Source organism: Arthrobacter sp. Soc17.1.1.1 (assembly GCF_036867195.1).
In the GTDB taxonomy this organism is placed as follows: Bacteria; Actinomycetota; Actinomycetes; order Actinomycetales; family Micrococcaceae; genus Arthrobacter_D.
The window spans coordinates 2,216,409-3,130,922 of sequence record NZ_JBAJII010000001.1; the positions used below are offsets into that span (position 1 = coordinate 2,216,409).

Sequence of the window (914,514 nt, forward strand, 5' to 3'; positions counted from 1 at the left end):
CATGACACTGACCGGTACTCGACGGAGGCGCCGTCTGTTCGCCGTTCCCGCACTCGCGGCCGTCGCCGCCCTCGTTCTCGCCGGGTGCGGCGCCCGCGCCGGTGACACGCCTGCGCCGTCCGCATCCGGCGCCGTGGCGACGGAGAGCTGCGTCGACACATCGGGTGACACGATCAAGCTCGGCTTCCTCAACTCCCTGACCGGCGGCATGGCGATCTCGGAGCAGACCGTCTCCAACGTCCTGCACATGGCCGCCGATGAAATCAATGCCGATGGCGGCATCCTCGGCAAGCAGATCGAGTACGTCCAGGAGGACGGCGCCACCGACTGGCCGACCTTCGCTGAGAAGACCGAGAAGATGCTCACCCAGGACTGCGTCGGCGCGATCTTCGGCGGTTGGACCTCATCCTCCCGCAAAGCCGTCAAACCGGTCGTCGAGGAGCACAACGGACTCTTCTTCTATCCGGTGCAGTACGAGGGCCTCGAGTCGTCTCCGAACATCTACTACACCGGCGCGACGACCAACCAGCAGATCATCCCGGCGTTGGACTTCCTTGCTGCAGAAGGCGTCGAGACACTCTTTCTGGCGGGGTCCGACTACGTCTTCCCGCGAACCGCGAACGCGATCATCAAGCTCTACGCCGCCGAGCTCGGCATCGAGATCGTCGGCGAAGAGTACGTCCCCCTCGAGAAGGACGACTGGACCACCCAGGTGGCGAAGATCGCCGAAGCGAAGCCGGACTACGTCTTCAACACGATCAACGGTTCGTCGAACGTCGGCTTCGTCAAGGCCTACTACGACGCCGGCCTCACCCCGGAGACAACCCCGATCATCTCGGTCTCCATCGCCGAGGAAGAGGCGCCGGCCATGGGCCACGAGGTCACCGGCAACTACGCGTCGTGGAACTACTTCCAGTCGATGGACACACCCAACAATCCGGACTTCATCGAGCGCTGGCAGGCATACCCCGGTAACAGCGGGGTGACGAGTGACCCGATGGAGGCGGCATACATCTCGCTGTACCTCTACAAGGCGCTGGTCGAGGCAGCCGGCTCGTTCGATGTCGACGCGATCAATGCAGCGGCTCTCGAGCAGGAGATCACCGTCGATGCGCCTGAGGGTGTCGTCACGCTGAACGGGGAGAACCACCACATCTCCAAGCCGGGCAACATCGGCCGGATCAACGCCGACAACCAGTTCGACATCGTCTGGTCGTCGGACAGCGTGATCGAGCCCGACCCCTACCTCGAAGGGTACGACTGGTTCCCACCCGACGTCCGCGACGCACTCGTCGCCTCCGCGGGCTGACGGCCCGGTCTGGGTGGGGGCCTCGTACCCGCCGGGCCACGGTGCCCCCACCCGAGCGTCTCTTCCATTCCTTCCCCTCCCACAGAGAGCAACAGCACGTGGACGTACTGATACCACCGCTTCTCAACGGCACGGCGCAGGGTGCCCTGCTGCTACTCGCGGCGCTCGGGCTCACCCTCACCTTCGGCCAGATGGGGGTGATCAACATGGCACACGGCGAGTTCATCATGGCCGGAGCATTCATCGCCTACCTGACCCAGCTCGTCGTCACCTCCACCAACATCTCGATCCTCGTGGCTCTGCCACTGGCATTCGTGGGCGCGGGCATCCTCGGCCTCCTCCTCGAGATCGGAATCATCCGATGGATGTACCGACGGCCCCTCGATACTCTCCTCGTGACAGTCGGTGTGAGTCTGATCCTCCAGCAGGTAGCCCTGCAGATCTTTCCCGCTCAGGGCGTCCCGGTGGAGAAGCCGGCCTGGCTCGATGGTCAGATCGACGTCCTCGGCTATGGCTGGCCGGCCCGTCAGGTGTTCACGATCGTGCTCGCCGTCCTGTGCCTCAGCGCCCTGACTGCGTCACTCAAGTACTCCTCCTTCGGGCGTCGGATCCGGGCGACCGTCCAGAACCGGGACCTCGCCGAGACCAGCGGCATCCAGACCCGGAACGTCGACCGCATCACCTTCTTCGTGGGCTCGGGTCTCGCCGGAGTCGCCGGGGTCGCCGCATCCCTGATCGGTGGCACGAACTCCCAGATGGGTACGCAGTACATCATCCCGGCATTCCTCGTCGTCGTCGCAGGCGGCGTCGGACAGATCAAGGGCGCCGTCATCGCGGCCTGGGTCGTGGGCGTCGCTCTGGCCCTCTTCGCCGACTGGACCACCGGAAGCATGGCGCAGGTTCTCGCTTTCGTGCTCGTGGTCGTCTTCCTCCAGTTCCGCCCACAGGGCCTGTTCACCGTCCGTACCAGAGGATTGACATGACGAAAACCAGACCATGGATCCCGCTCATCGGCATCGGGGTGCTCGCCGTCCTCCTTCTGGCCGTCGCCCCCGCCGTGCTCTCGTTGCACTGGATCAACAACCTCGGCAAATACGTCTGCTGGGCGATCGCGGCGGTCGGGATCGGCCTGGCCTGGGGCCGCGGCGGAATGCTCGTCCTGGGCCAGGGCGTGTTCTTCGGACTCGGCGCCTACGCCATGGCAATGCATCTGACCCTGGAAACCGCAGGGCCGGACAGCCTTCCCGTCTTCATGATCCTGTACGACCCCCAGGCGCCGCTGCCCGCGTTCTGGGAACCGTTCCGAAGCGGCATCTTCACCGTGGCAGCCATCATCGTGCTGCCGGTGTTCGTGGCGTCGATCCTCGGCTACGCGCTGTTCAAGCGCCGGGTGAAAGGCGCGTACTTCGCAATCCTGACCCAGGCTCTCGCCGTGGCTCTGGCGGTACTCGTCAGCTCCACGATCCGGGAGACCGGAGGGGATACAGGGCTCAGCGACTTCCAGTACTTCTTCGGATTCGTCCTGAACGATGAGGCGAACAAGATCATGGTCTTTCTCATCGCGGCGGCGCTTCTCATCATGTGCCTTCTGGCGGTGTGGCAGCTGAACCGCAGCCGCTACGGCGAACTGCTCATCGCCACGCGGGATGCCGAGGAACGCGTCCGGTTCCTCGGGTACGATCCGGCCAACATCAAGCTGGTCGCGTTCGTGGTCGCGGCCGTGATGGCCAGCATCGCGGGAGCGATGTTCGTCCCGATCGTCGGCATCATCACTCCTGCGGAGATAGGAGCTTCCGCCTCGATCCTGATGATCGCCGGCGTGGCTCTCGGCGGACGCGCCTCGCTCTTCGGACCGGCCCTCGGGGCGATGGCCATCGGATGGGGGCAGTCGAGCCTCGGCTCCAGCTGGCCCGACGGGTGGGTCTACATCCTCGGACTGGTTTTCATCCTCGTGACGCTCTTCCTTCCCATGGGCCTGTCCTCTCTCCTTGGTAAGGCGACGGGCGCCCTCCGCCACTCCCGCGCGACCCCGGCCACGGGGGCGAACGCCCCGGTACTCGAGCTCGATGAGGTGAAGAGATGACCACCGCGAACAGTTCACTGATCGTCACCGACCTGCGCGTCGAATTCGACGGTTTCGTCGCCGTTGGAGGGGTCTCGTTCGACGCCCATCCCGGCGAGGTGCGATTCCTCATCGGCCCGAACGGCGCGGGCAAGACGACCTGCATCGATGCCATCACCGGTCTGTCCAAAGGCACCGGATCGGTGAAGCTCGGCGATCAGGAGCTCCTGGGGACGCCCGTCAACAAGATCGTCCGGTTGGGCGTCGGCCGCACCTTCCAGACGGCGAGCGTGTTCGAGCAGCTCTCGGTGCTGCAGAACCTCGATATCGCGGCGGGATTGTACCGCTCGGCGTTTTCCCTCCTCCGCGCCCGGCGCGGTGTCGATCCACGGATCGAGGAGGCGTTGGAGGAGATCGGGCTCGCCGGCGAGCGGGAGACTCCCGCGGGCATCCTGTCCCACGGCCAGAAGCAGTGGCTGGAGATCGGGATGATGCTCGTGCAGGACCCTCGAGCCCTTCTGCTCGACGAACCCGTGGCGGGCATGAGTCAGGACGAGCGGACTGCGACGGGCGAGCTCCTGCAGCGTATCGCCGCGCGCCGCACCGTCCTCGTCGTCGAGCACGACATGGACTTCATGCGCCGCTACGCGTCGCGTGTCACGGTCCTGCACCAGGGCACAGTGCTCTCTGAGGGCACCGTGGCGGACGTTCAGGCGGATTCTCGGGTCCAGGAGGTCTACCTCGGCACGGCGGCCGCGCCGACGATCACCGGGATGATGGCCGTCCCCGAGGGGTCCCCCGCGCTGGCCGATCGTGTTTCGTCCTCCGCGACTCAGACGAAGGGTGCCTGACATGCTCGAGATGAACGACATCGAGGCCGGCTACGACCGAACACTCGTGCTGCACGGCGTGACACTGCCCAGCGCCGACGTGGTCGCCGTGCTCGGCCACAACGGCGCCGGGAAATCCACCCTGCTGCGGGTCGCGATCGGACTCATCAGGCCGCGTAGCGGCCGGGTGATCTTCGACGGAGACGACATCACGTCCCTCGCCCCCAACAAGCGGGTCGCCCGCGGCATGGCCTACGTGCCTCAGGGCCAACAGTGCTTCACGCAGCTGACAACCATGGAGAACCTTCAGCTCGTCGCCGATGGGCGCAAGAACGGGAAGGCACTCATCGAGCAGCAGCTTTCGCGCTTCCCAGCCCTGGAGAAATTCGCCACCCGGAAGGCGGGCCTGCTCTCGGGTGGGCAGCGTCAGCAGCTCGCGATCGCCCGGGCGCTCATCACCGAACCCAAACTGCTCATCCTCGACGAACCGACAGAAGGGATCCAGCCGACGATCGTGGCCGAGATCGAGCACTCGGTGATGCAGCTCGCGAGCCAGGGCCTCTCCGTACTGCTCGTCGAGCAGCACATCGGGTTCGCCCTCGAAGCTGCCGACAAGTATCTCGTACTCGCGAGCGGATTCACCTCGAGCACTGGCGAGGGTGGACTCTCCTCCGCCGAGGGCGTGCGCGCAGCCATGGCGATCTGATCTCGGAGCGACGGCCGGATCCGCCACCTCACGACCGCGCCGACGCTCGGCGCAATGCGGACGAAACATGCGATCCGTAACAATGGGGCATGCGCGAGGCCCTGAAGGTAGCGACGGTGGCGAGGGCTGACGACGCGCGGGCAGCCGCTGAGGACAGCCTGGAGGATTACGCCTTCCGCTACGTCCCGCGCTCCTTCCGCCGGTGGAGCGCCGGCTCGATCGGCATCACGGCTCTCGGGTCGATTGCCTTCCTCGCAGATTTCTCGATCGGTGCCAGCATCGGTATCGAGCACGGCACCAACAACGCCGTGCTCGGCATCCTGCTCGCCTCCGTCACGATCTTCCTCGTCGGTCTGCCGATCGCCTACTACGCCGCGCGATACAACCTCGATCTCGACCTCATCGCCCGGGGGTCGGGGTTCGGGTACTACGGATCGTCCATCACCACTGTCATCTTCGCGATCTTCACGTGCATCTTCTTCGCCCTGGAGGGCGCGATCATGGCGCAGGGTATCGAGGCGGCCACAGGTCTGCCCCTGCCCGTGGGTTACCTGATCTCGACGATCGTCGTCATCCCGATCGTGATCTACGGCATCCGGGCGCTCGAGCGGTTGCAGTACTGGACCACGCCGCTCTGGCTCGCCCTCGCCCTCCTGCCCCTGGTATGGGTCGTCGTGTCGGACCCCGAGGCCGTTCGTGCGTTCGCCTCCTTCACGGGCAACTCCGACGGCGGGATCGACCTGGGCGCGATCGTCGCCAGTGCCGCCGTATGCTTCGCGCTGACCCCGCAGCTCGCAGAGCAGATCGACGTCATCCGTGCGATGCCGCCGCGCACGCGCAGCAACGTCCGGGCCTGGTGGACGTCGCTGCTGTTCGCCGGCCCCGGATGGGTGCTCTTCAGCGGGGTCAAGCAGATCATCGGCGTGTTCCTCGCCGTCTACCTCCTCACCCGCACTGCTCCCGATCTCGGCATCCGCGCCGCCGAACCCGTTCGGCAGTTCGTGGGTCTCTACTCAGCGCTCATGCCCGAATGGCTGGCGATCGGACTGGCGCTGATCCTCGTCGTCACCGCCCAGGTGAAGATCAACGTCACGAACGCCTACTCGGGCTCCCTCGCCTGGTCGAACGTGTACACGCGCATCACCAAGACGTACCCGGGCCGCTCCGTCTTCATGTATTTCAACCTCGTGATCGCGCTGGGGTTGATGTGGATGGACGTCTTCAGCCTCATCTCGTTCGTGCTCAGCCTGTACGCGAACGTCGTCATGGCCTGGCTCGTGACGATCGCCGCGGACATCGCTATCAACAAGCACATCCTCCGGCTCTCTCCACTCTTCCCCGAGTTCCGGCGCGGGATGCTGTTCGACTGGAATCCTGTGGGTCTCGTATCGGTAGGGCTCGCTTCCGGGTTGTCCCTCGCGGCATTCGGTGGCCTCTTCGGTGCTGCGGTCCGCCCGTTCTCGGTGCTCATCGCGATCGGTGTGGCCCTCGTGATGACACCCGTGATGGCGATCGTCACGTGCGGCCGCTATTACCGTCGTCGCCAGACCGACGGTATCGCCTCTCCCCTCCTCGACGCCGAGGGCAATCCGTCCGGCGAGAGATTGCGGTGCCATGTCACCGGCTACACCTTCGAGCGTCCGGATATGCTGGCATCGGCGGAACGCGGTCCTCGCGGGGAGACGCAGTACGTCTCGTCGCTGGCCCTGACACTCGACAAATCCAACCGGTATGTCCTTCCGGCGGAACCGGCACCGGTGCGCCGGAGGATGTTCCGCCGGAAAGACGACACTGCAGCGAAGCGCTTTGACGGAGGAGGATCGTGATGGCGGAGACCGTCCACACACCAACCGCGATCCTCGACTGCGCAACGGCCTCCCTGCGAGAGCACCCGTTCGACGACATCTCGTATCGTGCTCTCGGCGACGCCGTCGGCGTCTCCGAGCGCACGGTCTATCGGCATTTCCCGACACGGTCTCATCTGCTGGAGGCGCTCGGGCAGCGGCTCGAGGAAACCGAGTTCCCGCTCGGCGCCTTCGTCACCATCCCCGAATTCATCGACGCGGCGAAGGCTCGGTTCCGCGCCTTCGATGAGGCGCCGGCGTTCGCCTTCGTCTGCGCACGCGCGGCGTCCCTCTCGCCGACCGGTCAGCCGGAGCCCACATTCTTCACGCGTACCATCCTCGCGATGCTCGAGACCGCACATCCGTCGTTGAACACCCGCGACCTGCATCGCGTAGCGGCTGCACTGCGCTACTTCGCCGCGGCGCAATTCTGGGCGCGGATGCGCAGCGGATTCGACATGGACGCGCTGGAGATCTCGGAGGTCTTCGAGCGCACCGTCATGCAGGCCCTCGACGACCTGCCCACCGGGACGCACGACGTGAAGGCCCGGCGCCGCTGATGTCCGATCCGCCTGCGGAGGACGATGCCCCGGGTGCCGATCCCAATCGCACCCAGGTGGCAATTCTTGCCGCATATGCTGAGCTGATCGATGAGCTCGGCACCGACGACGTGCCGTTCCGGCTGATCGCACGTCGTGCCGGGGTGGGTGAGCGGACAATCTTCCGCAACTACGCGACCCGCATCGACCTGCTGGTGGCGACGGCGGCATGGATCGAGCAGACCATTTTCGTCCGCGAAGATTCACCGTCCGTCTTCGACATGCCCCTCGCCATCCGGGAGGCCATGGAGACCTATGACCAGAAGCCCGAGCTCGCCCACGTCGTCGCCGAAACGACGATGCGCGGCGTGAGAGGCGCGGCACCCTCGCCCCGACGGGAGTACCTCGACGAGATGCTGCGCCGCGAGGTTCCCACCCTCGACGACGTCGACCGGAGAGCCATTGTCGCGGCGCTCTCGCACATCGACTCGGCCGCCACCTGGGTCGTTCTGCATCGAGAGTTCGGCATGAACCGCCGGGACATCGCGGATGCGGCGGCCTGGGCCGCGGAGGCCGTGCTCGACCCGATCCGCGAACGCGTGGGCTGACCGCGACCGGCGATCGTCCGCAGCACGTCGTCACGAGAAGCAGCGCACTCGTCGATCAGACCGAGGACGATGGGCGTTCGACCAGCCTGCCCGGAGATTCTTCTCCACTGTCGCCGGGACCTTGCGTCGGGGCCTTCCTGGTCGCATGGCTCGGAGCAGTGGCGGAGTGGAAGCTCGCACGGTACGAGGAGCGTCCTACCGTCCTCACCGGCCGCTGACCTCTCTGTCGAAACACAGCAGAAACGTTGTATCCCTACGATGCCTGTATGCGCCTTACAGACCGCGAGCAGGAAAAACTCATGATCGTGGTGGCCGCCGATCTGGCGCGGCGCCGGCAATCTCGCGGTCTGAAGCTCAACTACCCCGAGGCCGTCGCCATCCTGAGCTATGAGCTGCTCGAGGGAGCACGCGACGGTCGCTCGGTCGCTGATCTGATGTCCTACGGGATCACCATCCTCACCCTCGACGACGTCATGGAAGGGGTTCCGGAAATGATCCACGACGTGCAGATCGAGGCGACCTTCCCCGACGGCACCAAGCTCGTCACCGTCCACAACCCCATCAGGATCGATTCATGATCCCCGGTGAGTACCGGTTACGGGATGGCATGGTGTCCATCAATGCCGGGCGCACCCCCCTCGAACTCGATGTCGTCAACACCGGTGACCGCCCGGTCCAGGTGGGCTCGCACTTCCACTTCGCCGAGGCCAACGCGGCGTTGAGCTTCGACCGGGACGCCGCACACGGGTACCGCCTGGACATACCGTCCGGAACTGCCGCCCGCTTCGAGCCCGGAGACCGGCGCCAGGTCCGGCTGATCCCGATCGGTGGGCACCGGCAGGTACACGGACTGCGGAATCTCGTGAACGGCCCGCTGGATCCGGACTCGGATGCAGCGAAGGATGCAGGAAGGGACACGGCATGAGCTTCGAGATCTCCCGGCAGCAGTACGCGGACCTCTACGGACCGACCACCGGCGACAGAATCCGGCTGGCCGATACTTCCCTGTTCCTCGAGATCGAGCAGGACCTCACCACGTACGGTGAGGAAGCCGTGTTCGGCGGCGGCAAGACCATCCGGGACGGCATGGGACACAACGGGCACTCCGTGCGAAGCGACGGTATCCCGGACACGGTCATCACCAATGTCGTCATCATCGACCACGGCGGCATCGTGAAGGGCGACGTGGCACTGCGCGACGGCCACATCCTGGCGATCGGCAAGGCCGGGAACCCGGACGTGCAGGACGGCGTGGATATCACGATCGGCGTGAACACGGAGATCATCGCCGGCGAGCGGAAGATCCTCACCGCCGGCGGCATCGATACGCATATCCACTTCATTTCACCCGCGCAGGTTCCCACTGCCCTGGCCAGCGGGATCACCACCATGATCGGCGGCGGTACCGGCCCCGCCGAGGGCACCAAGGCCACCACTGTCACTCCCGGTGCGTGGCACATCAGCCGCATGCTGCAGGCGGCGGAGGGCCTGCCGGTGAACATCGGCCTCCTCGGGAAAGGTCACGCGAGCGCAGAAGAACCACTCGCCGAGCAGATCAGGGCGGGAGCCATAGGACTGAAGATCCACGAGGACTGGGGTGCTACCCACGCTGCCATCGACACCTCGCTGCGCGTCGCGGATGCCTTCGATGTCCAGGTGGCCATCCACACCGACACCCTCAACGAGTGCGGCTTCCTGGAGGACACCATTGCCGCAATTGACGGCCGCGTCATCCACACCTTCCACACCGAGGGAGCCGGAGGCGGACACGCCCCGGACATCATCGCGATCGCCGGCCTGGACAATGTACTTCCGGCCTCGACCAATCCGACCATCCCGTTCACCCGCAACACGGCCGAGGAACACCTCGATATGTTGATGGTCTGCCATCACCTCAACCCCGACATCCCCGAGGACGTCGCTTTCGCGGATTCCCGGATCCGCCCTGAAACCATCGCCGCTGAGGACGTCCTGCATGACCTCGGCGTCTTCTCGATCATGTCCTCCGACTCCCAGGCGATGGGAAGGGTCGGCGAGGTGATCACCCGTACCTGGCAGCTGGCCTCTGTCATGAAGGACCGCCGCGGACCGATCGGCCAGGAGGGCCCGGACGCAGAGGCGAACGACAACTTCCGGATCCGACGCTACGTGGCGAAGTACACGATCAACCCGGCTCTGGCCCAGGGCATCGCGGACAGTGTCGGGTCAGTGGAACCGGGTAAGTTCGCCGACCTGGTGCTCTGGGATCCGGCGTTCTTCGGGGTGAAGCCCGACCTGGTGATCAAGGGCGGTCAGATCATCAATTCCGTCATGGGTGATCCCAACGCGTCGATTCCGACGCCTCAGCCACAGACCCTGCGGCCGGCCTTCGCCGCCTACGGCACCGCGTTGGCCGACGCCTGTATCACCTTCCTGCCACAGGCGGCGATCGACGCCGGCGTACCGACGTCATTGGGCCTGCGTCGGCGCATCAGGGCGGTTTCCGGTTGCCGGGACGTGCGGAAGCAGGACTTGGTCCTGAACGCGGAAACGCCAGACATCCGTGTCGATCCCCAGACCTACCGGGTCGAGGTCGACGGAGTCGAAGCCACGTGCGAGCCCGTGACCGAGCTGCCGATGGCCCAGCGCTACTTTCTCTTCTAGGAGCCAGACCATGATCGTGGAATCCGTACTGTTCAACCTGCATGACCTCGACCCGGAAACCGCTGAGGAGCTGAAGAACCTGCACCGCGAGAAGGTGGTGCTGCCGGGCGCGGAGCTCACCAAGCGGATCCAGCGGTTCTCCACCGACCACGGTCGGGAGCTCGGGCTGCGTTTGCCCGCCGGCAGCAGCGACCTGCGCGACGGAGATGTCCTCCTCCGTGAGGAGACCAACTTGGTGATGGTCTCGGTCCTGCCCACCGACGTCCTGATCATCAAACCCGCCGACATCGGGCAGGCACTCTTCACGGCGCACTCGCTGGGCAACCGGCACCTGCAGGCCCAGTTCCTCGAAGCAGACGGCGACGAGGGTTCCGCCGTCATGGTGGTGCAGTACGACCACACGGTCGAAAGCTTCCTCGATGCCCACGGCGTCACCTACGAACGGAAAGAACGGGTCATGCCGGTACCCTTCCGCCATGCCGAGCACACCCATTAGGACGACGGCGGAATCCGCCCCAGCCACGGCCACAGGCGAGGGCGCAGATTCAGCCGCGCACCTCAACCTGCTGCTGCAACTCGGGGACTCGGCCCTCCCCACGGGTGCGTTCAGCCACTCCTACGGACTGGAGAGCTACCTCGCCGACGGCACGATCGGCGGCGAGGAGGAGCTCCGCCAGTGGCTCCTCGCTTATCTGCACACCCAGCTGACCTGCACGGACGCCCTCGCAATGCGCTGGGTCTATGAGGGCCGCAGCGCATCGGGCGAGCTGGATGTCCTGCTCGATGCCGCCGTCGTCCCGGTGCAGGTGCGCGCCGCCAGCCACAAGATGGGTAGGCAACTCGCGCGGATCGTACCCGAGCTCCTGCCCTCGGCCGCCGCACCCCGGGGCGGTTGGCCGCGGCACTACTGCCTGGTCTTCGCCCTCGCCGGACAGGCCGCAGGCATCGCTCTGCTGCCGCTCCTGCAGACCTACTTGATGGGCTCGGTGACGTCCCTGGTGCAGAACGCGGTGCGCGGCGTACCGCTCGGACAGTTGGCGGGCCAGCGGGTCCTTGCCGGCTTGCGCGCACCTGTCAGTGTGGCCGCACGTCGGGCCCTCGAGCTGGGCGACGACGATTTCGGCACCACCGCGCCGGGACTGGAGATCGCGCAGATGCGCCACGAGCACCTGCGCGCACGCATGTTCATGAGCTGAGACAAGAAGAAGAGGAAGCCCCACTATGAGCACCCCCATCATCATCGGCATCGGCGGACCGGTCGGCGCCGGAAAGACACAACTGGTCGAGCGGATCACCAGGGCGATGAGCGCCGAGGTATCCATGGCCGCGATAACCAATGACATCTACACCATCGAGGATGCGCGGATCCTCGCCGCCAATTCGGTTCTGCCCGAGGACCGCATCATCGGCGTCGAGACCGGCGGCTGTCCGCACACCGCGATCCGCGAGGACACCTCCATGAACGAAGCGGCGATCGATGAACTCAAGGAACGCCACCCGGACCTGCAGATCATCTTCGTGGAATCCGGCGGAGACAACCTCTCGGCAACCTTCAGCCCGGAGTTGGCCGACTTCTCCATCTACATCATCGACGTCGCCCAGGGAGAGAAGATCCCACGCAAGGCCGGCCAGGGCATGATCAAGTCGGACCTCTTCGTCATCAACAAGACGGACCTCGCACCGCACGTCGGGGCCGACCTCGGCGTGATGGAAGCCGATTCGAGGGTCTTTCGCGGGTCCCGTCCGTTCTGTTTCACCAACCTCCGGACGGACGAGGGCCTCGACAGCGTGCTCGACTGGATCCGCACGGACGTCCTCCTGCTCGACCTCGCGTGACGTCCCCGTCCGCGTCCGCCACTGCGCAGATCACACAGGAGGCAGAGCCGTCCTTGACGGGCAGACTGCAGTTGCGCACGGCCAGGCGGGCCGACGGCCGGACGGTCGCCGCGGAGCAGTTCTCCTCGGGGGCGCTGCGTGTCCTTCGCCCGCACTACCAGGATGCGTCGGGGCAAGCCCTCATCACGGTCGTCAATCCCGGCGGCGGATTCCTCGGTGCCGATCGTTACGTGGTCGAGTACGACGGCGGACCGGGCTCGTCCGCACTGCTCACCACGCAGTCGGCGACGAAGATCTACCGGACGCCACAGGGCCCGGCCCGTCAGCACACCAAAGTCAGGCTGGCCGCTGGGGCCCTGCTGGAAAGCGTGCCGGATCAGCTCATTGCCTACCGCGACGCACAGTTCGTCCAGCGGACCGACGTCGACCTGCACCCGGAAGCCTGCTACTTCGCAGCGGAAGTGATAACCCCTGGCTGGTCGCCGGACGCAGAGCCCTTCACGTACCAGGAAGTCCGGCTGCAAACCATCATCCGGTGCGGCGGGACCCCGCTGCTCTGGGACAACCTCGTGCTGCGTCCAGGCACAACGGATCCGCGGGATCTGGGCTGGCTCGAGGGCCGCAGCCACTGTGCGTCCGTGGTCGTCGCCGGCCCCGGCGTAGACCGGCGCTGCCTCGACCTCATCCGCGAACTCGTGGACGGCTTCGCTGGAGTCCACGTCGGCGCCTCGCTGCTCAGCCGTCCGGGCCTGGTGCTCCGCGCCCTGGGACAGGACACCGGGACGCTCACCGAACTGATCCGGCAGGTCGGGAGCGTCATCCGTGCCGAAGCATGGCCCGGCAACGCGCCGAGCTCGTGGGACCTGCGAAAGTACTGAGTCGCCCCACAAGGGGCGAAAGACGAAGATAACAGCCTGCGACTGCACCGGAAGGAAAGCTCGATCAGGGCTAGCCGGACGATACGAGCTCGGGAGGTCTGAACTCACTGCGGGTCACAGGAGGATCGACGATCGAGCGCAGGCCCAAAAGGGCCAGTCGACCTCCGTGCCGGTGATCGGTGGCCATACGCTCCTCAGCGCAGGGTCAAAGCCGATCGTGTAGTCCTCGGGGTGGCTCCGACAGGTCTGGACGGCCGCAGGAGGCCAGTTGACGAAAGGTCAATTTTTGGCGCTTCAGCGAGATCTAGAATCGGAGTGGTCGAATGCTACTTGGTGGTTGTGTGTAGGTGGTGCAGTGAACCCACACCTATTCGTAGCGAATTGGCGTCCAGTCCTCATCTTTGCAGGCCTGGAAGCTGGTGCCTCGAAGGCCAGCAGCCCGGACCGCAGCAACGAGGTCCTGACGCATGAAGGTGAGCCTGAAAGCCATGCCCCCCGAGCCATACCAGGCCTCACTGTGTGCCAAGGGCCCCTCGGGTCGCACCGCGGGCAGAGGCGAGTAGCCAGCCTGTGCAGCGTGCAGCTTGAAGTGGCCGCATATGTCGCAGAACTCGCCGGCGGTGCGGTACTCGTTGACGGGCACGATCTCGTCGACGACGAGCTGCACCACGTTGGTTAGTGGCTCACCGCCTTTGCGGAGCACCACCCGGCTTGCGACTCCGAACCGCTTGAAGACCGATTCGTAGACCTCGGGTTTCACGAACCAGGCGTCGTAAACCCAGAACATCTGCAAAACCGATCGTCGGCCCCATCGCGGCTCGTTCCTCATCCGATAAGGAGCGTTTTGAAGGAAACCTCTGCTGCAAACCGAACAAGCGCCCGAAAGGTCGTAGGTGAGCTTACGGTAGTTGAAGTCGTGCTCGGGTTGCGGGTATCCGTGATTCCACTCAGTGATCCACTCGCACCATTCAGCTCCAGCGATCTCGGCATTCGTGAAGGAAGGCGTCAGTGTCGGTTCTTTCCCTAGGACCCGCAGGAAGTCGAGGAAAGAGGTCCAGTGCTCGGAATCGCTGTCCTGCTCGAAGATCCAGTACGACTCATTGAGTTCCTCGCCTCGCGCCAACGTGTTCATGTGGCTCAAGATGCTCGTGCGCGCCGGGACGCTCGCCGGTGCAGTCAGTTTCATGGATACATCCTTCCGTACCGGGCCGATGTTGTCCGCGATGACGCGATGGAATCGGAAGGACAGGCCAGGGGGCTGCGTGGTCCGGTCGTCGTTGTACCAGGCGGCGTTGTCGTCGTCCTCGAGCCAAGCGGCCAGCTCGTTGTCCGTGAACGACTGGTCGGTGCGGCGGAACACGTCGTCGTTGGTGTACCGCATCGCTTCGTCGCCTGCTCGGTTCCAGGCGGGCGGGTCCTGCCATGCCGCGAGCTGTTCCTGCTCCCGGTTGCTCAGCGGCACCGACTGCGTGAGCAGCGGCATTTCGGAGCGTGTCCTTGAACACCGCGGCGATGTTCGCACGGTTGACCGCCGCATGACCGTCGCGCCAGTGAGCGGGGCTGAACCCGCAGTGACGGTCCTTCGACCCGAGGATCAAGCCGCGATGAACGCGACCAGGGCGATGCCGACGACCACCCAGGCCCGGAAGGCCGTGGTGGCGATGAACGCCCAGACTGCTCCATCGCCGAGAACAACGGTCGAAGTCTTCGAGAACCCTCTCAGTCCGTACCGTTCTCCACAATGACGCCGCCCTGCCGGGCGGACGCCTGAGCCGTGCCCACCGATCATCCCCACTCTCCTCTGCACACGGGAGTGGAGAGTGGGGATGCGGCGCCAGGACGCCCGGCCTGCCGATTCGGGTCAGGCGGCGGGGCTGGGGAAGATCCGGTCCAGTTCCGCGAGATCCTCGTCCGACGGCGACCAGGCGGCAGCCGCCGCGTTCTGGCGCACCTGCTCGGGCGAGGTGGCGCCCGCGATGACGGATCCGACCGATGGCTGGGCCGCGAGCCACGAGAACGCCACCTGCACCTCGGTCAGGTCCCGTTCGCGGGCGAACGCCGAGAACGCCTCGAGCTGGTCCCAGTCCGCGGTCTCCAGCACGTTCTTGCGGGAGTGCGTGAGCCTGCTGCCGGCCGGCACCTCGTTGCGGCGGTACTTGCCGGTCAGGAGGCCGTTGGCGAGGGGGAAGTACGGCAGGATGCCGAGACCGTAGGCCTCCGCGGCAGGCACGACCTCGCGTTCCAGCCGCCGGTCCAGCAGGCTGTAGGGGTTCTGCGCCGAGATGAAGGGCGTGTAGCCGCCGCTGCGCGCTGTGAACTCCGCCTCGGCGAGCTGCCAGCCCGCGAAGTTGGAGTGCCCCAGGTAGCGGACCTTCCCGCTCGTGACGAGGTCGTCGAGGGCCGCGAGGGTCTCCTCGACGGGCGTGAGGGTGTCCGGAGCGTGGTACTGGTACAAGTCGATCCAGTCGGTCCCGAGGCGCCGGAGGGACGCCTCTGCCGCCCGGACGATGTAGCGGCGCGAGCCGCGTGCACCCCAGTCGGGTCCGTTCGCGCCGGCCATGTCCAGGCCGAACTTCGTGGCGAGCACGACGTCGTCGCGCCGGCTGCCCAGCGCCTTGCCCAGCTGGACCTCGCTGACGCCGGGCTCCTTGCCGTACATGTCGGCGACGTCGAAGAGCGTGATGCCGGCGTCGATCGCCGCATGCACCACGGCGTCGGTGCCCTCCTGCGACTCGGAGGTGGTGCCGGCCCTGCCCAGGTTGTTGCAGCCGAGCCCGACGGTGGAAACGCTGAGCCCGGAGGTGCCCAGTCTTTGATAGGTCATCATGGCCCTAACCTACCAAGACGGTTGCCCCGGGCACACGACCCGGGGCAACCATTGATCCGCTGGAATTCTCAGGCGAACCAGATGCCGATCTCGCGGTCGGCGGACTCCGCGGAGTCGGACCCGTGCACGAGGTTCTGCTGCACCTTCACGCCCCAGTCGCGGCCGAAGTCGCCCCGGATGGTGCCGGGCGCCGCCGTCGTGGGCTCCGTGGCGCCGGCGAGGGAGCGGAAACCCTCGATGACGCGCTGGCCCTCGAAGATCGCGGCGACGACGGGTCCGCTGAGCATGAACTCCACGAGCGGCTCGAAGAACGGCTTGCCGACGTGCTCGGCGTAGTGCTCCTCGAGCAGCTCGCGGGTGGCGTGGACCTGCTTGAGTTCGGCGATGGTGTAGCCCTTCGCCTCGATGCGGGACAGGATGGTGCCGGTCAGGCCGCGGGCTACGCCGTCGGGCTTGACGAGGACAAGGGTTCGCTCAACGCTCATGGGATCTCCTTCAGGGGGCGCCGTGCTGGACGGCGCAGCGGATCAGTATCGGGTCCGACTCTACTAAAGCCGCCGCTACTCCGGATTCGCCTTCTCCCACTCGGCCTGCAGGCGGTCCCGCTCGGCGTTCTCGCGGTCCACCCGCCGGCCCTGGCGCAGGCCGTAGAGCCAGGTGAGCGCGAACGCGAGCCCGACGACGAACATGGTGGGCTCCAGGAAGCCGCCCGCGATGATCACGAGCTGCAGCACCCAGCCCACCGCGATCCCCCACCGTTTCGTCAGGACGGCGCAGGTCAGGACCAGCAGCACGCTGAGGATCAGCCCGGAGGTCAGGATGAGGGCGGGCGAGATCTCGTCGCGGCGCAGACCGAAGACCGCGAGCGTCGCGAAGAACACCACGAACGCCTCGAGCAGCAGCACGGTCGAGGCGAACATGATCTTCGTGGACCTGCGCTTCTTCGGCATCCCGGGCCGCCACTCCCGCTGCGCCTTCGTCATGCGTCGAGCCATGCTCTGCCTACTTCCCTAGGAGCGTGCGGGCTTCCCCGACCACCGTGATGGACCCGGTCACGAGGACACCGCCGGCGAGGTCGTTGCCCTCCTCGGCCTTCATCACGGCCCACTCGAGGGCGTCGTCGAGGCTGGGCGCGATGTTGATGTTCTCCTCGGCGAAGCCCGCCGACAGGGCGGCCTGCAGGAGGTCAGCGGCGGGCACCGAGCGGGGCGAGGTGGACTGCGTCAGGCAGACGTCCTCCAGGATCCCGCCCAGCTCCTCGTGGAGTTCGGCGAGGATGCCCTCGGCGTCCTTGTCCTCGAGGACCCCGATGACGAGCACGAGCCGGGAGAAGTCGAACGCCTCGTTGACGCCCTTGGCCGCCGCACGCGCACCGGCGGGGTTGTGGGCGGCGTCCACGATGATGCTCGGTGCGGTGCGCACCACCTCGAGGCGGCCCGGGGAGGTGACGGCGCGCAGGCCGTTCCGTACCAGGTCCGTCTGCAGCTCCCGCTCCCCGGCGCCGAGGAACGCCTCGACGGCGGCGACGGCCACAGCCGCGTTCTCGGCCTGGTGCTCGCCGTGCAGGGGGACGAGCAGTTCGCCGTAACGGCCGGCCAGCCCGGTGAGGGAGACCACCTGCCCGCCCACGGCGACGGTGCGGGACTCGACACCGAACTCCACACCCTCGAAACGGAACTCGGCGCCCACCTCGCGGGCCCGGTCGAGGAGCACCTGGGCCGCGTCGCGGGGCTGGATGGCGCTGACGAGGAAGGAGCCGGGCTTGATGATGCCGGCCTTCTCGAGGGCGATGTCCTCCTCGGTGTCGCCGAGGAGTTCGGTGTGGTCCAGGGAGATGGGCGTGATGACCGCCACCTGCCCGTCGCCGACGTTCGTGGCGTCGGTGACGCCTCCGAGACCCACCTCGATCACCCCGACGTCGATCGGCTCGTCGGCGAAGATCGCGAACGCGAGGATCGTGATGCACTCGAAGTACGTGAGCCGGGGCTCCCCGGCGACGAGGAGCTCGCCGTCGACGATGTCCAGGTAGGGCTTGATCTCGTCCCACACGCGCACGAAGGTCTCGTCCGCGACGGGCTCGCCGTCGATGCTGATGCGTTCCGTGACGCGTGACAGGTGCGGGCTCGTGAACCGGCCGGTCCGCAGGTCGTGCGCCAGCAGGATGCTCTCGATCATGCGCGCCGTCGAGGTCTTGCCGTTGGTGCCGGTGATGTGGATGATCGGGAACGCCCTGTTCGGCTCCCCGAGGATCTCCATGGCCCGGAACAGCGGGGCCATGCGCGGCTCCATCCGATCCTCCGGCGCGCGGCCCAGGAGTTCGGCATACACGCTCTCGACCGAGAAGGCGTCGAGCCCTGCACCGCTACCGTTCGTCTCATCCATGCTGCTGCTCCTGCTTCGCGACGGTGATGGTGAAGTCGTTCCCCGAGCCCTCGACGGCCTCCACGCGGAGGTCCACCGTGAGCGTCTCGCTCCGGATCAGGCCCTCGTTGGCCTCGAGGGCGGCGACCTGCCCGGCGGCGACGCCGATGGTGGTGCTGATGCGGTCACTGATATCGAGGTCGGCGTCACGGCGGGCCTGCTGGATGGCACGGATGGCGTCCCGTGCCGTCCCCTCGGCGGCGAGCTCCGCGGTCACCTCGGTGTCGAGGACGAGGAATCCTCCGCCCGGCAGGACGGTGACGGCCTTCGACGCGGCGTCGTTGCCCTCCACGACGGTGTCGAGCGTGTACTCGTGCGGCTCGAGCGCGAGGCCGCCGGCGGTGACGCCGCCGGCGTCGTCCACGGACCAGTCCCCGGACTTCGACGCCTTGATGACCGTCTGCACGTTCTTGCCGAGGCGCGGGCCTGCTGCCCGCGCGTTCACGACGAGGCGCTGCGTGATGCCGAACTCGGCCGGCTCGGCGTCCGCGGAATCCACCAGGCGGACGCCCTTGAGGTTCAGCTCGTCCGCGATGATCGAGGCGTACTGCCCGGAGAGGCCCTCGGCGCCGGGCGCGACGACCGTCAGTTCCCGCAGCGGCAGGCGCACCCGGAGGTTGGCCGCCTTGCGGAGGCTCGACCCGACGGAGCAGACCTGGCGGGTGCGGTCCATCTGCTCCACGAGGTCGGGAGCGGCGGGGAACGACGACGCCTCGGGCCAGTCGGTGAGGTGCACGGACCGGCCGCCGGTGAGGCCGCGCCAGATCTCCTCCGTGACGAGCGGCAGCAGCGGTGCCGCCACGCGGCAGACGGCTTCGAGGCACGTGTAGAGCACGTCGAAGGCGTCCGTGTCCTCCTCGAAGAACCGCTGGCGGCTCCGGCGGACGTACCAGTTGGTCAGCGTGTCCAGGTAGCGGCGCAGGGACTCGCAGGCGTCGCTGATGGTGAACGCGTCGAGCGCCTCCGTGAGGTCCCGCACGAGGTTCCCCGTGTTCGCGAGGATGTACCGGTCGATTGGCTCCGCCAGCCGGGCGGCCGCCTCCGGGGTGACGGTCCTGGCCTCGTAGCCCTCGCCGCCGTTCGCGGCATTGGTGTACAGGCTGAAGAAGTGCCAGACGTTCCACAGCGGCAGGATCACCTGGCGGACGCCGTCGCGGATGCCCTGCTCGGTGACCACGAGGTTGCCGCCGCGGAGGATCGGGGAGGCCATGAGGAACCAGCGCATGGCGTCGGATCCGTCGCGGTCGAACACCTCGGAGACGTCGGGATAGTTGCGCAGGCTCTTGGACATCTTCTGGCCGTCGGAGCCGAGCACGATCCCATGGCTGATGACGTTGCGGAACGCGGGACGGTCGAACAGCGCGGTGGACAGGATGTGCAGCATGTAGAACCAGCCGCGGGTCTGCCCGATGTACTCGACGATGAAGTCCGCCGGGTTGTGCGTGTCGAACCACTGCTCGTTCTCGAACGGGTAGTGCACCTGCCCGTAGGGCATGGAGCCGGAGTCGAACCAGACGTCGAGGACGTCCTCCACGCGCCGCATGGTGGAGCCGCCGGTCGGGTCGTCCGGGTTCGGGCGCGTGAGCTCGTCGATGAAGGGGCGGTGGAGGTCCACCTCGCCCTGCTTGTTGACCGGCAGGCGGCCGAAATCGGCCTGCAGCTCGGCGAGCGAGCCGTACACGTCGGTGCGCGGGTACTCGGGGTTGTCCGACTGCCACACGGGGATGGGGCTGCCCCAGAAGCGGTTGCGGCTGATGGACCAGTCACGCGCGTTGGAGAGCCACTTGCCGAACTGGCCGTCCTTGACGTTGCCGGGGATCCAGGTGATGTCCTGGTTCAGCTCGACCATGCGGTCGCGGATCTTGGTGACCTCCACGTACCAGGAGGACACGGCGCGGTAGATGAGGGGGTTGCGGCACCGCCAGCAGTGCGGGTAGCTGTGGACGTAGCTGGACTGGCGCACGAGCCGTCCCTCGGACTTCAGCACGCGCGTGATGTGCCGGTTGGCCTCGAAGACCTGCAGGCCCACGATCTCCGCGAGCGGTCCCGTGCCGAACAGGGGGAGGAACTTCGCGCCCTCGTCGACGGAGAGGATCACCTGGATGCCGGCATCCTCGCAGACCTTCTGGTCCTCCTCGCCGTAGGCGGGTGCCTGGTGGACGAGCCCGGTGCCGTCCGTCGTCGTGACGTAGTCCGCCACGAGGATGCGGAACGCATTGCGGTACCCGCCCTCCTCGGGGTCGGCGAGGTAGTCCCACAGCGGCTCGTAGGTGAGGCCCTCGAGCTCGGTGCCGCGGTGCCGGGAGGTGACGGCCTCGCGTGCGGCGTCGGCGTCGGCGAACCCGAGGTCCTTGGCGTAGTTGCCGAGCAGGTCCTCGGCAAGGAGGTAGCGGCCCGCCCGGCCGTCGCGCTCGCCGTCGACGACGACGTAGGTGATGTCGGGCCCGACGGCGAGCGCCGCGTTGGTGGGCAGGGTCCAGGGCGTGGTGGTCCAGGCGAGGGCCTGGACGCCGGCGAGGTCCCGCGAGAGCTCGGTGGTGCCGGCGAGGAGCGGGAAGGTCACGGTGACGGTCTGGTCCTGACGGTCCTGGTAGACGTCCTCGTCCATGCGGAGCTCGTGGTTGGACAGCGGCGTCTCGTCGTTCCAGCAGTACGGGAGCACGCGGTACCCGTTGTAGGTCAGGCCCTTCTCGTGCAGCGTCTTGAACGCCCAGAGCACGGACTCCATGTACTCGGGGTTGAGTGTCTTGTAGTCGTTGTCGAAGTCGACCCAGCGGGCCTGGCGGGTCACGTAGTCGCGCCACTCCCCCGCGTACTTCATGACGGAGGCGCGCGCGGCCTCGTTGAAGTTGTCGATGCCCATGGCGAGGATCTGCTGCTTGTCGGTCATGCCGAGCTGCTTCATGGCCTCGAGCTCGGCCGGCAGGCCGTGGGTATCCCAGCCGAAGCGCCGCTCCACGCGGTGCCCGCGCTGCGTCTGGTAGCGGCCCACGAGGTCCTTGGCGTAGCCGGTGAGGAGATGGCCGTAGTGGGGCAGGCCGTTGGCGAACGGCGGGCCGTCGTAGAAGACGAACTCGTTGGAGCCGTCCGTCCCGGCGTCGCGGTTGTCGATGGACGCCTGGAACGTGCCGTCCTTCTCCCAGTAGCCGAGCACGCGCTGCTCGAGCTCCGGGAAGCGCGGGGACGCGCTGGTCCCGGAGGTGGGCGTACCCGCGTCGTCGGGCGACACTGCTTTGGGGTAGATCTGCGGCATGGTTCTCATCCTGTGTACGGCGGCGTGGGGTGGGCAGTCCTGCCGTGAGGACGGGAGCCTGTTCGGTCCGCCGCCGGTTGCCTGACCGGCCGCAGGGAACTGGACCCGCGGTACCACCTCACTTGCCGCCGTCGTCCGCCGTGCCGCTCGTCGCGGGCACTGCGGGCGGGGCCGCCGCTCGTTGCCAGGCTGTGACGGGCCGCCCCGTCCGGTTCTACGGGCCGCCGCGCGGGCTGGCCTTTCTTCCGGAAGCTCACCGGTGATCGCCGGGTCGATGCTGATGCAGCAAGTCTAGCGCCGGGGCGAATTCCTTGTCGAAAGGGCGCCCGCACAGCCGGCGGAGGCGTGGGTGCCCGGAAAGACGTTGTGGCGGCGGTCCATGCTTGGGAGGCTGGGAGGGTACCCGACGCAACAGGATGGATGCCGCATGCCGACCACCTCCCCCACCGCGACCACGACCCCGACGGCGACCGGTCTCCCGACCGCGACCGCACTGGACACCGCACGGCTGCTGCTGGGGGTCCTCCTGCCCACCGTCGTCAAGGGGCCCATCATCCGCAGGCCGTGGGCGGTAGGGCTGACGGCCCGCCTGGAGCTCGACACGAGGGCCGTGGGGATCGTCCGGAAGATCCATGCGAGATACCCGGAGGGCCCGCTGATGCTGAAGCTGCCGGTCCGGAAGCAGGCGATCGTCCTGGCGCCGGGCGACGTGAACACCGTCCTGGCCCACTCCCCCGAGCCGTTCTCCCCCGCGAGCAGCGAGAAGAAGGCGGCGCTCTCGCACTTCCAGCCCGCCAACGTCCTGATCTCCCGCGGGTCCGTCCGCACCGTGCGCCGCGCGCTGCAGGAGCAGGTCCTGGACACGGACCACCCGGTGCACCACCTCGCGGACACGTTCGTCCCCGTGGTGGAGCAGGAGATGCAGGGCCTGCTCGCGGACGCGCTGAGGACCGGATCGCTGCCGTGGGCCGACTTCCTCGACGCCTGGTACCGCGTGGTGCGGCGCGTGGTCTTCGGCGACCACGCGCGGGACGACAAGGAGCTCACCGCGATGATCATCCGCCTCCGGAAGGACGGCAACTGGGCGTTCCTCAGGCCCGTGCGGAAGGACACGCGCCGCCGCTTCCTGCAGCGGATCAGCGACGAGCTGGCGAACGCCGAACCCGGCAGCCTGGCCGCCGTGATGGCGGCTGCCCCGAAGGGCGAGGGCGCCGACCCCGCCCAGCAGGTGCCCCAGTGGCTGTTCGCCTTCGACCCGGCGGGGATGGCGGTCTTCCGCACCCTGACCGTGCTCGCCACCCACCCGGAGGCGATGGCGACGGCCCGCCGCGAGATCGACGGCGACACCTCGGGCCGCCGTGTGCTCCCCTACCTGCGCGCGAGCGTCCTCGAGACCCTGCGCCTCTGGCCCACCACGCCGATGATCCTCCGCCAGACCACGCGGCCCGTGGAGTGGCCGGAAGGGACCATGCCGGCGGACTGCGGCGTGCTCGTCTACTCGCCGTACCTCCACCGCGACGAGCGCTCGCTGCGCAGCGCCCACAACTTCTCGCCCGAGCGCTGGCTGACCGACGAGGACGACGGCTGGCCGCTCGTGCCGTTCAGCGACGGCCCGGTGGTGTGTCCCGGGAAACAGCTGGTGCTGCTCCTGACGAGCGCGGCCCTCGCCTCGCTGGTGAGCGGGCACGACGTCCGCGTGGAGGAGGGCCAGGATCTCGACCCGGGGCGACCCCTGCCCGGGACCATGGACAACTACTCGGTGCGTCTGGGCGTCTCGCCCCGGGCCTGACCGCTCAGAAGTCCCCCGCGATCTCGCGCAGCGCCGCCAGGTGGCTGCGCCATGCCGTCCCGCCCTCCTTCGTCGGCTTCAGCCAGGTCCGCGGACGCTTGCCGATGAAGCCCTTGCGGACCCTGACGTAGCCGACCGCCTCGAGGGCGGTGACCTGCTTGCTGAGGACCGAGTCGGAGACCTGCAGGTGGTCGCGCAGCGTGGCGAAGTCGATCTCATCGGTCTGCGCGAGGGCAGCCATCAGGGAGAACCTCACCGGATGGCCCAGTGTGTCGTCGAGCTGGTGGCGGGGGTGGGCCGGGGTGTCCTGGGCGCTCATCGCCGTGCCTCGTACCAGGCGCCCGCCGTCGTCGTCACCGTGAGCAGCGCCGCCATGAGGCCGGCAAACCAGAGTTCGCCCTGGAAGTAGGTCCCGCCGACGAGCATCGCAACGGTCCAGAGCACGGCCCACGCGCCGATGTACACACCCCAGCGCGCTCCGAAGCCCCGCTTGCTGGTGCGGCCGAACACCAGGCCCATCGTGGTGAAGATGATGATCCACGCCATCATCACGACGATCGGCAGGACCATCGGCGTGCCGGGTACCCGCGCGGCGAGGGTCAGGGCGATGACGCCGACGGAGGAGACGGCACCGAGCCCGAGCAGCGTCGCGATCTGCGGCCAGCCCGCGCCGGACCGCACACTGGCGGTGATCCGGTCCGCCTGCTCGAGGAGGTCCTGCGCCTGCCTGGCGTCGAGGCCCGGGGTGTTCGTGGTGTCGCTCATGGTCCTGCCCTTCGTGGTGGTTGCTGCTGGAACTACTCTTGCAACAACTTTCCACTTTGGCAAGTAGTTTCTGCTATGACTCCGCGCGCAGCACCTTGTGGTTGGCGGCCTGGGCCAGCGGGCGCAGGACGAGCTGGTCGATGTTCATGTGGTGCGGGGCGTTGAGGGTGAACGCGACCGCCGAGGCGACGTCGTCGGCCGTCAGCGGGAAGTCGACGCCTTCGTAGACCCTGTCCGCCGCCCCCTGGTCGCCGCCGAGACGGTTCAGGGAGAATTCCTCGGTGTGCACCATGCCGGGTGACACCTCGATCACGCGGATGTTGTGCTCGGCCTCCTCGAGCCGGAGGGAACGCGCCATGGACTCCTGGGCCGCCTTGACGCCGCAGTACCCGGCCCCGCCCTCGTAGGCGGCGAGCGCGGCGGTCGAGGTCAGGAAGAGGACACTGCCCTGGCCGCCGTCGCGCAGGGCCGGCAGCAGTGCGCGGGTCATGCGCATCGACCCGAGGACGTTCACGTTGTACATCCACTCCCAGTCCGCCGTCACGGCGTCCGCGACCCGGTCCGCGCCGAACGCTCCGCCCGCGTTGTTGACGAGCGCGTGCACCGGTCCGGCGGCCGTGACCTCCGCGGCGAAGGCATCGACCGAGGCCTGGTCGGTGACGTCGAGGGTCATCGGCGTGGCCCCCGTCTCCTCCGCGAGCGCCGTGAGGCGGTCCAGGCGCCGGGCCGCCGCGACGACGTCCCAGCCGTCGCGGCGGAGGGCGCGCACGGTGGCCGCGCCGATCCCGGAACTGGCTCCGGTGACGATCACGCGCAGGGCGGAAGGGGCGGGATCTGCAGGGGCACCGAGGGGCGCGGGCGATGACTGGCTCATGGGGCCACTGTAGCGATCGCCCTCCGGGACGAGGAGCCTGCAGGCCCGGCCGGGCCGAGCCGGGCCCAGCCGGGCCCAGCCGGGTTCAGCCCGCCGCCGGCTCGATCGGGATCCACAGCCGGCCGCGGCCCGTGGTACCGCCCGGATCCGGATCGACGGTGAGGAGCTGCGGGCCCGGCGCCCAGCGGTACGGATTCGCCGGGAACCATTCCGCCGCGGCATCGGCCCACAGGCGCTGCAGGACCTCGGGGAAGGCACCCTCGGTCTCGAACACCACCCAGTGCCCGGCTGCCACCTCGAGGCGGTCGAGCCCCTCCGGCGCGGGCCGGGTCGTCGCTGCGGCCCGCCAGTAGTCCACCCGGCTCCCCTCCTCCCCCGGCTGCTCGATCGTGTCGGTGGCGGACAGCAGCCCGAGCGGCTCCGTGTCCGACAGCGACTCGAGCAGTGGCCGCACGGCCGGGTCCAGGCTGCGCTCGAACTGCTCGATGTCCGGGTTGGGCCCCTCGTGGACGATGCGTACCCGCGCCTTCCGCCCGACCAGGCGGAAGGCGTCCTTGCTGACGATGCGGTGCTTCATGTCGGTGGTCCCTTCGATGCGCAGGTGGAACCGCAGTTGCGGCTGGGAGTGGAGCACGGCCCCCGGGAGCCGTGCCTGGGAGGGGGTGATGCCGTGCAGGGCCCGGAACGCACGGGTGAAGGCCTCGCCCGAGCCGTAGCCGTGACGGATCGCCACCTCGAGCACCGGACGCCCTGCGACGATCTCCCCGGTCGCGGCCGTCAGCCGGCGCCTCCGGATGTACTCCGACAGGGGCATGCCGGCCAGGGAGGCGAACATCCGCCGGAAGTGGTACTCCGAGGTGAGCGCCACCCTCGCCAGCCGGGCGACGTCGATCGGCTCCGGCAGATCGGCTTCGATGAGCTCGATGGCCCGGTTCCACTCCTGCATCAGGACCTCCTCCCGCTTTCCTGTCATCACGGTACAAAGGTTCCGCCCTCCGCCGCCTGATGATCCGTGCCGGAAGACGTCAGGATGGCCCCGGGACGATCCGGAGAACGGGTGCCCCGGGGTAGGGAACAATGGAGGGATGGCCGACACCACCCAGGGCACAGACACGCCCTCCCCCCAGCCCGTTTCCGTACCCGACAAACCAGCCCTCGAGGGCCTCGAGGAGAGGCTGTCCCGCCAGTGGCGCGAGGACGGCACCTACACCTTCCGGCGCGACACCACGCGCGAGCAGGTGTACTCGATCGACACTCCCCCGCCCACGGCGTCGGGCTCCCTCCATGTCGGGCACATGTTCTCCTACACGCAGACCGACGTGATGGCCCGCTTCAAGCGCATGAACGGCGCCAACGTGTTCTACCCGATGGGCTGGGACGACAACGGCCTGCCCACCGAGCGCCGCGTCCAGAACTACTACGGCGTGCGCTGCGACCCCTCGGTGGCCTACGACGCCGACTACCGGCCGCCCGCCGAGCCGGCGAAGAACCAGCGCGACTTCGACGCCGTCTCGCGCCGGAACTTCATCGAGCTCTGCGAGGAACTGGCCGTCGAGGACGAGAAGGTCTTCGAGAACCTCTTCAGCACCCTGGGCCTCTCGGTCGACTGGGACCTGACGTACCGGACCATCGACGACACCTCCCGTGCCGTGTCGCAGCGCGCCTTCCTCGAGAACCTGAAGGCCGGGGACGCGTACCTCGCCGAGGCCCCGACCCTGTGGGACGTCACCTTCCGCACCGCCGTGGCCCAGGCGGAGCTGGAGGACCGTGAGCAGCCCGGTGCGTACCACCGGATCGCCTTCCACCTGCCGGACGGCGGGCAGGTCCACATCGAGACCACCCGGCCCGAGCTCCTCCCGGCGTGCGTGGCGCTCGTGGCCCACCCGGACGACGAGCGGTACAAGCCGCTGTTCGGCACCACGGTGACCTCGCCCCTGTTCGACGTCGAGGTGGAGATCAAGGCGCACCCGCTCGCGAAGCCCGACAAGGGCAGCGGCATCGCGATGATCTGCACCTTCGGCGACCTCACCGACGTCACCTGGTGGCGTGAGTTGCAGCTGCCCACGCGCGCCGTCGTCGGCAGGGACGGACGCCTCCGCTCGGAGACGCCGGAGTGGATCGCCACCGACGGCGCGCGTGAGAGCTACGGGCAGCTGGCCGGCAAGACGATCTTCAGCGCCAAGGAGGCCGTCGTCGCGATGCTCCGCGAGAGCGGGGACCTCGAGGGCGAGCCGACGAAGATCATGCACCCGGTCAACTTCTACGAGAAGGGCGACAAGCCGCTCGAGGTGGTGACGAGCCGCCAGTGGTACATCCGGAACGGAGGGCGTGACGCCGCCAAGCGCGAGGCGCTGATCGCGCGCGGTCGCGAGATTGACTTCCACCCGGCCTTCATGCGCTCGCGCTACGAGAACTGGATCGAAGGCCTGAACGGCGACTGGCTCGTCTCCCGCCAGCGGTTCTTCGGCGTGCCCGTCCCCGTCTGGTACCGCCTCGACGCCGACGGCGAGCCCGAGTACGAGGACCCCATCCTCCCCGCGCTCGAGGCCCTGCCCGTGGACCCGGCCGCCGACCCGGCGCCGGGCTTCGAGGAGTCCGCCCGGAACCGGCCCGGCGGCTTCATCGGCGACAGCGACGTCCTGGACACCTGGGCGACGTCGTCCCTCACCCCGCAGATCGTGGGCGGCTGGGCGCGCGACGAGGACCTCTTCAGCACGGTGTTCCCGTTCGACCTGCGCCCGCAGGGGCACGACATCATCAGGACCTGGCTGTTCTCCACCGCCGTCCGCGCCGACGCCCTGCAGGACTCGGTGCCGTGGAAGCACGCGGCGCTCTCGGGCTGGATCCTCGACCCCGACCGCAAGAAGATGTCGAAGTCCAAGGGCAACGTGGTGGTCCCCACCGACGTCCTGGAGCAGTTCGGCGCCGACGCGGTCCGCTACTGGGCCGCCTCGGCGAAGCTCGGTGCGGACACCGCGTACGAGGTCAACCAGATGAAGATCGGGCGCCGCCTCGCCATCAAGCTCCTCAATGCGTCGAAGTTCGTGCTGAACCTCGGGGTCACGGATGCGTCCGTCGGCGAGGGGTCGCTCGGGCGGGTCACGGAGGCACTGGACCTGGCGCTGCTCGCGCAGCTGCGCACCGTCACGGAGCAGGCCACGGCCGCGTTCGAGAAGTACGACTACGCGCGGGCCCTCCAGCTCACGGAGTCCTTCTTCTGGACCTTCACGGACGACTACGTGGAGCTGGTCAAGGACCGCGCCTACGGCGATGCGGGCGACGCGGGGACGCAGTCGGTCCAGACCGCCCTGGCCACCACGCTCGACGCCCTGCTGCGGCTCTTCGCGCCGTTCCTGCCGTTCGCCACCGAGGAGGTGTGGAGCTGGTGGCGCCAGGGATCCGTGCACCGCGCGGCCTGGCCGAGCGCCGGGTCCCTCGCCGGGCTGCCCGGCACCGCCGATGCCGGCGTCCTCACGACCGTCGCCCTGGCCCTCGGAGGCATCCGCAAGGCGAAGTCCGAGGCGAAGGTCAAGCAGCGCACCGAGGTGGAGACCGCCGTCGTGACCGCGCCCGCCGCCCAGGTGGACCAGCTGCGGGCGGGTGTCGCGGACCTGCTGGCGGCCGGCAACGCGAAGGACCTCCGGTTCGCGGAGGGCGACGGCCCGCTGGCCGTCTCCGAGGTGGAGCTCGTCCCGCAGCCCGAGCAGTAGCCGGCCGGCAGCCGGTGGAATGCAGAAGGGACCCGCTCGGACGAGCGGGTCCCTTCTGCATCCCTGGGGTGCCTAGTCGAACGCGGGGCTCTCCGTGCGGGAGCGCTTGAGCTCGAAGAACCCGGGGAACTCCGACATCAGCACGGCGCCGTCGAAGATCCGGCCGGCCTGCTCGCCGCGCGGGATCCTAGTGAGCACCGGGCCGAAGAACGCGGTGCCGTTGAAGGCGACGACCGGCGTCCCGACCTCGTCGCCGACACGGTCGATGCCGTCCTTGTGGGAGGCGCGGAGCTGCGCGTCGTACTCGTCCGTGGTCGCGTAGCGCACGAGCTCGGCCGGCAGGCCGACCTCGTCGAGCGATTCACGGATGACGACGTCGAAGTCCCTGTTCTGGTCGATGTGGATGCGGGTGCCCATGGCGTCGTAGAGCTTCTTGACGTACTCGCCGCCGTGCAGCTCCGCCGCGGCGATGATGACGCGGACGGGGCCCCAGCCCCGATCCATCAGGGACCGGTACTCCTCCGGCAGGTCGCGTCCCTCGTTCAGCACGGACAGGCTCATGACGTGCCAGTCCACCGAGATGTTCCGGACCTGCTCGACCTCGCCCATCCAGCGCGACGTGATCCAGGCGAAGGGGCACAGGGGGTCGAACCAGAAATCGGCCTTCTCGACGGTGGTGGACTCGCTCATGCAGTACTCCTTGGGGTCGTGGACAGGCCTCTGGCCTTTCCCGGTGCAACCCCCGCCGCGCGCGCCGTATTCCGGGCGTCATGCCAGTGCTGCGGGTGCACCCGAATTGGTGCGGAGCCGTACGAGGCGGTCTAATGGGAGGACACGACCAGTCGACGGTGCCTGGCGCTATCCCTGCGTCGCCATCCGGCTGGAGGAGTCCGCACCGGCCCTCCCGGTGCCCGAAGGGATGAACTCTTGCAGCACGACCGGACCGACAAGCACACCGAGAACCACGCCGAGAACCACAGCGAGAACCACGCCGAGACCCATGACATGTGGCTCGAGCGGGAGGAACTCGCCGAGGCCATGATCCCGCTGATCGGGCGCCTGTACCGCACCAACAACGTGGTGACGAGCATCCACGGGCGCAGCCTGATCAACAAGTCCACGATGAGCATCCTCAAGGCGCACCGCTTCGCACGGCGCATCACCACCGAGGCCCTCCGCCTCGAGGACACCGCCCCCCTGCTGCGGATTCTCACCGACCTCGACCTCGGGGCAGCGGCCATCGACATCGGGCGCCTGCGCAACGCCTACGACCGCGCGGTCGGCGCCGGGGACGGGCGCACGCTCGAGGAGTTCGTCCGCGCGGAACTGGCCGACATCGTGGGAAAGGGCGGAGCGGACGAGCGCACCAGCACCGACGTCGTCCTCTACGGATTCGGCCGGATCGGCCGGCTCGTGGCCCGGCTGCTCATCGAGAAGGCCGGCGGCGGCCACGGGCTCAGGCTCCGCGCCGTCGTGGTGCGCCGCGGCTCCGACAACGACCTCGTCAAGCGGGCCAGCCTGCTCCGCCGCGACTCCGTCCACGGGCCCTTCGAGGGGACCATCCAGGTCGACGAGGCGACGAACACCATCACCGCCAACGGCATCCGGATCCAGGTGATCTACTCCGACGACCCGGCGTCCATCGACTACACCGCCTACGGCATCCGCGACGCCCTCGTGGTCGACAACACCGGCCGCTGGCGCGACGAGGCGGGCCTCTCCCAGCACCTGCGCAGCACGGGCGTTGCCAGGGTCCTGCTCACGGCCCCCGGCAAGGGGTCGCTGAAGAACATCGTGCACGGCATCAACCACGGGGCCATCGAGGACGGCGACCGGATCATCACGGCCGCGTCCTGCACCACGAACGCGATCACGCCCGTCCTGAAGGCCATCAACGACCGCTTCGGCGTGGTGCACGGTCACGTGGAGACCGTGCACTCCTTCACGAACGACCAGAACCTGATCGACAACTTCCACCGCGGCGACCGCCGGGGCCGGTCCGCGGCCCTGAACATGGTCCTCACCGAGACGGGGGCCGCGACGGCCGTGGCCAAGGCCCTCCCGGAGCTGGCCGGCAAGCTCACGGGCAGCTCCATCCGCGTCCCCACCCCGGATGTCTCCATCGCCATCCTGAACCTCGCCCTCGAACAGCCCACCACCAGGGACGAGGTCAACGAATACCTGCGCGAGATGTCCCTGCACTCGACCATCCGCAAGCAGATCGACTACATCGCCAGCCCCGAGGTCGTCTCCACCGACTTCGTCGGCTCACGCCGCGCGGGCATCGTCGACGGACTCGCGACCATCGCTGACGGACACCACGCGGTGCTCTACGTCTGGTACGACAACGAGTTCGGCTACAGCTGCCAGGTGGTGCGCGTCATGGAGGAGATGGCCGCCGTCCACCCGCCCAGCTACCCCGCCGTGGACACCGGGGGGGAGGTCTCCGCCGGCCGGTAGCCCTCCTCCAGAGGAGGCCCGACGCAGGAAGGGCCCGGCCGCACGGCCGGGCCCTTCCTGTGCTGCGGGACTGTCAGGCGGACTTGTTGCGCCGCTTGGCGACCACCTCGTGCGAGATCAGCGTGGGCTCCGCGCGACGCCCGACGACATCGTCCGTGATGACCACGGTGGCGATGTCCTCGCGGCTCGGGAGGTCGAACATGACCGGGAGGAGGACCTCCTCCATGATGGCGCGGAGACCGCGCGCGCCCGTGCCACGGTCGAGGGCGAGATCGGCGATCGCCTCGAGCGCCTTCGGTTCGAAGACGAGCTCGACGCCGTCGAGCAGGAACATCTTCTGGTACTGCTTCATGAGGGCGTTCTTGGGCTCGGTGAGGATCTGCATGAGCGCAGGACGGTCGAGGTGCGTCACCGTGGTGATGACGGGCAGGCGGCCGATGAACTCGGGGATCAGCCCGAACTTCAGCAGGTCCTCCGGCATGACGTCGCCGTAGCTGACCTCTTCGTTCTTCAGCGAGCTCAGCGGCGCGCCGAAGCCGATGCCCTTGCGGCCGGCCCGTGACCCGATGATCTCCTCGAGCCCCGCGAAGGCACCGGCGACGATGAACAGCACGTTGGTGGTGTCGATCTGGATGAACTCCTGGTGCGGGTGCTTCCGCCCGCCCTGCGGCGGCACCGAAGCGACCGTGCCCTCGAGGATCTTCAGCAGCGCCTGCTGGACGCCCTCGCCGGAGACGTCGCGCGTGATCGACGGGTTCTCGCTCTTGCGCGAGATCTTGTCGATCTCGTCGATGTAGATGATGCCCTGCTCGGCCTTCTTGACGTCGTAGTCCGCGGCCTGGATGAGCTTCAGGAGGATGTTCTCGACGTCCTCGCCGACATAGCCCGCCTCGGTGAGGGCTGTCGCGTCGGCGACGGCGAACGGGACGTTCAGCCGGCGGGCGAGCGTCTGGGCGAGGTAGGTCTTGCCGCAGCCCGTGGGGCCGATGAGGAGGATGTTCGACTTCGCGATCTCGACGTCCTCGGTCTCGGCCGCGTCGGCGAGGGTCCCGGCGGCGCGGGGGCCGTTGCCGGACTGGATGCGCTTGTAGTGGTTGTACACGGCGACCGCGAGGGACCGCTTCGCCGGCTCCTGGCCGACGACGTACTCCTGCAGGAAGTCGAAGATCTCGCGGGGCTTGGGCAGCTCGAACGTGCCGAGATCCGCCACCTCGGAGAGCTCCTCCTCGATGATCTCGTTGCACAGGTCGATGCACTCGTCGCAGATGTACACGCCGGGACCGGCAATCAGCTTCCGTACCTGCTTCTGGCTCTTCCCGCAGAAAGAGCACTTGAGCAAATCGGTGCTCTCACCAATGCGAGCCATGGTTCAATCCCCTTAGATATTACACGATTGCTATGACCACTCTAGGCCACATGGCCTCGGGGGCCAGTATCAAAATGCCCGTGGTGCCTTGAGGCGCCACGGGCGGTGATGCGGCCGGAGGACGCGGCCGGCGGTCGCATGGACCGCCGGCCGCGCCGTCCCGACTACGGGGTGTTGATCTTCGGCGGGGTGATCTTGCGCGAGTTCAGGACCTCGTCCACCAGGCCGTACGCGACGGCATCGGCGGCGGTGAGGATCTTGTCGCGCTCGATGTCGAGGTTGACCTGCTCGGGCGTGCGGCCCGAGTGGAGGGCCAGGGTGTCCTCGAGCCAGGTGCGCATGCGCATGACCTCGTTGGCCTGGATCTCCAGGTCGGAGGCCTGGCCGCCCTGTCCTCCGGAGAGGGCGGGCTGGTGGATCAGCACGCGTGCGTTCGGCAGGGCGAGGCGCTTGCCCGGCGCGCCGGCGGCGAGCAGGACGGCGGCGGCACTCGCTGCCTGGCCGAGGCAGACGGTCTGGACCTCGGGCCGGATGAACTGCATGGTGTCGTAGATCGCCGTCATGGCGGTGAAGGAGCCACCGGGCGAGTTGATGTACAGCGTGATGTCGCGCTCGGGGTCCGTGGACTCGAGCACGAGCAGCTGGGCCATGACGTCGTCCGCGGACGCGTCGTCGACCTGCGTGCCGAGGAAGATGATGCGGTCCTCGAACAGCTTCGTGTACGGGTCCTGGCGCTTGAAGCCGTAGGGCGTGCGCTCTTCGAACTGGGGCAGGATGTAGCGGCTCGTGGGGAGGTTGCGTGCGCTGGATCCCGCGGCTGCCTGGAAATCGTGGTTCATGGTGTCTCCTGTAGGACGACTGGTAGGAGTGGGGCTGCTGCGCGGACTACGCGGTCTGATCCGTCTGGTCGGTGCCGCCGCCGCCCGCGACGGACCCGGAGTGCGCCGAGATGTGGTCGAAGAACCCGTAGTCGAGGGCTTCCTGGGCCGTGAACCACTTGTCGCGGTCGTTGTCCTTGAGGATCGTCTCGACGGTCTGGCCCGTCTGCTCGGCGGTCAGCTCGGCCATGACCCGCTTCATGTGGAGGATGAGCTCCGCCTGGATGCGGATGTCGGTCGCCGTGCCGCCGATGCCGCCGGAGGGCTGGTGCATCAGGATGCGTGCGTGGGGGGTCGCGTAGCGCTTGCCCTTCGTGCCCGAGGACAGCAGGAACTGGCCCATGGACGCTGCGAGGCCGGTGGCCACGGTGACGACGTCGTTGGGGATGAACTGCATGGTGTCGTAGATGGCCATGCCGGCCGTCACGGACCCGCCGGGAGAGTTGATGTAGAGGTAGATGTCGCGCTCCGGGTCCTCGGCGGACAGCAGCAGCAGCTGGGAGCAGATGGCGTTCGCGTTGTCGTCGCGGACCTCGGAACCGAGCCAGATGATGCGCTCCTTGAGGAGCCGGTTGTAGATGTACTCGTCACGACCGCCCGCTTCGGGGCCTGCCATGCTCGGGGTGCGTGGTTCGGTTGTCATGGGACGTTGACCTCTCACTCTGGCGGGTGGTGCCTCGTCGGCCTACCCGTCCTTTTGTCTCTTCTTGGACACTAACCCGCTGCCCGGCCGATTTGCTCCCACGCGGGGAACTGTTCGCTGACGGCGCACGGTGGCCACGACCGTCACCGCGTGCTCCGCGCGGGCACGCCGCGCCGCCGTTCCGGGGCTTAACGCGGCAGCGGTGCCGCGCCCGAAGGCTGCGGCACCGCTGTCGGTGTGGCTGGTCCTACTCGGCGGCCGGCTTCTTCCGCGGGGCGCGCTTCTTCTTGGGCGCCCCGGCGGCCTCCGGCTCCTCGGCCGATCCTGCGGGCTCTGCCGCGGCATCGGTCGACTCGGCCGTCTCGGGCTCCGCGGTGGGTGCCTCGGCGGTGGCCGACTCGGCGGTCTCTGCCTCGGTGGTGCCGGCGTCCGTCGCCTCGATGTCGCCGGCGGCGTCCTGCCCGGTCTCGACGTCGTCGACCTGGAAGGTCTCGGCCTCGTCGCCCGCGGGGCGCACGAACTCGCTGAGGTCGACGGTCGCACCGTTGGTGTCGGTGACCGTGGCGTACTCGAGGACCTTGGCGAGGGCCTTGCGGCGGCGGACCTCTCCCACGATCATCGGGACCTGCCCGCTCGAGTCGAGCATCTGCGCGAACTGGTTCGGTTCCATGCCGTACTGGCCGGCGGTCGAGACGATGTAGTCGATCAGCTCGCTCTGGCTGACGCCGACCTCTTCCTTCTCGGCGACCGCGTCGAGGATGACCTCGTTCTGGAAGGCGCGCTCGGTGTTGGTGCGGACCTCGGCGCGGTGCTCCTCGGTGTCGTGGTCCTCGCCGGCACTGTGGGCGTTCTCGCCATTGAAGTGCTGCTCCAGCTGCTCCTCGATGACGCTCTCGGGCACCGGCACGGCGACGAGCTCGACGAGCTTGTCCAGCACCTTGTCCCGCGCCTCGACGCCCTGGTCCATGAGCTTGGACTCGGAAGCCTGCTTCGTCAGGTCGGCGCGCAGTTCCTCGGCGGTGTCGAACTCGCTGGCGAGCTGGGCGAACTCGTCGTCGACCTCGGGCAGCTCGCGCTCCTTGACGGCCTTCACGGCGACGGTGACCTGTGCGTCGGCACCGGCGTGCTCACCGCCGGCCAGCTTGGTCTCGAAGGTGGCGCTCTCGTCCGTGGACAGTCCGGTGACGGCCTCGTCCATGCCCTCGAGCATGGTGCCGGAACCGATCTGGTAGGACAGGTCCTGTGCCGAGTCGACCTCGACGCCGTCGACCGACGCGGTGAGGTCGATGGTGAGGAAGTCGCCGTCCTGCGAGGGGCGGTCGACCGTGGTGAGGGTGCCGAAGCGGCCGCGCAGCTCGTCCATGGCCTTCTGGATGTCCTCGTCGGACGCCTCGACGGGCTCGACGGTGACGTCGATGCCCTTGTAGTCGGGCAGCTCGATCTCGGGGCGGATGTCCAGCTCGACCGTGAAGGTCAGCTGGCCGTCCTTCTTCGCGGGGTCGGGGACCTCGGTGATCTCGACCTCGGGGCGGCTGAGCGGGCGGATGCCCGTCTCCTGCACGGCGCTCTGGTAGAAGCCGTTCAGGCCGTCGTTGATCGCGGTCTCGATCACGTAGCCGCGGCCGACCCGCTGATCGATGAGCTGCTGGGGGACCTTGCCCTTGCGGAAGCCTGGAACCTGGACCTGGGTGGCGATGGTCTTGTAGGCCTCGTCGATGCTGGGCTTCAGTTCCTCGAAGGGGACCTCGACGTTCAGCTTCACCCGGGTGGGGGAAAGGGTTTCAACAGCGCTCTTCACAGCGTAGGACTCCTGGGATGATTGGGATTGGTTCTGCAGCGGAGGCACTTTCCTCATCACACGACAGAGTCGGGGTGACAGGAGTTGAACCTGCGACTTCCTGCTCCCAAAGCAGGCGCTCTACCAAGCTGAGCTACACCCCGTAAGTGCGAGTGTCAGTCTACGCACCTTTACGAGAACCACGCACATTTGGCGAACGCGCGGCGGCTGTGGTGTAGTTGTAGGCGTTCCACGAGGGTCCACGAGGCCCCGCTTCGGGGATGTAGCTTAATGGTAAAGCCTCAGTCTTCCAAACTGATTACGCGGGTTCGATTCCCGTCATCCCCTCTGTCCCCGGCACCCGCCGGACCTCCACCCGAACCCCCGAGTCCGGGTGTTCCGCTTTAATGCGCAGGTGGTCCTCAGTCGGCCTGGCACTGCGGGCACCAGTACACGGTCCGCGCCGCCATGTCGGCGGTCAGGATCGGCGTCGCGCAGCGGCGGCACGGGAGGCCCGTCCTCTTGTACACGTAGTTCGGCGCCGACCTCTTGGGCCTGCCGTTCCGGGCCTCCGCCGTCGTCGTGATGATGCGGCCCTCCCGCACGCCGTCCTTCATCAGGCGCACCGTGTCCGCCCAGAGACCGGCGGCCTCGTCGTCGCGGAGCTGCTTCCCGGGGCGCCACGGGTTGATGCCCTGCAGGAACAGCACCTCGGCCCGGTAGATGTTGCCGATCCCCGCGATGACCGCCTGGTTCATGAGCTGGATGCCGACCGGGGTGATGCTCGCCATGACCTTGCGGGCGAACACGGTGCCGTCCGAGGCCGGCTGCAGCGGATCCGGGCCGAGCCGGGCACGCGCGGCCTCCTCCTCCGCGCCGGTGATGACCTCGCACGCCGTCGGTCCGCGCAGATCCGCCCAGCCGTGGGCCGACACGAGCCGGACGCGTACTGCTCCGACGGGGTCGGGCGGGCCGCCGTAGGCTGCGGGGTCTCCACCCTCGGCGGAGGGCTGCTCCGACTCCCCCACCCGGCGGGGTGCGCCGATGCTCGACGCCCCGCGGAAGGTCTCGTCGCCGCCGAAGCTCCACGCGCCGTACAGCCCGAGGTGGACCCTCAATACCCGGTCACCGTCGAACCGCAGGAACATCTGCTTGCCGTGCGCGAGGGCGCTCAGCAGCGTGCCGCCGTCGAGCAGTGCCGCGCCGGCGGCGAAGCGTCCCTGCGGGCTGGACACGGCGAGCTGCTCGCCGACGAAGACCGAGGTGAACTGCTTCGCCAGCCGGTGGACCGAGTGGCCCTCAGGCAAGAGTCCCCGTCTCCTCGAACCGGGCGATCTGCGCGATCCGGCGGCTGTGCCGCTCGGCGCCGCTGAACGGCTCGGCGAGGAACGCCTCGATGATGGCCGTCGCCTCCTCCACGGAGTGCTGGCGGCCGCCGACGGCCACGACGTTCGCGTCGTTGTGCTGGCGGGCGAGGCGTGCGGTGTCGAGGTTCCAGGCGAGGGCCGCCCGTGCGCCCTGCACCTTGTTCGCGGCGATCTGCTCGCCGTTGCCGGAGCCGCCGAGGACGATCCCCAGGGCCTCGGTACCGGCGGCCCGCTCCGCGACGACGGCCTGCGCGGCGTGGATGCAGAAGGAGGGGTAGTCGTCCTCGGGGTCGTACGACGCCGGGCCGTGGTCGACGACGTCGTACCCGGCCGCCGTGAGGTGCGCGAGCAGGTGGGCGCTCAGCTCCATGCCGGCGTGGTCAGTGGCGAGGTGGACGCGCATGGACATCTGTTCCTTCGGGACGGCGCCGGGGGCCGGCGGTTGGTGGGGGGTCGCGTGCCCGGCAGGGCAGGACGCGTCCCAGCCTAGTCCGCCCGGATGGCGCCCGGATGACCGCCGGTGCGAGCGGCGGCACCTGGCGGAATGAGAGAATCTAAGCGCCGCGTAGTCCACATCACATGTGCGGCCCCCGATTCCCACCCTGGAGGCGATCCTTGCCCGGTCTGAACCTGACGCGCGACGAAGCACGTGCGCGCGCCGATCTGCTCACCGTCCACTCCTACGAGGTCACCCTCGACCTGACGCGCGGCGAGCGCGTCTTCCGGTCGACGACGGTCGTCTCCTTCGACGCCGAGCCGGGAACGGCGACGTTCATCGACGCCGTGACGGACACCGTGCACCGCGTCGAACTGAACGGTGTGCCGCTGGACGCCGCAGCGGTGTCCGACGGCGTCAGGATCCAGCTGCCGTCGCTGGCCGCGAGCAACCGGCTCGTGGTCGAGGCGGACATGCCGTACATGAACACCGGCGAGGGCCTGCACCGCTTCACCGACCCCGTGGACGGGGAGGTGTACCTGTACACCCAGTTCGAGGTGCCCGACTCCCGCCGCGTCTTCGCCGTCTTCGAGCAGCCCGATCTCAAGTCGACGTTCCGCTTCACCGTCACGGCGCCGTCGCACTGGGACGTCATCTCCAACAGCGCGACGCCGGAACCCGTGCAGGCCGGAGCGGACGGCACCGCCGGCGCCGCGGCCTCCACCTGGGCCTTCGAGCCGACGCCCGTCATGTCCTCGTACGTGACCGCGCTGATCGCCGGGCCCTACCAGTCCGTGCGCAGCGAGCTCACGAGCTCGGACGGGCGGACCATCCCGCTCGGCGTCTTCGCCCGGAAGTCGCTCATGCAGTACATGGACGCCGAGAACATCTTCGCGCTCACCCGCCAGGGCTTCGCGTTCTACGAGGAGCAGTTCGGCGCGCCCTACCCGTTCGAGAAGTACGACCAGCTGTTCGTGCCCGAGTTCAACGCCGGTGCGATGGAGAACGCGGGGGCCGTCACCTTCGTCGAGACCTACGTCTTCCGGGGCCGGGTGCCCGATGCCACCGTCGAACGGCGCGCGATCACCATCCTGCACGAGCTGGCCCACATGTGGTTCGGCGACCTCGTCACCATGCGCTGGTGGAACGACCTCTGGCTCAACGAGTCCTTCGCCGAGTTCATGTCCACCCTCGCCGCCGCCGAGGCCACGGAGTTCGAGCAGGCGTGGACCACCTTCGCGATCCTGGAGAAGGGCTGGGCCTACCGCCAGGACCAGCTGCCCTCCACCCACCCCATCGTGGCGCAGATCGACGACCTCGAGGACGTGCAGGTCAACTTCGACGGCATCACCTACGCGAAGGGCGCCTCGGTGCTCAAGCAGCTCGTGGCCTGGGTGGGCCAGGAGGAGTTCATGGCGGGCGTCCGCCAGTACTTCGCCAAGCACTCCTGGAAGAACACCGAGCTCGTGGACCTCCTGTCCGAGCTCGAGGCCTCCAGCGGCCGCGACCTGAAGGCGTGGTCGGCGCTGTGGCTCGAGACCGCCGGCGTCAACACCCTCCGCCCCGAGATCACCACGGACGACGACGGCACCATCACCGCCTTCACCATCGTGCAGACGGCCGTCGAGGAGTTCCCCACCCTGCGGCCGCACCGCCTCGCAGTCGGCTTCTACGATCACGACGACAGCGGCGCGCTGGTCCGCGTGCACCGCCTCGAGCTCGACGTCGACGGCGAGCGCACCGACGTCCCCGATCTCGTGGGACGCACCCGGCCGCTCCTGGTCCTGCTGAACGACGACGACCTCGCCTACGCGAAGATCCGGCTCGACCCGGCGTCGCTGCGGGCCTCGGTACGCCACGTCAGGGACTTCGAGGACTCCCTCCCCCGCACGCTCGTCCTCGCCTCGGCCTGGGACGCTGCGCGCGACGGCGAGACGCCCGCCCGCGACTACGTGGAGCTCGTGCTGCAGAACGTGGGTGCCGAGTCGGACTCCTCCGTGGTGCTCGTGCTGCTCCGGCAGCTCGCCTCGACCCTCGCGTTCTACGTCGACCCCGCGGACCGCGAGGCCATGGGCGATGCCGCGGCGGACAGCCTGCTCGAGCTCGCCCTCGCCGCCGAGACGGGGTCCGATGACCAGCTGCAGTTCACGAAGGCGTTCTCCGCGCACGCCCGCACGGCACCCCAGCTCGACACCGTCCACGCGATGCTCACCGGCGCGGACGTGCCCGAGGGCCTGGCCGTCGACCAGGACCTGCGGTGGGAGCTGCTGACCAGCCTTGTGGCCGGCGGCCGCGCGGGGGCCGCCGACGTCGAGGCCGAACTGGCCCGGGATTCGACCGCGACCGGCGAGCTCGCGGCGGCGGGTGCCCTCGCGGCCCTGCCGACGGCGGAGGGCAAGGAGGCTGCGTGGACGGCGCTCGTCGACGCCGCCGACCTGCCCAACGCCACGCAGCGCGCCATGATCGTCGGCTTCACCCGCGTGCACGACCGGGAGCTGCTCGCACCGTACGTGGAGCGGTACTTCGCGTCGCTGCGGCAGGTGTGGGAGACCCGCACGCACGAGATCGCCCAGCAGATCGTCGTCGGCCTGTACCCCTCGCTGCAGACCTCGCAGGAGACCCTGGACCGGACGGACGCCTTCCTCGCCGAGCTCGGCACCGAGGCGCCCTCGCTGCGCCGCCTGGTGCTCGAGAGCCGCGACGGCATCGTACGCGCCCTCAAGGCGCAGGCCGCCGACCGGTAGGGGAACCCGGGGAGGGCCGCTGCGGTCCTCCCCGGGTGCGCGCGTACTAGGGTCGAGGCATGAATCTGCAGGAACACTCCTACGCGGCGCGGATCCGCTGGACGGGCAACCTGGGCACCGGCACGGCGGGCTACCGCGCCTACAGCCGGGACCACGAGGTGGACGTGGAGGGCCCGGGGCGCCTCCTCGGCACCGCCGACCCCACGTTCCACGGGTCGAAGGACCGGTGGAATCCCGAGCAGCTGCTCCTGACCGCCGTCGCGCAGTGCCACATGCTGTCCTACCTGCACGTCGCCGTGAAGGCGGGCGTGGTGGTCACCGGGTACAGCGACGAGGCGACCGGGACGCTGCATCTCAACCCGGACGGCAGCGGCGAGTTCACCGGCATCGTGCTGCGCCCCCGCGTCGAACTGCAGGACCCGGGGCAGTCGGACCTCGCGGACTCCCTGCACGCCGAGGCGAACCGGCTGTGCTTCATCGCCCGGTCGCTGGCCTTCCCCGTCCACCACGAACCCACGTCGGGGGCACCGCTGTAGCCTGTTAAGGCATCCCCGCGCCACTGTGCCCTCGTGGCGGACGTCCCGGATGCCTGCCTGAAAGTGACCCCTCATGACATTCCTCACCCCCCTCGGCTTCGGCGGCCAGGTGATCATGGCACTGATCATCCTGGTCGGCGCCCTCCTGCTGTGGCTCGTGGTCCGCTACCTGATCGCACGGTCCGTCGCACGCGTCCAGAACGGCTACAGCGTGTTCAAGAAGCCCCACTTCAAGTGGGCCCAGCCCGCGCTCCGCCCGTTCGACAGTGCCCGGCGGGTGCAGCGCGCCGAGACCATCGGCGGCCTGCTCTCGAGCGTCGCCGCCGTGACGATCGCCGTCATCGCGATCCTCATGGCCATCGAGACCCTCGGCTTCAACATCGGGCCGATCCTCGCGAGCGTCGGGATCGTCGGTATCGCCATCGGCTTCGGCGCCCGTGAGGTCATCCGCGACGCCTTCCTCGGCTTCTTCATCACCATCGAGGACCAGTACGGCATCGGCGACACCATCGAGGTCGGCGACACCGTGGGCGTGGTGCAGTCGCTGGGCCTGCGCATCACGCGCATGGTCGACGAGCACGGCGCCATCTGGTACGTGCGCAACGGCGACATCACCAAGGTGGGCAACCGCTCGCAGGGCGACTACGTCGCTCCCCCGGCCGTACCCGCCGCCACCGCGGAGGACCGGGCATGACCGGCGAGCAGCCGCCCGGCGGCGCCACGCCCGACCGCGCGACCCCCGACCCCACCACGCCGGACACGACCTCGCCCGACCCGGCAGCGATCCTCCCGTCGCCGGCGTCGCCCCCTCCCTCGGCCTCTCCCTCGGCCCCGGCGTCCCCGGCCGGAGCGCGGACGGCCCTGCCCGTCGAGCGGCTCGTCGCAGCGGGGCAGGGCTTCAGCCAGCCCCAGTACACGGACAACTTCTACGAGACGGTGGGCGGGCACGCGACGTTCGTGAAGCTCGTCGACGCCTTCTACGACGGCGTCGCCGACGACGAGGTGCTGCGCCCCATGTACCCGGAGCAGGACCTCGGACCGGCGAAGGAACGGCTCCTGCTGTTCCTCGAGCAGTACTGGGGCGGACCGAAGACCTACGGTGAGCAGCGCGGCCACCCGCGGCTGCGCATGCGGCACATGCCGTTCCGGGTGGGGCCCCAGGCGCGGGACCACTGGCTGCAGCACATGCGCGCGGCCGTGGACTCCCTGGGACTCGCTCCCCTGCACGAGGCGACCCTGTGGGACTACCTCGACCGGGCCGCGCACTCGATGGTCAACTCCGCCGACTAGCCCGGCGGCGCCCGCCGGGCGCCCGTATGCCGGCGTCCCCTCCGTCTCGATCGGACGACGGCCGCGGCCGTCCTCGTCAGAGGACGGCCGCGGCGCGGACGAGGATGTGCCCCCGGGCGGTACTCACGCGGGACCAGCGGCCGTTGACGTGGATCGTCGCAGCGGCATCGGGGGCGAGGAAGCCCAGGCTGAACGCGCCGAACGCGGCTCCCGCAGGCACCGGGCCGGCCGCGCCGCCGAGGGGCCGGCCCCAGACGGCGGCCCGCGCACTGCTCACGAGCGGTGCGCCGGCGCGATCAGGCAGGCTTCGGGCCACCTCGGCGATGCCGTCCCTCGCCGCCCGGTCGAGGTCGGCGCACGGCACCTCGCCGGCGGGCGTCCAGCCGGAGCGGGGCGGAAGGATCCCTGCCCAGGTCCCGGTGACCGGGACCGTCGGGACCGGGAACACGACGTCGTCGACGGACATGCGGGCGAGCCTGTCGAGGACCGACCCCAGCGAGACGGTCACGTCCACGTCCGCCTCCTCCCTGAGCGCCATCGTGCGGAGCCCGAGCACGGTGGGCAGCGGCTCCCCCAGCACCGTGGGACCGAGGGTCCGCACGTAGGCCGCCGCCACGCGGCCCACGCCCACCAGCCGCATGCCGCCGTCGTCGCTCGCCCGGGCTCGCGCGGTGAAGGTGCGGAAATCCGCCACCGACTGCGCATCGGCGAACCGAAGCTCCGAGGACCCCACGCCCATCCCTACTTCCCGCGGGCGCGGCGGAACGGGACGGCCGGCCCCTGCCAGGACAGCAGCACATCCTTCTGGGCGTCGGAGAGACGCACGGGCCGCCCGGTGGACCTGCTGACCAGCACCATGGTGGTCGCGGCGAGTGCACTCGTGGTGCTGCCCTCGGCGTCCACGCGGTCCCGGACGGCGTAGCCGAGCTCGAAGCTCGACCCGCCCACGGACGTGACCCAGAGGTCCACCGCAGCGGGGCAGGTGCTGAAGTTCAACGGCGCACGGTACTCGATCTCCTGGCGCCCCACGAGCGTGTAGTGGTCCGGGTCGATCAGGTCCATGAACGAACCACCGGGCCGGGACCCGCTCATCAGGTGCACGCGCGCGTCCTCGAGGAACTGCAGGAACCGGACGTTGTTCACGTGGCCGTACGAGTCCTCGTCGCCGAAACGCAGGTGAAGGGGGAAGGTGTTCACGGGGGGCATGATGCAATCCTCTCAGGGAATCGCCGGGGCTCCGGCCTGCGGTCGCTCCTGCGGTCGGGCTGCGCGTGGTTTTGAGCAGGGCGGATGCGTCCGTCTAGTGTCGGACGTAGCCGTTCCCGCTTCCGTCGACACCGCAAGGACCACGATGACCGATCAGCCGCACGAGGCCGCCGCCGCGGCGCCCCCGACCGATCCGACGCAGGCGCTCCTCGGCCTGCTGGACCTCAGCAGTGCCGAGGGGGCGCAGACCGACGAGGAGATCTTCGTCGGCTCCTCCGCCCGCCAGCCGGGACGCCGTGTCTTCGGCGGCCAGGTGCTCGCCCAGTCCCTGATCGCGGCGATGCGGACCGTCGACGCGTCGCGCGACGTCCACTCCATGCACGCCTACTTCCTGCGCGCGGGGGACTCGGACCAGCCGATCACGTTCGGGGTGCAGCGGCTGCGGGACGGCAGGTCCTTCTCGGCGCGCCGCACGCACGCCTACCAGAACGGCGTCCCGATCCTGTCGATGATCGCGTCCTTCCAGACCCCCGACGAGGGGATCGTGCACCAGGACACCATGCCCACCGGCATGCCCGATCCGGAGAGCCTGCCGACCACCGCCGATCTCCTCGGCCGGCTCGACCATCCCGTCGCCCGGGCATGGGCCTTCGAGCGTCCCTTCGACATCCGGCACGTCGACGCCCCGCTGTACCTGACCAACGAGGGCTCCCGGGAGCCCCGGAACGCCGTGTGGATGCGGAGCCTGGGACCGCTGCCCGACGATCCGGACCTCCACCGCGCGGCCCTCGCCTACGCGAGCGACTACACCCTGCTCGAACCGATCCTCCGGCCCCACGGGCTCAGCTGGATCCAGCCGGGCATGAGCGTCGCCAGCCTCGACCACGCCATGTGGTGGCACCGCCCCGTGCGCGTCGACGAGTGGCTCCTGTACGTCCAGAGCTCGCCGAGTGCATCCGGTGCGCGCGGCCTGGCCGCGGGACGCATCTACAACCGGGAGGGCGAGCTGGTGGCGAGCGTGGCGCAGGAGGGCATGATCCGCATCCCGCCGGCCTGACCGGGCCGCGTCCGGGCGGATCCCGGACCATGGAAGAGGGACACGGCATGCGCCGTGTCCCTCTTCCTGCATCAGGTCCTGTGCATCACAACCTGCGCAGCACGACCTGTGCCGCGCCGCTAGTCGCGGGTGAGGCGGCGGTGCGTGACGCGGTGCGGCTTGGCGGCGTCGGGTCCGAGGCGCTCCACCTTGTTCTGCTCGTAGGCGTCGAAGTTGCCCTCGAACCAGTACCAGGCGTCCGGGTCATCCTCGGTGCCCTCGTAGGAGAGGATGTGCGTGGCCACCCGGTCGAGGAACCACCGGTCGTGCGAGACGACGACGGCGCAGCCGGGGAACTCGAGCAGCGCGTTCTCGAGGCTCGAGAGCGTCTCCACGTCCAGGTCGTTGGTCGGCTCGTCGAGGAGCAGCAGGTTGCCACCCTGCTTCAGCGTCATCGCGAGGTTCAGGCGGTTGCGCTCACCGCCGGAGAGCACCCCGGCCTTCTTCTGCTGGTCCGGTCCCTTGAAGCCGAACGCCGACACGTAGGCGCGCGACGGCATCTCGACCTGACCCACCTGGATGAAGTCGAGGCCGTCCGAGACGACCTCCCAGAGGCTCTTGTTGGGATCGATCCCGGCGCGGGACTGGTCGACGTAGGAGATCTTCACGGACTCGCCGATGCGCAGCTCGCCGCCGTCGAGGGGTTCGAGACCCACGATGGTCTTGAACAGCGTGGTCTTGCCGACGCCGTTGGGACCGATGACGCCCACGATGCCGTTGCGGGGCAGCGAGAAGGACAGCCCGTCGATGAGGATCCGGTCGTCGTAGCCCTTGCGCAGGTCGCGGGCCTCGATGACCTGGCTGCCGAGCCTGGGGCCCGGCGGGATCTGGATCTCCTCGAAGTCGAGCTTCCGGGTGCGCTCAGCCTCCGCAGCCATCTCCTCGTAGCGGTTCAGGCGCGCCTTGGACTTCGTCTGGCGGCCCTTGGCGTTGGACCGGACCCACTCCAGTTCCTCGGTGAGGCGCTTGGAGAGCTTCTGGTCCTTCTTGCCCTGGACCTCCAGGCGTGCGCGCTTCTTCTCCAGGTAGGTGGAGTAGTTGCCCTCGTAGGGGTACAGGTTGCCGCGGTCCACCTCGGCGATCCACTCAGCCACGTGGTCGAGGAAGTAGCGGTCGTGGGTCACGGCCAGGACGGCACCGGCGTAGGACGAGAGGTGCTGCTCGAGCCAGAGCACACTCTCGGCGTCCAGGTGGTTGGTGGGCTCGTCGAGGAGCAGCAGGTCCGGCTTCTGCAGCAGCAGCTTGCAGAGCGCCACCCGGCGTCGCTCACCACCGGAGAGGACGGTGACGTCGGCGTCCGGCGGCGGGCAGCGCAGGGCGTCCATGGCCTGCTCGAGCTGGGAGTCGAGATCCCAGGCGTCGGCGGCATCGATCGCTTCCTGCAGCTTGCCCATCTCGTCGAGCAGCTTGTCGAAGTCCGCGTCCGGGCTCGCCATCTCCTCGGAGATCTCGTTGAAGCGCTGGATCTTTCCGTAGATCTCGCCCACGCCCTCCTGGACGTTGCCGAGCACGGTCTTCTCCTCGTTCAGGGGCGGTTCCTGCAGGAGGATGCCGACGCTGTAGCCGGCGCTCAGGCGGGCCTCACCGTTCGAGGGAGTATCCAGGCCGGCCATGATCTTCAGGATGGTGGACTTGCCGGAGCCGTTCGGGCCGACGACGCCGATCTTCGCGCCCGGGAAGAACGACATGCTGACATCGTTGAGGATGACTTTGTCACCGACGGCCTTGCGGGCCTTGGTCATTGTGTAGATAAATTCCGCCATGTCCCAAGGCTAGTGGGTGCTCAGGGTGTTCTCACACTCTGACCGCTGGTCACCGCTGGTCGCCGACGAAGCACCGGCCCGACGCCAGCGCCGGCAGCACCACGACCGACACGACGCCCTCGCGCACCTCCCCGAACACGCAGCGCCCCTCGAGGAGGCCGGCGCCCTGGATCGCGTCGACGTCCAGACCGGTCGGGGTCCTGTCGACCGTCACCTCGACCGTCTCCGCCGCGGCGCCCGACGCCGCGAACCCCTGCTCGATCGCGCCTCGGACCTGATCACTGGTGACCGCGTCCTGACCCGCCGCGAGCGCCCGCAGCGCGGAATCGACCGCGCCGGACACTCCGGAGAGGTCGTCCTCCGGCGGCGCCGTACCGGCCTGCGGGTCCTGGCCCTCCGGTGGAGGCGCCGTGGTGGCGGGATCACCCGGTTCGTCCGCCGGTGCCGCGGAGACAGCCGGAGTCTCCATGACGGGCGAGGCCGCGCAGGAGCTCAGTGCGAGGAGGACCGCGGCCAGCGCCGCTGCGCCCGCGGTGCGCCGTCGGCCGGTGGTCGGGCGGTCGGGCTGGGCGGGGACGGCGGTGATCACGTGTTCATCCTGCCATGCAGCCGCGGCCCGCCCCGCTGTTTCCGACGCGCGGCGCTTCCGCCCTGCACCGTGTCCGAGGGCAGCCCCTGGTGATCCGCGGGCAGCCGACCGGCCCCGCCCGCGGGCTGTCAGAAAGGAACGCCCGCCCTCTCCGCGGCCTCCTCCTTGCTCGGCCGGTCCGTATGGTCGGCAGGACCGGGCCCTGCCGGATCTGCCGGGTCGCCGACCTCCTCGAAGTCCGCGGCCGGGTCGTACAGCTCGCCGGTCGTGATGTCCATGCCCTCGGGCAGGCCGCCGTCCCCAGCGCCGCCCGGCTGGTCCTCCTGTCCCGTCACGGCCCGCTCGTCCGTGCGGTCCGCCGTCGTCCTCCGGAAGTTCGCCGTCCCCCACATCAGGTCGTGGCCCGCGGTGTCGGCGTCGATCTCCACCGACGTGCCCGTCCGGCCGTCCGCGGTGCTCCACGGCCGTACCCTCAACCGGCCCGTGACGATCACGCGGTCCCCCTTCTTGATGCTGGCCCCGGCGTGCGTGGCCAGCTGCCGGAACATCGACACGGAGTACCAGTTGGTGTGGCCGTCCACCCACGCGTTCGTCTCCCGGTCGAAGCGGCGTTCGGTGGAGCACATGCGGAAACCGGCAATCGCCAGCCCGCTCTGGGCAGAGGTGAGGCGCACATCCGTGGCGACGTAGCCGCGCACGGTGATGGTGTCGGTCATGGGTCTGTCCTTCCGTAGATCGGAGGAGCGGCGAGGTGCGCCCCGGTCAAGCGTGGGCCGGGCAGGTCTCCCCCGCGGGACTAGGGACCTCCTATGTGGACAACCCCGCTCCCCGGGCGCCCCTAGAGCACAGGAGGGCGCGAGCGGAAGTACCGGTGGCGTGCGGATCGATTCTTGGGGCGCATGGTGTCCGGTTCCTAGCATGGAGAGATGGACACGGCAGCACCTACCCGCACGGGGTCGGCACCCGGCACCGACATCCGACCGGACACAGAACCAGCAACAGAACCAGACACAGACCCGGACACCGCAGCACCTACAGAGCCCGATACCGGCGAGCGCGTCATCGCCACCCTCGACGAACTCTGCGAACTCGTGCGCGGGCCCTGGACGGTGTACCTCCGCTACTCCTCCGGCTTCGAGGCCGACAGCGGCGGGACGAGCAGGGACGGCGAGAGCGGACTGGACCTGCCGGGCCTGTCCGTCAACCCGCTGACGCCCGAGCAGTGGTGGACGCGGCCGCTCACGGACTGGCTCGCCCGGCAGGTCTGCCAGTACCGGCATCTGGCGGAGGAGGAGGAAGAGCGCTTCCCGTGGGTGCTGAGGGGCCGGTGCGTGGGCCGCGGCCCCGACTCGGAACCACTCCTCACCGATGTGGTGCCGCTCGGGAGGCTGCACGACGATCTGCTCCAGGAGGCGGGGCGGGTGTACGACGAGAGATTCGACACCGGCAACCGCCCCTAGCCCGGGCGGACGAACAGACAGCGGAGGGCCGGACGCACGGCGTCCGGCCCTCGTACTGTGCCCCCGGCAGGATTCGAACCTGCGACCAGAGGATTAGAAGGCCCCTGCTCTATCCCCTGAGCTACGGAGGCAGTGCGCCCAGTTTACTATGGGCGGTTCCGGCCGCCGGGCCGGTCCGGACTCATTCGTCCCCGGGGAAGCTCACCCTCAGCTCGAGGCGGTGCTGTCCGTCCGGGTCCTGCGAGTAGATCGCCTTGCCGGAGATGCCGCGCAGCCCCTCCGTACCGGAGCCGGGCACGATGTGACCGGAACTGGCCGCCTCGGCGCCCTCCGCGACGCCCCAGTGCTGCACCGTCATCGCCCCGGTGCGCTCGCCCACCGTCCCCACGAACTGCTCGGACGCCACGTACCCGGCGCCGACGTCGTTGCCGGCCATGAGCAGCTCGGCCGTGCTGGTTCCGCTGATCTCGCCTTCGAACACCTTCGCGGCGCGCACCCTCGACAGCTCACCGGTGCTGCCGGGTTCGGTGTAGGGCTCGGCGTCCCACCCGGTGATCTCGAACTCGCCGGTGTACGTCGTCGTTCCTGTTTCAATCATCTGCTCAGTATCGCCGCTCCGCGCCCGTCCCGCATGCCCAGTGTCCTGCACGGCCCGCGGACGGGACCGGCGGAGCACGGGTCAGTGCAGCTGCCCGGGTTCCAGCGGACGGTAGCACTTGCGGAACAGGACCTTCGTGCTGCGGTCCACGAAGACGAGGTACAGCGCGAACGCGAGGGCGACGACGGCGGCCACCTGGCGCGCCATCATCAGGCTGAGGTCGAAGTAGGGGAAGATGTCCAGCTGGTCCGTGATGGCGTAGACCATGAAGAAGGCCACCGTGAAGTAGAGGAACTTCACCTGCCAGTCGTCACGGATGCCGGTGACGGCGAACAGCGGGATCAGCCACACCACGTACCAGGACTGGATCATGGGCGAGAGCAGCACGATCGCGGCGAAGGCGAACGCGAGCCGGCGCACGAGCCGGCTGTGGTCGCCGCGGAAGATCTGCAGCGCGATGATCACCAGGGAGGCCACGCGGGCCAGGGTGTTGAAGGCGTTGGTGATGTCCCAGCCGTTGAGTCCGACGGCGTCGCCGAGGGTCGCGATGACGAGGCCCATGAAGCCGATGGGTGCGTACCAGATCCACACGCTGCCCGGGGTGCTGAGCGCGCCCACCCAGCCGAAGCCGAAGGTGTTGACCATCCCCATGATCCAGAGCATGCCGAGGGACAGCCCGGCCGTGAGGAACCAGTAGAGGAAGCGCCGCGGCCAGGACGCGCCCCTGCCCGCCCACATCAGCCCGACGAAGGGCAGGAAGATCAGCGTGATCGGCTTGATGCCGACGGAGAGCGTGATGAGCAGGATGCCGAGGAGCGGCCGCCGCGTCGCCGCGAAGTAGAGCCCGGCGAGCGCGAGGCCGATCATCAGGGAGTCGTTGTGGATCGCGGCCACGAAGTTGATGAGGAACAGCGGGTTGGCGACGGTCAGCCAGAGGGCGCGGTTCGCGTTGATGGAGTGCAGTTCCGCCAGCTTGGGCACGAAGTAGACGCACAGGGCGACGCCGATGAGCGCGACGACCCGGAACAGGATGATCGAGGTGTCGGGGTGCCCGCCGGTGATCCTGACGATGCCCTCCTCGATCCACAGGAACACCGGGCCGTACGGGGTGGGGCTCTGGGCCCAGAGGTCGTCGGCGCCGATCTGCAGGTAGTTGGAGATCTGCGAGTAGCCGTCCACGTACGGGTTGAGCTTGGCCACCATGACCTGGCCCTGCGCGATGTAGGCGAACACGTCGCGGCTGAACAGCGGCAACGCGGCGGCGAGCGGGATGGTCCACGCGACGATGGCTTTCAGCACGTAGGGGCGGGTCTCGTCCGACCAGCCGTTCAGCCGCTGGCCCAGCCGCAGCCAGGCCCGGATCAGGAGCATGCCGCCGAGCGCGAGCAGCAGCACGGACAGGACAGCGCCCGCGGGTTCGAAGCGCAGCCAGATGATGACGGGGTTCCGCCTCAACTCCGCGGAGGCCAGCGACAGCCAGCCGACGCCGAGGGATCCCATCCACATCAGCAGCGAACCGACGAAGCCCTGCACGACGGCGACGTCGGGGCGGTTCGGGCCCGGCTGCGTCTCGACCTTCGTGAGGGGGACCTGGGCGGGCATCTGGGGATTCCAATCGTCGGCAGGCAGGAGGTCGGCGTCGCATGCCCACGTTCTCGGGCCGCCGACGGGTCGTGATCGGACGGCGGGCACCGCGGTGCCCTGTGCCGGAAGCGGCGGGGGCACCCAGGTCTCCCCGCAGCCCCGAGCGGACTGTTTGAATATTAGCACCGGGCCCCTGCGCGGGCCCCTGCGCGGGTCCCTCCGGTACGGCCCCAGGGCGGCTGGTCACGTGCCCTCGCCCGGCGGGCCGGGGCGTCGGTCCCGGACGGTACATTGGTCGAATGCCGATATCGAGTGAACACATCGTCTGGATCGACTGCGAGATGACGGGGCTTGACCTGGCCCACGACGGGCTGATCGAGGTGGCCGTCCTCGTCACCGACTCGGAACTCAACATCCTCGGCGAGGGCGTGGACGTCGTGATCAAGCCCACCGCCGAGGCCCTCGCGCACATGGGGGACTTCGTCCGGCAGATGCATACGACGTCGGGCCTGCTGGAGGAGCTCGACGGCGGGATCACCATGGGCGAGGCCGAGCAGCTGGTGCTCGACTACATCCGCACATGGGTGCCGGAGCCGCGCAAGGCGCAGCTGGCCGGCAACTCGGTCGGCACGGACCGGAACTTCCTCGCCCGGGACATGCCGCTCGTCATCGACCACCTGCACTACCGCGTCATCGACGTCTCGACCATCAAGGAACTCGCGCGCCGCTGGTACACCCGCGCCTACTTCCAGGCGCCGCCCAAGACGGGCGGGCACCGCGCCCTCGGCGACATCGAGGATTCGATTCGGGAGCTGCGCTACTACCGCGCTGCGGTCTTCGTGCCCTCGCCGGGCCCGGACTCTGCCACGAGCAAAGCCATCGCCGCTAGCGTCGCTCCCTGAGGCGCGCCGGAGGACACCCGGCCCGGGTGTCGGGAGCACGCCGAAATGTGTGTAAACTTGTATCCGCTGCCTGTCGCTGACAGTCCGGACGGGGTTCCCACGGGCTGGCCGACGACGACACATGGTGGGTATAGCTCAGTTGGCAGAGCGCCTGGTTGTGGTCCAGGAGGTCGCGGGTTCAACCCCCGTTACTCACCCTCAGGTGCCAGGGAAGGTCCTGGCCGTGTATGCCGCCCCGGAGATGATCCGGGGCGGCATACGCATTTGCGGCCCACCCAGCCCAGCCCCGGACGGTAGCCCTCGGGCGATGCCCGCGGCTGCCAGCACCGAAGGACCAGGAACCATGGAACGCACAGTGTTCGACGAGGATCACGAGCTCTTCCGCGACGTCGCCCGCGAATTCAACGAACGGGCCGTCGCCCCCCACTACGCGGGGTGGGATCAGCAGCACATGATGGACCGGTCCGTCTGGACCGCCGCCGGCGAGCAGGGCCTGCTCGGGCTCGCGGTCCCCGAGGAGTTCGGCGGTGCGGGCATGTCCGACTACCGCTTCCGCACGGTCCTCGACGAGGAGTTCGCCCGCAGCAACCACCTCGCCGTCGGACTCGCCTTCCACCTGCACGACGACCTCGTCCTCCCGCACCTGCTCGCGCACGCCTCCGACGACCTCAAGGAGCGGTGGCTCCCCGGGATGGTCTCCGGCGAGATCGTGACCTCCTGTGCGTGGACCGAACCCGGGGCGGGCAGCGACCTGCGGGGAATCCGCACACGGGCCGTCCGCGACGGCGACGACTGGCTCATCACCGGCCAGAAGGTGTTCATCGGCAACGGCATCAGCGGAGATGCCTCCCTCGTGCTCGCCCGCACCGACGGCAGCACGGGCCGCGGATCCAGCGACTCCTTCTCCCTGTTCATGGTGCGCCGGGGCGAGGGGTACACGCCCGGGCGTCAGCTGGACAAGATGGGGCTCCGCGCCTCGGATACGGCAGAGCTGTTCTTCGACAACGTGCGCGTCCCCGGTGCGGACCTCGTGGGCGAGGTGGGCCAGGGCCTGCGCTACAGCCTCGAGCAGATCCCCCAGGGCCGCCTGGGCATCGCCGTCGCCGCTGCCGCCCTCGCCCGGGCGACCTACGAGCAGACCCTCCGGTACGTGACCGACCGCAGTGCCTTCGGGGAGCGCGTGCTCGACTTCCAGACCACCCGCCACGTGCTCGCGGACATTCTGACGGAGATCGAGGTGACGGAGGCCTTCGTCGACCAGGCGGTCCTCGCCTTCAACGCCGGCACCCTGACCCCGACGTCCGCCGCCCAGGCCAAGCTGTGGGCCAGCGAGCGCGCCAAGTCGATCACCGACCGGTGCCTGCAGCTGCACGGCGGCTACGGGTACATCCTCGAGTACCCCGTGTCGCAGGCCTTCCTTGCCGCACGGCTGCTGACGATCTTCGGTGGCACCAGCGAGATCATGCGTGAATCCATCGGACGGTCCATCGCGGACCGTCCCGCCCAGAACAGGTAGGTCCTATGAGCGTCCATCCCATCGTCATCACGGGTGAGCCCGTCCTGCATCGGCGCGCGCAGCCGGTGGAGGCCTTCGACGACGGACTGCGCACGCTCATCGCCGACCTGTTCGAGACCATGGACACCGCGAACGGGGTCGGCCTCGCCGCACCGCAGATCGGCGTGGGTCTCCGCGTGTTCGTGTACGGGATGGAGAACGACGACGACGTGCCGGCGCGCGGGGTCCTCGTCAACCCGACCCTCGTGACCTCGAAGGTGCCCGGATCCGACCCGGATCCCGACGACGAGGCCGAGGGCTGCCTGTCCGTGCCCGGGGAGGCGTTCCCGCTCAAGCGCGCCGAGTGGGCCCGGATCTCGGGCTTCGACGGTGACGGTGCGCCCGTCGAGTTCGAGGCGACGGGGTGGTTCGCACGGTGCATGCAGCACGAGTTCGACCACCTGGACGGGAAGCTGTACGTCGACCGCCTCGACGCCCGGCAGACGAGGAAGGCCAGGAAGGCCATGAAGGGCAACGGGTGGGGCGTGCCCGGACTGACCTGGATGCCCGGCGTCGATCCCGACCCGTTCGGTCACTGACGCCGGCGGGCGGTCCCGCCGGACACGGGCGCTTCCCTGCGTCGGATCAGGCGGTCGTCGCCGCGCCCGAGCGTGCGTCGGGTGCCGGCGCCTCGACGAGGTCCTCCAGTCGCCGGACGCCCCGCAGCGGTCCGAGAAGGGCCACCAGCGGTGCCAGGCACGCGATCACGACGCCGACCACCACGGCCTCGCGCACCCCGATGGTCTCGGCCAGGATGCCGGCCAGCAGACTCGCGACCGCGAGCATGCCCCAGGACACCGTGCGGGACGCCGCGCCGAGGCGACCCATCATGCCGGGCGGGCAGACGCGCTGGCGGAAGCTCGAGCCCACCACGATGTTCCAGGCGACGCTTGCACCCATGACGAACATGCCGGCCACGCCCCACAGCATGCCCCAGCCGGGTGTGAGCACCAGGAGCGAGGCGTAACCGAGCACACCCGGCACCATGGACCAGCGCCAGAGCGGTCCGGAGCCGAAGCGCTCCCCCAGCGCGTTCGCCGTCGTGCCACCCACCGCACCGCCCACGGACGCGGCGGCCAGCAGCAGCCCGAGCCACACCTCCGACTCCCCCAGGGTCCGCAGGACCAGGACGACGAGGAGGGACGCGGCGATGTTGCCGCCGAGGTTCCAGAGCGCCGCGTTGAGGAGGATGGCCCGCAGCGGTGCGGTGCTGAAGGTGTAGCGCAGCCCTTCGGACATCTCCCGCAGGATGCGCCGGTCGCTCTGCGGCTGCACGATCTCCTGCACGTCGAGGCGCAGCAGGGCGAGGAGCGACACCACCGAGGTGGCCAGCTGCACGATCAGCGCATTGGACGCTCCCACCGCGCCGGCCAGCCACCCCGCCATCGACCGTCCCGCCGCGTCCGCGGCGGCGCCGGACCCGGTGATCAGGCCGTTGCCCTCCATCAGCTCATCGGGCGTCACCGCCTGCTGCACCAGGGCTGAGTCCGCCAGCTGGAAGAACACGGACGCCACCCCTGCCACGAAGGCGGCGGCGAAGAGCAGCGGCGTGCTGAGGAAGCCCAGCCAGTACCCGAGCGGGAGGAGCGCGAGGACCAGCACGCGCACCGCCAGTGCCGCCAGCATCACGGGCCGGCGGGGCAGGCGGTCCACCCACGCGCCGATGAGGAGACCGAACAGGAGCCAGGGCAGGAACGTCATGCCGGCCAGGGCGGCGACCGCGAAGTCGCTGGCCCGCAGTTCCACCGCGGCGATGACGGGCAGCGCCACGGCGGCCACCGCGTTGCCGAACACCCCGAACGTGCTCGAGACCATGAGGGCCCGGAAGTTCCGGTTGCGCGCCAGAAGCCATCGGCTTCCCCTACCCCCTGCGCTCATCCGATCACCCTAGCCCAGGCACCGCGACGCCCCGGGACGCGACGGGGATCCCGGTCCGGGCGACTTGGCAGGGTCTTGACGGAGCGTGCATCACATCCGATAATCCGTTGCCTACGGCATCTTCCGTAGGAGTTCCCACGTTCTCCCATGGCTTAGAGGGGCCCTCCTCGATTGCCGCACCACCGACGGAAGCGGAGAATGAACAGTGGGAGTCGGTCCCGCGGTCGTTCCCCCAGCAGTACCGCGGTCGATCGACTCCTGAGGCGGCTATAGACGCCGGGCGGTCCCCCTACCTCTTGAGACCAGGTACGGGGGGCCGCTTACTTCTGCTCCGGGAAGCGCCGGCGGTCGGTTCTCGGTCGTTTTCTCAGGAAAGTGAACGGGTCAGCCCCTTAGCCCCAGCGGTAGGCCGACCCGTTCGTACCGTCGTGCTCATCGAGGAGACCCACGGCGGTGTTCACAGGTTATGCGGGCGCGCGGCCTTCACGGACGCGCGACGCGCCGGGAATCCTGCGGCAGCCCGCCGGTCGTGGGCTGGAGGCGGGCGAGGGATGGGTCGACCGATACGCCGGGTTCTGTCATCGCGCGTCGTCGCCGACGTGCGAGTGGCGGCCATCCATCTACGGACGCCGTTGCCGACGCCCTCCAGCGGCCTACCCGTGCCCTCGGGCGGGCAGCCCTCGAGCGGACACTGTCTGGCCTTGCTCCGGGTGGGGTTTACCGAGCCACGCCGGTCACCCGGCGTGCTGGTGGTCTCTTACACCGCCTTTTCACCCTTACTGCCTGCGCCGGCCGGAGCCTGCAGCACGCAGCGGTCTCTTTTCTGTGGCACTGGCCTGCGGGTTACCCCGAGTGGGCGTTACCCACCACCCTGCCCTGCGGAGCCCGGACGTTCCTCGGTGGATCGGGCGCGAGCGCACCGTCCAACGCGGCCGCCTGGTCGACCCATCCGTGGTCCATTCTAGACGGCTCTACGGGCCGGCTCGACGGCGACCGGAGGGCCGCCGGCGTCCGATAGGGTTGATCGGTGCTGATCCTGCTCCCCCCGTCCGAAGGCAAGTCCGCCGCCCGTACGGGCAGCCCCGTGCGGCTCGAGGACCTCCACTTCCCCGAGCTCAATGACGCCCGCCGCTCCGTGCTCGCGGCCCTGAAGACCGCCAGTGCCGACCATGACGCGCACGCCGTCCTCGGTGTCGGGGCGTCCCTCGTCGAGGACGTGCAGCGGAACCTGGTGCTCGACGTCGCCCCGGCGGCGCCCGCCCACGACGTCTACGCGGGGGTCCTGTACGAGGCCCTCGGATACTCCCGGATGACGCCGGTGCAGAAACGCAGGGCGCGGGAGCAGTGCGTCGTCGTATCCGCTCTCTGGGGCGCCCTCGGCTTCGGTGACAGGATCCCCGCCTACCGCCTGTCCATGGCGGTGGACCTGCCCGGCACGGGCCGCCTGGCGTCCTTCTGGAAGAAGCAGCTGGCCCTGCCGCTCGCCGAGCACGCGGGCACGGGCCTGATCGTCGACTGCCGGTCGAGCACCTACGCCGCGGCGTGGAGCCCGCCGCCGTCGCAGAGCGCCGCCGTGAACGTCTTCCAGCTGCGCGACGGCCGGCGGACCGTGGTGTCCCACTTCGCCAAGCACACGCGCGGCGAGTTCGCCCGGCACCTGCTCACGCGACGCGGCGCGGCCCCCGCGACGCCGTCGGCGCTCCTCGCCGCGGCCCGTGAGCAGTGGACAGCGGACCTCGAGCCGGCGACGGCGCGGAAGCCCGCGCAGCTGAACATCGTGCTCGACTGACGTCCGTCAGTCGGCGACCAGCTCCACCTCGAACCCCTCGGCGTTCTCGAGGTACGCGGCGTAGTGGTCCGGCCCGCCGGCGAAGGGGTGGCGGTCGGGGAAGAGCAGCGACCAGCCGTGGCTCGCGGCACGGCGTGCCAGCAAGTCGACGGCGGCGTGTGTGCCGGCGCGGAAGGCGAGGTGGTTCACCCCGGGGCGACGGCGCTCGTGGCCGCCGGATGTCACGTCCGGCCCGCTCTCGAGCACGATGTAGAAGTCGTCGGACCCGAAGCTGACCCCGTGCTCCCAGGACTCCCTGCGCGGGAACCCGAGGCGCTCCAGCAGCCAGCCCAGGCTCGCCTCCGCGGCGGTCAGGTCCCCGGTCCACACCTCGACGTGGTGCAGCCGGCCCGCGGGCCGCGGAGCCTCCTCCGCGGGCGGGGCTGCCGCCGGCGTGGGGTCCGGCGCGGCGGCGCGAGGCTTCCACGGCACACCGGCCATGCCGGCATCCATGGCCTCGTTGGAGAGCCGGTCGGCGTCCTTGTTCCGCTCGCGCGGGATCCACTCGTACGTCACGCGGCGCGGGTCGAGAACCTTGCGCGCCTTCGCCGCGAGCACCTTCATGTCGGCGTGCTTGATCTGCCACCGCCCGGACATCTGCTCCACCACGAGCTTCGAGTCCATCTTCACGTGGACCGCGGCCCGCGGGTTGATCTCCTGGGCGAGTTCGAGCCCCGAGACGAGGCCTGAGTACTCGGCGACGTTGTTGGAGGCCTTGCCGATGTACGCGGCCTTCTCCACGAGGATCCGCCCCGTGTCCGGATCGCGCACGAGGGCGCCGTAGCCGGCGTGCCCCGGGTTGCCGCGGGAGCCCCCGTCGGCCTCGACGACGAGGCGGGCGGGTCCGTCCGCGGCCGCCGGGGAGTCGGAGTCGTCGCGCTCGTAGGGGTCGAAGAGTTGCTGGTGCGTCACGGCTTCTGGGGTCCCCAGTCGCTCGAGCGGACGAGGATGCAGCCGGAGTCGGGGCACAGCACCACGTCGTCGGGCGCCGCGTCGGCGATGTCGCGGAGGTCGCCGGGGCTGAGCTGCATGCCCGATCCCTCGGACTTGCCGTGGAACAGCCGGGCGGCACCGACACCGCGCTTGACGAGGATCCGCTCGTAGACGGCGAGGAGTGCGGTGTCGAAGGTCGAGGCGAGGTCGTTGCGGCGCGCCTGCACGTCGACGCGCTGGACGTCGATGTCCGCGAGCTCCAGGTCGCGCGCCTCCTCGAGGCCACGGAGTTCGGCGCGGACGGCGTTGGTGCGCTCCTGGACCTCGGCGCGGGCGGCGCGGGCCGCCTCCACCCGTTCCATGACGTCGAGTTCGACGTCCTCGAGGTCGGAGCGCCGCTTCGTCAGGGAGGCCACCTCGTGCTGCAGTGCGGTGAGGTCCTTCGACGTCCCGGTGCCGCTGTTCAGGCGCTTCTCGTCCCGCTCGAGGCGGTTCACCACGGACTGCACCTCGTCCTCGGCGCGCGTCAGTTCACGCTCGAGATCGCCCAGTTCCGTGGTGGCCCGCACCAGTTCGGCGTCCACCTCGGCCACGCGGGCGGCGACGGCGCCGAGAGCGGGGTTGCCGCGCGCCGCGACGGCCTGGCGGGAGAGCTTGTTGAGGGTCGAATCGAGGGCCTGCAGGTCGAGCAGGCGGAGTTGTTCCTCAGGTGCAGCCTTGGCCACGGGTAACCTCCAGGGTCGGACGGATGGGGCTCGACGGGCGGGTCGGACGCGTCGTCCCAGCCTAGGCCACCCGGGCCGCGCGGAGGGTCAGGGCCTGTCAGTGGCCGGGCGTCAGCACGAAGTCCCAGGGGTCGGTGTTGACCCCGCTGACGCGTATGTCGGTGGTGAAGCCCTGGTCCGAGAGGACGTTGCCGAGGGCGTCCGCCGCCGGGGTGAGCCAGAGCCACTCGCTGCCGAAGTGCGAGACGTCGATCAGGTACGGCGGGCCGTCGGCGGCGGCCTCCCTGACCTCCGACGCCGGGTGGTGGCGGAGGTCCGCCGTCACGTACACGTCGGCGTGGCTCGAGCGGACGCGGTCGAACAGGGAGTCGCCCGCCCCTCCGCACACGGCGATCCTGCGCACGTGCGCGTCCTTGTCGCCGGCGACGCGCACGCCGCCGGCCACGGCGGGCAGGATCGAGAACACGGTCTCGGCGAACTCCCCGAGGGGCACGGGCTCCGCGAGGTCGCCCACGCGTCCGATCCCCTCCTCCGGCAGTCCGTCCGCAGCCCGTGCGAGGGGTTCGACGTCCTGCAGCCCGAGGGCGTCGGCGAGCACGTCGGACACCCCGCCCACGGCGCTGTCGCCGTTGGTGTGCACCGTGACGAGGGCGCAGCCCGCCTCGATCAGCCGGTGGATGGCCTCACCCTTGAACCCGGATGCCGCCACGGTGGAAACCGGCTTTAGCAGCAGGGGGTGATGGGACACGATCATCGTCGCTCCCCAGTCGAGCGCCTCGTCGAGGACGGCGGCCGTCGGGTCCACCGTGAAGAGGATCTTCGCGGCCCTGTTCCCGGTCCGGCCCGCCACCAGCCCGACGGCGTCCCACCCCTCGGCGAGGCTCTCCGGCCACAGCTCCTCGATGGCCACGAGGACCTCGCCGACGGTCGGCACGCGGACGTCCGGTGCGGGCACTGCCCGCGCGGAGACGGCGGGCGAACCCTCGCTCCCCGCGGCTCCTGCCCGGCCGACGCCGTCGTGCGCTGTCTGTTCCATGACACCAGTAATACCCGCCGCCGTGCCGCCCCTCCAACCCTTCCGGGTTCACCCACGGCAGATGACGGGCGGGAATCATCGGGGCGCCCCGTGCATTGACACAGTCATGAAGACTTTCGTGCTCGGTGGGGGCTGTTTCTGGTGCCTCGATGCCCTCTACCAGAAGACCCGCGGCGTGACCGAGGTGGTGTCCGGCTACACGGGCGGCCACACGCGGCACCCCGACTACGACTCCGTCTGCTCCGGCATGACGGGCCACGCCGAGGTGGTGGCGGTGACGTTCGACGAGACCGTCATCCCCGAGGACGTCATCCTGGACATGTTCTTCGTGTCCCACGACCCCACCACGCTGAACCGGCAGGGCTACGACGTCGGCACGCAGTACCGCAGCGTCATGTACTACCAGGACGCCGAGCAGAAGACGCTGTTCGAGGACGCGATCCGACGCAACCAGGAGAACTGGAAGAACCCGATCGTCACCGAGGTCAGCCGGCTTCCGCAGTTCCATGTGGCCGAGGAGTGGCACCAGAACTACTACGCCAAGCACCCGGAGCAGGGCTACTGCCAGGTGATCATCAACCCCAAGCTGTCGAAGGCCCGCAAATATTACGCCCAGTGGCTTGCCGCCTAGGTGCTGCGACGGTCACCCGTTAAGCTGACCGCCGTCGCTCGGGGGCAGGCGTCCCACCCGCCACGACCGACGTCGCCCCTCCCCTTTCCAGAACAGGCAGGCTCCCCATGGCAAAGATCTACGACGACGTCACCCAGCTCGTGGGACGGACGCCCCTCGTCCGCCTGAACCGCCTCGCCGAGGGCCTGGACGCCCAGGTCGCGGTGAAGCTCGAGTTCTACAACCCGGCCAACAGCGTCAAGGACCGCATCGGCGTGGCCATCATCGACGCAGCCGAGAAGGCCGGCGCGCTCCGGCCCGGCGGCACGATCGTCGAGGGTACCTCCGGCAACACCGGGATCGCCCTGGCGATGGTCGGTGCCGCACGCGGGTACCGGGTGCTCCTGACCATGCCGGAGACCATGTCCACGGAACGACGGGTGATGCTGCGGGCCTACGGGGCCGAGATCGTCCTGACGCCGGGGTCCGAGGGCATGCGGGGCGCCGTCGAGCGCGCGAAGGAGATCGTCGCGACGACCGAGAACGCCATCTGGGCGCAGCAGTTCGCCAATGCGGCGAACCCTGCCATCCACCGCACCACCACGGCCGAGGAGGTCTGGGAGGACACCGACGGCGAGGTGGACATCTTCGTGGCAGGCGTCGGTACCGGCGGCACCATCACCGGTGTCGGCCAGGTCCTGAAGGAGCGCAAGCCCGGCGTGCAGATCGTCGCCGTCGAGCCCGCGGACTCCCCCATCCTCAACGGCGGTGCCCCCGGCCCGCACAAGATCCAGGGCCTCGGGGCGAACTTCGTCCCCGAGAACCTCGACCGCGCGGCCTACGACGAGGTGCTGGACGCCACGGTGGAGGACTCCGTCCGCGTGGCACGGGCCCTCGGCACCCAGGAGGGGATCCTCGGCGGTATCTCCTCGGGAGCCATCGTCTGGGCGGCCCTCGAGCTCGCGAAGCGTCCCGAGAACGCCGGTAAGCTCATCGTGGCGATCGTCTGCGATTTCGGCGAGCGCTACATCTCCACGGTGCTGTTCGACGACATCCGCGGCTGACGCCGTCCGACTCGACACCCCGTTCGTATCGATCCACTCCAGAAGGTAACCGGTGAGCTTCCTAGAACGACTGCGCGAGGACCTCGACACCGCGCGCACGCATGATCCGGCTGCCCGCGGGTCCCTCGAGAACACCGTCGTGTACTCCGGGCTGCACGCCATCTGGGTGCACCGCCTGACCCACCGCATGTGGCGGGACGAGCGCCTGCGCTTCCCGGCGCGGGTCCTGTCGCAGCTCGCGCGGGCCCTGACGGGGATCGAGATCCACCCGGCGGCGACCATCGGGCGCAGGTTCTTCATCGACCACGGCATGGGGATCGTGATCGGCAGCACCGCTGAGATCGGCGACGACGTCATGCTGTACCAGGGGGTCACGCTCGGGGGACGTTCACTCGAGAAGGTGAAGCGCCACCCCACCATCGGCGACCGGGTGACCGTCGGCGCGGGCGCCAAGGTGCTGGGACCCATCACCATCGGCGCAGGCAGCGCTGTCGGCGCGAACGCCGTCGTGGTCAAGGACACGCCCCCCGACTCGATCGTCACCGGCATCCCGGCGACGTTCAGGCACCGGGACTCGCGCCGCGAGACACAGCCCGCGGTCGATCCGGCGGAGTACGTGGATCCGGCCCTCTACATCTAGGCGGGTCACCTCGGTACCCCACCCTTCAGGCCCCGTACGACGGAAGCCCCGGACCGTGGTCCGGGGCTTCCGTCGTCTGCGCTTGCTGTCGAGAAGCGTCAGTGCGTGTCGACGGCGCTGATCTCGGACTTGTCCTCGCCCCAAAGGGTGTGGAACGTGCCCTCGGTGTCCACGCGGTTGTACGTGTGGGCACCGAACAGATCGCGGAGACCCTGGGTCAGGGCGGCCGGCAGGCGCTTGCGGCGCAGGCCGTCGTAGTAGGTCAGCGACGCCGAGAACACCGGCACCGGGATGCCCAGCTGGACGGCGGTCGCCACCACGCGGCGCCAGGCCGGGACCGCGCCGGCGATCGCCTCGGCGAACGCGCGGGCGAGCAGCAGGTTCGCGGGACGCTCGTCGGCCACGGCGTACGCCTTCATGATGTCGTCGAGCAGCTCGGCACGGATGATGCAGCCGGCACGCCACAGCGACGCGATCTCGTCCAGCTTCAGTTCCCAGCCGTATTCCTTCGCCGCCGCGGTGAGCATGTCGATGCCCTGCGCGTAGCTGACCAGCTTCGAGGCGTAGAGCGCGAGCCGCACGTCCTCCACGAAGGTGTCCGGGAGCTCGACGGTCCCCTCGTGTCCCTGCAGGACGTCCTGGGCCTGGAGCCGCTGCTCGAGCTGCGAGGACAGGGCGCGCGCGAACACGGATTCGGCGATGCCCGACGTCGGGCTGCCCAGTTCCAGCGCGGATACGACGGTCCAGCGGCCGGTCCCCTTCTGGCCCGCCGCGTCGACGACGACGTCGACGAAGGGCTTGCCCGTGCGTGCGTCGGTGTGCCCGAGGACCTCGGCGGTGATCTCGATCAGGAAGGAGGACAGCGTGCCGCTGTTCCAGTCCGTGAAGATCTTCGCCTGGTCCGCCGGTTCGATCCCGGCGCCCGAGCGGAGGAGGTCGAACGCCTCACCGATGACCTGCATGTCCGCGTACTCGATGCCGTTGTGCACCATCTTCACGAAGTGCCCTGCGCCGTCCGTGCCGATCCAGCGGCAGCACGGCTCGCCGTTGTACTTCGCCGAGATCTTCTCGAGCATCGGGCCGAGGGAGTCGTAGGACTCCCTCGATCCGCCGGGCATGATCGACGGGCCGAGGAGCGCGCCCTCCTCGCCGCCCGACACACCGACGCCGACGAAATGCAGGTCGTGCTGCGACAGGGCCGCCTCCCGGCGGCGCGTGTCCTCGTAGTGGGAGTTGCCGCCGTCGATCACGATGTCGCCGGGCTCGAGGAGCGGGGTGAGCTGGTCGATCACCGAGTCCACCGGCTTGCCGGCCTTGACCATGATGAGCACGCGGCGGGGCTTCTCCAGGGAGTCGACGAGCTCCTGCAGTGTCTCGGTGCGGACGAAATCGCCGTCCTCGCCGTGCTTCTGCAGCAGCGCGTCGGTCTTCTCCACGGACCTGTTGTGCAGGGCCACGGTGTAGCCGTTGCGCGCGAGGTTCCGTGCGAGATTCGCTCCCATGACTGCCAGGCCCGTGACGCCGATCTGTGCGCTCAATGTCTTCTCCGTCGTTAGTCAGCTGGATGCAGGACGCTGCATCGGCCGGTGCGTCAGCCGGCGTCCGGGGCGTTCCCCCGCCGGCCGCCCGGTCACTTTCACACTATTACCGTGCCGGCACCGCCGCCAGACGCGCCGCGTCCGCCGCGTCATATGTCAGCGTCATAGGTCAGTGCCACAGGTCCGTGCCACAGGTCGGCGTCAGGCGTCGGCGCGAGGCCTGCGATACACCTCGGAGACACCTCGGCGACACAGGTCGGCGGGCTGCTGCGGGCGGCGTGTCCGACGCGACAGGTTCCCGGCTGGGACGCTGGCGCCATCCGTGAAAGAATGATAAGGATGTCCGACGTTACGGTAACCCCCGCCCTTGCCCCCACCGCTTCCGCGCGCCCCCAGGTGCGGCCCGAAGTGGAGGGTGCGCAGCCCATCGTCTCGAGCGACGGCCGGCCCCTGCTGCAGTTCAAGTCCCCGAGGGTCAGCCAGCCGCCCGTGCACCTGGCGGACCTCACGCTCGCCGAACGCCAGGACCGCCTCAAGGAGCTGGGTCACCAGGGCTTCCGCGCGAAGCAGCTGTCCACCCACTACTTCACGCACTACACCACGGACCCTGCAATGATGAGCGACCTCCCGAAGGCGGGACGCGAGGAGCTGGTCTCGGCGATGTTCCCGCCGCTGCTCACCGAGGTGAAGCGCCTGACCACGGACAACGGCGACACCATCAAGTTCCTGTGGCGCCTGTTCGACGGCGCCCTCGTGGAGTCCGTCCTGATGCGCTACCCCGGGCGTGTGACCCTCTGCGTGTCCTCCCAGGCAGGCTGCGGCATGAACTGCCCGTTCTGTGCCACGGGCCAGGCCGGGCTGACCCGCAACATGTCGACGGCGGAGATCGTCGACCAGGTGGTCGCCGCGAACCGCGCCCTGGCGGAGGGTGCCCTCGGCGACCTGCGCACCGACGGAGGGCACGACGCCGACCGCGTCACGAACATCGTCTTCATGGGCATGGGTGAGCCGCTGGCCAACTACAAGCGCGTCATGGCCGCCCTCCACCGCTTCGTCGACGACTCCCCGGAGGGGCTCGGCATGTCGGCCCGCAACATCACGGTCTCCACCGTGGGCCTCGTACCGGCCATCAACAAGCTCGCGGCCGAATCGCTGCCGGTCACCTTCGCGCTGTCGCTCCATGCCCCCGACGACGAGCTCCGCGACGAGCTCATCCCCGTCAACACCCGCTGGAAGGTGGACGAGGCCCTCGACGCCGCGTACAACTACTACCGCACCACGGGCCGGCGTGTGAGCATCGAGTACGCGCTGATCAAGGACATGAACGACCACGCCTGGCGTGCCGACCTCCTGGCGAAGAAGCTGAACCAGCGCGGCCGCGGCTGGGTGCACGTCAACCCGATTCCGCTGAACCCCACGCCGGGCTCCATCTGGACCGCGTCCGAGAAGAGCGTGTCGACCGAGTTCATCAACCGCCTCCGTGCCGCCGGCATCCCGACCACGCTGCGGGACACCCGCGGCAAGGAGATCGACGGCGCATGCGGTCAGCTCGCCGCCGGCGAGTAGCGGCCGCCCCGATTGGCGGAACACCGCGGCCGGCCGGTATAGTCGTCCCTCGTGATGCAGCCGTCCGGCAGTCGCTGGCACGGCGCATCGCGGCGTATGGGTCTTTAGCTCAGCTGGTAGAGCGCCACGTTTACACCGTGGATGTCATCGGTTCGATCCCGGTAGGACCCACCACGAGAAACCCCGTCATTCCCAGGCCAACGGTCCGGGAGGACGGGGTTTCGTGCTGTCCGGGCACTTCCCGGCAGGACGTCTAGCCCTGCATCTCCACGACGCCGACGGGCTTGCCGTCCGCGAAGGTCACCACATAGTCCTGGCCCATGATCGTGACGGTGCATCGGAGCGCCCCGGTGGTGCGGCAGTCGTCCCCCGGAGCCGGCGCCGTGCCCGGCTCCTCGAAGATCGGTTCCAGCAGCCCGGGGTCGATCCCGGGTGGCGTGGGCTCGTGGAAGGGCCGCGATCCGGGCGGGATGCAGGTGTAGGGGTCGCCCGGGTCCGTCCACCAGGCGCCGGCCTCGGTGATCGGGCACTGCGGGTAGGGCGGTGTAGGAAGATCCCCCGGCGGCAGGTCGCCTCCCATCCCGCTGCCGGACGGAGGGGGCGCCGGGGACGGCGGCGCATCCGCGGACGCAGCGGGCGCGCCCGGCCGGGAGGCACCGGAGCCGTCCTGCACGCCGTCCTGCACGCCGTCCCGCACGGTGACCGGCTCCGCGGCCGGTACCGGCGCCTCCGCCGCAGCGACCACGGGGACATCCTGCGCCGCCCGGCTTCCCGGATCCATGAGCAGGGGTTGGACGACGATCACCGCTGCCGTGCCGAGAGCGATGAGAAGAGACCTGGTTGAAGAACGCATTTTCCACCCCGATGTATGAGACCTATGGGATGAACCTATGACGGCCAGCCGGGCACGGAAACAGTAGTACTTACGCGGCTTTTCCTCGAACTACTCGCATCGGTAGCGGATAATCCCCTGGGCGCGCGGCAGGTCGGGCAGCTCCCGGGCGAGGTAGCTGAGGGCCTCGGAGACGCCGGCCTCGATCTTCAGCGAGGCGAACTCGTCCCCCCGCGTGTGCCCGCGATTGATGATGACCACGGGCTTGCCTGCCTTGAAGGCGTGGCGCACGAACCGCAGCCCGCTCATGACGGTCAGGGAGGACCCGGCCACCAGGAGGGCGCCGGCGTCGTCGACCATCGCGTAGGCGTCCGCGACGCGCGCCTTGGGCACGTTCTCGCCGAAGTAGACGAAGTCGGGTTTGAGCATGCCGCCGCAGACCGGACAGGGCGCCATGACGAAGTCGCCCGTGTCGTCGACGTCGGCGTCCGCATCCGGTGCGACGTCCCCGGCATCCGACTCGCGTTCGAGGTACCCCGGGTTGAGCTCCTCGAGGATCTCGGCGATCCGCGACCGCGGGAAGGTGGACGCGCACTGCAGGCACACCACGCGGTCGAAGGTGCCGTGCAGGTCGATGACGTTCACGCTGCCGGCCGAGGAGTGCAGTTTGTCCACGTTCTGGGTGATGAGGCCGGAGAGCAGGTTGCGCTGCTCCAGCAGGGCCACGGCCGCATGGCCCGCATTTGGGTCCGCCCGCCGGAGATGCCGCCACCCAACGTGGTTGCGGGCCCAGTAGCGGCGTCGGAGTGCCTCGTCGCCGACGAACTGCTGGTACGTCATGGGGCTGCGCGGCACCGATCCGGGTCCGCGGTAGTCGGGGATCCCGGAGTCCGTGCTGAGGCCGGCGCCGGTCAGCACGGCGAGCCGGTGGCCGGCCAGCAGCGCCACGGCCCGGTCGAGCAGCCGACGCTCCTCCGGGTCGAGCTCGGCGAGGCCGTCCGCGGGAGGGGTGCTCACGAACCCCGTCAGACCGAGCCTCGGGTTGTCGGCGGGTCCGGGCGGATCCTCCGGCCCCTGGCCCGGCCGCTCGGTCACAGCGCGGCTTCGACCGAGCTCAGCGCGCGGGCGTAGTCGGCGATGGGCCGCCCCTGCCCGTGGGGGGAGGACACGAGGGCGCGGACCGTCCCCGAGCCGTCCAGGACGTAGCTGACGCGCTCGGCGTAGCCGCGGTCGTCGTCGAACGCGCCGTACGCGCGGGTGACGGCGCCGTGCGGCCAGAAGTCGGCCAGCAGGTCGAAGGAGATGTCGTTCGCGTCGGCGAAGGCGCGCAGCGTGTACTTGTGGTCCACCGAGACCGCCACCAGCGTCACACCGGCGGCGTCGAAGAGGTCGAGGTTGTCGCGGAGCTGGCCGAGCTCATCGGTGCAGACGCGGGAGAACGCGAAGGGGAAGAAGACGACGACGGCCCCTCCGACCAGGGAGCTGCTCTCGACGGTCTCGCCGAACTGGTTCGCCAGCGAGAAGTCCGGGGCAACCGCCCCTACGTCCAGCGCCAAGGCCTACTGCTTCCGGCGGCTGACGAGCCGCGTCGCGGACCATTCACGGGAGACACCGGCCGATGACGTGGAGTGCAGCCCGGCGGTGGGAGCGGCTTCCTGCACGTCGGCGGGAGAGACGTAGCCCGGCCGGCCGGACTTCGGGGTGAGCAGCCAGACGACGCCGGCGGCACCGAGGGAGGTCAGGGCATCCACGAGGGCGTCGACGAGGTCACCGTCACCGTTCCGCCACCACAGGATGACGCCGTCCACGACATCCTGGTCGTCCTCCGTGAGGAGTTCGGACCCGATGCCCTCCTCGAGCTGCTCGCGGAAGTCGAAGTCGACGTCGTCGTCGTAGCCGAGTTCCTGGACAAGGTCGCCGTCTTTGAAACCCAACTTGCCTGCCACGTTGACCGCAGTGGCGGCTTCAGCCTCGCTCACTTAGCTCCTCCTGAAAAGACGGGACTGTCGGGTGAACGGCCCTCGTATGGATGTACATGGCTACCAGCCAACACCTTTATACGCCAAGCATCAAGCCAGCCCGCGGATTTGGGCTGCCCGCGGCCGGTTGCCCGCGCGGCGGGACCGAGTGTGTGCAAGCCCTCGGCGTAATCTGCACCGAGACCCTGATCCCGCTACGCACGGACCGCATGGCGGCGATAGAGTGAGGCGGTATATGGCCGCGGCGCTAGCGCCGGGCCTGCATCTCTGCGTGGGCCGAACGAGCCGTGCGCAGGCATTAAGCGACACGGACACGATCCGTGGAAGTGGAGAGATATCGCGTGGCTGCAGAACAAGGTACGGCGGATATTCTGAGCGGTCTGACCGTCGGCAAGCCCGACGGCGATCCCGAGGAGACCGCGGAGTGGATCGAATCCCTCGACCAGCTTATTCGCACCCAGGGCACCGAGCGCGCGCAGTACATCATGCGTTCGCTCCTCCAGCGTGCCGGTGCGCAGTCCGTGGGCGTGCCCATGGTCACGACGACGGACTACGTCAACACCATCCCCGCCGACCAGGAACCCGAGTTCCCCGGCGACGAGGAAATCGAACGCAAGTACCGCGCATGGCTGCGCTGGAACGCCGCCGTCATGGTGCACCGCGCCCAGCGGCCCGAGATCGGCGTCGGCGGACACATCTCGACCTACGCCGGTGCCGCCACCCTGTACGAGGTGGGCTTCAACCACTTCTTCAAGGGTAAGGACCACCCGAGCGGCGGTGACCAGGTGTTCTTCCAGGGTCACGCCTCCCCCGGCATGTACGCACGGGCGTACCTCGAGGGCCGCCTCACCGAAGAGGACCTGGACGGATTCCGGCAGGAGAAGTCGAAGGAGGGACACGCGCTGTCCTCCTATCCGCACCCCCGCCTGATGCCCGACTTCTGGGAGTTCCCCACGGTCTCCATGGGCATCGGCCCCATGAACGCCATCTACCAGGCGCAGTCCAACCGCTACCTGCACAACCGCGGTTTCAAGGACACCTCCGACCAGCAGGTCTGGGCCTTCCTCGGCGACGGCGAGATGGACGAGCCCGAGTCGCGCGGCCTGCTCCAGCTGGCCGCGAACGAGAAGCTCGACAACCTCAACTTCGTGATCAACTGCAACCTGCAGCGGCTCGACGGACCCGTCCGCGGCAACGGCAAGATCATGCAGGAGCTCGAGGCGTTCTTCCGTGGCGCCGGCTGGAACGTCATCAAGGTGGTCTGGGGGCGCGAGTGGGACTCGCTGCTCGCGAAGGACACCGACGGCGCACTGGTCGACATCATGAACCAGACGCCCGACGGCGACTACCAGACGTACAAGGCCGAGTCCGGTGGATTCGTCCGCGACCACTTCTTCGGGAAGTCGCCGGAGACCAAGGCGATGGTCGAGGACCTCTCCGACGACGAGATCTGGAAGCTCAAGCGCGGCGGCCACGACTACCGCAAGGTCTACGCGGCCTACAAGGCGGCCACGGAGTTCAAGGGCAAGCCGACCGTCATCCTCGCGAAGACCGTCAAGGGCTACGGCCTCGGCCCGCACTTCGAGGGGCGCAACGCGACCCACCAGATGAAGAAGCTGACCAACGCCGACCTGAAGGCGTTCCGCGACCACCTGCGCATCCCCGTCACCGACGAGCAGATCGACGACGACCTCTACAACGCCCCGTACTACCACCCGGGCGCCGACGCACCCGAGATCAAGTACCTCATGGAGCGTCGCCGCGAACTCGGTGGTTTCGTGCCGGAGCGTCGCACCAAGCACGCCGACGTCGTCCTGCCGGGCGACAAGGCGTACGAGATGGCCAAGCGCGGGTCCGGGAAGCAGATGGCCGCCACCACCATGGCGTTCGTCCGCATCCTGAAGGACATCATGCGTGACAAGGAGTTCGGCCGGCGAATCGCGCCGATCATCCCGGACGAGGCGCGCACGTTCGGCATGGACTCGTTCTTCCCCACGGCGAAGATCTACAACCCGAACGGCCAGAACTACCTGTCCGTGGACCGCGACCTGGTCCTGGCGTACAAGGAGTCCATCGAGGGCCAGATCCTGCACGCCGGCATCAACGAGGCCGGATCCATGGCGGCCTTCACCGCCGCGGGCACGGCCTACGCCACGCAGGGCGAGCCGCTGATCCCGATCTACGTGTTCTACTCGATGTTCGGTTTCCAGCGCACGGGTGACTCCATCTGGGCCGCGGCGGATCAGATGGCCCGCGGGTTCATCATCGGCGCGACCGCCGGCCGCACCACGCTGACGGGTGAGGGCCTGCAGCACGCGGACGGGCACTCGCCGATCCTCGCATCGACGAACCCCGCCGTGATCACCTACGACCCGGCCTTCGGGTACGAGATCGGGCACATCATGCGCGACGGTCTCAACCGGATGTACGGCGACATCGGTGACAAGCCGGAGTCCTTCCGCAATGTCATGTACTACATCACGGTGTACAACGAGCCGTTCGTGCAGCCCGCGGAGCCGGAGGAACTCGACGTAGAAGGGCTGCTGAAGGGGATCTACCTGCTCAAGCCGGCCAAGGTCGACGGTCCCCGCACCCAGCTGCTCGCCTCCGGCGTGGCGGTCCCCTGGGCCCTCGAGGCGCAGAAGATCCTCGCGAAGGACTGGGGTGTCTCGGCCGACGTGTGGTCCGTGACGTCCTGGAACGAACTGCGCCGCGACGGCCTCGCCGCCGAGGAGGAGGCCTTCCTCAACCCCGGCGCGGACGCGCGCAAGCCGTTCGTCACGCAGCAGCTCGAGGGTGCGACGGGCCCGATCGTCGCGGTCTCGGACTTCATGAAGGCCGTGCCCGACCAGATCCGCCAGTTTCTGCCGAACGAGTTCGCGACGCTCGGGGCCGACGGCTTCGGCTTCTCGGACACGCGGGCGGCAGCACGCCGGTTCTTCAAGATCGACAGCCACTCCGTCGTCGTCCGCGCGCTGGAGATGCTCGCCCGCCGCGGGGAGGTCGACGCGAACGCTCCGAAGGAAGCGATCGAGAAGTACCGCCTGCTCGACGTGAATGCCGGCACCACCGGCAACGCCGGCGGCGACGCCTAGCGTTCACGCCTCGTCGGAGGGCGACGGCGGGAGCAGCCCTGTGCTGCTCCCGCCGTCGCCCTTTTTGTAGCTCCTCCACAAATGGGAGCCGGGGACGCGGAGACCGTATGCTCGGAGGATGCCGCAGCCCGAAGATGTCCCCGGGAGCACCCGGAACGCCCCGGGCGCCATGAACGCCGGGACCGCCCCCGCGGACCCCGCCACCGTCGAGAAGCTCCGCGCCACGATCGGGTCCCTCTCCACGGCGACCCTGAAGCAGCTCGACACGGACCTGCCGTGGTACCGCGGACTGCGGGCCGACGAGCGGTCCGCCCTCGGCATGGTGGCCCAGAAGGGCATCGCGTCCTTCGTCAACTGGTACCAGAAGCCCGTCTCCCCCGCCTGGGTGCTCAGCGACGTGTTCGGCACCGCCCCCACCGAGCTCACCCGCTCCATCAGCCTGCAGAAGGCCCTGCAGCTCATCCGCGTGGTGGTGCAGGTCGTCGAGGACCACGTGCCGTTCCTCGCCCCCGCCGCCGATCAGGGGCCCCTCCGCGAGGCCGTGCTGCGATACTCCCGCGAGGTGGCCTTCGCCGCCGCCGACGTGTACGCGCGGGCCGCCGAGACCCGCGGATCGTGGGACACCCGCCTCGAGGCCCTCGTCGTCGACGCGATCCTGCGCGGCGAGAGCTCGGACGCGCTCCGCTCGCGCATCGCCGCGGTCGGCTGGACCTCACAGGCGCGCATCACGGTCATGGTGGGCAGCGCCCCGCAGGAACCGGACGCCGGCTTCCTCAACGAACTCCGGCGCGTCACGGGCCGCCTCGCCGAGGACGTGCTGGTCGGCATCCAGGGCGAGCGGCTCATCCTCGTGCTGGGCGGCGTGAAGGATCCGGCCAAGGCCTACCCGCGCGTCACCGAGCTGTTCGGCGCCGGCGCCGTCGTCCTCGGCCCGGAGTCGGACTCGCTCGTCGAGGCGAGCACCTCGGCGCAGGCCGCCTTCGCGGGGCTCACCGTCGCCCGCGCCTGGCCCGGGGCGCCCCGGCCGGTGTCCTCGGAGGACCTGTGGCCGGAGCGCGTGATGTCCGGCGACGACACCGCGCGGCGCGCCCTGGTCCGGACCATCTACCGGCCGCTGCTCGCGGCGTCCAACGGCCTGGAGCAGACATTGTCCGCGTACCTCTCCCTCGGGCACTCCCTGGAGGCGACGTCGCGGGCCCTCTTCGTCCACGCCAACACCGTCCGCTACCGGCTCCGCCGCGTCTGCGACGTGACCGGCTGGGACCCGCTGATCGCCCGCGAGGCCTTCGTGCTGCAGACCGCGCTGGTGGTCGGGCGCCTCGCGGCCCCGCCGCCCGATGACTTGTAGACTTCCTACAACACGGCACAGCCAGCTTGGTTCAGCCGAACACCCGATATTGCCCCACCGATTTGGAAAGCTGGAACAGTGCTTGCAATCGCCTGCCCCGGACAGGGCTCACAGACCCCGGGCTTCCTGAGCCCCTGGCTCGAGCTCCCCGGGGTGCGGGAGCACCTCGACGAGCTCAGCGACCGCGCCGGGACCGACCTCGTGCGGCACGGCACCGTCTCCGACGAGGAGACCATCAAGGACACCGCCGTCGCCCAGCCGCTCATCGTGGCCGCCGGACTCGTGACGGCCCGGGTGCTCCTCGACGGCTCCGCGCTCACCGCGGCCACCGTCGTCGCCGGCCACTCGGTCGGCGAGCTCACGGCATCCGCGGTGGCCGGGGCGCTCACCGAGGACGACGCCGTCGCCTTCGTCCGCGTGCGCGCCACGGCCATGGCGGAGGCTGCCGCCGCCCGACCCACCGGCATGAGCGCCGTCCTCGGCGGTGACGCCACCGAGGTGCTGGAGCGGCTCGCCGAGCTGGGCCTCACCGCGGCGAACGCGAACGGCGGCGGCCAGGTGGTGGCCGCGGGAACGCTCGGACAGCTGGCCGGGCTCGCCGCGCACCCTCCGGCCAAGGCACGCGTCATCGCCCTGAAGGTGGCCGGGGCCTTCCACACGGCCCACATGTCGCCGGCCGTCACCGCACTCGAGGCGCTCCGGCCGTCGCTCACGCCCGCGGACCCGGTAGCCACCCTCATGTCCAACTTCGACGGCCGCCCCGTCGCCACCGGCGAAGGCAACCTGGACAGCCTGATCGCCCAGGTCTCCCGCCCGGTCCGCTGGGACCTCTGCATGGAATCGATGCAGGCCATGGGCGTCACGGGCATGATCGAGCTGTCCCCCGCCGGGACCCTGACCGGGCTGGCGAAGCGCGGAATGCGCGGCACGGCGACCCTCGCCGTAAAATCGCCGGAGGACCTCGATGCGGCCCGCAGCTTCATCGAGGAGCACTCGCGGACCACGGACCTCGATCCGACCCTTACCTCCGAAGGACCCCAGTGAGCATCACCGCCATCAAGCAAGCCCCCCTCCGCGAGCACACGCGCATCCTCGGCGTCGGCGCATACCGGCCCGAGGTGATCGTCACCAACGACGACGTCTGCCAGTGGATCGACTCCTCCGACGAGTGGATCCGTCAGCGCACCGGCATCGTGACACGGCACCGTGCACCCCGTGACGTGAGCGTCATCGACATGGCGGAGGCGGCCTCCCGGGAGGCGCTCGCCGCCTCGGGCATCGACGCGTCGCAGCTCGGCGCCGTCCTCGTCTCGACCGTGACCCACCCCTACGCCACCCCCTCGGCCGCCGCGCAGCTGGCCGATCGGCTGGGGGCCACCCCGGCGCCCGCCTACGACATCTCCGCCGCCTGTGCCGGGTACTGCTACGGCATCGCCCAGGGCGACGCCCTGGTGCACGCCGGCACCGCCGAGTACGTGCTCGTGGTCGGCGTGGAGAAGCTCTCGGACTTCATCGACAACTCCGACCGCACCATCTCCTTCCTCCTCGGCGACGGCGCCGGCGCCGTGGTCATCGGTCCCGGCGACACCGCGGGCATCGGCCCGTCCGTCTGGGGCTCCGACGGCAGCAAGCACGAGGCGATCCGCATGACCCGGTCCCTGCTGGACGTCCGCGACTACGCGGCCGGCGTGGTGGCCACGGACGCCGAAGCCGCGGAGGACGGTGCCGAGGCCGAGAGCCTGTGGCCGACCATGCGCCAGGACGGTCCCTCGGTCTTCCGCTGGGCCGTGTGGGAGATGGCGAAGGTCGCCCAGCGGGCGCTCGACGCCGCCGGCGTCACCGCCGACGACCTGGCGGTGTTCCTCCCCCATCAGGCCAACATCCGTATCATCGACGAGATGGTGAAGCAGCTGAACCTGCCCGAGCACGTCCACGTCGCACGGGACATCGTGGACGCCGGCAACACCTCCGCCGCCTCGATCCCCCTGGCCATGCACCGGACCCTGAAGGAACAGCCGGAGCTCAGCGGCAAGCTGGCCCTGCAGATCGGCTTCGGTGCGGGCCTCGTATTCGGCGCGCAGGTCGTCGTCCTCCCCTAGTTTCCAAGCCCAGGCCGTGACAGCACGGTCTGACCAACCCCGCCGGTGCTCCGGCGACAAGAGAAAAGGAGCCATCATGGCTAGCAACGAAGAAATCCTGGCCGGCCTCGCCGAGATCGTCAACGAGGAGACGGGTCTGGCCCCCGAGTCCGTCGAGATGGACAAGTCCTTCACCGACGACCTCGACATCGACTCCATCTCGATGATGACGATCGTCGTCAACGCCGAAGAGAAGTTCGGGGTACGCATCCCCGACGAAGAGGTCAAGAACCTGAAGACCGTCGGCGACGCCGTCACCTTCATCTCGGGCGCGCAGGCCTAGTCCCTGCCCTTCCCGGGGTTGCGGCCGCTCCCGGCGTTCCCGCCGTGGGCGGCCGCACCCATCCCTCCGCTCCGGTGCCGCCGGCGCAGGCCCTAGCTTCGAAAGAGTGACCATGCCACGCAAAGTCGTCATCACCGGACTCGGTGCAACCACCCCGATCGGCGGGGATGTGCCCACCATGTGGGCCAACTCCCTCAAAGGGGTCTCCGGCGCACGGACCATCGAGGCGGACTGGGTGGCCCAGTACGAGTTGCCGGTGACCTTCGCAGCCCAGATCGCCACCCCCGCGTCGGAGGTCCTCTCCCGCGTCGAGGCGAAGCGCATGGATCCCTCCACGCAGTTCGCCGTCGTCGCGGCCCGTGAGGCCTGGCGCGACTCGGGCATCGAGGAGGTCGACAAGGACCGCCTCGCCGTGGCCTTCGCCACCGGCATCGGCGGCGTGTGGACCCTGCTCGACGCCTGGGACACCCTGCGCGAGAAGGGCCCCCGCCGGGTGCTGCCCATGACCGTGCCGATGCTGATGCCCAACGGACCCGCGGCCGCCGTGAGCCTCGACCTCGGAGCCCGCGCGGGAGCGCACACGCCGGTGTCCGCCTGCGCGTCCGGCACAGAGGCCCTGCACCAGGGACTCGAGCTGATCCGCTCAGGCAAGGCGGACGTGGTGATGTGCGGCGGCGCCGAAGCGGCGATCCACCCGATGCCCATCGCGGCCTTCGCGTCCATGCAGGCCCTGTCGCGGCGGAACGACGAACCGGAACTCGCCTCGCGCCCCTATGACACCGGCCGCGACGGATTCGTCATGGGCGAGGGCGCCGGAGCGCTCGTCATCGAGGCCGAGGAGCACGCCCTGGCCCGCGGCGCACGCATCTACGCCGAACTCGGCGGCACGTCGGTCACCGCCGACGCTTACCACATCACCGCCCCCGACCCGCAGGGTCTCGGCGCCACACGGGCTCTGAAGGCGGCCCTGTTCGACGCGCGGGCGCAGGCGGAGGACGTGGTGCACGTCAACGCCCACGCCACCTCCACCCCGGTCGGCGACAAGCCCGAGTACACCGCGCTGAAGGCGGCACTCGGCGCCCACATCGACCAGGTGGCCGTGTCGGCGACGAAGTCGCAGACGGGGCACCTCCTCGGCGCCTCGGGCGCTGTCGAGGCCGTCATGACGGTGCTGGCGATCCACGAGCGGAAGGCGCCGGTGACGATCAACCTCGACAACCAGGATCCCGAGATCCCGCTCGACGTCGTCACCGCGCCGCGCGACCTGCCGTCGGGCGACATCGTGGCGCTGAGCAACTCGTTCGGTTTCGGCGGCCACAACGCGGTCATCGTGCTGCGCAGCGTCTGACCGCCGTCCTCGGCATGCACGAAGGGCGCCACCACCGGTGGCGCCCTTCGTGCGTGCCCTGTCCTGCTACGTGCTCTGTCCTGCGTGCTCTGTCTTGCGTGCTCTGCGCGTCGCCGCGTCAGCCGACCTGGTGGAGCCAGCGCACGGGAGCCCCTTCCGCGGCGTACCGGAAGGGCTCGAGCTCCTCGTCCCAGGACTCGCCCAGCGCAAGGGACAGCTCGTGGTAGACGGCCGCCGGATCACCGGCTCCCGCCTCGTAGGCGTAGCGGATGCGGTCCTCGGTCACCATGATGTTGCCGTGGACGTCCGTGGTGGCGTGGAAGATGCCGAGCTCGGGCGTGTGCGACCAGCGGCCGCCGTCGGCACCGGCACTCTGTTCCTCGGTGACCTCGTAGCGGAGGTGGGCCCAGCCCCGGAGGGCGGAGGCGAGCTGCGCTCCGGTGCCCTGCGGACCGACCCAGGAGAGCTCGGCACGGAGCATTCCGGGCGCGGCAGGTTGCGGCGTCCACTCCATGTCGAGTCGCTTGTCCAGCACGGAGCCGACAGCCCACTCGACATGAGGGCACAACGCAGTAGGGGCTGAGTGCACGTACAAGACACCGCGCGCCATCACAACAGACATTCCATCCTCCATAGCTGTAGGTACGTCTTCCCCAACGACCTTCAACGGATGATGCAACGCGCAATGACCGGCAACTTCACGAGACCCACCCGCACACGGAGTGCGGGCTCGACCGAACTACTGCTTATTGTGCCGGACGGACGTGAATTTCGCCACTAGGTGCGTCGGCCCTCCTGCAGGTGTCCGCGGCGTCGGAGCGCGTCCTGCAGCCCGGGCCTCAGGCGCGCGGGTGGGCCTGCTCGTAGCTGCGCCGGAGCCGGTCCACGGACACGTGCGTGTAGAGCTGCGTCGTGGCGAGACTCGAGTGCCCCAGCAGCTCCTGCACCGCCCTCAGGTCGGCGCCGCCGTCGAGCAGGTGCGTCGCGGCGGTGTGCCGGAGGGCGTGCGGGCCGCGGGCCGCGGTGTCCCCGAGGGCGTCCAGCGCCTCCTTGACCTGGGCGCGGACGGCGCGCTGGTCGATGCGCCCGCCGCGGCGGCCCAGGAACAGCGCCGGCCCGCTCTTCTCGGTGAGCCATCGGGGGCGTCCGCGTCGGAGCCAGTCGTCGAGGGCGTGGGCGGCCGGCACCCCGTAGGGGACGGTGCGCTCCTTCGAGCCCTTGCCCAGTACGAGGAGCGTGCGCCGCTCCGTGTCGACGTCGTCGAGGTCGAGGCCCACCAGCTCCCCGACGCGTACACCCGTGGCATAGAGCACCTCCACCATGGCCCGCCGCTGGAGTTCGTGGGGATCGCCCTCGACGGACCGGTCCTCGAGGTCCTCGAAGAGGGACCCGGTCTGCGGCCCGCTGAGAACCGCGGGAAGGGACCTGCTGCGCTTGGGTGAGCGCAGGCGCAGGGCGGGGTTCGCCGGGATGAGCTCCTCGCGGACGGCCCAGTCCATGAAGGACCGGACCGACGCTGCCCGGCGTGCGATGGTGGCGCGGGACATACCGGCAGCGTCCAGCGCTCCCAGCCACGCCCGGAAATGGCTGAGCTCGAGCTCGCCCAGCGCCGCCACCCCGGACTGCGCCGCATGGGCGAAGAAGAGTTCCAGGTCCGTGCGGTAGGCCCGGACGGTGTGCGCCGAGCGGTTCCGCTCCCGCGTCAGGTACAGCTCGAAGCCCTGGGCGGCCGCCGCCAGCGCCTGCCCTCGTCCTGTGTTCTCGTGTGTCATCGTCCCTCCGGTACCAGTATCGCCGCCCGCGCACGGCACGGGGCGTCGACAGGCCCGGGGCGTGGGCAGTCCCGCCTCAGCGGGGGTCCCGGGAATGCGATGCCCCCGGGCCCGCCTCGAGGTCGAGCAGCGCCGTCTTCGTGCCGGCGCCCGCCGCATACCCGATGACGGCACCGGTGCTGCTCAGGACACGGTGCCCGGGGACGATGATGGAGACGGGATTGGCCCGCACGGCCGCCCCGATCGCCCGCCCCATGCGGGGGTTCCCCAGGTCGCGGGCGATGTCGCGGTAGCTGCGGTGCTGCCCGTACGGTATGCCCTGAACGGAGGCCCAGACGGATCGCTGGAAATCGGTACCGTGCAGGTCGACGGGCACCGCGAACCGGTGGCGGCGGCCGGCGAAGTACGCCCCCAGTTCCACCTCCGCCTGCTGCAGGAGAGCCAGCGTCGGTGCGGGCGCCGGAGGACCCGACGCGCGGTCGGCAGCATCGAGGTCGACAGCATCGACAGCGTCATCGGCACTATCGGCACCGGTCGCGGCACACGGGCGGCCAGGGTCGCGGCGGCTCGGGGCACACTCGGAGCCGCCGGGTACGTGCCGCCCGAGGAGGCGTGGTGGAGGTTCGGGTGAATGGTCGGCGTGGTAGAGACCGACGATCGCGGTGGGGCCGGCGACGATGCGCAGCACCCCGACGGGTGTCGGTATCTCGACGTGCCATCGCTCGTCCTCGACGGCAGGGTTGCTACGGTTCACGACGTCCTCCTGGTGGATTCACTGATCCGTTCACTGGTGGTGATCATTGGTGGGGGCCATGGGTGGCTTCACGAGTGCGTCGGACCTCGGCACCCGGTGGTCACAGGGTTCGGTCGCTCTGCGGATCCGAGCACTCCGATGCCTGTCAGTCCTTCCGGCGCCAGCCGCCCGCCGCCCTGGCAGCGAGACCGGCCAGTTCGAGGCGGGCCAGTCCGGCGAGGACGTCGCGTGGAGCAAGGCCGGCGACGGCCGCCAGTTTGTCGACGGTCGTCGAGGCGTGCAGGGGCAGGCCGTCCAGCAGCAGCAGGTCGGGGATCGACAGTCCGTCCTGCGCGCGTCGATGGACGGCGCCCTCCCTGCGCCGGTCCCCCGACGGACAGCTCCCGAACGGTCCGGCGAGTTCCGCGACGTCCGCGGCGTCCGTGACGCACACCGCGCTGCCGTCCCTGAGCAGCCGGTGACATCCGGCCGAGTTCGCCGAGTGCACGGAACCGGGTACGGCACCGACCGCGCGCCCCAGCCCGGCCGCGTGGTGGGCGGTGTTCAGGGCACCGGAGCGCCAGCGGGCCTCGACCACCACCGTCACGGCGCCCAGGGCGGCGATCAGCCGGTTCCGCTGGAGGAACCGGTAGCGGGTGGGCGAACTGCCGGGCGGCACCTCCGAGATCAGCAGTCCCCTGTCCGCGACGGTCCTCAGGAGCTCCTCGTTGCCGGCGGGGTAGTACCGGTCCACGCCGCAGGCCAGCAGGGCGATGGTCGGAGGGACGTCGCTCTCCTGGGACGAGGCGATCGCTGCCCGATGGGCCTGGGCGTCGATGCCGTAGGCCCCTCCCGAGACCACCGAGTAGCCGCGCAGGGCGAGACCGGCCGCGAGCTCCGTCGTCACCGACGCCCCGTAGGCGGTGCTGTCCCTCGACCCGACGATCGCGGCGAGGCGTGCCTGCGTGGGGATGCGCGCCCGGCCCCTCACCCACAGGCACAGGGGTCGCGCGAGCTGCAGGTCGTCCAGCGCCTCCGGCCATTCCTCTGTCTCGGGCGTGACGAGCCTGCCACCGAGTCTCTCCAGTGTGGCGAGGTCCCGCTCGGGCGCGAGGTCCTGCAGGCGCGGCCCCCAGCGGGCCAGACCGTCCTTCAGCGGATCCCCGGAACCGTCGGACAGGTCGAGGGCGTCCCTCAGGGAGCGCCGGCCGGCAGGACCCGCATCGACCTCACCGCGGATGATGCGCAGGGCATCCTCCGGGCCCACGACCGCCACCAGTGCCATGCCGACCGTGTCCGACGGTTCGAAGAGCCGCGAGAGGGCCGCCCGGGCGAGTGTGTCCCCCGCCGCCCGGCTCACGCCGCACGCTCCTGGATGCGGAAGGCCAGGGCCGTGACGACGTCGTCCGCCTCCGGCCGCGCTCGGCCGGCGAGATCGGCGATCGTCCAAGCGACGCGGAGCACCCTGTCCCAGCCCCTCGCGCTGACGAGATTCCTGTCCAGCGCAAGGTCGAGGGACGCCGTCACGGTCCGCGGGAGGGCGAGCTCACCCCGCAGGACACGCCCCGGGACCTCCGCGTTCGAGGCGTAGTCCCAGCGCCGCAGCCTGTCCCGCTGCGCGGCGCGTGCGCCGGCAACCCGGACGGCGACGGCGGCGGAGGTCTCCGCTCCCCGGGTATCCGCGTAGTCCGCGAGGCTCACCCTCTGCACGGCCAGCTGCAGGTCGACGCGGTCCAGCAGGGGTCCTGACAGGCGGTTGAAGTACCGCCGGCGCTGCTGGGCCGTGCACAGGCAGTCGATCCCCTTGCCGCTGGCCAGGCCGCAGGGACAGGGGTTGAGCGCCAGGACGAGCTGGAACCGTGCAGGGTAGGACGCCGTGCCCGACGCGCGGTGGAGCACCAGGCGACCGCTTTCGAGCGGCTCCCGCAGCGCCTCGAGGACGCGACGCTCGTACTCCGGGGCCTCGTCGAGGAACAGGATGCCCCGATGGGCTCTCGACGCCGCTCCCGGCCTCGGTATACCGCTGCCCCCGCCGATGATCGACGCGGGCGTCGCCGTGTGGTGAGGGCTCTCGAACGGGGGCTTCCGGACGAGTTCCGTGCAGTACCGGTCACCGCTGAGACTGTGGATCGCCGTCACCTCCATGGCCTGCTCGTCCTCGAGGTCGGGCAGGATGCCGGGCAGGCGTTCCGCGAGCATCGTCTTGCCCGCGCCGGGCGGTCCGACCATGAGCAGGTGATGGGAACCCGCCGCGGCGATCTCGAGGGCGAAGCGGGCCTCCTGTTGCCCCGCGATGTCCGAGAGGTCCTTCAGGGACTCGGACGGCGCCGCTGCGGGGCCGGGACCGCTGCTGCCCACCGGGTCCGGCAGGCGCACCAGCGCAGCGTCCGCGCCGAAGGCGAGGGCCACCTCGGCCAGTGTCCGGAAGGAACGGACCTCGGCCGCCGGGACGAGCGCGGCCTCGGCAGCGTTCTCCACGGCCACCACGATGCCCCGGTGCCCGGCGTCCACGGCCGCCATCACCGCCGGCAGTACGCCGCGCACGGGTCGGAGTTGCCCGTCCAGACCCAGCTCCGCGAGGAAGACCGTGGTCCCGCAGCCGCGGACGTCCCCCGCTGCAGACAGCGCCGACATGACGATGGCGAGGTCGAAGGCCGATCCGCGCTTGGGCAGGGACGCCGGGATGAGGTTCACCGTGATCTTGCGCCGGCTCAGCGGGACGCCCGCGTTGCGAGCCGCCGCCCGGATGCGGTCCTTGGCCTCGTTGAGCGACGCATCGGGCAGGCCGAGCAGCACGAAGGCCGGCAGGGTCTGCCCGATGTCCGCCTCGACCTCGATGACGTGCCCGTTCATGCCGACGAGGGACACGGCGTACGTCCGTCCGAGCGCCATCAGATCATGGCCCGGACGTGCTCGATCCGCGGGGTCCCCGAGCCGTCGTCGAGCACCCCGACGGCGTCGATGCGGAACCCGCTGAACCTCAGGCTGTGCGCCCGCGCCCATCTGGACGCCAGCAGGTACAGCCGCTCGAGCTTGGCCGCGGTGATGGATTCCAGCGGCTGCCCGAAATCGTCCGAGCTCCGGGTCTTCACCTCGACGATCACGAGTGTGGACCCGTCGACCGCCACGAGGTCGATCTCCCCCGCCGGGCACCGCCAGTTGCGGTCCACGATCCTCAGTCCCGCCTGTTGCAGATAGGCGGCGGCCGTCGCTTCCCCGCGACGTCCCAGTTGATCCTTGGCCAGCATGGGCCTCACCTCCTCCACCAGACTCGGGGAACCGGAGCGGACGCGGGTCGCGGGGAACGGCTATGTGGACAACCCCGGGCCCGGGTGACGCGAGAGGAGCGCGACCGCAGAATCCTGTGGCATCCGACGGGCCCGACCTCGTACCGTGGTGGGGCGACGCCGTGGTGGCGCCGGTACGAGCCGAAGGAGGACACGGTGGCCGCAGAGGATCTCACAGCCGGCGGGAGCGAGGCCGATCGGCAGGAGCAGGGTGTCCCGGACCAGGCGGCCGATACGGCGCCCGGCGGGACGATCACGGGCGCAGGGACAGGCGAGGGGACGGGAGGGTCCGAGGCCGATCTGCAGGAGCAGGCCGCGGCGGTCCAGGACGAGAGCGGGTCCGGCGGAGGGATCGCCGGCGAGGGGACGGGCGGCTCCGAGGCCGACCGGCTCGAGCAGGCGGCGGACGTGCCGATCGACGGCGACGACGCCTTCCCGTACGGCGGGACGGACGACAGCCCGACCGCCTGACGGCGGCCGGGAGGCCGGCATCAGTTGCCCAGCGTGCCGTCCTTCGGCAGGGCGATGTCGTCGGACTTCGACAGCTCCTCCACGTTGACGTCCTTGAAGGTGATCACGCGGACGTTCTTCACGAACCGCGCCGAACGGTAGACGTCCCAGACCCAGGCGTCCTGCAGCGTCAGGTCGAAGTAGACCTCGCCGTCAGCCGAACGGGCCTGCAGATCCACCGTGTTCGCCAGGTAGAACCGGCGTTCGGTCTCGACGACGTAGCTGAAGAGCCCTACGACGTCCCGGTACTCGCGGTAGAGCTGGAGCTCCATGTCGGTTTCGTAGTTCTCAAGATCTTCGGCACTCATCCGTTCATCATCCTCCACTTTCCACGCGTGCTGCGCCGGGGCCGTCCGCACGGCCCAGGCGCCAGGTCTTCCGGTGATACTCGCTCGGCCCGGCGGCGTCGATCGCCGCGCGGTGCGCCTCGGTGGCGTAGCCCTTGTTCCCGTCCCAGCCGAACGCGGGGTGGCCGGCGGCGAGCGACACCATCCGGGCGTCGCGCTCCACCTTCGCCAGCACGCTCGCGGCCGCGACGCTCTGGCACGTCAGGTCCGCCTTGATCCGCGTGTGCACCGGGGCGGTGCAGCGGGCGGGCTCGACGGGCGCCGCCCCGCCGCCGGTCTCGAAGAGCAGTCCCTGGGGTCGCGCCGAGAGCCAGTCGTGGTTGCCGTCAAGGATGACGGCGTCCGGGGTGACGGTGTCGAGGACCGACGCCCAGGCCCGGGCACCGGCGGTCCGCAGGGCGGCCATGAGCCCGTGCTCGTCGATCTCGGCGGCGGAGGCGTGCCCCACGGCGCAGGCGACGGACCAGCGGCGGATGCGCGGGACCAGCGCCTCGCGGTGCGCCGGCAGGAGCAGCTTGCTGTCCCGCACGCCGGGCAGGCTCCTCGCGGCGTCCAGGTCGACGACGACGATCCCGACGGAGACCGGCCCGGCCAGCGCTCCCCGGCCCACCTCGTCGCACCCGGCGATGAACCGGTGCCCCGCGGCGGCGAAGGACCGTTCGACGCTCAGCGTGGGTGCCGCGATGCGCTTCGTCCGGGGTGGAGTCATGATCCTGCGGGCGCGGGCTCGGGGACGCCGTCGAACACGTCCGGGTGGTTCCCGAGGAACCCAATCCGGTTCAGGGGCCAGGCGATGACGGCGGCCTTGCCCTCGATGTCGTCGATGGTGACGAAGCCCTTGCCGGGCTTGTCGCCGTTGGCGCGTGAGTCCGCCGAGGCGTTCCGGTGATCGCCCATGACCCAGACCTTGCCGTCGGGGACCACCACGTCGAACGGGATGTCGGACGGCGTGGCGCCGGGGAAGAGGTAGGGCTCCTCGAGCGGTTCCCCGTTGACGGTGATCCGGCCGTCGGCGTCGCAGCAGATGACGTGGTCGCCCGGGAGGCCGATGATGCGCTTGACGAGGTGCTGCTGGGACTCGTCCGGGGCGAGGCCGATGAAGATCAGCGCCTCCTTCAGCACGCTGACCGGCGCCTCCTCCTGGGGCGGCAGCCACCCTTCCGTGTCGCGGAAGACGACGATGTCGCCGCGCTGGAGATCGAAGGGCTGCGGGACGAGCTGGTTGACGAAGATGCGGTCGTCGATCTCGAGGGTCTCCTCCATGGAGCCCGACGGGATGAAGAACGCCCGGAACAGGAAGGTCTTGATGAGGAAGGACAGCACCAGCGCGATCACGACGATCGTGGCGATCTCCTTCAGCCACGCACCGAAGCCGCGGTCGGCATCCTTCCTGCCACGCGAGGAGTCCCTGGAGGCGCCGTCCGCGGCCCCGGTGCCCGGCTCGAACGCGTGTGCTGCGGGTGCCTCGGCTCCCGTGGGCGACTTCCTGCGGAAGCTGCGTGCCATGTGAAAGGTTTCCTCTGTGGTCGTGACACCCGGCGCAACCCCGGGTGCGGTCCTGCTGGTACGGCGTCCGTGCCGCTACGACGTCGCCGCGGGCCGCTCGACCGGGGCGAACCGGTCAAGTGGCCAGACTAGCTGAAAGGCCCGACCGATGATCCGATCCTCGGCGATGAGCCCTCCGCCCGGCGCGCCCAGCAGCGAGCGGGAGTCCATGGACGCCGAGCGGTGGTCGCCGAGGAGCCACAGCCGCCCCTCCGGGACGACGACGTCGAACGCGTCCTCGCTCGGCGCGTCGCCCGGGTACACGTACGGTTCGTCGATCGCCGTCCCGTTGACGGTCAAGCGTCCGTCGTCGCCGCAGCACGCCACGCGGTCCCCGCCGACGCCGATCACGCGCTTGACGTAGACGGTGTCGCTGCCGGTGAGCCCCAGCCACTGGCCTGCAGCGGCGACGACGCGCTCGGGCAGGCTGCGCGGATCGGTGATGGGGTCGAACGAGCCGCGGCCGTCGAACACGACGACGTCGCCCCGCCGGACCTCCCCGGGCGTGTCCTCCAGCTTCGTGACGAGCACGCGGTCGCCCTCGGACAGCACGGGTTCCATGGATGCGGAGGGGATGAAGTAGACGTCGACGAGGAAGCCGCGCACGAGTCCGGTGACGAGGACCGCGACGACGACGGCGGAGAACACGAAACGCCAGCCCACGGGATGGGACCGGCGTTTCGGGTGCTCTCCGGCCGGTGACCGGGAAGCGGGGGTGGACTGCACCAGAGGGTTACTTGACCGTCTTGGGGTCGCGCTTCTCCTTGATCTTGGCAGCCTTGCCGCGCAGTTCGCGCATGTAGTACAGCTTCGCGCGGCGCACGTCGCCCTTGGAGACGACCTCGATCCTGTCGAGGACCGGGCTGTGGACGGGGAACGTACGCTCCACGCCGACACCGAAGCTCACCTTGCGGACCGTGAAGGTCTCGCGGATGCCGTCGCCCTGGCGGCCGACGACGAAGCCCTTGAAGATCTGAACACGGGTGTTCTTGCCTTCGATGATGTTGACGTGGACGTTGACGGTGTCGCCGGCACGGAAGTCGGGGACGTTGTCGCGGAAGGATCCGGCGTCTACGGAGTCGAGGATATGCATGCTGATTCTCCTGGTGAACGCCACAGGTCATTCACGTTGGTCACGGCGGACAAGGACAGGACCAGGGGCCCTGGCAATGCCGCCGAAGCAGGTTTCCCGGCCGATCCGGAGAGTCGGCGGCCGGTGCGCGCTAACTGTTGGCCGGACACCCCCTGTGGCAGGGTCCGGCCCAGTGGGCACAATCTCCGATTATTCCACAGCAGCGGCGTCAACCGCTAATGCGCGGTCCGCGTGAGCCGGCCGTCGACGACGTCGAACCCCGCCTCGCGGAGCGCCGTGAGGTCCGCCCTGGACAGTGCGGCCGTGTCGACGGCGGCGAGCAGGTCGGGCCGCCGGTCGGCCGTCCGGTGGAACTGCTCCAGGCGCCGCCACTGGGCGATCCTCGCGTGGTTGCCGCTGAGCAGCACCTCGGGGATGTCCCGTCCGCGCCAGGAGGACGGCTTGGTGTACACCGGGTACTCGAGGAGCCCGTCGGCGTGGGACTCCTCGACGAGCGACTCGGGGTTGCCGACGACGCCGGGGATGAGCCGGCCCACGGCCTCGACCATGGCGAGCACGGCCACTTCCCCGCCGTTGAGGACGTAGTCGCCGAGGGAGACCGGCCGGACGTCGAACTCCGCGCGCGCCCAGTCGATGGCGCGTTCGTCGATCCCCTCGTACCTCCCGCACGCGAAGACGAGGTGGTCGAGGTCCGCGAACTCGTGGGCCATGGCCTGGTCGAACACCGCCCCGGCGGGCGAGGGGACCACGAGCGTGGGACGCCGCGGGGCCGCGGGTGCCTCGGCCAGGACGGCCTCGAGGGCCAGGGCCCACGGCTCGGCCTTCATCACCATGCCGGCGCCGCCGCCGTAGGGGGTGTCGTCCACCGTCCGGTGCCGGTCCGTCGTGAAGGCACGGAGGTCGTGGACGCGCACGTCGAGCACACCGTCCTGCCGCGCCTTGCCGATCAGGGACAGGTCGAGGGCGGCGAGGTACTCCGGGAAGATGGAGACGACGTCGATGCGCACTAGTCGCGGGCCTCACCGGACGCGACGTCGTCGCCGTCGTCCGGCGCCTGGTTGGACCCGGGGGTGTTGAGGTCGAACAGTCCCGCGGGCGGCACGACGGTCACGAAGCCCGCCTCCGGGTCGACCTCCGGGACGATCTCGCCCACGAACGGCACGAGGGCCTCGTGCCCGTCGGCGAGCTCGACCACCAGGAGGTCCTGCACGGCCATGGTCCGCAGCCCGGCCACCCTGCCCACGGACCGTCCGTCCACGCGCACGTCGAGGCCCACGAGCTCGTGCTCGTACCAGGCGTCGTCCTCGTCGTCGGACTCGGTGGTGTCGATGAACAGCTGGGCTCCGCGCAGCGTCTCGGCCTGGTTGCGGTCGGCGACCTGCTCGAAGCCGACGATCAGGATGTCCTTGTTCCAGCGCGCGCGGACCACGGTGAGCTCCGTGACGACGGCGCCCTCCACGCGGAAGGTCTCGCCGGCGTCGAACCGGTCCTCGGGTGCGTCGGTGAACAGCTGGACGGTCACCTCGCCCCGGATGCCGTGCGGCTTGCCGATCCTCGCTACGAGTACGTCCATGGTGGTGCTCCTGCTGTCGCGTCGGGGGGTGGACCGGGGTGGACCGGGGTGGTTCGGGTGTTCCATGAGATCGGCCCCATCACCATGTCCTGGTGATGGGGCCGATTCGGTTCGTGCCTGGCTCTGGGAGGGTCAGCCCCGGCGGCGGTCGGTGTCGACGACGTCGACGCGCACCGGCTCACCGTTCGCGAGGGCGGCGACCACCGTGCGCAGTGCGCGGGCGGTGCGCCCCTGGCGGCCGATCACGCGGCCGAGGTCCTCCTGGTGCACGCGCACCTCGAGCGTCTCGCCGCGACGGTTGTTCTTCGCGGAGACCCGGACGTCGTCCGGGTTGTCGACGATGCCGCGGACGAGGTGCTCCAGAGCTTCGGCGAGCAACCTACTCCGCCTCGGTTGCTTCCGTGGCGGCGTCGTCGTTCTTCTTCGCCTTCGGCGTGATCGCCTCGGGGACGATGACGGAACCCTTCTCGGGGGCGACGAACGACTCCTTGGCCGCCTTGGTCCTCAGGGTGCCTTCCTGGCCCTTGAGTCCCTTGAACTTCTGCCAGTCGCCCGTGATCTTGAGCAGGACGGAGACCTGCTCGGTCGGCTGGGCGCCGACTCCCAGCCAGTACTGGGCACGCTCGGAGTTGATCTCGATGAACGAGGGCTCCTCGGTCGGGTTGTACTTGCCGATCTCTTCGAGGGCACGGCCGTCACGCTTGGAGCGTGCATCCATGACGACGACACGGTAGAACGGTGCGCGGATCTTGCCCATGCGCTTGAGGCGAATCTTTACGGCCACTTGTGTGGTCACTCCTTGTAAATGAAAAGGGGCGAACCCGTCGTCCTGCTCCCGTGGGGCGGGCCATTCAGAGGGGTTCAAAGGACACAATTCACGCACAGAGAGAGGGGCTGCACGGATCGAGTACGAGTCCATTGTGCCAGACAGGCGTAAATTAGGCGATTCAGGCACACTGTGCGCGGCCTCCCGACGGGGAGCACCGCGAGCGCCTGGATCCGGGCGCATCCGACGCCACCCATCCCCCATGAGCAGGAGAACAGGAAACACCATGACCGACGTGACACGGACGCTCGAGGGTATCGAGATCCCCATCCCGGAGGGCGCGGACGAGGAAGTCGCCGCCGCGGTCACCGGCATCTACACGGAGGGCATCATCGCGAAGAAGCAGGCCTTCTCCCGCGCATGGGCCGAACAGCTGCGCGAGGACATCGACGTGGCGTTCGAGGAGGCCCTGTCGCGGCCGAACGGCGCCGTGGGACGGGGCCCGAAGCGCTACTACGTCGAGATCCACCCCGAGCAGCTGAGGGGCTGGCTCGAACTGGTGGACCACCCCTGGGTCCGCATGGTCTGCGAGTCGGTGCTCGGTCCGGACTACCAGATCGTGGAACTGGGCTTCGACGTGCCGGGTGTCGGTGCCGTGAACCAGCCGTGGCACAGGGACTTCCCGATGCCCGACGAGACCCGCACGAACCGCCGCCTGACGTCGCTGGCGTTCAACGTGACCGCCGTCGACACCGAGCAGGACATGGGCCCCTTCGAGGTCGCGCCGACCACCCAGTGGGACCTCCCCGAGGGCTTCGACCACGAGATGTTCCCGCCGAAGGGCGCGTACCCGCGCTACGAGTCGCTGGCGCAGCGGAAGTTCCCGCAGATGGGTGACATCTCGGCACGCTCGGCCCTCACGATCCACCGGGGAACCCGCAACGAGTCGCAGAAGTCCCGGCCCGTCCTCGTGCTCGGCGTCGACGCCCCGGGGGCGGGCAACGCCGAGCACCACGACATGGCGGTCACCCGCGGGTTCTACGAGTCGCTGCCCCAGCGCGTGCGGGACCACCTCGGCTGCCCGGTGGTCGAGACGCTGACCCCGATCACCCAGAAGCACTCGATCGAGGGCCTGATGATGGGCGAGGCCTAGGCGCGGTCCGCGACCTCCACCCTCAGGCGGTTGCGCCACGGGTCCTCGAAGCGCAGTTCGGCCCCCGTGTGGTGGCTTCCGATCCCGGCGGAGGCGAGGCGGTCGGCGAGGGCTGCCACCTCGTCGGCCGCCGGGACGCGGATGAGGACCTCGCCGAGGCCGAGGGTGTCCTTCCGCGGTCCGGCGTCCCTGCTGTTCCAGACGTTCATGGCCATGTGGTGGTGGTACCCGCCGGCCGAGACGAACAGGGCCTGGTCGTGCCAGCCCGCCGTGCGCTCGAAGCCGAGGACGTCGACGTAGAAGCGGCGGGCGGTGTCGACGTCGCCCACCTGGAGGTGCACGTGCCCCACCGTCGCACTGCCGGACTCCGGCGAGGACGCAGCGGCCTCGGTGAGGTGCGTGCTGATGTACTCCCGCGGCGGCAGGGGCAGGCTCCCCATCGTCACCTCGCGGTTGCCGCGCCCGTCCTCCGTCCACCCCCACGTACCGCGCGGCCGGTCGACGTAGAGTTCGATGCCGTTGCCCTCGGGATCGCTGAAGTAGAACGCCTCACTGACGAGGTGGTCCGCGCTGCCCACGTAGGCGCTCTGCGGGTGCCGGGCGGCGGAGGCGACGGCGGCCGCGAGGTCCGCGCGATCGGCGAAGAGCAGGGCGGTGTGGAACAGGCCCGCCTCACCGCGGCCCGGGAGCCGCAGGTGGCGTGCCTCCTCGAGGCGGAGCACGGCGCTCCCCCGGCGGCCGAGGACGACGGCGTCGGAGCCGTCGACGAGCACCTCGAGGCCGAGGGCGGTGGCGTAGTAGCCGGACATGGAGGCCAGGTCGCCGACCTTCAGCGTCAGCGGACCCATGGCGGTGGCGGCGGGCAGGAGATCCTGGGGGGACATGCGACTCCTCGGGGTGCGGTCGGTGGTACCCGGCACAACTCGTTGAAGCTTCAAGTTATTCCCGGGCCGCCGCGGTCCGGCCGGGCAGGCAGCGCGGCGGTGGTCCGCCATGCGGCGAGGTTCAGGCTGCCGCGTCCAGCCGCGCCGAGGCCAGGAACGCGCGGATCAGCGCGGCGCCCTCCGCGGAGTCGTGCGGACGGTGGCCGCCCGGCGCGATGCGGTGGACGGCGCCGGTGCCCGCGAGGTACTCGGCCACCTCCTCGTACAGCGGCTCCCACCCGCCCGTGAGCACGAGCGTCGGCACGCCGGGGACGATCGACAGGGGCGCCTCCCACGGGGGGCTCTGGAGCCGCAGCCGGGCGGCATCGAGCCGCGCCTCGGGCGTGACGGGCATGCGTGCGTCAGCGTCGAAAACGCGGCGGACGAACGCCCGCAGGAAGTCGTCGTCCGACATGGCGGCCCGGTCGGCGAACAGGGGTGCCATCCGTGCGATGTGCGCCGCGGTCGCCGGGAGGTCCGCCGTCAGCGACAGGCAGGCGGGCTCGACGAGGGTGAGCGTGCGCACGAGATCCGGGCGCTCGACGGCGAGCATCATGGCCGGGACGGCACCCTGCGAATGCGCGACGAGGTGGCCTCCGCCGCCAAGGGCCTCGGCGATGATGGCCTGGTCGCGGCCGTGGTCGGTGGCGAGCGGTTCCTCCACCGCCGAGAAGCCGTGCCTCCGGACGTACAGGCAGTCGTGGTCGAGGGACAGCCCGTGCTGGCGCGGCCAGGCAGCGGCACCGAAGGAACCGCTGCCGTGGACGAACACCACGCGCTCGGGCGACATCACCGTGCCCCGACCTCCGTCAGGGGACCACCGTCCGTCATGAGAGGGCTACTTGCCGAGGAACTTGTCGAAGCCCTTGGGGAGGTTCATGGCCGACGGGTCGAAATCCTGCTGACCGCCGAAGGCGGCCCCGGTGGGCGCGGCGGTGCGGGCCGCCGCACGTCGTGCCTCGGCTTCCTGCAGCTCCTGCGCGGCCTTCGCGGGATTGCCCGAGCGGGGCTTCTTCTTGCCCTTCGCAGCGGCCGCCTTCTTGCGCGGACCCCCGAAGCCACCGGGTCCGGCCATGCCGGGCATCCCCGGGATGCCACCGCCCGAGGCCATCTTCCGCATCATCTTCTGCGCTTGGCCGAACCGTTCCAGCAGCCCGTTCACCTCGGACACGTGCACGCCGGAACCGCGGGCGATCCTCGCACGGCGCGAGCCGTTGATGATCTTCGGCGCGAGGCGTTCGTGCGGGGTCATCGAGCGGACGATCGCCTCCACGCGGTCGATCTCCCGCTCGTCGAAGTTCTCCAGCTGCTCCCGCATGTTGGCCGCGCCCGGCATCATCATGAGCATCTTCTTCATGGAGCCCATGTTGCGGATCTGCTGCATCTGGGCGAGGAAGTCGTCGAGGGTGAAGTCCTCCTGGTCGGCGAACTTCTTCGCCATCCGGGCAGCTTCGTCCTTGTCCCAGGACTGTTCGGCCTGCTCGATCAGGGTCAGGATGTCGCCCATGTCGAGGATGCGCGAGGCCATCCTGTCGGGGTGGAACAGCTCGAAGTCGTTCAGTCCCTCACCCGTGGAGGCGAACATGACCGGCTTACCCGTGACGGAGGCGACCGAGAGGGCGGCACCGCCGCGGGCGTCGCCGTCGAGCTTGGTCAGCACGACGCCCGTGAAGTCCACGCCCTCGTTGAAGGCGAGCGCGGTGTTGACGGCGTCCTGGCCGATCATCGCGTCGATGACGAACAGCACCTCGTCGGGGCTGATCGCGGCGCGGATATCCGCGGCCTGCTGCATGAGCTCGGCGTCGACGCCGAGGCGACCGGCGGTGTCGACGATGACGACGTCGTGGAGGCGGGCGCGGGCCTCGGCGACACCCTGGCGGGCGACGGCGACGGGGTCGCCGGTGGCCGCCTCGAACTCTGAGCTGACGCCGGGGTGCGGGGCGTACACGGGGACGCCGGCTCGCTCACCGTTGACCTGGAGCTGCCGGACGGCGTTGGGGCGCTGGAGGTCGCACGCGACGAGCAGCGGGCTGTGGCCCTGGCCCTTGAGCCACTTGGACAGCTTCCCGGCGAGGGTGGTCTTTCCCGCACCCTGCAGGCCGGCGAGCATGATGACCGTCGGCGGGTTCTTCGCGAGCCGGAGGCGGCGCGTCTCCCCGCCGAGGATCCCCACGAGTTCCTCGTTGACGATCTTGACGACCTGCTGGCCCGGATTCAGTGCCTGGGAGACCTCGAGGCCGAGGGCGCGCTCCTTGACCGCGGCCGTGAAGGCGCGGACCACGGGCACCGCGACGTCGGCGTCGAGCAGGGCGCGCCTGATCTCGCGGACCGTCGCGTCGATGTCCGCCTCGGTGAGGCGGCCCTTGCCGCGCAGGTTCTTGAAGGTCGCAGTCAGCCGGTCGGAGAGTGAATTGAACACGTGCCGTGCACTTCTTTCATCGGGAAGGATGGAGACTCAACTCCCTAGGGTATCAACTGGGGGTGCCGGGAGGACGACCCCGCGGAGCCGCCGTCGGCCGCCCGGCGCAACTGCGCCCGCATCGTCGGAGAGCAGGACACCCGCGGGGATAAGTGGCAAGGTGAAGAGGTGGACACTGAACTGCTCGCCGAACACGACACCATCCCCGCCGACGCCGAGACGCGCGTGAGGACGCTGCTGATCCTGGGTGCCTCCGGTGACCTGACGGGCCGGCTCCTCCTCCCGGGTCTCGCACGGCTCATCCGCCTCGGCCGCGCCGACGGGCTGCGGCTCGTGGGCGCCGGGTCCGACGACTGGACGGACGAGCAGTGGCGTGAGCGCCTCGACGGCGCCTTCGCCGCCGCCATGGAGAAGGCGGACGAGCGCGGGCGCGCCTCGCTGCAGCAGGTACGGGACGACAGCTCCTACCGCTTCATCGACGTCACGCAGGACGGCCTGGCCGCGCTCGTCAGCACCCTCGAGGGCCCGGTGGCGATCTATTTCGCACTGCCGCCCGCCGTCAGCCAGATGGCCTGCAGCGCCCTGGGCCCGGATTCCCTGCCGAAGAGCACGCGCCTGGTGATGGAGAAGCCGTTCGGCACGGACCAGGCCAGCGCGCACCGCCTCAACAGCAAGCTCTCGAAGCTCGTCCCCGAGCAGAACATCCACCGGGTGGACCATTTCCTCGGCAAGGCGACGGTGTTCAACATCCTCGGCCTCCGGTTCGCCAACCGCATCCTGGAGCCGGTGTGGAACAACCTGCACATCGAGAAGGTCGAGGTGATCTTCGACGAGGACCTCGCCCTCGAGAACCGCGCCCGCTACTACGACGGCGCAGGCGCCCTCCGCGACATGATCCAGAGCCACCTCCTCCACGTGATGGCGCTGCTGGCGCTCAACGCGCCGTCGACCCTGCACGAGCGGGACCTGCGCGACCACATCGGGTCGATCCTCCGGGCGAGCTCCGTGGACCTCGACGCCCCGGGCAGCAGCCGCCGCGCACGGTACACGGCGGGCACGATCGGAGACCGGACGATCGTCGACTACGCCGACGAGCCCGGCGTGGACCCCGCCAGGGGCACCGAGACGCTCGCGGAAGTCACGGTCTCCATCAACAACGAGCGGTGGTCGGGCGTCCCGTTCGTCCTGCGCTCCGGCAAGGCGCTCGGCGTCAAGCGCAAGGAGGCGGTCATCACGTTCCGGCCGGTCAGCCACCTGCCGCTGGGCTTCACGGGCCAGGACGCGCCGACGAAGCTGCGCATCGGGTTCGGGCCCGACACCCTGCAGCTGGAGCTCGACGTGAACGGGCCCGGCGACATCTTCTCGCTGGACCGGGCCACCCTCAGCGCCGACCTCAACGAATCGGACCTGCTCCCCTACGGCGAGGTGCTCGACGGCGTCCTGGCGGGCGACCCGACCCTCTCCGTCCGGGGCGACACCGCCGAGGACTGCTGGCGGATCGTGGAACCCGTCCTCACGGCGTGGGCGCAGGACCGGGTGCCCCTCGAGGAGTACACCGCAGGATCCGCGGGCCCCGACACCTGGCCGTCGTCGCACGGTAGGGCCTGACCGCACACCGTTCCCGGCCGCGGTGCGGTGCCTCCGACCCCTCCCGGGTTCCTTGTATTCGCCGCTTGTATTCGCCGCCGTCGAGCGTAGAATCCGATGTCATTCGTTGGTGTACAGCGAATGACTCGCGCCAATGCGCACGGCCCGGTCCGTCCTGGGCGTGTCGGTCCCCGGACCGACGCCCCCGGGTGCCGGCTTCCCGCCGGCGCACTGTCGAGCGACGGTGTGGCGGAGGACGCCATGCCGCTCACTCGGGCTGCGGACCCCCCTCCCCGGGGTTCTCCTCGGCCTCACGGGCACCAGCCCACCACGTCTGACCTTCGAGCCGCCGCCGCGTCGCGCGCAGGCGAAGTGAGCGCGGTCCGTCACGAGATCCCCGCCGCTCGAGCGCAGGGAAGGGCCGCGGACACCCGTGCGAGGCCGGCTGCGGCCGTGAAGGCTACGGAGTGTCCGCGTTACTCGTCGAACCACGCGTCAGAAGGACCGAACCGATGTCCACCGCATTCGACCGCACGGCCCCGACACTGCTCACCACAGCGCCTCAGCCGATCCGCTGGAATCGACCCCTGCTCGCACTCGCCGCCATCATGGCTCTGCTCACCGTCTTCGCGCTCATCGCACGCTTCGTGAGTCCTGTGGAGATCACGGGCCTCAACCAGTGGGACAAGCCACTGAAGTTCTCCCTCTCCGTCATCATCTATGCCGTGACCTGGTCGTGGTTGCTCGGGCAGTTGCAGCGCGCTCAGCGCATCGCATGGATCGCGGGGACGGTGATCGCCGTAACGCTCATCGTCGAGATGGTGGTGATCGTCTGGGCCGCCGCCTCCGGACAAACCAGCCACTTCAACGTCTCGACGCCGCTCAACACGACCATGTGGGCGGTGATGGCCGTATCAATCAGCATCCTCTGGGGTGCCACATTCGTCGGCGCTGCACTCCTGTTTTTCAGCCGGCTCGGCGATCCCGCGCGCGCCGTCGCCATCCGCTCGGGCGCAGTGATCTGCCTGCTCGGGCTCGCACTCGGTTACCTCATGACCGACCCCACCGAAGCGCAGCTGAAGGACTTCCAGGGCATCGCCGGAGCACACGCCGTCGGCGTCGCCGACGGCGGACCGGGTCTGCCGATCCTCGGATGGAGCACCGTCGGCGGTGATCTGCGCGTACCGCACTTCGTCGGGATGCATGCGCTGCAGGCTGTCCCGCTCGTGCTCATCGCTCTCGAACTGCTGTCCCGCCGGCTGACCCTGCTGCGTGACGTGCGCCTACGCGTGCGGCTCGTCTGGATCTCTGCGGTCTCGTACCTGGGGCTCGTCGTGATCGTCACCTGGCAGGCGCTCCGCGGCCAGTCCATCGTGAACCCGGACGGCCCCACCCTGGCTGCAGGCGCGTCACTCGCCGTTGCCGCGACGGTCGCGGTACTCGTCGTCATCGCTCGTGGAGCCCGTCGCGGCACTGCCGTGCCAGCCGAAAGGGAGACCCACTGACCGGCCGAGGCTGACAACACCCTCAGGGGCGTGGAAACCGAGCACGGAACCGCTTCAGCGGACGCGCCGTGTGCTGCATCGTCGTGCCGAAGGCGGGAGGCCGGACGCAGAACGCCCGGCCGGTGGACCCGGCCGGGCGTCCTGCAGTGTTTCTCGGGCACGCCCCCGGCCTAGAGGGCTGCTTCCCCCCGCTCGCCGGTGCGGACGCGGACGGCCTCCTCGACCGGGATGACCCATACCTTGCCGTCGCCTGCACGGCCCGTGTTGGCGGTGGAGACGAGGACGTCGACGATGTCGGTGACCCAGGCGTCCGCGACGAGGACCTCGACGCGCGCCTTCTGCAGGAGATCCACGGTGTACTCGGCGCCCCGGTAGACCTCGGTGTGGCCGCGCTGGCGGCCGTAGCCGCTGGCCTGGCTGACCGTGAGGCCCTGGACGCCGTAGTTCTCGAGGGCTCCCCGGACGCCGTCGAGCTTGTCGGGACGGACGATCGCTGTGACCAGTTTCATGAATGTACGCCCTCCGTGACGTTGTGCTGGGTGGTCTGAGGCTCTGCTGACTTCCGCTGCCCGAACATCTGCTCGGCGAAGGGGTGGAAGGACCCACCCACCCCGAGCCCGCCGAACTCGTAGGCGGTCTCGGCGTGCTCCGAGAGGTCGACGCCGGACACCTCGCTGTCGGAGCTGATGCGGAAGCCGATGGTCTTGTGGATGGCCAGGCCGATGATCGCGGTCATGACCGCGGACAGGGCGATGGCGATCGCCGCCGCCACGACCTGGGCGACGAGCTGGCCCGGGCCGGCGCCGTAGAACAGTCCACCGGCCCCGTCCACGGGGATCATGATGAACCCGAGGGACAGCGTGCCGATGATCCCGGCGACGAGGTGGACGGCGACGACGTCGAGCGAGTCGTCGAAGCCCAGGCGGTACTTGATGCCGACGGCGAGGGCGCACAGTGCACCCGAGACGATGCCGAGGCCGACAGCGCCCACCGGGCTGACGTTGGCGCAGGCGGGGGTGATGGCCACGAGGCCGGCGACGATGCCGGAGGCTGCGCCGAGGGAGGTCGGCCTGCCGTCGCGGATGCGTTCCGTCACGAGCCAGCCCACCATCGCGGCGGCGGGAGCGGCCATGGTGTTGACCCAGATGAGGCCGGCCTCCTCGGCGGAGCCCGCCGCGCCGCCGTTGAAGCCGAACCAGCCGAACCACAGCAGGGCCGCGCCGAGCATCACGAACGGGATGTTGTGGGGGCGCTGCGCGGGGTCCTTGCCGAAGCCCTGGCGCTTGCCGAGGATCAGGGCGAGGACGAGCGCCGCCACACCGGCGCTGATGTGCACCACGGTGCCGCCCGCGAAGTCCACGGCCTCGCCGACGGCCCCACCCACGGCGCCGTCGGCGCTGAGGAGCCCGCCGCCCCACACCATGAAGGCGAGGGGGCAGTACACGGCCGTGACCCAGAGGGGCACGAAGAGCGTCCAGGCGCCGAACTTGGCGCGGTCGGCGATCGCGCCGCTGATGAGCGCCACCGTGATGATGGCGAAGGTGGCACCGTACCCGGCGCCGATGAGGTCCTCGGTGCCGATGAGGTTCGTCAGGCCGAAGGAGGTGAACGGGTTGCCGAAGAGCTGCGCGACGCCGTCCCCGCCCGTCATGGAGTAGCCCCAGAGGACCCAGACGATCCCCACGAGTCCGACGGCGATGAAGCTCATCATCATCATGTTGAGGGCGGCCTTGGCGCGGGTCATGCCGCCGTAGAAGAAGGCGAGGCCGGGGGTCATGAGTAGTACGAGGGCGGCTGAGATCATCACCCAGACGTGGCCTGCTGTCAGATCCATCGAACGCTGTCCTTCCGAAGAGAGCGGGGACTTCCCGCCCTTCCAGAATGCGTTGTACGTGTTTCCGGCTGCTGGGTGTCGTGTTGCGCGCAGGTTACGGGGATCGGGTCCGCGTAAAAGACACGTGACACGGATGTTTCGGTCAGGTTTCGCGGCGGCCGGCGGGGCCGTCCACGGCCGCTGCGGCGCTCGACAGACCCTGCGGACCCCTAGGCGAGCAGGGCGTCGACGAAGCCCTCGGCGTCGAACGGGGCGAGGTCGTCCGCGCCCTCGCCGAGGCCGATCAGCTTGACCGGGACGCCGAGGCTGCGCTGGATGGCGACCACGATGCCGCCCTTCGCCGTCCCGTCGAGCTTGGTCAGGACGATGCCGGTGATGTTCACGACCTCGGCGAACACGCGGGCCTGGTTCAGGCCGTTCTGCCCGGTCGTCGCGTCGAGGACCAGGAGGACCTCGTCGACGGTGCCCTGCTTCTCGATGACGCGCTTGACCTTGCCGAGCTCGTCCATGAGGCCCACCTTGTTCTGCAGGCGCCCGGCGGTGTCGATCAGGACGACGTCGACCTCCTGTTCGATGCCCGCCTTCACGGCCTCGAACGCGACCGACGCGGGGTCGGCGCCGTCGACGTCGGACTTGACCGTCGGCACGCCGACGCGCGCCCCCCACGTGGCCAGCTGCTCGGCGGCGGCGGCGCGGAAGGTGTCCGCTGCCCCGAGGATGACGTCCTTGTCGTCGGCGACGAGCACCCGCGCCAGCTTCCCGACGGTGGTGGTCTTGCCGACGCCGTTGACGCCGACGACCATCACGATGGCGGGCCGGTCGGCGTGGCGCAGCGTCGCGAGCGAGCGGTCCATCGACGGGTCGACCAGTTTGACGAGCTCCTCCCGGAGCATGTTCCTGACCTCCACGGCATCACGGCTGCCGGCCACCTTGACGCGCTCGCGCAGGGCGTCGACGAGCTCCATGGTCGGCTCCGTGCCGAGGTCCGCCAGGAGGAGGGTCTCCTCGACCTCGTCCCAGACGTCCTCGTCGATCCGGTCGCGGGACAGCAGGGCGAGGAGCCCCTTGCCGAGGGCGTTGTTGGACCGCACGAGGCGGGCGCGCAGGCGGGCCAGCCGGCCCTGCACGGGGTCGACCGTGTCGAACTGCGGCAGGGCGGGCGCCTCGTCGAGACCGCTGAGGTCGTCGGGGACCAGCACATCGGTGGTCACGCCGTCCGGGCGGTCGAGGACGTCGGTGGACGTCGCGCCGTGGGCGCCGCCGGACTCCAGGTCATCGGGATCGCGCGGCGACGGGTAGAGCCCCGGGGGCGTGCGGCGGCCGCGGACGAGGAGGGTCGCGACCGACCCGATCACGACGATCGCGAGGATGACGAAGATGACAGGCAGGAGGAGTTCGTTCACCGATCCACCTTCTCATACGGGCCGATTGAGCATCCCGGCGCGCGGGTGACAGAATTCAGGGACCATGGCCGGATTCCCTCGCGCGCGCACCCCTTCCCCGCAACGACCCGGGCAGGCGGACCGCGAGCGGATCCCCCGCGAGATCAGGGTGCTCATCGCGGCGGCATTCGTCATCGCCATCGGCTTCGGCCTGGTGGCCCCGATCCTCCCCCAGTTCGCCCGGAGCTTCGACGTGGGGGTCACGGCGGCCTCGGTGATCGTCAGCGCGTTCGCCTTCACCCGGCTGGTGTTCGCGCCGGCGGGCGGGTGGCTCGTGGAGCGGCTCGGCGAGCGTCCCGTGTACATCGTCGGCCTGCTCATCGTCGCCCTGTCCACCGCGGCCTGCGCGTTCGCCGGCGACTACTGGCAGCTCCTCGTCTTCCGCGGCCTCGGCGGCATCGGGTCGACGATGTTCACGGTGTCGGCGATGGGCCTGATCGTCCGGCTCGCGCCGCCGTCCATCCGGGGGCGTGTCTCGGGAGCCTACGCGACCGCCTTCCTGCTCGGGAGCATCGGCGGCCCCATCCTCGGCGGGCTGCTCGCCGGGTTCGGGCTGCGCGTGCCGTTCCTCGTCTACGCGGGGGCACTCCTCGTCGCGTCGGCCGTGGTCTTCTTCCAGCTCAAGGGCACCTCGCTCGCGGACCGCCAGGCGGCCCGGGACATCGCCCCCCTGACCGTCCGCGACGCCGTCAGGGACTCCGCCTACCGCGCGGCCCTCGTGTCCAGCTTCGCCAACGGGTGGTCCTCGTTCGGCATCCGCATGGCCCTCGTGCCGCTGTTCGCCGCCGCGGTGCTGGGCGCCGGGCCGCAGATCGCCGGCATCTCCCTCGCGTTCTTCGCCGCGGGCACGGCGCTCGCCCTGACCGTCTCCGGACGCCTGGCCGACACCGTCGGCCGGAAGCCCCTCGTGATCACCGGGCTGCTGGTCAACGGCGCCGCGATGGCGGCACTCGGGTACTCGGGGGACGTGGTGGTGTTCCTCGCCGTGTGCGTGGTGGGCGGCGTGGGGACGGGCCTGCTGAATCCGGCGCAGCAGGCCGCCGTCGCGGACGTCATCGGCAACGGCCGCAGCGGCGGGAAGGTGCTCGCCGGCTTCCAGATGAGCTCCGACCTGGGGGCGATCTTCGGCCCCGTCGTGGCGGGCATCATCATCGACCGGCTCTTCGTCGGCTCCTACGACCTCGCCTTCGTGGTGACCGGCGGCCTCGCCGTCGTCGCCGCGGGAGTGTGGCTCGCCGCGCGGGAGACACTTCCCGCGGCGGCACGCCCGGCACCGGACGGCCCGGCTAGCTGAAGGTCGGTTCCATCGCCGCGTCCAGGCGCTGGCTGATCACGGTGGACACGCCGTCGCCGCGCATCGTGACGCCGTAGAGCGCGTCCGCCACCTCCATGGTGCGCTTCTGGTGCGTGATGATGATCAGCTGGCTGGACTCCCGCAGTTCCCGGAAGATCGTGAGGAGGCGGCCCAGGTTGGTGTCGTCGAGGGCGGCCTCCACCTCGTCCATGACGTAGAACGGTGAGGGCCGCGCCTTGAAGATCGCGACGAGGAGTGCCACCGCCGTCAGGGAACGCTCGCCGCCCGAGAGCAGGGACAGCCGCTTGATCTTCTTGCCCGCCGGCCGTGCCTCGACCTCGATCCCCGTGGTGAGCATGTCCGAGGGGTCCGTGAGGACCAGCCGGCCCTCACCGCCCGGGAACAGCGTCGCGAAGACGCGCTCGAACTGCTCGGCCGTGTCGCGGTAGGCCGCGGTGAAGACCTGCTCCACCCGTTCGTCGACATCCCGGATGATGTCCAGGAGGTCCTTGCGGGTGGCCTTGAGGTCGGCCAGCTGCTCGCTGAGGAACTGGTGCCGCTCCTCGAGCGCGGCGAACTCCTCGAGCGCCAGCGGATTCACCTTGCCGAGGGCCGCCAGGTCCCGTTCGGCGCGCCGGAGCCGCTTCTCCTGCTGCTCGCGCACGAACGGCACGCCCACCGGCACGGGGTTGCCGTCGTCGTCGACGGGTGCCCGCAGCGCGGCCCACTTGTCCTCCGGCACCGCGTCGGCGGGTACGGGCAGGTGCGGGCCGAACTCGTCGACGAGGTGGTCCGGGGTCAGTCCGAGCTCCTCGATGGCGCGGTTCTCGAGGGCCTCGATCCTGAGCCGCTGCTGCGTGCGGGCGATCTCGTCGCGGTGCACGGAATCGGTCAGCCGCGCGAGCTCGACGGCGAGGTCCGCGGTGACCCTGCGCACCTGGCGGAGTTCGGCGTCCTGCTGGTCGCGCAGGCGCTCGGCGGCGTCACGGTGCTCGGCGGCCGCGGCCGCGGAGGAGGCTGCAGCGTGCTCGGCCCGGCGTGCGGCCGTGGCGACGGCAGCGGCCGTGCGGGCCTGCGCCGCGCGGATCCTCGCCTTCTCGGCGGCTTGCTCCCGGGCGCGGCGCTCGGACCGGGCGGCGCGCTCGAGCGATGCGGCGCGGTTGGTGAGCGCCGCGAGCTGCTCCTCCCGGCCGCGGAGTGCCAGGCGGGCCTCGAGTTCGGCCTGCCGGGCGTCGACGGCGGCGCGCTGCAGGGCATCGCGCTGCTCGGTGGAGGGCTCGGCCTCGACCGGCTGCTCCTGCAGGTCCTGCAGGCGCCGGGCGGCCTCCTCGAGTCTCGCCTCCTCCTGGACGAGGTTCGCCTCGGCGGCGCGCACCAGGGCCGCGAGGCGCTCCGCCTCGCCGGCGGCCGAGCGGAGGGTCGCGTTCAGCTGGCCGAGCTTCTCGGCGCCCGCCGCCATGCGGGCGTCGGATTCGTGGAGGCGCTCCAGGGCCGCGTCCACGCGCTGTTGGGCGCCCTCCCGGCGTGCGGACACCGCGGACAGCCGGAACCGCAGGCGCTCGGCCGCGGCGGCGGCCTCCGCGAGGTCCGCCTCCGTCCGATCGGCCGCTGCCCGCAGTTCGAGATAGCCGGCGGCCCCCGGCGTCCCACCGCGCGCGGTGTGGTCGGACAGCAGGTCACCGTCACGCGTGACGGCCACGGACGCCGTCCCGTCCTCCACGAGGCGGGCGGCCAGGGCAAGGTCCTCGACGACGATGACACCGGCCAGGAGCTCGTCGACGGCTGGGCGCGCAGCGGCCGGAACGGCCACGACGGCGAGGGCAGGTACCGGTGCGTCCCTGGTCGTGGGTGCCGGAGCTGCCGGGGCTGCAGGGGCTGTCGCGGGTCCGGGCCGGGAGGAGCGCTCGTGCCCCGGGACGCCGGGTGCGACGACGAGCGACACCTGCCCGGCGTCGTCGTGCTTGAGGAACTCCAGGGCGCGGACGGCAGCCGGGACGCTGTCGACGGTGACGGCGTCCGCGGCGTGGGCGAGTGCCGCGGCGACGGCCTTCTCGAAGCCCGGCGCCACGTGGAGGAGCTGCGCGAGCGGCGGGCCCACACCCTCGAGCGCCGCGGCGAGGAGTGCCGCCGAGCCGTCCCGCTGCTGCAGGCCCTCCCGCTGCGCCTCGAGCCTGGCCGCGAGGGCGCCGCGCGCACGGTCGGCCGCACGCTCCTCCCCGACGAGCGCCTCCCGCTCCTCGGTGGCGGCCGCCAGGACGGCGGCGGCGTCCTCGTACTCGGCGTCGAGCCCCTCCTCCCCCAGTTCGGCGCCGGCCACCTGGGTCTCGAGGGCCGCGAAGTCCCGTTCGGCGGTCCGGCGCCGTTCCTCGGCGGCGGTGATCGACGCGCGGAGGCGGCCGAGCTCGGCGACGGCGGACTCGACGCGGGAGCGCGCCGCTCCCACGGTCCCCGCGAGCCGTGCATCGCCCTCGCGCCGGTCCGCCGCAGCCCGGAGCAGGCGCGCGAGCCGCGCGTCCTCGGCGGAGGCGGCCTCCTCGGCCGCCCGGCGGGCAGCGAGGGTGTGCTCGAGGGCACGGCCGAGCGACGCGACCTCCCCCTGCAGGACCCCCACCTCGGTACGGACACGCTCGGCCTGCCGGTCCAGGTGGTCGGGATCGCGGCCCTGGTCCGGTTCGGCGCCGCCCTGCCCGAGGAGGTGGCCCCGGTCCTCCGCCCGCGCGGCGAGTGCCGCGAGCTTCTCCCGGACGCTCGAGAGCGCGTACCACGTCTCCCGGGCACGGTTGAGCGCCGGGACGGACGCGGCGGCGGCCTGCTCGAGGTGCGCCTGGCGTTCCTGGGCGGCCCCGAGCTCCGCCTCGACCTCCTCGCGGCGCGCCTGCAGCGCCGCCTCGGCCGCGGTGTCGCGGGCGAGGCCCGCCCGCAGGGTGACGAGGTCGTCGGCGAGCAGGCGCGAGCGCGCGTCCCGCACGGCGAACTGCACCTGCTGGGCCCTGCGCGCCACCTCGGCCTGCTTCCCGAGGGGTGTCAGCTGCCGACGCAGCTCCGCGGTGAGATCGGAGAGCCGCGCGAGGTTCGCCTGCATGGCATCGAGCTTCCGGACGGTCTTCTCGCGGCGGCGGCGGTGCTTCAGGATCCCGGCGGCCTCCTCGACGAAGCCGCGCCGGTCCTCGGGTGTGGCGTGCAGCACCCTGTCGAGCTGGCCCTGCCCGACGATGACGTGCATCTCCCGGCCCAGCCCGGAGTCGGAGAGCAGTTCCTGGATGTCGAGCAGCCGGCAGCTCCTGCCGTTGATCGCGTACTCCGAGCCGCCCGCCCTGAAGAGCGTGCGGCTGATGGTGACCTCGGTGTACTCGATGGGGAGGGCGCCGTCGCTGTTGTCGATGGTGAGCGACACCTGCGCCCTGCCCAGGGGGGCCCGGCCGGCCGCGCCGGACGTGCCTGCGAAGATGACGTCCTCCATCTTGCCGCCGCGCAGTGTCTTGGCGCCCTGCTCGCCCATCACCCAGGCGAGTGCGTCCACGACGTTCGACTTGCCGGAGCCGTTGGGCCCCACGACGGCGGTGACGCCGGGTTCGAAGTCGAACGTGGTCGCCGAGGCGAAGGACTTGAACCCTCGCACGGTTAGACTCTTCAGATGCACGGTGTCAGGATCTCCAGGTGGTGTAGGACCTCCCTAATCTACTGGAACCCACCGACGGTGCCGGGCACCGGGCACGGAGCGGGGACCGCTCGGAGCCGGTGGGAGGCGACGTATCGGAGGTCCCGGCCGCACGCCCGGCCGAATTCGACGTGACCCGCCACCGCAGTGCGAAGTAGGCTTACAAAAGTTTCAGCAGTATTCAGAGCGTCCAGGCCGATCCATCCGTGGGTCCTTCACGGCCACGCACCGGCGCTGACAAGACGAGGCAGGAAATTTGACCGGTAACGCGACGTTCCGACATGACAACACGGCCTTGCTCGCCGTCACGAGTGTGGAGGCGCCGGTAGTCGTCAGTTCCGCAGAGTTCGACGAGCGGCTCGCCCCCAGCCTCAAGAGGCTCCGCCTCTCCAAGCGGCTCCTCGAGCGCGTGGCGGGCGTCACGGAGCGGCGATGGTGGTCCCCGGGGTCCGACTTCGACGATGCCGCCATCGAGGCCGGCGCGAAGGCGATGGCGGAGGCCGGTATCGAACCGGGCGACGTGGGCCTGCTCATCAACACCTCGGTGACCCGGCGGAACCTCGAACCGTCCGTCGCCGTGAAGATCCACCACTCGCTGGGGCTCCCGTCCTCGGCCATGAACTTCGACCTCGCCAACGCGTGCCTCGGCTTCGTCAACGGCATGACCCTCGCGGCCAACATGATCGATTCGGGGCAGATCAAGTACGCCCTGATCGTCGCGGGCGAGGACGCCCAGCGCACGCAGGAGGCGACCTTCCGCCGCCTCAACCGCGAGGATTCGACGCGCGCCGACTTCCTGGCCGAGTTCGCGACCCTCACCCTCGGGTCCGGCGCCGCGGCCGCCGTCATCGGCCCGGCCGACCTGCATCCGGGTTCGCACCGCATCCTGGGCGGCGTGTCCCGTGCCGGGACGCAGCATCACGAGCTCTGCGTGGGCGGGATCGACGGCATGTACACCGACACCAAGGGCCTGCTCGACGGCGGCCTGGAGCTCGTGGTCACCGCGTGGCACGAGGCGCAGGCGGACGGCTGGGCCTGGGATTCCATGGACCGCTACGTCACCCACCAGGTCTCCAACTCGTACACCAACGCCATCATCAAGGCCGTGGACCTCGAGCGCGAGCGCGTGCCCATCACCTTCCCGCACTGGGGCAACGTGGGGCCGGCATCGCTGCCGATGACCCTCGCCCAGGAGTCGCAGTCGCTGGCCCCCGGGGACCGCGTGCTGTGCCTAGGCGTCGGCTCGGGCCTGAACACCTCGATGATGGAGCTTGCGTGGTAGCACTCCCCGGCGTCGATCCCTCGTGGTCGGCACGCATCGACGTGCCCTCGACCAGCGACGCCGACGCCCCGGGCACCACGCACCGGTGGCACTACCTCGACAACGGCGCCGAGCTCGCGGGCCCCGTGAAGGGCACGCTGCTGTGCGTGCACGGCAACCCCACCTGGTCCTACCTGTGGCGCAGCTACCTGGCCGCAGGACGCGACGCCGGCTGGCGCGTGATCGCCGTCGACCAGCTGGACATGGGCTACTCGGACCGGACCGGGGTGTTCCGCAGGCTCGCCCACCGCATCACGGATCTCGAGGACTTCGTCGCCGCCGTCGGCCTCACCGGGCCCGTGGTCACGGTCGGCCACGACTGGGGCGGCGTCGTCAGTCTCGGCTATGCCGACCGCAACCGGGACTCCCTGGCCGGCGTCGTGCTCACCAACACGGCGGTCCACCAGGACGGGGACCGCCCGATCCCCGCGCCGCTCCGCCTCGCCCTGGCACCCGGCGTCCACCGGCTCGGGACGCGGACCAGCACCGCCTTCCTCGACGTCACGCTCGGCCTCGCCCGGCCCGCGCTCGACCGCGACGTCCGCCGCGCCTTCCGCGCCCCCTACCGGTCCGCGACGGACCGCCAGGGCATCGCGGACTTCGTCTCGGACATCCCCGCCGACCCCTCGCACCCGAGCTACCCGGCACTCACCGCGACGGCGGAGGGCATCCGCAGCCTCGACGTCCCCGTCCTGATGATGTGGGGCCCGCACGATCCGATCTTCTCGGACACCTACCTCGAGGATCTCGCCCGGCGGCTGCCGCACGCGGACATCCACCGCTTCGAACACGCGGGCCACCTCGTGCAGGAGGACGCCGATACGGCGTCGACCGCGATGGAGTGGCTCGCCGCGCGTTCCGTCGGCACCGGCACCGTCACCGACGCGGCCGCAGAGGCGGCCGGCTCCGACGCCGTCCCGTACGCGCCCCTCGGCCGTCGCCTCACCGACCTGGCGCGCAGCCCCGAGGGCTCGACGACGGCGGTCGCCGAGATGACGTCCACCGGCGCCCCGCGCATGCTGTCCTGGCGGCAGCTCGACGACGACGTCGCAGCCGTCGCCGCCGGACTCACCGCGCTCGGGTACGGCCCAGGCACCCGGGTCAGTCTCCTGGTACCGCCCGGCGTGGACCTCACCGTCCTGATCTACGCGTGCCTGCGGATCGGCGCGGTGATCGTCGTCGCCGACGCCGGACTCGGGGCCCGCGGCCTCAGCCGGGCGGTCAGGGGCTCCGCGCCCGACGTCGTGATCGGCATCGAACGTGCCCTCCTCGCGGCCCGCGCCTTCGGCTGGCCCGGCCGCCGCATCGGCGTGGGTGCCCTCCCGGCGGCGAAGCGGAGGGCCCTCCACGTGGAGGCCTCCCTCGGCGATCTCCGCGCCGCCCATCCCGCCCCGGACCTCCCGGCGCCCGATCCCGACGCCGATGCGGCGATCCTGTTCACCTCGGGTTCCACCGGTCCCGCCAAGGGTGTGGTCTACACGCACCGGCAGCTCTCCGCGATGCGCGACGCCGTCGAGCGCACCCTGGGCTTGGGACCGGGGACCGCGCTCGTGGCCGGGTTCGCGCCCTTCGCCCTCCTCGGTCCCGCACTCGGCGCGACGTCGGTGACCCCCGCCATGGACGTCACGGCCCCGCGGACGCTGACGGCCCGGGCGCTGGCTGCGGCCGCCGGCGCCGTCGACGCGACCGTCGTGTTCGCCTCGCCCGCAGCCCTGCGGAACGTCCTGGCGACGTCGTCCGACCTCGACGCCGACGGCCGGCGCGCCCTCGGCCGGATCTCCCTCCTGCTGTCGGCCGGCGCGCCGATCCCCGTCCCGCTCCTCGACGCCGTGCAGGCCCTCGTACCCGCGGCCGCCCTCCACACGCCCTACGGGATGACGGAATCCCTCCTCGTCGCGGACATCGACCTGGCCGGCATCCGGGCCGCCGCGGCGTCGCCCGCCGAGGGCGCAGGGAACGGCGTGTGCGTGGGCGTGCCCGTCCACGGGGCCCGCGTGGCCGTCAGCCCGCTCGACGGCGCCGGCGCCGCGACCGGCGCACCCGCCGTGACGCCGGGTGTCACCGGTGAGATCCTGGTCGACGCCCCGCACGTCAAGGACCGGTACTTCCGGCTGTGGCGGACGCAGCAGGACGCGGCGAGGACCGGGCCCTGGCACCGCACGGGTGACGTGGGCCACTTCGACGCCGAGGGTCGCCTGTGGGTCGAGGGCCGGCTGGGCCACGTCATCACCTCCGCCGCGGGCGTCCTGACGCCCGTCGGGCTCGAGCAGGTGCTGGAGACCCTCGACGGCGTCCGCCTGGCCGCCGTCGTCGGCGTCGGACCCGCCGGCACGCAGGCCGTCGTCGCGGTCCTCGAGACCGACACGGCAGGTGCCCGTCCGCGGCTGGCGGACGCCGCGCTGGCCGCCGCGGCCCGCACGGCAGCGAGCGGGCGCGGCGTGGACCTCGCGGCCGTCATCGCGGTGCCGGCGCTGCCCGTGGACGTCCGCCACAACGCGAAGATCGACCGCGCCCGGATCGCCGCGTGGAGCGGCCGCTTCCTGTCCGGCGGGCGGGCGGGCTCCCTGTGACGGTCCTCGTGACCGGCGCGAGCGGCATGCTCGGGCGCGCCGTCGCGCAGCACCTGATCACCGACGGGCACGACGTGCGGTGCTTCCAGCGCCGCCCCTCCGGCGTCCCGGGCGCGCAGGACTCCCTCGGGTCCATCGAGGATCCGGACGCCGTCACGGCCGCGGTGCGCGGCTGCACGGCGGTGATCCACCTGGCGGCGAAGGTCTCCTTCACGGGCGCCGCGGCGGACTTCGACCGCGTCAACGTCGAGGGCACGAGGCGCCTGCTCGACGCGGCGCAGGACGCCGGCGTGACAGACGTCGTGCAGGTCTCCTCCCCCTCCGTCGCGCATTCCGGCTCGTCCCTCGTCGGCGCTCCCGCCGGCCCCGCCGATCCTGCCTCGGCGCGCGGCGACTACGCGCGCACGAAGGCAGCCGCGGAGCTGTTGGCCCTCGGCCGCTCCGGGCCGGGGTTCCGCGTCGCCGCGGTGCGCCCGCACATCGTGTGGGGTCCGGGCGACACGCAGCTCGTCGAGCGCGTCATCGACCGTGCGCGCCGCCGGCGCCTGCCCCTGCTCGACGGCGGCACCGCCCTCATCGACACGACCTACGTGGACAACGCGGCCTCGGCGATCGTCGCCTGCCTGCGGCGCATCGAGGCCGCCCGGGGGCAGGCGTTCGTGGTCACGAACGGCGAGCCGCGGCCCATCGCGGAGCTCCTGGCCGGGATCTGCCGAGCAGGCGGGGTGGCGCCCCCGGCATGGTCCGTTCCGGGAGCGCTCGCCCGCGGCGCGGGGGCCGTGATCGAGCGCGCCTGGCTCGCCGCGGGCCGCACCGAGGAGCCTCCCATGACCCGTTTCCTCGCCGAACAGCTCTCCACCGCGCATTGGTTCGACCAGCGGCGCACGCGCGAGGTCCTCGGGTGGGAGCCGGACATCGGCATCGACGAGGGCTTCGAGCGGCTGGCCCGCCACTACGCGCGCTAGGGGCTGCGGAGCGACGCGGTCAGGCGCCGCGTGCGGCCAAGACCTCGAGATAGTGCGGATTGTGCATGAGGCCGAGCACGTTGCCGAACGGGTCCACCACGGACGCCGTCGTGAACCCGCCGGTCCCCCGTTCCGTCACCGCCTCGTACTCGGTGGCGCCCAGCCGGAGCAGCCTGTCCAGCGTCCCGGTCAGGTCGTCGACGTGCCAGAACATGACGGCGCCACCCGGGCCGAGGGACGCGCCCGGCGGGCCGTACCTCCGGTCGATGAACCCGAGCTCGTCCTCGTCGTCGCCCACCCGGAACTCGAGGTAGGCGGGAGGGTCGGGCGGCGGCGGGAACGCGTAGTACGGCTCCATCCCCAGCACGTCCGTGTACCAGTTCCGGGCGGCGGCGAGATCGTCGGCGTAGAAGGTGACGGTGGCGAATCCTCGAAACATGGGTGCTCCTCCGGGTAGGGGTGACCCGCCGGAATGTACACCCGAACCCGGGTACGGCAAAGGGCGGGGTGCTCGGCACCCCGCCCTTCCTGCGTCGCTACCGGCCTTCGCCGCCGGTCTGCACCGCCCGTCCGCCTTAGCGGGTGTAGTAGCCGTCCACGGCCATGACGCCGACCGGGTGCACCTGCGTGCCCTGCGACGGGTTCAGCGCGCTGACCATCTGGCCGTTGCCGAGGTAGATGCCCACGTGGCTGCCACCGTTCTGGCTCACCAGGTCACCCGGCTGGGGGTTGCTGGTGGGCCGCAGGGCGGCGAACTGAGCCCACGTGGTGCGGGGCAGGCTGATGCCCTGCTGGGCGTAGACCCACTGGACGAAGCCGGAGCAGTCCCAGGCGCCGTAGGAGGTGCCGCCGTAGACGTAGCCCGAGCCGACGCCCTGCATCGCCGTGCCGGCGATGCCGGAGAGCGAGGCCGCCCTCGGCGCGATGGAGGCGGCTGACTGCGTGCTGAGTCCCGTGGAGTTGCCCGGGGCCGCCGTGGTGCTCGCGGGGACGGCCTGGACCGACACCGACTGGGCGGAGTACTGCTGCGGAGCGGACTGCTGCGGGGCGATGGAGCCGCCCAGCGAGATGGCCTGGCCGGGGTAGATGACCGAGCTGTAGCCGAGGCCGTTGGCCGCGAACAGCGTCTCGAGGCTGACGCCGTGCGAGGAGGCGATGCTGCCGAGCGTGTCGCCGGCCTGCACGGTGTAGGTGCCTGCCGCGGTGGTGCTCGCTGCGGACTGCTGGGTGTCGATGCTGATCTCGCCGGCTGCGCTGGCGGGCAGTGCCGCACCGAACAGGAGGCCGGACGCGGTGACGACGACCGCGGCGGGCTTGCCGGCGACGGACGCGGTCGCGGTGACGGCGCGGGAGGCGGTGACGAGGGGGTTGGTGCGCGTGGGGACTGCCCGGTGGCGCGCGGTATGGCTCTTGGACATGCTGTTGCCTTTCCCAATGCCTGCGAAGTTAGCTGTCGGGTTCGGATGGGACATCCGGACACGCACCTGCCGACCATTGCCCCCAAGCTGGTCGACGCGTGTCTTTACCCCTAGGACTCGTCGAAGAGTCCGCTACTGGTTCCCCCGCCCCTGTCGAATGGTTTGTGCGAACGGTCCATCCTCATCGACAGGGTTCGGCAGAAAGAGGATGGGCGCCCCGCCGTGGTGGCGCGGGCACGGCTTCCACGGTACGCGAGGGGTCCCGGATTGTCACGTTTGGATCACGAGGGAAAGATCACGTCCCGCATCACGTCCTGCACTCCCCGGGAGGGCTACATCCTCGCGTTGCGCGGTCTCGGCTGGCAGTGCGGGCAGAGGTAGGAGGACCGGTTCATGAAGGACTCCCGGCGGATCAGCGTGTGCCGACCCTCGGCCGCGCACCGGCGGCAGGGCTGCCCGGCACGGCCGTAGGCCTCGAGGTCCCGCGCGAAGTAGCCCGAGGCGCCGTTGACATTCACGTAGAGCGCGTCGAAGCTCGTGCCCCCGGCCGCCAGGGCGCGGGTCATGACGTCGGTGGCCGCCTCGACGATGCGCTGGGTGTCCGGGCGCCGCAGCGTATCGGTGGGCCGGGCGTAGTGGAACCGGGCCGCCCACAGGGCCTCGTCGGCGTAGATGTTGCCGATGCCGGAGACGAGTCCCTGATCGAGCAGCGCGCGTTTGAGTCCGGTCCTGCGCGTGCGGAGGCGTCGGTGGAAGGCCTCGGGGTCGAATGCGGGGTCGAGGAGGTCGCGTGCGATGTGCGCGGCCTGATGCGGCACGAGGGGCAGGCCGCCCTCGCCCAGCCCTCCCGGGTGGCCGTCCCCGGTGGGCTGCAGGTCGGCGACGAACATGCCGCCGAAGATGCGCTGGTCCACGAAGCGCAGCTCGGCGGGCAGCGGTACGCCCTCCTCGTCGAGCGCGGCGGAGAGGGTCAGGCGTACCTTGAGGTGCTTCTCGCGCGGCGCGGCGGGCTCCTCGATGAGGAGCTGCCCGCTCATGCCGAGGTGCGCCATCAGGGCGACATGCGGCGGGGCGTCCGCGCCGGCGGGGTCCGCCAGGACGAGCCAGAGGAACTTCCCGCGGCGCACCACATCGGTGACGCGCGCCCCGGTGACGTTGCCGACGAAGTCCTCGACGCCGTCGACGTGCCGCCGGAGCGACCGGGGGTCGACCACCTCCACGTCCTCGATGGTGCGTCCGGTCACCCAGCGGGCGAGGCCGCGGCGGACCACCTCGACCTCGGGCAGTTCAGGCACTCAGGAGCCGTCGAGCGCGTCGGTGGGGTCTCCGGTCCCGTGCACGGACCCGGCCCCTTCGGTGAGCAGCTTCCAGGACGCCGCCGCCGCGGCCTGCTCGGCTTCCTTCTTCGACGGTCCGTGCCCGGAACCGTAGCCGACGCCGCCGATCAGCAGGCGCGCCGTGAAGGTGCGGGCATGGTCGGGGCCGGTGCCCTCCACCTGGTAGTCGATGAGCCCGAGCCGCCGGCCGGCCGCCGTCTCCTGGATGCGGGTCTTCCAGTCCGTACCCTCGCCGAGGACCGCGGAGTCGCGGAGCAGGGGCCCGATGAGCCGCATGACCATGGCACGGGCGGTCTCGATGCCGTGGCTGAGGTACGCGGCGCCGATCACGGCCTCCATCGTGTCCGCGAGGATCGACGCCTTGTCCCGCCCGTTCGTCAGCTTCTCGCCCTGCCCGAGCAGCACGTAGCTGCCGAGGTCGAGGGTGCGTGCGACGCCCGCCAGGGCCTTGGTACTGACGACGGCGGACCGCCGCTTGGCGAGCTCGCCCTCGGACAGGCCCGGGTTGTCCCGGTACAGGGCATCGGTGACCGAGAGCCCGAGCACCGAGTCGCCGAGGAACTCGAGGCGCTCGTTGGTCGGGATCCCGCCCTTCTCGTAGGCGTAGGACCGGTGGGTCAGGGCAAGACGAAGCGTCTCGGTGTCGATATCGACACCGAGACGCTTCGTGAGTTCTTCTGTATTCTTCACAACCGCATCAGCCGGCGCATCGGTCGGGGTACCCGCCGGCGCTCGCACGCGGCGGGACGGATCCGATGTCAGACGTCGGCGACCTTGCGTCCCTTGTACTCCAGGAACAGCGGCGTGCCGGCCGAGTCGGTGACAACCTTGGCCTGGTGGGCGAGGCTGTAGGTGACGCGACCGTTCTCGAGGGTCTTGACCAGCTTGGGGGCGGTTGCCTTCCACTGGGACCGGCGTGCACGGGTATTCGCGCGGGACATCTTCCGCTTCGGGACAGCCACGGCTAACTCTCTTCTCTCTCGTCTGACTCTGACTTTGGTGCCGCGTCGTTCTCTGCGGCGGTGCCGGTCAGCCCGGCGAGGGCCGACCAGCGAGGGTCCAATACTTCATGGTGGTGGTCCGGATCGTCATTGAGCCGGGCTCCGCATTCGGAGCACAGACCTTTGCAATCCTCCCGGCACACCGGCTGGAATGGCAGCGACGTGACCACTGCATCCCTCAGCACGGGTTCCAGATCGACCGAATCGTTCTCCACCCTGTGCTGTTCCTCGTCCTCCTCCACCGACAGCGACTCGGAGTCGCTGTAGAAGAAGAGTTCCTGGACATCCACGTCGTGCTCGTACCGCAGTGGCTCCAGGCAACGGCCGCACTCGCCGGTTACTTCGACGTTCGCCGTTCCCGACACCAGGATCCCCTCGTGCACCGATTCGAAGCGCAGATCGAGCTCCATGTCGGAGCCCTCCTGCACGCCGATCAGGGCGACACCGAAATCCTTGGGTGCCGGCACATGTTCTTCGACTGTCCGCATGCTGCCCGGACTGCGTCCGAGATCCTTGACGCTGAACGTCAGGGGCGAACTGAGATCGCTTTTGATGGTGACTCCTGTAGAACATATGACCGACGTACTATCTTACCCTGACGATCCGGGCTGACCCAAAACGCCGACGCCCTCCGCGCTCAGGCCTCGGGCCTCAGCCGGGCGAGGACTGCCTCCGGGACGAGGGCGCCGATATCGCCGCCGAGCCCCGCGACCTCCTTCAGCAGCGTCGAGGAGACGTGCGCGAAGTCCGTGCCGGTGGGCAGGAACACCGTCTCGATGTCCGCCAGGTGCCGGTTCATCGTGGCCATGGGGCGTTCGTAATCGAAGTCGAGGCTCGACCGCAGCCCCTTCACGAGCGCTACGGCGCCGTGGTCCCGGCAGAACTCGGCGACGAGGCCCTCCCCCATCGCCCGCACGCTCACCCCCGGCAGGTGCGCGAGGCTCTCGGTGCAGAACGCCATGCGCTCCTCGATCCCGAACCGGTACTTCTTGGCGTAGTTCGTCGAGACCGCGACGATCACCTCGTCGAAGAGGCGGGCGGCTCGGCTGATGACATCGATGTGCCCGTTGTGGAGGGGGTCGAAGGACCCGGGGCAGACGGCGCGGCTCATACCCCCACGGTACCCACCCGGGAGCGGCAATACTGGTGGTATGACGACACACGCGCAGCCCGCAGCCAGGAACGGCACCCCGCCGTGGAGACGGGCGGCACTCGGGGCGAATCTGCTCGGCAGCGACGGCCGGCTCGGCATCACCATCTTCGAGGAGGTGACGGCCCTCGCGCGGAAGCACGCGGCGATCAACCTCGGCCAGGGGTTCCCGGACGAGGACGGGCCGCGGGAGATCCTGGACGCCGCCCGGTCCGCCATCGCGGACGGCGCCAACCAGTACGCGCCCGGGCAGGGGCTGGCCGTCCTGCGGCACGCGATCGCGGCCCACCAGGAGCGCTTCTACGGTCTGGCGGTCGATCCGCAGACCGAGGTGATCGTCAGCACGGGGGCCACCGAGGCGATCGCCGCCGCGATCCTGGCGTTCGCCGGGCCCGGCGACGAGGTGCTGACGTTCGAACCCTTCTACGACTCCTACGGCGCGGTGATCGGCCTGTCCGGCGCCACCCACACCACGGCGCCGCTCCGCGCACCCGACTTCCAGCCGGATGCCGCGGCCCTGGAGGCGGCCTTCAGCGACCGCACGAGGATCGTCGTGGTCAACAATCCCCACAACCCCACCGGCAGCGTGTTCAGCCGCTCCTCCCTCGAGCTCATCGTCCGGCTGGCGGAGCGCCACGGCGCGGTCATCGTCACGGACGAGGTGTACGAGCACCTCACCTTCGGTGTGCAGCATCTCCCCGTCGCCACGCTGCCGGGTGCCGCGGAGCGGACCCTCACGATCTCCTCCGCCGGCAAGACCTTCTCCGTGACGGGGTGGAAGGTCGGCTGGCTGAGCGGACCCGCCGACCTGGTGTCCCAGGTGCGCACCGTCAAGACCTTCCTGACCTACACCTCCGGAACGCCCTTCCAGGGCGCCGTCGCCCTGGGCCTCGGACTGCCGGACGCGTTCTTCTCCTCCGCCGCGGCGACCCTCCGGAAGAAGCGGGACCTCCTGGGAGAAGGCCTCCGCGCGGCCGGTTTCGAGGTCTTCGAACCCGAGGGGACGTTCTTCACCATGGTCGACGCCGCCCCCCTCGGGATCGACGACGCGACCGACCTAGCGCGGCGCCTGCCGGAGCTGATCGGCGTCGCCGCGATCCCCGTGGCGATGTTCTGCCACGAGGACGGCGCCGAACGCACCCGCTCGATGCTGCGCTTCGCGTTCTGCAAGAGGTTCGACGTCATCGAGGAGGGCGCACGACGCCTCGGCACGCTACGGGCGCGCGTATGACCGGGACGCCGGACCCGCGGCCCGACGGTCGGCTGCACAACGGGCCCGACGGTGGGTCCGCCGGGACGGCAGACGGGTTCGCCGACAGGCTCGACGAGGAATTCGAGGTCCCGACGCGGTGGCTGCCGGACACGGGCGCCCATGCGGAGATCGACGAGGACGCCCACATCGAGGGCGCCCTGATCCTCAGCGTCGGGGGCGCCCAGCAGTCCCACGTGGACCTGCTCCACCCCGAACGGATCTTCTACGAGTACCTGCAGCGCATCGGCCACGTGGTCGACCTCGTGGGTACCCCCGGCGAGCCCCTGCGGGTCCTGCACCTCGGTGCCGGCGCGCTCACCCTCGTGCGCTACCTCCAGGCCACGCGCCCCGGGTCCGAGCAGACCGCGGTCGACCTGGACGGTACGCTGATGGACTTCGTGCTCGACGCCATGCCGCTGCCGGAGGGCACCGTGTGCGACGTCGTCATCGGTGACGCGGCGGACGCCGTCCTCGAGCAGCCGGACGGCGCCTTCGACGTGGTCGTGCTCGACATCTTCGCCGGAGCCGACGCCCCCGCCCACCTGACCTCCCCGGACTTCGCCGCGCACCTCCTGCGGGTCTGCGCCCGCGAGGGAGTGGTGCTGGTCAACGTGGGCGACGATCCCCCGCTCGCCTTCGCGCGTGCGCAGAGCCGGCAGCTCGCAGCCCTGGCGCCCGCGACGGCCGTGCTCACCGAGGCGGGGATGGTGGACGGCTCGCGGGCCGGCAACGTCGTCGTCGCCGCACGCAACGGCCCCTGGCCGGACGCCTGGACGCGCGCACTCCTCGCGGCGGGTCCCCACCCTGCCGCTGTCCTCGTGGGGCCGGCCCGGGCGGCGTTCGAGCAGATCCCGCCCCGGTAGCGGCCCGGCGCCGGGCCGGCATCATCCTTCCGGCCCCGCGTGGTTGCGCTTGTCAAGCGGCATTCCGACCTCCGTCGTCGCCGCGCTTTTCCTAGCCTTGAAAGTGCCTGAGCAGCCGGGCACCGACGATCCTCGTGCTGGGAAGACCCCGATCATGACCGTGAACCACAAGTTGCGGGTGGCCATCCGCCTCGACCTCGACCTGCGGTGGGCGCGCGTGGAGATCCGTGGCTGCCTCACGGAGGAGAACTGCCCGGCCCTCGTGGTCGTCGTCGAACGCAGCCGCCGCATCCTGCGGGTGCCGACGATCGTGATCGACGCGGGCAGGGCCCAGCACGTCGAACGCGAAGGGCTGGACGCCCTGACCATCTCCGGGATCCTCGCGCCGGCCGCACCCGGTTCCCACGGGCAGACCGGCGCGTCGTCCTCCTGCTCGCTGGTCGTGCCGGATGTCCTGCCGGACTGCCCCGCCCACGCCCCGCGCCCGCACGGCAGCCACCGGGTCCTCCTATGACCCGCTATGACCCGCGCCATCCCCGCGTCGGCCCCCGCCACCCCGACCCCGACCCCGCCCGGAGCGCACCGTGACCGCTGAATACGCAGATTCGACCCTGGCGGCGAAGCCCGCCGCCAGTCCCGCCACCCGGTCGAGGGGGCGGATCGTGGTGGAGTGGATCACCACCACGGACCACAAGACCATCGGCTACCTGTACATCATCACGTCGTTCGTGTGGTTCTGCCTGAGCGGGGTCGAGGCCCTGCTCATCCGCGCGGAACTCTTCGAGCCCGGCATGCAGATCCTGCAGACCAAGGAGCAGTACAACCAGCTCTTCACGATGCACGGCACGATCATGCTGCTCCTCTTCGCGACCCCCCTGTTCGCGGGCTTCGCGAACGTCATCATGCCCCTGCAGATCGGCGCACCCGACGTCGCCTTCCCCCGGCTGAACGCCCTCGCCTACTGGTTCTACCTCTTCGGCGGCATGATCGTGGGCCTTGGCATCTTCACCCCGCAGGGCAGCGCAGGGTTCGGCTGGACCGCCTACCCGCCCCTGTCGAACGTGAGCTTCTCCCCCAGCATCGGCGGAGACCTGTGGGTGTTCGGGCTCACCCTCACCGGGTTCGGCACCATCCTCGGCGCCGTCAACTTCATCACCACGATCATCTGCATGCGCGCCCCCGGCATGACCATGTGGCGCATGCCGATCTTCACCTGGAACACCCTCGCGACGTCCGTGCTCGTCCTCATGGCCTTCCCCGTCCTCGCCGCCGCCCTCTTCGCCCTCGGCGCCGACCGCCGCTTCGGCGCCCACATCTTCGACCCCGAGAACGGCGGGCCCATCCTGTGGCAGCACCTCTTCTGGTTCTTCGGCCACCCCGAGGTCTACATCATCGCGCTGCCGTTCTTCGGCATCGTCTCGGAGATCTTCCCGGTCTTCAGCCGCAAGCCGATCTTCGGCTACAAGGGGCTCGTCTACGCCACCTGGGCGATCGTCGCCTACTCCGTGACGGTGTGGGCGCACCACATGTACGTCACCGGCGCGGTGCTCCTGCCGTTCTTCGCCCTCATGACCATGCTCATCGCGGTACCCACGGGCGTGAAGTTCTTCAACTGGATCGGCACCATGTGGCGCGGCTCGCTCACGTTCGAGACGCCCATGCTGTGGAGCCTGGGCTTCCTCGTGACGTTCCTCTTCGGCGGCCTCACCGGCGTCATCCTGGCCTCGCCGCCACTGGACTTCCACGTCTCGGACACCTACTTCGTGGTGGCGCACTTCCACTACGTGGTCTTCGGGACCGTGGTCTTCGCGATGTTCGCCGGCTTCTACTTCTGGTGGCCGAAGTTCACCGGCACCATGCTCAACGAGCGGTGGGGCAAGATCCATTTCTGGATGCTGTTCCTCGGCTTCCACGCCACGTTCCTCATCCAGCACTGGCTGGGCGTCAACGGGATGCCGCGCCGGTACGCGGACTACCTGCCCGAGGACGGGTTCACCGGCATGCACCAGTTCTCCACCATCGGGTCCTTCCTCCTGGGCGCCTCCGTCATCCCGTTCTTCTGGAACGTCTACATCACCTGGCGGAAGGGCAAGAAGGTCGACGTCGATGACCCGTGGGGCTTCGGCGCCTCGCTCGAGTGGGCGACATCCTGCCCGCCACCGCGCCACAACTTCATCTCCATCCCCCGCATCCGCTCCGAGCGGCCCGCGCTGGACCTGCACCACCCCGAGCTCATGGCCCGCTTCAACGAGACCAGCCACTCCCCCGCGAGCGCGGCCCTCGGTGCCGCGGACATGGGCGAGCGGGATCCACGCCAGCCGGATCCCAAGAACTAGGCCGGCCGCGCAGCCGGGCGGTGGCCCATCCGGGAGCGCGTCGCACGCGAAGTACGTGGACGGCGCAGGCCCGGGCCGCGACGGTACCCTGTGAGGGGAGCATCTCGTCGGCCCGGCGAGGCTGCCGCGAGCGCGGGACACGACACGGAGGAGGCATCGGATGGCTGCAGCGCTGCCCTATGTCCGGTCCGTCGGCCTCGTGGCGCTGATCCTCTCCGTCTCCTCCGCCTCCCACGTCCTCGCGGCAGGGCACCTCCCCGCGCCGGGCGTGCTGCTGCTGATCGGCGTGCTGCTGCTCGTCCCGATGGTGCAGCTCACCCGGGGTCCGGTCTCGTTCCGCTCCGGGCTCCTGACGATGGGTGCCGGGCAGGTCCTGCTGCACACCGTGTTCGGGATGACGGCGGTCCCCGCCGTCTGCCGGAGCTCGTCGGCGATGCCCGGACACCATGCCGCGTTCGAGCTCGCCTGCTCGCCGGCCGTCCAGGAGCAGATGGGGGCTGCGTCCGCCGGCCCCGTCATGGTCCTGCTGCACGCCCTGGCCACCGTGGTCCTCGCCGTCGCGGTCTCCCGCAGCGAGCAGGCCCTGGCCCTCCTCCGTGCCTGGCTCCTGCCCCTGCTCGTGCGCCCCGTGCCCGCTCCCCTCGCCCCCGTGCGGCGCGGGCCCGTGCTGGACGGTCCGCCGCCCGTCGCACCGCTGTCCGTCCATGCCGCCGTACCGAGCCTGCGGGGGCCGCCGGTGATCGCGCTGCCCGCCTGACCGGATCCGCGAGGAACCGGGCCGGGCCGGCTTTCCCGATGACCCCGATTCCCCGCTGCTCCGCCACCTGCCGCCACTGCGGCCCGGAGCGCACTTCCCGAAAGGCACTTCCATGACGTCCTCTTCCAGGCGCACCCTCACCGGCGCCGTCGCCCTGACCACCGCCGGCTTCATGGCGCTCGGCCTCGGCGCCGCCAGCGCCCACGTCACCGTCTCCCCCGCCTCCACCACGGAGAACGGGTACTCGCAGCTCACGTTCAGCGTCCCCAACGAATCCGAGAGCGCGGCCACGAACAAGCTCGAGGTGCAGCTCCCCACCGAGCAGCCGTTCACCTCCGTCCGGGTCAAGCCGGTCGAGGGCTGGACGGCCGAGGTGGTCACCGGCGCCCTGCCGGCGCCCGTCACCACGGACGACGGCGCGACGCTCACGGAGGCGCCACTGTCCGTCGTGTGGACGGCCGAGGCCGGCGCGGAGATCTCGCAGCAGGAGTACCAGACGTTCTCGATCTCGGTCGGGCGCCTGCCCGAGGCCGGGTCCACCGTGCTGCTGCCGGCCACGCAGTCCTACACCGACGGCGACGTCGTGGAGTGGAACCAGGAGGCCGAGGAGGGGGCGGAGGAGCCGGACAAGCCCGCGCCGTCGTTCGTGACCACCGTCGCGGCCGAGGGTGACGCCCACGGCGGCTCGCACACGGCCGCGGAGGGCGCGGAGACGCCCGAGGCGATCGACGCCGAGCAGACCGCGTCCAGCACGGACACGGCCTCCACCTCCCCGGTGGCGTGGATCGGCCTCGTCGCCGGCCTCCTCGGGCTCGCCGCGGGTGCGGTGGCGCTCGTCCGGACGCGCCGCACGGCGTAGTCCCCCTCCAGGGCGCGGTGCCGGCAGCGCGCCGGCACCGCGCCCTGCGCGTCGGCGGCGGGTACGCCTGGCCGCCGGCGCGCAGGACGTGCCGGGGGCAGGGTCAGTCGACGGCCGGCTCCAGGAACCAGAGGCGCGTCTCCCCGTACTTCTTGTCGGAGAACCGCTCCAGCCACGCGGGCCATGCCGGTTCCGGTGAGCGGGCGGAGCGCTCGACGACGACGACGGCCCCCTCGGTGAGCCTCGTCTCGAGGGCCGCCAGGACGGAGAGGACACCGTCCTCCCGCACCGTGTACGGCGGGTCCATGAGCACCAGGTCCCACCTGACGTCGGGGGCGACGCGTTCGAGGTAGGTCTCCACCCTGGTCCGGTGCACGCGCACCGCCGTCCAGCCGAGCACGCGGTTCACGAGGTCGGCGTTGCGCTGGGCGACGGCGGCCGCCCGGTCGACCGATTCGACGAGGTCCACCGACGCGGCGCCCCGGCTCGCACTCTCGACGCCGAGCGAACCGGAGCCGGCGTAGAGGTCCAGCACGTGCGCGCCGTGCACCACGTTGTAGGACTCGAGACTGGAGAACAGGGCTTCCTTCACGCGGTCGGTCGTGGGACGCGTGCCGTTCCCATCGACGCTGGTGAGGGTGGAGCCGCCCGCGGCCCCGGAGATGATGCGCGTCATGCTGTCGACTCTAGCGTCCGCTCTGGGTCGCGCCGACCGCCCGCCTAGAGCGCGTAGATGCTTGCGTCCTCGTGCCGGAAGCCGACGAACAGCGGCACGCCCGGCATGATGCCGAGGGCCACGACGTCCGCCGGCGGGATGTCCGCCGCCAGGCCCGCGGCGTGCACGCGCACCAGGTCGCCGCGGTGCTCGACGTCGTCGACCTCCGCTCGGATACGGCTCGTACCCGGCGGAGCGTCCGGGCTCCGCGACACCGTCACGCTGCCCGGACGCACCGTCAGTGCGAGCCGGCGGTCCGCCGGGAGCGGCGCGACCGACGGCACCTCGAGTCCGTTGTCCGCCGTGAACCCCCGCGTCGTGGCGTGCCCGTGCACGAGGTTCAGGCCCGCCAGGCGCGCACCGAACGCCGTGACGGGCCGCGTGAGGACCTCCGCGGTGGCACCGGACTCGACGATCCTGCCGCCGTCGAGGATGAGGACGCGGTCCGCGAGGAGGAAGGCGTCGAGCGGGTCGTGCGTGACGATCACGGCCGAGCGGTCCCGGAGCACCTCGCGGAGCAGGGTGCGGACGGCGGGCGCGACGGCGACGTCGAGGGCCGCGAGCGGTTCGTCGAGCAGCAACAGCGCCGGATCGGCGGCGAGTGCGCGCGCGATCGCGACGCGCTGGGCCTGGCCTCCCGACAGCTCGGCGGGCCTGCGTCGGGCGAGGTCCTCCGCGCCGACGCGTCCGAGCCAGTCTCCGGCCCCGGCCCGGGCCGCGGCCCGGTGCTCGCCGCGGCTCCGCGGGCCGAACGCGACGTTCTCGAGGGCCGTGAGGTGCGGGAACAGGAGCGCCTCCTGCGCCAGCAGCGCCACCCCGCGGTGCCGGGGCTCCGTGACCAGGCGGCGCCCGGCGCCGACGTCGAAGAGGACGGCGCCGTCCAGGGTGGCCCGACCGGACGTCGGGGCGAGCAGGCCCGCGAGCAGGTTCAGCAGCGTCGACTTCCCGGCGCCGTTGGGCCCGAGGACGGCGAGGGTCTCCCCCGGCGCGAGCTCGAACGAGACGTCGAAGCCCCGCGCGGCGAGGCTCGCCGCGAACGTGAGGCCCATCAGCGGACGCCCTGCACGGGGCGGGATGATGCGGGGGTACCGCTCCCGAGCGGCCGCACGCGGTGTGCGACGCCGACGACGGCGACGGCCACCACGACGAGGATGAGCGAGAGGGCGACGGCGGCGTCCGGGTCGGTCTCGCGCTGCAGGTAGACCTCGAGCGGGAGGGTCCTCGTGGTGCCCTGGAGGCTGCCGGCGAAGGTCAGCGTGGCCCCGAACTCACCGAGGGCCCGCGCGAAGGAGAGGACGGCGCCGGAGACGAGCGCCGGCAGCACCAGGGGCAGGGTGATGCGGCGCAGGACCGTCCAGCGCCCGGCGCCGAGGGTCGCGCCGACGGCCTCGTAGCGCGTGCCGACAGACCGCAGGGCGCCCTCGAGGCTGAGCACGAGGAACGGCAGGGCGACGAAGGCCTGCGCCATCACCACGGCCGCGGTCGAGAACGCGATGTCGACACCCGCCGCGCTGAGGCTGCTACCGAGCAGGCCGCGCCGCCCGAAGGTGTAGAGCAGGGCGATCCCGCCGACCACCGGCGGCAGGACCAGCGGCAGGAGGACCAGCGAGCGCACGAGCCGCTGGCCTCGGAACGCCGTGCGGGCGAGGACGAGGGCCATGGGGACACCGACGAGGACGCACAGCCCCGTCGCGGCGAGCGAGGTCCGCAGGCTGAGCAGCAGCGCCGCCTGCGCGCTGTCCGAGGTGACGAGGGGGACGAAGCGCGGCCAGTCGACGCGCAGCGCCAGGGCGACGACGGGCAGCACCACGAACAGGCCGCCGACCGCCGCGAGCGCCACCACCCACCGCGGGAGCAGCCCGGCGTTCACGGCGGGAGCGGCGTCAGGGCGCACCGAAACCCGCCGCCCCGAGCACGGCCCGTCCGGAGGGGCCGGAGGCGAACGCCACGAACTCCCGCGCCGTCGCGGCCTCGGCGCTGTCGGTCAGCGCCGCGATGGGGTAGGTGTTCCGGATGCCGGCCGCCTCCGGCACGTCGATGCCGCGGACCGCGTCTCCTGCCGCCCGCACGTCCGTGACGTAGACGAGGCCTGCGTCCGCCTCGCCCGAGGTGACCTTGCCCAGGACGTCGGTCACCGACGATTCCTCGCTGACGGGCGCCAGGTCCACGCCGGCGGCCCGCTCGAGGTCCGCCGCGGCCGCACCGCAGGGGACCTGCGCCGCGCACAGGACGGTCTTCACGCCGGGCTTCGCGGCATCCGCGAGCGAGGTGATGCCGGCGGGGTTGTCCGGCGGGACCGCCAGCTGGAGCGTGTTGGTGGCGATGTCCACCGGCTCCCCCGCGACCAGGCCCGCGTCCACCACCCTGGCCATGTTCCTGGCGTCCGCGCTCGCGAACACGTCCGCCGGCGCCCCCTCGGTGATCTGCGTGACGAGGTCGGACGAGCCCGCGACGTTCAGGACGACCTCCGTGCCGGGGTACGCCTGTTCGAACGCGCCGGCGAGCTCCGTGAAAGCGTCCTTCAGCGAGGCGGCGGCGAAGACCGTGATGCTGCCGTCGACCGCGCCGCCGGCCGCGGGTGCGGCGGGATCGGGCGTGGTCCCGCAGGCGGTCACGGCGGCCAGCAGGACGACGGCTGCGGCGAGGCCGGACCGGTGGTTCGAGGGCATGGTCAGGCCTTCCCGGCGGGCGTCTCGATGATGACGGTGGTGGCCTTGACGACGGCGATCGCGACGGATCCCGGCTCCAGGCCGAGATCGCGCACCGCCTCGCTGCTCATGAGGGACACCACGCGGTGGGGTCCGCACTGGAGCTCCACCTGCGCCATGACCGTGTCCTGGACGATGTCGGTGACGATGCCGACGAACCGGTTGCGGGCGGACCGGCCGATGTCCGACGGGTCGCCGGGCAGGACGGCGTTGCGCTGCGCGAGCCGGGCGAGTTCGAGCGCATCGACGACGGCCCTGCCGGCCGCGTCCCTGCTGCTGCCGAGGACACCCGCGTCGATCCACCGGCGCACGGTGTCATCGCTGACCGCGAGGAAGCGCGCGGCCTCCCCTATCCGTAGTTGCGTCATGAAGGAGATGCTATCTCCTCATCCGCGGAGGAAGACGCTAACCCTTCTCGAGGAAGGCTTCCTTCTCGGGGTTGAGATACAGCTCGATGGCGAGCGCGAGCCCCGGGTAGTCGTGCAGGTCCGGGTCCGCCGCGACGATGTCCTGGGCGTCGGCGCGGGCCTTCTCGATGACCTTGCCGTGCTGGGTGATCTTCAGGAAGCGCAGGGCCGAACGGCCACCCGACTGCGAGGCGCCGAGGATGTTCCCCTCGCGGCGGAGTTCCAGGTCCTTCTGGGACAGCTCGAACCCGTCGGTGGTGGCGGCGACGGCGGACAGGCGCTCCCGGCTCGGGTGCTCGGGATCGAGCTTCGTCACGAGGAGGCACGTGCCGGCGTGCCCGCCACGGCCGATGCGGCCGCGCAGCTGGTGCAGCTGGGAGATGCCGAAGCGGTCCGCGTCCATGATGACCATGAGCGTGGCGTTGGGGACGTCGACGCCCACCTCGATGACGGTCGTCGCGATGAGCAGCTGCACACTGCCGTCGGCGAAGCGCGCCATGACGTCGGCCTTGTCCTGAGGGTCCATGCGGCCGTGCAGCATGCCACTCGTCACACCCTCGAGCTGCGGGACGGCGGCGAGGGACTCGAAGAGCCCGACCACGCTCGTCAGCTCCTGCTGCCCGCCGGTCTTCCGGTCGGCCGGCGGCTCGCCGTAGAGCACCTCCGGCGCGTCCTCGTCGGACCGGCCGTCGTCGCCGATCTTCGGGCACACCACGTAGACCTGCCGGCCGGCGGCGATCTCCTCGCGCGCCCGGGACCAGATGCGGTCGATCCACGCCGGATGCTCGCTGAGGCCCACCTCGTGGGTGGCGATCGGCGAGCGTCCGGCGGGCAGCTCGGAGAGCGTCGAGGTCTCGAGGTCGCCGAACACCGTCATGGCCACGGTGCGCGGGATCGGCGTGGCCGTCATGACGAGCACGTGCGGGGACGTCCTGGCCTTGGTGCGCAGGGAGTCGCGCTGCTCCACGCCGAAGCGGTGCTGCTCGTCCACCACGATCAGGCCGAGGTCGAAGAACTCCACGTTGTCCGACAGGAGAGCATGGGTACCGATGACGATCCCCGCGTCGCCCGATGCGGCGTCGAGCAGCGACTTCTTCCGCTGCGCGGTCGACATGGAGCCGGTGAGCAGCACCACGCGCGTGCCGTCCAGCGCGCCACCGAGCATGCCGCCCTCGGCCAGCGGTCCGAGGGTCCGGGTGATCGACTGCAGGTGCTGCGCCGCCAGCACCTCGGTGGGCGCGAGCAGCGCGGCCTGGCCCCCGGCGTCGATGACCTGCAGCATGGCGCGCAGGGCCACCAGGGTCTTGCCGGAACCGACCTCGCCCTGGAGCAGGCGGTTCATGGGGTGGTCCCGTGCGAGGTCCTCCGCGAGGGTCCGGCCGACGTCGAGCTGCCCCTGCGTGAGGCTGAAGGGCAGCCGCGCGTCGAACTGGTCGAGGAGCCCGCCCTCGCTGGGCGGCCTCGCGGTCGCCTCCTCCCGGGCGGCGAGGGCGCGACGGCGGGCGAGGGCGGCCTGCAGCACGAAGGCCTCCTGGTACCGCAGGCGGTGCTGCGCCCGGTAGGTGTCCTCGATCTGCAGGGGACGGTGCACGAGTTCGTAGGCGGTGGCCAGGCCCATGAGCTTGTCGCGCCGGGCGATGGACGCCGGCACCGGGTCGTCGAGGTCCGAGAGCTGCAGCGTGTCGAGGACGGTGGCGACGGCCTTGGCGATCTTGTCGCTGTCGAGCTTCTCGACCGCCGGGTAGACCGGGATGGGCCGGTTGACGTCCTCGGGGTCGTCGCCCTCGTCCAGCAGGGCGTAGCGCGGGTTGGTGAGCGACAGCCTGCCGCGGTAGACCGTCACCTTCCCCGAGAACATCGCCCGGACGCCGGGCCGAAGGTCGCGTGCCGCCCCGAACCCGTTGAAGTAGGTCAGGCTCATGCCGCCGAGTCCGCCGTCGGCATCGGCGTCGTCGGTGATGGTGACCTCGAGCAGCATCCCCTTGCGGGTGTGCATCCTGCGTGAGTTGGCGGACTGCACGCGGGCGATCAGCGTGACCTCCTCGTCCACCGGGACCTCGGCGATGGGCGTCAGTTCACCCCGCTTGAGATAGGTGCGCGGGAAGTGGTTGAGCAGCTCGCCGACGGTGGTGATGCCGAAGTGCTTCGCGAGGAGCTTGGACACCGGCCCGAGGCGCTTCTCGAGCGGGGCGTCGAGCTCCGAGGCGGTGGCGCGCGCCGTGTCGGGCGTCACCGGCTCGCGTCTCCGACCGGCGGGGTGGCGAGCTGCGTCACCGTGATGTTCACGGGCGTGCCCGCCTCGTGGATGAGGGCCAGGGCCGGTGCCGGATCGGGCACGTGCACGTGGACGCGCCAGCGGTAGCCCTCCTCGACCTCCGTGACGGCGCTCATGATCACCGAGTCGCCGATCTCGTCGAGGTGGAGCCGGAGGGTGGCGGCGTCGAGCGGGCTGAGATTGATGGTGCACATGACCTCGACACCGTCCGCGTCACCGCCGTTGTGGAGGTGCGGCGCCTGGATGTCGTACCCGTGGAGTCCGTCGATCAGCTCGTCCTGCAGTTCCTCGCCGAGCGCGGCGGCGCGGAGCGCGTCGAGGATCAGCAGGAAGCCCACGCCGCCGGCGTCGACGATCTTCGCGTCCGTGAGCGGGCCGAGCTGGCTCTCGGTGCGCACCACGGCCTGCAGGGCCCGCTGCACCGAGGCCCGGAGCGTGAGCGCGAGGGCGGAGTTGCTGTCGTCGCCCGCATGGTCGGCGGCGGCCTCCGCGGCCCCGCGGGCGCTGGCCTCGAGGACGGAGAGCATGGTGCCCGGCACGGGATCGCTGAGGGCGGACCAGCTGCGGATCTGCGCGCGGTGCAGCGCCGATGCCAGCAGGGTGCAGGTGAGCCGCGTGGCCCCGTGCAGCGGCTCGGCGAACGCCGCGAGGAAGACGGCGAAGAGGGTCCCGGAGTTGCCGCGGGCGTCCTCCATCGCGGCCCGGCCCGCGACGCTGAGCAGCTCCCCGAGGTCGGACGTCCCGGCGTCGTGTGCGGCCCGCGCGGCGGAGCGGGCCGTCTGGTACAGGTTGGTGCCGGTGTCGCCGTCGGCGACGGGGAAGATGTTGATGGCGTTGAGGCGGTCGCTGTGGTTGCCGAGGGATTCTTCGGCCCTGCTCAGCCAGCGCTTCATCGCAACAGCGTTGGCGGTGATCTTAGTGTGCAAAGTGATCCCATCCCCTGAGGACTGTCGCCCGTGACGCCAGTGTCACCTGCGGCGTGCCCGGCTCCACCGAGCCTACCGCAGTGAAACCGGGTGGGAGCAGGACGTCCCGGGGGAAACTCGCGAGCAGCCCGTGATCCTCGCCGCCGCCGAACACCCAGTCGAGGGGGTCGACGCCGAGCCGTGCCGCGGCCTCCTGCAGCGGGTCCGCGTACCGCTGGAGGGCGGCGGGATCGAGGTCGAGGCGGACGCCGCTCGCCGTCGCGATCCGGCCGGCATCGCGCACCAGGCCGTCGGAGATGTCGAGCATCGCGCCCGCTCCGGCGCGGGCGGCCGCGGGTCCGGCGGCGAGCGGCGGGAGCGGGCGCAGCTGCGCGGCCACGAGGTCCCCGCCCAGGGTCCCGAAGTCCTCGGGCGGGCGGCCGTCCTCGAGGATGGCAAGACCCGCGGCCGCACGGCCGAGGGTCCCGGCGACGGCCAGGACGTGCCCGGGGACCGCACCGGAGCGCAGCACGGGCGCCCTCCCCTGCAGGGTCCCGGTGACGGCGGCCGTGACGACGATCTGCGCCCCGGCACCGAGGTCGCCGCCCACCACCGGGCAGCCGGTGGCGCCGAGCCCGCGGATCGCGGCGGCCAGGCCCCGCGCGCAGTCCTCCACCCACCCGACGGCCGTCTGCGGAGGGAGCGTCAGGCTCACGACGAGCGAGGTGGCGATGCCGCCCATCGCGTTGATGTCGCTGAGGTTCTGGGCGGCGGACTTCCAACCCACGTCGTAGCCGGTGGTGCGGTGGCCGCCCGGGCGGACGAGCCGGAAGTCGTGGTCCTCGACGAGGGTGTCCACGGAGATCACGACGGAGCCGTCCGCCGGGGAGAGGACGGCGGCGTCGTCACCCGGCCCGACGAGCGCGCCCTCGGCATCGCCGAGCAGCGGGAGGATCCGGGCGAGGAGCGCCCCCTCCGTCAGCCCGCCGACGGTCGGCACGGCCGGCGCGGGGCGCGCGGTGTGTTCACTCATGGGCCTACCGTAGGGCGCGCCACCGACACGCCGCGGCCCGGCTCATGCCGTCAGCGCCGCGACATAGGCCGCGAGCCGTTCCGCCGCCGGGGCGGGGGCGAAGCCGGTGGCCCTGAGCTTCGCCAGGTCGAGGACGCTCTGCAGCGGGCGCGGGGCGGCCTCCTTGCCCGCGAAGTACTCGGCGGTGCTGACACCCGTGACGTCCGCGCGGTCCCTGCCGCACAGCGTGAAGACGTCGGCCGCGATGTCCGCCCAGCTCTGCGGGTCGCCGTCGTTGCTCACGTTGTACGTGCCGTAGGGCGCGCCGGTCCCGAGCAGGTGCACGATGGCGCCCGCGATGTCCTCGGTGAAGGTCAGCCGGCCCACCTGGTCGTCCACGACGCTCGGTGAGATCCCGCGGCCCGCGAGGTTCGCCATGGTCCGGACGAAGTTGCCGCCCTCACCGATCACCCAGCTGGTGCGCAGGATGTAGTGGCGCGGCACGGTGGCCACGATGGCGTCACCCGCGGCCTTCGTCTGCCCGTAGACGCCGAGCGGCGTGAACGGCTCGTCCTCGGCGTGCACCTCGCGGGAGCCGTCGAAGACGTAGTCGCTGGAGATGTGCACGAGGGTCAGGCGGTGCGCGTTCGCCACCCGGGACAGGGCGGCCACGCCGGCGACGTTGACGGACCAGGCGGATGCGCGGCCCTCGGCCGTCTCCGCGGCGTCGACGGCGGTGTAGGCCGCGGCGTTGATGATGGTGCCGTACGCGGACCACGGCCGGGCGCCGTCGAGGTCCCCGCCGAGGAGGTCGAGCTCGGCGCGGGACGCGAACTCGACGGAGGGATGATCGGCGAGGGCGGTGCGGAGGGCCCGGCCGAGCTGACCGTCGGCGCCCACCACGAGTGTGCGGCGGGGTGCCAGGGGGGTGACGTCGGCGAGGCGCGGGTGGTTGCGGTCCTTCTCGGACAGTTCGGCGTCGGCGAGCGGGATGGGCCAGGCGATCGCGGCCGCCTCGTCGGCGAGGTTGAGGAAGACGTACTGGTCCTGCGCGTCGGCGGACCAGTGGTCGTTGACGAGGTAGGTGTACACCGTCCCGTCCTCGAGGGTCTGGAAGGCGTTGCCGACGCCCCGCGGGATGAAGATGGCCGTCGACGGATCGAGCTCGGCGGTGAACACCGCGCCGAAGGACGGCCCCTCGCGCAGGTCCACCCAGGCACCGAAGACACGTCCCGTGGCCACCGAGATGAACTTGTCCCACGGCTCGGCGTGGATGCCGCGGGTCGTCCCCGCGGCGCCGTTGAAGGAGATGTTGTTCTGCACGGGACCGAAGTCCTCCAGCCCCGCAGCGGTCATCTTCGCGCGCTGCCAGTTCTCCTTGAACCAGCCGCGGTTGTCGCCGTGGACCGGGAGGTCGAACACGATCACGCCGGGGATGGGCGCCTCGCGGGCGGCGAGGGGCTTCGAGAAGGCGAGGCTCACTCTCCTACTGCCCCAGCTCGGTGTACTTCGACTCGGTGACGGCCTTCTGCGGGCGCCACCACGCCTCGTTGGCGCGGTACCACGCGATGGTGTCGCGCAGTCCCTGCTCGAAGTGGTCGAACTCGGGCGTCCAGCCGAGCTCGCTGCGCAGCTTGGTCGAGTCGATGGCGTACCGGAGGTCGTGACCGGCGCGGTCGACCACGTGGTCGTAGGCGTCGGCCGGCTGGCCCATCTCGCTGAGGATGAGCTCCACCACGTCCTTGTTGTTGCGCTCGCCGTCGGCCCCGACCAGGTAGGTCTGCCCGATCTCGCCCTTGTTCAGGATGGCCCAGATCGCCGAGGAGTGGTCGTTGGCGTGGATCCAGTCCCGCACGTTCAGGCCCTCGCCGTAGAGCTTGGGGCGCACGCCGTCGATCACGTTGGTGATCTGGCGGGGGATGAACTTCTCGACGTGCTGGTAGGGCCCGTAGTTGTTGGAGCAGTTGCTGATGGTCGCCTGCACGCCGAAGGAGCGCACCCAGGCGCGTACGAGGAGATCCGATCCCGCCTTGGTGGACGAGTAGGGGCTCGAGGGGTTGTAGGGCGTGTTCTCGGTGAAGCGCTCCGGGTCGTCGAGCTCGAGATCGCCGTACACCTCGTCGGTGCTGATGTGGTGGAACCGCGTGCCATGGCGCCGCGCCGCCTCGAGCAGCGTGTAGGTGCCGATGATGTTGGTGTCGAGGAAGGGCCGCGGATCGTGCAGCGAGTTGTCGTTGTGCGACTCGGCGGCGAAGTGCACCACGGCGTCCGCCCGCCTGGTCAGCGGATCGACGACGGCGGCGTCTGCGATGTCCCCGACCACGAGCTCGACGCGGCCGGCCGGCAGACCCTCGAGGGACGCGTGGTTGCCGGCGTACGTCATCTTGTCGAGCACCGTGACCGAGACATCGGTGTGCTGGATCAGGTAGTGGACGAAATTGGATCCGATAAAGCCGGCGCCGCCGGTGACCAGGAGATTCTTCACGTCCTGCACTTTACCGGCAGGACGCGGGATCACCCGACTCCGCGCCCGGAGCGGCTTGTCGCCCTGCGCCCGGGCGCTGCCGTGCGCCATCAGGACTGGTGGCTGCCCCGTCGTCGTGCGGCCAGGACGGCGAGGGCGACGAGCGCCGCCGCCACGATCCCGCCGGCGATCCAGGCGACCGGGGCGAGCGAGGACGTGCGCTCCTCCTCGGCGGCGACGGGGCTGCTCGTGGCCGACGGGGTCGCGGAGCGGCTCGGACGCGATGTGGAGGTGGCGCTCGGGGAGGCCGACGGCACGACCGGTGCGGCGACGGGCACCTCCCCTGGAACCGTGGCACCGGGCTGCGGCGCGGGAGCGGTCGCAGGAGCCGTCGCCGGTGCGGTCGGTGCCGCGGTGGCCGACGGCGTCGGGGTGGGCGCCGGGTCTCCGGCGCCGGGGGCGGGTGCCTCCCCGGCGATCTCGACGACCCCGCCGGACACCGCGTCGTAGCGCAGGTTGGTGTAGATGAGGGTGTCCGCGAACAGGAGGTACCCGGTGCCCGGCTCGATGAGGTGCCCCGTGCCGGGGTGCACCAGGAAGCGGGTCCGCGCGTTGATCGCGAAACCCGTCGCCGGGTCGGTGCCGTCGGTCGCGGTGGGATCGGTGACGCCCGGGGCGGGCTCGACGAAGGTGGCTCCGGGCTGCGGCTGGACCGGCACCTGCCCGCCGACCGCGGCCGGGGCGGGGACCGACTCCGCACCGATCCCCTCGACGGCGAGCGCGGGCAGCGGCGCGGCGAGGACCGCTCCCGCAAGGAGGGTGGCGGCTGCCCGGGAGAGGATCCTGGTGCTGGTGCTGGTGCTGGTGCTGGTGCTGGTGGTCGGGGTGCGGCGGTGTGGCGCGGTCATTCGTCCTCGGCTCGGGCTCTCGCACCGGGCGGCAGGCCTGAGGCATCGCCGGGTGCGCGTGGGGCAACCTGCAGCGCGGGATGCGACTGCGGCTCCTGCAGTGTACGGTCGGCCCGCCACCGGGCCCGGCTCATCCCGGGTGGCGGCCGCCCCGTGTCGCACCACCGCTGCCCCCGCCTACTAGGGTGGGACCATGCCTGCCCTCCCCCGGTCCGCGACCCCCCTGGTGCTCCTCGGGCTCCTGATCGGACTCGCCGGCTGCGGGTCCGTCGTCGACGTCGATCCCGCGCAGGACGCGGCCAACGCGCGCTGCGCCGACGTGATGATCGCCCTGCCGCCGTCGGTCGCCGAGAACGAGCAGCGCGACACCAACAGCCAGGCCACCTCCGCCTGGGGTGATCCCTCGAAGGTGGTGCTGCGCTGCGGCGTGGACGTCCCCGGGCCCACCACCGACCCGTGCGTGACCGTCAACGACGTGGACTGGGTGGTCCGCGAGGGCGACCCAGCGTGGACCGCCACCACCTACGGCCGCGATCCCGCCGTCGAGATCCTCTTCGACCCGGAGGAGGTCGCCTCGAGCACCGTCCTGGTGGAGCTCGGCGACGCCGTCTCGCGCGTGGAGCAGAGCCGCGCCTGCGTGGGGCTCTCCGAAGCCACCCCCGCACCTGCGGGCGGGTGACGCAACCCGTGCGCGGTCACGCCGCGCCCGAGCACCGGCGATGGCACCGGGCACGCCCCGTGCTCCACGCTGGGACGTGGACCACGACACCGACCGGACCCCGACCCGACCCCGACCCGACCCCGACTGCCAGGAGGCACCGTGAAAGCCGAGCAAATCTCCGACGTCTGCACCTTCCATGGCGAGGGCCCCTACTGGGACCCGCGCCGCGGTGAGCTCCTGCTGGTCGACATGATGGAGGGTGACGTGCTGGTGCGCCACGACGACGGCACCTTCGACCGGCACGACGTCCACCCGCGGCTCGCCGGCGTGATCCGGGGGCGCGCCTCCGGCGGATACGTGGTCGGCGTGGAGCGCGGCTTCGTGTTCGCCGACGACTCCTTCTCGACCCTCGAGCAGGGCCCGGAGGCCTTCAGCGACGGCAGCGTGCGCATGAACGACGGCGGCTGCGACACCGCCGGGCGGTTCCTGTGCGGATCGATGGGCTGGGAGGGAGGCTTCGGGGCCGGGACCCTGTACGCCCTGGGCGAGGACCACGGCGTCTCGGCCCTGCTGACCGGCATCACCGTCTCGAACGGCCTGCACTTCTCCCCCGCGGGCGATACGGCGTTCTTCGCGGACACGCCCACGGGCCGCATCGACGCCCTGGGCTACGACATCGCCGCGGGCCGGTTCACGGACCGCCGCACGTTCGCCGTCGTCGAGCAGGCCCTCGGCATGCCCGACGGCCTGGCCATCGACACGGAGGGCGGCATCTGGGCGGCCCTGTACGGAGGCGGCGCCGTGGCACGCTTCGACGCGTCCGGAAGGCTCTCGGAGCACATCCCGCTCCCGGTGACGAACGTGACGGCGTGCGCGTTCGGCGGTCCGGACCTCACCACGCTGTTCATCACGACCACGCAGGAGAACGTCCCGGCGGGCTCGGAGCCGCAGGCCGGCGCGCTCTTCGCCGTCGAACCCGGGATCGCCGGCGCCCCCCTGCCGATGTTCGCGGGGTAGTCCGCGAACATCGGCAGGGGCGTCCCGGGCCGGGCCGTCAGAGGATCGGCTGACCGCCGGTGACGGCGATGCGGGCACCCGAGACGTAGCTCGCCTCGTCGGAGGCGAGCAGCACGTACACCGGGGCGAGTTCGGCGGGCTGGCCGGCGCGCTGCATCGGCACCTGCTGGCCGAAGGACTCGACCTGCTCCTCCGGCATCGTGGCGGGGATGAGGGGCGTCCAGATGGGCCCGGGCGCCACGGAGTTGACGCGGATCCCGCGCTCGGCGAGGAGCTGGGCCATGGACGCCGCCATGTTGGCGATCCCGGCCTTCGTCGCCGAATAGGGCATCAGGGTGGGCACGGGGTTGTCCGAGTTGACGGAGCTCGACCCGATGATCGACCCGCCCGGGCCCATGTGGGGCAGGACCGCCTTCGTGAGGTGGAAGAAGGCACTGAGGTTGGTGGCGAGGGTGTGGTCCCACTCGTCGTCCGGGATCTCCTCGATGGTCTCGTGGGTCATCTGGAAGGCGGCGTTGCTGACGAGGATGTCCACCCTGCCGAACTCCTGCACGGCCCTGTCGATGACCGCCCGGCACGTGGCGGGGTCGGCGAGGTCGCCCGGGAACAGGACGGCCTGCCGTCCCGCCTCCTCCACCCAGCGCGCCGTCTCCCGCGCGTCGTCGTCCTCGTTCAGGTAGCTGATGAGCACGTCCGCCCCCTCGCGGGCGTAGGCGATCGCGACGGCCCGGCCGATGCCGCTGTCACCGCCGGTGATGACCGCCTTCTTGCCCGTCAGCCGGCCGTTCCCACGATAGGACTGCTCGCCGTGGTCGGGGGTCGGGTCCATGGCGTCGGTGGTGCCGGGCGTGTCCTGCTGCTGCGCTGGCTGGCTCACTGTTCCTCCTGATGTCTACGGACAGTCGGGTCCGTGGTTTCCTTGCCCCCTCACGGTAAGCACCCTTAGTAATTGAAGGGAAGCCGGGAGCCGGTCCGGAAACCCTTTGCACGAGGAGGATTCGCCGTCCATGCGCCACTGTGCCGAATACGTCCTGCCGCTGAAGCGGACCGAGGCGGGCTCGGTCCAGGAGCTCGCCGGCTATCTGCGGGACCTCGCGCAATGGATCGACGTCACCGTGGTGGACGGCTCCGACGACGCCGCCTTCGCGCACCACGCCCGCGTGTTCCCTCCGGGTGTCCGCCACGTCCGGCCCGACCCCCGGCTCGTGCGCCGCGGCGGCAATGGCAAGGTACACGGCGTCCTGACCGGCCTGGCCACGGCCCGGCACGAGCGCGTGGTGATCGCCGACGACGACGTCCGGTACGGGCGCGCCGACCTCGGCAGCGTGCTGGAGCTCCTCGAGGACGCGGACCTGGTGCGCCCCCAGAACTACTTCGCGCACGCGCCGTGGCACGCCCGCTGGGACACCGGCCGGACCCTGCTCAACCGGGCCTTCGGCTCCGACTACCCGGGAACCCTGGGCCTCCGCCGGAGCACGCTCCTCGCGGCGGGCGGCTACTGCGCCGACGCCCTGTTCGAGAACCTCGAACTCATCCGTACCGTGCGCGCCGTCGGCGGCCTGGAGGTCCGCGCCGACGACCTGTTCGTGGCCCGCCTCCCCTGCTCGTCGCGGCACTTCCTCCGGCAGCGCGTGCGGCAGGCCTACGACAGCCTCGCCCAGCCGGGGCGGCTCGCCCTCGAGCTGGGCCTGCTCCCCGCGATCCTCCTCGCCCGGCGGTCGGCCGGGCGGCTCGCGGTCGGCTGGCTCGCAGTCGTCGCCCTCGCCGAGACCGGCCGACGGCGACGGGGCGGGCGGCTCGCCTTCGGACCCACCGCGGCGCTGTGGGCCCCGGCGTGGGTCCTCGAACGGTCGGTGTGCAGCTGGCTCGCCGTCGCCCACCGCGCGCGGGGCGGCGTGCGCTACGCGGGCGGGAGGCTGCTCCTCGCGGCGCACTCCGAGCGGTACCTGCGCGTGCGGTGCACCTCCGCCCGCGGGGCTGTCAGTGACGGTAAGTACACTGATGACTTCAGCTGGTCACGACGAAGGGGAACACACATGGCAGACACACTGGGAAGCCCGAACTCCGAGCCCGAGGGCGGTTTCGAGCGGGATCCCTCGGACTGGGTCACCGGCGACGAGCCCATGACCGCCGCCCAGCGCAGCTACCTCGACACCCTCGCACGCGAGGCCGGCGAGGAGATCCCGGCGGACATCAACAAGGCCGAGGCGTCGGAGCACATCGACCGGCTGCAGGGCAAGAGCAAGAGGCTCACCGAGGACTCCTGACCCCTCGTCCAGGGCGATCACCCATGCCGGCGGCGTCAGAGGGGAGGCACCCCGCTGACGCCGCCGGTGGTCATACCCCGCGGGGCTCCTCCTCCGGGCGGTGATGCCGCGGCCGATAGGTCCGGCCGAAGCTCCGCTCCGCACCGTCGTGGATCTCGACGAGCTCCCAGTCGTACCGCCGCCCGCCCGGGACGTCGAAGATCCGCGTGCCGTCGCCGAGGAACACCGGCGCGACGAAGACCTGCAGTTCGTCGACGAGTCCGTGCTCGAGTGCCTGGCGGGCGATATCGGCGCTGATGATCTGGATGTCCCTGTCCCCGGCGATCTCCCGCGCGCGACGTACTGCCTCCTGGATCCCGCAGTCCAGCGCGACGATCGACGGGTCGTCCGCGATCTCGTCGGGGCGGTGGGTCAGGATGAACTCGGTCCCCGACCAGGCGCCGCCGTACGCCTCGGATGTCATCTCGTCCCGCACGTCCCGCTGGGCTCTCGCGGCGTCGTAGCCGTCCCGGCCCGAGATGATCACTCCGACCTTCTCCGCCATCCGCTCGATGATCCCCTGTGCCAGAGGTTCCGCGGCCGACAGCCAGCCCATGTCGTGGCCGGGGCCGGCGATGAAGCCGTCGATCGAACAGGTGAATCCCCAGGCGACCTTGCCCATGTCCATCCTCCGGATACGGTTGCAGCGATTCAGCAGGGCGTGGGACGAACTATCCCACGGCGGCGGCTGCAGGGGAACCGGTCCGGCGCCTGCCTACCTCACTGCTGCGAAGTTGAACTCCGTGCAGATGTCCTGGCCGAACACGAAGCGCCGCACGGGCGCGGTCCGCGCCTCGGCGAGGACGTCGGAGCCCGAGAAGCGGATCCCGGGGACGCCGTCGCCCACGAGCACCGGCGCCGTCGTGAGGTAGAGCCGGTCGAGCGCCCCTGCTTCGAGGAAACGCGAGACGGTGTTGCCGCCCCCCTCGACGAGCACCCTGCCCATCCCCCGCGCGTGCAGGACAGCCAGGACGCGGCGCGGCTCGAAGTCCTCCGCGGGCAGCCGGACCACCTCGACGGACGCGGGCAGCCCGCCGGGCACCATGGCGTCGCGGGAGACGATCCAGAGCGTCGGTACGCCGTCGTCGGCGAGGACGCGGGCGTCCGCGCCGACCTTCGCGGCCGAGTCCAGCACCACGCGCACGGGACTGGTGCCGGGCACGTCCTCGACGGCGAGGGAGCAGTCCTCGGCCAGGACGGTGGACGCCCCCACCACGACGGCGTCCACGAGGGCGCGCAGCCGCTGGAGATGCCCGTGGTCGCCGCGGTCCTCGTGGAGGCCGGCATCGCCGGAGCGTGACGCGATGAAGCCGTCCAGGCTCTGGCGCAGCTGCCCGATCACCTGGCCGCCCGGCTGCGTGAGGTAGCCGTACCGATGGGTCAGTTCCTCCGCCTCACCCGGGGCTGGTGCTGCCGGCACCACGCCGTCGAGCAGCGATTCCCACGCATCCGCGGCCGGGGCGTCGTGCCGCATGCGGGCGCGCTTGGTCGCGAGGTAGCCGGCGTTCTCCGCGCGGTCGGGGACGGGCAGGTTGCGGCGCTCGACGACGGCGATGCCGAGTTCCTCGAGCGCCTCCTCCTTCGCCGGATTGCCGGAGAGCAAGCGGACGGCGCTGATCCCGAGGTCCTGCAGGATCTCGGCTGCCTGGTCGTACCGCCGGTCGTCGACGGGCAGGCCGAGGGCGGTGTTCGCGTCCACCGTGTCGACGCCCCCGTCCTGCAGCGCATAGGCCTTGAGCTTCGCGAGCAGGCCGATGCCGCGTCCCTCATGCCCCCGGACGTAGACCACGACGCCGCGTCCCTCGGCGGAGATGGCGGCGAGCGCGGCGTCGAGCTGCTCCCCGCAGTCGCAGCGCCAGGACCCGAAGGCGTCACCGGTGAGGCACTCGCTGTGGACGCGGACGAGCGGGGCGGTGCCGGGGGACACGGGCGCGTCCTCGATCCCCAGCGCGAGTGCGACGTGCTCGGTGCCCGCACCGTCGCGGTAGCCGACGAGGCGGAAGGTCCCGTGCCGCGTGGGCAGGATGGTCTCGGTGACCCGCTCGATCGTGGCCGGTACGGCTGCGGCGTCGGCCCGCGGGGACTGGATGGACATGGTTCAACCTTAGGAGTGGGGCAGGACGACGCGAAAAGCCGCGTCATGGGATCAACCGGGTACGGCACCCGTTTATTGCGCGTCACGCGCCTCGGGGCGGCCCGTCACGGGGACGGCGGACGCCGGACGTCGGCGGCGGCACGCCCGAGGACGTCGCGGACGGCCAGCACGGCGGGCCGCCGGGCACCGGCGCGGCGCGCCGAGGTGAAGATGGAGCGGCGCGGGCTCTCCCCGAGGTCCAGGAGCCGCACGGGGACACTCCGGCCGGTCCACACGAGATCGGGCATGAGGGCGACGGCGTTGCCCGATTCGATGAGCCGGATCTGCGCCTGGAGGTCGGCCGTCTCGTAGCGGACGTCGGGTTCGAACCCCGCGCGCCGGCATGCCTGCTCCGCCCAGTGGCGGGAGGCCGCCCCCCTGGGTTCCATGACCCAGGCGGTGGCCGCCGCCTCGCCGACCGTCGTGATGCCGGCATACGGGCCCGCGAGGGGGACGGCGAGGCGGATCGCGTCCTCCGTCAGGGGCAGGTGGTCCAGTTCCGCGTGGCGTGGGGCGGCGTGGCCCGGGTACTGCTCGGCGATCACGAGGTCGAAGTCGCGGGCGAATGTCTCGTACAGGGCCGTCTCCGGCTCGCGCTGCACCATCTCCACGCGCACGTCGGGATAGTCGCGGGTCATGGCCGTGAGGGCGCCGGGCATGAGCGCCAGCGCGGCCGACTGGAAGACCGCCACCCTGACCGTCCCGGACACCGTGGTCAGCGACGCCGCGAGGTCCGACTCGGCGCGCTCGAGGGTCTCGAGCAGTTCGGCGGTGTGCGCGACGAGCACCTCGGCCTGCGCCGTGAGGACCACGCGGCGGCCCGCCTTGCGGAGCAGTTCCACGCCCACCTCCTTCTCGAGCAGGGCGAGCTGCTGGGAGACCGAGGACGGACTGTAGCTGAGGGCCTCCGCGACGTCGGCGAGGGTGCCGCGGATCTTCAGTTCGCGGAGCAGCCGCAGCCTGCGCAGGTCGAGCACGGTGCCTCCGGCGTCGATGTCGATTCGGTTCTACTGACGAGTACCGTTCGGTAATCATCGCTTCTCCTAATCGTACGGCGGCCCGATACTGAGGAGGAAATAGCTGCGCCGGCGGAAGCCGTCCGATCGAAAGCCTGTGCCATGACAACCCAGATCCCGCGCCTCGACGGCGTCGCCGCTCCGGCACCCCGGAACGCGACGCCCGCCCGCACGCCGGAGCCCGACGTGACCCGTCGGTTCTCCGCCGCTCCCGGCAGCACCACCGACATCCCGGCCGGCCTCGCCGACGAAGCGGTCGCCCTCGTGCGCCGCTGGCTCACCGAGGCGGCGAAGGTGCCGGTCGACGCGTCGGCGAAACAGCTCGCCGGAGTCCTCAAGGACCCGGACGGGCTCGCCTTCACGGTCGGCTTCGTCGACGGCGTCATCCGCCCCGAGGACCTCTCCGTGGCCGCCCGCAACCTCGCCGCGATCGCGCCGAAGGTGCCGAAGTTCCTCCCCTGGTACATGCGCTCCGCCGTCACGGTGGGCGCCGCCGTCGCGCCCGTCCTGCCGCAGGTCGTCATCCCCGTGGCCCGCCGCATACTGCGCGAGATGGTGGGGCACCTCATCATCGACGCCTCGGACGCCCGCCTCGGCCGCTCCATAGGCCGGATCAGGCGCGAGGGGATCCGCCTCAACGTGAACCTCCTCGGCGAGGCGGTCCTCGGGGACCACGAGGCCGAACGCCGCCTGCAGGGCACCGTCCGCCTGCTCGAGCGCCCCGATGTCGACTACGTGTCCATCAAGGTGTCCTCCACCGTGGCCCCGCATCCCGCCTGGGCCTTCGAGGAGGCCGTGCAGCACGTCGCGGAGAAGCTCGCTCCCCTGTACGCGCTGGCGGCCGGCGCGGAGCAGCCGAAGTTCATCAACCTCGACATGGAGGAGTACAAGGACCTCGATCTCACGATCGCGGTCTTCATGGAGATCCTCGACCGGCCCGAGTTCAGGCACCTCGAGGCGGGCATCGTCCTCCAGGCGTACCTGCCCGACTCCCTCGCCGCCATGATCCGCCTGCAGGAGTGGGCCGCGGCCCGCCGCGCCGTCGGGGGCGCCGGCATCAAGGTCCGCGTGGTCAAGGGCGCCAACCTGCCGATGGAGCAGGTCGAGGCATCCCTCCACGACTGGCCGCTGGCCACCTGGGGGTCCAAGCAGGACTCCGACACCCACTACAAGCGCGTGCTCAACTACGCGCTGCAGCCCGGCCGTGTCGACAACGTGCGCGTCGGCGTCGCCGGCCACAACCTGTTCGACCTCGCCTTCGCATGGCTGCTCGCCGGCGAGCGCGGCGTCCGTGACGGCATCGAGTTCGAGATGCTCCTCGGCATGGCGCAGGGCCAGGCGGAAGCGGTCCGCCGCGACGTCGGTTCCCTCCTCCTCTACACGCCCGTGGTGCACCCGAGCGAGTTCGACGTCGCCATCGCCTACCTCATCCGACGCCTCGAGGAGGGGGCGAGCCAGGACAACTTCATGTCCGCCGTGTTCGAGCTCTCCGAGAACGAGGCGCTTTTCGACCGTGAGAAGGGCCGCTTCCTCGCCTCGCTCGCCGAGCTGGACACGTCGGTCCCCGGACCGAACCGCCGGCAGGACCGCACCGCCCCCGCCGAGCCGCACCCGGGCACCGGCTTCACGAACACCCCGGACACCGACCCCTCCCTGCCCGCCAACCGCACCTGGGGGCGGGCGATCCTCGACCGCGCCGCCACGTCGGAGCTGGGGAACGATCTCGTGGCCGACACCACGCTCACCCGCGCCGAGGAGCTCGAGGACACGATCGCCGGTGCCGTCCGTGCCTCCGCCGCCTGGGGCTCCCTCGGCGGTGCGGAACGCGCCGCGATCCTGCACCGCGCGGGCGACGCCCTCGAGGCCCGGCGCGCCGAGCTCATGGAGGTCATGGCCGCCGAGACCGGCAAGACCCTCGACCAGGCCGATCCCGAGATCTCCGAGGCCGTCGACTTCGCCCACTACTACGCCGAGCGCGCCCGCGAGCTCGACGACGTCGACGGCGCCGCGTTCTCCCCCGTCCGGCTCACCGTGGTGACGCCCCCGTGGAACTTCCCGGTCGCCATCCCGGCCGGCTCCACGCTGGCCGCGCTCGCCGCCGGATCCGCCGTCGTCATCAAGCCCGCGTCCCAGGCGCGCCGCTCCGGGTCCGTCATGATCGACGCGCTGTGGGCCGCGGGTGTGCCGCGCGAGGTGCTGCGCCTGGTGCAGGTCGAGGAGGGGGACCTCGGGCGCCAGCTCATCGCGGATCCCCGCGTGGACCGGGTCATCCTGACCGGCGGCTACGAGACGGCCGAGCTGTTCCGCTCCTTCCGCACCGATCTGCCCCTGCTCGCCGAGACCTCCGGCAAGAACGCCATCATCGTCACCCCGAGCGCGGATCTCGACCTCGCGGCGCGGGACGTAGCGCAGTCGGCCTTCGGCCATGCGGGCCAGAAATGCTCGGCAGCCTCCCTCGTGATCCTCGTGGGCAGTGCGGCCACGTCGCAGCGCTTCCGCAACCAGCTGCTCGACGCCGTGGCCTCGCTGTCCGTCGGGTACCCGACGGACCCGGCCACGCAGATGGGCCCGGTGATCGAGCCCGCCGCCGGGAAGCTCCTGGACGGCCTGACGACGCTCGGCGAGGGCGAGTCCTGGCTCCTGGAACCCCGCCGCCTCGACGACTCGGGGCGCCTGTGGAGCCCGGGCATCCGGGTCGGCGTGAAGCGCGGATCCACGTACCACCTCACCGAGTACTTCGGACCGATCCTCGGCGTGATGACCGCCGCGACCCTCGAGGAGGCCATCGCACTGCAGAACGACATCGACTACGGCCTGACCTCCGGCATCCACTCGCTGGACAGCCGCGAGATCGCCGCCTGGATCGACGGGGTGCAGGCGGGCAACCTCTACATCAACCGCGGCATCACCGGCGCGATCGTGCAGCGCCAGCCCTTCGGCGGCTGGAAGAAGTCGGCGGTCGGCGCCGGCACCAAGGCCGGTGGGCCCAACTACCTCGTGGGCCTCGGCACTTGGTCGTCGCGGGAGGCCCGGGTCCAGGGCGACGCCCTGCCCGTCGTCGCACCCCTGCTGGCGGCCGCCCGGTCCGCCGGGCTGCCTGACGGCGACGTGGCCGGCCTCGCCCGCGCCGCCGCCTCGGACGCCGCAGCGTGGACCAGCGAGTTCGGCGAGGTGCGGGACGTCTCGGCGCTCGCCGCCGAGCGGAACCTCTTCCGCTACCTCCCCCACGCGGTGACGGTGCGCCTGGCGGAAGGCGCTCCCGTGATCGACCTCGTCCGCGTGCTGCTCGCCGCGGGAGCCACCGGCGCACCGGTGGCCGTCTCCTCCGCCGTCGACCTCCCGGCCGGGCTGCGTGCAGCCCTCACGGAGAACGTCGTGGGCGTCACCGTCGAGGACGACGCCGCCTGGCTGGCCCGCGCGGCGACGCTGCCCCTGCGCCGCGTGCGGCTCATCGGTGGCGGGGCCTCTGCCCTCGCCGCCGTGACGGGCGGACGGCCCGATCTCGCGGTGTACGCGCAGCCGGTCACGGAGTCGGGGCGGATCGAACTGCTGCCGTTCCTGCAGGAGCAGGCCATCAGCATCACCGCCCACCGCTTCGGGACCCCCAACGGCCTGACCGACGCCGTGATCTAGCGGCACGGGCGCGCACGGCACGCGCCGTGCGCACCCGTGCCCGACGCCGTACGGCCTCCCTGGGTGGCCCGCCGGATCCTGCGCCGAGTCCGAGGGCACCGCACCCTCCCCCGTGGAAGAATGGCGGGGAGCAACGACCCCCTTCCCCCGACCCGGAAGCAGCCCCGCCATGCCGTCCTCCGCCCGCCCGTCGCTGCGTCGTGCACGGGTCGCGTCGCTGGTGCCGGGGCTGGCGGTGGTCGCCGCGGGTGTCGCTGTCGCCGTCTGGCTGGGATCGGTGCAGTCAGTCCTCGGGTCCCTCGTGATCGCCCTGCTGCTGGGGGTCCTGCTCGGTAATTCCGGCCGGTACACCCCCGCGCTCCGGCCGGGCGTGACGGCGGGCACCAAGAAGCTCCTGCGCGCCGGCGTCGTGCTGCTCGGCCTCCAGCTCGCGCTGCCCGACATCGTGGCGCTCGGCCTCCCGGTCCTCGGCCTGATCATCGCGTGCGTGGCGCTGAGCTACATCGCCACGCTGCAGCTCGGCCTGCGGCTGGGCCTCACGCGTGCCGGTGCCACGCTCATGGCCGCCGGTTTCTCCATCTGCGGTGCGTCAGCCATCGCCGGCCTCCAGGGCGTCGTGGACGCCGACGACGACGAGACCGCCGGCGCCGTCGCGATGGTCACGCTCTACGGCTCGCTCATGATCGTCGTGCTGCCCGTGCTCGGCGGTCTGCTCGGGCTGCGCGAGGACCGCTTCGGGCTGTGGGCGGGCCTGGCCGTCCACGAGGTCGCGCAGGTGGTCGCCGTCGCCGGTACGGCCGGGGCGACGGCGCTGGCCGTCGCCACCGTGGTCAAGCTCGGCCGGGTGCTGATGCTCGCGCCGGTCGCCGCTGTTGCGTCCCTCGGCGAACGACGTCGCGCTGCCGCCCCGGCCGGCGTTCACCGTCCCGTCGCAGCGCGGGACGCCGACCCGGAGGATTTACGGGGGCCGGCCCGCCCGAAGGTCTCCAGCCCGCCCGTGGTGCCGCTCTTCGTGCTGGGGTTCCTGGCCATGGTGGCCGTCCGCTCGCTCGGGATCCTCCCCGATCCGGCCCTCGAGGGCAGCCGCACGCTCACCACGATCCTGCTGGCGGCGGGCATGTTCGGCCTCGGGGCCGGGATCGACCTCCGCCGCCTCGCGCGCACCGGACGGCGCTTCGCCGTCGTGGGTGCGCTCTCGACGGTCCTGCTCGCGGGAGGCTCGCTGCTCGGGGTGCTGCTGCTGGCGTGACCTGCGGGTCAGCGCAGCCCGGTGGTGCGGTTGAGCGCGAGGCCGATCAGCTCGTCGATCAGCTCGGTGTAGCCGAGGCCGGATTTGGCCCACATCTGCGGGTACATGCTGATGGGCGTGAAACCGGGCATGGTGTTGATCTCGTTGATGACCAGGCGGCCGTCGGGGGTGTAGAAGAAGTCGACCCGTGAGAGCCCCTCGCCGCCGATCGCCTCGAACGCCTCCCCGGCGAGCAGCTGGACGCGCTCGAGGACGTCGGGGGGCAGGTCGGCGGGGCAGGAGAGCTCGGCCGCGGCGCCGTCGACGTACTTGGCCTCGAAGTCGTACCAGGCATGGTCGCCGGGCTGGATGGCGATCTCGCCCGGCAGCGACGTGCGCGGCGCCTCGAGGCCGCGCCCCTGCAGGACGGCCACCTCGATCTCGCGGCCCTCGATCCCCGCCTCGACAACCACCTTGGGGTCGAGGACCCGGGCGGCCTCGACGGCGGCCCGGAGACCTGCCGCATCGTCGACCCGGCTGATGCCCATGGAGGACCCGGCGCGGGACGGCTTGACGAACACCGGGAAGCCGAGGCCCTCGGCGCGCGCGAGGCAGGCGGCGGGATCCACGCGCCACTGGCGGTCGGTGATCACCTCGTAGGGTCCCACCTCGAGCCCGGCGGCCGCGAAGAGCACCTTCATGTAGTGCTTGTCCATGCCGACGGCGGACGCCAGCACCCCGGCCCCGACGTACCGCATGTCGGCCATCTCCAGCATGCCCTGGAGCGTGCCGTCCTCGCCGAAGGGCCCGTGCAGCAGCGGCAGCACCACGTCGACGCCGCCCAGGCTCTCGGGGACGGATCCCGGGGCCGCGAGGAGCAGCTCCTGGCCGGAACCGCCGCCGGTCGCCGACCCCATCACCACGGCCTGCTCGGTCGCGGTGACCTCGGGCAGCACGTCGGCGCGAAGCGACCACGCGGAGGGGTCCGCCGAGACGAGCGACCACTGGCCGGACTTCGTGATGCCCACGGGCACGACGTCGTAGCGGGACCGGTCGATCGCCTCGAGGACACCGGCGGCGGTGACGCAGCTGACGGCGTGCTCGCTCGAACGGCCCCCGAAGAGCACGAGGACGCGGGGCTTGCGGGTGGGGGCGGACGTCTCGGTGGTCACGTGGCGGGGTTGCCTTCCGGCTTGAGGTTGCGGGACAGCAGGCGCGGTCCGAGGTCGTTGACGGACAGGCGCCCCTGGAGGACGGCCACCACGCTCTCGGTGATGGGCATGTCCACGCCGAGCTTGGTGGCGGAGTCGAGGACGGCGTGCGCCGACTTGATGCCCTCCGCGGTCTGGTTCATGCGCACCGTGACCTGCTCGAGCGTGAGGCCCTGGCCGAGCAGGTGGCCTGCGGTGTGGTTGCGTGACAGGGCCGAGGAGCAGGTCGCGATCAGGTCGCCCATCCCTGCGAGGCCGGCCATCGTCTCGGCCTTGCCGCCGAGTGCCACTGCGAGGCGCGTGGTCTCCGCGAGGCCGCGGGTGATGACGGAGGCCTTCGTGTTGTCGCCCATGCGCCGGCCCTCGCAGATGCCGACGGCGAGGGCGATCACGTTCTTGACGATCCCGCCGATCTCCACGCCGATCACGTCGGTGGAGGTGTAGGGGCGGAAGTAGGAGGCGGTGCACGCCGCGGCGATCCACGTGGCCGTGTCGTGGTCCGGGCATGCCACCACGGACGCCGTCGGCTCCTCGCGGGCGATCTCCATGGCGAGGTTGGGCCCGGACAGCACGGCGATGCGCTCCGCCGGCAGCCCGAGCTCCTCGGCGATGACCTCGCTCATGCGCGCGTCGGTGCCGACCTCGAGGCCCTTCATGAGGGAGACCACGACGGCGGTGGCCGGGATGAGCGGACGCCAGGCCGGGAGCTGCGCCCTGAGGGTCTGGGCCGGTACGGCGATGACCACGAGGCTGCTCCCCGCCAGCACCGCGTCCACGTCCGTGGACGCGGACACGTTCGACGGGAGCCGCGTGTCACCGAGGTACCGGGAGTTGCGGTGCTCGGCGGTGATCTCGTCGGCCACCTCGGCCCGGCGCGACCAGAGCATGACCGGCGTCCCGGCCGCGGCGTCGGCGAGGACCTTCGCGAAGGTCGTCCCCCAGCTGCCGGAGCCGAGCACGGCGATCTTCGCGGGCGGAGCCGTCCTGGGGCTCCCGGTCATGACCGTCCTCCGTGCCGCGATGCATCCGGGTCGTCGTCCGGGTTCCCGACCCGGCGGCCGAGATCCTTCGGCTGTTTCTGCGCCGGATCCCAGCGCTCCGCGGGCGGCTGCTCGCCCCGCAGTTCGGCGAGCAGGACGGTGATCGCGTCGAGGATGCGCTCGGTCGCGGCGTCGAGCGTGGTCCTGGTGAGCGGGGCGCCCTCGAAGTCCGAGAGATCCACGGGTTCGCCGACGAGCACGCGCGAGCGCTTGCGGGGGAAGAGGTAGAAGCGCTTGGCGTAGCGGGGGAACACCTCGTGGGCGCCCCAGTGCGCGAGGGGCACCACGGGGGCGCCCGTCTGGAGCGCCAGGCGGGCGGCGCCCGTGCGGCCCTTCATGGGCCACATGTCCGGGTCGCGGGTCAGGGTGCCCTCGGGGTAGATGATGATGCCCCCGCCGTCGGCCAGTGCCTCGCGGGCCGCCTCGAGGGAGCGGTTGGCGCCCGCCGAGCTGCGCTCCACCGGTACCTGCTTGATGGTGCGCAGGATGCCACCGATGACGGGCACCTTGAACAGCGACGCCTTCGCGAGGAAGTGCGGCATGACGCCCTGGTTGTACAGGAAGTGGCCCACCACCACGGGATCGATCTCCGTGACGTGGTTGGGGCAGACGATCATGCCCGTCCCGCGGGGCAGGTGTTCCTGCCCGTTCCACTCCTTCGCCATCAGCGCGTTCATCAGCGGCCTCACCCAGGAGGCGAGGAACGTGAACATGACCCGTGAGCCCCGGGACTCCCCCATCGGTCCGGGCCGCCTAGGAGAAGACCACGGCGGGAACCGGGGCGTCCTCCGTGACGTCGAAGTCAGCACCCAGGCCCTCGAGCTTGTCCTGGAAGCGCTCGTAGCCGCGGTTGATGAGCTCGATCCCGGTGACGCGCGAGACGCCGTCGGCCGCGAGGGCCGCGATGAGGTGGCTGAAGCCGCCGCGCAGGTCCGGGATGTCGATGTCCGCGCCGCGCAGCTGCGTGGGCCCGGAGATGACGGCGGAGTGGAGGAAGTTGCGCTGCCCGAAACGGCACGGGACGCTGCCCAGGCACTCGCGGTGCAGCTGGATGTTGGCGCCCATGCGGATCAGCGCCTCCGTGAAGCCGAAGCGCTGCTCGTAGACCGTCTCGTGGACGATCGACACGCCGGCGGCCTGCGTGAGGGCGACGACGAGGGGCTGCTGCCAGTCGGTCATGAAGCCGGGGTGCACGTCGGTCTCCAGCACCAGCGGCTTCAGCGGCCCTCCCGGGTGGTAGAAGCGGATGCCCTCGTCGTCCACGTCGAAGGCACCGCCGATCTTCCGGTAGGTGTTGAGGAACGCGGTGAGGTCGAGCTGCCGTGCGCCCTCCACGTAGATGTCGCCCTTGGTGACCAGCGCCGCGGAGGCCCAGGAGGCCGTCTCGTTGCGGTCGGAGATGGCCTTGTGGTTGTACCCGGTGAGCTCCGCGACGCCCTCGATCCGGATGACCCGGTCGGTCTGCACGGTGATGATGGCGCCCATCTTCTGCAGTACGGCGATGAGGTCCATGATCTCGGGCTCGACGGCGGCACCGGAGAGCTCGGTGATCCCCTCCGCGCGGATGGCCGTGAGGAGCACCTGCTCCGTCGCGCCGACGCTCGGGTACGGGAGGGTGAGCTTCGCCCCGTGGAGGCCCTTGGGTGCGGAGATGGAGATCCCGCCGGGGCGCTTGTCGACGACGGCGCCGAAGTTGCGGAGGACCTCGAGGTGGTAGTCGATCGGGCGGTCGCCGATCTTGCAGCCGCCGAGGTCGGGGATGAAGGCCTCGCCGATGCTGTGCATGAGGGGCCCGCAGAAGAGGATGGGGATGCGCGAGTCGCCGGCGTGGGCGTCGATGTCCTTGGACATCGCCATCTTCGCGTTGACCGGGTCCATGGTGAGATCGCCCGTCACCGGGTCCTTGGTCACCGTCACGCCGTGCAGCTGCAGGAGGCTCGTGACGACGTCGACGTCCTTGATCTCGGGGACGTTCCGCAGGATGGACGGCGTGTTGCCCAGCAGGGAGGCGACCATCGCCTTCGGCACCAGGTTCTTCGCACCGCGGACGGAGACTTTGCCGGTCAGCGGGATGCCGCCGCGGATGGTCAGAACGCTACCCATGAATACCTATTTTCCTCATACGTTGAACCCCCGCGGACACGAAAATGCTCGTACCAAGCATAGGAGCACCGCGCGGCAGACAGAAATACAAGGGTACGACGTGCACTCCCTGTTCACTGGGGAAGAACAGGCGCGGGTGCGTCGTCATTCCTTCCAGCGGCGGAACGGGACGTGACACGCGCTACACCGGGCCGCGACCGGGCGGGCGATCCGGGCCCGCACCCGGGGCGCGCGGACCCGCGCAGGGTCAGGTGCGCACGGGCAGCGTGGTGGGCTTCCAGGACGGCCTGCCGGCCTCGAACGCCGTGATGTGCTCCTCCTGGCGGAGGGTCAGTCCGATGTCGTCGAGGCCCTCCAGCAGGCGCCACCGCGTGTAGTCGTCGATCTGGAAGGGCGCGCTCACCGATCCGCACTGCACGCTGCGGGACACGAGGTCCACCGTCACCGTGGCGCCCGGCTCGTTCTCGAGGATCTTCCAGATGAGCTCGATGTCGTCCTGCGCCACCTGCGCCGCCACGAGTCCCTGCTTGCCCGAGTTGCCGCGGAAGATGTCCGCGAACCGCGAGGACAGCACGGCCCGGAAGCCGTAGTCGTTCAGCGCCCACACGGCGTGCTCGCGGGAGGAACCGGTGCCGAAATCCGGGCCGGCGACGAGCACGGTGCCGCGGGAGTAGGGCTCGCGGTTGAGGATGAAGTCCTCCTCCTTGCGCCAGCCGGCGAACAGCGCGTCCTCGAACCCGGTCCGGGTGATGCGCTTCAGGTACACGGCGGGGATGATCTGGTCGGTGTCGATGTTGCTCTGGCGCAGCGGGACACCGATGCCGGTGTGCGTGGTGATCTTCTCCATGGCGGGCTCCTAGGCGGCGGGGACGGTCGAGGCGGGAGCGGCGTGCGCGCCCGTGCCGGGCTGCGGGGCGAGATCGGACGGCGAGCTCAGGGTGCCGCGCACGGCGGTGGCGGCCGCGACGACGGGCGAGACGAGGTGCGTGCGCCCGCCCTTGCCCTGGCGTCCCTCGAAGTTCCGGTTCGACGTCGACGCGCACCGCTCCCCCGGGGCGAGCTGGTCGGGGTTCATGCCGAGGCACATGGAGCAGCCGGCGAACCGCCACTCGGCACCGAAGTCCTTGAACACGCGGTCCAGTCCCTCGGCCTCGGCCTGCAGGCGGACGCGCGCCGACCCCGGGACCACCATCATCCGCACGGCGGGATCCTTCTGCCGCCCCCGGATGATGTCCGCGGCGATGCGGAGGTCCTCGATACGGCTGTTGGTGCAGGAGCCGAGGAAGACGGTGTCCACCCGGATGTCCTTCATTGGCGTGCCCGGTTCGAGGGCCATGTAGTCCAGCGCCCGGTTGCAGGCCGCCTTGTCGTTCTCGTCGGCGAAGTCGTCGGGAGAGGGCACGGCCTGGGACAGCGAGACCCCCTGGCCGGGGTTCGTGCCCCACGTGACGAACGGCTCGAGCTCGTCCGCGTCGAGGAACACCTCGGCGTCGAAGACGGCGTCGTCGTCGGTGCGCAGTTCCCGCCAGTCCGCGACGGCGGCATCCCAGTCCGCGCCCTCGGGAGCGTGGGGGCGGCCCCTGAGGTACTCGAAGGTGGTCTCGTCCGGGGCCACCATGCCCGCGCGCGCCCCGGCCTCGATGGACATGTTGCAGATGGTCATGCGCGCTTCCATGGACAGGGCGCGGATGGCCGAGCCCCGGTACTCGAGGACGTAGCCCTGGCCGCCTCCGGTGCCGATCTTGGCGATGACCGCGAGGATGATGTCCTTGGACGTGACGCCGGGCTTCAGTGTCCCCTCGACGGTGATGCCCATGGTCCGGAACGGCTTCAGCGAGAGCGTCTGGGTGGCCATGACGTGCTCCACCTCGGAGGTCCCAATCCCCATCGCGAGCGCGCCGAAGGCACCGTGCGTGGAGGTGTGGGAGTCGCCGCAGACGACGGTCAGGCCGGGCTGCGTGAGCCCGAGCTGGGGTCCGACCACGTGGACGATGCCCTGCTCGGCGTCGCCCAGCGAGTGCAGGCGGACGCCGAACTCGCGGCAGTTGGCGCGGAGGGTCTCGATCTGCGTACGGCTGGTGAGGTCGGCGATCGGCTTGTCGATGTCCAGCGTGGGCGTGTTGTGGTCCTCGGTGGCGATCGTGAGGTCGGGCCGGCGGAGCGGCCGCCCGGCGAGGCGGAGACCCTCGAACGCCTGCGGCGAGGTCACCTCGTGGATCAGGTGCAGGTCGATGTAGAGGAGGTCGGGCTGCGCCTCCGCGCCGACGACGTCACCCTTGCGGACCACGTGCGCGTCCCAGACCTTCTCTGCCAGTGTCTTGCCCATGGCGACCGTCCTTCTCTGTTCCGGCGGGCCGGGCCCGGTGGGGCTCGGCAGGACCAATGGCTGCTACTCAACCAGCGCCCGGCGACGAGGGCCAGTCCGACGGGTTGCGTCTCAGATACTGAGACGGCAGTATCAACCTATGGACAATTCTAGCGGTGTCGGCGTGATCGACAAGGCCGCGCTCGTGCTCGACGCCCTCGAGGCCGGCCCCACCACACTGGCCCAGCTCGTCGCCTCGACCGGCCTGGCCCGGCCCACGGTCCACCGCCTCGCCCTGGCCCTGGCGCACCACCGCCTCGTGGGCCGGGACATCCAGGGCCGCTTCGTCCTCGGCAGCAGGCTCGTCGAGCTCGCGTCCGCGGCCGGCGAGGACCGCCTGATCGCCGCCGCGGGTCCGGTGCTCCTCGGCCTGCGGGACGCGACGGGCGAGAGCGCCCAGCTGTTCCGCCGGCAGGGCGACTGGCGCGTGTGCGTGGCCTCCGCCGAGCGCCCCGTGGGGCTGCGCGACACCATCCCCGTCGGCACCCAGCTGTCCATGAAGGCCGGTTCGGCCGCCCAGTGCCTGCTCGCCTGGGAGGACCACGACCGCCTGCTCATGGGTCTGCAGAACGCGCGGTTCACCCCGACCGTCCTGGCCGGGGTGCGACGGCGCGGCTGGGCGCAGAGCCTCGGCGAGCGCGAGGCCGGCGTGGCGTCGGTCTCCGCGCCGGTGCGGGGCCCGTCCGGGCGGGTGATCGCGGCCGTGTCGATCTCCGGCCCGATGGAGCGCCTCACCCGGCAGCCGGGCCGCATCCACGCGGAGGTCGTCTCCGACGCGGCACGCCAGCTGACACTCGCCGTCGGATCGGCGGCCGACTGACGTGCCGGCGGACCTCGTCCCCGACGCGCCATCCCGCCGGTACGCCGTCTTCCTGCGCGGGGTCAATGTCGGCGGTGTGACGGTCCGGATGGCGGAGCTGCGCGAGTTGCTCGCGGAACTTCCCGTGAGCGACGTCGCGACGGTGCTCGCCAGCGGCAACGTCACGTGCTCCTCCGCCCTGGAACCCGCCGCCCTGAAGGGCAGCGTCGAGCGGGCCCTGGGCGCCCGCTTCGGCTACACCGCCTGGGTGATCGTCGTCGGCGCCGCCGAGCTCGGTGCGATCACCGCCTCCGTCCCGCCACCGCCACCGCCACCGCCCGGCGGTACCGGTGTCCAGGGCGTCCAGGGCGTCCACACCTATGTCACCCTGTTCACCGGGACCGCGGAGCTCGCTGCATTCCTCGAGGACGCACGGAGCGCGGACCTGCACCCCGCCGTGCTCACAGGCGGCACCGCCATCGGCTGGTTCTCCCCCAGGGGGCAGTCCACCGAGGTGCCCCTCGCCCGGCTCCTCGCCCGCACCCGGTACGCGGCGACGTCCACCACCCGGAACATCAACACCCTGGGCAGGGTCCTGCGCCTGCTCGCCTGAACCGCGGCCGGCCGGAGGCGGCTTCCGGGTTGGTAGTGTTCGGGCACCACCCAGAACCAGTCGAAGGACCCGGAGACCCCATGCGCCTCATCGGTCAGGATTGCTACCAGCTCGACCGGCAGAAGGGCTCGCACGGTTTCGTGGTGGCCGCGGCAGGCCGGGCGGCGGTCGTCGATCCCGGCATGTCCTCCGGGTTCGACGGCGTGGTCGCCGAGCTCCGTGCCGCCGAGGCGACGACCGGTCCGGTCACCGACATCGTCCTCACGCACTACGACGTCGACCACGCGCAGGCGGCGCAGCGGCTCCGGGAGACCCTCGGGGCGACGGTGTGGATCGGCGCCGCCGACGCCGACATCCTCCGCGGCCGCACCAGGCCGCGGACCCTGTTCCGCAGGGCGCTGCAGCGCATCGTCCCCGTGGCGCTCCCCGACGGCGCGCAGGAACTCACCGGTTCCGGTGAGATCTTCCCGGGCCTCGCGTACTTCCCCACACCCGGGCACACGCCCGGGCACTACGCCTACCAGTGGCGCGGCGTGCTCTTCACCGGGGATGCCGCCCGGGTCGCCCCGGACGGCGCCCTCGGCGACTTCGCGGCGATCCTCATCGACGACCGGCCGACGGCGGCGGGCAGCGTCCGGCTGCTCGCCGAGCGCATCGGCGCGGGCTCCGTGGACTGGGTCTGCTCGGGGCACAGCGACGTCGCCAGGGTCGCCCGGCGCGACGCCTGACACCGGCTCCCGCGCCGCCGGGCGGCCACCGCCTGACACCGGCTCCCGCGCCGCAGCGGGCCCCTGCCGGAACCGCGCTCAGCGGATGCGACGCGCGTCGAGGACGGCGGCACGGAACCGGTTGCACCGGTCCACCTCGTCCTCCACGGGGACGACGGCGATGTCCTCGGCGGCCTGCGCGCACGCGGCCAGGAGCCGCCGTCGTACCCGCGCCGCGCGCCGCGCAGCACCCCACCGGGCGAGCAGCGCCGCGAGGACGCCGAGCAGGACGCCCGACCCCGCGCCGCCGAGAATGAGCAGGGTGGGCACGGGGAAGCCCTCCACGCGCGGGACGTCGATCGCGGGCAGCTGGAGGAAACCGAGCACGGCCAGGACGCCGAGCCAGACGAGCCCCGCGACGAGTGCGGCGAAGGCGATCCACTGGAGCACACCGAAGATCCGCCACCACGCGCGCCGTCCGGTCTCGAGGTCAGCCGTCGTGACGGCGGCATCGAGCGCGTCCGTGAGGTCATCGGCGGTGCCGCGGGATGCGTCGCGGATGGAGGTGTGCCAGGGCTCGACGACGCCGTGCGCCACCTCGTCGCCGAAGACGCGCAGCGTCTGATCCACCCGCGCGCGCTGGGCCGGCTGGCTGAGCGGGAGCGACGAACGCCGCACCTCGGGCACCACGTCCTGCCGTCGCAGGTTCAGCCGCCGCAGCGGGTCGGCCCGGAATCTCCCCAGCCAGCGCGTGACGGGCCAGCCCGTGGCCGCGTGCGCATCGCGGCGGTACGCCGATCGCACGGCGTCGACCACGACGGGGACGCCGGCTGCCGTCCCGAGCCCCTGCGCGAGCGTGGTCCTCGCCTCATCCGACGGTGCGGCGACGGGCTGCTCCGCGACGAAGGGCAGGAGTTCGTCCGCGGCGCGCGCGGCGTCGGCGGCGATGCGCCGGGTGGCTGCGGCACGGCCTTCCGCGAGGTCCCTGACCGCCGAGGCGAGCTCATCCACGCCTCGGCCGGTCAGCGCGGACACCGGGAATACGGTGACACCCCGCAGGCCTTCGCCCTCGAGGATGCCGGCGAGCGACGCCGTGACGTCTCCGAGGTCCTGCTCCCCGAGCCGGTCCGCCTGGTTCAGTGCCACGAGCGTCACCGCGTCGTGGTTCGCGAGGCCGCGCAGGAACCCGTGGTGGAGGGCGGCGTCGGCGTACTTCTGCGGATCGACGACCCAGAGCAGCACGTCCACCTGCCCCGCGAGCCGCTCCACGATCTCGCGGTGTGCGCGGGCTGTCGAGTCGAAGTCCGGGAGGTCGAGGAGGATCAGTCCGGCCCCCGTGCCGGTCGCGACGGCAGGTGGCTCGGGGGCCGCCCCGGTCCCCGAGGACACGGCCCGGCGTCGCCGCCGCCAGCCCAGAAATCCCCGCCGGCCCGGCGCCGCGGCGCCGGGTGTCGGGGAGTCCGGGTCCACCTCGGGCGCTGCCTGGGCCCGAGGGCTCGGCACGTCGCCGATCGGCTGTCCGTCGGGGTCCGCAGTCGCGGACGGTTCGTGGCCCGTCCCGGCCGACCCGCCCACGAGCGGGGCGCCCTCGGGCAGCTCGACCCGCTGACGGACCCCGAGCCAGTCGAGCAGCTCGTCGCTGCCCTGGCGTCCCCAGACCAGGGCGAGCGGCTCGGACGTCGTGGGGCGCCGCGCCGCCACCCGCGCGGCTCCGGTACCGCTGAGGGCGTTCACGAGGGAGGACTTGCCGCTGCCCGTGGGGCCGAAGATCCCCACGACGGTATGGTCCGCCGACAGCGAGCGGCGCGTCCCTGCGCGTTCCAGGGTCGCGTCCAGGCGCGCCGCGGCATCGTCGGGGAGGCGGTCGCGTCCCAGCTCGCAGGCCGTCTGCAGCCGGTCGAGCGCACCCGTGAGGGCCTCGGCGATCGGCGTCTCCGCCGTCGCTCCGCGGTGTCCGCTCATGCGTCGTCCCCGGTCGCGGTGCGCTGCCCGGCAGGCAGGGCCGTGCGGAGCTGGCGGGCGAGGACCCGCAGCGTCTCGGCCGGCGTCTGGCGGCTCACGGGCTCGAGGCGGAGGTCGAAGGGTTCCCGTTCCCGCCGGAAGAGGCCCTCCGCCCGGGTGGACAGGTTGTCGCGTGCCGTGGCGGTGAGGCGTCGGACGGCGTCGTCGCCGAAAACCGCCTCGAGGAGTTTCTGCCCCGCGATCGCCGAGGCACCCGCGATGCCCACCTCACCGCCGGTGAGCCCGCCCGTGGAGGCGAAGACCACGACCATCAGCGCCACGGCGATGGCGTTGACCCCGAAGGACAGCATGCGCGCGGTGAAGCGCTTGTCGGCGCCCTCGGCCTGGACGAGCTGCAGGAGGTCCTCCTGCCAGGCGCGGATCTCGCGTGCCACCTCGGCCGACACCTCCTCGGCACGCCACGGTGCCAGGTCCCCCAGCAGCACCCGGCCCGCCGTGTCGGCTCTCCAGCGGCGGCGCGTGGCCTCGTCGGCCCGTGCCGCCTGCTCGACGACGACGGTCTGCAGTCCGCTGCCGATGGCGTCGGCCACGGTCGCCGCAGGGGCCGGCCGGCCGGTGAAGAACGCGCTGACCCGGTCGCGCGCCCTCCCGATCCTGGACTCGAGCCCGCGCATGAACTCGCCCGTGCCGACGAAGTCCTGCCAGCGGGCGAGCACCTCGCCGCGCAGCAGCCTGCCGTCCTCGGTGGCGGCGAGCACGTTCTGCAGGGCATCACGGTAGGCGCCGTCGACGGCCGCGCGGAGCTCGTCACCGGCGGCCTGCTCCTGGCCGGCGGCCTCGGCGATCGCGTCGACCCGGTCCGCCAGCGCGCGCATCGCCCCCTGGACGGTGCGCCGCGCGATGTCGCGGCGCCCGTCCGCGTCGGCGGCCAGTGCCTGCAGCCAGCGGGTGATCGGCTCGACGGCGGCGGCCGGCAGCATGCGTCCGGATCCGAGCGGGAGTTCCGGGATCACGAAGATGGGAGCGTGCCCGAGGTTCTCGGCGGTCAGGAGGGTCAGCAGGTCGCTCCTGATCTCCTCCTCCACCCCGGGTGGCACGCGGTCGAGGACGATCGCGACCAGGACGTCGCGCCGCCCGGCCTCGGCCAGCAGCTTCCACGGCACCGCGTCGGCGTACCTGTTCGCCGTCGTCACGAAGAGCCACAGGTCCGCCGCCGCGAGGAGCTGGCCGGCGAGCCGACGGTTCTCGTCGGCGATGGAGTCCACGTCGGGTGCGTCCAGGAGTGCGAGTCCGGAGGGCAGCGTGGCCGTGGGGCGCAACAGCAGCGTGTCCGCGCCCGGTGCGGTCGCCGGGTGCGGACTGCCCGCGGTCGCGGAGGGCGCCCCGTCTGCTGCCCGCTCGGGCTCATCGCCTGCGAGACGGACACGGCCGAGGGAGGGCAGCACCCGGGTGTCGTCGAACCACGCGGCGTCGTCGGGGTGGTGGAGCAGCAGGGGCCGGCGCGTGGTGGGCCGGACGGCGCCCGTCGCGGACACCGGTCGGCCCACGAGGGCGTTGACCAGGGTCGACTTCCCCGCTCCGGTCGAGCCGCCGACGACGGCCACGAGGGGCGCGTCGAGACTGGCCAGCCTCGGCAGGATGTAGTCGTCGAGCTGGGCGCGGGCGGCGTGGGTCGCAGCGCGCGCGTCCGCCGAGGCGGGCAGCGCGAGGGGGAACGCGAGGTTCTCGAGGGCGTGGTTCACGTCCCGCAGCAGCGACGGCAGCGCGCGGGCTTCGCCGGCCGGGGAGGGTGCGCTCATGGCTCCATCATGCCAGCCGTCCCCGCCGCCCAGAACCGCAGTGCCGGGCTGCCCGTCATCGGACCTTTAAAGTCATCGGACCGTTAAAGCAGAACGTCCCGGCCATCGCGATGATGTCCGGGACGTTCCCGTCGTGACCCCAGCGGGATTCGAACCCGCGTTACCGCCGTGAGAGGGCAGCGTACTAGGCCGCTATACGATGGGGCCAGTACTTTCCATCTTACTACTTCTTTTGTACTGCTCGTGCCATCCCGTCCGTGAGGACGGAACCGCGCTGGGGTACCAGGACTCGAACCTAGAATGTTGGTACCAGAAACCAGTGTGTTGCCAATTACACCATACCCCAATGGCACTTCCCGAAGGCCCGATCCAGCTGGGCTCCGGCCGCGTAACCGCTCCGCGCCGAGAAATAACTTTACCGGACGGAGGGCAGGAACTGCAAAACGTCCGCCAGGCCGCCGATGCGGGGCACCTCCGGGGCGGCCGTCGGAGCACCCTCGCGGGCGGACTCCCCCGCATCCCCGACCGCGCCTACCGGCACCGCGGTCGCGGATCCTGAGTCCGTGCCGTGCTGCCGTCCGGTTCCCGCGCGATCGAGCCACACCCCGATCAGGCCGGCGTCGCGGGCGCCCACGGCGTCGATCAGCCGGTTGTCCCCCACGTACAGCGTGCGCGACGGCGTGGCGCCGATGAGGCGGGCGCCCTCGCGGTAGATCCCCGGGTCCGGCTTGGCGACCCCCACCGTGTCGATGCCGACGAGCACCCGGATGCGCCGGAGACCGGCCCGGTCGAGCTTCGCCCGCTGGTAGTCGTGCACGTTGTTGCTCACCGCACCGTAGGGGATCCCCCGCGCGTCGAGCGCATCCAGCAGCGGGACGACGTCGTCGTAGGCGCGGACGTGCTGCGGCAGCAGCTGCTCGTAGGCCCGCACCCACGCCTCCGCGACGCGCCCGAGGAACGGCTCGGGGGTGAAGCCGGCCCGTGCATGGCGGATGCGGTGCACCCGCTGTTCCTCGAAGGTCAGCTCTCCGGCGAGGAAGCGGTCGTAGTGCCTCTGCGGGTCGGTCGTGTACAGCGCCTTATAGCGCACCCAGTCGTCATCCCCGAGATGGCTGAGGGCCGGGTCGGGGATGGCCTGCAGGGTGTGCCCCATCGCCTGTTCGAGGTCCACGAGGGTGTCGTCGATGTCGAACAGCACACCCTCGACGGCATCGCCCCGCAGGGCCGGCGGCTGCGCGTCCGGGGCGGGCACGGTTCAGCCCGCCGTCGCGCGCAGGGCACGCAGGCGCGCCATCGAGGATTCGCGCCCGAGGATCACCATGGACTCGAAGAGCGGGGGCGAGATCCTGCGCCCGGAGATGGCCGTCCGTGCGGGCCCGAACGCGAGTCTCGGCTTCAGGCCGAGGGTGTCGACCAGCGCCGCCCGGAGTGCGGCCTGCAGCGATTCGGCGTCCCAGCTGTCCACCCCCTCCAGGGCCTCCAGCGTGGCGTCGAGCACCTCCCCGAGGTTCTCCGGCAGGCCCTTCCGGGCGTCGTCGGCGATATCGACGGCGTCGTCGGCCTTGAACAGGAACCCGAGCATCTCCGGGGCCTCGCCGAGCAGGGTGATGCGTTCCTGGATGAGCGGCGCGGCCTCGGCCACGATGCGCAGCTCGTCCTCGGTGGGGGCGTCGCCGATCACGCCGGCGGCGGCGAGGTACGGCAGCAGGCGGCTGCGGAACTCCGCGGGGTCGAGGAGCCGTACGTGCGTGCCGTTGATCGCCTCCGCCTTCTTCAGGTCGAACCGGGCGGGATTGGCGAGGACGTCGCGCACGTCGAACTTCTCGACGAGCTGCTCCACGGAGAAGATGTCCTCGTCCGACGAGAGGCTCCACCCGAGCAGGGAGAGGTAGTTGAGCAGGCCCTCCCGGATGAAGCCGCGCTCCCGGTGGAGGAACAGGTTGGATTCAGGGTCGCGCTTGGACAGCTTCTTGTTGCCCTGGCCCATCACGTAGGGCAGGTGACCGAAGAGCGGCATGTACTGCGCCACGCCGATGTCGATCAGCGCGCGGTACAGGGCCACCTGGCGCGGCGTCGAGGACAGCAGGTCCTCCCCACGCAGCACGTGCGTGATGCCCATGAGGGCGTCGTCGACGGGGTTCACGAGCGTGTAGAGCGGCGCCCCGTTGGCACGCACGACGGCGAAGTCGGGCACGCTGCCGGCGCGGAAGGTGATGTCCCCGCGCACGAGGTCGGTGAAGGTGATGTCCTCGTCGGGCATCCGCAGGCGGAGCACGGCGGGGCGGCCGGCGGACCGGAAGGCGTCCTTCTGCTCCTCGGTCAGGGAGCGGTCGTGGTTGTCGTACCCGAGCTTGGGATCACGGCCCGCCGCGCGGTGCCGCTCCTCGACCTCCTCGGGCGTGGAGAACGACTCGTAGAGGTGCCCGGCGGCGACGAGCCGCTCGATGACGTCACGGTAGAGCTCGCCGCGCTGGGACTGGCGGTAGGGCGCGTGCGGCCCGCCCACCTCGACGCCCTCGTCCCAGTCGATGCCCAGCCAGGTCATCGCCTCGAGGAGCTGCTGGTAGCTCTCCTCGCTGTCACGGGCGGCGTCGGTGTCCTCGATGCGGAAGACGAGCTTCCCGCCCGTGTGGCGCGCGTACGCCCAGTTGAACAGTGCGGTCCTGATGAGCCCTACGTGGGGCGTGCCGGTCGGGGACGGGCAGAAGCGGACCCGGACGGGCGTGGCATCGGTGACGGTGGGGAGATCTGCGGCTGTAGTCATGATGCTCCCAGTCTAGGTGGGAGCATGCCGGTCGGACGCGCGCCGTCGTGCCCGGTGCGGAGGGCACGACGGCGGGCTGCACGACGGCGGGTGGCTCAGCGGCGCGCAGGGTTGGACAGGCGCCCGATGCCCTCGATGTCGACGTCGAAGCGCTGGCCGTCGGTGATCATGCCGACCCCGGCGGGCGTCCCGGTGAGGATGATGTCCCCGGGCAGGAGGGTGAACGCCTGCGACACGTAGGCCACGAGCTCGCGTGCGCCCCAGATCATGTCGCTCGTGGAGCCGTCCTGGCGGAGGTCGCCGTCGAGCGTCCCGCGGATGGCGAGGTTCTCGGGGTCGAGGTCGGTCTCGATCCACGGACCGATCGGGCAGGACGTGTCGAAGCCCTTGGCGCGTGCCCACTGGTCGTCCGTCTTCTGCACGTCGCGCGCCGTCAGGTCGTTGGCGCAGGTGTAGCCGAACACCACGTCGTCGACGCGCTCCAGCGGGACGTCCTTGCAGATGCGGCCGATCACCACGGCCAGCTCGGCCTCGTAGGAGATCTGGTCCGAGAAGGACGGCAGCATGATCGGATCACCGGGACCGATCACGGACGTGTTGGGCTTCAGGAACATCAGGGGGGCTGCCGGCGTGTCACTGCCCATCTCCTGGATGTGGTCGGCGTAGTTCCGTCCCACACCCACCACCTTGCTGCGCGGGATGACGGGGGCCAGGAGCCGGACGTCCTCGAGCGCGTGGCGGACGCCGGTCAGCTGGACGCCTCCGTAGAACGGGTCGCCGTGGATGACGGCCACCTCCTCGCTCCCGGGTGGGCCTTCCACGACGCCGAACTGTGGGTCATCATTTACGACAAAGCGTGCAATTCGCATGTCGCCCAGCCTAGCGCGAGCTGTTCCCGGACCGCGGGCCATGCAGGCAGTGCCGCTTAACGACCTACCGCGGGCACCCTCCCCAGAGGATGCCCGCGGTGTCAGCCCTGCTTCTCCTGCTGAGACCTCACGGCGATCCCTAACGGATCACCGTGACCTGCCGAGTGTGCTTAACCGGGCCAGTTGTTGACGCGGTCGAGCGTGGAGACCGGTGCTACGACGCCGGCCTTCGCAGGGGCGGCGGTGGCTGCGGCAGCCCCGCCGGTGACCAGCAGGGTGGCGAGAAGGAATGCGGAGGTAAAACGCTTCATGGTGTTTGTCCTTTGGCTCAGTCGACAGTCTAGTGGAGTCCCGCCTCTACCACGAGCGGTTCGATATTTATCGTAAGCCACACCAGTCACTTTGGTAACACTTTTCCCGATTAATTTCAGACATTTTTTCAGGGGCATGGTCGCGGCTTGACGGAGGCCGAATAATGGGGGGCGTAGTCCGACCCCGTGGAAAGCCGAAGGTGCGCATGTCAGACGAGGAAGCCGCCGGCCAGCGGCTGATGCTCGAACTCCGGGCGCGCGATGCCTGGAACCAGCGCGACTACGAGGGCGCGCAGCGCCTTGCGGAGGAGCTGGCAGCTGCCGCCCTCCAGGCTCATGACGAGCTCGGCTGGTGGCACGCCACCTTCCTCGTCTCCGAGTGCCTGCGCAAGCAGGGCAAGATGCAGGAGTCGTTGGTGACGGCCGAGATGCTCGGCAAGCATCCCCTGACCGAGGGATCGAAGGCTCTGCGCGCGAAAGTCTCCACCCTTGCCTCGCTCGCCCTGCAGGGTACCGGGAACCTCGCCCTCGCTGTCGCCGCCGCCCGACAGGGGGTCGAGGACGCGATGGGCAGCAACGAGGACGTCAATCTCGAGATCGACGCCCGCCATGCACTGGTGGCGGCGCTCGCCGACAGCGACCAGCTGGAGGCCGCCTGGCAGGAGTGCCTCGTCCTCGTCGACCTGCTCCCCCTCCAGCCCGCCAGCAAGTACGTGGGTCAGTCCTACTGGACCATCGGCAACGTGGCCTTCCTGCTCGGACGGGTCGCCGAGGGCGTGGAGTACCACCAGCTGGCGGCCGAGAACCTCTCGCCCACCAACGACCTCGACCTGTGGGCGCGTTTCAACCGTGCCTCGGCGTCGCTGCGGCTTGCCGCGGGCGCCGTGGGACCCGAGACCCTCGAGTGCATCGAACGGGCCGAGCTCGCGAGTTCGATCGTGGGCGGGACGCAGCGGGATCGCATGGAACTCAAGCTGACACGTGCCGAATGGCTGGTCCTCACGGGACAGTTCGACGCGGCCGTCGACCAACTCACAGACATCATCCAGAGGAAGCACCTGCTCGCATCGCACATGGCCGCTCAGGCCCACCTCCTGCTCGGGCAGGCACTCTCCGCGCGCGGCAGCAGGACCGAGGCTCTCGGCAACTTCAGGGTGAGCGAGGGACTGTTCCTCCAGTCCGGTGCGAAGGACAGGGCATCGGCCGCGCACGCGCTGATCCGCGGCATCCAGGAAGTACCGAGCTGAGGCGATCCGGCGTCGCGATGTCAAGTGAATTCCCCGACCGGCGCGGACGGGCGACGCACCTCCGACCTCGCGTAGGTTGATCAACAGGTCCCGATCGGGCTGGGCGTTTTCCCCCATTACTCCCACCCCGGTCGGGACTTCCTGCTGACCGGGGTGCCCGCCGCAGCGCCACCACGGCACGGCCCACCGTCCCGGCGTCGGCAGCGAGCGGTGCTAATCTTTTCCCGTCACGCGGACCGTGGGCTGCGCACTCCGCGTCCGCCCGCCGCGCGACGGGCTCGCCGGCCCGGCCGGTACGCCCTCACCACGTTCTTCGACAGCGGCAGCCTGGGGGCAGCGCATGACGACGGTTCTCGTCCGTACAGCGGTTCTCGTCCGCACGGCGGATCTCATCCCGCACCAGTCCGCCCGCCCCGCACCGGCCGGCCCGGCGCATCCGGGCCGCGGCGCCAGGAATGTACGCTGGATCCGATGAGCTCCGACGACAAGGATCCCCGGCTCGCGATGCTCGTCGAGAGCATCGTGCGCCTCTCGCGCGGGGAACTCAGCAGCCGGATCGAGCCCTCGAGTGCCCGGGACGAGGTCGACGCCGTCATCACCGGCGTGAACCTGCTCGCCGAGGAGCTCGAACAGGTCTACGAGCAGTTCGAGAAGCGCGTGGAGAGCCGCACCGCCATGCTCCGCCAGGCACACCTGGACATGATGAAGATGGCGATGTCCGACGCCCTGACGGGCCTCGCCAACCGCGTCGCCCTGATGGACGCCATCGAGGAGGCCCTCAACCAGGCGGCCCGGGGGACCCAGCCGCCCGCGCTGCTGCTCCTGGACCTGGACAGCTTCAAGAACGTCAACGACCGCTTCGGCCACGACGCCGGTGACCGGGTGCTGCAGGAGGTGGCCTCGCGCCTCAACAGCGTGGTGAGGGAGAGCGACGTCGTGGCCCGGCTCGGTGGCGACGAGTTCGCGATCCTCCTGCCCGGCGCCACCATGGACACGGCGATGCACGTCGCGCGCAGGGCCCTCGAGGTCCTCGGGGAGCACATCCGCCTCGACTCCCTGTACGTCCACGCGCGCGCGAGCATCGGTGTCCGTCTCGGGACCGCCGACCAGACGGCGGAGGAGCTCCTGCTCGACGCCGACACGGCCATGTACGCGGCCAAGCGCGAGGGGCGCAGCATCATCAAGCTCTTCGAACCGGTGATGCTCTACTCCCGGCAGCTCCGGAGCCAGATGGCCACGGAACTCCGCGGCGCCATCAGCTCCGACGAGCTCGTGCTGCACTACCAGCCGGTGGTGGAGCTGGCCACCAACCGGATCCTCGGCGTCGAGGTCCTGGTGCGCTGGCAGCACCCCCTGCGGGGTCTGATCCCTCCGGACACGTTCATCCCGCTCGCCGAGGAGATCGGGGTCATCCACGACCTGGACCGCTGGGTGATGTCGACCTCCCTGCGTCAGCTCGCGCAGTGGCGTCAGGACTTCCCCCTCGACGACGACTTCCAGCTGAGGGTCAACCTGTCCGCCGTCGAGCTCAAGCAGCTGGACCTCGTCGACTCCATCCGTGCGCTCCTCCGCGAGCTCGATCTGCCCGCGCGCAACCTGGTGGTCGAGATCACCGAGACGGCGATCGTCACGCGCGGGGAGGTGGAGATGTACTCGCTGCTGAGCCTGCAGCAGCTGGGTGTCGGGATCGAGATCGACGACTTCGGGACGGGGTACTCGTCCATCAGCTACCTCCGCGAGCTGCCCGTCAGCATGGTGAAGGTGGACCGCTCACTGCTCGTGGAGCTCAACACGCGGCCCGGCCAACTGGATTTCGTCGCCGCCATCCTGCAGCTCATCCGCGCCGCCGGCCTCGAGGCCGTGTTCGAGGGCATCGAGACGCGTGAGCAGGCCGCCCAGCTGCGGGAGATGGGCTGTGCGAGCGGTCAGGGCTACTACTTCAGCCGGCCCCTGCCGGCGGAGGAGGCGGGGGCACTCCTCGCCACGACACGGCACCTGCGGGTCGGCGAGGGCATCGGCGAGGGCGTCGACGGCCCCGAGCGGGCTGCGTCCCGCTGACCCTCCCGGAGACGGGGACGGCGCCCGCCCGCCCGGGAGGGGCGGATGGGCGCCGTCGGCCGTGCTCGGACCGGGCGCGTGCTCAGACCGGGCGCGTGCTCAGACCAGGCGCGTCAGCCAGCCGTGCGTGTCCTCCACGGCGCCGGTCTGGATGCCCAGCAGCTCGCCCCGGATGGACATGGTGACCTCTCCCGCCGTTGAATCGGCGGCCCCGATGTACTCGTCGCCGTCGCGCAGCCGGCCGATCGGCGTGATGACCGCGGCCGTGCCGCACGCGAACACCTCGGTGATGTCACCGGAAGCGACGCCGTCGCGCCACTCGTCGAGGGTGATCTTGCGCTCGACGACGTCCAGCCCGCGGTCGCGGCCGAGCTGGATGACCGAGGACCGGGTGACGCCCTCGAGGATGGTGCCCGAGAGGGCCGGCGTCACGAGGGACCCGTCGCGGAAGACGAAGAACACGTTCATGCCGCCGAGTTCCTCCACGGCGTTGTCGTTGAACTGGTCCAGGAACAGCACCTGCTTGCAGCCGTGCGCCTCGGCCTCCAGCTGGGCGGCGAGGGACGAGGCGTAGTTGCCGCCGGCCTTCGCGGCACCGGTCCCGCCGCGCCCTGCACGGGCGTAGTTCCGGGACACCCAGATGTCGACCGGCCTGACCTCGCCGCCGAAGTAGTTGCCGGCCGGCGACGCGATGACGCGGTAGGACACCTCGCGCGCGGGCCGCACGCCGAGGAACGCCTCCGTGGCGATCATGAACGGGCGGAGATACAGGCTCTCGCCGTCCCCCGAGGGGATCCAGTCCTGGTCGGCGGCGACGAGCTGGCGCAGGGATTCCAGGAACAGCTCCTCGGGCAGCTGCGGAAGCGCGAGGCGCACTGCGGACCGGTTGAGCCGGGCTGCGTTGGCGTCGGCACGGAACGTCCACACGGAGCCGTCGGCGTGGCGGTAGGCCTTCATGCCCTCGAAGATCTCCTGCCCGTAGTGCAGGACGGCGGCTGCGGGGTCCAGGGCGATGGGACCGTAGGGCTCGAGCCGGGCGCTGTGCCAGCCGCCGACACCGGACTCGTCGACGCGGAAGTCGACGATCGCGGTGTGGTCGGTGAAGAAGTTGCCGAAGCCCGGGTTCGCGAGCACCGCCTCCCGTTCCTCGACCGGTGTGCGGCGGGTCGACAGGTGCTGGGCGAACGGGGTTTCGGTGGCAGTCATGGTTCCTCCGCGCTGGAACGGACGGCACGGCGCGGCCGCCGTCGTCCGTCGGTGGTCAGTGCTGCGGCACTGGGTTAACGATGTGTAACCACCTTAGGACACGGCAGCGGCGATGGCATCGCCGACGGCGGTCGTGCTGCGCGCGCCCGACCGGGAGGCGATGTCGGTCTCGACGGCCTGCTCGATCCGGGCGGCGTGCACGTCGAGGCCCAGATGCCGGAGGAGCAGGGCCGCCGAGAGGATCGCGGCCGTCGGGTCGGCGATCTGCTGTCCGGCGATGTCGGGCGCGGACCCGTGGACGGGTTCGAACATGGAGGGAGCGGTGCGGTCCATGTTGAGGTTCGCTGATGCCGCGAGCCCGATCCCCCCCGAGATCGCCGCCGCCAGGTCGGTCACGATGTCGCCGAAGAGGTTGTCGGTGACGATCACGTCGAAGCGGGAGGGGTCGGTGACGAGGAAGATCATCGCGGCGTCGACGTGCAGGTAGTCGTGCTCCACCTCGGGGAACTCGAGCGCCACGGAATCGACGATGCGCTTCCACAGGTGGCCCGCGTGGATGAGGACGTTGTGCTTGTGGACGAGGGTCAGCTTCCGGCGGCGGCCCGCGGCCCGCTGGAAGGCGTCGCGCACCACGCGCTCCACGCCGTGCGCCGTGTTGAGCGACACCTCGGTGGCCACCTCGTGCACCGTGCCGCCCCGCAGGGTCCCGCCGTTGCCGGTGTAGGGGCCCTCCGTGCCCTCGCGGACGACGACGAAGTCGACGTCGCCGGGGTGGGCGAGAGGACTGGGGACCCCGGGGTAGAGCCGGGTGGGCCGCAGGTTCACGTAGTGGTCGAGCGAGAACCGGAGCTTCAGCAGGAACTCGCGCTCGATGAGCCCCGACGGTACGAGGGTGTCCCCGGGTGCCGCCCCCACGGCCCCGAACAGGATGGCGTCGTGCGTGCGCAGCCGGTCGAGCGTCGCGTCGGACAGGGTCTCCCCCGTGGCGAGCCAGTGCTCGGCGCCGAGCTCGTACTCGGTGAGCGCGACGTCCACGTCCGTGCCGACGGCGGCGAGCAGCACCTTGACGGCCTCGGTGGTCACCTCGGGGCCGATCCCGTCTCCGGGGATGACGGCGAGGTCGATACGGCGGGGGGCGTCGGTCGGTGCGTCGGTCATCGTCCCAGCCTAGGAAGGCGTCCGGGTGGGGTGACAATCCGTCCGCAGGGTGAGACGGGTCCACCCAGGGTCGGATGTGCGACGGCGCCACCCGCCCTAGAGTTGGTTGCCATGGACATCCACCTGCGGCTCGCACACTGGGTGCGCACCCACCCCGGGACGCTGGACGTCTGCCTCGCCCTGGCGATCCTCGTCTTCCTGGTCCTGCCGTTCGCGGCCGGCGGCGTGCAGGGGTACGCCGGCATCGTCGCGGTGTCCCTCGCCGTGGTGGTCCCGCTGGTGTGGCGCCGGTCCCGGGTGATGCTCTCCGCCGGGATCGTCGCCGGTGTCTCGGTGCTGCAGCTCCTCCTCGGGATCGAGCCGGTCCCCGCGCAGTTCGTCATCCTGATCACCCTCTACACCCTGGCCGCCTACGGCCCGCGCTGGGCGAGCCTCGGCGGTCTCGCGCTCGCCCTCGTCGGCGTGGCCGTGGGTCTCCTGCGGTTCGGCGACCTGATCGGCCTCGGCGCCGGCGCGTCGGCGCTCACCTCGGTGCCGCTGTACCTGATCGTGCTCGTCCTCGTCGAGGCCCTCGTCCTCCTGGCCTGGACGATGGGTGACCTCGCGCGCGCCCGCCGCCGGACCTACCAGGCGCTCGAGGACAGGACGCGGCGGCTCGAGGTGGAGAGGCAGCAGGAGCGCGACCTCGCCGCGGCGGACGAACGCAGCCACATCGCGCGGGAGATGCACGACATCGTGGCGCATTCCCTGTCGGTGATCATCACGCAGGCCGACGGCGCCCGGTATGCGAGCGCGCAGGCGCCGGAACTGGCCGTGCAGACGCTCGGCACCATCGCCGACACGGGCCGGGGCTCCCTGCGCGAGATGCGGCGGCTGCTCGGGGTGCTGCGCGGCGACGAGACCGCGTCCACCCGGCCGCTGCCCACCCTCGACGACGTCGACTCCCTCATCCAGTCGGTACGGCACTCGGGCGTGCGCGTCGCGTGCCGCCGTATCGGCACACCGCGCGGTCAGCTCCCCCTCGGGGCCGAGCTGACCGCCTACCGCGTGGTGCAGGAGTCCCTCACCAACGTGCTCAAGCACGCGGGGTCCCGTACGACCACCGAGGTGACCCTCGAGTACGGGGCGCGAGGGCTCGCCGTCACGGTCGACGACGACGGGCGCGGCGCGGCACCCGACCCCGCGACGGCCGGCGCGGGCCAGGGGATCATCGGGATGACCGAGCGCGTCCGGCTCTACGACGGAACCGTGTCGGCGGCCCCGCGCACGGGCGGCGGTTACCGTGTGGAGGCCTTCATCCCCTACACCCAGGCCTAGGCCGAGCCGGGCAGCCAGGCACACCGCGCGACGAGCCGCGGGCGACACGATCCGACAGCAGGACGAGACCAGGAGCAGGACCACCGTGGACAGCACCACCACCGACGACAGCACCACCACCGATACCACCGCCGACACCACCACTACCGACACCACCGCCGACAGCGCATCCATCCGGATCGCGATCGTCGACGACCAGCACCTGGTGCGGAGCGGTTTCGCGATGCTCATCAATTCGCAGCCCGACCTCCAGGTGGTCAGTGAGGCGGCCAACGGCGAGGAGGCCGTCAGGGCCCTCGCCGCCACGCGCGTCGACGTCGTCCTGATGGACGTGCGCATGCCCGGCATGGACGGCATCGAGGCGACGCGCCGCATCCTCGCCGGTGCGTCCGCCGCGGGGCACGGGAAGGGCGGACCGCGGATCGTGGTGCTGACGACGTTCGACCTCGACGAGTACGCGCTGTCGGCGATCAACGCCGGCGCGAGCGGTTTCCTGCTGAAGGACGCCCCTCCCGAGGAGCTGCTGGAGGCGATCCGGACGGTGCACCGCGGCGACGCCGTCATCGCGCCCTCGACCACCCGCCGCCTGCTCGACCACGTGGCGCCGCTGCTGCGCAGGCCCTCCCCCGTGCAGGACGCCCAGGCCGAGGCCGTGGCCCGCCTGACGCCGCGGGAGCGTGAGGTGTTCGAGCTCATCGCGCAGGGACTGTCCAACCCGGAGATCGCCGCGCAGCTGTTGCTGTCCGAGGCGACCGTGAAGACGCACGTGGGCCACATCCTCGCGAAGCTCGAGGCGCGGGACCGCGTCCAGGCCGTGGTGCTGGCCTACGCGACGGGTGTCGTCCGGCCCTGACCGTCGGGCGGACCCTTCACCGGGTGCTCCCGGTCGTACGCCGGGAGGCCCCGGCTCATCCCCCGGTATGAGGGCAACGGGCCCGAATCCCGGCCCGTGCGCCGATCCCGGGAAGGACCGCGATCCGTAGCGTGGGAGCATGACAACCTCCACGAACACTCCCGCCGTGCCGCCGGGAGCCCTCGCCGTGTCCTCCTCCCCCGCTGACGGTGCCGTCGCCGCCCGCGGCGTGTCCAAGAGCTACGGCCGCGGCGAGACCGCCGTGCACGCCCTCCGCGACGTCTCCCTCGACTTCGCCCGGGAGCGCTTCACCGCGATCATGGGACCCTCGGGATCCGGCAAGTCCACCCTCATGCACTGCCTCGCCGGGCTCGACAGCGTCGACACCGGGCGTCTGTGGATCGGCGGCACCGACATCACCGGGCTCCCCGACGCCGACCTCACGCGACTGCGCCGCGAACGCGTCGGCTTCGTCTTCCAGGCGTTCAACCTGGTACCGACACTCACCGCCGAGCAGAACATCACGCTACCCGTCGCACTGGCCGGCGGAACGGTGGACGGCGGCTGGCTGCAGCAGATCACCTCCACCCTGGGCCTCGCCGACCGGCTGTCCCACCGCCCTCACGAGCTCTCCGGCGGCCAGCAGCAGCGGGTCGCCGTCGCCCGCGCCCTCCTCACCCGGCCCGACGTCATCTTCGGGGACGAGCCCACCGGCAACCTCGACTCGGCGACGGGCGCCGAGGTGCTCTCCCTGCTGCGGCGCAGCTGCCGGGAGATGGGCCAGAGCATCATCATGGTCACGCACGACCCGGTCGCGGCCTCCTACGCCGACCGCATCGTGCTCATGAAGGACGGCGCCCTCGTCGGCGAACTCGAGCAGTCCGCGCCGGACGCCATCTCCAGCGCCCTCGCAACCCTGGGGGCCTGACGTGCTGCAGATAGCGCTCGCGCAGGTGCGGGTCCACGCCCGCCGCTTCCTCGCCGTCGGCCTCGCCGTGATGCTCGGCGTCGCCTTCCTCTCCGCCACCCTCATGGTCGGCGCGACCACCACCGCGAGCCTCGGCCGGAGCATCGGTGCCGCCTACGCCACGGCCGACCTCGTGGTCACGGGGCAGGACGGCGCCGATGTCCCCGCCGACGTCGTCGACCGGCTCGCAGCCCTCCCGGACGTGGCCACCGCCTACGGCCTCGAGCGCGCCTACGGCCAGCTCGCCTCGGGCTCGCAGACCTCCCTCGCCGCCTTCACCACCAGCGCTCCGGCGGACCTGCGGAACGCGGAGGTGACGAGCGGCTCCTATCCGGGCGCCCCGAACGAGGTGGCGCTGGACGAGACGTCCGCCGCTCGCCTCGCTGTCTCGCCCGGGGACACCGTGGCCCTCGGTGACGGGGCCGATCCAGCTCCTGCCGCCCTGGGTGGAGCCCTGACGGTCACGGGCCTCACCGCGCCCAGCACCGACCCCGGCCTCTCGGGTGCGGTGCAGGTCATCGCGTCCGTCCCGGTGATCCGCGAACTGACCGGCGGGGAGCCCGCCGTCCGCAACGTGCAGCTCGCCCTGGCACCCGAGGCCGACACCGCGGCGGTGCAGGCCGCCGTCACGGCGGCCCTGGACGAGCCCGGGCTCACCGTCCGTACGGCGTCCGAGCAGACGCTCGCCGACGTCGCCCAGCTCTCGAACGGCAACGACACGCTCACCGGGATCCTGCTCGCCTTCGCCGCCGTGGCCGTCCTCGTCGCCGGGCTCGTCATCGCGAACACCTTCTCCGTCCTGGTCGCCCAGCGGACCCGGGAGCTCGCCCTGCTGCGCTGCATCGGCGCCGAGCGACGCCAGATCCGGAGCTCGGTCCTCGTCGAGGCCGCGATCGTCGGGCTGACGGGCGCCGTCCTCGGCGTCCTGCTCGCCGTCGGCGTCATGGCCGCGCTCGTCGGCCTCGCCCGCGGGACCGACTTCGGCTCCTTCGCCGTCCTGGCCGTCCCCCCGTCGTCGATCCTCATCGGCGTCGCCGTGGGCGTGCTGATGACCCTCCTCGCCGCCCTCGTCCCGGCGCGTGCCGCCACCCGTGTGGCTCCGCTGGCCGCTCTCCGTCCCGCCGAGCCCGTGCACACCGCCGGCAGGGGCGGGAGGATCCGGCTCGCGGCAGGCCTCGCGGCCCTCGTCCTCGGCGGCGCACTCCTCGTCCTCGGCGCCGTCACCGCGGCGATCGGCCCGGCCGTCCTGGGCGGAGCGGTCTCCTTCCTCGGCGTCGTGCTCCTCGCACCGCTGTTCATCCCGGCGAGCGTCGCGGCGGTCGGGCGGCTCGCCCGTCCCCTCGGCGTACCGGGCAGGCTCGCGGCGGTCAACGCCGTCCGCAACCCCGCCCGGACCACGGCGTCCTCGGCGGCCCTGCTGGTCGGCGTGACCCTCGTGACCATGATGATGGTGGGCGCGCAGACCGCGCGCACGTCCTTCGACCGCGAGCTCGACGAGAACTACGCCGTCGACCTCGAGGTGAGGGTTGCCGGTACCGCCGGCGCCGCAGGCGGCCCGGCATCGTCCCGCGTGGACGTGCCCACGCTGCTGGCGGTCGACGGCGTGCGCACCGCCGTCGAGCTCACCCCCGTGCTCCTCACCGGCGCGGACGACGGCACCCAGCTCGTGTACACGGCGGACGCGGACGGGATCGCCGGGGTGCTGCGCTCCGAGAGGGCGCAGTTGCGGGACGGCATGGTCCTCGCGCCACAGACCTGGGAGCAGTCCGAGGTGACCCTCGACGGCGGGAACGGACCCGCCACCCTCCCCGTCACCGCGACGGACGCCGTGTTCTTCCAGCCCCTGATCACCCGGGCGACGGCGGAGCGGCTCGGCGGCACGCCCCCGGAGGCACTGCAGACCTACCTGGGCAAACCGGCCGGTACGGATCCGTCGGTCCCTGCTGCGGACACGGACGCCTTCGCCGCCGCGGTGGGTTCCACCTTCTGGCTCAAGCTCGCCGACGGGCTGGACGCAGAGGGCGTCGCCGAGGTGCAGTCCCGGATCGTGGCCGCCACGGGCATCTCCGAGTACAACGTCACCGGGCCCGCGCTCGAGCGGGTGGCCTACAACGAGATCATCGATGTGATGCTGCTGATCGTGACGGCCCTGCTCGCGGTGGCCGTGCTCATCGCGCTCATCGGGGTGGCCAACACGCTGTCGCTCTCCGTGCTGGAACGGCGCCGCGAGAACTCGCTGCTCCGCGCGCTCGGCCTCACCCGGGCACAGCTGCGCGGGATGCTCGCCGTCGAGGCCGTGCTCGTCGCCGGCGTGGCGGCCCTGCTCGGGTCGGCGCTGGGCATCCTCTACGGCTGGCTGGGCGCACAGTCCGCCCTGGGCGGCATCACCCCCGTCGTCCCTGCGGTGCCCGTGGGGCAGATCGGCGCCGTCCTCCTGGTGGCCGTCGCCGCGGGGCTCCTGGCCTCCGTGCTCCCGGCCCGCCGGGCGGCGCGGCTCTCCCCCGTGGCCGGACTCGCGGCCGACTGAGGGGAGCAGGACACCGCGGACTAGCAGATCGGGCGGGCGGCGGGCAGCTGCGAGATGCCCGCCGTGCCGCTACCGCTGCCGCACCGCGCTGCCGTAGGGTGATGTGCTGGACAATTCGACGGAAGGACAGGTCATGACGCGCGTCACGGACGGCATCCCCCTGAGCCGGCTGGACCTGGACACCCTGCTGCCCTACCTCGACCTGCATCTGGTGGGTGCCACGAACGGGGTCCGGCTGTTCAAGGCGGCTCGCGTCTCCTGGGCCGGGACCCCGTACGAGGAGGAGTTCGAGCGCCTGCGGCAGGAGATCGGCCAGGAGCGCGCCTTCCTCAAGCGGCTGATCAGGTCGCTGGGCCACCGGCCGGGGGTCGTGAAGATGGCGGCCGCGCGCGCCCTGTCCGTGGTGGCCGAGTTCGATCCCCTGAACCCCCGGCGCCGCAAGGCGACCGCGGGAGCACAGCTGGAGCTCGAGGCCCTGCAGTCCCTGCTCAAGGGCAAGGAGGCACTGTGGTCGACGCTCCTCGCCCTCGGGCCCGAGGCGCCGGCCGCCACGGGCGACGCCGTCCTCGACCGGTCGGCGCTCGTGCAGCTGCTGGACGCGTCCAGGCGTCAGCAGGACACCGTGGCGCGGATCATGCGCCAGACCGCCCCGGCGCGCTTCCTGCGCTCCTGACGCGGTCCGGCGGAGCCGGGCCCGCCTAGCCGGCGGCCGGCTCCTCGTACTTCGGGAACACCGGCGACGGCGCGGGCAGCGCCGTGCCGGGCTCGATCCGTCCGTCCAGCGCGCTGAACAGGCGGCGCTCGTCGTCGTCCGCCGTGCCCTGGCCGAGCGCCGTGAGGATCTGCCCGGCGCCGGTCGGCATGACGGGCTGGGCGAGCACCGCCACCACCCGCAGCACCTCGAGCGTCACGTAGAGGACGGTGTTCATGCGCTCGGTGTCCGTCTTCCGGAGGACCCACGGCTGCTGGTCGGCGAAGTAGGCGTTCGTGTCACCGAGCACCGCCCAGACGGCCTCCAGCGCGCGCGAGAACTCCTGCCGGTCGAAGGCCGCGCGGGTCAGCTCCAGCAGGGCGTGGGCCTGGTCGAGGATCCGGTGGTCCGCCGGGGCGAACTCCCCCGGCTGCGGCACGGCGCCGCCGCAGTTCTTGGCGACCATCGACAGCGAGCGCTGGGCGAGGTTGCCGAAGTTGTTGGCGAGGTCGGCATTCATGCGTCCCACGACCGCCTCGTGGCTGTAGGAGCCGTCGGCGCCGAAGGGGACCTCCCGCAGGAGGAAGAAGCGCACCTGGTCCAGGCCGTACTGTTCCACCCAGTCCGCCGGGGCCACGGTGTTGCCGAGCGACTTGGACATCTTTATGCCCCTGTTGTGCAGGAACCCGTGGATCATGACGCGCCGGGGCACCTCGAGTCCCGCGGACAGCAGGAAGGCGGGCCAGTAGATGGCGTGGAAGCGGGAGATGTCCTTGCCGATCACGTGCACGTCCGCGGGCCAGAACCTGCGGAACCGTTCGGACCCGGTGTCGGGGAAGCCGACGCCCGTGAGGTAGTTGGTGAGCGCGTCCACCCACACGTACATCACGTGCTTCGGGTCACCCGGCACGGGGACGCCCCAGTCGAACGTCGTGCGGCTGATGGAGAGGTCCTCGAGCCCGCGCCGCACGAACGAGATGACCTCGTTGAACCGGGGCTGCGGCGCGCCGAACTCGGGCTGCGCCTCGTAGAGGTCCAGCAGCCTCTGCTGGTAGGCGGAGAGCCGGAAGAAGTAGCTCTCCTCCTCGGTCCAGGTGACCTCGGTGTCGGTCTCCTTCGCGTAGCGCACGCCGTCCTCACGGACCTCGGTCTCGTCCTCGCCCCAGAACGCCTCGTCGCGCACGGAGTACCAGCCGGCGTACTTGTCGAGGTAGATGTCGCCGTTCGCCTCCATGCGCTTCCAGATCTCGGTGGCGGCGGCGTAGTGGTCCTCGTCGGTGGTCCGGATGAAGCGGTCGTAGGAGGTGCCCACGACGTCGTTCATCTCCCGGAAGGCCAGGGCGTTCCGGGTGGCGAGCTCGCGGACCGGGATGCCCTCCCTGTCCGCTGCCTGCTGCATCTTCAGGCCGTGCTCGTCCGTGCCGGTGAGGTACATAACGTCGAAACCGTCGAGGCGCTTGAAGCGCGCCATGGCGTCGACGGCGATCGTCTCGTAGGCGTGCCCGATGTGCGGCTCGCCGTTCGGGTAGGAGATGGCTGTGGTGATGTAGAACGAGGGCTTTGCGTCTGCGGAGGTCACCCTATGAAATTACCCCGGTCCACGCGGATTCGCCCAAGTGCGAAGACGCGGAGGCGCTCAGGACCGTCCGACGGCGTCCAGCCCCAGCACGGCGTGCACGCCCCAGGTCCGGTTCGCGATCTGCGTGACCCGCAGGTCGACGACGGACCCGGCGAGGGCCAGCGCGGCCGTCCGCTCCAGCCCGTGCAGCTGCTGCATCCAGGTGAGCATGGCCCCGAGGGCGTCCGCCGTGGCCCGGTTCAGGTCGGCGTCGAAACCGAAGGTGATCCGCGCGGTCGGGGTGAGCGCGTGGATGGTGTCCAGCGGTGCGTCCCGGAGGAGGTCGACGGTGATCGTCGTCGTCATGCCGCACTCGATCGCCGTGCCACCCACCTCGCCGTCGCCCTGCGCCGCGTGGCCGTCGCCGAGATGGAGCAGCGCGCCGGGCACGGTGACCGGCAGGAAGAGCGTGGAACCGGCCGTGAGTTCGCGGCAGTCGATGTTGCCGCCGCCGGCCGGGCGCGGGGGCGTCGTCGAATGCTCGCCCGGTTCCGCGGGAGGCAGGCCGACCACGCCGAGGAACGGCGCGAGCCGCACCACGTGCCCGTACTGGTTCGTGCCCGTCCGCGCCCCGGCGTCCAGGTCCCACAGCAGCCAGGCGGGGTCGGAGCCCTCGAGGCCGAGCCGGCGGGCGAACGCGTCGTCGGGCCGCGCGGCCGCGGTCCAGCCCCAGTCGGCGGGCTCGAGGGACTCGAAGCGGACCGCGAGCACGTCGCCGGGCTGGGCCCCGGCCACCTCGATCGGACCGGTGAGCGCATGGCCCTGCCGGTCCGGGAACCGGTAGGGCGTCACCGCTCCCGGCGTCGGCTGGCGTTCGAGGTGCCCGCGCGCGTCGAGGGACTCGACGATCACGCGGTCCCCGGGAGCCACGCGCAGCACGGGCGCGGTGTCCCGGGAGAGGACCTGGGTGGCCGTCGCCCGGACGGCGGGCAACCGGTGGGTGGTGGGCTGGGTGGTGGGCTGGGTGGGGTGCGTGGCCATCAGGGCTCCGTGTCCGGTACCGGCCGTCAGTCCTGCAGATCCACTTCGCGGGCCACGGTGGCGCCGATCTCGGCGCGGATCGCGTCGAGGACGTCCTGCGGGACGGAGCTGTCCACGGTGAGCAGGGACAGCGCCTGGCCGCCCTCCGTGTTCCGCGACACCTGCATGCCCGCGATGTTGATGTCCCGTTCGCCGAGCAGCCGGCCGAGCGCGCCGATCACGCCGGGGCGGTCGGTGTAGAGCAGCACCAGGAGGTGGTCGCTGATGGGGATCTCCAGTTCGTAGCCGTTGACGCCCACGAGCTTCTCCACCTGCTTCGGTCCCGTGAGGGTCCCGGCGACGGAGATCTGCGAGCCGTCCGACAGCGCGCCGCGGAGCCGGAGCACGTTGCGGTACTCCTCGGACTCGGGGGTGGTGATCAGCCGCGAGGTGATGCCGCGCTGCTGGGCGAGCACGGGGGCGTTGACGTAGGAGACCTGCTCCGAGACGACGTCCGTGAAGACGCCCTTCAGCGCGGCGAGCTCGAGCGCCTTGACGTCGAGGGCGGCGATCTCCCCCGCCACCTCGATGTCGATCTGGGTGAGCGATGCGTGGGTGAGCGCGGTGAAGATGCGGCCCAGCTTCTCCATCAGCGGGATGCCCGGGCGGACGGCCGGATCGATGACGCCGCCGGCCACGTTGACGGCGTCGGGCACGAGCTCGCCGGCCAGGGCGAGCCGGACCGACTTCGCCACGGAGATGCCGGCCTTCTCCTGGGCCTCGGCCGTGGACGCCCCGAGGTGCGGGGTCACCACCACGCTGTCGTGCGCGAAGAACGGCAGGTCGGTGCTCGGCTCCGCCACGAAGACGTCCACGCCGGCTCCGGCGATCCGTCCCTGCTCGAGGGCGGCCTGCAGGGCCTCCTCGTCCACGAGGCCGCCGCGCGCCACGTTGACCACGTACGCGGTGTCCTTCATGAGGGCGAAGGCCTCGGCGCCGAGCATGCCCACGGTCTCGGGGGTCTTCGGCATGTGGATGGTCACGAAGTCCGACTCGCGCAGGAGTTCCTCGAGGGACACGAGCCGCACGTTGAGCTGGGCGGCCCGCGCGGAGGTGACGTACGGGTCGTAGGCGAGGATCTGCGTGCCGAAGCCCTGCAGCCGCGCGGCGACGAGCGCTCCGATGCGGCCGAGGCCGATGATGCCGATGTTCTTCTCGTAGAGCTCCGTGCCCGCGTACTTCGAGCGCTTCCACTCCCCCGCCTTCAGGGCCGCGCTGGCCTGCGGGATGTTGCGCGCCAGGCTCAGGATGTGGCCGACGGTGAGCTCGGCGGCGGAGATGATGTTCGACGTCGGAGCATTCACAACCATCACGCCGGCCTGGGTGGCGGCCTTGATGTCGACGTTGTCGAGCCCCACGCCGGCGCGCGCGATGACCTTCAGCCTCGGGGCGGCGCGGATGGCCTCCTCGTCCATGCGGGTGGCCGAGCGGACGAGGACGGCATCGACGTCGGCGAGGGCTCCGAGGAGCTGCTCGCGGTCGGCGCCGTCGGTGCTGCGGATCTCGAAGTCGGGTCCGAGGGCCTCGACGGTGGCGGGTGAGAGTTCCTCGGCGAGGAGCACGACGGGCTTGGTGGTCACGGGGATTCCTTCGGGGCGGGAGGGGCGGGATCGGAGCACGGTCCTGGTCCGGGCGGACCGGCACCGGACACACGTCCGGCAGGGCACCCGCTCGTCGTCGAGCGTCGGGCGGGTACCCTGCCGGGAGGGACGCTAGCGGGCGACGGAGCCCTCGGTGTAGTCGTCGCTCGTCTTGATCCACGAGAAGAGCTTGCGGAGCTCGCGGCCCGTGCTCTCGATCGGGTGGTCCTCGCCCTTCTTGCGCAGGGCGGCGAACTCGGGTGCTCCGGCGTCCTGGTCGTCGATGAAGCGCTGGGCGAAGGCACCGCTCTGGATGTCCGCGAGGACGGCCTTCATGTTCTCCTTCACCTCGGGGGTGATGACGCGGGGGCCGGAGACGTAGTCGCCGTACTCGGCGGTGTCGGAGACGCTCCAGCGCTGCTTGGCGATGCCGCCCTCGACCATGAGGTCGACGATGAGCTTGAGTTCGTGCAGCACCTCGAAGTACGCGACCTCGGGCTTGTAGCCCGCCTCGGTCAGCGTCTCGAAGCCGTACTGGACGAGCTGCGACGCGCCGCCGCACAGCACGGCCTGCTCGCCGAACAGGTCGGTCTCGGTCTCCTCGGTGAAGGTCGTCTCGATGACGCCCGCGCGGGTGCCGCCGATGGCCTTCGCGTAGGACAGCGCGAGGTCGCGGGCCTTGCCGGAGGCGTCCTGCTCGACGGCGATGAGGTCGGGGACGCCGCGGCCCGCCTCGAACTCGCGGCGCACGATGTGCCCGGGGCCCTTCGGCGCCACGAGGGCGACGTCGACGTCGGACGGCGGCTGGATGTAGCCGAAGCGGATGTTGAAGCCGTGCCCGAAGAACAGGGCGTCGCCGGCCTGCAGGTTCGGTGCGATGTCGTCCTTGTACACGTGGCGCTGCACCTGGTCGGGGGTGAGCACCATGATGAGGTCGGCCTCGGCGGTGGCGTCGGCGACGGACAGGACCCGGAGCCCCTCGGCCTCGGCCTTGGCGCGCGACGCCGATCCTTCCTTCAGGCCGACGCGCACGTCGACGCCGGAGTCCCGCAGGCTGAGGGCGTGGGCGTGGCCCTGGCTGCCGTAGCCGATCACGGCCACGGTGCGGCCCTGGATGATGGACAGATCGGCGTCGTCGTCGTAGAACATCTCGGTCACGGGTGTTTCTCCTTGTGTGGGCGGTGCTGGAATGGGGGTTCGGGGTGCGCTCAGGCGCTGCGCAGGGCCTGGCTCGAGCCGCTCATCGACTTCGCGCCGCGGCCGATCGCGAGCGTGCCGGACTGCACGATCTCGCGGATGCCGAACGGCTCGAGGACGGACAGGAGCGCCGAGAGCTTCTCGGGGGTGCCCGTGGCCTCGATGATCAGCGAGTCGATCGCCACGTCGACCACGGATGCGCGGAACAGGTCGGCCGCCTGGGTCACCTGGAGGCGCGTGGCGGCGTCGGCCCGTACCTTGATGAGCATGTGGTCGCGCTGCACCGACTGCTCCGTGGTCAGTTCGACGATCTTGAGCACGTTGATGAGCTTGTTGAGCTGCTTGGTCACCTGCTCGAGCAGGTCGCCCTCGGCCTCGACGACGACCGTGATGCGGGACATGCCCGGGACCTCGGTGGGGCCGACGGCGAGGGAGTTGATGTTGAACGCGCGCCGGGCGAAGAGGCTGGCCACGCGGGTCAGGACGCCGGGTACGTCCTCGACGAGCACGGAGAGTGTGTGTCGTGCCATGGTCAGTCCTCCTGCTCCCACGTCGGGGTCATGTTCCGGGCGATCTGGATGAGGTCGTTGCTGACGCCCGAGGGCACCATCGGCCACACCATGGAGTCCCGGCTCACCACGAAGTCGATGACCACGGGGCGGTCGTTGATGGCCAGTGCCTGCTCGATGGTCGCGTCGATGTCCTCGTCGCGCTCGCAGCGCAGGCCCACGCAGCCGTACGCGTCGGCGAGCTTCACGAAGTCCGGCACGCGGACGGTGTCGTGCCCCGTGTTGAGGTCGGTGTTGGAGTAGCGGCCCTCGTAGAACAGGGTCTGCCACTGCCGCACCATGCCGAGCGAGGAGTTGTTGATGACCGCGACCTTGATGGGGATGTTGTTGATCACGCAGGTCGCGAGTTCCTGGTTGGTCATCTGGAAGCAGCCGTCGCCGTCGATCGCCCAGACCACGCGGTCGGGGTCGCCCACCTTGGCGCCCATCGCGGCGGGCACCGAGTAGCCCATGGTGCCGAGGCCGCCGGAGTTCAGCCACGCGTGCGGGCGCTCGTACTGGATGAACTGCGCGGCCCACATCTGGTGCTGGCCCACACCGGAGACGAAGACGCCCTCCGGCCCGGTCAGTTCGCCGATCCGCTTGATGACCTGCTGGGGTGCCGAGAGGCCGTCCTCGGGCTGGGTGAAGCCCACCGGGTAGGTCTCGCGCAGGTGGTCGATGGTCTTCCACCAGGCGGAGATGTCGGGGCGTTCCTGTACCTCGAACGCGTCGCGCACCGCGGCGGTCAGCTCCGGGAGGATCTCCTTCACCGATCCGACGATGGGCACGTCCGCGGTGCGGTTCTTGGAGATCTCCGCCGGGTCGATGTCGGCGTGGATGACCTTCGCGTTCGGCGCGAAGCTGGACAGCACACCGGTGACGCGGTCGTCGAAGCGGGCGCCGAGCGTGATGAGGAGGTCCGCCTGCTGCAGCGCCGTCACGGCGGAGACGGAGCCGTGCATGCCGGGCATGCCCACGTGCTGCCGGTGCGAGTCGGGGAAGACGCCGCGGGCCATGAGCGTGGTCACCACGGGGGCGCCGACGAGCTCGGCGAGCTCCTTCAGCTCCGCCGAGGCGTGGCCCTTCACGACGCCGCCGCCCACGTAGAAGACGGGGCGCTGCGAGCCGCTGATGAGCCGGGCGGCCTCGCGGACCTGCTTCGCGTGGCCGCGGAGCACGGGCCGGTAGCCGGGGATGTCGACCTTCGGCGGCCAGGAGAACGTCATGGAGGACTGCTGGGCGTCCTTCGCCACGTCGACCAGCACGGGGCCGGGACGGCCCGTGGTGGCGATGTGGAACGCCTCGGCGAGCACGCGCGGGATGTCCTGGGCGTCGGTGACGAGGTAGGAGTGCTTGGTGATCGGCATGGTGATCCCGACGATGTCCGCCTCCTGGAAGGCGTCCGAACCGATGAAGGCACTGGACACCTGGCCCGTGATGGCGACCATGGGCACCGAGTCCATGTGCGCGTCCGCGATGGCGGTCACGAGGTTGGTGGCACCGGGGCCGGACGTCACGATGCACACACCGGGCCGGCCCGTCACCATCGCGTACCCCTGGGCGGCGTGGCCGGCGCCCTGCTCGTGCCGCACGAGGATGTGGCGGAGCCGGGTCGAGGCGAGGAGCGGATCGTACGTGGGCAGGATCGCCCCGCCGGGGAGCCCGAAGACGTCGTCGACGCCGAGCTCCTCGAGGGAGCGCACGATCGCCGCGGAACCGAGCATCCGGACGGGGGCGACGACGTTGTTGGGTCCGCGGACGGCGCTCGCCGGGGTGTCCCGGGCGGGTACGACCTCACGGGCGGGTGCTGCAGGAGGTGCTGGCCTTGCTGCCAACAGCGCCGGGCTGATGGGCGATCCCTTGGACATCGATGAACTTCCTTTGGAACGTACGCTGCACTGCTGCAGGCTGAACTGCGGATTTCCGTTGCGCTGCTTCCCTGCCGACAGGTCATGTCAACAAAAAAACCCCTCGGCCTGGTCGGGCTCTGCGAGGGGTTGCGCGTGACTGCAGTCGTCGACGGACGGGCTTCAGGCCACGCGCTGTATAAGGACGACGACTACGGGTTCGAGCTGCATACCTGTAGTTTCCACGCCCCCGCGAAAGAGTGTCAACCGACCCCCGTCCCATCTCACATCGTGGACACCCCGTCCAGTGAGTGGACATTAACCCGATTGCTCCGCGCCGGGACGGGAGTGTTCCCGTCCCGGCGCGAAAGGGCCCCTAGCCCGTGTACGCGCCCTGGGATGCGGAGTGCACGAGCTTCGCGTATTTCGCCAGGACGCCCTTGGTGTAGCGGGCGGGCAGCGGCTCCCAGCCGATCTTCCGCTGCTCGAGCTCGGCCTCGTCGACGAGGAGGTCGAAGCTCTTCGCCGCGATGTCGACGCGGATCCGGTCGCCGTCGCGCACGAAGGCGATGGGACCGCCGTCGACCGCTTCCGGCGCCACGTGGCCGATGCACAGGCCCGTGGTGCCGCCGGAGAAGCGGCCGTCGGTGAGCAGGAGCACGTCCTTGCCGAGACCCGCACCCTTGATGGCGCCGGTGATGGCTAGCATCTCGCGCATGCCGGGGCCGCCCTTGGGCCCCTCGTAGCGGATGACGACGACGTCGCCGGCGTGGATCGCTCCCGCGTCGAGGGCGTCGAGCGCCCCCTGCTCGCGCTCGAACACGCGGGCGGTGCCCTCGAAGATGTCGGCGTCGAAGCCGGCGCTCTTCACCACGGCACCCTCGGGGGCGAGGGAGCCGTGCAGGATGGTGATGCCGCCGGTCCTGTGCATGGGGTTGTCGAGCGCGCGGAGGATCTTGCCGTCGAGGTCCGGCGGGTCGATCTCCGCGAGGTTCTCCGCGAGGGTCTTGCCGGTCACCGTCAGGCAGTCGCCGTGCAGCAGGCCGGCGTCGAGCAGCGCCTTCATGATGACCGGCACGCCGCCCACCTTGTCGACGTCGAACATGACGTAGCGGCCGAAGGGCTTCAGGTCGCCGAGGTGCGGGATGCGGTCGCCGATGCGCGTGAAGTCGTCGAGCGTGAGCTCCACCTCCGCCTCACGGGCGATCGCCAGCAGGTGGAGGACGGCGTTGGTCGAGCCGCCGAAGGCCATGGTGACCGCGATGGCGTTCTCGAACGCCTTCTTCGTCATGATGTCGCGGGCCGTGATGCCGAGGCGCAGCAGGTTGACGACGGCCTCGCCGGACTTCTGGGCGTACAGGTCGCGGCGGCGGTCGGCCGACGGCGGGGCCGCGGAGCCGGGGAGCGACATGCCGAGGGCCTCCCCGATGCAGGCCATGGTGTTCGCCGTGTACATGCCGCCGCAGGCACCCTCACCGGGGCAGACGGCGCGTTCGATGCTGTCGAGGTCCTTCAGGCTCATCTTCCCGGCGGCACAGGCGCCCACGGCCTCGAAGGCGTCGATGAGCGTGACCTCCTTCTCGGTGCCGTCCTCGAGCTTCGCGAAGCCCGGCATGATCGTCCCCGCGTACAGGAACACGGAGGCGAGATCGAGCCGGGCGGCTGCCATGAGCATGCCCGGCAGGGACTTGTCGCAGCCGGCGAGGAGCACGGAGCCGTCGATGCGTTCCGCCTGCATCACGGTCTCCACCGAATCAGCGATCACCTCACGGGAGACGAGCGAGAAGTGCATGCCCTCGTGGCCCATCGAGATGCCGTCCGACACGGAGATCGTGCCGAACTGCATGGGGAACCCTCCCGCCTCGCGCACGCCCTCCTTGGCCCCCTCCGCCAGGCGGTTCAGGGACAGGTTGCAGGGGGTGATCTCGTTCCAGGAACTGGCCACGCCGACCTGCGGCTTGGCGAAGTCGTCGTCACCCATACCCACGGCACGCAGCATCCCGCGGGACGGCGCCGCATGGATGCCGTCCGTGACGACGCGGCTTCTCGGCTTGATGTCCGGCGTTGTTCCCGACGTTTTTCCAGGCGTTGTTTCCACGGTCATGCCTGAAGTCTAGGCCCGGGTAACAGGACGGTTTCGCCATATGACCGCCCTGTTACAGGCCCGCGCAAGCCCGCTGTCCCCCGATGGACCGGGCCGGCGGTCTCCTCGTGCGGAGGTGGACGCTCCGGTACAGTGTGGGTCTCACGGGCCGATCTCCCGTCCCGCCGCCCGTCCGCACCGCGGGCGGAGCGGACCTCAGGGCACCCGGACCGACCGTTTCCTGCCTCCCTCCTACGTCTCCTACCTCTCCTACCTCTCCTACCGCAACGGCGTGATATGACTCCCGATGAGCCGCACGACTCCAGCAGGCCGCTCGACGGCGGACAGGGACTGAAGAACGCCCTGCGCCGTGTCTTCGACGGGCAGATCCCGAACTACGGCGACTACAACCTCGTGTTCGCCGACGGTCACGCCAGGGACGCCAGGGACGCCAGGGACGCCAGGGAGTCCGGAGGAGCCCGCGATGCGCGCCGTATCCCCACGGCCTACGTGGTCGGCTATCGCTGGAAACCGGCCGAACTCATGATCGCGCCGGTGGATCTGGCGGCGATCACGGGCACCGGGGTCCCCGTGGAGGTCAACATGACCAATCTCGCCCACGCCCTCCAGTGGGACGACGACGGCAGCTACGAGGTGGGCACGAGCACCGGGCGGGTCTTCCGCTTCGCCGTGGCCCCGGCCCCCGTCCTCGACATCGGGCCGGGCACGCCGCTGCGGCTCGCCCAGGAGGCGGACGCCGTGGACTTCACGTCCTTCATGGACGCCTTCATCGCGATGTCCTGACCGGCACGCGGTCCTCCCCGCCGCCGGCTACGCCCAGGGGCCGCGCCGCACGAGGTTGTCGGGCTCCTCGCCGTCGCCGAGCCGCTCGAGCTGCCGCCGGAGCAGGGCGAGGATGCGCGGCGGGAACGCCTCCGTGTTGCCTCCCACGTGGGGTGTGATGATGGCGCCGGGGGCCCGCCACAGCGGGTGGTCCGCGGGGAGCGGCTCGGGGTCCACGACGTCGAGCGCCGCCTTCAGCCGGCCGGCGGTGACCTCCCGCGTGAGTGCGTCGGTGTCGACGACGGCGCCCCGGGCGACGTTCACCACCAGGGCGCCGTCGGGCAGCGCGGCGAGCACCTCGCTGCCGATGAGCCCGCGGGTGGCGTCGGTGAGCGGGGTGATCACGACGACGACGTCGTGGTGCGGGGCGAGGTCGACGAGCTCGTCGCTACCATGGACGTGCCCGAGTCCGTCGTCGCGCGCGGAGCTGCCCACGCGGGTCACGTCCGCCTCGAAGGTGGCAAGGCGCCGGCGGATCTCCTCCCCGATGCCGCCCACGCCGACGAGCAGCACCCGCCGGTCCGCGAGGCCCGGGTAGCGGGCGCTGTGCCAGCGGCCCTCCGCCTGCTGCCGCACGGCGTCGTCGATGCCCCGCAGCGAGGCCAGGGCGAGCCCGACGGCGAGTTCGGCCGTGGCGGCAGCGTGGACGCCCGCGGCCGTGGCGATGGCGACGTCGGGTCCCACGAGGTCCGCGACGCCGTCGTAGCCCGTGGACTGCGTCTGCACGAGCCGGAGGTTGGGGGCGGCGTCGAGCGCGCCGTCGAGGTGGGCGCGGCCCGTGTAGGGAAGGACGGCGGCGTCGAGCGTGGCCGGGTCCACGCCCTCGGGCGGGGCGGTGAAGTCCCAGAGCACGACGTCGACGGCCGGGGACGCGTCCGCGAGCGCCTCCCGCAGGTCGGCGGTGGGGACGCTCACGGTCCGGACGATCGGGGCGGCGGCAGGGTTCGTCATGGCGCCAGCCTAGAGGGAACCGCGCGGCGCCGCTCTCCCCGCGGCCCTCGGGGGCCGGAGGGGTGGACACCTCCCGCGCCCGGTCCTAGGGTCGGACCATGGCAGCCGCCCGACGGCGACCCGCCCGCCTCCTCGCCCGGGCCCTCGCCCCGGCAGCCGCGATCCTGATCGCCGTTCCCGGGTGCTCCCCGGCGGTGCCCGAACCGGACCCGCTGTACGCCGGGGCGTCCGCGACCCCTGGCTCGCGGACCACCGTGTCCGCCGCCGCCTCCACCTCCCCTGACGGCGCGGCCTCTCCTGACGGCGCGGCTTCCCCTGGCGGCGCAGCCGAGCTCCCGGACCTCGTGCACCGCGGGGACGCGGCGACCGGGCTCGGCCTGCCGTGGTCGGTGGTGGTCCTGGACGACGGCTCCCTCCTCGTGTCCGATCGGGAGACGGGCGAGATCGAGCGCATCGGCGACGGGACCACGGGCGTCGTGGGCAGGATCCCCGACGCCGCGTCCGCATCGGGAGAGGGCGGCCTGCTCGGGCTGGCCGTGAGCCGGACGGGACCGGGGGCCGGCGGGACCGACGCCGTGTACGCCTACTACACCTCGGCCGAGGACAACCGGGTGGTGCGCCTGCCATGGGCCGACGGGCAGCTCGGGATGCCGGAGCCGGTGCTGACCGGCATCCCGAAGGCGGAGATCCACAACGGCGGGCGGATCGCCGTCGGACCGGACGGTCACCTGTACGTCGGCACCGGGGACGCCGGGGTCCGGGACCGTGCGCAGGACCCGGCGGATCTCGGCGGGAAGATCCTGCGGATCACGGCGGACGGCGGGATCCCCGGGGACAACCCGACACCCGGGTCGCCGGTCTACAGCCTGGGCCACCGCAACGTGCAGGGCCTCGCGTGGGACTCCGCCGGCCGGCTGTGGGCCTCCGAGTTCGGCCCGGAGGTCGACGACGAACTGAACCTCGTGGTGCCCGGCGGGAACTACGGGTGGCCGGATGTCACGGGTGCACCCGGCGATCCCCGGTACACCGACGCCCAGGTGGTGTGGCCGTCCACTGCGGCGTCCTCCCCCAGCGGCATGGCGATCGTCGACGACGTCGCCTACATCGGCGGCCTGCGGGGCCGGCGGCTCTGGCAGGTCCCGCTCGCCGGCGGCACGGCCGGTGAACCCGCCGGGCACTTCGACGGGCATTTCGGCCGGCTGCGCGACGTGGCGGCCGGCCCGGGCGGGGTGCTGCTCGTGGCGACGAACGAGTCGGGTGGCGCGAGGATCCTGCGGATCGCCAGGGACTCCGGCTGATGACGGACGGGCGTCGACAGGGCGTCGACAGGGCGTGGACAGGGCGTCGACAAGGTTTGGACCGGGCGGGAACCGGGCGGGAACCGGGCGTGGAGCACGGCGCGGGAGAGGGGCCGAGCCGCCGGTTTCATGTTTCGGCCGAACTGCTGGTAGAGTTTCATGCTGTTGCGGATGACCGGAGCGAGTGAAATCGTGAAGGAAAACGCCAGGCACCTCTAGCTCAATTGGCAGAGCAATTGACTCTTAATCAATGGGTTCCGGGTTCAAGTCCCGGGGGGTGCACCTCGAATCCCCGTTCTCCAGGTCTCGCCGCCTGCAGGACGGGGATTCGTTCATGTCCGGGCCTACGATGGACGCGTGAACGAAATCCTGTCCTTCGCCGGCAGCTACTGGTGGCTCGTCTTCCCCCTCTCCGGCGTGTTCGCGATCTGGGGCAGGTCCTGGTCCGAGGCGACCGAGCGACGCCACCGCCGCAAGGTCGAGCTCTACCGCCTGAAGCATCCCGGCGCCCTGCACGGCGCGCACGCCCAGCCGGAACCGCCGCAGGCCCTCGGGCGCGAGCGGGACGTCCAGCACGTCGCACGCATGCATGACGAGGTGGACCGCAAGTGGCTGTCCTACGAGCTCGATGCGGCGAAGCTGATCGACTACCCCACCATGACGGATGTGCGGGAACCGCTGACGGTCGCCTTCCTGCGTGCCAAGCGCGTCGCCGACTCCCTCCGGCCCGAGGACCCCGCCGGTGTGTCCGCCGAGGACCTCGCGGAGTACCGGTCGGCCGTCACCTCCTACGACGTCGCGTTCCAGGTCGCCGAGACGGAGGCCCGGCGTGTGCGGGCAAGCGGCTTCACCCCGCAGGAGCGCCAGCGGCTGGAGACGGCCCGGAAGCTCGTCACGGTGGCGATCGACGACGCCGCGACCGCCGCCGAGCGCCAGACGGCGTATCGGCGGGCGCGCCGTGAACTCGACGGGCTGATCGTCCTGCCGGATGCCACGATCACCGACCTCGAGGAGAGGATCGCGGGCGCCATCGACCAGCGCCGGCCCTGACCTTCCCAGCACGCCCTGCCTGGACGATAATCGCTCCTGTCATCGACAGGCGTGGCCCAGGCCACCGGGCAGGAAGCGGACATCATGGCAGCGACGATCAACACCTACCTCACCTTCAAGGACAATGCGGCGCAGGCGATGGAGTTCTACCGCTCCGTGTTCGGCGGGGAGCTGCAGAGCAGCACGTTCGGGGAGTTCCAGATGAGCGAGGACCCGGCCGAGCAGGACAAGATCATGCACTCGATGCTTACCACGCCGTCCGGTCAGGTGATCATGGCGGCCGACACGCCCAACAGCATGGAGTACACGCCGCCGGCCGGGCACTCCATCTCGATCAGCGGTGACGACGAGACCGAGCTCCGCGGGTACTGGGACGCCCTCGCCGGCAGCGGCAGCGCGATCCTCCCCCTGTCGGAGTCGCCCTGGGGCGACAGCTTCGGCATGTGCGTGGACCGCTTCGGCGTCAGCTGGATGGTGAACATCGCGGGGACGGGCGCCCGCGGGCAGGAGGCCGAGGAGGGCGCGTCGAGCATCGCCTGAGATCAGTCCCGGGACCGGGCTCCGAGGTCCAGCGTCGGCTCGTCGGGCGTGGAGAGCGTGAGGACGGCCTCCTCGATGCGCTCGTGGTCCTCGATGTCGCGCTCGACGGCGCGCAGGGCCACGGCGACGTCGTGCTCCGGCCGGTCTCCCACCAGGTCGACCGCGGCCACGAGGTACAGGCGCTCCGGTCCGACGTACTCGAGGTGCAGGTAGGTCACGCGGTCGATGCTCCCGTGCGCCGCCAGGCGCTGGGCGACCGATGCGAGCAGCGCGGGTGACACCGCCTGCCCCACGAGGAACCGCCGGTTGCGGTCGATGAGGATCACGGCGATCACCCCGAGGAGCACGCCCACGAGGATGGACCCGATGGCGTCCGGTGCGGGCGAGCCCGTGAGCTGGTGCAGCAGGATGCCGAGGAAGGCGATGAGCAGGCCGAGCAGGGCGGCCGCGTCCTCCGCGAAGACCGCGCGGAGGGTGGGGTTCGAGGTCGTCGACACGCTCCGCAGCGTGCTGGTGCCCCGCTCCTGCCCGGCCTTCCGCGCCTGCCGGAAGGCCTGTGTGAACGAGATGCCCTCGAGGACGAAGGCGATGGCGAGGACGGCGTAGGCGATGCCGTAGTCGCCTGCGGGCTCGGGCTCGAGCAGTTGCTGTATCCCGTGCGTGATGGAGACCACCGCGCCCGCGGTGAAGAGCCCGAAGGCGGCGAACATCGACCAGACGTACGCCTCACGCCCGTACCCCATGGGGTGCGAACGGTCGCGGTGGCGCCGCGACTTGCGTTCGGCGACGAGCAGGAAGATCTGGTTGCCGGTGTCCGCCCACGAGTGGGCGGCCTCGGCCGTCATCGAGGCGGAGCCGGTGATCAGCGCCGCGACCGTCTTGGCGCCGGCGACGAGGAGGTTCGCGATGAACGCGATGATCACGGTCACGGGTTTCTCGCCGCCCGATGACTCCTGCCGCTCATCCGCCCCCGGGCGGGTACCGTCCCCCGCCTGCAGTGCCGTGTTCTTCATCGCCGTCCCTCGTGCCGTCCCTCGTGCCGTGCCTCGTGCCGTCCTTCCGGGAGGTCGGGCGACGGGGGATGCGCGGTCGGGCGCATCCCCCGTCGCCCCGTACTCCTTCGACCTGCTCCGGACTGCTCCGACCTACTTCGACGCTTCCTTGTTCACGTCGGTCGGCGAGTCGAACTCCCGGTCGGGGAGGTTCTCGAGCGTCTCGAGGACGGCGCCGTCGGCGCCCTTGTCCTTCGCGTGCTGCACGAGGTCCTCCCTGGAGGCCGGGTACTCCATGCCGCCCAGTGCCTTCTGGATGTCGATCGGACTCGGATCTGCCATGTGGTGCTCCTTCGTGTCGGTTCGTCCTCCTGAAGTGCTCCCGCGTCGGGAGCACCGTCACTGGCCCAGGATCACCCGGGCAGCGTCTATGTCACGGTCCGTAACCGTGGTGGGTGCCTCGAGGTGCACGGCGCCGGACGGGATGATGCCCGCCCCGCCGTACCGCTCCATCACGCGCCACTGGGCCGCGACGTCCTCGCCGGCGTGCCCGGGCGGCAGGCGGTCCCAGAAGTCGAAGCCCCCGCACTCCACGAGGGCCTCCCGGTCGAACAGGACGCAGCCGCCCACCCAGGCGACGTGGTAGAGCTGCCAGCTGCCGGGCTGGATGGCGAGATCGGCGGCGGCGTGCGCCAGGTTGGCGGCGTTGTGCAGCGGCCAGCGCGCGAAGCCCTCGGTGTCCGGGCGGATCCGTTCCGGGACCACCTCGTTCCCGGGCCACAGCGCCAGTCCGGTCCGTTCGTGGGGTCTGCGGTCGCCGAGGTACGACAGCCCCTGGACGGCCGAGCCGACGAACCCGCACCGCGCCTCCCGCAGCGCCCGGCACAGGCGGTCCAGCGAGCCGGGCTCCAGCCAGACATCGTTGTCCAGGAACAGGACGAACGGCGCCCGCGCCAGCCCCAGCAGGTAGTGCCGATGCTCGGCGAGGCCACGCCGCGGCAGGTGCCGCTCGAGCTGCACCTGCCGGCCCTGGGCCTCGAGGACCCGCACCATCGCACGGACGGCGGGCTGCACCCACGACGCCGTGTCGCCGTCCGTCTGGTCGCTCACGATGACGCGGAAGGCCACGCCCTCCTGCGCCGCGAGGCCCGCGAGCGTCACGGCGAGCTCCGCGGGACGCCCGAAGGACGGGATGAGCACGTCGACGGCGGGCTCGTCCGCCGGCGCGTCGAGCGCCCACTCGCCGGACCAGCGCGGGGTCACGGAGCGCCCTCCCCTCCGGAGGCGGACCGGATCCTGCGGACGACCGCCGCGGTGGAGCGCTCCGGCACGTAGTCGAGGATGCTGACGCGCCCGCCGCAGGCCTCCACGGCCGGTGCCTCCTCGAGCATCTGCGCGGTGTAGTCGCCGCCCTTGGCGTACACGTCGGGCCTCAGCAGCTCGATGAGCGGCACGAGGGTGTCCGTGGTGAACACGGTCACGTAGTCCACACAGCTCAGGGACGCGATGATGCCCGCCCGGTCCGCGATCGGGTTGATGGGCCGGTCGGGGCCCTTGAGCCTGCGCACCCCGGCGTCGTCGTTGAGCGCGACCACCAGCACGTCGCCGAGCTGCTTGGCCTGGTTCAGGGAGCGGGTGTGCCCGCGGTGCAGCACGTCGAAGCACCCGTTGGTCAGGACGATGCGCTTGCCGGCGGCACGGTCCTCTTCGACCCGCCGCAGGAGCTCCTGCGTGGTCAGCGCGGTGTCGGCGACCTGCTGCAGGTGGCCCGTGAGGTCCGCCGTCGTGCACACGGAGGTGCCCGGGCGGTGCACCACCACGTCCGCGGCGGCCTGCGCGAGGTCGAGGCTCGTGGTGAGCGGCAGGCCCGCGGCGCGCGCGGCGGTCAGGGTCGCGACGAAGGTGTCCCCCGCCCCGGAGGCCTGCCGCTCGGTCGCAGGCCGCGCCCAGGTGCGGTGTTCCTCGCCGTCCTGCCCGAGCAGCACGGTGCCGTCCCGGTCGAGGGTCACCACGACGGCGGCGGCGTTCGTGGCCGCGAGGAGGTCGTCCCTGCGGTCGGCGACGGTCGCGGCCCGGTCGGAGCGCGGGTCGAGGCGGACGTCGAGGACCTGCGCGGCCTCCTGCGCGTTGGGCGTGACGATGTCCGGGGCGAGCTCCGACCAGGCGGCGGTGTCGTGGGCGTCGACGACGACGAGCGGTCCCGGTTCCGCACCGAGCGCCCGGCCGAGCGCCGCGCGGACCTCGTCGCCGAGCGCCCCGGATCCGTAGTCGCACACGACGACGGCGTCGGCGCCGGCGACGGACCCCTGGACCGTGGCGGCCAGCGCGGTGAGCGCCGACGCCGGGAGCCCGTCCTGCGTGTCGTCGAGGCGGAGCATGACCTGGTCGCCGCCGAGGATGCGGTACTTCGTGGTCGTGCCGACCCGGGGGTCCTGCAGGAGGTGGGTGGTGTCCACGCCTGCGTCCTCGAGGATGCCGCGCAGCCGCCGCCCGGCGTCGTCGGTGCCGATGAGGCCGCACATGCGCACGTGCGCGCCGAGCGCCGCGAGGTTCATCGCCGTGTTCGCCGCGCCGCCGGCGGCGTAGTCGCGCCGCGTGATGTCCACCACCGGTGCCGGCGCCTCCCGGCAGAAGCGCTCGATGGTGCCGCTCCACCAGCCGTCCAGCATGGCGTCGCCGATCACGGTGACGGCCGGCGCGCGGTCGGCGACGGCCGCGGGGACCCAGGCGGCGAGCCCCCGGACCTCCGCGAGATCATCGGCGGCGTGGTCGGCCCGGGGCACGGTGCCTCCCGTCCGGCCGGGGTGGTCCTGCAGCGCGTCGTCCATCACAGGCCCTGCTGCGGAGGGGAGCTGATGTGGACCACCTTCACGAGGGCGAACTCGTCGAGCAGCTCCGGACCGTAGCCGAAGCCCGCTCCGCTGATGCCGCGGGGCTGTGCCGATCCGCCGGGCGCGCCGCCGAAGACGGCGTTGACCTTGACCGTGCCGACCGGCAGTCCGGCGATGGCCTGCTGCGCATGGGCGATGCCCCCGGTCAGCACGGAGGCCGCGAGGCCGTACGGCCCGGCGGCGGCGAGGCGCAGGCCCGCCTCGAAGCTGTCGACGACGGTCACGGGCGCGACCGGGCCGAAGGTCTCCTCGGTCATGACGGTCATGGCGTCGGTGCAGCCGGTGAGCACGGTGGCCGGGTAGTGGGCGCCCGGGCCGTCGGGCACGTGCCCGCCCTCGAGGCACTGCGCGCCGAGGCCGAGCGCCTCCGACACCTGCCCGTCCACGAGATCCCGCATGCGGCGGTCCACGAGCGGGGCGAAGTCGCCGCTCGTGTTGCGGTTCCGTGCCTCCTCGGTGAGGGCGGCGAGGAAGGGCTCGGCGATGGCCCGGTGCACGTAGATGCGTTCCACGGACGTACAGATCTGCCCGCTGTTCGCGAAGGCGCCGAGTGCCGCCTGGCCCGCGGCCCACACCGGGTCGACGTCGGCGTCGACGATGAGGGGGTCGTTGCCGCCGTTCTCCCGGATGACGTGCGCCCCGGTGAGCGAGGCCGCCCGGGCGATGCGCTCCCCGGTGGCGCTCGAGCCGACGTGCGCGAAGACGTCCACGCCCGTCTCCATGGTGATCATCTGGCCCACGCCCGCACCGCCGGTCAGGGTGGTGAGGACGCCGTCGGGGAAGGCCGGCTGCAGCAGGCGGCCGAGCAGCTCACCCACGTGGGGGCACCGTTCGCTGGGCTTGTGAAGGACGGCGTTGCCCGTGACGAGGGCGGCGCCGATGAGCCCGGCGGCCACGGCCACGGGATCGTTCCACGGCGTCAGGAGGGCGGCGACCCCGCGCGGCTCGGCGACGGTGTAGTCGGTGGCGGTGACGGCTCCGCGCAGGCTGAGCCCGCGATGCACGGGGCCGAGCTCCGCGTACTGCTCGAGCGTGGCGATCCCTGCCTCGACGCCGCCGAGCGCGTCGCCGAACGGCTTCCCGGTCTCCCGCGTGTTGAGTTCCGCGAGCTCGCGGGCACCGGCGCGCAGTGCCGCGGCAGCGCTCCTGAGGGCCGCGCCGCGGTCGGCGGGGCTCGTGGCCGCCCATTCGGGCTGCACGGTCCGCGCCAGGGAGACGGCGAGCGCCACCTGGTCCCGGTTCGCGGAGGGCAGCGTGCCCACCTCGCTCCCGTCACGCGGGTCGAGGATGGTGAGGGAGCCTTCGTCCTGCACGTCGAGCAGGGGATGTGCCTCGGAGTTGATGGACATTGCGCTCCTTGGTGTCGTGTCGTGTACCGCCGCGGCGTTCTCCCGCGGCACGCCTACTGGTCCCGTACCCGCCTCCCGTGCTTTCACACACGGCCCCCGCCGTTTTCTGCTCCACCTCCGTGCGGTCCTCAGCACGCTTAGCATATGGTGGCACGAGGAGGAGCAGCGGGTCTCCTGCTCCCGGTGGCGGCATTGACAGCGCGGATCACGCCTGCCGGTGGTGTGCCGCGGGAGCGCCCGCGCAGGGACCGCGATCAGCGACAGGAACGGGGAGCACGTGACGGGGCGAGGGAACACGACGGCGGATTTCGGCGGACGGCAGGACGCGGCGAGGTCGGTGGGTCCGGTGCTGATGCCGTTCGAGGGCGTCCGGAGCATCGCCGTCCTGCGCGGCGGCGGCCTCGGCGATCTCATGTTCGCCCTGCCCGCCGTCGCGGCGTTGAAGAACCGCTACCCGGAGGCCGCGATCACCCTCCTCGGCATGCCCGGGCACGCCGCGCTGCTCGAGGGCAGGCCCGGCCCGGTGTCGGCGGTCCTGGAGCTGCCCGTCTCCCCCGGCGTCCGTCCCGGCGACGAGGATCCGCAGGCCGTCGAGGCGTTCTTCGCCGCCGTCCACGGGACGTTCGACCTCGCCGTGCAGCTGCACGGCGGCGGCCGCAACTCCAACCCGTTCCTCCTGCGGCTCGGTGCCCGGCACACCATCGGCACGCGCACGCCCGACGCCGCGGCGCTGGAGCGGACCATCCCCTACGTGTACTACCAGCACGAGGTGTTCCGGGCCCTGGAGGTGGTCGGCCTGGCCGGTGCGGTACCGGTGGACCTCGAACCGCGGGTGGAGGTCACCGGCGCGGAGATCGCCCGGGCCGCCGAGCTCACGGGCGGGGGCGCCGTCGTCGCCCTGCATCCGGGGGCCACGGATCCGCGCAGGAGGTGGCCGTCGTCGTCGTTCGCGGAGGTCGCGGTGCGCGCCGCGGCGGACGGCTGCGAGGTGGTGGTCGTCGGGGACCCGACGGACGTCCCGGCGGCCGAGGAGATCGTGCGCCTGGCGCTCGAGGCCGATCCGACGGCGGACGTCCGCTCGCTCGCCGGCCAGCTGAGCCTCGGCGAGCTGGCGGGAGTCCTGGCCCGCAGCGCCGTGATGGTCGGCAACGACAGCGGCCCCCGGCACCTGGCGCAGGCCGTCGGGACCCCCACCGTCGGCGTCTACTGGATCGGCAACGTGATCAACGCGGGCGCCATGGGGCGGACCCTGCATCGCGTGCACTTCTCCTGGGTGACGCAGTGCCCCGTGTGCGGGGTGGACGTCACGCAGGTGGGCTGGACGGCCGAACGCTGCGAGCACGACGACTCGTTCGTTGCGACCGTCCAGCCCGACGCCGTCTACGCGGACGTGGCCGAACTCAGGGCCACGAGCCTTCTTCTGCGTGGGCGATGACCATCTCGCGGATCTCGCAGCTCTTGGGCTGCGAGAGCGCGAACAGGATCGCCTCGGCGACCCGCTCCGGGTCGTTCAGGCGTGAGTCGTCCTGCGGCTTGTACTGCTCGTCGCGGTCGTCGAAGAACCGGGTCTTCATGCCGCCGGGGATGATCGTGGTGACGCCGATCTGTCCCGCGGTCTCGGCGGCCAGTGCCTGCGAGAAGCCCATGACACCGAACTTCGAGGCGCAGTAGGCGGTCGCGTCGCCGACGGCCTTGATGCCGAGCGTGGACGCGATCGTGACCACGCGCCCGTGCGTCTGCTTGAGGTACGGAAGGGCCGCGCGGGCGGTCGACGCGGTGCCCATCAGGTTCACGCCGATGACCTTCTCCCACTGGTCCGCGGGGACGGTGTCGAGCGCCCCGCAGCGGTCGATGCCGGCGGCGGTGACGACGGCGTCGAGGCCGTCCATCGTCTCCGCGGCCTCCCGGACGGCCGCCTCGACGGCCTCGCGGTCGGCCACGTCGACCTCGAACGCCTTGACGCCGGTCACGCGGCTGATGTCGCGGTCGAGCACCACGGGGGTGCCGCCGGCGGCGAGGACGCCCTGCACGATGGCCGCGCCGAGGCCCGAGCCCCCGCCGGTCACCAGGACGCGTCCCGGGTTGAAGCCGTTGCCTGCCGGGCTTGCTGTCGTGTTCTCGGTCATGCTGTTCCTTTCGTAGCGTTGCTCCCGGCCGGCTGGATCGGGCCGAGGGCGTCTGTGCAGCGCGTCAGCCGACTCGGGCGAGCGCGGCTGCAAGTTTCGTGGTGGAGCGGGCCGGGATGTAGGGGACGGTGACCGTCCTGCCGCCCCAGCTGCTCACGAGGGCGGCCTCGGGCAGGTCCTCGGCCGCGTAGTCGCCGCCCTTGACCCAGATGTCGGGCTGGAGACGGGAGATCGCGTTCTCCGGCGTCGATTCGCCGAAGACGAGCACGGCGTCCACGCACTCGAGGGCGGAAAGCAGTTCGGCCCGGTCCTCCTGCTTGATGATGGGCCGGTTCTCGCCCTTCAGCCCCCGGACGGACTCGTCCGAGTTGAGGAGGACGATCAGGCAGTCACCGAGCTGCCGGGCGGCCGCGAGCGTGCGGGCGTGCCCCGCGTGGAGGAGGTCGAAGCATCCGCCCGTCGCGACGACCGTGCCGCCGGCCTCCCGTGTACGCCGTGCGACGTCGAGGGCGTCGATCCCGTCGACGGGCAGCTGCTGCGGCGCTTCCTGCCGACGGCCCATCGCGCTCACGCCCCCCGAGCCGAGGAACCGCGCGGCGGCCTCGGTGGCCTGCTGGGCCGCCACGTCGATGGGCTCGCCCGCGGCGAGGCCGACGGCGAGCGCGGAGGCGAACCGGTCGCCCGCGCCGCAGGGGTCCGTTGCGTCGACCCTCGGAGCGGGGACCACCTGCGGCAGGAGGCCCGCCGCGGCGACGAGCGCCCCGTGCTCCCCCATGGTGACGAGCACGGCACGGCTGCGCCACGCGCCGAGGAGGACGTCGGCGGCGGCCGCGGCGGCACGCGTGTCCGACCCCTGCAGGTCCGCGAACCGGAGGGCCTCGCCGATGTTGGGTGTCACCGCGGCGACACCGGGGACGGGCTGCGCGCCCGCCGGGTGCGGGTCCCAGACCACCGGGGTGGTCCCGGCGAGTGCTTCGAGCCGTGTCCGCAGTGCCTCGTCGGCGAGGAGCCCGCGCCCGTAGTCCGCGGCGACGATGGCGTCGGCGCCCTCGAGCGCCGCCAGCATGTCCTCCGTGCAGGCCGGGGCAGGGGGCGTCGCGCAGCCCTCGTCGAAGCGCACGACCGGCTGGCCGGACGCCCGCACGCGGGTCTTGACGGGGGTCGGGGCGCCGGAGGGGCCCGCGACCACGGTGATGCCGTCGAGTTCGGCGCGCAGCAGCGCCGCGGCGTCGTCCTCGCCGAGCACCGTGACGAGGACCGCCTCGTGGCCGTCGGCCTCGAGCATGCGCGCCACGAGCCCCGCACCGCCGGCGCGGCGCCGTACGGCGTCGACGTCGACGACCGGCACGGGCGCGTCCGGTGACAGGCGGCCTGCATCGCCCGAGAGGTCCGTGTCGAGCAGGACGTCCCCGACCACCACGATCCTCATCGCTGCTCCTCCTGGCGGCGGCGGCGCACCTCGGCGTCGAAGGCCCGGCAGATCGCGTGGAGGGCGATCAGGTGGCCCTCCTGCGCATTGGCGGACTGCGCGTCGATGGCCACGAAGTCGTCCACCCGCTCGGTCAGCGGGTTCGGCCCTGCAGCGGTGAGCGCCCACGTGGTGACGCCGGCCGCACGGGCGGCGTCGACCGCGTGGAGCAGGTTGGGGCTCTTGCCGCTCGTGCTCAGCAGCAGCAGGATGTCGCCCGGGCGCCCGTGCGCGGTCACCTGGCGGGCGAACATGTGGTCGAACCCGTAGTCGTTGGCGATCGCCGTGACGGCGGAGGTCTCCGCGTGGAGGGCGATCGCGGAGAACGGCTCGCGTTCGCCGTCGAACCGGCCCACGAGCTCGGCGGTGAGGTGCTGGGCCTCGGCGGCGGATCCGCCGTTGCCGGCGGCCAGGAGCCGCCGGCCCGCCATCAGCCGGTCCGCCATCTCGACGCCCCAGCCGGCGAGGGTGCCGACGTTCTGCAGGAGGGACTCGATGGCGGGCGCGACGGACCGCAGGTGGTCGGTCACGATGCGGCGGGACTCCGCGTCGGGGTGCGCAGGGCTCCCCTGCGCGCCTGCGGTGTGCGGGGTGCGGACGGGCGCCGCGGGATCCGCGGCCCTGCCGGTCGTGGCGTCGGTGCTGACGGTACTGACGGTGCTGACGTCGGTGAGATGAGTGGTCACAGTGCCCTGCCTCCCGTGCTTTCGAGTCGACGCGCGGCGCTCCGCCGCGCTGTGGCCGGTTGTGCGGGCGCTGCCGCGCCCAGGGCCGTCTGGTATGCCTTCTCCGTGTCGGCGGCGATCCGGCTCCACGAGTAGCGGGCCTTCACGCGGCGGTAGCCGTTGGCGCCGAGCTCTCCGGCCCAGCCGGGGTCGGACACCACGTCGTCGACGGCCGCCGCGATGGCAGCCGGGTCCTGCGGCGGGACGTGGAGGCCGGTCTTGCCGTGCACCACGGTGTCGACGAGGCCGCCCACGGCGGCGGCGATCACGGGGACGCCGCAGGCCATCGCCTCGAGCGGCACGATCCCGAACGGTTCGTACCATGGCGCGCAGACCACGGCGTCGGCGCTCCGCAGGACCGCCGGCATCTCCGCCCGCGAGACCTGGCCCCGCAGCACCACGCGGTCGCCGACGCCCAGGGCGTCCGCGAGCGCGGTGAGCCGCTGCGCCTCGGGATCCTCCTCGAGGCTCGCCGAATTGCCGGAGCCGCCCACGATGACGAGCTCGACGTCGTCGCGTCCGCGGGCCGAGAGGTCGGCCATCGCACGGATGACGAGGTCCATGCCCTTGCGCGGCACGAGTCGTCCCACACTGACGATCCGGTGGGCGCGGCCGCGCTCCTCGACTGGACCCTGCGGGCTGAACAGCTCGAGGTCCACGCCGCACGGGGCGATCGACACGCGGCTGCCGGGCACACCCATCGCCTTCAGCTCGAAGACCTCGTCGGAGCAGGTCGCGACGATCCGGTCGGCGCTGCGGCCCACCATCGCCTCGAGCATGAGCCGCTCGGACGGGCTGGTGTCGTCCCCGCCCTGGTGGCGGCGCTTGACCGTGCCGAGCGCGTGGAACGTCTGGACCACCTGCACGGGGCGGCCGGCGCTGCGGGACTGGCGGGCGGCGTCGAGCGCAGCGATACCCGACATCCAGAAATGCCCGTGGACGATGTCCGGTGCGTCCTCACCCCAGTCCTCGACGATGCCCTCGGCCAGTTCGCTCATGTAGGGCAGCAGCATGTCCTTGGGGACGCTCCGGGCCGGGCCGGCCGTGACGTGCACGACCTCCAGCCGCGGGTGCGTCCGCACCCGGTCGGGCAGGGCGGCGTCGTCCCGGCGTGTGTACACCGTGACGTCGTGGCCGCGCCGCGCCAGCGCGAGGGACAGCTCGGCCACGTGGACGTTCTGCCCGCCTGCATCGACGCCGCCCAGCGCCGCGAGCGGGCTGGCGTGTTCCGACACCATCGAGATCCTCACAGCGCTTTCCTTTCTGTTGCGGCCAGGACCCGGTACCGCTGGGGCACCTGCCCCAGGACGTCGTCCCAGTCCGCGAGGAACCGGGCGAGTCCGTACCGTGCGAGTGCCGCTTCCCGTGCGACGAGTCCCCGGGTCCGTGCCTCGTCCGGGTCCTCGATGAGGCGTGCGGCCATCCGGACGAGGTCGTCGATGCTCGTCGAGACCGCACCGGCCTCGGGTGGCACGGCGCGGGCGGCCTCCGTCGTCGCGAGCGCCAGCACGGGCAGTCCCACGTGCATCGCCTCGAGGAGGGAGAGTCCGAGGGAGGTCCACCGGAGCGGGTGCACGTAGGCCCGTGAGCGCCCGAGCCGCGCGTGCAGGCGTGCCATCGGGAGGTCGCCGCCGATCCGCAGCTCCCCCGGGCCGAGGTCCAGGGCGTCGGCGAGCCGGTCCGTCCCCATGCCGAAGACCTCGAGCGGGGCGACTCCCGCGAAGCGCGGGAGCAGGTCCGTGCCGGTGATCCGGCCGCGCCGGACCGGCTCGTTGATGATGGCCGCGAGCTGCTCGAGTTCCCCCGTGTAAAGGTAGCCGGGGTCGACGATGCCGTGCTCGATCACCGTGGTCCTCGCGACGCCGTTGTCCCAGAAGAGCTCGTTGAAGTGCGTCACGTGCACCACCGGGATGTCCGTACGTTCCGCCAGGGGGTGCACCGTGCCGACGATGTCGCGGCGGGGCGTGTTGTGCTCGAGGAAGACCGCCGGGAGGTCCCGTCCCGGAGAGCGGCCGAGGAGGCGCTCACACTCCGCGATCTCCTCGACGCGCTGCAGCACGACCACGTCGATGCCGGCGTCGGCGAGGTCGTGGGGTGCCACCTCGATGACGGATGCGGGCCAGTCGCGGCCCGCCCGGCCCAGTCCCCAGGGCCCGCCGTCGGGCGTGGTGGGCAGCACGTAGGTGTGCTCTCCCCTGACGAAGGCGTCGGTCCACCCTCCGTGGACGTGCCATAACAGGATCCTCATCGGTTTCCCCTCGTTGTTCTGCGGCCGTCGGTGCGGCCGATGCTGCGGCGTGAGCCGAGTGACGAAACTCCGGAGCTGAGCCGGAGCACGGCGTCGACCACGTCCTCGGGCGAGACGGTGGACAGGCAGGGGTGCCCCTGGACGGGGCAGATCCGCGCCCGGCTGAGCGCGCACGCGGCGTCCTGGTCGCCGAGCAGTTCGACGGGGACGCGGTACGGCGCCCACCGGATCGCCGGCACCACCGGCGAGAACAGGCAGACCACCGGGGTCCCCACCGCCGCGGCGAGGTGTGCCGGGCCGGTGTTCCCCGTGATCACCACCGAGGCTCCCGCGAGCACGGAGCCGAGGGCCGCGAGGTCGGTCCGGCCGCCCAGGTCGAGGGCCTCCGGCCCCGCGACGGTGGAGGTCAGGTCGGTCTCCCCCGGGCCGCCCGTGACGACGACGCGGAACCCGGCCGCGGTGAGGAGTTCGACGGCGGCGGCGTGGTGGAGCGGCGGCCAGGCGCGTGCGGGCACGGACGCACCGGGGTGGACGACGACGTACGGCCCCTTGCCCACGAGTCCGGACGCGTCGGTGAGGCCGGTGACCTGGAGCCGGCCGTCGTCGTCGGGCGGGAGGGCGTAGCCCGCGGCCTCCGCGATGCCGAGCGCGCGCTCCGCCTCGGGCTGGTCCTCGGGGAAGTCCTCGCCGGGCTTGAGCCGGACGTCCAGGAGCGAGCCGGCGTAGTCCACGGAGGCGCCCGCGATCCGGCGGACACCCGCGAGCCGGAGCAGCAGGGCGAGAGGCAGGGGTGACTGGTGGAACGAGGTCAGCAGGACCGCCTCGTCGACGCCGAGAGCCACCACGGCGTCGTGCAGCTCGCGCACGAGTTCCGGGGTGGGCTCCGGCGCGGGGTCGATGATCCAGGGCGCCGACCACGTGAGCACCTCGACGACGCCCGGCAGCAGGCGGGCCGCGGCGGCACCCTGCGGGCCGCACAGCATGACGACGTCGTTCGGGGAGTCGCCGTGGTCACCGGCGGCGACGGCGCGGACGGCCGGCCCGGCCAGCAGGACGTCGCCGGCGCTGTCGAGGCGGGCCACGAGGACGCGCCGCCTCACGGGGTGCCCGCCCAGAGGGTGTCGACGGCCTCCGCGAGGTCCCGGGCGACGGCGGGGGCGTCCCGGATCTCCTCCTCGAGCGTGATGTCCGTCGGCACCAGCACGCCGCGGGCACCGGCGGCCGCAGCGGCGCCCATGTCCGCCCCGATGTCGCCGATCACCGCGACCTCCGAGGGGTCGAGGCCCAGCCGCGCACTGGCGGAGAGCACCATGCCCGGGCCGGGCTTGCGGCACGCGCAGCCGTCGTCGGCCCCGTGCGGGCACACCTCCCACACCGCGAAGGGACCGAGCAGGTCCTCGACGCGGGCGTTGACGGCGTCGACCTGTTCCCGCGTGACGTAGCCACGGGCGATGCCCGACTGGTTGGTGACCACGCCCAGCGGGATCCCGCGGGAACGGAGGCCGTCCAGGACCTCGCGGGCGCCCGGCATCGGTTGCACGAGGGAGGGGTCGCCGTTGTACGGGACGTCCACGACGATGGTCCCGTCGCGGTCGAACAGGACCGCCTGGGGGGCTGTCCGCGGGAGTCCGGCCGAAGTATGCATACAGGCTTAGTGCCCGAGAAGGAGCAGTACTAAACACTTCATGCCGAACTTCTTCTCCTCGGCGCCTGCGAGGCCTGCCGCGGGGCGACGCCCGAACCTCTGGCAGGATGATCCGCATGACTTCCGAGGGCACCACCGCCACGGGCACCCGGCCCGCCGCATCCATCCTTGTCCCCGCCTCGACGCCGGCACCCGACGGACGTCCCGAGATCCTGGCCCTCCGCGCCCTGAAGCTCGGCGACCTCCTCGTCGCGGTGCCCGCGCTCAAGGGATTGCGCCGCGCGTTCCCGGAGCACCGCATCCTCTACGCCGCGCAGGAGTGGCTCCGGCCCGTCGTCGGCCTGACCGACGCCATCGACGACCTGCTGCCCACGCACGGGCTCGACGATCCCCTGCCCATCGAGCACGGGCGGATCGACCTCGCCGTCAACCTGCACGGCAGCGGGGGCGAGAGCCGGGGACGCCTCGAGGAGATCGGCGCCAGACGGCGGATGGGCCACCGCTCCCCCGGCTGGGACGGACCCGAGTGGCGGGACGGCATCCTCGAACGCGAACGCTGGGCCTCGCTCGTCTCCTGGCACGGCATCCCCGCGGACCCGCTCGACTGCCGCCTCCGCGTGCCCGACGGCGGGAGCCCGGCACCCGACGCCGTGGTCATCCATGTGGGGGCCGCCTACGGGAGCCGGCTCTGGCCCGTGGAGCGCTTCGCCGAGGTGGCGCGCACGCTGGCCGCGGCCGGGCACCAGGTACTGTTCACGGGCAGCGCGAAGGAGCGTCCGCGGGCGCTCGCCGTCGCCGACGCCGCCGGCCTGCCCGAGGAGTCCGTCGCGGCGGGACACCTGGCGCTGGACCGGTTCGCGGGCCTGATCTCCGGCGCGTCCCTGGTCATCTCCGCCGACACGGGCGCCGCCCATCTCGCCTCGGCCTACGCGCGGCCGTCCGTGGTGCTGTTCGGGCCGGCCCCCGCGTCCGAGTGGGGTCCGCCCCCCGGTCCGCACACCGTGCTCACGGACGAATCGCTCCGGGTCGGCGAGACGTTCTCACCCACCCCGGATCCTGCCCTGATGGCCGTGACGGTGGAGCAGGTGCTGGCGGCAGCCGCCGACCACGGCATCTCCTGACCGGCGGCACCTGTACCTCGTGGCCTCAGGCGATGCCGGCCCGCGCAGTGCGCCGGTCCGGTGCGGCGGGCGCTCCGAGGAGCCGCTTCTGCAGTTTGACCAGGATGCGCGCGAGGGTCCGCGAGACCTGCATCTGCGACATCCCGAGCTCGTCGCCGATGCCCTGCTGGGTCTGCTCCATGAAGTAGCGGCGGTAGAGGAGCTCCTTCTCGCCGGCGTCGAGCTCGTTGACCGCGCCGCGCAGGGAGATCATGTCGTCGCTGCGGTCCATGCCGTTCGAATCGGTGGCGAGCGTGTCGGCCCAGCTACGACCCTCGAAAGGTGCGTCGAGCGAGTCCGGCCGCAGGCTCGAGGAGGAGGCCTGCGCCTCGAGGATCTTGCTCTCCGGCCAGCCGAGCTCCAGTCCCAGCTCGCGGGCGGTCGCGTCGCGTCCGAGGCGCTGCGCCATGGCGGGAGCGGCGCGGGCGATCTCGGTGCGGAGGTCCTGGATGTCGCGGGGAGGTCGGACCACCCAGCAGGAGTCCCTGAGGTAGCGCTTGATCTCGCCGGTGATCGTCGGCACGGCGAAGGACGCGAACGGCACGCCCCGTCCGGGGTTGAAGCGCTGCACCGCCTTGATGAGCCCGAGGTACGCCACCTGGCGGATGTCCGAGGCCTCCGGCCCCGAGAACGCGAAGGAGCGCGCCACCGATTCGGCGATGTCCATGTGCCGCAGGGCGATGTCGTCCTGCAGGGCCGCCTTGAGCGGGCGCCCGGGGTACGCAGGGCCCGGCTCGTCGCCGTCGGTCGCGGACTGCGGGGCGGCGGTGATGGACATGCTGTTCTCCGTCAGGCGTTGGACACTCACGCTTCTCAACAAAACATCAGTCTGCTTAGTACGCAAGCCCTTTCTTCCGGGCAGTCGCTTTCGCGGGGAGTCTTCCCTTCTCGGGGCGGGGCGGGTACAAGAACTCCTCGGCGCCGGTCGCGGTCGGGAACGCAAAAAAGCCCCTTGCCGGACGGCAAGGGGCGCGGAGATCAGCTCCGGCTCGGAAGGGGTCAGGTCAGCAGGGTCGCTGCCGGGCCCCCGGCACCCGGACCCTCGAGTGCCACGCCCTCCTGCGCGCCGGCACCTCCCGCCGTCCAGTTCCAGCGGGGTGCGCCGAGTTCCCGGATGACGCGCTGCAGGTGGTTGCGCAACTCCTCCGACACGAGCCCGCCGCCGGCCACGAGGGTGCGTTCGATGTCCGCCGCCGCGTCGAGGACCTGGCGCCCCTCCGCGGAGATGGACACGGTGTGCGAGCGCCGGTCGAGGTCGTTCCGCACGCGCGTCACGTGCCCGCGTGCCTCGAGGCGTGAGAGGGTCTTGCCCATCGTCTGCGCCTGCACCCTGACGATCTGGGCGAGACCCGCCTGGGTCATGGCTCCCTGGTCCGCGAGGACCCCGAGGGCGATGACGCCTGCGTGGGTCACGCCGATACCGACCAGCCGCTCGTTCCAGGCATGCTCGACGAGACGCGCCGCCGTGGTCAGCAGGCGGCCCGTGGGCCATTGCTCCAGATCGGGCATAGACCGTGCACTTCCTCTCGCTCGCAGATCCGGTGCCATCTCCGGCGCCGGATCTCACCCTATGATAGCTAGGCCGGCCGGCCGCATGGTGCCGACCGGCGCCGACGGTCCCCGCAGGAGGCCGGCCCGCTCTTCGGACGTCCGTCGGCACGCCCCCGCCGAACCCCAGGAGTATGCATGACGCAACGACTCGCCGCCGGTGATCGTGCCCCCGACTTCACGCTTTCGGATGCCGAAGGCAACCAGGTGTCGCTCTCCTCACTCAGGGGCGGGGACATCGTCGTGTACTTCTATCCGGCGGCCGCCACACCCGGATGCACCACCGAGGCGTGCGACTTCCGGGACAACCTGGCCTCGCTCGGTGCGGCCGGGTACCGCGTGCTCGGTATCTCCCCGGATCCGGTGGGCAAGCTGGCCGCGTTCTCGGAGCAGGAGTCGCTGACGTTCCCCCTGCTGTCGGACGAGGACCACGCCGTCGCGGAGGCGTACGGCGCCTGGGGCGAGAAGAAGAACTACGGCCGGACCTACGAGGGCCTCATCCGGTCGACGGTCGTGGTCGACGCCGAGGGCAGGGTCGCACTCGCGCAGTACAACGTCCGGGCCACCGGTCATGTCGCGAAGCTGCGGCGGGATCTCGGCATCGACCGCTAGGCGCCCGTAACCGCCGATGGAGGGCAGCGATCGAGCCCTCCATCGGCGATACAGTGGAGGAGACGACACGGCCCTCGGGCCGCCGCGCGCGAGTGGCGGAATTGGCAGACGCGCTGGATTTAGGTTCCAGTGTCTTCGGACGTAGGGGTTCAAGTCCCCTCTTGCGCACCGGTAGTAGCAGCACCCCAGAGCCCCGCCGGGCACCCGTCCCGGCGGGGCTCCTGCGTGCCCGGACCGGCCTCCCTCCAAGATCGCACCCATCCGTCCCTGCGGGGCATCCGAAGTACCTCCGAGACATCGACACGATGTGTTTCACCGAAAACCACAGACCACCGGCGCCCTTCCAGGGCGCCCCGTACGGAGGACATCTCATGGAAATCACCAAGCGCAGGAACCTCTCGATCCTCGGCATCGCGGCCATCTCGATGATGAGCCTGGCGGCCTGCGGCGGCGGCGACGAGGCAGCGTCCGAGTCCCCGGCGAGCAGCTCCGCCAGTGAGAGCAGCATGGCGAGCGAGAGCAGCATGGCCAGCGAGTCGGCGACGCCGGAGGCCAGCATGAGCCCGTCGGCCTCCGCCTCGGCCGACGCGGCCATGGACCCCGCCGCGAACCTCGTCGGTCCCGGCTGCGCCGGCTACGCCGAGCAGGTCCCCTCCGGCGCCGGTTCGGTCGAGGGCATGGCCCTCGACCCGGTGACCACGGCTGCCTCGAACAACCCCATCCTCACGCAGCTGACCGCTGCCGTGACGGGCGGACTGAACCCCGACGTCAACCTGGTGGACACCCTCAACAGCGGTGACTTCACGGTCTTCGCGCCGGTCGACGACGCCTTCAAGGCCCTTGACCCCGCAACGGTCGAGACCCTGAAGACCGACTCGGCGATGCTCTCGAGCATCCTCACCTACCACGTCGTGCCCGGCAAGATCCAGCCGGCCGAGCTCGAGGGCACCACCCAGACCACCGCTCAGGGCGCCACCCTCGAGGTCACCGGCTCCGGCGATGCGCTCAAGGTCAACGACGCCAACGTCGTCTGCGGCGGCGTCCAGACCGCCAACGCCGTGGTCTACCTGGTCGACGGTGTCCTCACGCCCCCCGCAGGCTAAGGACCCAACGCGTCCCTGACGCACACCTCTGACGTGCTCAGGGCAACGGACGGACCCCCTCACCTCGTGAGGGGGTCCGTTCGCGTCTCCGGCCCGCGCCGGTTCCCGGGCAGGGCGGGCAGCGCCATCGCCTAGACTTGAGGCTCAGAAACCCGGACCGTGTGGGACCGGGATCCACCGCCCTTCGGAGACCCTGACTGTGAAGACCCCTGCCGCGCGCCGCATCCGCCCCGGACGCGTCCGCCGCGGCGTACTGCCCCTGGCGGCCGGCCTCGCAGCGGCGGTCGCCCTGGCCTCCTGCACGGCGGGCGAGGTCTCCCCTCCCCAGCCCTCCGCTGCCGCGACGACGGCCCCGGCCGCGGACGCGACGACGTTCACCTTCGGCACGGCGGCCGATCCCCGCACCCTCGACCCGGCACTGGCCAACGACACGGAGTCCTACCGTGTGTCGCAGCAGATCCTCGAGGGCCTCGTGGGCGTCGATCCCCTGACGTCCGAACCGACGCCGCTGCTGGCCGAGGCGTGGGAGGAACAGGACGACGGCCGGACGTACGAGTTCACGCTCCGGGAGGATGTCGTCTTCCACGACGGCCGGCCCTTCGACGCCGCGGCAGTATGCGCGAACTTCGACCGCTGGTACACCCTGCCGGCCACGACCCGCGCCGGCACCTCCCGCCTGCCGTTCGAGAACGTGTTCAAGGCGTTCTCGGACCGGCCGGACGTCAGCCTCTACGAGGGCTGCACCCCGACGTCCCGGTACACCGTGGACCTGCGGCTGCAGGGGAGGATCACCGGCCTCATCCCGGCCCTCGCCGCCCCGGCATTCGCGATGTCCTCCCCCGCGGCGCTCCAGGCGGGGGCGGCGGACGAGCTCGGCGAGAGCCGGGACGGGACGCCCATCTCCCGGTACGGCCTGGCCCCGGTGGGCACGGGGCCCTTCCGCCTGGTCTCCTGGCTGCCCGGCGCCGTCGACCTCGACGCCTTCGGCGGGTACTGGGGGGAACGCGGCGAGGTCCGGAAGGTGGCGTTCACCACCATCCCCAACCCCGACTCCCGGGCGCGGGCCCTCACATCGGGGCGGATCGACGGCTACGACTTCGTCAGTGTGGACAGCGCCGTCGACCTGGCCCGCAACGGGCTCCAGTTCCTCCAGCGCGACCCGTACTCCGTGCTGTACCTCGGCATGAACGAGGCGTTCCCGGGGGTCGACGACGCCCTCTTCCGCCAGGCGGTGGCGCACGCCGTGGACAAGGACGCCCTCATCGAGGGCCGTTTCCTCAACGGCACCAAACCGGCGCGACAGTTCATCCCGGAGAAGCTCGGCGTGAGCAACGACTCCGTGCAGAACTACGGGCACGACCTGGACCGCGCCAAGGAGCTGCTGGAGGAGTCCGGGTACGACGGGCGTGAACTCCCCTTCTACTACCCCCGGAACGTCTCGCGGGCCTACCTGCCCTCCCCCGAGAAGGCGTACGCCGAACTCAGCCGCCAGCTGACGGAGGCGGGCTTCAACATCAGGCCCGTGCCCGTCGAGTGGAGCGACGGCTACGTGGAGACCGTGCAGGCGTCCGGCGACCGGGCCTTCCACCTCCTCGGCTGGAGCGGGAGCTACGAGGACCCCGACAACTTCGTCGGCGCCCTCTTCGGCAACCGCACCGACGAATTCGGCTACGACGACCCGCAGCTGTTCAGCAAGATCAACCGGGCCCGCGGACTGCCGGACGGCGAGGACCGCTCGGAGGCCTACGCGAGCATCAGCTCCCAGATCGCGGGCCGGATCCCGGCCGTACCCCTGGCCTTCCCCATCTCCGCGCTGGCCATGAGCGCCCGCGTGGCCTCCTACCCCGTCAGCCCGGTCATGCGGGAGGTCTTCAACCGGATCGATCTAGCGGACGCCGAGCCCCTGCCCGAACCCTCGGAGTGAGCCGAGGCACGGCGCCTCCCGCTCCCGCGGACCCCTGCGGATTTAGGGAGTGTCGCCGCCAGCGGCTAGGATTTCCCTGCTACGACCTCGCGACTGGAGACCACGTTGACCACTAGTAATCTGGGCACCCCTGCCAGGACCACCGACGTCGTGCTGATCGGCGGTGGGATCATGAGCGCAACGCTCGGAGCGTTCCTCCGGCAGCTCCAGCCCGAGTGGGACATCTCCCTCTTCGAGCGGCTCGACGTCGCCGGACTCGAGAGCTCCGACCCCTGGAACAACGCCGGCACCGGCCACTCCGCCCTGTGCGAACTGAACTACTCCCCCGCAGGCAAGGACGGCTCCGTCGACCCGGCCAAGGCCGTCGCGATCAACGAGCAGTTCCAGGTCTCGCGGCAGTTCTGGTCCCACATGGTGTCCGAGGGCCACATCGGCGATCCCCGCACCTTCATCAACCCCGTGCCCCACATGAGCTTCGTGTGGGGGCAGGCGAACGCCGGGTACCTGCGCCGGCGCTACGAGGCGCTCAGCGCGCAGCCGCTGTTCCAGACCATGGAGCACAGCGAGGACCACGACACGATCGCCGGCTGGACCCCGCTCGTCATGAAGGGCCGCAACCCCTCGCAGCCCGTCGCCGCGTCCAGGGTCGAGGGCGGCACCGACGTCGACTTCGGCGCCCTGACGCGCCAGCTCACCGAGTACCTGGAGGGCACGGGAGTCGACCTCCACTACGGCTTCGACGTGCTCGACGTCGCCCGCGCCACCGACGGACGCTGGGACGTCAAGGTCAAAAACAGGGCGACCGGCCAGACCAGCACCATCACCACGAAGTTCGTGTTCATCGGCGCCGGCGGCGGCGCCCTGCACCTGCTGCAGCGCAGCGGCATCCCGGAGGGCAAGGGCTTCGCCGGTTTCCCCGTCTCCGGCCAGTTCCTCCGCTGCACCGATCCCGACCTCGTCGGCCAGCACAACGCCAAGGTCTACGGCCAGGCGTCGGTGGGAGCACCGCCCATGTCCGTGCCGCACCTCGACACGCGCTTCGTCAAGGGCGAGCGCTCGTTGCTCTTCGGCCCCTACGCCGGGTTCTCCACCAAGTTCCTCAAGCGCGGCTCCTACCTGGACCTCCCCACCTCCATCCGCACCTCCAACCTCGTGCCGATGCTGGCGGTCGCCAAGGACAACATGTCCCTGACCAAGTACCTCGTCACCGAGGTGCTGAAGAACCGCGACGCCAAGAACGAGGCGCTCACCGAGTTCCTCCCCTCCGCCGACGGCGGCAGCTGGGAACTGATCTCGGCGGGCCAGCGTGTACAGGTCATCAAGAAGGCCCCCAAGAAGGGTGGCGTGCTGCAGTTCGGCACCGAGGTCATCACCTCGGCGGACGGTACCGTCGGCGCCCTGCTCGGGGCCTCCCCCGGAGCGTCCACGGCCGCCCCGATCATGGTGGAACTGCTCAAGCGGTGCTTCCCCGACCGCATGACCGGCTGGGAGCCGAAGCTCAAGGAGATGCTGCCCGGGTACGGGGTCCGTCTCAACGAGACGCCCGCCCTGGCCGGCGAGGTGCAGGCCCTCACCGATCGGGTGCTCAAGCTCAAATAACGACGGCGGTGCCGGACGACCGGACGCCCGCCAGCATCGAAGGCAGGTTCCTTGTTCCGTCTGGCCCATCTCTCCCTCGGTAACCGTGCGCTCATCGCGCTGATCACCATCCTCGCGTCGGTGTTCGGGGTCATCACCCTCGGCTCCCTCAAGCAGGAGCTCATCCCGTCCCTCGAGTTCCCCCAGATCACGGTGCTCTCCACCGTGCCCGGGGCGTCCCCGGAGTACCTGGACCAGCAGGTGAGCGAACCCCTCGAGTCCGCGCTCAGCGGCGTCGAGGGCCTCGAGTCGTCGTCCTCCACGTCGCGCTCCGGCGTCTCGACCGTGAGCCTCGTGTTCGTGTACGGGACCGATCTCGACCGCGCGAGGGCCCAGGTGGACCGGGCCATCTCCACCGTGCGTCCCACCCTCCCGGAGGACGTGGAGCCGCAGGCCCTCGCGGGGAGCATCAGCGACCTGCCCATCGTCTTCATGGCGGTGTCCTCGGACCAGTCCCTCAGCGAACTCAACGGCGACCTCACGCGCCTCACCGTCCCGAGGCTGCAGAAGATCGACGGCGTGCGGACCGCGGACGTCTCCGGTGGGACCACGCAGCACGTCGCGATCCTGCCGCGGGCCGGCGCCCTGGAAGCCGCAGGGCTGACCGTCGCCGATCTCACCAGCACGCTCGAGGACAACGGCGCGCTGTTCCCGGTCGGGACCCTCGAGGAGGACCCGCGGTCGCTCACCATCCAGGCGGGCAGCCAGATCGGGTCGCTGGAGGACATCGAGGCCCTCCCGGTCCTCCCGTCGTCCTCGTCTCCGTCCGCGTCGCCCGCGTCGCCCGCGTCGCCCGCGTCGCCCGCGTCGCCCGCTCCGCGCGAAATCGTCACCATCGGCGGTGTCGCCGATGTCAGCCTGGCCGACGACGAGGCCACCTCCATCACGCGCACCAACGGGGTGGAGACCCTCGCCCTCGCCGTGACCAAGGTCCCCGACGGCGACACCGTCGAGATCTCCCAGCAGATCGTGGCCCTGGTGCCCGAGCTCGAGGCCGAGCTCGGCAACGCCGCCGACATCACCGTCGTGTTCGACCAGGCACCCTTCATCGAGAGCAGCATCGACGACCTCACCACCGAGGGCATCCTGGGTCTCGGCTTCGCCGTACTCATCATCCTCGTCTTCCTGCTCTCGGTCCGCTCCACCCTCGTCACGGCGATCTCCATCCCGCTGTCACTGCTCATCACGTTCATCGGGCTCTACGCCGCGGGCTACTCGCTGAACCTGCTGACCCTCGGTGCGCTGACGATCGCCATCGGACGGGTGGTGGACGACTCGATCGTCGTGATCGAGAACATCAAGCGGCACCTCGGCTACGGGGAGGAGAAGCGCGAGGCCATCCTGACGGCCGTCCGCGAGGTCGCCGGCGCCATCACGGCCTCGACCCTGACCACGGTCGCCGTCTTCGCGCCGATCGGGTTCGTCGGCGGCCTGGCGGGCGAGCTGTTCCGTCCCTTCGCCGTCACGACGGGCATCGCGCTCCTGGCCTCGCTCGCCGTGTCGCTGACCATCATCCCGGTGCTGGCCTACTGGTTCCTCCCCGCGACCACGCCCTCGCGCCGCGCGGCACGCCACACGGCCGCGGTCTCGTCCGGCACCGAGGACGCTCCGACACCCGAGCGGCCGTCCCTGCTGCAGCGCGGCTACCTGCCGATCCTGACCGGGACGCAGCGGCACCCCGTGGTCACCCTCGTCGGCGGGCTGATCGTACTCGGCGCGACGGCGGCCATGGTGCCGTTCCTGCCGACCAACCTCCTCGGCGGTTCGGGCCAGAACAGCTTCTCGCTGACGCAGACGCTGGCGCCGGGGTCCAGTCTCGCGACGACGGCGGAGGCCGCCGGCCGCACCGAGGACCTCCTCGCCGAGAACCCGGAGATCCGGGACGTGCAGCTCACCGTGGGCAATGCGGAGGGCGGATTCGCCGCGCAGTTCTCCGGTGGCGCGTCGGTGGCGACCTTCACCGTCATCACCGACGAGGAGGCGGACCAGGAGGCGCTCCAGGAGTCGGTCCGCCAGGACCTCGAGGGCCTGCAGGACGCAGGAACCTTCTCGCTGTCGAGCCAGCAGGGTGGCTTCGGGACGTCGAGCACCATCGACATCGACATCACCGCCCCCGTCCCCGAGGACCTCGAGGCCGCCGACGCCGCGGTCCTCGACGGCATGCGGGGCCTCGAGGGCGCAGGGGAGGTCACGAGCAACCTGTCGGCCGCGCAGCCCCAGGTGCAGATCGACGTGGACCGTGCGGCCGCCGTCAGGGCCGGGCTCAGCGAGGGGCAGATCGCAGGCCTCCTCGGCGGCAGCATCAGCCCCGTGCCGGCCGGGTCCGTGCGCTTCGACGCGGACGACTTCCCGGTCCTGATCGGAGAGGGCACCCCGATCACGAGCCTCGATCAGCTCCGCGGCCTCAGGATCCCGACGGCCCGGGGGCCTATCCCCCTCACCGACGTGGCGTCGGTCGAGGAGGTGCAGGTACCGCTCACGGTCACGAGCTCCAACGGCGAACGGACGGCGCGCGTGTCCATCACGCCCTCCGGGGACGACCTCGGAAGCCTGACAACCGCCGTGAACGAGCGGCTGGCCGGTATCGGCCTGCCCGCGGGTGCGACCGCGACCGTCGGCGGTGCGTCGAGCCAGCAGGCGGAGTCGTTCGACCAGCTGTTCCTGGCGCTCTGGGCGGCCGTCGCCATCGTGTACGTGATCATGGTCGCCACGTTCAAGAGCCTCGTGCAGCCGCTGATCCTGCTCGTCTCCATCCCCTTCGCGGCCACGGGCGCCATCGCACTGCTCCTGATCACGGGGATCCCGCTCGGGCTGCCCTCGCTCATCGGCATGCTGATGCTCGTGGGCATCGTCGTCACCAATGCGATCGTGCTGATCGACCTCATCAACCAGTACCGGCTCCCGCGGAACGGGGTGCCGGGCCTGCCCGTGGCGGACGCCATCCGCGAGGGTGCCCGGCAGCGCCTGCGCCCGATCCTCATGACGGCGCTGGCCACGATCTTCGCGCTCACGCCGATGGCCCTCGGCCTCACGGGCGAAGGAGGGTTCATCTCGCAGCCGCTGGCCGTGGTCGTGATCGGCGGGCTCGTCTCGTCGACGGCGCTGACGCTCGTCCTCGTGCCGGTCCTGTACCGGCTCGTCGAGGGGCGCCGTGAGGAGCGCGCCCGGCGCCGGGCCACGTCCGCGACCACGGCGAGCGCCGAGACCGCCGAGACCGCCGAGACCGCCGACCGTTCCCCGGCGTCGCTGCAGTCGGCCGCCGTCACCGACTGACGCCACCCGGTACCGGCGGACAGTGCCTGTCCAGTGCCTCGCCCGTGCCTGTCTCGTACCTGTCCAGTGCCTCGCCCGTACCTGTCCCGTACCTCGCCCGCGCCGGTGACGTCGGCCGTCGGTGATCCGGCGCGCGTATGATGGATGCATACGTATCCAATCGCCGGTGCACCCGGCGGGAAGCCGGGAAGCAGTCATGGGCCAGTCGAGCACAGCCGCCGGGCACTCGGAGCCGGTTGGCGAGAACGGCGAGAGTACTGCCGGAGCCTCGGTCCGCCAGGCGTCCGAGACCTGGGAGTCACTCTTCCGCGCACAGGTGGGTGTCATGCGCAGGATCCGCCAGGACCCCGTGTTCCGCGAACTGCCGATCGGCGAGTACGACGTCCTCTTCAACCTGAGCCGCTGCCCCGGCGGCTGGACGCGGCTGAACGAACTCAACCACCACCTCCTGATCAGCCAGCCCAGCCTCAGCCGCATGGTCGACCGTCTGGAGGCGAGGAACCTCGTGCGCAGGCGGCCCGCCGAGGCCGACCAGCGAGGCGTCGAACTCGCGCTGACGGACGAGGGAAGGGCTCTTCAGCGACGGATCGGATCGGCCCACGTGCACCGCATCCAGGATGTCCTCGCACCCGTGCTGGATGCGACCGAGATGGAGCAGCTCAAGGCCCTGACGGACAAGATCAACGCGGGCCTCGGTCAGTAGGGGCGCGCCGCCCGACGGCACACCCCGCTCCCCCGTGCCCCGTGCTCCCGGCTCGGCGCCGGATCAGCGCAGGGACAGCGGTTCGTGCGGCCGGTCGACGGGCAGGGCGTCGACCGTCGCGGTCACCACCAGGCGGGTCAGCTGCAGCGCGCCCCCCACCGTCGAGACGAACGCCGTGTCCGTGGCGTCCCTGCCCGTCGCGATGCGCAGCATGGCCGCCCGGGGCGCGAGGCCCGTGGCGTCCAGCAGGTGCCAGGCACCGTCGACCCACGCCTCCACGACGGCGTGGAAGTCCATCGGGCTGAGCCCCGGCGCGTACACGGAGGCCAGGCGCGCGGGGATATCCCGCGCGCGCAGGAGTGCGATCAGGAGGTGGGCGTAGTCACGGCACACGCCCCTGCGGGCGAGGAGCGTGTCCACCGCACCGTCGGTGAAGCGGGAGGAGCCCGGGACGTAGGACAGCTCCGCCTCCACCCAGTCCCGCAGGCCCTGCACGAGGTCCATGCCCCGGCGATCGGGCATCCGGCTGTACGCGGTCGGCAGGATCCGGTCGGACTCACAATAGCGGCTCGGGCGCACGTACCGCACGAGGTCGACGTCGTCCCGCGGCGCGGGATCCGCCTGCCCGGTGACGGTGGCCCTGTAGTGCACCTCGACCGTGGCGGCCCGCGGCGTGGTGAGGAGATGCAGGCGGCTGCCGTCCCTGTCCTGCCGCATGCGGACCTCGGACGGCTCCCCGTCCACCAGCACGGTCAGCTGCTCGTCGACCGATGCGTAGGCCTCCGGTGCTGCTACCGCCACGGACAGGACCACCTCCGTCCCGGCGATCGTGGTGGCACCGAGGTCGGCGGAGACAGTACGCTGCATGGTTCGTTGCTCCCGGTAGGCGATGCGTTCGCCCCCAACTCTATGCTGGGGCGGGAGCGGCACCTCGACGCCGGACGGGCATCCCCGGGCCGGGCAGGCACCCACGCAGGAGAGGCACCATCATGAGCGACTTCACAGCGGACTCGATCGGCGACCTGACGGGCAGGCGCGCGGTCATCACCGGCGCCAACAGCGGGCTGGGGCTGCAGACCGCCGTCGCGCTCGCACGGAAGGGCGCCGACGTCGTCCTCGCATGCCGCGACGAGCAGCGCGGACGGGCGGCCGAAGGACGCGTCCGCTCCCTCACCGGCAGCGAGGGCGTCGAGATGCGCGTGCTGGACCTCGCGAGCCTCGCCTCCGTGCGCGCGTTCGCGGCCGGCCTCGACGGCCCCGTGCACCTCCTCGTGAACAACGCCGGCGTCATGGCGACGCCGAAGGCCACGACGGCGGACGGCTTCGAACTGCAGTTCGGCACCAACCACCTCGGACACTTCGCCCTCACCGGCCTGCTGCTGCCGAACCTCCAGCAGGCGGCCTCCCCCCGCGTCGTCACCCTCTCGAGCCTCGCCCACAAGCGGGGCCGCATCGACTTCGCGGACCTGCAGTCGGAGCGCCGCTACCGCCGCTGGAGCGCCTACGGCCAGAGCAAGATCGCGAACCTCTACTTCATGGTGGAACTCGATCGGCGGGCACGCGCCGCGGGCTGGGACCTCACCTCCGTCGCTGCCCACCCCGGGCTGGCCAACACCAACCTGACCGCGGGCATGCAGGCCCCCGTGCTCGACGCCTTCGGCGGCTTCCTCCGGCTCATGGGCCAGTCCGACGCCGCCGGTGCGTTGCCCACGCTGTACGCGGCGACCGCTCCGGAGGTGCGCGGCGGCGACTACTACGGCCCGTCCGGTCCCGGCGAGACCCGCGGCGCACCCCGCCTCGTCGCCCCCGTGCCCCGCGTGCTCGACCGGGACATCGCGGTGCGGCTCTGGAACCGCAGCGTCGAACTGACCGGCGTCGACTACGCCGCCCTCCAGCCCACAGTGTGATGCGGTCCCGCGCCTAGCTCGCCGGACCGGCGCCGAACCGCACGGAGAGGACCATCTCGCGGATGGTGGCGAACTCCGGGGTGGCGTAATAGGCCTCGGCCTCACCGATGGTGCCGAACGAGACCGTCGACGGCCCGGTCTCCGCCGGTACCTTCGGCACGAGCACCTCGAGATCGCCGAAGCTGAACCGGCCGAGGGCCTCGCTCCCCTGGACCGTGTTGGGCAGCGAGCACGCGAGACCGTCCGCTCCACCGACCTGGTCGGTGATGCCGTAGGAGCCGAAGAAGCGGAAACCCGTGATGAGCCGGACCACGAAGCGCGGCTCGAGGTCGGCCGCCGGGGCCCCTCCCGTCAGGTCCAGCGGCTCGCTGCCGATGACGTGGTAGGGCGTGCGCTCCGCCTCCGGGCAGGGGGTCTCGGGCGTCAGGATGCCGGTGTGCAGCTCCGCGGTCGTGACGCCCTCCGGCGTGCGGACCGCGTAGTGCAGCGAACCCGGTGCGTACGTGCCCACCGCCGGTTCGAGCGGCTGCACCACCCACGCCTCGGGCAGCTCGAAGCTCACGAGCCGCCCGGGGTCCGTGAACACCTTCCACCCCTCCCGGGCCTCCCGCAGGGGCGCCGCCGTCGGCTGGGCCGCGCCGGAGGCCGACACCGAGGGCGACGGCGAGGCAGAGTCGGCCCCGCCCTGCAGCGCGGAGCAGGACGTGAGCAGGAGCCCGGCGAGCACCGCGGCGAGCGCCGCTCGGCGCGCCCGTCGAGTCGGTCGGGCATCCCGCCCGATGGTCACGGTGTGCATCATGACGTCTCCCCCTCCGGTGTCGCCCCGGTGCTGCTCCAGTGCTGCTCCGTTGCTGCTCCGGTATCGCTCGTGCAGTGCCCTGTGTGCTTCCGTATCGCCGGTCGTCCGGTGTCGTCCGGTGTCGTCCAATGTCGTCCGGTGCCGTCAGTCTAGGCTTCGGCGGGCGCGGTGTCGGCGTGTGCCGCGCCGAGCGACCGGACGGCGAGCACGGACGCGACGACGGCGCGGGCGGCGGCCTCGAGGTCACCGGACGGCGTGCCCTGCGTCCAGGAGAGCCGTACCGCCGTGGAAGCGGTCTCCTCGTCGAGGCCGAGTGCCAGCAGCACGGCCGAGGGCTCGGTGGACCCTGCCGCGCAGGCCGACCCGCTGGAGCAGACGACGCCGCGGCGTTCGAGCTCGAGGAGGACCGTCTCGCCGTTCACGCCCGGGAAGCAGAACGAGGCGAGACCCGGCAGCCGCTGCTGCCCGTCACCGGTCAGGATCGCCCCGGGTACTCCCTCGAGGACGGAGGAGATGAAGGTGCCCCGCGCCCTCGCGGCCGTCACCGCCGCCGCCGGCAGCGAGCCCTGCGCGAGTTCGAGGGCCCGCGCGAGGCCCACGGCGCCGGCCACGTTCTCCGTCCCAGACCTGCGTCCGCGCTCCTGCCCGCCGCCGTGCAGGACCGGCTCGCAGGGCGTCCCCGCACGCAGGTACATCAGTCCGATGCCCTTCGGGGTGCCGAGCTTGTGTCCCGACAGGGTGAGGGCTGTCACGCCCAGACGGCCGACGTCCAGGGGGAGCCAGCCCGCCGCCTGCACGGCGTCGGTGTGGAACGGGACGCCGGCGCGGCGGCACACGCCGGCGAGCCCTTCGACGTCCTGCACGGTGCCCACCTCGTTGTTCGCATACATCACGGTGCAGAGCGTCGTCGCGTCGTCGACCACCGAGGCGAGCGCGTCCGGCGAGACGAGGCCCGTCGGCGAGACGGGCAGGGTCGTGATGCGGAAGCCGTGGAAGCGGCGGAGGTAGCCGAGCACCTCGAGCACGGCCGGGTGCTCGATCGCGCTCGTCACGATGTGGCGTCCCCGCGGCGCCGCGAGGGCCATCCCCTTGAGCGCGAGGTTGTTCGCCTCGGTACCGCCCGAGGTGAACACGATCTCCGCCGGACGGCAGCCGAGCAGCGCCGCGATCCGCGCACGGGCCCGCGAGAACCCGGCCGCGGCCGCCTCTCCGTAGGTGTGGTGGCTCGAGGGGTTGCCGAAGGTCGTGGTCAGGAAGGGCCACATCTCCTCGAGGACCTCACGCCGTGCGGGCGCGGTCGCGGCGGCGTCAAGATAGATCATGGCGTCCACCGGGCCTGCCGCCCCGCGCCTCCGGATGCACCGCGGGTCCCGGGCCGAAGTCGAGCCCGAGATCCAGGGATCGGACGCTGTGGGTCAGGGCCCCCGCGGAGATGATGTCCACGCCGGTCGCGGCGATCCCGGCCACCGTGTCGAGGCGGACGTTGCCGCTCGCCTCGACGAGCGCGCGTCCGCCGATCAGGCGCACCCCCGCGGCGAGGTCGGCGAGGTCGAAGTTGTCGAGCATGATGGTGTCCACGCCCGCGGCGAGGACCGGGTCGAGCTGGTCCAACCGGTCCACCTCCACCTCGACGTGCACGGTGTGCGGCACCCTGGACCGCACGGTGCGCAGCGCGTCGGTGAGGGCCTCGGGGCCATCGACCGCGAGCAGCGCCAGGTGGTTGTCCTTGACCATGACGGCGTCGGACAGGCCGGACCGGTGGTTGGAGCCCCCGCCGCAGCGGACCGCCCACCGCTCCAGCACGCGGAGGCCCGGCGTCGTCTTCCGGGTGTCGGTGATGCGGGCCCGGGTGCCGGCCGCAGCGTCCACGAACGCCCGCGTCAGCGTGGCGATCCCGCTCAGCCGCTGCACGATGTTCAGCGCGGTCCGCTCCGCCGTGAGGATGCCTGCCGCCGGACCAGTGAGCTCGGCGAGGACGGTGCCGGCGTCGAACCGCGCCCCGTCCGGCTGCGGGAAGTCGACGCGGATGCGCGCGTCGGTGAGGCGCATCGCCGCCTCGATGGCGGCCGTCCCGCAGAGGATGCCGGGCTCACGCCCCGTGATGGACGCCGTCGCGTGCAGATCGGGGTGGATCAGCGCCTGGCAGGTGATGTCGCCCCAGGGTGCGTCCTCGGCGAGGGCGGCGGCGACGACGGCGTCGATGAGATGCTGCGGCGGCGGGGCGGTCGACGCGGAGGACGAGGCGGCGGTCGGGGCTGCGGTCGGGGTTCCTGCAGGACGGGCGGCTGTCTGCGTCATGGCGTTGTTCCTTCGGTGGCTCGTAGGGCCCGGACGTAGGACCGGCTCGGGGCCGTACGCCCGGGCGGGGTGTCGGGCGGGGTGTCGGGCTGGTCGGTGCGGAAGTGGGCCCCGCACGAGTGGGCCCTGGAGGCGGCAGCGTGGACGAGCAGCCGCGCGCACAGCAGGAGGTTGGCGTCCTCGGGTGCGGTACCGGCGCGGTAGGAGGCCAGGTGCTTCCGGGCGAGATCGAGTCCGTCCTGCGTGCGCAGGAGGCCTGCGTGGTCGGACATCAGCGCCTGCAGGTCCCGCCGCGTGAAGGAGTGCGTGTCCGGCCCGTCGGCCTCGAGGTCCAGCGGCTCGGCGTCGAATCGCGGCACGTCTCCCCCTCCCGCGGAGATCGCGGCCGCGCAGCGCGCTCCGAACACCACCCCTTCGAGCAGGCTGTTCGAGGCGAGCCTGTTGGCACCGTGCACACCGGTGCACGCCACCTCCCCGACGGCGAACAGGCCCGGCACCGTGGTCCGCCCGTCGGTGTCCGTCCGGACGCCGCCCATCCAGTAGTGCGCGGCGGGGACGACGGGCACCGGCTCCGCCGCCCAGTCGAAACCATGCCGCGCGGTGAGCGCGGTGAGGGACGGGAACCGGCGCGCGAGGAACGCCGCGCCGAGCGCTGTGGCATCGAGCCGGACCCCCGACCGCCGGCCGGCCGGGTGAGGCTGCCGGCCGGCCGGGTGGGGCCGCTGCCCGGCGGCGTCCGGGGCGGGGCGCCGGGCGATCTGCGCTGCGATACCCCGGGCGACGACATCGCGCGGCGCGAGGTCGCCGTCGGGGTGGACGTCGGTCATGAAGGCGCGCCCGTCTACGTCGACGAGTCGGGCCCCCTCCCCGCGCACGGCCTCCGAGATGAGCGGATTCCCGGGGACGTCGAGCGACGTGGGATGGAACTGGAAGAACTCGAGATCTGCGACCACGGCGCCGGCGCGCCACGCCAGCGCCACTCCGTCGCCCGTGCTGATGTCCGGGTTGGTGGTGTGCTCGAAGAGCTGGCCGGCGCCTCCGGTCGCCAGGACGACGGCGTCGGCCCGGACCTGCTGCGGGCCCCGCTCCGTGAGCATCTCGACACCCCCGGCCCGCCGGGCATCGCTGGGTGCACTGTCGAGCAGCACCCGCGTGACGAAGGCGTTCTCGAGGACGCGGATGCCGCTGTCGGCCCGGACTGCGGCGGTCAGCGCCTCCACGAGCCCGGCGCCGGTCGCGTCTCCGCCGATGTGCAGGATCCGCGCGGCGGAATGGGCGGCTTCGCGGCCGCGGGCCAGCGACGGCGCGGTGCCGGTGTCCGCCGTGTCTGCGGTGCCTGCGGTGCCCGCCGCGCCTGCGGTGCCCGCCGTGTCTGCGGTGCCTGCGGTGCCTGCCGTGTCTGCCGTGTCGGCCGTGTCTGCCGTGTCGAAGACGACCCCTGCCCGCTCGAGCGCCCCGATGCCGGCCGCTGCGCCGCCACAGAGGACGGCGACGGCGTCCGGGTCGGCCAGGCCGGCGCCCGCAGCGAGCGTGTCGGCGATGTGCGCCGCCACAGAATCGGCGGGATCGGCGGCGCCCGCCGTCGGGGTGGCTGCCCGCTCGCCCGCGCGGGCAGCCACGACGGCGGCGATCCCACCCTGCGCGTACCGGGTGTTGCTCTCGGCGAGCGCTCCCTTGGCGAGCAGGACGACCTCGCGGTGCGGATCAAGGCGGCGCAGCACGAGCGCGGTCTGCAGGCCCGCGACACCCGCGCCGACGACGACCGCTCGGGCGCGCCCGCAGGCCGACGGCGCGGTACCCGCGGGCGGCGTCATGGCTGGACCGCGAGCATGCGGTTCAGGGCCACCCGAGCCGGGACGGCGACCGTGTGGGGCACCGTGATCCGGTTGACCACCCGCCCCTGAACGAGCCCTTCGAGCACCCAGGCCAGGTACCCCGGGTGGATGCGGTACATCGTGGAGCAGGGGCAGATCACGGGGTCGAGGCAGAAGATGGTGTGCTCGGGGTACTCCGCGGCGAGCCGGTTCACCATGTTGATCTCCGTGCCGATCGCGAAGGTGCTGCCGGGCGCAGCCGCTGCGACGGCCTTACGGATGTAGTCGGTGGAGCCCGACTCGTCCGCGGCGTCCACCACGGGCATGGGGCACTCCGGATGCACGATCACCCGGACACCGGGGTGTTCCGCGCGCGCCTTCTCGATCTGCGCGACGGTGAAGCGCCGGTGCACGGAGCAGAAACCGTGCCAGAGGATCACGCGGGCGTCGCGCAACGTCTGCTCGTCGGTGCCGCCCCAGGGCCTGCGCGGGTTCCACATCGGCATCTGCTCGAGGGGCACGCCCATGGCCTTGGCGGTGTTGCGGCCGAGGTGCTGGTCGGGGAAGAACAGGACGCGCCGGCCGCGGTCGAAGGCCCACTGGAGCACGGCCGCGGCGTTCGACGACGTGCAGACGATCCCCCCGTTCTCGCCGCAGAAGCCCTTCAGCGCGGCCGAGGAGTTCATGTACGTCACGGGGATGACGGGCTGGCGCCCATCGGCGTCCCGCTCGCTCCCGAAGAGCGCTGTCAGCTGCTCCCAGCATTCGGTGACCGAGTCGATGTCCGCCATGTCGGCCATGGAGCAGCCCGCCGCGAGGTTGGGCAGGATGACGGACTGCTCGGGCGTCGACAGCATGTCCGCCGTCTCCGCCATGAAGTGCACGCCGCAGAAGATGATGGACCGCGCGGCGGACCGTTCCGTGGCGGCACGGGCGAGCTGGTAGCTGTCACCCACGAAATCTGCGTACCGGACCACCTCGTCGCGCTGGTAGAAGTGGCCAAGGATGACCACCGATTCCCCGAGCGTGTCCTTCGCGGCGAGGATGCGGCCGTCGAGCTCCTCGGGAGATGCGGTCCGGTACTCCTCGGGGAGTTCACCCTGCCGGGGCGTGGCCGGTGGGGCCTGGTCGTGCACGGAGGCGCCGGGCCCGTAGCTCGGCATGGGGAGGGCGTCGAACGCCCAGGGATCGCGCGCCAACTCGGGCGAGCAGGTCCCGGCTCCTGCGGCGGCCGCTGCCTCTCCTCGGCTGACGAGCTGGATGGCGGTGGTGACGGACATGGGCTTCTCCCTGCGGTGGGGCCGGCCGGCGACGGGCGGCGGGATCGGGACGGTTTCGGGACGGTTTCGGGACGGTTTCGGGACCGATCGGGACGGTTTTCGGACAGACCGGGACAGTCAGGGCCGGACGGCGGACTGCCCCGACCGGTCAGGGCTCGGGAGCGGGCTGTCCCGTGTAGCGGTAGAGCCTGGGCGGGCGGTTGCGCACGCCCTGCAGCACCTCATCGGTGGCGGCGATGTCCTTGGCCGACCGGAACTGGCGCCGGAAGTTGGCCGGGTCGAGCTGCCGGCCGAGGACGGCCTCGTAGACCCCGCGCAGCTGCGCGAGGGTGAACCGGTCGCCGAGGAGGTGATGAGCGACGGAGCCGTACTCGATCTTGCCGCGCAGCCGTTCGAGGGCGTAGGCGACGATCTCGTCGTGGTCGAAGGCGAGGCCGGCCGCCTCCGATGCGCGGAACCAGCGCACGTTCTCCGACTCCCGTGCGAGCTCGGCCTGGTCCGGTCGGACGAGGGCCCAGTACACGATGGACACCATGCGCTGCGCGGCTGCCCGGTCGAGCCCTCCGAAGGCGTACAGCTGCTCGAGGTACGTCGGCTCGAGATCGGTCGTCTCCCGCAGGTTCCTGGCCGCGGCGTCCTGCAGGGATTCGCTCCCGCCGAGCGGCCCGCCGGGAAGCGCCCAGCGGCCGAGATGCGGTTGCCGGATCCTGCGGACGAGAGGAAGCCAGATCTCCGACCGGCCGGTCACGGGATCCGACCGCAGCGCGAAGATCACCGTCGAGATGGCGAGCGCCGGCGCCTGGGCCTGGCGCTCCGAGACGTTGGCCGAGCTGTACATACCCGGTCCTTCCGTCCGATGAGGTGCGACCCGACTTAGGGTCAAAATGACTATAACTCATCGAAGCGGGTCAGGGAAGGCTCCGCCGTGCCGGCCGGACGGACGCCTCCCGGCACGGGGTTGAACCCCCGGCGGGAAGTGTCTAAAGTCTCACGCGTCGGCCTCCGGGCCGCGCGGCGGGGATGTGTTCGACGGAGCACACGTCCCTGCCTCCCTTACGATGGTGTGCATGGACCACCACGCCGTACACGACGTCGAGGGCATCGACCCCCACCTGTCCATCACGCGCAGCGATGCGGCAGACCCGCTCCCGCTGCCGCCGATCCTCCTGCTGCACGGCTTCGGCTCCTCGTCCCGGAGGAACTGGACGGACACGGGCTGGGTCCGCTTCCTCAACGACGCCGGCCGCACCGTCATTATGGTGGATCTCCCTGCGCACGGGGACAGCGCGGCGCCGGACGACGGCGGCGCCTACACCCCGAGCCGGATGCGCGCGGACATCCTGCAGGCCCTGTTCGACGAGCGCGTGGTACCGCTCCGCGACGGGGACCCCACCTCCGGCGTCGATATCATCGGCTACTCCTTGGGATCCCGCCTCGCGTGGGAGTTCGGCGCCACACAGCCGGAGATCGTCCGGCGCATGGTGCTGGGTGGGCCGGGGACGGCCGACCCGCTCGCCTCCTTCGACCTCGAGGGCGCGGAACGCTTCCTCGCCGGGGGCGCGCCCTCGCAGGACCCGACCACGGCCGACCTCCTGCGCATGGCCCAGGCGGGCGATCACGCGGACGTCCCCGCACTCCTGGCGATGGTCGCGGCCATCAAGACCGAGCCGTTCGACCCGGAGGGCGCCGTGCCCCGCATGCCGCTGCTCCTGGTCACCGGTGACCAGGACGATTACGCCGGCGGCATCGAGGACCTCAGGGCGTGGGCGCCGGACGCCGCCGTGGCGATCCTTCCAGGACGGAACCACTCGAACGCCATCACCTCGCGGCTCTTCAAGGACACGGCCCTCGGGTTCCTCGACGCAGGACAGTGATCAAGATTCGATAACGCCCCATCGGGCGCGCAGGGGCGGGATCCCCCGGACGTTATACTGACAATTGATCAGCACCCTTAGGGCCGTGCCGGATCGATCATCACGAACTGTCGCGGGAGGACACGCATGCGGGTCCTCGCCGATCGGTACGAGACCACGGGACTGCTCGGCGTCGGAGGAGCCGCCTCGGTGTACCGTGCGGTCGACCGCACCCTCGGCCGGGCCGTCGCGATCAAGATCTTCAATCCCACGACGTCGGACGACGACGACTACCGCCGCCAGCACACCGAGACGATCCTGCTCTCCACGCTCAACCATCCCGGGCTCGTGACCCTGCATGACGCCGGGGTGCAGGTGGACGAGGACGGCCGGAGCACCGGCTTCCTGGTCATGGAACTCGTGCACGGTGAGGACCTGCGCCGCCGCCTCCGGCGGGGCGCGCTCGGCGCGGAGGACGTGGCCCAGCTCGGCGCGGATCTGGCGGATACACTGGCCTACGTCCACTCCGAGGGCGTGGTCCACCGCGACGTGAAGCCCGCCAACATCCTGCTCTTCCACAGCGCGGACAACAGCACGCGCCTGTATGCCAAGCTCACGGACTTCGGGATAGCCCGCCTGGTCGACGCCACGCTGGCCACGGCCGTCGGTGCGACGATCGGCACGGCGAACTACCTCAGCCCGGAGCAGGCCAAGGGCGATCCCGTCGACGGTCGGAGCGACGTCTACTCGCTGGGCCTCGTCCTCCTCGAATGCCTGACCGGCGAGAAGGCGTTCCCGGGGCCGGTGGTCGAGGCGGCCCTGGCGCGGCTCCTCCGCGACCCCGAGGTGCCTGATGCGCTCGGACCGGAGTGGGCGGACCTGCTGCGCCGCATGACGTCGAGGGATCCGGCCCGCCGACCCCACGCGCACGACGTCGCCCTCCAGCTCCGCAGCCGGACCGGCGACGCCCTCCGGGTCCCGGCTCCCGCGGCGCCGGCTCCCGCAGTGCCGGCTCCCGCAGTGCCGGCACAGCGGGAGCCGGGCGCTCGTGCCCCGGACGACGCCGGCCCCACCGGCGGCGTGATCACGGGTGGGTCCTTCACGGGCGGGTTCGTCACCGGCGGATCCGTCACGGGCGGTGTCCTCGGCGGCACTGTCCGCCTGCCGGATCCGCCCCGGCGTGCTCCCAGCATCGCCTGAGCCTCCCGGTATCACCTGAGGACAGCATCCGGCGTCCGACCCGGACGCCTCGCGGCTCCTCCTGGTTCTACCCCTGCTCCTGGCGCCGGCTTCCTGCCCGACGACCGGCGCATCGACACGGAAGGGCCCGGGTCACCGGCACTGCCGATGACCCGGGCCCTTCCGTGTCTGTTCCGGGTCAGGACCCGTCGCCGTCGTCCTCTTCCGGCTCGAAGTTGCTCGGCTCGTCGGTCGATCCCGCCGCCACGCCGTCCTCGCTCGCGGGGATGGTGCCCTCGGGGCCGGCGCCCTGGGCGTCGTCGCCTTCGTGCCCGGTACCTTCGTGTTCGGTGCCTTCGGTACTCATATCGGTCCTCCTGCAGCTCGGATGTCTTCCGATCCTATGCGCCGCGCAGGGGAAGCGACAGCGCGCCGGCCGGTCACGACCAGCATGCTATGGGACGCGTCGTCCGGCACTCGGGGACGTGCCCCGTCCACTCCCCGCGCGCCGCAGGGCGACGGCGGAGAGCACACCGAGGAGCAGCAGGACGGCTGCCGACGACGCCGGGACCGCCGCAGCGCCTGCGGCTCCGGCCGATTCCGCGAGCGTCCCGGCGAGCGCCGAGCCGATCGCCGTTCCTGCGACGATACCGCTGGCGAGCAGCGTCATGACCGTGCCGAGCCTGTTCGCCGGAGCGACCTCCGAGCCGATGGAGAAGATGGTCACCATGGTGGGTCCCACGAAGAGGCCGAGGACGAGCAGCACCGCGACCATGGCGCCGATCGAGTCGGGAAGGGCCAGCGCCACTGCGGCGGCCGCCATCGCCGCAGCCGATGCGATCCAGCGGGCGGTGTGGCCGAAGCGCCGGGGCCAGTAGGCCACGGACAGGGCGGCGATCGCGGAACTGAGCCCCATCACGGCATACAGCAGCCCCGAGGACTCCGGGGAGCCGAAGTGCCCGGTGAAGGCCGTGAGGAACGTCTGCGTGGACCCGAAGAACGTCCCCATGGCGATCATGCCCGCCACGGGGAGCAGGACGAGCCACGCCCGGTAACCAAGCGCCTCCGCGCCGGTGGCGCCGCCGTCGCCCGCGGGCGCGGGGGGCGCATCGCTGAACGCCACGGTCCGGTGCACGGCGAAGGCGCTGACGAGGGTGAGGGTGAGGGCGGCGGCCAGGGCCAGCGGGAGCCAGGGCGCGATCAGTCCGGCCAGCAGGCCCACGAGGGCAGGGCCGAGCACGAAGGTCAGTTCGTCGGCCGTCCCCTCGTAGGACAGCGCGGTGTCGAGATCCGCGCCGCAGCCGCGGGTCATCGCCATCCAGCGGACCCTGGCGAGCGGACCGATCTGCGGGCACGTGAAGCCCATCGCGAAGGCCGCGACGAGCACGAGGGCGAGGGCTCCTCCCGTGAAGCGTTCGCTCGTGAGGGTCACGACCAGCAGGGCGGCGATGGCCAGGGTGTTGAGGACCGCCGAGACGAGCAGCACGATCCGCTGGCCGCGCCGGTCCGCGAGGACGCCGAGCAGGGGGGCGCCCAGGGCCGAGCCGATACCCACGGCGCCGGCCGCGAATCCGCCGGCGGCGTACGAGTCGCTGGCAGTGGTCACGAGCGTCAAGGCGCCGACGGTGAGCATCGCGAGGGGAAGCCGGGCGAAGAGGCCGAGGACGAGGAAGGAGGTACCCGCGAGTCGCGGCAGCACGCCGAACCTGCCGAGGCGGGAGCGCTCAGGGCTGTCGGGGTGGGGTGCGGGGGACGGTGTCGGGGACGGGAGGGAGTCCGCCGAGGCGGGCGTCGGGTTCTTGTACATGCGCTTTCCGGGTGCGTCGAACGCGCATCGTCCCCCCTCCCGATGCGCCCGACCCGTAGCCGCTACCAAGTTTACACGCCGGCGGACTGCTCCACGAGGCGCAGGATCGAGCCCTGCCGCCCTTTGACGACCTGCAGCTGCGCACTCACCCGCTGCTTGAGCTCGGGCACGTGGCTCACCAGCCCCACCACGCGCCCTCCGCTCCTCAGGCCCTCGAGTGCGTCCATGACCTGCTCGAGGGCCTGGTCGTCGAGGGAGCCGAACCCCTCGTCCACGAACAGGGTCTCGATGTCGAGTCCGCCGGCCTCCTGCTGCACCACGTCCGCCAGGCCGAGGGCCAGCGCCAGCGACGCCATGAAGGACTCGCCACCCGAGAGGGTCGAGGTGTCGCGTCGGTTGCCGGTCCAGCCATCGATCACGTTCAGGCCCAGTCCCGACCGCTTGTTGCCGGCGGTGGCGTCGCTGTGCACGAGTTGGTAGCGGCCGTCGGACATCTGGAGCAGTCGCTCGGTGGCAGCGGCGGCCACCTGCTCGAGCCGTGACGCCAGGACGTAGGTCGCCAGGGACATCTTGTAGGTGTTCTCCCCTCCCCCGCGGGCCGTGTCGGCGACGGCTGCCACCAGGCGGGCGCGCTCCCGCAGCGGTGCGACGTCCCGCTCGAGGTCCTCGAGCTGCCGCGCGTACGTCTCCAGCTGGGCCACGGACTGGCCGAGCACCTCCGCCCGGATCCCTGCCCGGTGCGCCCGGACCCTGAGGTCCTCGGCGGTGGCGCCTGCGCGCCGCTCGTCCTCCTCGGAGGGCGGCTCGATGCCGTCCCGCTCCTCACGGAGGGTCTCCTGGACCACCGGGTCGTCCCACGCCGCGTCCAGGCGGTGGCCACGGACCTCGTGGTCCCGCACCTCCCGCGTCACCTGCGCGTAGCGGTCCTCGGTCATGAGCGCGGCGCGCGCATCCTCGGCCGAGGCGAACGACGTGGCGCGCAGGGCCTCGTCGAGGCGCTTCCGGTTGTCCGCCTGGCGCGCGACGGCGCGCACCACGTCGTCGAACGTGTCACGGACGGCTTCGAGGCGGTCCTGGGCACGCTGCACCCCGTCGATACGCTCCGCCAGCGACGGCGCCCCTGCCTGGAGACCGGCGAGCCGCTGCACGAGGAGGTCCTCCTGGTCCAGCAGCGAGGCCCTCCGTGATTCCGCGGCGGCCCGTTCCTCCCGGAGCGCGTCCCGCAGCCTGGCGGCCCGGTCCTCCTCCTCGACGGACGCCCGGATCCGTTCCTCGACGGCCGAGCATTCCCTCTGCGCCGCGTCGGCGGCATCGAGCGTCGCGCGTGCCGCGAGGGTCGCGGCAGCAGCGTCCTCGGCCGGGGTGTCGCCGCCCCTGGCCGCGAGGTCGGCCACCTCGAGCCGCACCCGGTCCCGCACCTCCCGGGCGTCGTCCTGGGCGGACTCGGCCTCGGACTGCAGGCGGCGCGCGGCCTGCTCCTCCTCGAGGGTGATCCGGTGCCCGCCGGGCGACGTGACGGGCGCCGGGTGCTCCGGGCTGCCGCAGACCGGGCACGGCTGCCCGTCCTCCAGCCGCGCGGCGAGTTCCTCGGCGGACTGCTCGAGCCGGAGCTCGAGCGTGCGGAGCCACTCCTCCTTCAGCTGGAGGAAGCGCCCGGCCGCCGCGGCGTATGCCGTGTCCGCCGCGGTGCGGCGCTCGACGGCCGCGCGGTACTGCCGTACGACGTCCTCGGCGGCGACGGCCGCGGCGAGATCGGCCCGGAGGTGCTCCAGTCCGTCGGCCGCGAGGCGGAGCGGCACGAGGCGTTCGGTGTCCTCCGTGCGCGTGCGCTGGAGCCGGGCCACGGTCCCGACCGCCTCCTCGATGCGCCGGACGAGGTCGCCGACCGTCGACGTCCCCGACTGCAGCGCGGTACGGATGTCCAGCAGCCGCCGCTCGTCGGGCAGGGCGGCTCGCAGGACGCCCAGGGCGGACGAGGACGCCGCGCAGGCGTCCGCCAGTGCGTCGCGGGGCACGGCGTCGTCGGAGAGGAGCCCGAGATCGAAGTACTCGGCGGCGACGGCGTCCTCCCGCACGCGGTCGAGGGCCTCCCGGTGCAGGGAGCGGGCCCGCTCGACCGCGGCGACTCCGTCGTCGTCCAGACCGAGGAGGCCCGCCAGTGCCTGCGCCTGGTCGTGCTGCCGCAGGACGCCGGCCAGGTCGGCGATCCTCCGGGCGCCGCCCTCGTGCTCCTCCCGCTGTGCCCGGAGCTGCGCGAGGGCCGCGAAGCTGCCGCGCCGTCGCCGGATGTCCGCGAGCGCTCCGTCGGCGAGGGCGCTCTGTTCCGTGAGGTCGAGGCTCTCGAGCGCTGCCGTGTCCCGCTGCGTCGCGAGGGCGTCGGTCATGGCCTGCATCGACGCCGACCCGTCCGCTGCCTCGAGGGCATCCCCGGTACCGCCGACGTCGTGGCGCTGGGCCTCGTCGATGGCACGGAGCAGGAGATGCCGCTGCTGGTCCTCCTGCCCGGCGAGCTCGCGCCCGACCCGCTGGCTCTCCTCGCCGAACAGTCTCTCGAGATCCTCGAAGCGCGTGGTCGAGAAGAGCCTCTGGAGCAGTTCCCGCCGCGGCTTGGCGTCCGCGCGGAGGAAGGCCGCGAACTCGCCCTGGGGCAGCATCACCACCTTGGTGAACTGCTCCTTGTCCATGCCGAGCAGCGCCTGCAGCTCGAGCCCGGCCTCGTCGTTGCGGGCCGATTTCTGCACCCACTCGGCGCCGACGCGTTCGCTGAGGAGGGTGCGGGCCTGTTCGGTCGTCGTGCCGCCGCCCCGCCGTGCGGGCCGCTCCCAGGCCGGTGACCGCACCACGCGGAAGCGGCGGTCGGCGACGGAGAACTCGAGGGAGACCTCGGGCGCCACGGACTCGGCCGCGTGGTCGCTGCGCAGCCGTTTGGCGGCCTGGCGCGCACCCGGGACCGAGCCGTAGAGCACGAAGCACACGGCGTCGAGCACGCTCGACTTGCCCGCCCCGGTGGGTCCGTTGAGGAGGAACAGACCCTGCGCGGACAGGGCGTCGAAGTCGACGCTCTGGCGGTCGGCGAAGGGCCCGAACGCCTGGATCTCGAGGTGGTGCAGTCTCACGGGTGCTTCCTACCGTTCGTGGGCGAGGCTCAGGGCGGTGTCGACGGTCCGCCGGACCAGCGCCTGCTCCTCCGGCGAGGCCTTCCGGCCGCGGACGTGCTCGAGGAAGCCGCAGCAGATGTCGGCGTCGTCCCTGGCCCCCGCGATGCGTTCGCTGTAGGTCCGGGTGTCCGCGCCGGCTCCGCCCTCGGGGGCGAAGGCGAGCACCAGGGTGTCGGGGAAGCGTGTCCGGAGGCGCTCCATGGCGCGTGCCGGGCGCTCGGGATCGGTGAGGGTGACCTGGCAGTAGGCGGTCTCCGCCCAGTCGAGGTCGGCCCGGCCGAGCAGGTCGTCGAGCCGGCCCTCGAGCACGGCGAGGTCCCGGGGTGCGGGCCAGTCGACGGCGCGGATGTCCGTCACGCCGGTGTGGTCCACGTCCAGGAGCCAGGCTCCCTTGGTGTGGTCGACCTCGGAGAAGGAGTAGGCGAGAGGCGAGCCCGAGTACCGCACGGTCCCGGAGAGCTTCTGCCGGCCGTGCAGATGGCCGAGCGCGCTGTAGTCGAAGCCGTCGAAGAGGGAGAGCGGCACAGCGCCGAGTCCGCCGATGGCAAGGTCGCGTTCGCTGTCGGTGGGTGCGCCGCCGGCGGCGAAGGTGTGGGCCATGACGATCGACACCACGCGCCGGCCCTCCGCCCTCCGGCCGAGGTCCTCGCGGATGCGGTCGAGGGCCGCACCGGTGACGGCCGTGTGGGTCCCGGCGTCCGCTGCCAGCGCGTCCGCGACGACGCGCGGTTCCAGATAGGGGATGCCGTAGACGGCGAGCTCGGCGTCCTGCCCGAGCGGCCACGTGACCGGGACGGCGATGTCCTCGAGGCGCGTACGGAGGTGGACTCCCCCGCGGGAGAGGAGCCGACCGCCGAATCCGAGCCTGGTGGCGGAATCGTGGTTCCCGCTGCTGATGACCACCTGTGCACCGGCGACGGTCAGCCGGTCCAGTGCCTCGTCGAGGAGGGCCACGACGTCGACGGCGGGCAGGGCGCGGTCGTAGACATCCCCGGCGACGAGGACGACGTCGACGCCTTCCTCGCGCACGGTCTTCTCGAGGCTGTCGAGGAAGATCCGCTGGGCGTCGAGGGTCCCGGTGCCGTGGAAGGAACGGCCCAGGTGCCAGTCGGATGTGTGGAGGATCCTCATGATTTTCACGCTACCGCCACACGCCGACATTGTCCGGGTCGGTGTCCGGGTCGGCGTGCGGCTCGCTGCGGCATGGTGCTAGCGACCGGGTCCGGAGGTCCCGGGCGTCCCGTCGCGGGGAACCTGCGGCCCGTCGGACGCGGTCGCGTCGAAGAAGGACGCCGCATCGCCGGACGGATGGCGCCCGCCCATGTCGGCGTCCTCGCCGTCGGGGCTGCCGCCCGCGGGACCGGCGTCGCCGGCCTGGTGCTGGTGTCCGGGCGCGCCCGCCGTGGCAGGGGCCTCGCCCTCCGGCGCGTCCCTGCGGCCGGGCACGGAGGAATCGATGCTGCGGAAGACGAGTCCTGCGATCAGGCCGCCCATGATCGGCGCTGCCCAGAACAGCCACAGCTGCTGGAGGGCCCAGGGCTCCGCGAAGACGGCCGATGCGGCGGAGCGGACGGGGTTGATGCCGCCGTTCGTCACGGGCAGGAGGAACGAGAGCAGTCCCGCGTAGGTCAGGCCGACGGCGAACGGGGCGAGGTCGCGCCGGGCGCGTCGCGAGCCTGCTCCGAGGAAGACCGCCACGAGGAGCGCGGTGGCGACCACCTCGAGCAGGAAGGCGCTGGTCAGGGGGAACCGAGCCGCGGAGTGCTCGTCGAAACCGTTCGAGGCCGAGCTGAAGAAGCCCTGGATGTTGGTGAGCTGCGCGTTGGCACCGAGGACGAGCCAGATCAGCCCGGACGCGGCGACGGCGCCCACCGCCTGCGCCACGACGTACGGTGCCACGGACCTCCAGCCGGTCCTTCCGGCCACGGCGGAACCGATGGTGACGGCCGGGTTGAAGTGTCCCCCGGACACGTACCCGAACGCGATCATCGCGGCCACGACGGCGAAGCCGAACACGAGGACGGGTTGCAGTGCGGTCTCCGTGGCGAGCATCGTCGCGCCGAGGCCGGCGAGGACGACGAGGAAGGATCCGACCGCCTCGGCGACGGAACGGGCCACGAGGCCGGGAGCCCGCACCGCGTCGTCGGTCGCGGGGCCGGCGGATGACGCAGGGCCGGCGGACGACGCGGGGCCGGCGGACGACGCGCCTGCCGTCGCTCCGGCCGGTGTCGCTGCGGCCGGTGTCGTGGGAGAGGTCATGGAAGCGGATTCCTTCGGTCGTGCCTGCGGGGGGACGGTCCGGTGCTGCACCGGACCGCGGACGAGCCTTCCATCCTAGTCTGCGTGGCGGCTGGGAGCCCTGCCGGGCGGCCGGGAGCGGGCGCGCGTCCCGGGCCGGGCGGCCTCCCTAGACTGGACGGGTGACGACCGACAGCACCGCGGACCGCAGGACCGCCAGCCCGACCACCCCGACCACCCCGACCACCCCCGACGGCGGAGCGCCCGGCTACCGGGACCGTGTGCTCGGCTGCCTCCTCGGGACGATGGCGGGCGACGCGTACGGCGTCCTCTCCCTCGCAGGGGACGATCCGACCGCCGCCCTCGAGGACCCCGCGGCGGTGACGGTCTCGGAGGCGACGCAACTGACCCTGTACACCGTGGACGGCCTGGTCGACGCCCTGGAATGGGCCAACGACGGCGTCGCCGCGGACGAGACGGCCTGCCTGTGGCTCGCCTACCTCCGCTGGCTCCGCCGGCAGGGCGAACACCTCCCGGCCGGCGCGCCGGAGCCGCCCGCACGGTGGCTCGACCGCCAGGACGACCTCCTGCCCGTCCACGACGCCGACACCGACACCGTCCGCGCACTGCTCAGCGGGGAGATGGGCACGCGGGCCCGGCCGCTCAATCCGCTGGCCGAGGGCCCCGGCGCGCTGATGCGCTCCGCGCCCTTCGGACTGGTGCCCCGCATCCCCGCGAGCATGGTGGAACGGCTGACGGTCGACGGCGCGGCGCTCACGCATGGCTCGGCCGCCGCGAGGGGCACCGCGGCCCTCTTCAGCACCATCGTGCGGTCCCTGGCCATCGAGGGCCTCGGTCTTCCGGAGGCGGTCCGTGCGATCCGCGACGAGGAGCGCAGGCTCGCCCCCGATGCCGCGCAGCCCGAGGGGACCGCGGAGCGCGATGCCGCAGGTTCCGGCGCTCCGGCCGACGGGCCGACGGCGGCAGGCACCTTCGAGGCCGCACTGCAGGCGGGCCTCGAGGGTGCATCGGCACCGGGCTCGCCGCGGGATCAGCTGGCGGCCGCGCTGGCCCACGCGGCGGCCGCCGGCAGGCCCGATGCCTCCCCCGGAGTCGCCGCGTCCGTGGCGGGGGCGATCCTCGGCGCCCTCCACGGGACGAGCGCCCTGCCTCCCGCCTACCTCGACGCCCCCGGTATGCCCGCCGTCGTCCGGACGATGGCGGGCACCCTGCTCGCCGCGACCACGGGATCCTGACCGGATGGACCCGCTGGATGGCGCAGGGGACGGCACACGGGACAGCGCATCGGGTGGCGCGTCGGACGGCGCATCGGGCGGCACGTCGGACGGCACATCGGGCGGCACGTCGGGCGGCACATCGGGCGGGACGGACTGGGACCCTGCGGCCCTTCCGTCCCTGACGGGCCGGCGGGTCCTCGTCACCGGCGGCAACGCGGGCCTCGGGTACTTCGCGTGCGAGCAGCTCGCGGGCGCCGGTGCGAGCGTGGTCCTCGCGTCGCGCAGCAGGGACAGGGCCGGCCGGGCCATCAGCGCCATCCGCGGCCTGCATCCCGACGCCGACATCTCCTTCCAGCCCCTGGACCTGGCCGATCTGTCCTCGGTGCGGACTGCAGCGGCGGCCATCGCGGCGGGTCCTCCGCTGGCCGGTCTGCTCGCGAACGCGGGCATGGTCGGTTCACCGGAGCGGCGCACCACGGCGGACGGTTTCGAGGTGCAGTTCGGCACCAACCACCTCGGGCACTACGCCCTGATCGCCTCGCTGCTGCCGGCACTCTCCGCCGCCGGCACCCGGATCGTGCACCTCGGCAGCATCAGCCACCGCTGGGCGCGGCTCACTCCGTCGTCCCTGCAGCCGTCGTCGTACCGCAACGCGAGCGCGTATGCGACGTCGAAGCTGGCCGTCATGGCGTTCGGCTTCGAGCTGGCGCGTCGCCTCGAGCTGACCGGCAGTGCTGCCACGAGCGTCGTGGCCCACCCGGGCCTGGCCCTCGGCATGCTCTCCCCGGCCCGTCCCGGCATCGGGGTCCACGAGCCTGCGGCCGCCTGGCGGAAGCGCGTCATGGCCCCGGTCGCGCAGGGCAAGGACGACGGCGCGTGGCCGCTCGTGCGGGCCACGGTCGACGCCGGTATCCCGAACGGCGCCTACTGCGGGCCCGGCGGCTGGTTCCAGCTCAAGGGCCGGCCGGTCCTCGTGCCCGCGAAGCCGCGGGCACGCGAGAGCAATGCGGCGTCGAGGCTCATCGACCTCTCCGCCGCCCTCACAGGGATCGGCCTGCACGTCTGACCGGTCCCCGCGCCTGCTCACTAGCTCACCGGCTCACCGGCTCATCGACCTCTCCGCCGGCCACTAGCTCACCGGCTCACTGGCTCACTGGCTCTCCGCCGGCCACCGGCTCACCGGCTCACTAGCTCACTGGCTCTCCGCCGGCCACCGTCCACCGGTCATCTGCAGGAACTCGGCCTCCGACAGCACTTCGATGGCCTGGCCCCGCTCGTGCAGTTCGAGCACACGCCGCGCCTTGCCGGTCACGCGCCCGTTGCGCAGGTCCGACGCGACGAACCCGTCGCCGACCACCAGCACGGTGGTCCTGCGGGTGACGGAACTGGCCGGCTGCGCCCCGAGGCGGGCCGCACGCTCCTTCGCCTGCGGGCGCGGGATGCCGAGGTTCCCCGTGAACACGACGGTCTGCCCGTAGAGCGGGTGCCGCGGATCGGCCTGCGCGTTGGCGTGCGGGTTCTCCCCCTCCTCCGGCCAGCCCGCCCATCCGGTGGGCGACGTACCGCGCTCGAGGGCGGTGCGGGTGGCCTTCGACAGCTCGTCCACGCCCGGCGCGTACGGCTCGGCACGGGACAGCGGGAGGTTGTGGTGGCCGAGCACCTCCTCGACCGTCGACGCGCCGAACCGGCGGGCGATGTCGATCATGATGCCGGCGCACGCCCGCGCGTCCTCGACGGCGTCGTGGTGGTTGACCAGCGGCACGCCGGCGGCCTCCGCGACGAAGGGCAGCGAGTAGGAGGGCAGCGAGTAGCTCTTCCGCGAGAGGACGACGGTGCAGGTGTAGTCCCAGGCCGGCCCCGGCAGGGCGGACACCTCGAGGGCGGAGCGGATCACGCCGAGGTCGAAGGCCGCGTTGTGCGCCACGAGGACGTCGGAGCCGATGAAGCCGCCGATCTCCGGGAACAGGTCGCCGAACCGCGGGGCGTCGGCGACCATGGCCGAGGTGATGCCGTGGATCGCGATGTTCCGGGAATCGAAGGAGTCGTGCCCGACGGGCGGGCGCATCAGCCAGGACGCCTCCTCGACGATGCGGCCGTCCCTGACCTTGGTCAGCCCGACGGCGCAGGGGGACCCGCGGAAGCCATTCGCCGTCTCGAAGTCGATGGCCGTGAATGCGATTCCCACGGGACGAGTTTACCGCCGTCACCGGCCGTAGGTTCACGTAACGTTCACCGCCGGTCCGACGCGCCGGCGGGGTTGCGGCCCTACGCTGAACCATGGCCCGCATCGACACGCCCCGCAGGTGGTACCTCATCGACTACGGAAACGTGATCTCCACCGCCCCCACACCGCAGGACTGGGAGCTGCTCGCCGAGGCGACCGGCACCCGGGACCTGCAGGACTCCACCTCGGCGTACTGGCGGCACCGGTACGCCTACGACGCCGGCGCCCTCACCTCGGAGGAGTACTGGTCACTGGTCTGCGGCGAGCGCGTGGAGCACGTCAGGTCCGCATGGCTCGACGTCCTGGACGGCAACCAGTGGTCGCACCCGAACCTCGACACCCTCGACGTCCTCGAGGACCTGGACGCCCGCGGTGAGCAGCTCGCCCTGCTCTCGAACATGCCGGCCACCATGGTGTCGCACCTCTCCCACGCACCGTGGACCCGGCTGTTCCGGCACCTGTTCTTCAGTTCGTCGCTCGGGCTCGTGAAGCCCTCCCCCGCGATCTTCGAGCATGTGCTCGCCGAGCTCGCCGTCGATGCGGGCCAGGTCACGTTCGTCGACGACGCCCCCGCCAACATCGTGGCCGCCCGGGCGCTCGGGATCGACGCGAGGCTGTTCGACCCGTCGGCGGACCTGTCGCGGGTGCTCGCGGGCCCGGGAACGGGAGGCGCGCGGACGCCGGCCGCGGCGGACGTCAGCCTGCTGGGGCGGGAGCCGGTCCGGGACTGAGGAAGTCCAGTGCCGGCTGCAGCCCGCGGACCTCGGCCGTCCACTCCGGCCGGATGAAGTCCTCCCTGGCGAGCAGCAGGTTCTGCTGCGTCTGCACCTCGTCCCGGCGGGCCTCGACGAGTGCGGTGCCGTTCGGGACGTAGCCGAGGCGCCGGGACACGCCGAGCGACGCGCGGTTCCAGTCGGCCGCCTCCGACACGGCCGACGCCGCACCGAGGTGGTCGAACGCGAACTGCAGCACGCCGGACCTCATCTCGGTGCCGAGCCCCTGCCCCTGCGCCGATCGCGTCAGCCAGGACCCGGAGCCCACCTGCCGCAGCAACGGGAACCGCCGTGCCCTGAGGTCCTGCACGCCGATGACGCGGTCGCCGTGCAGCACGGCGAAGTTCAGGGTCCAGTCGTCCGGCGTGACGCCGGCACGCGTGGCCCACTGGTGCCGTGCCGTCTCGGTGACGAGCACGTCCCGCGGTGCGTCGGTCCACGGCACACTGAAGGGCATCTCGGCGGGGTCGTGGATGCCCGCGAGGACGGCGTCCACGAGGTCGGGCAGGTGCTCGTCCCGCACCGGTGTCAGGACCAGGCGGGGCGTCGCGATGACGAGCCCGAACAGCGGCCACACGCGCACCAGCGGGTCCGCGCCGTCGTGCGTCGGCCCGTGGGTCACTGCGCCCGCTTGGCCGCCCGGTGCTTGCGCACCTTCGAGACGACGAAGTACACGGCGAACAGCACGACGGCGACGATCACGATCTTCTGGAACGTGTTCGCGTACTCCTCGACGATGTGCCAGTTCTCGCCCAGGTAGAACCCGGCCATGACGAAGATCGTGTTCCAGATCAGGCTGCCCGCGGTGGTGAGGAGCAGGAACTTGCCCAGGGGCATGCGCTCGATCCCGGCCGGGATCGAGACGAGGCTGCGGAAGAGCGGGATCATCCTGCCGAAGAACACGGCCCGGTACCCGTGGCGCTCGAACCATGCCTCGACCCGATCCACGTCCTCGAGGTCGATGAGCGGGACCTTCGCCACGAGCCGCCGCATGCGGTCGCGTCCCAGCCAGGCCCCGAGCGCGTAGAGCGCGTAGGCGCCGATCACCGAGCCGAGGGTGGTCCAGAGGATGGCCTCGAAGAGCGAGAAGTTGCCCCGGCTCGCGGTGAAGCCCGCCAGCGGCAGGATCACCTCGCTCGGCAGGGGCGGGAAGAGGTTCTCCAGGGCGATGGCCAGCCCGGCGCCGGGGGCGCCGATGGTCTCCATGAGGTTCACGGCCCAGTCGGTGACGGCGCCGAGCGCCGATCCGTCCGACGACGTGGTCGCCGTCGCGACCTGGAGTGCCTGGGCTGTCTGGGTGATGCTCACGGTGGTGTCCGTCCCTTGTCTGGTGCAACTGGTCCGACCGGTCCGTCCTCGAGGACGGGGCGCATGGGATGCCGGCGGAAGGTGGTTGTGATGGCCTGCGGTGGTCCGCCCCTGCTCAGCGCAGCGCGTCGATCAGGTGCGGCAGCAGCGCCCGGAAGGCGATACCGCGGTGGCTGATGGCGTTCTTCTCCTCCGGGGCGAGCTCGGCGCAGCTGCGGTCCAGCCCCGCGGGCACGAGCACGGGATCGTAGCCGAAGCCACCCGTCCCGCGGGGCGCGGTCAGCAGCGACCCCCGCAGTTCCCCGCGCTCGGTGTGGCTCCCGGCGGAGGCGCCGGGGTGCGCGAGCGCCGCGGCGCAGACGAAGGCGGCCCCGCGGCGCTCGTGCGGGATGTCGGCGAGCTGCGCCAGGAGGAGCTCGAGGTTCGCGGCGTCGTCCCCGTGCCGGCCGGCCCACCGCGCCGAGAAGATCCCGGGGGCTCCACCGAGCACGTCGACGGCGAGGCCCGAGTCGTCGGCGACCGCGAGCAGCCCGGTGGCCTCGGCCACCTGCTCCGCCTTGAGCAGCGCGTTCTCCTCGAACGTCACCCCGCTCTCGACGACGTCCGGGGCACCGGCGGTCGCGGCGTCGACCACCTGCGTGTCGACGTCGAGACCGGGCACCTGGCCGCGCAGCAGCTCCCGCAGCTCGCGGAGTTTGCCGGGGTTGCGGGTGGCGAGGACGAGCCGGGGCGCCTCAGCCACCGTGCGAGTCCCGGAGCGTGTCGATCTGGATCTGCGCGAGCTGCGCGGTGCCCAGGAGGGCGAGGTCCAGCAGGGCGTCGAGTTCGGCGCGGTCGAAGGGCGCGCCCTCGGCCGTGCCCTGCACCTCGACGAACTTCCCGGAGCCGGTGACGACGACGTTCATGTCCGTCTCGGCGCGGACGTCCTCCACGTAGGGCAGGTCGAGCATGGGGACGCCATCGATGATGCCCACGCTGATGGCGGCGACGGTGTCGGTGAGCGGGGACGCCGAGGCGGGGATGAGCTTCTTGTCCTTGGCGTACCGTATGGCGTCGGCGAGGGCCACGTACGCTCCGGTGATCGCGGCGGTCCGCGTGCCGCCGTCGGCCTGGAGGACGTCGCAGTCGAGCACGATCGTGTTCTCCCCAAGGGCCTTCGTGTCGATGATCGACCGCAGGGACCGGCCGATGAGGCGCGAGATCTCGTGCGTCCTGCCGCCGATCCGACCCTTGACGGACTCGCGGTCGGAGCGGGTGTTCGTGGCCCGCGGGAGCATGGCGTACTCGGCGGTCACCCAGCCCCTGCCCTCGCCCTTGAGCCAGCGAGGCACCCCGCTCGTCAGGGACGCCGTGCAGAGGACGCGCGTGTTCCCGAACTCGATGAGGGCCGAGCCCTCGGCCTGCTTCGACCAGCCGCGCGTGATGCTGATGTTGCGCAGCTGGTCCGGCGTCCTGCCGTCCGCGCGCAGCACGGGAGGCTGGGCACTGTCGGCGGGCGGCACGGGCGTGGATTTCGCGGAGGTCATGATTTCCAGTCTAGACGGGGCCGGGAGGCCGGACATCAGGCGGGCGCCGGTGACCGGCGGGCCCCGCCCGGCATCACACCGTGTACGAGACCCCGGCGACGGCGACCGCGAGATGCCCCTCGTAGCTCTCCCGGGCCTCGCTGACGGCCACGTTCGCGTCGTTCCAGACCGGGAGGTGGGTCAGCAGCAGCCGCTTGGCGGACGCGCGCGTGGCGACGTCGCCCGCCCGCTTGCCCGTGAGGTGCACGCCGGTGATGGCGTCGTCGCGTCCCTCGTGGAAGGCGGCCTCGCACAGGAAGACGTCGGCGTCCTTGGCCGCGTCCACCAGTCCGTCGCACGCGTCGGTGTCCCCCGAGTACGTGAGGACGTGGGGGCGGGATCCCCCCTGCCCGTCCGCCTCGGTCACCTCGACGCGCAGCGCGTACGCCTCCTCGATGGGGTGCAGCACGCGATACGGGGTGATGGTGAACGGTCCCACCGACACCCCGGAGCGGTCCTCCCACGACCGGAAGTCGAAGTCCTCGTGCATCCCGGGATCGAGCTCGAGTCCGTAGGCGCTGGCCATCCGGTCCGCGGTCGCCGCGGGACCCCAGACGGGGATGCGGGGCAGGCCCCACCCCGAGGGGTCCCAGTGGACGGCGACGTGGAGCCCGCACAGGTCCATGCAGTGGTCGGGGTGCAGGTGGGACAGGAACACGGCGTCGATCTCGCGCAGGTCCATGTAGCGCTGCAGCGCCCCGAGGGAGCCGTTGCCGAGATCGAGGAGGATCCGCCAGGTGCGCCCCTCCCACTCGGCGCTCAGCAGGTAGCAGGACGCCGGGGACTGCGGGCCGGGGAAGGACCCGCTGCAGCCCACGATGGTGAGCTTCATGCGGGCGGGAATCCGGCGGCGATCATCTCGGGCGTGATCCGCGCGAGGCTGCCGGTCGGGTACTGGGCGGCGACATGGTCGACGTGCTGGACACTGAGGACCTCGGGACCGAGGAAACGCCGGGCGAGCACCTCGAAGCCGGCGGCGTCCCCCGTGGCGATGAAGCGGTGCGAGCCGGGCGCCGTGGTGTCCCGCTCCAGGCCGTGCGAGACGAGCGCCCGGTACACGTCCTTGGCGGTCTCCTCCGCGCTGGACACGAGCGTCACGCCGTCGCCCATGACGTAGGAGATGACACCGGTGAGCAGCGGGTAGTGGGTGCACCCGAGCACGAGCGTGTCCACGTCCGCGTCCTTCAGCGGTGCGAGGTACTCCTCCGCCGTCCTCAGGAGCGCCGGACCGCCGGTGATGCCGGCCTCCACGAACTCGACGAACGCCGGGCAGGCCACGGAGGTGAGCTCGAGGTGGGGGGCGGCGGCGAAGGTGTCGTCGTAGGCGCGGGAGCCCACCGTGGCGCTCGTGCCGATGACGCCGATCCGGCCCGAGCGGGTGGCTGCCACAGCCCGGCGCACGGCCGGCTGGATGACCTCGATCACCGGGATGCCGTAGCGGGCCGTGTAGCGCTCGCGGGCGTCGCGGAGGACGGCGGCGGACGCCGAGTTGCAGGCGATGACGAGGAGCTTCACGCCGGAGTCGACCAGTTCGTCCATCACGCCGAGCGCGTGGGCGCGAACGCGGGCGATGGGGAGCGGCCCGTACGGACCGTTCGCCGTGTCGCCGACGTACATGATCGACTCGTGCGGGAGCTGGTCGATGACGGCTCGGGCGACTGTGAGTCCCCCGACTCCGGAGTCGAAGATGCCGATGGGCGCTTCGCTGCGGTCGGGGTTCGCTGGCTCTGGGCTCATGATCCTCCGAGAATATGACCTGACGCCTGCGAAAACTATTCGCCGATCCGTGGGTTTTGTCACAGCCCCGCGCCCGCGGGTCGCACGCGGGCGCCGTCGTGCCTCAGCGCTGCAGCCGGGCGGCCTTCAGCATGGCCTGCACGAGTGACTCCTGGAGCCACGTGATGAAGTTGTACACGAGCGCGAGGTAGGACTCGACGTCGTCCACGTCCTTGGAGTCCGCGACGTCGTGCAGACGTTCGGCGTCCTCCTCCGTCTCGATGGCAAGGCGGTCGGCGAGGACCAGCCGCACGTCGTTGAGCGCCTGGGCGAGGAGGCGTGCCTGCTCGTCGCCCAGGGTGATGGGGTTCGACTCGATCGCCAGGGCGCTGCTGCGCAGGGCGCCGATCTTCTGCTCCCGCAGGGACCGTTCCGTGAGGCGCCGGAAGGCGAGCGCCTCGTCGTCGTCCCCGCGCACGGCGTCGGGCAGGAGGCGCCGGACGGCCGAGTCGTCGGGAGCCGTCGCCTCCGCGTCCGCACCGGACATGCCGACGATCGCGGCCAGGGGGTCATCGCTCGGGCCCGTCTCGGGTTCGAGCATCGAGATGACGTCGTCGAGCAGGGCGCCGAGGAGGCGCGCCTCACCCGGCTCCAGCGCGCCGGTGATGCCGCGGCGCGTCGATTTGAACGGTTTCGCCATCGGGCCTACTCGCTTCCGCTCTTCTCGAAGGTGGCCCACAGTCCGTAGGAGTGCAGTGCGACGGTGTCCTGCTCCACCTTCTCGCGGCTGCCGGAGACGACGGCGGAACGGCCCTGCTCGTGGACCTCGAGCATCAGCGTGCGCGCCTTCGCCTCGCTGTACCCGAAGTACGTCTGGAAGACGTAGCTCACGTAGCTCATGAGATTCACGGGGTCGTTCCAGACCACCACGACCCAGGGCTGGTCCAGGTCGGTCTTCTCGGCCGTCCGCACCTCTTCCAGGGTGTCGGTGCCGGTTGCAAAGCCTACGGTCATCCCCTCATTCTAGGTGGCATCCACCGGGCCTGCTGGCCGGGTACTCACACCCCGGGCGTCCCGCTATCGTTTCAAGGGTGACCAACGCCCCCACCACCGACCCGCCCGCCGCCGGTGCGGCGCCTGCCGCCGCGAACACGCCGAACAGCGCGCTCTTCACCGACCAGTACGAGCTCACCATGCTGCAGGCCTCGCTGCACTCGGGCGCAGCCCATCGCCGCTCGGTCTTCGAGGCCTTCGCCCGCCGCCTCCCGGCCGGCCGGCGCTACGGCGTCGTCGCCGGGACTGGACGGCTCCTGGAGGCGCTGTCCACGTTCCGGTTCGACGACGCGCAGCTCGCATTCCTCAGCGACCACCACATCGTGGACGACACCACGCTCTCCTGGCTCGCGGGATTCCGTTTCACCGGCTCCATCTCGGGCTACGCGGAGGGTGAGGCGTACTTCCCCAACTCGCCCATCCTGACGGTCGAGTCCACCTTCGCGGAGGCATGCATCCTCGAGACGCTCATCCTCTCGATCCTCAACCACGACAGCGCCATCGCCTCCGCGGCGTCACGCATGACCGGTGCTGCCGCCGGGCGGCCCTGCATCGAGATGGGTTCGCGCCGCACCCACGAGGAGGCCGCCGTCGCCGCGGCCCGGTCCGCCATCATCGGCGGTTTCGCGAGCACGTCGAACCTGGAGGCGGGCCGGAGGTACGGCCTCCCGACGGTCGGCACGGCCGCGCACTCCTTCACGCTCCTGCACGATTCCGAGCGGGCGGCGTTCGAGGCGCAGGTCGCCGCGCTCGGCCGGGGCACCTCGCTCCTCGTGGACACGTACGACGTCGAGCAGGGCGTCCGCACGGCCGTGGAGGTGGCCGGCCCCGAGCTGGGAGCCGTGCGCCTGGACTCCGGCGACCTCGTGGCGCAGGCCCGCTGGGTGCGGCAGCTCCTGGACGACCTCGGGAACCACACCACCAAGATCGTGGTGACCTCCGACCTGGACGAGTTCGCCATCGGGCTGCTCGCCTCGGCCCCGGTGGACTCCTACGGGGTCGGCACGTCCCTCGTCACCGGGTCCGGCGCCCCGACCGCGGGCATGGTCTACAAGCTCGTGAGCCGGCAGGACGACGACGGTACCTTCATCTCCGTGGCGAAGGCGGCGAAGAACAAGGCGTCCGTCGGCGGGCTGAAGCAGGCGATGCGGCGGCTCGACGAACACGGCGTCGCCCGGGCCGAGGTCGTCGGCATCGGCATCAGCCCGGTCAACGACGGCGACGACCGTCCGCTCGTGCAGCAGTTCATGAAGGACGGCGTCGTCCTCGACGGCTGGACCGGCCCGGAGGCCGTGCTCCGCGCCGCGAAGCACCACACCCGTTCCATCGCCGAGCTCCCGGGGGCCGTCCGGCGCCTGCAGCGCGGCGAACCCGTCATCCCCACCGAGTACGAGGAGGCAGCATCATGACGCGCGCATTGATCATCGTGGACGTGCAGAACGACTTCTGCGAGGGCGGGTCCCTCGCCGTGCGGGGCGGCGCGCAGGTCGCGGCCGACATCAGCGACCACATCGACGGGCAGGCGGCGTCCTACGACTACATCGTCGCCACGCAGGACTGGCACATCGACCCCGGCGCCCACTTCTCCGAGGAGCCCGACTTCAAGGACTCGTGGCCGGTGCACTGCGTCGCGGACACGAAGGGTTCGGAGTTCCACCGCGACCTCGACACGGAGAGCATCGACGCCGTGTTCCGGAAGGGCCAGTTCGAGGCCGCGTACTCGGGCTTCGAGGGCGTCAAGGCGCCCGACGACGAGGTCCCCACGGGCGACCAGAAGCTCGGCGGCGGCGCTGCAGAGGTCGACGAGGACCCGATGACGCTCGACGACTGGCTGCAGGACCACGAGGTGGACGACGTCGTGATCGCGGGCCTCACCACCGACTACTGCGTGCGGGCGACCGCGCTGGACGCGATCCAGGCCGGCTACGGCGTCACGGTGCTGGTGGATCTCGTCCGGGGCGTGCACGACGACAAAGCCGAGCAGGCGCTCGAGGAACTGGAGGCCGCCGGCGTCGAGCTGGCGGGTTAGTCACCGGACGTAGAGAGGCCGGGCTGGTCGAACCAGCCCGGCCTCCGCCGTATCGGTACCGTCCGTACCGTTCCTACTTCTTGCCGATGAACCAGTCCTGCAGCTTCTGCAGGCGGCGCTGGAGCTGGTCCTCGTTGGCCTGGGCGACGGCGGGTCCGCCGCACTGCTTCCGCAGCTCGGTGTGCACCTGGCCGTGCGGCATGCCGGTGCGGGCGGCCCAGGCCGAGACGTTCTTCGCGAGCTGGCCGCGCAGCTCGGTGAGCTGCCGGTGGTCCACCACGAGCGGTTCGGCGGGCGCCGCCGCGGGCCTCGCCTTGCGGCGCGTCTGCTGCTCCTGCTGGCGCTGGCGCAGCAGCTGGCCCACCTGGTCGGCGTCGAGCAGCCCGGGGATGCCGAGGAAGTCGAGCTCCTCCTCGCTGCCCATCTCGCCGCCGGTGCCGAACTCGCCGCCGTCGAACAGGACGCGGTCGAAGGACGCCTGCGATTCCAGCGCCTCGAACTTCTGCTTGGTCAGGGAGTCCGACGCCTTGTCCTCGCGGTTCGCGGCCTCCATGAGCCCGTCCTCGAGGCCGAAGCCCTCGTCGTCCTTCTCGGGCCGGTCGAGGGCGTGGTCGCGTTCGAGCTCGAGCTGGTTGGCCAGTGCCATGAGGTTCGGTACGGAGGGCAGGAAGATCGACGCCGTCTCGCCGCGCCGACGGGCCCGCACGTAGCGTCCGACGGCCTGGGCGAAGAACAGCGGGGTCGCGGTGGAGGTGGCGTAGACGCCGACGGCGAGGCGCGGGACGTCGACGCCCTCGGACACCATGCGCACGGCGACCATCCACCGCTTCTCGCCCGCGGAGAACTCCTCGATCTTCGAGGACGCCTTCGCGTCGTCGGACAGGATCACGGTCGGGGACTCCCCCGTGATCCGCTTGAGCTGCCCGGCATAGGCTCGCGCGTCGTCGTGGTCCGTCGCGATGACGAGCCCGCCGGCGTCGTGCACCGTCCGCCGCACCTCGGTGAGCCGCTTGTCGGCGGCGGCGAGGACGGCCGGGATCCATTCGCCGGCCGGGTTGAGCGCCGTCCGCCAGGCCTGCGCGGTGATGTCCTTGGTCACGGCGGCCTCGCCGAGCGACGCGGCCATCTCCTCGCCCCCGCTGGTGCGCCAGCGCATCTGGCCGGAGTACGCCATGAACATGACCGGACGCACCACGTGGTCACGGAGGGCCTGGCCGTAGCCGTAGGTGTAGTCGGCGCGGGACCGGCGGATGCCGTCGCGGTCCTCCGCGTACTCGACGAACGGGATCGCCGCGGTGTCCGACCGGAAGGGCGTGCCGGTGAGGGCGAGGCGCCGCGCGGCCGGTTCGAAGGCCTCCCGGATGCCGTCGCCCCAGGACAGTGCGTCGCCGCCGTGGTGGATCTCGTCGAGGATCACGAGGGTACGGGCGGCCTCCGTCTTCGCGCGGTGCAGCATGGGCTTGCTGGCCACCTGCGCGTACGTCACGGCGACGCCGATGAAGGCTCCGCCGTGGCGGCCGTCCGCGTTCTTGAAGTTGGGGTCGATCGCGAGGCCGACCTTCGCGGCGGCGTCGGCCCACTGCCGCTTGAGGTGGTCCGTGGGGGCGACGATCGTCACCCGGTTGACCACGCCGCGGTCGACGAGCTCGGTCGCCACGCGGAGGGCGAAGGTCGTCTTGCCTGCTCCGGGGGTGGCTACCGCGAGGAAATCGCTCGGGGACTCCTGGAAATACTTCTCCAGCGCTTCGCTCTGCCACTGGCGCAGCTTGGGGGCGGTCCCCCAGGCTGCGCGCTCCGGATATGCGGGGGGCAGGGCTGCGCCGGCACCGAACAGGGTGTCACTACTCACGCCGGGACAGTACCTTCCATTGACTTGCTGGGGAGACCGGGGCCGTCATCGGATGACCTGGCCCCTCTCAGACCCGAAACTATACCCGCTGCCGTGAACACCCACAGAGCCAGCCAGATCGCAACAAACGTCGGTACGTGGCCGGGATCCGCGGGGTCGTGCAGGAGGGCGAACAGGGCTCCCGCACCGGCCGTCCCGGCCACGCCGCCGAGCTGGTCGGAGATCTGCAGGGCAGCCGAATTGCGTCCCTGCTCGGTGGGCGCGGAGAGTTTCAGCACCAGCACCGATGTACTCGAGAGCGTCATCCCCATGGCGAATCCGGACACTCCCCACACCACGGCGAGCACCCACAGCGGGGCTTCCGTCGCGGTCGCGAGGGCGAATCCGCCGAGAGAGAGGGAGAGGATCGACGACCCGGCGACCAGCAGCCACTTCCGGTTGAAGGTGACGCGCGCCTGCACGAAGGACCCCGCGCTCCAGCCGAGCGCCCCGGCGCTCAGCGTGAGGCCCGCGGTGCCCGGGTCGATGTCCCTGGAGCTCACGAGCATCAGGGGGATGAAGGCCTCGGTGCCGAAGAAGGCCACATTCACGATGCCGCGGGTGGCGATGATGCTCGGCAGCCCGCGGGCGAGGACCAGGGCGCCCTTGGGCAGCAGCGGAGGCAGGACGAGGAGGGCGACGACGACGCCCACGACGGCGAGGGACACGAGGACCGCCACCGTCGCGGCGTCGGGGTCCTGCGTGTCGGCGAGCCGGACCACGGCCCACTGCGCGGCGAAGACACCGCCGGCCAGGGCGACCCCGCGGAGGACGCGTCCCTTCGCCGGGCCGGCCTCGGCGGCTGCCATGGGACCGAGTCCCCGCGTCTTCGGCCACACGATGAGGACGGCTGCGATCACCACGGGCACGACTCCGAGGAACACCCAGCGCCAGCCGACGTGCTGCGTCACGAAGCCGGCGACCACGGGTCCGATCAACGCCGGCAGCACCCACGCGGCGGCGAGCCAGCCGAACACGACCGGCTGGGCCGCGAGCGGGAAGGACCGCCCGATCACCACGTACACCGCCACGATCATGGAACCGCCGCCCAGGCCGGAGACGGCGCGGCCGACCGTGACGAGCCAGAAATCCGGGGCCGCCCCCGCCAGGAGGAGTCCGAGGATCATGAGGGCCAGCCCGACGGCGAGGGCCGGGCGGGGTCCCTTGCGGTCGCACCAGGAACCGGCGACGACGGTCCCGAGCAGCGATGCCGTCAGGTACATGGAGAACGCCAGACCATAGCTCGACTCGCCGGAGAGTTCCTTCGCCACCGAGGGCATGGCGGTGATGACGGCCATCGCCTCGAAGGCCGCGCAGGTGATGATGGCGAGGATGCCGATCGTGAGTGGGCGCAGCTCGGGCGACATCGCGCCGGCTGTCGCGGTCCCTGCCCTGTCGGAGGTCTTGCTCATGTCACCTGTGTTCTGCTGGGTATCGGGCGTGGTTCTGGTGCGTCTCGCGCGCGTTTCTGCTGTGTCTCGCGCGTGGTACTGGTGCGTCTCGCGCGTGATTCTGGTGCGTCTCGCGCAGTCCTGCTCTGTATCGCGTGATTCTGGTGCGTCTCGCGTGTGGTTCTGGTGCGTCTCGCGCGTGGCGGCGCACGGTGTTCCGGACTGCTTGATCAGCCGGTGTTCATGGGATCCGGCACGGGCGTGGCAGAAGCCGGCATGCGACAACACGCGTACACCCGTGTCGGCAGTCGTCGAACCCGAGCGATGTGCACGGAGTGGACGGGCGCGTGTTCCTCCGCTTCGCACGTGCTGTCGATCCGGCGTCGGCCCGGCTCGGCGTACGCCGGGCTGAAGGCATCCCCGTATCCCGGTATCCCGGTGAAGCCGGCGCCCGTCGGTCGGACATATGCCTACAGGGCCTGCCGTCGGTCGGATCTACCGTCGGATCTACCGTCGGCCGAACGTGCCGTCAGCGGGCCTGCCGTCAGTCCTTGGGCTTGTCGTTGCCCGGGCGGAGACCGTTGTAGATCTCCTTGCACTCGGGGCAGACGGGGAACTTCTCGGGGTCCCGGCCGGGAGTCCACACCTTGCCGCAGAGTGCGATCACGGGTTCGCCGGTGAAGGCCGACTCCATGATCTTCTCCTTGCGGACGTAGTGGGCGAAGCGCTCGGCGTCACCGGGCTCCACCTCCTGGCGGAGTTCCTCACGCTCGATGGTCGCCGTGGAGCCCCCGGTGCCGGCATCGAGGGGATCGTTTGCGAAGGGATCTGCGGGCATAGTCATGGCTCCAGTCTATCGCCCGGGCGTCTGCGTCACAGGGGGTGGGCGAATGATCTCGCTGCTGAGTTCACCGGATCAAGAGGGCCACCGTTTACCGACCAATTGTTCATCTCTTTGTCCCTCGATTCGCTGCTCGGCAGGTTATCCACATAGTCGAACGACGTTATGGAGAGCCCTGATCCTGTCAGTGGCAGGCGGGAGAATAATGGGTATGAGGACGAACGCGGAATACCGGGAAGAATGCGAGCGGATCGACGCTCGTATCCTGTCCCTCGCCGCGCAGAAAGCCCGTATCGACGCCGAGATGGCGGTGGCCACCGAGGAGCTGCGGAAACTCCTCGAGGACGAATTCTTCGACTACCAGAATGGCCGAACCCCCGGCGTCCGGCCCGGCTCACTCTCCGGCAACGAGGCGGGCGTGCGGCGGCGGACGAATCTCGCCGACACGGCCGCCGCCGCCGAGGTCGCGTGCCTGCTGCGGATCCCCCAACGCACCGCCCATCGCCTCGTCCAGCACGCCGCGGTCCTGGTCAAACACCAGCCCAGAACCCTCGCGGCACTGCACGCCGGGACCATCTCCTGGACCCACGCAACGACCCTGGTCCACGAATGCTCCGACCTGCCCCCGCAGGCCGCTGCCCAGCTCGAAGAACACCTCCTACCCATCGCCGCGGACACCACCGCCGCCCGGACCGCGGTCAAAGCCCGTACCCTGCGCGCCCGCCTGCACCCCGAGCCCCTCCACGCCCGCGCCACCACCGCCGCCGCGCGACGCCGGGTGGACCTCGAACCCGATCACGACGCCATGGCCTGGCTGCACATCTACCTGCCAGCCACCGACGCCACCGCCATCGACACCCGGCTGACCACCACCGCCCGCGCCCTGCAGAGCCCTACCGAGACCCGCACCCTGCCCCACCTACGCACCGACATCCTCACCGATCTCCTCCTGACCCCCGCCTGCCCCGCGCGCCTCTGTCCGGGTGCGGAGAACCCGACAGCCGCACCTCGTAGTGCCGGCACCAGCCACAGCACACCCGTCAGCGCTGGTGTCGGGCCGTACGCCGCAGAGCCCTCCGGTGCTCGCCGGAGCAAGGATGCATGCGGCGGTTGCCGCTGCGGGTTCGGGCTTCTGTCCGGTACGCAGCCGGGTGCCGGCGGTGTCGGCGGTGCCGGCGGTGCCGGCGGTGCCGGCGGTGCCGGCGGTGTCGGCGGTGTCGGCGGTGCCGGTGGGATGGTGGAGCCGAGGATCCGGGCTCACGTCAACGTCACCGTGCCCGTATTGACCCTCCTCGGTCTTGACGACACCCCCGCCGACCTCGAAGGCTATGGGCCCATCCCAGCCGACACCGCCCGCCGCCTCGCCGCCCACGCCCCCTCTTTCACCCGACTCCTCACGCACCCTGAAACGGGGGCCGTGCTCAGTGTCGGCCGCACCACCTACACGGTCCCGGCCGACCTCAAACAATGGCTGCGCGTGCGCGACCAGACCTGCCGCCACCCCGGCTGCACCACCCCTGCCTCCCGCTGCGACCTCGACCACACTGTGCCCTGGTCCCACCACGGGCCCACCGACCACGACAACCTCGCCCACCTCTGCCGCACCCACCACATGCTCAAAACCCAGGGCATCTGGCACTACACACAACACGCCCCCGGCGATCCCGTCGGCACCCTCACTGCGATCTCCCCCACCGGCCGCACCTACACCACCACTCCCGACCCACCACCCTTCTGACCGCTCGCCCTCCGGAGCGCGGAAGGGAGGGGCTTGGTCGCACGGCAGGGCTCGTAGAGGGGTGGCACTCGGCTGATCATCGACGGGCTGCACTCGGCCAGCGGCTGCGATCAATGCATGAGGGCAGTCAGCGCGTGGGTGGCTGGCAGCCGATGCCGGTCGGGTTCTCCAGGCAGTCCTGACTCACTTGGTGGGACTGCGTTCGCCAGATACTCATGAGATGCGGCGCGGAGACGACCGCAGCTTCTCCGGCGACCGGCTGGAACGGTCCGCCGTCCACTGAATAGTCCCCGGCGAAGAACGTGGTCACGGTGACCTGGAAGTCCCCGGTCTGAGCGTACTGATGGCTCGTCGTCGTGGGAGTGTTGAAAGCGTTCTCGATGACAGGGCCGCCGGGCGTGGTGGTCGTCATGCTGGAGCCGTCACCGTAGGCCCATCGGTAGGACACCGGCCGGGCTTTGAGCACGATCGAGGCGTCCTGGAAGTCGAACGTGAATTCCTGCTCCTGAGCCTGCGCATAGATATTCGAGTGGGCGTTCCGTAGCCCGAAGTTCGAGGGCTGTGACAGGATCGTCGCGGCCAGCACCGGCTGCTTCTGGAACTCTTCAAGGCTGATGACGATGGGCGCTTGCTCCGGCACTGCCGCGCCCTCCACCGGTGGTTGGGGCGGCTCGCCTGGGTACATACACGAGGTCCGGCCTGTCGGCGTCCGCGTTGCCGGCTGCGTGTTGTTGTTCACCTCGATCCAGTTCACCAAGATGCCACCCTCCTGGGCAGCGCACTGGGCGTTCATCCTCGGGCAGGTCGCTGGGTCGAGTGCCTCACCGACTCCGGCTGTGCAGGCACGGACGTAGGTGTACTCGATGCCATCGTTCACGGGCAACATTGCCGGCACCTCTTTTGCCCCACTGCCTCGTTGAGCGTCGGGTCTGCCTCCTAGTGCATTCTTGCCGAAGGAACTGGTATCTCGAACCTTTGCAGTCGCTGTGTCGCCGTCGAATCGGATGTCGTTGCCATCACCCAACGCCGTCGCTAAAGGAGTGCAGAATAAGAAAATGGGAATGATTAGAATGATGCGGACCAATAGGGACTTCATTACCCTGTCCCCTCAGGCGCACCGAAATCAAGCATCACCCAACGGCCTTCTAAGTGAGCTGAGAAGATAGCATTGAAATTGGGATCCCCTTCTGGCGCATCGGCTTCGACCTCGCCAGAGGACGAGTAGGTTTTTGAGGCCCCTTGAACAACTTCTACATAAGAACCAATTGATCCCTCTGTGTTCGTCAGGAAATCGGTGGTGAACGTTGTGACGTCCGAATTGGCTCCAGAAACCCATCCGCCATTCGCGTAGACGCCTTTGACCGCGCTGACTGCATTGGAACATGTCTCACATCGAGGGTCCGTTACTGCCTCGAACGGCGCCCAGTCGTTGGTCTCGTAGCCGTAGGAGAACAGCTCGAACCAGTACTTAGTGAACGCTTCGAGCCCCTTGGCCGAGTTCTCGTCCGCCAGTGCAGGCTTCACCGGCACCGGGATGTTCGCCGCCGGACCGGCCGACGACGCAGGCGACGGCTCGGGGCCGGCGGAAGCCGACACGGATGGAGCGGCAGAACCCGAAGGCGCCGTCGAGGAGGACGACGAAGGGTCGGAACTCGGCTGGACGGACGGATCCGGATCGCCCTGGCATCCGCTCAGGAGCAGCACCGCGACCGCCGCACCGGCCAGGAGGGGCGGTACCCCTCGACGGCGGCGGCCATGAGCATCTGCACGCACCAGGAACATGCAACTCCCCCATCACAAGCGTCCGGGGACCGGAATGGCCCTCAGCATAGCCCGATGAGCCCCGCGCGCTACAGGTTATGCACAGGCGAATTCGGCCATACGACCCGAAATCCGGCAGGAGCCCCCGGCGCCCACCCTCGGCCTGGCTTCCGGACGGTCACGGAGCGCAGCGCAGGTATGCGCCGATGAACGATCTCCAATGGCCCACCAGGGCCGGCTCGAACCCGACCTCCAGGGGTCAGCGGTTGGCGGAGACCGCCAGGAGAAGCTCGGGAGCCCTGCGGTCGTACCACCGGCCACCCGTCCTGATACCGACCACGAACAGCACACTGCCGAGCACCAGCCCGACCACGACGGTCAGCCAGCCGAACAGGGCGTCACCGGTCACGAAGTAGAGGATCGTGAGGACGATCTCGGGCAGCGCCAGCAACAGCATCACGAACCATCCGATGAACTGGACGGCGAACATGGTGAAGTTCGTCCCCGGCGGCGTCTTGAAGGCGCTCTCGCCGGGCAGCGGGACGTTGTAGGTGTAGCGCGCCGATACGACGCTCGACAGGCCCGCGCCGGTCAGCAGCAGGCCGAGCGACAGACCCAGCATCACGGGCAGATCCTCGGTCCGGCCCGTGACGAGCAACGGCACCACCGTGAAGACGAGGGTGACCGGTAGGGAGAAGACCATCAGGGCGACGGCCCGGCCGAGACGGTCGTCGTAGCCTCTGACACCGGTGGAGACGTGCAGGCTGAAGGCGGTGTTGTCGTAGGAGATGTCGGCCGAGATGGACCACGCGAGTAGAAATGCGGTGAGTGGACCGAGGAAGGCGAACGCCGTGCCCGATCCTCCACCCGAGAAGTAGAGCAGCACCGCGAGGAACGGGATCACCACGAGGGACGCGGAATACCGCGGGTCGCGGAGCCAGTAGGTCAGCGCCCTCGCCGCGATGGCGCCCGTGGGGGTCGCCGGGAACCGGGAGAACCAGCCGAGGTTCCCGCCCGCCCTCTTCGTGACGGCGTTGTAGGGAGGCGTGACCAGGGCGTGCGTGAGGCTGCGGCTCCAGAGCACGAGGAACAGCACCAGCGTGGCCGTCCCGATCAGGAACTTCAGGATCGCCGGACCGAAGTATCCCGCCGCGACGTCCGCCGGTGCCGCCCACAGCGCACCGAGCGGAGTCCAGGCGAGGACGTCGGCGAGGGTCACTGCGAAGCCCGGCGAGCTCTGGAACCCTGCCGTGACTCCCCCGATGATCGGGCCGAGGAAGATCAGGGGGATGAAGGCGACGATGCCGTTGACGTCCTTGAAGCGTCGCGAGCCCGTCATCGAGGACACCGCCGTCGTCACGAGCCGCGAGGCCACGACGCACAGCAGGACGGCGACCAGACCGCAGACGAGGGCCGTCAGGGCGGCCGCCGGGTAGCGGATCCACGTGATCACCTGCGTCAGCGTGGCGATCAGGGTGACCACCCCCGGGATGCCCACGAGACCGCCGAGCACGAGACCGGCGAGCAGCTGGCGCATCGGGATCGCGAAGGTCACGAACCGCGCGGGGTCGAGGGTCATGTCGATGCCGGTCGCCGCGATGGGGATGATGATCCAGCCGAGCACGGCCGCCGAACCGCCGATCACGAGGACGGTCCTGATGACCTCGAGCTCAGCGGTGCCGAGCAGCACCAGGCCGATCATGAGCAGGACCAGCAGTCCCAGCCCGTACAGACCGCCGAGGATCACGCCGATGAGCTGCCCGGTGCTGCGCTTGAGCGAGTTCCGCAGCAGGAGGAGCTTGAGTCTCAGGAGGTCCGCAACCACGACAGCCCTTCCGATGTGCTGCGGCCGCCGACGAGCTCGACGAAGCGGTCCTCGAGGGTCGCGTCGCCCCGGACCTCGTCGACGGTCCCCGCGGCGAGGACGGTGCCCGCCGCGATGACGGCGACGTGGTCGCACATGCGCTGCACGAGGTCCATCACGTGGCTGGACACGATGACCGAGCCGCCGGAGCGCACATAGCCCGTCAAGATGTCACGGATGTTCGCGGCCGAGACCGGGTCGACGGACTCGAACGGTTCGTCGAGGACGAGGAGCTTCGGTGCGTGGATCAGGGCCGAGGCGAGCGCGATCTTCTTCGTCATGCCCGCCGAGTAGTCGACCACGAGCGTCCCGGCGTCGTTCGCGAGGTCGAGGGCGCGCAGCAGGTCGCCGGTGCGCTCCAGCACGGTCTCGCGGTCCATGCCGCGCAGCAGTCCCGCATAGGTGACGAGCTGCTCGCCGGTGAGCCGGTCGAACAGCCTGACGCCGTCGGGCAGGATGCCCATGAGCTTCTTCGCCTCGAGCGGCTGCGCCCAGACATCGACGCCGTGCACGAGCGCCTGGCCGTAGTCGGGGCGGAGCAGGCCCGTGGCCATGGAGAGCGTGGTGGTCTTGCCGGCGCCGTTCGGTCCCACGAGACCGTAGAAGGAGCCCGGCGGGACCTCGAGCGTCACGCCGTTCACGGCGATCTTCTCCCCGAAACGCTTGGCGAGACCGCGGATGCTCAGCGCGGCCGTACCGGCCCTGGCCTGCGGATTGTTCTCATCGGTCGGCGGTGGCACGAGGGAACTCATGCTGTCACGCTAGCAACGCGCGCTCGAGCTCCTCGTCATCCCAAAGGAGGAGAAGATGCAGGTCAGAAGCCGCCTGCCCGCTCGTACTGGGGTGCGGGGACGAGGTCGTGGCCGAGCTCGCCCGCGGCGCGCATCCACCAGTGCGGGTCGCGCAGGGCGGCCCGGGCGATGAGGACGACGTCGGCCCGCTCCTCGCGGATGACGTCGTCGGCCTGGCGCGGGTCGCTGATGAGGCCGACGGCGCCGGTCGGCACGCCGGAGGTCCGCACCTCCTCGGCGAGGGCCACCTGATAGCCGGGGCCGACAGGGATGGACGCCCTGGGGACGGCTCCGCCGGACGACACGTCCACGAAGTCGACACCCTCCTCCGCGGCACGCTTGGCGAGCCGTGCCGACACGGCGCCGTCGATCCCGCCCTCGGTCCAGTCGGACGCGGAGATGCGCAGCAGCAGCGGCATGGTGTCGGGGATGACGCGCCGGACCTCGCGGATCACCTCGAGCGTCAGCCGGAAGCGGGCCTCCTCGGAGCCGCCCCAGCCGTCCGTGCGGGTGTTGACCAGCGGGGAGAGGAACTGGTGCAGCAGGTACCCGTGGGCGGCGTGGATCTCCATGGTGTCGAAGCCGGCGTCGACGGCGAGGGCTGCGGCAGCACCGAAGTCGCGGATGACCTTCCGGATGTCCTCCTCGGTCATGGCCCGGGGCGCAGCGTACCGGCCGAAGGCCTCGTCGGTGGGGCCGACGGTCTGCCAGCCGCCCTCGGACTCCGGGACGGAATCCTGCTTCCCGCTGAAGGGCCAGTACGTGGAGGCCTTCCGCCCGGCGTGCGCCAGCTGCACCGCGGTCTTCGTCCCGACCGCACTGTGCTCGTGGACGAAGTCGTTGATGCGGCGCCAGGCGTCCGCCTGCTCCTGCGTGTAGATACCGGCGTCGCGGGGGCTGATCATGCCCTCCGGACTCACCGCGGCGGCCTCCGTGATGATGAGCGCGGCGCCCCCGGTGGCGAACTGCCCGAGGTGCACGAGGTGCCAGTCCGTGGGCACGCCGGGAGCCGTGGCCGGATCGCACGAGTACTGGCACATCGCCGCGACCCAGCCCCGGTGGGGCAGGTCCAGGGAACGGAGCGCGATCGGGTCGAACAGGCCGGGCGTACCGGCGGGAGCTGCGGGAGTCATGCCATCCTCTGGGAGTCGTACGGGGTGCGTGGGGGGAGGAACACCGTGACCGGCGGCGGGTGCCCTGCCGGAAGCGGTGCGGGCCTGCTAGAAGAGGGCGCGCGCGAGCGCGCTGCGGGCCTTCGCGACGCGCGGATCGGCGACGCCGACGACGTCGAACAGCTCCAGCAGGCGCTTGCGCGCCGCTTCCCTGTCCTCGCCCGAGGTCCGTCCGATGAAGGCGACGACGCGGTTGAAGGCGTCCTCCACGTGGCCGCCCGTGAGATCGAGGTCGGCGACGGCGAGCTGCGCGTCGACGGTGTCCGGCTCGTCGGCGCCGCGCTGCCGGACGGCGGCGGCATCCGCGTCCTGCACCCGCTGCATGAGCTCGACCTGCGCGAGCCCGGCCTTGGCGTCCGCGTCGGCGGGCTGCTCCGCCAGCGCGCGGCGGTAGGCGGCGGCCGCGGCCGGGTAGTCCCCGGCCTCGATGGCGTCGAACGCCTCCTGGTGCAGGGGCGGCAGCGGCGGCTCCTCGGGCGCGGCCGGGCCGGGTCCGGCGCCGTCGTTGAGCGTGCCCGTCACACCGTTGGCCTCCGCGACCTTCAGGAGTTCGTCGAGGTACGCGCGGATCTGGGGATCGGGCACGGCGCCCTCGAACAGCGGGACCGGCTGGCCCTTGACCACGGCGACGACGGTCGGCGCGCCCTGGGCCTGGAACGCCAGGGCGATCTGCGGCTGGGCCTCCAGATCGACGTTGGCGAGCAGGATGCGTCCGTCGAACTCCACCGCCGCCGCCTCGAGGACAGCGGTCACCTGGTTCGACTGCTCGCTCCAGGTGGCGCGGAGGTTCACGACCACGGGCACCTGGGTGGAGAGCTGCACCAGCTGCGGGAACGTCTGCTCGGTCACCTCGACGACGTACGGGCTCGGCCCTGCCGAGGGCTGGCGCGTCGCGGCGGGGCGGGCGGCGGCGTCGGCCCGCGCCTTGAGCGCGGACAGGTCCACCGCTCCCCGCAGGTTCATGGCGGACGGCGGCATGCCGCCCCGCTGTGGTGGTGTGGACAATGCTCTGCCTTTCTCTGGCTGCCTGGGAGGGATGCTCGTGTGTTCCGGGTCAGCGGAGCTTCGCCGACAGCAGCTGCTGCGCTGCGCCGGTCACCCGGATCCTATCGTCGCTGCCGGCCGGGGGGACGTACAGCATCACGGCTTCGCCGTAGTTGACGTCGATTCCCTTGTCGCTGGCGTCACTGCCGGTCAGCGACTGGTACACCGTGCCCTTGAGGTCGATGGTGTCCCCGGCACCCTTCGGGACGCTCGAGTAGGTGTGGGTGATGTACCCGAACACCATCGCGCCGCCGTCGCCCGTCGGCAGGGCCTGCGTGCGGTCGCCCTGGGCCTGGTGGGTGAAGGTGATGGTGGCCGCCTTGTTGCCCGGGTCGGCGACGACGCCGGCCTGGAACTCGGTGATGGCCTCGGAGAAGGAGTTCTCCTCGAAGGTCGCGGCGTTGGTGCCGGCCGGCGTGGTGAGGAAGTCGGCGATCGACGCGACGGCGTCCTGGGGTGCCTTCGCGAGCGTCCCGGCGTCGTCGAGCGGGACGGGAGCCGATGCGCCGGGCGCCGGCGGGGAGGGGAAGGTGCTGCCGGGCAGCATCTGGACCGCGGAGGTCAGCTTGTAGTTCTCGCGCGGGGTCTCCTGCACCAGCAGGAGGGCCTGCGGCACCGGGTTGTCGTCGCTCTGCGTGAGGGCCACGACCGTCCGGGGCCATTCGGCGTCGGTGGGGATCATGTCCAGCAGCACGGGCTCCGCCGCGACCGGCACGGGGGCGGCGGCCTGTGCGTCCTTCGCGCGGACGGCGTAGGACCCGGTCCGCAGGTCGAGCGCGGCGCCGTCGACGCGCGGGGCCAGGCGCCGGGCGTCGGAGGCGGCGTCGGCGTCGGCGACGGTCGAGGCGACGGACGCGAGGATCCGCTCGAGCTGGCCGGCGAGGACCACGGGCGGGCCGCTGGCCTCGCTGCCCGCGGACGGCGCACCGGGAGCGGCGGACGACGACGCGTCCGGCGTCGCGGTGGCCGCGGAGGACGGCGTCGCGGTGGCCGCGGAGGACGGCGTCGCGGTGGCCGCAGGGGACGGCGTCGCGGTGGCCGCGGAGGACGGCGTCGCGGTGGCCGCAGGGGACGGCGTCGTCGTCGCCATCCCGGGGGCGATCCCCAGCAGGGACCCGCCCGCCACGAGGCCCGTGAGGACGAGGACGGGCGCGGGAGCGGCGATCGACGGGACCGCCGACCCGCCGGCCCGGGCGTGCCGGCGGGCATGCGCCCGGGTGCCCTCGGCCGCGTCGGCCTGTGAGCCCCGACGGTCGCGCGGCGGGACGAAGAGGAGCGCGATGCCGAGCACGACGACGAGCGCTCCGCCGATGATGAGCGGCAGGGCGAACGGTGTGGACTGGTCGTTGGGGCGCGTGACGGAGACCTGGGTGGGAGCGGGCGCCGTCCCGTCGGCGGCGAGCAGGATGGACCAGTCGCCCTCCACGGGCTCGCTCCACCGGTAGGTCAGCGATCCGTCGCCGGGCTCCTCGCTGATCCAGAGGTCGCTGCCGCTCGGATCGGGGACGGAGTCCTCGCCGTCGGTGAACTCGGAGGACAGCGTCTCGTCGGCCACGCCCTTGACGGCGAGGTGCGCGGCATCGCCCACCCACGCCTCGACGTCGGACGCGCGACCGATCGCGAGGGTGAAGGGACCGTCCGCCTCGACGGTGACCTCGACCGACCCGTCGGCGTCGCCGCGGGCTCCGGGCTCGATCACGGTGACCGGCGCCGTCCCGGCACCCTGGGCGACGCTCGCGGTGACCGTCTCCGCGGGCGCCCAGAGGGTCCGCTGGCCGATGCCGAGAAGCATCAGCAGGAGCCCTGCCACGATGATCGGTACTGCTGTCTTTCCGCGCACTGGTTGCCTATCGTCGTCCGTTGCGGCGGACCTCCCGGCCCCTTCCGCTCCGATGGCCCGGCGCACGCGGCGCCGGGCCATCAGGAATAGTCACCCAATGGTAACGAAGTTCCTCCGCAGCCCCGTCCCGGGGGCGGCCCGTCAAGACCGTCCTCGGCGGTGCCCGGCTGTTAGGGTTTCGCTAGTCGACCCACCCGCCGGACACGCACCGCACCTTTCGAAAGCTGAGCTCCTCGTTGACAGACCACCAGGAAGTCCCGCTCGACCAGCCGCTCCCGCGGCCCGAGCCGCCCGGGACCGTCGAGGACACGCAGCCCGCAGCTGCACCGGGCGACGGCACGCCTCCGCCGTCGACCATGCGCTCCCTCTTCTCGCTCGCCCGGAAGTCCCTCCCGGCGGCGCAGCCGCGGCCCCGCTTCGAGTTCCCGCCGGAACGCGAACCCGTGGGCGTCGCCGTCGACCCCGACGTGTCGCTCGCCGACGAGCGCCTGAAGTTCAGCGGCCCCGACCGCCGCAGCATGAGGACGCACCCCATCCACTTCGGCTTCATGATGAGCGTCGGCGTGGGGCTCGCACTGCTGGCGTTCTTCATCATCACCAACGTGGGCCAGCTCCTGGTGTGGATCGGGGCGGCCCTCTTCATCGCCCTCGGGCTCGATCCGATCGTCCGGTGGCTCGAGACGAAGGGCGTGCCGCGCCCGGCGGGCATCGCGGTGGCCCTGTCCGTGCTCGTGGGCATCGTGGCCGGGTTCTTCGCCCTGCTCATCCCGACGATCGTGAGCCAGACCTCCCAGATCGTGGAGCGCGCCCCGGGGTACGCCGACGACTTCCTGAACTCGGAGTTCTTCACGACGCTCGACCAGCAGTTCCAGGTCCGCGACCGCGTGGTCTCGGAGATCGACAAGTTCTTCGCCAACAGCGAGGCCGTGGGCGGGATCTTCGGCGGGGTCCTCGGCGTCGGCACGGTGATCATCAACGGCCTGTTCGGCTCCCTGGTGATCCTGGTCCTCGCGCTCTACTTCCTCGCGTCCCTGCCGTCCATCAAGAAGTGGGCGTACCGGCTCGCGCCCCGCTCGCGCAGGCCCCGCGTGGAGGTCCTCTCCGAGGAGATCACCCGCAGCGTCGGCATGTACGTGATCGGCCAGGCCTGCGTGGCCCTCCTGAATGGCACGTTCGCGTTCATCGTGATGTCGATCGCCGATGTCCCGTTCTCCGTGCTGCTGGCGTTCGTCGTCGCGCTGCTGGCGTTCATCCCGCTGGTGGGCGGCACCATCGCCGCGGTGATCGTCAGCCTCATCGCCCTGACGGTCGGCTGGCACACAGCGCTCCTGTTCGCCATCCCCTACGTGGCGTACCTCCAGTTCGAGGCGTACTTCATCTCGCCGCGCATCATGCAGCGCGCCGTCGCGGTCCCCGGCGCGGTCGCGGTGATCGCCGTCATCGCCGGCGGCAGCCTCCTCGGCGTCCTCGGCGCGCTGATCGCCATCCCGACGGCGGCGGCCGTGATGCTGCTCCTCAAGGAAGTGTTCATCGCCCGGCAGGACAGCCAGTAGCCGTCAGCCGCCCGCCGGTGCCGAGGGCGCGACGGCGGACGGTCCCGTCCACCGGGCGGGCAGGGGGAGCTCGAGGTCCGGGCGCACGACGCCGACGATCTCGTTGAGCGCGCGTGCCGCGTACTTCTCCCCCACCCACAGGTGCTTCGCGCCGTCCACGCCGGTCACGTCCGCCTGGGGCACGCGGGCGAACCGGCGCTCCGCGTCCTCGGGGACCAGGTAGTCGTCGAACTCGGGGACGAGCACCTTCAGGGGCAGCCCGCTGGCCCCCCACGCGTCGAGGTCGGCGTCGACGGCGCGGTGCAGCGGCGGTGACAGCAGGATGGCGCCCTCGATCAGCTCCGCCACCGGGTCCTGGGCGCCGTACTTGAGGCACAGCTCGGTCCCGAAGGACCAGCCCACGAGCCAGATGTGCTCGAGCCCCTGCGCCACGGCCCACTCGACGGCGGCCTGGAGGTCCAGCCGCTCGCCGTCGCCGCCGTCGAACGCGCCCTCGCTGCAGCCGCGCGGCGAGCAGGTCCCGCGCGTGTTGAACCGCAGGACGGCGATGTCGGCCAGGGCGGGCAGCCGGAAGGACGCCTTCCGGTACACGTGCGAGTCCATGAAACCGCCGTGCGTGGGCAGGGGGTGGAGGGTCACGAGCGTGGCCCTCGGCGCACGGCCGCCGGCGGGGGCGGCGAACTCGCCCACGAGCGTCAGGCCGTCGGCGGTGTGCAGCTCGATGTCGCGCCGGTCGGCGGGGAGCACCGTCGCCGCGCGGATCTCGATCGCCTCGTCGCTGGGCATGAAGGTGTACGGGTCGCTGGGCATCCTCCCAGTCTAGGACGGGCGGCCGGCCGTCGCCGTCCCGGCGGGACGGGCGTCAGTAGCGGGTGTCAGTAGCGGAAGCTCCGCGTCTGCCAGCACCGCACGTGCCAGTGCCTGCGGTCCGCGAGGGCCGTCTCGGCACCGAACAGCGAGTCCTCCCGCCACACCACCAGGTGCGCGATCCCGGGCAGGATGAAGGAGTTGCACCCCGGGCAGGTGTAGGTCTTGGCCGCGTTCCGCTCGGTGATGCGGCGCACCGACCACTCGCCGTCGGGCGCCGACTCCCGCAGCGGCAGCCCCAGCCGCGTCCGCTCGAGATCCGGCTCGGGCGGTGCGGACGCCTTGGACCGCGAGGACCCGCGGGGGCGGTTGGGACGATTGGAACGGGGCACCCCATCAGTGTGCCCGATGCCGGTGCGCGGACGCGCACCGGGCAGCCGGCGGCCACGCGCCCGGTAGAATCTTCCCCGTGCGTCTCGTCATAGCCCGCTGCTCCGTCGATTACATCGGCCGCCTCAGGGCACATCTCCCGCTGGCCACCCGTCTGCTCATGGTGAAGGCGGACGGCTCCGTCCTGGTGCACTCCGACGGCGGCTCCTACAAGCCGCTGAACTGGATGAGCCCTCCCGCCACCCTGCGGGTGAGCGAGCCCGACGACGCCGACCGTGCCGAGGGCATCACCGAGGTGTGGACGGTGCAGCACGCCAAGACCGACGACCGGCTGGTCATCAACATCCGCGAGCACCTCCACGAGTCCGCCCACGACCTCGGCGTCGATCCGGGCCTCGTGAAGGACGGCGTGGAGGCCGATCTGCAGCGGCTGCTCGCCGAGCAGATCGAGCTCCTCGGAGCCGGGTACACACTCATCCGCCGCGAGTACATGACGGCGATCGGCCCCGTGGACATCCTCGCGCGCGACGCCCAGGGGCGCACGGTGGCCATCGAGCTGAAGCGGCGCGGCGACATCGACGGCGTCGAGCAGCTCACGCGCTACCTCGAACTGCTCAACCGCGACCCGATCATGGCGCCGGTCCGCGGCGTGTTCGCCGCGCAGCAGATCAAGCCGCAGGCCCGCGTCCTCGCCACCGACCGGGGCATCGACTGCCTGACGCTGGACTACGACGCGATGCGCGGCGTGGACGACAGCGCCTCCCGCCTCTTCTAGCCAGCCCTCCGGTCCGCCGGGGCCCGCGGAGGGCGACGGCCTAGAATCGGAGCATGGCCCACTCCAGCGGAACGCCCACTGCCCTCTCCGGACGCCTGGTGACCGAAGGCGGGATCATCGACGACGGCGTGCTCCGCTGGGACGGCTCACGGATCGTCTCGGCGGGCGGGGCCGATCCCTCCGTGGAGCGGCTGCCCGAGGGCTTCCTCATCCTGCCCGGACTGATCGACCTCCACTGCCACGGGGCGGGCGGAGGGGACTTCACCTCCGGGTCCGACGCCGACATCGAGGCCGCGGCGGCGCACCTCCACCGCGGCGGGACGACGACACTGCTCGCCAGTACCTGCTCGGCACCGCTCGACGACCTCGAGGCCGCCTTCGGCCGCCTCGCCGCGGCGGCGGAGGCGGGGCTGGTGGCCGGCATCCACGCGGAGGGTCCGTTCCTGTCCAGGGAGCGCAACGGCGCCCACGACCCGGCCTTCCTGCTCCTGCCGACGCAGGAGGACGTGGCGCGCCTCGTCACGGCGGGCCGGGGGCACCTCACGTCCATGACGTACGCCCCGGAGCTGCCGGGCAGCGACGTCCTGGTCTACGAACTCGTGATGCACGGCGTCATCCCCTCGATCGGGCACACGGACAGCTCCACCGAGCAGACCACGGCGGCGCTCGACCTCATCAACGAGGAGCTGGCCTCCACGGGCTTCGAGGGCTTCAGCGGCAGGCCGACCGCCACGCACCTGTTCAACGCGATGCCCGCGATCCACCACCGCTCCCCCGGCCCCGTGCCCCTGCTCCTGCAGCGCGCGCGCGCCGGCGAGATCGCCGTCGAGCTCATCGCCGACAACGTGCACCTGCACCCCGAGACGGTCCGGATGGCGTTCACCATCGCGGGCGCGGAGAACATCTGCCTCGTCAGCGACTCGACCGCCGCGGCGGGCCGCACGTCGGGGACGTACGCGCTGGGACACGGCGAGGTGACCGTCGTGGGTGACGCCGCGGTGCTGACCTCGACGGGTGGGCTGGCCGGCGGCGCCGGGAGCCTGCTCGACGTCGTGCGCTGCGCGGTGGGCGCGGGGGTCGGCGTGGAGGACGCGGTACGGTCCGCCACGAGCGTCCCGGCGGGCGTGCTGGGCCTGGCCGACGAGGTGGGGAGCCTGCGCGGCGGACTGCGCGCCGATGCCGTCGTGGTGTCGCCCGACCTCGCGCTGAGAGGCGTGCTCCGCGCGGGACGCTGGGTCCTGCCGCTCGATCGCGGCTGAGCGCCGGCAGGGTCAGCGGCGCGCGGCAGGCGGGGGTCGGTCGGGCAGGATCAGCGCCAGGTGCCGATGCCGATGACCGGCCCGGCCTCGATCCAGGAGGACAGACCGGCGTAGACGTCGTACCTCATGGCGATGTCGAAGGCCTCGCCCTCGTGCGTCAGGTGGACGATGATCGCACCCGGCTGGATGCTGGCCCGCTCCGCCTCGGTGGCCGCACGCCACCCCGCCACCTCGAGGGAGCTGCGGAGGAAGCGGAACTTCGGGATGGGGCTGAGCGAGATGAGGCTGAGCCACTCGAGGTTCTTGTCCGTGTAACGACAAACCCCCACCCGCCAGCCCCGGGGAGGGAGGCGGATGGAGGCGTCGAAGGTGCCGAGCGCTCGGCCCAGCTGGTAGCGGCGGAGGAGGAAGGCGGCGATCACGAGCACGAGCAGGCCGAACACGACCGCAAGGCAGATGAACGTCACACCGAGAGCCTCCACGCCGGGAACCCTAGACGGATTCCGGAGTCACCGAACCGCCGACCCTGGCGTTGTCCGCCACGATCACCACGCGGTTGGAGTCGACCGAGAAGAAGCCGCCGTCCACACCGACCACCAGGCGCTCACCGTTGACGGGTTCCACCGAGAGCTCACCTGCTTCGAGGATCGCCAGGATGGGCGCATGGCCGGGAAGGATCCCGATCTGCCCGTTGCTGGTGCGTGCGTTGACGGTACGCGCCGCGCCCGACCACACGAAGTGGTCGGCCGCGACGATTTCGACCTCGAGTTCGCCGTTCGATGCCATCGGCGTTACTTACCGGTCTGCTCTTGGATCTTGGCCCACTGGCGCTCGACGTCGTCGAGGCCGCCGACGTTGAAGAACGCCTGCTCCGCGATGTGGTCGAGGTCGCCGTTGCAGATCGCCGCGAAGCCCTCGATGGTGTCCCGGATGGAGACGGTCGAGCCCTCGACGCCGGTGAACTGCTTGGCGGTGTAGGTGTTCTGCGAGAGGAACTGCTGGATGCGGCGCGCGCGGGCGACCACGACCTTGTCCTCCTCGCTGAGCTCGTCGATACCGAGGATCGCGATGATGTCCTGCAGTTCCTTGTTCTTCTGGAGGATCTGCTTGACGCGCACGGCCGTGTTGTAGTGGTCGTGACCGATGTACTGCGGGTCCAGGATGCGCGAGGTCGACGCGAGCGGGTCCACGGCCGGGTAGAGGCCACGGGACGCGATCTCGCGGGAGAGCTCGGTGGTCGCATCGAGGTGCGCGAACGTGGTCGCCGGTGCCGGGTCGGTGTAGTCGTCGGCGGGGACGTAGATGGCCTGCATCGAGGTGATCGAGTGGCCCTTCGTCGAGGTGATGCGCTCCTGCAGGAGACCCATCTCGTCGGCCAGGTTCGGCTGGTAGCCCACGGCGGACGGCATGCGGCCCAGGAGGGTCGACACCTCCGAGCCGGCCTGGGTGAACCGGAAGATGTTGTCGATGAACAGCAGCACGTCCTGGTTCTGCACATCACGGAAGTACTCCGCCATGGTCAGTGCCGACAGCGCCACGCGCAGGCGCGTTCCCGGCGGCTCGTCCATCTGGCCGAACACGAGGGCGGTGTCCTTCAGGACGCCCGCCTCCTCCATCTCGACCCAGAGGTCGTTGCCCTCGCGGGTACGCTCCCCCACGCCGGCGAACACCGAGGTGCCGCCGAAGTTGCGGGCCACACGCGTGATCATCTCCTGGATGAGGACGGTCTTGCCGACGCCGGCGCCGCCGAACAGGCCGATCTTGCCACCCTTGATGTACGGGGTGAGCAGGTCGATGACCTTGATACCGGTCTCGAGCATCTCCGTCGATCCCTCGAGGGACGCGAAGCTCGGGGCCGAGCGGTGGATCGGCCAGCGCTCGGAGATCTGGAGTTCCGACTCCTCGACGTCGAGGGGCTTGCCGAGGACGTTGAAGATGTGGCCCTTCACGCCGTCGCCGACGGGCACGGAGATGGGGGCTCCCGTGTCCTGGACCACGGTACCGCGGACGAGTCCGTCGGTGGCCTGCAGGGAGATCGCGCGGACGAGGTTGTCGCCGAGGTGCTGCGAGGTCTCGAAGGTGATCAGGCGGGTGACACCGTTGAGAGTGATCTCGGTGGTGAGGGCGTTGTACATTGCGGGGATTGCGTCGGCCGGGAACTCGACGTCGACAACCGGGCCGATGACACGTGCAATACGGCCGGTGGCGCCGGGGGCAACTGAGTCCGTACCGTGCTCAACAGTCTGGGCAGTCATCTCTCTCACTTCATTTACGTAGATGGCGTGGAACTAAGTCTAGCTGCCCGGTGTCCGCGTGGATCCGGGCTGGTGGGGCGTCAGGACGCGTTCAGCGCGTCCGCGCCGGCCACGATCTCCGAGAGCTCCTGGGTGATCTCCGCCTGGCGGGCGGTGTTGCGCAGGCGCGTGTACTTCTTGATGAGCTCCGTGGCGTTGTCACCGGCGGACTTCATGGCCCGCTGGCGCGCTGCGAGCTCGCTCGCGGACGCCTGCAGCATCGCCGCGAAGATCCGCGACTCGATGTACCGCGGGAGCAGGGCGTCGAGGACCTGCTCGGGCTCCGGCTCGTACTCGTAGAGCGGCAGCAGCTCGCCGTCCTGCGGGACCTGCTCGTCGACGACCTCCAGCGGGAGGAGGCGCATGACGGACGGTTCCTGCACCACCATGGAGCGGAACTTCGTGTAGACCACGTGGATCTCGTCCACGCCGCCCTCGTCGTAACCCTTGAGGAAGGTCGCCAGGAGAGCCTCGCCGACCTCGCGGGCGGTCTCGAACTCGGGGGCGTCGGTGCCGCCCGTCCAGACCCTCTCGTAGTCGCGCTGGCGGAAGTCGAAGTACGACTGCGCCTTGCGGCCGATCAGGTAGGCCTGGATCTCCTTGCCCTCGGAGCGCAGCACCTCGAACAGGCCCTCGGCCTGCTTGAGGGCGCTGGCCGAGTACGACCCGGCGAGGCCGCGGTCGGAGGTCAACACCAGGACGGCGGCGCGGCGCACCTCACCGTGCTCGGTGGTGAGCGGGTGGTCGATCTCCGTCTGCGACGACACGGCCGAGACGGCCCGGGTGATCGCGTTGGCATACGGCAGGGCCGCAGCGACACGCGTGCGTGCCTTGCCGATGCGAGACGTCGCGATCAGCTCCATCGCCTTGAAGATCTTCCGCGTCGACGTGGTCGAGGCGATCTTCTGGCGGTAGACCCGGATCTGGGCTCCCATGCTTGTCCTTTCCTCCGCCCCCGCGTCGGGGAGCGATCAGGCCAGGGTCCTGCCGCCGGGAGGGGCATGGCCCCTCCCGGCGAACAGATCCTCTAGCGCTTCTGTCGAACGATCTTTTCCTGCTCGACCGAGTCGGCGTCGATGGCCTGGTACTCCTCGTGGCCCGCACCGAAACCGTCGGCACCGACCCCGAAGAAGCCCTGCTTGAAGTCCGTGATCTGGGTCTTCAGCTCCTCCGCCGTCGAGTCCTCGAGCTTGCCCGTCTGGGCGAGCGTGTTGAGGATCTGCGACTTGTGGCCGAGGTGCTCCAGGAACTCCGTCTCGAAGCGGCGGATGTCCTCCACCGGCACGTCGTCCAGGTAGCCGTTCGTCCCGGCCCAGATGGACACGACCTGCTGCTCCACCGGCATCGGGGAGTACTGGCCCTGCTTGAGCAGTTCCATCAGGCGTGCGCCGCGGGTCAGCTGCTGGCGTGACGCCGCATCCAGGTCCGAGGCGAACATCGCGAAAGCCTGCATGTCGCGGTACTGGGCGAGATCGAGCTTCAGGGTGCCGGAGACCTTCTTCATCGACTTCACCTGGGCGGCGCCGCCCACGCGGGACACCGACACACCGACGTCCACGGCGGGACGCTGGTTGGCGTTGAAGAGGTCCGACTGCAGGAAGATCTGGCCGTCGGTGATCGAGATGACGTTGGTCGGGATGTACGCCGAGACGTCGTTCGCCTTCGTCTCGATGAGGGGCAGGCCCGTCATCGAACCGGCACCGAGGTCGTCCGAGAGCTTCGCGCAGCGCTCGAGCAGACGGGAGTGCAGGTAGAACACGTCGCCCGGGTAGGCCTCGCGTCCCGGCGGGCGGCGGAGCAGCAGCGACACCGCACGGTAGGCCTCGGCCTGCTTGGACAGGTCGTCGAACACGATGAGGACGTGCTTGCCGCCGTACATCCAGTGCTGGCCGATGGCCGATCCGGCGTAGGGGGCGAGGTACTTGAACCCGGCGGGGTCGGACGCGGGGGACGCGACGATCGTCGTGTACTCCAGTGCACCCTTGTCCTCGAGGGTCTGGCGCACGGCGGCGATGGTCGACGCCTTCTGGCCGATCGCCACGTAGATGCAGCGGACCTGCTTGTTCACGTCACCCGAGGCCCAGTTGTCCCTCTGGTTGATGATCGTGTCCACGGCGATGGCGGTCTTGCCGGTCTGGCGGTCGCCGATGATCAGCTGACGCTGGCCACGGCCGATCGGGATCATGGCGTCGATGGCCTTGAGTCCGGTCTGCATGGGCTCGTGCACCGACTTGCGCTGCGTGACGCCGGGGGCCTGGGTCTCGAGCGCACGGCGGCCCTCGGCGACGATCTCGCCCAGGTCGTCGATGGGCTGGCCCAGGGGGTCGACCACGCGGCCGAGGAACGCGTCGCCGACGGGGACCGAGAGGATCTCGCCCGTGCGGTGCACTTCCTGGCCTTCTTCGATGCCGTTGTAGTCACCGAGGACGACGACACCGATCTCGCGCGTGTCGAGGTTCTGGGCGAGTCCGAGCGTGCCGTCCTCGAACCGCAGCAGCTCGTTCGCCATGACGGAGGGAAGGCCCTCCACACGGGCGATGCCGTCGCTGGCGGTGGAGACGCGGCCGACTTCGACGCGCTCCGCATTCCCGGGCTCGTAGGACGCCGCAAAGTCGTTCAACGCACTGCGTACGTCTTCGGCGTTGATGGTCAATTCGGCCATCTCAGTCCCTGCTCTCCTGTGTTGTTGGTCTCCATGGGGTGCGTGGCGACCGGGGTGTGATTCAGTGGGTGGAACTCCGGTGGGACAGGCGCTGACGCCTATCCCGCCAACGTGCGGCGGAGTTCGGACAGACGCGTGATGACGGTCGAGTCGACCATCTCGTCTCCAACGCTGACACGGACTCCGCCGATGAGTGAAGGGTCGACTTTCACGTTGACCTTGAGCTCACGGCCATACATGGCGTTGAGGCCGGACTCCAGGCGGGCGAGCTGGCTCGCCGTCAGCGGACGGGTGACGCTGACGTTGGCGATCCAGCGCTGCTGGCGTGCGGCGACGAGTTCGAGGAAGCGCTGCACGAGGGCTGCGGGCTTGAGTCCGCGCGGGGCGCGGACGGCCTGCGCGATGAGGAGCCTGCCGGCCGCACCCGCCTGGGGTACGAGCTTCAGGCCGAGGGCGACCTTCGACTCCGGGCTGGCCTGCGCCTCCGACAGCGCCCTCTGCAGGGCGTGGTTCGAGGCGACCACCTGGATGAAGGAGAACAGCTCGTTCTCGAGCTGGTCCAGGCCCTCCGCTCCCCGGCCCTGCTCGGCCACGGCGATGACGACGGTCGCGGCGAGCGTCTCCAGGGCGTCACCGATGTCGCGGGCGTTGGCCCAGCGTTCGTTGACGAGGTCCTTGACCACGCTCGCGGCCTCCGGCGACACCCGGCCTGCGATGAGCTGGTCCACCAGCACGGCCTTGTCCCGGCCGGTACGTGACGGATCGGTCAGCGCGCGCCGGAGACCGGCGTTGCTGTCCAGGATCGCCAGGACGCCGAACAGGTCCTCCGCGAGGGCCAGGGTGGTACCCGGCAGCCGGGCCTCCAGCCCTTCACGGACGGTGGCCAGGGAGACGCTCGATACACCTGCCATTACTTGGCCGCACCTGCCCGGTCCGAAGCGGCACCGTGCGAGGAGGTCTCGAGGTCCGCGAGGAAGCGGTCGACGACGCGCGACGAGCGGGCGTCATCGGCGAGGGACTCCCCGACGATACGGCTGGCGAGATCCGTGGCGAGCGTCCCGACCTCGGCGCGGAGCGAGACCACTGCGGCCTGGCGCTCTGCCTCGATCTGGACGTGCGCCTGCTCGGAGATGCGCGCCGACTCGGCGGCGGCCTTCTCCTTGAGGTCCGCGAGGATCTGCGCGCCTTCGGCACGTGCTTCCTCACGGATGCGGTTCGCCTCGGTGCGTGCATCGACAAGCTGCTGCTTGTACTCGTTCAGTGCCGCGTTCGCTTCCGCCTGGGCGGCCTCCGCCTTGGCGATGCCGCCTTCGATCGCGGCGGTGCGCTCGGCGAAGGTCTTCTCGAACGCCGGCATGACGAACTTGATGACGATGAACATCAGCACGGCGAAGCCGACCAGCGTTACGAGGAACTCCCACCAGTTCGGCGCGAGGGGGCTGGAGCCCTCCTCCGCCGCCATGATTGCTGCGTTAAGCATTTTTCACCCGTCTTTCTTCAACTGGTCTTCGGTCGGTCAGGGCGGCTGTGTCAGGCGCCGATGACGAAGGCGAAGACGAGGCCCAGGATCGCGAGGGCTTCGGTCAGTGCCAGACCGAGGAAGGCGATGGGCTGGAGGACACGCTGTGCCTCAGGCTGGCGAGCGACGCCGTTGATGTAGGCCGCGAAGACGAGACCCACACCGATACCACCGCCGATTGCGGAGAGACCGTATCCAACGAGGTTGAGGCTACCCTGTACTTCCATTGTGTTCCTTTCAAGATGCCGCTCGGATGCGACAGGTTGTTTGGGATCATCCCCGACGGGGAAGACGTGTGTGAATCAGTGGGCGTCGGCGTGCAGCGCGCCTTCGATGTAGATCGCGGCGAGCAGCGTGAAGACGTAGGCCTGGAGGACCATGATCAGCGCCTCGAGCATGTACATCGCCACGGCGCCGACGAGGACCAGCACGCTGGTGCCCTGCAGGAGGATGTTGCCGGTGGAGACCATGTACTCGATGGCGGAGCCGGCGAGGGTCACGATGAGGTGGCCGGCGAGCATCGTCGCGAAGAGTCGCAGCGAGTGGGTGACCGGACGGACGATGAAGTTCGAGATGATCTCGATCGGCACCACGATCGGCAGGATGTACCAGGGCACGCCCGACGGGACGACGGCCAGCTTGAAGTAGCGCAGGCCGTGCTTCTTGAGGCCGATGCCCACCCAGAGGAGGTAGAAGATCGCCGCGATGGCGTAGGCGCTGCCCGGGTGCGAGAAGCTCGGCAGCTGCAGGAACGGGATCGCACCGAAGATGTTGTTCACCAGCACGAAGAAGAAGGCGGTGAAGAGCCAGGGCACGTACTTCAGGAAGTCGCGCCCACCGATGATGTCCTTGCCGATGGAGTTGCGCACGAAGCCGTACGCCGACTCGCCGAGGAACTGCATCTTGCCGGGGACCAGCTGGCCGCGCCGCGAGGCGACGAGGAAGAAGGCGGCGATGAGGACCACGGACAGGATGACCATGAGCATCTGCTTGCCGAAGCCGGGGTCGAACCAGACTCCGTAGGCGTCACCCCAGGGCAGGATGTCCCGGTAGTGGGTGTCCTCGATAGTCGGGGCTACGAATCCCTCTTCGGTAGTTGCGGCCGGGAGCGCAAGCGCGATCAACGCGTTTCCTCTCTGCAGTGTCCATCGTTGGGCAAGATCTGTTCGGTCGCAGCGTTACTGGTCCGACTCGTTGAGTTGTGGGGAGTCACTCGGGTCCGTCCTCGGCACCGGGCGTCGCCCGGGATCCGCGCTGCGGACTCGGGGTGTGGTTCCGGGTGAGGTTGTGCATGTGGGAGAGGTAGAAACCCCCTGCTGCACCTAAGAACGCTCCCGCCAGCACCAACCAGCGCGTGTCGAGGAGATTATCCAGCCCCCAGCCTATCAAACTCCACACCGCGATCCCGCCAATCATGTAGCTGAGGACTGCTATGCCGGCGTTGTAGCCGCCGTTCGCGAGACGGGCCTGCTCGTTCTGCGCCGACGGGTCGCCGCCTGCTCCCGGCCCGGCCGCCGGACGGTCCGCCATGTCAGCGTCCGCCCGTCGGATCGGCGGGCGAACCCTTGCCGGGACCGGCCGGCGGGGCGGCCGGAGGCGCTACCGTTCCCGCGGCCGTGCGGCCCCGTGCGACGTCGTGCTCGACGTCGTGCTCGACGTCGTAGAGGGGCGTACGGAGCCGCGAGAAGGCGAACACCTCGGCGGCCTGCCAGGCGAGGACGGTCGCGAGGGCCCCGGAGAAGAACCAGGTGCGGTCCAGCCAGCCGGGCGTGCCGAGGAGGAACAGGACCGCGGCGAATCCGACGACCTTGATGGCGTACGTGACGATGAACAGTCCGAGCGCGCCGGAGGGGTTGCTCCGCCCCGCGAAGTGTCCGATCAGGAGGCTGATCCCGAAGAAGGCGATGACGAGGGCGGCGCCGAACAGCACGCTCAGTCCTGCCGCGGGCGAGGTGGCGAGAAGGGCCGCGACGGCGAGGACGAGCGCCACACCGGCGGATGCCGCGGCGCTCCTGGCGAGGATGCCCAGCCAGGGGGACGCGGTGGCGCCCGCTGCAGGGACGAGGTCCGTGGGGGCTCCGGTGGCCGGATGCTCCGGTCGTGGCACGCGCTGTCCGCTCTGTCGACTGCGCCGTCCGGCGCACTGCTGGTCCTCTGCCGACGGCGTCGTGAGGCCTGGAACCGGGGCGGCACGACGGAGGCGTCGGTGTGCCCGGCGCCTGAAATTCTACCGCATGACGACGACGGCCACCGGGGCCCTCACGCCTCCGCCGGGACGCGGCGGCGCGCCAGCGCGCGGAAGATCCGCGGCGAGTACAGGTACAGGGCGACGACCGCGGCGGCGAACAGCGAGGCCGACACGGCGAGCGGCGCCGGGGCGGTGGCGGCCACGAAACCCGCGGCACCGGTGAGCGCCGACAGGACGCTGACGAACAGCGACACCTGGACGTGGCCGAGCCCGGTGTCCGTGAGGCGCTGGTACACATGCTGCCGGTGAGCGGTGTACACGGGCTCCCCGCGCCGGGCGCGCCGCACGAACGTGGTGAAGGTGTCGGCGAGGTAGATCAGCACGGGCGAGAGCAGGTATTCGAGGTAGACCCCGGCCAGCAGGCCGGTGACGGCGATCGCCGCGATGGAGGCCCCCAGCAGGTAACTGCCCACGTCGCCGAGGAACACGAAGCCGCGGCCCAGGTTCCACGGCAGGAAGCCCGCGAACGCCGCGGCGACCACCAGGCCCGCGACCGTCAGCCAGAGCTGGTCGCTGAGGACTCCCGCGCCGGAGTAGAACAGGCCCACCACCACCCCGTGCATGCCCGAGATGCCGTTGATGCCGTCCATGAAGTTGGCGGCGTTGATGTAGGTGGCGACCGCGACCGCGCCGACGGGCACCCACCAGTAGCTGCTGTCGTCGATGGTGGTCGCGAGCGCGACGGTCCCGAGGGCTCCGACCAGGAGCTGCGCGGACGCGCGGACGCGGATCGACAGGCCCCGGAAGTCCTCGGTCCAGCCGAGCGCAGCCGCGGCCGCGATCATGACCAGGATGATCAGGATCAGCGACCGGTCCACCGCGACGAGGCCCGTGGCGAGGGAGAGCGCCAGGGCGGCGAGGATGGCCGCCGCGACGGCCACGCCCATCCCGCGGATCACGGTGGTGGTGTGGGAGGACCGGTCGTTGGGGATGTCGATGACACCGAGGCGCTTCAGCAGGGGCTTCACGACGACGGGCAGCGCGAGCGACAGCCCGAGGGACACGAGCGCGACGAGGGCGAGGAGCGGGTTCACGCGGACCGTCCGACGTGCGACCGGGCCACCGGGACGGTCGCCGTCGGCGGGTCCACCGTGCCCGCGGTGACCTCGCCGGCCGTCCCTGCGCCGGCGCCGATGCCGGGCCTGCCCTGCCCGAAGCCGCCCTCGGACTTCCACGCCTGGAGGCTCAGCTGCTGGGGGTCGAGGGGCGCCACGGTGGTGTGCGAGATCTTGGGGTGCAGGGGCCGGGAGTCGTTCTCGCCCTCGCCCATGAGGTCCTCGTGCATCTTCTCGCCCGGCCGGAGACCGGTGAAGACGATGTCGATGTCCTTGCCGGACATGGCGATCATGCGCTGGGCGACGTCGAGGATGCGCACCGGCTCGCCCATGTCGAGGATGAGCACCTCCCCTCCCCTGCCGATGGCACCGGCCTGCACCACGAGCTGGCAGGCCTCGGGGATGGTCATGAAGAAGCGGGTGACCTCGGGATCGGTCACCGTGATGGGGCCGCCGTTGCGGATCTGCTCGGTGAACAGCGGCAGCATGGAGCCGCGGCTGCCGATCACGTTGCCGAACCGCACCGAGACGTACTTCTGCCCCGTACGCTCCGCGTGCCAGGAGGTGAGCTTCTCCGCGACCCGCTTGGAGTGGCCGAGGACGCTCGTGGGATCCGCCGCCTTGTCCGTCGAGATGTTGACGAAGTTGGTGACGCCGACCGCGCCGGACGCCCGCAGGACGTTGAGGGACCCCTGGACGTTGGTCTTCCACGCCTCCTCGGGGTACTGCTCGAGCAGCGAGACGTGCTTGAGTGCCGCCGCGTGGAACACGACCTGCGGCCTGCGGTCCTCGAAGATGTCGAGCAGGGCGTCCGCGTCGCGGATGTCGGCGAGGACGGTGTCGCGGCCGGTGAGCAGCCCGCGCCCGGTGAGGGAGATCTGCGTGGACTGCAGCCCGGTCTCGTCCCGGTCCAGCATGATGAGTTCCGCCGGCGCGAAGGTCGCGAGCTGCCGGCAGAGCTCCGAGCCGATCGACCCGCCCGCGCCGGTCACGAGGACGCGCTTGCCGGTGACGTAGCCGGCCACCTCGTCGGGGTGGATGTCCACGGGGCGCCGGCCGATGAGGTCCTCGACCGCGACCTCGCGGAAGTCGGCGATGGCGGCTCCCGCGGCGCCGAGCATGTCGCGCAGCGGGGGGAGGACGAGCACCTTGATGCCGAGGCCCGCCACGAGGTCGGAGACGCGGCGCACCTGCGCGGCCTCGACCTCGGCGAACGCGATGACGAGGACCTGCGCCTGCGTCCTGGCGGCGATGTCCCGGAGGTCGTCGATCCGCCCGAGCACGGGCACGGCGGACAGCCGGAGGTGCTTCTTGGCGGGATCGTCGTCGACGAGGCCCACCGGGAAGTAGGGGGACTCGGGGTCCTGCATCATGCGCTTCACGAGCGAGTTGCCGAGGAAGCCGGCGCCGTAGATGAGGGTCCGCTGGGCGTCCTCCCCGGGCTTGGCCTTGCTCTCCACGTACATGCGCTTCAGGTAGCGGGTCGCGGCGAGGAACATGCACGCGAAGGGGAACGCGATGATCCCGATGCTGCGCGGCACCTCGATGACGCTGAAGAAGGCCACGCCGGTGAGCACGAGGATGACGGCGACGAGCACGGCGACGATGACCAGCAGCTTGGCCTCGTGGAAGCTGCCGAAGCTGTACCTGCCGCGGTACAGGGCGAAGCTGAGTCCCACCACCAGCTGGGCGATGACGGCCACGGCGCAGAACGCGGCGATGCCCGGGACGTTGACCTCCTTCACGAGGAGCTCGTAGCGCAGGATCAGCGCGAGGAGGATGGCGACGATCCAGGCGACGGCGTCGAGCAGGTACTGCGACCACAGCCAGATCGCAGGCTTGTCGCCTGATGGAGCCGCGGCGGTGGAGCCCGGCGGGCGGCCTTCGTTGAGTCCCATGATTCCTAACGGTGTCAGGCAGCCACCGTGTCCGGCACCGGATCCGCCTGCCGCTGCCGGGGTGCTCCGGTACCGGCGCGGCCGGTGCCCGGTCCGGCGGGGCTGGTCCGGCGGGTGCTGGAACACGGTGTAATAGACTGCTGTTACCCGAGAATACTAGCCGCCCCGCCCGTGACAGGCCCGTTGCGCACCGCGCTGGCGCGGCCCGGAAGGACCACGTTGCACGCCACCGACGCCGGCAGTCCGCGCGTGTTCATCGTCATCACCACCTTCAACCGGGCCGACCACCTGCGGGACCTCCTCGCGTCGATCGACGCCATGGACCCGGCACCGTCGGGCGTGATCGTCGTCGACAACGCGAGCACCGACGGCACCCCTGAGCTCCTGGCGGCCCTCGCGCCGCGCGTGCCGGTCCTCGTGCACCGCCTCCCGGTTAACGTCGGCGGGTCCGGCGGCTTCGCGGCCGGCGTGTCGCGCGGCCTCGAGGAGGGCGCCGAGTGGCTGTGGCTGATGGACGACGACGTCGTGGTGCTGCCCGACGCCCTCGCGTCCTTCCGTCCCTGGCTGGACCGCTACTCCTGCATCCACGGGCGCCGGTACGACCACGCCGGTGAACCGTTCTTCTGGCAGCACATCCTCAACGAGTCCCTCGGCGTGCACCTGCCGGTGCGCGGGGACGTCTTCGCGCGGTCCCGGGTCTTCCACACCAACGTGGGCTGCTTCGAGGGCATGCTCGTGGCCGCGGACGTGGTCCGGGAGATCGGGCTGCCCGACGCCCGGTTCTTCCTCAACGGCGACGACCTCACCTACGGCTGGCTGATCTCCCGGCGGTACCCCGTGGCGTACGTCGACGCCTTCGTGCTCCGGAAGACGCGTGCCCAGCGGCAGGTGGACCTCGGCGTGCGGCACCTCAACGACTCCAGCGACCTCTCGCGCTTCTGCGGCATGCGCAACCGGGGGCACCTCGCCCGCTACCTGCGCCTGCACGGCCGCTTCAGTCCGGTGGGGTTCGGCCTCGGGACGCTCCTCTCGGCCGGGAAGGAGCTCGTGCGCCTCGTCGCCGTCGAGCGGTCCCTTTCCGGCGCGGGCGCCCTCTGGCGGGGCTGGCGCGCCGCGCGAGCCATCCTGCGCGATCCCCTCTGGCAGCCCGAGCCGCCACTGGCGGAGCGTGCGCATACCGGGGGAACGCGGTGACCTGGCTCGTGGTCGGCGGTTCCGGGTTCGTCGGCTCCTCGGTGCTGCGCGCCCTGGGCGCCGCGGGGATCGATGCCCGGGGGCTGCCCGCCCCGCGTCTGGCGGCCTCCGCGCAGACCCCGGCCGCGCTCCTGGAGGCGGCAGCCGCCACGGACGTCCCCGGCCTGGTGGCTGCGCTGCAGGGGCACGACGTCGTCGTCAACGCCGCCGGGCTCGCCACCCCTTCCGCGCCCGAGGGGGCGGATCTGCTCGGCGCCAACGCCCTGCTCCCCGCCGTCCTGGCCCGCGCCGCGGTGAGAGCCGGGACGGGTCGCCTCGTCCACCTCAGCAGCGCGGCGGTGCAGGGCCGGACGGACAGGCTCGACGAGTCGCGGACCGTCCGCCCGTTCTCCGCCTACTCGCGCAGCAAGGCGCTCGGCGAGCAGGCGCTGGCACTCGCGGCGGACGCGGCGCCCGGACTGTCCGTGGTGACGGTCCGCGCCACCTCGGTGCAGGGCCCGGCCCGCCTGACGACCGCGGCGCTCGTGCGGCTCGCGCACTCGCCGCTCGCCTCGGTGGCCTCCCCCGGCACGGCGCGGTCGCCGGTCACCTCCGTGGACGCCCTGGCGGGCCTCGTCCTCGCCGTCGGACGCCACCGCGGCGCAGTGCCGGGCATCGTCCTCCAGCCGTGGGAGGGCCTCACCGTCCGCACCGTCCTCGAGGCGGCCGGCGGACGGCCGCGCGTCCTGCCGGCCGCGCTCTGCCGCGCCGCCGTCGTCGGCGGCTATGCGGTGTCCTCGGTCCTCCGCGGGCGCCTCGACGGCCACGTGCGCCGCGTGGAACTGATGTGGTTCGGCCAGGACCAGGTGCCCGGCTGGGCCGTGGAGCAGGAGCTCGCACCCGCGCCCCGCGTGCGGGAGGTCCTGGCGCAGGCGGACGGACACCGGTCCGCTCCTGCCTGAGGGCGGTCAGGCCAAGCGGTCAGGCCAAGCGATCAGGCGGAGGGCGGGGCCAAGCGGTCAGGCGGAGGGCGCCCCGGCGTCGTGATCGGCCGGTGCGCCGTCAGATCCCTCTGCGCCGCCTGCGCCGTCAGATCCGTCGACTCCGTCCGCGCCGCCTGCGCCGTCCACCCCGACGACGCCCGGGACCACCTCGCGCAGCCGCTCAAGCGGGAGGGTGCCCTGGCGGACGACCCTGAGGGTCTCCCCCGTCGCATCGACGATGGTGGAGCCGGTCCCGTCGGCCGCGGTCCGCGGGCCCGCGTCGAGATACACCGCCACCGATTCGGCGAGCTGACCGGCGGCGTCGGCCGCGGTGGTCGCTGCGGGCCGGCCCGTCCGGTTGGCCGACGACACCGCGAGCGGTCCCGTCAGGGTGAGCAGCTCGAGCGCGACGTCGTCGTCGGGCATGCGCAGTGCGACGGTCCCCAGGGTGTCGCCGAGGTCCCAGGTCAGGGACGGCTGCGCATGGCAGATGAGCGTGAGGCCGCCGGGCCAGAAGGCCTCGGCGAGGACCCGCGCGTCCGGGTGCACGTCGGTGGCGAGCCCGTCGAGCGTCTGGATCCGCGGGATCAGCACGGGCGGCGGCATGTTCCGGCCGCGGCCCTTGGAGGCGAGCAGCGTCGCGACGGCCTGGGGCGAGAAGGCGTCGGCGCCGATCCCGTAGACGGTGTCCGTCGGCAGGACGACGCACTGCTTGAGCGAGACGGCGCGCTGGGCGGCGGCCAGGCCCTCGCGGCGCTGGGCGGGGTCGGAGCAGTCGTAGCTGGTGGTCACCGGATCATCCTTCCACTGCCGGGCGCGCCCGCGCACATCGGCGTGGGACGGCACACCCGATCAGGGGCGCCGGGATCACGACGGCGGGGGCCCGAAGCCGGTGCCCCGCAGCCCGGCGGAGTAGGCAGCGAACCAGGCGCGCAGCCCCCGGAGGTCGCGCCGGGTGAGGAAGTAGTAGGGGAAGCCGATGACATCGGCCCCGAACCAGCGCAGGTTGCGGTACTTGCGCGCGTTGTACGCGCGGTTGCGGAAGTAGGAGAACCGCTTGAACTCGCCCTCGGGGATGACCGGCGTGATGAACCCGCCGAAGATCGGCTTCATCTCCGACCAGGTGGCCGGGTGCCGGACGGCGACGCTTGCCACGGTGCCGTACCTGAGGCCGGCCTTGCGCACGCGCGCCAGGAAGTCCACCTCGTCGCCGCGGATGAAGTACTTCATGTCCGGCAGCCCGATCTTCGAGAACACCTCCGCGCGGATGAGGGCACCGTTGAAGAAATGCACCATGCCGGGCAGGTAGCCGAGCGGTTCGAGGGTCGCGCGGTCGTTGGTGAGCAGCCCGTTGATGCGGAAGTTGAAGGACAGGCGTGTGGGATCCTCCGTCGCGGCGACGAGCGGGCTCACCACGTCGAGGTCGTGCTCGTGGGCCGCACGGAGCAGTTCGGCCAGGCAGTGCTCGTCCTCGGGATGGCCGTCGTCGTCCATGAGCCAGATCCAGCGGGCACCGCTCGCGAGGGCCGCGAGGATGGCGAAGGCGAAGCCGCCCGCCCCGCCGAGATTGGCCTCCGAGCGCAGGTAGTGAATGGCACCTCCCGCCGCGGCGGCCGCGTCCACGACGCCGGTGGCGGGCTTCGTCCCCGAGTCCACGAGGGCCACGCGCGTGATCGGCGCGGTCTGGGCCGCGAGGGAACGCAGGAGCTGCGCGAGCTCCTCGTGCCGGTCGTACGTCACGGCGGCGACGGCGACGGTGTCCTTCGCCGTTTCCGTGCCCGGATCCGTTGCCGCTTCCGTGGCCCGCTCCGTTGCCGCAGCGGGTCCGGTCTGCGTGCTGTGCTCCGTCATCGTGCCTCTTCCGTCGTCGTCGGTCCCCCGGCCGCACGCACCGCGCTCGTCGCGCGGTCCCGGCCGCCGAGGTCCTGGTGGGTCGTCACCGCGCTCCAGCCGCCCGTCTGCCCGAGGAACGCGGCGATCCAGGGCGCCTGCACCTCCGCGTGCTCCATCACGAAGTAGCCGCCGGGTCGGAGCAGGCGCGCGGCCGAGCGGGCGGCGGCACGCGGCAGGTCCATGCCGTCCGATCCCCCGCCGTACAGGGCCATGCGCGGATCGTGCTCGGCCACCTCGGGGTCCAGCGGTACGGCGTCCGCCGGGATGTAGGGCGGGTTGGACACGACGACGTCGAACGAGCCGTCGTGCTCGGGCAGCGCGGTCGCGAGGTCGCCCTGGACGAGGTGGACGCCGAAGGGCTCGAGGTTGGGTCCGGCCCACGCGAGGGCCAGGTCGCTGAGTTCGACGGCGAACACGACCGCTCCCGGTACCTCGTCCGCGACGGCCGCGGCGATCGCCCCGCTGCCGGTGCCGAGGTCCACGATCCTCGGCTCGTCGAGGCCCGTGGCGCGGTCGATCACGAGCTGTGCCACCGTCTCCGTCTCGGGCCGCGGGACGAAGACCCCGGGCCCGACGGACAGCTCGATGCGGCGGAAGGACGCCCTGCCGGTGAGGTGCTGCAGGGGGACGCGCCGGGCACGCTCGTCCACGAGGGCCGTGTACCCCTCGGGGACGGGTGCACCGGTGAGGGCCAGTGCGCGCAGCCGGCCGCGCGAGACGCCCAGCAGGTGCGCGGCCAGCAGTTCGGCGTCGACGCGGGGGCTGGGCACGCCGGCGTCCCGGAGCTGCCGTTCGGCGGCCCGCAGGGCTTCCTCCACGGCTACTCGTCCGCGCCGATGGCGTCCAGGCGTGCCTGCTCGTCCATCTCGATGGCGGACTGCACCACGGGTTCCAGGTCGCCGTTCATCACGGCGTCGAGGTTGTACGCCTTATAGCCCGTGCGGTGGTCCGCGATCCGGTTCTCCGGGTAGTTGTAGGTCCGGATGCGCTCGGAGCGGTCCATCGTGCGGATCTGCGACTTCCGGATGTCGGAGTTCGCGGCGTCGATCTTCTCCTGCTCGTGGGCGAGGATGCGCGAGCGGAGCACGCGCATGGCCGCCTCGCGGTTCTGCAGCTGCGACTTCTCGTTCTGCATCGCCACCACGATGCCGGTGGGCAGGTGCGTGATGCGGACGGCGGAGTCGGTGGTGTTGACCGACTGCCCGCCGGGCCCGGAGGACCGGTACACGTCGATCTTGAGGTCGTTCTGACTGATCTCGACCTCCTCCGGCTCGTCGACCTCGGGCAGCACGAGGACGCCCGCGGCGGAGGTGTGGATGCGGCCCTGCGACTCGGTGACGGGGACGCGCTGCACGCGGTGCACACCGCCCTCGAACTTGAGCCGGGCGTAGACACCCTCGGCGGGATCGTTCGAGGACCCCTTGATGGCCATCTGCACGTCCTTGTACCCGCCGAGGTCGGACTCGTTGGCCGAGATGAGCTCGGTCTTCCAGCCCCGGGACTCGGCGTAGCGCGCGTACATCCGCAGCAGGTCGCCCGCGAACAGGGCGGCCTCGTCGCCGCCCTCGCCGCCCTTGACCTCGATGATCACGTTGCGGCTGTCGTTGGGGTCACGCGGGATCAGCAGCCGGCGGAGCCGCTCCTGCGCCGTGGCGAGCTGCTCCTCCAGGACGGGCACCTCGGCCGCGAACTCGGGGTCCTCGGAGGCCATCTCGCGGGCCGCCTGGAGGTCGTCGTCGAGCGCGCTCCAGCGGTTGTGCGCATCGACGATGCGCCCGAGCTCCGCGTATCGGCGGCCGAGCCTGCGCGCCAGGGCCTGGTCGGCGTGGACCGCGGGATCGGCGAGCTGGTCCTGCAGCTCGGAGTGTTCGTCGAGCAGTCCCTGGATGGACTCAAACATCGGGTGTACCTCTTTCGGCTTGTGCAGCCAGTCTACGAAGGTCGGGAGGGCAGGGACGACCGCCCCGGTTAACGGACGAAGCCGCCCGGGAGGGGCCGGCCAGATGGCCGGCCCGTCCCGAACGGCTGCCGTTGCTAGTCGGAGTCCTTGGAGCCCAGCGTGGTCTTCTGGACCTGCATGAGGAACTCGACGTTGGACTGCGTCTCCCGGATCTTGTTGGTGAGCAGCTCGAGTGCCTGCTGGGTCTCCAGACCCGACAGCACGCGGCGCAGCTTCCACATGATCTTGACCTCGTCGGGCGAGAGCAGGTTCTCCTCGCGCCGCGTACCGGACGCGTTGACGTCCACGGCGGGGAAGATGCGCTTGTCGGCGAGGCTGCGCGAGAGGCGGAGCTCCATGTTGCCGGTGCCCTTGAACTCCTCGAAGATGACCTCGTCCATCTTGGACCCGGTTTCCACGAGTGCCGTGGCGAGGATGGTGAGCGAGCCACCGTTCTCGATGTTGCGTGCGGCACCGAAGAAGCGCTTCGGCGGGTACAACGCCGCCGAGTCGACGCCACCGGAGAGGATGCGGCCCGACGCCGGCGCTGCCAGGTTGTAGGCACGGCCCAGTCGCGTCATGGAGTCGAGGAGCACGACGACGTCCATGCCCATCTCCACGAGGCGCTTGGCACGCTCGATGGAGAGTTCGGCGACCGTGGTGTGGTCGTCGGCGGGACGGTCGAAGGTCGAGGCGATGACCTCGCCCTTGACGGTCCGCTGCATGTCGGTGACTTCTTCGGGACGCTCGTCGACCAGGACCATCATGAGGTGGACCTCAGGGTTGTTGATCGTGATGGCGTTCGCGATCGCCTGGAGGATGAGCGTCTTGCCGGCCTTCGGCGGCGAGACGATCAGGCCGCGCTGGCCCTTGCCGATCGGGGCCACCAGGTCGATGACACGGGGGCCGATCTTCTTCGGGTCCGTCTCGAGGCGCAGGCGGTCCGAGGGGTAGAGCGGCACGAGCTTCGCGAACTCCACGCGGTCCTTGAAGTCCTCGGCGGGCTTGCCGTTGACCGAGGTGACGCGCACCAGGGCGTTGAACTTCTGGCGTGCGCTGGCCTGGGTCTCGCCCTCGCGGGGAGCGCGGATGGCACCGACGACGGCGTCGCCCTTGCGCAGGTTGTGCTTCTTCACCTGGGCGAGCGAGACGTACACGTCGTTCGGGCCCGGCAGGTAGCCGGAGGTGCGCACGAACGCGTAGTTCTCGAGGACGTCCAGGATGCCGGCGACAGGCAGCAGGACGTCGTCCTCGGTGACCTCGACGTCGTCGACGTCGGGCTGGTTGCGTCCGCGGCGGCGCTCGTTGCGGTCGTTCCGGTCGTTGCGGTCGCGGAAGCGGCTGCTGCGGTCCTCGGGACCGTTGCCCCCGGGGCCGCCGTTGCGGTTCGCGCGGTTGCGGCGGTTGCGTCCGCGGCCGTCGTCGTCGTTGGCACCGTTGTTGCCGTTGCCGCGGTTGTCGCTGCGCTCGCTGCCGTTGCGGCCGTTGTCGAACTGGGTGTCGCTGCCCGAGCCGTTCCCGTTAGAGCCGTTCGAGCCGTTCGAGCGATCGTCGTCGCGTCCGTTGCGGGACCGGGTGCGGCGCTCGTTGCGGTCGCTGCGTCCCTCGCCCTGCTGGCCGGACTGCGCGTCGGCCTGGGACTCGCCCTGGCCGCCGTTCTGCGCCTCGCCCTGCGAGCCGTTCACGTCGGCCTGCACCGGCTGCGCGTCCGAGCGGTCCTCGCCGCGGCGGTTGCGGCGGTTGCGCTGGCCGCGTCCGCCGTTGTCGCGGTCGCCGCGGTCCTGCTGCTCGTCGGAGGAGGTGTCGTCGGAGGCGTCGCGGGACGGTGCCTCGGCCTGCTCGCCCTGGACGACGGCGTCCTGGCCGGGGGCGGAGACGACGCCGTCGCTGCCTGCGCGGCGGTTGCGGTTGCGGGTCCGCGGCTGGCGCTCCGCCGGGGCGGACTGGTCGTCCTGCGGCCGGTCGTCGGACGCGGCGGGGGTGCCGGCGACGGCGGGGCGCTCGGCGTCCGCGCTGCGCTCGCTGCGGACGCTCGGCGCCTTCTGGCGGTCGGCGACGGCGGAACCGCGCTGGTGGTCCGAGATCGCGGACACGAGGTCGCTCTTGCGCATCCTCGAGCCGCCGGTGATACCGAGCTGGCCGGCAAGGGCCTGGAGCTGGGCGAGCTTCAGGCCTGCGAGGCCGCTGCTCTTGGAAGTTGTTGCGCCGGTTGCTTCAGCGTCTTGGGTGGCCACACCTGGTAACAGGTCAGTGGTTTCAGTCACGAAGGATCCTTCCCCCTCGTCGGGCGGCCACCTGATCGGTGGTCCGCGGTGGTTTGCCCCGTGCCGCATGGGAAGCAGGCGGGGTTCAGTCGGGTCGGATGCGATCCGGCACAGACTGGGTGTGCTGGAAGCCTGAGGATGTCGTTGTGCGGGAGGTGGGTCCGCACGCACAAAGATAAGATCGGAGGCTACACCGGAGGTTGTTCTACTGCTGTGGACCTGCAGATTCGCGGCGGTCCAGAGAGACGGCCAGTTCACCAGCACGCACTGCCTGCTGGAACACACTGGTTCCGATGGGCGCATGATACGCCCGGCGGTTCCTACCCTTGGTGCACTCCCACTTTAGCACCTTCCCGCTGCACGGCGAGCCTGACGATCCGCCACATCCCCGGCGTGTCGCCCCGTCCGAGCAGGTCGCGGAGCGCTTCCTCAGCCGCCAGGGCCCCGGTCTCCCCGACGGCGAGGGTCAGGACGCTGGGACCCGCCCCCGAGATGGTGCTCGCGAAGCCGGCGGACCGGAGCGAGCGCAGCAGCGTGGCACTCGGCAGCATGGCCTGTGCACGGTAGTCCTGGTGCAGCGCGTCCTGCGTGGCGGCGAACAGCAGGGACGGGTCGGACCCGAGAGCATGCACGAGGAGCGCGGCGCGGCCCGCGTTCGCGGCGGCGCTGCGGTGGGACACCGAGGCCGGCAGGAGCGCGCGGGCGCTGTCCGTGGAGAGGGCGAGGTCCGGGACGGCGAGGACGGGGACGATGTCCGGGCTCACCTCCACGCGCGTGCTGTGGAAGGCGTGGCCGCTCTCCCAGGAGATCGCGAGCGAGCCCTGGAGCGCCGGTGCCACATTGTCGGGGTGGCCCTCGATGGATGCCGCCCACTGCAGCAGGTGCGCCGCGTCGAACTGCTCCGCGGCGGGCAGCAGCGCGTTGGCGGCGAGGACACCGGCCACGATCGCGGCGGCGGAGGAACCCATGCCGCGGCCGTGCGGGATGACGTTCACGGTGTCGAGCTCGAGCCCGGGTGCCCGCCGTCCGGCGTGGTGGAGCGTGCTGATCAGCGACTTCGCGACGAGGTGCCGCTCGTCGGTCGGCAGACCCTCCACCCCCTCCCCGGTGGCCCGCACCACGGTGGTGCCCGACGTCGTCGTGCGCACGCGCACGGTGTCCTGCAGCGTCAGGGCGAGTCCGAGCGAGTCGAAGCCGGGGCCGAGGTTCGCACTCGTGGCGGGGACCCGCAGCTGGACGTCCTGTCCGGCGTCGACGGCCGGGAGGTCGAGCGCCTCCGCGGGCAGCGGTGCGGCGTGCAGACCGGCCACGTCAGTCCTCGAGCCCGAGCGCGGCGGCCACGCTGACGACGTCGAAGTCGACCTTGGTGGGCTCGACGTCCGAGCCGTCCGCCATGCGCAGTGCCCACTGCGGGTCCTTCAGGCCGTGACCCGTGACCGTGATGACGATCGTCTTGCCGGCGGGCACGAGGCCCTCCGCGTGCTTCTTGATGAGCCCCGCGACACCGGCCGCGGAGGCGGGCTCCACGAAGACGCCCTCCCGGGAGGACAGCCAGCGGTGGGCGTCGAGGATCTCCTCGTCCGTCACGGCCTCGATGAGCCCGCCGGACTCGTCGCGCGCGGCGACGGCGAAGTCCCAGGACGCGGGGTTGCCGATGCGGATGGCGGTCGCGATGGTGTCCGGTTCCGTGACGGGGTGGCCCTTGACGAGCGGGGATGCGCCCTCGGCCTGGAAGCCCCACATGATGGGCGTGCGCGTGGCGACGGCGGGGAGCTCGCCGGCGTGCATCGAGGCGTAGGGTGCCGCGTACTCCTTATAGCCCTTCCAGTACGCGCTGATGTTGCCGGCGTTGCCCACCGGCATGAGGTGGTAGTCCGGGGCGTCGCCGAGGGTGTCGACCACCTCGAACGCCGCGGTCTTCTGGCCCTCGAGCCGGGCGGGGTTGACCGAGTTCACGAGGAAGACGGGGTACGCCTCGGCGAGCTTCCGTGCCACGTCGAGGCAGTTGTCGAAGTTCCCGTTGACCTGGAGGAGCTGCGCACCGTGGGCGATGGCCTGGCTGAGCTTGCCCATGGAGATCTTGCCGTCCGGCACCAGCACGGCGCAGGTGATACCCGCCTGGGTGGCGTAGGCGGCGGCGGACGCGGAGGTGTTGCCCGTCGACGCGCAGACCACGGCCTTCGCACCGGCGGCGACCGCGGCGGTCATCGCCATCGTCATGCCCCGGTCCTTGAAGGAGCCGGTGGGGTTCATGCCCTCGACCTTGAGGTAGACGGCGGATCCCGTCAGCTCGGACAGGTGCCTGGCATGCACGAGGGGTGTTCCCCCCTCACCGAGGGTGATGACCTCGGTGGCGTCGGTGACGGGCAGGCGGTCGGCGTATTCGCGGATGACTCCGCGCCACTGGTGGGCCATTCAGATTCCCTCTACTCGGAGCACGGACGAGACGGCGGTGATGACCTCGAGCGCGGCGACCTGCTCGACGGTCGCAGCGAGGGAGCCCTCCGGCGCCCGGTGGGTGACGATCCGCAGTTCGGCGGTGGTCCCGCCGTCGTGCCCGCCCTGGTGGATGCGCTGGCGCATGGTCTCGATGGAGACGCCGTTCTCGGCGAAGATCTGCGCGATCCGCGCGAGGACGCCGGGCTGGTCGGCCACCTCGAGGCGGATGCAGTAACTCGTGCGGACGGTGTCGATGCTCAGCGCGGGCACGTGGCCCGTGGTGGTCTCGGTGCGGCCCGGACCTCCGAGCACCATGCGCCGGGCGGCGCTGATCACGTCGCCGAGCACGGCGGACGCCGTCGGCGTCCCGCCTGCGCCCTGGCCGTAGAACATCAGCTCGCCGGCGTTCTCCGCCTCGATGAACACGGCGTTGAACGCACCGCGGACCGCGGCCAGCGGGTGGGAGCGCGGCAGCAGCGTGGGGTGCACGCGGACACCGACGCCCGCCTCGCCGGCCTCGTCGGTGAGCATCTCCGCGATGGCCAGCAGCTTGATGACGTAGCCGTCCTCGGCCGCGGCCGCGATGTCGTCGGCCGTGACGGTCGTGATGCCCTCGCAGTAGACGGAGTCGAGGGCGAACCGCGTGTGGAAGGACAGGGAGGCGAGGATGGCGGCCTTCGCGGCGGCATCGTGGCCCTCGACGTCGGCCGTCGGGTCCGCCTCCGCGTAGCCGAGGTCCTGCGCAGCCTTCAGTGCGTCCGCGAAGGATGCGCCCGTGGAGTCCATCTGGTCGAGGATGTAGTTGGTGGTGCCGTTGACGATCCCGAGCACGCGCGTGATCCGGTCGCCGGAGAGGCTGTCGCGGATGGGCCGGAGGATCGGGATGGCCCCCGCCACCGCGGCCTCGTAGGAGAGCTGCACGCCTGCGGCGTCGGCCTGCTCGTAGAGCTCGGGGCCGTCCAGCGCGAAGAGCGCCTTGTTGCCGCTGACCACGGTGGCGCCGTGACCGATCGCGCGGAGGATGAGGGACTTCGCCGGCTCGATCCCTCCCATGAGCTCGATCACGATGTCGGCGTCCTCGACGAGCGTCTCGGCGTCCGTGGTGAGGAGCCCCGCCGGCAGGTCGACGTCGCGCCGTGCGTCGAGGCTGCGGACGGCGACGCCGGTGAGCTGGAGCGGCGCGCCGGCACGGCGGCCGAGGTTCTCCGCGTCCTCGAGCAGGATGCGGGCCACCTGGGACCCGACGTTGCCGCAGCCGAGCAGGGCTACGCGCAGGGGTCGCGCGGAGGGTTCTGGTGAGTTCATGCTGTGCGGGCTCCTGGATCCGTGGCGGGCGCTGCGTTGCCTGGCGAGGCGGGCTCGCGCTGGACGTCCCTGCGGAACAGGTCCTCCTCGGTCTCGCCGCGCACGATCAGGCGCGCGACGCCGTCGACGACCGCCACGACGGGCGGACGCGTCAGGTAGTTGTAGTTGCTCGAGAGCACCCAGCAGTAGGCCCCGGTGCCCGGGACGGCGAGGAGGTCACCGGCCCCGGTGTCCTCGGGGAGGTAGACGTCCCGCACCACGATGTCACCGCTCTCGCAGTGTTTGCCAACCACGCGGGAGAGCACGGGTGCCGCCTCGGGGGTCCGGGACGCCAGGACGGCCGAGTAATCCGCGCCGTAGAGCACCGGGCGGGGGTTGTCGCTCATGCCGCCGTCCACCGACACATAGCGCCGCGGATGCGTAACGGAGGTGTCCTGCACCACCTCGGAGCCGTTGGCCGCGGCGTCCACGCGCACGGTCTTGGTGGTCCCGGCGGTGTAGAGGGTGAAGGTGCTCGGACCCACGATGGCCCGGCCCGGCTCGATCGAGATGCGGGGCACGGACAGTCCCAGCTCCCGGCAGGTCGTCCCGACGACGGCGGCCATGGCCTGCGCGATCTCCGTTGCGGGGCGCGGCTCGTCCGCCTCCGTGTACGCGATCCCGTAGCCGCCGCCGAGATCGAGCTCCGGCAGTTCGACGCCGTGCCGGTCGCGGACGCCGGCGAGGAAGCCCAGCAGGCGCTGCGCCGCGAGCTCGAAGCCCTCCGGCTCGAAGATCTGCGACCCGATGTGGCAGTGCACGCCGAGGAGGTTGATGCCGGGGTGCGCGAGGGCGTCCGCGACGGCGCGGGCTGCCGGCGAGGCGCCACCGTCCTGGCCGCCGTCCTGGCCCGGGCCCTGGTCGGTGGTCAGGGAGAGGCCGAACTTCTGGTCCTCGTGCGCCGTGGCGATGAACTCGTGCGTGTGCGCGTGGACGCCCGGGGTGAGGCGGAGCATGACGTTGGCGGTGCGTCCGCGCTGTACGGCCAGGTCGCCGACGAGCGCCACCTCCTGGATGCTGTCGACGACGATCCGGCCGAGGTCGGCGTCGATGGCCCGCGTGATCTCGGCGGCGGACTTGTTGTTGCCGTGCAGTCCGAGCTTCGCACCGGGCAGCCCGGCGCGCAGGGCGACGGCGAGTTCCCCGCCGGAGCAGGTGTCGAGGCCGAGGCCCTCCTCCCGGACCCAGTGGGCCACCTCGGTGCAGAGGAAGGACTTGCCCGCGTAGAACACGTCCACTCCCCCGCACAGGTCGGCGAAGGCCTCGTCGAACGCATCGCGGAACGTCGCTGCGCGCGTGCGGAAGTCCTGCTCCGACACGACGAACAGCGGGGTGCCGTACTGCTCGGCGAGGTCGGTCACGGACACGCCGTCGATGCGCAGGACACCGTCGGTGCCCCGTTCGACGTCCTCGGCCCACAGTTTCGCGTCGAGCCGGGCAGACTCGGCGGGCACGGACAGCCACTCGGGCGCGAGCGGCGATGCTGGGGCGGATCCCGTCACCGTCACCGCTACATCCTCTCCGGCGCCGAGACGCCGAGGAGGTCGAGTCCGTTGGCGAGGACCTGCTGCGTGGCGTTGTTCAGCCAGAGGCGCGAACGGTGGACGTCCTCGACCGGCGCGTCGCCGAGCGGCGCGACACGGCAGGCGTCGTACCACCGGTGGTAGGTGCCGGCGACGACCTCGAGGTGGCGGGCCACGCGGTGCGGTTCGCGGAAGGTCGCGGACTGCGCGACGACGCCGGGGAACTGCCCGAGGGCGGCCAGGAGCTCACCCTCGGTGGGGTGCGAGAGCGAGGTCGCGTCGAAGGTGCTGGTGTCCACCCCGGCCGAGACGGCGTTGCGGCCGACGGCGTGGGTCCTGGCGTGGGCGTACTGGACATAGAACACGGGGTTCTCGTTGGTGTTCTTCCGCAGCAGCTCGGGGTCGATGGACATGGCCGAATCGGCTGGCGAGCGTCCCAGCGAGTAGCGCAGCGCGTCCTTGCCGAGCCAGTCCAGCAGGTCGCGCAGTTCGATGATGTTCCCCGCGCGCTTGGACAGGCGGGCACCGTTCACGGACACCATCTGGCCGATGAGGACCTGGATGTTCTGCTCCATGTCGTCGCCGGCGCAGGCTGCGATGGCCTTCAGTCGGCCGATGTAGCCGTGATGGTCCGCACCGAGCAGGTAGATCTTCTCGGGGAAGCCGCGGTCCTTCTTGGAGAGGTAGTAGGCGGCGTCGGAGGCGAAGTAGGTGGGCTCCCCGTTGGCCCGGATGAGGACGCGGTCCTTGTCGTCGCCGAAGTCGGTGGTGCGCAGCCAGACGGCGCCGTCCTCGTCGAAGACGTGGCCCTGCTCGCGCAGGCGGTCGACCGCCTGCGCGACCGCACCGCCGTCGTGCAGGGCGGACTCGGAGAAGAACACGTCGAAGTGGACGCCGAAGTCCGCCAGCGTCTCCTCGATGTCGGCCATCTGTGCCTCGTAGGCGAGGGCGCGCACGATCGGGAGGGCTGCGGCGTCCTCGAGGTCCGCCACGTCCGGGCGGGCGGTGAGCACCGCGCGGCCGAGCTCGGCGATGTACTCGCCGGGGTAGCCGCCCTCGGGCGTCGGGCGTCCCTTGATGGTCGCGAGGACGGACGCCGCGAAGTTGTTCATCTGCGTACCGGCGTCGTTGATGTAGTACTCGGTGGTCACCTGCGCGCCGCTGGCACGCAGGACGCGGGCGATGGAATCGCCGAGGGCCGCCCAGCGCGTGTGCGCCAGGTGCAGCGGGCCCGTCGGATTGGCGGAGACGAACTCCATGTTGATGGTGTGGCCGGCGAGCGCCTCGTTGGTGCCGTAGGCCCGGCCCGCGTCGACGATGGTGCGGGCCAGCTCCCCCGCAGCCCAGGCGTCGAGCGTGATGTTGAGGAAGCCGGGACCGGCGATGTCCACGCTCTTGACGCCGTCGATGCCCGCGAGGCGCTCACTGAGGAGCTGGGCGAAGTCGCGCGGGTTCATGCCGGCCTTCTTGCCGAGCTGCAGGGCGATGTTCGTCGCCCAGTCGCCGTGGTCCCGGTTCTTCGGTCGCTCGACGCGCACCTCCGAGGGGAGGTCGAGGCGGAGGTCACCGTCCTCGACGGCGGCCCTCAGGCAGGCGGAAATAGCGGCAGAGAGTTCTTCGGGAGTCACCTAACCAGCATAGCGGCGCGTACCTCGGCGCCCCGATTCCCGTGACGCAGCCGACGCGACGTCGGGCACTGCTGCAGCCACGGGCCGCTTGTGCTCCACGGAACAGTCCGATGTGCTGGGGGAAACGAATCACGCAGTGGAACGTTGGACGGAACAGGCACGTTAGTTCGAGCTTCAACCTTCGCATCGGTATCGGGCCGTCCCGCCCGGTCCCGTCCCGCCGACCCCAGGAGCACCCAATGACCGTCCGCCTCCCCGATGCCCTCCCGGCATCGACCTCCGCTTCCCCCTCCTCTCCCTCTGCTTCCGCTCCGGCTTCTCCCTCTTCCTCCGCCCGGACGAACGCTCCGACGACCGGCAGGGCAGCGTCCCCGCTCCCCCGGCGGGTCCTGACGGCCCTCGCGGCGGTCTCGATCCTGGGGGCAGCGGGCTGCGCCGGGGCCGAGGCCGAGCCTCCCGCCCCGGAGTCCCAGGCCGCGGCCCCGGCGGAGTCCCCGGCAGGGACCGGCGAGGCACCGGCGACGACGGAGGCCGGCGACGCCGCGGGTCCGGCCGCCGCAGACCAGGTGTACGAGGACGGCACCTACACGGAGACCGGCTCCTACCAGTCCCCGGCCGGCCCGGAGGAGGTGGGCGTGACCATGACGCTCGAGGCCGACGTCGTGACCGCCGTCGAGGTGGAGCCCATGCCCGACAACCCGACCACCACCATGTACCAGGAACGTTTCGCGGGAGGCATCACGGACGCCATCGTGGGCAGGAAGCTCGACGACCTCACGGTCGACAAGGTGGCCGGGTCCTCCCTGACCAGCGGTGGCTTCAACGAGGCGGCCGACAAGATCAAGAGCGAAGCCCAGCTCTAGGTCCCCGTGGCGGACTCCTTCAGCTTCGGGGCGATCGGCACCCGCTGGCGTGTCGACAGCGCCGCGGCGCTCCTGTCCGGGCACCGCGCTGACCTCCTGCGCCTCGCCGAGGAGTACGACGCCCTCTACTCGCGCTTCCGCGAGGACTCCGGTGTCACGGCGCTCGCGTCGACGGGAGGATTCCTGCCGCTGCCGGACCACGGCGCCGGGCTCGGCCGGCTGCTGCGTTCCCTCCACGACGCCACAGGCGGCGGGGTCTCGCCGCTGGTCGGCGAGCGCCTGGCCGCCCTGGGGTACGACGCCGGGTACTCGTTCGTGCCCACCGCGGCACCGGAGCCCTCCCGCGCCTGGCAGGGCCTGCTCGACTGGACGGAGGACGGCGTCGCCCTGAGCGCACCCGCACTCCTCGACGTCGGCGCCGCGGGCAAGGGGCAGCTCGTCGACCTGATGCTGGAGTACCTCGTGTCCGAGGGGCACGACGACGTGCTCGTGGATGCGAGCGGTGACATGCGACGGACCGGCACCGGTACGATCACGGTCGCCCTGGAGCACCCCTATGATCCGACGTCGGCCATCGGGACGGTGCGGCTCGGGTCGGGGGCCCTGTGCGCGTCCGCCTCCAACCGCCGCGTATGGGGCGACGGACTGCACCACGTCCTCGACGCCCGGACGGGGCGGTGCATCGACACCGTCGTCGCCACCTGGGTCCTCGCCCCCGACGCGATGACCGCCGACGGCCTGTGCACGGCCCTGTTCGTCGCCGACCCCGCCGATCTCACCCCGGACTTCGACTTCGACTACGTCATCGTGTACTCGGACGGTCGCGCCCGCTCGTCCGCCGCACTCCAAGGAGCCCTGTTCTCATGACCGCAGTACTCGACGGCCTGCTCGGCCGCATGACCATGTACCGGCTGACGCTGACCCTGCTCCTGGTCCTCACCGCCGAGGCGTTCGTCCTGTCGGTGGCGGGGCTCCTCGCCTACACGCCGGCCGAGCTCGGCGGGACACTCGTGGCCGCGGTGGGCGGGACGATCGTCGGCACCCGGCTAATGGCCCTGATCCTGCGGCTCCGACCGCACAGCGAGTCCTCCCTCATCACGGGGCTGATCGTGTTCCTCATCATGTTCCCGTCGAGCACCGCCGCCGGCCTCGGGGGGATCCTCGTGGCCGGGGTGGCAGCCGGCGCGTCGAAGTTCCTCCTGGCCTTCCGCGGGCGCCACGTCTTCAACCCTGCCGCGGCCGGCGCCGTCGTCGCCACGCTCCTCGGGGTCGGTGCGGCCGCCTGGTGGGTCGCCAACGCGTACATGCTGCCCGTCGTCGCGGTGGGAGCCGCCCTGCTCCTCTACCGCACGCGGAAGCTGTCCATGGGGGTGGTCTTCCTCGTCGTGGCGCTCGGACTCCTCCTGGTGGGCCTCGTGCAGGGCGGCATGGCGCCCGGCGCCGGCCTCCAGCTGGTCCTGACCTCCTACCCCGTCCTGTTCCTGCTCGGCTTCATGATGACCGAACCGCTCACGCTGCCCCCGCTGCGCCGGCAGCAATGGCTCTTCGCGGCCGTCGTGGCCGTCGTGTTCGCGCTCCAGCCCTCCCTCGGCCCGGTGTTCCTCGGTCCCGAGTTCGCGCTCGTCATCGGCAACGCCGTCGCGTTCCTCATGGGGCAGCGGCGGGGCGTCCGGCTGTCCTTCGCGGGCTCGCGGCGGCTCACGCCGACCAGCACCGAACTGGTCTTCGCGCCGGCGAAGCCCGTACGGTTCCGCGCGGGCCAGTACATGGAGCTGAGCCTGCCGCACCGCGGCGCGGACGGCCGCGGCAGCCGGAGGGTCTTCAGCATCACCTCCGCACCCCAGCAGGACGACGTCACCTTCGGGCTGCGCACCACGGAGTCCGGCAGCTCGTTCAAGAAGGCGCTGCTCGACCTGCCGCGGGACGCACGGATCACCGGCACCCTCGTGGGCGGTGACTTCTGCCTGCCGCGCGACCCGTCCGTCCCGCTGCTGCTCGCCGCGGGCGGCATCGGCGTGACCCCGTTCATCAGCCAGCTCAGGGACCTCGCCGCGCGGGGCGAGGTCCGCGACGTCGTCCTGGTCTACGTGGTGCGCGACGCACGGGAGATCGCGTACCGCGACGAGCTGGCCGAGCTCGGCACCCGGGTGGTGCTCTTCCTGCCCGCCGGGAGCGACGTCCCCCCGCTGCCCGGGGCATGGACGCTCGCGGGGGCGGAGCCTTCGGCGGAGAATCTCCTGGCCGCCGTACCGGACCTCGGCGGCCGCACCGTGCTCGTCTCGGGCTCACCGGCGTTCATCGGCGGCTTCCGCGCGGCGGTGCGTTCAGCGGGCGTGTCGCGGGTGAGGACGGACGCCTTCCTGGGCTACTGACGCGGCCCTCGAGGGTCCCCGCGTTTTCCCCGACCGGGCTCACCTGCTAAGCTCGACACGTCTCCAATCAGCACGGAAAGTCCCGTGTCTGCCTTCGTAGCTCAGGGGATAGAGCGTCTGCCTCCGGAGCAGAAGGTCGTAGGTTCGAATCCTATCGAGGGCACACCGACTCACGCAGAGTCCACCGCCGTCGGCCATCAGGCCGGCGGCGGTTCTGCTTTTGGTAGGCTCTCCAGCACGCGGTCCCGGGGGCCGTACCGGCACCGAGACGGCACCGAGACGGCATCGAGACGGCATCGAACTGGCACCTACCGGCAGGGGACGCGTGGCGACGAAGCTCAGGCCGCGACGCGCGTCCGGTACACCCGTCGGCGCCGCCCTGACGGTGATCATGCTGGTCCTCGCCGTCCTCGCCGCGGGCTTCGTCGGCGACTTCTCGGCGGATCCCGTCGTGGAGGCACCGGCCGCCGTACGGGAACAGCCGAGCGCTCCCCCGCCGACCGCCACCGGCACCCCTGAACCCCAGCCCGACGGCGAGCGCGTCGAGATCGCCGGTGACTGGGCCGTCGCGGCACTGCTGGTCCTGGCGATGGCGGGGCTCGCCCTGCTGGTGCGCTTCCTCCTGCGGTTCCGCGCGCAGCGGGAGGCGGAGGACGGCGTGTCCGAGCAGACCGACCCGCAGCAGCACGATCCGCGCTCCCTTGCCGCCGACGCCCTGCCTGCCTGGACGGACGCCGCACAGGCGCTCCTGGCCTCGGATGCGGACACCTCCGACGTCGTCATCCGGTGCTGGCTCGGCTTCGAGCGCCTGTGCGCCGCGGCGGGCGTGGCGAGGACCCGGGCCCAGACGACGTCGGACTTCGCGACCGTCGCAGCCAAGGCCCTCGACCTGCCCCGTGATCCCCTGGCCGTCCTGACACGCCTCTACCAGCGCGCCCGCTTCGGCCGGGGAGAGCCCGCCTCGCCGCTGGGCCGGGACGACCGGGAACGGGCGCTCACCGCGGTCCGGGAACTCTCGGCCGCCCTGCCCTCCCGCCGCACGGAGGCCCCGTGAAGCGCTCGGCGTGGGTCATCACCGCCGCCCTGGTCGTCCTGGCCGTCGCGGCGGGATGGTTCTTCGGCCTCGATGCGCGCCATGCCGTCGTGCTCGTCGGGGTGGCGGTCGCGGCCGGCGTCGCGAACGGGCTCCTCGAGGCGGTCGACGTCCCGCGCGCCGTCCTGCCACCGCTCCCCGAACCGGCGCACGGTCTCGCCGACGTCCACGCGCTCGAGTTCTCGCTGGCGTCGGCGGAGCCCGGGGCACGCGCCGTCCTCGAGGTGCATGCGCTCGCGGTCCTGGTGGCCGCGGCCCGGCCGGACGCTCCACGCAGCGACGCCCTCCGCGCGTTCACCGCGCAGCCCCATCCCCTCGCGCCGACGGCCCGTGAGCTCCGCGCCGTCGTCGACGAACTCGAGACGCTCGTCCTCACCCCCGGCCCATCGCCGGCACCACCTGCCCCGCATCCCCAGGAGACCGCATGAGCACCATCGATCCCGACGCTCCCGCCCCGGAGGCCAGCCCGGACACTGCGCCTGACACTGCGCCTGACACTGCGCCTGACACGGCGTGGGGCACCGCCGGGGTGTCCGGTCCCGAGGCCGCCGCCCGGCTGGGCCGGGAGGTGCTGCACCGCACGGGCACCGTCGTCGTCGGTGCCGAGGGCGCGCTCCGCCTCGCGCTCGCAGCGGTCCTCGCCGGCGGCCATGTGCTCTTCGAGGACCTCCCCGGACTCGGGAAGACGCTCGCGGCCAAGACCCTCGCCCAGGCGCTCGGGCTCGACTTCCGGCGCCTGCAGTTCACGCCCGATCTGCTGCCCTCGGACGTCACCGGGTCCTCCATCTTCAATCCGGCCACGCGCGAGTTCGAGTTCAAGCCGGGTCCGATCTTCACGGGGCTGTTCCTCGCCGACGAGATCAACAGGACCTCCCCCAAGACGCAGTCCGCGCTGCTGGAGGCCATGGCGGAGGCGCAGGTGTCGGTGGAAGGCACCACCCTGCGGCTGCAGCGGCCGTTCCACGTCTTCGCGACGTCGAACCCGATCGAGTTCGAGGGCACCTACCCGCTGCCCGAGGCGCAATTGGACCGCTTCCTCGTGCGCCTGCGGTTCGGGTATCCCGGCCCCGGCGGTGAGCAGGACATCATCGCCCGGCGCCTCGCCCGGCGGCAGGACGGGACACGGGTGGCGAACGTGACCACGGCTGACGGACTGGTGCGCCTCCAGGCCGCCGTGGAGGCGGTGGGCGTGGACGACGACGTCATCGACTACGCGGTGCGCCTCACCGCGGCGACGCGCCGCCACCCCGATGTGGAGGTGGGTGCCTCGCCGCGCGGATCCCAGGCACTCGTGCTCCTCGGCCGCGCCCTCGCCGTCCTCGACGGGCGCACCTACGTCCTGCCCGAGGACATCAAGGAGGGTGCCGTGGCGGTCCTCGCGCACCGGCTCACCCTCACGCCGTCGTCCTGGGCGCAGGGGGTGGCTGCCGAGCGCGTGGTGCGCGACGTGCTGGCCGAGGTGCCCACGCCGTCGACGGTGCCCCATGGGTAGGGGCAGGGCCGGGAGCAGGGCCGGCGGACCCACCCGGTCCCCAGGCGCGGCCCTGGCGGTCATCGTGGCGCTGGTGTGCGTGGTGGCGGGGTTCGTCGCCGGCCGGCCGGACGCCGTCGCGCTCGCAGCGCCGTTCGCCCTCCTGGCCCTCGCCGGGCGCCCCGCACTGCCCGCCGGGGAGGAGACACCCGTCGGCATAGCTGCCGACAGGCGGGCCGATCCGCGGGCGGAGGGACAGGGCTCCCGGCTGCGACTGCTCCTCACCACAGGGCCGGCCGGCGGGACGTCCGACGATCTCGTCGCGACCGTCCTGGCCGCACCCGGGTGCCCGCCGGACGCGCTCGTGCTGGGAGCCGGGGAGGAGTGCCCGCTGCTGGTCCGGGCACCGTACTCGGGCGAGCGCGACGTGCTGTCCTACGGTGCGGCCGGCCTCACCGCCGACGTCGTCCGGTCCTCGCCCTTCCTGGCCCGTCCGCCGGTCCGCGTGAGCGTCCTCCCACCGATCGGCGCCCTCCTCGCGCGGCCTGCCTCCCGCCGCCTCGTCGGACTCGCCGGCACCCACGCGTCGAGGCGGCCGGGCGAGGGCGGGGAGCTGCGGTCCGTCGCACCGCTGCAGGCGGGCGATGCGCTGCGGCGGATCGACTGGCGCGCCACTGCCCGCCGCTCCACCGACCAGGACCGGCTCATGGTGCGGCGTTCCTACGCCGACGCCGAGGCCTCCATCGTCCTGGTGGTCGACCAGGCGCACGACCTGCCGGCGTCGACCGCCGACTGGTTCGCCGCTGGGCCGCGACGCCCGGGTCCGGGGTCCCTCCACGTGGCGCGCGGAGCGGCGGCCACGGTGGCGGCGTCGTTCCTGGCCGGCGGGGACCGGGTGGGACTGCACGACCTGTCCGGTACCCGGCGCCCCCTGCGCTCCGCGGGCGGGGCGCGGCACCTCGAGCAGATCCGGACCCGGCTGGCGGGGATGGCGGTGGTCCCGCGGAAGCGGCGCAGCCGTGATCCGGTACCGCCGCCCGGCACCGTCGTCGTCGTGTTCTCGGCCTTCCTCGACGCGGAGCCCGCACGCCTGCTGCGCCTGTGGCATGCGCAGGGCCACCTCGTGGCCGCCGTGGACTGCGTGCCCCCGCTGCGGCCGGGAGGGACGACGACGGCCCAGGCGGAGGCGGTGCGGCTGACGCTCCTGCGGCGCCGCCTGCTGCTCGAAGCCCTGCAGGACGACGGCATCCCGGTGTTCGTCGGCACCCCGGCGGACGCGCTGCCCGGGCCGGGACCGCGCGGCCGGGACATGCCGGCCTCCTCCACCGCGGGTACGGACCTCTACGCCACGACCGGTTCCGACCTCGCGTCCGGCCTCCGGCTGCTGGCCCGGCAGGCCGCACGGCGGGGCGGGAGCCGTGGGGGCAGCCGTGGTGGGGCCACCCCCGACTCCGGCACCCCTGTCGCCCCGGCCGGGAGCGGGATCCCATGAGGCTCCCCCTGCCGGCCCGCCCGGCCGGCGGTTCTGGGGGGCGGTTTGGTGCGGGGGTGCCTGGTGCGGGGCGGCCTGGTGCGGCGGACCGCGCCGTCCCCGACCGGGGCGGGCTCGTCCCGCTGGCCGTGGTGCGGGGCGCGACGGCGCTGCTGGCCGTCCTGCTCGGGGCCGTGGTGTGGGACGGCTCCGCCTGGATCGCGGTGCCCGTCCTGGTGGCGGTCGGCGCGGCGGTGCTCCCGTCGATCGGTTTCGCGTTCGTGTCCCTGATGCTGCTCGTGGTGGCGTATGCGGTGAATCTGCCCGCCGGCTCACCCTGGCTCCCGGTCTTCGTCGCCGGGCTCCACGCGGTGTTCGTGCTCTACCTCCTGCTCGCCCACCTCCCCCTCCGCGGGTGGATCAGTGTGGGTGCGTTGCGTGGGCTCGCGCGCGCCTTCCTCCGCATCCAGCTCGTCGCGCAGCCCGTGGCCCTGCTCGCACTGCTGCTGGGCGATGCCGGCTCGAGCCTCCCGGTGGTGGTCGGAGGAGTAGCGGGGTTCTGCTGCTGGGTGCTCTGGCTGGTGGGACGGGGACGCGCGTAGGGCGGGGGCCCCTCGGGCAGGCCGGACGGGGCCCTCCCGCCGTCGACCCGGGTCCTCCGTCCGCGAGCCGGACCGATCGGCGCGCGGGACCCCTACCGGGGCACGCGGCGCCGCTGTAGCGTGATGGCGTGATCGTCCCCGCCATCTCCCAGGACGCCGCAGCGGTCGCGGACCACTACGACGGCCTCGACCCGATCTATCGCGGCGTGTGGGGCGAGCATGTCCATCACGGGCTGTGGACGACGGGTCGCGAGACGTCCACCCAGGCGGTCGAGGCGCTGAGCCAAGCGGTCGGCGAGCGGCTGCGCCTCACGCCGGGCGAGGCGTGCGTCGACATCGGCTGCGGCTACGGCTCCACCGCACGGCTGCTCGCGGCCACCCACGGGGTCCGCGTCACGGGTCTGACCCTCTCCGCGGAACAGGCCCGCTACGCCGCCGCGCACCCGGTACCCGGCGTGGACGTCCACGTGCGCGACTGGCTCGTCAACGGGCTGCCCGATGCCTCGGCCGACGCCGCCTGGGCGATCGAGTCGAGCGAACACATGGTCGACAAGCCCGCGTTCTTCGCCGAGGCGCACCGCGTGCTGGTCCCCGGTGGCCGCTTCGTCATCTGCGCGTGGCTCGCCGAGACCGATGCCCGCGCATGGAAGGTACGCCACCTGCTCGAACCGATCTGCCGGGACGGACGGCTGCCGTCGATGGGCACGCGCGAGGACTACGAGGCGATGGCGGTGGCGGCGGGCTTCACGGTCACGGACTACGAGGACGTCAGCCGCCGCGTCGCCCGCACGTGGACGATCTGCGCCGCCCGGCTCGTGAAGGCCGTGCTCGTCGACCGCGAGGCCCGCCGTGTCGCCCGCAGCCGCATCTCCCTCCTCATCCTGCCCCGCATGATCCTGGCCTACCGCACCGGTGCGATGCGCTACGGGATCTTCACGCTGTCGACAGCGGACCACGACCGGGTGCCGCGCGAGCCCGGAACCGGTCCGCGATAGCGGACCGTTCCCGTCCGCGATCGACCGTACCGTTGGACCATGATCGAGACGTCGGCACGCCTCCTGCAGCTCCTCTCGCTCCTCCAGCTGAGGCGTGAGTGGACCGGACCGGCCCTCGCGCAGCGCATGGAGGTGACCGAGCGGACGGTCCGGCGGGACATCGGCAAGCTGCGCACGCTGGGGTATCCCATCAATGCCTCGCCCGGCGTGGCCGGCGGCTACCAGCTCGGCGCCGGCGCCCAGCTCCCACCGCTGCTGCTCGACGACGACGAGGCGCTCGCCGTCGCGATCGGCCTCACGGCGGTCACGGCGAGCCCCGTCTCCGGCGTCGGCGAGGCGTCCGTCCGGGCCCTCACGAAACTGGAGCAGGTGCTCCCGGCCCGCCTCCGCCCCCGCTTCTCCGGCCTCCGCTCCGCGGTGACCCGCATGGCGGCGGTGAGCACGCCCGTGAACCCCGAGGTCCTGACGGCGTTCTCGGCGGCCATCACCGAGCACCGCTGCGTGGCCTTCCGCTACGAACGGCACGACGGCGAGTCCTCCCGGCGCATCGTGGAGCCGTACCGCCTCGTGGACACGGGACGGCGCTGGTACCTCGTGGCGTTCGACCGCTCGCGGGAGGACTGGCGGACCTTCCGCGTGGACCGCTGCCACAGCGTCCCGGTGGCCCGCGACCGCTTCGCGCCCCGCCCCCTGCCGGCTCCGGACCTCGCCGCCTACGTGCAGGAGTCCATCACGCGTTCACCGTTCTCCTACGACGCCGTCATCCGCTTCCACGCGCCCCTGCACGAGCTGGAGTCGCGGGTGCCCTCGACCACGGGGACCCTCGAGGCGGACGGCGAGCACGCCACGCTGCTGCGGGCCGGCTTCGACTCGCTCGACTTCCCCCTCGCCTACCTGGCGAGCTGGGACGTGGACTTCGAGGTGCTCGAGCCGGCGGCGATGCGCGAGCGCGCCGTCGTCGTCGCCGACCGCCTGCGCCGCTCCGCAGGGGCGCCCGCCCGCCCGGACGACGCCGCCGGGCCGGAGCCCAGCCCTCAGTGAACGCCCGCCTGCGGTCCGGCACGAGCAACTAGACTGGCAGGCAACCATGACACTGACAATCTCCTACCCCGCGGACCTCCCTGTCTCGGAACGCCGGGCCGACATCATGGCCGCGATCGCGGCCAACCAGGTCACCATCATCGCCGGCGAGACCGGGTCCGGGAAGACGACGCAGATCCCCAAGATGTGCCTCGAGCTCGGCCTGGCGGAGCGCGGCCTGATCGGCCACACCCAGCCGCGGCGCCTCGCTGCCCGCACCGTGGCCGAGCGCATCGCCGAGGAGCTGCAGGTCCCGCTCGGCGAGGAGGTGGGCTACCAGGTCCGCTTCACTGGCTCGGTGGGCCGGAAGACCAAGATCAAGCTCATGACGGACGGCATCCTGCTCGCCGAGATCCAGCACGACCGGATGCTGCGCAAGTACAGCACCATCATCATCGACGAGGCGCACGAGCGCAGCCTGAACATCGACTTCATCCTCGGCTACCTCCGGCGGATCCTGCCCGAGCGGCCGGACCTGAAGGTCATCATCACCTCGGCCACCATCGACCCCGAGCGGTTCGCCGCGCACTTCGCCGCCGACGCCGCCGTCGCGGACACCTCCCCCGCACCGATCATCGAGGTCTCGGGGCGCACCTATCCGGTGGAGATCCGCTACCGGCCGCTCGACCAGCTGCCGGGCGGGATCGACGACGGCGACGGCGGTGCGGACAGCGAGCTCGAGGAGGAACGCGACCCCCTGGACGCCGTCTGCGACGCCGTGGACGAACTGTCCCTCGAGGCGCCGGGCGACATCCTCGTCTTCTTCTCCGGCGAGCGCGAGATCCGCGACGCCGCGGACGCGCTCCGGGCGAGGATCCAGTCCACCACGCGCCTGCGCGGCACCGAGGTGCTGCCCCTGTTCGCGCGCCTGTCCCTCGAGGAGCAGCACCGCGTCTTCCGCCCCACGGGCAACCACCGCCGCATCGTGCTGGCCACGAACGTCGCCGAGACGTCGCTGACCGTACCCGGTATCAAGTACGTGATCGACACGGGGACCGCCCGCATCTCGCGCTACTCCCACCGCACGAAGGTGCAGCGCCTGCCGATCGAGCGCGTCTCGCAGGCGTCCGCGAACCAGCGGTCGGGCCGCAGCGGCCGCGTCTCCAACGGCATCGCGATCCGTCTCTACTCGGAGGAGGACTTCGAGTCCCGCCGGCCGTTCACCGAGCCGGAGATCCTCCGCACGAGCCTCGCCGCGGTCATCCTGCAGATGGCCGCCATGGGCGTCACGCGCAGCCCCAAGGACATCGCGGAGTTCCCGTTCGTGGAACCTCCCGAGACCAAGGCCATCAACGACGGCGTGGCCCTGCTGCGCGAGCTCGGCGCGCTGAAGGACGACGGCGGGCTCTCCGCCGTCGGACGCAAGCTCGCGCAGCTCCCCGTGGACCCCCGGCTGGGACGCATGATCGTCGAGGCCGGCTCGCGCGGCGCCGTCAAGGAGGTCATGGTCCTCGCGGCCGCACTGACCATCCAGGACCCCCGCGAGCGGCCCTCGGCCGACCAGCCGGCGAAGCAGCAGCAGGCCGCGGAGAAGCACAAGCGCTTCGTCGACGAGAACTCCGACTTCACGGCCTACCTCAACCTGTGGCGCTACCTGCAGGAGAAGCAGGACGAGCTGTCCTCGACGCAGTTCCGGAAGCTCTGCAAGGCGGAGTTCATCAACTACCTGCGTGTGCGGGAGTGGCAGGACCTCTTCCAGCAGCTGCGCCAGCTCGCGAAGCCGCTCGGCATCACGCTGCCCGCCGGACCCGTTGACCCCGTGGGCCTGCACGAGCAGATCCATGTCAGCCTGCTCTCCGGCCTGCTCAGCAACATCGGCCTCTACGACCAGCGCAAGCGCGAGTACGCCGGTGCCCGCGGGACCCGGTTCGCGGTCTTCCCCGGGTCGGCGCTGTTCAAGAAGTCGCCCGACTGGGTCATGGCCGCCGAACTGGTGGAGACCTCGCGGCTGTGGGCCCGGGTGGTCGCCCGCATCGACCCCCTGTGGGCCGAACAGGTGGCGCCGCACCTCGTGAAGCGCACCTACAGCGAGCCGCACTGGTCGAGGAAGATGGGCTCGGTCATGGCCTACGAGAAGGTCACGCTCTACGGCGTGCCGATCGTGCCCCAGCGCCGCATCAACTACGGGCGGATCGACCGGGACGTGGCCCGCGAGCTGTTCATCCGGCACGCCCTCGTGGAGGGCGACTGGAAGACGCACCACACCTTCTTCAGCCGCAACCAGGCCCGCCTCGCCGAGGTGGAGGAGCTCGAGAACCGGTTGCGCCGGCGTGACCTGCGGGTCGACGACGAGACGCTCTTCGAGTTCTACGACCAGCGCATCGGCCCCGACGTCGTCTCGGAACGGCACTTCGACTCCTGGTGGAAGCAGGCCCGCCAGGACCATCCCGACCTGCTCGACTTCGACCCGGAGCAGCTGCTCAGCGAGGACGCGGCGGAACTCGACGAGGCGGCGTTCCCGAGCGTCTGGCACCAGGCGGGCTTCGAGCTGCCGCTGACGTACGAGTTCTCGCCCCTCACCCCCGAGGCGCACGACGGCGTGACCGTCACCATCCCGGTGCTGTTCCTCAACCAGCTCGAGCCGAAGCCGTTCCGCTGGCAGATCCCCGGCCAGCGCGTGGAACTGGTCACCGCGCTCATCAAGTCCCTGCCCAAGCAGGTCCGGAAGAACTTCGTGCCCGCGCCGGACGTCGCCCGGGCCGCCGTCGCCGCGCTCGCCGCCGACTTCGACCCCGCCGAGGACGATCTCGAGGCGTCGCTCGAACTCGCGCTGCGCCGCCTGCGCGGGCACGTCATCCCGCCGGGCTCGTGGAACTGGTCGGCCGTCCCGCAGCACCTGCTGATGATGTTCCGCATCGTCGACGCCGGCGGGCGGGTGCTCGACGAGTCGCGGGACCTCGAGGCGCTCAAGGAGTCGCTCGCGCCCGCGGTCAGCCGTGCCATCGCGCAGTCCCTCGGCGCCACGCCCGGCAGCACGCGGCCCTCGGGAGGACCCGGCCGGGGCGGCCGCGGCGGCGGCACAGGCCCCGCCGGACGCGACGAGGGACGGCCCGCCTCCGGGCGGGGCGGCCGCGGTGCGCCCGCAGCCGGCGCCCCCGCCGACGCACCCCGGACGGGCGGGCGCTCCGGCGCGGCTCCTGCCTCCCGCGGCGGGATCGCCGTCGCCGAGGCACCGGCCGTCGCCGAACGCACGGGAGAGAAGACCTGGGTCTTCGGTGCCGTCGAGCGTGAGGTGTCCCGCACCGTCGCCGGACACCGGATCACGGGCTTCCCCGCCATCGTGGACGAGGGCACCTCCGTGGGCCTGAAGGTCTTCCCCGACGCCGGCCAGCAGGCCACGGTCATGCGCGCGGGTGTCATCCGGCTCCTGGCGCTGCGCATCCCGAGCCCGGCGAAGTACGTCCTCGAGCACCTCAGCAACACCGAGAAGCTCACCTTCAGCCAGAACCCGCACGGCAGCGTCGCGGAGCTGATCAGGGACTGCTCGCTCGCGGCGATCGACAAGCTCGTGCCCGAGGAGCTGCCCTGGACCGGGGAGGCCTTCGACCGGCTGTACGAGAACGTCCGCGCCGAGCTGATCGACACCGTGTTCACGGTGACCGCGACTGTCGAGCGCGTGCTGTCCAGCAACCGCCGGATCCAGAAGCAGCTCAAGGGCACCACGAGCCTCGCGCTCATCACGGCCCTGAACGACGTCCGGAGCCAGCTCGAGCACCTCGTGTACCCCGGGTTCGTCGCGGCGACGGGCTACGCGCAGCTGGCGCACCTCCCCCGGTACCTGAAGGCCATCGAGGTCAGGCTGGAGAAGCTGCCCACGAACGTGCAGCGCGACGGTCTCGCCACCGCGGTGATCCAGCGGCTCGAGGACGAGTACGACGACGCCGTGGCGTCCCTCGCCGCGGGGCGTCACCGCCCCGCCGCGCTCCGGCGCGTGCGCTGGATGATCGAGGAGCTGCGCGTGAGCCTGTTCGCGCAGGACCTCGGGACGGCGTACTCGGTGTCCGAGAAGCGCGTGCGGACCGCCCTCAACGAGGCGCTGGCAGCGACGCGGTAGGGACGCGGTAGGAACGCGGTAGGAACGCGGGTAGGGCGGCCGGACCGCCGTGGGCCCGCCTACCCCGGGACGTGGGCGCCGTGCCCCGCCTCCCGGAGGGCGGTGCGCAGGGCGTCGGCGACGCGGTCCATCGCGTCCGGGTCGGGGTCGTGGTCGACGCGCCGGACGTCGAAGTCCTGCGGCGACTGCGTGGGCCAGACGTGGACGTGGAGGTGGGGCACCTCGTAGCCCTCGAGCAGGACCCCCACGCGTCGCGCCCCGAAGGCCTTCTCCTGCGCCCGGCCGATCGTCTGCGCGACTGCCATCACGGTGGCCAGGGTGTCGGTGTCGGCCTCGAGCCAGTGCTCGATCTCCCGGCGGGGCACCACGAGCGTGTGTCCCGGCGTGATCGGGGCGATGGTCAGGAACGCGACGACGTCGTCGTCCTGCCAGACGAACCGGCCCGGGATCTCGCCGTCGATGATCCTCGTGAACAGCGTGGGCATCGTGCCTCCTGGGGTTGCGGCTGGTCGGGCGCCGGCGTGCGGCGACGCGTCGGGCAGTGTCACGCGGCCGTGCAGGGGCGGTGGCACGGGGCGTCCTGGGGTCATGCCCCGACGCTACCCGAGCAACCCGGGGCGGACCAGCGACGGGGTGCCGTCGGACCGCCCCTGCACCGGGTCAGGCGCCCGTCACGACCGGGAGGCCCGGCGTCGTGGACCACTGCGACCACGAGCCCGGGAACAGCGAGGCGTCGATGCCCGCGATGTCCAGGGCTGCGATCTCGTGGGCTGCCGTGATGCCGGAGCCGCAGTAGACCGCGACGCGTCCGCGGTCGGCCCCGAGGGCCCCGAAACGGCGCCGGAGTTCGTCGGCGGTGCGGAAGCGCCGGTCCGCCGCGAGATTGTCCGCCGTCGGGGCACTGACGGCGCCGGGGATGTGGCCGGCCTGCGGATCCACGGGCTCCTGCTCGCCCCGGAAACGCTCGCCTGCGCGGGCGTCGAGCAGGACGTCGACCGCCGATCCGTCGAGGACGTCCGGGACCGAGACGACCGGCATGTGGCCCGGGGTGAGGTGCACGGAGCCCACGCAGTGGCGCTCCTCCCCGCCCTCGACGTCGAACCCGGCGGCGCGCCACGCCGTCAGGCCGCCGTCGAGCAGGCTGACCGACGGAACGCCGGCGTCACGCAGGAGCCACCACAGGCGGGCGGCCGCGAGGTTCCCCGAGTCGTCGTAGGCGACCACGACGTCGCCGTCGTTCAGGCCCCACTGGCGGGCGGCCTCCTGCAGCGCCTCGGCCGTGGGCAGCGGGTGGCGGCCGAGGCCCGGACCGCCGGGGGAACAGAGCTGGGTCTCCATGTCCACGTACACGGCGCCGGGTATGTGGGCTGCGCGGTAGTGCTCGTGGCCGTGGGGGTCGCCCAGGGACCAGCGCACGTCGAGCAGGATGGTCTGCCGGCCGGAGGTCATCCGCTCCTGCAGTTCCTGCACATCCATCAGAGTCTTCATCGAGATCTCCTGTCGGGACGGGCGGCCGGACTGCGGCGGTCACCGCGGCCGGCCCTGATGCAGGCCAGTCCACCACACGCCGGTCCGGGCACCAAGGACCCGGGGCGTCCGGGTGGCGCCCGTCAGACCTCGACGCCCTCGCGGACCCCCAGGTGGCGGAACGCGGTCCCGTAGCGCCCACCGAGCCGGGTGACGTGGCCCTCGACCATGCCGAGCCCGGTCTCGTTCAGCAGTGCGTCGTGGATCTGGAACGCACGGGGCGCACGCACGGAGGCCACGAAGTCCACCACCTCCGCGAGCTTCGACCAGGGCGCGTGGACGGGGACGAGCAGCGTCCCGACGTCGGTGCCGTCGGGGACCACGAAGGAGTCGCCCGGGTGGTAGACCGATCCCCCGGCTCCCCCGGATCCCCCGGCTCCCCGGACGAGGAAGCCCACGTTGGCGATCATCGGGATGAGGGGATGGATCAGCGCGTGCTGTCCGCCGAACGTCCGGACGTCGAAGCCGGCGGCGGAGAACTCCTCGCCACCGGCGACGGCGTGGATCCGGTCGCCCGCGGCGTCACCGAGGCCCCGGGTCACGGCATCGGCGACACCGGACGGAGCCCAGAGGTGCAGGGAACGGTCCGCCGCGAGCACGGCGACCACCCGGTCCAGATCGATGTGGTCGGGGTGCTCGTGCGTGACGAGGATCGCCGCAGCGCCCTCGAGGGCCTCCTCGACCTCCGAGAAGGACCCCGGATCGATGACGAGCACGGAGCCGTCCTGCTCGAGACGCACGCACGAGTGCGAGAACTTGGTCAGCAGCATGCGCCCAGACTACCCGCGGCCACGCTGATAATCTTGACCCTGGTCCAGGGCACGTCCGGTGCCCTCGGGAAGGTTGGAACATGACGCCTGAGGCGACATCCGAGGCAGGGCCCACGGTGGGAACAGTGGGAACGGCGGGAACGGGAGGCGCGCAGCGCGTCACGCGCCAGCGCCGTGCGGTCAGTGCCGCCCTCGACGACCTCGACGACTTCGTCAGCACCCAGGAGCTCCATCGGCTGCTCCACGACCGCGGCGAGTCGGTCTCGCTGGCGACGACGTACAGGATCCTGCAGTCCATGGCCGACGACGGCCTCGTGGACGTACTGCGCAGCGGCGACAACGAGGCCGTCTACCGCCGATGCGCCGTCGAGCACCACCACCATCACCTGCTGTGCAGGAACTGCGGCCGGGCCGTGGAGATCGAGGCTCCCGCCGTCGAGCAGTGGGCCGCGCGCATCGCGGCCGAGCACGGCTTCACCGATACCGCACACACGGTCGAGATCCACGGGCTGTGCCCGGAGTGCTCGGCATCGGCCCGCCGGTCCTGATGTGCCGCCGCGAGTGCCTACCCCATCCGCCGTGCGCGGCGATATGGCCTCCGTCCGGGGACGACGGCGGCCGTCCTCGACTACGCTGATTCCTGTGCCACCCCCCGATCCCCGCGTCCCTCCCGCCGCGGTCCCGACAGCGGACCGGCAGGCCGCCGGTCCCGGTGCGGAGCGCCTCGAGGAACTGATCGACGCCGTGCGGCGCTACCGGACCGCGGAGATCGCGATGCGCGGCCGGAGCAGGGACTCCATGCACCTCGGACGGTCGGACATGACGGCGCTGCGCCTCCTGCTCCGCGCCGGGCAGGCGGGCACGCCGCTGACCGCCGCGGCCCTCGCGCGGGAGCTCGGCATCTCGACGGCGGCGACGACGGTCCTCGTCGACCGCCTGGCGAAGAGCGGCCACGCCGAGCGCCGCCCGAGTGCCACCGACCGGCGGGCCGTCGAGATCTGGCCCACCGTCGCGACGGACGAGGAGGTCCGCGCCACCATGGGGACCCTGCACGAACGCATGATGGCTGCCGTGAACGCGCTCTCCCCCGCGGAGAGCGCCGTGATCCATCGGTTCCTCGGCGACCTGGGGCGTGCGGTGTCGGGTCTCCGGTTCCCGGTGGAGCCCGGCGCGGCCGCATCGCAGGACGCTGTGCCGCCGGGTTCGGAGTAATCCGGACGGTAGCTAGAGGGATTGACTACTAGATGATCTAAGCTAAAGACATGAAGTCCTCGGATGCGCAGCAGGGAGCGGGCTACTGGTACCCGCCGGGCGGCGCTGACGCGTCCGCGCCGCCGGCCGACCGGGGCGCCACCGGCGTCGACGTCCTCAACGCTTTGCGTGCGTACCGCACCCTGGAGAACGACCTGCGCCGGCGCCTCAGCCGGCAGCTCAGCGTCAACGAGACGGACCTGAGCGCGCTGCGCTATCTGCTCTCGGTCTGGCAGCGCGAGGAAGGGGCGAGCCCGAAGGAGCTCGCGCTGGCCCTCGGGATCTCGAGCGCGTCCACCACCCTCGTGATCGACAGGCTCGAGAGGGCCGGGTTCATCCGCCGCCGGCGTCATCCCGTGGACCGCCGCGCCGTGATCATCGAGCCCGGCGAGAAGGCGACCGAGGAGTTCCGCGCCGCCTTCGACGTCGAGAAGCGCGGGGTCCTCGTCGCGGCCGACCGCCTCACCGACGCGGAGACCGAGACGGTCACGCGTTTCCTGCGCAGCATGGAACAGGCCCTGACCGACGCGGTCGAGCAGGCGGACCGGCCCCCGGAGCCCTAGGCCCGCGCCGCCACACCCTGCGGGAGGCCCTCCGTGCGCGATCGAGCCGCCGCCCGGCGTGAACCGACCACCCGGCACAGCAGGTAGATCACGAAGGAGATCGTGGTGACATAGGGGCTGATCGGGATGCGTCCGCCCAGCGCGAGGAGGATGCCGCCCACCACCGACGTACACGCGAACAGCACGCTCAGCAGGACCACGAGTCCCGGCGCCGAGGTGACCTTGAGGGCCGCCGCCGCGGGGGTGATGAGCAGGGCCAGCACCAGCAGGGCACCGACCACCTGGATGGACAGGGCCACCGAGATCCCCAGCAGGACCATGAAGAGGATCGAGAGCCCGCGCACGGGCACGCCGCGCGCCTCGGCGAGGTCGGCGTCCGCGCTGGCGAAGGTCAGGGGGCGCCAGATGGCGGCGAGGGCGACGATGACGACGGCGGCGCACCCCACGAGCAGGTTCAGCTGCACGTCGTCCACCGAGACGATCTGCCCGGTGAGGAGGCCGAACTTGTTGGCGGCGCGCCCCTCGTAGAGCGCGAGGAACAGGATGCCGAGCCCGAGGCCGAACGGCATGACCACACCGATGATCGAGTTGCGGTCGCGTGCCCGGATCCCCATGAACCCGAGCACCAGCGCCGCGAGCACCGATCCCACGAGCGAGCCGGCCACGACATTGGCCCCGACGAGCAGCGCGAATGCCGCCCCGGCGAACGAGAGCTCCGCGATGCCGTGCACCGCGAAGGCGAGGTCACGCATCATCACGAAGGTCCCGATGAGTCCGCCCAGCAGGCCGAGGACGGCTCCGGCGATGAGGGAGTTCTGCACCAGCGGGAGCAGCTGGGCGTAGTTGTCGAAGGTGAAGATCGCCTCCACGATCCCGGAGAAGTCCATGCTCACGCGCTCTCGTGGTGGTGGGTGGTGGCGTCGGGCAGGCCCACGACGACGATCCGGCCGTTGCTGTGCAGCACCTCGACGGGGCTGTCGTAGAGGTCGGAGAGGACCTCGCTCGTCATGACCTCCGCGGGCGCCCCGACCCGGAACCGTCCGTCGGCGAGGTAGAGGACGCGGTCCACGTAGTCGATGACGGGATTGATCTCGTGCGTCACGAAGACCACGGCGCTGTTCTTCTCGTGGCACTGCCGGTTGATGAGCGAGCTCACGGCCTGCTGGTGGTTCAGGTCGAGCGACAGCAGGGGCTCGTCGCACAGGAGGACGGTCGGGTCGGTGGCCAGGGCCTGCGCGGCCCGCAGCCGCTGCTGCTCACCGCCGGAGAGGAGCCCCACGGGGGCGTCGGCGTAGGACGCGGCGCCGACGTCCTGCAGGAGGCCGTCCACGCGCTCGCGGTACGCCCGCCCGTGCAGCCGCAGCCCCCACCGGTGGCCGTCCACGCCGAGTCCCACCAGGTCGCGCGCGCGCAGCGGTGTCTCGGGCGGGAAGGATTTCTGCTGCGGGATGTAGCCGAGGTCGCGGCTGCCGCGCGTGATCGGTCGGCCGTTGATCGTCGCGGTCCCCGTGTCGAGCGGCTGCAGCCCGAGCAGCACCTTCAGGAAGCTGGTCTTGCCCGATCCGTTCGGTCCGAGGACGGCGAAGAACTCACCGGGCATGATGTCGAGGTCGAGGCCCTCCCACAGCGTGCGCCGGCCGAAGGAGAGTGCCGCGCCGCGCAGGCTGATCGCCGGGCCCGTGCCGTCCGGGGACTGCGCGGAGCGCGGGGTCGTCGAGGTCATGCGGAGCGGCTCCCAGTCCGTCGGGGGCGCACCGGGACCGGACGCCGAGAGCGCCGAGCGTGAACTCACGAGCCGAGCGCCGCCTCGATGCTATCGGTGTTGGCGCTCATCCAGGAAACGTAGTCCTCGCCGTCGGGCAGCGTCTCGGTGAAGACGAGCACGGGCAGGCCCGCGCCCTCGGCGGCCGAGCGCACCGCCTCGGTCTGCGATCCCTCGGTCTGGTCGTTGTAGGCGAGGAAGGCGAGCGTCCCGCCGGTCACGAGCGACTTCATGTCCTCGAGGACCGCGACGGGGACCTCCGATTCCTCCTCGATGGCCTCGGTGAACTCCTCGGGGGTGGCGTCGGTGAGGCCCGCGTCCTCGAGCAGGTACGCGGGGACCGGCTCGGTGACGGCGACCCGGCCGCCGGGTCCGTCCGCAGCCAGTGCGGCCAGGCGGTCCTGGATGGCCTGCAGTTCTGCGGTGAAGGCATCGGCCCGCTCCTGGTACGCGTCGGCGTTCGCCTCGTCCAGCCGGCCGAGTTCCCCCGCGATGGCGTCGGCGAGGGCCGTCATGGCGGGCAGGTCGTACCAGACGTGCTCGTTGAAGGCGCCGTGCCCATGGCCGTCCTCGCCGGCCGCGTCGTCGTGCGCCTCGCCGGACGCCTCCTCGGAGTGTCCCTCCTCGGAGTGACCCTCCTCGAGGCCGGAGAGCTCGACGGCGCTGAGTACCGCTTCAACGCCCGTCTCCTCGGCGAGGCGGCCGAGGAAGACGTCGTAGCCGCCCCCGTTCTCGATGACGAGATCCGCCTCGGAGACGGACAGCTTGTCCTGCACGGTTGCCTCGTACGAGTGGGGATCCTGGCTGAGGCTGTCGACGATCGCCGTCACCTCGACGTCGTCGCCGCCCACGGCCGAGGCGATGTCCCCGTACACGTTGGTGGCGGTGACGATGCTGAGCGCCCCGTCGCCGGCAGCGTCCGCGGCCTGCGCCCCCGAGCCGCCGTCACCGCAGGCGGCGAGCCCGACGGCGGAGGCGGCCAGGAGGGCGGGAACGGCGAGACGGCGGGACAGGCGCATGGGACCTCGATCTGGCTAATGAGAACTGTTTACGTTAGGAGATCGAGCATAGCCTAGACGCGAACGGTTCGCATTGCTGGCGCGGGGACCCGTGTCAGCGGACCGGCGCCTCCGCGCCGCCTGCGCCCTCCCCGGTCCGCCGGACGCCCTGGTTCTGGGTGGCGTCCCGGATCTCGCCGATGAGCTGCTCGATCACGTCCTCGAGGAAGAGCACGCCCCGCGTGGAACCGTCGGGTCCGAGGACACGCGCGAGGTGCGACCCCGTCCGCTGCATCACGGCGAGCGCGTCCTCGATCTCGTCGCTGAGCGACAGGTTCACGAGCGTGCGCACCTTGTTCTCCGTGATGGGGCGCCGGTACATGGCCTGCGGCATGGACATGACGTCCTTCAGGTGCATGTAGCCCGTGAGGTTACCGGAGTCGTCCACCATGACGAACCGGGAGAACCCGGTGCGGCCCACGGCCCGCTCGAAGTCCTCGGGGGTCGCGTCGGTGCGGACGGTGACCAGTTCCTCGAGGGGCACCATCGTCGTCTCGGCCGTCTGGCCGGAGAACTCGAGGGCGCTGGTGATCAGGCCGGACTCGTCGTCCACGAGTCCGCTCCTCGTGGACTCCTCCACGATTGACTGGACCTCCTCGAGCGTGTACGTCGAGGACACCTCGTCCTTCGGCTCCACCTTGAGGGCCCGGAGGATGTGGTTCGCGGTCCAGTTGAGTGTCGAGATCACCGGGTTGACCACCCGCGCGACCATCACGAGCGGCGGGGCCAGGAGGAGCGCCGCCTTGTCGGCCACGGAGACCGAGATGTTCTTCGGCACCATCTCGCCGAACGTCACGTGCAGGAAGGTCACGAGGACCAGCGCCAGCGCGAACGCGACCCCGTCCGCGAGGCCCTCGGGGATGCCGACGGCCTCGAACGGCACCACGAACAGGTGGTGGATGGCCGGTTCGGCAACCTGCAGGATCAGCAGGGAGCAGACGGTGATGCCCAGCTGCGAGCAGGCGAGCATGAGGGAGACGTGCTCCATGGCCCAGATGGTGGTCCGGGCGCGCTTCGACCCAGCCTCGGCCAGCGGCTCGATCTGGCTCCGGCGCGCCGACATGATGGCGAACTCCGAGCCGACGAAGAACGCGTTGCCCATCAGGAGGACCACGAGCCAGACGATTCCTGCCCAGTCGCTCATCGGTCGGCCTTCCTGACGGCGGTGCTGCCCGCGAGGGCAGGGCGGGCGCCGGGGCGCGGGGCGGTGTCGTGCGAGCCCGTCCCCAGCGGCACGGACTGGTGCTCGGGGACCACGGCCTCGTCGGGCGCGTCACCGGCGGGGACGGGCGCGGGGCGGAAGTGGACGCGGTCGATGCGCCGTCCGTCCATCCGCTCCACGGTGAGGGTGCCCTCGGGCACCTCGACGCGGTCGCCCGGGGCGGCGACGCGCCCGAGCTCGGCCATGATGAAGCCGGCCACGGTCTCGTACCCGGCCTCGTCGGGCACCACGAGGCCGGGGATCTGCAGGGTGACCTCGTCCGGGCGCAGGAGGCCGGGGAAGAACCAGTCCCCCGCCGCGCTCTGCAGCACGCCGGGCTTCAGCTTGTCGTGCTCGTCCTTGACCTCGCCGACGATCTCCTCCACGAGGTCCTCGAGGGTCGCCACGCCGGCCGTGCCGCCGTACTCGTCCAGCACGACGGCGAGCTGGAGGTTGGCCTCGCGGAGCTCGCTGAGGAGGGAGTCCAGGTGCACGGTCTCGGGCACGCGGAGCACGTCGGTCATGATGGTGCCGGCCGGGAGGTCGGCGCGCTTGTGGCGCGGCACGGCGACGGCCTTCTTGACGTGCACCACGCCGCGGATGTCGTCGGCGGAATCGCCGATGAGGGGGAAGCGGGAGAAGCCGGTGCGCCGCGCCGCCTCGACGACGTCGGCCACGGTCTGCTCGGAATCGATGACCTCCATGCGGATGCGCGGGGTCATGACGTCGGCGGCCGTCCGCTCCGAGAAGCTGAAGGTCCGCGCCAGGAAGTTCGCCGTCCCCTGGTCCAGGGTGCCCATCTCCGCCGAGCGGCGCACGAGCGATGAGAGCTCCGACGGCGTCCTGGCCCCGGAGATCTCCTCCTTGGCCTCCAGGCCGAAGATGTTGAGGATCCGGTTGGAGAAACCGTTGAGCACGATGATGGCCGGCTTGAAGACGGCGGTGAAGACGAGCTGCGGGCGGGCGAGCGCCTTGCCCACCCGGAAGGGCAGCGCGATGGACAGGTTCTTGGGGACGAGCTCCCCGATGAGCATGGAGAGCAGCGTCGCCAGGATCATCGCGATGATGATCGAGGTCGAGGCGACGAGGGCCTCCGACAGGCCGAGATCGGCCAGCGGCCCCTCGAGGAGCTTCCCCACGGAGGGCTCCATGACGTACCCGGTGAGCAGCGTGGTGAGGGTGATGCCGAGCTGGCAGCTCGACAGCTGCGTGGACAGCGACTTCAGGCACCGCAGCAGCGGCTCGGCCTTCGTATCGCCGTCGTCCACCGCGCGCTGCACGTAGGTCTGGTCGAGTGCGACGAGGGCGAACTCGACGGCCACGAAGAACCCCGTCCCGAGGACGAGGAGCAGGCCGACGACCAGGTAGATCCACTCCACCGCTTATTTCCCCTCCCCGATCAGCACGGGCAGGGGGTGCAGCGGTCCGCGTCTGAGGGGGTCCGCCGCGTCGGGGAGGGCCGCGTCCGAACCGGCGTCGACAGAGCGCTCCGCATCGGTTCCGGGCAACGCATGGGCAAGAGGTGAGGGGATGCCGGCATCGAGCCGGCCCCTGGAAGGACTGTCCATAAGGAGGCCCAGTTTACCGGCTCGGGCTCGCCCGTGACCGAGGACTTTCTCCGCGGGCGGAACCGTGCCCCCTCGGGGGCCCTACCAGCTCTGCTGGAGCGGGCGCCCCTCCTCGTACCCCGCCGCCGACTGCACGCCGACCACCGCACGCTCGCGGAACTCGGCCAGCGAGACGGCGCCCGCATAGGTCATGGAGCTGCGCACGCCGGCGGTGATCAGGTCGAGCAGGTCCTCCACGCCGGGGCGGGCGGGATCCAGGTACATCTTCGACGTGGAGATGCCCTCCTCGAACAGGCCCTTCCGTGCCCGCGCGAAGACGTCGTCGCGCCGCGTCCGGTTCTGCACCGCGCGGGCCGACGCCATGCCGAAGCTCTCCTTGTAGCGGCGGCCGTTGCTGTCCGTCTGCAGGTCGCCCGGGCTCTCGTAGGTCCCGGCGAACCAGGAGCCGATCATGACCTGGCTGGCGCCTGCGGCGAGGGCGAGCGCGACATCGCGCGGGTAGCGGACACCGCCGTCGGCCCACACGTGTGCACCCAGCTCGGCCGCGGCCTGCGCGCACTCGTGGACGGCGGAGAACTGCGGGCGTCCGACCGCGGTCATCATGCGCGTGGTGCACATGGCGCCGGGGCCGACGCCGACCTTGACGATGGACGCGCCCGCGGCCACGAGGTCGCGCACCCCGTCGGCGCTCACCACGTTGCCGGCCACGATGGGGACCTTCGGGTCCAGGCCTCGCACGACGGCGAGGGCGTCGAGCATCTTCCGCTGGTGGCCGTGGGCGGTGTCGACGACGAGGACGTCGACGCCCGCCTCGAGCAGGGCCGAGGCCTTCGCCTCGACGTCGCCGTTGATGCCGACCGCCGCCGCGACGCGGAGCCTGCCCGCGGCGTCGAGGGCGGGGTCGTAGATCGTCGAGCGGAGCGCACCGGTGCGGGTGATGACACCCTGCAGCACGCCGTCGCGCACCACGGGTGCAAGGGCGATGCGCGCACCGTCGAGGTCCTCGAAGGCCTTCTGCAGCGCCACGGCCGGCTCGTCGTCGAACAGGGACGCCTCGAACGGCGCGGGCGCCGCCCGCATCACGGACTCGAGCGAGGCGAAGCGGTCCACCTCCTCGCAGTCGGCCGCGTTCACCACGCCCACGCAGGCGCCGGCCTCGTCGACGACGAGGACGGCCCCGTGGGCCCGCTTGTGCATGAGGTGGAGGGCGTCGATCACGGTGTTGCCCGGCTGGAGCTTCAGCGGCGTCTCGAAGACGGGGTGGCGGTCCTTGACCCACGAGGTGACCTCGGCGATCACCTCGACCGGCACGTCCTGCGGGAGCACGCCGATCCCCCCGCGCCGGGCGACCGTCTCGACCATGCGCCGGCCGGTGACCGCCGTCATGTTCGCGACGACCAGCGGGATCGTGGTCCCCGTGCCGTCGTCGGAGGAGAGATCCACGTCGAAGCGGGAGATGACCTCGGAGGCACTCGGGACGAGGAACACGTCCGAGTAGGTGAGGTCTGTGGTGGGCGGGGTGATGAAGCGCACGGTGCTCCCTGCGTCGACGGCCGGACGGGCCGCCTGATGGACAGCCGCAAAGAGTCTAGTGCGTCGTCCGCGTCCGGGCACATCCGCGCGCCGCGCGCAGTATCGCACGGCGCGCCTCCGCACGACACGCCTGATTGGCCGTTGCCTACTCCTGTCACTACACTTGGACAGGGTTCAGACGCGGCTTCTCGGCCGATCGTGCCGCCCGCATCGCGCTCAGGGCAACTTACGGAAGAGGCGTATACCAAGTGCCAGAACAAACCAGCCATCGCCTGCCTGAAGAATTCGGCGGGAACGAGTGGCTCGTTGATGAACTCTACGAACAGTTCCAAAAGGACCGCCACTCGGTCGACCGGAAGTGGTGGGACCTCTTCGATTCGTTCGACGCGGAGAAGGCGCCGAACGGACGCAGCTCGGCAGCGGACCGGCCCGCAGGCGCCGCTCCTGCAGCACCCGCCGCCCCTCCGGCCGCGCCCGGGGGCAACGGCACCTCCGCCGCCACCCCGACGCCCCCCACGAAGGAACTGCCGGTCGTGAAGACCGAGGCCCCGGCACCCAAGGCATCGGGTGAGAGCCCGGCCAGCACCCAGCAGGACGGCACGCCGCCCGTGGCGAAGGAGCCCGCACCGGCGAAGAAGGCCGAGAGCTCGCGCGAGGAGAAGCCCGCCGCGAAGCCCATCCCGGCCCAGCTGCCGGCCTCCGACCGCAACGGCGAGATGGAGGAGAACCGCGTCAGCGTGCTGCGCGGTCCCGCCAAGGCGATCTCCACCAACATGGAGGCCAGCCTCAGCGTCCCCACGGCCACGAGTGTCCGCGCCATCCCGGCGAAGCTGCTCATCGACAACCGCGTGGTCATCAACAGCAACCTCGCCCGCGCCCGGGGCGGCAAAGTCTCCTTCACGCACCTGATCGGCTACGCGATCATCCGCGCCCTCGCCCAGTTCCCGTCGCAGAACGTCTACTACGACGTCGTCGACGGCAAGCCCTCCGCGATCCAGCCGGCGCACGTGAACTTCGGCCTGGCCATCGACATGCCGAAGCCCGACGGCACGCGCTCGCTCGTGGTGCCGAACATCAAGAAGGCCGAGACCATGAACTTCTCGGAGTTCTGGCACGCCTACGAGGACCTCGTGAAGAAGGCCCGTGCGGGCAAGCTCGGCGCGGACGACTACGCCGGCACCACGGTGTCCCTGACCAACCCGGGCGGCATCGGGACGGTCCACTCCGTGCCCCGCCTCTCCAAGGGACAGGCCTGCATCATCGGCGCCGGCGCCCTCGAGTACCCCGCGGAGTTCCAGGGCTCGAGCGAGAAGACGCTCGCCAAGCACGCGATCAGCAAGACCATCACGCTGACCTCCACCTATGACCACCGCGTCATCCAGGGTGCCGGCAGCGGCGAGTTCCTGCGTATCATCCACCAGCTGCTGCTGGGTGAGCAGGGCTTCTACGACGAGATCTTCGAGTCGCTGCGGATCCCCTACGAGCCCGTGCGCTGGAGCGCCGACATCCAGGTCGACCCGGTGGACCAGATCAACAAGGTCGCCCGGATCCAGCAGCTCATCCACGCGTACCGCGTCCGCGGGCACCTCATGGCGGACACGAACCCGCTCGAGTACGTCCAGCGCAAGCACGCCGACCTCGACATCCGCACGCACGGCCTCACGCTGTGGGACCTCGACCGCGAGTGGCCCACCGGTGGCTTCGGCGGGCAGCCGATGCTCAAGTTCCGCGACATGCTCGGCGTCCTGCGCGACGCCTACTGCCGCACCACCGGCATCGAGTACATGCACCTCCAGGACCCCGCCGAGCGGCAGTGGTTCCAGGACGAGCTGGAACACCCCTACTCCAAGCCGAGCCGCGAGGAGCAGCTGCGCATCCTGCACAAGCTCAACTCCGCGGAGGCCTTCGAGACGTTCCTGCAGACGAAGTTCGTCGGCCAGAAGCGCTTCTCCCTGGAGGGCGGCGAATCGCTGATCCCGCTGCTCGACGCCGTGATCTCCGGTGCGGCCGACGACGGGCTCGACGAGGTCGCGATCGGCATGGCCCACCGCGGCCGCCTGAACGTCCTCACGAACATCGCCGGCAAGACCTACGCCCAGGTGTTCCGCGAGTTCGAAGGCACCCAGGACCCCCGCTCCGTGCAGGGCTCCGGCGACGTCAAGTACCACCTCGGCACCGAGGGCACGTTCACGTCCGACGCCGGCAACGAGACCAAGGTCTACCTCGCCGCGAACCCGTCCCACCTCGAGGCCGTGGATCCCGTGCTCGAGGGCATCGTCCGCGCCAAGCAGGACCTCCTCGACCAGGGCGACACCTTCCCGGTGCTGCCGATCCTCATCCACGGCGATGCGGCGTTCGCCGGGCAGGGCGTGGTGGCGGAGACGCTCAACCTCTCGCAGCTGCGCGGCTACCGCACGGGTGGCACCATCCACGTCATCGTGAACAACCAGGTCGGCTTCACCACGAGTCCCACGTCCTCGCGCTCCTCCGTGTACTCCACGGACGTCGCGAAGATGGTCCAGGCACCGGTGTTCCACGTCAACGGCGACGATCCGGAGGCCGTGGTCCGCGTGGCCCAGATGGCGTACCAGTTCCGCCAGCGGTTCAACAAGGACGTCGTCATCGACATGGTCTGCTACCGCCGGCGCGGCCACAACGAGGGCGACGACCCCTCGATGACGCAGCCCATGATGTACAACCTCATCGAGGCCAAGCGCTCCGTCCGGAAGCTCTACACCGAGGCCCTGATCGGCCGCGGCGACATCACGCAGGAGGAGGCCGAGCAGGCCCTGCGCGACTACCAGGAGCGCCTCGAGCGCGTCTTCGCCGAGACGCACGCGGCGCAGACCTCGCCGATCCCCGTCGTCACGCGTGACCCGCAGGCGGTGTCCGACCTCGAACGCCCCTACGCGCAGCAGGCGGACGGCGGACGCGGCGACGCGCCGCAGACGGCGATCAGCGCCGAGACGCTCGCGCACATCGGTGCGGCCCACACCTCGATCCCCGAGGGCTTCACGGTCCACCCGAAGCTCAAGGCCCTGCTCGAGAAGCGCGAGCAGATGTCCCGCGAGGGCGGCATCGACTGGGGCTTCGGCGAGATCGCCGCGTTCGGGTCCCTGCTCATGGAGGGCGTGCCCGTGCGGCTCGCCGGCCAGGACTCGCGCCGCGGGACCTTCGTGCAGCGCCACGCGGTGTTCCACGACCGCGCGACCGGCCACGAGTGGCTGCCGCTCGACGACCTCAGCACGGACCAGGCGAAGTTCTGGGTCTACGACTCCCTGCTCAGCGAGTACGCGGCCATGGGGTTCGAGTACGGCTACTCCGTGGAGCGCCCGGACGCCCTGGTGATCTGGGAGGCGCAGTTCGGCGACTTCGTCAACGGCGCGCAGACCATCATCGACGAGTTCATCAGCTCCGCGGAGCAGAAGTGGGGCCAGCGCTCCTCCCTCGTCCTGATGCTGCCCCACGGCTACGAGGGCCAGGGCCCCGACCACTCCTCCGCCCGGATCGAGCGCTTCCTGCAGATGTGCGCCGAGGAGAACATGGTCGTGGCCAACCCGAGCTCGGCCGCGTCGCACTTCCACCTGCTGCGGCGGCACGCGTACACGCGTCCGCGGAAGCCGCTGGTCATCTTCACGCCCAAGCAGCTGCTGCGCCTGAAGGCGGCGGCGAGCCCCGTCGAGGACTTCACGCAGGGCACGTTCCGTCCGGTCATCCCCGACACGCTCGGGACCTCGGGCAGCGACGTCGAGCGCGTGATCCTCGTGTCCGGCCGCCTGTACTACGACCTCCTGTCCACGCGCCAGAAGCTCGACGACACCCGGACCGCCATCGTGCGCGTGGAGCAGCTGTACCCGCTCCCCGTGGACGAGATCAGGGCTGCACTCGCCACGTATCCCGACGCGGAGATCGTCTGGGCGCAGGACGAGCCGGCGAACCAGGGGCCCTGGCCGTTCATCGGCCTGAACCTCCCGCAGGAGCTGGACCGGCCCGTCCGCCTGGCCTCGCGTCCGGCGTCGGCCTCGACGGCCACCGGTTCTGCGAAGAACCACGCCATCGAGCAGGAACTCCTCATCAAGAAGGCGTTCGGCCGGCAGCAGTAGGTCTATGGCAGGCCAGTGGCAGGTCAGAGGCTGACCAGTAGCAGGTCGGTGGCAGGCCAGTGGCAGGCCAGTAGTAAGCCATCAGTATGATGTCAGGTGGGGCCCGAGGCCCCACCTGATGTCTTTAAGGGCACGAACGGCCGCGCGCCGTTCCGGGTGCCCTGCTCCTTTTCGACGACCAGCACACCGAGGGACCAGTGGAACAACGCAGAATCCGGCTAGCAGCAGTGGGCGACGAACTCCTCGCGGGGCTCGGTGATCCGCGCGCTCTGGGGTGGTTCGGGCGTGTGATGGCGCGGACCCGTCCGGACAGCGCGAGCGTGGAGGCATACAGCCTCCCGGCACCCGGCGAGGGCACCGAGGCCCTCGCGAACCGCTGGCTGCAGGAGGTCGGCCGCCGCTTCGAGGCCGGCTTCGAGAACCGCCTCGTGATCGGCCTGTCCGACCGGGATCTCGACCTCGACCTGTCCACGGCACGGAGCCGCCTGAACCTGGCGAACATCCTCGACGGCGCCTCGCAGATGAGCGTGAAGGTGCTCGTCGTCGGGCCCCCGCCGGGCCTCGACGCCGAACGCAACCGCCGCCTCGCGGATCTGTCCGCCGCGTTCGGCGACGTAACGACGCGCCGCAAGCATGTCTTCGTCGACACCTTCACGCCCCTGCTCGCGCACGAGCAGTGGCGGCACGACCTCGCCTCCAACGGCGGCACTCCCGGCCAGGCGGGCTACGGACTCGTGGCGTGGCTCGTCCTGCACCGCGGCTGGTTCCAGTGGCTCGAAGTGCCGGCGCCGGAGTAGGCGCCAGAATAGGGCACCGGCGGCCTGCGGAGCCCCGGGGACACGCCGTTCCCCGGGGCTTTTTGATTGCTCAGAGACCTTATATTTCAGCGAGGTAACAAATGGGTTATCAAAGGTTCACTGAGTGTCCGGGGGCAACGATCCTTCGCTATGCTGTCCGAGTGTGATTGCCGTCACTGCAGCAATCCGCCTCGTGGGGCGCCCCTTCGCCCCTCGCGCCAAGCACAGTAAGGACTATTCAATGCGTAATAAGCGCACTATGACGCTCGCCGCACTGTCCATCGGAGCGCTCATGCTGAGCGCCTGTGGATCGGCGGGCGGAACGGCCGAGACCCCCGCATCGGAAGGTGCCGCGGAGAACCTCGCCTCGACGATCAACATCGCGATCAGCCAGGCGCCCACGGGCTACAACGGCAACACCGCGGCCACGAACTCCGTGTACAACGGCTACGTCGACAACCTCACCTCGAGCGGCTTCGCGGCCTTCACGGCGGCCGGGGAACTCGAGGCCAACCCCGACTTCGGCACCTACGAGAAGACCAGCGACGACCCGCTGACGATCAAGTACACCATCGACGAAGATGCTGTCTGGTCCGACGGCGTGCCCATCGACTACGACGACGTGCTGCTCGCCTGGTCGGCCTACTCGGGGACGACCCCCAGCGGTGTCACCGACCCGGAGTCGGGCGCGGAGTCCGATCTCTTCCTGGCGGCCTCGACCAACGGCTTCGCCCAGACGAAGATGATCGAGGGCGAGCCCGGCGACAAGGAGTTCGAGCTCGTGTTCGACGAGCCGTACGCCGACTGGGAAGCCCTCCTGACCGGCGGGGTCTTCATGCCCGCGCACATCGCCGCGGAGCAGGGCGGGCTGTCCACCGAGGGTGACGGCGCCGCGCTGGTCGACGCCCTCAAGAACAAGGACGTCGCCGCGCTCACGCCGGTCGCCGAGTTCTGGAACACGGGCTGGGACTACGAGGCGGACCTGCCGACCCTCCCCGACACGGCCCTGCTGCCCTCCTCCGGCCCGTACAAGCTGGACAACGCCACGAACGGCACCCTCACCCTCGTCAAGAACGACGAGTACTGGGGCGAGGAGCGCGCCGGCAAGACCGACACCATCGTCTTCAAGACGATCGCCGACGAGGAGGCCGTCCAGGCGCTCCAGAACGGCGACGTCGACGTGATCGACCCCTCGAGCCCCTCGGTCGACACCAAGGCCGCCCTTGAGCAGATCGGTGAGACCGTCACGGTGGACGCCGGGACCTCGCTTACCTTCTCGCACGTCGACCTCGACCAGCGCCCCGGCGCCGTCTTCGAGGACGTCAAGGTACGCCAGGCGTTCAACGCATGCGTCCCCCGCGCCGACATGGTCGACAAGTTCGTGACCCCGATCGATCCCGAGGGAACGGTCATGAACCTGCGCGAATACCAGCCCGGTCAGCCCGACTACGAGACGGTCCTCGAGGGCGCTCCCGCAGCCCAGGGTGACGGCACCGCCGACATCGACGGCGCCAAGGAGCTCCTGACCGAGGCCGGCAAGACCGAGCCCGTCAAGGTCAGCCTCATGTACGCCGCCACGAGCCAGCTCCGCGCCGACATGGTGGCCCTGATCAAGGACTCCTGCGACAAGGCCGGCTTCGAGATCGTCCCGCAGCCCGAGGCCGAGTGGAGCGCCAAGCTCTCGCAGCCCGGCGCCTGGGACGCCGTCCTGTTCGGCTGGTCCGGATCCGGACTCGTCGCCTCCGGCCAGTCGATCTACGTCTCCGGTGGCGAGCAGAACTTCGGCGGCTACGCCGACGAGGAGGTCGACCGCCTCTGGACCGAGATCGCGACCACCACGGACGCCGACAAGGTGCCCGAACTGAAGACCGAGCTCGAGCAGCGCCTCGCCGAGACCCAGTACAACGTGGTGCTCTACGCGAACGCCGACATCATCGGGTACTCCTCCAAGCTCGAGGGCGTGGAACTGAACCCGACGCAGACCGGCATCACCTGGAATGCCTACAGCTGGACGAAGCAGAACTGATTGCTCCTTCCGGATCACGCATGAGGACGGGCAGGCCCTCGGGCCTGCCCGTCCCTGTGCCCGGCACCGCGACAGCCTGCACCGTTTCCTAGGAGCCCCACGTGTTCTACTTCATCGCCAAGCGAACGATCATCTCGTTCTTCATCATGCTCGCAGCGACCACGCTGATGTACTTCCTCACCATCTCGTCGGGCGATCCCTTCGAGGACCTCGGTGAGACCAGCGGCCCGGAGAAGGCCGCCACCATCGCGGTCCGCACCGACGCCATGAACCTCGACGTACCGCCCATCCCCCGCTACTTCATGTGGCTGCAGGAAGTGGGCCACTGCCTCGTCCCCGGTGGCATCAGCTGCACCCTCGGACAGGACCGCACCGGCGCGGCCGTCCTCCCGCAGCTCGAGAACGCCATGGGCTCCACCCTGCGCCTCGTGGTCGTCGCGACGGTCCTCGCCCTGGTCCTCGGCGTGATCGTCGGGATCGTCACCGCGATCCGGCAGTACAGCACGTTCGACTACTCGGTCACGTTCATCTCGTTCCTGCTCTTCTCGCTGCCCCTGTTCTGGCTCTCGACGCTCCTCAAGCAGTACCTGGCGATCGACCTCAACACGTGGCTGGCGAATCCACAGTTCTCGTATCTCACGATCGCCCTGATAGGCGTGATCGCCGGCGTGGTCTGGGCCGTCGCCGTCGGCGGCGACCGCCGACGCAGGCTCACGGTCTTCGTCGCCGCGACCGTCGTGACAGCCCTCGCCCTGTACCTGCTGCTCGTCACGGGCTGGTTCACCAACCCGGGGCTCGGCCTGGTCGGGATGCTCGTCTCCGCCGTGGGTGTCGCCGTCCTCTGGACCGCCCTGCTCGCCGGGTTCCGCCGCCGCCGCGTGCTGCACGCGGCACTCGCCGCCGCCGGCGTCGCCTTCGTCGGCTACCTCGTCTCCATCCCGCTGCTCGAGGACCCGAACTGGCTCGTCGTCGTCGGCCTCGTGGTCGTCATGGCGGTCATCGCCTACGTCGTCGCCGGGATCGTCGGCGGGCCCTTCCGGGCGCAGGCCGCGAAGATCGGTGCGGTCATCGCCGTCTCGGTGGGCCTGCTGATCATGCTCGACCGCCTCCTGCAGGCGTACCCGGCCCTCTCCGCGAAGGCCGGCGGCCGCCCCATCCCCACCACCGGGTCGCAGTCGGCGAACCTCAACGGCACGTTCTGGGAGACCAACCTGGACTTCGCGCTGCACCTGATCCTGCCGACCATCGCACTGACGCTGATCTCCTTCGCCACGTACACGCGGTACACCAGGGCGAGCCAGCTCGACGTCATGAACCAGGACTACATCCGCACCGCCCGCGCCAAGGGGCTCAGCGAACGGACCGTCCTCGTCAAGCACGCCTTCCGCAACGCGATGATCCCGATCACCACGCTGATGGCGTTCGACTTCGCCGGCGTCCTCGGCGGCGCCGTCATCACCGAGCAGGTCTTCGGCTGGAACGGCATGGGCAAGATGTTCGTCGACGGCATCGGGCACGTGGATCCGGGACCGGTCATGGCCTTCTTCCTCGTCGTCGGCACGGCCGCCGTGCTGTTCAACATGCTGGCGGACATCGCCTACGCGTTCCTCGACCCGCGTATCACCCTGAGCTAGGACATCCCCATGAGCAATCACGAGAACCCGCGGGACGACTCCCGCGCCTCCCTGGAACTGTCCGAGATGACGCTGCAGAGCCAGGACACCGACATCGCCACGGCGATCCCCACGAGGGACCAGACCGACCGCATCCGCACCACCGAGGCGAAGAGCCAGGGACGCCTGATCCGGGAGCGGTTCTTCCGCCACAAGGGGGCACTGGCCGGCATCGCGCTGCTGGTGCTCATCGTGCTCCTGGCCTTCACCTCGATCGGCTTCGCCGGCATCCCCGGCTGGTGGAACAAGGACTACGACGTCCTGGCCGCACGCTTCAACGAGGGCAAGCCCACGCTCACCCTGTGGCCCTTCAGCCTCGGCGAGCACCCGTTCGGCCAGGACGTCCTCGGCCGGGACTACTTCGCCCTGACGATGCGCGGCATCCAGACCTCGCTCATCATCGCGTTCGTCGTCGGGCTCGTGGCCATGGTCATCGGCACCACCGTCGGCGCCTTCGCCGGGTACTTCCGCGGCTGGACCGAGGCGTTCCTCATGCGGATCACCGATGTCGTCATCACCATCCCGACCGTCGTCATCGCGGCAGCCGTCGCCGGCATCGTCGCGAAGTACGGGATCATCCCCTTCGCCCTGTTCCTCGGCGCCGTGACCTGGACGGGACTCGCGCGGCTCGTCCGCGGCGAGTTCCTCTCACTGCGCGAGAAGGAGTTCGTCGAGTCGGCGAAGTCGGTCGGAGCGAGCTCGGCCCGCATCATCTTCCGCCACATCCTGCCGAACACGGTCGGCGTCATCATCGTCTCGACGACGCTGGCCATCTCGGGTGCCATCCTGCTGGAGACCGGCCTCAGCTTCCTGGGCCTCGGGGTCACGTCCCCCGACACCTCCCTCGGGAAGGCCATCAACGACAACCGCTCGGCCCTCACCGTACGCCCGTGGCTGTTCCTGTGGCCGGGCGTGTTCATCATCGGCATCGCCCTCGCGGTCAACTTCATCGGAGACGGCCTGCGTGACGCGTTCGACCCCAAGCAGACAAGGGTGAAGCAGTAATGAGTTCACGTTCCGTCATCATCTCGGATGAGCAGGCAGCACCCGGCAACGGTCCCATCCTCGCGGTCAGCAACCTCGGCGTGGAGTTCAACGTCGACAACGAGTGGGTCATGGCCGCCGAGGAGGTCTCCTACGAGATCCACCCCGGCGAGATCCTCGCGATCGTCGGTGAGTCGGGGTCCGGCAAGAGCATGTCCTCCATGGCCCTGCTCGGTCTCCTGCCCCGCAACGGCCGCTCCTCGGGCAGCGCGAAGATGCTCGGCAAGGAGCTGATCGGTGCGTCGCAGGGCACGCTCCGCCGCGTGCGCGGCAACGAGATCGCCATGATCTTCCAGGAGCCCATGACCGCACTCAATCCCGTGCTGACGGTCGGCGAGCAGATCCGCGAGGCGGTCGAACAGCACACCGAGCTCTCCCCCGCCCAGGCGAAGACGCGGGCCATCGAGCTGCTGCGCATGGTGGAGATCCCCGAACCGGAGCGGCGCTACGACAACTTCCCGCACCAGTTCTCGGGCGGCCAGCGCCAGCGCGCCATGATCGCGATCGCCCTCGCCAACGACCCCATGCTGCTCATCGCGGACGAACCCACGACGGCGCTCGACGTCACCGTGCAGGCCGAGGTCCTGGACCTGCTGCGCAAGCTCAACAAGCGCCTGAACAGCGCGGTACTCCTCATCACCCACGACATGGGCGTGGTCGCCGACCTCGCCGACCACGTGGTGGTCATGGAGCGCGGGCGCATCGTCGAGGCGGCGCCCACGGCGCAGCTGTTCGCCGCCCCCGCCGAGGCGTACACGAAGCAGCTCCTCGGGGCGGTCCCGCACCTCGGCTCGAAGGTCGGCGGGGTGCTCACCGACGTCGAGGTGGTGGACGGGCACGCGACCATCCACCGGGAGTACGCGGAGGCGGCGCTCCGTGCCCAGGAGACGCACACCGCGTCCGGCGTCGTCCCCGCCCTCGAGCTCCGGGACGTGGACATCGAGTACCCGGGGCGTTTCCGCCAGCCGGCCTTCAAGGCCGTCTCCGGCGTCTCGTTCACCATCAACCCCGGCGAGGTCCTCGGCCTCGTCGGCGAGTCCGGGTCGGGGAAGTCCACCATCGCGCGTGCCGTCACGGGCCTGATCAGGACCTCCGGCGGCCGGGTCAGCATCGGGGGCACCGACATCACCGAGCTCAGCGCCCGTCAGCTGCTGCCGCTGCGCAAGAAGTTCGCGATCGTGTTCCAGGACCCGGCGGCCTCCCTGAACCCGAGGCTGTCCATCGGCGACAGCATCGGCGAGCCGCTGCTGCTGCACGAGAAGCCGGGCCGCGCCGAGCTGGACAAGCGCGTGGCGTCCCTGCTCGAGGACGTCCAGCTGCCCGTCGCCTTCCGCAACCGGTACCCGCACGAGCTCTCCGGCGGGCAGCGCCAGCGCGTCGGGATCGCCCGTGCGCTGTCGCTGCGGCCGGACCTCCTCGTCGCGGACGAGCCCACCTCGGCGCTCGATGTCTCGGTGCAGGCGAAGGTCCTGGAGCTGCTGCAGGACCTCCAGCGCGAACGCGGGTTCGCCTGCCTGTTCGTGAGCCACGACCTCGCCGTCGTGGAGCTCCTCGCCAGCCACGTCGCGGTGCTCAACAAGGGCACCCTCGTGGAACAGGGAACCACCGAGCAGATCCTGAAGTACCCGCGCGATCCCTACACGCGCCGGCTGCTCGCCGCGGCGCCGGTGCCGGACCCGGCGCACCAGGCACTGCGCCGGGAGCAGCGCTCGGCCCTCATGGCGGCCGGAGCCGTCGACTAGCCCTCGACCAGCCGACGGCCGTCCGATCCACGAGAGGAGACCCTCCGCCAGCGGGGGGTCTCCTCTCGTGTATCGGGCTGCTCGGGCTGCTCGGGCTTCCGCAGGCCTCCTCAGTGGCGGAAGACGATCTTCCCGAACACGTCGCCGTCGAGCATGCGCCGGAAGCCCTCCGCGGCGTCGTCGAGGGGCAGCACCGCGTCGATGACGGGCCGGACGCCGGTGGCCACGAGGAAGCGCGTGAGCCGCTCGAGTTCCTCGCGGGTGCCCATGGTCGAGCCCAGCACCCGCAGCTGGAGGAAGAACACCCGGTTCAGGTCCGCGGACGGAGCGGGCCCGCTCGTCGCCCCGCACGTCACCACGGTCCCGCCCGGCACGAGCGACTTCAGGGAGTGCGCCCACGTGGCCTCGCCGACGGAGTCGAAGACGACGTCCACGCGCTCGGGCAGCCTTGCGCCGGCGTCGAACGCCTGCTCGGCGCCGAGGTCGAGCGCACGCTGCCGCTTGTCCTCGCTGCGGCTCGTGGCCCATACGCGGTAGCCCGCCGCCGCGGCGAGCGTGATGAGCGCGGTGGCGACGCCGCCGCCCGCCCCCTGGACGAGCACGGTGGAGCCCGGAGCCGCCGGGGAGACGGTGAAGAGCATGCGGTACGCGGTGAGCCACGCCGTGGGCAGGCACGCCGCCTCCTCGAAGGAGAGCTCCGGCGGCTTGGGCACGAGGTTCCGCTCCGGCACCCACACGTAGTCCGCCATCGTGCCCGGGTACCGCTCGGACAGGAGGGACCGCCGTGGGTCCAGGGTCTCGTCGCCGCGCCAGTCGGGCGAGGACACGACGCCGTGGACGATCACCTCGGCGCCGTCGTCGTCGATCCCGGCGGCGTCGCAGCCGAGCACCATGGGCAGCCGCTCCTGCGGCAGCCCCACGCCCCTGAGCGACCAGAGGTCGTGGTGGTTCAGGCAGGACGCCACGACCCGCACCCGGCGGAAGCCGTCGGGTGCGTCGGGTAGCTCCACGTCCCCCACCGTGAGGCCGGCGAGCGGATCGTCCGTGGACTGGGTGGCTGCGTAGGCGGCGCGCATGCATAAGCTCCTTCGGTCATGGCTGGTCGCCCTCATCCTAAGCACGGGCCCCCGGGCGGGTCCTGTTTAGGCGGGGCAGGCCGCCGTATGGGAGACTGGGGACGAGTTCTGCACGACTGCAGTGCCTGAAGAAGAAGGAGGCAGCCATGAGCAAGCGAGCACGCAAGCGCCGCGACCGGAAGCGTGGAGGCGCGAACCACGGTAAGCGCCCCAACACCTGAGTCCAGGCGTCACGTACGAACGGAAGAACCTCCGGCCCAGCGGGCCGGAGGTTCTTCTGTTCGTACGTCGTGACCGCGCTACCGGTCCGTCAGTGGTCCACGGACTGGAGGTGGCTGATGCGGTCCAGGATGCTGGCCTTCAGGGTCGACGGCGCGACCTCCGTGCAGGACCGCTTCACGACCGACCTGATGACGCACTCGAGGTCGTGCTCCTCGGCGCACTGGGGGCACCCGTCCAGGTGGTCCTTGATCTCCACGAGGTCCTGGTGGGACAGTGCCCCGTCGAGGTACTCGTACAGCCGCTCGATCCTCGAGTCGGCGCAGTCTCCCAAACTCCCGCAATCGCTCATTTCTTCATCTCCTGTTCCTTGCCCGCTGCACCTGCGGTGACCGGGGTCTTGGCACCAGCACCGATGGTGGTGCCCAGTCCCCGCTCGTGCGCGTACTCGGCGAGCAGTTCCCGCAGCAGCTTGCGGCCGCGATGCAGCCGGGACATGACGGTCCCGATGGGCGTGTTCATGATTTCCGATATTTCCTTGTACGCGAAGCCCTCCACGTCGGAGAAGTACACGGCGAGCCTGAACTCCTCCGGGATCGCCTGCAGCGCGCTCTTCACGTCGGAGTCGGGCAGGTGGTCCAGCGCCTCGGCCTCCGCCGACCGCAGTCCCGTCGAGGTGTGCTCGGCCGCCTTCGCGAGCTGCCAGTCCTCGATGGTGTCCGAGTGGGACTGCAGGGGCTCGCGCTGCCGCTTGCGGTAGAGGTTGATGTACGTGTTGGTGAGGATCCGGTACAGCCACGCCTTCAGGTTGGTTCCCGGCTTGTACTGGTGGAAGGCGGAGAACGCCTTGGTGTAGGCCTCCTGCACCAGGTCCTCGGCGTCGCTCGGGTTCCGGGCCATGCGCATCGCCGCGGAGTAGAGCTGGTCCACGTACTGCATGGCGTCACGCTCGAAGCGCGCCTTACGGTCCGCCTCGGACTCCGTCGACACGTCCAACTCTGCATCTTCGGCCTGGCTGCTGCCTGCGGGGGCTGTGGTATTCATCGTGCCAAAGTCTACGCGCCGAACCCGCGCGCGCCCCGTGGGGGCGTCGAGCTTGACCGTCGTCGTGAGCTGGAATCCCGGTCTGTCGACCGTCCTGTCGACCGTCGCGGTCCGTGCACCTGTCATCCGTGCGTCCCCTCTCGCCTGCCGTTCCCTTACCCCCTCTCCAACCTGCCCGCGGCCCCTTCTATTCCTGTTGCCGGCCTGCCGGCCGGCAGTTTCCGGATCGCCCCGTGCCGCACGGCATGCAAAACTGGACCCAGCGTGCTGAGTACTTCCCTGACGCAGTCCCGAACCGATGTCCGGCGTACCCCGCCGGCACCCAGGAGGCAGTTGTGACCCTTGTCCGCGTAATCGCCCGACCCCTGCTCGCCAGCAGCTTCGTGTTCTCCGGCGTCGACCGGGTCCGCACGGCCGGTGCCACGGCCCCGCAGCTCAAGCCCGTCCTGGCGGGCGTCACCAAGGTGGTCCCGTCCGCCGCCGCACTCACGAGCAACGAGAAGCTCGTGGGCCAGGTCCTCGGCGCCACGCAGGTCGGTGCGGCACTCCTGCTCGGCATCGGGCGGTTCTCCCGCGTCGCGGCACTGCTGCTGACCGTGACCGCGACGGTCAACGCCCTCGTCGACTACCGCGCGGCGGACGCCTCGACGCCGGCGGCCAAGAAGGCCCGCCGCGCGCAGCTGCTCAAGCACCTCTCGCTCATCGGTGCCGTCCTGCTCGCCGCCGTGGACACCAACGGCCGCCCGGGCATCGCCTGGCGCGCCGAGCACCTCGCCCTGGATGCGAAGAAGAACGCCGCCGGCTTCCGTAAGGACGCCCGCAAGCAGCTGAAGAAGGCCGACCAGGCCGTGCGCAAGACCGCCGCCGACGTCGTCGGTTCCTGACCGACATGACCGTCACCTCAGGCGGGGTGTCCGACCAGGCTCTGTGGCGGGCGCCCCGCCTGATGCGTCCCGTGGACGCCGAGGTCTCCGTCCCCGGCTCGAAATCGCTCACCAACCGCTACCTCGTCCTCGCGGCCCTGGCCGACGGCCCGTGCCTCATCCGGCGGCCCCTCCACTCGCGTGACTCCGCACTGATGGTGGGCGCCCTGCGGGCACTCGGCGCCGTCATCGAGGAGGTGCCGGGCGACGGCGGCTTCGGCCCGGACCTCCGCGTCACCCCCCTGCAGGCCGGCGCCGGCACGCCGGCGGACCGGGCCGTCGACTGCGGGCTCGCCGGCACGGTCATGCGCTTCGTCCCGCCCCTCGCGGGACTCGTCACCGGCACCACCGGGTTCGACGGTGACCCGCATGCCCGCCGCCGCCCGATGGGCAGCATCATCGCCGCCCTGCGCGGCCTCGGGGTGGCGGTCGACGACGCCGGGTCCGGTGCACTGCCGTTCAGCATCGAGGGTGACGGGCGCGTCCGCGGCGGGCGACTGGTCATCGACGCGTCCGCGTCCTCCCAGTTCGTCTCGGCGCTGCTCCTCGCGGGCGCCCGCTTCACCGACGGACTGCACCTCGAGCACGTCGGCAAGCCCGTCCCCAGCCTCGACCACGTGCGGATGACCGTGTCGGTGCTGCGGTCCCTCGGCGTGGCCGTCGACGATTCCGTCCCGGACCACTGGCGGGTCTCCCCCGGGGCCATCGCGGCCTTCGACGTGGCCGTGGAACCGGATCTCTCCAACGCCGGACCGTTCCTCGCGGCCGCCCTCGTCACCGGCGGCACCGTCCGCGTACGCAACTGGCCCGACGGCACCACCCAGGTGGGCGACGCCTGGCGACGCATCCTGCCGCTCATGGGCGCGCGGACGAGCCTCGAGGACGGCGTCCTGACCGTCACGGGCGGGCCCTCGATCTCCGGCGGCACGTTCGCCGACACCTCCGAGCTCGCACCCACGGTCGCGGCCCTGTGCGCCCTGGCGGACACGCCGTCGACCCTCACGGGCATCGCGCACCTGCGCGGCCACGAGACGGACCGCCTCGCCGCGCTGGTCGCCGAGATCAACGCCCTCGGCGGTGACGCCGAGGAGACGGCCGACGGCCTCGTCATCCGCCCGGCCCCCCTACACGGCGGCGTCTTCCGCACCTACGACGACCACCGCATGGCGACCGCCGGGGCGATCATCGGGCTGGCCGTGGACGGTGTCGAGGTCGAGAACATCGGGACCACCGCCAAGACCCTGCCCGAATTCCCCGCCCTCTGGGCCACGGTCACGGGGACGGGCACCAGCACGGGGACCGGCACGGGGACCGGCACGGGGACCGGCACGGGCACCAGGACGGGCACCAGCACGGCGGACCGGGCATGAGCGAGGCCGGCAACCGCCGCGGATCGCGGGCCTGGGACGAGTCCGACGTGCGGATCCGTCCCAACAAGAAGGGGTCCCGTCCGCGCACCAAGACACGGCCCGCCTACGACGACGCCGTGACCGGGCGCGTGGTGACCGTCGACCGCGGCCGCTACACCACCGTGGTGGACGAGGACACCCCCGACGAGCGGACCGTCGTCGCCGCCCGTGCGCGCGAGCTGCGCCGCAGCGCCGTCGTCGCCGGGGACCTCGTGGCCCTCGTCGGCGATCTGTCCGGCGGCCCCGACTCCCTCGCGCGCCTCGTCCGGATCGAGGAGCGGCGCACCGTCCTGCGCCGCAGCGCGGACGACACGGACCCCGTGGAACGGGTGGTCGTCGCCAACGCGGACCAGCTCGTCATCGTCGTCGCCGCAGCCAACCCGGAACCGCGCACGGGGTTCATCGACCGTGCCCTCGTGGCTGCCTACGACGCCGGGATCGAGCCGCTCCTGTGCATCACCAAGGCCGACCTCCGCGACCCGGCCGCGCTCCTCGCCAACTACGAGCACCTCGACCTGCGCGTGATCATCAGCAGGACGGACGAGGGCGTGGGGATCGAGGCCACGTCCGACGACGGCGAGTCGGCGCGCCTCTCGCACGGCGCCGTCGACGCGCTCCGCGACGAACTCGACGGGCAGGTCAGCGTGCTGCTCGGGCACTCCGGCGTCGGGAAGTCGACCATGGTGAACGCCCTCACCGGGTCCACGCGCGCCACGGGCGGCGTCAACGCCGTCACGGGCAGGGGACGCCACACGTCGTCGTCGGCCCTGGCCCTGAAAGCTGCCGATGCCGCCCCGGGCACCTGGATCATCGACACCCCCGGCATCCGGTCGTTCGGCCTCGCGCACGTGGACGCCGACCGCATCCTGAAGGCGTTCCCCGATCTCGAGCCGGGGACCGAGCGCTGCGAGCGCGGGTGCCGGCACGACGACAACGCCGTGGACTGCGGACTCGACAGCTATGTGGAGGAGGGACTCGCCGGGGAGTCCGGGCCCGTCCGCCTCGCCAGCCTGCGGCGCCTGCTGACGGCCGGCACGGCGGAGGCACGGGGCAGCGCCCACGACGCGAAGGAGCTCGGCCAGCAGTGACGCCCGGCACACGATGCCGGGTGCCGGCTCCCGGACTGTTACAGTGAACGCAGTTGTTGTTTGCGCATTACATCTCTAAGCCTTGACCCTCCACCTGGAGTTCGACAGCTTTTTTGATAAGCGGGTAACGAACACCACGATGAGCCCCCGATCGTCGGGACGCTCTCCCAGGTAAGGATGTACGACATGGCTACTGGCACAGTGAAATGGTTCAACGCCGAAAAGGGCTTCGGCTTCATCGCTCCCGAGGACGGCGGCGCTGACGTGTTCGCCCACTTCTCCGCGATCAACTCGAACGGCTACCGTTCCCTCGAAGAGAACCAGAAGGTCAACTTCGAGACCACCCAGGGCCCCAAGGGTCCCCAGGCCGAGAACATCACCGTTCTCTGATCCCCTCCCGTGCCGCAGTGCGGCGACGGACCGGAAGCCACCGTGCGGCGCGAGCCCGCGGTGGCTTTCCGCTGTCCGGGCACACCCGCCCCGTACCGGCAGCGCATGATGTGCCCGCCCAGAGGATAGGTTGATCGGTATGAGTTTCACGCAGGGCTACAACGACGACCTCCGTCTCGCCCACATCATGGCCGATTCGGTGGACGACCAGACCATGGCCCGCTTCAAGGCGCTCGACCTGCGCGTCGAGACCAAGCCGGACCTCACCCCCGTGACGGACGCCGACAAGAGCGCCGAGGAGGCCATCCGCGGCCAGCTCTCCCGGGCCAGGCCGCGGGACGCGGTGCTCGGCGAGGAGTTCGGCAGCACCGGCTCGGGCTCGCGCCGCTGGGTCATCGACCCCATCGACGGGACCAAGAACTTCGTGCGCGGCGTGCCCGTGTGGGCGACCCTCATCTCCCTGATCGACGACGGCCGGCCGGTCGTCGGCCTGGTCAGCGCGCCGGCACTCGGGAAGCGGTGGTGGGCGGCGCAGGGCACCGGTGCCTACACCGGGAAGTCGCTCGCCGCCGCGCAGCGCCTCCGCGTCTCCAACGTCTCCCGGCTCGCGGACGCCTCGCTGTCCTACTCCAGCCTCTCCGGCTGGCGCGAGCGCGGCGCCCTGGCGGAGTTCGTCAACCTGACCGACCGCGTGTGGCGCACCCGCGCCTACGGCGACTTCTGGTCCTACTGCCTCGTGGCCGAGGGTTCCGTCGACATCGCGTGCGAGCCGGAGCTCAACCTGCACGACATGGCAGCGCTCGTGCCCATCGTGACCGAGGCCGGCGGCCGGTTCACGTCGCTCGACGGCGAGGACGGCCCCTTCGGCGGCAACGCCCTCGCGACCAACGGGTCCCTGCACAGCGAGGTCCTGCGGACCCTCAACCCGGACGTGGATGACCTCCTATAGCAGCCCGCGCGGCTCGCAGGGCGGACCACGCCTCGCCGGGCAGCGCCGCCGCGAGCTGGCGGACGCCTACCTCTCCGGTGCGGGACGGTACGACCGCGTGCGGCCCGGCTATCCCGCCGCCGTGGCCGACTGGGTCGTCCCCCCGCAGGCCTGCAGGGCTGCCGATATCGGTGCCGGGACCGGGATCTTCACCGCCCTCCTGGTGGACCGCGCCCTCGAGGTGACCGCGGTCGATCCGTCCGAGGACATGCTGGCCGTCCTGGCGACGAGACTGCCCGGCGTGCCCGCCCTCCCCGGCACCGCCGAGCACTCCCCCCTGCCGGACGCCTCCGTCGACCTCCTCACGCTCGCCCAGACCTGGCACTGGTGCGACCACCCGGCGGCGGTCCGCGAAGCCGCCCGCGTGCTGACGCCCGGCGGCCGGCTCGCGCTGCTGTGGAACCAGCTCGACGTCTCCCTGCCCTGGGTGCACCGCCTGTCCCGCATCATGCACGCCGGCGACGTGTTCTCCCCCGCGTACCGCCCGACGTTCGGGCCGTCCTTCGGGCCCCCGGAGGACTTCCTCGTGCACTGGTCGCAGGAGCTCACCGTTCCCGCCCTCCTGGACCTGGCCCGCTCCCGCAGCCACTACCGGCGCGCCTCGCCCATCGGACGCGCCCGCGTCGAGACCAACCTGCGCTGGTACCTCACCGAGTACCTCGCGTTCCCGCCCGATGCCGTGGTGCGGCTCCCCTACTACACCCACGCCTGGCGGGCCCAGCTGCTCCCGCGCTAGATTTCGGCATGCCTAAAGGCTAGTTTGAGGTATGCCTCGGAATCTGCCCGGCGGGTCCGCCCCTGCACGCATCGCGCAGTGCCTGGTCCTCCTCGCCGTGCTCGGCGGATGCGTCGCCTCCCCCGGGCGCCAGGCGCCGGAGGACGACCGGCCACTCGTCCTGACCACCTTCTCGGTGCTCGCGGATCTGGCCGGTGAGGTCGCCGGCGGGCACGTGCGCGTCGAGTCCATCACGAAGGTCGGAGCGGAGATCCACGGGTACGAGCCGACGCCGTCCGACCTCGTCCGGGCGCAGGACGCCGATCTCATCCTCGACAACGGGCTCGGGCTCGAGCGGTGGTTCGAGCGCTTCCTCACCGCCGTCGACGCGCCGCACGTGGTCCTGTCCGACGGCGTGGAGCCCGTGGACATCCGCTCGGGCGACTACAGCGGGCACGCGAACCCGCATGCCTGGATGTCCCCGCTCGCCGCGCAGGTCTACGTGGACAACACCGTGGAGGCCCTCTCCGGGCTCGCTCCCGAGCATGCCGCCGACTTCGAGGCGAACGGACGGCGGCTGAAGGACGAGCTGGCGGAACTGCTGGCCGCCTTCCGCGCCGACATCGCCGGCGTCGCCACACCGGCCCTGGTGACCTGCGAGGGGGCGTTCTCCTACCTCGCCCGCGACACCGGACTCGCGGAGGCGTTCATCTGGCCCGTGAACGCCGACTCCGAGGGGACTCCCCGCCAGATCCGCGACGTCATCGGTTTCGTCGAGGACCGCGGGGTACGGACGCTCTTCTGCGAGTCGACGGTCAACGCCTCCGCGCAGGAGCAGGTGGCCCTCGCCACCGGCGCGGACCTCGGCGGCACGCTCTACGTGGACTCGCTCTCCGGACCCGACGGACCCGTGCCCACGTTCGTCGACCTCATCCGCTACGACCTCGAGACCATCGCGGAGGGGATCACACGATGACCACCGACCTGCAGCCCGGTGCCGCGGTGCTGGACGTCCGGCACCTCACCGTCCGCTACGACGAGGTGCACGCGCTCGACGACGTCTCGCTCACGCTGGCGGCCGGCAGGATCTGCGGGCTCATCGGCGTGAACGGCTCCGGGAAGTCGACCCTGTTCAAGGCCCTCATGGGGCTCCTGGTCCCGCGCGAGGGCAGCGTCGAGCTCTTCGGGACGACCACCACGCAGGCGCGGAAGCGGGGGCTCGTCGCCTACATGCCGCAGGCCGAGGAGGTCGACTGGACCTTCCCGGTCTCGGTCTCCGACGTCGTCGCGATGGGACTGTACGGGCGGCTGGGCGCCGCCCGCCGCCTCGGGGCCGCCGACCGCGCAGCGGTGGGCGACGCCCTGGAACGGGTGGGCCTCACCGCACTGCGCAGACGGCAGATCGGCCAGCTGTCCGGCGGCCAGCGCAAGCGGGTGTTCATCGCCCGGAGCATCGCGCAGGACGCCCGGCTGCTCCTGCTCGACGAGCCGTTCGCGGGCGTCGACCAGGCCAGCGAGCGTACGATGACGGACCTCCTGAAGGCCCTCCGCGACGAGGGCCGGTCGGTGCTCGTCTCGACCCACGATCTCGCCGGGGTCCCCGCCCTGTGCGACGAGGCGGTCCTCCTGCACCGGCGCGTCCTGGCATCGGGTGACCCGGCGCAGGTGCTCACCCACGGCAACCTCGCGCGGGCCTTCGGATCCGCACCCGCGGACCCCGCGGACCCCACCCCGGCTGCGGCGTCGCGCTCCGACGGCGGTTTCTGACATGGACGTCCTCACCTTCCTCCTCGAACCGCTGCAGTACGGTTTCCTCACGCGGGCCCTCGCCGTGACGGTGGCCGCGGCCGTGGTGGCCGCCGTCCTCTCGTGCTGGCTGATCCTCATGGGCTGGTCGCTCATGGGCGACGCCGTCTCGCACGCCGTCCTCCCGGGCGTGGCCCTCGCCTACATCCTGGGGATCCCGTTCTCCATCGGCGCGTTCGTCTTCGGCGCGGGGGCGGTCGCGCTCATCGGGGTGGTCCGCTCCACCACGAAGCTGAAGGCCGACACCGTGATCGGCGTGGTCTTCACGGCGCTCTTCGCGGCGGGCCTCGCCATCGTCTCGGCGACGCCGTCCCAGATCGACCTCATGCACATCCTGTTCGGCAACGTCCTCGGGGTGTCCGCAGCCGATGTGTGGCAGGTGCTGGTCCTCGGCGCCGTGACCCTCGCCGTCCTGCTGTTCAAGCGGCGCGACCTCACCCTCCTCGCCTTCGACCGCACGCACGCCCACGTGATCGGGCTCAACATCCGGCTGCTGTCCGCCCTGCTGCTGGGGCTGCTCGCGCTCACCGTCGTCGTCGGGCTGCAGGCCGTCGGCATCATCCTCGTGGTGGCCATGCTCATCACCCCCGGTGCCACGGCCTTCCTGCTGTCCCGCAGCTTCGACCGCATGCTCGCCATCGCCGTCGTCCTCACCGTGGCGGCGTCCGTGGCCGGGATCTACGCGAGCTACTACCTGGACATCTCCACCGGCGCGGCGGTGGTGCTGTGCCAGGCGCTCGTGTTCGCCGCCGTCTACCTCTTCGCCCGGCCGGACGGCATCCTCTGGCGGGCCCGACGGCGCTCCCGGGTGCGCTCCCGGGTGCGCAGCGGTCCGGCGGCCCGGACGGAGGCCTGATGGCGGGCCGCAGGGGCGCCGTCCTCAGCATCGAATCGACCAGCGTGCAGGACTACGTGAAGGCCGTCTACGCCTTCACCGAGTGGCAGGACACCGCCATGACCGCCACGCACCTGGCGGCGCGCCTGTCCGTCGCCAACTCCTCGGTGACGGGAATGGTCGCGAAGCTCGTGGATCTCGGCCTCGCGGACCACCGGAAGTACGGCCCCATCGCCCTCACCCCGTCGGGCCGGACGCTCGCCCTCGCGATGGTGAGGCGGCACCGGCTCATCGAGACCTTCCTCGTCACCGAGCTCGGCTACGGCTGGGACGAGGTGCACGACGAGGCCGAGCTCCTCGAGCACACCGTCTCCGACGCCTTCATCGAACGCCTCGATGCGAAGCTCGGCCGCCCGCGGCGCGACCCCCACGGGGACCCCATCCCGGCCGCCGACGGCACCGTCGAGTATCCGCCGGCGTACCGCCTCGACGGCGTCGACGACGGGCACGCGGGCCGACTGGTGCGGGTCAGCGACGAGGACCCCGACGTCCTGCGCCTCCTCGACCGCCACGGCATCGGGCTCGACGCCGAGCTGCGCCTGGGACGCCCTGGTGCCGGTCCCCTGCTGGAGCTGCACGTCGCCGCTCCCGGCGACGGAGGGAACGCCGGGGACACTGGCCCGGATGCCGCGGCGCCCGTGCCGCGGACGCTGACCGTCGACACCGCCCTCGCCCGCGCCCTGTGGATCGCGACGACCGTCCCCCACGAGGGGTGCACCGCCGGCGCGCCGCGGTGACCCGCCCGGCCGGCTGCGCGCCGGCCGTCGGACGCGCCACGGCACCCGCGCGCTCGCCCCTGGGCCGCGCCCGCTCCTAGACTGATCGGGATGCGCGCCTGCCGCGCACCGCCCTGTTCCCGCAGCGTTCCCACCCTGTTCCAGATGCCCCGTTCCCGACACCCTGATGGAGTCCCCTATGACCACGCTCGGACTTGAGGAGGAGTACCTGCTCCTCGACCCGGTGTCCGGACTGCCCGCCCACCACGCGGCGGGGGTGCAGGCACTGCTCGAGGCCGTGCCGGAGATCGGCGACGACGAGATCCAGCGCGAGCTCCTGTCCTGCCAGATCGAGACGGCGACCCCCGTGTGCGAGACGCTGGCGCAGGCCGAGGACTCCCTGCTGACCTTCCGCAGGACGTTCGCCGACGCCGCGGCACAGGTCGGGACCGTCGGCGCCGCCACCGGGACGGCGCCCTGGATCCCGCAGGCCTATCCGGAGCTGACGGACAAGCAGCGCTACGAGGATCTGCGCGCCACCGCTCCGGGCATCGTGGGCGACCAGTTCGTCAACGGCCTGCACGTGCACGTCGGCGTGCCGGACAAGGAGCGCGGCGTCCAGGCCCTGAACCGGATCCGCCCCTGGATCCCGCTGCTGACGGCCCTCGGGGTGAATTCGCCGTACTGGCTCGGCCGGGACAGCGGGTTCGGCAGCTGGCGGGTCGTCCACTACCGGCGGTGGGCCGTCCAGGGCGTGGCGCCCTGGTTCGCCGACGCCGCCGACTACGAGCGACGCATCACCGCCCTCAGCGCGACGGGTGCGATCCTCGATCGCGGGGTGCTGACGTGGGTGGCCCGGCTCTCCGACCGTTACCCGACCCTGGAGCTGAGGGCCTGCGACGTGCAGCTCGAGGCCGGGGACGCCGTGCTGCTCGGGGCGCTGACGCGGGCGCTCGTCGTCACAGCCCTGCACGACGCCGAGGAGGACACCGAGCCCCTCGTGCCGGACCCGGAACTGCTCGACGCCGCGCTCTGGCAGGGTGCGCGGGACGGCATGGAACACCATCTCGTGGACCTCGCCACCGCGGAACCCGTGCCCGCGCGGCAGCACCTCGAGGCCTTCCTCGATCACGTCGGCGCCGCCCTCGAGGCCGAGGGCGACACCGGGCAGGTGCGGGACGCTCTGGCGGCCGCGGCGGAACGCGGCACGGGCGCCGAGCGCCAGCGCCGGGCCATGCGCGACGGCGGCCTGGACGCGCTCCTGTCGCTGTACGGCAGCACCCTCACCGCCTGACGCAAGCCGGCTGACCGGGGCCGGCTGACCGAGGACGCGCGGGCGCGGCCGGCGTCCGGCCCGCCCCAGCCCCACCACGTCGCCTCAGCCGGCGGCGTGGAACTCGATCAGCAGCGTCTGCTCGGGCAGCAGCACGGGCGCCTGGAGCCCTGCCTGGGCCAGGACCCGACCGGGCAGCCGGAGCGGCGCGCCGTCGAGGGCCGCCTGCAGCCAGGCGAGCGGCGACTGCCCGTTGCCGGGGTGCCCCTCCTCCGGGACGGCCGGCCGCACGGTGTACAGCGTGTCCGGCTCGAGGCCGGGGAACGTCAGGGGCCCCGGCGGGTAGCTCGCGCTCGAGGCCGTCAGCGAATAGCCGAAGAGCGCCCGGCGGCGGTCCTCCGACACCACGCCGCGCAGGTCCATCGCCGGATCGGTGAGGTCCGCGTGGAGGACGGTGCCGCGGTGCAGGTCCCGGCGCCACGACCGGTGCAGCTCCACGTACCGGCCGAGGACCGCGTACTCCTCGTCCGTGAGATCGGAGATGTCCCACTCGATGCCGTAGTGCCCGAAGACGGCCGTGCCGGCGCGGAAGGGCAGGGTGTGCGCCCTGCCGGTCGAGTGCGAGACCGGCCCGCCGACGTGCATCCCCATGAGCTCGGGGGGCACCACGAGGCCCGTGTACTTCTGGTTGACGAGCCGCTCGATCGGGTCGATGCAGTCGCTCGTCCAGATGCGGTCCGTGCGTGCGAGGATGCCGAGGTCCACGCGGGCACCACCGGAGGCGCAGCTCTCGATCTCGAGGCCGGGGTGGCGCTGCCGCAGCTCGTCGAGCAGCCGGTAGAGCGCCAGGACGTGGCGGTGCACGGCGGCCTGCCCGGTGCGCGCATCGGCGGCCTCGAGCAGGTCGCGGTTGTGGTCCCACTTCACGTAGGCGATGTCGTTGGCCGTCAGGATGTCGTCGAGGCGTTCGAGGATGTACGCGTAGGCGTCGGGATTCCCGAGGTTCAGGACCTGCTGCTGCCGGCCCGGCAGGGGCAGCCGACCCTCGGGCTGCAGGATCCACTCCGGGTGGGCCCGCGCGAGGTCGGAGTCGGGGTTGACCATCTCGGGTTCGAACCAGAGCCCGAACTCCATGCCCAGCCCGCGCACGTGGTCGATGATCGGTGCCAGCCCGTCCGGCCAGACGGTCTCGTCCACGTACCAGTCGCCGAGGCTCGACGTGTCGTCCCGCCGCCCGCGGAACCAGCCGTCGTCGAGCACGAACCGTTCGACGCCGAGGGACGCCGCCCGGTCGGCCAGCGCCAGCAGGCGCGGGAGATCCAAGTCGAAGTACACGGCCTCCCAGGTGTTGAGCGTCACGGGGCGGGGCCGCTGCGGATGCGACGTCCTCGCGCGGAGATCCCGGTGGAAGCGTCCCGAGAGTTCGTTCAGCCCCTCACCCCAGGAGCCGACGGCCTCCGGCGTGGCATAGCTCTCCCCCGGCGCGAGCACGACCTCGCGGGGCGAGAGCACCTCGCCCGCCGCGAGGAACGCAGCCCCCGCGGGGGTCTTCTCCACGAGGACCTGCTGGTTGCCGCTCCATGCCAGGTGTACGCCCTGCACGCGGCCGTGCTCGAAGCCGAAGCCGGCGGCGCCCGCCGCGAGCAGCACGGTGGCGTCCGCCCCGGGCCGACCGCGCCGGCTCGTCCGCGCATAGGTGCCCGCGGTGAGGGCGTGCCGCTGGGGGGACCGCTCGCGGAGGTGGCGGCCGGTGGTGTCCAGCACCTCGGCGGCGGTGTGGTGGAGCGGGAAGAAGAGGTGGAGCGAGCGCACCTCGTAGTCGTCGTCGCCCGTGTTGGTGAGCACCAGGCGCTGGGTCAGCAGGCCCGACGCCGAGAGGCCCACATGTGCGGTCAGCGCGAGCCCGGCGTCGTCGTCGCGCGCCTCGATGACGGCGGTCGCCGCTCCGGGCGGACAGTCGACCGAGACGACGGTGAAGCGCGGATGGAGGTGGGATCCCGAGCGGTCCCCGGTCAGGCCGGGTGTGCCCTGCCAGCCCGCGGATTCGAGCGGCACGAGGGTGAGGCGCGCCGGGACGTCGATGCCCCCGGAGACGCGCTGCGGCTGCTGCGCCGCGGCGAGGGTCGCGAGGTCCCCTGCGTCACCGAGGTCGGGGCCCCAGTACGTGAGGGCCGGCAGTCCGTGCGGATGGGGCTCGAGCACCACGCTGGTGCCTCCGCGTGAGAGGTGGAGGGGTTCGAAGGTCATTGCTTATTTTTATCGTGTAACTAACTGTTGCGGCAACACGCTATCGCGGGCGGGTGTCCCGCCGCAGCAGACCGATGATGAGGCACAGCAGGCCGAGCAGGAGCGGCACCAGGGTGAGCAGGGTGTGGGTGCCGCCGAGATAGCTCATGACGAAGATGTAGACGAACGTGCCGCCCACGAGGATCCAGCCGAGCACGATCAGAGCACGTCCCCTGTGAGGCGGCGGCAGTGGCGGGAGCCACGGCGGCGGCCGGTCGGTCCAGCTCATTGCCCCAGTGTAGTTCGCGCTCCGGGCCCGGGAACGACCGCTCGGGACCGGGGCGACCGCTCGGGACCAGGGCGACCGCTCGGGCCCGGGAACGACGAAGCGCCCCGCCGGATCCCGGTGGAGCGCTTGGTCGGTGGTGGAGATGGCGGGAATTGAACCCGCGTCCGATGCAGTGTTGTCAGGGCTTCTCCGGGCGCAGTTCGCGTCGGTTTTTCTCGGCTTCAGCCATCGTGCGAACGAGTGGCTGCCAAGCCCAGTTGTATAAGAGTCCCCCCGATCCCTACAACGAGGATCGGGAGCAGTGGCCCTCTAAATGACGCCAGGATCCGGGGCGAGAGCAAACCCGGGCTGACGGACTAGTCAGGCTGCTTAGGCAGCGAGAGCGAAGTCAGTGCGCTTTTGTTCGGCACTTATTGTTTTACAAGGAGCGTTTACGAGATAACCCTGTATCCTCGGCCCGCTTCCCCTGTCGCGACTAACATCGTCGAAACCTGTCATCCCCATGTTCAGTTATCAAGTGATCCCTGTGCCGGGGGGGCCCACCGGCCCGTCCGACTCCAGCAGTCTACCGCACCTGCGGGGCCGCCCGGGAAGGCTTCGCCGAGGGAGAACGACGGCGGCCCGGCCGGCCGGCGTGAGACGCGGGACGGCGGCAGCCTAGTCGGCCAGCGTGAGACCCAGGACGACGACGGGCGACTGCCAGAGCCGCACGACGACGAACGCCAGCGTGACGAAGGCGATGCCGAGGGCGGCCAGCGCGGTGGTCGCCGCCTGCTTGCGGCGGAAGCTCCACCAGAAGATGGCGATGTTGAGCACCAGCAGCACGGGCGAGATCCAGACGAGGAGCTGCGCGAAGAACACGTAGACGAGGAAGACGAACGGGATGAGCGAGAGGATCCCGACCGGCACCACGGCGAGCAGGATGATCAGGTCGACGAGCGCCCCGCCGGTGACCCACCAGGGCCGCCGGTACGCCAGTTCGGAGACCTCGGGTTCCTCGTCCTCCTGGGCCTCCCAGAAGACGTCGCTCACGCGCCGAGGTTCTTCTCGCGCATGGCGCGCAGCGCCTCCCGGTTGTCCTGCTTCTCGCGCAGGGTCTGGCGCTTGTCGTAGTCCCGCTTGCCGCGGGCGACGGCGATCTCCACCTTGGCCCGTCCGTTGAGGAAGTACAGCTGCAGGGGGACGAGGGTGAAGCCCGACTCCCGGATCTTCTGCGAGATCTTGGTCAGTTCCTCGCGGTGCAGGAGCAGCTTCCTGCGGCGGCGGGCGGCGTGGTTGGTCCAGCTGCCCTGCGAGTACTCCGAGATGTGGATGCCCTCGAGCCAGAGTTCGTTGCCGTAGAAGACGGCGTAGCCGTCGATCAGCGAGGCGCGTCCGGCGCGCAGGGATTTCACCTCGGTGCCCATGAGCGCGATGCCCGCCTCGTACGTGTCGAGCACGGCGTAGTCGTGAAAGGCCTTCCGATTGGTGGCCACGACTTTCCGGCCACTTTCCTTCGGCACGGCGACTCTCCTTCGTACGACACTGCTGCGGACGGCGGTCCGCGGGTGGACAGTGCCTTCCATCCTACGACCTAGAACAAACCGATCGGATCCACGAGGGTGCCGTTGAGCATCGTCTCGAAGTGCAGGTGGCAGCCGGTCGAGTTGCCGGTGGTCCCGGTGTAGCCGATCAGCTGGCCGGCGCTCACGCGCTGGCCGGGCGACACCAGGTAGCTCGTCAGGTGGTAGAAGTTGGTCGCGAGGGCGTTGCCGCCGACCACGCCGTGGTTGAGGACGATCCTGTTCCCGGCGCCCGGCAGCACGTTGGAGTCCGCGTACCAGACCTCGCCGGCCGCGGGGGCGTAGAGCGGGGTGCCGCAGCCCACGCCGTAGTCGATCCCGGTGTGCATGTACCCGCCGGTGCCGTTGAAGTCGATGGTGCCCACCGGTGTGGGACGGAACCCGAAGCCCGAGCTGATCGGGGCGCTGACGGGGGCCCTGAGGCCGAAGGAGCTGGGACCGGCCGGGGCCGGCACGGGCGCCACCGGGATGACGGGAGCGACCGGCGCGACCGCCTGTGGCTGCACGGGGGCAGGGGCCGGGCGGTTGGCGGCCTCCGCCTCGGCGGCCCGTCGCGCCGTCTCGGCTGCTGCCGCGGCCTCCGCCTCGGCCTGGCGCCGGGCCTGCTCGGCAGCGGCGGCGGCTTCGGCCTCGGCGCGGAGGCGCTCCTGCTCGGCCTTCTGCCGTGCCTCCTCCGCCTTGCGGGCCTCCTCGATCTGGCGGCGCTGGCGTTCGGCGAGATCGGCGTTGACCTGCTGCTGGGCCTTCTCGACGCCGGCAAGCTTCGCCTCGATGACGGGCTTCTGCGCCTGGAGCTTCTCGGACAGTGCCGAGGTGTCCGCGACGAGCCGGTCCACCTTCCCCTTCTCGGCGGCGGCGGCGTCCCGTGCGGACTGCTCCGCCGCGAGGGCGGCGTCGGCCTTGTCCTTCAGCTTGGAGATCTCCGCCTCCACCGCGACGAGGCGCGCCTGGCTGTTGGCATTCGTGGCGTTCTGCTCCGAGAGGCGCTCCATGGCGGCGTTCTGGCTGCGCAGGGCCTGGTCCACGAGGTCCATGGACTCCGTGAAGTCCTCGACGTCGTCGGCCCCCAGCAGCAGGGACACGTTGGTGGGGACCCCGCCGTTCTTGTACGCCTCGGTCGCGATCTGGCCGATGACCTCGCGGGTCGCGTCCATCTGCTGCTGGTCGGCGCGGAGTTCGTCAGAGATCTTGTTCTTCGTCTCCTGCGCCAGCTCGACGCGGACCGCCAGGGCCTCGGCCTCACCGGCGGCGGTCTCGACCTTGCCCTGGGCGTCGGCGAGTGCCTGCTGGGCGGCGGGGAGCTGGCCCTGGTACGTCTTCAGGGTCCCGATGGTCTCGGCGATGTCGGAGTCGAGGTACTCCATCGACTGCTGCACCTCGGTGATCTCCTTCTCGAGGGCACTCTTGCGGTCGTCGAGTTCGTCGGCCACGACCGGCGTCGAACCGAGGGCGAGCGCGACGACGAGGGCGATGGAGCTGCCCGCCGTCGCGCGGACCACGAAGGCCCGCCTGTCCTGCCGGGCCCACCAGGAGGATCCTGATGGGCGCACGTGTCCCCTGGCGCTGAGCGGCATGATGCTAGACCTTTACGTATCGTCGGAGGGTGAGCAGGGACGAGAGCCCCGCGAGGACGGCCCCCAGCAGGATGAGTGCGGGGACGAGGATCAGGACCTGCTGGGACGAGATGAACGCCGTCTGCGGGAAGGTCTTCACGAGCCAGCCGTCGATCACGAACCGGGACGCGCCCCAGAGGGTCGCCGAGGCGAGGACCGCGCCGATCACGGCCGCGATGACGCCCTCCAGGACGAACGGCAGCTGGATGACCGCCTTGGACGCCCCGACCAGGCGCATGATGCCGGTCTCGCGGCGACGGCTGAACGCGGACAGGCGGATGGTGGTCGCGATGAGCAGGATGGCGCAGAACGTCATGATGCCCGCGATCACGAGCGCGACGACGGACGCCCAGTTCATGTAGCGGAAGATCGCCTCGAGGAAGTCCCGCTGGTCGCTGACGGCGTCGACACCCGGCTCCGAGGAGAAGGCCTCGTCGATGACCTCGTACTTCTCCGCGTCCACGAGGCTCACCCGGAAGGACTCGGGGAGCTGCTCCGCGGTGACGGAGTCGACGATCGGCGAGTTGGCGAACTGGTCGCGGAAGTGGCCGAGCGCCTCCTCCTGCGACTCGTACGTGACGGTGTCGACGTACGGGGCGAACTGCTCGGATTCGAGCTTCGCCTGGATCGCGGTGCGCTGCTCCTCCGTCACGGGGCCGGTGGCACAGCTCGTCTCCGAGGAGTTGCCGACGCAGAGGTAGATCGTAACCTGGACGCGGTCGTACCAGTAACCCTTCATCTGGCCGATCTGGAGCTGGAAGAGCCCGGCTGCACCGACGAAGGTCAGGGAGATGAAGGTCACGAGAATCACGGACGTGACCATGGACAGGTTCCGGCGGATGCCCGAGCCGATCTCGGACAGGATGAACGCGAGCCTCATTCGGCCCCCACCGGGACGTCGGCCCGCGCGTCGCCCACGTAGATGCCCTGGGCGTCGTCGCGCACCACCGAGCCGCTGCGGAGTTCGACGACGCGCTTGCGCATCGTGTTGACGATGTCGTCGTCGTGCGTGGCCATGACCACGGTGGTGCCGTTCTGGTTGATCCGGTCGAGCACCTTCATGATGCCCATGGACGTCGTCGGATCGAGGTTGCCCGTGGGCTCGTCGGCCAGCAGGATGCCGGGACGGTTGACGATGGCGCGTGCGATCGCGACGCGCTGCTGCTCACCGCCGGAGAGTTCGTGCGGCATGCGGTTGTTCTTGCCTTCGAGGCCCACGGTCGCGAGGACGTCGGGGACGGTCTCGCGGATGACGGCGCGGCTCTTGCCGATGACCTGCATCGCGAACGCCACGTTGGCGAAGACCGTCTTGTTGGGCAGCAGGCGGAAGTCCTGGAACACGACGCCGATGCCGCGGCGGAGACGGGGCACGCGCCAGCTGGGGATGTTGGCGACGTTCTGGCCCGCGACGTACACGGCGCCGCGCGATACGCGGTCCTCCTTGAGGACCAGCCGGATGAACGTCGATTTCCCGGATCCCGAGGCGCCCACGAGGAAGACGAACTCGCCGCGATCGACGTCGAGGGAGACCGCGTCGAGGGCAGGGTGGGACTGCTGATCGTAGGTCTTCGTGACGTTGTCGAATCGGATCATGACCACTTAAGCGCCCTGATGCGCCGGGCACGGGCATTGGCTGGGGGAAGGAAGCCACGGCTCCTCGACTATAGCGAGGGCATCACGCAGCGCCCATTACCGCCCCGGTGTGTCGCACGCAAGAGATCGCGGCGAAAACAGGTGCTCGAGCCCTCTTTTCGCGTAGCGGCTACGCGGCGTCGTTCCGGTTGTTGGTGCGCCAGCGGATCCCCGCGTCGATGAAGTCGTCGATCTCGCCGTCGAAGACGGCCGAGGTGTTGCCGACCTCGTGATTGGTCCGGAGATCCTTGACCATCTGGTACGGGTTCAGCACGTAGGACCGCATCTGGTCACCCCAGGACGCCTTGACGTCCCCGGCGAACGCCTTCTTCTCCGCATCCTCCTGCTCCTTCTTCAGCAGGAGGAGCCTGGACTGGAGGACGCGCATCGCGGCGGCGCGGTTCTGGATCTGCGACTTCTCGTTCTGCATCGAGACGACGGTGCCCGTGGGGAGGTGGGTCAGCCGCACGGCGGAGTCCGTGGTGTTGACCGACTGGCCGCCGGGGCCGGACGAGCGGAACACGTCGACGCGGATCTCATTGTCAGGCACCTCGATGACGTCCGTCTGCTCGATGAGCGGGATGACCTCGACGGCGGCGAAGGACGTCTGCCGGCGGCCCTGGTTGTCGAACGGGCTGATCCGCACGAGACGGTGCGTGCCGGCCTCGACGGACAGGGTCCCGAACGCGTAGGGCGCCTTGACCTCGAACGTCGCCGACTTCAGGCCCGCCTCCTCCGCGTAGGAGGTGTCGAGGACCTGCGTCGGATAGCCGTGGCGCTCGGCCCAGCGGAGGTACATGCGCAGGAGCATCTCCGCGAAGTCGGCGGCGTCCACTCCCCCGGCGCCCGAACGGATGGTCACCACGGCCTCGCGCTCGTCCCATTCGCCGGCCAGTAGCGTCACGATCTCCAGGTCGTCGAGGGATCTGCTCAGGGAGACGAGTTCCTTCTCGGCCTCGGCGAGGGAGTCCTCGTCGCCTTCGTCCTGCGCGAGCTCCACGAGCACCTCGAGGTCGTCGATGCGGCTCTCGAGCGTCTGGAGCCGTTCGAGGGCGGACTGCCGGTGGGACAGCTTCGAGGTGACCTTCTGCGCTGCGGCGGGATCGTCCCAGAGGTCCGGGGCACCGGCTTCCTCGCTGAGTTCGTCGATGTCCTTGCGGATCCCCTCGACGTCGGAGACCTGCTCGATGGACGTGTACTTGGCCCTGAGGGCGCGGATCTCTGCGGGAAAATCAGTGGCTGCCATGGTCCTTCCAGCCTACGTCATCCCTTCCGGCATGCCGCGAGGGCCGGATCCGCCCGGCGATGCGGCTGCCGGTCACGGCCGGAGGGGCGTCACCGGGTCAGTTCGGCGCGGGCGTCGGCACGGGCGACGATGGGGATCCCGGCCGGGACGAGGACGCTGATGATGGGCGGACGGACCACGGCGGTGAGGACCACCCGTGCCGTGCGCCCGTCGGGGGCGCCTGTCGCCGGGTCGATGGTGAGCTGCGCGAAACGGGCCCCGGCCCCGGTCGCGGCGAGATAGCCCGCGGCCGACTGCTCGACGCCGGAGTCTCGCAGCGCCGGCAGCGGTGTCGCGCCCCCGACGGCGGACCCGCCGATACCGACGTCGATGCTGTAGTCGTCGGCGGCGGACAGCGCCGCACCGTCGGCCGCCGAGAGCAGTTTCTTGTGCTCTATATATACGGACGAGACGGCCAGCACGACGGTGACGACGAGCAGCGAGACCAGGAGGTAACCGATGACCAGGACGCCGACCTGCCCGTCCTCCCCGCGATCAGGGTGCACCGCGGATCCGGCGCCGGCGGTGCTCACCCGAACCGCTCGACGAGCTGCGTCGCGGCCGCGTCCACCGTGGCGGCGGAGGGGTGCGTCCCCGCGATGGCGGGGATCAGCGGGAGCGGGACGTCGAGGCTGACGACGACGGTCACGGTCGACCCCGGCGCGAGGCACGCGGCGCTGCAGGCGATGTCCACCGTGGCCTGTTCCTCGGAGAACCCGAAATCGGCGAGCGCGACCCGCACGGCCGCCCGCGCCCTGGCATCGGCGTCCTGCGGCGTCGGCGCGTCCACGTACACCTTCGCGGCCTGGTCCGCTGCACCGACAACGGCGAACGACCCGCCCTGCAGCCGGCCCACGGTCAGCACGAGTTAGACGACCGGCACCAGCAGCAGCACGCCCAGGAACACGAACTCCACCACCGCGCTGCCGCGCTCGTCCCGGCCGCGGCGCACGTCAATGCGCGCCCGGCGCACGCGCCGGGCGCCGGGCCGGCCGCCCAGGCCCCCGCGACCGGCGTCCGTCTCACGAGGGCAGGGCCGCATGGCCGCGCACCTCCAGCATGCCGGCGGGGCCGATGAGGCCGATGACCGGCAGGGGCGCCCTGACCACGACCTCGAGCGTCCTGACGCCGGCGGCCGTGCTCTCACCGACGGCGACGTCGGAACCGTAGGAATCGGCCAGGGAGCCGCGGATCAGCTCCTCCGTGCGCGCCACCGCGTCCTCGGGGTTCCGGTCGGCGAGCGTCCCGTAGCGGGCGCCGGACGCGGCGGCATCGATGAGGGTGTTGCGGACATGGAGGACGAGCGTCAGCTGGACGACGGCCATGAAGATCACCGTCAGGAGGCCTCCGACCAGGGCGAAGTCGACGACGGCGGCACCGCGCTCGCCGTGGCGGCGGCGCCTCGCCCGCCGGCCGCCCGGAGGTCCTGCTGCATGGGCCGGCACCTAGGGTGAGACCTGATCGATCGCCTGGTTGAACAGGCCCTCGAGGGCGGGCCCTGCGATCGCGAGCAGCGCTGCGACGAGGACGGCGGACATGAGCGTGATCATCACCCAGCCGGGGACGTCGCCGCGTTCGCGGTCGTCGGCCGGCGCCCTGCGTACGAGTGATGCCGCCGAGGCTGCCAGCGAGGCGAGGAGGAGCAGGACGGTGCGCTGTACTGCGGTCAGGATTCTCATGGGGTCTCCTCGTCGAGTGATGCCTTGTGATGCTCTGTCGTGGTGCTCTGTCGTGATGCTTCCGTGCCACACGTGATCAGAAACCGAGGTTGATGAGGGCGATTCCGGGATAGACGGCGAAGAGGACGGTCAGCGGAAGGACGCCGAAGACCAGGGGCACCATCATGGCGATCTCCTTCTTGCCCGCCGACTCCATCAGATCCCGCTTGGCCAGGTCGCGGACGTCCTGCGCCTGGGCGCGCAGGACGTCCGCGAGCGGCGTCCCTCGCTGGACGGCGACGGTGATGCCGTCGACGAACCGGGCCAGCGGGGCCAGCCGCGTGCGTTTCGAGAACTCCTGCAGCGCGTCCACCAGGGGTGTCCCGGCGCGGGTGGCAGCCAGCACGAGACCGAACTCGCCCGCGAGCTCACCCCGCGCCGTCCGGCAGATGCGTTCGAGCGCACCCGTGGTGCTCTCGCCGGCCGACACGGCGAGAGCCATGAGTTCGGCGAGGCTCGGGAACTCCGCGAGCATGCGGGCCTCCCGGCGCCTGATGTCCACGGACAGGAGGTAGTCGCGTCCGACGAACCCGAAGACGGCGCAGCCCAGGACGAGGACGACGGCCAGTGGCAGGTTGGCCGAGCCGGAGGCAGCCAGAAGCACCATGACGAGGGTCGATCCGGCGAGTCCCCCGGCGGCCCAGAGCAGCTGCTGGGCGCGGAAGTCCGCCGTCGTCTGTCCGCGGCCCGCCTGGGCGAGCCGGCGCGCGAGGGTCGCTGCCGCGGGGTTGAAGCGGTGCGACCATGCCACGGCGTCCGCCAGGAGCGGCCGGATGATGCGTTCGAGCGGGCCGAACGGCGTGAAATCGGCCGGGGTCCCGGTGAGCAGCCGGGATCGGACGTCGACCGCCCGCAGCTGCGGAGCGATCCGCTGTGTCAGGGTGACCGGCCGCATGACGGGCAGCCGCACGACGACCAGCCATAGTCCTACTCCGAGGAGGAACCCGGCGAGGGCCGCCAGGGCGATGACGGGGTTCACCGGAGGACCCTCTCGTCCTCGGGCAGCGCACCGATGCGGAGCATGATGCGGTAGCAGACCACGGAGATCAGCAGCCCGCCGAGCAGCACCGCGGCACCGGCCGCGGAGTCGTACGCGCGCACGGCTTCGGGGCGGGTCGACAGGAGCAGCAGGACGATCCAGGGCGCGGCGACGGCGAGGCGGGCGGCGTTGACCGTCCAGGACTGCCGTGCCTCGAGCTCACTGCGTGTCCGGGCGGCATCGCGCAGGAACTCGGACAGCGTCCCGAGCAGCCGCCCGAGGTCCGAGCCGCCGACCTCCCGCGTCATCCGGAGCGCCTCGACGATGCGATCGGCCACGGGATCCGCCAGCCGCTCCTTGAGCCGGTTGAGCGCGTCGTCGAAGCGCCCGCCGGCGCGGTAGTCAGCGCCGAACGCCTGGAAGGCCGACCGCAGCTCGACCGGGCCCTTCTCCCCGAGCTGGATGAGTGCCTCCGGCAGGGAGAGACCGGCACGGATGGCGGATCGGAGGTGATCGACGACGTCGGGCCACAGTTCGCGGAGGGAGGCGGTGCGCCTGGCCGCGCGCCACCGGACTATCGAGAACGGGAGGAAGCCGCCGAACAGTGCGAAGCACAGCGCGATCGGGACCGATCCTGTCAGCACGAAGCCGATCAGCAGTACGACCAGGCCCACCGCCACGCAGGAGGCGAGGAGCCCGTTCGCCGAGACGCGTTCGACGCCGGCGCGCAGGAGCAGATCGTCGAGCAGCCGCCGTCGTGGTGGTCCCCTGCGGTCCGTCACCGGGCGCTCCCAGCAGGACCACCACACGAGGAACAGTCCGGCGCCGAGGGCCACGCCGACGGCGGTGCTCATGTGCGGGCCCCGAGCAGGGCGGATACGTCGACGCCCGCGGCGGCGAACTTCTCCTCCGCAGGCATTCCGCTGGCGGTGAGCTGTAGGACGCCGTCGACGCGTCGGAAGACAGAGGACGACTCGATGACGCCGTTCTCCACCCGACGCCCGAGGGCCATGATCTCCATGACCCGTCGCTGGCCGCCCGGGAGCCGCGCGCAGTGCACCACGAGGTCGATGCAGGAGGCGACGGTCGGCACCACGAAACTGCTCGAGATGTTCTCCCCGGCGAGGAGCGGCAGGGTGCAGATCTTCGTGACGGCGTCGTGCGCACTGTTGGCATGCACGCTGCACATGCCGGGCAAGCCGCTGTTCAGCGCGATGAGCATGTCCAGGCTCTCGGCCTCACGGACCTCGCCGACGATCAGGCGGTCCGGGCGCATGCGCAGCGCCTCCTTGACGAGGCGTCGCAGCGGGATCTCCCCTGTGCCCTCCAGATTGGGCTGCCGGCACTGCAGACCCACGACGTCGCGGAGCGGCAGCTGCAGCTCGAAGATCTCCTCGACCGTGATCACGCGCTCGCGGGGACCGATCGACGCACCGAGGCAGTTGAGCAGGGTGGTCTTCCCGGACTGCGTGGCCCCGGACACCAGGATGTTCAGCCCGCTCGTCACCGCCGCCCCGAGGAACCGGGCCGCCTGCGGGCTGAGCGTCCCCAGTTCCACGAGGTGCTCGAGGCGGGATGCGCGCGCGATGAACTTGCGGATGTTCACGGACCAGTGCCTGCGGGTCACATCCGGGATCACCACGTGCAGGCGGGAACCGTCGGGGAGGGACGCGTCGACGAAGGGCGAGGAGAGGTCCAGGCGGCGGCCGGAGGACGTGAGCATCTTCTCGACGAGGTCGCGGACCTGCTGGTCGGTGAGGGAGAGCGCCGTGAGTTCGGACTCGCCGTCCCGCGCGATGTACACCTCGGAGGGGGCGTTGATCCAGATCTCCTCGACGGTCGGATCATCGAGGAGGGGCTGGAGCGCGCCGAAACCGGCGACGGCGTCGTAGACCTGCTTGCGCGCAACATCGAGCCTGCCGAGTGGGGGAAGGATCCCGAGGACGGAACGCTCCTCGTAGTCCGCCACGGCGTCGTCGACCAGGTGCTGGACCTCCGCGATCTGCAGGGCCGGGTCGAGACCGCGCCGACGGATGAGTTCGCGCACCTCGCCCTCGACCACGCGCACAGCATCCATCGACATCCCCCACAGATCGTGGCCCGCCGTCCCGCGGGGCTTCGGTAGCCCCTGACGGGCCTCACCCTACTGAGGGAGGCGCTGTTCCACTAGAGTGCCGGCCACCTGTGGACAACATCCCGGCTACTCGGAGATACACCCGTTCCCGCCCGGAACGGCAGCGACACGCCGAATGCAGTGCTGGCGAAGGCGCAGGTTTTGCCTAAGATTCCGCAGTCACATGCGAATCGTTAGTCACACAAGTCACATCTCAGTAGTCTTCTCGGGATTTCACTTAGCTGGCTGACGCCCGGATTCTGCTGGAGAAACCCGTGACCCTGCCCTCCCCCGCGCGACTCCTGTGCGCCGCGCTCCTGTCCTTCGGTCTCGTAGGCAGCGCGGTTCCCGCAGTCGCCGACGACGTCCTGCCGAAACCCTCGGTTACGGCCCAGGCTCCCTCGACGACAACCGCTCCGGCTGTCCCGGCCACTCCACCTGCCCTGTCCACCTCGCCAACCTCACCCGGAACCCCCGTTCCGGCGGATCTCCCGGCGAACGAACCCGCGCAGGCCACAACGACGCCCGCGCAGGACGAGATCACCTCCTTCGTGCCGGACCTGGACTGGAACCCGCTCGCGGATCCTGACTCGGACGCCCGTTACGGCGAGCACTACACCGAGCCGGCCACCCCGCTGAAGGCCGCATCGCCCTTGAGCACAGATGGCGGTGCAGGCCTGGCAGCCATCGCGCCTCGATCCGGCACCTTCAAGGTCACCCTGGTCACCGTGCAACTGTCGGGGAAGACAGTTGCAGATACCAATGCGATCAACATGGGTGCCGCGCGCAACTCCATCACCAGCGCGAACGCATACTGGAACGCGGCCACCGCGGGACGCCTGTCGATGACGCAGGTGAACGAGTTCCGCCACGTCTCCGCGGCCAGGATCACGGATTCGTACGGCACCATCATGGCCACGGTCACGAAGGAACTGAACTGGCAGTACCGGCCGTACGAGTCGCTCGTGATCTTCGTGCCGCACGCGGACCTCAACTACAACGGTTCCTGGGGCATCCTCGGCGGCGGCTTCACGGACGGACCGACCAGCGGGCGTGTGATCATGCCGTATCCCTCGGCTCTGACGAACAATGTCGTGACACACGAGTTCGGTCACGTGCTCGGCCTGCACCACGCCAACTCCCTCGCCTGCACCAACGCCCGCTCCGACGTGCCACGCTCAGGAGCGTCCTGGGCCGATCCTTCCTGCTGGTCCTCCGAGTACGGCGACACGAGCGACCTCATGGGTTTCGCCCAGATCAGTTCGCCGCAGATCAATGCCTTCCTCTGGGAGTACGGCGGCTTCGGGCGCGGCGATGAGATCCGGAACCTCGGCAACCTGACGTCGTCGCAGTCGGTCACCCTGCGCCCATGGGGCGGCACGGCCTCGAACCGTGCCGTGAAGTTCACGGACCCGGCCAGCGGCGAGACCTACTACCTCGAACTTCGGGCGCCCGTCGGGAGCGACGCGGCGACTGCGGTAGGGGGCAACCGGGGTGTCAAGATCACGAAGAAGGACATCCTCGGCTGGAGCGGGAACGCCTCGATCGTGCTCACGCCCAATAGCCAGCGGTCGGGGTGGGGCAACTCCTCCCTCGCCTGGCAGCAGGGACAGACTTTCACTGCCCACACCGGTACGCGGGTCTCCATCAACTCTGTGAGCAACGCCGAAGCCGTGGTGACGATCTCGTCGGTGTCGGCGTATGCGTCGTATTTCAAGTATTCGAATATGCCGTCGATCTATGGACGGCTACCCAATGGCACGTTCCGGGCCTTGAGCTGGGACGAGTACTCGCAACTGGGCCAGCCCGGCTACCAGACGCTGGGGCCGGTCTCGTTCGTGATGAACAGCTGGAACGGAACCATCTACCTCATCGGCGCCGACAACAAGGGACAAATCCTGAGCTTCCAGGACTGGGACGCCTACGGCCGACCCAACCCGACCGTCTCCAAACTCATCCCCGGCACGTACTTCACCACCAAATTCGACAGCAAGCTCTACTACATGAGCCCCGCCGGTGAGATCCCCGCGACCGACGCCGACTACAAAGCCGCCGGCAGCCCACCGCTGACCCTGCCCACGCGCTACGTCAAGTACGACTGGGACACCACCGTCTACCAGCAGAAAGCCACCTCGCTCACCGCCTCGACCGCGACGACCGTCAGCCACGACCAATGGGCGGCCGCAGGCTTCCCCGCCCCCCAGGTCATCAGCTACATCCCGGGCACCACGTTCTTCAAATACACCAACCTCGGCACCATCTTCATGAAGACCCCCACCGGCGCCACCCACCCGGCAACCTACGACGAGTGGCGAAGCGCACCCCTCTCAGCCCAGGGATACACAGACGCAGGCCAGGCGCGTTTCGTGATGAACAGCTGGAACGGAACCATCTACCTCATCGGCGCCGACAACAAGGGACAAATCCTGAGCTTCCAGGACTGGGACGCCTACGGCCGACCCAACCCGACCGTCTCCAAACTCATCCCCGGCACGTACTTCACCACCAAATTCGACAGCAAGCTCTACTACATGAGCCCCGCCGGTGAGATCCCCGCGACCGACGCCGACTACAAAGCCGCCGGCAGCCCACCGCTGACCCTGCCCACGCGCTACGTCAAGTACGACTGGGACACCACCGTCTACCAGCAGAAAGCCACCTCGCTCACCGCCTCGACCGCGACGACCGTCAGCCACGACCAATGGGCGGCCGCAGGCTTCCCCGCCCCCCAGGTCATCAGCTACATCCCGGGCACCACGTTCTTCAAATACACCAACCTCGGCACCATCTTCATGAAGACCCCCACCGGCGCCACCCACCCGGCAACCTACGACGAGTGGCGAAGCGCACCCCTCTCAGCCCAGGGATACACAGACGCAGGCCAGGCGCGTTTCGTGATGAACAGCTGGAACGGAACCATCTACCTCATCGGCGCCGACAACAAGGGACAAATCCTGAGCTTCCAGGACTGGGACGCCTACGGCCGACCCAACCCGACCGTCTCCAAACTCATCCCCGGCACATACTTCACCAGATCCGACAACAAGCTCTACTACATGAGCCCCGCCGGTCAGATCCCCGCGACCGACGCCGACTACAAAGCCGCCGGCAGCCCACCCATCAGAACCTCCTGACCCACACTGACTCGTCTTCACGAAGGATTCCGCATATGAGAACTGCATCGCATACATCCAAATGTTTGGGTCTCTGCATCGCCCTGACGATTGGATCGATCGGTGTAGGAGGGGTGCCGGCCCTAGCCACAGAAAATTCATCGTCAGTACCGCTGGCTCCTGTCGAAGCGATACCGACAGATGCCGATCCGACAGATGCCGATCAGTCAGATGCCGGTCAGAAGGAGACGCCCGACGGTCCGCTACCGGCCGAGCCAAGCCGTCCGGAGGAGTCCCCGCAGGATCAGACGGGAAGTGTGGCTCCGCAGAACGTGCCCACACCTCCCACGGATGGCGGTCAGGTGATGGGAGGCGGTAGTCGTGAGCCGCTCAAAGGCAGCGCCGCCAGGACCGACAGTGCTCCCGGTGACCTCTTCGCAGCGGCCACCGGGCCCAATACGGGGCTTCCTCTGGGCGTGGATGTGAGTAGCTGGCAGGGATCGGTCGATTGGACCACGGTCTGGAACACAGGCGCCCGTTTCGCCTACGTGAAGGCGTCGGAAGGACCATGGAAGCTGAACGACTACTTCAACCAGCAATACAACGGGTCTGCGGCCGTCGGAATGTTCAGGGGCGCCTATCACTTCGCGCGACCGAATCTGTCGAGTGGCAAGAGCCAGGCCGAAGTCTTCGTGCGGAGCGGTGGAGGTTGGACGGCGGACGGCAAGACCCTGCCGGGCGCCCTGGACCTCGAGACGAACATGTCGGACAGTTCGGGGGACTGCTACGGGCTCACCCCCGCACAACTGACGGGTTGGACCAAGGACTTCACGACAACGTATCGCGCGCTCACCGGTCGGGACGCGCCCATCTACACCACCTACTACTTCTGGCAGGACTGCCTGGGCGGAAGCACCGCTTTCAGCACCAGCAATCCACTCTGGATCGCACACTGGCAGGTCGACCATACGCGGGTATTGAAGCCCGGCGGCTGGAGCACCTTCACGTTCTGGCAGTTCGACGATCACGGCGCCCTGCCGGTGGACCAGAATGTCTTCAACGGCAGTCTTGATGCCCTCCGACAGTTTGCAGTGGGACGAGCGGTGTCGGCGTATGCGTCGTATTTCAAGTATTCGAATATGCCGTCGATCTATGGACGGCTACCCAATGGCACGTTCCGGGCCTTGAGCTGGGACGAGTACTCGCAACTGGGCCAGCCCGGCTACCAGACGCTGGGGCCGGTCTCGTTCGTGATGAACAGCTGGAACGGAACCATCTACCTCATCGGCGCCGACAACAAGGGACAAATCCTGAGCTTCCAGGACTGGGACGCCTACGGCCGACCCAACCCGACCGTCTCCAAACTCATCCCCGGCACGTACTTCACCACCAAATTCGACAGCAAGCTCTACTACATGAGCCCCGCCGGTGAGATCCCCGCGACCGACGCCGACTACAAAGCCGCCGGCAGCCCACCGCTGACCCTGCCCACGCGCTACGTCAAGTACGACTGGGACACCACCGTCTACCAGCAGAAAGCCACCTCGCTCACCGCCTCGACCGCGACGACCGTCAGCCACGACCAATGGGCGGCCGCAGGCTTCCCCGCCCCCCAGGTCATCAGCTACATCCCGGGCACCACGTTCTTCAAATACACCAACCTCGGCACCATCTTCATGAAGACCCCCACCGGCGCCACCCACCCGGCAACCTACGACGAGTGGCGAAGCGCACCCCTCTCAGCCCAGGGATACACAGACGCAGGCCAGGCGCGTTTCGTGATGAACAGCTGGAACGGAACCATCTACCTCATCGGCGCCGACAACAAGGGACAAATCCTGAGCTTCCAGGACTGGGACGCCTACGGCCGACCCAACCCGACCGTCTCCAAACTCATCCCCGGCACGTACTTCACCACCAAATTCGACAGCAAGCTCTACTACATGAGCCCCGCCGGTGAGATCCCCGCGACCGACGCCGACTACAAAGCCGCCGGCAGCCCACCGCTGACCCTGCCCACGCGCTACGTCAAGTACGACTGGGACACCACCGTCTACCAGCAGAAAGCCACCTCGCTCACCGCCTCGACCGCGACGACCGTCAGCCACGACCAATGGGCGGCCGCAGGCTTCCCCGCCCCCCAGGTCATCAGCTACATCCCGGGCACCACGTTCTTCAAATACACCAACCTCGGCACCATCTTCATGAAGACCCCCACCGGCGCCACCCACCCGGCAACCTACGACGAGTGGCGAAGCGCACCCCTCTCAGCCCAGGGATACACAGACGCAGGCCAGGCGCGTTTCGTGATGAACAGCTGGAACGGAACCATCTACCTCATCGGCGCCGACAACAAGGGACAAATCCTGAGCTTCCAGGACTGGGACGCCTACGGCCGACCCAACCCGACCGTCTCCAAACTCATCCCCGGCACATACTTCACCAGATCCGACAACAAGCTCTACTACATGAGCCCCGCCGGTCAGATCCCCGCGACCGACGCCGACTACAAAGCCGCCGGCAGCCCACCCATCAGAACCCGGTGACGCAGGGCAGAACCCTTGGCGAGCCCTTCCCGGCAGAACCGCATGCATGGAGTTCGAGTGCGTGCACGGGTCGGGTCGGGTCGACAGAGGTCACCCCTGCGCCGGCCAGCTCGAGGAGAGGCGAGTGGTTACCGGCCAGGACGGCGGGCAGCAAACCTGCTCCCCCTGCGGAGGGCCGGCCGTCAGGCGACGAGCATCCGGCAAGGGGAGTCGGCCATGCCGGCTCCCCTTGCCGGCCGGCAGCGACAGGGGATGGGCTGTCCGCTTCCTCCTCGAGCTCGTCGCTCAGCGGACTCCACGAGTGGACGGCCGCAGCACGGAAGACGCATGCCTCGTCCGATCACCTGACCACCCCGCGCCGCGTGCCTGCGGAGAGCCCGGATCAGACCGTACTCTCGACCACGGCACTGTGGCCCATACGGTTCCTCAGGCGGAGGTAGGCCAGCTTCCGGGCGTACGCCGTGACGATCGCCCTGGCGTCACCGATCAGGACGTCCGACCGTCGAAGGGGAAAGTCACCCTTCATCAGTAGTTGACGATGGAAGCCCCTGACCTGCTCCGATTGGGAGGCAGCGAGCCTGAAGCTCCATTGCCCTCCGCTGACCCTGAACGAAGCCAGGACGGACTTCAGCGCGACGACATCCCCTCGACCGCAGATCGCTACCAGCGTCGCCTCGTCGATGAGGTAGGGGTGGGTGTTGTCCCACCACCCGACATCCTCCAATGTCTTCCGACGGATCAGGGAGCATGCAGGCTCCCCGAAGACATTGGTCCCAGCCCGCACCGTGGCACGGACTGCATCTTCCCCCTTGGTCAGGCCCTCCAGACCCTGTAGACCCCGCCGACGGAGAAAAACCTTCCCGTCGGCGTCGATGAGTCGGCGCTGGCTCGAGACCAGGACGGCCGAAGGGTGATCGAGTAACGCCTGGACCTGCAGGGTGAGCGCATCGGGCTCGATCAGGTCGTCACCGCAGACAAGCTTGAGGTACTCGCCCTTGGCTGCTTGACTCACCCTGTTCCAGTTGGCCAGCGCCCCTCCCCCCTCCGGAGTCGGCGTGAGGATCCTCAGGCGGGGATCACCGGCGAAGCCTGCGATGATCTCTGCCGTCGCGTCGATGGACGAGTGATCCGCCACAACCACCTCGTAGTGGGCGTAGTCCTGGGACAGCGCAGAGCGCAGAGTCTCAGCGATGTACTGCTCATTGTTGTAGGCGGGGATGACAATCGAAACGAGAGGTTCAGCCATGGCGGCGTGCTCCTTCAGTAGTTCGGCCCTGCTCGCGTCCCGACCGCCGGAACGAGAAGTACTTGTGCCCGAAGTAGCTGACCGCAACGGAGACGAAGGTGATCGCGATCTGCGACGGTATCCGGGGGAATCCCAGTACGTCCGAGACGAGGAACAGGAGGACGATGTTGATGACCAGGGACGAGAGGTTGACCACCACGAATCGGGAGAAGTCGCGCAGGAGGTGTCCCACGACCCGGAAGACGAGGCGTCGGTACACGAAGAACACCGCCAGGAGCGATGTCGCCCAGGAGACCGTCAGCAGCAACGAGGACGGCGCGTCGGTGAAGTACAGGGCGAGGCCGATGAACAAACCGGTACTGAACGCCGTGTTGAGGCCGCCTACCAGGAGGAACAGGATCCGCTGATCCTTCACGATCCTCATCAGCGGGCCCGGCGCGCCTGTCGGGACTCCGCGTGCAGGAGTGATCGCCGCATCAGGGCTGGAACCGGTCTCCTGTGCTCGCCGCTGCTTCATTTGCCGTTCTCGCTCATTCCGGCCATGTCCGACAGCGCTCCGCTCATGTACCTCGCCCTCATATCCAGTGCAGTCGTATTGATCCCCACCGGGAGTGGAGTCTTGCTGAACCTGTCGATTTCGCTCCAGACCACCGATCTCATGCGCAGGTCCAGTGCTTGTGCCTTCGCGTACGGCGACGCTCCCAGGGTGAGCAGCGCGCGCCGCTTCAGGACCGTCTTCGTCACTCCGACGAGTGCGCTGATCGAGTCGGCTCTCTGGGATGCCATGACTTTCACAGTGGAACTCCCCGCCGGTACGTCGGGGCGGTCCACCCGATCCAGCGCGTCCAGAACCAGTTTCGCAGCATCATCGACGTAGAGATAATCCCTCAGGGTGTCGAGTGACACGTAGAGCTTCACTGGCAGACCTGTCACGACGGACTTCACCAACACGCTGATGAGGCCCTGTGCCTTGTTCAGGTTCTGTCCCGGCCCGTAGAGATTGCTGAACCGTCCGATCACCCCTTTGCTGGACGTGTCCTGGCAGAACTGACGCACCAAGGACTCCGCGCGCAACTTGGCGTGCCCGTAAGGCGCCAGGGGCTGCGGTTCGGTGGTTTCATCGAAAGGCGGACCTTCGGCGCCGGCATACAGGCCGCCGGCCGAGGATGCCAGGAAGAACCGGCCCTCCAGGTCCCTGTCTCGGACCTCGTGTGCGACGGTAGCGAGGGTCCTTCTCAGGACGTCCAGTTCTGTCTCGAGTGCCTCACCCGAAGTGCTCGTGACCCCGGCTCCCGCACACCAGATGATCGTCCATCGCCGACGTGTCCCCTTCAGCCAATGCTGCGCGGCGACAGCGAGAGATGCGACGGCGTCGTCGGGGCGATCCCACGGGATGCTCGTGCGGAAGACCGGGATGGACAGCGCCGCGCACCTCCGCACGACGCCCTGCCCCAGCAAGCCTCCGGCCCCGACGACCCAGACCGCGTCGGGCGCATCGATGGTACCGAGCGTCATCTCGGCTTTTCGCCCGTCGGTGCGAGCACTGGGGGAAGCTCTTTCCTGCCGAGCGGGCCGTTTCGCGGGTCCGACACGATGAGGTACGCGGGTTTGCCCATCGCCATGTTGACACTGACTCCGATGTACTCAGCGATGATGCCGAGCGAGAAGAGGGTTCCTCCGGTGCTCAGCAGCAACACGATCATCGTCGAGGTCCATCCCCGTTCCGATGCACCCTGTCCGAGCGCGTACGAAACCAGCAGATACACAGCCAGAGCAATCCCCGCGAGCGCGAAGAGAAGACCGATCACACTCACCAGGCGGAGGCCCTTGGTGCCGCTGGAGAGGACCATGCGCCAGAAATGGGAGAGAAGGGAGCGGAGGTTGTAGCCCGACGCCCTGTCCTTCTCCTGCCGCAGGAGCACCGGGCAGGTTGATGTACGAGATGCGATCCAACCCAGCGCGACATCCAGGTAGACGCCGCTACCGGCGTAGGCGGCAACCGACCGCGCGGTCTCCCCCGTCAGGAGCCTGAAGCTCTGGAACTTGGACGCGTCCTGCATCGAGAAGATCCGAGCTGCCAGGTATTTCGCAGTCCTGGAAGCTGCGTTCCGAACAGGCCCGTGCGGTGCGGGGTTGGTCGGATCGGCGTAGACGAGGGTTGCCTGGTCCTGCAGGGCAACATCGAGCAACTCCGCTATGGCAGCTGGGTCATGCTGTCCGTCTTCGTCCATCGTCACCACCCAGTCGCCTCCCGAGGAGGCCATCCCCGCCAGGGTCGCCGGATGCTGCCCGAAATTACGACTCAGCCAGATCGGGCGCACGCAGTCGTATTTCTCGGCGAGGCGTCGAATAGTACCCGCCGAGTCGTCAGGGCCGTGATCGAAGACGAGGAGAATTTCCTTCACGACGTAGGAGTTGCCCTGCTTTGTTATTGCACCCCTGGTATAGGGGATAAGTTCCTCGATAACCGCTTGAAGCGACTTCTCGCCCTGATAGACAGGTATCACCACAGACATCGTGTGGATGTTGCTCAGGTCTATGGGGCGGGGGTCAGTCATGGCACTAGAGTCTACCGTCACCTACGGAACGGCAAGAACGTGCAGCCGCGCGCTGATAAGGTCATCGGGGAGCAGCGCCCTTGACGACCGGGCCCCGCGCGGCGTCCGATCCTGTCGATGACAGAGCCTCGGGCGGCGGTGAGCAGCTGCCGCCGGACTGCTCGCGAGCAGCACCGAGAGGTCCGCTGTGTACCCTGATACTGGCCGACCCCAGGAACGACAGCAGGTCGTCGAGGACTGATCCAGCCGCGCCGGCCCTGGAAGATGCTCACCCAGAACCGGCCCACACCAGGTCTTCTCCGCTTGTCGGGTATACGGGGCCGAGCAAACCAAGAGGAGAATCGTCGAAATGATTGAGGATCATCGCGGCACGCGGTCGCGTTCCCGCACATCGGGCGGGCCGCTGTTGACGAGAGTGGCGTCTGTACTGATCTCCGTCGTTGCGTATTTCCTGCTCTTCGTCACCCCCCTCAGCCGGAGTGCCGACTTCGACTGGACACGGTTCCGGAATTACTTTCCTTTCGATCAGTACTCGTACCTGGCCATCGCAGTCAATGTTCAGGGTGGCGACTACCGAGCGGTCGAGCCTTTCTCACAAAGCGGCGCGAACCATTATCCACGCCTCTACTACGTGGTGCTCGGCTCACTTGCCCGCCTATTCGGCACCGACCTCGTGTGGATGTGGCAGGTCACCGGAGTAGCGATACAGCTCCTGATGGTGGCCACTGTCTCAGTGCTGTGCATCAGGCTCACACGATTGAACTGGGCCGGCGTCCTGGGCGTGCTGCCCTTCCTCATGGGGACTTTCGCCTGGGTCGGATCGGACAATTGGCTGCACCCTCTCGAAAGCCACGGCGTGCTCTGGCCGTCCTTCGGTGTCCTGTTCACCATCAACGGTGAAGCGGCGGCCCTGTGCCTGGCCATCGTGTCGATGTGCGCCGTCATCTACGCCGTACAGGACCGCACCCCCCGACGCAGGCGGATGGTACTGATCGTCGGCGCCTTCGCGGTGACCGGCCTGCTGGCGAATATCCAGACCTATTCCTTCCTCGCGTCGGTGTACCTCTTCGCGTTCGCCTTCGCCTGTTACGGACTCATGGCAAGTCGGGACAGAAAAGGACTCCTTCTGTCCATTGCGTTGACAGCCATCGTCCTGGTGTTCGGCCCGGCGCTCGCCGATAAGGCAGGACCCCTGGTGATTCTTGCCGGCGGCGCACTCGGCACGCTGCCCGGCCTCGTGAGGGTTCTCAGACGACATCCCGCGGAATTCCTTCTGTCCGCTGCAGCTCTGGTCACCTGCGCGATGCCGACAGTCCTCGGCACCATCCTCGGCCGGGTGAGTGGGGACCCCTTCCTGACCTACCGGGAAGCGTCGTCGAACAATCTCGGCGTGCCCCCCGAGACGGGTCTCCTCGCCGCGACCATCCCGGCCGTTCTGCTCGTGTTGATCTTCATCGCCGGTGTGGTAGCCCGCAACATTCTTTGGGCCTCATACTCGGCCGGCGTGACCGTGGGATGGATTATCGCCAGTACGAACGATGTCTGGGGTGCGAACCAGGAGCCGTACCGATTCTGGATCGATTGCTTCACTCTGGTGAGTGCTACTGCGATCCCGATCTTTGCAGGCATGGTTCTTCACTTCTGGCGTCGCAGGAACGTCAGCGTCGACCATGAAACGACTGAAGGCGACGGGCAGCAACGTGAGCCGAGGACCAGGCCTGCACTCGTGGCCGTCTTCTCCGCCTTCATCGTCCTCGCGCTGATCGGCTTGTCCCTGCCCGACTACGTGCGCTTCAGCGCCTACGTGAAGGATAGGGGGACAGTCGAGATGGTGACGGATCAGATGAGGGCTGCGTCCTCGGTCACGCTCCCCTACCGCCAGGCGGGCTCCCAGGACGCCGACGACAGGCAAGGCTCCGTGGTGATGTTCGATCCCTGCATCGATCCTCTGCGGCTGAAGTATGCGATCCAGATGCCGGTCGCCTTCTACAACCTGGGGCTTGCCTGGCCGGCAGACGAACCAGCCATCCGTGGCCTCCTCGAAGACCGCGCTGCCGGCTCGTTCGACTCGGCAGAGGCCTCCTCGGCCGGAGTCGGGTACGTCCTCACCGATTCATCCTGTCCGGTCGACTGGAGCTCGTCCATCCAGGGTGCGATGGTCGGGAGTGCCCCCTACGACACCAGCTCAGGACCCGCCGAGATACGCCTGTGGGAATTGACCGAGTGATCTGACCGCGCCTTCGAACGATCCTTCTTCCGGCAGCGCGCAGTCGTGATCGTGCTCGTCCTCCGGGACGAGAGCCCTGGGAAGCTCCGCAGGTGCGGGGTGTGCGACGTCCGGGACGTCCCGCGCTTGTGGCAGTCCTCCCCTGGATGCCGAAGCCGATGCCGATGCCGGGATCAAGGATTCGCCATGGTCGCCGGGAGCGGGCGACGAGGCGCCCCTCCACGAGGGGCGCCCTTTCAGGGTCTTGTTGCAGCCCTGGCGGCAGAGGCGGCTACCAGAGGATTCCTGCGCCTCTGCCACAGGTGCAGGACAGACCAGCACGACGCACCGAGGACGCCCAGGGCGAGGGAAGTGATGACGACCAGCCACCCTGGCGGGCGGAACTCGATCACGACGGTCTGCTTCTCCGACGTGGCCGGAAGATCCACGCGCAGGAGGTAGCCCCGCAGCGGTTGGCCGAGCGCCGCGTCACCCGTCACGGAGTAGCCGGGCCAGGCCAGTCGACTGAGGATCGCTTCCCCACCACCGGTACCGACGTTCTCGACATCGAGGACAACGCGGGTTTCCGACTGCTCGACGACCGCCACGGTGGCGTTGTCAGCTGACACGACGCCTCCTGTGACGGCCGGCGGTCCGACGCGTTCCCAGATCCTCGAGTCGTCCGACGACCAGGTCTCGCGCCATCCGTCGGGGACCTCCTTGGCTCGGAGCTCCACGCCGTACTCATCGTCGCCCGCCCGCAATATCTGGACAGCGTTCAGCGCCAGAAGGTCGACGGGAAGAGTCCCGTCCTCGGGGTCGGGTGTGAACAGTGTCCCCAGCGCACCCTGGCACGTCCATCCGTGAGAATCCATGCAGAGGTCCACTGCATAGTTCTCGAACTGCACCGGACTGTAGAGATTGTGGCTGGTCGCCCCGGACAGATACCACGTATTGGCGAAAAGAGTCTCCTCCCAGATGTCCGGCGGCAGCTCCGTCGGTACGCCGACGACGAAAGTCGCCCCACTGACCGTTTCCAGGGGGGAGCTGTAGGAGGCGACGTCGTTGGGGAGGTGGTAGTCCGGAAGGGGTGAGGACGGAAAAGTCTGGCGCTGGAAGAGGGCAGTCGCGAGCGTGATGACGATGGCGACCGCTGCGATCAGGACGCGGCGGTCCGTCGGCCGACGGCCCAGGAGACCACCTCGATTGATGACCCAGCCCACACACAGCGTGCCCAGCGCCGCGATGAGGAGGAATCCGAGGTGGAGACCGAAGTTCTCGGGGAGTTGGGTGAAGGCGAGGTACAGGGCTGCTACGAAGACGAGCGAGGCGAGCCGGATCCGCGTCCGGCTCACATGGTCCACCCGGTAACGGGACAGGAGGATGTGGACCAGCACGATCAGAGCCAGGGCCAGGTAGGGCGCCAATCGCACCGGGAACCGCAGCGGACCGAGATCGCTCGGCGCCAAAGTCAGTGCCGTTGCCACGGCCAGGAGCGTCAGGAGAGCCGCCCCGGACCGCATTGCTCGCAGTGCCCGCCGGAAATCGACGAAGCAGAGCGTGGGCAGCATCCATGTCGAGAACAGGAGCGGAACGGGGGCGAAGAAGCCCCACCAAGCGCTGACCTGGGGAGTGGCGCTGCCGACGAACGATGTGGCCAGGCCAGTGAGATCGGTTGCGAGGAAGCCGCTGTTGAGGATCTCGGATTCCCGCGACGACACGGAAGCAGTCAGCACTCCGGGCAGATAGGTTGCCAGAGCGACCAGACCCAGCACGATGCCAAGGCCGAACACCGACCTGGCAGCTCCTCGACGTCCGGACAGCAGAGCCTCCACGAGGAGGCCTCCGAGCGCGATCACCAGCATGATCGTGCCGTGGACGTACCCGATGGTGATGAGCAGGTAGCCGAAGACGAACGGGAAGATCGGATTCATCCGGTGGAATGCGAGCGCCCTACCCGACCACAGGACCCATGGGAGGAGCGAGAAGACGAACAATCCCGTCACCCACGAGGGGGCGTCCATGTAGACCGTGAATCCGCTGAGCGCCACCGCGAGGCCTGCGGAGCTGGAGAGTGCATCTGACGCGCCGTAGCCGCGGGTCAGCAGGAAGGTCCCCGCCGCCAGGACGACGAGCGCGATGATCTTGACCGCGGTGGCGAAGATCAACGCGTTCGTGGCGAAACTGGCGAGCAGACCGATCAGCAGGATCAATGGATTCCAGATGCCCCATTGGCCTTCCGCCGCATAGTTGCCTGCCATCCACGCTTCATTGCTGAAGAGGGGCCACTCCCCTGCGCGCAATGTCTGGCCGATCTTGAACCAGATACCGAAAGCACCGGACGCGGTGTCATCGTAGTAGTAGAAGCGCGGATTCCAGATCAGCGGGAGTGCGGCGCCGAGGAACGACACCGCACAAGTGACGACGAGCCACCCTGCGAGGGATTTCGGAGTCCGGTCACCGCCCGTCGTCCGTCTCGACGCGGTATCACCCTGCTCGTCCACGGCAGCAACCAGAGCTCCTTTCGAGCTCAAGCGCTGATCCCGACACGGTCGAACATGTATCGGAGGTCTACCGGTCGCCCTGCAGCAGGCCACTCACCGTGGAAGGCCGACGCCGTCCCGCTCCGCACCTCCGACGTCATGACTGCTGCCACCGTGGCTGAGCGTGGTCGTGTTTCATCGGGCAAGTATTTCACAGCTCCACTCCTGCCTCCGCCGATCCTCCGCACGGGTGCGCGACACACGAGGCCGGCTGCGGCAGCTCCCCGCGCTCCGTCGCGGGCCCGTTCCCCACCACGCTCCCGTGCTGCGGCGCCGCCATGAGCGCAGTGCCGGAGGGTTGATTCCCGTCGGGCCGACGCGGGCGGACCGAATTGTGTGCCTCCCTCACGTAGTCCATGATGGGGGGCATGCGTGGAATCATCTTGGCCGGAGGAACTGGCTCTCGACTGCACCCCATCACCCTCGGTATCAGCAAGCAACTCGTACCGGTGTATGACAAGCCCATGATCTACTACCCGCTGTCCACGCTGATCCTGGCCGGCATCCGGGACATCCTGATCATCACCACGCCGCACGACAGCGCTCAGTTCAAGCGGCTCCTGGGAGACGGATCGCAATTCGGGATCAACCTGACGTATCGCGAGCAGCCGTCACCCGATGGCCTGGCTCAGGCGTTCATCCTCGGTGAGGACCACATCGGTCAGGACGACGTCGCCCTGGTCCTCGGAGACAACATCTTCTACGGACACGGCATGGGGACTCAGCTTCGACGGTTCCAGGGCATTCAGGGGGCATCGATCTTCGGGTACTGGGTCACGGACCCGACGGCCTATGGCGTGGTCGAGTTCGACGACGCAGGGAAGGCCATCTCACTCGAAGAGAAGCCCGTCACACCGAAGAGCAACTTCGCCGTCCCGGGTCTGTACTTCTACGACAACGATGTCGTGCAGATCGCAAAGAATCTGAAGCCGTCCCCGCGGGGGGAGCTGGAGATCACGGACGTCAACCGCACCTACCTCGAAGCCGGCACGCTGTCCGTCGAGGTGCTCGAGCGTGGGACCGCATGGCTGGACACCGGGACCTTCGACTCGCTCAACGATGCGTCCAACTACGTCCGCACGATCGAGAACCGGCAGGGACTGAAAGTGGGTGCCCCGGAGGAGATCGCCTGGCGCCTCGGGTTCCTGAGCGATGAGGAGCTCAGGCAGCGTGCGGAACCTCTCGTGAAGAGCGGTTACGGCGCCTACCTCCTGGGGCTCCTGGAGAGTACTCGCGTCGGCGTGTAGCGATTCGCGTGTAGCGATTCGGCGGAGGCCCATCGCCCCTGACTGCGCAGCCGCACGGCGAGTGTGGGCGACCCCGACGTCAGGTTGTCCGGCGGGACCACTACGCGTCGGGCCTCCGCCACGGCGTGCCAGCAGGCGTCTTCCACGGGGCCGCATCGTCGTCGGCCCACTGCGGCGGCGGGCGCCCCTCGAAAGCCGCTCTGCCGAATCTACCTGGCGCTTCTCCCCCGCGCGCCCCTGCACGCCCTCGTCATGCGTCGCCCTACAGAGGTGCGACGCTCGTCCTCACCCGGGCAGGCAGGTCCGCAGGACCGTCGGCATCATGCCCCGTGGCGGAGTCTCGCGACGACGTCCTTGATCCTGCCGTCCATCACGACCCTGCCGTGATCCAGCAGGATCCCTCGTTCGCAGATCTTCGCCACCATATCCAGGTCATGACTGACGACAACGAGAGTCTTGCCCTCAGCCGCCAGCTCGGCGATCTTGGCCAGGCACTTCTTCTGAAAGGGCTCGTCACCGACGGCGAGGATCTCATCGATCAGGAAGACCTCGGGGTCCGTGTGGACCGCGACGGAGAAAGCCAGCCGGAGGTACATCCCGGACGAGTAGAACTTCACCTCGGTGTCGATGAACTGACCGATCTCCGAGAACTCCACGATCGAATCGAAGCGCTCTTCGATCTCTGCACGTTCCATGCCGAGGATCGCGCCGTTCAGGTAGACGTTGTCACGGCCGCTGAGATCGGGGTGGAAACCGGCGCCCACCTCGATGAGGCCTGCCACCCTGCCCCGAGTGTGCACGCTGCCGGTGTCGGGGCGCATGACTCCGGAGATATGTTTGAGGAGGGTCGACTTCCCGGAACCGTTGAAGCCGAGGAGCGCTACGGTTTCCCCTTCATCGATCGTCACCGACACATCCGCCAACGCATGGAACCGTTCGGAGAGGTCGCCCTTCCGTCCCTTCATGAGCCAGACGAAGGCCTCCTTCATGGACCGGGTGTGGCGCAGGACGAACTGCTTGTTGACGTTGCGGATCTCGATCGCGGTACTCACGTGTCACAACTCCTGGGCGAAGCGGCCCTCGAGCCGCCTGAAGACGAGCTGGCCGATGACGAGCATCAGCCCGGAGGTCACGAGAGCCACCGGGATCCACAGGGACAGCAGGTTCGGCGGGATCGCCTCGGCCCTCTCCGTGGTGGGGAGCCAGAACGCGAAGTGGAAGGTCTCGACGGCGACCGTGATCGGGTTCAGCTGGTAGATCAGGAAGAACGTCTCCCCCAGCTTCTCGCGGACGAGCAGCCAGGGGTACAGCACGGGCGAAGCCCAGGTGGCGACCATCAGCAGCATGTCGACCAGGTTCTCGGCGTCACGGAAGTACACGTTCACCGCACCGAACAGCAGGCCGAGGCCGATCGCGAACATCGTGACGATCAGGAACCCGGCGACGGCGGCGGCCAACTGGAAGACAGTGGGTGACCACCCGGCGAAGATGCATGCCACGAGCAGGATGAGGATCTGCGGGACGAAGTGCACGGCCGAGACCCACGTCGAGGCGATCGGGAAGAGCTCACGCGGAAGGTAGATCTTCTTGATCAGGCCACCGTTCGAGACGATCGCGCGCGACGCGTTGCCCAGCGCCTCGTTGAAGTAGTTGATCAGGACGATGCCGGAGAACAGGTAGATCGCATAGTTGGGCAGGCCACCGGGGTTCCGCTCGCTCTGCTCGAGTCCCAGGAACACGCCGAGGGCGATGTAGAAGACCACGAACTGGACCCCGGGCTTGACGTAGGACCAGAGCAGGCCGAGCACGGAACCGCGGTAACGGACACGCAGCTCCTTCTGCACCAGCAGCTTCAGCAGATAACGGGACCGCACGACATCGCGGAGTCCGTGCCCGTAGCCCGGCACCACGAGTTCCCCGCGCGGCCCCCCTCCGGCTGCCGAGCGATCCATCAGACTGCTCACTTCGACGACTTCCCCGCGCTCTCGGCGGGGCTGGCGTTCTCGAAGGTCTCGGCCCAGGCCTGCTGCGACGTGAACTCCGGCAGCGCACGCTGGTACTCCTCCGCGAGTTCGTCCCAGCGGGCGAGCAGCCTCTGGTGGAGGACGATGCTCCGCTTGAGCATGGACTGGAACTTCGCGGAGTCCCGCTTGTACCAGGACGCACCCGAGCCGTCGGCCGAGGACACGAGCGCCGAGTCGAGCTGTGAGAGCCGCCACCACCGGGCATCCATCGCGGGGACGTTCGCCTCCGGGCGGACGCTCGCCTCGGGACGAGCGGGCCGGACCTGCCGGAGGGCTCCCGTGCCCGCCTTGACGAGCGCACTCCTGAGGGTGCGCGGCGGCGTCGGCTTGATCCCCTTCTTGGGCGGCTTCACCCGCTTCACGTCGGGGAACTCGGCGATGTTCTTGTTGATGCGCGCATCGTCGAAGTCCGCGCGACGCTTGCGGATCTCCGGGAGCTTGGCCCCGATGGTCGCATGGAGGTGCGACGGACCGTCGAGGAGGTCCTCCAGCGCATTCAGGCGGAGTTCGACCGCCGAGTACTGCATGGACAGGAGGTGGCGGACATCGACCGCGAAGCTCTCACGCGGCATACGGCCTCCGTGCTTGTACGGCGAGTACAGCATCGCGGCCAGCCAGCGGTTCCGCTGGTGGTAGTACGCCTGCCAGTCGATGGTGTCGTCCTTCTCCGTCCACGGCATGTGCCAGACCGCCGCTCCAGGCAGGGAGACGGTCCGGAAACCGTGGGCCTTCGCCCTGATCCCGTACTCGGCGTCGTCCCACTTGATGAAGACAGGGAGCGCAAGACCGATCTCACGGATGATGCTGGTCGGGATGAGGCACATCCACCAGCCGTTGAAGTCGACGTCGACGCGGCGGTGCATCCACGGCGTGGTCCTGAGGTTGCTGCTCGAGAAATCGTGCGCCTCGAAGGTGTTGGAGACGGGTCCCCAGAAATAGCGGTACTCGTTGACCTCCTCGCCGAAGCTGTGGAGCACGGCCCGCTCGTACAGGTTGAACATGTGCCCGCCGACGATGGTTGGCTTGCGGGTGAAGTCGGCGAAGTTCGCCGCCCGCAGGATCCCCTCGGTCTCGACCAGCACGTCGTCGTCGAGGAGCATGACGTACTTGCTCCGCCCGTCGTTGACCGTCTCATGCATGCCCCGGGCGAATCCGCCGGACCCTCCGAGGTTGCCCTGCTCGAGGAGGGTGAATTTGTCCCCGAGCCTCGCGGCTGCCTCGTCGAACCCCTCCTGGTCCCGTACCTTCTGGGTGCCCTGGTCCGTGATGATGAGGCGGTCGAGGACCCCGAGCAGGTCCTCCGACTCGGCGAAGGTGGACAGGTGGCGGACGCAGTAGTCCGGGCGGTTGAACGTGGTGACGGCCACCGAGAGCGTCCCGGCCGCGAAGCCCTCCGGCTGCGGGACCGACCATTCGGCGCGCTGCAGCGTGACGTCGCTGTCGAGGGCGACGAGATCGAACCAGTACCAGCCGCCGTCGCCGAAGGCGGTGATCGGCAGGTCGACGGCCACGGAGCTTCCCGCATCGGCGTGGACGCTCTGCACCCGGTTGGAGGTGCCGCGCGCGCTCGAACGGTAGATGACCACCGTCGCTTCGGCGTCGACCTTGACCGTCAGGCGCACCTGCGCGACGTCGGTGTGGGCACGCCAGTAGCTTGCCGGGAATGCATTGAAATACGTGCCGAAGGAGATGCGCCGGTAGGCCGGCAGGCGCAGGCTCCGGCGGTCGACGATGAAGTCGGAGCGCTGGGTGCTGTGCTGGGCGACGACGGCGGTCGTTCCTGCGCCGGCGCGAGCCGAGCGGTGCTGGTCGTCGACGACGCGCTGCGCTGCGTTGAAGTCGACGTAGAGCGGCAGGGTGTCGGTATCGCCGTCGGTTGGGAAGACTACGCGGTGGACCGTCTTCCAGAGCACGGCGCTGGTCTCGTCCTTCGCCGCCTCCATCACGTTCGTCACGATGCTCATGCTTCCACTCCTCCGCTTTCCAGCTTCGCGCCCGACGTGAAGTGCGGCGCGATCTTGTTGTCGAACATCGACAGCGCCGAGCCGATGGCCATGTGCATGTCGAGGTACTTGTAGGTGCCGAGTCGACCTCCGAAGAGCACCGACTCCTCGCCCTTCGCGAGATCGCGGTAGGCGAGCAGTTTCGCCCTGTCGTCGGCGGTGTTGATCGGGTAGTAGGGCTCGTCGCCCTTCTCCGCGAAACGGGAGTACTCCCGCATGATGACGGTCGCGTCCTTCGTGTAATCGCGCTCCGGGTGGAAATGGCGGAACTCGTGGATGCGCGTGTACGCGGCGTCCTCGTCCGGGTAGTTCATCACCGAACAGCCCTGGAAGTCCTCGATCGGGAGCACCTCCTCCTCGAGGTCGATGGTGCGCCAGGAGAGGTCGCCCTCGGCGAAGTCGAAGTACCGGTCCACGGGGCCGGTGTAGATGACGGGGACCTGGCCGAGTGTGCTGGAGCGCGAGTACTCGTGGCCCTCGTCGAAGAAGTCCGTGTTGAGGTGGACGTCGATGTTCGGGTGGTCGGCCATCCGCTCGATCCACGCCGTGTACCCGTTGACGGGCAGACCCTCGTACTTGTCGTTGAAGTACCGGTTGTCGTAGGTGTAGCGGACGGGGAGCCGGGAGATGATCTCCGCCGGCAGGTCCTTCGGGTCGGTCTGCCACTGCTTGCCGGTGTAGTACTTGATGAACGCCTCGTACAGGGGCCGTCCGATGAGCTGGATCCCCTTGTCGTTCAGGTTCTGCGGATCCGTTCCGGCGAGCTCGCCGGCCTGCTCCTGGATGAGGGCGCGGGCCTCGGCAGGGCCGAGAGCGGTGCGGAAGAACTGGTTGATCGTGCCGAGGTTGATCGGCATGGGGAACACCTCGCCCTTGTGGCGGGTGTAGACCTTGTGCACGTAGCTCGTGAACTCGGTGAAGTTGTGCACGTAGTCCCAGACGCGCTCGTTCGAGGTGTGGAACAGGTGTGCGCCGTAGCGGTGGACCTCGATCCCCGTGCGGGCTTCGTTCTCGCTGTACGCGTTCCCGCCGATGTGGTGGCGCCGGTCGAGCACGGCCACCTTGAGGCCGAGTTGGGTGGCCGCCCGTTCAGCAATGGTCAGGCCGAAGAAGCCCGATCCAACGACAACGAGGTCAACGTTCACAAAAGCTCCTGAATTGATTCGAACCACGGACATGCCCGCTTAAGGCTACCCGAGAGTGGTGCTTTCCCTCGCCGGACCACACGCTTGGCGCTCCACGGAGCGCGGGAAGTGGCCGTCCGGCGCGCATCGGCGGCCGCTCCGGGGTAAGGGCTACACGGGCTCCAGAAGGGCCACACCGGCCAGCCGCTCCTCGAACTGCGCGACCATCGTGCGCCAGTACGTCGCGCTGACGTGGTTGTTGTCGATGTAGACGTACACGTTGCCGATGATCGGCGGGCACGTCTCACCGGGACAGAGCAGGTCCGTCATATCGACCGACCGGTAGAGCGGGGTGCCGGGCTCGATCCCGTCGAGAGGGGAGACCGCCGGGAGGATGTCCGCCTTGACGGGACTGCAGGACCCGAGGGCGTCGTCCTGCTCCTGGATGCACGTGGGCATGTCGAACTCGAAGCGCGGGTTGTCCCGCACCCCGATCACCTCGATGCCCCTGCTGGCGTACCGTCTCACGGTGTTCTCGAAGTCCGGTACGAGCTGCTCGGCGTTCGACCCGAACTGCGACCTCGTCGCGATCGTGAACACGGCGTCGGGCACGAGTTCCTCGATGTAGGCGCTGGAGCTCTCGAAGAAGTCCGCGCACTCCGCACTGACGTCCGGGCCGACGGGCCCGAAAACGCATCCGAGGGAGATCAGGTCGATCACCGTCCAGTTGTACTTCTCTGCCAGACCGAGGACCGCCGCGGACATGTGCTGTGCGTGGCTGTTGCCCACCACGACGATCGTCCTGCTCGGCTCACCGTCCGCGAGCCTCTGGGTGCAGGATGCGGCGAGGTCGGCAGGAATGCCCGTCGCCCCCTCGTCGCAGGGTTCGAGCCGGGGGAAGTCGCCCCGGATCGTGCTGAGCTCGGGCACGGCCACAGCATCCTCGGACACCTCGTCCCGGTACCCGGGGAGCAGGGACACGGCTCCCGGGTTGTCGGCGCTCGTCTGCGACGCCACCCGCGCGGCCTGGGCCCGCAGGTTCTGCTGCCAGGCCGACAGGGGCGTGACGACCAGGCCCACGCACACCACGAGCACGATCGCGGCACGCCGTCGGCGTGCATCGGCCCAGGTGAGCGCCCGCAGCGGCCGCTCGACGAAGCGCATCGTGAGATACGCCAGCACGAGCGACACCGCGATGACGAGGAGACCGCCGAACACGCCCGGTGTCGGCCGGTCCCGCCAGACGAGGGCCAGCACGAGCACCGGCCAGTGCCACAGGTACAGGGCGTAGGACAGGTCGCCCATCCGCACGAGCGGACCCGAGGACAGGAACCGGTCGGCGGCGATGGGGCTGCCGGTCCGTCCGGCGACGATCACGAGGGCGGCGGCGGCCAGCGGCCAGAGCGCGACATAGCCGGGGAACTGGCCCTGGACGTCGAGGAAGAACCCTCCGCTGAGCATCGCGGCCACTCCGACCCACCCGGCCAGGATGCGGAGGAGACGCGGCAGGCGGATAAACGGCAGCGCCAGCGCCAGCAGCGTCCCGAAGGCGAATTCCCACAGGCGGGCTCGCGTGTCGAAGTAGGCGTACGCCTGATTGGCCGACGTCTCCCACATCGAGAAGCCCAGGGAACAGACGAACAGTGCGCCGAACACGAGCAGGACGACGCCCCGGAACTTCAGCCGGTAGCGCCGCGCCAGCACGGAACTGGCGAGGAACAGCAGGGGCCAGAGGATGAACACCTGTCCCTGGACGGAGAGGGACCAGAAGTGCTGGAGCGGACTGGCGAGGCTGTGGTCGACGGCGTAGTAGTCGACGGCATTCGACGCGAGGACCCAGTTCTGCACGTAGAACAGGGACGCCCAGGACTGCTCGATGATGTCCTGCCAGCGGGACCTGGGGATCATCAGGTAGCTGGCACCCAGCGTCACGAGGATCACCACGACGACGGCCGGCAGCAGCCGCTTGAACTGGTGCAGCCAGTGCTGCAGGAGATCGAGCGGTCTGCCCGACTCCGCCTTGCGCAGGAACGACAGCGCCAGCAGGAAGGCCGAGATCAGCAGGAAGACGTCCACGCCGCCGGAGACCCGACCGAACCAGACGTGATAGGAGACCACCATCAGCACGGCCAGCGCCCGGAGGCCCTGGACCTCCGGCCGGAAACCTCGCGTGGCCCGGGCGGCCGCAGCGCGGGGAGCCGCGGGACGACTCGCTTCAGCAACGGACATGGAGGGCTTCCGGGGTAGACACGATGATCAAGTGTAGCGGGGGCATCTGTGCGGGCCCTGACCGGCCGGTCGCCGTCCCGCCCGGCGGCCCGATACCCGGGCATGTCGCGGCTTCGCCGAACGACCCGGCAGGCGATTGTCCACATCGCGGAACAGCCCGGCCCCCCGGGGTCGCTGTCGCTCTAGCCTCGGAGACCGACACCCCAGGAGGCCCCGTGGATCTGCACGTCACACTCACCAGCGCTCCCCCGGTCGCCTTCCCTGCCCGGGAGATCGTCGTCGACACGCTGGTGCTGCCCACCGGCGCCGCGCTCGCCGACCGGCTCGGAGCAGCAGGGTACGAGGGGCCGTTCACCATCGACGGAGCTCCGCTGACGGCGAGCACCGCAGGCGAGGGCCGCCTGACGGACGGCGCAGTGGTCGTCTGCGGTGCTCCTGCAGCACAGGACGCTCCGGCGCGGGTCCCCCCGCTCGCCTTCGTCGTCCACGCCGGCCCGGATGCCGGCCAGGTGATCCCGCTCTCCCGCGGCAGCTACACGATCGGACGCGCGGGTGGTGACATCACGATCGCCGATCCCGCACTCTCCCGGCGGCATGCACTCCTCACCGTGGCCAGGGACGCCATCGTGCTCGAGGATCTGTCGTCCGTGAACGGCACCTTCGTCGACGGGGAACGAATCAGCAGGGCACACATCACGGTGTCGGCCGCCCTGCTTCTCGGCGGGAGCCGGTGTCGGGTGGAGCTGGTCGACGACGACGGCTGGCGCTACGTCTCTCCGGTGCACGTGCTCGACCCCGTATCCGTCGGGTCGGAGCCTCCGAGACGACCGTCCCGCCTCCTCGCCCTCACCGCGGTCCTGCCGCTCGTCCTCGGCGTCGTGCTCGCCGTGACCACCGGGCTGTGGTTCTTCCTCGCCTTCAGCGCCCTGTCGGCCGTGACAGGACTGGTTCCCCTGCTCACGCACCGGCGGGATGCACGTGCCTTCGCGGACGCCCTCCGGGACGCCGCGCAGCGGGACCGGGAGCGGCGGATCACCGCGGTCCCCGACCCGGGGCAGACGGCCCTCGATGCCCTGCGCGCGGGCCTCCACACCCCCGGTGGTCGGTCCGAGGCCTGCGCGCCGCTCTCCCCGGTGATCCTGCTGAGGCTCGGCACGGCCGATCAGCCGGCGAACCTCGCGGTGGACCGCGTGACGGCGACCTTCACCCCGCCGATCCTGGCCGATCTGCCGCTGGTGGTGCCCATCTTCCCGCGCGGTGGCGCCGGCGCGCCTTCGGGCACCGACGAGGCAGGGAGACCATCCTTCACGGTCGCGGGCGAGCCAGCAGCCGTCATGGGCCTCCTGCGTGCCCTGCTGCTGCAGGTCTCACACCCCCTCCTGGGAGCGCCGCCCGTGGTGTGCTGGGGTCCGGTCCGGCACCTCCCCCTCCCTGCACGGTTCCTCCCGAATGTCCGGCTCACCCGGGACCCGCGGGTGCTGGCAGGGATCATCGAGCAGACGGACGTCCTGCTCGTCGTCCAGATCGGGGAGGACCCACAGGGGATCGCCCGCCGGTCCGGAGTCGCCGTCGTCCGTTTCCTCCTGGACGACGGCATGGCCCACGGCCCGACGATCGGTACCGCCCTGCCTTCCGCCGGCGTGGTGCTCACGGCCGACGGCGCCCGGGCACGCATCGACGGGCGGGAGTACCTCCTCGTCCCCGACGCGGTGTCGGAGCGGACCTTCGAGAGGACCGCCCGGGCGCTCGCCGGGGCCTCACGGCACCCTGGCGCCGTGACCGTCCGCCGCCCGGGTGCGGAGCCTCCCGCAGGAGTCCTGCCGTCCGCCGTCTCCCTCTGGTCCGGATCGCTCCGACCGGACACCCTGGCGTCGTCGGTCCCCGCCCGATGGTCGACGGCCGACGCGGGGCGTCCGGAGGCCTTCATCGGGCACTCCGGCACCGGCCCTGTGTCGATCGACCTCGTGAGGGACGGGCCGCATCTCCTGATCGCCGGGACCACCGGCTCCGGCAAGTCCGAGTTCCTGCGGACCCTGGTGCTCGGGTTCGCCCTCGGTCAGCCCCCCGGGCAGCTGTCCCTCCTCCTCATCGACTACAAGGGCGGTTCCGGCCTTGGCGCCCTCGCGGCGCTCCCCCACTGCGTGGGAGCCTTGACGGACCTGTCCTCGGAGTCGACGGCGCGGGCGCTGACGTCGCTCCGGGCGGAGCTGCGACGCCGCGAACGTCTCTGCGCCGACCGCGGCGCCGACGACCTGGAGGAGCTGCGCAGGATCGCCCCGCGTGCCTGCCCGCCCCGGCTCGTGGTGGTGATCGACGAGTTCCGGATGCTGGGCGACGACGTGCCGACCGCGGTGCCGGACCTGATGAGGATCGCCGCGCTCGGACGGTCGCTGGGTGTCCACCTCGTGCTTGCGACGCAGAGGGCGCAGGGGGCTGTCACGCCGGACCTGCGGGCGAACATCACGACGTCGATCCTCTTCCGGGTCCAGACCGCGATGGAGTCGCAGGACCTCCTCGGCTCCGGAGCGGCGGCGGACATCCCCGTCGACATCCCGGGCCGGGCGTTCCTGCGCCGTGGGAGCGAACCACCCGTCGCCGTGCAGGTCGCGTCCTCCTCCGATCTTCCGAGCACGCGTGCCACGCGCGGGTGGCAGGATGTCGTGACCCACCTCGAAGGGCCACGGGCCGGCGGACCGCCCCGGGGAACGCGCACTCCGGACAGCATGCACTGCGCGGACACCACGGACACCATGGACACCACCGACGGCGCCACTGCCGATGCCCGTGGTGCGGCAGCCCCCGCGCCCACCGTGCTCGGACGGGCGGTCGCCGGCCTCCTGGCGGCTGCGGGCGGGGTGTCCGCCCCGCGCCCTCCCCGCCCCGTCCTGCCGGCGCTCCCCGACCGCCTCACCCTGGCGGCCTGTGCCGTCTTCCCGCCGACCGATCGGCCGGAGAGCGGTGCCGGCCGCTCCGTCGAGCCCTCCGGGGTGCCCCTGGGGGTTCTCGACCTGCCTGACCGACAGGTGCAGCGCCGGCTGCAGTGGGATCCGCGCAGCCACTCCCATCTCGCCCTCGTCGGGCTCCCCGGCAGCGGCGCCGCGGAGGCCCTCGCCGCCGCGGTGGCGGCCCTGCCCGCGGCTGATCCGGACCTGCACCTGTACGTGCTCGACGGGGACGGGACCCTCGGCGCCTGCTCCGCCGACCCGCACGTCGGGGCGTACCTGCTGCCCGACGAGGCGAAGCGGGCGGGCCGCGTCCTCCAGCGGCTGGCAGGGTTGCCGGCGCGGAACCGGGAGGACACCGGACCGGTCGTCCTCGCGGTCACGGGCTGGGGACGGTGGAGCAGCCAGTTCCGCAACGGCCGCCTGGCACGGGCCGAGGACGATCTGCACGGCCTCGTCCGGGACGGCCCCAGGAACGGAGTCGCCGTCCTGATCGGCGGCGACCGCGAACTAACGACGTCACGGCTCTTCGCCCTGCTGCCGAGCCGCATCTACCTGCCCCTCGGCGCGCATCAGGAGACGACGATGACGTGGCCCACGATGCCGCCGGTCGACCCTGTCCCGGGTCGGGGGTTCGCCCAGGGACGGATCACGGGCAGCTGGGGCGACGGCACCTGCCAGCTGCTGACGGAACCCGCGGCCGACACGGAGCCTGTCCGTCCGCCCGCACGGGCACCGTTCCCGGTGCATCCCCTTCCCCGCGTGGTGCTCCTGTCGGACATCGTCCCTGCGGGGCGGACGGCAGCACCGACGGCAGGTCGGATGGCAGGGACCCGGGCCGGCGAGGAGGACCTCCCGCTGGGGGTGCATGGCGACGACCTGCGCATGTTCTCCGTGACCCTGCGCCCCGGAGAGGTGTACCCGGTGCTGGGCCACGCGGGATCGGGCCGCTCGAACACCCTCCGGGTCCTGGCGCAGGCGGCCGCACGACTGGCTCCGCCGTGCTCCGTCCTGGCACCGCCGAGCGGCGCCCCACCCGCCGCTGCGCTCGCCTACTGGCGCGATCTGGCGGGACGCAGCGCGGGTCCGGACCCGGCCTGCCGGTACCTCCTCGTCGTGGACGACGCCGACCGGCTCCCCGCCGAGGTGCAGCAGACGCTGTCGGGATTCGTCGCGCGCGGCGCAGCGGCCGTGCTGGCCGCCGCTCCCGGTCCTGCGCTCATGACCCGCATGCCGCTCGCGCTGACCGTCCGCGCGGCGGGCCGGGGACTCGTCCTCACACCGAGGACGGCGGCCGACGGCGACCTCCTCGGGGTACGGCTCGACCCCGACGGGCCCGTGATCCCCGGCCACGGGTTCGCCTGCGATCCCGCAAGCGTGGTGGAGGTCCAGGTCGCCCTCGCGACGGACGACCCGGAGGAGGCCGGCGCTCCCTCCGGGAGCGCTGCGCCCTACAGTGCCCTGTCGGGCCCGGTGGTCCGGACGGTGTACTCGACGACCGGCCTGGAGAAGAGCGTCACGATGACGACGGCGGCCGGCACGAGAAGACCCAGACCGACGAGGGGCGCGCCGGTGGAGAAGTAGGGGAAGGCCAGGATCACCAGGAACAGCTGGACGACCAGCGAGGGCGACCGCGGCCAGCGGAAGCCCGCCAGGAGCTGCCGCGCCAGGGCGATCAGACCCGCACCGACGAGGAGCAGCAGGACTGCCATGAATGCGGACCCTCCGACCGAGAGGGCATCGGGGCTGAACGCGGTCATGACGAACCCGGCAGCAGCCACCAGCAGAGCGATGGCCTCGAGCACCAGGATCACCGCGATCAGGAGGACGCCCGGAGGACGACCGGAGGAGGGCAGGGCTGGATCAGGAACCACCCTCAAACCCTACCCGACGCCCTCGACGGTGCTCCGGAGCCCAGGGGGATCGATGAATGCGCTGTGACTAACCCCTCACCCGCAGGGCCAATCGAACCTGTAAAACCCTTGTTTACCCGCTGGTAACGTGACAGCCTTAAAAGCAGTGGATACCCGGGGGGCCCAGAGTCGGCCCCCTTTACTATGAGCCCGCTCGTGAATGTTTTCACAAATACGGAGCGCGGTCGAAGGAGAATGTGATCACCATGGATTGGCGTAGTCGCGCAGCCTGCCTGGACAAGGACCCGGAGCTGTTCTTCCCGGTCGGCAACACCGGGCCGGCGCTTCTTCAGATCGAGGAGGCCAAGAGTGTCTGCCGTCGCTGCCAGGTGCAGGACACCTGCCTGCAGTGGGCCATCGAATCCGGGCAGGACGCCGGTGTCTGGGGCGGATTGAGCGAGGACGAGCGCCGGGCGCTGAAGCGCCGGGCCGCACGGGCACGCCGCGCGTCCTGATCGGGACCGGGTGGCGACACCCGGCCGAGCGGACAGCGGGAACGAGGAACGACGAAGGGCTGCCCATCGGGCGGCCCTTCGTCGTCGGTGCAGTCGTCGGTGCAGGGTCCCGGTGTCAGATCCCCTGGTTCAGGCGCAGCGGCAGCTCGATCGTGACGGAGGTGCCGCCGCCACCCCGTGTGCGCCACTCGATGGTCCCGCCGAGTTCGCTCGTGACGAGGGTCCGCACGATCTGCAGTCCCAGTCCCTCCGCGTGCCCGCCGGCCGGGAGGCCGACGCCGTCGTCGGCGATGGTGACGCGCAGGATCTCCTCCCCGTCGACCACGGTCCGGCGATTGGCCATGAGCCACACGGTGCCCGCCCTGCCGGAGAGCCCGTGCTCCACGGCGTTCGTCACCAGTTCGTTGATCACGAGGGCCAGCGGTGTCGCGAGGTCGCTCGGCAGCTCGCCGAAGTCGCCGCTCCGCTCGGTGCGCACCGCCTGCGACGGTGAGGCGACCTCCGCGGACAGCCGGAACTGCCGTGAGATGAGCTCGTCGAAGTCGACGCTCTGCGCGAGGCCCTGGGACAGCGTCTCGTGGACGAGGGCGATGGTGGACACGCGGCGCATGGCCTGCTCCAACCCGAGCTTCCCCTCCTCGCTGACCATCCTGCGGGACTGCATCCGCAGGAGCGCCGCGACGGTCTGGAGGTTGTTCTTCACCCGGTGGTGGATCTCCCGGATGGTGGCGTCCTTCGAGACGAGCTCCATCTCGCGGCGGCGGAGTTCGGAGACGTCCCGGCAGAGCACGAGGGCGCCGAACCGCTCCTTCTCGTCACGCAGGGGGATGGCCCGCAGGGACAGGCTGACGCCGCGCGAACCGATCTCGGTGCGCCACGGCATGCGCCCGGTCACCACCAGGGGGAGCGTCTCGTCGACCATCCGTCGGTCCTTCAGCAGCGCCGTCGTGATCTCCGCGAGCGGGCGGCCCTCGAGGGTCTCGACGTCGCCGAGCCGGCGGAACGCGGAGACTCCGTTCGGGCTCGCGTACTGCACGATCCCGTCGACGTCGAGCCTGATCAGGCCGTCACCGACACGGGGTGCGCCCCGGCGGGAGCCCGTGGGCGTCGCGAAGTCGGGCCACAGCCCCAGCGTCCCCATGCGCAGGAGGTCGTAGGCGCACTGGCGGTAGGTCAGCTCGAGCCGCGACGGCATCCTCGAACTCGACAGGTCCATGTGGGTCGTCACGACGGCGAGAGTGCGGCCGTTGCGCACCATCGGCACGGCCTCGACGCGCATCGCCATCTCCGTGGTCCAGTTCGTCTCGCCGGACCGCTCGATCTTCTGGGACTCCCAGGCGACGTCGACGAGTGGCTGCAGGTCGGCGCGGATCCGCTCACCCACGAAATCGCTGTGGAAGACGGTGTGGGACGTCGACGGCCGGGCATGGGCCAAAGCGACGTACCCGCCGCCGTCGAGGGGGAACCACAGGGCCAGGTCGGCGAAGGCGAGATCGGCCACCATCTGCCAGTCGCCGACGAGGAGGTGGAGCCACTCGGCGTCGCCGGGTTCGAACCCTGTGTACTCGCGGATGGGATCGGTGAAGATTGCCATGGGATCTCTCTGTTGCTCGGGCCTGACACGGCGGCACGATCCGCGCCCGGAGAGGACCGGCCGGACCTGCGGATCGGGTGCCGCAGGTCCAGTCTGTCACTCGCGGCCGTCCGTGACAGGACGGCCGCGCCCTACCGGACGATCGACCGCAGGAGACGCAGCGCCACCGACAGGGAGGAGATGTCGTCCTTCTCGAGCAGGTTGACCTCGGCGAACATGTTGCTGGCTCGCTGCAGCTGATCGGCGTTCAGCTCCTGCCAGGCCAGCAGCCGCTCCCCCGCGTCGCTGGCCTGCAGGTCGCGGGTGGCACGCATGACGGCCACGGTGATGTCCGCGATCGTGGAGTAGAGGTCGTCGCGCAGCGCCGCCCGCGCCAGGGCCTGCCAGCGATCCGTCCGCGGCAGCTTGGTGATGCGCTCGAGCAGGTTGTCGACCTCGAAACGGTCGTACACCGCGTAGTACACCGTCGCGATGTTCTCGACCGGCTCGTCCACCCGCCGGGTGCTGTAGGCGATGTCGAGCAGCGCGAAGGACTCGAACTGCTCCGCCCAGTGCCGCCCGAGTTCCGCGGGCAGGTCCCACGCGGCCGCGGTGGCCGTCGCCTCCCGAGCGCGTTCGAGGTCGCAGCCCCGGAGGTACTCGGCGAGGTGCGAGCGGAACGGCGCGACGAGCGGCTTGAACGCGTCGATGTCCTCGCCCACCGCCGTGCCCTGCTCCACATGGTTGACGAACCAGCGCACGGCCCGGTCCAGGAGCCGGCGCAGGTCCAGGTGCACCGTGGTCCACCGGTCCGTGGGGAAGTCCGCCGGCAGTGCCGCGAGCGCGTCGACGGTCTCGTCCAGCGAGTAGATCTCCCGCAGGGCCACGAAGGCGCGTGCGACCACGGGTTCGGGCACCGACGTCTCCTCCATCACCCGGAACGCGAACGTGATCCCGCCGAGGTTGATGATGTCGTTGGCGATGACGGTCGAGATGATCTCCCGGCGCAGCGGGTGCGTGTCGAGCAGGTCGTCGAAGCGCTCCACCAGCCGCTGCGGGAAGTACCGCCGGAGCGTGCCCCTGAAGTAGGGGTCGTCGGCGAGGTTGCTCGCGGAGAGGACCTTCGTCAGTTCGATCTTCGCGTACGCGGCGAGGACCGACAGCTCGGGCGAGGTGAGCCCCTGCCCCGCGTCGATCCTCCGGCGCAGCTCGGCCGTGGTCGGCAGGGCCTCGAGGGACCGGTCGAGGTCGGCCTTCCTCTCCAGCCAGTCCATCATCCGCTCGTAGCTGGGGCTCCACTCGATGACCCGCTGGCGGTCGTTCAGCAGGAGGACGTTCTGGTCGATGTTGTCCTGCAGCACGAGCCGGCCGACCTCGTCGGTCATCGACTGCAGGAACTCGGTCCGCTCCTCGGGCTGCAGGCGGCCTGCGCGCACCATCCGGTCCACGAAGATCTTGATGTTGACCTCGTGGTCCGAGCAGTCGACGCCGGCGCTGTTGTCGATGGCGTCGGTGTTCAGGATGACGCCCGCGAGCGCGGCCTCGATCCGGCCGCGCTGCGTCATGCCGAGGTTCCCGCCCTCGCCCACCACCCGGGCGCGCAGTTCGCTGCCGTTGACGCGGATGGCGTCGTTCGCGCGGTCACCGACGTCGCCGTTCGTCTCGTCGGTGGCCTTGACGTACGTGCCGATCCCGCCGTTGTAGAGCAGGTCGGCGGGGGCGCGGAGGATCGCCTTCAGCACCTCCGGTGGGCTCAGTCTGGTCACCTGCTCCTCCAGGCCCAGTGCCTCGCGGACCTCCGGGGAGATCGGGATGGATTTCGCCTGCCGCGGGTACACGCCGCCGCCCGTGCTGATGAGGGAGCTGTCGTAGTCCTCCCAGCTCGACCTCGGGAGGTCGAACAGGCGACGGCGTTCCGCGAAGGACGCCGCGGCGTCGGGGTTCGGATCGAGGAAGATGTGGCGGTGGTCGAAGGCCGCGACGAGGCGGATGTGCTCGGAGAGGAGCATGCCGTTGCCGAAGACGTCGCCACTCATGTCGCCCACACCGACCACGGTGAAGTCGTCGGTCTGCGTGTCGACGTCGAACTCGCTGAAGTGTCGCTTGACGGACTCCCAGGCGCCCCGCGCCGTGATGCCCATGGCCTTGTGGTCGTAGCCCACGGACCCGCCGGAGGCGAAGGCGTCGCCGAGCCAGAAGCCGTACTCGGCCGAGAGCTCGTTGGCGATGTCGGAGAACGACGCCGTCCCCTTGTCGGCGGCGACCACCAGGTAGGTGTCGTCGTCGTCGTGCCGGACCACCCGGGCAGGCGGCAGCACCGATTCCGTGGTCCCGTCCGCGGTGACCTCGGTGCTGACGTTGTCCGTGATGTCGAGCAGCCCCCGGATGAACGTGCGGTAGCTCGCCTGGCCCTCGGCGAGCCAGGCCTGCCGGTCGGCCGACGGATCCGGCAGCTGCTTGGCGAAGAAGCCGCCCTTCGCGCCGGTCGGCACGATCACGGCGTTCTTCACGGTCTGGGCCTTCACGAGTCCGAGCACCTCGGTGCGGAAGTCCTCGCGCCGATCGGACCAGCGCAGCCCGCCGCGGGCCACCTTGCCGAACCGGAGATGGACGCCCTCCACCTGGGGCGAATAGACCCAGATCTCGAACTTTGGCCGCGGGAACGGCGCCCCGTCGATCCGCGAGGTGTCGAACTTGATGCTGACGTGCCGCTTGTCCTGGAAGTAGTTGGTCCTCAGGCTCGCCTCGATCAGGTTCGCGAAGGTCCGCAGCACCCGGTCCGCGTCGAGGGTCGGGACGCCCTCCAATCCTTCGTCGAGCGCCGTCCGCGCCGCTTCCGTGGCCACCGCACGGTCGCCGTCGAGGTCGGGGTCGAAGCGCGCAGTGAACAGGGCGACGAGCGCGCGGCTGACCACGCCGTTGCGCCGCAGCGTGTCGGCGACGAACCCGTAGGAGTTGGTGTTGCCCATCTGCCGCATGTACTTCGCGTAGGCGCGGAGGATCAGCACCTGGCGCCAGCCGAGCTCCTCGCTCAGGACGAGCCGGTCGAAGGCATCGGACTCGCTGTTGCCCGTGACGGCACCACTGAAGGCGTCCTGCAGCAGCGCGGCCGTGCCGAGCGGCGAGATGCCGGCGGGGTACTTGAGGCCGAGGTCGTAGAGGAAGAAGGAGCGGCCGTCCGACCGCGTGATCTCGAACGGCCGCTCGTCGAGCACCTCGAGGCCCAGGTTGTGGAAGTACGGGAGGATCTGGGTCAGGCTCTTCGCCTCGGTGAGGTAGAGCTTCAGGCGTGCGTCCGCGGGGTCGCCGGACTCCGGCGCCCGGGGGACGTACACGTGCAGCTGAGGAGCGTCGGATCCCGGCTCCGCGAGCTGCTCGAACCGCGCGATGTCCTCCAGGGCGTCCTCGACCTCGTAGTCCACCCGGTAGCCGGCCGGGAACGACTCCGCCCACAGCGTGGCGAGGCGCTGGGCGGTCTCCTGCTCGAACCGCTGCTGCGCCACCTCCACGATGCCTTCGGGCCAGGACCGGGCTGCACGGACGAGGCGCTCCTCGAGGTCCGTGGCGTCGACGGCGGGGATCTCCGCGCCCCGCTGCAGCCGGATGCGGAAGAACAGACGGGCGAGCGCGGACTCGCTCATCCGGGCCTCGAAGTCGATCGAATCGGCGTCGAGCGCGGTCCGCAGCTCCTGCTCGATGCGCAGGCGGACACTCGTCGTGTAGCGGTCGCGCGGCAGGTAGACGAGGGCCGACATGAAGCGGCCGTAGACATCCGGGCGCAAGAAGAGCCGGGTGCGGCGGCGCTCCTGCAGGCGCAGGATGCCGAGGGCCGTGGACACGAGGTCCGGGACCTCGATCTGGAACAGCTCGTCGCGCGGGTAGGTCTCCAGGATGGACAGCAGGTCCTTGCCGGAGTGGGAGTCCGACGGGAAACCGCACAGGCGCAGCACCTCGAAGACCTTGTCGCGGACCAGGGGCACATTTCGCACCGACCCCGTGTAGGCGCTGGTCGCGAACAGCCCGATGAACCGCCGCTCGCCGTTGACGTTGCCCTGGGCGTCGAAACTCTTGATGCCGATGTAGTCGAGGTAGGCGGCGCGGTGCACCGTCGACCGGGAATTGGCCTTCGTGATCACGAGGGCGCGACGCTCGCGAGCCTTCGCGCGGCCCGCCGCCGTGAGCTGCTGCACGTGCCCGCCGCTGCCGTGCCGCAGCAGCCCGAGCCCGCTGCCGTCACGCACCCGGAGGGCGTCGGCGCCCTCCTCGTCGGTCACGAGCTCGTACTCCTTGTACCCGAGGAAGGTGAAGTTGCCGCCGTCGAGCCACCGCAGCAGCTCCTGCGCCTGCCGCAGGTCGGGGATCTCATCCGCACCCGCGATCGAGTCGAGTGACGCCTCGATGGAGCGGACCGTGCGGCGCATGGCGGGCCAGTCCTCGACAGCGGAGCGGACGTCGCCCAGCACCCGGTGGAGGCCGTCGACGACCGACTCCTTCACCGCTGCGTCGGGGAGGCGGGCGACCTCGACCGAGATCCAGGACTCGATGTGCGTGGTGCGCCCGCTCAGGCCGGCGAACTCGCCGATGTTGGGCAGCGCCGCGGTGTCGCCGCTCGACGCGCCGGCCGTCGACGGGACGCGCTCGAGTGCCGTGAGGGCGTACGACTCGTCCTCGCGCACCGCGAGGAAGGTCGGGTGGACCACGAGCTGGATCGCCGCGTCCTGCCGGACGAGTTCCGCGGTGACGGAATCGACGAGGAAGGGCATGTCGTCGGTGACGATCATGACGATGCTGGAAATTCCCTGGTCCATGACCGCGATGGCGGCGGTGCCGGGTTCGCGGGTCTCGGCGAGGTCCCGATGCGCGAAGGCCCGCTGGCGGAGATCGGTGGGCCGGTACCCGACCGCATCCTCGCGTGCGAGATGCTCGAAGTAGTGCTCTACGAAATCCTCCCGTGACGTGTCCGAGTTTGACTGATCCGTTGTCCTGGATCCAGACGACATGGGGGGAGCCTCCGTAACGAAATGAAAGGCCGCTTCATTGCGACCTCTTACCGGGGAAGCCTAGCCGGGTTGCCTGGAAATCTCACGTCGCGCAGGCGCGGTCCGGGCATGCGGCCCCGCCTCCCGGTGACCGGGACGTCGGCGAGGTCCGCGATGGCGATCCTCAGCGCGGAGGCGGGCGCTGTCTCCAGCAGGGCCGTCCCCGCGAGCAGTGCCTGATCGGCGGCTGCGTGGTCCACCGGCAGGAAGGCGGCGATCCCGGTCGTCGGGCCGAAACGCTCCCATGCCTCCCTCAGCTGCGCCTCCGGGGCACGTCCCACCGCTGCTGCGCGCACCTTGTTGAACACCACGCGCGGGGCTGCGGTCGGGACCGCGTCGGCGAGTTCGGCGAGCGCCTTCACCATCCGTGGGACGCCGACGGTGTCCGCGCCCCCGACGGCGATGACCGAGTCCGCCACCTCCAGGCACCGCAGCGCCGCACCGTTCCGGCGGGGCGCGAGGGTGTCGAAGCTGAGCTCCTCGTCGGCCTCGAGACAGAAGCCGCAGTCCACCACCGTGACCTCCACGAGGGAACGGGCTGCGTCGAGCACCTGCCCGAGGGCGGCGGGGCGCAGCTCCGGCCAGCGGTCGGGACGGGTGATGCCAGTCAGGACCCGGAGGCGGGCACCCTTGATGGCGACGCTCACGGCGATCCGTTCGAGCGCCGATCCGGTGAAGCCGCCCTGGTCGGCGATCCGGCAGGCCTGCGCGAGGCCGGCCGACTCGTCCAGCAGCCCGAGCGACGCACCGATGCTCGCGCCGTAGGTGTCGGCGTCGACGAGCAGGACGGACGTGCCGGACGCCGCGAGTTCCGCCGCCATGTTGATCGCCACGGTGGTGCGGCCGGGGCTGCCGGACGGACCCCAGACGGCCACGATCCGCCCGTCCCCCGGCCCTTCAGCGGCAGGCGCCTCCGCATGCAGCGCGGCAGGCGACGGCGGAGCGGCGGCCGGCTGGTACAGCGGATCGGCGTAGGCCAGCGATCCCTTCGGCCGGGCGGAGCCGTCGCCGAACCTCCCGACGGCCCGCGTGACGGCGTCGGCGAGTACCGCGGCCTCGACCGTGGCGCCCACGTACTCGACCCCGTCCACGGGATCCGGACCCGGTGCGCCGTCGGTGAGGGCGACGACGGCGGCCCCCGCGAACCTCAGCCGGTCGACGAGCGACGCGGTGAGCTCCACCGCTCCGGGCGCGATGATCGCCGCCCGCGCCAGGCCGGACTGGCAGGCGGCGACGAGATCCGCCAGCCCATCGCAGCGCCGCACCACCGTCACGGGCCCGCGCAGCTGTTCGAGGCCGGGCACGTGGGCGCTTGCCGCCGCCCCGAGCGTGACGACCGGGATGCTCACGCAGCACCGGGGTTGAGGACCACGGCGATGCGTGCGTCGTTGGCGAGTGCGTCCAGCAGTTCGGGCATGGCCCGGTCGTCGACGAGCACCTGCACCAGGGTCGAGGCACTCGCACCGAGGGCCGACTCCCCCACCGTCAGCTCCGCCACCTCCGCCGCCTCGAGCAGGAGCCGCGGTTCCTCGTACGTGTTGGTGTCGGTGCGGAGCGATACCCAGACGTCGACGCGGTCACCCGCGGCGGTACCCGTGGGGAGCGGGTCCTCGACCGAGAGGCCCACCGGCTTCCGGTCGAGGTCGTCGGAGCTCCCGAGTGCGGACGACGGGACGAGCTCCCCCTGCGGAACGAGCCTCGTCGCGATCGCGCCCTCGGGGATCCCCTCGTCGACGGGGAGGTAGGCTCCGGCGGCGTCGCCCAGCCGGACCGGGGTGGCCAGCAGGTCCTCGGCGGTCAGGACGGCGCCGACCGGGATGTCCTCGCGCGCGGAGTACACGTCCGTGGTGGTGTTTTGGCTGTCCAGGAGTGCGACGACGCCGGCCGTGGAGGCGAGCACGAGAAGCACCCCGATGAGGAGTCGCGGGTCCTTCCAGGACGGCTTCCTGAGCCGTGGGGCCTCTGTCGTCAGCTGCGTGGCGCGCATGCCTGTGCTCACTGTCGTCCCCCATCAGGCCGGTGCCGCCCGGATGCTCGGCGCGGTCCTGTCATTCTGGCCCAGGCAGGCACCGAAAGGAACCGATCGGCGGTAAATCGCGTCAAAGTGTGTGGAAATGCCCTTCGACCGGCAGTGCCGGTGTCACACTGGATGCATTCCCGACGTACCAGGAAAGGCGGACCCGTGGCCGAACGGCGTTTCCTCACCCTCGCCGATGTGGCCGAGGTGCTCAACATCAGTTCGTCCCAGACCTACGCCCTCGTCCGGTCTGGGGAGTTGCCCGCCATCCAGGTGGGCGGCCGCGGCCAGTGGCGTGTGGAGACCCGGGTCCTCGAGGAGTACATCGCGAAGGCGTACGAGAAGACGGCCTCCGCCCTGAGGAACGACGCCGAGAGCACGCCCATCCTCTGAGGTGCGGGCCCGGCGGGCGCCGGCACGACGCTCGGGCCTCGTCCGCAGGTTCCGCCCCAGGACCCCGTCGCCCGCGTCGCCCATCAGTCCGGTGCTCGGTCCGGTGCCGCAGATTCGACCGAATCGATGGCCCTGAAGGGCACCGTGAGTGCGTCGCGGACGTTCGCGGCGCGCCGCTCATCACCGGTCACGACCAGCCCCAGTTCCAGGAAGTCGGCGCCGACACGGTCGATCACTCCCGAGTGGCGCGAGTCCGTGCCCAGCCACAGCGCGACATGGACCCTGTCCCGGGAGAGGCCCCGCAGGGCCGACCCCAGCCCGAGCCGGGCCGTGACACCTGACGGCGCCTGCCCCACCCCGCGGCCCAGCCCGATGAGTGACTGCAGGGACGACAGCGGCACCAGCACGGATCGCCCCTCCACCGCCAGCGAGACCCAGTCGGACCCGACGTGCGTGAGGACCCCCGAGAGAAAGCGGCCGCCGGAGGTGGAGGCCCCGATCGGCAGGCCGACCTGACCGAGGAGCCGCTGCACCAGCGTCAGGCGCGACTGCTCCACCCGGGTACGCTCCCTGATCTCGCTCTCCCGACCCGCGTCCAGCGCCGAGTGGAGCTGTGACTCCAGATCGGCGAAGAGGGCTTCCCACCGCATGCCCCCAACGTAGGGGGCATGCGTCGGCTCGTCAATCACCATCAGAACGAACAGTTAGAAGCAAGTATAGACAAACGAGGTTAAACAGCATCAAACTGGTTCGTCTGAGAGGAGCGATGATGAAGACTGCGGATGTCGTACACGCCGGCCTGATCCTGGCCTGCGGGGTGGTCATGGCAGCGGCCGGGCAGATCCTGCTGCGCTCACCGCGGGCACTGGACATCGAGGGCGCCGTCGGCGCCTCGCTGTCGGTGCTCGGCATCGGGATCGTCGTCCTGTGGATGCTTGCGCTCGTCCTGGCCCTCGTGGCCGAGCTGCTCCTGCGTCGCGGTTCGTCGTCCGCCGCGACGATCGCCCTGCGGTGCACGCCGGCGCTCATGCGCCGACTCGCTGCCGCGCTGCTCGGGCTGAACCTCCTTGCGTTACCCGCGCTGGCTCAGGCCGCACCTGGCGCACCTGGCGGACCGGCCGGCAGCGTGGCGGTTCCTGCCGCTGCCGACCCGCCCGCGACGCGGATCGGCGGCCTGGCAGTCGCCGGCATCTCCGCGGACGGCGCGTCGCACGGCGAGGACGCTGCATCCTCGGGTTCGCCCTACTGGTCGCCCACGACCGTCTCCGGCGACCCCGGACCCCGGGCGTCGTCGCCCGGCGAGCCGGGTCTCGATGGACCGGGACGCGAAGAGCCGGGACCCGGGCCGTCCGGCGCCCCGGCGTGCCCTGTGGCGCCCGCCCCGTCGGGATGGGAACCGGCGCCGATGCCCACCGGCGGCGGTCTTCTGGCGCGAGCCGGGACCAGGACGACGACCGGGTCCGCGGAGGTCGTCGTGGTCCCCGGTGATTCGCTGTGGTCCATCGTCGCCTCCTCCCTGGGCCCGCTCGCGACCGCAGCGGAGGTGGCGGACGCCTGGCCCGCCTGGTACGACGCGAACCGCACCGTCATCGGGGAGGACCCGTCCCTCGTGGTGCCGGGCCAGGTCCTGACGGCGCCGCCCTAGACCGCGGGAGCACCACCTCCCCGCCCGGTCACCGCCCGGTCACCGCCCGCACTCCGCCCGCACGACCGGACGGGACCATCACCGGACCGGCCTGCCGGCGGAACGGACGTCACGCCGCACGGGAGGACTCCCCCGGCAGCTCCTCCGTCGGCCCCGCCCACCCGTCGGCGCCACGCCCGCACGCACCGGCACCGACGCAATGAAGAACCGACGCCCAGCAAAGGACCAGCATGCCTGTCATCACCCCGCTCGAGCGCACCACGGCCGAGCCGCCCGCCACGGCCGGCGGCGCGCCCCTCCCCCTCGTGTCGACCGCGGTCCGGCCGTCCGGCACAACGGCGGGCCCCATCACCGGGCGGCGGTCTCCCCCGGACCCCCTCCGGGATGACACGGAAGGCGCAGCGTCAGCGGGCTCACCCCCGCCCACACCGGCAGCCGATGACCCCGAGACCATCCGACGCATCTCGGGCATCGCCCGCTCGGTGGCCCAGGGCGCGCTCGAGGTACTGGCCGGAACCCGTCCCCTGCAGCAGCTGGCCCGCTGGCTCGATGCCGGGAACTACGAGCGGCTCCAGCTGCGCGCCAATCTGGTGCGCTGCATCCACGACGCGCCGACCGGCCGCAACGGCGGTGCGGTGTCGAGTGCGAACCGCCACGTCCTCGTCCGCTCCGCGCGGGTGTGCCCGGTCAGCCCCGGCGTCTACGAGGCGTCGGTGGTCGCCTATGACCGGAAACGCGTCCGCGCTGTCGCTCTTCGGATAGAGCGACAGCGCGGGGCGTGGCGGGTGACCGCCCTGGAGATCGGCTGACCTACTTGCGCCTGGCCTTCTTGCCGCCCGCCGGCGCGGCCTGCGGCTTGTTGCGCTCCACGTGCACCTCCGCGTCACCCTGTGCGTTGGGCGCCGTGAAGTTGAGGGTGGCCGGCTTCGCGGGAGCGTCCAGTCCCGCGGCCTTGATGGTCGGCGCCTGGACGATGGTCCGCCCGTCCGTCACACCGGGCAGTCCCGTCTGGGCCGGTGCGGAGCTCTCGACCTCGAGGTTGAAGAGGTAGCCGATGCTCTCCTCGCGGATCGATTCCATCATGGCCTGGAACAGGATGAAGCCCTCACGCTGGTACTCCACGAGCGGATCCCTCTGAGCCATGGCCCGCAGACCGATGCCCTCCTTGAGGTAGTCCATCTCGTAGAGGTGCTCCTGCCACTTCCTGCCGATCACCGACAGGACGACGCGGCGCTCCAGCTCCCGCATGGTCTGCTCCCCGAGCGACTCCTCGCGGGCCTGGTAGGCGAGCTTGGCATCGGAGAGGATCTCCCCGTGCAGGAAGTCGCGGGTCAGACGTGACTTCCCGCCGGCCTCCTCGATGACCTCGTCCGCGGTGAGCGTGATCGGGTACAGCGTCCTGAGGTTCGTCCACAGCAGCTCGTAGTCCCAGTCGTCGCCGTGCCCCTGCTCGGTGGCCTCGTCGACCATCGCCGTGATGACGTCCTCGAGGAAGAACTGCACCTTCTCCTTGAGGTCGCCGCCCTCGAGGATCCGGCGGCGGTCGCCGTAGATGGCCTCGCGCTGGCGGTTCAGGACGTCGTCGTACTTCAGGACGTTCTTGCGCTGCTCGGCGTTGCGGCCCTCCACCTGGCCCTGCGCGTTCTCGATCGCCTTGGACACGAGCTTCGACTCGAGGGCGACGTCGTCGGGCATGGTGGCGCTGTTCATGATGCGCTCCGCCCCTCCGGAGTTGAACAGACGCATCAGGTCGTCGGTCAGCGACAGGTAGAAGCGGGAGCGTCCCGGGTCACCCTGGCGCCCCGACCGGCCACGCAGCTGGTTGTCGATGCGTCGGGACTCATGGCGCTCGGTGCCCAGCACGTACAGGCCGCCGAGATCGCGGACCTCGTCCTGCTCGGCCTTCACGGCGTCCTTGGCCGCGTCGAGGGCGGCCGGCCACTTGGCCTCGTACTCCTCGGGGTTGTCCGCCGGGTCGAGCCCCAGCTTCTCGAGGGCGGCGACGGCGTTGAACTCCGCGTTGCCGCCGAGCATGATGTCCGTGCCGCGTCCGGCCATGTTGGTGGCGACGGTGACCGCGCCCTTCCGGCCGGCCTGGGCGATGATCGCGGCCTCCCGCGCGTGGTTCTTCGCGTTCAGCACCTCGTGGCGCACCCCGGCCTTCGCGAGCTGCTTGGAGAGGTACTCGCTCTTCTCCACGCTCGTGGTGCCGACGAGGACCGGCTGGCCGGTCTCGTGGCGCTCGATGATGTCCTTGACGACGGCGTCGAACTTCGCGACCTCGTTCTTGTAGATGAGGTCGGAGAGGTCCTGGCGGGCCATGTCCTTGTTCGTCGGGATCGGCACCACGCCGAGCTTGTAGGTCGACATGAACTCGGCGGCCTCGGTCTCGGCCGTGCCCGTCATGCCCGAGAGCTTGTCGTAGAGCCGGAAGTAGTTCTGCAGGGTGACGGTGGCGAGCGTCTGGTTCTCCGCCTTGATCTCCACGCCCTCCTTCGCCTCGATGGCCTGGTGCATGCCCTCGTTGTAGCGGCGGCCGGCGAGGATGCGTCCGGTGTGCTCGTCGACGATCATGACCTCGCCGTTGAGGACCACGTAGTCCTTGTCGCGCTTGAACAGCTCCTTGGCCTTGATGGCGTTGTTCAGGAAGCCGATCAGCGGTGTGTTCGCGGACTCGTACAGGTTGTGGATGCCGAGGTAGTCCTCGACCTTCTCGATCCCGTCCTCGAGGACGCCCACGGTGCGCTTCTTCTCGTCGACCTCGTAGTCGGCGTCGACGGACAGCTTCTGGACCACCTTGGCAAACTCGTTGTACCACCGGTTGACGTCACCCGACGCCTGGCCGCTGATGATGAGCGGCGTGCGGGCCTCGTCGATGAGGATCGAGTCGACCTCGTCTACGATGGCGAAGTTGTGGCCGCGCTGCACGAGTTCGGCGGCGCTCCAGGCCATGTTGTCGCGCAGGTAGTCGAAGCCGAACTCGTTGTTCGTGCCGTAGGTGATGTCCGCCGCGTACTGCTCGCGGCGCGCCGCGGGATCCTGCTTCGAGAGGATGCACCCGCTCGTGAGGCCGAGGAACCGGTACACGCGACCCATCAGGTCCGACTGATACTCGGCGAGGTAGTCGTTGACCGTGACGACATGCACGCCCTTGCCGGTCAGCGCGTTCAGGTAGGCGGGAGCCGTGGCGACGAGGGTCTTGCCCTCACCGGTCTTCATCTCGGCGATGTTGCCCAGGTGGAGCGCGGCGCCGCCCATCAGCTGGACGTCGAAGTGGCGGAGGCCGAGGGTGCGGCTCGAGGCCTCGCGCACGGCGGCGAACGCTTCCGGCAGCAGGTCGTCCAGGGTCGCGCCCTCCGCGTGGCGCTTCTTCAGCCGGTCGGTCTCCCCGCGCAGCTCTGCGTCGGACATCGCGCGGAACTCGTCCTCGAGGACATTGATGGCGTCAGCGTAGTTGCGGAGTCGCTTCAGTGTCTTCTTATCGCCGGTGCGTAGAACTCGTTCAAGAAGTGATGGCACTGGTATCTGCTCCCAATCTGATGCTGCCCAAAGATGGCCTGCCTAGTCTACGTGAGTGACGTCCGGAGCCCCGCTTTGGTTCCCTGGTGGGGACCGGCGTCGCCGCTCCACGTGTCCGCTCAGAGTAGCCTGCCGACCTGCACGGCGACTGCGGGCGCGAGGTTCCCACGGTCGGAGACGACGACGTCGGCCAGGCCCAGCCACTGCGCGAGGAGGCGCAGCTCGTCGGCGAGCTCGGCCGCGGTGTCCGCGGGGGCGCCCGGCTCGGCGTGGCAGGCCTGCACCAGCAGGCGGCCGGTGGCACGGTCGGCCTTGAGGTCCACACGGGCCACGATGGAGTCCCGCAGGAGGAAGGGCAACACGTAGTAGCCGTGGACCCGCCGCTCGGCCGGGGTGTAGATCTCGATGCGGTAGTGCACGCCGAAGAGCCTCTGCAGCCGGCTGCGGTCGAAGACGAGGGAGTCGAACGGGCTCAACAGGGCCCTGCCCCTGGCCTGCCGGGGAAGGGTCACGGCCGGATCGAGGTACCACGGCTCCGCGCCTCCGTCGACGGTCACCGCCTGCAGTGCGCCGGCGCTCACGAGTCCGTCGAGGGCGGCGCGTGTCTCGCGCACGGGCGTACGGAAGTAGTCGGCGACGGACCGGGCGGGCGCGACGCCGAGAGCACCCGCGGCGCGGCCGGCGAGGACCGTGAGGGCGTCGGTCCGGTCCGGCTCCTCGGCCGCGAGCGCGGCGTCGGGCAGCACCGCGGCGATGGGGGCGTACAGACGTTCGAACTGGGGCGTGCGGCCTGCCGACCCGATCTCGCCACGTGCGAAGAGGTCCTCCAGGACCCGCTTGGCCGCGGTCCACCGCCACCCCCAGCCTTCGTCGGGCCTCGCTGCCTCCCCGCCGACGCGTCGCTGGATCTCGGCGGCGGTCAGCGGCCCGCCGGAGGCGAGGATCTCGCCGATGCCCGCCTCGAGCGGGCCACGGACCTCCGCGGGGACGCTGGTGGCGCCCATCCAGGTCCGTCGTTGCCAGACCCGCAGGTGCGGGAACAGCTCGGGCGGGATGAGGCTCGCCTCGTGGGCCCAGTACTCGACGAGCCTGCGCGGACCCCGGGAGTACAGGGCGTCGAGGTCGGCCGGCGCGTAGGAGCCGAGGCGCGAGAACAGGGGCAGGTAGTGGGAGCGTACGAGCACGTTGACGGAATCCACCTGGAGCACCTGCAGGCGCTGCGCGGCCGTATTGACGGCCCGGCGCGACGACGGAGCGGCGATGCGCGGCCGGTGGAGGCCCTGGGCGGCGAGGAGGATGCGCCTGGCCTGCGCGGTGGTGAGGTTCGGCATGGTCTCCTGCACGGCACTGCCTCCGCGCGGAGCGCGGAGGCAGTGGATCGGACGTCGGGACGCGCCGGGCGCGCCCTGTCGGCGGTGGCGCCTAGGCGGAGGCGGTTTCCTTGGCCCGGTAGGCGAGGAGTTCCTCCTGGGGCTCCTCGGTTCCTTCGGCGCACTTCGAATCCAGCGTGATGACGCCGTAGGTCCAGCCCTGCCGCCGGTACACCACCGAGGGCGCTCCGGTCGCGGAGTCGACGAAGAGGTAGAAGTCGTGGCCGACGAGCTCCATGTTGTCGACGGCGTCGTCCAGGGTCATCGGGATGCCGGAGAAGACCTTGCGGCGGATCAGCACGGGAGAATCGCCCGCGGGCACGTCGTCCGGCGAGGAGTACGCGTCGGTGTCCTCCGGCTGCGGGACGGGCTCGGTGGCCGTCGGCTCGATGGTCGGTGTCTCGAGGTAGATGGGCTGGGTGGGATCGGCGGGTTCGAGGTCCGCCGTGGCGACCCTCACGGCCACCGGTGTGTGCCGGCCGTGGTGGACCTTCCGTCGGTCCCGGGCGCGGCGCAGGCGCTCGAGGAGTTTCGCGTAGGCGAGGTCGAACGCTGCGAACTTGTCGGCCGCGGAGGCCTCCGCCCGGACGACTGGGCCCCTGCAGAGGACCGTGAGCTCGACCGTGAGGGAGGTGTCTGCCATGCGCGCGCTGGGCTCCTTGGTGATCTTCGCGTCCACGCGCTGCACCTTGTCGCCGAGCTGCTCTATCTTGTCGATCCTCTCCGTCGCGTACTCACGGAAACGGTCGGATACCGCCAGGTTTCGACCATTGATGACAAATTCCATGGTGCCCTCCACATCGCTAGGTGACACGACGACGGCCGAGGCATTGAGCAGAGCCGCCGCCGACGGGTACGGACCATCACTGGGTACCCGTCTCATCACGGTAGTTCACGTCCCTCCTTTATTCACCCATCGACGCTCAGGAAGTTCCGGTGGCCCGCCGGGCATCTGATGGGCACTGCTCCCGGGCTCGGGGTCGCGTGCCGAGGGCGACGATGTCGCCGCCATGACGACCGCTCCGAGCACCCGCGCGCCGGCGGCCGTCAGGACGCGGTGCGCCTCGCCGATCGTCGCGCCGGTCGTCAGGACGTCGTCCACGATGAGGCAGTCCCTGTCGGCCAGCACGTGGCGGGGACGTCCGGTCACGCTCATGGAGTCCTGGACGCCGGCTCGCCGTCGACGTCGGCCGAGGCCCTTCTGGCCCCCGCGCAGACCGGCCCACGCCACCGATGCGGAGCCGACGAGCGAGGGCACCCCGCCCCGCTGCAGGGCGGTCAGCAACCGCCGTACCGGCGGGATCTGCCGGATGGCCGGGGCGAGGACCGTTCCCGCGGGCAGCCCTCCCGCCCGGTCGAGGCGGGACAGGAGCAGCATCAGGGGGTCATAGCCGCGCCGACGGCGCGACGAGGCCCGCGTGGGCACGGGCACCAGCAGCACGGGACGGGGCGGGGACGCCGGGGACGCTGCGGACACCGGGGATGCCGGGGCCACCGGGGACGCCCGGGTGCCGACGGCGGCGTGCAGCACCCCGCCCAGGGCTGCTGCGACGGGCGCCGCGAGGTCGACATGCCCGTGGTTCTTGAACGCCAGCAGGACCACCGAGACGGTGCGGCCGTACCGGCCAGCGGCGAGGACGGGCAACGGACCGAAGGCGGATGCGGACGGGCCCGGCGGGTGCCGGCCGCGCACCGCCTCCTCCCGTGCCGGCGGAACGAGGCCCGGGATGAGGCCCGGCACGAGGCCGGGGATGGCGGGCAGTCGGCCGGGCAGTCCGACGTCGGGCAGGGATTCGGCGCCCTCCTCGGCGCGGAAGGGCCGCATGGTGGCCCGGCGGAACTCACCGAGGCACCGGGTGCACAGCGAGGTGTCCCATGTACCGCACACCGCGCACGACGACGGCAGGACGAGGGCGGCGAAGGCGGAGAGGGCGCGGGCCGTGCGCTGATAAGCACGGCAGAAGACGATCCGGTCGAGGACGCGGGCGACGGAGGCGCCGACGGCAGGAGCGGGGGAAGGATCCGGGAGGGGAGCGCGCATGCCTCCAGCGCATCACGCCGGCAGCGGGCGCGCCCCCGCGCGAGCGGCTATGTGGGTACGCCTAGCCGGGGAAGGCCGGGTCGCTGACATCGAGCTGCTCGTCCACCCAGCTGTTGCCGATCCGCCGGTACAGCGTGTCGCCGGCCTGCGCGTAGAGGGTGTCCTCCGCGTCGGATCCTGCGCTGATGGCGCGGACGCCGACGAGGGCCGCCATGGTCTCCTGTTCGCCGTCGAGCTGCAAGATGACGGGCGCGGCCTCCGTGTCGGCTCCGAGGGACGACGCCACGATGGTGCTCTGACCGGCCCAGGCGGCCGTGTCGATGTCGCCGGGCAGGGGCAGCGTCAGCGGCGTGGTGAGCGTCTGCGGCGTGCCGTCGGGGGATCGGGTGATGCCGGCGACCAGCAGTTCGCTCGTCCCGCCGCGGTCCGCGACGATCAGGGCCCGCGATCCGTCGCGCGAGACCCGCAGTTCGTCGACCCTCCGGTCGCCGAGCCAGCCCGCCGCGAGGACGGTCGCGTTCGCCTCCGTCCCGCCCGGCGGGACGGCGAGGACGGAGCTGCGCCCTCCTTCGGACCTGCTGGTCCAGACCCAGTTCTCCGGGTCGAAGGACGGCCGGGTCAGGGCGGTGCCCTTCACCACCTCACGGGCCTCGCTGCCCGGCGCGGTGACGAAGAGGGTGGTCCTGTCCCCGTTCATGAAGGCATAGGCGCTCCCCGACACCGAGGCGGCCGGGGTGCGTGGCTGCAGGGCGGCCACGCTCGGCATGCCGTCGATCGGGACGGTGGCCCCGTTGCGCACCCGCACCACCTCCCCGCCCGCGACGGCCACCTGCTCTCCCCCGACGTCGGGGGCCAGCTCGGGCACCACGAGCTCGGGTGCGTCCTCACCGAGTTCGATCGGCTGACCGCTGATCATCTCCACGGTGGTGACGTCGTTCAGCCCGAGCAGGTTCTCTTGGAGCTGCTGGTTCATCTGCTGCAGGCCGAGGCTCGTGGCGTCCTCGAGGACCTCGGAGGAGAACTCGACGGACGCCGTACCGGAGGTGATGGGCACCGAGTCACGGGCCAGCGTCACCCCCTCCGGGAAGGCACTGGTGACGGAACCCTGCAGGTAGGGCGCCGGACCGGCGAGCATGGCGCTGACGATCCTGGCCGTCACCCCGGTCCTGCGCACGAACCACCGCGCATCGGGCACCCAGTAGCGGAAGTTGCTGCTGTAGAAGTAGAGGTTGTGCGAGATCAGGAGGTCCCGGGCACTGCTCTGGGCGAGCATGATGCCGTCGGGGATCTCGTCGATCCGCCATTCCCCCGCCACCTGCACCATGCGGACTCCGAGCGTCTCGGACGCGGGAACCGCACTGTTGGTCCGCAGGCCCCTGGAGTCGACGGTCCCGGTCGTCTCCAGCTGGATCTGGTAGACCCCCTCGGTCTCCCGCTTCTCCACGCGCGGGTCGGACCTGAACAGGACGATCCGTTCTTCCGGCTTCCAGGTCTTCGCCAGTTCGGTGCTCAGGAACTGGCGTGCCACGCTGTACCCGTCGCCGGCACCCGTCCCGGCCGTGATGAAGTCCCGCAGGATCCGCTCGGGGGTCGCGCCCGGCGCCGGTCCCTCGGGGTCGAAGGCGGGCGCCACCGCGTCGACCTCAGCCTCCGCGGCCGGGATCACCCCGACCGGTCCCCGCGTGGGGATCGCCGAACAGGCGGTGAGGACCACGAGGCATGCCACCAGCAGCGCAGCGAGGACCGCCCGTGGCGTCCTTGCGGCCGACCGGTCGGCGGTCCGGGCGCGGCTTGTCGTCCTACTGCGTCGCACTGCTCTCCCTCGTGGTGATCCCCTGGTTGCCATGGTCCTCGTGCCCTGACCCGTGCCCTGCCTCGTGCCCCGACTCGTGCCCCGCCCCGCCCGCCGACCCTGCCCGTGCGTGAGCCGCAACGGGCGGTAGCGCCAGGGGCGACGACGTCAGCACCGCACCCTCGTGCCGCGGCACGGTCAGACGGAAGCATGCTCCCTCACCCGGGCGGCCCCATGCCTCCAGCCACGCCCCGTGCAGGCGGGCGTCCTCGGTGGCGATGGACAGGCCGAGGCCGCTGCCACCCGTGGTCCGGGCACGCGCAGGATCGGCCCGCCAGAACCGGTCGAACACGCGGGACGCCTCGAGCGGCGTCATCCCGATCCCATGGTCGCGGACCGCGACCGCCACCGCTTCCGGGTTGCACGCGATGTGGATGTCGACCGGCCGCCCCTCCCCGTGCTCGAGCGCGTTCACGATCAGGTTGCGCAGGATCCTGTCGATACGGCGGGCGTCGGCGTCCACGATGCACCGGGTCTCGCCGGTCACGACGGAGAGCTCGGTGCCCAGCCTCTCCGCGAGCGGCCGTGCGCCGTCGAGGGCGTGGTGGACGAGCTGCACCATGTCCACGGATTCGGCTTCCAGGACCGCGGCACCGGCGTCGAAGCGCGAGATCTCGAGCAGGTCCGCGAGCAGGGCCTGGAAACGCTCCACCTGGTCGAACAGGATCTCCGCCGACCGCTTGTTCACCGGATTGAACTCGTCCCGCGCGTCGTGCAGGACCTCCGCCGCCATCCGCACCGTGGTCAGCGGTGTCCTGAGTTCGTGCGACACGTCGGAGACGAAGCGCTGCTGCATCTGGGAGAGCTGCGCCAGCTGGGTGATCTGGTCCTGCAGGCTGGCCGCCATGCGGTTGAAGGAGGCTCCGAGCCGGGCCACCTCGTCCTCTCCGGTGACCTCCATGCGTTCCTGCAGCTGACCGGAGGCGAGCTTCTCCGACACGGACGCGGCATGGCCGACCGGCAGGACCACGCTGCGTGTCACGTACCAGGTGACGCCGCCGATGACGATCAGCAGGATGACCCCCACCAGCCACAGGACGCCGTGGATGGAATCGAGCGTGGCCTGCATCGAGGAGAGGTCGTAGTAGACGTAGAGGGCGTAGGGGCTCCGCTCGGGCGGCAGCTGGACCTGCGTGCCGAACGCGAGCCCCGGCGCGTCCGGCTCGCCGTTCTCCGTCACGGGGATGGTGATCGGCGCCCAGTACACGTCCTGCCCGCTGGTCACCGCCTGCTGGAGGTCCTCCGGGAGCATGCCGGCCGTCGCGCCGTCCTGGCTCACCGTCACCGGGATGAACAGCCCCTCCCCGTTGGTGATGGGGACCAGCATGGCCTGGCGGGGGGCGTTCGTCCTGCTGCCCACGAGCGCATTGACCGAGTCGAGCACCAGCCGATTCGTCGTGTCACGGTCCGTCGCGGAGGAGTCCCGGAAGACGGCCTTGGTGGAGGTCAGGGCGGAGCGGGCCTCGGCACTGAACTGGTCGAAGCGCTCGTCGTAGAGCGCGCTCGCGATCTGGTTGGACAGGAAGCCTCCGACGGCCACGAAGGACACCGAGGTGAGGAGCATCGTCGCGACGACGGTCCGGAACTGCAGCGACCGGCGCCAGCTGCGCGCGATGGAGCTCAGCAGGACCCGGAGGCGCCGCACGCCGCGTCGCAGCCGGATCGCGAAGCGGCTCGCGACGGAGGAGCCGGCCGGGTGGGGCAGGACACCGGGACCGGCCGCAGCGGCATCGGTCCCCTGCGACGGCACCGACCCAGGGGGCACGACGGGGTCGGCGGCGCTGCCGCCCGCGCCCTCCGCGTCAGCCCTGTCCGGCCTTGTATCCGACACCACGCACCGTCAGCACGATCTCGGGTGCCTCGGGATCACGCTCGATCTTCGAGCGCAGCCTCTGCACATGGACATTGACGAGTCGGGTGTCGGCCGCGTGCCGGTAGCCCCAGACCTGTTCGAGGAGCAGCTCGCGGGTGAACACCTGCCACGGTTTCCGGGCGAGGGCCACGAGCAGGTCGAACTCGAGCGGGGTGAGGGAGACCCGCTCGCCCGCCCGCGTGACCTCGTGGCCTGCGACATCGATGCTCACGTCACCGATCCGGAGGGTCTCCGGTGCCTTCGACTCGGCCGGCCGCAGCCGGGCGCGGACGCGGGCCACGAGCTCGGCCGGCTTGAAGGGCTTGGGGACGTAGTCGTCGGCGCCGGACTCGAGGCCGCGGACGACGTCGGACGTGTCCGACTTCGCCGTCAGCATCACGATGGGGAGGTCCGATTCGGCGCGGATCTGACGGCACACCTCGATGCCGTCCATGCCGGGCAGCATCAGGTCCAGCAGCACGAGATCCGGCTGGGTCGAGCGGAACACGCCCAGAGCCGCTGCGCCGTCGGCACAGAAGACGGGGTCGAACCCGTCGTTGCGGAGGACGATGCCGATCATCTCGGACAGGGCCTCGTCGTCGTCGATGACCAGAATGCGAGCCTTCATACCCCCATACTGTCCCATCGGACGTGCAAAGTCCCATCAGCCCCACCCTGTGCTGTGTCCCGGCAGAGCCAGGAGCCGAGCCGGCGGACGCGCGCGGCTGGGTGGCCCGTGCGGCGGCCCGGCCTATGATGCAGGAGGGGAGCTGCGGACGGACCTCCCTGGAGCATTCGAGCGAGGGGACGCCATGAGTGATCAGGTGGAGGGTCAGCCGGACGACGGGCTGCCCCGCGGTACATCGGACGGCCGGGGCGGCGGTCCGGCCGTGCAGCCCGCACCCCCGGTACCTCCCGCAGCGTCGGCACCGTGGCAGTCCCCCGGGACGCCCGCCCCCGACGGCCGGGGCCGCCCGGCGTCTGCGTGGCAGTCGCCCGCCCCTCCGCCACAAGGCCCCCAGACCGCCGGGCCGCAGCAACCCGGCCAGGGCTGGGGCGCCCCCTATCCGCCACAAGGCCCCGAGGCCCCCGGGCCACAGCAACCCGGGGGCTGGGGACCCGGCTTCCCGCAGCAGGGACCCGGGCCGCAGCAGTCCGGGGGCTGGGGACCCGGTTTCACGCCGCAGGGACCCGGGCAGGGCGGGAGCCCGTACGGCGCGCGACCCTTCCCGCAGGGGCCCGTGTACCAGGCGCCGCCCAAGCCGGGCGTCATCCCGCTCCGACCGCTGGGCCTCGGGGAGATCCTCGACGGCGCCTTCCAGGCCTGCCGCAGGAACCCGATGGCCACCTTCGGCAGCGCCATCCTGCTGCAGGCCGTCGTCGCGCTGATGACGGTGCTCCTGCTGGGGAACGTCGTCTCGTCCTTCGAGGTACTCGAGTCCGAGAATGCGACGACGGACAGCATCATCGCGGCCGTCGCCGGCTTCGGCGTGGCCGCCACGATCACCGGCGTAGTCTCCGCGGTGGCACTGCTCGTGCTGCAGGGCATCCTCGTGGTCCCGATCGCGCGGGCGGTCATCAACCAGCGGACGTCCTTCGGCCAGGCATGGCGGATCGCCCGGGGCCGTATCCTCCCGCTGCTGGGCTTCGGACTCCTGTCCTTCGCCGCCGGACTCGTGGGTCTCGTCCTCGTGGTCGGGATCTCCGCGCTGGCCGTCGTGGGACTCGAGGAGTACTCGGCCCTGGTCATCGTGCCGCTCGCACTCGGCGCCGTGGCCCTGCTCGTCTGGGTGAGCACCAAGATCGTGGTCGCACCGGCGACCCTGATGCTCGAGGGGACCGGCCCCTGGGCGTCCGTCAGGCGATCGTGGGCGCTGACCCGGGGCAACTGGTGGCGTACGTTCGGGATCGTCCTGCTGACGAGCCTCATCGTGTCGATCATCGCGTCGGTCATCTCCACCCCCCTCACGTTCGCCGTCTCGCTCATCTTCGGCTTCAGCGCCAGCGCCTCCGCGACGCCCGACGCCCTCGACTCGATCCCCCTGCTCCTCGCGACGCAGGCCATCACTGCTCTCTTCTCCGCCATCGGCTACGCCTTCCAGGCCGGCGTGACCTCCCTGCTGTACGTGGACCTCCGCATCCGCCGCGAGGGCTTCGACGTCGTCCTCATGCGAGAGCACGAGCGCGCCGGCACGGGACCGAGCGACATCCTCCCCGGCGGCACCCCTCCCGGCACGTCCTTCGGGCACCGGCCCGGAGGCCCGGCGTGAGAGCCGCTTCGAGCATCGTCCACCGGGGCCGCCCGTGACCACCAGTCCGGGGACCCCGCTCACGCCGGACGCCGACGAGGCCCGCAGGCTGCTGCAGGACGAGCTGGCGAAGGCCGCCTACGTGGAGGCGCAGCCCACCATCTTCGAACGCATCCTCGCCGACGTCCTGCGCTCCCTCGGACGGCTCCTCGACGGCGTGCAGGGGCTCGGGTCGGGACCGGGCACGCTGCTGGTCGCGCTCGGCGCAGCCGCCCTCATCGTCGTGGCCGTCGTGCTCGTCCGGCCGCGCCTGAACCCGCGCGGGCGCACACAGGAGGCCGCGGTGTTCGAGGACGGCGCCCGGCGCTCCGCCGACCACCACCGTCGCCGATCCTCGGAGCTCGCCGCCGCGGGGAACTGGAACGGCGCCCTGGCGGAGCTGCTGCGCGCGATCATCCGCTCGGCGGAGGAACGCGTCGTCGTGGAGGAGCAGGCCGGCAGGACGGCGACGGAGGCGGCGGTGCAGCTCGGCGGCATGTTCCCGTCCCTGGCGCCCGACATCGCGTGGCTCGCCGACCGCTTCAACGAGACCCACTACGGCAGCGGCACGGCGACGGCGGACGACCACCGGCGTGCCGCCGCCCTCGACGCGCAACTGACCGCAGAGCGTCCGGCCGCACCCCGGGGCACGACGACGCCGGCGGCACCGCGATGACCCGCGGGACGCAGGAGACCGACGTCCGGGGAACCGCCGTGCAGCCCGGTGCCGCGCCGCGGGCCGAGGTCATGGGCGACGGCGGGAGCGCCGCGACCACCGCACGGAGGCGTTTCCGCCGCTCCCTACCGCTGCTGGTCGGCGCCGTAGTCCTCGCCGTGATCGTGCTGCTCAACCTCCTGCCCGGCGCGGAGGAGGACGACCGTCCGCTGTCCCCGGGCAATCCGGCGCCCCAGGGCGCGCGGGCCGTGGCGGAGGTCCTCGCGGCCGAGGGCGTCGGCGTCGTGCGCGTCGACTCGTACGACGACGCACTCGAGGAACTGGACGCCGGGCCGGCGACGCTCTTCCTCAACGACGCCCGGCAGTACCTCAGCGCCACCCAGGTGGCGGAACTGACCGGGGCATCGGTGCGTGCCGTGCTCGCGGCGCCTGGGGCCCGGCAGCTCACCGCCCTCGAGCAGGAGTTCACCCAGCTCGGTCCAGCTCCCCTGGACTTCGGCGGTGCGCCCGCGACGTCCGCCCAGTGCACCGACGACGCCGCGACGGCGGCGGGCACCCTCTCCGGGACCGGGACGGTCTACGCGGGCGACGTCGAGTGCTTCCCGACCGTCGTCGACGGTGCGACGGACGGCGATCCCGGAGGCTCCGGCCCGACGACCGGCGGCCTGTACACCACGAGCGCCGACGGCACGGTCGCCGTGCTCGGGGCCCCGTCGATCCTCTCCAACGCGTCGATCACCGAGGAGGGCAACGCGGCCCTCGCCCTGCGCGCCCTCGGCTCCACCCCGACACTCGTCTGGTACGAGCCGACCGGCGCGGACATCGTCTCGAGCGGTGAGGGCATCGATCCGCGGACGCTCCTGCCCCCGTGGGTAGACCCGCTGCTCGTGTGGCTGCTCGTCTGCGCCGCGCTCGCCCTGGCCTGGAAGGGACGACGCCTGGGGCCGCTGGCGGCCGAGCCGCTGCCCGTCGTCGTCCGGGCCGCCGAGACGGCGGAGGGCCGCGCACGGCTCTACCAGGACTCCCGGTCGGTGGCGCACGCCGCGGCCACTCTGCGGGCGGCCGCGCTCACGCGCATGGCCCGCCGGCTCCGCGTGGACCGTGCCGCCCCGGCGGGCGAGGTCATCGACGCCGCTGCCCGGCACAGCGGGCGGTCCCGTCTCGACCTGGAGCAGCGGCTGCTCCACACACCGACCACGGATCGCGAACTCGTGCTGTGGGCACAGGAGATCCTCGACCTCGAGAAGGAGATTCGATCATGAACGATTCCGCCGGCCGGCAGGACGGGCCCCCGCAGGCGCCGCCCGCCACACCCCCCACCGGGGCGCACCAGGCGACGCGCGTCGCCGAACGGGACGACGCGCCGGAACACGGGCCGGACGGCTCCCGCCAGGCGTCCGGCCGGGCGGACCACGACGGCGACGCCGCCCGGGCCGCGCTGCTGCGGGTCCGCACGGAGGTGGGCAAGTCGATCGTCGGCCAGGACGCTGCGGTGACCGGTCTCCTCATCGGCCTGCTCGCCGACGGTCACGTCCTGCTGGAGGGTGTGCCCGGCGTGGCGAAGACCCTGCTCGTCCGCACCCTGGCCACCGCCCTGGACCTCGACACCAAACGCGTGCAGTTCACGCCGGACCTCATGCCCGGCGACATCACGGGCTCGCTGATCTACGAGTCGAAGACCGGCGAGTTCACCTTCCGGGAAGGGCCGGTGTTCACCAACATCCTCCTCGCCGACGAGATCAACCGCACGCCGCCGAAGACGCAGGCCTCGCTGCTCGAGGCGATGGAGGAGCGCCAGGTCTCCGTCGACGGCGTCTCGCGCCGCCTCCCGGCCCCGTTCATCGTCGCCGCCACGCAGAACCCGGTCGAGTACGAGGGGACCTATCCCCTGCCCGAGGCGCAGCTCGACCGCTTCCTGCTCAAACTCACCCTCCCGCTCCCGGGCCGCGACGACGAGATCGAGGTGATCCGCCGCCACAGCGTCGGCTTCGACCCCCGCGATCTCGGCGCCGCCGGCGTCCGCGCGGTCGCCGGTGCGGAGGACATCGACCGCGCACGTGCCGCCGTGGCCCGCGTCGCCATCGCCCCGGAGGTCCTCGCCTACATCGTGGACGTCGTCCGGGCCACGCGATCCTCGCCGTCGTTCCAGCTCGGCGTGTCCCCCCGCGGCGCCACGGCCCTGCTGAACACCTCACGCGCCTGGGCGTGGCTCTCGGGCCGCTCCTTCGTGACCCCCGACGACGTCAAGGCCCTGACCCTCCCCGCGCTCCGGCACCGCGTGGCGCTGCGGCCCGAGGCGCAGATGGACGGCGTGGGCGTCGACGACGTGCTCGGCGGCATCCTCGGCACCGTCCCCGTCCCCCGGTAGGACCCCACCCCCACCCGCTCCGGTCGCCGCTGCGCCCGGGGCAGAGAGGAGCTCCCGTGGTTCTCACCGGCCGCCTCGTCCTGCTGGCGCTGCTCGGCGTCGTACCCGTCGTCCTGTTCCCGGGGGCGACGTCGATCCTGCTGTGGGTGGCGCTCCTCGCCGCGGTGACCGCACTCGACCTGGCCCTCGCGGCGTCGCCCCGGCGGGTCGGGATCGTGCGCGAGCTGCCCGAGGGTGTCCGGCTCGGCGAGGAGTGCCGCAGTGCCCTGGTGCTGCGCAACGACACCTCCCGCCCGCTGCGCGCCACGGTGCGGGAGGCCTGGCAGCCGTCGGCCGGTGCCGCCGATCCGGAGCAGGCGGTGCAGGTGCCCGCGGGCGAGGCGCGCCGGATGACGGTGCGCCTGCGTCCTACGCGCCGGGGCATCCTCCGGGTGGAGACCGTGGCCATCCGGAGCGCCGGGCCGCTCGGCGTCGCCGCCCGCCAGGTCACGGTGCCGGCACCGGGCGCACTGCGGGTGCTGCCGTCCTTCGCCTCGAAGCGGCACCTGCCGTCCAAGCTCCGCCGCCTGCGTGAGCTCGACGGCGGGTCGGCCGTGCAGATCCGGGGAGCGGGCACGGAGTTCGACTCCCTGCGGGACTATGTCCGCGGCGACGACGTCCGGTCCATCGACTGGCGGGCGACGGCCCGACGGCGCGACACCGTGGTGCGGACCTGGCGGCCGGAGCGCGACCGCCGCGTCGTCGTCGTGCTCGACACCTCCCGCACGTCCGCCGCGAGGGTCCTCGACGAGCCCCGCCTCGACACCGGGATCGAGGCGGCACTGCTGCTGTCCGTGCTCGCGGAGCGCGGCGGCGACAAGGTCCACTTCCTGGCCTTCGACCGCCGCCTGCGCGCCCGCGTCGACTCGACCGCCAAGGGCAACCTGCTCGGTTCGCTCGTGACGGCGATGGCGCCGCTCGAGGCCGAACTGATCGAGGCCGACTGGTCGCGCGTCCCGGCCCAGGTGCGGGCCGTATCGCCCCACCGCAGCCTCGTGGTCCTGCTGACCTCGCTGGACGCGGGCGCCGTGGAGGAGGGCCTGCTGCCGGCGCTGCCGGGCCTGACCGGGCGCCACGTCGTCGTGGTCGCCTCCGTCCGCGATCCGCGCCTCGAGGAGATGGCGGCCGACCGCTCGACCGCGGCGGCGACCTTCCGGGCCGCGGCGGCGGAACGTGCCCTGCTGGACCGGGCGGCGGTGGCCGACCAGCTCCGCCTCGTCGGCGCGGAGGTCGTGGACGCGGTGCCCGCGGAACTCCCCCCGCTGCTCGCCGACACGTACATCAGGCTGAAGGCCACGGGTCGCCTGTGAGCGCCTTCGACGAGGCCGCCCCGACCCGCCCCGCCGATGCCGCCCCGCCGCCGGAGGTACGTGCCGCGACCGGCGGACTGCCCGGCGGGCAGCTCGACGCCGGCATCATGGTTGACTGGTTGTCCGAGCGACGGAAGTGGGCGGCATGACCTCGATCTACCAGCAGGCGATGGGCGCGGAGTTCGGCCGGCTGCAGCCGGAACTGCGCGAGTACTTCGGCCTCCACGCCGGCAGCGGCCTCGCCGGGCGCGGGCACGGGGTGTTCGACGTCGCCGGGTGCCCCGCCTGGTTCGCGCGCCCCGCCTTCCGCCTCACGGCGCTCGACAACGCGTTCTTCCCCGAGTACCGCGACGACGTCCCGTTCACCATCAGGAACTTCCCCCACACGGACCCGTTCGGCCGTCCGGCGCTCACGGCCCGCCGCGAACTGGATTTCGGGACCGCCCTGCGCGTCTTCGAGGACACCACCTCGCTGCAGGACGGCGTCCTCACCGACTACGTGGGCCGGCACCGGCGGATGGCCACCCTGCTGACCTGCACCGCCACGGACGAGGGGCGCATCCGCATGGTGTCCTCGCGGACGCGGGTGTTCGCGGGCCGGCGCCTGCCCCTGCCCGACGCCGTCGGTGCGCTCGCCTACGTGGAGCAGTGGTGGGACGACGACGCCGCCGTCTTCCGGATCAAGACCCGGGTGGTGCACCGCCAGCTCGGGACCCTGCTGGTGTACGCGGGGTCCTTCCAGTACACCCTCGAGGAGTTCGACGGCGTCCTGCCCGCGGAGGTCCGTCCGCGGCGGTGGGAGCAGCGCGTCTGACGGGGTCGGAGCGGGACACCCTGCCGGATGGGCCGGGTAGCCTGACGGCCGCTCAGCCCTCGGCGCGCACCTGGTCCAGGGCGTCGGCGACCTGCGCCATGCGCGTGAGCACGCGGGTCGCATCCGCGGGCACCCGGCCCTCGAGGCCGGGCCGGGTGGTCACGGTCAGCGCCCCGAGCATCGTCACGGGCAGGCCGACACGCCGCCACGCGGTGAGCACCGTCTCGGCGAGGACCCTCACCTGGGGGAGGGCGGTCCCGGGATCGAGGATCGCGAGCTCCAGCGGGCGCCCCGCCTCGAGGTCCTCCGCGAGCGCCTCCCAGTGCCGGTCGGAGACCCCGGGCAGGTCGAGGGACAGCCCCGTGGCGGTACTCGAGCGGGCCGCGTCGAGCGCGACGTCCCCGCCACCCGGGACGAGGATCGTCCCGGCAGCCCCAGCGGCGACCGCCGACGCCGTCACCAGGTCCCACGCCTCGGTGGCCTCGCGCCGGTCGATCGCGCGCAGCGTGCGGTAGCCGCTGGCCGTCGGGACGCGTCCGGCGAGGATCGCCCCGGCCTCGGGCTCGTCGAACTGGAGCAGCACCCCGGCTCCCCGCGCGACGGCGGACACGCGGCGCACGAGGTCCGCGGCCCCTGCGGCGAGCGATGCGTAGACCTCGCGGCGGGCCCCGTGGTCGATCAGGACGCGCTCGCCGCTGTGGAGGTGGACGCCCGCGGCCAGGGAGAGCGGTCCCCGCAGGTGCAGCTTCAGGCGCGGCGCCGGGCGCTCCTCCGCGCCGGCGACGTCACCGAGGGCGTTGATGTCGGACGACAGGGCGGACTGCGCGCGGCGCTGGTCCCTGCCGGGCCGCTGCACGAGGCGCCACCCGTGCGGCTGCAGGTCGAAGGGCAGCTCGACGAGGATCCCGAGCGTCCGTCCGACGGCATCGCTCCCCGGCCCGCGCGCGGGCAGCGACGGCAGGAAGGGCATGTTCGCTCCCCCGAGCTCGCCGCGCACGGCACGGTTGGCCTCGAGGGGGTCGGTTCCGGGCCAGTCCCCGGCGGCGGTCGCCCCCACGGATCGGACGGGCTCAGGCATGCGTACCGTGGATCGGCGTCGCGGATGCGGGCGGCGCGGTGCCCTCGGTGCCTGGCCGGCGGTTCTCGGAGATCGCCTGGTGGTGGCGGATCACCTCGGAGATGATGAAGTTCAGGAACTTCTCGGCGAACGCGGGGTCCAGCTGCGCCTCCTCGGCGAGCATGCGGAGCCGGGCGATCTGCGCGGCCTCGCGCTGCGGATCACCGGCGGGGAGGTCGTGCTCGGCCTTGAGGTGCCCCACCCGCTGCGTCGCCTTGAAGCGTTCGGCCAGGAGGTAGACGAGGGTGGCGTCGATGTTGTCGATCGAGCTCCTCACCGAGAGCAGCTCAGCCATCACCTCGGGGGCCACGTCTCCCGTGAGTGAGCTGGCTGCCGGGTCGAAGCCGCTGCGTGGATGCGTCATGACTCCAGTCAAGCAGACGCCGGAGGCACTCCGTGAACTGCGACTATCCGGCTGCGACGGGCTCGGGTCGCAGGGCGGAGCGCGCGGAATCGATGGTCGCCTGCCCGAGTACACGCGTGCCCTGGTACAGCACCACGGTCTGGCCCGGTGCCACGCCGCGCATCGGTTCGACCAGCCGCACCACGAGCTGCTGAACACCGTCGGCCGACTCCACGGACACGCGTGCGGGCACGGGATCGCCGTGGGCCCGGACCTGGGCCGTGCAGTCGAATTCCTCCCCGGTCAGCACCTCGTCGATGGGCAGGCCGGCCCAGGAGACCTTGATGCCGCGCATCTGGTCGATCGCGAGCAGGTGCTCCGGTCCCACGATCACCTCGTTCTGCTTGGGACGGATCTCCAGCACGAAGCGCGGCTTGCCGTCCGCGGCGGGGGTGCCGAGCTTCAGGCCGCGGCGCTGGCCGACGGTGAAGGCGTTCGCGCCCGGGTGGCTGCCGATCCTCTCGCCGTCGACGTCGAGGATGTCCCCCTCGGTCATCTCGATGCGCTCCTCGAGCCAGCCGCGCGTGTCCCCGTCGGGGATGAAGCAGATGTCGTGGCTGTCGGGCTTGTTCGCGACGGAGAGGCCGCGCCGCTCGGCCTCGGCCCGGACCTCGGCCTTCGACGGCGTCTCGGCGAGCGGGAACATGGAGTGCCTGAGCTGCTCGTGGGTCAGCACGCCGAGCACGTAGGACTGGTCCTTGGCCCAGTCGGCTGCTCGGTGCAGTTCGGGGTTGCCGTCGGCGTCCTCGACGACCCTGGCGTAGTGGCCGGTGCAGACGGCGTCGAACCCGAGGGCGAGGGCCTTCTCGAGCAGGGCGGCGAACTTGATGCGCTCGTTGCAGCGCATGCAGGGGTTCGGGGTGCGGCCCGCGGCGTACTCGGCGACGAAGTCGTCGACGACGTCCTCCTTGAAGCGCTCGGAGAAGTCCCACACGTAGTACGGGATGCCGAGGATGTCGCAGGCACGCCAGGCGTCCCGCGAGTCCTCGATGGTGCAGCAGCCGCGGCTGCCCGTCCGGAGCGTCCCGGGCATGCGGGAGAGGGCCAGGTGCACGCCGACGACGTCGTGCCCCGCCTCCACGGCGCGTGCCGCCGCCACCGCGGAGTCGACGCCGCCGCTCATCGCTGCCAGTACCCTCATGAGAAACCCGTTCCTGCAGTTCGAATGGATGATGCGTGTCCGGCCATGCCCGCCGTGCGGGCCCGGGCGTAGGCCCCACCGATGGCGCCCACCACGGCGTCAACGTCGTCGGCCGTGGATGTATGCCCCAGGCTGAAACGCTGGGCGCCACGCGCCTCGTCCTCCGTCAGTCCCATGGCGAGCAGCACGTGCGACGGCCGGGGCACGCCCGCGGTGCAGGCGGAGCCGGTGGAGGACTCGATCCCCGCGAGGTCGAGGAGGAACAGGAGCGAGTCGCCCTCGCAGCCCGGGAACGTGAAGTGGACGTTGCCGGGGAGCCGCGTGCCCTCCGGGGCGGGATGCGCGACGCCGCGCAGCACCGCGTCCGGCACCTCGCGGAGGATGCCGTCGATGAGGCGGTCCCTGAGGGCCGCGAGGCGGGCCGATTCCGCTCCGAGGCGCGCGACGGCGTCATCGGCCGCGGCGGCGAAGGCCGCGATGCCCGCGCCGTCGAGCGTGCCCGACCGGATGTCGCGTTCCTGCCCGCCGCCGTGCTGCACGGGCGTGAGGGTGACGGCGCGGCCCACGAGGAGGGCCCCGACACCCACGGGGCCGCCGATCTTGTGCGCGCTGACGGCCATGGTGGCGAGTCCGGAGTCGGCGAAGGACACCGGGAGGGACCCGAACGCCTGCACGGCGTCGCTGTGGACCGGGACCCCGTACCGTGCGGCCTCGTCGACGACGGCCCGCACCGGCTGGACGGACCCGACCTCGTTGTTCGCCCACATGACGGTGACGAGCGCCGTCCTGTCCGGTGCGTCGGCGAGCGCGGCGCGCAGCGCGTCGAGGGACACGACGCCTGCGGAGTCCACGGGCAGCCAGACCACCTCGGCTCCCTCGTGCCGTTCGAGCCACTCGACGGTGTCCTGCACGGCGTGGTGCTCAACGGCGCTGCAGAGGATCCGGGTGCGGGCCGGGTCCTCGGCGCGGCGGGCCCAGTAGAGGCCCTTGACGGCGAGGTTGTCCGCCTCCGTGCCGCCCGAGGTGAAGACGACCTCCGACGCGTGGGCCCCGGCGGCCGCGGCGATCGTCTCCCGGGCCTCCTCGACGGAACGCCGGGCACGACGGCCCGAGCCGTGGAGGGAGGACGGGTTTCCGCTCCGGCTGAGTTCGCGGGTGAGCGCGGCGAGCGCCGGCGCCGAGATCGGCGTGGTCGCCGCGTGATCGACATACACGGGCATCCCCCGATTCTACGGGCGCCACGCCGCCCGGCCGATTCCTGTGGAGCAGGTCACGTGCGCGGCCGCGGCGGTTCTCCCGGCCCCCGGTGGTAGAAAGACTGGGTGGACAGTCAAGAAGCGGCTCCTTCCTCGCCCGGCACCTACCTGCCGGGCCTCCGGCACCCGAGACATACCTTCGGCACGCGCACCCTGGACTTCGACCGGCAGGTGGCCCTCATGGCGGTCGTCAACCGGACCCCGGACTCCTTCTACGACGGCGGCGCGACCTTCGCCCTGCAGGCGGCCGTCGACGCCGCCCTGAGGGCCGTCGAGGAAGGCGCCGACTGGGTGGACATCGGCGGGGCCCCCTTCTCCCCGGGCGAACCGATCCCGGTGTCGGAGGAGGCGGAGCGCATCGTGCCCGTCATCGCCGCGGTCCGGGCGGCGTCCGACGTCATCATTTCCGCCGACACCTTCCTGCCCGAGGTGGCCCGGCAGGCGCTCGCGGCCGGCGCGAACGTCGTCAACGACACCACGGGCCTGCGGGACCCCGACATGGCGGCGGTGGTGGCCGACGCCGGCGCGCACCTCGTCATCACGCACAGCCTCGCGGAGCCCCGCACGGTGTACCCGCGGCCCACGTACGGCGACGTGGTCGGGGAGATCGCCGATTTCCTCCTGCGCAAGGTGGACTCCGCGGTCCGGCTCGGCATCCCCGAGGACCGCATCCTCCTCGACCCGGGCCACGACCTCAACAAGAACACCCTCCACTCGCTCGAGATCACCCGCCGGTTCTCCGAGATCGCCGGGCTGGGCTTCCCCACCCTGGCCGCGGTGTCCAACAAGGACTTCATCGGCGAGACCCTCGACCGCCCGAAGCGTGAACGCGTCGAGGGCTCCCTCGCCGCGGCCGTCATCTGCATCCTCGGCGGCGCCCGCGTGGTCCGCATGCACAACGTCGCGGCGTCCCGCGCGGCCATCAACATCACGGAGGCGGTCCTCGGGTGGCGCGAACCCGTCTACCTCCGCCACAACATGGGCGACGTCAACGAACCGGTGGCCCCGTGATCACCTCCCTCATCCCCGCGTCCCCCGACGCGGTCGACGACGCCGGCCTGCTCCGCCTCTACGCGTACCCCGCCTCGGACCGACCCTTCGTCAGGTTCAACTTCGTGGCGGCCGCGGACGGCGCCGCGACGAGCGGCGGCTTCTCCGCCGGGCTGGGGAACGACGGCGACAAGCGCATCTTCGCCGTCCTGCGGCGCCTCGCCGACGTGGTGCTGGTGGGCGCGGGGACCATCCGTGCGGAGGGCTACGGAGGCAGCCTCGTCGACGACGACGCCCGGTCCTGGCGCGCTGAGCACGGGCTCGCGGAGCACCCCGCGGTCGCGGTCATCTCCGGCAGCCTGAACCTCGACCCGTCCGGCAGCTTCTTCGGCAGCGCCCCCGTCCGCCCGCTCGTCCTCACCAGCGCCTCGGCCCCCGCAGGGCGGCGCGCGGCACTGGCGGACGTCGCCGATGTCGTCGACTGCGGGGAGGACGACACCGTCGCCGTCCCCGCCGTCCTCGCCGAACTGCGCCGGCGCGGCCTGCTGCGGGTCCTGTGCGAGGGCGGCCCGGCCGTGCTCGGCGACTTCACCCGGTCCGACGCCGTGGACGAGCTGTGCCTGTCCATCAGCCCGCTGCTCGCCGGCGGCGACGGCCCCCGCATCGCGGTGGGCGACAGCCCCGACGACGCCGTGGCGCTGGCGCTCGTGTCGCTCCTGACCGAGGACTCCGCCCTCTACACCCGGTACCGGCGCGCCTCCTGACCGTCCTGGCCGATGTAAGCGCCGTTCGTCGGGCACAGTCCGTCGGCACAGTCCGTCGGGCACCGTGCCTCGGGCACCGTGCACCTCGCGGTCAGGACCGGGGTGGCACCACGGAGACGCGGCTGCGCACGTCGGCGACGGTAGCCTCCAGCAGCTCGTCCGACGGACAGGAGACGGTGATGGCCAGCGCGGTGCCCGGCCCGTGGAACAGCCGCAGGGACACGGCGCTGGCGGGGGCGGCGTCGGTGGCCGGCTGGAGGTAGGTGAGGAACTCGATGCCCGCCGGCGCCTCCGCCGGGTCCTCGCCCCAGGACCACGTGGTCGTCGTCAGGTAGCCGGGCAGGATGCTGGGGTCGAGGAACTGGAACAGCGCTTCCGTGGACGCCCGGTCGTCGCCGTCCACCACGAGCGGGGTCTGCAGTCCCGTGGAGCGCAGGGAGGCCCTGCAGCCCGCACCGTTCTCGTACACGGACTCGCCGTCGACCGCCCTCGTGCGCAGGGCCCAGCCCTCCGTCCGCGTCATGCCGTCCGCGAACGCGACACTCTCCCCCTCGGCGATGTACCCGCCGCGGGCGAAGGTCATGTCCTCGGTGGAGATCTGCGCCCGGGTGAGGGGCGGTAGCCCCGGCGCGGCTCCGGTGGCGGCTCCGGTGGGGGCCGTGGAGGGACGCGACGGCGTGGCCGTCGCCGCGCCCGGTGGCAGCGGCACCTCGATGGTGCATGCCGGGACGGTCATGAGCAGTGCCAGGGAGACGAGCACGGCACCGCCGTGACGACGGCCCCGCCCCCTGATACGCCGCACGTCCACGCCTGGTCCCCCGATCCACGGCGCGACCTCCGCGCCGTTCCCACTGTAGCGCCGGCCGACGGCCCGCACGGGGCAGGTCCACCCGCGTGCCCGAGCACCCGGTGGGACACGACGGATGAACTTCCCAAGCGTCTCCGCCGTTGTACCTGTGCCGCCTGTCCCCGTCGCGTTCCCGTCGCGTTCCCGTCCCGTCCGCCCGGTCGCCTTTGTCCCGTCCCACGGGTGCCTCTAGTCTCGGGGTAACCCGACGGGCCGTGCCGGCTCGGTAGGCCCGTCCGGACCACCGCCCTCCCATGAAAGGCCTGATCGATGCCAGAGGCACCACGGAAGTCGTACTACGACATCCTCGGCGTGCCTCCCGGGGCCGGTGCGAAGGACATCAAGGACGCGTACCGCCGGGCTGCCCGCGCGGCGCATCCGGACCTCGGCGGCACCGCCGCCCGGTTCCACGATGTCGCGGTCGCCTACGAGACACTCAGCGACCCGCAGCGCCGTGAACGGTACGACGCCGACACGGGGCGGGGCCGGCCTGCCGCGGCCGCACCGGGCCGGGCCGGGACCGCCCGCCGGAACGGCACCCCGCATCCTGCGTCGACGCGCACCAGGGTCGAGGACGAGGACGCCGCGAAATCCCCGCCCGAGTACCTGCCGCCGTTCTCGCCGTCCTCCCCTCCCGTCGTCCCCCTGATCGCCGCCGGTCGGCAACTCCACGGTGCGGCGCGGCAACCCGGGATGTTCGGCCGGCTGTCCGCCGGTGCGCGCGCACGGGTCGACGGCGAGCTGCGGACGTCGGCGCTCCTCGAGCGCGCCCTGCTCCCCACCTACCCGGCTGCGCGCCTCGTCAACGGTGTCGTCCTCGACGACCGGGAGAAGACGGCCGCGGGGGCCGTCCTGCTCGCCGGGTACCGGATGGCCGTCATCGACTCCTTCACGGCTCCGCCGGGCAATTTCTCCTGGGACGGCCGGGCGCTGCGCCATCAGGGCCGGCCGGTTGACCTCCGGATGCCGCGTACGGTGCGTGCCGTGCAGGACCTGTTCCCCGACTGCAACGTGACCGGATGGGTCGTCATCCACGGGGCGCCGGACAATCCGTTCGCACCCGTCATCGATGTGCCCCCGGGGTTCGACCGCGGTGCGCCGGGGCTGGTGCAGGTCGTGAATGCCGGGACCGCCGTGCGGACCCTGCGTTCCTTCCTGTCCTCGGGGCCCACGCCCAACGTGGTGCAGCTGCCGGTGCTCGCGCGCCTGCTGGCCGCGGCCGGAAGCTAGGATGAAGCGGTGTTCCGCATCCTCTTCCACACCCCCGAAATACCCGGCAACACGGGCGCCGCGATCCGCCTTGCCGCCGTCGCCGGCGCCGAGCTCCACCTCGTGGAGCCGCTCGGGTTCTCCCTGGAGGATTCGAAGCTGAAGCGGGCGGGGCTCGACTACCACGACCTCACCGTGCTCCACGTCCATGCAAGCCTCGAGGACGCGTGGACGGCCCTGCAGCCCCGCCGGGTGTTCGCGTACACCTCGGACGGCGACGTGTCCTACACGGACATCGCCTACGACCCCTCGGACGTCCTCATGTTCGGCAGGGAGTCGGACGGCCTCCCGTACGACGTCAAGCACGACGCCCGTGTGACCTCCCGCGTGCGCGTCCCCATGCTCGCCTCCCGCCGTTCGCTCAACCTCGCCAACACAGCGTCGATCGTCCTCTACGAAGCCTGGCGCCAGCAGGGCTTCGCGGGCGCCCAGCGATGACCACCGTCCAGGAGTCCTGATGCCCGCTCGCCACGCCGCAACACTGCCCGACGGCGGTGCCGAGGACTACGACCGTCTCGCGCCGGCCGTCTGGAACCCCGTCAGCAACGCCGTCGTCGCCGCCGCCGACGTCCTCCTGGGGGAACGCGTGCTCGACGTGTTCGCCGGCACCGGCACCGGCACCATCCCTGCCGCACAGCTCGCGGGACCGGACGGGCACGTCGACGCCGTCGACAGGTCCTCCGCCATGCTGGACCTCGCGGAGGCCAAGGCGGAGGCGCTCGGGCTCGGCAACGTGTCCTTCCACCGCGCGGATCCCGAGGCCTGGGTCGCCGACGTGCCCTACGACGCCGTCGTGAGCTGCTACGGCGTCTTCCTCCTCGACGACATGGACGCGGCCATGGACCGGATCGTGGGCCTGCTGCGGCCCGGCGGGCGGATCGCCCTGAGCGCGTGGGACGACGGCGCCCTCGAACCGTTCGGCGAGCTCCTCCTCGCGACCCTCCGCGAGGCGGGAGCGGCCGGCGTGGGCACCGAAACACAGCCGACCGCCCCGGTGTTCGTGGAGAACTGCAGGAGGCTCGCCTCCGCCGAACGGCTGGCGGACTGGCTGGGTGCACGCGGCCTCACGGAGGTGTCCGTCGAGAGGTTCGGACTGGCCGTCCCCCTCGACGCCGACCACGCCTGGTCGCTCGCCCTCGGCAGCGGCTACCGCGGACTGCTGCCCGACGAGCCCGAGGCGCTGCAGCGCGTGCGGGAGGCATTCGCCGAGCGACTCGGCACCAGCGTCGTCCTCAACGCCGATTCGCTCATCGCCGTCGCCACCCGCCCGCCCGCCGGCGGGACGGAACCGGGTGCGGAACCGGGCGCGGAACCGGGGACACAGCCGGGGATCGCATAGCGGGCCATCCCTCGGCGCCGCAGCACCGAATGTGAGGTGTCAGGGAAAAACCGGCGGTGAGGGGGGTGGTGGCATGGTGCTCGTGCACCAGGGACGTGCTTCCCGACCGCGGCGCGGCACCGGCCGTGGTGTTCGGTTCGGGTCGGCCGGCGCTCTATGCTGGAGCCCTATGGAAACGCCACGAGTAAGCCGGGTCAGCCCTACCGCTCCCGCCGCGGACGAGGTGGACGTCGCCGCCGTCGCAGGTCCGACGCTCACCGATCTGCTGCTGCGGATCGCCCGGCAGGATCGGACGGCCTTCGCCCTCTTCTACGAGCAGACCTCGAGGCGCGTCTACGGCCTGGCGCGGCGCGTGCTCATCGATCCCGAGCTCAGCGAGGACGCCACCCAGGAGGTCTACCTCCAGGTCTGGAACACCGCGGACCGCTTCAACCCGGCGATGGGCACCCCGATGGCGTGGCTCATGACCCTCGCGCACCGCCGTGCCGTGGACAAGGTGCGGTCGGAGCAGAGCGCGACGGACCGGGAAGCCCGCTACGGAGCGGCCACGCAGACCATCGACCACGACGACGTCGTCGACACCGTCACGCAGCGCCTCGAGGCGGAAAGTGTGGTCAGGTGTCTCGACACCCTGACCGGGACGCAGCAGGAATCCGTGAAGCTCGCCTACTACGGGGGCCTCACGTACCGCGAGGTGGCCGAGACCCTCGGCGTCGCGGTACCGACCATCAAATCGAGGATCCGCGACGGGTTGATCCGACTCAAGACCTGTTTGGAGGTGACCTGAGATGCAGGACAAGGATATGAACAGACGATTCGCAGACGACCTCGACACGGACCTGGCACGAGGTCACGTTCTCGAATGGGCCGAGCTGTACGCGCTGGACGCGATCAGCGACGACGAACGCCGCGGTCTGGAGACGTTCCTCGAGGGCGCCGAGCCCGCGGTCAGGACCGCCTTCGCGGACCGGGTCCGCACGTGCCGTGAGACCGTCACGTCGGCCTATGCGGCCGACGAGGCCGAACCGCCGGCCGATCTCTTCGAACGGATCGTCGGGCAGCTGCCCGGTGGCACCGGTTCACCGGTCCGAGGACCGTCGCTCGTCCCGGTCGGCGCCGGCAGCTCCGTCGCATCGTCCGAGGACGGGGCCGCTGACGGAGAGACTCTGCCCGGAGGTCGGGACGAGCTGGCGGAGCGACGCTCCGCACGGACGTCCCTCGGATCACGGGCCTCCCGCTGGGTGGTGGCGGCGGCCGCGGCCGTCGTGATCGCCGTCGGTGGCGTGACCATCGCGCAGAACCTGCAGCCGACCACGGTCGAGCAGCAGGTCCTCCAGGCGTCCGACGTCCGGAAGGCGCAGCTCCCCCTCGAAGCCGGCGGTACGGCAGATCTGGCCGTCTCCGGCGAGGAGGACGCGGCGGTCGTGACGCTCACCGGCGTACCGGCCCCGGCCGAAGGATATGTGTACCAGATGTGGCGGATCCCCGCCGACGGGACCGCGCCGGTCTCCGAGGGCCTCATGACCGGCGAGGACGTGGCGGGAACGAAGGTGACCGAGCTGTCCGACATCAGCGGCTTCGCGGCGGTCGCCATCACGGTGGAGCCCGAGGGCGGGTCGGCGACACCGACCCTGCCGATCGTCGCCCAGATCCCCCTCGGAGCCTGAGCCGCCGCTCCGCCAGTACCGACAGGAACGCCCCCGCCCATCGGCGGGGGCGTTCTTGCGCCTGCGGCGTCGCGTCCGGCGACCGCCCAGCACCGCCGTCACGGGCGGCTAGAAGCCCGCGATCGTCTCGTCCGTGTTGATGCCGACCACGTGGAAGGCCTCGGCGCTGCGTCCCTCGGGGAGCCCACCCCGACGGGCGTTCTCCTGGAGGATGGCCCGTACCCTCGACTGCATCCGTCCGACGTCCGGGTGCTGGCTCCGGTGCGCCGTGATGGCGGCGATCTTGAGCTCCTCCAGGCCGGTCACGTCCACGAAACGGTTCTCGAGGTGGGCAGGCCCGCCGTAGAACCACAGCCAGGGGACACGGAAGCTCCGGAGACCGGCGGCCTCGAGCTCCGGGTACGCGAACGGGTTCTCCACCGCCGGGTACACGGCCCTCGTCACCGCCTCCCCACAGGCGAGGTGGTCGGGGTGGCTCTTCTGGATCCGGTCCCAGCTCCGCTCGGGGTGCATGGACAGCACGATATCCGGGCGCACCTCGCGCATCCGCCGGACGATCTCCCGGATCACGGCGTCCGTCGGCTCGAGGTAGCCGTCGGGGCCGCCCAGGAAGGTCACATCGGTGACACCCACCAGTGCGGCGGCGTCGCGCTGCTCGGTGCGCCGCAGGGCGGCGACACCGGGGCGGTCCTCGGCCGAGAATCCGCCGGCGTCGCCGTCGGTGAGGATGCAGTAGCTGACGGACACCCCGGCGGCGGTCCAGCCGGCGATCGTGGCGGAGGCGCCGAAGTCGATGTCGTCGGGATGCGCGGCGAACACCAGCACGCGCTCCGGGCCGGACGGGGCCGGGTCAGAAGTCATGCGCTACAGGCCGCGCTTGCGGATCTCTTCGGTGGCCTGCGGCAGCACCGTGAAGAGGTCGCCCACGATGCCGAAATCCGCGATCTCGAAGACGGGCGAGTCCGCGTCCTTGTTGATCGCCACGATCACCTTCGAGGTCTGCATGCCGGCCTTCTGCTGGATCGCGCCGGAGATCCCCGCGGAGATGTACAGCTGCGGCGACACGGTCTTGCCCGTCTGGCCGATCTGCGCCGAGTGCTCGATCCAGCCGGCGTCGGTGGCCGCTCGGGACGCGCCCACCGCGCCTCCCAGGGCGTCGGCCAGATCCTCCAGCGGCCCGAAGTCGCCGTTCACCCCGCGACCGCCCGCGACGATCACGCGGGCCTCGGCGAGTTCCGGCCTTCCGCTCACGGGCTTGTCCACCCGGCCCGTCACCCGGGCGGCGGCGGCCGGCAGGTCCACGGGCACGGGCACCTCGCGCGGCGACGACGGCAGGCCCGCCTCGACCGCCTCGACGCTGTTCGGTTTCACGGTGAGGATCGCGATGTCGGTGGTGACGCGGCACGCCACGCTGTACGAGCCGGCGAAGTCGGACTTCGTGGCCGTCAGGTCGTCGGCCAGCCCGACGACGTCCGTGATGACGCCGGCCTCGAGGCGGACGCCGAGCCGCGCGGCGATCTCCTTCGCCTCGTAGGAGTTGCCGAGCAGCACGATGCCCGCTCCGGTCCGGCGGACGGTCTCCGCCAGGAACGCGGCCTTCCCGGCGACCAGCACCTCGGAGACGGCGGCGTCCTCCGGCCGGTGGACCTCCTGCACGCCGTACGCGCCCACCCCGTCGAGGTAGGCCTGGTCGGCGTCGCCCGCGAGGGCCACGGTCACCTCGCCGAGCGACGCCCCGAGCGACAGGAGTTCGCGCTCGCTCTTGGCGAGGCTCGCCCCGGCGTGGTCGAGGAAAACGAGGACGGTGGTCATGGCGGAGTCTCCTGGAGGTCTGGAACGGGCGGGAGCGGGCTAGAGGAGTTTCTGTCCCGCGAGGAAGTCGACGAGCCGGACGCCGGCGTCGCCCTCGTCCGTGATCACGATCCCCTGGCTGCGGGGCGGCCGCGGAGCCGCCGCCTCCACACGGGTCCAGGACCCGGCGAGGCCCACCTCGTCCTGCTGCACGCCGATATCGGCCAGTGAGAGGACCTCGATCTGCTTCTTCTTGGCCGCCATGATGCCCTTGAAGTTCGGGTAGCGCGGCTCGTTGATCTGGTCGGTGACGGAGACGAGCGCCGGCAGGGACGCCTCGATGGTCTCCGCGTAGGTGTCGTTGTCGCGTCGTGCGCTGAGGGTCCAGCCACTGTCACCGGGGACGAGCTCGAGCGACGCCGCGAAGGTCACCTGCGGCAGCTCGAGCCGTTCCGCGAGCTGCGCCGGGACGAGCGACGTCTCACCGTCGGTCGACGCCATGCCGGTCAGGACGAGATCGAACGGTCCGGTGTGCCGCAGCAGTGCGGCCAGCGCCTTGGAGGTGGCAGAGGCGTCGGACCCGTTGAGCGCCTCGTCGGTGAGGTGGACGCCGTCGTCGGCCCCGATCTGCAGCGACTTCTTCACCGCTGCGACGGCTGCGGCGGGTCCCATGGTGATGGCCGTGATGCGGTGTCCGGCGGACGGTCCCCCGTGGGCCTCGACGAGTTGGAGGGCGGCTTCGAGGGCGTACTCGTCCAGCTCGGACAGGATGCTCTCCGTCCGGACCGTCGTCAGGTCGTCACCGCCGATGTGGCGGTCGAACTGGGCGTCGGGAACGTGCTTGACGAGGACTGCGATGCGCAGTCCTCCTGCTGTGGCCTCGTCCATGAATGACCTTCCTCGATCGGGGATCTTCCCACCGACTAGCTAACCACAGGGGGCTGCCGGTCGCGGACGCGTGTCCGCTGCCCTTTCAACGCACGAGCGGCGGTCCCGGATCCGGGACCGCCGCTCGTGCGTCGAAGGGGTCGTGCCAGGAGGACCGTTCCGCCGTCCTACTGGGCGGGTGCCTGGGACAGGGTGACCTCCACCGTGCGGGCGTCCCCGCCGCGGATGATCTCCACGGGGACCTGCTGCCCGACGGTCTGCATGCGCACCGCCGCCGTCAGGGACTCGGGATCGCTGATGGAGAAGGTGCCGACCTTGGTGATGACGTCGCCCACCTCCAGCGAGGCCTCCTCGGCCGGTGAGCCGGGCTCGACCGACTGGACGAGCGCCCCGGACGAGAACGTGGACTCGCTCCTGGACCCGTCACTGGACCCGGAGGTCACGCTGACACCCAGGAATCCGTGGCTCGCCTCGCCGTCGGCGATGATCTCCTGCGCGATGCGCTCGGCGTAGTTTATCGGGATGGAGAAGCCGACGCCGATGTTGCCGGTGGACTCCCCCGACCCCGCCGAGGCGATGGCCACGTTGACGCCGATGATCCTCCCGTCGGTGTCGACGAGTGCCCCTCCGGAGTTGCCCTGGTTGATGGCGGCGTCGGTCTGGATGACGTTCAGGTAGATCGAGCCCTGCGCCGCGGTCTGCTGGCCGCCGGAGCCGCCCGGCGGCAGGAAGTTGAAGCCCTCGCCGTCGTCGGACCCGCTGCTGTCCGGCTGCTCCTCCGGGACGGCCGAGGAGGCGACGCTGATGGTGCGGTTGAGCGTGGAGACGATGCCGTCGGTGACCGTTCCGCTGAGGCCCAGCGGAGCGCCGATGGCGATCGCCGTGTCCCCGACGTTGAGCTCGTCGGAGTTCCCGAGGGTGGCGGCCGTGAGGTCGGGCGCGTCGATCTTGATGATCGCGAGGTCGCTGAGCGGATCGGTACCGACCACCGTCGCGGCGAACACGCGGCCGTCGTTGAGCTTGACCTCGACCGTGGGCTCGGAGACCTGGCCACCGAGGGTGACCACGTGCGTGTTGGTGAGGATGTGGCCGTCGGTGTCGAGGATGATGCCGGATCCGGAGCCGCTCGCGCTGCCGCCGCTGACCGCGATGGTGACCACGCTCGGGGACGCCGTCACGGCCGCGCCGGTGATGGTGTTCACGTCCTCGGTGTTGTTCACGACGACGGACTCCGGCGCTCCCTGGGATGTCCCCGCGGACGTGGTGCCGTCGAGGGCGTTGTAGCCGGCCGTCGCGACGCCCCCGCCGATGAGCCCCGCGACGAGGACGCCTGCGGCGAAGGTGCCGAGGCCGACACGCCTGCGGTCCTTCGTGACGGTCTGCCCGCCGGAGTACGCGGGCCGGTCGTAGCCGCTCTGCTCACCGTAGAAGGGCTGGTGACCCGCGTAGGCGGGGTGCGCGGCCGGGTCCTCCTGCCGGTATTGGGCGTGGCGCGCGTCGTACCCCGGCGCCGCGGCGGAGACCGCCGGCTGCTGGGCCGTGGGCTGTGGGGCGACGGGCTGGGCTGTCGTCTCGGGGTTCTCCCCCACGCCCTCGCCGCGGCGGGCCTCCCCGTCGGCGACTCCCTGCCCCTCGGTCGGACGGTGTCCTCCGGGCTGCTGCCAGCCGGATCCCCAGGACGGCGGATTCTGCGGCTGGGGAGGGAGCGGGCGGTCCGGGGTACCCGGCGTGCCTGGCTGCTCGTTCATCGGAGGTCCTTTCGTTGCTGTTGACCACATCATGGCAACCTTCGCTGAGCATCCAGCATGCGTCCGCTGTGCGGTATCTGAGAGGTTGCTGGAGCCGGGACCGGAGTCCGCGGCCCCGCGGGAGGTGGTCGGTCCTCCCCCAAGTATCGTCCGTGGCAGCAGGGAGGCGCACCGCGCGTCCCTCTCGGGGCAGCGCGGGCCCGACCCGCCGGACGCATGGTAGGCGGCTCCTGCGCCCCCTTTCGCTAGAGGCATAGAGGCGGTGGTGGACGCTCCCGGGGCCCAACCATAGAATCGGAAAGACAGGGAGCCTCCGGCGTCCGCCGGCCCCAGTCCTGGGACCGGTAGGGTCCGGGGGCCGTGCCGAAGGGTCGAAAATGCGAATGTTGGGCAGGCGCACCCGCGTCTCTGCTGTCCTGGGCGCCGTCGTGGCGATCCCGTTCCTCTCGAGTGGGGCGGCCTCCGCCGACGCACCACTCACGTTCCCGTCGGGTGACTACGTCGTCGACAACGCCGGTGTGCTCAGCCCCGATGAGGAGAGCGAGCTCGAGGCCGCCATCGAGGACCTGCGCTCGCAGGACGGCTTCACCGTCCGCGTGGCCTACGTGGATTCGTTCGAGGACCCCACGGACCGTTCGTCCTGGGCCACGGCCACCGCGCAGCTGAATGACCAGACCTCGAACGAGGGCGTGCTCGCCGTCGCCGTCGACCAGGGGGCGGCCGCCTACGTCGTCGGCAGCGGCTCGGCCGTCGGCGGGCAGGGCCAGGCGATCTACGACGAGTACATCGGCCCCGAGCTCCGGGCGGGCGACTTCGCCGCTGCGGCGGCGGGCGCCGTCCAGGGCACCGAGCAGGCTCTCGCCGGCACCACCGGCGGCGGGACCGGTGGCGGCACCGGCGGCGGCACCTCCTCCGGGACCACCGGGTCCTCGGGCGGCAGCGGACTCGGCGGACTCGTCCTCGTCGGCGGGCTCGTCGCCGTCGCCGGCGCGGGCGGCTACCTGCTGCTCAAGAACCGCGGCACCAACAGCGCGCAGCGCAAGCGCGAGCAGTACGGCTACGGGCCGGTGCCATCGGCGAGCGGCGCGGTGGTCGATCCGCTGGCGTCCCTCAGCGTCGAGGACCTCCGCAAGCGGGCCGGCAGCCTCCTCGTCGCCGCGGATGACGCCATCAAGTCCAGTGAGCAGGAGCTCGGCTTCGCGGAGGCCCAGTACGGCAGCGAGGCCATCGCCACCTTCTCCCAGGACATCGCCGCGGCCCGGCAGCACATGAGCGAGTCCTTCAAGCTGCAGCAGCAGCTCGACGACCACATTCCCGACACGGAGGAGCAGCAGCGCCAGTGGCTCGGTGAGATCATCCGCCGCTGCGAGGACGTGAACGCCTCCCTGCAGGCGAACAAGGCCGATTTCGACGCGCTGCGGGAGCTCGAACGCAACGCCCCGGAGGCCCTGCGCCGTGCACAGTCCGCCGCCGGGGACGCACAGCGGCGCTTCGCCGCCGCCGAGCAGTCCCTGCGGTCCCTCCAGGGGCGCTACCTCGAGACCGCCACGATCCAGGTCGCCGACAACATCGAACAGGCCCGGGAACGCCTCGCGTTCGTCGACAGCGCCGCGACCGAGGCGCAGTCCCGCATGGCGGCCGGCGACACCGGCCGGGCCGTCGTCGCCGTCCGGGCAGCCGAGGAGGCGGTGCACCAGAGCACCGTGCTGCTCGACGCGATCGACAAGCGCGCCGAGGAGCTCGCCGCGGCCGAGCGGGAGCTCGAACGCGCCCTGCCCGAGGCCGAGCAGGATCTCGCCCAGGCACAGGCCATGGATCGCGCAGGGCAGTACCGCGACCTCGCCGGTCCCATCGCGGCAGCGCAGGCAGCCGTGACCACGGTGCGGCAGGAGCGCCAGAGCGCACGGAGCAACCCCCTCGCCCTCCTGCAGCGGCTCGAGGCGGCCCATGGGCAGCTCGACGCCGCGCTGGGCGGCATCCGCGACCAGGCGGAGAACACCCGACGGGCCCAGGACTCCCTGCAGCACGCCATCATCGCGGCGCAGTCGAGCATCTCCGGCACCGCCGACTACATCCGCGCGCGACGCGGCGGAGTGGGCAGCGAGGCACGGACCCGCCTGGCGGAGGCCGAACGCAACCTGGACTTCGCCGTCGACCTGCAGCGCTCCGACCCGGTGACCGCGCTCTCCCACGCCCAGCAGGCCTCGATGCTGGCCGACCAGGCCGCGCAGCTCGCGGAGCAGGACGTCGACGGCTTCGGCCGCAGCGGCATGGGGATGGGCGGGTACGGCGGGCGAGGCGGCGACGGCATGGGCGGCGCCCTGCTCGGCGGCATCCTCCTCGGTTCCATCCTGAACGGGGGCGGCGGCTTCGGTGGCGGCTTCGGTGGCGGCGGATACGGCGACGGTGGCGGCGGCTTCGGCGGCGACGGCGGTAGCTTCGGCGGCGGCGGCTTCGGCGGCTTCGACGGCGGAGGGGGCGGCTTCGGGGACTTCGGTGGAGGCGGCGGCGACTTCTAGGACGCCGCCCGCGCCGCCCGCGCCGCCCGCGCCGACAGCAGGACGCAGGAACCTCAGGAAGAATCGAAAGGGAAATCAATGGTAAAGCAGTCAATTTTCGGCAGGATCGCCCAGCTCACCCGTGCCAACATCAACGCGATGCTCGACCAGGCGGAGGATCCGCAGAAGATGCTCGACCAGATGGTCCGCGACTACACCAACAGCATCGCCGAGGCCGAGAGCGCCGTCGCCCAGACCATCGGCAACCTGCGCATGATGCAGGACGACTACAACGAGGACGTCGAGAACGCCCGCAGCTGGGGCAACAAGGCCCTCGCCGCGTCCCGGAAGGCCGACGAGTACCGGACGACCGGTGACACGGTGGACGCGCAGAAGTTCGACAACCTCGCCAAGGTGGCCATCCAGCGCCAGATGGCGGCCGAGAACGAGGCCAAGGGCGCCGAGCCGACCATCGCGTCGCAGACGGAGATCGTCGACAAGCTCAAGGACGGCCTCAACCAGATGAAGGGCAAGCTCGGCGAGCTCACGGTCAAGCGTGACCAGCTGATCGCCCGTGCGCGCACGGCGCAGGCTCAGCAGCAGGTGCACGACGCCGTCAAGAGCATCGACTTCATGGACCCCACCAGCGAGGTGGGCCGCTTCGAGGAGAAGATCCGGCGCGAGGAGGCCAAGGTCCGTGGGCAGCAGGAGCTCGCGTCGTCGAGCCTGGACGCCCAGTTCGAGAGCCTCGAGGACCTCGGCGAGCAGACGGAGATCGAGGCACGCCTCGCGGCCCTGAAGTCCGGTTCCGGCGCGCAGACGGCGATCGGGCAGGGTGCGGGCGGGAATGCCGCGGCCGGTGCGCCATCGACCACGGGCGACACGGCGTACTGACGCCGACACACCGGCACCGGACGGCCGATGCGCTGACGCACCGACCCGCCTAGCACAGGGGGACCGCAGCCATCGGGCTGCGGTCCCCCTGTTGCTGCCGGGAACGCCGTGTCGGAGCCCGCCGGTACATTGAGGGCATGGCTGTGACAGTGGTGTGGTTCCGCGACGATCTCCGAATCTCCGACAACCCGGCGCTCGCTGCCGCCGCGGACAGCGGGGACGACGTCGTCGCCTGCTACATCCTCGACGACCAGACCGACGGCATCCGCCCCCTGGGAGGGGCGTCGCGCTGGTGGCTGCACCACTCCCTCGCGGCGCTGGGCGCCTCACTCGGCGAACTGGGCATCCCCCTCGTCCTGCGGCGCGGCGCGGTCGGAGAGGTGCTGCCGGGCCTCGTGCAGGAGGCCGCTGCGCACGCCGTCGTGTGGAACCGCCGGTACGGCCTCGCCGAGCGCACCGCGGACTCATCCCTGAAGGAGTCCTTCGCGGGGCAGGGCATCGAGGCGACGAGCTACCAGGCGAACCTGTTGTACGAGCCGTGGGAGGTCACCTCGGGTTCGGGCGAGGCCTACAAGGTCTTCACCCCCTTCTGGCGTGCCTGCCTCGCCTACCGCACCCCGCGCAGGCCCCTGCCCGCTCCGGACGCCCTCCACGGGCCGGCGCTCGGCTCCGAGGACCTCGACGCATGGGGACTGCTGCCGACCACCCCCGACTGGGCGGAGGGGCTGCGCGCGACGTGGACACCCGGCGAGGCCGGGGCCCACGCCCGCCTCGACGACTTCCTCGAGGACGCCGCCCACGGGTACAAGGACAACCGGGACCTCCCCGCGGTGCAGGGCACCAGCAGGCTCTCACCGCACCTGCGGTTCGGCGAGATCAGCCCCTTCGAGGTCTGGCATGCGGCGCAGGCCCGCAGTGACAGCTCGACGGCGGAGGACATCCGTGTGTTCGGCTCCGAACTGGGCTGGCGCGAATTCAGCTGGCAGCTGCTGTACTTCAACCCGCAGCTCGCCACGGTCAACTACCGTCCCGAGTTCGATGCCTTCGCCTGGGAGAGCTCCACGGAGAGGGAGCTGGAAGCCTGGCAGCGCGGCCGCACCGGGTATCCCCTCATCGACGCCGGGATGCGCCAGATGTGGGAGATCGGGTGGATGCACAACCGCGTGCGGATGGCGACGGCGTCGTTCCTCATCAAAAACCTCATGATCGACTGGCGCGTGGGGGAACAGTTCTTCTGGGACTGCCTCGTCGACGCCGACGCGGCGAGCAACGCCGCGAGCTGGCAATGGGTCGCGGGCTCGGGCGCCGATGCCAGTCCGTACTTCCGGATCTTCAACCCCGTCCTGCAGAGCAAGAAGTTCGACCCGCAGGGCGCATATCTCGTCCGGTTCGTCCCGGAACTCGCCGACGCGGAGAATCTGCATGAACCGTGGAAGGGCGCCGCGCCCGGCTACCCCGAGCGCGTCGTCGACCTCAAGGAGAGTCGGCAGCGGGCCCTGAGCGCCTACAAGGCCCTGTCCGAGCGCTAGGGTCTGCCGAGCTTCCGCCCCGCGGCGGGCGTTTGAAGCTCGAGCACCGGTGCGCGGGCGCAGCAGTCCGGCGCGCCTCAGGCTGCGTGTCCCGGTCACCGGGACATGCAGCCGGCTCCTGCAGGACACTCGTGACAGCAAGAAGTCCGGCCCACCTGTGGTGGACCGGACTTCTGTTCGTTGCGGGGACAGGATTTGAACCTGTGACCTCTGGGTTATGAGCCCAGCGAGCTACCGAACTGCTCCACCCCGCGGCGTGTAACCAACGTTACCGGCCGCGGGGCCCGGAGGCAAATCGGGCAGGTGCCCGACCGCCTCCGGCTACTCCCCGGTGGTCCCCGAGACGCGTTCCTCGGCGTCGAGGGCCCGCTGCAGGGCGTCCTGCAGGCGCTCCTGCGCCTCGCCGTACGCCGCGAAGTCACCGGCGGCGAGCGCTGCATTGCCGTCCTGGATCGCCGTGTTCGCATCGTCGAGGGCCGTCCGCAGATCGGCGGCCGGATCGCCGGTGGCGCCACCGGGTGTGCCGCCCTCGGACGGTGTCGGGGCCGGCGTCGGCGTCGGGCTCGGCGTCGGCGTCGCTCCTCCCTCGGTGGGGGGCGTGGCCGGATCCTCCGGGGTCTCACCGACGTTGCCCTGGTCGCCCGTGGTGGCACCGGAGCGCCCGCCGAAGACCTGGTCGAGGGCTTCGGCGAGGGTCGGCGCGAAGCCCACGTTCTCGCCGAAGCTCACGAGCACGCGTCGCAGGACGGGGAAGGACGAGCTGCCCGAGGACTGCACGTAGACGGGCTGGACGTAGGCGATGCCGCCGCCGATCGGCAGGGTCAGCAGGTTGCCGTTGATGACCTCGGACGCTCCCTGGCGCAGGAGGTTCAGCTCCTGCGACACCTCGGTGTCGGAGTTGAACAGGTTCTGGGCCTGGCCGGGCCCGACCACCGAGTCCTGGCCGGAACTGTCGAGCAGCGTCAGCCGCCCGTAGTCCTCGCTCTTGACGCCGTCCTCGCCCGTGCCGGCGTCGCCGTTGGCGGCGAGGAAGCCGTAGAGCACGTTCCGCGGGGTCTGGCCCGCGGGGACGAACGGGATGAACGGCGTGGTGAGGGAGAAGGCCGCACTCTCCTGGTTCGGCATCTGCAGGGTCAGGTAGAACGGCGGCTGGCGATCGGTGGCCGCCGTCGTCGTCGCCCCCTCCGACGTGGCTCCCGGGTCGGCCGGGACGTTCCAGGCCTCGCTGTTGAAGAAGAACGCGTCGGTGTCGGTGACGTGGTAGCGGGCCAGCAGCTCACGCTGAACCTTGAACAGGTCCTCCGGGTAGCGCACGTGCGCCATCAGGTCCGCGGACATGTCGCTGTACGGCTTGAGCGAGGACGGGTAGACGTTCTGCCAGGACATGAGGACCGGGTCCTGGTCGTCCCAGGCGTACAGGTCCACCGAGCCGTCGTACGCGTCGACGGTGGCCTTCACGGCGTTGCGGATGTAGTTGACCTGCTCGGCGGGCAGCGCGGTCGCGAGGCCCTCGGCCGTCTGCGAGTCCTGCGTCGCCGACTCGAGTTCCTGCTCCGTCGAGTACGGGAAGTTCGCGCTCGTCGTGTAGCCGTCGATGATCCACTTCACACGGCCGTCGACGATCGCGGGGTAGCTGTTGCCGTCGAGCGTGAGGTAGGGGGCGACCTTCCGCACGCGCTCCACCGGGTCGCGGTCGTAGAGGATCTGCGACTCGCTGGTGACCTGGTTGGAGAGCAGGAGATCGGTGGACTGGAACTTCAGGGCGTACACGAGCCGGTTGAAGGGGTTGCCCACGTCGGGTCCGCCGTCCCCCCTGAAGGTGGTGCGGGAGTCGGTGTCCGAGTTCTCGCTCTGCGGCCTGTCGATCTCGGCGGCGGGACGTCCCTCCGGCGCGCCGACCACCGAGTATTCGGGCGATTCCTCGCCGAAGTAGATGCGGGGCTCGTAGGTCGTGTCGTCCCCGAGCACGCCCGTGGAGGGGATGCCCGACTGCAGGAAGGACGGCCGGCCGTCCGGCTGCACCGTCGAACCGGCGGCAGCCACCACGCCGTACCCGTGCGTGTAGAAGGCGTGCTCGTTGACCCAGCCCTCGGGGACGCCGTTGGTGTCGAGCTCGCGCACGGCGATGACGGTGTCCTGCACCTCGCCGTCGATCTCGTAACGGTCGACGTTGAGTGTCTCGGGGAACTGGTAGTACTGGCGGAACTGCTGCAGCTGGCTGAAGGCGTCGGACACGATGTTCGGGTCCAGCAGGCGGATGTTCGCGGTGGTCTGGCCGTCGTCACCGAGCGCGCCGGCCTGGGGGACGTCGGTGGGCGTGTAGGGCTCCACCTCGACCTGGTCGAGGCCGTAGGCCTCCCGCGTCAGGTTGATGTTGCGGTCGATGTACTCCCGCTCGGCGTCGAGCTCGGAGGGCTGCACCTGGAAGCGCTGGACGATGGACGGGTAGACGCCGCCCGCGAGCAGTGCGGTGATGATCAGCATCGCCGTGCCGATCAGCGGCAGGCGCCACCGGCCCACGAAGGCGGAGGCCACGAAGAGGGCGGCCACGATGAGCGCCGCGACGGCGAGGATCGCCTTGGTGGGGATCACGGCGTTCACGTCGGTGTAGAGCGCGCCGGCCCAGGTGCCCTGGTTCAGCAGGGTGTCGAAGCGGTCCAGGAAGTAGTTCACGCCCTGCAGCACGAGGAAGATCGCCGCGATGACGGCGATCTGGATGCGGGCGGCCTTGGTGGTGAACAGGCCCTTCTCCTCGAGCCGGATGCCGCCGTACAGGTAGTGGGTGAGGATCGTCGCGATCGCGCTGATGATGACGACGCTGATGAGGAAACCCGTCACGAAGCTCAGGAACGGCAGCGTGAACATGTAGAACGCGTAGTCCATGCCGAACTCGGGATCCTGGCGGTTGAACGGCTCCTGGTTGATGAAGAGCAGCACCTCCTGCCACTGGGAGGAGGCGGCCGTGCCCGCGAAGGCGCCGAAGACCACGGGGATCCCCAGCATGAGCAGGCGGCGGATCGGTTCGAGCTGCGCCTGGTAGCGGTTCAGGTTGTCCTGGATGGCGCTGTCCGGCGCGTAGATCGGCCGGCTGCGGAACGCGATCCGCAGGCTCGTGTACACGGCGCCCGCCATGACGAGGAAGGCCAGGATGAACAGCACGATCCTCGACAGGTTCTCGGTGACGAACACCTCGAGGAACCCGAGCTGCTGGTACCAGAGCACGTCCGCGTACACCTGGGACAGGTAGACGAACGCGATGACGATCACCGCCACGACGATGATGGTCGGGATCAGCGGGCTGCGCCGCCGGCTCGTGGCTGCACTTGCGGGGCTCGGCCTACTGCCGAACGGACGATCTGGTCCGGATGTCACATCTACCTCATCGTTAGCTGCTGCGGGTCACGACGACCGGTGGTCCGCTGCGATCCCCCGGCCCGGACCCCGGGCAGAGGACAGCGCAGTTCCGCCCTTCGTGTTTTCATTCTGCCCTGTCCACGCTCAGGCGGACCAATTAGGTTCCCGCGCACGCACCGCACGTCCGGGATCGTCACCCAACCGTGTCGTGCGGGCCGTCGATCGTCGCTCCACTGCTGCCCCCGTCCCCTGTCCCCTGCCGCGCGGTCCTCTGCGCGTTGCCGGGCTGCCGCCCGTCCCCCGCCGGCGCGATCAGCACGCGGGGAGTCCCGCAGCGTCCCCGCCCGCTCCGAGCGTCTCGACGGCGTCGACGGCGTCGTCGAGAGTCTCCACCCGGACCACGGTCAGCCCGTCGGGGATGTTGCCGGTCACCTCGTCGCAGTTCGCGGCGGGCGCGAGGAAGAACTCGGCTCCGCCGGCGCGGGCCCCGACGAGCTTCTGCGCGATCCCGCCGATGGGGCCGACGGCGCCGACGGAATCGATCGTCCCCGTCCCGGCGAAGTGGCGTCCCCCGGTGAGGTCGCCCTCCGTGAGCGTGTCGATGATCCCGAGGGCGAACATCGTCCCCGCCGAGGGGCCGCCGACGTTGTCGAGCTGGATGGTCACGTCGAACGGGAAGTCGAACGTGGACGCGAGCATGATGCCCAGCTGGTAGTCGCCCTCGGACGACTCCCTGGGTGTCACCGAGACGTCCATGGGCGCGCCGTCCCGCACGATCGAGAGGGCCGCAGGAGCGCCCTCGGCGTCGTTGAGTGCCGAGCGGAGCGTGGTGATGTTCCGGATCTGCTGCCCGTCGACGGAGCGGAGGATGTCGCCCTCGCGGAGGATGCCGTCCGCTGCGGCGTCGGGGGCGAGGCGGGCGACGGACAGCTCCTCGGTGAAGTCGATGTCCTCGTGCGCGAGCGCCGCGGCGACGGCGGACTCCTGCGAGGACGTCATGGCCACCGCGTTCTGCTCCTGCACGTCGGTCGAGGTCGTGCCCTCCGGGTAGACCAGCTGCTCGGGCAGGACGTTCGCGCTGGGGTCCGCCCAGGCACGGAACGTGTCGAGGATGTTCACGGCCCCGTTCGGGCCGCCGCTCACGAACACCGTGGTGAGATCCAGCTGACCCGAGGGCGGGAAGCTCTCCCGGCCCTCCACCCGGATGAGGGGCTGGCCGTTGACCTCGCCGATCGTGTTGAAGGTGGGCCCGGGGGTCTCGAGCACATAGGGCGCGGGCAGGAGGACCGCTGCGGCGCAGAGCACGACGGCGAGGCCTCCTGAGACGGCCATCGCGCGGAAGCGCGGGTCCCTCGGCTGCGTGGGCTCCTCGGGGACGTAGGTCCCGACGTGGACAGGCTGCGTCACTGGTCTTCTCTCTGTAGGGCGCACTTCCATGCTGTGCACGGGCGCCGGCGCGGCCGTCGGCGCGCTCCCGGCACCCCTAGGGTAGACGCTTCCGCCGACACCGGGCCCGGGTACGTGCCGGCAGGGCACCCTTCCCGGCGTCTCTTTGCCCTCAGCGAACGGCTCACGCGGCGAGGGACACCGGTGAGGCCGTGCCGGTAGCGTGTTGTGCACAGCCGACAGGCGCGGCATCGCCTCGCCTGCCGGACCCCGAGCTACTCCCAGGACCGGTGGTATCAGTGACCAACCCATCCAATCCGTCGAACGGCGACGACGACACACCCCAGGACCCGCTGTCCGAGATGCTGGCGAAGATGTTCGGCGGCGGCGCCGGCGCCGGCGGCTTCGATCCTCAGGAGATCGCCCGGGCGGCCGGCCTTCCCTCCGATCCCGCAGCCATGGCCATGATGATGCAGCAGGTCCAGGCCATGTTCAGCGCGCAGAGCGAAGGGCCCGTGAACTGGAAGATGGCGCACGAGCAGGCGCGTCGCGTCGCCGCGTCGGACAACGACCCCTCCGTCACGGCGCTGCAGCGCCGCAGCGTCGACGAGTCCCTGAAGCTTGCCGAGATGTGGCTCGACCCCGTGACCGACTTCCCGAGCACCGGGCAGCTGGGCCGGGCGTGGTCCCGCGCCGAATGGGTGGAGGCGACCATGACGACCTGGCGTCGCCTTACCGAGCCGGTCGCGACGAGCATCGCCAAGGCATTGTCCGACGTCATCTCCGAGCAGCTCCCCGAGGAGATGAAGTCCATGATGGGCATGATGGGCGGCCCGTCCTCCATGCTCCAGAACGTCGGCGGCGCCATGTTCGGCATGCAGCTGGGCCAGGCCGTCGGGGCGCTCTCGAAGGACGTCGTGGGGTCCACCGACATCGGTGTCCCCCTCGCCGACGGGCGCATGGCGCTGCTTCCCGCCAACGTCGCGGCGTTCGGAGCCGGCCTCGACGTGCCCGAGCAGGAGGTGCAGCTCTTCCTCGCCGTCCGCGAGGCGGCCCACGTACGCCTGTTCACCCACATCCCGTGGCTCACCGGACACCTGCTCGGCAGCATCGAGCGGTATGCGAGGGGCATCCACATCGACATGGGCAAGATCGAGGAGGCCGCGCGCGACATCGATCCGACCAATCCCGAGAGCCTGCAGGGCGCGCTCTCGCAGGGCGTGTTCATGCCGGAGCGCACGCCCGAGCAGGACGCCGCGCTCGTGCGCCTCGAGACGACGCTCGCCCTCGTGGAGGGCTGGGTGGACGAGGTGACGGCGGCGGCCGCGGCGAACCTGCCGTCGGCCGGGGCGCTGCGCGAGATGGTCCGACGACGGCGGGCGACCGGCGGACCCGCGGAGCACGCGTTCGCGGCGCTGGTCGGTCTGGAGCTGCGCCCGCGCAGGCTGCGCGACGCAGCCGCGCTGTGGGCGCTCCTGCTCGAGGAGCGGGGGGCCGAGGGGCGCGACGCCCTGTGGCAGCACCCGGACCTCCTGCCCACCGCGGAGGACCTCGACGATCCCGCCGGTTTCACCGAGCGCCGGAGACTGATCGAGTCCTCCGACGCCGACGTCGACGCCGCCCTCCAGCGGCTCCTTTCCGGGGACTTCGAGCAGGGCGGCGACGCCGCGGACGGCGACGCCCCTGCCGAGGACGGGGCTCCTCAGGCCGGCGACGATCCGGACACCGGCGGTCCCGACACGGACGGGACCAAGGCCGGCTGAACCGGTCCTGCCGCTCCCGGGCGAGGCCCGGGAGCGGTGTGCCCGCCTAGGGCTCGTCGGGTCGGCCCATGAGATTGCGGTGCGCGGCGAAGGCTGCTCCGTCGAGGAAGGCCTTCGCCGTCTCCGTGCGCGGATAGGACGTGAGCAGAGCCCAGAACTCCGCGCTGTGGGAGGGCTCGATGAGGTGCGCCATCTCGTGCAGGATCACGTAGTCGACGACCCATTCGGGCATGCCCTGCAGCCGGTGCGACAGCCGGATGGACCTGTAGGCCGGCGTCGCGGAGGCCCAGCGGGAATTCTGGTTGGTCACCCAGCCGATCGTCGAGGGCACGCCCCTGCCGCCCAGGTACTCGCGGGCCAGCCGCTCGGCCCGCTGCAGGAGCGCGGGGACGGGCTGGTTGTCGGTGATCGCCGGCGCGTCGAGGTACTTCTGGGACATCCGCGCCGTCATCCGCTCCACCCAGTGGCGTTCCTGGCCGGCCGAGAAGTGGCCGGGGATGGAGATCCTGATGACGCCGTCCCTGATGTCCGCGCTGACCGTCCGCTTGCGCCGCGCGGAGCGGCGCACCTCCACGGGCAGGCGCGCCGGGGCCGGCGTGCCCGGCTCAGGCACTGTCGGCCAGGATGCCGAGCACCGCTTCGCCGTACCGCTCGAGCTTCGCGGAACCGATCCCGGCGAGGCCGCCGAGTTCGTCGAGCGTCTGCGGCCTGGCCTCGGCGATCGCGACGAGTGTCGCATCGGTGAACACGACGAACGCGGGCACGTCCTTCTCCCGGGCCTCCGTGCGCCGCCATTCCCGGAGCGCCTCGAACGTCTCCTCCTGGTAGCTCGCGGGGCAGTCGCTGCAGCGTCCGATCTTGCGCTCCGAGCCGGTGAGGAGCGGGCGCTTGCAGACGCGGCAGACGGCGGGCGCCGAGGACTTGCGGTCGGCCTTCGCGCGCGGCTGGCGGAACGCGGCCTGTCCCGTCCCCGCGGGACGCAGCGGGTCGAGGAAACGCGAGGGCTTCCTGCTGGCCCGGCCTCCCGGGGAACGCGCGGTGGACCAGGAGAGCGAGAGGTGGATCCGGGCGCGGGTGATGCCGACATACAGCAGCCGGCGTTCCTCGTCGATGGCCTCCTGCGTGTCGGCGAACGAGATGGGCATGAGCCCCTCGCTCAGGCCGACGAGGAAGACGGCGTCCCACTCGAGCCCCTTGGCCGAGTGCAACGACGCGAGGGTCACGCCCTGGACCGTCGGGGCGTGCTGCGACGCGGCCCGCTCCTCGAGTTCGGCGACGAACAGCTGGAGCGTGAAGGCCTCGGCGCCGCGGACCCTGTTGAGCTCGTCCGCCAGCCCGACGAGGGCCGCGAGCGACTCCCACTTCTCGCGGACCGCCCCGGAGTTCTGCGGTGCCACCGAGGTGTAGCCGAGCGAGGCGAGGACGTCCCGCACCTGCTGGGGCACGTCGGCGTCGCCCTGGGTGCGCGCCGCTGCCCGGAGCTGGAGCAGCGCGTCGCGGACCTCCCGGCGCTGGAAGAACCGCTCCCCGCCGCGGAGCTGGTAGCCGATGCCGGCGCTGGCGAGGGCCTGCTCGTACGCCTCCGACTGCCCGTTCGTGCGGTAGAGGATCGCGATCTCGCTCGCCTTGACGCCCTGGTTCAGCAGGGCCCCGATGCGCCTCGCGCACTCCGCCGCCTCGGCCTCGTCGTCGCTGCACTCGGTGAAGACGGGTTCGGGCCCGGCGGCACGCTGCGCGATCAGCTCCAGCGGCGCGGACCACGTGGTGCCGACGGCACGCCGGTCGGCGTCCTCGCCCCTCGCGGCCAGGAGGGTGTTCGCTGCACGGACGACCTGCGGCGTGGACCGGTAGTCGCGCACCAGCCGCACCACCTGCGCGCCCTCGTAGCGCTTCGTGAAGTCGAGCAGGTGCCGCGACGTGGCACCGGTGAACGAGTAGATGGTCTGGCTCGCATCCCCGACCACGCACAGCTCGCGGCGCTCGCCCAGCCAGAGGTCGAGCAGGCGCTGCTGGAGCGGCGAGACGTCCTGGTACTCGTCGACGACGAAGTGGCGGTACTGCGCCCGCACCGTCGCCGCCACCTTCTCGTCCTCCTCGAGAATGGCCACGGTGGTCAGCAGCACGTCCTCGAAGTCGATCAGGTTGCGGTCGATCTTGAGGTCCTCGTACGCCGAGAAGATCCGGGACACCGACACCAGGTCCATGCCCGCGGGCTCCGCGCGGCCTGCCGCCGCGGCGGCGTATCCGTCCGGCGTCAGCATCGAGACCTTCGCCCACTCGATTTCCGCCGCGACGTCCCGGATGGCGGCACGGTCCGTGGTCAGCCGCAACCGGCGCGCCGACTCGGCGATGAGCTGCGCCTTGTGGTCGACCAGCGCCGGCAGCGGCCCGCCGACGGCCTGCGGCCAGAAGTACTGCAGTTGCCGCAGTGCTGCGGCGTGGAAGGTCCGGGCCTGCACCCCGCCCGCCCCGAGGTCGCGGAGGCGTGTGCGCATCTCCGCCGCCGCGCGCGCGGTGAACGTCACGGCGAGCACCTGCTGCGGCTTGTAGACGCCCGTGTGCACGCCGTACGCGATGCGGTGGGTGATGGCACGGGTCTTGCCGGTCCCCGCTCCCGCGAGGACGCAGAGCGGACCCGTGAGGGTGCTCGCCACGGTGCGCTGTTCGTCGTCGAGCCCTTCGAGGATGCTGTCCTCGAGCAGAATCCCGGTCATCAGGGGCGCGCCTCCGATGGCTGCTTGTCCAGCGGTCCGCCGTACCAGCGCTCGATGAGCGACCGCGCGATCGAGATACCGCCCGCGACGGTGATCGTCCCGTCCCGCACCTCGGTGAACAGCTGCTCGCGCGTGAACCACCGCACGGATCGCATCTCCACGCGGTCGGGGACCGCGTCGGTGCTGACCGCCCGGGCCGTGAAGCCGAGCATCAGGGAGGCGGGGAAGGGCCAGGGCTGGGACCCGAGGTACTCCGGGGACTGGATCTCGATGCCGGATTCCTCGGCCACCTCGCGGATGACAGCGGCCTCGAGCGACTCCCCCGGCTCGACGAACCCGGCGAGGGTGGAGTAGCGGTCCTCGGGCCACGCCGCCGCGGAGCCGAGGAGCAGGCGGTCGTCGTCGTCGACCACCGAGACGATGATCGCGGCGTCGGTGCGCGGGTAGTGCTGCGAGCCGTCCGCCGGGCACTGCCGCACCCAGCCGGCGTCGCGGACCTCGGTGACGGCTCCGCACCGGGGGCAGTGGGTGTGCGTGGCGTGCCAGTTCGCGATCGCGGCGGCCTCGACGAAGAGCCCGGCGTCGCGGGCGTCGAGCGATGCGGCGACATCGCGCAGGCCCAGCCACTCCTCGGCCGGTGCGACGGCGGGATCCTCCTCGTCGAGGACGGCGAGGACCACGGTGCTGCCGGCGTCGGCGGCTCCCTCGTTGATCCGGCCGAGGTAGACGAGCAGTTCGGGCCGTTGCAGCTCGGAGGGTGCGAGGAGCCGCAGAGCGGTCCCCTCCACCGGTGCCTTCCCGCGGGCCAGGACCAGGACCTTCGTCTCCTCCGAGGCCCAGAACCCCTCGAGGAGGTTCTCGGTGGTCCTCGCGTCACCGTCCCGGTCGGAATCCGTACGCGAGAGCGGCAGCGATCCGAGGGGAGGCAGCACGAGGGTCCGGAGGGGTTCGGTCATGGTTCTACGGTACGTTCTCGCTCTCCCAAAACCCATTTCGATCGGAGCCCGTGGAGGAGCAGTGCAGGCCCGAAGACGAGTAGTCCATCTGGCGACGCGCCGCACCGTAACTGGGCACGCGGAGCGGGGACGCCCTACGGTGGAACTTGTGAAACGGACACCCATGGAACTTGCTGCCATCGCAAGCGCCGCTGTACCCGGCCTGGCCCCCACGGGCGTCGCCGGTGCGCCCGACGACGCTGCGGATTTCGACTCCGCCCTGCTCGTCGACGATGCGGGCAAGCAGTGGAGGGTCCGCTCGCCGAGACACGCCGAGGCCAGCATGCGGCTCGAGACGGAGCTGCAGGCACTCCGCGCCTTCACGCCCGCCGTCAAGGCGGAACTCCCCTTCCTCATCCCGCACATGGCGGGCAGCGTGCGGCAGGGCGAGCTCAGCACGTTCGTGTACTCCCACCTCGCGGGGACCACCCGCCCCCTGGACGCGCTGACGGCCGGCGGTCCGGCGATGGCCCGTGAACTCGGGCGCGTCCTCGCCGCGATCCACGAACTGCCGAAGGACATGGTGCAGCGCGCCGACCTGCCCAGCTACGAGGCGAACGAGTACCGCCAGCGGAAGCTCAACGAGCTGGACCAGGCGGCCACGACCGGCAGGATCCCCGCGATCCTGCTGCGCCGCTGGGAGCACGCCCTCGAGGACGTGACGCTGTGGCGGTTCAGCCCGACCGTGGTCCACGGGGACCTCCACGAGGACCACCTGCTCGTCTCCGCGGGCCGGGTGTCCGCCGTGACCGGCTGGACCGACCTGAGCGTCGGCGATCCGGCCGAGGACTTCGCCTGGCTCGCAGCCGCCGAGGACACCGCGTTCGTCGACACCGTCCACGAAGCCTACGCCGGCGCCCGGACGACCGCCGTCGATGCCCATCTGCCGCGCCGCGCAGCGCTGGCCGCCGAGTTCGCCCTCGCCCAGTGGCTGGTGCGAGGAGTGGCCCTCGAGGACGCCGCGATGATCCAGGAGGCGGAAGGCATGCTCGCGACGCTCGAGGCCGACGTGGAGGCCATCGAACGCGAGCAGCACGAGGCCGCCGAGCGTGCCCGGCTCGCCCACGAGGAGCGCCTCGCGTGGGGCGACGAGCTGGGCACCGACACCTACGGCCGCGCGGTCGACGGGCCGTCCGATGGCGGGGCGCACGCCGAGGCGTTCCCCGGCCCTGTCGGACGCCCTGCCGATCCCGCCCGCGGATCCTCCACCCAGGTCCCGGCACAGCGCGAGCACGGCACGACACCCGTCGCCGCGGGGACCGACGGCGACCATGCCGGGAGGACCGGCAGCCATGCGTACGACCCGGACAATCCTGCCGGTCAGCGGTTCCACCGCCTGCCCGACAGCAGCCCTGCGCAGGCACCCGGGCACGCAGCGCAGACGACCAGCCATGCGCCGGAGGCCGGCCCCCGGCGCGGCGACGACGACCACGGTTCCGCCTCGGGCTCGTCCCTCGCCTATGCGCGCCTCACGGCGGGTCGCCAGCGGTCCGCCCCGACCTCCTCGAAGGTGACCCTGCTGCGGACCACCGAGCAGTCGGCCGGTTCACCGGACGACGTCGCGACCTCGGCCCTGCCGATCGTCTCGTTCGGCAGCTGACCGCCCCGTGGGCCCCGTGGGCCCCGGGGGATACCCGGGACCCAGGACGACGGCGTCAGCCGGCCACGGCGTCCGCGGCGCGGATGATCTCCTCGAGTTCCGCCGCATCGGCGAGGTCGTGGGGCCGCACCACGAGGTCGTCCGCCACGTAGAAGAAGGCGGCCCGCACCTTCTCGAGGGGTACATCCTTCAGCCGTGACCAGGCCAGGCGGTAGACCGCGAGCTGGACGGCCTTCGCGGCTCGCCGGTCGGGGGCGGGCGGACGTCCCGTCTTCCAGTCGATGAGGTCCCAGCCGCCGTCGGCGTCCCGGAACACCGCGTCGATCCGGCCGCGCACCACGATGGTGCCGATCCTCGTCTCGATCGGCGCCTCGATGGCCGCCGGTTCGCGCAGCGCCCACTCGGACTGCTCGAAGATCGCCGCCATGTCCTTCAGCCCGAGGGTCTCGTCCACGTAGGCATCCGCCCCGCCAGGGTATTCACCGAGGTCGAGCATGCCGCTGGTTCCGTAGAACTCCTCGATCCAGGCATGGAAGGCGGTACCCTTGCGGGCTGCCGAGCCGGGGCGCCGGGGCAGGGGTCGCCGCAACTGCTGCATCACGGCGCCCGGGTCCTCGCGCAGCTCCACCAGCGTGGAGGCCGAGATGTGCGAGGGCAGCGCCAGCGGCAGCCGCTCCCGCTCGCGCGCCTGTCGGGCCAGTGCGAGGCGCACCTCGCGGCCCCAGCGACCGCCGTCCAGGTCGGCCTCCGCCGCGGGCGCTGCAGCCTGCTCGAGGACGGCCTGCGCCGCCCGTTCCATCGAGGCGCGGCGGGGACCCAGCGGGTCGAAGGGCCACGTGGCCCGCTCGGGGCTCGCGTTCGCGGGGTTGGAGTCCCCCTCGTCCTCCTCCGGGACCCAGTGCGGCGCGGAGAAGCCGTCGGTGCCCGCCTCGGTGAGGCGCACCAGGTCCGTGAGGTAGCCGGATGCGCCGTTCGGCTTCGAGCGGCCCCCACCCCACGCCGACGAGGTGCACACGAGCGCATGCCTGGCGCGGGTGAACGCGACATAGGCGAGCCGGCGTTCCTCCCGCTCCGCGTGGGCCCTCGCCTCGCCCGTGAACTCCTTCTCGCTGGCCAGCCATTCCTTCTGGTCCTGCTGCTCCCAGTCCCACTGGGGCAGTTCGGCGGCGTCGCCGCGCAGGGGCCACGGGATGGACGCATCGCCGCTGCTCCACCGTGAGTCCTTGCCGCTGGGGAACGATCCCTCGTTGAGGCCCGGCACGAAGACGACATCCCATTCGAGTCCCTTCGAGGCGTGGACCGTCAGGAGCTGCACGGCGTCCCTGCTGGCTTCGAGCTGCGTCACGGGCAGCCCGTCCTCCTCCTGGTCCGCGGCCTCCAGCCAGGCCAGGAACGCCGGCAGGTCGACCCGCTCGGCGGTGGACACGAACCCTGCGACGGCCTCCGTGAAGGCGTCGAGGTTCCGGCGGGCCTCGTGGATGCTCACTCCCGGCTTGGCCGCCACCTCGATGTCCAGCAGGATGGTGCGCTCGACCTCCCCGATCATGGTGCCGAGGTCGTCGCCGACGAAGCCGCGGAGGCTCCTCAGCTCGCGTCGGAGCGCGTCGAGGCGTCGGCGGGCCTCGTCGCCCAGCGACCGGCCGGACGAGGACACCCAGCCTGCGGGCGGCAGGTGGTCGACGGCCTCGACGAGGCTGCCCGCCTCGGCGAGGTCGGGGGCGACGACGGCGTCGGCCGCCTGGTCGTGGTCGAGCTCCTCCCCCTGGTGGGTGCCGCGGCGGAACGCGGCCTCCCGCGTCCGTGCGAGCTGCCTGGACCAGTCGCCGAGAGCCATGAGGTCCGCCGGTCCGAGGCGCCAGCGCGCCCCCGAGAGCAGCCTCAGCATCGCGTCCGAGCGGTCGGGGTCGCCGAGCACCCTCAGCGTGGCCAGCAGGTCGACGATCTCCGGGGTGCGCAGCAGCCCGCCGAGGCCGACGATCTGCACGGGCACACCCGCGCGTTCCAGCTCGCGCCGGATCGGATCGAACTGCTTGCGCCCCCGGCACAGCACGGCCATGGTCGGTCGAAGCGGGTCGCCCGCGTCGTCGGTGTCGAAGCTGCGCCGGCGCTGCCGGAGGACCTCCCGGGCGATCGCCTCGGCCTCGCTCAGCGCAGGGGTGCGGCCTCCCTCGGGTGCTCCCTCGGGCGGGCGGCCGGCGGCGCCGACCGGTGCGTCGGTGAGGAAACGCCCGAGCATCACGGTCCCGAGCGGTGCTCCGGGACGTGCCACGAGCCCGGGGACCTGCTGGACCGAGGTGTTGCGGAGCCACGGGGCCGGCACGTTCAGGGGCGCGGACACCGTGTTCGCCGCCTCGAGGATGGAGGTCGCGTTCCGCCAGGCGACGGACAGGTGGGCGACCTGCGACGGGGCGCGACCGGCGTCGCCGACCGTCGGGAACGCCGTGCGGAAGGTGGCCAACTGGCCCGCAGATGCCCCGCGGAAACCGTAGATGGACTGGTGGGGGTCGCCGACCGCCGTGACGGAGCGCCCGTCGGCGAACAGGCGCGAGAACAGGACCATCTGCGCGTGGGAGGTGTCCTGGAACTCGTCCAGCAGCACCACCCTGTACTTCTCGCGTTCCATCCGGCCCGCTTCGGGGATGTCCCGGGCGATCCTGGCCGCGAGGGACACGAGGTCGCCGAAGTCGAGCTGCCGGCGCGCGAGCTTCGCCGCGGCGTAGCGTTCGACGAGTTCGGTGACAGTGATGCGGGTGCGCAGCTTGTCCAGGAGCCTGGCCGCCTCCTGGGTGGTGGGTCTCGCTGACCCCGCGACGTGCGGCAGGGAGGTCACGTACTCGATCTGGCGGCGGAGCTCGTCCCGGACGGCCGCGGGGCTGACGAGGTGCTCGGCGCACTCCCCCGCCATGTCGAGTACGGCCTTCACGAGCGTGCTCTTCGCCGCCGTGAAGTGTTCCCACTCGCCGTCGTGGGTCTCCACCACGGTGTGCGCGAGCTGCCAGGATTGGGCGGTGCCGAGCATGACCGAGTCCCGTTCGACGCCGATGCGCAGCCCGTAGTCCTGCACGATGCCGTTGGCGAAGGAGTGGTAGGTGGAGATGGCCGGGTCGAGCCGGTCGAGGGAATCCCCGCCGGCCAGGGCGGCGTCCCGCTCGAGCGCAGCGTAGAGCTGGGCGAGGCGCTGCCGGACCCGCGAGGCGAGCTCACCGGCCGCCTTGCGCGTGAAGGTCACGCCGAGGATCTGTTCGGGGCGCACGAGCTCGTTGGCGACGAGCCAGACGACCCGGTCGGCCATCGTCCGGGTCTTCCCGGAGCCGGCGCCGGCGATGACGAGGAGCGGTTCCAGCGGTGCCTCGATCACGCGCGCCTGGTCTTCCGTGGGGTACTGCACGGGGGAGTCGGGGTCCGTGTGCAGCAGCTCCGCGAGTGCGCGGGCGGAATACCGGGCGGAGGAGCGGGCTGGCTGTCGGGCGGTATCCGTCCCTGCGGTCACTGGGTCACCTGCTTTCCTTCTTCGCACAGCGGGCAGATCTCGGGCAGGCGGCAACCGCTGCCGCCGAACCCCGACCGCCGCGGATCGTGGATGGTGTCGAACGTGGCTGCGGCCATGAGCGCCGCGGCGTCCTCGATCATGGTCCGCGCCCAGGTGTCCTCCGGGTCGACCGGGGGTTGCTCCTGGACGGAGACCCCCTTGGAGTCCTTCCCGAGCTGGACGAGCGACGCCCCACCCGGGGCCGCGGACGCCTCGACCGTCGCGGTCCCGTCGGCGGCGTCGTGTGCTGCGTCCTGTGCTGCGTCCTGTGCTGCGTCCTGTGCTGCGTCCTGTGCAGCGTCCTGTGCAGCGTCCTGTGCAGCGTCCTGTGCAGCGTTGTACACGGCATCATGCACGGCGCCCTCGGCCACGGCGGCCTGGTAGGCGGCGAGCTGCGGGTGCCGTGCGATCTCCGGCGCGGTCGGCGCGCTCTTGCCCGTCTTCAGGTCGACGACGACGAACCGGCCCTCCGCGTCGATCTCGAGCCGGTCGATCTGACCGCGCAGCCGCGCGATCCGCTCCGCGCCGTCGAGCCGGACGTCGAGGTCCACGGAGAAGTCGACCTCCGTGGCGGCGAGGGTCCGCCCGGCCTTCCGCATCGACAGCACGTATGCGGCGAGCTTGCGCACCATGCCCTCGGCGCGCCGGAAGTCGGCCCGGCCCTCCCAGGTGTCGCGGATGCCGAGCTGCGGCCAGCGTCGTTCCAGTTCGCGGACGTACTCGTTGCCGGTGGCATCGGGGAGGTCCTGCGCGATCTGGTGCACGAGGGTGCCGAGCGACCGCGCGAAGTCGGTGGTCCGTTCGCCTCCGGCGGCGGAGACGAACCAGCTCAGGGGCGAGGTGAGCACCGACTCCACCTTGGAGGGCGAGACCGGGACAGGCTGGTCCGGCGGCACCACGGGCTCCTCGCTGCTCATGGAGAGCACACCCCACCACTGCGCCGGATGGGCTCCGGGGACCGGCGGCTCGAGGACGGCCATGCGGCCGAGGTGCTGGACGGCCTCGCGGGAGAGGACCGGGCTGGCCTGCGGGTCCTGCGCGAACTTGCGCAGCTCGGCGACCAGCGCGCGGAGCGTCACCGGCCGCAGGACCTCCGTACGCGGCCGTTCCGGCACGCCGGCGGGCAGGGGGTCGAGCACGTCGAGGAACTGCGACGCCTGTTCGTCCTGCGAGGAGACGGCGCAGCACACGAGTTCCTCGGTGGCGCGGGAGACCGCGAGCGAGAAGGTCCGCAGTTCGTCGAAGCGGATGTCCTGCAGCAGTGACACCGGGTCCCGGGTGCTGCGGAAGGACTCACCGTGGTCGAGCAGGGCACGGAGCTCCCCGGACCCGAGGAGCTCACCGCGCAACCGGAGGTTCGGCCAGACGCCGTCCTGCACTCCTGCGACGATCACGAGCGGCCAGTGGCGGCCGGCTGCGCTGGCGGGCGTGAGCACCGAGACGGAGGCATGGCGCGTGGTGCGCTGCGTCAGTGTGTCCATCGGGATGTCCTGGCTGAGGATGTAGTCGAGGAACAGCTCGGGATCGGCCCCGGGCATCTGCTCGACGAAGCGCTCGGCCGTGGTGAACAGGGCCATCATCGCGTCCAGGTCCCGATCCGCGCGCGCGGAGGAGGGACCCTCGGACACCGCGGCGGACGACCACTGCTGGGCGAGCCCGGACGCCGACCACAGCGCCCAGAGGACCGTCTCAGGGTCCCTGCCCGGATCGGCGATCGCGGCCCGGGCGGCTTCGAGCATGCGGTGCAGCCGGCGGACGGGGGCGCCCTCCGACGGGAGCGCGGCGATCTCCTCGGGGGACGAGAACAGGGCCGCGAGGAGCTCGTCGCTCGTACGGCCCCCGCCCTGCTGGAGTTCCGTGCGTCGCAGGATCTGGCGCAGCCGGCGGAGGTCGAGGCTGCCCGCTCCGCCGATCCTCGAGGTGAGGAGCGAGATGCACAGCTCCGTATCGAGCTCCGCCCGTCCGACGACGACGGCGTAGAGATCGAGCAGGGGCCGCACGGCGGGTTCCTCGCGGATGGCGGTCTCCGCGGCCGGGACGTTCACGGCGATACCCTGCGCGGTCAGGAAGCGCTGCACGGAGCTCACCTGCGCGCCGTTGCGCACGATCACCGCCATGTCGTCGAGGCTCCGCCCGCCGAACAGGTGCGACTCCAGCACCCGCTGGGTGATGAACCTCTGCTCGTGGAAGACGCTGTCGAGCACGTGGGCCGACACGACCGGCTGCCGGACCTGCTCCCCGTCGTCCCGCGCGTCGTCCTGCCCGTCGTCCTGCCTGTCGTCCTGCCTGTCGTCCCGACCGTCATCCTGCCCGTGCTCCGCGGCGCCCTGGGGCACACGGTAGGCGGTGCTGACGCCGGTGGTGGAGATCCGCGCGGCCACGTTCCCCCACGCCTCCGCGAGCTGCTCCCCCATGGTCAGGGACGCGGGCAGCGTCACCGTGGTCAGCCCCTCACCCGGGCCGAAGAGCGTGGAGAGCCGTCCGGTCAGCTCGGGGCGGGCACCGCGGAAGCCCTGCGCCACGGTGTCGGGACAGGAGGTGACGACGACGTCGTTGCCGGCGCCGATGAGTCCGAGCAGAGCGTGGACGGCGGGGTTCGCCTCCTGGTAGTCGTCCACCAGGACGAGCTGCAGCCGCTCGCGTTCCTGGTCGAGGAAGTCCCGGTCCGTCTCGAGGATCTCCCGGGCGGCCGTGAGGATGCCGGCCGGGTCGAAGGCCTCGGGCATCCTGAGGTCGAGGACGTCGCGGTACTCGCGGTACAGCGCCGATGCCGCCACCCAGTCCGGGCGGTCGAACCGGCTCCCCCAGTCCGCGAGGTCGTCGGCCGACACCCCGTACTCGCTCACGCGGTCGAACAGGTCGCGGATCTCCTGCCGGAACCCGCGGGTGGGCAGCGCGAGGGCGAGGCTCGACGGCCACGCGGGGGACGCGGCGCCGTCGCGCCCGTGTCCGGAGAGGAGCTCCTTGATGATGAGGTCCTGCTCGGCGCCGGCGAGGAGCCTCGGCGGACGCGTGATCAGGGGGGTGCGTCCCTCGGCCCTGGCCCGGCGGATGAGGTCGAAGGCGTAGGCGGACCAGGTGCGCGCGGGCGCCGTGCTGATGCTGCGGTCGAGCTTGGCGGTGAGGTCGTCCCTGAGCCGGGTGGCGGCAGCACGGGTCGGCGCGAGGAGCAGCAGCCCGTCGGGGACCACCGCCCCCGCCCCGATCCGTCGGACGGCGAGATCTGTGAGCAGGGTCGATTTCCCGCTGCCGGGGGCGCCGAGGACGAGGACCTGGCCGGCGACGGCCTCCAGCGACGCGAGGACGGCGTCGTACCCCCGCGCCGGCGACGGCGTGCCCGCGGGAGGGCCGCCGGCGGCGGTAGTCGGGGCGTCATGGAGAGTGCTGGTCATGCCTCAAGACCATCACATCCCACGGACAATCGGGAGCGCGGCGGCTGTCCGCAGCGCTCCGGCGCTACGGCCCGTGGCGGAGGGACGCACCGAGCTCGGCCATGCCGTGCTGCTCCTCCTCGGACGGCCACCAGCGCGCCGCCCGGAGGTCCACCCGGTACTCCCCGGCCGCCGCGCCCGGTCGGACGGACAGGATCGTGCCCTCGTCCTCGTAGTGCGGCAGCGCCTGCAGGGCGAGTCCGCGCGGCGGGTTGCCTCCGGCACGCAGGACACGCCACCACGGGACCTCCCGCGTGCTGCGCGACAGGGCCCTGCCCACCTGCCGGGGACCGCCGCAGCCGAGGAGTTCGGCGATGTCACCGTACGTGAGGACGCGGGCCACGGGGATCATCTCCGCGACGGTGAGCACGGCCGCCGCGTACACGTGGGGATCGATCCGCCCGGTGACGGCCTGCTCGAGGGACTCCCCCGTCTCCCCGCCGCCATCGCCGCCCATGCCGTCGTCGTCCGCCATGCCTGCACCGCCGCCCCCGCCGCCCATCCCGTCCGTCGCATCCATCCCTCGAGCCCGCATGGCCCCACCCTAGTCCGCGCCCGCTCGCCCCTCCCCGCAGCGCGGAACCAATTGGTCGGAGCCCGCCAGTACGGTGGATCCATGAGCAGCTGGCACGTGGGGCCGAGGGCGGCCTTCGACCTCGAGACGACGGGACGCGACCCGATGAGCGCCCGGATCGTCACGGCGACGATCGTCCTGGTCGACGGCGACGGCGACGTCCTCGAGCACCACGAGTGGCTGGCCGACCCGGGCGTCGAGATCCCGGACGGTGCCGCTGCCATCCACGGCGTGACGACGGACCATGCCCGGGCGCACGGGCTGCCGGCCGCGCAGGTGGTCCACGGCATCGCGGCGGTGCTCGCACGGCTCTTCGGCGACGGCGTCCCCGTGCTCGCCTACAACGCACGCTACGACTTCACGGTGCTCGAGCAGGAGGGGCGGCGGCACGGGGTGGGGACACCGCGGCCTTCGCCCGTGATCGACCCCTACGTCATGGACAAGCAGGCGGACCGGTACCGGCGCGGCAAGCGGACGCTGACCGCCCTGTGCGAGCACTACGGCGTCCGGTTCGAGAACGCGCACACCTCGGCCGCCGACGTCCTCGCCACACTGCAGGTGGGACGGATCCTCGCCGACCGCTACGTGTTCCTCCAGCGCCCCGCGGCCGACCTCCACGCCTCACTGGTCGTCTGGGCGGACCGCCAGGCGGCCAGCTTCGAGGAGTACCTCCGGCGAACCGAACCGGACGCGGTCATCGAGCGGGCGTGGCCCGTCATCGGGGCGCCGGCCGGCCCGACAGTGCTCGGCGGCCCGACAGCGCCGGCCGACCCGACAGTGCCCGGCGGCCCGACAGTGCCCACCGGCCCGACAGTGCCCACCGGCCGGACGGCGCTGTCCGACGCATCGGCGGGGACCGCCGCGGGCTGACGGGACGGCCCCGGAGCAGCGCTCCGGGGCCGTCCGCGCATCAGTCGACGGGGACGGCGGCCGCGGCGGCCCTTGCAGCCGCCGGGAGGGCCGCGTGGATGCGTTCCATCGCCGCGTCGTCGTGCGCCGCGGAGAGGAACCACGCCTCGTACACCGACGGCGGGAGGTAGACGCCCGAGCCCAGCATGGAGTGGAAGAACGGCCCGTAGCGGAACGATTCCTGGCCCAGCGCGTCGGCGTAGTTCCAGACGCCGCGCTCGGAGGTACCGAACGCGACGCTGAAGAGATTGCCCGCGCGCTGGATCGAGTGGTCGACGCCGGCCCTCGAGAGTTCCGCCGAGAGGGCGTCGCTCACCTCGAGGGAGCGCGCGTCGACGTGCCGGTAGACGGCGTCGGTGGCCGCGGTGAGGGTCGCGACGCCGGCCGCCATGGCGATCGGGTTCCCGGAGAGGGTGCCCGCCTGGTACACGGGCCCGATCGGCGCGAGATAGTTCATGACGTCGGCGCGTCCGCCGAGCGCGGCGGCCGGGATACCGCCGCCGATGACCTTCCCGAAGGTCAGGAGGTCCGGGGTCCAGGGGTGCTCGGCGTCGTCGGCCCCGCCGGTGAGCTTCCAGTACCCGCCGGCGTGCGTGCGGAACCCGGTCATGACCTCGTCGACGATGAACAGCGCGCCGTGCTCGGTGGTGATGCGGCTCAGGAACGCGTTGAAGCCGGGCGCGGGCGTCACCACGCCCATGTTCGCGGGCGCCGCCTCCGTGATGACGGCGGCGATGTGCTCACCGTGCGTCCGGAAGGCCTCCTCCACGGCCTCGACGTCGTTGTACGGGAGCACCAGGGTCTCCGCCGTCGTCGCCTCCGTGACGCCCGCGGAGCCCGGCAGGGCCAGCGTCGCGACGCCGGAGCCCGCCGAGGCGAGGAGGCTGTCGACGTGGCCGTGGTAGCAGCCGGCGAACTTGACGATCAGGTTGCGCGAGGTGAAGCCGCGCGCCAGGCGCACCGCGGTCATGGTGGCCTCGGTGCCGGTGGACACCATGCGGAGCAGTTCGACGGCGGGGACGCGGTCCTTCACGAGCTGCGCGAGGTCCGCCTCCGCGGGCGTCGAGGCACCGAACGTGAGCCCGTGGTCGACGGCACGGTGGACCGCGGCGATGACATCCGGGTGGGAGTGCCCGAGCAGTGCCGGCCCCCAGGAGCCGACGAGGTCCACGTACTGCCGGCCGTCGGCGTCGGTGACGTAGGCGCCGTGCGCGTCGACGAGGAAGCGCGGCGTCCCGCCGACCGACCCGAAGGCCCGCACCGGGGAGTTCACTCCGCCGGGCATGAGGGCGCGGGCGCGTTCGTAGAGGGTGTCCGACGCGGTCGGGGAGGTCGGGGAGGTGGTCATGGAGGGTTCCTTAGTTCGTCTCGTCGAGCCAGAGTGCCAGCTCGGGGGCCCAGTAGGTGAGGATCATCTGCGCACCGGCGCGCTTGATGCCGAGGACGGACTCCTCGATGGCGCGGCGGCGGTCGATCCAGCCGTTCGCCGCGGCGGCCTCGATCATCGCGTACTCCCCCGAGATCTGGTACGCGGCGACGGGCACCGGCGACATGGCGGCGACGTCGGCGAGGATGTCGAGGTAGCTCATGGCGGGTTTGACCATGACCATGTCGGCTCCCTCCTCGATGTCGAGCTCCACCTCGAGGAGGGCCTCGCGCCGGTTGGCGGCGTCCATCTGGTAGGTCCGGCGGTCGCCCTGGAGCTGGGAGTCCACGGCCTCGCGGAACGGCCCGTAGAACGCGGAGGCGTACTTCGCGGCGTAGGCGAGCACCACGGTGTCCTGGTGCCCGGCCTCGTCGAGCGCCTGGCGGATGACGGCGACCTGGCCGTCCATCATGCCGGACGGGCCGAGGACGTGGGATCCCGCGTTCGCCTGCTCGACGGCCATCTGCGCGTACAGGGCCAGGGTCGTGTCGTTGTCCACCGACCCGTCCTCGGCGAGCACGCCGCAGTGGCCGTGGTCGGTGAACTCGTCGAGGCAGACGTCGCTCATGACCACGAGCGCGTCACCCACCTCGGCGCGGACGTCGGCGATGGCCCGGTTGAGGACGCCGTCGGGGTCGATGCCGGCGCTGCCCGTCGCGTCGCGGTGCTCGGGGACGCCGAACAGCATGATGCCGCCCACGCCCCGCTCGACCGCTTCCGCGGCGGCGCGCTTCAGGGAGTCCGTGGAGTGCTGCACCACGCCCGGCATGGACAGGATGGGCGAGGGCTCGGTGAGCCCTTCCCGGATGAAGGCGGGCAGGATCAGCTCGGACGGGTGGACGCGGTACTCGGCCACCATGCGCCTCAGGGCGGGTGTGGAGCGCAGCCGCCGGGGCCTGTGCTGGGGGAAGCTCATGGTCGATCTCCGTTCTGTGGTGCGGGATGGGTGGTCGCGCCGCGCGAGAAGGCCTCCACCACGGCGGCCGTGATCCCCGGTGGTGTGGGTTCACCCGCCGTGGCGGCGGGTTCCCAGCCCTGGGACCGCAGGGCCGCGGCCGTGGTGCGCCCGATCGCGACGGGGAGGAACGCGAGCGGCCCGCCTCCCAGCCTTTCACGGAACTGCAGCACCGTGCTCGGGGCCGTGAACACTACGGCGGGGTGGACAGGGTCCGCGGCGAGGCGGAGCACGTCGGGGACGGACAGCAGGGGTGGCGGGGTCCCGTCCTCCTCGACACCGGGGACCCGTCGGGCGGGGTGCGCGGGATAGGGCACGGTGCGGTACGCCTCGACGTGGCACACCGACCAGCCGAGGGCGGCCAGTCCGTGGCGCAGGTCGTCGGGGGCGAGGTCGGCCTGCGGCAGGAGGACCTGGCCCGCGCCGGGCCCGAAGGCGTCGAGGAGTCCCGACGACGACGCGTCCCCGGGCACCAGGTCGACGGCGATGCCCGCGTCGGCGAGCAGGCGCGCGGTGCCGGCCCCGACGGCGGCGACCCTCGCCCCTCCGGCCCGGACGAGGCCGCCGAGCGTGGCCCCGCCCGTGCCGGCCAGGAGCTCCAGCGCGCGGACGGTGTTGCCGCTGGTCACGGTGAGCCATGCGAAGGCGCCCTGGCCGAGCGCCTCGAGTGCCGCCGCGACGGCCCCGGCGTCGGCGGGCAGTTCCGTGTCCGTGAGCGGCAGCGCGTACGCCGTCATGCCGGCGGCCCGGAGCGCCTCGGCGATCCGGACGGCCCGGGCGGGATGCCGCAGGACGATCACCGGCCGCTGGACGGGCGGGGGCGGCTGCTGCTCCACCCGGGCCTCAGCCGTTCAGCGGTGCGATGCTTGCGGCATCGGCCGCGAGCAGGTCCTCGGCGAGCTCGAGTCCGAGCTGCGCGGCACCGACGGCATCCGTGACCGGGGCCGAGCGGGTGAGCCGGAGGATCGACCGGCCGTCGAGGCTGCACACCACGGCCTCGAGGGCCAGTTCGTCCCCCTGCAGGCGTGCGAGCGCTCCGATCGGCGCGGCGCAGCCGGCTTCGAGCTGCAGCAGGACGGCGCGCTCCGCCGTCACGGCGAGGCGGGTGGGCAGGTGGTCGTAGGAGGCCAGCGCCTCCCGGACGTGCGGTGTCGCCTCGCTCTCGCGGCACTCGACGGCGAGGGCGCCCTGCCCGGGCGCGGGCAGCATGACGTCCGTGTCGATCAGTTCCGTGACAGCGGCGTCGCGCCCGAGCCGGCGCAGGCCCGCGGCGGCGAGGACGACGGCGTCGAGATCCCCCGGCGCGCCGGGCACGAGGCCTGCGACGCGGCCGAGCCGCGTGTCCACGTTCCCGCGGATGTCGACGACCTCCAGCCCGGGCCGCACGGACCGCAGCTGCGCGGCGCGGCGCGGGGACCCGGTGCCCACGCGTGCCCCGTCGGGGAGCGTGGCGAGGGTCAGGCCGTCGCGGGCGCACAGCGCGTCGCGGACGTCCTCGCGCTCCGGCACCGAGGCCACGGTCAGCCCGGGCGCGGGCAGCGTGGGGAGGTCCTTGAGCGAGTGCACCGCGATGTCGCACCGCTCCTCGAGCAGCGCGTCCCGCAGCGCCGCGACGAAGACGCCGGTGCCGCCGATCTGGGAGAGCGAGCCCTTGGAGACGTCCCCCTCCGTCCGGACCCTGACGAGTTCGTACGGAAGCCCGGCGAGGTCCGCCACGCGCTCCGCGACCGTGGTGGTCTGCGTCATCGCGAGGGCGCTGCCCCGCGTGCCGACCCTGATACCCGTCGCCATCACATACCGGGGTTGGGCAGCGGCGTCCCCACGGTGGAGTCGACGGCCGCGACGGTCGGCTTCTCCCCGCGGCGGTTGGCGCAGCAGTTCGGCCGGCAGACGTCGTACCAGGGGCCGAGCGCCGTGGCCGAGGGACGGTCGGCGATGTTGTTCTCGATGGTCCGCTCGAGGATGAGGTCCACGAGGCCCTCCACGAACTTCCGGTGCGTGCCGGGCGTCGGCACGCGGTCGGCGACGATCCCCAGTTCCCCGCAGGTCTCCATCGCCTCGGTGTCGAGGTCCCAGGCGACCTCCATGTGGTCGGACACGAAGCCGAGCGGGACGATCACGACGCCGCGCGTGCCCTGCTCGTAGCGGTCGCGGAGCGCGTCGCTGATGTCGGGTTCGAGCCACGGGATGTGGGGCGCCCCGGAGCGGGACTGGTACACGAGCGACCACTCGACGCCCTCGGCCCCGGGGATGCGGTCGAGCACGGCCTGCGCGGTCGCGAGGTGCTGCGCAACGTAGGCGCCCTCCTCGTAGGCCGGGCCGCCCTCGCCGTTGCGCGGGCCGGCCGCCTCGGCGTCGCCCATCGGGATGGAGTGGGTGGAGAACATGATGTGGACGGGGGCGTCGGGGGTGCCCTGCTCGGCGAGGCCGGCGCGCACCTTGGCGAGGCCGTCGGCCACACCCTCGACGAAGGGCTCGACGAAGCCGGGGTGGTCGAAGTACTGGCGCACCTTGTCGACCTCGAGCCGTCCTTCCAGGCCGGTCTTCACGAGCGCCATGCCGAGGTCCTCGCGGTACTGGCGGCAGCTCGAGTAGCAGGAGTACGCGCTCGTGGTCACGGCGAGCACCTTCCGGTGCCCGGCGTCGTAGGCCTCCTGGAGGGTGTCGGCGATGAACGGCTCCCAGTTGCGGTTTCCCCAGTAGACGGGCAGGTCGATGCCGCGGCGCCGCAGCTCCGCCTCCATCGCGGCCCGGAGGGCACGGTTCTGGCTGTTGATGGGGCTCACGCCACCGAACGCGCGGTAGTGGTGGGAGACCTCCTCGAGGCGCTCGTCCGGGATCCCCCGGCCGCGGGTCACGTTCCGCAGGAAGGGGATGACGTCGTCCTGGCCCTCGGGGCCGCCGAAGGAAGCGAGCACGACGGCGTCGTACGCCTTCGGCGCCATGCGGCCGTTCTCGTCGACTCCCTCGAGGGGGTTGAATGCCTGTGTCGTCACTGGAGCACCTCTGCAATCTCGTCGTGGTTGATCCGCCGGCCGGTGTAGAACGGCACTTCCTCGCGGACGTGGCGGCGGGCCTCGGTCTCCCGGAGGTACCGCATGAGGTCCACGAGGTCCACGAGCTCCGGGGCCTCGAGTGCCAGGATCCATTCGTAGTCGTTGAGGGCGAAGGATGACACCGTGTTGGAGATGACCTGCGGGTACTTGCGCCCCTTCATGCCGTGGTCCATGAGCATCTCGCGGCGCTCGTCCTGGGGCAGGATGTACCACTCGTAGGAGCGGACGAACGGGTACACGCACACCCACTCCGCGGGCGCCACGCCGCGTGAGAAGGCGGGGCTGTGGGACTTCGAGAACTCGGCATCGCGGTGCACGCCCATGGCGGACCAGACGACGCCGGTGCCGGCGAACGTCTCGGTGCGGCGCAGCCGGCGGACGGCGGCCTGCAGGTCCTCGGGGCGTGGCCCGTGGAGCCAGACCATCACGTCGGCGTCGGCCCGCATGCCGGAGACGTCGTAGAAGCCGCGGAGCACCACACCGTCCTGCTCGAAGGAGGAGAGGACGTCCTCGAGCTGCCGGGCGTCGGACCCGGTGGTCGCGGCGTTCCGCGCGAAGACGGTCCAGAGGGTGTAGAAGAGCTCGCCGGGGGCTTCGCCGCCCCCGTCCTGCTGCGGAGCGTGGCTGGGGGTGCTACCTGTTGGCTCAGTCATGGTACTAGTCTGCCCCTCGCCCCGAGGCGAACCGAATCCCTTTTCTTCTACAGAGGGTAGAAGAGACGAACGTCACACCCCCGCGGCGGGTGCGTCCGTGGCGGGGGTGCCGTCGAGGGCGTCGGCGAGCGCCTGCGCACGCGCACGGGCGTCGTCGATCACGGCCACGAGACCCGTCCCGGCGAGCCAGCCGCCGGTCACGGCGAGGGAGGCGGACTCCCCGGCGACGACCGCCCGGATCCGCGCGACCCGCTCGCGGTGCCCCACGGAGGCGTGGGGCAGCGCGCCCTCCCAGCGCACCACGTCCCAGTCGAGCACGTCCGCCTCGACGATCGGGACGTCGAGGAGGGTGGAGGCGTCGGCCAGCGCATGGCGGTAGAGGACGTCGTCGGGCGTGGCGAGTCCGACGTCGGCCGGGGTGTCCCCGACGCGCCCGAAGGAGAGCCGCAGCACGTGCGAGCCAGGGCCGGCCTGGTCGCGCAGCCACGCCCATTTCGCCGTGGCGTGGGTGAGCGCCTTGGCGGCGACGCCCTCGACGCCGCGGGCGACGAGCACGCCGGTTCCGCGCGGGCGGGCGTCGAGCTCGGGCACGTCGACGATCAGGGTCACGAGCGCGACGCCGGGCACCGGGTCGGGGCGCTCGGCCGCGAGGGCGGGGATCACCGGGGCGAGGAGGTCGACGGCGGCCCGGCCCTCGGTGGCGACCAGTACGGCGTCGGCCGGGATGCGGCGCGTCAGGCTCGAGTGTTCCGTCGTCACCGTCCAGCCGGTGGCGGATCGGGCGAGGCCGGTCACCTGCTCCCCCGTCCTGAGGTCGGCGCCGTCCGCGACGAGTTCGGCGACGAGGGCGTCGCGCAGCTGGGCGATCCCGCCGGCGAGCCCGCCGACCGCGGAGCCGGCCGGCGCCGCCGTGCGCAGCGCCCCCGCGGCTGCCCCAAGGGATCCGAGGCGGGCCATGGTCGCCCGGAGGCCGGGTGCCACGGAGTCCACGTCGAGGTCGTCGGGGTCGGCGGAGAAGACGCCGCCCGCCACGGGCGCCACCAGGCGGGCGAGCACCTCCTCCCCCATGCGCGTGCGGACGAGTTCGCCGAGACTCACCCTGCCGCGCGTCGCGAGCGCCCCGACGGGCAGCACCCTGTCGAGTGCGGCCCGCAGCGACCCGCTACGGCCGATGACGGCGGTGATCGCGGGGTCGGCCGGATCGGCGGGGATGCCGAGGACACCGGAATTCGGCAGCGGCTGGGCCGACGTACGGAGGTCCCTGCCCGGGAGCTGCACCCAGGCGCCGGTCGCGTCGGGGGTGACGATGCGGTCGGCGAGTCCGAGCTCGGCGGCGAGGGCCGGCACGGTGGCGGAGCGGGTCGAGAAGGACTCGGCGCCGCTGTCCAGCTGGAAGCCACCGAGGGAGCGCCCGTCGACGGTGCCGCCGAAGCGTCCGGACCGCTCGAGCAGGGTGACGTTCAGCCCGCGCCTGCGCAGTGCCCGCGCGGCGACGAGTCCGCCCATGCCACCGCCGATCACCACGACCGTCCGGCGTCGTGCCCGCTCCGGCGCCGGTCCGGCCGCCGGGAGGCCGGCCACCGCCTCGTCGCGCCCTGCCTCGTGCCGCCCTGCGTCCCCTGCGCCGCCCGCGGCCCTCGCCACGGCTACGGCTCCACGGAGTGGACGAGGTCGACGACGCGCGTCAGGACGTCGGGGTCCGTGTCCGGCGGGACGCCGTGCCCGAGGTTCACCACATGGCCGGGAGCCGACGCGCCGGCTGCCAGCACCTCGCGGATGTGCCGCTCCAGCACGGGCCACGGCGCCGGCAGGAGGGCGGGGTCGATGTTGCCCTGCAGCGGGACGGTCCCACCGAGGCGCCTGCTGGCCTCGTCGAGGGGCAGGCGGTAGTCGACGCCGATGACGTCGACGCCCACCTCGTGCATCGCGACCAGGAGCTCCGAGGTGCCCGTGCCGAAGTGGATCAGGGGCGCGCCGAGGCCCCGGACGTGGTCCAGCGCCCGGCGCGAGGCGGGCGCCACGTGGCGGCGGTAGTCCGCCAGGCCGAGGGAACCGGCCCAGGAGTCGAACAGCTGCGCCGCGCTGGCTCCGGCCTCGAGCTGTGCGCGCAGGAACATCCCCGACGCATCCGCGGCCCAGTCGGTCAGGGCACGCCACGTCTCCGGATCGGCGTGCATCATGGTGCGGGGGCCGAGGTGGTCGCGCGAGGGGCGCCCCTCCACCATGTAGGCGGCCAGCGTAAACGGGGCGCCGGCGAAGCCGATCAGCGGCGTGCTGCCCAGCTGGTCCACGGTCAGGGAGACCGCCTGACGGATGGGATCGAGCGCCGCGTCGGTCAGGGTGGGCAGTGCGGCGACATCGGCAGCGGTCCGGACGGGCTTGCCGAGGACCGGTCCCACGCCGGGCACGATGTCGACGTCGACGCCCGCGAGCTTCAGCGGGATGACGATGTCGGAGAAGAAGATGCCTGCGTCGACGTCGTGCCGGCGGACGGGCTGCAGGGTGATCTCGGAGGCCATCTCCGGGTCGAGGCAGGACGCGAGCATGTCGGTACCCTCGCGCAGCGCCCGGTACTCGGGCAGCGACCGGCCCGCCTGCCGCATGAACCACACGGGCCGTCGGTGCGGCACCTGCCCGCGGTAGGCCGAGATGAGCGCCGAGCCGGACGTGCGTCCGTCGACGAGCGGGTGCGATGCGGCGAGGTCCATACCGCCGATTCTGCCGAAGATCCAGCCGGAGCGTTAACCGGAGTCACGCCGCCCCGGGGGCGCGTGGGCAAGATCACCCCGGGCACGGGAGGGCACGATCCCGCAGAAATTCGCGGAAGGCAAGCTCCGGTAAGGATCGCCTATTCAGTGGAGAGCGCTCGTTCTCGGTATGATCGAAGGGCTGTGGTACTTCTTTCACTTGTTGCGACTCACTCGAACGTGGACCTGGAAACCGTCGCCCGACTCAGCGTCGGGGCGCCCCAGGTCCCTTCCGCCGTGCTCGCCGAGGACCGCGCCGTGTCCGGCGCCGTCGTCCTCGCGACCTGCAACCGTTTCGAGATCTACGCCGAGACGCCCTCCGAGGACGACGTCGAGGCCGCCCGCTCCGCGATCGTGTCGACGATCAGCGAGTATTCCGGCATCCCCGAGCGGTCCGTCTCCGCCTCCTTCGAGACCCACACGGGCCAGGGCGTCGCCGAGCACCTCTTCGCCGTCGGCGCAGGACTCGACTCCGCCGTGATCGGCGAGCGCGAGATCGCCGGACAGGTGCGCCGCGCACTCATCGAGGCGCAGGGCTCGGGGGCCGCGAGCGGCGGGCTCGTCCGCCTGTTCCAGGCCGCCTCGAAGACCGCGAAGGACGTCGGCGCCCAGACCGCGCTCGGCAGCCGCGGCCGCTCCATCGTCTCCGTCGCCCTCGAACTCGCCGGCGATCTCTCCGCCGACGCCGACTGGTCCCGCAAGAGCGTCGTGCTGTTCGGCACCGGCGCCTACGCGGGCGCCACCATGGCGGCGCTGAAGGACCGGGGCTGCACGGACATCTCGGTCTTCTCCTCCTCCGGTCGCGCCGAGGCCTTCGTCGCCTCGCGCGGCGGCACCGCGGTGACGGCCGCCGACCTGCCGGGCGCCATGCGCCGTGCCGACGTCGTCATCGGCTGCAGCGGCAGTGATGCGCGGATCGACGCCGCGGACATCGAACGGGTCCGCCAGGGCAGCAACCGACCCCTCGTCGTCATCGACCTCGCGCTGAGCCACGACTTCGACCCCGCCGTCGGGACGCTCGCCGGCGTCGAGCTCATCACCCTCGAGTCCGTCCGCGCCGCCGCCCCCGAGGAGCAGGCCGACGCCCTGGCCCAGGCCGGGGACCTCGTCCGCGACGCCGCCCGCTCCTTCGAGGAGCAGCAGACCACCCGCGCCATGAACGCGGCGATCGTGGCGCTGCGCCGGCACACCCAATCGGTCCTGGACTCCGAGATGGAACGCGTCCGGGCCCAGCACGGCTGCACGGCCGCCGCCGAGGAGGTCGAGTTCGCGCTGCGCCGCATGGTCCGCCAGCTCCTCCACGTCCCCACCGTCCGGGCCCGCGAGCTCGCCGCCGAGGGACGCTCGGACGACTACACCGCCGCGCTGGAGGCCCTCTACGGGATCGACGTGGCACCCGCGGAGAAGGCGCCCGCGCCGGAGCAGCCCCTGCGCGCCGGCACCGCCGACGTCGTGCCGGTCGCCCACCCGCACACACACCCCGACGGCGCCGCCTGCCCCGTGGACCACGAACGGCCTGCGCAGAGCGCCTGACCCGCGGGACCCGGGTGGGTCAGTAGGTCATCTTCGCCGGTTCGATCCGCTGTACCCATTCAATGACGCCGCCGTCGACCGAGACGGCGGAGCGGTGACCCTGCCCGCGGAGGAAGCGGACGACGTCGGCCGACCGGACACCCGACTTGCAGTGGACGTACACCGTCCTGCTGCCGTCGATCACGGCGTCGCCGTCCAGGATCAGGTCCTTCGGCACGAGCACGGCACCGTCGATGCTCACGATGGCGTGCTCCTCCGGGGTGCGCACGTCCAGCAGGTCGAAGTCCGCGACGCCCGCCGAGCGCTCCGCGAGGAGCACGGCGAGCTCCTCGACGGACACGGTCGGCACGGCGTCCTCGATACCTTCGATGCCCGCCCTGTCCTCGATGCCCGCCCTGTGCACGGACGGGTCGCCCGAGTCCTTCGTGTCCTTCGAGTCCTTCGACACCCCGGGGACCGCGGGCGACGGCAGGCCGCAGAACTGCTCGTAGTCGATCAGCTCCGTGATCCGGGGCGCGGCCGGATCGGGCCGTACCCGCAGGTCCCGCCAGGTCATCTCCAGTGCGTCGAAGACCAGCACCCTGCCGAGCAGCGTGGTGCCCACGCCGGTGATGAGCTTGACGGCCTCGTTGACCATGACCGAACCGATCTGCCCGCACAGCACCCCGAGCACCCCGCCCTCGGCGCAGGACGGGACGGAGCCGGGTGGCGGCGCCTCCGGGTACAGATCGCGGTAGGTGGGGCCGTGGTCCTGCCAGAAGACGCTCACCTGGCCGTCGAAGCGCAGGATGGAACCCCAGACGTACGGCTTGCCGAGGATCGCCGCGGCGTCGTTGACGAGGTAGCGCGTGGCGAAGTTGTCCGTGCCGTCGACGATCAGGTCGTACCCGGCGAACAGCTCCAGCGCGTTCCCGCGCTCCAGCCGCTCCTCGTGCAGGACGACGTCCACGAGCGGGTTGAGCGCCAGGATGCTGTCCCGGGCGGATTCCGCCTTCGACCGGCCGAGATCGGGCATGCCGTGGATGACCTGGCGCTGCAGGTTGGAGAGCTCGACGGCGTCGTCGTCCACGATCCCGAGCGTCCCCACGCCCGCCGCCGCGAGGTAGAGCAGCGCCGGCGAACCCAGACCGCCCGCGCCGATCACGAGGACCCGGGCGTTCTTCAGGCGCAGCTGCGCGTCGGTGCCGAAGCCGGGGATGATGAGGTGCCGCGAATACCGGAGCGTCTCCTCCTGCGAGAGGCTGCCCGTCGCCTCGACCAGCGGCGGCAGGTTGCCGGGCACGCGTGGCGTCGGTGGAGCAGGCCGGGGAGCCTGCGGCGACGGCAAGGACGACGGCAAGGACGACGGCAGGGACGACGGGAAAGCGGTCATGCCCAAGGGTAGAACCCGCCGCCGGTGCCGTGCCACCGGGCGCCGCGGGGCCGCGGCCCGCGGTGCGGCGTGACGCATCGGCCTGCCCGGCAGCAGCGGCGCGCGGCCTACCGGCGGGTAAACTGGGCGGGCCCCCCGCCCGCAGAGCCCGAGGAACACCGTCCGTGAGTGCTGAACCGACCACCGCAGGAAAAGCCGTCCGGTTGCCGCGGGACGAGCGCCGGCGCCAGCTCCTGGCGGCCGCGCAGGAAGTCTTCGTGAGCAACGGGTACCACGGCGCAGCGATGGACGACATCGCGGTGGCGGCCCGCGTCAGCAAGCCGGTGCTGTACCAGCACTTCCCGGGCAAGCGGGACCTCTATCTCGCGCTGCTCGACGGGCACCTCGCCGAACTCACGCAGCTGCTCGTCGACGCACTGCGCTCCACCGACGACAACAAGCTGCGCGTCCACGCGACCATGCGCGCCTATTTCCAGTTCATCGCGCAGGACAGCCAGGCGCACCGGCTCGTGTTCGAATCGGACATCGGCAACGAGCCCGACGTCCGGAGCCGGCTCGAGGAGTTCAACGCCCAGTTCGCGAGCGCCATCGCCGGGGTGATCGCGGGCGACACGCAGCTCTCGACGGTGGAGGCCACGCTCCTGGGCCGCGGGCTCGCGGGCATGGCCCAGGTCAGTGCGCGCTATTGGCTCGAGACCGAGGGCAGCCTCGACATCGATGCGGCGGCCGAGCTCGTCTACCGTTTAGCTTGGCGCGGAATCAGCCGTTTCCCCAAGGAGATCTAGGGTAGTTTTCGAAGCAGTAGAACGCCCATACAACAGGAGGCATACGCCGTGGAAGTCAAGATCGGTATCCAGAACGTCAACCGCGAGATCATCCTCGAATCCTCCGAGAGCGCTGACGCGATCGCCGACCTCGTGGCCCAGGCGATGAGCGGCGGCACCGAGCTGCGCCTCAAGGACACCAAGGGGCGCCAGGTGATCGTCCCGACGTCGGTACTCGGCTACGTCGAGATCGGCGCCGAGGAGACGCGCCGGGTGGGCTTCGGGGCGCTCTAGCCCAGGACGTTCCCCCTCGCTCCGGGACCCGTGCCCGGCGGTCTGCGCCGCCGGTCGCGGGTCTTCTGCGTTCCGGCGACAGGCGCCGGGCCTCCGTCCCGGACGGTCCGCCTAGGCGGTGAGCCCGAGGGCGCTCATGCGCCGCGAGTGGTTCCGCGTGAGCTGCGCGAAGAGCGCCGTGGTGTGCTGCGTGTGGTCCGGCTCGTTCGCGAAGAGGAGCCCCGCGAGGTACTCGCGCTCGATCCCCACGCGCTGCGCCTGGGTCAGGGCCTCCCCCACCAGCCGCCGGCCCCAGAGCGCCAGGCGTGAGGCGAGCCGCGGATCGTCGGACAGTGCCTCCTTCAGACGGCGCTGCAGATGGGCCGCGCCGTCCCCTGTGTCGATGGCACTGATGAGTTCGCGGGTGCGCGGGTCGAAGCTGTCGGCGAGCGACCGGTAGAAATCGCCGGAGAAGGCATCGATGACATAGGCCTTCATGAGGGACTCGTACCAGTCCCCGGGGCGGGTCCGCTCGTGGAAGGCGTCGATGGACGCCTGGAACGGTGCCATGGCGTCCTCGATCGTGATGCCGAGGTCCGCGAGGAACGCGGCCACCAGCTCGAAGTGCTCGAACTCCTGCACGGCCAGCCGGCCCAGGCCTGCGCGGTCCGTGAGGGTGGGCGAGAACCGGGCGTCGGAGGACAGCCGTTCGAATCCGGACAGCTCACCGTAGGCGACGATGCCGAGCAGATCGGTGACGAAGCGCGCGTAGAGGGGGTTGGCGAGCGGGTCCTCCGGGGCCTCGGGAACGGTGCGGTCCCGGGGGGTCGCCGAGAGGGCCGTGCTGTCGGTGGAGCCGTTGTTCATTCTGCTAAGAGTACGCACTCCCCGGGGCGCGGCAACCGGTCGTGCGGCGTCGCGATCTGTTGCGCACCGCCGTCGCCCGTCTATGCTCGGTCCCGGCCCGACGCACCACGCGCGCCGGACGGATCATCGCAGACCCGGGCCACGGGCCCGACGGAAGGCAGGATCGCATGGAGTTCTCGGGTGTCCTCGAACTGGCGGGCCGCACGGCGACGGGCATCGAGGTGCCCGAGGAGGTGCTGACGGCGCTCGGCGGCGGCAGGCGCCCGGCAGTGACGGTGACGCTCGGTGACTACACCTTCCGCACCACCGTCGGGTCGATGAACGGCCGCGCGATGATCCCCGTCAGCGCCGAGCACCGGAACGGCGCAGGGCTGGCAGCACACCAGACGGTCACGGTGGACCTCGCCCTGGACCGTGAGGAGCGGACGGTCGACGTGCCGGAGGATCTCGCCGTCGCCCTCTCGGCCGATCCCGCACTCGTCGCGGCGTTCGGCGCCCTGTCCGTCAGCCGGCGGAAGGCGCTCGTCCTGCCGATCGAGCAGGCGAAGGGCGCCGACACGCGTGGACGCCGCGTCCTGAAGGCCGTCGACTCGCTCCGCGCCCGGGAGTCCTAGCAACCCCCGGGTCCCGGCGGCCGGGGCATCCCCGATGTCTGTGACGTGCGTTACCGTAAGGCGTGTGCCCGCACAGCATATGGATCTCAGGGACCGCGAGTCCCAGCAGCGCCTCACGGAGTCGCTGCGTGCCCTGCGTGAGGAACTCGAGGTCCGCGAGGACTTCCCCGAGGACGTCCTCGCGGAGGCCCGGGACGCCGTAGCGGCCCTGGACCTCCCGGAGACGGACCTGCGGGATCTGCCGTTCCTCACCATCGACCCTCCGGGCTCCACCGACCTCGACCAGGCCGTGCATCTCGGGCGCACCGGCACGGGGGCCCCGGGCGCCGGCTACGAGGTCTGGTACGCGATCGCCGACGTGCCGCTCTTCGTCCGGCCCGGCGGCGCCGTCGACGCGGAGGCTCGACTGCGCGGGCAGACCCTGTACGCACCGGACGGACGGATCTCGCTGCACCCGGAGGTCATCTCCGAGGACGCCGCAAGCCTCCTCCCCGACGCCGACCGCCCCGCCTTCGTCTGGCACTTCCGTCTCGACGGCGAGGCGGTCGTGCAGTCGGTGACCGTCGGCCGCGCCGTCGTCCGCAGCCGGCGCCAACTCACGTACGCGCAGGTGCAGGCGGAGATCGACGCCGGTACCGCCGACGAGCAGCTCACCCTCCTGCGGGAGATCGGGATACGCCGGATCCAGCAGGAGCTCGACCGCGGCGGCGCGAGCCTCAACCTGCCCCGCCAGGAGATCACGCACGACGGCGAGAGCTACGGGATCGTCACGGAGCCCGCCCTGCCCTGCGAGGACTGGAACGCGCAGATCTCCCTCATGACCGGCATGGCCGCGGCCCGCATGATGATCGACGGCGGCATCGGGATCCTGCGCACCATGCCCGAGCCCGACGACGGCGCGCTCTCGAAGTTCCGGCGCCAGTCCGAGGCGCTCGAGCACCCCTGGCCGGCGGGCCTGCCCTATGGCGCGTTCCTGCGCACGCTCGACGTCACCGACCCGCGGCAACTCGCGCTGATGCACGCCGCGGCGTCGCTCTTCCGGGGCGCGGGCTACACCGCGTTCGACGGGGAGGTGCCCGACGCCGTCGTGCAGTCAGCGATCGCGGCCCCGTACGCGCACACCACCGCTCCCCTCCGGCGCCTCGTGGACCGTTTCGTCCTCGTGATCTGCGCGTCGCTCTGCGCGGGCGAGGAGGTGCCCGGGTGGGTGCGGTCGGCCCTCCCGGACCTCAACGCCCTCATGGCGTCCTCGAACCAGACGGCATCCCGCCTCGATTCGGGCGCCATGGACGCCGTGCAGGCCGCACTGCTGAGCAACCGCATCGGGGAGGCCTTCTCCGCCGTCGTGCTGCAGGGCTCGCCACCCGCCGTCGAGGACGCGCCCGGCAAGCAGGCCCCGCGCCTGTCCGGGACCGTGCAGGTCACCGAGCCGCCGCTCGAGGCGAAGTGCTACGGCGAGCTGGTGGCGGGTGAGCGCGTCACCGTGGTGCTGCTGGAGGCCGATATCGCCCGCCGTCGCCTGCGCTTCGAGGTCAAGCCACCCGATGCACCCACGCGCAGCCCGCGGTGACACCTGCCAGTGGACGCCTCGACCCGCCTGCCGCCGGTGACACCGGCGGCAGGCGGGCAGGGTAGGCTTGAGGCTGTAGTAATGGATGCCCGGTCGTTATCACTCTCCGATAACCCGCAGTACCTACTCGATCCCGAGTTCCCGCGGGCGCAGGTCCTCCTTCGCAGCCCGCACGCAGTAGCAAGCCCGCGATCGGCTTCCACTGGACGCCCTGGCGCCCGCCGATACGCTCCGCCCCGGATGAATCGATCCCGGCGTCGAGCCTCAGCGGCCGCGGGGCCTGAATGAACGGTAGAACGTGCACGACATCAACTCAGGCAATACCCCGGTGACGGACGCCCACCACCTCGTCGCCGACAATTCGGCCGACGCCGTCGACGTCGAGGAGACGCTGGTCACCACGGAGGAGCCGCACGCGGCCGTCCCCGAGACCTTCGCCGACTTCAACGTCCGGCCCGACATCGTCGAGTCCCTCGCGGACGCCGGCATCATCCACCCCTTCCCCATCCAGGCGATGACACTCTCGATCGCCCTCGGCGGACACGACATCATCGGCCAGGCGAAGACCGGCACGGGCAAGACCCTCGGTTTCGGCATCCCGGCGATCCAGCGCGTCGTGGGCCCCGATGACGCCGACTACGAGAAACTCCCGGTGCCCGGCGCGCCACAGGCCCTCGTCGTCGTCCCGACGCGCGAGCTCGCCGTGCAGGTGGCGAACGATCTGACGACGGCGGCGAAGAAGCGCAACGCGCGCATCGTCACCATCTACGGGGGCCGTGCGTACGAGCCCCAGATCGAGGCGATCAAGAAGGGCGTCGAGATCGTGGTCGGGACCCCCGGGCGCCTGATCGACCTGTACCGGCAGAAGCTGCTGGTGCTCAAGAACGTCAAGATCGTGGTGCTCGACGAGGCCGACGAGATGCTCGACCTCGGCTTCCTGCCCGACGTCGAGACCCTCATCGCCGCGACGCCGCCGGTGCGCCAGACGCTCCTGTTCTCCGCGACCATGCCCGGCCCCGTCATCGCGATGGCACGCCGCTACATGACGCAGCCCACGCACATCAGGGCCGCGGATCCCGAGGACGAGGGCATCACCAAGAAGGACATCCGCCAGGTCATCTACCGGGCGCACAACCTGGACAAGGCCGAGGTGGTGGCCCGCATCCTGCAGGCCCGGGGCCGTGGCCGCGCCATCATCTTCTGCAAGACCAAGCGCACCGCCGCCAAGCTCTCCGAGGAACTGATCGACCGCGGCTTCGCGGCCGGCGCCATCCACGGCGACCTCGGCCAGGGCGCCCGCGAGCAGGCGCTGCGGGCGTTCCGCGGTGACAAGATCGACGTGCTCGTCGCCACCGAGGTCGCCGCACGCGGCATCGACGTCGAGGACATCACGCACGTCATCAACTACCAGTGCCCCGAGGACGAGAAGGCCTACCTGCACCGCGTGGGACGCACGGGCCGCGCCGGCAAGAAGGGCACGGCTGTCACGTTCGTGGACTGGGACGACGTCCCGCGCTGGGGCCTGATCAACAAGGCGCTCGGTCTCGACACGCCCGAGCCCGTCGAGACCTACTCCTCGTCCCCGCACCTCTACACGGACCTCGACATCCCGGAGGGCACCAAGGGACGCCTGCCCCGCAAGGACCGCAAGCTCGCCGGCATCCAGGCCGAGGTCCTCGAGGACCTCGGCGAGACCGGCAAGCGCGGCGGCGGCGCGCACGGCGACGACGGCGGACGCGGTCGTTCCGGCGGACGCGGTGGCCCGCGCCGCGACGGCTCCGGTTCGGGCTCGGCCTCCGGCGACGGCTCGAGGGGTTCGCGCGGCCGTGGCGGCGCCGGCTCCGGCGGCTCCGGTTCGCCCGCCGCGTCGGCTCCGGTCGATACGGCCGAGGGCGGCGCACGCCGTCGCCGTCCCGAGGGTGAGGCGCCGTCGGGCGATCGTCCGCGCCGCAGCCGGACCCGCCGCCGCAACGGCGAGGTCGTCGGGAAGCCTGCCGGCGGCACGGAGGACTGACACCCGGTGTCGGAGCTTCCTGCGCCGTCCGCGCCTCCCCCGTGGAGTGCGGACGGCGCCAATCTCGTGGTGCACGCCGACAACGCGGAGTACCTCGCAACCCTGCCCGACGCGGCGTTCACGATGATCTACGTGGACCCGCCGTTCAACACGGGCCGTGTGCAGCGCCGCCAGCAGACCTCCATGGTGCGGGCTGTGCAGGGCGAAGGGGACCGTGTGGGCTTCAAGGGCCTGTCCTACTCGACGGTCAAGGGGATGCTCGCGAGCTACGACGACGCCTTCGAGGACTACTGGGACTTCCTCTGGCCCCGCCTCGCGGAGGCGTGGCGGCTCCTGGCCGACGACGGCACGCTGTACCTGCACCTGGACTACCGCGAGGTGCACTACGCGAAGGTGATGCTGGACGCCCTGTTCGGGCGCGAGTGCTTCCTGAACGAGATCATCTGGGCCTACGACTACGGCGCGAGGGCGAAGCGGAAGTGGCCGGCGAAGCACGACAACATCCTCGTGTACGTCAAGAACCCCGCGGGCTACTACTTCAACAGTGACGAGGTGGACCGGGAGCCGTACATGGCGCCGGGCCTCGTGACCGCGGAGAAGGCGGCCCTGGGCAAGCTGCCCACCGACGTGTGGTGGCACACCATCGTGTCGCCGACGGGGCGGGAGAAGACCGGCTACCCCACGCAGAAGCCCGAGGGCCTGCTGCGGCGCGCCGTCGCGGCCAGCAGCCGTGAGGGTGACTGGGTGCTCGACTTCTTCGCGGGCTCGGGGACCCTCGGGGCCGTGGCCGGGAAGCTCGGCCGCCGCTTCGTCTGCGTGGACCGCAACCCGCAGGCCGTCGAGGTCATGCATGCGCGCCTCGCCCCCTGGACCTGACTTCCGGGTCGGCGACCGGCGGTCGGGCCCTGCCGGGCCCCTGGCCGCCGCGCGCCGGGTCTAGCGCGCAGCGGTACCGGTCGCGAGCGACATGATGGCCTCGAGGGTCTCCTCCGACGTGACGTTCTCCCCCAGCAGGTTCGGCTTGCCGCTGCCGTGGTAGTCGCTGGATCCCGTGACGAGCAGCCCGTGGTCCCGTGCGATCCTCCGCAGTTCGACGCGCGCCTCCTCGGGATTGTCACGGTGCTCCACCTCGAGGCCCAGCAGCCCGGCGTCGATCATCTCGTTGATCACCGCGCCGCCCACCACGGCTCCGCGGTTGAACGCCGACGGGTGCGCGAAGACCGGCACACCGCCCGCCTCCCGGATGAGCGCGACGGCGGCCGCGGGGTGCGGGGCGTAGTGGCTGACCCAGTACGGCGAGCGCGCGGTGAGGATGCGTTCGAACGCCTCCGTGCGCGTCTCCACGACCCCGAGGGCGATCAGCGCGTCGGCGATGTGCGGGCGGCCCACCGTGGCCCCCTCGGTCACGTGCTGCTGCACCAGCTCCCAGGTGATCGGGAAGTCGCCGGACATCAGCTCGACCATGCGCCGTGCCCGCGTCAGCCGTGCAGAGCGCGACTTCGCGATCTCCTCGGCCAGCCCGGCGTGGGCGGGGTCGTGCAGGTAGGACAGCACGTGCACACTGATGCCGGTGTCCGTGCGGCAGGAGACCTCCATGCCGGGCACGAAGCCGAGGCCGAGCTCGTCCGCGGCGGTCCTCGCCCGCTCCCACCCGGCGGTGGAGTCGTGGTCGGTGAGCGCGACGACGTCGAGCCCTGCAGCGACCGCCGAGCGGATCAGGACGTCGGGGTCCTCGGTGCCGTCCGAGACGTTCGAGTGGGTGTGCAGATCGATTCTCACCGGATCCAATCTACGCGCCGCGCCCCCCGGGCCCCGCCACCGGTGCCTGCGCCGCACCGGTCACCAGGACGAGCGTGCCCGCCACCTGCCCGCCCTCGCTCCGGCGGTGCGCCTCCGCGACCCTCATGGCGTCGTCCTGCCTGACGGACGGACGAGGGACAGGAGCCGTCGGAGGTCCGCGACCTCGTCCGTGGTCAGGTCGTCGAAACGGGGTGCGATGGCCTCGATCCAGCCGCGCTGGTACCCGGCGACCTCCGTGTGCGCCTGGTCGGTCAGCCGCACGATCCGCGCACGCGCGTCGGCGGGATCGACGTCGACCGTCACGAGGCCGGCTTTCCTGAGCAGGTCCACCTGCTGGCTCACCGCTCCGCTGGTGACGTCGAGCAGGGCGGCGAGCGCCCCGATGCCCAGCCCGCCGGTCCGCGACAGCTGGTACAGCACGTTCATCCGGGTCCGCCCGAGGTGCCGCTCGCGGAACGGGTACGGGCCCGCCGCCGCGAGGTCCCTCGTCAGCGATGCCATGGTGTCGATCGCCTCGGCGAGCAGCGCGTCCCGTGGGAGGTCGGCGGGCATCAGTCGCTGACCAGAGGGAGCTGGTGGGTGAAGGAGCGGTGGTCGACCTGCCGCAGGAGGAACCCGGCGGGATCCGCGCGTCCGACAGTGGTGCCCGGGTCGACGCCGACCCGGCCCACGCGGTAGGTACCGGTGCATGGCTCGTCCTGCACGGCGTGCCCGGCCTCGAGAGCCTGGTCGATGACGAGGCGCCCGGTCCTGCCGGAGCCGCCGAAAACCGCGAGCGTGGCCACGGGTCCGCCTTCCTGTGCGTGTGGGGGTGAAGGATGTATTAGTTCCTAAACTAACTCCGATCCCGGACTTTCACGACCCCCGGCGATGGTGGGACGATGGCGGGGTGAGCACCGACGACACCGCACCCGCATCCGACTTCCCCATCGACGCACCGGAGGGCCAGCCGCTGTCCGACCGCAACGAGAACCGTTCGCAGCGGCCCGACTCCGAGGCCTTCAAGGCGTTCATGGCCGGCAGCTGGGCGCCGGTCTCGGACGACCTCCCGTCCGCCGCGCCCGTCGCGGAGCACGCGGCCCGCCGTCGCCGGGCCGTCTCCGACCGGTTCCCCGGCGAGCGCATCGTGATCCCCGCCGGCCCCTTCAAGGTCCGCTCCAACGACACGGACTACCGGTACCGCCCGCACTCCGGTTTCGCACACCTCACCGGACTCGGCCTCGACCACGAGCCCGACGCCGTGCTCGTCCTCGAACCCGTGGACCCGGGAACGGGCGACAGCGGCGGCAACCACACGGCGACGCTGTACTTCCGTGAGCTCGCCGGACGCGACAGCGCCGAGTTCTACGCGAACGCCCGCTACGGCGAGTTCTGGATCGGCCAGCGACTGTCCATGGCGCAGCTCAGGGCCCAGCTCGACCTCGAGACCGCCGACCTGGCCGAGCTCGAGGTGGCCATCACGAAGGACGCCGGGGTCTCCTCGATCGGCGGTGTCAGCATCCGCCTGCTCCGCGAGGTCGACTTCAACGCGGACGCGCTGGTGGACACCTCCCGGATCAACACGGGCGTGGACCTCGAGCAGGCCGACGCCCTCGACGCCGTGCTCGCCGAGGCCCTCTCCGAGCTCAGGCTCATCAAGGACCCCTGGGAGATCGAGCAGATGGAGGCCGCCGTCGCCGCCACCGTCAACGGCTTCCACGAAGTGGTCCGGACACTCCCCCGCGCCCTGACGCACCCGCGCGGTGAGCGCGTCGTCGAAGGGGCGTTCTTCACCCGGGCACGCGAGGAGGGCAACGACCTCGGCTACGACACGATCGCCGCATCGGGCAACAACGCCACCACGCTCCACTGGATCCGCAACACAGGCCAGGTGAGGGCCGGGGACCTCCTCCTGCTCGACGCCGGTGTCGAGGCCGAGAGCCTCTACACCGCCGACATCACGAGGACCCTCCCCGTCACCGGCCGGTACTCGGAGACCCAGCGCAGGATCTACCAGGCGGTGCTCGACGCCGCCGACGCGGGCTTCGCCGCGGCACAGCCGGGCCGCAAATTCCGCGACGTCCACGCGGCCGCCGTCACCGTCCTCGCCGAGAACCTCGACAGCTGGGGGCTCCTGCCCGTCTCCCTCGAGGAGGCCCTGGCGCCCGAGGGCCAGCACCACCGCCGCTGGATGCCGCACGGCACGAGCCACCACCTCGGCATGGACGTCCACGACTGCGCGCAGGCCAGGCGGGAGCTGTACCTCGACGGCATCCTCACCGAGGGCATGGTGTTCACCATCGAGCCGGGTCTCTACTTCAAGGCCGAGGACCTCGCCGTCCCCGAGGAGTACCGGGGCATCGGCGTCCGCATCGAGGACGACATCCTCATGACCGCCGACGGCCCCGTGAACCTCAGCGCAGCACTCCCCCGCAGCCCCGACGACGTCGAGACCTGGATGGCGGGCATCTGGGGCAGCACCGGCGAGTAGCGCTCCGCCGTCGGCGGCCGCGCCGCAACGGCAGGCAGGAACACGGAAGGCCGGGACCCGTCGGGGCCCGGCCTTCCCGTGTCCGGAGCGTGCTAGCGCGGCCCGCCCGCCGCGGAGGAGCCGTGGCTGCCGGGGTGGTCGTCCGAGGAGTCGCCTGCGGCCGTGTTCCCAGCCGTGCCCCCAGCCGTGCCCCCGGTCCCCGCCGCGGTCCCGGCCGGAGTCCCCGGTGCCTCGGCCGAGGAGGCGACCGCCTGCGGCTCGTCGACGCGCACGCCGTACTGCGGCCGGCCGTCGGGCAGGTCGGGGAACTGGCCCCGCCGCGGGCCCGTGGTGCCCGGCCCCGCGGTCTGCTCCTCGGCCGTGCCGGGCTGCTGCGGACCCGGCTGGCCCTGCTGACCCTGCTGACCCTGCTGACCCTGCTGACCGGCGTAGGGATCGTTCCAGCCCGCGGGGCGCTCGGGCGCCGCCTGCGCGCCCTGTCCGGGCATCTGCTGCGGGGCCTGGCCCGGGACCTGGCCGGGAGCCTGTCCCCAGCCCGCCGGAGCACCGCCGGGGTGCTGCGCCTGCCCGTTCATGGGCAGCTGCTGCAGGAGGCGCCGGGCCTCCCCGGCAAGACCAGGCTCCACGATCACGTCATAGCTCGTCGCCACGACCTGGCTCGTCGAGGTGAAGTCACGCCGGCCACGCTGGAACGTGTAGGTCAGGACGCCGAAGAGCAGCCAGAAGATGGCGCCCAGCGCGATCGAGGAGGAGATGGTGATCCCCGACTCGCTCCCGGCGAACAGGCTCAGGATCAGTCCGACGAAGAGACCGAACCAGGCTCCCGTCGCGGCGCTCGCGAGCGCCACCCGCGGGTAGCTCAGGCGCCCCGTGACGCGCTCGACGGTCTTCAGGTCGTTGCCGATGATCGCCACGCGCTGGACGGCGAACTTGTTGTCCGCGAGGTAGTCCACGGCTTTCTGGGCATCGAGGTAGCTCGTGTACCGGCCGATGGTCTCGCCCGTGGGCAGCACCCGGCCCAGATCGCGGGAGGCAGTGGTTCCAAGTGGTGGTGTCGACATGGTGTCCATTCTTGCCTAACGCCCGCGACCGCGGGAGGGTTCGGCCGGGTCGCCCGGGATTGCGCCGCCGGGAGGCCGCCCACCGCCTGGACGCGATGCCGTGCGAGTCCCTCCGGGCCGATAGCCTAGAGCAGTGACTACCAACCCCACCCGCGTGTTCGTGGCCCGCCTGCTGGGCCTCGATGTGTTCGACCCCCTCGGTGACCGCCTGGGCCGCCTGCGGGACGCCGTCGTGCTCGACCGTGGCCCCACCAAGGCCCCGCAGGTGGTGGGTCTCGTGGTCGAGGTTCCCGGCAAGAAGCGCGTCTTCGTGCCGATGACACGCATCACGTCGATGGATCCGTCCCAGATCATCTGCACCGGGCTGGTGAACCTCCGCCGCTTCGAGCAGCGCGGCGCCGAGATGCTCGTCGTCGCCGAGCTCTTCGACCGCCGGCTCACCCTCCGCGACGGCAGCGGCAGCGCCGTCGTCGAGGACATCGCGATGGAACGCAACCGCGCCGGTGACTGGCACGTCTCCCAGCTGTTCGTGCGCCGGGGCGGCGCGGCGTCCCCCCTGCGTGGGCTGCGCCGCGGCGGCGAACGCCTCATCATCAACTGGCTCGACGCCTTCCACGGCACCACCGACGAGCCGCAGGGCGCCACGCAGTTCGTCGCACAGCACGACGATCTCAAGCCCGCCGACTTCGCCGAGGCGATGCACGAGATGAACGACAAGCGGCGCCTCGAGGTGGCGGGCGAGCTGCAGGACGACCGGCTCGCCGACATCCTGCAGGAACTGCCCGACGACGACCAGGTCCAGATCCTCACCTCCCTCACGCGCGAACGCGCAGCGGACGTGCTCGAGGAGATGGACCCCGACGACGCCGCGGACCTCCTCAACGAACTGCCCGACGCGCAGAAGGAGGAGCTGCTCCAGCTCATGGAGCCCGACGACGCCGAGGACGTGCGCCGCCTCCTCGAGTACGAGGAGGGCACGGCGGGTTCCCTCATGACCACGGTGCCCGTGATCCTCCCCCCGGAGGCCACGGTCGCCGAGGCCCTCGCCCACGTGCGCCGGGAGGAGCTGACGCCCGCCCTCGCCTCCTCGATCTTCGTGTGCCGCCCGCCCCTCGAGACACCCACGGGCCGTTACCTCGGCGTCGTGCACATCCAGCAGCTGCTGCGCTATCCGCCGCCGGAGCCGCTCGGCAACATCATCGACACGGACCTCGAGGCGGTCGGCGACCAGGCGAACGTCAGCGAGGTGTCGCGGATCCTCGCCACCTACAACCTGAACTCCCTGCCGGTCGTCAACACGGACGGCAGGCTCGTGGGTGCCGTGACCGTCGACGACGTCCTGGACCACCTGCTGCCCGACGACTGGCGCGCACAGGACGACACAGCCGTACCGAAACGAGGTGACCGCCGTGGTTGAGAAGATCCGATCGAATTCACGCGGACTCGACACGCCGCGCGAGGCGCGCAAGCGCTTCCTGCCGCGCCTGCGGCCAAACCCGGACAGGTTCGGCAGCGGCACGGAGAACATCGCACGCTTCATGGGCACCCCGCAGTTCCTCTTCTACATGACGGTCTTCGTCGCGGTCTGGCTGACCTGGAACACCGTCGCGCCGGAGAACCTGCGCTTCGACAGCGCAGCACTGGGGTTCACGGCACTGACCCTGATGCTGTCCCTCCAGGCCTCCTACGCCGCGCCCCTGCTGCTGCTCGCGCAGAACCGCCAGGACGACCGTGACCGTGTCTCCATGCGGGAGGACCGCCACCGGGCCGAGCGGAACCTCTCCGACACCGAGTACCTGACGCGCGAGATCGCGGACCTCCGCATCGCGCTCCGCGAGGTCGCCACACGCGACTATGTGCGGTCCGAACTCCGGTCGATCCTCGAAGAGCTGCTCGAGACGACCGACGGGCAGGAACTGACCCTGCAGAAGCGCAAGCCGCGCAAGCCGTCCGACAACACCGTGACGCTGCCGAAGGTGCAGCCCACCGGGAGGAAACCGTCCCGGTGAACCACGACCTGCCCGCCGAGGCCGCCGTCCGTGCCGCCCTCTCGACGGTGATCGACCCGGAGCTGCGCCGGCCCATCGACGAGCTCGGGATGCTCGGGTCCGTGACCGTCGAGGGCGGGACGGTCCGCGTCCGGGTACTGCTGACCATCGCCGGGTGCCCGCTCCGTGACTCCATCACCGCCGACACCGAGGCGGCTCTCTCGCGCGTCGACGGCGTGGAGCGCGTCGAGGTGGAGCTCGGCGTGATGGACCAGGCGCAGCGGGATGCGCTGAAGGAACGCCTCAGGGGTGCCGGCGGGCAACGCGGCATCCCCTTCAACGAGCCGTCGTCGCTCACGCGCGTATACGCCGTCGCGAGCGGCAAGGGCGGTGTGGGGAAGTCCAGCGTGACCGTGAACCTGGCTGCCGCCATGGCCGCGCAGGGGCTGCGGGTGGGGATCGTGGATGCGGACGTCCACGGCTTCTCCGTGCCCGCCCTCATGGGCATCACGCAGCAGCCCACGCGTGTGGACGAGCTCATCCTGCCGCCCGTGGCGTACGGGGTGAAGGTCATCTCGATCGGCATGTTCGTGGAGGGCAACCAGCCTGTCTCCTGGCGCGGACCCATGCTGCACCGGGCACTGGAGCAGTTCCTCACCGACGTGTACTTCGGCGACCTGGACGTCCTGTTCCTCGACCTGCCGCCGGGCACCGGCGACATCGCCATCTCCGTGGCGCAGCTGCTGCCCGCCTCCGAACTCCTGGTGGTCACCACGCCGCAGAGCGCCGCCGCGGACGTGGCCGAGCGGGCCGGCGCCATGGCCGCCCAGACGGGGCAGCGGGTGGCGGGGGTCATCGAGAACATGTCGTGGCTCGAGCTGCCGGACGGCGGGCGGCTCGAACTGTTCGGTGCGGGCGGCGGGAGCACCGTGGCCGCGCGCCTGTCGTCGACGCTCGACGCGGACATCCCCCTGCTCGGCAGCATCCCGCTGGACGTGTCGCTGCGGGAGGGCGGCGACGCCGGTGTCCCCCTCGTGCTGGGCACCGCGGACTCGAGGGCGCGTCAGGAGCTGGTGACGATGGCGTCGGCGCTGGCGCGCCGTCCGCGTGGCCTGGAGGGCCTGAAGCTTCCCGTCCGTGTCCGCTGAGACGGCTCCGGCCGGGACGCGCGGGCCGGCCTAGGTCGCTTCGCGGTCGTAGGGCGCGGGATCGCCGGCTCCCAGGCGGGGGCCGATCGGCACCTGGACGGCGGGGCGGGAGACGGCGACCGCGGCGGCTGCGGGAACGGCGACCGCGGGTTTGGGCGCGTTGGGGCTCACGGGCTTGAAGACGTCCTCGATGTCGTCGAGGAGGGCCTCCTTGATGATGCGGCGTGGATCGTACTGGCGGGGGTCCAGCTTGCGCCAGTCCACCTCGTCGAGTTCCGGGCCCACTTCCTCCCGCAGCTGCTCCCGCGCGCCGGTGGCCATGCGCCGCAGTCCCTTCACGAGCCGCGCGAGCTGTGCGGCGTACTCCGGAAGTCGCTCCGGGCCGAGCACCACGACGGCGATGATCGCCAGGACCACGAGTTCGAGGCCGTTGATTCCCAACACGTGAAAAGACTACCTTCCCGGCTCACGCCGAACACATTCCCCCGGGACCCCACGGACGCCCGGACAGCGGGGCCATCGACGGTTCATCGCCGCGTTCCCCGGCGGCCACCTGGACTCCTCTCCCTAGCCGCCCTGGTGGGTGATCCGGGAGAGGCCGCGGATGATCCGCTCCATCATCGAATCCTCCTGGCCCTGCGGTGCCAGGAACAGCTGGGCGTGCTCTGTCGCCACGAGCTGGTTGAGGGTCTGCGGCATCGCGGCGGCCGGCAGGTCCGAGACCACGGTGTAGGTGACCGTGGGGCTGTCGAGGACCACCTGCCACGGCCGGCCCGAGCGCACCCAGATGTCCCGGTCGGCGCCGCCCACGTGCTCGAACCCGTCCGTGGTCACGGCACTGCCCGTGACGGCGTTCAGGGGCGGCTCGCCGGCACTCCCGGCGTCCCCGACCTTCCGCTGCTCGTAGACGGTGACCGTGTCGCCGTCGTTCTCGAGGACCAGCTCGAGGGTGGGCCTGCCGCCGACCGTGATGCCCTCGGCGCTGTGGAGCGTGAACCCGAGCGACTCGAGCTCCGGACAGTACCAGCCGCCGGCCCGCAGCGTCTCGAGCTGCGCGGTGTCGAGGTAGGTGGGTGTGCGCGGCGCCACGGAATCCCAGCCGGCGCGCAGCGCCGTGGACCCCCGGACACCCTCGGGCACGGTACCGGCCTCGGAACCGACGACGTACGCACCGGCGAGCATGGTGGTCGCGACGACGGCGGAGCTGCCTGCCAGGACGAGCGTCCGATGGCGACGACGCGGTGCCGTGCGCTCGTGGTGCGCGCGGACGAAGGCGGCGCTGGACCCGGTGCGCGCCTCGCGCGGCCCTGCGGATGACCCGCCGGGCGACGCTGCGGGATCGAGGAGCGGCGAGAGGAGCCGCTGCTGGAACTCGGGGTCCGGCGCGGGGTTCCGGAGGCCCAGCAGGGCGCTCTTGAGACTCCGGAGGCGTGCGACGGCCGCTGCACACGAGGCGCAGCGGGAGACGTGCCGTTCCACGGCGATGCGGCGGCGGTCGGACAGCTCGCCGTCCACGAGGTCCTGGAGCGAACGATGGGGATGAAGCATCGTTCCTAGCCCAGGCCGGCGATCCGCGGGACTCCGAGGGTGGCGGCGTTCCCGCCGGACCGGCGCGGATCGCGGTGGGCGAGCTTCTCCCGCAGCATCGTGCGTCCGCGGTGGATACGGGACCGGACGGTGCCGAGCTTGACGCCGAGCACCTGCGCCACCTCGTCGTAGGCGAGGCCCTCGAGGTCGCAGAGCACGACGGCGGCACGGAAGTCCGGGGGCAGCTCCTCCAGGGCGGCCTGCACGTCGATGTCGAGGTTGTTGAACTCGAAGCTGCGCTCGGGCCCGGGGTGCTTGCTGGGCAGGCGGCTCTCCGCCTCCTCCGTAAGTCCGTCGAAGCGGATCCGGGTCTTGCGCCGGGCCTGGTCGAGGAAGAGGTTCGTGGTGATGCGGTGCAGCCAGCCGTCGAGTGTGCCGGGCTTGAAGTTGGCGAGGGACCGGAACACCCTGACGAAGACCTCCTGCGTGAGGTCCTCGGCGTCGAACCGGTTGCCGGTGAGCCGGTAGGCGAGACGGTAGACCTTGGGCGAGTACGTGGTGACGACTTCCTCCCAGGACGGTGCGACCCACGGATCGCCGTGCTCATCGAGGATGGGAGCGTCCGCTTCGGCGACCGTCTCCATCGCGGCGCGTGCCGCCTTGACGCTGGACATCATGTACCCCTTCTCGCCGCGGATCCCGGACCGGCCCCTGCTCCTGCTGGGGCACGAGCCGTGGTACGGGGGATTCGGGACAGCACGTACACCGGATGTCCCGAAGGAAAAGTCTTTCCCACGAAGCTGGGAGCGAGCTGGCAGCACCCCGCGTGTTGTGCGGGGCCCCACCGGGCGGATGCGCTACCCTCGCGCGCTCCCGCCGGACCGCCGCATGGAAGGAGGGGCGCGCCGCACAGTAGTGTTGACGCGGGGCTCCCGCAGCACAGCCCGCACCACTTCCCGCACCACAGCCCGCACGATTCCCGCGAACGACAGGACGGACGCCCATGGCCGCCGACAAACACAGCAGCTGGTCCTACACGGAAGGACTCCCGGACGAGGACGACGTGCTGCTCCGCGCACGTGACCGGTCCCACGAGCTCGGTGTCGCGCCCGTGACGCCCGCGGTCGGCGCTGCCCTCACGGTGCTCGCGGCCGCTTCGAAGGCCACCACCGCCGTGGAGGTCGGCGCCGGCGCAGGGGTCTCGGGCGTATGCCTGCTGCGGGGGCTCGGCCGCAACGCCGTGCTGACGACCATCGACTCCGACGTCGATCACCTGCGCGCAGCGCGTGAGGCCTACGCGGAGGCGGGGATCCCCTCGAACCGTACGCGGACCATCTCCGGGCGCGCCGCGGACGTACTGCCGCGGCTCACCGACCGGGCCTACGACCTGGTGTTCATCGACGCGGACAAGCCGGGCCTACCCGCGTACGTGGAACAGGCCACGCGCCTGCTGAAGGACGGCGGCATCCTGATCGTCAACGACGCGCTGGACCAGGACCGCGTGGCGGAGCCGGCCGTGCGCGAGCAGTCGACCAACACGCTGCGACAGATCGGGAGGACGATCCGGGAGAACGAGGCACTCGTGTCGGCGCTCCTGCCGACCGGGACCGGACTCCTCCTGGCGGTCAAGCAGCGCGCCTGAGCGCGCTGCCTAGTTGGTGGCGGTGAGCAGGCAGTCCTTGAGCTTGCCCGCCTCTTCGGCGTTCAGCTCGACGACGAGGCGGCCGCCGCCGTCGATCGGCACCCGCATGATGAGGCTGCGCCCCTCCTTGGTGACTTCCATCGGTCCATCGCCGGTTCGCGGTTTCATGGCAGCCATGGGGGTGTCCCTTTCAACAGGGCGCGACCGCGACCAGCGGTAGCGCGACAGTAAACAGTGCCCCGATCCGGCATCCGATGAAGGGTCCGGCGGTGCACGTCATCACCATCATTATTCAGCACAAGTGCTGCTCCTGCTAATTCGGGTGCGGCGTGGATCACACTCAGGGTGGATAATCCCCGTCCGGCCCGGTGGGCGTCCAGCCCCACAGCCGGTCCACCCAGAGGAACTGGAGCACCAGGGAGACCGGCAGCACCACCCAGAGGATGCGGCCCCGGCCGACGGTCGCGACCGCGAGGGCGAGCGGGAACAGCGGCGTCAGGATGCGCCACGTACTGGACTGCGGGTCCCAGAAGGCGGCGAGGTACAGCAGGTACCCGGCGCACCAGGCGCCGGCCACCAGCCCGAGGGAGCGCACCGCCGGCGTCAGGAAGAGCGCGGCGACCCCGATCACGAGGGCCGTGACGACGAGGACCGCGGCCGCCGGGCCGAGCACGGCGGCGGGCGCGTCGAACCACGGGACGAACGGGGCGAGCGGCTCGCCGCGCCAGGCCGTCTCGGTGGCCACGTAGGCGTCGCGCTGCCCCGTGACCGCCCAGGCGATCCCGGGCCAGGCGACGGCGGCGAGGGACGAGACGACGCCGAGCAGGAAGAGCGGGAGCACCGCCCGCCGGAGCGCCGGGTCCGCCCCCGGGCGGCGGGCGGACCAGAGGGCCGCGACGAACAGGATGCCCACCGCGATCGCGAACGGCACCCCCGCCGGCCGTGCCAGGCACATCAGCACGACGACGGGCATCGCCGCGTAGTAGCGCCGTGTCGCCACGAGGTAGAGCGAGGAGGAGAGCAGCAGCAGGTGCAGCGACTCCGCGTACGGCACCTGGAGGATCACGGCCACGGGGGCGAAGGACACGACGGCGACCCCCGCGAGCGCGCTCCGGTGGGCGGCGCGGAGACGGAAGAGCCGGTAGAGCACGAGGGAGGCCCCCGCCGCGGCCGCGACCGCGACCACGGGCGCGAGGATCCCCCAGCCGAGGTCGGTGCCGGCGTCGAGGAGCCGGACCAGTGTCGGGAAGAGGGGGTAGAACGCCCACTGGTTGTGGCTGACGACGCCCGCGTCGTCCCGGGGCAGCTCGGACGGGTAGCCCTCCGTGAAGATGCGCTCGTACCAGCCGCTGTCCCAGTAGTTGATGAACGTGCCGTAGCCGGGGGCCGCGCCGGACCACGGGCTCGGGCCCTGGCGTGCGGCGGCGACCAGGAGGATCGCGGTGGAGACGAGGCGGCCGGCGAGGAAGACTGCCAGCACCTGCAGGGACCAGTGCACGGCGGAGAGCCTGGCCGCCAGGGCGGAGGAGGACGCAGGGGACGGCGTCCGGCGGGTCCTGGCCGCGCCGATGCGGCTCACGACGGTGGACCGCCGCCGGCGATCGCCGGCGCCCCGGCGTCGCGGCCGGAGCGGACCCAGCAGCCGCGGAGGTGGTCGTCGGCGTAGCCCGTGGCCTGCAGCATCGCGTATGCCGTCGTGGGGCCGACGAAGCGGAGGCCGAGCCGCTTCAGCTCGCGGGCCAGGGCCGTGCTCTCGGCGGTGATGGCGGGGACCTCCGAGAGGTCGGCGGGCGCCGGGCGCGGCGGCGGCCGGTGGTCCTCGAGGACGGACGCGAGCGTGGTGCCCTCCGGAAGGGTGAGCAGTGCCCGCGCATTGGCGATCGTGGCCTCGATCTTCTGACGGTTCCGGACGATGCCCGGATCCGCCAGGAGCCGCTCGACGTCGTCGGGCCCGAACGCCGCGACGGCCACCGGGTCGAAGCCGGCGAAGGCACGGCGGAAGGCGTCCCGCTTGCGCAGGATCGTGATCCAGCTCAGCCCGGACTGGAAGGCCTCGAGGCTCAGCCGCTCGAAGAGCGCCGCCTCACCCTCGACCGGCCGGCCCCATTCCTCGTCGTGATACCGCTCGTAGTCCGCACTGGCGACCGCCCAGCCGCAACGCAGGCGGCCGTCCGAGCCCGGGACCGCGCCGCTCACCATCCCGTGTCCTGCCCGGCGCGCTGCCCGGCGCGCTGTCCGGTCTCCTGTTCTGCATCCCTCCGTGCATCGCGCCCTGCATCCCGCCGTGCATCGCGCCCTGTATCCCGCCCTGCATCCCGCCCGGCGAGCTGCGAGCGAAGCCCTGCGATCACGGCGTCCCGCTCGTCGAGCGCCCCGGCCAGCCGGTCGAGGACCTCGTCCACCTGGTCCATGCGGTATCCGCGGAGCCCGAGGCCGAAGCGGACGGCGTCGACGTCCTGCGCCGAGGGGCTCTCCGGCAGCAGGACGGGCGGGAGGGAGGCCACGGGCTCCACGAGGCCGAGCCCGTCCCGGCGTGCCGCGAGTTCCTCCGGCCCGGCGGACACGACCGGCCCGGACCCGCCGGCGGACCCCGCCCGCATGCCCACCGCGAGGCGCCGGAAGGAGGCGGGCAGCGGTCGACCCGAGGCGAGGACGGCGGTCCCGCCGACCAGCAGGATGGCGAGGATCACCAGGAAGATAGTCACACCGCAATGGTGCCAGAGTCGACCCGGCGGCCGGCTCCGGCTCCGGGATCCGGGACGCTGCGGCTCAGGCGGGGTGGTCGTGCCCGGCCGAGGCGGCGACGATCCGAACGGCCTCCTCGGCCGTCTCGACGAGCTGCAGCAGCGAGAGGTCCTTCTCGGAGATGGTCCCCTCGGCCAGCAGCGTGCCGTGGATCCAGTCGAGCAGAGGCTGCCAGTACGCGACGCCGACGAGCACGATCGGGAAGGACGTGACCTTGCCCGTCTGCACGAGGGTCATCGCCTCGAACAGTTCGTCCAGGGTGCCGAAACCGCCCGGCAGCACGACGAAGCCGCTCGCGTACTTCACGAACATCGTCTTGCGGGCGAAGAAGTACCGGAAGTTGATGCCGAGGTCCACCCACTCGTTCATGCCCTGCTCGAAGGGCAGCTCGATCCCCAGGCCCACGGAGGTACCGCCCGCCTCGCAGGCCCCCTTGTTGGCCGCCTCCATGGCGCCCGGACCTCCGCCGGTGATGACGGCGAAGCCGGACCCGACGAGCCTCCGGCCCACCTCCTCGCCGATGGCGTAGAAGGACGAGTCGCGTGCCGTGCGTGCGGATCCGAAGACGCTGATGGCGGGCCCGAGATCGGCGAGCGTGCCGAATCCCTCGACGAACTCGCTCTGGATGCGCAGGACACGCCACGGGTCGGTGCGGGTGAATCCTCCGGAGTCGTCCGCATCCAGGAGCATCTTGTCCGCCTGCGGCACCGTCGCCTGGCCGCGCCTCAACTCCACGGACCCTTTGCGCCGCGTCGCAGGCCTCTCGGCCGATCCCTCCCGACGAGGGCGGGACGAGCCGTTGGACCCTGCCGCCGCAGGCGCAGCGGATGCTGCCCGACCGTCGTCGGGCTGCGCGGGGAGCCGTGCGTCGTCGCCGGCGGAGGGGTGCTGGGAAGGAGACATTTTCCTAGGCTAACCAACGCGGGAGGCGTGCGGGCTTTGATTGCTCTTGAATCACGATCGCCGCCTTTGCGCCGGGGTGTATTGCCGCGAAGGAATAGTTCGCTAGATTTCTCCCATGACAAGTGAACCGCGACCGGCTCCGTCCGCGTCCACCGGAGGCCCTCTCGTCTCCCTCAAGCGCGTCAACAAGCACTTCGGGGACCTGCACGTCCTGCGCGACATCGACCTGGAGGTCGCGCGCGGCGAGGTCGTCGTCGTGATCGGCCCGTCCGGGTCCGGGAAGTCGACCCTCTGCCGCGCGATCAACCGCCTCGAGACCATCGACGACGGGGAGATCACGATCGACGGCAAGGTGCTGCCCGCGGAAGGCAAGGCCCTCGCGAAGCTGCGCGCCGACGTAGGGATGGTCTTCCAGTCCTTCAACCTCTTCGCGCACAAGTCCATCCTCGAGAACGTCACCCTCGGCCCGGTCAAGGTCAAGGGCATGAAGGGCAGCGAGGCGAAGGACCTGGCGATGTCCCTGCTGAAGCGGGTCGGTGTCGACAACCAGGCGCAGAAGCTCCCGGCCCAGCTGTCCGGCGGCCAGCAGCAGCGCGTGGCGATCGCCCGGGCCCTCGCGATGCAGCCGAAGGTCATGCTGTTCGACGAGCCCACCTCCGCGCTGGATCCGGAGATGATCAACGAGGTCCTCGACGCGATGGTGTCGCTCGCCAAGGAGGGCATGACCATGATCGTGGTGACCCATGAGATGGGCTTCGCCCGCCGGGCCGCCGATCGCGTCATCTTCATGGCCGACGGCCAGATCGTGGAGCAGGCCACACCCGAGGAGTTCTTCACGAACCCGCAGAGCGAGCGCGCCCGGGACTTCCTCGGCAAGATCCTCTCGCACTGACCACCCCCACCCACCCGATCCACGAGGGCCTCGCGAGGCCGCACACCAAGGAGAACCCATGCAGAAGACCCGATACGCAGCAGCCGCCGTGGCTGCTGTGGCCGCACTGACCCTGTCCGCCTGTGGCGGCGGCGACAGCGCCGAGAGCGGTAGCGGCAGCAGCGCGGAGGGCGGCGGCGAGAGCCTCCGCATCGGCATCAAGTTCGACCAGCCCGGCCTCGGCTACGACGAGGGCGGCTCGTACTCCGGCTTCGACGTCGACGTCGCGAAGTACGTGGCGGGCGAGCTCGGCGTCAGCGAGGAGAACATCGAGTGGGTCGAGGCACCCTCGGCCAACCGTGAGAACCTCCTGTCCAACGAGCAGGTGGACATGATCTTCGCGACCTACTCCATCACCGACACGCGCAAGGAGACCGTCGACTTCGCCGGACCGTACTTCGTGGCCGGCCAGGACCTCCTCGTCCCCACGGACAGCGACATCGCGGGCCCCGAGGACCTGGAGGGCAAGAACCTCTGCTCGGTCACCGGCTCCACGTCCGCGCAGAAGATCAAGGACCAGTACCCCGGTGTCCAGCTCGTCGAGCAGCCGGGCTACGCCGAGTGCGTCACGGCGATGGGCGGCGGCCAGATCGACGCGGTCACCACCGACGACATCATCCTCGCCGGCCTGGCGGCGCAGGAAGCCAACGCCGGCAAGTTCAAGGTCGTCGGCAACACGTTCTCCGAGGAGAACTACGGCGTCGGCCTGCCCAAGGGCAGCGAGCGCTGCGAGGACATCAACGCCGCCATCACCAAGATGATCGACGACGGTGACTGGGAAGAGGCCATCACCCGCAACACCGAGGGTGCCGACTACACCTTCAACGCAGAGCTGAACCCGCCCACCCCGGCGCCCTGCGCCTAGCATCGCTCCCGTTGGTGGGGTGGTCCGTGCGGACCACCCCACCAATGCCATGTTCCCACCAGGAAAGAGGTGAACCGTGGAGAACTACCTGTCGCTGTTCGAGACCTACGACGTGCCCGCAGCCTTCTGGATCAACATCCAGCTGTCCTTCTGGGCCGCCCTCTGGGCCCTCGCGATCGGCACGGTGCTGGCCCTGTTCCGCATCTCCCCCATCCCGAGCCTCCAGTGGTTCGGAGCGGCCTACGTCAACATCTTCCGGAACACGCCGCTGACGATCATCCTCGCCTTCGGGTTCCTCGGACTGTTCTCCGTCATGCAGATCAACCTCGCCGGTGAGCTCGACGTCAGCCTGTTCAGGATCGCGATCGTGGGCCTCGCGGTCTACCACGCGGCCTTCGTGTGCGAGGCGATCCGCAGCGGCGTCAACACGGTCCCCCTCGGACAGGCGGAGGCCGCGCGGGCCATCGGCCTCAGCTTCCTGCCGGCGGCGCGGCTCATCATCCTGCCGCAGGCCTTCCGGGGTGCCATCGCCCCGCTCGGCAACGTGCTGATCGCGCTCATCAAGAACTCGACCGTCGCGGCCGCCGGTTCCGTGGCCGCCGAGGCCTCGGGCCTCATGAAGACCATGATCGAGTTCCGCTCGGACCTCGTGATCCCGATCTTCCTCACCTTCGCCCTGGGGTTCGTGATCCTCGTGATCCCGATCGGACTGCTGACCACCTGGGCCTCACGGAAACTGGCGGTGGCACGATGAGCGCGCAGCAGGTCCTGTTCGACGCGCCGGGACCCCGCGCGCGCAGGAACATCATGATCGGCAACATCATCGGCGGGCTGATCGTCCTCGGCATCCTCGCGTGGGTCGTCTCCGCGCTGGCCGGCAAGGGGCAGCTCGCCGCGAGCATGTGGACGCCGTTCCTCGAGTCGCGGACCTGGGAGTTCTTCATCCTGCCCGGCCTCGTCAACACCCTGAAGGCGGCCGGGATCGCGATCGTCACCTCGGTGGTCTTCGGGCTGGTCTTCGGTGTCGGCAGGCTCTCCCACGTGGCACCGATCCGCTGGGTCGCGGGCGTCGTCGTCGAGTTCCTGCGCGCGGTGCCGGTGCTCCTCATGATGATCTTCTTCTGGCTGGCACTCGGCAGCTCCGGCGCCGTGAAACCCCAGGACGCCCCGCTCATCGCCGTCGTCGTCGCCCTCACGCTCTACAACGGGTCCGTGATCGCGGAACTCGTGCGCTCGGGCGTGTACGGGCTGCCGAAGGGGCAGCGCGAGGCGGGCATGGCGATCGGGCTCACCCGGAACCAGTCGCTCCGGAACATCGAGGTGCCCCAGGCGCTCATCGCCATGCTGCCGGCCCTGATCAGCCAGTTCGTGGTGATCCTCAAGGACTCGGCGCTGGGCTTCATCATCACCTATCCCGAACTGCTGCAGTACACGCGGCGGCTCGGCGTGGGCGAGGGCAACGTGATCCCGTCGCTGTTCGTCGCCGCGGCGATCTTCATCGTCATCAACTTCGCCCTCTCGACGCTGGCCACCCGGCTGTCCGTGCTCCTGAGCTTCCGGACGAAGGGCCGCAGGCCCGCGGCGAAGGAAGCCATCGCGATGGACGCCGCCTCCACCTGAGGTCGGCCGGAGGCAGGAACGACGCAGGGCCCGGCAGCTGCCGGGCCCTGCGTCGTCATGAGCCCGGTCGGCCGGTCAGGACAGCCAGGCCACCATCGCCGCGAGGCAGGCACGGACGGCGTCCGCGTGCACGTGCTCGTCGTCGGTGTGTGCCAGGAGTGCGTCGCCCGGGCCGAAGTTGACGGCGGGCACGCCCAGCGCGCTGAACCGCGCGACGTCGGTCCAGCCGTACTTGGGCTTGGGGTCGGCGCCCACCGCGGCGACGAACGCGGCGGCCGCGGGATGCTGCAGCCCGGGCCGCGCCCCGGCCGCGGCGTCGGTACGCTCCACCGTGAACCCCTCGAGCAGCGCCCGCACGTAGGCCTCGGCCTGCTCGGGGGTCTTGTCCGGTGCGAAGCGGTAGTTCACCTCGATGACGGTGCTGTCCGGGATGACGTTGCCCGCCGTGCCGCCGGAGATCTTCACCGCGTTCAGGCTCTCCCGGTAGTCCAGCCCGTCCACGTGGACGGTGGCGGGTTCATGGTCGCGCAGCCGGACGAGGATCTCGGCCGCCCCGTGGATGGCGTTGACCCCCCGCCAGGCCCGGGCCGAGTGGGCGGCCCTGCCCGCCACGCTCACGTCGAAGCGCGCGGTGCCGTTGCACCCGCCCTCCACGGTGCCGTCCGTGGGTTCGAGCAGCACGGCGAAGTCCGCGACGAGCCACTCGGGGTAGGAGGCGGCGACCCGTCCGAGGCCGCTCAGCGACGCCTCGACCTCCTCGTGGTCGTAGAAGACGAACGTGATGTCCCGGGTGGGCTCGGTGAGCGCTGCCGCGAGCGCCAATTGCACCGCCACACCGCCCTTCATGTCCGTGGCTCCCCTGCCGTACAGGACGTCGCCGTCCCAGGAGGACGGCACCGTCCCCCGGGAACCGGGGACCGTCGGCAGCGGCACGGTGTCGAGGTGACCGGCGAGGATGACGCGCTCCGCCCGGCCGAGCCGCGTGCGCGCCATGACGCAGTCGCCGTCGCGCACCACCTCGAGATGGTGCAGGCGCCGCAGCGCCTGCTCGACGGCGTCGGCGATGGCCCCCTCGTTGCCGGAGACGCTCTCGAGATCGATGAGCCGGGCGGTCAGGAGCGCCACGTCGGAGCCGGGATCGAGCTCGGCGGCGGGTGTCTGGATCATCCTGCAACACTATCGCTCGGTAGACTGGGCACCATGACTCCTCCCCTGCCCGGCCCGTCCATGCCCTCTTCCGCGCAGCAGCAGGCCGGTGGTACCGGCCTGGCCACGGTGGCCTCCGACGGGACGGTGCTGGACACCTGGTTCCCCGCGCCGTGGGTCGGCGGGGACGACGGCACGTCCGCCCAGCTGCGCGACTCGCTGGAAGCCCTCGCCGAGGCCGGGGTGGACAACGCGCGCAAGGTCAGCCAGCGCGTCGTGGACCTGACCATCGACACGGATGCCGCCCCGGCCGGCACCGAGGACGCGTACCTGCGGCTCCACCTGCTCTCCCACAGGCTCGTGCAGCCCAACACCATCAACCTCGACGGCATCTTCGGGCTGCTCCCCAACGTGGTGTGGACGAACCACGGGCCGGCGCCGGTGCAGGACTTCGAGACCGTCCGCGCGGCCCTGCGCGCCCGTGGCCCCGTCCTGGTGCACGGCGTGGACAAGTTCCCCCGCATGGTGGACTACGTGGTGCCGGCGGGCGTCCGGATCGCCGACGCCGACCGCGTGCGCCTGGGCGCGCATCTCGCCGAGGGCACCACGGTGATGCACGAGGGCTTCGTGAACTTCAATGCGGGCACCCTCGGGCACTCCATGGTCGAGGGCCGGATCTCGGCCGGCGTCGTCGTCGGCGACGGCTCGGACGTGGGCGGCGGCGCCTCCATCATGGGCACCCTCTCCGGGGGCGGCAAGGAGCGCATCACCATCGGGGAACGGTGCCTCCTCGGCGCCGAGTCGGGCGTGGGCATCTCGCTCGGGGACGACTGCGTGGTCGAGGCCGGGCTCTACCTGACCGCCGGCACCAAGGTCACGCTGCAGGACGGGACCCTCGTCAAGGCCAAGGACCTGTCCGGGGAGTCCGGCATCCTGTTCCTGCGCAACTCCGCCACCGGCGCCGTCGAGGCGCGGCCCCGCACCGGGGAGGGCATCGCCCTCAACCCCGCCCTGCACGCCAACTAGCGCGTGGCTCCGCGGGGTCCGTCCGCCGCCGTCCTCCGGCGCAGGCGCCGGCTGCGGACCGGCGCCATGCTCACCGCCCTGGCGGCCGTCGTCGTCGGGGGCGCCGTCGTCGCCGTCCGGCAGCTGGACGACAGCGAGGTGTTGGTCCGTGAGCGCTGCAGCGCCACCGTGGGCGCGGACACGTTCGAGCTCACGCCTCCCCAGGCGGCGAACGCGGCCCTGATCTCCGGCGTCGCCGTGGGCCGGGGCCTCCCGGCCCGGGCCGCGACGATCGCCATCGCGACGGCCATCCAGGAGTCGAGGCTGGAGAACATCGACTACGGCGACGACGCCGGACCCGATTCACGCGGCCTGTTCCAGCAGCGCCCGTCACAGGGGTGGGGGTCCGAGGAGCAGATCATGATGCCGCTCTACGCCGCGGGCGCGTTCTACGACGCCCTCGTGGAGGTGCCGGGCTACGAGACGCTGCCCGTCACGGTGGCCGCGCAGACGGTCCAGCGCTCCGCCTTCCCGGACGCCTACGCGGACCACGAGCCCGAGAGCCGCGCGTTCGCCTCGGCGCTGACCGGCCACTCGCCCGCCGCCCTCGAGTGCACACTGCGCGAACCGTCCGCCACGGGCGATCCCCTCGCCGTCGCGAGCGCCGCGGAGGAGGTCTTCGGCGTGCTGGGCGGGACGGTCGAGGGGAACCGGCTCACCGTGGAGCTCGACGGCACCGCCGGCTGGGCGGCCGCGCACTGGGCCGTGGCGCACGCCTCCGCCCTCTCCGTCACCTCCGTGGCCTATTCCGGGCTCGAATGGGTCAGGTCCGACGGCGGGTGGACGCCGACGACGACGGCCCCCGGAACGCTCACCGTCACCGTCGCGGGCGCGACACCCTGACCGCCCGGCAGGCGCGACGCGGGACCCGGGGGTCAGGCCAGGATCCGGATGACCGGCTCCACATAGCTGCGGAACGCCTGCTCGTCGTCGAACAGGTCCTGGCACATGAGCAGCTTGTCCGGCTCCACCCACCAGGCCCGCCGGACGCCCAGCGGCAGTTCGATGACCTGCAGGGTGAAGCGGTGGGCGGCACGGCCGAGTTCGAGGCGGCGTTCCTCCAGCAGGCGCGCCAGCAGGCCCTCCATGCTGTCGGCCCCCCGCGCGCCGGCGTGCAGGGCGTACTCCGCGCACCGCTCCTCGGCCCAGTCCATCGCGGCGCCGAAGTGCGCCCGCAGCAGCGACTTGAGGGACTCCATGCCGTCGAGGGCCTCGAAGAGCGGCGGGACGGGCAGGACGGCAGTACTGATCCGGTGGGCCAGCAGGCTGTGCCACCACGCCTCCCACTCGATCCTGAGCACCGTGGCCTCCCCGGAGCGGGCTAGGCGGCGCGTGTCGACGGCCCGGACGCCGGGGACCACGGGTGGCAGGGGCGGCAGGCCGACACCCCGCAAGCCTGCACGGTCCCTGAGGTAGAGCGCCACGAGGAGTACCTCCGAGGTGTCCACGGTGAAGTACGCGCTGGCGCCGTCTTCGGGATACGACATGGGCCTCCTTCAGGACCAGTCAGGCTGTTCCTACAGTAGACCCGGCGCTGAGGACGCTTCAAAGGCCGACCGCCACTCGACGGGCCGTTGCTGCAGCACCACCGACCGGCCGGCCCGCCTGCGCCCCGGGGTCCCGGGCCCTGGACTACTGGGAGCAGCCGCCGGACGTCCGTACCACAGACGGGTGGTGCCGGACGGGATACGGGTAGTGATCTCGCGTGGATTCGCCCGGCCATGCCCGTACGTTGGACGGTGCCCCGGGGCGGCGCGCGCCCGGCAATCCCCCAGTTCGGAGATGAGCAGCAATCATGACTTCGTCAGCAATCGCCTCGAGGAACCGCGGAGCGCTGCACGGAGCCTCGGCTCCGGGCCGATGGGCGGTGTGGGTGGTGACGGCACTGCTGGCCCTCGCCGTCGGCATCGTCAGTCCGGCGGTCGCTCCCCCGGCCGCCTCCGCCGCCGGACCCACCGTCGTGTCCCTGACGTTCGACGACGGGAACGCGGACCAGCTGATCGCGGCCCAGACGCTGAACAAGTACGGGCTCAAGGGCACCTTCTACGTCAATTCCGGGACCACGGACACGGCGGGCTTCATGTCGCTGGCCGACCTGCGGTCGCTCACCGCGGCGGGCCACGAGATCGGCGGTCACACCGTGACCCACCCCGACCTGGTGACGCTGCCGGCCGACGAGGCGACCCGGCAGATCTGCAACGACCGCGTCAACCTCACCAACTGGGGTTTCCGCGTGACCAGCTTCGCCTACCCGTTCGCCTCCAATAATCCGACCCTCGAGACGACGGCGAAGAACTGCGGGTACAACACAGCCCGCGGCCTCGGCGACATCAAGACGCGGTTCAGCTGCGCCACCTGCCCCCTGGCCGAGACGATCCCGGCCGCCAACCCGTGGAACACCGCGGCCCCCGACCAGGTCGAGAACACGTGGACCCTCGCCGACCTGCAGACCAGCGTCACCCAGGCCGAATCCGCCGGCGGCTGGATCCAGCTCACCTTCCACCGCTTCGGCGGGACCGATCCGCTGGCCGTCACGCCGGCGCTCTTCGACCAGTTCGCCGCATGGCTGAAGACCCGTCCCGCGACCACCACCGTCAAGACCGTCGACCAGGCGGTCGGCGGCACGGTGAAGCCCGCGATCTCCGGCCCCGCCGTCCCGCCCCCGCCCGTCGGCGGGAACCTCGTGAAGAACCCGAGCCTCGAGACCCTCACCAACGGCGTGCCGCAGTGCTGGAACGCCGGGGGCTACGGCACCAACACGGCCGCCTTCTCCGTGGTCGGGCCGGGCCGCACGGGATCCCGTGCCCAGCAGCTGGTGGTCAGCGGCTACGTGGACGGTGACGCGAAGCTCCTGCCCGCGCTCGACCTCGGCGGCTGCTCACCCCCCGCCTCGGCGGGCCGCACGTACAACCTCGGCGCCTGGTACAAATCCACGGCCCCGACACAGTTCGCCGTGTACTACCGCACGGGTGTCGGCTCGTGGAAGTACTGGACCTCCAGCCCCTGGTTCGCCGCGACCACCACCTACCAGAAGGCCAGCTGGACCACGCCACCGCTGCCGGCCGGCGCCAACGGCCTCAGCTTCGGCCTCAACCTGTTCAGCAACGGCACGCTCACCACGGACGACTACGAGATGTTCGACACCGCCAACGTGGTACCGCCGCCGCCCCCGCCTGCCGGGACCAACCTCGTGAAGAACCCCGGCCTCGAGACGGGCGGCACGGGCGCGTTCCCGCAGTGCTGGCAGTCCGCAGGCTTCGGCGCCAACACCCCGGCGTTCAGCACGGTGGCTGCGGCACGCACCGGCACCAAGGCGGAGCGCCTCACCATCACCGGCTACTCCAGCGGCGACGCGAAGATGCTGACGGCGATGGACTCCGGCACGTGCGCACCCGCTGCGACCGCCGGCAAGACCTACTCGGTGCGCGCCTGGTACACCTCGACGGCCGTGACCCAGTTCGCCCTCTACTACCGCGACGCCTCCGGCAACTGGGTGTACTGGACGTCCGGGCCGTGGCTCGCCGCCGCGGGCACCTACACGCAGGCGAGCTTCACCACCCCGGCCCTGCCCGCCGGCGCCACCGCGATCAGCTTCGGGCTGAGCCTGTTCGGCAACGGCACCGTCACCACCGACGACTACGCCCTGTACGACACGGTCGGGGCCCCTCCGCTCTGAGCCGTTCCGCTCCGGGTGCTCCACTCCGGGCACAGCAGGCACGACGATGGCCCGGGCACCCGCCCGGGCCATCGTCGTGCCGCTGCACGTGCCGGGCTGCGGGCCCGAGGGACGTCGGGGACCGGCGGGGCGCGGGACGGGCCCCACCGGTGCCGACCTAGGATGGGAGCATGAAGATCCTCGTTACCGGTGGCAGCGGCTACATCGGCTCGCACACCGTCCTGACCCTGCTCGAACACGGCCATGACGTCGTCGTCGTCGACAACCTGCTCAACTCCACGGCGACGTCACTGGAGCGCGTGGCCGCCCTTGCGGGCCGCACCCCGACGTTCCACCAGGCCGACCTCCTCGACGAGCCCCGGCTGCGGGCCATCTTCGCCGAGGAGCAGGTCGACGCCGTCATCCACTTCGCGGGCCTGAAGGCCGTCGGCGAGTCGGTCGAGAAGCCGCTGTACTACTACTCGAACAACGTCGGCGGCACGCTGAGCCTGCTGCGCGTGATGGACGACGCCGGTGTGCGTACCCTCGTCTTCAGCTCGTCGGCGACCGTGTACGGCGCCTCGGAGGAAGTGCCCCTGACCGAGAAGCTGCCCCTCGACGCCGTGAACCCGTACGGACGCACCAAGGAGCAGATCGAGGACATCCTGACGGACCTCGGGGCCGCGGACCCGCGCTGGAACATCGCGCTGCTGCGCTACTTCAACCCCGTGGGCGCCCACGCCTCGGGGACCATCGGCGAGGACCCTACGGGCGTCCCGAACAACCTCCTGCCCTTCGTGGCGCAGGTCGCCGTGGGCCGGCGCGAGAAGGTCCTCGTGTTCGGCAACGACTACCCGACACCGGACGGGACCGGCGTCCGTGACTACATCCACGTCGTCGATCTCGCCGAGGGCCACCTGGCCGCTCTGGACTACCTCGTGGCGCACGGCGGCGTGCACACGTGGAACCTCGGCACCGGCAACGGATCCTCGGTCCTCGAGGTCCTCGCCGCCTTCTCGGCAGCCGCGGGCAAGGACGTCCCCTACGAGTTCGCGCCGCGCCGCCCGGGCGACGCCGCCGTGAGCTACGCCGACCCCTCCTCCGCGCTCGCCGACCTCGGCTGGTCCGCGAACCGGACGCTGGCCGAGATGTGCGAGGACCACTGGCGCTGGCAGAAGAACAACCCGCAGGGCTACGCGCAGGCCGGCTGACCCGACCGCGCAGACCGGCCCGGGTACGACGGCGGCCGCCCACCTGAGGTGGGCGGCCGCCGTCGTACGCGGGGATCAGTGCGCGGGGATCAGTGCGCGGGGTAGTGGCGCTCCGCCTCGCCCGTGTACAGCTGGCGGGGTCGGCCGATCTTCGTCTGCGGATCCTGCATCATCTCGCGCCACTGGGCGATCCAGCCCGGCAGGCGGCCGATCGCGAAGAGCACGGTGAACATCTTCTCGGGGAACCCCATGGCCTTGTAGATCAGGCCCGTGTAGAAGTCCACGTTCGGGTACAGCTTCCGCTCGATGAAGTAGTCGTCGGCGAGCGCCTTCTCCTCGAGCCGCATCGCGATGTCGAGCAGCTCGTCGTTGCCGCCGAGCTTGCTGAGGATGTCGTGGGCGGTGGCCTTGACGATCTTCGCGCGCGGGTCGTAGTTCTTGTAGACGCGGTGCCCGAAGCCCATGAGCTTCACGCCGTCTTCCTTCTTCTTGACCTTCTCCATGAAGTCCTCGGGCTGCATGCCCTTGGCCTGGATGTCGCGCAGCATGTTGAGCACGGCCTCGTTGGCACCACCGTGCAGCGGTCCGAACAGCGCGTTGATGCCGGCCGAGACGGAGGCGAACATGTTGGCATTGGAGCTGCCCACGAGGCGCACGGTGGACGTCGAGCAGTTCTGCTCGTGGTCGGCGTGCAGGATGAGCAGCAGGTCGAGCGCCTTGACCATCATCGGGTCCAGGTCGTACGGCTCGGCGGGCAGGCCGAAGGAGAGCCGCAGGAAGTTCTCCACGAGGTTCATGGAGTTGTCCGGGTACAGCATCGGCTGGCCGATGGACTTCTTGTGCGCGTAGGCCGCGATGACGGGCAGCTTCGCCATGAGGCGGAACGTGGAGAGTTCCACCTGCTCGTCGTCGAACGGGTCCAGTGAGTCCTGGTAGAACGTGGACAGCGCAGAGACGGCGGAGGACAGCACGGGCATCGGATGCGCGTCACGCGGGAACCCGCCGAAGAAGCCCTTGAGCTCCTCGTGCAGGAGGGTGTGGCGGCGGATGCGCCCGTCGAACGCGCTCAGCTCCTCAGGGGTCGGCAGGTTGCCGTAGATGAGGAGGTAGGAGACCTCGAGGAAGCTGGAGTTCTTCGCGAGCTCCTCGATCGGGTACCCGCGGTAGCGCAGGATCCCGGCATCGCCGTCGATGTACGTGATCGCGGACGTGGTGGCCGCGGTGTTCATGAAGCCGGGGTCGAAGGTGACCTGGCCCGTCTGCTTCAGCAGTTTCGACACGTCGTAGCCGTTGTTGCCCTCGACTGCGGGCACCAGCGGGAGGCTGAGCTTCCCGCCGTCGTAGTGCAGGGAAGCAGCATTGTGCTCGGTCATTGGTTCTCCTTCAGGAGCTGGAGCGAGGTCGTCGCCACAAATCATCACTACGCAGGAGGACGTACGTCACTCCAGGAACAGCACATTCAGCGACAAACGCTACCGTCAGCGGGCCCCTGAGCACTAATCCTGCTGCCCATCCCCGCCGGGGGCAAGAGGGCCGCCCCTACGGGGCCCCGCCCCGGCCAGGCGAGCGGCGGCCGCCGCGACCCGCTCGTCGCTGCCCGTGAGCGCCACGCGGACGAAGCCCTGCCCCGCGTCGCCGTAGAACGTCCCGGGACCGGCGAGGATCCCGAGCCCGGCGAGCCAGCCGATGGTGTCCCAGGTGGGACCGCCGTCGGACGCCCACAGGTACAGGCCCGCGGCGGATCCGCTGATCGTGAAGCCGGCCGCCTCCAGGGCGGGGACGAGCAGCGCGCGGCGACGTCGGTACCGGTCCTTCTGCTCCGCGACGTGCGTGTCGTCCCCGAGGGCCGCGCGCATGGCCTCCTGGACGGGTCGGGGCACGATCATGCCCGCATGCTTCCGGGAGTTCACGAGGTTGGCGATGATCGCGGGGTCGCCGGCCGTGAAGGCGGCCCGGTACCCGGCGACGTTCGACTGCTTGCTCAGCGAGTAGACGGCCAGCAGGAGCTCGTGGGACCCCCCGCAGACCCGCGGGTCCAGGACGCTCGGCACCGGCTCGCCGCCCTCGGCCGGATCCCACCGGCCCCAGCCGAGCTCGCCGTAGCACTCGTCCGAGGCGACGACGGCCCCGAGGGACCGTGCGTCGTCGACGACGGCCCGCAGGGCGTCGACGTCGAGGACCTCACCCGTGGGATTGCCCGGCGAGTTGATCCAGACGAGGCGCACGCGGGACCGGACGTCGTCCGGGAGGTCGGCGAGGGAATCGGCGGGCACCGGCGTGGCACCCGCGAGGTGCGCACCCATGTCGTAGGTGGGGTAGGCGACCGTGGGGCGCACGACGACGTCGCCCGCACCCAGACCGAGCAGCAGCGGCAGCCATGCGACCAGTTCCTTCGAGCCGACGGTCGGCAGGATGTCCAGCGGGTCGAGCCCGGGCACTCCCCTGCGGCGCGCGAACCAGCTGCTGATCGCCTCGCGGAGGGCCACCGTGCCGTGCGTGGTGGGGTAGCCGTGCGCATCGGACGCCGCGGCCAGCGCGGAGCGGATGAGCTCCGGCGTCGGGTCGACCGGGGTGCCGATGGACAGGTCCACCACGCCGTCCGCGTGCCGCGACGCGGTGTCCTGGTAGGGCGCCATGGCGTCCCACGGGTAGTCCGGCAGCTGCAGGCCGAAGGGCTTCGGCTCCCCGGACCTCACCTAGGCGGGCTGGTTCTGCGGCGGCAGGGCCGCGATGATCGGGTGGTCGAAGCCCGTGTTGCCGACCTTGGCGGCACCACCGGGCGAGCCGAGGTCGTCGAAGAACTCGACGTTCGCCTTGTAGTACTCGGCCCACTGCTCGGGGGTGTCGTCCTCGTAGTAGATCGCCTCGACGGGGCAGACGGGTTCACACGCACCACAGTCCACGCACTCGTCGGGGTGGATGTAGAGCGACCGCTCGCCCTCGTAGATGCAGTCGACAGGGCACTCCTCGATACAGGCCTTGTCCTTGACGTCCACGCAGGGCTGCGCGATTACGTAGGTCACGTCCCACGCCTTTCGTTGAATCCGGGGTCGGCTGCCGCACCCTCGGTGCGGTTCCCAGCTTAACGCACCCCTCCCGGCGGCCGGACCACGGCTCACGCGGCGCCGGGATGCCCGCCCGGCCGGCCGGGGGCCTACCCTTGACGGGTGCAGACTCCCGCCGGCCTCCTCGCCTCGCTCCCCCTGACCACGCGGGTGGTGGTGCGGCGGCGCCTCGGAGACGGGTTCACGGACTCGCTCGGGGACCTCGTGGCGCTGGATGCGACCACGTGCACCGTGCGGACGCGCAGGGGCGACGACGTCGTCGTGCTGGCCGACATCACGGCGGCGAAGGCCGTGCCGCCCGCGCCCCCACGCCGTGCCCCGAGGCGCCCGCCCTCCTCCTGACGCAGTGATTGGGACCGTCAATCACTCGACGGATGTCCCGTATGATCGGCAGATGGACACCGACGAGGACCTCCAGGCGCGCGGCCGGGCGCTCAGCTCCCCTGTCCGGCTCCGCATCCTGCGCCTGTGCCTGCACAAGCCGCGGACCAACAAGGAGATCGCGGAGACGCTCGAGCTCAACCCGGCCACCTCGCTGCATCACGTGCGTACCCTCCTGTCCACCGGCTTCCTCGCCGCGGACGACGCCCGCACCGGCAACCGCGGCGCGAAGGAGATCCCGTACCGTGCCACGGGGCTGTCCTGGCAGACGCGCATGCCGAACTCCGCCCCCGTGCTGGTCGAGACGTTCCTGCAGGAGATCGAGGGGCTGCAGCCGTCCGAGATCGACGTGTGGCGGCTCGGTGTCCGCCTGAACGACGAGCACCGCGCCGAGATGATGGGGCGGGTCCGCGCGGTCTTCGAGGAGTACGCGCAGCGCGGCCCCGACCCCGACGGGACGGCGACGTCGGTCATGCTCGCGCACCACCTGGACCGCGCTGCCGACTGATCCGGGGAGCGCGGGCCCGATGACGTGGCATCGCCCGGGGCGGTACCTGCCGCGGGGGTCCTACCGACGGGCCGGACGCAGCAGGATGCTGCCGGCCACGACGGCTGCCAGCGTCACCACGAGCACACCGAAGAGCCAGAGGTTCCCGGCGAGGGCCGTCCCGGGGGCGGCGTCCGAGGTCCCCGTGAGGATCAGGGTCTTCGACGACGTCGAGAGCAGCGCCACGGCACCGTAGGCGACGGCGCCGGCCACGGCCGACATGATGATGCTCCGTGCCCAGAGCCCGCAGAGCAGGAACAGGCTGCCGGCGAGCACCAGCGCTGCCGCCGCCCCGACCGGGAGCCCCGTCGAACCCACGTGGACCACCTGGCCGTGCAGCACGGTGCCGAAGACGGCCGCGACGATCCCGGACGCGGCTGCGGCGACGACGGCGGCCGGTCGGCCCGGTGACCGGGCCGCCGTCACCGCAGTGCCTGTGTCGCCGGTGTCACCGGTCTCACCTGCGGCGTCCGCGGGGACGACCGGGAACGCCGAACGCCGGCCCTCCCCCACAGGGGAAGAGCCGGCGTCGTCGTGTGCCATGGTGCCGGGCGCCGCAGGTCAGGCGCGGGCGCGTGAACGCGACGCGCGCATGCGCTCGTTGGCGTCGAGGATGACCTTGCGGATGCGGATGGACTCCGGCGTGACCTCGACGCACTCGTCCTCGCGGGCGAACTCGAGCGACTCCTCGAGGGTGAGGTTGCGCGGCGGGGTCAGGTTCTCGAAGGTGTCCGAGGAAGCGGCACGCATGTTGGTGAGCTTCTTCTCCTTCGTGATGTTGACCTCCATGTCGTCCGCGCGGGAGTTCTCGCCGACGATCATGCCCTCGTACACCTCGGAGGTGGGCTGCACGAAGAACGAGCCGCGTTCCTGCAGGTTGATCATCGCGAACGGGGTGACCACACCGGCGCGGTCGGCGATCATCGACCCGTTGGTGCGGTACTCGATGTCACCGGCCCAGGGCTCGTAGCCCTCGGAGATCGACGCCGCGATACCGGCGCCGCGCGTGTCCGTGAGGAAGCGGGTGCGGAAGCCGATCAGGCCGCGGGCGGGCACGATGAACTCCATGCGGACCCAGCCGGTGCCGTGGTTGGCCATGTTGGTCATGCGTCCCTTGCGGGCGGCCATGAGCTGCGTGACACCGCCGAGGTACTCCTCGGGCACGTCGATGGTCATGTGCTCCATCGGCTCGTGGATCTTGCCGTCGATGGTCTTGGTGACCACCTGGGGCTTGCCGACGGTGAGCTCGAAGCCTTCGCGGCGCATCTGCTCCACGAGGATGGCCAGCGCGAGCTCGCCGCGGCCCTGGACCTCCCACGCGTCGGGACGCGCGGTCGGCAGCACGCGGAGCGAGACGTTGCCGATGAGCTCCTTGTCGAGGCGGTCCTTGACCTGGCGTGCGGTGACCTTCGCGCCCTTGACCTTGCCGGCCAGCGGCGAGGTGTTGATACCGATGGTCACGGAGATCGCGGGATCGTCGACGGTGATGAGCGGCAGCGGCTGCGGGTTGTCGACGTCGGTGAGGGTCTCGCCGATGGTGATGCCCTCGATGCCGGCGACGGCGACGATCTCGCCCGGCCCGGCGGAGTCGGTGGGCACGCGGTCGAGCGCCTTGGTGGCGAGGAGCTCGGTGATCTTGACGGTCTTCAGCTCACCGTTCTGGCGGGCCCAGGCGACCTGCTGGCCCTTGCGCAGGGTGCCGTTGAAGATGCGCAGCAGCGCGAGGCGGCCCAGGAACGGCGAGGCGTCGAGGTTGGTGACGTGGGCCTGGAGGACACCCTCGGGGTTGTAGCGGGGTGCGGGGATGTGGTCGATGATCGTCTGGAACAGGGGCTCCAGGTTGTCGTTCGACGGCACCGTCCCGTCCGCGGGCTGCTCGAGCGATGCGGCGCCGGCGCGGGCGGCGGCGTAGACCACGGGGACGTTGAGGATCGCGTCGAGATCGAGGTCGGGCACCTCGTCCGCGAGGTCGGACGCGAGACCGAGGAGGAGATCCATCGACTCGCTGACGACCTCCTCGATGCGGGAGTCGGGGCGGTCCGTCTTGTTGACCAGCAGGACCACGGGGAGCTTGGCCGCGAGGGCCTTGCGGAGCACGAAGCGGGTCTGGGGCAGGGGGCCCTCGGACGCGTCGACGAGCAGCACGACGCCGTCGACCATGGACAGGCCGCGCTCCACCTCGCCGCCGAAGTCGGCGTGGCCGGGGGTGTCGATGACATTGATGGTGATCGTCTCGCCCTTGGCGGCCGGACCGTCGTAGAACACCGTGGTGTTCTTCGCGAGGATGGTGATGCCCTTCTCGCGCTCGAGGTCACCCGAGTCCATGACGCGGTCGGCCACGTCGCCGTGGGCCGCGAACGAATTGGTCTGCTTCAGCATGGCATCGACCAGGGTGGTTTTTCCGTGGTCAACGTGAGCCACGATGGCTACGTTGCGGAGATCGCTGCGGACAGCGGTGTTGCCTGTGGTTTCAGACATGCGTGATTACTCAATTCGGTATCTACTGCGGGGAAATTGACGGCGGCTGCACTGCACGCCCTCTTACCAGTCTAGGGGACACGTCAAAAACAGACCTAATGCTCCGTGTCAATGGGCGCCCGAATCCGCTGTGGGCGCAGCCGCGACGGCCGGGACGGGGCGGCGGCGTGGTGGCCGCGGGCCTGCCCGATGACGGAACGGCGACGGCGGCCCTCCGGATGGAGAGCCGCCGTCGGTACTGCCGGTGCTGCCTGTGTCCGCGCGGCTATGCCACCTCGGGAGGCAGGACGAGCCCGGCCCCGGGGATGGCGGCGAGGAGCGCCTGCGTGTAGGCGGTCTTCGGGTTGTCGAAGACCTCGTCGGTGGTGCCCTGCTCCACGAGCCGGCCCTTCTCCATCACGGCCACGTGGTCGGCGATCTGGCGGACCACCGCGAGGTCGTGCGTGATGAACAGGTAGCTCAGGCCGAGGTCCGACTGCAGGTCGGCGAGCAGGTTCAGGATCTGCGCCTGCACCAGCACGTCGAGCGCCGAGACGGCCTCGTCGCAGATGACCACCTCGGGATCCAGGGCCAGGGCGCGGGCGATGGCGACGCGCTGGCGCTGGCCGCCCGAGAGCTCGTTCGGGAAGCGCTGCATCATCGAGGACGGCAGGGCCACCTGGTCGAGCAGCTCGCGGACCTTCTTCTCCCGGCTCTTCGCGTCGCCGACCCCGTGGACACGGAGCGGCTCCTCGATGGTGCGGTAGATGTTGTACATCGGGTCGAGCGAGCCGTACGGATCCTGGAAGATCGGCTGGACGCGGCGGCGGAAGTCGAACATCTCCTTCCGGCCCAGGGTGGTGATGTCCACGCCGTCGAACCGGATGCTGCCCGACGTCGCCCCCTCGAGCCCGAGCACCATCTTCGCCACGGTGGACTTGCCCGAGCCGGACTCGCCCACCACGGCGGTGGTGGTGCCGCGCGCGATCGAGAAGGAGACCTTGTCCACGGCGGTGAAGTCGGTGGACTTGCCCCAGCTGCCGCGGATCTTGAAGACCTTCGTCAGGTCCTCGACCTCGATCACCCGGTCCAGCGACGGACCCTTCGCGACGGCGGGAGCGAGGAGGTCCTCGGTCTCGACGCCGGCCTTCTTCGCGGACTCGATGCGGCGCGACGCGATGGACGGTGCCGAGGCCACGAGCTTCTGCGTGTAGGGGTGGCGCGGGTTGGTGAGGAGCTCGAGCGCCGGGCCGGCCTCGACGACCTGCCCCTTGTACATCACGATCACCTTGTGCGCGCGCTCGGCGGCGAGGCCGAGGTCGTGCGTGATGAGCAGCACGGCGGTGCCGAGCTCCTCTGTCATCGTGTCGAGGTGGTCGAGGATCTGCCGCTGCACGGTGACGTCCAGGGCCGACGTCGGCTCGTCGGCGATGAGCAGGCGCGGGCGGCAGGACAGCCCGATGGCGATCAGCGCACGCTGGCGCATGCCGCCGGAGAACTCGTGCGGGTACTGGTTGGCGCGCGAGGCGGCGTCGGGCAGTCCCGCCTCCGAGAGGACCTTCGCGACGTCCTGGGGACCGCTCGGCAGGCCGTTGGCCCGCAGCGTCTCCCTGACCTGGAAACCGATCTTCCACACCGGGTTGAGGTTGGACATCGGGTCCTGCGGCACCATGCCGATCGAGGAGCCGCGGAGCTCGATGATGCGCTTCTCCGAGGCGTGGGTGATGTCCTCGCCGTCGAAGATGATGCTGCCGTTGGACACCCGCCCGTTGCCGGGCAGGAGGCCGATGGCGGCGAGGGCGGTGGTGGACTTGCCCGAACCGGACTCCCCCACGATCGCGACGGTCTCGCCGGGCATGACGGTCAGGTGCGCGTTGCGCACCGCCGGCACGTCGCCGTTCGACGTCGTGAAGGTGATGGCGAGGTCGCGGAGCTCGAGCAGCGGCTGGACGCCGTGCGACGCGGCGGCGGCCGCCGTGTCGTTGCGGGCGGCGCGGCGGCCGCCCGATCCGGCCGGTGCGTTGCTGGTGCTGTGGCTCATCGTTTGCGTGCCTTCGGGTCGAGAGCGTCACGCAGGGCGTCGCCCAGCATGATGAAGCTCAGAACGGTGATCGACAGGGCGAGGCCCGGCCAGAAGATCGCCATGGGGTTGCTGCGCAGCGAGGGCTTGGCCGAGAAGATGTCGTTGCCCCACGACATGACCTCGGGCGGCAGGCCGATGCCGAGGAAGGACAGCGTCGACTCCGCGACGATGAACGTGCCGAGCGAGATCGTCGCGATGACGATGACCGGCGCGAGCGCGTTCGGGATGACGTGCTTGACGAGGGCGCCGAGCGGGGACACCCCGAGCGAGCGCGCCGCCGTCACGAAGTCTGCGTTGCGGACCTCGATCACCGCGGCACGCGTGATCCGGGCGATCTGCGGCCAGCCGAAGGCCACGAGGATCACGACGAGCGTCCACACGTTCCGGTTCTGCTGGAACACGGGCAGCTGCACCACGACGATGGCGCCGAGGATCAGCGGGAGCGCGAAGAAGATGTCACCGATGCGGGCGAGCACGGCGTCGATCCAGCCGCCGAAGAAACCGGCCAGCGCGCCGATGAGGCCGCCGATCAGAACCACGCCGAGCGTGGCGAACAGGCCGACGGTCAGTGAGGACTGCGTGCCGTGCACCACGCGGGAGAGGATGTCGCAGCCCTGGACGGTGAAGCCGAGCGGGTGTCCCGGGGCGGGACCGCCGTCGGAGTTCTCGAGCAGGCAGTTCTCGTTCGGCGGCTCGTTCGTGAAGAGCCCGGGGAACAGCGCCACGAAGATGACCGCGAGGATCAGGATCGCGCTGATGATGAACAGCGGCTGCTTCCGCAGGCTCCGCCATGCCTCGCCCCAGAGGCTGCGGGGCGCGGCGTCGGACACCGCGCTGTCGGTGGCCCGTACCGGCGTCTCGTCGAGGTCGGCGACGAAGTGCTCGATCGGGTAGGCGGACCGCTTGGTGCGTGCCGCCGGCGTGGGTGCCACGGTCGCGGCGGCCTCGATGGGTGTTGTCGGTTCAGGCATATCGAATCCTTGGGTCCAGCCACGCGTACAGGAGATCCACCAGCAGGTTCGCCAGGCAGAAGATGAGGATCAGGAACGTGACGATCGAGACGACCATCGGTCCGTCACCGTTGAGCACGGCGCGGTAGAGGGTGTTGCCGACCCCGTTGACGTTGAAGATGCCTTCGGTGACGATCGCGCCGCCCATGAGGGCGCCGAGGTCGGCGCCGAGGAAGGTCACGACGGGGATCAGCGAGTTGCGGAGGACATGCACGACGACGACGCGCCTGCGGCTGAGGCCCTTGGCCGTCGCCGTCCGGACGTAGTCCGCGTTCACGTTCTCGATGATGCTCGTGCGGGTCAGGCGCAGTACGTAGGCGAAGGACACCAGCCCGAGGACCACGGCCGGGAGCAGGAGCTCCGTGAAGGTGGCGTCGCCGCTCACCGTCGGATTGGTCCACTGCAGCTTGACCCCGATGAGGAACTGCATCAGGAACCCGAGCACGAAGATGGGGACCGCGATGACGATCAGGGACAGCACGAGGACGGAGGAGTCGAAGATCCTGCCCTTGCGCAGGCCCGCGATGAGGCCGAAGACGATGCCGAAGACGGCTTCGATGACCAGGGCCATGATGGCGAGCTTCGCGGTGGTCGGGAAGACCTCGGCGATGATCGTGGCGATCGGGCGGCCCGAGAAGTTGGTGCCGAGATCGAACGTCAGCACGCCCTTGAGGTACAGCAGGTACTGGATCCAGAAGGGCTGGTCCAGGTTGTACTGCTCGCGGAGGCCCGCGACGACGGCGGGCGTGCAGCCGCGCTCGCCGCAGATGGCCGCGGTGGCATCGCCGGGGAGGCTGAAGACGAGGAAGTACACCAGCAGCGTGGCGCCGAGGAAGACGGGGATCAGCTGCAGGAAGCGTCGGACGATGTACCAGACCATCAGTGCGCACCTCCCGGTGCGGCGTGCGTCCGGACGGGACGCAGTGAGGGGTTGCTCATGAGGTGTTGAACCTTTTCGTTGGAGCACGGAAAAGGGGCCCGCCCTGTGCCGGGCGGGCCCCGAGACCGCTAGGGGTTACTTGCCGGTGATGGCGTAGTAGAGCGGAACACCGTTCCAGCCGAACTCGACGTTGTCCACGTTGTTGCTCCAGCCGCCCTGGGCGACCTGGTACCACAGCGGGATGGCCGGGAGGTCCTCGAGGAGCTGCTCCTGGGCCTGGTTCATGGCCTCGTTGCCCTCCTCGACGGAGCTGGCGGCGAGTCCTTCGGTCAGCTGCTGGTCGAACTCGGGGTTGCTGTAGCGGGCATCGTTGGACCCGGCGCCGGTGGCGTAGATGGGTCCGAGGAAGTTGTACAGCGACGGGTAGTCGGCCTGCCAGCCGGCGCGCAGGGCACCCGAGAGGGTCTCCTCCGTGGCTTCCGTGCGGGCTTCCTTGAAGGTGGCGTACGGCTTGCCCGAGATCTCGATGCCGAGGTTGTTCTTGATGTTGTTCACCACGGCCTCGACCCACGTCTTGTGGTCGCCCTTGTCGGCGTTATAGCCGATGGTCAGGGGCTGCGACTCGTCGTAGGGCGCGATCTTCTCGGCCTCGGCCCAGAGCTTCTTGGCCTCGTCCGGGTTGTACTCGAGGTTCTCGCTGCCGGGCAGGTCCTCGCTGTAGCCGTCGAGGACGGGGGCGGTGAAGTCCTTGGCAGGCGTGCGGCCGTTGTTGAAGATGACCTCGGTGATCTCGTCACGGTTGATGGCCATCGACAGTGCCTGGCGGCGGAGCTTGCCGGCCTCGCCGTCCCAGTTCGGGAGGTAGTACGGGATGGCGATGGTCTGGTTGCCCGCGTACGGCGACTCGATGGAGCGCTCGCCGAGGTCGTTCTTGAAGTTCTTGATGTCGCTCGTCGGGATCGTCTTGAGGACGTCCAGGTTGTCCGAGATCAGGTCCTGGTAGGCCGTGGTGTCGTTCTGGTAGATCTTGAACGTCACACCGGCGTTCTGGGCGGCCTGGGGGCCTTCGTACTCGTCGTTCGGGACGAGTTCGATCTGCTGGTTGTGCTGCCAGGCACCCTCGGAGGCGAACTTGTAGGGGCCGTTGCCGATCGGGTTCTCGCCGAACGCGGCGGGATCCTCGAGGGCGGCGGCGGGCAGCGGGAAGAACGCGCTGTAGCCCAGGCGCAGCGGCCAGTCGGACTCCGGCTGCGACAGCTTGACGGTGAAGGTCTGGTCGTCGACGACGGTGAGGCCGCTCATGGTCTCCACGGTGGAGCCCTCGGCGCTGGCCTCGTCGTAGCCCTCGATGCTCTCGAAGAAGTAGCTCGAGAGCTGCGCGTTCTTCGCGGCGGCACCGTAGTTCCAGGCGTCCACGAAGGAGCTGGAGGTCACGGGATCACCGTTGGTGAAGGTCTTGCCTTCCTTCAGCGTGATCGTGTAGGTCTGGGCGTCCTCGGTCTCGATGGACTCGGCCATCTCGTTCTGGGGCTTGCCCTCGGCGTCGTAGCTGACCAGACCCGCGAAGATCAGGTCGAGGATCGCTCCGCCGCCCACCTCGTTGGTGCTGGTGGGGATCAGCGGGTTCTGGGGCTCGGAGCCATCGACGACGATGACCGCGTCCGTGCTGCCGGTGGTGCCGCTGGTGGTGCCGGACTCAGAGCTTCCGCCACCGCATGCGCTGAGTGACAGTGCGGCGAGGGCCGCGATGCTGAGCATCTTGGAAGTGCGCGTGAAACGCATTCCGCCTCCTAGTTATTGGGTCGATCCGGCGCTGATGTGGCCGGGATAGTTGCTCCGCAGACAGCGAGAGCCAACTCACACCGAAAGATCATATGCCCGTTCCGTTGCTTCGTTGAACATCATGTATACAACGGCTCCCAGCGGACTCTCAGCTTCGACCCGGCCCGGTTCTGTTTCCGCAGGCCAGCGCCCCCTGACCCGTTCCATCACACTTTCATAACGAACGTCGGCAAAGATCCCCGAGCACTGTACAGGAGCGGCGGACCACAGGCGGGACCACGGGGCCGTTCAGTCGGTGGAGGCGAGGAGTTTGGCCCTCAGTTCGCGGCGCTCGCGCTGCAGCGCCGGGTCCGGCAGCGGGACCGCGGCCAGCAGGCGCTGCGTGTACGGATCCTGGGGGCGCCGCAGGATCTGGTCCCGGGGCCCCTGCTCCACGATGCGCCCGCGCTTCATCACGCAGATGTGGTCGGCCAGCACGTCCACCACGGCGAGGTCGTGCGTGACGAACAGGCAGGCGAACCCGAGGTCGCGCTGCAGGTGCTGGAAGAGCTCGAGCACCCTCGCCTGCACGGAGACGTCCAGGGCCGACGTCGGCTCGTCCGCGACCATGAGCTTCGGCTTCAGGGACAGGGCGCGTGCGATCCCGACGCGCTGCTTCTGCCCGCCCGACAGCTCGTGTGGGTAGCGGTTCCGGTAGGAGCGGGGCAGTTCCACCTGGTCGAGCAGGGTCTCGATGCGCTTCTGCAGCGCGGCGCCCTTGGCCTCGCCCGCGAGGAGCATCGGCTCGCCGATGCTCTCGCCGATCGGGAGCCGCGGGTTGAGCGACGACGACGGGTCCTGGAACACCATGCCGATGTGACGGCGGACCTTCACGAGCTCGCGGGAGCTGGGCCGGAATCCCGAGATGTCCGTCCCCACGACCCTGAGCGAGCCCTCCGCGACGGGCAGCAACCCGACGGCGGCACGGCCGATCGTCGTCTTGCCCGAGCCGGACTCCCCCACGAGCCCGATGACCTGCCCGGGGTACACGGTCAGGTTCGCCCCCTCGACGGCGCGGAACGCCGGGACGCGGCCCTGCTTGGGATACTCGATCGCCACGTCGACGAGCTCCAGGACGGGGTCTCCGGTGCTCGGCGCCGTCCGGTCCTCCCCCGCGAGCTGCGCGAGCACGTCGCGCTCGCGGCGCTCCAGTTCGTCACGGTCCACGGTCTGCAGCTCGGTGTGGGTCGCTGCGGCGAGCGCGGCCGTGATGTCGACGTCGTCGTTGCCGTCACCCTGCCCGAGGTGCGGCACGGCGGCCAGGAGCGCCCTGGTGTACTCGTGCTGCGGGTGGTTGAAGATCTGGTCCGCGGTGCCGGTCTCCACGATCCGGCCCTTCCGCATGACGGCGATGCGGTCGGCGAGGTCCGCCACCACGCCCATGTCGTGCGTGATCAGGACGATCGCACTGTTGAGCTGGTTCCGCAGGTTGCGCATCAGGTCGAGGATCTCGGCCTGCACGGTGACGTCGAGGGCCGTCGTGGGCTCGTCGGCGATCAGGAGCTTCGGGTCGCAGGACAGGGACTGGGCGATCATCGCGCGCTGCCGCTGCCCGCCCGAGAGCTGGTGCGGGTAGGACCTGAACGCCTTCTCCGGGTCCGGCAGCTCGACCATCTGCAGCAGGCGCAGGGCCCGCTGCCGGGCCTCGTCCGGCGAGATCTCGTTGTGCAGGCGCAGCGTCTCGACGATCTGGAAGCCCACGGTGTAGACGGGGTTCAGCGCCGTCATGGGCTCCTGGAAGATGACGGCGACGTCGTTGCCGCGCACCTCCCGCAGCCTCGCGGCGGGCATGGTGAGGACGTCCTGTCCGTTGAGCAGCACCTCGCCCCTCACGCGGCTGTTCGAGGGCAGCAGCCCCAGCAGCGACATGGAGCTCGCGCTCTTGCCGGACCCGGATTCGCCGACGATCGCCAGCACCTCACCGGCGTGAACCTCGTAGGTCAGGTCGATGGCCGCCGGCACCCACCGCTTGTCCACGCCGAAGTCCACGCAGAGATCGCGGACCTCGAGCACGGGACCACGGCGGGCGGGGCCGTCCGCGCCGTGATCCCCGCGATCCCCGTGGTCCCCGCGATCCCCGTGGTCCCCGTGGTCCCCGTCGTCGCTGCCGCCCGTGCCGCCGATCACCTGGGTGCTCATGAGGGGTCCTCCTTCGTGGCGGAGGCCGCGCGGCTGCGCGTGTGCTCCTGACGGGATGCGCGCGGGTGCGGTACTGGGATCATGGAGCCATGGGAAGCGCGAGGGTGGCCGGGGCCACCGTCTTCAGGCCACGGACCGGTGCCTGGTTCACGGGGGCAGCGGTGCTCGTCGCACTGGGCGGGCTGGTCTCCATCGCGGTGACCGACGGACCTGCCGGCCTGCTCCGCGCCTGGCCGCTCCTCGGCGTCGCCTATGCGGGCTGGTGGCTGTTCTGGTACCCCGTGGTCGTCGTCGCGGAGGACGAGGTCACGGTGCGCAACCCGCTCGCGACCGTCAGGGTCCCGTGGTCGGCGCTGATCGACGTGGACACCCGGTACGCCCTGAAGCTGGTGACGCCGTCGGGCGCCTTCACCGCCTGGGCAGCCCCCGCTCCCGGCGTGTGGGGGACGCATGCCGGCAAGCCCGAGCACGTGACCGACCTGCCGTCCACGAGCTACGGTCCCGGCCGGTCCATCCGCCCGGGGGACTTGAAGAACACCGATTCGGGGTACGCCGCCTACCTCGTGCGGTCGCGCTGGCAGGACCTCGTCGAAGCCGGTGCCATCGACGTCGACTCCCCCGCCCGTGCACACCGCACCTGGAACGGGGCGCTCATCGCCGGCGCCATCGTGCTGGCCGCAGGCGCCGCGGCGGCCGGCCTCGGCTCGTAGGGACGTGCTCACGCCGCGGGCTTCTCTGCGTCCTTCGCCCGGCCGGCATTGAACTTCCGCTGCCGCGGGTCGAAGGCGTCGCGCAGGCCGTCGCCGATGAAGTTGATGCACAGGCAGATGAGCACGATGAACAGGCCCGGGAACCAGAAGAGCCACGGCCGTGTCTGGAAGGCCTCCTGGTTCTGGCTGATGATCAGGCCGAGGGACACGTCGGGAGCCTTCACGCCGAAACCGATGTAGCTCAGCGCCGTCTCGAGCAGGATGGCGGCGGACATGAGCAGCGTGGTGTTGACGATGATGACGCCCACCGCGTTCGGGAGGATGTGCTTGAAGATGATGCGCGTGTTCGAGGCGCCGGCGATCTTCGCGGCGTCCACGAATTCGCGTTCCCGCAGCGTCAGGAACTCGCCGCGGACGAGGCGCGCCAGGCCGGTCCAGAGCACGAGGCCCAGGAAGACCCCGAGCAGCCAGACCTGCGCCCCGCTGCCGACGAAACGGTTGACGGACTCCCCGAGGGTGGCCGCGGCGAGGACCACGGGGATGATGATGATGATGTCGGTGAAACGCATCAGCACCGCCTCGGTCCAGCCGCGGAAGTAGCCGGAGCAGGCCCCGATGACGACGCCGGTCAGGCCGGCGAGCGCTCCGATGATGAACATGATGAGGAGCGAGTTCTGCGCCCCGCGCATGGTCATCGCGAAGTAGTCGCGGCCGATGGAGTCCTGGCCGAACGGATGCTCCCCCCAGCTGAACGGACCCGTGACCGTCGGGGCGCCGTCACCCAGGAGGGGCACGAACTCGGTGTGGCTGTACTTCCACCAGCCGGGGATGCCCGCGAACCCCACGGAGGTGAAGGCGAGGACGAAGATCACGAGGAACACGACGAGGCTGATGATGGCCGCGGTGTTGTCGAAGAACTTCCGGCGGACGATCTGCCCCTGCGACAGCCCGGGCGCCTCGGCCTCGGGTGCGGGCGGCACGGGCGCGGGGACGGCCTCCGCCTGGCCCGGCACATCGGCGGGGGTCTGGGTGCTCATGCTTTCACCCTCACGCGAGGATCGAGGAACGAGTACGCGACGTCGGCCACCAGGTTGAAGACCAGCGCGAGGATGCCTGCCACGAGGAAGAAGCCCATGATCGGGTCGGGGTCGGTGCGCTGCAGGGCCTGGACGAACAGCTGTCCCATCCCGGAGAAGGCGAAGACCTGTTCCGTGATGATGGCTCCGCCGATGAGCGCCCCGATGTCGAAGGCCACGAGGGTGGCGAGCGGGATCAGCGCGTTGCGGAAGGCGTGCCGCATGACCACCGTGCGCTCGCTGAGGCCCTTGGCCCGCGCGGTCCTGATGAAGTCCATGTTCATGATCTCCAGCATCGAGGCCCGGGAGTAGCGGCTGTAGCCGGCGAGCGACGCCAGCAGCAGGGCGATCGTCGGCAGCAGCAGGTGCGTGAACGTGTCGAGGCCGGTGACCCAGAACGTCCCCTCGAGTCCCGGTGTCTCGGCGCCCACCGTCGCGATCGGGCGGCCCCTGACGCGCGGGTTGCTGACGTAGGCGGGCCAGGTGACCAGGAAGCGGTCCACCACGACGAGCAGGCCCATGAGCAGGCCGGTCAGCGCCGCGGCCCGCATGCTCTGGCCGCGGTCGTAGCCGCCCATCGCGTAACCGACGCCGACGCCCACGAGCACGGTCAGGACCGCGAGGGCGAGGATCATCCAGACGGTCGCCGCGTTGAGGATCGGGTTGACGACGTAGTAGGCGACGAGGCCGAGCGCGACCATGATCAGCGACGCGTACAGGGCCCTGCGGTTCCGGAGGCCCGCGGTGAGGAGGACGATCCCGAAGGCGATGCCCACGCCCGTGACGAGGATGACGATCGGCCCGAGCCCGGGGTCGGAGAACCAGTCGACGAGCTGGAGGACGGTCAGGAGCGCCGCGGCGACGGCCGCCCCGATCACGAAGGCGATGGCCCTCCGTCTCCAGGAGGCGCTCGCGAACAGCGCCCAGATGAGTCCGCTCGCGATGGCGACCACGACGATCGTGGACGGCGGTATCCGGGGGTCGGCGAGGAAGTTGTTGAACCCGATGGCCCCGAACTCCTTGAGCAGGACGGCGAGCCAGAAGATCGGGAGCGAGAAGAAGAGGAAGGACATGAAGGTCACGCCGTAGTCCAGGCCGCTGTACTGGCGGAGCGCCGTGATGATGCCCAGGGAGATACCGATGATGATGGCGAGCACGGTGGCCGTGGTGACGAGGGTGATCGTGTTGCCCATGGCGCGGACCAGGGACGTGGTGACCGCTTCACCCTGGATGCTCGCGCCGAGGTCGCAGGTCGCGGCGAAGGGCACGAGGCACTTGGCGGCACCCGCGAGCCACCCGAAGTACCGCAGCGGTGCAGGGGTGTTGAGATCGAGCAGCTCCGTGCGGGCCTGGATCAGCTGCTCCCGGTTCGGCGCGTTGCTGGCCCTCAGGTCCTCGAGCGGGTCGCCCGAGAGGGCCGTGAGCTGGTAGACCACGTAGGACGCACCGAAGAGGATGAGCACGGCCGTCACCAGACGGCGGACGATGTAGGTCACCATGGGTCTTCCAGCCTCGCTGTCGATTCCGGGGGGAGGAAGGCGCCGGGACAGTGCCCGGCGCCTTCCTCCTGACGTGCCTGGTGCGCGCTTGGTCTGCTGGACCTACTGCGCGATCTGCCAGTCCCAGAAGTTCCACCAGACGCCGGTCTGGTTCGGCATGTAGACGAGGCCCGACACGTTGTCGCTGTAGGCGTCGACGCCCGGCACCTGGAAGAGGGGCAGCCCGTACTTGGAGTCCCAGATCAGCTTGTCGATCTCGATCTGCAGCTCGTCCTGGCGGTCCGGATCGGTGGTCACGATCAGTTCGTCCATGAGCGCGTCCGCCTCCGGGCTCGAGAACCCGTTGAAGTTGGACCCGTTGCCGGTCTTGAAGATCTGCGGCACGCCGGAGACGCCGACACCCGAGTTGATCCAGCCGAAGATCGAGGCGTCGTAGGTGCCGTTGCCCAGGGCTGCGCCCCAGTCGGAGGCACCGAGGCCGCCGTCGACCACCTTGAAGCCCGCCTTCGCCGCGGATTCGGCAATGAGGGTGTAGGAGTTCAGGCGGTTCGGGTTGTCACGGTTGTACATGATGCGGACCTCCGGGGTGGCTCCGGCGAGCAGCTCCTTGGCGCCCGCGATGTCCACCTCCGCGTAGGCATCCGACCCGTTGTTCCCGGCGGACTCCTCGTACGGTGCCTGGTCGGTCAGGAAGAGCTGCGAGTCGAGGGGCTCGGCGTCGGGGTTCAGCTTCTTGATGATGGTGTCGACCAGCTGCTGGCGCGGGACGGTCTTCATGAAGGCCTCGCGCACGCTCTCCTCGGCGAAGACGCCGCTGAAGTTGAGATCGAGGTGGTCGTAGGAGAGCTCGTTGCCGCGATTGATCGAGACGCCTTCGATGCCCTCGAGCTGCTCGACCGTGTCGGCGGAGGCCTGTGGCGCGATGATGTCCGCCTCCCCGTTCTGCAGTGCCTGCACCTGGGCCGGAGCCTCACCGATGTAGCGGACCGTGATCTCGTCGACCTTCGGCATCGGCCCCCAGTCGTAGTCGGGGTTGCGGGTCAGCGTCATGGACTGGTCGGGAGTCATGGCCGAGGCGATGAAGGGGCCGTTGGAGAGGAAGAGCGTGGGATCGTCCGGGAGGGACTTGGTGTCGAAGCCGGTGTTCCAGAAGTCGGCGACCGCCTGGAGCTCAGGGCGTTCGGTCGGGCTCTCGGGATCACCCTTCGGCTCGGTGCTGATGAGTTCGATCAGGGCGTCCTCGTCGGCGAGTCCGCCCTTCTCGGCGAGCACGTGCGCGGGGGTGGAGATCCCGGCATCGGTCATGAGACCGAAGGCCACCTGGTAGTCGGCAAAGGGCTCGGAGTAGTCGAGCGTGAGGGAGCGGCCGTCCTCGCCGATCTCCGGGAGTGCGGTGAGTGCGAGGCCGCCGGTGTCGCCGGCGTAGTCGAAGTAGGTGGTCCCGGACACGACCTCCCCCGACTCGTCGGTGACGGCGTCGTTGAAGTAGCCGGAGCCGATGGCCCAGTGCAGGAGGAGGTCTCCGCCGTCGACCGGCTCGCCGTCCGACCAGGTGACACCCTCGTTCACCGTGTACTTGACGCTCAGCGGATCCTCGGAGAGGACCTCCATGGTGCCGAAGTCCTCGTTCTCGACGACCTCGAGGTCGCTGTTGATGTAGACGAAGCCGGAGTGGGTCGCGTAGGCGATCCTGCCGTTGATATCCACATTGCCCTCGGAGCTGTTCGAGTTGAACGAGCTGAACCCGTTGACCTCGGCGATGCGGATGTTCCCGCCCGTCGCCTCGCCCTCGGCGGTCTCCTCCGGTGTCTCGGTCCCCGTGTTGGCAGCGCAGGCACTCAACACGAGTGCTGCTGCGGCAGCCACACCCACAGCCCTGGAAGTACGTCCGAAACGCATGCAGCCTCCTCTTTCGTAGCGTGGCTCCGGCCCTACGCGGTGTTGCGGGTCAGCCGACACGCGCCACGCAAAGGTGACGCAACTCACGTGAGCAGAAGCCTAGGGGCTCATTGTTGCGGGCAGGTATCGGCGGAGGAACCGATCGCGCGTTGTTATCGAGCTGCAATCAAAGTGGGCGCGACGGTCGACCCGTGGCGTGTTCCCGGCGGGTGGGCTGCCTCGGCGGGCGGCTGGACCCACAGCACACTCCCCCGCCTGCACCGGTGACTCGGCTCGGAGACGGCGGGCGGTTCGCGCAGGTGCTTGATCGGGCGCTCCGGGCGGTGATTTGCTTGAGCGAACCCGAGCGGCCGGACGACGACCGCGCGGATAGCGTGCCGGACGGGCGCGCTCCGAGGCAGACAGGTGTGATGCGGGATGGCCTGGCTTTTCGTCGACAAGCACGCGGCGGTCTGGGACGACGACGCCGACGTCCAGGCCGCCATCGGGGCGCTCAAGGTGCGCCTCGATCAGCACGCCGAGGTCCATCTGTCGATCCAGAGCAAAGGGCTCAAGGGTCCGGTCTTCGTCATCACCAAGGACACCGTGCTGAGCTCTCCCGAGCTGAGCAACCGCTTCAACGCGGACCTGTTCTCGGAGCTCACCACGCCGACGGCCCGGAACAGCCCGACGATCCACTGGTTCTCGGACGGGCGCGGCTTCGTGTCGGAGACCAACAGCCGGATGTGGTGACCGGTCCGCCGGGGCAGCGCCCGAGGACGCTATCCGCTTCCTGTCCGGACGCCGTACACCAGCTCGACCAGGCCCTGGTCGTACGTCGTCGCGCTGTGGAGGCTCAGCATGCTCGGGTCCTGCCCGGGAGGGAAGATGCCCCGGCCCGTGCCCAGGGCGATCGGCATCACCACGAGCCGCACCGAGTCGACGACGCCCGCCGCCAGGAACTCCACTACCAGGGTGAGGCTTCCCCAGACGACGATGTCGCCGCCGGTCCCGGCCTTGATCCGTCGGATCGCGTCGACGGGCTCACTTGATTCGATCACCGCCTCCTCCATGTCCCCCCAGGGGGCCTCCGTCAGGTGGCGGGAGAAGACGACGCGGTGGAGCGAGTTCAGGGCCGGCGTGATGATCTCGTCCTTGGAGGCCGGTGTGGGCCAGTACTCGACGAACATGCGGTAGGTGTTCGCCCCGAGGACCATCGTGTCGACCGTCTCCAGCCACGTCAGCTGGCTGCTGTCGAATTCCGCGGTGCCCCCGTCGAGGGATTCATGGAAGGTGAACTCGTTGTCGGCGTCGGACGCGAAACCGTCGGCACTGACGAATTCCTGAACGATCAGTTGCCCCATGAGCTGCTCCTCGCTCCCTTGTCGTCGAGGACTCTACGCGGGGGCGTCCTCCCCATCAACACCTCGGGAATACTCGGTCCCGGACGTCGGAGCTGTACTCCACGACGTCCCCGTGAAGAGAGGTCACCGGTAGTCGCGACGGTCCTCATCCGGCGGCGTCATCGGCCGGGACGTCTGTCCTGTGGGTCATGAATTTCGGCGGTGGGAGGGCCAGCCCTTGCGTACCCGTCAGAACGCACCGTTCCAGACCCCCACCCGGTCCCGGCAGGGCTGCCGTCCGGCGGGGACGTCGGATAGCCCGCACTGAGGGTTGACCTCTGTTCCTGCTAGTCCTAGCGTCAGGGCACAGGACCACCTGACCTCTCATGGGAGAACCCGGCATGGATCTCAACGGAACGTCGCTCGAAAATGCTGACATCGCAGGAATCCAAGCCGCACTCTTCACGGGTCGCGTCACCGTTCGTCAGTTGGTCGACGCTTATCTCGAGCGGATCGAGGCCTTCGATCAAGCCGGCCCTGAACTGAACGCGGTCGTCACGATCAATCAGGCCGCCAGGGCACAAGCTGATGCGTTGGATGATACGTACCGGCAAACGGGACAACCGGTCGGGCCTCTGCATGGCATCCCCATGGTCATCAAGGACTGCCTGGAAACGGCTGACATGCCGACCTCGTTCGGATCGGAGATCTTCGCTGACTACCGGGCCGAGAAAGATGCAACAGCGGTTGCCAGACTGCGCGCTGCGGGGGCTGTCATTCTCGCGAAAACGACACTTCCCGACTGGGCCACTTCATGGTTCAGCTACTCCTCCCATACCGGCGTGACGAAGAACCCCTACGACCTCGACCGCGATCCGGGAGGATCGAGCAGCGGAACAGGCGCTGCCATCGCGGCAGGTTACGCGACAGTGGGGCTCGGCACCGACTGTGGAGGATCAGTGCGGCTACCCGCCTCGTTCTGCAACCTGGTCGGGGTTCGCTCCACCCCCGGTTTGATCAGTCGAACCGGATGCAACCCTCTGGTCAGCGCCCAGGACACCATCGGGCCGATGGCCCGATCCGTGGAAGACGCCGCCCGCGTATTCACCGTGATGGCCGGCTTCGATCAAAGCGACCCACTGACCTACGCCTACTCCGTTGCACGCGCTCCAGCGTCGTACGTGGACGGCCTGGTACCCAACGCCCTCCACGGCCGACGTGTCGGAGTGCTGCGCAGCGCATTCGGTGCTGACGCTGACCCTAACTCTGCCCCCGTCAATCAGGTGATGGCCAGCGCCCTTGACGAGCTGAGGGCAGGCGGTGCCACTCTCGTCGATGTCACCATCGATGACCTGCCCGGGTGGATCAGCCGCACGTCCCTCTACACGATCAAGTCGAAGCACGACATCAATAGCTGGCTCTCAGCCAAATCCGACCCGCCAGCCCACACCGTCGCCGAGATCATCGAGTCCGGTCGGTACCACAAGAAACTCGACCTCCTCGAGGCGCTGGCAGCCGGACCGGATGACCCACTGAACGACGTGGACTACTACACCGCCTACACGGCGCGCGAAGCGTTCATGAAGACAGTCGTCAATCTCATGGAGGCGGACAACCTCGACACCCTGGTCTACCCAACCTGTCAGGTCGCCCCACCGACCCATGAGGACACTGATTCAGGACTGTGGAACACCCTGAACTTCCCCACGAACACCGTCATAGGTTCGCAAACCTGGATGCCCTCCATGACGGTACCGGCCGGCCTGACCGACTCCGGCCTGCCCATCGGAATGGAGATACTGGCACGGCCCTACGACGAGCCGACCATGTTCGCCGTCGGATACGGCTTCGAACAGGTCATCGGGCACCGGACTCACCCCCACAGCACACCAGTGAGCTCCTGACCGGCGCCCAGTAGTCAGGATGAGGGCCGCGCAGCAGGATGGCAGCAAGAAATTCGAACGGTCGGGGTGCAAAGCGTGCGCGATCACTGACGCCGGGGCGAAGAACGACTCAGGCAGACTCAGCGGCGCCCGGTTCGACTTGCGTCCTGACAGCAGATCGCCCAGTGCCCTCGGGGCCATCCGCTTCCCACCGGAACCTTCGACCGAGCGCCGGAGCTGTCCGCCCTGCCTCCACGCTCCATGCCGGTCAGGAGTTGCCGCGCAGGAACCAGGATCGGCCTCGTCGCAGTGCTACGCGCAGATGGTCGACGGCCTGCCCTGCGGCCTCGTAGCCCACGTCGCTGAAGGAGCCCATCCCACCGCGGTACAGCGTGAGCGCCTGAGCTGATGCTTCGCGGAGTGCGCGTCGATCCGTGACGCCGGCGAACAGCCCATCGAGCCAGTCGGCCGCGTCGGCCCGCTGCTCATCCTGGCCCAACAGGGCCGCTGCGCGGACCTCGGCGATAGCGGCGACGATTTTGTCGCGGGTGGCCTGGACGGTGCGAGGCGTGCGGCCCGTGGGCGCAGTCCCCGAATCCTTGGCAGAGGGCAGGTCACTGGCGACAGGTTCGGCACCCAGGGTTCGACCCCGCTGCAGCGCGACATACAGTTCACCCACGACATGCGCTGAAGCAGAGCTTCCGACGTCCTGGAACGAACCCATTCCGCCGCGGTACAGGCTGAGACCGTCCGCCGCAGCCTCATGAAGGCTGTGCTCGTCCGTCACGCCGGCAAACTGTTCGTCCAGCCAGTCCGCAATGTGGGCCCGGGCCTCGTCGTGCTCCGACCGGGCGACCGTGCGGAGCTCGGCGGTGGCCGCGATGATCTCGTCCCGGACGGTCTCGACGGTGCGCTGCGAGCTGGTCATGCGGCCATCCTAGGGCGGTGCGCCCGCGGTCGGCATGGGTGAGGGGCCCGAGCGCTCACCGTGTGTCACTGTGAATCCGGCCTGATGCAGATCGGGCACCTACTCACCATGATGGTGAGTAGGTGCCCTGTTGTTGCGGGGACAGGATTTGAACCTGTGACCTCTGGGTTATGAGCCCAGCGAGCTACCGAACTGCTCCACCCCGCGGCGCATGATCGAGCTTACGCACTCCACGAGGAAGACACCAATCAAGGCCGCCCCGCGGCACGGGCATCAGCCCTACACGTGTCGCAAGGGCGGCAATTCCAGTGGTCCAGCCGGAGGATCTATACGTTGAAGCGGAACTCCACCACGTCGCCGTCGGACATGACGTATTCCTTGCCCTCGATGCGGACCTTGCCGCGGGACTTCGCCTCGCTCATCGAGCCGGCGTCGATGAGGTCGTCGAACGAGACCACCTCGGCCTTGATGAAGCCGCGCTGGAAGTCCGAGTGGATGACGCCTGCGGCCTCGGGCGCCGTCGCACCCTTCTTGATCGTCCACGCACGGGTCTCCTTGGGACCCGCCGTGAGGTAGGTCTGTAGGCCCAGGGTGTGGAACCCGACGCGCGCCAGCTGGTCGAGGCCGGACTCCTCCTGGCCGTTCATCTCGAGCATCTCGCGCGCCTCGGCCTCGTCGAGTTCCACGAGGTCGGCTTCGAGCTTGGCGTCGAGGAAGATCGCATCGGCAGGGGCCACGAGCCGGCGCAGCTCCTCCTGGCGCTCGGCGCTGCCGAGGACGGCGTCGTCGACGTTGAAGACGTAGATGAACGGCTTGGCGGTGAGCAGGCTGAGCTCGCGGAGGTGCTCCATCTCGAGCTTGTCGCTGGCGACCGACGAGAAGATGGTGTCGCCGCGTTCGAGGACGGACTGTGCGGCCTGCATGGCGGTGAGCTGCGCGGCCTCGCGCTTCTTGATCTTCACTTCCTTCTCGACGCGCGGGATGGCCTTCTCGAGCGTCTGCAGGTCGGCGAGGATCAGTTCGGTATTGATGGTCTCCATGTCGGAGCGCGGGTCCACCTTGCCGTCGACGTGGATGACGTCGGGGTCGTCGAACACCCGGATGACCTGGGCGATCGCCTCGGCCTCGCGGATGTTGGCGAGGAACTGGTTGCCGAGGCCCTCCCCCTCCGACGCACCCTTGACGATGCCTGCGATGTCCACGAAGGAGACGGTCGCCGGCAGGACCTGCTTCGACCCGAAGACCTCGGCAAGGCTCGCGAGGCGGGGATCGGGCAGGCTGACCACGCCGACGTTCGGCTCGATGGTCGCGAACGGGTAGTTCGCCGCCAGGACGTTGTTGCGCGTCAGCGCGTTGAAGAGTGTTGATTTGCCGACGTTGGGCAGTCCGACGATGCCGATAGTAAGAGCCACGGGAGACAAGTCTACCGGGCGCCGGCCCGCCGCCCGGCGGTGTCGGCGCGCCTGATTGTCGGAGGTTCCTGCGACAGTGTGGGCATGAGTACAACCGCCGTCCTCCTCGTCCTCCTCGCCTTCCTCATCGGCTGCGCCGTCGGCGCATTCCTGGTGTACCGCGCCCTACGGCTGCGCGACGACGAGCTGCGCAGTGAGCTCGACGACGCCACGGCCCGCCTGGGGAGCACGACGACGGAACTCGCGGCCGCCGCCGCGCAGCGCGATCTCCTGCAGCAGCACAACCGCGAGCTGACGGGCAAGACGTCCACGGACAACGACGTGCTGCGGGCGCTGGCGCCGGTGGCGGAGAAGCTGACGCAGGTCCAGCGGCAGGTGGGCCTGCTCGAGCGCGACCGGGTGGAGCAGTACGGGCAGCTCGCGCGGCAGCTCGAGGAGTCCCGCGAGGCGGATGCCCTGCTGCTGTCGACCACCTCCTCCCTGGCCGGAGCCCTCCGCAGCAACAGTGCGCGCGGGCAGTGGGGTGAGGTGCAGCTGCGCCGCGTCGTGGAGGCGGCGGGCATGCTGTCGCGCGTCGACTTCCTCGAGCAGGTGTCCTTCACGGCCGGCGACGGCGAGCGGGCACGGCCCGACATGGTGGTCCAGCTCCCCGGGGACAAGCAGCTCGTGATCGACGCCAAGGTACCGCTGAGCGCCTTCCTCGCGGCGCAGGAACTGGCGGGCGCATCGGACGAGCGCGGCGACGCCGATGCCGGCGCGCGCCGCGGCGACCTGCTGAAGCAGCACTCGAAGGCGCTCCGGGCGCACGTGGACGCCCTCGCCCGCAAGAAGTACTGGGAGGGTGCGACCAACTCCCCCGAACTCGTCATCTGCTTCATCCCGGTCGAATCCGTGCTCGCCGAGGCGCTGCGGGCCGACCCCGAACTGCTCGACTACGCCTTCTCGCGCAATGTCGCCCTCGCCTCGCCGGTGTCGCTCCTCGGCATCCTCAAGGGCGCCGCGTTCAGTTGGCGGCAGGCAGTCCTCACCGACAACGCCCGCGAGCTGTTCGACCTGTCCAAGCAGCTGTACGAGCGCCTCGGCACGATGGGCGGGCACGTGACCCGCCTCGGGACGTCCCTGAAGACGTCGGTGGAGCGCTACAACTCCTTCGTCGGAGCCCTCGAAACGAGGGTGCTCCCCACGGCCCGGCGCATCGGCGCCTTCGACTCGGCGTCCCTCGACGCCGTCGAGGCCGCCGTGGACAGCGCGGCCGGGAACTCCGAAGCCGCAGGAGGTGCCGACGTGAGCCTTCTCGGCACGGCCCGCGCGCACCGCGCAGGCAGCACCGGGTCGTCCGACCGGGCTGCGGCGACCATCGACGCCACGCCGCGATCCCTGACCGCCCATGAACTCCTCGAGGAGTCGGCCGGCTGACCGGAGGAATCGGCCGGTCGGCTGAAGGAGCGGGCCGACGATCGGGAGCGCCCCGGCAGCCCGTGCTCCGGTCGGGAGGCACTGCCCGGAACGACGACGGCGGCCCCTCTCGAGGAGGGGCCGCCGTCGTCGCGGGGTCCATGGACGCGCTGCCGCGTCGCGTCACTCCGGACGGTCAGTTGAGATTCGAGCGGTCCTGCCGCGGGCCCCGACCGCCGACGGTGGGGGTGGAGTCACCCATGGCCTTCAGTGCGGCGCGGATCTCCTTGGGCAGGGAGAAGATGATGTCCTCCTGCGCCGTCACCACTTCCTCCACCTCGCCGTACCCGTAGTCGGCGAGGAGCCGGAGCACGTCCTGGACGAGGTTCTCCGGGACGGAGGCTCCGGAGGAGATGCCGACCGTGGCGACGCCCTCGAACCACGACTCGTCCACCTCGTTGGCGAAGTCGACGCGGTGCGCGGCCTTCGCGCCGTACTCGAGCGCGACCTCCACCAGGCGGACCGAGTTCGAGGAGTTGGCGGAGCCCACCACGATGACGAGGTCGGAGCCGGGTGCGATCTTCTTGATCGCCGCCTGCCGGTTGGACGTGGCGTAGCAGATGTCGTCGCTGGGCGGGTCCTGCAGCGTGGGGAAGCGTTCCTTGAGCAGGTTCACGGTCAGCATCGTCTCGTCGACGCTGAGGGTGGTCTGGGAGAGCCAGATGAGCCGCTCGGGGTCTCGCACCTGCACCTTGTCGACGTCCTCGGGGCCGTTGACGATCTGGATGTGGTCGGGCGCCTCCCCGGCGGTGCCCTCCACCTCCTCATGGCCCTCGTGGCCGATCAGGAGGATGTCGAAGTCGTCCCGGGCGAAGCGCTGGGCCTCCTTGTGCACCTTCGTGACGAGGGGGCAGGTGGCGTCGATGGTGCGCAGTCCGCGGTCCTCGGCGGACTGCACGACGGCGGGCGACACGCCGTGCGCGGAGAAGACGACGAGCGCGCCCTCGGGAACCTCGTCGGTCTCGTCGACGAAGACGGCGCCCTTCGCCTCGAGCGTCGACACGACGTGCAGGTTGTGGACGATCTGCTTGCGCACGTACACGGGCGGGCCATAGTGCTCGAGCGCCTTCTCGACGGCGATGACCGCGCGGTCCACGCCGGCGCAGTAGCCGCGAGGGGCTGCGAGCAGTACCTTCTTCGCCCCGGCCACCGGCGCGGCGGCGAGCACGTCCTCGGGTGAGCGACGCCTGCGCGGGATGGTGGGCATGGGGACCTGAACGGTGGTACTGGTCATGGTCCGATTCTACCGGCTCGCCCTCCCGCCTCCGGCTGTTCGGGTGCCGCTCCGCTGTGAGCTAAGCCCTACGGCGTCGCCCGAGGAGGAGTCGGCCGACGATGCCGAGGACGAGTGCGATCGTGCCCGCGACGATCACGGGCATGCTCGACCCCGCGATGTCCGCTCCCGCCCGCCCTGCAAGACCCCCGATGAAGACGTCCGCGATCGCCGTGGTCCCCGGCACCCTGGCCGCCACGGCCGGCACCCAGTCCCCCGCCAGCAACCCGAGCGCGCCGATCCCGACGAGGCCGAGCCCGAGGAGCGCGAGCGTGGTGCCACGCCGTCGGGCGACCGCGACGGCCAGCAGGCCCAGGACCGCCGCGCCCGCGAGGTACAGCCGCCACCCCTGGACGGCGTCGGCGACGGCGCTGAGCATCCCGCCGCGTTCGAGGGACCCGACGTCGATCGTCGTGTCGTCCGGGACGGGTACGTCCAGGCCCAGCCGGCCTCCGACGTCCTCGGCGAGGAGCTCCGCCACCGGCCGGAGGTCGAGGGTCAGGACCGCGGGCGCGGTCTCCCCGGGGCCGGGCGCCTCGGCGAAGGTGAAGGCGTGGGACAGGCGCAGGGTCTCCGTCCAGGCCGCCGGGTAGCCGGCCGCCCCGGTGACGGCACCGGCGGCGTCGAGGACGACCGGTCCGACGAAGGACTGCAGCTGCTCGGGCAGCCCGCTGGTCGTCGTGACCTCCCGGGCGAGCGACTCCGCGAGCGCCGCCTGGAAGTCGGGGTCGCTCCCCAGGGGGGCGGCGAGTGCGACGAACCCGGATTCCTCGACGAGGTTCTCGTCGATCCAGGCGGATGCCAGGCCTCCGGCGGCGACGGCGAGGGCGAGGAGGGCCAGGACGGCAGAGACGAGGGTCCGCATGGAATCCTTAGGTGGTGGTCGAATGCATGATTATGCCGGTTCGGCCGTTCCCGGACACAGTGCCCCGCAGCACGGCCGGCCGTGCTGCACATAGTGGCCCGCCGGGACGCGGTGTGGGTCGGGGATGGTAGAGATGGACAGTGCACTTTCGAGGAGCGGGAACGGGAGCACAGAGCTCCCCGAGGACAGGACACCCATGACGAGCGAGGGAACGCGGACGCAGGCCGCGGACGCCACCGGCCCTGCCCGGCAGGCGACGACCATCCCCGCGACAGCGGCGGAGACCTCCCCCGATGCGCCGTGGCCGCTGCACCTGCTGTCCGAGAAGCTCAAGGCGCACATCGAGCGCGCCCCCGCCGCGTGGGTCGAAGGGCAGGTCATCGAGCTGAACCGGCGCGCGAGCATGTGCTACATCACCCTGCGTGACGTCGACTCGGAGGTCTCGCTCTCGCTGTCGGTCTACGGCTCGGTGATGGAGCGGGTGTCCGGCCCCCTGGACCGCGGGTCGCGGGTCGTCGCCCGCCTCAAGCCGGATTTCTGGGTCAAGACGGGACGACTGTCGATGCAGACCATCGACATCCGGCCCGTGGGTATCGGGGACCTCCTCGCGCGGATCGAACGCCTGCGGCAGGCACTGGCAGCCGAAGGACTGTTCGCGGCGTCCCGCAAGAAGCCGCTGCCGTTGCTCCCCCACCGGATCGGGCTCATCACCGGCCGGGATTCCGACGCCATGAAGGACGTGATGCGGAACGCGGCGCTGCGCTGGCCCGCCGTGGAGTTCGAGGTGCGCGAGGTGGCCGTCCAGGGCGTGAGCAGCGTCGCCCAGGTCTCCGCGGCCCTCGCCGCACTCGACGCCGATCCGCGGGTCGACGTCATCATCATCGCGCGCGGAGGCGGGGCGCTGGAGGACCTCCTGCCCTTCAGCGACGAATCACTCGTGCGGGCCGTCGGACGGGTGACGACGCCCGTGGTCAGCGCCATCGGGCACGAGGCGGACCGTCCCCTGCTCGACGAGGTGGCCGATCTGCGGGCCTCGACGCCCACGGACGCGGCGAAGCGCGTGGTCCCGGACGTCTCCGAGGAGCTCGCGCGGATCCGGCAGGCTCGGGCCGCGCTCGAGCGCTCGATCCGGGTCCTCGTGCACCGCGAGAGCGAGAGCCTGGCCAACCTGCGCTCCCGTCCGTCGCTCGCGAAGCCGGAGGGGATGATCGATGTACGCGAGGCGGACGTCGAGCGCCTCCGCTCCCGTGCACTGCGTTCGGTTTCCGCCCTGGTGGAGCGCGACGCCGACACGGTCCACCACCTGCGGGAGCGCGTGCGGTCACTGTCCCCGCAGAAGACCCTCGACCGCGGCTACGCCGTCGTCCAGCGCTCCGACGGGCACGTGGTCCGGGAGCCCGACGACATCGGCACCGGTGACGAACTGAGGATCCGGGTCGCCGGAGGGCAGTTCGCGGCCACCGTCCAGACAGAACCAGGCACGGCCACGGGCCGCGAGAACAGGAAGAAGCCGGAATGACGGACAAGACCACCGAGGCAGCCCAGCACTCCGAGATCGAGGCGCTGTCCTACGAGCGCGCCCGGGAGGAACTCGTCGCCGTCGTGTCACGGCTCGAGGCCGGAGGCGTGAGCCTCGAGGAATCGCTCGCACTGTGGGAGCGCGGTGAGGCCCTGGCGGACCGCTGCGAGGCGTGGCTCGAGGGCGCGAAGGCCAGGCTGGCGGCGGCGCGGGATAAGGCCGAGGGCCAGTAGCGGAACCGCCGCGAGGCGTTCTCCACGCCCGGCCCGTCCGGCCCGTCCGGAGGAACCCGGCGGGCCGCAGGCCGCAGGTCGCCGCGGGCTCACCTCCGGTCGGGCAGTTCCTGCAGCGCCCACGCGTTGCCGTCGGGGTCCGCGAAGTAGACGAACCTCCCCCATGGCTGCTCGTCGACCTCCGTGGCCTCCACCCCGCGTCCGACGAGTTCGGCCCGCGCCTGGGCTGCGTCGGCCACGACCACCTGGATGCCGCGCAGCGAACCCGGTGCCATGTCGCTGATGCCCTCGCCGAACGCGATCGAGCAGGCCGACCCGGGCGGCGTCAACTGCACGAACCGGATGTCCTCGCTCACGCGGGTGTCGTGGTCGAGGACGAACCCCGCCTGGTCGCGGTAGAACGCGATGGAACGGTCCACGTCGCTGACGGGTACGCCGATGAGTTCGATCTTCCAGTCCATGAGGGCCTCCGTTGTGATGGTCGGGTCTCAAGACTAGGAATCGATGCGGTCGGATCCTGTCCGCGTCGGTGGAAGCCCCGCTTCGGTGCAGGAGGCGCATCAGGGCAGCGCGTCAGCTGGCGGCGAGCCGCCGCTTCTCGGCCTCGACGTCGAACGTGGCCCGCGGCCAGCTCAGCTGCATGTCCTCCAGCGTGGCCGTGAGCAGGTGCTGCACGGCGAGCCGCGCGTACCACTTGCGGTTCGCGGGCACCACGTACCAGGGGGCGTCCGGCGTGCTCGTCCGTTCGACGGCCACCTGGTACGCCTCCTGGTACTGGTCCCAGTACGCCCGCTCGTCGACGTCACCGGGGTTGTACTTCCAGTGCTTGTCCTTGCGGTCGAGGCGTTCCGCGAGCCGGGTCTTCTGCTCGTCCTTGCCGATGTGGAGCATGACCTTGAGCACGCGGGTCCCGGACGCGGCGACCTCGTCCTCGAACCGCTGGATCGCCCCGTACCGCTGCTCGACGTCGGCGGCGGGTGACAGGCCACGCACGCGGTGGATCAGCACGTCCTCGTAGTGGGACCGGTCGAACACCCCGATGAGCCCGGCCCCGGGGAGCTGGCGGCGGATGCGCCAGAGGAAGTCGTGCGTGCGCTCCTCCTCGGTGGGCGCCTTGAAGGCGTGGTGCTGCACGCCCTGGGGATCCACCAGCCCCATGACGTGACGGACGATCCCGCCCTTGCCCGAGGTGTCCATCCCCTGCAGGACGAGCAGCACGGCGATCTCGCTCCCTGCGCGACTCTCGGCGAACAGCTTCTCCTGCAGGGACGACAGTGCGTCCGCGCCCGCGGCGAGCGCCGCCTTGCCCTCCGCCTTACCGCCGTCGAACCCCGGGGTGGACTGCGGGTCGACGGACGCGAGGGAGAAGTCGGGCCCCGCCAGGAGCAGACGACGCATCCCGGTGATACTGCCGCTGATACTGCCGCTGATACTGCCGGTGGTGCTTCCGGTGCTTCCGGTGCTCGGTGCCATGGGTCCTCCTGCGGGTGGGGCGGCGGGACTGCTCAGGGCTTGTACGTGGACAGGAAGTCGGCGAGTCGCCCGACGGCGTCCTCGATGACCTCCACGCTCGGCAGGGTGACCATGCGGAAGTGGTCGGTGTGCACCCAGTTGAAGGCGCTGCCGTGCGAGATCAGGATCTTCTGCTGCTTCAGGAGGTCCAGGGCGAACTTCTCGTCGTCCTTGATGGGATAGACGTCCGGGTCGAGCTTCGGGAAGAGGTACAGGGCGCCCTGCGCGACCTCGCAGCTCACGCCGTCGATGGCGTTGAGCATCTGGGCGGCCTTGTCGCGCTGCTGGCGCAGGCGCCCGCCGGGCAGGATCAGGTCGTTGATGCTCTGGTAGCCGCCGAGGGCGGTCTGGATGGCGTGCTGCGCAGGGACGTTGGCGCACAGGCGCATGTTCGCCAGGAGGTTGATGCCCTCGATGTAGTTCGCGGCGTCCCGTTTCGGCCCGGAGATGGCCATCCAGCCGCTGCGGAACCCCGCGATGCGGTACGCCTTCGACAGGCCGCTGAAGGTGAGGCAGAGGACGTCGTCGCCCGTGACGGAGGCCGCGTTGATGTGCACGGCGTCGTCGTACAGGATCTTCTCGTAGATCTCGTCCGCGAAGATGATGAGCCCGTGCTCGCGGGCCATCCGCACGATCGCCTCGAGGACCGGGCGCGGGTACACCGACCCTGTGGGGTTGTTCGGGTTGATGAGGACGATCCCGCGGGTGTTCGGGGTGATCTTCGAGGCCATGTCCTCGAGGTCCGGCCACCAGTGGTCGTCCTCGTCGCACAGATAGTGCACCGGGGTACCGCCGGCGAGCGCAACGGACGCCGTCCAGAGCGGATAGTCCGGCGTGGGGATGAGGATCTCGTCGCCGGTGTTGAGCAGGGCCTGCATCGAGAGCGTGATGAGCTCGCTCACGCCGTTGCCGAGGTAGACGTCGTCGACGTCGATCGAGGTGATGCCGCGGCTCTGGTAGTACTGCACGACGGCGGTGCGCGCCGAGAAGATGCCCCGCGAGTCGCTGTAGCCCTGCGACCTGGGCAGGTTGCGGATCATGTCCACGAGGATCGCGTCGGGTGCCTCGAAGCCGAAGGGTGCGGGATTGCCGATGTTGAGCTTGAGGATCCGGTGGCCCTGGGCCTCCATGGTCATGGCGTGCTCGAGCAGCGGCCCCCTGATGTCGTAGAGGACGTTCTGGAGCTTATCCGACTGCGCGTAGGTGGCCATTGGATCAGAATGCCATATCGGGGTGCTGCAGCAGGGGCCCGGCACGCGGCATGACGACGCCGCGTACCGGGCCCCTGGGGGTGAGACAGGATCAGCCCGCGAGACCCTTCTCCGCGAGCCAGTCGGCCGCCGCGTCCGCCGGGTTGCGCTTCTCGGAACCGCTGACCTCACGGTTCAGCGAGAGCAGGTCCTCGGTGGTCAGCTGCGCCGAGACCTTGTTCAGGACCTCCTGCGCCTCCGCGCTGACGGTGTCCGTGTTGACGAGCGGGAGCACCTGCTGGGCGATGAAGTTGTTCTCCGGGTCCTCGAGCACCACGAGGTCGTTGTCCTCGATCGACGGCGTGGTCGTGTAGATGTCCGCCGCCTGGACGTCGTCGTTCAGCAGCGCCTGCAGGGTGATGTCCCCGCCGCCGTCGTTGATCGCCTCGAAGCCGCCGGGCTCGCAGCCGTACTTGTCCTTCAGGCCGGGCAGGCCGTACGCGCGCTCCTGGAAGGTGCTCGGGGCGCCGATCGTGATCTCGCCGCAGACCTCCGCCAGGTCGGCGATGGACTCGAGGCCGTACTTCTCGGCCGTCGCGGCCGTGACGACCAGTGCGTCCTTGTCCTCGGCCTTGGAGGGCTCGAGCACGCCGAGCTTCACGTCGGGCGACTTCGCGGCGAGCGCGTCCGGCAGGGCCGCGAGGATGTCCTCGGCCGACGCCGCCGTCGCGGCGGGATCGGCGAACAGCAGCAGATTGCCGCCGTACTCGGGCAGGATGTCGATCGATCCGTCCTCGAGGGCGGAGTAGTAGATCTCGCGCGACCCGATGTTGGGCTTCGTCGTCGCATCGACGCCGGCCGCGGTGAGCGCTCCGGCGTAGATCTCGGCGATGATCTGGCTCTCGGGGAAGTCCGCAGAACCGACGACGACGGCCCCGCCGGCGGCGCTCGCGGTGCTCTCCGTGGCGCCCTGGGGGTCGCTGTCGGCACCGCAGGCGGTCAACGCCAGCGTGGCCGTCAGGCCGCCGGCCAGTCCCATCAAGGCGCGCCGCGTGGCGCGTCGGGCTGACAGGTTCTTCATGGTGTTCCTCCTTGTGCTCCGGCGACGGCCTTCTGCCGGCCGGAATCTCTGGTTTTCTGTGAGCCGGTTGCCCGGAGGCCCGGTGGGATGGCGAGTCGCTGCACCAGGCCCAGGAGCAGATCGACGGCGATCGCGAGGACGGTGATGACGACGGCGCCGCCGAAGAGGCGCCCGTAGTCGGCGAGCTGGGTGCCCTCGACGAGGAACACCCCGAGCCCGCCGAGGTTGATGAAGGCGACGACGGCCGCGGTCGCGATGACCTGCAGCACAGCGGCGCGCACCCCTCCGAGGATGACCTGCAGGCCGTTGGGCACCTCGACCCGGAGAAGGATCTGCAGTTCGCCCATGCCCATGCTGCGCGCGGCGTCCACGACGGTGCGGTCCACCGATGCGATGCCCGCGTAGATCCCGCTCAGCAGGGGTGGGACGGCCAGCAGCACGAGCGCCCAGATGGGGGGCATCAGCCCGAGCCCGGCGAGCAGCGTGAACAGGAACACCATGCCGAGGGTGGGCAGGGCGCGCAGGATGCCGACGCCGGAGACGATGACGACGCGCCCGCGGCCCGTGTGGCCGACGTACAGGCCGACCGGTACGGCGATCGCGAGCGCGATCAGCAGGGTCAGCCCGGTGAAGCCGAGGTGCTCGACGATGCGCGTGGGGATCCCGCGGTCGCCCTCCCAGTTCGCGGGCGCGGTGAGCCACTCCCACATCTGCACGAAGAGGTTGGTGCTCGAGTAGTCCATCAGGCGCCCGCCACCTTCGCGTCGAGCGCGACAGCGTCGGCGGCAGGCCCCGACCCGCGGGAGCCGCCGGCACGTGCCTTCCGCGTCCACGGGGTGAGCAGCCGCTCGGTGAACACGAGGACCAGGTCGAGGACGAGGGCCAGCAGGAGGATGATCGCGATCCCGACGGCGATCTCCGTCGGGAAGGACCGGAACAGGCCGTCGGTGAACAGGGTCCCGAGGCTCGGGACCCCGATGAGGGCGCCGACGCTGACGAGCGAGATGTTGGTGACCGACACCACGCGCAGGCCCGCGAACAGCACAGGGAGCGAGAGCGGCAGGTCCACCGTCAGGAACCGGCGCACGGGCATGTACCCCATGGCGATCGCCGCCTGGCGGACGCCGTCGTCGATCGAGTCGAGGGCGTCGAGCGTGGACCGGACGAGCAGGGAGAACGCGTAGACGGACAGCGCCACGATCACGTTGACGGGATCGATCACCTTGGTCCCGAGGATCACGGGAAGGAACACGAACATGGCCAGCGACGGGATGGTGTAGAGGATCGAGGACCCCGTCAGCAGCACCGACCCGACCACCCGGTTGAGCCGGGCGAGCTGGGCCATCGGCACCGCGACGAGGACGCCGAGGACCAGCGGCACGATCGCCTGGAACAGGTGCAGGCGCGTGTGCAGCCAGATGAAGTCGAGGTTGGAGAGGAACCAGTCCACGGTCAGACCGCCGTGTCGTGCTGGACGCGGCCCCGGCCGAGCCTCGCGGCTTCGATGAGCTCGAAGACCTCGGCGGCCCGGACGACGCCGACGGCGCGTCCGTCGTCGTCGATCGTCACGCCGAGGCCCGAGGGCGAGGACAGTGCGGCATCGAGCGCGCGGCGCAGTGAGTCGCCCCGCGTGTACAGCGAGCCGCCGGGTACAGCCTCCGCCTGGCGGGTGATGCTCGCGCGCGTGGCCTGCGGGATCCAGCCGTGCGGGCGCCCGTCGGCGTCGACGAGGAGGGTCCACGGCGAGTGCACGGGGACGGTCGGGTCGGCGAGGTGCTCCGCGTCGATGGTCTCGACGGGGTGGATGGTGACTCCGTCGCCCTCCTGGAAGGAGAGGTGCCGGAAACCGCGGTCGCGTCCGACGAAGCCGGCGACGAAGTCGTCCACGGGCGCCCGGAGGATCTCCTCGGGAGCGGCGAACTGCGCGAGGCGCCCCCCGACGGCGAACACCGCCACCTTGTCCCCGAGGATGGTCGCCTCGTCGATGTCGTGCGTGACGAAGACGATGGTCTTCGCGAGGTCGCGCTGCAGGCGCAGCAGTTCCTCCTGCAGTTCGGCGCGGACCACGGGGTCCACAGCACTGAACGGCTCGTCCATGAGGAGCACGGGCGGGTCCGCCGCGAGGGCCCGGGCCACGCCGACGCGCTGCTGCTGGCCGCCCGAGAGCTGCGCGGGGTACCGGCGGCCGAGGTCGGAGGCGAGCCCGACGACGTCGAGCAGTTCGCGCGCACGCCGGCGGGCCTCCGCCTTCCCGACGCCGTTGAGGCGGGGCACGGTCGCGATGTTGTCGAGGACGGTCCGGTGCGGCAGGAGCCCGGAGGACTGCATGACGTACCCCATGGAGCGGCGGAGTTCTGCGGCCCTCTGCCGGCCGATGTCCTGTCCGTCGAGGAGGATCTGCCCGGTGGTCGGTTCCACCATGCGGTTGATCATCCGCAGGGAGGTGGTCTTGCCGCAGCCGGAGGGGCCCACGAAGACGGTGATCCGACCGCGGTCGATCTCCATCGAGAGGTCCTCGACCGCGGGGCGTCCGCCGTCGTAGGTCTTGGTGACGTTGCGGAACTCGATCATGGGGTGGCTGGAGGCCTGCTCGGGGGGTGTCATGGCAGCTGTGCCTTTCCTGGCAGGAGCTTCTCGGCCGGGCTGCGCCCGCGGGCCGCACGAATGCGGATCCGGCTTGCCGTCTGTGGGTCGCTGGGCGGGGGCGCAGCGGTCAGTTCAAGCTGTCGGAGGTTCTGAGTCTAACCATGAGTTCGGAGCAGACAAGACCGCATATGGGTCCAGCGTCGTACTGTGTCCCTTCCGGGACCGGATGATGCCTGCCGGCGCGGCCCGTGCGCCGGCAGCCGAACCCTACTGCCCCATGAGGAAGCGGACCCCCATGACCGGGTCCTGCTCGAGGAACACGATCCGGGTGATGTCCTCGGCTGCGAGCAGCGTCCGGAGGCGTACCTGCAGGTCGGGCTGGTGCATCGCCAGCCCGCCGCCGAGGACCACGGGGCCGGGGACGCCGATCACGGAGGCGACGTCGAGCACGAGGCGGGTCAGGGCTACGGCGGCACGATCGAGGATGTCGGCGGCGTCGTCGTGGCCGTCCCGTGCCGCGTCGAACACGGCGCGGGACTGCGCCGCCCAATAGGTGCGGCCGGCCGAGGAGTGGAACAGCCCGATCAGTTCCGTGGGGGTGGTGACGTCGTTGAGCGCCAGCACGGCGGTGTCGAGGGCGTCGGCGGGAAGCCCGACGTCGTGCCGGTGCAGGGCCCGCCGGACCGCCTCGCGGGCCACCCAGTAGCCGCTGCCCTCGTCACCCAGGAGGTAGCCCCAGCCCCCCGAGCGTGCCTGGCGGCCGTCCTCCGTGACACCCCAGGCCACCGAGCCGGTGCCGACGATGACGGCGATGCCCGCGCGCGCTCCCCCGGCGGCGAGGATGAGGCGCGTGTCGTGAACGACGTCGATCGTTGCTCCGGGCGCGTGGGGTGCGATCAGGGCACGGAGACGGTCGGCGTCCGCCCCGGTGTCGACCCCGCCGGACCCGGCGACGACGTGCCGGACGGCTCCGGACTGCCCGGCGCGCCCGGCGGTCAGGAGCTCGCCGAAGAGCTCGCGGAGGCTCTGTGCCGCGGCGTCGGGCGTGACGTTCTGGACATTGGCGCTCCCGGCCCGGGCCTCCGCGACCAGCGTCCCGTCCCGCCACAGCGCTCCGTGCGTCTTGGACCCGCCGATGTCGAGGCCGACCACGAGTCCTGCGGCCGGCCCTCCGGCCTGTCTGCCGGTCACGCGGGCGCCGACCCCTGGCCGGGGTTTACCGGGGACGTCGGGTGCGGGGGGCACGGAGGGTGCAGCGGGTGCAGCCGGGCTGCTGGACGGGGTGTTCGACATGCCTACAGGGTACAAACTGCGGTCCGCGGGCCGAAGGGCAGTGACCGCTCTCCTGGACGACGCCACGCAGCCCGCCGGACGGCACCGGTGGGTCGGGTGCTGCCGGGCGCGCGCTACCGGGCGCCGCGGAGCCGGACGATGAACGACCCCAGGGCGAGGGCGGCGCAGACTCCGGCGATGACGAGTGCGAACACCGTGACCGACGCGTTCAGGCCCCAGATCCCCGCCGCGGCGCCGAGGCCCAGCACGGGCACGGCGCTGCCGAGATAGGTGATGACGTACACGGCGCTGACCGTCTGGGCGTGCAGGGCAGGCGCCACCCTGACGGAGACCTCGTTGAACACCACCCGGAAGGCCATGCCCTGCCCGAGACCGGCCGCGAGGCACGCCCCGACGAGCAGGGGCAGGCTGCCCGTGGACTCGGCGACGGGCAGCAGTCCGACCCCGAGCGCCATGGCGGCGAGTCCCAGCGGCACCACGAACCGTCCGCGGGGGGACAGGACCTGGCTGACCGCCGAGGACCCGAGGACGAGGGCCGCGAGAAGGCCGATCAGCGGTCGCGAGGACGTACCCGCGATCCCCGCGAACCAGGTGGGGGCGAGGCTCAGCGTGAAGCCGAACACGGCGAAGCTCAGGAACCCCACGGACGACGCCGTCCAGAACGACCGCCGTGCGTCGCGCGACACGGCCGGTCGGCGCGGACGCAGGGCGGTGAGCGGGTTCTGCCCCTCGGCGGTCTTGATCGCGGGCCGTGCACGCAGCAGCAGCAGCGGCACCAGCAGGCTCGCGAGAACCACGAGGTAGACGAGGAAGGGCGTCCTGGTGGGCGCGGGCAGCAGTGAGAGGAGTCCGCCGATCACAGGACCCGCGGCCACGCCTCCGGCCGAGGCCATCAGGGTGAAGCGGGACGCCCAGTCGGGCCGCGTGGGCAGCAGATCGCGGAGCGCCGCTGCACTCGCACCGGTCGCCAGGGCGACCGCGCCACCCTGGAGCACACGCCCCGCCGCGAGCATGGGCAGCGAGGTCGCGACGGCGAAGAGGGCGGCGCCGAACAGTCCGAGGACGACGGCGAGGACGAGTGCGGCGCGCCGGCCGATGTGGTCGGACCAGTGTCCGGCGAGGACGAGCCCGCCGATCAGCGCGACGACGTAGGACGCGAAGGCGACGGTGACGGCGAAGGGCGTCAGGCCGAGATCCGCCTGGATGAGGGGATACAGGGGCGTGGCGAGGTTCGCACCGACGAGCAGGGTGGAGATCACCGTGACCGCGAGCGCGAGGCGGACGGCGAGGGAGGCGTCCCAGCTGCGTCGCTCCGCGGCCGCCGGCCGCATCCGCAGCTCGTTGATGACGCTCATCCCACTTCTCCTCGCTCGCACGCGCCAACAGTAGGCGTTACCCCGGGCGGATCGGATCCGGGCTTCTATAGAATGGGACGCATTGCACTCCCTGCCGCGTCGCGTGCTTGTATTTTGAGCGTCCTGCGCAACACAGGTGTGATGGACTGACAGGAAGTGAGCTTCATGAGCAAGCTGGACAGACTCGACCTGCGCCTGCTCCTCGAGCTGGTGCGGGATCCGCGGGCGCAGGTGAGTGAACTCGGTGAGCTGCTCGGCGTCGCCCGCAACACGGCGCAGACCCGGATCCGCCGGCTGCTGCGCGCGGGGATCCTCCGTGTCGGCGGACGCGAACTCGATCTCGAGGCGCTCGGTTTCGACGTCGTCGCCTTCATCACCATCGAGGTGGCCCACCGTGAGCTCGACGGTGTGATCGCCGGCCTCCGCACCCTGAACCAGGTCCTCGAGGTGCACGAGATCTCCGGCCGTGGCGACGTGTGGTGCCGCGTGGCCGCGACGGACACCCACCACCTCCAGGCCGCACTGCGGTCGGTCCTGAAGATCAAGGGTGTCATCCGCACCGAGACCGTCCTCGCGCTGCACGAGCACATCCCGTACCGCATCGAGCCCCTGCTCGAGCGCCTCGCGCAACGCCCCGCCGACGCCTGAGCCGCACCCGACCCTCGACCGCCCGTCCTGCCCGCCCGCCCGAACTGTCCAGGAGACCCCCATGGCCCTACCCACCGCCGACACCCGCGTGACCTACCCCCAGAGCGCCGTCGAGTCCGTGTCCCGCGTGCTGCACGTCGAGGCCCGCGACGACGGCCGACACGCGGTGCTGCTGGACACCACCGCCTTCCACCCCGTGGACTCGGCATGGCCCGACCAGGGCGCCGACCGCGGCGGACTCGAGGCCTCGGGACGCATCTGGCCCGTGACGGACTGCGTGGTCGGCGCGACGGACGGCACCACCCTCCACCTCGGGGCGGAGTCGCCGGTCCGCAAGGGGACCGAGGGCTGGGCGTTCGTCGTCGTGCACCTGACCGACGGGGATGCGCCGGCGGAGGGCGACGACGTCGTCGTGCGGGTCGACGCCGCGTACCGCGCGGCGGTGTCGGCCGGGCACACCGGCTGCCACCTGGCCTCGCTGGCGCTCAACCGGGCCCTGGCGGACCGCTGGAGGAAGGACGTGGCCGCGGACGCCCTCGGGGCGCCGAACTTCGACGCCCTGGCGATCGACACGACGGTGATCGGCGAGTTCGGATCGGTCGACACCTACCGCCTGGGCAAGTCCCTGCGCCGGAAGGGCTTCAGCGTCGAGGACCTCGATGCGGGCGCGACGGCCCGGGCCGTGAACGCGACGCTCGCCACCTGGACGGCGACCGGGGCGACGATCGGCATCGCGGCGGACGGGCCGGGCCTCACGGATCGGCGCCGGTGGGTGTGCGACCTGCCGGGCGAACGCGCGGAGATCCCCTGCGGCGGCACGCACCTGTCCTCGCTGGCGGGACTCGACGTGACCGTGGACCTGGAGCTGTCGGACGCGGACGGCACGCCGGTGCTGCTCATGCGGACGCGCGCCGTGCCGGCCGCACCCGGAACTTCACCCGGGACTGCACCCGGGACCTCACCCGAAACTGTCTAGGCTCCCCCGCCACGGCGCGCATCGAGCGATCGCGCCTCCTCGAGGAACTGCTCCGCGACCTCCAGGCGGGACACCGCCTCCGGGGCACCGCCGCCGTCCGCTCCGCTCCGTCGCGCCCCGGCGATGAGCGTGAGGCTCACGGCCGCGGCCCTGCTCCTGAGCGCCACCGGGTCGACGGCGCTGTCGAAGGCCCGCAGGAACCGCAGCAGCGCCTCCGGGACGTGCGTGTACCCGGCGTGGAGGCCCGGCAGGACGGCGATGTGCCCGAGAAAGCAGCTGAGATCGTCCACGAGGCGTCCGGGGCCGAGCGCGTCGACGTCCAGCAGCCCCGACACCGCGCCGTCGGTGATCAGGAGGTTGCCCTCGTAGAAATCGCCGTGGGTGGGAACCAGCGGACCGCCGTCGCTCGAGCGGACCACCTCGTCGATACCTGCCGCCAGGCGCCGGATCCGGTCCGCCTGCGCCGGCAGCGCCGCCACCGCGCCTTCGCCGTAGTCGCGCACGCGCGCAGCCCACGGCGGGCGGACGGGCAGGGAGAGGACGGCGCGAGGCAACGACCGCAGGACCTCGACGAGGGCCTGCGGATCGACCTCGGCCGCGCCGTCCCGCATGAGGAGCTCGGCGAACGGCGTGCCCGGCGCGGGATGCATGGCGACGACGTCCCGTACCGGCTCCCCCGCCACGACGGGCGCCGGCACACCGGCCGCCCGCAGCATCCGGTGCCTGTCCGCGAGCGGGCCGGCGCCGTTGCGTCGCAGGATCTTCAGGTACCGGCGCTCCTCCCCGTTCTCGGCGAGCACCACGGCGCGGCGCAGGGGCCGGTAGCTGCGCAGGCCGAGGACCGTCGCCCGCGGATCACGTCCGGGCCCGAAGGCGAGCGCCGTCGCGCGCTCCTGATCCAGGGCGAGCGGGAGTCCCGGCAGGAGCGGATCGGAGGGATGCGCCCAGACCGCGAGTGCGTCCGTGCCGCGGCGGTGGAAGACCACGACGCCGTCCGCCTGGTGCGGGACGGCGCAGGACGTGATGCAGGCGTACGCCGGCACCGGGGCCGTGCTGGACCGGCCGCGCGGGCGCCGGGTGCGGCGGACCTGGACGGAGAAGATGCCTGTCACACCGGCCCCGGGCCGGTGGTGCAGGGAGGCGAGCTGCCAGGATCCGAGGTCCCAGCCGACGCCTGCGAGCGCTTTCCTGAGGAGGTCCGCGGGCGCATCGGACTCGAGGAGCGCCATGGTCTCCTGCTCACGGACGATCCGTGCCTGCCTCGCCCTCATGCGGCCCCCAGGAGATGCCTACGGGGTCCGGTGCCCGGCTCCCCCTGCGATGGTGTGCGCTGTCAGGCGCGCCGGCGCTGCAGCACGTCGTCGAGGTTGATCCGTCCCGTGGCGGGGGTGACGTCGGCCGCGACGTGCGCGGTGTCGTCCGTCGCGGCGATGCGGGCAGCGGCCTCGGACGCCTTGATGGGCGTCCTGGACGTCGGCTTCGGGGCTTCGGGCAGGTCCAGCGGTGCGGGAGCCTGGCGTTCGGCCTTCGCGGCGTCGACGTAGGTGGGCCGGGGAAGATCGACCGGAGCCCACTCCGGTGCGGGCCGCTCGACCGCGTTGCCGGTGCCGGACGCGGCCGCAGCGCCGGCGCCCTGCGCGGAGGCGTCCCGGATGTCGACGGCGGTCGAGCCGTGGGCGACGGCCAGGGCGGCGGTGCGCAGTTCCATCGGCGTGAGGCGGCGCGTGGCGGTCTCCTCGGCGTCGAACAGGCTGGTGGGCCGCCGGGGTGCCGCGGGTGCCGCCGCGGGGAGTGCGACGGGGAGGCCTGCAGGCTCTGCCTCGTGGACGGGCGCCATCGCATGGAGGAACGCCTGCTCGACCCGCGCATGCCGGGCCCGGACGGCGAGCATCCTGAGGACCGCGACGGCGGCCGCGGCGACAGCGAGGGACACCACGGGAAGCAGGAGGGAGACGACGCCGAATGCCGCCGGCACGAGCGTCACCAGCGCGGTCAGGAGGGCCACGAGGCCCACGAGTGCGACGCCGATGCGCCCCCATCTCGGGCTGAACGACGGGGTGCCGGCGGGCGCCACGGCAGGCAGGTCCGCGGGCTCCTCCGGCGAGGAGGGCAGGACCGGCATCGATCCCGTGGTACGTGCATCGTCCTGTGGCGCGGTCATGGTCATCATGCTCCCTGCGGGACGGCGGGTCCCGCGTCGTGGCGATCGGTATGTGCTCCCGACGGTCGCCGGTACGGTCCTCCTGAGCACGGAAGGGGCCACCCGGACCAGCCACAATCCGATGATCGCGGCGAGCACCAACGAGCTGTCCAGGGAGAAGACCACATCTAGAACCGTAGGATCACTTGGAGTCGGGTCGCCGCATTGGGCGCGGTGTGTCGGGCCCGAATATGCTCGGGGCGGCATTCGACGGTCCGCTCACCCATGGTGGGACCGTCCGCTCTCGAGCCAGGGCGCCAGCAGGCCACGCGGCACCTCCTCGGCGGTCAGCGCGAAACTCCGATGGTCCGCCCACTCCCCGGCGATGTGCAGGTACCGGGGCCGCAGTCCTTCGTCGCGGAACTGCAGCTTCTCGACGACGCGGAGGCTCGCCCGGTTCTCGGGCCTGATGTTGATCTCCATCCGATGCAGGCCCAGATCCCCGAAGCAGTAGTCGGTGGCCAGCGCCACGGCCGTCGGCGCGATGCCCCGGCCCGCCCGCTCCGCGTCCACCCAGTACCCGAGGGTCGCCGTGAGGGCCGATCCCCAGGTGATCCCCGAGACCGTCAACTGCCCCACGAGACGAGCATCCCGGGAGCCCGGAGGCTGCTCCGTGATGAGGAACGGCAGTGCCGAGCCCGCCCGGGCCTGCGAGGTGAGCGACCGCACCATCTGGTGGTAGGTGGGCAGGAAGCCCTCCGGGTCGGGATTCGAGGCTTCCCACGGCGCGAGCCACCGGGCGTTGCGGTGCCTCAGCGCCGTCCACGCTGCCTTGTCCCTGTGGCGGATGGGCCTCAGGACGAGGGAGCCCGTCCTGAGGCTCACGGGCCAGCTGGTCGCCGACCACATGGCGTACGCCCCGTGCTAGTCCGTGAGGTTCTTGCTGAAGTCCCTGATCCAGGCGCGGAGGTCCGGCCCGAGGTCCTCCCGCTCCGAGGCCAGCGTCACCACGGCCTTGAGGTAGCTCAGCTTGTCTCCCGTGTCGTAACGGCGTCCGCGGAACACCACGCCGTACACACCGGAGCCTTCGCCGTCCGCGGCCGCGAGGGTCTGCAGGGCGTCGGTCAGCTGGATCTCGCCGCCGCGGCCGGGTTCGGTGGTCTCGAGGACGTCGAACACGCGGGGGTGGAGGACGTAGCGGCCGATCACGGCCAGGTTGGAGGGCGCCTCGTCGACGGAGGGCTTCTCGACGAGCTGGTTCACGCGGACGTGGTCCTCGCCGTCGATCTCCGTGATGTCGGCGCAGCCGTAGGCGCTGATCTGCTGGGGATCGACCTCGATGAGCGCGATCACGGAGCCGCCGGTCTTGGCCTGGACCGCGATCATGGTCTCGAGCAGCGGGTCGCGGTCGTCGATGAGGTCGTCGCCGAGGAGGACGGCGAAGGGCTCGTTGTTGACGTGCAGCTTGGCGCGGAGGACTGCGTGCCCGAGGCCCTTGGGATCGCCCTGGCGGAGGTAGTGGATGTCGCCGAGCTCGGAGGGGCGGCGCACGGCGGCCAGCTTGTCGTGGTCGCCCTTGGCCTCGAGCGTCTGCTCGATGAAGGGCACGCGGTCGAAGTGGTCCTCCAGGGCCCGCTTGTTCCGGCCGGTGATCATCAGGACGTCGGACAGGCCGGCGTCTACGGCCTCCTGCACGACGTACTGGATGGCGGGCTTGTCCACAACGGGGAGCATTTCCTTGGGCATCGCCTTCGTGGCGGGCAGGAATCGGGTTCCCAGGCCGGCCGCGGGGATAACGGCCTTCGTCACACGTGATCGCAGAGTCATGGGCACAACACTACATAACGGGCGCCCGATCCCCGGGCTGCCCACCACAATGGTGGGATGAGCCTCGCCGAACGTGATACGGGAAAGCACACCCTCCGGGCATCGCTGCGGGCTGCGCGCTCCGCCCTGGACCCGGCCGAGCGGCAGGCCCAGTCGCAGGCGATCGCCGACGCCGTCCTGGGGTACGCCACGGACGTCCTCGCCCCGACCGGTCCCGGGGATCGCCCGACGATCGCGGCCTACCTGGGGCGTGATCCCGAGCCGGGCACCGAGCACCTGCTGCAGGAGCTGCACACCCGCGGTTTCGGTGTCGTCGTGCCCGTGTGCGAGCCGGCCTACCAGCTGTCCTGGGTGGCGTGGGCACCGGGTGTCGCACTCCGGAAGTCCGTCCGCGCGCCGGTCGACGAGCCCGTCGGCCCGCGGCGTCCCTTCGGGGAGGTGCCCTCCGTGGGCCTGATCCTCGTGCCCGCCCTCGCCGTCGACCGGTCGGGGCAGCGCCTCGGCCAGGGTGGCGGCTACTACGACCGCTTCCTCGCGCAGCATCTCGCGGACTCCCCCGGAGCGGCTCCGCGGCTCGGCGTGGTGTACCGGTCGGAACTCCTGCCGGCCGGCGCCGTCCCGGCCGAGCCCTTCGACCAGCCACTGGGCGGCGCGTTCACCGCCGACGGGTTCCAGCGCTTCGAGACGGTCGGCCGGTCGGTGTAGACTGGCACTCGACCCCGGAGAGTGCCAAGAGCAGCGTCCGGAAGAGCCGTCCGGGGGCCACGAAGTTCGTCCAGGAGGATTTCCATGCCCATGTACGCCTATGCCTGCAAGGACTGCGGCCATGCCTTCGACAAGCAGCAGTCCTTCTCGGAGGACTCCCTGACCGTGTGCCCGGCATGCGGCGGCACCCTGCGCAAGAAGTTCAACAGCGTGGGCGTGGTGTTCAAGGGCTCGGGGTTCTACCGAAACGACTCCCGGTCCACGACGACGAGCACGGACGCCGGCGCGCCGTCGACCTCCTCCGCACCGTCCACCACCGCGTCCGACGCCTCGGGCGGGTCCAAGGCCGCGTCCTCTGCGTCTTCTGCGTCCTCGGCCTCCTCGACCTCGACGGGCAGCGCCGCGGCGTCCTGACCGGCGCGTCCTGAAGGCTGCGTCCTGAAGTCGGCGTCCTGAAGGCTGGGTCCTGGTCCTCCGGCGGACCGGGACCCCTTCGACCAGCTGGCAGCCTTCCCCGGACGGACGTCCCGGCATCGCCACGGCGTCGCGGCCGTCGGGGGCGATGTCCACATAGCTGCGGCTCCCCGCGGTAGCGGTGGGCTCCCGGCCTACGGTCGGCGCATGAACACGACCAGCCTCTCGCGGGAGGTCCCCCTCCGCTACCGTCTCCGCAGGCTGCTGCACCGGCGCAGGCGCCTCCTCGCGTGCCTGCTCCTCAGCATCGCGGCGGGCGTGGCGGTGGAGGGGCTGGTGGGTGACGACTACGCGACGACGACGGTGGTCACCGCTGCCCGCGATCTCCCTGTCGGGACGGTGCTCGCGGCGTCCGACGTCGCTCTCGTCCGACTGCCCGAGGCGGCCGTGGCAGGCCGGGCGTTCGAGCGGCCGGACCTCCTGGTGGGCCAGCAGCTGGCCGCTCCCCTGGACCGTGGCTCGCCCATCCCGGCCACCGCCCTCGTGGGTGACGGGATGCTGACGGGCACCCCTCCCGGCACCGTCGCCGTCCCGCTCCGCCCGGCCGACCCGGGGATCGTCCAGCTCCTCGTGCCAGGCCAGCTCGTCGACGTGGTCCTGACCACCGGCAACGGCTTCGACGCCCCGCCGGGATCCACGGTTCTCGCCCGGTCGGTCGCCGTCCTGTGGACGGACTCCGGCGCGGGAGGAACGGGTGGCACCTGGCCCGGGGCCGGAGGGGAGGAGGGGCTCGTCGTCGTCGCGGCGGGCACCGACGAGGCCGCCGCCCTCGCGGGGTCCTCCAGTTCGGGGGACGTCCACCTGGTCCTGACGACGAAGCCTTGAACGCTCAGGGCTGGGTCACCCGGCCGGACCGGACGAAGTCGACCGGTCCGGCCGGAGCAGCCGGACCGGATGAACCGGCCGGAGCAGCCGGACCCGATGAACCGGACGGAGCGGTCAGCCCCAGTGCGGGGGCCGCTGCTCCTTGAGCCACTCGTCGTGGTTCTCCTCCGTGTCCCCCCACGACCGGGGGTCGTCCTCGGCCGCCGTGGCCGGGAGGGCAGGGGCCTGATCGGTTCCGGCGGCCTCGCGACCGTCGTCGCTCGTACCCCCCTCGCTCGTATTCCCGGTGTGCTGCCCATCGGTGGTCATCGGTGCATCATCCTTCTGTGCATCGTCCTTCTGTGCACCGGCTGTCTGTGCATCGGCTGTCGGTGCGTCCTTCGATCCATCGGCTGCCGATGCATCGTCCTTCCGGGTCCGCGCGGGGTGGGAGGCCTCCCTCGGTGGCAGACCGAGGACGGCGGAGGCACGTTCCGCGCAACCGTCCGGATCGGTGAAGACCTCGATGGTCCACAGCGGCATGTACCGCCAGCCCATGCGTTCGAGGACCTGCGGACGGAGCCTGCTGCGTTCCCGCACGGACATCGACCCGTAGCGGGTGGTCCCGTCCGACTCGATCGCCAGCGGCGCGGGGCGCTCGTCCTGGACCGCGGCGGCACTGCCGTCCGGACGAAGGTCCGCCGGGCGCACCGCGACGATGTCGAGGACGCCGGCGTAGTGGTCCCACACCTCGGCGCCGCGGTGGCGCAGGCGGTCCACGAGGTCCGCGACCAGGGGGTCCTCGTTGCTGCCGGACGGGTTCCGCGGATTCCCCGTTGCACTGCCCATCTCACGCTGCAGCAGTTCGAAGAAGTCGAGGGCCCCGGTGGTGAGCCGGTCCGGGTCGAGGTCCGAGGGCTGGAAACATGTCAGGACGTGCTGGAGCCGCCGGGCACGTGTCATGGCCATGACGAAGTTCCGTCGCCCGTTCGGGCCCGAGAGCGGGCCGAAGGAGTGCAGCGCCCGGCCGTGGGGCGTGCGGCCGTAACCGAGCGAGAAGATGATGTCGTCCCGGACCAGACCGCCCGCCCGTTCCACGGGCACCACACGGAATGCCTCCCTGCCGGGAGTGAAGAAATCGGCGGCCCAGGGGAACTCCGTCATCTGGAGCCTGATCGCCTCGCCCACGCGGGCTGCGTGCCGCGCACTGGCGGTGACGACGGCGAGCGAGACGTGCGGACGGCGGCGGATGTGCTCGAAGACCAGCTCGACCACGCGGTTCACCTCGACGGCGACGCTCTCGACGCCGTCGTGCTCGGAGCTCGGCATGCCGGTGCCGTTCGGCAGGTACTCGACCACCAGCCCGCGTCCGCTGCCGGTGACCTCGGAGGCCTGCGGGAGGCGGGAGAGCTTGCCGTCGTAGAAGGACTCGCTCAGGTAGGTGTCGAGGCCGCGGTCGACGCCGCGGTACACCTCGGTGAGCCCGCGCACGGGCAGCACCTCGCGCAGCGCGTCGAAGGCACTGGGCAGGGGTTCGAGCGTGGAGGCCCGGTCGGCGGACTGCACCTCGATGCTGAAGCGGGTGGGCCCGGCCAGGCGGTCGTCACCGAAGACGGCCACCTGCGAGGCGCGCGCGATGCAGGGCACCGCGCTCTGCAGCGACATCGATTCGCCGTCGAGGATCACGGCGGTGTCGAACGTGTACCCCTCGGGAACGGCGCCCCGAACGGTCAGCGGGCTCACGGCCCAGACGGGTACGAGCGCGGCCACGATCTCGGGGTGGAGGCCCGCGAAGACCTCGAGGGTCAGGGTCCCGTCCTTCAGCTCCTGCCGTAGCCGGGCGGCGTCCCCGGGGTGGCTCACGACGGCGGCGCGCCAGCGCTCGCCGAGTGTCCACCGGATCCGGGCCGGCCCGGACGCGATGTGTGCGTTGTCCGCCAGGCGGTACTCCGCCTCGAGCTTGCGCAGGCTGTCACCGTCGGACATGGCGAGGTAGTCGTCGCCGCTGATCATCGCCTCGAGGGCGGACTGCCACCATGCGAGTTCGAGCTCCTCCCCCACGCGGTCGGCCGGCACCTCCCTGCCGGCGAGGTCGGTGAGCAGCTCGCCCAGGCCCTGCTCGCGCATCTCGTCGAGCAGCAGCGTGCGCTCGGGCAGGGTGGCCAGGGTCTCCTTGTCGACGGCGAGGTCGCGGAGGAGGGTCTCCAGATCGTCCAGGTCCAGCGCCGCGAAGTCCGGGTGGCCGGAGGTGGGGCGGAGGATCGTGGTCAGTTCCTCGAGCCGCGCCTCCACGGCCCGGTACGAGGCGTGGATCTCGGCCAGTCCCGTGGGGACGGAGGGGTGGCGTTCGGTCAGGGCGTAGCGCGTCCAGAGGGTGCGCTGCTGCTGCACCTCGCGCAGGGACGTGTGCAGGTCGGAGATGTGGACACCGGGCCGGATGTACTCCTTGGCGACGCGCCGCAGCCGGGACCGCGTCATGGAGCTCATCTCGATGTCGCGTTCCTTCCGCCACGAGGACGGCGCGGTGGCGGAGATGAGGTCGGTGACGGGCCGGTCGAAGATGTCCGGCGTGAACTTGTCGAGGCTCGCGCGGACCGCGACGAGAAGTTCGAGCTGCTCGCCCCACTCCCGGAAGGTCCCGCCCAGCGTGATGTGGGAATGCTCGGCGACGCGCTGCACCTCGTCCCGGAGCGCAGGGATCTCGGTCGCGAGCTGCTCGGCGAGGCCATGCGCGTGCTCGGTCTCCTTGCGGTTGAGCAACTGGGCACCGTACCAGGGGCTCTGCGTCGACGCCTTGCTGAAGCTGCCCAGCTCGGCGGCACGCCGGAGGCGCTCGGTGAGCTCCGCGCGGTCCGTGATGGAGTCCAGCACGCTCCGCTTCAGGCGCACCGTGGTGGACGGCGCCGGGTCGAGGGCCGTGAGTCCGGCGAGCGACTGCATGGACTGGTAGGGCGAGCACCCCCAGCGGCTGCGGATGTTGTGGAGGCTCCGTACGTGCTCCGTGAGCTGGTGACGGTGGCCGGTCAGCGTGGAGTGGAGCGTCTCGAGTTGCGGCTCGACGGCCTTCTCGTTGCGGACCAGGGCACGGATGACGGCTTCGCGCAGCTGCGCCGGTCCGGTCTGGCTGCCGACCTGGAGCACGAGCGAGCCCAGGTTCAGCCCGTCGAGGTCCTGCACGAACTCGTTGAGCGTGCCGCGGCGATCAGCGGCGACCACGACGCGCCTGCCTGCGGCCGCAGCCCGGGCGGCGACGTTCAGCGCGGTCTGGGTCTGGCCCGTCCCGGGCGGGGTGGCCACCACGAGGCTGACACCCGCGGAGGCGAGATCGAGGACGTCCTGCTGGGCCCTGTCCGCGTCGAGGACCAGGATCTCCTCGGCGGGGTCCCGCTCGTCGGCGGGCGGGAACTGCAGGCCGTCGGCCGCGCCGGCGAGGGCCGACGCCGCGTCGGCGTCTCCCCTGGCCGCGCCCAGCAGGGCGGCGAGGACGGGATGGTCGGGGTGCAGGGCGGGATCGCCCTTGACCCCGGCGAGGTCAGCGAAGGTGGACACCAGGATGCGGTGTTCGACGGACATGCCGCGGACGCCCTCGCTCAGCGCCCGCATGCGCTCGAGGACGGGATGCGGATCGAAGCGCGCTGTGCCGTAGGCGAGGCGGGCGATGCCGACAGGGTCGACGCGCAGTCCCTGCTCGTTCCGCAGGTGCCGGACGAGTGCCGGGTTCATGCGGGCCTGCTCCGTGATCTGCAGCTCGTAGTCGTCCTGCGAGGGATGCACCGTCAGGGAGACAGCGGTGAGGAGCACGGGGGCGTTCAGCGTCTCGGAGCGTCCCGAATCGTCCACCGACCGCCATGAGGCCGTGCCGGCGGCGAGGTAGCCGACGTCGATGCCCCGCTCGGTGCCGAGCTCGAAGATCTTCGCGCGGAGGGCGCGCGCCGCGGCCTTGGCGGCACTGTACTGGACGGGGTCGCGCAGCAGCGTGGACAGGCGCGTCCGCCGGCCCGCCTGGAGCTGGGCGAGTCCCGAGGGATGCGCGTGGGTCAGGTCGATGCTCGTGCCGGCCGAGGGCCGGAAGTGCAGGAGCGTGTCCCCGGTGGCCTGGGGGCCGAGGGCCTCGAGCCAGGGCACGAGGAACTCCTGCGCGGACGACGACTCGCCGGTCGCGTCCGTACGCTGCCGGCCCGACCCTGCGCCCTGCTGGTTCCCCTGCGGCTCGTCCGCGGGGGATCCCGCCGTATCCCGCTGGTCCTGCTCCGGCACAGCCGCCTTCTTCCCTGCATTGTCACGTGCTGATCTCGACCAGATTGGCATGTCTTCCAAGCTATCCGAAAAGCGATCGGACCCCGCGGATAGCAACGCGGCCCGGGCGGACGGGAGGGGGTTCGACGCCCCTCCCGGTTCCGCCTACTCCCATTCGATGGTTCCCGGCGGCTTGCTCGTCACGTCGAGCACCACGCGGTTGACGCCGTCCACCTCGTTGGTGATCCGGTTGGAGATCCGCGCGAGGAGGTCGTACGGCAGGCGCGACCAGTCCGCGGTCATCGCGTCCTCGCTGGAGACGGGGCGCAGCACGATGGGGTGCCCGTACGTGCGTCCGTCGCCCTGGACGCCCACGCTGCGCACATCGGCGAGCAGCACCACGGGCATCTGCCAGACCTCGTTGTCGAGTCCGGCGGCCGTCAGCTCGGCGCGCGCGATCGCATCGGCCTTGCGCAGGAGCGCCAGGCGCTCCTCGGTGACGTCCCCGACGATCCTGATCCCGAGTCCGGGGCCGGGGAACGGCTGGCGTCCGACGATCTCCGCGGGCAGTCCGAGCTGCGCGCCGACGGCCCGCACCTCGTCCTTGAAGAGGGTGCGTAGCGGCTCCACGAGCTCGAACTGCAGGTCCTCCGGCAGCCCGCCCACGTTGTGGTGGCTCTTGATGTTCGCGGCACCCTCGCCACCGCCGGATTCCACGACGTCGGGGTACAGCGTGCCCTGCACGAGGAAGCGGATGGGTTCGCCCTCCGCCTCCGCCTCCCGCATGATGGCGCGCTCGGCCTCCTCGAAGGCACGAATGAACTCCCTGCCGATGATCTTGCGCTTCGTCTCGGGATCCGACACCCCGGCCAGGGCCTCGAGGAAGCGCTTCTGCTCGTTGGCGACGTAGAGCTTCACGCCGGTCGCGGCCACGAAGTCGCGCTCGACCTGCTCGGCTTCGCCCTCGCGCAGCAGCCCATGGTCCACGAACACGCACGTGAGCTGGTCGCCGACGGCACGCTGCACGAGCGCGGCGGCGACGGCGGAGTCCACGCCGCCGGACAGGCCGCAGATGACGCGCGCGTCACCGATCTGCTCGCGGATGCGTTCCACCTGCTCCTCGAGGATGTTGCGGGTGGTCCAGTTCGGGTCGAGGCGCGCGCCGCGGAACAGGAAGTTCTCGATGACGGCCTGGCCGTGCTGGGAGTGCTTGACCTCCGGGTGCCACTGGACGCCGTAGAGTGCCTTCTCCTCGTTGGCGAAGGCGGCGACGGGTGCGCCGGCGGTGCTGGCGAGGACGTCGAAGCCCTCGGGGGCTGACTGGACGCTGTCGCCATGGCTCATCCAGGCGTTCTGCTGCTCGGGGGTCCCCTCGAGGATGGAGCGGGACGCGCCGTCGGAGGTGATGTCGGTCGAGCCGTATTCCCTCAGGCCGGTCTTCGCGACCGTGCCGCCGAGCGCGCTGGCCATGGCCTGGAAGCCGTAGCAGATGCCGAGCACGGGCACCCCGGCGTCGAACAGGTCGCGCTCGATGCGGGGCGCACCCTCCGCGTAGACGCTGGAGGGGCCGCCCGAGAGGATGATCGCCGAGGGGTTCCTCGCGAGGATCTCCTGCGTGCTGAGCGTGTGCGGCACGATCTCGGAGTACACATCCGCCTCACGCACGCGGCGCGCGATCAGCTGCGCATACTGCGCGCCGTAGTCCACGACAAGGACAGGACGGTGTTCGGAGCCGTTCTCGGGGGTAGTCACCCATCAACAATAGTCTGCGGGTACCCGGCGCCGCACATCACCCGAGGGGGCGTGACACCCGGTTCAGTAGCGCGGAGCCGCCTCGGGGTGGGCTGCGAGGTCCTCCTCGGCCTGGCGGTGGACCCGCTTCTCCACGAAGAAGGACAGCAGCGGCACCACGCCGCCGAGCGCGATCAGGACGAAGCGGCCGAAGGGCCAGCGCATGAGCTGCCACAGCCGGAAGTCGGCGATGAGGTACACGACGTACAGCCAGCCGTGGACGATCAGCACCGCCGTCGAGAGGTTCACGCCTCCGGCGGTCTCGGCGACCACCTCGGGGAGGAGCTGGAGGAACGCTCCCCCGCCGGCCACGATCTCGGAGTCGAACCCGTACTTCGCCACCATCTCCACGACGACGAGCAGCAGCATGACGCCGGTCGCGTAGGCGAGCACCTTGTAGAACGTGAGTGCGGATCGGATCTGTGCGTGCGTCCCGCCGAACCGCCGCTTCGGCTTCCCGCCCTTCGGTCGTGCGGCTCCGGCGGGGTCGAGTACTGGCTCAGTCACGGTGGGCACCGCTTTCGTGGGTGGAATTCCGGGTGGAGGTCCGGGTGGGCGTCGGAGTGGGTGTCGGGGCGGCCGTTGCAGCGGCAGCAGGAGCAGCGTCGGGAGCAGCAGGCCCGGGAGCGGCTGGGTCGGGCGAGGGGCCGGCGGCCTCCCGCCGCTCCTCCTCGGCGTCGGCCTCGTCCTCGAGGGTGCGGCGGTGGTCGTCGGCGACGAGGCGCCACCAGAGGAAGAACGCGAAACCGGCGAAGACCACCCACTCGACGGCGTAGAAGATGTTCAGCCAGTTGATCGGGGTGTCCTGCGGCTGGGGGCCGACCACTACGGGCTCCAGGCCGGCGGTGAAGGGGACCGCCACGCCGTCGACCGTCACGTCGGAGGCCACGACGAAGGCGGCAAAGGTGGTCGCGTCCCAGATGTTGGAGAGCTCGGCCGTGGACAGCGAGGGGACCCGCCCCTCGGTGTTCCGCTGCACCTCGGGGGCCTCGGGCGGCAGGAGGCGGCCAACCACGGCTGCCTCTCCCTCCTGCTCCGGGACCGCTGCCGCGTCCTCCGCGGACGGCACCCAGCCGAGGACGACGGGGATGACGGTCTCCTCGGCAGGTGCGTCCGGCGCGGCCGGCTCCGCTGCGGCGACAGTGAACGCCTGCACGACCCACAGGCCTTCCTCGCCGTCGCGCAGCCGGTTCTCGACCAGCATCCGGGTGCCGGGCCGGAACGCGCCCTCGACCGACACCATCTGGTCGGCACCCGACGCGTACAGCGGCGTGAGGGGCTCCAGCACGTCGGTGAGCGGGCGGACGTTCTCCGTGGTGCTGGGAGCGGGCGGCGGTGTCTCCCGCGAGGAGCTGAACTGCCACTGGCTGAGGAGGACGAAGACCGCGGCGGCCGCCATCGCGAGGATCAGCGTGAGGATCCATCGAGGCTTGAGCGCGGTTTTCAACACCCTTCAACGGTACTTCGTGTGCGTGTAGAACAACGAATACCGGAGGGTCCGACCGGGGCCGCCCTTCCGGGCGCAAGAGTGATTGGCACATCCCTATCACTACGCGCGGATGCCGTCTAGGATGAATCCTCGTGCGTTCCTTTCCCTACCCCCTGACCGGCTCGCCGGACCTGCGCTCCCCCGCGCGCTATCTGCTGTGGCTCGGCGGGCAGCAGAAGGCGACACTCGCGGCGGGGGTGCTCCTCGGCACCGTGTGGATGGCGTCGCAGGCGGTCATGCCCTTCGTGCTCGGGCGCGCCCTCGACGACGGGATCATCGGCGGCGACACGCGTGCCCTGCTCGGCTGGGCCGGTGCGCTGCTCGGACTCATGGTGGTCCAGGCCGTCTCCGACACCGCGACGCACCGGGCCGGTGTGAGCAGCTGGATGCAGGCCGCGTTCCGTTCCGTCCGCCTGGTGGGCCACAAGATCAGCCGCACGGGTGATGCCCTCCCCGCCGCGCTCTCCACGGGCGAGGTCGTGTCCACCGCGGCCTCCGACGCCTTCCGGCTGGGCGAGGTGTACGAGGTGCTCACGCGACTCGCCGGAGCGGCGGCGGCCTGGCTGGTGGTCACCGTGCTCATCTGGCAGACCTCCCCTGTGCTCGGCGTCGTCGTGCTCGTCGGCGTCCCCGTGTGCTGCGGGCTCCTGCTCTTCGTGGTCCGGCCCATGCAGGCGCGGCAGCGCGAGCAGCGCGAGGCGTCCGGCCGGATGACCGCGGTGGGCGCGGACACCGTGGCGGGACTGCGCGTGCTGCGCGGCATCGGCGGCGAGCACATCTTCGTGGGCCGGTACCGTGACAAGTCGGCCGTGACGCGTGATTCGGGCATCCGGGTGGCCCGCTCCCTCGCCGACCTCGAGGCGTCCCAGGTGTTCATCGCCGGGTCCTTCAGCGTGGTCTTCACGTGGGTGGGCGCGTCGCTGGTCCTCGCGGGCGGGATCACGCCCGGGGAGCTCGTGGCCCTCTACGGCTTCTCTATCTTCCTCATGACGCCCATCCGCGCGGCCGCCGACTCGGTGGCCCGCTTCATCCGCGCCCATGTCGGCGCGCGGAAGATCATCGCGGTGCTGTCGGTCGACGCCGCCGTCGCGGAGAGCACGACGCCGGTGGACCCCCCGCCGCCCGGCGCGGTCCTCGTCGACGAGCGGTCGGGCGTCGTCGTCGAGCCCGGGCTGATCACCGCCGTCGTCTCGCGGGAACCTGCTGAGTCCACGGACGCCGTGACGCGCCTCGGCCGGTTCGAGGACGCCGTGCTCGAGGAGGCCACCGTCCGCTGGGGTGCCGCCGACCTCCGGCACGTGCCGCTCGCGGACATCCGTGCGCGGATCGTCGTGAGCGAGGCCGCCCCGCAGCTCTTCAGCGGATCCCTCCGCGCGCAGCTCGACCCCCAGGGCCGGCACGGCGACGATGCCATCCTCGCGGCGCTCGAGGCAGCGAGCGCCCTCGACATCCTCGACGGGCTCGAGGGCGGCCTCGACCACGAGGTCACCGAGCGCGGCCGGAGCTTCTCCGGCGGGCAGCGCCAGCGCCTGGTCCTTGCGCGTGCCTACCTGACCGGCGCCGAGAACCTGGTCCTGGTGGAGCCGACGAGCGCCGTGGACGCCCACACCGAGCAGCGCATCGCGGCCCGGCTCGGCGGTGCCCGACGGCGGGACGGCCGGACGACCGTCATCGTCACCGCGAGCCCGCTGCTGCTGAGGGTCGTGGACCGGGTGGTCTTCCTCGAGGACGGCCGGGTCAGCGCGCAGGGCAGCCACAAGGACCTCATGACCAGCAGCAGCACCTATCGGAACGTGGTGATCCGCAGTGAGTAGCACGGCCAAGCTCCCCGTCGCCGGACCGGCGTCCGTCCGCGACGAGGCCTCGCGCCTCATCCGCCACCACCGGCGTGCCCTCGGAACGGTGATCGCCCTGTACGTCGGGTCGGCCGTCGCGGGCCTCGCCGGGCCGCTCCTGCTCGGCATCCTCGTCGACGCCGTGTCCGCGGGCACGACGGCGTCGTTCGTGGCGGCCGTGTCCGTCGGCATGCTCGGGTTCCTCGCGGTGCAGTCGGTGCTGCGCCGGTACGCCGTGCGCTCCGGCATGGTCTTCGGCGAGCGCGTGTTCGCCGAGCTGCGCGAGGACTTCATGGAGGACGTCACGGCGCTGCCGCTGTCCACCGTCGAGAAGGCCGGCACCGGCGACCTCGTCGCCCGGACGACGAACGACATCGACGCGGTGTCCCACACGGTGCGCTTCGGCGTGCCGCAGGTCGTCGTCTCCATGGTGACCATCCTCCTGACCCTCGGCGCCGCCGTCATCACCTCGCCCGTGCTGTCCCTCGGCCTCCTCGTGGGCCTGCCGCTGCTGTGGCCCGTGACGCGCTGGTACCTGCGGCGCAGTGCGGCCGGCTACATGCGTGAGCGCGAGACCTACGCCGTGGTGAACGGGACCATCACCGAGTCCATCGAGGGCGCCCGGACCGTCGACGCCCTCGGCCTCGGGGCGCTGCGCCGCCAGGATCTCGACGCCGCCCTCGGCACGAGCTTCCGTGCGGAGCGGTACACGCTGTGGCTGCGCTCGGTCCTGTTCCCGGCCGCGGACATCGCCTTCTGGCTGCCCGCCGCGGCGGTGCTGCTGTGGGGAGGCTGGCTCGCGGGCCAGGGCGTCGTCACGCCCGGAGCGGTGGCCGCGGTGGCCCTGTTCGCCGTCCGGCTGATCGACCCGGTGGACCTGCTCATCATGTGGACCGACGAGATCCAGGTCGGCGCGGCGTCGCTCGCGCGCATCATCGGCATCAAGGACGTCGAGCCGGACCGCGAGGCGACGGCGGCGGAACCCGCCAACGAGGACATCGTGGTGTCGGCGGCGACCTACGCGTACCGGCCCGGCCACAACGTGCTCCACGGCGTGGACCTCACCCTGGTGCGCGGTGAGCGTCTCGCCGTCGTCGGTCCCTCCGGTGCCGGCAAGTCCACCCTGGGCCGGCTGATCGCCGGGATCCACCCGCCCACCTCGGGCTCCGTCACGGTGGGCGGTGTCCCCCTGGTGGACCGGCCGCTGGACGACCTGCGCCGCGAGGTGGCCCTCGTGACGCAGGAGCACCACGTCTTCGTGGGGTCGGTCTCGGACAACGTCAGGCTCGGTCGCGCGGATGCGGGCGACATCGAGATCGAGGAGGCGCTGCGCAGCGTCGGCGCCCTCGACTGGGTGAAGCAGCTCCCGGAGGGCATGGACACGGAGGTGGGTTCCGGCGCACACGAACTGGCGCCCGCGCAGGCGCAGGAGCTGGCGCTGGCCCGGCTGATCCTCGCCGATCCGCACACCCTGGTCCTGGACGAGGCGACGTCGCTGATCGACCCGCAGGCGGCACGGGACCTCGAGCGCTCGCTGAACGCCGTCCTCGAGGGGCGCACCGTCATCGCCATCGCCCACCGGCTGCACACGGCCCACGACGCCGACCGCGTGGCCGTGGTGGAGGACGGACGGATCGCGGAGCTCGGCTCGCACGACGAGCTGCTGGCCCTGGACGGCGCGTACGCGTCGCTGTGGAACTCCTGGCGGAGCGAGTAGGGCCCGGAGGCGGGCGCTAGTGCTCGAAGAACACCAGCGAGGAGTTGATCAGCTCGGCGATCACCTCGGCGTCGTGCGCACGGCGCAGCGACTCGCGGAAGTTCTCCTTGAACAGGCTGCGGGCGATCGTGGCGAGCACCTCGAGGTGCTCCGAGAAGGACTGCGCGGGCGTGGCCATGAGGAGGACGAGCGTGGCGGGGCCGTCCACGGCGCCGAAGTCGAGGCTGTGGCCGAAGCGCGTGACGCCGACGGCGATCGAGGTCTGGTTCACGTACTCGCTGCGGGCGTGCGGCAGGCCGACGCCGCCGGGCAGCCCGGTGGCCATCTGGTGTTCGCGCGAGTTGACCTGGTCGAGGAAGGCCTGCAGGTCCGAGATGCGCCCGGCGGCATGCAGGCGCCCGGCCAGCTGGGCTGCGGCGTCCTCCTTGGAGACCGCTTCCATCTCGAGGATCACGAGGTCGGGGGTGGTGAGTTCGGCATCGTGCAGCTCGAGGGACAGGTCGCTCACAGTGTGCCTTTCGAAGTTCCCGCCGGCCATGGCCTTCCAGCTTAGCCCGGCCGTACCCGGCGCAGGCGTCCGCGTGTCCCGGTCAGTCGGTGGAGACGTAGGGCGAGAGGACCACTTCCACCCGCTGGAACTCCTTGAGGTCCGAGTACCCGGTGGTGGCCATGGCCCGGCGGAGCGCGCCGATCAGGTTGGACGTGCCGTCGGTGTGGTGGGAGGGACCCCAGAGCACCTCCTGCAGCGGGCCGACCGTGCCGATGTTGACCCTGTCGCCGCGCGGGAGTTCGTGGTGGTGTGCCTCCTGGCCCCAGTGCCAGCCCTTGCCGGGGGCCTCCTCGGCGCGGGCGAGGGCGGAGCCGAGCATGACGGCGTCGGCGCCCATCGCGATGGCCTTGACGATGTCGCCGCTGGCGCCCATGCCGCCGTCGGCGATGACGTGGACGTAGCGGCCGCCGGATTCGTCCATGTAGTCGCGGCGGGCACCGGCCACGTCGGCGATGGCCGAGGCGAGCGGCGAGTGGATGCCGAGCGCGCGCCGCGTCGTCGTCGTCGCTCCGCCGCCGAAGCCGACCAGCACGCCGGCCGCGCCCGTCCGCATGAGGTGGAGGGCCGGCGTGTAGCCCGCGGCGCCACCCACGATCACCGGGACGTCGAGCTCGTAGATGAACTTCTTCAGGTCCAGGGGCTGCTCGTTCTTCGACACGTGCTCCGCGGACACCGTGGTGCCGCGGATCACGAAGATGTCGACGCCGGCGGCGAGGACGGTCTTGTAGAACTGCTGCGTGCGCTGCGGCGTGAGGGAGCCCGCGACGGTCACGCCGGCCTCGCGGATCTCCGCGAGGCGGCTCGTGATGAGCTCGGCGCGGATGGGCGCGCTGTACAGCTCCTGCATCCGACGCGTGGCCGCCGGGCTGAAGGCCTCGGTGCTGAGACCGGCGATCTCGTCCAGGACCGGCTGCGGGTCCTCGTAGCGGGTCCACAGCCCCTCGAGGTTGAGCACCCCGAGGCCGCCGAGGCGGCCCATGGCGATGGCGGTGGCGGGCGACATGGCCGAATCCATGGGAGCGGCGACGACGGGCATCTCGAACTGGTAGGCGTCGATCTGCCAGCTCACGGAGACGTCGAGCGGGTCCCGGGTGCGCCGGGAGGGCACCACCGCCACGTCGTCCAGCGAATATGCCCTGCGTCCGCGCTTGGCCCGGCCGATCTCGATCTCGTAAGTCACTGCTCTAGGTTAGCCCAGCGGCGCCCGCCGACCGGCGGCACCCCCGATCCCTGCGTCCGGGTCCACCGGGGCACCCCCGCGGCGTCCTGCGTCCGGACGCACGCCTGCGGCGCGTACCCGGACCCGGGGTACCGCCGTCCGGGTCCGGGTGCGCACCGCGGCGGCTACCGCTGGTCCACGCGGTCGAGGAACTTCCCGGTGCGTTCGCGCAGCTCGCCCGCCTGCCGCCGCACGACGACGGCCGGGTCCGGGTGGATCTCGCTGGCGGGCGGTTCCCGGCGCACGTTGGCAGAGCAGACGAAGTCGGCGCAGATCAGCGTCCCGACGGTATTGCCGTCGCGTCCGGACTGGCCGGAGCGGCGTGCCACCCACAGGAGGACGTCCTCCTTGGAGTGCACGTCCCGGCAGAGTTCGCAGAGGACCGCGCGGCCCTTGCGCGCCCCTCCCTCGGGAGCCCGGAGGAGGATGCCGGTCGGACGCTGGGGGCCCGGGACCACGAGGTAGCCGCGGAGCGGCATCTTCTCGTCGCGCCAGCCGAGGAAGTCGAGGTTCTCCCAGTCCAGGGTGTCGAGGTTCTTCGGCGGGGTGAGCTTCGCGGTCTCGGACCGGGTGGCGTTGATGAAGGAGGAGCGGATGTCCTTGATGGAGAGGTGTTGCATGGAGAAGCGCCTTAGCAGCTGGAGGGTCGAGGGAATCGGTCTCGGCCGTCCCGGCCATGGGGGCGCGGCGCCTCGCGCGTACGGCGGACTGGCACGCCGAACGGGGTTCGGCGGTGCATCAGGCCGGGAGGCTGCCTGCCATGGTCGGGGGTGCCGGTGAGGGCGCGGGCGCGCAGCAGGCCGTAACGGCCACCCCGCTCTCCGCGGCAGACCGGGCCCTGAGGCTCCGCTGCATGCTCATCCGTCCCTGTTTCCTGATCCTCGTGCTTCCTGCGGGGCTATCCTCGCAGGAAGAGCCGCCCGCTGCAAAGCGTCGTGCTCCGTGCCGCGCCGACCGCCCCGCCACGGGGTCCGTTTCGCGCCGACCGACGCCGGAAGGAGCACATCATGCCCGAACGCCCTCGTCCCGCGCCGGTCGCGGTCGCCGTCCGGCCCATGGTCGCCTCGGACGTGCCCTTCCTCCCGGCCGTCGAGCGTGCCGCGGGCCTCGCCTTCCGCGAGCTGGGGATGGCCGCGATCGCGGACGACGAGCCGCTGCCGCTGTCCGTGCTGGCCGCGTCCTGCGCGGCGGGCCGGGGCTGGGTCGCCTCCGACGAAGCCGCACCCGTCGCCTACCTGCTGCTCGCCGTCGTGGACGGCGCCGCGCACATCGAGCAGGTGTCCGTGCACCCCGGGTACGCGCGGCAGGGTCTCGGGCGCAGGCTGATCGACGAGGCGGAGGCGTGGGCGCGCCTCCGTTCCATGCCGTCCCTGACCCTGACGACCTTCAGGGACGTGCCCTGGAACGCGCCGTACTACCGGCGCCTCGGCTTCGCGGACCTCGCGGAGGCCGACCTGGGGCCCGGGCTGGCCGCGGTGCGGCGGCACGAGGCGGAGGCAGGACTCGAGGCGTGGCCGAGGGTGGCGATGCGACGGGCCGTCCGCGCGGGCCCCGCCTGTTCCCCGTGCGGTGACGGGGTGTGATGACGGGGTGTGATGACGGGGCGCGATGCCCTGACGTGATGATGGGGTCACCCCTGCGATCGGGCGGCGTCGGTGGGACACCATAGGGTGAACTGCGGGTAAAGGGACATCGAGGAAGGACGACGGGATGCCGTTCCGCAGCAAGAAGACGTTGGAGGCCTGGGTCGACGAGTTCCGGACCACGCGGGAAGGGGGCGCGCTCATCACCGTCCTCGTGCAGGACGGCGAGGGCGGAGCCGACACCGGTCTGGTGACCGTTCCGCTCAGGATCGGCAGCACCGGGATCTACATGCAACCGGTCTCCATCGGGAATGCGCGGTGGTCCGTCTCGTTCGATGCCCGCGAGGACGAATTCGAACTGACACCGGCCGAGCTGCACGGCCTCGCCGCGGAGCTCCTGGCCGCGGCCTCCCTGTGCCAGTTCCTCCAGGAGAAGTCGGTGGGCTACGAGGAGGATCCGGAGGACGACCGGGACGACTGACCCGCCCACACCCGCCCACACCGTCGGAGCGCGCGGACCCGCGGCGGGGATCAGGCGTCCGGCAGCTGGCTCTCGAACATCCTGAAGTAGCGGCCCCGGAGCGCCACCAGCTCCCGGTGCGTCCCCGACTCGACCACGCGCCCGTCCTCGAGCATGTACACGACGTCGGCCTTCTCGATGGTCGCGAGGCGGTGGCTGATCGCGATGATGGTCCGCGAACGGTCGGCGAAGAGCCGCGTGAAGATGCGGTGCTCGGCGAGCGCGTCGATGGCCGACGTCGGCTCGTCCATGACGATGAAGGGCGCGTCCCGGTAGAAGTTGCGGGCCATCGCCAGCCGCTGCCACTGCCCGCCCGAGAGGCCGCTGCCCTTCCGGCCGCGCGGGTCCTCCATCCAGTTGCTCACGTAGTTCTCGTAGCCGTTGGGCATCCTGGCGATGAAGTCCGCAGCGTCGGCGTCCTCGGCCGCCCGCCGCACCCGTTCGTCGTCGCGGGCGCGGTGGACGTCACCGAAGTAGATGTTGTTGGCGGCGGTCGCGAACTCGTAGCGCAGGAAGTCCTGGCTCATGACGGCGAGGTGCTGGTGCCAGTCGTCGATGCCGATCCCGCGCAGGTCGCGTCCGTCGAGCAGCACCGCTCCCCTGCTCGGCTGGTACAGGCCGGCGAGGACCCGCACCAGCGTCGACTTCCCGGCACCGTTCTCGCCCACCACGGCCACGTGCGTGCCGCGTTCGAAGGACATCGAGATGCCCTTCAGCACCTCCTCCTCGCTGCCCGCGTACGTGAAGTGGATGTCGCGGAGCTCGACGACGGCGGGCGCCTCGGCCAGGCGCCCGGGGGCCCCGGTGGACAGCGGGAAGTCCATGAACTGCTCGTAGTCCTTGAGGTTCGCCAGGTCCTCGTCGATGGAGCTCAGCGAGGACACGAGGCTGTTGGCGGTGCTCAGCGCCCGGCTGACGATCTGCTGCACGTAGAGGAACTGGCCCACGGGCTGGGCCCGGGCGATGATCTGCCCCACGATCCACACCAGCGCCAGCAGCTCCGCCCCGTACTGCAGGGCGTCCGCGAGGAGCTGCTTGGGGATGTAGCGCTTCTGGAAGTCCAGGCGCCGCTTCTCGTCGGCGTCGCGCAGGGTGGAGCGGAGGTCCATGAGGTACCGGACGATCCCGTACAGGCGCATCTCGGCGATGTTCTGCGGCTTCATGAGGTTCGTCTCGATCATGCGCCGCTGCCGCCGGGAGTCCACCTGCGTGTTCCAGTGCGCCATCTGCTCCCGGGACAGCCGGAACTGCAGGTAGACGCTCGGGATGATCGCGAGGAGGACGATCAGGGCGATCCACCAGCTGACCAGCAGCAGCGCGCCGATCGCGAGCACCACCGAGACCAGCTGCGTGAAGATCGCCGCGATGCGGTCGAGGACCCGTGCGTAGGAGTCGGAGAAGCGGCGGGCCCTGTCGTAGAGGTCAACCGTCTCCTTGTCGTCGTACCGCCAGAACTCCAGCGCCAGGAACCGCTCGTACATGCGGTCGCCCACGATCGCACCGACGCGGAAGCTCAGGACCTGCTGGATGTAGCGGTCGACGCTCGTGAAGGCGCCCCACAGCAGCCCGAGGACGGCGGTGACGATCACGTAGACGACGGCGGACCGCCCGGCGTCCGGGTCGCCCGCGTAGGCGGCGGCGAGCGCCGTCGTCGTCAGCGAGGCGAAGTAGGTGGTGACGAGCGGCAGGGTCGCGGAGATGAGCGAGCCGGCGATCTTCATGGCGACGGCCCCCGGCGACGCCTTCGCGCTCACCACGAGCACCTGGCCTACAGCGCGGGCATAGGGGCGGAGGCGGAGCGTGCGGCGTGCCGCGGCTTCGGGCTGCGGGAGTCCGCTCATACGGCATCAGCCCCCGCCCACGGGATCAGGGGCGGGGGCCGGTGTGCCGCGCTGGTGCTACTTGGAGCCGTAGTTGGGTGCCTCGACCGTCATCTGGATGTCGTGCGGGTGGGATTCCTTCAGGCCGGCCGCCGTGATACGCACGAACTTGCCCTTGGCCTTCAGCTCGGGGATGGTGCGTGCCCCGGTGTAGAACATGGTCTGCCGCAGCCCGCCGACGAGCTGGTACGCCACGGACGCCAGGGGGCCGCGGTAGGCCACGCGGCCCTCGATGCCCTCGGGGATAAGCTTGTCGTCGCCCGAGACGTCCGCCTGGAAGTAGCGGTCCTTGGAGTAGGAGGTGTTCTTGCCGCGGGTCTGCATGGCGCCCAGGGACCCCATGCCCCGGTAGGTCTTGAACTGCTTGCCGTTGACGAAGATGAGCTCTCCCGGCGCCTCGGCGGAACCGGCGAGGAGCGAACCGAGCATGACGGTGTCGGCACCGGCGACGAGGGCCTTGCCGATGTCGCCGGAGTACTGCAGGCCGCCGTCGGCGATCACGGGGACGCCCGCGGGGATCGCGGCCTTCGCGGATTCGTAGATGGCGGTGACCTGCGGGACGCCGACGCCCGCGACGACGCGCGTGGTGCAGATGGAGCCCGGGCCCACACCCACCTTGATGCCGTCCGCGCCGGCGTCGATCAGGGCCTGCGCGCCCTCGCGCGTGGCCGCCTGGCCGCCGATGATGTCGACGTGCGCCGCGGACTTCTCCGCCTTCAGGCGGGCGATCATCTCGAGGACGCCGGCGCTGTGCCCGTTGGCGGTGTCCACGAAGAGGGCGTCGACGCCTGCCTCGACGAGCGTCATGGCGCGCTCCCAGCCGTCCCCGAAGAAGCCGATGGCCGCGCCGACCCGCAGGCGGCCGTCGTCGTCCTTGGTGGAGAGCGGGTACTGCTCGGCCTTCGTGAAGTCCTTGACGGTGATGAGGCCGCGGAGCACGTCCTCTTCGTCGACGAGCGGGAGCTTCTCGATCTTGTTGGCCGCGAGGAGATTGATGGCGTCGTCGCCGCTGATGCCCACGTGCCCGGTGACGAGAGGCATCTTCGTCATGACGTCGCGCACCAGGGTGCGCGGGAACTCACGCTCGAGCACGAAGCGCGTGTCGCGGTTGGTGACGATGCCGAGGAGGCGTCCTGCCGGGTCGACGACGGGCAGGCCGGAGACGCGGTAGTGGCCGCACAGCTCGTCCAGTTCCTGCAGCGTGGCGTCGGGACCGATGGTCAGGGGGTTCGTGATCATGCCGGACTCGCTGCGCTTCACGCGGTCCACCTGGTCCGCCTGGTCCTGGATGGACAGGTTGCGGTGGATGACTCCGAGCCCGCCCTGGCGGGCCATGGCCACGGCCATGCGGGCCTCCGTCACGGTGTCCATGGCGGAGGAGAGCAGCGGGGTCCTGACGGTGATGCGCTTCGAGATGCGCGACGACGTGTCCGCCTCGGAGGGGATCACGTCGGTGTGGCCGGGGAGCAGGAGGACGTCGTCGTACGTCAGGCCGATGAATCCGAAGGGGTCGTGTGTCTCGTTCTGGCCGGACTGCTGGCTCACTGCTGCGCCTCTTTCGGGATGACCGGGTGGGGGTAGGGGCCTCGACGCGGGCGGAACCCGCGGGCCTTGTCAGTCTAGAACCATTCCCGGGGGACCCCTATTCCGTGACCGTCCCCACTCACCCCACCTCAACCCTCCTCACCCCGCGTCACCAGCCGAGCGCGTCCCTCAGCCGCTCGGAGAAGACCGGGACGGTGGTCTCGACGTAGGACTTGGACAGGTGGTCCCGGTCCATGAAGACGCGGACGTTCCCCACGATCCCGTGGCATGTGGCCTCCGCGCACACGAGATCGGTGAGGTCCAGGTACTCCAGCCCGGGGACGCGTTCGGCGACGGCGGCGAGGGGCGACGACGGCGGCAGCACCTGCGCCACGGGGACGTCGCACGCCGATGGTTCCGCGGCGTTGCGGGCCGTGCACTCGGCCATGTCCTCCTCGAACCGCGGGGTGTCGCGGAGGGCCACGACGGGGATGCCGGCGTCGAGCAGGGGCGCGACCGCGGCCTCGAATCCCGCGGGCACCTGCTCGTCGGGCGAGCTCCAGGCCGTCCGCGAGCCGACCGTGAGCACGGCGTCGGGCGAGAGCCGGAGGGCGTAGTCCGTGACGGCCTCGTTGAAGGCCTGGCATTCCGGGGACACCGTGCCGGGTGCGTCGACGAACCGGCAGTCGGGCCTGTGCACCGACACGGCGAGCCAGTCGTTCTCGGTGGCCACCGCTCCGAGGGCTGTCATCCACATCTGGGAGTGGGAGTCGCCGAGCACCAGGACGGTCCGCTCCGCGGTCGCCTCGTCCCCCGTCCGGACGCACGAGGACAGCTGCGGGTCGGCCGGCATCAGCGTCGGTGGGCAGGGGCCGTCCACCGCCGCCCACTCGTCGCCGAGGCTGCTGGCGAGCGGCTTGACCAGGGCGTCGTCGGCACCGCGGAACCGGAAGCCGGGGTCCAGGGCGGCGGCGCCGGGATTGTCCTCGCGCGTCTGCCGCTCCACCGCCGCCTCCTGCGCCTGCACCCGGTACTCCCAGCCCGAGAGGGGCACCACGACCAGGGAGAGGGTTGCCGCCGCCACGAGCACCGTGTGGCGCCGCCGCACCGACGGCCACGTCCACGAGCGCACCGGGTCCTCGACGAGGCGCGTGGTGAGCACGGCGAGCAGCAGGGACACGGCGATGACGACGGCGCCGTCGGGCAGTCCGGCGGAGGGCTTGTCCGCGACGATGAGCCAGAGGACGAGGACGGGCCAGTGCCACAGGTACAGCGCGTAGGACGCCTCGCCGAGGCGCAGCAGGGGTGCGGCCGACAGCCACCGGTCGACGCCGGCCCGGCTGCCGGTGCGACCGGCGACGATCACGGCGGCCGCGGCGAGTGTCGGCCAGAGGGCGACGTAGCCGGGGAACTGCTGCTGCACCTGGAGGAGGACGCCGCACGCGAGCATCATCGCCACGCCGGCCCAGCCGAGCACCACGCGCACCCGGACCGGCAGCACGAGGTACGGCAGCGCCAGCGCCACGAGCGAGCCGAGCGCGAACTCCCACAGCCGGGCGCGCGTGTCGAAGTAGGCGGCCGCCTGGTCGGTGCCGGTCTGCCGGATCGAGAACGCGAGCGAGACGGCGAGGACGGCGCCGAACAGGACCAGGAGCACGGGCCGCACCCGCAGGCGGGTGACGGCGACGACCACGCCGGCCAGGGCGAACAGCAGCGGCCAGAGCAGGAACACCTGCCCCTGGATGGACAGCGACCAGAAGTGCTGGAGGGGACTCGCGGCACTGGAGTCCAGGGCGTAGTAGTCCACGGCGTTGCCGGCCAGCACCCAGTTCTGCCGGTACGTCAGCGACGCCCACGTCTGGTCCAGGACGGACCGCCAGCGCGAGCTCGGCACCAGGACGGCGGTCGCCGCGAGGACCGCCAGCAGCACGACGACGGCCGCGGGCAGCAGCCGCCGGAGCAGTCCCAGCCAGTAGGCGGTGAGCGCGAGCGGCTGTCCTGTCTCGAGGCGCCGGGTGAAGGTGACGGTGAGCAGGAACGCGGAGATCAGCAGGAACACGTCCACGCCGCCCGAGACCCGCCCGAGCCACACGTGGTAGATCACCACCATGCCCACGGCCAGTGCACGCAGGCCCTGCACCTCGGGCCGGAACCGGCGCTCGCCGGGGTTCGGCGCCGCTCCCCCACCGGTGGCAGGAGGGGCTGGGTGCAGGACGGGCATCACGCTGATCCTCCTCGGGAGCCGGGTCGTGGCGGGCCAAAACCTCCAGTCTACTGTCGCGTCGGGTCCTCCGGGGCATCGGGACGGGGACCGGGGCGAGCGACCGATCCGCCGGGGCACCCGCGGACCACGTACTCTTGGAGGAGCATGTTCCCGGGGATACCGGGGACCACGGACCGGAATCGCCGGATCCACCGGCCTCGACGACGACTGTCGGACGGGCACGACCCGCCCCCGCATGAACGAGAGATAACTGATCTGTGAATAAGAGACCTGCCGCACTGAAAGCACCCCGCGAACTGGCCAATGGAGCCATGCGCATCGTCGCGCTCGGAGGCATCGGTGAGATCGGCAGAAACATGACCGTCTTCGAGTTCGACGGCAAACTGCTGATCGTAGACTGCGGCGTCCTGTTCCCCGAGGAACACCAGCCCGGCGTCAACGTCATCCTCCCCGACTTCTCCTACATCCGCGACCGCCTCGACGACGTCGTCGCCGTCGTGCTCACGCACGGCCACGAGGACCACATCGGCGGTGTCCCGTACCTCCTCAAGGAGCGCGCGGACATCCCCCTGGTCGGCTCGCGGCTCACGCTGGCCTTCATCGAGGCCAAGCTCAAGGAACACCGCATCACCCCGAAGACCGTGCAGGTCAAGGAGGGCGACCGGCGGACCATGGGTGGCTTCGACCTCGAGTTCGTCGCGGTGAACCACTCCATCCCCGACAGCCTCGCCGTCGCCATCCGCACCGCGGCCGGCATGGTGCTGCACACGGGCGACTTCAAGATGGACCAGTTCCCCCTGGACCGCCGCATCACGGACCTCAGCGCCTTCGCGCGCCTCGGTGAGGAGGGCGTGGACCTGTTCCTCACCGACTCCACGAACGCGGACGTCCCCGGCTTCACCACCTCGGAGAAGGACCTCGCGCCGGCCATCGACGCCGTGTTCCGCACCGCGCCGCGCCGCATCATCGTGTCGAGCTTCGCGAGCCACATCCACCGCATCCAGCAGATCATCGACACCGCGCACCAGCACCGCCGCAAGGTGGCGTTCGTGGGCCGCTCCATGGTGCGCAACATGACCATCGCCGCGGACCTCGGCTACCTCAACATCCCGCAGGGCCTGCTCGTGGACTTCAAGAAGCTCGAGCGCAGCGACGACCACAAGGTGGTCCTCATCTGCACGGGCTCGCAGGGCGAGCCCATGGCGGCCCTCTCGCGCATGGCCAACAAGGACCACGCCATCCGCATCAGCGAGGGCGACACGGTCCTGCTGGCCAGCTCGCTCATCCCGGGCAACGAGAACGCCATCTACGGCATCATCAACGCCCTGACCGAGATCGGCGCCAACGTGGTCCACAAGGGCAACGCCAAGGTGCACGTCTCGGGCCACGCGAGCGCCGGCGAGCTCGCCTACTGCTACAACATCGTCAAGCCGCGCAACGTCATGCCGGTGCACGGCGAATGGCGCCACCTGCGCGCCAACTCGGAGATCGCCGTCGCCACCGGCGTCGATCCCCGCAACGTCGTCATCGCGCAGGACGGCGTGACCGTCGACCTCGCCCGCGGACGGGCCACCCTCTCGGGCAAGGTCGAGGCCGGCCTGGTCTTCGTCGACGGCGACAGCGTCGGCGGGATCACCGAGGAGGACCTCGTGGAGCGCCGCCGCCTCGCGGAGGAGGGCGTGGTCACGGTCCTCGCGATCATCGACCCGGACAACGGGGACATCGTCGAGGCGCCGGAGTTCTTCACCAAGGGCTTCTCCTGCTCCGACGAGGACCTGGACAAGGCGGGTGCCGCCGTCGAGAAGGCACTGCGCGACGCCGCGTCCAACCGCCAGGGCGGCCGCCGCCAGGACCCGGAGGACATCATCGAGCGGGCCACGGCGAACTGGATGCGCCGGTTCTACAACCGCCAGCCGGTCGTCACGGCGATCGTCGTCGACGCCTGATCCGTACGCCTCGACGAAGCCCCGGTGCCCTCGGCGCCGGGGCTTCGTCGTCTGCGGGAGCCATTCGGGAGCCGTGCGGGACGACCGCGGTGCGCGGTCCGTCCGCCGCCGGCCCGGAAGCACCCCGGAAGCATGCGGAAGCACCCGGACACAGCAGCACCCCGGCTCCTCGAGGAACCGGGGTGCTGCTGTGTCAGCTGGACCGAGGAGTCCTCGGCCGGGCAGTCCTAGTGCGAGTGGCCGTGGCCCTCGTCGTCGGACTCCTCGGGCTTCTCGACCACGAGGGTCTCCGTGGTCAGCACGAGTGCCGCGATGGAGGCCGCGTTGCGCAGGGCGGAGCGCGTCACCTTCACGGGATCGATGATGCCGGCGTCGACCAGGTTCTCGTACTCGCCGCTCGCGGCGTTGAAGCCGTGGCCGTCCTCGAGGTCGGAGACCTTCGCGACGACGACATAGCCCTCGTGCCCGGCGTTCTCGGCGATCCAGCGCAGCGGCTGGGCGAGCGCGCGGCGCACGAGGCCGACGGCGGTGGCCGCGTCGCCCTCGAGTGCCAGGACGTCGGGGTCGGTGTCGAGCGCCTTGCCGGCGTGGACCAGCGCGGAACCGCCGCCGGCCACGATGCCCTCTTCGAGAGCGGCACGCGTGGAGGACACTGCGTCCTCGATGCGGTGCTTCTTCTCCTTGAGCTCCACCTCGGTGGCAGCGCCGACCTTGATGACGCCGATACCGCCGGCGAGCTTCGCGAGGCGCTCCTGGAGCTTCTCACGATCCCAGTCGGAGTCGGTGCGCTCCACCTCGGCGCGGATCTGCGCCACGCGGTCGGCGACGTCGGACTCGCTGCCGGTGCCGTCGACGATCGTGGTGGCGTCCTTGGTGACGGTGATGCGGCGTGCGGAACCCAGCACCTCGAGGCCCACCTGGTCCAGCTTGAGGCCGAGATCCGGGGAGACGACCTGCGCACCCGTGAGGGTGGCGATGTCCTGCATCATGGCCTTGCGGCGGTCACCGAAGCCCGGGGCCTTGACGGCGACGACGTTCAGGGTGCCGCGGATCTTGTTGACCACCAGGGTGGAGAGCGCTTCGCCCTCGATGTCCTCGGCGATGATGAACAGCGGCTTGCCGGCCTGCAGGGCCTTCTCCAGCAGGGGGAGGAACTCGGCGAGCGAGGAGATCTTGCCGGAGTTGATGAGGATGAGCGCGTCCTCGAGGACAGCTTCCTGGCGCTCGGCGTCGGTCACGAAGTACGGCGAGAGGTAGCCCTTGTCGAACTGCATGCCCTCGGTGAGGACGAGTTCGGTCTGCGTGGTGGAGGACTCCTCGATGGTGATCACACCATCCTTGCCGACCTTGTCGAACGCCTCGGCGAGGAGGTCCCCGACCTCGGTGCTCTGCGCGGAGATGGAGGCCACGTTGGCGGTCTGCTGGCCGACGACCTCGCGGGCGTTCTCGAGCAGGCGCTTGGCGACGGCCTCGACCGCCACCTCGATGCCGTGCTTGAGCTGTCCCGGGGCGGCACCGGCGGCCACGTTGCGGAGGCCTTCCTTGACGAGTGCCTGGGCCAGGACCGTGGCGGTGGTGGTTCCGTCACCGGCGACGTCGTTGGTCTTGGTGGCGACCTCCTTGGCCAGCTGGGCGCCGAGGTTCTCGTACGGGTCGTCGAGCTCGATCTCCCGGGCGATCGTGACGCCGTCGTTCGTGATGGTGGGGGCGCCCCACTTCTTGTCGAGCACCACATTGCGTCCGCGGGGGCCGAGCGTCACCTTGACGGTGTCCGCGAGCTTGTCCACGCCGGCTTCGAGGGCACGGCGGGCGGCGTCGTTGAATTCCAACTGCTTTGCCACTGGTGGTTCCTTTCAGGCTTGGCGAGGAAAAGCCCCGGCCACTGCGGGCCGGGGCTTCTCCTCAAGGGGTACTACTTGACGACGACAGCGAGGACGTCGCGGGCGGAGAGCACCAGGTACTCGGTGCCACCGTGCTTCACTTCGGTTCCGCCGTACTTCGAGTAGATGACGATGTCGCCCTCGGCGACATCGACGGGCACGCGGTTGCCGTTGTCGTCGACGCGACCCGGTCCGACTGCCACGACTTCGCCCTCCTGGGGCTTCTCCTTGGCCGTGTCCGGGATGACGAGGCCGGAAGCAGTGGTCTGCTCGGCTTCGAGGGGGCGGACAACGATGCGATCCTCAAGGGGCTTAATAGAGACCGACACTCGGGCTCTCCTTTGCGTTCGATACCAATGGATTGGGGGCCTTCGGGTGGGGCGTGAACCGTCGTCGCGGTGCCGGTGAACGCTTCCCTCGGGATTAGCACCCGCGGTGAGCGAGTGCCAACTCCGACTGTATGCAAGGGCTGGCACTCGGTCAAGGCGAGTGCCAGCATTGACGACGGCGACGGCGACGGCGACGGCACGGCCAGGCGCGCACCTTCCGACGCATTAGGACACACTCCGGTTGCGTAATTCCCACGCCGCCCTCTACATTCAGAAGGAGTAAGGCATCCCTTACTTCGACGACATCTTCACGACGTCCGGTTCGTCCGGCCCTTCCCCCTACGGAGTCCACCCCATGGCACACGTGCGCCTCGCCGTCCTTTCCGCAGCCGCTGCGGCCACCCTCGCCCTCACGGCGTGCGGTGGTTCCTCCGAAGCTGCCGGCGAGCCCGCGGCCGCCTCGACCGTCTCCGTCGAGCACGCGCAGGGCACCACCGAGGTGCCGGTGGATCCCGAGACGGTGTTCACCTTCGACCTGGGCGCCCTCGACACCCTGGACGCCCTCGGCGTGGACGTCGCCGGCGTCCCGCAGGGGACCCTGCCCGCCCAGCTCTCGGCCTACGAGGGAGGCGACACCACGAACATCGGGTCCATGAAGGAGCCGGACTTCGAAGCGATCGCGGCCGCCGCCCCGGACCTCATCATCATCTCGGGCCGCGTCGCCGACTCCTACGACGAGCTCGCGGAGATCGCACCGACCATCGACCTCAGCGTCGACGCCGCGGACCCGATCGCGAGCTTCACCGAGCACACCGAGTCCCTCGGCCGGATCTTCGGCGCGGAGGACGAGGTCGCCGAACGGCTGGCGGCACTCGACGCCAGGATCTCCGAGACGAGGGACGCGGCGGCGTCCGCGGGCACCGGCCTGGTGCTGATGACCAGCGCGGGCGAGGTCACCGCGTACGGTGCCGGATCGCGCTTCGGCCTGATCCACGACGTGCTGGGCGTGAAGCCCGCCGCCGAGGTGAAGAGCGAGGGCACGCACGGCGAGGCCGTCTCCTTCGAGTACATCGCCGAGATCGACCCGGCCCACCTCTTCGTGATTGACCGTGACGCCGCCGTCGGCGAGGCCGGGGCCGCGGGCTCCGCCGTCCTCGACAACGAGCTCGTGAACGGCACGGAAGCGGCGAGGAACGACGACGTCACCTACCTCGACTCCGCGAGCTGGTACCTCATCGGATACGGGCTGAACAACCTCGACGCCATGGTCTCCGCCGTCAACGAGGCCGTCGCGGCCTGACCCGCTCCGCCGCTCCCGCGGCGGGCGCCCCCATGGCAACGCTCTCCCTCCGGCCGCAGCGGCCGACCCAGCAGCGCGGTTCCGCCCGGTCCCTGTCCCTCGTGGCAGCCGGCGGAGCCGTGCTGCTGCTTGCCCTCGTCAGCCTGTTCGTGGGCGTCTCGGCCGTCTCCCCCGGAGATCTGCTCGCGGGCGACGCCGGCGTGTGGCAGACGTTCCTCGTGAGCCGGGTGCCGCGCACCCTGGCGGTCCTCCTAGCCGGCGTGGCGCTCGGCGTCGCCGGCTTCATCCTGCAGCTCATGGCCCGCAATCGGTTCGTGGAGCCCTCCACGGTCGGCACCGTGGAGTCGGCCACCGCAGGCATCCTCGTGGCGACGCTGCTGCTGCCCGCCGCCCCGGTCGTGGCGAAGATGGGGATCGCCGCGCTCTTCGCCGTGGCCGGGACGGCGCTCTTCCTCTCGGTCCTGCGCCGGATCCCCCTGCGCAACACGCTGATCGTCCCGCTCGTGGGCATCATGCTCGGCGGTGTCATCGCGGCCGTGACGACGTTCTTCGCCTACCGCTTCGACCTGCTGCAGACGCTCAACACGTGGATGATCGGCGACTTCTCCGGGCTCGTCCGCGGGCGCTACGAGATGCTGTGGCTCGTGGCCGTCCTCGCCGTCGTCGGGTACGTCTGCGCCGACCGGTTCACCGTGGCCGGCATGGGCGAGGAGTTCACCACCAACCTCGGCCTCGGCTACCGGCGCACCATGAACCTCGGCCTCGTCCTGGTGAGCCTCATCAGCGCCGTCGTCGTCGTGGTCGTGGGCGCCGTCCCCTTCCTCGGGCTGATCGTGCCCAACCTCGTGTCCCTGTTCATCGGCGACAACGTGCGCCGCGCCGTGCCGTGGATCGCCCTGTTCGGAGCCGGGTTCCTCCTGGCGTGCGACATCCTGGGCAGGGTCATCCGCTTCCCCTACGAGGTGCCCGTCGGCGTGATCGTCTCCGTGGTCGGCAGCGCCCTGTTCATCACCCTGCTCGTTCGGAGGACCGCCGGTGCGCGCTAGGACCAGCCCCCTGCCCACCGCCGTCGTGCAGTCCGGCCGGAAGCCGCTCACCGCACTGCCGGCCGGCGTGTGGCTCGCGGTGCTCGGCGCCGCCGCCGTCGTGCTCGTCGCGGCGTTCCTGCTCGTCGACGTCCAGGGCGACCTCGGCTACGTGCTGCCGCGGCGCCTGAACCGTGTCGGGGCGATGGTGCTCGTCGCCGTCGCCGTCGGGGTGTCCACCGTGCTGTTCCAGACCGTCACCGGCAACCGGATCCTGACGCCGTCCATCATGGGGCTGGACGCGCTCTACGTGCTCATCCAGACCGTCCTGGCGTTCGCCCTCGGTGCCTCGACGCTCCTCACCCTCGGGGCGCCGGTCCGCTTCGGGGTCGAGGTCACCCTCATGGTCGGCTTCTCCTGGCTGCTGTACCGGTGGCTGTTCACCGGCGGCGGGCGGAGCCTGCACCTGCTGCTGCTGGTCGGCATCGTGTTCGGCGTCTTCTTCCGCGGCGTCTCCTCGCTGCTCCAGCGCCTCATGGACCCGAGCGAGTACATCATCCTGCAGGACCTGTTCTTCGCGAGCTTCAACCGGGTGGATCCGACGCTGCTGCTGATCTCCGCCGTCACCGTCGCCGCACTGTGCGTGCCGGCCTGGCGGCTGCGCCACCGCCTCGACGTCCTGGCCCTCGGGCGCGACACCGCGATCGGGCTCGGCGTGGACCACCGGCGCACCGTGACGCTGGTCCTCGTGATCTGCTCGGTGCTCGTCGCCGTCTCCACGGCCCTCGTGGGACCCGCGACGTTCTTCGGCCTGCTCGTCTCGGCCCTCGCCTACCAGCTGTGCGCCTCCTTCCGGCATGCCGTCGTGCTGCCCGTCGCCGTCCTGCTCGGCGTGATCGCCCTCGTGGGCGGCCAGCTCGTCCTCGAGCAGGTCTTCGCGTTCGACACCGCCCTCAGCATCGTCATCGAGTTCACCGGCGGCCTCGTCTTCCTCGCCCTCCTCCTGAAAGGCCGTATCCGGTGATCACCGTCAGCCACGCCACCAAGCGCTACGGGACCGCCACCGTGGTGGACGACGTCAGCTGCACCATCCCGGGCGGTGTCACCTCGATCATCGGCCCCAACGGCGCCGGCAAGTCCACCCTGCTGTCCATGATGAGCAGGCTCCTCCCGCTCGATGCCGGCCGCGTGGAGGTGGACGGACTGGACGTCAGCACGACTCCGGGTCGGGACCTCGCCCGCACCCTGTCGATCCTCCGGCAGGAGAACCAGCTCACGGTCCGGCTGTCCGTGCGCGACCTCGTCGGGTTCGGCCGGTTCCCCCACTCCAACGGCCGTCCCACGGCGGCGGACCGGGAGCACATCGAGCGCGCCCTCGACTACCTCGACCTGACCGACCTGGCGGACCGGTTCGTCGACGAGCTCTCCGGCGGGCAGCGCCAGCGCGCGTTCATCGCCATGGTCCTCGCACAGGACACCGACCACATCCTGCTCGACGAGCCGCTCAACAACCTGGACATGAAGCACTCGGTGGACATGATGCGCCTGCTCCGCCGCCTCGCCGACGACCTCGGGAAGACCGTGGTGCTCGTGATCCACGACATCAACTTCGCGTCCTGCTACTCGGACACGATCCTCGCGATGCGCGACGGCGCCCTGATCCACCAGGGCACCCCGGAGGAGATCATGACCCCGGAGGTGCTCCACCGCGTGTACGACGTCGAGATCCAGGTGGAGCAGATCCGCGGCAACAGGATCGGCGTGTACTTCGCCTAGGCTGGCTGCATGGCTTCGGAGAACATCGCGGACATCCTGACCCCCGAGGGCTGGGAGCTGCTGAACTCGCTCGGGCCCTACACCGAGGCCGACAGCCTGCGGCTCACCGGACAGCTGCGGAAGGCCGGCCACTCCCCCGAAGCCGTCGCCGCGGCCCTCACGCAGTCACGGCTGCGGGCGAAGGCGTCGGCGAAGTTCGGGCCGTTCGCCGAGCACATGGTCTTCACGGCGGCCGGCCTCGAGCAGGCCACGCGCCTGACCGTCGCCGCGCGCCACGCGCAGCGCTTCGTCGACGCCGGGCTCGTGAGGATCGCCGATCTCGGCTGCGGGCTCGGTGCGGACAGCATGGCCCTGGCCACCCTCGACCGCGAGGTCACCGCCGTCGAGCTCGACGAGACCACCGCCGCGGCCGCGACCATGAACCTGCTGCCCTTCCCGAACGCGCGCGTCGTCAACGCCGACGCCGCCACCGTGGACACCGCGGCGTACGACGGCGTGTGGCTCGACCCGGCGCGCAGGACCACGACGACGTCGGGAACCTCCCGCCTGTTCGACCCCGAGGCGTTCTCGCCACCGCTGTCCTTCGTCCAGGACCTCGCCGACGGCGGGAAGCCCGTGGGCGTGAAGATGGGCCCGGGCATGCCCCACGCATCGATCCCGGCCACGTGCGAGGCCCAGTGGGTCTCCGTGGACGGCGACGTCACGGAGGTGGCGCTCTGGTTCAACGCGCTGCGGCGCGAGGGCGTCCGCCGCGCCGCGCTCGTCATCGGCCCGCGGGGTGCCGCGGAGATGGTGTCGGCGGCGGAGTTCGGAGAGGGCCCGACGGCGGCCGTCGGCGCACCGGGCGGCTACCTCTACGAACCCGACGGCGCCGTGATCCGCGCCGAGCTGGTGGCGGACCTCGCCGCGCAGCTCGGCGGGCACCTGCTGGACCCGATGATCGCGTACATCTGCGCGCCGTCGCACACGGACACCCCGTTCGCCCGCGCCTACAGGGTGCTCGAGGTGCGCCCCTACAACGTGAAGGCGCTGAAGATGTGGGTGCGCCGGGAGGGCATCGGTGTCCTCGACATCAAGAAGCGCGGACTGTCGGTGACCCCCGAGGAGGTGCGGCGGCAGCTGCTGACCGGATCGGGCAAGGGCCGGAAGAAGGCCACGCTCGTGCTGACGCGCATCGGCGACGAACGGGTGGCGGTCGTCGTCGAGCCCGTGGCCGCCTCCTAGCCCACCTGCCCTCCTGGCCCACCTGCCCCGGGCGGGCCACACTTCGCCGTCCGCTGCAACCTCACGCACACCGCGCCGTCCGGCCCCGTGCGTTCCTAGACTCGACGGAGGACCCAGGACCCTGGCGATCAGGACCCTGGCGATCAGGACCCTGGCGATCAGGACCCCTGGCGATCAGGACCCACGGAAGGCGGACAGGATGGCGGACGACACCACGAAGGCAGCAGGCGGACGGCGCGGAGTGCTGTTCGACGTCGACGGCACGCTCGTCGACTCGAACTACCAGCACACCCTCGCCTGGTGGCAGGCATTCCGGCGGTTCGGCCATGACGTCCCGGCGGCGGAGATCCACCGGGCCATCGGCATGGGCGGGGACAAGCTCGTGGCGCACCTCCTCGGCGACGATCGCGACCCCGACCAGGACGCCGAGCTCGACGCGACACACGGCGCGGTCTTCTCCACCTTCTGGCCGGGACTGCGGGCCTTCGAGGGTGCGGGCGACCTCGTCCGCCGCTGCGCGGACAGCGGCCTGGTCGTGGTGCTCGCCTCCTCCGCCTCGCAGCAGGAACTCGGTGTCATGCGCGGCATCATCGACGCCGACGCGTCCATCAGCGCAGCCACGAGCTCGTCCGACGCCGAGAACAGCAAGCCCTCCCCGGACATCCTCCAGGCCGCGCTGGACGCCGGCGGACTGGAGGCGGCACACGCCGTGTTCGTCGGCGACTCGGTGTGGGACGTCATCGCGGCCAAGGAGCTGGGGATCCCCACGGTCGGCCTCGCCTCGGGCGGCACGAGCGAGGCCGAGCTGTGGGACGCCGGTGCGGTCCAGGTGTACAAGGACATCCGGGCGCTGCTGGACGCGTTCGACGACGGCCCCCTGCACGCTCTCGCGGAACCGTCCTCCTCGGCCGCCAACCCCTGAGGATCCCTGCAGAGCCGTCCTCCTCGGCCGCCAAGCCCTGAGGGTCGCTGTGGCGCCCTCCGCGCCCGGCGGCCTCCGCCCCTGAGCGGCCCGCCGGCCCCCTGGGCCCGTCGGCCTCCGCTCTCCGACTCCCGCCCGATCGGGCCCCCGGGCTATCCCCCTGGACGCCCGCGGGCCCTACGCTGGGCACATGGTGACCCCTGGTGGGATCCGATCACCCCTGCCCCGCTCCCTGGGCCGGGCGCTCGTGCTGCTCGCGATCGCGGCCCTGGCCCTCGGGGCCCTCCAGCTGGCCCTCGTCCTACCGGTGGCCGGCGAGGCCTGGCCGGTGCACCTCCTGTTCGTCCTGGTGTTCTGGGTGTACGTCGCGGCCGGCCTCATGGCCTGGTGGAGACGGCCGGGCAACCGGCTGGGCTCCCTCATCGTGCTCGGCGGACTCGCACTGTTCGCCGGGAGCCTCGCGAACACGCCGATGCCCGTGCTCACCGCCGTCGGCACGGTCACGGCGACGGTGGTGCTCGCCGTGGCCTTCCACCTCCTGCACGCGTTCCCCTCCGGCCGCCTCCGCAGCCGTGCCTCGCGTGTGACGGTCGCCGCCGGGTACGTGGTGGCCGTCGTCCTCCAGTCGCCGCTGTACCTCTTCGATCCCGCGGCACCCGCGCCCCTGTCCGTGGCCGACCGGCCCGACCTGCTGATGCTCGGGGTGACCGTCCAGCGGGTCTGCGGGATCGCCGTTGCCCTCGCCACGGCCGTGATCCTCGCGCGTCGCCTCGTCCGGTCCGACCCCGCACACCGGCGGGTGCTCGGTCCGCTGTTCGCCTACGGGATGGTCGCAGTGGTCCTCATCCCGATGAGCGCCACCCTGTTCGAGGCCGTCCTCGGGATGCCAGCCGTCGTGCGGGTCGGGGTGCAGGCGGTGCTCCTCGGCGGCATCCCGATCGCCTTCACCCTCGGTGTGCTGCGTGGCGGGTTCGCGCGCACGAGCGACCTCGAGGAGCTCGGGGCCTGGCTCGGCGCCTCCGGCGGTGCCCGGCCCGCCCTCGCCGCGGTGCTCCGCCGTGCCCTCGGCGACGATTCGCTCGAGGTGGCGTTCTGGATGCCGGACACCGGCGCCTGGGCCGATTCCGGCGGTGCGCCCGTGCAACTGCCGCCCTCCGGGGGCGAACGGGCCAGTGTCGAGGTGGAGTCCGGCGGCCGCACGGTCGGTGCGATCGTGTACGACGCCTCCCTCATCGCCGACGCCGAGCTCGTGCGCACGGCCGGCCGGGTGGTCGCCATCGCGATGGAACGCGAACGGCTGACCGCCGAACTGCTGGCGAGCCAGGGCGCCCTGCGCACCTCACGGGCCCGGCTGGTCGCCGCCGCCGACCGCGAGCGTCGGCGCATCGCGCAGAACCTGCACGACGGACTCCAGGTCCAGCTGGTGCTCCTCGCGCTCGAGGCCCAGCAGGTGGCCAACGCCTCCACCTCGGCCGCGATCCGCGACCGGGCGACGTCGCTCCGGAAGGGCATCGACGAGGCCGCGGCGGACCTGCGACGCCTGGGCCACGACGTCATGCCCTCGACGCTGATGGAACAGGGACTCTCCGCCGCCACCGAGGACCTCGTGGACCGCATCCCGGTACCCACCCGCCTGCACCTCGGCATCAGCGACGGCGTCCTGCCCGGGGCCATCGAGAGCACGGCCTACTTCGTGGTCGCGGAAGGACTCGCGAACGCCCTCAAGCATTCCAGGGCCGGTGCGTTCACCGTGCGGATCGAACGCAGGGGGGACAGGCTGCTGGTCGAGGTGCACGACGACGGCGTGGGCGGGGCCTCCTTCGGCGCTGGACACGGACTGCGCGGACTGGCGGACCGCGTCGAGGTGGTCAACGGGCGCCTCGAGATGCAGAGCGCCGTGGGACGTGGGACGCGGCTGAGCGCGGAGCTGCCATGCGTGTTGTGATCGGCGAGGACGAGGCACTGCTGCGGCAGGGGCTGACGCTCGTGCTCGAGCAGGGCGGCTTCCAGGTGGTCGCGGCCGTACCCGATGCCGTGCAGCTCCTCGACGCCGTCGCCCTGCACGGGCCCGACCTCGTGGTGACCGACATCCGGATGCCCCCGACCCGCACCGACGAGGGCCTGGTCGCCGCCCTGCGCATCCGGTCGGAACACCCGGACACGGCGATCGTGGTGCTCTCGCAGTACGTGCAGCGGCGCTACGCCGTCGAGCTGCTCACCGACCGTCCGGCCAGGGTGGGGTACCTGCTGAAGCAACGGATCGCCGACGTCGATGCCTTCCGCGCGGACCTCCGGCGCGTCGCAGGCGGCGGCACGGCCCTCGACCCCGAGGTCGTCGACGTCCTGCTCAGACGGGCGCGACTCTCCCGGGATGCGATGGCACGGCTGACACCGCGCCAGCAGGAGGTGCTCGCGCTGATGGCGGAGGGGCGCAGCAACGCGTGGATCGCGTCCCGGCTCGTGGTGACCGAGAAGGCCGTGGTGCAGCACTCCTCGCGCATCTACGAGGCACTGGGCCTGCCGGTCGCGGTGGACGACCACCGCCGGGTCCTGGCCGTGATCCGGTACCTGGCGCAGTGACCGCGAGGGGCGCTGCGGGCCCGAAGACGCGACCCAGGTCCATGGCCGTGCAGCGGTGCCCCGCACTAGCCTGAGGTCCCCAGGCAGCCGCGGTCAGGAGTCCCCCATGCGTCATCGTCCCCCGAGGGGCACCGCCGTCGAGGCCGTGCTCGTGACCGTCCTGGCCGGAGTCCTGGCCGGCTGCACCCTTCCTCCGGCCGACGGCACCGGTCCGGCCGCCTCCGGTGCCCCCGCCGGGCAGAGGCCGGTCGCCACCGGCGCCGCCCCCAACCAGGACGTGATCGCGCTGCCGGAGGGCGGCGTGGACCGCGCGCTCGAGGACCTGCCGGGGATCGTGCGGTCCGTGCTGGAACGGACCGGCGTCCCCGGTGCCGCTGTCGCCGTCGTGCACGGCGGCGAGACGGTCTTCGCCGAGGGCTACGGCGTGCGGAAGCTCGGGGAGGACGAGGCGGTGGACACCGACACCGTCTTCCAGATCGCGTCGCTGTCCAAGCCCGTCGGAGCGACGGTGGTCGCACGGCAGGTGTCCCAGGGCGTCGTCGACTGGACCACGCCCGTCGCCGACCTGCTCCCCGGGTTCGCGCTCGCGGACCCCTGGGTCTCCACGCATGCCACCATCGGTGATTTCTACGCGCACCGCACGGGCCTGCCGATGGCGGCCGGCGATTCGCTCGAGGACATCGGGTACGACCGCGGCTACATCATCGACCACCTCCGGTACCAGCCGCTCGACCCCTTCCGTGCGAGCTACGGCTATGCGAACTTCGGCGTCACGGTCGGCGCAGAAGCCGTCGCGGCCGCGGCGGGGACGGACTGGGAGACCCTGTCCGAGGAGCAGCTCTACGCGCCCCTCGGGATGGATCTCACGAGTTCGAGGCACGACGACTTCCTCGCGCGGGAGAACAGGGCGGCCCTGCACACCAGGGTCGCGGACAGGAGGTTCGAGCCGCTGTACGAGCGTGACGCGGATGCGCAGTCCCCCGCGGGCGGCGTCTCCTCGACGGTCGGGGACCTGTCGGAGTGGATGAAGCTGGTCCTCGCCTCCGGCACCTACGCGGGCGGGGAACTCGTGGCCGAGGATGCCCTGCTGCCCGCCATCAGCGCGCAGAACACCTCCTTCCATCCGACGGCAGCGGACCAGCGCGCCGGGCACTACGGCTTCGGATTCGGGGTCGGCGTGCAGCCGGGCGGCCGGGTGGACCTCAGCCACTCGGGGGCCTTCTCCCTCGGTGCTGCGACCACCGTGCAGATGGTCCCGTCCGCCGATCTCGGCGTCGTGGTGCTGACCAACGCGGGCCCGGTCGGCGCTCCCGAGGCCGTGGCCGCCGCGTTCCTCGACGAGGTGCAGTTCGGCTACGGAGTCCGCGACTGGGTGGAGGCGTACGGCGACGCGACGGCCGGCTACTACGCGCCGGCCGGCGACCTGCCGGGCGAGACGCCGCCGGCCGATCCCGCACCGGCGCAGCCGCTGTCGGCCTACGCCGGCGAGTACGCCAACGGGTACTACGGGACCGCGACGGTGCGGGAGGAGGACGGATCCCTCGTCCTGGCCGTGGGACCCGGCGGTGGGACCGTGTACGCGCTCGAGCACTGGGACGGCGACACGTTCGCCTTCACGCCACGCGGCGAGAACGCGCCGCAGGGCTCGCTGTCCTCGGTCGTCTTCACCGGCGGTGCCGAGGCCACCTCGATGACGGTCGATTTCTTCCGGACGAGGACCGGGGACCTCGGGACGTGGCGGCGGGCCGACTGACCGAGGCGCCTCGCCGCCTCCTGGGCGGTGCGCCCGCCTAGTCCTGGTCCTCGCTGTTGAGGAGCCGCCGTCGGGCGCTGAGGAGTTCCAGCTCCGGCCGCGCGGCGACGTACCGCTCCACGCGGTCCAGCACGTCCACGACATGCTGGACGTCACCGCCGACCACACCGGCCCCGACGACCGCCCGGCGGTGCAGATCCTGGTGCCCCACCTCGGCGACCGACAGCTCGAACTTCCGCCGGAGATCCGATACGAGGGGGCGCACCACCGACCGCTTGCCCTTCAGTGAGTGCACGTCGCCGAGCAGGACGTCGAACTCGATGAACCCGATCCACATGGCCGTCCTGCCTGTCGTGTCGTGCCTGTCGTGCTGGTATTGCTGGTGCCGGTAGGGCCCGCTCCGACGAGCCTACGTCGAGTGACGTGCGTCAGGGGAGGTGTGCCAGGAAAGGTGTGCCAGTGCGAGCGCGTCAGGGCGAGCGCGTCAGGCCGAGTCGCGCCAGACGACCGTGGTGTCGAGTACCTGCACCGGACTCGGCAGGCCCCGGATCTGCGCCAGCACGAGCTCGGCCGCGGTGCTGCCCAGCAGGTCCGCGGGCTGCTTGACGGTGGAGAGCTGCGGCCGGGTCCTCAGCGCCCAGCTGCTGTCGTCGAACCCGACGATCCCGACGTCGTCGGGCACCTTGCGTCCCGACTCCTGGAGGGCGGTCATCGCACCTGCGGCCACGGCGTCCGACGCGGCGAAGACACCGTCGATCTCCGGGCAGCGCCGCAGCAACTCCTGCATGCCCTCCAGTCCGGCCGCGTAGGTGTAGAGCGGGTACTCCACCACCAGCGAGGCGTCGAACCGCCCGCCCATGGCGTCCCGGAATCCCGTGAACCGGTCGTGGCCGGAGTCGCGGTCCAGGGCGCTCGCGATCATGCCGATCCGCCGCCGGCCGGTGGCGATGAGCCGCTCGGTGATGGCGAAGGCCGCCGCCACGTTGTCGATGGCCACGTAGGGCAGGTCGGGGGTGCCGGGCGGATGGCCGACGAAGGCCGCGGGGACGCCGATGTCGCGGACCGCGGAGGCGATGGGGTCCGACGCGCGAGCGGAGACGATCACCGCGCCGTCGACGAGCCCGCCACGGAGGTAGTCCGCGACCCGGCGGCTGTCCCGGTCCGAGTCGATGATGAGGGAGACCAGCTGGTAGTCGGCCTTGGACAGCACCTCGTTGGCTCCGAGGAGGATCGAGCCGATGTTCGGGTCCTCGAACAGGAGCGAATGCGGTTCGTGGATGATCAGGGCGATCGCGCGTGATTCCTGCGTGACCAGGTTCCTGGCCGCGGAGTTGCGCACGTACCCCACCCGGGCGATCGCGTCCTCCACGGCGATGCGGGCCTCGTCCGAGACGTAGCGCTCGCCGTTGACGACCCGCGACACCGTTCCCCGCGAGAGCCCGGCCGCGGTCGCGACGTCGTTGATGGTCGCCCGGCGGTTCCGGGTGCGCGTCGGGGGCATATCTGTACTGTAGCCGAGCCCCCGCGGGCCCTCCGCGCGGGAAATGCCGGGAGGGCGTACTGTGGGAGTAGTTGTCTAGAAGAAGGCGGCTGTCTTCGGTTCTTCTCTTCGCCGCCTCGCCTCCCGCCGGGTGCGCAACAGCAGAGCACCATCCCCGAAAGGGGCGTGCATCATGAACAACCAGGAAGCTTCTTCCCCCCAGCCGCCCGCAGGCGCTCCGCCGACCCCGGCTCCCGCCACGTGTCCGCGTACCGGCCCGCGTCCGCCCTCCTGACCATCCCCGCAGTCCCTGTGGCGCCTCCGCGCCCCGACGCAGCAATGCCCACCAGCGCATCAGCTCCGCACCGACCGCCTCGAGCGAGTCGTCCCCGGCCGGCCACACCCCTCCCCGGCCCCGCGTCCCAGACACCGCAAAGGACCACCATGCCGCACCACATCGAAGAGTTCATCCGGCAGTGCATCACCGTCACCGCCGACGGTTCCCTCGTATCCGCCGACGAGGTCGAGGGCCTGTACCAGCACTGGCTCTCCCTGCGGACCGCCCCCACTCCCCTCACCTCCATCACGACCACGGATCTGGAGGACCTGGAGGCCGACGACGACAGCCCGCTCCTCGACGCCCTCCGCAGCGGCGGGGCGGGGACGGTGCAGAACGACGGCGTCGAGTACCTCGAGGGCCTCGTCCTGACGGGCCCGGTCGTGGCAGACTTCATCCTGTCCTGCGACTTCGCGGGAGTCTGGGGCCAGCCCGACCCCCGCGAACTCGCCCTGATCCGGGACGTCGCGTCCGTCTCGTAGAGCCCGGTTGATCCGCGGAACGGAAGGGAGGTGCCGTGGGGAGGAAGCCTGCGGGCCCCCGCAGTACCCCTGCGCTCCTCGCGCTCTCCGCGGCCGGCATCGCCTTCACCGCCCGCCCCTACGAGCACGAGCAGGGCGCCTCCTCGTACGGGCTGGAGGCCGCCTCCGCCCTGGGTGCGCCCCCTGCGCAGGTGTTCAAGACCCTGATGGCCAGCGTCGACGGCTCCCTCGTGGCCGCCGTCGTGCCCGTCACGGGATCGCTGGACCTGAAGGCGCTGGCCTCCGCCCTCGGCGGGCGGAAGGCGGCGATGGCGGACCCCGCGGTGGCGCAGCGGCGCACCGGATACGTCCTCGGCGGTATCTCACCGCTGGGGCAGCGCCACCCCTCCCCCGTGATCGTCGACCGGTCCGCCCTGCGACATCCGACGGTCTTCGTCTCGGGCGGCCAGCGCGGCCTGGACATCGAACTGGCGCCCGAGGACCTGGTCCGAGCGACGCAGGCCCTCACCGCTCCCATCGCGGGCGCATGACGGACCGCCGGGCTAGCGGGGCACCGTGAGAGTCACCGCCGCCGACGTCCCCCTCGCCGAGGCGCTCGCGCTCTATGAAGCCGTCGGCTGGACGGCGTACACGCGCGAGCCCGACCGGCTCGCGCGCAGCCTCGCCGGCTCGCACCTGGTCCTCACGGCCCGGGACGACGACGGCACACTGCTCGGACTGGCGCGCACGATCTCCGACGGCGAGTCGATCTGCTACCTCCAGGACATCCTGGTCCGCCCGGACGCACAGCGTCGCGGCGTCGGCCGCTCTCTCGTGCAGGAGATCCAGCGGCGCTACAGCCACTGCATGTTCGTGGCGCTGAGCACCGATGCCGAGGACACCCCGGACGCGGGGAAGTCGCACCCCTTCTACCGCTCCCTGGGCTTCCGCCCGCACGGCGCCCTCGGGCTCGCCGCGTTCGGCTACCGACCCTGAGCCGGCAGGCGCCCGGGGCACACCGCCAGGCGTCCGGCGGCTGACCGCCCACCGGCTACCACCGGCTGCCACTCCGCTGCTAGCCGTCTGCTACCCGTCGATCCGCACCGCTCCGCCCGAGACCGTCAGGCCACCGGATGGCGGGACGTCCACGGTGATGACGGACGGCCGGCCCACCTGCGCGCCCTGGTACACCGTGATCGTGGCCGGCGGCGCGAGCTCGGCCCGCGCACGGAGGTACGCCCCGAGCGACGCCGCGGCGGATCCGGTGGCTGGATCCTCGCGGACCCCGCCGGGCGGGAAGGGGTTGCGGGCCTCGAAGACACGCGGGGACAGCCGATGCACCACGGCGACCGTCGCACCCCAGCCCTCCGCCGCCATCAGCTCCCTGAGGCCGTCGAAGTCGTAGTCGAGGGCCGTGAGCGTCGCGGTGTCGCGGACCGGCACGATCGGATGGATGTTGCCGGCGAAGGACAGCATCAGGGGCAGATCCCCGTCGAGGTCCTCCTCGCGGAGGCGGAGGTGGTGCAGGAGCTGCGTCCGGACCGCAGGGTCGATCGCATCGACCCACGGCTCGACGGTCACGAGGGACGCGACCAGGCGGTCCGCCACCCTGCCGGTGCTGAGTTCGAGCGGGCCCACCGGTGTGGCCAGCACCAGCGTCGCCGGCCCCTCCCGCTCGGCGAGCGCGACGCCGGTGGCGATCGTCGCGTGCCCGCAGAACGGGATCTCCGCCTCGGGTGCGAAGTACCGGATCGCCGCGCCGCCCGGGCTCCTGGCCGACACGAAGGCACTCTCGGCGTAGCCGAGGTCGGCAGCGATGGCCTGCATCTGCGTGGCCGTCAGGTCGTCGGCGTCGAGCACCACACCGGCGGGGTTGCCGCCGTCGGGCCGGTCGGTGAATGCCGCGTAGCGCAGGATCTCCATGACGCGATGCTAGCGTCCCCGCGGCGCCTGATCAGCCGTCGATCGCCGTCAGGTCCCCTGCCTGGGTGTTGGTCCTCTTGTTGACGAACCACGTGATGAGCCACAGCACCACGCCGATCACCATGAGGCCGCCGGCGATCTGGTACTGGACGACGTCGCGCCCCACCCAGGGACCGGCGAGGAACGCGCACAGCAGCGCGGCCACGATGGGCAGCGGACCGGGGGACGTGAAGAACACCTTCCGGTTGACGTCCCGCTTGCGGCGCAGCACCACGCAGGCGACATTGACCACCGTGAACACGCACAGGAGCAGGAAGGCCGTGGTCCCCGAGAGGTTGGCCACGATGTTGCTGTCCGGGTCGCTGGTCACGTAGAGGATCAGGCCGAGGGCGAGGATCGTGGAGAAGGCGATGCCGGCCCACGGGGTGCAGCGGACGGGGAGCACCTTGGCGAGCGGGCGGGGCAGCACGCCCTGCCGCGCCATGCCGTAGATCAGGCGGCTCGCCATCAGCATGTTGATCAGGGCCGTGTTCGCGACGGCGAAGACGGCGAGGAACGGGAAGATCCTGTCGATCGGGAAGTCGGGCGACCCCTTGTGGACCACCTCGAGCAGCGCGGCGCCCTCGGACTCCCGGATGCCCTCCAGTTCGGTGGGGCTGAGCACCGTGACCACGGAGATCGCGACCAGCATGTAGAAGATGACGGCGATCCCCAGGCCCGTGAGCATGGTGCGGGGGAAGATGCGCTCGGGGTTCTGCGTCTCCTCCACCATGTTCACGGAGTCCTCGAAACCCACCATGGCGAAGAACGCGATCGACGTCGCCGCAGTCACCGCGAGGAAGAGCCCCTTGTCCTGGTAGTCGGTGAACACGAAGACCTCGCCGATGTTGCCGTTGCCCTGCGCCATCACGAGGAAGCCGACCCCGATCACGATGCACAGGGCGGTGACCTCCACGAGGGTCAGCACCACGTTGAACTTGACGCTCTCACCGACACCGCGCAGGTTGATCACGGCCAGGAGCAGCATGAACCCGAGCGCGACGGCGGTGATCACGCCCTGGCCGGGCATGTCCATCCACCCGTTCACCTCGAGGCCGCCGAAGAAGTTCTGGGCGAGCACGTTGGCCGAGGTGGCGGCGCTCGTGATGCCGGAGCAGACGACCGCGAACGCCACCAGGAAGGTGACGAAGTGGATGCCGAAGGCCTTGTGGGCGTAGAGGGCGGCGCCCGCGGCCTGCGGGTACTGGGTGACGAGTTCGAGGTAGGAGAACGCGGTCATCGTCGCCACGATGAAGGCCAGCAGGAACGGCAGCCAGACCAGGCCGCCGACCGTCCCGGCCATGGTGCCCGTCACGGCGTAGACACCGGCCCCCAGGATGTCGCCGACGATGAACAAGAGGAGCAGTTTCGGCCCGAGGACCCGTTTCAGCTCCGGTTCCCCGGTCGAGGTCGATGCATCGGACACATGCTCTGCAGAAGTACTCATGGTCGGCCTCCCCTGGGGTTTTCACCCTTACTGTTGACCTCTTCAGCCGGCTTCGCAAGGGGTGGACAGGAATACGTCGGGCACCGATGATTTACCGGGCGACCCCGCGTCGAACGGGTACAGGGCTCGCAAGGGCCGGATCACACACCCCACAGGAACAGGAGAACGGCCATGGCCACCAACGTCTTCATCAACCTCCCCGTCAGCGACCTCGCGAGGTCCAAGGAGTTCTACACCAGCTTCGGCTGGACGCTGGATCCCAACTTCTCCAACGACGACGCCGGCGCGGTGACCATCAGCGACACCATCTTCCTCATGATCCTCACCCACCAGCACTGGGCGCAGTTCACGGACAAGCCGGTGGCGGACGCCCACGCCACCTCCGCCGTCATCAACGCGATCAGCGTCGACGCGCCGGAGGACATCGACTCCCTCGTCGACCGGGCGGTCACGGCCGGCGCGGCGGAGGGCAAGGCCCAGGACCTCGGCTTCATGCGCTCGCGCTCCTTCTCCGACCCGGACGGGCACGCCTGGGAAGTGATGTGGATGGACCCCATCGCCCAGACCGGTGACTGGGAGGCCGTCCAGGCCAAGTACGGCGACCAGCAGCCGGCCTGACCCCGGGATCCCTCGTGATCAGCATGCTCCGGGCCCCGTGGGAAGGACGCGCATGATCAGCCCGACCGATGCCCTGTGGCAGGCGATGCATGCGGAACGCGCGGCCCTGGCCCGGGACCTCGCGACCCTGACACCCGAGCAGTGGCGGGGCGCCACCCTGTGCGCCGGGTGGGACGTCGAGCACGTGACGGCGCATCTCTCGGCCGCCGCGTCGGTGGGCCGGTGGCGGTGGATCAGGAGCATGCTGTCCGCCGGGTTCCGGCCCGACGTGCACAACCGGCGCCGGCTGGCGGAACACCTCGGCGCGTCGCCCGCCGGGACCCTCGCCCGGTTCCACGACGTCGTCGGTCTGTCCGTCGCACCGTCGTCCGACCTCCCCGCGTACCTCGGGGAGGTCGTGGTGCACGCACAGGACATCCGGCGGCCCCTCGGCATCACCACCAGCCCGGGCACCGACGCGCTGCTGCCCGTCGCGGAGTTCTTCGTGGCCCGGAACTTCACCGTCCCCAGCCGCCGCACCGCCGCAGGTCTCCGGCTCGTCGCCACCGATGCCCCCTTCGAGGCGGGCGACGGGCCGGAGGTGCGGGGACCGCTGGTCGCCCTCGTGATGTGCCTCGCCGGCCGGGCAGCGTACCTCGACGACCTCGACGGGCCGGGCGTACCGGTGCTGGCGGGACGGATCCTGCCCGCCGGCTGAGGAGCCCGGCGAGCCCCGTCCGCCGTCGGTCACCTGTCCTGTCCACGTGGTCCGTGCGGGCAGCGGCATGTCGGTTCCGAGCACGCCGTGGCGGTCGGGGCCGGTGGGATCCGGCCGGCCCCGGGTGCACGTGCAGCTCAGTCGGTCCGGGACGCCGCCGACCGGATGGCCTCGGCGAGGTCGCGGGGACGGCTCCACATGGGCCAGTGCCCGGTCGGCATGTCGATGACGTCGAGATGCTCGATGGCCGCGACCTCGGCGAACACGGCATGGCCTCCGCGGGCCAGCTCCAGCACCTGGGCGCTCGGGATCGAGCAGCACACCAGGGTGGTCCGGACCGTGTGCCGGGCGTCGTTCGTGAGCTCGACGGGCTGGCGGAGCACCGGTCCGGGCTCGGGGACGGCCCGGGCCCGGAAACGCTCGAGCACCTCGGCGCTCAGGCCTTCGAGACTCGCCTGCTCCGCGAGGACGTCCAGGGCCGGCAGTGGAAGCTCCTCCACCTCCTGCGGGAGATCCGGGGCGAAAGCGCTTCCCGTCGCTGCAGGGCCGGAGTCGACCCACACCACCCGACGGACGAGCTCAGGGTGCCGGTCGAGGACGAGGCTGACGGGCCCGTTCGCCCCGCTGTGGGCGACGAGGGTAGCGGGCTCACCCGCCCCCAGTCGCGTGATGACGTCCAGGATCGCTGCGGCCTGATCGTCGAGAGTCCTCGCCGCACGCCCGGGGTCGTCCCTGTCGAGACCGGGAAGCGTCACCGCGACTGCACGGGAGTGGTCGGTCCTCAGGTGTTCGAGGACTTCGTCCCACGCCCAGGCGCCGAGCCAGTGGCCGGCGACGAGGATGATGATCGGACTGCCGGTAGTAGTTGTCATGCCACTACCTTCGCGGGCGCCACGGCCAGCTGCATGTCACTATCTATGTCATGAATCTGATCCGGGTTGGACGGTGAAGCGGGCAGAGCGCCTCCATGCGCTGTCCGAGATGCTGCGCCGCAACGGATCCCGGGGATGCTCCGCCGAGCGGCTGGCCAGGGAGTTCGGCGTGTCCGTGCGCACGGTCAAGAGGGATCTCGCCACGCTCGGCAACAGCGGCACGCCCGTCTGGTCGCGCCCGGGGCCGGGCGGTGGCTACGGACTTGCCGCAGGCGCGTCCCTGCCGCCCGTCAGCCTGTCCCCCGAGCAGGCCGTGGCGCTCCTGGCGGCCGTGTCCGCTGCGCCGGATGCCCCCTATGCCGACCTGGCACGGGCCGGGGTCCGGAAGATCCTGGACGTCCTCGATCCCGGGACCCGGGCTCGAGCACACGAGCTGGCCGGCCGCGTCTGGGTCGACGAGCCGCCCTCCCCGTCGCGCGCCATCCGCTCGGCACTCGAGGAGGCGATGGCCGATCAGCGGGTGGTCCGCATCCGCTACACCTCGGGAGACGGGACCACGACCACCCGGGACGTCGAGCCGGTGCTGTTCGCCTCCGCGAGCGGCCTATGGCACCTCGTCGGGTGGTGCCGGCTGCGCGACGCCATGCGCTGGTTCACCGTGTCGCGCATCGAGCGGGCCACCGTGACCAGGACGGCGTGCGGCAGCCATACGGTCCACGAGGTCGGAGAACCCCCGCCGAACGCCAGACCGGTGCACGATCGGGGCATGTGAGCCACCCGGTGGGCCCGTCCCGTCTGCACCCCTGACCGGAGCAGGGCCCCTCGCCCGACAGCTCCAGCACCTCCCACCGGCGTTGACACGCCGTGTGGCCCCCATTACTCTGGGAGCGTTCACACAATCTCGATGGAGAGCTCAGCCGCCCGTTTCTGGGAACGTTCACAGACATGTGGGCGCGGCCATTCTCCGGTATCTCCCGAGAATCGGTACCGCACCATGAGGAGCAGGTTTGGCACGAACGACCACCGTCGCAGGACTGTCCGGCAACGGGCAGCTCGTCTACGGGTGTGACTACAACCCCGAGCAGTGGGATGCGTCCGTCTGGCGGGAGGACGTCCGCCTCATGAGGGAGGCCGGCGTCAACCTCGTGGCCGTCAACATCTTCGGGTGGGCCGAGCTGGAACCCGAGCAGGGCGTGTTCCGGTTCGAGGACCTCGACGCCGTGATGGACCTGCTGGCCGAGCACGGCATCGGCGTGAACCTCGGCACCGGCACCTCGTCGACACCCGCCTGGCTCACCACCGCGCACCCCGAGGTGCTCCCCCGCACCGCCGACGGCACGACCCGCTGGCCGGGCGGCCGCCAGGCGTTCTGCCCCAGCTCCCCCGTGTACCGCGAGCACGCGCTCGCCCTCGTGGAGCAGGTGTCCGCCCGCTACGGCAGCCACCCGGCCCTGCGCCTCTGGCATGTGTCCAACGAACTCGGCTGCCACAACTCGCTGTGCTACTGCGACGTCTCCGCCGAGGCCTTCCGCGGCTGGCTCCGCGCCCGCTACGGGACGCTCGATGCCCTCAATACGGCCTGGGGCACCGCCTTCTGGAGCCAGCGCTACTCCGCCTGGGAGCAGGTGCTGCCCCCGCGGCTGACGCTCTCGGCCACCAACCCGACGCAGACGCTCGACTTCCACCGCTTCAGCTCCGACGAGCTGCTGGCGCACTACTCGGCCGAGGAGGCGGTCCTCCGCCGCACCAGCGACGCCCCGGTGACCACCAACTTCATGGTCGCGGCCCACATCAGGAACCAGGACTACTGGGCCTGGGCGCCGGAGATGGACGTCATCGCGAACGACCACTATCTCGACCACCGCCTCGACACACCGCATGCCGAACTGGCCTTCGCCGCCGACACCACCCGCGGGCTCGCCCAGGGCCGGCCCTGGCTGCTGATGGAGCACTCCACGGGCGCCGTGAACTGGCAGCCGCGCAACATCGCCAAGGGTCCCGGCGAGATGCTCCGCAACTCCCTCACCCACCTCGCACGGGGTGCGGACGGCCTGTGCTTCTTCCAGTGGCGGGCCTCGCTGCAGGGCAGCGAGAAGTTCCACTCGGCGATGCTGCCCCACGCCGGCACCGACTCGCAGATCTGGCGCGACGTCGTCGCCCTCGGGTCCGCCCTGGGCAGGCTCCGGGAGATCGCGGGCACCACGGTGCACGCCGACGTCGCGCTCGTCTTCAGCTGGGAGGCATGGTGGGCGCACGACCAGGAATCCCACCCGTCCGGCGATGTCCGCTACATCGAGCAGGTCCACGCCGCCTACAGGGCACTGTGGGATGCGGGCGTCACGGTCGACATCGTGGCACCCGGTGCGGATCTCTCCGCCTACAAGCTCGCGGTGGTGCCGAACCTCTACCTGGTCCGCGACGAGCACGCCGCGGTGATCAGCGATTTCGTGACCCGCGGCGGGTCGGCCTTCATCACGTTCTTCAGCGGGATCGTCGACGAGAACGAGCGGGTTCGGCCCGGCGGCTACCCCGGAGCCTTCCGGGAGCTCCTCGGCATCCGCTCGGAGGAGTTCTTCCCCCTCGACCCCGCGCACCCGCTGGCGCTCGACAACGGCTCCCTCGCCTCGCTCTGGTCCGAGGCGGTGCACCTCACCACGGCGGAGCCCGTCCTGAGCTACGCGACCGGCCACCACGCGGGCATGCCCGCCGTGACGCGCAACCGAGTGGGAGCGGGCGAGGCGTGGTACGCCGGGACGGTCCTCGACGGCGGAGTCCTCACGGACCTGCTGCTGCGGGCGGCCGTCACCGCAGGCGTGGAGGTCCCCGAGGCGCAGTCCGGCCTCGAGGTCGTCACGCGCCGCGGCAACGGGCACGAGTACGTCTTCCTGATCAACCACTCCGCCGAGGACCGCAAGCACCGGGTCAGCGGCCTGGAACTGCTGACCGACGAGGCCGTCGCCGACGTCGTCACGGTTCCCGCGGGCGCGGTCCGCGTCGTCCGCACCATCCCAGGAACCCCCGACACCGACGGCTCGGACCAGGGCCGAAAGGATGCAGGCAATGTCAGTTCTTAGTACCCCGGCCGAGGCCCCCCAGGGGGCGCCGGTCACGAGGAGGAACAGGTCGTCGGGAGCGCAGCGCCGCGCCGTGGCACTGTTCATCGCCCCGTTCGGGATCCTCTTCCTCGCGTTCTACGCCATCCCGATCGTCTACGCCGTGATCCAGTCGCTGCTCACCGTGGAGCGCGAGGGCACGTTCGGCAGGCCCCGCCAGGTCTTCGGCGGCCTCGTCCAGTACGAGCAGGTCTTCCAGAACACGGCGTTCTGGGAGTCCGTGGGGCGCGTCCTGCTCTTCGGCGTGGTGCAGGTGCCGATCATGCTGGGCCTCGCCCTCCTGTTCGCGCTGCTGCTGGACTCGCCGCTGCTGAAGGGCAAGAAGTTCTTCCGGCTCGCGTTCTTCGCCCCCTACGCCGTCCCCGGCGTGATCGCCGCGATCATGTGGGGCTTCCTGTACTCGCCGTCGCTCTCGCCGTTCGGCGCCGTCACCTCGAACGTCGACCTCCTGGGCGGCAACCTCGTGCTCTGGGCGATCGCCAACATCGTGACCTGGGTGTACGTCGGCTACAACATGCTCATCATCTACTCGTCGCTGCTCGCGATCCCCACGGAGATCTACGAGGCGGCACGGCTCGACGGCGCCAGCAACCTCCAGATCGCCTGGCGCATCAAGATCCCCCTGGTGGTCCCGGCCATCATCCTGACGGCGGTGTTCTCCATCATCGGCACCCTCCAGCTCCTGGCCGAGCCGCAGACCCTGCGCAGCTTCAGCTCCGCGATCAACAGCACGTTCACGCCGAACCTCGCGGTCTACACGACGGCGTCGGTGCCGAACTACAACCTCGCCGCAGCGTTCTCGGTGGTCCTGGCGCTCGCCACGTTCATCCTCTCCTTCGTCTTCCTGAAGTCCACCCAGCGGAAGGTAACCCAGTGACGGCCGCCCCAGCCACCGCCCCCAGGCGCCGGCGCGACGGGAGTTCGACGGCGCACAGCGCCGGCGAGCGTGCCCGTGGCCCCCGCCAGAGCATCATGTCCCGCAGCGCGGCGATGCTCATCATGGGTGTCTTCACCCTGTACTTCCTGACTCCCATCTGGTGGCTGCTCACCACGTCCACGAAGACGGGCAGCGAGATCACCTCCACCGCTCCGCTGTGGTTCACGGCGGACTCGGCAGGCACGTTCCTCACGAACCTCGGACGCCTGTTCGCCTACGGCGACGGCCTGTTCGGCCGATGGCTGCTGAACTCGGCCCTGTACGCGGGGGTCGGTGCCCTGATCGGCACGGTCATCGCGGCGATGTGCGGGTATGCCCTCGCCAAGTACGAGTTCCGGGGGCGGGAGGCGATCTTCAACATCGTGCTCAGCGGCGTCCTGGTGCCTGCCACCGCGCTGGCGCTCCCGCTGTTCCTGATCTTCAGCCGGGTGGAACTGACGAACACCATGTGGGCCGTGTTCCTGCCGAGCCTCGTCAGCCCGTTCGGGGTGTACCTGGCCCGCATCTACGCGGCGGCCAGCGTTCCCGGCGAGCTGCTCGAAGCCGCCCGCCTGGACGGCTCCGGCGAGATCCGTACGTTCTTCACGGTATCCACGCGCCTCATGGCGCCGGCCCTCGTGACGATCTTCCTGTTCCAGTTCGTCGCGATCTGGAACAACTTCTTCCTGCCCCTGATCATGCTCCGTGACCAGGCGCTCTTCCCCGTGACGCTGGGCCTGTACGCCTGGAACAGCCAGATCAGCCAGATCCCCGAGCTGCGTTCGCTCGTGATCGTCGGCGCGCTCGTGTCGATCCTGCCGCTGATCATCGCCTTCCTCGCACTCCAGCGGTTCTGGAGCAGCGGCCTCGGCGCAGGAAGCGTCAAGTAGCCCCTCGTCCCCTGACCCGCACTCCAGGTGCACGGGCGTCCGCCCCTGCACCGCACTGCTCAATCAACCGATAGGAAAGACAATGCGCGCGCATTAGGGAAAAGTCACCGCGGCCTTTGCCATGATCTCTGCGCTGGCTCTCTCCGGCTGTTCAGCCGGCGGAGACAGCACGGAGGCCGGGGCCGAAGCGGCCCCCTGCGAGGCCTCCGAGGGCCCCGTCACCCTGAACTTCACCACCTGGGTCCCCGGCATGGACAAGGTCGTCGAGCTGTGGAACGCCGAGAACCCCGACATCCAGGTCCAGGTGCAGACCGGGCCCAACGGCAACTCCGGCACCTACCAGAACTTCTTCAACCAGATCCAGGCGGGCAACGCACCCGACCTCGGCCAGATCGAGTACGACGCCCTGCCGAACTTACGCGTGCAGGACGGCCTCGAGAACATCGCCGCCTGCGAGGGTGTCGCCGACGCGCAGGACCAGTTCGTGGACTGGACCTGGGGCCAGGTGACCTTCGGCGAGGAGGGCTCCGTCTACGCCGTCCCGCAGGACAGCGGACCCATGGCCATGTACTACCGGGCCGATCTCTTCGAGGCGGCCGGCATCGAGGTCCCCACGACGTGGGAGGAATACGCCGCGGCGGCCGAGCAGATCAAGGCCCAGGGCTCCTACATCACCAACTTCCCGAAGCAGGACGTCAACTGGTTCGCCGGCATGGTGTGGCAGAACGGCGGCCAGTGGTTCGCGAACGACGGCGAGAACTGGGACGTCAACCTGACGAGCCCGGAGTCCGAGGAGGTCGCCACTTACTGGCAGGACCTCCTGTCCAAGGATCTCGTCTCCACCCTGCCGTCCTTCTCCGACGAGTGGAACGCATCCTTCAACGAGGGCCAGCAGTGGACCTGGGTCTCCGCCGTGTGGGGCGCCACCACCCTCTCGGACGGGGCTCCCGACACCGCCGGCAAGTGGGCCGTCGCCCCCATGCCGCAGTGGGAGGACGGCGGGGAAGCCGCCGGCAACTGGGGCGGTTCGTCCACCGCCGTACTGAAGGGCTCCGACCACCCGGCCGAGGCCGCGAAGTTCGCGCTCTGGCTCAACACCGACCCCGAAGCACTCGCGCTCGCCAATGAGCTCGGTGGCATCTACCCGGCCGCGAAGTCCGCGACCGATCTCGAGGCCTTCGCCGGCGGCGTCGACTACTACGGCGGCCAGAAGATCTACGAGGTCTTCGCCGACGCGTCCTCGAACGTGGACCCGAACTTCACCTGGGGCCCCACGATGACGCAGACCTACACGGACGTCTCGGATGGATTCGGTGCTGCCATCGGCGGCTCCGGCACCCTCATGGACGCCCTGGAGACCGGGCAGCAGAAGACGATCGACTCCCTGAAGTCGCAGTCGATCCCGGTCGCCGAGTAACACCCCGGCGCATCCGCCATCGCCGAACCGAAGCGCCGCGTCCCGGAAGGGGCGCGGCGCTTCGTGCATCCGGGAACACCGCGGCGGCCGCGACCGGCTGCAATAGGCTTGCGGGATGAGTCCCTCGCACCCTTTGCCCGCGGACCGGATCCGGGCGGAGCTCCGGTCCGCCCGCCGGGAGAGCACCGCCGACACCGACTGGGAATCCTTCGAAGCCCGCTTCGACACCGAGTTCCCCCGCCTGCAGTCGCTCTTCCACCGCATCTACGGGCCCGGCTCCGACGGCGAACTGCTGCAGGTGGTCCTCGACGCGGCAGCCTCGTGGCAGGACCGCCCCGCGGACCTGAAGGCCATCGACGCCTCCCGGGCCATGGCTCCCGACTGGTTCTCCTCCCACAGGATGCTCGGGGGTGTCTGCTACACCGACCTGTACGCCGGCGACCTCGCGGGCCTCCGCGAGCGCATCCCCTACTTCCGCGAGCTCGGGCTGACCTACCTGCATCTGATGCCGCTGTTCCTGGCACCCGAGGACAACTCGGACGGCGGCTACGCGGTGTCCAGCTACCGGGAGGTGGACCCGTCGCTCGGCACCATGGACGAGCTCGCCGACCTGGCCCGCGAGCTGCGCGGGAGCGGCATCGCCCTGGTGGTCGACTTCATCTTCAACCACACCTCGAACGAGCACGCGTGGGCCCGCAGGGCCGTCGCGGGCGATCCCGACTACGAGGACTTCTACTGGATCTACCCCGACCGCGGGATGCCGGACGCCTACGAGCGGACCGTCCGGGAGATCTTCCCCGACGACCATCCCGGCTCGTTCGTGCAGCTCGACGACGGACGGTGGATCTGGGCCACGTTCCACTCGTTCCAGTGGGACCTCAACTACCGGAACCCCCGCGTGTTCCGGGCCATGGCCGGGGAGATGCTGTACCTCGCGAACCAGGGCGTGGACATCGTCCGCATGGACGCCGTCGCCTTCATCTGGAAGCAGCTGGGCACACCCTGCGAGAGCCTGCCCGAGGCCCATCTCCTGCTGCAGGCGTTCAACGCGGTGTGCAGGCTCGCGGCGCCCTCGCTGCTCTTCAAGTCCGAGGCGATCGTGCACCCGGACGAGGTGGTGCAGTACATCGACCGCGGCGAGTGCCAGCTGAGCTACAACCCGTTGCAGATGGCGCTCATCTGGAACTCGCTCGGGACGCGGGACGTCTCGCTGCTCGCGCAGGCCCTCGAACGGCGGCACGACATCCCCGAGGGCACGGCGTGGGTCAACTACGTGCGGAGCCACGACGACATCGGCTGGACGTTCTCCGACGAGGACGCCGCCGAGTTCGGCATCGACGGGCACGAGCACCGCCGGTTCCTCAACGCGTTCTTCGTCGACCGCTTCCCCGGCAGCTTCGCGCGCGGCGTCCCCTTCCAGGACAACCCGCGCACCGGTGACTGCCGGATCTCCGGCACGACGGCGTCACTCGCGGGCCTGGAGGCGGCTGACGGGGGCGGGGTGGCGCGGATCCTCCTCGCGCACGCGATCGTCCTCAGCACGGGCGGCATCCCGCTGCTGTACCTCGGCGACGAGGTGGGGCAGCTCAACGACTACGGCTACCTCGACGACCCCGCGAAGGCCGGCGACAGCCGCTGGGTGGGCCGCCCCGCCTACCCTGCCGAGCGCTACGCGGCCAGGCAGGACCCGACGACGGAAGCCGGAGCGGTCTTCGCGGGCCTCACGCGCCTGATCCAGGTGCGCAAGCAGACCCCGGAGTTCGCCGGCGGCCGCCTGGTGCCCTTCGGCACGAACAACCCGCACGTGCTCGGCTACCAGCGCCCGGGCCTGCTCGACGGCGAGGAGTCGACCGTCCTCGTGCTCGCGAATGTCGCGGACACCCCGCAGGACATCACCGCCCTCACGCTGTCAGGCCTGCCCGAGACCGCCCTCGACCTCATCAGCGGCGAGCGGGCCCTCCTGCGTGCGGGCATCACGATCGACCCGCACGGGGTGCGCTGGTACCGGCTGTAGCCTCGGACACCGGTGCCGGCCGCTGCCGGGCGGAGCCTCGAACACCGGTGCCGGGTCTGCCGCCGGACGGGCCGTCAGGCCTGCTGCCGCGAGAACTCCCCCGCCGCGCGCACCTGCTCCGGGGTGGGCCGCACCCCGGTGTAGAGCACGAACTGTTCCTCCGCCTGCAGGGCGACCACCTCGGCGCCCGTGATGACCGGCGTGCCGGCCCGCCGGGCCGCGAGGATCAGCGGCGTATCGGACGGGGAGGCGACGACGTCGAACACCACCTGAGCGGCGTCGATCGCGGTCTGCGGGAAGGCCACAGCATCGGCGTCGGCACCGGTCATGCCGAGCGGCGTGACGTTGAGGATCAGGTCCGCCGTCGACTCCCCCACCTCCTGCTGCCAGGCGAAGCCGTACAGGTCGGCCAGCGCCCGGCCCGTGCGCTCGTTGCGGGCCACGACGGTCACGCGCGTGAAGCCCGAGTCGCGGAGGGCGGCGACGACGGCCTTGGCCATCCCGCCGGAACCCCGGACGAGCACCGAGTGCGTCGTCGGGACGGAGTGCTCCCGCAGCAGCCGCTCCACAGCGAGGTAGTCGGTGTTGTACGCGGTGAGGACGCCGTCGTCGTTCACGATGGTGTTCACGGAGTCGATGGCCTGCGCGCTGGGGTCGAGGTGGTCCACGAGCGCGATCACCTCCTCCTTGAACGGCATCGAGACGGCGCAGCCCCGGATGCCGAGACCGCGCAGCCCGGCGATGGCCGAGGGCAGGTCGGTGGTGGTGAACGCCTTGTAGATGTAGTTGAGCCCCAGCTCGTCGTACAGGTAGTTGTGGAAGCGCGTGCCGATGTTGCTGGGCCGCGCGGCCAGGGAGATGCAGAGGGTCATGTCTTTGTTCAGGATGGGCACCCGACCATCATCCCAGCAGAGCCGCCGACCGGGAGCTCCCCATGCCGGGTGCGCGTGCCACGTACTAGCATTGGGACGAGTCTCCCGCGACGGCGCGTTGCCGAGGCACCACCATCCCGCACCGCTCCAGGAGCCAGCCCTTGAAGATCGATTTTGCGCAATCGGCCCAGTCCACGCTCGGCGTCGAGTGGGAACTCGCGATCGTGGACCGCTACAACGGCGAGCTCGTCTCCGTCGCCGACCAGGTGCTGCGCGGCGTCAGCGCGAACCACCCCGAGCTGCAGGACGACGACGAGCACCCCCACATCAAGCAGGAACTCCTGCTCAACACCGTGGAGCTGGTCACCGGCGTCTGCACCACCGTGGAGGAGGCGAAGGCGGACCTGTCCCGCTCCCTCGCGGCCGTCCGCGAGGTCACGGATCCCATGGGCGTGGAGCTGTTCTGCGCGGGTTCGCACCCCTTCAGCGCGCCGCGCGCCCAGCAGGTCACGGACAAGGACCGCTACGCGAAGCTGATCGACCGCACGCAGTGGTGGGGCCGGCAGATGGTCATCTACGGCGTGCACGTGCACGTGGGGCTCGACCACCGGGACAAGGCCCTGCCCGTGGTGGACGGCCTGACCAACTACTTCCCGCACTTCCAGGCACTCTCGGCGTCGTCACCGTTCTGGGGTGGCGAGGACACCGGCTACGCCTCGCAGCGGGCCCTCATGTTCCAGCAGCTGCCCACGGCCGGCCTGCCGTTCCACTTCGACGACTGGACCGCGTACGAGTCCTACGTCCAGGACATGTTCACCACCGGCGTGATCGACGCCGTGAACGAGATCCGCTGGGACATCCGCCCCGTCGGCAATCTCGGGACGGTGGAGATGCGCGTGTGCGACGGGCTCTCAACCCTGCAGGACGTCGGGGCGGTGGCGGCCCTGACGCAGTGCCTCGTGCACGAGTTCTCGTCCACGCTGGACGCGGGCGGCAGCATCCCCACCATGCAGCCGTGGCACATCCAGGAGAACAAGTGGAGGGCGGCCCGCTACGGCCTCGATGCGATCATCATCCTCGACGCGGAGGGCAACGAGCAGCTCGTCACCGAGCACCTTGTCGAGGTCCTGAACCGGCTCGAGCCGATCGCCGCGAAGCTCGGCTGCAGCAGTGAGCTCTCGGACGTGGAGGGGATCCTGCAGCGCGGCGCCGGGTACCAGCGCCAGCGGCGGATCGCCCGGGAGCACGACGGCGACCTCCGCGCCGTCGTGCTCGACATGGTGCAGCAGCTCCGCGCCTAGGCGCTCCAGGGACGGCGCGACGCGCCGTTGATGGTGCCTGCGGCCCGGGTGGGGCGGGTGCCGGGGAGCCCGGGGCTCAGTGCGAACCGCCGGTGAAGCGGTCGTCCCTCGTCGGGCTGTCCGCAGAGCCCTCGAGGCCGAGGTTGCCGGCCAGGGTCTCGGGTGACGGGTCGGCGTCGGGCACGACCTGGTTGGAGATGAGGTCCACCTCGTCCGCGGCGGTCAGCGGGCCGTCCTGGATCTGACCCACGTCGGTCGGGTCGATCCCCTCCGTGCTGCCGAGGTCCTTCAGGTGGTGTTCTTCAGTGGGCTGGTCCATGCACCCGAGCGTAGGCCTGCGGTCCCCGAGGCTGCAGCGGTGGTCCGGACAGCGGGCGGTCTTGCACGAGCCCTCCGTGCGGTGTAGCGGCGGGGCGTGCGACGGTACCCGGGTACGACGGAGGGGGCAGCCCTGCGGGCTGCCCCCTCCGTCGTCGGTCGGGGTCAGGCGTGGTGGCCCGGCCCGTGCTGGGCGATGAGTTCGCGCACCCGCCCGTACAGCGGGTGCTCCGGCTCAAGCCCGGTGATCGACGTCGTCGCCTCCCCCGCTTCCTGTTCCGCCAGGATCTCGGCGAGGGCTGCCACGTCGGGATCACCCTGTGCCGAGAAGGACAGCGCGGCCCGCATCGCCTCGAGCAGCGCCACGGGCTCCACGCCCGCTTCGGCCAGCTCGGCGGCCGGGCCGACGAAACGCTCGTGGCGGCCGAGTTTCCGCAGCGGTGCCCTGCCCACGCGCACCACCGTGTCCGGCAGGTGCCGGTTGGTGAAGCGCTGCAGGATCTTCTGCACGTAGGCCTCCTGCTCCGCGACGTCGAACCCGTGCTTGGTGACGAGCAGCTGCTTCGTCTCCTCGAGCACGGCGCGGACCTTCGCGGCGACGCCGGCATCGGCCATGGCATCAGCGATCTTCTCCACGCCGGCGGCGTAGCCGAAGTAGGCGGCCGACGCATGGCCCGTGTTGACCGTGAAGAGCTTCCGCTCGATGTACGGCGCGAGATCGTCCACGTAGGTGGCCCCCGGGATGCTCGGCGCCTCGCCCTTGAAGGGCGTGCGGTCGATGACCCACTCGAAGAAGGTCTCCACGGTGACGTCCAGCCCCTGGCCGGCCGCCTGGTCGGGGACGATGCGGTCGACGGCCGTGTTCGCGAACACCGCACGGGACGCGAGGTCCAGGGCGGCACCGTCGTAGGTCCGCTCGACCTCCCGGCGCAGGATGTCGGTCGCGTTGATGGCGTTCTCGCAGGCCATGACCTGCAGCGGACGCAGGTCGCCGTCGCGCCGGGCGATGGCCCGGGCGATCACCGGTGCGAGGAACTTCAGGACGTTCGGCCCCACGGCCGTCGTGACGATGTCCGCGGTGGCGATCTCCGCGACGACGTCGTCCTCCTGCGACCCCGAGTTCAGGGCGCGGTAGTTGTCCACGGTCTTGACCGCCGGCTCCTCGCCGACCTCGTGCACGTCATAGCTGGGTGTCGAGACCAGCTGATCGATCAGGGCGTCCGCGACGTCGGCGAAGACCACCTCGTACCCGGCTTCGTGGAGCAGGAGCCCCACGAAGCCGCGCCCGATATTGCCTGCACCGAAATGTACTGCCTTCACTAGGCATTGACCTTTCCGAAGAGGGCGAGGACCTCGTCCACGGTGGTCGCCTCGTCGAGCCGCGCGACCTGCGCCTTGTCGGAGAAGACGCGGGCGATCGCGGAGAGGATGGACAGGTGCTCGTTGTTCACGCCTGCGACGCCGACCACGAACTTCACCTGCTTGCCGTTCCAGTCGATGCCCTCCGGGTAGCGGACGATCGACACGGCCGAGCGCTTGATCAGGTCCTTCGCGGCGTTCGTGCCGTGCGGGATGGCGAGGAAGTTGCCCATGTAGGTCGGCACGGACTTCTCCCGCTCGTGCATCGCCGCCACGTAGCTCGCGTCCACGGCTCCGCGGTCGACCAGCAGCCGGCCGGCCTCGTCGATGGCGTCCTCCTGCGTGGTGGCCCTGCCGTCGAGCACGACGCTCTGCTCTGCGAGGACGTCGTTGGCGCCGGCACCGGTGCCTGCTCCTTCGGTATCGGCGTCGGCTGCCACGGCGGCCGGCGTCGGGTTCTTCGGGTCGACTCCACCCTCGGCTGCAGCGCTGGCGCGCACCAGCTCGACGATCTCGTCATAGCGTGGGCTGTTCATGAAGTTGTCGACGGAGACGTGCGTGGCGCTCTGCGTCAGGGGCTCGGCGCGTGCGGCGAGGTCCTGGTGCGTCACGACGACGTCGTAGTCGTCTTTCAGGTTGGCGATGGCGAGGTTGGTGACCTTGACGTCCGGGAAGCCGGCCGCCTTGATCTTGTTGCGGAGCACCGAGGCGCCCATGGCCGAGGAGCCCATGCCGGCGTCGCAGGCGAACACGATGTTGCGGATGGGGCCGTCGGTCGCGGAGGTGGAGCGGAACGTGCCAGCGACGGAGCTCTTCTTGCCCTTCAGCCCTTCCATCTTGCTGGCGGCACCGGCGATGTCGTCATCCGTGGACTTGGTCGTCTTCAGGATGACCGAGCCGATGAGGAAGGAGACCGCCGCGGCCATGAGGACGGACAGTGTCACACCGACGAAGCTGTCCGAGGCGGTGGCGGCGTAGACCGCGATGATGCTGCCGGGAGCGGCCGGCGAGCGCAGTCCGGCTCCCGTGAGCACGAGGGTGAAGATGCCGGCCATGCCGCCACCGATGACGGCGAGGACCATGAGGGGCTTCATCAGGACGTACGGGAAGTAGATCTCGTGGATACCGCCGAGGAACTGGATGATGATCGCACCGGGGGCCGAGGCCTTGGCCATGCCGCGGCCGAAGATGGCGTAGGCGAGCAGGAGGCCGAGACCCGGGCCGGGGTTCGCCTCGAGCAGGAACAGCAGCGACTTGCCGGTCTCGGTGGCCTCCTGCGTGGCGAGCGGGGTGAGGACGCCGTAGTTGATCGCGTTGTTCAGGAACAGGATCTTGGCGGGCTCGATCAGGATGCTGGTGAACGGCAGCAGGCCGTTGCTCACGAGGAAGTCGACTCCCCTGCCCGCGGCATCACTGAAGAGCGTGACCAGCGGGCCGACGGCGAGCAGGCCGAAGATGGCCATGATGCCGGCGAAGATACCCGCGGAGAAGTTGTTGACGAGCATCTCGAAACCGGGGCGGATCTTGCCGTCCCAGATCGAATCGAGCTTCTTCATCAGGTAGGCGGTGAGCGGACCCATGATCATCGCGCCGATGAACATCGGGATGTCCGTTCCCACGATCACACCCATCGTGGCCGTCGCTCCCACGACGCCGCCACGGACGTCGTACACCATCTTGCCGCCGGTGTAACCGATGAGGAGGGGCAGGAGGAACGTGATCATCGGGCCGACAAGGGCCCCGATCGTCTCGTTCGGGAAGTACCCGGCCGGGATGAACAGGGCCGTGATGAGGCCCCACGCGATGAACGCCCCGATGTTGGGCATGATCATCGCCGAGAGGAACGACCCGAACTTCTGGACGCGGACCCGGGCACTGGTGCCGGACCTCGCTTCTAGTTGTGTTGCCACATTCTTTCCTTACCGTTGTCCCCGCAACTCTGCGGAGAGGGATGGATGCTCGGGAAGCGTCAGCTTCCCGACCTGGTGGAGATGCGCTGGAGCCATTCGAGGAAGAGCTTCAGTTCGGAGCTGGAGAGCTGGTCGGGGTGGGAGGACTGCAGCGCCGCGTTCAGGGCGATCGCCGCCACGACCACCGAGGGTGTCCCCTCCGTGTCCGTGGTCGGGTCCGCCTCGGAATCCGTGGCCACGGCGGAGATGACCGCCTCCCTCGTCATCGCGGAGAGTTCGAGGTTGCGCTTCGCCACGGGCTCCGCGATCAGCATGAGCGTGACGCCGATGTTGGCGGCGAGCATGCTGCGCGCGGCTTCGCGCGGGGACACCACGAGGCGGGCTGCCGCGGCCGCCCTCGCCAGGACCTCCTCGAGGAAGGCCTCTGCGCTGGCCACCATGGAGGGCCTGTGCTCGGGCCGGATGTTGCCGAACATCACCAGGTAGAGGTGCGGGTGGTCGAGGCCGAACTGCACGTGGTTGTCCCAGTGCATCCGGAGGTCCTCGACCGGTTGTCCCGACGTCGGGAGGCTCCTCTCGGCGTCGAGGTACTCGGAGAACCCCTCCGCCACGACGGCATCGAAGAGGCCCTCCTTGTCACCGAAGTGGTGATAGAGGGTGGGTGCGGTGACGCGCGCAGCCTGGGTGATCTGCCGCGTCGAGACGGCCTCGCCGTTGGACTCCGCGAGCAGTGCCGCGGCGGCCCTGAGAAGCCTGGTCTTAGGCGTGGGTTCGCCTACTTTCTTCATGGCTGCTACCGTAGCACCTATAGCGCTGTTATATGAATTGGGTCACACGCTCTTTCTCCTTCAGGCCTCACAATGGAGGAAGACGAAGACGACCACCGGCAAGGAAGCGAGGACGTTCAATGGTGAATTTCGCAGGAGTCGGAGTCAGTCCCGGCCGCGTGATCGGCCCCGTGCACCACATGCCCGCAGCGGTCGGCGAACCGCCGGCCGGCGAGCGGCACGAGACTCCCGACGCACCTGAGCAGGCCGTCGCGGCCCTCAAGGCAGCCTCGAAGGCCGTCCAGGAGGAGCTCAGGCGGAGGGCGGGGATCGCCAAGGGCGACGCCCAGGCCGTCCTGCAGGCGACCTCCCTCATGGCCGCCGATCCCATGCTGCTGAAGTCCGCGACGAAGCTCATCAACAAGGGCACCTCGCCCGCGCGTGCGGTCTGGGAGGCCGGTGCCTCCGTGGCCGAGATGCTGCACAACCTCGGCGGCTACATGGCCGAGCGGACGGCGGACGTGCTCGATGTCCGCTCCCGCATCGTGGCCGAACTGCGCGGACTCCCCGCACCCGGCATCCCGTCGTCGGACACACCGTTCATCCTGGTGGCGGAGGACCTCGCACCGGCCGATACCGCCACCCTGGACCCCGCGATGGTGCTCGCCCTCGTCACGTCCGGTGGCGGCCCGCAGTCCCACACCGCGATCATCGCCCGCTCCCTGGGCCTGCCCGCCGTCGTGGCCGCCACGGGCGTGGAGGCCATCGACAGCGGGGCGCTCGTCTTCGTGGACGGCGCCGCCGGCACCGTCACCCTCGATCCTGGCGACGACGAGGCCGCAGCTGCCGAGGCGTACCGCGCGGCCGCGGCGGCGCTCACGGTGTTCGACGGCACCGGCGTCACCTCGGACGGACACGAGGTCCCCCTGCTGGCCAACGTGGGCGGAGCGAAGGACGCCGTCAAGGCCGCCGCGGCCGGCGCGCAGGGTGTGGGCCTGCTCCGGACGGAGTTCTGCTTCCTGGGCCGTGACACCGAGCCGACGGCCCCCGAGCAGGTCGAGGCCTACAAGGGCGTCTTCGACGCCTTCCCCGGCAAGAAGGTGGTGGTGCGCACGCTCGACGCCGGCGCCGACAAGCCGCTGCCCTTCCTCACCGACACGACCGAGCCCAACCCCGCCCTCGGGGTGCGCGGCTACCGCACCGATCTCTCCTCCCCCGGCGTCCTGGAGCGCCAGCTCGAGGCCATCGCGGACGCCGCCTCGCAGTCCACGGCGGACGTGTGGGTCATGGCGCCGATGATCTCGACCGCCGAGGAGGCCGCGGACTTCGCGAAGCTCTGCAGCAACGCGGGCCTGCAGACCCCGGGCGTCATGGTGGAGGTGCCGTCGGCGGCCCTGATGGCCGAGGCGATCCTCGGCGCCGTGTCCTTCGCGAGCCTCGGCACGAACGACCTCACGCAGTACACGATGGCGGCGGACCGCCAGCTCGGCTCCCTCGCAGCCCTGAACAACTCGTGGCAGCCGGCGGTCCTCCGGATGGTCAGGCTGACCGTCGAGGGATCGGAGGCCGAGGGCCATGCCAAGCCCGTGGGTGTGTGCGGCGAGGCCGCAGCGGACCCGGCCCTCGCCGTCGTCCTCGTGGGCCTCGGGGTGTCCACGCTCTCCATGACACCGCGTGCTCTCGCCGGCGTGGGGGCGGTGCTCAACAGTGTGACCCTCGCCGAGGCGCAGCGGATCGCGGAGATCGCGGTGGCGTCGCCCACCGCCGCGGAGGCGAAGGCGCGGGCACGGGCCGAACTGCCCGTGCTGGAGTCGCTCGGGTTGTAGGCCGGGCGACTCCAGCCCTGCGGGGACGTGCCCTGCCCTTCGGCCGGCTGACGTCCTGAGGGCCGTCGGTCAGAAGGGCAGGACAGGATCCGGGCTGGTGTCCTGGGCGGCGAGCTTCACGACGTCGTCCAGGGGCAGTTCGGCGACCTCGGCGACCACGTTGACGTCCTCGCCGTGGCTCAGCGCCTCGGCGACGGCCTCCTGCAGCACGAGCTCGGCCCGGTCGAGCTCGAACTCGACGTCCTCCTTGTCTGCGGCAGCAACACGGATCTTCTGCAAATCGTCGTTCGTCATGGCCCTGGGGAACCTCACACTTCTGGATCAACTACGGATCGACTATGGATCAGCACGGAATCATCAACTCGGGATCAACGGCGTGACGGTGGGATCGTCGGGACAATGGTAAGCAGACATGAGCCCGCACCGGTGGAATTCCACGCGACGCACCGGTGGCACGGGGATGAACGGACCGCGCGCCGCCTCGCCGGTCGGGCGGCACCGGACACGCCGGTACACCGCTAGAATGGGACCAGCGGATCAGCGGCAACGCGCGATCACGGTCTAGCAGAAGGCCCGCAGCGCCGGGATCGACCCTGGCCTGAAGTTCGAGGCTACTGATGGACCTATTTCCCCCGTCCGGCGAGCTGGGCGCAACGCTCGGCCGCATCCGCGGACTGACCCTCACGCAGGAGACAGCGCAGCACGCGGTCGAACTGCTGGCGCGCGTCGCCCAGGAGACGACACCGAACGCATCCGGTGCGGGCGTCTCACTCATCCATCACGCGCAGCGGGTCAGCGTGGGCTCGACGGACGACCTCTCCCGCATTGCGGACGACCTCCAGTACAGCCTCGGTGAAGGGCCGTGCCTGACGGCGTGGTCCTCCCTGCGCCCGGTGGAGATCGGCGACACGGCCACCGACCAGCGGTTCCCGCAGTGGAGCGCTGCAGCGGCAGAGGCAGGCGTACGGGCGTGTCTGAGTGTCCCGCTCCTGCGCGGCCGGGATTCCATCGGCGCCATGAAGATCTATTCGACGCAACCGTCGGCCTTCGGCGACGCCGACCGCGCCCGGCTGGTGAGCCTCGCGACCGCCGCCTCCGCACTACTCGGTCATGTGCAGACCTCGGAGACGACGACCCGCCTCAGCGCCGAACTGCGGGAATCACTGCGGTCGCGTGACCTGGTGGGTGTCGCGAAGGGGATCCTGATGCAACGGGAGGGGCTGACCGAGTCGGAGGCACTCGCGGCCCTGACCTTCCGTGCCCGCACCGCGGGCATCCCGTTCCGCCGCCTGACCGAGGACATCGCGAACGGCACGGAGACGCCGTGACCGGATTCCCGTATGCGGAGGAACAGCGGGCACTGACCCTCGTCGCCCTCACCGACTCCGGCTTCTCCATCGGGGAGGCATGGCTGCACTACTTCTCCCTGGGCGGCGCGGTGGACGAGTACGAGGTCGAGGCGTACCTCGAGGGACTCATGCCCATGCCTCCGCTCGAGTGCGACGTCCTCGCCCTGGCCGTCAACGAACTGATCGACGGGCTCCCTCCGAGGAAGCGCGCCCCGTTCAGCGACGACCTGGTACGTGCTCACACCGGGTCCGACGGAGCGGCGTAGGTTCAGGGGCCCACCAGGCCGGTGCCGCTGCCCCACCGTCGGCGCCCGTGCGGTCATGATGTCGGACCACCGGCATACCCTCGGTGCATGGCAGAGCGACCGGGATGGCACGGCATCCCACCCAGTGCGGACAGGTACGTCCCGCCCCTCCAGCTCGACGCCCCCGGGAGCTGCGTCACCGAACCGTCCCGGTCACCGGCGCTGTGGGTGGACCTCGACTATCCCGACGGTTCCCGGCGTACCGTGAAGGGCTTCGCCATGGCGTGGACGGAGACGATGGTCCTGGCGCAGTGGATCGAGTACTCGCGGGCGCGCGAGGCGTGGGTGGAGGCTGCACGGTGCCGACGCCGCGATCTGCAGCCGCGGACGATGCACGCCGCCTGATGTCCGCCGGCTGTGCGGGGTGCGGCCGCCTCCGACGGCCCCCCTCGTAGAGTGGGGACATGGACCAGCCGACGTCGTGCGCCGCCCCCGGGACGGGCGTATGACCAGGACACCCGGCTGGCACGGACAGCCTCCCGCCATCGCACGCTTCGTCCAGCCGCTCGGACTCGAGGCGCCGGCGCACGGGATCACGGAGTCGGTCCCGCCCGCACCGGCGGTGTGGGTGGACCTGGAGTATCCCGACGGGTCCCGGCAGACGGTGCGCGGCTTCGCCATGGCATGGACGGATTCGGCGGTGCTCGCACAGTGGGTCGAGTTCTCGATCGCACGTGAGGCCTGGGTACGCCCCGACCAGTGCACGCGGCGCGACCTCCCGCGCCGCTCCGGTGCCCGGGACGAGGAGCACGAGGGCGGGTGACCGCCGGACGCCGCGTCACCCTGCGCCTCCGCTTGTCCCGGCGCCGTCCGTCTGTAGCATCGGCGTATGGAATCTACCGAGGTGGTCCGGCGGTACTGGTCGTCGGTGTGGAGCAGGGACTGGAAGGCCGTGGGTCTGACCCTCGCCGAGGACGTGGAGGTCTTCTGGCCCGTCACCCGGGAGATCATCCGCGGCAGGGACAACATGGTGGCGGTCAACGCCGAGCATCCGAACGGGTGGAGCATCGATGTCCTGAACGTGTACGACGCCGGCGAGGTGGTGGTGTCCGAGGTCCAGGTGCCCCAGGAGGACGTCGGCATCTTCCGTGTCGTGTCCATCTGGACGGTGGCCGACGGCGTGATCACCTCCGGCCGCGAGTACTGGACCCTGTACGGGGGCGAGGAGGGGCGCGACTGGCGGCGCAGGTACGCCGAGGTGGGCGACCTGCTTCCCTGAGCACCGACCACCTGAGCGCCGCGGGATACGGCGGACGCGTGTCCAGCACTGGTCAGAGCCCCGCATGCACCATATGCTAAGCATGCTGATGATGCGATCAGTGACCGTATCCCCAACCCCTAGGGAGCATGATGAGCACGAAGGTCGAAGAAACCATTGTCGTGAATCTTCCAGTCACGACCGTGTACAACCAGTGGACCCAGTTCGAGGAGTTCCCGCACTTCATGGGCGGCATCAAGCAGATCACGCAGCTGAGCGATGATCGCCTCGAATGGGTTGCCGAGATCGGCGGTATCCGCCGTCAGTGGGAGGCCAAGGTCCTGGAGCAGGTTCCCGACCGCAGGGTCTCGTGGGCGGCCACGGAGGGTGCCACGAACGCCGGCACGGTGTCCTTCGAGGATCTCGGCGGCACCACCCGTGTGAACCTCGTGCTCGAGTACGAGCCCGAGGGCCTCGTCGAGAAGGTCGGCGACAAGCTGAACGTCGTCGAGAACCAGGCGAAGGCGGACCTGCACCGGTTCAAGGAGTTCATCGAGTCCGAGAGCTACGCCACGGGCGCGTGGCGCGGATCCGTGGCCGGTGTCGGTACCACGGGCACCCCGACGGTCGAGGACGCCGCGGAGTCCCGCGGTGACAGCGGCAAGGCAGGCGTGTCCGGCAAGGTGGCGGCCGGCGTCGGCATCGCCGCGGCGGCCGCAGTGGCCGGTGTGGCCGCGGCTGCTGCCGGCAAGAAGGACGACGAGGAGGACGTGGACGTCGACACGGTGACCGTGGTCGATGCGGCACCCGTGGTCCCCGAGACCACCCCGGTCGTCGACGACGTCGATGCGATCGACGTCGATCCCGTACCCGCCGTGGACGGCGTCCCGGGAACGGGTGTTCCGTCCGAGAGCCAGGGGCTCGAGGGCGACAGGCTCGTCGACGGCGACACGACGGACCGCCGGGGCACGCTCTAGTCCCTGCAGTATCGGAGGACCGGACCCTGCGGGGTCCGGTCCTCCCGCGGTTCTCGGTCCACGGTCCGTCCACGCACCGTCCGGCACGGCGTCGGACCCGGCCCGCCCGGCTGCCGGCGGGCGAGCACCGTCCGGCACGGCGTCGGACCCGGCCCGCCCGGCTGCCGGCGGGCGAGCACCGTCCGGCACGGCGTCGGACCCGGCCCGCCCGGCTGCCGGCGGGCGAGCACCGTCCGGCAGGGCGTCCGGCACGGCCTCGAACCCGGCCCGCTCGGCTGCCGGCAGGTTCTAGGACCCGCCGTTCCCGTCCGCCGCGAGGACGATCCGCGTGACGGGCAGGGACGGGTCGGTGCCGAAGCCGATGCCGCTCGGACGACCGCCGTTCATCACGATCCGGGCTCCCAGTGCCGCGACCATGGCCCCGTTGTCCGTGCACAGCGACGGCGCCGGGACGGTGAGGGTGATGCCGGCGGCCGCACACCGCTCGCCGGTCAGTTCGCGGAGCCTCCGGTTCGCCGCGACGCCGCCGCCGAGCAGGAGGTTCGTGATGCCGTGTTCCCGGCATGCGAGCACGGCCTTCGAGGTGATGATGTCCACCACCGCCTCCTGGAAGGACGCGGCGATGTCGGCCACGGGCACCTCCAGGCCCGCCGCCTCGTACTGCTCCACGCTGCGCGCCACGGCCGTCTTGAGTCCGCTGAAGGACCAGTCGTAGCGGTGCGGGCCGGGCTGCTCGGCGGTGCCCATGTACTTGGGCTGCGAGAGCCCGCGGGGGAAGCGGATCGCCGTCGGATCTCCCTCCCGGGCCAGCCGGTCGATCACGGGCCCGCCCGGATAGCCGAGCCCGAGGATGCGTGCCGTCTTGTCGTACGCCTCGCCTGCGGCGTCGTCGATCGTGGATCCCAGGAGTTCGACGTCGCTCGCGATGTCGCCGATCCGCAGGATCTCCGTGTGCCCGCCGGACACGAGGAGCGCGCCGAGGTCGGACGGCAGCCCGTCGGCGAAGGTGCCGCCGAGCATGCCGACGCCCACGTGCGCCACGAGGTGGTTGATGGCGTAGAGCGGCTTCCCGGTCGCGACGGCGAGCGCCTTGGCGGCGGACACCCCGACCATGAGGGCTCCCGACAGGCCCGGACCCGCGGTCACGGCGATGGCGTCGATCTCGTCGAGGGTGACGCCGGCGTCGTCGAGCGCCGTCCTGAGGGTCGGGACGAAGGCTTCGAGGTGCGCGCGTGACGCGATCTCGGGGATGACCCCGCCGAAGCGCACGTGCTCGTCCATCGACGAGGACACGGTGTTGGTCAGCAGCTGTGTCCCCCGCACGATCCCGACACCTGTCTCGTCGCAGGACGACTCGATGCCGAGCACCAGTGGTGCCTCGCGTGTCATGGTGCCCCCTCTCCGCCCGCGGGCAGGACGAGCTGCATGACCCAGGCGTCCACGCCGTCGCGGTAGTACCTCTTCCTGGTGTGGATCCTGGCGAAGCCGAAGCGCGTGTAGAGCTGCTGGGCCCGCGGATTGTCCGCCCGGACCTCCAGCATCACCGTTTCCGCGCCGCGGCGTCTTGCCTCGTCGAGCAGCTCGGTGAGCATGGCCCGCCCGATGCCCTGCCCCTCGAAGCGCGGCAGCACGCCGATGGTCTGGATGTCCGCCGTCGTGTCGATGACCATGACGCCCGCGTAGCCGACCGTCTCGCCGTCGACCTCCGCGACGATGTAGCGCCGCGTGTCCGGCTGGAAGAACTCGGTGTAGAACATCTCGAGCGGCCAGGCGTCGGTGGGGAACAGTTCGTTCTCGAGGCGGCCGATGGTCTCGATGTCCTCGAAGGTGAGGCTGCGCAGGGTGAAGCTCATGCCGTCGCCCGTTTCCGCGGGCCGGGCACCTTGGCGTCGGACTCCCGCAGGTACAGCGGGGCGGTGTCGCGCAGCGCCTCGCCCGCGAGGAGGCGCTGACGGGCCACGCGGGCGAGGGAGGCGGCGTCGGGATCCGACGTCGCGAAGGCCGGCAGGCCGTCCAGCTCGTCCGGGTAGAGGCTCGCGGCCCTGCCGGCCAGGGGCCGGCCCTTCGGCAGGCTCGCAGCCGCGCCGACGTGCGGGCCGTCGAGGAGCTCGGGGAGGACCGCGCCGTCCTCCCCGCCCGACGGCGCACGGTAGGCAGCCCAGTAGACCTCGCCGCGGCGGGCGTCGGTGCCGACGAGGAAGCCGGTGCCGGCCGGGACCGCACCACTCGCGGCGGCGTCGAAGGCCAGGGCATCGAGGCTCAGCACGCCGAGCAGGGGGACATCCCAGACGAAGGCCAGGGTCCGTGCCGTGACGAGTCCGGCGCGCAGTCCTGTGAAGGGGCCCGGGCCCACCCCGGCGACGATGCCGTCGAGGTCGGCACCGGCCACTCCGGCGTCGGCGAGCACCCGCTGCACCGCAGGGGCGAGGACCTCCGCGTGGGAGCGCGTGTCAGCGCTGCCGAACCGGCCGACGACGGCGTCGTCGTCCAGGAGCGCGACGGTCGCCGCGGCGGAGGTGTCGAGGGCGAGGAGAAGCACCGGTCCAGCCTAGTCGAGGACGGGCGCCGGCAGCCCTGCGTGCCAGCGCGGCCCGAAGCCCGCGAGGGTGACGGTGCGCACCTCGTCCTCGCCGTCGTCGTCGAAGGCCGTGACCGGCTCTCCGGTTCCGGGCAGCGCGCCACCCAGCGGGCGGTGGATCGCGACGTGCAGCCGGCTGTCGCTCAGGTGCTCCACCCGGCCCGCTCCCCACTCGATGACCGTGACATTGGCGGCCATCGTGGCTTCGAGGTCGAGGTCGTCCACGGCTGCCGCGCTCTCCAGACGGTAGGCGTCGACGTGGACCAGGCCCGGTCCGTCACCCGTCGAGGGATGCTGCCGGACGAGCACGAAGGTCGGCGAGATGATGCGGTCCTCCACCGCGAGGCCACGGCCGAGGCCCTGCGTGAACGTCGTCTTGCCGGCGCCGAGTTCGCCGGAGAGGACCAGCAGGTCCCCGGGCCGCAGCTGCGGTGCGAGGCCGGCGGCGAGGCCCTGCAGCTCGGCGGCCGAACCGACGTCGTAGGACGCGGTCCACTCAGGCTCCGTCGCCATCGCCCGCCTCCCGTCGTGCGTCCACGTACACGCGCTCCACGCGGTCGCTGATCCGGGTGACCACCTCGTAGTTGATGGTCTGGGCGGCGGCGGCCCAGTCCTCGACCGGGGGCGAATCGGTGCCACCGAAGAGCACCGCGCGCTTGCCGAGGGGGCTGTCAGGGGAATCGACCAGGCCCGTGGTCCCGAAGTCGATGACGCACTGGTCCATGGCGATCCGGCCCACCACCGGGTAGATGCGGCCGCCGACGAGCACCGGGGCCCCCGTGGCGATGCGGGGCACGCCGTCGCCGTATCCGACGGGGATGAGCCCGAGGGTGGTGGGCTTCTGGGTGCGGTAGCCGTAGCCGTAGGAGACACCCTGGCCGGCGGGCACCTCCTTGCAGTTCGAGACCGTGGTGCTGAAGGTCATGACGGGCCGGAGGCCGAGGTCGGCGGAGCCCTGGTCGGAGAAGGGCGAGAGTCCGTAGATGCCGAGGCCCACGCGCACGAGGTCGAAGTGGCAGTCGGGACGTGAGAACGTGGCGGGCGTGTTGGCGAGGTGCCGCACCTCGACGTCGATGCCTGCGTTCTCGGCGGCGGCCACGGCCTCGCGGAACGCCTGCACCTGGAGGTCGGTCTCGGGGCGTGTCGGCTCGTCGGCGACGGCGAGATGGGAGAAGATCCCGACGACGCGGATCAGGCCCTCCTCCTGGTAGGCGACGGCACGGCTGAGCAGGGACTCCCACTGGTCCGGCGGGCAGCCGTTGCGGCCGAGGCCCGTGTCGATCTTCAGGTGCACGATTGCCGGGCGTTCCAGTTCGCGGGCTGCGGCGGTCACGTGCTCGAGCTCCCAGCCGGAGATCCCGAGGTCCAGTCCGTGCTCGACGCCGGCGCTGAAGTCGCTGCCCATGGTGTGCAGCCACGCGAGGATGGGGGCTTCGATGCCCGCCTTGCGCAGCGCGACGCCCTCGCTGATGTGCGCGACGCCGAGCCACGCGGCTCCCGCCTCGAGGGCGGCGCGCGCGACGGGGAGGGCGCCGTGGCCGTAGGCGTCGGCCTTCACGACGGCCATCACCCGGGCGGGGTGGGCGACGTCGCGCAGGTGCCGGATGTTGTGCCGCAGGGCGTCGAGGTCGATCTCTGCGGCACGTTCTGAGGAAGTCACCCGCCCTATTCTGCCAGCTTGCGCGGGGCGTCCGCCGGGTTGATTCCCCGGGAGGGAGCGGGAACAATCGAAGGCGTGTTCGAACCTCCGTCCGTCGCCCCCGGGTGCGTGCTCCCCGACGAGACGGGGAGGACCTGCGGCGGTGCCACGGGCGGAGCACCCTTCCCGCTCTGTGCGGCGCACCTGGCACTGGTCGCGGAATGGTCGGACGCCGAATGGGGCTCCACCGACCTGCTGCCGGTTCCCTGCCGTGCGTGCGGTTCGCGGATCGGGGTGAGGTACCCGTCCGGCTGGGTGTGTGCGGCCTGTGAGTGGCGGGTGGGCGACGTCCTCGATGACGGCCTGCCGCCTCCGCGCGTCGACGTCGTCTACTACCTCCGGTTCCGGGACCGCATCAAGATCGGGACGACGGCGAATCCGCGCCGACGCCTGGCCCGCATCTGGCACGACGAGGTGCTGGCGTTCGAGCGCGGGGACCGGCTCGTCGAGCGGCGCCGGCACGAGCAGTTCGCGGCACTGAGGCTCGACCGGTCCGAGTGGTTCGAGGCCGCCCCGGACCTGGAGGAGCATGTGGCGCGCCTCGCAGCGGGCGTCGACGACCCGTGGGCGCTGTACACACGCTGGCTCGGAGACGCTGCCGCCCTGCGGGGGTGACGAGGCATCCTCCCGCGGGGCGGGCAGCGGGCCGGCGTCGGCAGCCGGGCTCCACCAGCGGTGTCGGCAGCCGCCCTGGTTCAGCGCGAGCAGGTGTGGTTCACCGGCCCGGTGTCGGCAGCCGCCCCGGTTCAGCGCGAGCAGGTGTGGTTTACCGGCCCGGTGTCCGCAGCCGGGCTCCACCGGCGGTGTCCGCAGCCGCCCCGATTCAGCGCGAGCAGGTGTGGTCCTGGTCCTCGCCCGGGTCGTCCGGCGGGCTCGGGACATACGCGCGGACGGGAGGGCGAGGATCCGCCGGGCCGGTTCCGCCCGGAAGGGCCCTCCCCGGGCGGGCCTCTGCCCGCGCTGCCTCCCCCGGGCCCCCACCAGCCGGGCCCCCACCAGCCGGGCCCCCACCAGCCGGGGCTCCACCAGCCGGGCCCCCACCGGCCGGGCCCCCACCAGCCGGGCGAACCTCCACCGCCTGCGTCTCCCCCGGGCTCGCACCCGGCGGACGGGCTTCCCCGAGACGGGCCTCCACCGGGCGGAGCGACGGCGAGGCGTCGGACTGGCGGGCGATCGTCGCCGTCGCCCGGCGCAGGGCCTCCCTGGGGACGTCGGACACCAGGTCCTCCAGGAAGGCGTACCGGCGCAGCCATTGCCGCCGCACGCCGTCGCGCCCGGCACTGACCCGGTGCCACCAGTCGGCGATGTCCCCCCAGCCCGGTGCGGCCAGGGACCCGCCCACGTGCTGCACGGACAGGGAGGCGCACAGGTTCGCGAAGCGGAGGCGGTCGGCGAGCGGGAAGCCCGCGAGGTCTCCCATGACGAAAGCAGCCCCGAAACAGTCACCGGCGCCCGTCGGATCGTAGGCGGACACGGGAAGGGCCGGCACCCACTCCTCCTCCCCTGTCTCCGAGTCGATGGCCATGGCCCCTTGCTGGCCGACGGTCACGACGGCCACGGGCACGCGGTCCGCCAGCGAGTAGAGGGCGGCCCACGGATCATCGGTCCGCGTGTACGCCATGGCTTCGGCGGCATTGGGCATGAACGCGTGGAAGTGCTCCAGCGAAGCGAGTGTCTCGGGAGCCCACTCCCCCGCGGCGTCCCAGCCCACGTCCCCGTACAGCCTGGTGCCGCCGGCGGCTGCGGCCTTCGCCCACGGCTCTACCTCCCGCTCGAGTCCCACGATGGCGGCCCGGCAGGACGGCGGTGCACCGATCAACTCGGTGGCGCTCAGCGGGGAGGGATGGCCGTGCGTGATCATCGAGCGGTCGTGGTGCACGGAGAGCGACACGGTGACGGGTGAATGCCATCGCCCGAACACGCGCGACCGCGAGAGGTCCACGTGCTCCTGATCCTGCAGTACGTCCCAGTTGGACTGCCCGTACGCGTCGTCGCCGAAGGCGGCAGCGAGGGTGGTGCGCAGACCCAGCCGGCTCGCGGCGATCGCCTGGTTGGCGATCCCGCCCGGCCCGGAACCCATGCCCTCGGTCCACACCTCCGTGCCGGGCGACGGCAGCTGTTCGAGGCCAGTGAAGATGATGTCGAAGAACACCTGCCCGGCGAGCAGGAGGTCGAATTCGGGCCCGTCCGGGCTGCGCGTGGCCGCCAGCGGATCGAAGCGGTGCTGTTGGACCATGTACGGCAGAATACTTCCAAGGCGCCCCGCGCGGGCGCCCGACGGCCCGATTTTGAACCCGGTTTCGAGTCGGGACAGCAGCAGCCCGACGAGAGCCATGACGAAAGCGGGATGAATCTTGCCTGAGACGCCCGGTACAGGTGCGCGGCTCGTCATCGTGGGCGGAGGAGGTTTCCGTGTCCCGCTGGTCTACCGGGCGCTCGCGGAGGGTCCGTTCGCCGGGCTCGTGTCCGACGTCGTCCTGCTCGACGCCCAGCCGGAGCGTGCGCGCGCGATCGCGCGCGTCCTGAAGGCCCTGCCGCGGAGGGGTGGGGGCCCTCAGCCGTCCGTGCGCGTCGAGGACCGCCTCGAGGATGCGCTGCCCGGTGCCGACGTCGTCTTCGCCGCGGTGCGCAGCGGCGGGACCGAGGGACGCATCCTCGACGAGCGTGTCGCCCTGGCCGCCGGACTGCTCGGGCAGGAGACCGTGGGCGCCGGAGGGATCTCCTACGCGCTCCGCTCCATCCCGGACATGATGCGCGTCGCTGCCATGATGCGCGAGGTCGCGCCGGACGCGTGGCTCATCAACTTCACGAATCCCGCCGGGATGGTCACGGAGGCGCTCTCGGCGGTCCTGGGCACCCGGGTCATCGGTATCTGCGACTCGGCGTCCGGTCTGGTGACGCGCGCGGCGCGTGCGGCCGGCATGGACCTGCGCGGCACGCTCGCGGGAGTCGACTACGTGGGCCTCAACCACCTGGGCTGGCTCCGCAGGCTCGACGACGGCGAGAAGGACCACCTCCCCGGGCTGCTCGCCGACCCTCTGCGCCTGGGCGGCTTCGAGGAGGGGCGGCTCTTCGGTCCGGACCTGCTCCGGGTCCTCGGTGCGCTGCCCAACGAGTACCTGTTCTACTACTACTTCCACCGCGAGGCGCTCCGCTCCATCGGTGCTGCGGACAGGACGCGGGGGGAGATCCTGCGGGACCAGCAGCGGGACCTCTACCCGCGGCTCGCGGCCGCCGAGGACCCCTTCGCTGTCTGGGAGGCCGCCCGGCTCGAACGGGAATCCGGCTATCTCGCCGAGGCGCGGAGCGGGGACGAGGAGCGTGACGAGGCGGATCTCGCCGGGGGCGGCTACGAGCGCGTGGCGCTGCAGGTCATGCGGGCACTGCTCACGGGCCGACGTGCGGAGCTGATCCTCAATGTGCGCAACGGGCCCACGTTCCCCGAGCTGCCGGCGGACGCCGTCGTCGAGGTACCGTCCGTCGTGGACGCGACGGGAGCGCACCCGCTGCCGGCGGCGCCCCTGACGCTGCACCAGCTCGGTCTCATGGCGGCCGTCAAGGCCGTCGAACAGGACACCGTGCGTGCGGCGGTGCACGGCGACCGCGATGCCGCCCTTCGCGCACTCGCCGGGCACCCGCTGGTCGACTCGTTCCACGCTGCCGGGAGGGTGCTCACCGGTTACGAGGAGGCGTTCCCCGCACTGAGGGCGTCCTGGGTCGACTGACCCGGCGCTCCGGACAGCATCCGCCGTCGCATCTCCCCCACGCCCAGGGAGACCAGGGCGGCGTCGGTGCTGGCAGCAATCCACTCGAAGCCCGCCGCGGCGAGCAGGGCTGCGCGCTCAGGGGTGCCCGCATAGGCGCCGGCAGTGATCCCGGCGTCCGTGCAGGCGCGCGTGATCCGGGCCAGGGGCGCTTCCGCTGCCGGTGCGGCCAGGAGGTCGTCGACGTGCAGCCCGAGCGCGAGTGAGAGGTCGAACGGGCCGACGAAGATCATGTCCACGCCGGGTACGGCGGCGAGCTCGTCGACGGCATCGAGTGCGGCAGCGGTCTCGATCATCACGGCACACAGCGGGACGGGGTGCGTGCCGCCGTCGGAGCCCGGGCTGTGGACCGCGCGGCTGCCGGGCAGGGGTCCCCAGCTGCGCGTGCCGGAGGGCGGGTAGTGGCTTGCCGCGACCGCCTTCTCGGCGTCGGCCACGCTGTCGACGAGGGGCACGATGACGCCGTCCGCTCCCGCGTCCAGCGCCCGCCCGATCAGCGCGGGGTCGTTGGACGCGACGCGCACGAGCATCGGGGCGGACTCCGACGGGCGGAGACCCAGCGTGGTCCGGAGGGCGTGGTCGTCGAAGTGCCCGTGCTGCGCGTCGAGCCCCACCCAACCGACGCCGGACCTCGCCAGTTCGACGGTCAGTCGGGGTTCACCGAGGGTCGCCCAGGCGCCGAGGAGCGGATCGCGGGCGGGCTGTGCGGCAGTCATGCCCCCATTGTGTCCTGTGCTGGGCCGTTACCGGTCGGGTCGTCGGTCGCGTTGTCGGTCGGGTCGCCGCTCGCGTTGTCGATCGGGTCGCCGGTCCGGTCGTCGGTCGGGTCGCCGGTCGGGTCGCCGGTCGGGCCCTTGTCGGTCGGGTCGCCGGTCGGGTCGCCGCTCGCGTTGTCGATCGGGTCGCCGGTCCGGTCGTCGGTCGGGTCGCCGGTCGGGCCCTTGTCGGTCGGGTCGCCGGTCGGGTCGCCGCTCGCGTTGTCGATCGGGTCGCCGGTCCGGTCGTCGGTCGGGTCGCCGGTCGGGCCCTTGTCGGTCGGATCACGCGTCCCGCGGGACCACCGCTAGAGGAACCGGTGCATGATGTGGAGGCCGGTCGGTCCGGCCGAGGGGTGTAGGAACGCTCCGGGAACGGTGCCGACGATCACGAAGCCGAGCGACGTCCACAGAGCGACCGCGCGTTCGTTCGTCTGCACCACGGCGTTGAACTGCATCGCCGTATATCCTGCGGCGCGCGCCTCCTGGAGCACGTGATCGGCGAGGGCACGGCCGACGCCCTGGCCTCCGGCGTCGGCAGCCACCAGGAAAGAGGCGTTGGCGACGTGGGCTCCGTTGCCGCCACGGTTGGCATGCAGTTGCGCGGTGCCGACCACGCGGCCGGTCTCTGCGTCGACGGCCACATGGACGACGAGCGTGGGATCGGCGCCTCCGGGACCGGGAAGCCACTCGAGCCGTCCTGCCGCCTCATCCATGGAGGTGTCCCAGCAGTAGGTCTCGCCCGCTCTGGCAACCGGTTCCATGATGACCCAGAGTGCGGACCAGTCACCCGGCCCGGCCGGGCGGAACTGCAGCATCAGGCCTTGAGGGCGCTGGCCCAGAGGTTGATGTCGGAGTCCACGGCGAACTCGTCGATCGCGTGCAGTTCCTCGGCCGTGAAGGCCAGGTTCCCCACCGCTGCCACGCTGTCCTCGAGCTGGGCCACACTGGAGGCACCGATCAGCGCCGAGGTCACCGGAGTGCCCTTGGACTGATCACGCAGCACCCAGGCGATCGCCAGCTGCGCCAACGACTGCCCCCGACCCTCCGCGATCGCGTGCAACCCCCGGATCCGCTCCAGGTTCCCGGAACTGAGCTGCCCCTGATCCAGCGACTTGCCCGCTGCCGCCCTCGAATCCTCGGGCACCCCGTCCAGATACCGGCTCGTGAGCAGCCCCTGCGCCAGCGGCGAGAACGCGATCGAGCCCGCCCCGACCTGCTCCAGGGCCTGGAACAGGTTCGGGGACCCGTTCTCCGTCCACCGGTTCAGCATCGAATACGAGGGCTGATGGATCAGCAGCGGCGTGCCCAGCTCCGCCAGGATCGCCGCGGCCTTCACCGTGAGCTCGGGCGAGTACGAGGAGATCCCCGCATACAGGGCACGCCCCGAGCGCACCGCGGTATCCAGGGCACCCATCGTCTCCTCCAGCGGGGTGTCCGGGTCCGGGCGGTGACTGTAGAACACATCCACGTACTCCAGGCCCATCCGCTCCAGCGACTGATCCAGGCTCGAGAGCAGATACTTCCGCGACCCCCACTCCCCGTACGGGCCCGGCCACATCCCGTACCCGGCCTTCGTGGAGATGACCAGCTCATCCCGGAACGGCCGGAAATCATCCCTCAGGTGCCGGCCGAAGTTCGTCTCAGCGCTGCCCGCCGGCGGACCATAGTTGTTCGCCAGATCGAAATGCGTGACCCCCAGATCGAACGCCCGGCGCAGGATGGCACGCTGCACATCGAACGCCTTGTCGTCCCCGAAGTTGTGCCACAGCCCCAACGACACCGCAGGCAACAACAGCCCACTGGCCCCCACCCGCCGATACGGCATCGAAGCATAACGGTCATCTGCAGGGTGAAAAGTCATGTCCTCATCCTAGGTCGACAGTTCCGGAGTGGACGGGGCGTCGAGTCGGGGTCGCTGCTTGCTCCATGGCCCATTGAACCTTTCCGGGCGCCCGGCCGGGTTCACTCGTCCGTCTCCTGGTGCCTTGGGATCCACTCCTCCGGCCGTTTTCTCGCTGCTTGCCGATCCACTCCTTCGGCCCGCTGCCCCACCGCTTTCTTGAACTGCTCCTCCGGCCCGTCACCTCACCTCCAGCACCCACCCGGACCTGCCCGCTCGGCCCACCCCCGACTTATCCACATAGCGACCCAGGAAAAATAATAGGAATTCCCTTCTAATAAAATTGCCCTATGTCACTCGCACTCGCTGATCCGGAAGCCGGCACGGAGGAATCGTTGATCTCCCTCGTGCCCGTGCTGGAAGCGGCCGGCCGATGGTTCGGTGCACGGGCAGACGTCCTACCGAGAGCTGAACTGGTGACGTGTCTTGAATCGGTGGAGGCCCTTTCCCGGACGTTGGACTACCTGCAGGCCGTCGGAGCTGCTGCCGCGGAACGGCAGCGGATCGCGGGAATCGGCGTGCGCATCGAGTCAGAACCAGCGGTGGGCTGTGACTCGGGCTGGGGCCACGGCTGGAGCTCGGGCTCGGGCATGGCCTCGGGCGCGGGGTGGGGCACGCGCCCCGACTTGGACTCGGACACCTCCCCAGGCACAAGGATGGCCTCGGGCGCGAGCGCGGGGCAGGGCTCGGATACGGACTCGGACTCGAGTTGGGGCATCGACTCGGCCTCGGACACCCCTCCAGGCATAAAAACGGGCGCGGGCATCCACTCCGGCTCGCCGAGCGACCAGAGCGCCCTTCGGCAGCAGAATGAATTCCGCGACACGGCCGACTATCTTCGTGCTCGGCTCCGGATCACGAGGGCCGAGGCCCGGCGGCGGATACGGCTGGGCCTGGCGGTGACCGGGCAGCCGACCCTGACCGGTGACATCTGTCCGCCCCGCTACGAGGTACTGGCGGCGGCTTTTGCGACAGGCGTCCTCGGTGCGGATGCCGCGCTCCAAGTGCATGACGGCGTCGATCGTGCCCGCACGAACGCCGAACCCGCGGCGGTGCTCGCCATGGAGGAATGCCTCACGGCGCAGGCGGTCGAATCCGACGGCGACCTTCTCCGTGTCGTGACTCGACGGTGGGAATGCGCGCTGGACCCCGATGGCCGTGAGCCCACCGAGGAGACGCTGCGAGCCCAACAGGGCGTCTTCGTGAGGGGGCGACGGCGCGGCCTGCAGCGACTCGAGATCGCAGCCGACGACGAACAGTTCGAGTACCTTCTGACCGCCATGAACACTGCGACCAATCCGCGCCTCAGGACAGCGGCTCCCGGTTCCGCCCCTCTCGCCGACGGCACCCCGGGCACAGCAAGTCTCGCTACAGACTGTTCCGGTCCGGACGGCTCCGACTCCGCGGAAGCCTCCGACCTCCCCGAGACTCGCACACGGCCCCAGTTACTCCTCGACGGGCTGGTCGGCGCCTGCCAGGTAGCTCTCGCGACGGACACTCTGCCCGCCACGGGCGGTCATCGGCCTCAGGTCATGGTCACGATCGACTATCGGACTCTCATGGGGCAACTCCATGAGCGGGCAGGCGGCACCGCTCGGGCGCGCGGGTATCGTCCGGACCTTCCCTCGATGGATCGTCCGATCGGCCGCAGCGGCGGCGACGGCACCTTCACTGCCGACAGCGGAGGCGGCGATCCACGCTCCGGACCGTCGATCAGCACGGCGGAGCGCCTCGAGCCTCCACCCGGCGGCTACAGCGTTTTCGGTGGGCCGATGAGCGCGAGCGTGGTGCGGAAGATGGCCTGTGACGCGGACATCATCCCGATCGTCCTGGGAGGACAGGGCGAGATCCTCGATGCCGGTCGTGCCCGTCGTCTTTTCGGCGTAGCCCAGCGACGAGCACTTGTGGCCCGGGACAGGGGTTGCGCCTTTCCCTCCTGCACCATCCCGGCGGTCTGGACCGAAGCACACCACATCACACCCTGGACGGACGGCGGACCGACCGATGTCTCCAACGGGTGCCTGCTCTGCTCCTTCCATCACCGACTGATCGAGCAGGGCAACTGGGTCATCGAGGTGAAGGAGGGATTGCCCTGGTTCATCCCGCCGCCCTATCTCGATCCCCGACGGGTCCCACGTCGGAACGAGCACCGGGAGCTGGCGTTGTGACCACCGACGCCCGGCTGCCCGTCAGCTCATCCGTCAGCTCATACGCCGGGGGTCCCGCCCGGCGGTCCCGCCGGCGAGTCACGCCCCTTCTCCATTGCCGGTCCGATCGCCCGGACGGACTTGTCGCGGCCACTGGCCTTCGCGGCATAGAGCGCCTGATCGGCCGCCGCGATGGCAGCATCCAGATCGTAGTCGCTCGCCTCGATCGCGGCGATGCCATAGCTGACGGTCGGCATCTCGAAGCCGCCCGGGGTCGAATGTCCCCGAAGAGCCAGACTCACAGCCCGGGCGATGTCCTCGCTCCTCGCGACCGATGCTCCCGGCAGCAGGAAGATGAACTCCTCGCCCCCGTAGCGTCCCACCAGATCCGTGGAGCGGACCGTCTCGGCGCAGGCCTCCGCGAAGGCCTTCAGCACGGTGTCCCCGGCCGCATGCCCGTGCGTGTCGTTCACGGTCTTGAAGAAGTCGAGGTCCGCGAGGATCAGCGTCCCGGGACGATCCGCCCGCGCCAGCCGGTCCGCGTGCGTGGCGGCGAGGTCGAGGAAGCCCGATCGGTTGAGGAGCCCCGTCAGCGCGTCACGGTCGGCTCTGGCCCGCAGATCGGTGGCGATCTGCTCGGCACTGAGCGCCGCTGCGCTGAAGGAGACGACGACGAGCAGCAGCATGGTCACGAGCGTCGTGATCCCCGAGCCGAAATAGGTGGTGAACACGTGGCCGTCGGGTCCTTCCACGACGAATGCGAGACACCGCGCGAGGTAGAGGACCGCCACGAAGCCGGAGGAGACCGCGAGAGGAGCCTGCACCTTGCTGTAGCTGCTCGGCAGGCGCCACAGCTCCCACGACGCGAGACCGATGGCCAGGGACATCATCCCGAGGAACACCGGACCGCCGGACCACGAATTGACGGCAGGGTCGTCGATTACCGAGGCCGCCAGCGTGAGCAGCGGCGCCGCGGCCAGCTGCAGCCAGCCGGGCCTGCTCGTGCGCAGGGTCCGCGCTCCTGCCCAGACGCAGACCGCTCCCGTGACCAGCAGCGTGTTGCCCAGCGGGTTGGCCCACACCTGGTGCACCGTTCCGTCCAGCAGGTAACTGGTGGTCCCTGTGAAGAAGAAGGCGATCGCCGCGCACCACCAGGCGCTGTAGGCCGAACGCGTCTGCCGGAACGACACCGTGTAGAAGAGCATGAAGAGCGTGATGGCGATAGCCCCGAATGCCGCCTGCAGGGTGGTCGTGTCCAGTGTCATGTTTCCTTGCCGCCTCGTGCTGTCCGCGTACCGCTTCCGGCGGACCCGGGTCCCGCCGCCGATGGCGGCGGGACCCGATCCAGCGCAGGGAAGAGTCTCCCGCCCAGTATGACCGGGGTCACCGACCGTTCAGCTCCCCCGGTGCCAGTCCTGTCGGAACCCTTGCACAGTCCTGAACTACTCCCCGGGACTACGCCCCGGCCGGGCGGAGGACGAGCGACGCGTGCGGCGGGAGCTGCACCGCGTCGTCGAGCAGCCCGACGCCGTCGACCGTGGACAGCAGGACCTCGGCCCCGGCGCCACCGACGGGCACTGTCGCCATGGCGTCACCGAGGTTCAGGATGACGTGGGTGCTGCCCCTGTGGAGGACGATCCAGCGGCTCTCCTCGTCGAAGTCCACCGAGATGCTCCCGAAGTCGGCGTCGTGCAGTTCGGGGTGCGACCGACGAAGGCGGATGAGGTCGCGGTAGGTGGCGAGCAGCTCGGCGTGGTGCCCCTGCTCGATCTCGGCCCAGTCCAGCTTGGCCGACGCGAACGTCTCCGGGTCCTGCGGATTGGGCACGTCCTCCGGACGCCAGCCCATCCGCTCGAACTCCTTCAGCCGCCCCTCGGCGGTGGCCTTGCCGAGCTCCGGTTCCGGGTGGGAGGTGAAGAACGGCCACGGCGTGGAGGCACCGTACTCCTCGCCCATGAAGAGCATCGGGGTGAAGGGCCCGAGGATGTTCAGGACGGCAGCCTGCGCGAGCTGTGCCGGGTTCAGGGTCGCGCTGATGCGGTCACCTGCGGCCCTGTTGCCGATCTGGTCGTGGTTCTGGGTCGCGACGACGAGCTGGAGCGGCGACACACGCGACGGATCGATCTCGCGGCCGTGGTGGCGTTCCCTGAACGACGAGTAGGTGCCGTTGTGGAAGAACCCCTTCTCGAGGACCTTCGCCAGTGCGCCCACGGAGTTGAAATCCAGGTAGTACCCCTCGGTCTCGCCCGTGAGGTTCACGTGCACCGCGTGGTGGAAGTCGTCGCTCCACTGCCCGGCGAGCCCGTACCCGCCGACGTCGCGGCCCTGGATCAGGCGCGGGTTGTTCAGATCCGACTCGGCGATGAGGAACAGCGGCTTGCCGAGCTCCTCGGCCAGCTCGTCGGTCCGCGTCGCCAGTTCCTCGAGGATGTGGACGGCACGCTCGTCATGGAGGGCATGCACGGCGTCGAGCCGCAGGCCGTCCACGTGGTAGTCCCTGAACCACTGGGTGATGTTGTCGACGACGTACTGCCGCACCTCGTCCGACTGCGGTCCGTCGAGATTGAGGGAGTCGCCCCACGTGTTGGACGTCCCCTCGGTGAGGTACGGGCCGAAGAGGCCGAGGTAATTGCCGCTCGGCCCGAGGTGGTTGTGGACGACGTCCTGGATGACACCGAGACCCTTCCGGTGCGCCGCGTCGACGAAGCGCTGGTAGGCCGCAGGACCGCCGTAGGTCTCCTGCACCGCGTACCAGAGGACGCCGTCATAGCCCCAGTTGTGGGTGCCGTTGAAGGCGTTGACGGGCAGCAGTTCCACGAACTGCACCCCGAGGTCCACGAGGTGGTCGAGCTTGCCGATCGCGGCGTCGAGCGTCCCCTCCGGCGTGAAGGTGCCGAGGTGCATCTCGTAGATGACCCCGCCGGTGAGCCCCGGTGACTGCCACGACTCGTCCTGCCAGGCATGGGCCGCCGGGTCGAACGTGTGGGAGAGACCATGGACGCCCTCGGGCTGGCGGCGTGAACGGGGGTCCGGCACCGGCGTCTCGGAGCCGTTCACCAGGTAGCCGTAGGAGACATCGGACGACGACGGGGCGTCCGTCGGGTGCCACCAGCCACCGTCACCCTGGGTCATCGGGTACCGGGCGCCGTCGGCCACGAGGGTCAGGGACTCGGCGCGGGGCGCCCAGACATCGAATACGGAACTCATGCTGCGTCCTCCTGGACCAGTAGGGCTGCGGGGAAGGTGGAGAAGATGCCGGCCGCACGCACGGTGCCGCCGGTGACGGCTGTGCCGGTCAACGCGCAGGTGTAACTGCCGGCGGGGATCTCCAGGGTGGTGTCACCCCACCCGCCGCGCTGCGCGAGCCCGAAAGGCAGCCGCGTGACGAGGGTGACCACGCCGCCGCGGTCGAACCCGAACACGTGATCCGCGGCCTCGCCCGAGGCGGCGACGGCGGTGTAACCGGTGAACAGTTCCGGCCGGTCACGGCGCAGCTTGAGGGCACGCGAGACGACGAGCAGCTTGGCGTGGGCGTCGGCGCCGACCGGCGGCAGTGCACCGAAATTGAGATCGGTCAGCACCTGGCGTCGGGCGTCGTAGTCCACCTCGCGGCGGTTGTCGGGGTCCACCAGCGACGTGTCCCAGAATTCTGTGCCCTGGTAGACGTCCGGGACGCCCGGCATGGTCAGCTGCAGCAGCTTCAGCCCGATCGAATTGGACCACCCGGCGGCCTGGATGCGTTCCACGAAGGCGGTGATGGCGCCGGACACGGCGGCATCGTCGAAGGCCGCGTCCACGGCTGCGTGCATCCCGCGCTCGAAGACCTCGTCCGGTGCAGTCCAGTGCGTGCTGAGGTCGGCCTCACGCGACGCCTTCTCGGCGTAGGCGTGGGCTCGTTCCCGGCTCAGCGGCCAGGCACCGATGAGCGACTGCCAGAGCAGCGGCGCGAACGTGGGGTCCTTGATGGGCGCCAGGTCCTCCAGCTGCGCGAGGAGCGCGGTCCACTCGTCGGCGACCTCGGAGATGACAGAGATACGGGCGCGGGTGTCCTCGCTGCGCTTTGTGTCGTGCGTGCTGAGCGTCGTCATGGCGAGCGGGCTGTCCGTCTCGCGCTGGAGCAGCCTGCGGTGCAGTTCGAGCGGGTCGATCGCGAAGATCCCCGGGTCAGCCCCCACCTCGTTGAGCGAGACGAGCCTCGAATACCGGTAGAACGCGGTGTCCTCGACACCCTTCGCCATGACCATGCCGGAGGTCTGCTGGAACCGCCGGGCCAGCTCCGTCAGCTCTCCCGAACCGCCGTCGAGGAACGGGTTGAGGAGCGGGTGGAGCGCCGTGATGGTCCCGGCGAGGTCAGGCCGACGCACCTGGGCGTCGCGGACCGCCTCGGCGAGGTACTCCGCTCCACCCGGCAGGTAACTGCGGTAGACGGGGAAGCAGGTGAGCAGTTCGGCGATGGCGTCCGCCGCTGCAGCCTCGTCGAGCCCTGCGCCGGACGGGACGAGCCGTGCGAGCCGCAGGACCTCGGAGCGCAGGATGCCGTCGGCGATGCCGCGCTTGGTCCCGTGGATCATCTCGTGGAACGGGTCGACGGGGACGGTGGCCGTCAGCGCGTGCTCTCCCGCCGGATCCGTGAAGAGGCGGTCGATGTCCGCGAGGGCGTCGTACCCGGTGGTCCCCTCGGTGGCCCAGTCGCCGGGGAGCTTCTCCCCCGGCTCGAGGATCTTCTCGACGAGCACGTATGCACCGCCGGTCAGGCTGCGGAGGTCGTCGAGGTAGCCCTTGGGGTCGGCGAGGCCGTCCGGATGGTCGATGCGCAGCCCGTCCACGAGGCCCTCGTCGAACCACCGCTTCACCTCGCTGTGGCTCTCCTGGAAGACCCACGGCACCTCCACGCGGAGTCCCGCCAGGGTGTTCACGCCGAAGAAGCGCCGGTAGTTCAGTTCGCTGTCGGCCCGGCGCCAGTTGACCAGTTCGTAGTGCTGGCGGTCGTGCACCTCGGCGCCGGTGTCGCCGGGGTGGGCGGTGCCCTCCGCGATGGGGTAGCGGTTGTCGTAGTAGTGCAGTTCGCCGTCGACGACGGTGAGCTGGTCCAGCTCGTCGTCGCCGTCGCCGAGGACGGGCACGCGGATGCGGCCGCCGTTGGCATCCCAATCGACGTCGAACGCCTCCGCCATGCGCGAGGAGCGGCCCTCCTTGAGCAGCTGCCACCACCAGGCGTTGTCGGCGGGGGTCTCGATGCCCATGTGGTTCGGGACGATGTCCACGAGCACACCCAGGCCCGCCGACCGCGCGGCCTCACTGAGCGCCGCGAGGCCGGCGGGGCCGCCGCGGTCGGGGTCCACGGTGGTGGGGTCGGTCACGTCGTAGCCGTGGCCGGACCCCTTCTCGGCCGTCAGGATCGGTGACAGGTAGACCCAGTCCACCCCCAGGTCGCGCAGGTACGGCACCAGGGCCGCGGCCTGATGCAGGTCGAACTCGCTCCGGATCTGCAGCCGGTAGGTCGATGTCGGTGTCAGCACGGTGGAGTCCTCCTGGACGGGGGGGTCGGGTGGTTCGAGCGGGAACGGGCGACGGGGAAAGGCGGGGGTGCACCCTTTCGGGTGCACCCCCGGTGGTGCGGGAACTGCTAGGGGGTGCCGGTCTTGGCCGTGACCTCGTTGGCGAGGATCGCCAGGGACGCCGCGACCGAGTGGTCGAGGTCCTCGACCTCGGAGTGCGCACGCAGCACCACCATGGACTTCGCCTCGACGGACAGCACGGCGCCCGACGGGATGGCCTCGCTGTCGGCGTACTTGCCCGCGGTGTCGATGACCTCGTCCCACGACGTGCCGTACTCGTCCGAGGGGATCGTGAAGTCCACGGCCTCGTCGTGTGCGTTGAAGTACAGCAGGAAGTTGGCGTCCACGATCCGCTGCCCACGCGCATCCCGGCCCTGGATGCCCTGGCCGTTGAGGAAGACCCCGATCGAGCGGCCGAAGCCGCTGTTCCAGTCCTCGGGTGCCATGAGCTCGCCGGAGGTGTCCAGCCATACGATGTCCGGCAGCGCCTCGCCCTCGCCGCGGCGCACGGGGCGACCGTCGAAGAACCGGCGACGGCGGAACGTGGGGTGCTCGGACCGCAGGCGGTTCACTGCCGCGGTGAATTCGAGCAACGGCTGGTCCATCTTGTCCCAGTGCACCCAGCTGAGTTCGGAGTCCTGGCAGTAGGTGTTGTTGTTGCCCTCCTGCGTCCGGCCGAGTTCGTCGCCGTGCAGCAGCATCGGCACGCCCTGCGAGAGCAGGAGGGTGGCGATGAAGTTGCGCTGCTGCCGGACGCGGATCGCGAGCACCTCGGGATCGTCGGTGGGACCTTCGATCCCGCCGTTCCAGGAGCGGTTGTGCGATTCGCCGTCGTTGTTGTCCTCGCCGTTGGCCTCGTTGTGCTTCTCGTTGTAGGACACGAGGTCCCGCAGCGTGAAGCCGTCGTGGGCGGTGACGAAGTTGATGGACGCGACGGGACGCCGCATCGAGTGCTCGTACAGGTCCGCCGAGCCGGTGAGGCGTGAGGCGAACTCGCCGATGCTGGAGGGCTCACCCCGCCAGAAGTCGCGGACGGTGTCGCGGTACTTGCCGTTCCACTCGGTCCACTGCGGCGGGAAGTTGCCCACCTGGTAGCCGCCGGGTCCGACGTCCCACGGCTCGGCGATGAGCTTCACCTGCGAGACCACCGGGTCCTGCTGCACGAGTTCGAAGAAGGCCGAGAGGCGGTCCACCTCGTAGAACTCACGGGCGAGGGCGGAGGCGAGGTCGAAGCGGAAGCCGTCCACGTGCATCTCGGTGACCCAGTAGCGCAGCGAGTCCATGAGCAGCTGCAGGGAGTGCGGGTTGCCGACGTTGAGCGAGTTGCCGGTACCCGTGGTGTCCATGTAGTACTGCTTGTCGTCCTCCACCAGGCGGTAGTAGGACGCGTTGTCGATACCGCGCATCGAGAGCGTCGGCCCCATGTGGTTGCCTTCGGCCGTGTGGTTGTACACGACGTCGAGGATGACCTCGATGCCCGCGAGGTGCAGCTCGCGCACCATCGCCTTGAACTCCTGGACCTGCTCGCCCTGGTCGCCGGTGGAGGTGTACTTGTTGTGCGGCGCGAAGAAGCCGATGGTGTTGTAGCCCCAGTAGTTCGAGAGGCCCTTGTCCTGCAGGGTGCTGTCGTTCACGAACTGGTGCACGGGCATGAGCTCGATGGCCGTGACGCCGAGCTTCTGCAGGTGCGCGATGACCGAGGGGTGCGCCACGCCGGCGTAGGTGCCGCGCTGCTCCTCGGGGATGTCCGGGTGGAGCTGCGTGAGCCCCTTGACGTGGGCCTCGTAGATGACGGACTGGTGGTAGGGCGTCCGCGGCATGCGGTCGCCGTCCCAGTTGAAGAAGGGATTGACGACGACGCCGAGCATCATGTGCGCGGCGGAGTCCTCGTTGTTGACGGAGTGCTCGTCGCCGAAGTTGTAGCCGAACAGCGCCTGGTCCCAGTCGAGGTCCCCGGAGATCGCCTTCGCGTAGGGGTCCAGGAGCAGCTTGTTCGGGTTGCAGCGGTGTCCCTCGGCCGGGTTGTTCGGGCCGTGAACCCGGTACCCGTACTTCTGTCCGGGGGTCACATGGGGGAGGTAGCCGTGCCAGACATAGCCGTCCACCTCCTTGAGCTCGACGCAGGTCTCGGTGCCGTCATCGTCGAAGAGGCAGAGGACGACGGAGTCCGCGATCTCGCTGTAGAGCGCGAAGTTCGTCCCCGTTCCGTCGTAGGTTGCTCCCAGGGGATACGCATCGCCGGGCCATAGTTCCATCAGTTCTCCTTGGTGTTCCGTTCCGTGCGCGCCGTCTCGGCGGTCACGGTGATCCTCGCCGGCTTCGGGGTCCTGGTGCCCCGGCCGCTTGCTTCATACATAGCGCATTCAACTGTCGGTGCGGTTAACTGCGTCGCCACCCCTCGTGCGCCGTGGCCCCGTGTCCGGCAGCCGACGCTCGTCGATCAGCCCCGCCACCACCGCGCCGATCTCGGCGGGCAGTCCGGAGACGACGACGGGCCCGCGCTGTGCCGCGCGCTGCCCGGCCCTGCCGTGGATTAGTGCTCCCGCGGCGGCGACCGCCACCCACAGGTCCTCCTCGGCGACGCCCACGCGCCGTGCGGCGCCTTCGTCCTCCGCCAGGGTGGCGGCCAGCGCCCCGATGATCCCGGACAGCGTGTCACCGGCTCCCGCCGTGGCGAGCCAGGGTGTGGCGTCGGCCTGGACGAAGAGGGTGCCCGACGGCGCCGCGACGACGGTCGTGAACCCCTTGAGGAGCACGGTGGCGCCGGTCAGCTCCGCGGCACGCAGCGCGAAGCGCGCGGGGTCCGCCTCGATGGCGGGCCTGCCGACGTCGAGGCCGCGGGCAGCGAGCAGGTCGCGCAGCTCCCCGGCGTGGGGTGTGAGGATCACCTGGGCGCCCACCCGGTCGGGCACCTCGGCGAGGGCTCCGGCGTCGACGACGACGGGCAGGCCAGAGGCCATGGCCGCGACGGCGCGACGGCGCTGGTCGTCGTCGTCGACGGCCCCCGGCCCGACGACCCACGCCTGCGAGCGGGCGTCGTCGATGGAGCCGGTGGAGGCCACGGCCTCGGGTGTCCGTTCGTGGATCAGCGCGGCGACCGCGGTGGGGCCGAGGTAGCGCACCATGCCGACGCCGGTCGCGAGGGCGGCCCCCACGGCCAGGACGGCGGCTCCGGGGTAGCGGTCCGATCCGGCGGCGACGCCGAGGACCCCGCGGGAGTACTTGTGGTCGTGCGCGCCGGGCGGACGCAGCAGCGCCGCGGCATCGGCACCGAGCAGGTTGCGGGCAGCGGGGGTGAATGACGAGAGGTCGAGGCCGATGTCCACCACGTTCAACTCACCCGCGGCCACGGCGCCGTCGCCGATCAGCAGTCCCGGCTTCGCGGCGCCGAAGGTGACGGTGGCGTCGGCCTGGAGGACGGGACCCTCCACGAGCCCGGAGTCGACGCCGATACCGCTCGGCAGGTCGCAGGCCACCACGAGCGTGGACCGCCGGCCGCGGGGACCGGCCGTGTCGTTGAAGGCCTGCACGAAGGCCGCACCCGCGCCCCGGAGGCCTCCGGTGGCGCCGGTGCCGAGGATCCCGTCGACGAGGAGGTCGGCCGAGGCGGCGTGCGCCGCGAGCCCCGGGGCGCCGGCGTCGTCGAGCAGGACGCTCCTGCCGCCGGCGGCGAGGAAGGCCTGAAGGGCGGGGGCATGGACGCGTTCGGAGGTGAGGACGGCCGTGGCCGCGACACCGCGGCGCAGCAGTCGCTCCCCCGCGTACAGCGCGTCGGCACCGTTGTTGCCGCTGCCCGCCAGCACGACGGCGGTGGCACCGTACGTCCCGCGGCCCGCCTCGCGGAGCAGCCCGAGGGCCACGCCGAACAGGCCGTGGGCGGCCTTCTGCATGAGGGCATGCCCCTGCCCCGCGTCGATGAGGGGGGCCTCCGCAGCGCGGACGTCACCCCCGGAAAAGGCAAGCAGCATATGGTCGAGCTTAGCGGTAAGCCGGCCGGTAATCAGCACGGTTACTATTTTGCGCTCGGCGGCACTGAGCCTTCCGCGACCACCATCGCCGTGGCAAGGCCGCCGTCGTGGCTGATGGACAGGTGCCAGGTCTCGACGCCCCGGGCACGGGCGGCCTCCGCGACGGTCCCGTCGACGACGACGGACGGCGCACCGGCATCGTCGACCTCGATGGTGCAATGCTGCCAGTTCATGCCGACGGGGGCGCCGATGGCCTTCGCGATGGCCTCCTTGGCGGCGAAACGCGCGGCCAGGGACCGCATGGTGAGCCCGCGCTCGGAGGGGACGAACAATCGCTCCACGAGGGCCGGCGTGCGCTCGAGCTGCTGCCGGAAGCGCTCGATGTCAACGACGTCGACGCCGATACCGACGATCACGTCGTGGCCCTGCCCGGCGCCGCCGTGCTGCTGCACGGCGGCACCCGGAGGGGACTACTCAACCGTGACCGACTTCGCCAGGTTGCGCGGCTGGTCCACGTCGTAGCCCTTGGCGCTGGCGAGGGCGAGCGCGAAGATCTGCAGCGGCACGGTGGTGAGCAGCGGCGCGAGGAGCGTCGGGGATGCCGGCACGTAGAAGACGTGCTCGGAGTAGGCCTCCACGGAGGTGTCGCCCTCCTCGGCGATGACGATCGTGACCGCTCCGCGTGCGCGGATCTCCTGGACGTTCGAGACGACCTTGGCGTGCAGCGAGTCGCGGGTGCTCGGCGACGGCATGACCACCACGACGGGCTGGCCTTCCTCGATCAGGGCGATCGGGCCGTGCTTCAGCTCACCGGCGGCGAAGCCCTCCGCGTGGATGTAGGCGAGCTCCTTCAGCTTGAGCGCGCCCTCCATCGCGACCGGGAAGCCGACGTGCCGGCCGAGGAACAGCACCGACTTCGCGTTCACCATGTCGGCGCCGAGCTGCTTGACCTTGTCGGCGTCGTCGAGGATGGACTGGATCTTCGCCGGGATCTTGGAGAGGTCGTTGAGCACGTCCGCGATCTCGTCGCGGTACTTGTTGCCGCGCAGCTGCGCGAGGTAGAGACCGAGCAGGTAGGCGGCGGTGATCTGCGCGAGGAACGCCTTCGTCGAGGCCACGGCGATCTCCGGACCGGCGTGCGTGTAGATCACGGCGTCCGACTCCCGCGGGATGGTGGAGCCGTTGGTGTTGCAGATCGCCACGACCTTGGCGCCCTGCTCGCGGGCGTACCGGACGGCCATGAGCGTGTCCATGGTCTCGCCTGACTGCGAGACGGCGACCACGAGCGTCTTCTCGTTGACGATCGGGTCACGGTAGCGGAACTCGTGGGACAGCTCCACCTCGGTGGGGATCCGGCACCAGTGCTCGATGGCGTACTTGGCCACCTGCCCGGCGTAGGCGGAGGTGCCGCAGGCGAGGACCACGATCTTGTCGACGGAGCGCAGGATTGCCTCGTCGATGCGCAGTTCGTCCAGCACGAGGTTGCCCGAGACGTCGGAGCGCCCGAGGAGCGTCTGGCCGACGGCGTCCGGCTGGTCGTGGATCTCCTTCTCCATGAAGGAGTCGAACCCGCCCTTCTCGGCGGCGGCGGCGTCCCAGCTGACGTGGAACTCGGTGCCCTCGGCGGGTGCACCGAAGAAGTCCGTGATGGTCACCTCGTCGGGCGTGATCGTGACGATCTGGTCCTGGCCGAGCTCCACGGCGCGGCGCGTGAAGTCGATGAAGCCGGACACGTCGGAGCCCAGGAAGTTCTCGCCGTCACCGAGGCCGACGACGAGCGGGGAGTTGCGGCGGCCGGCGACGACGGTGCCGGGCTGGTCCTGGTGGATGGCGAGGAGGGTGAAGGCGCCCTCGAGGCGCTGGCAGGCCTGCTGCAGCGCGAGGGTGAGCAGGTCGCCCTCGGTGCCGCTGTTCACGAGGCCGCGGTACAGGTAGCCGACGAGCCCGGCCGCCACCTCGGTGTCGGTGTCGGAGATGAAGGTGAGGCCCTCGCCCGTCAGTTCGGCCTTGAGCTCGGCGTAGTTCTCGATGATCCCGTTGTGGATCAGGGCGAGCCGGCCGTCGTCGGCCAGGTGGGGGTGGGCGTTCTGGTCGGTGGGCCCGCCGTGCGTGGCCCAGCGGGTGTGCCCGATCCCGGTCAGCGAGCGCGGCAGCGGGGCCGCCGCCAGTTCACCGACGAGGTTGGTCAGCTTGCCGGCCTTCTTCCGCGACTCGATGCCCGCCGGCGTGATGACGGCGACACCGGCGGAGTCGTACCCGCGGTACTCGAGCCGGCGAAGGCCCTCCATGACGACGTCGAGCGCCCCGTGGCGCGCCTCCGATGACTCCCGGTCGAACGCCGGGGCGACCGAGTCGAGCGCCGACGATCCCTGGCCGTGGTCCCGGCCTACATAGCCCACAATTCCGCACATGTCACTTAGCGTACCGGTGGCCGCGTTTGTTAATGCGCAAGGCACCGGGCAGAATCGTGAGGTGAGTGACACAAGCACGGGCACACAGCAGTCCACCAGTGCCGAATCCTTCACACCTTTCGTCGAACTGGACCGCCAGATGTGGTCCCGCTTGTCGCACGAGATCGAGAGCCCGCTGAATGTCGAGGACGTCCAGCGCCTCCGCGGACTCGGCGACGCGCTGAACCTCGACGAGGTGCGCGAGGTCTATCTCCCCCTCTCCCGCCTGCTGAACCTGTACACCGCGGCAGCGGGGCAGCTGCATGCGGCCACCAACACGTTCCTGGGGGAGACCACCACCCGGACGCCGTTCGTGATCGGCGTGGCCGGCTCGGTGGCGGTGGGTAAGTCGACGACGGCGCGCGTGCTGCGCGAACTGCTCCGGCGCTGGCCTGACACCCCGAACGTGGAACTGATCACCACGGACGGCTTCCTGTACCCGAACGCGGAGCTCCACCGTCGCGGGCTCATGCAGCGCAAGGGCTTCCCCGAGTCCTACGACCGCCGCCGGCTGCTCCGCTTCGTCAGCGAGGTCAAGAGCGGGGCCGCCGAGGTGCGGGCGCCCTCGTACTCGCACCTCACCTACGACATCGTGCCCGGCCGGGAGATCGTCGTGCGGCGGCCCGACGTGCTGATCGTCGAGGGCCTCAACGTCCTCGCCCCGGCACGGCCGAGGACCGACGGCATCACCGGGCTCGCCGTGAGCGACTTCTTCGACTTCTCCATCTTCGTGGACGCGAAGACCGCGCACATCGAGCAGTGGTACATCGACCGCTTCCAGTCCCTCCGGTCAAGTGCGTTCGCCGATCCGGAGTCCTACTTCCACCGCTACGCGGGCCTGAGCGACGAGGAGGCACAGCGGACGGCCAGGGGCATCTGGGAGCGCATCAACGAGCCCAACCTGGTGACGAACGTGCTGCCGACGCGCGGCCGGGCACAACTGGTGCTGACCAAGGACGCCGACCACTCCGTGCGCCGCATGCTGCTCCGGAAGACCTGAGGATGCGCGTCAGGGGGTCTGCGGCGGTGATCCTGCTCGCGCTGGCGCTTCCCGCCTGCTCGGGCGCGGACCCCGCCGCGACGGTGTCCACCACCGTGCCGGGCCCTGCCGCCACCGCATCCTCCGCCACCTCCGATCCCTCGTCCGCCGCAGGCTCCGGCACACTCCCGGCCCCGGTCCAGCGGGAGCCCTCCCCCGCGCCCACGGCCTCCGGTGCGGCCGCCGGTCCCACCGCAACGTCCACCCCGGCTCCCACCCCGACACCCACCGCGGCTCCTTCCGCGACCGCCCCGCCGGCCGGCGCGTACGCGGACCCGGGCGCCGTCGACGTCGTCGTGAACAAGCGCCGACCCCTCGTGCCCCTGGACTTCGCACCCGCCGACCTGCGGCAGCCGGACGTGGCGACGGCCACGGAGAACGCCCTGCTACGCCCTGACGTCGCCTCGGCCTTGGAGGAGATGTTCGGGGCGGCCGGGAACGAGGGCGTGGCCCTCACACTGGTCAGCGGCTACCGGTCCTTCGCGACCCAGGAATCGACGTACGCCTCCTGGGTGGCGCAGTACGGCGACGCGGCGGGAGCGGACACGGTCTCGGCGCGGCCCGGGTATTCCGAGCACCAGACGGGGCTCGCGTTCGACATCGGGCAGGCCGACGGGGCGTGCACGCTCGTCCTCTGCTTCCGGGACACCCCGGCCGCCCAGTGGGCGGCCCGTCACGCAGCGGATTTCGGCTTCATCCTCCGCTACCCGCTGGGATTCCACGAGGTCACAGGGTTCTCCGCGGAGTCGTGGCACTTCCGGTACGTGGGCAGGGACGTCTCGCTCGCGATGAGGGCGGCGGGCACACAGACCCTCGAGGAGCACTTCGGCCTGCCCGCAGCGCCGTCCTACTGACCTCACCCGGCCGGCAGGGGAACCCCGGTCTCGTCGGCCAGCACCCGGAGCAGGTCGTCCTGGAATGCGGTGTCGTGCACGGCGTCGTGCGGCTCGCGCCTCTGCCGGTGGTACCAGTAGCCGCCACTCGCCAGCGCGTCCGGGTCGTCGCTCGTCGCCAGCCACACCTGGGTCCGGTGGCCGAGGTCGAGGTCGTCCGGTGCGTCCGGCCCGCCCATCCGGGTGGGCACCCAGCCGGGATCGACGGCACTGGCCAGCAGGTCGAGGCGCGTCCTCGCCAGTGCGGCGACGAGGGTCGTGACGTACAGCTTGCTGTCGCCGTAGGAGCCCGGGGCGGTCCCTCGCCAGTCGACCCCCTGCAGCGTCGCGCGTCCGCCGTAGTGCGAGCCGCTGCTGAGGTAGACGTGGCGGCGCGGGCCGGCCAGGAGCGCTGTGAGGAGGTACGGCGCGATCACGTTGACGGGCATCACGGGGCGCCCGGTGTAGACGCCGGCGTTGTGGATCACGGCGTCGAGCGGCTCCGCGGCATTCAGCTCGTCGGCGATCCGTGTGACGGCGTCGCGCTGCTCGAGGTCGCCCACCACGAGTCCGGCGCCGCGCGCGGTGAGCGCGGCGAGACCGGCAGCACGGTCCTCGTTGCGGGCGTGGGCGACGACGTCGTGCCCCTGCGCGAGCAGGGCCTCCACGGCGGCGAGGCCGAGCCCCTCCGCCGATCCCGTGACCAGGATCCTCATGATCGTGCCCCTTCGCAGGTCCGTGGGTCCGCTGCGTGCATCGTCCGCCTCCGTCGTCGAGTCCCACCGCACGTCCGTCGCGGCGTCGTCCCCAGCATTCCCCGCCCTCGGGTGGTCCGCAATACCGCGCTCCCCCACCTGGGGCCTGCGGCCGGGCGCCGCACCCGCCTCCGCCTCCGGACCGGGACCGGGACCGGGACCGGACGGCCACGACCTCACGACGCCGGTCCGGCGCGGATAGGTGAACGTCACGGAGCGTTTACGCAGCACGCAGTGGACGGAAACGCGCGCTCACTAGCGTCGGGGGGAAGCAGCCGCACCAGCCCCTGGAGGACTTCCGTGAGCATCGACGAAGCAGCATCTCCCGCACTGGCGACAGCGGAACCGGCACCTGTCGCGAGCGCGCCACCGCTGGTCCACCGCCCCGGGCGGTGGATCGACAACTGGGACGCCGAGGACACCGCCCAGTGGAACAGCGGCGGCAGGTCCATCGCCCGGCGCAACCTGCAGTGGTCGATCGCGTGCGAGTTCCTGGGCTTCGTGGTCTGGCAGCTGTGGTCCATCGTCGTCGTCTACCTGCCGGCCGCGGGCTTCACGTTCACGACGTCGCAGATCTTCTGGCTGATCTCCATGCCGTCCCTCGTCGGTGCCACACTGCGCATCCCCTACACCTTCATGGTGCCGCGGTTCGGTGGCCGGAACTGGACGATCGTCTCGGCCCTCCTCCTGCTGATCCCGACCATCGGCCTCGCCGTCTGCGTGTCGAACCCCGACACCCCGTTCGGCGTGATGCTGGCGGTCGCGGCCCTCGCGGGCTTCGGCGGCGGCAACTTCGCCAGCTCGATGGCGAACATCACCTTCTTCTACCCGGCCAGGGAGAAGGGGTGGGCCCTCGGGCTGAACGCGGCCGGTGGCAACCTCGGCGCGGCCGTCGCCCAGCTCGTGGTGCCGATCGCCGTCGTGCTCGGTGCCGCCGCGACCGTGGACCTGCCGCTCGCGGGCTGGCTCTGGGTACCGCTGATCCTGGTCGCCGCCTTCGGTGCCTGGAAGTACATGGACAACCTCTCCAGCGCCAGGAGCGACCTCGCCGGTTCGCTCGCCGCCGTCCGGGAGCCGCACCTGTGGATCATGGCGTTCCTCTACATCGGGACGTTCGGCTCGTTCATCGGCTTCGCCGGGGTGTTCCCGAAGCTGATCGTCGATTCGTTCCCCGCCTTCTCCACCATCACCATGGGCGGGGTCACCCTGGGCCTGGCCTTCCTCGGTCCGCTGGTCGGTTCCCTCGCCCGCCCCTTCGGCGGACGCCTGGCCGACTGGTTCGGCGGGGCGCTCATCACGGTGCTGGCTTTCGCCGTCATGGCCGCCATCGCACTCACGGTGGTCTGGACCCTGCCCCTCGCGAACTTCTGGCTCTTCCTCGGCCTCTTCCTCGTCCTCTTCGCGGCAGCGGGAGCGGGGAACGGCGCCACGTACAGGATGATCCCGATCATCTTCGCCCGGCGCGGCGCCGCAGCAGGGTCCGAACTCCGCGAATCGGTGAGCACCGCCCGCAAGTCCGCCGCTGCCCTCGGGCTGATCTCCGCGGTCGGCGCCTACGGCGGCTTCCTCATCCCGCAGGTCCTCAACGCCTCGAAGGGCGCGTCGGGCAGCTATGACGGAGCGTTCTACGGCTTCGTCGGCGGATACGTCCTGATGCTCGCCGTCACGTGGTTCTTCTACCTCCGCCGCTCCTCGACCCTCGGCAAGGTCTGACCGATGCAGCAGGCAGGGACCGGACAGCCCACGCACTGCCCCTACTGCGCCCTCCAGTGCGCCATGACGGTCACCGCGTCGGCCACCCATGACGGCGCCCATGACGGCACCCCCGACGGAGCCCGCGTCGACGCCCGCGACTTCCCTACCAACCGTGGCGGGCTGTGCCGCAAGGGCTGGTCCGCCGCGGAGCTGCTCGACCATCCCGACCGCCTCACCGCACCGCTCCTCCGGGACGCCGACGGCGTGCTGCGGGAAGCCGCATGGGACACCGTCCTGAGCCTCATCAGCGACCGTGTCCGGAGCATCCAGGCCCGGCACGGCCGGGACGCCGTCGCGGTGTTCGGTGGCGGCGGACTCACCAACGAGAAGGCCTACACGCTCGGCAAATTCGCCCGCCTCGCGCTGCGCACGTCCCGCATCGACTACAACGGACGGTTCTGCATGTCCTCGGCGGCCGCTGCGGGCAACCGGGCGTTCGGCGTGGACCGCGGGCTCCCCTTCCCCCTCGAGGACCTCGGCGCCGCGTCCGTGGTCCTGCTCCTCGGCTCGAACGCCGCGGACACCATGCCGCCCTTCATCCAGCACCTGCGAGGCGCGCAGGCCGCGGGCGGCCTGGTCGTCGTCGACCCCCGGCGTTCCGCGACCGCCCGCCTCACCGACCAGGGCAGGGGCGTCCACCTCCAGCCGACACCCGGCACGGACCTCGTCCTGCTGCTGGGCCTGGCACACGTGGTGCTGACCGAGGGACTGGAGGACCGCCGGTTCCTCGAGGAGCGGACGAGCGGGTACGACGAGGTCGCGCGCGGCGTCGCACGGTGGTGGCCCGAACGCGTACAGAACATCACGGGTGTTCCCGCCGCCTCCCTGCGTGCCGTGGCGAGGCTCCTCGCCGCAGGCGCCCGTCGAGGTGCCGACGGTGGGCACGGTGCCTACATCCTGACCGGCCGCGGGATCGAGCAGCACGCCGACGGCACCGACACCACGACGGCCGCGATCAACGTCGCGCTGCTCCTCGGGCTGCCGGGCACGGCGCACAGCGGCTACGGGACGCTGACGGGCCAGGGCAACGGCCAGGGCGGCCGGGAGCACGGGCAGAAGGCCGACCAGCTGCCGGGATACCGGAAGATCACCGACAGGGCGGCGCGGGCCCACGTCGCCGGTGTCTGGGGTGTGCCGGAGGAGACGATCCCCGGGCCCGGCCTGCCCGCCGTCGAACTCCTCGCCTCGCTCGGCGAACCCGGCGGCACACGCTGCCTCTTCGTGCACGGTGCCAACGTCGCGGTCTCCGCGCCCGACGCCGCGACGGTCATCGAGGGCCTGCGCTCCCTCGACCTCCTCGTCGTGTCCGACTTCTTCCTGTCGGAGACCGCAGCCCTCGCGGACGTCGTCCTGCCGGTCCTGCAGTGGGCGGAGGAGGAGGGCACGGTGACGAACCTGGAGGGCAGGGTCCTGCGCCGGCGACAGGCCGTCGAGCCGCCACCGGGGGCCCGCAGCGCACTGTGGATCATGCAGGAGCTCGCACGCCTGCTGGAGGCGCCCTCCCTCTTCAGCGAGGACCCCTCCACCATGTTCGACGAGCTCGCCCGTGCCAGCGCCGGGGGTCTCGCCGACTACTCGGGGCTCGACTACGGCGTGCTCGACGGCGCCGACCCCGCGTACTGGCCGTACCCGGCGGGTAGCACGGGGACGCCGCGGCTGTTCCTCGACGCCTTCGCCCACGCCGGCGGGCGCGCCGTGCTGGTCCCCGTCGCCCCGCGGCCCGGCCCCACCGCCGCCCGCCTGCCCGCCCCGCTGCTCCTGGCGACGGGCCGGCTCCTGGAGCACTACCAGTCGGGCACCCAGACACGCCGCGTCCCCGCGCTGCTCGCGGCGCAGCCCGTCGCACGGCTCCAGCTCCACCCGTCCACCGCGCAGGACCTCGGCATCGCGCAGGGTGACCACGTCGCCGTGACGAGTGCCCAGGGCGAGGCCCGTGCGCTGGCCGACCTGACCCCCGACATCCGCCAGGACACCGTCTTCCTGGCCTTCCACTTCGCGGGCGCCGGCTCGGCGAACCGCCTGACGCGCAGCAGCACGGACCCGGTGTCCGGTATGCCCGAGTTCAAGACGACGCCCGTCGAGGTGGCGCGCCTGGCCTCCGCCCCGTACCCCCACCGCGCCGGCGGCCTGGAGGTCGGCGCATGAGCCCCTCCGGGTCCTCCGTCCCGGTCCGCGTCGTCGTCGTGGGCTTCGGGCCCGTCGCGGCGCGGCTCGTCGAACACCTCGAGCCCCTCGTCTCCGCCGGACGCGTCGCGCTGACCGTCCTCGGGCAGGAGGCCGATCCTGCCTACAACCGGGTGCTCGTCGCCGACGTCGCCGTCGGCCGTACACGCGCAGCCGCCATCGGGCTCGCGGACACGGACACCCTCCGGGCGGCGGGCATCGACGTGCGCCTCGGCGTCCGCGTCGACCGGATCGACCGGCCCTTCCGGCGCGTGCTGCTGGCCGGCGGCGAGGCGTTCGACTACGACCGGCTGGTCCTCGCGACCGGGTCACGGCCCGTCCGTCCGCGGCTCGACGGCCTGCAGGGGCCTGCCGGGTCCGACGACGAACACCCGCTCCCGCCGGGTGTCAGCTTTCTCCGGGACCTCTCCGATGCCCGGGCCGTGGCCGCCGCGCTCGCCGCGCAACAGCGGATCGTGGTGCTGGGCGGCGGCATCCTCGGCATCGAGGCCTCCCTCGCCGCAGCGGAGGAGGGCGGCCGGGTGACCCTCGTGCACCACGGCCGCTCCCCGATGCGACGGCTCCTCGGCGACGGGTCGCGGGTGCTGGCGACGGCGCTGCAGCAGGCCGGCATCACCGTCGTGGCGGGTACGTCCGCGAGGATCGAACTGAAGGACGGGCACTTCGCGGGCATCGGCCTGGAGGGCGGCACCCGGGTCGACGGCGGGGCGCTCGTACTCGCCTGCGGCGTGCGTCCACGCACCGAACTCGCCGAGGGCTGCGACCTGGCGGTCGCGGACGGCATCCTCGTGGACCACACGCTGCACGCGGTCGGCACGGACGACATCTGGGCCATCGGCGACTGCGCGGAGGTGTGCTGCCTCCGCAGCTCCTGCAGGGCATGCGCGGGCACCACCGCACCCCAGGGCCTCATCGGCCCGGGCTGGCAGCAGGCGGACGACGTCGGGGCGGCCTTCGTGGCCGAGCTGTCCGGCGACGGGACGGGCTCCACACCCGTACCCGGGCCTGGACCCGCGGCCGGCGCCGACCCCGGCGTGCGGCGCGACCCCGTCGTCGTGCTGAAGGCCCGGGGCGTCGACGCCGTGGCCGCAGGTGAGACGGACGCCGATCCCTGGACGGTGGAGCCCGGACTCACCGTGGCGGAGTGGGCCGACCCCGGGCACGGGCGCTACGCGAAGATGGTCACCCGGAACGGTGTCCTGACCGGCCTCGTCTGCGTCGGGATACCGCGCACGGGCGCCGAACTGGTCCTGCTGTTCGAGCGGGGCAGCGAGCTTCCCGCGGACCGCTCCAGCCTGCTGCGGCTCGACAGCGCCGAGGGTCTGCTGACCGCATCCCCTCCCGGGCCGGCCACCACCCTGTGCCGGTGTGCGGGCGTCACCCGGGGTACGGTCCAGGACTCCGTGACGGCCGGCTGCGCCTCCGTCCAGGACGTCTCGGCCGCCACGCGGGCCGGGACCGGGTGCGGCGGGTGCCATGACGGCATCCGGGCCGTCATCGAACAGCACTTCGCCGCGGCGGTCGCATCGTGACGAAGGCGGCGGCCCTGCAGCCATCCCGTCGGGACGCGGGCTGCCGCAGGCGGCCCGCCTCAGACGTTCAGCCGGTACCCCCGCTTGACGACCGTCTCGACCAGGGCCGGGTCGGGCAGTGACTTCCGTAGACGGTTGACGCTCATGTCGAGCGCGTGAGCCGCGCCGGCCGGGGTGAGGAGGCTCGTCAGGGCCTCGCGACTGAGGACCGCGCCGCGTGCCGACAGCAGGGCCTTGAAGAGCACGAGCTGGGCGGGTGCGAGGTCCACCTGGGCGTCGTCCACCCGCACGGACCGTCCCCGCACCTCGACCCGGCCGGAGCGTGTCCGGAGCTGCTCCACGTGGTGCTCGGCGAGGTGGTCGCAGACGAGCCGGATCAGTGCGCCCATGCGGAACCGCTCGGGGACGATCGGTGTGATGCCGGCGTCGAGCAGCGGCTGCGCCGTCACCGGACCGACGGCGGCGGCGAGGACGCCGTGCCGGAACCTGTGCACGAGATCCTCCTGCATGCCCTGCTCGGCCGCGGTGCTGAACAGGGCATCGACCGCCGGCGCGCTCGTGAAGGTGACGCAGTCGAGCTGCCCGGTGCACACGGCCTCGATGAGCCGGGGCAGGCGTTCCGAGCCCTCCGGCTTGATCCACCGGTAGGGCGTGACGGTGAGCAGTGTGGCACCGGCGTCCCGGAGCCGTTCGAGCTGGTGCTCGTCGGCGTAGGCATGCAGCTGGACGCCGATCGTGAGGCCCGCGAGGTCCTCCTGCAGCAGCTGGTCCACGAGGGTCGCCGTCGTCTCGTCGGAACTGATCCCGACGTCGTCCAGCCCCGCCGCACGCACCGCTCCCCTGGCCTTCGGACCGCGGACGTAGATCCTGCCGCTCCCGAGGACATCGAGGAGGTCGTCGCCCAGCCCCGCGGCGTCGGCCGCCTCGAACCAGCGGCGCATCCCGTACGCGGTGGTGATGAGGAAGAGGTCGGGTCGTGCCGAGACCACGGCGGCCGTGTCCGCGAGGAGCGCCACGTCCTCCGCGATCGGTGCGATCTTGAGCGCCGGAGCGTGGAAGACGGATGCGCCCCTCCGCTCGAGCGCATCGATCAGGTCGCCCGACCGGCGGTCCGATGTCACGCCGATGCGGAATCCGGCCAGCTGGCCCCCGGATCCGTCGGGACGGACGGTCTCGGTCATGATGCCAGCGACTCGGTGAGCCGTGCGAGGTGCGCGGCGCTGCCCTGCAGTTCGAGACCCACGCGCACCACCTCGCCGATCACCAGGACCGCGGGAGACTGGCAGCGTGCGGCACCTGCGGCCGTGACGATCGTGGCCAGCGTCCCCGACGTCGTCCGCTGCGACGCGCTGTACCCGCGCTCGACGACGGCGACCGGCATGTCCTGGCGCATGCCCGCCCGGCCGAGGCCCGCCACCAGTTGCGGCAGCGTCGAGACACCCATGAGCACCACGATGGTCCCGCCGAGACCGGCGAGGTGCAGATGCTCCTCGTCGGTCAGCGGCGCGTGTCCGGAGACCACGGTGAAGAGGTGGCTGACGCCGCGGTGCGTGACGGGGATCCCCGCGGCTGCCGGGACGGCGATCGACGAGCTGATCCCCGGCAGCACCGTGCAGGGCACCCTCGCCTCCAGGCACGCGGCGAGCTCCTCGCTGCCGCGTCCGAACACGAAGGGGTCGCCGCCCTTCAGGCGCACGACGTGCCGCCCTGCGAGGGCGTGCCGCACCAGGAGGGCATTGATGCCCGCCTGCGGTACGCGGTGGTGGCCGGGCAGTTTCCCGACGTCGACGAGCTCCGCCGACGGTGCGATCTCGGCCAGCGACTCCGTGGGCCCGAGCCGGTCGTAGAGGACGACGTCCGCGTCCCTCAGCGCGGCGGCAGCGTCGAGGGTCAGGAGTCCCCGGGCGCCGGGGCCGCCACCGACCAGGCTCACGTGCCCGGCCCCGGAGGCGGCCGGCTCCCGGGTCAGGAGCGTGCCGGCCTCCCGGCAGCGCTGGTGCAGGAGCCCGTCGTCGTCCGTGCCCGCTCCCTCCACCCGCACGACGAGGGTCGCACCGTCGAGCGCGCCGAGGGCCGACGCGACCGTGTCGAAGCGGTCGACGAAGGCCCCGGAGGCGCCGTACCGGGCGACGATCCGCCGTGCCGCTCCCGCCGGTCCGACGACCACCACACGGCGTCCGGTCAGGTCGATGTCGAGGTGCACGGCTCAGCCCTCCAGGCTTCCTGTTGCCGGTCCCGTCGGGACGCGGACGGGGATCACTGCTCCCAGACCCACGCGAGCGGCTCCGGCGTCGATCTCCTCCTGCGTCGCAGGGCGGCGCTGGCCCCGCTCCTCGACGAGGACGATCGACTGGTCGGCGGCCTCCGGGGCGTTCACGAAGGACCGGAAGCGGCGGAGCCTGTCGGGGTCCTTCAGGGTGGCAGCCCACTCGTCCTCGTAGTGCTCGACGTGGCGGGCCATCGCGGCCTCGAGATCCGCGGCTATCCCGAGCGAGTCGCCGACGACGACGTCGCGCACGTGGTCGAGGCCGCCGTCGAGGTCGTCCATCCAGCGCGCCGTCCGCTGCATCCGATCGGCGGTGCGGATGTAGTACATGAGGTAGCGGTCGATGTACCGGATGAGCGTCTCGCCGTCGAGGTCCTGGGCGAGGAGCTGGGCATGAGCGGGCTGGAAGCCGCCGTTCCCTCCGACGTAGAGGTTCCAGCCCTGGTCGGTGGCGATCACGCCGACGTCCTTGCTCCGGGCCTCGGCGCACTCGCGGGCACAGCCCGAGACACCCATCTTGAACTTGTGCGGGGCCCGCAGCCCGCGGTAGCGCAGCTCCAGGTCGATCGCCATCGCCACGGAGTCCTGCACGCCGAACCGGCACCACGTCGACCCCACGCAGGACTTCACGTTCCGCAGCGCCTTGCCGTAGGCCTGGCCGGACTCGAACCCGGCCTCGACGAGGATCTTCCAGATCTCCGGCAGCTGCTCCAGCCGGGCCCCGAAGAGGTCGATCCGCAGGGCGCCGGTCAGCTTCACGTACAGGCCGAACTGCTCGGCGACCTGCGCGATGACCGCGAGCTTCTGCGGCGTGATCTCGCCGCCGGGGATGCGGGGCACCACGGAGTAGGTGCCGTTGCGCTGCATGTTCGCGAGCGCGCGGTCGTTGGTGTCCTGCAGGGTCCCTCGCCCGCCGTCGAGCACGTACTCCCCGCGCTGGGTGGCGAGGATGGAGCCGATGGCCGGCTTGCAGATGTCGCAGCCGTGGCCGGCCTTCGCCTCCTCGGACGCCCCGAAGCGCTGGATGATGTCCTGGAAGGACGCGAGATCGAGGGCCTGGATGGCTTCGAACAGTTCGGGCCGCGACATCGCGAAGTGCTCGCAGATGCCCTTCGGGACCGTGCGTCCGGCCTTCGTGAGTTCGCTGTCGAGCAGCTTCTTGAGCATCGGGACGCAGGAGCCGCACTGCGTCCCGGCACGCGAGCACGCCTTGAGGGACGGTAGGTCGAGTGCGGGCCCGCCGGCGGACCCGTCCGGGCCGAGGCCGTGGACCGCCGACCGGCAGGCGCCCGCGGTCACGTTGTTGCAGGAGCAGAGGATGACGTCGTCGGGCAGGTCGGACGAGGGGGCGTCGCCTCCCGCGGCGGAGGCGAGGTAGGCGCCGGGTTCAGCGGGCAGTTCGCGTCCCAGCAGTGGCCGCAGCGCGGAGTACGGTGCGGCGTCGCCCACGAAGATACCGCCGAGGAGCGTCGTGGCGTCGTCCGTGACCACGAGCTTCTGGTACAGCCCCCTGGCGGGGTCGGCGTAGACGATCTCGAGGCTCCCGTCCGTCTCCGCGAGCGCGTCCCCGAAGCTCGCGACCTCGACGCCCGAGAGCTTGAGCTTCGTGGCGGTGTCGAAGCCGGGAAAGGTGGAGAGCCCTCCGAGGATGCCATCCGCGCAGACCTCCGCCATGGCGTTCGCCGGAGCCACCAGGCCCATGCTGACGCCCTCGTAGCTCGCCACCTCCCCGATCGCCCACACACCGGGCATCGCCGTCTCGCATGCCGCGCTGATCACCACTCCACCGCGGGGTGCCACCTCGAGCCCTGCGGCCCGGGCGAGCTCGTCCCGTGGCCGGATGCCGACGGCGAAGACCACGAGGTCGGCCGGGAGGACGGCCCCGTCGACCAGCGCCACGCCCGTGACGCAGCCGTCGCCCGTCTCGATGGCGACGGGCGCTCCTCCGCAGTGGATCCCCAGTCCCTTGGCCCTGATCAGCCGGCCGAGCGCCTGGCCGCCGCCCTGGTCGAGCTGGGCGTTCATGAGCCAGCCGGCACGGTTGACCACGGTGGATGCGGCACCGAGCTGCTGGAGCCCGCCGGCGGCCTCGAGGCCGAGGAGGCCGCCGCCGATCACGACGGCGCGCGGCTGCCTGCCGAGGCGTGCCGCCAGTCGGGCCGTCTCGGAGCGCAGCCATTGCACGTCGTCGAGGGTCCGGTAGACGGCGGCATGCTCCGCGCCCGGCAGGGGCAGGCGCACGGCGTCCGACCCCGTCGCCAGCACCACGTCGTCGTACGTGTACTTCTCGCCCGACGCGCCGTCCACGCACCGTGCCGCGAGGTCGAGGCGGACCGCCCGCTCCCCCGTCACGAGCCGGATCGCCGGTTCCCGCCACATGAGGGGCTCCCCGAGTCCGAGGTCCACGTCACCGGTCAGGGCGCTGCTCAGCGCCACCCGATCGTAGGGTGCGTGGGCCTCCTCGGTCAGGACGGTGATGTGCAGTCCCTCGGTGCCGCGCCGCCACAACGCCTCGACGAACCGGTGGGCGGCCGGCCCGCCGCCCACGACGACGATGCGCCGTTCGCGTGGCGCGGCACCGGTCTCGGCGTGCCGGGGTGATCGGGTCTCGCTCATGTGGTGCCTTCCGTCCGGACCGGGGCGCTCCCGCTGCTCTCTGCCTCCACGGTACGAACGGGCAATTTCCCGCGTGTGTCACCGATGTGTCGCAAGGTTAACTTCGGGCTCACGGGCCGGAGCGTCCACCGTGAGGCGGACGTTACCGCGGCGCAACAGCACCGGGACGTCGATGACATGTCGGCGGCCTAGCGTTGCAGGAACGCATCCGCCACCGAGGAGAACGCCCCATGACCGAGCTCATCCTGCAGCGTCCTGCCCTCTCGGAGACCTCGTGGGTCGCCGTCTGCCGCCTCGACGACCTCGAGGAGTGCTGGGGCGAGGCGGCGCTGGTGGGCCAGGAGCAGATCGCCCTGTTCCGGCTGCCCGGCGACCGGGTACACGCCGTCGGCAACATCGATCCGCGCACCGGGGCAGCCGTCATGGCACGGGGCATCGTGGGATCGCGGGGGACGGCTCCGACGATCGCCTCGCCCCTCCACAAGGAGGTCTACGACCTGGTGAGCGGGGCACGCCTGTCCGGAGGCGAGGGCCTCCGCGCCTATCCCGTGCGGTGCGTGGACGGCGTCGTCGAGGTCGACGTCGCCGCCTGAGCGGTGGACGGTGCTTCAATGGCTGGCATGACCGCGCACCGGGCACCCGACGGCCCACCTGTCCTCATCGCCTGCTCCCATGGCACCGACAACGCACAGGGTCGGCGGGAGATCGACGCCGTGCGCGCGCGGATCCAGGCGCTCCGTCCGGAGGTGGAGGTCCGCGAGGCCTACGTGGACGTGCAGCAGCCGGACCTCGTGGACGTGGTCGCGTCCCTTCCGGCGGGCCGTCCGGCGGTCATCGTGCCGCTGCTGCTCTCCGTCGGCTATCACGTCAAGGTGGATATCGCCCGGGCGGCAGCGGGCAGGCCGGGAACGGTGTCGGCCCTCCCGTTGGGTCCGGCCCCGCGGCTCGCCCGGGTGCTCCAGCAGCGGCTCACCGAGGCGGGGGTCGCCGACGCCGATCCCGTGGTGCTCGCCGCCGCGGGTTCCTCCGACGCCTGCGCCGCGGAGGATGTCGCCGAGGTACAGGCGGTCCTCGCCGAGCTCAGGACAGGCCGGGTGCGGGCAGGCTTCGGCTCGAAGGCCGTCCCTTCCGTCCCCGACGCCGTCGCGGCCCTGCGCACCGGCACGGGGACGCCCCCTGTCGCGGTGGCGTCCTACCTGCTGGCTCCGGGCTACTTCCACGACCAGCTGGCGAAGGCCGGTGCCGACGTGGTGAGCGCTCCGCTGCTCCCTAGCCCGGTGATCGCCGAGATCGCGCTGACGCGCTACGACGACGCCGTCCGGCGCCTGCTCGTCGGGTCCTCGAGCCGTGCGGCGGGCTGCGACCGACCGTGCCGGGCGCAGGTCTCGTCGTGCGTCCGCAGCGGCAGCGCCCGCGTGGACTGACGGCGGCCGGGCGGCCCACGCGTCGCTGGAGGGCTTCAGCCCGGCATGCCCGCCGCGGCTCGTGCGGCGGCCTCGACACGGCTCGCATACCGCGCCCGCTCCTCGGCGCCGAGATCCCCGAGATTGGGATCGCCCGGCCCGCGGCCGATCGATCCGTCGATGAGTTCGCGCAGGATGTCGGCGTGTCCCGCGTGCTGGGCGATCTCGGAGATCACATGGACGAGGACCGTGTGGAGGGTGACCTCGCGCCGCTCCTCGGGCCACCACGGCACGGTGCCCCGCGCGTCGAGCGGCAGTGCCTCGATGGTGGCATCACTGTGGGCGGCCGAGAAGTGATGGAGGGCGAGGATGGCGTCACGGGACTCATTGGGCGTCGCCCACATGTCCGCCTCGGGCTCGGCGTCCTCGCCCAGCCAGGGGAACGACCGCTCACCGGGACGCCCGAAGACCTCCCCGAAGTACTCGAGCTGCACAGACGCCACGTGTTTCACGAGCCCGAGCAGGTTGGTACCCGAGGGCACCAGGGGCCGGCGGAGGTCGTACTCGCCCAGCCCCTCGAGCTTCCCCGCGAGGTCGGCGCGTCGTCGCTGCAGGTACAGGAGAAGGGTCGCCTTCTGCTGGTCCTGATCGTCGTCCGGTCTGCTGGTGTCCATGCGGGCACTGTAGCCGGGCAGGGCAGGCGGCGTCGGGAGACCCTCCGGACGGCGGTCCGTCAGACGGCGGGCTCGAGGGACAGGCGGTCCTGCACGGTCGCGGCGAGTTCCTCGGCGATGCGCTGCGCGGTCGCGATGTCGGTCGCCTCGACCATCACCCGCACCACCGGCTCCGTGCCGGACGGACGCAGCAGCACGCGGCCGGTCTCGCCGAGCAGGGCCTCGGCCTCACGCACGGCATTCTGCACCCCCTCGTCGGAGTTGGCCGCGGTGCGGTCCACGCCCCGCACGTTGATGAGCACCTGCGGCAGCCTCGTCATGACCGCCGCGAGTTCCTTCAGGCTCCGGCCGGTACCGGTGATGCGTGCCGCGAGCTGCAGCCCGGTGAGCACGCCGTCACCCGTGGTCGCGTGGTCGGCGAAGATCACGTGCCCGGACTGCTCGCCACCGAGGCTGTAGTCGCCGTCGCGCATCCCCTCGAGGACGTAGCGGTCGCCCACTGCGGTCTCCTTGATGGTGATGCCGGCCTCACGCAGGGCGATCTTCAGTCCGAGGTTGCTCATCACGGTGGCCACGAGCGTGTCCTCCCTGAGCTTCCCGGCGTCCCTCATGGCCAGCGCCATGACGGCCATGATCTGGTCGCCGTCCACCACGGTGCCCTCGTGGTCCACGGCGAGGCAGCGGTCGGCGTCGCCGTCGTGGGCGATGCCGAGATCGGCACCGTGCTCGACGACGGCCGCCTGCAGCTTCTCGAGGTGGGTGGAGCCGTAGCCGTCGTTGATGTTGACGCCGTCGGGGGCGGCGCCGATGACCACGATGTCCGCACCGGCGTTCCGGAAGACCTCGGGCGAGCAGCCGCTCGCTGCTCCGTGCGCACAGTCGATGACGACCTTCAGTCCATCGAGCCGGTTCGGGAGGGTCTGGAGCAGGTGGACCACATAGCGGTCCTCGGCGTCGGCGAAGCGCTGGATGCGTCCCACGTCGCCGGCCACCGGACGGCGCACGGGGTTGGCCATCTCGGCCTCGATGGCGTCCTCGAGGGCGTCGCTGAGCTTGTTGCCACCGCGGGCGAGGAATTTGATGCCGTTGTCCGGTGCCGGGTTGTGCGAGGCGGAGATCATGACGCCGAAGTCGGCGTCGAGGTCGGCCACGAGGAAGGCAGCGGCAGGCGTGGGCAGCACGCCGGCGTCGTACACGTCCACACCGGAACTCGCCAGACCGGCCTCGACAGCAGCCGCAATGAAGTCACCGCTGATGCGGGGATCGCGGGCGATCACCGCCGTGGGGCGGCGTCCGCCGTCGACGGCGTCATGACCGAGGACGACAGCTGCTGCCTGGGCCAGCTGCAGGGACAGTTCGGCCGTGATCAGGCCGTTGGCCAGGCCGCGCACACCATCGGTGCCGAATAACTTGCTCATCGTTGATCATCCTAGGTGAAGAACAGCAAACCGCTACGGGTGATACTCATGAGGTTAAAGCACGATGCCCGTCCGGAAGCCCGGACGGGCATCAGCGCGTGTCCCCACATAACGAAAGAATGTGACCCAGCCCGCGCCCTGGAGCGTGGAGCCAAGAGGCAATTTTCGCCGAGGGGACCCGAGCGGAATCGCGCCTGCGATTCCGCTCGGGGAAGGCGAAAATTACCTCTTGGAGTACTGAGGCGCCTTGCGTGCCTTCTTGAGACCGGCTTTCTTACGCTCGATGACGCGGGCGTCACGGGTCAGGAAGCCTGCCTTCTTGAGGGCGGGGCGGTTGTTCTCGCGGTCGATCTCGTTCAGCGTGCGCGCCACACCGAGGCGGAGGGCACCGGCCTGGCCGGAGGGTCCACCACCGTGGATGCGGGCGATGACGTCGTAGGCGCCGTCGAGCTCGAGGAGCTTGAAGGGGTCGTTGACTTCCTGCTGGTGCAGCTTGTTCGGGAAGTAGTCGGCGAGCTCGCGCCCGTTGACGATCCACTTGCCGGTGCCGGGGACGAGGCGCACGCGGGCGACAGCTTCCTTGCGGCGTCCGACGGCTCCGCCGCCGACGGTCAGCGCGGGACGCTCCTTGACGGCCGTCTCGCCACCTTCGGTGGACTCTGAGGTGTAGCTCGTGAGCTCCTCAGTCGATTCATTCAGCTCTTCAGTGTTCTGAGCCACGGTTCTCCTTGAAGTGATTTCTTAGTACTGGTGGCCAGGACTACTGGGCGACCTGGGTGATTTCGAACGTCTGGGGCTGCTGCGCGGCGTGGGGGTGCTCGGCGCCGCGGTAGACCTTCAGCTTGCCGATCTGCTGGGCGGCGAGCGAGTTCTTGGGAAGCATGCCGCGGATAGCCTTCTCGACTGCGCGCTCCGGGTTCTTGTCCAGGAGTTCCACGTAGCTGGTCGACTTCAGGCCGCCCGGGTAACCCGAGTGGCGGTAGGCGCGCTTCTGCTCGAGCTTGGAGCCGGTGAGGGCAACCTTCTCGGCGTTGATGATGATGACGAAATCGCCCATGTCCATGTGGGGAGCGAAGGTCGGCTTGTGCTTACCGCGGAGCAGGATTGCGGTCTGGCTGGCAAGACGGCCGAGGACGACGTCGGTTGCATCGATTACGTGCCACTGGCGGTTGATGTCGCCTGGCTTCGGGGTGTACGTACGCACGGTTATGGCCTTCGTTTCTATTTCGGTGTCGCCCGCATCCACGGAGATCTCCGTACCCGCGGGCTCAGCTTATTCATGCGCTACCGGAACTTCAGGTGAGGGCTGAAATACGACCAGTCATCCCGTGAATCTCGGCTCCGCCTCCGGGCCAGGTGGTTCTGCAACTGAACCGCTCCGTGAGGCGCAGACGTATCGAGAAGGGATACGCACAACGACTTCCAAGGATAGCGTGCCGCGCTGCCATGGGTCAAAATGAGCCGGCGCCCGTGGAACTGCTGGATAGGATGGCCGGAAAAGAGGCCGGGGGTTCTAGGTGGGCATGGGGACGCAGAGCACGCGACGTCCCGCATCCGTCGGCATCCGGCTCGGTCTCTGGCTCGCGGCCGTGATCGTCGTCGCCGTCGCACTCCTCCTGTGCCCGGGCGTCGCCTCCGACGCAGCACTGCGGGCCTCCCCGCGTGCCGCCTCCGCGTCGGCGGAGCTCTCCGTACCGGCGGGCCCCGACACCGATCGACGGCTGCAGGCCGCCCCGGCACTCACCACCCTGTCGTCGTCGCTCGCAGTGCGCGAGTGGTCGGCGAGCGCAGCGGTCGACGTCGTCGCCTCGGGCGGTTCTGCCGTGAACCTCCCCGCGGACCTCCGCGTGACGGCGGTGGGCTGGCGGGCCGATGATGCCGGGCCGGTTGCCGACGGCGCGATACCCGTGACCGTCGGGGGCGCGTCGGCGGAGCGCTTTGGGCTAGCGGACGGAGACACGCTGGCGGTGACGGGGACGCAGGGCACACTGCGCCTGCGTGTGGCGGGAACCTCGCCGGAGGGCCCCGATGCGGCGCTCCTGGACAGGGCGGCCGGCGACGCCGCGAGCACGGGGCTGGTCCTCGGCGTCCCCGCTGCCGACCTCTCGCACTTCTCCGCTCCGGCGAGCGTCGGCCTCCAGTTCACCCTGCCGGACGACCCGTCAGCCGGGGCCGCGGGCAGCACGGCCGAACGGCTCGAGAGCCTTCCCTCAGATCTGGGGCAGCAGGGCACCGCGCCGGAGGGCGTCACGCTGACCGGCGACCTGCCCTCGGTCCTCACGGAGGTCGCCGCGTCCCACCGGATGACGCAGAACCTCGCGCTCAACGGGCTGGTCCTCGTGGCTCTGCTCGGGGCAGTTGCCGGTGTCCACCTGCGGCGAGGCCCTCGAGAGACCGTCACAGGCCTGCCGTTCGGTCGCCTCGTCGTGGCGGCATCGATCGGCACCGCAGGCCTCGCCCTCGTTCTTCCCCATCTCATGGACAGCGGAGACCTGCCGCCCCTGTCCGTCGCGCCGGCCGTCGTGGTGTCCGTGGGTTCCCTGCTCGTGGCGGCGCTCCTCGTGCGTGTCGCTGCGGCCGTCCGTCGTCGTCGCGATGCCCGCAGCTGGGAGCCGGAGTCCCCTGTGCCCGGGACGACCGGCCGGACCCTGCAGCGGTCCATCGTGGTCTTCGCCGTGGTGCTGACGGTCGGTGCCGGAACCCTCGCCGGTATGGTCGTGGGGACCACGAACGCCGCCGCACGTTCGGCGGCCGCACTGACCAACGGGGGCGACGTGCGGATCGTGGTGCCCGCAGGCACGGACGCCGCCGACGTGCCGCTGCCCGAAGACACACCCTCGTCCCGGGTACTGCGCACACCCGGCACGATGGGCGGGACGGCTTTGGAAGTGGTTGCCGCCGACGCGGCTTCGCTGTCGGCCGTGCTCCCCCGGGATGCAGGCCTCGACGCCGGGCCGCTGGGAGACGAGCTGCTTACAGCGATCCCGGCACCCGAGCCGGCACTCGATCTGCAGCCGTCCGCGCGCCAGGTGCGCCTCCAGCTGACCACCGGGCCGCTCGGCGAGCCCGCGGCCGGCCCGGCGTCCGCCCTGCGCGTCGGGGTCGCGGCGTGGCTCGAGCGTGAGGACGGCACGCTCCGAAGGATCCCCGCGGGGACGCTCTCGCTCGCTGCGGACCAGACCCAGCAGCATTCGCTGTCCTTCTCGATCCCCGAGGGCCTGCGGGCAGAGGCGATCGCGGCGCTGGACTTCGTGGTGACGCCGTCCGGGGGATCATCGATGCCCGCCAGTGCAGGGTTCTCCCTGACGCTGGTGCGCTCCTCGTCGGATGCTGGGATCGGCTCCGGTGAGAGCCGTTTCGCGGCCGCGTCGGGCCTCGCCGTCGTGCCGTCGCTTCCCGGAACCGTGGAGGCGGGCGTGGCGGATCCGGAGGACGGTGCAGGCTTCAGTGTGGCCACCCTGCCGGATGGACCGTTGACGGTCCGGCTCGCCACGCGTGCCACCCGCAGTCCCGTACCCGTCGCTGTCACCTCGTCGATCGGTGCGCAGGAGGGCGATGCGCTCGAACTCGTGGTCGGCGACACCGCGCTCGCTGCCGTCGTCGCCTCTGTCCATCCCGCGCTACCCGGTGTCACGGGCGGGACGGGCGCGCTCGCGGATCTCCGGACCGCCTCCCATGCGTTGCTGGTCACGGAGAACGGCCCTGCCGAGCCGTCCGAGTACTGGGTCCCGGCAGCGGACGCGGAGTCGATCGCTGCCTCCCTCGGTGCTTCGGTGCCGGAGGGATCGGTGGTCACGACGGCGGCCGTCGATCCGCTGGGTGCACCTCTCGCCCCCCTCGCGTGGCTGATCCTGGTGCTCTGTCTGCTGGCGGCTCTTACGGTCATCCTGCCGGCACCCCTGGCAGGTGCGAGTGGTCCCCGGAGCGCCGAGGATCCGAGGCCACGGGCGGCGCGGGGTCCGACGGCGAGCGCGACGCGTCGATGGACGGTCGTGCCGCTGGCCCTCGGGAGCGTCGTCCCGGGTCTCGTGCTCGGCGGTGTCGGGGCCCTTGCTGCTTTCGGGACCGTCCAGGGTGCAGGGACCCTGCCGGTTGGGCGCGGCATCCTCCCCCTGCTGTCGCCGGATCCCGCGATCCTGTCGGCAACGTTCCTCGGAGGTGTTGTGCTCGTCGTCGTCGGGTTCCTTGGTGGCGGCACCGCAGCCGGCCGTTCGGACCGGCACGACCGTCAGGGCGATCCACAGGGGTCGGACAGCCCGGCCGGCACGCCTCCGACTATGCACGCCACGAGCACCTAGCGAGCTGTACGCCTGGTACATCCGGCGGTGGGACCGATCCGTTGCGTCGTCCGACCCTGCTTCTGTCCGCATACGTCGTGCCCGGTTCGTGAAACCGAGCTTGACGGCAGCGCGGGCGCAGATTCTGCGCAGGGACAGTGCAATAGTGCGAGCGTTCGATCAGGATCAGGGCAGGGACGGTCCTGCGTGTCCGGGGGTTGCTAGCTTTCTGGCAGTGCTGGCGCTGGGCCAGCCGCACCGTCCCCCTCAGGAGTCTCCACATGTTCCTCGTCTCGAACACCCGCATGCACATCCTCCCCCGCCTGGTCCGCAAGGAAGACGGCGCCACTGCCGTCGAGTACGGCATCATGGTCGCCCTCATCGCCGTCGTCATCATCGCGGCGGTCACGCTGCTCGGTGGGGGCCTAAAAACGTCCTTCGTCAAGGCATCCTGCGCAATCTCGGGCGGCAACTTCTCGGCTGGCAGCGCCGCCGTGCCTGGCGTTGACGGCGCCGCTGGCACACCCGCAACGGAGCCACGCTGCGCCTAGTCGCATAAATTCACTCGGCCGAGCAGAGCGTTCGTTCGGTCCTACGAACGCTCTGCTCGGCCAACCGTCAACCAGGGAGCAATCGATGAAAGAACGGGGCGCCGCTGCCGTCGAAATGGCTCTCGTTCTGCCCATTCTCATCCTGCTCCTCCTCGGCATCATGGAGTTCGGCAGAGCTTTCAACGCGCAGGTAACGCTGACCAATGCCGCCCGCGAGGGCGTTCGTGTCATGGCCATCTCGAAGGACACGACAAAGGCCCGGGCATCGGCGATCACCGCTGCGGGCAGGTTCAGCCCGCCACTCAAAGCAACAGACATCGCGATCTCGGTCCCTGGTTCGACGGCGGCAACCCCCTGCCCGGGAGGCGGCACAGCCACTGTCACCATCACGTACACGTTGAGCACCCTCACGAAGATCGCCGGGCCGTTCTCGATGACGGGCAAGGGAGTCATGCTGTGCGGCGGTTGAGGCAGCACACAGCGAAGCCCGAGGATGCCCGGGAGCAGGGCGCCGTCAGCGTACTCGTCGCCCTCCTCATGGTCGTTCTGCTCGGTTTCGCGGCCTTGGCAATCGACGTCGGCATGCTCGTCTCCGAGAAGGCCCAATTGCAGAACGGCGCGGACGCCGGTGCGTTCGCCATCGCACAGAAGTGTGCTGTGGACCTCAGCGATGGTGACTGTGCTTCGACGTCGCCTATCGCTCGCAGCCTCGCCAACAGCAACGCACTCGACGCGAAGACCAACGTGAAGAACGTGATCGTCAACAAGAGCACCCGCAAGGTGACAGTCACCACCGGCGCGCTTCAGGACGGCCAGGCTCCCAACCGCATGTCACTCCTCTTTGCCAACGTTTTGGGGATCAGCTCCAGCGAGGTGACTGCGGCATCGACGGCCGAGTGGGGCAGCCCCACTGCCGGGCCCGCCCCGTTTCCCATCACCTTCTCCGAGTGCGAACTGAAGGACGGCCCCGGCTGGCAGGTCGTCGAGTTCCGCAAGAAATCCGACGCCACGCCTGCCTGCGCCGGCGGCCCCCCGGGAGGCTTCGGCAGCCTCAATCAAGTAGCAGACAAGTGTGAAGCATTAGTCAACATCGCACACAGTGCCTCGGGCAGTAACACCGGTAACACCGGAGCGCCCCACGACTGCGTCCCCCTGCTGCAGGAATGGCGGACGAAGATCGAAGCCGGCGAAGCACCTATCGGCCTGTTCCCCATCTACCGCAGTGTCAGCGACAGCGGCAATAACGCGGTGTATCAGCTCATCGGTTTTGCTGCCTTCGAAGTGCACGGCTGGAAGTTCAAGCAAGAAGGCAATTCCACCTTTCCCGACTCCTTCCGTGACAACTATTACCCCGGCTACAAGTGCAGTTCCACGCAATGCATCGGCATCATCGGCAGATTCGTCAAGATGGTCAGCCTGGACTCCGCCTACACGCTCGGCCCCTACAACCCGACCATGGGTGCCGTGGTCCGTCTCACCCTCGAGGAAGCAACCCCATGAAATCCCGTCTCCTGGCCGGCGTCGCGGCCGTCGTGCTCGCCCTCGTCGGGGCGATGATGCTCTTCGGCTACACGCAGGGCGCCGAAGCACGCGCCGTCGCGGGTCTCGACCCTGTCGACGTCCTCGTCGTCGCGACCGCTGTTCCGGCGGGTACGCCGACGGAGGAGCTCATGCCCTTCCTCACCACGCAGCAGCTACCGGCCACCGCCGTCGCCCCCACCGCGCTCAAGGACCTCGATGCTTACACCGGGAAGGTCACCGCCGTGGAGCTCATGCCCGGCGAGCAGGTGCTCACGGAGCGGCTCGTGGACCCGGACGATACCTCGATCACCGGAAGTGTCGAGGTGCCCGAGGGCCTGCAGGAAGTGTCGTTCACGGTCGAGCCGGCGAAGGCTGTAGGGGGCAAGCTTGTGCCTGGAGACACCGTGGGGATCTTCATCTCCATGACGCCGGGCACGCTGCCCGATGAACCCGGCGCTGACACTACGCAATTGGTTTTGCACAAGGTCCTGGTGACGTCGGTACAGCGCGCTCCATCAGCGGCAGCCGTCGATCCGGCAGCAACACCTGAGGAGCAGGCACGGGCCGAGGCGGAAGCCCTGCCATCCGGCTCGCTCATGCTGACGGTAGCCGTCACTGAAGAGCAAGCGACAAAGCTGGTCTTCGGCAACGAGTTCGAGCGGATTTGGCTCAGTAAGGAGCCCACCACGGCGATGGAGAGCCCCGAACCCATCACCATCCACGACAAGGTGCTGTACCGATGAGCCGATTCGTCCTGATCACTCCCAGCTCCGACTTCGAGCAGAAGATGCGCCTCGCCGTCGCCAGCGGGCTGCAGGGGCACGTCAAGAGCCTGCCCGCGAGCGTCCTGTCCGGCGACTCCGACGCGGTCTTCGACCAGCTCACCCTCGAGCGTCCCGAGGTACTGGTGTTCGGGCCGGGCGTCGCCATCGAGGACGCCCTGCGCCTGGCGATCATCGTGGACGTGAAGTTCCCCGAGATCAGCGTGGTGCTGGTGCATGACGCGCACCCCGAGATCGCCCTGCAGGCCATGCGCGCCGGCGTGCGCGACATCCTGTCGCCGCTCGCCGACGTGCCGAGCATCCGCGCCCAGCTCGAGCGCGCCTGCCAGGCGTTCGCCACCCGCCAGCGGACCGACGCGCAGCTCGCGCACGAGAAGCAGAGTGGACTGGTCATCGGGGTCTTCTCCCCCAAGGGCGGCGTCGGCAAGACGACGATCGCGACGAACCTCGCGGTGGGGCTGGGGAAGATCGCACCGCTGAGCGTCGTCATCGTGGACCTCGACCTCCAGTTCGGCGACGTGGCCACGAGCCTCTACCTGAACCCCGAGTACTCGGTGCTCGACGCCGTGTCGGGTGCCGCGACACAGGACACCATGGTCCTCAAGGCGTTCCTCACGGCACACCCCTCGGGCATCTATGCGCTGTGCGGTCCGCGCAACCCCGCCGACGCCGACCGCATCAGTTCCGAGCAGGTGACCCGCCTGATCCAGCAGCTCGCCCTCGAGTTCCGCTACGTCGTCGTCGACACCGGGCCAGGGCTCACCGAACCCAGCCTCGCCGCACTGGAACAGTGCACCGATGCCGTCTGGGTCACCGGCATGGACGTGCCCAGCGTGCGTGGTCTCCGCACCGGACTCGACGTCCTGAGCAAGCTCAACCTCCTCCCGGAGACACGGCACGTGGTCCTCAACTTCGCGGACACCAGGACCGGACTCTCCGTGCAGGACATCGAGGCGACCCTTGCTGCCCCCGTCGATGTGTCGATCCCCCGATCCCGCGCCATCACGCTTGCGACGAACCGCGGGGTCCCACTCCTGCAGGACAAGGTGCGCGATCCCGCGACGAAGAGCCTCACCGACCTCGTGCAGCGCTTCGACCACGAGTGGCGTGCCAAGTCGCAGCGCAAGACACACCGCCGCGTGGTTGTCCGATGAAGCTCTCCGCCCGCATCCAGGCCGCAGGCCTCACGGCCGCGCCCCCCGTCGTCGACCCGGAACCCGCCGTGCCCGCCGAGGAGCCGCGCCCGGCGACCCTCTCCCCTGCCATCGTCCGCGACGCTCCCGAGAAGCCGGGGACGGCGAAGGTCGACGTCTTCGCCGGCCTCAAGCAGCGCGCCGCGTCCGCACTGTTCGAGCGCATGGGCGTCCGTGCCAGCGACACCTCGATCACCGAGGACGACCTCAAGGCCATCGCCCGTGAGGAGCTGAGCCAGATCATCGACGCCGAACAGGTGCCGCTGAGTCCGGACGAACGGCGTCGGCTGATCCAGGACGTGGCCGACGACGTCCTGGGTTTCGGCCCGCTGCAGCGCCTCCTCGACGACGCGTCCGTCACCGAGATCATGGTGAACCGGATGGACCAGATCTACGTGGAGCAGAAGGGCCGGCTGACCCTGAGCGAATCGCGGTTCAGCTCGGAGGAGCACCTCCGGCGTGTGATCGAGCGGATCGTCTCGAAGGTAGGCCGCCGCATCGACGAGTCGTCCCCGTTCGTGGACGCGCGGCTCGAGGACGGCTCACGCGTCAATGCCGTCATCCCACCGCTGGCCGTCAACGGGTCCTCACTGACCATCCGCAAGTTCAGCAAGGTACCGCTCACGGTCCAGAACCTCATCGACTTCGGGACCCTCACGCCGGAGATGGCCGAACTGCTCGATGCGTGCGTCAAGGCCAAGCTCAACATCATCGTCTCCGGCGGCACCGGCACCGGCAAGACCACCCTCCTCAACGTGCTGTCGTCCTTCCTGCCCGACGACGAACGCATCGTCACCATCGAGGACGCGGTGGAGCTCCAGATCCAGCAGCAGCACGTGGTGCGCCTCGAGAGCCGCCCCCCGAACACCGAGGGCAAGGGCGCCGTGACCATCCGCGACCTCGTCCGCAACTCCCTGCGCATGCGCCCGGACCGCATCGTGATCGGCGAGGTACGTGGCGGTGAGTCCCTGGACATGCTGCAGGCCATGAACACCGGCCACGACGGTTCCCTCTCCACCGTGCACGCCAACTCACCCCGAGACGCCGTCGCACGCCTCGAGACGCTGGTCCTCATGGCCGGCATGGACCTGCCCCTGCGCGCCATCCGCGAACAACTGGCGTCGGCCGTCAACCTCGTGGTCCAGATCTCGCGGCTCCGGGACGGAAGCCGCCGCATCACGCATGTCACCGAGGTACAGGGCATGGAGGGCGATGTCGTGACCCTTCAGGACGCCTTCGTCTTCGACTACTCCGCGGGTGTGGACCACAAGGGCCGCTTCCTCGGCAGACCCGTCCCCACGGGCATCCGTCCCCGCTTCATGGAGCGGTTCGAGGACATGGGCATCACGGTGTCCCCCGCCGTCTTCGGATCCGTCCCTCCGCGCGGGCGATAACCGCATGACCGTCCTGCTCCTCGCCGGGCTCGCCCTCGTCATCGGCGCCATCGTGCTCGCCCTCATCGCACTCAGGCCGCTCCAGTCCCCCGTGCCGCTCGATCGCCGCCGACCGCCGGTGGACCAGCCGGACTCGCAGCTCTCGCGCTTCGCGGGAGCCATCGGGCGGGCGATGGACCGCTATCTGCAGCGCCGTCCGATGCGCTTCCTGAACCAGCAGGTCCTGGAGACCGCGGGGGTGAAGCTGAGCCAGGCCGAGGTGTACCTGCTCGTCATCCTCGCGGGTGTCACCGGCCTCCTGCTCGGCTGGGCGCTGCTCGCACCGGTCATCGGCGTCCTCCTGCTCCTGCTGTCCCCGGCCGCTGCGCATCTGGTGGTCTCGTTCCTGACAGGACGACGACGTCGTCGCTTCGACGCACAGCTCGGGGACACCCTGCAGCTGCTCACCGGCGGCCTCCGCGCAGGCCACAGCATCCTCCGCGCGATCGACGCCGCAGCGACGGAGGCCGACAGCCCGACGTCCGAGGAGATGCGCAGGATCGTCGCCGAGACGAGCCTCGGCAAGGATCTCCTCGCCTCGCTCATGGACACCTCGGAGCGCATGCAGAACGAGGACTTCGCATGGATCGCCCAGGCCATCCAGATCAACCGCGAGGTCGGTGGAGACCTCGCCGACGTGCTCGACCAGGTGGGCCATACGATCCGCGAGCGCACCGAGATCAAGGGGCACATCCGGGCGCTGGCGGCGGAGGGCAAGTTCTCCGCCTACATCCTCGCTGCCCTGCCCTTCGGCATCGCGCTGATGCTCACCGTCGTCAGCCCCGGGTACGTCGATCCCCTGTTCACCAAGCCGCTGGGGTGGGTCATGCTCGGCGGGGCTGCCGTCATGATGACCATCGGCGGGCTCTGGCTGCGCAAGATCATCGACCTGAAATTCTGAAGGAAGCAGACCCGTGGACCTCATCCTGCTCGCCTCGCTCCTGCTGACCTCCGCGCCCATCGGCTACTTCGCCTGGGCACTGCTCACCTCGGACGCGAAGGTACGCCGCACGGTGCAGGGCAACCTCAACCAGGGTCGGGGCCTCGCCCCTGTTGCCGGGGGCCGGCAGAACTCCCTGCTCCGACTCGGCCGGCGCCTCACTCCCCGGGCCTACGTGGCGAAACTCGACCATCTGCTCTCCCTCGCAGGACGCCCGGCCTCGATGCCCCTGGCGAAGGTCCTCACGGCCAAACCCCTCCTCGGCCTCGCCGGTGGCCTGGCCGGCCTGTTCCTGCTGCAGTCCAACCCGAGCAGGCTCTTCGTGCTGCTGGCGCTCTTCATCACGGTGCTCGGCTACTTCGTCCCCGATCTGCTGCTCTACAGCAGGGGCCAGGAGCGCCAGAAGGCGATGGCCCTGGAACTGGCCAACACGCTCGACCAGATGCTGATCTCCGTCGAAGCGGGGCTCGGGTTCGAAAGCGCCATGCAGCGTGCCGGGGAGACGGGGAAAGGCCCCCTGGCCGAGGAGCTCGTCCGCACGCTGCAGGACATGCAGGTGGGTCGCAGCAGGCGCGAAGCCTATCTCGCCATGGCCGAGCGGAGCACCATCCCCGAGCTGCGCAGTTTCGTGAAGGCCATCGTCCAGGCGGACGCCTACGGCATCGCCCTGTCGGGGGTCCTGCGGACGCAGGCCAAAGTGATGCGGGTGAAGCGCCGCCAGCGGGCCGAGGAAAAGGCGATGAAATTGCCCGTCGCCGTATTGTTCCCCCTGCTCCTGTTCATTTTCCCCGTGCTGTTCATCGTGATCCTCGGACCTGCCGTACTCAACGTGATCGATACGTTCGCCGGTCAGTAAGCGGAACCCGGGACACGGATACGGATCAGCGCTTCCGCATTTCTCGCTCAGCATCGGCCGACTTCACCGCGAACCGTCAGATCACGGTCGTAGCCTGAGGGGGTGCCGTCGAATAGTGCCCCGAAGAGTCTCCCGCTGCTGGACCTGGCCGTCCTGTCCCACCTCGAGCGGCAGCTGAACGACGCCCGGCCGGCCCGCGCCTTCGCACGCGACTACATCACCGGGTTCGAGGACCGCCTCTTCCGGCTCGAGAGCTCCGTCAGCAACCGCGACGTCGCTGGAGCCCTCGACGCAGCCCTCAGCCTCCGCAACTCGTCCGCCATGGTCGGGGCCTCACGCCTTTCCGCCCTGGCCGCGGACTTCGAGACCGCCGTGGCCTCCTCCGACCTCGACACCGCCCGCAGGGCGCTGCCCGGCATCGAACGCTGCGGACTCGACACCATCCTCGAACTTGAGGTCCGCTACCTGGCATCCGCCTGATGCTTCCGGCCGGGACGAGCCGCCAGGAACCGACCGGGCCTCAGGAACGGGTCGAGGTGAGCCTGTAGCCGACACCACGCACCGTCTGCAGCCAGCGCGGGTTCTTCGGGTCCTCGTCGAGCTTCCGGCGCAGATTGCCGATGTGCACCTCGATGGCGCGCTCGTCCGAGTCGCTGATGTAGGTGTCCTCGTCGTAGTAGTCGCCCCGGACCACGCGCACCAGATCCGCCTTGGTCCTCACTGCACCGTTGCTCTTGAGCATCTCGTTGAGCAGGTCGAACTCGCTCCTGGTGAGCGGCAGGTCACGCCCGTCCAGCACCACGGTGCGGGCTGCCGCATTGAGGGCGAGCCCGTTGTGCTCGACGACGGCGGGCGGCGCGACGGGCGCGGCGGGCTCTGCCGGAGGCACCGCCGCAGCAGGCACAGGGACTCCGGGCACCTGGTTCGGGGCCACACGCGGACGGCGCAGCATCGCGGCGATCCGCGCCCGGAGCTCCCGCGGCCGGAACGGCTTCGTGAGGTAGTCGTCGGCTCCCGACTGCAGGGCCGTGAGGGTGTCCAGCTCGTCGCCCCGCGAGGTCAGCATCACCACGTAGCAGGTGCTGAACGCACGGATCCGCCGCAGCACCTCGTAGCCGTCGATGTCGGGGAGTCCCACATCCACGGTGACCACCGCCGCGTCGTGGGCCCGGACCAGATCGACGCCCGCCCTCCCGGTCGGTGCCACATGGACGACGAATCCCGACTGCTTGAGGACTGCCGCCACGAGGTTCCGCACATCGGCGTCGTCCTCGATGACCACCGCCACGCCCGGATCACTCATTCGCCACCGACCCCCCTCTGACCTGCACTGCAATCTTTCCGACTCCTCATGATTCCCATTGTGCATCGCCCGGACACGTAATCGCGTCGGCTTGCATTCCAAAACGCGGGCCGGGCTACATAATGGGAGCAGTACGTAGGTCTCAGCGTCGGAAAGTTCTTCATAATGCAGTTCCTCCTCTTTCCCCGGAAAGTGCGTGCCTAGGGATGCCGGTGCCGCGCGGCTGCGCGCGGTCGCCTCGAAAGTGAGCATCGGCCGCTCCGTGGTGCTCTGCCAGATCCCCCTGTCCCTGATCGTCGTCGTCATCGGCGCAACGGCACCCCTCCTTCGGCCCGGCCTGGCGACCGACCCGACGTTCGACCTCGGCTTCTCGATGATCCTGGTGCTCCTGGCGCTGTCGGTCATCGTCCCGTGGCGTGAACTGCCGCGAGGGTCCCTGCTCATCGTCCCGATCCTCGACTTCGTCGCGATCGCCCTGGTCCGTGCCGGTGCCATGGAGACGCAGCCCGCCCTCGGCGTTCTGGTGGTCTTCCCCGTCCTGTGGCTGATGCGGTCCTCACTGCCCCCCTGGGCCTCGCTGACGCTCACGGTGCTCGGCTCGCTGCTCGTCACGTCCTGGCCGGTGCTCGGGTCCTTCGACCCGGCCCACCTGCGGTCCTACCTGGGCCTGCTGCTGCTGCCGATCGTGATGCTGTGCATCGGCGTCACCATCCGCGTGACGAGCTCCGGCGCCCGGGCCCGCGAGATCGAGATCGAGCGCAAGGACCGCGAACTCAACGAGCTGCTGCGCGCCGCCATCGACCGCGAGCGCGTCCTCACCGCGATCCTCAACACCGTCGACGTCGGCCTGACCGCCGTCGACGCCCACGGCAACACCACCCTCACGAACCGCCAGCAGGAGCTGTTCAACCGGCTGTCCGGCCACGACGACGCCCACCCGGGCCTCGTCTTCGGGGCCGATCGCAGAACGCCGCTGGCGGTGGACCGGCAGCCCGTCTACCGCGCCCTCACGGGAGAGACGTTCGCCGACGAGCTCATCTGGGTGGGTGAGGGCGACGCACAGCGCGGTCTCTCCACCGCAGCACGCCCCATCAAGAACGCCGACGGCAGCATCGCGGGCGCGCTGATCGCCTGCAGCGACGTCACCGAACTCGTGGAGGCAGTCTCCGCGAAGGACACCTTCATCTCGAACATCTCGCACGAGTTCCACGCTCCGCTGACCTCGGTGCTCGGGTACCTCGAACTGGTGCTCGAGGACGAGCATCGGCTGCCGAGCCACCTCAGCGGGTACATCGACGTCGCGGGCCGCAATGCCGAGCGCGTGCTCCACCTCGTCGCCGACCTCCTCTCGACCGCCGGTGACCGCGTCCGGGTGCACCCGCGACCCGTGGACCTCGCTGCGCTGATCGAGATGAGCGTGCGGTCCAACAGGCTCCGGGCCCAGAAGAACGGCGTGAAGCTGAAGACCGACGCCCAGAATCCCCTGTGGACGCTCATCGATCCCCTGCGGATCGCGCAGGTGCTCGACAACCTGCTCTCCAACGCCATCAAGTACTCCCCCGGCGGCGGTGTGGTGAGCATCCGCGCGGAGGAGTCGGAGTCTGAGATCACCCTGCACGTCGAGGACAGGGGCATGGGCATGACGGAGCAGGAAGCCCGGCAGGTCTTCTCCCGCTTCTACCGGACGCCGTCGGCCCGTCATGCCGCCATCGAGGGCGCCGGTCTCGGACTGGCGATCACCAAGTCCATCGTCGAGAGCCACGGCGGGTCGATCTGCTGCGTCAGTGCGCCGGGCAAGGGCAGCCGCTTCACCGTGACCCTGCCCGTCAACGGCGAAGTGGGCCGCATGCCGCAGGACTCGGTCGGCGAGTCCGTCTAGATGCTCCTGAGCCTCACGGTCGGCGTCCTCGCCGCCGCCCTCGCCCACGCGCTGTTCTCCCTGGCGCAGAAGGATCCCCGCACCGTGCTGCCGTCATCGTGGCGCGTGCCGCTCGCGGTGCTCGCCGGCCTCCTGGCGGGCGCAGGGAGTGCTGTGGCCGACGCCCCGTGGACCAGCCCGCTCGTGGCCGTCCTCGCGGCGTTCGGCGTGGTGCTGGGCGCTGTCGACCTGCAGTCCAAGCTGCTGCCGAACGCCCTGCTGCTGCGGTTCGCCGCCCTCACCGTTCCGGTGCTGGTCGTCGCGACGCTCGGGACCGGCGACTGGAGCGGGCTGCTCGGTGCGGCAGCGGGCAGCGCGACCCTGTTCACCGTGTACTTCGTCCTGGCCCTGATCTCCCCCGCGGGCATGGGCATGGGAGATGTGAAGCTCGCCGCCGTGCTCGGCCTGATCGGCGGCTGGGCAGGGGCCGCCGCGTGGCTCGGTACCCTGCTAGGCGGGTTCCTGCTCGGAGGCGTCGCAGGCGTCGCGGTCCTCCTGCTGCGCCGCGGCTCGCGCGGCTCCACGTTCCCGTTCGGCCCCGGTATGGTGCTCGCCGCCTTCGCGAGCCTGGTCCTGCTGGGCTGACGCCCCTGCCGGGGCGGCGGGGCCTAGGCCTCCGACTGGGCCGGCGATCCCTCGAGCGGCGACGTCGGCGCGTCCTCCGGTGAACGGGCAGCATGCGGGTCCGTCGGGGCGAGATGGTCCACCGTCCGGCGGGCACGGGTCAGGTCGGCACGGGCGGCAAGCTCCCCGTTGCCGGGGTAGGCGATCTCCTCGAGGACGAGGGGGTGCGGTGCTGCGAGGACGGACCGTGCATCCTTCAGCCGGGCCGCCAGCCTCTCGGCGAGCCACCCCGGCGGCATCTCGCCCGATCCGACCCGCAGCGTCGATCCGATGAGGGCACGCACCATGTTGTGGCAGAAGGCGTCGGCCTGCACGGTCGCGGTGATCACGCCGTCGTGCCCGCGCGTGAATTCGTACCGCTGCAGCTCGCGGATGGTGGTGGACCCTTCGCGCGGCTTGCAGAACGCGGCGAAGTCCTGCATGCCCAGCAGGTGCCCCGCGCCCTCGTTGAGCAGCGCGACGTCCAGCGGTGCCGGGTGCCAGAGGGTGGTGTGCCGGCGCAGCGGATCCTGTCCGGTCGTCGTATCCGCGATCGCGTAGCTGTAGCGGCGCCAGAGTGCGGAGAAGCGTGCGTCGAACCCCTCGGGCGCCTTCGCGGCGGAGCGGACGACGACGGCGGGCACGGAGTTCCTGACGGAGCGTCCTCGCCCGGTGACGCCGTCGGTCAGCTCACGGTTGATGGTGCCGGTCAGGCGCCGCAGGAAGGCGTCGGCGGGGTCGACGTCGCGTCCCCTCGCCATCGCGTGCCACTCGGCCGGGGTGAGGTCGATGTGGGCCACCTGGCCGCGGGCGTGGACGCCGGCGTCGGTCCGTCCCCCGACGGTCAGGCGCACCTGGCGGCGCAGGAGCGTGAAGAGCGCGCCCTCGAGGACGCCCTGCACCGTGGTGAGTCCGGGCTGCAGGGCCCAGCCCGAGAACAGGGAGCCGTCGTACGCGATGTCGAGCCGGACACGCAGGAGCCCGCCGCCCCTCGGGGGGACGGCGGGCTCCTGGGTGATCATGGCGTGCGTCGGGAGGGAAGAATTACTTCTTCTCGTCCTCGACGGTGCCCTCGACGACGACGACCTCGTCAGCGGCGCTGGCTTCGGCGTCGACCGTGGTGTCCTCGGCTGCGACCTCGTCGGCGGAAGCCGCTGACTCAGCCGATTCGGCTGATTCGGCTGACTCGGCGGAATCCACCGAGTCCACGGAATCGACGGACTCGACCGCGTCGGACTCGACCGGTGCCGGTGCTGCTGCAGCGGCGGGGGCCGATGCTGCGCGCTCGGCCTCGGCGACCACGGACTGCTTGGCGGACATGGGCTCCAGCACCAGTTCGATGACGGCCATGGGGGCGTTGTCGCCCTTGCGGTTGCCGATCTTCGTGATGCGGGTGTAGCCACCCTCGCGGTTGGAGACCGCGGGAGCGATGTCCGTGAAGAGCTCGTGGACGATGCTCTTGTTGCTGATGACGGCGAGGACGCGACGGCGCGACGCGAGGTCGCCCTTCTTCGCGAAGGTCACCAGGCGCTCGGCGTAGGGCCGGAGGCGCTTGGCCTTCGTCACCGTGGTGGTGATGCGCTTGTGCTCGAACAGTGAGGCGGCCAGGTTGGCGAGCATCAGGCGTTCGTGCGCCGGACCGCCTCCGAGACGTGGGCCCTTAGTGGGTGTGGGCATGGTTCTTTCTCCTCATTAGGGTGTCCGCCCGCCGCAACGCGCGGCGGGCGGACAGGTAGCGTGTTAGAGCTCTTCGTCGCCGTAGACGACGTCGTCCTCTTCGATGGCGGCAGCGCGGGCGGCAAGGTCGAAGCCTGGAGGGGAATCCTTCAGGGACAGACCGAGCTCGACGAGCTTCGCCTTGACCTCGTCGATGGACTTCGCACCGAAGTTGCGGATGTCCATGAGGTCGGCCTCGGAGCGCGCGACGAGTTCACCCACGGAGTGGATGCCCTCGCGCTTGAGGCAGTTGTACGAGCGGACCGTGAGTTCGAGGTCCTCGATCGGCAGCGCCATGTCGGCAGCAAGTGCTGCGTCCGTCGGCGACGGGCCGATCTCGATGCCCTCGGCCGCGGTGTTCAGTTCGCGGGCCAGGCCGAACAGCTCCACCAGGGTGGTGCCGGCGGACGCGACGGCGTCGCGCGGGGCGATGGCGTCCTTCGTCTCGACGTCGACGATCAGCTTGTCGAAGTCGGTGCGCTGCTCCACGCGGGTGGCCTCGACGCGGAAGGTGACCTTCAGGACCGGCGAGTAGATGGAGTCGACCGGGATGCGGCCGATCTCCGAGTCGCCGGACTTGTTCTGCGACGCCGACACATACCCACGGCCACGCTCGATGGTCAGTTCGAGCTCGAACTTGCCCTTCGAGTTGAGGGTCGCGATGTGGAGGTCCGGGTTGTGGAACTCGACGCCTGCGGGAGGCGCGATGTCGGCGGCCGTGACGACGCCGGGTCCCTGCTTGCGCAGGTAGGCGACGACGGGCTCGTCGTGCTCCGAGGAGACGGCGAGGTTCTTGATGTTCAGGATGATCTCGGTGACATCCTCCTTCACCCCGGGAACCGTGGTGAATTCGTGCAGGACGCCGTCGATGCGGATGCTCGTGACCGCAGCACCCGGGATGGAGGACAGGAGCGTGCGGCGGAGCGAGTTGCCGAGGGTGTAGCCGAAGCCGGGCTCGAGGGGCTCGATGACGAACCGCGAGCGGTTGTCGGCGACTACTTCTTCAGTCAGGGTGGGGCGCTGTGCAATGAGCACTTACATATCCTTTCAGGAAGCATCCGCTATATGACGCTTCGAAATGGGCGGGACTGCTGGTCAGCCGGCAAAACTGCTGGAACGGCACCGAACCGCCCTGCCGGACCACGTGGGTTCCTGCAGGGCGGCACGGTGACGGCTCGCTTCGTTAGACGCGGCGACGCTTCGGCGGGCGGCAGCCGTTGTGAGCGCTCGGGGTGACGTCCGAGATGGATCCGACCTCGAGGCCCGTGGCCTGCAGCGAGCGGATGGCGGTTTCGCGGCCCGAACCCGGGCCCTTCACGAAGACGTCGACCTTCTTGACGCCGTGCTCCTGTGCGCGCTTCGCAGCGGCCTCGGCGGCCATCTGCGCGGCGAACGGGGTGGACTTGCGTGAGCCCTTGAAGCCGACCTCACCGGCCGAGGCCCAGGAGATGACCGCACCGCTCGGGTCCGTGATGGACACGATGGTGTTGTTGAAGGTGCTCTTGATGTGCGCCTGACCGAGCGCGATGTTCTTCTTGTCCTTGCGACGCGGCTTACGGACCGCTCCACGAGTCTTGGGGGGCATTACTTCTCCTACGAAGGTATTGGGTAAAGCATGATTCGGCTGATCGGAGGTGCCGGAGGTCCCACGAAGAGGGGCCTCCGCCGGCGAGGGTCCCCTGGCGTGACGAGCGCTAGCGAGTCACGTTAGGGAGCCGGTGGGGATCTAGCGCCCGACCTTCTTCTTGCCTGCGACCGTACGCTTCGGGCCCTTGCGGGTACGGGCGTTCGTCTTCGTGCGCTGTCCGCGCACGGGAAGGCCGCGGCGGTGCCGAATGCCTTCGTAGCTGCCGATCTCCACCTTGCGGCGGATGTCGGCGGCGACCTCACGGCGGAGGTCACCCTCGACCTTGAAGTTGCCCTCGATGTAGTCGCGGAGCTGGACCAGCTCGACATCGGAGAGATCCTTGACGCGCGTGTTCGGGGAGATCCCCGTGTCGACGATCGTCTTCTCCGCACGGGTCTTGCCCACGCCGTAGATATAGGTAAGCGCGATGACTACCCGCTTTTCGCGGGGGATGTCTACGCCAGCGAGACGTGCCATAGTGGCGGTGCTCCTTTGGTGTTGCCGGAGGTATGGAGCAGAACGTCCCCGGGACCTGTGTCCCGGTCCCCGGCCTCCGAGCCGGGGGTGTACGCCCCTGACGGGACGCTCTTCTGCCGTTGAATGTACTTCTACGCGCGGGAAGAACCTCGAGGAGAGGTTCTCAGCCCTGGCGCTGCTTGTGGCGCGGGTTCTCGCAGATGACGAGAACGTTGCCCTTGCGGCGAACCACCTGGCACTTCTCGCAGATCCGCTTCACGCTCGGGTTGACCTTCATGGTTTTCCTTCGAGTTGATTCTTATTTGTAGCGGTAGACGATACGGCCCCGGGTGAGGTCGTACGGGCTGAGTTCCACTACGACCCGGTCCTCAGGAAGGATTCGAATGTAGTGCTGGCGCATCTTTCCCGAGATGTGGGCGAGGACAATGTGACCGTTGGCCAGCTCAACGCGGAACATCGCGTTGGGCAGCGCCTCGTTCACAGTGCCTTCAATCTCAATGACACCGTCTTTCTTGGCCATATCCTCCGCTAACGTCTATGCCCACCAGTTGGATGGCGGACGGGTTTGGGGTTTCGGTCGTCGGACCCGGGACGAGCCGGAGCTCGTTCCGCAGGAAGGCCTCCGGAGCCCGTTTGGGCACGAAAAGCAGAGACAACCAACAGACAACTCTACGCTACAGTCCGTCGATCGTTAAATCAGGGCCCGGCCGATGGCAGGTCCCCGCCGCACCCGGCGGTCCTGGGCGGTTCAGCTCTCCAGCGGGACCGGCGTGACGCCGAGAGGCTCGAGCCGCGACGCTCCCCCGTCGGGTGCCGAGAGCACCCAGATACCGCCGTCATGGACCGCGACGCTGTGCTCCCACTGGGAGGCGCGCTTGCCGTCGGTGGTGATGACGGTCCAGTCGTCGTCGAGCACCGCCGTCTCGAGACCTCCCTGCACCAGCATGGGCTCGATAGCTAGGCACAGGCCCGGCCGGACCTTCGGCCCGCGGTGGGTGCTGCGGTAGTTGAGGACGTCGGGCGCCTGGTGCATCTGCGTACCGATGCCGTGCCCCACGTAGTCCTCGAGGATCCCGAGGGCCGGCCCGGGGACCGAGGACACGTAGTCGTCGATCGCCGCACCGATGTCACCGACGAAGCGCGCGGACGCCAGCGCTGCGATCCCCCGCCACATCGCCGCCTCGGTGACGTCCGACAGCCGGACGTCCTCGGGCCGCGGGGTGCCGACGATCGTGGTGCGTGCGGAGTCGGAGTGCCAGCCGCGCACCACCGCGCCGCCGTCGATCGAGATGATGTCGCCGTCCTGCAGCGTGTAGCCGCCGGGGATGCCGTGGACCACCTCGTGGTTGACGGACGTGCAGATGCTCGCCGGGAAGCCGTGGTAGCCGAGGAAGTTCGACGTCGCACCCTCCTCCCGGAGGACGCCCTCGAAGACGTCGTTGAGCTGCGCCGTCGTGACGCCCACGCGGGCAGCGCCCACCGTCTTGTCGAGGGCCCTGGACAGCACCAGCCCGGCCTCGCGCATCACCAGCATCTGACTGGTGGTCTTGTACTCGATCTTGGGCTGGCGGAACATGAGGGGTCCTAGCTCGGGACGGTGAGGGCTGCCATGACGCGCTCGGTGACCTCGTCGATCGACCCGAGGCCGTCGACCTCGGTCACGATGCCCCGCTCCGCGTAGCGCGAGACCACGGCTTCGGTCTGGTCGTGGTAGAGCCCGAGGCGGTGACGGATGACCTGCTCCTTGTCGTCGGAGCGCCCGTCGAGGGAGGCGCGACCGAGGAGTCGCTTCACGAGCTCCTCGTCGTCGGCCGTGAGCTGGAGGACCACGTCGAGTTCGAGGTCGTTCTCCCGGAGGATGTCGTCGAGCTCGGCGACCTGGGCCGCGGTGCGCGGGTAGCCGTCCAGGAGGAAACCCTCCTGCACGTCGTCCGCCGCGAGGCGGTCGCGCACCATGCTGTTGGTGACGCTGTCCGGGACGAAGTCCCCCGCGTCCATGTACGTCTTGGCCTCGATGCCGAGGGGCGTCTCGCGCTTGACGTTGTCCCGGAAGATGTCGCCGGTGGAGATGGCGACGACCCCGAGGCGCTCCGAGATGCGGGCGGCCTGCGTGCCCTTGCCCGAGCCGGGAGGACCGATGATCAGCATTCTGGTCAACGCAACAACCCTTCGTAGTGACGCTGCTGGAGCTGGGCGTCGATCTGCTTCACGGTCTCGAGCCCCACACCGACCATGATGAGGATCGATGTGCCACCGAACGGGAAGTTCTGGTTGGCTCCGATGGCCACGAGGGCGATCAGCGGGATCAGCGCCACGAGACCGAGGTAGATGGCACCCGGCAGTGTGATGCGGGAGAGCACGTACTGCAGGTACTCCGCCGTCGGCCGGCCGGCGCGGATGCCGGGGATGAATCCACCGTACTTCTTCATGTTCTCGGACACCTCGTCCGGGTTGAACGTGATGGCCACGTAGAAGTAGGTGAAGAAGACGATGAGCAGGAAGTACATCGCCATGTAGAGGGGGTGGTCCCCACTGGTGAGGTACGTGGTGATCCAGTTGACCCACCCGGCCGGGGCGGTGCCGTCCTGGGGTGTGTTGAACTGGGCGATCAGGCTCGGCAGGTACAGCATCGAGGACGCGAAGATCACGGGGATGACACCCGCCATGTTCACCTTGATCGGGATGTACGTGCTGCTGCCGCCGAGGGTGCGGCGACCGACCATGCGCTTGGCGTACTGCACCGGGATGCGGCGCTGCGACTGCTCCACGAAGATCACGAGGGCGACGACGACGACGCCCATGGCGAGCACGAAGGCGAAGACGGTGGCGCCCTGGGTGCGGAGGATCTCGCCCAGCGAGGTGGGGAATCCGGCGGCGATGGCCGTGAAGATGAGCAGCGACATGCCGTTGCCCACGCCCTTCTCGGTGATGAGCTCGCCCATCCACATGATGAGGCCGGTACCGGCCGTCAGGGTGATGATCAACAGGACGATGGTGATCAGCGAGTCGTCCGGGATTAGCGGCACGGGGCAGTTGCCGAGCAGCGCGCCGGACCGGGCGAGCGAGACGAGGGTGGTGGCGTTCAGCAGGCCGAGCGCGATCGTGAGGTAGCGCGTGTACTGGGTCAGCCTGGACTGGCCCTGGGCGCCTTCCTCATGGAGCTCCTGGAAACGGGGGATGACCACCCGGAGGAGCTGCGTGATGATGCTCGCCGTGATGTACGGCATGATGCCCAGCGCGAAGATGGAGACCTGGAGGAGGGCGCCGCCACTGAAGAGGTTGACGAACTGGTAGAGCCCGCCCTCGGTGTTGCCGAGAGCCAGGCACTGCTGGACGTTCCCGTAGTCGACGCCCGGGGCGGGGATGAAGGCCCCGAGGCGGAAGATGGTGATGATTCCCAGCGTGAACAACAGCTTGCGCCGCAAGTCTGGCGTCCGGAATGCCCGGCCAATAGCGCTAAGCAAGCGTCCTCCTGAAGGTCTGTTGGTCCTGACGCGGACCGTACACAACAACCGAGTCTAACGGTTGGTCACCGGTGCTCGAGAACCGGCGGGTGATGGGTGGCTGTAGCCGAAAAAAGACTCCTGGCGGGCCGGCCGAGCCAGCCCACCAGAAGTCTAGTTCCTCAGTGCCGTGGATCACAGCCTCCCTCCCCCGGACGCGCCGGGAGAGGGAGACTCATGACCTACAGCTCGGTGACGGTCCCGCCGGCTGCGGCGATCTTCTCAGCAGCGGATGCGGAGAAGGCGTCGGCCGAGACGTTCACGGCCACCGTGATCTCGCCGGTCCCCAGCACCTTGACGGGCTGGTTCTTGCGGACGGCGCCGTTGGCCACCAGGCTCTCCACGGTGACGTCGCCGCCGGCCGGGTAGAGCTCGGACAGCTTGTCCAGGTTCACGACCTGGAACTCGACGCGGAACGGGTTCTTGAAGCCGCGCAGCTTGGGGAGGCGCATGTGCAGCGGCAGCTGGCCGCCGGCAAATCCTGCCTTCACCTGGTAGCGGGCTGCGGTTCCCTTGGTACCACGGCCTGCGGTCTTACCCTTCGAACCCTCACCACGGCCGACACGGGTCTTCGCCGTCTTGGCACCCGGTGCGGGGCGGAGGTGGTGGACCTTGAGCGCGTGGACGCGCTCGGCCTTGGCCTCGGTTGCGGCCGGAGCCGCGCTGTTGTTCTCTGCCATTAGTTGGCCTCCTCAACCTTCAAGAGGTGCGGAACCGTGTTGATCATGCCGACGGTGACGGCATCCGCTTCACGGACCACGGTGTGGCCGATCCGCTTCAGGCCGAGCGACCGCAGCGTGTCGCGCTGGTTCTGCTTGCCGCCAATGGCGGACTTGATCTGGGTGATCTCCAGCTTCGCGGTGCTGACGCGCACGCGCTTCGGGGTGATCGCGGTCATCACGCACCTGCCTTCTGAGCTGCGATCGCGCGCAGCATCTGGTGGGATGCGACCTCGTCCAGCGGCAGGCCGCGGCGGGCCGCGACTGCCTGGGGCTCTTCGAGGCGCTTCAGCGCGTCAACGGTCGCGTGGACGATGTTGATGGCGTTCGCGGAACCGAGCGACTTGGAGAGGACGTCGTGGATGCCGACGCACTCCAGGACCGCACGCACCGGACCACCGGCGATGACGCCGGTACCCGGGGAGGCGGGACGCAGGAGGACGACGCCGGCTGCTGCCTCGCCCTGCACCAGGTGCGGGACGGTGCCACCGATGCGCGGGACGCGGAACATCGTCTTCTTGGCTTCCTCAACGGCCTTCTGGATGGCGGAGGGGACTTCCTTCGCCTTGCCGTAGCCGACGCCGACCATGCCGTTGCCGTCGCCTACCACCACGAGGGCGGTGAAGCTGAAGCGGCGGCCGCCCTTGACGACCTTGGCAACACGGTTGATGGTGACGACGCGTTCGATGAACTTGTCCTTGTCGTCGTTGCGTCCGCCGTCGCGGCCACCACGGGAGTTGCCGTCGCGGCCACCGCGGGCGTTGCCGCCACGCTCGCCGCCGCGGGCGTTGCCGCCGCGGCCACGGTTCGCGTCAGCAGACGCGGTGTCCGTCGTGCCTGCAGCCGGAGCGTCGGCCGCGGGCTGCTCTGTAGCCGTATTCAATGGGGCTTCCTTTGCCTTGTTCTCCTCGGTCACAGTGCCAGCCCACCTTCACGTGCGCCGTCTGCGATTGCTGCAACGCGACCGTGATACTTGTTGCCGCCGCGGTCGAAGACGACCGCTTCGACGCCGGCAGCCATGGCACGCTCTGCAACGAGTTCGCCAACGCGCTTGGCCTTGGCGGTCTTGTCACCGTCGAATGCACGGAGGTCCGCTTCGAGGGTGGAGGCCGACGCTACGGTCACGCCCTTGGTGTCGTCGACGACCTGCACGAAGACGTGGCGGGCCGAACGGTTGACCACCAGGCGGGGACGGACGGCCGTACCCGACACGCGCTTGCGCACGCGGAGGTGGCGGCGCCCACGCGAGGCGGACTTGCTCTTCGAGCTGCGCTTCTTGTTGATGCTCAGACCCATGGTTACTTACCAGCCTTTCCGACCTTGCGGCGGATGATCTCGCCTGCGTAGCGGATGCCCTTGCCCTTGTAGGGGTCGGGCTTGCGCAGCTTGCGGATGGTTGCAGCGACCTCGCCGACCTGCTGCTTGTTGATGCCTGCGACCGAGAGCTTCGTGGGGCTGTCGACGGTCAGGGTGATGCCCTCGGGTGCCTCGACGGCGACCGGGTGGCTGTACCCCAGAGCGAACTCGAGGTCGTTGCCCCTGGCCTGGACACGGTAACCCGTGCCCACGATCTCGAGGTTCTTCTTGTAGCCCTCGGTGACTCCGACGATCATGTTGGAGATCAGCGTGCGGGTCAGGCCGTGCAGCGACCGGGATTCGCGCTCGTCGTTCGGGCGCGTGACGGTCAGCGTGCCCTCGTCCAGGGTGACCTCGATGGGGCTGGGAACCGTGTGGCTCAGCTCGCCCTTCGAACCCTTGACGGAGACCTCGTTACCGTTGACCTTGACCTCGACACCGGCGGGAACGGCGATGGGGAGACGTCCAATACGTGACATTATTCTTTCCCTTTCCCGTTACCAGACGTAGGCGAGGACTTCCCCACCCACACCCTTCTTGGATGCCTGGCGGTCGGTGAGCAGACCGGAGGACGTGGACAGGATGGCGATGCCGAGGCCGCCGAGCACGTGGGGCAGGTTCGTGGACTTGGCGTACACGCGCAGACCGGGCTTGGAGATACGGCGGATGCCGGCGATGGAACGCTGGCGGTCCGGTCCGAACTTGAGGTCGATGGTCAGCTTCTTGCCGACCTCCGCTTCCTCTTCCTTCCAGCCGGCGATGTAGCCCTCGGCCTTCAGGATGTCCGCGACGCGGGCTTTCAACTTGCTGTACGGCATGGACACGGAGTCGTGGTAAGCCGAATTGGCGTTGCGCAGACGCGTGAGCATGTCTGCGACAGGATCTGTCATTGTCATGTGGGCTCTTGCCCTTCCTCGAAACGGTTTCCGGGCTCCGGACGGCACTCAGGGTGCCGGCTGGAGTGGACCTGCAACGTAGTTAGATTAATCTTCGGATTTGAAGGGGAAGCCGAGTGCCTTGAGGAGCGCGCGGCCCTCGGCGTCGGTCTTGGCGGTGGTGACGACGGTGATGTCCATGCCACGCACGCGGTCGATACGGTCCTGGTCGATCTCGTGGAACATGGACTGCTCCGTGAGGCCGAACGTGTAGTTGCCGTTGCCGTCGAACTGCTTGCCGTTGAGGCCGCGGAAGTCGCGGATACGGGGCAGGGCGAGGGAGATCAGGCGGTCCGTGAATTCCCACATGCGGTCGCCACGCAGGGTGGCGTGCGCGCCGATCGGCATTCCTTCGCGGAGCTTGAACTGCGCGATGGACTTGCGGGCCTTCGTGACCTGCGGCTTCTGGCCCGTGATCGCGGTGAGGTCCTTGACGGCCCCGTCGATCAGCTTGGAGTCCTTGGCGGCGTCACCGACACCCATGTTCACGACGACCTTCACCAGGCGCGGGACCTGGTTGACGTTGGCGTAGTTGAACTCTTCCTGCAGGGTGGCCTTGATCTCGGACGCGTAGCGCGCCTTGAGACGGGGAAGAACCCGGGTTTCTGCGGTTTCGACAGTCATTACAGATCCTTCCCTGATGACTTGGCCACGCGGATGCGGACAACACGCTCGCGGCCGTCACGCTCGACGGTCTCGGTGCGGTATCCGACGCGGGTCGGCTTCTTGGTCTCGGGATCGACGACCGCGACGTTGCTGATGTGCACGGGGGCCTCGACCACCTCGATGCCACCGGTCTTCGTGCCGCGCTGCGACTGCCCGACCTTGGTGTGCTTGGTGATCCGGTTGATACCCTCCACGAGCACGCGGTTGGTGTCCGGGAACACCTTCAGTACCTTGCCCTGCTTGCCGCGGTCTCCGCCGCGCTCCTGCCGGGCTCCGGTGATGACCTGGACGAGGTCACCCTTCTTGATCTTGAGCTTTGTCTTCTGTGCCATGGACTACAGCACCTCCGGCGCCAGCGAGATGATCTTCATGAAACGCTTGTCGCGGAGCTCGCGACCGACAGGGCCGAAGATACGGGTACCGCGGGGGTCGCCGTCGTTCTTCAGGATCACTGCTGCGTTCTCATCAAACTTGATGTAGGAACCGTCCGCACGGCGGCGTTCCTTCTTGGTGCGGACGATGACCGCCTTGACGACGTCGCCCTTCTTGACGTTGCCGCCGGGGATCGCGTCCTTCACGGTGGCGACGATGACGTCTCCGATGCCTGCGTAGCGGCGCCCGGATCCTCCGAGAACGCGGATGGTCAAGATCTCCTTGGCACCCGTGTTGTCGGCGACCTTTAGCCGCGACTCCTGCTGAATCACTTATTACTCCTGTCGTCGCGCCGGTTCTCTCATCGAGCCTTGCGGAACGGATATGGGTGGGCCCCGTAATACTGGTACTCAGCACGTGCACGCCTGGGCGCGCGGCTGTGCGTGGCTCTTCTGCACAGTGGATTCGTGGTGAACAAGATTATCGGGCTTTTGCCTATTTGCCCGGTGTGAAGGAACCCTGAGAAGGAGACCCGGCGAGGGTGACCTCGAGAGGGCATGCGCCAGCCCACCAGACAGACAAGATTCTCATGGTATCGCGAAAATGCCCCGGACACGAAATCGTGTCCGGGGCATCGTCGGGTGGGGGTCGGCTGGGCCGGCCCCGATGCTGCCTGGTGCTACTTGGCCTTCTCGATGACCTCGACCAGGCGCCACCGCTTGGTGGCGGACAGGGGCCGGGTCTCGCTGATCAGGACCATGTCGCCGATACCGGCGGTGTTGTTCTCGTCGTGCGCCTTGACCTTGGAGCTGCGGCGAAGCACCTTGCCGTACAGGGCGTGCTTCACGCGGTCCTCGACCTCGACGACGATGGTCTTCTCCATCTTGTCCGACACGACGTAGCCACGGCGTACCTTGCGGTAGCCGCGCGAGTTGGCGTCGTGGACGGCCTTCTCGGTTCCTACGGTCGTCTCGCTCTGCTGCTCACTCATTTGGCGTCCTCCTCAGAAGCCTCGGTGTCCACGGACGGTGCGTCCTTGGAGGCCTTCTTGGCTTTCTTGGGCTTCTCCTCCTTCGCAGGCTTCGCTTCCTCGACGGGAGCGACGACCTCGGGGCGGATGCCCAGTTCACGCTCGCGCAGCACCGTGTAGATGCGGGCGATGTCGCGCTTGACCGAGCGAAGGCGCCCGTGGCTTTCGAGCTGGCCGGTGGCCGACTGGAAACGGAGGTTGAACAGCTCCTCCTTGGCCTTGCGCAGTTCTTCCACCAGACGGTCCTTATCGAAGCCGTCCAGCTGGTCTGTTGCCAGTTCCTTTGAACCCAGAGCCATAACTATTCACCACCCTCACGACGCACGATGCGTGCCTTCAACGGCAGCTTGTGGATCGCGAGGCGCAGGGCTTCGCGGGCTACCTCTTCGGAAACACCGGACAGTTCGAAGAGAACACGCCCCGGCTTGACGTTGGCCACCCACCACTCGGGCGAACCCTTACCGGAACCCATGCGGGTCTCGGCAGGCTTCTTGGTCAACGGGCGGTCCGGATAGATGTTGATCCAGACCTTGCCGCCACGCTTGATGTGACGGGTCATGGCGATACGAGCGGACTCGATCTGACGGTTGGTGACGTAGGCCGGGCTCAGAGCCTGGATACCCCACTCACCGAAGCTGACCTCGGTACCGCCGGTTGCAGCGCCCGAACGACCCGGGTGGTGCTGCTTACGGAATTTGACGCGACGTGGGATAAGCATTTAAGCCTGTCCTCCTTCAGCCGCAGCCGGAGCTGCGGCGGTCTCGGCGGGTGCCGAGGCACCCTGGCCCTCGGAGCGCTCAGGCGCACGACGACGACGGTCGCCTCCACGGTCGCCACCACGGTCGGCGCCGGCAGGGCCACGGCCCGGACGGTCTCCACCGCGGCCGCGGGAAGGAGCTGCTGCAGCCTGGGCTGCGAGTTCCTTCGCCGTGACGTCACCCTTGTAGATCCAGACCTTCACGCCGATGCGGCCGAAGGTGGTCTTCGCTTCGAAGAAGCCGTAGTCGATGTTGGCGCGGAGCGTGTGCAGGGGAACGCGTCCCTCGCGGTAGAACTCCGAACGGCTCATTTCTGCGCCACCCAGGCGACCGGAGCACTGGACACGGATGCCCTTGGCGCCGGCACGCTGTGCGGACTGCATGGCCTTCTTCATCGCACGGCGGAACGCCACGCGTGAGGAGAGCTGCTCGGCGATGCCCTGGGCGACGAGCTGAGCCTCGATCTCGGGGTTCTTGACCTCGAGGATGTTCAGCTGGACCTGCTTGCCGGTGAGCTTCTCGAGCTCGCCGCGGATGCGGTCCGCCTCTGCTCCACGGCGGCCGATGACGATGCCGGGACGTGCCGTGTGGATGTCCACGCGGACGCGGTCACGGGTACGCTCGATCTCGACCTTGGCGATGCCGGCGCGGTCCATGCCGGTCGACATCAGCTGGCGGATCTTGATGTCTTCGCGGACGAAGTCACGGTAGCGCTGGCCCGGCTTGTTGCTGTCGGCGAACCAGTGTGACCGGTGGTCAGTGGTGATGCCGAGTCGGAACCCGTGCGGGTTTACTTTCTGTCCCACTTAGCGGACCTCCACTTTCTGAGGGGTAGCGACGACAACCGTGATGTGGCTGGTCCGCTTGTTGATGCGGAACGCGCGGCCCTGGGCACGCGGACGGAACCGCTTCATCGTGGGGCCTTCATCGACGAATGCTTCGCTGATGATGAGGTTGTCCTCGTCGAAGGCGACGCCGTCACGGTCCGCGAGGACGCGGGCGTTGGCCATCGCTGACTGGACCACCTTGAATACCGGCTCCGAAGCAACCTGTGGGGCAAACTTCAGAATAGCCAGAGCCTCATTCGCCTGCTTACCACGAACAAGGTTGACGACGCGCCGGGCCTTCATAGGCGTTACGCGGATATGACGCGCAATAGCCTTGGCTTCCATTGCTTTCCTTCTCTCGTCTTAGCCGTAAGAGCAGCGCCTAGCGGCGCTTGCCCTTGCGGTCGTCCTTAACATGGCCGCGGAAAGTCCGCGTGGGAGCGAATTCGCCGAGCTTGTGCCCGACCATCGACTCGGTGACAAACACCGGGATGTGCTTGCGTCCGTCGTGCACCGCGATCGTGTGCCCGAGCATGTCGGGGACGATCATGGAGCGGCGGGACCACGTCTTGATGACGTTCTTCGTGCCCGATTCGTTCTCGCGAGCGACCTTTACGTAAAGGTGCTGATCGACGAAGGGGCCTTTCTTCAGGCTGCGTGGCATGTCTCCAGGCTCCTATCGCTTGTTCTTGCCGGAACGACGGCGACGCACGATGAGTGAGTCGCTCTCTTTGTTGGGGCGACGCGTACGGCCTTCGGCCTTACCGTTCGGGTTGACCGGGTGGCGTCCACCGGAGGTCTTGCCCTCGCCACCACCGTGCGGGTGGTCGACCGGGTTCATCGCGACACCGCGGACGGTCGGGCGGATGCCCTTCCAGCGGTTACGGCCGGCCTTGCCCCAGTTGATGTTCGACTGCTCGGCGTTGCCGACCTCGCCGATCGTCGCGCGGCAGCGGACGTCGACGTTGCGGATCTCGCCGGAGGGCAGTCGCAGCTGGGCGAAGCGGCCTTCCTTGGCGACGAGCTGCACCGACGCACCGGCGGAGCGTGCCATCTTCGCGCCGCCGCCCGGGCGGAGCTCGACCGCGTGGATGACGGTACCCACGGGGATGTTGCGCAGCGGCAGGTTGTTGCCGGGCTTGATGTCGGCCCCGGCACCGGCCTCGACGAAGTCGCCCTGCTTGAGCTTGTTCGGCGCGATGATGTAGCGCTTGGTGCCGTCGACGTAGTGCAGGAGGGCGATGCGCGCGGTGCGGTTCGGATCGTACTCGATCTCCGCGACGCGGGCGTCGACGCCGTCCTTGTCGTGGCGGCGGAAGTCGATCAGGCGGTACTGACGCTTGTGTCCACCGCCCTTGTGGCGGGTCGTGATCTTACCGGTGTTGTTACGTCCACCCTTCTTGGGAAGGGGACGGACCAACGACTTTTCCGGCGTCGACCGTGTGATTTCAGCGAAGTCGGCAACGCTCGAGCCGCGACGGCCCGGGGTTGTCGGCTTGTATTTACGGATTCCCATAACTCAATTCCTCGTTAAAGTGGTCTCCGCTCTAGGAGAGCGGACCGCCGAAGATGTCGATCGAGCCCTCTTTGAGGGACACGATGGCACGCTTGGTGCCCTTGCGCTGGCCCCAGCCGAACTTGGTGCGCTTGCGCTTGCCAACCCGGTTGATGGTGTTGATGGAGTCGACCTTCACGGAGAAGATCTTCTCGACCGCCAGTTTGATTTCTTCCTTGTTCGAGCGGGGGTCGACCAGGAAGGTGTACTTGCCTTCGTCGATCAGGCCGTAGCTCTTCTCCGAGACGACGGGTGCAATGACGACGTCGCGCGGATCCTTTGCGATGGTGCCGCTCACTTGGCATCCTCCTCGGAGATGACATCAGCCGAGCCGACGAACTGGTCGTAGGCGGCCTTGGTGAAGATCACGTCATCGGAGACCAGCACGTCGTACGTGTTGAGCTGGTCTACGTAGAGGACGTGCACAGCGGGGACGTTGCGCACGGACAGTGCGGCGACGTCGTTGGCACGCTCGATCACGACGAGCAGGCGGGGCCGCTCGGAGATCGCGCGCAGGGTCTCGATGGCACCCTTGGTGGACGGCTTGCCGCCGGTCACCAGGGACTCGAGGACGTGGATACGGCCGTTGCGTGCCCGATCCGAGAGGGCTCCGCGCAGGGCGGCTGCCTTCATCTTCTTGGGGGTGCGCTGGCTGTAGTCGCGGGGCGTGGGCCCGTGGACGACGCCGCCGCCGGTCATGTGAGGGGCGCGGATCGAACCCTGGCGGGCACGACCGGTTCCCTTCTGCTTGAACGGCTTGCGACCTGCGCCACTGACCTCGGCGCGGGTCTTCGTCTTGTGCGTACCCTGGCGGGCGGCAGCGAGCTGGGCGACGACGACCTGGTGCAGCAGCGGCACGTTGGTCTGAGCGTCGAAGATCTCCGCGGGGAGATCGACCTGGACAGTGTTGGCAGCCATGTGGCTATGCTCCCTTCACGGCGGTGCGTACGAGGACGACCTGGCCGCGGGCGCCGGGGACGGCACCCTTGATCAGCAGCAGCGACTTCTCGGCGTCGACAGCGTGAACCCGCAGGTTCAGCGTGGTCTGACGAACGGCACCCATGCGGCCTGCCATTTTCATTCCACGGAAGACGCGGCTGGGGGTGGATGCTCCACCGATGGAACCGGGCTTGCGGTGGTTCTTGTGGGCACCGTGCGAGGCACCGACGCCGTGGAAACCGTGGCGCTTCATGACGCCGGCAAAGCCCTTGCCCTTGGTGGTGCCGATGACGTCGACCGTCTGGCCGGCCTCGAACATCTCGACGGAGAGTTCCTGACCGAGCGAGTAGGAGTCGGCGTCGGACGTGCGCAGCTCGACCACGTGACGGCGGGGCGTGACGCCTGCCTTCTCGAAGTGGCCGGCGAGCGGCTTGGTGACCTTGCGGGGATCGATCTGGCCGAAGCCGATCTGCACGGCCGTGTAGCCGTCCTTGTCCGCGCTCAGCAGCTGCGTGATGACGTTCGAGTCAGCCTGGATGACGGTGACGGGGATGAGGATGTTGTTCTCGTCCCAGACCTGGGTCATGCCGAGCTTGGTGCCCAGCAGGCCCTTGACCTGACGCGTAAGTGAAGTAGACATGAGTATCCGCTCTCCCTTACAGCTTGATTTCGATGTTCACGTCCGCAGGCAGATCGAGACGCATGAGCGAATCGACGGCCTTGGGCGTGGGATCAATGATGTCGATCAGACGCTTGTGAGTACGCATTTCGAAGTGCTCACGGCTGTCCTTGTACTTGTGCGGGGACCGGATGACAACGAATACGTTCTTCTCCGTGGGCAGGGGCACGGGGCCCACTACCGTTGCGCCTGCGCGCGTCACCGTCTCAACGATCTTCCGGGCTGAAACATCGATGACCTCGTGGTCATATGACTTCAGCCGGATGCGGATTTTCTGTCCCGCCATGGCGTCTCGACTCTCTCTCTCACTGCCTGAGCAGTTCCGGTACATTCGTACATTTCGTGCGCCCGTTGTACGGCGCTTCCTGAACAGGCTGAATCCGGAAGGATCCGGGTTCCTCACCCTGCCAGGGCTCCGACCCCCGCGCTCGGGCGTGTCGTGCTGTATCCGGGATGGGACATAGTGTGGACACACGCTCCGCGTCTTCCGGCTGAGCCGGTCGGGGTGGATTCATCTTTGGGCTTCGCATTGTGGTGGACCTGATCCCTGCATCGGGCATTATCCCGACCGGGACGAGGTCTCGGACCGCACGCGGAAGCACTTGAACAACTTATCCAGTCTCGCAGATCACCGGCCCGATTGCGAACCGGGCCGGTTCCACGCGGCGTGATCTCAATGACTTGGACCCACCTCGGAGCCACCTCGGAGCCGCTTCCGAGCCGCTTCCGAGCCGCTTCCGAGCCGGCTTCCGAGCTGCATACGAGCCGCACGTCAGGACGGCGGGGTGAGGCGGCGGTCGGGCGGCGGCTGGACCGCCGGCGCACCGGCGCCTGTACCCGGGTCGGGCGCCGGACCGGAGGAGGCTGCAGAACCGGGCGGTGCGATCGAACCGGGCGGTGTCGCCGGACCGGGCGGTGCGGTCGGGACGCCGGTGTCCGAGGCGGCGGTCGGGCCCTGCGACTGGCGATTGAGCTTCCAGACGGCGAACGCCAGCAGCAGCAGCGCGGCCACCGTCAGCAGCAGGAACGTGAAGCCCCGCAGGAACCAGAGCAGTGCGAGGGCGATACCGATGGCTCCCCACAGGCTGAACCGGCGCCTCGACAGCGCGACACCGGCGAGCAGGAGGACGACGTGTCCGCACAGGGCCCACACCTGTTCGCCCGTCGTGCCACCGGCCACGGTCATCAGTCCGGTGGCCGAGAGGACGGCGGCCGAGGCCGTGAGCCAACGGGCGCCCCTGGTCCGGGTACCGCGGGTGAAGGACCAGGCCGAGAGCAGGGCGAGGGCCACCACCCACCACTGGGCCGCCCAGAACACGTCGATCGCACCGAGGAGGAGCCAGGCCACACGCTGTGCGCACAGGACCACGACCAGGAAGACCACCTCGGAGCACTGGGCACGGACCCGCGCGGGCACCTCCCCCAGCGCGAGGACCGCCACGGCCGCGAGGACCACCGAGCCGGCGACGGCCGAGGAGTCCGCCGGCATGGCGAGCACCGCGGCAAGCGCGGTCCAACCGAGTGCTGCTCCACCGAGGATGCGGAACCGGAGGCCGCCCTCGTCCTGACCCGGCAGGAACACGCGGGCGAGGTGGAGGACGGCGGCGGCCAGGACGGCGCCGCACAGCAGGCGGAGGGCGCCGGTGTCGAGCCCCCGGCCCGAGGCCTGGTCCACCTGATCGACGAAGGCCGTCGCGGCGACGATCACCGACACGGCTCCCCCTGCGTCCAGCACGGCGGGCGCTTCCCGTTGCGCGAGGGCGAAACAGGCACCGGCCGCGATCCCGGCGACCACGACGCGGTCCCAGCCGGCACCGTCCTCGAAGGCGAACAGGACCGCCTCGAGGACGAACACCCCGGCACCGACCCGGGCCGGCGTGCGGAAGCGGGCCGCAGCGGACCGGAGGCGTACCACGACGAACGCGACAGCACAGGCGACCGCGACGAGCGCCGCGACCGGCTCCGACAGCGGTGCGACCGGCAGGAGCCCCGCCCGCCCGGTGGGCAGCACCCCGGCGAGCACGGCGATGAGTGCGACGACGGCGTAGAGCGCCGGGTAGGCCGCGGCGCCCATGCGCTGGACCAGGTACAGGACCGAGGACACCACCCCGAGCAGCGCCAGGTGCAGCACGATCACATCAAGCTGCACGCGCGGGTTCCCGAGCACCAGGTAGGCCAGGGGCAGGACCGCCAGCACACCGACGCTCAGCCAGGCCGACGAACCCTGCAGCCCCGCCTGGCGCAACCTGGAGCGCAGGAGCGCCCGCACCACCTCCTGCAGGGCGACGCTTGCCGCGATCGCCGCGAGGACCCCGTGTACCGTCAGCTCCAGATCCGCGGAGACGGTGGCCGTCAGGGCCGTGAAACACAGCTGGGCCGCCAGGAGGTAGGCGCCACGGCGTGTGCGGCCGAGCGCACGCCGTGCCAGGAGGGCGCCGTAGGCGACACCGACGACGAGCAGCACCTCGTAGGAGTGGATCCCGAAGCCCGCGGCGGTGCCCCCCAGCGCTGCCACCAGGAGCGAGGCAGGCCCGAGAGCCTCCACCAGCGCACCCGGACCAGCCGGGAGGCCGGGACCCGCTCCTGTCGCCGGGCTGCTCGTCGGCAGCGGCGTCGCGCCCGCGAGGGGCAGGACCAGCGAGGTGATGCAGCCCGCGAGGACACAGCTCCAGAGACCGATCGCCGCGATGGCGAAGGTCCCGGCACCGGCCGCGAGGGCGACCACCGTCACGAGGGACGCCCCGCCCGCGACGCACACCACCCAGCTGCCGTAGCCGCCTCCCGGATGCCGCCGCGATCGGAGTGCCTCGGCGAGCTGGTTGACCACGAGGGCGAGAACGAGGGCGAGTCCGGCGAGCTCCCCGACGCCCCCCGTCGGCACCCCCGAGGACGCGACGTGGACCAGCACGGCGACCGGCGCAAGCGCGGTGACCGCAGCGCGTGCCGCCAGCATGAAACGTTCCCGATGAAGACCACCGGAACGGAGGCCCCGTACGAGGAGATGGATCGCGGTGAGGGACAGGACCACCTCCGTCCGCCAGGGATCGTCCCAGTGCGTCACGGCACCGAGCACCACCCCCGGGAGGACGAGCGCCTCGAACGCGCCCGCACAGCGCACCGCGATCGCCATGCCCGTGACCAGCACGAGCAGCATCGGCAACAGGGCGTCGGGCGAACCGCTCGGCGCCGCAGCGGTCGGGACGACGGACGAGAGGACCACCGCGGCTGCCACGAGCGTCATGACGGAGAACGTCACGAGGACGTCCAGGGCGTAGCGGGATGCGCCTGCCTGTCGGTCGGGGTGGTGCCCGGCCTCCTCGACGGCGGGCCGGCGCGCGCTGTCGAGGAAGCCTCGGACGCGGTCCCGGGCACCGAGCAGGCCCACGACCTGGAGCGCGAGGCACACGGCGAGGATGAGCGCTCCCCACGACGTCGAGCAACCCGCCGCCCACGCGACCAGGACGGCGGCGATGCTCCCCACGGACCTCAGCGCATAGAAGTGCTGGATCCTGGACAGTTCGAAGAACGCCAGCAGGGCCGCGTAGTAGGCGGTCGCCACGACCCACAGCTGGGCGCGGTCGGCCGTGGTCAGGAGCCCGCCGAGAAGCAGCGAGGCCACGAGCGCGGTGGGTGCCAGCAGCCGGTGCGTGTCCACCACCGCGCGCGAGATCACCGTGGGCAACCATGGCGGAGCGAGGCGCAGCAGTGCCGCCAGGACCGCCGCCACACCGATGGAGCACGTGAAGTACCAGACGAGGGCGCCGCCGAGGAGCGACACCGAGGACAGCGCGATGGAGAGGAAGAACGGCAGGGCCAGGAAGGCGACGACCCGGCTCTGCAGCCGGACCGCGGCCGCGACGTAGGCGATGGTCCCGACGAGAGCTGTCGCGAACCAGGCGGACGCGCCGTGGCCGGTGAGGACTCCGAAGAGCAGCCCTGCGACCGGCAGCAACGCGAGTCCTGTCCCCGTGAAGGCGACAGCGGCGGGCCGCAGTCGCGGCAACCGCGTGTACAGGACGAGGCCGCTGCAATAGAAGAGCGCCACGACGACACCGATCGTCACCGCCTTGGCGGCGCCGGGAACCGCCGCTCCGATGAACAGGCCGCCCGCAGCCACCAGCAGCAGGCTGGCCGAGTACAGCGCGATGTTGATGTTCCGCAGCTCCCTGGCGGCCCGCTGTGCAGCGCGATCCTCCGCGCTGGGCGCCGGAGGACCCTGGACACCGAGCGAGGGAGCAGGCCCGAGGGTATCTCCCGGGGGAACCGCCGATCGCTCGCCCGCGGCGAGCGACGCGGCGGCATCCTCCGGTCCTGCCGGGGGCCCCGACATCGGCGCCGGCGCATGCTGATGCTGCGGGACATTCCATGGCTCCGGCGTCGCACCGTAGGGGCCAGGCGTCGCCGTGACCTGCGAGTCCGGATGCCGGTCTGCGGCTCCTGCGGACGGGTCCGCCGCGGCCGGGACCTGCGGGTCCGGATGCCGGCCTGCGGCTCCCCCGGAGGCGCCCGGCCCACCGCCGGCCCATGCGCCGGCCGCCGCAGCGCCACTGCGGTAGCCCTGATCGTACGCGACCGCGAGGGCCTGCCTGGCCGACCCGCCGTGCCGGGCCCGGCGCCGTGTGATGGCGCTCCCCGTGACGTATCCGGCACCGAAGATGCCCAGCACGACCCCCAGAAGTACCGCTAGAACCAGACCCACTACCGCTCCCCCATGACCGGTCGGCTGCCCGCCCTTCCGGTCAGTATAGGCAGGGCGCCGTGCGCATCACCGGACCCACGGTGCCCTGTGGACGACGGGTCGGCCGCCGGCGGGACCGGTTAACGAAAGAACCCCCGCCGCAGACGGCAGGGGTTCCTTCGTGCTTCAGCAGTGCTGAGTGATCCGGAAGACTACTTCAGGATCTTGGTGACGCGTCCCGAACCAACGGTGCGGCCGCCTTCGCGGATCGCGAAGCCGAGGCCCTCTTCCATGGCGATGGGCTGGATGAGCTCGACGGTCATCTCGGTGTTGTCGCCGGGCATGACCATCTCGGTGCCCTCGGGGAGGGTGATGACGCCGGTCACGTCCGTGGTACGGAAGTAGAACTGCGGGCGGTAGTTCGAGTAGAACGGGTTGTGACGCCCGCCCTCGTCCTTCGCCAGGATGTAGACGTTGGCCTCGAAGTCGGTGTGAGGGGTGATGGAACCTGGCTTCACGATGACCTGGCCACGCTCTACGTCTTCGCGCTTGATACCGCGGAGCAGCAGACCACAGTTCTCGCCGGCCCAGGCCTCGTCGAGCTGCTTGTGGAACATCTCGATACCGGTGACCGTGGTCTTCTGGACCGGACGGATACCGACGATCTCGACCTCGGAGTTGATGGCGAGGGTTCCACGCTCGGCGCGACCCGTGACGACGGTTCCACGACCGGTGATCGTGAAGACGTCCTCGACAGGCATGAGGAACGGCTTGTCCTTGTCGCGGATCGGGTCGGGGACGTTGTTGTCAACGGCTTCCATGAGGTCCTCGACGGACTTGACCCACTCGGCGTCGCCCTCGAGAGCCTTCAGGCCCGAGACGCGGACGACGGGAGCGTCGTCACCGTCGAAGCCCTGCGAGCTGAGGAGCTCACGCACCTCCATCTCGACGAGATCGAGGAGTTCCTCGTCGTCGACCATGTCGGACTTGTTCAGCGCGACCAGCAGGTAGGGGACGCCCACCTGGCGGGCGAGCAGGACGTGCTCCCGGGTCTGAGCCATCGGGCCGTCGGTGGCGGCGACGACCAGGATCGCGCCGTCCATCTGTGCGGCACCGGTGATCATGTTCTTGATGTAGTCGGCGTGACCGGGGGCGTCGACGTGTGCGTAGTGGCGCTTCTCGGTCTGGTACTCGACGTGCGAGATGTTGATCGTGATGCCGCGCTGCTTCTCCTCGGGAGCCGAGTCGATCGACGCGAAGTCACGCTGCTCGTTGAGAGTGGGGTACTTGTCGTACAGCACCTTCGAAATGGCAGCCGTCAACGTCGTCTTTCCATGGTCGACGTGACCGATGGTTCCGATGTTAACGTGCGGCTTAGTCCGCTCGAACTTTGCCTTCGCCACGGGTTCCTCCTAGAACGTTTGAGAAGATCTGCTTCCCAGCCGCGCTTTTCGCAGCTGAAACTCATGCAAGTCTACTGGGGGCTTTTGGTTTTGATGAAATTGCGGGTTCGCCGCCGGACCACGCGTCCGGCGGCGGGAGGACGGGCCGGCCTGCCCTTGAACAGGCCGGCCCGTCTGCGGGACGACTACTCGCCGCGGGTCTTCTGGATGATCTCGTCGGCTACTGCCTTCGGGACCTCCGAGTAGCTGTCGAACTGCATCGAGTACACGGCACGACCCTGGGTCTTGGACCGCAGGTCACCGATGTAGCCGAACATGCCCGAGAGGGGCACGTGGGCGCGGATGACCTTCACGCCACTCGCGTCCTCCATGGACTGCATCTGGCCACGGCGGGAGTTGAGGTCACCGATGACTTCACCCATGTATTCCTCAGGGGTGCGCACCTCGACGTCCATGAGGGGCTCGAGCAGCACGGGCTGTGCCATGCGCGCGGCCTCCTTGAACGCCATGCGACCGGCGATCTTGAACGCCATCTCCGAGGAGTCGACGTCGTGGTAGGCGCCGTCGAGCAGCGTGGCCTTGATGCCGACCACGGGGTAGCCCGCGAGGACACCGTCGTTGAGTGCATCCTGGATGCCGGCATCGACACTCGGGATGTACTCGCGCGGCACGCGGCCACCGGTGACCTTGTTGTCGAACGAGTAGAGCTCGCCGTCGGCCGTGTCCAGGGGTTCGATCGCGATCTGGATCTTCGCGAACTGGCCGGAGCCACCGGTCTGCTTCTTGTGCGTGTAGTCGTGCTTCGCGACGGCGCGCTTGATCGTCTCGCGGTAGGCGACCTGGGGCTTGCCCACGTTCGCCTCGACCTTGAACTCGCGGCGCATGCGGTCCACGAGGATGTCCAGGTGGAGCTCGCCCATGCCGGCGATGATCGTCTGTCCGGTGTCCTCGTTGAGGGACACCTGGAAGGTGGGGTCCTCGGCCGAGAGCTTCTGGATGGCCGTGGACAGCTTCTCCTGGTCACCCTTGGTCTTCGGCTCGATGGCCACCGAGATCACGGGCTCCGGGAAGCTCATGGACTCGAGGACGATCTGGTTCGCCGAATCGGACAGGGTGTCACCGGTGGTGGTGTCCTTCAGGCCGATCGCCGCGTAGATGTGGCCCGCAAGGGCCTCCTCGACGGGGATCTCCTTGTTGGCGTGCATCTGGAACAGCTTCCCGATGCGCTCCTTCTTGGTCTTCGTCGAGTTCGTCACCTGCGTGCCGGCCGAGATCTGGCCCGAGTACACGCGGATGAAGGTGAGCTGACCGAAGAACGGGTGCGTGGCGACCTTGAACGCGAGGGCCGAGAACGGCTCTTCCGTGCTGGGCTTGCGCGTCAGCTCGGTCTCCTCGTTGCGGGGATCGTGGCCGATCATCGGGGGGACGTCCAGGGGCGACGGCAGGTAGTCGATGACGGCGTCGAGCATCGGCTGCACACCGCGGTTCTTGAACGCGGAACCGCAGAGGATCGGGTAGAGCTCGGAGTTGATCGTCATCTTGCGGATGCCGGCCTTCAGCTCCTCGATGGAGATCTCCTCGCCCTCGAGGTACTTGTTCATGAGCTCGTCGGAGGACTCGGCGACGGTCTCGACGAGCGCAGCGCGGTACTCCTCGGCCTTCTCCTTGAGATCGGCGGGGATCTCCTGGATCTCGTACTTGGCACCCATGGTCACGTCACCCTTGGCATCGCCGGGCCACACGAGGGCACGCATGTGGAGCAGGTCCACGACACCGATGAAGTCGTTCTCGGCGCCGATGGGGAGCTGCAGCACGAGGGGCTTGGCGCCCAGGCGGCTGATGATGGTGTCGACGGTGAAGTAGAAGTCGGCGCCCAGCTTGTCCATCTTGTTGACGAAGCAGATGCGGGGGACCTCGTACTTGTCGGCCTGACGCCAGACGGTCTCCGACTGGGGCTCGACGCCCTCCTTGCCGTCGAACACGGCGACGGCGCCGTCGAGGACGCGCAGGGAGCGCTCGACCTCGACGGTGAAGTCGACGTGCCCGGGGGTGTCGATGATGTTGATCTGGTTGTTCTCCCAGAAGCAGGTCACGGCGGCAGACGTGATGGTGATGCCGCGCTCCTTCTCCTGTTCCATCCAGTCGGTGGTGGAGGCACCATCGTGCGTCTCGCCGATCTTGTGGTTTACACCCGTGTAGAACAGGATGCGCTCGGTAGTAGTGGTCTTGCCGGCATCGATGTGGGCCATGATGCCGATGTTGCGGACCTTGTTGAGGTCGGTAAGCACGTCCTGTGCCACGGTGTCTCCCTTTTGACGAGAATGGAGTTCTGCTGGCCTAACGGCCGGGCCGTCCCTTGTGGGTGACGGCCCGACCGGCAGTTCTGACTACCAGCGGTAGTGTGCGAAGGCCTTGTTGGACTCGGCCATCTTGTGGGTGTCCTCGCGACGCTTCACGGCGGCACCGAGGCCGTTGGAGGCGTCGAGGATCTCGTTCTGCAGGCGCTCGGTCATCGTCTTCTCGCGGCGGGCCTTCGAGTAGCCGACGAGCCAGCGGAGGGCCAGGGCGGTGGACCGGCCGGGCTTGACCTCGACGGGGACCTGGTAGGTGGCTCCACCGACGCGGCGTGAGCGGACCTCGAGGGTCGGCTTCACGTTGTCCATGGCCTTCTTGAGGGCTGCGACGGGGTCGCCGCCGGACTTGGCACGTGCACCTTCGAGGGCGCCGTAGACGATGCGCTCTGCGGTGGACTTCTTACCGTCGACGAGCACCTTGTTGATCAGCTGCGTGACCAGGGGCGAACCGTAGACGGGATCTACAACGAGCGGCCGCTTCGGGGCCGGGCCCTTACGAGGCATATTACTTCTTCTCCATCTTTGCGCCGTAGCGGCTGCGAGCCTGCTTGCGGTTCTTCACGCCCTGGGTATCCAGTGCGCCACGGACGATCTTGTAGCGGACACCGGGGAGGTCCTTCACACGGCCGCCGCGCACGAGCACGATGGAGTGTTCCTGGAGGTTGTGTCCGACACCGGGGATGTACGCGGTGACTTCGATACCACCGTTGAGGCGCACGCGGGCGACCTTGCGGAGAGCCGAGTTCGGCTTCTTCGGGGTGGTGGTGTAGACGCGGGTGCAAACGCCGCGCTTCATGGGGCTGCCCTTGAGTGCGGGCGCCTTGGTCTTGGAGACCTTAGGTGACCGGCCCTTGCGGACCAGCTGGTTAATCGTAGGCACTTTCGTGTTCTCCGTAATGTCCGAGAATGAGATTCCTGTCGCCCTACTCCGCGGCCACGGCGGCTTCGCAGGGCCGTACCGTCCGGAGATCGGGATGATCAGTCGTTTGGCGCATCACCAACTGACAAGCTGCCGCAGAACGACTGTAGGCGTGCGAAAATGTGGCATTCGCTGTACAACTTACGTACAACACGGAGATACGTTTCGCAACGCCGATCCACTGCCACACAAACAATTGGTCCCAAGTCTACCAGAGATCGGGTGCCGTCCCGTGCGGACGGTACTCCCCCGTGTGGTAGGGGGCCTGCCCATCGACGGGAAAGGCCCCGGACCGCGTAGGTCCGGGGCCTCTCCTGATGGGCCGTGGATCAGCGGAAGTCGCTGTTGCCCATGTCGTAGTCGTCCAGCGGGATGGCGTGGAACTCGGGGCTCAGGCCGCCCTCCACACCGGCGTAGTCGAAGTCGCTGAACGCGCTCGGACCGGTGAAGAGGTTCGCCTTGGCTTCCTCGGTGGGCTCGACCGTGACCTTCGTGTAGCGGTCCAGGCCGGTACCGGCCGGGATGAGCTTACCGATGATCACGTTCTCCTTGAGGCCGAGCAGCGGATCGCTCTTGCCTTCCATGGCGGCCTGCGTGAGGACACGCGTGGTCTCCTGGAAGGAAGCGGCCGACAGCCACGACTCGGTGGCGAGCGACGCCTTGGTGATACCCATGAGCTCGGGACGGCCTGAGGCCGGCTTCTTGCCCTCGGACACCACGCGGCGGTTCTCGTCCTCGAAGCGGCGACGCTCGGCCAGCTCACCGGGGAGCAGGTCCGACTCGCCGGACTCGATCACGGTGACGCGCCGCAGCATCTGCCGGACGATGACCTCCACGTGCTTGTCGTGGATGCCCACACCCTGGCTGCGGTACACGCGCTGCACCTCGTCGACCAGGAATTCCTGGGCCTTGCGGGGGCCGAGGATTCGCAGGATCTGCTTCGGGTCGACAGCACCGAAGACGAGCTGCTGCCCGACCTCGACGTGCTCGCCGTCGGCGACCAGGAGGCGTGCACGGCGCAGGACCGGGTACGCGATCTCCTCGGAGCCGTCGTCGGGGGTGACCACCAGGCGGAGCTGCTTCTCGGCATCCTCGATGGTGACGCGCCCTGCGACCTCGGAGATCGGGGCGACACCCTTGGGGGTACGCGCCTCGAAGAGCTCCTGGATACGGGGCAGACCCTGGGTGATGTCCTCCGCGGAGGCCACACCGCCGGTGTGGAAGGTACGCATGGTCAGCTGCGTGCCGGGCTCACCGATCGACTGCGCGGCGATGATGCCGACGGCCTCTCCGATGTCCACGGTCTTGCCGGTCGCGAGGGACCGGCCGTAGCAGAGCGCACACGTTCCGACACTGGACTCGCAGGTGAGCACGGAGCGCACCTTGATGTCCGAGATACCGGCCTCGAACAGTTCACCGATGAGCACGTCTCCGACGTCCGAGCCTGCAGCGGCGAGCACTGCACCCTTGGAGTCGACGACGTCGGTGGCCAGCGTACGGGCGTAGGCCGAGTTCTCGACCTCCTCGTGCAGCACCAGCTCGCCGTCGGCGTTCGGCACGGCGATCGTGACCTTCAGGCCACGCTCCGTCCCGCAGTCGTCCTCGCGGACGATGACGTCCTGCGACACGTCGACCAGGCGACGGGTCAGGTAACCCGAGTTGGCCGTACGCAGCGCGGTGTCGGCGAGGCCCTTACGAGCTCCGTGCGTCGCGATGAAGTACTCGAGGACCGACAGGCCCTCGCGGTACGAGGACTTGATCGGACGAGGGATGATCTCGCCCTTCGGGTTGGCCACGAGACCACGAATACCGGCGATCTGGCGGACCTGCAGCCAGTTACCACGTGCACCGGAGGACACCATGCGGTTGATGGTGTTGTCCTTCGGCATCGCGGCACGCATGGATGCGGCAACCTCGTTGGTCGCCTTGTTCCAGATGTCGATGAGCTCCTGGCGGCGCTCCTCGTCGGCGATGAGGCCCTTGTCGAACTGCGACTGGACCTTGGCGGCCTGCGTCTCGTAGCCCTCCATGATGCCGGCCTTGTTGATCGGCGCGGAGATGTCCGAGATCGCGACGGTGACGCCCGAGCGGGTGGCCCAGTAGAAACCGGCGTCCTTCAGGTTGTCCAGCGTCGCCGCCGTGACCACCTTCGGGTAACGCTCCGCGAGATCGTTGACGATCGTGGAGAGTTGGCCCTTGTCGGCGACCTTCTCCACCCAGGGGTAGTCCAGGGGAAGCGTCTCGTTGAACAGGACCTGTCCGAGGGAGGTCTCGATGAGCGCGGGCGTACCCGGCTCCCAACCCTCGGGAGCGGCGATGTCGGCGCTCGGCACGAAGTTGTCCACGCGGATCCGGACCACCGAGTTGAGGTGGAGCGAGCCCATGTCGAAGGCCATGATGGCCTCGGCCATGCTGGTGAACACGCGACCCTCGCCGGCACTTCCCTCACGCTTGGTGGTGAGGTGGTGCAGGCCGATGATCATGTCCTGCGAGGGCAGGGTGACCGGACGGCCGTCGGACGGCTTCAGGATGTTGTTCGAGGAGAGCATCAGGATGCGCGCCTCGGCCTGGGCCTCGGGGCTCAGCGGCAGGTGCACCGCCATCTGGTCGCCGTCGAAGTCCGCGTTGAAGGCACCACAGACCAGCGGGTGGAGCTGGAGTGCCTTGCCCTCGACGAGCTGCGGCTCGAACGCCTGGATGCCGAGACGGTGCAGGGTGGGTGCACGGTTCAGCAGCACGGGGTGCTCGGTGATGATCTCCTCGAGCACGTCCCACACCTGGGGGCGGTAGCGCTCGACCATCCGCTTGGCGCTCTTGATGTTCTGCGCGTGGTTGAGGTCCACCAGGCGCTTCATCACGAACGGCTTGAAGAGCTCCAGGGCCATCTGCTTGGGCAGGCCGCACTGGTGCAGCTTCAGCTGCGGGCCGACGACGATGACCGAACGGCCCGAGTAGTCGACGCGCTTGCCGAGGAGGTTCTGGCGGAAACGACCCTGCTTGCCCTTCAGCATGTCCGAGAGGGACTTCAGGGGACGGTTGCCCGGTCCGGTGACAGGGCGGCCGCGGCGGCCGTTGTCGAACAGGGAGTCGACCGCTTCCTGCAGCATGCGCTTCTCGTTGTTGACGATGATCTCGGGGGCACCGAGATCGAGCAGGCGCTTGAGGCGGTTGTTGCGGTTGATGACGCGGCGGTACAGGTCGTTGAGGTCGGACGTCGCGAAACGGCCACCGTCGAGCTGGACCATGGGGCGCAGTTCCGGCGGGATCACCGGCACGGCGTCGAGGACCATGCCCAGGGGGCTGTTGGTCGTCGTCAGGAACGCGTTGACCACCTTCAGGCGCTTCAGGGCACGCGTCTTCCGCTGGCCCTTGCCGTTCTGGATGATGTCGCGCAGCAGCTCGGCCTCGGCGGGCATGTCGAAGTTCTCGAGGCGCTTCTTGATCGCCTCGGCTCCCATCGAACCCTCGAAGTACAGGCCGTAGCGGTCGCGGAGTTCGCGGTACAGGCCCTCATCGCCCTCGAGGTCGGCGACCTTGAGGCTCTTGAAGCGGTCCCACACCTGAACGAGGCGCTCGATGTCGGCGTCGGCACGCTTGCGGACGTTCGCCATCTGGCGGTCGGCCGAGTCGCGGGCCTTCTTCTTGTCGGCAGCCTTCGCACCTTCGCCCTCGAGGCGGGCGAGCTCGTCCTCGAGGTCCCGGGCGATCGCGGCGATGTCCGCGTCGCGCTGGTCCGTCATCTGCTTCTTCTCGAGGTCGTGCTCGGCCTGGAGGTTCGGCAGTTCGGCGTGGCGGTTCTCCTCGTCGACCGAGGTGATCATGTAGGCGGCGAAGTAGATGACCTTCTCGAGGTCCTTGGGGGCAAGGTCGAGGAGGTAGCCGAGGCGTGAGGGCACGCCCTTGAAGTACCAGATGTGCGTGACGGGGGCGGCGAGCTCGATGTGGCCCATGCGCTCACGGCGCACCTTGGCACGCGTCACCTCGACGCCGCAGCGCTCACAGATGATGCCCTTGAAGCGCACGCGCTTGTACTTGCCGCAGTAGCACTCCCAGTCCCGGGAGGGGCCGAAGATCTTCTCGCAGAAGAGGCCGTCCTTCTCGGGCTTGAGCGTACGGTAGTTGATGGTTTCCGGCTTCTTGACCTCACCGTAGGACCAGCCGCGGATTTCGTCCGCGGTGGCGAGGCCGATCTGCATGAGGCCGAAGGAGGATTCGCTGGACATAGGGTCCCTGTTCTCTCTTTGTTCTCTAAATTCTTGAAGTCTTATGGGTGCGGCGGGCAGCTGGGCCCACACCGGGCCGGTGTTCGAGGAAGCGGCCTTCAATATTCCAAGGCCGTCCGCGGCCGCCAGGAATTTCGTTGGCCGCGTTCGAACACCGGTTCGGCGTGGTGAAACCTAGACTTCCTCGACAGAACTCGGCTCGGCCCGTGAGAGGTCGATGCCCAGTTCCTCCGCGGCCCGGAAGACTTCTTCATCCGAGTCACGCATCTCGATCGTCGTGCCGTCGGTGGAGAGGACCTCCACGTTCAGGCAGAGCGACTGCATCTCCTTGATGAGGACCTTGAAGGACTCGGGGACACCCGGCTCGGGGATGTTCTCGCCCTTCACGATGGCCTCGTACACCTTGACGCGTCCGTGGATGTCGTCCGACTTGATGGTCAGGAGTTCCTGCAGCGTGTACGCCGCGCCGTAGGCCTCGAGGGCCCAGACTTCCATCTCACCGAAGCGCTGTCCGCCGAACTGCGCCTTACCACCCAGCGGCTGCTGCGTGATCATCGAGTACGGGCCGGTGGAGCGCGCGTGGATCTTGTCGTCCACCAGGTGGTGGAGCTTCAGGATGTACATGTAGCCCACGGAGATCGGGTCCGGGAACGGCTCGCCGGAGCGGCCGTCGAACAGCCGCGCCTTGCCGGATTCGCCGATGAGGCGGTCTCCGTCACGCGTGACGTTCGTGGAACCGAGCAGGCCGACGATCTCGTCCTCGGTGGCGCCGTCGAACACGGGGGTCGCGACGGTGGTCGTGGCGATCTCCCGGGGGAGGTTCGGGAGGTTCTTCAACCACTCCGGCTCGCCCTCGATCTTCCAGCCCTGCTTGGCTGCCCAGCCGAGGTGGATCTCGAGGACCTGGCCCACGTTCATGCGTCCGGGGACGCCGAGCGGGTTCAGGACGATGTCGACGGGCGTGCCGTCCTCCAGGAACGGCATGTCCTCGATCGGCAGGATCTTGGAGATGACGCCCTTGTTGCCGTGGCGGCCTGCGAGCTTGTCGCCGTCCGTGATCTTGCGCTTCTGCGCCACGTACACGCGGACCAGCTGGTTGACGCCCGGGGGCAGCTCGTCGTCGTTGTCGCGGTCGAAGATGCGCACGCCGATGACGGTGCCCGACTCGCCGTGGGGGACCTTCAGCGAGGTGTCGCGGACTTCGCGGCTCTTCTCGCCGAAGATGGCGCGCAGCAGGCGCTCCTCGGGGGTCAGCTCCGTCTCGCCCTTGGGCGTGACGCGACCGACGAGGATGTCGCCGGCCTCGACCTCGGCACCGATGTGGATGATGCCTCGCTCGTCGAGCGCACCGAGGACCTCCTCGGAGACGTTCGGGATGTCACGCGTGATCTCCTCGGCACCGAGCTTGGTGTCGCGGGCATCGACTTCGTGCTCCTCGATGTGAATCGACGTCAGGACATCGTCGGAGACGATGCGCTGCGACAGGATGATCGCGTCCTCGAAGTTGTGACCCTCCCAGGACATGAACGCCACGAGCATGTTCTTGCCGAGCGCGAGCTCGCCCTGGTCCGTGGAGGGACCGTCGGCGATGATCGTGTTGTACTCGACGCGATCGCCCTCGGAGACCAGGACGCGCTGGTTGTACGCGTTGCCCTGGTTCGAGCGGGCGAACTTCATGATCGGGTAGTTCGTCTCCGTGCCGTCGTCGTTGAGGACGCTGACCAGGTCGGCCGACACCTCGTTGACCACGCCGGCCTTCGTCGCGGTGACGGCGTCACCGGCGTCGACGGCTGCGTTCTTCTCCATGCCGGTGCCCACGAGGGGACGCTCGGAACGGAGCAGGGGCACGGCCTGGCGCTGCATGTTCGCACCCATGAGGGCGCGGTTCGCGTCGTCGTGCTCCAGGAACGGGATCATCGCGGTCGCGACGGACACCATCTGGCGCGGGGAGACGTCCATGTACTCGACCTCACCGGGCTCGACGAGCACGGGCTCGCCCGAACCACCACGCGTCCGCACGAGGACCATGTCCTCGGTGAACGTGTTGTCGGCGTCGAGGGGCGCGTTCGCCTGGGCGATGAGGCGCTCCACCTCGTCGTCGGCGGTCAGGTAGTCGATCTGGTCGGTGACGAGCCCGTCGACGACCTTGCGGTACGGGGTCTCGATGAAGCCGAACGCGTTGATGCGGCCGTACGAGGCGAGCGAACCGATGAGGCCGATGTTCGGGCCTTCAGGGGTCTCGATGGGGCACATGCGGCCGTAGTGCGACGGGTGGACGTCACGGACCTCCATGCCGGCGCGGTCACGGGACAGGCCACCCGGGCCCAGCGCGGACAGGCGACGCTTGTGCGTCAGTCCGGCGAGCGGGTTGTTCTGGTCCATGAACTGCGACAGCTGGGAGGTTCCGAAGAACTCCTTGATCGCGGCGACGACGGGGCGGATGTTGATCAGGGTCTGCGGCGTGATCGCCTCGACGTCCTGCGTGGTCATCCGCTCACGGACGACGCGCTCCATGCGGGACAGGCCTGTGCGGACCTGGTTCTCGATGAGCTCGCCGACGGCGCGGATGCGTCGGTTGCCGAAGTGGTCGATGTCGTCGACCTCGACGCGCAGCTCGACGTCGCCGCCGTCGCGCTTGCCGCCCAGGGTCTTCTCGCCGGCGTGCAGCGCCACCAGGAACTTGATCATCGCGACGATGTCGTCGATGTTCAGCACCGAGGCGTCGGAGTCCGTGAGGTCCTTGTCGATGCCGAGCTTGCGGTTGATCTTGTACCGGCCGACCTTCGCGAGGTCGTAGCGCTTCGGGTTGAAGTACAGGTTGTCCAGGAGCGTCTGGGCAGCCTCGACCGTGGGGGGCTCGCCCGGTCGCAGCTTGCGGTAGATGTCCAGGAGGGCGTCCTCGCGGGTCTCCGTGGCGTCCTTCTCCATGGTGGCGCGGATGGAGTCGTACTGGCCGAACTCCTCGAGGATCTGGCCTTCGGTCCAGCCGAGGGCCTTGAGCAGCACGGTGACGGACTGCTTGCGCTTGCGGTCGAGGCGCACGCCGACCTGGTCGCGCTTGTCGATCTCGAGCTCGAACCAGGCGCCGCGCGACGGGATGATCTTCGCGCTAAAGATGTCCTTGTCGCTGGTCTTGTCGGCGGTGCGCTCGAAGTAGGCACCGGGCGAACGGACGAGCTGCGACACGACGACACGCTCGGTGCCGTTGATGACGAAGGTGCCCTTGTCGGTCATGAGGGGGAAGTCACCCATGAACACGGTCTGCTGCTTGATCTCGCCCGTGTTGTTGTTCATGAACTCGGCCTTGACGTACAGCGGGGCGGAGTAGGTCGCGTCGCGATCCTTGCACTCGGCCATGGTGTACTTCGGGTCCGCGAACTCGGGCTCGGAGAAGCTCAGGGACATGGTGCCCTGGAAGTCCTCGATCGGAGAGATCTCCTCGAAGATGTCGGCCAGACCGGAGGTGGTGGCTACACCCTGCAGTCCCTTCTCCAGCGCTTCCTCTACGCGGGCCTTCCAGCGCTCGTTGCCGACGAGCCAGTCGAAGCTGTCCGTCTGCAGGGCGAGGAGGTTGGGAACTTCAAGCGGTTCGTGAATCTTTGCGAATGAGAGCCGGGGTGCGGCGCCGTCGGCGTCGACCTGGCTGGTAGCGGTTGCATTATTAGAGGTGCTCGGGGCGACCAAGAGGGATCCTTCCACAGACCGTCAGGCTTGTCAGCGTTTTCGCCTCAGCACCGCCACCGCAGTATGCTGCGGGGATCTCAGTGCTCACCGGGTCTGCCCGCGTGCTTCCCGACCGCGGGGCCAGGTTAAACGACGAGAGCAGAGCAAAGCCCACCGCTATATGAAGGCTACCGCTTTTGAAACAACCACGATTAGAGGGAAGACGCAAAGACCTACGCTACGGCATCAGTAGCGTAAAGTCCAATAGCGCCTCTCCCCCGCATGCGTCAAGCCGGGCGCCCCGTCCTACCCGGCCGCGGGCTCCGGGAGGGGGCCGGTGCTCGTGTCGCCGCGCAGCCGCTTGATGATCAGTTCGGCGCTGATCAGGCACATGGGGATGCCGATCCCCGGGACGGTGGAACTGCCCGCGTAGAACAGGTTCTCCACCCTGGCGCTCCGGTTCGAACCCCGGAAGAACGCGCTCTGCTTCAGGATGTGCGCCGGGCCGAGGGAGGTGCCGCGCCAGGCGTTGAGGTCGTCCGCGAAGTCCTGCGGGCCGTAGCTGCGTCGCACCACGATGCGCTCCGCGAGGTCGGGGATGCCGGCCCAGGCGGAGATCTGCCCGATCACGGCGTCGGCGATCTCCTCGACCCGGGCGTCTCCCCCGCCCGCCAGGCCGCCCCTGCCGATGGTGACGTCGGCTGGGATGGGCACCAGGACGAAGACGTTCTCGTGGCCCTCCGGCGCCACGGAGTCGTCGGTGGCGCTGGGGCGGCAGACGTAGAGCGACGCCGGCGAGGGCACGGAGGTCTCCGTCCCGAAGATCCGGCCGAAGTTGTCGCGCCAGTCGGTGGTGAACAGGAGCGTGTGGTGCTCGAGTTGCGGCAGTCCGCCCCGGACGCCCAGGTACAGCAGGAGGGCGCTCGGCCCCGGGACGCGCTTCTCCCAGTACTTCTCGGGATACGTCTGCAGGTCGTCCGGCAGCAGCGTGGTCTCGGTGTGGTGGAGGTCCGCGGCGGAGACGACGATGTCGGCGTCGATCGACGTCGTGGTGCCGAGCGCGCGGTAGGTCACGGACCGCACGCTCGCCGTCTGCCGGTCGAGCGGGGAGCGGCCGGTCGCCCGCGGGACGGTGTCGATCGCGACGGCGTCGGCTCCCGTGCGGATGTCCACGCCGGCCGCCACGGCCACGCGGCGCATGGCCTCGATGAGGGTGGTGAACCCGCCCATCGGGTAGAGCACGCCGTCGTCGAGGTCGAGGTGGCTCATCAGGTGGTACATGCTCGGGGCGTCGAAGGGCGAGCTGCCGAGGAACACGGCCGGGTAGCCGAGGATCTGCCGGATGCGGGGGTCGGTGAAGCGCTTCTCCACGAAGGACTGCAGGGGCTGCAGCAGCAGCGAGCCGATGCGCGGCAGGCGCTTCAGGACGTCGGGCCGGAGGAACGGCAGGAACGACTGGTAGGTGGAGTAGAGGAAGCGCTTCTTGGCGATCTCGTAGGCGTCCTCGGCCGAGTCGAGGTAGTCCGAGATCCGCTCCCCCGCGCCCGCCTCGAGGGACTCGAAGAGCTTGGTGACGGCCTCGCGGTCAGCGGGGACGTCGACCGTGTCCAGGCCGTCCTCGAACACCACGCGGTAGCCGGGGTCGAGCTTCACGAGGTCCAGCTGCTCCGCGGCGCTCGTGCCCATGAGTCTGAAGAAGTGGTCGATCACCTCGGGCATCAGGTACCAGGACGGGCCGGTGTCGAAGCGGAAGCCGTCCTGTTCCCAGGACCCTGCGCGTCCGCCCACCTGGTCGCGCTTCTCGAGCAGCGTGACGCGGTGGCCCTCCCGTGCCAGCAGGGCCGACGTCGCCAGTCCGCCGATCCCGCCGCCGATGACGACGACGTCCTGTGCGCCCACCCGGTGACGCTCGCTCTGCTGTGCGGTCATGCCGTCCTCTCCTGCGCGGTGGCTTCCGGTATCGCGCGACCGGTGAAGGCTTGCGCCAGGATGCGGAACTTCACCGGGTTGGGGACCCGGATGCGTGCGCGGAGCAGTTCGTCGGCCGGTGTGCGCCGGAGCCTGGCCGCGAGTTCGCTGAACAGCCCCTGCGCGAGGGCGACGGCGCGGCGCGGCGCGGCCGGCAGGCCGGGGAGCGCCGCGGCGGAGATCCGCAGGTCCGCGTCGATGTCGTCCAGCAACCGGATCTTGTCGGCCTCGCCGAAGCTGCCGGGGCGCACGCCGGGGAAGTAGCTGCGACCGAGGGTCGAGAAGTCCTCCGCGAGGTCCCGCAGGAAGTTGATCTTCTGGAAGGCGGCGCCGAGGTGCCGTGCGCCGTCCACGAGGACGGCGTCCTCCTCCGGGGTCACGGGGCGTCCGGCGAGGAAGACCCGCAGGCACATGAGCCCCACCACCTCCGCGGACCCGTACACGTACAGGTCGAAGGACTCCTGCGTGTGCTCGCGCTGCGTGATGTCCGCGCGCATCGAGGCGAAGAAGGGCCGCGTCAGGTCCGTGCCGATCCCCGTGCTCCTCGCCGTGGCCGCGAAGGCGTGCACCACGAGGTTGGCGCTGTAGCCCGTCGCCATGGCCTCCCCGGTCTCGCGTTCGAGCTCGTCGAGGAGCCGCTCCACGCCGGCGGGCGGGATCCCCGCTCCCGCGGCGGCGCCGTCGACGATCTCGTCGGCCACCCGGACGAGGGCGTACACCGCCTCGATGTGGGCCCGCGAGCCGCGGTCGAGGGTGCGCGCGGCCAGCCCGAACGACGTCGAGTAGCAGCGGATGACCTCGGCCGAGGTCCGGTAGGCGGCCGCGGTGTAGCGCGCGAGCGAGTCGTCGATACCCACTCAGCGCACCCGGTCCACGACGGCGGTGACCACGGGCGCGAGGGCGGTGCGCAGCGCCGGCGGCACCGCACCGGACTCGAGGTGCGTGCGGGCCCGGGAGGCGTAGTCCGCGGCGAGGCCGGCGGAGTAGTCCCTGGCACCGCTGTCGACGAGGATGCGACGGACGTAGTCGGCGTCGGCGGCGGACATGCCGGGGCTGCCGACCAGCGAGGAGATCCTGTCCCACTCCGGGCGCGCCGCGACGAAGGACATCAGCGCGGTGCGCTTGCCCTCCCGCAGATCGCCCCAGTTGGTCTTCCCGGTGCGCGTCTCGTTGCCGAAGACACCCAGCAGGTCGTCGGCGATCTGGTAGGCGATGCCGGCGTCCCGACCGAACTCGCCGAGCCGCACGATCACCTCCTCGTCCGCCTCCGCGAGGACGGCGCCGGCCTGCAGCGGTCCCTCGAAGGAGTACACCGAGGTCTTCAGGCGGGCCATCTGGACGATGTCCTCGAGCGGCGGCATGGCGGGATCGAGCGAGGACTCGATGTCGAGGAACTCCCCCGCGGCGGAGGCGAAGACTGCCTCGTCGAGGATGGTCCCGAGGCGGCGCCGCGTGATGGCCGGCGCCTCGACGCGCTCGAGCAGCCGGTAGGCGTTGGACAGGGCGAGGTCACCCGCGATCACGCCCGCCGAGAGCCCGACATGGCGGGCACCGTCGGGCGACATGCCGGCGCCCTCGGCGACGCTGCGGTAGTGGCCGGAGACGTTCGGGATGCCGCGGCGGACGAAGTCCCGGTCGATCACGTCGTCGTGCACGATCAGGGCGGTGTGCAGCAGTTCGAAGGCCGCACCCAGCTCGGCGGCGTTCTCGAGGTCGCGGCCGCCGAGCATCCGGTAGGCGGACATGACCATGCGGGGGCGGAACCGCTTGCCGCCCGCGGTGCATCGCTCGAGGGTCTCCCACAGCGCGTGGTAGCCGGGGCCGATCTTCGCCGCGCGGACCTTGGACTCCTCGAAGAACCGCCCGAGGGCATCCTCGACCTGCTCGAGCCCGGCGGGCTCGACCAGCAAGGTGTCCATGTCCATAGGTAAAGTAAACAACGGATAGGGCGCCCCTGACGAAATGCGGGGCGCAGGCAGCCGGACGGGCTGCCCGGCAGCGGCGGAACCGCCGGCCGGATCATGAGCGGATAAAGGGTGCCACGATGGCGAGCGAAGCAGGAACCACGCGGCAGGACGCGGCAGCCACGGGGCGGACGGGCCCGGAGACCGAGGTGGTGGTGCTGCTCGCCGAGGACGGCACGCCCGTGGGGACGCACGAGAAGTCGTCCGTCCACACGCTCGAGACGCCCCTGCACCTGGCCTTCTCCACGCACGTGTTCGACGACCGGGGCCGCATCCTCGTGACCCGCCGTGCGCTGTCGAAGAAGGCCTGGCCCGGGGTGTGGACGAACTCCTTCTGCGGGCATCCCGCCCCGGAGGAGTCCTTCGAGGACGCCGTGAACCGCCGGGCGGCGCAGGAGCTGGGCTTCACCGTCCGGGACATCCGGCCCGCCGTGCCCGATTTCCGGTACCGCGCGGTCGATGCGTCGGGCATCGTGGAGAACGAGATCTGCCCCGTCTACACCGCCATCGCGGACGGCGCCGTGGATCCCCTGCCCGAGGAGGTCATGGACTTCCAGTGGGTGGACGCCCCGCAGCTCGTCCGCGCGGTCACCGCGACGCCCTGGGCCTTCAGCCCCTGGCTCACGCTGCAGCTCCCCCTGCTCTACCCGCAGGGCGCCGACGGACCCGGCCCGCGCACGTCCGCCTGATCCCGGCGGCGGGCCCGGCCCGCCGCAGCCCCTAGGCTGGATGCGGCACCATTTCAACGACGAAAGAGAGTCCCACCATGGCGACACCCACGCCGACCCCCGACGACGTCGTCCTCGTCGGAGGTGCCCGCACACCCCTCGGGCGCCTCAACGGACAGCTCGCCTCCTTCACCGCCGTCGACCTCGGCGCGCTCGCCATCACGGCGGCGCTGGAGCGCGCGGGCGTCGACGCAGGCGCCGTCGACGCCGTCATCATCGGACACGTGGTCCAGGCCGGCTGCGGGCAGAACCCCGCACGGCAGTCGGCCGTGAGGGCGGGCATCCCCTGGAACGTCCCCGCCGTCACCCTGAACAAGGTCTGCCTGTCCGGTCTGACGGCCGTGATCGACGCCGCCCGGCTCATCCGCAGCGGTGAGGCCCGCGTGGTCGTGGCCGGCGGGCAGGAGTCGATGACGCGCGGCCCCCACCTGCTGCCGGGCTCCCGGCAGGGCTGGACCTACGGCTCCCTGCAGGCCCTCGACTCCGTGGCCCACGACGGCCTGACCGACGCCTTCGACGACGAGTCCATGGGCGCCTCGACGGAACGCGGGAACGTCCGGCTCGAGATCCCCCGTGCAGCACAGGACGAGGTCGCGGCGGCCTCGCACCAGCGGGCCGCGGCCGCGACCGACGGCGGCATCCTCGCCGAGGAGATCGTCCCGGTCAGGGTGCCGCAGCGCAAGGGCGACGACGTCGTCCTCACCAGCGACGAGGGCATCCGGCCGGCCACCACCGTCGAGTCCCTCGCGAAGCTCCGGCCGGCGTTCAACCCGGACGGCGCCATCACGGCGGGCAACTCCTCGCCCCTGTCCGACGGTGCCGCTGCACTCGTCGTGACCACGCGGTCCTACGCCGAGGAGGCCGGGCTCACCGTGCTCGCCGTCGTCGGGCGGCCGGGGCAGGTGGCCGGACCGGACAATTCGCTCCACTCCCAGCCCTCCGCTGCGATCCGGCAGGCCCTCGGCCGCGCCGGCTGGGCTGCCTCGGATCTCGATTTCGTGGAGATCAACGAGGCGTTCGGGTCCGTGGCCGTCCAGTCGCTCAAGGACCTCGACTACCCGCTGGAGAAGTGCAACATCCACGGCGGAGCGATCGCCCTCGGACACCCGATCGGCGCATCCGGAGCGCGTCTGGCCCTCCACGCCGCCATGGAACTGGCACGGCGCGGTAGCGGGAAGTCTGCCGTGAGCCTGTGCGGCGGCGGCGGGCAGGGCGAGGCGCTCCTGCTCTGGCGCTGACCGTCCCCGCATCGGGAGGCGCACGCGCTGACCGTCCCGCCCCGGGATGCAGAAAGAGCCCCGCTTCGCGAGAAGCGGGGCTCTTTCGTCCTGCGGCGGTCCGGGCGTGCCGGCCGCGGGTGCAGGGGTGTTACTTGAGGGTGACGGTGGCGCCGGCGGCCTCGAGGGCCTCCTTGGCCTTGTCTGCGGCTTCCTTGGTGACGCCCTCGAGGACGGCCTTGGGGGCGCTGTCGACAACGTCCTTGGCTTCCTTGAGGCCGAGCGAGGTGAGCGCGCGAACTTCCTTGATCACTGCGATCTTCTTGTCGCCGGCAGCCTCGAGGACGACGTCGAACGCGGTCTGCTCCTCTTCGACGGACTCGGCGCCGCCACCGGCGGGGCCTGCAACTGCAACGGCAGCAGCGGTGACATCGAAGGTCTCCTCGAACAGCTTTACGAAGTCCGAGAGTTCAATGATGGACAGTTCCTTGAAAGCTTCGATGAGCTCTTCGTTGGTGAGCTTCGCCATGGGAGGCGTCCTTCCTTTAGTGGTGCAAGCACCTTCAGTGTGTGGGGCGAAGCGAAACTAGTTCGCTTCGGTTGCTGCGGCTTCCTCGGTGGGAGCGTCCGCGGCGGGGGCCTCCGTGACGGCCTCTGCAGGAGCAGCGGCCTCCTCGGCTGCAGGAGCGTCGGCGTCGGCTGCAGGTGCAGTTCCGCTTTCCTCCTCGAGCTTGACGCGCAGTGCGTCGACCGTGCGGGCCAGGGCGGACATGGGTGCCTTGAGGACACCTGCCACGCGGGCCAGCTGGAGCTCACGCGACTCGAGGGCAGCCAGGGCGACGACCTCGGAGGCGTTGAGGGCCTTGCCCTCGAAGATTCCGGTCTTGATGACGAGCTTCGGGTTGGCTTTCGCGAAATCCGTGAGGCTCTTGGCTGCAGCGACGGCGTCACCCTTGATGAAGGCGATCGCGGTGGGTCCGGACAGCTGGCCGTCGAACGCGTCGATGCCCGCCTCCTTCGCCGCGATGCCGGTCAGGGTGTTCTTGACGACGGAGAACTTGTTGTCGTTGCCGAGGGCACGACGCAGGTCCTTGAGCTGAGCGACGGTGAGCCCGCGGTATTCGGTCAGGACAGCGGCGGTGGAATCCTTGAAATCGGTGGCGATCTCATCCACTGCAGAAACCTTTGTTGGCGTTGCCATAACCCTCCTTCCGGGGATATGCGCCGGCTTTCCAGCTCCCATAAAAAACGCCCCGCGCAGATGCACGGGGCTTTGCTCGACACGGGCGCGGGGCCGGTGGAGAGGAGCTTCGTATCACCTGCGTAGGCCGTCCCTGACGGGAACTTTCGGATCCTGATCCTTCTTCCGGTCGGCGCACGGATGCACCGGATGGAAGCGGAGGAGGATCGACCGACGGTCTTTGGTCCTTCAAGCGTACGCGACGCGGACGGACCGGCCAAATCGGGAGGGCTCGCCCGCTCCCCCGCTAGGACAGGATCTTCTGCCAGCCGGCGGTGCGGCCGGACGGAGCGAAGCCGAGTGACACGTTGACGGCGAGCATGAAGGTGTTCTCCTCGGCGTTCCACGTGTAGACGCGCCGGGCGTCCGGCCACTCGTCGAGGGTGCGCCGGAGATTGACCGCCTTCAGCCACATGCCGAGCCGGTGCCCCCGGTGCTCCTCGAGTACGAGCGTGTCCTCCTGGTACACCACGGCCGGCCTCGCACCGAAGCGCTCGAGGATGGTGTGCCCCACCAGCCGGCCCGTGGCGGCGTGGCGCACCGCGCAGACGAGGCTCGACGCACCGCCGGCGAGGGAGGTCTCCTCCTCCCGGCGGATGCGCCCGGCGTCCCACAACTCCTCCTCCTGCACGAACCCGCCGAGGGGAGGGTCGGTGCTCATCCGCTGCCGCAGGAGTGCGTAGTCACCGAGAAGGTCCTCCGGACACCGGTCCGTCCAGCCGAGAAGCGTGTACCCGTCCGACCCTGCCGCAGCAGCCCCGGACTCCTGCGCCGCCAGGCCGGTCGGGTCCTGTCGCAGCTGCTCCAGGTCGAGGACGCTCTGCCGGTCGACCTGGACCAGCTCGAAGCCCCTGTGCAGGGCGAGGACCGCCGAGGCGTCGTCGGCGGGAAAGCCGCCGGCCCCCGTGGGCGGGACGAGCGCCTGCCCCTCCTGCGCATCGTGGCCGTCGGCGCGCGCATCGCTCCAGGACATGATGACGCTCCTGCCGCGGGACGCGGCCTGCTGCTCCATGAAGGTGAGCAGCGCGCTCGCGACGCCCCGCCGCCGGTGCGAGGGCAGCACCTCGATCTGGAGATAGGCCGTCCGCAGGTTGTCGCGCAGCGGGACGCTGAGGCGGGCGTTCGCCACGATCCGCCCGTCCTCCCGGACGATCCCGAGGACGCGTTCGCGGTCCGGCGTCGGCTGCATCATGGCGAGGCGGTCCCGGACGTCGATCCGGAAGTCGTCGTGGCCCCAGAGGGCCCGTTCCACCTCGTTGCTGACGGCGGCACTCAGCGCGAAATCCCCGCCGCCGGGTGCGTCGAGGGTCGCCGGGATCGGGAGTCCGTCGATCGTGAGGGTCATCGGCCCAGCATAGGCACACTGATTGGGTTATCTCAATCAGTGCGCCTGTGCTGGGCACGAAAAAGCCCCGCGGCACAGGCCGCGGGGCTTCGTCGGGAGGTCTGCCTAGACGGCGAAGACCTTGGTGACGTTCGGGTCGACGGGGATGCCGGGACCGAAGGTCGTGGAGACCGTGGCCTTCTGGATGTAGCGGCCCTTGGACGCCGAGGGCTTCAGTCGGAGGATCTCCTCGAGCGCCGCAGCGTAGTTCTCGCCCAGCTTCTGCTCGTCGAAGGAGACCTTCCCGATGATGAAGTGGAGGTTCGAGTGCTTGTCGACACGGAAGTCGATCTTGCCGCCCTTGATGTCCGTGACAGCCTTGGCGACGTCCGCCGTGACCGTTCCGGTCTTCGGGTTCGGCATCAGGTTGCGGGGGCCGAGGATCTTGCCGAGCCGCCCCACCTTGCCCATGAGGTCGGGGGTGGCGACCGCTGCGTCGAAATCGGTCCAGCCGCCGGAGACCTTCTCGATCATGTCGTCCGAACCGACGAAGTCGGCGCCGGCCGCGATGGCGGCCTCGGCCCGGTCACCGGTCGCGAAGACCAGGACACGGGCGGTCTTGCCGGTGCCATGGGGGAGGTTCACGGTGCCGCGGACCATCTGGTCCGCCTTGCGGGGGTCCACCCCGAGACGGAAGGACACCTCGACCGTGGCGTCGAACGTCGACGGGTTGGTCTCCTTCGCGAGGACTACCGCTTCGAGGGGGGCGTACTGCTTGTCCGCCTCGATCTTCGCGGCAGCTCCCTTGTATGCTTTGCTGCGCTGTGCCATCTGCTTGTTCTCCTTATGCAGTCGTGGTCATCGGACCGCGCTGGGCCCTGCCACTCACGACAGCCCCGCGGGGCGGCGTCGTGCTGTGAAATGGTGGTGTGCCCTCGTCCGGCGGTGCCGGACACGGGCGGGTGGTGAGAGGCTGTCAGCCCTCGACCGTGATGCCCATGGAGCGGGCGGTGCCGGCGATGATCTTCGCTGCAGCCTGCACGTCGTTGGCGTTGAGGTCTTCCATCTTCATGGTGGCGATCTCCTCGACCTGGGCGTTGGTCAGCTTCGCGACCTTCACCGTGTGGGGCGTGCCCGAACCCTTGGCGACGCCGGCTGCCTTCTTGATCAGCTCGGCTGCCGGAGGGGTCTTGGTGATGAAGGTGAACGAGCGGTCCTCGTACACCGTGATCTCCACAGGGATGACGTTTCCGCGCTGGGATTCCGTCGCGGCGTTGTACGCCTTGCAGAATTCCATGATGTTGACACCGTGCTGGCCAAGCGCAGGACCGATCGGAGGAGCCGGGTTGGCGGCGCCTGCGTTGATCTGCAGCTTGATGAGGCCGGTGACCTTTTTCTTGGGGGCCATGAAAGGGTCCTTCTCTTGCATTGCGTTCCCGCCGGACAGGAGCGTCCTGCGGGGTGGTGGCCGTTCTGGCGTGACGGCCTGACGGCACTCCCCGGCCAAGCAAGCCGGGAGGCGCCGAAGCTTTACTGGATCTTGGTGACCTGGTTGTAGGAGAGCGTGACCGGGGTCTCTCGCTCGAAGATCGACACGAGCACGACGAGCTGCTGCGACTCGTGCTTGATCTCGGAGATGGTCGCCGGGAGGGTCTCGAAGGGACCCTCGTTGACGGTGACGGACTCGCCGACCTCGAAGTTGACGGTGGCCGGGGTGAACTGCGGCTGGACCGGCTTGCCCGACTCTGCGTCGGTGTGGACGATCGTGTGCTCGAGCATCGAGAACACCTCGTTCAGGCTCAGCGGCACGGGGTTGTGGGCGTTGCCCACGAAGCCGGTGACGCCCGGGGTGTGGCGCACCGCGCCCCACGACTCGTCGGTGAGGTCCATCCGCACGAGGACGTAACCGGGGATGCGCACGCGGTTGACGATCTTCCGCGTGGTGTTCTTGATCTCCACGACCTCTTCCATGGGGACCTGGATCTCGAAGATGTAGTCCTCCATGTCCAGGGTCTGGATGCGGGTCTCGAGGTTCGCCTTCACACGGTTCTCGTACCCTGCGTAGGAGTGGATGACGTACCAGTCACCCTCCTGGCGACGCAACTTGGCCTTGAAGTCGGCCACCGGGTCGGGGGCCTCCTCGGCGGGGGCGTCGTCGCCCTCCGGGGCTGCGGCCTCGTCGATGGAGCCTGCGGCCTCGTCGACGGCGTCCGTGGCAGTGGCCTCGATGTCGGCGTCGGCGGCATCGGACCCGTCGGCCTCGACGTCGTCCGCGAGGAGTCCGTCCTCGGCGGAGACATCCGTGGCGGAGGGGGCGTCGGAGTCCTCAGCAGGCACGTCGAGGTCGGAGGCGTCCGCCCCCACTCCGTACTCCTCGTTCTCCAGACCATTTTCGGGAGTGATCTGCCGTTCGAGTTCTTGCTCGGACACCTAGCCGCCTGCTTTCGAGAGTTGTCTTGCTTGCCTGTAATCGACCCGACACGTCAACAGCCCTGCCGGAGCGTGCATTCCTGCGGCCGGGATCAGCTGTCGCCGAAGACCCATACCGCGCCGGCCCCGAACAGGAGGTCCAGGGCGGTCACGATGAGCATCATGATGACCACGAAGACGAGGACGGTGATGGTGAACCGGACCAGTTCACGACGGGTGGGCGTGACGACCTTCCCGAGCTCCGCGAGCACCTGGCGGATGAACAGCATGATGCGTCCGAAGAACCCGCGTCGGGGAGCCTTCTTCTCGGCAGGGCTTCCCTTGGAGCTGCTCGCAGCCGTATCGGTCACCGTCAACCTCATCAATCTGTGTGGTGTTCCAGCCGGACCACCAGTGGCGCCCCCAGCTGATCATGTTTACCGCCGCGCGGGGCCTGTGCCTGCGCCGGGGCTTCGTGATCTGTTTCTGCCGTGCCTTCGCCAGCTTTCCGCGAAGGCCACGCGCAGGGCAGACAGGACTCGAACCTGCAACCTGCGGTTTTGGAGACCGCTGCGCTACCAATTGCGCCACTACCCTTTGGTTTTGAACACGTACTGCTTCCACTCCGGTAGCTCCCCGCGAGGGCACGAACCAGCGTGGTGTTTCAACACCGAGGATCAAGTCTACGCATTCACCGGCAGAACGTCGAACCGGGCCACCGGGCTGCTGTCCGGAAGCCTCGTCGCCGCAGTTCCCCGGCGCTGCGCCGCGTCACCTCCGCGCCACCTCCGCGTCACCGCCGGGCGGCCGATCGGGGCCGCCCGGGCCCCAGCGCCTAAGCTGGAGCCTGACAAGAGACCCTCACGGAACGGGACCCGATGAACGCGACGACCGATGACTCACTCCGCGCAGCACTCCCCCGGATCTCCCGGCGGATCGACTCGATCGCGGAGTCGGCGACGCTGGCGGTCGACGCGAAGGCCAAGGCACTGAAGGCCGCGGGGCGGCCGGTCATCGGGTTCGGAGCAGGTGAGCCGGACTTCCCCACCCCGGACTACATCGTGGAGGCGGCGATCGCGGCCGCACGGCAGCCGAGGTTCCACCGCTACTCCCCGGCCGGCGGCCTCCCGGAGCTCAAGCAGGCGATCGCCGAGAAGACCCTGCGCGATTCCGGCTACGCGGTGGATCCCGCCCAGGTCCTCGTGACGAACGGCGGCAAGCAGGCGGTCTACGAGTCCTTCGCGGGTCTGCTGGATCCGGGCGACGAGGTCCTCGTACCCACACCGTTCTGGACCACCTACCCGGAGGCCATCCGGCTCGCCGGCGGGGTACCCGTCGAGGTGTTCGCCGGCCCGGAGCAGGGCTACCTCGTGACCGTGGACCAGCTCGAGGCCGCCCTGACGCCGCGCACGAAGGTGCTCCTGTTCGTCTCGCCGTCGAACCCCACCGGGGCCGTGTACGGCGCCGACGCAGTCCGGGAGATCGGCGAGTGGGCCGCGGCGCGCGGGCTCTGGGTCGTGACGGACGAGATCTACGAGCACCTGACGTACGACGGCGTGCCGTTCACGTCGATCGCGACGGCTGCCCCGTCGCTCGGCGACAAGGTGGTGGTCCTCAACGGCGTCGCGAAGACCTACGCGATGACCGGCTGGCGTGTGGGCTGGATGGTGGGTCCGAAGGACCTCGTCAAGGCGGCCACGAACCTGCAGTCGCACGCTACGTCGAACGTGTCGAACGTGCCCCAGATGGCGGCGCTCGCAGCGGTCTCCGGGCCGCTGACGGCGGTCGACGAGATGAAGGTGGCCTTCGACCGCCGCCGCCGGGCGATGGTGTCCGCGCTGAACGAGATCGAGGGCGTCGAGTGCCCGACGCCGCACGGCGCCTTCTACGCCTACGCGGACGTGCGCGCGCTGCTCGGCCGCAGCTTCGACGGCGTCACCCCGGCGACCTCCGCCGAGCTCGCGACGCTGATCCTCGAGAAGGTCGAGGTCGCCGTCGTGCCCGGTGAGGCGTTCGGACCGAGCGGGTACCTGCGGCTCTCCTACGCGCTCGGGGACGAGGACCTCGCGACCGGCGTGGCCCGTCTCCAGGAGTTCCTGGCCTCGGCGCGCTAGTCCCGGCGCGGGCTCAGAGCAGCTTGCGCTCCGTGGCCCAGCGCGTGAGTTCGTGGCGGGAGGACAGCTGGAGCTTCCGCAGCACCGCGGACACGTGGGTCTCCACGGTCTTCACGGAGATGAAAAGCTCCTTCGCCACTTCCTTGTAGCTGTACCCGCGGGCGATGAGCCGCATGACCTCGAGCTCGCGGGCCGAGAGGCGGTCGAGCTCGTCGTCGACGGCGACCGACGCCGTCCCGAACGCGTCGAGCACGAACCCGGCGAGACGCGGTGAGAACACGGCGTCGCCCGAGGCGATGCGCTGCACCGCGTCGGTGATCTCCGGACCCGAGATGGTCTTGGTGACGTAGCCGCGAGCGCCGGCCCTGATGACGGCCACGACGTCCTCGGCGGAGTCCGAGACGCTGAGGGCGAGGAACCTGGACGTGGTGCCGCGCCGGGCGCAGCGGTGGATGACCTCGGCCCCTCCGCCTCCCCGGCCACCGGGCAGGTGCACGTCGAGGAGGACGACGTCGGGTGCCGTGGCCGTGATGACGGCTTCGGCCTCCTCCACCGTGGCGGCCTCGCCGAGGACGCGGATCACCGGACCGAGCGCTGCCCTCAGACCGGAGCGGAAGATGCCGTGGTCGTCGACGATCACCACCGTCACCGTCCCGGGCATCGCCGCCTCCGTCAGCGGGTCGTCGCTGTCCATCGATGTCCTCCCCCTGGCCGTCCTGCCGGCCATCCGTCGTGCGTGGTCCGTCGTGCGTGGTCTGTCGTGCCCGGTCCGACGTGCCCAATCCGGCGTGCCTGCGGACCGCGGCGCCGCCGCGTCCGTGCTGCCGCCAGCCTAGACGACGACCTCCGGCGGGTGGGGCGGACGGATCAGGCACTGCGGCGGACGGCGATGGGCAGCCGGAGCCGCACCTCGGTGCCGTCCTCGTCGCTGCGCAGGTCCGAGGACCCGCCATGACGCGCCATCCGGCTGTGGATCGATTCGCGGATCCCGAGGCGGTCCCCGGGCACGGACGCCGGGTCGAATCCGGGGCCGCGATCCCGGACGAAGACCTCGACGGCGTCGGTGCCCGCCTCGAGGTAGACGGACACCGCGACGCCCGCGTGTTTCGCCGCGTTCAGCATGGCCTCCCGTGCCGCCTGCGCCAGGGCGTCCTCCGCGGGCCCGAGGACGGCGTCGCCGACGGCCACGACGGCGACCGGGTGACCGTACAGGTCCTCGATCTCACCGGCCATGACGCGCAGCCGCTCGGCGAGGCTGCCCGGATCCCGCGCGGGATCCGCGAACAGCCACTGGCGCAGTTCACGCTCCTGTGCCCGGGCCAGGCGCAGCACGTCCGTCTCGGAATCGGCGCGGTTCTGGATGAGCGCGAGGGTCTGCAGGACGGAGTCGTGCAGGTGGGCCGCGATCTCCGCTCGTTCCGTCTCCCGCACGCGGCCCGCGCGTTCCCGCTCGAGATCGCGCCAGAACTTCAGGCCCCAGGGGGCGAGGACCAGCCCGACGCCCGCGAGGACGGCGAGGACGGCGACGAGCGTGGCGACCGTCAGGGTCCGTGAGCCGCTGCTGGACAGGGCGACGAGCACACCGACCACCACGAGCACGATGCCCGCGATCAGCCGCAGCGTCCCTCCGACCCGCCCGGCTCCTGCACGGTCCATGACCCTGGCACGGCGCACCTCGTCCAGCTGGGCCCAGGCCAGGGCGGCGCCCGTCGCCACGACGGCGATGGGCAGGAGGAACCCCCAGTTGACCTGGACGCCGAGCAGCTGCACCACGAGGACGGCCGCGGCCAGCAGCAGGGCGGTGCCGAACAGGATCTCGCGGCGGCCGGCGCTCATCGAGCGGTCGCGCCAGGAGTCGGCGTCGAAGAGGGCCGCGGTCCCGGGGCCGGCGGGAGCGAGCAGGTTCCGGGGCGACGCTCCCTGGGAATCACCCGCACCGCCCGCACCACCGAAACCGCCGAGGGCACCGGAGCCGCGGCCGACAGAACCGGCGCCTGGGCTACCCGAGGTGTCCAGACCTGCTGGGCTATCTGAAACGGCCGAGCCGGCAATGCTGACCGGGCTGACCGGGCTGACCGGAGTACCCGAACCACCTGGGCCGCCCGTGCCGGCTGCGTCGCCTGGGCTGCCGGGGCCGACTGGGCTGCCTGTGCTGCCCGTGCTGCCGGGGCCGACTGTGCTGCCCGTGCCGACTGCGCTGCCTGTGCTGCCCGTGCTGCCCGTGCCGACTGGGCCGACTGCGCTGCCCGTGCCGACTGCGCTGCCGGTAGTGCCGGTAGTGGTACCGCGAACGCCGTGCGGAGGGAGGGGCCCACGGCCGGACCCGGCGCCGGGTCCGGCGGGGCCGCCGATACCCGGGCCGCCACCCACACGGTCCATGAAGGCGGCGGGGCCGCTCTTCCGGCCCGCCTCGGCCGCCTTGTCCGCGGCGGTGGGTACGAAGATCCAGAGCCAGGCATACAGCAGGATCCCGGCACCGGAGGCGAGGGTCAGGACTGCCATACCCACGCGGGCCCAGGTCGGCGAGATGCCCAGGTGCACCGCGAGTCCGGCGCAGACTCCGGCGATCACGCCGTCGGATCTACGCAGCAGCGGAGGTCTCATAGCAACATCACAACATACAGAAGCCCCGAGGGGACCGCTCCCTGACAGGAATCAGGGCGTTCTCAGGGTTCAATCAGGGTCGGCCCCGATACCGCGCACCCGGCGCGGGAGGAAGCATGGAGGCATGACCTCAGCACCGAACCCAGGCGGGCCGTCCTGGCAGCAAGAACCGGCCGCATCCGATCCGACGGGGCAACCCACGTCGTCGTCGTTCTACCGCTGGATCCGCAGCCTCGACATCACCCGGACACCCGACCGCTGGTTGGGCGGGGTCTCCGGTGGTGTCGCCCGCCGCACGGGTCTGGACCTGGCCCTCGTCCGCGGACTGATCGTCGTCCTGGCGGTCTTCGGCGGAATCGGCGTACTGCTCTACGGACTCGCCTGGGCGCTGCTCCCGGAGCCCGACGGGCGTATCCACCTCGAGCAGGCCCACCGCGGATCGTGGACGTCCGGGCTCACCGGCGCGGCAGTCCTGGTCACGATCGGGCTGTGGGGTCCGAACGTGCCCTTCCGCGGGGACGGCGGCGGGCTCCTCTGGACCCTGTTCTGGATCGGCGCCGTCATCCTCTTCGTGTACTGGATCGTGAATCGCTCGAGTGGCGGCAAGGCTCCTGCCGGGACCCCGGACGGAGGCCCCCACGGCTTCGGCGGCGGTCCAGGCCGCGGCCCTGTCCCACCGACCGGACCGGGTTCCACCGGACCAGGCTCCACCGGACCAGGCTTTACCGGGCCCACCGGTGGATCGGGATCGAGTGGTGGATCGGGCCCGAGCGGCTTCGGAGGTCCGGCGGGTCCCGCGGGATTCCCCGGTTCCACCGGATCCACTGGTCCCACCGGATCCACTGGTCCCACCGGCTTCGGGGATCCGGCCGGGACAGCCGAGGATCGGACCGAAGCGTCCGGCTCGTCCCCGGGGAACGACGGGCAGGACCTGACGCAGGAGGTCACTCAGGACGTGACGCAGGAGGTCACTCAGGACGAGGACACCTATCGGACCGTCCCCCTGCCGTACCGGCCCGACACAGGAACCCGGGACTACACCCAACCGTACGAGCCGTATCAGCCCTACCAGCCGTACCAGGGCTGGTCCGGCGCCTCGGCCTACCCCGGCCCAGGGGTCCTCGACACCACGGCCCCTCCCATCAAGGCGCGCAGCATCGACACCTCTCGGTCCCGCCCCTCCGGACCCGCCACCGCGCTCCTCATCGGCGGTGCCCTGACGGTCGCCGCGATCGTCCTCGCGCTCGACTACACGAACGTGCTCGACGTCGCCGATCCGGCCGTCGTGGCGCTCGCGACGGCCGCGATCGTCCTCGCCCTCGGCGTCGTGGCGCTCGGCATCCGGGGACGCACCTCGGGGCTGGTCGGGGTGACGGCGGCCCTTGCGACCATCGGTGCGCTCCTCGCCTCGTTCACCGTGACCGGAGGGGCGTGGATCGTCGCCCAGGAGTCCAGGACCACCCCGACATCGCTGCAGGCGGCCTCCGACGGGTACAGCGTCCTGGTGGCCCAGACGACGATCGACCTCGCCGACCTGCCCAGGCCGGCACGCGACGTCGTGGTGCCGGTCAACTCGCTGGCGAGCGACGTCACCGTGATCGTCCCCGAGGACGTCCCTGTCGAGGTGCGCACCCGCATGGCACTCGGCAGCGCCGACGCCCAGGGGGCACCCTCGATCACCGACTCCGCGTCGCCGCGGTTCGAGAGCGACGGCGGCGTACTGCAGCTGAGCAGCAGTGAACTGAACCCCGACGCGACCGGCGCCGCCCTCATCCTGGAGGTGCGCGGAGCCCTGAGCGACGTGACCATCAGGACCACCCCGGGCGCCGACGCCGAGCCCACCCCCACCCCCAGCCCCGTTCCCAGCACCAGCACCAGGACCCCTGCAGGAGACACCCCATGAGCACCTCACTGACCCGGCCCAAGCGGCGGGCACGCGTCGTCACCATCGTCTGGGGGGCCGTGCTCCTCGCCGTGGCCGTCCTGCTGCTCGTCAGCCAGTTCGTCGCCCTGGCCATCGACCCGGTGATCGTCGCCCTCGGCCTGCTGGTCGGCGTCGGGCTCGCCCTGGTGGCAGGTGGCATCCTGTCACTACGGACACGACCCACGCCCGACGACCGCGACGACCTGCCGACCTACTGACCGCGGCACACCGGCTCCGACCGAGCGGCGTACCAGTTCCTCCCACGAAAGGCACACCATGGAATCCTTCTACCGCATCCTCCGCTCCTCCCCCCTCAAGCGGGCCCCCGGCGGCATCTTCGGCGGTATCGCCTCCGGCATCGCCCGGCAGTACGGCTGGCGCGTGAGCTACGTACGCATCGCGATGCTGCTGAGCTTCCTCCTCCCCTTCATCGGCCTCCCGCTCTACCTGGTGCTGTGGCTGCTGCTCCCGGCGACGGACGGCACGATCGTCCTGCAGAAGGTCATCGGCCGCTAGGGCTCCACGATCCGCGCGGTCGAGGGGGCATCCGCACACCGCGGATGCCCCCTCCGCCGTGTGACCTGCGAGGATGGAGAGCGTGCCGAAACCCACCGCCCGCCGGGCCCCCCGCCGGTTCCCCCGCCTGCTCATCGCGTCCTGTGCCTTCCTCTTCGTCTCCGGCTACTTCGTGGTCCGGTTCCCCGACGTCGAGGGTGCCGAGTACGCGTCCTACGGCTTCAACCTGCTGATCGCACTGCCGGCGTTCGTGGCGCTCATCCGTCAGTTCGGGGCGGCACGCGGGGCGGCGGCGCTCGTCGCCGTATCGGTCTTCGGCTACCTCATCGAGGGCTTCGGGGTGGCGACGGGCTACCCCTACGGCGAGTTCTACTACGGCGACCCGCTCGGCCCCACGATCCTCGGCCTCGTGCCGTACCTGCTGCCGCTGTCCTACGTCCCACTGGTCATCGGCGCTGTGGCCGTGGTGTCCGGGACGGGGACAGCCCTGCGCAGGATCGTCCTCGGCGGGCTGCTGCTGGTCGTCATCGACGGCGTCCTGGACCCGGGCGCAGCGGCGCTCGGCTTCTGGATCTGGCCGGGCGGCGGCCCCTACTACGGCATCCCGCTCTCCAACTACGCCGGGTGGCTCATCTCAGGGCTGATCGCTTCGGCGATCATGGTACGGATCGGCGGCCGCCGGCTCACCGAGGAACCCCTGCGGCCGGGACTGGTCGACAGCCTGCTCGTCTCCATGTTCCTGTGGCTGGGCGTGTGCGTCTTCTCGGGGCTCGTGTTCCCCGCCGTCCTGGCGACTGCCCTGATCGTCCTGCTCGTCCGGCGTCGCCTGCAGCTGGCAGGGACCGCGTCCACCGGACGGACGACGACGGAGCCCGTGGAAGCCGCTCCGCGCAGCTGAGGCCGGTCCCCGCCCCTGCAGTCCTCCGGTGAGCGCGGCGGCTACGCCGGACCGAGCCGGGCCAGGAGCTTCTGCGTGGACATCATCGCCCCGCCGAGCACGGCCGGCAGTCCTCCGCCGGGGTGCACCGACGCTCCCACGCGCCACAGCCACGGCCGCACGGGATCCGAGTAGGGCGGTACGTGGAACGGTCCGCTCATCCACGCGGGATGCACTGCTCCGTACAGGGCCCCGCCGGCCGAGCCCTGCTCGCCGAAGTAGCCGGGATCGAGGATCTCGTGGCTCCCGAAATAGTCCTCGATCGGCTCGGGCAGTCCCAGCACGCGCGTGGTCCTGTCCAGTTCGCGCCGCACGAAGGGGTCGTCCAGCGAGTACGTCTTCCCGTTGGCCGGTGCGGTGAGGAGCAGCGCGAGCGTGGCCGACGCGTTCGGGTACACCCCGTGCGCCGGGTAGTAGTTGGCGAACGCCATGGTCTGCTGCGGCTCGTCGCCGGCCTCGAGGCTCGCGTACAGCGCCGCGGGATCGTCCGGCATGATCACGCCGTGGCGGCTCGTCCCCTCGGGCAGCGGCCGGGTGAGGACGGCGTAGATGCCGACGGCGGAGCAGGTGAGCTTCCGCGGGGTACGGGGCGGGCGGCCCGTGAGCAGCCCGCCGAGGCGGTGGGCGTCGAGCGCACCGACGACGGCGTCGGCCGGGTAGGTGCCCGAGGCGGTGACCACCCGCCGCCGTCCGATGCGCTGGGCGGGCTCGCCCGTGCGGATCTCGACGCCGGCGTCGACCGCGAGCCGTTCGAGGGCCAGCACCAGTTCGTAGATGCCGCCCTCCGGGATCCAGACGCCGTCCTGCGCCATGATGGCGGGCATGCTCGCGTACAGGGCGGGCGTGCGGGTGGGGCTCACCCCGGCGTTGAGGGTGTGGATCGCGATGACCTCGCGCAGGCCGTCGGGCAGCCACGGCAGGCTGTCGAGGTAGCTGCGGGTGGTGAGTCTCCGGCCGTACAGCCTGCCCAGCCGGCTCAGTGCGGGGTAGGCCGACGGGTCGAGCGGTGCCGTGGTCAGCAGGCGCGACACGTCCCCGCCGAGGACGCCGTGCTCGGCGGCGAAGCGTGCCCACGGTCCGTGCCAGGGGTGGCCCTCGGGTACGGGCAGCGGGCACGCCTCGCCCCGGTGGTAGTAGGTGCCGACCTCCTCGAGCCGTTCGAGGCGGAGGTCCGCGATGCCCGCGGCGTCGGTGGGCCCGGACGAGGGTGCGGTCGGCGAAGCGGCGCCCGTCGCGGCGGTGGACGCGGATGCCCCGGTGGTGACGGCGTCCAGCAGCGCCAGGAGCTCCTGCCACACGCCCGGGAAGGTGAGGAGGGACGGGCCGGTGTCCATGCGCTGCCCCGCCACCTCGATGCGGCGGCTCTTGCCGCCGACGTGGTCCGCGGCTTCGAGCAGCGTCACGCTGTGGCCCGCGCGGCCGAGCAGCGCCGCAGCGGTGAGCCCGCCGATCCCGCCACCGACGACGACGACCCGGCTCATCGGTACAGCCCCAGCGTCAGCGCGACCACGAGCTGAACGCCCGCGACGGTGCCGGCGACGTACGGGAACGCGATGGAGTAGCGGTACAGCCGGTGCCCCGTCTCGGGGCGCGGGTCGCGGTACAGGCCCCACAGGAGCCAGCCGGCGATCAGGGCGTTCACGACGGCGACCGGGATGTTCACCAGCGCGAAGCACACGGTCGAGACGGCCCACCACGCGCCGCTCCAGGCGACGACGCCGCGCACGCCGAGCCGCACGGCCGTCGTGGTGATGCCCACTCCCCTGTCCTCGTCGATGTCCTGCACGGCGTCGTACGTGTGCTTCGCGGCGCTCCAGGCCATCAGGCCGAGCGCGGCAGCCCACACCGGGCTGTCACCGAGTGCGTAGGGGACGAAGACGAGCGGGAACGCGTAGGCGGCGTTGCTGATCGAATCGAGGTACGGCCGCGCCTTGAAGCGCAGGGGCGGGGCGGAGTAGAAGACGAAGACGAGCGCGTAGAGCGCGATCCAGGCGAGGGCCGCCGGCGGGAGGGTCAGTGCGAACCAGGCGAGGAACGGCACGTTCGTGACGAGGACGGCGAGCCAGATGGCACGGACCTCCGAGGCCCTGATGCGGGCGCCTTCGAGCGATCCCTTGCGCGGGTTGAGGGCGTCGGTGTCCTGGTCGAAGATGTCGTTGACGCCGTAGATGAGCAGGTTGAACGGCAGCGTGAGCCAGACCAGGAGCGCGAGTGCCTCCGCCTGCCAGAACGTGCCGGTGAGCCACATCCCGACGACGCCGGTGCCCAGGGTGTTGATCCAGAGGACGGGGCGGGAGATGTGGACCATGCGCAGCGCCGCTGGCGCAAAACCTGCCTGGGGCACTGCGGGCGTCCTCCTCGGACCGGCTGGGTGCGCATCGGACGGGCTCGAGCCCTCGTGCGCCGGACGGTCCCCAGCCTACGTGGTCGGCGGTACGCCCTCCGCCCCCGCCCTCGGGCCCGAGGGTCCGCCGTCGGACGGCGGAGCGGTGTGTGTCTAGAATCATAGTCGGGCCCGACGGCGTGCTCCTGATGGACCATCCATCTCCTCGTCCCACCTCCTCGTCAAAGGAACCCCACGCCATATGAAGATCGGAATCCTCACCAGCGGCGGCGACTGCCCCGGGCTCAACGCCGTCATCCGCGGCGCCGTGCTCAAGGGCATCAAGGTGCACGGGCAGGAGTTCGTCGGCTTCCGCGACGGGTGGCGCGGGGTCGTCGAGGGCGACGTCATCGACCTCCCGCGGCACGCGGTCCGAGGCATCTCGAAGCAGGGCGGCACCATCCTCGGGACGTCCCGCACCAACCCCTTCGAGGGCAAGGGCGGCGCTGATGCCATCCGCGAGAACCTCGACCGCCTCGGCATCGACGCGGTCATCGCGATCGGCGGCGAGGGCACCCTGGCCGCCGCCAAGCGGCTCACCGACCTCGGCCTCAAGATCGTCGGCGTCCCCAAGACGGTCGACAACGACCTCGACGCCACCGACTACACGTTCGGGTTCGACACCGCCGTCCAGATCGCCACGGAGGCCATCGACCGGCTCCGCACCACGGGCGAATCCCACAGCCGCTGCATGATCGCCGAGGTGATGGGCCGCCACGTGGGCTGGATCGCCCTGCACGCCGGCATGGCCTCGGGCGCCCACGCCATCCTGATCCCCGAGCAGCAGACGAGCATCGAGCAGATCGCCGAGTGGGTCTCGACGGCCAACGCGCGAGGACGTGCCCCCCTCGTCGTCGTCGCCGAGGGTTTCGTCCCCTCGCACATGGAGCAGGCCCACTCCGAACGCGGGCTCGACACCTTCGGCAGGCCCCGCCTCGGCGGCATCGCCGACCAGCTCGCGCCCGAACTCGAGGCACGCACGGGTATCGAGACCCGCGCCACGATCCTGGGCCACATCCAGCGCGGCGGCGTCCCGACGTCCTTCGACCGCGTGCTCGCCACGCGCCTCGGCATGGCAGCCGTCGACTCCGTGACGGACGAGCTGTGGGGCACCATGGTGTCCCTCAACGGCACGGAGATCGCGCACGTGGGGTTCGAGGCGGCGCTCGGCAACCTCAAGCGGGTCCCCCAGCACCGCTACGACGAAGCCGCCATCCTCTTCGGCTGAGCGATGGACCTCGATCCGGGCACGGTCTCGATCATCCAGCTCGCCTGGTCGCGCCTGCTCGGGCTCGACGACGGTGCGCTCGGCGACGGCGGCTCCGAACGCCTCTACAGCACGGACGACGACGCCTCCCTGCTGACGTTCGTGACCCTGTTCGGGCGGGAAGTCCTCAAGGGGCCGGCCTGGGCCGTCGAGGCAGGGCGGGGCCTCCCCGGGCCGGAGCTGCGGAGCGCCTCGACACTGCTGGCGCTCACCCGCGATCACGGGGGGCGGGCGCTCGGTGAGGCCCAGCTGTACTTCTGCGATGCGCTGCCGCAGTTCGACGGGCCGCCGGCCGTGGTCACGAGCGAGGCCGCCCTCGTCCGCGCACTCGAGCGCAGGTGCCCGCCGGATGACGTCGCCGAGGCGGAACTCGGCGGGGTGGAGTACCCGTTCGTGCTGGTGGACGGGAGTGCTGAGGCAGCAGATGTGCAGCCGACGCCGCTGGCGGGCGCCGGGTACGACATCTGGGAGGGCATCCTGGCCCACATCGCCGTCATCACACCCCCGGAGGAACGGCGCAAGGGCTATGCCGGACGTGTGGCCGCCGTCGCCGTCGAGGAGGCCATGGCCGCGGGCCTCGTGCCCCAGTGGCGTGCCAGGACCGACAACACCGCGTCCCAGCGGACGGCTCGCCGTGCAGGGTTCCTGTACGCGGGGACGCAGACCTCGGTGGCCCTCGGCCGGCGGTGAGCCCGGGCACGAGTCCGCACCGTAGGCCGGAGGGATCCGGCCCTACCCGCCGAACAGCCCCGTGAGGTCCGTCCGGCCGAACATCTCCGCGGCGGCACGGGCCGACGGCGTCCCGACGTCCGGATCGGCGCCCGCATCGACGAGGAGCCTCACCACCTCGGTGTGGCCCTTGAACACGGCACCCGCGAGCGGCGTCTGCCCCCGGTCGTTGGCCTGATCGGCGTCGGCGCCCCGGGCCAGGAGGTCACGGACGATCGCCGGGTGCCCGTTGTAGGCGGCGAGCATCAGCAGACTGTCCCCGGCGGTGTTCGTCAGCGTGAAGGGGACTCCTGCGTCGAGGTATCGCACCAGCGTCGCGGTGTCGCCCTGGCGGGCGGCGTCGAACAGGGCGTGGGCGAGGGCGATCGCGGCCGCAGCGCCGGCGTCGGACTGCGCGGCGTCCTGCGCACCGGTTCCCGGCACCACGCCATCCTCCTGTGGCGTGCCGCCGTCGTTCCCCGTGCTCATCGCGGGGCCTTCAGGAATCCCGTCGCGCGTCCGACCACCTGTCCGGCGTCGGGTGCGACGATGACCTCCTGGCCGGCGGCGTAGCGTTCCTCGCCGTCCTGGACGAGCAGGTCGGCCGAGGCGTCGACGGAGCGCTTGAGGACGGCGAGGGCGATCGGACCCATCTCGTAGTGATGGCCCACCGAGGTGACCCGGCCGACGGTGCGGTCCTCGCTGATCACCGGGCTGCCCACCGCCGGGAGGGTGTGCTGGCTCCCGTCGAGGTGCAGGAAGGTGAGCCGGCGGGGCGGATGGCCGAGGTTGTGGACCCGCGCGATCGTCTCCTGGCCCTTGTAGCAGCCCTTCGCGAGATGCACGGCGGTGCGCATGAGGTCGAGCTCGTGCGGGATGGTCTTCTCGTCGGTCTCGAACCCGGGCCGCGGCCGCCACGCTGCGATCCGCAGGGCCTCGGCGGCGAGCGAACCGGCGAGCGCCAGACCGGTCGACGCGACGGCGGCCTCGAGCCCGTCACGCGGCACGAGGTGTTCGAACCACGGCCGTTCGCGTCCGGGATGCGTGTCGCCGACGGTCGAGTAGGCGTGACCGCCCGCCCCGACCGTGGGCCACGGGTCCTCCCACACCACGCCGTCGCCGAGCTCAGGCACGCGGCGGGTGGCACCGACCACGGCCCAGGCGCCGGTGGCGTCGGTGACGTCGACGCGGAGCATGAACTTCATGCGCTCCAGGAAAGCGGTGAGCGCGGCGGCCTCGCCGCCCTCGGTGACGAGCCAGGTGGTGGTGCCGTCGTCCACGACGTGCGCTGCATGCTCGATGCGGCCCTGCACGGTGAGGAGCAGCGTCTCCGAGCTCTGTCCCGGCTGCAGTCCGAGGAGGAGCTGGGAGGAGAGCGTGTTGAGCCAGCTGAGACGGTCCGGCCCGGAGACCGTGACCACGCCCCGGTGGGAGAGGTCGACGACGGCCTGTCCGTCGGCCAGGAGGCGCTGTTCGCGGAAGGGGTCGCCGTAGTGGGATGCCACTGCGGTGTCGGCGCCGCCGCCCTCGACGGCACCGGGTCGGCTGAGGAGGGGGCTGCGCGGGGTCATGACGGTATAACGCCTTCCGGGCGGGACTATTCCGCGGTGGTCGTGCTGGAGGTCGTGCTGGAGTTCGTACTGGAGGTCGGGCGCCCGTGCGGGGCGCTCAGGACGCCTTCTTCAGGATGGCGGAGGCATGGGCCTCGAGGGAGTTGCCATCGGCCGCGACGTCCCAGCGCCAGTAGAGGTTGCCCTCCACCAGGCCGAACAGGCGCGTGGCCGCGGTGTACTCCTTGGAGTGCTGGCCGCGCATCACGAGGTCCGTGCTGAGCTGGATCTGCGGGCCCTTGATGCTGCCGTAGTACAGCTCCGCGATGCCTCCGGGGTGCACGATCGTCGCGGTGATGTCGAAGCCACCGGCATCGTTGCGGAACTGCTCCACCTCGTCGGCCGTCTTGAGCGCCGGCACGATGTCCGCGGGGCTCAGCCCCGGACCGACATCGGCGTCGTTGAGCTTGCGGTCGAGGGCCCAGAAGCCCGTCTCGACGGAGAGCGGCCGCAGCTGCGATCCCTGCTCGTCGATGAGCCAGGACTCGGCGCTGTACTGCAGGTAGGGCAGGCCGTTCTGCGAGAACGTGACCCGCTGGGAGAAACGCTCCGACTCGGCGGTACCCTCACCGAGCATCCCCGTCCCCTCCCAGGTTCCGAGGAGCCACGACAGCGGGACGAGCTCGGGCGTGAGGTCGGTGGGCAGGTCAATCGACATGGGGTCTCCCGGTCGGTCGGCTACTTCTGGCCCTTGTACAGGCGCGTGATGACAAGGGCTGCGAAACCTGCCATGCCGAGACCGGCGACGACCAGCAGCGAGATGAAGAAGATTTCAAGGGCAAGGATGGACATGCTTCCATCCTAACGCCCGGTCCGGACGGTCCCCGACAGGATCTGCCCGCCCGCGAGGTGCGCTCAGGTGAGGAACAGCTTGTCGAGGAGGTACACGACGGCGCCGATGGCGAGCACGGGCGCGATCCCGGCGGCGACGGCCGCGATGACCGCGAGCGGTGCCTCCCGGCCGACGAGCAGGCGGCGGGTCCCCGCGATGACCACGCCGCAGGCGAGCCCGACCACCGCGGCGGCGAGCGCCGGCACGTCCGTGAACAGGAGCGCCCCGAGGGGGCCGGCCAGTGCGGCGAGGGCGACGGCGACGGGCGCGACGATGCGGTCGGGGAAGGGCAGGAGGCTGACGGCGATCGCGACGAGGACGCTGACCCCGGTGACGAGCGTCATGCCGGAGTCGGCGGCGTTCGCGAAGAGGCGGTCGGCGGCGACCCAGCCCGACCCCATACCAACGATGACCGCTCCCGCGCTCGCGCCGAGCGTCGACTCGAGCCGGAGGCTCTGCCCGGTGCCGCGGAGGAGCTGGATCATGAAGACCGCCCCCACCCCGAGGGCCACGGAGGCGGGGAACCAGGTGAGGAAGGACGGACCGGGGGTGGTGCCCGTGAGGACGACGGCGAGCAGGGCGCTCAGCCCGATGGCCGTCGACAGGCTCTTCCGGGCGGGGACGCGCAGGACGTAGGGCCAGCCGACGGCGGTCAGGAGGCAGGCGACGGCCGTGACGATCATGACGGCCGTCGGGGAGATGTAGGAGGACGCGACGATCGCCCCGGTCGCCAGCGCCGCGGCCCCGGCCGCTGCGGCCACGCTCGTCCTCTTCACCCGAGCAATACTGCCCTACCCGCACAGGGGCTGCGAAAACCCGCGTACGGAGGGAGTAGGGGTGGGTGAGCCCTCTCACAGGGCGGCGGCTATACTTGTCCAAATCTCTACCGCCGTCGGATCCCGGCCGGATCCGAGGGCAGCCCTGCCCGATGATGCGCATCCCCGACCCGTGGAGGACTCATGCCGCACATCCTGATGCTGACCAACACCACCGGCTCGTCCGTCGAGATCCTGCCGGCGCTCGAACTGCTCAATCACAAGGTGCACACCCTGGCGGCCGAGCCCACAGCCCTGCTGGACACCGATCCGTGCGACGTCGTGCTGGTGGACGCACGGAAGGACCTGGTCGGCGCCCGCTCCCTCACCCAGCTCCTCAAGGCCACGGGCCTGAGCGCCCCCCTCGTCCTCGTGCTCACCGAGGGCGGCATGGCGGCGGTCGCCGCCAACTGGCTGGCGGACGACGTCGTCCTCGACTCGGCCGGTCCCGCGGAGGTGGAGGCGCGACTGCGCCTGGTCATCGCCCGGTCCACGGCGGCCGGCCAGGAGACGAGTACGGAGATCCACGCGTCGGGTGTGGTGATCGACGAGGCCAGCTACACCGCGCGGGTGGGCGGTGAGCCGCTGAACCTCACCTACAAGGAGTTCGAGCTGCTGAAGTACCTGGCGCAGCACCCCGGCCGTGTCTTCACCCGCGACCAGCTCCTGCACGAGGTGTGGGGCTACGACTACTACGGGGGTACGCGCACCGTGGACGTGCACGTGCGGCGCCTGCGCGCGAAGCTGGGGTCCGACCACGAGCAGCTGATCGGGACGGTGCGGAACGTGGGCTACCGGTTCACGCTGACGCGCCTGCCCGAGGACCGCAGCTCGGTCGACCAGAACGTCTGAGTCCGGGACGGCCCCGGCACGCAGAAGCCCCCTCCACCCGCGGGTGGAGGGGGCTTCTGCGTCGTCCCTCGCGGGACAGTGGTGGAGGACATACGGGTCGAACGTATCGCGGGCGCCCCACTGGCGCATCCCCCTCGAGCGTGTTCCAGAATAGCGTACGGCCCGCAGGGCGCCAAACCCCGTGGCGGGCGGGGCTAGGCTGGGCGCATGACCGCCGCGCAGCCTCTTCCCACCTGGTCCGTCGAGAGGACCGAGGGCGCCCCCGGGGCCGCCGTCCTCGACGACATCCGTCGGCTCGCCGCCGCAGCGGTGGAGGCGGACGGCAACCCGCCCCTGTCGGAGCAGACGCTCCTGACCCTCCGCGCACAGGACGCCGGCGACCGCCTGCTCGTCCTCACGGCACGCACCGCCGGGCAGCAGGACGCCGAGCTCGCCGGTGTCGCCGTCATCACCCGCGGCACGGACGGCGCGGTCCTCGAGCTCGTCGTCGGCCCCGACTGCCGCGGGGAGGGAGCCGGCACCGCTCTCATCGAGGCGGTCCTGGCCGAGGGGATCGACGATCTGCAGGGCTGGTCGCACGGCAACCACTCCGCCGCCGCGGACCTCGCCGCACGCTTCGGTTTCGTCCCCGTGCGCGAACTGTGGCGCATGCGCCTGACGCGGGCGGCCGCCGAGCAGTCCGTCCCGGAGGTGCGCCTGCCCGACGGCGTGGCGCTGCGGGCGTTCGTCCGCGGCCAGGACGAGGAGGCGTGGCTCGCCGCCAACGCGGCGGCGTTCGCCCACCATCCCGAGCAGGGCGCCACCACGCGTGCGGACCTCGAGGCACGCATGGACGAGGACTGGTTCGACGCCGACGGCTTCCTGCTCGCCGTGCGCGAGGAGGACGGCGCACTGCTCGGCTTCCACTGGACCAAGGTGCACCCCGGCATCGGTGCGCACCCACCCATGGGCGAGGTCTACGTGGTGGGCGTGACGCCCGGGGCGCAGGGGCTGGGCCTCGGCAAGGCGCTGACGATCGCGGGCATCGAGCACCTCCACGGCAGGGGCCTGCAGGCCATCATGCTGTACGTCGACGCGGACAACACCGCCGCCGTCGCCCTGTACCGGAAGCTCGGTTTCACCCGCTGGGACGTCGACGTCATGTACGCGGGCAAACGGGCCGAACCCACCTTGTAAGGTTGTTTCCGAGGCGTGTCCAGGCCCGGCGGGCGTGGACACGCGCCCATGCCCGCCCACGCTGCAGGAGACGCAATGGATGAGACACGACGCCGGAGCGCGTCCCTGTACGGATCGTCGGAGACGGCTCCGGCCCGGGCGACCCAGGACCGCATCGACATCCCCGACTTCGCCCCGAGCCTCCTGCCCACCGGCGACATCCGCCCCGACCGCTTCCTGGACCGCGAGATCAGCTGGCTCGACTTCAACGCCCGCGTCCTCGAACTGGCCGAGGACCCCGACCTGTTCCTGCTCGAGCGCGTCAACTTCCTCTCCATCTTCGCGTCGAACCTCGACGAGTTCTTCATGGTGCGCGTCGCCGGCCTGAAGCGGCGCATCGCCACCGGCCTGGCCGTACCCTCCGCGGCGGGGCTCAGCCCCATCGAGCAGCTCGAGAAGATCATGAGTGACGGCTACCAGCTGCAGCAGCGCCATGCCGCCGTGTTCGCCGAGCACATCCGGCCGGCGCTCGCCGAGGAGCAGATCCACCTCACCACCTGGGATGAGCTGGACGAGACCGCTCGCGCCGAGCTGCACAAGATGTTCGCCGAGAAGGTCTTCCCGATCCTCACGCCGCTCGCCGTCGACCCCGCCCATCCCTTCCCGTACATCTCGGGGCTGTCCCTGAACCTCGCCGTCGTGGTCCGCAACCCGGTCAGCGACAAGGAGCTCTTCGCGCGCGTCAAGGTGCCCGACCAGCTGCCGCGCCTGATGTCCGTCGACGGACCGCGTGCCGGGAACGTCGCCGGGCGCATCGCGCGCTTCATCCCGCTCGAGGAGGTCATCGCCGTCCACCTCGACCAGCTCTTCCCCGGCATGGAGGTCCTGGAGCACCACCTGTTCCGGGTCACGCGCAACGAGGACCTCGAGGTCGAGGAGGACGACGCCGAGAACCTCCTGCAGGCCCTCGAGAAGGAGCTCCTGCGCCGCCGGTTCGGCCCGCCCGTGCGCCTGGAGGTCACCACGGACATCAACCCGAGCATCCGGGCGCTCCTGTCGCGCGAGCTCGGCGTGGAGGAGGACGAGGTCTACACGCTCCCCGCCCCCCTGGACCTGCGGGGCCTCAGCGTGATCGCCGGGATCGACCGCGGCGACCTGCACTACCCGAAGCACGTCCCGCACACGAGCCGCCACCTCAACGAGAGCGAGACCTCGAAGGCCGCGAACGTGTTCGCCGCCATGCGGCGCCGCGACATCCTGCTGCACCACCCGTACGACTCGTTCTCGACGTCCGTGCAGGCGTTCCTGGAGCAGGCCGCCGCGGATCCCAAGGTCCAGGCCATCAAGCAGACGCTCTACCGGACCTCGGGCGACTCGCCCATCGTCGACGCCCTGATCGACGCCGCCGAGGCGGGCAAGCAGGTGCTGGCCCTCGTGGAGATCAAGGCCCGCTTCGACGAGCAGGCGAACATCTCCTGGGCCCGGAAGCTCGAGCAGGCCGGTGTGCACGTGGTCTACGGCATCGTGGGCCTCAAGACGCACTGCAAGCTCTCGCTCGTGGTGCGGCAGGAGATCGACGGCCTGCGCCGCTACTGCCACATCGGCACGGGCAACTACCACCCCCGGACGGCCCGCTACTACGAGGACCTCGGTCTGCTCACCGCCAACGAGCAGGTGGGCCAGGACCTCTCGCGCCTGTTCAACCAGCTCTCGGGCTACGCCCCGAAGTCCACGTTCAAGCGCCTGCTCGTCGCTCCGCGCTCGGTCCGCTCGGGCCTGATCGACCGGATCGAACGGGAGATCGCGAACAAGCAGGCGGGCCGCGCCGCCCGTGTGGTCATCAAGGTCAACTCGATGGTGGACGAGGCGATCATCGACTCGCTCTACCGCGCCTCGCAGGCCGGCGTGACGGTGGACGTGATCGTCCGCGGCATCTGCTCGGTCCGGCCCGGGGTCCCGGGGCTCAGCGAGAACGTGACCGTCCGCTCCGTCCTGGGCCGGTTCCTGGAGCACTCGCGCGTCTTCGCCTTCGCGAACGGCGGCGAGCCTGCCGTGTTCATCGGCTCCGCGGACATGATGCACCGCAACCTGGACCGCCGCGTGGAGGCCCTCGTGCAGCTCAGTGCGCCGGAGGACATCTCCTACCTGATGAGCCTCATGGACCGCTACATGAACCCCGGGGTCTCCAGCTGGCACCTCGACGAGACGGGCTGCTGGACGCGCCACCACAAGGACGACGACGGCGCGCCCCTCGAGGACATCCAGTCCTGGCTGCTCGCATCGAGGGCCCGGCAGCGAGCGGTGTCACGCCGCTGATGGCCGCACCGATCGACGACACCACCGCCGCTCCGCCCCAGGGCGCGGGCCGGGTCATCGCCGCCGGGACGCTCTGCTGGCGGCTGGAGAAGGGCCGCCTCCAGGTCCTGATCATCCACCGGCCGCGCTACCGGGACTGGTCGTGGCCGAAGGGCAAGCTGGATCCGGGCGAGACGACGCCGGAGTGCGCCATCCGCGAGACCTTCGAGGAGGTGGGCCTGAGCGTCAAGCTCGGCATCCCCCTCGCCACCATCAGCTACCCGGTGTCCTCGGGCGAGAAGGTCGTCCTGTACTGGGCCGCGCGGACCGACCGTCTGCGTCCCGTGCCGGACGGCAAGGAGGTGGACCGGGTGCAGTGGGTGTCGCCGGAGAAGGCGCGCGACCTGCTGAGCAATCCGTCCGACGTCGAGCCCCTCGACGCCCTCGTCGCGGCGCACGACGCGAAGGACCTGCACACCTGGCCCCTGATCGTGGTGCGCCACGCGAAGGCGAAGCCGCGCTCCTCCTGGAGCCGGGCGGAGGGCGACCGGCCCCTCGCCGCCACGGGTCGACGGCAGGCGATCGCGGTGAGCCGCCTGCTGCAGGCGTGGAACCCGGAGCGCGTGGTGAGCAGCCCGTGGGAGCGCTGCGTGCAGACCATCTCCCCCTACGTGAACCAGCGCAGCGCGAAGTTGAAGCTCGTCGACGCCCTCACGGAACGCGATGCCGCCCGCAGGCCCGGTCGCACCAGGGCCTCGGTGGAGCGGGTCCTGGACAAGCGCCGGTCCGTGGCCCTGTGCACGCACCGGCCGGTGCTGCCGCTCGTGTTCTCGGTGCTGGCCGGTCACATGCCGGCCGCGCTGCGGGAGCTCCTGCCGGTCGACGATCCCTATCTCGCCCCCGGGGAGGCTGTCATCTGCCAGGTGAGCAGTTCGAACCAGGGCCGCATCGTCTCGGTGGAGCAGTTCCGCGCGTACGACGACTGACCTGCCGGCTCGACGGGGAGGAGCAGTTCACGTGGAGTCAGCGCCGATACGGCCTCCGTTCACGCCGTGTTCATCCCGCGTGCCTAGTGTCGGACCTTCACCCACGGAGCGGCAGCGACGACAGGACGGCACCCATGGCCGATGTGAAGGGCCTCGTGCGGGCACTCGCACCGCACGAGATCGAGCAGATCCACCGGATCGGGCCCTCGGGGCCGTTGACGCCGAGACTCCTCCACGCCATCGATCGTGCTGCCGGCGGTCCCGGCGAGGGCCGAGGCTACTACGTCTATGGCCGTCCGTCCGACAGCGACCGGCCTCGGCCGTTCGTCCTGCGCGACGATGTGTGCGCCGAGCTGTTCGGCCGCCACTAGGGTCGGTGCCGACCGGCCCCCGTCCCCCGCAGTCCGCTCGGTGGCGGTGACGGGATGAGGCCCTCCCCCGGGACGTCCGCCGCCCTCGCCGCTCCGGCGGATCCGCCGCCGCGTGTGTCGCTCCGCCTGCGGGACATCGGGTCCGCTGCGGTGCTGCCGGAGGTCGGTGCGATGCTCGCACTCCTCGACGACGGCGAACACGCGCGGGCGGGGCGCGCCGATGACCCCGCGGCGGCCGGGTCCTTCGTCGCCGGCCGGTACCTCCTGCGCCTGCTCGCCGCCGAACTCCTCGGTGTGCCCGCGGCGGACCTCGTGACGTGCTTCTCGTGTCCGCGCTGCGGACCTGTCCCCGGAACCGATCACGGGCGCCCTGCGTACCTCCTCGACGGCGGACCGGTGCCCCTGGCGCTCAGCCTCTCGCGGGCCGGGGGGTTCGCCCTCCTGGGAGCGCTCGACCTGCGGGGCGTCGTTCGTGCAGGCCACACGTCGTCCGGCGCCGCCGGGGCTCCCCCGCCGTCCCTCGGCGTCGATCTCGCCGCGGTGTCCACCGTCGCGTTCGACGGCTTCGACGACGTCGCCCTGACTCCCGGCGAGCGGCGCGCCGTCCGGCGGCTTGCCCCCGCCCACCGGGATCGGGCCCGGGCACGCCTGTGGACGCGCAAGGAGGCTCTGCTCAAGGCACTGGGCACCGGCTTCGCAGAGTGCGACCCGGACACGGTCGGTGTGCTGGAGGACGGCAGGATCACCGATCTCCACGCCGTCGACGGTGCCGTGCTGGAGCCGCTGGGCCTGGTGGCGGCGGTCGCCGTCGTCCCGTGAGGCCGAGGGAGCATCGTTCCCCGGGACCCGAGGACCAGCGGCGCACGAGTCTCGAAAGCCATTGGCGTGGCCCGAACGCTACCGCCCGGGGCGCGTGGGGCTACCGGTGCCCGAAGAGGTGATGGGCCGTCCCGCCGGTCCACAGGGCGGGCAGTGCAGGCAGTGCCTCCGCGAACAGCCACGGCTCCAGCAGGTCCTCCACGGCCACGCCCGGGAGCTCGTGTGCCGCGAGCGCGATGAAGTCGGGCGTGGTGACCGTCGCGAAGCGGTACTCCGCCGACCAGGTACGCAGCAGCCCGAAGAAGGCGTCGTCCCCGGCGGCGGTGCGGAGCGCATGCAGTGCGAGGGCGCCCCGCTTGTACACGCGGTCGTCGAACATGTCGCGGGCACCGGGGTCACCGACCAGGAGGTCCTGGGGTTCCCGGGCGAGACGCTGGTGGGTGGACCGTGCATGGGCATCCGCCGTCGTCGATCCGCCGGCCTCCGACCAGAGCCACTCGGCGTAGCAGGCGAAGCCCTCGTGCAGCCAGATGTCCTGCCAGCGCGCCGCCGTCACCGAGTTGCCGAACCACTGGTGTGCGAGTTCGTGGGCGATCAGCCGCTGGGCGTCCCAGCCCTGGTGGAGGTGGTTGCGGCCGATGATCGAGAGTGTCTGCGCCTCGAGGGGGATCTCGAGCTCGTCGTCGGCGACCACCACGAGGTACTGGGGGTAGGGGTAGGGCCCGAACCGCTCCTCGAACGCGGTCATCATCTCGTGGTGCCGGGCCAGCGCCGCCCGGGCGGCGGGCGCGAGCGAGGCCGGCACGGCGGCGTACTGGGGCACGGGGCTCCCCTGCCCGCGGGGCGCCGCGTGGGCGGGGAGGGCGACGGCCGGCCGTGCCGGATCGTTCAGTGCCACGAGGTCGTAGCGGCCGATCTGGACCGTCGCGAGGTACGTGGCCATGGGCTCCGCCTGCTCGTACACCCAGGTGGTCCGGCTGGACCTGTCGATGCGCGAGACGAGCACGCCGTTGCAGATGGCCCGGTAGCCGGAGTCGGTGGTGACTGTGAACCGGTAGGCGGCCTTCTGCGAGGGGTGGTCGTTGCAGGGGAACCAGGACGGTGCTCCGGTGGGCTGGCCCGCCACGAGGACGCCGTCGGTCAGTTCCTCCCAGCCGACCTCGCCCCAGATCCCGGAGAGGGGCGCGGGGTTGCCCTCGTAGCGGATGTCGAGGCGGAACTCGGCGTCGTCCGGTACCGGATCGCGGAACGCTACCAAGAGCTTCCCGGCGCGGTCCTTGAAGGAGCGGATGCGGACGGTGTCCGAGGTCACCTTGGTGGTCCGGAGCCCGCTGAGGTCGAGTTCGAGCTGCCGCAGCTCGCGGTGCGCGGTCAGCGTGAGGACGGCGCGGCCCGCCAGACGGTTGCTGGCGAGCCGGTAGTCCAGGCCCAGGTCGTAGTGGCGCACGCGATAGGAGGTGCTGCCGCTGGCCGGTGTGTACGGATCCGGCGCCGGGCCTTCGGGACCACTGCTCACGCAGGATCTCCGGGACCGGACCAGGAGCTGACCGGGTTCCCCATCCAGTAGGTCCCTGCCGGGACCGTCTCGCCGCGCATCACGAGCGACGCCGGGCCCACGGTGGCACCGGCAGCGATGTCCGCTGCGGGGAGGATCACGCTGTGGGGGCCCAGGGTCGCGCCTGCGGCGAGTTCCACGGTGTCCATGCTCATGATCCTGTCATGGAAGAGATGGGTCTGCACGACGCAGCCACGGTTGACGGTGGATCCGGGACCGAGCGTGACGAGGTCCGCCTCGGGCAGCCAGTAGCTCTCGCACCACACGCCGGAGCCGATCGTCGACCCGAGGGCACGGAGCCACCACACGAGGGCCGGCGTGCCGCTGGCCGCACGGGCGAACCAGGGCGCGCTCACACTCTCGATGAAGGTGTCCACCACCTCGTTGCGCCAGATGAACGAGCTCCACAGCGGGTGCTCCCCCGCCGTGATCCGGCCGACGAGCAGCCATTTCGCGATGACGGCGCTGCCGGCCGCGACCGCGCCGAGCACCATGAAGACGACGCCGCTCAGCAGTGCCGCCAGGAGGTGACCGCCCTGCCGGGCGAGCGCGTCGAAGATCACGAGGGCTGCCGCGGCGATGACCACGGTGAGGACGACCGGCACACCCCGGCACAGTTCCCAGAAGGCGCGGGCGATCTTGAGGCGGCGGGGCGGCTGGAAGGTGCGGCTCTGGTCCCCGGTGACGGCGAGCCGCCGCAGCCGCGACGGCGGACTGCCCAGCCAGGAGCTGCCGGCCTTGGCCTTCGCGGGCGTGGCCGACAGGACGGCGACGAGCGAGTTCTTCGGTACGCGCCGCCCTGCGGAGGTCATGCCCGAGTTGCCGAGGAACGCCCGGCGCCCGATCTTCGCCGGGGCGATCCGCACGTAGCCGCCGCCCAGTTCGTAGGAGGCCACCATGGTGTCGTCCGCGAGGAAGGCACCCTCGCCGATGGTGGTCATCTTCGGGATGAGCAGCACGGTGGAGGCCTCGACGTTGCGGCCCACGCGGGCTCCGAGGAGCCGGAGCCAGACCGGGGTGAACAGGCTGGCGTAGAGGGGGAACAGGAGGTCCCGTGCCATGTCGAGGGTCCGCTCCGTGGCCCAGATCTGCCAGCCGATGCGGCTGCGGGCCGGGTAGTAGCCCTCCTTCAGGCCGATCCCGAGGAGCCTGACCGTCCCGAGGACGAGGACGGCGTTGACGACGAGCCAGAGGACCGCGGCGAGGACCACGGGCCCCGCGAGCGACGGCCAGGCCGCCGAGAGCGACGGCGCCCCGCGCAGTGCCGCCACGACGGGCAGCGCGGCGACGACGGCGGCCAGGTACGGAATGAGCGCGAGCGCACCCGATGCCGCGGCGAAGGCCAGGAACGTCAGGCGGGACCGCCCCGCGGAGCCGGTGGCCGGCGCGGCGGGCCAGTCCTGCTTGGCCTTCCCCGCCCGCGTGGCGGGTGAGCCCGAGAACAGCTGGCCCGCCTTCACCGTGCCCTGCACGGCCGATCCGGGGGCGACCTCCGCGCCGGACCCGACGCTCGCGCCCGGCATGAGCGTGCTGCGCGCACCGATGACGGCTCCGGCCCCGATGGTGATGGCCCCGATGTGGACGCGGTCGCCGTCGATCCACCAGCCCGAGAGATCGACCTCCGGTTCCACGGACGCCCCGGCGCCCAGGGTCAGCAGGCCGGTGACGGGAGGGACCGAGTGGAGGTCGACGTCCGGCCCGATCCTCGCGCCGAGCGCCCGCGCGTAGACCGGCACCCAGGGGGCGCTCGCGAGGCCGACCGCGCCCACGCTGTCGGAGATCTGCTCGGCGAGCCAGAGCCTCAGGTGCACCCGGCCCGACCGCGGGTACACACCGGGCTGCACGCCGCCGAGCAGGAGGCGGGCCGCCACGACGGACAGTCCCATGCGGCCGACCGGGCTGACGAAGACGAGCCACGACGCCGCCACCCACCACCAGGACAGGGTCGGTGCGGCCGTGAGGATCCCCAGTGCGGCGAGCACGTTGTTCGCGATCATGGCGTAGGTCAGCCAGCGCATGCCCGCGAGGAACTGGAGCGGGATGCCCATGAGGGTCTGGAACACCTGCGATCGGCGGGCGGTGTGACGGACGGTCCGTTCGGGGGCCGCGACCTGTTCGTCGCCGTCGCCGGTCCCGGCGGCGAAGGCCGCCAGGGCGCCGAGCCGCGGGTGCGCGTAGACGTCGGCGACGGTGATGACCGGGTAGCGTGCCCGGATCAGCGACACGAGCCGGGCGGCGGCGAGCGACCCGCCGCCGTGGAGGAAGAAGTCGGCGTCCTCGTCGGCTGGTACCGTGCCGAGGACGGCGGCCCACTGGTCGGCGATCCACTGCACGCGCGGATCGAGGTCCTCGAGCGCCGTCGCGTCCCCGGCCTCGCCCATGCCGACCAGGGGCCAGGGCAGGGCGTTCCGGTCCACCTTGCCGCTCGTCTTGGTGGGCAGCGCGTCGGTGACGGCCAGGAGGGGGACGAGCGCTGCGGGGAGTTGCTCGGCCAGCAGGGCACGGAGGGCCGGCAGGTCGGGCCCGGGCCCGGCCGGGACGAGGTAGCCGACCAGGAGCTGGTTACCCGACCGCGTCGTCTGCACGGCAGCGGCCGCGCCGGCGATGCCGGGCAGGGCCTGCAGGGCGGCGTCCACCTCGCCCAGCTCGATGCGGCGGCCCCCGAGCTTCACCTGGTCGTCGGCCCGGCCGATGAACACGAGGCCGGCGGCGTCGAGCTGCACGAGGTCGCCCGATCGGTAGGCCCGCTCCCACCCGAGGGTGGGCAACGGCGCGTACTTCTCGGCGTCCTTGGCCGCGTCCAGGTAGCGGGCCAGGCCCACGCCCCCGATGATCAGCTCGCCGATGCCGCCCTCCTGCACGGGCAGGCCGGACTCGTCGACCACGGCGAGGTCCCAGCCGTCCAGCGGCAGGCCGATGCGGACGGGTCCCTCGCCGCCGAGGCGGGCGGCGCAGGCGACGACGGTCGCCTCGGTGGGACCGTAGGTGTTCCAGACCTCGCGGTCGTGGACGGTGAGGCGCTGTGCGAGCTCCGGCGGGCACGCTTCCCCGCCGAAGATGAGGAGGCGGACGTTCTCGAGGGCGTCGGCGGGCCAGAGTGCCGCGAGGGTGGGGACGGTGGAGACCACCGTGATCCCGCGGGCGATGAGCCAGGGCCCGAGGTCGACGCCGGTGCGGACGAGCGCGCGCGGGGCCGGGACGAGGCAGGCGCCGTGCCGCCAGGCCAGCCACATCTCCTCGCAGGACGCGTCGAACGCTACGGACAGTCCGGCGAGCACGCGGTCGGTGGGCCCGATGGGATCGTCCTGCAGGAACAGGCGCGCCTCGGCGTCGACGAAGGCGGCAGCGGATCGGTGGCTGACCGCGACCCCCTTCGGCGTCCCCGTCGAGCCCGACGTGAAGATGACCCAGGCGTCGTCGTCGGGCGTCGGCTCCCCGGTGCCGCCCCGCCGTCCGCCCGTCCCGGGACCCAGCGACAGCCCCTGCCCCACGATGACGGCGGCCTGCGACTCCGCGAACACCACGCGGGCGCGCTCGTCGGGGTCGTCGGCGTCGACCGGCACGTACGCCGCCCCTGCCGTGAGCACGCCGAGGATCGCGATGTAGAGCTCGTTGGTGCCGGAGGGGAGGCGCACACCCACGGTGTCGCCGCGCCCCACCCCGGCGTCGCGCAGGACGGCGGCGAACTGCCCGGCGGCCGTCACCAGCTCCGCGTAGCTGAGCGCGGTGGTCCCGTCATCGAGCGCGGAGGCGCTCGGGTGGGCGCTCGCGGTGGCGGACAGGATGTCGAGGAGGGTGCGAGGCGTCGGAGCGAGTCCGGAGGCGGCGAACCGGGCGGCCGGGGCGGCCTCGGTCTCGGTCGGGGGTGTGGTCACGCTGGGATTCTCCCGGTGGAATATGAACGGCAGGTGACGTGCGCGGCGGCCGCGGGCTCCGGGGCAGTCTACCGGGGCACGGGCCCCCGCTTCGGGCAGCCCGGCACGTCCTAGACTGGCTGGGTGAGCACTTCCATCCCCACCCCGTACGAGGACCTGCTGCGCGACGTCATGGCGAACGGCGCGGCCAAGAGCGACAGGACGGGCACCGGCACCCGGAGCGTCTTCGGGCGGCAACTCCGCTTCGACCTCGCCGAGTCCTTCCCGCTCATCACCACCAAGCGCGTGCACTTCAAGTCCGTGGCGCTCGAGCTGCTCTGGTTCCTGCGGGGCGACTCGAACGTCCGCTGGTTGCAGGAGCGCGGCGTGTCCATCTGGAACGAATGGGCGGACGACGACGGCGAGCTGGGACCCGTCTACGGCGTCCAGTGGCGTTCCTGGCCCACGCCCGACGGCGGCCACATCGACCAGATCACCCAGGTGGTCGAGGCCCTGAAGACCGACCCCGATTCCCGCCGGCATCTCGTCTCGGCGTGGAACGTCTCGGAGATCAAGGACATGGCCCTGCCGCCGTGCCACGTCTTCTTCCAGTTCTACGTGACGCCGGGAACCGACGGCGGTCCCGGCCGGCTGTCCTGCCAGCTGTACCAGCGGTCGGCCGACACCTTCCTCGGGGTGCCCTTCAACATCGCGTCCTACGCCCTGCTGACCCTCATGGTGGCGCAGCAGACCGGGCTCGAGCCCGGCGAGTTCATCTGGACCGGCGGCGACGTCCACGTCTACGACAACCACGTGGAGCAGGTGACCGAACAGCTGTCGCGGGAACCGTACCCGTACCCGCGGATCGCACTGAAGCGGACGCCGGACAGCATCCTCGACTACTCCCTCGAGGACTTCGAGGTGGTCGACTACCAGCACCACCCCACGATCAAGGCGCCGGTGGCGGTATGAGCGAGGCGACCTCGCACAGCAGCCTCGGCGTGTCCGAGGCCGTCGGTCCGCACCCCGTGGTCGGCATGATCTGGGCGCAGACCGAAAGCGGCGTGATCGGCAGGGACGGCGGTATCCCCTGGCACGTGCCCGAGGACATGGCGCATTTCAAGGCCACCACGACGGGACACCCCGTCATCATGGGCCGCCGGACGTGGGAGTCCTTCCCGTCGAAGTCGCGCCCCCTGCCGGACCGGACGAACATCGTCGTGTCCCGCTCCGGTGCCGACCTGCCGGGTGCCGTCGTCGTCGGGTCGCTCGACGCGGCGTTCGAGGCGGCGCAGGCCGCGCCCGGATCCGAGGAGATCTGGGTGATCGGCGGCGGCCGGGTCTACGCCGACGCCATGGAGCGGGCCAACGCGGTGCTCGTCACCGTCGTCGAATCCGATGCCCAGGGTGACACCGTGGCGCCGCCGCTCGGTACCGACTGGGCACTGGCGGCCCTGACGCCGGAGTCGGGCTGGCTGGAGTCCAGCACCGGGACCCGGTACCGCATCAGCCTCTGGACGAGGACACCCCGCGAGGACGCGGGGCGCTCAGGCGGGGTCTGAGCGCAGGGCCAGGACGGGCAGGTCCCCGTCCGTCTCGATCGCATCGCCGCCCCCGTTGCGGCTGTGGTAGCCGGTCGAGAAATGGCGGATCAGGTGGACATCAGTCCTCGGCTGCAGACTCGCGACGACCCAGTCGCGCTCGTCGTCCGTCCGTTCGGCGATCCTGTGGGTCACCTGGAAGGTGAACAGGGAGAGCCCCACGCTGCGGTCGAAGGTCGCGGCGCCCACGAGATCGACGTCGAACCCGCCCGGGAGGACCCATCCCGGCGGACACACCCAGAAGCGCACGTGGTGCCGCTGCGCAGGATTGCCCGCCACCTGCTGTTCGAAGGCGAGATCCTGCTTCTGCCCGAAGACGAACAGCGGGCTCACCGGGGCCGACGGGTAGCTGCGACGCAGGATCGACGCCGTGATGATGCGCCGGCTGCTCCGCAGCGTCAGCGGATCGGCCTCGGTCCAGCCGCAGGACAGCATGGCGGAGCGAAGGTCCCCGGCACTGCCGATGACGGCGAGGTTGACCGGATCGCCCAGGAGTCCGTCAGCGGTGCGGGTCCGTCCGATGAAGTAGTCGGGCACGTAGATCCTGGTGAGCAGCCGGTTGATCCGCGGCACCAGGACATAGGCGGCGAGCGCCCAGATGATCACGAACACCCAGGGCTGGCGGTAGCCGTCGTCCAGCTCGTCGAGGAAGAGTGCGTAGATCGCCCAGCCGGAGAGGACCACCACCACGAGGAAGAGGACACGCTGCCCCAGGAGTACTGCGGTGCTCACAGGCCTTCCCGCCCCGCCTACCGTGCCGCCGCTCCGGGCGGCTGGCGCCTCGTCCATCCGCCTATTCTAGGTCCGGGCGAGGAGCTAGGCTCGGACGGTGCCGCAGCCCGAGGACACCGAGGACGACGACGACGCCGAGCCGGCGAATCCGGGAGACCTGAGGTCCCGCTCCAGATCGGTGCTCACGCGGGGCACCTCGACGGACCGGACCGTGTTCTTCAGCGACGCGGTGTTCGCGATCGCCATGACACTGCTCGTCCTCGATCTGGAGGTCCCCGACGGCCTCGCGCCGGATCAGGTCGGTGCAGCGCTGGTGGGTCAGGTGTCGCACTTCTTCTCCTTCGCGCTCAGTTTCGCCGTCATCGGCAGTGCCTGGCTGAATCACCACCGGAAGTTCAGCGTGATCGTCCGTTACGACGTCCGTCTGCAGGTCCTGAATCTGCTGCTGCTCTTCTTCGTCGCCCTCCTTCCCCTGCCCACCAGCGTGCTCAGCGAGTACGGCGGGACGTCCTCGCCCTGGCCCGTGGTGGTCTACGCGGCGGTGGTCGCGGGCGTCTACTCCATGCTCGACGTGCTGTGGGTGTACGCGTGGCGGGCGAAGCTCATGGCGCCGACGGTCGATCGGGACCTCTACCTCTACGTGTTCCGGGGACTGCTCCCCGTACCACTGGTGTTCGCCGTGAGCATCCCGGTCGCTTTCCTGATGCCCGGCAACGCCATGTACCTGTGGCTCCTGATCATCCCGGCGGACCTCCTGTTCCACCGGATGTTCTCGACACCGGGGATACGGCCGCGGCAGGGGCGCGCCCCGGCGGCCTGAGGACCGGATGGGTACGTGTCCCCATCGCGGCCGCGGTCCTCTGCGGCTAGGCTCGACCGCAGTGCACGGCCCTGATCACGGGTCGACTGGACAAATGGGGATGACATGTCGGACGTCTGGGGATCCAACCCTGCGCAGTTGCGCGAGCTGGCGCAGCTGTGCTCGCAGGGCTCCACCACCATCACGGCGGCGAGCACGGCCATCGGCGCCGCCATCAACAACCAGTTCATGTGGAAGGGCAGCGACGCCGATCGGGTGCGCCAGCAGTGGAACGGATCCATGCGGCTGCACCTCGTCGCGGCAACCGACGCCCTGGAGAAGGTCTCCGCGGAACTGCTCGGACATGCCGACGAGCAGGAGACCGCGAGCGACGAGGGTGGCGGCGCAGGCCTGCCCGGCCCCGGTGTGCCGTTCGCGCCCGGACAGGGCGGGCAGGCCGGACAGGGCGGGCAGGATCCCGACAGTCCCTTCATGCAGGCGTGGAACACCTACAACGCGATCAAGGCGGTCCCGAACATGCGGGCGGGCCTGTACGACATCGCGGCCCTGCTGCATGCCGGTGGACCGTTCGACGCCGCTGCGTTCCAGGCGCTGCGGAACTCTGATGCGCTGAGCGGTCTCTTCAATACGTCGTCCGACCTCTTCGACGGCAAGTGGCACACCGCGTTCGGTCTCGCCGACGGGACGAAGGCCTTCGCAGCGTTCAAGGGGCTCGGAACGGGTCTCGGGCTCCTGGGTGCCGGGTTGGATACGTACGACGCCATCAGCAGCTACCAGGACGGCGAGTACGGCGACGCCGCCTACTCCGCTACCAAGGCGGTCCTCGGGGGACTCTCCTTCGCACCTCCCCCGGTCGGTACTGCTGCCATGGTCGCCAGCGGTGCACTCGCCCTCTACGACAATGTGCCGTTCATCCATGACGGCGTCAACGCCGCCGGGGCAGCGATCGCCCACGGTGCCACGGCCGCGGCGGATGCGGTCGGCGATGCTGCCGATGCCGTCGGCGACACCCTGTCCGACGGCGCGGAAGCCGTCGGCGACTTCTTCGGATTCTGAGACCTAGGACAGAGACATGACTGAGACCAGCACCGTACCCCCCGGCCCCGGCACGGTCGATCCCTACGCCGACGCCCTGGGTTTCGGCTATGCCGAGTTGGCGGCCCTGCTCGCGATGAGGCCCGGACCGGCGTCCACGGAGAGCGCTGCAGCACTGCGGATCACCGACGAGGCGTCCGACGGCGAGGTCATCCGGGCCGGGGCGTCCTCCCTCGTCGCGCACGGCCTCGCGACCGTCGGCGACGAGCGGGAGCTCGTGGTCGGCGGCGCCGTGGCGGCCGTGCTGTCAGCCCTGTCCGAGGCCGATCGCCGGGTCGACGTCGGGTTGCTCGTGCCCGGCGGGCCGGGCGACAGTGTGCTCCAGGTGGAATCGGCCGAGTTCTCCATCCTGCTGCAGCCCCGTTCCTACCTCTGCTGGTTCGCGATGGCCCAGGCCCCGTCGATGACGGGTGCGGAGGCTCTTCTCGCGATGATCTCCTCCCACCTGGACACGACGCCCGACGGCGGCGCCAGCGTCTACCGCAGGGAGACGCCGGGGAAGGGCCGCCTGCTCGTGAAGAGGGACCTGGGTGGATGGACCGTCGGCTACAAGTTCGAGGGAGATGACGTCATCGACCGACGCACCGGACTCGACGACCACGCCCTGCTGGCCGAGCTCACCGACATCAGGGGCGAATGACATGGTGTACGACGCAGCACGGCAGCGCCGGGACGACGCCACGACCGCCGAGCACGAACGCCTCGTCCGCGAGACCGGACAGCCGCGTATCCTGTCTCGGGCGAAGAACGGGGAGCTTGTCAGCTATCTCCCCGAGGAATACGGCAACGGGCGCAAAGGAATCGGCCCGAAGATCACCACGGCATGGGGCTACATCGTCTTCGTGATCATCGCCGGAGCGGTATCGCTCGTCGTCACGGCCGTCGTGGCCGCGCCGTTCATCGACCCTCGACCCGACCCCCCGCTGTTCGTGTGGGTCATCCCCCTGATGTTCCTCGGTACCACGGCACTCTTCGCCCGCTACATGATGATCGAGGTCCGGGCGGACCGCCTCCGGAAGCAGCGCGGCCTGCCCACGCCGTCGGAGCAGGCCGTCTAGCCGGCGCGGGGCGCAGTCACAAAGCGGCCGTGCCACGGGCACACCGCCTAAACTGGAAGGCATGACTTCAGCACCCGAGAGCCCTGCCCTGCCGTCCGTCGGATTCGTGGGCTGGCGCGGCATGGTCGGCTCGGTCCTCATGCAGCGACTCCAGGACGAGGGCGACTTCGCCCGCGTCAACCCCGTGTTCTTCTCGACGTCGGCTGCAGGCGGTGCGGCGCCGTCGTTCGCCGAGGGTGCCGGCACGCTGCAGGACGCGTACGACGTCGAGACCCTCGCCAAGCTGCCCATCATCGTGACGGCGCAGGGCGGCGACTACACCTCCGAGGTCTACCCGAAGCTGCGCGACGCCGGGTGGTCCGGCCTGTGGCTCGATGCCGCGTCGACGCTGCGCATGGAGCAGGACAGCGTGATCGTGCTGGACCCCGTCAACCGGTCCGCCATCGACGCCGGCCTGGCGAACGGCGTCCGGGACTTCGTCGGCGGCAACTGCACGGTCTCCTGCATGCTCATGGGGCTGGGCGGGCTCTTCCGCAACGGCCTGGTCGAGTGGGGCACGTCCATGACCTACCAGGCGGCATCGGGCGGCGGGGCGCGTCACATGCGCGAACTCCTGAACCAGTTCGGTGCGCTCCACGGGACCGTCGCCCTGAACCTCGACGATCCCGCCTCCGCCATCCTGGACATCGACCGGGCGATCCTCGCCAAGCAGCGTCACCCGAGCCTCGAAGCCTCGCAGTTCGGGGTCCCCCTGGCCGGTTCCGTCATCCCCTGGATCGACAGCGACCTCGGCGACGGCCGGTCCAAGGAGGAGTGGAAGGCCGGTGCGGAGACGAACAAGATCCTCGGCACCGAGACCCGCATCCCGTTCGACGGCCTGTGCGTCCGGGTGGGAGCCATGCGCTCGCACTCCCAGGCACTGACCCTGAAGCTGACGCAGGACCTGCCCGTCAGCGAGATCGAGTCGATCATCGCAGCCGACAACGAGTGGGTGCGGGTCATCCCCAACACCAAGGTGGACACCCTCGCCGGGCTGACCCCCGTCGCTGCCACCGGGTCCTTGGAGGTCCCCGTGGGCCGTATCCGCAAGCTGGAGATGGGCCCGGAGTACATCAGCGCCTTCACCGTGGGCGATCAGCTCCTGTGGGGTGCGGCCGAGCCGCTGCGACGCATGCTGATGATCGCCACCGGCAACCTCTGACGCCGGAGGGGGCCCGGCGACCTCCCGGTGCTGCGACTCCTGCACGACGCGGACGGGCGACCCCGGGCTGCCGGCGGCCGGGGCCGGGGCCGGGGCCGGGGGCATCCTGACCGGCGCCTTCGACCTTCGCACCTGCCCCGACCGAAAAGGTCGGAGGGCGCGTGCAGGATGAAGCGCATGGACCCCGTGAACGCAGACACCATCCTCCGGCGCTTCTTCGCGGTGAGTGGTCATGTGCAGCATCCCGAGAGCCTGCTGCGGTACGAGCGCGTGCAGGACCATCTCCGGGACTACCTCGAGCACATCGCTGCTGCCAGGCTCACGGACGCCGAGCAGGAGCTGCTCGCGCTCGAACGGCAGTTCGGGACGGACGCCCCCTACGTGCAGGTCATGGGCGCCCGGGAACTGCTGCACGCCCTGCCCGACTTCCTCGCGGGCCCACAGCTCCTCCCCGACTTCCACGACCGGCTGGCACAGATCAGCGTGGCGTCGCGCCTCGCGCAGTGGCTGTGCTCACGGCAACTCGTGCAGCGCGAGGACAGCTGGCACGACGTCGTCCTGACGCGTGCCGCGGCCGAGCAGGCACGCCGCTCCCCCGCACTGTGAGGTGCGCCGGCCTCCGCGGACGACGAGTTACAGGGCGCAGTTGATCAGCAGCGGTTCCGGCTCCAGGCGGATCCCGAACGCCTTCTCGACGCCGTCCCGCACCAGCCGTGCCACGGCCAGTAGATCGGACGCCGACGCCCCTCCCCGGTTCGTCACGGCGAGGGTGTGCTTCGTCGACAGCGACGCACGGCCACCCGCTGCCGCGTGCCCGTCGTCGTCCATCAGCCCGAAGCCCTTGGAGAACCCGGCATGCTCGATCAGCCAGGCCGCACTGAGCTTCACCTGGCCGTCCGTCCCTGCCGGGTACCGGGGGGCGTCCTCCGGCAGCCGGTCGGCGACGTCCTGGCCGACGATCGGGTTGGTGAAGAACGAGCCGGTGCTCCGGGTGTCCGCATCGGGACCGTCGAGCACCATGCCCTTGCCCCTGCGCAGCTTCAGCACCTCACGGCGCACGTCGTTGGCGTAGGCACGTGCTCCGACGTCGATGCGCAGCGCGCGGGCGAGCTCCGCGTACCGGACGGGCTTGCTCAGGCGCCCCAGCCCCAGCTGGAACTCGACGGACAGCACCACGTAGCGCGGCGAGCCGTTCACCGTGGTGCGCTTCAGGAGGGAGTCGCGGTAGCCGAACTGGAGCTCGAAGTTGGTGAAGCTCCTGATACGGTCCGTCTCGCGATCGTAGGTCCGCACCGTGGCGATGGTCTGGGAGACGTCGGACCCGTAGGCTCCGACGTTCTGCACCGGCGTGGCCCCGGTGGATCCCGGGATGCCCGAGAGCGCCTCGAGCCCCGAGAACGCATGCATCACGGTGTAGCGGACCAGGTCGTCCCAGTCGTGGCCGGCCTGGACATTGACCATGACGCCGCCGCAGGTCGCGTCGTCGTCGTTGACCGTGAAGCCCGTGGACCGGATGTGCACCACGGTGCCGTCGAACCCGTCGTCGCCGATCAGGAGGTTGGACCCGCCGCTGATGATGAGCAGCGGTTCCCCGGCGGCATCGGCTGCACGGACCGCGTCGACGATGCCCTGCTCGGTCGAGGCTTCGACGAGGGACCGCGCCGGACCTCCGACGCGCGCGGTCGTGAGGTCGGCCAGGCGCGTGCCCGTCATCGGAGCCGTCACGGGAGCCTCACCACGGCCTGCGCCTTCACGAGGACCTTCTGGCCCGCGTACGTCACGGTGAGGTCGATACGGGCGGTGGAGGCATCGGTGTCGATCGCGCCGACGACGCCCGTCACCTCGACGACGGCCCCGGGCTCGCCGGGCTGCGCTGTCGTGTCCTCGACGATGACGGGTCTGGTGAAACGCGTCTGGTAGTCGACGACGGCCGCCGGGTCCCCGATCCAGTCTGTCACGAGCTGGATGGCCGCCCCCATGGTGAACATGCCGTGGGCGATGACGCCGGGCAGGCCGACCCCCTCGGCGAAGGCCTGGTTCCAGTGGATGGGGTTGAAGTCCCCCGATGCCCCGGCGTACCGCACGAGGTCCTGCCGGGTGATGTGGAGCGTGGTGGTCCCGATCTGCTGACCGACCTCGAGGGTCGCTGTCGACACTGCCATGGCTACTGGTCCTCTCCGCGCACGAGGATGGACGACGTCGTGGTGGCCGTCCGCTCGCCGTCGATGGTGGTGATCTCGGCCCGGGTGGTGATCATGGCCCCGCCACCCATGGACCGCACCTGGTCCACGTGCAGCTCGGCGACGAGCTGGTCCCCGGCGATGATGGGCCGGTGGTGGACGAAGCGCTGGTCCGCGTGCACCACACGCGTGAAGTCGATGCCGGCCTCCGGGTCCCCGATGAGCTGCGCATCGGCCCGCTGGGCGACGATGATGGCGAACGTCGGCGGTGCCACGAGGTCGGCATGACCGAGAGCAGCCGCGGCCTCGACGTCGTAGTGCGCCGGGTGGGTGGCCTTCACGGCCCGGGCGAAGTCGCGGATGGCCTCGCGTCCCACGGAGTAGGTCTCTCCCGCGGGGTAGCTGCGCCCCTGCAGGTCGGGGTTGATGGTCATGGGTCCTCCGATGGAAGCGGCGTATGGCAGTACCTGCGGTACGTGGGCGGTGGGCGGCACGGCGGCGCGCGCCGTGCCGTTCGAGGTCAGCGCTGGTCCCTCATGCGGCGCCGGACATCGCGCGAGCGGACCACCATGCCGCTCAGGTGGCACACCATGCCGACCACGATGATCGGGATGCCCGTGAACACGAGGGCGGGCCGGCCGGTGGCGGCGCCCGCCACGGCGATGAGGATCCCGAGCGCCGTGGTCACCAGCGCGCAGATCACCAGCTTGCGGTACAGGTCCGAGCCGGTCTCCCAGGGCGTATTCAGCATGATCCGATTCTACTGCCGCGGGCGGACCGGACGCTCAGAAGAGGGCTTCCTGGACCGCGGGGACGGGCGTGCTGAAGTCGCCGAACCGCAGGCGCCTCCCCCTGAGCTGCGTGAGGTCCGCGACGAACAGGAGATCGGTGCCGTCGATCGCGACCACGGCCGAGGGTCCGATGACGTCGGCCACGCTGAAGCCGTGCCGTCCGCGGTCCAGCGGTTCCGGGTAGGGCTGCAGCCCCCTGCGGGCCAGCACCGCGGACCACGCCTCCGGTGGCTCGTACTCCTCGTGCACCACCTCGAATCCCGCGACGTCCACGCCGCCCTGCAGCAGCCCCCTGGCCGCCAGGGCGGAGCCGTCGTTGAGTCGCTCGAGCTGGCGCGCCGGCAGGGGTGCGCAGAGGGACGCGGCTTTCGTCCCGGATCTCACGGCCTGCGGGAGGCCGACACTCCGCGTGACCTCGTCCTCGAGGATCCGCACGATCCGCCCGTCGTCGGCGAGCGCCACGAACTGCGCGACGACGGCGCCCTGCTCCACGAGCCGTGCCCGTTTCCTGAGGTGCGACGCCGTGCCCACCTTGGTGGACCCGTCGGCGAAGGTCGCGACGTACAGCCAGTGGGGCTGGTCGAGGTAGCGTTTCAGGCCTGCCGGTGCGATCCCCGAGCGGTGGACGTCGTGCATGAAGCGGACGTCGTCCTGGGCGAGGCACCGGCCGCACTGATAGCCCCGTTCGGCCGGACGCTGGTCGGCGCAGGGCACCCAGGTGCGGTCGTCGCGTCCGTGCACGCGGTGGAATCCGAGGCAGTAGCGGCCCGTGGCCGACACCTCGAACGCCAGCCTCGTCCCCGGCGCGAGGGAGACGTCCCGCAGGCCCTGCTCCTCGGTGGGCGCACCGGCGACGGACGCGGAGGGCACCTCGCGCAGCGACAGGACCGGCTCGGTCCCGTGCCAGGTCACACCGCTGCAGAGATAGGTGAGGCTCACGGTGCCAGCCTAGGTGCGGGCACCCCCAGTATCGGCGGGAACCGGCGGATCAGGCGAGGACCGTGCTGAGGTCGTATGCCGCGGGGAGGTCGAGCTGCCCGAACGTGCAGGAGCGGGCCTCCCGGTCGGGCCGCCACCGTTCGAACTGCACGGTGTGCCGGAAGCGGTCCCCCTCCATCTGGTCGTACCGCACCTCGACCACGCGCCGCGGCTGCAGCCTGATGTAGGAGATGTCCCGGGCGGAGGCGAAGCGGCTGCGCTCGGTCTCGCCGCGTTCGGCCTCCCCGTCGCTGTTCCGCAGCACGTCGGCCTCGAGCTCCCCGACGAGTTCCAGCCTCCGCTGGTCCGAGAACGCCGAGATCCCGCCGACGTTGCGCAGCTCGCCGTCGTCGTCGTACAGGCCGAGCAGCAGCGACCCGACACCCTGGCCGGACTTGTGCACGCGGTAGCCGAGGACCACGGTGTCGGCGCTGCGGTGATGCTTGACCTTGAGCATGCGCCGCTTGTTGGGCTCGTAGGCGGCGCCCAGCGGCTTCGCCACCACGCCGTCCAGGCCCGCACCCTCGAACTCGACGAGCCAGCGCCGCGCGAGCTCGACGTCGTGCGTGATCTGCGAGAGGTGGACCGGCGCCGCGAAGGACGCACCGACGGACTCCAGCGCGCTGCGTCGCTTACTGAAGGGGGCGTCCGTCAGGTCGTCGTCGCCGAGGGCGAGCAGGTCGAAGGCCACGAACGACGACGGCGTCTCAGCGGCGAGGAGGCGCACCCGGCTCTCCGCCGGGTGGATGCGCTGGGACAGGGCGTCCCAGTCGAGCCGTTCCGCGCCGGGTTCGCCCCGCCGCACCACGATCTCGCCGTCGACGACGCAGCGTGCGGGCAGGATCCGCAGCAGGGCCTCGACGAGTTCGGGGAAGTACCGGGTCAGTGCCTTCGAGCCGCGGCTGCCGATCTCGCAGGTGCCGTCCTCGATCCTGACGACGGCACGGAAGCCGTCCCACTTCGGTTCGTACACGAGGCCGCCGGGTGCGCTGTCGGGTTCTGGGACCGTGTCCACGGCCTTGGCGAGCATCGGCTGGATGGGGAAGGGCAGGTCGGTCATGCCCTGATCGTGCCGTACGGGCCGCGCTCCTGGCTATCCGCGCTCTCCCGGACTCCTCACGGGCGCCTGGACTTTCCGCCTGGTGTGGCGGCCACGACGGCGGCCCGGAGAATCCGGGCCGCCGGTACCGGGCGGTCGGCTACGCTGTCTGGCCCTCGTGCGGGCCTTCCGCGATCTCCTCGAGGAGCTTGTCGTTGAAGGCCTCGAGGTCGCCCGGGTGGCGGCTGGTGACCAGGCCCTGGTCCACCACCACTTCCTCGTCGGTCCAGTTGGCTCCGGCGTTCTTCAGGTCCGTGGCGAGCGTGTGGTAGGAGGTGAGGTCGCGTCCGGCGACCACCCCGGCCTCGATGAGCAGCCAGGGTCCGTGGCAGATGGACGCCACGGGCTTGTGCTGCTCGAAGAACGCCCGTGTGAAGGCCTGGGCGTCCTTGTCGACGCGCAGGAAGTCGGCGTTGACCACACCGCCCGGCAGGACCAGGGCGTCGTAGTCGTCGGCGGACGCATCGGCGACCGCCAGGTCCACCTCGAACGTCTCGCCCTTGTCCACGCCGTCGAACCCCTGGAGCGTCCCCGTCTTCGGGGACACGAGCGTGGGGACCCCGCCAGCCTCCTTGACCGCGTTCCAGGGACTGGTGAGTTCGATCTGCTCGACCCCGTCGGTCAGCAGGAATGCGACCTTCTTGCCTGAGATGTCGTGTTCGGACATGCTGTTCTCCCTTGCGTAGAGCGTGCGTGTCATACGCCTTCCAGCCTAGGAACCCGCGAAACGATAAGCAAGCTGAGCATTTGCGCTGCAGGCTTCGGGGCGCGGTGGTTCAGGACCGCTTCGGGCGGGCACGCACGTGCATCCGCTCCCCCTGCTGGCCGAAGAGGCTGATGAGCTCGACGGGCTTCCCGTCCGCGCTCGCGAACCAGTGGGGTGTCCGCGTGTCGAACTCGGCGGCCTCGCCAGGGCCGAGCACGAAGTCGTTGTCGCCCAGCACGAGCCGCAGGGATCCGTCGAGGATGTAGAGCCACTCGTAGCCCTCGTGGACCTGGGGGTCGGGCTCCGTGCCGCGCGCGTCGCCCGCGAGCACCATCTTGTAGGCCTGCACCCCGCCGGGGCGGCGCGTCAGCGGGATCGCGGTCATGCCGTGGTGGGTGATGGGACGCAGGTGCACGCGGGGATCCCCGGTGGGCGGCGCGCCGACGAGGTCGTCGAGCGGCACGCCGTACAGCCGTGCGATGGGCAGCAGGATCTCCAGGTTGGGGCGCCGCTGGCCCGACTCCAGGCGGGACAGCGTGCTCACGGAGATACCGGAGGCGGCGGACACGTCACCGAGCGTCAGGCTGCGCTGGGCGCGCAGCGCGCGGAGGCGTGGTCCGACGGCGTCGAGCACCGCGTCGAGGTCCGATGACATACGCACATGTTGCCATACCAGCAACAAATATTGCTAGCCTCGCTGCGTCCTGCGCATGCTTGATCCATCAGCACGAGAGAGAGGGACCCCATGACACCCACCAGCAGAGCCTCGAGGGACCGGTACGACGTCGTCGTCATCGGAGGCGGGGCCGCGGGCCTGAGCGCCGCCGTCACACTGGGCCGCGCGCTCCGGTCCGTGGTCGTCCTCGACGACGGCCGCCCCCGCAACGCACCCGCACACGGTGTGCATGGCTTCCTGACCCGCGAGGGCATGAGCCCGCACGCCCTGCTCGATGTCGGCCGTGCCGAGGCCCGGTCCTTCGGTGCCACCCTCATGGACACCTCCGCCGTCACGGCGACGCGCAGCAGCGAGGGCTTCACCGTGGGACTGGCCGACGGCGGGACCGTGACCGGCCGGCGCCTGCTCGTCGCCACCGGCCTCGCCGACGGACTGCCGCCCATCCCGGGGTTGCGGGAGCAGTGGGGTGCCGGCGTCGTGCACTGCCCCTACTGCCACGGGTACGAGATCCGCGGCCGGCGCATCGGCGTGCTCGGCACCGGGCCCCTGTCGGTCCACCAGGCACTCCTGTTCCGGCAGTGGTCGGACGACATCACGCTCTTCCTCCACGACACCGTCGCGCCCACCGAGGAGGACTGGGACCGGCTGGCGGCCCGCTCCATCCGCGTGGTCTACGGGCGCGTGGCGTCGGTGGACGCGGCCGACGGCGTCCTCACGGGAGTCACGCTGCAGGGCGGCCACCGGATGGACCTGCAGGCCCTCGCCGTCGGCACCCGCATGGAGGCACGCAGTGCCCTGCTCGAACCCCTCGGGCTCACCGCCCGGGAGCACCCGTCCGGGATGGGACACGCGCTCGACGGCGGTCCGATGGGGTCGACGGAGGTACCGGGCCTCTACGTCGCCGGGAACGTCACCAACCTCGCCGCGCAGGTGGTCGTCGCAGCGGCCGAGGGGACCATGGCGGGTGCCGCGATCAACGCGGACCTCGTGCAGGAGGAGACGGCGTGGGCCGTCGAAGGAGTCCGCGGGCCGTTCTCCGCCGCGCTCGAGGCGGAGGTCTCGGACCGCGTCCTCGGTGTGCGCCGGCACGGCCTGGCTGACGGTCTGGCTGACGGTCTGGCCGACGGCCCGGCTGACGGGGTGCATCATGGGGTGCAGGGCGGGATGGTCGGCGACGCCGGGCCCGCCGGGACGAAGGCTCGGGAAGGAGTCCGCCGTGCTGGTTGAGTACACGCAGGAATTCTGGGACGACCGCTACCGGCAGCGGCCCCGCATCTGGAGCGGGAGGCCCAACCGGCAGCTCGTCGACGTCGCGGCGGCACTGCCTCCGGGCAGGGCGCTCGACGTCGGCTGCGGGGAAGGGGCCGACGCCGTCTGGCTCGCCTCCCGCGGATGGGACGTGCTCGGCGTCGACGTCTCCGAGGTCGCGATCGACCGGGCCCGCGCGCAGGCGGAGGAACTCGACCCGTCGGTCGCGGGACGGCTCGACTGGCGTCGGGTGGACCTCCTGGCCGAACCCGACCTGCCGGCCGGTCTCGACCTCGTGTCCGCCCAGTTCGTGCACCTGCCCGAGCCGGAGCACTCGAAGGTCTTCCGCTCGCTCGCGGCGCTCGTCCGTGTGGGCGGCAGCCTCCTGGTCGTGGCCCACGACCCGTCGGACCTCCACTCCGGGGTGGGACGCCCCCATCAGGCGGATCTCTTCCATACACCCCAGGAGATCGCCGCACTGCTCGACGACGCCTGGGACCTCCGGATCTGCGAGTCCCGTCCCCGAATGGAGCAGACGTCGGACGGCCGTGACGTGAGGATCAGCGACGCGGTGCTGCACGCGGTGCGCATCCGCTGAGGCGTCCGCAAGATCCCGGGCGGGAGTGGGTACCGCGTGCACTCCCGCCCGGCCCGTCGGTACCCTCGACGGATGCAGTGGATCACCGAGCAGTACGTCAATTTCGCCAGTGTCATCGACGACGTGACCCTCGCCCAGAACCGGCTGACGAGCTCCATGCCGTTCGTGTACCCGCACTTCGCCTCGATGCCCGACGCCCACCTGGGCCTCGGCTGCGCCGTCGGGTCCGTCCTGCCGACCCTCGGGGCGATCATCCCCGCGGCGGTCGGCGTCGACATCGGCTGCGGCATGGTGGCCGTGCGGACGGACCACACGGCACAGGACGTGGCGCGCCTGGACCGCCGCGCGCTGCGGGAGGCCATCGAACGGGCCGTGCCCCTCTCGGCCGGCAACAACAACAAGCGCGTGAGCGCCACGGCGCAGCCGCGCATCGACACCCTCGAGCAGGACGCCCGGTCCGCCGGCTTCGACCCCGCGGGCTACGTGAAACAGTGGCGGCTGCAGCTCGGGACGCTCGGCTCGGGCAACCACTTCATCGAGGTCTCGCTCGACGAGGAGGACAACGTCTGGCTGTTCCTCCACTCGGGGTCGCGGGGCATCGGGAACCGGATCGCGCAGCAGCACATCCGGGCGGCCCAGGACTACTGCGCCCGGCAGTCCATCGGCCTCCCCCACCAGGACCTGGCCTACCTCGAGGAGGGGACGCCCGAGTTCGACCGCTACATCAGTGAGCTCCTGTGGGCGCAGAGGTTCGCCCTGCTCAACCGCGAGGAGATGATGGACCGCGTGGTGCGGCAGTTCACGCACTGGGTGGGCGGCCCGGTGGTGGAGCGCGAGCGCATCAACTGCCACCACAACTACACGCACCGTGAGACGCACTACGGCAAGGACGTGTGGCTCTCCCGCAAGGGTGCCATCGCCGCCGACCCCGGACGCCCCGGGCTCATCCCCGGGTCCATGGGGACCCGCTCCTACGTGGTCACGGGCAGGGGCAACAGGGAGTCCATGAATTCCGCACCCCATGGCGCAGGCCGTGAGTACTCGCGCAACAGGGCCCGGAAGACGTTCACCCAGGACCAGCTCCGCACGGCGATGCGCGGGATCGAGTTCAGGGACACCCCGGCGTTCCTCGACGAGATCCCGGCCGCCTACAAGGACATCGACGTCGTCATGCAGGACGCGCGGGACCTCGTGGACGTCCGCCACACGCTCCGCCAGATCATCAACGTCAAGGGCGACTGACCGGCCCCACCGATGATGGGGCGGCAGCCGAACGCCGACGGCCTGCTGACATCGCTCTGGATCATTTCAGGTGGCGCGTACCGGCCCGCGATGATTCTGTGCCCTCCGTTCCGTCTGAACGATCGAACCAGAAGGCCCCTCGAGCGACGGGATGCAGGACATGGGACGGATCAGCGTTACCGAGAGCATCACCCTGGACGGCGTCATGCAGGGCCCCGGCCGGCCGGACGAGGACATGCGCGGCGGCTTCACCCGGGGTGGGTGGGGCGAGGGCTACCAGGATCAGGTGTCCCTGCAGTTCATGAGCGAAGGCATGGCCGGAGGCGGGGTGATGCTGTTCGGCCGACGGACCTATGAGGACGTGCTCGGCCACTGGACGTCGGCCACCGAACCCAATCCGTTCACCGACTACCTGACGCAGGTGCAGAAGTACGTGGTGTCCCGCTCGGCCACCGCCGGGTTGGCGTATCCGCAGTCGGTCCTGCTTGCTGGCGATGCCCGTGGGACGGTCCGCCGGCTGAAGGACGACACGGACGCGGACATCACGATCCTCGGAAGCGGCGAGCTGGTCCGCGCCCTGCAGGAGGCGGATCTCGTGGACGAGTACATCCTCCAGATCCATCCCATCGTGCTCGGGTCGGGATCCACGCTGTTCGGGGCCTCCGACCGCAGGAACCTGACGCTCGTGCGGTCGGTCACCACGACCACCGGCGTCATCATCGCCCACTATGCCGTCGATCGGCCCTCCTAGGGGACGGCGCCGGCAGCTGCCCGCCACCGTCCGAAACTCGGACCCGCCGCGAGGAGCCCTCGCTGGTGCCGAGCGGAGGGACCAGGTGGTCCTTGGGTCGACGGGCAGCGGGAGAAACAGGAAGACCCCCGGGATCTCGAGGATTCCGGGGGTCTTTCTGTAGCGGTGGTGGGACTCGATCCCACGACCTCACGATTATGAGTCGTGCGCTCTAACCAGCTGAGCTACACCGCCCTAAATGAGGCTGCCCGTACCGATCTGATGATCGCCACGGGCCCCTCATTCATGAGCCCCCCACCGGAATCGATCCGGTGACCTCGTTCTTACCAAGAACGCGCTCTACCACTGAGCTAGGGGGGCAACAGCAAGAAACTTTACCAGTTCCCGGCCGTTGGTGCGAAATCGGCAGCCGCCCGGACGGACGGATCTCCGATTCCGCATCGGACCCGTGCACGCACGGGTCCGATGGGTACCGCTAGTTGGGGCCTACCACTGCTCGGACTGCGCGGAGGAGCGTCCCGAGCCCGCCCCGGCACCCTTCGCGGAGCGGGGCTTGCGGGTGGCGTCACCGGAGAACCGGGTGTCGCCGTCGCGCTTGGGGAAGTCCTTCTTGAAGGGCTTCTTGAACTCGCCCGCACCGCGGTTGCCCGCGGGCTTGCGCCCCTTGTCGAGCTCGAGGTGGATGAGCTCCCCGCCGATGCGCGTCCTGGAGAGCGCACGCAGCTGGTCCGTGGACAGGTCCGCGGGCAGCTCCACCAGGCTGTGGTCGGCACGGATGTCGATGCCGCCGATCTGCGAGGAGGACAGTCCGCCCTCGTTGGCGATCGCACCGACGATCGAGCCCGGCATCACGCGCTGGCGACGGCCGACCGCGATACGGTAGGTGGCGTTGCCCTCGGTGAGCGTGCGCGTCGGGCCACGGGACCCGAAGGCGTCCTTGCGGCCTTCGGCGCGCTCGCGCTGTCCGGCGGGAGCGACGGGGATGTCCTGGACGAGGATCGGCTGGCCGTTCTGCGCCATGACGGCGAGGGCGGCGGCGATCTCCGCGGCGGGGACGTCGTGCTCACGCTCGTACGTGGCGATGAGGTCGCGGAACAGTGCCACGTCCTTGCCTGCCAGCGTCTGGGTGATCCTGTCCGCGAACTTGCTGAGGCGCAGCTCGTTGATCTTCTCCGTGGAAGGCAGCTGCATCTGCTCGACCGGCTGGCGCGTGGCCTTCTCGATCGACCGCAGCAGGTACTTCTCGCGGGGGGTGATGAACAGGATCGCGTCACCCGAGCGCCCTGCACGGCCGGTGCGGCCGATGCGGTGGACGTAGGACTCCGTGTCGTTCGGGATGTCGTAGTTCACGACGAGCGAGATGCGCTCCACGTCCAGCCCACGGGCGGCGACGTCCGTGGCGACGAGGATGTCGATCTTGCCGTCGCGGAGTGCCTCGACGGTACGCTCGCGCTGCTGCTGGGGGATGTCGCCGTTGATGGCCGCGGCCGAGAAGCCCCGTGAACGCAACTTGTCCGCCAGGTCTTCGGTGGCCGCCTTGGTGCGGACGAAGGCGATGATGCCGTCGTAGTCCTCCACCTCGAGGATGCGGGTCATCGCATCGAGCTTGTGCGGGCCCATGACCTGCAGGTAGCGCTGACGCGTGTTGGTGCCCGTCGTGGTCTTGCCCTTGACCGAGATCTCGGCCGGATCGTTCAGGTACTTCTTCGCGATCCGGCGGATGGCCGGGGGCATGGTGGCGGAGAACAGTGCGACCTGCTTCTCCGCAGGCGTCGAGGCGAGGATCTTCTCGACGTCCTCGGCGAAGCCCATGCGCAGCATCTCGTCGGCCTCGTCGAGCACGACGTACTCGAGGTTGGAGAGGTCCAGGGAACCCTTCTCGATGTGGTCGATGACGCGGCCCGGGGTACCGACGACGACCTGCGCGCCACGGCGGAGGCCGTTGAGCTGGGGGCCGTAGGGCGATCCGCCGTAGACGGGGAGGACGGTGAACCCGTCCATGTGCTTGGCGTAGGACGTGAAGGCATCGGCCACCTGGAGCGCGAGCTCGCGGGTCGGTGCGAGCACCAGGACCTGCGTGTTCTTGCTGGGGCCGCCGTTGACGTCGGCGAGTTCGGCCATCTTCGACAGCGCGGGGACGGCGAACGCGGCGGTCTTGCCGGTGCCGGTCTGCGCCAGCCCGACGACGTCGCGGCCTTCGAGCAGCGCGGGGATGGTCGCTGCCTGGATGGGTGAGGGCTTCTCGTAGCCGAGGTCGTTCAGCGCGGCGAGGATCCGGCCGTCGAGGTTGAGCTCGGTGAAGCGGATGTCCACGCCGTCGTCGTCGGACTTCGCTGCGGGAACCGCAGCGGTGGTCCCGGAGACGGGGGTGGTGTCGATGTTCTGCTCGGACAGGTTTTCAGGCACGGAGAGAATTCCTTCAGGTAGGTGCCGGACGGCCTGACAGGAAGGAGCCCGCAGTGCCGAATGAACATGGAAATCCGGCGCTGTTTCAATCCCGAGGCCGAACTTCCTCGTCACACCGTGGTCTCTGCTCTCACAGCAGTGATGTGTGACTTTTCTTCGCCGGCGCTCCCTGATGAATCTGCTCGCGAGTCTGTGCTCCGAGCCCCAACACAACCTATCCGGCCCCGAGGGGCGGAAATAAAGGGAATACCGGTGTGGGGGATACCTCTAGTCTACGGCACGTCCACCCCCGGCCAGTCACCGGGGACGACGTCGGGCGCGTGACCTTCGGCACGTCAGGCCGGGGAGGCGACCCTGAGTCCCTGCAGCGCGGCCTTCCGCACCTGCGGCGTGAGGGCGGATCCGGCGTCGAGCAGCCGCTGTGCCTGCTCCCCGTCGAGTCCTGCATAGACCTGCGCGGCCGTGATGCCGTGCTCGGGGACGCTGACGAGCCTCACGGTGTCACCCGCCGCGATGCTGCCCTTCGTCACGACGCTGAGGTACGTGCCGACGCGGTTGGCCTCGGCGAAACGCCGCACCCAGGACCGCTCCCCCAGGTAGCGGGCGAAGTTCACGCACGGCGTGCGCGGCATGGTCGTCTCGAGCACCACCTGGTCCCCGATGGCCCATCGCTCGCCGATCACCGCGTTCGAGGCGTCGATGCCGGCCACGCGCAGGTTCTCCCCGAAGAGCCCAGGCGGGATGTCGCGGCCGAGCTCACGGGCCCAGTAGTCGGCGTCGTCCTGCGCATAGGCGTAGAGGGCCTTCGTGGGGCCGCCGTGATGCTTGCGGCTGGCCTGGACGTCGCCGGTGAGCCCGAGCGGATGCACGGCGACCGGCCCGTCGACCGGCCTCTTGTCGATCGCGGTCACCCCCGTGGAATCCTTCGTGGGCAGCAGCCCGTGCACGCGGCAGACGGCGAGGAGGGTGCCAGTGGTCATGGCCACCATCCTAGGTGGCGCCATGCGTCCGGGTCTCCGCCGTTCACGGTTCGAACCGATACCCCATGCCGCTCTCGGTCACGAGATAGCGGGGAGCACCAGGATCCGGCTCGAGCTTCTTGCGCAGCTGCGCCATGTACACGCGGAGGTACTGCACGTCCTTCGCGTAGGCGGGACCCCAGACATCGAGCAGCAGCTGCTGCTGCGAGACGAGCCTGCCGGGATGCGCGATCAGCCTGTCGATGATCTTCCACTCCGTCGGCGTGAGCCGGACGTCCTTGCCGTCCCTGACCACGCGCCGCGCACCGGCATCGAGGGTGAAGTGGGGGGTCGTGACGACCGGCGCCTCCGCCTCGACGGCCACGCGTCGGGCAGCAGCCCGGAGGCGCGCGAGCAGCTCGTCGAGACCGAAGGGCTTCGTCACGTAGTCGTCGGCACCGGCGTCGAGCGCGTCGACCTTGTCCTGCGATCCGTGCCGCGCCGAGAGCACGATGATGTGCACCTGCGACCAGCCGCGGATGCGGCGGATGACCTCGACGCCGTCGATGTCCGGCAGGCCGAGGTCCAGCACGACGATGTCCGGGTGGTGCTCCGACGCCGCGGCGAGAGCCGTCTCCCCGTCGACGGCCGTCACGCACTGGTAGCCGTAGGCACGAAGGTTGATCTCGAGGGCGCGGAGGAGCTGCGGTTCGTCGTCGACCACCAGGACACGGGTCACAGGCCCGCTCCCGTCGAGAGGGGCAGGCGGATCACGAGGGTCAGGCCGCCCCCGGGCGTCTGCTCGGCGTCGATCACCCCGCCCATCACCTCGGTGAAGCCCTTGGCCACGGCCAGGCCCAGCCCCACGCCGGCGCCCGACGGGGCGTCGTCAAGGCGCTGGAACGGGCGGAACATGGCCTCCACGTCGTCGCGGGACACGCCGTGGCCGTGGTCGATCACCCGCAGCTCGCCGGCCGGGAAACCGTTGACGAGCGCCTTGCCCGTGCCGCCGATGGAGGCGGTGACCTCGATCGGCGCACCGGGCGCGTACTTGACGGCGTTCTCGACGATGTTCGCGAGCACACGCTCGAGCAGGCCGGGATCGGCGTCGACGGCCGGCAGGTTCGGCGGGATCATCACGCTCACCCGGTCCTCGGCCACGTCGGCGAGGGCGGGCCCGACGACGTCGGTCCACTTCAGCGGCCGCAGGTGCGGGTTGACGGCGTCACCGGTGATGCGCGACATGTCGAGGAGGTTGTTCACGAGCGCGTCGAGCCGGTCGGAGTAGTCCTCGATGGTCTCGAGCAGTTCGTCCTCGTCCTCCTGGGAGAAGGTGACGTCGGACCGCCGGAGGCTGCTGACGGCGAGCTTGATGCCGGCGAGCGGCGTGCGGAGGTCGTGGGACACCGAGCGCAGGATCGCGGTGCGCATCACGTTGCCCTCCACGAGCCTCCGGTTGGTCCGGGTGCTCGCCAGCAGTTCCTGCCGCTGGAGCATGGACCGCAGCTGTCCGGCGAACGCGGTCAGCAGGCCGCGCTCCCGCCCCGACAGCTGGCGCCCGTACAGCGCGAGGGAGAAGTCGCCGTCGACCGGTTCGAGCACCGTGGCGCTGTCCGGTGTCCAGGTGCCCGTGGGCGCCCGGTTCGCGGATGCATCCGCGTCGTCGGGGCGGGGCCGGGCCCGCACGGCGAGCGCCTTCCGTTCCCGCGGGGCCGCGGCCGCCGAGGTACCCGGAGTGCCATCGCCCGGACCGTCCGGACCGTCCGGACCGTCCGGACCGTCCGGACCGTCCGGACCGTCCGGACCGTCCGGACTGTCGGGACCGGCCGTACGAGCCGGACCGGCCGACGGCTGCGCCGGCCCGAACAGGGCCACCGCCTCGACGTCGAACTGCACCTGGACGTGGCGCAGGAAACCCTGCAGCGTGTCCTCCTCCGCCAGCACGCCGCGCGCCAGCTCGCCGAGCAGGGCGGCCTCCTGCTGCGCGAGCACCGCCTCGCGGGACCGGCGGGCCGAGAGCCCGACGACGAGCGACACCGCGGTGGCGACGGCGATGAAGATCAGCACCGTGACCACGTTCTCCGCGTCGGAGATCTCCAGGGATCCGAAGGGCTCCGTGGAGGTGTAGTTGAGGATGATGCTGCTCCACAGCGCCGCGAGCAGGGCGGGCCACAGCCCTCCGATGAGCGCGACGGCGATGACGCCGGCGAGCTGGAACAGGACATCGACCGCGAGCAGCGAAGCGCCCACCGTGAAGACGGCGGCCTCGAGCAGCGGCGGGAGGATCAGGGCGACGGCGCAGCCCGCAATGACCCGCGACCGGCTGACGGGCGCCGCGAGGGTACGCCGGGCCGCGGCGGCCATCAGCGGGTACGGGTGCCGGGGGCGGCGTCGTCGGGCAGGAGGCCTGCCCCGGGGTCCGCGGCTGTACCCGACGCGGCTGTACCCGACGCGGCTGTACCCGACGCGGCTGCGTCCGGGAGGTGACCCGGCCCGCCCGCCGACCGCAGGTGCAGTGCGCGTGACAGGAGCACCCAGAAGACCGTGATGGCGAGCGCGCAGAACACACCGGCACTGGATGCCATGAGCCAGACGGTGGTCAGCTGCGAGTTGAGGTCCTCGGCACCGAACAGCAGGCCGATGGTCTTCGGCGAGTAGACGAAGACGGGCAGGGTGACCACGAACAGCACGGCCGCCGTCGTGCGGTGGGCCCGCAGGTCCGCGGGCAGCCCCGCGGCCTGACCGGCGAGGACCGCGAGGACCACGACGATCCACACCCAGTGGTGGGACCACGAGATGGGCGAGATGAGGAGCATGAGCAGCGACGTCATGGCGATGGGCAGGAAGCGGTCGCCGCGGCGCAGCGAGGTCCTGATGACGTACGCGGTCGCGGCGACGAGCAGGAGGGACACGACGAGCCAGGGAACGGTGGCGGGGAAGTCGGGGCCGAGGAAGTGGAGGAGGGCGCCGCGCACCGAGAGGTTGTCCACATAGCCCTCGCCGCCGATGCGCCCGGTGTCGCGGAGCATCTGCAGCCAGTACGTAGCCGATTCGCCCGGCAGGAGGACGAACCCGAGCGCGATGGTCCCGAGGAAACCCGCCGCCATGGTGAACAGCTGCTTCCACTCGCCGCGCACGAGGAAGTACAGGCCGAAAACCAGGGGCGTGAGCTTGATGCCGGCGGCGATGCCCGTGAGCAGGCCGGTGGGCATCCGCCGGTGCGGACCGGAGAGCAGGTCGGCGGCGATCATCGCGAAGAGCAGGATGTTGACCTGCGAGAAGGCCATCGTCTCGCGCCACGGGCCGAGCAGGCAGACCAGGCCGGTGCCTGCGATCGCGAGGGGCAGGGCCGTCGGGTGGGCGGCCACGTCCCTGAGGCTGCGGAAACCGCCGAGGTACCGCGTCACGAGCAGCGACGTCGCGGCGGCGATGAGCACCGACACGCCCACGAAGAGGATGGCTCCGGTCTCCGCGCTCACGAGCGTCAGGACGGTGAAGGCCAGGGCCGCGAACGGCGGATAGGTGAACAGGAGCGAGCCCTTGCCCTCCCCGAAGGAGCGCGTGTAGAGCGAGCCGTCGCCGTCGACCACGGACTGTCCGCCCATGCGGTAGACCCTGAAGTCGAGGCCGATGAAGTCGGCCCAGGTGAACGCCCACAGGGCCAGGGCCGCGGCCACGACCACCGAGGCGACGAGGCCCAGCGCCCGGACCGTCGCCGGAGAACTGCGCTGGCTCATGCTTTCCTTCCGAAGGGCGTGCTGATTCGACCGGCCGGGCGAAGCCCGGGAACGGCTCATCCAGTGTAGGCACGGCCCCGGGGTGCCGCCCGCGGGCGGGTATGTTGGAAATCACCCTGCCCTCCTGTGAAAGGCCCCTGCACCGATGTCCTCCCCCAGCGGAACCACCCCTGCCGCTCCCCTCACCGCCATCACGAACGCTCATGTCGTCCCGATCGACGGCGAGCCCTTCGACGGCACGGTGGTCGTCGAGGACGGCCGCATCACGGCCCTCGGCCCGTCGGTCGCCGTGCCCGACGGCGCCACCGTGATCGACGCGGACGGCAAGTGGCTGCTCCCGGGCTTCGTCGACGCCCACGTCCACCTGGGCACCCACGAGGAGGGCGAGGGCGCGGCCGGCGACGACACCAACGAGATGACCGAGCCGAACACCGCCGGTGTGCGCGCCATCGACGCCATCAACCCCTACGACCCCGGTTTCGACGACGCCCTCGCGGGCGGCGTCACCACGGTCAACGTGAACCCCGGGTCGGGCAACCCGATCGGCGGGCTCGCCGTCGCGCTCCACACGCACGGGCGCTACCTCGAGGAGATGGTGCTGCGCTCCCCCAGCGGCCTGAAGTCGGCGCTCGGCGAGAACCCCAAGCGCGTGTACGGCGCCAAGAACAAGATGCCGTCCACGCGGCTCGGCACCGCGCTCGTGATCCGCGAGGCGTTCATGAAGGCCCAGAACTACATGGGCAAGGCGGACGAGAACGCACGCGATCCGCACCTCGAGGCCCTCGCCATGGTCCTGCGGCGCGAGATCCCCTGGCGCCAGCACGCGCACCGCGCGGACGACATCGCCACCGCGCTGCGCATCGCCGACGAGTTCGGGTACGACCTCGTGCTCGACCACGGCACCGAGGCGCACCTGCTCGGCGACGTCCTGGCGGAGCGCGGCACGCCCGTGCTCATCGGTCCCCTCTTCACCACGAAGTCCAAGGTGGAGCTGCGCGGCCGCTCCCTGGCCAACCCGGGCAAGCTCGCGCGGGCCGGCGTGGAGATCTCGATCATCACGGACCACCCCGTCATCCCGATCAACTTCCTGGTGCACCAGGCCACGCTCGCGATCAAGGAGGGCCTGGACCGGGAGACGGCGCTGCGCTCCATCACGATCAATCCCGCGAAGGTCCTCGGCCTCGCGGACCGTCTCGGGTCCCTCGCCGTCGGCAAGGACGCCGACCTGGTGCTGTGGAGCGGTGACCCGCTCGACGTCATGCAGCGCGCCCTGCAGGTGTGGATCGGCGGTACGGAGGTCTACTCCTACGACACCGGGACGCGCAGCGGCACCGTCGCTCCCCGGGGCTAGGCGCCAGCCGTGGCGAAGCCCCTGCCGCCCCGACCCTTCACCCTGCGCGCCGCGATCGTCCTGTGGCTCGTGATCGCGGTGCTGCTGCTCGTCGCGGCCGGCACGTTCGTCACGTCGGCCGCGGTGCAGGATCTCGAACGGGCCGGGTTGATCGGGCTCGGTGCGCTCTTCGGGGCGCTGGCCGTCCTGCAACTGCTCCTGCTGCTGCCGCTCCGGCGGGGCAGGAGGGGCGCTCGGGAGCTGCTGAGCACCATCGGGATCATCGTCGGCGTACCGATCGTCGTGCGCGGGACGCCGGGCCTGTCCCTGATCGCGGGGGCGATGCTCGTCGCCGTGCTGCTCATGTGGCTGCCGCAGAGCAGCGACTACTTCCAGCTCACCCAGCCGAAGGCGAAGAAGCGCCTGCGGTGGCCGGGGTCGCGCTAGCAGCCGGCCCGGACGCGCGGAAGGCCCCTCCCGCGGGAGGGGCCTTCCGTGTGTCGGAGCTCAGCGCAGGGCCGAGATGGCCTGCTCGAGGTCGGCGATCAGGTCCTCGATGTCCTCGATACCGACGGACAGCCGGATGAGGTTCTCCGGGACGGCCAGTTCGGTGCCCTTGACCGAGGCGTGCGTCATGTCGGACGGGTAGTTCATCAGCGACTCGATGCCGCCGAGGGACTCGGCGAGCAGGAAGACGTGCGTCGATTCCGCGACCTTCTTCGCGGCCTCGGCCCCGCCCTTGAAGGTCACGGAGATCATGCCGCCGAAGTCCTTCATCTGGGCGGCCGCGAGGTCGTGCCCCGGGTGCTCGGGCAGTCCGGGGTAGTAGACGCGGTCCACCTCGTCCTGCTCCTGCAGCCAGCGGGCGATGGCCGTCGCGTTCGAGGAGTGGCGGTCCATCCGGACCCCGAGCGTCTTGAGCCCACGCGTGGTGAGCCAGGCCTCCATCGGCGCGGAGACCGCTCCGACGGCGAACTGCACGAAGCCGATCTTGTCGGCGAGCTCGTCGTCGTCCACGACCACCGCGCCACCGCTGGCGTCCGAGTGCCCGCCGATGTACTTGGTGGTCGAGTGGACCACCACGTCGGCACCGAAGGTGAGCGGCTGCTGCAGGTACGGCGACGCGAAGGTGTTGTCGACGACCAGGAGGGCCCCGGCGTCGTGCGCCAGCTGCGCCGTCGCGGCGATGTCCGTGATCTTCATCATCGGGTTCGACGGCGTCTCGACCCACACCATCTTCGTGTTGTTCGCGGCGATAGCCGCCTTCACGGCCACCGGATCCGCCATGTCGACCGCGGTGTTGGTGATGCCCCACTGGGACAGCACCCGGTCGATCAGGCGGTAGGTGCCCCCGTACGCGTCATTCCCGAGGACGATGTGGTCGCCCGGTCGGAGCGCGGCGCGGATGAGCGCGTCCTCGGCGGCGAGACCCGACGAGAAACTGAAGGCGTGCTTGCCGCCCTCGAGTGCGGCGAGCTGCACCTGCAGCGCGTCGCGGGTGGGGTTGCCGCCACGGCCGTACTCGTAGCCGTTGCGCAGCTTGCCGATGCCGTCCTGCGCGAAGGTGGTGGTCTGGTACAGCGGCGGGATCACCGCTCCCGTGGTGCGGTCGGGGGTCTGGCCGGCGTGGACGGCGCGGGTGTTGAAGCCCTGGGCGGAGTGGGTCACGATGCTCCTGGAATTCGGGGGGTGATGATTACTTGCTCATGTATGTCAGCAAGTCGTGGCGCGTAAGAATTCCCACGGGCGACCCGACGAACGTCACCATCAGCGTGTCGCTGTCCTGGAGGCGCTCGCGCGCCGTGCCGATGGATTCGAGCGACCCGATGAGGGGCAGCTTCGCGTCCATGTGCTCCGAGATCTTGTCCGTCAGCTTCGCCTCGCCGTGGAAGATCTTCGCGGTGAGGGAGCGCTCGTCCACCGATCCGAGCACCTCGCCCATCTTCACGGGAGGTTCCTGCGACAGCACGGGGATCATGGAGACGCCGTACTCGTCCATGATCGAGATGACATCGCGGACGGTGTCGGTGGGGTGGGTGTGCACGAGATCGGGCATGGCCCCGCTCTTGGTGCGCAGCACGTCGGCCACGCTCGTGTCGACGCCGCTGTCCATGAAGCCGTACGACCTCATCCAGTCGTCGTTGAAGATCTTGCCGAGGTAGCCGCGGCCACCGTCGGGCAGCAGCACCACGACGACGTCGTCCTCGGTGAGGTCCTTGGCGACGCGCAGCGCCGCGACGACGGCCATGCCGCAGGACCCGCCGACGAGCAGGCCCTCCTCGCGGGCGAGCCGCCGGGTCATCGCGAAGCTGTCGGCGTCGGTCACCGCGTGGATCTCGTCGGGCACGGACGGGTCGTAGGAGTCCGGCCACATGTCCTCGCCGACGCCCTCGACGAAGTAGGGGCGCCCGGTGCCGCCCGAGTAGATCGAGCCGTCCGGATCGGCGCCGATGATGCGCACGGGGCCGCCCTCGCGGTCGGCCGAGACCTCCTTGAGGTACCGGCCGGTGCCCGTGATGGTGCCGCCGGTGCCGACGCCGGTCACGAAGTGCGTGAGCCTGCCGTCGGTGTCGTCCCAGATCTCGGGGCCCGTGGTCTCGTAGTGGCTCAGCGGCCCGTTCTGGTTGGAGAACTGGTCGGGCTTGTAGGCGCCGGGGATCTCGCGGACGAGTCGGTCGGAGACGCCGTAGTAGGAGTGCGGGCTGTCGGGGGCGACGGCGGTCGGCGTGACCACGACGTCCGCGCCGTAGGCCTTGAGGACGTTGCGCTTGTCCTCGCCAACCTTGTCGGGCACCACGAAGACGCACTTGTAGCCGCGCTGCTGCGCCACGAGGGCGAGTCCGACGCCGGTGTTGCCGGAGGTCGGTTCGACGATGGTCCCGCCGGGCTTGATCTTCCCCTCGGCTTCGGCCGCGTCGATGATCTTCGCCGCGATGCGGTCCTTCACCGACCCGCCCGGGTTGAGGTACTCGACCTTCGCGAGAACGGTTGCTCTGATGCCGTCGGTGACGGAGTTGAGCTTGACCAGCGGGGTGTTGCCGATCAGGTCAACGATGGAATTGGCGTACTTCATGCGTACAACGCTACCGGCTGCCGCGCCCGCCGCCGCGCCGCCGTTACGCCGCGGGACGCCCGGCACCCGTGGAATACTTTCCCGCGGAACGGAGACCGCCCTTGACTCGTCACATTGCCCTGCGCGCGGTCCTGCCGGCGCTCGCGGCGGTCTGCGTCGTCACCGGGCTCCTTCCCGGCCCCGACGCCGCGGAGCTGTGGACCCGTATCTGGCCGATCCTGCTCTTCGTCACCGCCATGACCGTCGTCACGGATCTCCTGTTCTCCGCGGGGGTCTTCGAGCGCGTCATCGCCGCCTCCGCGCGCCTGGCCCGCGGTCGCGTGCTCGCGCTGTGGCTGGTCGCCGTCCTCCTCGCGGTCGCGTGCACCGTCTTCTTCTCGCTGGACACGACTGCGGTCCTGCTCACCCCGCTCGTGGTGCTCCTCGCGCGCAGGGCCGGACTGCCGCCGCTGCCGTTCGCCGTGACGATCGTGTGGCTGGCGAACACGGCGTCCCTGCTCCTGCCGGTGTCCAACCTCACCAACCTGCTGGTACAGGAGCACCTCGGCCTGAGCCCTGCCGCCTTCGCCGGGCTCGTGTACGGGCCGGCGATCGTCGGCGTCGTGGTGCCGTGCATCGTCCTGTTCCTGATCTTCCGGCGACAGCTCTCCGGCACCTTCTCCCCAGCACCGGCGCGCGCGGCAGCGGACCCGGTGCTGCTGGCCTGGGGCTATGCCGTCCTCGCGCTGCTCCTCCCCGCCCTCGTCAGCGGCCTGCCGGTGGCGGTGAGCGCGAGCACGGGGGCCGTCGTCCTGACCGTCGTCTTCGCGGTCCGGCGTCGGGACGCGCTGACGTTCCGGCTGATCCCCGTCGCACCGCTCGTCCTGGCACTCAGCCTCTTCGTGCTGGTCACGGCCGCGCACGCCCAGGGCCTGGACTCGTTCGTCGCTCCGCTCGCCGGGGACGGCGAGGAGTTCGTCGACCTGCTGCAGCTGGCCGCCGTGGGCGCGGCCGGTGCCAACGCGGTCAACAACCTGCCGGCCTATCTCGCCCTGGAACCGGTGGCCGCGTCTCCGCTGCGCCTCGCGGCGCTGCTGATCGGGGTGAACCTCGCCCCGCTCGTGACGCCGTGGGGCTCGCTCGCGACGCTGCTCTGGGCCGAGCGGCTGCGCTCGCTCGGCATCTCGATCCGGTGGGTGCCGTTCGCCCTGGCCGGGCTGCTGGTCACGGCCGTGCTGCTGCCGGCCGCCGTCCTCGTGCTGTGGCTCGGTGCGGGAGCCTAGGCTGGGACGGTACGCCGGACGCCCAGAAGGAGAGCCAGCCATGACGAACACCTACAGGATCGCGGTCATCGCGGGGGACGGCATCGGCAAGGAGGTCATGCCGGAGGGGCTGCGGTCGCTGCAGGCGGCGGCGGACCGGTACGGGTTCGCGGTCGACGCCGTCGAGTTCGACTACGCCAGCGCCGACTACTACCTGGAGCACGGGCAGATGCTGCCCGACGGCTGGTTCGAGGAACTGCGGGGCTTCGACGCGATCTTCTTCGGTGCGGTCGGCTGGCCCGACGTCGTGCCCGACCACGTGTCGCTGTGGGGCAGCCTGCTGCAGTTCCGGCGCCATTTCGACCAGTACGTCAACCTGCGCCCCGTGCGGCTGCTCCCGGGGATCACGAGTCCCCTCGCGGGCAGGGAGCCGGGCGACGTCGACTTCTACGTGGTCCGCGAGAACACCGAGGGCGAGTACTCGAGCGTGGGCGGCAGGATGTTCGAGGGCACCGACCGCGAGACGGTCATCCAGGACACCGTGATGACCCGCACGGGCGTGGACCGCATCCTCCGGTACGCCTTCGACCTCGCGCGGAAGCGGGAGAAGAAGCACCTGACCTCGGCGACCAAGAGCAACGGCATCTCGATCACCATGCCCTACTGGGACGAGCGGGTGGAGGCGATGGCCGCCGGCTACGACGACGTGCGGACGGACAAGTTCCACATCGACATCCTCTGCGCGAACTTCGTCCTGCATCCCGACTGGTTCGACGTCGTGGTGGCCAGCAACCTCTTCGGGGACATCCTCTCGGACCTCGGGCCCGCCTGCACGGGGACGATCGGCGTGGCACCGAGCGGCAACATCAACCCGGACCGCACCTTCCCCAGCCTGTTCGAACCGGTCCACGGCTCCGCGCCGGACATCGCGGGCCAGGGCATCGCCAATCCGGTGGGCCAGATCTGGAGCGCCTCGATGATGCTGGAGCACCTCGGCGAGGCGGATGCCGCCGCCGGGATCCTCGCGGCCATCGAATCGGTGCTGGCCACCGGTGGCGACGCACTGACGCGCGACCTCGGCGGGACGGGGACGACGTCGTCGCTCGGCGCGACGATCGCATCGGCCGTCGCGGGGCAGGCCTAGCGCCCGGCACCCTCGGCGGTGAGGTCCCACTGGCGGGCTCCCGCGGCAGCTGCGCCGAGGGATTCGACCACGCTGCGTGTGCGCTCCCGCACGGCGGCCTCCTGCTCAGGCGACGAGCACGCACCCGCCGGCCGGTCCGGAGCGAGGGAGCACCAGCGGTAGGGCCCGGCGACGATCAGGGACGGCAGCCAGTCGAGTCCGGAGACCGACCAGGCGCCCGCGCCGTCCCGGCTGAAGCGGGCCCGGACCATCAGCCCCTCGTTGTTGACCTCGTAGGTCGGTGACAGCTCCGTCACACCGTTCCCCAGGCCGTACACGATCCAGGTGCCGTTGTACCGCTCGATGGGCAGGACCGAGTGGGTGTGGTGTCCGTAGACGAAGTCCACCTGGCCGCTGTCGGCGAGCGCGTGCGCGGTCTCCGTCTGCTGCGCGTTCGGGCGGGAGGCGTACTCGTCGCCGGCGTGCACGGCCGCGATCACGATGTCGGCTCCCTGCGCCCTGGCGGCCCTGGCCTTCGCGATCATCGCCGGTGCGTCGAGCATGTCCACCCGCCAGGGCTGATCGGCCATGAGGCCGTTGAGGCCGTAGGTCGCGCCGATGACCGCGACCCTCGCCTCCGGACCGTCGAGGATCAGGGGCCGCGCGGCGTCCGCGTCGTCGGCATAGGATCCGGTGTGGCCGAGGCCCGCCGCGTCCAGGGCCGCGAGCGTCCGCTCCACCCCCTCCGGGCCCTGGTCCATCGAGTGGTTGCTGGCCGTGGTGCAGACGTCGTAGCCGACCTCCCTCGCGGCGCCGATGATCTGCGGTGGCACGTCGAACCGCGGGTATCCCGCGAACGGCCCGCCCGCGTCGGCCACGGGTGTCTCGAGATGGCAGACCCCCAGCGTGGCGGTCGAGAGGTAGGGGCGCTGGTCCGCGAGCAGCGGCTCGAAATCGAGCGGGAGCCTGCCCGTCACCATCGCGTCCGCCGCAGCCTGCTCCCACAACTGCGGGTGGACGAGGAGGTCCCCCGTGACGACGATGCTGGCGCAGTCCTCGCATGCCGCGGGAGTCACGGGGGACGGCGTCGACGGGGTCGCCGGGGTCGTCGGGGTCGCCGGGGTCGTCGGGGTCGTCGGGGTCGCCGGGGTCGCCGGAGCAGGAGCCGGCGTCGTCGTCGGTGCCCGGTCCGGGGCCGACGGCGGAGGCCCGCTCCCCGCGCCCTCCTCCGCCCCGCCCCCGGTACACCCGACGCAGAGCAGGACCGCCCCGAGGAGGACGGCGAGACGCCCTGTCAGGCCGGGCGGCCGACGTCCCGTCCCGGGCGCGCGCAGGGAGGAGCCGCTCGCCCCCTCGCTGCGCGGCTCCGCCATCTGCTGGTCCTCACGATTCCACCGGATGCCCGATGGTACTCCCGCGCCCCTCCCGCGTGGGGCGGGGTGACACGCCGTCGGAGCCCGGTCCGCCGTCGGCATCGTGACACCATGGATGCATGACCATCGCCCCCGCCGTCGTGCCCGCGGGCGCGGAGGCCGCGGAGTGGCACCCCGACGGCCCCTACAGCCTGGCCGGCACGGTCGGCACCCTGCAGTGCGGCCCGCACGACCCCTCCTTCATCGTCCAGGGCCCCGACCACTGGCTCGCGTACCGCACGGCGGACGGGCCGGTGACGCTGGTCCTGCAGCAGCGCGGCTCCCTCAACGACTGTCGCATCCGGGCGACGGCGTGGGGCCCCGGGGCGGCCCTGGCCCTCGAGAACGTCCCCCGCCTGCTGGGCGCCGACGACGACTGGAGCGCGTTCGACGACGCAGCGTTCTCGGCGACGCTGCCCGATCTCGCCCGGAAGGGCAGGTACCTCAGTCCCGGGGTGCGCCTGCCGGCATCGGGCCGCATGCTCGACACCATCGTCCGGGCGATCCTGGAGCAGAAGGTCACCAACCTCGAGGCGAAGCGTTCCTGGCGCTACCTGCTCACCCGCTACGGTGATCCCGCCCCCGACGCCGGGGGCCTGGCCCCCGCGGGGCTCCGCCTGCCCCCGACCGCGGAGCAGTGGCGCCGCGTCCCCTCCTGGGACTGGCACAAGGCCGGGGTGGACGCGAAACGGTCGACGACCATCCTGAAGGCCGCGCTCGTGGCGAGCGGCCTCGAGCGGCTCGGGTCCCAGCCGGGCGGTGACGCGGTCCGCGCAGGGCTGCGCTCCGTCCCCGGTATCGGCGTCTGGACGGTGGCCGAGGTCGTCCAGCGGACGCACGGCTGCCCCGACTCCATCTCCGTGGGCGACTACCACCTCGCGGCCTTCGTCGGAGCCGCCCTCACCGGACGGCGTACCGACGATGCCGGGATGATCGAGCTCCTCGCGCCGTGGAAGGGCCAGCGCCAGCGCGTGGTCCGGACCCTGTACGCGAGCGGCTTCCGGAAACAGGCCTACGGCCCCCGCCTGTCCCCCGAGGACCACCGCCGCCGCTAGGGTGGGAGCATGACCCGACCCGTAGACGTCACCGCTGTTTTCATCCCCCTCGACGGCGAGTTCTTCCGCGTGAAGCTCGCCCTGGACATCGCCATCGAACAGGTGGTGCAGGAGCCGGGCTGCATCCGTTACGAGATCACCGAGGCCCAGGAGCACCGGATCGTCCTGACCGAGCAGTGGGAGTCCACCGAACTGCTGGACACGCACCTGCAGGGACCCGCCGTCCAGGACCTCGGCGAGTCGCTGAGCGCGCTGCTCGCCCGGCCCGCGGACGTGGTCCGGTCGGACCGCGCCGCGTGACCCATGACGAAGAAAGCCCCGCACTCGACGAGTGCGGGGCTTTCGTGGTTCTCGGGACGCCTACTGGGCGTCGGCGGCGGGGGCCCCGCCGGCTGCCTGCTGCGCGATCTGCTCGTGCACGGCCTTCATGTCCAGGCTCTTCACGGCCTCGACGAGCTCACCGAACTGGGTCGCGTTGAGCGCGCCGGGCTGGGAGAAGACGAGGACCTTCTCGCGGAAGGCCATGAGCGTGGGGATCGAGGTGATCCCCGCGGCGGCGGCGAGCGACTGCTCGGCCTCGGTGTCCACCTTCGCGAAGGTGACGTCGTCGTGCTGCTGCGAGACGGCGTCGTAGACCGGCGCGAACTGCTTGCACGGCCCGCACCAGTCGGCCCAGAAGTCAACGAACACGATGTCGTTGCCCTCGATGGTTTCCGGGAAGCTTGCCTCGGTGATATTGATTGTCGACATCCCTCAACGCTAGCGACCCGCGCACCCCCTTGTCAGGCCTGTTCGCTACCGATGAAGAATTCCCCCCACGAACCGAAGGACGCACACGTGACCGATGACCCCTATGATCTCGCGCGCTTCGTCGAGGCACAGGACGCCCGGGGCACCTACCCGCAGGCGCTCGACGAGCTGCAGCGCGGCCGCAAGACCAGCCACTGGATGTGGTTCGTCTTCCCGCAGATCGCGGGGCTCGGGAGCAGTCCGACGGCGGTGCGGTATGCCATCGGCTCGCTCGACGAGGCCCGTGCATACCTGGCGCATCCCGTCCTGGGACCCCGCCTGCTGGAGAGCGTCCATGCACTGCTCAACCTGGACGGGAGCGATCCGGTCGCCGTGTTCGGCGGGATCGATGCCCGCAAGCTGCAGTCCTCCCTGACGCTCTTCGACCAGGCCGCTCCGCAGGAGCCGTGGTTCAGGGCGCTGCTGGACCGGTACTACGGCGGGGCGGAGGACCCGGCGACGACGTCGATCCTGGCGGGCTGACGCCGTCGGCCCGTTCCGCTCCTAGGCCTCGGCGGCGTGCGTCAGCGAGGCCCGGCCGGCGAACACGACGGCGCCCGCCACGAGCACCATGACCGCTGCCACCGCGTACGTGGTCCGCGGGTCGTAGATCTCGGCCAGCTTCGTCGCCGCGAAGGGTGCGAGGGCACCGCCCAGCCACCGGACGAAGTTGTAGCCGGCGGAGGCGACGGGCCGCGGCGCATCGGAGACGCCCATGGCCAGTTCGGTGTAGAGGGTGTTGTTGATGCCGAGCAGGGCGCCCGAGACGACCACCAGGACGACGACGGCGGTCACGGAGCGTTCCGCGGCCACGGCGAGCCCCGCGAGGACGAGCGCCAGCCCGCCGAGGGTCAGGAGCAGCACGCGCGTGGTGCCGAGCAGGCGCTGCAGCACGGGCGCCACCACGACCGAGAAGACGGCGACCATGAGGCCCCAGCCGAAGAAGACCGCACCGATGCCGTACGCGTCCATCCCGAGCACGAAGGGCGTGAAGGCGAGGATGGTGAAGAATCCGTAGTTGTAGAACAGGGCGCTGGACGCGGTGGTGCGCAGGCCCCTGTGGCCGAGTGCGACCAGCGGGTCCCTGAGGGACGTCCTCGCGGCCGGCGCCGGGGTGGCCGGCAGCAGGACGGCCAGGGCGACGAACGCCGCGGCCATGAGGGCCGCCGTCCCGAAGAACGGTGCACGCCACTGCCAACCGCCGAGGAGGGCACCGAGCAGGGGGCCGAGCGAGATGCCGAGGCCGAGGGCGGCCTCGTAGAGGATGATGGCGGTCGCGGTGCCTCCGCTGGCGACACCGACGATCACGGCGAGCGCCGTGGCCACGAAGAGGGCGTTGCCGAGGCCCCAGCCCGCCCGGAAGCCGACGAGGGTGGAGACGTCGCCCGAGAGCCCGGAGAGCGACGCGAAGACGACGATGAGGCCGAGCCCGAGCAGGAGCGTCTTCTTGCCGCCGATGCGCGAGGAGATGAAGCCGGTGACGAGCATCGCCACGGCCGTGACGAGGAAGTAGCTCGTGAAGAGCAGCGACACCTGGCTCGGCGAGGCGTCGAGGTTCTCGGCGATGGCAGGGAGGATGGGGTCCACGAGACCGATGCCCATGAAGGCGAACACGGCCGCGAGGGCAGTGGCCCAGACGGCCTTGGGCTGGCGGAAGAAGGACCGGTCTGCCGGGACCGACGCGGGTCGTGCTGCGTGCGCCGGGCCCCTGTACGTGTCACGGTCGGTCTTGCGGGTGGTCACGCGGGTGGTCACGCGGATGCTCCTAGGTGGTTCAGGTGGTTCAGGTGGTTCGGATCGCTTCGAGGAGGTATGCGGAGGCGCAGGGATGCTCCTGAGGAGGCCCCTGGGCCGGCTCAGGTGGCGGAGGTCAGCTTCTCGATGACGGGCAGGGCTGCGGCGAGCGTGGCCCTCTCGTCCTCGTCGAGCCGGTCGAGCAGTGCGGCGACGCGCTCGTTGCGGCGCGCGCCGGCCGCCGTCCAGGCGTCACGGCCCTTGTCGGTGAGCTGCACCAGGACGGCGCGGGAGTCGGTGGGGTCCGGCTGCCGGCGGACGAGGCCGGCCTGCTCGAGCTTGATGATCTGCTCGGTGGCGGAGGGCACCCGGACGCCGAGGTTGGCGGCGACGCGGCTCACGCGCAGCGGCTCCTCGGCGGCCATGCTCAGCGTGCTCATCTGCATGGTGGTGAGCTCCCCGTCGCTGTCCATGGAGCGGCTGAGATAGACGGCATGGCGCAGGGTGGTGCGGAAGGACTGCGCGAGCTCGAGCAGCCGGGAATCCGTGGAGAGGCTCATAGTTAGGTAGCCTAACAGTTCTGGCCCCGAAAGGCAAGATGCGCGGCCGTGCGGTCCGGGTTAGCGTGGGACGAGCCGATCGGAGGGGGACCATGCAGGACGCTGTGCCATCCGTGATCAGGCTCAGGGCCCAGGCGCTGCTCGACGACGCGGACACAGCCGCCCTCCGCCTCTCCGGCACCCCGTCGGTCGCGACGGGTCGAGCCACTGTCGCGTTCTCCGTCGTCGTCGCGGGCGCCCTCACGCTCATGCTGAGCGACGCCGCACCTCCGCTCGTCCTGTCCGGGCTGATCGCCGTCCTGATCGCCGTGATCGTCCTCGTCGCCATCACGCGCCGTACGAGGAGCGTCCTCCCCCACGGGTGGAACCGGCGACTCGCGTTCAGCTCCTTCCTTCCCCCCGCGGCCGTCTACCTCATCAACGGCGCACTGCTGGTACTCGGTCATCGCCCGCAGTTGCCGCTCTGGGGCGCGCTGGGCATCGCGGGCCTGCTGGCCGCGCCCCTCGCAGCCAGCGGCGTGTGGCTCATCCGGCGTCGCGGACAGCAATCCCCTTCCCCGACGAGCGCATCGGACAACCCCTTCATCGTGCTCGCAGCCCTCGCAGCGGTGGACGCCGCCGGCCTGCGGAGCCTCCGGCTGGCGACCGGATTCCCGGACGACGCACTGGACCGGATCATGAGGGACCTCGACGCACGCGAGCTCGTGGACCTCGGGTGGGGCGGCAGCCGGCCCGGGCTGAACACCCCGGTGGCGCTGACACCTGCGGGGGCCGCAGAATTCGAGGATGTCCGGGCACGGCTGCGCCTAGAGGCCGACGGCATCCCGGACCGATGAGCGGACCGGTCCCCGTCCCCGATCCGATCGCCTTCCTCGCCGGGACCTGGTCCACCCGGCGGCAGCTCCTGGACCGCTCGACCGGCACCACAGGCACCTTCTCGGGGACCACGACCTTCACGCCCGACGGCGGCGGCCTGCGGTGGGACGAGGAGGGCACGGTCTGCTGGGCCTCGTTCCGGGGCCCGGCCACGCGCTCGTACCGCATCGACCCCGGGGGGCCCGGGGACACCGGGGCGACCGTCACCTTCCCGGACGGACGGGTGCTGTGCCACCTCGACCTGCGGTCGGGCACGGCACGCGACGAGCACGCCTGCTCCCCGGACACCTACCGCGTGCACTTCACCGTCACGGCCTACGGCACGGTCGACTACTCCTGGGACGTCACGGGTCCGGCGAAGGACCATCTCCTGACGACCGTCCTCACCCGGACCGGAGCCCCCTCCGCGCCTTCGACCGACGGTCCCGGGGCCCCGACACCACAGGACGCCGCTTGAGGGCGGGCAACTCGAACAGCAGATCCACCGATGCATGCGCCCGGGTGGAATACACCCAGGCCAGTCCGAGCGGCACCCCCACGCCCACGGCCAGGAGCAGCGGCAGCAACCACGTCCCCGCGACCCCGGCGGCCTCGGCGAGGGCGAGCGTCACCATGACCGGGCCGAGGTGCACCACGTAGAAGACGATCGAGTACCGTCCCACGAACTCGAGGGCCGCCGTCGCGCGGTTGACCCCGAGCCGGGGGAAGATCCAGCACACCACCCCGAGGGCACCCACCACGCCCCACACGAACTCGCCCCGGTAGAGGACGTCCCGGCCCGCCACGTTGAGCACACCCACGGTGACCGCCGAGGCCGCCGCCAGCGCGAGCACCCACGGCCTGCCGATGGCCCGCTCCACCAGGCGTGCGTGGCGTGCGCACCACGCGCCGAAGAAGAAGAAGGCCGCCAGGAACGCGAGGGTCCCGGGGCGGCCGTCATCCGGCAGCACGAAGGACAGCGCGAGCCCTGAACCCGCGATCACCAGGGGTGGCACGCGCCGCAGCGGATAGGCCAGCGCGTAGAACACGAGGATGAACCACAGGTACCAGAGGTAGGTGGGCGACAGGTAGAGGATCTCGGCCAGCCGAGCGGGGCCGAGGTCACCGCTGGCTGCGAGGATGATCACCGACCACAGGAGGTAGGGCCACGCCACCATGGAGGCCTTGCCCGCGAAGTACTCGCGCCCCGACTTGGCGACGGACCGCGGCAGCAGGATCCCCGAGAGGAACATCAGCACGGGCATGCGGAACGGCTCGAGGAACAGGTTGAACTGGTCGAGCCCCGGGGTCGGACCGACGGCCACACGGAGGGCCTCCCCCGCGTGCAGGACGACGACGAGGAGGATGGCGGCACCGCGCAGGCTGTCGAGCCAGCCGATGCGTGTGTGCTCGGTGGTGCTGATGGTGGCCTCCCCGGCGTCGAGATCCCACTGTAGGCATGCGCACCGGTACTTCGGAGGGTGGCCCTCCCCGGATGGCCGCAGCACGAGGGAAGTGGTACAGGCATCCATCCGGTGCCGTTGACAGGGAGTACTCCGTTCGCTTCGCTTGGTGCAAGGCGGCACGGCGGCACGGCGGCACAGCGGCACAGCGGCACGGCGGCACAGCGGCACGGCGGCACAGCGGCACGGCGGCACGGCGGCACGGCGGCACGGCGGCACGGCGGCACGGCGGCACGGCGGCACGGCGGCACGGACATGGTCCGACGGAGCAAAGGAGCAGGCCCATGCACTACGACTCCCGCCTCGCCGAGGGCCGCATCCGCCGGTTCCGCGATGAGCGGCTCGTCTCCGCCCTGTACCGCCGCACGGCACCGCTCACGCTGTCCTGCTGGGAGGTGCCCGACGAACCGGTACCGTTCGACGTCGCCGTCGGGCAGCGATTCCTGCCCGCTGCACACGGCATGACGTGGGGGCGCCCCTGGGGCACGGTGTGGTTCCATGCCGAGGGCGGGATCCCGGCCGCCTGGGCGGAGGAGGCCGACGTACGGGTCGAACTGGTCGTCGATCTCGGCTTCACCGGCCACCAGTCCGGCTTCCAGGCGGAAGGGACGGTGTTCGCACCGTCGGGCAGGATCATCAAGGCCGTGGCGCCCCTGAATCGGGCCGTCGGGCTCGATGCCGCCGGCGCGGTGGACGTCTACATCGAGGCGGCCGCGAACCCGGACGTCGCCCAGGGCTTCCGGTTCACCCCCACGTCGTACGGTGACAGGGCGACGGCGGGTGACGAGCACCTGTACCGGCTCACGCAGATCGAGGTGGGGCTCCTCGACCTGCCGGTCTGGGAGCTGCAGCAGGATCTGGACGCACTCCTCGGGCTGGTGGGGCAGCTCCCCGCGTCCTCGCAGCGACGAGCCGAGATCCTCCACGCGCTGCACCGCATGGTGGACACCGTGGATCCCGACGACGTCTCCGGCACCGCCGCATGCGGGCGGTCCGTCCTCGCTCCGGCCCTCGCTCGACCGGCGGCGGCGAGCGCCCACCACCTGCACGCCGTCGGCCATGCACACATCGACTCCGCCTGGCTGTGGCCGACCCGCGAGACCGTGCGGAAGGTCGCCCGAACGTTCTCGAACGTGTGCGACCTGATTGACGAGAATCCGGACGTCGTCTTCGCGGCGTCCTCGGCGCAGCACTACGCCTGGCTCCAGCAGTCCTACCCGGAGCTGTTCGAGCGCGTGAGGGAGAAGGTGGCGTCCGGGAACTTCGTGCCGGTCGGCGGCATGTGGGTCGAATCGGACACGAACCTCCCGGGCGGCGAGGCGCTTGCACGGCAGTTCGTCCTCGGGAAGGGCTACTTCCTGCGCGAGTTCGGGGTCGAGTGCGAGGAGGTCTGGCTCCCCGACTCCTTCGGGTACTCGGCAGCCCTCCCGCAGATCATGACCGCGGCAGGTGCGCGGTGGTTCCTGACGCAGAAGATCTCCTGGAACGAGACCAACAGGATGCCGCACCATACCTTCCGGTGGGAGGGCATCGACGGGTCCCGTATCTTCACGCACTTCCCGCCCGTCGATACCTACAACGCCCACCTCGGTGCCGACGAGCTCGCCCGCGCCGAGCGGCACTATGCGGAGAAGGGACAGGGCACGACCTCGTTGCTTCCCTTCGGCCACGGCGACGGTGGCGGCGGACCCACCCGCGAGATGATCGCTGCCGCGCGCCGCACCCGGTCGCTCGAGGGATCCCCCACCGTGGAACTGTCCGGTCCGCGCGCGTTCTTCGAGGCCGCCGAGGCAGAGTACCCGGAGCCGGCCGTGTGGTCCGGCGAGCTGTACCTCGAGTTCCATCGCGGCACCTACACCTCCCAAGCACGCACCAAGCGCGGTAACCGGCGGTCCGAGCACCTGCTGCGTGAGGCCGAGCTGTGGTCTGCGACGGCGACGGTCCGGACGGGATCGCCCTATCCGGCCGAGGAGTTGCGGGCGGCCTGGGAGACGGTGCTCCTGCAGCAGTTCCACGACATCCTCCCGGGCACCTCCATCGCCTGGGTGCACCACGAGGCCGAGCGGAACTACGCCGACGTGGCGGTGCGGCTCGGGTCCGTCATCGAGGCGGCGGCCCGCACCCTCCTGGGTCGGGGACAGGACACCGCCGTACTCAACGCCTCACCGTTCCCCGTCGGCGCCGTGGCCGCCCTCGCCGCGGGCACCGAGCCGGTCACCGCGAACGCGACCGTCAGGCGGACCGATGACGGTTTCGTCCTCGAGAACGGCTCCGCCCGCGTCGAGGTCGACACCGCGGGCCTCATCCGCTCGCTGTGGGACGCGACCGTGGAGAGGGAGCTTGTCACTGCCGGGTCCGCTGCCAACCTGCTGCAACTGCACCGCGATACGCCGACGCAGTGGGATGCCTGGGACCTCGACGAGCACTACCGCCGGATCACGACCGACCTCGTGGACGTCTCAGCGCTGGAGATCGTCGAGGGCCCCGCCGGGCAGGCACTGCGGATCGAACGGACCTTCGGCTCATCACGGGTCGTGCAGCACCTCGCTCTCGACGCGACCGCTCCGAGGCTGCAGATCAGCACGGAGGTGGACTGGCACGAGCGGCAGAAGCTGCTGAAGCTGGCATTCCCCCTCGATGTCCAGGCCGAGCGCGCGACGTCGGAGATCCAGTTCGGCCACGTCCACCGCGCCACGCACGCGAACACGTCCTGGGACGCGGCGCGCTTCGAGACGGTGGCCCACCGGTGGGTGCATGTCGGTGAGCCGGGCTACGGCGTGGCCGTCGCCAACGACTCCACCTACGGACACGACATCACCCGCACCCCGGCCGGACGGGCGACCACGACCACCGTCCGGCTCTCACTGCTCCGCGCACCCCTGTTCCCCGACCCGGGGGCGGACCAGGGCAGCCATCGCATGGAGGTCTCGGTCCTGCTCGGAGCGGGAATCCCCGACGCCGTCGCCGAGGGATACCGCTTGAACCTGCCGCTGCGGACCGTTCGCGGCGTGGTGCGGACGGCGGTCGAACCACTCGTCCGGCTCGACAACCCCGGCCACGTCGTCGAGGCCGTCAAGCTGGCCGAGGACGGCTCGGGCGACGTCGTCGTGCGGCTGTACGAGGCCCATGGGAACCGGTCGCGGGGTGCTCTTCGTGCGGGCTTCGAGTTCTCCTCGGTGGCGGAGACGGACCTGCTCGAGCGGCTGGTTGAGGACGTCGCCATCGCTCGGCGCGACGGTGACGGCGTGCACCTCGCCCTCCGGCCGTTCCAGATCGTCACGCTCCGCTTCGCCATGGCCTGCTGACGAAGTCGGACAGCGGCCCTGCCCGGAGCGCCATCTCCTCACGGACAGCGTCCCGAGGCAGAGCTTTCCCCGCGCGGAGGGTTTCTCATGTCGCTGACGGCGAGCGATGCTCGATCTGGCGACACATCAGGTCTCAGCACGAGGAGGATCACGCCCAGCCGGGGTCCTTCATGAGCCGGAGGTAAGCCAGGTGATAGTTCGGGAACGGCGGGGGAAGTAGGCTCAAGCCATCAACTTTCAGCCGCGTCTGCGGCTTCTCAGGGGGACACACTTTGCATACCCGCCGTCGTCGGGCCATGTCTGCGCTGACGTGCCTGGCCATCACCACTGCGGCAGTCGCCGTCGCCGTCGTGCCGTCGCATGCCACCGCTCGCGAAGGACAGCAGGTCAGCGCCCTGTCCCTCGTGTCGGAACTGGCCGTCCGTGCCGCAGTCGGGCCAGCGTACAACCGCGATCACTTCCACCACTGGACGGACGACGACGGTGACTGCCGGGATACCTACCAGGAAGTTCTCGCGCGAGACTCCCTCGTCCCCGTGACTCTGACGGCTGACGGCTGCTCTGTCGTGGCTGGTCAGTGGTCCTCGGCCTACGCCGGGCAGACGCAGACCGACGCAGCAGACGTCGACGTCGATCACCTGGTCCCTCTCAGTGAGGCCTGGTATTCCGGCGCTTCGACCTGGGACCCCGGCACGCGTCAGCGATTCGCGAACGACCTCGGCCTTACCGCCTCACTCGTCACCTTGACGAAAAGCCTCTCGGAGTCGAGGGGTGCGTCTGACCCGGACGAGTGGCTTCCACCGGCCGCCGACGCCCAGTGCCAGTACGCATCCGAGTGGGTACGTGTGAAGTACCGGTGGGGCCTCTCCGTGGATGCGACAGAGCAGGCGCAGCTTCTATCGCTACTGAGCGGCGAGTGCCAGGATTTCAGTGTCATCGTTCCGGCAATGGCGGTGGCAGTGCCAGTCACATCGACGCCCGGACCCACGCCGCCCGCGCCTGGACCCACGCCGCCCGCGCCCGAACCCACGCCGCCCGCGCCCGAACCCACGCCGCCCGCGGCCGGACCCACGCCTGAACCCACGCCGCCCGCGCCCGAACCCACGCCTGAACCCACGCCGCCGCCCGGCCCTCTGTTCAAGCACAGCTTTGACGGCACCATCTACAAGCAGATCAGTGGGGTGCCGTACGCCATCTCCTACGAGGAGTGGCGCGAGGTCTACAGGTTTCGTCCACCACAGCCGACCGCGACGGATTACGTGAAGTATCCCTGGTCGCCGACCGTCTACGCGGTGACATTCTGGACGCAGGATGAAGCATCGTGGCAGTGGACGGCCCTCGACTACAACCAGTACCGGATGGCGAGGTTCCCGAAGCCCAGGGCCGCTGGATGGATTCAAGGGAGTCATTACTACAAGTGGGGCACCTCGCCCGAACTCTTCGTGGAAGGCGCGGACGGGGTCAAGCACAAGCTGACCGGGGCGGAGTGGGCGGCTTCCAGGTACAGACCTTTCGTCGACCGCGCGAACGAGGGTGTTCTGAAACTGTCGTGGGCACCCGAGCTCGCCTGGATGAGCAACATCAGCACCGGTCAAGGGGCTCCGCTCAACTACCCGCGCTGGCAGGGAGAAGCACTGCCGACTCCCCGGACGGTGGCGCGGATCAACGGCGACCAGTTCTACCAGAACTACGGCAGCAGCACGATCTGGTACGCCGGGCCCGGCATGAACCGTCCTGTCACCTACTCCGAGTGGGTGCGGGCGGGCTCTCCAAGCTTCTCTGTGCGGGGCGCTCCCCCCGTCTACCCGTTCACCAGCGTCAAGGCCACGGCCACATCAGTGGTGCTCTATGGCGATTCACAACTCGACGGTGACTCCTGGAGTGAGCAGGGCGCCCGTGCTCTGGGCTTCACAGATCAAGCTTCACACTTCTCCTACGGCGGGATCGGTTACTCCACCTCCAGCCCTTCGGCCGGTGGCACCGGCTGGACGGCCGTTCAGCAGGGACGGGTGCCTTTTCCGGGTGGCTCCCCGGGTCTCGTACTGGTCTCCCTGGGCGGCAATGATGCCTCCGCGGGACGATCCGACGCGCAAGTCATCGCTGACAGTTCAGCCCTCTGGGCGAAGCTGAAGCTGATGTACCCGCAGAGCAGGATCATCATCAACGGCGTGATGTCCCGCAACGATGTCTCCCATAACCGGCGTCGTCACATTGACGACGTGCTGGCCGCCAATGCGGCCAGGCAGGGTGTCACGTTCGTCTCCGTTGCCGGCCTCGCCAGCGCGGCCAACGCTCAGTACTTGGATAACGTCCACATGTCACAGGCCGGGCACGACGCCGTCGCCCCGCTGTACACAGCGAGATTGGCGGCCGCACTCAAGAGGTAGGCATCAGAACGCAGGCTTGTAGACCGCTCAGGTCCTGCACGAGGCCAGCGGTGGGTTTCGCAATCTTCCGTGTGCCGTGTCCGGTGTTAGCTGGGGGAGAGTCGGCCGCGTCCATTGCGGGACGTCGTCCATTGCGGGACGTCGCGGAGGTGCCGGGCGATCTTACGGGTGGCCTCGGCGCCTTCGATGGAGGACCCCGTGAACCGTTCGAGGCGCCTTGGCGCCGACATGATCTGCGATTGCTGAGTGCGGATCAACGCGCTGGAGGAGTCAGGCAGAAGGGCTGAAATGCCCCTGACGCCAGTCGGCGCAGTAGCGTCTGTTACCTCCCGGTCAGGGCGCTGCTGCACCAGAAGAATTTCGGACGGACCTGATCCTCGCTCGGCCAGTATCGGAACACGTATGCTCAGGCCATCATCTTTCAGCCGCGTCCGCGGCTCCTCATGGAGAGACGCCTGTGAATAATCGCTTTCGGCGGATAATGTCCGCTTTTGCGTGCCTGGCTACGGCCGCATCCCTGTCCACGCTCGCCGTCACCCCCGCGCACGCTGAGGTGCGAGTCGGATCCGTGGTCCCTGCAGCAACGGCAGCGCAAGTGAACCCCGATTTGTTGTACAAGACCCCCTACGACGGAACCATCTACAGGATCGGGAACGGGTCTCCTATACCGATCAGTTACGACGAATGGCGGGACGTCTATGGCTTCCAGACTCCTCAGCCGACACCGACGGATTTCGTGAAGTACCCATGGTCGGCGACCGTCTACGCGGTGACGTTCTGGGCAGACGACGAGAATTCCTGGCAGTGGACTGCCATCGATTACAACCAGTACCGCACCGCCGGATCCCCAACGCCGAGGATCGCAGGGTGGATCCAAGGCAGCTACTACTACAAGTGGGGCACGAACGCCGAACTCTTCGTGGAAGGCGCCGACGGCGTGAACCACAAGCTCACTGGCCCGGAATGGGCGGCATCCGGCTACAGGTCGTTCGCCGACCGCGCCAACGAAGGGGTTTTCAAGCTCTCGTGGGCTCCGGAACTCACCTGGATGACCAACATCAGTGCCGGACAGGGCTACGCTCTGAGTTACCCGAGGTGGCAGGAAGAAGCCTTCCCGACACCTCAGGTAGTGCGGCGGATCAACGGCGATCAGTTCTACCAGAACTACGGCAGCACCACGATCTGGTACGCCGGCCCGGGCATGAATCGTCCGGTGAGTTACAACGAGTGGGTCGGAGCCGGTTCTCCTCGTCCCACCATGCAGGGCACTCCTCCCGCACCGCCGACCACTCCGCAGCCGCCACCGCCAAGTGGCGTGTACTACGAGAACTGCGACGCAGTTCGGGCAGCGGGTGCAGCACCGTTGTACCGTGGGCAGCCGGGCTATCGTCCGGGACTTGACCGTGAAGGCGACGGCATCGCCTGCGAATAAGGGTCGCTCGAGTAGTTGCTCGACCGGAAGGGCCGCCACAACGCATCAGTTATGGGGGCCCTTCCGCACCCCAACCTCAAGCCAGCGAAGCTCCCGCGTGTCTTTCGTATGGCGGCGGTCTACTGCCGCCACCAATCACAGAAACGCCGCATCTCCCACGGGATGAGGCGCTTCTGCTCACTGGGCTCGGGGGTGCGGCGGGTAGGCGGAGACAACCGGGTTGGAGACACTTGTGGGGTTCATAGGGTTGCGTCTGCTGTCGACGCTCCCGATTTTCTCTGCGACGGCGATCAGTGGGACTGCCGGAGATGGAGGGACACCTCAGTCCCCGTATAGCTCGCTCAAGGTCGACCAGAACGCCCTGGAAGGGCATGATTCGAGATCGGAGTCCGCAGGAGCTGTGTAGCGGCCCTCCTGGACCCTGCCCTACCCGGGCTCACGGCCTGGCCGTCCCATCAGGCGAAGAAGCGTGACAAGGTGCGGCGATGCGAACGTGGAAAGGCGCGTGATACGCATCAGGACGCCCACGAGATGCGTCCCGCACAGCCTTTGTGCCCTTTCAGTCGACTGTGGCGAAGCTCGGGCTGCCAATGAGGTTCCACGACCTGCGGCACCTGCACTTGAGTCTCATGCTCGCCGCCGGGAATGACCTGCACGGCGTCGCTGCTGCCCAGGCGTAAGAGTGTGCTCACGGACCAATGAAAAAGACCCACCAGGACCTCCGAAGAGGTCCCAGTGGGTCCAGATCTCCCGCCATTGCTGGCGAGTGGCAGATGAGGGATTCGAACCCCCGTAGGCGTTGCCAGCTGATTTACAGTCAGCCCCCTTTGGCCGCTCGGGTAATCTGCCGAACGTCTTCATAGGAAGACCACCCGCAGCAAGCGCGGGCAAGACAACTTTACAGACAAACCGCCCCGGAGACGAATCGGGCCCCCGATCAGAGTCCTGCAGCCACCCGGCGTTCGATCTGCGCATAGAAGGCGTCGGCCTGACCGGGGGTGGCCATGCGCAGCAGGACGGCCCGGTCGAGGTCGGCACGGACACCGGCGAGGCGTTCCGTCGAGGACTGCGCCGGGGTCGCGACGGCGATCGACGAGGCGACGGTGACGGAGGAGGCCGAGTCGAGGCCGAGGATGATGTCGTTCGCCTCGTGGTCCGCGGTGTCCGTGCTCGTCGCCAGGACGCGTGGGGGCACGGCGAGCGCCGGGGCCGCGGAGAAGCCCGTGAGGGTCGCCGCGGTGGCGGCAGCGAGGAAGGACCCCGCCACAGCCTTGCGGAGTCGGATCTGGTAGCGGCGGCGTGGCGTCTCGGACATCGGGCTCCTCGGGGTGCGGTGGATGCTCCCCACCGTGCCACCGGTGCTTGTGCAGCTGCCCTGTGGTTCCTGTGCACCCACTGGGAGAGACCGGCGCGGCCTCCGCGGGGTTGCGGATATTCTTGGAGCCAAGAGACCCAATCACCCCGAGGAGGCACCGTGGCGAGCGAATCCACGTTCGACGTCGTAAGCAAAGTGGACAAGCAGGAGGTGGCCAACGCTCTGAACCAGGCACAGAAGGAGATCGCCCAGCGCTACGACTTCAAGGGCGTCGGCGCCGAGGTCGACTTCAGCGGCGAGAAGATCCTCATGAAGGCGAACTCGGAGGAGCGCGTCCTGGCCGTGCTCGACGTGCTGCAGTCCAAGATGATCAAGCGCGGCATCTCCCTGAAGTCCCTGGACACCGGCGAACCGTTCCCCTCGGGCAAGGAGTTCCGCCTGGAGACCTCCATCAAGGAGGGCATCGCACAGGACATCGCGAAGAAGATCAACAAGCTCATCCGCGACGAGGGGCCCAAGGGCGTCAAGTCCCAGATCCAGGGCGACGAACTGCGCGTCAGCTCGAAGTCCCGGGACGACCTTCAGGCCACCATGGCGCTGCTCAAGAACTTCGACGAGGCAGATCTGCAGTTCGTGAACATGCGCTGACGCCCGACGTGATCGCAGACGACGACGGCGGCCCCTCCCGAGGGGCCGCCGTCGTCGTCTGTCCGTCCTGGGCAGGACCGTCCTGGGCCTGCCGGTCGAGGCCAGGTCAGGTGAAGTCAGGTCAGGTCACGTCAGCGGACGCTGCGCCATGCCCTCGAGACGTGCGATGCGCTGCGCCATGGGCGGGTGGGTCGCGAACAGGCGGCTCATCCCGCCGCCCTTGAACGGGTTGGCGATCATGAGGTGCGAGGTGTTCACGAGGCGCTGATCCTGTGGGAGCGGCGCACGCTGGGTCCCGGTCTCGAGCTTGCGCAGCGCCGAGGCGAGGGCCAGCGGGTCGTCCGTGAGGGCGGCGCCGTCCTCGTCGGCGTCGAACTCACGCGTGCGCCCGATCGCGGTCTGGACGAGGCCCGCGGCCAGGGGTGCGAGGAAGGCGAGCAGCAGTGCCGCGATGGGGTTGCCGCCCTGGTTCCGGTTGCCGCCCATCATGCCGGCGAACGCGAACATCTGCGCCACCGACGTGATGACACCGGCGACGGCTGCGGCGATGGATCCCGTGAGGATGTCGCGGTTGTACACGTGCATGAGCTCGTGCCCGAGGACGCCGCGCAGCTCACGCTCGTTCAGCAGCTGCAGGATGCCCTGCGTGCAGCACACGGCCGAGTTCTCCGGGTTGCGGCCGGTGGCGAAGGCATTGGGCGCCATGGTCGGGGAGACGTAGAGCCGCGGCATGGGCTTACCGGCACGCGTGCTGAGCTCGCGGACGATCCGGTACATCGCCGGCGCCTGCTGCTCCGTCACCTCGACGGCGCGCATGCTGCGGATCGCGATCTTGTCGCTGTTCCAGTAGCTGTAGGCGATCGATCCGACGCCGAGCAGGGCGAAGAGCCAGATGAACGCCGAGCTGCCGGTCGCTCCCGCGATGACCGCGCCGAACACGAGGAAGATGCCCATGAGGGCACCGAACAACAACGCCGTCTTGGCACCGTTGAAATGGTTGTGCACTGAGAACTCCTTGGCTGGTGGGGGCTTGGCGGCCCGTCAGTACAACGGAGGGTCGCAGCGGCCCGTTCCCCCTAGGGTACGGGGCGGGCCCCGTTCAGGGCTGGGGGCGGCGGGAGTCGTACTCGAGGAAGCGGGGCTGCCGGCGGGCGACGGCGAGGACCAGCACGGCGCACGCTATCCCTCCGACGACCGCGGTCCACCCCTCGCCCAGCCAGGCGGCCTGGCCACCGGCCACCATGTCCCCGAGCCGCGGACCACCGGCGACGACGACGATGAAGACGCCCTGGAGGCGCCCGCGCATCGCGTCGGGGGTGGCGGACTGGAGGATCGTGTTGCGGAAGACGCTGCTGATCGAGTCCGCGATACCCGCGAGGACGAGGCAGAGCGCCGCGGGCAGCAGCCAGACGGAGAACTCCCCCTCGCCCGGCGTCGGAAGGGAGGACGAGCCGGCCATGACGACGACCAGCCCGAAGCCGGCCACGGAGGCCCCCCAGCCCACGATCGACCACACCACCGCCTGACCCTGCTTGTGCACGCGGCCGAGCGGTCCCGAGAACAGCCCCGCCAGCACCGACCCGAAGGCGCTGGCGGCGAGCAGGATGCCCACGGTCAGTTCCCCTCCGCCGATGAGCACGGCCCCCACCGCGGGCAGCAGTGCCCGCGGCTGGGACGTGATCATGGCGATGAGGTCCACGACGAAGGTCATGCGGATGTTGGGCCGGGTCCCGAGGAAGCGGAACCCCTCGAGCACCGTGGCGAGCCCGGCACGGCGGGTTGGCCCCTCGGGCGGCAGGGGCGGGAGCCGGAACACCGCCCACAGCGCGAAGGTGAAGGTGACGACGTCGATCGTGTACGTCCAGGCGTAGCCCACCTGCGCCACGAGCAGCCCGGCGAGCAGCGGGCCGACGGTGAACGCCAGGCCGAACGTGATCATGCTGAGGGCGTTGGCCGCGGGCAGCAGCTCCGGCCGGACGAGCCGCGGGATGATGGAGCTCCGCGTGGGCTGGTTGATGCCGGCGGCGCCCGACTGGATGGCGATCAGGAGATAGAGCAGCCAGACGCTGTCCACGCCGATCCAGGCCTGCGCGGCGATGGCCATGGTGGTGCCCCACAGCGCCATCCCGGAGTACAGCGCCACCGTGCGGCGGTCCTGCGCATCGGCGATCGCACCGCCGTACAGCCCCGCGACCACCAGCGGGACGAGCGCGAAGAGGCTGAGCAGACCCACGCTGAGGGTGGACTGCGTGAGCGAGTAGACCTGCAGGCTGACCGCGACGATGGTGAGCTGGGTGCCGATGGCCGAGAGCGCCGTGCCGACGTAGAGCCGGCGGAAGGCCGGTGACTCCTTCAGCGGGGTGATGTCGGCGAGGAGGCGGGGCACGGGAGCAGTCTAGCGCGGAAGTGATTCGCTTCGGCAACGAATCAGGGCCCCCGAGCGGGGGACGGACCGCGGCAGGCCGGCAGACCTCAGGCGGGGTCGCGGTCGCCGGCCGTGATGGCGCGGTCGATCTCCTGGAGCACCCGGTTGTCGGCGATCGGCCGGAAGTGGCCCATCGTCTCGAGCTGGACGTTCCGGGCGCCCTGAAGGAAGCTGCCGCCCGGGATGTGGGGGTCGAACCGCCCGAAGATCGAGGTGATGCGCTGGTTGGATTCGAGGTCGGCGCGCAGGCGTCTGAGGGTGGGATCGTGCGGGGAGAACGCACGGATGCTCGGCAGGAGGAAGAAATTGGCGTACACGGACCCGGAGAACGGGGTGTTGACCGCCACGAGGCGGTTGATGCGCGGCCCCGCGCTGGACATCGTCATGAGGAACTTGCCGATCAGGCCACCCTTGCTGTGGGCGACGACGACGACGTCCGTGAGGTCGTGCTCCTCGAGGTAGCCCGCGGCGAGCTGGGCCATGGCCTCGACCGTGCCGCGGTTGTAGCCGAGCTTCTGCACCACGTGGACAGGGTGGCCGGCCCGGTGCAGGTGGTCCGCGACGGGCCGCATGAACTGCCAGGTCTCGTAGATCCCGGGGATCAGGAGCACGGGGGCCTTGCCCTCCGGCGCGTCCGGGGCCGGCGTGAGGTACTGCGCGGGATCCATCCGGACGAGGAATCCCTGCACCTGCCAGAAACCGACGTACGCGTAGTCCAGCACCCAGGCCCTGCCCCGCTTCAGAAGATCCACCCTGTCCACGGTACCGACCGCACGCGTCGCGTGGGGCGCAAGTTAGTACGGCCTTATTATGAGTTCCTCAGATTTACTGCTTGACTTGCGGCATGATGCAGACGAACGCGACGCCCGGGGCCCGGGAGGCCCGCTGGTCCGCCGCGCTGCACGCCGCGGACCGGCGCGTGACGCGCCAGCGCCTCGCCGTCCTCGCCGCCGTCGAGCAGTCGCCGCACGCCACAGCCGACGACGCCGCGACCGCCGTCCGCGCCGACCTGCCGCACATCACCGTGCAGTCCGTCTACGTGATCCTCGCCGACCTCACCGACATCGGCCTGCTGCGCCGCATCGAGACGCCGCACTCCCCCGCCCGCTACGAGACGCGCGTGGGCGACAACCACCACCACGCCGTCTGCACCGGATGCGGCCGGATCGAGGACGTCGACTGCGCCGTGGGACATGCGCCCTGCCTGACGCCCGAATGGTCGCCCGGCGCCTCCCGCATGACCATCCTGATCGCAGAGGTCCTGTACCAGGGCCTCTGCGACGACTGCCGCACGGCAGCCCCCAGCCACCCCTGATCCCCAACCCCTAGGAATAGGAGCACTATGTCCGCGAACTTCAGCACCACGCAGTCCGGCGCCCCCGTCATCGATGACAGCAACTCGTCCGTCCTCGGCCGCGACGGCGCCATCCCGCTGACCGACCACTACCTCATCGAGAAGCTGGCCCAGTTCAACCGCGAGCGTGTCCCCGAGCGCGTGGTCCACGCCAAGGGCGGCGGAGCGTTCGGCGTCTTCGAGACCACCGAGGACGTCAGCATGTACACGCGCGCCGCGCTCTTCCAGAAGGGCACGACGACGGAGACCCTCCTGCGCTTCTCCTCCGTGGCGGGCGAGCAGGGCTCCCCCGACACGTGGCGCGACCCCCGCGGCTTCGCGCTCAAGTTCTACACCTCCGAGGGCAACTACGACCTCGTGGGCAACAACACCCCGGTGTTCTTCATCCGCGACGGCATCAAGTTCCCCGACTTCATCCACTCGCAGAAGCGCCTCCCCGGCACCAACCTGCGCGACGCCGACATGCAGTGGGACTTCTGGACGCTGAGCCCCGAGTCGGCCCACCAGGTGACCTGGCTGATGGGTGACCGCGGCCTGCCCAACTCGTGGCGGACCATGAACGGCTACGGCTCGCACACTTACATGTGGATCAACGAGTCCGACGAGAAGTTCTGGGTGAAGTACCACTTCAAGTCCAACCAGGGCCACGAGGTGCTGACGGTCGACGAGGCCGAGGCACTCGCCGGCTCGGACGCCGACCACCACCTGCGCGATCTCTCGGAGAACATCGCAAAGGGCAACCACCCGAGCTGGGACCTCAAGGTCCAGATCATGCCCTACGACGACGCCAAGACGTACCGCTTCAACCCGTTCGACCTCACGAAGGTCTGGCCGCAGGGCGACTACCCGCTGATCCCCGTCGGCCGGCTGACCCTGAACCGCAACCCGGAGAACTACTTCGCGCAGATCGAGCAGGCCACGTTCGCGCCGTCGAACTTCGTGCCCGGGATCGCTGCGAGCCCCGACCGCATGCTGCAGGCGCGCATCTTCTCCTACGCGGACGCGCACCGCTACCGCGTGGGCACCAACCACGCGCAGCTGCCCGTGAACATGCCGAAGAACGAGGTGCGCAACTACTCGAAGGACGGCGCGGCGCGCTACCACTTCAATGCGGCGTCCACGCCGGTGTACGCACCGAACTCCGTGGGCGGTCCCGCCGCGGATCCCGCCCAGTACGGCGCCCAGGGCGGCTGGGAGAACGACGGCGACCTCGTCCGTGCAGCGCACTCGCTGCACGCCGAGGACGACGACTTCGGCCAGGCCGGGACGCTCTACCGCGAGGTGTTCGACGACGCGCAGCGTGCGCGCTTCCTCGAGACCATCACGGGTGCCGTCGGCGGCGTGCAGAGCGACGAGATCCGGGCGCGGGCCGTCCAGTACTGGGCCAACGTCGACGCCGAGCTCGGCGCGAAGCTGGCCGCGAACCTCGGCCACGGCGTCACGCCGGCCACCGAGTCGGAGGCCGCCCTCTACTAGGGCCGGCACGCACGGGAAGGGCGGATCCGCACGGGTCCGCCCTTCCTGCACTCCGGCCGGAAGGCGGAGATCCACCGACACAGCATCAGCCATGCGCCGGCCTGCGCATGGCTGATGCTGTGGTGCGGGTGGTCGCCGGTGTCAGACGCCCGGCCTCACCGGCCGGGCACAGCGACCGGTCATGGCATGCCGGCGGCCCGGTAGAGGAACGCCGCCATCGCATCCCTGTTCACCGGCTGCAGGGCACGGTAGGTACGCGTCCCGTCCGCCTCGATCCACCCGGTGCTGATGCCCCGGTCGGCCAGCCACGCCATCTCCTTGTAGAACTGCTGGCTGGTCGTCACGTCCGCGAAGGGCGACACCGCCGGCGGCGTGTAGGCCGGAGACCCCGCCGCCCGGTAGAGGAACGCGGCCATCGCATCCCGGTTCACCGGCTGCAGGGCACGGTAGGTACGCGTCCCGTCCGCCTCGATCCACCCGGTGCTGATGCCCCGGTCGGCCAGCCACGCCATCTCCTTGTAGAACTGCTGGCTGGTCGTCACGTCCGCGAAGGGCGACACCGCCGGCGGCGTGTAGGCCGGAGACCCCGCCGCCCGGTAGAGGAACGCGGCCATCGCATCCCGGTTCACCGGCTGCAGGGCACGGTAGGTACGCGTCCCGTCCGCCTCGATCCACCCGGTGCTGATGCCCCGGTCGGCCAGCCACGCCATCTCCTTGTAGAACTGCTGGCTGGTCGTCACGTCCGCGAAGGGCGACACCGCCGGCGGCGTGTAGGCCGGAGCACCCGCCGCGGCGGTGGTGAAGCTCCAGCTCACCGGGGCGAGGGCGTTGCCTGCGGCATCGGTGATCCCCGCAGCCAGGCTCACCGTGTATCGGGTGCCCGCCGCGAGATCCGTCGCCGGATCGAGCGTCGCGGTGCGCGTCGCGCCGTCGTAGGTGACCGCGCCGGCCACGGCGGTGCCCGCCGGGTCGGCCAGCCGCAGGGTCGTCCCACTCACCCCGGACACGGCCTCGGCGAACACCGCACCCACGGTGGTCCCCACGGCCACTCCGACGGCGTCGGCTGCCGGCGTCCGGGTGCCCACCGTCGGTGCCGTGGTGTCCGCGGCCGAGGGTGAGATCTCGACCGTCCCGTCGGTGAACCTCAGCCGTTCCACGTTGGTGATGGTGTCGGTGCCGTCCGCCGCGGACCCGCCGGTGTGCGTCACCGTGGTGACGCCCGCGGTGGTGGTGATGCCGTACTCGGACCGCGCACCGGAGAACACCGCGGTATCGACGTCGGTGGCCGCCGGACCGGACACGATCTCGCGCACGATGTCCACGGTCCCGGGATCGATCCTGCCGGCCATGATGTCCGCCTGGAGCTCCGTGAGGGAGTCCGCCGAACGGATCTCCGCTCCGGCGTCGTCGCGGACGCTGAGGCGGACGTCGAGCCACTTGTCGCCGTCGATGATGTCGTCGGCTCCGTTGCCCCAGATCTCGTCGCTCCCGGACCCGCCGATGATGATGTTGCCGGCCCCGAAGGTCGTCGCTCCTGCGGGCAGGAGACCGGCGAGCCCGCCGATCCGGGCGATGCCTTCGGCGTCGAGGGCGTTGGTCAGGCCCTGGACGCCGACCTCGGCGTCGGGGTCCGACGGCACGGCATCGTCGCCGCGCAGGATGTCGTCCTTGTCCCAGCCCGACAGGGCTTCCACCAGCAGGAACCGGTCGCGCAGGGCGTTGGGGCCCTCCACCACGAGCATCCGCATGTCCGAGTCGGCGCGTTCGATCGACCTGGCGTGGGTGACCCAGTCGAAACCGTACAGACCGTGGTTGCGTTCGATGCCCGGGCCGGCCACCATGACGTCGTCACCGCCTTCGGCGTCGTAGTCGTCCTCGCCGGAGTCCCCGATCAGCACGTCGTGACCCGGGTTGTTGATGTCGTCGAAGAAGGGGGCTCCGCTGTCGCCCTGCAGGAGGTCGTTCGCGTTGCCGCCCTCCATCCAGTCCGCGCCGCCGCCGCCGAAGACGGTGTCGGGACCGTCACCGGCGATCACGAGGTCGTCGCCCTCGCCCGCGAAGTGCTCGTTCCCGTTCAGGCCGCCGTTGGAGAAGTCGGCCCCGTCGGCCGACATGATGATGTCGAGTCCGGGTCCGGCGTCGATGGCGTCGTTGCCGGGACCGCCCTTCAGGACGTCGTCCCCGTGGGAGTCGGTGATGCGGTCACGACCGGCACCGCCGAGCACGGTGTCCGCCCCGTCGGAGCCTTCGAGGACGTCGTCCCCGTCGTTGCCCCAGAAGGTGTCGTTGTCGATACCGCCCCAGATCCTGTCGGTGCTGGCGGTGCCGTTGAAGGTGGACTGGGCGTTGAGGCCGGGGCGGTCCACCGGATTGCTGACGCGGTACCTGATGGTCCCGTCGGCCATCCTCATCAGCAGGGCCGACTCGTTGCAGGCCGAGGCGGGGTCGTCGGCGACGGCGTTCCCCGTGGTGCCCACGATGTTGGCCAGCTCGAACTCGCAGTCGGCGACCCCGAACACGTCGGCCTTCAGGGCGGCCGCGTCGGTGTTCCTCATGATGAGCTCGGCGAAGGAGTTGCCCTCGAGTTCCGTGCGCAGGTTCAGTCCGGAGGTCCGGGACAGGTAGTACAGGCGGTCGCCGTCCTGCAGGTCGGTCATCTGGCGTTCGAAGATGTAGTTGAACGTCGAGCCCAGCAGGCCGCCGAAGAGATTCTGCATCTCCGCGAGTCCTCCGACCCAGAGGTCGACGTCGTCGAGTCCCGAGGCGGTGGTGGCCCAGGCCCCGGTGCTGTTCGCGAAATCGTACGCGTCGGCGGGGGTCGCCGGGTTGGCCACGTCCATGTCGAACAGCAGCTGGGCGGCGGCACGCTTCCCGTCGATGGACGTGGCGCCCGTGATGCTCGGGTGCTGTCCGTAGGCGGCGATGAAGTTCACCACGGAATCGGGGTGCTTCAGCCCCTGGCCGAAGTCCACCCAGCTGGCGTAGGGCTTCAGGGACGACTCGCCGGTCTTCGCGTAGAGCTGGCTGCGGAGGTTGTTGAGCGAGGGGACACCGGTCTCCCGGCCGCGGGCGATGTTCAGCGACGCGAGGTCGAGGGGCAGCCCCAGCACGTTGTTGCGGAGCGTGTCGGTGACGAACTCGTCGAGCTCGGCGCCCACCTGGTCGGTCATGCCCATGGCGATGCTCCCCGCGGCCTGGTCCGGGGTCAGCGTGGCACTGCCGTTGGCGTAATAGGCGGGAGGGTTCAGGAAGGCATCGAGGAGCGGCATGCCGATGTCCTGGCCGGCGTTGGTCTTCCTGTCCACCGTCTCCGTCAGCATCGAGTGACCGAACCGGTAGGTCGCATGGGCGAATTCCGCGGTCACCGCCGGATCGATGCCCGTGTCGGCCTGGGTGAACGGGTTGAAGGGGTTCAGTCCGGGCTGCACCTTGCGGGCGAACTCCTCGAAGACGATGTGCTGGTACTCCATCTCGGTGACGTACCGTGCCGCCTGGAAGAGCCGCTCGCCGTTCCAGGTCCCGTCGGGGAGCTTCCACTCGTTCAGGTCGAGGTTCAGGGAGGTCAGGAGGTCCTCCATGTACGTCACCAGCCGGTTGTGCTCCGAATGGAACACCTGGTGGATCGCGGTCAGGCCGATGTTCTCGTTGACGCGTCCGTCACCGGCGATGAAGTGACTGTTCAGCATCTCGTCGTCGTAGGTGCCCGCCGGCTGCGGGCTGGTGACGGGTGTGATGTCGGTATTGCCGTCGGCAGCGAGGAGCGCGCCGGACCGTGCATCGAACGGTGAGGCAGCGTGGGCGATGTCGTCGAGGAAGGCGATGCCGATGCGCTGCACGTCGGCCGGAGGGGCGACCGGGTTCGCGAGGTCGCCCTCCACCATCGTCCTGTCCTGCCTGATGTACTGGGGAAGACCGTTCGGACCCCGGAGGAACCGTCCGTACTGGTCCGTGGCGATCATGGGGATGTTCCCGATGTCGGCGTCGGACAGCTTCAGGCCGAGGAGGCCCGCCGCCTGGTCCTTGATGTCCTGCCAGGTGGCCAGGCCGCCCGGTGCGCCCTCGACGAGGTCGCCGGTGGAGACGGGGTCGCCGTCGGCGTCCAGTGCGTATTCGCGGAGGAAGACCTGATGAGCGGGGTGCGAGGTGTAGGTCTGGCTCTGGTCGACCCACGGTGAGTTCGTGTTGGTGCCGTCCTGGACGTCGTCGGCCGTCCCGAGCACGCCGTCGGGGCCGGGCTGGTTCTCGGCGCGGCTCAACATCATGAAGTTCGTCCGTCCGCCCGGCACGAAGAGCGGATCGTCGGCCGCGAGCGGCATCATCACCACGCTCTTCGATTTCCTCGTGGAGTCGACGCCGTGATCGAAGAACTGTCCGAAGAGGGCGAACATGCCGTTGTAGGGCGGGGACAGCCCGAAGTCCGTGGTGACGTTCGGGATGTCCAGCGTCTCGCCTTCCTCCACGCAGCCCGCGGGGACGCCGGCGCTCTCGCAGGGGATGGCGGTCGGCTCGTCGTTGACGGTCCGGTGCGCCCGACCGGCGGCCGCGATGGCCGCCGGGTTCGTCGACGTCTGGTCGACGATCGCGTTACTGACGAATCGGGCCGTCCCATCGGTGATGTTGGTGTTGACCGAGCGGTAGGAATTCCCGTCCGGAGCCCCGCGCCATTGCGGGTCCGTCAGCCGGGGGAAGGGGATGTTGGAGGACCCGAACTGCTGCTGGCCCTCGATCAGGTTGTTGTCCGAGCCGTCCACGGTGCGCAGCCCGTACGGCAGCAGCGGGTTCACGATCTGGTTCGGCCCAGGACCGACCAGCGGTGCTCCGGCCACGGGATTGCCCTGGGCGTCCTCCCTGGTGGCGTGGTTCTCGGCGATCTTGATCTGCCTCAGGATGAAGCGCATGTCCCCTGCGTTGAGCGTGAGCCCCTGGCCGACAGGAGCGGCCGAGACCGCCGGCGCAAGGACGGCCGGCATGACGCCGGACCCGAGGACCAGTGCCACCAGCCCCGCTGTCACCCTGGCGGGAACACTTCTTCCGTACTGGCGGCGGAAGTCGCCGCCCCCTCGATGATTCGTGCGGTGATGCCTCGACATAGCTACTTCCCTCATCCGGTCCCCGGCCACCCCACTGTGCGCCGGCTGGCTCAACCTTCGGGAAACGTCCTTGGGAAAAACTTGGGACCCCGGGGACGGCACGCGGAGGATCCTCGGCGCCGTCTCCTAGGCTGGGACGATGCCGCCACTGCCCTGCGCCGAACTGCACCTGCACATCGAGGGGACGCTCGAGCCGGACCTGGTCCTCGCACTCGCCGACCGCAACGGGATCACCCTCCCCTTCGCGGACGCGGAGGACCTCGCGGCCCGGTACGCGTTCACGGACCTGCAGTCCTTCCTCGACGTGTACTACGCCACCATGGACGTGCTGCGGACGGAGCAGGACTTCACGGACATGACCCTGGCGTACCTCCGGCGTGCAGCCACCGCGGGGGTGCGGCACGCCGAGATCATGATGGATCCGCAGGCGCACCTGGCACGCGGGATCCCCCTCGAGACGTGCGTCGGCGGGGTCGCGACCGCCCTCGCGACGAGCGACGCCGAAATCGGCATCAGCACGTCCCTCATCATCGCCTTCCTGCGCGACCGCCCAGCCTCCGAGGCGATGGCCGTCCTGCACGACCTGCTCGCCATGGACGCCCCGATCGTCGGCATCGGCCTGGACTCCGCCGAGGCGGGGTACCCGCCGTCGCTCTTCGCGGAGGTGTACGACGTCGCCCGGGCCGCCGGTCTCCGGTGCGTCGCTCATGCCGGTGAGGAGGGCCCTCCCGCGTACGTGTGGGAGGCCCTGGACGTGCTGCGGGTGGACCGGCTCGACCACGGCATCCGGTGCCTCGAGGACGAGGCGCTCGTGGAGCGGCTCGTCGCCGACCGCGTACCGCTGACGGTGTGCCCGCTCTCGAACGTCCGGCTGCGTGCCGTCCCTGCCATCGAAGACCACCCGCTGCCGGAGATGCTCGCCCGGGGCCTGAACGTCTCCGTCAATTCCGACGATCCCGCCTACTTCGGCGGCTACATCGACGACAATCTAGCGGCAGTGGTCGGCGCCTTCGGTCTCGGGATCGACGAGCAGGCGATGCTCGGCGCGAACTCGATCCGGTCCGCCTTCCTCGGCGACCACCGGCGGGCGGAGCTGCTCGCCGAGGTCGAGGCGTGGCGGATCGCAGGGCATGCCGCGAGGGTCGGGTAGGACGAACGTCCCCGCGGTGGGAGACTGCACTGGGAGCGGCCGGGCAGGCGCCGACGACGAGAGGCCACCATGCACGGTTCCACCGAGAGCGACGGCGTGATGATCCGCCGCGACTTCACCATCCGCCACGACGACGGCATCCTGGAGGTCATCTGGCGCCCCGGCATCGGGGTGGACCCCGCGGTCCTCGACGTGCTCGCGAACACCATCACGCACTTCCCGGACTGGCATCGGGCGCCGATGCTCGTGCATCTCAACGTGATCCGGCACATCACCCCACACGCGCGGCAGATGCTCATCGCCTATCGCCACCTCGGGCCGATCGGGCTCACCGGCCGCGACCCCGTGGACCGGGTCCTGGCGGCCTTCATCGCGCAGTCCCGCAGCCGGACCCGCTACTTCCTCGAGACCGCCGATGCCCGTGCCTGGCTCTCCTCCGTGCCGGCGCCGGCCCCGCGGTCCACGGCACCTGTGGACGCGTGATGCATCCGTCGTCCACCATGACGTCGAAGGCGACGCCGGCGGGCTCCTCGGCCTCGAGGCGGGCCGGGGTGACGGCCTCCGGCGGGTGGATCATGCCCCGTCCCCGGGCGCTCCCCCACCACCGGCCGGCAGCCGCAACACTGTGACTTCCGGGCCGCCATCGCGCCGGTGTCCTGTGCGTTGCCCCACATCCACGGGCATCGTGCCATCGGCCCGGGTCCGCCGGTGGTAGCTTGCCGCCATGGACACCACAGCGCCCGGCCCCGAGCTCGACGAGGAGGACGGCGTCGTCCGGCACTCCGCACTGGAGGACGTGCTGGGGATCGTGACGGGCACCTTCACGGTGTCGCTCGGCCTGTTCCTGCTGAAGACCAGCGGCGCCGTCACGGGCGGGACAGCGGGCCTCGCCCTGCTGCTGAGCTACGCGGGCGGGCTGTCCTTCGGCGTCCTGTTCTTCGCCGTGAACGTGCCGTTCTTCGCCCTCGCCGTCTGGAAGAAGGGCTGGGACTTCACGCTGCGGACCGTCACCGCCGTGGCACTGGTCTCGGGACTGTCCGCCCTGCACCCCATCGCTCTCGGGTCCCTGACGGTGGATCCCCTGTATGCGGTGCTCGGAGGGAACCTGCTGGCCGGCGTCGGGCTCCTGATCCTGTTCCGGCACAAGGCGAGCCTCGGCGGTTTCAACATCCTGGCCCTCCTCCTGCAGGAGCGCCTGAACTGGCGTGCCGGCTACGTGCAGATGGTGCTCGACACGGCCGTCGTCCTCGCGGCCCTCACCGTCGTCGCACCGGCGAGCGTCCTGCTGTCCGCCGTCGGGGTCGTGCTGCTGAACCTCGTGCTGGCCCTCAACCACCGGCCCGGGCGCTACCTCGGCACGTGACCGTGCCCACGGCGGCGCCGGCCGATACCCGCCGCGGGCGGGTTGCCGGGGCTACCGTGGAGCGATGGACGAGAAGGCCCCGGACCGAGCGACCGGCGCAGCACCTGACGGAGCCCCTTTCGGTTCTCCGGCCCGGCCGCGGGTCCGTGCGGCGACCTACGTGCTCCGGGGGCGGGGCGCCGGGCGCGAGCTCCTGGTCCTCGACCACGTCCACCACCCCGACGCCGGGACACAGGTTCCCGGCGGTGGTGTCGACGAGGGTGAGGCGCTCGACGACGCCGCCCGGCGGGAGGTCCTCGAGGAGACCGGGCTCGTCCTCACCGGTCCGCTGGTGGAGGTCGGCGTCGCGCACCTCACAGCGGTCGACGCCGGCCCCGGCACCCTGACGGTCTTCTTCGCTGCGGAGACCGACGAGCAGCGGTCGTCCTGGGACCACAGGGTGACGGGAGGCGCGGGTCCCGGGTCCGGCGGATTTGGCTCGGACACGGGCCTGCTCTTCCGGTGCTCCTTCGTACCGCTCTCCCGGGCGCAGGGCGCCCGGGAGAACCACCACTTCAGCTGCGCGCACCTGCTGCGCTGAGACCGGGCGCCGGGCAGCGCGCGTCGCGCCCGGCCCTGCCCCCGCCGGGAGCCGCCACGGGTGAGGACCACGCCTAGACCCGCACGCCGACCGATTCCTTCTCGTCCTCGTCGCGGTCGTCAGCAGCCGGGATCCCCGGCTGCTGACGCTGGAGCTTCGCGCCCTCGACGTCCACGTCGGGCAGGATCCGCCCCAGCCAGGCGGGCAGCCACCAGGCGTGCCGGCCGAGCAGGTACATGGCCGCCGGTACGAGGGTCATGCGCACCACGAAGGCATCCAGCAGCACGCCGAACGCGAGCCCGAACCCGATGGGGCGCACCATGGCCAGGTGGGAGAACACGAAGCCCGCGAACACCGAGACCATGATGATCGCCGCCGCCGTGACCACGCGCGCGCCGTGGCTGAACCCGATGCGCACCGCGGCCTTCGGATCATCGCCGTGGACGTAGGCCTCGCGCATGCCCGAGACCAGGAACATCTGGTAGTCCATCGCGAGGCCGAACAGCACACCGATCAGGATGATCGGCAGGAAGCTCAGGATGGGGCCCGGGTTCGTGACCCCGAAGACGTCGCCCAGCCAGCCCCACTGGTAGATGGCCACCGTCGCGCCGAAGCTGGCCAGCAGCGAGAGCAGGAACCCGGCCGTGGCGATGATGGGGACGAGGATCGAGCGGAACACGAGCAGCAGCAGGATCAGTGACAGCCCCACGACGATGCCGAGGTAGAGCGGCAGCGCCTCCATGAGCTTGGCGGAGACGTCGATGTTCGCCGCGGTCTGGCCCGTCACGGCGATGGGTACGCCGGTCTGCTCCTCCACGTCGTCGGTGGCCGCACGGAGATCCCGGACGAGGTTCTCGGTGGTCTCGCTGGCCGGGCCCTCCTCGGGGATGACCTGGAAGATCGCCGTGCGGCCGTCCTCGCTCACGGTCGCGGGGACGGAGGCCGCGACATCGGGCACCTCGCTCAGCAGATCGTTCACGTCGAGCCGCAGGGCCGTGAGTTCGGCCTCGTCGGCCGTCTCCGGCAGCGATCCGACGACGATCAGCGGACCGTTGGTCCCTGCGCCGAACTTGTCCCCGATGGTGCTGTAGGCCTGGAACGCCGTCGAGTCGGCCGGTTCGGTACCGCCGTCGGGCAGCCCCACACGCAGTTGCGCCGCCGGGACGGCGATGACACCCAGCAGGAGCACGCCCGCGAGGACCGTGAGGACCGGCTTGCGGGTGGCGAACCCACCCCAGCCGGCGCCCTTCGCCGCACGCTGGTCGGCCAGGGATGCCCCGGCCTCCGTGTCCAGGGGTGCGGCAGCGGAGTGCTTGTGCCCGTGGGCCTTCGCCCAGCGCCGCTTCGAGACGACCCGGCGCCCCATCAGGGCGAGCAGGGCCGGCGTGAGGGTGAGTGCCACGAGGACGGACACCGCGACGGTGCCTGCAGCGGACAGACCCATGACGGTGAGGAACGGCAGTCCGGGTACCGCGAGCGCGGCGAGCGCCACGATCACGGTGATGCCGGCGAAGAGGACGGCGTTGCCGGCGGTGCCGGTGGCCCGGGCGATCGACTCCTGCATCTCCATGCCGCGCAGCAGCTGGGTGCGGTGCCGGTTCACGATGAACAGCGAGTAGTCGATGCCGACGGCGAGGCCGAGCATGAGGGCGAGCACCGGCGAGATGCTGTTCATCTCGATCAGGCCCGACAGGGCGAAGGTGATCCCGACGCCCACGCCGACGCCGACGATGGCCATGAGGAGCGGCAGCCCGGCGGCGATGAGGGTGCCGAGCATCAGGATGAGCACGACGGCGGCGACGGCCAGACCGATGGCCTCCGTGGCGCCCACGATCCCTGAGACGTCCTCGACGATCTCCTTGCTGTAGTCCACCGTGACGCCGGCGGACGAGGCACCGTCGGCCTCCTCCTGCACGGCCTCGCGCAGTTCGGGCGAGACGGCGTTGATCTGCTGGTCGAACTGGACGCTGGCCACGGCGGTGGTGCCGTCCTCGGACAGCAGGCGCACGCCGGAGCTGGCGTCCAGCTGCCGCTGGGCGAGCTCGAGTTCGGTGCGTCCGGACTCGAGCTGCTCGCGCCCCGCCTCGAGCTCGGTGCGGCTGGCGTCGAGCTGGGCCTGGCCCTGCTGGAGCTGCTGCTCCGTGGCCGCGGCCTGCGCGGGTGGGAGCTGCGCGCGGGCCTGGTCGAACTGGGCACGCTGCGCGTCGAGCTGGGCCTGGCCCTGCTCGAGCTGCTGCTCGCCGGCCGTCAGCTGCTGCTCGCTCGCCTCCAGTTCGGCGCGCCCCGCCTCGAGCTCGGCGGCGCCGGACGCCACCTGGTCCGCCACGTCGAACGGATCGACGACGCCCCGCACGCCGTCGAGCTCCGCGATCGCTGCGAGCGCCGAGGTCACGCCGTCGCGCTGGCCGGCCGAGAAGGCCGCGCCGTCGTCGGTGGTGAACACCACGGTGCCCGTGCCGCCCACGGCCTCGGGCAGTTCCTCGCGCAGCCGGTCCGAGATGCGCTGCGACTCCGTGCCGGGGATGGTGAAGTTGTTCGTCAGGGTGCCGGAGAAGGCGACGGCGGCGCCACCGACGGCGAGCATGATCGCAAGCCACGCGGAGACGACCCACCACCGCCGTCGGAAGGCGAGCGAACCGAGTCGGTAGAGCAGAAAGGCCATGGGGGAAGTCCTAGCGGGAAGGAGACGGACGAGGGGCGGGAAGGGTCAGGCGCCGGGGAGGGGATCGGCGTCGGGTGCGGGGTCGGAGAAACCGTCGCGCAGCATGGTCAGCGCCGAGAGGATGCGCCCTTCGAGCTGCAGCCCGGAGTCGGCGGCGGATCCGGGCGTGTTGGCGGCCCAATCGCGCATGGCGGCCTTGGTGCAGGACAGCACGCTGCCCACGAGAGCTGTGAGGTAGAGCTCGGACGCGTCGGAGCCGAGGCGCCGGCGCAGCCCCTCGACGATCCGCGCCTCGGCGCGCTCCCACGCGTGCAGCTGCGCCCGCAGGAGGTCCGGGTTGGTGCTGGCCATGCGGAAGAGGGCACCGTGCTGGGAGAGGCCCTCCATGCGGGTGGTCTCCGTGAAGGCCCGGACGATGGAGTCGAACAGGGGTTCGTCCTGCGGCATGCGGCCGAAGACCTGGAGGGCCAGATCGAGGAATCCGTCGGTGCGGACCGTGAGGGCGTCCTCGGCGCTGTGGAAGTAGTTGAAGAACGTGCGCCGCGACACCCCTGCCCGCTCCGCGATCTGGTCCACCGTGAACGACCCCGGCCCCACGGACAGGGCGAGGTCGAAGGCGGCGTCGGCGATGGCGCGTCGGGTGTCGATCTTGTTCTGCTCGCGGCGTCCTACCGGCTCCGCATTCTCGGTCATCTCCAGCACCGTCCAAGACTAGGGGAAATATTGCACACTGTGCAACGAAGCTTCCGCCACGAACTCCTGCCCACGACCCCCCGCCGCGGCGTACTCTGGCCCAGGCACGACACCCCCGGCACTCCCCTCCTGGAAGGCGGCCCCATGAAGACCATCACCCTCGGTTCCCCCGGCTCCGGCCTCGATGTCTCCGGACTCGGCCTCGGCTGCATGGCCATGTCGGCGTTCTATACCGGCAGCGGCACGGACGACGCCGGCTCGACCGCCACCCTGCACCGGGCCCTCGACCTCGGCGTGACCTTCTTCGACACCGCCGAGATCTACGGCCCGTACACGAACGAGGAACTGATCGGCCGGGCCTTCAAGGGCAGGCGTGACGAGGTCGTGCTGGCCACGAAGTTCGGCACCATCCGCCACACCGCCGACGGCACACGGGGGCTCGACGGAAGCCCGGAGAACGTGCGCCTGTCCGTCGAGGGCTCGCTGCGGCGGCTGGGCACGGACCACATCGACCTGTACTACCAGCACCGCATGGACCCGTCGGTGCCGGTCGAGGACACCATGGGTGCCCTGGCAGAGCTCGTGCAGGACGGCACGATCCGCCACATCGGCCTGTCCGAGGCCGCGCCCGCGACGATCCGGAGGGCCCACGCCGTCCATCCGGTGACTGCGCTGCAGACCGAGTACTCGCTGTGGAGCAGGGACCCGGAGCGCGAGATCCTGCCGCTCGTGCGCGAACTCAGCATCGGCTTCGTCCCCTACTCCCCCCTCGGGCGAGGTTTCCTGACCGGGACCATCCGCTCGGTCGACCAGCTCGACGCCTCCGATTTCCGCCGCAACAACCCGCGCTTCGCCGGGGAGAACCTGCAGGCGAACATCCGGATCGTCGAACAGGTGGACGACGTCGCGCGGCAGCTGGACGCCACACCGGGTCAGGTCGCGCTCGCCTGGCTGCTCGCACAGGGTACGGACATCGCGCCGATCCCCGGCACGAAGCAGGTGCGCTACCTGGAGGAGAACGTGGCGGCGGACGGCCTCGCGCTCTCACCGGAGCAGCTCGCGCAGCTGGACGCCGTGGCCGCGCCCGTCGGTGACCGCTACGAGGACATGTCCGGCGTCGACCGCTAGCCGGGGCCGGCACGACGGACGGTTCGCAACCGCGATCTTCTCGACCGCCCGCCATCCGACGGGTGTAGACAGTAAGCATGCTTCGCAAGTCGACGGGGGCCCGCTCCGATCCCCTGCGCAGTTCGGGCGGGCTCCACGAGGCCAACCGGTTCCAGCGCGGGGTCGCGGAATTCCTCCGTCTCCCGCTGGTGCTGACTGCGGTCTTCTGCCTCGTCGCCGTCGGCGTGTCCCTCCTGGACCGCCTCACCCCGGACAATGCCGGGTTCCGCACGCTGGTGCGCTCGGTGGTCTCCGAGGACGGTGCCGTGGACTTCCTGTCCGCCGTGGCCACGAGCCTGCTCACCGTCACCTCGATCACCTTCTCGGTCCTGCTGCTCGCGGTGCAGCAGACGGCGAGCTCCCTGACGCCGGTGGTCTTCGACCAGTTCCTGCGCCGGACCTCGAACCAGGTGTACTTCGGCTTCTTCATCGGGGCGACGGCCTTCTCCTTCGTCGTCCTCGGCCTTGCCCACCAGCAGCCCGCCCCGCTCTACAGCGCTGCCCTGACCCTGGTCCTGGCGGTCGCGTCCCTCGTGGTCCTGCTGATGCTCATCCATTCGACGATCGACCAGATGCGCCCCGAGTCCGTGGTGCGTTCCATCCACGAACTCGCACTGCGGGCCCGCGAGGTCGAGCTGAAGATGCTGGGCCGGACCCGCATGGCACGCCACTCTGATCCGGACCGGACCGAGCGGGAGGTCCACGGGCTGGACACCGGGTTCGTCGCGGTCGACACGGAGAAGCTCGGGGAGATCGCGGGGGCGGCCGGCGACGACGTCGAGGTGATCGTCGAGGGCCGGCTCGGCGAGTACCTCGTGTTCGACGACCTCCTCGTGCGGCTCGTGGGCGTGGATCCCGAGGACTCCCGTCATGACGGGGACGTCAATGCCGCGTTCGGTATCGACGACATACCCTCCGACGAACCGGACGCCGTGCACCCGCGCGGCTGACGACGGCGATGACGACGACGAGGAACCAGTTTTCAGCAGGTGCTCCACGACCGGTGGAGCCCGCGTACAGGGAGAGGGTAACGAATGTGTGGGATCGCCGGTGAGATGGCCTTCCGTGGTGCTCGCGCCGACGAGCAGCCCGTGGCGCGGATGGCGGCCGCGATGGAGTCGCGGGGCCCCGACGGGCACGGGAACTGGACCAACGGCTGGGTCGCCCTGGGACACCGGCGCCTGACCGTCATCGACCTCACCGATGCCGGTGCCCAGCCGATGCACGACTCCGCCTCGGGGCTGTGCATCGTGTTCAACGGCTGCATCTACAACTACCCCGAGCTCAGGGCCGAACTGGGCGGTGACGCCGTGTTCTCCTCGACGAGCGACACCGAGGTCATCCTGCGCGCGTACGTCCGCTGGGGCGAGGACTTCGTGGACCACCTCGTCGGCATGTTCGCCGTCGTGATCGTGGACGAGCCCCGGCAGCGCGTGGTCATGGCGCGTGACCGCCTCGGGATCAAGCCCCTGTACGTCGCGGACCTGCCCGGGAGGGTGCGCTTCGCCTCCACCCTCCCCGCCCTCGTGGCCGGAGGCGGGATCGACACGTCGATCGACGACGTCGGCCTCCACCACTACCTGAGCTGGCACTCGATCGTGCCCGCCCCCCCGGACCGTCCTGAAGGGCGTCCGGAAACTGCCGCCCGCCACCGTGCGGGTCATCGACGCCGACGGCAGCCGGCGTGACCGCGTGTACTGGAGGCCCGACTACGTGCGCGACCCCGCCAAGGCCGACTGGACGGCCGGCGACTGGCAGGACGCCCTCCACGACGCCCTCACCACGGCCGTCCGCAGGCGCCTCGTCTCGGACGTCCCGGTGGGGGTGCTGCTCTCGGGCGGCGTCGATTCCAGCCTGATCGTCGCCCTGCTCGCCGAACTCGGGCAGGAAGGGCTCAATACCTTCAGCATCGGGTTCGACGGTGCGGGCGGGGAGGAGGGCGACGAGTTCCGCTACTCGGACCTCATCGCCGAGAAGTACGGCACCCGGCACCACAGGATCCATATCGACGGCAGCGAACTGGTACCCGCCATCGAGGACACGATCGCCGCGATGACGGAGCCCATGGGCACGCAGGACGTCACCGGGTTCTACCTGCTGTCGAAGACCGTCTCGGAGCACATCAAGGTGGTGCAGTCCGGTCAGGGCGCCGACAAGGTGTTCGCCGGCTACGCCTACCACCAGCCCGCCGCCACCGTCGCCCGCGACGCGGCGCTGGACGCCTTCACCGGGGCGTTCCTCGACCGGACGCACGAGGAGATCGCCGACGTCGTCGAGCCCGAGTGGCTCGTGCCGACCGACGTGAGCCGGGCCCTGCTGGCGGCGCACCTCGGCGCGCCCGGTGCGGAGACGGCGCTCGACGCCGTGCTGCGCCTCGACACCCACCTGCTGCTCGTGGACGATCCCGTCAAGCGCGTGGACAGCATGACCATGGCGTGGGGCCTCGAGGCACGCGTACCGTTCCTCGACCAGGACCTCGTGCGCCTGGCGGCGCAGTGCCCGCCCGAGCTGAAGGCGACGCAGGGCGGCAAGGGCATCCTGAAGGACCTCGCACGGAAGGTCATCCCCGCCGAGGTCATCGACCGGCCGAAGGGCTACTTCCCCGTGCCGCCGGTGAAGTACCTCGCCGAGCCGCTGCTCACGACGGTGCGTGACGCACTCCGGGCCCCCGAGGCGAAGGACCGCGGGCTGTTCCGTGCCGACTACGTGGACCACCTGCTCGAGAGCCCCAACGTCCACTACAGCCCCGGCGGCAACAACATGCTGTGGCAGCTCGGCGTCCTGGAACTGTGGCTGCAGCAGCACGGCATCACCTGACGGACGGCACGCCTCAGGGTTTCCCGCGGGTGCGTACCGGGAGGTTGCCCGTGATGGCCAGCTCCTCGGCGACCGCCAGGAGTTTCAGGTTCGACGTCGTGGAGACCTGTACCAGCATGATGAACGCCTGACCGGCCGTCAGGCCGTACCTCTCCATGAGGATCCCCTTGGCCTGGCCGATCAGGTCCCTGGTGGCGATGGCGTCCTTGAACTGGTGCAGTTTCTGCGCATCGGCGACGGCGACGGCGGCATGGGACGCCACCAGCGCTCCGACGTACTCGGACTCCTCGGTGAAGGCGTGCGCCGAGCGTCCCACGAGGTTCAGCGCGCCGAGGTTGTCGCCCTCGACGAAGAGACGGAAGCAGAGCATGCTGCCCGCCCCCGCAGCAGCAGCGCCGGCCGAGAACCTCGGCCAGCGGTGCTCGGTGCGCAGCTCCGGCACGATGACGATCTCCTCGTGGTAGACGGCGCTCATGCACGGCCCCTCCCCCGTCCGCTCCTGGAGCTCGTCGAGCGTGCGGGCGAGATCTCCGGTCGGCGCCCGGGACTGCACCCCGCGGCGGCCGGTCACCAGGGTGATCGACGCCTCGTCGGCGCCGGGCACGAGCATCACCGCGGTCCGGACGAGGCGCTCGAGGACTGCATCCTCGGAGTTCTCCCGCTGCAGGGACCGCGCGAGGTCGCCCAGGCGGTGGGCGATGTCGTCCTGTGGTGCGATCCAGCCGTTCAGGTCGTGCCCGTTCTCCGTGGCCATGATGGCTCCCAGCTCTGACGCACGGCGCTCGTGGAGCACGAACTGCCCGGTCAGGCACCGCCACCGTACCAGCGGCAGCATCCAGCACCTAAGGTTCATGCTCGGCTGTACTATCAGGGTATGGGTTCACATCACCACACAACGGCAGATGCGGGCAGGCGGGGTCCGCTCGCAGGCGCTCTGGCCATCACGCTCACCGTGTTCGTGCTGCAGGTCGCCGGTGCACTGTGGACCGGCAGCCTCGCCCTGCTCTTCGACTCCGTCCACGTCCTGACCGACGCCGCCGGCCTGGCGATGGCCCTCGGCGCCGCGACCCTCTCGGTCCGACCTGCCACGCCGCGCCGTTCCTGGGGATTCCGGCGGGCCGAGGTGATCGCCGCCCTGCTGCAGGCGGCCTTCCTGCTCGCGGTGGGGGCATACGTGCTGATCGAGGGCGTCCGACGCCTGATCACCCCGGAGGACGTCGCCGCTCCGGAGATGATCGTCTTCGGTGTGATCGGCCTCGCGGGCAACCTCGCAGCCCTCGCCCTCCTCGCCCGGCACCGCGCTGCCAGCTTCAACCTGAGGGCCGCGTTCCTCGAGGTGCTGAACGACGCGCTGGGGTCCGTGGCGGTGATCGTCGCCGCCGTCGTCATCACCCTGACCGGCTGGATGCGGGCGGACGCCGTCGTGGCCCTGCTCATCGGCGCCCTGATCATCCCCCGCACCCTCAAGCTGCTGCGCGAGACCATCGACGTACTGCTCGAATCCACGCCTGCCGGGATCGACCTCGAGGAGGTGCGCGCCCACATCGCCCGCCTGCCGCAGGTACGGGACGTCCACGACCTGCACATCACGCAGATTGCCACCGGGCTGCCCGTGCTCACCGCGCACATCGTCGTGGACGACGACTGCTACCGCGACGGGTCCGCGCACGCCGTCCTCGACCAGCTCCAGGAGTGCGTGGCCGGGCACTTCGCCGTGAGCATCGACCACTGCACGTTCCAGATCGAGCCCCTGGACCACGTGCCCCACGAGACGGAGCTGAGCCACTGATGCTGCAGACGCTGACCTCCACCTTGGTGCTGCAGCGCGTTGGTACCGCGCTGTCCGACCCCACCCGCGTGCGGATCCTGGTGGCCCTGCGGGACGCCCCCGCCTACCCCAGCGATCTCGCCGATCTGCTCGGCGTCAGCCGGCAGAGCCTGTCCAACCACCTCTCCTGCCTGCGCGGCTGCGGGCTCGTGGTGTCGGTCCCCGAAGGCCGTCGGTCCCGCTACGAGCTGGTGGACCCGAAGCTCGGCCACGCGCTGACCGACCTCCTCGGCATCGTCCTCGCCGTGGATCCCGCGCATCCGGGACACTCCGCGCACCCCGGACCCGCGACGGGCGGGCTCGCGGAGCGCTCATGACGGAAGGGGCCGACGCGACCTCCGCGCCGGCCCCTTCCGGTGTGCCTCCTAGCCCATGAGGCGTGAGCGGATCAGGAACCTCTTCCCCTCCGGCGCCTCCACCGAGAAGCCGCTCCCCCGCCCGGGCACCACGTCGACCGTCAGGTGCGTGTGGCGCCAGTACTCGAACTGCTCCCTCGACATCCAGAAGTCGATGAGGCGGGGACCGGATGTCCCGTCCGGGCCGGCCGACGATCCCCCGTCACCGGTCGAGATGTCGAGGACACCGAGCAGCACGTCCGCCTCGGCGGTGATGAACTCGCCCGCCGGATAGCACATCGGTGACGAGCCATCGCAGCATCCGCCCGACTGGTGGAACATCAGTGGCCCGTGGATCAGCCACAGCTTGTCCAGCAGTTCGACGGCGCTGTCCGTGAGCGCCACCCGGGAGAAGGTCTCCCCCGGGATGGTCACCGAGGCTTCGACGGTCATGGTCCCTCCTAGAAGAATCCGAGCTTGGATTCGGAGTAGCTGACCAGCAGGTTCTTGGTCTGCTGGTAGTGATCGAGCATCATGGCGTGGTTCTCGCGGCCGATGCCCGAGGACTTGTACCCGCCGAACGCCGCGCCCGCAGGATAGGCGTGGTAGTTGTTCACCCACACCCGGCCGGCCTGGATCTCGCGCCCGGCACGGTAGGCGATGTTGCCGTTCCTCGACCAGACTCCGGCGCCGAGCCCGTAGAGGGTGTCGTTGGCGATCTCGAGGGCCTCGGCGTAGTCGTTGAAGCGGGTCACCGAGACGACCGGGCCGAAGATCTCCTCCTGGAACACCCGCATGCTGTTGGTCCCCTCGAACACGGTGGGCTTCACGTAGTAGCCCTCGGCGAGGTCGCCGTCGAGCAGGTTCCGTTCACCGCCGATGAGGACCTTGGCGCCCTCCTGCCGGCCGATGTCCATGTAGGAGAGGATCTTCTCCAGTTGGTCGTTCGATGCCTGGGCTCCCACCTGCGTATCGGTGTCCAGCGGGTTGCCCTGTACCATCTTCTCCACGCGGGCGATCGCGTCCGCCATGAAGGAGTCGTAGATCGAATCCTGCACGAGGGCGCGTGAGGGGCAGGTGCAGACCTCGCCCTGGTTCAGTGCGAACAGCGCGAAGCCCTCGAGGGCCTTGTCGTAGAAGGAGTCGTTGCTCTCGGCCACGTCGGAGAAGAAGATGTTCGGGCTCTTGCCGCCGAGCTCGAGCGTGACCGGGATGAGGTTCTGGCTCGCGTACTGGCTGATCAGCCGGCCCGTGGTCGTCTCGCCGGTGAACGCGATCTTCCGGATGCGCTTGCTGGAGGCCAGCGGCTTCCCCGCTTCGACGCCGAAGCCGTTGACGACGTTGATGACGCCCGCCGGCAGGATGTCGCTGATCAGCTCCATGAGCACGAGGATCGACGACGGCGTCTGCTCGGCCGGCTTCAGCACGACGGCGTTGCCGGCGGCGACGGCGGGGGCGAGCTTCCACGTGGCCATCAGGATGGGGAAGTTCCACGGGATGATCTGCCCGACGACGCCGAGCGGCTCGTGGTAGTGGTAGGCCGTCATGTCCTCGTCCAGCTGGGACAGGTGGCCCTCCTGGGCGCGGATGGCGCTGGCGAAGTACCGGAAGTGGTCGATCGCGAGGGGGATGTCCGCGGCGAGGGTCTCACGGATGGGCTTCCCGTTGTCCCAGGTGTCCGCGACCGCGAGCATCTCGAGGTTCTCCTCCATGCGGTCCGCGATGCGGTTCAGGATGAGGGCCCGCTCCGCGACGGACGTCTTGCCCCAGGCGGGCGCGGCCTTGTGGGCTGCGTCGAGTGCCAGCTCGATGTCCTCCGCCGTGCCGCGTGCCACCTCGCAGAAGGGCTTGCCCGTCACCGGGGAGATGTTCTCGAAGTACTGGCCCTTGATGGGAGGAACCCACTCGCCGCCGATCCAGTTCTCGTACCGCGGCTTGAAACTGACCTTCGATCCGTCCTGGCCAGGCTGGGCGTAAACAGTCATCATCCAACTCCTTGAACTCCGGGTGTGCAGGACGTCGTCGTCCTTGGTGCACAGCCTAGGAAGCCGAAGGTTGCATCGACGTTGCATGCCCGGAAGGAGCGGTCCCGCTACCCCTGTTCGTGGGCCGGAGGCACTGTCGCAACGACCGGCGGTGCGGGCGCCGGTGTGGCCGGACCCTCCGGGCCGGGCGCGGGTGCGGGATCGGCACCCGGTTCGGGCGTGCCCGGCTCGTCGCACGTCGGATCGGTGGGGTCCTCACCCGGTGCGGGGTCGGTACCCGGTGCGGGATCCTCACCCGGCGCGGGGTCGGCGCCCGGAACAGCCTGGTCACCCGGCGCAGGGGCCGCTCCCGGGGCGGGGGCCGCTCCCGGGGCGGGGGCGGAACCCGGCGCGGGCTCTGCTCCCGGTGCAGGGGCGGCGCCCGGCGCGGGCTGCTCGCCCGGTGCGGGCGCTGTTCCCGGTGCCGGCTCCTCGTCTGCAGGGGTTGTCGGATCTGTGTCGCAGGACGGCTCGGGAGTCGGACCCGCCGGCGGCGTGGCGCCCGGCAGGGTATCGACAGGGGGCGTCGCGCCCTGGTCCGGCGCCGTCGGCAGCGGTGCGCCCGGAGGGGTCGCAGCCCCCGGGTCCGTTCCGGCCGGTGGCGTGGTGACCGGCGCGGTCCCGGCCAGTGGCGGCACGTCTGCCGGCGGGGTGGTGCTGGGCACCGTTCCGGTCGGCGGCGTGGGGCCCGCCGGCGTCGTGCCCGGCGTCGTTCCCGGTTCCGGCGTGGTTGCCTCAGGCGGCGTGGTCCTGTCCGGCGTCGTTCCCTCCGGCGCCTTCGGGTCCGACGTCTTCTCCGGTGTTTTCTCCGGTGTTTTCGGGTCCGATGTCTTCTCCGGTGCCTTCTCCGGTGCCTTCGGGTCCGGTGTCTTCTCCGGCGCCTTCTCCGGGCTGTTCGGAACCGCGGAGCCGGGACCGCGGGGCGGCGTCACGGACGGGGTGCGGTCCTGTGCGGAAGCAGCACCCGCGCCCGCCGACGGGGCGGGTGCCATCGGCAGCGCATCCACGGTGTGGTCGCCCGTGTGATCGTGAGTGTGGTCGTCAGAGTGGCCGTGCTGGTGGGAACGCGTCGAGGACTGCGCCCAGGCGGGGATGTCGGCTGCGCCGTCGCCCCCGGGAGAGTAGTCCTGCAGCTCGCCGCCGCGGGCGATGTGCTGGGCAGCCACGAGCTTCCACCGCAGCGGGTCGACGTGCTCGCCGTCGAGGATGGTCTCGAAGTGGAGGTGGCATCCGGTCGAGGAGCCGGTGGTCCCGACCTCCGCGATCGACTCGCCACCCCTGACGGTGTCGCCTGCACTGACCGAGATGGCACGGAGGTGGTTGTACGTGGTGATCAGGCCGTTGCCGTGGTCGACCTCCACGCGGTTGCCGCCACCCCACGGGTGCCAGCCGACGGCCCGCACCGTGCCGGCGTCGGCAGCGTACACCGGGGTGCCACAGGGCGCCGAGTAGTCCTGGCCCGTATGGAACTCGCCGTCCTCGCCCGTGATCGGGCTCGTGCGGGATCCGAAGGGAGAACTCGGGGAGAGGCCTTCGAGCGGCGCGAACAGATTCCCCGCGGCCGGTCGGGCCGAGATGCCGGTCGCCGTCGCGGCGGTCCCCTCACCCGCGGTGTCCGCCGCGGTCTCCGGGTCGGTGTCCGTGTCGGCTCCCACGAACCGACGGTCGAGGGGGTCGAGCGCGTCGGAGCCGCCCAGCGGCAGGAGCAGCGAGGAGCCGACGAGACCCGTGGGGCGGACGCCGTCCGCCCCGATCGGGCCCGAACCGGTCGAGGAGGCGGCGGCGGGGTCCCACGACTGCGGGACGATGCCCTGGAAGCCCACGAAGCACACGACCATGGCCAGGCTCGCGTTCATCTTCATGCGGGAGCTACGGGGACCCCGGTTCTGCACCCTCGCCGTCGCCGGGTGCCGGCCTGCCTGCGTCACGAAAATCCCCTTGAAAGTGCTGTGCGAACGGTGCGTTCGACCCACGGACGTTCCGGTCCGCCGGCCGTTCGGCCTCCGGGCACAACGTTAGCCCGCTCACAGGGCCGATTGCGACTGATCATTGCGATTCGCTAACGAAATTTGGGAAAAGCTGCGAGTAACGACGGCGGAACCCCTAGTTCCGTCTCCAGCCACTCCGTGTGTGCGACGACGACGGCTCGCCGCGGTGAGCGCTGGGGCAGGACCCTGAGCGCCAGTTGCCACGCCTCGACGTCGTACTCGGCCTCCGCGAGCGCGAGGTAATCGAGGACGGTCTCGGGAGAACCGTCGGTGAGGACGGCGTCCCGCAGGAGCGTGGACACCTCGCTGCGGAGGCGCATGATGGCCGGCGCCTGCGAACGCGGGAGGACGGGACCCCGGTAGATGCCGAGCGCCATGCGGTGCGCCCCTCTGTGGAGGTAGTTCAGCACCTGCACCGCGTCGACCACGAGCTCGCCCGGCAGGCGGTAGGGCCGGGACTGGGGCACGATCGCCTTGCCGTGCTCGGCCAGGACCTTGCGCAGCCGGAGCATCTCCGCCCGGACGGTCGTCCCCGACGCGTCCTCCGGATAGGCCATCGTGGCGAGCTGGTCAGCGGTGAGCCCCTCCGGGTGCAGGGCCAGGAGGGTCAGCAGTTCCGCATGGCGGAGGCTGAGCTCCAGCGATGCTCCCCCCGCGTGCACCACGCCGTGGTCCGTCCCCAGGATCTGCAGGCTGTTCCGGTAGAGCGCGGCGGGCACACGCCCCGGCCGGACCCGCCGTGCCCTGGGCAGGCGGCCCTGGAGCCGGTGGATGCTCAGTTGCGCCTCCGCCGCGGCGACCGCCGCCTCCACGAGGGACAGCGTGTGGGTCCCGACGGCGTCGGCGGTACCCGTGATGTCTATGACGCCCAGGACCGTTCCGGAGTCCGGGTCGTGCAGGGGTACCGCGGTACAGCTCCACGGGTGGACCTGCGGGCTGAAGTGCTCCGCGCCGGCGATCTGCACGCTGCGTTCGAGGGCCAGGGCCGTGCCCGGGGCGCTCGTGCCGACAGTGGCCTCCGACCAGTCCGCTCCCGGCACGAACAGCATGCCCTCCGCGCGACGCCGCAGCTCCCGGTCACCGTCGACCCAGAGGAGCCGGCCGTTCTCGTCGCCGACGGCCACCAGCATCCCGGATTCCAGGCTCGGCTGGACGAGCAGCCGATCGATCACGGGCATGATGGCCGCGAGGGGGTGGCTCTGGCGGTACGCCTCGAGCTCCTCCTCGGAGCAGAACAGGCGGGCCCGCGCCGTGGACGGGCTCGGGAGGAACGTCAGGGACCGCAGCCAGGATTCCCGCACGATCCCCCGGAGCTTCCCGTCGACGCTGTCGCCCTGGTCCAGGGCCTCATGGGCGGCCAGCGCCTTCTGCTGCAGCGCGACGGAGGACAACTCGGTGAGAGGGATGGAACGGGACGACGACATCGGCACTCCGCTTCGTGACCTGTCCCGCGTGGCAGCGTGGGACAGGTCACAGTGTAGCGGGACTACTCGCCGCGAGAAATGGCGACCATGTCCTCACGGGGCACGAGCTTCACGCGTTCGCGCACCACCTCGGCGTTGCCGGACGTGTTCACGAAGTTCGCACCCAGCTTGAGCTCGTGGGCGTCCAGTTTCAGCCACCCGTCCCAGGTGGTGTAGCGGACGCCACGCTCCTCGAGCAGGCCGATGATGGCGTCCTCGGACGGGTCCTCGGCCGGAGGGAGGTTGAGACGGTCCTCCAGGAGGTAGCCGATGGTCTCGAGGGCATCCCCCTTGGTGTGTCCGATGAGGCCGACGGGACCGCGCTTGATCCACCCGGTCGCGTAGATGCCGGGTACCGGTTGTCCCTGCTCGTCGATCACGCGGCCGCCCTCGTTGGGGATGACGCCGCGCTTCTCGTCGAATCCGACCTCGGGCAGTTCCGAGCCGAAGTACCCGATGGCGCGGTACACGGCCTGGACGGGGTAGTCGATGATCTCCCCGGTCCCGCGCACGTTCCCGTCCCCGGTCAGCTCGGTCCGCTCGAACCTCATGCCCGCGACCTTGCCGGGTGTCTCCGGTGAGTCGTGGATCTCGACGGGCGAGTGCAGGAAGTGGAGGTGCAGACGGCGGGATGCCCCCGTCGGCTCGTCCTCGACGAGCCAGTTGGTGAGGGTCTTCACCATGGTCTTGGTCTGGTTGTTGGTCGCGATCTGCTCCTCGGACCCGGCGTCGAAGTCGAAGTCCTCGGGGTAGAGGACGATGTCGACGTCACGCGAATGGGAGAGCTCACGCAGTTCCAGCGGCGTGAACTTCACCTGGGCGGGTCCGCGGCGTCCGAAGACGTGGACGTCGGTGACCGGCGAGGACTTGAGCCCCTGGTACACGTTGTCGGGGATCTCGGTGGAGAGCAGGTCGTCGGCGTGCTTGGAGAGGATGCGGGCCACGTCGAGGGCCACGTTGCCGTTGCCGATCACGGCGATCTCGCGGGCCTCCAGCGGCCACTCGCGGCTGACGTCGGGGTGGCCGTCGTACCAGGAGACGAAGTCCGCCCCGCCGAAGGAGCCGTCGAGTTCCACCCCCGGGATGTCGAGGTCGGCGTCGCGGATGGCGCCCGTCGCGAAGATCACCGCGTCATAGAAGCGGCGGAAGTCGGAGAGCGTCAGGTCCCGGCCGTAGTTGACGTTGCCGAGGAAGCGGATGTCCCCGCGGTCGAGCACCTTGTGGAGCGCGTTGACGATGCCCTTGATCCGCGGGTGGTCGGGTGCCACCCCGTAGCGGATGAGACCGTAGGGTGCCGGGTACTGGTCGAACAGGTCGATGCTCACGGCGAAGTCGCCGCCCTGCACCTCGTTCGACTTCGTCAGGATGTCGGCGGCGTAGACGCCTGCCGGACCGGCGCCGATGATCGCGACCCGCAGCGGCCGAGCCGCAGCTGAGGTAGACACTGATGAGCCTTCTTCCCGGGATGATCCTGGTGGATACCGTCGCGCACCAATAAGCGCATACTTCCCTATTCTAAATGCCTCCGCCCGGCACCGGCGAAAACAGTGGCGGGGATCTCCTCCGCCCCGGTGCGGCGGACGGCGGGAACACCGGCGCGGGAATAAACGTTCTCCTCGGCCGGTTCACGCCTGCGTGAGTGGAACAGGCACGAAGGTCAGTCGTCCGGCGCGGAGCGAGAACTCCGTCGGTATCCTCTTCGGCGTCGGCGCCTACGGTCTGTGGGGTCTGCTGCCGCTGTACTTCCTCGTCCTCGCGCCTGCGGGTCCCGTCGAGATCGTGGCGAACCGGGTGCTGTTCTCCCTCGTCTTCTGCGCCCTCCTGCTGACCGTCCTGCGGTCCTGGCGACCGGTGCTCACGGCCCTGCGCACCCCGAGGGTCACCGGCACGCTCACCGTCGCGGCCCTGCTCATCGCCGTCAACTGGCTCGTCTACACCTACGGTGTGACGTCCGGACAGGCCATCGAGGCAGCCCTCGGCTACTTCATCAACCCCATCGTCTCGGTCCTGCTCGGCGTGGTCGTGCTGCGGGAGAAGCTGCGCCCCCTGCAGTGGACGGCGATCGGCATCGGCGTCCTCGCGGTGGTGGTGCTCGCCGTCGGCTACGGCGCAGTGCCCTGGATCGCCCTGTCGCTGGCGTTCTCCTTCGGCCTGTACGGGTTCACCAAGAAGAAGGTGGGCTCCCGCGTGGATGCGGTGTCCAGCCTGAGCATCGAGACGCTGGTCCTGACACCCGTCGCCGTGGCCGTCATGCTGTGGCTGGCCTCGACCGGCGACGCGACCCTGGTGACCGAGGGGACGGGGCACTTCTGGATCATGGCCGCCTCCGGCATCATCACGGCCGTACCCCTCATCTTCTTCGGCGCCGCCGCCCGCCGCCTCCCCCTGACGACGATCGGCCTCCTGCAGTATCTGGCGCCCGTGCTCCAGTTCCTCCTCGCCCTGCTGGTGTTCGGCGAGGACATGCCCTTCGAGCGGTGGGTCGGGTTCAGCCTCGTGTGGCTGGCGCTGATCCTCCTCACGATCGACATGCTCCGGACCGTACGCCGCCAGCCCCGGCCCGTGAAGCGCGCCGAGCCGGTCTCCGCCCCGGCCTGACCCGCGCGGGCCTCGCGGCTCAGCGCTCCTCGATCCCCCAGGGCGACCCGTACCCCGCGGGGGCATCGGCCGCCAGCAGCTCCAGGAACGGCCGCGCATCGAAGGCCTCCGGGCCGAGGACCCCCGTGCCGCGCCAGCGGCCCGTGGCGAGCAGTTCCAGAGCGACCACGGGGTTGACGGCGGTCTGCCACACCACGGCCTGCGAGGCGTACTCGGCCATCGACCACGCGTTGTCGACGACGTGGTAGAGGTACACGGCCCGGGGTTCGCCGTCCTTGCCCAGCCCGGTGACGAACACGCCCGCGCAGGTCTTCCCGCGCATGCGGTCGCCGAGCGTGGCGGGGTCGGGCAGGGCTGCCGCGACGACGTCCCGTGGCGAGACCTCCACGTCCTTGACCCGGAGGGGCTCCGCCGAGTCGAGGCCCAGCATGTGCAGGGTCCGCAGCACGCCGATGAACTCCTCCCCCAGCCCGTACTTGAACGTCACCCTGCGCGCCTTCGTCCACCGTGGCATCAGGACCACCTCCTCGTGCTCCACGTTGACGCACTCCACGTCCCCGATGCCCTCGGGGAAACGGAACACCTCCGGCTCGCTGAACGGCTCGGTGGTGAACCACCCGCGGTCCCGTTCGAAGACGACCGGCGGGTTCAGGCACTCCTCGATGGTCGTCCAGATGGAGAACGACGGGGCGAAGCCGTAGCCCTCCACCGTCAGGTTCGCACCGTCGCGCACGCCCAGCTCGTCGATGGACGAGAACAGCTCGTCCTCCGCGTAGCGGGCGAAGACGTCGGACAGACCGGGCTCGACGCCGATCCCCACGAGGGCGAGCCGCCCGGCCGCCTCCCACCGAGCGGCGGCGTCGAACTGCGCCTGCCCGAGCATGACCCCCGTCTTCTCGTACGGCTGGTGCGGGTGCTTCTCGGACAGGCTCATCGCCATGTCGAGGTACGTCGCGCCCGCGGCGAAGCAGCCGTCGAAGACGGGCATCACGAACCGCGGGTCCACCGCGTTGAGGACGTGCGTGGCGGCGTGCTCCCGCACGAGGGCGGCCACCGTCGCCGCCGACGACGCATCCACCGGGACCGCGACGAGGCGCGGGTCCTGCAGTTCGTCGACGAGGGCCTGCGGACGCCCGGCGTCGTAGTCGGCGATCACCAGGTGCTCGAAGAACGTCCGCCGCACGAGGATGCGGACCGCGGCCGAACCGACCCCGCCCGCACCGATGACCAGGATCCGCATCAGGAGAGTCCGCCGTCGATCGAGCGCCGGTGCACGTCGGGTGAGTCCGGCACGAGGACGGGCGTGTCCTCGTCGAGGCTCTCACCGCGGAAGAACGGTGCGGAGCCGGGCCTGCTGCGCCAGACGACCGCGAGGACCAGGCCCAGGGCCAGGGAGCCGATGCCCGTGACGAACGTCCCGCCGATGCCGAACAGCACGCTGTAGCCGTACTCGACGTCGGCCATGTCGATCGCGGACCTGACGAAGGCCGCGGTGAGCAGGACGGCGCCGATCAGCGGCAGCAGGAAACGGAAGACGACATTGTGGCGGGACGTGAACAGCTCCCGCCGGAAGTACCACACGCACGCGTAGCCGGTGATCGCGTAGTAGAACGCGATGGCCAGGGCGAGGGAGAGGATGGAGTCGGCCAGGACGTTCTTGCTGATGAGCGTCATCAGCACGTAGTACGCGATCGCGGCGATGCCCATCACGAGCGTGGAGAACGACGGCGTCCGGTAGCGGGGGTGGACCACGCCGAAGCGCGCGGGCAGCGCCCCGTAGACCGCCATGGAGAGCGTGCCGCGGGCCGTGGGCAGGATGGTGGTCTGCGTCGAGGAGACCGCGGAGACCAGGACGGCGACGACGAGCAGCCACGACCAGGGTCCGAGGACGGCGTCCTTGAGGGCGAGGAACACGTCCTCCGCGTTCGCCTCGTTGCCCAGGCCGATGCCTTCCTCCCCCACCCCCGCGTACATCATGGCTGCGACCGTGACGCCCACGTAGGTCACGAGGAGCAGGACGGTCGACAGCAGCGCCGCGCGGCCCGGGACGCGGCGGGCGTCCTTCGTCTCCTCGTTCAGGGCCAGGCAGGCGTCCCAGCCCCAGTAGACGAACAGGGCCAGGAGGATCGCCTCGGTGAACCCCTCGACGCTCTCGAACGCGAACGGGTTGAACCAGTCCCAGGACACCGGTGTCGCGGTCCCGACCGTCCCGTTCGCCGCACCGGCGAGGGCGAGGACCACGAAGAGCACGAGTGCCGCGTACTGGATGCCCAGCAGGACGTTCTGGAGCTTCGCGCCGATCTCCACGCCGCGGTAGCTGACCACCGTCATGAGCGCGATGAAGGCGACGCCGGTCATCGTCACCAGCAGCGGCTCCTCCGCGAGGGAACCGTCGCCGACGAGGAGCCAGAGGTACGTGCCGCCGACCTGCGCGAGATTCGCCAGCACGATGACGCCCGCCACCGCCACGCCCCACCCCGCCATCCAGCCGGCCCACGGACCGAAGGCCTTGGTGGCCCACGTGAACGAGGTGCCGCAGTCGGGCACCGCCTGGTTCAGCTCCCGGTACGCGAAGGCGATGAACACCATGGGGATGAACGCGAGGACGAAGGCGATCGGCGCCTGGGCCCCGACGGCGAGGACCACGAAGCCGAGGGTCGCGACGAGGGAGTACACCGGTGCCGTCGAGGCGAGCCCGATCACCGTCGACTGCCAGAGGCCGAGGGCGCCCGCCGCGAGGCCCTTGCCCTGCCGGTCCGCGGGATCCCCGTGGGACCGGCTGTCGACTGGGAACTGGCTCATCGTGCCCCGCTTCTCGAAGGACCGCCGCCACCGTGCGAGGTCTGGCGTCACTCTACTGACCGGCCGATGGTCCCGGAAGCCCCGTCCCTGCGCGGTGCGCACCCCGCGGATCCGGCACCTCGGCGGCCGGTTCACGCGCAGCGAGGTACGCCGCGCTGAACCGCGAGAGCAGGCCCGCGAGCTCGACGACGTCGGCCGGGTCCCACCCCTGGAGCTGTCGCCGGAAGGACCGCCGCCTGCTCAGGCGTGCCTCGTCGATCCGACGGGCACCCTCCGCCGTGAGGACCACGGGGTGCGAACGGTCGTCGCCGTCCGACGGGCCGCGCTCCACGAGGCCGAGCCGCTGGAGTGCCGCCACATGGCCGCTCACGCCGGGGTTGCCCATGCCCAGCGACGCGGCGAGGTCCGTGACGCGGCAGGGCCCGAGCATGCGGGCGGCCGCCAGGACACTGTAGGCGGCCGGTTCCATCGCGGGATCGATCCTGCGGGCGAGGATCCGGCACACGCGCTGCTCGCTGCGGCACATCAGTCCGGCCCTGTCCTCGACGGCGTCGAGCAGGGCGCGGCGCGGCTCGCCCGTCACCTGCCCGCCGTGATCCTCCATGCCGGAATGCTAGGTGCTGACGGCCCGCCCGGCACCGGTGTCCGGCCGCATTTCTCTCCGTGACGTGCCTCCCCCACGGCGCCCGCCGGCGTCCCGTTCCCCGGGCGGGCGGCCGGCCACGCAGCGGCGCCGCCGTCCGGCCCGTGGGGGCTCCGGACGGCGGCGCGGACGCGGCGGATTCGGTGGCCCGGGTGCGCCCGGACCGCTAGTCGCGCGGGGCCGACCCGCGGGTGAGGACCTCCTGCCGGAAGAACGCCGGGTTGATGCGCGACCAGACGAGCATGAGCACCGCCCCGAGGAGGATCACCCCGATCCCGAGGATGAACACCATGCCGATCCCGAACAGCTCGGACCCGGAGCCGTACCCGGGGTCCATGGAGTCGATGGCCGTCTTGACGAACATGACCAGCAGGATCACGCCGCCGAGCAGCGGCGCCAGGAACCGGAAGAGGACGTTCCGGAAGCTCGCGAAGGCCTGGGCCCGGAAGTACCAGACACACGCCAGGGCGGTGATGCCGTAGTAGAAGCAGATCATCAGGCCGAGCGCGGTGATGGTGTCCCACAGCGCGTTCTCCGAGACCAGGCGCGTGAACACGTAGAACCCGGCGGCGGCGACGGCCGCGGCCACGGTCGCGAAGCTGGGCGACTTGTACTGCGGACTGATGCGTCCGTAGCCCTTGGGCAGCGCCCGGTAGTGCCCCATGGCGAGCAGCGTGCGGGCGGGCGAGACGAACGTGGACTGCAGGGACGCGGCCGACGAGCTCAGCACGGCCATGGACATGAGGATGGCGAACGGACCCATGACAGGGCCGGCGAGCGTCGCGAAGATGCTCTCCTGGTTGTCGGGGTTGCCGGCGCCGAGCTCGCCGTCGCCCACTCCGGCGTACGCGAGGGTGGCGAGCGCGACCGTGAGGTAGATGACCACGATCACGACGACGGTCAGCGCGCCCGCGCGGCCCGGGGTCCTGTCAGGGTCCGTGGTCTCCTCGTTCATGGTCAGCGTCACGTCCCAGCCCCAGTAGATGAAGATCGAGAGCGAGACGCCTGCGGCGAAGGCGGAGAACGAGCCGACGGCGAAGGGGTTGAACCAGTCCGCGCTGATGCTCGTGGCGTCGAATGCCGTGCCGTTGCCGACGTGGATGAACGCGGCGATGGCGAACCAGGCCAGGACCACGAGCTGGAAGGTGACGAGCACGTACTGCACGATCTTCGTGGCTTCCATGCCGCGGTAGGAGATGTAGCACGCGAGCGCGATGAACACGAGCGTCGTCGCGATGTTCACCGGCAGGTTCAGGGTGAGTTCGGCGATCGAGGGATCGCCCATCACCTGGGAGAGCAGGAGGTAGAAGAAGTCGACCGCGACGGCGGCGAGGTTGGACAGCACGATCACGGTCGCCGCGATGAGGCCCCACCCGCCCATCCAGCCGATCCACGGGCCGAAGGCCCGTGTGGCCCAGGTGAAGGAGGTCCCGGAGTCCGGCATGGCGCTGTTGAGCTCGCGGTAGCCGAGGGCCACGAGCAGCATGGGGATGAAACCGATCAGGAAGATGGCCGGGAGCTGGGTCCCGACCTCGGCGACCGTGGGGCCGAGGGCCGCGGTCAGCGTGTAGGCGGGGGCCACGCAGGACACCCCGATGACGACGGCGCCCAGCAGGCCGACGGTCCCCGAGTCGAGGCCCTTCCTGCTGAGTCCCGATCCCCTGTGTGTAGTCTCGTCGATACTCATGCGTCCGCCTCCGTGGGTAAGGCGCCCGGGCCGGGAGTGGTGCCGGGCGTTGCGTACGTACGCGGGACGACGACCATGGGGATGGTCAGCGTACGCAGGATCTTGGCCGCGGTGGACCCGAGGAAGATGCGCGCGTGCTGCGCGAGGCGGCTCGATCCGACGAGCAGCACCTCTCCCTCGTCCCAGGCCATGGACTCGACGGCCTCCTCGACCGAAGCGCCGTGCGCCGTCTCGACACTGACGCGCCCGCCGGCCGCCAGCGACGACGCCGCCTCCGCGAGCCGCCGGTTCGCCTCGTCCTCGGCTCCGCCCGGGTCGGGCTGGCCGGCGTCGAGCGCGATGAGTGAGACCAGGCGCAGCGGCAGGCCGCGGCGGCCGGCGGAGGACACGGCGACGGAGATGACGGCGTCGGCCCCGGCCCGCCGGCCCACCGCGCAGGTGAGGCGCGTGACGGGGTCGGTGCGCCGGTAGCCCTGCGGTGCGAGGGCCACGGGCACGGGCGAGGCGTGCAGCAGGCTGCGGGCCACGTTGCCCACGCTGAACCGGCTGGTGAGGCCGCGCGAGCTGGCCCCGATCACGATCAGGGAGGCCTCGGTGTCCTCGGCCGCCTGGATGAGCCCTTCGGCGTTCGAGTCGGCGCGGACGACGACGCCGCGCGCGCGGACGTCGTCGGGTACCAGTGCGAGTCCCTGGTCCATCCACTCGGTCATCTGCTCCGACAGGAGGCTGTCGAAGCCCTTGTCCGGCGGATAGGTGCCCGCGTAGAGCGAGTGCTCGGGCGTCACGAGGACGAGGTCGAGGGTGGCGTCCTGGCGCCGCGCGAGGGCGACGGCGAGGCACACCGCGTCGTGCCCGCGTTCGTCCGCGGTGTACCCGACGATGTAGCGCACGGTCATGCCTCCTTCGCGGTGCCGGCCGACTGCAGCCCGGAGGCGAGGGCGCGGTGGACGTCCGCGGCGGTGCGCCGGCCCATGCGGATGGCGCCGTCCACGTGCTGGTAGCCCTCGGCCGCGATGTCCGAGCAGGACCAGTAGATGGGGCCGACCGGCGTGCGCTGGTCGCGGCCGTAGCGGTGCAGTCCCCCGAGGTCGTAGCTGGAGGCGTACGCGCCGCGCGTCCACTCCTCGGAGGCCCAGTCCGATTCGTAGTAGACCTCGGGGTCGAGGGCCTGCGGCCCGAGGAAGCCCGCGATCGAAGCGAGGATGCGCTCGCGGCGTTCGTGCGGCGGGAGCTCGAACATCGCGTCCGCCTTCTCGTCGGAGACGAACCCCACGAGGGTGCCGCGCGGGTCCTCGTAGTTGCTGTTGTCGTAGACCTCCTGGACGATCGAGCCCGCACTGAAGCCGGTCCCGGAGAGCCCTTCCGCACGCCAGAAGGGTGTGGCGTAGACGGCGTGCACCTTGATGACGAGTCCCAGCGACTGGTGCTGGTGCATCTGGTGCTGGCGTCGCGGGAGCGGCGGCTCGTAGCTGATGCGCGAGTACAGGTTGGGCGGGACGGCCACGACGGCGTACCGCGCGTTCACCGTCGTCGTGTCCGACACGACGGTGACGCCCTCGACCGTGACGCCACCGGCGCTGCCATGACCGTCCATGCCGCTCCAGCGCAGGGTGCGCACGGGGCTCGAGAGGATGACGTCGTCCCCGAGGTCGGCGGCCATGCGTTCGGAGACGGACTGCATGCCGCCGACCACGCGCCGGTCGAGGATGAAGTCCTCGTCCACGAGGTTGGAGAAGGACCCGGCGGTCGCCGCCATGAGGATCGCCTGCAGCGCGGAGAAGGAGTGCGCGGGCTTGGTCAGCATGCCACCCGCGATGAAGAGCCCGATGTTGTCGCAGGCCTCCTCGTCGTCGGACTGCTGCCGCAGCCAGTGGTGGAAGGAGATGGTGTCCAGGGCACGGGCGTCGGGGTGGTTCCACGGCGCTTCCGGGCCGGCCTCGGCCACGAGCCGGTCCAGGATGTCGATGAGCCGCGTCATCTCCTCGCGGGTGTAGTCGCTGACGGGGAACATCTCCCCCGAGTACCGCACCGGCCGGTCGTCGGGGCCGATGTAGACGGAATCGCCCTCCCGGTACCGCGGGAACGTGTCCATGCCGAGTTCGTCGAGGAGCCCGATCAGCGCGGTCTGGTCGGGAGACACCCACTGGCCTCCCACCTCGAGGACGGCGCCGTCGACGACGTCCGTGTGGGTGCGCCCGCCCACCCGGTCCCTGGCTTCGACGACGGCGACCGAGTGGCCCGCCCGCCTCAGCTCGCGTGCTGCGGTCAGCCCCGAGGGCCCCGCTCCGATGATGACGACGTCCCGCTCGATGATGTCCATGAGATCCTCCCGCCCCGCATGACACGGGACACAAAATGAATGGCGTTCATTATTTTGCCCTACTATAGCCATGGGTGCCCCGTGTGGGAAGGGAACGCCCGAGGAATCGACGGCACCCAGGAGGCAGCTTCCATGACCGCAGCAGCGCCGGAGCCACGGCGTGCCGGACGTCCCCCGAGGAGCGTGCTGTCCAAGGACCGCATCACCGACGCGGCACTCGACCTCATCGCCAGCGAGGGGTACGAGGGACTCACGATGTCGGCCGTCGCCCGGCGACTCCGCGTGGCGCCGTCCGCGCTCTACAACCACGCCGGGTCCAAGCAGGAGGTGCTCGGCTGGGTGCAGGACCACGTTATGACCATGGTGGAGTTCGACGCCTTCGCGGACCAGCCCTGGGACGAGGCCGTGCGGCGGTGGGCCTGGTCCTACCGCGAGGTCTTCGCCCGGCACGCGCCCCTCGTCCCCGTCATCGCCGTCCTGCCCGTCACGGACGCACCGGACACGCTGCGCATGTACGAGGAGGTGGCCCGTGGGTTCCAGCGGGCCGGCTGGCCCGAGGAGCGGATCGTGCCGGCGATCGTGGCCCTGGAATCCTTCATCTACGGCTCCGCGCTGGACGTCACCGCCCCCGGCGACATCTTCGACTCCGGCGCCCTGGCGGACCGCTTCCCCGTCTTCACCGCCGCCGTCCGCAGCGCCACCGCGGCGGCCGGCACCGGGAGCACGGCGGACGCCGCCTTCCGCACCGGCCTCGACGGGATCATCGCCGGCCTCCGCCAGCAGCTCGCCACCTACTCGTCCTGAGCCGCCCGTTCGGGCGCGCGGGCATGCCCTCGTGCGCATGGCACCGCCGCACTCCGGACGCCCCCAGGACGCTGCCCCCGCGCGGTCGTCCGTGCCGCAGCCGGACGCTGAGGGTGCTGATTGCTAGATTGTCTAGCTTTACGGAGGACGAACTAGATGCTATGTTCAGGGAACGGTCAAGCAGCGGCCACGACGAATTCCAGATGTACGAGGTCGACATGACACTTGCACCGCTTTCCCCCGATACCCTCTCCCCGTTCGGCGACCCTGCCGGCCGCGGCCTGTCGTCCGATCTGGACGGCATCGACTTCGCAGATGCTCCCGCCGAGCCCGCCGGCCCCGAGGCGCCCGAGGTGCCGTTCGACCTGTCGGACGTGACCACGCGCGAGCTCCGCATCCTCTGCAACCAGCTCTACCGCGTCCTCGACACCGACTTCCCGCCCTTCGGCGTGCGGGAGGACTACGAGGCCGTGATCCACGCCCTCGAGGCACGCGAGGCACGCGCCGCCGAGCAGGTGGAGAGTGCGAAGCTGCGTGAGAAGTTCCGTGACAACACCGTGAGCTCGCGCTTCGAACTGTTCCACGACGGCGTCATGGTCGGGTACGTGAAGTACGACATGCGCGCCGGCCGTATCCGCCTCCTGGCGACCGTCGTCGGCCCCTCCTACGGCCGCGCAGGCCTGGAGCCCGTGCTCATCCGCCATGCACTGCTGAGCGCCCACCGGCGCCGCCTCTCCCCCGTGCCCTACTGCCCGCACGCGCAGGCCTTCCTGGCGGAGAACCCCCGGTTCCGGGCACTGATCCCGGTCGGCTGATCCGCCCCTCGCCATGACGAAGGCCCCGCAGCAACGCTGCGGGGCCTTCGTCGTACCGGTGCCGTCCTGCGGAAGCCGTCAGCCGGCGTCGACGCTGCGGATGGCGCGCTCGAGCACGTCGAGACCGTCCGCCAGCAGCTCGTCGGTGATGACCAGCGGCGGCAGCAGCCGGATCACATTCCCGTAGGTGCCGCAGGTCAGGATGATGACGCCCTCGCGGAGGCACTGCGCGGCGATGGCCTTGGTGGCCTCCGCGTTCGGCACCTTGCCCCCGTGCTGCACGAACTCGATCGCCAGCATCGCGCCACGGCCGCGCAGCTCGCCGATGATGCTCTGCTCGCCCAGATCGGCCTGGAGCGAGGTGAGGCGCTCGGTCACGAGCTCCTCGATGTGGCGGGCACGGCCGGCGAGATCCTGCTCCTTCATGGTCTCGATCGCGCCGAGCGCCGCGGCGCAGGCCACGGGGTTGCCGCCGTAGGTGCCGCCGAGCCCGCCGGCGTGGACGGCGTCGAGCAGGTCCGCCCGGCCGGTGATGGCCGAGAGCGGCATGCCGCCCGCGATGCCCTTGGCCATGGTGATGATGTCGGGCACCACGCCCTCATGGTTCACCGCGAACCATTCGCCGGTGCGGCAGAAGCCCGACTGCACCTCGTCGGCGATGAACACGACGCCGTTGGCCGTGGCCCACTCGGCGAGTGCGGGGAGGAACCCGTCGGCGGGCACGATGAATCCGCCCTCGCCCTGCACGGGCTCGATGATGATGGCGGCGACCGACTCTGCGCCGATCTGCTTCTCGATCATCGTGATGGCACGCTGCGCCGCCTCGGGACCCGTGATCGCCGGGTTCTCCTCGCGGAAGGGGTAGCTCATGGGTACGCGGTAGATCTCCGGCGCGAAGGGCCCGAAGTTCGTCTTGTACGGCATGGCCTTGGCCGTGAGTGCCATGGTGAGGTTCGTGCGGCCGTGGTAGGCGTGGTCGAACGCGACGACGGCGTCCCGGCCGGTGGCGAGGCGTGCCACCTTCACGGCGTTCTCCACGGCTTCCGCACCGGAGTTGAACAGGACGGTCCGCTTCTCGAAGTCGCCGGGCGTCAGTTCGGCGAGCTGCTCGGCGACGGCCACGTAGCCCTCGTACGGCGTCACCATGAAGCACGTGTGCGTGAAGTGCTCCACCTGCTCCTTGACGGCACCGACGACGGCGGGATCGGACGCACCGACGCTCGTCACGGCGATGCCGGACCCGAGGTCGATGAAGGAGTTGCCGTCGACGTCGTGGATGATCCCGCCGTCGGCGTCCGCCACGTAGACGGGCACGCCGGAGGCGACGCCCTTGGCGACGACGGCGGCGCGGCGGGCGGCCAGCTCGGTGGACCGGGGGCCGGGGAAGTCGCCCGTGATGCGGCGCTTCTGCTCGAGCCGGAAGCGCGGCGTGGTGTCGGGGGTGGTTGCGAAGGTGGTCATCGGAGTTCCTTGTCTCGAAGGGACGGGCTAGGCGTCCAGCACGCTCATGACGTGCTTGATGCGGGTGTAGTCCTCCACGCCGTACATGGAGAGGTCCTTGCCGTAGCCGGAGTTCTTGAAGCCGCCGTGCGGCATCTCGGCGGTGAGCATGATGTGCGTGTTGATCCAGACCGCGCCGAAGTCGAGCTCGCGGGAGACGCGCATCGCGGTCCCGTGGTCCGTTGTCCAGACGCTGGACGCGAGGGCGTAGTCCACGCCGTTGGCGAGCTCCACGGCTTCCTGCTCCGTGGAGAAGGTCTGCACCGTGACGATCGGCCCGAACGTCTCCTGCTGCACCACGGGGTCGTCCTGGCGTGCGCCGGTGATGATGGTGGGCTCGAAGAAGTAGCCCTTGTCGCCGGCGCGCCTGCCGCCGGTGGCGATGCTGCAGTGTGCGGGCAGCGCGTCGATGACGGCGTTGACGGCGTTGAAGTGGTTGATGTTGTTGAGCGGACCGAAGTAGTTCTCGGAGTCGTCGGCGCTGCCGGTCCTCAGCGTGGCGGTGTGCTCGACCATGGCGGCCACGAATTCGTCGTGTGCCTCCTCCTGCACCAGGATGCGCGTGATGGCCGTGCAGTCCTGGCCGGCATTGAAGAAGGCGAACTCCGCGATGGCCGCCGCGCTCTTCTTCAGGTCGGCATCCGCGAAGACGACGGCCGGTGCCTTGCCGCCGAGCTCGAGGTGCGCACGCTTGAGGCCCTTCGCCGCGCTCGTGGCGACGGCGATGCCCGCGCGCACGGAGCCCGTGATGGACACGAGGCCCGGCACGGGGTGCTCGATCATCGCGGCACCGGTCTCGCCGGTGCCCAGCACCACGTTCAGGACGCCGTCGGGCAGGATGCCCTGCGTGAGCCGTGCGAGGACGAGGGTCGATTCGGGGGTGGTGTCGCTGGGCTTGAGGACGACGGTGTTGCCGGCGGCGAGCGCGGGCCCGATCTTCCAGATCGCCATGAGGAACGGGTAGTTCCACGGCGCCACCTGGGCGACGACGCCGATGGGCTCCCGGCGTACGTACGAGGTGTGGCCCTCGAGGTATTCGCCGGCGGACTTGCCCTCGAGGAGACGGGCAGCACCCGCGAAGAACCGCAGCTGGTCGGCACCGGCCGCCACCTCCTCGGCGGCGATCATCTCGCGCACCTGGCCCGTGTTGCGGTGCTGCGCCTCGACGAGTTCGTCACTCGCGGCCTCGACGGCGTCGGCGAGCCTGAGCAGCATGAGCTGTCGCTGGCTCGGCGTGGTCCGCTTCCAGGTGGTGAAGGCACGCGCTGCGGCGCGCATGGCGTCGTCGACGTCGGCGGGCGAGGAGACGGGCGACTGGGCGACCACCTCCCCGTTGGTCGGGTTGACGATGTCCAGGAGCTGATTACGAGCGCCGGCGGGCGTCACGAACGCTCCGTCGATGTAGTTCTGAAGGGTCTCAGCCACGATGCAGTGCCTTTCACGAGGTCAGGTCCACGCGGAGCCCGGACAGATGCGGGCGGCGGGTATCGAGGAAACGTTACCGGGCGCCGGCGGCCCCGGGCCACGGATACCTGCACAGCAGAAACCGGTGGCGTCCGTGCAGGCGTACAGCCGCACCCTATGCTGGTCGCATGGCCATCACCCTGACCGACCTGCTGGCGGATGCGGCGCTCGGGCTCGTCGCGGAGGGCCGCGCGGTCGCTCCGCCCCATCCCATCGAGTGGGTCGCGGTGACCGAGCTCGAGGACCCCCGCCCGTTCCTCAACGGCGCCGAGGTGGTCCTGACCACGGGCGTCCGGCTGGGGACCGCAGCGGCGCAGCGGGCCTTCGTCCGCCGGGCCCACGAGGCGGGCGCGCTCGCGATCGGCTTCGGGGTGGGCCTGACGCACCAGCGGATCCCCGCCGCCGTCCTCGCCGAGGCGGACGACGTCGGGCTGCCCGCCTTCCGCGTGCCCTACGAGGTCCCCTTCGTCGCGATCGGCAAGAGGGTGGCCGACGCCCTGTCCGCCGACCGGTTCGCGGGCCTCGAGGAACTCCTCGAGAGCCATGCGGTCCTCGCCTCGGCGCTCCTCGGACCCGGCGGGCTCGGAGCCCTCCTCGGGGAGCTCGCCCGCATGCTCGGCACCGACGTCGCCCTGTTCCAGTACGGTGCCCGGATCGCCGGGGCGGCGGGTCCGGCCTCGTCCGGAGCGCGTTCGTCAGGTGCCCGTTCGTCAGGTACCGGTTCGCCCGGCACCGGTTCGTCCGGTACCCGTTCGTCGGGCACCGGTTCGCCCGGCACCGGCGCGCCCGGCCCCGATCCGAAGCGCGGCCACGCGTCCGGTCCGGCATCGGCGGCTGCCGGCGCGCCGGGACCCGAGACCCGCGCCTGGCACCACCTGCCCATCGCGACCGGGCTGAAGGACCGCTGCACGCTCGCCATCGCCGAACCCTACGGGCGCGCGGCCGTCGTGGAGTACGCGCAGAATCTGATCTCCGTCGAGCTGACCAACCAGGCCAGGAACCGCACGGGCATGCGGAACGCCGTCGGCCAGCTGCTCGAGGACGTGGTGCGCGGCACCCTCGCCGGTGCGGAGGCCGCAGCCAGGCTCGCCGGTACCGGCATCGACACGGCGCTGCGCCACGGCGTGCTCATCGTCGACGTCGCCTCCGGCCAGCGGCGCGCCCTGCGCACGCTGCCCCTGCCCGACGGCTGGAGCGGCGTGCCGGCCGGCCTCGTGGACGAGCGCCTCGTGCTCGTCCTGCCCTCGCCCGCCACACCGGCCATCCCCGAACCGGCCGATCTCGGCCGCTACCTGCACGGCGCCGGCCTCACGGCGAGGATCGGCGTCGGCGGGACGTACGCCCAGCCCAACGGACTGCGCTGGAGCTACTTCGAGGCCCGGGAGGCCCTGCAGCGCGGCCAGGCTCTCAACATCGCGGATCGCCTGAGCCTGACGTCCCTGCTCATGACCAGCGCCGACGTACCGCTCTCCGACCTCGCCGCCGAGACGCTGGAGCCGCTCGAGGCCTTCGACGAGGCCCATGGCGCGGGCCTCCTCGCCACCCTGCAGCGGTACCTCGAGCTCGACGGCTCGGTGGCCGCCGTCGCCGCCGCCCTCGGCCTCCACCGCAACACCGTGCGCTACCGGCTGCAGCAGGTCGTCACGCTCACGGGCTACGACCCCGCCGTCACCGCGGACCGCGTGCACCTCTACCTGGCACTGCGCATCCGGGCTCTCGGCTGACGCGCCGGCGCCGGACGGCCGGTCGGGGACGGCGGCGACGGGCTGCCATCCCACCCGCCATTCAGCCCACCATTTCGCTCACCTCTCCGCCCACCTTTCCGCCCGCCATTCCGCTCACCATTCCGCCCGCCGTCCGCTGCATGGGATAGTTTGGCCCGTATACACCGGTCTCAAGGTTCTTCGGGGGTACTCATGTCACTGCTGTCTGCCGACGATGTGGAGTTGCAGGAACTTGCGCGCCAGGCGATCCTGCAGGAGTACCGGCTCCCCTACGGGGAGACCGACCGCAGGCCGGTGGACCGGCTCGAGTACGAGACGCCCCCCGAACTCCTGGACCTGGTCAGGCTCGCCGTGCGCGTGAGCGGGATGGACGCGGGTGTCATCAACATCATCACCGCGGACCAGCAGCATCAGATCGCAGCCGTCGGGGTGGACCCCGCGGTGTGCTCGCGGGACGATTCCATGTGCTCGAAGGTCTTCACCTCGGGATCCATCACCGCGCTCGCCGACGCGTCCCGTGATCCCCGCTTCGCCGACAACCCCTTCGTCAACGGCGGCATCGCCAACGTGCGGTCCTACGCCTCGGTACCCCTCATCACGCACGAGGGGTATGCCCTCGGCTCGCTGTGCGTCTTCTCCCCCGTGGTGGCCGAGCTGGACGTCGAACAGCGGGAGGGCCTCGAGATCCTCGCCCGTCAGGTCGTGGAGGTCCTCGAGCTGCAGTTCACCACACGGCAGCTCGTGGAGGCCCTCGAGGTGGTGCGGCGCAGCAACGAGGACCTCGCGGACTTTGCCGCGCGCGTGAGCCACGACCTGAAGAACCCGCTGACGGCGATCCTCGGGTACACCGAGCTCGGCGAGCTGGATACCGCCGTCGAGTCCTCCGGGCCGGCCGCGCGCTACCTGAGCATCATCCGCGGCAGCGCCAGTCGGATGCTCGCCACGGTGGAGGACGTCCTCGAGTTCTCGCGCATAGGCGGGTCGATCAGCCGCAGCACGGTCCGCCTCAGCACCGTCATGAATGCCGTGCTGCAGGACGTCCTGCCGCTCAGCAGCGCGTCCGACGCCGTCATCTCGGTGCAGGACGCCCAGCTGCAGGTGGACCGGGCGCAGGTCACCGCCCTCCTGCAGAACCTCGTCTCGAATGCGATCAAGTACTCCACGCCGGGTGCTCCCCCGCGCATCGAGGTCGTGGCGAGTGTCGGCGAGACCCAGGTGCTGCGCGTCATCGACCACGGCAAGGGCATCGATCCTGCCGACCGCCAGCGGGTGCTCGAGCCGCTCGTGCGACTGCACCGCGACGGGGACCCCGCGGGCAACGGGATCGGGCTCGCGACGTGCGTCCGGATCGCGGCCGCCCATGAGGGGTCGATCAGTGTGACGGGAACGCCGGGCGGCGGGACCACGGTGGTGGTGGATCTCGGACCGGCGGGCTGACGGCACCGCCGTCCTGACGGCCTGCCGGTGGCGTCGCTACTGCGCCTGGAGCTGCTGGTCCTGCCCGACGTGCGCGAGCGGCAGCCGGAACGTGAAGGTGGACCCGGCGCCCTCGACGCTCCGGCACGTGATGGTCCCGCCGTGCCGTTCGACGATCGCCTTCGAGATGGCGAGCCCGAGACCGACACCGGGGATGGCCGCGTTGCGGGCACCCGAGGTGCGGAAGAACTTCGAGAACACGCCCTTCAGCTCCTCGGGGGACATGCCGCTCCCCTCGTCGGTGACGCTGCACTCCACCTCGCCGTCGACCTCCGCGGCGCGGACCGTCACGCGGCCCCCGCCCGGCGAGTACTTGATGGCGTTCGAGAGCAGGTTGTCCAGCACCTGGCCGATGCCGGAGGCATCGCACAGGGCGACGAGGCCGGGTTCCGTGCGGTCCTCGAACCGCACCAGGGGGTTGCTGTTGCCCTCCTGCGCGGTCGCGAGCCGCCGGCCCACCAGGCCGGAGAAGTCGGTGGGCACCGGGGTGATCTCGGGCGTGCCCTCCGCGGTGGACAGCAGGTCCACCACGAGCTTGTGCAGGCGCTCGGAGTTGCGCGACACCACCTCGAGGCCGGACGCGACCGCGGGCTCGAGGTCCGGCATGCTGGTCAGCAGCTCGAGATAGCCCCTGATCGCGGTGAGGGGCGTCCGCAGTTCGTGGGACACCGTCGCCACGAACTCGTCCTTCGCGTTGAGGGCGGTGACCAGCTCCGTGACGTCGTTGAACGTCACCACGGATCCCTCCCGGGTGCCGGCCTGGTTCGTCATCAGGCGCGACGACGTCGAGAGCACGCGCTGGCCGGGCTGTTCCCCCCACCACAGGAGGTAGTCGGAGAACACATGGCCCTCGGCCGCCCGCCGTGCGGGTCGCCGCGCCGCGGGCACGGCCGTCCCGCCGTCCTGCTGGTAGATGCGCAGGTCCTCCTCCGCCGTCCCGTCGGAGCCACCCGCGAGCATCCGGAGCTGCTCGAGCTTTCGGTTGCCGAGGACGGTCCGGCCCGTCTCGTCGAGCGCCATCAGTCCGATGTCCACGCTGTTGACCACGGTATCGAGCAGCCGTTCACGGCGTGCACTCTCCTCGAGGAGCACCTGCAGTGCGCGGTCCTTCTCCTCGAGCATCGCCTGCTGGGCCATCATGCTCGCGGTCATCACGCGGATGGTCACGCCGACGGCGAGCATGATGAACGGCAGCAGGAAGGACTGCGTGAGGCTCTGGGAGTTGACCTCGGCGGCGGTCACGAACACCGGCACCCACACGACGCCCAGCGCGCCCAGGAAACCGGCGGTGAGGGCTGCGCGCGGGAACAGGCCGGAGGCGGCGAGCCAGATGACCGGGAACACGGTGAGGAGCCCCACACCGGTGATGATGGTCCCCGCGCCGTAGCGCATGAAGCCGATGGGGATGAAGTCGAGCAGCGGGATGACCAGGAAGGTCGCGTGCGGGAGGCGGTCCCAGGGGACGGCGACGCACAGCGCCAGCAGCACGGCCTGCAGGCCCACGCCGATGAGGAAGGCCTGGCTCGCGAAGAGGTCGCGGTGGAACAGGAGGCCGCCCGCCAGGATCAGCAGCACCGTGAGTGAGAGCGGGAGCTGGCTGAGGATCACGCGCATGCGGAGGGTCAGCTCGTGGAACTGCCGGGTGTTGAGCGTCAGATGGGAGAGCACCTTGTCCATTCCCCGGCCTTCCCTGTCGATCGTCGAGCCCGTCCGCCGCCACGGGAGAGGCGGGCCTCGGCCCGCACGCCACCACAGACTAGCGGTGCAGCCCGTCGCCCCAGGGTGGTGCAGGGGGTTCCCGAACCTAAAGTTCCCATCAAGATCTGCGCAACTGGCCCGACCCGGGGGCGCGGATCGGGTCAGGGCAGGGCCGGCCGGCCGAGGAACGCCTCGATATCGGCGTAGACCTCCCTGGACTCCGGCAGGCGCCGGAACGCGGGGAACACGTGGAAACCGCCCGGGTAGACCTTCAGGGTGACATCCGCCCCTGCGGCCACGGCCCGGTCCCGGAACACCACCGCGTCCGCCATGCAGACGTCGCGTGTGCCCTGGTAGATGCGCGTGACGGGTACCGCGGCCAGCAGGTCCTCCGGCGCGCAGGCCGGGCTCACCAGGGGTGTCCTCGGATCGTCGCCGTCGGACCACCACAGGCCCGCCCGGACCCCGCCGGGCACCGAGAGCATGGGGTCCACGGCGTCGTACTTCGGGATCTCCGGATTGGTGGCCGTGACGTCGAGCCACGGGGAGAAGGCGACCACGCGGCCGGGTGCGGGCAGCCCCGCGTCGCGGAAGGCCCAGGACTGCGCGATGGCGAGTGCTCCGCCGGCGGAATCGCCCATCAGCGTGACGTCCTCGGGCTCCGCCGTCGAGAGGACCTCCCGGTAGACCGAGACGAGGTAGGGGAACGCCTCCCGGTAGGTGCTCTCGGGCGCGAGGCGGTAGAGGGGCACGGTGACCGCGGCGCCGGTGCGCCGGGTGAGCTCGGCGATGATCCACCAGTGCGGGCGCCCGAGCTCGTTGATGTAGATGCCGCCGTGCGTGTAGATGATGTGCGAGCGCGTCGTTCCCAGCAGGGGCCGGACGGTGATGGTGCGGACCCCGTCGATCCGCTTCTCCTGGATGGTGTGCGTCTGCCGGAACGTCCACGGGATGGCCGCGACCGAGGGGTACGTGCGGCCCGGGTACCTGGCGTCGACCCAGTCCGTACCGCTGAGGTTCCTCTTGGTCGGCAGGACGCCGATCAGCCGGGACGCGATGCGCATGGCCCGGGAGCCGTCCTGCGCACTCGGTTCGACGGTGTCAGTGCCTGCTGGGTGTGCGCTCGTCATGGAGGCCAGCCTAGACCCGGGGGTCCCGTCGCCGCGGGTGGATCCGCACCACCGGCACCGGGCGGATCGCCGCCTCTGTCATGCTGGTCAGTGCCCTGTGGTGCCGCCGACCGACGCGCGCATCCGGCCGCTGCAGCACCGGTCCGCCGAAGGAAGTCATGGATACCGCCTCACACATCGCCCTGGCCGCCGACCTCCTCGGCGTCTTCTTCTTCGCCGTCTCGGGCTCGCTCCTGGCCGCACGGAAGGGCTTCGACCTCGTCGGGTCCCTGCTCCTCGCCTCCCTCGCGTCGCTGGGCGGAGGAGTGGCCCGCGACCTCATCATCGACGTCCCGCCGGCGGCCTTCACCGAGCCGGTCTACCTGCTGCCTCCGCTGCTCGCCACCGTGCTGGTCTACTTCGTCGTCTCCGGCGTCGAACGCGTCAAGCGGGTCCTGGTCCTCTTCGACGCCGCCGGGCTCGCACTGTTCTGCATCACCGGCACCGTGAAGGCCCTCGACGCGGGACTGCACCCGGTGTCGGCCGTCCTGCTGGGTGTCACCACCGCCGTCGGCGGAGGACTGCTGCGCGACGTCGTCGCGAACGAGATCCCGCAGCTCTTCGACCCGCGGGACATCTACGCCCTCCCCGCGATGCTGGGCGCGAGCATCGTCACCGTGCTCTACCTGACGGGGTCCTTCACCCTCGTCACGGGGACCGTCGCAGCGTCGCTCGTGTTCTCCCTGCGCGTCCTCGCCTGGCGGTACGGCTGGCATGCACCACTGGCGGCGAGGACCCCGGCGGGTCGAAAGTAGCCCGCGCCTCCGACCCGCCGGGCTAGGATGAGAGCATCCCCCGCCACCTCTCCTGGAGTACTAGTGACTGAGCTGTTTTCCGACAAATTCCGCGCCCTGGTGCCTTCCTACTTCGAGGACGAGTGGGTCGAGGAAGACGGTCTGTCCGAGGACGAGCTCGCCGAGCTGCTCGAGGGCAAGGACTTCCACCTCCCGCTCGCCCTGCACGAGTTCTACCGGGCGGTCGGGGCCACCGAGGACATCATGGAGGCGTTCCACTTCTTCTGGGACCCGGACGAGCTCGAGATCGAGGACGGCTACCTGCTCTTCCTCGAGGACGAGGACGAGCAGTTCACCTGGGGCATGAAGGCCGACCAGCTCGATGTGCCGGACCCGATCGTGTGGCGGCGCAACAACGCGCGCAGTGAGTGGCAGAGCGAGGAGGGGACCTTCAGCGAGTACGTGCTCGACCTCTTCGAGTGGGTCTTCGAGGAGGACGAGGACAACTGATGGAGTTCGCCCACCACGCGCCCGAGGGCTACCGGTGCCCGTTCTGCGACCTGGCGCGCGGTGACTTCAGCAACCCGGGGAACCTCTGCCGCCCGGGCGACGTCATCCACTCCGACGACCTCGTGCTGGCCTTCATCGCCTCGCACGGCTTCGAGCCGAATCCCGGCCATGTGCTCATCACCCCCCGCGAGCACGTGGAGCTGCTGTACGAACTGCCCGACGACGTCGCCGCTCGCATCATGACCCTCACCCGGGACATCGCGATCGCGATCAAGCTCGCCTGGGAACCGGACGGCGTCTCGACGCGCCAGCACAACGAGCCGGCCGGCAGCCAGCACGTCTGGCACTACCACCAGCACGTCCTGCCGCGCTGGCACGACGACGGCTTCTACTTCACGCCGAAGCGCCCGGTCGTCGACCCGGCGGTGAGGGCGCGGAAGGCCGACGAGCTGCGGGCGTTCCTGCCGGCGCGGTAGCGCTGCAGCCCCCTCCCGGCCGGGCCGCGGTACCTGCGGGCTAGACGTCCCTGCTGACCACGGCCTGGGCGAAACTGGCCAGCGCCCGCTTCACCACGCTGTCAGGCAGCGGGCCGAGGGCGGCCACGGCGTCGTCCGCCCACTGCTGCGCCACGGCCCACGCCTCCTGCGTCTGCGGGTGCGAGCGGACGGCGGCGACCGCCTCGGCCAGGGCCTCGTCGGACGACAGGTCGCCGTCCACCAGCGCGACGACGTCGGCGGCCGAGAGGTCGCCGGCGGCTGCGGCACGCCGCAGCAGGATGACCGGCAGGGTGGGCACGCCCTCCCGGAGGTCGGTGCCGGGGGCCTTGCCGGACTTCACCTTGAGGCCCGTGACGTCGATGACGTCGTCGGCGAGCTGGAAGGCGACGCCGACCTTCTCGCCGTAGGAGACCATGACGTCGACGACCTCGCGCGGGGTGTCGGCGAAGATCGCGCCGAGCTGCCCGGAGGCGGCCACGAGGGATCCGGTCTTGTCGGCGATGACGGAGAGGTAGTGCTCGAGGTCGTCCTGGCCCTCGCGGGGGCCGACGGTCTCGTGCAGCTGGCCGAGGCACAGCCGCTCGAAGGTGCGCGCCTGGATGCCGAGGGCCTCGCCGCCGAGTTCGGAGACGAGGATCGATGCCCGGGCGAAGATGAGGTCACCGGTGAGGATGGCCACGGAGTTGCCCCACACCTCGTGCGCCGTCGGGGCGCCACGGCGGTAGGGGGCGGAGTCCATGACGTCGTCGTGGTACAGCGTGGCGAGGTGTGTCAGCTCGACCACGACGGCCGCCTGCACCACCTTGGCGCGGGTGGGGTTGCCGAGGTGGGACGCGAGGATGGTCAGGAGGGGGCGGATGCGCTTCCCGCCGGCCTCCACGAGGTGCCGGCTCGTGGCGTCGGCGAGCGGATCGGAGTTCGCGATGGCGCCGCGGAGCTGCTTCTCCACCTCCGCGAGGCACGACGAGACGGACGGCCCCAGCTCCGGGTCCTCGGCGATGAGGGCGAAACCGGGAGGCAGGCGCAGCGCACCGGCGTCCGGGACGTCCGCGGTGTCCAGCGCGCTGGCGTGGCCCACGCTGGTCCACCCGGAGTTGAAGGATTGTGTCACCGTCTAAGCCTAACGAAGTGGGGCGGCGCTTTGCGCACGCAGATAGCCCGCCAGGGACGGCTGGTTGGACGTGGGTGGCACGAGCGACTCGAGCAGGTGGATGACGCGGTCCTCGAAGCCGCGGCCGCCCGCGTCGGTGAGGTTGGCGAGCATCCGCACCACGAACCGCATGAGCACCGGGACGGGCATGCCGGTGCGGAGGGCCAGCGACATGACGGCGGGCTTGCCGATCAGCTGCGCGAACACCCGGCCGAGCGTGAAGTGGCTCCCCCACTGGGCCCTCACATGGGGCGCGTAGCCGGACATCACCTGGTCGCGTCCCAGTGCCGAGCCGACGCCCTGCGCCCGTTCGATGAACTCCGCCGCGTAGCGCGCGGACTCCATCGCGTAGGAGATGCCCTCGCCGTTGAACGGCGAGACCATGCCCCCGGCATCGCCGAGCAGCAGCAGGCCGGGGCTGTAGTGCGGTGTGCGGTTGAAGCCCATGGGGAGCGCCGCACCGCGGATCTCGCCCACCTGGTTCCCGGGCGTGAACCCCCACTCCGGGGGCATACCCGCGGTCCAGTCGCGCAGGACCTGCTTGTAGTCCAGCTTGCCGAACTCCGCCGACGAGTTGAGGATGCCGAGGCCCACGTTGGAGGTGCCGTCTCCCACACCGAACACCCAGCCGTAGCCGGGCAGCGGCCGCCCGGTGGCGTCCGGCAGCTCGAGCCACCCCTCCATCCAGTCGTCGTCGGTCCGCGGGCTCGTGAAGTACGTCCGGACGGCGACGCCGAGCGGACGGTCGTCGCGCTTCTGCATCCCGAGGCTGACCGCGGTGCGGGTCGAGTTGCCGTCGGCGGCGAGGACGACGTCGGCGGTGAAGGTGCGGGTCTCCCCCGTCCTCCGCCCCTCGGCGTCGAGCAGGTTCGCCGTCACCCCTGTGACACGGCCGGCGTCGTCGCGCAGCGCGGTGGTCACCGAGTGGCCCTCGAGGATCGTGGCGCCGGCGGCGCGTGCGTGCTGCGCCAGGGCCTCGTCGAAGCCGAGGCGCGTGCGGACCAGGCCGTAGTCGGGGAAGTCGCTGAGCTCGGGCCAGGGCACCTCCACGGTGCGCTTCCCCGCGATGAGGCGCAGGCCCCTGGTGCGGCGCCATCCCTCGTTGCCGTCGTGCGGCAGGCCGAGGAGCTGGAGTTCGCGGGTGGCGCGGGGGGTCAGCCCGTCACCGCACACCTTCTCGCGGGGGAACCAGGTCTTCTCGAGCACCGTGACCTCGATGCCCGCGCTCGCGAGGTAGTACGCCGCGGTGGAGCCCGCCGGGCCCGCACCGATGATCAGGACGGTCATCTACGCGACCGCAGACGTGCGCCGCAGCCGGACCTGACCCGGCAGGAGCGGTTCCTCGCCGGGAGCTGCCGGCGCCTTCGTGGCGCGGTGGACGGCGACGATGCCGCCGTTCAGGTTCCGGTACGCGACGTCGCCCCAGCCGGCCTCGCCGATCCAGGCCGCGAGCTCGTCCTGGTTCGGCCACGCGCGGATGGACTCCGCGAGGTACACGTATGCGTCGGGGTTCGAGCTGACCTTCCGGGCGATCGCCGGCAGCGCGCGCATCAGGTACTCGGTGTAGGTGGTGCGCCAGAGCGCCACCGTGGGCTGCGAGAACTCGGCGATCACGAGCCGGCCGCCCGGCCGGGTGACGCGCAGCATCTCGGCGAGCGCCTTCTTCGGCTCGTTGACGTTGCGGAGCCCGAAGGAGATGGTCGAGGCGTCGAAGGAGTCGTCCGCGAACGGCAGGTCCGTGGCGTCGCCGGCCACGAACGCGATGTCCGGTCGGCGGCGCTTGCCCACCTTCAGCATGCCGAGCGAGAAGTCGCAGGCGACGACGTCGATGCCCGCGTCCGCGTACGGCTCGCTCGAGGTACCGGTACCGGCCGCGAGATCGAGCACGCGCTGGCCCGGCTCGGCACCGACGGCGTCGACCACGATGCGCCGCCAGCGGCGCGTCTGTCCCATCGACAGGACGTCGTTGACGACGTCGTACCGGGGGGCCACGTCGTCGAACATGGCTGCCACTTCGTCAGGACGCTTCTCCAGGGATGCACGGTTCACATCGCCATTGTCTCAAACAACGACACAGCACCTAATCTGCCCGGCGGCCCCCGCGAACGCACCCCGACCGGCACCGGCCGGCACCGACCCGCCGGGGTACCGCGGAGTACGCTTGAACCATCATGAGCACACCGTCCCTCACCGCGCTGCCGCCTGCGCCCGGACACTCCCGCGGCCTCCGCAGCATCACGGTGGCGCGCGGCACCATGGACCCCGGGGCGGGCCTCCTGGAGTACGTGGTCCGCAACGACGCCCACACCTGGATCCGCCGCGGCAGCGGCCTCGTCGCCTACGGCGAGACCGCACGCTTCACCGTCACCGGCCCGGACCGCTTCACCCGCGCCCAGGAGTGGTGGCGCCGTGAACTCGCCGGGGCGGAGGTGCTGGACGAGCTCTCCGTCCCCGGGTCCGGGCTGATCGCCTTCGGTTCCTTCGCCTTCTCGAAGACCTCCGCGCACGAGTCCCGCCTGATCGTCCCCGAGGTGGTGGTGGGCTGCAGCGACGGGATGGGCTGGCTCACCTACATCACCGACGACGCCGAGGCGGAACTCACCGCCGAGGCGGCCGAGGCCGCGCTGGCCGCCTACCTCGCGGAGCCCGACGCCGACCGCTCCCCCGCTCCTGGTGACCGGCTCGGTCCCGGCGTCCTCACCGAGGACCAGTACAAGGTCGCCGTCGCCGAGGGCGTGGAGCACGTGCAGGCGGGCGAGCTCAGCAAGCTCGTGCTGGCCCGGGACATCGTCGCGCACCTCGACACGCCGGTCGCGACCGCCCAGGTGCTGCGCGACCTCGCGGTCCGGTACGAGGACTGCTGGACCTACGCCGTCGACGGCCTGATCGGGTCGACGCCGGAGATGCTCATCAAGGTGGAGGACAACACGGCGCGGGCGCGTGTCCTCGCGGGGACCCTGGACCGCGCCAGTGCTCCCGCGGACGATCCCGGCTACGCGACCCGCGTGCTGGCGGGCTCGGAGAAGCAGCTCCACGAGCACCAGATCGCGATCGACTCCCTCACCGCGACGCTCGGGCCGTTCACGAGCTCGATGACCTCCCACAGCGAACCCTTCGTCCTCCAGCTGCCCAATGTGTGGCACCTGGCCTCCGACGTCATGGCGCAGCTCACGGTGGACGAGGACGGGCAGGTGCCGACCTCGCTGGCCCTGGTCCAGGCGCTGCACCCCACGGCCGCGGTGTGCGGCACGCCGACGACGGTGGCCGGCGCACTCATCCGCGAGCTCGAGCACCTGCAGCGCGGGCCGTACGCGGGACCCGTGGGCTGGATCGACGCGGGCGGCAACGGCGAATGGGGCATCGCGCTGCGCGGTGCCGTGGTCGAGACCCCTACCCGGGTGCGGCTGTACGCGGGATGCGGGATCGTCGAGGGTTCCCAGCCGGAGGCGGAGCTCGCCGAGACCTGGAGCAAGTTCCGTCCCATGATCGAGGCCCTCGGCCTGTCCCGCTGACGTGGGCGGTGACGGTGGACTGCGCGCACCGGTCGCAGCCCGTGATGCTCATCATGCTTTCGTCGTTAGAATCAGCAGGACATTTTTCACCTGCATCCCGTCTGCCCTAGTGAGGAACCCATGCTTTCCAAGAAATCCGCAATGCTGGCCGCCATGGCCGCCATGGCCGCCGGCGCCCTTGCCCTGAGCGCGTGTGGTGGAGGGTCCGACGACGCCGGCTCCGGCGAGGCCGGTGGCCTGGACCTCGTGTCCGAGGGTTCCCTGACCGTCTGCTCGGACATCCCCTACCCGCCCTTCGAGTACGAGGAGAACGGCGAGTACACCGGCTTCGACATGGATCTCATGAAGGAGATCGCCTCGGGCATGGGCCTCGAGCTCGCCGTCCAGGACGTCGGGTTCGACGGCCTGCAGAGCGGTGCCGTCCTCGGTGCCCGCCAGTGCGACATCGGCGCGAGCGCCGTCACGATCACCGAGGAGCGGAAGGCGAACCTGGCGTTCTCGGACCCGTACTACGACTCGCTGCAGTCCATCCTCGTGCCGACCGACTCGGACATCGCCTCGATCGACGATCTCGCCGGCAAGCAGGTCGGCGTGCAGCAGGGCACCACCGGCGCGACCTACGCCGCGGAGAACGCACCCGAGGCGGAACTGGTCCAGTTCCCCTCGGACGCCGAGATGTACGCCGCCATCCAGGCGGGCAACGTGGACGCCCTGCTGCAGGACCTGCCCGTGAACATCGGCCACACCGAGGACGGTGCCTTCACGATCGCCGAGGAACTGCCCACGGACGAGCAGTACGGCTTCATCATGGCCAAGGACGGCAGCGAGGAACTCGTCGCCGCCGTCAACGAGCAGCTCACGGCCCTGCGTGACAGCGGGACGTACCAGGAGATCTACGACTCCTACTTCGCGGAGTAGCCCCGTCCGGCCGGCGCGGCCCCGGATGTCCGAGGACACCGGGGCCGCACCGGTTCCACCTGCCGAAGAAAGGTAGTCCCTCCGCGTGAAACGATCGACACGCAGACGCCTCATCCAGGGCGTCCTCTACGCGGTGTTCGCCGCCGTCGTCCTGTTCATCATCCTGTCCGCCGACTGGGCCACCATCCAGCCCTACTTCTTCAATGTGGACATCGCAGCGGACGTGTTCCCCGAGATCCTCACGATCGCCGCGAAGAACACCGTCATCTACACGGCCATCGCGTTCGTCGGCGGCCTGCTGCTCGGCCTCCTGCTCGCGCTCATGAAGCTCTCGCCGGTCCTGCCGTACCGCTGGCTCGCGACCGGCTACATCGAACTGTTCCGCGGGCTGCCCGCCCTGCTGGTGATCTTCGGATTCGCCTACGCGATCCCCATCGCCTTCCAGTGGCGTCCGCCCGGCGGCAATGCCGGCGCAGGCCTGATCGCGCTGATCATCGTGTCGGCGGCCTACATCGCGGAGACCATCCGCGCCGGTATCGAGGCCGTCCCGAAGGGCCAGGTCGAGGCGGCGCGCTCCCTCGGCATGAACTCCGCGTGGACCATGCTGACCGTGGTGCTGCCCCAGGCGTTCCGGATCATCACCCCGCCGCTGACCAACGAGCTCGTGATCCTCATCAAGGACACCTCGCTCCTGTTCATCGCGGGCATGGCGATCGGCGACCGCGAGCTCACGACCTTCGCGCGCGATGCGCTCACCAACCAGGCCAACGCCACCCCCCTCGTGGTCGCCGCGCTGCTGTACCTCGTGATCACGCTTCCCCTCACCCAGCTGGTGGCGAAGCTCGAACGACACAACAAGAGAGGCCGGTGATCCCTGTGGCCCATCCGGCAACAGGCGCTGCGGCAGTCCCCGCGATCGAGATCCGGGCGCTGCACAAGTCCTTCGGCAGCAACGAGGTGCTCAAGGGCATCGACTTCCACGTAGACCAGGGCGAGGTGGTGTGCGTGATCGGCCCGTCCGGTTCCGGGAAGTCCACCCTGCTGCGCTGCGTGAACCGGCTGGAGGAACCCACCAGCGGCACCGTCATGGTGGAGGGCGTCGACATCACGGACAGTGAGACGGACCTCAACGGCGTGCGGACGCGCATCGGCATGGTCTTCCAGCAGTTCAACCTCTTCCCCCACTTGACCGTGCTGAGGAACCTCACCCTCGCGCAGCAGCGCGCCAAGAAGCGGGGCAAGGCCGAGGCGACGGAGATCGCCCGCCGGAACCTCGCGAAGGTGGGACTCGCGGAGAAGGCCGACGCCTTCCCCGCCCAGCTCTCCGGCGGCCAGCAGCAGCGTGTCGCCATCGCCCGTGCCCTGTCCATGGACCCGGACATGATGCTCTTCGACGAGCCCACCAGCGCCCTGGACCCGGAGCTCGTGGGCGACGTGCTCGAGGTCATGAAGCAGCTGGCCCGGGAGGGCATGACGATGATGGTCGTCACCCATGAGATGGGCTTCGCCCGTGAGGTCGGCGACCGCGTGGTCTTCATGGACGGCGGCGTGGTGGTGGAGCAGGGCAAGCCGGAGGACGTCCTCGGCGACCCGCAGCACGAGCGGACCAGGCTCTTCCTCTCGAAGGTGCTCTGAGACCCCCTACCGGGGAAGCGTGTCCGCCACCGCCTGCCGGATCCGCGCATGCAGGTCCCGGAGGGTGGTGCGGTCCGCCCGGACCTCGACGATGGAGCGGCCCGCGATGGGCCGCTCCATCGCCGTATCCAGCGCGTCGAGGGTGGTGACCCGCTCGAAGGGCAGCCCGTGGGCGGCGGCGAAGGCCGCGAGGTCCACGGTGTGCGGTGTGCCGAAGAGACGCTCGACGGCGGCCCCGTAGCGCGCCGTCGTCGTCTCCGCTCCGTGCTCGAGCAGCCCGAAGATACCGCCGCCCCCGTCGTTGAGGACCACGATCTGCAGGTCCGGCTGGGCTTCTCCGCTGCCGAGGAACAGGCCGCCGACGTCGTGGAGGAACGTGACGTCGCCCATCAGCGCACGTGTCGGGATGCCCGCGGCGAGGGCCACGCCCGTGGCGGTCGAGATGGTGCCGTCGATCCCTGCGAGTCCGCGGTTGGCGAAGACCTCCAGCGGATGCCAGTGGGTGGAGGCGACGAGGTCCACGTCGCGGATGGGGTTGGAGGAGCCGAGCACCAGGTTGCCGTCGGTGTGCTCCCACACGGCGTCGGCGACGTGCAGTCCCGTGAGGTGCCCCTCGGCGGCGAGCAGGGACTGGATCGCGGCCTCGGCGGCCGCGCCCGCCTCCCGCCAGGACCGTAGCCAGCCGTCCTCGCCGTGTCCGGCGAACGCGAGCAGTTCGGCCAGTGAGTCGATGATCCGCTCGGGACGCCGCCCGTCCTCGAACCATGCGACGGGTTCGGGCAGGTACAGGGCATGCTCGACGTCGGAGCGGGCCAGCAGGGCGGTGACGGGACGCGACAGGGTGGGGCGTCCGAAGATCACCACGCGCGTGATCGCCGGGCCGAGGTGCTCCAGCAGCAACCGGTACGGGGCGATCCCGCTGCTGCCGAAGCGTGCGTCGGACGACGGTTCTGCGAGCAGCGGCAGGCCGAGGTGCGCGGCGAACACCGCGGCGAGCTCGCCGGCCCCGTGCCCGGCCACGACGACGGTCCTGCTGCCCCCCGTTCTGCGGGACGTCCCGCTCGTCGCCGTGACGCCCGCGGTCCCGGCAGTCCCGACCGTTCCGGCGTAACCGGCGACGCCTCCCGTCTCCGCACCACTCGGGGCCGGAGCCGCAGGCGCGTCCCCGGAACCGGCGGTGCGCCCGACACCCTCGGGGTCACCGAGGTGTTCGGGGTCATCCGGGCCTTGGGGGCGCTCGAGGCGCTCGGGATCACCCTGGCCCACGGGGCGCTCGAGGCCTTCGGGGTCACCAGGGCGCTCGGGGTCACTGGAGTGCGCGGGGCCCTCGGGTCCAGCGGCCCCCTCGGGTACGAGCGGATCGCGGAATGCGAGATTGAGGTGGACCGGGCCCGGCGGCCGCGACGGCACACCCTGCACGGGCACGCCCACGGCGATGCGGAGGGTCTCCTCCACGAGCCGTTCCGGGTCCTCGCCGGCCGGGATGTCGACGCCGGCCCGCACGTGCACGCCGAACAGGTCCGGCTGCACCGTGGTCTGGTTCGCGCCGGTGCCGCGCAGCTCGGCGGGCCGGTCAGCGGAGACCACCACGAGCGGCACAGCCGCATGGTTGGCCTCCATCACGGCGGGGAGCAGTTCGCCCACGGCGGTGCCCGATGTCGTCACCACCGCGGCCGGACGCCGTGCGCCGAGCGCGAGGCCCAGCGCGGTGAAGGCGCCGGACCGCTCGTCGATCCGCACGTGCAGCCTGACTCGGCCGGCCGCCTCGGCCTCCGCGAGTGCGTAGGCGAGCGGTGCGCTCCGCGATCCGGGCGCGACGACGACGTCGACGATGCCGGCCGCCACGAGGGCGCGGACCGCCCGCGCGGCCGAGGTCGCGGAATCGAGGGGGATCGCAGGTGCCTGGTTGCTCGCGGGGTCCGTCACGCTTCCATCCTTCCATCCCGCCCTCCCCTGCGCCGTTCCGGCCCGGGCTCCCCTGCCCGGGCCTTCCGACGCGAACGCACCCCCTCCGGAAGGCGGGGGTGCGTTCGGTGAAGCCTGGGGCGGGGTCGCCTAGCGGCGGGGCTTGCCCTTCTGGCGGTCACGCCCGCGGCCGTTGTGGTCCTCGTCGCGTCCCTCGTTCGCCCTGTACACCTGGACGACCGATGGGCGCGGCACGAGGGCCTCCCCCCGGGCGGGGCTGCCGCCGAGCGGCACGTAGTCGGGGAACATCGACGACTGCGCAGCCCAGCTGCCGTCCTCGCCCGGGTGCTGGACCGCCACGAAGACGCTGCCGTCCTGGTCGTGGATCACGGGGCCGCAGGTCTCGGCCTCGCGGGGGACCGCGAGGAACTGCTGCACGCGTCCGCGCTCGGCGCCCTCCAGCCCCACCTTGAACAGGCCGTCGGCGAAGCCCACCGTGCCCGGCTGGCCGTCCGTGGAGATCCAGAGGTTGCCCGCCGAGTCGAAGGCCACGTTGTCGGGGCAGGAGATCGGGGAGACCTTGTCCTTCGGGTAGCCGGCGAAGTAGGTGGCGGGGTTGCGCGCCGGGTCACCGCAGACGAGCAGCAGGTTCCAGGTGAAGCGCGTGCCGGTCGCGTTGCCGCCCGCCTCCGTGAGCTCGACGACGTGCCCGTCGCGGTTCGCGGTGCGCGGGTTGGCCTCGTCGGCGAGCGCGTTGGTGCCGACACCGCGGTTGGTGTTGTTGGTGCATGCCACGTACACCTTGCCCGTCCGGGGGTTGGGCTCGACGTCCTCGCAGCGGTCCATCTTGGTGGCACCCATCTTGTCCGCGGCGATGCGCGTGAAGACGGAGACCTCGGCGGCGGTCATGCCCGCGACCACGGACGTGTTGTCGATGAGCAGCGGCAGCCACTCGCCCACGCCGTCGAACGCGCCGTCGGACGGGAGCCTGCCGGAGCCGTCGATCTCGGCCACCGAGTTGCCCTGGAAACGCGCCACGTACAGCGAACCCTCGCTCAGCAGCGTCATGTTGGCGCGGCGCGCGGCCGGGCTCGTGCCCGGCTGGACCCTGTTCTTCGACACGAACTTGTAGAGGTAGTCGAAGCGCTCGTCGTCGCCCATGTAGGCCACGACCCGGCCGTCGGCGGCGACGGTCACGTTCGCGCCCTCGTGCTTGAAGCGGCCCAGGGCCGAGTGCTTCTTCGGCGTCGAGGTGGGATCGAACGGGTCGACCTCCACGATGTAGCCGAACCGGTGCTTCTCGTTCTCGTAGCCCGCAGTGCGGGTGTCCCAGCGCGGCTCGTCGATCTCCCACCCACGGGCGGTCGGCTTGCTCGTGATGCCGTAGCGGCGGTCGCCGTCGCTGGTGCCGGCGGCCACGAAGTAGCCGTTGAAGTTCTCCTCGCCCGAGAGGATGGTGCCCCAGGGGGTGGTGCCGCCGGCGCAGTTGCCGAGCGTCCCGAGGATGGTGCGGCCGGCCGGGTCGTCCTTGGTCTTCAGCAGATCGGAACCGGCGGCGGGGCCGGTGACCTCGTACGGGGTGGTGGTGAGGTAGCGGCGGTTGAGCGGTGCGCCCTGCACGTAGGACCACGGCTTGTTCTTGTTCTTGCGCTCGAGCTCCACGACGGTCAGCCCGTGGGCGGCCTTCCCGATGCCGCGTACCTCGGCGGCCGGGGTGGTCGGCGGCACCATGATGTTCTCGTTGGTGTACTCGTGGTTCGCGAACAGGACAGCGCGGCGGCCCTTGCTCTCCGCGATCTCGAGCACGTCGGTGTAGTCGCAGTTGTATCCGAACTGCAGTGCCTGCGCGGCTGCGGTCTGGTTGTTCGCGTCGAAGGCGGGCGAGGTGCTGAAGAGCGGATCGCCCCAGCGGATCACGGGCTTCCAGCCGTAGCCCTGCGGCACCGTCATGTCATCCACGAGCGCGTCCACCGGCGCGATCGCGTCGAAGGCCAGGGCGCTCCCCTTGGCTCCGCCGGGCGCGGCCTGCGCGGAGCCCGCACCGGTCTGGCCGGCGACGAGGAGCGTCAGCGCACCCGCCGCTCCCGCACCGAGGGCGCTGCGGCGGGAGAACTCACGCGACACGATGTCGCGGAAGTAGCTGTTGCCCGACGTGTTGCAGACGGCGTCGGAGCACGCGTTGTCGCACTTGAGGGCACAGGTGACGGCGCTCCGCTTGCCCTTGGTGTGGCCGAGCATGGGCAGCAGCCGGCGCGTGGTTTCAGTCATGGGGGTGGTACCTCTCGACAGGGTGAACAGTCTTCGTCCTCACCCTGCCGAGGGCACCTGAACAGGCGAGGGCCCGCCCGGTGAACGCCGCGTGAACGGCGTCCGAACAGGACCGGTCCCGGACGGTGCCCCTAGCTCGCCGGGAGGGTGGCCGCCAGGGCCGTGTCGAGGTGCAGCGGCAGGGAGCGCGCCAGCTGCCGTTCGCGGGCGGCCTGCACGAAGGCGTCGAACAGGGCGGTCTCGGTGGGGCTCTGCTCGGGGTGCCACTGGACACCGATGCAGAAGCGGTTGTGCGGCAGTTCGACGGCCTCGACCACGCCGTCGGCGCTCCATGCCGAGGCGAGCAGCCCGGTGCCCAGCCGGTCCACGGCCTGGTGGTGGGAGACCGGGACGGCGTCGAGCCGGGTGGCTCCCATCAGCTGTGCCACCCGCGAACCGGGGCGGAGATCCACCGGGATCGGGTTGAAGCGGTGGTCACCGAGCTGGTAGACCACGCCGCCGTCGAGGTCGGGCAGGTGCTGGTGCAGCGACCCGCCGAGCGCCACATTGAGCGTCTGCTCCCCCCTGCAGATCCCGAGGAGCGGCACGTCCGCGCGCACGGCCTCGCGCACCACGGCGATGTCCCAGGCGTCCCGGAGCAGGTGGGGGTCGTCGGTCTCCGCGTGCGGCTCGGCGCCGTAGCGGGCGGGGTCCACGTCCCATCCGCCGACGACGATCACGCCGTCGAGCCTCGGCAGCAGCTGCTCCACGACGCCGCCGTCGGTCCCCTGGGGCGGAAGCAGGACCGGGATGGCGCCGGCCGCGAGGACGGGCGCGAGATAGTTCGAGGGCAGGAAGGCGGCCTCGACGGTCCCGCAGCCCTCGGTGACGGCAGGATCGAGATAGGACGTCAGTCCCACCACAGGGCGCGGAATCACCTCAGAAGGTGTCAAGGTGTTTTCCTCTCACGGGAATGCATTGCTCACGGTACGAAGACCATCTATGGTATCCCGCTCGTGTTGTGCCCGTGTTTCGGGGAGGTGATGTTCCCGTGACGGTTTCTCAGGTCGCCGTGCGCCCGACGCCACCCTGCGCTGCGGCAAGAACGGCATGGGTGCGGCCGAGCCGTTCCAGCCACCACCGGGTCCGGTCGGCGGTGGCGGCGAACCGGTCCAGGAGGTCGGCCGGGACGTCGACGTCGCGGACCGGCAGGTGCCCTCCCTCGGGCACGAGCGACGTGCGGGTGACGTCTCCCGCCATGAGGGAGACCGTCGCGAGCCCGCAGGCGTAGGGCAGCTCCGGCAGGGCTGCGGCGAGGGCCACCCCGGCACGGATCCCCACGGAGGTGTCCAGCGCGGAGCTGACCACCGCAGGGAGACCCGCCGCGTCGATGATCGCCAGCGCCCTGCGGACCCCACCGAGCGGCTGCGCCTTGATCACGAGGAGATCGGCGGCATCCTCCCGCGCCACCCGCAGCGGGTCCTCCTGGCGGCGCACGCTCTCGTCCGCGGCGACGAGGATCCCCTCCCCCCGGCGCTGGAGTTCCAGCCGCACGGTCCGCAGTCCGGGGATGTCCGCCACGGGCTGCTCCACGTACTGCAGACCGAAGGGACCCAGCGCGTCGAGGGCTGCGAGGGCCTCAGGCACGGTCCACCCGCCGTTGGCATCGATCTTGATCCCGGCGTCAGGCAGGAGCCGCCGCACCTCCGCGACCCGCGCGACGTCGTCCGCCAGTGTCTGCCCCTTCTCGGCGACCTTGACCTTGACCGCACCCACGGCGCCGAAACGGGACAGCACCCCCTCGACCCCGTCCGGTCCGACGGCGGGGACGGTCGCGTTGACCGGGACGGACGCACGGACGGGAGCCGGGAACCCGTGCCACGCGGCCTCGACGGCGCACGCCAGCCAGGCGGCGGACTCGGCGTCGTCGTACTCCAGGAAGGGGCTGAACTCGCCCCACCCGGAGGGGCCGTTCACCAGCAGGACCTCGCGGTCGAGGACGCCGCGGAACCGGACCCGCATGGGCACCGACACCACGCGCGCAGACGCGGTCAGCTCCTCGAGGGAGGGCAGGGGCAGCGGGGACGGGGAGGGCGTTTGCTGGGGCACGACCTCAGGCTACGGGAGGCCGCGGACGGCGGGCGTGCAGCCGGCGTGCGGTCGGCGAGGGGTCAGGGGGCGGTGAGGATCCTGTGACAGCATGGAGGCGATGTCGTCGCAACGAACCACCACGGGACCGGACCGGGCAGCGCGTTCGCCGCTGCTGTTCGTCCTGGCCGCCGTGGCCTGCGCAGTGGCGCTCGGGTGGACGTACTGGGCGTTCGTCCGCACCACCACCGGCCAGTTCGCGGACGAATCCGCCTGGCGGGAGGCCGGTGTGGCGGCGCCCGACACGCAGCTGCCGTTCCTGCGGTTCCTCGACACCCTGCCCGCCATCTCCGTGGTCCTCGCGGCCGCGGCCATCCTCTTCGTCGCCGTCCATCGGAGGCGGTACGGCGCCGCTGCGATGGCCGTCGCGGTCGTCGTGGCATCGAACCTCACCACGCAGCTCCTCAAGAACGTGGTCTTCGACCGACCGGACCGCGGCGTCGCGACGCTCGACTTCAATTCATTACCGTCGGGGCATACGACGCTCGCGGCCTCTGCCGCAGCCGCGGTCTTCGTCATTGCGACGCCCCGCTGGCGACCTGCGGCGGCCGCGCTGGGTGGCGCCTACTCCGTCCTCGCGGGGGCCGCGACCTTCATCAATCTCTGGCACCGGCCGGCGGACGTCGTCGCGGCCCTCCTCGTGGTCGGCACGTGGACGCTCCTCGGCGGCCTCGTCGTTATGAGGACGGGTGAGAACTGGAACAACTGGGACGGCTTCGGCGCGTACTGGGCGTCGTCGCGTGCCTGGCTGGTGCTGTGCTGGGTGCTGGGACTCGGAGGGCTCGTCGTGTCCGGGGTGCTCTATCTCTCCGTCCAGGCCATCGGTCCGGCGCCCGATCCCGGGACGGCGAATGTGCCGCTGTTCTTCTGGTGGGGACTGATGTGGATCGTCGGCGTCGGGTTCACCCTGGCAGCCGCCGCAGGCTGGCTCTTCGCGGCGCAGGCCGGGCGGACGGAGCAGCCGCACCGACGCTAGCACCGCCGGGGCCCCTGCGCACGCCCTTTCCGCCTGCGACTGCCCGTTGAAGCGCCGATGCGGGAATGCAACGCTTGCCGGACCAGCGATCAAGGAGGCGGGCGATGAAAGCGATGGTGTACCGCGGGCCCTACAAGGTCAGGGTCGAGGAGAAACCCATGCCGAAGATCGAGCACCCGAACGACGCCGTCGTCCGGGTCACGACAGCGGCGATCTGCGGCTCGGACCTGCACCTCTACCACGGCATGATGCCGGACACGCGGATCGGCCACACCTTCGGCCACGAGTTCATCGGTGTGGTGGAGGAGGTGGGGCCGTCCGTCCGGAACCTCAAGCGCGGCGACCGCGTGATGGTGCCCTTCAACGTCTACTGCGGGTCCTGCTACTTCTGTGCGCGTGGCCTGTACTCGAACTGCCACAACGTGAATCCCAACGCGACGGCGGTGGGCGGCATCTACGGCTACTCGCACACCACCGGCGGGTACGACGGTGCGCAGGCCGAATTCGTGCGCGTGCCGTTCGCCGACGTCGGCCCCGCGATCATCCCCGAGTGGATGGACAGCGAGGACGCCGTCCTGCTCACCGACGCCCTGGCCACCGGGTACTTCGGTGCGCAGCTCGGCAGCATCGCCGAGGGCGACACCGTGGTGGTGTTCGGTGCCGGCCCCGTGGGGCTCTACGCCGCGAAATCCTCCTGGCTCATGGGGGCGGGCAGGGTGATCGTCGTCGACCACCTCGAGTACCGGCTCGAGAAGGCGCGCACGTTCGCCCATGCGGAGACCTACAACTTCGCCGAGTACGACGACATCGTGGTCGAGATGAAGAGGACCACCGACTTCCTCGGCGCCGACGTGGTGATCGATGCCGTCGGCGCGGAGGCTGACGGCAACTTCCTCCAGCAGGTCACCGGTACCAAGCTGAAGCTCCAGGGAGGCTCACCCATCGCCCTGAACTGGGCCATCGACTCCGTGCGCAAGGGCGGGACGGTGTCCGTCGTCGGCGCCTACGGCCCCATCTTCAGCGCCGTCAAATTCGGCGATGCCATGAACAAGGGACTGACGCTCCGCATGAACCAGACGCCCGTCAAACGGCAGTGGCCCCGCCTCTTCGAGCACATCCAGAACGGGTACCTGAAGCCGAACGACATCGTGACGCACCGCATCCCCCTGGAGGACATCGCCGAGGGGTACCACATGTTCTCCGCGAAGCTCGACAACTGCATCAAGACCCTCGTCATCGCGAATCCCAGTTAGGAGACCACCATGGCCGCATCCGGGCCTTCGACGCCCTACGTCGCGAACAAGCCCAGGGACATCCCCACCGCCGAGGCGCTCCGCGCGCGGATCCCCGGCTGGGGTGTGGACCTCGACCGGAAGGACCGCCCCTCGTATCCCCGCGAGGTCTACGACCCCGGCAGTACGGGGGCCCACTGGGACTACCCCGAGGAGCAGCCCGGCCGGGAGGGGCGTGAGCGGTCGATCGAACACGGTCAGCTGACGCCCGCCTTCGGCACGAGCTCCCCGCTGCACGGCGTCTCCGGAAGCATCAGGCGCTACGCCTACCGCTACAGCGAAGGGCGTGCGGCGCACTGGCTGCTGCTGTTGCTCGGCGACCGTGTGGACGCCTGGGGTGCGCACGCCGCCTCCTTCGCCTCGTCGCGCCCGGACAACCCGATCACCGAGACGGGCGTGCTGTCCGAGGGCCGCAGGCACGGCGTGGCGTCGCGCCTGGGCAAGAAGCGCGTGGACGTCAACCACCAGTGGATCGACCCGGTCGTCGTGGCCGGGCCGTGGGTCGCTGCGGCGGCGGGGGCTGTCCTGGGCGTCCGGGCGATCGTGCGTCGCGGGCGCCGCTGAGGTCACCGTCCGGGTCCTCCGGGAGCCTGGTTCGCGCCCCATCACCGTGCGGGGTGCCACGTCCGATGGTTGCCGTCGTGGGACACCCGCTCCCCTGAGCGCGCCGGACACGCTGGTGGCTGCGGCCGGGGCCGACGGCGTCACGCACGCCGTCATCGACGTCGTCAGCTGTTGGTCACCGCCGGCTCCGCCGATCCGGGCGCAGCGCGCGGGATCCAGTACCAGAGGACCGCCGCGCCGAGGAAGCCGAGCACCGCCGTCGCCCAGATGCCCGCCGAGAGCGTGGCCAGTGCCGTCACGAGTGCGAGGAGCGCCGGTCCGCCCATGTTCCCCGTGTCGGTGAGCAGCCGCCAGATCCCGAGGAACTGCGGGCGTCCGGGGGACGGCGACAGGTCTGCGCCGAGCGTCATCACGATGCCCGAGCCGATCCCGTTGCCGAAGCCGATGAGCAGCGCGACCAGGAGCAGCCCCACGGCGTCGTCCGTGAAGGGCAGCAGGGCGAGGGCGGTGCCCATGATGAGCATGCACGGCACCGCGATCCAGCGGCGGCCCTTGACGTCCATGACCTTGCCGGACGGGTAGAAAATCAGCATGTCGATGGCTCCGGAGAGCCCGTAGATCAGGGCGGTCGAGGAGGCGTCCAACCCGATGTCCTCCGCCCACAGGGGCAGCACCGCCTGGCGGGTGGCGCGCACCGCGGCGATGAGCAGCACCCCGATGCCCACGGTGACGAAGACGCGCGTGTGGCTGCGCATGATCGACCGCACGGTCGGCGTCAGGGCCGGTACCGGACCATCCGCGACCGACCGGCCCCCGCCCGCCGTGCGGCCGGAGGCCTCGAGTTCGGGGACCCGCCAGCTCAGGGCGGCGGCGACCAGGCTGGCGGCACCCCCCACCCAGTAGGCGCCGTCGAGCCCGAGCCCGCTCATGGCGAGGGCCGCCGCGAAGGGACCCACGAAGACGCCGATGCGCGTGACGCCGCCGAGCGTCGACAGGGCGCGGGCCCTGAAGTGCCGGGGTACCGCCTCGGTCAGGTAGCTCTGGCGCGCGAGGCTGAACACCGCTCCCGCCATGCCCACCATGAAGACGGCCGCGGCGAACACCGGGAGGGTGGGGGCGGCGAGGGCCAGGAACATCGCCGCCGCACACCACAGCGCCGCCCCCACGAGTGCTTTCCGCTCGCCGAAGCGCGTGGCGATCAGGGTGGCGGGGACGTTGGTGACGAGCGAGCCGATACCGGACAGGGTGATGATCAATGCTGCGGTGGCCACATCGGCACCGAGGTCGCGTGCGGTCAGGGCGATGACGGGCAGGATGGCACCGGTGGAGACCCCGTACAGCAGCGACGGGCCGTAGGCTCCCACCGCGATCGCACGCAGATCGAAGGTTTCCTTGGGCACTCTTCCACCCTAGTCGCGAGGCAGAGGGACCGTCGTGCCGCTCTGGACAGCGCGGAGCGGTTGCACTACGTTTTCGTACCATCGAACCGGCGCGCCCAACCCTGGCGGGAGTACCGCATGGCCATACCTACCTCAGGCTTCACCGGCAGACGGCAGAACCGGGACGCGAACCTGCCGCCGGGCCAGTACCTCACCGACAGTTTCCCCGTCCTGTCCGCAGGTCCCACCCCCCACGTCCTCCTGGCCGACTGGTCCTTCCGCATCGATGCCGGTCCGGGCCAGAGCCACCTGTGGAACTGGGTGCAGCTGCAGGCCCTGCCGCAGGAGGACGTCGCCACGGACATCCACTGCGTGACGCACTGGTCCAAGTTCGGGACCACCTGGCGGGGAGTCTCCCTCGACACCCTGTTCGAGGACGTCGAGTCCGACGCCGACTACACGATGGTCCACTCCTACGGCGGGTACACGACGAACGTCCCGCTCGACGACCTCCTCGACGGCAAGGCGTGGATCGTCCACGAGTTCGACGGCAAACCCCTCACGCCGGCACACGGCGGCCCGGCGAGACTCCTGGTGCCGCACCTGTACTTCTGGAAGAGCGCGAAGTGGGTCAACGGCATCCGCCTGATGGACCAGGACCTGCCCGGCTTCTGGGAGACCAACGGCTACAACATGTACGGCGATCCGTGGCGCGAGGAACGCTACTGGTGAGGCGGTCGTGGCAGACCGTCGAAGTCAGCGCGGCGCGTCCCGAGACAGCCCGGGCACGGACGCTGAGGCTCCGCTTCCCCGACGTGGTGACGGGTGTGCCGGGTCAGCACGTGGACCTGAGACTCACCGCGGAGGACGGCTACCAGGCCGTGCGATCCTATTCGGTGGCGGCATGGGTGCCGCCGCGCGAACTGGAGCTGACGGTCGAGGAGCTCGACGACGGCGAGGTCTCCCCCTTCCTCGTCGGCGTCCTGTCCGTGGGTGACCACCTGGAGGTCCGGGGCCCGGTGGGCGGCTGGTTCACGTGGACACCGGAGCTCGCCGGTCCACTGCAACTGATCGCCGGAGGGTCGGGCGTGGTCCCGCTCATGGCGATGCTCCGGTCGCACTCGGAGGCGAGCTCGGACGTACCCGCGCGGCTGCTCTATTCGGTCCGCAGCCCCGACCACGTGTTCTACCGGGGCGAGCTCGACGTCGTCGGGCAGGAGGACCCGCAGGTCACCGTCGACATCGCCTACTCCCGCGAAGCACCCGACGGCCGGCCGGCCGGACGCCTCACGCACGAGGCCGTCACTGCGTCCTGCTTCCCCCCGGACGATGCGCCGGTCGTCTACATCTGCGGCTCGACGGGCTTCGTCGAGGCGGTCGCAGCGTGGCTCGTCGAGGACGGGCACGACCCCGCGCGTATCCGCACGGAGCGGTACGGCGGATAGGAAGGATCCCAATGGACAGCACGGAGCAGTACCCCCTCGATCAGGACCACCTCGACGGCAATGCCCTCGCCGGTGCCCTCGACCAGTTCGTCTCCGACCTCACGAGTGCCGAGTGCATGTGTGCGGGGTGCGGGTCATCCGGCCCCCTGGCAGCCGCGCTCCTGTACACGAAAGCGCCGGGCATGGTGTTGCGGTGCCCGACCTGCACGGCCGTACTGCTCTGCCTCACCGATCAGGGCGACCGGCAGGTCCTCACCATCGACGGCGTCCGGCACCTGGTGATCGCCAGGCCCTGAGCCTCGGCCCCTGTGGAGATCGAGCCCCCCACTACCCCTCCACACCGGCAGCTCGGCCATGATTAATAGAACACATGTTCGATACGATCGTGTCATGCCCGTCACACCGATCAAGCGTTACTCCGAGCCGGGGTCCTCCCTGGACGAGGCTCACTCCCTCCTGAGCGACTGCGCACTCGGGTTGGCCCAGTACCACCACCTCCTGTCGCGGCAGGACGCCCTCCGGTTCGTCCTCGAGGTGGAGCAGGTGTCGAAGGTCATCGACCACCTCCAGGTCCTCGCCGCGCGCGTCGCGGATCAGCACGGCCTCGCCTTCGGGCCCGAGGTCGGTCCCACCGCACCCGGTTCCGAGGGAGCTGTCTCACCGGAGGATCCCGCGACCGCCTCGTCCGCCGATACCGGCCACGGCTTCAGGAACTGTGCGGACTTCCTGAGGGAGACACTGGGCATCAGCCGCATCGAGGCGAAGCGACGGCTCACGCTGGCCGCCGTCGTGCTGCCGGGCATGTCGCCGACCGGGAATCCGATCCCTCCCTCGCTGGCGGCACTCGGGGAAGCCGTGGGTTCCTTCGTCGTCAGCGGCCGGGCGGCATCCGTCGTCGCACAGGCCCTCGAACGGGTGCAGTGCGTCGCAACGCCGGAGCAGCTGGAATCCATGGAACATCATCTGACGAGGCAGGCCATGGAGTCCGACGAGGACATCCTCCGTGTCCTCGCGCGCCGCTGGGAGGCGGTGCTCGAGCAGGACGGGCAGGAACCAACGGAGAAGGTGCTCCGCGCACGGCAGGGCGTCTTCCTCAAGGGCCGGCGTGGCGGGCTGAACGTCCTGGAGATCGGCGCCACGGAAGAGCAGTTCGAACAACTCGCGACCGTCATGAACGCAGCCGCCAACCCGCGGGCATCCACCGGACCCGGTGAGGATCCGATCGAGGGCGGACCACCGCACGGGGCAGGCCAGGCGGCGTCCGGCTCACCCGGCTCGTCCGGCTCACCCGGCTCGTCCGGCTCATCCGGCTCATCCGGCTCATCCGGCTCATCCGGCTCATCCGCGGATCACGGAGGCCCGACCCGCGCGCAGCAACTCCTCGAGGGTCTTGTCTCGGCGTGCGGTATCGCCCTGGCAACGGGCGGCCTGCCTGCAACGGGCGGGCATCGTCCGCAGGTGATGGTGACCATCGGTTACGAGGACCTGGTCGGCGAGACCGCGCGGCCCGGTGATGCCGTCTTCTCGGAGCAGATCGATGCACGGAGCATCCGGAGGATCGCCTGTGATGCCGACATCATCCCGCTGGTCCTCGGTGGTGCGGGGCAGATCCTGGACCTCGGACGTGCACAGCGGTTGTTCCCACCGCACCTTCGGAGGGCGCTGGTGGCCAGGGACAAGGGCTGTGCCTTCCCGGACTGTCCCATCCCGGCCAGCGGGTGCGAGGCACACCACCTCGCGCCGTGGTCGCGGGGCGGTTCGACGAGCATCGACAACGGTGTGCTGCTCTGCTCCCGACACCATCACCTCCTCCATCACGATGCGTGGACGGTCGAACTCCGTCGTGGTATCCCATGGTTCAGCGCGCCCGTCGGTCGGAGACGGACCGGCAACCCGCGGAGGAACCTCTACTGGCAAGCAGGAGTCGCGGTTCAGAGCGAGATCGATGGTACGCCGGGTCATGTCCTGGCTCCTCCGGGCATTGCCTCCCGGGGGTTGGGACACGAACTGGACAAGCCTGGTTGAGTCACTCGCGATCGAGCGCCACAGCTACGCATCACCGGTTCGAGAGGCGTCTTGCTTGAGCTCACCGGGCTAGAGCTCACCGGGTTAAGTCACCAGGCCTGGGGCCGCGGGTGGCGGGGCTAGCCTGGGGCACCGGGTGCAGGTTCGCTGGGTGTGCGTAGGCAGCAGGCCCTCAGGACGGACCCGGTCAGGCCACCAGGAACCCGGTCACGAGGCCGAGGGCTGCTGCCGCAAGCGCCGCGACCGCCGTTCCGATCCCTGACATGATTGCCGCTTTCGTGTGACCCGCCTGGATCAGTCGCACCGTCTCGCTGCTGGCCGTGCTGAAGGTGGTGTATCCGCCGAGGAAACCCGTGCCGCCGATCACCAACCACGAGGGCGGAAGCGCGGACGCAAGGACCAGCCCGGTCAGCAGCCCGAGCAACAGCGAACCACTGACATTGACGGCCATCGTGCCGATCGGGGCCGTGCCTCGGACCGACGCCCTGATGACGCCGTCGAGCATGAATCGGGCGACCGCCCCGAGTCCTCCGGCGGCGCCGAGCACGAGGACGTCGAACACGCTCACGACGTCATCCCCGTCGACGCGTCCGGGCCGGGCCCCTGACGAGGTGCCGCACCCGGTTCCGGCCCCGACCCCTCATCAGCTGAAGGACCACGGCGAGTCCGTGCACCCACCGCGATCCCTGCCGCCGCCACGACGAGGCCCAGGAGGGCGGATCCTGCGAGATAGGCGATTCCCTCAACCACCCTGCCGGAATCGAGAAGGAGGGCGGAGTCGACAGCAAGGGCGCTGTAGGTGGTGAAGCCACCGAGGAAGCCCGTGCCGAGGAGCAGGCGGATCGCTCGTCGGCGTCCTTCGTCGGGACCGTGCTGCGCAAGAGCCTCGAGCAGAAGTCCGAGTGCGAAGGCGCCGGCGATGTTGATCAGGAAGATCCCGAGCGGCAGGCCTGCGGGAGTAGGGAGTGCCCCGGCGAGACCGAACCGGGCAAGGGTTCCGCTCATCCCGCCGATGAACACCAACAGCAGGTAGGTGGGCGTGACATGAGGAGGTCTGCCGGCAGGCGCTGACGGTAGTGGGCCGGGTGCCTCGGACGATCCGGATGATACCGATCTGGATGACGACGATCCGGATGATGCCGGTGCTACGAAGGCGGCAGATTCGTGGGCAGGCGATCCGGCCTGCTCGATCGACGCCCGCGACGCAACAGGCGCATCCGGCCCAGGCAACCCGGGCGATCCAGCCTGCTCAATCGACGCGTGCGACACCACAGGCACCTCCGACCTAGGCAACCCGGGCACCCAAGATGGCTCAGACGGCTCAGACGGCTCAGACGGCTCAGACGGCTCAGACGGCTCAGACGGCTCAGACGGCTCAGACGGCTCAGACGGCTCAGACGGCTCAGACGACATGTCGGGCGAGGAACTCCAGGGTCAAGTTCCATGCGTCTTCAGCGGCCTCCGGGCGATACGCGAAGCGATTGGAGTCGTTGAAGAAGGCGTGACCGGCACCCTGATAGACCCTGGGCGTGAAATCGACACCTGCGACGTCCATTGCTGCTTCGAGCGCCGGCAGCGCCGCGATGAGGGGCTTGTCGTCCTGACCGTAGAAGGCCAGGACGGGTGCCTTGATGCGCGCCAGTTCCTCGTCCGAGAACGACGCCTGACCGTAGAAGGGCACGCATGCCATCAGACGTGGTTCTTCGACGGCCAGGGAGAAGCTGTAGGTTCCACCGAAGCAGAAACCGGTGATGCCGACACGCCCTGCGACGTCGGTATCGTCGTACAGGAACTCGAAGCACGCCCGGACCCGCTCCGTGGTGAGCGCCCCGAACTCGGGATTCCGCAAGGGTGCAAGGAGTGCCCTGAGCTTCGGTTGCGCCTCGTTGCGCACTGCCTCGTCCGGGCTCGCGATCGCCTCACCGATTCCTGCAGTGTTCTCCTCGGTGATGCCCTGGTCGGCGAGCAGATCGGGTGCGACGACGACATACCCTTCCCGCGCGAACCGGTCCGCGACGTCGCGGGTATGGCTGACGAGCCCCCATACCTCGTGGATCAGGACGAGCCCGCCCCGCACAGGCCCGGCCGGACGGACCACATAGGCGGAAAGGGTGCCCGCAGGCATGACGACGTCCTGGATCGGGCTCATTCGCCTAGGCTTGCACGCTTCTTGATGTTGCGCCAGCCGCCTGCACGGTTGTCCGCGATGATGGCCCTGAACATCTCCCGCAGTGCATCCTCGTCCAACGGCCCGTCCTCGTAGAGCGCGACCGTCCGCCCCGTGGAGTTGGAGGTACCACCTGTGATGATGCCGTGCGGATCGGGTGCCAGCCCGCCGTCGTACAGGAACACGTTGACGTGGTCCTTCGTGGCAAGCAGCGCACACACGTTGCCGTCGAGGACGAAGTAGGGCTGCCGGGTGCGCTTGATCGTCTCCTGCACCTCGGGATCCGCCTCGTGCACGAGACGACGGACCGTGTGGCAGATGTCCTGCTGCCAGCGCGGTAGGGCTGCGATGTAGTCGTCCACCCGGGTGTCGGGCACTCCTGCCATGGAGACAGTGTGCCAGTGGACGCATCAGGCCGGAAGTGTCCCGCGAGCACAACGGGCCACCAGGAGGGAGGCCCGGCAGCTCAGCTGGGCGTGAGGACGGGACATACCACCCGGAGTTCGCGCAATGGCGGAGTGAAGCCGGCGTCGTCCTGGGTCACGCCGTCGACATGCCACCCGTGCCGTTCGTAGAAGGCCACGGCACGCGCATTACCGTCCGCGACCCACAGGTACGCCTCGCGGTAGCCCATCGCGGCCAGTTCACGGACCGACTGTGCAAAGAGGAGCGACCCGAGACCACGCGACCAGTAGGCAGGGCTCAGGTTGATGGCGTGGATCTCTCCCACGCCGTCGCCGACCTCGTCCCGCGGGGCCCCGAATCCCGACCAGCCGACCACCTGCCCGTCGATGCAGAGGACGAGCTGCGACACCCCCTCGCCCGGCGAGGCGAGGCTGCGCTCCCACCGTGCCGTCATCCGGTCATGATCCAGGGCAGCGAGGAACTCCGCCGGAAGGATGCCATCGTACGCAGCGCGCCATGCATCGATCTGCGAACGGGCAAAGGCTGCCGCATCGGCAGGTGTCGCTCTCCTGATGGTGCACGTACCGTCCATCGTTCCTCTTCCCCCGTGGCCCCTCCGCACCTTCCGGACCAGCTCGGCGTACGTCCACTACTGTTGCGCAGGTGTTGCCTCCCACCCTGCCATCTCCGGTACGCATGCGTCTGCTCGCCACAACCGATTCGACCGCACTCGCTCGGGCCTACCGCGACAACCGCGAACACCTCGCGCCGTGGGAGCCGTCCCGCGACGACGCCTTCTTCACCCCGGCAGGACAGTCGGAGCAGATCAGCACCCATGTCGCAGGCCTGGCGTCCGGTACCGAGGTTCCGTGGGTGATGACGACGGAGGAGCGCATCGTCGGCGCCATCACCCTCACCGGAATCGTGCGCGGGCCCTTCCTCAGTGCGCACGTCGGCTACTGGGTCGACGCCCGGCTCCAGGGCCAGGGCGTGTGCTCGGGCGCACTCAGGGCAGCGCTGCTGCACGCACGCGACGAGCTCGGGCTGCACCGCGTCCAGGCATCGGTCCTGCCCCGGAATGCGCCCTCGAGAGCCGTCCTGGACCGGGCCGGCTTCACCGTGATCGGCCTGGCGCCGTCGTACCTTCGGATCGCGGGCGCCTGGCAGGACCACCTGCTCTACCAGCGCATCCTGACCTGACCCGACCTGACCCGACCCGACCCGACCCCACCCGACCCGACCCCACCCGCGGAACTGACCACGGCCACACTCCACCCGCGTCCTGCTGCGAGGTGATAGGGCCGGGCAGCTGGGGCGTCCCGTACTGCGGGGAGTACTATCGGTGCCACCACAATCAGTCAACGACGACGGACGTGTGATGAATACCAGGTTTCTTGTCCTGCTCGGCATACTCGGCATCTCCCTCGGGATCCTCGCCCAGGTCTCTGGCGCCCGGGGCTATCCCCTCCTCCTGATCGCCGCCGGCGGCGTCGTACTCGCACTTCCCTGCGTGCATCGCAGCGGCGGGAAGTGCGTCTCCCGGCACGACGACGGCGACGTCGCGTTCTCGATGCCTCCCGTCGGGACCTGCCCTCCGGAGCGGCTACGCGAGGCCCGCCTGCTGGCAGCCCGCGTGGTCGAATCGGCGAATCCGCCGGGAGCCGCCGGCACCGCTGAGGCGCCAGACACCGTGGAGGCGGCGCAGCAGGAACGGTGACAGGGAGAATCCGGTCCTGTTGAGTGGGGGCATGAGTCGCATCCTGATCCTCGGTGGTACCGCATGGCTCGGCCGGGAAGTGGCCGCGCAGCTGGTCGCCGCCGGTCACGACGTCACCTGCCTCGCCCGAGGTACGCAAGGACCCCCTCCACCCGGTGCCGAGCTTGTCGCCGCCGACCGCTCGGCTCCCCGCGCGTACGACGCCGTCAGCGACACCGACTGGGACGAGGTCATCGAGATCTCGTGGGACATGGACCACGTCACCGGTGCGCTCGCAGCCCTGGCCCGACGGGCAGCCCACTGGACGCTGATCTCCTCCTGCTCCGTCTACGCTTCGCATGCCGAACCGGGTGCGGACGAGACCGCGGCACTGGTCGACGTCGCGGCCGACACGACAGGCGACGATTACGCCTCAGCCAAGGTGCTCTGCGAACGAGCGAGTGCAGACGTGCTCGGGGACCGTCTCCTCACCGTCCGTGCCGGCCTCATCGCAGGACCCGGTGACGGCAGTGACAGGTTCGGCTACTGGGTCTCGCGGTGTGCGCTCGCCGGCGACGAAGACGTCCTCGCACCGACACTCTCCCACCGGTACGTCCAGGTCATCGATGTACGCGATCTCGCTGCCTGGACCATCAGCGCAGGTCTGGCGGGAACCGTAGGTGTCATCAACGCGGTCGGTGACGTGCATGGCTTCGACGAGGTCATCGCGCGGGCACGCTCCGTCACGGGCCACGCGGGCGCAGTGGTGGAGGCGTCACCCGCATGGCTGGTCGAACAGGGCGTCGCCTACTGGTCCGGTCCGAGGTCACTGCCACTGTGGCTCCCGGACGAGTTCACGGGGTTCTGCCGACGCAGCAACGCGGCGTTCCGTGCAGCGGGCGGTGAACTCAGGGACCTGAGCGAGACACTCCGGGACACGCTGGACGACGAAAGCGCCCGCGGGCTCGAGCGCGACCGGAAGGCCGGCCTGACGAGGAGTGAGGAACAGGAACTGCTCGCTGCGCTTTCTGATGCCAGGACCATCTGACCGGCGGCAGCATCGCGCTGGACAGTGACCAGCGGCAGATTCGCACTGAGCAGTGACCAGCGCGCTGTGAGTACCGTGCCTGAGTACAGCGCCGCGACCGGAACATCGTGAATACCGTGAATACCGCACCCTGCACCAAGCGGTGAGTGCCGAGCCGTGCATACCGCACCCTGCACCAAGCGGTGAGTGCCGAGCCGTGCATACCGCACCGTGCATACCGCACAGTGACAAGCCGTTGTGGGCCGACCCCTGCTGACGAACAGGCCGAGCAACCACGTGCCGCCGGTCAGCCCGATGGCGGACCGGTAACCGCACTCCCGTACCCCCCGAACCGGACGGCGCCGACGCCCCTCAAGCCAGCAGGTGCACCAGCAGGAGGGCGCCGCCCAGCGCCGACACGACCGCACGCGCCAGGTTCAGCCTCGACCACGGGCCGACGAACACGGCCCACGCAGCGTCCTCGTCGGAAGCGCCCGAACCACCCGAGCCACCAGAGACACCCGGGCCACCCGAGCGGCCCGAACCACCCGAACCACCCGAACCACCCGAACCACCCGAACCACCCGAACCACCCGAACCACCCGAACCACCCGAGCCACCCGAGCCACCCGAGCCACCCGAACCACCGGAACCACCCGAGCCTCCCGAGCCTCCCGAGCCACCAGAGTCACCAGTGTCGCCCGAGCCGCCGGACCCCGCACGAGCAAGTGCGTCGTTCAGGGGGACGTTGCCGACAACGGTGATGACCACGCCCACGAGATAGCCCGCAGCTCCCAGACCCACAAGAGGCTCGCGCCCGAGGACGCCGAGCACCAACGCAACGACGCAGAGGATCGCGGTGCCGAAGAAGAGAGCCATGAAGGGCGGACGTACCGCCCAGCGGTTGATCTCACGCATGACCGTCGTGCCGGCCCGCGGGTCCGGGGTCAGCGCCGGTATCACCATCACGGCGAAGGCGACATAGACACCCGCGGTCAGAAGACAGCCGATGACGGCCGCAGCCGTGATGATCGTGGTCGGCATGGCTCTATGCTCCGTCCGCTGAGTTCGTGCAACCCGACACTACCGCCGGACGCGGGACATCGACCGGCCGGGGAACGAGCCATCGGTCCGCCCCGTTGGAACGGGGTACCCCTCCTCGAAAGGTCCACCCCGTGCGTATCCTCCTGACCGGCATCGACGGCTCCGGCAAGAGCACGGCAGCGCGCGATTTCGCAGCCGCCATCACGGCTCGCGGCGGCACAGCACTCGTGCTGAAGAACCCTGCCGGCCGGAGGACCATGAGCGGCTGGTGGTACGCCCTGCACTGGGCGCCCGGACCCCGCGTCCAGGACCTCCTGGAGACGGTCACCCGCGTGGCCAACGTCCTCGTGAACGAGGTGCGGCTGGCCCGGTTCGACGGCGTCGCCATCCTCGATCGCGGACTGGACTGCCAGCTCGCACTGCGGGAGACACAAGGCCTTCCGCACGGCGTCCTCGTGCCGTGGCTTCGGCGTGTCCTGCCGGCTCCCGACGTCGTCGTGCACTTCGAGCTCCCGGTCGACGTCGCCCTCGAACGGGTACACCGGCGCGCCACGGACCGCGAGACCCGCTCGGGTCTCGCGGCGCTGCAGGCCGCCTACCGGCGCCTGCCGGCCTACCCGTCGTTCCACATCCTGCAGTCCGCCGGTACGCGAGAGACCATCACGGACGAGTTGCTCGCCCTGGCAGGCTACGACGACCTGATACGCACCGACAGCCTGACAGGCTGCCACGAGGTCCCCGGACAGGACCGGCTCCCCACGTACAGCTGACGCGTGGCACACCGCACGGCGGCAGGCCGGGCCTGACCCCTAGAGAGCGGTGATCGTCCAGCCGGTCCGGTGCGTCGCACCCGGCTCGAGGACCACGAGGTCCTCCCCCGTGGTGAACGCCGCAGGCGGACACGTCATGGGTTCGACAGCGAGGCCCAGACGGGTGTCCTCGAGCTTCTGCGGGAGGTCGGCCGTATGGATCTGGACCCATGGGCAGCTCTCGTCCCAGACCATCGCGGTGCCGGTTCCGTGCGCCGGATCGGTGACCCTGACGGTGGCAAGGCCGGCTGCGTCGCGACTGATGTCCGTGAAGGCATGATCGATCTGCACGTCGCCGATGAGGTGGGCCGACCGGAAGTCGAAGGGGGTCCCCTCGACGGGTTCCTTCGCCACCGGCAGCAGGCGATCGGGCGTGACGGTCAGGACGGTGGACGCCGGGAGTTCGAGCACCCACTCGTCGAGCGGCGATGGTCCCGCCAGGAGGTACGGGTGAGGGCAGACGCCGTAGGGCGCGCGCCGCGAACCCGTGTTCAGGGCCGTGACGTCGGTGCGGAAACCATCGGGGCCGACACTGAAGCGTGCGTGCAGCGCGACCGTGAAGGGGTACGCCTCCGTCGGCTCGATGGTGCACCCGAGCGTCACGGCGGAAGCGCTGTGCTCCACGAGGGTCCAGGGGATGTCGAAGACGAGTCCGTGGAGGGCCGTGCCCCGCTCGGGTTCGTTGACCGGCAGCTCGTGGTCGACACCGTCGAACGAGTAGCGTCCGTCGGCGATGCGGTTGGGCCAGGGCGCCACGAAGGCACCACGGAAGTTCGGCATCTCCTCGTCCGCACCGAAACCGACCACGAGGGGGCGTCCCTCGTACGTGAGCTCACGGACGGCGGCACCGAGACCGAGGACGACGGCCGCATAGCCGTCGCCCTCGATCCTGTATTCAACGTTGTTCATGCGAGCGTTACGGCCGTCCATGACACGGGGGGAAGCGTGATGGTGACGACGCCGCCATCCAGCGTGGCGGAGGTATTGGGTCTCATGGTCACGCGCTCGGGCTCCTCAAGGGTGTTCTTCGCATACACGTCCGTATCGTACAGCGACTGCGCATCCACCCGATGGAAGGCATCCAGCGCGGCGATATCGATGGACACGGTGGTCTCCTCGGTCTGCGACCGGTTCACGAGGAACACGGCGGTGGCGCCGGTGGCGTCGTCGTGCGTCGCCACGGCGTCCACGAGCGGGACGACACCGTACTCGCTGGTCTCGTAGGTCCCGGCGTCGAGCTTCAGCTCGAGCACGGAGCCCTGCGCCAGGCGCGAGGTGATGGCGAACGGGAAGAAGGTGGTCTGGCGCCAGGCCGGGCCGCCCGGCTCCGTCATGATCGGGGCGATCACGTTCACGAGCTGCGCCAGCGACGCCGAGGTGACGCGGTCCGCGTGCTTGAGCAGCGAGATCATCAGGTTCCCGAACACGACGGCGTCCGCCACCGAATAGCAGTCCTCGAGCAGGCGCGGGGCGACCGGCCAGTTGTCGAGGCCCTGGATCTTGTCGACGTTCTCGAAGCGGCTGATGTACCAGACGTTCCACTCGTCGAAGGAGATGTTGATGGTCTTCGAACTGCCCCGGACGGCCTTCACGTGGTCCGCCGTGGCGACGACCGACTCGATGAAGGAGTCCATGTCGACTGCCGAGGCGAGGAACGAGCCGAGGTCGCCGTCCTTCTCCTCGTAGTAGGCGTGGCAGGAGATGTAGTCGACGTCGTCGTAGGTGTGGGAGAGGACCACGCGCTCCCACTCGCCGAAGGTCGGCATGTGGGCGCTGGAGGACCCGCAGGCCACGAGTTCGATGGACGGGTCCAGCTGGCGCATGGCCTTCGCCGTGCGCGAGGCGATCTTCCCGTAGTCGTCGGCCGACCGGTGACCGAGCTGCCAGGGACCGTCCATCTCGTTGCCGAGGCACCAGATCTTCACCCCGAACGGATCCGGGCGCCCGTTGGCCATCCGCTGGTCGGCAAGATCCGTGCCCTTGGGCAGGTTCGAGTACTCGAGGAGCTCGAGGGCCTCGAGCGTGCCGCGCGTGCCGAGGTTGACCGCGAGCATGAGGTCGCTGTCCACCTTCCGCAGCCAGGACGCGAACTCGTGCATGCCCACCTGGTTCGTCTCGGTGGAGTGCCAGGCCAGGTCGAGGCGTGTGGGGCGTTCGTCGCGCGGGCCCACGCTGTCCTCCCAGCGGAACCCGGAGACGAAGTTCCCGCCCGGGTAGCGGATCGTCGAGACCCCCATCTCCCTCACCAGCTCGATGACGTCCTGGCGGAAGCCCTCGTCGTCGGCCGTGGTGTGGCCGGGCTCGTAGATGCCGTCGTACACGTGGCGGCCGAGGTGCTCGACGAATCCGCCGAAGATGTTGCGGTTGATCCGCCCGACCGTGAAGTGGGGGTCGAGGGTGAGGCGTGCGTTCTGCATCGAACTACTTTCTGTGCGGTGTCGTGGGGTCGAGAAGGCGGTCCTGCGGCTACTTGAGCGAGCCCAGGGACAGTCCGCCCTGCCAGTACTTCTGGAGGGAGAGGAACGCGATGATCAGCGGGATGATCGAGATGAAGGCGCCGGTGGTGATGAGGTTCCAGAGCGCCTCGCCGCCGCTGCCGGCGTTGGACAGCGCGGTCCAGCCGTTCAGCCCCACGGTGACGGGGAGCAGCAGGGGATCGCTGAGGACCGCCAGCGGCAGGAAGAAGTTGTTCCAGGTGCCGACGACCGAGAGCAGGAGCACCGTGACGATGGCCGGGCGCAGCAGCGGCAGCGCGATCGTGAAGAACGTCCGGAGCTCTCCGGCGCCGTCGATCCGCGCGGCGTCCAGCAGTTCGTCCGGCACGGCCTCCTGGGCGAAGACCCTCATGAGGTAGACGCCGAACGGGCTGAGGAGCGACGGGAGGATGACGGCCCAGATGGTGTTGACGAGGCCGACCTCGCTGAGGAGGACGAACGTCGGGATCACGAGCGCCGTCAGCGGGACCATGACCGCGCCGAGCAGGATGCCGAAGAAGGCACCCCTGCCGCGGAACCTGTACTTGGCGAAGCCGTAGCCGGCGAGGACCGCGAGGACCGTGGCACCCACGCCGCCCGAGATGGCGTACAGGAACGAGTTGCCGAGCCAGCGCCAGTAGATGCCGTTCTGGCGGTCGAACAGGCCCTGGACGTTGTCGACGAAGTGGAACTCGTCGTCGAACCACAGCGGCCCGCCCGAACCGCCGAAGAGGCCCGCGGTGTCCTTGGTGCTCGCGACGGTCAGCCACCAGATGGGGGTGATGAAGTAGATGACGAGGATGAGCAGGAAGATGTGCGAGCCGATGCGCGGCCCGCCGCTGCGGGCCCTGGTGCGCGATGCCGCGCTGCGGCCCCTGCCGCCCTGCTGCGAATCGAGCGTGTCTGTGACGAGTGCCATGGCTTATTTCAGTCCGCTCTGCTTGCGGGTCAGGAAGAGGAAGAAGAAGGAGAACACGAAGACCACGATGCCGAGCGCGAACGAGATGGCCGAGGCGTAGTTGAACTGGCTGTAGGAGAAGGCCAGCGAGAACGCGTACATGTTCGGGGTGTAGTCCGTGGGGATCGCACCCTGCGCAACGCCCCGCAGCACTTGCGGTTCGGTGAAGAACTGGAGGGTCCCGATCAGGGCGAAGATGACCACCATGACGAGCGAGGAGGAGATCATGGGGACCTTGATGCGGGTGGCGATCTGCCGGTCCGAGGCACCGTCGAGCACGGCCGCCTCGTAGATCCCCGGGTCGATGCCCCTGAGCGCGGCGTAGATGATGATCATGTAGTAGCCGGCCCACTGCCAGGTCACGATGTTCACGAGGCTTCCGAAGATGCTGTCCTGCGCGAGGAAGTTCGGCGCCTCGGCCCCGAACAGGGCGAAGAGCGTACTCGCGGGACCGAAGCGCGGACTGTAGAGGAAGCCCCACATGAGCGCACCGATGACCACCGGCACGGCGTAGGGGATGAAGATCATCAGCCGGGAGAACTTCGACGCCCAGGTGGCGAGGTTGTCGAGGACGAGCGCGGCGATCAGCGCCACGATCATCTGGGCCGGGATCATGATGAGCCCGAACTTCGCCACGGTGAGCAGTCCGTCGAGGAAGAGCGGATCCGTGAAGGCCTTGGCGTAGTTCGCGAAGCCCACGAACCTGTCGCCGGTGGCGAGCGTGCTCGTGAACAGGCTCATCCGGAAGGCGAAGACGAGCGGGAGGACCAGGAAGGTCAGGAAGATCAGGGCGAAGGGTGCGACGAACAACCACCCCCAGCGCTGGCGGCGCCGGTAGTTCCTGTCCGGTCGGTGCTTGACCTGCTGGTGTGCCTCGGCGCGGTGGGACGACGTCGGCGCGGTGGTCGTGGCCATGATGGTCTTTCCTCCGGATCGGAACGGACGTGGGGGTGGGAACGGACGTGGGGGTGGGAGTCTCCGCAGGGACCGGGAAGCAGGGTGCCCACGCTGGGCGGGCACCCTGCCGTCGGGCTACTTGAGCGTGAAGCCCTGCTCGGTGGCGTACTGCTCGAGCGAGGCCTGCAGGTCGTCGAGTGCCTGGCTCGCGTCCTTCTCGCCCTGGACCATGGCGTAGATCTGGACCGTCAGCTGGTCGTAGGCGTAGTTCTGGAACGGGCTGAACGTGGCGCCCTCGTAGCCGGCCGCGGCATCGAGGAAGACGTCCTTGTTGATCTGCTGCCCGCCGAAGAACTCGTACTCCTTGGTGGCGAACTCGTCCGACTCGAGCACCGGGGCGTAGGACGGGAAGAGGGCGCCCTTGTCGACACCGAGGTTCATGCCCTCGTCGTTGCCGAAGATCCCCATGGCGACCTTCGCGGCGAGTTCCTTGTCGGAGGCCTGCTCCGTGACGGCGAACGTGGATCCGCCCCAGTTGACCTGGACGGGACTGGCAGCGTCCCACTGCGGCAGCGGTGCTGCACGCCAGACCGCGGTCGGGTCGGCGTCCGAGAGGCCCTGCAGGTACCCGGGCCCCCAGGCGGCGGCGAGGTACACGGCGTAGGAGCCGTCGACCAGCTTGGTGTTGTAGTCGGCGGTGAAGGCGTCATCGGTGGCCACGAGACCGTCCTTGACGAGCCCCTCCCAGTACTCGAGCACCTTCTTGGCGCCGTCGTCGTTCACATCGATGCCGATCTCCTGCGGATTCGCGGAGTCGTACTCGAACGGGACGGACCCGGCCTGGGCGAAGAGCGCCTGGTTGAACGCGCGGCCATTGGTCGGGAAGTCGGCCATGACGGCGCCGCTGCCCGAGTCCTTGAGCTGCTTCGCGGCCGCCGCGAACTCGTCCCACGTGGTGGGGACGGTGATGCCGGCCGCATCGAAGAGATCCTGGCGGTACAGCATGCCCATGGGTCCGCCGTCCACGGGGATGGCGTAGACCGCGTCGCCGCTCGAAGCGTCCTCCCAGGCGCCTTCGGCGTACTGGTCCTTGACGTCATCGGCTCCGTACTCGGTGAGGTCCACGAGCGCGTCACGGATGGTGAAGCTGGAGAGGACCTCGGATTCGAGCTGGATGACGTCCGGGGCACCCGATCCCGATTCGATCGACGTCGAGAACTTCGTGTACTCGTCGTTCCCCTGGCCTGCATTCGTCCAGCAGATCTGGACGTCGTCGTTGGCGTTGTTGAACTGGTCGACGACCTCGTCGAATGCGGGGTACCAGGCCCAGACGGTCACCTGGGGTGCCTCGGCGTTGACGATGGTGTTGGTGCAGGAGGCGGCTTCGGAGCCCCCTCCGTCGCCACCCGCTTCCCCTCCGGAGCAGCCGGTCAGTGCTACGGCAGCGCCGGTGACGATGCCGACCGATGCCAGGAACGTGGCTTTCATATCGTGTGCTTCCTCTCGCGGTGGCATTCCACCGTGGTCCGCCCGAAGGCGGCTGGTCCAGGTTCTGCAGGGAGGAGGATCGCCGGGGCACCCCGATGGTGCGCCCTGTCGAATCTTCCTTGATCCGGGTCCGTCCTCCTGCGCCTGGGCCTCGGGTTCGAGGGTCGGAGCAGGTCTCGGTTCCGTCATTTACATCGTTGTAGGTAAACGATGTAGAAGTAGCATGCAGAGTGAGGCGGGTCACTGTCAAGGGTGCATGGAGGGAATCCCGTCCAGTGGCCGAACCGTTACTCCGGCAGGGCCGAGGACTCCCGCTCGATGACCTGGAACCGCGCCTCGAACTCACGGGGCGGCACGTCACCCTCCCGCCCGGAGATGCGCTCCTGGAGGACACGCACGGCGGTGTCGGCGATCTCGTCGCGGCCCGGGGCGATCGTGGAGAGCGTCGGCAGGGAGTATCTGCCTTCGTCGAGGTCGTCGAACCCGATGACGGCGACGTCGTCCGGGATCGTCCGGCCCGCCTCCTGGAGCACACGCATCGCGCCGAGCGCCAGGGTGTCGTTCATGCCGAACACGGCGTCGAACTCCACCCCGGATGCGAGCAGCTCCCGCATCGAGGTCGCACCGTTGGCCCGGTGCCAGAGGGTCGTGTAGGCCACGAGTTCGGGATCGAAGGGGATGCCGGCCTCATCGAGCGCCTGCCGGTACCCGCGCAGCCGGAGGCCGGCAGAACCGATGACCTCGCCCCGGTGCCCGCCGACCACCGCGATGCGGCGCCGGCCCTTGGAGAGCAGGTGCGCGGTCGCGGCACGTGCTGACTCGACGTTGCTCATCGTCACATGGTCCGTGGGTCCACCGAAGATGCGTTCGCCGAGCAGGACGAGCGGGAAGTTCACGTTCAGATGGTGTGCGTCCTCGTTGGACATCCCGAGCGGACTGAACAGGAGCCCGTCGGTCATCTGGAGTCGAGGGCTCGAGAGGATCTCGAGCTCGTGGTCGCGGTCCCCGCCGGTCTGCTCGATCAGCACCTTGAGTCCGCGCCGTTCGGCGGCCTTGATGATCGAATCGGCCAGTTCCGCGAAATAACTCAACGACAGTTCGGGGACGGCGAGCCCGATCACGCCCGTCCTGCCCGAGCGGAGGCTGCGGGCCGACAGGTTGGGGCTGTAGCCGAGTTCCGAGATGGCTTCCATGACACGCTGCTTCGTCTCGGCGCGGATGTGCTGGTAGTCGTTGATGACGTTCGAGACGGTCTTGATCGAGACGCCGGCTGCCAGCGCAACGTCCTTCAGTGTGGCCGCCATGCCGCTCCCTCGGGTCCTGCCGTGATGCACTGCACCTCACGCGTGAGGTGAGTCTACAACGTTGTAGGATGAGCGGGCACCCTACCGGAGGGGTTGCTGCGGCCTCTCTTCACGGCGTCGAGCCCCTCCTCACCCCACCGGCGCGACACCGGCCAGACAAGGACCACCATGATCGAGGAACAGGTACGGGACAGGCTCAACTGGGCGGGCAACTACGAGTACCGCGCCCGGACGATCGAGCATCCGACCTCACTCTCCGACCTCCAGCGCGCAGTGGCAGGAGCCACACGTGTCAGCGCTCTCGGGTCGCGTCATTCCTTCAACGACATCGCCGACAGCCCCGGGATCCTCGTGTCCCTCGACGTCCTCGATCCCGCAGTCGACATCGACGAGGCCGCTCTGACCGTCATGGTCGGCGCCGGCGTCCGGTACGGCGTGCTCGCCGCGCATCTGCAGCAGCGCGGATACGCCCTGCACAACCTGGCGTCCCTCCCCCACATCTCGATCGGCGGGGCCATCGCAACCGCCACCCACGGTTCCGGGAACAGGAACGGGAACCTCGCCACCGCCGTCGTCGGGCTCGAGCTCGTCACCGCCTCGGGCGACGTCCTCAGCGTGACCAAGGGCGACGACGACTTCGACGGCATGGTGGTGGGCCTCGGCGCGCTCGGCGTCGTGCACCGCGTGACGCTGCGGATCGAGCCGACGTTCGACGTCCGCCAGGACGTCTTCACGGACGTCCCGTGGGACGCGGTGCTGGCGGACTACGACGCCGCCACGTCCTCCGCCTACAGCGTCAGCCTGTTCACCGACTGGTCCGGCGACACCATCGTCCAGGCCTGGCTCAAGAGCCGGGTCGACAGCGGCTCCCCCGCGCCGTCGTCGTTCTACGGCGGGACGGCCGCGGACCGGCCGCTCCACATGGTCCCCGGCATGGCGGCCGACCACTGCACGCAGCAGTTGGGTGTCCCCGGCCCGTGGTCCGAGCGGCTCGCACACTTCCGGCTCGCCTTCACGCCCAGCAACGGCGATGAGCTGCAGACCGAGTACCTCGTGGGCCGGGAGCACGCCGTCGCGGCGATCGATGCCATGCGGACCCTCGCACCACGCATCTCTCCCCTGCTGCAGGTATCCGAGGTGCGGTCGATGGCCGCCGACGAGTTGTGGCTCAGCAGCAACTACCGCCGCGACGGGATCGCACTCCACTTCACGTGGAAGCCGATGCAGCCCGAGGTCGAGGCTCTCCTGCCCGAACTGGAGGCCGCACTGGCACCGTTCGCGGCACGTCCGCACTGGGGGAAGCTGTTCGCGGCCGACGCCGTCCAGCTCGCGCCGCTCTACCCCCGCTTCGACGACTTCAGGGCCCTCGCCCGACGCCTGGACCCCGAGGGGAAGTTCCGCAACGCCTTCCTCGACCGAACGGTGTTCGGGGACTCCGCCGGCTGATCCCTCCCACGCCGCGGGACGCGGGACCGGCCGCTGCAGGAATCAGCCGGCCGGTCCCTTCGCACGTGGGCTACCGGCAATCAGCCGGTGGCACCGGCGCTGACAGCGGGCTCCAGTGCGAGGAGTTCGAGCAGCTCCGACCAGGACTCGACGACCGCGACGACTCCGACGTCCTCGAGCCGGCGTCGTCGTTCCTGGCGCTCCTCGGGTGCGACGAAGCAGACGTTGCCGATGGTGGGACACCCGGCGGCGACCGCCGACGTCGCACCCGTCACCGAGTCCTCGATGGCGAGTGACGCATCGGCGGACACGCCGAGCTGCTCGAGGGCGAACAGGTACACCGCGGGGTCGGGCTTGCTGACGGGCTCCGGCATCGAGTCCTCCGCACTGAACACCCGGTTCGCGGGGAAGAAACGCCCGAGGTCCGTGGCCTCGAAGGAGGCCTGGAGCCGCGAGGTGGCGCTCGAGCTGACCACGGCGAGCTCGAAGTGCCGGTCGAGTTCCTGCAGGGCGTGACTGATCTCCGTGTCGGGCTCGAGGGTGGCGCGCAGGTGCTCGCTCACCACGTGCTTCTCCTCCGAGATCCACTGCTCCAGCTCCTCGTCGCCGAACTGTCGGGCCGGACCGGGCCACTCGCTGTCCGGTTCGGTCAGCTCGGCGGCCACACGCCGGAAGTTCTTCCCGAGCGTCGCCTGGCGCAGTTCCTCCGGCTCGAAGCGGACGGGCACGCCGGCGTCCTCGGCGAGCCGGTTCGTGACGTCCGTGGACGCCTCGAAGGCGACCTCCTCGGAGGGGAACAGGTTGCCGTCCGCGTCGCACAGGATCACGCGGACGGCAGCCGGATCGAGGCGCGACGGGGCGGCCGCACCGGCAGAACCCATGCCCGCTCCGGAGGCGGCCCGGGCATCTGCACCTGCAGACGCATCGGAAGACGCATCGGTCTCGGCGTCGAGGACGGCACGCGCTCCCCGGGCGTCCAGTTGGTCCACGAGCTCCTGCAGTTCCTCCACGATGTCCTTCCGGTCGGCGAGATCGGCGAAGACCGAGGCGTCGCCGATCCACGCGTCGAACCGTCCGCCCTCGGCGAGGGGGCGCATCTCGTCGGCCCGGGCGTCCTGCACGTCGTACTCGGCCCCCTGCTCGTCGACGCCGCGCAGGTAGCGGAACCAGCCTGCGATGGTCAGCAGCAGCATCCGGTGGGCGCTGTCCTGATCGAGCGCCGCGAGCAGGGACGGCAGCACGTAGTCGGAGACCTTCGTGGAGCTGCGACGCGTGAGCCGCTCCAGCTGGTCCTCCATGGAGGCGTTCGACAGCCTCCCGAGCAGGGAGTCGCGGTACTCCCCGAGGTCGATCCCCGGGATCGCCGGCAGGAGCGGGATGACCTCGTCCAGGAACGCGGTCAGGAAGCCGCGGACGACGTCGTCGGCCATGGCCTCCGCGGTGGTGCGGTACCCCAGGAGGAGGCCGTAGTACCCGAGAGCGCAGTGGCCGGCGTTCAGCAGGCGGGTCTTCATGAGTTCGAAGGGCTCGACGTCGTCGACGAAGTGCACGCCGACCTCGTCGAGGGGAGGCCGTCCGTTGCAGAAGGAGTCCTCGATGATCCACTGTGCGAAGGGTTCGGTGAGCACGGGCCAGGCGTCGTCGAGGCCGAACCGGTCCACGACGGCGTCCCGCTCCCCGGGGGACGTGGTCGGGGTGATGCGGTCCACCATGCTCGAGGGGAACGCACCCTCGCGGTCGATCCAGTCGGCCAGGTCGGCGTCCCGTAGGCGGGCCAGGGAGACGACGGCGGTGCGCGCCACCTCGCCACCGCGCTGCATGTTGTCGCACGGCAGGACGGTGAACGGCGGGAGCCCCTGCTCGCGGCGGCGACGCAGGGCCTCGACGATGTAGCCGAACACGGTGGCGGGCCGCTCGGGGTGCGCGAGGTCCTCCGCGATGTCCTCGTCGTCAGCCTGGAACTCCCCGGTCACGGGATCCACGTGGTAGCTGGAACCGGTAACTGTCAGGGTCACGAGCCGGGTGCGCTCGCTCGCGAGCGTGGCGAGGACGGCCTCGGGGTCCTCGGGCGCGTACAGGTAGTCGACCATGGAGCCGATGACGCGCGCGGAGTCCTCCTCCGCGCCCCGCTCGATGACGGTGTAGAGGTGGTCCTGCCGCTCGAGCATGTCCTTCATCTCCCGGCGGTGCAGGCCGACTCCGATCACGCCCCAGTCCATGGCGAGTCCCCTACCGGCCAGCTCGTCGAAATAGACACCCTGGTGGGCACGGTGGAATCCGCCGACCCCGAAGTGGACGACACCGTGGCGCAGGTCCGCGGGGTTGTACGCGGGGAGCTGCACCGGCAGGTCGGCGGTGTGGTGCTCGGGGTTCTCGAGGACTCGGGGCAGGGGTGTGGGCACAGGGCGGTCCGACATAGCGGCTCCTTCTGGAAGTACTCCGAAGGGCCGCTGCTAACCCGTCCGTCTGTCATTCCAGCGTAGGGACGCCGGCGACACCGCTACAACCGCCCCCGGCGCGATCAAGATCACACGCAGGGCCCCGGCCACGCGTGCTAGTGCTTGCGGGTCAGCCAGCTCCAGTGGGCGAGCGTGCGCAGGCGGATCAGGAGCGCCCGTGACTGCTCCGGGCCATACGGCAGGATCGGGATGGCCTTGGTCATGTCCACCGAGGCTTCGTCCATCGCCGTCCTCGTCACACGGATGGCGCTGCGCATCTTGTTCATCTGCGTGATGACCTCCTGCACGGCGACCGGCTCCCCGTGACCGGGGACGAAGACGTCGTAGAGGTCCTCGAGCGCTACCATTTTGCCGAGCGTCCGCACCCAGTCGACGGGGAAGGAGTCCTCGAAGACAGGGTCCGAGCCCTCCTCCACGAGATCGCCCGTGAAAAGGACGTTCCCGGCGCCGATCAGCAGGTCGTGGTCCGTGTGCCCCCGTCCGAGGTGGAACAGCGTCACCGAGACACCGCCGAGATCGAGGTCCACGGGCTTGCCCTCCACCAGGCGGTTGGCCGGCAGGATGGCGGCGTGTAGGCCCTCGCCCGCTCCCATGGCCGGCTCGACGGCGGCGACCAGCGCCCGCTGCTCCTCGCCGTTCTCGGCCTGGACGGCACTGCATCGCGACGTCGCCCAGAACTCCTCGACGCCCTGCGCGGCGAAGTAGCTGTTCCCGAAGAAGTGGTCGGCATGGGCGTGCGTGTTGACGACGATCAGCGGCAGCGCCGTGACGTCGCGGACGTGGGAGTACACCTCGGCGGCGCTGACCGGTCCGGCGCCGGTGTCCACGACGAGCGCCTTCTCCGTGCCGACCACGAGACCGACGTTCATCCGGAACCCGGTCCGGAGCACGTAGATGCCCGGTCCGAGCTCGCGCCAGGGGCTGCGGGTCTCGGCGCTGGGGACGTCGGCGCTGGGGACGTCGGTGCTCATGGGTTCCTCTCGCTGGCGGCAGGGGTTCCAGTCTAGGTGGGCATCCCCCGCCACCGATCACCCGGCATCCCGGCGCGTACCAGCGCGTTTCTGCGCGGGCACCGGTCAGGCGACGACGGCGTCCGGCGTCGGTCAGGGACGCTCCGGGACGCGGAAGATCGGCAGCGCGATGTTGATCAGCGGGCCGATGAGCAGCGCGAAGGCCACGGTGCCCAGACCGACCGACCCGCCGAGCAGCCAGCCGAGTACCAGCACCGTCCCCTCGATCGCCGTCCGGACGAGCCAGATGGGCAGGCCGAACCGGGCATGGAGGCCTGTCATGAGACCGTCACGCGGACCCGGACCCAGCCTGGCCCCGATGTAGAGCCCGCTCGCGACCGCCAGCAGCACCAGTCCACCCGTGAACAGGAGGATCCGGGCCCAGAGCGGCGCCGGTTCATCCAGGAGCGCCAGCCCCACCTCGGCGCTCGGCCCCACCAGCAGGACGTTGAGGACGGTCCCGATCCCGGGACGCTGCCTCAGCGGTATCCAGAGCAGCAGCACGATCAGCCCGATGATGTTGGTCATGAACCCGAAGGGGATGCCGGTCTGCAGCGATCCGCCCTGGCCCAGGACGTCCCATGGCGACACTCCGAGCGTGGCACGGATCATCATGGCGAGCGAGAGGCCGTAGAGGAACACGCCGATGAGGAGCTGCAGGCCACGCCGGGCACCGAGGAAGGTCATGGATCCAGTAGATCGGCTGATTGGACTTACTTCAAGAGGCCAATTGTGTCATCGTGGCCTCATGATCGTTCTCCCGACCCGCAGGCTCGCCCTGGAGCTCGGCACCTGGCGTACGTCCGGACCCGCCTATGTCGCCCTCGCAGACCGCATCAGGCTGCTCGCCCTCGACGGGCGGATCCCGCTGGGTACACGCCTCCCGGCCGAGCGGGAGCTCGCTGCGCACCTGGGGGTCAGCAGGACACTGGTGGCCGCCGCGTATGCACGCCTGCGGTCGGCGGGCTACCTGGAGAGCACACGGGGCTCGGGCAGCGTGGTCGCCATGCCGGGGCGGGGCGCGCCGGACCTCGACGGCGGCGACGGCGTGGTCCTCGACTTCAGCAAGGCGGCGCTCCCGGCAGCACCGCAGGTGGGCGAGGCGGCAGCCAGGGCTGCGCGGGACCTCCCCGCCTACCTGAACGGCAACGGCTACGACCCGCTCGGGCTCCCCCGGCTGCGCCAGGCCCTCGCCGACAGGTACTCGGCGCGCGGCGTCCCCACGTCTCCCGGTCAGATCATGGTGACCCTCGGTGCACAGCACGCCATCTCGCTCCTTGCGCGCTTGCTCCTGACCCCGGCCGGCACCGCGCTCGTCGAGGCGCCCAGCTATCCGCACGCCTACGAGGCACTCCGCTCGGCAGGTCGTCGCCTCGTCCCGGTGTCCGTCGATGCCGCGCGCGGCTGGGACGACGACGGCCTCGAGCAGGCGTTCCGGCAGGGGCGCCCGACCGTCGCCTACGTGATGCCGGACTTCCACAATCCGACCGGCGCCGTCATGCCCGCCGACCAGCGCGCGCGGCTGATGGCGGCCGCCCGGCGACAGGACACCGTCGTCGTCGCCGACGAGACGATGGCCGAGTTGCGGATCGACGGCGACGCCCTGCCGCCCCTCGCCGCCTTCGGCCCCGCCGTGCTGATCGGCTCGATGGGCAAGACCGTGTGGGGCGGACTGCGGATCGGCTGGATCAGGGCGGACGAGGGCCTGATCCGCAGGCTCGTGCAGTCCCGGTACGCGCAGGACCTCGGCACACCCGTCCTCGAGCAGCTCATCGCCCTCGACCTGCTCGGCAGCTACGACCAGCTGCTGCGGTTCCGCGCACGGCAGCTCGCCGAGGGGCGCGACCGGCTCGAGGAACTCCTCCGTGACGTGCTGCCGGGATGGGAGGTCCCGCACGTCGGGGGCGGCCTCTCCACATGGGTGAACCTCGGCGCGCCGGTCAGCTCACAGCTGGCGCTCGCCGCCCGCGACCGCGGGCTGCTGCTGGGTGCCGGACCGCGCTTCGGGATCGACGGCGTCTTCGAGCGGTTCCTGCGTGTCCCGTTCAGCTACCCGACCGAGGACACACGCCTGGCCGTCGGGATCCTCGCGACCGCGTGGCGGTCGCTCGATGATCGGGCTCCGACCCGCACCGATTTCGCGCCGGCACTCGTGTAACCGGCCCTACCTGGCCGGCCGCCCGGTCAGGCCGCTGGTCGGCCGCCGTCGGGACCGGCTCCGAGATACGCCGCCAGGTAGCGGGCCGTGACGCTGGTCCCGGCGTCGAGCGCTGCCACGTCCCGGGGCGTGCCGGTCGCGACGATGTTGCCACCCGCCGACCCACCGCCGGGGCCGAGGTCGATCACCCAGTCGGCCGCAGCGACGACCGCCATGGTGTGCTCGACGACGACCACCGTGTTGCCGGCCTCCACGAGCTTCCGCAGCTGCCCGAGGAGCAGGACGACGTCCGCGGGATGCAGGCCCGTGGTCGGTTCGTCCAGCAGGTACAGGGTGTGTCCGCGCCGTGCACGCTGCAGTTCGGTTGCGAGTTTGATGCGCTGGGCCTCGCCACCCGACAGCTCGGTGGCCGGCTGCCCGAGGCGCAGGTACCCCAGCCCCACATCCCTGAGGGTGGCGAGCGAACGTGCCACGCCGGGGAGGTCCTCGAAGAACGGGGCGGCGTCGTCGACCGTCATCGCGAGGACGTCCGCGATGGTACGCCCCCGCAGCGACACGGTCAGCGTCTCCTCGTTGTACCGGGCGCCGTGGCACACCGGGCAGGGACCGTAGCTCCCGGGGAGGAACAGGAGTTCCACCGCCACGAAGCCCTCGCCCTGGCAGGTCTCGCACCGGCCGCCCTGCACATTGAAGGAGAAGCGGCCCGCACCGAAACCCTTCGACCGCGCCTCGGGCGTTGCCGCGAAGGCCTTCCGTACCGCGTCGAACAGTCCCGTGTAGGTGGCGAGGTTCGAGCGTGGCGTCCGCCCGATCGGCTTCTGGTCCACGCTGACCAGGCGGTCGATGTCCTCGACGCCGTGAAGTCGCCCCACGACGGTGGTCGCCGCGTCGTCGTCGTCGGCCGTCCCGCCGTCGCTCGGCGTCTCGTCCCGCACCCGGGCGCCGACCGTCTCCGCGAGCACCTTGCCGACCAGCGTGGATTTGCCCGAGCCCGAGACGCCGGTCACGGCGGTCAGGACCCCCACCGGGACGTCGGCGTCGAGCCCCCGCAGGTTGTGGCGGTGGATCCCTTCGAGGCGCAGCCAGCCGGCCGGCTCACGCGGTTCCCGCGATGCGGCACCGTCGGACGCGGTCCGGGCGAGGAAGGGGGCCGTCGCTGACCCGGACACACCGGCGAGCCCGTCGGCGGGTCCGCTGTAGACGATGGTGCCGCCACCCTCCCCCGCCGCAGGACCGACGTCGACGATCCAGTCCGAGCGCCGTACGACGTCCATGTTGTGCTCCACCACGAACACGGAGTTCCCGGCGTCCTTGAGGGCTTCGAGGACGGCCAGGAGCGGCTCGACGTCGGCCGGGTGCAGGCCCGCGGACGGTTCGTCGAGCACGTAGACCACGCCGAAGAGGCCGGACCGCAGTTGCGTGGCGATCCGCAGGCGCTGCATCTCGCCCGGTGAGAGGGTGGGTGTCGCCCGGCCGAGGCTTAGGTACCCGAGCCCGAGGTCCACCAGGACACCGAGCCGCTGGACGAGGTCCCTGCTGATTGTGACCGACACCTCCGTGCCCTCACCCGAGGTGGAGGAGCGGTACGCGGCGGTGGGGTGCTCGAGCGTCGCAGCAGGTTCCAGGTGTGCGGCCAGGTCCTCCAGCGGCAGGGCGTTGGCCTCGGAGATCGGGAGCCCGCCGAACGTCACGGCGAGCGCTTCGGGCCGCAGTCCGCTGCCGCCGCACAGGCCGCAGGGGCCGGACTCCATGAACGGCAGCACGCGGTCACGCATCTGCTGGCTCTGGGAGTCGTGCAGGGTGTGCATGACATAGCTCTTCGCGCTCCAGAACCGTCCCTTGTAGGGTTTGGCCACGCGGTCGCGCTGCGGGGTGACCTGCACCACCGGCTGCTCCTCGGTGAAAAGGAGCCAGGTGCGTGCCTCCTCCGGGAGTTCGCGCCATGGGACGTCGATGTCGTAGCCGAGTTCGCTCACGACGTCGCGCAGGTTCTTTCCCTGCCAGGCGCCGGGCCAGGCGGCGATGGCGCCCTCGCGGATGGTCAGGGACGGGTCCGGGACGAGCGTCTTCTCCGTGACGTCACGCGCCACCCCGAGGCCATGGCAGCGCGGGCAGGCACCGGCAGCGGTGTTGGGCGAGAAGGCGTCGGATTCCAGCCTGTCCGGGGCGCTCGCGGGATAGGTCCCTGCGCGGGAATACAGCATCCGGAGCGAGTTGGAGAGCGTGGTCAGGGTGCCGACGGTGGAGCGCACACTCGGCGTCCCGCGGCGCTGCTGCAGGGCGACGGCGGGCGGGAGTCCGGTGATGGAGGCGACGTGCGGCATGTTCCCCTGCTGGAGGAGCCTGCGCGCATAGGGTGCGACCGATTCGAGGTACCGGCGCTGGGCCTCCGCATAGATGGTGCCGAAGGCCAGCGAGGACTTCCCGGAGCCGGACACACCCGTGAAGGCCACGACGGCGTCCCGGGGGCAGTCGACGTCGACGCCGCGCAGGTTGTTCTCGCTGGCACCTTGGACCCGGACGAATCTGTCGCGGGTACTCGTGTCCGAGGGGAGGCTGTTCATCGATTCGATCACCAACCCCACCCTACGGTCGACGGGGAGCAGGGAACGCACGGGCGGGAGGGAACCGGCGGGAGCAAGCAGACGCGAGCACGCAGGCGGGAGGAGGCGGTGGATCCGTCGGACGGGGAGGCACCGCGGCGGCCCCGGACGACAAGACAGCGGCCGTGGTGCGCACAGGGAGTGCGCACCACGGCCGCTGGCGTATCGGACCGCCCTACCCGATCCCGGAGGTAGCAGGGCGGGCCGGGCGTGCGGCAGCCGGTGTCAGGCCTTCGCTTGGCTCCGGCGCACCGCGTACGTGCCACCGGCCGCAGCCGCGAGCACCAGCCCCCCACCGAGGGCGATCATCCCGGCCTGGCTGGAGGAGGACTCCACCGTGGCGCCCGTGTCCGCCCCACCGGACGGCATCGCGCCCATCTGGGTCTTCACGAGGGTGCCGCACAGCGCGGTCGACGTAGCGCCCAGGGGCAGTGACGGGTCGAGATCGCTGGGCGCATTGAACGCCTCGGGCGTCGACGGCGTCGTGGCGGGGTCGAGGCCGTGCACGTTGAACACGGCCCTGCCCGCTTCCAGTTCCGCCAGGGTGGCGGCGTCGACGGTGAAGGTGCGCTGGATGGCGTAGTTCCCACCCTGCCCACCCAGCTGGAGGTTCAGGGCCTCCGCAGGGCTCGTGGGGCCCGACGTCGTGACCGTCGCCAGGATGCCACCGTAGACGGGGGCACTCTCGGTGACGCTGACGATGCCATCGCCGTTGGCGTCGTTCGCGGGCGTGGGACAGGTACCGGTGGCTCCGCCGTGGATGTGCTGCACGTGCGGGTACGGGGCACCCTGGAACGTCTCGGCGAGGCCGGACACCTGGAGGTTGATCGTGGCCTGGTCGCCCACGACGTCGAGGGTGACGGTGCCGGTGCCGGTGGTGCCGTTGAGCTGACCGAGGGTCGACGAGTAGCTGCCATCGGCGGCCACCGCCGGGGACCCTGCCAGAGCGACGGCGCTGATGGCGAGGGCGGGTACTGCGAGGAGGCGCATCTTGTTCATGGGATTTGTATCCTTCACTGTGCGATCACTGCGTGGTGAGAACGGGCCCGGAGTCGAACCCGCGGGTGTTGCTCGAGCGCTTCGTCGCGTGCGTGCACTTCCCAGCAAGCGGATCCTGTCCGGATCCCGCCGCGGCGCAGCTTCCTCGTTCCCCATCCTCCACCTGCGGTCGCTGATCGTGACAGCGGTTGCCGTTCAGGTGGGTGGTCTTTACAATCCCTGGACTCTCACCCGGAGCGTCGGTCATGGACCTGCCGCCGACGTCTTCCCATGCGCCGGCTGCTTGACGGACGGAAAGACTCCCACGTTCGTGCACGAGGCTCGTCGGTGTATCCGGCAGAGTCCCGCGAACGGGTCGGGGACATCTTTCAGGGTGCTTCCACTATGCACCTCCGCGGTTCAGGTCCACCCGGTGCTTCCCATCAAGATTTCCGTGGCAGAGCCGCACGGGTGTCACCGGTCGGTAAGGGTCCGGTCGGGCAGGTAGGGCTGGTAGGGGGCGAGGGTCCCGTCGACGACGGGCTCGAGGAGGTCGAACGTCGCCCGCGTCGGTGGCGGCCGTCAGCAGGAGGGGCTCGACCGTGTCGAGCGGTACGCTGCCGTGCGCAGGAACGTCCCGGTCCCGCAACCGGTTCCCGGCGACCGCACGGGCTGCGTCCGGCCACCACCCGGACGATACTGGAGAGGCGCGGAGCACTCGCGGGGGGACGTCTTCCCGGGTCGCCGGCTGCTTGACGGCCCGAGAAGATGCCCGGCAGGCACACCGCAAGGCGTGTCCATCCGACAGGATCGCCGCATCACGTGGATGAGCCCGATCTGATGCCTCCAGTATGGGCACATCCGGGCCGTCCGGGACCCATGATCTTCACCACGTGTGCACGCCGGAAGCGGAGGAGCCCCGTGGCGGAGCCCGGAGTCTGAAGCCCCTGGCGAACCTGCAGCTCGTCAGGACTCATCGCTGGAGTCGATGCTGCCGGTACGGCACGGCTCCGACGGACCATGAGTGCTGTGATCTTCCTGCTCATCGGACGACCACCCCTGTCCCGGACCCGATGGACCGATGTGCCCGTGCTACTCAGACCGGGGGCCACCGGACTCCTGACGGTCGGCTTCCTCTCCGCACTCGAACACGTCCCACCCGGCACGGCCGTCGCCATCGAGTTCCTCGGCCCGCTCACCGTCGCAGCCCTCATCCGGGACGCTCGTGGCGCTGGAACCCGCCTTGGGTCTCCTGCTGGGGCTGGTCGTCCTCGCCATCGCCGCTCCATGTCCTCGGGATCCTGCTCGTGGTCCTGGCCGGCGCGGCTGCGCAACGTCGCGGCCACCGGCCTGCCCCCGTCGGGACCACCGCCCGGAGCTGACGTGAGGGTCGCCACGGCAGGTGCGTGGGATGGGGATGACGGTCCGGCCGACGACGCCGGCCACCGGACCATGGGCCGACGGGATCATAGTCCGACCTGAGCATGGGCCGGCCGGCCCCGGCCACCGGAGCATGGGCCGACCGGATCATAGGCCGACGGGCACGCCGGCGGAAGCCGAACACCGCCCGGAACCCCGGTGGACCCCCGCGCGGTGCCTTCCTAGGGTGGGAGGATGGCTGACATCAACGAAGAGTTCCCCACCCTGGACGATCTCAATCCCGACAACGACGCCCTGCCCCGCCCTTCCCACCAGACACACGGGAAGTCCGACGACCATGTCGACGACGATGCCCTCGCCCTCGCCACCGAACGGGAGGAGGTGGCCGTGGGCCTCAAGGACTACGTGGCCGAGGACGTGCCGCCCGCGACGGATCCCCTGCCCGAGGAGTCGTCTCCGGCTGCGGACCTCGCCCAGCGGGGACTGCTGCGCGACCCCGACGAGTAGCCGTCGGTCCCCGACGGACGTGCCGATAGCGGGCCGCCGATAACCGCCCCAGGCGGACACGACAGAGGCGGACCCGGCGGTAGCCGTCGGTCTCCAGGCGGACGTGCCGGTAGCGGGCCGCCGATAGCCGCCCCAGGCGGACACGACAGAGGCGGACCCGGCGGTAGCCGTCGGTCTCCAGGCGGACGTGCCGGTAGCGGGCCGCCGATAGCCGCCCCAGGCGGACACGACAGAGGCGGACCCGGCGGTAGCCGCCCCCGGCGGACGTGCCGGTAGCGGGGCCCGGCGGTAGCCGCCCCGGTGCATGCGACAGAGACGGACGCCGGTCCGTCTAAAGGTCCGCGAGCATCCCTCCGGGATTCTCCATCGCATCCGCGACGAAGCGCAGGAAGCCCCCGGCCGTGCCGCCGTCGCACACACGGTGGTCGAAGGCGAGCGTCAGCTCGGTCACCTTCCGCACCGCGAGCTGACCGTCGACCACCCACGGACGGTCGATGATCCGGCCCATTCCGAGGATCGCCGACTCCGGGTAGTTGATGATCGCCGCACTGCCGTCCACGCCGAAGACCCCGTAGTTGTTCAGGGTGAAGGTGCCCGAGGACAGGTCCGACGGCGTCGCCCTGCCACTGCGGGCGAGGTCGGCCAGTCGGCGGATCTCTGCGTCGAGCTCGCGCGCCGAGAGCGTGTCCGCCCGGCGCACACTCGGGACCACGAGCCCCCGGTCGGTCTGCGCGGCGATGCCGAGGTTGACGCCCTCGACACGCACGATCTCCAGGCTGCCGTCGTCCCGCGTGGCGATCCTGGTGTTCAGTTCCGGGTAGCGGGCGAGACCGGCGACGACGAAGCGTGCCACGAAGGCCAGCAGGCCGGGCACGGCGTCGGGCGTCCTCCGCTTCATCCCCTCCCGCAGCTCGACGAGGGCCGTCACGTCCACGTCGACCCACACGGTCGCTTCCGGGATCTCGCGCCGGCTGCGGGACATCGCCTCGGCGATGGTCCGGCGGACCCCGCGGAGCGGCGTGCGGTCGACGACCGCGAGCCCTGATCGGGGGTCGACAGGGGCACCCGACCGGCTGTCCGTCCGGGTGCCGCTGTCTTCGGGGCTCCCGTCCGACGGCGACTGCCCGACGGCGGGCGCCGCACCCGGTCCCGCGATGGCCTGCTCGACGTCGCGGCGCAGGATCAGCCCCTGCTCCCCCGATCCGCGGATGGCGTCGAGGCGCAGGCCGTGGTCGCGGGCGAGTTTGCGGACGAGCGGCGACACGCACAGAGGCGCAGCGGTCGGAGTGGCAGCCGATGCCGCGGCCCGTCCGGCTCCAGCCGCGTCGATGGACTGGGACCGACCGGCTACCCCGGGCGCGGGAGGAGCTGCAGCTGCAGATACAGGGGCAGCGGCAGGTGCGAGGGCAGATGCAGGGGCGTGCGCCGGTGTCCCTCCGGAGCGGGATGGAGCGACCCGCCGGGGGCGGCGCCGCCCGCCCGAGAGCCCGCCGGGCGTCCCGTAACCGATCAGGACGTTGCCGGAACCCTCGGCCTCGGCCGGTCCCTCGCCGCCGCCCTGCGTCGCCGCCGTCGGGACGCCGGCATCCCCGCGGAGTGCCGCTGCCGCCGCAGCGACAGCCGGCGCGTCAGCGGCGGACACCGGATTCCCGTGCGCCGTCGAGGCGGAAGCTGCGCCGTCCCCGGGGCCGGGCACAGGGCCTCCGGGTAGGGCCTCGACGCCCTCCGGTCGGACGGACAGGAACGGTGCACCGACGTCGAGCACCTCCCCCGGCCGGCCGTGGAGGACGGCGACGGTGCCGGCGAAGGGTGAGGGCACCTCGACCACGGACTTGGCGGTCTCCACCTCCGCGACGGGCTGATCGACGACGATGGTGTCGCCCTCGGCCACGAGCCAGGAGACGAGCTCCGCCTCGGTGAGGCCCTCGCCGAGATCGGGCAGGGCGAACACCAGGAGCCCCGACGAGATGGTCGGCGCGCTCACGGCCGGTCCTCCCACTGGAGGGCGTCCACGGCGTCGAGGATGCGGTCGACACTCGGCAGGTAGAAGTGCTCCAGCTTCGGCGACGGGTAGGGGATGTCGAAGCCGGTGACGCGGAGCACCGGTGCGGCGAGCGAGTGGAAGCAGCGTTCCTGCACGCGGGCCACGATCTCGGACGCCACCGACGCGAAACCGGGGGCCTCGGCCACGACGACGGCGCGCCCGGTCCTGCGGACACTCGCGCACACTGTCTCGTCGTCGAACGGGACGATGGAGCGCAGATCGATGACCTCGATCGAACGGCCCTCCTCGGCGGCCGCCGCAGCTGCGGCGAGCGCCGTGGGGACGGACGGCCCGTAGCTGATGAGGGTCGCGTCGGTGCCCGGGCGTGCGACGACCGCGCGTCCGATCCGCCGCGGCGCCTGGCCGTCGTCGAAGGTGCGGCGGAGCTCGGCGAGATCCACCTCCTCCTTGGACCAGTACAGCTTCTTGGGCTCGAGGAACACCACGGGGTCGGGAGAGGCGATGGCCTCGCGCAGCATGAAGTAGGCGTCGCGGACCGTGGCCGGGGCGAGCACCGTCAGGCCGGGCGTGTGGGCGTAGTAGGCCTCGGAGGAGTCGCAGTGGTGCTCCACCCCGCCGATCCCGCCGGCGTAGGGGATGCGGATGACGATCGGCAGGCGCACCTTGCCCTTCGTCCGGTTCGGCATCTTCGCGACGTGGCTGACCACCTGCTCGAAGGCCGGGTAGGCGAACGCGTCGAACTGCATCTCGACCACGGGCTTCATGCCGTTCATCGCCATGCCTACGGCCATGCCCATGATGCCGGCCTCGGCGAGCGGCGTGTCGAAGCAGCGTTCCTCGCCGAAGCGGGCGGTCAGGCCGTCGGTGATGCGGAAGACGCCGCCCAGCGTGCCGACGTCCTCGCCGAACATCAGGACGGCGGCGTCGGCCTGCATCGCATCGGCGAGCGCGGCGTTGAGGGCCTTCGCGAACGTCGTGGCCCTGGGCGCGGTGCCCGCACCTGTCCCGGGGCTGCCGGCGGTGCCCGGCGCAGGAGCGCCCAGTGTTGTCTGCGTCATCGCTGGTCCCCTCCCGTCGAACCGTCGGTGCCGGCCGCTTCCGCGTCCGCATCCCGTGCCAGTTCCTCGCGCAACAGCGCAGCCTGCTCGCGCAGCTGCGACGTCTTCTCCGTATAGACGTATTCGAAGAGTTCTGCCGGATTCACGTCGACCTCCGTGTTGAGTCCGCTGCGGATCGCTGCCGCGACGGCGTCCGCCTCATCGGCGAGCACCCGCTCGCCCTCCTCCGTCAGCAGGCCCAGTGCCCGCAGGTAGGAGCGCATCCGCACGATCGGGTCCCTCGGCACCCAGCGCTCGACGTCCTCGGCGGAACGGTAGCGGGTGGCGTCGTCGGCGTTGGTGTGCGCCTGCATGCGGTAGGTGTGTGCCTCGACCAGCGAGGGCCCGCCGCCGTCGCGCGCCCTGTCCACTGCGGCTCCGAGCACGGCGAGGAGTGCCGCGAGGTCGTTGCCGTCCACACGCTCGCCGGGCATGCCGTAGCCGATGGCCTTGTGCGCCAGGGAGGGGGCCACGCTCTGGTTCTTCAGCGGCACCGAGATCGCGAACTCGTTGTTCTGGATGAAGAAGACCACGGGGACGTGGAAGACGGCGGCGAAGTTCAGTGCCTCGTGGAAATCGCCCTCGCTCGTCGCACCGTCACCGCACATGGCGAGGACCACGGTGGACTCGCCGCGCAGCTTCGCGGCATGGGCCACGCCGACCGCGTGCAGCAGCTGCGTAGCGAGCGGAGTGGCCTGGGTGGCGACACGGTGCTCGTACGGGTCGTAGCCCGCGTGCCAGTCCCCGCGCAGCAGCGTGAGCACCTCGAGGGGATCGACGCCGCGCGTGATGACGGCGACCGTGTCACGGTAGGTGGGGAACAGCCAGTCCTCCCCGCCCAGTACGACGGCGGCCGCGACCTGGCACGCCTCCTGACCGTGCGACGACGGGTAGACCGCGAGTCGTCCCTGCCGGACGAGGGCATTGGCCTGGTCGTTGATGCGGCGCCCTGCGACCAGGCGACCGTAGGCACCGAGGATCCGCTTGCCGTCCGGCATCGGATAGCGCCCGTCGCCGGTCGGCTGCCCGTCCTGGTCGACCAGCTGCACGGGCTCCGCCGAGGGAAGCAGGGTGTGCGCCGACGGTGTTCCGCCGGGCGCTCCGCCCATCAGGCTTCCACGTCCCTTGTTCGTTGCCGTACTCATTCCGCCTCCATCACGCGCCGCACGAGCGGTGCCTCGTCCAGCTGGGAGCGGTAGCTCCGGCGCTGGATGCTGTGTAGATCAAGTATGGTCAGCGCGCTTGTTTTGTATCCACGAAGTTGCAGGACTCTGGATGATGACGATCGATAGGCGGTATTCTTTGGACGAATTGGCAGTGTGAGCTGGATTACGCGAAGGAGCGTGGACACGTGGCGGACGGCACACTCGACGACGTCGACCGGAAGATCCTCGCCGAGCTGACGAGAGATGGCCGGCAGTCCGTCACCTCGGTGGCAGAACGGGTGCACATCTCCCGCGCGCACGCGTACTCGCGCATCGCGAGGCTCACCGAGGACGGGGTCCTGACGCGCTTCACCGCGATCATCGATCCGACGAAGGCCGGCCTGCGGTCCTCCGCCTATGTGACCCTGAAGGTGCGGCAGCACTCGTGGCGGGAACTCAGGGAGAAGCTCCGGAACGTCCCGGAGATCCACCACATCGCGCTCGTTGGCGGTGACTTCGACGTGATCCTCCTGGTGCGGGCCGAGGACAACGTGGGACTGCGGCGCGTGATCTTCGACCAGCTCCAGTCGATGCCGGGAGTGCTGGACACCCAGACCTTCCTCGTCTTCGAGGACCTCGACACACGCTGAAGCGCCCCCGGCCGGGAGCACTGCGTCCTTCGAGGCGGACTCCAGCGGAGGCGGGCGCCCTGCACTCCCCCGGCGGTGCCGGGGAATGACGGACCGCGCCATCACGTTCACCAGAACATGCAAAGCTATGGAACTGGGCCGGTCCAGACCACACCGGAGAGGGTCGGACTCGTGGTGGTGGCGGCAGGGGTGAGCACCCCGTCGTCCAGTCGGCTGTTGGCCGACCTGCTCACCGAGGAAGTGGTGGCCGCCCTCGCCCCGGCCGGGACGCACGTGGAACCCACGGTGATCGAACTCCGGGACCTGTTCGGCGACATCGCCGCGGCCTTCACCGGCCCGGCCAGCGACCGCCTCGAAGAAGCCCTCGCGACGGTGGGGTCCGCCGACGCGCTCGTGGTCGTCACGCCTGTCTTCGCAGCGTCCTACAGCGGGATGTTCAAGGCGTTCATCGATCTGCTCGATCCTGCCGCGATCGCTGGAACGCCGACGATCATCGGCGCGACCGGTGGCAGCCTCCGCCACGCACTGGTGCTGGATCACGCGCTGCGACCGCTGTTCTCCTACCTGCGCGCACAGGTGGTGCCGACAGCGGTCTTCGCGACGGCGTCCGACTGGGCTGCCGAGGCGGATGCGCAGGCCCTGCACGACCGTGCACGCCGAGCGGCCGACGAACTCGCACGGGCCCTGGGCAGCAGCGCGGCATTCGCTCTCGCGGGCTGATCCCCCGACCGGCTCCAGAGCAGGACGCCGCCGGCAGGCTGGTCCCCCGACCGGCTCCTGAGCAGGACGCCGTCGACAGGCTGATCCCCCGACCCGCTCCAGAGCAGGACGCCGCCGGCAGGCTGGTTCCCCGGCCGGCTCCTGAGCAGGACGCCGCCGACAGGCTGATCCCCCGACCCGCTCCAGAGCAGGACGCCGCCGACCGGCTGATCCCCCGGCCGGCTCCAGAGCAGGACGCCGCCGACCGGCCCGGGAAGCTGACCGCAGCCGTTCACGCGGACGAGAAGGACGGCCCGTGGCATCGCAGCGTCCGGTGGACGCCTGGCCCAGGAACCCCGAACGCTGAACGGCGTGGAGCCTGCCGCCGTGGAGCCTGCCGGCGATCAGCGGAAACGCGGCGCCCGCTTCTCCCTGAATGCTTCCAGGCCCTCGCGGTAGTCGTCCGAGGCACCGAGCACGCCCTGGATGTCGTTCTCCCCCCGGATGGCGTCCCACAGGCCGAGGCGCTCGTCCCGGATCCGGCCGACGAGCTGCTTCGAGGCGACGAACGCCTGCAGCGGACCGCTCGCAGCGCGCCTGGCCTTCGATCGCGTGAGGTCCAGCAGGTCCGCCGCGGGGACGGCCCGGCTGAACAGGCCTCCCGCGACGGCCTCCGCGCCGCTCATGAGGTCCCCCGTGTACATGAGGTCGAGGGCGCGGTGCGGGCCCAGCCGCTCGGTGAACAGCCAGTGCCCGCCCGAGTCGAGGACGAGCCCCAGGTTGGCGAAGGGCGAGCCGATCTTGGCGTCCTCCGCCACGTACACGACGTCCGTCGCGAGGAGCAGGCCGAGTCCGACGCCGAGGCACGCACCCTGGGCGGCGGCGAAGGTGGGCGCGGGGAAGTCGGCCATCGTCCGCAGCAGGGGTGTCAGCACCCCAGCCAGGAAGCCGTGGGCGTCGTCGGACCCCGGCGTGATGGAGCCGAGGTCCCGGCCGGCGCAGAAGGCCCGGCCCTCGCCGCGCAGCACGAGGGCCCGGACGGTCCCCTCGCGGACGCCGGCAGCCGCTTCGGCGTACACCGCGGCGAGATCGGTGAGCGCCTGCCCGTCCACGGCGTTGAGCCGGTACGGGGCGGCCAGGACCACCTCGGCGATGCCGTCCGCGATGTCCAGCCGGACCATGCCGGAGGCAGCATCGGCGCCCGACGACGCCGGATTCTCGGATTGTGCGGACATCAGGCGCTCCTAGGCGTCGTAGTCGACCGTGACGGTGTCGCTGGTCGGGTGGGCCTGGCAGGTGAGGACGAAGCCGGCCGCCACCTCGTCGGGCTCCAGGGCGTAGTTCTCCTCCATCGCCACGGACCCCTCGACCACCTTCGCACGGCACGTCCCGCACACTCCCCCGGCGCAGGCGAACGGCACGTCGGGGCGCACCCGCAGCGCGGCGTTGAGGATCGATTCGCGCGCATGCGTCGGGCTCTGCACGGACCCCTGGAGTCCGTCGAGGTTGAAGGAGATGGTGTAGTTCTCGCCGGCGGCGTCGGTCACGACCGGCCGGCCGATGCTTCCTTCGGGCCGGGCCGGCTCGCCGGTGGTGAACAGCTCGAACCGTACCGCGTCCGCGGGTACGCCGCGCTCGGCCAGGAAGTCCCGGCACAGCTGCACGAGCTCGAACGGGCCGCAGAGGAACCACTCGTCCACCCGGTCGGTCGCGATGACCGTGCCGAGCAGCTGCTCGAGCTTCCCGGCGTCGATCCGGCCCGAGAGCAACGGCGAGATGCGCTGTTCGCGGGACAGGACGTGGTGCACCGCGAAGCGGGAGGGGTAGCGGTCCTTCAGGTCCGCGAGCTCCTCCAGGAACATGACGTCCATGGCGGCCCGGTTGGCGTAGACGAGGTCGAACCGGACGTTCGGGCCGCTCCCGAGCATGGCCCGGGCGATCGAGATGACCGGCGTGATGCCGGATCCGGCAGCGACGGCCACGAGTGAGACGGCCTGCTGCCCCGGCGTCGTGCGGGGTGTGAACTGGCCGAGCGGGCTCATCACGTCGAGGGTGTCCCCGGCCTTGAGGGACTCATTGGCCCAGGTGGAGAAGACCCCGCCGAGATCGCGCTTGACCGCGACCCGCAGTTCACCCGGACGCGGATCGGCACAGATCGAGTAGCTCCGCCGCACCTCCTTCGGCTCGCCGTCGATCTCGAGCCTAGTGCGCAGCGCGACGTACTGCCCCGGGAGGTAGTCGTACCTGTCCTGCAGGTCGGCGGGTACGTCGAGTGTGACCTCGACGGCGTCCTCCGTGAGGCGACGGACGCTCCGGACGGTGAGGCTGTGGAAGGCGCTGCGCCGTTTGGTCGAGGGGGCGAGGACGACGGCCATCAGTGCACCTTGAAGTAGTCGAAGGGTTCCCTGCAGGCGTTGCAGACGTAGAGCGCCTTGCAGGAGGTGGAGCCGAACCGCGTCATCTCGCGGGTGTCCAGCGACGAGCACTGGGGGCACTTGACGCTCAGCCCGATCCGCACGGGACCGGCGGCGGCCTTCCCCGTGGGCGGGGCGATACCGTACTCGGCGAGCTTGGCCTTGCCGTCGTCGCTCATCCAGTCGGTCGTCCAGGCAGGCGAGAGCGTGAGTCGGACGGCGACGTCGTCGTACCCGGCGCGGTGGAGAGCCGCCGTCACGTCGTCACGGATGGCGTCCATCGCGGGGCAGCCCGAGTAGGTGGGGGTGATGGTCACCCGGACCTGTCCCGACTCCGTCACGCGGGCGTCGCGGAGGATGCCCAGGTCCTCGATGGTGAGTACGGGGATCTCCGGGTCGCAGACGGTGGCCGCGACATCCCAGACGGCGGCGTGGGTCCCGGCCACGGGACGCAGGTCGGCGATCATCACCACGACGCTCCCGGGTGTTCGCGGGCGAGGACCTGCATCTCGGCGAGGATGTAGCCGAGGTGCTCGCTGTGGCGGCCGAGGCGTCCCCCGCCGACGGCGCCGGGCACGGCCGGGAGCTCGAGGTCGGCCTCGTCGAGGACGGCCTGCACCGCTGCGTCGAACGGCGCCCGGAGGCTGCTGGGGCGCACGCCGGCGTCGCCGAGCGCGTCGATGAGCGGGTAGTCGGCGAACAGCTCCTCGACGTAGGGCCAGGTGAGCGTGAGCCCGGCGATCATGCGCCGGCGCGATTCCTCGGTGCCGAGCGCGAGCCGCAGCACCCACTGGATGCTGTGGTCGCGGTGGTAGTCGACCTCCTTGACGGCCTTCGCTGCGATCGCGGCGAGCGTCGGGTCGGTGGAGCCGGCGAGCCGCGAGTACAGCTCCCACTGGTAGAGGGCGACGACGAGCTGCCGCGCGATGGTCCGCGCGAAGTCGCCGTTGGGCTGCTCGACGAGGTGCACGGAGCGGAACTCGGGCTCCCGCCGGAAGTAGGCGAGGTCGTCCTCGGTCCTGTCCCAGGCCCGTCCGGCATAGGTCAGGAAGGAGCGGGCGTGGCCGATCTGGTCGAGGGCGATGTTCGCGAGGGCGACATCCTCCTCGAGCTCGGGAGCGCGGGAGATCCACCAGCCGAGGCGCTGCGCGAGGATCAGGGCGTCGTCGCCCAGCCCCAGCGCGTACTGCGCGACGGCGTCGGCGGGCCGGGTCTCGAGCAGCGCGATGTCCTCGGGGCGCAGCGCGTTGCCCGGGGTGATGCGGGTGGCGCTGGCCTCGCTCACAGGTGCTTCACCCCTTCGCTCTTCGTGTAGTACGTGGCATGGCGGTAGTCCTTGCCCTGCGGCGATTCGAAGAAGGCGTCCTTCGCATCGGGATCGCTGGTGATGATGGACGACGCCGGGACCACCCAGAGGCTCACTCCCTCGTTGCGCCGCGTGTAGAGGTCACGCGCATTGCGGACGGCCATCTCGGCGTCGGGCGCATGCAGCGATCCGGCGTGGACGTGCGAGAGGCCGCGCGAGGACCGCACGAAGACCTCCCAGAGCGGCCAGGCGGCGCGTGCCTCCTGCGGGCCCGTGGACGGTGCCGTCGCGCCGTCGTCACCCGTCGTCGATCCACCGGTCATCTCAGGCCGCCTTCGCCCGTCGTGAGGGCCCGCTTCGCGGCGTAGGCCGCTGCGGCCTCGCGCACCCAGGCGCCCTCCTCATGGGCCTCACGGCGCCGCTCGAGGCGCTGCGCGTTGCAGGGGCCACGGCCGGCGAGGACCTCCTTGAACTCGTTCCAGTCCAGCGGCCCGTGCTCCCAGTGTCCGGTCTCCTCGTCGTAGCGGACGTCCTCGTCCGGCAGCTCGAGTCCGAGGACCCTGATCTGCTCGACCACCATGCCGACGAAGCGCGAGCGCAGCTCGTCGTTCGAGAAGCGCTTGATCTTCCACTCCATCGACTTCTGCGAGTTCGGCGACTCCTCGTCCGGCGGGCCGAACATCATGAGCGACGGCGCGTACCAGCGGTTCACGGCGTCCTGCGCCATGGCACGCTGCTCGGGCGTGCCGTTGGCGAGCTCGAGCAGGATCTCGAAGCCCTGCCGCTGATGGAAGGACTCCTCCTTGCAGATGCGGACCATCGCGCGCCCGTAGGGTCCGTAGGAGGCGCGGCAGAGCGGCACCTGGTTGCAGATCGCGGCGCCGTCGACGAGCCAGCCGATCGCACCGATATCCGCCCAGGTCAGGACGGGGTAGTTGAAGATGCTCGAGTAGCGGGCCTTGCCGGCGATCAGGTCCTCGGTCATCCTGTCGCGCGGGGTTCCGAGGGTCTCGGCGGCCGAGTAGAGGTACAGGCCGTGGCCCGCCTCGTCCTGCACCTTGGCCATGAGGACGGCCTTGCGCTTCAGGGACGGCGCCCGCGTGATCCAGTTGGCCTCGGGCTGCATGCCGATGATCTCGGAGTGCGCGTGCTGGGAGATCTGGCGGGTCAGCGCCCTGCGGTAGTCCGCAGGCATCCAGTCGCGGGGCTCGATCCGGGAGTCCCGGGCGATGAGTTCGTCGAAGAGCCGCTCGCCGTCGGCGTCGTGGTCCGCACGGCCTTCCGGGGTCGTCACTGTCGTCGTCATGGTGCCTGGCTCCCTCGTCTTGGCCTCCGGTTTATTTACCGACCGTTCGTTCAGTATAGGGAGGGCTTCCGGGGAGGGTCAACGGCCTGCTGACCGAACGGTCGTGCAAAAATGACAGCATGACCGTCGCCGAGCCCACGCCGCCCCCGACCCGCCGTGGGCGCCCGGGCTACGACCAGCAGTCGGTCCTCGCCGTCGCGGTCACCGCCTTCAACCGCCACGGCTACGAGGCGACGTCGATGGGGATGCTGGCCGAGGAGCTCGGTATCAGCAAGTCGGCCATCTACCACCACGTCCCCTCGAAGGGCGACCTGCTGCGGCTGGCCCTCGACCATGCGCTCGGCGGACTCGAGGCGGTGCTCTCCGCCCCCGGGGCGGCCGCCGGCGCCGCCGACACACGCCTGGAGTTCGTGCTCCGCGGGACCATCGCGGTGCTGACCGAGCGGCTCCCCTTCGTCACACTGCTGCTGCGGCTGCGGGGCAACACCGAGGTGGAGCGCGAGGCGCTCGAGCGCCGGCGCGCGTTCGACCGCGAGGTGGCCGCGCTGGTGGACGCGGCGCGCCACGAGGGCTCCATCCGCAGCGACATCGACCCCCGCACCACCACGCGCCTGATCTTCGGCACCATCAACTCGATCGTGGAGTGGTACCGGCCGGGAGGGCCACTGACGGCCGCGAAACTGGCCGACGACGTCATCGTCATGGTGTTCGACGGGCTCCACCGGCGCTGATGCCCCTTCCCGCCGACCGGACCGGACGGCGGGATCCTCCGGCCGGGACCGTGTGCGGGAGCTACTTCTCGACGAGGGTCAGGACGTCGTAGGTCGCCACGATCTCGTCGTCCTGGTTGTGCAGGACGGCGTCCCAGGCCACCTCGCCGTACTCGTCCGTTTCCCGCGGCGTGATCCGCTTGGCCGTCAGCGTGACACGGATCGAATCACCGGCCGCGACCGGCGTGATGAACCGCAGGTTCTCCAGGCCGTAGTTCGCCAGCACCGGTCCCGGCGCAGGGTCCACGAAGAGGCCGGCCCCCCAGGAGAGCAGGAGGTAGCCGTGGGCCACGATGCCCGGGAAGAAGGGGTTGGCAGCGGCCGCCGCCTCGTCGGTGTGGGCGTAGAAGGTGTCACCGGTGGTCTCGGCGAACGCACTGATGTCCGCCAGCGTCACCTGTCGCAGTCCGGAGCGGACGGCATCGCCGATGCGCAGCGTGGCGAGGTCCTTGCGGAACGGATGGCCGTCGTCGAACCGTCGGTCGGCACCCGTGTGCCACTCCCCCGTGATACTGGTGAGCATGTTCGGGGACCCCTGCACCGCGGTGCGCTGCATGTGGTGCAGCACCGAGCGCATACCGCCGAGCTCCTCGCCGCCGCCCGCACGCCCCGGTCCGCCGTGCACGAGGTGCGGCACGGGCGAACCGTGCCCCGTGGAGGTCCGCGCGTCCTCGCGGTTGAGGATCAGGACGCGGCCGTGGTGCGCCGCGATGCCGAGCACGAGGTCCTGCGCCACCGCCGGGTCGTTCGTGCAGACCGTGGCTACGAGCGAGCCCGAGCCGAGGGCCGCGAGGCGGACGGCGTGCGGGAGGTCGTCGTAGCCGATGACGGACGCGACCGGACCGAAGGCCTCCACCGAGTGCAGCGCGCCGGCCTCGACGTCCTTCCACGTGAGCAGCACGGGCTCCATGAAGGCGCCCCCCGGCGCCTTGCCGAGGGTGTTGTCCGCGAGCACGACGTCGGGGGCGTCGAGCGAACCGAACGCCACCGCTGCGCCGCCGGCGATCAGCTCCCGGACGGCGTCCTGCACGCCCTCCAGCTGCGCGAGCGATGCGAGCGCGCCCATGGTGACGCCCTCGGCCCTCGGGTCGCCGAGGGTCACCCGCGAGCGGATCCGCTCCCCCGCGGCCCGCACGACGTCGTCGACGAGCGCTTCGGGCACGATGGACCGGCGGATGCTCGTGCACTTCTGGCCGGCCTTGACCGTCATCTCCGTGACCAGGGACTTCACGAAGGCGTCGAACTCGGGCGTACCGGGGACGGCGTCGGGGCCGAGGATCGCGGCGTTGAGGGAGTCCGTCTCGCAGGTGAAGCGCACCCCGCCGCGCGCCACGGACGGATGCGCCTTGAGCAGGTCGGCGGTGGACGCGGAGCCCGTGAAGGACACGAGGTCCCGGTAGTCGAGGTGGTCGAGGACGTCACGCGCCGGGCCGGAGATGAGCTGCAGCGAACCCGGCGGCAGGATCGCGGAACCGACGATGAGCTTCACGACGGCTGCGGTCAGGAAGCCGGTGGGCGTCGCGGGCTTCACGATGGTCGGTACGCCGGCGAGGAAGGCGGGGGCCAGCTTCTCGAGCATGCCCCACACGGGGAAGTTGAAGGCATTGATCTGCACCGCGACGCCGGGGATGCGCGTGTGGATGTGCGTTCCGAGGAAGGAGCCGTCCTTCGAGAGCACCTCGGGCGGGCCGTCGACGATCACGTGGGAGTTCGGCAGCTCGCGGCGCCCCTTCGACCCGAACGTGAAGAGCACGCCGATGCCGCCGTCGATGTCTACCATGGAGTCGACCTTCGTGGCGCCGGTCTTCGCGGACAGCTCGTACAGGGGGTCGCGGTGCGCGTTCAGGTACTGCGCGAGCTCCTTGAGCTTCAGGGCGCGCTCGTGGAAGGTGAAGCGCCCTAGTTCGGCCTGGCCGGTGCTGCGCGCGAACCGGACGGCGGCGGCGGTGTCGATGCCGGCCGTGCTGACGACGGCGAGCTCCTCGCCGGTGCTGGCGTCACGGACCACGGTGCCGTCACCGTCCGCCGCGGTGCGGTCCGGCGTCCACCAGGCATCCTCGATGAAGCTGGGGACGACGTCGATCTGTACTCGTTCCGGGGCGGTGGTCATGTCCGCTCGCCTTTCACTGGTGCTGCCGGGGATGGGGGTCGGGGTGTGGCCGGGTCACGCCGACGGCGGGGCATCGTCCCACGCGAAGAAGCCGTGCCCGGTCTTGCGGCCGAGCTGGCCGCGGGCCACCTTCTCGCGCAGGATCGCCGGCGGGGTGAAGCGCGGCCCGAGGGTCGAGGCGAGGTACTCCGCGATGCCGAGGCGGACGTCGAGGCCCACGATGTCGGTGGTGCGCAGCGGCCCGACGGGGTGCCTGTAGCCGAGGACCATCGCTGCGTCGATGTCCTCCGCGCTCGCCACACCCTCCTCGAGCATGCGCATGGCCTCCAGGGCGATGGCGACGCCGAGCCTGGAGCTGGCGAAGCCCGGGGAGTCGCGCACGACGACGGGCGTCTTGCCGAGCGCACCCACCCAGGACCGCGCGGCGGCCTCGAGCTCTGCGGACGTCCGGGCTCCGAGCACCACCTCGATCAGGGTCGATGCCGGCACGGGGTTGAAGAAGTGGAGCCCGCAGAACCGGTCGGGGCGCTGCAGGACGTCGGCGAGCGCGTCGACCGAGAGGGAGGAGGTGTTCGTCGCGAGCCACGCGCCGTCGTCGAGGACGTCCTCGACCGCCCGCAGCGCCTGCCGCTTGAGGCCGAGGTCCTCCGGCACCGCCTCGACGACGAGGCCGCGGGAGGCGAACGACGCGTAGTCCGTGGACACCGCCACGCGGCGGGTCAGGTCGGCCAGTGGTTCCGCCGTCGTGCCGCGGTCCACGCTGCGCGCGAGGGCCTGCGTGACGCGTGCGAGGCCCGCCTGCGCTGCGTCGTCGTCGCGTTCGACGACGACGACGTCGGAGCCTGCCAGGCAGAACGCATGCGCGATGCCGGCACCCATCCTGCCGCCGCCGAGGACGCCGACGCGTGCCGGCACACCCTGAGCGCCCTGTACACCCTGGGCAGGGTGTCCAGCCGCTGGGTCGGCGCCACGCCCCGGGGCAGCGGGCACGGCATCCCGGGCAGTCCCCTCGGGCACGGTACTCATGAGCTCTTCCTCCGGTCCAGGAACTGCTGCATGCGGTCGAACTTGGCGTCCGACTCGAAGAGCACGGCCTGCGCGAGCTGGTCGATCACGGGGTGCGCCTCCCTCGGTGCGTGGAACACGCTCTTGGTGATCCGCACGGCCAGGGGGTCCTGCCGGCCGATGCGGTCCGCGAGGGCGTGGGCTGCCTGCAGGAGGTCCTCCGGTGCGTGGATCTCGGTGATGAGCCGGGCGGCCAGGGCCTCCTCGGCCGTGAGGACGCGCCCGGCGAGGAGGATCTCCTTGGCGAGCGGCTCCCCCACCAGCTCCTTCAGCCGCCAGGTGGCGCCGGCGGCCGGGAGGATGCCGAGGCCTGTCTCGGGGTTGCCGATCCTCAGCCGGGGCGTGCCGAGCCGGAAGTCCGCGGCGAACGCGAGTTCGGCGCCGCCGCCGAGCGCGTAGCCGTCGAGGGCCGCGATGACGGGCATGGGCAGGGCCGCGATGCGCGCGAAGAGCGTCGAGTTGATACCCGCGAGGGCGTCGTCGCGCCGGCGCGCGCGCAGTTCGGCGATGTCGGCACCTGAGGCGAAGACGCCGTCGGACCCGGCGAGGACGAGGGTGCGCGGGGTCCGTTCGAGGTCCGCGCAGACGGCGTGCAGCTCGTCGACCATCCGGCGGTCGATCGCGTTGCGTGCCTCGGGGCGGTGCAGTTCGACGACGAGGGCATTCGAGCCGGCGCCCTCGGTGACCCTCAGCGACGACGGCATCAGACGGCCTCGACGAGCATCGCGGTGCCCTGGCCGACGCCGACGCACATCGTCGCCAGGCCGAGCCGCCGGGACGTCCCGGTGAGTTCGCGCTCCATGCGCCCGAGCAGGGTCACGGCGATGCGCGCTCCCGATGAACCGAGGGGGTGGCCGAGCGCGATCGCTCCGCCGTCGCGGTTCACGATGCCCTCGTCGAGCCCGAGCCGCCGGATGCAGGCGAGCGACTGCGTGGCGAAGGCCTCGTTGAGTTCGACGGCGCCGAGATCGGAGACCGCGAGGCCGGTCCGCTCGAGGACCTTCTGCGTGGCGGGCACGGGCCCGATGCCCATGATCTCCGGCGGCACGCCCGCGGAGGCGCCGTCGAGGATGCGGGCGCGCGGGGTCAGGCCGTAGCGTGCGAGGGCGGCTTCCGAGGCGACGATGACGGCGGAGGCGCCGTCGTTGAGGGAGCTCGAGTTGCCGGCCGTGACGATCCCGTCCGGACGGACCACGGGACGGAGCCCCGCGAGGACGTCGAGGGTCGTGTCGGCGCGCGGACCCTCGTCGGTGTCCACGGACGTCGATGTCTTCCCGCGGTTGACCTGGACGGGCACGATCTCGTCGGCGAAGCGTCCGGCCTCGATGGCCGCGAGCGCCCGCTGGTGGGAGCGGAGCGCGAACGCGTCGGCGTCGTCGCGCGTGATGCGGTCCAGGGCGGCGAGTTCCTCGGCGGTCTCGGGCATGGAGTAGGTGGCCTTGTCCCGTGCGGCGAGCTTCGGATTGGTGAAGCGCCAGCCGATCGAGGTGTCCAGGACGGCCCCGGGCCTGGCGAAGGCCCGATCCGGCTTCTCCATGACCCAGGGTGCGCGGCTCATCGACTCGACGCCGCCCGCGACGACGATGTCCGCGGCCCCGGACTTCACCATGTGCGAGGCCATGATGATCGCCGAGAGCCCGGAGGCGCAGAGGCGGTTGACGGTGATGCCGGGGACGCTGTCCGGGAAGCCCGCGAGCAGCGCGGCGAGGCGCGCCACATTCCGGTTCTCCTCGCCGGCGCCGTTCGCGTTGCCGAGGATCACCTCGTCCACGACGGCCGGGTCCAGGCCAGCACGCTGCACGACGGCGTCGAGCACGAGCGCCGCGAGGTCGTCCGGCCGCACGCCCGAGAGGGCCCCGCCGTACCGGCCCACCGGTGTGCGGACACCGCCCACCAGGAAAGCCTCGGCCATGATCGTCTCCCTCGTCGTCTCAGGTCCTGCATGTCGCCCTGCGGACGAATTACCGAACGTTCGTTCTGTAAAGGCCCGCTCCAGAATTGCATGCCGGTTCGGCACGGTCAACCAGGAGCGGGCCGCACTGCCGCTCCTGCGCCGCCGCGGACCGCCGGAGCGGCAGTGGCAAGATGGGAGCCATGACCGTCGACGCCACCGCGCTCCAAGTCCCCGTCCCTCCCCCGGCCAGGAAGGTGCCGCACGAGCGCACCCACCACGGCGACACCGTCGTGGATCCCTACGAGTGGATGCGCGAGAAGGAGGACCCCGAGCTGATCGGGTACCTCGAGCGCGAGAACGAGTACACGGAGGCCGTGACCCGGCACCAGGAGCCGCTGCGCGAGGCCATCTTCACCGAGATCAAGGACCGCACCCAGGAGACCGACCTCTCCGTGCCCGCCCGCAAGAAGGGCTGGTGGTACTACTCGCGGACCGAGGAGGGGAAGCAGTACGGGATCCAGTGCCGCGTGGCCGCTGAGGACACGGGCGACCTGGGCCGTGACTGGACGCCGCCCGAGGTGGTCCCCGGCCGCCCGGTGCCGGGCGAGCAGATCATGCTCGACGGCAACGAGCTCGCCGAGGGCAAGCCGTTCTTCTCCCTGGGCGGCCTCTCGGTGACGGAGGACGGCACGCGGCTTGCATACAGCGAGGACAACGCGGGCGACGAGCGCTTCACGCTGCGCATCAAGGACCTCGGGACGGGCGAGCTGCTGCCCGACGAGATCCCCGACGTCTTCTACGGGCTGTCCTTCTCCCCCGACGGCAGCCGCGTCTACTACACCGTCGTCGACGACTCCTGGCGTCCGTACCAGGTCCGCTCCCACATCCTCGGCACGCCCGTGGCCGACGACGTCGTCGTCTACCAGGAGGACGACGTCGCCATGTGGACGGGCTTCGAGGTGTCGGCCGACCGCACGCAGCTCCTCATCAGCATCGGCTGCTCGGAGTACAGCGAGTACCGGGTGCTCGACCTGGAGCACCCCGAGGCCGGGCTCACGCTACTGATCTCGCGGGACGAGCGCATCCTGTACGACGCCGAGCCCGTGCGCGTCGACGGCGTGCCGCACTACCTCCTGACCCACGACCGCGACGCGAAGAACTCCATGGTGAGCCTCGTCGCGGCGGACCAGTTCTCCCGGCCCCTCGCCGAGCAGCAGTGGACGACGGTCATCCCCCACGACGACGCCGTCCGGGTGGACGGCCTCTCCCTCACGCGGACGCACGTGGTGCTCTCGGTCCGCAAGGACACCATCGAGCGCGTGCAGGTCCTCCCGCTGGCCGGTCTCGGCACCGCGGACCAGGGCCTGCCCGCCGAGCCGGACTTCGACGAGGAACTCTTCACGAGCGCCCTCGCCAATGCCGAGTTCGACTCCCCGATCATCCGCCTGTCCTACACCTCGTACCTCACGCCGCCGCGGGTCTACGACTACGTGCTCGAGGACGGCTCGCTGGAACTGCGCAAGGAGACCGAGGTGCGCGGCGGGTACGATCCCGCCGCGTACGTCGCCGAGCGCCAGTGGGCGCCGGCCGCCGACGGGACGATGATCCCGCTGTCCGTGGTCCGACGGGCCGACCTCGCACGGGACGGCAGCAACCCCGCGGTGGTCTACGCGTACGGCAGCTACGAGATCAGCATGGACCCGGCCTTCTCGGTCGCGCGGCTCTCCCTCCTGGACCGCGGCATCGTCTTCGTCACGGCGCACATCCGCGGCGGCGGCGAGATGGGCCGCGGCTGGTACGAGCAGGGCAAGAAGCTCGCCAAGAAGAACACCTTCACCGACTTCGTCGATGCCACCACGTACCTCGGCGGGTCGGGGTGGGTCGACCCTGCACGGATCGCCGCGATGGGCGGATCGGCGGGCGGCCTGCTCATGGGCGCCGTCGCGAACCTGGCGCCGGAGAAGTACCGGGCCATCGTGGCGCAGGTCCCCTTCGTGGACGCGCTGACCACCATCCTCGATCCCGACCTGCCGCTCTCGGCGCTCGAGTGGGAGGAGTGGGGCAACCCGATCACGGACCCGGCCGTGTACCGCTACATGAAGGAGTACACGCCCTACGAGAACGTGCGGCCCGTGGCCTACCCCCGGATCGCCGCCGTCACGAGCTACAACGACACCCGGGTGCTCTACGTGGAGCCGGCGAAGTGGGTCGCCCGGCTGCGCGAGACGGCCACCGGCACCGAGCCGATCGTGCTCAAGACCGAGATGGACGGCGGCCACGGCGGCGCGAGCGGCCGCTACTCCCGCTGGCGCGACGTCGCCTGGGACTACGCGTTCGTCGCGGACGCGGTGGGGGCCACCGAGGTGCTGGCGCGTTCCACGAGCTCGGTGGAGTAGATGACGGGCTCCGGGTGCGAGCCCGGGGCCTCGATCTCCTCGAGGAGCATCGTCCCCGCCTTCACGGCCATCTCGACCATGGGCTGCGTGATCGTGGTGAGCGGCGTGGCGGCCGTCTCGGCGACGGCATGGTTGTCGTAGCCCATGAGCGCGATGTCGCCGGGCACCGTCCTGCCGGCGGCGTGGAGCGCCTCCAGCACGCCGAGCGCCATGAGGTCCGAGGCCGCGAAGATCCCGTCGATGTCGGGGTCCTCGGCCAGCAGCCGGCGAGCCGCCGCGGCTGCCCCGTCCGTGGTGAAGTCGGCGTGGACCACGGGCCCCTCGGGCAGTCCGGCCTCGGCCAGGCCCGCCTTCCAGCCGCGCAGGCGGTCGACGGCGGCGGTCATGTCGGCGGGCCCGGCCACCGTGGCGAGGCGGCGCCGGCCGATGCCCGCGAGATGCTGGGCGGCCAGGCGCCCGCCGCCCACGTTGTCGGTGTCCACATACGTGACGTCGAAGGTCGTGTCCCACGGCCGTCCGATGAAGATGGTGGGAAGACCGGTCTCCGCGAGCGATCTCGCCCACGAGTCGGCCTTGTGGTGCGAGACCACGATCGCCCCGTCCACGTGGCCGCCGCGCAGGTAGCGCAGGGTGCGGGACGAGTCGTCGTCGGTCCTCGACATCAGCAGCACCAGCTGCACGTCGGTCTCCCGGAGCGCCTCCGTGATGCCGGTGATGACGACGGCGAAGAAGGGGTCCATCATGACGCGGACGTCAGGCTCCGGGATGACCAGCGCGATCGAGGACGTCCTGCGGGTCACCAGGCTGCGGGCCGCCCGGTTCGGGATGTACCCGAGGTCGACGACCGCACGGTCCACCGCTGCCTGCGCCTCGGGGCTGACGCGCTCGCCGCCGTTGATGGCGCGGGAGGCGGTGGACCGGGACACCCCGGCCGCCACGGCGAGGTCCTCGAGCGTAGGGCTCGAGCGTGCTGTGACCTGTCGCAGCGGCCGGGGCGGGGAGGTCTTCATCACCTCGACAATACGACACCGGCCCGCTCGGCGTCCGGTGACGACGCGTCGGGCACCGTGTTCGAGGCGGCCAGGCGCGCGTACCAGAGGGCGCTCGCCTTCGGGGTGCGCTCCTGCGTCCCGTAGTCCACCCGCACGAGGCCGAAGCGCTGGTGGTAGCCCCAGGCCCACTCGAAGTTGTCCATGAGGGACCACGCGAGGTAGCCGCGCAGGTCCACGCCGTCGTCGATCGCGTCCTTCATGGCCCGCACGTGGACGTCGAAGAAACCGAGGCGGTCCTGGTCGTCCACGAAGCCCGTCTCGTCGGCGACGTCGTTGTAGGCGGCGCCGTTCTCCGTGATGTAGATCGGGATGCCCGCCGGGCCCGTGTACTCGTCCTGCAGCCGGTTGAGGAGGCGGCGGAGCCCGTCGGGCTGCACCTCCCAGTCCATCGCGGTGACGGGCAGGCCGCGCGGCACGGAGCGTACACCGTGCGCAGCGACGTAGGGAGAGGAGACGGGCCGCTCCAGGGGCGCGTGGCCCTCCTGCGGCGCTGCCTCGCCCGACGGCGACTTCGTGACGGCCTCGCCGTGGTAGTAGTTCACGCCGAGCACGTCGATCGGGGTCCCGATGATCTCGAGGTCGCCCTCGCGGATGTAGTCGGCCAGGCCCAGGTGCTCGACGTCGCGGAGCACGTCCTCCGGGTATGCGCCACGCAGCACGGGATCGAGGAAGATCCGGTTGAACTGCCCGTCGATGCGGCGGGCGGCGTCGCGGTCCTCCTCGCTGTCCGGGTCCACGGGATCCGGCACGGTGAGGTTCAGCGTGATGCCGAGCGTCGCATCGGCGTCGCGCCGGCGCAACTCCTGCGTCGCGAGCCCGTGCCCGAGCAGCAGGTGGTGCGCGGCGGCGAGGGCCGCCGTCGGCTCCTGCCGGCCTGGAGCGTGCACGCCGGCCGCGTAGCCGAGGAACGCCGCACACCAGGGCTCGTTGAGGGTGGTCCAGATCCGGACGCGGTCACCCAGCGCCTCGTGCATGACAGCGGCGTACTCGGCGAACCGGTACGCGGTGTCGCGGTTCGTCCAGCCGCCCTTGTCCTCCAGGGCCTGCGGCAGGTCCCAGTGGTAGAGGGTGAGCCACGGCTTGATGCCGGCCTCGAGGAGCTGGTCGACGAGCCCGGAGTAGAAGCGGATGCCCTCGGCGTTCGGGGTGATGCCGTCCGCCATGCAGCGGGACCACGACGTCGAGAAGCGGTACGCCTGCAGGTTGAGGCTCTTCATCAGCGCGACGTCGTCCGCCGACCGGTGGTAGTGGTCGCACGCGACGTCGCCGTTGTGCGCATCCGCCACGGCTCCCGGGACGCGGGTGAACGTGTCCCAGATGGACGGCCCCCTGCCGCCCTCCTGCGCCCCGCCCTCGATCTGGTACGCGGCGGTCGCCGCACCCCAGAGGAAACCCTCGGGAAAGGTGATCTCGGTGCTGCTCATCCTTTGACTGCTCCTTGCATGATTCCTGATACGAGTTGACGTCCTGCCACCGCGAAGAGCAGCAGCAGGGGGATGGTGGAGAGCACCGCTCCGGCGAGCACGATCGAGTAGTCGACGAAGTGCGCGGCCTGGAGCAGCTGCAGTGCCACCGGGAGGGTGGGGTTGGACGGATCCAGCACGATGAACGGCCAGAAGAAGTTGGTCCAGGTGGCGACGAACGTGAAGAGGGCGAGCATCGCCGCGGCCGGCCGAGCTGCCGGGAGTCCCACGTGCCAGAACGCCTGGATCATCGACGCGCCGTCGATCCGGACGGCCTCGATGAGCTCGTCCGGCAGGGCGTCCCTGAGGTACTGCGTCATCCAGAACACCCCGAAGGCCGTGACGACGCCGGGGATGATCACCGCCCAGAGCGAGCCGGTCCAGCCGAGCTTCGCCATGACGATGAACAGCGGCACCACGCCGAGCTGGGTGGGGACCGCCATGGTGGCGATCACGAACACCAGCAGGCCCTTGCTGCCGCGGAAGCGGAGCTTGGCGAACGCGAATCCGGCGAGGGTGGAGAACAGGACCACGGATACCGCCGTGACGGTGGAGACGATGATGCTGTTGCCGAGCGCCTTCCAGAACGGGATGGTGTCCAGCACGCTGGCCGCGTTGGCGAAGAAGTTGCCGCCCGGCACCAGGGGCACGCCCTTGCTGATGACCGAGCTGTCGTGGCTTCCCACCAGGAACGACCACCAGAGGGGGAACACCGAGCCGAGGATCACGGCTCCCAGGAACCCGTAGGTCAGGAATCCGGGACGCCGCATGGTGCCGCCGGGGGCACCGCGGCGTCGGGAGCCGAGGCCCCGCTGGGCGGCGCGGGCGGCCCCCTTGCCCGCGGTCTGTTCGATCATGGGGATGGAGCTCATCGTCGGCCTCCCTGGGTGGCGATGCGGCGGGTGATGAGGAAGTTGGCCATCGCGATGAGAACGATGATGAGGAACAGCAGCCAGGCCACGGCAGAAGCCCTGCCGAAGTTGCGCTGTCCCCAGCCGAGCTCCCAGATGTACATGGTGAGCGTCTGCCACTGGCGGTCGGCGCCGCCGAGACCCGCCTGGTCGAACACGCGCGCCTCGTCGAAGATCTGGAGGCCACCGATCGTCGCGGTGATCACCACGAAGATGATGGTGGGGCGGAGCATCGGCACGGTCACCGAGAAGAACTGCCGGAGGCGTCCGGCGCCGTCGATCGTCGCCGCCTCGTAGACGTCCCTGGGGATGGCCTGCATGGCGGCGAGGAAGATCAGGGCGTTGTAGCCCGTCCAGCGGAAGTTCACCATGGTGGCGATCGCCGTGTGACTCGCGAGCGAGTCGGAGTGCCAGCGGACCGGGTCCAGCCCCATCCCCGTCAACAGCTCGTTGAACAGGCCTGCCTGATCAGCGAAGAGGTTGTTGAAGATCAACCCAACGGCCACGGGGGCCACCACGAACGGTACGAGGACGCCCATCCGCCAGAACGTCTTGGCCCGGAGATTCGCATCGAGCACCGCCGCGATGGCGATGGCGAGGACGACCTGCGGGACGGACGAGAGGAGGAAGATGCTGAACGTATTGCCTACCGCGTTCCAGAAGAACGGCTGCGCGAGGACGAACTCGTAGTTCTCCAGTCCCGTGAACTTGCCCTGGCCCCCGATGAGGTTCCAGGAGTGGAGCGAGACCCATGCCGTGTAGGCGAGGGGGAACAGGCCCGTGATCGCGAAGAGCACGAAGAACGGCGAGATGTAGAGATACGGGGACAGCTTGACGTCCCACTTCGACACCTTCTGGGAGAAGGCGAGCCGCTTCACACTCTTGTCGCGTGAGGCACGCTGGTTCGTGTTGGGGGGTGGGGTTTGGACCCGGTCCGTGACGGCCATGGGCTACAGAGCGCCTACAGCGGTGACGAACTTTTCCCAGGAGGAGGCGGGGTCGTCGGTCTTGTCGACGTCGACACGGGTCAGTGCCTGCTGCATGGCGTCGTTGACGGCGAAGTACTTGGGGCCCTTGAACGGCGTGACCTCGACGGCGGTGGCCCGGTTGGCGAGGATCTCACCGGTCGGGGCGTCGTTGAAGAACGCGTTGGTCTGGCCCAGGAGTGCATCGCTCTCCAGCGCTTCGACCTGGCTGGGGAAGGTGCCCTTGGACTCGAACGCCTTGACCTGCTGTTCCGGGGCGGTGAGCCACTCGGCGAGCTTCTTGGCCTCGGCCTGGTTGGCGCCCTGGGTGGGGACGGTCAGGTAGGACCCGCCCCAGTTCCCGCCGCCGCCGGGGAAGACATCGGCGATGTCCCAGCCCTCGACGCCCTCGGCGTTGCCCTCGATGACGCCGAGCATCCAGCCGGGGCAGAGCTTCGTCGCGAACGCGTCGGACTGGAAGCTGGCCACCCAGTCGTCCTCCCACTGCGTGAGGTGCGCGGAGAGGCCGTCGGTGACGGAGGCCTGCAGGACCTGCTCGTAGATGTCCTTGACGTCGGGGTTCTCGGTGGCGATGAGCGTGCCGTCGTTGTCCTCGTACGCGTTCTGGACCTGGTTGATCATGCCCTGGTAGGTGGCTCCGGCGGAGTCGAACCAGGCGGTGCCGCCGCTCGCGGCGACGAACTTCTTGCCGGCGTCGAAGTAGTCCTGCCAGGAGCCGTCGAGCATCTCCGCGACGGATTCGCGGTCGCTGGGGAGACCGGCCTTCTCGAACAGGTCGGCGCGGTAGCAGACGCCCTGGGGTCCGGCGTCGGTACCGTAGCCGATCAGCTGACCGTCCTCGGTGGTGGCGGCAGCGGTCTTCCAGTCGAGCCAGCGGCCCTCCACGGCGGGGTCGCTGAGGTCGGCGAACTGGTCGGGGTACTCGAGCAGCTCGGGCAGCCAGTCGACCTCGATGCCCTCGATGTCCGACAGGCCGGAGCCGGCGGCGAGCCTCGTGGTGAGGTTGTCGCGGGCCTCGTTCGAGGTCGCGGCCTTCTTGTGCTCGATGGTGACGTTGGGGTTGAGCTCCTCGTATTCGGTGAAGAGCTCTTCGTAGCCGAATTCGTTGAACGTACCGACGGACAGGGTGACGTCCTCGGTGCCGGTCTCGCCTTCGACGCCGGCGTTGTCCGAACCGCCGGATCCGCAGGCGGTGAGGGCCAGGGCGAGGCATGCCGCCGTGGCGGACAGTGCGGTGATACGTGCTCTGCTGTGCACGGATGACTCCTTTGTCAGGGTTGGATCCCACCGCCTGGTGCAGCGGGTTCAGGGTGGTTCTTCCCGGGGCTCGGCGTCCGGGCGGGACGTGGGCCTGGGCCCGTCGATCGGGCCTGGTCCAGGACTGGGGTGGCGGCGGCAGGTCCCGGGAGCACCCGGGACCCACCGCCGGTGCGAGTGGATACTGCAGACGGAGACCGGAATCCGACCGGGAGATCAAATCCGGTGGGAGCGCTCTCACGCTGTCGGACCATCCTGACTGTGACGCACGGCACTGTCAAGTGGGAGCGCTTCCACGGGCATCATGTTCTCCGTGAAGTCAGCGTCGTCGCAGGTCAGAGCCCCTCCCGCGGGCGTCGCGTGATCGGATCGTTATCCGAGCATGCCCACCTCGCCCCGTCCGGCGCGCCGCTAGAGTGGCGAATGCCCTCTTCCCCGAGCCAGGAGCACCGGTCCCGATGACACATGAATCCCTCTCCCCCTGGACCATCGTTCTCGGGGAGCTCGACGAGAAGATGGGCGTCCGGATCCTGGAGCAGTCCGTCGAGCGCGTCGTGGCCACCATGCCGGTGGCCGGCAACCGGCAGTCCTTCGGCCTCCTCCACGGCGGCGCCTCCCTGGCCGTCGGCGAGGCGGTCGGTTCGTGGGCGGCAGTGATCCACGCCTCGACGCTCGGGAAGACCGCCGTCGGAGTGGATGTCTCCGCCACACACCACAGGGGCGCCCGTGAGGGCACGGTGACCATCACGGCGACGCCCATCCACCTGGGGCGCACCCTGACCACCCACGAGGTGCTGCTCACCAACGAGGCGGGGCAGCGCCTCTGCACCCTCCGCATCACCAACCTGCTGCTCGACAGGCCCATCCCGGCCGGTACCGTGGAGGGATGAGCAGGCTCTGGCCGTCCGGGTCCCGCGCCGCCCTCCTCGCCGTCGTCGCCCTCGCCGCGACCCCGGTGCTCGGCGGTTCCGCCGGCCCCGCTGCAGCACCGCGGGACGCGCTCTCCTACGTCGCGCTCGGCGACTCCTACGCCTCCGGATTCGGGGCCGGGTCCTACACCGACGGCTGCGGCCGGTCCCCGCTCGGCCTGCCCGGCCTGCTGGACGGCGGGGAGCAGGTGGACCTGATCGCGGATGGCACGTGCGCCGGTGCGAGGGTCATCACGGACCCCGGTGCTGCCGGCGATCGTCGCGACCTGCCGGAGCAGGTCGCGCAGACCGTCGCCGACGGCGCCCTGTCCACCGGCACCGATCTGGTGAGCATCTCGGCCGGCGGGAACGACGCGGGCTTCGGTGAGGTGGCAGCGGTGTGCGCCTCGCAGCCTCCGGCGATCTGCTCGGAGGTGATCGCCGCGCGGAACACGACGTCGCTTCCCGCGCTGGCAGGAGCCCTGGACGCCCTGTACGCAGACATCCGCGTCGCGGCGCCGGCCGCCACGGTCCTCGTCACCGGATACCCGCACCTCTTCTCCCCGGCGTTCGGGGACGAGGTCATCCCCCTGGCCTCGCAGGAGGCGTTCAACACCGGCACGGACGGGCTCAACACCGTGATCCGGGAGCGCGCCGAGGCCGCCGGCTTCGTGTTCGTCGACCTCGTGCCGGCCTTCGACGGCCACGGCCTCGGCTCCCCCTCACCGTGGATCACCCTCCGTGCCGGTGCGAGCGACAACCTCCACCCCACCGCCGAGGGCTACCGGGACGGGTACTACCCGGCAGTGCGCCGCACCGTGGACCTCGACCGACTCCAACGCCGGCACCCCGGTGACCGGCCGCGGGCGGCACTCACAGGGTCCCCGGATGCGGCACGTGATGCTCGACCCGGGGGCGGCGCGTCCTGCATCGCCTGACCGCGGGCACCGGGCCCACCGCCGTATCCATCCGGCCTCAGACCGAGCGCCACGACGTCCGCAGTGCGTCGATCCCGTCCAGGAGTACCTCCAGCCCGACGACGAACTCCTCGTCGTAGTCGTAGCCGGACCGTGCCAGTTCCACGACCACCTCCATCAGGTAGGGGTACAGCGCCGCGACCTCGGGGGGCTGCCCCTCCCGTGTCGCGGCAGCCGCCTCGGCGGACTCCTCCGGCGTCTCGAACGACAGGGTCTTCTGCTGCAGGGCGAAGCCGTACACGTAGGCGTCCAGGGCGGAGGTGACGTGGACGGTGGCCCGGAAGGAGAAACCGCTCTCGCGCAGGCACCCCATCATCGCGTTGTGCTGCCGCAGGCTCTCGGGCCCCGGAGGGCCGTGGGCCTCCATCAGGCCGATGGCCCAGCGGTGCCGGGTGAGCGCGGCCCGCAGTGAGACGGCGCGCTCGCGCATGGCCCGCTTCCAGCCCCGTTCCGCGGCCGGCTCGGTCACCTCGCCCCAGATGATGTCCACCATCCCGTCGAGCAGGTCCTGCTTGTTCGCGACGTGTTTGTAGAGCGCCATCGGGACCACCCCGAGGCCCTGGGCGAGCGTGCGCATGGTGAAACCGTCGATCCCCACGTCGTCCGCGAGCTCGATGCCCGCGCGCAGCACAGCCGGCCGACTGAGCCGGCGCCGCCCGGGCGCCTCCTGCTGGGCCATGGATGCTCCTTCCCGGGTACCGACTGATCCGTTGACAAAGTGTACGTGATACACCTACGGTCGTCCCGATAGTGTACGCCGTACACATCAGGCCGACAGGAGCATCATGACATCCGACGCCAGGGCTGCGCGCACAGCCGGGATCTTCTTCCTCCTCACGTTCGTCTCGGCGATCGCGGGCGCCATACTCTACGCGCCGGCGCTCACCGATCCCGGGTACGTCGAAGGGCCGGGGGCGGATGTGCGCATCCTCCTCGGCGTCGTGTGCGAGATCGTGCTGGTCATCACGAACATCGGGACGGCGATCGTCCTCTTCCGCGTGCTTCGTCGCCACCACGAGGCGGCAGCCCTCGGCTACGTCGCCGCGCGGATCATGGAGTGCGCCCTCATCGTCGTCGGGATGCTCGGCATGCTGACCGTCGTCACCCTCCGCCGGTCCGTGGCCCAGGGGGACGGCGGGGACAGCGAGTCGTACCTGCCGGTGGCCCGTGCCCTCGTCGCCCTGCATGACTGGACGTTCCTCCTCGGCCCCGGCTTCGTCGTCGGGATCGGGAACGGCCTGCTGCTCGGGTTCCTCCTGTACCGGTCGGGCCTCGTGCCTCGTCGGATGGCGCTGCTGGGCCTCATCGGAGGGCCGCTCATGTCGGCATCCGGGATCGCCGTGCTCTTCGGTGCCTACGGGCAGACGTCGGTCTGGTCCGGATTGGCCACACTCCCGGAGATCGCGTGGGAGGCATCGCTCGGGATCTACCTCACGTTCGTGGGGTTCCGGCGGAACGGCCCCGAGGGAGCCGACGGTGCCGAGGGTGCCGAGGGTGCCGAGGGTGCCGAAGGTCCGGTCGGGGAGGCAGCAGCATCACACCCCGCTCCGTGATGGTCTCCGCATGCGGGCCAGGGCCCGCAAGCGCGGCCGGATCACACCCCGGACGACACGTCGACCGTGGTCCCGGGCGGGCAGGTCCACCGGTTCCGGCGCAGGACGACCAGGACGACCCGGACGCAGGACACCGCCTCCCGGATCTTCCGGAACGACGCCGCGGGCCCTACCCTGTGGCCATGCCCTTCTCCCTCCAGATCTCGCTCGACTGCAAGGATCCCCACGCCCAGGCGGACTGGTGGGCGGAGACCCTCGACTGGGTGGTGGAGCCCACCGACGAGGCGTTCCTCGACAGGATGATCGCCGAGGGCCATGCCCGTCCGTCGGACGTGATCGAACGCCATGGCAGGCGTGTCTGGAAGGACGGCACGGCGATCTGCCGTGCGGACGACGTGGGGCGGCCGGGCCGCGAGCGCATGCTCTTCCAGCCGGTCCCCGAACCGAAGACCGCGAAGAACCGCATGCATGTCGACATCAACCTCGCCGGTGCGGACCTGGACGAACAGCGTGCACGGCTCGAGGCGAGGGGCGCCCGCTACGTGGAGCGGCACTCGCAGGGCCCCCACACGTGGTACGTCATGCTCGACCCGGAGGGCAACGAGTTCTGCATCGCGTGACTGCGGGCGCCGGGGCCGCCGTCCCCGGCCGCGCGGCTAGACTCGACGGGTGACTTCAGAGCTTCCCGCCAAGGTATCCGACATCTTCGACCCCACCCGCTGGCGGGTCGTGACGGGGTTCGAGGACTTCACGGACCTGACGTACCACCGAGCGGTGGAGCGCGACGCCGCAGGCGCCGTGGTGCGCGACCTCCCCACCGTGCGCATCGCCTTCGACCGACCCGAGGTACGCAACGCGTTCCGCCCGGGCACCGTGGACGAGCTCTACCGGGCGCTCGACCACGCCCGGATGTCGCCCGACGTCGCCACCGTCCTGCTCACCGGCAACGGCCCGAGCCCCCGCGACGGCGGCCACTCCTTCTGCTCCGGCGGGGACCAGCGCATCCGTGGCCGCGACGGCTACCGGTATGCCGGGGGCGAGACGACGGAGACCATCGACCCGGCGCGTGCCGGTCGGCTCCACATCCTCGAGGTCCAGCGGCTCATCCGCACCATGCCGAAGGTCGTCATCGCCGTGGTCAACGGCTGGGCGGCCGGAGGTGGGCACAGCCTCCACGTGGTCGCGGACCTGACCATCGCCTCCGCGCAGCACGGCCGGTTCAAGCAGACCGACGCCACCGTGGGCAGCTTCGACGCCGGCTACGGCTCCGCCCTCCTGGCCCGGCAGATCGGCCAGAAGAAGGCGCGGGAGATCTTCTTCCTGGCGCGCGAGTATTCCGCACAGGACATGGTCGAGATGGGCGCGGTGAACGAGGCCGTGGACCACGCGGCCCTCGAGGAGACCGCGCTCGCATATGCCGCGGACATCGCCCGCCAGAGCCCGCAGGCCATCCGCATGCTCAAGTTCGCCTTCAACCTCCCCGATGACGGTCTGGCGGGCCAGCAGGTCTTCGCGGGTGAGGCGACCCGCATGGCGTACATGACGGACGAGGCGGTGGAGGGCAAGGAGGCGTTCCTCGAGAAGCGGGCCCCCGACTGGTCCCCGTTCCCCTACTACTTCTAGGAGCGGCGTGGAACTCCTCCCCGTCCACACCCCCGAGGGCTTCGACCCCCTCGGGTTGCTGAAACCCCTCGCCGCTGCCCTCGCGGGCGAGGGACCGGCGGTCGCACCCCATGTGCGGCCGGACCAGGCCTTCGACGGCACGCTGCCGAACGACGAGATCGCAGCGGTGATCAGCACGTCCGGTTCCACGGGCGTGCCGAAGCAGACGATGCTCAGCGTCGACGCCCTGGCCGCGTCCGCCATGGGTACCGCCTTCGCGCTCAAGGCCGAGGGGCAGTGGCTGCTGACGCTCCCCGTGCACTACGTCGCCGGCTTCCAGGTGCTCGTACGGTCCCTGTTCGCCGGTACGCAGCCATGGGTCATGGACTCGACCGCGGGCTTCACACCGGAGGCCTTCACCACTGCCGCGGGAGAACTGACCGACCGCGTCCGGTTCACCTCGCTGGTTCCGACACAGCTCCACCGGCTGCTGGCCGACCCGTCACCGGAGACCCTCCGCGTCCTGCGCCGGTTCGACGGGATCCTCCTCGGCGGCGCTCCGGCCGGTGCGTCGCTGCGCTCCCTCGCCCGCAGCCACGACCTGAAGGTCGTCGAGACGTACGGCATGAGCGAGACCTGCGGCGGGTGCGTCTACGACGGCACACCGCTCGACGGCGTCGAACTCCGCTCGGTGGACGGCCGCCTGCGGATCGGCGGGCCCGTGCTGGCCGACGGCTACTTCGGCGCATCGGACCTCACCGCGGAGAAGTTCGTCTTCAACTCCGGTGAGCGCTGGTTCGTCACCGACGACGCCGGCGAGGTGGCACGCGACGGGTCGGTCACCGTGCACGGGCGCCTCGACGACGTCATCATCACGGGCGGCCTGAAGGTGTCCGCGGCGAGGGTCTCCGACGTCATCGAGGCACTGGCCGGGGTGGAGCAGGCCCTGGTGCTCGGCATCTCCAGTGAGGAATGGGGCACGGCCGTGGCCGCGGCGGTGGTCGGCGACGTCGATCCCGCGGTCATCCAGCAGGCCGTCCACGTCGAACTGGGAGCGCACGCCGTCCCCAAGGCCATCGTCTCCCTCGCCGCCCTGCCCCTGCTGCCGGGCGGCAAGCCCGACCGCCGCGCCATCTCCACGCTCCTCGAACGCGCCTAGGCGTCCCACCCCGCTCCCCCGCTCGACCCGACGACAAGGACCTCCCCGTGGCGACTGCCGCACAGTGGCTTGAAGGAGCCCGCCCCCGTACCCTTCCCATGGCCTTCGCCCCCGTGATCATCGGGAGCGCGGCCGCGTTCGGCCTGGGCTCGTTCAAGCCGCTCAACGCGGTGCTCGCGGCGATCGTCTCGATCCTGCTGCAGGTGGGCGTGAACTACGCCAACGACTACTCGGACGGCATCCGCGGGACGGACGACGAGCGCGTGGGTCCGCTGCGCCTCACCGGGTCCGGGGTGGCCCGGCCCCACCAGGTGAGGAACGCGGCGTTCGCCTGCTTCGGCCTCGCCGTCCTCGCGGGTCTCGCGCTGATCCTGCTGTCGCAGGCGTGGGTGCTGCTGCTCGTGGGCGTGGGCTGCGTCGCCGCCGCGTGGGGCTACACCGGAGGCAAGAACCCGTACGGGTACCTGGGCCTGGGCGACCTGTTCGTCTTCGTGTTCTTCGGCCTCGTCGCCACGCTGGGCACCACCTTCACCCAGGCCGACCGGCTGAGCGCGGCGGCGTGGATCGGTGCGGTCAGCACGGGCCTGATCGCGATGGCCCTGCTCATGGCCAACAACGTGCGGGACATCCCTACGGACAGTGCGGTGGGCAAGCGGACCCTCGCGGTGCGGCTCGGGGACACCCCCGCGCGGATCAGCTATGTGATGATGCTCGCCGCCGCCGTCCTGCTGCCGCTCTTCCTCAGCTACGACTACCCGTGGGTGCTGCTCGTCCTGCTGCTCGTGCCGGCCTGCCTGATGCCGAGCTGGCTGATGCTCAAGGGCAAGAAGCGCAAGAGCCTCATCCCCGTCCTGAAGCAGACCGGCCTGATCAACCTGGCGTTCAGCGTCCTCTTCGCCGCAGGGATCGTGGTCACCACCGCCCTCGCCTGATCGGGCCGCAGCGTCCGGATCAGGCCGGGTTGCCGCGCGGTTTACGGTCCGCGTTGACCGGGGTGTTGGGGTCCAGGGCATCCTCGGCGGCGGCGTCGTCGACCTCGACGGCCGTCCGCACGGGCGGGGCACCGGGGGTGAACCGGCGCTGCAGCGTGGCCGCGGCAGCGTCGCGCAGGTTCCGTGCGAAGAGGTAGGTCACGCACCAGGCGAGGACCGCGGCGACCACCGCGGAGAGGAACAAACCGAGGCCCAGCAGCACGCACGCCACGTAGAAGACGATGATCAGGAGCAGGCGCAGTGCTGTGAATTTGAGGAAGGCCACGCTCCAAGTTTACTCGCCTACAATTGGCGCATGCCCCGCCTCCTCCTCTTCGCCGCGATCCTGGCGGTCGCCGTCGTCATCTACGCGCTGATCGATTGCGTCATGAGCCGCAAACACGAAGTGCGGAGCATCTCGAAGACCGCCTGGTTCCTCACCATCCTCCTGCTGCCGATCATCGGCGCCGGTATGTGGTTCCTGTTCGGCCGCCCCCGCAAGCAGGGTCCGTCCGGGCCGCGACGCCCCTCGCCGCGCCAGCCCACCGCGCCGGACGACGACCCCGCATTCCTGCAGAACCTCGAGACGCAGCGCTGGCAGCGGGCCCGCGAGGAGGAGAGGCGCCGACGCGAGCAGGAGCAGAAGGAGCGCGACGCGAAGGAACGCGACGCGAAGGAGCGCGGGACCGACAAGGACTCCCCCGCCCGCGACGACAAGCACGACGGCGAGGGCAACGACGACGCCGGCTCCGGCTCAGCGGGAGCCCACCACCCCTGACGGGAAGTCCCCCGCCGATCAGCACCGCCCAGCACCACCGCCCAGCACCACCGCCCAGCACCACCGCCCAGCAGGACGATCATGCCCACCGAGCCGCACAGCCCGGTGGGCATCGTCGTTCCCGGCCCTCGGACCGCCCGGCGCCGTGCGCGATGAGCACACGTCCCGGACGCACGAGAGCCCCGCAGCGGATGCTGCGGGGCTCTCGTGCGGGGCGCCTGGTCAGACGCCGGAGTAGCTGTGCAGTCCCGAGAAGTAGATGTTCACGATCGTGAAGTTGAAGACGATGCAGAGGTACCCGACGATCGACAGCCACGCCGCTCGGGTGCCCGTCCAGCCGCGTGTCGCGCGGGCGTGCAGGTAGCCGGCGTAGACCGTCCAGATCACGAACGTCCAGACCTCCTTGGTGTCCCAGCCCCAGTACCGGCCCCAGGCCTGCTCGGCCCAGATGGCGCCGGCCATCAGGGTGAAGGTCCAGCCGACGAACGCCACGGCGTTGAGGCGGTACGACAGGTTCTCCAGGCTCAGGGCTGACGGCACGAGGCGCAGGAACCGGGCGGTGTCGGCCTTGCCGGCGAGGAGCTTGGCCTCGCGCGAGGTCTGCAGGAGCTGCAGCACCGACATGGCGAACGTGATGGTGAAGAGCGCCGAGGACGCCACCGCGATGGAGACGTGCACGATCAGCCAGTAGCTCTGCAGGGCCGGGATGAGGCGGGCGACGGGCGTCGGGAAGCCGACGGTCGCGGCGCACAGCATGATGACCACGAGCCCCACCACGAAGGAGCCCACGAAACGGAGGTCCTTGCGCGTGAGCGTGACGAGGAAGATGAGCGCGACGAGGAACGCACCCGTGGTGCAGAACTCGTACATGTTGCCCCACGGCACCCGGTGCGCTGCGACGCCACGCGTGATGACGGCGGCGCCGTGGATCACCGCGGCCAGGACGGTGAGCGAGACGGCCACGCGGGCCCGTCCGCGCCGGGGGCCGGAGCCGTAGTCCATGGAGTCGTCGGCCGTCGCCGGTGCGGTGGGGACGTCCGCCGTCGAGGACCCTGCCCCGCGCACGCCGACCCCGGCGAGGGCGCGGGCCGGAACAGCCTTCTCGCCGGCGAGGCGCGACTCGAGCGCACCGATGGTCGAGCTCGACTTCACGAGGTCGAGCACGAAGAAGACCAGGGCCACCACATAGGCGATGGAGGCCAGCAGCATGAAGAGCTCACTGACCTGCCCGAGCTCGGCATTGACTGGTTGTGGCATCAGATGTCCTTTGCGTCGTGGTGCGCGGAGCCGGCTGCCGGCTGCGCGGCCTCCTGCTCCCTATGGTCCCCCGCGGGTGCGGACGGGACCAGCCAGTGGTCCGCCAGCAGTTTCTCGACAGCCCTCCCCTCGGCGAGGAGCCGGGGGTCCTCGCCTCGGGCCAGCAGTCCGTATTCCAGCATGATGCGTCCGTCCGGGTGTTCCCCGGTCCGTACCCACAGCCTGCGACGCCCGATGAACAGGGACGCCGTGAGCCCGAGCAGGGCCAGCGTCGAGAACACGAGGGCTCCCACCTCGCCCGGGTCGTGGTGGATGTCCAGGGCGATGTAGCGCTTGAGCCCGTCGAACGTGACCGACCCCTTGCCCTCGGGCAGGTCGTAGGTCTGACCGACGCCGAGCACGATGCCGCCGTCGTCGTTGTTCCGGCTGTTGAGCTCGGTCAGGTCCTCCGTGTCGAGGACGTAGACGTTCTCCGGGGTGCCGTCGTCAAGCCCCAGGTCCCCGTAGTAGGAGTTGAGGTTGAGCTGCGGATTGAAGGGGTCCGGGTCCCGCGAGAAGGACACGCCCTGCTCGTCGACGAACGCCGTGGGGAGGAAGAAGCCGACGAAGCCGAGCTGGTCCGGCTTGGCGTCCGGCGCCTTGAGGACGAACAGGGAGGTGTAGAGGCCGTCCGACGGGACCGAGACGACGGGACCCTGCGACGCGATGTTGCCCTCGCCGTCGCGCACGGTCACGACGGGCGCGTAGCCGTTGCCGACGAGGTACACGTTCGTGCCACCGATGGTGAGCGGTGCGTTGACCTTGAGGACCTGCTGCTCCTCCTCCTCGCCGGGGCCGTCCTGCGTGGTGACGGCGGCGGTGAAGTCGAGCGGCTGGCCGTAGTGGCTCTCCTGCTCGCGGTCGAAGCGGACGTCGAAGGAGTCGAGGCGGAGGGAGTACGGCGTGAGCCGGTCGTCGGAGAAGTTGGAGCCGGGGTTGAAGCTGTCGTAGCCGATGAGCGTGTTGACGAAGCTCTCACCCTCGACGACGACCTTCTGCCCGTTGTAGCCGAAGAGCCCGCCGACGGCGACGGAGACCAGCACACCGATCAGGGACGTGTGGAACACGAGGTTGCCGAGTTCCTTGGCGAGGCCGCGCTCGGCACCGACGGACGGACGCTCCGTGCCCGCGTCGCGCACGTCCACCCGGTACCCGCGCTTCTTCAGGAGCGCGGCGGCCTGCCCGGCAGCGGCGGCGGGGGTGAGCCCGGTGTCCCGGGCATGGAGAGCGGGCACCTCGAGCGTGCCGTAGACGGGCAGGCGCGAGAGCCGCTTGGGCGTGCGCGGGGGCTTCGACCGGACGGCCCTGAAGTGGGCGATGGCACGCGGGACCACGCAGCCGATGAGCGACACGAACAGCAGGAGGTAGATCGCGGAGAACCAGACCGACGAATAGACGTCGAAGAGCTGGAACCAGTCGAGCACGGGCCCGGTGTCGGGGTTGTCCTGGAGGTACTGCGTGACGACGGCGGGGTTCGCGGGCCGCTGCGGGAACAGCGAACCGGGCACGGCCGCGACGGCGAGGAGCAGGAGCAGGAACAGTGCGGTCCGCATGCTCGTCAGCTGGGTCCACGCCCACCGCAGGGTGCCGAGGAACCCGAGCGAGGGCAGGACGACGTCGGACCCGGCGCGCGCGGCGCCCGCCCTGTCCCTCGTGTCCTGCGAGACGTCCTGCTTCACTGTGCCCTTCCCATCGGTCGTGAGCTCGTGCATGATGCGGTGCTGCGGGTCATATCGGCAGGACCACGTTCCCGATCAGCAGATCCTGCAGCTGCGTGATGAGCAGGTTCCAGACGCCGCTCACCATGAGGACGCCGACGAGCACGAGCATCCCGCCCCCGGCCCGCTGCAGGAGCAGCCGGTGCTTGCGGAAGAACGCGAGTGCCCCCATGCCGCGGCGCACGCCGAGCGCGATCAGGACGAACGGCAACCCGAGCCCCACGCAGTAGACGAACGTGAGTACGGCGCCCTTGAGGGCCGTGGCGTCGTCGCCGGAGATGGCGAGCAACTGGACGGCACCGAGGGTGGGCCCGATGCACGGCGCCCAGCCGAGGCCGAAGGTGACACCGAGCAGGGGTGCCCCCACCAGGCCGGCCGGTACCCTGGCGTGCACGCGGCTCTCACGCTGGAACCAGGAGAGGCCGCCCATGAAGACGATCCCCAGGAGGATCACGACGACGCCGAACACCTGGATGAGCCACCCCTGGGAGACACGCAGGAACGCGCCGAGCTGCCCGAACAGCGTGCCGTAGGCCATGAAGACCGCGGAGAAACCGAGGACGAACAGTCCGATCCCCGCGACCATGCGCCCCCTCTTCTGCTTCTCGAGGTCCACCCCGGTCAGTCCCGTGACGTACCCGAGGTACCCGGGAACCAGCGGCAGGACACAGGGTGAGGCGAAGGAGACGAGGCCGGCCAGCAGGGCCACCGGCAGGGCGAGCAGCATCGAACCGTTCAGGACGGCGTCGGCGAAGCCGTTCCCCGCGGCGAGCGGGACGGACACCGGCAGGATCGTCGGGGGATTCATCGGCACGGCGCGACAGGCGCGCTACTCGGCAAGGGCATCGGCGATCAGGGCCTTGAGCGTGCTGCGGTCCGCGAGGCCGAGGATCCGGGCGGAGACCCGCCCCTCGCGGTCGAGGACGATCGTCGTGGGAACGGCCTGCGGCGGCACGTACTGCGTCATGTCGAGCAGCACCCTGCCGTCCTTGTCGTCGAAACTGCCGTAGGGGATGCCGAAGCTGCGTTCGAAGGCCTCGGCCGTCGCACGCTCGTCGCGGATGTTCACGCCATAGAAGGCGGCGCCCTGCGGGCCGAACTCGTCGTGCAGCGACACCAGGTCCGGAGCCTCCTCGCGGCAGGGGGCGCAGGAGGCGTACCAGAAGTTGAGGACGGTCACCTGGCCGTCCCACTCCTCGCTGGACACGGAGGTGCCGTCGAACAGGGCTCCCGTGACCTCGACGGGCTCGCCCCGGTCCGCCTCGGCGTACTCGGTGACGGAACCGTCACCGGCGATGT

Annotated in this window: 821 protein-coding genes, 16 tRNA genes, 2 other RNA genes, 2 pseudogenes and 1 riboswitch (1 of these 842 cut by a window edge); of the genes and pseudogenes, 339 read left to right on the top strand and 502 right to left on the bottom strand. The window is 70.5% G+C overall.

What is annotated here, in order from left to right:
• Position 1 precedes the first annotated feature (1 nt).
• The 15 genes from urtA to V6S67_RS10335 all read left to right on the top strand — a co-directional run bounded on the left by urtA (position 2) and on the right by V6S67_RS10335 (position 13,255).
• On the top strand, positions 2 to 1,309 hold the full coding sequence (gene urtA / locus V6S67_RS10265; protein ID WP_334210161.1) for an urea ABC transporter substrate-binding protein: 1,308 nt from the start codon (positions 2 to 4) through the stop codon (positions 1,307 to 1,309).
• A gap of 98 nt (positions 1,310 to 1,407) precedes the next feature.
• Positions 1,408 to 2,292, top strand: a complete 885-nt coding sequence (gene urtB, locus V6S67_RS10270) for an urea ABC transporter permease subunit UrtB (protein ID WP_334210162.1) — start codon at positions 1,408 to 1,410, stop codon at positions 2,290 to 2,292.
• On the top strand, positions 2,289 to 3,392 hold the full coding sequence (gene urtC / locus V6S67_RS10275) for an urea ABC transporter permease subunit UrtC (RefSeq protein ID WP_334210163.1): 1,104 nt from the start codon (positions 2,289 to 2,291) through the stop codon (positions 3,390 to 3,392). Before urtB ends, urtC begins: the two co-directional genes overlap by 4 nt.
• Positions 3,389 to 4,222, top strand: coding sequence for an urea ABC transporter ATP-binding protein UrtD (gene urtD, locus V6S67_RS10280; RefSeq protein ID WP_334210164.1), 834 nt, complete (start codon positions 3,389 to 3,391; stop codon positions 4,220 to 4,222). The genes urtC and urtD overlap by 4 nt, the downstream gene beginning before the upstream one ends.
• Before the next feature lies 1 nt (position 4,223).
• Positions 4,224 to 4,907, top strand: a complete 684-nt coding sequence (locus V6S67_RS10285; protein WP_334210165.1) for an ATP-binding cassette domain-containing protein — start codon at positions 4,224 to 4,226, stop codon at positions 4,905 to 4,907.
• A gap of 89 nt (positions 4,908 to 4,996) precedes the next feature.
• Positions 4,997 to 6,733, top strand: a complete 1,737-nt coding sequence (locus V6S67_RS10290; protein ID WP_334210166.1) for a purine-cytosine permease family protein — start codon at positions 4,997 to 4,999, stop codon at positions 6,731 to 6,733.
• A complete protein-coding gene (locus tag V6S67_RS10295) occupies positions 6,733 to 7,311 on the top strand; it encodes a TetR/AcrR family transcriptional regulator (RefSeq protein ID WP_334210167.1) in 579 nt (192 codons plus the stop codon). The genes V6S67_RS10290 and V6S67_RS10295 overlap by 1 nt, the downstream gene beginning before the upstream one ends.
• Positions 7,311 to 7,898: a TetR/AcrR family transcriptional regulator gene (locus V6S67_RS10300; RefSeq protein WP_334210168.1), complete on the top strand. Its 588-nt coding sequence runs from the start codon at positions 7,311 to 7,313 to the stop codon at positions 7,896 to 7,898. The genes V6S67_RS10295 and V6S67_RS10300 overlap by 1 nt, the downstream gene beginning before the upstream one ends.
• A gap of 266 nt (positions 7,899 to 8,164) precedes the next feature.
• Positions 8,165 to 8,476, top strand: coding sequence for an urease subunit gamma (locus V6S67_RS10305; protein ID WP_334210169.1), 312 nt, complete (start codon positions 8,165 to 8,167; stop codon positions 8,474 to 8,476).
• The gene (locus V6S67_RS10310) at positions 8,473 to 8,823 is read left to right on the top strand and encodes an urease subunit beta (RefSeq protein WP_334210170.1); all 351 of its coding nucleotides are present in this window, start codon (positions 8,473 to 8,475) and stop codon (positions 8,821 to 8,823) included. Before V6S67_RS10305 ends, V6S67_RS10310 begins: the two co-directional genes overlap by 4 nt.
• Positions 8,820 to 10,541: an urease subunit alpha gene (ureC, locus tag V6S67_RS10315; protein WP_334210171.1), complete on the top strand. Its 1,722-nt coding sequence runs from the start codon at positions 8,820 to 8,822 to the stop codon at positions 10,539 to 10,541. The genes V6S67_RS10310 and ureC overlap by 4 nt, the downstream gene beginning before the upstream one ends.
• Positions 10,542 to 10,551: 10 nt before the next feature.
• Entirely contained in the window at positions 10,552 to 11,037 is a 486-nt protein-coding gene (gene ureE / locus V6S67_RS10320; protein ID WP_334210172.1) for an urease accessory protein UreE, read from the top strand.
• Complete coding sequence (locus V6S67_RS10325; RefSeq protein ID WP_334210173.1) at positions 11,018 to 11,737, top strand: urease accessory protein UreF; 720 nt, start codon at positions 11,018 to 11,020, stop codon at positions 11,735 to 11,737. The genes ureE and V6S67_RS10325 overlap by 20 nt, the downstream gene beginning before the upstream one ends.
• A gap of 25 nt (positions 11,738 to 11,762) precedes the next feature.
• The gene (gene ureG / locus V6S67_RS10330) at positions 11,763 to 12,377 is read left to right on the top strand and encodes an urease accessory protein UreG (protein ID WP_334210174.1); all 615 of its coding nucleotides are present in this window, start codon (positions 11,763 to 11,765) and stop codon (positions 12,375 to 12,377) included.
• 53 nt (positions 12,378 to 12,430) lie between these two features.
• Positions 12,431 to 13,255, top strand: coding sequence for an urease accessory protein UreD (locus V6S67_RS10335; protein WP_334210175.1), 825 nt, complete (start codon positions 12,431 to 12,433; stop codon positions 13,253 to 13,255).
• Between the two features lie 367 nt (positions 13,256 to 13,622).
• Here V6S67_RS10335 and V6S67_RS10340 read toward each other — a convergent pair whose 3' ends face one another.
• From V6S67_RS10340 to ileS, 7 genes are all read right to left on the bottom strand, one after another.
• Positions 13,623 to 14,738: a hypothetical protein gene (locus tag V6S67_RS10340; protein ID WP_334210176.1), complete on the bottom strand. Its 1,116-nt coding sequence runs from the start codon at positions 14,736 to 14,738 to the stop codon at positions 13,623 to 13,625.
• A 111-nt stretch (positions 14,739 to 14,849) separates the two neighbouring features.
• Positions 14,850 to 15,044 carry a hypothetical protein gene (locus V6S67_RS10345; protein ID WP_334210177.1) on the bottom strand — a complete coding sequence of 65 codons (195 nt, stop codon included), beginning with the start codon at positions 15,042 to 15,044 and terminating at the stop codon, positions 14,850 to 14,852.
• 72 nt (positions 15,045 to 15,116) lie between these two features.
• A complete protein-coding gene (locus V6S67_RS10350) occupies positions 15,117 to 16,082 on the bottom strand; it encodes an aldo/keto reductase (RefSeq protein ID WP_334210178.1) in 966 nt (321 codons plus the stop codon).
• Positions 16,083 to 16,150: 68 nt separating this feature from the next.
• Entirely contained in the window at positions 16,151 to 16,567 is a 417-nt protein-coding gene (gene ndk, locus V6S67_RS10355; RefSeq protein ID WP_334210179.1) for a nucleoside-diphosphate kinase, read from the bottom strand.
• A gap of 75 nt (positions 16,568 to 16,642) precedes the next feature.
• Positions 16,643 to 17,077 (bottom strand): DUF4233 domain-containing protein, encoded by a 435-nt coding sequence (locus V6S67_RS10360; RefSeq protein ID WP_334210180.1) that lies wholly within the window; start codon positions 17,075 to 17,077, stop codon positions 16,643 to 16,645.
• A 7-nt stretch (positions 17,078 to 17,084) separates the two neighbouring features.
• On the bottom strand, positions 17,085 to 18,464 hold the full coding sequence (locus V6S67_RS10365; RefSeq protein ID WP_334210181.1) for a bifunctional folylpolyglutamate synthase/dihydrofolate synthase: 1,380 nt from the start codon (positions 18,462 to 18,464) through the stop codon (positions 17,085 to 17,087).
• Entirely contained in the window at positions 18,457 to 21,765 is a 3,309-nt protein-coding gene (ileS, locus tag V6S67_RS10370) for an isoleucine--tRNA ligase (protein WP_442884769.1), read from the bottom strand. The genes V6S67_RS10365 and ileS overlap by 8 nt, the downstream gene beginning before the upstream one ends.
• 418 nt (positions 21,766 to 22,183) lie before the next feature.
• On the opposite strand from ileS, the gene V6S67_RS10375 reads away from it, so the two are divergent.
• Positions 22,184 to 23,545, top strand: a complete 1,362-nt coding sequence (locus V6S67_RS10375; protein ID WP_334210183.1) for a cytochrome P450 — start codon at positions 22,184 to 22,186, stop codon at positions 23,543 to 23,545.
• 4 nt (positions 23,546 to 23,549) lie between these two features.
• Here the strand turns inward: V6S67_RS10375 and V6S67_RS10380 are convergent, their stop codons facing one another.
• The 4 genes from V6S67_RS10380 to V6S67_RS10395 form a co-directional block, all read right to left on the bottom strand.
• On the bottom strand, positions 23,550 to 23,864 hold the full coding sequence (locus V6S67_RS10380; RefSeq protein WP_334210184.1) for a winged helix-turn-helix domain-containing protein: 315 nt from the start codon (positions 23,862 to 23,864) through the stop codon (positions 23,550 to 23,552).
• Positions 23,861 to 24,310 (bottom strand): hypothetical protein, encoded by a 450-nt coding sequence (locus V6S67_RS10385; RefSeq protein ID WP_334210185.1) that lies wholly within the window; start codon positions 24,308 to 24,310, stop codon positions 23,861 to 23,863. Before V6S67_RS10385 ends, V6S67_RS10380 begins: the two co-directional genes overlap by 4 nt.
• A gap of 73 nt (positions 24,311 to 24,383) precedes the next feature.
• Positions 24,384 to 25,184 (bottom strand): SDR family oxidoreductase, encoded by an 801-nt coding sequence (locus V6S67_RS10390; RefSeq protein ID WP_334210186.1) that lies wholly within the window; start codon positions 25,182 to 25,184, stop codon positions 24,384 to 24,386.
• An 85-nt stretch (positions 25,185 to 25,269) separates the two neighbouring features.
• On the bottom strand, positions 25,270 to 26,130 hold the full coding sequence (locus V6S67_RS10395) for an AraC family transcriptional regulator (RefSeq protein ID WP_334210187.1): 861 nt from the start codon (positions 26,128 to 26,130) through the stop codon (positions 25,270 to 25,272).
• A gap of 139 nt (positions 26,131 to 26,269) precedes the next feature.
• Between V6S67_RS10395 and valS the strand changes: the two genes are divergently transcribed.
• Positions 26,270 to 28,894, top strand: coding sequence for a valine--tRNA ligase (valS, locus tag V6S67_RS10400; RefSeq protein WP_334210188.1), 2,625 nt, complete (start codon positions 26,270 to 26,272; stop codon positions 28,892 to 28,894).
• Between the two features lie 72 nt (positions 28,895 to 28,966).
• Here valS and V6S67_RS10405 read toward each other — a convergent pair whose 3' ends face one another.
• A complete protein-coding gene (locus V6S67_RS10405; protein WP_334210189.1) occupies positions 28,967 to 29,584 on the bottom strand; it encodes a mycothiol-dependent nitroreductase Rv2466c family protein in 618 nt (205 codons plus the stop codon).
• Between the two features lie 237 nt (positions 29,585 to 29,821).
• Between V6S67_RS10405 and V6S67_RS10410 the strand changes: the two genes are divergently transcribed.
• A complete protein-coding gene (locus V6S67_RS10410) occupies positions 29,822 to 31,354 on the top strand; it encodes a glyceraldehyde-3-phosphate dehydrogenase (protein ID WP_334210190.1) in 1,533 nt (510 codons plus the stop codon).
• A 73-nt stretch (positions 31,355 to 31,427) separates the two neighbouring features.
• Here V6S67_RS10410 and clpX read toward each other — a convergent pair whose 3' ends face one another.
• From clpX to V6S67_RS10435, 5 genes are all read right to left on the bottom strand, one after another.
• Complete coding sequence (gene clpX / locus V6S67_RS10415) at positions 31,428 to 32,720, bottom strand: ATP-dependent Clp protease ATP-binding subunit ClpX (RefSeq protein WP_334210191.1); 1,293 nt, start codon at positions 32,718 to 32,720, stop codon at positions 31,428 to 31,430.
• Between the two features lie 164 nt (positions 32,721 to 32,884).
• A complete protein-coding gene (locus V6S67_RS10420; RefSeq protein ID WP_104050586.1) occupies positions 32,885 to 33,559 on the bottom strand; it encodes an ATP-dependent Clp protease proteolytic subunit in 675 nt (224 codons plus the stop codon).
• Between the two features lie 46 nt (positions 33,560 to 33,605).
• A complete protein-coding gene (locus tag V6S67_RS10425; RefSeq protein WP_334210192.1) occupies positions 33,606 to 34,241 on the bottom strand; it encodes an ATP-dependent Clp protease proteolytic subunit in 636 nt (211 codons plus the stop codon).
• Between the two features lie 247 nt (positions 34,242 to 34,488).
• Positions 34,489 to 36,039, bottom strand: a complete 1,551-nt coding sequence (gene tig, locus V6S67_RS10430) for a trigger factor (protein WP_334210193.1) — start codon at positions 36,037 to 36,039, stop codon at positions 34,489 to 34,491.
• A 69-nt stretch (positions 36,040 to 36,108) separates the two neighbouring features.
• A tRNA-Pro gene (locus V6S67_RS10435) sits at positions 36,109 to 36,182 on the bottom strand.
• A gap of 113 nt (positions 36,183 to 36,295) precedes the next feature.
• On the opposite strand from V6S67_RS10435, the gene V6S67_RS10440 reads away from it, so the two are divergent.
• Positions 36,296 to 36,366, top strand: a tRNA-Gly gene (locus tag V6S67_RS10440).
• Positions 36,367 to 36,440: 74 nt separating this feature from the next.
• Here the strand turns inward: V6S67_RS10440 and V6S67_RS10445 are convergent.
• Together V6S67_RS10445 and V6S67_RS10450 are read right to left on the bottom strand one after the other, a co-directional pair.
• Entirely contained in the window at positions 36,441 to 37,325 is an 885-nt protein-coding gene (locus V6S67_RS10445) for an Fpg/Nei family DNA glycosylase (protein ID WP_334210194.1), read from the bottom strand.
• Complete coding sequence (locus V6S67_RS10450; protein WP_334211570.1) at positions 37,318 to 37,788, bottom strand: ribose-5-phosphate isomerase; 471 nt, start codon at positions 37,786 to 37,788, stop codon at positions 37,318 to 37,320. The genes V6S67_RS10445 and V6S67_RS10450 overlap by 8 nt, the downstream gene beginning before the upstream one ends.
• Positions 37,789 to 38,009: 221 nt before the next feature.
• On the opposite strand from V6S67_RS10450, the gene pepN reads away from it, so the two are divergent.
• The 4 genes from pepN to V6S67_RS10470 all read left to right on the top strand — a co-directional run bounded on the left by pepN (position 38,010) and on the right by V6S67_RS10470 (position 42,391).
• Positions 38,010 to 40,565 (top strand): aminopeptidase N, encoded by a 2,556-nt coding sequence (gene pepN, locus V6S67_RS10455; RefSeq protein WP_334211571.1) that lies wholly within the window; start codon positions 38,010 to 38,012, stop codon positions 40,563 to 40,565.
• Between the two features lie 59 nt (positions 40,566 to 40,624).
• Entirely contained in the window at positions 40,625 to 41,101 is a 477-nt protein-coding gene (locus V6S67_RS10460) for an OsmC family protein (RefSeq protein WP_334210195.1), read from the top strand.
• 73 nt (positions 41,102 to 41,174) lie between these two features.
• Positions 41,175 to 41,795: a mechanosensitive ion channel family protein gene (locus tag V6S67_RS10465; RefSeq protein WP_334210196.1), complete on the top strand. Its 621-nt coding sequence runs from the start codon at positions 41,175 to 41,177 to the stop codon at positions 41,793 to 41,795.
• Positions 41,796 to 41,962: 167 nt separating this feature from the next.
• Entirely contained in the window at positions 41,963 to 42,391 is a 429-nt protein-coding gene (locus V6S67_RS10470) for a globin (RefSeq protein ID WP_334211572.1), read from the top strand.
• 76 nt (positions 42,392 to 42,467) lie between these two features.
• On the opposite strand, the gene V6S67_RS10475 is transcribed toward V6S67_RS10470, so the two are convergent.
• Together V6S67_RS10475 and V6S67_RS10480 are read right to left on the bottom strand one after the other, a co-directional pair.
• Complete coding sequence (locus tag V6S67_RS10475; protein ID WP_334210197.1) at positions 42,468 to 43,124, bottom strand: hypothetical protein; 657 nt, start codon at positions 43,122 to 43,124, stop codon at positions 42,468 to 42,470.
• Positions 43,125 to 43,132: 8 nt separating this feature from the next.
• Positions 43,133 to 43,597, bottom strand: coding sequence for an acyl-CoA thioesterase (locus V6S67_RS10480; RefSeq protein ID WP_334210198.1), 465 nt, complete (start codon positions 43,595 to 43,597; stop codon positions 43,133 to 43,135).
• Between the two features lie 145 nt (positions 43,598 to 43,742).
• Between V6S67_RS10480 and V6S67_RS10485 the strand changes: the two genes are divergently transcribed.
• Positions 43,743 to 44,654 carry an acyl-CoA thioesterase gene (locus tag V6S67_RS10485; RefSeq protein ID WP_334210199.1) on the top strand — a complete coding sequence of 304 codons (912 nt, stop codon included), beginning with the start codon at positions 43,743 to 43,745 and terminating at the stop codon, positions 44,652 to 44,654.
• A 119-nt stretch (positions 44,655 to 44,773) separates the two neighbouring features.
• Here V6S67_RS10485 and ettA read toward each other — a convergent pair whose 3' ends face one another.
• From ettA to ssb, 3 genes are all read right to left on the bottom strand, one after another.
• A complete protein-coding gene (gene ettA / locus V6S67_RS10490; RefSeq protein WP_334210200.1) occupies positions 44,774 to 46,456 on the bottom strand; it encodes an energy-dependent translational throttle protein EttA in 1,683 nt (560 codons plus the stop codon).
• A gap of 49 nt (positions 46,457 to 46,505) precedes the next feature.
• Positions 46,506 to 47,045: a DUF6993 domain-containing protein gene (locus tag V6S67_RS10495; protein WP_334210201.1), complete on the bottom strand. Its 540-nt coding sequence runs from the start codon at positions 47,043 to 47,045 to the stop codon at positions 46,506 to 46,508.
• Between the two features lie 128 nt (positions 47,046 to 47,173).
• A complete protein-coding gene (gene ssb / locus V6S67_RS10500; RefSeq protein ID WP_334210202.1) occupies positions 47,174 to 47,761 on the bottom strand; it encodes a single-stranded DNA-binding protein in 588 nt (195 codons plus the stop codon).
• Between the two features lie 210 nt (positions 47,762 to 47,971).
• Here ssb and V6S67_RS10505 point away from each other — a divergent pair, with 210 nt between their 5' ends.
• Positions 47,972 to 48,505, top strand: a complete 534-nt coding sequence (locus tag V6S67_RS10505) for a DUF6098 family protein (RefSeq protein WP_334210203.1) — start codon at positions 47,972 to 47,974, stop codon at positions 48,503 to 48,505.
• A 58-nt stretch (positions 48,506 to 48,563) separates the two neighbouring features.
• On the opposite strand, the gene V6S67_RS10510 is transcribed toward V6S67_RS10505, so the two are convergent.
• The 3 genes from V6S67_RS10510 to mptB all read right to left on the bottom strand — a co-directional run bounded on the left by V6S67_RS10510 (position 48,564) and on the right by mptB (position 50,705).
• Positions 48,564 to 48,636 (bottom strand) — tRNA-Arg (locus tag V6S67_RS10510).
• Between the two features lie 50 nt (positions 48,637 to 48,686).
• The gene (locus V6S67_RS10515) at positions 48,687 to 49,103 is read right to left on the bottom strand and encodes a DUF3224 domain-containing protein (RefSeq protein WP_334210204.1); all 417 of its coding nucleotides are present in this window, start codon (positions 49,101 to 49,103) and stop codon (positions 48,687 to 48,689) included.
• A gap of 81 nt (positions 49,104 to 49,184) precedes the next feature.
• Entirely contained in the window at positions 49,185 to 50,705 is a 1,521-nt protein-coding gene (mptB, locus tag V6S67_RS10520) for a polyprenol phosphomannose-dependent alpha 1,6 mannosyltransferase MptB (RefSeq protein WP_334210205.1), read from the bottom strand.
• 281 nt (positions 50,706 to 50,986) lie between these two features.
• Here mptB and orn point away from each other — a divergent pair, with 281 nt between their 5' ends.
• From orn to def, 4 genes are all read left to right on the top strand, one after another.
• On the top strand, positions 50,987 to 51,589 hold the full coding sequence (gene orn / locus V6S67_RS10525) for an oligoribonuclease (RefSeq protein ID WP_334210206.1): 603 nt from the start codon (positions 50,987 to 50,989) through the stop codon (positions 51,587 to 51,589).
• A gap of 124 nt (positions 51,590 to 51,713) precedes the next feature.
• Positions 51,714 to 51,786 (top strand) — tRNA-His (locus tag V6S67_RS10530).
• Positions 51,787 to 51,932: 146 nt separating this feature from the next.
• Positions 51,933 to 53,105: an acyl-CoA dehydrogenase family protein gene (locus V6S67_RS10535; protein ID WP_334210207.1), complete on the top strand. Its 1,173-nt coding sequence runs from the start codon at positions 51,933 to 51,935 to the stop codon at positions 53,103 to 53,105.
• Positions 53,106 to 53,110: 5 nt separating this feature from the next.
• Positions 53,111 to 53,683 carry a peptide deformylase gene (def, locus tag V6S67_RS10540; RefSeq protein WP_334210208.1) on the top strand — a complete coding sequence of 191 codons (573 nt, stop codon included), beginning with the start codon at positions 53,111 to 53,113 and terminating at the stop codon, positions 53,681 to 53,683.
• A 46-nt stretch (positions 53,684 to 53,729) separates the two neighbouring features.
• Here def and V6S67_RS10545 read toward each other — a convergent pair whose 3' ends face one another.
• Together V6S67_RS10545 and rnpB are read right to left on the bottom strand one after the other, a co-directional pair.
• On the bottom strand, positions 53,730 to 55,022 hold the full coding sequence (locus V6S67_RS10545; protein ID WP_334210209.1) for an MFS transporter: 1,293 nt from the start codon (positions 55,020 to 55,022) through the stop codon (positions 53,730 to 53,732).
• A gap of 548 nt (positions 55,023 to 55,570) precedes the next feature.
• Positions 55,571 to 55,970, bottom strand: an RNA gene (rnpB, locus tag V6S67_RS10550) — RNase P RNA component class A.
• 79 nt (positions 55,971 to 56,049) lie between these two features.
• Between rnpB and V6S67_RS10555 the strand changes: the two genes are divergently transcribed.
• The gene (locus V6S67_RS10555; RefSeq protein ID WP_334210210.1) at positions 56,050 to 56,811 is read left to right on the top strand and encodes a YaaA family protein; all 762 of its coding nucleotides are present in this window, start codon (positions 56,050 to 56,052) and stop codon (positions 56,809 to 56,811) included.
• Between the two features lie 6 nt (positions 56,812 to 56,817).
• Here V6S67_RS10555 and V6S67_RS10560 read toward each other — a convergent pair whose 3' ends face one another.
• The 3 genes from V6S67_RS10560 to V6S67_RS10570 form a co-directional block, all read right to left on the bottom strand.
• Positions 56,818 to 57,762, bottom strand: coding sequence for a reverse transcriptase-like protein (locus V6S67_RS10560; RefSeq protein ID WP_334210211.1), 945 nt, complete (start codon positions 57,760 to 57,762; stop codon positions 56,818 to 56,820).
• Positions 57,759 to 58,508: a zinc ribbon domain-containing protein gene (locus V6S67_RS10565; protein ID WP_334210212.1), complete on the bottom strand. Its 750-nt coding sequence runs from the start codon at positions 58,506 to 58,508 to the stop codon at positions 57,759 to 57,761. The genes V6S67_RS10560 and V6S67_RS10565 overlap by 4 nt, the downstream gene beginning before the upstream one ends.
• Positions 58,509 to 58,605: 97 nt before the next feature.
• Positions 58,606 to 59,544 carry a Nif3-like dinuclear metal center hexameric protein gene (locus V6S67_RS10570; RefSeq protein ID WP_334210213.1) on the bottom strand — a complete coding sequence of 313 codons (939 nt, stop codon included), beginning with the start codon at positions 59,542 to 59,544 and terminating at the stop codon, positions 58,606 to 58,608.
• A gap of 106 nt (positions 59,545 to 59,650) precedes the next feature.
• Here V6S67_RS10570 and msrA point away from each other — a divergent pair, with 106 nt between their 5' ends.
• The 3 genes from msrA to epsC all read left to right on the top strand — a co-directional run bounded on the left by msrA (position 59,651) and on the right by epsC (position 61,858).
• Positions 59,651 to 60,175 carry a peptide-methionine (S)-S-oxide reductase MsrA gene (msrA, locus tag V6S67_RS10575; RefSeq protein WP_334210214.1) on the top strand — a complete coding sequence of 175 codons (525 nt, stop codon included), beginning with the start codon at positions 59,651 to 59,653 and terminating at the stop codon, positions 60,173 to 60,175.
• A gap of 107 nt (positions 60,176 to 60,282) precedes the next feature.
• Positions 60,283 to 61,218 (top strand): cysteine synthase A, encoded by a 936-nt coding sequence (cysK, locus tag V6S67_RS10580; protein ID WP_334210215.1) that lies wholly within the window; start codon positions 60,283 to 60,285, stop codon positions 61,216 to 61,218.
• A gap of 52 nt (positions 61,219 to 61,270) precedes the next feature.
• Entirely contained in the window at positions 61,271 to 61,858 is a 588-nt protein-coding gene (epsC, locus tag V6S67_RS10585; RefSeq protein ID WP_334210216.1) for a serine O-acetyltransferase EpsC, read from the top strand.
• Between the two features lie 98 nt (positions 61,859 to 61,956).
• Here epsC and gndA read toward each other — a convergent pair whose 3' ends face one another.
• Entirely contained in the window at positions 61,957 to 63,396 is a 1,440-nt protein-coding gene (gndA, locus tag V6S67_RS10590; RefSeq protein WP_334210217.1) for an NADP-dependent phosphogluconate dehydrogenase, read from the bottom strand.
• A 339-nt stretch (positions 63,397 to 63,735) separates the two neighbouring features.
• Here gndA and rlmN point away from each other — a divergent pair, with 339 nt between their 5' ends.
• A complete protein-coding gene (gene rlmN / locus V6S67_RS10595) occupies positions 63,736 to 64,962 on the top strand; it encodes a 23S rRNA (adenine(2503)-C(2))-methyltransferase RlmN (RefSeq protein WP_334210218.1) in 1,227 nt (408 codons plus the stop codon).
• A 98-nt stretch (positions 64,963 to 65,060) separates the two neighbouring features.
• Positions 65,061 to 65,136, top strand: a tRNA-Val gene (locus tag V6S67_RS10600).
• Between the two features lie 79 nt (positions 65,137 to 65,215).
• Here the strand turns inward: V6S67_RS10600 and V6S67_RS10605 are convergent.
• From V6S67_RS10605 to V6S67_RS10620, 4 genes are all read right to left on the bottom strand, one after another.
• Entirely contained in the window at positions 65,216 to 65,815 is a 600-nt protein-coding gene (locus V6S67_RS10605) for a hypothetical protein (protein WP_334210219.1), read from the bottom strand.
• 90 nt (positions 65,816 to 65,905) lie between these two features.
• Positions 65,906 to 66,823 carry an NAD-dependent protein deacetylase gene (locus tag V6S67_RS10610; protein ID WP_334211573.1) on the bottom strand — a complete coding sequence of 306 codons (918 nt, stop codon included), beginning with the start codon at positions 66,821 to 66,823 and terminating at the stop codon, positions 65,906 to 65,908.
• Between the two features lie 62 nt (positions 66,824 to 66,885).
• Positions 66,886 to 67,350, bottom strand: a complete 465-nt coding sequence (locus V6S67_RS10615; protein WP_334210220.1) for a redoxin domain-containing protein — start codon at positions 67,348 to 67,350, stop codon at positions 66,886 to 66,888.
• A gap of 3 nt (positions 67,351 to 67,353) precedes the next feature.
• Positions 67,354 to 67,773 carry a DUF3052 domain-containing protein gene (locus V6S67_RS10620; protein ID WP_334210221.1) on the bottom strand — a complete coding sequence of 140 codons (420 nt, stop codon included), beginning with the start codon at positions 67,771 to 67,773 and terminating at the stop codon, positions 67,354 to 67,356.
• A gap of 341 nt (positions 67,774 to 68,114) precedes the next feature.
• On the opposite strand from V6S67_RS10620, the gene aceE reads away from it, so the two are divergent.
• From aceE to fabF, 6 genes are all read left to right on the top strand, one after another.
• The gene (aceE, locus tag V6S67_RS10625; protein ID WP_334210222.1) at positions 68,115 to 70,868 is read left to right on the top strand and encodes a pyruvate dehydrogenase (acetyl-transferring), homodimeric type; all 2,754 of its coding nucleotides are present in this window, start codon (positions 68,115 to 68,117) and stop codon (positions 70,866 to 70,868) included.
• 169 nt (positions 70,869 to 71,037) lie between these two features.
• The gene (locus V6S67_RS10630; protein ID WP_334211574.1) at positions 71,038 to 72,216 is read left to right on the top strand and encodes a PucR family transcriptional regulator; all 1,179 of its coding nucleotides are present in this window, start codon (positions 71,038 to 71,040) and stop codon (positions 72,214 to 72,216) included.
• A 78-nt stretch (positions 72,217 to 72,294) separates the two neighbouring features.
• The gene (locus tag V6S67_RS10635) at positions 72,295 to 73,260 is read left to right on the top strand and encodes an ACP S-malonyltransferase (RefSeq protein WP_334210223.1); all 966 of its coding nucleotides are present in this window, start codon (positions 72,295 to 72,297) and stop codon (positions 73,258 to 73,260) included.
• A gap of 2 nt (positions 73,261 to 73,262) precedes the next feature.
• Positions 73,263 to 74,315 (top strand): beta-ketoacyl-ACP synthase III, encoded by a 1,053-nt coding sequence (locus V6S67_RS10640; RefSeq protein WP_442884879.1) that lies wholly within the window; start codon positions 73,263 to 73,265, stop codon positions 74,313 to 74,315.
• 76 nt (positions 74,316 to 74,391) lie between these two features.
• Positions 74,392 to 74,637 (top strand): acyl carrier protein, encoded by a 246-nt coding sequence (locus V6S67_RS10645; protein ID WP_026552001.1) that lies wholly within the window; start codon positions 74,392 to 74,394, stop codon positions 74,635 to 74,637.
• A 112-nt stretch (positions 74,638 to 74,749) separates the two neighbouring features.
• Positions 74,750 to 75,985: a beta-ketoacyl-ACP synthase II gene (gene fabF, locus V6S67_RS10650; protein ID WP_334210225.1), complete on the top strand. Its 1,236-nt coding sequence runs from the start codon at positions 74,750 to 74,752 to the stop codon at positions 75,983 to 75,985.
• Positions 75,986 to 76,103: 118 nt separating this feature from the next.
• Here the strand turns inward: fabF and V6S67_RS10655 are convergent, their stop codons facing one another.
• The 6 genes from V6S67_RS10655 to V6S67_RS10680 all read right to left on the bottom strand — a co-directional run bounded on the left by V6S67_RS10655 (position 76,104) and on the right by V6S67_RS10680 (position 81,738).
• Positions 76,104 to 76,607, bottom strand: a complete 504-nt coding sequence (locus V6S67_RS10655; protein ID WP_334210226.1) for a DUF3145 domain-containing protein — start codon at positions 76,605 to 76,607, stop codon at positions 76,104 to 76,106.
• A gap of 217 nt (positions 76,608 to 76,824) precedes the next feature.
• On the bottom strand, positions 76,825 to 77,757 hold the full coding sequence (locus V6S67_RS10660) for a tyrosine recombinase XerC (protein ID WP_334210227.1): 933 nt from the start codon (positions 77,755 to 77,757) through the stop codon (positions 76,825 to 76,827).
• Positions 77,758 to 77,833: 76 nt separating this feature from the next.
• Entirely contained in the window at positions 77,834 to 78,511 is a 678-nt protein-coding gene (locus V6S67_RS10665; protein WP_334210228.1) for a methylated-DNA--[protein]-cysteine S-methyltransferase, read from the bottom strand.
• A 145-nt stretch (positions 78,512 to 78,656) separates the two neighbouring features.
• A complete protein-coding gene (gene dprA / locus V6S67_RS10670; RefSeq protein ID WP_334210229.1) occupies positions 78,657 to 79,850 on the bottom strand; it encodes a DNA-processing protein DprA in 1,194 nt (397 codons plus the stop codon).
• Positions 79,847 to 81,382 (bottom strand): YifB family Mg chelatase-like AAA ATPase, encoded by a 1,536-nt coding sequence (locus V6S67_RS10675; RefSeq protein WP_334210230.1) that lies wholly within the window; start codon positions 81,380 to 81,382, stop codon positions 79,847 to 79,849. Before V6S67_RS10675 ends, dprA begins: the two co-directional genes overlap by 4 nt.
• The gene (locus V6S67_RS10680) at positions 81,382 to 81,738 is read right to left on the bottom strand and encodes a YraN family protein (protein WP_442884772.1); all 357 of its coding nucleotides are present in this window, start codon (positions 81,736 to 81,738) and stop codon (positions 81,382 to 81,384) included. Before V6S67_RS10680 ends, V6S67_RS10675 begins: the two co-directional genes overlap by 1 nt.
• 195 nt (positions 81,739 to 81,933) lie before the next feature.
• On the opposite strand from V6S67_RS10680, the gene V6S67_RS10685 reads away from it, so the two are divergent.
• Entirely contained in the window at positions 81,934 to 82,248 is a 315-nt protein-coding gene (locus V6S67_RS10685; protein WP_334210232.1) for a hypothetical protein, read from the top strand.
• Between the two features lie 20 nt (positions 82,249 to 82,268).
• Here V6S67_RS10685 and V6S67_RS10690 read toward each other — a convergent pair whose 3' ends face one another.
• From V6S67_RS10690 to rpsP, 9 genes are all read right to left on the bottom strand, one after another.
• Positions 82,269 to 82,595 (bottom strand): DUF2469 domain-containing protein, encoded by a 327-nt coding sequence (locus V6S67_RS10690; RefSeq protein ID WP_105031007.1) that lies wholly within the window; start codon positions 82,593 to 82,595, stop codon positions 82,269 to 82,271.
• A gap of 7 nt (positions 82,596 to 82,602) precedes the next feature.
• Positions 82,603 to 83,343 (bottom strand): ribonuclease HII, encoded by a 741-nt coding sequence (locus V6S67_RS10695; protein ID WP_334210233.1) that lies wholly within the window; start codon positions 83,341 to 83,343, stop codon positions 82,603 to 82,605.
• The gene (gene lepB / locus V6S67_RS10700; protein ID WP_334210234.1) at positions 83,340 to 84,140 is read right to left on the bottom strand and encodes a signal peptidase I; all 801 of its coding nucleotides are present in this window, start codon (positions 84,138 to 84,140) and stop codon (positions 83,340 to 83,342) included. Before lepB (V6S67_RS10700) ends, V6S67_RS10695 begins: the two co-directional genes overlap by 4 nt.
• Before the next feature lie 75 nt (positions 84,141 to 84,215).
• Complete coding sequence (lepB, locus tag V6S67_RS10705; RefSeq protein ID WP_442884773.1) at positions 84,216 to 84,905, bottom strand: signal peptidase I; 690 nt, start codon at positions 84,903 to 84,905, stop codon at positions 84,216 to 84,218.
• Between the two features lie 7 nt (positions 84,906 to 84,912).
• Complete coding sequence (gene rplS / locus V6S67_RS10710; RefSeq protein WP_104166690.1) at positions 84,913 to 85,272, bottom strand: 50S ribosomal protein L19; 360 nt, start codon at positions 85,270 to 85,272, stop codon at positions 84,913 to 84,915.
• 215 nt (positions 85,273 to 85,487) lie between these two features.
• Positions 85,488 to 86,279, bottom strand: a complete 792-nt coding sequence (trmD, locus tag V6S67_RS10715; RefSeq protein ID WP_334210235.1) for a tRNA (guanosine(37)-N1)-methyltransferase TrmD — start codon at positions 86,277 to 86,279, stop codon at positions 85,488 to 85,490.
• Complete coding sequence (gene rimM / locus V6S67_RS10720) at positions 86,279 to 86,845, bottom strand: ribosome maturation factor RimM (RefSeq protein WP_334210236.1); 567 nt, start codon at positions 86,843 to 86,845, stop codon at positions 86,279 to 86,281. The genes trmD and rimM overlap by 1 nt, the downstream gene beginning before the upstream one ends.
• A 132-nt stretch (positions 86,846 to 86,977) precedes the next feature.
• Positions 86,978 to 87,223 carry an RNA-binding protein gene (locus tag V6S67_RS10725; protein ID WP_104050540.1) on the bottom strand — a complete coding sequence of 82 codons (246 nt, stop codon included), beginning with the start codon at positions 87,221 to 87,223 and terminating at the stop codon, positions 86,978 to 86,980.
• 1 nt (position 87,224) lies between these two features.
• The gene (gene rpsP, locus V6S67_RS10730; RefSeq protein ID WP_334210237.1) at positions 87,225 to 87,629 is read right to left on the bottom strand and encodes a 30S ribosomal protein S16; all 405 of its coding nucleotides are present in this window, start codon (positions 87,627 to 87,629) and stop codon (positions 87,225 to 87,227) included.
• A 268-nt stretch (positions 87,630 to 87,897) separates the two neighbouring features.
• On the opposite strand from rpsP, the gene V6S67_RS10735 reads away from it, so the two are divergent.
• Entirely contained in the window at positions 87,898 to 88,764 is an 867-nt protein-coding gene (locus V6S67_RS10735; protein ID WP_334210238.1) for a phytanoyl-CoA dioxygenase family protein, read from the top strand.
• Here the strand turns inward: V6S67_RS10735 and V6S67_RS10740 are convergent.
• The 3 genes from V6S67_RS10740 to ffh all read right to left on the bottom strand — a co-directional run bounded on the left by V6S67_RS10740 (position 88,761) and on the right by ffh (position 92,106).
• Positions 88,761 to 89,648, bottom strand: a complete 888-nt coding sequence (locus V6S67_RS10740) for a VOC family protein (RefSeq protein ID WP_334210239.1) — start codon at positions 89,646 to 89,648, stop codon at positions 88,761 to 88,763. The genes V6S67_RS10735 and V6S67_RS10740 overlap by 4 nt on opposite strands.
• 121 nt (positions 89,649 to 89,769) lie before the next feature.
• Complete coding sequence (locus tag V6S67_RS10745) at positions 89,770 to 90,477, bottom strand: alpha/beta fold hydrolase (protein ID WP_334210240.1); 708 nt, start codon at positions 90,475 to 90,477, stop codon at positions 89,770 to 89,772.
• 48 nt (positions 90,478 to 90,525) lie between these two features.
• On the bottom strand, positions 90,526 to 92,106 hold the full coding sequence (gene ffh / locus V6S67_RS10750; protein ID WP_334210241.1) for a signal recognition particle protein: 1,581 nt from the start codon (positions 92,104 to 92,106) through the stop codon (positions 90,526 to 90,528).
• A gap of 168 nt (positions 92,107 to 92,274) precedes the next feature.
• Between ffh and V6S67_RS10755 the strand changes: the two genes are divergently transcribed.
• Complete coding sequence (locus V6S67_RS10755; RefSeq protein WP_334210242.1) at positions 92,275 to 93,714, top strand: glucose-6-phosphate dehydrogenase; 1,440 nt, start codon at positions 92,275 to 92,277, stop codon at positions 93,712 to 93,714.
• Positions 93,715 to 94,205: 491 nt separating this feature from the next.
• Positions 94,206 to 95,198, top strand: coding sequence for a hypothetical protein (locus V6S67_RS10760; RefSeq protein ID WP_334210243.1), 993 nt, complete (start codon positions 94,206 to 94,208; stop codon positions 95,196 to 95,198).
• 170 nt (positions 95,199 to 95,368) lie between these two features.
• Here V6S67_RS10760 and V6S67_RS10765 read toward each other — a convergent pair whose 3' ends face one another.
• The 3 genes from V6S67_RS10765 to ftsY form a co-directional block, all read right to left on the bottom strand.
• Positions 95,369 to 95,707, bottom strand: coding sequence for a P-II family nitrogen regulator (locus tag V6S67_RS10765; protein WP_043445797.1), 339 nt, complete (start codon positions 95,705 to 95,707; stop codon positions 95,369 to 95,371).
• Positions 95,704 to 97,032 carry an ammonium transporter gene (locus tag V6S67_RS10770; protein WP_334210244.1) on the bottom strand — a complete coding sequence of 443 codons (1,329 nt, stop codon included), beginning with the start codon at positions 97,030 to 97,032 and terminating at the stop codon, positions 95,704 to 95,706. The genes V6S67_RS10765 and V6S67_RS10770 overlap by 4 nt, the downstream gene beginning before the upstream one ends.
• Positions 97,033 to 97,241: 209 nt before the next feature.
• Entirely contained in the window at positions 97,242 to 98,435 is a 1,194-nt protein-coding gene (gene ftsY, locus V6S67_RS10775; protein ID WP_334210245.1) for a signal recognition particle-docking protein FtsY, read from the bottom strand.
• A 64-nt stretch (positions 98,436 to 98,499) separates the two neighbouring features.
• Between ftsY and V6S67_RS10780 the strand changes: the two genes are divergently transcribed.
• Positions 98,500 to 99,768, top strand: a complete 1,269-nt coding sequence (locus tag V6S67_RS10780) for an MFS transporter (protein WP_334210246.1) — start codon at positions 98,500 to 98,502, stop codon at positions 99,766 to 99,768.
• On the opposite strand, the gene smc is transcribed toward V6S67_RS10780, so the two are convergent.
• Complete coding sequence (gene smc, locus V6S67_RS10785) at positions 99,761 to 103,408, bottom strand: chromosome segregation protein SMC (RefSeq protein ID WP_334210247.1); 3,648 nt, start codon at positions 103,406 to 103,408, stop codon at positions 99,761 to 99,763. The genes V6S67_RS10780 and smc overlap by 8 nt on opposite strands.
• 274 nt (positions 103,409 to 103,682) lie before the next feature.
• On the opposite strand from smc, the gene V6S67_RS10790 reads away from it, so the two are divergent.
• Genes V6S67_RS10790 through V6S67_RS10800 form a run of 3 tightly spaced genes read left to right on the top strand, consistent with a single transcriptional unit; the run spans position 103,683 to position 108,282 of the window.
• Entirely contained in the window at positions 103,683 to 104,708 is a 1,026-nt protein-coding gene (locus tag V6S67_RS10790) for a 3-oxoacyl-ACP synthase III (RefSeq protein ID WP_334210248.1), read from the top strand.
• Positions 104,702 to 107,317, top strand: a complete 2,616-nt coding sequence (locus tag V6S67_RS10795) for an alpha/beta fold hydrolase (RefSeq protein WP_334210249.1) — start codon at positions 104,702 to 104,704, stop codon at positions 107,315 to 107,317. The genes V6S67_RS10790 and V6S67_RS10795 overlap by 7 nt, the downstream gene beginning before the upstream one ends.
• A complete protein-coding gene (locus V6S67_RS10800) occupies positions 107,314 to 108,282 on the top strand; it encodes an NAD-dependent epimerase/dehydratase family protein (protein ID WP_334210250.1) in 969 nt (322 codons plus the stop codon). The genes V6S67_RS10795 and V6S67_RS10800 overlap by 4 nt, the downstream gene beginning before the upstream one ends.
• A gap of 19 nt (positions 108,283 to 108,301) precedes the next feature.
• Here the strand turns inward: V6S67_RS10800 and V6S67_RS10805 are convergent, their stop codons facing one another.
• From V6S67_RS10805 to coaD, 7 genes are all read right to left on the bottom strand, one after another.
• Positions 108,302 to 108,721 carry a VOC family protein gene (locus V6S67_RS10805; protein WP_334210251.1) on the bottom strand — a complete coding sequence of 140 codons (420 nt, stop codon included), beginning with the start codon at positions 108,719 to 108,721 and terminating at the stop codon, positions 108,302 to 108,304.
• 136 nt (positions 108,722 to 108,857) lie between these two features.
• A complete protein-coding gene (locus tag V6S67_RS10810) occupies positions 108,858 to 109,700 on the bottom strand; it encodes an NlpC/P60 family protein (protein WP_334210252.1) in 843 nt (280 codons plus the stop codon).
• Positions 109,701 to 109,702: 2 nt separating this feature from the next.
• Positions 109,703 to 109,879, bottom strand: a riboswitch (cyclic di-AMP (ydaO/yuaA leader).
• A 153-nt stretch (positions 109,880 to 110,032) separates the two neighbouring features.
• Positions 110,033 to 110,995 (bottom strand): bifunctional DNA-formamidopyrimidine glycosylase/DNA-(apurinic or apyrimidinic site) lyase, encoded by a 963-nt coding sequence (gene mutM / locus V6S67_RS10815; RefSeq protein WP_334210253.1) that lies wholly within the window; start codon positions 110,993 to 110,995, stop codon positions 110,033 to 110,035.
• Positions 110,996 to 111,727, bottom strand: a complete 732-nt coding sequence (rnc, locus tag V6S67_RS10820) for a ribonuclease III (RefSeq protein WP_334210254.1) — start codon at positions 111,725 to 111,727, stop codon at positions 110,996 to 110,998.
• A gap of 68 nt (positions 111,728 to 111,795) precedes the next feature.
• A complete protein-coding gene (gene rpmF, locus V6S67_RS10825; protein WP_043445822.1) occupies positions 111,796 to 111,999 on the bottom strand; it encodes a 50S ribosomal protein L32 in 204 nt (67 codons plus the stop codon).
• Positions 112,000 to 112,001: 2 nt separating this feature from the next.
• A complete protein-coding gene (locus tag V6S67_RS10830; RefSeq protein ID WP_334211576.1) occupies positions 112,002 to 112,568 on the bottom strand; it encodes a YceD family protein in 567 nt (188 codons plus the stop codon).
• Positions 112,569 to 112,675: 107 nt separating this feature from the next.
• Positions 112,676 to 113,149 (bottom strand): pantetheine-phosphate adenylyltransferase, encoded by a 474-nt coding sequence (coaD, locus tag V6S67_RS10835; protein ID WP_334210255.1) that lies wholly within the window; start codon positions 113,147 to 113,149, stop codon positions 112,676 to 112,678.
• Positions 113,150 to 113,189: 40 nt separating this feature from the next.
• Between coaD and V6S67_RS10840 the strand changes: the two genes are divergently transcribed.
• From V6S67_RS10840 to V6S67_RS10865, 6 genes are all read left to right on the top strand, one after another.
• A complete protein-coding gene (locus tag V6S67_RS10840; RefSeq protein WP_334210256.1) occupies positions 113,190 to 114,419 on the top strand; it encodes an aminotransferase class I/II-fold pyridoxal phosphate-dependent enzyme in 1,230 nt (409 codons plus the stop codon).
• The gene (locus V6S67_RS10845) at positions 114,416 to 115,303 is read left to right on the top strand and encodes a spermidine synthase (RefSeq protein ID WP_334210257.1); all 888 of its coding nucleotides are present in this window, start codon (positions 114,416 to 114,418) and stop codon (positions 115,301 to 115,303) included. Before V6S67_RS10840 ends, V6S67_RS10845 begins: the two co-directional genes overlap by 4 nt.
• A 154-nt stretch (positions 115,304 to 115,457) precedes the next feature.
• Positions 115,458 to 115,817 carry a hypothetical protein gene (locus V6S67_RS10850; protein WP_334210258.1) on the top strand — a complete coding sequence of 120 codons (360 nt, stop codon included), beginning with the start codon at positions 115,458 to 115,460 and terminating at the stop codon, positions 115,815 to 115,817.
• Positions 115,818 to 115,914: 97 nt separating this feature from the next.
• Entirely contained in the window at positions 115,915 to 117,639 is a 1,725-nt protein-coding gene (gene ctaD, locus V6S67_RS10855) for an aa3-type cytochrome oxidase subunit I (RefSeq protein WP_334211577.1), read from the top strand.
• Between the two features lie 160 nt (positions 117,640 to 117,799).
• Positions 117,800 to 118,396: a hypothetical protein gene (locus V6S67_RS10860; RefSeq protein WP_334210259.1), complete on the top strand. Its 597-nt coding sequence runs from the start codon at positions 117,800 to 117,802 to the stop codon at positions 118,394 to 118,396.
• Between the two features lie 112 nt (positions 118,397 to 118,508).
• Complete coding sequence (locus V6S67_RS10865) at positions 118,509 to 119,255, top strand: YcnI family copper-binding membrane protein (RefSeq protein ID WP_334210260.1); 747 nt, start codon at positions 118,509 to 118,511, stop codon at positions 119,253 to 119,255.
• A 103-nt stretch (positions 119,256 to 119,358) separates the two neighbouring features.
• On the opposite strand, the gene rsmD is transcribed toward V6S67_RS10865, so the two are convergent.
• The 11 genes from rsmD to V6S67_RS10920 all read right to left on the bottom strand — a co-directional run bounded on the left by rsmD (position 119,359) and on the right by V6S67_RS10920 (position 130,649).
• The gene (gene rsmD, locus V6S67_RS10870; protein ID WP_334210261.1) at positions 119,359 to 119,931 is read right to left on the bottom strand and encodes a 16S rRNA (guanine(966)-N(2))-methyltransferase RsmD; all 573 of its coding nucleotides are present in this window, start codon (positions 119,929 to 119,931) and stop codon (positions 119,359 to 119,361) included.
• 44 nt (positions 119,932 to 119,975) lie between these two features.
• Positions 119,976 to 121,019 (bottom strand): sulfate/molybdate ABC transporter ATP-binding protein, encoded by a 1,044-nt coding sequence (locus V6S67_RS10875; protein ID WP_334210262.1) that lies wholly within the window; start codon positions 121,017 to 121,019, stop codon positions 119,976 to 119,978.
• On the bottom strand, positions 121,019 to 121,864 hold the full coding sequence (locus V6S67_RS10880; protein WP_334210263.1) for an ABC transporter permease: 846 nt from the start codon (positions 121,862 to 121,864) through the stop codon (positions 121,019 to 121,021). Before V6S67_RS10880 ends, V6S67_RS10875 begins: the two co-directional genes overlap by 1 nt.
• Positions 121,854 to 122,639, bottom strand: a complete 786-nt coding sequence (modA, locus tag V6S67_RS10885; RefSeq protein ID WP_334210264.1) for a molybdate ABC transporter substrate-binding protein — start codon at positions 122,637 to 122,639, stop codon at positions 121,854 to 121,856. The genes V6S67_RS10880 and modA overlap by 11 nt, the downstream gene beginning before the upstream one ends.
• A 2-nt stretch (positions 122,640 to 122,641) precedes the next feature.
• Positions 122,642 to 123,046 (bottom strand): TOBE domain-containing protein, encoded by a 405-nt coding sequence (locus V6S67_RS10890; RefSeq protein ID WP_334210265.1) that lies wholly within the window; start codon positions 123,044 to 123,046, stop codon positions 122,642 to 122,644.
• Between the two features lie 37 nt (positions 123,047 to 123,083).
• Positions 123,084 to 125,318 (bottom strand): ATP-dependent DNA helicase RecG, encoded by a 2,235-nt coding sequence (locus V6S67_RS10895; RefSeq protein WP_334210266.1) that lies wholly within the window; start codon positions 125,316 to 125,318, stop codon positions 123,084 to 123,086.
• Positions 125,315 to 126,253, bottom strand: coding sequence for a DAK2 domain-containing protein (locus V6S67_RS10900; RefSeq protein ID WP_334210267.1), 939 nt, complete (start codon positions 126,251 to 126,253; stop codon positions 125,315 to 125,317). The genes V6S67_RS10895 and V6S67_RS10900 overlap by 4 nt, the downstream gene beginning before the upstream one ends.
• A gap of 22 nt (positions 126,254 to 126,275) precedes the next feature.
• A complete protein-coding gene (gene thiL, locus V6S67_RS10905) occupies positions 126,276 to 127,298 on the bottom strand; it encodes a thiamine-phosphate kinase (RefSeq protein ID WP_334210268.1) in 1,023 nt (340 codons plus the stop codon).
• A 42-nt stretch (positions 127,299 to 127,340) separates the two neighbouring features.
• Positions 127,341 to 128,759: a bifunctional dTDP-4-dehydrorhamnose 3,5-epimerase family protein/NAD(P)-dependent oxidoreductase gene (locus V6S67_RS10910; protein ID WP_334210269.1), complete on the bottom strand. Its 1,419-nt coding sequence runs from the start codon at positions 128,757 to 128,759 to the stop codon at positions 127,341 to 127,343.
• A gap of 4 nt (positions 128,760 to 128,763) precedes the next feature.
• Positions 128,764 to 129,762, bottom strand: a complete 999-nt coding sequence (gene rfbB / locus V6S67_RS10915; RefSeq protein WP_334210270.1) for a dTDP-glucose 4,6-dehydratase — start codon at positions 129,760 to 129,762, stop codon at positions 128,764 to 128,766.
• A gap of 89 nt (positions 129,763 to 129,851) precedes the next feature.
• Positions 129,852 to 130,649, bottom strand: coding sequence for a hypothetical protein (locus V6S67_RS10920; protein WP_334210271.1), 798 nt, complete (start codon positions 130,647 to 130,649; stop codon positions 129,852 to 129,854).
• A gap of 193 nt (positions 130,650 to 130,842) precedes the next feature.
• On the opposite strand from V6S67_RS10920, the gene V6S67_RS10925 reads away from it, so the two are divergent.
• Complete coding sequence (locus V6S67_RS10925; RefSeq protein WP_334210272.1) at positions 130,843 to 131,328, top strand: DUF3515 family protein; 486 nt, start codon at positions 130,843 to 130,845, stop codon at positions 131,326 to 131,328.
• A gap of 141 nt (positions 131,329 to 131,469) precedes the next feature.
• Positions 131,470 to 132,327 carry an SMP-30/gluconolactonase/LRE family protein gene (locus V6S67_RS10930; protein ID WP_334210273.1) on the top strand — a complete coding sequence of 286 codons (858 nt, stop codon included), beginning with the start codon at positions 131,470 to 131,472 and terminating at the stop codon, positions 132,325 to 132,327.
• A gap of 37 nt (positions 132,328 to 132,364) precedes the next feature.
• Here the strand turns inward: V6S67_RS10930 and V6S67_RS10935 are convergent, their stop codons facing one another.
• On the bottom strand, positions 132,365 to 133,204 hold the full coding sequence (locus tag V6S67_RS10935) for an SDR family oxidoreductase (RefSeq protein WP_334210274.1): 840 nt from the start codon (positions 133,202 to 133,204) through the stop codon (positions 132,365 to 132,367).
• 130 nt (positions 133,205 to 133,334) lie between these two features.
• Between V6S67_RS10935 and V6S67_RS19980 the strand changes: the two genes are divergently transcribed.
• Positions 133,335 to 134,594, top strand: a complete 1,260-nt coding sequence (locus tag V6S67_RS19980) for a DUF3072 domain-containing protein (protein WP_442884775.1) — start codon at positions 133,335 to 133,337, stop codon at positions 134,592 to 134,594.
• 70 nt (positions 134,595 to 134,664) lie between these two features.
• On the opposite strand, the gene V6S67_RS10950 is transcribed toward V6S67_RS19980, so the two are convergent.
• The 3 genes from V6S67_RS10950 to V6S67_RS10960 form a co-directional block, all read right to left on the bottom strand.
• Positions 134,665 to 135,255, bottom strand: coding sequence for a dihydrofolate reductase family protein (locus V6S67_RS10950; protein WP_334210275.1), 591 nt, complete (start codon positions 135,253 to 135,255; stop codon positions 134,665 to 134,667).
• A 93-nt stretch (positions 135,256 to 135,348) separates the two neighbouring features.
• Positions 135,349 to 136,728 carry a GTP cyclohydrolase II gene (gene ribA, locus V6S67_RS10955; RefSeq protein WP_334210276.1) on the bottom strand — a complete coding sequence of 460 codons (1,380 nt, stop codon included), beginning with the start codon at positions 136,726 to 136,728 and terminating at the stop codon, positions 135,349 to 135,351.
• A 104-nt stretch (positions 136,729 to 136,832) separates the two neighbouring features.
• A complete protein-coding gene (locus V6S67_RS10960; protein ID WP_334210277.1) occupies positions 136,833 to 137,744 on the bottom strand; it encodes a LysR substrate-binding domain-containing protein in 912 nt (303 codons plus the stop codon).
• A 141-nt stretch (positions 137,745 to 137,885) separates the two neighbouring features.
• Here V6S67_RS10960 and V6S67_RS10965 point away from each other — a divergent pair, with 141 nt between their 5' ends.
• Both V6S67_RS10965 and V6S67_RS10970 read left to right on the top strand, forming a co-directional pair.
• Positions 137,886 to 141,416, top strand: a complete 3,531-nt coding sequence (locus tag V6S67_RS10965; protein WP_334210278.1) for a bifunctional proline dehydrogenase/L-glutamate gamma-semialdehyde dehydrogenase — start codon at positions 137,886 to 137,888, stop codon at positions 141,414 to 141,416.
• Between the two features lie 169 nt (positions 141,417 to 141,585).
• Positions 141,586 to 142,665: a YeiH family protein gene (locus tag V6S67_RS10970; RefSeq protein WP_334210279.1), complete on the top strand. Its 1,080-nt coding sequence runs from the start codon at positions 141,586 to 141,588 to the stop codon at positions 142,663 to 142,665.
• Between the two features lie 8 nt (positions 142,666 to 142,673).
• Here V6S67_RS10970 and V6S67_RS10975 read toward each other — a convergent pair whose 3' ends face one another.
• From V6S67_RS10975 to leuC, 6 genes are all read right to left on the bottom strand, one after another.
• Positions 142,674 to 143,816 (bottom strand): D-alanine--D-alanine ligase family protein, encoded by a 1,143-nt coding sequence (locus V6S67_RS10975; protein WP_334210280.1) that lies wholly within the window; start codon positions 143,814 to 143,816, stop codon positions 142,674 to 142,676.
• Entirely contained in the window at positions 143,813 to 144,856 is a 1,044-nt protein-coding gene (locus V6S67_RS10980) for an NAD(P)H-dependent glycerol-3-phosphate dehydrogenase (RefSeq protein ID WP_334210281.1), read from the bottom strand. The genes V6S67_RS10975 and V6S67_RS10980 overlap by 4 nt, the downstream gene beginning before the upstream one ends.
• Positions 144,853 to 145,635, bottom strand: a complete 783-nt coding sequence (locus tag V6S67_RS10985) for a lysophospholipid acyltransferase family protein (protein WP_334210282.1) — start codon at positions 145,633 to 145,635, stop codon at positions 144,853 to 144,855. Before V6S67_RS10985 ends, V6S67_RS10980 begins: the two co-directional genes overlap by 4 nt.
• Positions 145,636 to 145,648: 13 nt before the next feature.
• Positions 145,649 to 146,998: a UDP-N-acetylglucosamine 1-carboxyvinyltransferase gene (gene murA, locus V6S67_RS10990; protein ID WP_334210283.1), complete on the bottom strand. Its 1,350-nt coding sequence runs from the start codon at positions 146,996 to 146,998 to the stop codon at positions 145,649 to 145,651.
• Positions 146,999 to 147,245: 247 nt separating this feature from the next.
• Positions 147,246 to 147,845, bottom strand: coding sequence for a 3-isopropylmalate dehydratase small subunit (leuD, locus tag V6S67_RS10995; protein ID WP_334210284.1), 600 nt, complete (start codon positions 147,843 to 147,845; stop codon positions 147,246 to 147,248).
• 9 nt (positions 147,846 to 147,854) lie between these two features.
• Positions 147,855 to 149,324 (bottom strand): 3-isopropylmalate dehydratase large subunit, encoded by a 1,470-nt coding sequence (gene leuC / locus V6S67_RS11000; RefSeq protein ID WP_334210285.1) that lies wholly within the window; start codon positions 149,322 to 149,324, stop codon positions 147,855 to 147,857.
• A gap of 139 nt (positions 149,325 to 149,463) precedes the next feature.
• Here leuC and V6S67_RS11005 point away from each other — a divergent pair, with 139 nt between their 5' ends.
• The 3 genes from V6S67_RS11005 to V6S67_RS11015 all read left to right on the top strand — a co-directional run bounded on the left by V6S67_RS11005 (position 149,464) and on the right by V6S67_RS11015 (position 151,503).
• Positions 149,464 to 150,183, top strand: a complete 720-nt coding sequence (locus V6S67_RS11005) for an IclR family transcriptional regulator (RefSeq protein ID WP_334210286.1) — start codon at positions 149,464 to 149,466, stop codon at positions 150,181 to 150,183.
• A 1-nt stretch (position 150,184) separates the two neighbouring features.
• Positions 150,185 to 150,775, top strand: coding sequence for a DUF1697 domain-containing protein (locus tag V6S67_RS11010; RefSeq protein ID WP_334210287.1), 591 nt, complete (start codon positions 150,185 to 150,187; stop codon positions 150,773 to 150,775).
• Positions 150,776 to 150,855: 80 nt separating this feature from the next.
• Positions 150,856 to 151,503 carry an MBL fold metallo-hydrolase gene (locus V6S67_RS11015; RefSeq protein WP_334210288.1) on the top strand — a complete coding sequence of 216 codons (648 nt, stop codon included), beginning with the start codon at positions 150,856 to 150,858 and terminating at the stop codon, positions 151,501 to 151,503.
• 78 nt (positions 151,504 to 151,581) lie between these two features.
• Here the strand turns inward: V6S67_RS11015 and V6S67_RS11020 are convergent, their stop codons facing one another.
• From V6S67_RS11020 to V6S67_RS11055, 8 genes are all read right to left on the bottom strand, one after another.
• Positions 151,582 to 153,444, bottom strand: coding sequence for a GTPase (locus V6S67_RS11020; protein WP_334210289.1), 1,863 nt, complete (start codon positions 153,442 to 153,444; stop codon positions 151,582 to 151,584).
• Entirely contained in the window at positions 153,441 to 155,243 is a 1,803-nt protein-coding gene (locus V6S67_RS11025) for a dynamin family protein (RefSeq protein WP_334210290.1), read from the bottom strand. Before V6S67_RS11025 ends, V6S67_RS11020 begins: the two co-directional genes overlap by 4 nt.
• Positions 155,244 to 155,377: 134 nt before the next feature.
• Positions 155,378 to 155,450: transfer RNA gene (locus V6S67_RS11030), tRNA-Glu, on the bottom strand.
• A gap of 67 nt (positions 155,451 to 155,517) precedes the next feature.
• Positions 155,518 to 155,589: transfer RNA gene (locus V6S67_RS11035), tRNA-Gln, on the bottom strand.
• 69 nt (positions 155,590 to 155,658) lie between these two features.
• Positions 155,659 to 156,495 (bottom strand): HAD family hydrolase, encoded by an 837-nt coding sequence (locus V6S67_RS11040; protein WP_334210291.1) that lies wholly within the window; start codon positions 156,493 to 156,495, stop codon positions 155,659 to 155,661.
• A gap of 3 nt (positions 156,496 to 156,498) precedes the next feature.
• Positions 156,499 to 158,007: a glutamate--tRNA ligase gene (gltX, locus tag V6S67_RS11045; protein WP_334210292.1), complete on the bottom strand. Its 1,509-nt coding sequence runs from the start codon at positions 158,005 to 158,007 to the stop codon at positions 156,499 to 156,501.
• Positions 158,008 to 158,102: 95 nt separating this feature from the next.
• The gene (locus V6S67_RS11050; protein WP_334210293.1) at positions 158,103 to 158,876 is read right to left on the bottom strand and encodes a fumarylacetoacetate hydrolase family protein; all 774 of its coding nucleotides are present in this window, start codon (positions 158,874 to 158,876) and stop codon (positions 158,103 to 158,105) included.
• Positions 158,877 to 159,046: 170 nt separating this feature from the next.
• The gene (locus V6S67_RS11055; RefSeq protein ID WP_334210294.1) at positions 159,047 to 159,187 is read right to left on the bottom strand and encodes a hypothetical protein; all 141 of its coding nucleotides are present in this window, start codon (positions 159,185 to 159,187) and stop codon (positions 159,047 to 159,049) included.
• 206 nt (positions 159,188 to 159,393) lie between these two features.
• On the opposite strand from V6S67_RS11055, the gene V6S67_RS11060 reads away from it, so the two are divergent.
• Together V6S67_RS11060 and V6S67_RS11065 are read left to right on the top strand one after the other, a co-directional pair.
• Entirely contained in the window at positions 159,394 to 160,434 is a 1,041-nt protein-coding gene (locus V6S67_RS11060) for a hypothetical protein (RefSeq protein ID WP_334210295.1), read from the top strand.
• Positions 160,435 to 160,905: 471 nt separating this feature from the next.
• Entirely contained in the window at positions 160,906 to 162,492 is a 1,587-nt protein-coding gene (locus tag V6S67_RS11065; RefSeq protein WP_334210296.1) for a putative bifunctional diguanylate cyclase/phosphodiesterase, read from the top strand.
• 99 nt (positions 162,493 to 162,591) lie between these two features.
• On the opposite strand, the gene V6S67_RS11070 is transcribed toward V6S67_RS11065, so the two are convergent.
• Both V6S67_RS11070 and V6S67_RS11075 read right to left on the bottom strand, forming a co-directional pair.
• Entirely contained in the window at positions 162,592 to 163,698 is a 1,107-nt protein-coding gene (locus V6S67_RS11070) for a branched-chain amino acid aminotransferase (RefSeq protein WP_334210297.1), read from the bottom strand.
• A 93-nt stretch (positions 163,699 to 163,791) separates the two neighbouring features.
• Complete coding sequence (locus V6S67_RS11075) at positions 163,792 to 164,856, bottom strand: 3-isopropylmalate dehydrogenase (protein WP_334210298.1); 1,065 nt, start codon at positions 164,854 to 164,856, stop codon at positions 163,792 to 163,794.
• 111 nt (positions 164,857 to 164,967) lie between these two features.
• On the opposite strand from V6S67_RS11075, the gene V6S67_RS11080 reads away from it, so the two are divergent.
• The 5 genes from V6S67_RS11080 to V6S67_RS11100 all read left to right on the top strand — a co-directional run bounded on the left by V6S67_RS11080 (position 164,968) and on the right by V6S67_RS11100 (position 171,193).
• The gene (locus V6S67_RS11080) at positions 164,968 to 166,173 is read left to right on the top strand and encodes a sensor histidine kinase (RefSeq protein WP_334210299.1); all 1,206 of its coding nucleotides are present in this window, start codon (positions 164,968 to 164,970) and stop codon (positions 166,171 to 166,173) included.
• A gap of 178 nt (positions 166,174 to 166,351) precedes the next feature.
• Entirely contained in the window at positions 166,352 to 167,026 is a 675-nt protein-coding gene (locus V6S67_RS11085; RefSeq protein ID WP_334211578.1) for a response regulator transcription factor, read from the top strand.
• Between the two features lie 139 nt (positions 167,027 to 167,165).
• Positions 167,166 to 167,954, top strand: a complete 789-nt coding sequence (locus tag V6S67_RS11090) for an ABC transporter ATP-binding protein (protein ID WP_334210300.1) — start codon at positions 167,166 to 167,168, stop codon at positions 167,952 to 167,954.
• Between the two features lies 1 nt (position 167,955).
• The gene (locus tag V6S67_RS11095; protein ID WP_334210301.1) at positions 167,956 to 170,520 is read left to right on the top strand and encodes an ABC transporter permease; all 2,565 of its coding nucleotides are present in this window, start codon (positions 167,956 to 167,958) and stop codon (positions 170,518 to 170,520) included.
• Positions 170,521 to 170,653: 133 nt separating this feature from the next.
• Positions 170,654 to 171,193, top strand: a complete 540-nt coding sequence (locus V6S67_RS11100; RefSeq protein WP_334210302.1) for a hypothetical protein — start codon at positions 170,654 to 170,656, stop codon at positions 171,191 to 171,193.
• A gap of 25 nt (positions 171,194 to 171,218) precedes the next feature.
• Here V6S67_RS11100 and metG read toward each other — a convergent pair whose 3' ends face one another.
• From metG to ilvD, 7 genes are all read right to left on the bottom strand, one after another.
• Complete coding sequence (gene metG, locus V6S67_RS11105) at positions 171,219 to 172,790, bottom strand: methionine--tRNA ligase (RefSeq protein WP_334210303.1); 1,572 nt, start codon at positions 172,788 to 172,790, stop codon at positions 171,219 to 171,221.
• 57 nt (positions 172,791 to 172,847) lie between these two features.
• A complete protein-coding gene (locus V6S67_RS11110) occupies positions 172,848 to 173,810 on the bottom strand; it encodes an acetamidase/formamidase family protein (RefSeq protein WP_334210304.1) in 963 nt (320 codons plus the stop codon).
• Between the two features lie 26 nt (positions 173,811 to 173,836).
• The gene (gene serA, locus V6S67_RS11115; protein WP_334210305.1) at positions 173,837 to 175,429 is read right to left on the bottom strand and encodes a phosphoglycerate dehydrogenase; all 1,593 of its coding nucleotides are present in this window, start codon (positions 175,427 to 175,429) and stop codon (positions 173,837 to 173,839) included.
• A gap of 132 nt (positions 175,430 to 175,561) precedes the next feature.
• Complete coding sequence (gene ilvC / locus V6S67_RS11120; protein WP_334210306.1) at positions 175,562 to 176,587, bottom strand: ketol-acid reductoisomerase; 1,026 nt, start codon at positions 176,585 to 176,587, stop codon at positions 175,562 to 175,564.
• Between the two features lie 50 nt (positions 176,588 to 176,637).
• Positions 176,638 to 177,156: an acetolactate synthase small subunit gene (ilvN, locus tag V6S67_RS11125; RefSeq protein WP_334210307.1), complete on the bottom strand. Its 519-nt coding sequence runs from the start codon at positions 177,154 to 177,156 to the stop codon at positions 176,638 to 176,640.
• A gap of 2 nt (positions 177,157 to 177,158) precedes the next feature.
• The gene (locus tag V6S67_RS11130) at positions 177,159 to 179,045 is read right to left on the bottom strand and encodes an acetolactate synthase large subunit (RefSeq protein ID WP_334210308.1); all 1,887 of its coding nucleotides are present in this window, start codon (positions 179,043 to 179,045) and stop codon (positions 177,159 to 177,161) included.
• Between the two features lie 355 nt (positions 179,046 to 179,400).
• Complete coding sequence (ilvD, locus tag V6S67_RS11135; RefSeq protein ID WP_334210309.1) at positions 179,401 to 181,128, bottom strand: dihydroxy-acid dehydratase; 1,728 nt, start codon at positions 181,126 to 181,128, stop codon at positions 179,401 to 179,403.
• Between the two features lie 276 nt (positions 181,129 to 181,404).
• On the opposite strand from ilvD, the gene V6S67_RS11140 reads away from it, so the two are divergent.
• Positions 181,405 to 181,911 (top strand): hypothetical protein, encoded by a 507-nt coding sequence (locus V6S67_RS11140; protein ID WP_334210310.1) that lies wholly within the window; start codon positions 181,405 to 181,407, stop codon positions 181,909 to 181,911.
• Between the two features lie 27 nt (positions 181,912 to 181,938).
• On the opposite strand, the gene V6S67_RS11145 is transcribed toward V6S67_RS11140, so the two are convergent.
• Positions 181,939 to 182,901 (bottom strand): 2-hydroxyacid dehydrogenase, encoded by a 963-nt coding sequence (locus tag V6S67_RS11145; protein WP_334210311.1) that lies wholly within the window; start codon positions 182,899 to 182,901, stop codon positions 181,939 to 181,941.
• A gap of 98 nt (positions 182,902 to 182,999) precedes the next feature.
• Between V6S67_RS11145 and V6S67_RS11150 the strand changes: the two genes are divergently transcribed.
• From V6S67_RS11150 to V6S67_RS11165, 4 genes are all read left to right on the top strand, one after another.
• On the top strand, positions 183,000 to 184,199 hold the full coding sequence (locus V6S67_RS11150; protein ID WP_334210312.1) for a PQQ-dependent sugar dehydrogenase: 1,200 nt from the start codon (positions 183,000 to 183,002) through the stop codon (positions 184,197 to 184,199).
• A 209-nt stretch (positions 184,200 to 184,408) separates the two neighbouring features.
• A tRNA-Lys gene (locus V6S67_RS11155) sits at positions 184,409 to 184,481 on the top strand.
• A 75-nt stretch (positions 184,482 to 184,556) separates the two neighbouring features.
• Positions 184,557 to 185,249: a hypothetical protein gene (locus tag V6S67_RS11160; RefSeq protein ID WP_334210313.1), complete on the top strand. Its 693-nt coding sequence runs from the start codon at positions 184,557 to 184,559 to the stop codon at positions 185,247 to 185,249.
• An 84-nt stretch (positions 185,250 to 185,333) separates the two neighbouring features.
• Positions 185,334 to 185,789, top strand: coding sequence for a VOC family protein (locus tag V6S67_RS11165; RefSeq protein WP_334211579.1), 456 nt, complete (start codon positions 185,334 to 185,336; stop codon positions 185,787 to 185,789).
• Positions 185,790 to 185,791: 2 nt separating this feature from the next.
• Here the strand turns inward: V6S67_RS11165 and V6S67_RS11170 are convergent, their stop codons facing one another.
• The 5 genes from V6S67_RS11170 to V6S67_RS11190 form a co-directional block, all read right to left on the bottom strand.
• On the bottom strand, positions 185,792 to 186,802 hold the full coding sequence (locus V6S67_RS11170; protein ID WP_334210314.1) for a cation diffusion facilitator family transporter: 1,011 nt from the start codon (positions 186,800 to 186,802) through the stop codon (positions 185,792 to 185,794).
• Between the two features lie 132 nt (positions 186,803 to 186,934).
• Positions 186,935 to 187,123: a DUF2795 domain-containing protein gene (locus V6S67_RS11175; protein ID WP_334210315.1), complete on the bottom strand. Its 189-nt coding sequence runs from the start codon at positions 187,121 to 187,123 to the stop codon at positions 186,935 to 186,937.
• 57 nt (positions 187,124 to 187,180) lie between these two features.
• Complete coding sequence (locus V6S67_RS11180) at positions 187,181 to 188,044, bottom strand: glycosyltransferase family 2 protein (protein WP_334210316.1); 864 nt, start codon at positions 188,042 to 188,044, stop codon at positions 187,181 to 187,183.
• Positions 188,041 to 189,609 carry a PfkB family carbohydrate kinase gene (locus V6S67_RS11185; RefSeq protein WP_334210317.1) on the bottom strand — a complete coding sequence of 523 codons (1,569 nt, stop codon included), beginning with the start codon at positions 189,607 to 189,609 and terminating at the stop codon, positions 188,041 to 188,043. Before V6S67_RS11185 ends, V6S67_RS11180 begins: the two co-directional genes overlap by 4 nt.
• Positions 189,609 to 191,021 (bottom strand): aldehyde dehydrogenase family protein, encoded by a 1,413-nt coding sequence (locus V6S67_RS11190; RefSeq protein WP_334210318.1) that lies wholly within the window; start codon positions 191,019 to 191,021, stop codon positions 189,609 to 189,611. The genes V6S67_RS11185 and V6S67_RS11190 overlap by 1 nt, the downstream gene beginning before the upstream one ends.
• Positions 191,022 to 191,373: 352 nt before the next feature.
• On the opposite strand from V6S67_RS11190, the gene V6S67_RS11195 reads away from it, so the two are divergent.
• Complete coding sequence (locus tag V6S67_RS11195; protein WP_334211580.1) at positions 191,374 to 192,456, top strand: glycosyltransferase family 9 protein; 1,083 nt, start codon at positions 191,374 to 191,376, stop codon at positions 192,454 to 192,456.
• Here the strand turns inward: V6S67_RS11195 and V6S67_RS11200 are convergent.
• The 7 genes from V6S67_RS11200 to V6S67_RS11230 form a co-directional block, all read right to left on the bottom strand.
• A complete protein-coding gene (locus V6S67_RS11200; RefSeq protein ID WP_334210319.1) occupies positions 192,422 to 193,147 on the bottom strand; it encodes an SDR family oxidoreductase in 726 nt (241 codons plus the stop codon). The two genes, V6S67_RS11195 and V6S67_RS11200, sit on opposite strands and share 35 nt — an antisense overlap.
• 64 nt (positions 193,148 to 193,211) lie before the next feature.
• Positions 193,212 to 194,576, bottom strand: a complete 1,365-nt coding sequence (locus V6S67_RS11205) for a PfkB family carbohydrate kinase (protein ID WP_334210320.1) — start codon at positions 194,574 to 194,576, stop codon at positions 193,212 to 193,214.
• Complete coding sequence (locus V6S67_RS11210; RefSeq protein WP_442884778.1) at positions 194,573 to 195,301, bottom strand: D-sedoheptulose-7-phosphate isomerase; 729 nt, start codon at positions 195,299 to 195,301, stop codon at positions 194,573 to 194,575. Before V6S67_RS11210 ends, V6S67_RS11205 begins: the two co-directional genes overlap by 4 nt.
• Positions 195,298 to 196,590, bottom strand: a complete 1,293-nt coding sequence (locus V6S67_RS11215; RefSeq protein ID WP_334210321.1) for a glycosyltransferase — start codon at positions 196,588 to 196,590, stop codon at positions 195,298 to 195,300. Before V6S67_RS11215 ends, V6S67_RS11210 begins: the two co-directional genes overlap by 4 nt.
• Positions 196,587 to 197,588 carry a glycosyltransferase gene (locus V6S67_RS11220; RefSeq protein WP_334210322.1) on the bottom strand — a complete coding sequence of 334 codons (1,002 nt, stop codon included), beginning with the start codon at positions 197,586 to 197,588 and terminating at the stop codon, positions 196,587 to 196,589. Before V6S67_RS11220 ends, V6S67_RS11215 begins: the two co-directional genes overlap by 4 nt.
• Positions 197,585 to 198,688, bottom strand: a complete 1,104-nt coding sequence (locus tag V6S67_RS11225) for a glycosyltransferase family 9 protein (protein WP_334210323.1) — start codon at positions 198,686 to 198,688, stop codon at positions 197,585 to 197,587. Before V6S67_RS11225 ends, V6S67_RS11220 begins: the two co-directional genes overlap by 4 nt.
• Positions 198,685 to 199,233 carry a D-glycero-alpha-D-manno-heptose-1,7-bisphosphate 7-phosphatase gene (locus tag V6S67_RS11230; protein WP_334210324.1) on the bottom strand — a complete coding sequence of 183 codons (549 nt, stop codon included), beginning with the start codon at positions 199,231 to 199,233 and terminating at the stop codon, positions 198,685 to 198,687. The genes V6S67_RS11225 and V6S67_RS11230 overlap by 4 nt, the downstream gene beginning before the upstream one ends.
• Before the next feature lie 116 nt (positions 199,234 to 199,349).
• On the opposite strand from V6S67_RS11230, the gene V6S67_RS11235 reads away from it, so the two are divergent.
• A complete protein-coding gene (locus V6S67_RS11235) occupies positions 199,350 to 200,354 on the top strand; it encodes a glycosyltransferase family 9 protein (protein ID WP_334210325.1) in 1,005 nt (334 codons plus the stop codon).
• Between the two features lie 25 nt (positions 200,355 to 200,379).
• Here the strand turns inward: V6S67_RS11235 and V6S67_RS11240 are convergent, their stop codons facing one another.
• Both V6S67_RS11240 and V6S67_RS11245 read right to left on the bottom strand, forming a co-directional pair.
• Positions 200,380 to 201,171: a sigma-70 family RNA polymerase sigma factor gene (locus tag V6S67_RS11240; RefSeq protein ID WP_334210326.1), complete on the bottom strand. Its 792-nt coding sequence runs from the start codon at positions 201,169 to 201,171 to the stop codon at positions 200,380 to 200,382.
• Between the two features lie 221 nt (positions 201,172 to 201,392).
• The gene (locus V6S67_RS11245; RefSeq protein ID WP_334210327.1) at positions 201,393 to 201,902 is read right to left on the bottom strand and encodes a MarR family winged helix-turn-helix transcriptional regulator; all 510 of its coding nucleotides are present in this window, start codon (positions 201,900 to 201,902) and stop codon (positions 201,393 to 201,395) included.
• A 177-nt stretch (positions 201,903 to 202,079) separates the two neighbouring features.
• Between V6S67_RS11245 and bcp the strand changes: the two genes are divergently transcribed.
• From bcp to V6S67_RS11280, 7 genes are all read left to right on the top strand, one after another.
• Positions 202,080 to 202,553, top strand: coding sequence for a thioredoxin-dependent thiol peroxidase (bcp, locus tag V6S67_RS11250; protein ID WP_334210328.1), 474 nt, complete (start codon positions 202,080 to 202,082; stop codon positions 202,551 to 202,553).
• A gap of 86 nt (positions 202,554 to 202,639) precedes the next feature.
• Positions 202,640 to 202,721: transfer RNA gene (locus V6S67_RS11255), tRNA-Leu, on the top strand.
• A gap of 203 nt (positions 202,722 to 202,924) precedes the next feature.
• Positions 202,925 to 203,656, top strand: coding sequence for a fasciclin domain-containing protein (locus V6S67_RS11260; RefSeq protein WP_334210329.1), 732 nt, complete (start codon positions 202,925 to 202,927; stop codon positions 203,654 to 203,656).
• 199 nt (positions 203,657 to 203,855) lie between these two features.
• A complete protein-coding gene (locus tag V6S67_RS11265; RefSeq protein WP_334210330.1) occupies positions 203,856 to 205,580 on the top strand; it encodes an ABC transporter substrate-binding protein in 1,725 nt (574 codons plus the stop codon).
• A gap of 120 nt (positions 205,581 to 205,700) precedes the next feature.
• Entirely contained in the window at positions 205,701 to 207,179 is a 1,479-nt protein-coding gene (locus V6S67_RS11270) for a malate:quinone oxidoreductase (protein WP_334211582.1), read from the top strand.
• A gap of 51 nt (positions 207,180 to 207,230) precedes the next feature.
• The gene (locus V6S67_RS11275; protein WP_334210331.1) at positions 207,231 to 210,491 is read left to right on the top strand and encodes an efflux RND transporter permease subunit; all 3,261 of its coding nucleotides are present in this window, start codon (positions 207,231 to 207,233) and stop codon (positions 210,489 to 210,491) included.
• 196 nt (positions 210,492 to 210,687) lie between these two features.
• Positions 210,688 to 211,194 carry a MarR family winged helix-turn-helix transcriptional regulator gene (locus V6S67_RS11280; RefSeq protein WP_334210332.1) on the top strand — a complete coding sequence of 169 codons (507 nt, stop codon included), beginning with the start codon at positions 210,688 to 210,690 and terminating at the stop codon, positions 211,192 to 211,194.
• 63 nt (positions 211,195 to 211,257) lie between these two features.
• Here V6S67_RS11280 and V6S67_RS11285 read toward each other — a convergent pair whose 3' ends face one another.
• Complete coding sequence (locus V6S67_RS11285; RefSeq protein ID WP_334210333.1) at positions 211,258 to 212,061, bottom strand: transglutaminase-like domain-containing protein; 804 nt, start codon at positions 212,059 to 212,061, stop codon at positions 211,258 to 211,260.
• 122 nt (positions 212,062 to 212,183) lie between these two features.
• Here V6S67_RS11285 and V6S67_RS11290 point away from each other — a divergent pair, with 122 nt between their 5' ends.
• A complete protein-coding gene (locus tag V6S67_RS11290) occupies positions 212,184 to 213,101 on the top strand; it encodes an oxidoreductase (RefSeq protein WP_334210334.1) in 918 nt (305 codons plus the stop codon).
• A gap of 13 nt (positions 213,102 to 213,114) precedes the next feature.
• Here V6S67_RS11290 and V6S67_RS11295 read toward each other — a convergent pair whose 3' ends face one another.
• From V6S67_RS11295 to V6S67_RS11320, 6 genes are all read right to left on the bottom strand, one after another.
• A complete protein-coding gene (locus tag V6S67_RS11295) occupies positions 213,115 to 213,900 on the bottom strand; it encodes a hypothetical protein (protein ID WP_334210335.1) in 786 nt (261 codons plus the stop codon).
• A 149-nt stretch (positions 213,901 to 214,049) separates the two neighbouring features.
• The gene (locus V6S67_RS11300) at positions 214,050 to 215,222 is read right to left on the bottom strand and encodes a cysteine desulfurase family protein (RefSeq protein WP_334210336.1); all 1,173 of its coding nucleotides are present in this window, start codon (positions 215,220 to 215,222) and stop codon (positions 214,050 to 214,052) included.
• The gene (gene nadC / locus V6S67_RS11305; protein ID WP_334210337.1) at positions 215,209 to 216,198 is read right to left on the bottom strand and encodes a carboxylating nicotinate-nucleotide diphosphorylase; all 990 of its coding nucleotides are present in this window, start codon (positions 216,196 to 216,198) and stop codon (positions 215,209 to 215,211) included. Before nadC ends, V6S67_RS11300 begins: the two co-directional genes overlap by 14 nt.
• The gene (locus tag V6S67_RS11310; protein ID WP_334210338.1) at positions 216,195 to 218,012 is read right to left on the bottom strand and encodes an L-aspartate oxidase; all 1,818 of its coding nucleotides are present in this window, start codon (positions 218,010 to 218,012) and stop codon (positions 216,195 to 216,197) included. Before V6S67_RS11310 ends, nadC begins: the two co-directional genes overlap by 4 nt.
• Positions 218,009 to 219,292: a quinolinate synthase NadA gene (gene nadA, locus V6S67_RS11315; RefSeq protein WP_334210339.1), complete on the bottom strand. Its 1,284-nt coding sequence runs from the start codon at positions 219,290 to 219,292 to the stop codon at positions 218,009 to 218,011. Before nadA ends, V6S67_RS11310 begins: the two co-directional genes overlap by 4 nt.
• Positions 219,293 to 219,440: 148 nt before the next feature.
• A complete protein-coding gene (locus V6S67_RS11320; RefSeq protein WP_334210340.1) occupies positions 219,441 to 220,130 on the bottom strand; it encodes an NUDIX hydrolase in 690 nt (229 codons plus the stop codon).
• Between the two features lie 229 nt (positions 220,131 to 220,359).
• On the opposite strand from V6S67_RS11320, the gene V6S67_RS11325 reads away from it, so the two are divergent.
• Positions 220,360 to 221,166 carry an alpha/beta fold hydrolase gene (locus tag V6S67_RS11325; protein WP_334210341.1) on the top strand — a complete coding sequence of 269 codons (807 nt, stop codon included), beginning with the start codon at positions 220,360 to 220,362 and terminating at the stop codon, positions 221,164 to 221,166.
• Positions 221,167 to 221,292: 126 nt separating this feature from the next.
• A complete protein-coding gene (locus V6S67_RS11330; protein ID WP_334210342.1) occupies positions 221,293 to 222,345 on the top strand; it encodes a serine/threonine-protein kinase in 1,053 nt (350 codons plus the stop codon).
• Between the two features lie 178 nt (positions 222,346 to 222,523).
• Here the strand turns inward: V6S67_RS11330 and V6S67_RS11335 are convergent, their stop codons facing one another.
• From V6S67_RS11335 to V6S67_RS11355, 5 genes are all read right to left on the bottom strand, one after another.
• Positions 222,524 to 222,691, bottom strand: coding sequence for a hypothetical protein (locus tag V6S67_RS11335; protein WP_334210343.1), 168 nt, complete (start codon positions 222,689 to 222,691; stop codon positions 222,524 to 222,526).
• Between the two features lie 87 nt (positions 222,692 to 222,778).
• Positions 222,779 to 224,131, bottom strand: a complete 1,353-nt coding sequence (locus V6S67_RS11340) for an MFS transporter (RefSeq protein WP_334210344.1) — start codon at positions 224,129 to 224,131, stop codon at positions 222,779 to 222,781.
• Between the two features lie 71 nt (positions 224,132 to 224,202).
• Entirely contained in the window at positions 224,203 to 227,247 is a 3,045-nt protein-coding gene (locus V6S67_RS11345) for an SMC family ATPase (protein WP_334210345.1), read from the bottom strand.
• 9 nt (positions 227,248 to 227,256) lie between these two features.
• Positions 227,257 to 228,420: an exonuclease SbcCD subunit D gene (locus tag V6S67_RS11350; RefSeq protein ID WP_334210346.1), complete on the bottom strand. Its 1,164-nt coding sequence runs from the start codon at positions 228,418 to 228,420 to the stop codon at positions 227,257 to 227,259.
• Positions 228,421 to 228,498: 78 nt separating this feature from the next.
• Positions 228,499 to 229,548 (bottom strand): aquaporin, encoded by a 1,050-nt coding sequence (locus tag V6S67_RS11355; protein WP_334210347.1) that lies wholly within the window; start codon positions 229,546 to 229,548, stop codon positions 228,499 to 228,501.
• A gap of 161 nt (positions 229,549 to 229,709) precedes the next feature.
• Between V6S67_RS11355 and V6S67_RS11360 the strand changes: the two genes are divergently transcribed.
• Positions 229,710 to 230,783, top strand: a complete 1,074-nt coding sequence (locus V6S67_RS11360) for an ADP-ribosylglycohydrolase family protein (protein ID WP_334210348.1) — start codon at positions 229,710 to 229,712, stop codon at positions 230,781 to 230,783.
• Between the two features lie 4 nt (positions 230,784 to 230,787).
• Positions 230,788 to 231,831 (top strand): SDR family NAD(P)-dependent oxidoreductase, encoded by a 1,044-nt coding sequence (locus V6S67_RS11365; RefSeq protein ID WP_334210349.1) that lies wholly within the window; start codon positions 230,788 to 230,790, stop codon positions 231,829 to 231,831.
• Positions 231,832 to 231,957: 126 nt separating this feature from the next.
• Here the strand turns inward: V6S67_RS11365 and V6S67_RS11370 are convergent, their stop codons facing one another.
• Positions 231,958 to 232,950 (bottom strand): exonuclease domain-containing protein, encoded by a 993-nt coding sequence (locus V6S67_RS11370; RefSeq protein ID WP_334210350.1) that lies wholly within the window; start codon positions 232,948 to 232,950, stop codon positions 231,958 to 231,960.
• Between the two features lie 92 nt (positions 232,951 to 233,042).
• Here V6S67_RS11370 and V6S67_RS11375 point away from each other — a divergent pair, with 92 nt between their 5' ends.
• Entirely contained in the window at positions 233,043 to 233,720 is a 678-nt protein-coding gene (locus tag V6S67_RS11375) for an HAD family hydrolase (RefSeq protein WP_334210351.1), read from the top strand.
• On the opposite strand, the gene V6S67_RS11380 is transcribed toward V6S67_RS11375, so the two are convergent.
• The 8 genes from V6S67_RS11380 to clpS all read right to left on the bottom strand — a co-directional run bounded on the left by V6S67_RS11380 (position 233,686) and on the right by clpS (position 239,365).
• Positions 233,686 to 234,384, bottom strand: coding sequence for a GNAT family N-acetyltransferase (locus tag V6S67_RS11380; RefSeq protein ID WP_334210352.1), 699 nt, complete (start codon positions 234,382 to 234,384; stop codon positions 233,686 to 233,688). The two genes, V6S67_RS11375 and V6S67_RS11380, sit on opposite strands and share 35 nt — an antisense overlap.
• Positions 234,381 to 234,968 carry a DedA family protein gene (locus V6S67_RS11385; protein ID WP_334211583.1) on the bottom strand — a complete coding sequence of 196 codons (588 nt, stop codon included), beginning with the start codon at positions 234,966 to 234,968 and terminating at the stop codon, positions 234,381 to 234,383. Before V6S67_RS11385 ends, V6S67_RS11380 begins: the two co-directional genes overlap by 4 nt.
• Before the next feature lie 217 nt (positions 234,969 to 235,185).
• Complete coding sequence (gene rdgB / locus V6S67_RS11390; protein ID WP_334210353.1) at positions 235,186 to 235,812, bottom strand: RdgB/HAM1 family non-canonical purine NTP pyrophosphatase; 627 nt, start codon at positions 235,810 to 235,812, stop codon at positions 235,186 to 235,188.
• Positions 235,805 to 236,596 carry a ribonuclease PH gene (rph, locus tag V6S67_RS11395; RefSeq protein ID WP_334210354.1) on the bottom strand — a complete coding sequence of 264 codons (792 nt, stop codon included), beginning with the start codon at positions 236,594 to 236,596 and terminating at the stop codon, positions 235,805 to 235,807. Before rph ends, rdgB begins: the two co-directional genes overlap by 8 nt.
• Positions 236,597 to 236,669: 73 nt before the next feature.
• Complete coding sequence (locus V6S67_RS11400; protein WP_334210355.1) at positions 236,670 to 237,467, bottom strand: MBL fold metallo-hydrolase; 798 nt, start codon at positions 237,465 to 237,467, stop codon at positions 236,670 to 236,672.
• Positions 237,464 to 238,372 (bottom strand): glutamate racemase, encoded by a 909-nt coding sequence (gene murI, locus V6S67_RS11405; RefSeq protein ID WP_334210356.1) that lies wholly within the window; start codon positions 238,370 to 238,372, stop codon positions 237,464 to 237,466. The genes V6S67_RS11400 and murI overlap by 4 nt, the downstream gene beginning before the upstream one ends.
• A gap of 103 nt (positions 238,373 to 238,475) precedes the next feature.
• Positions 238,476 to 239,051, bottom strand: coding sequence for a DUF2017 domain-containing protein (locus V6S67_RS11410; protein WP_334210357.1), 576 nt, complete (start codon positions 239,049 to 239,051; stop codon positions 238,476 to 238,478).
• Between the two features lie 5 nt (positions 239,052 to 239,056).
• Positions 239,057 to 239,365 (bottom strand): ATP-dependent Clp protease adapter ClpS, encoded by a 309-nt coding sequence (gene clpS / locus V6S67_RS11415; RefSeq protein ID WP_104051287.1) that lies wholly within the window; start codon positions 239,363 to 239,365, stop codon positions 239,057 to 239,059.
• A 77-nt stretch (positions 239,366 to 239,442) separates the two neighbouring features.
• Between clpS and V6S67_RS11420 the strand changes: the two genes are divergently transcribed.
• Both V6S67_RS11420 and V6S67_RS11425 read left to right on the top strand, forming a co-directional pair.
• Complete coding sequence (locus V6S67_RS11420) at positions 239,443 to 240,813, top strand: nicotinate phosphoribosyltransferase (protein ID WP_334210358.1); 1,371 nt, start codon at positions 239,443 to 239,445, stop codon at positions 240,811 to 240,813.
• Positions 240,810 to 241,433, top strand: coding sequence for an isochorismatase family protein (locus V6S67_RS11425; protein ID WP_334210359.1), 624 nt, complete (start codon positions 240,810 to 240,812; stop codon positions 241,431 to 241,433). Before V6S67_RS11420 ends, V6S67_RS11425 begins: the two co-directional genes overlap by 4 nt.
• Before the next feature lie 73 nt (positions 241,434 to 241,506).
• Here V6S67_RS11425 and V6S67_RS11430 read toward each other — a convergent pair whose 3' ends face one another.
• The 3 genes from V6S67_RS11430 to V6S67_RS11440 all read right to left on the bottom strand — a co-directional run bounded on the left by V6S67_RS11430 (position 241,507) and on the right by V6S67_RS11440 (position 245,556).
• Positions 241,507 to 243,282 (bottom strand): DEAD/DEAH box helicase, encoded by a 1,776-nt coding sequence (locus V6S67_RS11430; protein WP_334210360.1) that lies wholly within the window; start codon positions 243,280 to 243,282, stop codon positions 241,507 to 241,509.
• Positions 243,279 to 244,733 carry an MFS transporter gene (locus V6S67_RS11435; RefSeq protein ID WP_334210361.1) on the bottom strand — a complete coding sequence of 485 codons (1,455 nt, stop codon included), beginning with the start codon at positions 244,731 to 244,733 and terminating at the stop codon, positions 243,279 to 243,281. The genes V6S67_RS11430 and V6S67_RS11435 overlap by 4 nt, the downstream gene beginning before the upstream one ends.
• 523 nt (positions 244,734 to 245,256) lie before the next feature.
• Entirely contained in the window at positions 245,257 to 245,556 is a 300-nt protein-coding gene (locus tag V6S67_RS11440) for a DUF3039 domain-containing protein (RefSeq protein WP_334210362.1), read from the bottom strand.
• Between the two features lie 208 nt (positions 245,557 to 245,764).
• On the opposite strand from V6S67_RS11440, the gene V6S67_RS11445 reads away from it, so the two are divergent.
• Complete coding sequence (locus V6S67_RS11445; protein ID WP_334210363.1) at positions 245,765 to 247,291, top strand: HNH endonuclease signature motif containing protein; 1,527 nt, start codon at positions 245,765 to 245,767, stop codon at positions 247,289 to 247,291.
• Positions 247,292 to 247,418: 127 nt separating this feature from the next.
• Here the strand turns inward: V6S67_RS11445 and V6S67_RS11450 are convergent, their stop codons facing one another.
• From V6S67_RS11450 to V6S67_RS11480, 7 genes are all read right to left on the bottom strand, one after another.
• A complete protein-coding gene (locus tag V6S67_RS11450; protein WP_334210364.1) occupies positions 247,419 to 248,387 on the bottom strand; it encodes a PKD domain-containing protein in 969 nt (322 codons plus the stop codon).
• Positions 248,387 to 248,887 (bottom strand): DUF6318 family protein, encoded by a 501-nt coding sequence (locus V6S67_RS11455; RefSeq protein WP_334210365.1) that lies wholly within the window; start codon positions 248,885 to 248,887, stop codon positions 248,387 to 248,389. Before V6S67_RS11455 ends, V6S67_RS11450 begins: the two co-directional genes overlap by 1 nt.
• 424 nt (positions 248,888 to 249,311) lie before the next feature.
• Positions 249,312 to 250,877, bottom strand: coding sequence for a transporter (locus V6S67_RS11460; RefSeq protein WP_334210366.1), 1,566 nt, complete (start codon positions 250,875 to 250,877; stop codon positions 249,312 to 249,314).
• Entirely contained in the window at positions 250,859 to 251,668 is an 810-nt protein-coding gene (locus V6S67_RS11465) for an ABC transporter ATP-binding protein (RefSeq protein ID WP_334210367.1), read from the bottom strand. Before V6S67_RS11465 ends, V6S67_RS11460 begins: the two co-directional genes overlap by 19 nt.
• A gap of 62 nt (positions 251,669 to 251,730) precedes the next feature.
• Positions 251,731 to 252,840: an NADH:flavin oxidoreductase/NADH oxidase gene (locus V6S67_RS11470; RefSeq protein WP_334210368.1), complete on the bottom strand. Its 1,110-nt coding sequence runs from the start codon at positions 252,838 to 252,840 to the stop codon at positions 251,731 to 251,733.
• An 87-nt stretch (positions 252,841 to 252,927) separates the two neighbouring features.
• Complete coding sequence (locus V6S67_RS11475) at positions 252,928 to 253,884, bottom strand: tetratricopeptide repeat protein (RefSeq protein ID WP_334210369.1); 957 nt, start codon at positions 253,882 to 253,884, stop codon at positions 252,928 to 252,930.
• A 49-nt stretch (positions 253,885 to 253,933) separates the two neighbouring features.
• The gene (locus tag V6S67_RS11480) at positions 253,934 to 255,763 is read right to left on the bottom strand and encodes a hypothetical protein (protein ID WP_334210370.1); all 1,830 of its coding nucleotides are present in this window, start codon (positions 255,761 to 255,763) and stop codon (positions 253,934 to 253,936) included.
• Positions 255,764 to 255,999: 236 nt separating this feature from the next.
• On the opposite strand from V6S67_RS11480, the gene V6S67_RS11485 reads away from it, so the two are divergent.
• Positions 256,000 to 257,316 (top strand): AI-2E family transporter, encoded by a 1,317-nt coding sequence (locus V6S67_RS11485; RefSeq protein ID WP_442884781.1) that lies wholly within the window; start codon positions 256,000 to 256,002, stop codon positions 257,314 to 257,316.
• A gap of 3 nt (positions 257,317 to 257,319) precedes the next feature.
• On the opposite strand, the gene V6S67_RS11490 is transcribed toward V6S67_RS11485, so the two are convergent.
• On the bottom strand, positions 257,320 to 258,126 hold the full coding sequence (locus tag V6S67_RS11490; protein ID WP_334210371.1) for an alpha/beta hydrolase: 807 nt from the start codon (positions 258,124 to 258,126) through the stop codon (positions 257,320 to 257,322).
• A 65-nt stretch (positions 258,127 to 258,191) separates the two neighbouring features.
• Positions 258,192 to 258,515, bottom strand: coding sequence for a hypothetical protein (locus V6S67_RS11495; RefSeq protein WP_334210372.1), 324 nt, complete (start codon positions 258,513 to 258,515; stop codon positions 258,192 to 258,194).
• Between the two features lie 77 nt (positions 258,516 to 258,592).
• On the opposite strand from V6S67_RS11495, the gene nucS reads away from it, so the two are divergent.
• Positions 258,593 to 259,288 carry an endonuclease NucS gene (gene nucS, locus V6S67_RS11500; RefSeq protein ID WP_334210373.1) on the top strand — a complete coding sequence of 232 codons (696 nt, stop codon included), beginning with the start codon at positions 258,593 to 258,595 and terminating at the stop codon, positions 259,286 to 259,288.
• Positions 259,289 to 259,341: 53 nt separating this feature from the next.
• Entirely contained in the window at positions 259,342 to 260,547 is a 1,206-nt protein-coding gene (locus V6S67_RS11505) for an N-acetylglucosamine-6-phosphate deacetylase (protein ID WP_334210374.1), read from the top strand.
• Between the two features lie 50 nt (positions 260,548 to 260,597).
• Here V6S67_RS11505 and V6S67_RS11510 read toward each other — a convergent pair whose 3' ends face one another.
• The 13 genes from V6S67_RS11510 to V6S67_RS11570 form a co-directional block, all read right to left on the bottom strand.
• Positions 260,598 to 261,029, bottom strand: coding sequence for a DUF2550 domain-containing protein (locus V6S67_RS11510; RefSeq protein ID WP_334210375.1), 432 nt, complete (start codon positions 261,027 to 261,029; stop codon positions 260,598 to 260,600).
• A 10-nt stretch (positions 261,030 to 261,039) separates the two neighbouring features.
• Positions 261,040 to 261,333 carry a F0F1 ATP synthase subunit epsilon gene (locus V6S67_RS11515; protein WP_104049690.1) on the bottom strand — a complete coding sequence of 98 codons (294 nt, stop codon included), beginning with the start codon at positions 261,331 to 261,333 and terminating at the stop codon, positions 261,040 to 261,042.
• 5 nt (positions 261,334 to 261,338) lie between these two features.
• Positions 261,339 to 262,802, bottom strand: a complete 1,464-nt coding sequence (gene atpD / locus V6S67_RS11520; RefSeq protein ID WP_334210376.1) for a F0F1 ATP synthase subunit beta — start codon at positions 262,800 to 262,802, stop codon at positions 261,339 to 261,341.
• 80 nt (positions 262,803 to 262,882) lie between these two features.
• Positions 262,883 to 263,776, bottom strand: a complete 894-nt coding sequence (locus V6S67_RS11525; RefSeq protein WP_334210377.1) for a F0F1 ATP synthase subunit gamma — start codon at positions 263,774 to 263,776, stop codon at positions 262,883 to 262,885.
• Positions 263,777 to 263,868: 92 nt separating this feature from the next.
• On the bottom strand, positions 263,869 to 265,503 hold the full coding sequence (gene atpA, locus V6S67_RS11530; RefSeq protein WP_334210378.1) for a F0F1 ATP synthase subunit alpha: 1,635 nt from the start codon (positions 265,501 to 265,503) through the stop codon (positions 263,869 to 263,871).
• A 98-nt stretch (positions 265,504 to 265,601) separates the two neighbouring features.
• Positions 265,602 to 266,414, bottom strand: a complete 813-nt coding sequence (locus V6S67_RS11535) for a F0F1 ATP synthase subunit delta (RefSeq protein ID WP_334210379.1) — start codon at positions 266,412 to 266,414, stop codon at positions 265,602 to 265,604.
• Positions 266,414 to 266,983: a F0F1 ATP synthase subunit B gene (locus tag V6S67_RS11540; RefSeq protein ID WP_334210380.1), complete on the bottom strand. Its 570-nt coding sequence runs from the start codon at positions 266,981 to 266,983 to the stop codon at positions 266,414 to 266,416. The genes V6S67_RS11535 and V6S67_RS11540 overlap by 1 nt, the downstream gene beginning before the upstream one ends.
• A 50-nt stretch (positions 266,984 to 267,033) precedes the next feature.
• A complete protein-coding gene (locus V6S67_RS11545) occupies positions 267,034 to 267,249 on the bottom strand; it encodes an ATP synthase F0 subunit C (RefSeq protein ID WP_019481292.1) in 216 nt (71 codons plus the stop codon).
• Between the two features lie 75 nt (positions 267,250 to 267,324).
• Positions 267,325 to 268,146 carry a F0F1 ATP synthase subunit A gene (gene atpB / locus V6S67_RS11550; protein WP_307083663.1) on the bottom strand — a complete coding sequence of 274 codons (822 nt, stop codon included), beginning with the start codon at positions 268,144 to 268,146 and terminating at the stop codon, positions 267,325 to 267,327.
• Between the two features lie 85 nt (positions 268,147 to 268,231).
• Positions 268,232 to 268,552 carry a hypothetical protein gene (locus V6S67_RS11555; RefSeq protein WP_334210381.1) on the bottom strand — a complete coding sequence of 107 codons (321 nt, stop codon included), beginning with the start codon at positions 268,550 to 268,552 and terminating at the stop codon, positions 268,232 to 268,234.
• Between the two features lies 1 nt (position 268,553).
• Positions 268,554 to 269,129 carry a hypothetical protein gene (locus V6S67_RS11560; RefSeq protein WP_334210382.1) on the bottom strand — a complete coding sequence of 192 codons (576 nt, stop codon included), beginning with the start codon at positions 269,127 to 269,129 and terminating at the stop codon, positions 268,554 to 268,556.
• A 152-nt stretch (positions 269,130 to 269,281) separates the two neighbouring features.
• Positions 269,282 to 270,304 (bottom strand): MraY family glycosyltransferase, encoded by a 1,023-nt coding sequence (locus V6S67_RS11565; RefSeq protein WP_334210383.1) that lies wholly within the window; start codon positions 270,302 to 270,304, stop codon positions 269,282 to 269,284.
• Positions 270,301 to 272,223 carry a polysaccharide biosynthesis protein gene (locus V6S67_RS11570; RefSeq protein ID WP_334210384.1) on the bottom strand — a complete coding sequence of 641 codons (1,923 nt, stop codon included), beginning with the start codon at positions 272,221 to 272,223 and terminating at the stop codon, positions 270,301 to 270,303. The genes V6S67_RS11565 and V6S67_RS11570 overlap by 4 nt, the downstream gene beginning before the upstream one ends.
• A 219-nt stretch (positions 272,224 to 272,442) precedes the next feature.
• Here V6S67_RS11570 and V6S67_RS11575 point away from each other — a divergent pair, with 219 nt between their 5' ends.
• Together V6S67_RS11575 and V6S67_RS11580 are read left to right on the top strand one after the other, a co-directional pair.
• A complete protein-coding gene (locus V6S67_RS11575) occupies positions 272,443 to 273,417 on the top strand; it encodes a glycosyltransferase family 2 protein (RefSeq protein WP_334210385.1) in 975 nt (324 codons plus the stop codon).
• Positions 273,414 to 274,358 carry an NAD-dependent epimerase/dehydratase family protein gene (locus V6S67_RS11580; protein ID WP_334210386.1) on the top strand — a complete coding sequence of 315 codons (945 nt, stop codon included), beginning with the start codon at positions 273,414 to 273,416 and terminating at the stop codon, positions 274,356 to 274,358. Before V6S67_RS11575 ends, V6S67_RS11580 begins: the two co-directional genes overlap by 4 nt.
• Before the next feature lie 57 nt (positions 274,359 to 274,415).
• Here V6S67_RS11580 and V6S67_RS11585 read toward each other — a convergent pair whose 3' ends face one another.
• From V6S67_RS11585 to argS, 10 genes are all read right to left on the bottom strand, one after another.
• Complete coding sequence (locus V6S67_RS11585) at positions 274,416 to 275,171, bottom strand: L-threonylcarbamoyladenylate synthase (protein WP_334210387.1); 756 nt, start codon at positions 275,169 to 275,171, stop codon at positions 274,416 to 274,418.
• Positions 275,172 to 275,246: 75 nt separating this feature from the next.
• A complete protein-coding gene (locus tag V6S67_RS11590) occupies positions 275,247 to 276,230 on the bottom strand; it encodes a glycosyltransferase (protein WP_334210388.1) in 984 nt (327 codons plus the stop codon).
• Positions 276,227 to 277,090: a peptide chain release factor N(5)-glutamine methyltransferase gene (gene prmC, locus V6S67_RS11595; protein WP_334210389.1), complete on the bottom strand. Its 864-nt coding sequence runs from the start codon at positions 277,088 to 277,090 to the stop codon at positions 276,227 to 276,229. The genes V6S67_RS11590 and prmC overlap by 4 nt, the downstream gene beginning before the upstream one ends.
• 2 nt (positions 277,091 to 277,092) lie before the next feature.
• Entirely contained in the window at positions 277,093 to 278,172 is a 1,080-nt protein-coding gene (gene prfA / locus V6S67_RS11600) for a peptide chain release factor 1 (RefSeq protein ID WP_104049675.1), read from the bottom strand.
• A 134-nt stretch (positions 278,173 to 278,306) separates the two neighbouring features.
• Positions 278,307 to 280,475 carry a transcription termination factor Rho gene (gene rho / locus V6S67_RS11605; protein ID WP_334210390.1) on the bottom strand — a complete coding sequence of 723 codons (2,169 nt, stop codon included), beginning with the start codon at positions 280,473 to 280,475 and terminating at the stop codon, positions 278,307 to 278,309.
• Positions 280,476 to 280,795: 320 nt separating this feature from the next.
• Positions 280,796 to 281,785: a homoserine kinase gene (gene thrB, locus V6S67_RS11610; RefSeq protein ID WP_334210391.1), complete on the bottom strand. Its 990-nt coding sequence runs from the start codon at positions 281,783 to 281,785 to the stop codon at positions 280,796 to 280,798.
• 1 nt (position 281,786) lies between these two features.
• Complete coding sequence (gene thrC / locus V6S67_RS11615; protein WP_334210392.1) at positions 281,787 to 282,890, bottom strand: threonine synthase; 1,104 nt, start codon at positions 282,888 to 282,890, stop codon at positions 281,787 to 281,789.
• The gene (locus V6S67_RS11620; RefSeq protein WP_334210393.1) at positions 282,891 to 284,219 is read right to left on the bottom strand and encodes a homoserine dehydrogenase; all 1,329 of its coding nucleotides are present in this window, start codon (positions 284,217 to 284,219) and stop codon (positions 282,891 to 282,893) included. It abuts the gene before it with no gap.
• On the bottom strand, positions 284,216 to 285,766 hold the full coding sequence (gene lysA, locus V6S67_RS11625; protein WP_334210394.1) for a diaminopimelate decarboxylase: 1,551 nt from the start codon (positions 285,764 to 285,766) through the stop codon (positions 284,216 to 284,218). Before lysA ends, V6S67_RS11620 begins: the two co-directional genes overlap by 4 nt.
• Positions 285,767 to 285,768: 2 nt before the next feature.
• Positions 285,769 to 287,409 (bottom strand): arginine--tRNA ligase, encoded by a 1,641-nt coding sequence (gene argS, locus V6S67_RS11630; RefSeq protein ID WP_334210395.1) that lies wholly within the window; start codon positions 287,407 to 287,409, stop codon positions 285,769 to 285,771.
• Positions 287,410 to 287,648: 239 nt separating this feature from the next.
• On the opposite strand from argS, the gene V6S67_RS11635 reads away from it, so the two are divergent.
• From V6S67_RS11635 to hrpA, 12 genes are all read left to right on the top strand, one after another.
• Positions 287,649 to 288,272: an FMN-binding protein gene (locus V6S67_RS11635; RefSeq protein WP_334210396.1), complete on the top strand. Its 624-nt coding sequence runs from the start codon at positions 287,649 to 287,651 to the stop codon at positions 288,270 to 288,272.
• Between the two features lie 6 nt (positions 288,273 to 288,278).
• Positions 288,279 to 289,139 carry an FAD:protein FMN transferase gene (locus tag V6S67_RS11640; RefSeq protein WP_334210397.1) on the top strand — a complete coding sequence of 287 codons (861 nt, stop codon included), beginning with the start codon at positions 288,279 to 288,281 and terminating at the stop codon, positions 289,137 to 289,139.
• Positions 289,136 to 290,644: an FAD-dependent oxidoreductase gene (locus V6S67_RS11645; RefSeq protein WP_334210398.1), complete on the top strand. Its 1,509-nt coding sequence runs from the start codon at positions 289,136 to 289,138 to the stop codon at positions 290,642 to 290,644. Before V6S67_RS11640 ends, V6S67_RS11645 begins: the two co-directional genes overlap by 4 nt.
• A 90-nt stretch (positions 290,645 to 290,734) precedes the next feature.
• Positions 290,735 to 290,807: transfer RNA gene (locus V6S67_RS11650), tRNA-Arg, on the top strand.
• Between the two features lie 162 nt (positions 290,808 to 290,969).
• On the top strand, positions 290,970 to 291,698 hold the full coding sequence (locus V6S67_RS11655; protein ID WP_334210399.1) for a DUF4129 domain-containing protein: 729 nt from the start codon (positions 290,970 to 290,972) through the stop codon (positions 291,696 to 291,698).
• Entirely contained in the window at positions 291,695 to 292,165 is a 471-nt protein-coding gene (locus V6S67_RS11660) for a hypothetical protein (protein WP_334210400.1), read from the top strand. Before V6S67_RS11655 ends, V6S67_RS11660 begins: the two co-directional genes overlap by 4 nt.
• A complete protein-coding gene (locus tag V6S67_RS11665; protein WP_334210401.1) occupies positions 292,162 to 293,229 on the top strand; it encodes an AAA family ATPase in 1,068 nt (355 codons plus the stop codon). The genes V6S67_RS11660 and V6S67_RS11665 overlap by 4 nt, the downstream gene beginning before the upstream one ends.
• Positions 293,222 to 294,700 carry a DUF58 domain-containing protein gene (locus V6S67_RS11670; RefSeq protein WP_334210402.1) on the top strand — a complete coding sequence of 493 codons (1,479 nt, stop codon included), beginning with the start codon at positions 293,222 to 293,224 and terminating at the stop codon, positions 294,698 to 294,700. The genes V6S67_RS11665 and V6S67_RS11670 overlap by 8 nt, the downstream gene beginning before the upstream one ends.
• A gap of 56 nt (positions 294,701 to 294,756) precedes the next feature.
• Positions 294,757 to 295,281 (top strand): hypothetical protein, encoded by a 525-nt coding sequence (locus V6S67_RS11675; protein ID WP_334210403.1) that lies wholly within the window; start codon positions 294,757 to 294,759, stop codon positions 295,279 to 295,281.
• Between the two features lie 128 nt (positions 295,282 to 295,409).
• Entirely contained in the window at positions 295,410 to 296,276 is an 867-nt protein-coding gene (locus tag V6S67_RS11680; protein WP_334210404.1) for a class I SAM-dependent methyltransferase, read from the top strand.
• A gap of 39 nt (positions 296,277 to 296,315) precedes the next feature.
• Complete coding sequence (locus V6S67_RS11685) at positions 296,316 to 297,317, top strand: helix-turn-helix transcriptional regulator (protein WP_334210405.1); 1,002 nt, start codon at positions 296,316 to 296,318, stop codon at positions 297,315 to 297,317.
• A gap of 46 nt (positions 297,318 to 297,363) precedes the next feature.
• Positions 297,364 to 301,410, top strand: a complete 4,047-nt coding sequence (gene hrpA, locus V6S67_RS11690) for an ATP-dependent RNA helicase HrpA (protein ID WP_334210406.1) — start codon at positions 297,364 to 297,366, stop codon at positions 301,408 to 301,410.
• 59 nt (positions 301,411 to 301,469) lie between these two features.
• Here the strand turns inward: hrpA and V6S67_RS11695 are convergent, their stop codons facing one another.
• From V6S67_RS11695 to V6S67_RS11705, 3 genes are all read right to left on the bottom strand, one after another.
• Positions 301,470 to 301,895 carry an HIT family protein gene (locus V6S67_RS11695; protein WP_334211585.1) on the bottom strand — a complete coding sequence of 142 codons (426 nt, stop codon included), beginning with the start codon at positions 301,893 to 301,895 and terminating at the stop codon, positions 301,470 to 301,472.
• 175 nt (positions 301,896 to 302,070) lie between these two features.
• A complete protein-coding gene (locus V6S67_RS11700) occupies positions 302,071 to 302,898 on the bottom strand; it encodes a sulfurtransferase (protein ID WP_334210407.1) in 828 nt (275 codons plus the stop codon).
• Between the two features lie 122 nt (positions 302,899 to 303,020).
• On the bottom strand, positions 303,021 to 303,707 hold the full coding sequence (locus V6S67_RS11705; RefSeq protein ID WP_334210408.1) for an MBL fold metallo-hydrolase: 687 nt from the start codon (positions 303,705 to 303,707) through the stop codon (positions 303,021 to 303,023).
• An 80-nt stretch (positions 303,708 to 303,787) separates the two neighbouring features.
• On the opposite strand from V6S67_RS11705, the gene V6S67_RS11710 reads away from it, so the two are divergent.
• From V6S67_RS11710 to V6S67_RS11720, 3 genes are all read left to right on the top strand, one after another.
• On the top strand, positions 303,788 to 304,255 hold the full coding sequence (locus tag V6S67_RS11710; protein ID WP_334210409.1) for a Fur family transcriptional regulator: 468 nt from the start codon (positions 303,788 to 303,790) through the stop codon (positions 304,253 to 304,255).
• A 94-nt stretch (positions 304,256 to 304,349) separates the two neighbouring features.
• A complete protein-coding gene (locus tag V6S67_RS11715; RefSeq protein ID WP_334210410.1) occupies positions 304,350 to 304,919 on the top strand; it encodes a MarR family winged helix-turn-helix transcriptional regulator in 570 nt (189 codons plus the stop codon).
• 50 nt (positions 304,920 to 304,969) lie between these two features.
• Positions 304,970 to 305,521 carry a MarR family winged helix-turn-helix transcriptional regulator gene (locus V6S67_RS11720; RefSeq protein WP_334210411.1) on the top strand — a complete coding sequence of 184 codons (552 nt, stop codon included), beginning with the start codon at positions 304,970 to 304,972 and terminating at the stop codon, positions 305,519 to 305,521.
• Here V6S67_RS11720 and V6S67_RS11725 read toward each other — a convergent pair.
• The 6 genes from V6S67_RS11725 to V6S67_RS11750 all read right to left on the bottom strand — a co-directional run bounded on the left by V6S67_RS11725 (position 305,518) and on the right by V6S67_RS11750 (position 312,643).
• Positions 305,518 to 306,408, bottom strand: coding sequence for a metal ABC transporter permease (locus tag V6S67_RS11725; RefSeq protein ID WP_334210412.1), 891 nt, complete (start codon positions 306,406 to 306,408; stop codon positions 305,518 to 305,520). The two genes, V6S67_RS11720 and V6S67_RS11725, sit on opposite strands and share 4 nt — an antisense overlap.
• 2 nt (positions 306,409 to 306,410) lie before the next feature.
• Positions 306,411 to 307,244: a metal ABC transporter ATP-binding protein gene (locus tag V6S67_RS11730; RefSeq protein ID WP_334211586.1), complete on the bottom strand. Its 834-nt coding sequence runs from the start codon at positions 307,242 to 307,244 to the stop codon at positions 306,411 to 306,413.
• 65 nt (positions 307,245 to 307,309) lie between these two features.
• Positions 307,310 to 308,302 (bottom strand): metal ABC transporter solute-binding protein, Zn/Mn family, encoded by a 993-nt coding sequence (locus V6S67_RS11735; RefSeq protein WP_334210413.1) that lies wholly within the window; start codon positions 308,300 to 308,302, stop codon positions 307,310 to 307,312.
• Between the two features lie 94 nt (positions 308,303 to 308,396).
• Positions 308,397 to 309,485 (bottom strand): hemolysin family protein, encoded by a 1,089-nt coding sequence (locus tag V6S67_RS11740; RefSeq protein ID WP_334210414.1) that lies wholly within the window; start codon positions 309,483 to 309,485, stop codon positions 308,397 to 308,399.
• Positions 309,482 to 310,921: a hemolysin family protein gene (locus tag V6S67_RS11745; protein WP_334210415.1), complete on the bottom strand. Its 1,440-nt coding sequence runs from the start codon at positions 310,919 to 310,921 to the stop codon at positions 309,482 to 309,484. The genes V6S67_RS11740 and V6S67_RS11745 overlap by 4 nt, the downstream gene beginning before the upstream one ends.
• 270 nt (positions 310,922 to 311,191) lie before the next feature.
• Entirely contained in the window at positions 311,192 to 312,643 is a 1,452-nt protein-coding gene (locus V6S67_RS11750) for a GuaB1 family IMP dehydrogenase-related protein (protein WP_334210416.1), read from the bottom strand.
• A 248-nt stretch (positions 312,644 to 312,891) separates the two neighbouring features.
• Between V6S67_RS11750 and V6S67_RS11755 the strand changes: the two genes are divergently transcribed.
• From V6S67_RS11755 to V6S67_RS11780, 6 genes are all read left to right on the top strand, one after another.
• Positions 312,892 to 316,746: a multifunctional oxoglutarate decarboxylase/oxoglutarate dehydrogenase thiamine pyrophosphate-binding subunit/dihydrolipoyllysine-residue succinyltransferase subunit gene (locus V6S67_RS11755; protein WP_334210417.1), complete on the top strand. Its 3,855-nt coding sequence runs from the start codon at positions 312,892 to 312,894 to the stop codon at positions 316,744 to 316,746.
• Between the two features lie 197 nt (positions 316,747 to 316,943).
• Complete coding sequence (locus tag V6S67_RS11760; protein ID WP_104049646.1) at positions 316,944 to 317,543, top strand: GDSL-type esterase/lipase family protein; 600 nt, start codon at positions 316,944 to 316,946, stop codon at positions 317,541 to 317,543.
• 241 nt (positions 317,544 to 317,784) lie between these two features.
• Positions 317,785 to 319,569 carry an ABC transporter family substrate-binding protein gene (locus V6S67_RS11765; protein WP_334210418.1) on the top strand — a complete coding sequence of 595 codons (1,785 nt, stop codon included), beginning with the start codon at positions 317,785 to 317,787 and terminating at the stop codon, positions 319,567 to 319,569.
• A 101-nt stretch (positions 319,570 to 319,670) separates the two neighbouring features.
• Positions 319,671 to 321,203, top strand: coding sequence for an ABC transporter permease (locus V6S67_RS11770; protein WP_334210419.1), 1,533 nt, complete (start codon positions 319,671 to 319,673; stop codon positions 321,201 to 321,203).
• Between the two features lie 9 nt (positions 321,204 to 321,212).
• Positions 321,213 to 322,247, top strand: a complete 1,035-nt coding sequence (locus V6S67_RS11775) for an ABC transporter permease (protein ID WP_334210420.1) — start codon at positions 321,213 to 321,215, stop codon at positions 322,245 to 322,247.
• Entirely contained in the window at positions 322,247 to 324,028 is a 1,782-nt protein-coding gene (locus tag V6S67_RS11780; protein ID WP_334210421.1) for an ABC transporter ATP-binding protein, read from the top strand. The genes V6S67_RS11775 and V6S67_RS11780 overlap by 1 nt, the downstream gene beginning before the upstream one ends.
• Before the next feature lie 110 nt (positions 324,029 to 324,138).
• Here the strand turns inward: V6S67_RS11780 and V6S67_RS11785 are convergent, their stop codons facing one another.
• Positions 324,139 to 325,104 carry a zinc-binding dehydrogenase gene (locus tag V6S67_RS11785; protein ID WP_334210422.1) on the bottom strand — a complete coding sequence of 322 codons (966 nt, stop codon included), beginning with the start codon at positions 325,102 to 325,104 and terminating at the stop codon, positions 324,139 to 324,141.
• Between the two features lie 146 nt (positions 325,105 to 325,250).
• Here V6S67_RS11785 and V6S67_RS19985 point away from each other — a divergent pair, with 146 nt between their 5' ends.
• Positions 325,251 to 325,325, top strand: a complete 75-nt coding sequence (locus V6S67_RS19985) for a 50S ribosomal protein bL37 (protein WP_369299106.1) — start codon at positions 325,251 to 325,253, stop codon at positions 325,323 to 325,325.
• Between the two features lie 89 nt (positions 325,326 to 325,414).
• Here the strand turns inward: V6S67_RS19985 and rsrA are convergent, their stop codons facing one another.
• Both rsrA and V6S67_RS11795 read right to left on the bottom strand, forming a co-directional pair.
• Positions 325,415 to 325,675 (bottom strand): mycothiol system anti-sigma-R factor, encoded by a 261-nt coding sequence (rsrA, locus tag V6S67_RS11790; protein WP_104049641.1) that lies wholly within the window; start codon positions 325,673 to 325,675, stop codon positions 325,415 to 325,417.
• The gene (locus V6S67_RS11795; protein ID WP_334210423.1) at positions 325,672 to 326,367 is read right to left on the bottom strand and encodes a sigma-70 family RNA polymerase sigma factor; all 696 of its coding nucleotides are present in this window, start codon (positions 326,365 to 326,367) and stop codon (positions 325,672 to 325,674) included. The genes rsrA and V6S67_RS11795 overlap by 4 nt, the downstream gene beginning before the upstream one ends.
• Before the next feature lie 335 nt (positions 326,368 to 326,702).
• Between V6S67_RS11795 and V6S67_RS11800 the strand changes: the two genes are divergently transcribed.
• The 11 genes from V6S67_RS11800 (at position 326,703) to V6S67_RS11850 (ending at position 336,591) form a co-directional block, all read left to right on the top strand.
• Entirely contained in the window at positions 326,703 to 327,251 is a 549-nt protein-coding gene (locus V6S67_RS11800) for a DoxX family protein (protein ID WP_334210424.1), read from the top strand.
• Between the two features lie 5 nt (positions 327,252 to 327,256).
• Positions 327,257 to 328,660, top strand: a complete 1,404-nt coding sequence (gene aroA, locus V6S67_RS11805; RefSeq protein WP_334210425.1) for a 3-phosphoshikimate 1-carboxyvinyltransferase — start codon at positions 327,257 to 327,259, stop codon at positions 328,658 to 328,660.
• Positions 328,657 to 329,787 (top strand): ribosome small subunit-dependent GTPase A, encoded by a 1,131-nt coding sequence (rsgA, locus tag V6S67_RS11810; protein WP_334210426.1) that lies wholly within the window; start codon positions 328,657 to 328,659, stop codon positions 329,785 to 329,787. The genes aroA and rsgA overlap by 4 nt, the downstream gene beginning before the upstream one ends.
• 186 nt (positions 329,788 to 329,973) lie before the next feature.
• Complete coding sequence (locus tag V6S67_RS11815) at positions 329,974 to 330,177, top strand: cold-shock protein (protein WP_043446208.1); 204 nt, start codon at positions 329,974 to 329,976, stop codon at positions 330,175 to 330,177.
• A gap of 139 nt (positions 330,178 to 330,316) precedes the next feature.
• Positions 330,317 to 331,126: a histidinol-phosphatase gene (hisN, locus tag V6S67_RS11820; protein ID WP_104049636.1), complete on the top strand. Its 810-nt coding sequence runs from the start codon at positions 330,317 to 330,319 to the stop codon at positions 331,124 to 331,126.
• Positions 331,113 to 331,901 (top strand): class I SAM-dependent methyltransferase, encoded by a 789-nt coding sequence (locus tag V6S67_RS11825; protein ID WP_334210427.1) that lies wholly within the window; start codon positions 331,113 to 331,115, stop codon positions 331,899 to 331,901. The genes hisN and V6S67_RS11825 overlap by 14 nt, the downstream gene beginning before the upstream one ends.
• A 31-nt stretch (positions 331,902 to 331,932) precedes the next feature.
• The gene (locus V6S67_RS11830) at positions 331,933 to 332,856 is read left to right on the top strand and encodes a metal ABC transporter substrate-binding protein (RefSeq protein WP_334210428.1); all 924 of its coding nucleotides are present in this window, start codon (positions 331,933 to 331,935) and stop codon (positions 332,854 to 332,856) included.
• Complete coding sequence (locus V6S67_RS11835; RefSeq protein ID WP_334210429.1) at positions 332,853 to 333,647, top strand: metal ABC transporter ATP-binding protein; 795 nt, start codon at positions 332,853 to 332,855, stop codon at positions 333,645 to 333,647. Before V6S67_RS11830 ends, V6S67_RS11835 begins: the two co-directional genes overlap by 4 nt.
• Before the next feature lies 1 nt (position 333,648).
• Positions 333,649 to 334,542, top strand: a complete 894-nt coding sequence (locus V6S67_RS11840; protein ID WP_334210430.1) for a metal ABC transporter permease — start codon at positions 333,649 to 333,651, stop codon at positions 334,540 to 334,542.
• Positions 334,542 to 335,318, top strand: coding sequence for a metal-dependent transcriptional regulator (locus V6S67_RS11845; protein ID WP_334210431.1), 777 nt, complete (start codon positions 334,542 to 334,544; stop codon positions 335,316 to 335,318). The genes V6S67_RS11840 and V6S67_RS11845 overlap by 1 nt, the downstream gene beginning before the upstream one ends.
• Positions 335,319 to 335,496: 178 nt before the next feature.
• The gene (locus V6S67_RS11850; protein WP_334210432.1) at positions 335,497 to 336,591 is read left to right on the top strand and encodes a carboxylate-amine ligase; all 1,095 of its coding nucleotides are present in this window, start codon (positions 335,497 to 335,499) and stop codon (positions 336,589 to 336,591) included.
• Between the two features lie 84 nt (positions 336,592 to 336,675).
• Here the strand turns inward: V6S67_RS11850 and V6S67_RS11855 are convergent, their stop codons facing one another.
• The 17 genes from V6S67_RS11855 to V6S67_RS11935 form a co-directional block, all read right to left on the bottom strand.
• Complete coding sequence (locus V6S67_RS11855; protein WP_334210433.1) at positions 336,676 to 338,817, bottom strand: alpha-galactosidase; 2,142 nt, start codon at positions 338,815 to 338,817, stop codon at positions 336,676 to 336,678.
• Between the two features lie 40 nt (positions 338,818 to 338,857).
• The gene (locus tag V6S67_RS11860; RefSeq protein WP_334210434.1) at positions 338,858 to 339,085 is read right to left on the bottom strand and encodes a hypothetical protein; all 228 of its coding nucleotides are present in this window, start codon (positions 339,083 to 339,085) and stop codon (positions 338,858 to 338,860) included.
• 134 nt (positions 339,086 to 339,219) lie between these two features.
• Positions 339,220 to 339,587, bottom strand: a transfer-messenger RNA (tmRNA) gene (ssrA, locus tag V6S67_RS11865).
• A 155-nt stretch (positions 339,588 to 339,742) separates the two neighbouring features.
• Positions 339,743 to 340,117, bottom strand: a complete 375-nt coding sequence (locus tag V6S67_RS11870) for a hypothetical protein (protein ID WP_334210435.1) — start codon at positions 340,115 to 340,117, stop codon at positions 339,743 to 339,745.
• Positions 340,114 to 340,587, bottom strand: a complete 474-nt coding sequence (gene smpB, locus V6S67_RS11875) for an SsrA-binding protein SmpB (RefSeq protein WP_334210436.1) — start codon at positions 340,585 to 340,587, stop codon at positions 340,114 to 340,116. The genes V6S67_RS11870 and smpB overlap by 4 nt, the downstream gene beginning before the upstream one ends.
• 71 nt (positions 340,588 to 340,658) lie before the next feature.
• Complete coding sequence (locus tag V6S67_RS11880) at positions 340,659 to 342,221, bottom strand: peptidoglycan DD-metalloendopeptidase family protein (protein ID WP_334210437.1); 1,563 nt, start codon at positions 342,219 to 342,221, stop codon at positions 340,659 to 340,661.
• A 4-nt stretch (positions 342,222 to 342,225) separates the two neighbouring features.
• On the bottom strand, positions 342,226 to 343,140 hold the full coding sequence (gene ftsX, locus V6S67_RS11885; protein WP_334210438.1) for a permease-like cell division protein FtsX: 915 nt from the start codon (positions 343,138 to 343,140) through the stop codon (positions 342,226 to 342,228).
• Positions 343,137 to 343,853: a cell division ATP-binding protein FtsE gene (ftsE, locus tag V6S67_RS11890; RefSeq protein ID WP_334211587.1), complete on the bottom strand. Its 717-nt coding sequence runs from the start codon at positions 343,851 to 343,853 to the stop codon at positions 343,137 to 343,139. The genes ftsX and ftsE overlap by 4 nt, the downstream gene beginning before the upstream one ends.
• 169 nt (positions 343,854 to 344,022) lie before the next feature.
• Positions 344,023 to 345,138, bottom strand: a complete 1,116-nt coding sequence (gene prfB, locus V6S67_RS11895; protein ID WP_334210439.1) for a peptide chain release factor 2 — start codon at positions 345,136 to 345,138, stop codon at positions 344,023 to 344,025.
• An 89-nt stretch (positions 345,139 to 345,227) separates the two neighbouring features.
• The gene (locus tag V6S67_RS11900) at positions 345,228 to 345,683 is read right to left on the bottom strand and encodes a pilus assembly protein TadG-related protein (RefSeq protein ID WP_334210440.1); all 456 of its coding nucleotides are present in this window, start codon (positions 345,681 to 345,683) and stop codon (positions 345,228 to 345,230) included.
• 23 nt (positions 345,684 to 345,706) lie between these two features.
• Positions 345,707 to 346,042, bottom strand: coding sequence for a hypothetical protein (locus V6S67_RS11905; RefSeq protein ID WP_334210441.1), 336 nt, complete (start codon positions 346,040 to 346,042; stop codon positions 345,707 to 345,709).
• Between the two features lie 3 nt (positions 346,043 to 346,045).
• A complete protein-coding gene (locus tag V6S67_RS11910) occupies positions 346,046 to 346,219 on the bottom strand; it encodes a hypothetical protein (RefSeq protein WP_334210442.1) in 174 nt (57 codons plus the stop codon).
• Positions 346,200 to 346,502, bottom strand: coding sequence for a pilus assembly protein (locus tag V6S67_RS11915; RefSeq protein ID WP_442884881.1), 303 nt, complete (start codon positions 346,500 to 346,502; stop codon positions 346,200 to 346,202). The genes V6S67_RS11910 and V6S67_RS11915 overlap by 20 nt, the downstream gene beginning before the upstream one ends.
• A gap of 120 nt (positions 346,503 to 346,622) precedes the next feature.
• Complete coding sequence (locus V6S67_RS11920) at positions 346,623 to 346,856, bottom strand: hypothetical protein (protein WP_334210444.1); 234 nt, start codon at positions 346,854 to 346,856, stop codon at positions 346,623 to 346,625.
• A gap of 76 nt (positions 346,857 to 346,932) precedes the next feature.
• The gene (locus tag V6S67_RS11925; protein ID WP_334210445.1) at positions 346,933 to 347,874 is read right to left on the bottom strand and encodes a type II secretion system F family protein; all 942 of its coding nucleotides are present in this window, start codon (positions 347,872 to 347,874) and stop codon (positions 346,933 to 346,935) included.
• On the bottom strand, positions 347,871 to 348,728 hold the full coding sequence (locus V6S67_RS11930) for a type II secretion system F family protein (RefSeq protein ID WP_334210446.1): 858 nt from the start codon (positions 348,726 to 348,728) through the stop codon (positions 347,871 to 347,873). Before V6S67_RS11930 ends, V6S67_RS11925 begins: the two co-directional genes overlap by 4 nt.
• Positions 348,725 to 349,951 carry a CpaF family protein gene (locus tag V6S67_RS11935; protein WP_334210447.1) on the bottom strand — a complete coding sequence of 409 codons (1,227 nt, stop codon included), beginning with the start codon at positions 349,949 to 349,951 and terminating at the stop codon, positions 348,725 to 348,727. The genes V6S67_RS11930 and V6S67_RS11935 overlap by 4 nt, the downstream gene beginning before the upstream one ends.
• Positions 349,952 to 350,262: 311 nt before the next feature.
• Between V6S67_RS11935 and V6S67_RS11940 the strand changes: the two genes are divergently transcribed.
• Positions 350,263 to 353,121, top strand: coding sequence for a hypothetical protein (locus V6S67_RS11940; RefSeq protein ID WP_334210448.1), 2,859 nt, complete (start codon positions 350,263 to 350,265; stop codon positions 353,119 to 353,121).
• Positions 353,122 to 353,582: 461 nt separating this feature from the next.
• Positions 353,583 to 355,646 (top strand): GH25 family lysozyme, encoded by a 2,064-nt coding sequence (locus V6S67_RS11945; RefSeq protein WP_334210449.1) that lies wholly within the window; start codon positions 353,583 to 353,585, stop codon positions 355,644 to 355,646.
• Positions 355,647 to 356,028: 382 nt separating this feature from the next.
• Here the strand turns inward: V6S67_RS11945 and V6S67_RS11950 are convergent, their stop codons facing one another.
• The 4 genes from V6S67_RS11950 to V6S67_RS11965 are packed head-to-tail and all read right to left on the bottom strand — an operon-like array spanning position 356,029 to position 359,450.
• On the bottom strand, positions 356,029 to 356,892 hold the full coding sequence (locus tag V6S67_RS11950; RefSeq protein ID WP_334210450.1) for a glycosyltransferase family 2 protein: 864 nt from the start codon (positions 356,890 to 356,892) through the stop codon (positions 356,029 to 356,031).
• A complete protein-coding gene (locus V6S67_RS11955; RefSeq protein WP_334210451.1) occupies positions 356,885 to 357,409 on the bottom strand; it encodes a GtrA family protein in 525 nt (174 codons plus the stop codon). The genes V6S67_RS11950 and V6S67_RS11955 overlap by 8 nt, the downstream gene beginning before the upstream one ends.
• Positions 357,406 to 358,407: an NAD-dependent epimerase/dehydratase family protein gene (locus V6S67_RS11960; protein ID WP_334210452.1), complete on the bottom strand. Its 1,002-nt coding sequence runs from the start codon at positions 358,405 to 358,407 to the stop codon at positions 357,406 to 357,408. Before V6S67_RS11960 ends, V6S67_RS11955 begins: the two co-directional genes overlap by 4 nt.
• Positions 358,404 to 359,450, bottom strand: coding sequence for a glycosyltransferase (locus tag V6S67_RS11965; protein WP_334210453.1), 1,047 nt, complete (start codon positions 359,448 to 359,450; stop codon positions 358,404 to 358,406). Before V6S67_RS11965 ends, V6S67_RS11960 begins: the two co-directional genes overlap by 4 nt.
• 349 nt (positions 359,451 to 359,799) lie before the next feature.
• Between V6S67_RS11965 and V6S67_RS11970 the strand changes: the two genes are divergently transcribed.
• The gene (locus V6S67_RS11970; protein WP_334210454.1) at positions 359,800 to 361,677 is read left to right on the top strand and encodes a hypothetical protein; all 1,878 of its coding nucleotides are present in this window, start codon (positions 359,800 to 359,802) and stop codon (positions 361,675 to 361,677) included.
• Between the two features lie 236 nt (positions 361,678 to 361,913).
• Here V6S67_RS11970 and V6S67_RS11975 read toward each other — a convergent pair whose 3' ends face one another.
• Complete coding sequence (locus tag V6S67_RS11975) at positions 361,914 to 364,067, bottom strand: hypothetical protein (RefSeq protein WP_334210455.1); 2,154 nt, start codon at positions 364,065 to 364,067, stop codon at positions 361,914 to 361,916.
• A 500-nt stretch (positions 364,068 to 364,567) separates the two neighbouring features.
• On the opposite strand from V6S67_RS11975, the gene rfbA reads away from it, so the two are divergent.
• Entirely contained in the window at positions 364,568 to 365,446 is an 879-nt protein-coding gene (gene rfbA, locus V6S67_RS11980; RefSeq protein ID WP_334210456.1) for a glucose-1-phosphate thymidylyltransferase RfbA, read from the top strand.
• A gap of 320 nt (positions 365,447 to 365,766) precedes the next feature.
• On the opposite strand, the gene V6S67_RS11985 is transcribed toward rfbA, so the two are convergent.
• The 5 genes from V6S67_RS11985 to V6S67_RS12005 form a co-directional block, all read right to left on the bottom strand.
• On the bottom strand, positions 365,767 to 366,498 hold the full coding sequence (locus V6S67_RS11985; protein ID WP_334210457.1) for an ABC transporter ATP-binding protein: 732 nt from the start codon (positions 366,496 to 366,498) through the stop codon (positions 365,767 to 365,769).
• A 3-nt stretch (positions 366,499 to 366,501) separates the two neighbouring features.
• Positions 366,502 to 367,398: an ABC transporter permease gene (locus tag V6S67_RS11990; RefSeq protein ID WP_334210458.1), complete on the bottom strand. Its 897-nt coding sequence runs from the start codon at positions 367,396 to 367,398 to the stop codon at positions 366,502 to 366,504.
• An 8-nt stretch (positions 367,399 to 367,406) separates the two neighbouring features.
• Entirely contained in the window at positions 367,407 to 369,434 is a 2,028-nt protein-coding gene (locus V6S67_RS11995; protein WP_334210459.1) for a glycosyltransferase, read from the bottom strand.
• A complete protein-coding gene (gene glf / locus V6S67_RS12000; protein ID WP_334210460.1) occupies positions 369,431 to 370,618 on the bottom strand; it encodes a UDP-galactopyranose mutase in 1,188 nt (395 codons plus the stop codon). Before glf ends, V6S67_RS11995 begins: the two co-directional genes overlap by 4 nt.
• A 150-nt stretch (positions 370,619 to 370,768) precedes the next feature.
• Positions 370,769 to 372,826, bottom strand: a complete 2,058-nt coding sequence (locus V6S67_RS12005; RefSeq protein ID WP_334210461.1) for an acyltransferase family protein — start codon at positions 372,824 to 372,826, stop codon at positions 370,769 to 370,771.
• 215 nt (positions 372,827 to 373,041) lie between these two features.
• Between V6S67_RS12005 and V6S67_RS12010 the strand changes: the two genes are divergently transcribed.
• Together V6S67_RS12010 and V6S67_RS12015 are read left to right on the top strand one after the other, a co-directional pair.
• Positions 373,042 to 377,352: an FtsK/SpoIIIE domain-containing protein gene (locus V6S67_RS12010; protein WP_334210462.1), complete on the top strand. Its 4,311-nt coding sequence runs from the start codon at positions 373,042 to 373,044 to the stop codon at positions 377,350 to 377,352.
• 535 nt (positions 377,353 to 377,887) lie between these two features.
• Positions 377,888 to 378,136: a WhiB family transcriptional regulator gene (locus V6S67_RS12015; RefSeq protein WP_055769355.1), complete on the top strand. Its 249-nt coding sequence runs from the start codon at positions 377,888 to 377,890 to the stop codon at positions 378,134 to 378,136.
• Between the two features lie 115 nt (positions 378,137 to 378,251).
• On the opposite strand, the gene V6S67_RS12020 is transcribed toward V6S67_RS12015, so the two are convergent.
• The 4 genes from V6S67_RS12020 to V6S67_RS12035 all read right to left on the bottom strand — a co-directional run bounded on the left by V6S67_RS12020 (position 378,252) and on the right by V6S67_RS12035 (position 386,747).
• The gene (locus V6S67_RS12020; protein ID WP_334210463.1) at positions 378,252 to 379,730 is read right to left on the bottom strand and encodes a sensor histidine kinase; all 1,479 of its coding nucleotides are present in this window, start codon (positions 379,728 to 379,730) and stop codon (positions 378,252 to 378,254) included.
• Positions 379,731 to 379,861: 131 nt separating this feature from the next.
• Positions 379,862 to 384,709 (bottom strand): NAD-glutamate dehydrogenase, encoded by a 4,848-nt coding sequence (locus tag V6S67_RS12025; RefSeq protein WP_334210464.1) that lies wholly within the window; start codon positions 384,707 to 384,709, stop codon positions 379,862 to 379,864.
• A 47-nt stretch (positions 384,710 to 384,756) separates the two neighbouring features.
• Complete coding sequence (locus V6S67_RS12030; protein ID WP_334210465.1) at positions 384,757 to 386,097, bottom strand: AAA family ATPase; 1,341 nt, start codon at positions 386,095 to 386,097, stop codon at positions 384,757 to 384,759.
• Entirely contained in the window at positions 386,094 to 386,747 is a 654-nt protein-coding gene (locus V6S67_RS12035) for a hypothetical protein (RefSeq protein ID WP_334210466.1), read from the bottom strand. The genes V6S67_RS12030 and V6S67_RS12035 overlap by 4 nt, the downstream gene beginning before the upstream one ends.
• Positions 386,748 to 386,930: 183 nt before the next feature.
• Between V6S67_RS12035 and V6S67_RS12040 the strand changes: the two genes are divergently transcribed.
• Positions 386,931 to 387,158, top strand: coding sequence for a helix-turn-helix domain-containing protein (locus V6S67_RS12040; RefSeq protein ID WP_334210467.1), 228 nt, complete (start codon positions 386,931 to 386,933; stop codon positions 387,156 to 387,158).
• 83 nt (positions 387,159 to 387,241) lie between these two features.
• Here V6S67_RS12040 and V6S67_RS12045 read toward each other — a convergent pair whose 3' ends face one another.
• The gene (locus V6S67_RS12045; protein WP_334210468.1) at positions 387,242 to 387,808 is read right to left on the bottom strand and encodes a hypothetical protein; all 567 of its coding nucleotides are present in this window, start codon (positions 387,806 to 387,808) and stop codon (positions 387,242 to 387,244) included.
• Positions 387,809 to 387,927: 119 nt separating this feature from the next.
• Between V6S67_RS12045 and V6S67_RS12050 the strand changes: the two genes are divergently transcribed.
• Positions 387,928 to 388,803, top strand: coding sequence for a LysM peptidoglycan-binding domain-containing protein (locus V6S67_RS12050; protein WP_334210469.1), 876 nt, complete (start codon positions 387,928 to 387,930; stop codon positions 388,801 to 388,803).
• A 230-nt stretch (positions 388,804 to 389,033) separates the two neighbouring features.
• Positions 389,034 to 389,612, top strand: a complete 579-nt coding sequence (locus tag V6S67_RS12055) for an Rv3235 family protein (RefSeq protein WP_334210470.1) — start codon at positions 389,034 to 389,036, stop codon at positions 389,610 to 389,612.
• Between the two features lies 1 nt (position 389,613).
• On the opposite strand, the gene secA is transcribed toward V6S67_RS12055, so the two are convergent.
• The 7 genes from secA to mtrA form a co-directional block, all read right to left on the bottom strand.
• Positions 389,614 to 392,322, bottom strand: coding sequence for a preprotein translocase subunit SecA (gene secA, locus V6S67_RS12060; protein WP_334210471.1), 2,709 nt, complete (start codon positions 392,320 to 392,322; stop codon positions 389,614 to 389,616).
• 119 nt (positions 392,323 to 392,441) lie between these two features.
• Positions 392,442 to 393,653, bottom strand: a complete 1,212-nt coding sequence (locus V6S67_RS12065; RefSeq protein ID WP_334210472.1) for a winged helix-turn-helix domain-containing protein — start codon at positions 393,651 to 393,653, stop codon at positions 392,442 to 392,444.
• A 91-nt stretch (positions 393,654 to 393,744) separates the two neighbouring features.
• Entirely contained in the window at positions 393,745 to 394,479 is a 735-nt protein-coding gene (hpf, locus tag V6S67_RS12070) for a ribosome hibernation-promoting factor, HPF/YfiA family (RefSeq protein WP_334210473.1), read from the bottom strand.
• A 105-nt stretch (positions 394,480 to 394,584) separates the two neighbouring features.
• Positions 394,585 to 395,733, bottom strand: coding sequence for a ComF family protein (locus V6S67_RS12075; RefSeq protein ID WP_334210474.1), 1,149 nt, complete (start codon positions 395,731 to 395,733; stop codon positions 394,585 to 394,587).
• Between the two features lie 61 nt (positions 395,734 to 395,794).
• Positions 395,795 to 397,546: an LpqB family beta-propeller domain-containing protein gene (locus tag V6S67_RS12080; protein ID WP_334210475.1), complete on the bottom strand. Its 1,752-nt coding sequence runs from the start codon at positions 397,544 to 397,546 to the stop codon at positions 395,795 to 395,797.
• The gene (gene mtrB / locus V6S67_RS12085) at positions 397,533 to 399,416 is read right to left on the bottom strand and encodes an MtrAB system histidine kinase MtrB (protein WP_334210476.1); all 1,884 of its coding nucleotides are present in this window, start codon (positions 399,414 to 399,416) and stop codon (positions 397,533 to 397,535) included. The genes V6S67_RS12080 and mtrB overlap by 14 nt, the downstream gene beginning before the upstream one ends.
• Positions 399,388 to 400,065, bottom strand: a complete 678-nt coding sequence (mtrA, locus tag V6S67_RS12090) for an MtrAB system response regulator MtrA (RefSeq protein ID WP_334210477.1) — start codon at positions 400,063 to 400,065, stop codon at positions 399,388 to 399,390. Before mtrA ends, mtrB begins: the two co-directional genes overlap by 29 nt.
• A gap of 184 nt (positions 400,066 to 400,249) precedes the next feature.
• Between mtrA and V6S67_RS12095 the strand changes: the two genes are divergently transcribed.
• Genes V6S67_RS12095 through V6S67_RS12125 form a run of 7 tightly spaced genes read left to right on the top strand, consistent with a single transcriptional unit; the run spans position 400,250 to position 406,932 of the window.
• Entirely contained in the window at positions 400,250 to 401,707 is a 1,458-nt protein-coding gene (locus V6S67_RS12095) for a hypothetical protein (protein ID WP_334210478.1), read from the top strand.
• 34 nt (positions 401,708 to 401,741) lie between these two features.
• Positions 401,742 to 402,401, top strand: a complete 660-nt coding sequence (locus tag V6S67_RS12100) for a DUF4129 domain-containing protein (protein WP_334210479.1) — start codon at positions 401,742 to 401,744, stop codon at positions 402,399 to 402,401.
• On the top strand, positions 402,398 to 403,663 hold the full coding sequence (locus V6S67_RS12105) for a DUF4350 domain-containing protein (RefSeq protein ID WP_334210480.1): 1,266 nt from the start codon (positions 402,398 to 402,400) through the stop codon (positions 403,661 to 403,663). The genes V6S67_RS12100 and V6S67_RS12105 overlap by 4 nt, the downstream gene beginning before the upstream one ends.
• Positions 403,660 to 404,769 (top strand): AAA family ATPase, encoded by a 1,110-nt coding sequence (locus tag V6S67_RS12110; RefSeq protein WP_334210481.1) that lies wholly within the window; start codon positions 403,660 to 403,662, stop codon positions 404,767 to 404,769. The genes V6S67_RS12105 and V6S67_RS12110 overlap by 4 nt, the downstream gene beginning before the upstream one ends.
• A 56-nt stretch (positions 404,770 to 404,825) precedes the next feature.
• Positions 404,826 to 406,118, top strand: coding sequence for a DUF58 domain-containing protein (locus V6S67_RS12115; RefSeq protein ID WP_334210482.1), 1,293 nt, complete (start codon positions 404,826 to 404,828; stop codon positions 406,116 to 406,118).
• A complete protein-coding gene (locus tag V6S67_RS12120; RefSeq protein WP_334210483.1) occupies positions 406,115 to 406,267 on the top strand; it encodes a hypothetical protein in 153 nt (50 codons plus the stop codon). The genes V6S67_RS12115 and V6S67_RS12120 overlap by 4 nt, the downstream gene beginning before the upstream one ends.
• Positions 406,264 to 406,932, top strand: coding sequence for a DUF4166 domain-containing protein (locus V6S67_RS12125; protein WP_334210484.1), 669 nt, complete (start codon positions 406,264 to 406,266; stop codon positions 406,930 to 406,932). Before V6S67_RS12120 ends, V6S67_RS12125 begins: the two co-directional genes overlap by 4 nt.
• Positions 406,933 to 406,984: 52 nt before the next feature.
• On the opposite strand, the gene V6S67_RS12130 is transcribed toward V6S67_RS12125, so the two are convergent.
• Genes V6S67_RS12130 through V6S67_RS12145 form a run of 4 tightly spaced genes read right to left on the bottom strand, consistent with a single transcriptional unit; the run spans position 406,985 to position 410,813 of the window.
• Positions 406,985 to 408,010 carry a hypothetical protein gene (locus tag V6S67_RS12130; RefSeq protein ID WP_334210485.1) on the bottom strand — a complete coding sequence of 342 codons (1,026 nt, stop codon included), beginning with the start codon at positions 408,008 to 408,010 and terminating at the stop codon, positions 406,985 to 406,987.
• On the bottom strand, positions 408,003 to 408,413 hold the full coding sequence (locus tag V6S67_RS12135) for a chorismate mutase (protein ID WP_334210486.1): 411 nt from the start codon (positions 408,411 to 408,413) through the stop codon (positions 408,003 to 408,005). The genes V6S67_RS12130 and V6S67_RS12135 overlap by 8 nt, the downstream gene beginning before the upstream one ends.
• Before the next feature lie 43 nt (positions 408,414 to 408,456).
• Positions 408,457 to 409,593 carry a tRNA 2-thiouridine(34) synthase MnmA gene (gene mnmA, locus V6S67_RS12140; protein ID WP_334210487.1) on the bottom strand — a complete coding sequence of 379 codons (1,137 nt, stop codon included), beginning with the start codon at positions 409,591 to 409,593 and terminating at the stop codon, positions 408,457 to 408,459.
• Entirely contained in the window at positions 409,590 to 410,813 is a 1,224-nt protein-coding gene (locus V6S67_RS12145; RefSeq protein ID WP_334210488.1) for a cysteine desulfurase family protein, read from the bottom strand. The genes mnmA and V6S67_RS12145 overlap by 4 nt, the downstream gene beginning before the upstream one ends.
• 102 nt (positions 410,814 to 410,915) lie before the next feature.
• On the opposite strand from V6S67_RS12145, the gene folP reads away from it, so the two are divergent.
• Together folP and V6S67_RS12155 are read left to right on the top strand one after the other, a co-directional pair.
• Positions 410,916 to 411,860, top strand: coding sequence for a dihydropteroate synthase (gene folP, locus V6S67_RS12150; RefSeq protein WP_334210489.1), 945 nt, complete (start codon positions 410,916 to 410,918; stop codon positions 411,858 to 411,860).
• The gene (locus tag V6S67_RS12155) at positions 411,857 to 412,603 is read left to right on the top strand and encodes a pyrimidine reductase family protein (RefSeq protein WP_334210490.1); all 747 of its coding nucleotides are present in this window, start codon (positions 411,857 to 411,859) and stop codon (positions 412,601 to 412,603) included. Before folP ends, V6S67_RS12155 begins: the two co-directional genes overlap by 4 nt.
• A gap of 91 nt (positions 412,604 to 412,694) precedes the next feature.
• Here V6S67_RS12155 and V6S67_RS12160 read toward each other — a convergent pair whose 3' ends face one another.
• On the bottom strand, positions 412,695 to 413,480 hold the full coding sequence (locus tag V6S67_RS12160) for a hypothetical protein (protein WP_334210491.1): 786 nt from the start codon (positions 413,478 to 413,480) through the stop codon (positions 412,695 to 412,697).
• Between the two features lie 240 nt (positions 413,481 to 413,720).
• Here V6S67_RS12160 and V6S67_RS12165 point away from each other — a divergent pair, with 240 nt between their 5' ends.
• From V6S67_RS12165 to V6S67_RS12185, 5 genes are all read left to right on the top strand, one after another.
• Entirely contained in the window at positions 413,721 to 414,680 is a 960-nt protein-coding gene (locus tag V6S67_RS12165; RefSeq protein ID WP_334210492.1) for a J domain-containing protein, read from the top strand.
• 9 nt (positions 414,681 to 414,689) lie between these two features.
• Positions 414,690 to 415,157 (top strand): tRNA (cytidine(34)-2'-O)-methyltransferase, encoded by a 468-nt coding sequence (locus tag V6S67_RS12170; protein ID WP_104049575.1) that lies wholly within the window; start codon positions 414,690 to 414,692, stop codon positions 415,155 to 415,157.
• Positions 415,158 to 415,176: 19 nt separating this feature from the next.
• The gene (locus tag V6S67_RS12175; RefSeq protein ID WP_334210493.1) at positions 415,177 to 416,058 is read left to right on the top strand and encodes a class I SAM-dependent methyltransferase; all 882 of its coding nucleotides are present in this window, start codon (positions 415,177 to 415,179) and stop codon (positions 416,056 to 416,058) included.
• A gap of 169 nt (positions 416,059 to 416,227) precedes the next feature.
• A complete protein-coding gene (gene sigK / locus V6S67_RS12180) occupies positions 416,228 to 416,845 on the top strand; it encodes an ECF RNA polymerase sigma factor SigK (RefSeq protein WP_334210494.1) in 618 nt (205 codons plus the stop codon).
• A 16-nt stretch (positions 416,846 to 416,861) separates the two neighbouring features.
• Entirely contained in the window at positions 416,862 to 417,725 is an 864-nt protein-coding gene (locus V6S67_RS12185; protein WP_334210495.1) for an anti-sigma factor, read from the top strand.
• 108 nt (positions 417,726 to 417,833) lie between these two features.
• On the opposite strand, the gene V6S67_RS12190 is transcribed toward V6S67_RS12185, so the two are convergent.
• From V6S67_RS12190 to V6S67_RS12205, 4 genes are all read right to left on the bottom strand, one after another.
• Positions 417,834 to 418,586 (bottom strand): PIG-L deacetylase family protein, encoded by a 753-nt coding sequence (locus tag V6S67_RS12190; protein WP_334210496.1) that lies wholly within the window; start codon positions 418,584 to 418,586, stop codon positions 417,834 to 417,836.
• A 3-nt stretch (positions 418,587 to 418,589) separates the two neighbouring features.
• Positions 418,590 to 419,537: an electron transfer flavoprotein subunit alpha/FixB family protein gene (locus V6S67_RS12195; RefSeq protein ID WP_334210497.1), complete on the bottom strand. Its 948-nt coding sequence runs from the start codon at positions 419,535 to 419,537 to the stop codon at positions 418,590 to 418,592.
• A gap of 39 nt (positions 419,538 to 419,576) precedes the next feature.
• Complete coding sequence (locus V6S67_RS12200) at positions 419,577 to 420,404, bottom strand: electron transfer flavoprotein subunit beta/FixA family protein (protein WP_334210498.1); 828 nt, start codon at positions 420,402 to 420,404, stop codon at positions 419,577 to 419,579.
• Between the two features lie 167 nt (positions 420,405 to 420,571).
• Entirely contained in the window at positions 420,572 to 422,152 is a 1,581-nt protein-coding gene (locus V6S67_RS12205; protein ID WP_334210499.1) for a S1C family serine protease, read from the bottom strand.
• A gap of 377 nt (positions 422,153 to 422,529) precedes the next feature.
• Here V6S67_RS12205 and V6S67_RS12210 point away from each other — a divergent pair, with 377 nt between their 5' ends.
• From V6S67_RS12210 to V6S67_RS12220, 3 genes are all read left to right on the top strand, one after another.
• Positions 422,530 to 424,671 carry a TPM domain-containing protein gene (locus V6S67_RS12210; protein ID WP_334210500.1) on the top strand — a complete coding sequence of 714 codons (2,142 nt, stop codon included), beginning with the start codon at positions 422,530 to 422,532 and terminating at the stop codon, positions 424,669 to 424,671.
• Positions 424,672 to 424,749: 78 nt separating this feature from the next.
• Positions 424,750 to 425,544, top strand: coding sequence for a PspA/IM30 family protein (locus V6S67_RS12215; protein WP_334210501.1), 795 nt, complete (start codon positions 424,750 to 424,752; stop codon positions 425,542 to 425,544).
• Between the two features lie 137 nt (positions 425,545 to 425,681).
• Positions 425,682 to 427,073, top strand: coding sequence for a cryptochrome/photolyase family protein (locus tag V6S67_RS12220; protein ID WP_334210502.1), 1,392 nt, complete (start codon positions 425,682 to 425,684; stop codon positions 427,071 to 427,073).
• 180 nt (positions 427,074 to 427,253) lie between these two features.
• Here the strand turns inward: V6S67_RS12220 and V6S67_RS12225 are convergent.
• The 3 genes from V6S67_RS12225 to V6S67_RS12235 all read right to left on the bottom strand — a co-directional run bounded on the left by V6S67_RS12225 (position 427,254) and on the right by V6S67_RS12235 (position 431,834).
• A tRNA-Met gene (locus V6S67_RS12225) sits at positions 427,254 to 427,327 on the bottom strand.
• A 67-nt stretch (positions 427,328 to 427,394) separates the two neighbouring features.
• Positions 427,395 to 430,445: a UPF0182 family membrane protein gene (locus V6S67_RS12230; protein WP_442884789.1), complete on the bottom strand. Its 3,051-nt coding sequence runs from the start codon at positions 430,443 to 430,445 to the stop codon at positions 427,395 to 427,397.
• A 294-nt stretch (positions 430,446 to 430,739) separates the two neighbouring features.
• Entirely contained in the window at positions 430,740 to 431,834 is a 1,095-nt protein-coding gene (locus V6S67_RS12235; protein ID WP_334210503.1) for a YlbL family protein, read from the bottom strand.
• 278 nt (positions 431,835 to 432,112) lie between these two features.
• Here V6S67_RS12235 and V6S67_RS12240 point away from each other — a divergent pair, with 278 nt between their 5' ends.
• Positions 432,113 to 433,576, top strand: a complete 1,464-nt coding sequence (locus V6S67_RS12240; RefSeq protein WP_442884790.1) for a zinc-dependent metalloprotease — start codon at positions 432,113 to 432,115, stop codon at positions 433,574 to 433,576.
• Positions 433,577 to 433,622: 46 nt separating this feature from the next.
• On the opposite strand, the gene V6S67_RS12245 is transcribed toward V6S67_RS12240, so the two are convergent.
• From V6S67_RS12245 to nudC, 3 genes are read right to left on the bottom strand one after another with little or no spacing between them, the layout of a single operon-like run.
• A complete protein-coding gene (locus V6S67_RS12245; protein ID WP_334210504.1) occupies positions 433,623 to 434,189 on the bottom strand; it encodes a M48 metallopeptidase family protein in 567 nt (188 codons plus the stop codon).
• The gene (locus V6S67_RS12250) at positions 434,182 to 436,290 is read right to left on the bottom strand and encodes an ATP-dependent DNA helicase UvrD2 (protein ID WP_334210505.1); all 2,109 of its coding nucleotides are present in this window, start codon (positions 436,288 to 436,290) and stop codon (positions 434,182 to 434,184) included. Before V6S67_RS12250 ends, V6S67_RS12245 begins: the two co-directional genes overlap by 8 nt.
• The gene (gene nudC / locus V6S67_RS12255; RefSeq protein ID WP_334210506.1) at positions 436,290 to 437,246 is read right to left on the bottom strand and encodes an NAD(+) diphosphatase; all 957 of its coding nucleotides are present in this window, start codon (positions 437,244 to 437,246) and stop codon (positions 436,290 to 436,292) included. Before nudC ends, V6S67_RS12250 begins: the two co-directional genes overlap by 1 nt.
• 163 nt (positions 437,247 to 437,409) lie before the next feature.
• Here nudC and V6S67_RS19990 point away from each other — a divergent pair, with 163 nt between their 5' ends.
• Entirely contained in the window at positions 437,410 to 438,885 is a 1,476-nt protein-coding gene (locus tag V6S67_RS19990) for a macrolide 2'-phosphotransferase (protein ID WP_442884792.1), read from the top strand.
• 55 nt (positions 438,886 to 438,940) lie between these two features.
• Here the strand turns inward: V6S67_RS19990 and V6S67_RS12265 are convergent, their stop codons facing one another.
• The 3 genes from V6S67_RS12265 to V6S67_RS12275 all read right to left on the bottom strand — a co-directional run bounded on the left by V6S67_RS12265 (position 438,941) and on the right by V6S67_RS12275 (position 446,380).
• A complete protein-coding gene (locus tag V6S67_RS12265) occupies positions 438,941 to 442,375 on the bottom strand; it encodes an ATP-dependent helicase (RefSeq protein WP_334210507.1) in 3,435 nt (1,144 codons plus the stop codon).
• A complete protein-coding gene (locus V6S67_RS12270; protein WP_334210508.1) occupies positions 442,372 to 445,806 on the bottom strand; it encodes an ATP-dependent helicase in 3,435 nt (1,144 codons plus the stop codon). Before V6S67_RS12270 ends, V6S67_RS12265 begins: the two co-directional genes overlap by 4 nt.
• Positions 445,807 to 445,870: 64 nt before the next feature.
• Positions 445,871 to 446,380: an MGMT family protein gene (locus V6S67_RS12275; RefSeq protein WP_334210509.1), complete on the bottom strand. Its 510-nt coding sequence runs from the start codon at positions 446,378 to 446,380 to the stop codon at positions 445,871 to 445,873.
• Positions 446,381 to 446,461: 81 nt separating this feature from the next.
• Between V6S67_RS12275 and V6S67_RS12280 the strand changes: the two are divergent.
• A pseudogene (locus tag V6S67_RS12280) lies at positions 446,462 to 447,139 on the top strand (3'-5' exonuclease); the annotation flags it as partial.
• A gap of 190 nt (positions 447,140 to 447,329) precedes the next feature.
• Here V6S67_RS12280 and hemL read toward each other — a convergent pair.
• From hemL to hemE, 8 genes are all read right to left on the bottom strand, one after another.
• Entirely contained in the window at positions 447,330 to 448,676 is a 1,347-nt protein-coding gene (gene hemL / locus V6S67_RS12285) for a glutamate-1-semialdehyde 2,1-aminomutase (RefSeq protein ID WP_334210510.1), read from the bottom strand.
• Between the two features lie 10 nt (positions 448,677 to 448,686).
• On the bottom strand, positions 448,687 to 449,670 hold the full coding sequence (gene hemB, locus V6S67_RS12290) for a porphobilinogen synthase (protein WP_334210511.1): 984 nt from the start codon (positions 449,668 to 449,670) through the stop codon (positions 448,687 to 448,689).
• Complete coding sequence (locus V6S67_RS12295; protein ID WP_334210512.1) at positions 449,667 to 450,545, bottom strand: uroporphyrinogen-III synthase; 879 nt, start codon at positions 450,543 to 450,545, stop codon at positions 449,667 to 449,669. Before V6S67_RS12295 ends, hemB begins: the two co-directional genes overlap by 4 nt.
• Positions 450,546 to 450,552: 7 nt before the next feature.
• Entirely contained in the window at positions 450,553 to 451,500 is a 948-nt protein-coding gene (gene hemC / locus V6S67_RS12300) for a hydroxymethylbilane synthase (RefSeq protein ID WP_334210513.1), read from the bottom strand.
• Positions 451,500 to 452,654, bottom strand: a complete 1,155-nt coding sequence (locus tag V6S67_RS12305) for a ferrochelatase (RefSeq protein WP_334211590.1) — start codon at positions 452,652 to 452,654, stop codon at positions 451,500 to 451,502. Before V6S67_RS12305 ends, hemC begins: the two co-directional genes overlap by 1 nt.
• 47 nt (positions 452,655 to 452,701) lie before the next feature.
• A complete protein-coding gene (gene hemQ, locus V6S67_RS12310) occupies positions 452,702 to 453,418 on the bottom strand; it encodes a hydrogen peroxide-dependent heme synthase (protein WP_334210514.1) in 717 nt (238 codons plus the stop codon).
• Positions 453,419 to 453,490: 72 nt separating this feature from the next.
• On the bottom strand, positions 453,491 to 455,062 hold the full coding sequence (gene hemG / locus V6S67_RS12315) for a protoporphyrinogen oxidase (protein WP_334210515.1): 1,572 nt from the start codon (positions 455,060 to 455,062) through the stop codon (positions 453,491 to 453,493).
• A 2-nt stretch (positions 455,063 to 455,064) separates the two neighbouring features.
• Positions 455,065 to 456,126, bottom strand: coding sequence for a uroporphyrinogen decarboxylase (gene hemE / locus V6S67_RS12320; protein ID WP_334210516.1), 1,062 nt, complete (start codon positions 456,124 to 456,126; stop codon positions 455,065 to 455,067).
• A gap of 183 nt (positions 456,127 to 456,309) precedes the next feature.
• On the opposite strand from hemE, the gene V6S67_RS12325 reads away from it, so the two are divergent.
• Positions 456,310 to 457,698: a glutamyl-tRNA reductase gene (locus tag V6S67_RS12325; RefSeq protein WP_334210517.1), complete on the top strand. Its 1,389-nt coding sequence runs from the start codon at positions 456,310 to 456,312 to the stop codon at positions 457,696 to 457,698.
• Between the two features lie 19 nt (positions 457,699 to 457,717).
• Here V6S67_RS12325 and moeB read toward each other — a convergent pair whose 3' ends face one another.
• A complete protein-coding gene (gene moeB, locus V6S67_RS12330) occupies positions 457,718 to 459,070 on the bottom strand; it encodes a molybdopterin-synthase adenylyltransferase MoeB (RefSeq protein WP_334210518.1) in 1,353 nt (450 codons plus the stop codon).
• Positions 459,071 to 459,234: 164 nt separating this feature from the next.
• Here moeB and V6S67_RS12335 point away from each other — a divergent pair, with 164 nt between their 5' ends.
• Together V6S67_RS12335 and V6S67_RS12340 are read left to right on the top strand one after the other, a co-directional pair.
• On the top strand, positions 459,235 to 459,855 hold the full coding sequence (locus V6S67_RS12335; RefSeq protein WP_334210519.1) for a TetR/AcrR family transcriptional regulator: 621 nt from the start codon (positions 459,235 to 459,237) through the stop codon (positions 459,853 to 459,855).
• Between the two features lie 48 nt (positions 459,856 to 459,903).
• Complete coding sequence (locus tag V6S67_RS12340; RefSeq protein WP_334210520.1) at positions 459,904 to 460,128, top strand: DUF3107 domain-containing protein; 225 nt, start codon at positions 459,904 to 459,906, stop codon at positions 460,126 to 460,128.
• Positions 460,129 to 460,239: 111 nt separating this feature from the next.
• Here V6S67_RS12340 and V6S67_RS12345 read toward each other — a convergent pair whose 3' ends face one another.
• A complete protein-coding gene (locus V6S67_RS12345) occupies positions 460,240 to 460,974 on the bottom strand; it encodes a ferritin-like fold-containing protein (protein WP_334210521.1) in 735 nt (244 codons plus the stop codon).
• Between the two features lie 167 nt (positions 460,975 to 461,141).
• Here V6S67_RS12345 and V6S67_RS12350 point away from each other — a divergent pair, with 167 nt between their 5' ends.
• The 4 genes from V6S67_RS12350 (at position 461,142) to V6S67_RS12365 (ending at position 466,048) form a co-directional block, all read left to right on the top strand.
• A complete protein-coding gene (locus V6S67_RS12350; RefSeq protein ID WP_334210522.1) occupies positions 461,142 to 461,588 on the top strand; it encodes a YdeI/OmpD-associated family protein in 447 nt (148 codons plus the stop codon).
• Between the two features lie 64 nt (positions 461,589 to 461,652).
• A complete protein-coding gene (locus V6S67_RS12355; RefSeq protein WP_334210523.1) occupies positions 461,653 to 463,158 on the top strand; it encodes an RNB domain-containing ribonuclease in 1,506 nt (501 codons plus the stop codon).
• 298 nt (positions 463,159 to 463,456) lie between these two features.
• The gene (locus tag V6S67_RS12360) at positions 463,457 to 465,172 is read left to right on the top strand and encodes a DEAD/DEAH box helicase (protein WP_334210524.1); all 1,716 of its coding nucleotides are present in this window, start codon (positions 463,457 to 463,459) and stop codon (positions 465,170 to 465,172) included.
• A 6-nt stretch (positions 465,173 to 465,178) separates the two neighbouring features.
• Positions 465,179 to 466,048 carry a DNA-methyltransferase gene (locus V6S67_RS12365; RefSeq protein ID WP_334210525.1) on the top strand — a complete coding sequence of 290 codons (870 nt, stop codon included), beginning with the start codon at positions 465,179 to 465,181 and terminating at the stop codon, positions 466,046 to 466,048.
• Positions 466,049 to 466,108: 60 nt separating this feature from the next.
• Here the strand turns inward: V6S67_RS12365 and V6S67_RS12370 are convergent, their stop codons facing one another.
• The 3 genes from V6S67_RS12370 to V6S67_RS12380 form a co-directional block, all read right to left on the bottom strand.
• The gene (locus V6S67_RS12370; protein ID WP_334210526.1) at positions 466,109 to 466,951 is read right to left on the bottom strand and encodes a PHP domain-containing protein; all 843 of its coding nucleotides are present in this window, start codon (positions 466,949 to 466,951) and stop codon (positions 466,109 to 466,111) included.
• A 123-nt stretch (positions 466,952 to 467,074) separates the two neighbouring features.
• Positions 467,075 to 467,524, bottom strand: a complete 450-nt coding sequence (locus tag V6S67_RS12375; protein ID WP_334210527.1) for a MarR family winged helix-turn-helix transcriptional regulator — start codon at positions 467,522 to 467,524, stop codon at positions 467,075 to 467,077.
• Positions 467,524 to 467,757, bottom strand: a complete 234-nt coding sequence (locus V6S67_RS12380; protein WP_334210528.1) for a hypothetical protein — start codon at positions 467,755 to 467,757, stop codon at positions 467,524 to 467,526. The genes V6S67_RS12375 and V6S67_RS12380 overlap by 1 nt, the downstream gene beginning before the upstream one ends.
• A gap of 104 nt (positions 467,758 to 467,861) precedes the next feature.
• Between V6S67_RS12380 and V6S67_RS12385 the strand changes: the two genes are divergently transcribed.
• The gene (locus tag V6S67_RS12385; RefSeq protein WP_442884793.1) at positions 467,862 to 469,442 is read left to right on the top strand and encodes an aminopeptidase P family protein; all 1,581 of its coding nucleotides are present in this window, start codon (positions 467,862 to 467,864) and stop codon (positions 469,440 to 469,442) included.
• 92 nt (positions 469,443 to 469,534) lie between these two features.
• On the opposite strand, the gene V6S67_RS12390 is transcribed toward V6S67_RS12385, so the two are convergent.
• Positions 469,535 to 470,503, bottom strand: coding sequence for a general stress protein (locus V6S67_RS12390; RefSeq protein WP_334210529.1), 969 nt, complete (start codon positions 470,501 to 470,503; stop codon positions 469,535 to 469,537).
• A 133-nt stretch (positions 470,504 to 470,636) separates the two neighbouring features.
• Here V6S67_RS12390 and V6S67_RS12395 point away from each other — a divergent pair, with 133 nt between their 5' ends.
• Genes V6S67_RS12395 through V6S67_RS12405 form a run of 3 tightly spaced genes read left to right on the top strand, consistent with a single transcriptional unit; the run spans position 470,637 to position 473,639 of the window.
• Positions 470,637 to 471,920 carry a magnesium transporter MgtE N-terminal domain-containing protein gene (locus V6S67_RS12395; protein ID WP_334210530.1) on the top strand — a complete coding sequence of 428 codons (1,284 nt, stop codon included), beginning with the start codon at positions 470,637 to 470,639 and terminating at the stop codon, positions 471,918 to 471,920.
• Complete coding sequence (locus V6S67_RS12400) at positions 471,913 to 472,512, top strand: DUF1003 domain-containing protein (RefSeq protein WP_334210531.1); 600 nt, start codon at positions 471,913 to 471,915, stop codon at positions 472,510 to 472,512. The genes V6S67_RS12395 and V6S67_RS12400 overlap by 8 nt, the downstream gene beginning before the upstream one ends.
• Entirely contained in the window at positions 472,509 to 473,639 is a 1,131-nt protein-coding gene (locus V6S67_RS12405; protein ID WP_334210532.1) for an Mrp/NBP35 family ATP-binding protein, read from the top strand. Before V6S67_RS12400 ends, V6S67_RS12405 begins: the two co-directional genes overlap by 4 nt.
• 30 nt (positions 473,640 to 473,669) lie before the next feature.
• Here V6S67_RS12405 and V6S67_RS12410 read toward each other — a convergent pair whose 3' ends face one another.
• From V6S67_RS12410 to sigE, 3 genes are all read right to left on the bottom strand, one after another.
• A complete protein-coding gene (locus V6S67_RS12410; RefSeq protein ID WP_334210533.1) occupies positions 473,670 to 474,083 on the bottom strand; it encodes a Sec-independent protein translocase TatB in 414 nt (137 codons plus the stop codon).
• Between the two features lie 123 nt (positions 474,084 to 474,206).
• Positions 474,207 to 475,187 (bottom strand): anti-sigma factor family protein, encoded by a 981-nt coding sequence (locus tag V6S67_RS12415; protein WP_334210534.1) that lies wholly within the window; start codon positions 475,185 to 475,187, stop codon positions 474,207 to 474,209.
• 5 nt (positions 475,188 to 475,192) lie between these two features.
• Positions 475,193 to 475,843, bottom strand: coding sequence for an RNA polymerase sigma factor SigE (gene sigE, locus V6S67_RS12420; RefSeq protein ID WP_334210535.1), 651 nt, complete (start codon positions 475,841 to 475,843; stop codon positions 475,193 to 475,195).
• 326 nt (positions 475,844 to 476,169) lie between these two features.
• On the opposite strand from sigE, the gene V6S67_RS12425 reads away from it, so the two are divergent.
• On the top strand, positions 476,170 to 476,808 hold the full coding sequence (locus V6S67_RS12425; RefSeq protein ID WP_334210536.1) for an O-methyltransferase: 639 nt from the start codon (positions 476,170 to 476,172) through the stop codon (positions 476,806 to 476,808).
• Positions 476,809 to 476,817: 9 nt separating this feature from the next.
• Here the strand turns inward: V6S67_RS12425 and V6S67_RS12430 are convergent, their stop codons facing one another.
• From V6S67_RS12430 to V6S67_RS12450, 5 genes are all read right to left on the bottom strand, one after another.
• Positions 476,818 to 476,985, bottom strand: a complete 168-nt coding sequence (locus tag V6S67_RS12430; protein WP_104049533.1) for a DUF3117 domain-containing protein — start codon at positions 476,983 to 476,985, stop codon at positions 476,818 to 476,820.
• Between the two features lie 163 nt (positions 476,986 to 477,148).
• Positions 477,149 to 478,387 (bottom strand): hypothetical protein, encoded by a 1,239-nt coding sequence (locus V6S67_RS12435; RefSeq protein ID WP_334210537.1) that lies wholly within the window; start codon positions 478,385 to 478,387, stop codon positions 477,149 to 477,151.
• Positions 478,384 to 479,007, bottom strand: coding sequence for a DNA-3-methyladenine glycosylase I (locus tag V6S67_RS12440; protein WP_334210538.1), 624 nt, complete (start codon positions 479,005 to 479,007; stop codon positions 478,384 to 478,386). The genes V6S67_RS12435 and V6S67_RS12440 overlap by 4 nt, the downstream gene beginning before the upstream one ends.
• Entirely contained in the window at positions 479,001 to 479,513 is a 513-nt protein-coding gene (locus V6S67_RS12445) for a DivIVA domain-containing protein (protein WP_334210539.1), read from the bottom strand. Before V6S67_RS12445 ends, V6S67_RS12440 begins: the two co-directional genes overlap by 7 nt.
• A gap of 64 nt (positions 479,514 to 479,577) precedes the next feature.
• Positions 479,578 to 480,456, bottom strand: a complete 879-nt coding sequence (locus tag V6S67_RS12450; protein ID WP_334210540.1) for a TIGR00730 family Rossman fold protein — start codon at positions 480,454 to 480,456, stop codon at positions 479,578 to 479,580.
• 115 nt (positions 480,457 to 480,571) lie between these two features.
• Between V6S67_RS12450 and V6S67_RS12455 the strand changes: the two genes are divergently transcribed.
• The 4 genes from V6S67_RS12455 to V6S67_RS12470 all read left to right on the top strand — a co-directional run bounded on the left by V6S67_RS12455 (position 480,572) and on the right by V6S67_RS12470 (position 483,872).
• Positions 480,572 to 481,348 carry an amino acid ABC transporter ATP-binding protein gene (locus V6S67_RS12455; RefSeq protein ID WP_334210541.1) on the top strand — a complete coding sequence of 259 codons (777 nt, stop codon included), beginning with the start codon at positions 480,572 to 480,574 and terminating at the stop codon, positions 481,346 to 481,348.
• A 58-nt stretch (positions 481,349 to 481,406) separates the two neighbouring features.
• Positions 481,407 to 482,252 carry a glutamate ABC transporter substrate-binding protein gene (locus V6S67_RS12460; RefSeq protein WP_334210542.1) on the top strand — a complete coding sequence of 282 codons (846 nt, stop codon included), beginning with the start codon at positions 481,407 to 481,409 and terminating at the stop codon, positions 482,250 to 482,252.
• Positions 482,253 to 482,328: 76 nt separating this feature from the next.
• The gene (locus V6S67_RS12465) at positions 482,329 to 483,006 is read left to right on the top strand and encodes an amino acid ABC transporter permease (RefSeq protein WP_334210543.1); all 678 of its coding nucleotides are present in this window, start codon (positions 482,329 to 482,331) and stop codon (positions 483,004 to 483,006) included.
• Positions 483,003 to 483,872, top strand: coding sequence for an amino acid ABC transporter permease (locus V6S67_RS12470; RefSeq protein ID WP_334210544.1), 870 nt, complete (start codon positions 483,003 to 483,005; stop codon positions 483,870 to 483,872). The genes V6S67_RS12465 and V6S67_RS12470 overlap by 4 nt, the downstream gene beginning before the upstream one ends.
• Positions 483,873 to 483,947: 75 nt before the next feature.
• Here V6S67_RS12470 and dapE read toward each other — a convergent pair whose 3' ends face one another.
• Positions 483,948 to 485,039, bottom strand: coding sequence for a succinyl-diaminopimelate desuccinylase (gene dapE, locus V6S67_RS12475; RefSeq protein WP_334210545.1), 1,092 nt, complete (start codon positions 485,037 to 485,039; stop codon positions 483,948 to 483,950).
• A gap of 60 nt (positions 485,040 to 485,099) precedes the next feature.
• Between dapE and dapD the strand changes: the two genes are divergently transcribed.
• Together dapD and V6S67_RS12485 are read left to right on the top strand one after the other, a co-directional pair.
• Positions 485,100 to 486,044, top strand: coding sequence for a 2,3,4,5-tetrahydropyridine-2,6-dicarboxylate N-succinyltransferase (gene dapD, locus V6S67_RS12480; protein ID WP_442884882.1), 945 nt, complete (start codon positions 485,100 to 485,102; stop codon positions 486,042 to 486,044).
• A gap of 66 nt (positions 486,045 to 486,110) precedes the next feature.
• Positions 486,111 to 486,926, top strand: a complete 816-nt coding sequence (locus tag V6S67_RS12485; protein WP_334211592.1) for a hypothetical protein — start codon at positions 486,111 to 486,113, stop codon at positions 486,924 to 486,926.
• A gap of 32 nt (positions 486,927 to 486,958) precedes the next feature.
• On the opposite strand, the gene V6S67_RS12490 is transcribed toward V6S67_RS12485, so the two are convergent.
• On the bottom strand, positions 486,959 to 487,570 hold the full coding sequence (locus V6S67_RS12490; protein ID WP_334210547.1) for a hypothetical protein: 612 nt from the start codon (positions 487,568 to 487,570) through the stop codon (positions 486,959 to 486,961).
• A gap of 308 nt (positions 487,571 to 487,878) precedes the next feature.
• Here V6S67_RS12490 and V6S67_RS12495 point away from each other — a divergent pair, with 308 nt between their 5' ends.
• The gene (locus V6S67_RS12495; protein WP_334210548.1) at positions 487,879 to 489,759 is read left to right on the top strand and encodes a polysaccharide deacetylase family protein; all 1,881 of its coding nucleotides are present in this window, start codon (positions 487,879 to 487,881) and stop codon (positions 489,757 to 489,759) included.
• Positions 489,760 to 489,929: 170 nt separating this feature from the next.
• Entirely contained in the window at positions 489,930 to 490,949 is a 1,020-nt protein-coding gene (galE, locus tag V6S67_RS12500) for a UDP-glucose 4-epimerase GalE (RefSeq protein WP_334210549.1), read from the top strand.
• 89 nt (positions 490,950 to 491,038) lie between these two features.
• Here the strand turns inward: galE and V6S67_RS12505 are convergent, their stop codons facing one another.
• From V6S67_RS12505 to fdxA, 3 genes are all read right to left on the bottom strand, one after another.
• The gene (locus tag V6S67_RS12505; protein ID WP_334210550.1) at positions 491,039 to 492,322 is read right to left on the bottom strand and encodes a citrate synthase; all 1,284 of its coding nucleotides are present in this window, start codon (positions 492,320 to 492,322) and stop codon (positions 491,039 to 491,041) included.
• A 123-nt stretch (positions 492,323 to 492,445) separates the two neighbouring features.
• Positions 492,446 to 493,645 (bottom strand): succinyldiaminopimelate transaminase, encoded by a 1,200-nt coding sequence (dapC, locus tag V6S67_RS12510; RefSeq protein WP_334210551.1) that lies wholly within the window; start codon positions 493,643 to 493,645, stop codon positions 492,446 to 492,448.
• A complete protein-coding gene (fdxA, locus tag V6S67_RS12515; RefSeq protein ID WP_049829022.1) occupies positions 493,646 to 493,972 on the bottom strand; it encodes a ferredoxin in 327 nt (108 codons plus the stop codon).
• 144 nt (positions 493,973 to 494,116) lie between these two features.
• On the opposite strand from fdxA, the gene V6S67_RS12520 reads away from it, so the two are divergent.
• Positions 494,117 to 494,356 carry a putative acetyltransferase gene (locus V6S67_RS12520; RefSeq protein WP_334210552.1) on the top strand — a complete coding sequence of 80 codons (240 nt, stop codon included), beginning with the start codon at positions 494,117 to 494,119 and terminating at the stop codon, positions 494,354 to 494,356.
• Between the two features lie 52 nt (positions 494,357 to 494,408).
• Complete coding sequence (locus V6S67_RS12525; protein ID WP_334210553.1) at positions 494,409 to 494,903, top strand: ArsR/SmtB family transcription factor; 495 nt, start codon at positions 494,409 to 494,411, stop codon at positions 494,901 to 494,903.
• 60 nt (positions 494,904 to 494,963) lie between these two features.
• Here V6S67_RS12525 and V6S67_RS12530 read toward each other — a convergent pair whose 3' ends face one another.
• The 7 genes from V6S67_RS12530 to V6S67_RS12560 all read right to left on the bottom strand — a co-directional run bounded on the left by V6S67_RS12530 (position 494,964) and on the right by V6S67_RS12560 (position 505,332).
• On the bottom strand, positions 494,964 to 495,485 hold the full coding sequence (locus V6S67_RS12530; protein ID WP_334210554.1) for a hypothetical protein: 522 nt from the start codon (positions 495,483 to 495,485) through the stop codon (positions 494,964 to 494,966).
• A gap of 18 nt (positions 495,486 to 495,503) precedes the next feature.
• Positions 495,504 to 497,420: a translational GTPase TypA gene (gene typA, locus V6S67_RS12535; protein WP_334210555.1), complete on the bottom strand. Its 1,917-nt coding sequence runs from the start codon at positions 497,418 to 497,420 to the stop codon at positions 495,504 to 495,506.
• Positions 497,421 to 497,685: 265 nt separating this feature from the next.
• Positions 497,686 to 499,440: an ABC transporter ATP-binding protein gene (locus V6S67_RS12540; RefSeq protein WP_334210556.1), complete on the bottom strand. Its 1,755-nt coding sequence runs from the start codon at positions 499,438 to 499,440 to the stop codon at positions 497,686 to 497,688.
• Positions 499,437 to 500,453, bottom strand: coding sequence for an ABC transporter permease (locus V6S67_RS12545; RefSeq protein ID WP_334210557.1), 1,017 nt, complete (start codon positions 500,451 to 500,453; stop codon positions 499,437 to 499,439). The genes V6S67_RS12540 and V6S67_RS12545 overlap by 4 nt, the downstream gene beginning before the upstream one ends.
• Positions 500,446 to 501,372, bottom strand: a complete 927-nt coding sequence (locus V6S67_RS12550; protein ID WP_104049511.1) for an ABC transporter permease — start codon at positions 501,370 to 501,372, stop codon at positions 500,446 to 500,448. The genes V6S67_RS12545 and V6S67_RS12550 overlap by 8 nt, the downstream gene beginning before the upstream one ends.
• A gap of 135 nt (positions 501,373 to 501,507) precedes the next feature.
• On the bottom strand, positions 501,508 to 503,154 hold the full coding sequence (locus V6S67_RS12555; RefSeq protein ID WP_334210558.1) for a peptide ABC transporter substrate-binding protein: 1,647 nt from the start codon (positions 503,152 to 503,154) through the stop codon (positions 501,508 to 501,510).
• A 288-nt stretch (positions 503,155 to 503,442) separates the two neighbouring features.
• Positions 503,443 to 505,332, bottom strand: a complete 1,890-nt coding sequence (locus tag V6S67_RS12560) for an ABC transporter ATP-binding protein (RefSeq protein ID WP_334210559.1) — start codon at positions 505,330 to 505,332, stop codon at positions 503,443 to 503,445.
• 89 nt (positions 505,333 to 505,421) lie between these two features.
• Between V6S67_RS12560 and V6S67_RS12565 the strand changes: the two genes are divergently transcribed.
• Complete coding sequence (locus V6S67_RS12565; RefSeq protein ID WP_334210560.1) at positions 505,422 to 506,042, top strand: PH domain-containing protein; 621 nt, start codon at positions 505,422 to 505,424, stop codon at positions 506,040 to 506,042.
• Between the two features lie 8 nt (positions 506,043 to 506,050).
• Here the strand turns inward: V6S67_RS12565 and V6S67_RS12570 are convergent, their stop codons facing one another.
• The 3 genes from V6S67_RS12570 to V6S67_RS12580 all read right to left on the bottom strand — a co-directional run bounded on the left by V6S67_RS12570 (position 506,051) and on the right by V6S67_RS12580 (position 510,516).
• On the bottom strand, positions 506,051 to 507,079 hold the full coding sequence (locus tag V6S67_RS12570) for an ABC transporter permease (RefSeq protein ID WP_334210561.1): 1,029 nt from the start codon (positions 507,077 to 507,079) through the stop codon (positions 506,051 to 506,053).
• Entirely contained in the window at positions 507,076 to 508,617 is a 1,542-nt protein-coding gene (locus V6S67_RS12575) for an ABC transporter permease (protein WP_334210562.1), read from the bottom strand. The genes V6S67_RS12570 and V6S67_RS12575 overlap by 4 nt, the downstream gene beginning before the upstream one ends.
• A 102-nt stretch (positions 508,618 to 508,719) precedes the next feature.
• Positions 508,720 to 510,516 carry an ABC transporter family substrate-binding protein gene (locus V6S67_RS12580; protein WP_334210563.1) on the bottom strand — a complete coding sequence of 599 codons (1,797 nt, stop codon included), beginning with the start codon at positions 510,514 to 510,516 and terminating at the stop codon, positions 508,720 to 508,722.
• Between the two features lie 417 nt (positions 510,517 to 510,933).
• On the opposite strand from V6S67_RS12580, the gene V6S67_RS12585 reads away from it, so the two are divergent.
• On the top strand, positions 510,934 to 511,248 hold the full coding sequence (locus V6S67_RS12585) for a hypothetical protein (protein WP_104049504.1): 315 nt from the start codon (positions 510,934 to 510,936) through the stop codon (positions 511,246 to 511,248).
• Between the two features lie 29 nt (positions 511,249 to 511,277).
• On the opposite strand, the gene V6S67_RS12590 is transcribed toward V6S67_RS12585, so the two are convergent.
• Entirely contained in the window at positions 511,278 to 511,859 is a 582-nt protein-coding gene (locus V6S67_RS12590) for a dihydrofolate reductase family protein (RefSeq protein WP_334210564.1), read from the bottom strand.
• 380 nt (positions 511,860 to 512,239) lie between these two features.
• Between V6S67_RS12590 and V6S67_RS12595 the strand changes: the two genes are divergently transcribed.
• Positions 512,240 to 513,742, top strand: a complete 1,503-nt coding sequence (locus V6S67_RS12595) for an amidase (RefSeq protein ID WP_334210565.1) — start codon at positions 512,240 to 512,242, stop codon at positions 513,740 to 513,742.
• Between the two features lie 247 nt (positions 513,743 to 513,989).
• Here V6S67_RS12595 and V6S67_RS12600 read toward each other — a convergent pair whose 3' ends face one another.
• From V6S67_RS12600 to ychF, 3 genes are all read right to left on the bottom strand, one after another.
• Entirely contained in the window at positions 513,990 to 514,649 is a 660-nt protein-coding gene (locus tag V6S67_RS12600; protein ID WP_334210566.1) for a DUF6966 domain-containing protein, read from the bottom strand.
• A gap of 133 nt (positions 514,650 to 514,782) precedes the next feature.
• Positions 514,783 to 514,856: transfer RNA gene (locus V6S67_RS12605), tRNA-Met, on the bottom strand.
• A 119-nt stretch (positions 514,857 to 514,975) separates the two neighbouring features.
• Positions 514,976 to 516,061, bottom strand: coding sequence for a redox-regulated ATPase YchF (ychF, locus tag V6S67_RS12610; protein WP_334210567.1), 1,086 nt, complete (start codon positions 516,059 to 516,061; stop codon positions 514,976 to 514,978).
• A gap of 84 nt (positions 516,062 to 516,145) precedes the next feature.
• Between ychF and V6S67_RS12615 the strand changes: the two genes are divergently transcribed.
• Positions 516,146 to 517,477 (top strand): DNA recombination protein RmuC, encoded by a 1,332-nt coding sequence (locus tag V6S67_RS12615; RefSeq protein WP_334210568.1) that lies wholly within the window; start codon positions 516,146 to 516,148, stop codon positions 517,475 to 517,477.
• 175 nt (positions 517,478 to 517,652) lie between these two features.
• On the opposite strand, the gene V6S67_RS12620 is transcribed toward V6S67_RS12615, so the two are convergent.
• Together V6S67_RS12620 and V6S67_RS12625 are read right to left on the bottom strand one after the other, a co-directional pair.
• Positions 517,653 to 518,750 carry a 4-hydroxy-3-methylbut-2-enyl diphosphate reductase gene (locus V6S67_RS12620; protein WP_334210569.1) on the bottom strand — a complete coding sequence of 366 codons (1,098 nt, stop codon included), beginning with the start codon at positions 518,748 to 518,750 and terminating at the stop codon, positions 517,653 to 517,655.
• A 61-nt stretch (positions 518,751 to 518,811) separates the two neighbouring features.
• The gene (locus tag V6S67_RS12625) at positions 518,812 to 519,654 is read right to left on the bottom strand and encodes a hypothetical protein (RefSeq protein WP_334210570.1); all 843 of its coding nucleotides are present in this window, start codon (positions 519,652 to 519,654) and stop codon (positions 518,812 to 518,814) included.
• 196 nt (positions 519,655 to 519,850) lie between these two features.
• On the opposite strand from V6S67_RS12625, the gene xseA reads away from it, so the two are divergent.
• Together xseA and V6S67_RS12635 are read left to right on the top strand one after the other, a co-directional pair.
• On the top strand, positions 519,851 to 521,173 hold the full coding sequence (gene xseA / locus V6S67_RS12630) for an exodeoxyribonuclease VII large subunit (RefSeq protein WP_334210571.1): 1,323 nt from the start codon (positions 519,851 to 519,853) through the stop codon (positions 521,171 to 521,173).
• Positions 521,170 to 521,406 (top strand): exodeoxyribonuclease VII small subunit, encoded by a 237-nt coding sequence (locus tag V6S67_RS12635; RefSeq protein WP_334210572.1) that lies wholly within the window; start codon positions 521,170 to 521,172, stop codon positions 521,404 to 521,406. The genes xseA and V6S67_RS12635 overlap by 4 nt, the downstream gene beginning before the upstream one ends.
• A gap of 89 nt (positions 521,407 to 521,495) precedes the next feature.
• Here V6S67_RS12635 and V6S67_RS12640 read toward each other — a convergent pair whose 3' ends face one another.
• The 9 genes from V6S67_RS12640 to V6S67_RS12680 all read right to left on the bottom strand — a co-directional run bounded on the left by V6S67_RS12640 (position 521,496) and on the right by V6S67_RS12680 (position 530,423).
• A complete protein-coding gene (locus V6S67_RS12640) occupies positions 521,496 to 521,867 on the bottom strand; it encodes a VOC family protein (protein WP_334210573.1) in 372 nt (123 codons plus the stop codon).
• A gap of 112 nt (positions 521,868 to 521,979) precedes the next feature.
• A complete protein-coding gene (locus V6S67_RS12645; RefSeq protein ID WP_334211593.1) occupies positions 521,980 to 522,804 on the bottom strand; it encodes a PPK2 family polyphosphate kinase in 825 nt (274 codons plus the stop codon).
• A gap of 107 nt (positions 522,805 to 522,911) precedes the next feature.
• Positions 522,912 to 524,129, bottom strand: a complete 1,218-nt coding sequence (locus V6S67_RS12650) for a pyridoxal phosphate-dependent aminotransferase (protein ID WP_334210574.1) — start codon at positions 524,127 to 524,129, stop codon at positions 522,912 to 522,914.
• Positions 524,130 to 524,220: 91 nt separating this feature from the next.
• Entirely contained in the window at positions 524,221 to 525,189 is a 969-nt protein-coding gene (locus V6S67_RS12655; protein WP_334210575.1) for an ABC transporter substrate-binding protein, read from the bottom strand.
• The gene (locus V6S67_RS12660; RefSeq protein ID WP_334210576.1) at positions 525,186 to 525,932 is read right to left on the bottom strand and encodes an ABC transporter permease; all 747 of its coding nucleotides are present in this window, start codon (positions 525,930 to 525,932) and stop codon (positions 525,186 to 525,188) included. Before V6S67_RS12660 ends, V6S67_RS12655 begins: the two co-directional genes overlap by 4 nt.
• Positions 525,932 to 526,639: an ABC transporter permease gene (locus V6S67_RS12665; protein WP_334210577.1), complete on the bottom strand. Its 708-nt coding sequence runs from the start codon at positions 526,637 to 526,639 to the stop codon at positions 525,932 to 525,934. The genes V6S67_RS12660 and V6S67_RS12665 overlap by 1 nt, the downstream gene beginning before the upstream one ends.
• 2 nt (positions 526,640 to 526,641) lie before the next feature.
• Complete coding sequence (locus V6S67_RS12670) at positions 526,642 to 527,760, bottom strand: ABC transporter ATP-binding protein (RefSeq protein WP_334211594.1); 1,119 nt, start codon at positions 527,758 to 527,760, stop codon at positions 526,642 to 526,644.
• A 282-nt stretch (positions 527,761 to 528,042) separates the two neighbouring features.
• Positions 528,043 to 529,068 (bottom strand): N-acetylglucosamine kinase, encoded by a 1,026-nt coding sequence (locus V6S67_RS12675; RefSeq protein ID WP_334210578.1) that lies wholly within the window; start codon positions 529,066 to 529,068, stop codon positions 528,043 to 528,045.
• Positions 529,069 to 529,181: 113 nt separating this feature from the next.
• Positions 529,182 to 530,423 (bottom strand): MFS transporter, encoded by a 1,242-nt coding sequence (locus V6S67_RS12680; protein WP_334210579.1) that lies wholly within the window; start codon positions 530,421 to 530,423, stop codon positions 529,182 to 529,184.
• A 165-nt stretch (positions 530,424 to 530,588) separates the two neighbouring features.
• On the opposite strand from V6S67_RS12680, the gene V6S67_RS12685 reads away from it, so the two are divergent.
• Positions 530,589 to 531,071, top strand: coding sequence for an Lrp/AsnC family transcriptional regulator (locus tag V6S67_RS12685; protein ID WP_334210580.1), 483 nt, complete (start codon positions 530,589 to 530,591; stop codon positions 531,069 to 531,071).
• Positions 531,072 to 531,132: 61 nt separating this feature from the next.
• On the top strand, positions 531,133 to 532,047 hold the full coding sequence (locus V6S67_RS12690; RefSeq protein WP_334210581.1) for a metal-dependent hydrolase: 915 nt from the start codon (positions 531,133 to 531,135) through the stop codon (positions 532,045 to 532,047).
• On the opposite strand, the gene V6S67_RS12695 is transcribed toward V6S67_RS12690, so the two are convergent.
• The 4 genes from V6S67_RS12695 to galU form a co-directional block, all read right to left on the bottom strand.
• On the bottom strand, positions 532,044 to 533,318 hold the full coding sequence (locus V6S67_RS12695) for a phosphotransferase (protein ID WP_334210582.1): 1,275 nt from the start codon (positions 533,316 to 533,318) through the stop codon (positions 532,044 to 532,046). The genes V6S67_RS12690 and V6S67_RS12695 overlap by 4 nt on opposite strands.
• Positions 533,319 to 533,380: 62 nt before the next feature.
• Entirely contained in the window at positions 533,381 to 534,208 is an 828-nt protein-coding gene (locus V6S67_RS12700) for a hypothetical protein (RefSeq protein ID WP_334210583.1), read from the bottom strand.
• A gap of 258 nt (positions 534,209 to 534,466) precedes the next feature.
• A complete protein-coding gene (locus V6S67_RS12705) occupies positions 534,467 to 535,096 on the bottom strand; it encodes a GNAT family N-acetyltransferase (RefSeq protein ID WP_334210584.1) in 630 nt (209 codons plus the stop codon).
• A 15-nt stretch (positions 535,097 to 535,111) separates the two neighbouring features.
• Positions 535,112 to 536,014 (bottom strand): UTP--glucose-1-phosphate uridylyltransferase GalU, encoded by a 903-nt coding sequence (gene galU, locus V6S67_RS12710; RefSeq protein ID WP_334210585.1) that lies wholly within the window; start codon positions 536,012 to 536,014, stop codon positions 535,112 to 535,114.
• Positions 536,015 to 536,071: 57 nt separating this feature from the next.
• Between galU and V6S67_RS12715 the strand changes: the two genes are divergently transcribed.
• The 3 genes from V6S67_RS12715 (at position 536,072) to cpaB (V6S67_RS12725) (ending at position 538,018) form a co-directional block, all read left to right on the top strand.
• Positions 536,072 to 536,719, top strand: a complete 648-nt coding sequence (locus V6S67_RS12715; protein WP_334210586.1) for a 5-formyltetrahydrofolate cyclo-ligase — start codon at positions 536,072 to 536,074, stop codon at positions 536,717 to 536,719.
• Positions 536,720 to 536,803: 84 nt separating this feature from the next.
• Positions 536,804 to 537,133 (top strand): FmdB family zinc ribbon protein, encoded by a 330-nt coding sequence (locus V6S67_RS12720; protein ID WP_334210587.1) that lies wholly within the window; start codon positions 536,804 to 536,806, stop codon positions 537,131 to 537,133.
• Positions 537,134 to 537,340: 207 nt separating this feature from the next.
• Entirely contained in the window at positions 537,341 to 538,018 is a 678-nt protein-coding gene (cpaB, locus tag V6S67_RS12725) for a Flp pilus assembly protein CpaB (RefSeq protein ID WP_334210588.1), read from the top strand.
• A 114-nt stretch (positions 538,019 to 538,132) separates the two neighbouring features.
• On the opposite strand, the gene V6S67_RS12730 is transcribed toward cpaB (V6S67_RS12725), so the two are convergent.
• From V6S67_RS12730 to V6S67_RS12745, 4 genes are all read right to left on the bottom strand, one after another.
• Entirely contained in the window at positions 538,133 to 542,305 is a 4,173-nt protein-coding gene (locus V6S67_RS12730) for a DUF4011 domain-containing protein (RefSeq protein ID WP_442884795.1), read from the bottom strand.
• Positions 542,306 to 542,398: 93 nt separating this feature from the next.
• Positions 542,399 to 543,985, bottom strand: coding sequence for a glutamine-hydrolyzing GMP synthase (gene guaA / locus V6S67_RS12735; RefSeq protein WP_334210590.1), 1,587 nt, complete (start codon positions 543,983 to 543,985; stop codon positions 542,399 to 542,401).
• 63 nt (positions 543,986 to 544,048) lie between these two features.
• The gene (locus tag V6S67_RS12740; protein ID WP_334210591.1) at positions 544,049 to 544,531 is read right to left on the bottom strand and encodes a DUF3817 domain-containing protein; all 483 of its coding nucleotides are present in this window, start codon (positions 544,529 to 544,531) and stop codon (positions 544,049 to 544,051) included.
• Positions 544,524 to 545,474, bottom strand: a complete 951-nt coding sequence (locus V6S67_RS12745; protein WP_334210592.1) for an SURF1 family protein — start codon at positions 545,472 to 545,474, stop codon at positions 544,524 to 544,526. The genes V6S67_RS12740 and V6S67_RS12745 overlap by 8 nt, the downstream gene beginning before the upstream one ends.
• 131 nt (positions 545,475 to 545,605) lie before the next feature.
• Here V6S67_RS12745 and V6S67_RS12750 point away from each other — a divergent pair, with 131 nt between their 5' ends.
• Both V6S67_RS12750 and V6S67_RS12755 read left to right on the top strand, forming a co-directional pair.
• Entirely contained in the window at positions 545,606 to 547,327 is a 1,722-nt protein-coding gene (locus V6S67_RS12750) for an ABC transporter ATP-binding protein (RefSeq protein ID WP_334210593.1), read from the top strand.
• Positions 547,320 to 549,065, top strand: a complete 1,746-nt coding sequence (locus tag V6S67_RS12755) for an ABC transporter ATP-binding protein (protein ID WP_334210594.1) — start codon at positions 547,320 to 547,322, stop codon at positions 549,063 to 549,065. Before V6S67_RS12750 ends, V6S67_RS12755 begins: the two co-directional genes overlap by 8 nt.
• 16 nt (positions 549,066 to 549,081) lie before the next feature.
• Here the strand turns inward: V6S67_RS12755 and V6S67_RS12760 are convergent, their stop codons facing one another.
• The 3 genes from V6S67_RS12760 to V6S67_RS12770 all read right to left on the bottom strand — a co-directional run bounded on the left by V6S67_RS12760 (position 549,082) and on the right by V6S67_RS12770 (position 551,454).
• Positions 549,082 to 549,603, bottom strand: coding sequence for a PTS sugar transporter subunit IIA (locus V6S67_RS12760; RefSeq protein WP_442884796.1), 522 nt, complete (start codon positions 549,601 to 549,603; stop codon positions 549,082 to 549,084).
• Positions 549,604 to 549,655: 52 nt separating this feature from the next.
• Positions 549,656 to 550,795, bottom strand: a complete 1,140-nt coding sequence (locus tag V6S67_RS12765; RefSeq protein WP_334210596.1) for a GuaB3 family IMP dehydrogenase-related protein — start codon at positions 550,793 to 550,795, stop codon at positions 549,656 to 549,658.
• Between the two features lie 164 nt (positions 550,796 to 550,959).
• On the bottom strand, positions 550,960 to 551,454 hold the full coding sequence (locus V6S67_RS12770; RefSeq protein ID WP_334210597.1) for an FBP domain-containing protein: 495 nt from the start codon (positions 551,452 to 551,454) through the stop codon (positions 550,960 to 550,962).
• A gap of 387 nt (positions 551,455 to 551,841) precedes the next feature.
• Between V6S67_RS12770 and V6S67_RS12775 the strand changes: the two genes are divergently transcribed.
• Complete coding sequence (locus V6S67_RS12775) at positions 551,842 to 552,417, top strand: GNAT family N-acetyltransferase (protein ID WP_334210598.1); 576 nt, start codon at positions 551,842 to 551,844, stop codon at positions 552,415 to 552,417.
• A 127-nt stretch (positions 552,418 to 552,544) separates the two neighbouring features.
• Positions 552,545 to 552,898 (top strand): hypothetical protein, encoded by a 354-nt coding sequence (locus V6S67_RS12780; RefSeq protein ID WP_334210599.1) that lies wholly within the window; start codon positions 552,545 to 552,547, stop codon positions 552,896 to 552,898.
• Positions 552,899 to 552,948: 50 nt separating this feature from the next.
• Here the strand turns inward: V6S67_RS12780 and V6S67_RS12785 are convergent, their stop codons facing one another.
• From V6S67_RS12785 to V6S67_RS12795, 3 genes are all read right to left on the bottom strand, one after another.
• Complete coding sequence (locus V6S67_RS12785; protein WP_334210600.1) at positions 552,949 to 554,778, bottom strand: ABC transporter ATP-binding protein; 1,830 nt, start codon at positions 554,776 to 554,778, stop codon at positions 552,949 to 552,951.
• Between the two features lie 57 nt (positions 554,779 to 554,835).
• The gene (gene guaB, locus V6S67_RS12790) at positions 554,836 to 556,362 is read right to left on the bottom strand and encodes an IMP dehydrogenase (protein WP_334210601.1); all 1,527 of its coding nucleotides are present in this window, start codon (positions 556,360 to 556,362) and stop codon (positions 554,836 to 554,838) included.
• Positions 556,363 to 556,510: 148 nt separating this feature from the next.
• On the bottom strand, positions 556,511 to 558,562 hold the full coding sequence (locus V6S67_RS12795; RefSeq protein ID WP_334210602.1) for an acyltransferase family protein: 2,052 nt from the start codon (positions 558,560 to 558,562) through the stop codon (positions 556,511 to 556,513).
• 314 nt (positions 558,563 to 558,876) lie between these two features.
• On the opposite strand from V6S67_RS12795, the gene V6S67_RS12800 reads away from it, so the two are divergent.
• Entirely contained in the window at positions 558,877 to 560,511 is a 1,635-nt protein-coding gene (locus tag V6S67_RS12800; protein ID WP_334211595.1) for a ribonuclease J, read from the top strand.
• 227 nt (positions 560,512 to 560,738) lie between these two features.
• Here V6S67_RS12800 and groL read toward each other — a convergent pair whose 3' ends face one another.
• Together groL and groES are read right to left on the bottom strand one after the other, a co-directional pair.
• A complete protein-coding gene (groL, locus tag V6S67_RS12805; RefSeq protein WP_334210603.1) occupies positions 560,739 to 562,352 on the bottom strand; it encodes a chaperonin GroEL in 1,614 nt (537 codons plus the stop codon).
• Between the two features lie 71 nt (positions 562,353 to 562,423).
• Positions 562,424 to 562,720, bottom strand: coding sequence for a co-chaperone GroES (gene groES, locus V6S67_RS12810; RefSeq protein ID WP_334210604.1), 297 nt, complete (start codon positions 562,718 to 562,720; stop codon positions 562,424 to 562,426).
• Positions 562,721 to 563,075: 355 nt separating this feature from the next.
• Between groES and V6S67_RS12815 the strand changes: the two genes are divergently transcribed.
• The 9 genes from V6S67_RS12815 to V6S67_RS12855 all read left to right on the top strand — a co-directional run bounded on the left by V6S67_RS12815 (position 563,076) and on the right by V6S67_RS12855 (position 573,300).
• Complete coding sequence (locus V6S67_RS12815) at positions 563,076 to 564,020, top strand: siderophore ABC transporter substrate-binding protein (RefSeq protein ID WP_334210605.1); 945 nt, start codon at positions 563,076 to 563,078, stop codon at positions 564,018 to 564,020.
• A gap of 32 nt (positions 564,021 to 564,052) precedes the next feature.
• The gene (locus V6S67_RS12820; protein ID WP_334210606.1) at positions 564,053 to 565,066 is read left to right on the top strand and encodes an ABC transporter permease; all 1,014 of its coding nucleotides are present in this window, start codon (positions 564,053 to 564,055) and stop codon (positions 565,064 to 565,066) included.
• A complete protein-coding gene (locus V6S67_RS12825) occupies positions 565,056 to 566,069 on the top strand; it encodes an iron chelate uptake ABC transporter family permease subunit (RefSeq protein ID WP_334210607.1) in 1,014 nt (337 codons plus the stop codon). The genes V6S67_RS12820 and V6S67_RS12825 overlap by 11 nt, the downstream gene beginning before the upstream one ends.
• Positions 566,066 to 566,821, top strand: coding sequence for an iron ABC transporter ATP-binding protein (locus tag V6S67_RS12830; protein WP_334210608.1), 756 nt, complete (start codon positions 566,066 to 566,068; stop codon positions 566,819 to 566,821). Before V6S67_RS12825 ends, V6S67_RS12830 begins: the two co-directional genes overlap by 4 nt.
• A gap of 9 nt (positions 566,822 to 566,830) precedes the next feature.
• Positions 566,831 to 568,045 (top strand): class I SAM-dependent methyltransferase, encoded by a 1,215-nt coding sequence (locus V6S67_RS12835; RefSeq protein ID WP_334210609.1) that lies wholly within the window; start codon positions 566,831 to 566,833, stop codon positions 568,043 to 568,045.
• Between the two features lie 199 nt (positions 568,046 to 568,244).
• Entirely contained in the window at positions 568,245 to 568,967 is a 723-nt protein-coding gene (locus V6S67_RS12840) for an HAD family hydrolase (protein WP_334210610.1), read from the top strand.
• 190 nt (positions 568,968 to 569,157) lie between these two features.
• Positions 569,158 to 570,912, top strand: a complete 1,755-nt coding sequence (locus V6S67_RS12845; protein ID WP_334210611.1) for a sensor histidine kinase — start codon at positions 569,158 to 569,160, stop codon at positions 570,910 to 570,912.
• A complete protein-coding gene (locus V6S67_RS12850) occupies positions 570,900 to 571,547 on the top strand; it encodes a response regulator transcription factor (protein ID WP_334210612.1) in 648 nt (215 codons plus the stop codon). Before V6S67_RS12845 ends, V6S67_RS12850 begins: the two co-directional genes overlap by 13 nt.
• 106 nt (positions 571,548 to 571,653) lie before the next feature.
• A complete protein-coding gene (locus tag V6S67_RS12855; RefSeq protein ID WP_334210613.1) occupies positions 571,654 to 573,300 on the top strand; it encodes a serine hydrolase in 1,647 nt (548 codons plus the stop codon).
• Positions 573,301 to 573,337: 37 nt separating this feature from the next.
• Here V6S67_RS12855 and V6S67_RS12860 read toward each other — a convergent pair whose 3' ends face one another.
• Both V6S67_RS12860 and V6S67_RS12865 read right to left on the bottom strand, forming a co-directional pair.
• The gene (locus tag V6S67_RS12860; protein ID WP_334210614.1) at positions 573,338 to 573,637 is read right to left on the bottom strand and encodes a DUF503 domain-containing protein; all 300 of its coding nucleotides are present in this window, start codon (positions 573,635 to 573,637) and stop codon (positions 573,338 to 573,340) included.
• Between the two features lie 147 nt (positions 573,638 to 573,784).
• Positions 573,785 to 574,801 carry a LacI family DNA-binding transcriptional regulator gene (locus tag V6S67_RS12865; protein ID WP_334210615.1) on the bottom strand — a complete coding sequence of 339 codons (1,017 nt, stop codon included), beginning with the start codon at positions 574,799 to 574,801 and terminating at the stop codon, positions 573,785 to 573,787.
• 423 nt (positions 574,802 to 575,224) lie between these two features.
• Here V6S67_RS12865 and V6S67_RS12870 point away from each other — a divergent pair, with 423 nt between their 5' ends.
• The 3 genes from V6S67_RS12870 to V6S67_RS12880 are packed head-to-tail and all read left to right on the top strand — an operon-like array spanning position 575,225 to position 576,574.
• Positions 575,225 to 575,599: a hypothetical protein gene (locus V6S67_RS12870; protein ID WP_334210616.1), complete on the top strand. Its 375-nt coding sequence runs from the start codon at positions 575,225 to 575,227 to the stop codon at positions 575,597 to 575,599.
• 35 nt (positions 575,600 to 575,634) lie between these two features.
• Positions 575,635 to 576,129, top strand: coding sequence for a Cys-tRNA(Pro) deacylase (ybaK, locus tag V6S67_RS12875; protein ID WP_334210617.1), 495 nt, complete (start codon positions 575,635 to 575,637; stop codon positions 576,127 to 576,129).
• 25 nt (positions 576,130 to 576,154) lie between these two features.
• Positions 576,155 to 576,574, top strand: a complete 420-nt coding sequence (locus V6S67_RS12880) for a GNAT family N-acetyltransferase (RefSeq protein WP_334210618.1) — start codon at positions 576,155 to 576,157, stop codon at positions 576,572 to 576,574.
• 90 nt (positions 576,575 to 576,664) lie between these two features.
• On the opposite strand, the gene V6S67_RS12885 is transcribed toward V6S67_RS12880, so the two are convergent.
• Positions 576,665 to 577,501 carry a PhzF family phenazine biosynthesis protein gene (locus V6S67_RS12885; protein WP_334210619.1) on the bottom strand — a complete coding sequence of 279 codons (837 nt, stop codon included), beginning with the start codon at positions 577,499 to 577,501 and terminating at the stop codon, positions 576,665 to 576,667.
• 31 nt (positions 577,502 to 577,532) lie between these two features.
• The gene (locus V6S67_RS12890) at positions 577,533 to 578,987 is read right to left on the bottom strand and encodes an APC family permease (RefSeq protein ID WP_334210620.1); all 1,455 of its coding nucleotides are present in this window, start codon (positions 578,985 to 578,987) and stop codon (positions 577,533 to 577,535) included.
• Positions 578,988 to 579,158: 171 nt separating this feature from the next.
• Between V6S67_RS12890 and V6S67_RS12895 the strand changes: the two genes are divergently transcribed.
• Positions 579,159 to 579,605 (top strand): VOC family protein, encoded by a 447-nt coding sequence (locus V6S67_RS12895; RefSeq protein ID WP_334210621.1) that lies wholly within the window; start codon positions 579,159 to 579,161, stop codon positions 579,603 to 579,605.
• A 52-nt stretch (positions 579,606 to 579,657) separates the two neighbouring features.
• Positions 579,658 to 580,302, top strand: coding sequence for a maleylpyruvate isomerase family mycothiol-dependent enzyme (locus V6S67_RS12900; protein ID WP_334210622.1), 645 nt, complete (start codon positions 579,658 to 579,660; stop codon positions 580,300 to 580,302).
• A gap of 137 nt (positions 580,303 to 580,439) precedes the next feature.
• Here the strand turns inward: V6S67_RS12900 and V6S67_RS12905 are convergent, their stop codons facing one another.
• Positions 580,440 to 581,174 carry an alpha/beta fold hydrolase gene (locus V6S67_RS12905; RefSeq protein ID WP_334210623.1) on the bottom strand — a complete coding sequence of 245 codons (735 nt, stop codon included), beginning with the start codon at positions 581,172 to 581,174 and terminating at the stop codon, positions 580,440 to 580,442.
• A 73-nt stretch (positions 581,175 to 581,247) separates the two neighbouring features.
• Between V6S67_RS12905 and V6S67_RS12910 the strand changes: the two genes are divergently transcribed.
• From V6S67_RS12910 to V6S67_RS12935, 6 genes are all read left to right on the top strand, one after another.
• A complete protein-coding gene (locus V6S67_RS12910) occupies positions 581,248 to 581,946 on the top strand; it encodes a helix-turn-helix transcriptional regulator (RefSeq protein WP_334210624.1) in 699 nt (232 codons plus the stop codon).
• Positions 581,947 to 582,181: 235 nt separating this feature from the next.
• On the top strand, positions 582,182 to 584,248 hold the full coding sequence (locus V6S67_RS12915; RefSeq protein ID WP_334210625.1) for a beta-galactosidase: 2,067 nt from the start codon (positions 582,182 to 582,184) through the stop codon (positions 584,246 to 584,248).
• Complete coding sequence (locus tag V6S67_RS12920) at positions 584,226 to 585,164, top strand: carbohydrate ABC transporter permease (protein WP_334210626.1); 939 nt, start codon at positions 584,226 to 584,228, stop codon at positions 585,162 to 585,164. The genes V6S67_RS12915 and V6S67_RS12920 overlap by 23 nt, the downstream gene beginning before the upstream one ends.
• Positions 585,165 to 585,259: 95 nt before the next feature.
• Positions 585,260 to 586,093, top strand: a complete 834-nt coding sequence (locus V6S67_RS12925) for a carbohydrate ABC transporter permease (RefSeq protein WP_334211596.1) — start codon at positions 585,260 to 585,262, stop codon at positions 586,091 to 586,093.
• A 121-nt stretch (positions 586,094 to 586,214) separates the two neighbouring features.
• Positions 586,215 to 587,510 carry an ABC transporter substrate-binding protein gene (locus V6S67_RS12930; protein ID WP_334210627.1) on the top strand — a complete coding sequence of 432 codons (1,296 nt, stop codon included), beginning with the start codon at positions 586,215 to 586,217 and terminating at the stop codon, positions 587,508 to 587,510.
• Between the two features lie 115 nt (positions 587,511 to 587,625).
• Positions 587,626 to 589,524 carry an amylosucrase gene (locus V6S67_RS12935; protein ID WP_334210628.1) on the top strand — a complete coding sequence of 633 codons (1,899 nt, stop codon included), beginning with the start codon at positions 587,626 to 587,628 and terminating at the stop codon, positions 589,522 to 589,524.
• Positions 589,525 to 589,598: 74 nt separating this feature from the next.
• Here V6S67_RS12935 and V6S67_RS12940 read toward each other — a convergent pair whose 3' ends face one another.
• Entirely contained in the window at positions 589,599 to 590,417 is an 819-nt protein-coding gene (locus V6S67_RS12940; protein ID WP_334210629.1) for a shikimate 5-dehydrogenase, read from the bottom strand.
• Between the two features lie 140 nt (positions 590,418 to 590,557).
• Between V6S67_RS12940 and V6S67_RS12945 the strand changes: the two genes are divergently transcribed.
• A complete protein-coding gene (locus tag V6S67_RS12945; RefSeq protein ID WP_334210630.1) occupies positions 590,558 to 591,697 on the top strand; it encodes a glutamate--cysteine ligase in 1,140 nt (379 codons plus the stop codon).
• A gap of 76 nt (positions 591,698 to 591,773) precedes the next feature.
• On the opposite strand, the gene V6S67_RS12950 is transcribed toward V6S67_RS12945, so the two are convergent.
• From V6S67_RS12950 to V6S67_RS12965, 4 genes are all read right to left on the bottom strand, one after another.
• Positions 591,774 to 592,016, bottom strand: a complete 243-nt coding sequence (locus V6S67_RS12950) for a hypothetical protein (RefSeq protein ID WP_334210631.1) — start codon at positions 592,014 to 592,016, stop codon at positions 591,774 to 591,776.
• 164 nt (positions 592,017 to 592,180) lie between these two features.
• On the bottom strand, positions 592,181 to 593,335 hold the full coding sequence (locus tag V6S67_RS12955) for a mannitol-1-phosphate 5-dehydrogenase (RefSeq protein ID WP_334210632.1): 1,155 nt from the start codon (positions 593,333 to 593,335) through the stop codon (positions 592,181 to 592,183).
• A complete protein-coding gene (locus V6S67_RS12960) occupies positions 593,335 to 595,284 on the bottom strand; it encodes a PTS mannitol transporter subunit IICBA (RefSeq protein ID WP_334210633.1) in 1,950 nt (649 codons plus the stop codon). Before V6S67_RS12960 ends, V6S67_RS12955 begins: the two co-directional genes overlap by 1 nt.
• Positions 595,285 to 595,343: 59 nt before the next feature.
• Positions 595,344 to 596,072: a TetR/AcrR family transcriptional regulator gene (locus V6S67_RS12965; protein ID WP_334210634.1), complete on the bottom strand. Its 729-nt coding sequence runs from the start codon at positions 596,070 to 596,072 to the stop codon at positions 595,344 to 595,346.
• Between the two features lie 119 nt (positions 596,073 to 596,191).
• Between V6S67_RS12965 and ptsP the strand changes: the two genes are divergently transcribed.
• The gene (ptsP, locus tag V6S67_RS12970) at positions 596,192 to 597,877 is read left to right on the top strand and encodes a phosphoenolpyruvate--protein phosphotransferase (RefSeq protein WP_334210635.1); all 1,686 of its coding nucleotides are present in this window, start codon (positions 596,192 to 596,194) and stop codon (positions 597,875 to 597,877) included.
• Between the two features lie 69 nt (positions 597,878 to 597,946).
• Here the strand turns inward: ptsP and V6S67_RS12975 are convergent, their stop codons facing one another.
• Complete coding sequence (locus V6S67_RS12975) at positions 597,947 to 598,171, bottom strand: hypothetical protein (protein ID WP_334210636.1); 225 nt, start codon at positions 598,169 to 598,171, stop codon at positions 597,947 to 597,949.
• A gap of 323 nt (positions 598,172 to 598,494) precedes the next feature.
• On the opposite strand from V6S67_RS12975, the gene V6S67_RS12980 reads away from it, so the two are divergent.
• The 6 genes from V6S67_RS12980 (at position 598,495) to V6S67_RS13005 (ending at position 601,706) form a co-directional block, all read left to right on the top strand.
• Positions 598,495 to 599,205 carry a GAF and ANTAR domain-containing protein gene (locus V6S67_RS12980; protein ID WP_334210637.1) on the top strand — a complete coding sequence of 237 codons (711 nt, stop codon included), beginning with the start codon at positions 598,495 to 598,497 and terminating at the stop codon, positions 599,203 to 599,205.
• Entirely contained in the window at positions 599,202 to 599,492 is a 291-nt protein-coding gene (locus tag V6S67_RS12985; protein ID WP_334210638.1) for a hypothetical protein, read from the top strand. The genes V6S67_RS12980 and V6S67_RS12985 overlap by 4 nt, the downstream gene beginning before the upstream one ends.
• 87 nt (positions 599,493 to 599,579) lie before the next feature.
• On the top strand, positions 599,580 to 599,876 hold the full coding sequence (locus V6S67_RS12990) for a hypothetical protein (RefSeq protein ID WP_334210639.1): 297 nt from the start codon (positions 599,580 to 599,582) through the stop codon (positions 599,874 to 599,876).
• Positions 599,877 to 599,976: 100 nt separating this feature from the next.
• A complete protein-coding gene (locus V6S67_RS12995; RefSeq protein ID WP_334210640.1) occupies positions 599,977 to 600,294 on the top strand; it encodes a hypothetical protein in 318 nt (105 codons plus the stop codon).
• A 66-nt stretch (positions 600,295 to 600,360) separates the two neighbouring features.
• Positions 600,361 to 600,750, top strand: a complete 390-nt coding sequence (locus V6S67_RS13000; protein WP_334210641.1) for a nuclear transport factor 2 family protein — start codon at positions 600,361 to 600,363, stop codon at positions 600,748 to 600,750.
• 131 nt (positions 600,751 to 600,881) lie between these two features.
• On the top strand, positions 600,882 to 601,706 hold the full coding sequence (locus tag V6S67_RS13005) for an SRPBCC family protein (RefSeq protein ID WP_334210642.1): 825 nt from the start codon (positions 600,882 to 600,884) through the stop codon (positions 601,704 to 601,706).
• Positions 601,707 to 601,994: 288 nt separating this feature from the next.
• Here the strand turns inward: V6S67_RS13005 and tsaD are convergent, their stop codons facing one another.
• Genes tsaD through alr form a run of 5 tightly spaced genes read right to left on the bottom strand, consistent with a single transcriptional unit; the run spans position 601,995 to position 605,953 of the window.
• Positions 601,995 to 603,095: a tRNA (adenosine(37)-N6)-threonylcarbamoyltransferase complex transferase subunit TsaD gene (tsaD, locus tag V6S67_RS13010; RefSeq protein WP_334210643.1), complete on the bottom strand. Its 1,101-nt coding sequence runs from the start codon at positions 603,093 to 603,095 to the stop codon at positions 601,995 to 601,997.
• Entirely contained in the window at positions 603,092 to 603,559 is a 468-nt protein-coding gene (rimI, locus tag V6S67_RS13015; RefSeq protein WP_334210644.1) for a ribosomal protein S18-alanine N-acetyltransferase, read from the bottom strand. Before rimI ends, tsaD begins: the two co-directional genes overlap by 4 nt.
• Positions 603,556 to 604,245, bottom strand: a complete 690-nt coding sequence (gene tsaB, locus V6S67_RS13020; protein WP_334210645.1) for a tRNA (adenosine(37)-N6)-threonylcarbamoyltransferase complex dimerization subunit type 1 TsaB — start codon at positions 604,243 to 604,245, stop codon at positions 603,556 to 603,558. Before tsaB ends, rimI begins: the two co-directional genes overlap by 4 nt.
• 9 nt (positions 604,246 to 604,254) lie before the next feature.
• Entirely contained in the window at positions 604,255 to 604,797 is a 543-nt protein-coding gene (gene tsaE / locus V6S67_RS13025; protein WP_334210646.1) for a tRNA (adenosine(37)-N6)-threonylcarbamoyltransferase complex ATPase subunit type 1 TsaE, read from the bottom strand.
• Positions 604,781 to 605,953 (bottom strand): alanine racemase, encoded by a 1,173-nt coding sequence (alr, locus tag V6S67_RS13030; protein WP_442884883.1) that lies wholly within the window; start codon positions 605,951 to 605,953, stop codon positions 604,781 to 604,783. Before alr ends, tsaE begins: the two co-directional genes overlap by 17 nt.
• A 66-nt stretch (positions 605,954 to 606,019) precedes the next feature.
• On the opposite strand from alr, the gene V6S67_RS13035 reads away from it, so the two are divergent.
• Positions 606,020 to 606,598, top strand: coding sequence for a GIY-YIG nuclease family protein (locus V6S67_RS13035; RefSeq protein WP_442884801.1), 579 nt, complete (start codon positions 606,020 to 606,022; stop codon positions 606,596 to 606,598).
• Positions 606,599 to 607,136: 538 nt separating this feature from the next.
• Here the strand turns inward: V6S67_RS13035 and V6S67_RS13040 are convergent.
• Positions 607,137 to 608,219, bottom strand: a pseudogene (locus V6S67_RS13040) (carbohydrate kinase family protein); the annotation flags it as partial.
• A 118-nt stretch (positions 608,220 to 608,337) separates the two neighbouring features.
• Between V6S67_RS13040 and V6S67_RS13045 the strand changes: the two are divergent.
• A complete protein-coding gene (locus V6S67_RS13045) occupies positions 608,338 to 609,708 on the top strand; it encodes a 6-phospho-beta-glucosidase (RefSeq protein WP_334210648.1) in 1,371 nt (456 codons plus the stop codon).
• Here V6S67_RS13045 and V6S67_RS13050 read toward each other — a convergent pair.
• The 3 genes from V6S67_RS13050 to mgrA form a co-directional block, all read right to left on the bottom strand.
• The gene (locus tag V6S67_RS13050) at positions 609,663 to 610,463 is read right to left on the bottom strand and encodes an HpcH/HpaI aldolase family protein (RefSeq protein ID WP_334210649.1); all 801 of its coding nucleotides are present in this window, start codon (positions 610,461 to 610,463) and stop codon (positions 609,663 to 609,665) included. The two genes, V6S67_RS13045 and V6S67_RS13050, sit on opposite strands and share 46 nt — an antisense overlap.
• A 347-nt stretch (positions 610,464 to 610,810) precedes the next feature.
• The gene (locus V6S67_RS13055; protein WP_334210650.1) at positions 610,811 to 611,320 is read right to left on the bottom strand and encodes a GNAT family N-acetyltransferase; all 510 of its coding nucleotides are present in this window, start codon (positions 611,318 to 611,320) and stop codon (positions 610,811 to 610,813) included.
• On the bottom strand, positions 611,320 to 612,366 hold the full coding sequence (gene mgrA / locus V6S67_RS13060) for an L-glyceraldehyde 3-phosphate reductase (protein ID WP_334210651.1): 1,047 nt from the start codon (positions 612,364 to 612,366) through the stop codon (positions 611,320 to 611,322). Before mgrA ends, V6S67_RS13055 begins: the two co-directional genes overlap by 1 nt.
• A 329-nt stretch (positions 612,367 to 612,695) precedes the next feature.
• On the opposite strand from mgrA, the gene V6S67_RS13065 reads away from it, so the two are divergent.
• Positions 612,696 to 614,573 carry an HNH endonuclease signature motif containing protein gene (locus V6S67_RS13065; RefSeq protein ID WP_334210652.1) on the top strand — a complete coding sequence of 626 codons (1,878 nt, stop codon included), beginning with the start codon at positions 612,696 to 612,698 and terminating at the stop codon, positions 614,571 to 614,573.
• Between the two features lie 38 nt (positions 614,574 to 614,611).
• Here V6S67_RS13065 and V6S67_RS13070 read toward each other — a convergent pair whose 3' ends face one another.
• The 7 genes from V6S67_RS13070 to glmS form a co-directional block, all read right to left on the bottom strand.
• Positions 614,612 to 615,817, bottom strand: a complete 1,206-nt coding sequence (locus V6S67_RS13070; protein WP_334210653.1) for a GGDEF domain-containing protein — start codon at positions 615,815 to 615,817, stop codon at positions 614,612 to 614,614.
• A 190-nt stretch (positions 615,818 to 616,007) separates the two neighbouring features.
• Entirely contained in the window at positions 616,008 to 617,759 is a 1,752-nt protein-coding gene (treZ, locus tag V6S67_RS13075; protein ID WP_334210654.1) for a malto-oligosyltrehalose trehalohydrolase, read from the bottom strand.
• Complete coding sequence (gene treY / locus V6S67_RS13080; protein ID WP_334210655.1) at positions 617,756 to 620,071, bottom strand: malto-oligosyltrehalose synthase; 2,316 nt, start codon at positions 620,069 to 620,071, stop codon at positions 617,756 to 617,758. The genes treZ and treY overlap by 4 nt, the downstream gene beginning before the upstream one ends.
• A gap of 107 nt (positions 620,072 to 620,178) precedes the next feature.
• The gene (gene glgX / locus V6S67_RS13085) at positions 620,179 to 622,365 is read right to left on the bottom strand and encodes a glycogen debranching protein GlgX (RefSeq protein ID WP_334210656.1); all 2,187 of its coding nucleotides are present in this window, start codon (positions 622,363 to 622,365) and stop codon (positions 620,179 to 620,181) included.
• 108 nt (positions 622,366 to 622,473) lie between these two features.
• Positions 622,474 to 624,078 (bottom strand): bifunctional ADP-dependent NAD(P)H-hydrate dehydratase/NAD(P)H-hydrate epimerase, encoded by a 1,605-nt coding sequence (locus tag V6S67_RS13090; protein ID WP_334210657.1) that lies wholly within the window; start codon positions 624,076 to 624,078, stop codon positions 622,474 to 622,476.
• Positions 624,079 to 624,122: 44 nt separating this feature from the next.
• A complete protein-coding gene (locus V6S67_RS13095; RefSeq protein WP_334211598.1) occupies positions 624,123 to 624,494 on the bottom strand; it encodes a holo-ACP synthase in 372 nt (123 codons plus the stop codon).
• A gap of 54 nt (positions 624,495 to 624,548) precedes the next feature.
• Positions 624,549 to 626,489 (bottom strand): glutamine--fructose-6-phosphate transaminase (isomerizing), encoded by a 1,941-nt coding sequence (gene glmS / locus V6S67_RS13100; protein ID WP_334210658.1) that lies wholly within the window; start codon positions 626,487 to 626,489, stop codon positions 624,549 to 624,551.
• Between the two features lie 61 nt (positions 626,490 to 626,550).
• On the opposite strand from glmS, the gene coaA reads away from it, so the two are divergent.
• Together coaA and V6S67_RS13110 are read left to right on the top strand one after the other, a co-directional pair.
• Positions 626,551 to 627,528, top strand: coding sequence for a type I pantothenate kinase (gene coaA / locus V6S67_RS13105; RefSeq protein ID WP_334210659.1), 978 nt, complete (start codon positions 626,551 to 626,553; stop codon positions 627,526 to 627,528).
• Positions 627,529 to 627,530: 2 nt separating this feature from the next.
• A complete protein-coding gene (locus V6S67_RS13110; protein WP_334210660.1) occupies positions 627,531 to 628,421 on the top strand; it encodes a M15 family metallopeptidase in 891 nt (296 codons plus the stop codon).
• Positions 628,422 to 628,423: 2 nt separating this feature from the next.
• Here the strand turns inward: V6S67_RS13110 and V6S67_RS13115 are convergent, their stop codons facing one another.
• Positions 628,424 to 629,155 carry an SDR family NAD(P)-dependent oxidoreductase gene (locus V6S67_RS13115; RefSeq protein ID WP_334210661.1) on the bottom strand — a complete coding sequence of 244 codons (732 nt, stop codon included), beginning with the start codon at positions 629,153 to 629,155 and terminating at the stop codon, positions 628,424 to 628,426.
• Between V6S67_RS13115 and V6S67_RS13120 the strand changes: the two genes are divergently transcribed.
• The 4 genes from V6S67_RS13120 (at position 629,154) to V6S67_RS13135 (ending at position 634,665) form a co-directional block, all read left to right on the top strand.
• The gene (locus tag V6S67_RS13120) at positions 629,154 to 629,396 is read left to right on the top strand and encodes a hypothetical protein (protein ID WP_334210662.1); all 243 of its coding nucleotides are present in this window, start codon (positions 629,154 to 629,156) and stop codon (positions 629,394 to 629,396) included. The two genes, V6S67_RS13115 and V6S67_RS13120, sit on opposite strands and share 2 nt — an antisense overlap.
• A 98-nt stretch (positions 629,397 to 629,494) precedes the next feature.
• Positions 629,495 to 630,907 carry an MFS transporter gene (locus tag V6S67_RS13125; RefSeq protein ID WP_442884806.1) on the top strand — a complete coding sequence of 471 codons (1,413 nt, stop codon included), beginning with the start codon at positions 629,495 to 629,497 and terminating at the stop codon, positions 630,905 to 630,907.
• A 3-nt stretch (positions 630,908 to 630,910) separates the two neighbouring features.
• On the top strand, positions 630,911 to 633,094 hold the full coding sequence (locus V6S67_RS13130) for a molybdopterin oxidoreductase family protein (protein ID WP_334210663.1): 2,184 nt from the start codon (positions 630,911 to 630,913) through the stop codon (positions 633,092 to 633,094).
• Positions 633,091 to 634,665 carry an FAD-dependent oxidoreductase gene (locus V6S67_RS13135; protein ID WP_334210664.1) on the top strand — a complete coding sequence of 525 codons (1,575 nt, stop codon included), beginning with the start codon at positions 633,091 to 633,093 and terminating at the stop codon, positions 634,663 to 634,665. The genes V6S67_RS13130 and V6S67_RS13135 overlap by 4 nt, the downstream gene beginning before the upstream one ends.
• A 59-nt stretch (positions 634,666 to 634,724) precedes the next feature.
• On the opposite strand, the gene V6S67_RS13140 is transcribed toward V6S67_RS13135, so the two are convergent.
• Genes V6S67_RS13140 through nirB form a run of 3 tightly spaced genes read right to left on the bottom strand, consistent with a single transcriptional unit; the run spans position 634,725 to position 639,547 of the window.
• Entirely contained in the window at positions 634,725 to 635,846 is a 1,122-nt protein-coding gene (locus tag V6S67_RS13140) for a uroporphyrinogen-III synthase (RefSeq protein ID WP_334210665.1), read from the bottom strand.
• On the bottom strand, positions 635,843 to 636,868 hold the full coding sequence (cobA, locus tag V6S67_RS13145; RefSeq protein WP_334210666.1) for a uroporphyrinogen-III C-methyltransferase: 1,026 nt from the start codon (positions 636,866 to 636,868) through the stop codon (positions 635,843 to 635,845). Before cobA ends, V6S67_RS13140 begins: the two co-directional genes overlap by 4 nt.
• A 3-nt stretch (positions 636,869 to 636,871) precedes the next feature.
• Positions 636,872 to 639,547 (bottom strand): nitrite reductase large subunit NirB, encoded by a 2,676-nt coding sequence (gene nirB / locus V6S67_RS13150; RefSeq protein WP_334210667.1) that lies wholly within the window; start codon positions 639,545 to 639,547, stop codon positions 636,872 to 636,874.
• A 230-nt stretch (positions 639,548 to 639,777) separates the two neighbouring features.
• Here nirB and nirD point away from each other — a divergent pair, with 230 nt between their 5' ends.
• Complete coding sequence (gene nirD / locus V6S67_RS13155) at positions 639,778 to 640,140, top strand: nitrite reductase small subunit NirD (RefSeq protein ID WP_334210668.1); 363 nt, start codon at positions 639,778 to 639,780, stop codon at positions 640,138 to 640,140.
• Between the two features lie 18 nt (positions 640,141 to 640,158).
• Complete coding sequence (locus V6S67_RS13160) at positions 640,159 to 640,971, top strand: sirohydrochlorin chelatase (protein WP_334210669.1); 813 nt, start codon at positions 640,159 to 640,161, stop codon at positions 640,969 to 640,971.
• 35 nt (positions 640,972 to 641,006) lie between these two features.
• Here V6S67_RS13160 and V6S67_RS13165 read toward each other — a convergent pair whose 3' ends face one another.
• The 4 genes from V6S67_RS13165 to rplM form a co-directional block, all read right to left on the bottom strand.
• Positions 641,007 to 641,624 (bottom strand): DinB family protein, encoded by a 618-nt coding sequence (locus tag V6S67_RS13165; protein WP_334210670.1) that lies wholly within the window; start codon positions 641,622 to 641,624, stop codon positions 641,007 to 641,009.
• Between the two features lie 59 nt (positions 641,625 to 641,683).
• A complete protein-coding gene (gene glmM, locus V6S67_RS13170; RefSeq protein WP_334210671.1) occupies positions 641,684 to 643,042 on the bottom strand; it encodes a phosphoglucosamine mutase in 1,359 nt (452 codons plus the stop codon).
• Positions 643,043 to 643,264: 222 nt separating this feature from the next.
• Positions 643,265 to 643,762 carry a 30S ribosomal protein S9 gene (rpsI, locus tag V6S67_RS13175; protein WP_334210672.1) on the bottom strand — a complete coding sequence of 166 codons (498 nt, stop codon included), beginning with the start codon at positions 643,760 to 643,762 and terminating at the stop codon, positions 643,265 to 643,267.
• A 40-nt stretch (positions 643,763 to 643,802) separates the two neighbouring features.
• Positions 643,803 to 644,246, bottom strand: a complete 444-nt coding sequence (gene rplM / locus V6S67_RS13180) for a 50S ribosomal protein L13 (protein ID WP_334210673.1) — start codon at positions 644,244 to 644,246, stop codon at positions 643,803 to 643,805.
• Positions 644,247 to 644,565: 319 nt separating this feature from the next.
• Here rplM and V6S67_RS13185 point away from each other — a divergent pair, with 319 nt between their 5' ends.
• The 10 genes from V6S67_RS13185 to V6S67_RS13230 all read left to right on the top strand — a co-directional run bounded on the left by V6S67_RS13185 (position 644,566) and on the right by V6S67_RS13230 (position 655,075).
• Positions 644,566 to 647,340: a hypothetical protein gene (locus tag V6S67_RS13185; protein ID WP_334210674.1), complete on the top strand. Its 2,775-nt coding sequence runs from the start codon at positions 644,566 to 644,568 to the stop codon at positions 647,338 to 647,340.
• 260 nt (positions 647,341 to 647,600) lie between these two features.
• Positions 647,601 to 647,870, top strand: coding sequence for a Flp family type IVb pilin (locus V6S67_RS13190; RefSeq protein ID WP_334210675.1), 270 nt, complete (start codon positions 647,601 to 647,603; stop codon positions 647,868 to 647,870).
• An 85-nt stretch (positions 647,871 to 647,955) separates the two neighbouring features.
• Entirely contained in the window at positions 647,956 to 648,339 is a 384-nt protein-coding gene (locus tag V6S67_RS13195) for a TadE/TadG family type IV pilus assembly protein (RefSeq protein ID WP_334210676.1), read from the top strand.
• A complete protein-coding gene (locus tag V6S67_RS13200) occupies positions 648,336 to 649,370 on the top strand; it encodes a Tad domain-containing protein (RefSeq protein WP_334210677.1) in 1,035 nt (344 codons plus the stop codon). Before V6S67_RS13195 ends, V6S67_RS13200 begins: the two co-directional genes overlap by 4 nt.
• Positions 649,367 to 650,134 carry a Flp pilus assembly protein CpaB gene (gene cpaB, locus V6S67_RS13205; RefSeq protein ID WP_334210678.1) on the top strand — a complete coding sequence of 256 codons (768 nt, stop codon included), beginning with the start codon at positions 649,367 to 649,369 and terminating at the stop codon, positions 650,132 to 650,134. The genes V6S67_RS13200 and cpaB (V6S67_RS13205) overlap by 4 nt, the downstream gene beginning before the upstream one ends.
• Positions 650,131 to 651,327, top strand: a complete 1,197-nt coding sequence (locus tag V6S67_RS13210; protein WP_334210679.1) for an AAA family ATPase — start codon at positions 650,131 to 650,133, stop codon at positions 651,325 to 651,327. The genes cpaB (V6S67_RS13205) and V6S67_RS13210 overlap by 4 nt, the downstream gene beginning before the upstream one ends.
• The gene (locus V6S67_RS13215) at positions 651,324 to 652,760 is read left to right on the top strand and encodes a CpaF family protein (protein ID WP_334210680.1); all 1,437 of its coding nucleotides are present in this window, start codon (positions 651,324 to 651,326) and stop codon (positions 652,758 to 652,760) included. Before V6S67_RS13210 ends, V6S67_RS13215 begins: the two co-directional genes overlap by 4 nt.
• Before the next feature lie 4 nt (positions 652,761 to 652,764).
• A complete protein-coding gene (locus V6S67_RS13220) occupies positions 652,765 to 653,700 on the top strand; it encodes a type II secretion system F family protein (protein ID WP_334210681.1) in 936 nt (311 codons plus the stop codon).
• A 13-nt stretch (positions 653,701 to 653,713) separates the two neighbouring features.
• Positions 653,714 to 654,595 carry a type II secretion system F family protein gene (locus V6S67_RS13225; protein ID WP_334210682.1) on the top strand — a complete coding sequence of 294 codons (882 nt, stop codon included), beginning with the start codon at positions 653,714 to 653,716 and terminating at the stop codon, positions 654,593 to 654,595.
• Positions 654,596 to 654,697: 102 nt separating this feature from the next.
• A complete protein-coding gene (locus V6S67_RS13230) occupies positions 654,698 to 655,075 on the top strand; it encodes an Hpt domain-containing protein (RefSeq protein WP_334210683.1) in 378 nt (125 codons plus the stop codon).
• 40 nt (positions 655,076 to 655,115) lie between these two features.
• Here V6S67_RS13230 and V6S67_RS13235 read toward each other — a convergent pair whose 3' ends face one another.
• Positions 655,116 to 655,898: a response regulator transcription factor gene (locus V6S67_RS13235; RefSeq protein WP_334210684.1), complete on the bottom strand. Its 783-nt coding sequence runs from the start codon at positions 655,896 to 655,898 to the stop codon at positions 655,116 to 655,118.
• Between the two features lie 196 nt (positions 655,899 to 656,094).
• Between V6S67_RS13235 and V6S67_RS13240 the strand changes: the two genes are divergently transcribed.
• Positions 656,095 to 657,777: a sensor histidine kinase gene (locus V6S67_RS13240; protein ID WP_334210685.1), complete on the top strand. Its 1,683-nt coding sequence runs from the start codon at positions 656,095 to 656,097 to the stop codon at positions 657,775 to 657,777.
• Positions 657,778 to 658,401: an A24 family peptidase gene (locus V6S67_RS13245; RefSeq protein ID WP_334210686.1), complete on the top strand. Its 624-nt coding sequence runs from the start codon at positions 657,778 to 657,780 to the stop codon at positions 658,399 to 658,401. It abuts the gene before it with no gap.
• Between the two features lie 23 nt (positions 658,402 to 658,424).
• On the opposite strand, the gene V6S67_RS13250 is transcribed toward V6S67_RS13245, so the two are convergent.
• The 40 genes from V6S67_RS13250 to V6S67_RS13445 all read right to left on the bottom strand — a co-directional run bounded on the left by V6S67_RS13250 (position 658,425) and on the right by V6S67_RS13445 (position 696,705).
• A complete protein-coding gene (locus V6S67_RS13250; protein WP_334210687.1) occupies positions 658,425 to 659,441 on the bottom strand; it encodes a tRNA pseudouridine synthase A in 1,017 nt (338 codons plus the stop codon).
• 22 nt (positions 659,442 to 659,463) lie between these two features.
• A complete protein-coding gene (rplQ, locus tag V6S67_RS13255) occupies positions 659,464 to 660,096 on the bottom strand; it encodes a 50S ribosomal protein L17 (RefSeq protein ID WP_334210688.1) in 633 nt (210 codons plus the stop codon).
• A 63-nt stretch (positions 660,097 to 660,159) separates the two neighbouring features.
• Complete coding sequence (locus V6S67_RS13260) at positions 660,160 to 661,170, bottom strand: DNA-directed RNA polymerase subunit alpha (RefSeq protein WP_104050943.1); 1,011 nt, start codon at positions 661,168 to 661,170, stop codon at positions 660,160 to 660,162.
• Positions 661,171 to 661,318: 148 nt separating this feature from the next.
• Positions 661,319 to 661,720, bottom strand: a complete 402-nt coding sequence (gene rpsK / locus V6S67_RS13265; protein ID WP_026531448.1) for a 30S ribosomal protein S11 — start codon at positions 661,718 to 661,720, stop codon at positions 661,319 to 661,321.
• 141 nt (positions 661,721 to 661,861) lie between these two features.
• Positions 661,862 to 662,239 (bottom strand): 30S ribosomal protein S13, encoded by a 378-nt coding sequence (gene rpsM, locus V6S67_RS13270; protein ID WP_043440660.1) that lies wholly within the window; start codon positions 662,237 to 662,239, stop codon positions 661,862 to 661,864.
• Positions 662,240 to 662,402: 163 nt separating this feature from the next.
• Positions 662,403 to 662,516 carry a 50S ribosomal protein L36 gene (gene rpmJ, locus V6S67_RS13275; protein ID WP_043440658.1) on the bottom strand — a complete coding sequence of 38 codons (114 nt, stop codon included), beginning with the start codon at positions 662,514 to 662,516 and terminating at the stop codon, positions 662,403 to 662,405.
• 21 nt (positions 662,517 to 662,537) lie between these two features.
• Positions 662,538 to 662,759: a translation initiation factor IF-1 gene (gene infA, locus V6S67_RS13280; protein WP_019481515.1), complete on the bottom strand. Its 222-nt coding sequence runs from the start codon at positions 662,757 to 662,759 to the stop codon at positions 662,538 to 662,540.
• A 228-nt stretch (positions 662,760 to 662,987) separates the two neighbouring features.
• Positions 662,988 to 663,815, bottom strand: coding sequence for a type I methionyl aminopeptidase (map, locus tag V6S67_RS13285; protein WP_334210689.1), 828 nt, complete (start codon positions 663,813 to 663,815; stop codon positions 662,988 to 662,990).
• Positions 663,816 to 663,823: 8 nt separating this feature from the next.
• Positions 663,824 to 664,387 (bottom strand): adenylate kinase, encoded by a 564-nt coding sequence (locus tag V6S67_RS13290; protein WP_334211600.1) that lies wholly within the window; start codon positions 664,385 to 664,387, stop codon positions 663,824 to 663,826.
• A 5-nt stretch (positions 664,388 to 664,392) separates the two neighbouring features.
• On the bottom strand, positions 664,393 to 665,703 hold the full coding sequence (gene secY, locus V6S67_RS13295) for a preprotein translocase subunit SecY (RefSeq protein ID WP_334210690.1): 1,311 nt from the start codon (positions 665,701 to 665,703) through the stop codon (positions 664,393 to 664,395).
• 221 nt (positions 665,704 to 665,924) lie between these two features.
• Complete coding sequence (gene rplO, locus V6S67_RS13300; protein WP_334210691.1) at positions 665,925 to 666,422, bottom strand: 50S ribosomal protein L15; 498 nt, start codon at positions 666,420 to 666,422, stop codon at positions 665,925 to 665,927.
• The gene (gene rpmD / locus V6S67_RS13305; protein ID WP_104050948.1) at positions 666,422 to 666,640 is read right to left on the bottom strand and encodes a 50S ribosomal protein L30; all 219 of its coding nucleotides are present in this window, start codon (positions 666,638 to 666,640) and stop codon (positions 666,422 to 666,424) included. The genes rplO and rpmD overlap by 1 nt, the downstream gene beginning before the upstream one ends.
• Positions 666,640 to 667,344: a 30S ribosomal protein S5 gene (rpsE, locus tag V6S67_RS13310; RefSeq protein ID WP_334210692.1), complete on the bottom strand. Its 705-nt coding sequence runs from the start codon at positions 667,342 to 667,344 to the stop codon at positions 666,640 to 666,642. The genes rpmD and rpsE overlap by 1 nt, the downstream gene beginning before the upstream one ends.
• Positions 667,345 to 667,373: 29 nt before the next feature.
• The gene (gene rplR, locus V6S67_RS13315) at positions 667,374 to 667,757 is read right to left on the bottom strand and encodes a 50S ribosomal protein L18 (protein ID WP_334210693.1); all 384 of its coding nucleotides are present in this window, start codon (positions 667,755 to 667,757) and stop codon (positions 667,374 to 667,376) included.
• Positions 667,758 to 667,759: 2 nt separating this feature from the next.
• Positions 667,760 to 668,296, bottom strand: coding sequence for a 50S ribosomal protein L6 (gene rplF / locus V6S67_RS13320; protein ID WP_334210694.1), 537 nt, complete (start codon positions 668,294 to 668,296; stop codon positions 667,760 to 667,762).
• A gap of 18 nt (positions 668,297 to 668,314) precedes the next feature.
• Complete coding sequence (rpsH, locus tag V6S67_RS13325) at positions 668,315 to 668,713, bottom strand: 30S ribosomal protein S8 (RefSeq protein WP_043440638.1); 399 nt, start codon at positions 668,711 to 668,713, stop codon at positions 668,315 to 668,317.
• An 87-nt stretch (positions 668,714 to 668,800) separates the two neighbouring features.
• Positions 668,801 to 669,376: a 50S ribosomal protein L5 gene (gene rplE, locus V6S67_RS13330; RefSeq protein WP_104050952.1), complete on the bottom strand. Its 576-nt coding sequence runs from the start codon at positions 669,374 to 669,376 to the stop codon at positions 668,801 to 668,803.
• Positions 669,376 to 669,750, bottom strand: a complete 375-nt coding sequence (gene rplX, locus V6S67_RS13335; RefSeq protein ID WP_334210695.1) for a 50S ribosomal protein L24 — start codon at positions 669,748 to 669,750, stop codon at positions 669,376 to 669,378. Before rplX ends, rplE begins: the two co-directional genes overlap by 1 nt.
• A gap of 3 nt (positions 669,751 to 669,753) precedes the next feature.
• Positions 669,754 to 670,122, bottom strand: a complete 369-nt coding sequence (gene rplN, locus V6S67_RS13340; RefSeq protein ID WP_049829173.1) for a 50S ribosomal protein L14 — start codon at positions 670,120 to 670,122, stop codon at positions 669,754 to 669,756.
• Between the two features lie 347 nt (positions 670,123 to 670,469).
• The gene (rpsQ, locus tag V6S67_RS13345) at positions 670,470 to 670,781 is read right to left on the bottom strand and encodes a 30S ribosomal protein S17 (RefSeq protein WP_334210696.1); all 312 of its coding nucleotides are present in this window, start codon (positions 670,779 to 670,781) and stop codon (positions 670,470 to 670,472) included.
• Positions 670,778 to 671,119, bottom strand: a complete 342-nt coding sequence (gene rpmC, locus V6S67_RS13350) for a 50S ribosomal protein L29 (RefSeq protein ID WP_104050955.1) — start codon at positions 671,117 to 671,119, stop codon at positions 670,778 to 670,780. Before rpmC ends, rpsQ begins: the two co-directional genes overlap by 4 nt.
• Positions 671,120 to 671,121: 2 nt before the next feature.
• Positions 671,122 to 671,538: a 50S ribosomal protein L16 gene (gene rplP, locus V6S67_RS13355; RefSeq protein WP_049829176.1), complete on the bottom strand. Its 417-nt coding sequence runs from the start codon at positions 671,536 to 671,538 to the stop codon at positions 671,122 to 671,124.
• Positions 671,539 to 672,384 carry a 30S ribosomal protein S3 gene (gene rpsC, locus V6S67_RS13360; RefSeq protein WP_104179309.1) on the bottom strand — a complete coding sequence of 282 codons (846 nt, stop codon included), beginning with the start codon at positions 672,382 to 672,384 and terminating at the stop codon, positions 671,539 to 671,541.
• The gene (rplV, locus tag V6S67_RS13365; RefSeq protein ID WP_105032923.1) at positions 672,385 to 672,750 is read right to left on the bottom strand and encodes a 50S ribosomal protein L22; all 366 of its coding nucleotides are present in this window, start codon (positions 672,748 to 672,750) and stop codon (positions 672,385 to 672,387) included.
• A 37-nt stretch (positions 672,751 to 672,787) separates the two neighbouring features.
• Complete coding sequence (rpsS, locus tag V6S67_RS13370; RefSeq protein WP_026549122.1) at positions 672,788 to 673,069, bottom strand: 30S ribosomal protein S19; 282 nt, start codon at positions 673,067 to 673,069, stop codon at positions 672,788 to 672,790.
• Positions 673,070 to 673,081: 12 nt separating this feature from the next.
• Positions 673,082 to 673,921, bottom strand: a complete 840-nt coding sequence (gene rplB / locus V6S67_RS13375) for a 50S ribosomal protein L2 (protein WP_104050959.1) — start codon at positions 673,919 to 673,921, stop codon at positions 673,082 to 673,084.
• 31 nt (positions 673,922 to 673,952) lie between these two features.
• Positions 673,953 to 674,258: a 50S ribosomal protein L23 gene (gene rplW, locus V6S67_RS13380; RefSeq protein WP_026531955.1), complete on the bottom strand. Its 306-nt coding sequence runs from the start codon at positions 674,256 to 674,258 to the stop codon at positions 673,953 to 673,955.
• Positions 674,255 to 674,878 (bottom strand): 50S ribosomal protein L4, encoded by a 624-nt coding sequence (gene rplD / locus V6S67_RS13385; RefSeq protein ID WP_104050960.1) that lies wholly within the window; start codon positions 674,876 to 674,878, stop codon positions 674,255 to 674,257. The genes rplW and rplD overlap by 4 nt, the downstream gene beginning before the upstream one ends.
• Positions 674,879 to 674,882: 4 nt before the next feature.
• A complete protein-coding gene (rplC, locus tag V6S67_RS13390) occupies positions 674,883 to 675,539 on the bottom strand; it encodes a 50S ribosomal protein L3 (RefSeq protein ID WP_104050961.1) in 657 nt (218 codons plus the stop codon).
• Positions 675,540 to 675,555: 16 nt separating this feature from the next.
• Positions 675,556 to 675,864, bottom strand: coding sequence for a 30S ribosomal protein S10 (gene rpsJ / locus V6S67_RS13395; RefSeq protein ID WP_026531952.1), 309 nt, complete (start codon positions 675,862 to 675,864; stop codon positions 675,556 to 675,558).
• A gap of 486 nt (positions 675,865 to 676,350) precedes the next feature.
• Positions 676,351 to 680,277 carry a hypothetical protein gene (locus tag V6S67_RS13400; protein WP_334210697.1) on the bottom strand — a complete coding sequence of 1,309 codons (3,927 nt, stop codon included), beginning with the start codon at positions 680,275 to 680,277 and terminating at the stop codon, positions 676,351 to 676,353.
• A gap of 191 nt (positions 680,278 to 680,468) precedes the next feature.
• Positions 680,469 to 681,659 (bottom strand): elongation factor Tu, encoded by a 1,191-nt coding sequence (gene tuf, locus V6S67_RS13405; protein ID WP_104050963.1) that lies wholly within the window; start codon positions 681,657 to 681,659, stop codon positions 680,469 to 680,471.
• Between the two features lie 185 nt (positions 681,660 to 681,844).
• Complete coding sequence (fusA, locus tag V6S67_RS13410) at positions 681,845 to 683,959, bottom strand: elongation factor G (protein WP_334210698.1); 2,115 nt, start codon at positions 683,957 to 683,959, stop codon at positions 681,845 to 681,847.
• Positions 683,960 to 684,046: 87 nt separating this feature from the next.
• A complete protein-coding gene (rpsG, locus tag V6S67_RS13415) occupies positions 684,047 to 684,517 on the bottom strand; it encodes a 30S ribosomal protein S7 (protein WP_043440595.1) in 471 nt (156 codons plus the stop codon).
• Position 684,518: 1 nt separating this feature from the next.
• Positions 684,519 to 684,893 (bottom strand): 30S ribosomal protein S12, encoded by a 375-nt coding sequence (rpsL, locus tag V6S67_RS13420; RefSeq protein WP_026545668.1) that lies wholly within the window; start codon positions 684,891 to 684,893, stop codon positions 684,519 to 684,521.
• A 368-nt stretch (positions 684,894 to 685,261) separates the two neighbouring features.
• Positions 685,262 to 689,155, bottom strand: coding sequence for a DNA-directed RNA polymerase subunit beta' (locus tag V6S67_RS13425; RefSeq protein ID WP_334210699.1), 3,894 nt, complete (start codon positions 689,153 to 689,155; stop codon positions 685,262 to 685,264).
• Between the two features lie 174 nt (positions 689,156 to 689,329).
• Positions 689,330 to 692,839, bottom strand: a complete 3,510-nt coding sequence (gene rpoB / locus V6S67_RS13430; protein ID WP_334210700.1) for a DNA-directed RNA polymerase subunit beta — start codon at positions 692,837 to 692,839, stop codon at positions 689,330 to 689,332.
• 285 nt (positions 692,840 to 693,124) lie between these two features.
• Positions 693,125 to 694,747: a phytoene desaturase family protein gene (gene crtI / locus V6S67_RS13435; RefSeq protein ID WP_334210701.1), complete on the bottom strand. Its 1,623-nt coding sequence runs from the start codon at positions 694,745 to 694,747 to the stop codon at positions 693,125 to 693,127.
• A complete protein-coding gene (locus V6S67_RS13440) occupies positions 694,744 to 695,643 on the bottom strand; it encodes a phytoene/squalene synthase family protein (protein ID WP_334210702.1) in 900 nt (299 codons plus the stop codon). Before V6S67_RS13440 ends, crtI begins: the two co-directional genes overlap by 4 nt.
• Entirely contained in the window at positions 695,644 to 696,705 is a 1,062-nt protein-coding gene (locus V6S67_RS13445; protein ID WP_334210703.1) for a polyprenyl synthetase family protein, read from the bottom strand.
• A 125-nt stretch (positions 696,706 to 696,830) separates the two neighbouring features.
• On the opposite strand from V6S67_RS13445, the gene idi reads away from it, so the two are divergent.
• Together idi and V6S67_RS13455 are read left to right on the top strand one after the other, a co-directional pair.
• Positions 696,831 to 697,439 (top strand): isopentenyl-diphosphate Delta-isomerase, encoded by a 609-nt coding sequence (idi, locus tag V6S67_RS13450; protein ID WP_334210704.1) that lies wholly within the window; start codon positions 696,831 to 696,833, stop codon positions 697,437 to 697,439.
• 77 nt (positions 697,440 to 697,516) lie between these two features.
• Positions 697,517 to 698,716, top strand: a complete 1,200-nt coding sequence (locus tag V6S67_RS13455; RefSeq protein ID WP_334210705.1) for an acetyl-CoA C-acetyltransferase — start codon at positions 697,517 to 697,519, stop codon at positions 698,714 to 698,716.
• Positions 698,717 to 698,846: 130 nt separating this feature from the next.
• On the opposite strand, the gene rplL is transcribed toward V6S67_RS13455, so the two are convergent.
• The 8 genes from rplL to V6S67_RS13495 all read right to left on the bottom strand — a co-directional run bounded on the left by rplL (position 698,847) and on the right by V6S67_RS13495 (position 704,265).
• Positions 698,847 to 699,224, bottom strand: a complete 378-nt coding sequence (gene rplL / locus V6S67_RS13460; protein ID WP_334210706.1) for a 50S ribosomal protein L7/L12 — start codon at positions 699,222 to 699,224, stop codon at positions 698,847 to 698,849.
• A 57-nt stretch (positions 699,225 to 699,281) separates the two neighbouring features.
• Positions 699,282 to 699,896: a 50S ribosomal protein L10 gene (gene rplJ, locus V6S67_RS13465; RefSeq protein WP_334210707.1), complete on the bottom strand. Its 615-nt coding sequence runs from the start codon at positions 699,894 to 699,896 to the stop codon at positions 699,282 to 699,284.
• A gap of 286 nt (positions 699,897 to 700,182) precedes the next feature.
• Positions 700,183 to 701,280, bottom strand: a complete 1,098-nt coding sequence (locus tag V6S67_RS13470; protein ID WP_334210708.1) for a GNAT family N-acetyltransferase — start codon at positions 701,278 to 701,280, stop codon at positions 700,183 to 700,185.
• A gap of 105 nt (positions 701,281 to 701,385) precedes the next feature.
• Positions 701,386 to 702,090 carry a 50S ribosomal protein L1 gene (rplA, locus tag V6S67_RS13475; RefSeq protein ID WP_334210709.1) on the bottom strand — a complete coding sequence of 235 codons (705 nt, stop codon included), beginning with the start codon at positions 702,088 to 702,090 and terminating at the stop codon, positions 701,386 to 701,388.
• Between the two features lie 145 nt (positions 702,091 to 702,235).
• Entirely contained in the window at positions 702,236 to 702,667 is a 432-nt protein-coding gene (gene rplK / locus V6S67_RS13480) for a 50S ribosomal protein L11 (RefSeq protein WP_087030133.1), read from the bottom strand.
• Positions 702,668 to 702,789: 122 nt separating this feature from the next.
• Positions 702,790 to 703,689, bottom strand: coding sequence for a transcription termination/antitermination protein NusG (nusG, locus tag V6S67_RS13485; RefSeq protein WP_334210710.1), 900 nt, complete (start codon positions 703,687 to 703,689; stop codon positions 702,790 to 702,792).
• 92 nt (positions 703,690 to 703,781) lie between these two features.
• Complete coding sequence (gene secE / locus V6S67_RS13490; RefSeq protein ID WP_334210711.1) at positions 703,782 to 704,039, bottom strand: preprotein translocase subunit SecE; 258 nt, start codon at positions 704,037 to 704,039, stop codon at positions 703,782 to 703,784.
• A gap of 153 nt (positions 704,040 to 704,192) precedes the next feature.
• Positions 704,193 to 704,265, bottom strand: a tRNA-Trp gene (locus V6S67_RS13495).
• 281 nt (positions 704,266 to 704,546) lie between these two features.
• Here V6S67_RS13495 and V6S67_RS13500 point away from each other — a divergent pair.
• Entirely contained in the window at positions 704,547 to 705,782 is a 1,236-nt protein-coding gene (locus V6S67_RS13500; RefSeq protein WP_334210712.1) for a pyridoxal phosphate-dependent aminotransferase, read from the top strand.
• A 13-nt stretch (positions 705,783 to 705,795) separates the two neighbouring features.
• Here the strand turns inward: V6S67_RS13500 and V6S67_RS13505 are convergent, their stop codons facing one another.
• Together V6S67_RS13505 and V6S67_RS13510 are read right to left on the bottom strand one after the other, a co-directional pair.
• Positions 705,796 to 706,476 carry a response regulator transcription factor gene (locus V6S67_RS13505; protein WP_334210713.1) on the bottom strand — a complete coding sequence of 227 codons (681 nt, stop codon included), beginning with the start codon at positions 706,474 to 706,476 and terminating at the stop codon, positions 705,796 to 705,798.
• Positions 706,477 to 706,649: 173 nt separating this feature from the next.
• Positions 706,650 to 708,386 (bottom strand): ATP-binding protein, encoded by a 1,737-nt coding sequence (locus V6S67_RS13510; protein WP_334210714.1) that lies wholly within the window; start codon positions 708,384 to 708,386, stop codon positions 706,650 to 706,652.
• A gap of 124 nt (positions 708,387 to 708,510) precedes the next feature.
• On the opposite strand from V6S67_RS13510, the gene V6S67_RS13515 reads away from it, so the two are divergent.
• From V6S67_RS13515 to V6S67_RS13530, 4 genes are all read left to right on the top strand, one after another.
• Entirely contained in the window at positions 708,511 to 710,289 is a 1,779-nt protein-coding gene (locus V6S67_RS13515; RefSeq protein ID WP_334210715.1) for a PspC domain-containing protein, read from the top strand.
• Positions 710,286 to 710,528, top strand: a complete 243-nt coding sequence (locus V6S67_RS13520; protein WP_334210716.1) for a hypothetical protein — start codon at positions 710,286 to 710,288, stop codon at positions 710,526 to 710,528. Before V6S67_RS13515 ends, V6S67_RS13520 begins: the two co-directional genes overlap by 4 nt.
• A gap of 58 nt (positions 710,529 to 710,586) precedes the next feature.
• Positions 710,587 to 710,826, top strand: coding sequence for a PspC domain-containing protein (locus tag V6S67_RS13525; protein ID WP_334210717.1), 240 nt, complete (start codon positions 710,587 to 710,589; stop codon positions 710,824 to 710,826).
• Positions 710,827 to 710,908: 82 nt separating this feature from the next.
• Positions 710,909 to 711,724 carry a carotenoid biosynthesis protein gene (locus V6S67_RS13530; protein ID WP_334210718.1) on the top strand — a complete coding sequence of 272 codons (816 nt, stop codon included), beginning with the start codon at positions 710,909 to 710,911 and terminating at the stop codon, positions 711,722 to 711,724.
• 41 nt (positions 711,725 to 711,765) lie between these two features.
• Here the strand turns inward: V6S67_RS13530 and V6S67_RS13535 are convergent, their stop codons facing one another.
• Positions 711,766 to 713,244: a phytoene desaturase family protein gene (locus V6S67_RS13535; RefSeq protein WP_334210719.1), complete on the bottom strand. Its 1,479-nt coding sequence runs from the start codon at positions 713,242 to 713,244 to the stop codon at positions 711,766 to 711,768.
• Positions 713,241 to 714,107, bottom strand: a complete 867-nt coding sequence (locus V6S67_RS13540; RefSeq protein ID WP_334210720.1) for a UbiA family prenyltransferase — start codon at positions 714,105 to 714,107, stop codon at positions 713,241 to 713,243. Before V6S67_RS13540 ends, V6S67_RS13535 begins: the two co-directional genes overlap by 4 nt.
• 241 nt (positions 714,108 to 714,348) lie before the next feature.
• Here V6S67_RS13540 and V6S67_RS13545 point away from each other — a divergent pair, with 241 nt between their 5' ends.
• Together V6S67_RS13545 and V6S67_RS13550 are read left to right on the top strand one after the other, a co-directional pair.
• Positions 714,349 to 715,374 (top strand): 6-phosphofructokinase, encoded by a 1,026-nt coding sequence (locus V6S67_RS13545; RefSeq protein ID WP_334210721.1) that lies wholly within the window; start codon positions 714,349 to 714,351, stop codon positions 715,372 to 715,374.
• A gap of 3 nt (positions 715,375 to 715,377) precedes the next feature.
• Positions 715,378 to 716,103, top strand: coding sequence for a GNAT family N-acetyltransferase (locus tag V6S67_RS13550; protein ID WP_334210722.1), 726 nt, complete (start codon positions 715,378 to 715,380; stop codon positions 716,101 to 716,103).
• Positions 716,104 to 716,145: 42 nt separating this feature from the next.
• Here the strand turns inward: V6S67_RS13550 and V6S67_RS13555 are convergent, their stop codons facing one another.
• The 4 genes from V6S67_RS13555 to V6S67_RS13570 all read right to left on the bottom strand — a co-directional run bounded on the left by V6S67_RS13555 (position 716,146) and on the right by V6S67_RS13570 (position 719,339).
• The gene (locus tag V6S67_RS13555; protein WP_334210723.1) at positions 716,146 to 716,610 is read right to left on the bottom strand and encodes an ankyrin repeat domain-containing protein; all 465 of its coding nucleotides are present in this window, start codon (positions 716,608 to 716,610) and stop codon (positions 716,146 to 716,148) included.
• Positions 716,607 to 717,692, bottom strand: coding sequence for a CAF17-like 4Fe-4S cluster assembly/insertion protein YgfZ (ygfZ, locus tag V6S67_RS13560; protein WP_334210724.1), 1,086 nt, complete (start codon positions 717,690 to 717,692; stop codon positions 716,607 to 716,609). Before ygfZ ends, V6S67_RS13555 begins: the two co-directional genes overlap by 4 nt.
• A gap of 97 nt (positions 717,693 to 717,789) precedes the next feature.
• Positions 717,790 to 718,389, bottom strand: a complete 600-nt coding sequence (locus tag V6S67_RS13565) for an FABP family protein (protein ID WP_334210725.1) — start codon at positions 718,387 to 718,389, stop codon at positions 717,790 to 717,792.
• Positions 718,390 to 718,586: 197 nt separating this feature from the next.
• Positions 718,587 to 719,339, bottom strand: coding sequence for a hypothetical protein (locus V6S67_RS13570; RefSeq protein WP_334210726.1), 753 nt, complete (start codon positions 719,337 to 719,339; stop codon positions 718,587 to 718,589).
• Between the two features lie 183 nt (positions 719,340 to 719,522).
• Here V6S67_RS13570 and V6S67_RS13575 point away from each other — a divergent pair, with 183 nt between their 5' ends.
• The 6 genes from V6S67_RS13575 to V6S67_RS13600 all read left to right on the top strand — a co-directional run bounded on the left by V6S67_RS13575 (position 719,523) and on the right by V6S67_RS13600 (position 725,856).
• Positions 719,523 to 720,230, top strand: a complete 708-nt coding sequence (locus V6S67_RS13575) for a winged helix-turn-helix transcriptional regulator (RefSeq protein WP_334210727.1) — start codon at positions 719,523 to 719,525, stop codon at positions 720,228 to 720,230.
• A gap of 207 nt (positions 720,231 to 720,437) precedes the next feature.
• A complete protein-coding gene (gene mshD, locus V6S67_RS13580) occupies positions 720,438 to 721,406 on the top strand; it encodes a mycothiol synthase (protein ID WP_334210728.1) in 969 nt (322 codons plus the stop codon).
• A 75-nt stretch (positions 721,407 to 721,481) separates the two neighbouring features.
• The gene (locus V6S67_RS13585) at positions 721,482 to 723,701 is read left to right on the top strand and encodes an RNA degradosome polyphosphate kinase (RefSeq protein WP_334210729.1); all 2,220 of its coding nucleotides are present in this window, start codon (positions 721,482 to 721,484) and stop codon (positions 723,699 to 723,701) included.
• The gene (locus V6S67_RS13590; protein ID WP_334210730.1) at positions 723,701 to 724,666 is read left to right on the top strand and encodes an NUDIX hydrolase; all 966 of its coding nucleotides are present in this window, start codon (positions 723,701 to 723,703) and stop codon (positions 724,664 to 724,666) included. Before V6S67_RS13585 ends, V6S67_RS13590 begins: the two co-directional genes overlap by 1 nt.
• A 134-nt stretch (positions 724,667 to 724,800) precedes the next feature.
• Entirely contained in the window at positions 724,801 to 725,037 is a 237-nt protein-coding gene (locus V6S67_RS13595) for a hypothetical protein (RefSeq protein ID WP_334210731.1), read from the top strand.
• A gap of 54 nt (positions 725,038 to 725,091) precedes the next feature.
• Positions 725,092 to 725,856, top strand: a complete 765-nt coding sequence (locus V6S67_RS13600; RefSeq protein WP_334210732.1) for a 4'-phosphopantetheinyl transferase family protein — start codon at positions 725,092 to 725,094, stop codon at positions 725,854 to 725,856.
• Positions 725,857 to 725,956: 100 nt separating this feature from the next.
• Here V6S67_RS13600 and V6S67_RS13605 read toward each other — a convergent pair whose 3' ends face one another.
• Positions 725,957 to 727,372, bottom strand: a complete 1,416-nt coding sequence (locus V6S67_RS13605) for a M1 family metallopeptidase (RefSeq protein ID WP_334210733.1) — start codon at positions 727,370 to 727,372, stop codon at positions 725,957 to 725,959.
• Entirely contained in the window at positions 727,369 to 731,286 is a 3,918-nt protein-coding gene (locus V6S67_RS13610) for a Pls/PosA family non-ribosomal peptide synthetase (RefSeq protein WP_334210734.1), read from the bottom strand. The genes V6S67_RS13605 and V6S67_RS13610 overlap by 4 nt, the downstream gene beginning before the upstream one ends.
• A 171-nt stretch (positions 731,287 to 731,457) precedes the next feature.
• Here V6S67_RS13610 and V6S67_RS13615 point away from each other — a divergent pair, with 171 nt between their 5' ends.
• The gene (locus V6S67_RS13615) at positions 731,458 to 732,237 is read left to right on the top strand and encodes a thymidylate synthase (protein ID WP_334211601.1); all 780 of its coding nucleotides are present in this window, start codon (positions 731,458 to 731,460) and stop codon (positions 732,235 to 732,237) included.
• Complete coding sequence (locus V6S67_RS13620) at positions 732,234 to 732,827, top strand: dihydrofolate reductase (RefSeq protein ID WP_334210735.1); 594 nt, start codon at positions 732,234 to 732,236, stop codon at positions 732,825 to 732,827. The genes V6S67_RS13615 and V6S67_RS13620 overlap by 4 nt, the downstream gene beginning before the upstream one ends.
• On the opposite strand, the gene V6S67_RS13625 is transcribed toward V6S67_RS13620, so the two are convergent.
• The gene (locus tag V6S67_RS13625; RefSeq protein ID WP_334210736.1) at positions 732,813 to 733,598 is read right to left on the bottom strand and encodes an LssY C-terminal domain-containing protein; all 786 of its coding nucleotides are present in this window, start codon (positions 733,596 to 733,598) and stop codon (positions 732,813 to 732,815) included. The genes V6S67_RS13620 and V6S67_RS13625 overlap by 15 nt on opposite strands.
• Positions 733,599 to 733,695: 97 nt before the next feature.
• On the opposite strand from V6S67_RS13625, the gene V6S67_RS13630 reads away from it, so the two are divergent.
• From V6S67_RS13630 to V6S67_RS13655, 6 genes are all read left to right on the top strand, one after another.
• A complete protein-coding gene (locus tag V6S67_RS13630) occupies positions 733,696 to 734,418 on the top strand; it encodes a TMEM175 family protein (protein ID WP_334210737.1) in 723 nt (240 codons plus the stop codon).
• Between the two features lie 105 nt (positions 734,419 to 734,523).
• Positions 734,524 to 735,474, top strand: coding sequence for a hypothetical protein (locus tag V6S67_RS13635; RefSeq protein ID WP_334210738.1), 951 nt, complete (start codon positions 734,524 to 734,526; stop codon positions 735,472 to 735,474).
• Positions 735,475 to 735,490: 16 nt separating this feature from the next.
• A complete protein-coding gene (locus V6S67_RS13640; RefSeq protein ID WP_334210739.1) occupies positions 735,491 to 736,153 on the top strand; it encodes a hypothetical protein in 663 nt (220 codons plus the stop codon).
• A gap of 1 nt (position 736,154) precedes the next feature.
• Complete coding sequence (locus V6S67_RS13645; RefSeq protein ID WP_334210740.1) at positions 736,155 to 736,571, top strand: hypothetical protein; 417 nt, start codon at positions 736,155 to 736,157, stop codon at positions 736,569 to 736,571.
• Positions 736,572 to 736,632: 61 nt separating this feature from the next.
• Positions 736,633 to 737,772 (top strand): aspartate-semialdehyde dehydrogenase, encoded by a 1,140-nt coding sequence (gene asd / locus V6S67_RS13650; RefSeq protein ID WP_334210741.1) that lies wholly within the window; start codon positions 736,633 to 736,635, stop codon positions 737,770 to 737,772.
• A 177-nt stretch (positions 737,773 to 737,949) separates the two neighbouring features.
• Positions 737,950 to 738,378, top strand: coding sequence for a hypothetical protein (locus tag V6S67_RS13655; protein WP_334210742.1), 429 nt, complete (start codon positions 737,950 to 737,952; stop codon positions 738,376 to 738,378).
• A gap of 27 nt (positions 738,379 to 738,405) precedes the next feature.
• On the opposite strand, the gene V6S67_RS13660 is transcribed toward V6S67_RS13655, so the two are convergent.
• The 8 genes from V6S67_RS13660 to V6S67_RS13695 form a co-directional block, all read right to left on the bottom strand.
• A complete protein-coding gene (locus tag V6S67_RS13660; RefSeq protein ID WP_334211602.1) occupies positions 738,406 to 739,485 on the bottom strand; it encodes a UDP-N-acetylmuramate dehydrogenase in 1,080 nt (359 codons plus the stop codon).
• Between the two features lie 8 nt (positions 739,486 to 739,493).
• Entirely contained in the window at positions 739,494 to 739,934 is a 441-nt protein-coding gene (locus V6S67_RS13665) for a MaoC family dehydratase (RefSeq protein WP_334210743.1), read from the bottom strand.
• 2 nt (positions 739,935 to 739,936) lie between these two features.
• Positions 739,937 to 740,386, bottom strand: a complete 450-nt coding sequence (locus tag V6S67_RS13670; protein ID WP_334210744.1) for an FAS1-like dehydratase domain-containing protein — start codon at positions 740,384 to 740,386, stop codon at positions 739,937 to 739,939.
• An 86-nt stretch (positions 740,387 to 740,472) separates the two neighbouring features.
• A complete protein-coding gene (locus V6S67_RS13675; RefSeq protein ID WP_334210745.1) occupies positions 740,473 to 740,703 on the bottom strand; it encodes a hypothetical protein in 231 nt (76 codons plus the stop codon).
• A gap of 34 nt (positions 740,704 to 740,737) precedes the next feature.
• A complete protein-coding gene (locus V6S67_RS13680) occupies positions 740,738 to 741,682 on the bottom strand; it encodes a DUF2797 domain-containing protein (RefSeq protein ID WP_334210746.1) in 945 nt (314 codons plus the stop codon).
• Positions 741,683 to 741,731: 49 nt separating this feature from the next.
• Entirely contained in the window at positions 741,732 to 742,781 is a 1,050-nt protein-coding gene (locus tag V6S67_RS13685; protein ID WP_334210747.1) for an ATP-dependent DNA ligase, read from the bottom strand.
• 139 nt (positions 742,782 to 742,920) lie between these two features.
• Positions 742,921 to 743,487, bottom strand: a complete 567-nt coding sequence (locus V6S67_RS13690; RefSeq protein ID WP_334210748.1) for a type 1 glutamine amidotransferase domain-containing protein — start codon at positions 743,485 to 743,487, stop codon at positions 742,921 to 742,923.
• A 109-nt stretch (positions 743,488 to 743,596) separates the two neighbouring features.
• Positions 743,597 to 744,181: a helix-turn-helix domain-containing protein gene (locus tag V6S67_RS13695; RefSeq protein WP_334210749.1), complete on the bottom strand. Its 585-nt coding sequence runs from the start codon at positions 744,179 to 744,181 to the stop codon at positions 743,597 to 743,599.
• 90 nt (positions 744,182 to 744,271) lie between these two features.
• Between V6S67_RS13695 and V6S67_RS13700 the strand changes: the two genes are divergently transcribed.
• The 4 genes from V6S67_RS13700 (at position 744,272) to V6S67_RS13715 (ending at position 748,041) form a co-directional block, all read left to right on the top strand.
• The gene (locus V6S67_RS13700; RefSeq protein WP_334210750.1) at positions 744,272 to 745,429 is read left to right on the top strand and encodes an NAD(P)/FAD-dependent oxidoreductase; all 1,158 of its coding nucleotides are present in this window, start codon (positions 744,272 to 744,274) and stop codon (positions 745,427 to 745,429) included.
• Positions 745,419 to 746,048, top strand: a complete 630-nt coding sequence (locus V6S67_RS13705; RefSeq protein ID WP_334210751.1) for a class I SAM-dependent methyltransferase — start codon at positions 745,419 to 745,421, stop codon at positions 746,046 to 746,048. Before V6S67_RS13700 ends, V6S67_RS13705 begins: the two co-directional genes overlap by 11 nt.
• A gap of 72 nt (positions 746,049 to 746,120) precedes the next feature.
• On the top strand, positions 746,121 to 747,290 hold the full coding sequence (locus V6S67_RS13710; RefSeq protein ID WP_334210752.1) for an RtcB family protein: 1,170 nt from the start codon (positions 746,121 to 746,123) through the stop codon (positions 747,288 to 747,290).
• A 160-nt stretch (positions 747,291 to 747,450) separates the two neighbouring features.
• On the top strand, positions 747,451 to 748,041 hold the full coding sequence (locus V6S67_RS13715; RefSeq protein ID WP_334210753.1) for a dihydrofolate reductase family protein: 591 nt from the start codon (positions 747,451 to 747,453) through the stop codon (positions 748,039 to 748,041).
• Between the two features lie 160 nt (positions 748,042 to 748,201).
• On the opposite strand, the gene V6S67_RS13720 is transcribed toward V6S67_RS13715, so the two are convergent.
• From V6S67_RS13720 to V6S67_RS13750, 7 genes are all read right to left on the bottom strand, one after another.
• A tRNA-Met gene (locus V6S67_RS13720) sits at positions 748,202 to 748,275 on the bottom strand.
• A gap of 54 nt (positions 748,276 to 748,329) precedes the next feature.
• Positions 748,330 to 748,401 (bottom strand) — tRNA-Thr (locus tag V6S67_RS13725).
• Between the two features lie 126 nt (positions 748,402 to 748,527).
• Entirely contained in the window at positions 748,528 to 750,447 is a 1,920-nt protein-coding gene (locus tag V6S67_RS13730; RefSeq protein WP_334210754.1) for a DEAD/DEAH box helicase, read from the bottom strand.
• 335 nt (positions 750,448 to 750,782) lie between these two features.
• Positions 750,783 to 751,427: an MOSC domain-containing protein gene (locus V6S67_RS13735; RefSeq protein WP_334210755.1), complete on the bottom strand. Its 645-nt coding sequence runs from the start codon at positions 751,425 to 751,427 to the stop codon at positions 750,783 to 750,785.
• 43 nt (positions 751,428 to 751,470) lie between these two features.
• Positions 751,471 to 752,145 (bottom strand): response regulator, encoded by a 675-nt coding sequence (locus V6S67_RS13740; protein ID WP_334210756.1) that lies wholly within the window; start codon positions 752,143 to 752,145, stop codon positions 751,471 to 751,473.
• On the bottom strand, positions 752,142 to 753,770 hold the full coding sequence (locus tag V6S67_RS13745; protein WP_334210757.1) for an ATP-binding protein: 1,629 nt from the start codon (positions 753,768 to 753,770) through the stop codon (positions 752,142 to 752,144). Before V6S67_RS13745 ends, V6S67_RS13740 begins: the two co-directional genes overlap by 4 nt.
• A complete protein-coding gene (locus V6S67_RS13750; RefSeq protein ID WP_334210758.1) occupies positions 753,770 to 755,143 on the bottom strand; it encodes a glycosyltransferase 87 family protein in 1,374 nt (457 codons plus the stop codon). Before V6S67_RS13750 ends, V6S67_RS13745 begins: the two co-directional genes overlap by 1 nt.
• 145 nt (positions 755,144 to 755,288) lie before the next feature.
• On the opposite strand from V6S67_RS13750, the gene V6S67_RS13755 reads away from it, so the two are divergent.
• The gene (locus V6S67_RS13755; RefSeq protein WP_334210759.1) at positions 755,289 to 756,494 is read left to right on the top strand and encodes an amidohydrolase; all 1,206 of its coding nucleotides are present in this window, start codon (positions 755,289 to 755,291) and stop codon (positions 756,492 to 756,494) included.
• A 9-nt stretch (positions 756,495 to 756,503) separates the two neighbouring features.
• Positions 756,504 to 756,920 carry a hypothetical protein gene (locus tag V6S67_RS13760; protein WP_334210760.1) on the top strand — a complete coding sequence of 139 codons (417 nt, stop codon included), beginning with the start codon at positions 756,504 to 756,506 and terminating at the stop codon, positions 756,918 to 756,920.
• Between the two features lie 60 nt (positions 756,921 to 756,980).
• On the opposite strand, the gene V6S67_RS13765 is transcribed toward V6S67_RS13760, so the two are convergent.
• Positions 756,981 to 758,141, bottom strand: coding sequence for a cystathionine gamma-synthase (locus V6S67_RS13765; RefSeq protein WP_442884808.1), 1,161 nt, complete (start codon positions 758,139 to 758,141; stop codon positions 756,981 to 756,983).
• Between the two features lie 28 nt (positions 758,142 to 758,169).
• Positions 758,170 to 759,546: a cystathionine beta-synthase gene (locus V6S67_RS13770; RefSeq protein ID WP_334210761.1), complete on the bottom strand. Its 1,377-nt coding sequence runs from the start codon at positions 759,544 to 759,546 to the stop codon at positions 758,170 to 758,172.
• 101 nt (positions 759,547 to 759,647) lie between these two features.
• Here V6S67_RS13770 and V6S67_RS13775 point away from each other — a divergent pair, with 101 nt between their 5' ends.
• The gene (locus V6S67_RS13775; RefSeq protein WP_334210762.1) at positions 759,648 to 760,808 is read left to right on the top strand and encodes an SLC13 family permease; all 1,161 of its coding nucleotides are present in this window, start codon (positions 759,648 to 759,650) and stop codon (positions 760,806 to 760,808) included.
• A 40-nt stretch (positions 760,809 to 760,848) separates the two neighbouring features.
• Positions 760,849 to 761,931: a tartrate dehydrogenase gene (locus V6S67_RS13780; protein WP_334210763.1), complete on the top strand. Its 1,083-nt coding sequence runs from the start codon at positions 760,849 to 760,851 to the stop codon at positions 761,929 to 761,931.
• Here the strand turns inward: V6S67_RS13780 and V6S67_RS13785 are convergent.
• Complete coding sequence (locus V6S67_RS13785; protein WP_334210764.1) at positions 761,928 to 763,283, bottom strand: CapA family protein; 1,356 nt, start codon at positions 763,281 to 763,283, stop codon at positions 761,928 to 761,930. The genes V6S67_RS13780 and V6S67_RS13785 overlap by 4 nt on opposite strands.
• A 119-nt stretch (positions 763,284 to 763,402) precedes the next feature.
• Here V6S67_RS13785 and V6S67_RS13790 point away from each other — a divergent pair, with 119 nt between their 5' ends.
• Entirely contained in the window at positions 763,403 to 764,377 is a 975-nt protein-coding gene (locus tag V6S67_RS13790; RefSeq protein WP_334210765.1) for a DNA-3-methyladenine glycosylase family protein, read from the top strand.
• Positions 764,378 to 764,386: 9 nt separating this feature from the next.
• Positions 764,387 to 764,677 carry a putative quinol monooxygenase gene (locus tag V6S67_RS13795; RefSeq protein ID WP_334210766.1) on the top strand — a complete coding sequence of 97 codons (291 nt, stop codon included), beginning with the start codon at positions 764,387 to 764,389 and terminating at the stop codon, positions 764,675 to 764,677.
• Between the two features lie 60 nt (positions 764,678 to 764,737).
• Here V6S67_RS13795 and trxA read toward each other — a convergent pair whose 3' ends face one another.
• Positions 764,738 to 765,127, bottom strand: a complete 390-nt coding sequence (gene trxA / locus V6S67_RS13800) for a thioredoxin (RefSeq protein ID WP_334210767.1) — start codon at positions 765,125 to 765,127, stop codon at positions 764,738 to 764,740.
• A 51-nt stretch (positions 765,128 to 765,178) separates the two neighbouring features.
• Here trxA and V6S67_RS13805 point away from each other — a divergent pair, with 51 nt between their 5' ends.
• Entirely contained in the window at positions 765,179 to 765,649 is a 471-nt protein-coding gene (locus V6S67_RS13805; RefSeq protein ID WP_334210768.1) for a DUF1810 domain-containing protein, read from the top strand.
• A gap of 21 nt (positions 765,650 to 765,670) precedes the next feature.
• Here the strand turns inward: V6S67_RS13805 and V6S67_RS13810 are convergent, their stop codons facing one another.
• Positions 765,671 to 766,921 (bottom strand): MFS transporter, encoded by a 1,251-nt coding sequence (locus V6S67_RS13810; RefSeq protein ID WP_334210769.1) that lies wholly within the window; start codon positions 766,919 to 766,921, stop codon positions 765,671 to 765,673.
• A gap of 101 nt (positions 766,922 to 767,022) precedes the next feature.
• Entirely contained in the window at positions 767,023 to 767,460 is a 438-nt protein-coding gene (locus V6S67_RS13815; RefSeq protein ID WP_334210770.1) for a MarR family winged helix-turn-helix transcriptional regulator, read from the bottom strand.
• Positions 767,461 to 767,564: 104 nt separating this feature from the next.
• On the opposite strand from V6S67_RS13815, the gene V6S67_RS13820 reads away from it, so the two are divergent.
• Together V6S67_RS13820 and V6S67_RS13825 are read left to right on the top strand one after the other, a co-directional pair.
• Positions 767,565 to 768,296, top strand: coding sequence for a hypothetical protein (locus V6S67_RS13820; RefSeq protein WP_334210771.1), 732 nt, complete (start codon positions 767,565 to 767,567; stop codon positions 768,294 to 768,296).
• Positions 768,293 to 768,793 carry a DUF6314 family protein gene (locus V6S67_RS13825; RefSeq protein WP_334210772.1) on the top strand — a complete coding sequence of 167 codons (501 nt, stop codon included), beginning with the start codon at positions 768,293 to 768,295 and terminating at the stop codon, positions 768,791 to 768,793. The genes V6S67_RS13820 and V6S67_RS13825 overlap by 4 nt, the downstream gene beginning before the upstream one ends.
• Here V6S67_RS13825 and V6S67_RS13830 read toward each other — a convergent pair.
• Positions 768,720 to 769,823, bottom strand: a complete 1,104-nt coding sequence (locus V6S67_RS13830; RefSeq protein ID WP_334210773.1) for an acyltransferase — start codon at positions 769,821 to 769,823, stop codon at positions 768,720 to 768,722. The two genes, V6S67_RS13825 and V6S67_RS13830, sit on opposite strands and share 74 nt — an antisense overlap.
• Before the next feature lie 239 nt (positions 769,824 to 770,062).
• Here V6S67_RS13830 and V6S67_RS13835 point away from each other — a divergent pair, with 239 nt between their 5' ends.
• The 3 genes from V6S67_RS13835 (at position 770,063) to V6S67_RS13845 (ending at position 776,902) form a co-directional block, all read left to right on the top strand.
• Entirely contained in the window at positions 770,063 to 773,083 is a 3,021-nt protein-coding gene (locus V6S67_RS13835) for an alpha-mannosidase (RefSeq protein WP_334210774.1), read from the top strand.
• Between the two features lie 296 nt (positions 773,084 to 773,379).
• The gene (locus V6S67_RS13840; RefSeq protein ID WP_334210775.1) at positions 773,380 to 775,470 is read left to right on the top strand and encodes a GDSL-type esterase/lipase family protein; all 2,091 of its coding nucleotides are present in this window, start codon (positions 773,380 to 773,382) and stop codon (positions 775,468 to 775,470) included.
• Positions 775,471 to 776,065: 595 nt separating this feature from the next.
• Positions 776,066 to 776,902, top strand: coding sequence for an excalibur calcium-binding domain-containing protein (locus V6S67_RS13845; RefSeq protein ID WP_334210776.1), 837 nt, complete (start codon positions 776,066 to 776,068; stop codon positions 776,900 to 776,902).
• Between the two features lie 767 nt (positions 776,903 to 777,669).
• Here V6S67_RS13845 and V6S67_RS13850 read toward each other — a convergent pair.
• Positions 777,670 to 777,751 (bottom strand) — tRNA-Tyr (locus tag V6S67_RS13850).
• A gap of 88 nt (positions 777,752 to 777,839) precedes the next feature.
• Entirely contained in the window at positions 777,840 to 778,217 is a 378-nt protein-coding gene (locus V6S67_RS13855) for a hypothetical protein (protein ID WP_334210777.1), read from the bottom strand.
• A 159-nt stretch (positions 778,218 to 778,376) separates the two neighbouring features.
• Between V6S67_RS13855 and V6S67_RS13860 the strand changes: the two genes are divergently transcribed.
• Positions 778,377 to 778,865 (top strand): YajQ family cyclic di-GMP-binding protein, encoded by a 489-nt coding sequence (locus V6S67_RS13860; protein WP_104051037.1) that lies wholly within the window; start codon positions 778,377 to 778,379, stop codon positions 778,863 to 778,865.
• Positions 778,866 to 778,991: 126 nt separating this feature from the next.
• On the opposite strand, the gene htpX is transcribed toward V6S67_RS13860, so the two are convergent.
• The 3 genes from htpX to V6S67_RS13875 form a co-directional block, all read right to left on the bottom strand.
• Positions 778,992 to 779,870 (bottom strand): zinc metalloprotease HtpX, encoded by an 879-nt coding sequence (gene htpX, locus V6S67_RS13865; protein ID WP_334210778.1) that lies wholly within the window; start codon positions 779,868 to 779,870, stop codon positions 778,992 to 778,994.
• A gap of 94 nt (positions 779,871 to 779,964) precedes the next feature.
• Positions 779,965 to 781,251 carry an MFS transporter gene (locus tag V6S67_RS13870; protein WP_334210779.1) on the bottom strand — a complete coding sequence of 429 codons (1,287 nt, stop codon included), beginning with the start codon at positions 781,249 to 781,251 and terminating at the stop codon, positions 779,965 to 779,967.
• An 86-nt stretch (positions 781,252 to 781,337) separates the two neighbouring features.
• Positions 781,338 to 782,042 carry an esterase/lipase family protein gene (locus V6S67_RS13875; RefSeq protein WP_334210780.1) on the bottom strand — a complete coding sequence of 235 codons (705 nt, stop codon included), beginning with the start codon at positions 782,040 to 782,042 and terminating at the stop codon, positions 781,338 to 781,340.
• A 92-nt stretch (positions 782,043 to 782,134) separates the two neighbouring features.
• On the opposite strand from V6S67_RS13875, the gene V6S67_RS13880 reads away from it, so the two are divergent.
• Both V6S67_RS13880 and V6S67_RS13885 read left to right on the top strand, forming a co-directional pair.
• Positions 782,135 to 782,605: a Fur family transcriptional regulator gene (locus V6S67_RS13880; RefSeq protein WP_334210781.1), complete on the top strand. Its 471-nt coding sequence runs from the start codon at positions 782,135 to 782,137 to the stop codon at positions 782,603 to 782,605.
• A 27-nt stretch (positions 782,606 to 782,632) separates the two neighbouring features.
• On the top strand, positions 782,633 to 784,120 hold the full coding sequence (locus V6S67_RS13885; RefSeq protein WP_334210782.1) for a catalase: 1,488 nt from the start codon (positions 782,633 to 782,635) through the stop codon (positions 784,118 to 784,120).
• A 179-nt stretch (positions 784,121 to 784,299) separates the two neighbouring features.
• Here V6S67_RS13885 and V6S67_RS13890 read toward each other — a convergent pair whose 3' ends face one another.
• Positions 784,300 to 789,210: a peroxidase family protein gene (locus V6S67_RS13890; protein WP_442884809.1), complete on the bottom strand. Its 4,911-nt coding sequence runs from the start codon at positions 789,208 to 789,210 to the stop codon at positions 784,300 to 784,302.
• Between the two features lie 139 nt (positions 789,211 to 789,349).
• Between V6S67_RS13890 and V6S67_RS13895 the strand changes: the two genes are divergently transcribed.
• From V6S67_RS13895 to V6S67_RS13910, 4 genes are all read left to right on the top strand, one after another.
• Positions 789,350 to 790,360, top strand: coding sequence for an adenosine deaminase (locus tag V6S67_RS13895; protein WP_334210783.1), 1,011 nt, complete (start codon positions 789,350 to 789,352; stop codon positions 790,358 to 790,360).
• A gap of 69 nt (positions 790,361 to 790,429) precedes the next feature.
• The gene (locus tag V6S67_RS13900; RefSeq protein ID WP_334210784.1) at positions 790,430 to 790,843 is read left to right on the top strand and encodes a hypothetical protein; all 414 of its coding nucleotides are present in this window, start codon (positions 790,430 to 790,432) and stop codon (positions 790,841 to 790,843) included.
• A 241-nt stretch (positions 790,844 to 791,084) separates the two neighbouring features.
• Positions 791,085 to 791,723 (top strand): YitT family protein, encoded by a 639-nt coding sequence (locus tag V6S67_RS13905; RefSeq protein ID WP_334210785.1) that lies wholly within the window; start codon positions 791,085 to 791,087, stop codon positions 791,721 to 791,723.
• Between the two features lie 64 nt (positions 791,724 to 791,787).
• Positions 791,788 to 792,303, top strand: coding sequence for an NUDIX domain-containing protein (locus V6S67_RS13910; protein WP_334210786.1), 516 nt, complete (start codon positions 791,788 to 791,790; stop codon positions 792,301 to 792,303).
• 73 nt (positions 792,304 to 792,376) lie between these two features.
• On the opposite strand, the gene V6S67_RS13915 is transcribed toward V6S67_RS13910, so the two are convergent.
• Together V6S67_RS13915 and V6S67_RS13920 are read right to left on the bottom strand one after the other, a co-directional pair.
• On the bottom strand, positions 792,377 to 794,965 hold the full coding sequence (locus V6S67_RS13915) for an MMPL family transporter (RefSeq protein WP_334210787.1): 2,589 nt from the start codon (positions 794,963 to 794,965) through the stop codon (positions 792,377 to 792,379).
• Positions 794,966 to 795,010: 45 nt separating this feature from the next.
• Positions 795,011 to 795,658: a TetR/AcrR family transcriptional regulator gene (locus V6S67_RS13920; RefSeq protein ID WP_334210788.1), complete on the bottom strand. Its 648-nt coding sequence runs from the start codon at positions 795,656 to 795,658 to the stop codon at positions 795,011 to 795,013.
• Positions 795,659 to 795,802: 144 nt separating this feature from the next.
• Between V6S67_RS13920 and V6S67_RS13925 the strand changes: the two genes are divergently transcribed.
• From V6S67_RS13925 to V6S67_RS13940, 4 genes are all read left to right on the top strand, one after another.
• The gene (locus V6S67_RS13925; protein ID WP_334210789.1) at positions 795,803 to 796,786 is read left to right on the top strand and encodes an aldo/keto reductase; all 984 of its coding nucleotides are present in this window, start codon (positions 795,803 to 795,805) and stop codon (positions 796,784 to 796,786) included.
• A gap of 77 nt (positions 796,787 to 796,863) precedes the next feature.
• Positions 796,864 to 797,775, top strand: coding sequence for a DUF2254 family protein (locus tag V6S67_RS13930; RefSeq protein ID WP_334210790.1), 912 nt, complete (start codon positions 796,864 to 796,866; stop codon positions 797,773 to 797,775).
• A gap of 84 nt (positions 797,776 to 797,859) precedes the next feature.
• On the top strand, positions 797,860 to 798,513 hold the full coding sequence (locus tag V6S67_RS13935) for a hypothetical protein (protein WP_334210791.1): 654 nt from the start codon (positions 797,860 to 797,862) through the stop codon (positions 798,511 to 798,513).
• The gene (locus tag V6S67_RS13940) at positions 798,479 to 799,642 is read left to right on the top strand and encodes an asparagine synthase-related protein (protein ID WP_334210792.1); all 1,164 of its coding nucleotides are present in this window, start codon (positions 798,479 to 798,481) and stop codon (positions 799,640 to 799,642) included. The genes V6S67_RS13935 and V6S67_RS13940 overlap by 35 nt, the downstream gene beginning before the upstream one ends.
• A 13-nt stretch (positions 799,643 to 799,655) precedes the next feature.
• Here the strand turns inward: V6S67_RS13940 and V6S67_RS13945 are convergent, their stop codons facing one another.
• Positions 799,656 to 800,477: a GAF and ANTAR domain-containing protein gene (locus V6S67_RS13945; protein ID WP_334210793.1), complete on the bottom strand. Its 822-nt coding sequence runs from the start codon at positions 800,475 to 800,477 to the stop codon at positions 799,656 to 799,658.
• Between the two features lie 39 nt (positions 800,478 to 800,516).
• On the opposite strand from V6S67_RS13945, the gene V6S67_RS13950 reads away from it, so the two are divergent.
• Positions 800,517 to 801,431, top strand: a complete 915-nt coding sequence (locus V6S67_RS13950) for a cation diffusion facilitator family transporter (RefSeq protein WP_334210794.1) — start codon at positions 800,517 to 800,519, stop codon at positions 801,429 to 801,431.
• Positions 801,431 to 801,787, top strand: a complete 357-nt coding sequence (locus V6S67_RS13955) for an ArsR/SmtB family transcription factor (protein ID WP_334210795.1) — start codon at positions 801,431 to 801,433, stop codon at positions 801,785 to 801,787. Before V6S67_RS13950 ends, V6S67_RS13955 begins: the two co-directional genes overlap by 1 nt.
• A gap of 48 nt (positions 801,788 to 801,835) precedes the next feature.
• On the opposite strand, the gene V6S67_RS13960 is transcribed toward V6S67_RS13955, so the two are convergent.
• The 5 genes from V6S67_RS13960 to V6S67_RS13980 form a co-directional block, all read right to left on the bottom strand.
• Positions 801,836 to 802,258 carry a DUF779 domain-containing protein gene (locus tag V6S67_RS13960; RefSeq protein ID WP_334210796.1) on the bottom strand — a complete coding sequence of 141 codons (423 nt, stop codon included), beginning with the start codon at positions 802,256 to 802,258 and terminating at the stop codon, positions 801,836 to 801,838.
• A gap of 8 nt (positions 802,259 to 802,266) precedes the next feature.
• Positions 802,267 to 803,790, bottom strand: a complete 1,524-nt coding sequence (gene exaC, locus V6S67_RS13965) for an acetaldehyde dehydrogenase ExaC (protein WP_334211605.1) — start codon at positions 803,788 to 803,790, stop codon at positions 802,267 to 802,269.
• Between the two features lie 107 nt (positions 803,791 to 803,897).
• The gene (locus V6S67_RS13970) at positions 803,898 to 805,757 is read right to left on the bottom strand and encodes a M23 family metallopeptidase (protein ID WP_334210797.1); all 1,860 of its coding nucleotides are present in this window, start codon (positions 805,755 to 805,757) and stop codon (positions 803,898 to 803,900) included.
• A gap of 131 nt (positions 805,758 to 805,888) precedes the next feature.
• Complete coding sequence (locus V6S67_RS13975) at positions 805,889 to 807,241, bottom strand: GAF domain-containing protein (RefSeq protein ID WP_334210798.1); 1,353 nt, start codon at positions 807,239 to 807,241, stop codon at positions 805,889 to 805,891.
• A 62-nt stretch (positions 807,242 to 807,303) separates the two neighbouring features.
• On the bottom strand, positions 807,304 to 808,725 hold the full coding sequence (locus V6S67_RS13980) for an FAD-dependent oxidoreductase (RefSeq protein ID WP_334210799.1): 1,422 nt from the start codon (positions 808,723 to 808,725) through the stop codon (positions 807,304 to 807,306).
• Between the two features lie 190 nt (positions 808,726 to 808,915).
• Here V6S67_RS13980 and rarD point away from each other — a divergent pair, with 190 nt between their 5' ends.
• On the top strand, positions 808,916 to 809,878 hold the full coding sequence (gene rarD / locus V6S67_RS13985; RefSeq protein ID WP_334210800.1) for an EamA family transporter RarD: 963 nt from the start codon (positions 808,916 to 808,918) through the stop codon (positions 809,876 to 809,878).
• 19 nt (positions 809,879 to 809,897) lie between these two features.
• Here rarD and V6S67_RS13990 read toward each other — a convergent pair whose 3' ends face one another.
• The 6 genes from V6S67_RS13990 to V6S67_RS14015 all read right to left on the bottom strand — a co-directional run bounded on the left by V6S67_RS13990 (position 809,898) and on the right by V6S67_RS14015 (position 817,330).
• Positions 809,898 to 811,118 (bottom strand): saccharopine dehydrogenase family protein, encoded by a 1,221-nt coding sequence (locus V6S67_RS13990; RefSeq protein ID WP_334210801.1) that lies wholly within the window; start codon positions 811,116 to 811,118, stop codon positions 809,898 to 809,900.
• Positions 811,118 to 812,680: an APC family permease gene (locus V6S67_RS13995; RefSeq protein WP_334210802.1), complete on the bottom strand. Its 1,563-nt coding sequence runs from the start codon at positions 812,678 to 812,680 to the stop codon at positions 811,118 to 811,120. Before V6S67_RS13995 ends, V6S67_RS13990 begins: the two co-directional genes overlap by 1 nt.
• A 52-nt stretch (positions 812,681 to 812,732) precedes the next feature.
• Positions 812,733 to 813,284, bottom strand: coding sequence for a MarR family winged helix-turn-helix transcriptional regulator (locus V6S67_RS14000; protein ID WP_334210803.1), 552 nt, complete (start codon positions 813,282 to 813,284; stop codon positions 812,733 to 812,735).
• 205 nt (positions 813,285 to 813,489) lie between these two features.
• Positions 813,490 to 815,010: an APC family permease gene (locus V6S67_RS14005; protein WP_334210804.1), complete on the bottom strand. Its 1,521-nt coding sequence runs from the start codon at positions 815,008 to 815,010 to the stop codon at positions 813,490 to 813,492.
• On the bottom strand, positions 815,007 to 815,906 hold the full coding sequence (locus V6S67_RS14010) for a universal stress protein (RefSeq protein WP_334210805.1): 900 nt from the start codon (positions 815,904 to 815,906) through the stop codon (positions 815,007 to 815,009). Before V6S67_RS14010 ends, V6S67_RS14005 begins: the two co-directional genes overlap by 4 nt.
• Positions 815,903 to 817,330 (bottom strand): flavin monoamine oxidase family protein, encoded by a 1,428-nt coding sequence (locus V6S67_RS14015; RefSeq protein WP_334210806.1) that lies wholly within the window; start codon positions 817,328 to 817,330, stop codon positions 815,903 to 815,905. The genes V6S67_RS14010 and V6S67_RS14015 overlap by 4 nt, the downstream gene beginning before the upstream one ends.
• Positions 817,331 to 817,462: 132 nt before the next feature.
• On the opposite strand from V6S67_RS14015, the gene V6S67_RS14020 reads away from it, so the two are divergent.
• Positions 817,463 to 818,134 carry a TetR/AcrR family transcriptional regulator gene (locus V6S67_RS14020; protein ID WP_334210807.1) on the top strand — a complete coding sequence of 224 codons (672 nt, stop codon included), beginning with the start codon at positions 817,463 to 817,465 and terminating at the stop codon, positions 818,132 to 818,134.
• A gap of 218 nt (positions 818,135 to 818,352) precedes the next feature.
• Entirely contained in the window at positions 818,353 to 818,949 is a 597-nt protein-coding gene (locus V6S67_RS14025; protein WP_334210808.1) for a GNAT family N-acetyltransferase, read from the top strand.
• Between the two features lie 78 nt (positions 818,950 to 819,027).
• Here the strand turns inward: V6S67_RS14025 and gabT are convergent, their stop codons facing one another.
• A complete protein-coding gene (gene gabT / locus V6S67_RS14030; protein WP_334210809.1) occupies positions 819,028 to 820,410 on the bottom strand; it encodes a 4-aminobutyrate--2-oxoglutarate transaminase in 1,383 nt (460 codons plus the stop codon).
• A 27-nt stretch (positions 820,411 to 820,437) separates the two neighbouring features.
• A complete protein-coding gene (locus tag V6S67_RS14035) occupies positions 820,438 to 821,874 on the bottom strand; it encodes an aminobutyraldehyde dehydrogenase (RefSeq protein ID WP_334210810.1) in 1,437 nt (478 codons plus the stop codon).
• A 167-nt stretch (positions 821,875 to 822,041) separates the two neighbouring features.
• On the opposite strand from V6S67_RS14035, the gene V6S67_RS14040 reads away from it, so the two are divergent.
• Both V6S67_RS14040 and V6S67_RS14045 read left to right on the top strand, forming a co-directional pair.
• Positions 822,042 to 823,637 (top strand): PucR family transcriptional regulator, encoded by a 1,596-nt coding sequence (locus tag V6S67_RS14040; protein ID WP_334210811.1) that lies wholly within the window; start codon positions 822,042 to 822,044, stop codon positions 823,635 to 823,637.
• Positions 823,638 to 823,829: 192 nt separating this feature from the next.
• Positions 823,830 to 825,074 carry a sensor histidine kinase gene (locus V6S67_RS14045; RefSeq protein WP_334210812.1) on the top strand — a complete coding sequence of 415 codons (1,245 nt, stop codon included), beginning with the start codon at positions 823,830 to 823,832 and terminating at the stop codon, positions 825,072 to 825,074.
• A 36-nt stretch (positions 825,075 to 825,110) separates the two neighbouring features.
• Here V6S67_RS14045 and V6S67_RS14050 read toward each other — a convergent pair whose 3' ends face one another.
• Both V6S67_RS14050 and V6S67_RS14055 read right to left on the bottom strand, forming a co-directional pair.
• A complete protein-coding gene (locus tag V6S67_RS14050; protein ID WP_334210813.1) occupies positions 825,111 to 826,790 on the bottom strand; it encodes a sensor histidine kinase in 1,680 nt (559 codons plus the stop codon).
• Positions 826,791 to 826,972: 182 nt separating this feature from the next.
• Positions 826,973 to 827,941 carry an alpha/beta hydrolase gene (locus V6S67_RS14055; protein ID WP_334210814.1) on the bottom strand — a complete coding sequence of 323 codons (969 nt, stop codon included), beginning with the start codon at positions 827,939 to 827,941 and terminating at the stop codon, positions 826,973 to 826,975.
• Between the two features lie 158 nt (positions 827,942 to 828,099).
• Here V6S67_RS14055 and V6S67_RS14060 point away from each other — a divergent pair, with 158 nt between their 5' ends.
• The 3 genes from V6S67_RS14060 (at position 828,100) to V6S67_RS14070 (ending at position 829,700) form a co-directional block, all read left to right on the top strand.
• On the top strand, positions 828,100 to 828,735 hold the full coding sequence (locus tag V6S67_RS14060) for a trimeric intracellular cation channel family protein (protein ID WP_334210815.1): 636 nt from the start codon (positions 828,100 to 828,102) through the stop codon (positions 828,733 to 828,735).
• 63 nt (positions 828,736 to 828,798) lie between these two features.
• Positions 828,799 to 829,224 (top strand): hypothetical protein, encoded by a 426-nt coding sequence (locus V6S67_RS14065; RefSeq protein ID WP_334210816.1) that lies wholly within the window; start codon positions 828,799 to 828,801, stop codon positions 829,222 to 829,224.
• On the top strand, positions 829,224 to 829,700 hold the full coding sequence (locus V6S67_RS14070; RefSeq protein WP_334210817.1) for an HIT family protein: 477 nt from the start codon (positions 829,224 to 829,226) through the stop codon (positions 829,698 to 829,700). Before V6S67_RS14065 ends, V6S67_RS14070 begins: the two co-directional genes overlap by 1 nt.
• Positions 829,701 to 829,740: 40 nt before the next feature.
• Here V6S67_RS14070 and V6S67_RS14075 read toward each other — a convergent pair whose 3' ends face one another.
• From V6S67_RS14075 to V6S67_RS14085, 3 genes are read right to left on the bottom strand one after another with little or no spacing between them, the layout of a single operon-like run.
• Entirely contained in the window at positions 829,741 to 830,832 is a 1,092-nt protein-coding gene (locus tag V6S67_RS14075) for a polyprenyl synthetase family protein (protein WP_334210818.1), read from the bottom strand.
• A 9-nt stretch (positions 830,833 to 830,841) separates the two neighbouring features.
• On the bottom strand, positions 830,842 to 832,158 hold the full coding sequence (locus tag V6S67_RS14080; protein WP_334210819.1) for a geranylgeranyl reductase family protein: 1,317 nt from the start codon (positions 832,156 to 832,158) through the stop codon (positions 830,842 to 830,844).
• On the bottom strand, positions 832,159 to 832,920 hold the full coding sequence (locus tag V6S67_RS14085) for a demethylmenaquinone methyltransferase (RefSeq protein ID WP_334210820.1): 762 nt from the start codon (positions 832,918 to 832,920) through the stop codon (positions 832,159 to 832,161).
• A 122-nt stretch (positions 832,921 to 833,042) separates the two neighbouring features.
• Here V6S67_RS14085 and V6S67_RS14090 point away from each other — a divergent pair, with 122 nt between their 5' ends.
• The 4 genes from V6S67_RS14090 to V6S67_RS14105 all read left to right on the top strand — a co-directional run bounded on the left by V6S67_RS14090 (position 833,043) and on the right by V6S67_RS14105 (position 836,936).
• The gene (locus V6S67_RS14090) at positions 833,043 to 834,383 is read left to right on the top strand and encodes an isochorismate synthase (RefSeq protein WP_442884810.1); all 1,341 of its coding nucleotides are present in this window, start codon (positions 833,043 to 833,045) and stop codon (positions 834,381 to 834,383) included.
• A gap of 120 nt (positions 834,384 to 834,503) precedes the next feature.
• Entirely contained in the window at positions 834,504 to 835,301 is a 798-nt protein-coding gene (locus V6S67_RS14095) for a transporter substrate-binding domain-containing protein (protein ID WP_334210821.1), read from the top strand.
• An 85-nt stretch (positions 835,302 to 835,386) separates the two neighbouring features.
• Positions 835,387 to 836,172 carry an amino acid ABC transporter permease gene (locus V6S67_RS14100; RefSeq protein WP_334210822.1) on the top strand — a complete coding sequence of 262 codons (786 nt, stop codon included), beginning with the start codon at positions 835,387 to 835,389 and terminating at the stop codon, positions 836,170 to 836,172.
• Between the two features lie 5 nt (positions 836,173 to 836,177).
• Positions 836,178 to 836,936 (top strand): amino acid ABC transporter ATP-binding protein, encoded by a 759-nt coding sequence (locus V6S67_RS14105; RefSeq protein ID WP_442884884.1) that lies wholly within the window; start codon positions 836,178 to 836,180, stop codon positions 836,934 to 836,936.
• A gap of 6 nt (positions 836,937 to 836,942) precedes the next feature.
• On the opposite strand, the gene menD is transcribed toward V6S67_RS14105, so the two are convergent.
• The 4 genes from menD to V6S67_RS14125 form a co-directional block, all read right to left on the bottom strand.
• Positions 836,943 to 838,862: a 2-succinyl-5-enolpyruvyl-6-hydroxy-3-cyclohexene-1-carboxylate synthase gene (gene menD / locus V6S67_RS14110; protein WP_334210823.1), complete on the bottom strand. Its 1,920-nt coding sequence runs from the start codon at positions 838,860 to 838,862 to the stop codon at positions 836,943 to 836,945.
• Between the two features lie 129 nt (positions 838,863 to 838,991).
• Positions 838,992 to 841,109 (bottom strand): PhoX family protein, encoded by a 2,118-nt coding sequence (locus V6S67_RS14115; RefSeq protein WP_334210824.1) that lies wholly within the window; start codon positions 841,107 to 841,109, stop codon positions 838,992 to 838,994.
• A gap of 131 nt (positions 841,110 to 841,240) precedes the next feature.
• A complete protein-coding gene (locus V6S67_RS14120; protein WP_334210825.1) occupies positions 841,241 to 842,041 on the bottom strand; it encodes a gamma-glutamyl-gamma-aminobutyrate hydrolase family protein in 801 nt (266 codons plus the stop codon).
• Between the two features lie 109 nt (positions 842,042 to 842,150).
• On the bottom strand, positions 842,151 to 843,197 hold the full coding sequence (locus V6S67_RS14125) for an o-succinylbenzoate synthase (RefSeq protein ID WP_334210826.1): 1,047 nt from the start codon (positions 843,195 to 843,197) through the stop codon (positions 842,151 to 842,153).
• Positions 843,198 to 843,297: 100 nt separating this feature from the next.
• Here V6S67_RS14125 and V6S67_RS14130 point away from each other — a divergent pair, with 100 nt between their 5' ends.
• From V6S67_RS14130 to V6S67_RS14140, 3 genes are all read left to right on the top strand, one after another.
• Positions 843,298 to 844,212: a phosphatase PAP2 family protein gene (locus V6S67_RS14130; protein WP_334210827.1), complete on the top strand. Its 915-nt coding sequence runs from the start codon at positions 843,298 to 843,300 to the stop codon at positions 844,210 to 844,212.
• A 104-nt stretch (positions 844,213 to 844,316) separates the two neighbouring features.
• The gene (locus tag V6S67_RS14135) at positions 844,317 to 845,465 is read left to right on the top strand and encodes a zinc-dependent alcohol dehydrogenase (RefSeq protein WP_334210828.1); all 1,149 of its coding nucleotides are present in this window, start codon (positions 844,317 to 844,319) and stop codon (positions 845,463 to 845,465) included.
• Positions 845,466 to 845,474: 9 nt separating this feature from the next.
• Positions 845,475 to 846,068: a hypothetical protein gene (locus V6S67_RS14140; RefSeq protein WP_334210829.1), complete on the top strand. Its 594-nt coding sequence runs from the start codon at positions 845,475 to 845,477 to the stop codon at positions 846,066 to 846,068.
• Between the two features lie 164 nt (positions 846,069 to 846,232).
• Here V6S67_RS14140 and V6S67_RS14145 read toward each other — a convergent pair whose 3' ends face one another.
• A complete protein-coding gene (locus tag V6S67_RS14145) occupies positions 846,233 to 847,468 on the bottom strand; it encodes an MFS transporter (protein ID WP_334210830.1) in 1,236 nt (411 codons plus the stop codon).
• A 117-nt stretch (positions 847,469 to 847,585) separates the two neighbouring features.
• Here V6S67_RS14145 and V6S67_RS14150 point away from each other — a divergent pair, with 117 nt between their 5' ends.
• From V6S67_RS14150 to V6S67_RS14165, 4 genes are all read left to right on the top strand, one after another.
• Positions 847,586 to 848,179 carry a sulfite oxidase-like oxidoreductase gene (locus V6S67_RS14150; RefSeq protein ID WP_334210831.1) on the top strand — a complete coding sequence of 198 codons (594 nt, stop codon included), beginning with the start codon at positions 847,586 to 847,588 and terminating at the stop codon, positions 848,177 to 848,179.
• Positions 848,176 to 848,892, top strand: coding sequence for a ferredoxin reductase (locus tag V6S67_RS14155; RefSeq protein ID WP_334210832.1), 717 nt, complete (start codon positions 848,176 to 848,178; stop codon positions 848,890 to 848,892). The genes V6S67_RS14150 and V6S67_RS14155 overlap by 4 nt, the downstream gene beginning before the upstream one ends.
• An 11-nt stretch (positions 848,893 to 848,903) precedes the next feature.
• Positions 848,904 to 849,188: a DUF6510 family protein gene (locus V6S67_RS14160; protein WP_334210833.1), complete on the top strand. Its 285-nt coding sequence runs from the start codon at positions 848,904 to 848,906 to the stop codon at positions 849,186 to 849,188.
• 94 nt (positions 849,189 to 849,282) lie between these two features.
• Positions 849,283 to 850,917, top strand: coding sequence for an HNH endonuclease signature motif containing protein (locus V6S67_RS14165; protein WP_334210834.1), 1,635 nt, complete (start codon positions 849,283 to 849,285; stop codon positions 850,915 to 850,917).
• A gap of 187 nt (positions 850,918 to 851,104) precedes the next feature.
• Here V6S67_RS14165 and crcB read toward each other — a convergent pair whose 3' ends face one another.
• From crcB to V6S67_RS14190, 5 genes are all read right to left on the bottom strand, one after another.
• A complete protein-coding gene (gene crcB, locus V6S67_RS14170; protein WP_334210835.1) occupies positions 851,105 to 851,485 on the bottom strand; it encodes a fluoride efflux transporter CrcB in 381 nt (126 codons plus the stop codon).
• Complete coding sequence (locus V6S67_RS14175) at positions 851,482 to 851,937, bottom strand: CrcB family protein (protein ID WP_334210836.1); 456 nt, start codon at positions 851,935 to 851,937, stop codon at positions 851,482 to 851,484. Before V6S67_RS14175 ends, crcB begins: the two co-directional genes overlap by 4 nt.
• Before the next feature lie 382 nt (positions 851,938 to 852,319).
• A complete protein-coding gene (locus V6S67_RS14180) occupies positions 852,320 to 853,066 on the bottom strand; it encodes a dienelactone hydrolase family protein (protein WP_334210837.1) in 747 nt (248 codons plus the stop codon).
• Positions 853,063 to 853,470, bottom strand: coding sequence for a DUF1801 domain-containing protein (locus tag V6S67_RS14185; RefSeq protein WP_334210838.1), 408 nt, complete (start codon positions 853,468 to 853,470; stop codon positions 853,063 to 853,065). Before V6S67_RS14185 ends, V6S67_RS14180 begins: the two co-directional genes overlap by 4 nt.
• 80 nt (positions 853,471 to 853,550) lie before the next feature.
• On the bottom strand, positions 853,551 to 854,081 hold the full coding sequence (locus V6S67_RS14190) for a GNAT family N-acetyltransferase (protein ID WP_334210839.1): 531 nt from the start codon (positions 854,079 to 854,081) through the stop codon (positions 853,551 to 853,553).
• 104 nt (positions 854,082 to 854,185) lie between these two features.
• Here V6S67_RS14190 and V6S67_RS14195 point away from each other — a divergent pair, with 104 nt between their 5' ends.
• From V6S67_RS14195 to V6S67_RS14205, 3 genes are all read left to right on the top strand, one after another.
• Positions 854,186 to 854,689, top strand: a complete 504-nt coding sequence (locus tag V6S67_RS14195; RefSeq protein WP_334210840.1) for a GNAT family N-acetyltransferase — start codon at positions 854,186 to 854,188, stop codon at positions 854,687 to 854,689.
• 178 nt (positions 854,690 to 854,867) lie between these two features.
• Positions 854,868 to 855,206, top strand: a complete 339-nt coding sequence (locus V6S67_RS14200) for a hypothetical protein (RefSeq protein ID WP_334210841.1) — start codon at positions 854,868 to 854,870, stop codon at positions 855,204 to 855,206.
• Between the two features lie 31 nt (positions 855,207 to 855,237).
• A complete protein-coding gene (locus V6S67_RS14205; protein ID WP_334210842.1) occupies positions 855,238 to 856,233 on the top strand; it encodes an NAD-dependent epimerase/dehydratase family protein in 996 nt (331 codons plus the stop codon).
• Between the two features lie 351 nt (positions 856,234 to 856,584).
• Here V6S67_RS14205 and V6S67_RS14210 read toward each other — a convergent pair whose 3' ends face one another.
• Entirely contained in the window at positions 856,585 to 857,256 is a 672-nt protein-coding gene (locus V6S67_RS14210) for an anthrone oxygenase family protein (protein WP_334210843.1), read from the bottom strand.
• A 131-nt stretch (positions 857,257 to 857,387) separates the two neighbouring features.
• On the opposite strand from V6S67_RS14210, the gene V6S67_RS14215 reads away from it, so the two are divergent.
• Entirely contained in the window at positions 857,388 to 858,026 is a 639-nt protein-coding gene (locus V6S67_RS14215; protein ID WP_334210844.1) for a dTMP kinase, read from the top strand.
• A 39-nt stretch (positions 858,027 to 858,065) separates the two neighbouring features.
• On the opposite strand, the gene V6S67_RS14220 is transcribed toward V6S67_RS14215, so the two are convergent.
• The 6 genes from V6S67_RS14220 to V6S67_RS14245 form a co-directional block, all read right to left on the bottom strand.
• Positions 858,066 to 858,974, bottom strand: a complete 909-nt coding sequence (locus V6S67_RS14220; protein ID WP_334210845.1) for an aldose 1-epimerase family protein — start codon at positions 858,972 to 858,974, stop codon at positions 858,066 to 858,068.
• Positions 858,971 to 860,482, bottom strand: coding sequence for an arabinosylfuranosidase ArfA (gene arfA / locus V6S67_RS14225; RefSeq protein WP_334210846.1), 1,512 nt, complete (start codon positions 860,480 to 860,482; stop codon positions 858,971 to 858,973). Before arfA ends, V6S67_RS14220 begins: the two co-directional genes overlap by 4 nt.
• A gap of 49 nt (positions 860,483 to 860,531) precedes the next feature.
• Positions 860,532 to 861,458, bottom strand: coding sequence for a carbohydrate ABC transporter permease (locus V6S67_RS14230; RefSeq protein WP_334210847.1), 927 nt, complete (start codon positions 861,456 to 861,458; stop codon positions 860,532 to 860,534).
• A 3-nt stretch (positions 861,459 to 861,461) separates the two neighbouring features.
• Positions 861,462 to 862,412 (bottom strand): carbohydrate ABC transporter permease, encoded by a 951-nt coding sequence (locus tag V6S67_RS14235; protein ID WP_334210848.1) that lies wholly within the window; start codon positions 862,410 to 862,412, stop codon positions 861,462 to 861,464.
• A gap of 117 nt (positions 862,413 to 862,529) precedes the next feature.
• Positions 862,530 to 863,882, bottom strand: a complete 1,353-nt coding sequence (locus V6S67_RS14240; protein WP_334210849.1) for an ABC transporter substrate-binding protein — start codon at positions 863,880 to 863,882, stop codon at positions 862,530 to 862,532.
• 287 nt (positions 863,883 to 864,169) lie between these two features.
• Positions 864,170 to 865,186 (bottom strand): LacI family DNA-binding transcriptional regulator, encoded by a 1,017-nt coding sequence (locus V6S67_RS14245; protein WP_334210850.1) that lies wholly within the window; start codon positions 865,184 to 865,186, stop codon positions 864,170 to 864,172.
• A 168-nt stretch (positions 865,187 to 865,354) separates the two neighbouring features.
• Here V6S67_RS14245 and V6S67_RS14250 point away from each other — a divergent pair, with 168 nt between their 5' ends.
• Positions 865,355 to 866,632, top strand: coding sequence for an FAD-binding protein (locus tag V6S67_RS14250; protein ID WP_334210851.1), 1,278 nt, complete (start codon positions 865,355 to 865,357; stop codon positions 866,630 to 866,632).
• An 80-nt stretch (positions 866,633 to 866,712) separates the two neighbouring features.
• On the opposite strand, the gene V6S67_RS14255 is transcribed toward V6S67_RS14250, so the two are convergent.
• The 3 genes from V6S67_RS14255 to yczE all read right to left on the bottom strand — a co-directional run bounded on the left by V6S67_RS14255 (position 866,713) and on the right by yczE (position 870,788).
• Positions 866,713 to 869,049 (bottom strand): HAD-IA family hydrolase, encoded by a 2,337-nt coding sequence (locus tag V6S67_RS14255; RefSeq protein WP_334210852.1) that lies wholly within the window; start codon positions 869,047 to 869,049, stop codon positions 866,713 to 866,715.
• A 137-nt stretch (positions 869,050 to 869,186) separates the two neighbouring features.
• Positions 869,187 to 870,062 (bottom strand): MBL fold metallo-hydrolase, encoded by an 876-nt coding sequence (locus V6S67_RS14260; protein WP_334210853.1) that lies wholly within the window; start codon positions 870,060 to 870,062, stop codon positions 869,187 to 869,189.
• A gap of 132 nt (positions 870,063 to 870,194) precedes the next feature.
• Entirely contained in the window at positions 870,195 to 870,788 is a 594-nt protein-coding gene (yczE, locus tag V6S67_RS14265; protein ID WP_334210854.1) for a membrane protein YczE, read from the bottom strand.
• A gap of 61 nt (positions 870,789 to 870,849) precedes the next feature.
• On the opposite strand from yczE, the gene yczR reads away from it, so the two are divergent.
• Positions 870,850 to 872,259, top strand: a complete 1,410-nt coding sequence (gene yczR, locus V6S67_RS14270; protein WP_334210855.1) for a MocR-like transcription factor YczR — start codon at positions 870,850 to 870,852, stop codon at positions 872,257 to 872,259.
• A 26-nt stretch (positions 872,260 to 872,285) separates the two neighbouring features.
• On the opposite strand, the gene uvrA is transcribed toward yczR, so the two are convergent.
• Together uvrA and V6S67_RS14280 are read right to left on the bottom strand one after the other, a co-directional pair.
• On the bottom strand, positions 872,286 to 874,823 hold the full coding sequence (gene uvrA / locus V6S67_RS14275) for an excinuclease ABC subunit UvrA (RefSeq protein ID WP_334211608.1): 2,538 nt from the start codon (positions 874,821 to 874,823) through the stop codon (positions 872,286 to 872,288).
• 264 nt (positions 874,824 to 875,087) lie between these two features.
• Positions 875,088 to 875,861 (bottom strand): CHRD domain-containing protein, encoded by a 774-nt coding sequence (locus tag V6S67_RS14280; RefSeq protein WP_334210856.1) that lies wholly within the window; start codon positions 875,859 to 875,861, stop codon positions 875,088 to 875,090.
• A 1,593-nt stretch (positions 875,862 to 877,454) separates the two neighbouring features.
• Here V6S67_RS14280 and V6S67_RS14285 point away from each other — a divergent pair.
• Positions 877,455 to 877,727, top strand: coding sequence for a hypothetical protein (locus tag V6S67_RS14285; RefSeq protein ID WP_334210857.1), 273 nt, complete (start codon positions 877,455 to 877,457; stop codon positions 877,725 to 877,727).
• A gap of 331 nt (positions 877,728 to 878,058) precedes the next feature.
• Here V6S67_RS14285 and V6S67_RS14290 read toward each other — a convergent pair whose 3' ends face one another.
• From V6S67_RS14290 to pdhA, 3 genes are read right to left on the bottom strand one after another with little or no spacing between them, the layout of a single operon-like run.
• Positions 878,059 to 879,711 (bottom strand): dihydrolipoamide acetyltransferase family protein, encoded by a 1,653-nt coding sequence (locus V6S67_RS14290; RefSeq protein ID WP_334210858.1) that lies wholly within the window; start codon positions 879,709 to 879,711, stop codon positions 878,059 to 878,061.
• Positions 879,708 to 880,790, bottom strand: coding sequence for an alpha-ketoacid dehydrogenase subunit beta (locus V6S67_RS14295; RefSeq protein WP_334210859.1), 1,083 nt, complete (start codon positions 880,788 to 880,790; stop codon positions 879,708 to 879,710). The genes V6S67_RS14290 and V6S67_RS14295 overlap by 4 nt, the downstream gene beginning before the upstream one ends.
• Positions 880,787 to 881,974 (bottom strand): pyruvate dehydrogenase (acetyl-transferring) E1 component subunit alpha, encoded by a 1,188-nt coding sequence (pdhA, locus tag V6S67_RS14300; protein ID WP_442884811.1) that lies wholly within the window; start codon positions 881,972 to 881,974, stop codon positions 880,787 to 880,789. The genes V6S67_RS14295 and pdhA overlap by 4 nt, the downstream gene beginning before the upstream one ends.
• 206 nt (positions 881,975 to 882,180) lie before the next feature.
• Between pdhA and V6S67_RS14305 the strand changes: the two genes are divergently transcribed.
• Complete coding sequence (locus V6S67_RS14305) at positions 882,181 to 882,624, top strand: Lrp/AsnC family transcriptional regulator (RefSeq protein WP_334210860.1); 444 nt, start codon at positions 882,181 to 882,183, stop codon at positions 882,622 to 882,624.
• Between the two features lie 117 nt (positions 882,625 to 882,741).
• Entirely contained in the window at positions 882,742 to 883,344 is a 603-nt protein-coding gene (locus V6S67_RS14310; protein WP_334210861.1) for a CE1759 family FMN reductase, read from the top strand.
• Positions 883,345 to 883,727: 383 nt separating this feature from the next.
• Here the strand turns inward: V6S67_RS14310 and V6S67_RS14315 are convergent, their stop codons facing one another.
• From V6S67_RS14315 to paaA, 6 genes are all read right to left on the bottom strand, one after another.
• Positions 883,728 to 884,504, bottom strand: a complete 777-nt coding sequence (locus V6S67_RS14315; protein WP_334211610.1) for an enoyl-CoA hydratase/isomerase family protein — start codon at positions 884,502 to 884,504, stop codon at positions 883,728 to 883,730.
• Between the two features lie 63 nt (positions 884,505 to 884,567).
• Entirely contained in the window at positions 884,568 to 885,698 is a 1,131-nt protein-coding gene (gene paaE / locus V6S67_RS14320) for a 1,2-phenylacetyl-CoA epoxidase subunit PaaE (protein WP_334210862.1), read from the bottom strand.
• Positions 885,698 to 886,204, bottom strand: a complete 507-nt coding sequence (paaD, locus tag V6S67_RS14325) for a 1,2-phenylacetyl-CoA epoxidase subunit PaaD (RefSeq protein ID WP_334210863.1) — start codon at positions 886,202 to 886,204, stop codon at positions 885,698 to 885,700. Before paaD ends, paaE begins: the two co-directional genes overlap by 1 nt.
• Positions 886,204 to 887,022, bottom strand: a complete 819-nt coding sequence (paaC, locus tag V6S67_RS14330; protein WP_334210864.1) for a 1,2-phenylacetyl-CoA epoxidase subunit PaaC — start codon at positions 887,020 to 887,022, stop codon at positions 886,204 to 886,206. The genes paaD and paaC overlap by 1 nt, the downstream gene beginning before the upstream one ends.
• The gene (gene paaB, locus V6S67_RS14335; RefSeq protein ID WP_334210865.1) at positions 887,019 to 887,366 is read right to left on the bottom strand and encodes a 1,2-phenylacetyl-CoA epoxidase subunit PaaB; all 348 of its coding nucleotides are present in this window, start codon (positions 887,364 to 887,366) and stop codon (positions 887,019 to 887,021) included. The genes paaC and paaB overlap by 4 nt, the downstream gene beginning before the upstream one ends.
• Positions 887,363 to 888,349: a 1,2-phenylacetyl-CoA epoxidase subunit PaaA gene (paaA, locus tag V6S67_RS14340; RefSeq protein WP_334210866.1), complete on the bottom strand. Its 987-nt coding sequence runs from the start codon at positions 888,347 to 888,349 to the stop codon at positions 887,363 to 887,365. The genes paaB and paaA overlap by 4 nt, the downstream gene beginning before the upstream one ends.
• Positions 888,350 to 888,468: 119 nt before the next feature.
• Between paaA and V6S67_RS14345 the strand changes: the two genes are divergently transcribed.
• Entirely contained in the window at positions 888,469 to 889,080 is a 612-nt protein-coding gene (locus V6S67_RS14345) for a TetR/AcrR family transcriptional regulator (protein ID WP_334210867.1), read from the top strand.
• Between the two features lie 61 nt (positions 889,081 to 889,141).
• Here V6S67_RS14345 and paaZ read toward each other — a convergent pair whose 3' ends face one another.
• From paaZ to V6S67_RS14365, 4 genes are read right to left on the bottom strand one after another with little or no spacing between them, the layout of a single operon-like run.
• Positions 889,142 to 891,229 carry a phenylacetic acid degradation bifunctional protein PaaZ gene (paaZ, locus tag V6S67_RS14350; RefSeq protein ID WP_334210868.1) on the bottom strand — a complete coding sequence of 696 codons (2,088 nt, stop codon included), beginning with the start codon at positions 891,227 to 891,229 and terminating at the stop codon, positions 889,142 to 889,144.
• Positions 891,230 to 891,283: 54 nt separating this feature from the next.
• On the bottom strand, positions 891,284 to 892,255 hold the full coding sequence (locus V6S67_RS14355) for a 3-hydroxyacyl-CoA dehydrogenase family protein (RefSeq protein WP_334210869.1): 972 nt from the start codon (positions 892,253 to 892,255) through the stop codon (positions 891,284 to 891,286).
• Positions 892,252 to 892,998 carry an enoyl-CoA hydratase/isomerase family protein gene (locus V6S67_RS14360; protein WP_334210870.1) on the bottom strand — a complete coding sequence of 249 codons (747 nt, stop codon included), beginning with the start codon at positions 892,996 to 892,998 and terminating at the stop codon, positions 892,252 to 892,254. The genes V6S67_RS14355 and V6S67_RS14360 overlap by 4 nt, the downstream gene beginning before the upstream one ends.
• Complete coding sequence (locus tag V6S67_RS14365) at positions 892,998 to 894,206, bottom strand: thiolase family protein (protein WP_334210871.1); 1,209 nt, start codon at positions 894,204 to 894,206, stop codon at positions 892,998 to 893,000. Before V6S67_RS14365 ends, V6S67_RS14360 begins: the two co-directional genes overlap by 1 nt.
• Before the next feature lie 182 nt (positions 894,207 to 894,388).
• Here V6S67_RS14365 and V6S67_RS14370 point away from each other — a divergent pair, with 182 nt between their 5' ends.
• Positions 894,389 to 896,584, top strand: a complete 2,196-nt coding sequence (locus V6S67_RS14370) for a S9 family peptidase (protein ID WP_334210872.1) — start codon at positions 894,389 to 894,391, stop codon at positions 896,582 to 896,584.
• On the opposite strand, the gene V6S67_RS14375 is transcribed toward V6S67_RS14370, so the two are convergent.
• From V6S67_RS14375 to V6S67_RS14395, 5 genes are read right to left on the bottom strand one after another with little or no spacing between them, the layout of a single operon-like run.
• Positions 896,515 to 897,594, bottom strand: coding sequence for a LacI family DNA-binding transcriptional regulator (locus V6S67_RS14375; RefSeq protein WP_334210873.1), 1,080 nt, complete (start codon positions 897,592 to 897,594; stop codon positions 896,515 to 896,517). The two genes, V6S67_RS14370 and V6S67_RS14375, sit on opposite strands and share 70 nt — an antisense overlap.
• Positions 897,594 to 899,060, bottom strand: coding sequence for a GH1 family beta-glucosidase (locus V6S67_RS14380; RefSeq protein ID WP_334210874.1), 1,467 nt, complete (start codon positions 899,058 to 899,060; stop codon positions 897,594 to 897,596). The genes V6S67_RS14375 and V6S67_RS14380 overlap by 1 nt, the downstream gene beginning before the upstream one ends.
• The gene (locus V6S67_RS14385; protein ID WP_334210875.1) at positions 899,057 to 899,971 is read right to left on the bottom strand and encodes a carbohydrate ABC transporter permease; all 915 of its coding nucleotides are present in this window, start codon (positions 899,969 to 899,971) and stop codon (positions 899,057 to 899,059) included. Before V6S67_RS14385 ends, V6S67_RS14380 begins: the two co-directional genes overlap by 4 nt.
• Positions 899,968 to 900,957, bottom strand: coding sequence for a carbohydrate ABC transporter permease (locus tag V6S67_RS14390; protein ID WP_334210876.1), 990 nt, complete (start codon positions 900,955 to 900,957; stop codon positions 899,968 to 899,970). The genes V6S67_RS14385 and V6S67_RS14390 overlap by 4 nt, the downstream gene beginning before the upstream one ends.
• Before the next feature lie 3 nt (positions 900,958 to 900,960).
• Positions 900,961 to 902,253 carry an ABC transporter substrate-binding protein gene (locus V6S67_RS14395; RefSeq protein ID WP_334210877.1) on the bottom strand — a complete coding sequence of 431 codons (1,293 nt, stop codon included), beginning with the start codon at positions 902,251 to 902,253 and terminating at the stop codon, positions 900,961 to 900,963.
• Positions 902,254 to 902,711: 458 nt separating this feature from the next.
• Here V6S67_RS14395 and V6S67_RS14400 point away from each other — a divergent pair, with 458 nt between their 5' ends.
• The gene (locus V6S67_RS14400; RefSeq protein ID WP_334210878.1) at positions 902,712 to 903,143 is read left to right on the top strand and encodes a PaaI family thioesterase; all 432 of its coding nucleotides are present in this window, start codon (positions 902,712 to 902,714) and stop codon (positions 903,141 to 903,143) included.
• Positions 903,140 to 904,099, top strand: a complete 960-nt coding sequence (locus V6S67_RS14405; RefSeq protein WP_334210879.1) for an SGNH/GDSL hydrolase family protein — start codon at positions 903,140 to 903,142, stop codon at positions 904,097 to 904,099. Before V6S67_RS14400 ends, V6S67_RS14405 begins: the two co-directional genes overlap by 4 nt.
• Before the next feature lie 37 nt (positions 904,100 to 904,136).
• Here the strand turns inward: V6S67_RS14405 and V6S67_RS14410 are convergent, their stop codons facing one another.
• Positions 904,137 to 904,817, bottom strand: coding sequence for a TetR/AcrR family transcriptional regulator C-terminal domain-containing protein (locus V6S67_RS14410; protein ID WP_334210880.1), 681 nt, complete (start codon positions 904,815 to 904,817; stop codon positions 904,137 to 904,139).
• A 106-nt stretch (positions 904,818 to 904,923) separates the two neighbouring features.
• On the opposite strand from V6S67_RS14410, the gene V6S67_RS14415 reads away from it, so the two are divergent.
• The 5 genes from V6S67_RS14415 to V6S67_RS14435 all read left to right on the top strand — a co-directional run bounded on the left by V6S67_RS14415 (position 904,924) and on the right by V6S67_RS14435 (position 909,384).
• The gene (locus V6S67_RS14415) at positions 904,924 to 905,691 is read left to right on the top strand and encodes a DUF4386 domain-containing protein (RefSeq protein WP_334210881.1); all 768 of its coding nucleotides are present in this window, start codon (positions 904,924 to 904,926) and stop codon (positions 905,689 to 905,691) included.
• Between the two features lie 182 nt (positions 905,692 to 905,873).
• Positions 905,874 to 906,311 (top strand): VOC family protein, encoded by a 438-nt coding sequence (locus V6S67_RS14420; RefSeq protein ID WP_334210882.1) that lies wholly within the window; start codon positions 905,874 to 905,876, stop codon positions 906,309 to 906,311.
• A 49-nt stretch (positions 906,312 to 906,360) separates the two neighbouring features.
• Positions 906,361 to 907,314 carry a 1,4-dihydroxy-2-naphthoyl-CoA synthase gene (locus V6S67_RS14425; protein ID WP_334210883.1) on the top strand — a complete coding sequence of 318 codons (954 nt, stop codon included), beginning with the start codon at positions 906,361 to 906,363 and terminating at the stop codon, positions 907,312 to 907,314.
• Positions 907,315 to 907,321: 7 nt separating this feature from the next.
• Positions 907,322 to 908,452, top strand: coding sequence for an AMP-binding protein (locus V6S67_RS14430; protein WP_334210884.1), 1,131 nt, complete (start codon positions 907,322 to 907,324; stop codon positions 908,450 to 908,452).
• A 47-nt stretch (positions 908,453 to 908,499) separates the two neighbouring features.
• Positions 908,500 to 909,384: a 1,4-dihydroxy-2-naphthoate polyprenyltransferase gene (locus V6S67_RS14435; protein ID WP_334210885.1), complete on the top strand. Its 885-nt coding sequence runs from the start codon at positions 908,500 to 908,502 to the stop codon at positions 909,382 to 909,384.
• A gap of 19 nt (positions 909,385 to 909,403) precedes the next feature.
• On the opposite strand, the gene V6S67_RS14440 is transcribed toward V6S67_RS14435, so the two are convergent.
• Complete coding sequence (locus tag V6S67_RS14440) at positions 909,404 to 909,709, bottom strand: DUF4229 domain-containing protein (protein ID WP_334210886.1); 306 nt, start codon at positions 909,707 to 909,709, stop codon at positions 909,404 to 909,406.
• Positions 909,710 to 909,739: 30 nt separating this feature from the next.
• Between V6S67_RS14440 and V6S67_RS14445 the strand changes: the two genes are divergently transcribed.
• A complete protein-coding gene (locus tag V6S67_RS14445) occupies positions 909,740 to 910,201 on the top strand; it encodes a PLD nuclease N-terminal domain-containing protein (protein ID WP_334210887.1) in 462 nt (153 codons plus the stop codon).
• 222 nt (positions 910,202 to 910,423) lie between these two features.
• On the opposite strand, the gene ccsB is transcribed toward V6S67_RS14445, so the two are convergent.
• The 4 genes in view from ccsB to V6S67_RS14465 are tightly spaced (at most 21 nt apart) and all read right to left on the bottom strand, a layout consistent with a single transcriptional unit that may run on beyond the window.
• Positions 910,424 to 911,458 carry a c-type cytochrome biogenesis protein CcsB gene (ccsB, locus tag V6S67_RS14450; RefSeq protein WP_334210888.1) on the bottom strand — a complete coding sequence of 345 codons (1,035 nt, stop codon included), beginning with the start codon at positions 911,456 to 911,458 and terminating at the stop codon, positions 910,424 to 910,426.
• Positions 911,458 to 913,209, bottom strand: a complete 1,752-nt coding sequence (gene resB / locus V6S67_RS14455; RefSeq protein WP_334210889.1) for a cytochrome c biogenesis protein ResB — start codon at positions 913,207 to 913,209, stop codon at positions 911,458 to 911,460. The genes ccsB and resB overlap by 1 nt, the downstream gene beginning before the upstream one ends.
• A gap of 16 nt (positions 913,210 to 913,225) precedes the next feature.
• Positions 913,226 to 914,023, bottom strand: coding sequence for a cytochrome c biogenesis CcdA family protein (locus V6S67_RS14460; protein ID WP_334211611.1), 798 nt, complete (start codon positions 914,021 to 914,023; stop codon positions 913,226 to 913,228).
• Between the two features lie 21 nt (positions 914,024 to 914,044).
• Positions 914,045 to 914,514, bottom strand: the 3' portion of a protein-coding gene (locus tag V6S67_RS14465) for a TlpA family protein disulfide reductase (protein WP_334210890.1). It continues 151 nt past the right edge of the window; the window shows 470 of its 621 coding nt (coding positions 152-621); its start codon lies beyond the right edge, outside the window — the gene reads right to left on this strand; the stop codon is at positions 914,045 to 914,047.

Excerpts from the sequence above, each read along its gene's own strand:
- V6S67_RS10760 (WP_334210243.1), top strand. The coding sequence starts at position 94,206 with ATGTCCACCGCATTCGACCGCACGGCCCCGACACTGCTCACCACAGCG.
- V6S67_RS11375 (WP_334210351.1), top strand. The coding sequence starts at position 233,043 with ATGGCCCGCATCGACACGCCCCGCAGGTGGTACCTCATCGACTACGGA.
- pdhA (WP_442884811.1), bottom strand. The coding sequence starts at position 881,974 with ATGAGTACGGCAACGAACAAGGGACGTGGAAGCCTGATGGGCGGAGCG.
- V6S67_RS14025 (WP_334210808.1), top strand. The coding sequence starts at position 818,353 with ATGACACTTGCACCGCTTTCCCCCGATACCCTCTCCCCGTTCGGCGAC.
- V6S67_RS14115 (WP_334210824.1), bottom strand. The coding sequence starts at position 841,109 with ATGACTGAAACCACGCGCCGGCTGCTGCCCATGCTCGGCCACACCAAG.
- leuC (WP_334210285.1), bottom strand. The coding sequence starts at position 149,324 with ATGGGCAAGACACTGGCAGAGAAGGTCTGGGACGCGCACGTGGTCCGC.
- V6S67_RS11965 (WP_334210453.1), bottom strand. The coding sequence starts at position 359,450 with ATGACTGACCCCCGCCCCATAGACCTGAGCAACATCCACACGATGTCT.
- V6S67_RS14220 (WP_334210845.1), bottom strand. The coding sequence starts at position 858,974 with ATGAACAACGTTGAATACAGGATCGAGGGCGACGGCTATGCGGCCGTC.
- V6S67_RS12595 (WP_334210565.1), top strand. The coding sequence starts at position 512,240 with ATGGATCTCAACGGAACGTCGCTCGAAAATGCTGACATCGCAGGAATC.
- V6S67_RS12835 (WP_334210609.1), top strand. The coding sequence starts at position 566,831 with ATGGCTTCGGAGAACATCGCGGACATCCTGACCCCCGAGGGCTGGGAG.
- V6S67_RS11470 (WP_334210368.1), bottom strand. The coding sequence starts at position 252,840 with ATGACTCCCGCAGCTCCCGCCGGTACGCCCGGCCTGTTCGACCCGATC.
- V6S67_RS12275 (WP_334210509.1), bottom strand. The coding sequence starts at position 446,380 with ATGCGGGCTCGAGGGATGGATGCGACGGACGGGATGGGCGGCGGGGGC.
- V6S67_RS10745 (WP_334210240.1), bottom strand. The coding sequence starts at position 90,477 with ATGTCGCCCGAGCGCGTGGTGTTCGTCCACGGCAGCGGTTCCTTCGGT.
- map (WP_334210689.1), bottom strand. The coding sequence starts at position 663,815 with ATGTTCCGCCAGCCCAAGATCGAGTACAAGACCACCAGTCAGATGCTG.
- V6S67_RS14410 (WP_334210880.1), bottom strand. The coding sequence starts at position 904,817 with ATGGCCCAGCAGGAGGCGCCCGGGCGGCGCCGGCTCAGTCGGCCGGCT.
- V6S67_RS10345 (WP_334210177.1), bottom strand. The coding sequence starts at position 15,044 with ATGATCGGTGGGCACGGCTCAGGCGTCCGCCCGGCAGGGCGGCGTCAT.
- V6S67_RS12270 (WP_334210508.1), bottom strand. The coding sequence starts at position 445,806 with ATGACCAGCACTCTCCATGACGCCCCGACTACCGCCGCCGGCGGCCCT.
- V6S67_RS14000 (WP_334210803.1), bottom strand. The coding sequence starts at position 813,284 with ATGGAGGATCACGGCGGGCAGGTGACGGGCGAGCCGCGCCGCGCCCTG.
- rplA (WP_334210709.1), bottom strand. The coding sequence starts at position 702,090 with ATGGCACAGCGCAGCAAAGCATACAAGGGAGCTGCCGCGAAGATCGAG.
- V6S67_RS11685 (WP_334210405.1), top strand. The coding sequence starts at position 296,316 with ATGATCGAGACGTCGGCACGCCTCCTGCAGCTCCTCTCGCTCCTCCAG.
- rpmJ (WP_043440658.1), bottom strand. The coding sequence starts at position 662,516 with ATGAAGGTCAACCCGAGCGTGAAGCGGATCTGCGAGAAGTGCCAGGTG.
- V6S67_RS14405 (WP_334210879.1), top strand. The coding sequence starts at position 903,140 with ATGAGCAGGCTCTGGCCGTCCGGGTCCCGCGCCGCCCTCCTCGCCGTC.
- V6S67_RS12075 (WP_334210474.1), bottom strand. The coding sequence starts at position 395,733 with ATGCGCGCTCCCCTCCCGGATCCTTCCCCCGCTCCTGCCGTCGGCGCC.
- V6S67_RS13290 (WP_334211600.1), bottom strand. The coding sequence starts at position 664,387 with ATGCTGATCATCGGTCCTCCCGGCTCGGGCAAGGGCACGCAGGCCGCC.
- dapD (WP_442884882.1), top strand. The coding sequence starts at position 485,100 with ATGCCCTCTTCCGCGCAGCAGCAGGCCGGTGGTACCGGCCTGGCCACG.
- leuD (WP_334210284.1), bottom strand. The coding sequence starts at position 147,845 with ATGGAGAAGATCACCACGCACACCGGCATCGGTGTCCCGCTGCGCCAG.
- V6S67_RS13245 (WP_334210686.1), top strand. The coding sequence starts at position 657,778 with ATGCTCCTGAGCCTCACGGTCGGCGTCCTCGCCGCCGCCCTCGCCCAC.
- V6S67_RS12110 (WP_334210481.1), top strand. The coding sequence starts at position 403,660 with ATGAACGATTCCGCCGGCCGGCAGGACGGGCCCCCGCAGGCGCCGCCC.
- V6S67_RS13190 (WP_334210675.1), top strand. The coding sequence starts at position 647,601 with ATGTTCCTCGTCTCGAACACCCGCATGCACATCCTCCCCCGCCTGGTC.
- V6S67_RS12730 (WP_442884795.1), bottom strand. The coding sequence starts at position 542,305 with ATGCCAATCTGGTCGAGATCAGCACGTGACAATGCAGGGAAGAAGGCG.
- V6S67_RS13615 (WP_334211601.1), top strand. The coding sequence starts at position 731,458 with ATGGCGAACGGCGCGGCCAAGAGCGACAGGACGGGCACCGGCACCCGG.
- tsaE (WP_334210646.1), bottom strand. The coding sequence starts at position 604,797 with ATGGCGACGGAGCCTGAGTGGACCGCGTCCTACGACGTCGGTTCGGCC.
- rpmC (WP_104050955.1), bottom strand. The coding sequence starts at position 671,119 with ATGGCTCTGGGTTCAAAGGAACTGGCAACAGACCAGCTGGACGGCTTC.
- V6S67_RS13505 (WP_334210713.1), bottom strand. The coding sequence starts at position 706,476 with ATGGACAGCGACGACCCGCTGACGGAGGCGGCGATGCCCGGGACGGTG.
- V6S67_RS13070 (WP_334210653.1), bottom strand. The coding sequence starts at position 615,817 with ATGACACTGGACACGACCACCCTGCAGGCGGCATTCGGGGCTATCGCC.
- bcp (WP_334210328.1), top strand. The coding sequence starts at position 202,080 with ATGACGCAACGACTCGCCGCCGGTGATCGTGCCCCCGACTTCACGCTT.
- aroA (WP_334210425.1), top strand. The coding sequence starts at position 327,257 with ATGACCGTCACCTCAGGCGGGGTGTCCGACCAGGCTCTGTGGCGGGCG.
- paaA (WP_334210866.1), bottom strand. The coding sequence starts at position 888,349 with ATGACGACGACAGTGACGACCCCGGAAGGCCGTGCGGACCACGACGCC.
- mshD (WP_334210728.1), top strand. The coding sequence starts at position 720,438 with ATGACCGCCGCGCAGCCTCTTCCCACCTGGTCCGTCGAGAGGACCGAG.
- V6S67_RS10900 (WP_334210267.1), bottom strand. The coding sequence starts at position 126,253 with ATGAAGCGCTGGCTGAGCAGGGCCGAAGAATCCCTCGGCAACCACAGC.
- V6S67_RS12045 (WP_334210468.1), bottom strand. The coding sequence starts at position 387,808 with ATGCGGTGGGAAGCCCTCTTCGCCGATCTGGAGTCACAGCTCCACTCG.
- V6S67_RS14375 (WP_334210873.1), bottom strand. The coding sequence starts at position 897,594 with ATGAAGACCTCCCCGCCCCGGCCGCTGCGACAGGTCACAGCACGCTCG.
- V6S67_RS10480 (WP_334210198.1), bottom strand. The coding sequence starts at position 43,597 with ATGCCCCCCGTGAACACCTTCCCCCTTCACCTGCGTTTCGGCGACGAG.
- V6S67_RS12640 (WP_334210573.1), bottom strand. The coding sequence starts at position 521,867 with ATGGACTGGAAGATCGAACTCATCGGCGTACCCGTCAGCGACGTGGAC.
- V6S67_RS11710 (WP_334210409.1), top strand. The coding sequence starts at position 303,788 with ATGACGCCTGAGGCGACATCCGAGGCAGGGCCCACGGTGGGAACAGTG.
- orn (WP_334210206.1), top strand. The coding sequence starts at position 50,987 with ATGCCGATATCGAGTGAACACATCGTCTGGATCGACTGCGAGATGACG.
- V6S67_RS13925 (WP_334210789.1), top strand. The coding sequence starts at position 795,803 with ATGAAGACCATCACCCTCGGTTCCCCCGGCTCCGGCCTCGATGTCTCC.
- V6S67_RS13910 (WP_334210786.1), top strand. The coding sequence starts at position 791,788 with ATGGACGAGAAGGCCCCGGACCGAGCGACCGGCGCAGCACCTGACGGA.
- V6S67_RS13835 (WP_334210774.1), top strand. The coding sequence starts at position 770,063 with ATGCACTACGACTCCCGCCTCGCCGAGGGCCGCATCCGCCGGTTCCGC.
- V6S67_RS11400 (WP_334210355.1), bottom strand. The coding sequence starts at position 237,467 with ATGAAGCTCACCATCGTGGGCTGCAGCGGGTCCTTCCCCGGCCCGCAG.
- V6S67_RS13945 (WP_334210793.1), bottom strand. The coding sequence starts at position 800,477 with ATGCTGCCGCTGGTACGGTGGCGGTGCCTGACCGGGCAGTTCGTGCTC.
- V6S67_RS11165 (WP_334211579.1), top strand. The coding sequence starts at position 185,334 with ATGGCAGCGACGATCAACACCTACCTCACCTTCAAGGACAATGCGGCG.
- uvrA (WP_334211608.1), bottom strand. The coding sequence starts at position 874,823 with ATGAACAGCCTCCCCTCGGACACGAGTACCCGCGACAGATTCGTCCGG.
- V6S67_RS10465 (WP_334210196.1), top strand. The coding sequence starts at position 41,175 with ATGACATTCCTCACCCCCCTCGGCTTCGGCGGCCAGGTGATCATGGCA.
- V6S67_RS13130 (WP_334210663.1), top strand. The coding sequence starts at position 630,911 with ATGCAGCAGGCAGGGACCGGACAGCCCACGCACTGCCCCTACTGCGCC.
- V6S67_RS12530 (WP_334210554.1), bottom strand. The coding sequence starts at position 495,485 with ATGGCACACGACGACGCCGGCTCTTCCCCTGTGGGGGAGGGCCGGCGT.
- V6S67_RS11840 (WP_334210430.1), top strand. The coding sequence starts at position 333,649 with ATGGACGTCCTCACCTTCCTCCTCGAACCGCTGCAGTACGGTTTCCTC.
- V6S67_RS14095 (WP_334210821.1), top strand. The coding sequence starts at position 834,504 with ATGCTTTCCAAGAAATCCGCAATGCTGGCCGCCATGGCCGCCATGGCC.
- V6S67_RS12470 (WP_334210544.1), top strand. The coding sequence starts at position 483,003 with ATGAGCGCGCAGCAGGTCCTGTTCGACGCGCCGGGACCCCGCGCGCGC.
- V6S67_RS10570 (WP_334210213.1), bottom strand. The coding sequence starts at position 59,544 with ATGGAACAGACAGCGCACGACGGCGTCGGCCGGGCAGGAGCCGCGGGG.
- resB (WP_334210889.1), bottom strand. The coding sequence starts at position 913,209 with ATGCACGAGCTCACGACCGATGGGAAGGGCACAGTGAAGCAGGACGTC.
- V6S67_RS11150 (WP_334210312.1), top strand. The coding sequence starts at position 183,000 with ATGGCAGCCGCCCGACGGCGACCCGCCCGCCTCCTCGCCCGGGCCCTC.
- sigE (WP_334210535.1), bottom strand. The coding sequence starts at position 475,843 with ATGATGTCCAGCGTCAAGGCGGCACGCGCCGCGATGGAGACGGTCGCC.
- V6S67_RS11130 (WP_334210308.1), bottom strand. The coding sequence starts at position 179,045 with ATGTCCAAGGGATCGCCCATCAGCCCGGCGCTGTTGGCAGCAAGGCCA.
- V6S67_RS12375 (WP_334210527.1), bottom strand. The coding sequence starts at position 467,524 with ATGCCCGCCGACCTCCCACGGGACGCGCTGCTCGCCGAGGCGATCGAC.
- V6S67_RS12655 (WP_334210575.1), bottom strand. The coding sequence starts at position 525,189 with ATGAAGAACCTGTCAGCCCGACGCGCCACGCGGCGCGCCTTGATGGGA.
- V6S67_RS10770 (WP_334210244.1), bottom strand. The coding sequence starts at position 97,032 with ATGGATCTGACAGCAGGCCACGTCTGGGTGATGATCTCAGCCGCCCTC.
- V6S67_RS11785 (WP_334210422.1), bottom strand. The coding sequence starts at position 325,104 with ATGCGCGCCGCCTACGCAGCCACCCAGTCCACGGACGATCCGCTCGCC.
- nadC (WP_334210337.1), bottom strand. The coding sequence starts at position 216,198 with ATGACGCAGACAGCCGCCCGTCCTGCAGGAACCCCGACCGCAGCCCCG.
- V6S67_RS13915 (WP_334210787.1), bottom strand. The coding sequence starts at position 794,965 with ATGGCCTTTCTGCTCTACCGACTCGGTTCGCTCGCCTTCCGACGGCGG.
- V6S67_RS11445 (WP_334210363.1), top strand. The coding sequence starts at position 245,765 with ATGAGGACGAACGCGGAATACCGGGAAGAATGCGAGCGGATCGACGCT.
- V6S67_RS14160 (WP_334210833.1), top strand. The coding sequence starts at position 848,904 with ATGGACAGCACGGAGCAGTACCCCCTCGATCAGGACCACCTCGACGGC.
- V6S67_RS11140 (WP_334210310.1), top strand. The coding sequence starts at position 181,405 with ATGACTCCCGATGAGCCGCACGACTCCAGCAGGCCGCTCGACGGCGGA.
- V6S67_RS11920 (WP_334210444.1), bottom strand. The coding sequence starts at position 346,856 with ATGAGAATCCTGACCGCAGTACAGCGCACCGTCCTGCTCCTCCTCGCC.
- mtrA (WP_334210477.1), bottom strand. The coding sequence starts at position 400,065 with ATGAAGGCTCGCATTCTGGTCATCGACGACGACGAGGCCCTGTCCGAG.
- V6S67_RS14365 (WP_334210871.1), bottom strand. The coding sequence starts at position 894,206 with ATGGCCGAGGCTTTCCTGGTGGGCGGTGTCCGCACACCGGTGGGCCGG.
- V6S67_RS13600 (WP_334210732.1), top strand. The coding sequence starts at position 725,092 with ATGAGGCCCTCCCCCGGGACGTCCGCCGCCCTCGCCGCTCCGGCGGAT.
- V6S67_RS11830 (WP_334210428.1), top strand. The coding sequence starts at position 331,933 with ATGCCTCGGAATCTGCCCGGCGGGTCCGCCCCTGCACGCATCGCGCAG.
- nirB (WP_334210667.1), bottom strand. The coding sequence starts at position 639,547 with ATGAGCGAGACCCGATCACCCCGGCACGCCGAGACCGGTGCCGCGCCA.
- coaD (WP_334210255.1), bottom strand. The coding sequence starts at position 113,149 with ATGAGCCGCGCCGTCTGCCCCGGGTCCTTCGACCCCCTCCACAACGGG.
- rplO (WP_334210691.1), bottom strand. The coding sequence starts at position 666,422 with ATGGCAGAGAACAACAGCGCGGCTCCGGCCGCAACCGAGGCCAAGGCC.
- nirD (WP_334210668.1), top strand. The coding sequence starts at position 639,778 with ATGACCGAGCTCATCCTGCAGCGTCCTGCCCTCTCGGAGACCTCGTGG.
- V6S67_RS11635 (WP_334210396.1), top strand. The coding sequence starts at position 287,649 with ATGACCGTCCGCCTCCCCGATGCCCTCCCGGCATCGACCTCCGCTTCC.
- ilvD (WP_334210309.1), bottom strand. The coding sequence starts at position 181,128 with ATGACCGTGGAAACAACGCCTGGAAAAACGTCGGGAACAACGCCGGAC.
- V6S67_RS11505 (WP_334210374.1), top strand. The coding sequence starts at position 259,342 with ATGGCCCACTCCAGCGGAACGCCCACTGCCCTCTCCGGACGCCTGGTG.
- V6S67_RS14020 (WP_334210807.1), top strand. The coding sequence starts at position 817,463 with ATGACCGCAGCAGCGCCGGAGCCACGGCGTGCCGGACGTCCCCCGAGG.
- glmS (WP_334210658.1), bottom strand. The coding sequence starts at position 626,489 with ATGTGCGGAATTGTGGGCTATGTAGGCCGGGACCACGGCCAGGGATCG.
- ileS (WP_442884769.1), bottom strand. The coding sequence starts at position 21,765 with ATGAGAACCATGCCGCAGATCTACCCCAAAGCAGTGTCGCCCGACGAC.
- V6S67_RS10310 (WP_334210170.1), top strand. The coding sequence starts at position 8,473 with ATGATCCCCGGTGAGTACCGGTTACGGGATGGCATGGTGTCCATCAAT.
- V6S67_RS11285 (WP_334210333.1), bottom strand. The coding sequence starts at position 212,061 with ATGCAGCGTACTGTCTCCGCCGACCTCGGTGCCACCACGATCGCCGGG.
- ndk (WP_334210179.1), bottom strand. The coding sequence starts at position 16,567 with ATGAGCGTTGAGCGAACCCTTGTCCTCGTCAAGCCCGACGGCGTAGCC.
- V6S67_RS13220 (WP_334210681.1), top strand. The coding sequence starts at position 652,765 with ATGACCGTCCTGCTCCTCGCCGGGCTCGCCCTCGTCATCGGCGCCATC.
- V6S67_RS11910 (WP_334210442.1), bottom strand. The coding sequence starts at position 346,219 with ATGCGGCCCTGCCCTCGTGAGACGGACGCCGGTCGCGGGGGCCTGGGC.
- V6S67_RS11860 (WP_334210434.1), bottom strand. The coding sequence starts at position 339,085 with ATGAGCTGGACCGACCGGCCGCCGCCGTGGCTCCCGCCACTGCCGCCG.
- V6S67_RS12845 (WP_334210611.1), top strand. The coding sequence starts at position 569,158 with ATGGTGACCCCTGGTGGGATCCGATCACCCCTGCCCCGCTCCCTGGGC.
- rplR (WP_334210693.1), bottom strand. The coding sequence starts at position 667,757 with ATGGGTCTGAGCATCAACAAGAAGCGCAGCTCGAAGAGCAAGTCCGCC.
- V6S67_RS11325 (WP_334210341.1), top strand. The coding sequence starts at position 220,360 with ATGGACCACCACGCCGTACACGACGTCGAGGGCATCGACCCCCACCTG.
- V6S67_RS10850 (WP_334210258.1), top strand. The coding sequence starts at position 115,458 with ATGACCGTGAACCACAAGTTGCGGGTGGCCATCCGCCTCGACCTCGAC.
- V6S67_RS12495 (WP_334210548.1), top strand. The coding sequence starts at position 487,879 with ATGACTTCGTCAGCAATCGCCTCGAGGAACCGCGGAGCGCTGCACGGA.
- V6S67_RS12690 (WP_334210581.1), top strand. The coding sequence starts at position 531,133 with ATGGCCCTACCCACCGCCGACACCCGCGTGACCTACCCCCAGAGCGCC.
- rplV (WP_105032923.1), bottom strand. The coding sequence starts at position 672,750 with ATGGAAGCCAAGGCTATTGCGCGTCATATCCGCGTAACGCCTATGAAG.
- V6S67_RS12895 (WP_334210621.1), top strand. The coding sequence starts at position 579,159 with ATGGCCACCAACGTCTTCATCAACCTCCCCGTCAGCGACCTCGCGAGG.
- V6S67_RS14355 (WP_334210869.1), bottom strand. The coding sequence starts at position 892,255 with ATGAGTACCGTGCCCGAGGGGACTGCCCGGGATGCCGTGCCCGCTGCC.
- atpD (WP_334210376.1), bottom strand. The coding sequence starts at position 262,802 with ATGACTGCCCAGACTGTTGAGCACGGTACGGACTCAGTTGCCCCCGGC.
- V6S67_RS14255 (WP_334210852.1), bottom strand. The coding sequence starts at position 869,049 with ATGTCGGACCGCCCTGTGCCCACACCCCTGCCCCGAGTCCTCGAGAAC.
- V6S67_RS11525 (WP_334210377.1), bottom strand. The coding sequence starts at position 263,776 with ATGGGAGCCCAGATCCGGGTCTACCGCCAGAAGATCGCCTCGACCACG.
- crtI (WP_334210701.1), bottom strand. The coding sequence starts at position 694,747 with ATGACCGCACAGCAGAGCGAGCGTCACCGGGTGGGCGCACAGGACGTC.
- V6S67_RS14245 (WP_334210850.1), bottom strand. The coding sequence starts at position 865,186 with ATGGCGGCCACACTGAAGGACGTTGCGCTGGCAGCCGGCGTCTCGATC.
- V6S67_RS11665 (WP_334210401.1), top strand. The coding sequence starts at position 292,162 with ATGAGCACCATCGATCCCGACGCTCCCGCCCCGGAGGCCAGCCCGGAC.
- V6S67_RS11425 (WP_334210359.1), top strand. The coding sequence starts at position 240,810 with ATGACGCGCGCATTGATCATCGTGGACGTGCAGAACGACTTCTGCGAG.
- V6S67_RS11620 (WP_334210393.1), bottom strand. The coding sequence starts at position 284,219 with ATGAACTCACCAGAACCCTCCGCGCGACCCCTGCGCGTAGCCCTGCTC.
- V6S67_RS14260 (WP_334210853.1), bottom strand. The coding sequence starts at position 870,062 with ATGAGCACCGACGTCCCCAGCGCCGACGTCCCCAGCGCCGAGACCCGC.
- V6S67_RS13185 (WP_334210674.1), top strand. The coding sequence starts at position 644,566 with ATGGGGACGCAGAGCACGCGACGTCCCGCATCCGTCGGCATCCGGCTC.
- V6S67_RS13895 (WP_334210783.1), top strand. The coding sequence starts at position 789,350 with ATGCCGCCACTGCCCTGCGCCGAACTGCACCTGCACATCGAGGGGACG.
- V6S67_RS12775 (WP_334210598.1), top strand. The coding sequence starts at position 551,842 with ATGCCCGAACGCCCTCGTCCCGCGCCGGTCGCGGTCGCCGTCCGGCCC.
- V6S67_RS13050 (WP_334210649.1), bottom strand. The coding sequence starts at position 610,463 with ATGACTGCCGCACAGCCCGCCCGCGATCCGCTCCTCGGCGCCTGGGCG.
- V6S67_RS13735 (WP_334210755.1), bottom strand. The coding sequence starts at position 751,427 with ATGACCACTGGCACCCTCCTCGCCGTCTGCCGCGTGCACGGGCTGCTG.
- V6S67_RS12555 (WP_334210558.1), bottom strand. The coding sequence starts at position 503,154 with ATGCGTTTCACGCGCACTTCCAAGATGCTCAGCATCGCGGCCCTCGCC.
- V6S67_RS12645 (WP_334211593.1), bottom strand. The coding sequence starts at position 522,804 with ATGCGTCGTCTGCTCCTGGCGGGGCCCGACTTCTCCCTCGCGTCCGTC.
- V6S67_RS12670 (WP_334211594.1), bottom strand. The coding sequence starts at position 527,760 with ATGATCGAGTTCCGCAACGTCACCAAGACCTACGACGGCGGACGCCCC.
- V6S67_RS10390 (WP_334210186.1), bottom strand. The coding sequence starts at position 25,184 with ATGAGCCAGTCATCGCCCGCGCCCCTCGGTGCCCCTGCAGATCCCGCC.
- V6S67_RS12600 (WP_334210566.1), bottom strand. The coding sequence starts at position 514,649 with ATGACCAGCTCGCAGCGCACCGTCGAGACCGTCCGGGACGAGATCATC.
- V6S67_RS11955 (WP_334210451.1), bottom strand. The coding sequence starts at position 357,409 with ATGAAGCAGCGGCGAGCACAGGAGACCGGTTCCAGCCCTGATGCGGCG.
- V6S67_RS13665 (WP_334210743.1), bottom strand. The coding sequence starts at position 739,934 with ATGGCAGTGTCGACAGCGACCCTCGAGGTCGGTCAGCAGATCGGGACC.
- V6S67_RS12020 (WP_334210463.1), bottom strand. The coding sequence starts at position 379,730 with ATGGCAATCTTCACCGATCCCATCCGCGAGTACACAGGGTTCGAACCC.
- V6S67_RS12200 (WP_334210498.1), bottom strand. The coding sequence starts at position 420,404 with ATGGACGAGGCCACAGCAGGAGGACTGCGCATCGCAGTCCTCGTCAAG.
- V6S67_RS11915 (WP_442884881.1), bottom strand. The coding sequence starts at position 346,502 with ATGGCCGTCGTCCAGCTGACGCTCGTCCTCCATGTCCGCAACACCCTC.
- V6S67_RS14180 (WP_334210837.1), bottom strand. The coding sequence starts at position 853,066 with ATGAGCCCGATCCAGGACGTCGTCATGCCTGCGGGCACCCTTTCCGCC.
- rplD (WP_104050960.1), bottom strand. The coding sequence starts at position 674,878 with ATGGCTGCCAACACTGTCCAGGTCGATCTCCCCGCGGAGATCTTCGAC.
- V6S67_RS10965 (WP_334210278.1), top strand. The coding sequence starts at position 137,886 with ATGACAACCCAGATCCCGCGCCTCGACGGCGTCGCCGCTCCGGCACCC.
- V6S67_RS11295 (WP_334210335.1), bottom strand. The coding sequence starts at position 213,900 with ATGATGCACACCGTGACCATCGGGCGGGATGCCCGACCGACTCGACGG.
- V6S67_RS13855 (WP_334210777.1), bottom strand. The coding sequence starts at position 778,217 with ATGTCCGAGACGCCACGCCGCCGCTACCAGATCCGACTCCGCAAGGCT.
- rplC (WP_104050961.1), bottom strand. The coding sequence starts at position 675,539 with ATGTCTACTTCACTTACGCGTCAGGTCAAGGGCCTGCTGGGCACCAAG.
- V6S67_RS10695 (WP_334210233.1), bottom strand. The coding sequence starts at position 83,343 with ATGACTCCACCCCGGACGAAGCGCATCGCGGCACCCACGCTGAGCGTC.
- V6S67_RS12570 (WP_334210561.1), bottom strand. The coding sequence starts at position 507,079 with ATGAGCACCCAGACCCCCGCCGATGTGCCGGGCCAGGCGGAGGCCGTC.
- V6S67_RS13555 (WP_334210723.1), bottom strand. The coding sequence starts at position 716,610 with ATGAGCACGGGGAACGACGGCGGCACGCCACAGGAGGATGGCGTGGTG.
- V6S67_RS12870 (WP_334210616.1), top strand. The coding sequence starts at position 575,225 with ATGCCGCACCACATCGAAGAGTTCATCCGGCAGTGCATCACCGTCACC.
- V6S67_RS11960 (WP_334210452.1), bottom strand. The coding sequence starts at position 358,407 with ATGACGCTCGGTACCATCGATGCGCCCGACGCGGTCTGGGTCGTCGGG.
- V6S67_RS13520 (WP_334210716.1), top strand. The coding sequence starts at position 710,286 with ATGAGCACCTCACTGACCCGGCCCAAGCGGCGGGCACGCGTCGTCACC.
- V6S67_RS13920 (WP_334210788.1), bottom strand. The coding sequence starts at position 795,658 with ATGACCGAGAATGCGGAGCCGGTAGGACGCCGCGAGCAGAACAAGATC.
- V6S67_RS12620 (WP_334210569.1), bottom strand. The coding sequence starts at position 518,750 with ATGACCAGTACCACCGTTCAGGTCCCCATGCCCACCATCCCGCGCAGG.
- V6S67_RS12680 (WP_334210579.1), bottom strand. The coding sequence starts at position 530,423 with ATGAGCGTCATCAACGAGCTGCGGATGCGGCCGGCGGCCGCGGAGCGA.
- V6S67_RS14130 (WP_334210827.1), top strand. The coding sequence starts at position 843,298 with ATGTCGTCGCAACGAACCACCACGGGACCGGACCGGGCAGCGCGTTCG.
- V6S67_RS13795 (WP_334210766.1), top strand. The coding sequence starts at position 764,387 with ATGACCCGACCCGTAGACGTCACCGCTGTTTTCATCCCCCTCGACGGC.
- V6S67_RS10325 (WP_334210173.1), top strand. The coding sequence starts at position 11,018 with ATGCCGAGCACACCCATTAGGACGACGGCGGAATCCGCCCCAGCCACG.
- V6S67_RS13745 (WP_334210757.1), bottom strand. The coding sequence starts at position 753,770 with ATGGCCGCCGCGGCCCGGCGTACCCTCGCGGCGCCCGTCAGCCGGTCG.
- V6S67_RS11300 (WP_334210336.1), bottom strand. The coding sequence starts at position 215,222 with ATGATCTATCTTGACGCCGCCGCGACCGCGCCCGCACGGCGTGAGGTC.
- V6S67_RS12770 (WP_334210597.1), bottom strand. The coding sequence starts at position 551,454 with ATGCAACACCTCTCCATCAAGGACATCCGCTCCTCCTTCATCAACGCC.
- fabF (WP_334210225.1), top strand. The coding sequence starts at position 74,750 with ATGCCACGCAAAGTCGTCATCACCGGACTCGGTGCAACCACCCCGATC.
- V6S67_RS13995 (WP_334210802.1), bottom strand. The coding sequence starts at position 812,680 with ATGAGCCAGTTCCCAGTCGACAGCCGGTCCCACGGGGATCCCGCGGAC.
- lepB (WP_334210234.1), bottom strand. The coding sequence starts at position 84,140 with ATGGCACGCAGCTTCCGCAGGAAGTCGCCCACGGGAGCCGAGGCACCC.
- V6S67_RS11145 (WP_334210311.1), bottom strand. The coding sequence starts at position 182,901 with ATGACGAACCCTGCCGCCGCCCCGATCGTCCGGACCGTGAGCGTCCCC.
- V6S67_RS11230 (WP_334210324.1), bottom strand. The coding sequence starts at position 199,233 with ATGCATACTTCGGCCGGACTCCCGCGGACAGCCCCCCAGGCGGTCCTG.
- V6S67_RS13120 (WP_334210662.1), top strand. The coding sequence starts at position 629,154 with ATGATCGTGCCCCTTCGCAGGTCCGTGGGTCCGCTGCGTGCATCGTCC.
- V6S67_RS11350 (WP_334210346.1), bottom strand. The coding sequence starts at position 228,420 with ATGAGGATCCTCCACACATCCGACTGGCACCTGGGCCGTTCCTTCCAC.
- V6S67_RS12450 (WP_334210540.1), bottom strand. The coding sequence starts at position 480,456 with ATGTCTCCTTCCCAGCACCCCTCCGCCGGCGACGACGCACGGCTCCCC.
- V6S67_RS12715 (WP_334210586.1), top strand. The coding sequence starts at position 536,072 with ATGAGCCTCGCCGAACGTGATACGGGAAAGCACACCCTCCGGGCATCG.
- rpsS (WP_026549122.1), bottom strand. The coding sequence starts at position 673,069 with ATGCCACGCAGCCTGAAGAAAGGCCCCTTCGTCGATCAGCACCTTTAC.
- rsgA (WP_334210426.1), top strand. The coding sequence starts at position 328,657 with ATGAGCGAGGCCGGCAACCGCCGCGGATCGCGGGCCTGGGACGAGTCC.
- msrA (WP_334210214.1), top strand. The coding sequence starts at position 59,651 with ATGAAGACTTTCGTGCTCGGTGGGGGCTGTTTCTGGTGCCTCGATGCC.
- yczE (WP_334210854.1), bottom strand. The coding sequence starts at position 870,788 with ATGACCTTCCTCGGTGCCCGGCGTGGCCTGCAGCTCCTCATCGGCGTG.
- V6S67_RS12135 (WP_334210486.1), bottom strand. The coding sequence starts at position 408,413 with ATGACGCATCCACGCAGCGGCTTCGACCCGGCAGCCAGCTCACTCACG.
- V6S67_RS11540 (WP_334210380.1), bottom strand. The coding sequence starts at position 266,983 with ATGCTTAACGCAGCAATCATGGCGGCGGAGGAGGGCTCCAGCCCCCTC.
- V6S67_RS13685 (WP_334210747.1), bottom strand. The coding sequence starts at position 742,781 with ATGACCGACCTGCCCTTCCCCATCCAGCCGATGCTCGCCAAGGCCGTG.
- glmM (WP_334210671.1), bottom strand. The coding sequence starts at position 643,042 with ATGAGCAAGTTATTCGGCACCGATGGTGTGCGCGGCCTGGCCAACGGC.
- gabT (WP_334210809.1), bottom strand. The coding sequence starts at position 820,410 with ATGACCACCTTCGCAACCACCCCCGACACCACGCCGCGCTTCCGGCTC.
- V6S67_RS10385 (WP_334210185.1), bottom strand. The coding sequence starts at position 24,310 with ATGAGCGACACCACGAACACCCCGGGCCTCGACGCCAGGCAGGCGCAG.
- V6S67_RS11020 (WP_334210289.1), bottom strand. The coding sequence starts at position 153,444 with ATGAGCGGACACCGCGGAGCGACGGCGGAGACGCCGATCGCCGAGGCC.
- rplB (WP_104050959.1), bottom strand. The coding sequence starts at position 673,921 with ATGGGAATCCGTAAATACAAGCCGACAACCCCGGGCCGTCGCGGCTCG.
- V6S67_RS13575 (WP_334210727.1), top strand. The coding sequence starts at position 719,523 with ATGCCGCACATCCTGATGCTGACCAACACCACCGGCTCGTCCGTCGAG.
- V6S67_RS10890 (WP_334210265.1), bottom strand. The coding sequence starts at position 123,046 with ATGACGCAACTACGGATAGGGGAGGCCGCGCGCTTCCTCGCGGTCAGC.
- V6S67_RS12800 (WP_334211595.1), top strand. The coding sequence starts at position 558,877 with ATGCGCATCGTCGCGCTCGGAGGCATCGGTGAGATCGGCAGAAACATG.
- V6S67_RS11280 (WP_334210332.1), top strand. The coding sequence starts at position 210,688 with ATGGGCCAGTCGAGCACAGCCGCCGGGCACTCGGAGCCGGTTGGCGAG.
- V6S67_RS13660 (WP_334211602.1), bottom strand. The coding sequence starts at position 739,485 with ATGACGGGCACGCGCCTGGCCGACCTCACGACCGCGCGCGTCGGAGGT.
- V6S67_RS12425 (WP_334210536.1), top strand. The coding sequence starts at position 476,170 with ATGGCCGCCGACAAACACAGCAGCTGGTCCTACACGGAAGGACTCCCG.
- mnmA (WP_334210487.1), bottom strand. The coding sequence starts at position 409,593 with ATGAGGGTACTGGCAGCGATGAGCGGCGGCGTCGACTCCGCGGTGGCG.
- rplS (WP_104166690.1), bottom strand. The coding sequence starts at position 85,272 with ATGCATATCCTCGACTCCGTAGACGCCGGATCCTTCCGCGACAACGTC.
- V6S67_RS10295 (WP_334210167.1), top strand. The coding sequence starts at position 6,733 with ATGGCGGAGACCGTCCACACACCAACCGCGATCCTCGACTGCGCAACG.
- V6S67_RS12095 (WP_334210478.1), top strand. The coding sequence starts at position 400,250 with ATGAGTGATCAGGTGGAGGGTCAGCCGGACGACGGGCTGCCCCGCGGT.
- V6S67_RS12995 (WP_334210640.1), top strand. The coding sequence starts at position 599,977 with ATGACCAGGACACCCGGCTGGCACGGACAGCCTCCCGCCATCGCACGC.
- V6S67_RS10645 (WP_026552001.1), top strand. The coding sequence starts at position 74,392 with ATGGCTAGCAACGAAGAAATCCTGGCCGGCCTCGCCGAGATCGTCAAC.
- V6S67_RS12350 (WP_334210522.1), top strand. The coding sequence starts at position 461,142 with ATGGAGTTCTCGGGTGTCCTCGAACTGGCGGGCCGCACGGCGACGGGC.
- V6S67_RS11060 (WP_334210295.1), top strand. The coding sequence starts at position 159,394 with ATGTCAGACGAGGAAGCCGCCGGCCAGCGGCTGATGCTCGAACTCCGG.
- V6S67_RS11200 (WP_334210319.1), bottom strand. The coding sequence starts at position 193,147 with ATGACCGAGAACACGACAGCAAGCCCGGCAGGCAACGGCTTCAACCCG.
- V6S67_RS11990 (WP_334210458.1), bottom strand. The coding sequence starts at position 367,398 with ATGGATCGCTCGGCAGCCGGAGGGGGGCCGCGCGGGGAACTCGTGGTG.
- ygfZ (WP_334210724.1), bottom strand. The coding sequence starts at position 717,692 with ATGACCCCGCGCAGCCCCCTCCTCAGCCGACCCGGTGCCGTCGAGGGC.
- V6S67_RS13055 (WP_334210650.1), bottom strand. The coding sequence starts at position 611,320 with ATGCTGCAGTTCCGCCCGGCCGGGCCGGGTGACTGGTCCGCACTCTGG.
- valS (WP_334210188.1), top strand. The coding sequence starts at position 26,270 with ATGGCCGACACCACCCAGGGCACAGACACGCCCTCCCCCCAGCCCGTT.
- atpA (WP_334210378.1), bottom strand. The coding sequence starts at position 265,503 with ATGGCCGAATTGACCATCAACGCCGAAGACGTACGCAGTGCGTTGAAC.
- V6S67_RS13110 (WP_334210660.1), top strand. The coding sequence starts at position 627,531 with ATGCGCGTCAGGGGGTCTGCGGCGGTGATCCTGCTCGCGCTGGCGCTT.
- V6S67_RS12050 (WP_334210469.1), top strand. The coding sequence starts at position 387,928 with ATGAAGACTGCGGATGTCGTACACGCCGGCCTGATCCTGGCCTGCGGG.
- V6S67_RS11705 (WP_334210408.1), bottom strand. The coding sequence starts at position 303,707 with ATGCTGCTGACCAAGTTCTCGCACTCGTGCGTGCGTCTCGAGCAGGAC.
- V6S67_RS12460 (WP_334210542.1), top strand. The coding sequence starts at position 481,407 with ATGCAGAAGACCCGATACGCAGCAGCCGCCGTGGCTGCTGTGGCCGCA.
- V6S67_RS10350 (WP_334210178.1), bottom strand. The coding sequence starts at position 16,082 with ATGATGACCTATCAAAGACTGGGCACCTCCGGGCTCAGCGTTTCCACC.
- V6S67_RS11795 (WP_334210423.1), bottom strand. The coding sequence starts at position 326,367 with ATGAATACCACAGCCCCCGCAGGCAGCAGCCAGGCCGAAGATGCAGAG.
- V6S67_RS12210 (WP_334210500.1), top strand. The coding sequence starts at position 422,530 with ATGCGAATGTTGGGCAGGCGCACCCGCGTCTCTGCTGTCCTGGGCGCC.
- V6S67_RS13165 (WP_334210670.1), bottom strand. The coding sequence starts at position 641,624 with ATGGACACCAGCAGACCGGACGACGATCAGGACCAGCAGAAGGCGACC.
- V6S67_RS12490 (WP_334210547.1), bottom strand. The coding sequence starts at position 487,570 with ATGTCGTATCCCGAAGACGGCGCCAGCGCGTACTTCACCGTGGACACC.
- V6S67_RS14090 (WP_442884810.1), top strand. The coding sequence starts at position 833,043 with ATGAGCACACCGTCCCTCACCGCGCTGCCGCCTGCGCCCGGACACTCC.
- V6S67_RS12930 (WP_334210627.1), top strand. The coding sequence starts at position 586,215 with ATGATCTCTGCGCTGGCTCTCTCCGGCTGTTCAGCCGGCGGAGACAGC.
- V6S67_RS10865 (WP_334210260.1), top strand. The coding sequence starts at position 118,509 with ATGACGTCCTCTTCCAGGCGCACCCTCACCGGCGCCGTCGCCCTGACC.
- V6S67_RS11175 (WP_334210315.1), bottom strand. The coding sequence starts at position 187,123 with ATGGCAGATCCGAGTCCGATCGACATCCAGAAGGCACTGGGCGGCATG.
- V6S67_RS13235 (WP_334210684.1), bottom strand. The coding sequence starts at position 655,898 with ATGAGTGATCCGGGCGTGGCGGTGGTCATCGAGGACGACGCCGATGTG.
- V6S67_RS10395 (WP_334210187.1), bottom strand. The coding sequence starts at position 26,130 with ATGCAGGAGTGGAACCGGGCCATCGAGCTCATCGAAGCCGATCTGCCG.
- V6S67_RS12560 (WP_334210559.1), bottom strand. The coding sequence starts at position 505,332 with ATGAGCACCCAGGTGATCGGCGGCACGGGCGGCAGCGACGACGGGGAC.
- V6S67_RS12840 (WP_334210610.1), top strand. The coding sequence starts at position 568,245 with ATGGCGGACGACACCACGAAGGCAGCAGGCGGACGGCGCGGAGTGCTG.
- V6S67_RS10660 (WP_334210227.1), bottom strand. The coding sequence starts at position 77,757 with ATGACACACGAGAACACAGGACGAGGGCAGGCGCTGGCGGCGGCCGCC.
- asd (WP_334210741.1), top strand. The coding sequence starts at position 736,633 with ATGACTTCAGCACCCGAGAGCCCTGCCCTGCCGTCCGTCGGATTCGTG.
- V6S67_RS10545 (WP_334210209.1), bottom strand. The coding sequence starts at position 55,022 with ATGAGCGCAGGGGGTAGGGGAAGCCGATGGCTTCTGGCGCGCAACCGG.
- V6S67_RS14360 (WP_334210870.1), bottom strand. The coding sequence starts at position 892,998 with ATGCCGTCGTCGCTGAGGGTCACCGAGGGCGCCGGCTCGAATGCCCTC.
- V6S67_RS11260 (WP_334210329.1), top strand. The coding sequence starts at position 202,925 with ATGGAAATCACCAAGCGCAGGAACCTCTCGATCCTCGGCATCGCGGCC.
- V6S67_RS12850 (WP_334210612.1), top strand. The coding sequence starts at position 570,900 with ATGCGTGTTGTGATCGGCGAGGACGAGGCACTGCTGCGGCAGGGGCTG.
- V6S67_RS10460 (WP_334210195.1), top strand. The coding sequence starts at position 40,625 with ATGAATCTGCAGGAACACTCCTACGCGGCGCGGATCCGCTGGACGGGC.
- V6S67_RS13195 (WP_334210676.1), top strand. The coding sequence starts at position 647,956 with ATGAAAGAACGGGGCGCCGCTGCCGTCGAAATGGCTCTCGTTCTGCCC.
- modA (WP_334210264.1), bottom strand. The coding sequence starts at position 122,639 with ATGCCCTCGAACCACCGGTCCGGCCTCGCCGCAGCCGTCGTCCTGCTG.
- V6S67_RS13090 (WP_334210657.1), bottom strand. The coding sequence starts at position 624,078 with ATGCTGCTTGCCTTTTCCGGGGGTGACGTCCGCGCTGCGGAGGCCCCC.
- xseA (WP_334210571.1), top strand. The coding sequence starts at position 519,851 with ATGACGAGCGAGGGAACGCGGACGCAGGCCGCGGACGCCACCGGCCCT.
- V6S67_RS10980 (WP_334210281.1), bottom strand. The coding sequence starts at position 144,856 with ATGACCGGGAGCCCCAGGACGGCTCCGCCCGCGAAGATCGCCGTGCTC.
- V6S67_RS12250 (WP_334210505.1), bottom strand. The coding sequence starts at position 436,290 with ATGACCGGGATTCTGCTCGAGGACAGCATCCTCGAAGGGCTCGACGAC.
- V6S67_RS14050 (WP_334210813.1), bottom strand. The coding sequence starts at position 826,790 with ATGGACAAGGTGCTCTCCCATCTGACGCTCAACACCCGGCAGTTCCAC.
- V6S67_RS12890 (WP_334210620.1), bottom strand. The coding sequence starts at position 578,987 with ATGAGTACTTCTGCAGAGCATGTGTCCGATGCATCGACCTCGACCGGG.
- V6S67_RS10515 (WP_334210204.1), bottom strand. The coding sequence starts at position 49,103 with ATGATTGAAACAGGAACGACGACGTACACCGGCGAGTTCGAGATCACC.
- V6S67_RS13880 (WP_334210781.1), top strand. The coding sequence starts at position 782,135 with ATGATGCAGACGAACGCGACGCCCGGGGCCCGGGAGGCCCGCTGGTCC.
- urtD (WP_334210164.1), top strand. The coding sequence starts at position 3,389 with ATGACCACCGCGAACAGTTCACTGATCGTCACCGACCTGCGCGTCGAA.
- V6S67_RS10365 (WP_334210181.1), bottom strand. The coding sequence starts at position 18,464 with ATGGATGAGACGAACGGTAGCGGTGCAGGGCTCGACGCCTTCTCGGTC.
- V6S67_RS11440 (WP_334210362.1), bottom strand. The coding sequence starts at position 245,556 with ATGACTATGCCCGCAGATCCCTTCGCAAACGATCCCCTCGATGCCGGC.
- V6S67_RS13585 (WP_334210729.1), top strand. The coding sequence starts at position 721,482 with ATGGATGAGACACGACGCCGGAGCGCGTCCCTGTACGGATCGTCGGAG.
- V6S67_RS11465 (WP_334210367.1), bottom strand. The coding sequence starts at position 251,668 with ATGAGTTCCCTCGTGCCACCGCCGACCGATGAGAACAATCCGCAGGCC.
- V6S67_RS11385 (WP_334211583.1), bottom strand. The coding sequence starts at position 234,968 with ATGGAGACCATCGGCGCCCCCGGCGCCGGGCTGGCCATCGCCCTGGAG.
- V6S67_RS10305 (WP_334210169.1), top strand. The coding sequence starts at position 8,165 with ATGCGCCTTACAGACCGCGAGCAGGAAAAACTCATGATCGTGGTGGCC.
- V6S67_RS11880 (WP_334210437.1), bottom strand. The coding sequence starts at position 342,221 with ATGCCGCTCAGCGCCAGGGGACACGTGCGCCCATCAGGATCCTCCTGG.
- V6S67_RS13595 (WP_334210731.1), top strand. The coding sequence starts at position 724,801 with ATGGCCGATGTGAAGGGCCTCGTGCGGGCACTCGCACCGCACGAGATC.
- rpsH (WP_043440638.1), bottom strand. The coding sequence starts at position 668,713 with ATGACAATGACAGATCCTGTCGCAGACATGCTCACGCGTCTGCGCAAC.
- rplL (WP_334210706.1), bottom strand. The coding sequence starts at position 699,224 with ATGGCGAAGCTCACCAACGAAGAGCTCATCGAAGCTTTCAAGGAACTG.
- V6S67_RS14055 (WP_334210814.1), bottom strand. The coding sequence starts at position 827,941 with ATGACGAGCGCACACCCAGCAGGCACTGACACCGTCGAACCGAGTGCG.
- V6S67_RS10405 (WP_334210189.1), bottom strand. The coding sequence starts at position 29,584 with ATGAGCGAGTCCACCACCGTCGAGAAGGCCGATTTCTGGTTCGACCCC.
- V6S67_RS13470 (WP_334210708.1), bottom strand. The coding sequence starts at position 701,280 with ATGACCCTCACGATCGACGGACTCCCGATCCCGGCGACCCTCGACGCA.
- V6S67_RS11535 (WP_334210379.1), bottom strand. The coding sequence starts at position 266,414 with ATGGCAGGTGTATCGAGCGTCTCCCTGGCCACCGTCCGTGAAGGGCTG.
- V6S67_RS11290 (WP_334210334.1), top strand. The coding sequence starts at position 212,184 with ATGAGCGACTTCACAGCGGACTCGATCGGCGACCTGACGGGCAGGCGC.
- V6S67_RS14285 (WP_334210857.1), top strand. The coding sequence starts at position 877,455 with ATGGCTGACATCAACGAAGAGTTCCCCACCCTGGACGATCTCAATCCC.
- V6S67_RS12145 (WP_334210488.1), bottom strand. The coding sequence starts at position 410,813 with ATGCCCGTGTATGTCGATCACGCGGCGACCACGCCGATCTCGGCGCCG.
- V6S67_RS13750 (WP_334210758.1), bottom strand. The coding sequence starts at position 755,143 with ATGAGCCAGCGCAGTTCTCCGGCGACGGTCCGGGCGCTGGGCCTCGTC.
- V6S67_RS12015 (WP_055769355.1), top strand. The coding sequence starts at position 377,888 with ATGGATTGGCGTAGTCGCGCAGCCTGCCTGGACAAGGACCCGGAGCTG.
- nudC (WP_334210506.1), bottom strand. The coding sequence starts at position 437,246 with ATGACCGAACCCCTCCGGACCCTCGTGCTGCCTCCCCTCGGATCGCTG.
- ftsE (WP_334211587.1), bottom strand. The coding sequence starts at position 343,853 with ATGATCCGATTCGACAACGTCACGAAGACCTACGATCAGCAGTCCCAC.
- V6S67_RS12390 (WP_334210529.1), bottom strand. The coding sequence starts at position 470,503 with ATGTCGACACCACCACTTGGAACCACTGCCTCCCGCGATCTGGGCCGG.
- V6S67_RS12005 (WP_334210461.1), bottom strand. The coding sequence starts at position 372,826 with ATGTCCGTTGCTGAAGCGAGTCGTCCCGCGGCTCCCCGCGCTGCGGCC.
- V6S67_RS12865 (WP_334210615.1), bottom strand. The coding sequence starts at position 574,801 with ATGCCCCCGACGCGCACCCGGAACCGCCGGGCGACCATCAACGACGTC.
- def (WP_334210208.1), top strand. The coding sequence starts at position 53,111 with ATGAGCGTCCATCCCATCGTCATCACGGGTGAGCCCGTCCTGCATCGG.
- V6S67_RS10845 (WP_334210257.1), top strand. The coding sequence starts at position 114,416 with ATGACCGGGACGCCGGACCCGCGGCCCGACGGTCGGCTGCACAACGGG.
- V6S67_RS11025 (WP_334210290.1), bottom strand. The coding sequence starts at position 155,243 with ATGAGCGCACCCTCCCCGGCCGGCGAAGCCCGCGCGCTGCCGTCGCTG.
- V6S67_RS14445 (WP_334210887.1), top strand. The coding sequence starts at position 909,740 with ATGCCCCGCCTCCTCCTCTTCGCCGCGATCCTGGCGGTCGCCGTCGTC.
- V6S67_RS12205 (WP_334210499.1), bottom strand. The coding sequence starts at position 422,152 with ATGAACGAGCAGCCAGGCACGCCGGGTACCCCGGACCGCCCGCTCCCT.
- V6S67_RS13535 (WP_334210719.1), bottom strand. The coding sequence starts at position 713,244 with ATGAGCCGGGTCGTCGTCGTCGGTGGCGGGATCGGCGGGCTCACCGCT.
- V6S67_RS12925 (WP_334211596.1), top strand. The coding sequence starts at position 585,260 with ATGTCCCGCAGCGCGGCGATGCTCATCATGGGTGTCTTCACCCTGTAC.
- V6S67_RS12820 (WP_334210606.1), top strand. The coding sequence starts at position 564,053 with ATGGCAACGCTCTCCCTCCGGCCGCAGCGGCCGACCCAGCAGCGCGGT.
- V6S67_RS13160 (WP_334210669.1), top strand. The coding sequence starts at position 640,159 with ATGGCTGGCATGACCGCGCACCGGGCACCCGACGGCCCACCTGTCCTC.
- rplJ (WP_334210707.1), bottom strand. The coding sequence starts at position 699,896 with ATGGCAACGCCAACAAAGGTTTCTGCAGTGGATGAGATCGCCACCGAT.
- rplE (WP_104050952.1), bottom strand. The coding sequence starts at position 669,376 with ATGACTGTCGAAACCGCAGAAACCCGGGTTCTTCCCCGTCTCAAGGCG.
- V6S67_RS11310 (WP_334210338.1), bottom strand. The coding sequence starts at position 218,012 with ATGACGCCGCCCGCGGGTACCGCGCCGTCGGCCTGCGGGCGCGCCCGA.
- V6S67_RS12720 (WP_334210587.1), top strand. The coding sequence starts at position 536,804 with ATGCCCATGTACGCCTATGCCTGCAAGGACTGCGGCCATGCCTTCGAC.
- V6S67_RS12185 (WP_334210495.1), top strand. The coding sequence starts at position 416,862 with ATGAACAGACGATTCGCAGACGACCTCGACACGGACCTGGCACGAGGT.
- V6S67_RS10925 (WP_334210272.1), top strand. The coding sequence starts at position 130,843 with ATGCCTGCCCTCCCCCGGTCCGCGACCCCCCTGGTGCTCCTCGGGCTC.
- V6S67_RS13620 (WP_334210735.1), top strand. The coding sequence starts at position 732,234 with ATGAGCGAGGCGACCTCGCACAGCAGCCTCGGCGTGTCCGAGGCCGTC.
- typA (WP_334210555.1), bottom strand. The coding sequence starts at position 497,420 with ATGTCTGAAACCACAGGCAACACCGCTGTCCGCAGCGATCTCCGCAAC.
- V6S67_RS10285 (WP_334210165.1), top strand. The coding sequence starts at position 4,224 with ATGCTCGAGATGAACGACATCGAGGCCGGCTACGACCGAACACTCGTG.
- rph (WP_334210354.1), bottom strand. The coding sequence starts at position 236,596 with ATGACCTCCGCGAAATCCACGCCCGTGCCGCCCGCCGACAGTGCCCAG.
- rpsG (WP_043440595.1), bottom strand. The coding sequence starts at position 684,517 with ATGCCTCGTAAGGGCCCGGCCCCGAAGCGGCCGCTCGTTGTAGATCCC.
- V6S67_RS12965 (WP_334210634.1), bottom strand. The coding sequence starts at position 596,072 with ATGAAGAAAGTAGGCGAACCCACGCCTAAGACCAGGCTTCTCAGGGCC.
- V6S67_RS12705 (WP_334210584.1), bottom strand. The coding sequence starts at position 535,096 with ATGTGGTCGGCGACCAGCTGGCCCGTGAGCCTCAGGACGGGCTCCCTC.
- V6S67_RS12920 (WP_334210626.1), top strand. The coding sequence starts at position 584,226 with ATGCAGGCAATGTCAGTTCTTAGTACCCCGGCCGAGGCCCCCCAGGGG.
- prfA (WP_104049675.1), bottom strand. The coding sequence starts at position 278,172 with ATGTTTGAGTCCATCCAGGGACTGCTCGACGAACACTCCGAGCTGCAG.
- V6S67_RS14195 (WP_334210840.1), top strand. The coding sequence starts at position 854,186 with ATGCGTCTGCTCGCCACAACCGATTCGACCGCACTCGCTCGGGCCTAC.
- V6S67_RS12760 (WP_442884796.1), bottom strand. The coding sequence starts at position 549,603 with ATGGCCGGCGGGAACTTCGAAAGGCACACTGTGAGCGACCTGTCCCTC.
- V6S67_RS11735 (WP_334210413.1), bottom strand. The coding sequence starts at position 308,302 with ATGCGCCTGTCCCGCCGTCTCGCCGTTCCCGCCCTCCTGGCCGCCTCC.
- V6S67_RS14400 (WP_334210878.1), top strand. The coding sequence starts at position 902,712 with ATGACACATGAATCCCTCTCCCCCTGGACCATCGTTCTCGGGGAGCTC.
- V6S67_RS12345 (WP_334210521.1), bottom strand. The coding sequence starts at position 460,974 with ATGAACAACGGCTCCACCGACAGCACGGCCCTCTCGGCGACCCCCCGG.
- V6S67_RS11015 (WP_334210288.1), top strand. The coding sequence starts at position 150,856 with ATGCGCCTCATCGGTCAGGATTGCTACCAGCTCGACCGGCAGAAGGGC.
- rplK (WP_087030133.1), bottom strand. The coding sequence starts at position 702,667 with ATGGCCCCCAAGAAAAAGGTCACCGGCCTCATCAAGCTGCAGATCAAC.
- V6S67_RS12195 (WP_334210497.1), bottom strand. The coding sequence starts at position 419,537 with ATGACCACCGTCCTCGTTTTCCTCGACCACGCCGGGGCGAGCCTCGCC.
- V6S67_RS11005 (WP_334210286.1), top strand. The coding sequence starts at position 149,464 with ATGGACAATTCTAGCGGTGTCGGCGTGATCGACAAGGCCGCGCTCGTG.
- urtA (WP_334210161.1), top strand. The coding sequence starts at position 2 with ATGACACTGACCGGTACTCGACGGAGGCGCCGTCTGTTCGCCGTTCCC.
- V6S67_RS13550 (WP_334210722.1), top strand. The coding sequence starts at position 715,378 with ATGGACCTCGATCCGGGCACGGTCTCGATCATCCAGCTCGCCTGGTCG.
- V6S67_RS10810 (WP_334210252.1), bottom strand. The coding sequence starts at position 109,700 with ATGTCCAAGAGCCATACCGCGCGCCACCGGGCAGTCCCCACGCGCACC.
- V6S67_RS12885 (WP_334210619.1), bottom strand. The coding sequence starts at position 577,501 with ATGGAGATCCTGCGCTACGCGGCATTCACCGACCGGCCCGACGGCGGC.
- V6S67_RS11825 (WP_334210427.1), top strand. The coding sequence starts at position 331,113 with ATGACCTCCTATAGCAGCCCGCGCGGCTCGCAGGGCGGACCACGCCTC.
- cpaB (WP_334210678.1), top strand. The coding sequence starts at position 649,367 with ATGAAATCCCGTCTCCTGGCCGGCGTCGCGGCCGTCGTGCTCGCCCTC.
- V6S67_RS11700 (WP_334210407.1), bottom strand. The coding sequence starts at position 302,898 with ATGAAGACTCTGATGGATGTGCAGGAACTGCAGGAGCGGATGACCTCC.
- hemE (WP_334210516.1), bottom strand. The coding sequence starts at position 456,126 with ATGGACCTCGCCGCATCGCACCCGCTCGTCGACGGACGCACGTCCGGC.
- V6S67_RS13785 (WP_334210764.1), bottom strand. The coding sequence starts at position 763,283 with ATGGCGGAGCCGCGCAGCGAGGGGGCGAGCGGCTCCTCCCTGCGCGCG.
- V6S67_RS13780 (WP_334210763.1), top strand. The coding sequence starts at position 760,849 with ATGACGAACACCTACAGGATCGCGGTCATCGCGGGGGACGGCATCGGC.
- V6S67_RS11835 (WP_334210429.1), top strand. The coding sequence starts at position 332,853 with ATGACCACCGACCTGCAGCCCGGTGCCGCGGTGCTGGACGTCCGGCAC.
- V6S67_RS10805 (WP_334210251.1), bottom strand. The coding sequence starts at position 108,721 with ATGTTTCGAGGATTCGCCACCGTCACCTTCTACGCCGACGATCTCGCC.
- rimI (WP_334210644.1), bottom strand. The coding sequence starts at position 603,559 with ATGAGCTTCACCCTGCGCAGCCTCACCTTCGAGGACATCGAGACCATC.
- V6S67_RS12025 (WP_334210464.1), bottom strand. The coding sequence starts at position 384,709 with ATGTCGTCTGGATCCAGGACAACGGATCAGTCAAACTCGGACACGTCA.
- ureC (WP_334210171.1), top strand. The coding sequence starts at position 8,820 with ATGAGCTTCGAGATCTCCCGGCAGCAGTACGCGGACCTCTACGGACCG.
- clpX (WP_334210191.1), bottom strand. The coding sequence starts at position 32,720 with ATGGCTCGCATTGGTGAGAGCACCGATTTGCTCAAGTGCTCTTTCTGC.
- V6S67_RS13655 (WP_334210742.1), top strand. The coding sequence starts at position 737,950 with ATGGACCCCGTGAACGCAGACACCATCCTCCGGCGCTTCTTCGCGGTG.
- V6S67_RS12900 (WP_334210622.1), top strand. The coding sequence starts at position 579,658 with ATGATCAGCCCGACCGATGCCCTGTGGCAGGCGATGCATGCGGAACGC.
- V6S67_RS14235 (WP_334210848.1), bottom strand. The coding sequence starts at position 862,412 with ATGGCCACGACCACCGCGCCGACGTCGTCCCACCGCGCCGAGGCACAC.
- V6S67_RS12950 (WP_334210631.1), bottom strand. The coding sequence starts at position 592,016 with ATGGACCAGCCCACTGAAGAACACCACCTGAAGGACCTCGGCAGCACG.
- V6S67_RS12815 (WP_334210605.1), top strand. The coding sequence starts at position 563,076 with ATGGCACACGTGCGCCTCGCCGTCCTTTCCGCAGCCGCTGCGGCCACC.
- V6S67_RS13525 (WP_334210717.1), top strand. The coding sequence starts at position 710,587 with ATGGAATCCTTCTACCGCATCCTCCGCTCCTCCCCCCTCAAGCGGGCC.
- V6S67_RS14280 (WP_334210856.1), bottom strand. The coding sequence starts at position 875,861 with ATGAACAAGATGCGCCTCCTCGCAGTACCCGCCCTCGCCATCAGCGCC.
- V6S67_RS11850 (WP_334210432.1), top strand. The coding sequence starts at position 335,497 with ATGACCACGCTCGGACTTGAGGAGGAGTACCTGCTCCTCGACCCGGTG.
- paaB (WP_334210865.1), bottom strand. The coding sequence starts at position 887,366 with ATGACCGGTGGATCGACGACGGGTGACGACGGCGCGACGGCACCGTCC.
- rpsJ (WP_026531952.1), bottom strand. The coding sequence starts at position 675,864 with ATGGCGGGACAGAAAATCCGCATCCGGCTGAAGTCATATGACCACGAG.
- V6S67_RS13930 (WP_334210790.1), top strand. The coding sequence starts at position 796,864 with ATGCTTCGCAAGTCGACGGGGGCCCGCTCCGATCCCCTGCGCAGTTCG.
- treZ (WP_334210654.1), bottom strand. The coding sequence starts at position 617,759 with ATGAGTTCCGTATTCGATGTCTGGGCGCCCCGCGCCGAGTCCCTGACC.
- V6S67_RS11330 (WP_334210342.1), top strand. The coding sequence starts at position 221,293 with ATGCGGGTCCTCGCCGATCGGTACGAGACCACGGGACTGCTCGGCGTC.
- V6S67_RS11245 (WP_334210327.1), bottom strand. The coding sequence starts at position 201,902 with ATGCCCGATCTGGAGCAATGGCCCACGGGCCGCCTGCTGACCACGGCG.
- V6S67_RS11100 (WP_334210302.1), top strand. The coding sequence starts at position 170,654 with ATGACGCGCGTCACGGACGGCATCCCCCTGAGCCGGCTGGACCTGGAC.
- V6S67_RS11970 (WP_334210454.1), top strand. The coding sequence starts at position 359,800 with ATGATTGAGGATCATCGCGGCACGCGGTCGCGTTCCCGCACATCGGGC.
- V6S67_RS11080 (WP_334210299.1), top strand. The coding sequence starts at position 164,968 with ATGGACATCCACCTGCGGCTCGCACACTGGGTGCGCACCCACCCCGGG.
- V6S67_RS14150 (WP_334210831.1), top strand. The coding sequence starts at position 847,586 with ATGGCCATACCTACCTCAGGCTTCACCGGCAGACGGCAGAACCGGGAC.
- tsaD (WP_334210643.1), bottom strand. The coding sequence starts at position 603,095 with ATGACACGCGAGGCACCACTGGTGCTCGGCATCGAGTCGTCCTGCGAC.
- V6S67_RS10535 (WP_334210207.1), top strand. The coding sequence starts at position 51,933 with ATGGAACGCACAGTGTTCGACGAGGATCACGAGCTCTTCCGCGACGTC.
- V6S67_RS13840 (WP_334210775.1), top strand. The coding sequence starts at position 773,380 with ATGTCTGCGCTGACGTGCCTGGCCATCACCACTGCGGCAGTCGCCGTC.
- V6S67_RS12545 (WP_334210557.1), bottom strand. The coding sequence starts at position 500,453 with ATGCCTGAACCGACAACACCCATCGAGGCCGCCGCGACCGTGGCACCC.
- V6S67_RS12905 (WP_334210623.1), bottom strand. The coding sequence starts at position 581,174 with ATGACAACTACTACCGGCAGTCCGATCATCATCCTCGTCGCCGGCCAC.
- V6S67_RS11450 (WP_334210364.1), bottom strand. The coding sequence starts at position 248,387 with ATGAAGTCCCTATTGGTCCGCATCATTCTAATCATTCCCATTTTCTTA.
- V6S67_RS10765 (WP_043445797.1), bottom strand. The coding sequence starts at position 95,707 with ATGAAACTGGTCACAGCGATCGTCCGTCCCGACAAGCTCGACGGCGTC.
- V6S67_RS13770 (WP_334210761.1), bottom strand. The coding sequence starts at position 759,546 with ATGAAGTACGCCAATTCCATCGTTGACCTGATCGGCAACACCCCGCTG.
- V6S67_RS11435 (WP_334210361.1), bottom strand. The coding sequence starts at position 244,733 with ATGAGCAAGACCTCCGACAGGGCAGGGACCGCGACAGCCGGCGCGATG.
- V6S67_RS10735 (WP_334210238.1), top strand. The coding sequence starts at position 87,898 with ATGACCGACGTGACACGGACGCTCGAGGGTATCGAGATCCCCATCCCG.
- hemQ (WP_334210514.1), bottom strand. The coding sequence starts at position 453,418 with ATGACTGAGCCAACAGGTAGCACCCCCAGCCACGCTCCGCAGCAGGAC.
- V6S67_RS14345 (WP_334210867.1), top strand. The coding sequence starts at position 888,469 with ATGACCGTCGCCGAGCCCACGCCGCCCCCGACCCGCCGTGGGCGCCCG.
- mgrA (WP_334210651.1), bottom strand. The coding sequence starts at position 612,366 with ATGACTTTTCACCCTGCAGATGACCGTTATGCTTCGATGCCGTATCGG.
- V6S67_RS14185 (WP_334210838.1), bottom strand. The coding sequence starts at position 853,470 with ATGGCAGGAGTGCCCGACACCCGGGTGGACGACTACATCGCAGCCCTA.
- rsrA (WP_104049641.1), bottom strand. The coding sequence starts at position 325,675 with ATGAGCGATTGCGGGAGTTTGGGAGACTGCGCCGACTCGAGGATCGAG.
- sigK (WP_334210494.1), top strand. The coding sequence starts at position 416,228 with ATGGAAACGCCACGAGTAAGCCGGGTCAGCCCTACCGCTCCCGCCGCG.
- V6S67_RS12165 (WP_334210492.1), top strand. The coding sequence starts at position 413,721 with ATGCCAGAGGCACCACGGAAGTCGTACTACGACATCCTCGGCGTGCCT.
- V6S67_RS13715 (WP_334210753.1), top strand. The coding sequence starts at position 747,451 with ATGGGACGGATCAGCGTTACCGAGAGCATCACCCTGGACGGCGTCATG.
- V6S67_RS13500 (WP_334210712.1), top strand. The coding sequence starts at position 704,547 with ATGAACGCGACGACCGATGACTCACTCCGCGCAGCACTCCCCCGGATC.
- ptsP (WP_334210635.1), top strand. The coding sequence starts at position 596,192 with ATGGTGAATTTCGCAGGAGTCGGAGTCAGTCCCGGCCGCGTGATCGGC.
- V6S67_RS12700 (WP_334210583.1), bottom strand. The coding sequence starts at position 534,208 with ATGACCGCGCCACAGGACGATGCACGTACCACGGGATCGATGCCGGTC.
- V6S67_RS14015 (WP_334210806.1), bottom strand. The coding sequence starts at position 817,330 with ATGGACATCATCGAGCGGGACGTCGTCATCATCGGAGCGGGGCCCTCG.
- V6S67_RS12430 (WP_104049533.1), bottom strand. The coding sequence starts at position 476,985 with ATGGCTGCCATGAAACCGCGAACCGGCGATGGACCGATGGAAGTCACC.
- V6S67_RS12455 (WP_334210541.1), top strand. The coding sequence starts at position 480,572 with ATGACAAGTGAACCGCGACCGGCTCCGTCCGCGTCCACCGGAGGCCCT.
- ccsB (WP_334210888.1), bottom strand. The coding sequence starts at position 911,458 with ATGCCACAACCAGTCAATGCCGAGCTCGGGCAGGTCAGTGAGCTCTTC.
- rpsM (WP_043440660.1), bottom strand. The coding sequence starts at position 662,239 with ATGGCACGTCTCGCTGGCGTAGACATCCCCCGCGAAAAGCGGGTAGTC.
- V6S67_RS11515 (WP_104049690.1), bottom strand. The coding sequence starts at position 261,333 with ATGGCATCGAACGGCGAACTCGAGGTCGAAATCGTCGCGGCCGACCAC.
- V6S67_RS14295 (WP_334210859.1), bottom strand. The coding sequence starts at position 880,790 with ATGACGCAGACAACACTGGGCGCTCCTGCGCCGGGCACCGCCGGCAGC.
- V6S67_RS10425 (WP_334210192.1), bottom strand. The coding sequence starts at position 34,241 with ATGACAACCGAACCACGCACCCCGAGCATGGCAGGCCCCGAAGCGGGC.
- V6S67_RS13675 (WP_334210745.1), bottom strand. The coding sequence starts at position 740,703 with ATGCTGAATACGCCCTGGGAGACCGGCTCGGACCTGTACCGCAAGCTG.
- V6S67_RS11545 (WP_019481292.1), bottom strand. The coding sequence starts at position 267,249 with ATGGAAGTACAGGGTAGCCTCAACCTCGTTGGATACGGTCTCTCCGCA.
- V6S67_RS14240 (WP_334210849.1), bottom strand. The coding sequence starts at position 863,882 with ATGAAAGCCACGTTCCTGGCATCGGTCGGCATCGTCACCGGCGCTGCC.
- V6S67_RS12065 (WP_334210472.1), bottom strand. The coding sequence starts at position 393,653 with ATGCCGAACCTCACCACCGCGCAGGCCAGGCGCATCCTCCTCGCCGCC.
- V6S67_RS11235 (WP_334210325.1), top strand. The coding sequence starts at position 199,350 with ATGACTTCCGAGGGCACCACCGCCACGGGCACCCGGCCCGCCGCATCC.
- V6S67_RS11410 (WP_334210357.1), bottom strand. The coding sequence starts at position 239,051 with ATGGCGAAACCGTTCAAATCGACGCGCCGCGGCATCACCGGCGCGCTG.
- rfbA (WP_334210456.1), top strand. The coding sequence starts at position 364,568 with ATGCGTGGAATCATCTTGGCCGGAGGAACTGGCTCTCGACTGCACCCC.
- V6S67_RS10875 (WP_334210262.1), bottom strand. The coding sequence starts at position 121,019 with ATGGGCCTCACGTTCGCGGCGAGCCTCGCCGCGCGGGGCTTCGACGTC.
- murI (WP_334210356.1), bottom strand. The coding sequence starts at position 238,372 with ATGAGCCCAGAGCCAGCGAACCCCGACCGCAGCGAAGCGCCCATCGGC.
- V6S67_RS10505 (WP_334210203.1), top strand. The coding sequence starts at position 47,972 with ATGGACACGGCAGCACCTACCCGCACGGGGTCGGCACCCGGCACCGAC.
- V6S67_RS10860 (WP_334210259.1), top strand. The coding sequence starts at position 117,800 with ATGGCTGCAGCGCTGCCCTATGTCCGGTCCGTCGGCCTCGTGGCGCTG.
- yczR (WP_334210855.1), top strand. The coding sequence starts at position 870,850 with ATGATCGTTCTCCCGACCCGCAGGCTCGCCCTGGAGCTCGGCACCTGG.
- V6S67_RS13885 (WP_334210782.1), top strand. The coding sequence starts at position 782,633 with ATGTCCGCGAACTTCAGCACCACGCAGTCCGGCGCCCCCGTCATCGAT.
- V6S67_RS10300 (WP_334210168.1), top strand. The coding sequence starts at position 7,311 with ATGTCCGATCCGCCTGCGGAGGACGATGCCCCGGGTGCCGATCCCAAT.
- V6S67_RS13990 (WP_334210801.1), bottom strand. The coding sequence starts at position 811,118 with ATGCGGATCCTGGTCATCGGTGCGGGCGGGGTCGGTTCGGCCGCGGTC.
- V6S67_RS13900 (WP_334210784.1), top strand. The coding sequence starts at position 790,430 with ATGCACGGTTCCACCGAGAGCGACGGCGTGATGATCCGCCGCGACTTC.
- V6S67_RS12990 (WP_334210639.1), top strand. The coding sequence starts at position 599,580 with ATGGCAGAGCGACCGGGATGGCACGGCATCCCACCCAGTGCGGACAGG.
- hemC (WP_334210513.1), bottom strand. The coding sequence starts at position 451,500 with ATGGCGACGGGTATCAGGGTCGGCACGCGGGGCAGCGCCCTCGCGATG.
- V6S67_RS12795 (WP_334210602.1), bottom strand. The coding sequence starts at position 558,562 with ATGCCCGTCCTGCACCCAGCCCCTCCTGCCACCGGTGGGGGAGCGGCG.
- V6S67_RS14135 (WP_334210828.1), top strand. The coding sequence starts at position 844,317 with ATGAAAGCGATGGTGTACCGCGGGCCCTACAAGGTCAGGGTCGAGGAG.
- V6S67_RS14070 (WP_334210817.1), top strand. The coding sequence starts at position 829,224 with ATGGAGTTCGCCCACCACGCGCCCGAGGGCTACCGGTGCCCGTTCTGC.
- V6S67_RS13950 (WP_334210794.1), top strand. The coding sequence starts at position 800,517 with ATGGGTTCACATCACCACACAACGGCAGATGCGGGCAGGCGGGGTCCG.
- V6S67_RS12975 (WP_334210636.1), bottom strand. The coding sequence starts at position 598,171 with ATGACGAACGACGATTTGCAGAAGATCCGTGTTGCTGCCGCAGACAAG.
- V6S67_RS14165 (WP_334210834.1), top strand. The coding sequence starts at position 849,283 with ATGCCCGTCACACCGATCAAGCGTTACTCCGAGCCGGGGTCCTCCCTG.
- cpaB (WP_334210588.1), top strand. The coding sequence starts at position 537,341 with ATGAACACGACCAGCCTCTCGCGGGAGGTCCCCCTCCGCTACCGTCTC.
- V6S67_RS11110 (WP_334210304.1), bottom strand. The coding sequence starts at position 173,810 with ATGGCCACGCACCCCACCCAGCCCACCACCCAGCCCACCACCCACCGG.
- ssb (WP_334210202.1), bottom strand. The coding sequence starts at position 47,761 with ATGACCGACACCATCACCGTGCGCGGCTACGTCGCCACGGATGTGCGC.
- V6S67_RS10655 (WP_334210226.1), bottom strand. The coding sequence starts at position 76,607 with ATGTCTGTTGTGATGGCGCGCGGTGTCTTGTACGTGCACTCAGCCCCT.
- paaE (WP_334210862.1), bottom strand. The coding sequence starts at position 885,698 with ATGGCCGTCGTCCTCGCCCCCTCGACCAAACGGCGCAGCGCCTTCCAC.
- V6S67_RS13140 (WP_334210665.1), bottom strand. The coding sequence starts at position 635,846 with ATGACCGAGACCGTCCGTCCCGACGGATCCGGGGGCCAGCTGGCCGGA.
- V6S67_RS10450 (WP_334211570.1), bottom strand. The coding sequence starts at position 37,788 with ATGCGCGTCCACCTCGCCACTGACCACGCCGGCATGGAGCTGAGCGCC.
- mptB (WP_334210205.1), bottom strand. The coding sequence starts at position 50,705 with ATGCCCGCCCAGGTCCCCCTCACGAAGGTCGAGACGCAGCCGGGCCCG.
- V6S67_RS11775 (WP_334210420.1), top strand. The coding sequence starts at position 321,213 with ATGAGCAATCACGAGAACCCGCGGGACGACTCCCGCGCCTCCCTGGAA.
- V6S67_RS13805 (WP_334210768.1), top strand. The coding sequence starts at position 765,179 with ATGAAGAATTCCCCCCACGAACCGAAGGACGCACACGTGACCGATGAC.
- ilvN (WP_334210307.1), bottom strand. The coding sequence starts at position 177,156 with ATGGCACGACACACACTCTCCGTGCTCGTCGAGGACGTACCCGGCGTC.
- V6S67_RS14010 (WP_334210805.1), bottom strand. The coding sequence starts at position 815,906 with ATGACCGTGCGCTACATCGTCGGGTACACCGCGGACGAACGCGGGCAC.
- thiL (WP_334210268.1), bottom strand. The coding sequence starts at position 127,298 with ATGAGTGAACACACCGCGCGCCCCGCGCCGGCCGTGCCGACCGTCGGC.
- V6S67_RS12440 (WP_334210538.1), bottom strand. The coding sequence starts at position 479,007 with ATGGTGAGCGGCGCGGTCCCGGGCTCGGACGGCCGCCTGCGTTGCGGC.
- V6S67_RS12105 (WP_334210480.1), top strand. The coding sequence starts at position 402,398 with ATGACCCGCGGGACGCAGGAGACCGACGTCCGGGGAACCGCCGTGCAG.
- murA (WP_334210283.1), bottom strand. The coding sequence starts at position 146,998 with ATGGGTAGCGTTCTGACCATCCGCGGCGGCATCCCGCTGACCGGCAAA.
- V6S67_RS12125 (WP_334210484.1), top strand. The coding sequence starts at position 406,264 with ATGACCTCGATCTACCAGCAGGCGATGGGCGCGGAGTTCGGCCGGCTG.
- V6S67_RS11590 (WP_334210388.1), bottom strand. The coding sequence starts at position 276,230 with ATGACGGAGCACAGCACGCAGACCGGACCCGCTGCGGCAACGGAGCGG.
- rplP (WP_049829176.1), bottom strand. The coding sequence starts at position 671,538 with ATGCTTATCCCACGTCGCGTCAAATTCCGTAAGCAGCACCACCCGGGT.
- nadA (WP_334210339.1), bottom strand. The coding sequence starts at position 219,292 with ATGTCCGTCACCACCGCCATCCAGCTCGTCAGCCGAGGAGAGGCAGCG.
- gltX (WP_334210292.1), bottom strand. The coding sequence starts at position 158,007 with ATGACTACAGCCGCAGATCTCCCCACCGTCACCGATGCCACGCCCGTC.
- V6S67_RS13115 (WP_334210661.1), bottom strand. The coding sequence starts at position 629,155 with ATGAGGATCCTGGTCACGGGATCGGCGGAGGGGCTCGGCCTCGCCGCC.
- V6S67_RS13635 (WP_334210738.1), top strand. The coding sequence starts at position 734,524 with ATGTCGGACGTCTGGGGATCCAACCCTGCGCAGTTGCGCGAGCTGGCG.
- V6S67_RS11570 (WP_334210384.1), bottom strand. The coding sequence starts at position 272,223 with ATGGGACTCAACGAAGGCCGCCCGCCGGGCTCCACCGCCGCGGCTCCA.
- V6S67_RS10675 (WP_334210230.1), bottom strand. The coding sequence starts at position 81,382 with ATGGCGCTCGGACGGACGTACGCCGTGTCCCTCGTCGGCATGAACGGG.
- moeB (WP_334210518.1), bottom strand. The coding sequence starts at position 459,070 with ATGACCGCTTTCCCGTCGTCCCTGCCGTCGTCCTTGCCGTCGTCCTTG.
- V6S67_RS13565 (WP_334210725.1), bottom strand. The coding sequence starts at position 718,389 with ATGTCGATTGACCTGCCCACCGACCTCACGCCCGAGCTCGTCCCGCTG.
- V6S67_RS14385 (WP_334210875.1), bottom strand. The coding sequence starts at position 899,971 with ATGAGCTCCATCCCCATGATCGAACAGACCGCGGGCAAGGGGGCCGCC.
- V6S67_RS14250 (WP_334210851.1), top strand. The coding sequence starts at position 865,355 with ATGATCGAGGAACAGGTACGGGACAGGCTCAACTGGGCGGGCAACTAC.
- V6S67_RS13960 (WP_334210796.1), bottom strand. The coding sequence starts at position 802,258 with ATGACCGTCGAAGCCTCGGTGACCATCCCGGGGGAGACCTTCTCCCGG.
- V6S67_RS12485 (WP_334211592.1), top strand. The coding sequence starts at position 486,111 with ATGCTCACCGCCCTGGCGGCCGTCGTCGTCGGGGGCGCCGTCGTCGCC.
- V6S67_RS12855 (WP_334210613.1), top strand. The coding sequence starts at position 571,654 with ATGCGTCATCGTCCCCCGAGGGGCACCGCCGTCGAGGCCGTGCTCGTG.
- V6S67_RS11555 (WP_334210381.1), bottom strand. The coding sequence starts at position 268,552 with ATGGCGGACCGTCCGGCGGCCGGGCCGGGAGCAGGCGGCGACCCGTCG.
- V6S67_RS13755 (WP_334210759.1), top strand. The coding sequence starts at position 755,289 with ATGTCCTCCCCCAGCGGAACCACCCCTGCCGCTCCCCTCACCGCCATC.
- V6S67_RS13000 (WP_334210641.1), top strand. The coding sequence starts at position 600,361 with ATGGAATCTACCGAGGTGGTCCGGCGGTACTGGTCGTCGGTGTGGAGC.
- V6S67_RS13790 (WP_334210765.1), top strand. The coding sequence starts at position 763,403 with ATGACCATCGCCCCCGCCGTCGTGCCCGCGGGCGCGGAGGCCGCGGAG.
- V6S67_RS12780 (WP_334210599.1), top strand. The coding sequence starts at position 552,545 with ATGCCGTTCCGCAGCAAGAAGACGTTGGAGGCCTGGGTCGACGAGTTC.
- V6S67_RS12130 (WP_334210485.1), bottom strand. The coding sequence starts at position 408,010 with ATGCCTGAGCCCGTCCGATCCGTGGGGGCGACCGCCGCCGGGGACTGG.
- V6S67_RS12580 (WP_334210563.1), bottom strand. The coding sequence starts at position 510,516 with ATGCGTTTCGGACGTACTTCCAGGGCTGTGGGTGTGGCTGCCGCAGCA.
- V6S67_RS11355 (WP_334210347.1), bottom strand. The coding sequence starts at position 229,548 with ATGACCTCTCCCACGACACCGGCCGCAGCGACACCGGCCGGAGCGACG.
- paaD (WP_334210863.1), bottom strand. The coding sequence starts at position 886,204 with ATGATCGCCGACCTGCGTCCCGTGGCCGGGACCCACGCCGCCGTCTGG.
- V6S67_RS12220 (WP_334210502.1), top strand. The coding sequence starts at position 425,682 with ATGGCTGTGACAGTGGTGTGGTTCCGCGACGATCTCCGAATCTCCGAC.
- V6S67_RS12525 (WP_334210553.1), top strand. The coding sequence starts at position 494,409 with ATGGACACCGACGAGGACCTCCAGGCGCGCGGCCGGGCGCTCAGCTCC.
- V6S67_RS12565 (WP_334210560.1), top strand. The coding sequence starts at position 505,422 with ATGGGAAGCGCGAGGGTGGCCGGGGCCACCGTCTTCAGGCCACGGACC.
- rlmN (WP_334210218.1), top strand. The coding sequence starts at position 63,736 with ATGTCCGACGTTACGGTAACCCCCGCCCTTGCCCCCACCGCTTCCGCG.
- V6S67_RS12635 (WP_334210572.1), top strand. The coding sequence starts at position 521,170 with ATGACGGACAAGACCACCGAGGCAGCCCAGCACTCCGAGATCGAGGCG.
- V6S67_RS13250 (WP_334210687.1), bottom strand. The coding sequence starts at position 659,441 with ATGATCACCCAGGAGCCCGCCGTCCCCCCGAGGGGCGGCGGGCTCCTG.
- rplQ (WP_334210688.1), bottom strand. The coding sequence starts at position 660,096 with ATGCCCACACCCACTAAGGGCCCACGTCTCGGAGGCGGTCCGGCGCAC.
- V6S67_RS10920 (WP_334210271.1), bottom strand. The coding sequence starts at position 130,649 with ATGACCGCGCCACACCGCCGCACCCCGACCACCAGCACCAGCACCAGC.
- V6S67_RS10485 (WP_334210199.1), top strand. The coding sequence starts at position 43,743 with ATGACCGATCAGCCGCACGAGGCCGCCGCCGCGGCGCCCCCGACCGAT.
- V6S67_RS13640 (WP_334210739.1), top strand. The coding sequence starts at position 735,491 with ATGACTGAGACCAGCACCGTACCCCCCGGCCCCGGCACGGTCGATCCC.
- V6S67_RS10690 (WP_105031007.1), bottom strand. The coding sequence starts at position 82,595 with ATGAGTGCCGAAGATCTTGAGAACTACGAAACCGACATGGAGCTCCAG.
- V6S67_RS13700 (WP_334210750.1), top strand. The coding sequence starts at position 744,272 with ATGACACCCACCAGCAGAGCCTCGAGGGACCGGTACGACGTCGTCGTC.
- V6S67_RS13815 (WP_334210770.1), bottom strand. The coding sequence starts at position 767,460 with ATGAGCCTCTCCACGGATTCCCGGCTGCTCGAGCTCGCGCAGTCCTTC.
- V6S67_RS13135 (WP_334210664.1), top strand. The coding sequence starts at position 633,091 with ATGAGCCCCTCCGGGTCCTCCGTCCCGGTCCGCGTCGTCGTCGTGGGC.
- ettA (WP_334210200.1), bottom strand. The coding sequence starts at position 46,456 with ATGGCGGAATTTATCTACACAATGACCAAGGCCCGCAAGGCCGTCGGT.
- V6S67_RS12675 (WP_334210578.1), bottom strand. The coding sequence starts at position 529,068 with ATGTCGAACACCCCGTCCAGCAGCCCGGCTGCACCCGCTGCACCCTCC.
- V6S67_RS11365 (WP_334210349.1), top strand. The coding sequence starts at position 230,788 with ATGGACCCGCTGGATGGCGCAGGGGACGGCACACGGGACAGCGCATCG.
- V6S67_RS10950 (WP_334210275.1), bottom strand. The coding sequence starts at position 135,255 with ATGGGCAAGGTCGCCTGGGGATTCACCTGTTCGATCGACGGCTTCATC.
- V6S67_RS14310 (WP_334210861.1), top strand. The coding sequence starts at position 882,742 with ATGCAAAGCTATGGAACTGGGCCGGTCCAGACCACACCGGAGAGGGTC.
- V6S67_RS14040 (WP_334210811.1), top strand. The coding sequence starts at position 822,042 with ATGGCCATCACCCTGACCGACCTGCTGGCGGATGCGGCGCTCGGGCTC.
- V6S67_RS13215 (WP_334210680.1), top strand. The coding sequence starts at position 651,324 with ATGAAGCTCTCCGCCCGCATCCAGGCCGCAGGCCTCACGGCCGCGCCC.
- V6S67_RS11320 (WP_334210340.1), bottom strand. The coding sequence starts at position 220,130 with ATGTACAGCTCGGCCAACGTCTCGGAGCGCCAGGCCCAGGCGCCGGCG.
- V6S67_RS13065 (WP_334210652.1), top strand. The coding sequence starts at position 612,696 with ATGTCACTCGCACTCGCTGATCCGGAAGCCGGCACGGAGGAATCGTTG.
- hemL (WP_334210510.1), bottom strand. The coding sequence starts at position 448,676 with ATGACCACCTCCCCGACCTCCCCGACCGCGTCGGACACCCTCTACGAA.
- urtC (WP_334210163.1), top strand. The coding sequence starts at position 2,289 with ATGACGAAAACCAGACCATGGATCCCGCTCATCGGCATCGGGGTGCTC.
- V6S67_RS11930 (WP_334210446.1), bottom strand. The coding sequence starts at position 348,728 with ATGAGCACCGCCGTCGGCGTGGCCCTCGGCGCCGGACTGTTCCTCGTG.
- V6S67_RS12660 (WP_334210576.1), bottom strand. The coding sequence starts at position 525,932 with ATGGACTACTCGAGCACCAACCTCTTCGTGCAGATGTGGGAGTGGCTC.
- V6S67_RS13210 (WP_334210679.1), top strand. The coding sequence starts at position 650,131 with ATGAGCCGATTCGTCCTGATCACTCCCAGCTCCGACTTCGAGCAGAAG.
- thrC (WP_334210392.1), bottom strand. The coding sequence starts at position 282,890 with ATGGCCCACCAGTGGCGCGGAGTCATCCGCGAATACGCCGACCGCCTG.
- V6S67_RS11720 (WP_334210411.1), top strand. The coding sequence starts at position 304,970 with ATGAAGTCCTCGGATGCGCAGCAGGGAGCGGGCTACTGGTACCCGCCG.
- V6S67_RS12190 (WP_334210496.1), bottom strand. The coding sequence starts at position 418,586 with ATGACTTCTGACCCGGCCCCGTCCGGCCCGGAGCGCGTGCTGGTGTTC.
- galE (WP_334210549.1), top strand. The coding sequence starts at position 489,930 with ATGAAGATCCTCGTTACCGGTGGCAGCGGCTACATCGGCTCGCACACC.
- V6S67_RS14005 (WP_334210804.1), bottom strand. The coding sequence starts at position 815,010 with ATGAGTATCGACGAGACTACACACAGGGGATCGGGACTCAGCAGGAAG.
- hisN (WP_104049636.1), top strand. The coding sequence starts at position 330,317 with ATGAGTTTCACGCAGGGCTACAACGACGACCTCCGTCTCGCCCACATC.
- V6S67_RS14205 (WP_334210842.1), top strand. The coding sequence starts at position 855,238 with ATGAGTCGCATCCTGATCCTCGGTGGTACCGCATGGCTCGGCCGGGAA.
- glgX (WP_334210656.1), bottom strand. The coding sequence starts at position 622,365 with ATGGAACTATGGCCCGGCGATGCGTATCCCCTGGGAGCAACCTACGAC.
- V6S67_RS10780 (WP_334210246.1), top strand. The coding sequence starts at position 98,500 with ATGGCCGGATTCCCTCGCGCGCGCACCCCTTCCCCGCAACGACCCGGG.
- exaC (WP_334211605.1), bottom strand. The coding sequence starts at position 803,790 with ATGACTGTTTACGCCCAGCCTGGCCAGGACGGATCGAAGGTCAGTTTC.
- V6S67_RS13510 (WP_334210714.1), bottom strand. The coding sequence starts at position 708,386 with ATGAGACCTCCGCTGCTGCGTAGATCCGACGGCGTGATCGCCGGAGTC.
- V6S67_RS13825 (WP_334210772.1), top strand. The coding sequence starts at position 768,293 with ATGAGCGGACCGGTCCCCGTCCCCGATCCGATCGCCTTCCTCGCCGGG.
- V6S67_RS10290 (WP_334210166.1), top strand. The coding sequence starts at position 4,997 with ATGCGCGAGGCCCTGAAGGTAGCGACGGTGGCGAGGGCTGACGACGCG.
- V6S67_RS11765 (WP_334210418.1), top strand. The coding sequence starts at position 317,785 with ATGCGTAATAAGCGCACTATGACGCTCGCCGCACTGTCCATCGGAGCG.
- V6S67_RS14200 (WP_334210841.1), top strand. The coding sequence starts at position 854,868 with ATGAATACCAGGTTTCTTGTCCTGCTCGGCATACTCGGCATCTCCCTC.
- V6S67_RS11205 (WP_334210320.1), bottom strand. The coding sequence starts at position 194,576 with ATGAGGATCGTGGTGGTCGGGGACGTCCTGCTCGACACGGACCTCTCG.
- V6S67_RS11725 (WP_334210412.1), bottom strand. The coding sequence starts at position 306,408 with ATGGACTTCTCCGGGATCGTGGAGGCGATCTTCACCTTCGACAACTAC.
- V6S67_RS13690 (WP_334210748.1), bottom strand. The coding sequence starts at position 743,487 with ATGTCCGAACACGACATCTCAGGCAAGAAGGTCGCATTCCTGCTGACC.
- V6S67_RS11055 (WP_334210294.1), bottom strand. The coding sequence starts at position 159,187 with ATGAAGCGTTTTACCTCCGCATTCCTTCTCGCCACCCTGCTGGTCACC.
- V6S67_RS10680 (WP_442884772.1), bottom strand. The coding sequence starts at position 81,738 with ATGCTGGCCAAGGATCAACTGGGACGTCGCGGGGAAGCGACGGCCGCC.
- V6S67_RS11670 (WP_334210402.1), top strand. The coding sequence starts at position 293,222 with ATGGGTAGGGGCAGGGCCGGGAGCAGGGCCGGCGGACCCACCCGGTCC.
- V6S67_RS12305 (WP_334211590.1), bottom strand. The coding sequence starts at position 452,654 with ATGGCGCCGAAGGCGTACGACGCCGTCGTGCTCGCTTCCTTCGGCGGC.
- dapE (WP_334210545.1), bottom strand. The coding sequence starts at position 485,039 with ATGATCCAGACACCCGCCGCCGAGCTCGATCCCGGCTCCGACGTGGCG.
- V6S67_RS11780 (WP_334210421.1), top strand. The coding sequence starts at position 322,247 with ATGAGTTCACGTTCCGTCATCATCTCGGATGAGCAGGCAGCACCCGGC.
- V6S67_RS11645 (WP_334210398.1), top strand. The coding sequence starts at position 289,136 with ATGACCGCAGTACTCGACGGCCTGCTCGGCCGCATGACCATGTACCGG.
- V6S67_RS10840 (WP_334210256.1), top strand. The coding sequence starts at position 113,190 with ATGACGACACACGCGCAGCCCGCAGCCAGGAACGGCACCCCGCCGTGG.
- rpsK (WP_026531448.1), bottom strand. The coding sequence starts at position 661,720 with ATGCCCCCCAAGACTCGTGGAGCGGTCCGTAAGCCGCGTCGCAAGGAC.
- V6S67_RS12650 (WP_334210574.1), bottom strand. The coding sequence starts at position 524,129 with ATGGCCACCTACGCGCAGTCGGATAAGCTCCAGAACGTCCTCTACGAC.
- V6S67_RS10340 (WP_334210176.1), bottom strand. The coding sequence starts at position 14,738 with ATGCCGCTGCTCACGCAGTCGGTGCCGCTGAGCAACCGGGAGCAGGAA.
- V6S67_RS13710 (WP_334210752.1), top strand. The coding sequence starts at position 746,121 with ATGCAGTGGATCACCGAGCAGTACGTCAATTTCGCCAGTGTCATCGAC.
- V6S67_RS10985 (WP_334210282.1), bottom strand. The coding sequence starts at position 145,635 with ATGGGGGAGTCCCGGGGCTCACGGGTCATGTTCACGTTCCTCGCCTCC.
- V6S67_RS12625 (WP_334210570.1), bottom strand. The coding sequence starts at position 519,654 with ATGCGGACCCTCGTCTCTGCCGTCCTGGCCCTCCTCGCCCTCGCCGTC.
- V6S67_RS11070 (WP_334210297.1), bottom strand. The coding sequence starts at position 163,698 with ATGACTGCCACCGAAACCCCGTTCGCCCAGCACCTGTCGACCCGCCGC.
- V6S67_RS12215 (WP_334210501.1), top strand. The coding sequence starts at position 424,750 with ATGGTAAAGCAGTCAATTTTCGGCAGGATCGCCCAGCTCACCCGTGCC.
- V6S67_RS12055 (WP_334210470.1), top strand. The coding sequence starts at position 389,034 with ATGCCTGTCATCACCCCGCTCGAGCGCACCACGGCCGAGCCGCCCGCC.
- V6S67_RS11170 (WP_334210314.1), bottom strand. The coding sequence starts at position 186,802 with ATGAAGAACACGGCACTGCAGGCGGGGGACGGTACCCGCCCGGGGGCG.
- trxA (WP_334210767.1), bottom strand. The coding sequence starts at position 765,127 with ATGTCGACAATCAATATCACCGAGGCAAGCTTCCCGGAAACCATCGAG.
- V6S67_RS12615 (WP_334210568.1), top strand. The coding sequence starts at position 516,146 with ATGAGTACAACCGCCGTCCTCCTCGTCCTCCTCGCCTTCCTCATCGGC.
- idi (WP_334210704.1), top strand. The coding sequence starts at position 696,831 with ATGGCGAGCGAAGCAGGAACCACGCGGCAGGACGCGGCAGCCACGGGG.
- V6S67_RS10360 (WP_334210180.1), bottom strand. The coding sequence starts at position 17,077 with ATGGCTCGACGCATGACGAAGGCGCAGCGGGAGTGGCGGCCCGGGATG.
- V6S67_RS13445 (WP_334210703.1), bottom strand. The coding sequence starts at position 696,705 with ATGGACACCTTGCTGGTCGAGCCCGCCGGGCTCGAGCAGGTCGAGGAT.
- rsmD (WP_334210261.1), bottom strand. The coding sequence starts at position 119,931 with ATGACGCGCATCATCTCCGGGGCCGCGGGCGGCTCCACCCTCACCAGC.
- V6S67_RS14190 (WP_334210839.1), bottom strand. The coding sequence starts at position 854,081 with ATGGACGGTACGTGCACCATCAGGAGAGCGACACCTGCCGATGCGGCA.
- V6S67_RS14210 (WP_334210843.1), bottom strand. The coding sequence starts at position 857,256 with ATGCCGACCACGATCATCACGGCTGCGGCCGTCATCGGCTGTCTTCTG.
- V6S67_RS13645 (WP_334210740.1), top strand. The coding sequence starts at position 736,155 with ATGGTGTACGACGCAGCACGGCAGCGCCGGGACGACGCCACGACCGCC.
- V6S67_RS10970 (WP_334210279.1), top strand. The coding sequence starts at position 141,586 with ATGCCGTCCTCCGCCCGCCCGTCGCTGCGTCGTGCACGGGTCGCGTCG.
- V6S67_RS14060 (WP_334210815.1), top strand. The coding sequence starts at position 828,100 with ATGGATACCGCCTCACACATCGCCCTGGCCGCCGACCTCCTCGGCGTC.
- V6S67_RS19990 (WP_442884792.1), top strand. The coding sequence starts at position 437,410 with ATGGAACTTGCTGCCATCGCAAGCGCCGCTGTACCCGGCCTGGCCCCC.
- V6S67_RS11220 (WP_334210322.1), bottom strand. The coding sequence starts at position 197,588 with ATGAGGATCCTGTTATGGCACGTCCACGGAGGGTGGACCGACGCCTTC.
- ftsX (WP_334210438.1), bottom strand. The coding sequence starts at position 343,140 with ATGAGGCTCGCGTTCATCCTGTCCGAGATCGGCTCGGGCATCCGCCGG.
- V6S67_RS11065 (WP_334210296.1), top strand. The coding sequence starts at position 160,906 with ATGAGCTCCGACGACAAGGATCCCCGGCTCGCGATGCTCGTCGAGAGC.
- V6S67_RS10420 (WP_104050586.1), bottom strand. The coding sequence starts at position 33,559 with ATGAACCACGATTTCCAGGCAGCCGCGGGATCCAGCGCACGCAACCTC.
- V6S67_RS12415 (WP_334210534.1), bottom strand. The coding sequence starts at position 475,187 with ATGCTTCATCCCCATCGTTCGCTCCAGGACCTCGTGGACGGCGAGCTG.
- V6S67_RS14390 (WP_334210876.1), bottom strand. The coding sequence starts at position 900,957 with ATGGCCGTCACGGACCGGGTCCAAACCCCACCCCCCAACACGAACCAG.
- V6S67_RS13905 (WP_334210785.1), top strand. The coding sequence starts at position 791,085 with ATGGACACCACAGCGCCCGGCCCCGAGCTCGACGAGGAGGACGGCGTC.
- V6S67_RS13515 (WP_334210715.1), top strand. The coding sequence starts at position 708,511 with ATGACCTCAGCACCGAACCCAGGCGGGCCGTCCTGGCAGCAAGAACCG.
- V6S67_RS11090 (WP_334210300.1), top strand. The coding sequence starts at position 167,166 with ATGACAACCTCCACGAACACTCCCGCCGTGCCGCCGGGAGCCCTCGCC.
- galU (WP_334210585.1), bottom strand. The coding sequence starts at position 536,014 with ATGACTCTGCGATCACGTGTGACGAAGGCCGTTATCCCCGCGGCCGGC.
- V6S67_RS11185 (WP_334210317.1), bottom strand. The coding sequence starts at position 189,609 with ATGGACGACGCGCTGCAGGACCACCCCGGCCGGACGGGAGGCACCGTG.
- V6S67_RS11740 (WP_334210414.1), bottom strand. The coding sequence starts at position 309,485 with ATGAGCGACTGGGCAGGAATCGTCTGGCTCGTGGTCCTCCTGATGGGC.
- V6S67_RS12505 (WP_334210550.1), bottom strand. The coding sequence starts at position 492,322 with ATGACCGAGCACAATGCTGCTTCCCTGCACTACGACGGCGGGAAGCTC.
- V6S67_RS13545 (WP_334210721.1), top strand. The coding sequence starts at position 714,349 with ATGAAGATCGGAATCCTCACCAGCGGCGGCGACTGCCCCGGGCTCAAC.
- V6S67_RS12175 (WP_334210493.1), top strand. The coding sequence starts at position 415,177 with ATGCCCGCTCGCCACGCCGCAACACTGCCCGACGGCGGTGCCGAGGAC.
- V6S67_RS12540 (WP_334210556.1), bottom strand. The coding sequence starts at position 499,440 with ATGAGCCACAGCACCAGCAACGCACCGGCCGGATCGGGCGGCCGCCGC.
- V6S67_RS11490 (WP_334210371.1), bottom strand. The coding sequence starts at position 258,126 with ATGCCCAGCGACCCGTACACCTTCATGCCCAGCGACGAGGCGATCGAG.
- rpsQ (WP_334210696.1), bottom strand. The coding sequence starts at position 670,781 with ATGAGTGAGCAGCAGAGCGAGACGACCGTAGGAACCGAGAAGGCCGTC.
- hpf (WP_334210473.1), bottom strand. The coding sequence starts at position 394,479 with ATGGAATTTGTCATCAATGGTCGAAACCTGGCGGTATCCGACCGTTTC.
- V6S67_RS11335 (WP_334210343.1), bottom strand. The coding sequence starts at position 222,691 with ATGAGTACCGAAGGCACCGAACACGAAGGTACCGGGCACGAAGGCGAC.
- V6S67_RS11950 (WP_334210450.1), bottom strand. The coding sequence starts at position 356,892 with ATGGCTGAACCTCTCGTTTCGATTGTCATCCCCGCCTACAACAATGAG.
- V6S67_RS11815 (WP_043446208.1), top strand. The coding sequence starts at position 329,974 with ATGGCTACTGGCACAGTGAAATGGTTCAACGCCGAAAAGGGCTTCGGC.
- V6S67_RS14460 (WP_334211611.1), bottom strand. The coding sequence starts at position 914,023 with ATGAATCCCCCGACGATCCTGCCGGTGTCCGTCCCGCTCGCCGCGGGG.
- paaZ (WP_334210868.1), bottom strand. The coding sequence starts at position 891,229 with ATGACCACCGCCCCGGAACGAGTACAGATCGACGTCGTCCCCAGCTTC.
- V6S67_RS13455 (WP_334210705.1), top strand. The coding sequence starts at position 697,517 with ATGGCGACACCCACGCCGACCCCCGACGACGTCGTCCTCGTCGGAGGT.
- V6S67_RS10380 (WP_334210184.1), bottom strand. The coding sequence starts at position 23,864 with ATGAGCGCCCAGGACACCCCGGCCCACCCCCGCCACCAGCTCGACGAC.
- V6S67_RS13590 (WP_334210730.1), top strand. The coding sequence starts at position 723,701 with ATGGCCGCACCGATCGACGACACCACCGCCGCTCCGCCCCAGGGCGCG.
- V6S67_RS11195 (WP_334211580.1), top strand. The coding sequence starts at position 191,374 with ATGCCGTTCGAGGGCGTCCGGAGCATCGCCGTCCTGCGCGGCGGCGGC.
- V6S67_RS13695 (WP_334210749.1), bottom strand. The coding sequence starts at position 744,181 with ATGTCATCGGACCTCGACGCGGTGCTCGACGCCGTCGGACCACGCCTC.
- V6S67_RS14230 (WP_334210847.1), bottom strand. The coding sequence starts at position 861,458 with ATGGCACTCGTCACAGACACGCTCGATTCGCAGCAGGGCGGCAGGGGC.
- V6S67_RS14370 (WP_334210872.1), top strand. The coding sequence starts at position 894,389 with ATGACCGTCGACGCCACCGCGCTCCAAGTCCCCGTCCCTCCCCCGGCC.
- V6S67_RS12685 (WP_334210580.1), top strand. The coding sequence starts at position 530,589 with ATGAGCAAGCTGGACAGACTCGACCTGCGCCTGCTCCTCGAGCTGGTG.
- ribA (WP_334210276.1), bottom strand. The coding sequence starts at position 136,728 with ATGTCCATCCAGTCCCCGCGGGCCGACGCCGCAGCCGTACCGGCCACG.
- rpmD (WP_104050948.1), bottom strand. The coding sequence starts at position 666,640 with ATGACCGCGATCACCCCGAAGCGCGTGCGCGTCAGCACCGCGAAGCTG.
- V6S67_RS10630 (WP_334211574.1), top strand. The coding sequence starts at position 71,038 with ATGAACGCCGGGACCGCCCCCGCGGACCCCGCCACCGTCGAGAAGCTC.
- V6S67_RS11935 (WP_334210447.1), bottom strand. The coding sequence starts at position 349,951 with ATGGATGCTGTGCGCGTGGTCGAGGGCGAGGTGCGCGAACTCATCCGT.
- V6S67_RS11695 (WP_334211585.1), bottom strand. The coding sequence starts at position 301,895 with ATGCCCACGCTGTTCACGAGGATCATCGACGGCGAGATCCCGGGCCGG.
- V6S67_RS10605 (WP_334210219.1), bottom strand. The coding sequence starts at position 65,815 with ATGCGTTCTTCAACCAGGTCTCTTCTCATCGCTCTCGGCACGGCAGCG.
- V6S67_RS12575 (WP_334210562.1), bottom strand. The coding sequence starts at position 508,617 with ATGGTGACCTACATCGTCCGCCGTCTGGTGACGGCCGTGCTCATCCTC.
- V6S67_RS13935 (WP_334210791.1), top strand. The coding sequence starts at position 797,860 with ATGTGTGGGATCGCCGGTGAGATGGCCTTCCGTGGTGCTCGCGCCGAC.
- rimM (WP_334210236.1), bottom strand. The coding sequence starts at position 86,845 with ATGGACGTACTCGTAGCGAGGATCGGCAAGCCGCACGGCATCCGGGGC.
- arfA (WP_334210846.1), bottom strand. The coding sequence starts at position 860,482 with ATGCAGAACGCACGCCTCACCCTCGACCCCCACTTCACGGTCGGGCGG.
- V6S67_RS12860 (WP_334210614.1), bottom strand. The coding sequence starts at position 573,637 with ATGTGGATCGGGTTCATCGAGTTCGACGTCCTGCTCGGCGACGTGCAC.
- V6S67_RS13005 (WP_334210642.1), top strand. The coding sequence starts at position 600,882 with ATGAGCACGAAGGTCGAAGAAACCATTGTCGTGAATCTTCCAGTCACG.
- V6S67_RS12785 (WP_334210600.1), bottom strand. The coding sequence starts at position 554,778 with ATGAGCGGACTCCCGCAGCCCGAAGCCGCGGCACGCCGCACGCTCCGC.
- rplX (WP_334210695.1), bottom strand. The coding sequence starts at position 669,750 with ATGGCACAGAAGACAAAGCTCAAGATCAAGAAGGGTGACCTCGTCCAG.
- V6S67_RS14045 (WP_334210812.1), top strand. The coding sequence starts at position 823,830 with ATGTCACTGCTGTCTGCCGACGATGTGGAGTTGCAGGAACTTGCGCGC.
- V6S67_RS11995 (WP_334210459.1), bottom strand. The coding sequence starts at position 369,434 with ATGAGCATCGTGACGAACGTGATGGAGGCGGCGAAGGACGAGACCAGC.
- V6S67_RS14420 (WP_334210882.1), top strand. The coding sequence starts at position 905,874 with ATGCCCTTCTCCCTCCAGATCTCGCTCGACTGCAAGGATCCCCACGCC.
- V6S67_RS11730 (WP_334211586.1), bottom strand. The coding sequence starts at position 307,244 with ATGACCTCGACGACCCCGCGCTCCGCGCAGTCCCCGGACGGCACGGGC.
- V6S67_RS14080 (WP_334210819.1), bottom strand. The coding sequence starts at position 832,158 with ATGACCGTCCTGATCATCGGTGCGGGCCCGGCGGGCTCCACCGCGGCG.
- V6S67_RS11855 (WP_334210433.1), bottom strand. The coding sequence starts at position 338,817 with ATGACCTTCGAACCCCTCCACCTCTCACGCGGAGGCACCAGCGTGGTG.
- V6S67_RS12980 (WP_334210637.1), top strand. The coding sequence starts at position 598,495 with ATGGACCTATTTCCCCCGTCCGGCGAGCTGGGCGCAACGCTCGGCCGC.
- V6S67_RS13670 (WP_334210744.1), bottom strand. The coding sequence starts at position 740,386 with ATGACCATCAACCCCGACCTGCAGGGGCGCAGCTACCCCGCGGGAGAG.
- V6S67_RS13890 (WP_442884809.1), bottom strand. The coding sequence starts at position 789,210 with ATGTCGAGGCATCACCGCACGAATCATCGAGGGGGCGGCGACTTCCGC.
- rplF (WP_334210694.1), bottom strand. The coding sequence starts at position 668,296 with ATGTCACGTATTGGACGTCTCCCCATCGCCGTTCCCGCCGGTGTCGAG.
- ureG (WP_334210174.1), top strand. The coding sequence starts at position 11,763 with ATGAGCACCCCCATCATCATCGGCATCGGCGGACCGGTCGGCGCCGGA.
- V6S67_RS13955 (WP_334210795.1), top strand. The coding sequence starts at position 801,431 with ATGCTGCAGACGCTGACCTCCACCTTGGTGCTGCAGCGCGTTGGTACC.
- V6S67_RS14315 (WP_334211610.1), bottom strand. The coding sequence starts at position 884,504 with ATGGTCCGGCTGGACATCGCGGACGGCATCGCCGAGGTGGTCCTGGCC.
- V6S67_RS12585 (WP_104049504.1), top strand. The coding sequence starts at position 510,934 with ATGGCCTGGCTTTTCGTCGACAAGCACGCGGCGGTCTGGGACGACGAC.
- V6S67_RS11240 (WP_334210326.1), bottom strand. The coding sequence starts at position 201,171 with ATGTCCATCACCGCCGCCCCGCAGTCCGCGACCGACGGCGACGAGCCG.
- V6S67_RS13975 (WP_334210798.1), bottom strand. The coding sequence starts at position 807,241 with ATGTCGTCGTCCCGTTCCATCCCTCTCACCGAGTTGTCCTCCGTCGCG.
- V6S67_RS14140 (WP_334210829.1), top strand. The coding sequence starts at position 845,475 with ATGGCCGCATCCGGGCCTTCGACGCCCTACGTCGCGAACAAGCCCAGG.
- V6S67_RS19980 (WP_442884775.1), top strand. The coding sequence starts at position 133,335 with ATGCGCCACTGTGCCGAATACGTCCTGCCGCTGAAGCGGACCGAGGCG.
- V6S67_RS11050 (WP_334210293.1), bottom strand. The coding sequence starts at position 158,876 with ATGCGAATTGCACGCTTTGTCGTAAATGATGACCCACAGTTCGGCGTC.
- V6S67_RS14415 (WP_334210881.1), top strand. The coding sequence starts at position 904,924 with ATGACATCCGACGCCAGGGCTGCGCGCACAGCCGGGATCTTCTTCCTC.
- V6S67_RS14380 (WP_334210874.1), bottom strand. The coding sequence starts at position 899,060 with ATGAGCAGCACCGAGATCACCTTTCCCGAGGGTTTCCTCTGGGGTGCG.
- V6S67_RS13425 (WP_334210699.1), bottom strand. The coding sequence starts at position 689,155 with ATGTCCAGCGAATCCTCCTTCGGCCTCATGCAGATCGGCCTCGCCACC.
- V6S67_RS11075 (WP_334210298.1), bottom strand. The coding sequence starts at position 164,856 with ATGACCGACGCACCGACCGACGCCCCCCGCCGTATCGACCTCGCCGTC.
- cysK (WP_334210215.1), top strand. The coding sequence starts at position 60,283 with ATGGCAAAGATCTACGACGACGTCACCCAGCTCGTGGGACGGACGCCC.
- V6S67_RS11340 (WP_334210344.1), bottom strand. The coding sequence starts at position 224,131 with ATGTACAAGAACCCGACGCCCGCCTCGGCGGACTCCCTCCCGTCCCCG.
- V6S67_RS12550 (WP_104049511.1), bottom strand. The coding sequence starts at position 501,372 with ATGGTCTGGTACATCGTCCGACGCTTCCTGCAGCTGATCCCCGTCTTC.
- V6S67_RS12935 (WP_334210628.1), top strand. The coding sequence starts at position 587,626 with ATGAGTCCCTCGCACCCTTTGCCCGCGGACCGGATCCGGGCGGAGCTC.
- clpS (WP_104051287.1), bottom strand. The coding sequence starts at position 239,365 with ATGACCGTAGGCTTTGCAACCGGCACCGACACCCTGGAAGAGGTGCGG.
- ureE (WP_334210172.1), top strand. The coding sequence starts at position 10,552 with ATGATCGTGGAATCCGTACTGTTCAACCTGCATGACCTCGACCCGGAA.
- V6S67_RS12695 (WP_334210582.1), bottom strand. The coding sequence starts at position 533,318 with ATGAGGGCGAGGCAGGCACGGATCGTCCGTGAGCAGGAGACCATGGCG.
- hemB (WP_334210511.1), bottom strand. The coding sequence starts at position 449,670 with ATGAGCTTCCCCCAGCACAGGCCCCGGCGGCTGCGCTCCACACCCGCC.
- V6S67_RS10375 (WP_334210183.1), top strand. The coding sequence starts at position 22,184 with ATGCCGACCACCTCCCCCACCGCGACCACGACCCCGACGGCGACCGGT.
- V6S67_RS10740 (WP_334210239.1), bottom strand. The coding sequence starts at position 89,648 with ATGTCCCCCCAGGATCTCCTGCCCGCCGCCACCGCCATGGGTCCGCTG.
- infA (WP_019481515.1), bottom strand. The coding sequence starts at position 662,759 with ATGGCCAAGAAAGACGGTGTCATTGAGATTGAAGGCACTGTGAACGAG.
- hrpA (WP_334210406.1), top strand. The coding sequence starts at position 297,364 with ATGACACTGACAATCTCCTACCCCGCGGACCTCCCTGTCTCGGAACGC.
- V6S67_RS11845 (WP_334210431.1), top strand. The coding sequence starts at position 334,542 with ATGGCGGGCCGCAGGGGCGCCGTCCTCAGCATCGAATCGACCAGCGTG.
- V6S67_RS12590 (WP_334210564.1), bottom strand. The coding sequence starts at position 511,859 with ATGGGGCAACTGATCGTTCAGGAATTCGTCAGTGCCGACGGTTTCGCG.
- prfB (WP_334210439.1), bottom strand. The coding sequence starts at position 345,138 with ATGGCAGCCACTGATTTTCCCGCAGAGATCCGCGCCCTCAGGGCCAAG.
- V6S67_RS11190 (WP_334210318.1), bottom strand. The coding sequence starts at position 191,021 with ATGTCCATCAACTCCGAGGCACATCCCCTGCTCGACGTGCAGGACGAA.